The sequence below is a fragment of the Brevundimonas vitisensis genome (assembly GCF_016656965.1).
GTDB lineage: Bacteria > Pseudomonadota > Alphaproteobacteria > Caulobacterales > Caulobacteraceae > Brevundimonas > Brevundimonas vitisensis.
This window is the reverse complement of sequence record NZ_CP067977.1, coordinates 227,406-1,126,158: the sequence shown is the minus strand read 5'-3', so window position 1 is coordinate 1,126,158 and position 898,753 is coordinate 227,406. Positions and strand designations below refer to the sequence as shown.

Here is an 898,753-nt window from a genome sequence, read left to right as displayed (position 1 = left end):
TAGTATCGCGAGCCCTGACGCGGGGCATCGGGACTGGCGGAGGTGGCGACGACGGCGCCGGATCCGGCGGGGGGCGCGCTGCCGTTCCCGGCGACGGTGTCGGGTGATGCGGCATCGCGCTGGATGCGGAAGATCGGCGCATCGCGACGTGGAGCCATGGGGTCGTCGACGGGCTGGTCGGGGACGCTCGGCGCCGTTGTCTCTGTTCGGGCCGGGGGCTGAGCCGCCGGGCGCGAAGCCACCGCCACCTCAGCCGAGGTGAAGCGCGGGGCAGGGGCAGGGGCAGGGGCAGGGGCTGGGGCGGGGGCCTGCCGCGCGGGCGCAGAGACAGGGGCGGGTGCAGGCATCGGCGCGGGCGGCGGCGTCTCTATCGCGGCCGGACGATTATCGGACACCGCCGGCTGGCTGTAGCGGGGGCCGCCCATCCACGCTCCAGCGGGCGTCAGGCCGGTTCGGGGAGCGGGGCTGGTGACAGGGCGATAGGGGCTTTCGGCCACGCGCGTCGCCGAGCCGGTTCCCGCATCGGCGCCGGCGTGGGGAATGATGGGCGAGGGACGGCGCAGGTCGCTGCGCCCGCTGACGCCGGACTGGGGGCGGGCTTCGCTTCGCTGAGGCTGAGCGGTGACGGTGGGGGCCGGGCGACCCGACCACGACAAATAGCGCAGGCCTGCCCCCTGGCCGTCACGGGCCGGGGGTTGCTGGGCCATGGCAGGCGCGCCGATCCCCAGACCCGCACACACGGCCAGGGTGGAGACGAGGAGGGGGGCGCGACGCAAGGACAACTCCCGCTGTGACAGCATGAGAGCGGTACCTTAGCCGGGGCGGGCTTAACCTGCCGCTAACGCGCGCCCAGACCGGAACGGCGGCGCACCCACCCCTCCACCGCCGCCACCGCGGCATTGAGCGCCAGTCCCATGACCGCCAGCCAGACCAGGGCGGCCAGAAGTTCTGCGGTGCGCAGGCGGTTGCCGGCTTCCAGCAGGCGCCAGGCGAGCCCCTGGGTGGCACCGGAACCGGAAACGAACTCGGCCACCACCGCCCCGATGACCGCCAGACCAACGGCCACCCGCAGTCCCTCCAGCACGAAGGGCAAGGCTGAGGGGATCCGCAGCCGCCACAGTCGTTGCAGGGGCGTGGCTCCATACAGGTCGAACAATCGCTCCAGATCCGGGTCTGCCGACTTCAGGCCGGTCAGCACCCCCGAGAACAAGGGAAAGAAGGCGACGGCGGCGGCCAGGATCACGACGGCCAGATCGGCATTGTCCAGGCCGACCCAGATCAGCACCAGAGGAGCGATCGCAACGACGGGGGTGACCTGAAGCGTGACGGCCAAAGGGGCGACGGCCCGCTCGGCCCGGCGGCTGAGCGACACCAGAACGGCCAGGCCGCCCCCCAGAGACCCGGCCAGCAGCAGAGCCTGGAACGCCATGCGGAAGGTCTGGGCCGCTGACGCTGCCAGCACGGGTGCCCGCTCGACCAGCGCCTCTGCGACGGCGCTGGGCGGCGGCAGAAAATAGGAGGGCACGGCCAGGGCGCGGCAGGCGATTTCCCACACGATCAGCAACACGGCGGTGAGCAGGAGAGGGGGCAGGGCGCGGGTCATCGCGCCTCTCCCATCGCTGCTTCCAGGGCACCGGCCACGGCCTCGACCGCAGCGCGATAATCGGCCTCGGTGCGCCAGCCATCGGGCCGCGGCAGGAGACCGGGACAGGGCAGGTCAGCGGTCACGCGGCCGCTTGCGGAGGACAGCACCACGACACGATGGGCCAGATAGACGGCCTCTTCCACATCGTGGGTGACGAAGACGATGGCAGGCGGTGCGGCGCGGGCGGCCCACAGCCGATGGATGTCCTCGATCAGGCGACGGCGGGTGACCGAGTCGAGGGCGGCGAACGGCTCATCCAGCAGCAGCAGGTCGGGGGCGGTGACCAGGGCCCGGGCCAGGGACACCCGCATGGCCATGCCGCCGGACAACTGATTGGGGCGGGCATCGCTGCGGTCGCCCAGACCGACATCGGCCAAAGCCTGAACGGCGCGCTGACGCGCCGCGTCCCGGGCCAGACCCGACAGTTCCAGCGGCAGGGCGACATTGGCGGCCGCATCGGCCCAGGGCATCAGGGTGGGGCTCTGAAATACAAAGCCGGTTCGCCCCGGTCCGGCGGCCCGGGTCAGCGTCCCTTGCGAGGGCCGCTCCAACCCCGCCAGCAGCCGCAAGGTGGTCGACTTCCCGGCCCCCGACGCCCCGACCAGGGTCACGATCTCTCCAGCCGCAACGGCGAGGTCGATGGGCCCCAGGGCCTTGCCGGGGAAGTGAACGCAGACGTGGGAGAGGGCGGCGGCGGTGTCAGCCACGGCCCGGCAGGTACTGGGTCGTGAAGGCGTCGCGCCAGTTCAGGTTGGGGGGATAGACGCCGGCCTGGGCGGTGACGTCGAAGAAGGCCTGCCAGCGCTCGTTGGTCATGGCGCCCAGGCCGTAGAGGGCGGCATCTCCGCCATCGACGATGCCGTTGACGCGCAGCTTTTCCCTGGCCTGGGTCAGGACGTCCTGGGTCATGTCGGGATTATCGCGGCGGATCAGGGCGTCGGCGGCGCTGGCATCGCCGTGGATATAGTCGCGCCAGCCTTCCGCCGAGGCCGCGATGAAGGACCGCAGGGCGGCGGCATTGTCGCGGGCAAAGGCATTGGGAGCCAGCACCATGGTCGCATAGGAGGGATAACCCTCGTCGGCCAGCAGGAAGACGCGCGGCTCGAACCCGGCGGCCTGTTCGATCGAATAGGGCTCGCTGGTCAGATAGCCCTGCTGGACCGCGCGCTCATCGGCGATGAAGGGGGCGGGGTTGAAGGTGTATTTGCGGACCTGATCGTCGGTGAAGCCGTACTTCGCCTTCAGCCAGACCCAGAAGGCGGTGATCGAGGCATCGGCCAGCAGGAATGGCCGCCCGGCCAGGTCGGCGATCCCGGTCAGGGCCTCGTCCGGATGGGCGATCAGGACCTGGGGGTCTTTCTGGAAGAAGGCGGCGACGGCCTTCACCGGGGCCCCTTCGGCGACGAGGTTCAGGGGAATAAAGCTGTTGGAGCCCATGCCCAGCTCGACGCTGCCGGTGGCCAGCAGTTGCGGCACGTTCACGCCGGGCCCGCCCTGGACGATCTGGACGTTCAGGCCTCGCTTCTCATAGGCCCCGGTGGCCAGGGCCTGATAGAAGCCGCCATGCTCGGCCTGGGCCCGCCAGTCGGTGGCGAAGCGCAGACGCACCCGTCCCTGTTCGTCGATGGGGGCCTCCGTCCGGTCGCAACCGGCCAGGGCGGTCACGGTGGTGGCGATGCCGCCCGCCAGGATCAGACGTCGACTGGTGATCGCAGGGCCGGAAACGGGGCGAGTCGGGGATGGCGGCATGGCCGGAACCTAAGCCGATGGGCGGGCGAAGGAAAGGCGGGGTTCGGGCGGGACGGGCACGTCACGCGGAGCCGCCCGCAGAAAGACGGCTCTAGCCCGCCAAGGCTTCCCGTTTTGCCTCCAGCTCCAGCCATTCCTCTTCGGCGGCGGCGAGTTTGGACTGGGCGGCTTCGAGGGCCTTCATGGTGGAGGCGAAGCCGGAAGGGTCGCGACTGTAGAAGTTGACGTCGGCCAGGCTCGCTTCGTGGCCGGCGATGGTCGCGGGAAGCTCCTGGATCAGGGCGTCCAGTTCCTTGAGGCGGTGGGTGTCCTTGAAGGAGAGCTTTCCGGGCTTGGTGCGGGCCGCTGCCTCCCCGGCGGGGGACGCCGACGGAGGCGCAGCCGACGCTGGGCGGCTGGAGCCAGCCGAGGCGGCGCCGGGTTGCGAGGTCGCCACCGCTCCGTCGCTGCGCGACGACCCTCCGCCGGAGGAGGCAGAGGCGCTGAGGAAGCCCGGGTTCTGGCGAATGAAGTCGGTCCAGCCGCCGGGGGTTTCCACGATGTCGCCACGGCCGTTCATGCCGATGGTCGAGGTGGCCAGGCGATCGACGAAGTCGCGGTCGTGGCTGACCAGGATCAGGGTGCCGTCGTAGGATTCCAGCAGCTCTTCCAGCTTGTCGAGCGTGTCCATGTCCAGATCATTGGTCGGCTCGTCGAGCACCAGCATATTCGCCGGCTTGGCCAGGGCGCGGGCCAGCAGGAGCCGGTTGCGCTCTCCGCCCGACAGGGTGGAGATGGGCTGGCGAAGCTGGGCCTCGGAAAAGAGAAAATCCTTGGCATAGGCGGCGACGTGCTTGGACACGCCGCGCACCAGGATGCTGTCCCCGCCGCCGGGGGTCAGGGCATCCCACAGGGTCATGTCCGAGCGCAGCCCCTCGCGCGACTGATCCAGATAGACGGGTTCGAGGTTGGCCCCCAGTTTCACCGTGCCCTCGGTGGGGGTCAGTTCGCCCAGCATGATCTTGACCAGGGTCGTCTTGCCCGCGCCGTTGGGGCCGACGATGGCCAGGCGGTCGCCGCGGATAATACGGCTGGTGAAGGGCTTGATGACGGTGCGGTCGCCGAACCGCTGGCTGATGCCTTTCAGGTCGGCCACCAGCTTGCCCGAGGTGGTGCCGGAATCGACGCCCAGCTGAAGGTCGCGAGGCAGGTCCTTGACCCGCTCGGCGCGGTCGGCGCGCATGGCCTCCAGAGCGCGGGCGCGGCCCTCGTTCCGGGTGCGTTGCGCCGTGATGGACCGGTAGAAGGTATAAGTCTCGCGCTCGATGGCCTTGTTCAGACGGCGCAGGGACTCGGCCTCTTCCTCGGTGACCTTGGCGGCCCATTCGTCAAAGGCGTCGAAGCCCTTGTTGAGGGTGCGGACCCGGCGGCCTTCCAGCCAATGGCAGGACTGGGTGACACGGTTCAGGAAGGCGCGGTCGTGGGAGACGATCAGGGTGGCGCAGCGGGCGTCGATGATTTCCTTTTCCAGCAGCTCGATCGCCAGGATGTCCATATGGTTGGTCGGCTCGTCCAGCAGCAGTAGGTCCGGCTCTTCGGCGAAGGCCTTGGCCAGGGCGGCACGGCGGATCTCGCCCCCGCTGAGGCCCTTGGTCGATTTCTGCGGGTCCATGCCGAAGGTGGTCAGCCAGGCCTCGGCCGTCCAGGGCTCGGCCTCGCCGGAGCTGGCGTAGTCCAGCAGGGTGTCGCCCGCGATGAGCGGCTCCTGGGGGACATAGGCGAACCGGACGCCGGCCTGCATGGAGCGGGTGCCGCTGTCGGGCTCGATCAGACCCATGACCACCTTCATCAGGGTGGACTTGCCCGCGCCGTTGCGGCCGACAAGGCAGGAGCGGGTGCGCGGCTCCAGCGCCAGATCGACGCCGTCGAACAGGGGGCGGGGCCCGTCCTGAAGACGGACATCCTTGAGGGCGACGAGGGGCGGACGGGGAGAGGAGCGGGGAGCCATGGGAAACCTAAATCCTCCACCGCAAAGCGGGGGAGGGGGACCGCGGAGGCCGCTTGGCCGACGGGGTGGAGGGGGCGGAAGCGGGGCTGATCTAGGGGGTTTGAGGCGGAGTTTCCATAGGACACGTCGCGAATGCGTCCGCCCCCTCCACCGCAAGCGGTCCCCCTCCCCCGTGAAGAACGGGGGAGGATTATTGAGGTGACACGAGCGACCATACGAAGACAGCCGCAGCATCTGGGTCACGCAGGACATCGACGGCCGGAATGCGGACGACCTTGATGCCTTGGTCGCGAAGCCAGACGTCGCGACGAGCGTCGCGATCCGACTGATCGTTGTGAGCTATGCCGTCGATCTCGATCGCCAGGCGGCGATCCGAGCAATAGAAGTCGAGGATGTAGGGGCCGATCGGATGCTGGCGACGAAAGGCCGGGCGACCTGGCTGGCGCTGGCGCAGTCGGCTCCATAGCGCCGTCTCGGGCGGAGTCATCGTCCGGCGGAGACTTTTGGCGCGCTTCTGGGTAAGGACAGGCGCTCTCATGTTTCAGATATCAAGTCATCGCTGGTCCATCGGCAACCGCTACCTACTTCAGCGGGAGAAGGAACATGCGCGATCCGGGTCGGCGCGGGCCAAGGCCGACACCCAGTCTGGGGTCACCCCCTCCACCGTTTTGTGGTCCCCTCCTCCCGTTTCACGGGGGAGGATGGGATGACTTTCTGGCAAACCAAATCCCTGACCGAGATGACCCGGGAGGAGTGGGAGAGCCTGTGTGACGGGTGCGGGCTGTGCTGCGTGATCCGTTTCGAGGACGAAGATACGGGGGAGGTGATCCCGACGCGGGTCCACTGCAAGCTGTTCGATCCGAACAGCTGCGCCTGTTCCGACTATACCAACCGACGCGAGCATGTGCCCGACTGCATCAAGCTGACGCCCTGGAACATCGAGGCGCTGGAGTGGATGCCCAAGTCGTGCGGGTATCGCCGGATCCACGAGGGCAGGGACCTGGCCGACTGGCATCCGCTGGTGTCGGGGTCGCCCGAGACTGTGCATTCCGCCGGGGTCTCGGTGAGGGGGCAGACGATCTCGGAACTGGCGCTGGCGACGCCGGAGGACGCGCTGGACTTTGAGGCACCGGACTGGGTTGCCGAACGCGGAATGGGTTGAGCACTAACGTTTTTTTGTCGATTGGCGTGCATCGTCCCAGCAGTTGTTGGGGAGCGTAGCGTGACGACAAGACCGGCAAAAGCTGGCGAGGCGGCGGAAAGTGCACTGGACCGGCTGGTCCATCTGGCCTGTACCGCATTGGGCACCCCGATGGGGTTGGTTTCGATCCTGGGAGAGCAGACGACGGCCTTTTGTGCCGTCGTCGGGACCGACCTTCAGGAATTGCCGACCGAAGTCAGCGTGACACGGGCGTTGGTCGAGATGGGCAGCGATGCCGTACTGGTGATCGGCGATGCCTTGAACGACCCCAGGTTCTGCCGTCATCCCATGGTGACGGGGCCTGAGGCGATCCGCTTCTATGCCGGGGCCACGGTCCGTCGCCGCGACGGCGTGGCGGTGGGGGCCATCGGGGTCATGGACCGCGTCCCGCGCGACGGGCTGACCCCCGATCAGATGGTGACGCTGAAACGGCTGGCGGCGCTGAGTGGCGATCTGGTGGACCAGATGATGGTCGAGCAGACGCAGGCCGAGCAGCTGCAGATGCTGCAACTGGCCGAAAGCATGGCCGGGGTCGGTCACTGGCGCTGGGACGTGACCACGAACCGGGTCAACTGGTCGGATGAGGTTTACCGCATTCACGCCCTGGATCGCGCCAGTTTCGATCCTTCTCTGGACAGCGCGGTGGGGGCCTATCACCCGGAAGATCAGGTCCGGTTGAATGCCCTGATCGAACACTCCCTGGCGACGGGAGAGGGGTACGACTTCGAACTTCGCATCATCCGCGCCGATGGAGCGGAAAGAATTACGCGCGCCAAGGCCGTGTGCGAAACCGACGGGACAGGACGCGTTCGGGCCATGTTCGGTGTGTTCCAGGACGTCACGGAGGATGTGCAGGCCCAGGCAGCCGTCACGGCAAGCGAAGCGCGATACCGTTTGCTGGCCGACAATGCGACCGACATCATCGCCACCTATAGTCTGGATGGCCGGTTTGGGTATGTCTCGCCGTCGGTGGAAGTCGCGACCGGCTATCGGCCTGAAGAGTTGATCGGTCGCCCGGTAACGGACTTCCTGTATCCCGACGATGTGCCGAGTGTGCTGAACGCCTTTCAGACCCTGTCGAGGGCTGGATCAGAGGTGGTTTCGGCGCGGATTGCGTATCGGGCTCGTCGAAAGAACGGCTCGCTGGTCTGGCTCGAGGCCCACCCCAGGCTGCTGCGCGACGCCGATGGGCAACCCATCGAATTCCACGATGTCACGCGGGACATCACCCATACCAAGGCGCTGGAAGAGCAGCTGACCCTGGCTCGCGACAAGGCAGAGGCCGGAGCGCGGGTGAAGTCGGAATTCCTGGCCAATATGAGCCACGAACTGCGGACACCCCTGACCAGCGTGATCGGCTTTTCGGGCCTGCTGCAGTCCAGCAAGGCGTTGCCGCAGGCCGAGCGGCTGTATGCCGACCGGATCGCGACCTCCAGCGAGGCGCTGTTGAGCGTCATCAACGACATTCTGGACTATTCCAAGCTGGAGGCGGACGCGGTCGAGCTGGATCCGCAGCCGTTCGATCCGCGCGAACTGGCTGAGAGTGCCGCCTCGATCGTCGAGGATCAGTGCGCCAAAAAGGGTCTGGCCCTGGTCGTGGCCGTGGCCGACGACCTGCCCGAAACCCTGATGGGCGACGCAAACCGGTTGCGGCAGGTTCTGCTGAACTTCCTGTCGAACGCGGTGAAGTTCACGGCAAAAGGCCAGATCACCCTGACGGTCGGAGGGGCGGCGACGTCGGAGGGCTGGCGACTGAAGGCCCAGGTGCGCGACAGTGGCATCGGCATTGCCGCCGACAAGATCGACGCCCTGTTCGAGCGCTTTGCCCAGGCCGATGCCTCGACCACGCGAAACTATGGCGGCACGGGTCTGGGACTGTCGATTTCGCGCCGGCTGATCGAGATGATGGGCGGCGAGATCGGAGCCGAAAGCCAGGCGGGCGAAGGTTCGACCTTCTGGTTCGAGGCCAGCCTGCCCCTGGCCCATGCAGAGTGGACGGACCTGGCCGAGATCGAGCCCGTGGCCATGCCGACGGGCGCTCGGTTGCTGATGGCGGACGATACGGCGGCGAACCGCGAGCTGGTCACGGTCATGCTGGGCGGGTTCGGTCTGACGGTGGACACGGCCAGCGACGGGGCTGAGGCGGTCGAGGCGGTTCGCAGCCGGGACTATGACCTGGTGCTGATGGATGTGCATATGCCGGTGATGGATGGCCTGGCGGCGACGCGGGCGATCCGGGCGCTGGGCGGGGCGGCCGCGCGGGTGCCAATCATAGCCCTGACGGCCAATGTCCAGGCCGAGAATGTAAGGTCCTGCCTGGAAGCGGGCATGGACGACCATGTGGCCAAGCCGATCCAGGTCGCGGACCTGGTGGCAGCCATCGGGCGACAGTTGAGCCCGGCGAGTGATATGGAGTTTGGAGTGAGGCACGGCGTATGACGACGCTTCTGATCGTCGAGGACGACCCTTTGATCCGCGAGATGATGGACATCTCCATTAGTCAGGCTGGCTATGGCATCGTCACGGCCGGCTCGGGAGCCAGCGCCCTGGAGGTGCTGCGCCGACTGCGGGTCGATCTGGTCCTGCTGGATATCCATATGCCGGAGATGAGCGGACTGGACGTCCTGAAGGCCATGCGCAGGGCGGGGGTAGCAATGCCGCCGGTGCTCATGGTCACGGCCAATACCAGCGCCGACGCCGTGAAGGAGGCGATGTATCTGGGCTGCGTCGGCTATGTGGCCAAACCCTTTGCGCCCGAAGCACTGCTGGCGCGGGTGCGACGGGTTCTGAAGCCAGCCCAGCCCGGTTCGCTGGCCCGTCGGGAAGCGGCACCGGACGCGCGCGTGCTGGAAATCTGACGCTGTGGTACCGGCCCCGCAGCGATGCGGGGTCGCAGGTCAATGACGTGCGCGCAGCGGGGTTCAGGCCACTGATTTCCCGAGACAAAGACTTTTCTGGACGCCTTCGGCCCGCCTGAGGACGCCGGTCCCCTATGGTTTGGGCATGGCGGGAAAAGCGGACATGACAACGGGCGCAGCGGACTGGAAGGGCGACGGCCTGACCGTGCTTCAGACCGAGACGCTGAGGGCCGTGGCCGTTCTGAAGACAGCCCCCCTTAACGACGGCGACATCGCAGCCGCCGACAAACACGCGCGCGCCATCGTCAACATGGCCAGGGCGATGAAGGCGGTCGACGGCGTCGTCGACACGCGCCCCGCCGACGTGGCCGACCCCGAGGATGGAATGAGCGAAGATCATCGTGACGAAGACCCCGCCACGCGCGAGCGACTGTCTGCCGAACATGAGCGGTGCCTGGCTGAACTCCATACCGTTATCGAAGCGAAACGCGTGGCGGGCTGGACGTTCGTGCCGCCAGCTGGAGACCGACATTGCGACGACAGTCCTGCTGCCCCATCAGGTGATCCCGGAGGTGGACTGGCGGACCTGGGTCCTGCTGGGGGGGCGTGGATCGGGCAAGACGTTCGCGGGGGCGCACTGGATCAATACGCTGGCGCGTGAGAGCGGGCGGACGCTGGCCCTGGTGGGGCCTGCGCTGCACGATGTACGCGAAGTGATGGTGGAGGGGCCGTCGGGCATCAAGGCCCTGGCCGGGTCGGACAGGCCGCGATGGGAGGCCGGACGCAAGCGACTGGTCTGGGCCAACGACACGGTGGCCTATGCCTTTTCGGCCGAGGACGCGGACAGCCTGAGGGGGCCACAGTTCCATGCCGGATGGGCCGACGAATTCTGTGCCTGGCGCAACCCCGAGACGGTTCTGTCGAACCTGAGGTTCGGGCTGCGGCTGGGCGAGATGCCCCGGCTGATGGTGACGACGACGCCCCGCCCCATGGCCGCGTTGAGACGGTTGCTGGCCCAGGGCGGGACGGTGATCGACAGCGGTGCCACCCAGGCGAATGCCCGCCATCTGTCACCGGGCTTTCTGGCCCATCTGAACGAACTCTACGGAGGGACGCGGCTGGCGGCGCAGGAGCTGATGGGGCTGATCGTCGAGACAGACGGTGCCCTGTTCCGTGCGCAGGACCTGGCCCAGGCGCGCGGGGCCCGCCCGGCGTCGCTGGACCGGATCGTGGTGGCGGTCGATCCGCCGGCGACGGCGCATGGCGATGCTTGCGGCATCGTGGTGGTGGGGCGCAAGGACGGCCGCGCCTATGTGCTGGCCGACCGGACGGTGCGGGGGCGGTCGCCCGATGGCTGGGCCCGTGTGGTGGCCGCGGTGGCCAAGGAGTTCAAGGCCGCCCAGGTCATGGCCGAGGCCAACCAGGGCGGCGAAATGGTGCGGACCCTGCTGGCTCAGGCCGGGTGCGAGACAGCGGTGAAGCTGGTTCATGCCCGCCATGGCAAGCGGGTCCGGGCCGAGCCGGTCGCGGCGCTGTACGAACAGGGGCGGGTCATCCACTGCGACGCCTTTCCTGCGCTTGAAGAAGAGATGATGGCCTTGGGCAGCGATGCCGGAGGGGCCAGCCCGGACCGGGCCGACGCCTTGGTCTGGGCGATCAACGGCCTGATGCTGAATGGCCGTGAGGGGCCACGGATCAGGCGGCTCTAGCGCCCATGCCGCCGACTGCGGCTGACAAACGATCTGATGTTCAAGGAGACACCATGCCGTCGAACGACGTCTATCAAGCCCATGGCCGGTCGCCGGGTTCGCCCGCGCGGCGCGCCGAAGCGGTGACGCCCAGCGATACGGTCGATCTGACGACCTATGCCAAGGCGCTGTATCTGGGGGTCGGGGGCGACCTGACGCTGATCCCCGCCGGATCGACGGCAGCGGTCACGCTGAAGAACCATGCAGGCGGCTATGTGCCGGTGCAGGCGCGGCGCGTACTGGCGACCGGTACGACCGCCCAGCACATCGTGGCCCTGTCCGAATGAGCGTGAGCCTGGGCCTGGATCTGGATGGGCTGGTTCTGGGCGGCGCGGTGGAGCCGGGGATCAGGATCGTTCCGCATGCCGCGCGATACGACCGAGACCGTCAGCGCCATGCCGGGCTGGCCGCCATGCCGGGGGGAAGCTTTGGCCGAAGCGGGGCGGGTACAGCCTGGACGGCGGCGGGTGTCCTGGAGACCTTTGCCAGCGGTGCGGCGCGGATCACCGACCGGGGCCTGTTGATCGAGGGCTTGAGGACCAATCAGCTGAGTCTGTTCAATGCCGATCCTGTGGATGTGGCGGGCCTGACCCCCTTTGGCGGGGCGACGGTGTCGGTGGTGGAGCGAGGGGCGCTGATCGCGGCCGCAGGACTGGCGAAGGTCTGTCCCAATGGACGGGTATTCCGTGTGGTGACGACAGGCAGCGATCAGGGCGTCAGCATCGGCACGGCGACAACCGGGACGATGGCGACGAGCGCCAGCGCCTGGGTTGCGATCGAAAGCGGGTCCGCCGCTGGCGTCTGCCTGGAAGGCCACGGCCCGGTGGCAGCGACGTCTTCGACGGAGCTGACGCGGATCGGGGTGGACGGGGTGGTACCCGGCGCCAGCACGCGGATGCGGGTGGCGTCGCAGGGCGGGGCCTCGACCTTCGTGTTCGTCCTGCCGCAGCTGGAAACGGGGGCATCGGCCAGCAGCCCGATCGTGACGACAGGTGCGGCGGCGACCCGAGGGGGCGATGTCGCCCTGCTGGGCCAGCTGGCGCTGAGCCCGCCGTACACGGTCGTCTGTGCCTTCGAGCCGGACGCGTCGGCCTGGACCACAGGAGCGGGGCAGTATGTGCTGTCGCTGTCGGACAGCACAGATGTGTCGCGGGTCATTCTGCTGAGGTCATCGGCGACGACCGTGAACATGGAAATCTATAACGGCGCAGGGCGGATCTGCCTGATCAATCACGCGGTGCTGCCCGGTCAGATAAACCGTATCGCCGTGCGTGTGGCCGCCGACGATATGAACAGCGCCGCCAACGGCCAGTTGGGAGCCCATGACACGGCAGGCACGCCAGAGGCCGTCAGCCTGCTGGGCCTCGGCTGCCGGGCCATCACGGGCGGCAATGCCCTGTGCGGCAGCGTCAGCGCGGTGACGATCCGGCCAGGGGCCGCGAGCGATGCCGAACTGATCGCCCTGACCCAATAGCGGAGCACCACCATGCAGGACGGAATCGATGTGATCGGCCTGATCGCCGAAGTGCCGGCGGAGGGGGACACCGTGCCGGTGTCGCTGGACGGCTGGCACGTGAACGTCACGCCAGAGCGGCTGGCGGTTCATCCGGAATGGCAGACGTTCCGCGTCATGCCGAGACGGATGCGGCGCGTCTGGGCGGGAGACGACCCGTTGCACCCCCAGATGACCGTGGCGCTGAGGTTCGCGGATGCGGACGAGGCGGCGGTGTGGGGTCTGGGCCCGGATCTGGGCGGCGAGTGAAATCAGGAGGCACCATGAACTGGCTGGACCCGTTGAAATCGAAGCGCGCCGCACCGGAGGTCAAGGACAGCCGGATCGGGCCGCTGATGGCCCTGACGGGGGCGGGCCGTCCGCGCTGGACGCCGCGTGACTATGCCCATCTGGCGGCCGAGGGGTTCGGCAAGAACCCGGTGGCCTATCGCTGTGTGCGGATGATCGCGGAAGGCGCGGCCTCGGTGCCGCTGGTGGTGTTCGAGGGCGGGGCGCGGGCGGACGACCATCCACTGGCCCGGCGACTGGCCAAGCCGAACCCGGAACAGTCCGGGGCCGAATGGCTGGAAGGCGTTTATGGCGCGCTGCAGACGGCGGGCAATGCCTATGTCGAGGCGGTCGGCGAGGGAGAGGGTGGAGAGCTGTGGTCGCTGCGTCCCGACCGGGTGAAGGTCGTGCCGGGGCGGCATGGCTGGCCCGAGGCCTATGAATATTCCGTAGACGGACGGTCGGTGCGGATCGGGCGAGAGCCGGGCGGCTGGATGCCGGTGATGCATCTGAAACTGTTTCACCCGGTCGACGATCATTATGGGTTCTCGCCCCTGGAGGCGGCGGCCTTTGCCATCGATGTGCACAATGCCTCGGGGGCCTGGAACAAGGCGCTGCTGGACAATGCCGCCAGGCCGTCGGGCGCCCTGGTCTATGGCGGGCGGGACGGGGAGCGGCTGACCGCCGAACAGTTCGATCTGCTGAAGGCCGAGCTGGCCAACGGGCATTCGGGCGCGGCCAATGCCGGGCGGCCGCTGTTGCTGGACGGCGGGCTGGACTGGAAGCCGATGAGCTGGACCCCGGCGGAGATGGACTTCGTCGCCGGCAAGCATGCGGCGGCCAGGGAGATCGCCCTGGCGTTTGGCGTGCCGCCGCAGCTGCTGGGGATTCCGGGCGATGCCACCTATGCCAACTATCGCGAGGCCAATGCCGCCTTCTGGCGCGGGACGGTGGTGCCGCTGGTCCGGAAGACGGCCGGGCGCTGGGCGGATGGCTGGGTAGCCGGTTCACGGATGTGCGGATCGAGCCGGACCTGGACGCCGTGCCGGCCCTGCAGCCCGAGCGCGACGCCCTGTGGGCCCGGCTGAATGCGGCGACCTTCCTCAGCGACGACGAGCGGCGGCGGATGGCGGGCGTGGGGGGGGGCTGAAGAGAGTGGCGAGTGGTTAGTGGCGTTCGGTCTCCTCCCCATCGGCGTTATGCCGATGGGGAGGTGGCTTCCGGCGATGAGCCGGAAGACGGAGGGGGTTGACGCGGTGGTGACGGTGGAGTGCGATCTTTTGGACCCGGTCGCCCCCTCCGTCACGGCGCGAAGCCGCGCCGCGCCACCTCCCCGTTCGCTGCGCGAACAAGGAGGAGAAGTATGGAAGACCTGAAACGTATTCCCGTTGCCCTGATCGTGGCGCTGACAGTGCAGACGATTGGGGGACTGGTCTGGGCCGGCGGGGCGGCGGCGCGGATCGCCACGCCGGAAGACCGGGTGACCGAGCAGAGGCTGGTGGCCGAGCGGCTGGCGCGGCTGGAGGAACAGAGCCTGGCCACGCGATCGGCGCTGGACCGGATCGAGCGGCGGCTGGAGGAGAAGTGATGCTGAAGGCGGTGACGGCATTTTCCCTCCCCCGGCGGGGGAAGGAAAATGCCGGGACGGTCCTTATCGAAGGCCATGCCTCGCTGTGGAACGTCGCCGATCTGAATGGGGATGTGGTGGCCAAGGGAGCGTTCGGGGACAGTCTGGCGCGGACCGGGCCGGGCGGGGTGCGGATGCTGCACCAGCACGAGAGCCGGGCCGTCGTGGGCGTGTGGGACGAGATGCTCGAGGACGACCGCGGCCTGTTCGTCCGGGGCCGGATCACCGACTGGTCCCCCGACGCCCGCTATGCCGCCGCCCTGGCCCGAGCCGGGGCGCTGGACGGCCTGTCGATCGGCTTCAGGGCGGTGAAAGCGCGCCGCGACGGGCGGCTGAGGGTGCTGACCCAGGTCGACCTGTGGGAGGTATCGCTGGTGACGTTTCCGATGCTGCCGGGGGCGCGGTTCGGGGTCGTGGAGCGATGACTGCTTCCGGCCCCAGTCGGACTTACTGCGGTTGGGTAGGCTCAATCCAATCCGAACATTTCATTCATCGAACGCCACTTCACGTGCGCCGGGACTTCGTCGTGACGAAGGAATGAAACGGCCACTTCGGCTGCATCTTTCAGCAGAAACCATTCATCGTGCTTCAAGGATATCTCACCGGCACCTGTCGATAGCTTGGCCCCGTCCTTATACTTGGGCCTGGGAGTCTCCTGAAAAGCGCGCTCGTGCTTTAGAGGTTTGAGTTGGCGGCGCTCAATTAAGCACCACGGTCGGCTACCCGCGACCTGAATGTAGTTCCCTGCTTCGTCAGTCAAGGAGGCAAAGGTCGGGCCACCTTGCTGGAGGCCGAGAAACATCGCCCTGACCAGTTCTTCGGAAGGATTCTCAATAGCCAGCTGACCTTCCGCTTCGAGCTTCATAGCCGAAGGGCGACGCCTGAAAAGGTCCCGCAGAAAATTCATCATTAGCTCCGCGCCGTGTCCATGGCTCAGCATTTTGGTTCATGCCGGACTTGGCAAGGTCCGTAAACCACCACCAGCGAAGTTCGGGCGGTCCGGACTGGGACCAGGGGCATGCAACGTGTCTCGCAGCGTATTGGGTGGCCAACCCAACCCTGCCGGACGGCGGCTCAGCGTGTCTGGCGTGCGTTGCGGGCGAGGTCCACGAAGGTCTGGCGGAGCAGCAGCAGCGCCAGAAGGCCGATCAGGACGCGCGCGGTGTTCAGGCGGAATTCGGGGTCAAGCCAGGCTGGGCCGATGGTCTGTATCAGCCAGGTCTCGGGGGCCAAGCTCAGCCCCGCCATTGCGGCCCATATGAGCAGAACCAGACATGGGAAAGCCAGGGAAAGCCATCGTGGAAACGGTGTCCCGAGGAGCATGATCCAGCGCGGTTGGGCGACAGGGAAATCGGTGTCCGGGAGGTCTGTTTGCGCAAGCGCATGGATCCGCTCGAAGGTGCCTAGACCCTTGAGTCTGTGCTGGGTCCGCAGCGAAAAGGTTTGGCCCAGGATGGCCCAGGCCAGGATTACAATCATGACCAGGAATGAAGCGGCCAACTCCAGGCCACCAATGTGGTTGGCGTCGATACCGCCAGGAAATGTCAGGAGGAGAATGGCGGGTAGTTGGAGGGAGAACGCCGCCGCCCCGATCCAGGACAGCCGCAGGCTTTCGATCAGGTTGGACAAGCGCCGTTTCATGAAGCCAGCCTAGCGGTGTCCGGCGCTTTATCAATCGGGCCGGAGACAAGGAGGTGGCGACCGCGGGTGCGTGATTGAAACCGGTGCGAAACGGTGAGACCGTGCGGGTGAACTTTCGGGAGGCGGAGCGTGACGCGGGGGTTTGCCGTCGTTCAGACCCTGCTGGTTATCGCCTCCGCGATCGCCTGCGGCTGGTATGCCACGACGAAATCCATGCACTTTCCGCTGGCCTTGCGAGATCAGTTCTGGGTCTGCGAGACGGGTTATACGCTGCCGCAGCCCAGTCTCGATGCGTTCTGGGACAGTGAATATTCCAGCGCGCTGAGGGCGGCGCGAGAGCCCTCGCTGTATCTGGCGTCGCTGGATGCCGAAGCCGTACCGGTCGAGGTCGTCAGATTTACCTGGCTGAGAAGTTTCCACAATCCGGTCGTGGTTCGCATCGACGCGTCGGCCGACGGCACGATGCGGATGACCGCAACGGAAACCTATAATGGCGCTCTGGTCGACGGCCGGGGATATCGCAGGGTCAGTCGAGTCTTGTCAGCCGACGAGGCGGTGGCGTTGCGAAGCCTTCTGGAGACGGATCGGTTGGCGCAGGCGGCCCCGATCGGGTGCGAGGAAGGACTGGATGGTGCCCAATGGCTCATCGAGCGTAGCGGGCGCGGCCACTATGACCTGTGGCGCCGTTGGTCGCCGGACAGTGGCCCGGTGCACGAGGTGGGCCTGATGATGCTGAAGCTGACCGGGTGGTCGGTGGAGCCGGTGTACTGACGCCGTGCCGGGTGACGGTCTGCGTTTTCGGCACTCCGCCTAGACGCACTCGCCAGTCCGTTCGGCCTTCAGCCTGATGCCGACCTGCTCCATCGCCTTGGTGGCCATGGCGACCTGGCGTTCTTCGTCTGGTCCGAGGGCCCCGGGGACGGGCTGGAAATCGAAGGCCATGCGGCTGGTGGCCTCGACGCCGTCGGCAGCCACGACGCCTTCATAGGTGATGGTGACCGTGCCGGCCGCCCTTTTGGGATCGAGCGGACAGGTGATGGTGCCGGACACGGCATTGCCGACGCGCGGCGCCGGGCGGGTGGTGCATCCGGGATGCAGGACGAAATAGTTCCGGATCGCCCGGTCGGCGAAGCGCGGGCTTTCGCGCGCGGTGACGCAGACTTCGTCTTCGGTCTTGCCTGGACCCTGTTGGGCATATTGGGCCAGTCCAGCCCCGCCCAGTGTGATGCGGTAGAGGCCGGGGGCGGGATCGACGGGCTCCTGGGTGGAGGGGTCCGCAGGCGGAGTGCAGGCCGTCAAGGCGAGGGCCAGGCCCATGGTCAGCAGCGGTATGAACCGTACCGAGCAAGTCATGCGAACAGCCCCCCGTGATGACGGAGGGGATAGTGGCACGCGGACCTTGAGAGGCCGTGAAGCAGGGTCGTTAACGACCTGGGAGGCTGCCGCGCAGGAGCGGCGGTGGAAAGACTTCCTCCCTGCCCATGAGGGGGAGGGAGAACCGCAAAAGGAAACAGCATGAAAGAGACCAAGACCGCTTCCGGTTCGCCGGAAGCGCGCGCTGCGCTGCACGAGATGATGGCGGCGTTCGAGGCGTTCAAAGGGGCCAATGACGCCCGGCTGGACGAGATCGAGAAGAAGACCTCGGCCGATGTTCTGCTGGAACAGAAGGTGGCGCGCATCGACCAGGCGGTGGCCAGCGCCCAGGCGCGGCTGGACCGGGTGGTGAGCGAGGCCAGTGCGTTTCGAGGCACGGCCTATGTGGTGTTCGAGGATCTGCCGCTGGGACCGTTCGGCAACCGGGTGCCGCAGCTGGCCTTTGAAGTCTTTCGGCGACCGCGCGGGTCGGCCCCGGTGCTGGAGGACCGGCTGGAAGGGGTGTGCCTGATCCCCGGGGCGGGGGAGTTCGTGCTGGCCACCGAAGCGGTGATGCGGCGCGACGGCCTGACGCGGACCACGGCCGAGAATGTGAACAATGCCGAGGGCCGCGCGGACCTGTTGGTTTCATTGGACCAACTGGAGGCGCAATGCCCGAACCTAAAGCGGGTCAGTCTGGTGATCGGATGGTTCGGCGACAGCCTGAGCGCCGGTGAGTGCACGATCCGGCCCGGCGTCGAGCGGCGGGACAAGGCGACGGAGCCCCTGACCTGGTCCGTGGCAGGGCTGGATCGGTCGCAGGCCCATCTGATCTCGCAGGCCGGGGATGGTCCAGCCTACGGCGGCACGCCGTCGGACGACAGTGTCCGGCAGGCCGTGGCGGAACTGAAGGCGCGGGGCTGGGCGGTGACCCTGTATCCGTTCGTCTTCATGGACGCGGCCGATTACCCCTGGCGCGGAAGGATCGCGGGTCGCCATGGAGCGGAAGCCACGGGCGACGTTGCGGCCCTGTTCGGCACGGCGGACGGGTGGGGGCTGAGGCGGCTGGCGTTGCACTATGCGCAGCTGGCCACAGAGACGGGCGCGGATGGCCTGTTGATCGGGTCGGAGATGCGCGGTCTGACGACCACGCGCGGTGCGGACGGCGGCTTTCCGGCGGTCGCGGCCTTCCGAACATTGGCGGCGGAATGCCGGGCGGTGGTGGGGCCGGGCGTGGCCCTGTCTTATGCTGCGGACTGGTCGGAATATGCGGGGGTGCGCAGCGGCGGCGAGGTGCTGTTTCACCTGGACCAGCTGTGGGCCGACGTAAATATCGATCATGTCGCCATAGACTGGTACCCGCCCTTGGGCGACTGGCGGGACGACGGCGGCGGCCTCGACGCGGCCCTGTTCGAGGGGGCCTCGGATCCGGCCTATCTGGCCACCCAGATCGCGGGCGGGGAGGGGTTCGACTGGTTCTATGCCACCGAGGCCGACCGGGCGGCGCAGGCAAGGACACCGATCCACGACACGGCCCATGGCGAGGACTGGGTGTTCCGGGTCAAGGATCTGGTCGGCTGGTGGTCGAACGCTCACCATGATCGACCCGGCGGGATCAGAAGCGCCACGCCCACCCCCTGGGTGCCGGGAATGAAACCGATCCGGTTGACCGAGTTCGGTTGCGCCGCCGTGGACCGAGGGGCGAATGCGCCCAATGTCTTCGTCGATCCCAAGAGCCGCGAGAGCGGGTTGCCGCCCTTTTCCACCGGCGTGCGAGACGACCGGATGCAGCGGCGAACGCTGGAGGCGGTGCTGATGCATTTCGGGGAGGCGGCGAACAATCCCGTCTCGCCCCTCTATGGTGGGCCGATGCTGGAGGCGGCAGATGCCTGGTGCTGGGATGCGCGGCCCTATCCGGCTTTTCCCGCCAAGGCCGACGTCTGGGCCGATGCCGGAGCCTGGGCCAGTGGACATTGGTTGAACGGGCGGCTGGGCGGGGAAACGCGCGACCTGCTAGCCGCCATTCTGATGCGCGGCGGTCTGGACCCAGAATCATTCGAGGTCGGGGCGGTCCAGGGCGAGATCGCGGGCTATGTCATCGATCGACCGATGCGGGTCCGCGATGGGATCGCGCCGCTGTCGGCGGCCTTGGGTCTGAACATCGCCGAGCGGAATGGCCGGGTGGCCCTGGTCGAGGACCGCCCGGCGGTGGCGGCGCTGATGCTGGAGGACCTGGCCCTGCCGGACGATGGAGGGCCGGTCGCGGCGACGCGATCGCTGGAGCCACGCCCCGGTGCTGCGCGGGTGCGGTTCATTGACGAGACGGCCGACTATCAGACCGGGTCGGTCGTGGTGCGATCCGACGGCGAGGCGGGGGGCGTCGATGCCGACCTGCCGGCGGTCTGCGGCCGGGCACTGGCGAAGGCGGCGGCGCGTCGACTGCTGGCGAGCGAGGGCGGAGGTGAGCGGCTGGCGGTCAGCCTCGACCCGCTGTCGACGCTGAGGCTGGAACCGGCGGATGTGGTGACGGTGGAGGGGCACGGCGGCGACTGGCGCGTGGTACGGATCGAGTGGGACGAGGCCCCGCGCGCAACGCTGGAGCCGGTGATCGAGGTGCCGGCCGACGCAGAGATTCCGGACTGGCGGCCGACAGAGCCGGTGGGCGCGGTGGGGGCACCGTTTGTGGCGATCCTCGACCTGCCGCCCCTGCCGGGTCGCGAGGAGGACGCGCGGCCCGTGGTGGCCGTGTCCGCCCAGCCATGGCGGCCGATGAGCGTGCACGGCGGGACCTTGGCCGCTTCGCTGGAGCTGAGAGCGACGCTGACGCAGCCTGCGACGGTCGGGACCTTGGTGGCGGCGCTGGGACCGGGCGTGCGCCATCGCTGGGATGAAGCCCAGACCATCGTCGTCCGGGTCGAGGGACGGGCCCCGGAAAGCCAGTCGGAGGAGGCGGTTCTTGCCGGGGCCAACGCCTTGGCGGTTCAGACGGCGCGTGGGTGGGAGATCGTCCAATACCGGACGGCGACCCTGGTGGGGGCGGATGTCTGGCAGCTGAGCGGGCTGCTGCGGGCCCAGCAGGGAACGGACGCCGAGATGGCCGCGGGCGCAAGCGCCGGGGCAGTGGTCGTCTTCCTGGACGCAGCGATCGGGCGGTTGAACAGTCCGAGGGGGGAGCGGGGCCTGCCGCGCCTGTGGCGGGCGGGGCCGGCGGGACTGCCGCCCGGAGGAAAAGGGTTCGCCGAGGTCGCGGCGGTGATTGCGGGTCTGCATGATCGACCCTGGAGCCCGGCACACCTGACGGTCGTGGAAGGGGAGGACGGCTTGCGGATCGGCTGGCAGCCGCGCGCCAGGCTGTTCGGGGACAGTTGGGAGGTCGAGGCCACGGGCGATGCGATGCGGTTCCGCGTGCGGGTGCTGGACGGCCCGGTGGAGCGCAGGGTGTTCGAGGTGGAGGCGACGCAGGCGCTGTATGCGGCGGAGGAGGTCGCGGCGGACTTTCCGGCGGGGCTGACTGGTGCCGTGGCACGGGTGTCGCAGTGGGGCGAGGGCTTCGGCTGGGGCACGGAGGCCGGCGTGAGCCTGTTCTGACCCGCTAACCTCTTTGCGTTGCGGTCGTCATGCCCTAACTGACGCTGTATCTGGATGGGTTCTGGCGCTGCCGCGCCGGAGGCCCCTGTGAAGGAGCGGCATTCGACGTGGCAGGCGATCCCTACAAGGAACTGGGCGTAAGCCGCAGCGCGAGCCAGGACGAGATCAAGAAGGCGTTCCGCAAGCTCGCCAAGGAGCTGCACCCCGACAAGAACCCCGGCAATACCGTGGCCGACGAGCGGTTCAAGCGGATCACTGCGGCCTTCGATCTGATCGGCGATCCCGAGAAGCGGGCGAAATACGATCGCGGCGAAATCGATGCCGATGGCCGCGAGCAGTTCCGGGGTGGCGGCTTTGCGGGTGCGCGCGGCGGGCCCGGAGGCTTCCAGGGAGGCAGGGCGGCCTTCGACAATATCGACCTGGACGAAATCTTCGGCATGTTCGGCGGCGCGGCCGGTCGCGGCGGTGCGGGCCGGGCCGGGCCGATGCGGGGGCAGGACGTTCGCGCGACGCTGGAAATCAGCCTGGAAGACTCCATCGCTGGCGCAACGCGGCGCATCCAGTTCTCGGACGGTCGGACGCTGGACGTGGTGATCCCCAAGGGGGCGAACGACGGCCAGACCATCAGGCTGCGCGGACAGGGATCGCCCAGTCGCAACGGCGGCGAGGCCGGCGATGCCCTGATCGAACTGAAGCTGGGGGCCCATCCGGTATTCACGCGCGACGGGGCCGACCTGACCATGGACCTGCCCATCTCGGTGCCCGATGCGGTGCTGGGCGGCAAGGTGCAGGTTCCGACGCCTGAAGGCGCGGTGGTCATGACCATCCCCGCCGGATCCAACTCGGGCAAGGTGCTGAGGCTGAAGGGACGCGGGGCGGTGGCCGACGGACGGCGCGGCGATCTGAAGGCGCGACTGGTCGTCACCTTGCCGGAATCGCCGGACGAGGCTTTGGTGAAGTTTGCCGAGACCTGGCGTGCGCAGCGCCCGTACAAGCCTGGGGGCTGACCCGCCGTGACGTCGAAACCTGAGATGAAGCCGGCACGGCCCTGGTTCTCGGCCGGGCCCACGGCCAAGCGACCGGGATGGTCGTCCCAGGCCTTGCCGCACGTCCTGCTGGGCCGCGGCATTCGCGCGCCCGAGGTGGTTGAGCGGTTCGCGCACGGGCTGAAGCTGACCCGCGACGTGCTGAAGGTGCCGGACGACTATGTGCTGGCCTATCTGCCCGGCTCGGATACCGGTGCGGTGGAAGCGGCTTTGTGGGGCCTGTTGGGTTCACGTCCGGTGCAGGTGGTGGCGTTCGAGAATTTCGGCCAGACCTGGGCCCAGGACGTGCGCGATCACTTGAAGATTGAGCCCGAAATCCTGGAAGCGCCCTGGGGCGAGCTGCCGGACATGAGCGCGGTCGATCCGGGCAAGGACGTGGTGTTTCCCTGGAACGGGACGACGTCGGGCGTGCGGGTGCCGAACGCCGACTTCATCTCGGCCGACCGAAGCGGGCTGGTGATCTGCGATGCGACCTCGGCGGCGTTCGCGATGGACCTGGACTGGCCCAAGCTGGATGTCGTGACATTCTCGTTCCAGAAGGCGCTGGGGGGAGAGGCCGGGATCGGCATCGCCGCCCTATCGCCGCGCGCGGTCGAGCGGCTGGACACCCATACGCCGCCCTGGCCGGTGCCCAAGGTCCTGCGCCTGACCGAAAAGGGCCGCTTCAATCGGGCCTTGGCGACGGGGACGATGATCAACACCTTCTCCATCTGGACGCTGGAGGACTGGATCGACGCCCTGGAGTGGGCGGCGCGGGCCGGGGGGCTGGAGACGCTGATTGCGCGAACCGACGCCAATGCCGCGGCCCTGGACCAATGGGTGCAGCGGACGGACTGGGTCGACTATCTGGCGGTAGACCCGGCGACGCGATCGACGACCTCGGTCTGTCTGAAGATCATCGACCCGCGCGTGACGGGGCTGGATCCGGCGGAACGGTACAACTTCGTTCAGCGGATGAAGGCTCTGGTCGAAGGCGAGGGCGCAGCCTTCGACATCGAAGGCCATCGCAATGCCCCCGCAGGCCTGAGGATCTGGTGCGGATGCACGGTCGAGGCCGAGGACGTCAGGACGCTGGGCCCCTGGCTGGACTGGGCGTTTGCTGTGGCGGTCGCCGAGCTCTGACGCTTTTCCGTCTTGCCGGGACGACATCGTCCGATTCCCCGGCTATAGGCTGCGCCCGCAATCCGAAATCCCGGACAGCGGAGACGAACCTTGGCGAATGTGGCGGTGATCGGAGCCCAGTGGGGCGACGAGGGCAAGGGCAAGATCGTCGACTGGTTGTCGAACCGGGCCGACATGGTCGTGCGGTTCCAAGGGGGACACAACGCCGGCCATACGCTGGTCGTGGACGGCAAGGTCTATAAGCTGGCGTTGCTGCCGAGCGGCGTGGTGCAGGGCAAGCCCTCGATCATCGGTAACGGCGTCGTCGTCGATCCCTGGCATCTGGTCGGGGAGATCGAGAAGATCGAGGCGCAAGGCGTCCGCATCAGCCCCGATGTTCTGATCATCGCGGACAATGCCTGTCTGATCCTGCCGATCCATCCGGCGCTGGACGTGGCGCGAGAGGCGGCGGCCAGTGCGCCGGGTGCGCGGATCGGCACGACCGGGCGCGGCATCGGGCCGGCCTATGAGGACAAGGTCGGGCGGCGCGCGATCCGGGTCTGTGACCTGGCCAGTGCCGAGGACCTGAAGGTCAAGATCGATCGTCTGCGGGCGCATCACGATCCGCTGCGCGTCGGGCTGGGGCTGGAGCCGATCGACCCGGACGCGCTGCTGGCGCAGCTGCTGGAGATCGCCCCGAAAATCCTGCCCTATGTGCAGCCGGCGTGGCGCGTTCTGGATCAGGCCCGGCGGGACGGGAAGCGCGTGCTGTTCGAAGGCGCCCAGGGGGCCTTCCTGGACGTGGATCACGGCACCTATCCCTATGTCACCTCGTCGAACACGGTCGCAGGCCAGGCCGCGGCGGGGTCCGGAATCGGGCCGCGGGGCGTCGGCTATGTGCTGGGGATCGTCAAGGCCTATACGACACGGGTGGGCGAAGGCCCCTTTGCCTGTGAGCTGAACGACGAGGTCGGCCAGCACCTGGCGACGGTCGGACGTGAGGTCGGGGTCAATACCGGTCGGCCGCGTCGGTGCGGATGGTTCGATGCGGTTCTGGTGCGCCAGTCGGTGGCGATCAACGGCATCGACGGTATCGCCCTGACCAAGCTGGACGTGCTGGACGGGCTGGAGACGTTGAAGATCTGCGTCGGCTATCGGATCGACGGGCAGGTGCTGGACTATCTGCCGTCCAGCCTGAACGCCCAGGGATCGGCCGAGCCGGTGTTCGAGGAGCTGGAGGGCTGGAGCGAGACGACGGCGGGCGCGCGCAGCTTCAAGGACCTGAACGCCAATGCCATCAAATACGTCCGCCGGATCGAGGAATTGATCGGTGCGCCGGTGGCCCTGCTGTCCACCAGCCCGGAGCGGGACGACACCATCATGATGAGAGACCCCTTCCAGGGCTGAGGCGATCGCGCCTCTGCGGGTTATGCAACCGGACTTTAACGGGTCCTGGCTATACCGGACGCCTGTATCCGGAGTTGGCTCGTGTTCGCACCCGATAGTCGTGTCCTGGCCCGTATGGAGCCCGTCGTTCGGCGCACCCTGATTGTCGATCCGAACCTGCATGCCGCACGCCTGCTGGTCGACATCATGAAGGGGCTGGGCGCGCGCGACGTCGCCGTGGAGACTGAAGAGAAGCGGGCACTGATGGCCGCGCGCGAGATGGAGCCGGGGCTGATCTTCACCGAGCGAAGCGGCGCGACCCTGGATGGCGAAGCCTTTACCCGCCAGCTCAGGCGCTCGGTCTTCGCCTGTCGCCGGGCCCCCGTCATTATGGTGACGGCAGAGGCCACCGCCAGTTCGATCAAGGGCGCGCGCGATGTGGGCGTGCATGAGTTTTTGAGGAAGCCCTTCACCAGCGCAGACCTGTTCAAGCGCGTGGAGAACGTGGCCCTGAAGCCCCGCGACTGGATTGAGGGGGTCGGCTATGTGGGCCCGGATCGGCGACGCTTCAACTCGGCGGAATACACAGGTCCGCAGAAGCGAAACTCCGACAAGCCCGCTTCGCGAGAGGCCGAGGCGGCGATGATCAAGGATCAGGCCCTGCGAATTCTGGCGTCGGCCCTGGACCAGTTCGACACCGACCCGATGCAGGCTGTCCGCGCGGTCAGGCAGCAGGCCGAGACGCTGAAAGCCCTCGGAATGAAGCGGACAGACACGGCCCTGGTGCTGGCGGCAGCGGGACTGGAAGCCAGTCTCGCCTCCGGCCCGCCGACGCGGGCCAGCCTGACACGCCCGATCGGGGTCTTGCTGGCCCTGGCCGACGCACCGCTGGCGCGCACGGCGTAGGGACTTCGTCCCTCCCCATGACGGGGAGGGAAGTCGGATCAGGCGTCGACGAGGTTTCGTTCTTCGGCAGCGGCGCGCATGGCCTTTTGCAGCTTCTCGAAGGCGCGGACCTCGATCTGGCGGACGCGTTCGCGGCTGACACCGTATTGACCGGCGAGTTCCTCGAGAGTGACGGGGTCGTCCTTAAGGCGACGCTCGGTCAGGATGTGTTTCTCCCGATCGGTCAGCTCCTGCATCGCCTCTTCCAGCAGGCTCATGCGGATCGATTTCTCTTCAGAGTCCGCCAAGGCGGTTTCCTGAGAAACAGCCGTGTCGTCGGCCAGCCAGTCCTGCCATTCGCTTTCACCATCGGCGCGCAGCGGCGCATTCAGCGAGGCATCCCCGCTGAGGCGACGGTTCATATTGGTGACGTCCTCCTCGGAGACGCCCAGTTTGGTGGCGATGGCGGCAAGGTGTTCGGGATGCAGATCGCCTTCCTCGAAGGCCGAGATCTGGCTCTTGGCCTTGCGCAGGTTGAAGAAGAGCTTCTTCTGGGCGGCGGTCGTGCCCATCTTCACCAGCGACCAGCTGCGAAGGATGTATTCCTGGATCGAAGCGCGGATCCACCACATGGCATAGGTCGCCAGGCGGAAGCCCTTGTCCGGATCGAATTTCTTGACGGCCTGCATCAGGCCGACGTTACCCTCTGAAATCACCTCGCCGATCGGCAGGCCGTAGCCGCGATAACCCATGGCGATCTTGGCCACGAGGCGAAGGTGTGAGGTCACAAGGCGATGGGCGGCCTCGGGGTCCTGATGCTCGGTCCAGCGCTTGGCGAGCATGAACTCCTCATCCTTGGCCAGCATCGGGAATTTGCGGATTTCGGACAGATAGCGCGACAGCCCCTGTTCAGGCGACATTACCGCGAGCGTTTTAGCGACAGCCATAGTGGTCCCTCCGACCGTTTGAACGAGCGGGCTCTGCGGAGACGGCCACCCAATGTGCACCGACACCTCACCCCTCAACCGGACACTTAGAGATGGGTTGCCCCGATTTTGAGGGGCGGATTGTCACACGAAAGCGTGACCGTGACCCATTCGCCACGTGCTTTGGTCTTGCGATCTTGTATCAGGCGGTCAGTCTTTAATCAAGACGGACTGGCCAGGGCCGCATTTAGGCGATCGATTGCCCGTCGCCATTGGGTGTCGTCGCCGTCGCGCTTTTCGGGATGGAAGGCCTGAAGATCGCGAATGGCAGGGGCCAGCGCCAGGGGAGCCTGGGTATTGGGGCGCGAGCCTTCGGCTGCCAGGAAGCCGTCGACGGCATGGCGATCCTGAACCTGCGGGTTCGGTGTGGACGGGGCGTCTGTCCGGTGCCCGGCCCAGAGAATGGCGCCCGTGATTTGATCTCGAAAACGCGGGTCGTCCCAGGTCGAAGGCGTATGGCCGAGGTTGGTGTAGAAGAGGCGGCCCTGACCCATGGACCGGACCCATGTGACGGGAACCGGATAGGGGCGGCGTAGTGGGCCATGGCGCATGTCGAGCGCCTGGAGCACGCGAACCTGGTCAGGCTGGAAGCCGACATATTGATAGATTTCCTCGGCGTAGTCGGTGCCGTCCGGCCACATCCGGGCCAGGGGATGATCGGGGTCCAGGTTGGCCAGGCGGATAGCCGTCCCCTCCGTCCACGGGTGGCCGTCGAAACGACCGCCGATGAAGGCGGTGTAGGCGTCCTGGCCGCCCTCGAAATCCAATGAGGTATCGGTGGCGCTATGGATGCCGACGAAGCCGCCACGACCGCTTTCGATCCAGGCCGTGATGGCGGTCCATGTGGCGCGATCGATGGGTAGGAGACCGGTGGTGTTGAAAACCAGGACATCGGTCTGGGCCAGCCGCTCGGGCGTGATCTCGCGTGCGTCCTGGGTCAGGAACAGTATCAGGCCCCCATCGGATGCCATCTGCTGCATGGCGATTTCGGAAGGAGCGAGGCCGCCGGTGGAGTAGCCGTCATCGGGACGCCGCACCGTCTCGTGCACCCAGCCCACGGCCTGGGAAAGATAGAGGACGCGAAGCGGCATCTCGGTCCGGGTGGGCCGGCCGCCGCCTGCGCAGGCGGTCAGGGCCGTAAGGGCGATGAGGCAGAGGAGAGGTCGCAACATCAGCCGGATTAGTCGTCAACCGCGGTGCCGGGTCAACGGCGAGGTCAAAGATCGGCCAGTAGGGCCTCCAGCGCAGTCATGTCCTGCGGGAGTGGCGTCTCGAACCGCATCGCCGCCCTGGTGATCGGATGAACGAAGCCCAGGACGGCCGCGTGGAGGGCCTGACGGGTCAGGCCGGCCTCGGCGATCGCGGCGCGGACGGGGACAGCGGGGCTGCCTGAGCCATAGGTGGCATCGCCCAGGATGGGGGCGCCTTTGGACGCCATATGGACTCGGATCTGGTGGGTGCGCCCGGTGTGCAGGGTGCAGGCGATGCGGGCGGCCATCGGTGAGGCACCGGGCTTGGCCGGGGTGCCGTAAACGGCCTGAACGACATAGTCGGTGATGGCCTCGCGCCCGCCGGTGCGCAGGACGGCCATCTTCTTGCGATCGGTATTGGAGCGGCCCAGGCGGCTTTCGATGCGGCCCTTCGCAGGGTTGGGGGCGCCGCGCGTCAGGGCGATGTAGGTCCGTTCGATGTCGTGGGTGGCGAACAGGGCCGACAGGCCGGCGTGGGCCCGGTCGGACTTGGCCGCGACCATGACGCCGGAGGTGTCCTTGTCCAGGCGGTGCACGATGCCAGGGCGAGCGACACCGCCGATGCCGCTGAGGCTGTCGCCGCAATGGGCCAGGAGGGCGTTCACCAGGGTGCCGTCGGGCGTGCCCGGCGCCGGGTGGGCGGCCATGCCCGCCGCCTTGTCGATCACAATCAGATCCTCGTCCTCATAAAGGACGGTCAGGGGAATGGCCTGCGGCAGGGGCGTGGCCGAGATCAGGGCGGGCACGGTGACGGCATAGAGGCCGGCCCGCGCCTTGGCCGAGGCGGTCGTGACGGGTTCGCCATCGACAGTCACGGCACCCAGGGCGAGCAGGGCCTGCAACCGGGCGCGCGACAGGTCGGGAAAGGCCTCGGCCAGCGCCCGGTCGAGACGGCGACCCGTCGCCTCGATCCGGGCTTCGAGCACGGTCAGGTCGTCGTCGGTGGCGTCGTCATCCTGTTGAGCCGGTATCATCGGCCCAAGGATACGGTGGTTCGCGCCGAGGTGACAGGCCGCAGCGGATTGATCCTAGGACGCGGCTTTCAGCTGGCGGCCGAAGACCGGGTCCAGGTCGCCGGAGGCATAGCGTTTGGCCATGTGGGCGGTGGACATCGGCTTGATATAGGACGCCTGACCCTCGCAGCCGAACTCCTGGAAGCGCTGCATGCAGACCTTCCGCATGGCCTCCTTGGCCGGCTTCAGATAGGCGCGCGGATCGAATTCGCCCGGCTTTTCGGCCAGCACCTTCCGGATCGCGCCCGTGATGGCCATGCGATTGTCGGTGTCGATGTTGATCTTGCGGACGCCGTGCTTGATGCCGCGCTGGATCTCTTCGACCGGCACGCCCCAGGTCTGGGGCATTTCGCCGCCGTACTGGTTGATGATGTCCTGAAGCTCCTGCGGCACGGACGAGGAGCCGTGCATGACTAGATGGGTGTCCGGCAGGCGGCGGTGGATCTCCTCGATCACATGCATGGCCAGGACGTCGCCGTCCGGCTTGCGGGTGAACTTATAGGCCCCGTGGCTGGTGCCCATGGCGATGGCCAGGGCGTCGACCTTGGTCTGGGCCACGAAGTCCACGGCCTGATCCGGATCGGTCAGCAGGGCAGAGTGGTCCAGCACGCCCTCGAAGCCGTGGCCGTCTTCGGCCTCGCCCATGCCGGTTTCCAGGCTGCCCAGGACACCCAGTTCGCCCTCGACCGAGACGCCGCAGGCATGGGCCATCTCGGTGACGCGGCGGGTGACGTCGACATTGTACTCGTAGTCGGCGGGGGTCTTGCCGTCTTCCTTCAGGCTGCCGTCCATCATCACCGAGGTGAAGCCGTACTGGATGGCGGTGGCGCAGGTGGCAGGGCCATTGCCGTGGTCCTGGTGCATGCAGACCGGGATGTGCGGATAGAGCTCGCACAGGGCGTCGATCAGGCGGGCCAAGACGACGTCATTGGCATAGGAACGGGCACCGCGGCTGGCCTGGATGATGACGGGGGCGTTGACCGCCTCTGCCGCCTCCATGATGGCCAGGCCCTGTTCCATGTTGTTGATATTGTAGGCCGGGAGGCCGTAGTCGTTCTCGGCCGCATGGTCGAGAAGCTGTCGCAGCGTGATGCGCGCCATGGGGAATCTGCTCCTGAACGTTTGTTTTTTTATGGTCGCGGTTTAGCGCCGGGCACGGCCGAAGTCACGCATTGTTACAGGCCCGGCCGATGGATTCTCGGCCGGGTGTTGCCGCGATGCGGTAGGCTGGTTCAGGCGCGCAGGGCCTCGACGCCGGGCAGGGGCTTGCCCTCCATCCACTCCAGGAAGGCCCCGCCGGCAGTGGAGACGAAGGTCATGTCTTCGATGACCTCGGCGTGGTTCAGGGCCGAGACGGTGTCGCCCCCGCCCGCGACGGCGATCAGCTTTCCGGCCTTGGTCAGATCGGCAGCATGGCGAGCGGCCTCGACCGTCGCCTTGTCGAAGGGCGGGATTTCGAACACGCCCAGCGGGCCGTTCCAGATCAGGGTTTTGGACAGGTCCATGGCGCGCTTCAGGCGGGCGACGGTCTCGGGCCCGGCGTCCAGGATCTTGTCGTCGGCGGCGATGCGGTCCAGGGCGCGGACGCCGGCCTCGGCCCCCGGCTTGATCTCCTTGGCCACCACGACATCGACCGGCAGCAGAAGTTCGCAACCCTGGCGACGGGCTTCTTCGATGATCTCCAGGGCGGTTTCGGCGAGGTCCTTCTCGCAGAGGGAGCCGCCGATATCGACGCCCTGGGCATGCAGGAAGGTGTTGGCCATGCCGCCGCCGATGGCGAGGCGATCCAGCTTGCCGACCAGGTTTTTCAGCAGATCGAGCTTGGTCGAGACCTTGGACCCGCCGACGATGCCCAGGACGGGCTTCTGGGGATTGCCCAGGGCGGCATCCAGGGCATCCAACTCACGCCGCATGGACTCGCCAGCATAGGCGGGCAGAAGCCGCGCCAGCCCTTCCGTCGACGCATGGGCGCGGTGCGCGGCCGAGAAGGCGTCATTGACATAGATGTCGCCGAGGTCGGCCAACTGCTGTGCGAAGGCCGGGTCGTTGGTCTCCTCGCCCGCATGGAAGCGGACGTTTTCCAGCAGGATGACACCGCCGGCATCAAGGTCAGCAAGGGCGGCCCTGGCTTCGTCACCCACGCAGTCGTCGGCGAAGCGGACGGGGGCACCCAGCAGGCGCTCCAGATCATCGACGACTGGCTTCAGGCTCATCGACGGCACGACCTTGCCCTTGGGCCGGTCGAAATGGGCCAAGAGGGCGACCTTGGCTCCGGCGTCGCGCAGACGCTGAATGGTCGGCAGGGCAACCCGCAGGCGGGTGTCGTCCGTGACCTTGCCGTCCTCCATCGGGACGTTGAAGTCGACGCGGACCAGGGCGGTCTTGCCGGCGAGGGAGGGGACGTCGTCGAGGGTGCGGAAGGTCATTGGTCATCTCCTGTCTCCTCCCTGTCGCGCAGCGATGGGGAGGTGGCGCGGCGCTCTTGCGCCGTGACGGAGGGGCTTCCGCCCCCAAATGAGTGCGGCGGATTGAGCCCCTCCACCGCTTCGCGGTCCCCCTCCCCATCGCTGCGCGACAGGGAGGAGACCCCACGTCAGATAAACTTCGACATCGCCAGCGCCGTGTCGGCCATCCGGCTCGCGAAGCCCCATTCGTTGTCGTACCAGGTCAGGACGCGGGCCAGCTTGCCGTCCACGACTTGCGTCTGGGGCAGGGCGGCCGTGGAGGAGGCGGCGATGTGGTTCAGGTCGGTGGAGACCAGGGCCTCGTCCGTCGTGGCCAGGACGCCCTTCATCGGGCCGTCGGCGGCGGCCTGGATGGCGGCGTTGATTTCTTCGACCGTGACTTCGCGGCCGGCGACGACCTTCAGGTCCACGACCGAGACGTTGGGGGTCGGGACGCGGATGGACGAGCCGTCCAGCTTGCCCTTCAGTTCCGGCAGGACCAGGCCCAGCGCCTTGGCGGCACCGGTCGAGGTCGGGATCATGGACAGGGCAGCGGCGCGGCTGCGGTACAGATCCTTGTGCATCGTATCCAGCGTCGGCTGGTCGCCGGTGTAGCTGTGGATCGTGGTCATATAGCCGCGCTCGATCCCGAACAGGTCGTGCATGACCTTGGCGACGGGGGCCAGGGCGTTGGTGGTGCACGAGCCGTTGGAGACGACGATGTCCTCGGCGGTCAGGGTGTCGTGGTTGACCTTATAGACGATGGTCTTGTCGGCACCGTCGCAGGGGGCCGAGACGAGGACGCGCTTGGCCCCGGCGGTCAGGTGGGCGCTGGCCTTTTCCTTGGTCGTGAAGATGCCGGTGCATTCGAAGGCGATGTCGACGTTCAGCTCGGCGTGCGGCAGCTTGGCGGGGTCGCGCTCAGCCGTGACCTTGATCTTGCCCAGGCCGACGTCGATCCAGTCCTCACCCGAGGTGATGGTGCCGGGGAAGCGGCCGTGGACGCTGTCGTACTTCAGCAGGTGGGCATTGGTGGCCACCGGGCCCAGGTCGTTGATCGCCACCACCTCGATGTCGCGACGGCCATGCTCGACGATCGAGCGCAGGACGAGGCGGCCGATGCGGCCGAAACCATTGATGGCGACGCGGACGGTCATGGGCGATGCTCCTGAAGCGATGTTTTGCGTTCTTTTCAGCCTGTCGCGCAGTGGCGCTGCGTCAGGCCCCGTTAGGCGCTTCAATGGAACCGTGAGGCCCGAGGATCAAGCCCGCAAGCGTAACAAGGCGTGATGATGTGTTACATTCCGGCGTGATTGTGGCTTGAGCGGGTAGGCTCCCACGACCTATCGTCGGGGCCATGCGTTTTCGCCCCTGCCTGCTTGCCCTTCTCGCCCTGACCTTCGGGACTTCTGTGGCCGCGCCGTCCGGGGCCTGGGTGCCGTCGGCGGTTGGCGTATCCGCAGAACAAGCCGAGCCGGACCGGGAGCGGGCGCGGACGAACCAGCGGGTCTTCGACAAGGTCTGGAACGAGGTGAGGCGCGCCTATTACGACCCGACCCTGCATGGCGTGGACTGGGATGCGGCCCGGGACACCTATCGTCCGCAGGCGCTGGCGGCGACGAACGATCGCGAACTGTACGACGTGCTGAACCGTATGCTGGACCTGCTGGACGACGCCCATGCCAGTGCGTCGCCCCCCGCCGTTGCCCGGCGTCAGGATGGCCTGCGGACGCGCCGGGCAGTGGTCGGCATGACCATGACGCGCGGCGATGATGGCATCTACAATGTCGAACGGGTGCGGCCCGGGTCTCCGGCCGAGGCGGCAGGGATACGGCTGGGCTGGCGCATCCGGATCGACGACGGGGGCTGGACGCCGGAACAGGACATCGTCGAAGGCCAGCCGATCTCGGTGTTGGCCATCGACGATACGGGGGCCGAGCGGACCCTGACCCTGGTCCCGACCGTGATGGAGCCGACGCCTGCCTTCGTCGCGGACCGGTCGCGGGCCGGTGTGGTGGTGCTGCGGATCGAGGGGTTCGAGGCGGGGCTGGGCCGCTGGATGGGCGAGCAGCTGACCGATCTGCCGCCCGAGACGGATGTGGTGGTGGATCTGCGCGGCAACTCCGGAGGGCTGCTGATCGAGGCGGAAGCGGTGCTGAGCTGTTTCCTGCCGGGCGGTCAGACCTGGGCCTATCGCATTTCGCGCGGCGGACGACGGGCGATCCTGAGGACTGAAACGCCGTGCGGGACCCTGGGCGCGCCCGTGGCCAATGACGTCGCCATCCTGGTGGGGCCGACCAGCCGCAGCGCGGCGGAACTGACGCCTGCTGCCCTGCAGGAAGCCGGGCGCGCGGTGGTGATCGGCGAGCGGACGGCGGGCTCTGTGCTGATCTCGCAGGACACGGCTCTGCCGGACGGCGGGCGGCTGACGCTGAGCCGGTCCGATTTCATCACCGGATCCGGGGTTCGGTTGGAAAAGACGGGCGTCGAGCCGGACCTGATCGTGCCGACGACGGTGGAAGACCGGTTGGCGGGGCGCGACCCGGCGCTGGACCGGGCCGTGGCCATTCTGGACGGGGACCTGTGATCAGGCCGGGACGACCCTGACGCGTCCCGCCGCCTCGCGCGCACGCTCACGGGCCTGATCGACGTCCGCGCCGCGCGCCAGGGCGACGCCCATGCGGCGGCGGGCGAAACTCTCTGGCTTTCCGAACAGGCGCAGGTCGGCGGTGGGGACACGCAGGGCCTCGGCCACGCCCTCGAAGGCCACACCTTGCGCCTCTATCCCGCCATAGATGACGGCGCTGGCGCCGGTCTCGCGCAGGGTGACATCGATGGGAAGACCCAGGATGGCCCGCGCGTGCAGGGCGAACTCGGACTGGATCTGGGTGGCCAGGGTCACGAGGCCGGTATCGTGGGGGCGCGGCGAGACCTCGGAGAACCAGACCTGGTCACCCTTCACGAACAGCTCCACGCCGAATACGCCCAGGCCGCCCAGGGCAGCCGTCACGCGAGCGGCGATGTCCTGGGAGGCCGAAAGGGCGGCCGGGCTCATGGCCTGGGGCTGCCAGCTTTCGACATAGTCGCCCTGAACCTGACGATGGCCGATGGGGGCGCAGAAGTCAGTGCGGGTCTGGCCGTCTGCATCCAACGATCGGACGGTCAGCAGGGTGATCTCATAGTCGAAGTCGATCCGGCCTTCGACGATGACACGGGCCGCATCGACGCGCCCCGCGGACTGGGCATAGGCGAAGGCATTGCCCGCATCCTCAACTGCCTCGATGACCGACTGGCCCTTGCCGGAGGATGACATCACCGGCTTGACGAAACAGGGCAGGCCGATGCGGTGGGCGGCTTCGGCCAGTTCCGCCGCCGTGGACGCAAAAGCATAGGGGCTGGTCGGCAGACCCAGTTCCTCGGCCGCCAGACGGCGGATGCCTTCGCGGTTCATGGTCAGTTGGACGGCGCGTGCCGTCGGGACGACGCGCGCCAGGCCGGCGGCCTCGATATCGGCCAGGACATCGGTGGCGATGGCCTCGATCTCGGGCACGATGATGTGCGGGGCCTCGACCAGGATGATGCCGTTCAGCACCTGGGGGTCGGTCATCGGGATGACGTGGCTGCGATGGGCCACCTGCATGGCCGGGGCATTCGGATAGCGGTCGACGGCGATGACCTCGGCACCCAGCCGTTGCAGCTCGATCGCGACCTCCTTGCCCAGCTCGCCTGCGCCCAGGAGCATGACGCGCACGGCGGTGTCGGAAAGCGGGGTGCCGAGCTTCATCAGAGGCGCGCCTTGGCAGCGGCAACCACGGCATCGGCTGTGATGCCGAACTCGCGGTAGAGGACTTCCGCCGGGGCACTGGCTCCAAAGGAGGACATGCCGACGAAGGCTCCGTCCTCGCCGATGAAACGCTCCCAGCCCTGTTTGACGGCGGCTTCGACGGCGACCCGGACGGTGCCGCGGCCGATGATCGAGGCCTGATAGGCGGCGTCCTGCTGCTCGAACAGTTCGAAACAGGGCACCGAGACGACGCGGGTGGGGGTGCCTTCCGCTTCCAGGGTCTCGGCCGCCTTAAGGGCCAGGGGAACCTCAGTGCCCGTGGCGAAAAGGGTGACCTTGGCCTCGCCCGAGGCGGCCTTCAGCTCATAGGCGCCCTTGGCCGACAGATTGGTGTCGGAGGCCGACAGGCGAACGGCGGCGGTCTTCTGGCGCGACAGGGCCAGGGCCGAGGGACCCGTGCGGTTCTGCAGTGCTGCCTGCCAGCACTCCATGGCCTCGATCGTGTCGGCGGGCCGGAAGACCAGCAGGTTGGGGATGGCGCGCAGGGCGGCCAGATGTTCGACCGGCTGGTGCGTCGGGCCGTCCTCGCCCAGGCCGATAGAGTCGTGGGTCAGGACATGGACGACGCGGATGCCCATCAGTGCAGCCAGGCGGATCGACGGGCGGCTGTAGTCCGAGAACACCATGAAGGTGCCGCCATAGGGGATCACGCCCCCATGCAGCGCCATGCCGTTCATGGCCGCAGCCATGCCGTGTTCGCGAATGCCCCAGTTGACGTAGCGACCCTCGTAATCGGGCGCGTCATAGGTGCGGGTGCCCTTGACCAGGGTGTTGTTGGAGCCGGTCAGGTCGGCCGAGCCACCGATCATTTCCGGGATGGCACCGAACAGCTGATCCAGGGCGGCGCCGGAAGCCTGGCGGGTGGCCTGGGCGGGTTTGGTCTCGACCAGCTGGGCGATGGCGGCTTTCAGCGGCTCGAACGCAGCGGCGGGCAGGTCGCCGGCCATGGCGCGAGTGAATTCGTCGGCGTGGGCGCTGTCGGCCAGGCGGGCCTCCCAGGCCTTGCGCGCCTTGGCTCCCTGCTTGCCGACCTTCTTCCAGGCTTTCTCGATGGCTTCGGGCAGGTCGAAGGGCTCATGCTCCCAGCCCATGCCCAGGCGGCTGGCCGCGATCTCGGCGGCACCCAGGGCGGCACCGTGGGTCTTGTGGCTGCCCTCCAGGGTGGCGGCGCCCTTGCCGATCTTGGTCTTGCAGGCGACCAGCGAGGGCTTGGACTGTTTCGTCGCCCAGGCCAGGGCCTTCTTGATGGCCGAGGTGTCGTGCCCGTCGACGGCCTTGACCGCCCAGCCCGCCGCCTTGAACCGCGCCAGTTGATCGGTGGCATCAGACAATGACACCGCACCGTCGATGGTGATGGCGTTGTCGTCCCACAGCACCGTCAGCTTGTTCAGCTGATAGCGGCCGGCCAGGGCGATTGCCTCCTGAGAAATCCCTTCCATCAGGCAGCCGTCACCAGCGATGACCCAGGTCCGGTGGTCGACCAGGTCGTCGCCGAAGCGCGAAGCCAGGTGGCGCTCGGCCATGGCGAAGCCGACCGCATTGGACAGGCCCTGACCCAGCGGGCCCGTTGTCGTCTCGACCCCCGGCATATGGCCGTATTCCGGGTGGCCGGCGGTCTTGGAGCCCCACTGGCGGAAGTTCGACAGTTCTTCGCGCGTGGCCGCCTTGTAGCCCGTCAGATGCAGCAGGGCGTAGATCAGCATAGAGCCGTGCCCGGCCGAAAGAATGAAGCGATCACGGTCCGCCCAGTCGGGGCGAGAGGCGTCGAACTTCAGATATTTCGAGAACAGCACCGTGGCGACATCGGCCATGCCCATGGGCATGCCGGGGTGGCCGCTGTTGGCCTTTTCAACGCCGTCCATGGCCAGGACCCGGATGGCGTCAGCCATCTGCTTGGAGGTGACTTTGTGGGGGGCGGTCTTGGCGTCTGACACGGGAATTCTTTCGTCGGTCATCGGAAAAAGGGGTGCGGCGGCGCTTTACCGCAGCGCGTGGGCGGGTTCTATACGGATTCAAGGAGGATGCGAGCCCGATGGACGCTGTCAGTGCCGCCAAAGACCGGATCGACAAGGCCCTGTCGAAGCTTGAGCGCAAGATGCTGGAGCTGAAGGCGCGCGCGGCCGGTGCCGGAACGGTGGGGGACGACGACCTGTTCGCGCCCGTGCGCACAGCGGCTGCCGATGACGGTCGCGTCGCGGAACTGGAGGCTGCAGGGCAGCAGGCGTCGCAGGCGCTGGCCGACGCCGCTGAACAAATCCGCCACATCTTGAGCGAGCGCGCCTGATGGCCACGGTAACGGTCGAGGTCAACGGGCGCCCCTATGCTGTCGGCTGTGCCGACGGTCAGGAAGATCGCGTCCGCAGTCTGGCGGGACAGTTCGACGCCCATGTGCGTCAGGTGGCGGGCGAGGTCGGTCATGTCGGCGACCTGCGACTGTTCCTGATGGCGGGCCTGCTGCTGGCGGACGAACTGCATGAGGCGAAGCTGGCGGTGTCCGGGCCGCCCGCAGCGGCACCTGTCGTCCTCAATGGAGCCGGGGCGGAAGCGGGCGTCGCCGAGGCCTTGAACGCGGTCGCGGCCCGTCTCGAGAAGATTGTGCTCTCGCTCTGAGGCCTCCTCCTCGCCATCAGAACCTCCCGGCCGCCGGGCTGCTCGCACCCCTCCCCATCATCGCGCATGGGAAGGGGACAGACAGCATTGTCGGTGGTCACCGGAGCGCCTATCTTGATCGACGGCGGGTCGCTGCGGCTCTCGTCGAAGGCAACATATCCTCGCGGCCTTAATTCACTCGAAGGGAGCTGTCCCTGTCTGGGCTCGAGGGCCCGGGTATATGGCGCCCACCTGGTTATCCAGGCTCGAGAGGATCAAACCGACCTTCACGGCTCTCGCGGCACCCGCCACCCTGATCCAACGCCCTGTGGCGAGCAATGAGCGCGCGATGACCTCCGACAAGACGGTTCTTCGCGCACAGATGCGTGCCCTGCGCCGCAACCTCTCCGATGCCAGTCCCGATGCCGCCGGTCGTGTCGCGGACCACGCAGCCTCCCTGCCTCCAGGGCGCGAGGTTGCCGTCTATCGCGCCATGGGCTCGGAGATGGACGTCGCGCCTCTCGCCCAAGCCCTGTTGCGACAGGGGCACCGGCTCAGCCTTCCCGTCGTCGTCCGGCGGGATGAGGCGATGATCTTTCGCCGCTGGACACCGGGGGATCCCCTTGAGCCCGATCTGGCGGGATGCCCGTCCCCTCTGCCATTGGCGGATACGGTGGTGCCTGACCTAGTCCTCGTGCCGCTGCTGGCTTTTGACAATACGGGAGCGAGGCTGGGGCAGGGCGGTGGCCACTATGATCGGACGCTGGCTCAGCTTCGTCGCAGCACGGCGGTTCTGGCTATCGGTCTGGCCTATGCGGGACAGCGCCTCGATCGCCTGCCGATCGAGGCCCACGATCAGGGTTTGGATGGCATTCTGACCGAGAGCGGCTATATCCCGGCGCGGAAAGTCTGAGGTGCCATGCGACTAGCGTTCTTTGGAGATGTGATCGGCAAGTCGGGCCGCGACGGCATCAGCGATCATCTGCCGCGTCTGCGGCGTGAGCTGGGCCTGGATTTCGTGGTGGTCAATGCCGAGAACGCGGCCGGGGGCTTCGGCATCACCGAGAATACGGCCAAGGAACTGTTCATGGCCGGGGCGGACTGCCTGACCCTTGGCAACCACAGCTGGGACCAGCGCGAGGCGCTGACCTATATCGTGCGCGAGCCGCGCCTGATCCGCCCGGCCAACTATCCCCGGCTGATGGATGCGCCGGGGGCAGGGGCCAATCTGTTCGAGACGCAGAGCGGCAAGATGGTGCTGGTCATGAACGTGCTGGGACGCGTCCATATGGATGCGGTCGATGATCCGTTCGGCGCGGTGGAGCGCGAACTGGCCGCCTGTCCCATGGGGATCGCCGCCGATGCCGTGATCGTGGACATTCATGCCGAGGCCACCAGCGAAAAGATGGCCATGGGTCACTTCTGCGACGGACGCGCCAGTCTGGTCGTGGGGACCCACACCCATGTGCCCACCGCCGATGCTCAGATCCTGCCCGGCGGCACGGCTTATCAGACCGATGCCGGCGGCTGCTGCGACTATGACAGCGTGATCGGCAACGAGAAGGAAGAGCCGCTGCGGCGCTTCACGACCCGCCTGTCGGGTGGGCGCTATTCGCCCGCGCACGGACCCGCGACCGTATGCGGCGTCTATGTCGAGACCGACGACAAGACCGGCCTGGCCACCCGGATCGAGCCGATCCGGGTGGGGGGGCGATTGAGCCAGAGCGTGCCGGTCGCTGCCTGAACCAGGCCGTCAGTCGCCAGCATTGTCCACGATGGGCGTAAACCCGCCGTAGATCATTGTCTTAGCGTTCATCGGACCGTTGACCATGTCCATCTTCATGCGGGGATCCTGCATGATCTTGGCATTGCAGGCGTCGCGCGTTTCCTTGTCCGGGTATTCGATCCAGGAGAAGATCACCACCTCATCCTCCTGGCACTGAACGGCGCGGGGGAATGATGTGACTTCGCCATAGGGCACGTCCTCGGCCACCGCCTCGACCGTGCGCAGGGCGCCATATTCTTTCCAGACGTCCGCCGCGTCGGATGCGATCTGTCTGTATTCGTCCAGCCGGTCCTTTTTCACCGCCAGAACGAAGCCGTCGACATAGGCCATCTTGGGTCTCCCTGGGTTGATTCCGAACCAAGGACGAACGGCTCGGCTCCGTTCCGACATCGGATGTGGAATCAGGCGGACACGACCCTCGCATCGCCGCTGGCCACGGCGAACTTGGCTCTGGTGCTGAGGGTGCCGCCCCGGTCGGAGACCTTGTCCAGCACCTTGAACTCCGTCTGCCAGCGCTCGGCGGTCACGTCGCAAACGACATAGCCGCGCTGGGCATTGTTGAACTTCAGGAACGGATTGTCCGCCAGATAGCGACGGCCGTCCGCGCGCTGATCCTGACCGTCGCCCGACGAACTGATCGAGGTCGTGACGAATTCCGACGCGATCGGCGCTCCCTCGGGCTCGCGCCCATCCAGGAACAGCTCTCCGGCATAGTTTTGATGCTCGTCGCCGGTCAGGACCACGGTGTTGCCGATCCGCCGGTCGCGCAGGTGGCGCAGAAGCCGTTGGCGCGGAATGCGGTATCCCGCCCAGGTGTCGAGGTTGTAGCCCGGCTCGGGCCCTTCCTTGCGGTCCAGGTCCATGACCATGATCTGCTGGGCCAGAACGTTCCAGTGCGCCTGGGATCGGTTCAGGCTTTCGAACAGCCAGGCCTCCTGAGCCTGACCCAGGACCTGGGCCGTATCGGCATCCACGCCCGCGCAAGCCGAGGCCCAGCGGTCGTTGCAGGGCTGGTCGGTGCGGTATTGGCGGGTATCCAGCAGGTTCAGGTCCAGCAGACTGCCCCAGGATGCCTTGCGATAAAGCTGTAGCGCCGAGCCGCGGGGGAAGGCCGAGCGGCGCAGCGGCATATGCTCATAGAAGGCCTGCATCGCGGCCTGCTGGCGCAGGGCGAAGATCTCCGGCGGAACGCCGTCCTGGTCGAGGGCGGAGACCCAGTTGTTGTCGATCTCGTGATCGTCCCAGGTGACGAACCAGGCGGCCGAGGCGTGGCTGGCCTGCAGGTCCGTGTCCATCTTGTACTGGGCATAGCGGCGACGGTAGTCGTCCAGACTGTAAATCTCGCCGCCGAAGTGCTGGCGCGGATTCTCCGAGGTGCCGCCCGAGCCGTTATAAACGCGGCTGCTGCGGCCTTCGTAGATGTAGTCGCCGTAGCAGTAGATGAAGTCGAGCTCTTCTTCGGCCGCCTTGCGGTGGGCGGTATAGAAACCCTGTTCATAGGCCTGGCAGCCCAGCACGCCGAAGCGGGCAGAGGCGATGGCAGAACCCAGGGCCGGGGCTGTCCGGGCGCGGCCGGTGGCGCTGCGCTCGCGCCCGGCATTGAAGCGATAGAAATAGGGACGGCCGGGCTCCAGTCCCTCGACCTCAACGTGGACGGCGTGGGCCAGTTCGGGGCGGGCGATGGCCTCGCCGCTGCGCACCACCGTGCCGAAGCCGGCGTCGGAGGCGACTTCCCACTTCACCGGCACGGGAGCAGAGGGCATGCCGTTGCCGATTTCCAGCGGCTTGGGTGCCAGACGGGTCCAGATGACGAAGCCGTCGGGCAGGGGATCACCGGCCGCAACGCCCAGCTGGAAGGGGTAGTCGGCAAAGATCGGGTCGGCCAGGGCCTGGCGACCGGCACCGAGCACGGTACCGCCGGCTCCCAGTCCCAGCAGGAGACCGCGACGGGACAGGGCGTTGAAGGGGCTCATGCGGATCTCCTGTGACTAAGCGCCCGACCTAACCTGCAAATGTGACAGTCGTCACGCGTCAGTTCGATCGGACTGACGGCCCTGACAGGCGCCGAGCGCGGAGTTGTCGTGAAGTCGGGCCGCAAACGGCAGCAGGGCCAAGGGTTTTCAGCACCGGGCAGGAATCCAGGGTCAGCCGTGGGGCAAGCTGAGCCGGTCCAGTGACGACCGGAAGACGACGTGTCAGTTGGCCGCCGCCTGCAGCGCGCGCATCTGATTGAGCTGAATGCTGCTGGTTTCGATGGTGGTCTGGGCGAGGCGGCGGACCTCGGGGTCGTTCGAGCCGGCCAGGATCTGGCGGGACTGGGCGATGGCGGTCTCGTGGTGGGTCGTCATCTGGGCGATATAGGCCTCGTCCGCAGACGAGCGGGGCGCGGCGGGGGCAACCGGGCCGGATACCTCGCCGTCGCGAACGGTCTCGGCATGGCGGGCGGCAGAGGCTTCGCGTACCGCCTGTTCGACAGGATCGCCACCGCCCTCGCAGCCCCCGAGAAGCAGAATGGACAGAGCAAGCATGAAGCTGATCGACGATCTCAAGGCTAGCTCCTGCCGGGCGTGACGGCCGAGTGGCTGCGACCGTCACGGTGGATGACCGTGGTGGGCGCGCGGTCGCTGTAGGGCGGGATCACGGCCTCGATCCGGCCATACAGCCGATCGGTCGCCGCAGCACTGTCCAGATCGACGCACAGGGTGGATTCGCCCTCGCGTCCCCATGGTGTTTCGGAGGATGTCTCTACGTCGGGGTCGTTCTGGACGATCGACAGGATGCGACGTTTGAGGTCCGGATCGACGCCCATGGCATAGCTGCCGAACCGGACTTCGACGTCACAGCCGGTGGTGTCGGTGGATGGGGCGGTCGGCGCGCTGGCACAGGCTGCTGCCGTCAGGCACAGGATCACCAGCGCCAGGCGGCTCACGCGCCGATCCAACCGGGCATCCAGCCTTCGTGCCATTCGCGCAGGTGCTCCAGCGGAATGTGGAACAGGTCTCGCGATCCGAAGTCGCGACCGACCGCCCGGCCCACGACAGACGCATGCAGCCCGGCCTCGCGCGCCGCATCCAGGATCGGGCCCGCCTCGGGCACAGCCACCAGATAGCGCGCCTGATCTTCGGCAAAGAGGAAGATATGGGCGTGGGTCTCGCTCTTGGCGTCCAGCTCGATGCCGACGTCGGAGGCCAGGGCCAGGTCGGCGGCCGCGCCGATCAGGCCGCCATCCGATAGGTCGTGAACGCACGTCAGCTCGCCCGCCTCGATCAACCCGCGCACGAAGTCGCCGGTCTTTCGCTCCAGCGCCAGGTCGACCGGCGGCGGGGCTCCGTCCTCGCGGCCCAGAACCTCGCGCAGATAGATGGAGGCGCCCAGTTCGCCATGGGTCTCGCCGATCAGGACCAGATGGTCGCCCTCCACCATGGTCGAAAAGCCCGCGACCACGTCATAGTTGGGCAGAAGACCGACGCCGCCCACGGTAGGGGTGGGCGGAATGGCGACACCGTTCGTCTCGTTGTAGAGGCTGACGTTTCCGCTCACGACCGGGAAGTCCAGTTCGCGGCAGGCCTCGGCCATGCCGTCGATCGCGCGCACGATCTGACCCATGATCTCAGGCCGTTGCGGATTGCCGAAATTGAGATTGTCGGTGATGGCGATGGGCCTCGCGCCTACGGCCGTCAGATTGCGCCACGCCTCGGCCACGCACTGCTTGCCGCCCTCATAGGGGTCGTTCTGGACATAGCGCGGGGTGCAGTCGCTGGTGACGGCCAGACCCTTGTCGGTGCCATGAACCCGCACCACGCCGGCATCGGCCCCGGTGGCCGAATCCTGAAGGGTGTCGGCCATGACGTGGCGGTCGTACTGTTCCCAGATCCAGCGCTTGGAGGCCATGTCGGGGCAGGCAACGACCTTCATCACCGCATCGGCCCAGTTGTCCGGGGCCGGGACCTCGGCGGGGGCCAGTCGCGGGTGAAGCTCGGGCTGGACCCAGGGACGATCGTACAGCGGTGCATCGTCGAACAGCGGGGCCAGGGGCACGTCGCAGACGACTTGGCCGTGATGGTTCAGGACCAGCCGGCCGGTCTCGGTCGTCTTGCCGATGACGGCAGCGTCCAGGCCCCATTTCTCGAAGATGCGATAACCGTCCTGCTCCCGGCCCGGCTTCAGGACCGCCAGCATCCGCTCCTGGCTTTCCGACAGCATCATCTCATAGGCCGTCATGCCGGTTTCGCGCTGGGGCACCGCGTCCATGTTCAGCTCGATGCCAACGCCGCCCTTGCCGGCCATTTCCACTGAAGACGAGGTCAGGCCTGCGGCTCCCATGTCCTGGATGGCGGCCACGGCACCGGAGGCCATCAGCTCCAGCGTGGCTTCGATCAGCAGCTTTTCGGCAAAGGGATCGCCGACCTGGACGGTGGGGCGCTTGGACTCCGACTCGTCGTCGAACTCGGTCGAGGACATGGTCGCGCCGTGGATCCCGTCGCGGCCCGTTTTCGAACCGAAATAGACCACGGACATGCCCGGTCCCGGGGCGGCCGAATAGAAGATGCTGTCGGCCTTGGCCAAGCCCACACACATGGCATTGACCAGGATGTTGCCATTGTAGCCGCGGTGGAAATTGGTCTCGCCTGCCACGGTCGGGACGCCGACGCAGTTGCCGTAACCGCCAATGCCGCTGACCACGCCCTTGACCAGCCGCTTGGTCTTTTCGTGCGACGGGTCGCCAAAGCGCAGAGCGTTCAGCAGGGCCACCGGGCGGGCCCCCATGGTGAAGACGTCGCGCATGATGCCGCCCACGCCCGTCGCCGCGCCCTGATAGGGTTCGATGAAGCTGGGGTGGTTGTGGCTTTCCATCTTGAAGATGCAGGCGTCGCCGTCATCGATATCGATGACGCCGGCATTCTCGCCGGGACCGCAGATGACCCGCGGGCCCTTGGTCGGGAACTTGCCCAGGTGAATCTTGGACGACTTATAGGAGCAATGCTCGGACCACATGACCGAGAACACGCCCAATTCCAGTTGGTTCGGCTCGCGGCCGAGGCGGTCGAGGACCACCTGATATTCACTGGGGCTCAGGCCGTATTCGGCGGCCAGTTCGGCGATGGTCTTCTGTGTGGCGCTCATGGGCGCGGGTTCTAGCGGGACTCGGCCCAAAACGTAATACCGGCCGCCGGATTCCTAGGCCTCAGGTTTCCGAGGGGCGGGGCTTCTCTACTCCGGCACGAAGGCGCAGCACCAAGACGACGGTGCCCACGATCACAGCGATTGCGGCGGCCAGGGCGGCGAAGGCCAGGGTCGGGTTGCGTGACTGTTCGGCGGCAAAGGCACCGATCAGGCCCCAGGCAATGGGCAGGGCATAGGCGGGAATTCGCAGCTGTGCCGTGATCGCCAGGGCCAGAACCGACACCACGACGACGGCCAGGATCGCCCAAAGAGTCGGCGAAAGCGCGGCGGGCAGGTCGCCGTTTCCGGTCAGGACCGTCAGCAGATTGACGGGAGCAGCAATCGTCAGCCATCCCGCCAGCAGGCTGAGCGGCCAGACCACCAGCCAGCGGTCCCGGTCCCAGCGCGGCAGGGCCCGCACCGTGGCGGCATTGAGCAGCAGCGGTACAATCAGCACGATGGCCGAGCCGAAAATCAGCAGAATCGTGCCGATCTCCCAGTCCAGAGCCGCCGCGATGATCCACCAGCCGATGCCCAGCATCGCCGCAGCAGACGGCCAGCCGAGCCGGTTGATCATCGGGCTTTCGCCGGTCTGCGGCAGAACCTGACGCACCGCATAGGCCAAGAGACCCAGGTAGATGATGCCCCAGATTGAAAAGGCCCAGCCTGCCACCTTGAGCGTCGCGTCGCTGTCCGCCGAAAACTCGGCGGCCGTCTGTCCCAGGCCCAAGCCCATCTGCCCATAGGCGACCACAACGGCGAAGGCCGCCGTGGCCAGGACGACCAGACGGCGGGTCCTTTGAGCGGGTGTGGGCCGGAGAATCGAGGACATCGCGCTTCCTTGGCAGAAACTATCTTGGCCGCAGATACGTCTGGCGACGGCAAAGGTTCATCTGTGCGGCATCTTGGAACCCCGACAAGGGGCATCGGTTCTGTCGGGACACATCCGACAGGAGACCCTCATGGCCGACACCCCCACTTTCGAAACCGACGAGATCGAGGCCACCCGAGCCCGCGAACAGGGTCTGGGCATCGGCGCGCGCGAAATGGCCGCCCAGCGCGATCCGGGCGATGTCAAATCGCGCGATGACGAAGACGCCAAGGTCGAACCGGCGGACGAGCAGCTGTCGCCCGCCAGCGATGCCTGAGCCGGCTGCGCCTACTGTTCCTCGTCCGTGTCGGAGTCGTTGACGGTCACCATGGCGATGCCTTCGTAGGAGAAGGTGCGCGAGTGAGCCATGTCGACGCCGGTGTTCCAGTTCGCCGCCCCGTAGCCCGTGTAGTAGGTCGTGGTGGACACGCCGATGGCGATGGAGTCGTAGGTCTGGCCAACGCGGGCGGGGTTCTGGCTCACCAGAACGTACTGTTCGGTTTCACGCGGACGGAACAGCACCGAAAAGTTCGGGCCGCGATACATGTACTCGTCATCCGCGAAGCGCCGCACCGTCTGACCCTGGGCGTCCAGGGTTTCCACATGCGGTGACAGGACGCGCAACGCTTCCAACTGGCCGCCGACGGTCAAGGTCTTGTCAGCGTGGTCTGAGGGAATCTCGAACAGGACATAGGCGGTTCGCAGGTCCGGTCGCGCCAAGCAGGCCGACGCCGAACCGATCGGCGCGGCCACGACATGCACGGCGGCTTCCTTTTTCGGCGTCAGGCTGATGGCCTGGGTCAGGTCGGGCGCATCGGTGCAGTCTACCGCCGAAAACTCCAGCACGGGCATAGCCGGCGGCTCGACGGTGACGCAGGCCGCCAGAAACAGGGTAGCGCTGATCGGCAGGATTGCGCGCATCGGCCTATCTCAGCAGTTGGGCAGCCGTGTCGGCCACCTGCTTCAGGGCGTCTTCGATACCCGCCGCCATACGAGCCGGGTCCGCCAGCAGTTCCTCACGGTTCTGGAAGACGTAGGCCGGGTTCGGCGACAGGGTGATCACGCCCGCATCCGCAGAAGTCATGCCGTTATAGACGATGCGGTTGTCCATCAGGATCACCGACGGATCGGCGGCGCTGACCAGTCGAACCTGAGCCACCACGGACGGACGGAAGGGCTGGAAGGCTCCGGCGGACAGATAGCCGTAATGGTCGATCACCACGTCCATATAGGCGTCGGTGGTGCCATTGGCGGTCGGGTAGCTGACCAGGAAGGCGCGCTTGGGCCGGGCCGAATCCGATTGCGTGCTGACGGTATAGCCATTGGCGGTCAGGCGCTCGGACAGCCGGCGCTCGAAGACCGCTTCGCCATCGAAGGTGACGCTGTCCAGGGCCCGGTTGACGGCACCCTGCCGCTCGGCCTGGATACCGGCATCGACCAGGGCCCCGATCAGGCCGAAGTTGGAGCCCATCGAAGCGACCTCATAGGCTATCGCTTCAGGAGCGCCGGCATCGTCGATGATGGTGATGGTGCGGACGTTTGCCGTAGCCCGATCATAGGGCGTGGCGACGTAAGGCGACGCGCAGGCGGCAACAGAAAGGAGCGCGAGGGCTCCGACAATTTTCTTGAACACTGACTTCCCCCCATAGGATTTGAGGGAGGTTGAGCCCGAGCTTTCGCGCCTGTCAATCGCGCGCTCTGTCATAAAACGAGGAAATTCAGGCCGCTGCGTAGATCGATCGAAACAGGACCGCGCCGTCCGCCGAACCCAGTTCAGCCTCGAAGGCCCGGTCCGGGTGGGGCATCATGCCCAGGACGTTTCCGCGCGCGTTCTGGATCCCCGCAATATCGGCCACTGAGCCGTTGGGGTTGTCGACATAGCGGAAGACGACCTGCCCCTCGCCCTCGATGCGGGCCAGGGTCTCGGGATCTGCGAAATAGTTTCCGTCCCCATTGCCCTGGGTCATCACGACCTCATCCTGGCCTTGATAGCCGGCCGTGAAGCGGGTGTTGGGGTTGGCGACGGTCAGGCTGATCGGCTTGCAGACGTATTTCAGACCTGCATTGCGCAGAAGTGCGCCCGGCAGCAGCCCCGCCTCGCAGAGAATCTGGAAGCCGTTGCATATGCCCAGCACGGCAACCCCGTCGTCGGCGGCCTTCTTGACGGCCTGCATGACCGGCGACTGCGCTGCCATGGCACCGCAGCGAAGATAATCGCCATAGGAGAAGCCGCCCGGCAGGACGATCAGGTCCAGCCCGGAGGGCAGGGACGTTTCGTGATGCCAGACCATTTCGACCCGCTCGCCAGTGGAGCGTTCGACCGCGACCTTGCAGTCGCGATCACAGTTGGATCCGGGGAAGACGATGACGGCTGCGCTCATGGCGCGGGCGTTTAGCAGGGTTCGCGGCCGATGTCAGGGGCGAGGCGAGCCTCAGCCCTTGTTCTCATAGGTCGCGGTGATCGTGGCCTTGGCCAGGGTGTGGAAGAAGAGGTTGAACCCGAACACGGCACCGGAATTGTCCGGCGTCACGTCCAGTTGTTCCACGTCCACCGCAAAGACGGTGAAGATATAGCGGTGTGGGCCATGCCCCGGCGGCGGTGCTGCCCCGCCGAAGCCGGGCGCGCCATAGTCGGTCCGACCCTCGACCGCCCCGGCAGGCACCGGGCCCCCGGTCGGGATTTCGCTGACGTCGGCCGGAATATTGGCCACGGTCCAGTGCCAGAAACCCGAGCCCGTCGGCGCGTCCGGATCATAGCAAGTGATGGCGAAGCTCTTGGTGCCCTCAGGCGCGCCTGACCATGCCAGATGGGGCGAGGTATCGCCCTTGGCCTGAACCTGCGCATCCGGCAGGACCCCGCCGTCGGTGATGTCGTTGGAGGTCAGGGTGAAGGTCATGGAACGCTCCGTATCGAGTTCAGGCACCTAACGATCTTCAGCCGATCTCGATCCGATAGGATTCGATCACCGTATTGGCCAGCAGAGTTTCGCACATGCGTTTGACCTCGGCCTGGGGGTCGCCTTCGCCGTCGAAGTCGAACTCGATCAGCTTGCCGACCCGCGCATTGGCGACGCCAGGCCAGCCCAGGCCGTTCAGCGCGCCTTCGACCGCCTTGCCCTGCACGTCCAGGACGCCGGGCTTCAGGAAGATGTGAACCTTGACCGTCTTTGTCATCGTCAGTGCAACCCGCCCTGAATCACCGTCGGCATATCCTTCATGATGCCCAGGCGGCGCGCCACCTCGGCATAGCTCTCGATCACATTGCCCAGGTCGCGGCGGAACCGGTCCTTGTCCATCTTCTCGCCGGTGGTCGTGTCCCACAGGCGGCAGGAATCGGGGCTGATCTCGTCGGCCAGGATGACGCGCGAGAAATCGTTTTCCCAGATGCGGCCAAACTCGATCTTGAAGTCCACCAGAGTGATGCCGACGGCACCGAACATGCCCGACAGATAGTCGTTGACCCGCACAGTCATGGCCAGGATGTCGTCGATCTCCTGGGTCGAGGCCCAGTTGAAGGCGGTGATGTGCTCTTCGGTCACCATCGGGTCGTTCAGCTCATCCTTCTTGTAATAGAATTCGATGATCGAACGGGGCAGGGGCGTGCCCTCTTCCTGACCCAGGCGCGTCGCCAGTGAACCGGCGACGACGTTACGGCACACCACTTCCAGCGGGATGATCTCGACCTCGCGGATCAGCTGCTCACGCAGATTCAGCCGCTTGATGAAGTGATTGGTGACGCCGATGCCGTTCAGGCGGCTCATAACGAACTCGCTGATGCGGTTGTTGATGACGCCCTTACCCTCCAGCTGAGCCTTCTTCTCGCCGTTGAAAGCTGTGGCATCGTCCTTGAAATATTGGATCAGAGTGCCGGGCTCGGGACCTTCGTAAAGGATCTTGGCCTTGCCTTCGTAGAGCTTCTTGCGTTTGGCGTTCATGGTCTTCTGGTCGTTTCCGGGTCGGGTCCCAGAGGGGAAAAGTCAGGTTTGCCAGAAACAAAAATCGCGCGGCCGGTGGTGTGCTGGCGGCGCGATCCGGAATCGGCGGTCGGTTAAATAGGGTCGCTTTCACCCTAGCTGAAGCAGGCCCGCGACACAAACGCCCCGCGTCGCTGGTGTCAGGCGAAGTCATGTTGCGTTCGTCCGCAGCCCGGCTATAGACGAAGCCCTTGGGTCGCGTGGTGCGCGAACCGTGACTGGAGCTGAAGACCGTCCATGACCACCTTCGATGATCGGGAACAGGCCTATGAGGCCAAATTTGCCCTCGATCAGGAGCAAGAGTTCAAGGCCATGGCCCGCCGCAACAAGCTGCTGGGCCTGTGGGCGGCCGAGAAGATGGGCCTGAACGCCGAAAGCGCCGAGCAATACGCCTCTGCCGTCGTGCGCGCCGACTTCGACCAGCCGGGCGACGAGGACGTCTTCCGCAAGGTCGCCGGCGACTTTGAAGGTTCGGGTCTGGAGATTCGCGAAAGCGAGATCCGCCGCAAGATGGACGAGTTCGGCTCCATCGCCCGCGATCAGATTCGCGCGGGCGAATAAACCCACCAGCCAAACGGGGGCCGCAGCTTGCCGCGACCCCCGCTGTCCGCCTCAGTGCGGCATCAGCACTCCGTCGATCGCGTGGATGACGCCGTTGGACGCCGCGACGTCCGCTACCACGATGTCGAAATGGTCGCCGGCGGCGTCGGTCAGGCGCAGCCGCCCACGCCCTGCGGCGGTCACCACCAGTTCGCCACCTTCGACCGTGGTCAGGGTTGCACGGCCGTTGCCGACGCGCACGGCGGTCGCCAGGTCAGCCGCGCTGATCCGGCCGGCGACGACGTGATAGGTCAGGATCTGGACCAGCCGATCCCGCTGGCGTGGCTGCAGCAGTCCCTCGACCGCACCCTGCGGAAGGGCATCGAAGGCCTCGTTGACGGGCGCAAAGACGGTGAAGGGCCCAGACCCGTTGAGGGTGTTCACCAATCCGGCAGCCTGAACGGCGGCCACCAGTGTGGAGAAGCGGCTGTCGCCTGCGGCCACCGCCACGATGGTGCGCGCGTGACGATCATGGGTGGCCGTATGGCTGGCCGGAGACGGCGTCGCCTGGGCGATGGCGCCACCAAGGCAAAGGGTGGCAGCGGCGGCCAGGGCCGTGGTCTTGAAGACAGTCGAAAGAGACATGAGGCGCTCCTGTTCGGGACTGCGCCGCCGGGATCGGTGACGCCAACAAGCTACGCCGTTGCGAGCCGAAAGATGATGGGTCCGAGGTTAAATATCGTTCATATTCAACAGCTTAGGTCGAAAAAAATAGCCGCCGTCCTCGCGGGCGGCGGCTATTCGTCAAACTGATCTAAAGGTGCGGCCTAGTCGGGCGGCCGCTCCGAATCGCTGGATCAGTTGGGCATCACGACCGTGTCGATGACGTGGACCACGCCATTCGACTGCATGACATCGGCCTGGGTCACCGTGGAGGTGCCGCCCGCTTCGTCGGTCAGGATGACCGAGCCGTTGGCACCGGCCGTTGCCGTCAGAGTGCCGCCTTCGACCGTGGTCAGGCGAGCCGTGCCGCCACCAGCCTGAATCTGCGACGTCAGGTCAGCCGCGGTGATGCGGCCGGGCACGACGTGATAGGTCAGGATCTTGGTCAGGTCGGCCTTGCCGGCGGGGGCCAGCAGGCCTTCACGCGTGGCGGCGGGGATCTTTTCGAACGCCGCATTGTCCGGCGCGAAGACGGTGAACGGACCGGGGCCGCTGAGGGTCTCGACCAGATCGGCCGCGGTCACGGCGCTGACCAGGGTGGTCAGGTTGGAGGCCTTCGAGGCGTTGGCGACGATGGTTTCATTCGGGCTCATGGCAGCACCGCCGACGACCGGGTCCGTAGAGGCGGCGGCCGGAGCCATGGCCCCTTCGGTCGAGGCGGCGTCGGTGGTCGCGGGTTCTTCGGCCGCGGGGGTGCAGGCGGCGACGGCGATCATCGCGGCAGCGGATACGGAGGCGAGGCCGAGGGTACGGAGAATGGACATGGATGCGTTTCCTGAGCTTGACCGCTTAAACGCGCGGCATGGTGCAACTACTGCTCAGCGCCGGAATGGATGCGCCGACCATCACGAAAAGCGGCGCGACATGTGACCGCAGGTGACGACGGCGTGACTTTCAGTCCACCAGGAAGCCGGTCAATGCGCCCCAGCTTCTGGCCTTCTCGGCCAAGGGCCGGGCATGGGCGGGACTGGACGAGGGCAGGGTCAGCAGGGCCAGGGATGACGGGACAGGGTCCAGCACCTTGCGCCCCAGCGCCGAAGCCTTGGCCCCGTTGAAGCCTATGGCGCGCAATGCCGCCAGCTGCCCGACCAGTCCGCGCAGATCGGCCGCCTGGGGCGTTCTGATTGCGCTGTCCAGACTGCCTTGCCGCTCTGCCGAGGCGATGACATCCCACAGGCCGACATGAGCTTCCGCCAGCGCTTCGAGGCGCTCTGCATAGGGCATCGGTGCCAGATCGCGTCCGATCACCGGACCCATAAGCCGCCAGAAGTCATTGCGCGGGTGGGCATAATACTGACCGGCCGCCAGCGACGCCTCTCCGGGCAGACTCCCCAGGATCAGCACCCGCGTCCCCGGCCCGGCGATCGGGCGGAAGCCGGTCCGAGGACCCGGCCCCGGCGAGATCATCGTCCCGCATTCCTCAACCAGCCGACGACCGACAGGCGAGGGGCCTGCGCATAGGCCGCGACGGGGGCGACGGAATGATACTGTGGCACGCTGAAGAGCGTGAGGGTGTTCCAGCGCGGGGCGTGGCCACGGATCACATCGCCCGCCGCATCGTGAAACAGCAGCTGACCGCCCCAGTCCGCACGCCATTGGCGCGTCAGTCCCAGGGTATAGGCCACCAGCCGGTCGCTGGCCTCCGATCCCACATCGTTGTGCAGGCCGATGAAGTCGCCGGGACGATAGCGGGTCAGTTGGCCGTCCGCCTTGACGATGTCCGTCCGTCCGGTGATCGCCGTGGTCAGCCGGACGAAGTCGGCGTTGAGGAACTCCGTAAGCCCGTGGACCGGGTGCCCGGGATCGCGACCGGCGAGATAGGCCGTGATCAGCGGATAGGCGAGATAGAGAAAGCCATAGCCCGATCCCGCCTGGGTCATCATCCGGCGCAGTCGCTGTTGCAGCGCAGCCTCGCCCTGACCGACGATCTCCTTGCGCCCCAGCACGGCCGGGCGTCCGTCCTCCCCCTGAAATGCCAGGTCCCAGTCTATTCGGGCCTCCAGAAGCTCGGCCAGGAATCCCGCCGTCTCCGGCGTGAAGATATCCGGAACCTGCACCCATCCATCGCGGCGATAGGCGGCAGCGGCTGCCGCAATGTCCAGATCGGGATTAAGCCGGAGGGGGGCCTGGCTCATCAGCCGTGACCGAAGACCCGGGCGAACACGGTGTCCACATGTTTGGTGTGATAGCCGAGGTCGAACAGGGCCTCGAGCTGGTCATGGGGCAGGGTGACCCGGGCGTCAGCCTTCAGGAAGTCCAGGAAGCGGCCCTCGCCGCGCCAGACCTTCATGGCGTTCTCCTGAACCGCGGCATAGGCGTCTTCGCGTGACACGCCCGCCTGCGTCAGTGCCAGCATCACACGTTGCGAGTGAACCAGACCGCCCAGCAGGTTGAGGTTCTTTTCCATATTGGCCGGATAGACCTGCAGCCGCTCGACCACGCCAGCCAGCCGGTGCAGCGCAAAATCCAGATGGATTGTGGCATCGGGTCCGATGCCGCGCTCGACCGAGGAATGGCTGATGTCCCGCTCGTGCCAGAGGGCCACGTTCTCCATGGCCGGGACGACGGCGGAGCGGACCAGGCGCGCCAGGCCGGTCAGGTTCTCGGTCAGGATGGGGTTGCGCTTGTGCGGCATGGCCGACGACCCCTTCTGGCCGGGATCGAAAGGCTCTTCGGCCTCCAGCACCTCGGTGCGCTGCAGGTGCCGAATCTCGACGGCCAGCCGCTCGACGGAGGAGGCCATCACGCCCAGGGCGGCAAAGAAGGCGGCGTGGCGATCGCGCGGGATCACCTGGGTCGAAACGGGCTCGACGGTCAGGCCCATCTTTTCGGCGACATAGGCTTCGACCGCCGGATCGACGTTGGCAAAAGTGCCGACCGCGCCGGAGATGGCGCAGGTGGCGATTTCTTCGCGCGCGGCCAGGATGCGGCGGCGAGCCCGCTGGAACTCGGCATGATAGCCGGCCAGTTTGAGGCCGAAGGTGACCGGCTCGGCGTGGATGCCATGGCTGCGGCCGACGCAGACGGTGAACTTGTGCTCCGTCGCCCGCTTCTCCAGCGCCGCCAGGACGCGGTCGATGCCGACCACCAGCATGTCCGAGGCCCGGGCCAGCTGGACCGAGAAACAGGTGTCCAGCACGTCCGAGGACGTCATGCCCTGGTGCAGGAAGCGCGCTTCCTCGCCGACCGTCTCGGACACATGGGTCAGGAAGGCGATGACGTCATGTTTGGTGGTGCGCTCGATCTCGTCGATGCGATCGGCATTCCAGACGACGTCCTTGCCCTTGGCCCAGATGGCCTCGGCGGCCTCGGTCGGAATGACGCCGAGTTCGGCCATCTTGGTCGCGGCATGGGCCTCGATCTCGAACCAGATCGAATATTTGGTCTCCTGCGACCACAGGGCGACGGCGTCGGGGCGGGCATAGCGGCTGATCATGGGGCTCCTAAAGGCTTTCGCCGCCGAATCTGTCAAGGAATGCCGTGACGGCATTTCAGGAGGGCGCGATGGAATTGGTGATCGGTGACAAGGCTTATTCGACCTGGTCCCTTCGCCCGTGGCTGGTGCTGAAGCGGTGCGGGGCGACCTTCGACGAGGTCGTCGTCGCCCTGAACCAGCCGGATACGGCGGCGCGGATTGCCGAACACTCCCCCACGGGCAAGGTGCCGGTGCTGAAGGTCGACGGTGAGACCATCTGGGACTCCATGGCCATCGCCGTCTGGTGCGCCGAGCGGTTTCCCGATGTCCCGCTGTGGCCCGCCGATGCCCATGCCCGCTGGCTGGCCCGATCGGTGGCCTGCGAAATGCACGCGGGCTTCGGAGCGCTTCGGACCGTGTGCGCCATGGGGCCTGAGCATTCCATGGTGGGGCCAGACCGGGCCGATCCTCCGAGCGACGATGCGGTGCGGCAGGAAGTGATCCGGCTGGTCGAGATCTTCCGCACCATGCGTGCCCGGTTCGGTCAGGGCGGTTCCTATCTGTTTGGGGCGTGGTCAGTGCCGGATGCCTTCTTCACCCCGGTGGCCGCGCGCATCCGCCACTATCGCATCGATCTGGCCGAGCATGGCGACAGCGATGGGGTTGCGGCGGCCTATGTGGCGACCCTGCTGGAACAGCCTGACTTCCTGGAATGGGGCCGTGACGCCTGAGCCACACCGGCGTTAACTTAATCGCAGAACGTGGTTTTAAGGGAACGGGCGCAGGGTCAGCGGATTGAGGGTGCAGACCCTTTCCGGAAGCTCGTCATGGACCGCCCACTCAACACCGCTCAGGATCAGGCCGCCACCCCGCAGCCCTCGGTCGTGTCCGTGGCTGTGGGCATCCTGGTGTCGTGCTGTCTGTCGGCGCTGTTGCTGTCCAGTCTGATCTGACGATCAGTTCTCGGGCTCGGGGGCAGTGGCGATGATGGCCGGCAGCGACAGCGGTGCCGGGGGCGGCGGAACATAGTCCAGGCTGATCGGAATGGCCGTGGCACCGGACGCCACCGCATCCAGAGTATGCAGCGGGCCGCCCATCATCCGCTGATAGATCCAATAGGCGGCGACGACCTTTTCGACATAGTCGCGTGCCTGGGGCACATCGATCGTTTCGATCAGCAGCAGCGGGTCCGCATCGGGACCCAGTTTGCGGATGGCACCGATCATCGGACCGGGGCCGGCGTTGTAGGAGGCGGCAGCGCGCAGCAGATCGCCTTCCATCACCGGCATGGCCAGCACCCGGGCGACATAGCCCTGGCCCAAGCGCAGGTTCACCGCAGGCTGCAGCAACCTGCTCGGATCTGTGATGAAGCCCCGATCCCCGGTCATTTCCGCCGCCGTCGCCGGCATCACCTGCATCATCCCATACGCTCCGGCACCCGACCGCGCTCCGGCGTTGAAGTTCGTCTCCTTGCGGGCGATCGCATAGACCAGGGCCCGCTCGATCACGAAGCCGCCCTCGGGCTGCAGGTCGGGCATCGGATAGTGTTCGGCATCGATGCGTTCTGCCTGGCGGTGGGCGTTGGTGCGCCTCAGGCCCAGGGCCCCGGTCAGTCCTCGCCACAGCCGCCGTGCGCCGTCGTCGACCGCTGTGCGGAATCCGGTTCGCAGTTCGGTCTCGGCCTCGTCGCGTCGGCCAATCTCATAATAGGCGACGGCGCGGCGGGCGCGCGGATCGTCGCGGACGAAGGCCTCCAGCTCGCGCTGATCGATCTCTTCCTCGGCCTCCGGGCGATAGGCGACCGCTCGGGTGGCCTGATAGGGGACCGGCCCGGCATTCTCGATTACCGGCTCCTCGCCCAGTTGCCGCATGGCAATCTGGCCATAGAAGGTGGCAGGCCAGCGGGCGGCCAGGCGCAGGAAGGGCTGAACCTGATCCTGCCGCCCTGATCGTCCGGCGGCGCGCGCCGTCCAGAAGGCCCCGGCAGAGCGGACCCAGGGGTCCTCGGTCGGATCTTCGGCGACACGCTGGAAGGCGCGAAAGGCATCGTCCCAGGACGACAGCCGCCAGGCCGCCAGCCCCGCCGTCCACCAGTCGCCGGTCTCGACCCCCATGGCATAGGCGCCGGTCAGGTCATCGGCATTGTAGGCGATCCGGGCCGCCTTGGTCGGATCGTCCGGCATGGCCCCGCCACCGGGTGAGGGCCGCCGGTTCCAGACGCGGCCGTTGGCCCCGGACGGCCTTCGCGGCTCAGCCGCCCCGTCGGGGCGTCGCCGCATGGCCAACTGATAGACGCGCGGCGCATCCGGCAGGTCGGAGTATTCCTCGAGCCAGGCGACCAGTTCCTCATAGGTGGCGACATGGTCGTTATGGAACAGGCGCTCGAACTCGACCTGCCCCAGCAGGACGCGGTCCTGGGCCTGCCGGGCCGCCTCGCGCGCGGCGTCCAGATCGCCTCGGCGGATCGCGTCAAAGGCGGTGGTGTAGCTGAGCCGATCCGCGCTGCTGAGGGCGCGCGGCACGCTGCGCGCGGCCGTCTGGGCCAGGGCAGGCGATGCCAGTCCCAGCACCATTGCCAGGGAAACCGCGGTGCCGGTCGCGGCCAGGGCGCGCAGTCTCGTCATCATCAATGGCGGCCCCTTTGGCGGCATATCGGCCCGTCTCGAATTGGGCCTCGCACGTCTCATTTGCGGTCGGCAGGCAGAAACAGTGCCACGCCCCCCGGCGGGTCGGAAACTCGCGTCTCAATGGGGCGAGATTGAGTCAGTCAGCCTGTTCCAGCCGGACCGCCAACGCCAGCAGATCGGCCCAGGCCTGCTTCTTGGTCTGAGGCTGGCGCAGCAGGAAGGCCGGATGCAGCGTCGGCATCACGGGTGCAGAGACATTGCCCTCCGCCAGACGCCACTCGCGCCATTGCCCGCGCAGTCGCATGATGCCCTCGTCGCTCTGCAGCACGGACTTCGACGCCGCCCCGCCCAGCAGCAGAACGGCCCGAGGCTGCATCAGCGCAAAGGTCCGTTCCACGAAGGGGGCACAGACCGCCTGTTCCGCCGGGCTGGGGGTGCGATTGCCCGGCGGTTGCCAGAAGACGGTATTGGTGATGAAGACCTTTCCCTCCAGCCCCGCCGCCGCCAGCATGCGGTCCAGCAGCCGCCCCGCCTTGCCGACGAAGGGTTCGCCGCGCTCGTCCTCTTCGGCCCCGGGCCCCTCGCCGATGACCAGCACAGGGGCCGCCGGATCGCCGCGACCGAAGACCGACTGCCGGGCTCCCATGCCACGCAGCGGACACCCCTCGAAATCCGCCACGGCCTTGGCCAGGGCCTCCAGACTGTCGGCCGCCGTAGCCAGGCGGCGCGCCTCCGACACGGAATCGTTGAGGCCAGCACCGCTCAGCGGCAGGGGCGTCACCGTGGCGGTGGCCCGGGCGACCGCCTTGGCGGCCGGTGGCGGAGCAATGTGGGTGCGATCAATCGGCGCGTCGGCATAGCAGGCGTCGACGCCTGCATCGCGCCAGAAGGCCAGCAGGGCCTCGGTCGCGGCCAATTCGATCGTTGATGCGTTCATGAGTTCGGACAGGGATAAGCCTTGACCGCCCGTGCGTCACCTTCCGATAAGGCAATGACCCCATTCTAGACGAGGAAATGCAATCCATGGCCGATGAAGCCATCGAAGGCGGCGCAAAGAACGCCTGGCAGGACGCGGTGATCGACAAGCTGCCCGCTCTGGAAGCCCTGAGCGGCGTCGAGCGCGAGGTCATGGAGTATGACGTCGTCATCGTCGGCGGCGGCCCCGCTGGCCTGGCCGCAGCCATCCGCCTGAAGCAGCGGGCCGAGAAGGACGGCAAGGACATCTCCGTTGCCGTGCTGGAAAAGAGCGCCGAGGTCGGCGGCCACATCCTGTCCGGCGCGGTCATCGACCCGCGCGCCCTGTCGGAACTGTTCCCGGACTGGAAGGAACGCGGTGCCCCTCTGGAGACACCCGTCACCAAGGACCGGTTCATGATCCTGGGCCCCATGGGACAGGTGTCCCTGCCGATGGCCCTGCTGCCGCCGATGATGCACAACGACGGCTGCTACATCGCCTCCCTTGGCAATGTCGCGCGCTGGCTGGGCGAACAGGCCGAGGCCCTGGGCGTCGAGGTCTATCCCGGCATGGCCGCCAGCCATGTGGTCTGGGAAGAGGAAACGGGCCGGGTCAAGGGCGTGGTCGCCGGCGTCTTCGGCATCGACAAGCATGGCCAGCCGACCGGGGATTTCCAGCCCGGCATCGAGCTGCACGGCAAATATGTCTTCATCGCCGAAGGGGTGCGGGGCTCGCTGGCCAAGACCATCATGGCGCGCCACAACCTGTGCGATGAGGCTGAGCCCCAGAAGTTCGGCATCGGCCTGAAGGAGCTGTGGCAGGTCCCGGCAGAGAAGCACCAGCCCGGCCTGGCCCAGCACACCACCGGCTGGCCTCTGGATGAGTTCACCGGCGGCGGCAGCTTCATGTACCATTTCGGCGATCGCTATGTGGCGATCGGCTATGTCGTCCACCTGAACTACAAGAACCCCTATCTGTCGCCCTTCGACGAGTTTCAGCGGTTCAAGCATCATCCGGCGATCAGCGAACACCTGGAGGGCGGCACCCGCATCTCCTACGGTGCGCGGGCGATCACCGAGGGTGGCTTCCAGTCGGTGCCCCAGCTGTCGTTCCCCGGCGGTGTTCTGATCGGCTGTTCCGCCGGTTTCGTGAACGTGCCCCGCATCAAGGGCAGCCATAATGCGATGAAGACCGGCATGTTGGCCGCCGACGCTGCCTATGACGCGGTCATGGCGGGCCGGTCCGGCGATCAGCTGGTCGAGTATCAGGCGGCCTATGAAAAGAGCTGGGTCTATCAGGAGCTGAAGCGCGTCCGGAACGCCAAGCCGCTGCTGACCAAGTTCGGCACCACCCTGGGTGGGGCGCTGGGCCTGTTCGATATGTGGTTCGGCACCCTTTTCGGCGGCCTGTCGCTGTTCGGCACCCAGAAACACGTCAAGACGGACGCCGCCTCCACCGAGCTGGCGGCGAAGCACAAGCCCATCGTCTATGCCAAGCCGGACGGAAAGCTGTCGTTCGACAAGCTGTCGTCGGTGTTTATCTCGAACACCAACCATGCCGAGGAGCAGCCTGCGCATCTGAAGCTGCTGGACCCCAGCGTGCCGATCCAGGTCAACCTGCCCAAATATGGCGAGCCTGCGCGGCTGTACTGCCCCGCCGGGGTCTATGAGGTGCTCTACGACGAGGACGGCAAGTCCAATCCGCGCTTCCAGATCAACGCCCAGAACTGCGTCCACTGCAAAACCTGCGACATCAAGGATCCGTCGCAGAACATCGTCTGGACGACACCGGAGGGCGGCGGCGGGCCGAACTATCCGAATATGTGATCGCCCCTCGCCGCACGGGCGAGGAATCCTACATCCCGGCGGCGAGAGGCCTTGCGGCGGACATACAAACCGATGACCTTGTCGCTCATGCATGGTCTTCGCTTCTCCCTGATGTTGTCCGCTGCCCTGGTGGTGGCTGTTCCGGTCCTGGCCCAGGAGCCTGAGGTACAGGAGCCTGTGGCCAAGCCGCCCGTCACCGAGCCGTCGAACGCCGAGCCCAGGCCGGTCGAGGCCATGCCCCCGGCGGTGGTCGCTCCCGGCCCGGCTGTTCAGCCGCCGGAGCCCGAAGCCATCGTCGCGATCCCTGCGGAGTGGTCGCCGGTGCCGACCACGGCGGAGGGGACGACCGCCTATGGCCTGTTCCTGGCAGGACGACTGGCCAACAGTCGCGGCGAAGGTGCGGTCGGCGCGGCCTATCTTCGACAGGCCTATGCCCTGACCCCTGAGCAGGTCCTGGTCCGCGACCAGGCGTTTCTGGCCAATCTGCTCAGCGGTGATCTGGATTTCGCGGCCCTGACCGCGCCGACGGGAGACACCGTATCGCCTGTCCTGAGCGAGGCGGGGCGGTTGGTCAGCGTGGTGCAGTCGTTCGCTGAGGGCGACCCCGACGCGGCCCTGGCCGTGATCGCCGAGCGCCCAATCGGCCGCCCTCACAACCGTGCCGGACAGTTCATTCTGCCCTTCATCGCTGCGGCGGCAGGCGATGAGGAACTGGCGACGCGTGCGCCCTCGCGCACTGCCCGCGATCCCGCAAGCCTGATCTCGCGGCACAATCGGGCGATGATTCTGGAACATCTGCGCCGGTATGACGAGGCGGATGCCGAGTATGGGCTGTTGATGGCTCAGCCTCTGGGACGGGCCAATTTCACGCTGTCTTACGGTGAGTTTCTGGAGCGTCGGGGTCGGCGGGCCGAGGCCGTTACCCTGTATGAACAAGCCCTGGCGGCTTCACCTGAGGATCGCCGCCTGAGCCAGGCCCGTGAGCGCGCGGCCGCCCGCCGCCGCCCGCCGCCTGCGCCGACCTTGAAAGAGGGCGCGGCCCAGGCCCTGTCGTCGGCCGCAGCCCTGGCCACCTCCGAAGGCGCGCACGAGTTCGCGGCGGTCTATCTGCGGCTGGCCCTCAGCGTCGATCCAGACGACGGGCTTCGTCTGGCCCTCGGTTCAGCGCTGAGCGAAGCCAGCCTGCATCCTGCGGCCCGAGCGGTTTTCGAGACGGTCTCGCCATCGAACCCGATTCTGTATTCGTCGGCCCGGACCCAGATCGGACTGAGCTGGCAGCAGGAAGACAATGCCGAGGCTGCGCTGACCGAGTTCCAGCGCGCCGCCCAGGCCACGCCGGACCAGCCCGAGATCGCCTATCTGCTTGCGGCGCAGCTTTTTACCACCGAACGCTATGACGAGGCGCTCGAGATCTTGAACGGCCCTCTGCTGAATACGGTGGATCAGGGGTTTGAGGTCTATTTCCTGCGCGGTGCAGCCTATGAGTCGCGCGGCGATGTGGTCCTGGCCGAAAATGCCCTGTGGGCGGCCTTGCAGCTTCGACCGGACGATCCCTCTGCCCTGAATTATCTCGGCTATCTGTGGGTCGACAGCGGCCGGCGGGTGGATCAGGGCGCCGAAATGATCGCGCGCGCCCATGCTGCCGATCCTCAGAGCGGCAACATCCAGGACTCGCTCGGCTGGGCCCAGTATCGCCAGGGTCAGTATGAGATCGCCGTCGAGACGCTCGAGCAGGCGGTCGACAAGGAACCGGCCAATGCCGAGATCAACGACCACCTCGGCGATGCCTATTGGCAGGTAGGGCGACGGCGCGAGGCGACATTTCAATGGAACCGCGTCCTGACGCTGGATCCCGATGCCCAGCGCCGCTCGGAAGTCGAGAAGAAACTGGCCGAAGGACTGGCACCGCCGACGCCGGTGTCGGACGGCGCTCGGCCCTGATCGCAGGCTGGCTGTGGTGACCGCCGTTTCGGACCTGGCGCGGGCCAAGGTCAATCTGTTCCTGCATGTCGGCCCGGTCGACGCTCAGGGCTACCATCCGCTGGCCAGTCTGGTCGCCTTTGCCGACATCGGCGACCGGATCGCCGTCGCGCCGGCCGATCGCTTGTCTCTGACGGTCACAGGGCCGTTTGCGGCAGGACTGGACGGGCCGGGCGAGAACCTGATCCTGACGGCGCTGCGGGCACTGGGGCACGCATGCGGCATCGGCGAGCCGCAGGTCGCGGTGACGCTGGACAAGCGGTTGCCGATCGCCGCTGGCCTGGGCGGCGGCTCTTCCGATGCCGGCACAGCGCTGCGCCTGACACGGCAGGTGTTGGCCCTGCCGATCGATGATGCGGCCCTGTCGCGGGTAGCGGCGACGGTGGGGGCCGACGGACCGATGTGTCTTTTTCCTCGGTCGGCCTGGGCCGAAGGTCGCGGTGACGTGCTGACGCCGGAGCCCTCTCTGCCGCCTCTGTTCGGCCTTCTGGTCAACCCCGGTGTGCCGTCGCCGACTGGAGCGGTCTATCGCGCCTATGACGATGGGCCGTTGCAATCGGCTGATCGCCCCGCACCGCCACGGTCATGGGGGACGGGCCAGGTGATTGCCTGGCTGGCCGCCCAGAGGAACGATCTGCAGGATCCGGCGGTATCCATGGCACCAGCCATTGGCCAGACCCTGACCACGGTCGCCGCTCTTCCGGGTGTCATCCTGACGCGGATGTCGGGGTCGGGGGCCACGGTGTTTGGCCTTTGCCGCGATCACGCCGCCGCCGAACAGGCGGCGACCCTTCTTCGTTCGTCACAGTATAAGGGATGGGTTTCGGCCTGTATTCTGGGCGATTGATGCCCCCATTGCGGGTTGTGAGGCAATTTTAAGACTATGCTGCGGCATTGGTCTTGAAATCGTCCGAATATAACCTTCGGTCAGTTATTCTTTTTCGCCAGATGTGGCCGATATGGAACTGGCGAGAACATTCAGGACTTGTTCATCGCAGTCTTTGACTGAAGCGACCGCACCGCCTCCCCCTCCCGCGGTCGTCCAAATGAGAAGGATACTGTCATGTTTCGTGCCCGTCTGATGACCGCCGCTGCGGCTGCCGCCCTGTTTGCCGCCCCCGCCGCCTTTGCCCAGGACGCCATGAGCCCGGCGCAGGACCCGGCTGCCGCGACCGCCCAGCCGGCCGCTCCCCAGGCCCAGGCTGCGGCCACGCCGGCCGTCGCCAACAATCTGATCGAGGTGTTGAAGGCGGATGGTCGCTTCACCACCCTGCTGTCCGCGATCGAACAGGCACAGCTGACCAATGTGCTTTCGACCACGCCCGCGATTTCGATCTTTGCGCCGACCGACGAGGCGTTCGCCGCCCTGCCTGAGGCCGACCGCACGCGCCTGATGGACCCGGCCAATGCCGAGGACCTGCGCGAGCTGCTGCTCTATCATGTCATCGTGGCTGACGTGAACTCGAGCCAGATCAATGGCGCGCGCGGTCCCGTGGAAACGGCGGCGGGCAGCCGCGTCCAGCTGGACGGCACGGGTGACGCGATCAAGATCGATGCCGCCACTGTGGTCCAGGCCGACATCGACGCTGGCAACGGCGCCGTCTTCGCCATCGACACCGTCCTGAACCCGGCCAACTCACAGGCGGCCATGGGCGATGAAGAGGCGGCCCCTGCGGCCGAAGCCACGCCGCCCGCCGAAGTCGATGAGACGGCTCCTGTGACCGAGGCCGCGCCGGCCCCGGTGCCGAGCGAGGAGGCTACTCCGATGCCGACCGAAGAGCCGACCACCGAAACGCCCCCGGTGGACCAGGAGACCCCGGCCGACCCGCAGTAATCGCGGGCTCCGGTTGAAGTCAGAGGCGGCGGGCTCTAGGGTCCGCCGCCTTTTGCTTTTGCGCCTTTCGAAAGCTTTCCGTGACTGTCCAGCCGCTTGCCTTCCAGGACCTGATCCTGACCCTGCACCGCTATTGGGGCGAACAGGGCTGCGCCATACTGCAGCCCTATGACGTAGAGGTCGGGGCCGGGACCCTGCACCCTGCCACCGTCCTGCGCGCGCTGGGCCCCCGCCCGTGGAAGGCGGCCTACGTCCAGCCCAGCCGCCGTCCCGGTGATGGCCGTTACGGCGAAAATCCCAATAGATTACAACACTATTACCAATATCAAGTCATTCTGAAGCCCAATCCGGACAACCTTCAGGAGCTGTATCTCGGCTCGCTGGCGGCAATCGGGATCGATCCGAAGCTGCACGATATCCGCTTCGTCGAGGACGACTGGGAAAACCCCACCGTCGGGGCCTGGGGCCTGGGCTGGGAGGTCTGGTGCGACGGCATGGAGGTGACGCAGTTCACCTATTTCCAGGGCGTCGGCGGGCTGGAAGTCGACGTCGTTTCGGGCGAGCTGACCTATGGGCTGGAGCGGCTGGCCATGTATGTCCAGGGCGTGGACAACGTCTATGACCTGAAGTTCACCAAGGAGGGTCTGACCTATGGCGAGGTCTTCCTGGAGAATGAGCGCCAGCAGTCGCAGGCGAACTTCCATGGCTATGACGTCGACGGCCTGAAGCGCCGGTTCGAGGACATGGAGGCCGAGTCGCGCCGCCTGCTCGCCATGACCGGACCTCAGGGCCAGCCTCTGGTTTTGCCCGCCTATGACCAGGTGCTGAAGGCGTCGCACCTGTTCAATCTGATGGACGCGCGTGGTGCCATCGCCGTCGCCGAACGCCAGAGCTACATCGGCCGCATCCGCGACCTGTGTAAGGCCTGCGCCGTCGCCTATGTCGAACAGGAAAGGGCGTCCGCCTGATGCCCCAGCTTCTTCTCGAACTGTTTTCCGAAGAAATCCCCGCCCGCATGCAGGCGGGGGCCGCGCGCGATCTGGCGCGGATGGCGACCGAGCGGCTGAAGGCGGCGGGTCTGGAGCATGAGGCCCTGACCACCTTTGCCGGTCCGCGCCGCCTGACCCTGGTGGTCGAGGGCCTGCCTGCGTCCACGCCCGACCGCGAGGAAGAGCTGAAGGGGCCGCGCACCTCGGCACCGGATCAGGCGCTGGAAGGTTTCCTGCGCAAGACCGGCCTGACGCGCGAACAACTGACCGAGCGGGACGGCGTCTGGATCGCGGTGGTGCGTCATTCGGGTCAGAAGACGACCGACCTGATCGCCGACATGGTCGAGGCGATCGTGCGGACCTTCCCCTGGCCCAAGTCGATGCGGTGGGGCGACGGAACCCTGCGCTGGGTGCGGCCGCTGAAGCGGATCCTGTGCCTGTTCGACGGCCATGTCGTGCGGTTCGAGATCGACGGCATCGTCGCCGAAAACGTCACCGAGGGGCATCGCTTCCTGGGCAAGGCGCGGCCCTTCACGGTCCACGACTTCGCCGATTACCGGAAGAAGCTGGAACAGCATTACGTCCTGCTGGACGCCGCCGACCGCAAGGTGCGGATCCTGGAGGCTGCCCGCGCCGCCTGCCACGAGCGGGGGCTGGATCTGGTTGATGACGACGGCCTGCTGGACGAGGTGTCGGGCCTGGCCGAATGGCCGACGCCGATCCTGGGCGAGATGGACCCGCAGTTCCTGGATCTGCCGCCCGAGGTGGTCCGCCTGTCCATGAAGGTGCACCAGAAGTATTTCGCCGTCCGCGATCCGGCGACCGGCAAGCTGGCCCCGAACTTCATCGTTGTCGCCAATGTCGAGGCGTCGGACGGCGGCAAGGCGCTGGCGGCGGGCAATTCGCGCGTGCTGTCGGCCCGGCTGAACGATGCCCGCTTCTTCTGGGACGAGGATCGCAAGGTCGGCTTCGAGACCTGGCTGAAGAAGCTGGAAGGCGTCACCTTCCACGCCAAACTGGGCACGATGGCCGAACGCGTCGATCGCATCGCCGCCCTGGCCCGCGAGATCGCCCCCCTGGTCGGTGCCGACCCCATTGAGGCCGAAACCGCCGCCCGCCTGTCCAAGGCCGACCTGGCCAGCGGCATGGTGGGGGAGTTCCCGGAACTGCAGGGGGTGATGGGCGGCTACTACGCCCGCGCCGACCACGGCGATGCCATCGCCGACGCCATCCGCGACCACTACAAGCCCCAGGGCCCGGCGGACTCGGTGCCGACCGCGCCCCTGACGGTCGCCGTCGCACTGGCCGACAAGCTGGACACCCTGGTCGGCTTCTTCGCCATCGACGAAAAGCCCACAGGATCGAAGGATCCATTCGCGCTGAGGCGGGCGGCGCTGGGGGTGATCCGGCTGGTGCTGGAGAATGGCATTGCTCCATTCTCAATCGGAAACGTAGCCGAAAAGTCTGGCTTGATTCTTGGGCGTCAACCCACAGCGCGACACGATCCTGAAGCTAGCGAGCTCGGCGATATCACTTTCAATCGGCTCGACATCGCTGCTGGCGGTGCGTTCGGCTATTGGACCGAAGTCGGGCTAGGCGAGACGTTCTGGTCCGAGAAGGCGTTGGATGCATCTAGCTTCTTCGCCGACCGCCTGAAGGTCCTTCTCCGCGACCAGGGCAGGCGCCATGACCTCGTCGACGCCGTTTTCGCCCTGGGCGACGACGACCTCGTGCGCATCGTGCGGCGGGTCGAGGCGCTGGATGCCTTTCTGGCGACCGATGACGGGGCGAACCTGCTGGCGGGGTACAAGCGGGCGTCGAACATCCTGCGGGCCGAGGCCAAGAAGGGCGAGCTGCCGACCGGCATGGTCAAGACCGGCCTACCGAACCAGCCCGAGGCGGAAACTGTCCTGGCCATGGCCACCGCCGCTGCCCGCACGGCCGTCGATACCGCGCTGGAGACCGAGGATTTCGCCGCGGCCATGACGGCGCTGGCGGCCCTGCGCGGTCCGGTCGACGCCTTCTTCACCGACGTCATGGTCAACTCGGACGTTCCGGCCGAGCGCGAAAACCGGCTGAAGCTGCTGGGGCAGGTCCGTGACGTCATGGGCCGCGTCGCCGACTTCGGTCAGGTGGCGGGGTAGGCCTTTCGAGGTCTCCCCACCCTTGAACGGGCAGACGAAAAGGGGAGGGTGCAATCGCGGGCGAGCCTCGCTAAGACGCTTGGCATGATCGCACGCCTTCGCCCCGTCCCCTTCGACCTCGGTCCTGTTCATTTCGTCGGTATCGGCGGCATCGGCATGAGCGGCATTGCCGAGATCATGCTGAAGATCGGCTATTCGGTTCAGGGCTCTGACGCCAAGGCCAGCGCCAATACCGTGCGGCTGGAGCGGCTGGGTGCGCGCATCTTCATCGGCCATGACGCCGAGCATGTGACCGATGGCGTTTCGGCCATCGTCTATTCGACGGCGGTCAAGGCGACCAATCCCGAGATGGTCGCGGCCCGCGAGCGCCGCATTCCCCTGGTCCGCCGGGCCGAGATGCTGGCCGAGCTGATGCGGCTGCAATTCTCGATCGCGGTCGGGGGGACCCACGGCAAGACCACGACGACCTCAATGGTGGCGGCCCTGCTGGATGCAGCGGGTCTGGACCCCACGGTGGTCAATGGCGGCATCATCAATGCCTATGGCACCAACGCCAAGGTCGGCGACGGCGACTGGATCGTTGTAGAGGCGGACGAGAGCGACGGCAGCTTCCTGCGGCTGAAGTCCACGGTGGCCATCGTCACCAATATCGACCCGGAACACCTTGATCATTATGGTGATTTCGACCGGGTGCGGCAGGCGTTCGTGGACTTTGTCGAGAATATTCCCTTCTACGGCTTTGCCGCCGTCTGCCTGGATCACCCGGAAGTGCAGCGGCTGGTGGCCCAGGTCGATAACCGGCGGCTGGTCACCTATGGCGTCAATCCCCAGGCCATGGTCCGGGCCGAGCATTGCGACATGGCCGCCGACGGCTGCCGGTTCGACGTGGTGATCCAGTCGCGCACGCCGGGGGGTGAGCCGACGCGGATCGAGGGCCTGCACCTGCCCATGGCGGGCTGGCACAATGTCGCCAATGCCCTGGCCGCCATCGCCGTGGCGCGCGAGCTGGACGTCTCGGACGCGGCGATCCGGGCGGGCCTGGCCGGGTTCGGCGGGGTCAAGCGGCGCTTCACCACCACCGGCGTGGTCGGCGGCGTCCGCATCGTCGACGACTATGGCCATCACCCGGTCGAGATCGCTGCGGTCCTGAAGGCCGCGCGCCAGGTGGCCCAGAAGGGCGAGGAGTCCGGCCGGGTCATCGCCGTGGTCCAGCCGCACCGGTTCACGCGGCTGCGCGACCTGATGGAGGACTTCTCCACCTGTTTCTCGGACGCCGACGCCGTCATCGTGGCCGACGTCTATCCGGCGGGCGAGGCCCCGATCGAGGGCGTGGACAAACACGCCCTGGTCGATGGCATCCGCCGCTTCGGCCATCGCTCGGTCCAGCCGCTGGAGGGCGTGGAGGTCCTGCCCGCCGTCATCGCGGCCGAGGCGAAGGACGGCGACCTGGTCGTTCTGCTCGGTGCCGGAGACATCACCCAGTGGGCCTATGCCCTGCCGGGGCAGTTGGAGGCGCTGGCGTGAGCGAGGAGAGCCAAGCTCTCGTCCAGGCTCTGCATCCGCCCGGCGTGCCGGGCGAAGATGATGACGTCCGGTTCTATGGCAGCAATCAGCGCGAGACGCTGGCGCACTACCGCCTCCTGTTCCCTGAACTGATCAGCTATCGCGGTGGCCTGTTCGTCAAGTCGCGGTTCGACCAGGCGATGATCGACGATCTATTTGATCAGGCGGAGTTCGGCGGCGGTGAGCCGGATATCGACACGGCCGAGGAGACCATCAACAGTGTCGGACTGCTCAATGAGGGTGAAGAGTATTTCGATCTCGACTTAGCCCGAGCGAATGCGGAAGCGATCGGCTGGGTTTGGAAACGGTGGGTGCGCGAAACCTATGCCCTCGAAATTGATCTGGTGATTTCCGTCGTCGATGCGGACCAGTGCTACATCACCTTCCGCTCCATCCGCGATCCTGGGATTGCAGCATGACCTGGCGTGACACCCTTCCCCCCGTGCGCGGCAAGCTGCTGCGGGACGAACCCCTTGCCCCCTTCACCTGGTTCCGGGTGGGCGGAAGCGCCGAGGCCCTGTTCATTCCGGCCGATGCTGATGACCTGGCCGATTTCCTGAAGGCGCTGGATGCGGCCGTGCCCGTGACCGTCCTGGGCGTCGGATCGAACGTCATCGTGCGCGACGGCGGGGTCGAGGGGGTGGTGATCCGTCTGGCTGGGCGGGCCTTTGCCGGCATCGCGACCGAGGGCGACACGATCACGGCGGGGGCTGGGGCCCTGGACGCCATGGTGGCCAAGGCTTCGGCCAAGGCGGGTCTGGCGGGGCTGGAGTTCTATGCCGGCATTCCGGGCACGATCGGCGGGGCGCTGGTCATGAATGCGGGCTGCTATGGGTCCGAGACCAAGGACGTGCTGGTGTCCGCCAGGGGCGTGACGCGCACCGGGGAATTGAGAGACTATTCGGTCGAGGACTTCGGCTACTCCTATCGCCACAACGGATACGACGAAGACATCCTGTGGATGGAGGCGACCTTCCGGGGCACGCGCGACGATCCCGCCGCCGTCGCAGGCCGGATTGCCGAGATCACTGCCCGGCGCGAGACGACCCAGCCGATCCGCGAAAAGACCGGCGGCTCCACCTTCAAGAACCCTCCGGGTCATTCGTCCTGGAAGCTGGTGGACGAGGCCGGATGGCGCGGCAAGCTGCACCGGGTGACCGGCGGAGGGGCGATGTTCAGCGAGTTGCACAGCAATTTCATGATCAATCCGGGCGAGGCGACCGCCGCGGACATCGAGGGTCTGGGCGAGGCGGTGCGCGCCGACGTTCAAAGTAAACTGAACGTAAACCTGGAATGGGAGATCAAGAGGATCGGCCGCCCTCTCTGAGCTCGCTCCTGTCATGAAACGCCCCCTCTCTGAACTGCACGTCGCCGTCCTGCTGGGCGGGCTGTCGTCCGAGCGGGCAGTGTCGCTGAGTTCGGGCGAGCAATGCGCCCTGGCGCTGGAGGGGCAGGTGGCGCGGGTCAGCCGTGTCGATGCGGGCCGGGACCTGGCCCAGGTGCTGACCGATCTGAAACCCGACGTCGTCCTGAACGCCCTGCATGGAGCCTGGGGCGAGGATGGCTGCGTCCAGGGCATTCTGGAGACGCTGCAGATTCCCTATTCCCACTCCGGCGTCCTGGCCTCGGCCCTGACGATGGACAAGGCCCGGACCAAGGCCGTGCTGCGTCAGGCGGGGGTGGAGGTGCCGGGCGGGGGCCTGTTCGACCGGCACGAGGTGGCGCGTCGCCACGTCATCGACCCGCCCTATATCATCAAGCCCAATGCCGAGGGCTCGTCCGTCGGCGTCTATCTGGTGGCAGAGGGCGATCCGACCCAGGCCGCGGTCGGGGCCGACGACTGGACCTATGGCGAGCAGGTGATGGTCGAGCCCTATATCCCTGGCAAGGAACTGGCCGTCGCCGTCCTGGGTGAGGCGGACGGCCCGCGCGCCCTGACCGTGACCGACATCACCCCGACCAAGGGCTTCTACGACTACGAGGCGAAGTATGCGCCGGGCGGTTCTGTCCACAGACTTCCGGCCGATCTGCCGCCCCATGTTTTTGAGGCGGCGCTGCGCCAATCCGAGCGGGCGCATGCCGCAATGGGTTGCCGAGGGGTTTCACGATCCGACTTTCGTTATGACGATGTTAAGGACGTTCTCGTTCTTCTGGAGGTCAACACCCAGCCGGGCATGACGCCGACCTCTCTGGTTCCAGAGCAGGCCGCCCATGTCGGGATGGGATATCGTGATCTGGTCCGGTGGATGGTGGAGGACGCCTCATGCCCGCGGTAGTGCGTGGCGGTCGGCGACAGAGTTCAAGTCAGGCTCCCAAACGGGCGGCGGCTCCGAAGGGGCCGGCACGCGGACGCGGGCCCCAGCGCAGGCCCCAATCCGCCTCTGGCGTACCGGGCAAGCTGGCGGCGATCGGCCGCCTGGACCTCTCGCCCCGTGCCGTTCTCATCTCCATCGCCGCCGGAACCCTGCTGCTGGTCGGCGTGATGGCGACCGGCTCGCGGGCCGAGCGCATCGGTGCGGCCTTCAGCCAGGGCATGGATGGCGTCACCGCCGGCATGGGCCTGAAGCTGCAGAAGGTCAGCATCGAGGGGGAATCGCCCGAGGCGACCCTGGCGATCCAGCAGGCGGTGCAGTTGTCGGCCGGACAGGCCATCACATCGATCGATCTGGACGCCCTGCGCGAGCGGGTGCAGGCCGTGGGCTGGGTCAAGGAGGCGCGGATCGTCCGCCTGCTGCCCAACACCCTGGTGATCCAGGTGGTGGAGCATGACCGCCTCGCCGTCTGGCAGTCCGCCGGTCAGGTCGTGGTCATCGACACCCAGGGACAGGTGATCCATGGCGCGGACCCCGGCCGTTACGCCGGACTGCCGCTGGTCGTGGGGCGCGGGGCCGATGAGGCAGCGGGCGAGATCGTTCCCCTGATCGCCCAGCGGCCGCGCCTGATGTCGCGCATGGATGCCCTGGTGCGTGTCGACGGGCGCCGATGGGATCTGCGTCTGAAGGACGGCAGTGTCATCCTGTTGCCCGCCCGGGATCCCGAGGCCGCGCTGATTCAGCTGGATGCGCTGGACCAGAGACAGCGCCTGCTGGACCTGGGGTTCACGCGCATCGACCTTCGGGTGCCCGAAGCCATTACCGTTCGGCTGACCGCCGACGACGCCTGAGCTTGAGTTGAGGATTGCGACGCATGGCCGGACACAAGGGTGAACTGACGCTGGATCAGGCGCGAGGAGCCGGGCGACTGCCGACGGTCGCGCTGGATCTGGGCCAGTCCAAGGTCGCCTGCTTCATCATGAAGCCGGACGGCGTGCGCCATGCCGACTCCACCATCCGTGTCGCGGGTGCCGGTCATGTCCAGTCGCGCGGCGTGCGGGGCGGGGCCATCGTCAATATGGACGAGGCGGCCCAGGCCATCGGCCAGGCCGTCGAACGGGCCGAGCGCGCGGCCGGGGCCCCGGTGTCGGGCGTCATCGTCTCGACCGCCATCGGCCAGATGGCCAGCCACAGGGTTCAGGCCGAGGTCTCGCTGGGCACCACGCCGGTCGGCGATGCGGACCTGGCCCGCGCCATCGGCATCGCCCTGGCCCAGATCAAGTTGCCGGACCGCCGCCCGATCCACGTCCTGCCGATCGGCTGGTCGGTCGACGGGGCGCGCGGCGTCCACGATCCACGCGCCATGCGCGGCAGCAAGCTGAGCCTCGACCTCCTGGTCGTGTCGATGGCCGAGGGGGCGTTCAGCGCCCTGGGGCACTGCCTGGCCCTGGCGCACCTGGACCTTCAGGGCGTGGTGGCGGCCCCGGTGGTGTCGTCGCTGGCGGCGCTGGAAGACGACGAAATGGACCTGGGCTGCGTCTGCCTGGACATGGGTGGAGGCTCGACCTCGGCCGCCGTGTGGGGCGGGCGCTCACTGCTGCACGTCGAAAGCGTGGGCTTTGGCGGCGATCATGTCACTTCTGACATTGCTCGGGGCCTGTCGACCTCGCGGGCAGGGGCCGAGCGTCTGAAGACCCTGCACGGATCGGCCATGGCCTCTCCGAACGAGGACCGGGAAATGGTCGAGGCTCCGCCGCGCGGCGAAGATGCCGCAGCAGGGGCGGTGGTCTTTCCGCGGGCCATGCTGAAGACGGTCATAGCTCCGCGGGTGGAAGAGACCCTGGAAATGCTGCGCGACCGGTTGCGCCGCGCCGGCGTCGGTCTGGAGCCGGGGACGGGACTGGTCCTGACCGGCGGGGCCAGCCAGCTGAACGGTGTGCGCGAACTGGCCGTGCGGGTGTTCGACCGGCCGGTGCGCCTGGGCCGGCCCCAGCGTGCGCCGCACCTGGCCGACGCAGCATCAGGCCCGGCCTTCTGCTCGGCGGCGGGCATTCTGCTGCGCGCCGCCTATGGCCCACGCGAAGCTGTCTCGGCCCGCAAGCTGATGGCCCGTCAGATCACCGCTGCCGACGCGCCCCGCGTTCACGGCGGCAATATGATCGTGCGTCTGTCCGGATGGCTTCGCGAAAACCTGTGATACGTCAGACGCGAAAGTGTGTCTTGATCGTGACGGTTCTGCGCCAATTTCCACCATGTCCCAGCCCGACACTTGCCTTGCTTGTGTCATGATCGCTAAGACCCATCCTCACACCGTTCGAGTCGATCAGTGTTTTGGTCCGACAGTTCTTCGGGGGATTCATAAGTGATCAAGTTTTCTAAAGAGCGACTTCTCAACTCGACCGTCGTCGCCGGTCTCGCCGTAGTCGGCATGATGGCCTTCGCCCCGACCGCGGTCATGGCGCAGGATCAAGACGAAGAAGAAGCCACCGAAGTCGACGAACTGGTCGTCGTTGGTTCGCGCATCCGCCGCGACACCTACAACTCGCCGTCGCCGGTTCAGGTCGTCACCCGCGAAGAAACCGTCCTCGCCGGTTACAACTCGACCACCCAGGTCCTGCAGGGCACGGGCGTCACGGGCGGCAGCTCGCAGATCAACAACGCCTTCGGCGGTTTCGTCACCGACGGTGGCCCGGGTGCCAACACCCTGTCGCTGCGCGGCCTTGGCCCGTCGCGGACCCTGGTCCTGCTGAACGGCCGTCGCGTCTCGCCGGCCGGTTCGCGCGGTTCGGTTGGCTCGGCCGACCTGAACGTTCTGCCGACCGCCATGATCGAGCGCATCGAAGTCCTGCGTGACGGTGCCTCGTCGATCTACGGTTCGGACGCCGTTGCCGGCGTCGTGAACATCATCACCCGCAACAACATCGAAGGCATCACCTTCGAAGGTCAGTACAACTTCCCGACCGAAGCCAATGGCGCGGGCGACCAGGCGCGTGTCTCGGTTGTCGGCGGCCTGAGCGGCGACCGCTGGCACATCTCCGGCTCGGCCGAGTACTACAACCGCGAAGAGATCGCCCTGGGCGATCGCGACTTCACGGCCTGTAACACCGACTACCGCCTGAATCGCGCCACCGGCCAGTTCAGCGACTTCATCGATCCGCTGACCAACGAGCGCAAGTGCTACCCGATCACCGGCACCGGCTCGAACGGCGTGACGATCAACACGATCGGTACCTCCTCGACCTTCGGCGCTCGCGCTGCTGGCGTTCCCAGCACCTACGCTGGCACCTTCAACCGCTGGCGTCCGAACTCGGCCGTCACGACCGGCCTGGTGGGCTATGAAGGCGTTGGCGCCACGGGCCTGAACCTGAACATCCGCGACACCTTCGAGCCGCGCATTCTGAACCGCTCGCTGATCTCGCCGGCTGAAGTGGCCACCGTCTTCCTGGAAGGCGCCTACGACCTGAACGCCCTCGGCAACGCCGAAGTCTACGGCGAACTGCTGGTCAACCGTCGTGAATCCAGCCAGACGGGCTACCGTCAGCTGTCGCTGGACTACAACCGCGGAAGCCTGCTGATCCCGGCCAACCTGCAGTTCTCGAACTTCCTGGCCCCGCAGCCGACCTCGCAGCCCGGCGTCAACGTCGGCGTCCGTGCCTTCATCGGCTTCGGCAACGACACCAGCACGCAGGAAAACGACTTCATCAAGTACACCGCCGGTATCCGTGGTGACTTCCTGCTGCCGGAATGGCGCTATGACCTGAACGTCAGCTACGCGCGTTCGGACTCGACCTATACCTTCGAGTCCTTCCTGACCAACCGCCTGCGCGACAGCTTGAACGTCGTCGTCGCTCCGGTCGGCACCCGCGCCGAACTGACCCGCACGGGCGTCCTGCCCACCGGTCTGACCGGCACGGTCACCTGCGCCGTCAACGTCACGAACCCGAGCGCCAACTGTATCCCGGCGCCGTTCCTGACGTCGCAGACCGTCGGCGGTGTCCTGCCCGAGAACTGGAAGAACTATGTCTTCCAGCCGGTCTTCGGCAACACGATGTACGAAGAGACCACGGTCACGGTCGGCATCGACGGTCCGCTGTTCTCGCTGCCCGCCGGTCAGATCATGGCCTTCCTGGGTGCTGAGTTCCGCGACGCCGAAATCGACGACACCCCGCCGCTGGACAGCATCAACAACAACCTGCTGAACCTGACGACCGCCCTGCCGACCCGTGGTACGGACTCGGTCTATGAAGTCTTCGGCGAACTGGAAATCCCGCTGCTGGCCAACCTGCCGCTGGCTCAGGAACTGACGCTGAACGTCTCGGGTCGTTACACCGACTACGACTCGTACGGCGACGACACGACCTACAAGGTCGGCCTGGTCTACACCCCGTTCGACTGGATCAGCCTGCGCAGCACCTACGGCACCTCGTACCGTGCTCCGGCGCTGTTCGAGCAGTTCCTGGGCGCCACCAGCGGCTTCCTCAACCAGTCCAGCGACCCCTGCAACAACTACGACGCTGCTGGCGTCTTCGCGAACCGCGCCGCCAACTGCGCCAGCGAAGGCCTGGCACCCGGCTTCACGGCCACGCAGGGCATCACGGTGTTCAGCCAGGGTGGTGCGGGTACGGGCGCTCTGGCGGCCGAAACCTCGTCGAACTTCACTGCCGGTATCATCCTGCAGCCTTCGCTCCCGACCTTCTTCGGCGATCTGTCGATCGCGGTTGACTACTACGAGATCGAAGTGAACGACGGCGTCAGCCGCGTGGGCTCCGGTGCGATCCTGTCGCGCTGCTACGACTCCACGGCTGCCGACTTCGCCGCCGACAACGGCCTGTGCCGCCTGGTGGAACGTTCGACCACCGGCAGCCGCGCTCTGACGGTCCGCGACAGCTACACCAACGTCTCGACCGACATCGTCGAAGGCATCGACTACAACGCGCGCTGGACCCGCGAACTGGGCCCCGGCTCGCTGCTGGCCAACCTGTCGGTCACCCAGTTCCTGACGCAGGCTTCGCAGCTGTTCGCCGATGATCCGCTGGACGAGTTCAACGGCACGATCGGCGCTCCGGAGTACACCGCGACTGCCGACCTGAGCTACGCCTGGGATCAGTTCCGCGTCCGTTACGGCGTGGAATGGATCGCCGGTCAGGACTCCTACGAGTACGTGGGTCTGTCGGGTCCGTCGGACTACGTCTTCGACACGCCGGACTACTACATCCACAACATGTCGGTGCAGTACGCGGCGGACGAGTTCACGATCACCGCCGGTGTTCGTAACCTGTTCGACGAAGACCTGCCCTCGATCTCGCAGGGTGCCTACAACCGGATCGGCAATGCGCCGCTCTACTCGGGCTACGATTACGTCGGACGCACGGGCTTCATCGCCCTGACCAAGTCCTTCTGATCCATCGGGTCTGACTAAAAGACTGGGGCGGCAGGTTTCGACCTGCCGCCCTTTCTTTTTGCCGCCAGGCTGGGTCCTGCCTGCGCGGGTCAGGCCGTCAGTTTCCTTTTTGCCTGTTCCACCTCGGGCTGCCGAGGGAGGCCAAGACTCCCAAGGGCACGACCGCGCAGCGCCACGCATCCCAAGGCCGACGGTCGCGCGATAACTCCATGAGCGCGGGCCTTACGGCCTGTGCCGAGCCAAGCCGAGCCGCGCCGCGAGACCGGGGCAAGGCGGCGAGCGGCTGCACGACGCGCGACAGCCCCGCGCGCGACGCGTGACGTGTCCGGCCCATCTGATCGACACAGCAAGACAGACCTTAGACGTCCCTTCGGGCCATCGTCCTTGACGTGCGCCATTGGGGCAGGGTGCTCCTGCCGGCGGGCCTTGGCCGCCAGTGACCTTGTGTTCAGGCCAAGAAAAACGGCGTCCGTCCCTGGGGACGAACGCCGTCATTTCGGAAGGCCCTGACCTGAGTGGTCAGGTCATGGCTTAGAGGCCGGAGCCGCCGCAGCCGGTCCTGAAGTAGTCATCGATCAGCGACAGTTGCTGAGCGGCGATCGCACGGGTCCAGGACGGACCGTGGCCATAGTCCTCCAGCACCGTGTACTGCACGTCCTGGCCGCTGGCCCGGGCGTTGCGGACGAAGGCATCGGATTGCTCCAACTGCACCGTCTGGTCGCGAACGCCGTGGAAGACCATGATCGGAATGCCGATGCGCGATGCCTCGTTGACCGGGCTGAGGCCGTTCACGGTGTCGCGCTGAGCCTCGCGCGTATAGGGATTGTTGAACAGCGACGACCGGATGCGTGTCAGATCCGACACCCCGGCCCCGGCGACGGCGCATTTGTAAAGGCCATCGGGACGGACCGACGCGGCCATGGCCGCATAGCCGCCATAGGAGAAGCCGTACATGGCCACCCGGTCTGGCTGGGCCACGCCCTGCGAGACAAGCCAGCGGACGCCGTCGTCCAGGTCGTCCTGCATCTTCTGGCCCCACTCATTGTCACCGGCCAGCCAGAGGCGCTTGCCCCAGCCGTCGGAGCCGCGGAACTGGGGCTGCAGCACGGCATAGCCGCGCGACGTCAGCAACTGACGCCACATCGAGCCGTCCCAGGCCATTTCGTCCCGCGACCAGGGGCCACCGTGCGGCATGATGACGGTGGGGTAGGGGCCCGGGCCGTAAAGCACTTCGGACGGCTTGCTGAGGAATGCGGGGATGTCCAACCCGTCGCGCGCCTCATAGTAAACCAGCGACGTGGAGCCGAGCGATGCGGCCTGGATCTGCGGATAGGGCTTGGCCAGCGGCACCAGGGCCGCGCCTTCGCGCAGCAGGTAGAATTCACCCGGATCGTTGACGCCGCCCGCCCAGATCACGGCCACCTTCATGTCGTCCGACATGGAGACGACGTCGATGTAGCGGTCGTTGGCATAACGGATGGTGCGGGTGTTGCCCGTGGCCGGATCGGTGATCCGGACCGGGGTCTCTTCGATGCCGAGCGCTTGCTCGATGCCGTCGACCATCGAGGCATAACCCGGCAGCACCGGGAAGTCGGTCGTGCGCGGACCGCCGTAGCTGAAGCTGACGATCTCGCCGAAGTTCGGCCCCTGGGTGGTCTCGATAGACAGGCCGGTGGCTTCGAACAGCGGATGCTCGAACAGCACCTCGCCAATGGTGCGGGTGGCGACGTTGTACTCAAAGATGGCCGCCTTGTCCCGACCGCGGTTGGAGATGACATAGGCGATGTTCGGATCGGTCGAGAAGCCGGCGATGCTGAACACCTCGCGATCGCGTGCATATGACCGCGCATGTTCTTCCCAGGCACCATTGGCCGTCCGGAACTGGGTTGCGGTGTAAAGGCCCGTCGCGTCGCGATCGATGATGACCCGGACGCGCAGCTCGCCGTTCAGGTCCGTCTCATAGCCGATGGTCCGCTCGCCGCCGCGCTGGATGCGCTCGGCGCGATTGTTGCGCACGTTCAGGCGATAGACGTCGGCACCGACCGAGACGAGGATGTTGTTGGGATCGTTCGGCAGGGCATCGACCACGCCCGGGCTGCTCAGCCGCGCGGCCTGTTCTTCGCTTTCCGAACGTGTCGGCAGGGCGGTCATGGGATCGCGCCAGTCGCTGCCCTCGAGGTCGGTCAGATACAGCTTGCTGAGGAAGGTCTTCACCACCCCGCCGCCGCTGTTGAAGTCGTAGGTCTGCCACATGGAAACGGCCAGCACGTCGTTCTTCACGAAGGCGACGCTGCGGATCTTCATCTGGGTGGACGAAAGGCGGTTGGGCGGACGGCTGAGGTCGGAGGTGTCCCACACCAGGATGGTTCGGTCCTCGCCCGAGCCTTCCAGAGCGGCCATGTGACGGCCGTCCGGCGAAACGACGAAGCCGGACATCAGCGGAAAGGCTGCGAACTGGGCGATCGTGGGCGGCACGGGCCGGCTGCCGTTTACGTCCTGAGGCGGAACATTGGTGGCGGGCTGCGTCTGGGCCATGGCCACGCTACCGAGACCTGCGGCCATCGCGAGGGCCAGCATGGAGATTTTCAGTTTATACAATGGACTATTCCAAAAAACGCTGACCGACAGCGCGGTGAAATCCATACAATCAAATCCTCCGGCCACTTACAACACATGCTTGCCGGGGCCGCCGCGCGTCATCTTGTCAAATAAGTGGCGCTGCCGAACAGGAATCTTAACGAAATCGGTGGCATCCGGCCCGACTCGCCCTAATCGGTAACTTTCCCTTAAGGCGTTCGGGTGTTTCCTTAACGCGCTCATAACCATTGCGATTCGGCGGGGCGTTCGCGGTGGTGGAGAAGGGCAGGGTCGGTTGAGGTCGGAAACGAAATGTCTTTGTCACTAGTGCGTCCGCAGTCCACGGAACTGAAGCCCCGGATCGTCGTATTCGGCGTGGGCGGAGCCGGCGGCAATGCCGTCAACAACATGATCGATGCCGGCCTCGAAGGGGTCGAGTTCGTCGTGGCCAATACCGATGCCCAGCATCTGTCGTTCGCCAAGACTGACCGTCGCATCCAGCTGGGTGAGACCATCACCCAGGGCCTGGGTGCCGGTGCCCACCCCGAAGTCGGCATGAATGCCGCCGAGGAAAGCGCCGAGGAAATCTATGGTCACCTGGAGGGTGCCCATATGGTCTTCATCACCGCCGGCATGGGCGGCGGGACCGGCACGGGCGCTGCGCCCGTCATCGCCAAATGCGCGCGCGACCGCGGTATCCTGACCGTGGGCGTGGTGACCAAGCCCTTCACCTTCGAGGGGCGTCACCGCATGCGGCTGGCCGACAGCGGGATCGCCGAGCTGCAACGCTATGTCGACACCCTGATCGTCATTCCGAACCAGAACCTGTTCCGCGTCGCCAACGAACGCACGACCTTTGCCGACGCCTTCGCCATGGCCGACCAGGTTCTGCACTCGGGCGTGCGCTCGATCACCGACCTGATGATCCTGCCGGGCCTGATCAATCTGGACTTTGCCGACGTCCGCGCCGTGATGTCCGAAATGGGCAAGGCCATGATGGGCACCGGCGAGGCCGCGGGCGACGACCGTGCCCTGATGGCCGCCCAGAACGCGATCGCCAACCCGCTGCTGGATGAAACCAGCCTGAAGGGTGCCAAGGCGGTGCTGGTGAACATCACCGGCGGCATGGACATGACGCTGCTGGAAGTCGACGAAGCCGCCAACGCCATTGCGGGCGAGGTGGACGCCGACGCCAACATCATCTTCGGGGCGGCCTTCGACCCCTCGCTGGACGGCCGCATCCGCGTGTCGGTCGTGGCGACGGGCATGGACGAAGCGGTCATGTCGAAGATCGAACCGACCCAGGACAGCCGCCGCACCGGCAACTTCACGCGCGCCCCGGAACCCGCCCGCGAGCCCATCCGGGAGCCGGCGCGTTACGAACACACCCGCGCCGAGGCGGTCCGCGCCGAACCGACCCGGGCCGAAGCCGCCCCCGTCGTGCCGACCTTCCAGTCAGCGCCCGCCGCTGCCCAGCCTGTCTATGCCAGCCGCGTGGCGGCTCCCGAGCCCGTGATCCATGTGGCCGAGGAGCGGGTGCTGGAGCCGATCGTGGACCCGTGGGTCGAGGCGTTCGAAGCCGATCACGGAACGACGGCCCGTCCCGCAACGGCGGCCGCCCAGGGTGACCTCTATCTGGAGCCGACCGCGCCGCGCAGTCGCCCGGAGCCGGAAGCCTATGACGAGGACTACGACCGGGATCATCACCGCAAGACCGGCTGGAGCCTGTTCGGCAAGAAGCGTCAGACCCAGCCGAGCTATACGCCCACGACGCCCCAAGCCTCGCGCCAGTCGGCCCAGATGCGGCCGATGACCCAGGCGGCACCGCAGGTCGAACAGCCGGAACCGGCGGACGACATGGAAATTCCCGCGTTCCTGCGCCGTCTGGCCAACTGATAGAGACGCCTCCCTCTCCCGCCGGGGAGGGAGGCGTCGCCACGGTTACCGAAACCGAAACAATCCGAAACCTGACTTTGATTTCGCACTTGCGATACGTGCGCTAGACCGTCCCTGGGGCGTAGTTTGCGCAAAGTGAGTGCGAGTTTTTCTGGTGTCGGTCCAACACGACCATCATGAACGGACGATCGTCGCGCCGGCCATCATTGCCGGGGTGGGCGTCCACACGGGTCAGCGCGTGCGCCTGGCCGTGCGTCCGGCCGCGCCTGGTGCGGGCATCGTCTTCGTGCGCACCGACATCACCGATCGCGACAACCGCATCCCCGTCTCGGGTGAGGCCGTGGTCGATGCCCGCCTGAACACCATGATCCAGAACGCGGCCGGCACCCGCCTGTCGACGATCGAACATCTGATGGCCGCCTTCTGCGCCCTGGGCATTTCCAATGCCGTGGTCGAGGTGGACGGGCCGGAGCTGCCGATCCTGGACGGGTCGGCGCTGCAGTTTGTGCAACTGCTGGACCGCGCGGGCTTCCGCCCTCAGCAGGCCCCGGTGCGCTATATCGAGATCCTAGAGCCGATCCGCGTCACGGACGGCGACAAGTCCGCGGCCCTGCTGCCCTGCGACCGATATGAGATGCGGTTCGAGATCGACTTCCCGACCCCGGTCATCGGCAATCAGGTCGTCGATTTCGTGGTGGACGAGGCGACCTTCCGGTCCGAGATCATGGCCGCCCGCACTTTCGGCTTCGCCCATGAGGTCGAGGCCCTGCGTCAGGCGGGTCTGGCGCGCGGCGGCAGCCTGGAAAACGCGGTCGTCATCGACGGCGACCAGATCCTGAACCCCGGTGGCCTGCGGATGGAACGCGAGTTCGTCAAGCACAAGGCTCTGGACGCCATCGGCGACCTGTACGTCCTGGGGGCACCCCTTCTGGGCCGCTATGAGGGCGTCAAGGCGGGCCATGCGGTCAACAACCTGCTGGTCCGTGCTCTGCTGGCCAATCCGCAAAGCTGGCGCGAGACGGTCCGCGTGCCGGACATGGCGATGGTGGGCTAAGGCCCCCTGTCTCCCCCCCCTGAAAGGCGGGGGAGGATTACAACCCGATCGCGCTCATCAACCTTCCGAAGTCCGGTTCCCCGTTCAGATGGGCCCGTCGGTTCGAGAAGAACTGCTCCGCATCGGCCGCCGTGTCATGTCCCGTCCAGGCGGCCTGACCGATGCCCGCCTGCTCCAGTCGCCACAGCACAAAGCCCGGCAGGTCGAAGCGGCGCTTGTCGGCGCTGTCGCCCGCGATGAAGAAGCGGTCGCTGCCGGGATCGTGATGCTCGAACCGTTCTTGAAAGTCCGCTCCGACCTCATAGCTGGCCTGGGCGATACAAGGGCCGACGACGGCGACGGTGTGGCGGGGATCGGCACCCAGGGCCTGCATGGCCGCGACGGTCGAATGGATGATGCCGCCCAGGGCTCCCTTCCATCCCGCATGGGCCGCAGCGACCACGCCCGCGTCCGGATCGGCCAGCAGCACGGGCGCGCAGTCGGCGGTCAGGACGGCGCAGATCACGCCAGGTGTCGCGGTGACGGTGGCGTCCCCCTCGGGCCGGTCGCCGTTCCAGGGGCCATCGGCCACGCGGGCCAGGGCAGAATGGATTTGATAGCAGGCGGCCAGATCGTCCGGCCCGCCACCCATGTGGGCGGCGATGCGGCGGCGGTTCTCGGCCACGGCGGCGGGGTCGTCGCTGGAACCGACGCCGGTGTTCAGGCTGGCATACAGCCCCTGTGACACCCCGCCCTGACGGGTGAAGAAGCCGTGGCGGACGCTGGCACCGGTCAACAGCGGATGGGTGATGGGGCTCATGACGTCACCTCGAAGCCGGGAACCGCCAGGGCGTGGGGGCCAAAGATACAGGCGGCCTTGAACAGTGTGCCCATCTGGTCGTCGGCCGTCAGACGGGCCAACTGCCGGTCGATGACGGGCGCGGCATCGGGCCGGCCCTGTTTCAGCCGCGCGGCCCGCGCCTCGATCCCCAGGCGGCGCAGGAACTCGCCCTGGCCGATGCAGCCGGTCACATCGGCGCCCGCATGCACAGCCGCCTCGAGCACGGCGGGGAAATCCGCCCACTGTGTCAGGTCGGCCTCTCCGGGGGAGGCCAGGGGGTCGACGCGGGTGTGGCGGCGCAGGGCCTGCAGGGTGTCGCCGGCCTCTGGCGCGGCCCGGCCATAGTCGATCAGCAGGGCGGCTCCTTCCGAGGCGGCGATGAGCGTTCCAATGTCGCGGCCAAAGGCGGCCTGCTGCTCGGATATTTCCACCGTCTGGCCGGGTTCGACCGGAAAGGACGGCCGGACGAAACCACCGCTGATGCCCACCAGGCCAAAGATCAGCGCACCGGAATCGTCGACCCCGATCCGGCGCTCGGCCCAGGCGGACCCCGTCGCGTCCTGCTCCGTCCGCACGAATTGCCGGGCAGGCATGCAGTCCAGCACCTCATTGGCGATCAGGATGACCGGGGCATCGGTCTCAACGGCGTCCAGAGACCGCACCCAGCGCGGGCTGACATCCGCCTGGCTCAAGGCTCGGGCCTGCATCGTCCGCAGCGGTGCGCTGGGCTCGATCAGGATCAGGTCGCAGGCTTCCAGAAACCCAGGCACCAGCCGCGCCGCACGCAGCGCATCGGCCATCAGGGTGCCGTCCCCCGGCCCGACCTCGACCACCCGGACCCGCTCGGGCGCGCCCAGGCGTTGCCAGGTCTCGACCGCCCACAGGCCGATCAGCTCGCCGAACATCTGGCTGACCAGGGGGGCGGTGATGAAGTCGCCGCCCTCACCCAGGGCAGGCCGGGTCGCATAATAGCCGTCCTGCGGATCATGCAGGCAGCGGGTGACATAGTCGGCGATCGTCATCGGCCCGGTCAGGGCGATCTCGCGTGCCAGCCGGTCCCGCAGCGACATGGGCTCAGGCGACGACGGGCGGACGGCTGCGCGCACGCCAGATCAGCCAGCAGCCGGCCAGGATCATCGGAATGGACAGCAGCATGCCCATGGTGACCACACCCTGCAGGGCCTCGGGCATGTGGGCATCCGGTTCGCGCACCGTCTCCAGCACCGCCCGGCTGAGGCCATAGCCCAGCAAGAAGATGCCGGTGACATAGCCCGGCTTGGACAAGAGGCGCAGCTTCCACACCGCCAGCAGCAGGATCAGGAACAGCAGCAATCCTTCCAGGCCGGCCTCATACAGCTGGCTGGGGTGGCGCGGCAGATCACCGGCCGGACAGCGGCCATAGGCCTTCAGGATGGTGTCGTTGCAGAACCGAACGCCCCACGGCACCTCGGTCGTGCGGCCCCACAGCTCGCCATTGATGAAGTTGGCCAGCCGCCCGAAGAACAGGCCGATCGGCGCAACCGGGGCCACGAGGTCACCCAGGCTGAGGATGTTGATCGAATGCTTGCGTGCGAACCATATGATGGCGATGGCGACGCCCAGGAAGCCGCCGTGGAAAGACATTCCGCCGGTCCACAGCTGCAAGAGCTCCAGACGCTGGCCCAGGGTGTCGCCGGTAAAGACCTGACCGAACAGGTCGGGGCGATAGAAGAGGGCATAGCCGAACCGCCCGCCCAGGATGATGCCGACCGTGACCCAGAGCACCAGATCGTCCAGCTGGACGGGGGTCACCGGAGCCTTGTTCGGCTCCCACACCGCCGCGTTGCGGGCCAGTCGGGCCGCATACCACCAGCCCAGGACGATGCCGGCTACATAGGCCAAGGCGTACCAGCGGATCGGCAGGGGGCCGATGCTGAACCAGATCGGGTCGAACTCGGGAAAGGGCACGGAGACTCCTCGAACCGTTTGACGTCCGGCCCTTTAGCAAGTGCCGCGGTCGCCGTCGCGCGGTTTTGATCCTGCCGTCGTTCCGCCGCATCGCGCCCCTAGATCGTTACGGTGTAAAGGATTCGTTCACCGTATCGGGCAAACATTCCTTAACGACGTCCGGAGCCGACGCCATGCAGACCCGCAACCCCTTTCTCGACGAATTCGCCAAGCTGACGACCGGTGCCATGGGCCTGGCCCAGGCTGCGGGCGAAGAGGCCAGGACCGCCATGCGCGCCCAGGGCGATCGCCTTGTGGCCGAGCTGGACCTGGTGCGCCGCGATGAGTTCGATGCCCTGAAGGCCGAGATCGCCGCCTTGCGCGCCGAGATCGCGACCCTGAAGGTCGGTGCCGCTGCGACCGGCAAGAAGCCTGTGGCGGGAACGTCCACAGGCGCGGTTCCCCCTGAGGACGCAGCCGGTTGAGCCGAATCTGTGATCCCGCCTACCGTCCAATCGTTGATCGTGAGTCGCGATCCGCACCCTGCCTGAATCGGACTGATTAATGGATGCTGCCCGGCCCGAAGAGATCGACATGCCCTACGATCCGCTGGACGTGGTGGAGCATGTCCTGACGGCCGAGAACCTGCCGTTCGACCGCACGGATGAGGGCGACCTGGCCTTTGCCCTGGCCGGGGACTGGAAGGACTATGAGCTGTGGTTCGCCTGGCGGCCCGAGGGCGACTGCCTTCAACTGTGCTGCGCCCTGGACCTGCGGATGGCCAAAAGCCGCCGCGCTGCCACCTATGAACTGATCGGACTGATCAACCAGCGCACCTGGATGGGGCATTTCGAGGTCTGGGCCGAGGACGGCGAGATCGTCTTCCGCCACTCCCTGGCTCTGCCGCACGGCGAGCGGCCCACCCTGGCCCAGGCTGCCTCGATGATCGATGCGGCGGTCGAGGCCTCGGATCGCTACTTCCCCGCTTTCGATTTCCTGATCCGCGGCGGCAAGAAGCCCCAGGAAGCCATCGACGCCTGCCTGTTCGAGACCGTCGGCACCGCCTGAGGCTTGCGAAGCCGCAGGCGACGGGCAAGTCTGTCGCCATGTACACATCCGATCGCCCCGTCATCCTGCTCGGCTGCGGCCGCCTGGGGTCTGCCTTGCTTGAGGGCTGGCTGGCCACAGGGACGTTGGCAGCAGAGCGGCTGATCGTGCTGACACCGTCGAACAAGACTGCGGCCGAGGCGGCGCGGGAGCGGGGGGCCCGGATCAATCCGCCAGAGGCTGTTCTGGCCGAGGCTGCCTCTCTGATCCTGGCGGTCAAGCCGGGCGTGTGGCGCGAGGCGTCGGGCCCGATCGCCGCCGCGCTGGCCGAGGACGTCACGATCGTTTCGCTGATGGCCGGGGTAGGGGCCCACAGTCTGTCATCGGTGTTCGGCAAACGCCCCGTCGTGCGCGTGATGCCGACCACGGCCGTGGCCCAGGGCCGGGGCGTCGCCGCCGTCTGGTCGAATCATGACAACGCACGGGCCGCCGCCCATGCTCTGTTCGACCCGGTCGCGGACACGGTGGATCTGACGGACGAGGGACTGATCGATGCGGCCACGGCGGTCGCCGGATCGGCACCGGCCTTCATCCATGCCTATGTCGAGGCCCTGGCGCGGGCCGGACAGGCGGCCGGACTGGATGCGGAGGCGGCCAGCCGCCTGGCGCGCGGGGCCCTGCGTTCGGCCGGAGCCGGGGCGGAAACCGGAGCCCCTCTGTCCGATCTGATCGCGCGCATCGCCTCGCCCGGCGGCACCACCGAAGCCGGGTTGAAGGCCCAGGCCGAAGCGGGCCTGGATGCGACGGCTATGGCGGCCGTGCAGGCGGCAGTGGCCCGGGCAAAGGCCCTGGGGAACTAGTCCCCTCGCGCGGCCTGTCGCGGGCTGAATTTCGGCGCGGGGGCCAGACGCATTACTTCGGCCTGATAGCGATCGTCGTCGCCGGCCAGGGCAAAGGGCAGGGCCCCGGCGACCGCATCCAGCATGGCGTTCAGCCAGGGCTGCTCGGCCTTGTGAAAATCGCCCAGCACATGGGGCATGACCAGATGGCTTTCGCCCGGATGACCCACGCCCATACGGGCGCGGCGGAAGTCGGCACCCAGATGGCTGATCAGGGACCGCACCCCGTTCTGGCCCGCCGCCCCGCCGCCGGTCTTCATGCGGAACCGGCCCGGAGCCAGGTCAATCTCGTCATGGAAGATGATGATCTGCGCCGGCGAGATCTTGTAGAAGCGCGCCGCCTCGCCCACCGCCCGGCCGCTTTCGTTCATGAAGGTCTGAGGCTTCATCAACAGGACCTTGTCCGTCCCGCCCGGCGTCTCGACCTCCCCATCGCGAACCACCGACTGGAACTTTGCCCGCTCGGGTCCGAAGCGCCAGCGGTCCGCGATCGCATCGGCCGCCATGAAGCCGATGTTGTGCCGGTTGTTCTGATATTTGGGGCCCGGATTGCCCAGGCCAGCGATGATGAACATGATGACGCTCTAGCCTGTCAGACCCGATAACAAAAACCCCGCCGCGGTAAACCGGGCGGGGTTTTCGACATTCGTAATGCCGAGGCGATCCGTCTTGCGACGATCAGTCTTACTCGCCGTCCGACTGTTCGGTGGCGGGAACCTCGTCGGCAGCCGCTTCGGCAGCGATGGCGTTCTCTTCGGCGATGGCTTCTTCGATCTCGTCGGCGGCCTTGGCAGCCGAGGAAGCCTTGATCGAAGCGATCATGAAGTCGCGGTCGCCGATCGCGGGCTCGACGCCTTCCGGCAGCTTGATGTCGGAGATGCGGATGGTGTCGCCCAGCTTGTGGCCGGCCAGGTCAACGATCAGGTCTTCGGGGATGTGGTCGGCACGCACGACGATCTCGACCGTGTGGCGCACGATTTCCAGCGAACCACCCTGACGGAAGGCCGGGCACTTGTCCTGGTTGATGAAGTGCACGGGCACTTCGATGCTGATGGTCTGCTTCTCGTCGACGCGCATCAGGTCGAAATGCAGCGGACGGTCGGTCACCGGGTCGAACTGCACGTCCTTGGCGATGACGGGCTGGCTCTCTTCGCCGTACTTCAGCGTGACCAGATGGCCCAGCAGCTTGCCGGTGTAGAGCGACTTGCGGAAGTCCTTCTCGTTGACCGAGATCGCGACCGGGGCCTTGTCGCCGCCGTACAGGATGCCGGGCACCGAGCCAGCGCGACGCGCGGCACGGGCACCGCCGGTGCCGACGTTTTCACGGACGTCGACGTTCAGAATGATCTCGGCCATCGGGCTCGCCTCAATAACGGTATCGCCGCGCTGCATGGGCCCGCGCGACGGGGTGAACACACCCTCGAATTCAAGAGCGCGGGCTAATACACGCCAAAGCCCGACCGCGCAACCGCTGTCGGGTTCGAGTCGATCAGTTGCCTGATCCGCGCACGGCCTGGGCGGAAGCGGTTGTCGCGTCGGCGGCGATCAGGCTCTGGCCCTCACCGGCCGCAACGGCAGTCGGCGTCAGGGACACGACGCGGGGCACGGTCGCCTCGGTGGTGCAGGTGGCCAGGTCGCGCACGATGTGACGGCCCATGCAGAACATGTCCTCATAGCTGGGGCGCGAGGCCGCCAGGCACTGGAACAGGTTCAGCTTGGACATATTCAGGCAGAACTCGCTGTTCGACTCGACCGTCAGGGCTTCGGTGTTGGCCCGATAGTCCTCGCCGCCTGCGCCCAGGGCTGCGAGGGCCGCGATCGCCAGGGCGTTGATGACGGCGGGGGTATAGGGCGGCGCCACCGTGGTCGCCTCAAGGTTCAGGCCGTTTCCGGCATGGGCGGCGGCGAACAGGCGGCTGGCCTCTTCGGCCGAAGGCAGCATCTGGGCCGCCGAGGCCGTCTTGGTGGACTCCAGCCGGACCTCGCGGTCCGCGATATGGGTGACGGCCCAGCGGCGGCGCGGGTCGCGACGTTCCTGGATCGTATAGGCATCGGCCTCCACCGCCTCGGCGATGGCCATCATGGTGGTGATGTCCTTGCCCAGGGTGGAGATGATCAGGCCGGCGGCCGCATCGGCCCCCGGCAGAGTGGCGGCGTAGGCCGGATCGGCGATGATGCGGTCGATCACTTCGCGGCGCTGGACCGGATCGGCGGCATAGGTGCGAACCCCGGCCACGAACTCGGGCGACTGGAGCGCCAGGATCGAGCCATAGGCGATCATGCCCCGCGACAACTGGGCGGGCTCATAGGCGGCACCGCGCCGGATCGCGACCTGGATCGACTCCGCGTCGGGGAAGCCCGCCTGGATGGTGCCCACCTCGCGGATGAAGGCCACATAGATGGAGGCCGCCTGGGCCACGCCTTCGTTCAAGGTGACGGGCGGAGGTGGCGGCGGAGGCGGTGCGACCACCGGCGCCGGGGCCGGCTCGGGCGTCGAACAGGCCGCAAGGACGGCGATGGCAGCAAGAGCGGCAACAGACAGACCGCGGCGCAGATTGGCCTTGGGCATCGGCGGTTATTCCCCACATGGACGCGCGGCGCGCTCGGGCGCACCGAAACTGTGGGTTCTATATCGCGTCGGAAGGCGTTTTCCGACCGTTAATCGAACAGTTTGGACACCGATTCTTCGTTGGCGATCCGTCGGATGGCCTCACCGATCAGCGGAGCCACGGAAACACTGCGAATCTTGGGGCAGTTCAAAACTTCGTGGGGTTGTTCGATCGAGTCGGTGATGACCAGTTCCTTCAGCGGGCCGTCCATCACGCGCTGCACCGCCGGACCCGACAGGACGCCGTGGCTGATATAGGCCGAGACCTCGGTCGCGCCCGAGTCGATCAGGGCCTTGGCCGCATTGACCAGGGTCCCGCCCGAATCGACGATGTCGTCGAACAGGATGCAGCGCCGTCCCTGGACGTCGCCGATGATGTTCATGACCTCGCTTTCGCCCGCCCGCGCGCGGCGCTTGTCGACGATGGCCAGGTCGGCATTCAGGCGGCTGGCCAGAGACCGGGCCCGCACCACCCCGCCCACGTCCGGCGACACGATCAGCAGGTCGTCGCCGCGCGGGTAGTTTTCCTTGATGTCCTGGGCCAGCACCGGCGTGGCGACCAGATTGTCGGTCGGGATGTCGAAGAAGCCCTGAATCTGGCCCGCATGCAGATCCATGGTCAGCACGCGATGAGCCCCCGCGCGGGTGATCATATTGGCGACCAGCTTGGCAGAAATCGGCGTCCGGCCACCGGTCTTCCGATCCTGACGGGCGTAACCGAAATAGGGCATGACCGCCGTGATCCGCTTGGCCGAGGCCCGAACCAGGGCGTCGGTCAGGATCAGCAGCTCCATCAGATTGTCATTGGCCGGATAGCTGGTGGACTGCAAAACGAAGACGTCCTCGCCCCGAACATTTTCCTCGATGACCGCGAAGACCTCGTTGTCGGCGAAGCGCTTCACCTGGGTCCGCGTCAGCGGCATGTCCAGGTGGTCAGCAATCGCCCGTGACAGGCTCCGGTTCGCGTTGCCAGACAGCAGCTTCATCCCCGGTCATCCTTTCGCCGTCATCGCGCTTCCAATGAGGCGCGTCGTATTGGCGCGCTTCTTATCAGCCGATCGCCCCCCCGCAAGCCGTGTCGGCCGATTTCGATCGCCGTCGCTGCATTGGCGAGGTGGGGTCGCTGGTGTAGAAGTGGCGCTCGTTGGTTATCGGTGACGCCCCGGCGTCGCCGCGCCTGGCTTGTCGTGAGGTCGTCCTTGCCCGTCCTGAAGTTCCGCTCCTCGCGCCTGATGCTCCTGGCGACGCTCGCCGCGACCGTGGCCGTTTCCGCCTGTGGCGGCAACAACAGCCGGCCGCGCCTGGCCTATGAGGAGCGCCCGGTCGAGGCCTTGTACAACACCGGCTATGAGCGGCTGGAGCGCAAGCGTTGGCGCGATGCGATCGACTACTTCCAGGAAGTGGAGCGCCAGCATCCGTATTCGGAATGGTCCCGCCGGGCCATCCTGATGCAGATTTACGCCTATTACCAAGATAACGCCTATCAGGACGCCATCGCGGCGGCGGATCGGTTCATCCAGCTGTTTCCGGGCAATCCGTCGGCGGTCTATGCCCACTATATGAAGGCGGTCTGCAACTGGGAGCAGATCACCGACGTGGGCCGCGACCAGGGCTATGCCCAGCTGGCGCTGACGGGCCTTCGCTATGTCGTGCGCAACTATGAAGGCACGCCCTATGCGACCGACGCCATGGTCAAGATCGACATGGTCAACGACCAGCTGGCCGGCAAGGAGATGGCCATCGGCCGCTACTATCAGCGTGGCAACCAGCCCCTGGCCGCCATCAACCGCTACAAGACGGTCGTCGAGAACCCGGATTATCAGCGCACCTCCCATGTGCCCGAGGCCCTGTACCGTCTGGTCGAGGTCTATGTCAGCCTGGGCCTGAAGGACGAGGCCACCCGCAATGCGGCGGTGCTGGGCTACAACTATCCGGGCAGCCCCTGGTACGCCGAGGCCTATGCCCTGCTGTCCGACGAGGGTCGCCGTCCCGAGGTCGCGCCGGAAGGCCGTCGTGAAAGCTGGTTGGAGCGCATCATCCCGGGGTGATGTTGCTGAATTGTTCTGTGGGTGATGTGACCGACCCCGTTGGCCGCTAGACTGGCCGCCATGACGAATCGCCCGACGCCATGCTGAGCGCCCCATGCTGACTGCACTGTCCATCCGCGACATCGTGCTGGTCGACGTGCTGGATCTCGAGGTCCAGCATGGGCTGACCGTGCTGACCGGCGAGACGGGGGCGGGGAAGTCGATCATTCTGGACGCGCTGGGCCTGGCGCTGGGGGCCCGGGCCGACGCCGGTCTGGTGCGGGCGGGGGCCAAACAGGCCGTGGCGGCGGCGGTCTTCACCTGTCCCGACGACCCGGACCTGATCGCACTGCTGACCGATCGCGGGTTCGAGGTGGCCGCGGGCGAGCCGCTGATTCTGCGCCGCATCCTGTCGGCGGACGGCCGCAGCCGGGCCTTCATCAACGACCAGCCTGCCGGGGTCGCGGTCCTGCGCGAGGTCGGCCAGGCCCTGGTCGAGGTGCATGGCCAGCATGAGACCGTTGGCTTGCTGGACTGGAAGACCCACCGGGCCCTGCTGGACGGCTATGGCGCGCTGCGCGTGCATCTGGAGGCTGTCGCGGCGGCCTCCGAGCGGCTGAAGTCGGCAGAGGCGCATGTGGCGGACCTGCGTGCTGCGGCCGCAGAAGCCGCCGCCCATGTCGAGGAACTGACCCTCAACCTGGCCGATCTGGACGAACTGGACCCCCGCCCCGACGAGGAGACGGAGCTGGCGGGCGAGCGGGCGCTTCTGGGGGCTGCGGAAAAGGCCCTCAGCGATCTGGCCGATGCCCGCACGACCCTGGGCGGGGACAAGCTGACGCAAAAGCTGGCGTCGGCCCTGCGTGCCGTCGAACATGCCCGTCAGCGTGCGACCCAGGCCGGGGCCGAGGCGGACCATCCCGTGATCGGACGTCTGGCGGCGGCGGCCGAGGCCATCGACCGGACCCTGGTCGAAGCGACCGAGGCCATGGCCGCCGTGGATTCCGCCGCTGCCGCCTTTGATGTCGAACCGGGCCGGTTGGACAAGGCCGAGGAACGGCTGTTCGCCCTGCGGGCGGCGGCTCGCAAGCTGAATACGACGGTGGACGCCCTGCCGTCGCTGCGCATCCGCATCCGCGAGAAGCTGCGTCTGATCGAGGACGGGGCCGGAGCCCTGACCGAGGCCGAGCGCGCCGCGACCCAGGCCCGTGAAGACTATGATCTGGTCGCCGGCATGCTGACCGACGCCCGCGAGGGGGCCGGTGCCCGTCTGGCCCAGGCGGTGATGGAAGAGCTGGGCCCGCTGAAGCTGGATCGCGCACGGTTCCGTGTGGCGCTGGACCCGGTCACGGACGGGCGGCGCGGCCCGTTCGGCATGGAGACGGTCCGGTTCGAGATCGCGACCAATGCCGGGACGGCGTTCGGGCCGCTGGATGCCATCGCCTCGGGCGGGGAGCTGGCACGCTTTGCCCTGGCCATGAAGGCGGCTCTGGCCGGGCGGGAGGGCCTGCGTCAGCCGGTCATGATCTTCGACGAAGTGGATCAGGGCGTGGGCGGTGCCGTGGCCGAGGCGGTTGGCCGCCGCCTGCAACGTCTGGCCGAGGGAGCCCAGGTCCTGGTCGTGACCCACAGTCCGCAGGTCGCCGCGCGCGGCCACGCCCACTGGAAGGTGCGAAAGGCCGATGCCGATGGCCGCACCGCGACCTCGCTGGACGCCCTGTCGCCCGAAGCCCGCCGCGAAGAGATCGCCCGGATGCTGTCCGGGGCCGTCATCACCGATGAGGCCCGCGCCGCCGCGGGGACCCTGATGGCCTAGATCCGCTCCAGCGGCCCCAGACCGTCGGGCGTCCGGGCGATGCGGTAACGACGCAGGGTTCCGCTCTCGAACGGTTTGGCCATGATGGTCGAGACAGTCCGCAGTTCGGCCGTTGCGGCCTCCGGCGTCAGGGTCAGCAGCACGAAACCCTTGGCGGTCTGGTCGCAGAAGACGACCTCATCATTGGTGCCCGACAGCAGCGGTCCCAGCGGCAGGCCGGGCAGGGCGTCGCCGGGCGAGGGGCTGGAGACGGCGCTGGTGCCGAACTCGACCGCGCGGCGGACCCCGCCCGCATCCTTCAGTTCATTGACCCAGAAGGCGTGGCTGTCGCCGGCCAGGACGATGGGCTGTACGCCTGCCGCCTCGAACACCTGGTACAGACGCTCGCGGCCGGCCGGATAACCGTCCCAGGCGTCCAGGTTGAAGGGCAGGCCGGCCTTGAACAGCTGGATCGACAGCCGGACCTCGGCCTGCACCTCGGCAGGCAGGGCCGCAATCATGGCCTCGATCTGGGCCGGTCCGTCCATTTTGGACACGTCGGGACCGGCGACGCGCGCCATGACCACCTGATTGCCCAGCACCTGCCACGGGCGTCCGGCGGCATGGGATGCGGACAGCTCACGTCCCAGCCAGGCGCGCTGATCCTCACCCAGGAGGTCGCGGGCCGGATCCTTGCGCTTGGCTTCGAAGGCCGCGATGTCGGGCACGGGGGTCCCGTCCGCATCGACCGTCATCGTCAGATCGGCCTGATAGGACAGCTGTTCGGTACGGGCCAGCAGCCGCGTCTCGACCATGTGCAGACTGGCCAGATCGCCGAAATGGAAGCTGCGCTGGATCGCCTCGCGCATTGCACCCTGCCGGGGCTCGCGGATCGGCATCCATTCATAATAGGCGCGCAGGGCGATGGCCTTGCGGGCCGCATAGTCACCCTCGGACGCGGGCTGGTGATTTTGGGCCCCCGCCTGCCAGGCGTCGTTGGTGACCTCATGGTCGTCCCAGACGCAGATGAAGGGCGCACGGGCATGGGCGGCCTGAAGGTCGGGGTCGGACTTGTACTGGGCGTGACGCAGCCGATAGTCGGCCAGGGTCACGATCTCATGCGCAGGCTCGGGAATCCGACCCAGGGCCTGACCGGTGGCCATGCCATAGTCGTCAGCCTCGGCCCCGTATTCATAGATATAGTCGCCCAGGTGGACGACGGCGTCGACGCGGGGCAGGTCGGCAATGGCCTGATAGGCATTGAACAGACCGCCCGGATACAGCTGGCATGACACGACGGCCAGGCTGACGACCGGCGTGGTTCCGGCGGGCAGGGTCCGGGTCAGGCCCTGCGGCGAGACGGTCCCGGCAGCGGCGAAGTCGAACCGGTATTCCCGGCCGGATTCCAGCCCCGACACCTCGATCTTGACCGTCCAGTCGCGATCCGGCCCGGTCTCGATCCGCCCGCTGAGGACAGGCGCAGTGTCGGCCTGCGCCGGGCGCACGAACCAGTCGACACTGAGCGGTTCGGCGGCATCGGTGGTCAACCGGGTCCACAGGACCATGCCGTCAGAGGTGGGATCGCCCGAAGCGACCCCGTGACGAAACTGGACCGTCGCCGCTTTCGCGCCCGGTCGGGCCAGGGCGGGAGCGGCGACGCCGCCCCCCAGGAGGCCGATCAGGCCGCGACGGTCCAGTTTCATTTTACGTCTCCGGCTGGATCAGTAGCGCAGGCGCAGGGACAGGCCGGCCATCCGCGGACGACCCGCGATGAAGGTCGGCAGGCCCAGGGCATCGCCCGTATTGCCCGCATCCTTGATGTATTCCTCGTCCAGCAGATTGTCGCCAAAGGCTTCGACCTCCCAGTTGCCGGAGCCCGACACAAACCGGACCCGCAGGTTCAGCAGGCCATAGGCGTCCTGAACCTCGTCCTGGATCAGGTCGGCGACGAAGTTGCGGGTCTGCAGGGCAGGGATGTCGTTGTCGTCGTTGAAGAAGACTTCCGACTGCCAGGTATAGGTCGGCTGGATGATCACATCGCCGCCTTGCAGCGGGAGCGACCAGGTCATGCCGATCGAGGCCATGTGGTCGGGCGACAGGCGGAAGCGGTTGCCGTCATAGATGCCCGCCTCGAACCGCGAGTGATTGTAGCCGTAGGTGCCGAACACATCGATGCTGTCCGTGGCCTGGAAGCTCATCTGGCCCTCGAAGCCATAGGACGTGGCCTCGCCGGCATTGGCCGTGATGAACCGCGTGCCGTCCTGGATCGTGGTCTGGAAGTTTTCGTAGCTGTAGTGGAACACCGCGCCATCAGCCCGCAGACGGCCGTCCATGAAGGCGCCCTTGGCTCCGATTTCAAAGCTGTCGACCGTCTCGGCGTCCACCTCGGTGAAGTTGGGGTTGGACAGGGGCGCGGAGGGCGCACCGGCGCTCAGCACCTTGGGACGGCGACCGCGGGCATAGTTGGCATACAGGCTGGCATCGTCCGACAGGTCATAGCGGGCCGTCAGACGCCAGGTGAGGCCGTCGTCTTCCAGGTCGCGATAGACGAAGTCGCCGTTGTTCGGCGTCGGCTGGGCGGTCAGGCCGAAGGGCGGGAAGGCGGCGCTGATCGGGGCATTGGCGGCACCCGGCGTGGCCAGTCCGGTGACGATGGCATTCGCAACCGCCCCCAGGGCCGCTGCCTGGGCCAGGGACTGGGGCGTGCCCTGGGCCACCAGAGCCGCGATCTGGCCTTGCAGTTGCTGCACGGCCAGCAGGCCGCCCAGCACCGACCGGCCGTTGACGACGCGGCTGGAATAGCCGGTGGTCTTGTCGTCGGTGGTGTAGCGGATGCCCGCGGCGATCTCGAACCGGTCGGTGACGGCAAAGGTGACGTCGCCGAACACGTCATAGGACGTCAGCTCGCTGGTGTTGGTCGCTTCCTCGATGTGGACGGGCTTCAGATTGTTGCGAATGCCCGGAACGGCGGCCCCCAGGCCGAAGCTGGTCAGGATCGGGTCCAGGATCGCCGGCGAGCCATAGGCGGCGGCCGGCAGGGTGTTGCTGCCCACCGCGAACGGGTTGCCGTCCAGGAAGCCGGCCAGCTGGGCCAGGGCGATCCGTTCGTCGAACTGGGTCGGGGTGCGCTGCGATCCTTCCTCGTGGAAGGCTCCGGCGCCGACGAAGCCCGACAGGCGGCCGCCGTTGTCGAAATTCAGGCGCAGCTCCTGGCTCCACTGCTCGCCCTCAGCCTGTTCGGCCGCGATCAGGATGGGCAGGGACACGCCATCGGCGTCGAACGTCTCATAGGAGTCGAACTGGCGATAAGCGGTGATCGAGGTCACGGTCCAGTCGGCGTTCAGGTCGAACCGGCCGATGCCCGTCACGCCCCAGACTTCGCGATCCAGACCCAGGGCCTTGCCGCCGTCAAAGGCCGCCGTCGGCGTCAGGGCCGCGCCGTCCCAGGGATCGCGACCACCCAGCACCGCGCCGGTGTTGGGATCGGCCGGGGCATAGGCGATGGACTTGAAGGACGTGCCGCTGGCTTCGTCACCCTGCCAGTTGGCGATGACGTCGTAGCGGAAGCTGTCGCTGGGCGCGAAGGCCAGCGAGGCGCGGAAGGCCTGGGTGTCGATGCTGTTGTAGTCGTCACCGCCCAGCAGGTTCTCGACGAAGCCGTCGCGGGTCTTGACCCGGCCCGCCAGACGCAGGGCCAGGGTGTCGCCCAAGGCGATGTTCGCCACGCCCTCGACCATGGCATAGCCATAGTCGCCGGCCTGAACTTCGGCCTCGCCAAAGGACTGGCCGATCGCCGGGCGGTTCTGGATCAGGTTGACGGCCCCGATCAGGGCTCCCCGGCCATACAGGGTCGATTGCGGACCCTTGGCGATCTCGACCCGCTGCAGGTCGAACAGCTCGACATAGGATCCGCGCGATTTCGAAATCGAAACGCCGTCCTGATAGACCGACACGCGCGGTTCGGTGGTGGCTTCGCCCGAATCGGAGGTGATGCCGCGCATCACGAAGCCCGGATTGTTCGGCGACTGGTTCTGCACCAGGAAGCCGGGGACGAAGGCCGACAGCTGTTCGAACTCCTGGACGCCCAGCTCACGCAGGCTTTCGCCGCTGTAGGCAGTCAGGGCGAAGGGGACCTCGATCGGATCCTGCTCGCGCAGCTGAGCCGTCACGACGATCTCGTCGACCGAGGTGGCCTCATCCTGCGACTGTGCGGCCACCGCCGACGCGCCGGCCCAGCTCAGTGCCAGAATGCTGGCGCCCATGATCCGGGCGCGATGCCCCATACGACTGTTCATCTGAATATCCCCCAAGCTTGACGCTTTGAGGCGGGTTAACGGCGGTCAGTGTCGGAGGCGCGACGTGTCGATTGCTGCCCTGTGACCAAGTGCCGACGCAGTCGTGACGATCTGTCCGCGTCGGGACGATGCATGAGGGCCACGTTTCGTGTGGGATCGACGAAATTTGACGGTTTTTCGTCAGAATGTCCTTTCCCGACAAATCCAGCCAACCTTGACCATAAAGCTGGGCATATGTTGCGATGCACACTTCAATGGAGGGATAAAATTGCTGATATATACGCAAAATTACCGGTAACAGGGCACGAAAAGTGCTCTGATCTCTTGCGATCCCCTTGCGCTTTTCCAATGCCGCGTAAACAGTTCGCTAATGCGAAATGCATCATTGGGGGATCAAAGATGACACGACACTGGCACCGCCTTGCAGGCGGTCTCGCACTCGGAACGGGGCTTGCGCTTGCCGCCGGGGGTATGGCGCATGCCGCGCCCCTTCTGGGACACCAGGCTGCGCTGGAATTGGATGCCGCAGGAACGGCCTGGCTGGGGACCTCCACGGCCCTCGTCCTGTTGATGACCCTGCCGGGTCTGGCGTTGTTCTACGGCGGCATGGTGCGACGCAAAAACGTGATCGCCACCATCACCCAGTCCGTCGGCGTCTTCGCCGTCGTGACCCTGGCCTGGTTTCTGGCGGGCTACAGCATCGCCTTCGGATCGGCCAATGGGCTGTTCGGTCTCTCCGCCGAGCAGATCCAGCCCTATTTCGGCAGCTTCGACATGCTGCTGCTGAACAATGTGACCCTGCAGAGCGCCAACAGCCTGCTGCCGGGCATTCCCGAGTTTCTGTTCATCTCGTTCCAGATGACCTTCGCCATCATCACGCCGGCGCTGATTACCGGAGCGTTCGCAGAGCGGTTCAAATATTCCGCCCTGCTGCTGTTCACCCTGCTGTGGACCTTGTTCATCTATGCCCCAATCTGTCACTGGGTGTGGGGTGGCGGCTTCCTGGGTTCGGCGGGTGTTCTGGACTTCGCGGGCGGCGCGGTTGTTCACGTCAACTCCGGCGTGGCGGGCCTGGTCTGCGCGGTCTTCCTGGGACGCCGTAAGGGATATGGCACCGAGCCGATCGTCGCGCACAACCCTGTCCTGACCCTGATCGGCGCCTCCCTGCTGCTGGTCGGCTGGATCGGGTTCAATGCCGGCTCGGCCGGTGCGGCCAACGACCTGATGGCCGTGGCCCTGCTGAATACGATCCTGGCGGCGGCGGCTGCGGCCCTGTCGTGGAAGTTGATCGAGGTCATCGAGAAGAAGAAGGTCTCGCTGATCGGCATGCTGTCGGGCATCGTGGCCGGCCTGGTGGGCATCACCCCGGCCGCCGGCTTCGTCGATCCGAAGGGCGCGGTCATCATCGGCCTGGTCTCGGGTGCGGGCTGCTATATCTTCTCGGTCTGGATCAAGAAGCTGCTGCGCTACGACGACTCGCTGGACGCCTTTGGCATCCACGGTGCGGGCGGCCTGATCGGGGCGCTGCTGACCGGCCTGCTGGCCACCACCACCATCAACAGCCTGTCCGAAGGGGCCAACATCGGGACCCAGGCGATGGGGCTGGCCTGGACGATCGTCTACAGCGCCATCGGCACCTTCATCATCCTGATCCTCTGCAAGTTCACCACGGGCCTGCGAGTGTCGGAATCCCAGGAAGCCGAAGGCCTGGACACCCACCTTCACGGCGAGGCTCTCGAAGCCCCGTGATCCGGCCGGGCGCGGAGCTTCCCATCCGCGCCCGCCAACCGGTTCGCCGGACCTGCCTGAGACGTGCCTTCAAACAGAAACGACCATCGAGAAAACAAGGGGATACTTGAAATGAAAAAGACCTTTGCCATCGCCGCTGCGGCGGCCGTTGTTGCCCTGGGCCAGCTGGCCATGGCCGGTGCGGCGCAGGCCCAGTCCACGCCGGAGTTCGCCTTCAATGCGGGCGTGACCAGCGACTATGTCTTCCGCGGCTTCAGCCAGACCAATGAAGATCCCGCAGTCTTCGGCGGCGTCGATGCCACCGTCGGCTCCTTTTACGCTGGGGCATGGGCCTCAAATGTCGACTTCGGCGACAGCACCGATGCCGAGGTCGATGTGTATGGCGGCTATCGCACCGAAGCGGCCGGCTTTGCATTCGACGTCGGCGTGGTCGGCTATCTGTATGTCGATGCTCCCGATGGCGTCGACTATGACTATCTTGAAGTGAAGCTGGCGGCCTCGCGCGCCATCGGCCCCTACACCATCGGTGCGGCGGCCTATATCTCGCCCGACTTCTTCGGCCTGGATGAAGAAGCCGTCTATGGCGAGGTGAACGCTGCCTATGCGGCCGATAACGGTGTGTCGGTCTCTGGTGCGGTCGGCTTCCAGTCGCTGGACGTCAACGAGGACTACACCACCTGGAACGTCGGCCTTGGCCTTCCGCTGGTGGCGGGTATCGGTCTGGACGTCCGCTATCACGACACCGACTACGACGGCACCCTGTCCGAAGGACGTGGCGTTGCCACCTTGAAGTACGCCTTCTGATCCGTCGCGGCTGTCCGGGAAACCGGACAGCCGCACAACGGCGTTCGCGGCTGAAGGTCGAGCGCTGGAAATGATTGTCCAATGATAGCGCCTATGGCGCTATTTTTTGTCTATTTGGCTGCATCGGCATCATTCCGTGGCAATCATATTGCCGAATTTGCTGCAAGCCGCTAATTGCGATGCCCCGCTGTCCGAGGCCAGAGTCCGTTGAAGTCCGCCAATCAAACCTTTGTCGTCACGCCGCGCGTCGGGCCGGCCAAGATGTCGGCCAACGATCGCGTGCGTGCTTTTGACGAGATCTATGCCGACTTCGCCCCGGCTGCCGGGACCACCCAGGCCAGCCGCTGTGCCCAGTGCGGCGTGCCATTCTGCCAGTCGGGTTGTCCGCTGGAGAACAACATTCCCGACTGGCTGAAGCTGGCCGCCGAAGGCCGGGCCGAGGAGGCCTGGCGTCAGTCCGAAGCGACCTCCACCATGCCCGAAATCTGCGGCCGCATCTGCCCGCAGGACCGGCTGTGCGAAGGCTCCTGCACGCTGGAGCAATCCGGCTGGGAGACCGTCACCATCGGCTCGGTCGAGCGCTGGCTGGGCGATATGGCGTTCGAGAACGGCTGGGTCACACCGATCCGACCCCTGGTCGAGCGGGGGCAGTCGGTGGGGATCGTGGGCGCGGGTCCGGCGGGTCTGGCGGCCGCCGATCGCCTGCGGAGCGCCGGCTATGCCGTCACGGTCTATGATCGGCACGATCGGGCCGGCGGGCTGCTGATCTATGGCATCCCGGGCTTCAAGCTTGAAAAACACGTCGTCCAGCGCCGGGTCGACCGTCTGATCGACGGCGGCGTGGTGTTCGAGCTGGGCGTCGATATCGGCGGATCGGGCGAAGGCGATCTTTCCTTTGCCGAGGTGCGCTCGCGCCACGATGCCGTCCTGATCGCCACGGGCGTCTATCAGGCGCGTCGACTGACTGCGCCGGGCTGCGGGTCGCATGGGGTCGTTGCGGCCCTGGATTATCTGATCGCCTCGAACCGGACGGGGCTGGGCGATGTCGTCCCTGCGGTGGTCGACGGTTCGCTGAGTGCCCAGGGCAAGCGCGTCGTGGTGATCGGGGGCGGTGATACGGCCATGGACTGTGTCCGCACCGCGATCCGCCAGGGCGCGGCCTCGGTCGTCTGCCTGTATCGCCGCGATCGCGACAACATGCCCGGCAGTGCGCGCGAGGTCGCCAATGCCGAGGAAGAAGGCATCGTCTTCGAATGGCTGGCCTCGCCCCGCGCCGTCCTGGGCGGCGCGGGCGGCGTCACCGGCGTGCGCTCGATCCGCATGGCCCTGTCCGCGCAAGGGGCCGATGGCCGCTGGAGCGTCGAGGAAGTGCCGGGGGGCGAGTTCGATCGCCCCGCCGACATGGTGATCGAAGCCCTGGGCTTCGAGCCCGAAGACATCCCCGGTCGTTTCGTCTCGCCCGACCTGGCCCTGACCGATTGGCGCACAGTTCGGACGGCGGGCCGGACCAAGGCAACGACCCTGGAAGGGGTGTTTGCGGCAGGCGATATCGTGCGCGGTGCCTCGCTGGTCGTCTGGGCCGTGCGCGACGGCCAGGACGCTGCCGCCGAGATCGACGCCTGGCTGACGGCGCGTGCCCCATCCATTTCGGCGAGAGTTGCCGCATGACCTTCGACCATCAACAGTATCTGGCCGACCGACAGCGGCTGATCGATGCCCATGCCTATGACCCGGCGTCTGAGCGCGATGCCTGCGGGGTCGGCCTGGTGGCCGCCATCGACGGCCGGCCGCGCCGCGAGGTCGTGGAACTGGCGCTCAAGTCGCTGAAGGCCATCTGGCACCGCGGGGCCGTCGATGCGGACGGCAAGTCGGGCGACGGGGCTGGCATACTGATCGGCCTTCCGCGCGTCTTTTTCGAACAGCAGGTCCGCGATGCGGGGCATGAGCCGCGTCCCGGCCCGATCGCAGTCGGCATGGTCTTCCTGCCCCGCACCGACCTGGGAGCCCAGGAGCGTGCCCGCGTCGTGGTCGAGCGGGAGGTCATGGCCGCCGGCTTCTATCTGTATGGCTGGCGCCAAGTGCCGCACCGGCCCGAAATCCTGGGCGAACGGGCCGCCGCGACCCGGCCCGAAATCGAGCAGATCATGCTCAGCGCCCCCGAAGGCCTGGATGGCGAGGACCTGGAGCGGGCCCTGTATCTGCTGCGCCGCAAGATCGAGGCGCGGGCCAAGGCGGCGGGGCTGTCGCCCTTCTACATCTGCTCGCTGTCGGCACGCTCGGTCATCTACAAGGGGATGATGCTGGCCGAGGCGCTGGGCGAGTTCTACCCCGACCTGACCGATGCGCGGGTCGAGGCCAATGTCGCCTTGTTCCATCAGCGGTATTCGACCAACACCTTCCCCGAATGGCGCCTGGCCCAGCCGTTCCGCATGCTGGCGCACAACGGCGAGATCAACACTCTGCGCGGCAATGCCAACTGGATGCGCAGTCACGAGATCCGCATGACGGCGGCTGCGTTCGGGGCAGACGACGCCACGGTCAAGCCGGTCATCCAGGCCGAGGGCTCCGATTCCGCTGCTCTGGACAATGTGTTCGAGGTTCTGGTGCGCGCCGGCCGCCCGGCTCCGATGGTCAAGGCGCTGCTGATCCCGGAGGCCCCCATCGCGGGGCTGATCTCGGACGATCACCGCGCTCTCTATGCCTATTGCAATGCGGTGATGGAGCCGTGGGACGGACCCGCCGCCATCTGTGCCACCGACGGCCGCTGGGTCGTGGCGGGCAAGGACCGCAACGGCCTGCGACCTCTGCGTGTCGCTGAGACGACCGATGGACTGCTGATCTGCGGGTCCGAGGTCGGCATGACCGGGATCGCCGACGATCGCGTCGCACGCCGGATGCACATCGGTCCGGGGCGGATGATCTCAATCGATCTGGAAGCGGGCGTCCTCTATGACGAGACCCAGACCATCGATCGTCTGGCGGGCGAGCACCCGTATCGGGAATGGCTGTCCAACATGGTCGAGCTGGAGCCTGTGGTGGGCCCCGGTGACGAACCGCGCCGCCTGTCCGGTGAAGCGCTGACCCGGTTTCAGGCCGCCGTCGGCTGGACCCAGGAAGACATCGACACCCTGCTGGATCCGATGGCCGTGGACGGCAAGGAGGCCGTGGGCTCGATGGGCGATGACGCCCCGCCTGCGGTCCTGTCGCATCAGGATCGCCCGTTCAGCCACTATTTCCGCCAGGCCTTTGCCCAGGTCACCAATCCGCCGATCGATTCCCTGCGCGAAGCCGGGGCGATGTCCCTGCGGACCCGGTTCAAGAACCTGGGCAACATTCTGGCTCAGGACGAGACCCAGACGCGGGTTTTCGTGCTGGACAGCCCGGTCCTGACCACCGGCATGTACGAGCGGATGCTGGAGGCGGTCGGCGCGGGCGCGACGACGGTGATCGACTGCACCTTCGTGCACGAGCCTGACGCTGCGCCCGGAGCAGCGTTGAAGGCCGCGCTGGACCGCATCCGCGACGAGGCTGTCGCTGCGGCGCGCGGCGGGGCCGCCCTGATCGTTCTGACCGATGAATGGGCCGGGGCAGGGCGACCGCTGATCCCGATGATCCTGGCCACGGCCGGGGTTCATGCCCGGCTGGTGGACGAGGGGCTGCGGGCCCTGTCGTCGATCGTGGTCCGTTCGGCCGAGGCGATCGACGCCCATGCCTTTGCTGTCCTGGTCGGATGCGGTGCAACGGCGGTCAATGCCTGGCTGGCACAGGAGACCTTCCTGGAGCGTCTGGATGCGGGTCGCTATCCGGGCATGACGCTGCGGGACGCCTGCCTGAACCACAAGGGCGCGGTCGAGGCCGGGCTGATGAAGATCCTGGCCAAGAAGGGCATCTCGGTCATCTCGGCCTATCGCGGGGGCTATGAGTTCGAAGCCCTGGGCCTCAGCCGGGCCCTGGCGGCCGAGTTCTTCCCCGGCATGACGTCGCGGATTTCCGGCGTCGGCTTGGCAGGCATCGAGGCCCAGGCGGTCCGCAAGGCCGAGCGCGGCTTCAACCCGCCCAAGCCGGCCCTGCGGATCGGGGGCGCACACCGCATCCGCGCCGGCGAGGAAAGCCACGGCTGGGACGCCGAGATGATCCACCGGATCCAGGATGCGACCACCCGCGGCGACTATGGCCGCTACAAATCCTATTCCCGGCGCGCCCGCGAACAGCCGTCCAACGCCCTGCGCGACCTGCTGGACTTCCGTGAGGCCCTGCCCATCCCGGTCGAGGACGTCGAAAGCGTCAATGAGATCAGGAAGCGGTTTGTCACGCCCGGCATGTCGCTGGGGGCGCTGAGCCCCGAGGCGCACGAGACGCTGAACATCGCCATGAACCGTATCGGTGCCCGGTCGGTCTCGGGCGAGGGGGGCGAGGATCCGGAACGCTATGTCACCCGCGCCAATGGCGACAATCCGAACTCTGCGGTCAAGCAGATCGCCTCTGGCCGGTTCGGCGTCACCGCCGAATATCTGAACCAGTGCCGCGAGATCGAGATCAAGGTCGCCCAGGGGGCCAAGCCCGGCGAGGGCGGTCAGCTGCCCGGCTTCAAGGTCACCGAATTCATTGCCCGGATGCGTCACTCGACGCCGGGTGTCGGCCTGATCAGCCCGCCGCCGCACCACGACATCTATTCGATCGAGGACCTGGCCCAGCTGATCTACGATCTGAAGTCGATCAACCCGGATGCGCGCGTGACGGTCAAGCTGGTCGCCTCATCGGGCATCGGCGCGATCGCGGCGGGGGTGGCCAAGGCCAAGGCCGACACCATCCTGGTGGCGGGCCACAACGGCGGCACGGGGGCCTCGGCCGTCGCCTCGATCAAGCATGCGGGCATGCCTTGGGAGATGGGCCTGACCGAGGCGCATCAAGTTCTCAGCCTGAACGGCCTGCGCGGTCACGTCCGGCTGAGGACGGACGGCGGCATCCGCACCGGCCGCGATGTGGTCATTGCCGCCCTGCTGGGGGCCGAGGAGTTCGGCATCGGCACGGCCTCGCTGGTGGCGGTCGGCTGCCTGATGGTGCGTCAATGCCATTCCAACACCTGCCCCGTCGGCGTCTGTGTTCAGGACGAACGGCTGCGCGCCATGTTCACCGGCACGGCGGACAAGGTGGTGAACCTGTTCACCTTCATCGCCGAGGAGACGCGCGAGATCCTGGCAAGCCTGGGCCTGAGGTCGCTGGACGAGGCGGTGGGCCGCACAGACCTGCTGCGGCAGGTGTCTCGCGGCGGCGATCATCTGGATGATCTGGATCTGAACCCGCTGCTGGTCCGCGTCGGTGGAGCGGCCGATCTGAAGCCGGCCGATGCACCGCGCAATGCCGTGCCGGACTCACTGGACGGCCAAATCCTACGCGACGCCGCCCCCTTCCTGGAGCGGCGCGAGAAGATGCAGCTGACCTATGCGGTGATGAACACCCAGCGGGCCATCGGCACGCGGTTGTCGTCGCATATCGTGCGGACCTATGGCTCGGACCTGCCGGACGGTCACCTGACGCTGAACCTGCGCGGGGCGGCGGGTCAGTCGATGGCGGCCTGGGGCATGAAGGGGCTGAAGATCGTCTTGGACGGCGAGGCCAACGACTATGTCGGCAAGGGTCTGTCGGGGGCTCAGATCGTGGTCCGCCCGCCCGCATGGGTTCAGGGGCAGGCCCTGATCGGCAACACCTGCCTGTACGGCGCGACCTCCGGGGCCCTGTTCGCGGCGGGGGCGGCGGGCGAGCGGTTCGCGGTCCGCAACTCGGGCGTCACGGCGGTGGTCGAGGGCTGCGGTGCCCACGGCTGTGAATACATGACCGGCGGCGTGGTGGTGGTCTTGGGCAAGACCGGCTGGAATTTCGGGGCCGGCATGTCGGGCGGCGAGGCCTTCGTCTGGGACCCGTCATCGACGGCGGTTGCCCATCTGAATGCGGGATCGGTCGTGGCCGGTCGGGTGATGGGCGAGGCGGGCGACCGCCTGCGGGCCCTGGTCGAACGCCATGCGGCCGAGACCGGCTCACCCCTGGCGCGGCGCCTGCTGGAGGGCTGGGCCGCAGCACTGCTCAACTTCCGTCACGTACTGCCGCTGGAAGAACCCTCGGCCCAGGTCGCACGGCGCGCCTGAAACGAAAAGACCGGGCTGGATCGCTCCAGCCCGGCCTCACATCCTCAGCATGGCTAGCCGTTCAGGATGCAAGCGTAATGTCGCCTCCGACAGAACTGCCGTTCTCTGCTTCGGTGGCAGCGGTGAGATCGATTTGCGGCGCGGACCATTCCAGCTTGCCCGCGTCATTTTCGGTGTGATCGTTCATGGAATTATCCCCTGATAGTGGTCGGCGTTCTACTCGTCGCCGACTAACAAAAGTCAGCTGGCGGCGTTGGAGTCGGCATTGGTAGAGCCACCACCTTCTGCATCGTTGCCCTGCATGACGTCGATCTCAGGTGCCGTCCATTCCGGCTTGTCGGCGTCGTTCGTGATGGTCCGTTTGGTCATCGCACATCTCCACTCTTTGATTGCAACCGTACACTGCGCACGACGCTGACAGAGCGGTGAAGTCGACTCAAGCGGCCCTGCTCAACTTCCGTCACATCCTGCGGTGGAAGAACCCTCGGCTCAGGTCGCACGGCGCGCCTGACATGAAAAGACCGGGCTGGATCGCTCCAGCCCGGTCTGAACGGTCATTGTTCTTGAGCTTCGTCAGGAACCCACAAACGTGGCGTCTGAACCATCGACCGTGCCGACTTCAGCGCCGGCGACCTGTGAGATGTCGATTTTGGGCGCGGACCATTCCAGCTTGCCCTCGTATGCTTCGGCGTGATTGTCGTTCATGGACTTATCCCCTTGATAGTGGTGGCGTATGAGTCTTCGCAGCAGCGTTTGCAGAATGCTGACAAGCTACGCAAGATCGTCGCAATAGAGTCGGCTCAAAAATCGGCAATTTCAGCCAGCCTAGGCCGCCGGAAACCGCGCCAGTTCCGTGAAGTCCGAAGCGTTCTCGCAGCCCACGACCGGTCGGTCGCCGCTCTTGACCCAGGTGTGGGCGATGAAGCCCTTTTCCGGGTCCTTGGCCACGCCATAGAACAGGGTGGTGGCCACGCCACGTCGGCGCAGCATCCACTGGGCCGACAGGGCCTGTTCGAAACACATGGAACGCCACGGCACGACCTTGGCCCACAACCGTACGGCCCATCGGACCCGCCGCACAGCAGGCAGCGGGTCGGCGGGCACGCGCTGGGGCGGGGGCTGGCGGCTGGACCAGGCGGCAATCCGCTTGAACGGCACAAAGGCGACCGCTGCCGCCGCCGCGATCGACAGCACAAAGGCCTCGGCCAGCAGCATCAGCCGCCGGAACTTACGCACGAGACTGTTCATCGCCGTCCGATCAGCGCGCGCCCATGGCGCATCAGCCAAAGCGGCACCCGCAGCGGCAGATAGAGGAAACTCAGCGCCGGGGGCAGGCCCAGCTTGATCCGGTCGTCCGGCGAGTTCATCCGCCGGGCCAGCTCGCGTTTCAGATGGCCGGCACCGGGCATCAGGAACAGCTGCGCCAGCTTGATCCGCACGACAGGAAGCGAATAGGGCAGAGGCAGTTCCACCGCCCCCTGACCGTAGTTCAAACAGGCCAGGGCGTTGTCGGCCAGGGCTTGAGCGATCCGATCCCGCTTCAGAACATCAGCGAGCGACGGCGACACCTCCAACCCATAGAGCCGCTGGCAAAGGATCAGCCCCATGGCCGGGGCGCGGCCAGCCCCCATGGCCACGGCCGCCTCGTATAGATGCTCGACGACGTCCTGTGAGCGATGAGACAGGAAGGCGTTCAGGTCCGCCGACCACTTCAGACGGTTCCAGGCATGGGCCGATCCGTGCACGCACAGATAGGCGAACAGCGCCGGGTCCGGCAGGGTTCGTACCGGGACACCGCCCAGGCCGACGGTCCGAACCGCATCGGCCACATCGATCCCTGGCAGAACCCAGGCCTGATCCAGTAGCCGCCAGTGCAGGTCGACCATATGGCCGGTGACGCCGTGGACGAAGGCGGCCTCCTTGTGATGCTCGATCAGGACCAGGAAGCGCGCCGCATCCAGATCGGCCGGAAGCGTCATGCGATAGCCCCGGCTCTCCAGCAGGGCGCGGACCTCGACTGCCGCCTCTGGCGTCGTCAGCAGGTCGATATCGTGAGACTTCTTGATGCCCGCGTCGCCATAGGCCAGGGCCGCCAGGCTTGCGCCCTTGACGAAGGCGCAGGGCAGGCCCGCCGCATCGCACGCTTTCTGAAGCTGGGCCGTCTCGGCGGCCATGGCCAGCGATCGATGGGTTTCGCGAACGGCGATGGGCTTCAACCTTGCCGCCACGGCTTCGGGCAATGCGACCCCGGCCTGTCGCAGGCCGTCCAGGGCCAATGCCGTGATCCGGTGCCGGGCCAGGACGCGCGCGAAGCGGGGCCAGTCGATTCCTTCGGCAGCCGCAATCACCGCCGCGTTTCGCTGCGCGGAGGGCGGTCGACGACAGCAGGCAGCCGCCAGAGCCAGTTCAGCCGAGATCCCACTCATGCCGCGGAACCCAGAGGGACGGTTCCTTCGCGCCTGTCGCTGGTGACCCGACCCTCAATGACGGTGACGATCCGCTCGCACAGGGACAGGGTTTCGGCCCGGTGGGCGATCATGACGATGGTCGGACGGGGGGTCTGCTCAAGAAGTCGCAGCAGCACGGCCCGCTCGCCCGCGACGTCGATCGCGCTGGTCGCCTCGTCCAGGATCATCAGCGACGGTCGGCGCAGGATCGCCCGGGCCAGGGCCAGTCGCTGGCGTTCGCCGCCCGAGATCAGGGCCCCGTTCTCGCCCACGACTGTGTCGAGGCCCTGGGGCAGGCGGGCGATCAGGGGATCGGCTCCGACCAGGGACAGGGCATGGCGGATCGCGGCCTCGTCGATATCGGACCCGACCCAGCTCAGATTCGCCCGGACCGTGTCGTTGAACAGCACCGGGTCTTGGGCGACATAGGCCACGCGGTCACGCCACGCCGGAGCAAGGTCGGCGGTCAGCGCCCGCCCTCCGATACTGACCGTGCCCGACTGAGGGGACAGAAGCCCGGCCAGTATGTCGGCCAGGGTCGTCTTGCCCGCGCCCGACGCGCCGGACAGGCCGATGATTTCGCCCGGCTCGATCTTCAGGCTGATGCCATGTACGCCGCCCGACGCCTCACCATCGTCCGTCCGGTGACGATAGACGACAGTGTCCAGCACGACGGTGCCCGTCGGGGGTGTGACGGATACCGGCCCCGATTGCTCGGCCCGGGCGTGCCCGAGATCGTGCTCCAGCGACTTCAGCGCCTCCCAGGCCGGAAGGCTGTAGGCGATCTGCTGAAGACCGTTCTGCAGGGTCGCGGCCGGCCCGCTGATCCGCGCCAGCACCAGAAGCAGGGCAATCAGCACCGGGGCCGACAGTCCCAGCACCGCATAGCCGATCAACAGGACCGCAGCCCCAACCCCGGCCCCCAGCAGGGCCCAGACCCCGCGCATCAGGGTCTGCTGCCCCATGAAGGTAATCTGCCGCTCCGCCGAGGTCGCAAGGTCCCGTTCGAAGCCGGCGACGAACCGGCCCTGAAGGTTCTGGCTCATGGCCATTTTCATGCCGCCCAGGAACCGCCCAAGGCTGGTCATCACCGCCATGTTCGACTGCGACACCTGGGTCCCGGCCCCCAGTGCGCGCTTCAGCAGCAATGAAAGCAGCAGGGCGCCGAGCGCCATCAGGCCGACGGCCAGGGCGGCCAGGGGGGGCGACAGCAGAAAGGCCAGCACGATCTGAATTGACAGCATGAACAGGGCGACGCTGCCCTGCATCAGGAAATGGACGCCCGCGCCGCAGCGCTGAATATCGGCCGAAAGGATGTGCGTGACACGGGCATGCCCCAGCCGCGTCAGGCTTTCCCACCGGGCTGCCGCCAGGCCCCGCGCGATCATCCGGCGGTGGCTTTCGACAAATCCGATCTGCAAGGCTGCCAGAAGGGTATCGCGCCGCCACAGGACTGCCAGCCTCAGAACCATGATGACGGCAAAGGCCAGAAGGATCAGAGCCAGGCTCTGGCCGGGCTCCAGTCCCGTCAGCGGATTGGGCAGGCCATCGGGCCAGGGCAGGGCATCGCTGCCGTTCATCAGCGTGGCCAGCAGTGGGATCAGCAGTACGATGCCGAACCCTTCCAGCAAGGCGCCGAGGGCCACAAAGACGGTCGCCCCGATCGCACGTCGCCCGGCATAGTCCGCCACGCCGCGCGCGAACGCCGCGCACCGCGCCAAAAGCTGAATCATGCCCGAACCCATGACCGGCAGCTTAGCAAGCCGGTCGCGGCCTGACCATCTGACGATAGGGTTCGCCGTCATCGACGGGCACAAAGCCCAGCCGGCGATAAAGGGCCTGCGCCCGATTGGTGGTCAGGACGCTCAAGCTGACGGTGCAAGCTTGTGCATCGGCCTGCTCGCAGATCCCGGCCAGGACCTTGGAGCCCAGCCCTCGGCCCCGCGCCTGAGACATCAGGCTGATGTCCACGATCCGATGGTCGGACGATGTGCGCGACACAAGCAGGTATCCCACCGCCAGGCCGTCCTGCTCCACGATAGAGTGTTCAGCGTTCGGATGGCTCAGCGCATGGGCGCGGGCCTGAATACGCCACTGATCGGCCAGGAAGGCCGCCAAAATCTCTGGCGGCCAACCCATTTGCGCGAACTCGGCGGCCCGGACGTCGCAATACAGAGCCTGAAGGAAAGGCTCGTCGCCCGGGCCGGCTGGACGCAGGGTCCATGATCCTGCGTCCATGGTCATGGGGCCATATTCACGAAGCCGGGACGGGATAATAGCCGTCCAGGCAGATGCAGAAGTTCAGGACCTGGATCGGCTGGACGTTGTTGTGCGCCTCTCCATTGCCCTGCACACCGATCGCGGCGGAATTCAGCGCCGTATCCAGGCCGCCCGTCGACGAAAAATTCTCGGCGACGGAAGCCCCCGTGCCATTGGGCACCATGACGCGCGACAGGGCGGTGGTCGTGCCTGGCCCTGAGGCCATATTGGGATAGGTGGCGTTGTTTGCGGTCAGGCCGTGGTTGTGCACCGGCATCTGAGACGTTGTCAGAGCCACCGTGGGGGCACCTGTGCTGGTTGCCAGGGTTCGCGGCGTCAGGCCCGGTCCGGTGCCCGATCCCATCGGCGCACGGCCCAACAGGTTCGGCAGGGCGAAGGTCTGATTGACGGTGCCGCCGTACAGATTGCCGATGATGGAATAGAGGGCCTGATACTGATTGACGTTGCGAAGCGAGCCGTCGCAGAGGGCCCAGTTCTGGGGCGGAAAATTGAATCCGAAGGCGCGGATTTCACCGGTGTAGGCATCCATGGTCGCACTCCTCAGGGCTGAACGGGATACAGGCCGTTGGTGGCCATCATGAAAGTCACCACACTGGTCGGCATCAGATTGCTGTGGGGCTGACCACCGCCCTGATTGCCGATCGTGGGGTCTTCCAGCGTCAGATTGGTGATCGGGGCGGTGGGGGCGAAATAGGCCCGGGCGGGGTCCGCGGGATCCGCATGCAGCAGGCCGGGGCCGGGCGTCACCGAAGTCGCCACGGCGGTCGTGGCGTTGAGGGTATGGGTGTGAGCAGGCATCTGGGCCTCGGTCAGGGCGACGGTCTCGGTGCCCAGCATCTGGCCTCGGTTGCGCATCGTCAGGCCCGGGCCCTGACCCTGGCCCATCGGCAGCCGTCCCCTCAGGTCCGGGATGCCGAAGGTGGTGGTGCCATTGCCGCCCCATGTGGTGCCAAGCAGGGCGTAGAGGATCTGATAGTCGTTGATGTTCAGCGTCCGGCCATCGCACGGCACCCAGCCTTCCGGCACATTGGGGCCTGCGAACATGCGGATTTCGCCAGCATAATAGTCCATCGGGATATCCCTTCAGAAGCGGCTATTGCCGGGGCGGATAAAGGCCGGTCAGGGCGATGCAGTAGTTGATGACCGTGCTGGGCTGGATGTTCGGATGGGCGGCACCCCCGCCTTTCGTTCCCACCGAGGACGCCAGCAGCGGCTGGAGCGTGCCTGGCGCGGCGTACAGGGGGCGCTGCTGCGGCGGGGTCAGGTCGTCCTGATTGACCGTGGCGATGGCATTGCCGTTGGCATTGCCGGTGTTGCCCACCGCGGTGGTGGCATTCAGCGCATGCTGGTGCGCAGGAAGCTGGCCGAGCGTCAGGGCGACGTTCTCCGACCCCGTCTTGGCCCCCAGCGCATAGGTGGCGCCCGCCGCCGAGCCCACATCGACGGGCACACGGCCTCTCAGGTCAGGCAAGGCAAAGGTCTGGGGGTAGGTCCCGCCATAGGCATTGCCCAGAAGGGAGAACAGTGCGGCGTACTGGCCGGTCTGAAGAACCGTCCCATCCGCCAGATGCCAGCCTTGGGGGACCTGACCGAAGGCAAAGGCACGTATCTCGCCGACGAAATAATCGGACATTCGATGGAGCTCCGACAGGAGGGAACAGGCGCGAGGCGCACCCTGTCGAACCGGCGGCACCCCTCCCTGCGCCACCCGCCCGTAAGCAGACAACTGAAGGATACATCCAAAGATTGTATATGCAACCGAAAATAGTACCGGATTATCGGTGCCCGTTTGCCTTTTTGCGGAATCTTTGGCACCTTCGAACGATTGCGGCTCTCGCTGAATCCCTTCTTTGGAGACTATCCATGATGCCGACTGTTACGTCCGAAACCCCGGCCTCTGCCACCGAAGGTCGTCTGGCCTGGACCGCTCCGACGATCGATATCCAGGCTGCTGGCAAAGCTGAAGTTGGCACCTTCGGTCAAACCGACGGTACTGGCACATCCTGAGTTCGGCTCTGGACAGTCCTTCAGAGGTCAAAGAAAGAGGCCGCGTATCCGAGGAGGTACGCGGCCTTTTCATTGCGATCGGATGGCCACGGCCTCAGTCAGGCCGGGGGTAGAGGCCCTCCGCGCATATGCAGTACCGGATAGCGAGGACAGGCTGGACGTTGTTGTGACTTTCGCCGCCCAGATTGCTGCCCACGGCGTCCGCCGACAGGGTCGTGTCCACGGAGCCGACAGAGGAGAAGTTCTCGGCGACAGACGTGGCTGTACCGTTCGGGACTATGACGCGAGACAGACTTGTCGTTGATTGCGGAACATCGGTCATTGCCGAATAGGCACCGCTATTGGCGACAACCTCATGCGTGTGCGGCGGGATCTGATCCGTCGTCAGGGCGACTTGGCCCTTGCCGGACTTGCGGGCCAGAGGGGCGTTGGTCAGGCCGGGGCCCTGGCCTTCGCCCATCGGGGCCCGCCCATTGAGATCGGGCAGACCGATGGTTCGCACACCATCGCCGCCGTACAGGGTGCCGATCAGGCTCGCCAAAGCCGGATAGGTGGCGACGGCCACGGTCCCACCGTCGCAAGGCAGCCAGCCCGCCGGGACAACATCGAACGGGAAGGCCCGGATCTCTGCGGTATAGGCGTCCATTCGCGCTCAGTCCTTTTCAGCCGGATAGAAGCCGTCGGTCGCGATCATGAAGTTGATCACCGTCGTCGGCATCATGTTGTCGTGGGCCTGACCACCGCCGACGGGGTCCAGCGTCTTGCTGTCCAGGATTAGATCGTTGACCGGGGGTGTCGGAGCGAAATAGGCCCTGGCCGGTGACCTCACCGCCGCATGCATCAGGTTCGGCTGCGGTGTCACGGAGGTGGCCGGCCGGATGGTTGCCCTCAGACTGTGATGATGGGAACCCAGCCCGTCAGGCGTCACGGTGACGGTCTCGGTGCCCGGCCTCTCGGCCAAGTTGCGCGGGGTCAGGCCGGGGCTGTGACCCTGGCCCATCGGCACCCGACCGCGCATATCCGGCAATGCGAAATTGGTCCTGCCGTCTCCGCCCCAGTTGGTGGCGAGAAGCGAATACAGGGCTGGATAGTCGCGGATCAGCAGCGTCTGACCCTTGCAGAACAGCCAGCCCTTGGGCGGGACCGGACCGGCGAACAGCCGGATTTCACCCAGATAGCAGTCGATATCCATCCATTTGTCAGACAACGGCGACCTCCTCGGTCTTGGCTGTCCCCGACAGCGGCGGGACGCCCTCCATGGCTATGCAGTAGCGGAGGACCAATGAGGGCTGGATGTTGTCATGAGCGCCACCGCCCCCGGCATTGCGGATGCTGGTCTTCAGCAGCGGCTGTTCGGCGGCCCCTGCCGGTCCATAGAGCGGATGCTTTCCGGGCGGGGACAGATCGTCGTGATTGACCGTGGCAATCAGATTGTCCTTGGCCGCGCCCGTATTGCCGACGTCTGTCGTCGCTCGCAGGGCGTGGGTGTGCGTCGGAACCTGATACTCGCTGAGGTAAACGGCCTCTTCGCCCGCCTTTTCCCCAAGGCTGTAGGCGTGGCCGTCGGATGAGCCGATGCCGACCGGCGTGCGCCCCCTCAGATCAGGCAGGGCAAACTCGCTGATGCCATTGCCGCCGTAGCGATTGCGCAGCAGGGCAAAGAGGGGCGGGTAGTCCTGAATCCGCAGCAGAGCACCGTCACACACCCGCCATCCGGCGGGCACGCGGTCGTAGGGAAAAGCCCGGATCTCCCCCAGAAAGCACGGGACGTCGATATTGCGCTGGCCTGCCAAGGGTGTGTCTCGCAGAGGCGGGGTTGAACGGAAAGTCATCGTTCGACACGAGCCGCGCCTCCCAGGCGGCACGCCGACTAGCTTGGCTTCAGGCTTGGGTGAGTCGCATCGGCGTGCAAACATCGGGCGGTCTGGCGGCGGTCCCTTCCGTGGCATGACTTTTCCGCTGCTGGTCTGCTAGACAGCGGGCAGATTTGCGCCGGCCTAGTCTCCGGGCAGGACACGGGGAGCGACAGCGACACCATGGGCATTTGCGGCCGCGTCAACCTGGATCCCTCTGCGCCCACGCCCATCGACCGGCCCCTCGCTTCGATCACCATCACCGATCCGCGGTCGCGCGATGTCTGGTATGGACCCGGCGTAACCCTGGCCAGTGTCGACGAGGCCTCCACAGCCGTGGGGCCGGGTGACAGGGCCGCAGTCTTCGACGGGCGGATCGACAACCGCGATGATCTTCGCCGCGCCCTGGGCATCGACGATCTGCACCGGCGCAGCACTGCCGACATCGCACTGCTGGCATTCGAGGCCTGGGGCGATGATTTCTGCGACCGGATTATCGGCGATTTTGCCTGCGCCATCTGGGACGGTCAGCGCCGTCGCCTGGTGATGGCCACCGACCCCGCCGCCCTGCGGACGCTCTACTACTGGACCGGGCCAAACGAGATCCGCTTCGCCAACGAACAGCGCGGCCTGTGGGCCGACGGCGACGTGCCCCGCCAGATCGACGAAGAGGCGCTGGCCGCCTGGCTCTGTCTGATCCCGCGTCCGCCCCACACCAGCTTCTTCAAGGACATCTTCAGTGTTCCGCCCGGTGCCCGTTCGATCTGGGAAGGCAACGCCGTCCGCACCGAGACCTGGTGGAAGCCGGAGAACCTTCCGTATCTGAACCTGGCGACCGAGGCGGAGTATGAGGAGGCGATGCGCGCCGCCCTGATCGAGGCCGTCGCCTGCCGGATCGGCGACGGCGAACGCATCGGATCCATGCTCAGCGGGGGACTGGACAGTTCCACCGTCACCGCGCTGGCGGCCCGGCACCTGGCCGAACAGGGCCGTGGTCTGACGTCCTTCACAGCGACCCCGGTGCATAAGGCCAAGGTCTCGCCGAAACGGTTCGCCGACGAATGGGATCACGCCGCCGCCCTGGCCGCCATGTATCCGAACATCGACCACGTTCGGGTCCCGAACGAGGGCGAGACGATCGTCGATGCCCTGGAAAGCCGAGAGGCGGGCATGGACTGGCCGCTGTTGAACCCCACCAACATGGTCTGGATCAACGGTATCCACAAAGCCTGCCGCGATCGCAGGCTGAACGTGCTGCTGGCCGGCAGCATGGGCAATCTGACCATGAGCTGGACCGGTGCCGAACTTCTGACCCAGCGGTTGAAGGCCATGGACATGGTCGGAGCCGCCCGCGTGGCCCTGGATCAGAACCGTCACGGCGGCATGAATTGGACGACGATTGCGGCCAATGTCGGGGACAGCTTCCTTCCGGTGCCGCTGATGAAACGTGTGCGCCGGCTCTTCGACAAGAGCCGCCCGGAGCTGGAAACCTATTCGGCGATTGATTCCGAATTCCTGGTCGCATCGGGCCTGGACGAGCATGCGCGCAAGGTCGCCGGCAGTATGCGGAACCTGGCGGTCGGCGACAGCCGGGCCATAAGGCTGCTGGCCTTGTCACGCTCCAGCCACCGCGGGACCATGCACACCGGGACTCTGCGTCGCTATGGCGTGGACCAGCGTGATCCCACGTCCGATCGTCGTGTCGTCGAACTGTCCCTGTCCATTCCCGAGCATCAGTTCCAGCGCCGGGGAGTGCAGCGGGCCCTGCTGCGTGACACCATGCGCGGTATGCTGCCCGAGGTGATCCGCACCGAACAGCGCCGGGGGCTTCAGGCGGCGGACTGGCGCCATGGCTTCGACAAGGCGATGCCCCAGCTGATTTCTGACGTCGAACGCCTGCGACACAGCCCCCTGGCGTCTCGCGCCCTGGACCTGGACCGGATGAGCGCGCTTCTGGAAAAATGGCCCGGGCCGGGTGAGGATTCGCGGGTCGGGGAGCACGACTACAAACTGGTCATCGGCCGCGCGGTGGCCGCCGGCCGTTTCGTGCGACGGATTGAGGGCGGCAACGCCTGAGGTTCGGACTGTTGCGGTGCCATGGCCTGAAAGATGGCGCGGCTGACCCTTGCGGTCGGTCAGTCCAGATAGCCTAGGCGCTGCATCACCACGCGGTGGTCGGTTTCGATCCGGGCCGCCAGTTCAGGGGACAGTCGCTCGCGCCAACCGCCGATCCGACCTTGGCGAAAAAAGGGGGCGTCCGACTGGGTCAGGCGCTCCCGAAATCCCGATTTTGCTTCCTGCTCGGCCAGTTGATCAAAAGAGGTCGCCGAGATCGCGCGGGCGATGACGCCGTCGTCGGCATCCAGGCCTAGAAACCGCACCACCCCGGTAAAGGTTGGAATCGGATCGGTCAGCATGTCCTCGTAGTGAACCAGAAGCCGGTTCAACCGTGCATCATCCAGCCAGCTTTCGACATGGCGGCTCCAGCTGGACACATACTGGTGAACCTGGGTGTTCAGCCGCTGCTGGGCCTGGCCGATGCCATAGTTCGGGTCGGCCATACGGGCGACCACATCCTCGATGGTCTTGCCGAAATGGTGGGTGTTGGACACCGCCACATCGCGCGGGTCGCGCACGATATAGACCACCCGGTCGATCACATCGACGGGATAGGCGGGTTCCTCAGCATGGGGCGCCGTCAGATTGGCATCGTGGACTTTGAGGGCGGCCTCGCCCAGGGCCGCGAAATGGCGGCTGACGTGCGCGCGAATTCGGGCCACTTCTTCAACGGTCAGGTCCGACGAGTTTTCCTCGATTGCCGCATCCACCTTGCCGCGTGCCGACAACTGGGCGACGTCAGACAGGTCTGTGTTGATGTCGGGTGCCTCGCCACCCCGGTTCACGCTGGCCAGAAAGGCCCGCATCCAGGTGTTGCCTGACTTGGGATAGGAGGCGATCAGGGTCAGGCCGCTCATTGACCGACGATGCCCTCCACCTGCTGCAGCCAGGTGTCGATCGCCTTCAGATCGAACGGACGAACCAGACGATAGACCGGAACGGTCGATGCGATCCGGGCCTGAGCCGCGAGCAGGGCAGGGCGACGGCCCATGGCCTGGCCGACTCGAGGGCGAAACACTTCGCTGCTGATCGTGGAGATGATCTCGACCGGCCGTTCCAGCCGGGTGATCTGTTCGTCCAGTCCGGGAGCCGCTTTCTGCAGCATGAAGATGGCTGCGAGGGGGGTGGCGGCGGCGGCGAATTCCTCATGGTGCCGATAGTGGAATTTGCTCATGCCGGGGCGATTGCGTTCCAACCCCTCGCTGTCGATCCCCACGGAGCTCAGACTGTCCTGCCACAGCTTCAACCTTGGAAAGGCAGGATAGATGATGGGCGTGCCCGAGCCGGTAGCATCGATCGCGGTGATGTCATCGGCCAGCAGGGGGTGGCCGCGCTTGGCCAGGCTGACGGCCGTTGTCGACTTGCCCGCGCCGGACGGTCCGGAAAAGGCCACGGCCTTTCCGTTGATCGACACGCAGGAGGCGTGAAACGGAAACAGCCCACGCCGATGGCACAGATAGCCCAGCACTGATCCCAGCAGGAAAAGGCGAACCTCGGCCTCGCTGGCCTCCGGATTGACCGACAGGACCACCTCGTCCGGGCCGGTCATATGATAGCTGGCCACGCCCGGATGGATCAGCAGGCATGTCCCGTCCCGGCTGACCTGAACGAACGGCGTCCGCTCGATGACGTCATCCAGTTCGGTCGGCGTCTCGCCGAACCGGAACACCACGTCCGGCGCAATATCGGGGCCCGTCCAGGGGGCCAATTCCGGCAGGTCCAGTTCCGAACGCACCCGCCATCCGCACAGATAGCCGTCGGTCATGCTGCGGCGATCATTTTCTGATCGAACAACTGGTTCAGGAACTTCAGCACGTCGGCCTGGATGACATCCGCTTCGGCGGCATAGTCGCGGGCCAGCTCTTCGCAGATGTCGGAAACGACCGCGGGAGTCTCGATCCGATCCCAGATACGGGCTCCGATCGCGTCCAGGCCGACATAGACGCCCTGGTCCATGTCCAGCAGCACCAGATTGTCCCCGACCGAGGCTTTCAGAAATCCTTCCAGCCGGCTCACCCGATCATTCAGCGCAACCGCCATCGAATCCCCACATCGTCACTACAATCGCGGAGAAGCCTGTATCGGCCCGCGGCGCACAGGTCCACCACCTGCCACGTCTGTCAGGCCGAACGGCGGGCTCTTGAGGGTTTCGATGCGGCGCCGGCGGTCAGATCGGACTGAGCGGGTGTACGCACCTGCTCCAGCAGGGCGGCCAACGGCATCGGGCGACCGATCAGATAGCCCTGGGCGATGTCGCACCCCATGCCACGCAACAGGGCCAGGGCGGTGGGGGTTTCGACGCCCTCGGCCGTGACCTTCAGACCCAGGCTGTGGGCAAGGTCGATGGTTGATTTCACCAACAGGGCGTCGCGCGCGCTCTCGTCCAGCGACAGGATGAAGGCCTTGTCGATCTTCAGTTCGTCCGCGCGGATCTGCTTCAGATAGGCCAGGGACGACAGGCCCGAGCCATAGTCATCGATCGATACGGCGATACCGGCCGCCGTGAAGCGGTCGATGATGGCCAAGGCCTTTTCGGGGTTTTCCATCACCGCCGTCTCGGTGATCTCGAAACAAAGCTCCGCGCCCGATGTGGTCACCTGGTCAAGGGCAAAGGCGGCGAAGTCGCTGTCCGACAGCAGGCGGCCCGAGATGTTGACCGAGATCATCATCGGGTGACCAGCCTGAGACATCAGCGCCTGGTCCGCGATCGCCCGCTTGATGATCCATTCGGTCAGCGGGCGGATGTGGCCGGTTTCCTCGGCCATGCCGATGAACAGATCAGGCGAGACGAAACCTCGGCGCGGGTGCGTCCAACGGGCCAGGGCCTCGACGCCGGTGATGCGGTCCTCGCGCAGGTCGTATTTGGGCTGATAGGCCAGGCTGAACTCACCGTTCCGCATGGCCGCCATCAGGTCACTGATCAGGGACAGATTGCCGCCCGGATCGCCGTACAGGCCCGCGTCGAACAGGGCAGCCTTGCAGCGCAGGCCGCGTGCCTGGTCCACGGCAATGGCGGCGCGGTCGATGGGCGAGGCCGTTCCCACCGGAGCCTCTGCCGCAATGGCCACACCCGCCGTCACCGCAATGTCGATCGGAGCACCGTCCAGCAGGATGGGGGCCTCGGCCTGTGCGGTCATGCGCTCAGCCTCGGCCAGAGCCGTTTCGGCGTCAGGGGCGCTGATGGCCACGCCCAGAATGCCCGCGCTGATCCGGCTGACCGGTGCCCCGTCTGCCAGGGTCGACAGCCGCGCGCCCAGGGTGGCGATCAGGCGCGATGCGGAATCATATCCGATGGCATTACGCACCACATTGAACCGCTCGATCCCGAACAGGATCAGATAGCCATCCTCGACCTTGGCGGCCCGTCGCTCCAGCGCCAGCCGGTTGGGCAGGCCGGTTTCCTGGTCGTGCAGGGCCATGTGCGTCAGGCGCGCCTCGCGGTCGCGAATGTCCCCGGCCATGGCGTTGAAGCTTTGGGCCAGACGTCCGATTTCGTCGGCGGACGTCACGGCCACCACGGCGTGGTCTCCTTGCTGCAGGCGGTGTACCGCATCGTCCAGTGCCATGATCGGCTCGGTCACCCCGCGCGCCAGGACCCAGGTCCCGCCCGCCAGCATGGCCAGGCCCGCCAGGCCGATCACGCCCAGCCAGATGAACATGGCCTCATACGGCTTCATTGCCTTGCTGAGGGGATAGGTCAGCACCAGCGCGGCCGGCGACTGTGTGTCGAAACTCGGCAGGGCCCGCGCCAGCACCATCGACTCGCCCTGGTCCGTGCGTGCCGTGCCCGGAACGAGGCCGCCGCCTGCCAAGCCGGTCTCGATCGCGCGCCGGATATCGGCCCGGCCCTGCCAGCCGTCCTGGCCGCGCGTGGCCACCGCCGCCGACAGCGGGATCGAGGACAGGGCCTCCAGCTGCCGCATGTGGGCACCGTCCATGGGCTCCACAAAGACGACCCATCCTATCAGGATCGGGGCCAGGACCGGCGCGGCAACCACCTTGTAGGGTTGGCCGGCGATGCTCAGCACGCCCGAGTCGACCGTCCCGGAATCCAGCCCGGTCCAAAGGGTATCGATGGTCGCGTCGTCAAGCGACAGACCCGCCGCCGTCACATAGCCGTCAACGCCCAGGATGAGGGCACCCTCGACCCTTTGACGATCGCGCAAATTGTCGAGCGCCGATCGCACGGTCGCCTCGTCGCCTGTGGCTACCGCTTCGCGAAAGCCATAGTCCTGAGCCAGGACCGATGCCCCCTGCCGCAGTTGGTCCGAGCGCGATGCCCAGACCTGGCCATAGACTGCACCCGAGGCAATCAGTTCATTGCGCACAACACGCCGCGCACTGTCGGTCACCGCCGTGACGACAGCCAGCGCCACCAGCATCAGCGCCACGCCGAACAGCCCCATGTAGAGCACGGTCAGCTTGGTCCGCAGCCGCGTGAAATTCATGCGCGCGGCCAGGGCTGGGGGCAGGCTTATGCGGTCAAGGGCCTGGCGCAGGCGGCTCAGCATGGCGGTCAGCGAACCGCAGCGCGAGCGGTGAAGTCGCCGCTGATCGTCTGGCGACCGGCAGCGGCGGTCACCGTGATGGTGCGCGACATTTCATTGCCGCGTCCGGCCAGACGCGGGTGCCAGATCTTCAAAGTGGCCGAACCTGCCGGCACGCCGCGCAGGACGACGTCGCCCGAGACCGGCGTCTTCATCGCCCACGGCGTGTCAACCACGCGGATATAGGCCAGCATCTGATCGTGGATGTTGCAGCCCAGAGCTGCCACGCCTGGGGTGCGGAAGGTGTGGGTGCGGGTCTCGTCCCGGCCATAAAGTTCGATCTCGAACCGGTTGCCGCGCGAGAAGGAATAGACCTGGTGCCGCACGCGATCCAGATTGGGAAAGCTGACCGTCCCGCCGACCGGCACGACCAGCACATAGGGATCGAACTGGATGTCCTGCTGCGTCATCCGCAGGGGCCAGGAAAACCGGATGGGTCCAGGCGGAATGCCGGACGCCGGGTGCACAGTGACCACGGCATCCCTGACCGGCCTTCCGGCCGCATCACGGACACTGACCGTCAGGTCACCGGCGTGCGCGGCTGTGGCCAACGCTGTCATCATGAGAAGGGCGAGCAGGAGGCGCATATGCAACCTTTACCGCTACAGTCTTAAAGGACAGCTAAATCAGAGTTCTACCTAGCCGCGATTGAGGTGGGGTCGCAGCTTTTGGCTGTGTCGTAGGCTTTACGTGAGGTTAACCTTGTGAATGCCACCTCCCCTGTGGCGGATCGCGAGGTCGCGATCGGGGAGATGACCATGAATTCGACCTTGGCAGGGCTGGCCGCCCTGGTGGTGACAACGGCTATGGCGGAGTCCGCCACGGCACAGATGGCCGACTGGATCCCCGAATCCCGTCCTGGCGGAAAGCTGCTGCTGACCGGCGGCGTGTCCAGTATCGAGGGCGCGGGCGGCGGCGGCTTGGCCACCTGGGCGGTCACGACGGGCTATGGTGCCGGGGACGGCATCGGGGCCAATGTCCACGCCACCTGGGTCGATCTGCCGGATTACGAGTTCCGCTCGGCGGGCGTGGCCATCGGCCTGTGGGATCGGGTGGAACTGTCCGCGGCCCGACAGGAGTTCGACACCCAGGACACCGGAGCCCTGCTGGGTCTGGGGTCTGGCTTCACCTTCACCCAGGATGTCTATGGCCTGAAGGTCCGCGTCCTGGGCGATGCCGTCTATGGCCAGGACACCTGGATGCCGCAGATCGCGGTGGGGGTTCAGTACAAGACCAACGATCAGGGGGCGGTCATCGCCGCCGTGGGTGGCCAGGACGACGAGGGTGTCGACCTCTATGTCGCCGCGACCAAGCTGTTCCTGGCCGAAAGCCTGCTGGTCAACGGCACCCTGCGCTGGACCGAGGCCAATCAGACCGGCCTGCTGGGCTTCGGCGGCGACGCCGAGGGCGATCCTTCGCTGCAGTTCGAGGGTTCGGTCGGCTGGCTGGTCAATCGCAACCTGGTCATCGGTGCCGAATACCGCACCAAGCCCGACAACCTGTCCTTTGCCGAGGAAGAGGATTGGATGGACATCTATGCCGCCTGGGCGATCAACAAGAACCTGTCCGTGACCGCGGCCTGGGCCGACCTGGGCTCCATTGTCACCTTCGAAGACCAGCGTGGGCTGTATCTGTCCATCCAGGCGGGATTCTGATCATGATCGTTCGCATCGCACTTGCCGCTGCCCTGACAGCCATCGCCCTGCCGGCCATGGCCCAGGACCTGCCCCACCACCGTGCGGGCGAGGAGCCCGTCGACCCCTATGTCGTCTCCGACGCCAATGCCGACGCCGATCCCTTTGCGGGCGGAGCCATGTATGCGGCCTTTGGCGGCGCCGACGGCGTGGGCCGTATCGTCGACGACATGCTGGACCGGACTGTGGCCGATCCGCGGACGGCGGGGATCTTTGTCGCCACGGACATGGTGCGCCTGCGCCGCACGCTGAAGGAACAGTTCTGCTACATCCTGGGTGGAGGCTGCGCCTATACCGGCCGGTCGATGGCGGATGCCCATGACGAACTGGGACTGCAGCCGTCGGATTTCGGCATCCTGGTCGAGCACCTTCAGGATGCGATGACGGCCGAGGGCATTCCCTTCCATACCCAGAACCGCCTGCTGGCGCGCCTGGCCCCCATGCACCGCGACGTCGTCACGCGCTAGCCGGAGCTAACGCCGGGCCGCCCCGCTCGCGCCGTTGGCCAGGGCCCGAACCTCGTCCAGATCGGTCATGGCATTGTCTCCGGGCGTGGTCATGACCAGGGCACCGTGGGCGACGCCTTGTTCCAGGGCCGCCTGCGGTTCCAGCCCGGTCATCAGGCCGTGGACGAGCCCTGCCACAAAGCCGTCGCCTCCGCCGACGCGATCCAGGATGGCGATCTCGCGCACGGGCGTGGCGTAGCGCTCGCCATCCGCCCACATCACCGCGCCCCAGCGATTGATAGAGGCCGAGACCGGATCGCGCAGGGTGGCGGCAAAGACGCCGATGTTCGGCAACTCGCCCGCCAGCCGCGCCACCAGGGCATCGAACGGCGCCGCATCGGCCGGATCGGCCCGGCGGTCCGGCGTCTCGATCCCCAGACAGGCCGCATAGGCATATTCGTCGCCGATCAGCACATCGACCAAACCGGCGATCTCGCGATTGACCCGTTGGGCCGCATCCGGATCGGGGTGGCTGGACCACAGGCTGGCCCGGTGGTTGAGATCGTAGGAGACGATGACGCCATGCCGTTTCGCGGCCCGGATCGCGGCCACGGTCGTCCCTGCCGTCGTCTGCGACAAGGCGGCGAAGATTCCTCCGGTATGAAGCCAGCGCACACCCTCGCCACCGAACAGGGCGTCCCAGTCGATTTCGTCCGGGCGCAGCTGCGATGCCGCGGAATTGGCCCGGTCCGATACGCCCAAGGCCGGTCGGGACCCGAAGCCGCGCTCAGTGAAGTTCAGGCCCATCCGAGTGTTCCGCCCGATCCCGTCGGCCTCGCGCCAGACGACATGGCCGGTGTCGACGCCGCCTTCGCGGATCATCGCCGCGCACAGTTCGCCCATGGGATTGCGGGGCAGGGCGGTAACCACCGCCGTCCGCAGGCCGAAGGTAGAGGCCAGGCCCCGAGCCACATTGTACTCGCCGCCGCCCTCCCAGACCTGGAACGTCCGCGCCGAGCGGATGCGCCCTTCGCCGGGATCGAGCCGCAGCATCACCTCGCCCAGGGCGACGGCATCCCATCGACAGTCGGCGGCGGACCGAAGGTTCATCACGAGGCGATCACTTCATTAGGCTGAGCAGCCACAGGGACGGGGCCGGGTCGCCTTGGCCTACCATGGGCGCTGCGGGATAGGCGAGCGTGAGGGGGTCAAAGCCTTGTCGGCGGCCTGAGCCCTTGCCCCGACGCTGCTCGACACGCGTTGTCGCCCCATGGCCGTCGGGGGCGCACCGTCCTGCCCGGTTATTCCGTCATCCAGTCGGGCCTGCGGATATGCGCTGTCTTTCCGTCAACGCTGAGCGCGCCGTCGAGCCGGTCCAGCCGAACCAGGGCCATGGCTTCGCCATCGATGCCGGTGCGGATTTCACCGGCGCGCAGGTCGCCGTTCAGCACCTCGCTGCCGGATGGCGGAACTGCACCGTCGACGGCCAGGGGCAGCATCCGGTTGCGGATGGCACCGCGCCGCTTCATCCGCGACGTCGTTTCCTGGCCGACGAAGCAGCCTTTCTGGAAATCGATGCCGTTCAGCAGGTCGAAATTCGCCTCGATCGGATAGGTGCGGTCCGATCCCACGTCGGCATCCGGGTCGGGCACGCCGACGGTCAGGCGATGGGTATGATAGTCAGCCTCGACGGCGTTCGATGCGGTCTCGGTATTCAGGCCGCGTCCGCCCAGGGCCGCAAGACGCGGATCGGCCACGAAACCCTCGGCCACGCCGGGCCAGCTGGCCCAGACTCCCCGATCATCGGCGGCAATTTCGACCTGAGCCCGCAGCCTGTACATCGAAAGCCGCGCCATCAGGGCCTCGCGCCGGTCGGCCGCGACATCCAGGATGAAGGCATCGTTCCCGCCCCAGACGAACAGGTCGAACAGCACCCTGCCGGGTGGCGACAGCAGGGCTGCGAACCGCACCTGGCCCGCGCCCAATGTCTCGACATCCTGGGTCAGAAGCCCCTGCAGAAACGCGCGCGCATCGGGGCCCCCGACATGGATCAGGGCACGGCTGGTAAGGCGGGCGATATGCAGCGTCATGGCCTTTAGTTAGGGGGCCTCGGCCCTCCTACCAAGCGCCGCGTCAGGCGATGTGAACGGCATATCGCGCGGTGATGCCGTCGGCCTGCCAGTCATGCTGCTCCAATCGATCGAGGGACGCGGCGACCCGCCGGTTGAAGTCGTCCCGATCCCCCGCCTCGACCGCCGGCCGCAACCAGTCGGTGACCACCGCCCGCGCCGGATAGGTGCCGACCGGTCCGGGCACGCTCAGGGCCACGTCGACATCCTGTGCGATCCAGCCGGCAACGACGCCGAAAACCTCCATCGAGGTCAGAAAATCGGTGCGGCGCACGACGTACAGGGTGATCTCGCCCGTCTCCAAACCGTCGGGCCGAACGACGATGCCGCTGCGATCGGGCCGCCAGTCGTCCGACAGTTCGATCACCCGCCACAGGCAGAACCAGGTCCGGCAGGTCTGCGGCCGGATGGCATGGACCCCGCATCCGGCACCCTCGACGCAATAGGCGCACAGCTCGCCCGTCGGCTTGGCCAGCTCAGGCAGGTCGAGGGGGATCACCCGGCAGCATTCGACGCATCCCCCGCAGTCGCGATCCGGCAGCAGGGGCAGGGCGGAGGGTTCGGATCGGGACAGGAGCAGCTTCCGGATTCAGCGGGCCCACAGCGTAGGAGCAACACGCTGCCGGGTCCAGTTGATGGCGGCCGATCAAGATGCCAACAAACTGATCCTAGAATCCGTATACGATCAATCGATGCCGGGCCGTTTTCCCATCCTCTATCTGACCGAAGCCCAGCCCGAGGCTGCCGTGCTGTCCAGCGGCGTGCTCGACTATCTGGTCCAGGCCATGCCCGAGGCGGTGTTCACCGTGGTCGGGTCGCCGGACAGTGCGCCTCTGTTCGCCGATACGCCGCGCCTTCAGCGGCTGTTGGTCCTGGAGCGTGAGACCCGGCTGGACTGGATACGGCTGTGGAACGACCTGCGCGCGACGCATTGGGGCCTGATCGTCGACATGCGCGGCACGACCCTGTCCGGGCGGTTGCGGCGGCACAAGCGGGCCGTGCGCGGCGCGCCGGTGCCGGGTGAGCATGCCGTTCAGGCCGCCGCCCGTGTGCTGCAACTGGATGAAGTCCCGCCGCCGCGCCTGGCTGTCGGTCCCGAGACCTTTGCGGCGGCCGATGCCCTGGTGCGCCCCGATGGGCGGCCGATCCTCGCGATCGGGGTCGGGGTCGACTGGCTGGGCAAGCGCTGGCCGGCCGAACGCTATGCCAAGGTCGCAGCCGCCCTGTTGGGCGATGATGGGCCGCTGGCCGGGGGGCGGCTGCTGTTTGTCGGGGCTGAGGCCGATCGGGATGAAGCCCACACCGTCCGCTTTGCCGTCGCCCGCAACCGCGTGATCGAGGCGCAGGGACGTCTGACCCCTCTGCAGACCGTCGCCGCCCTGTCCCGTGCCGATCTGTATGTCGGCGGCGATTCCCTGTGGACCCAGCTGGCCGTCGCCGCCGGTACGCCGACGCTCGCCGTCTTCGGGCCCTCGGACGAGACAATCACCGGCCCCTGGGGCGGCGTCTCCGCGCGCGGGCCGCGCAGCCTGGACGAGTTTCGCGCCCTGGACCCCAATCTGAACCAGGAAATCCAGCACATGATGGACCTGCCGGCCGAGCGCGTGTTGAGGGCCGCGCGGCGTCTGCTGGCCGAGCGCGCGCAGAAACCGGCCTGACCTGCTGTGCGACTGCCGCTAGGATGCCAGGGGGCCTCGGCGATCGCGCCCCGGTGCCATCAATCCAGACCTCTTTTCTTGCGGACCTTCCATGACCCAGACCTTTGACCTGATCGTTCGCGGGGGCGAGGTGGCCAACCATGCCGGGCGGGGCATGGCCGATGTCGGGGTGCGCGACGGGCGGATCGTGGTCGTGGGCGATCTGTCCCAGGCCTCGGCTGCAGAGGTCGTGGACGCGACCGGCCTGACCGTCCTGCCCGGCGTCATCGACACCCAGGTTCACTTCCGCGAGCCGGGCCTGGAGTGGAAGGAAGATCTCGAGACCGGCAGCCGGGCCGCAGCCCTGGGCGGCGTCACCGCCGTGTTCGAAATGCCGAACACCGAGCCGACGACCACCGATCCCGACGCCCTGGCCGACAAGCTGTCGCGCGCCCATCACCGGATGTGGACCGACCATGCCTTCTACATGGGGGGCACCCATCAGAACGCGGCCTTCCTGTCGGAGCTGGAGCGGCTGCCCGGCTGCTGCGGGGTCAAGGTCTTCATGGGGGCCTCGACCGGGACCCTGCTGGTCGCCGACGACGATGGGGTGCGCGAGGTGCTGCGCAATGTCCGCCGCCGCGCCACCTTCCATTCCGAGGACGAATACCGCCTGGTCGAGCGCCGGCCCCTGGCGCGCACTGGCGACTGGACCAGCCACCCCGAGGTTCGCGACGCCGAAAGCGCCATCATGTCCACCCGCCGCCTGGTGGCCCTGGCGCGCGAGACCGGCGCGCGCATCCACGTCCTGCACGTGACGACCGCCGAGGAAATCGAGTTCCTGGCCCACAACAAGGATGTGGCCACGGTCGAGATCACGCCCCAGCACCTGACCCTGACCGCGCCCGATGCCTATGAGCGGCTGAAGGGTCTGGCTCAGATGAATCCGCCGATCCGCGACGCCCATCATGTCGCCGGCCTGTGGCGCGGGATCGAGCAGGGGGTGGCCGACGTGCTGGGCTCAGACCACGCCCCTCACACGCTGGAAGAAAAGGCCCGGCCCTATCCGGCCTCTCCGTCGGGGATGCCGGGGGTCCAGACCCTGGTGCCGGTGATGCTGACCCATGTGGCCAATGGGCGGCTGTCGCTGGATCGGTTCATCGACCTGACCAGCCATGGGGCCAACCGGGTCTTCGGCATCGCCGGAAAGGGCAGGATGGCCGAGGGCTACGACGCGGACCTGACGCTGGTGGACCTCAAGGCCCGGCGCACCATCACCCACGACGCCATGGCCAGCCGCTGTGGCTGGACCCCCTTCGACGGGTTCGAGGCCACGGGCTGGCCGATGGCGACCATCGTGAGGGGCCAGACCGTGATGCGGGATGGACAGTTGGTCGGCAGTGCCGTCGGCGAGGCCGTCCGGTTCCAGGAAACGCTCTGACGGGCTGTCAGAGCGGCTGACGGTCCGGGTCGTTGTGCCAGGCACGGCGGCTCTCGATCACGCTCCAGATGGCCGCCAGGATCGCGCCGCCGACAAGGGCCTGCATCCCCAGCGGTTGCGGTGCGAGAGGGCTCAGGACCAGTCCGCCCAGACCAATGGGGATCAGCAGGGCCGCCGCCAGACGGTTCGACCGCGCCCAGGCAATGCGGCTGTTCAGGCTCCAGGGCGTGCGGACGCCGACCCAACGGTTCGGTGCGACCCGGCCCGTCAGTCCCCCGGCGGCGAGCAAGATCAGGCTGAGCGCCGCCATCGGCAGAGCGCCCGCGAGAGACTGCGCCCCGCCCAGGCTGGCCGCCCCGGCGAACAGGGCGACCGCCGAGATTGCGATCAGCGACACCACCTGTCCGATCCGCAGCGTCCGTGCCCGCGCGGGATCGGACACCCGCCGTGCCGCCAGACCCAGGCCGCCACCGATCGCCAGGGCCGCGAACCCCAGCATCAGGATCAGCCCTCCGACCTCGGCCCGCGTGCCCCAGCGATCGACATAGCCGTCAGGGCCCCAGTGGACCGGCATCATCTGCGTCGGGCCCGCAAACACGACCCACGCGCCGACCAAGGCCATGGCCAGGCTGAAGACCACGGTCACCAGATCGGCGACGGCGAGGGGAAGAGGTGCGCGTGCGGCCACGCGGTCAGATCGAAAAGCTGACGCCGCAGCCGCAGCTGGAGGCGGCATTGGGATTGCGGACCACGAACTGCGCACCTGCCAGATCGTCGACCCAGGCGATCTCGGACCCCTTCAGAAAGGGCAGGGAGACCGGGTCGATGACCGCGGCCTGACCGTCCGTCCGGATCGTCAGATCATCGGCTTCGGGCTGCTGGATCAGTTCGAAGCGATACTGAAAGCCCGAACATCCGCCGCCGTCGACCGCGACGCGAAGCATGACCGGATGCCCTTCCAGATCGCCCAGGGCGGCCAGCCGTTTGGCGGCACTCGATGACAGCGTCAGGCCATGGCCAGTGCGCGGCGCGGCGTCGATGCGAAAGTCTGCGGATTGGACGGTGCCCATGGGGCCCTATATGAGGCGGGAAGGGCCGATCGCAAAGGCCTGCCCAGCCGGAACGCGCAATTGAGCCTGCCCACCCCACGCGCCCCCTATGCCGAGACGCCGGAACGCTCGCGCGGCCGCCGGGTGCCCGAACCGATCAGCCGGACCCGTAACGCCTTTGCCCGCGACCGCGACCGCATCATCCACTGCACCGCCTTTCGCCGCCTGAAGGAAAAGACCCAGGTCTTTGTCGCCCATGAAGGCGACCACTACCGCACCCGCCTGACCCACAGCCTGGAGGTCGCCCAGATCGCGCGGTCGCTGGCCCATGCCCTGCGGCTGGACACCGATCTGGCCGAGACCATCGCCCTGGCTCACGACCTGGGCCATCCGCCGTTCGGACATGCGGGCGAAGACGAGCTTCAGGCCTGCACGGCCCCCTGGGGTGGCTTCGATCACAACGTCCAGACCTTCCGCGTGGTGACCCGGCTGGAGGAGCGCTATCCGGCCTACGACGGTCTGAACCTCAGCTGGGAGACGCTGGAGGGGGTCATCAAGCACAATGGGCCGGTTGCCCACCGCCTGGGTGACCCGGCCTGGAAGCCGATCGCTGATTATAATGCGGGATGGGACCTGGAGCTGGGCGGCTTTGCCTCGCTGGAGGCTCAGTGCGCCGCCATTGCCGACGACATCGCCTATAACAATCACGACGTGGACGACGGTGTTCAGGCGGGGCTGTTCACCCTGGACGATCTGGCCGATGTGCCGCTGATCGGGCCGATCCTGCATCAGACGCGCCGCGACTGGCCCGATGTCGATGCTCGGATGATCCGGCTGGAAGCCGTGCGCCGCATGATCGGGGCCATGGTGGAGGACGTCCTGGCCCAGACCGAAGCCCGCCTGGCCGAGGACGGCATCCGATCGGTCGAAGACGTGCGCGGCGCGCGCCGCACCCTGGTCGCGTTCTCCGACACCATGCTGGCGGACCTGGGCGTGCTGCGGGCCTTTCTGTTTCAGCGCATGTACCGCCACTATCGCGTCAATCGCACGCGCAGCCAGGCGCGGCGCATCCTGGCTGAGATGTTCCAGCTGTTCATGGCCGAGCCCGAGGTCATGCCGCCCGAATGGTCGGGCAAGGCGGGCGAGGGGGTGGTGGACATGCGCCGGGCCCGGGCCGTGTGCGACTATATTGCCGGCATGACCGACCGGTACGCGATCGAGGAACACCGGAAACTGTTCACCATCGACCTGGCTCTCGATCTGTGATTCGACGGCCTGCCATCCTCACGCCAGGATCAAGGGCGTAGGATGACGATCGGCCAAGCCGATTCGCCCGCCAGACTGACGCCCGGAGCCCCTCATGTCGCATGACGATCCCTATCGACCCGATGGCGGCCGTGAGCGCGGGGCCTATACGCCGCCGGATGCCGACGATCTGCCGTTCCAGCGCTCGGCCTTCGACGCGCGGCGCGCCCCGGCGGGCAAGGCTCCGCCGGTGACCCTGCTGATCAGCGCCGGCGTTCTTCTGGTGCTGATTCTGGTGGTGGTGCTGTTCTACCGGTCCGGCCTGCGCTCGTCCGAGGATGCGCCGCCTGCGGTCGGAACGCCGGTCGGCGATCTGAAGGTCGAGGCCCCCGTCGACGCCCAGCCGATCGATCCGGCCGAGGGCGTGGACCTGTACGAACCCGCGCCGGCCCCGACCACGGCTCCGACCTTTGTGCCGCCGCCCGAAGCTGTGGCCCCGCGCCCGGCCCCGGCTGCCACGCCTGCGCCCGTGCCCGCGCCGACACCCCGTCCGGTGACGCCGGCTCCCGCTCCGGTTGAGCCGACCCCGGCCCCTGCAGCGGGCGGCAGCGCCTCGGTCCAGATCGGAGCCTTTTCCACCCCCGGCATCGCCGATCGCGAATATGCCGCCATTACCGGCCGCTATCCGCAGTTCACGCGCGGCGCTGGCAAGCGGGTGCAGGAGGTCACGGCGTCCAATGGTGCGACGGTCTATCGGACCACGGTCACGGGCCTGAGCCGCGAGGATGCCCGGGCCATGTGCGCGGCCATCCGCGCCTCCGGCGGCGACTGCATCGTCCGGTGACGTCCGCCGCCATCTATGGCTGTGCTGGCCTGGTCCTGACGCCCGAGGAAGCGGCCTTCTTTGCCGAGGTCCGGCCCTGGGGCTTCATCCTCTTTCGGCGCAACATCGACACGCCGGATCAGGTCCGGGCCCTGACCTCTGCGCTGCGTGCCGCCATCAATGATCCCGATGCCCCGATCCTGATCGATCAGGAGGGCGGGCGGGTCCAGCGGATGGGACCGCCCCACTGGCCCAAGTATCCGCCGGGAGCGGCCTATCTGGCTGCGACGAACGATCCCTTGTCGGCGCGCGAGCTGGTGCGCCTGGGCGCACGGCTGATGGCTCATGATCTGCGGGCGGTTGGTATCACCATCGATTGCGTGCCTGTGCTGGACGTTCCTGTGCAGGGTGCCCACGACATCATCGGTGACCGGGCCTATGGCCGCGATCCGGCGACGGTGACCCAGCTGGGCCGTGCGGCGGCCGAGGGTCTGCTGGCCGGCGGTGTGCTGCCGGTCATCAAACACATGCCCGGCCATGGCCGCGCCTTTGCCGACAGCCATCGCGAACTGCCGAAAGTCCACGCGGATCTGGAGACTCTGGACGCCTGGGATTTCGCCCCATTCAAGGGCCTGTCGGACATGCCCATCGCCATGTCGGCCCATATCGTCTTCACCGCCATCGACGCCAAGCGCCCGGCGACCATCTCGAAGAAGGCCATCCGCCTGATGCGGGACCGGCTGGGTTTTCAGGGTCTGATCCTGTCTGACGACCTGACGATGCAGGCCCTGTCCGGAAGTTTGACCGACCGAGCCGCCGCCGCGCTGAAGGCCGGCTGCGATCTGGTGGTCCACTGCAACGGCGATCTGGACGAGATGCGCCAGGTGGCCGAGGGCACCGGCAAGCTGAAGGGCAAGGCCCGTCGCCGTGCCGACGCGGCCCTGGCCCGCATCGTCCATACGCCGGAACCCTTGGATGCTGTTGGGGCCCGCGCCCGCTTCGCCTCCATGATGGACGGCCGCCTCGAAGCCGCCAAAGGTCCCGATGTGGGAGAGGCGCAGGGATGAGGACAGCGGTGTCCTTCCCTCCCTGCGGGGGAAGGTGGCAGGCGAAGCCTGACGGATGGGGGGTGTCTCACGGGGCCGGTCATTTGATCAGCCGTCTGACACGGCCTGTGCCTCCACAGCCCCCCCATCCGACTCGCTGCGCGAGCCACCTTCCCCCGCGAGGGGGGAAGGGGAGGGGCGCATGAGCGAAGACTTCCAGCCGACCCTGGACTTCAAGGCCGATCCGGACGGCACCCCCGATCCGTCCGAAGCCTTTGTGGTCGATCTGGAGGGTTATGAAGGTCCGCTTCACGTCCTTCTGGCGCTGGCGCGGACGCAGAAGGTCGATCTGCTGAAACTGTCGATCACCACCCTGGCCGAGCAGTATCTGGCCTTCGTGCATGAAGCCCGCCGCCGAAATTTCTCGCTGGCCGCCGACTATCTGGTGATGGCGGCCTGGCTGGCCTATCTGAAATCGCGCCTGCTGCTGCCCCGCAACGAGGTGACCCGGGGTGATGAGCCGCCCGCCGAGATGGTCGCTGCGGCCCTGGCCTTTCGCCTGCAGAAGCTGGAAGCCATGCGCAAGGCTTCCGAGGCCCTGCTGGCCAGGCCGCAGCTGAAGCGCGACGTCTTCATGCGCGGCGATCCCCAGGCGACGGTGATCGTGCCGTCCGACCGCATCGACGCCAGCCTGTATGATCTGATGGCCGCCTATGTCGTCCAGCGGCGGCGCGAGGAGCAGCGCCGCTATAACCCGTCACAGAGGGTGGAAGCCTTCCCGCTGGAGGCGGCCCGCGACTGGTTCCGCGACCGCCTGCCCAGGCTTCAGGAATGGACACCGATCGAGCGCGTCGCCCCGGTCTGGCGCAAGGGCGACCAGGGCCCGTCCCAGGCATCCTATCTGGCCTCGACCCTGTCGGCAGGGCTGGAACTGGTCAAGGAGGGCGAACTGGACGTGCAGCAGGCCGAGGCCTTTGCCGACCTCTATGTGAAGCGACGCACCGAGGGCCAGGCGCTGGAGCTGATACCGTGACCCATGCCCCCCTGACCTTCGCCCCCGACGATATGGAGATGGAACGCCGGGTCGAGGCCCTGTTGTTCGCGGCGGCCGGTCCGCTGTCTGCCCATGAAATCGCCCGGCGGCTGCCCGAAGGCGCCGATGTCGGCCGCGCCCTGGTCGGGCTCAAGGCCCGCTATCAGGGGCGGGGGGTGGAGTTGGACTGCGTGGCCGACCGCTGGCGGTTCCGCACGGCCGCCGATCTGGCCTTTCTCATGACGGAAGAACGCGAGGAGCCGCGCCGGCTGTCCAAGGCCGCGCTCGAGACCTTGTCCATCATCGCCTACCACCAGCCCTGCACGCGCGCCGAGATCGAGAGCGTGCGCGGCGTCTCGCTGTCGCGGGGGACGCTGGACCTCTTGCTGGAGATGGGTTTCGTCCGCCTGCGCGGGCGCCGGCGCACGCCCGGTCGGCCCGTGACTTATGGCACCGCCGACCGCTTTCTGGAGCATTTCGGCCTGGCCAGCCTGAATGACCTTCCCGGCGTGCAGGAAATGCGATCCGCCGGCCTGCTGGACCTGTCGATCCCAGTCGGGTTCGAAGTGCCCGACCCCGGTCGTGGCGGCGATGCCGACGAGGACGCCCTGGATCCCGCCGACCTGCTGACCCCCGAGTTCGCCCAGGATTTCGTGGGCGAGGGCGAACCTTAAACTCCCAGAATCCAGCCTTCCTCGGTCTCGACCTGGGCGATCAGCTCGGGCGTGGCGTCCTTGGGCGGGGCGAAGGCCTTGGCCAGGTCGCCCTTTTCATCCAGCTTGGCCAGGGTCTCGGCGGTAACGCGGACCTGGGCCTGATCCTTGAACTCGCCGGCGGCGGGCACAGCGCCGTAAAGCGACGGCCAGACCTCGACCACCAGGGTCGACAGCGGCTCCAGATCGGCCGCCTCCAGCGCGCGCCAGCCGGTGCCGAACGGCCAGACCGCCGCAGATGGGCCCCAGGTTTCCAGCAGGCGTCGCACGGCGGCGATGCCGACCAGGGTCTGGCCCCCGACAGCCCCGGCACCGTGCATCTGCCACACGCTCTTGGGCTGCAGCTTGCCCTTGCGCGCGGCCATTTCAGTGGCGCGGAACTCGGGGATGTCGCCCGACCCCTGCGGCGGCTTGGTGGCGGTCAGCCAGCGCTGGGTCTGCTTGGCCGGAGCCCCCCACAGCGGCCAGGCCTCGTCGGTCATCAGCCGGTTCATCTTGGCCGCGACCTGATAGCGGTTGTTGGTGTTGTCCGCCTTGTCGACGACATTGGCGGCGATGAATTTCCACATGGCGGACCAGGCGGGCGTGTCCTTCAGCCCCAGGCGAGCCGCCGTGCCGACCGGATAGCCCAGGTTGAAGTCGAACCCGACCAGAACGCGGTCTCCGCGCTTTCTGTGGTCGGCCAGGATGGACGCCAACAGCGCCTCGCCTTCGGCGCGGGTCGCGACATTGTGCGTCTCGGTATAGAGGCGAAAGCGCACGTCGCGCTTGGCCACACCGATCCAGACGGACTGGTCGCCCAGTTTCTTGCCCTCGGCAGCGGTCCAGTCGGCAATGACATAGGCGTCGAACAGGCGGGCCACGGCGGGCTCCTTGAAGCGGTAATCAGGACAGGGTGGGGGCTTCTAACGCCCCAGGCGCGGCGCGGGAAGGGCGGTCAGCTCTTCAACAACGCCTCGATGTGCGACAGCCAGCGCCGTCCCAGCCGCAGCGCCTCAGCCGGAGACCCGGCCTGGGCCGTGCTGACAGCGTTCCACAGGTCCAGCTCGAACTCCGGATATCGGGCATCGGCGAACAACAGCCTCAGCACCACCTGACCGGCTTCGGGGGCCATGACGTCCAGGGCCCGGCGCGGCTCGCCCCGCCGGATGCGGGCCAGGACATGGCCGTCGACGATGATCTCGGCCCCTTCGATCTCCTCGAAGGCATAGACCAGGCCGTGGGCCCCGCCGCCCCACAGGACGGCGATCTGGCCGGTGTCGAAATCCAGGCCCGCCGCACGGCCCTCGGTGGGCGAGATGGCCTCCGCCTCAGGCACCGATCCCAGGGATTTCAGAAGCGCGCGGGTCAGTCTCCGGTGCGGCTCCATCCACCAGGCCAGGGCCAGGGCACCGGTCGTCAGGGCCGCCGCCGCCAGGGCGACCAGCAGGAAAAGGCGGAACCCCTCGGCCAAGCCTTCAGTCCTCCAACTCGACCACGACGGGAACGTGGTCACTGGGCTTTTCCATATCGCGCGCGTCGCGGTGCGTTTCGATCGCACGGAAACGATCGGCGGCCATAGGCGACAGCAGGGCGAAGTCGATGCGGATGCCGTGATCCCGCTGCCAGGCTCCGGCCTGGTAGTCCCAGAAGGTAAAGGTGCCGGCGGGCTCCTTGCCCAGCTCATGGCTGTCAGAGAGACCCAGCCATTTCAACGCGCGAAACGCCGCCCGGCTCTCGGGCTGGAACAAGGCGTCGCCGGTCCAGGCGGCCGGGTTCTTGGCGTCCTCAGGCATGGGAATGACATTGTAGTCGCCGCACAGCGCCAGCGATTCTTCCAGCTTCAGCAGGCCCTCGGCATGAAGCCGCAACCGTTCGAACCAGGCCAGTTTGTAGGGGAATTTCTCGGTTCCGACCGGATTGCCATTGGGCAGGTAGATGGAGGCGACACGCACCGGCCGGGCAGCCTCTATCAGCGCCTCGATATAGCGCGCCTGCTCGTCCGTATCGTCGCCGGGCAGGCCCCGGCGCACATCGGACACCGGGTATTTCGACAGCAGAGCTACGCCGTTGTAGCTTTTCTGGCCGTGGGTTTCGACATTGTAGCCGAGCGCTTCAAAGGCTTCGCGCGGGAATTTCTCGTCCACGCATTTGATTTCCTGAAAGCAGGCCACGTCGGGCTTGGCCGCCTCAAGCCATTCCAGCACCGTGGGCAGGCGGGCGTTGACGGAGTTCACGTTCCAGGTGGCGATGCGCATGCGCCAAACGCTAGAGCGAAACGGGTCCGGATGCGAGCATCCGGACCCATATCTTCGCTTCGGACCTTATTCGGCCGGGGCAGCGGCCGCGGCGGGCGCCGTGACCGGGGTCAGGGTGCAGCCGCCACCGATCTGGGTGGCCTCGGCGCAGGGATAGATCTGCGCCGTGACGCCCTGGGCGTCGATGCGGGCGACATAGCCGTCGCCAGCGCCGCACTTGGCTTCATAGAACTGGCCATTGCTGTTCTGGCCCATGAAGCGGACCTGCTGGACGTCGCAGGAGGCGGCAGCGGTTCCGGCCAGCTTCGTCGCAAAGCCGGCGGCCTGTTCCTGCGGCGTGGTGAACCGGCAGGCCTCGGGGTTGGCGTAGGTCAGGCAGGCGCGGGTTTCCCAGCCGGTCGCCGTCTTCTCGAAGGTGTAGCCGTCCTGGTTGGCGCAACCGGCCTCATAGACGAGGCCCTGGGCGCCGGCCCCGACGACACGGCCAGCGTCGATCGTGCAGGGAACGCCCGCTTCACGCGCCAGAGGCGTCACGGCGCGAACGGCATCCAGGTTCAGCGGCTGGACGCACTGTTGCGACGCAGGGGCCTCGGGGTTGGCGCGCAGGGCCGCTTCCTGGGCGGCGGACAGCTCCAGGCAGCTCTGGGCGATCGGGGGCGTGCCTTCCAGGATCAGATAGCCGGGACCGGACTCGCAAACCGCCTCGAACAGAGCCTTGCCGGCTGCATCGCGTCCGAGAAGCTGGGCTTGCATCACCTGGCAGGACAGACCCGCGTTGGTGGCCTGGGTCTGGGCCGTCGCCTTCATTTCCTCGGGCGTCATCGCAGGAGCAGGGCGGCGACGGTTGCGGTCGCGGCTGCGGCCGTCGCTGACGGTGGGTTGGGTCGTGTCGCCATCGTTACGGGTCGTCTGGGCGACCGCCGGAACGGCGAAGGTGCAGGCGAAAAGGGCCGCAGCCACAATGCCGATTTTGACGCGATTAAGCACGGGGGATGCTCCTACTGATCCGAAGGCTCACCTGTGACCGTCACCCGCCTTGAGGTCAAGAACGTGACGGGCTGTGGACGGTTGTCGCCACAATCGCTATCGTCCGACCGTTGCGATTGGAGACGGACTTGGCCGACGGTCTGGGCACGGCGAAACAGGTGGGGGCGCAGCCGGACGGCATCGCGACCATGGCCCATCGCGGCCTGACCTATCCGCTGGGCGATCCGCCGCTGCCGGGTCAGGCGGTCACCGTCGCGCCGGGCGTGCTGTGGCTGCGGCTGCCCCTGCCGATGTCGCTGAACCATATCAATGTCTATGCCGTCCGGGACGGCGACGGCTGGTCGGTGATCGACACCGGCGTGAACCTGGCGGATTCGCGCGCCGCCTGGGACATGGCTCTGGCGGGACCGTTGGAGGGGCGACCGGTCCGCCGCGTGATCTGCACCCATATGCATCCCGATCATATCGGCCTGGCCGGCTGGCTCTGCGCCCGGTTCGATGCGCCTCTGGTCATGACACGACTGGAGTATGTCACTGGCCGGATGCTGCTGGCAGACACGGGCCGACCGGCTCCGGAAGACGCCGTCCCCTTCCTGCGCGCGGCGGGCTGGGACGCGGACCGGATCGAGACCTGGCGGCGCGAGTTCGGACAGTTCGGCCGCATCGTCGCGCCCCTGCCCAGCGGGTTCCGCCGGATGTCCGAGGGCGACGTCATCCGCATCGGGACCGGCGACTGGCGCGTCGTGATCGGCCAGGGCCACAGTCCCGAGCACGCCTGTCTGTGGAACGAGGCGCAGGGCCTGTTGCTGGGCGGGGACCAGATCCTGCCGCGCATTTCGTCCAATGTTTCGGTCTTCCCGACCGAGCCGGACGCAGATCCCCTGGGCGACTGGCTGGCTTCGCTGGAGCGGATGAAAGCTCTGCTGCCCGATGAACTGCTGGTCCTGCCTTCGCATGGAGAACCCTTCATCGGCGTGCAGCCCCGGCTGGACGCCCTGATCCGGGGCCATCACACGGCGCTGAAACGGCTGGAGCGCACCCTGTGCCAGCCCAGCCGCGCCATCGACGTCTTTCCCGCCCTGTTCGCCCGCCCTGTCGGAGACGGGGTGGTGGGCATGGCCACGGGCGAGGCCCTGGCGCATCTGAACTATCTGGAACAGCGGGGCCGGGTCAGCCGGACACGCGACGCGGACGGCGTGGACTGGTGGCTCGCCACGGCCCAGCCCCGTGACATCATCGACGGAGAGACGGCGTGAGCGACCATATCCTGACCCAACTGGACGGCGGCGTACTGACCGTCACCCTGGCCCGGCCAGACAAGAAGAACGCCATCACCCAGGCGATGTATTCGGCCCTGGCCGCCGCGACCCGGCAGGCCCGCACCGATGACGCCGTGCGCGTGATCCTGTTCCAGGGCCAGGGCGACAGCTTTTCCGCAGGCAACGACATCGCCGACTTCATCGCCATCGGCGGCGGGCAGGAGACCCAGCTGGTCGATGCTCCGGTGTTTCAGTTCCTGCGTGCCCTGGCCGATCTCGACAAGCCCGCCGTGGCGGCGGTGCGGGGCCGGGCGGTCGGCATCGGCCTGACCCTGCTGCTGCATTGCGACATGGTCGTGGTGGCTGAGGATGCCCTGTTGTCCGCTCCCTTCGTCAACCTGGCACTGGCCCCCGAGGCGGCCTCGTCGCTGCTGCTGCCCGCGGTGCTTGGCCATCAACGGGCGTTCGAGGTCTTTGCCCTGGGCGAGCCGATTGACGGCCGCACCGCAATGGCCTGGGGCCTGGCCAACCGGGCAGTTGCCGCCGATCAGGTCGATGCCACCGCTGCCGAGCTCGCCGCAAAACTGGCCGCTCGCGCGCCCAATTCCATCCGCAAGACCAAGGCCCTGATGCGTGATGCCGAGGCGATGTGGGCCCTGATGCAGCGTGAGGGAGAGGCTTTCGGCAGCCAGATGCGCAGTCCCGAGGCGATGGAGGCCTTCATGGCCTTCAGCCAGAAGCGCAAACCGGATTTTGCGAAAGCCGGTTGATCTGGAACCGGGCGGGCCCTACCTGCCCGCGCCATGACCCAAGCGGCCCGAACGAACCTGCCCGACGCGATCGACGTCGAGACCGCTGCGGATGCCGCCGGAGTAGAGGCGGTCGTCTCGGCTGCCTTTGGCCCTGGTCGTTATGCCAAGACCGCAGAGCGTCTGCGCGCGACGGGCAAGCCTGCTGCCGGTTTCGTGTTGCGGGAGGCCGGCCGGGTCATCGGATCGGTTCGCCTGTGGCCCATCGTGGTGGGCGAGGTTCAGGCCCTGTTCCTGGGCCCGATCGCCGTTTCGGCGGACAGCCGAAAGGCCGGCATCGGGGCTGATCTAGTCGCGGCCTGTATCGCGCATGCGCGGACCTCCAGTGTGGGCGGCATACTGCTGGTCGGCGATCTGGCCTATTTCGACCGCTTCGGCTTCAAGCCGGCCCCAGATGTCGTGCTGCCCGGCCCGGTGGACAGGCGGCGGGTTCTTTGGCTGGGTGTCGGTGTCGAGACGGCACGGGGTCCCGTCGCGATCCCCTGAGACAGCAGGTTGCCACAGGTGACGAATGCGCTTCCTGCGCTTAAGTCAGAAGGCATGAGCGACCCAACGCCTTCGACGACCGGGCTTGCCGGGATCACCGCCGCCGCCAAACAGGCCCCCGGACGCGGTCTGCCGCCGGTGCATCTGTGGCATCCGGATCATTGCGGCGACATCGACATCGTCATCCGACGAGACGGGGTGTGGATGCATGAGGGCTCTCCGATCGGCAGGACGGAGATGGTTCGTCTGTTTTCCACCGTGCTGCGGCTGGACCCGGACGGCTACCACCTCGTCACGCCGGGCGAGAAGCTGAAGATCACGGTCGAAGACCTGCCGTTCCGCGCCGTCGAGGTGCAGATGACGGATGCCGGGCTGGTCTTCACCACTGATGTCGGCGACACCGTCCTGGCTGGACCTGACCATCCGATCCAGGTCGAGACCGACCCGGTCACCGCCGAGCCCGCGCCGCGCGTCCATGTCCGCGCCGACCTGTGGGCCCGGATCGCTCGGCCTGTCTTCTATGAGCTGGTCGAGGCCGCGACGCTGGAGAACGGCGAACTGGTCATCGGCTCGGGCGGCGCGCGTTTCGTGCTGGGCCCCGTCGGGGCGGCGGCGGAATGAGCCACGCCTCCTTGCGCGATCGCCTGCTGGAGCGGCTGGAGCCGGTCGAGGTCTGGCGGGCCGATCGCCGCGCGGTTCGTTCCGATTTTGACTTGAACCCCCAAGCGGAGCGCCCGCTGGCCCAGCTGCGTCCGGCCGCCGTCCTGATCGCGATCGTGGCCCGGGCGGATGGGGCGTCGGTGGTCATGACCCGGCGTTCCGACAGCCTGGCCAGCCATACGGGCCAGATCGCCTTTCCCGGCGGACGGCTGGACCCCGGCGAGACGGCAGCCCAGGCCGCCCTGCGCGAGGCGTGGGAGGAGGTCGCCCTGGATCCGGCCTCGGTCGAGGTTCTGGGGCTGGGCGATCCCTATGAGACCGGGACCGGCTTTCTGGTCACCCCCGTCATCGGCTGGCTGACGTCACCGCCGGACCTGACCCCCTCGCCGGACGAGGTGGCCGAGGTTTTCGAGACGCCGTGGGACTTTCTGATAGATCCGGTCAACCACCGGCGCGACTTCTATGATCTGGACGAAGGCGCGCGCCGCTGGTTCTGGGCCGTGCCGTGGCAGGATCGCTATATCTGGGGTGTGACGGCGGGCATCGTGCGGGCGCTGGCCGACCGTCTGTATGGCGACGAGCCGCGCGCCGATGCCGCCGTGGCCGAGGATGCGGCGTGAGCTTGCGCCTGGACCGCCAGCCTTGGCTGACCGACCCGGCAACGCGTGCCGTGATGCAGGCCCTGACGGCGGCGGGCGGTCCGGGCGTGGCCCGATTTGTCGGCGGTTGCGTGCGCAACGCCCTGATTGATTGCGCGGTCGACGACATCGACATCGCGACCACGCTGTTGCCTCAGGATGTCATGGCGGCCCTGGCCCAAGCGGGTCTGAGGGCCGTGCCGACCGGACTGGCCCACGGCACGGTGACGGCGGTGTCGGGCGGCAAGGGGTTCGAAATCACCACCCTGCGCCGGGACGTCACGACCGACGGCCGTAATGCGACCGTTGCCTTCACCGACGACTGGTCCCAGGACGCGGCCCGGCGAGACTTTCGCCTGAACGCCCTCTATGCCGACGCCGACGGCAACGTGTTCGATCCCACAGGCCAAGGGATCGAGGATGCCCTGGCTGGGCGCATTATCTTCGTCGGTGATCCGCACACCCGCATTCGCGAGGACTATCTGCGCATCCTGCGGTTTTTCCGCTTCATGGCCTGGTACGGGCGAGGCGAGCCTGATGCGGCGGCCATGAGCGCCTGCGCCGACCTGGCATCCGGCATGGATCGCCTGTCGGCCGAGCGGGTGTCGAAGGAGTTGCTGAAGCTGCTGGCTGCGTCGAGCCCGGTCGCGGCCGTCCAGGCCATGACGCAGGCCGGCGTGCTGGCTGTCATCTTGCCTGAAGCCCGGCTGGACGAGCGCTTCGCCGCGATGGCTTCCATCAGTGATGACGCGGTCCTGCGTCTGTCGGTCCTGCTGCCTTCGCATGCCGAGGCCGCCAGTCAGGCAGCGGTCCGGCTGCGTATGCCCAATGCGGTGCGGGACCGGCTGGCGGCGGCTGTGAGCGCCGAGCCGTCGCTGGATCTGGACGAGCGTGGAGGCCGGGCCGCCGTCTATCGGCAGGGGGCGGCGGCCGTGGCGGACGGTATCCTTCGCGCCTGGGCGGCGTCGCCGGAGCGTGAGGCTGACGCCCGCCGCCTGCTGGCCATCGCGCGGAACTGGACCCCGCCCCGCCTGCCAGTCGGCGGCCGTGCGCTGGAGCGTCTGGGTGTCCCCGCCGGTCCCGAGACCGGACGCCTGTTGAAGGCGTTCGAGGCGAGCTGGATCGCCGACGACTTTCCCGCCGAGGGTCACGACGCGCGGCTCAGGGCCTTGCTGGACGAACCGCGAGAGTGAGGTCGGTCACGACCGGCCTGTGGTCCGAGCCATTGCGGCGGCCCAGGCTGCGTCGGGCGATCGCCAGGTCCGGCGTGGTCCAGACCTGATCGATGGTAAAGGTCAGCGGCGCGGGCAGGGCAGCGGGCCAGGTGCCGGGCCATCCCGTCGCAGGACGCATGCCGGACTCCTGACGGATCAGCCGACCAATCCGACCGCTCACGACGCTGTTGAAGTCGCCTGCCACCACCACCGGCCCGGTCAGGGTCGGGACATAGGCCGACAGCGCGGTCGCCTGATTGATCTGTCCCCACTGGTACTGGAACGGCCAGGGTCGCGTAAAATGCACGCCGATCACGTTCAGCGGTCCGACGGGTGTGTCCACCACCGCACCAACGGCGTGGACGTGGTCGATGTAGGGCCGCCTTTCCGTCTGCGGATAGCGCGATGCGATCAGCGAAAGGGATTCTGTCCCGCCGTCGCGTGGCTCGCTGTTCCAGCGGGTGCGATGCGGATAGCCGCGCAGAATTTCCTCAAGCTGCGGCACCATCTCGGCACCCACCTCGATCAACACGATGATGTCGGGGTCGGCGGCGCGAATGGAGGCCCGCAAACGCGCCACGTCGGTGTTTTCGACATAGACATTGGCCGAGTAGAGACGAACGCGGGCGGCGTCGGGATCCACACGCGACGCCTGCGGCCACCACTGCGGCCAGACCGCCACCGTCAGCAATCCCGCCACCACAAGGGCACCGAGCGCCCAGCGAAACCGCCGGATCAGCACCAGGACCAGTCCAGCCATCACCGTCGCGACCAGGGCCGGCACCGTAAACTGCACCAGGATATCGGGCCAGCGGTGATCGCTACCGCTCAAGGCCGCCACCGCCACGACCAGGGGAGGGAGCAGCACGCCCAGGCCGACCAGGGCTGTGAACACTTTGCGAAGTCGCATCGCGGCCTTGCCTTTCATGGTGAACGCTGGTCTCGCTGCGGCGTTAGGGTCCGCGCGGGAGGGCAACATGGCCAAACGGACGATCGGGGATATCGAGAAAATCTGGTCCAATGTCGAGGGCGTGAAGAAGCTCTCGGACCGGGTCGTGGGCATCGGCCCGTTCGGCCTGGGCATGGATTCCCTGCTGACCTGGATACCGGTGGTCGGCACGGTTTACTCGGTCGGGGCAGGGGGCTGGCTGATGAGCCAGGCCATGCGGGCCAACGCCTCGCCCGCCACCCTGGCCAAAATGGCAGCCTTTCTGGGATTGGATATCGTCACCGGCGAGGTTCCGTTGGCGGGCGACATCGTCGACACCCTGTTCCCTGGCCACCTGATGGCGGCCAAGGCCCTGCAAAAGGACATCGAGAGCACCCATTGGGTCGAGGCTTCGTCCAGTGATGCAAAGGCCTCGGGCGAGCATGAGCGGCATCTGGAAACCGTCCGCTCGGATCCGAAGCTGCGCCGCATCGTCTATCTTCACGATTGAGCAAGGCCGGACTCTTGACGTCGGCGGCGGTCTCCCGCCAAGTCGCGGCTGCTGCAGACCGGACACCGCATGACCGCGATACTCACTCGAGACGAGCTGGCCCAGGCGCTGGGCCGGACTGGCCAGGGCGACCGTGCGGCATTTCGTGCCGTCTATGAATCGACCTCGGCGAAGCTAATGGGCGTGTGCCTGCGTATCTTGTCCGACCGCCAGCTGGCCGAGGACGTTTTGCAGGACACCTATCTGACCGTTTGGAGAAAGGCCGAGACCTTCGATGCGTCGCGGGCGTCGCCGATCACCTGGCTGGTGACGATCGCGCGAAACCGCTCGATCGACCGGCTGCGGTCCGGTGCGCCGATGCGGACGGCCGCGCCGATCGAGGCGGCGATCGATCTGGCCGATGCCGGGCCTCTGCCTTCGGCGGTGACAGAGCAGGGCGACGACGTTCGCCGCCTGAACGGCTGTCTGGAACAGCTGGACGAAAAGGTCGCCCGGTGTATCCGCACCGCATTTTTCGAAGGGGTGACGTATGACGTGCTGGCCGAGCGCGAGGGCGCGCCGCTGGGCACGATGAAGAGCTGGATACGCAGGGGGCTGCAACGGCTGAAAGCCTGTCTCGACCAATGACCCACCCGACCCAAGATCCCGAAGGCCCCGAGACCCCGGACCAGATTCTGGCCGGCGAACTGGCTCTGCGCGTGCTCAGTCCGGCAGACGAGGCCGCAGCGCGCGCCCGCGAGGCGTCCGATCCGGCCTTTGCCGCCGAGGTCATGGCGTGGAACACGCGGCTGGCAGACTTCGTCGCCGACGTGGCCCCCGTCGCCCCGTCTTCGGCCGTCTGGCCCCGTCTGGAGGCCGCCACGGCTCCGGCGGCGAACGACAATGATCGACTGGTGTTCTGGCGTCGCTGGGCGGTCGGTTCGACCGGCCTGCTGGCGGCCAGCGTTGCGGCACTGATGCTGATGATTGCCCGGCCCGATCCCGCACCCGTGGTTCCCACGGTGCCCGAGGGCGGGGTGACGCGGGTGGCGACCCTGACCCTCGAAGGCGGTGTCGCGGCCATGACGATCGCCTATGACAGCGTCACGGGTGAGCTCTATCTGGCCCCCACGGACAAGATGGCGGGCGACACGCGCGTGCCGCACCTGTGGCTGGTCAAGCCGGACGGCGGGGTGCAACTGGTGGGTGCCATCGACGGCAGCGCCGCCTCTCGTCACAGCCTCAGCGGGGCGCTGTCGGGCCTGGCCGGCCAGGCGACGGCCGTGGCCGTGTCGATGGAGCAGCCGGGCCATACGCCAGCGGCGGCTCGCCCGGACGGTCCCGTGGTGGCCCAGGGCGAAATGCAGCAACTCTAGCCCTGCATCTGCCCGCGTCCGCTTCGCGTAGCTTTCTGTGACGACGTCGCCGGGGATGGCGAAAGCCTCCCCACGGTCCTGACAGCCAGACGCCGTCACGCGGGGAGGTCACCCAGCCCTTCCATCCGACCTCCCCGCACCCCCACAGGATGGCTGCCCGTCGCCTGCGCGCGCGTCAAAGAGCCAAGAAGTTTCCAGTATTCAGTCCGTTGACCTTGTCCTCAGGTCACTGAACCCGCCTGGGTCGCGAGCCTGCGCACACTGATTTCCGACATCAGACGGAGATCAGAATGAGCGACGACAGCACCGCCCGCCTGGCACTGCCCTATCTGGCGGCCGGCCAGATGCAGAAGCACGTCACCCTGAACCAGGCGCTGAGCCGCCAGGATGCTCTGGTCCAGCTGTCGGTCAGGAGCCGCAGCCTGATCGCCCAGCCCGCCGCCCCGGCCGACGGCGACCTCTATATCCTTCCCGCCGGGCGAACGGGCGGGGATTGGTCGAGCCGGTCCTTCGGCAGTGTGGTTCGGTTCGAATCCGGTGTCTGGGCCGATGTTGCCGTGCCGGAGGGGGCGATCGTCGCCGTTCAGGATGTCGGCGAGCTGATCCTTCGCCACCAGGGGGCCTGGTGCCCGCTGGGCGAGCGCCTCGGCCAGGTCCAGGGACTGCAGCGACTGGGTCTGAATGCCAGCGCCGATACAGCCAACTCGTTCGTCGCCCGTCTGAACGCCGCCTTGTGGACGGCGCTGGAGACCGAGGCCGGGGGCAATGGCGACCTGCGGCTGACGCTGAATAAACAGGCACCTGCCGATGTCCTGTCCCTGCTGTTTCAGAGTGGTTACGGCAGCCGGGCCGAACTGGGCCTGATCGGGGACGACGACCTGCGGCTCAAGGTCAGTGCCGACGGCGGCACCTGGCACGATGCGCTGGTGGTCGAGCGCGCGACGGGCCGGACCAGTTTCGCGCGCGGGGCCGTCCGCCGCGAAGTGACGCGTTTTGGTGCTGACGGCAGCTGGTCCGTTCCCGCCTGGGCCCGTTCGGTCGAAGCGATCGTCGTCGGTGGCGGGGGTGGGGGCGCAGGCGGCAGCTCGGGAGCCGCCGGCACAGCGCGCTATGGCGGTGGCGGTGGCGGTGCGGGCGGCATCAGCCTGGGCCAATGGCCAGCCGAAAGCCTGGGGGCCACCCTGGCCATCGACGTCGGAGCGGGCGGGGCGGGCGGCGCTTCGGCTGCGGTCGGGTCCGATGGCCAGGACAGCCGCATCCTGATGGGATCGATCCCCCTGCTGACGGCGCGCGGCGGTCGCGGCGGTGCCACGGCCTTGGGCACCGGAGGCCTGGGCGGCACAGGCCTGTCGAATGGCAATACGGGCGGCGCGTCCAGCCTGACCGCCACGGCCCAGGGCGGCGGATCGCTGGATCGACCCCAGGGCGGCGGCGGTGGCGGGGGCGGCGGCGGACTGTCCAGCGCCAACAACGCCCATGCCGGGGGCGCAGGGGGAGCCGGCGGTGCCCTGGTCCTGGCGGCGAACGGCGGCACGGGCGGCAGCGGCGGGGCGGGAACGGTCGGCCAGGCGCCACCCCAGCCGATCCTGCACTGGGCAGGCGGCGGCGGCGGAGGGGGCGGTGCCTCCGCATCGGCGACCGGTCATGCGGGCGGCGCCGGTGCGGCCTCGGGCGGCGGTGGCGGCGGCGGTGCTGGCCTGACCGCAGGCGGCGCGGGCGGGGCCGGGGGCACCGGCCTGATCCACCTGATCGCGGTCGGGTGAACGCCATGACCGACCACCCCGACACCCTGGACGACACCCCGATCCTGGACCTGGAGGCCTGGGATCTGCCGGACGTGCTCTCGACCCTGGACTGCCTGGCCGAGACCGGCAGCGACCGGCGCTGGAGCCGATCCGACGACGACATGGAGAATGACCGATGACCGAACCCGAATGGCCGCCCGAGCCCCCCGAACCCCTGGCCGAGGGCCGCTGGCTGTGGCGGCGTCTCTATGTCTTCGGGGCCAGTTTCGGCCTGTGGTCGCTGCTGGGCCAGGCGGTTGACCGGGCCACGCCCCAGACCCTGCCGCGTCTGGCCGAGGGACTGATGGCTCTGCTGGCGCTGATCCTGATCCTCTATCTGGTGGCCCCGACGGCCCAGCAGCTGGTGACCCTGACCGCCAATCTGAAACTGCGTCTGGCGGGAGGCGCTCGATGAGTTTTCGCCTGTCCGCCCGCTCCCAGGCCCGGCTGGAAGGGGTCCACCCCGATCTGGTCGCCGTGGTTCGCGCTGCCATCGCCGATTGCCCGATCGACTTCATGGTGACCGAGGGTCTGCGTTCGCCCCGGCGTCAGGCGGCCTTGGTCCGCGCCGGAGCCAGCCGCACGCTGAAGTCCCGGCACCTGACCGGTCATGCCATCGATGTCGCGGCCCTGATCGAGGGTCAGGTCCGCTGGGACTGGCCGCTGTATCCCCGCATTGCCGAGACGATGAAGGCCGCGGCCCTTCGGCTGAAGGTGCCGATCATCTGGGGCGGCGACTGGCCCTCGCTTCGTGATGGTCCGCATTTCGAACTGGACCGGAGGGCCTATCCATGAGGCGGCTTCCTTTCAGCCTGCCCCTGTCGATGAAGTCCTGGGTCTGGGTCGCTGCTGCGATCGTCAGCCTCTTTCTCGTCCTCGGGGTCGGTCGTGGACTGGGATTTCGATGGGACCCGCTGGGGCTGGAACGGCGCCGTCTTGAGGCCGTCCGGGCGGAGGCTGAACTGGCACGGCGCGACGCAAAGGCGCGCGCGCTGGAGATCGAGGGCCAGCTCGAACAGGCCCGCCGTGTCGAGACCATCCATCAACAATCCCTGGCCGTGTCGCGGATCACCGCCACGGCCGTCGCCCAGGCCCGGAGTGCCCCTGATGCCCACCAACCGCTTGATGCCGCTCGTGCCGCTCGCCTGTCTGCTCATGACGACGGCCTGTGCCGCCTCTCTCCCAGCCTCTGTGAGCCCCCCGCGGCTGGCGATCCCCGAGCAGGTCACGACCCCTTGCCGACTGGAGCGGCTGGCTCCGCGCCCGACCCTGGCTGATCTGGAAGCGGCCTATATGGCGCGGGGGGCTGCCCTGGTCGCATGTGACGCAGCGCGGCACCTGGCTGTGCAGACCCTGATTGCCGAGAGGGAATTGCAGGACCGCTGGCGCTGATCTTCCCCCGCAAGGAGGCTACGGGGGGCAGGGGGATGAGCAGAAGTCCTCCTGATTGGCACGATCTGGCACCTTGTGGCTTGGTCCGGCCTGGGTTTCGCGCAGGCACCCCGGCAAAATGTGCCGACCGCCCGGCAGATTCTGCCGCCGATACGCTCTGGCCCGGCATTTCGTGCCGGGTTCGGGGTGTGGTTAAGCAGATCTAACGCAGCCAATTCAATGTGTTGACTATCTGGCCCGAATTCGCGGCCAGCGGCCCCGTCCTTGCGTCGAGGGGTTCGAGCAAAATGCTCCCGGCAGCCAAAACGGCGTCGGACACCTTGAAACAAGGACTATCGTCATGGCGCTGAACAGCGTTAACACGAACGTGGGCGCACAGATCGCCCTTCAGAACCTGCAAGTCACGAACAGTGAACTGGCCACGGTTCAATCCCGCATCAACACCGGCAAGAAGGTCTCGTCCGCCAAGGACAACGGTGCCGTCTGGGCGATCGCCCAGAACCAACGGTCCGAGATCGGCGCGCTGAACGCGGTCAAGGACAGCCTGCAACGCGGCCAATCGGCCACCGACGTCGCCATCGCGGCCGGTGAAACCGTTTCGGATCTGCTGCTGCAGCTGAAGGAAAAGGCCCTGGCGGCCACCGACGAGACGCTGAACACCGCGGCTCGCGACGCCCTGAACGAAGACTTCAAGGCCATCCGTGACCAGATCACGACGGTCGTGGACAACGCGGCGTTCAACGGCGTCAACCTGCTGGATGGTTCTCAGACCGCCGGCTTCAAGGCCCTGTCAAACGTCAGCGGTGACACCATCACCGTGGCGGACGAAGACCTGACCCTGTCGGGCTCCATCGTCACCCTGGGCTCGTCTGACGAGATCGACACCGAAACCAACGCTGGTGACGCGCTCGACCTGATCGACGCCTCCATCGCCAACGTCTCGGCGTCGCTGGCCCGTCTGGGCACCGGCTCCAAGTCGCTGGGCACCCACCTGAACTTCGTCACCAAGCTCCAGGACACCCTGGAAGCCGGTGTCGGCAACCTGGTGGACGCCGATCTGGCCAAGGAAAGCGCTCGCCTTCAGGCGCTGCAGACCAAGCAACAGCTGGGTGTGCAGGCTCTGTCGATCGCCAACTCCTCGACCTCCATCCTGCTCGGACTGTTCCGCTAAGGATCGAAACGGAAGGGCGGGGCTTACGCTCCGCCCAACCGCTCCGGGCCCCGCTCACCAGAGGCGTCGGCTAAAGTCCGACGACAGGAGCCATGACCCCAAATGCAAAGATAGGACTTGTCCCGCCCGTCACTCCCGCCAGCGGTGCTTCCGCCGGAGGGGATTTCGCGCAATCCCGCACGGCCCAGGACGCGGAGCGCCTGTCGCGCTATCGCCTGGTGATCGAAGAAGGCAGCCGGCCCGGCTCCTTCATCTACAAGACCCTGGACCGGGTGACCGGTGAAGTGGTCCGCCAACTGCCCCGCGAGCAGATCGTCGAGGCGCTCAGCGCCGGACACTATACGCCGGGGTCCGCCGTGGACGTCGAGTTCTAGACCCCTGGGCATCCGCCCGACACGCCATTCGGTGTGAAGTTCAGACCTTTGTTAACGCGCGGGAGAGGCCTCCCGGGCGTTAAACGGCGTGGTTAGCGCGCGTTAACCATACGCATACGACTCAGCGTCTAGCTTGGCACCCGAAACCTCCCGGGGGCCGAAAGCCATGTCGAACAGCGTCCATACCAATGCCGCAGCTGCCATCGCGCTGCAGAACCTGACCCGGACCAACGACCGGCTCAGCGACGTACAGAACCGCGTCAGCACCGGCCTGAAGATCCAGGGTGCCAAGGACAATGCCGCCGTCTGGGCCATCGCCCAGCAGCAGCGCGCCGATGTGGGGGCCCTGGGGGCCGTCAAACAGAGCCTTGACCGTGCGACCTCCATCGCAGACGTGGCGCTGTCGGCCGGTGAATCGGTCTCGGATCTGCTGAACCAGCTCAAGGAAAAGGTGGTCGCCGCCAAGGACGAGTCGCTGAAGACCCAGTCCCGCACCCTGCTGGACGCGGACTTCAAGGCCCTGCTTCGCGCCATTTCAACGGCGGTTCAGAATGCCTCCTTCGACGGCGGCAACCTGCTGAACGGATCGCTCACTGCGGGCATCCAGTTCCTGGCCAATGCCGACGCCTCGTCCTCGATCACGCTGTCGTCCAAGGATCTGTCGCTCAGCGGGTCGATCATCGAACTGTCGCTCAGCGACAGCCTGCTGACGGCCACCGGTGCGGACCTGGCCCTGGCCAAGCTGGACGACTCGATCACTCAGCTGAACCAGGCCCTCGGCGAGATCGGGTCTCAGGCCAAGCAGATCGAGGCTCACAACACCTTCGTCACCAAGCTGATGGACACGCTGGAATCGGGCATCGGCAATCTGGTGGACGCCGATCTGGCCAAGGAAAGCGCGCGGCTGCAGGCTCTGCAGGTCCAGCAGCAGCTGGGGGCTCAGTCGCTGTCGATCGCCAACCAGGCTCCGCAGATCATCCTGTCACTGTTCCAGGGCTAACGGGCCCTCAGCTGATGCGGCTGCCCATCCGGCCCAGCTGGATCGGCGGCCGCCGACGCGGCGTCGCGCGCGGCCCCAGGCCATACATCGCTAGGATCGCGGTCAGGGTCCGGCTCAAGATCTGCATGGCGGCGCTCCAAGGGTTCCGGCCCATTAACGATTTCCGCCGCACTGCGTTCCGCGAGCGGACGTTAAGCCCTCGTTACGCCCGATCGGCCATGATGGACGGGCGGAGCATATCGTGATCGACAACGGCTATCTTCTGGGTCTGTACGGCGGCACTTCGACGTTCACATCGTCGTCGGCCGGCTCTGCCCTGAGTGCTGCCACGCGCCGTCAGCCGACCCCGCCGTGGGATGCGAGCGCCCAGGCCCAGGCACCGAAGGCCGATGCCCTGGTCCGCGCGGCCCTCGGGGGGCGTCGCTTCATCGACGAAGGGGCGGCGCGGGTCGACCTCAACGCGGCGTCTGCCGACTACAAGAAGCTGTTCGCCCTCTATCAGGGGCTTGAAGCCCTGAATGCCGTTTCAAACCGGGCCGCCACGAAGGGGGTCGGTGCGGCCGAACAGGCGCTGCTGGCCAAGCGCTTTGCAGCCGGCCTGGCCGAGGTCGGAACCTATGTGGCCTCCGCCCGGCTGGAGGATGTGCGCGTCGTCCAGGGGATATCGTCCTCGACCAGCAAGACCACGGCTGCCGTTCAGCGAGACAGCGCCATCTCCATCACCGGCCCTATCCACGAGGGATCGGCCGACAGCGAGGTCGCAGCCTTCGCCGGAGAGGTTCGCTTCGACATCACGATCAAACGCGGAACTTTGGGGAAGACGACTGTCCCCATCGACCTGGACGACATGGGCACAACGCCCCGAACCCTCGGCACTGTCACATCCTTCATCAATGAGAAGCTGGATGCCGCAGGGTTGGATACCCGCATCGGCCGCGAGCAGCTGAAGTCAGAACCCAAGACCCTGACCGTGGCGGGCAAGACCGTGACCCTGCCCAACGGGCCCGACCGCTGGGCCCTGGCCATCCGGGGGGTCTCGACCGAGACCGTATCCTTCACGGCAAGCCAGTCGGCCGACGCCGTCTATGTGGCCCAGGCGACCGGAACCGGTGCGGAGCAGCTGCTGAAGTTCCAGACCGATCAGGGCGGCACACCCCCCGACGCCGTCGCTCGCCTGGGCGAGAGCCATTGGGTCGAGGGTCGCGCCAGCCAGACCGCCCTGCCCGAGGGCGTCGAGACCATCCGCGCCAGCGCCACCGGCCCGGACGGCACCCTGTGGCTGGTCGCCGACATGAAGGCCGGGACCGGGGACCAGCCGATCAAGGGCCAGCAGGATGTCGCCCTGCTCAAGCTCGACAGCACGGGACGTGTCGTCGCGACCCGCGCCCTGGGGGCGGCCTCCAGCGCCTCTGGTCACGCCATCGCCGTCGATGCCGATGGGCGCGTGGCCGTCGCCGGTTCGGTGACAGGCGCGCTGATCCCGGGCCAGTCCGTCGTCGATCCCGCCTTGTCGGACAGTTTCGTCACCGTCTTCGATGCGGCGGGCGAGGAACTGTGGACACAGAGCCGGGGCGCACGGGCAGCCGACGAGGCGACCTCGGTCAGCTTTGGGGCCGATGGCCTGGTCTATGTCGGCGGGCGGGCGAAGTCGGCCATGACGGGTGCTTCGTCGGCCGGCGGCTGGGATGGCTATGTCCAGGCTTTCAAGGCCAGCCAACCCTATCCTGGGGCCGCTTATACGGTGACGTCCGTCGGCGTCGATCAGTTCGGCAGCGGCAGCGATGACGATGTCCAGGCCACGGCCATCGACGGTTCCAACCTCTATACGGCGGGCGTCGAAGCGGGCCGTCTGGTCGTGCGCCACTTCACGCTCGATGCGGCGGGCAAGCCGTCCCTGGCTTCCAGCCGCGACCTGGGCGTGGCGGGCGGCGACATCGCCGGCCTGGCTGTGTCGGACGGCAAGGTCATCCTGACCGGCACCACCCGCAACGACGCGCTGGATATTGGCACCATCAACACCGCCCATTCCGGCGGCACGGATGCCTTCATCGCCGTGCTGGGCAGCGATCTGACCGCCTCTGCTGACGACCGTCTGACCTATGTCGGGACTGCGGGCGACGACACGGCGGCCGATATCAAGCTGCACGACGGCAAGGTCTGGATCACGGGCACGGAGAACCGCGCCCTGGATGCCAAGGCCACCGACCCGACCACTGCCTATCTCAGCCGTGTCGATCCCCTGACCGGAGTGGTCGAATGGAACCGCCAGTGGGCGGGGGCAGGGGACAAGGCCGCGCCCCTGACCCTGGCCATCGCCTCGGGCGGGGCCAGTGTGCTGGACCGTCTGGGCCTGCCGACCGGAGAGATCGACCAGACCGCGTCCAAGCGATTGATCGACGCCACGGCCCTGCGGCCCGGCGACCGCTTCTATGTCTCGCCCGCCAACGGTGGCCGTCAGGTGGCTGTGACGATCGAGGCGCGCGATACGCTCCAGACCCTGGCCCGCAAGATCGAGCAGGCCTCCAACACCCGGCTCAAGGTCACCGTCGCCGCCGAGAGCGCCGACAAGGCCGAGGGCACGCGCGGCCAGAACGCTCTTCAGGCCGGGCTGCATCGGCTGACCATCACCGCCCGCGACGGCAAGGTCGGAGCGGTCATCAGCGCGGGCGAGCCGGGCCGCGATGCCCTGGCGGGTCTGGGTCTGTCCGCAGGATTTATCGGCGCAACCGGCGGTACCGGCGAGATCAAGACCTTTGGCCTCGACCTTCCCAAGACGCTCAGCCTGTCCACGCCCGAAGCCCAGAAGGCGACCGGCGAGCGGCTTCAGGCGGCAATGAAGGCAGTACGCGATGCCTATCGGTCGCTGTCTCCCACGGCCAATACCCCCGCCGTTACCGGACAGGCTCCGGCCTATCTGACGGCACAGCTGGCCAACTATCAGGCGGCCCTGGCGCGTCTGGGCGGTTAGGGCGTCGCCGGGGCGGTTGGCGGTTGACGCCGTCACCCTTGGCAGGGTTATTGGATCGCCTCAGCCTCCGCGAGACCTCTGATGGCGACCCCACCCGATAACCGTATGATCATCGCCATCGGCGCCGGACTGGCCGTTGTGGCTGCCGTGGTCCTGGCCCTGATCTTCGGCGCAGGCCGCGAACAGCCGACCGAGGCGCCGCCTGCGTCCAAGGGCGGTTTGACCGTCGATCTGGCCGAGGCTCAGTCGCTGGAGCCGACGCGCGAACTGCGCTGTTTCGTCAACGGACAGTTCGTCGGCATGGCCACCCTGACCGACTGCGCCCAGCGCAACGGCCTGGCCACTGATGCCCTGGACGTCGGCTTCGATGCTTCCGGCAGCCTGACCGCCGCCCCGACCGCCTCACTGGCCCCGCCGCCGGCCCTGCCACCCACGGACCTGGCCGAAGTCGTCCCGCCTGTGGTGACCGATGAGCCGACGACCGGCCAGCCCGCGCCCCAGCCCGCCGCGACCGGCGGCTTCTGCCAGCGCTATACCGGGTCGGAATGGCGCTCGGTTTCCAACAGCATGAGCCTGAATGCCTGCGTTCAGGCCCTGTATGCCGGGACCTGCGTACGCCCCGGTGATGCCCAGTACGGCCGCTGGAACGACCTGACTCTGCGTCTGGTGCCGGGCCGGGTGGAGCAGTCCAACGACAACAGCCGCTTCCGCACCCTGGTCGAACAGAACCGCTCCTGCGCCATTCCGGAGGTCGGATGATGCGCGCAACCTTCCTGGGGGCTGCGGCCCTGACTGCCCTTGCGACCCTGGTCCTGTCCGCCTGTACCAATGCGGTCAAGCCGCCCTTCGACGAGGGGGTCTGCTATTACGTCGTCCCCGATCCGGAAGGGGAGGACGGCCTGCGCTACAACGTCGTCGGACGCGACCTGCCGCAGCTGGAGACCTGTTTCGCTGAGCTGGAAAAGATGCGGGTCGGCTTCCTGCGTCTGGGTGGCAACCGGCGCGAGATCATGGGGGCCTACAACGGCCAGTTCATCTTCATTGACGCCACGGGCATTTCGGTGTCGCGAACCCTCGACGGCGGGCGGTTCTTCTCCATGGCCCGCACCGGCGACGGGCGTCTGGCTGTGCCCGGCGCGATCGTGCGGGACGAAACCGGTGCTCCCATCGCCGTCGCGGCTCCGCCCGATGACGCTCCGACCACCCCTTGACGAAATGTGAACAAAGGTGGAACATCTGACGCTTATCCACCGGGATTTGCTCAGGCTGTCAGATCGGTCTCGTCTCCGCCGCTCAGTTGTTTAGGGCATGCGTCAACGGCAGCGGGCAAGCGGCCGCGGCATCATCAATCGGCCTCAAGCAGCGCGTAGCGCGATAGGCCTCAACCAACCGGCCTCAAGTCGCGCGAAGCGCGGTAGGCCCCAACAAACCGGCCTCAAGCAGCGCGAAGCGCGGTAGGCCAAAACAAACGAGGGAGCCCGGCATGGCTGGCAGCGTCAACAAGGTCATTCTGGTCGGCAATCTGGGCCGCGACCCCGAAATCCGGTCCATGCCGAACGGCGACCGGATCGCCAATCTGTCGATCGCCACGTCCGAGACCTGGCGCGACAAGTCCTCGGGCGAGCGCAAGGAAAAGACCGAGTGGCACCGGGTCGTGATCTTCAACGACAACATCGTCAAGGTCGTTGAAAACTATGTGAAAAAGGGCTCGACCGTCTATATCGAAGGCGCGCTTCAGACCCGCAAGTGGACCGACAAGGACGGCGTCGAGAAATATTCGACCGAGGTCGTGGTGGGCAAGTTCAAGGGTGAGCTGACCATGCTGGGCGGCCGTGACGGCGGCGGCGGCGGATCGCAGGGCGGCGGCTATGGCGGCGGCCGCGGAAATGACGACGACTATTCCTCGGGCTTCTCGACCGGCGGGGCCAACAAGCCCAGCGGTCCCAAGGAAAGCTACGACCTGAACGACGACATCCCCTTCTAAGGCGAACCGATGCGCTCAGTCATCGCGACACTGGCGGCGTCGGCTGTCGTCGCCGGCGCCGGGGTAGCCTCGGCCCAGCCCTGCGATGCCGTCAATGTCGTTGGAACCTGGAGCCTGGTGTCGGTTCGGGCCGACGAGCCGGGCGTCCAGGCCTTTTATGAGCGGGCACCCTATGAGTGGATGCGGTTCAAGGCTGATGGCAGCGTCCACTATGTGGCCTCGACCCGTGACCGAGCCAATCGCGCCGAGATCGAGGCCACGCTGGACCGCACCGATGCCCAGGATGGCGTCGACTATGTCATCCAGTGGCTGGATACGGGCGTCATGCTGATGCTGCGCGACGGCCAGCCGTTCCAGCTGGGCCAGTGCCGGATCGCCGAGGCCGACGACGGCCCGGTCCGCGCGGGCGACCTGATCTACACCAATGTCGAGGGCATGCCGTCCCTGCACCGCATCCAGCGCCGTCTGGCGGACTGAGCGGTCGGACGGAAACACCCGGACACCACTCTTGAGGCGCATGCTCGGCCAGCCTGTGGCATGAGGCCCCGGTGCCCGTGACCCCTGACAAGCCCCACAGTCCGCTGACCCTGATCGAGATCGGGGCGCTGGCCGCCGTCGCCATCATCTGGGGCGTCAACAATGCCGCGGCCAAGGTGGCGACCGAGCATCTGCCGCCCCTGCTGACCGGTTCGATGCGGTTCGGCATCACGGCCCTCTGCCTGGCCGTCTTCATTCGACCGCCGTTTCCGAACCTGAAAAGCCTGGCCATCATCACCCTGGTTGGCGGGCCATTGCACTATGGGCTGATCTATACGGCCTTCTGGCTGGCCAAGGACGTCAGCCCGGTCTCGGTGGCGGCCCAGCTGTGGATTCCGTTCACAGCCCTGTTCGCCTTCCTGCTGCTGGGCGAACGCCTCAGTCGCCCGGCCTTGATCGGGATGGGAATCGCCTTCCTGGGCGTGGCCTGGATGTCCGCCGACCCCCATGCTCTGGAGGACTGGGGGGCCATTCTCGTCGGGGTGGCCGCCTCTGCCGCCTGGGCCCTGACCACCGTCATCGCACGCCGCACGACCTCCATCCCGCCGTTGAAGATGCAGGGTCTGCTCGCCATGGTCACCCTGCCAGGCCTTGGCTTTGCCTCGGCCATGGTCGAGCACGATCAGTGGCAGTCTGTCGCCGCCGCCCCGCCGATCGCCTGGGCCGCCGTGCTGTTCGGGGGCATCGCCTCTTCGGTGGTGGCCACCAGTCTGGTCTTCTGGCTGGTTCAGAAGCGCGAGGCTGGACGGGTGACGCCCTATCTTCTGGCGACACCCGTGGTTTCGATCGTGATCGGCGGCCTGTTCCTGGGTGACGTGCTGACGATCCAGATCCTGACCGGAGCGGCCCTGACCATCGGTGGGGTCGCTGTCGTCGCCCTGGCCGAGCGGGGCCTGCGAGCGGGCGCCGCCAAGGGCTGATGGCCGGCACCGAGGTGCATCCATTGCCGTCGTCCGTGGCGACTAGAAGACTGACAGGTTCGCTAGGACCGCTTCGAGATGGTTTCGATGACCCTTCCCTTCAGTCGCCTCACGCTCGCCATCGCCACGCTTTGCGCCGCCGTTTTCGCAAGCGCAGGGGCCCGGGCCCAGATCACCGAAAGTCCGGTACCGGGCTTTCCCCATGCCGTCGTCTACGCCCTGCCCGGCGATACCCCCCGACCGGTGCTTGTGATCCTGGCGGGTGCCGACGGCGGCGATCAGGGCGGCCGCCGGTTCGGGCCGATCTTGGCGGACCTGGGCTATGCCGCCGTCAGCCTGCCTTACTACTCTCCAGACTGGGGTGAATATGGACCACCGCCCCAGTTCCCGGACCTGCCCGGCAGTTTCATCGATATCCGGGTGGATCAGATAGGCGAACTGCGCGAAGCCCTGAGCGGCATGGACGGCGTGGATGTCGAGCGCTTCGGCCTTTTCGGCGGGTCCAAGGGGGCGGAGTTCGCGCTGATCGCCGCCAGCCGCTATGACTGGATCGACGCCGTCGTCGCCTATACCCCCTCCGACCTGGTCTGGGAGGGCTGGGGTCTGGAGATGATCGAGGCCGAGGGCATGCGGTCGTCCTTCTCGTTCGACGGACAGGCCTTGCCCTTCATGCCCTATCGCGGCTTCGTAGAAGGCCTTCTCGCCGGGCCGCGTAACGCGGACCTGCGCGCCATCCACGAGAACGGCCGCGCCGACCATCCCGATCGCGAAGCCACGGCCCGTATTCCGGTCGAAGCCTATCCGGGGGCCCTGATGCTGATCGCCGGCGAGCGGGACGCCCAGTGGAACTCCGCCCGCCAAGCCCGCAATATCGTCACGGCCCGCGAGGCGGCCGGTCTGGCCACCGAGGCGCTGATCTATCCCGAGGCCGGTCACGACCTGATTGGCGGAGACGGCGACCCTCGCGCCGACCCCCGCAGCGGCGGCACGCCCCAGGCCAATGCCGAGGCTCGGCTGGACGCCTGGCCCCGCGTCATCGCCTTCCTGGACGGGACCCTGAAGCCCGGTCCTGACTGAGCAGCGTCAGTCGGCGGTGGCGCTGAACACGCCGCAGGCGATCCGCGCCCCGGCTCCGCCGATCGGCTGGCTGATGTGGTCGTCCGGGTTGGCGTGCACCAGAAAGGCGACGCCGTCCGCATCCATCAGATTATGGCCAGCGTGGCCGCTGACGGGCAGATAGACCTCGGCCATGGCCGTGCCGTCCGCCCCGGCATAGACATTCTGGAGATCGCCCAGATCCGGCCCGCCCTGCTGGTTCAGCAGGCCGTGAGGCCGCGCCTCGGTCGGATGGTTCACATGCGCCCCGGCCGATGTGAAGCCGGGGCCCTCGCACTGACCCACGGCATGCAGGTGCACTCCATGCCAGCCCTGGGGCCAGCCCTGGCCCTCGACGCGGAACAGGATGCCCTGCGGTCCGTGGAAGGCCTTGACGGTGCCGGCCTCGGTTCCGTCTGCAAGCCGCAAGGTGGCCATGCCGACCGGCTCGGGGGCCGGCGCGGTCGCGGCGGGCGGCGTCTGGGCCATGGCGCAGCCAGCGGTCATAAACAGGGCGGTGGCGGTCAGAAGAGCACGCATGAAATCTACCTTTCACGGAGGACTGGAGGGCCTTGGGCGTCTTTGCCACGACAGGCCGTGAGTGCTAGAAAACCAGACAGCGGATCACGTTCCGATTCCGGCCGATTAAAGCCCAAAATCCTTGACCGACGACACCCCCGAAAACGCCGCACCGGCGAACGCTGACATTTCCAACATCACGATCGAGGACGAGCTGCGCCGCTCCTATCTCGATTATGCGATGAGCGTGATCGTATCGCGGGCCCTGCCCGATGCCCGCGATGGTCTGAAGCCGGTCCACCGCCGCATCCTGTATTCGATGCACGACCTGAACATGACGCCGGACCGTGCCTATTCGAAATGTGCGCGCGTCGTCGGTGACGTTCTGGGCCGGTTCCACCCGCACGGCGACGCCTCGGTCTATATGGCTCTGGTCCGTATGGCCCAGCCCTTCTCGATGGGGCTGATGCTGGTCGACGGCCAGGGCAATTTCGGCTCGGTCGACGGCGATATGCCCGCCTCCATGCGATATACCGAGGCCCGGATGGCCCCGGCGGCGGTCGCCCTGCTGGCCGACATCGACAAGAACACCGTCGATTTCCAGCCGAACTACGACGAAAAGGAGCTGGAGCCGGTCGTCCTGCCGGCGCGGATTCCGAACCTGCTGGTCAATGGGGCTGGCGGCATCGCCGTCGGCATGGCCACCAACATCCCGCCGCATAACCTGGGTGAGATCATTGATGCGGCGGTCGCCCTGCTGGACGATCCCGAGATCGGCGACGAAGCCCTGCTGGACATCGTGCCCGGGCCCGACTTCCCCACGGGCGGGGAAATCATGGGCCGCACCGCCCCGCGCAACGCCCTGCGCGAAGGACGGGGCTCCGTCATCGTGCGCGGCCGGGCCACGGTTGAGGAAATCCGCAAGGACCGCGAGGCGATCGTGGTCACTGAGCTGCCGTTCCAGGTCAACAAACAGACCTTGATCGAGCGCATCGCCGAAATGGTCCGCGAAAAGCGGATCGAGGGCATTTCCGATGTTCGCGACGAGTCCGATCGTCAGGGCATGCGGATCGTCATCGAGCTGAAGCGCGAGGCTTCGGGCGATGTCATCCTGAATCAGCTCTGGCGCTATTCTGCCCTGCAGTCTTCGTTCGGCGTCAATATGCTGGCCCTGAACCACGGCCGGCCGGAACAGATGGGCCTGCGCCGGCTGCTCGAGGTCTTCCTGGACTTCCGCGAAGAAGTGGTGGTCCGCCGCGTCAAATTCGAGCTGGCCAAGGCCCGCGACCGCGGCCACGTCCTGGTCGGTCTGGCCGTGGCCGTCGCCAATATCGACGAGGTCATCCACATCATCCGCTCCTCGGCCGATCCGGCGGAGGCGCGCGAGCGGTTGCAGGCCAAGGCCTGGCCTGTCGCCGACATGATCGCCCTGGTCGAGCTGATCGCCGATCCGCGCTCCATGCTGATCGATGGCGACAAGCTGAACCTGACCGACGAGCAGGCCCGCGCCATCCTGGGCCTGACGCTCAGCCGCCTGACCGGCCTGGGGCGCGACGACATCTTCTCCGAGGCGCGCGGCCTGGCCGAGACGATCCAGGGGCATCTGACCATTCTGTCGGACCGCGCCAACATCCTGGCCATCATCCGCGAGGACCTGGTGGCGGTGAAGGATCAGTTTGCGGTGCCGCGGCGGACCCTGATCGGCGAGGGCGACGCCGAGATGGAGGACGAGGACCTGATCCCGCGCGAGGACATGGTCGTGACCGTCACCCACGGCGGATACGTCAAACGCGTGGCCCTGGGCGCCTATCGGACCCAGCATCGCGGCGGCAAGGGCAAGTCCGGCATGACGATGAAGGACGAGGACGCCATCGTCGGCGTGTTCTCCGCCTCGACCCATGCGCCGGTCCTGTTCTTCGCCACCAACGGCAAGGCCTATAAGCTCAAGGTGTGGCGCCTGCCGCTGGGCGCGCCGACCTCGCGCGGCAAGGCCTTCGTCAATCTGCTGCCGATCGAGCCGGGCGACAGCATCATGAATGTCCTGCCGCTGCCCGAAGACGAGGCGGATTGGGACAACTATGACATCATGTTCGCCACCCGCTCGGGTGACGTGCGCCGCAACAAGCTCAGCGATTTCGCGACCGTGAACCGCGCAGGCAAGATCGCCATGAAGCTGGAAGAGGGCGACCATATGGTCGGTGTCGCCCTGTGCACGGCCGAAGACGACATCCTGCTGACGACCGCCATGGGTCGCGCGATCCGCTTCAAGGCGGACGATGTGCGGGTGTTCAAGGGCCGGGATTCCACGGGCGTGCGCGGCGTGCGCCTGCAGACCGGCGACGAGGTCATCTCCATGGCCGTGCTGGCCCGGGTCGATGCTACCCCCGACGAGCGGGCTGCCTACGTCAAACACGCCAATGCCATGCGCAAGGCCGCCTCAGGCGAGGCTGACGATGACACACCGACGACCGAGTCGGAGGACGAGGGCGAAACCGCATCCGGCGACGCTCCGATCTCGCCGGAACGGATCGCGGCCCTGGGCGCAGCGGAGCAGTTCATTCTGACCGTGACCGACACCGGCTTTGGCAAGCGATCCTCGGCCTATGAATATCGTCGCACCGGTCGAGGCGGACAGGGGCTGACCGCCCACGGTCTGGGCGGGCGCGCCGGCACCCGACTGGCCGCCGCCTTCCCGGTGGACGAGACGGACGAACTGCTGATGGTCACGACCAGCGGCCAGATGATCCGCACGCGGGTCAGCCAGGTCCGCGTGGTCGGCCGCTCCAGCCAGGGCGTCACCATCTTCCGCACCGCCGAGGGCGAACGCGTCGTCTCGGTCGAGCGTCTGGCCGAGGTGGCGAATACGGAAGACGGGGCAGATGAGGGCGGCGAGGATTGATCCTCGCCCGGCGGGACAGGAAGCGTGAGCGACATCCTCATCGACGGCCTGTCCCCCACTGAGGGTGACCTGCATTACCTCGCCCTGGTCAACTACGGGGCCTATACCTCGTTCAGGGTGGAGGACGGCGGTGTCCGCGGTCTCGATCTCCATCTGAAACGGCTGGACGGTCACGCGGTCGATCTGTTCGGCGAGCCGGTCGGCCAGGAACGACTGCGCCGACTGGTCCGGTCTGCTCTGGGCGAAAGGCGCGACGCCTGGGTGAGGATCAGCCTGTTCTCGCCCGAAATCTGGGCGCGGACGCCGGAGGCGGTGGTCTGTCCAAAGGTCATGACCCTGATCGCGCCCCCGCCGCCGCCGCTGGGCACCAGTATGCGGATCCAGGTGCGCACCTATGAGCGCGAGGAGGCGCACATCAAGCACACGGCCATCTTCGGCCTGATCCGGGCCCGGCGTCTGGCGCGGCAAGCCGACTTTGATGACGCGTTGTTTGTCGACCCGGACGGAAAAATTTCTGAAGGGACGACCTGGAACATCGGCTTGGTCAGGGGTGATCAGGTGACCTGGCCCCAGGCGCCGATGCTGCCTGGCGTCACCCAGGCCCTGATCACCCAGGGTCTTGCCGAGGTCGGGATGAGGAGCGAGACGGTGCCGGTGTCGATCGATGATCTGGACCGGTTCGATGCGGCCTTCCTGTGCAACAGTGCCACCCCGGCCTGTCCAATCACGGCCATCGGCCAGCACCGTTTTGCGCCGAGCCCCGACGTCATTGCGCGGTTGCAGGCCGCCTGGTCCGCGGCCGTGCCGCAGCCAGTCTGATCGCCTCTAGGCCCGCTCTGTTGCGACTGCTAAATGACGGAAAAGGCGAGGGGAGATACGCCATGCGAATCGGGCTTTATCCCGGCACCTTCGATCCCGTGACCAACGGGCACATGGATATCATCGGCCGAGCGGTGAAGCTGGTGGATCGCCTGGTCATCGGCGTGGCCCAGAATGACGACAAGGGCCCCCTGTTCACCACCGCTCAGCGGGTCGAGATGGTTCGGGCCGAGCTGGTCGGCTTTGGCGATCGGGTCGAGGTGCGCCCGTTCAGCAGCCTGCTGATGCATTTTGCCGAAAGCCTGAACGCCAGCGTCATCGTCCGGGGCCTGCGCGCCGTGGCGGATTTCGAATACGAATTCCAGATGACCGCCATGAACCAGCGCCTCAACAGCGACATAGAAACCGTGTTCCTGATGGCCGACCCGAGGCATCAGGCGATCGCCTCGCGGCTGGTCAAGGAGATCGCCCGTCTGGACGGCGCGATCGACAGTTTCGTCAGCCCCGCCGTCGCCCAGGCGGTTCGGGACAAGGTGAAGGGTCGAGGATGAAGATGCGTGTCCGTGGAGCGATTGTTGCCGTGGTGATGGCCATGGGCAGTGCCGCCCTTGCCCAGACGGTGCCACCGTCGGCGACCCAGACACCAGCGCCCGTGCCGTCCGGGCTGACCGCTGCCGACTGGCGCACCGTGGCCCCCGAGAACCTGCTGGTCATCGACACGTCCAAGGGCCGAATTCTGGTGGAGCTGGAGCCGCGGGTGGCCCCCAACCATGTCGTCCGGATCCGGACCCTGGCCGATCAGGGCTTCTATGACGGCTTGAAATTTCACCGCGTCATCGGCGGCTTCATGGCCCAGACGGGCGATCCTCTGGGAACGGGGCTGGGCAGCAGCGACCTGCCGGACATCGGCCTGGAGGCGGCGTTCCGGCGTGGACGCGATACCGCCTTTGTGCCCGTTCCGAACAGCGGCGGCACGGCTCTGCGCGGCCTGGTCGGCGCAGTTCCGGTGACCACCCAGCCCGATGCCCAGATGATGGTGACCGCCGACATGAAGGTGGAGGCCCAGACCCTGTTCTGCGCCGGCGTGGCGGGCATGGCCCGCTCCAGCGACCCGAACAGCGCCAACAGCCAGTTCTTCCTGATGATGGGCGAGAACGCGGCCCTGAACGGCGGTTACACGGTGTTCGGATCCATCCTGGTCGGGCGCGAGGTGGTTCAGTCGCTGAAGCAGGGACCGGATGCCGCCGACGGCGCGGTGACGCAGGATCCCGATATCATCGTGCAGGCTCGCACGGCTGCGGCCATGCCTGAGGACGCGCGCCCGGTGGTCCGTGTCATGGATACCCGCGGTCCCGGCTTTATCGCCCTGGTCGAATCGACACGCGCCGCGCGCGGCAACCGCTTCACCGTCTGCGACATCCGCCTGCCTGCTGAGGTCGTCAACTGAAGCGCCTGAAACAAGGCATGGGGGAGGGGCGTATGGTCCGAAATCTGGCGACAATGGCAGGGCTGACTATGGCTCTGGGGCTCGCGGGTCCGGCCCTGGCCCAGACCGAAGTCGGCTATGTTCCGCCGGCGGCCGATGCGGCGGTTCCGCCTCCGCCTCCCGCTCCGCCCGCCCAGGGTGTTCGCTCACCCGACTGGCGGCAGGTTCTCCCGGAAGACCTGCTGGTCATCGACACGACCAAGGGCCGCATCCTGGTCGAACTGGCACCGCTGGTGGCGCCCTTGCACGTCGAGCGGATCCGCCTGCTTTCGCGGATGGGCTTCTATGACGGCCTGACCTGGCACCGGGTCATCGACTATTTCATGGCTCAGACCGGCGATCCGCTGGGCAATGGCGATGGGCAGAGCGCCTATCCGGACCTGAAGGCCGAGTTCACCTTCCGTCGGGGCCCCGAGCTGCCCTTCGCCCCCGTCGCCGCCCCCGCAGGCGCAGTGATCGGCTTCGTGGGCTCCCTCCCGGTCCAGACCCAGCCCGACGCCCTGATGTCGATGACGGGAGACGGCAGGGTCCACGGCTGGGCTCTCTATTGCCCCGGCGTCGCGGGCATGGCGCGCGATGAGGGCAACGACACGGCCAACAGCCAGTTCTTCCTGATGCGCCAGCCCTATCCGTCGCTGGACAAGCGCTACACTGTCTGGGGCACGGTGGTGTCCGGCCTGGATGTCGTTCGCAGCCTCAAGACGGGCGAGGACGCCAGCGGCATGGTTGCGGGCGAGCGCGATCGCATGATCCGTGTCCGCGTGGCCGCCGACTTGCCCGAGGCCGAGCGGCCGATCGTGCAGATTCTCAACCCGGGATCCGAGCCGTTCCGCCTGCTGGCCGAACAGGTCCGGGCAGCTCGCGGCGCGGACTTTTCCATCTGCGACATCCCGCTGCCCGTACAGGTGACAGCGGCTGCACCTGTGGCCTAGGACCGGCCCCGCCTGCGGCGCCTGGAGCGCGGGTTGCGACGATCTTCGCGCATCCTTTGCAACAGCAGCCCCTCACGCAGGCCACGATCGGCGACGCGGACGCGATCGCAAGGCCACGCACGCTGCACCGCCTCCAGGATGGCGGCTCCGGCCAGGACAAGGTCGGCGCGCTCCGGTCCGATGCAGGCTTCCGCCGCCCGACCGGCCGGACCCAGGGCCAGCAACCTGTCGGCCGCCGCTTCGCAGTCAGCCCGCTTCATCCACAAGCCGTCGATCCGGTCCCTCTGATAGCGCGCCAATCGAAGGTGGATGCCAGCCAGGCTGGTGATAGCTCCGGACGTTCCGACCAGATGGGCCCGCCCGGCGTCGAACTCGGCCCTCAGATCCGGATCGACGGGCCCATCCGCGATCGCCTCTGCCATGTCGGCCACCATGGCTTCGTACCAGGCGTCGAGATTGTCGGTCGGCTCGGGATGCCGTTCGGCCAGGGTCACGACGCCGATGGGTGCCGACAGCCAGCCCACCGTCTCCAGGCCCCGCTCGCTGCGACGCAGCCAGGACAGTTCGGTCGAGCCTCCACCCACGTCGATGACGAGGATGGCCCGTGCGTTCGGGTCGAATAGATTGCGACACCCTTCGACGGCCAGCCGAGCCTCTTCCACCGGGTCAATGATTCGCAGCGTCAGTCCCGTGCCGCGTTTCACCCGGTCGACGAACTCGGCCCCGTTCTCGGCCTGGCGACAGGCTTGAGTGGCAACGGCGCTCAACCGGGCCGAGGTCACCCCACGCTTGGCCACGCGCTCGGCACACAGACCCAGAGCCTCATAGGCGCGGTCCATCGCGCCGTCGTCCAGCCGGCCGGTCCGGGTCAAGCCCTCGCCCAGCCTGACGATGCGGCTGAAGGAATCGACGACCCGAAAGCCGTCGCGGGCCGGGCGCGCAATCAGCAGCCGGCAATTGTTGGTCCCCAGATCCAGCGCACCATAGAGGGGCGCGTCAGCGGCCGCTTCAAAGAAGCGGGGGGACCGCCCGTCACGCCCCGCGGGCGTGTCGTCGATCTCCGGCATGGGCCGAGCTTTCAAGTGGGTGGTCCGAAACGGCACCCGTCTACGACAGCCTACGCCCGTCAGATCGTCCGCGCCAAGCCTGTCTGTCGCGAAAATGAACGAGACGACCAGCCTCCGGCTCAGACAGAGGGGCGTAGCTATTGGACCATGACCCAGGTTCGCACAGCCCGTTTCGGTCTTGGACAGATCGTCCGACACCGGGAACAAGCCTTTTCCGGCGTGATCGTCGATGTCGATCCGACCTATTCTGGTCCCCTGGCGCTGACCGGGCCGGTCCAGGCCGATCAGCCCTTCTATCGCGTCTTTGCCGTCGGGCCGGAGGGCGGCTTCATCGTCTATGCCGCCGAGAATGTTCTGGAGCATGACCCCGAGGTCGAGCCCCTGTCCCGGGCCGACGAGGCCCAATGGTTCAGCGTCGATGCCATGGGCCGTCACGCCCCGCGTTCGCATCGGCTTCAATAAGTTCGCGTCGAGGACTAGACTGGCCCCATGTCCGACTTCGAGCACGTCTTTCAGGAACCGCCGCCGGGGGCTGCCGCTGACTGGACCATCCCGCAGGACTGGGAGGCCTATACGGCTGTTGAGCATCAGACGTGGGACACCCTGTATGCTCGTCAGATGACCATTCTGCCCGGCCGGGCCGCCGATGCCTTTATGAACGGGCTGAAGGCGCTGGACCTGAATACGGGCGGGATCCCCGATTTCTCGGTGATGAACCCCAAGCTGCAGGCCCTGACCGGCTGGACCGTCGTCTGTGTGCCGGGCCTGGTGCCTGATGCGGTCTTTTTCGACCATCTGGCCAACAAGCGGTTCCCCTCGGGCCAGTTCATCCGCAAGCCGGACCAGCTGGACTATCTGCAGGAGCCGGACATCTTCCACGACGTCTTCGGCCATGTGCCCATGCTGACCGACCCGGATTTCGCCGCCTATATGCAGGCCTATGGCCAGGGCGGACAGCGCGCGGCGTCGCTGGGGATGCTGGCCCATCTGGCGCGGCTGTACTGGTACACGGTCGAGTTCGGCCTGATGGAAACGGCAAAGGGACTGCGCATTTACGGTGCCGGTATCGTTTCGTCGGCGACCGAGAGCGTTTTCGCGGTCGAGGACCCGTCACCGAACCGGATCGGCTTCGATCTAGAACGGGTCATGCGGACCCTCTACCGGATCGACGACTTCCAGCAGGTCTATTTCGTCATCCCCTCGATCGAGGCACTCAAGGACGAGACGCTGAAGGATTTCGCCCCCGTCTATGAGCGGCTGAAAGGCACGACCGACATCGCGATAGACGCCGTCCTGCCGACGGACCGGGTCTTCACGCGGGGCACCCAGGCCTATGCCGCCAGGGGTGGGCGGTTCGCGGCCTGACGATCTCTGACGCCAGCCGGTCGTGACCTGCCGAACAGTCGTGCGATAGGGCATGATCCGCTGATCAGGACAGGAGCGGCAAATGAAGGCGTGGATCTTGGCGGGCGCGTTGTCACTTGGCCTCGCCGGCGCGGCCCAGGCACAGGTGTTCGCCCACACCCTGCCCAACGGCCAGACCCTCACCTTGCCAAATACGGTCGCCCATTGTGATGCGCCGGTTCGGCTGAACGGCCAGAGCACGGTTGGGGCTGATCTGACCTGCCGGGTGGGAGCGACAACGGGCGCGGCGCGGACCGTCCGGGCAACGGGTGCGATCGTTGCCGTGCTTCAGGCGGGTCGCGTGACGCCCCGCCAGTTCCTGATCTTCTCGACCGAGGAATGGTGGCCCGATCTGACGCCGGAACAGCGGGGAGCTCAGATCAGGACCCACACCAAGACGCTGGCCAGTGGCCCGGCACAGTTCCTGTGCGTACACCGCGACGATGTTCCCGCCCTGGCCGGCGATGCGCTGTGCACTCTCGATGCGCCGCTGTTGCAGTTCATGGTCGCGGGCCGTTCCACCATGGCTTCCACCGCTGATGACGCGGTGGACACGATCCTGGCGTCGACGACCCTGCGCTAGACCCGCTGAAACGGATAGAAGCCGCCGCCCAGGTCAAGGATTTGGGTCAGTGCGTCCAGGGCGCTGCGGCTTTCGTCCAGCAGGGCGGGATCGGCCAGGTCGGCGGGCGTCAGCTGGTCGCGGTAGTGGGTAGCCCCCCAGGCGGACAGCCGCGCATAGAGGTCTTCGGTCAGCCGCATGGCCGGATTGGCCGCGGCCTGTTCCGCCTCGGTCAGGACCACGCGAAGGCGCAGGCAGGCGGGGCCGCCGCCGTTTCGCATGGACTGGCGGACATCGACATATTCGACCGCGCCGATGGGGCCGTTGGATGCGGCCAGGGACTGCGCGACCGCATCGCTGCGCGGGTTGTCGCGGGTCTCGGTGGGACAGATCAGAGTCAGCCGGTCCCGGTCGGGAATCTGCACCAGCATGGAGTTGAACAGATAGCTGGAGATGGCGTCGGCCAGCGGCAGGTCGGCCAGGGAGACCTGGACGAAGATTGGCTCGAACCCTTTAGCCGCCGCACGGATGGCGGCATGGGTCGCGGCGGTGTCTTCAAACGCCAGCTCGTGATGGAACAGGGTCTCCAGCGCGCCGACGCAGACCACGTCGTTGTGGAAGGTGCCACCCGCAATGGCCGCGCGCGACTGCCGGGCCAGAACGGCGCCGCTGGCCCCATGGCGGCGGGCGATGGCCTGTGACGCCTCGAAGGTCTGACGGGCCGGATAGGGACCGGTCCACGGCTCATAGGCCTCGCGTCCCCAGACCAGCAGATTGACCCCCGGCGTGCCGTGGTCGGCACACAGCCGGACGTGGTTGGCCGCGCCCTCGTCGGCCAGATGCGCCACCGAGGGCAGGGCGTCGTGGACCGCGAACCGGTCCCGGTCCGGGAAGAGGGCATCCAGCGCCCGCTTCGTCTGTTGATGCTCCAGCGAGCGATGCAGGTTGGTGACCAGGTTGGCGGGGGTGAAGTGGACGCGGCCGTCGGCGCTGTCGGCGGACGGGGTCACCGTCGCGGCATTGGCGGCCCACATGGGACTGGCCGAACAGGCGGCGGCGGCAAAGGATGGCGCGTCCTTCCAGGCCTGTTCCAGCACCTGGGCGTCGGAACCGGTGAAGCCCAGGGTCCGCAGGAAGGGGATGTTCGGCCGCTCATGCGGGGGCAGGACGAACTGCGGCAGACCCAGATCCGCCAGGGTCTTCATCTTGTCCAGACCCTGCAGGACGGCCGCGCGGGGGTTCGACGCCTCGCCCGCATTCAGGCTGGACGCCAGGTTGCCGGGGCTGAGGCCCGCATAGGAATGCGTCGGGCCGATCAGGCCGTCGGCGTTGGCTTCGATGGCGGGGGTCAATTGGGGACAATCCAGACGGTGGGAGTCGACATCCGGGAAATCCAGATCGATACGCCCATCACCACTGCGGTGAGAACAACTAGGGCCCCAGCGGTGAGGTAGGTGCGATTGCGAAGAGCCTGGATCATCCCCACCGCCATCAGGGACCCGAATACAGCACAGCCGCTGTAGATGTTGAAGCGATCGCTCCCCATCAGCGCATAGAACCCCATGAGCAAGCCCGAAAGTCCCCCGCAGGTAATCGTCAAAATTATCGCGGGGCGAAGACGGGAGGCGAGAGGCTCTGGACCAATCCTCCGCTTCATCCCCGCAACCCCTTGATCTCGCCCTCGATGTTCTTCACCGCCCCCGCCTCGAAGCTGGCAACCGGATAGGCGCAGTAGTCGGCGGCGTAATAGGCGCTGGGGCGGTGGTTGCCGCTCTTGCCCAGGCCGCCGAAGGGCATGTCGCCAGCGGCCCCCGTGGTCGGGCGGTTGAAGTTGACGACCCCGGCGTGGATGCGGCGGATGAAGTGGTCCCAGTTCGCCGGATCGTCGCTGACCAGACCGGCGGACAGGCCGTACCGCGTGTCATTGGCGGCGGCGACCGCGTCCTCAAACGTGGCGACGCGGGTTACCGACAGGAAGGGCGCGAACATCTCCTCGTCCGGCACCTTGATCCCCGTCACATCGATGATGGCGGGCTGGACGAAGGCGGCGGACCGGCCAGCCACGGGGCCGGAGGCGCGGATGACCCGCGCGCCCATGTCGATGCGATCCTGCAAGGCCTTGAGCGCGCCCTGGGCGGCTGCTTCCGAGATCAGCGGCCCGGCATAGGGTTCAGGCGTGCTGTTCCAGGGCGCGAAGATCAACCGGTCGACCATGGCGACGACCGCGTCGACAATGGCGTCACCCTGAGGGCCCTCGGGCACAATCAGGCGGCGGGCGCAGCTGCAGCGCTGGCCCGTCGTCACGAACGCTGACTGCACGATGATCCCGGCCACAGCCTCGGCGTCGGCCGCATCCCAGACCACCAGGGGATTGTTGCCGCCCAGCTCCAGCGCCAGGATCACGCGGGGTCTGTCGGCGAACAGCTTGCGGAAATGGGCCCCGGCATTGCCGGAACCGGTGAACATCAGGGCATCGATGCGTTGCTGCAGCAGAGTGGCACCCACGTCGCGTCCGCCCTGCACCAGGTTGAAGACGTGTTTGGGCAGGTCCGCCGCCTCCAGGCATTCGGCCATCAGCTGGCCGGTCCAGGGCGTCTCTTCAGAAGGCTTGAACACCACCGTGTCCCCTGCCAGCAGGGCCGGGACGATATGGCCATTGGGCAGGTGGCCGGGAAAGTTGAAGGGGCCCAGCACCGCCGCCACCCCGTGCGGACGATGGCGCAGGACGGCGCGGCCGAAGCCGGTCTGGGTCTCGCGCTCGCCGGTGCGTTCGTCATAGGCGCGGATCGAGATATCGACCTTGCCCTGCATGGCCTGGACCTCGGTGGTGGTCTCCCACAGCGCCTTGCCGGTTTCGCGGCTGATGGCTTCCGCGATCTGTGGCGCGCGGTCCTTGAGCACGGACTGATAGCGCTTCATGGCGTCGATGCGGTCCTGGCGCGGCCGGTCAGCCCAGTCGTTGAGCGCATAGCGGGCCCGCACGACGGCGACCTCGACCTCTGCGACCTCGGCGTTGCGGCCTTCCCAGACGGCTTCGCCGGTAGCGGGATCGATGGACTGAAACTTGGTCATCGGCTTTCTCAGCTTTTCACGCGGACAGTGTCGCCCGCCCTGACCCTCAGCGCCTCGGCGGTTTCGGGGGTCAGGGTGGCGGTATCGCCTTCGACATGGGCGCGCTGACGCACGGCGCGGAAGCCCCCGACGCTGTCGGTGGAGATCAGGGACGGCAACTCGGCCTCGATCGTCGGAGCGATGGCTACGGTCATCTGCCGCGCATCGCGGACGGTGCGGATATGATCGCGGGCGCACGACACCGTCGGGCCTGCATCGAAGATGTCGATCAGGCCGTTGGGCCGGAAGCCTTCCGATTCCAGCAGGGCCATCGCCGGAACGCCCTGAGGGTGGACCTTGCCGATCACGGCACGCGCAGGCTCGGGCAACAACTCGACATAGATGGGATGGCGCGGGGCCAGATCCAGGATGAACTGCTTGTCTGTCGAGCCGGTCATCATGTCGGCATCGTCGAACGGCATGGGAAAGAATTTGTGGGCCACATGGTCCCAGAAGGGACAGGCTCCGTCCGGGGTGAAGACCCCGCGCAGCTCGGCCAGCACCGTCTCGGCGAACAGGTCCGGCTGGGCCCCGATCAGCATGTAGCGCGACTGGCTGAGCAGCCGTCCGGCCCCGCCCTTGCGCCGGTCCGCCTTCAGGAACAGCGAGCCCACCTCGGACCAGCCGGTGCATTCATTGACCAGAACCAGGGTCTGGTGATCCAGCCGGATGTTCAGAGATGGCGAGGAGGAGGTGTTGCTGTTGACCCGGAACGAGAAGAAGGGCCGCTTCAACCCCACCGCCGCCTTGACCGAGGCGATGCCGTCGACGTCACCGGTCTCGGTCTCCTCCAGCATGAGGGTGTACCAGCGTTCCTGAGCCGGGATGGACCCTTCGAAGCTGTCGCGGCTGAGATCCAGCCGCTCGGCCAGCTGATCGGGATCTTCAGGCAGGCTGGTGAAGCCGGGGCCGGACAGGATGGCCAGTTCCAGCAGGAAATCCAGATCGGCAGGGCCGGCAGGGCGAACGACAAGCATCTACATCGTCTCCAGGCGCAGGCGCTTCAGCGCCACGGCATCGATCTCGCCCGAGGCGATCTTGCACAGGATCAGGGCACTGAGCCGGGCGCGTTCGGCAAAGCTGTCAGGCCAGGCGAACTCGCGGTCCGAATGGATGTCGCCGCCGCGCACGCCCAGGGTGTCGATGTTGGGCAGGCCCGCCGCATGCAGGTTGTTGCCCTCGCAGACTCCGCCAGAAGGGGTCCAGGCGATGGGCTGGCCCAGCAGGGCCCCGGTCCGGCGCACGGCCTCGAACAGGGCCGTCTGGCTGGCGTCCATCGGCTTGGGCGCGCGGGTCATGCCGCCGTGAAGGTCCAGGGTCAGGCCCGGAAAGGGCGGCGACGCGACGATCTCGGCCACCGCATCGGTGATCCAGGCGGCACTCTGGGCGTCGGGCACGCGGACGTTGAACCGGACCACGGCATTGTCGGCCACGACGTTCAGGGCCCCGCCGCCGCTGATCCGGGCGACATTGACCGTGACACCCTCGCGCCGTCCGTTCAGTCCGTGCAGGGCTGCAGCGATGATGGCCGCCCCGGCCACCGCATTGGCCCCCTCGTGAAAGGCCCGGCCCGCATGGGCGGCCTTTCCGGTGACGATCAGGTGATAGTTGCCGCTGCCCTTGCGCGCCCCGGCCAGGGTGCCGTCGGCCAGGGCCGGCTCATAGGTCAGGCCGACATGGCCCGCCGCCCCCAGCTGTGCCAGCAGGGGGGCCGAGGCCGGCGAGCCGATCTCCTCATCCGGGGACAACAGGACGGTCCAGCCGACGCGGTCGCGGTCGGGATGGGTCTCGAACGCCTCCAGCGCCGCCAGCATGACCGAGATGCCGCCCTTCATGTCGGCGATGCCGGGGCCGTTCAGCGCCCCATCGGGGCGGGTGACCACAGACTGGAAGCCGGATTCGGCAGGAAAGACGGTGTCGTAGTGGCCGGTCAGCACGACCTGAATGGGGGCATCCGGTCTGGCCGTGATCTTCAGGGCATCGGCATGGGCCTCGGCCCGCACGCTGCCGTCGTCGCCGATGGTCGTCGAGCCGGCGGTGGGAATGCGCGTGACATCGGCGCACAGCGTGCCCGCTTCAGCTTCCAGCAGGTCCAGGACCGCGTTCAGCCCTTCGGCGTTACGGCTGCCGGAGTTGACCTGGGACCAGCGCACGGCGCGCTCGATAATGGCCGTTTCGGCGCGCCCGACATGGTCGAGAACCGTCTGGTCCTGGGGAAGAATCCGCATGGGTCGGACCCTAGACGGGTGAACCTGAAAGGTGAAGGCGGGGGAATGAGGCAAGTTTCTCCCTTCGCGGCGCGGTCGCGTCGCGCTAGCCTGACCGCCTAATCCTGGGAGGAGACCCATCATGAGCAGCTGGATCAAGGCGCTGAACCCGCTCGACGCCCCGACAACCGAACCTGAGGCCAGGCAGAAGGCGCGTGCCAGCGCGGTTGCGCTTGTGATCTCTGCGGTTCACGGGGCGATCGGGGTGGCCTTGCTGGCCGCCAATATGGAAACGATGCGCGCGGCCATGGTGGAGGCGGCGGCGGCGCAGTCTGCGGGCCAGCCTGCCGAGTCCGCCGAGATGGTGCAGTCCATGGTCGGAGGCGCGGCCGATGCCATGCCATGGATCGCAGGAGCCATCGTGGTCATTCAGCTGGGTCTGGCCTTCTGGCAGTGGGCCAAGCCCAACATCGTGATCCCGATCATCTTCCTGCTGCTTACGGCCTATGGTCTGTTGGGGTCATTGGGCACGGTGCAGCTGGGTATGGACGCGAGCGTCTCCGCCTCCTCGCCCCTTTGGAACCTGATCCTGGGCATAATCGTGATGGTGCTGGGTGCCGTGTTCCACATTTCGGGCATTCGCGGCGCTGCGGCCCTCGGCAAGTACAAGATCCGCGACTAACGCTGGGCGTTGCGGTTCGGTCGGCGGTCGGTGCGACCGTCCGGCCGGCCGCTTTCGCGGCGCCAGCGCACCGATAGGGTGGCCTGACCCTGACCGCCGAAGCTGGAGCTGACGGTCACATTGCGGCGCACCTGCCATTCGACATTGACCGCAGCCCCGCCTTCGCCCCCGCCGATGATCTCCAGATAGACGTCGTCGGTGATGTAGCGACCGCCCGCCACCGTGATGGCCGAGGCCTCGCCCCCGAACGACAGCCGGTCCAGACCGGCGAGTTCACGCAGATTGCCCAGTACGTCAAAGCCCGCACCGCCGGCCAGCGACGCCACGCCCGAGCCCAGCTGCGCCGCCTCGAACGCCGACAGCTGTGACGCCGATCGTCCGAACAGGACCTGCGACAGGATTTCGTCCTGGGGCAGGGCCGGGGCGGAGGTCAGCTCGATCTCCGGCTTGGCTGCCGTGCCGGTAACGCGGACCGTGGCCGTCAGGGCCGGGTCCTCGCGCGTGGCCGACAGGCTGAGGATGATGCGGGCAGGATCGGTCGACAGGGTGACATAGCCGTCCTCGTCGAAGACGAACCGCTTGCCAGCGAAGTCGTAGTCCCCGCGAACGACATTGGCCCGGCCGCTCAGCGTCGGTGCCGAAATGGTGCCGCCGACCGTGGCGCGGACGTTCATCTCGACGTTCAGGCCGCGTCCGACCACGCGGACGTCGCCGCCGGGCGAGCGCAGCCGGATGTCGAGGTTGATCTGGGGGCCCGGTGCCGGGGCCACGGCTTCCTCGACCTCGACCGTATTGCCGCCGGGGCGGTTGATCTCGATCACATCCATGCGGACGATGCCGTTGGAACCGGGCAGGTTGGGCGAGATATTGGCCTCGTCGATATCCAGTTCACCGGCCAGGGTGATGTTGCCGTCGGTGGCGCGGGTGATGGTCAATGGACCCGAGGCGCGGGCTTCGGCGATCTCGTTGTCGATGACGCGGAAGCGGGTGAAGTCCAGGCGCGCAGTCGATCCGCCGCCTTCGCGCAGACCCAGGCGACCGGTGCCGGAGACCGTGCCGCCCGCCGTGTCGGTGGCGGTAAAGCGCTCGATCACCGCCACCTCGTCGTCGAACCGGCTGGCCAGAACAACGTCGCCCAGGCGCAGGCCCGTGCCATTGTCGCGGAAGGCCCCGGCCGTCAGGTCCAGGCGGCCGTTCAGGCGCGGCGCATTCAGGGTGCCCGCCAGGGTCGCGTCGGCGTCGATCTGACCCTCCAGCGAGCGTTCGCCGCCGAAGAACAGGTCCCAGATGGGCTGGATCTGGCCCTTGGCCGAGACCTGGCCGGACATGGCCCCCGTCCGGTCGATGGCCAGACGCAGGGGCGCGGCAGACGCCACGACAGGCAGGGTCACATCGGCCGAAGCCTCGACCGCGCCATTGCTGCGGGCATCGGCGACGATCCGCAGGCGGTTGTCGACCAGGGTGGCATTGACCGTACCGCCGACCGCCAGGCCGCGGGGCGCGTCGGCACTGCGAACGCGGTCCAAGGTGACATTGGCCGAGCCGGACAGGTCATCGCCCGCCCCGCGCAGGGAGACCTTGCCCGTCACGCGACCGCGCAGGTCGGGGGAGATGGAGCCCAGGTCCACGCTGGTCAGGTCAGCCTGGAGGATGGCAGCGCGAGAATCGGCCCGCAGCTCGCCCAGCAGCACGCCGCCGCCGATGCCGAGATCGACGCGAACCACCTGACCGTCGCCGGCCAGGGCAATCACGGCGGGGCTGCGGGTCGCAAAGGCGATTTCGCGCACGCGGCCGTCGCCGCTTAGCGTCACGGTCTGGGCCCGGCCATCGCGGGCGTAGACACCATTTCCATCGAACTGCACCGGCGTCGGGCCGCCGACATCCGTGACCAGGGTAAAGGGCAGGCGGGCCAGCGTGCCGCGTCCGTCCAGCCGCAGCGTGCGGATCACATAGGGCGACCCCGCCAGCTTAACATTGCGGCCATTGACCTCGACGATCGCCGTTTCACTTCCCGCGCCCTCGGTCAGGCGGATGCGGCCATCGGCCTGGCCGGAGGTCAGGAAGGCCCCGGGCCGCGCCGTGAAGGCGAGGTCTGCGCTGGACGGGAAGTTGTTCGACAGGGCCACGGCACCGCGCGCCTGGACGCCCCCGGCATCCAGATCGACGTCGGTCAGGCGCAGCCGATCGCCGCCCAGATAGAAATTCCCCGAGGCGCGCGCTGGGCCATAGTTGGAACCGGCCGTCATCGCGACCCGCCCGTCGGACGCGTCAGCCCCCTTTCGGAAGCTCAGGATCAGATCGACGCCGGTCAGGTCCAGCGGCCCGGCCGCGACCTGTGCAAAGGCGGCACGCAGGTCGGCGCGCGGCTGGGCGATGGTGCCGGTCAGGGCACCATTTCCGGTCATGGCACCGTCGATGGCGACAGGACCGACGCCGAAGGGGCCTTGGGCCGACCAGTCCAGGGCCAGCCGCAGCCGACCGTTGCCTTCGATGAGTCCCTTGGCCGAGGCGCGCCCGGCGGCCCCCGTCAGCTGGCCGCGCGTGAGCTCGATCCGGCCGCCGTTCAGCTGACCCGCCAGCTCCAGGCGCGGGCTGCGTCCCAACAGTCGGTCCAGCTCTTCCATGCCGATCGCCAGATTGCGGCCCCGTCCGTCAAAGGACAGTCTCCAAGGGGCGCCGGTTCGGGCGCTGGCCGCCTGGATCGGGCCACCGAAGGTGCCGCGCGCGCCGCGCTGGATCCGTCCCACGTCGGTGATTTCGGCGCGTCCTCGGAAGCTCATCCCGCCCAGCAGGTTGCGTGATCCGGATCCGGTCAGACTGAGCGCCTGGCCGGTCGCCTCGACCCGGCGAAGCAGCAGGGCCCCATCGGCCAGACGCGCAGCCTCGAACTGCACGCGCGGAGTGGCTCCGAGCAGCGCCCCGATGATGCCGTCGGCCGAGCCTCCCGCGCCTCGAATGTCGCCTTGCACGCTCATGGCCTGCGGATTGACGTCGATGCTCAGCGGACCCGCCAGACGGGTCGCGCGATAGCTGGCCAGATCCGCACCATTCAGACTGACCTGTCCGTCCAGCTTCCAGTCGCTCTGATTGCCGGTGAAAACGGCGGAATAGGCGGCCGGGCCGGCCACCGGGGTTCCTGCCAGCCGGGTCAGCGAGGGCGTGGACACTTCGATGCGAATACCGTCCGGCACGCTGCGGTCGGAAACGCGGAGGGTGCCGCTGGCATTGGAGTTCAGATTGTCTGAAATCAGCCGCCAGCCGATGCCCTGATACCCTTCGCGTTTCGACGGCACCGTGGCGAGGCCGAACCGGGCCGTGCGGCCGATCCTGTCGACGAACGGTTGCAGCAAATCCGACCCGCTGAAGTCGAAATAGCCCGAGACTTTCAGTCCGGTATCGCCGTTGTACCGGCCCTTGACGGTCAAGGGCACGAAGTCACCGGTCCGCACGACCGCGTCGATGACCTCGCCGTTGACGATGGCCGTGGCGAAGAACGGCTCGTCGGGCGAATAGCCGAGCGCTCCGGCCAAGGGACCGCCCTGGGCCTCATTGGCGCGCAGGTTCAGCCTGAGCTGATCGATGCTGTCGCCCAGAGTGGCCGAAATACGCAGAAAGTCGCCCGGCCGGTTCACGCTGTAGGCGTTCAGCGAAGCCGACTTGTCGCCGCGCCGGGGCACATTGGCGTCGCCGGTCAGCTTCCAGCGACCATACTCCTGGCTGAACCCTTCCAGCAGTTCTACGTCGGCGCTCAGCTTATCGATGTCGATGTCCAGCGGCATGGAGCCGGGCGGGTCATCGGAGACCTCAACGATCGGACGGCGGATCAGGCGGATACGGTCGGCGCTGATCTCCGTCGCATGGAACCGGCGTGCGATCAGCGGCAGATAGCTCCAGTCGACCCGAACGTTGGTCGCGTCCAGCCAGACGCCTTCGGCATCGGTTACGGTTACACGGGCAATGCGGAAGTCGTCGAAGATGTCACCGGACAGTCCCTCGACACTGATCCGGCCATAGCTGCCGATCTTTTTGCCGGCCAAGAAGCCGGTGACCAGTTCGCGGCCCGGTCCCGACAGCAGATACATCCGCCCCCCGACCAGGGCGACGACAAGCAGGGCCACGATCGCAGCCGCCGCGATACCGCCAAAGAACGCCAGCGCCTGCAGACGCGTGCGCTTCTTCCTTTCCACCTCGGCGGGGGTGTCCGGCGTTTCGACGATGTCGGGCTGGTCGGTCAAAACGCCTGGCCGATACTGATGTAGATCTGGAAGTCCGCGTCACCTTCGCGCTTGTCCAGCGGGAAGGCGACGTCGGCGCGGATCGGGCCGAAGGGCAGGTTGTAACGAACGCCCGCACCCACGCCATAGCGCAGATTGCCGAAGTCCGGCGTCTCCTGAAAGCCGATGGCCCCGGCATCGACGAAGACCACCGCGCCGAAATTATTGCCCAGGTCACGCCGGACCTCGGCCGAGGCTTCGAACAGCGAAAGTCCGCCGCGCGGCGTGTTGTCAGGCAGGCGCGGGCCTACGCCCTGATACTCATAACCGCGCACCGAGCCGCCGCCACCAGAGTAGAACAGCCGGTCCGAAGGCACGGTCAGCTCTTCCCCGCCGATGATGGTGCCCACGCGAACGCGACCGGCAAGCACGGTCCTTGCCTCGTCCTCGACCGGCAGATAGGCGGTCAGTTGGCTTTCGGCGCGCAGGAACAGAACGGTGTCCTCGCCGGCCACGGCTGTTGGCTGGGCCGATACCGTAAGGCGCCAGCCGGTTGTGGGGTTCAGGGCGTCGTTGGACCGATCCATATAGGCGCTGCCGCGCACCGTTCCGATGACCAGATCGCGATCGAAGGTGACAGGTAACTGGGTCAGAGGGTCGAAGCGATTTTCGGTGTAATGGCCCGCGTCCAGCCCCACGCCATAGCTGAAATAGGAGGTCCGCCCCAGGCGCTGTTGCAGGTCGGCAGCCCCGACGAGGGCGCTGCGCCGATAGGCGTCGGTGTCCTCATGCACCAGGGCCGTGGTCAGTTTCAGCGTACGGCCAGGGCGGCGCCAGTGCGGCAGACTGAGATCGACACCCAGGCGGCTGTCGATATTGGCCAGGCGCGCCTCGTAACGCAGGGTGTCGGCACGACCAAAGCGGTTGTGCTGGGTCCAGATGAACTCGACGCCCGAGCCCTCGGCCGTTGAGAAGGTCACCCCGGCGTCCAGGATCCGGCGCGGTCGGTCGGTCAGGGTGACGATGACCGGACGGTGTCCATCCTCGTCTGTCTGATCAGCAGGGGCCAGGGCGACCCCAACCCCGTCATAGACGCCCGTTTCAAGCAGCCGCCGTTCCAGCTCGGCCACCTGTTCGGGGTCGTAGCGGTCGCCGACTTCCCAGGGGATCAAATAGGTGACCCAGTCCGGATTGGTGCGGCCCCGTGTCTCCAGGCGCACGCCATCCATCAGCACCAGAGGCCCCGAATTGATGCGAAACTCGGGCTGGACGGTGAAGGTGGCATGATCGACGACCACCCTGCGGGGCTGTGCCACGGCATCGGCATAGCCATAGGTGCTGAGACCGGCGACGATCCGGCCTTCGGCCGCAATGACGTCGACGGCCCGACCGGGATCGCCAGGCTTCAGGCCGATCTGCTGCTGAATCAGGCCGTCGGTGGTGGTGTCCGGCGCCGGAGCAGCCCAGGTGATCGTCGGCTGAGTCAGCAGAAAGCGGGGCCCAGGCACGACACTGACGACGGCGACCGGCGTCTCGTCCCCTTCAACGGCGTCTTCCAGCGTCGGCTGATAGTACCCCTCCGAACGCAGCAGGGCCTCGGCCAGTTCGGCGGCGGCCTGGGCCCGGCGGCGGGCCTCGAACCGGTTGGAAGGGGGGCCGTCAACCTCGCCTACGGCCCGCTCGATCTGACGACGCAGTTCACCATCCATTTCGCCGCGGATCACGGCGCGCGGGTCGGCCATCGCCACGGTCGTCCCCGAACTCCACAGGGCCAGACTCACCAGAAACAGGGCGGACCTTGGTGTCAAACGATGGCTTTCACAGGCGGGCGGTGGAGGCAGTCAGCCCATGGCCGCCGCATGTGGCGACGACATGGCAGGGCAGCGGGTCAGTAGAAGAGGGTTTCGCTTTCGGGCTGCACCGATTCCTCGGAACTGCGCGCCTCGGGCGGCAAGGCCGTGTTATCGGCCGGCGCGGGCGGCGGCGTCACGGCCGGCGGCGGCGTTTCTTCCACCGGCGGGGCGACCGGTGCCTCCATGGGCGGCTCGTAGGTTTCGACGTCCTGCGACGGACGAGGATCGTCACAGGCTGCCAGGGCAGCCAGGCTGGACAGGGCGGCGGCGAGGATCAGGCGCTTCATCGGATATCCCCCAGAATAGGCAGGCAAACGCATGCCGGACGGCGGCGTTCCATAGCGATCATCGTGCGTCGGGTCAGCCCCTTCGGCAACCAATCCTTCGTCTTTGTCGATCATGGTGCGGTGAAGGGGAATTCGATCATGGTCACCGCCGACTACGCCTTGGTCGCACAGATCCGGTTTCGGGAGCTGAAGACCCGTGTCGCCCTGGCAGCCTTCATCGGCACCACGGCCTGGTTCATGGCACCGTCGCTCTGGCCCGCCGTCTGGTTCGGGGCCGTGCTCTTCACCCAGCTGATCGATTGGGCCGTGTTTCGACCGCTGCGCCAGCGGCCGGATATGGTCGTCAGTCGGGGCTATGAGGCCCTCTGCTGCCTGACGGCGGCACTGACGGTCGTCGTCTATTCCAGCATGGCGACCTATCTCTGGTTCAACGGGGGCGAGGCGGGCCTGCTGTTCGCCATGATCCAGGTCGCGGGCGGACTGCTGCATGTCTGTCTGCACATGTACCATTCGCGGCCGCTGCTGCTCAGCGCCGCCGCCATGCATGGCCTGTATTTTCTGGGGCTGCCGGTGGTCGAGGCCGTGCTGACGCGCAGCTTCGAACCTCTGTTGCTGGCGGTCGGCTGCATCCTCTTTCTGACCCACCTGGTCGTCGCCGTGCGTCAGAACCTGGCGACGACGCGCGCCCTGAAAGCGGCCAATCGCGAGGCGCTGGAACAGGGTCAGCGGGCCGAGATCGCCAGCGCGGCCAAGTCCGACTTCCTCGCCGTCATCAGCCACGAAATCCGCACGCCCATGAACGCGGTCATGTCGGCCGCCAATCTGTTGCGCCGCACGCGTCTGGATCCGCGACAGCGTGAGCACGTCTCCATGCTGGTGGATGCCGGCGACGTCCTGCTGGGCCTGCTGAACGACGTGCTCGACTTTTCGAAGATCGAGGCCGGCAAGATGCAGCTGGAGGTCGCCGACATTGATGTGCGGGACCGGCTGCGGTCCCTGGTCCGGCTATGGGAACAGCGAGCCATGGCCAATGGGGTGCGGTTGCGGCTGGAAATTCCAGCTGCCATCCCCGAGGTGGTCAGGGTCGACCCTCTGCGGTTTCAGCAGATTCTGTTCAATCTGATGTCCAATGCGGTGAAGTTCACCGAGGCGGGTGAAGTGGTGGTGACGGTGGGGTGGGCCCCGGCGACCAGTCGCCTGAGCGTTGCGGTGCGCGACACGGGCGTCGGCATTCCGGCAGACCGCCTGGACAAGGTCTTCAACAGCTTCGAACAGGCCGATGCGGGGACAACGCGCCGGTTCGGCGGCACGGGCCTGGGCCTAACGATCAGCCGCCGGCTCGCCCAGCTGATGGGCGGCGACCTGTCGGTCGACAGCATCGTTGGTCAGGGCTCGACCTTTCGGCTGGAGCTGCCGGTAGAGGTGGCCGTCGATGCGGCGCAACAGCCGCTCCGCCAGGATGTTGAGCCTCTGTCTCTGAGCGGCCGCTCGATTCTGGCGGCGGATGACCACGAGGTGAACCGGCGGATTCTGGCGCTTCTGCTGGAGCCGCACGGCTGTCGTCTGACTCTGGTCGAGAACGGTGCCGAGGCGGTCGAGGCCGCGGCCTTGGAGCGGTTCGACGCGGTGCTGATGGATATGCAGATGCCGGTGATGGACGGGCTGGAGGCCTCGCGCCGTATCCGCCTGGGCGGCCTTAACGCGGACACGCCCCTGATCGCCCTGACGGCCAATGCGATGGACGTTCATCGGGCGGCGTGGGACGCGGCGGGGGTCCACGCCTTCCTGACCAAGCCGATCGATCCGACCCTGCTGGCCCAGACCCTGGCAGAAGCCTGTGCGGTGCCGCGAAACGATCCCGACAGGGCTGTGGCTTGAAGCGTCAGGCCTCGTCAGTCGCATGACGCGCGCGACCGGCATAGGCTGTTGGCTTTCTGAGGATGTGTTCGATGATGATTGCAGCCCTGTCTGCCCTGACCCTGCTGGCCATGCCGCTGCCGCATCAGGACCCTGCTGACCTGGATCAGACCATCCTCTGCGCTTCCGTGGCAGCCTCCGAGATCTCGAACTTGAACCGATATGCCGAGAGCCGGCCGCTGACGGCGCAGGAGCAGGCGCACCTCGCCACCATGCAGACGATTCTGAATGCGGGTGTGTCCGCTCTGAACGCTTGGCGGGCGACCGCCGCTCCGGCTGAGGTGGAGGCCCTGCGTCAGCGGGTCGAGCCGCGCACCATCGCCCTCGACACGGGGCCGATGGCCGACTGGAATGCTGAGGTCGACCGCTGCGTCACCCTGCTTGGCGCGGCCTAGGCTTCGCTGATTACAGCGTCAGGGTGCAGCGCTCGTGGATCGTCGGGCGCGCCACGGTGATGCGGCACAGGCCGGGCCAGTCCGGCTGCAGCTGAGCGACGAACCACAGGCACAGCCGTTCCAGACTGGGGGCCTCCAGCCCTTCGTGATCGTTCAGCAGGCCATGATCCAGTCGGGCGGCAGCCGTCTTCAGCGCGGTGTCCAGCGCCCCGAGGTCGGCCACCCAACCATGCACCGGATCAAGCGCTTCGCCGCGAACCGTGGCCTCGACCTGGAACGAATGCCCATGCATCCGGCGATAGGGGCTGCCTTCCGGCTCATTCGGAAAATGATGGGCCGCATCGAAGGTGGCCGCCTTGGTGATTTCGAACTGGGTCATGGGTTGGACTAGCGAACGCCGATGTATTTGTGAGTCTGGACGCTGAGGCGCCATTGAGGGTGCGAAAGGCAGTAGGCGAGGGCGGCGGCGGTGTTGGCCTCGCGCTCCGGGCCGTCCATGGGCTGCAGCCAGAACCGCTCGAAGGCCAGGTGCTCGAACCGCTCGGGCATCGCCTGGCTCTGGGGAAAGACCAGCTTCAATTCCTGGCCGGTCGTCTGAAGAACCGGGGCGTCGGCCTTTGGACTGACGCATATCCAGTCCAGCCCTTCGGGGGCCGCCACGGTGCCGTTGGTTTCGACCGCGATCTGGAAGCCATGGCCATGCAGGGTTTCGATCAAGTCCTTGTCCAGCTGAAGAAGCGGCTCGCCGCCGGTGCACACGACCAGCTTTGGATCGCCCGGCCGTCCGATCCAGAGACCCGCGACATGATCGGCCAGAGCCTGGGCCGACAGGAATTTTCCCCCGCCATCGCCATCGGTGCCAACGAAGTCGGTGTCACAGAAGGTGCAGACGGCCTGCGCCCGGTCCTGGTCGCGACCGCTCCACAGATTGCATCCCGCGAACCGCAGGAAGACGGCGGGTCGCCCGGCCTGGCCGCCTTCTCCCTGGATGGTCAGGAAGGTTTCCTTGACCGAATAGGTCATTGACCGGCCCGCCAGGCTTCATAGCCCTGGGCCCGCAGTTCGCAGGCGGGGCAGTGGCCGCATCCATAGCCCCAGGCGTATCGCTGAGAGCGTTCGCCCAGGTAACAGGTGTGGCTTTCCTCGACGATCAACTCGACCAGTTCGGACCCGCCCAGATCGTCGGCAAGGGCCCAGGTCTGGGCCTTGGTGAGCCACATCAGCGGCGTTTCGATCGGCACGGGCTTATCCAGGCCCAGACTGAGCGCCGTGGACAGGGCATCCAGCGTCTGGCGTCGGCAATCGGGATAGCCGGAATAGTCGGTCTCGCACATGCCGCCGACCAGAACCTCCAGCCCGCGCCGGTCGGCCAATGCGGCGGCGGCGGTCAGAAAGATCAGGTTGCGGCCCGGCACGAAGGTGCTCGGCAGGCCGCGCGCATCCATTCCGATGGCGCGATCGCTCGTCAGGGCGCTTTCGGAAATCCGGCCATAGCCTGTCAGATCCACGACGTGATCCGGTCCCAGCCGGTCGGCCAGTAAGGGCAGGACATCTGCCATGCCATCGCGCACCGCGATGCGCGCCTGCATCTCTACCGCGTGCCTCTGGCCATAGTCGAAACCGACGGTCTCGACCCGCGCGAAACGGTTCAGCGCCCAGGCCAGGCAGGTGGCGCTGTCCTGCCCGCCCGAAAACAGGACGAGGGCGGAGACCGGCAGAAGATCGTTTCGGGTATCGCTCATGACAAACCTGCGGTCGGCCCGAGGGCCGCGCGCATGCAAAGGGGTGATCCGAGATATCGTGTTCGGGCGCGCCTTCTACACGAGCCGGACGCGGGACGCAAAAACGCGTCACCCTGAGGGAAATTTCAATTTCGGCTTTAACCGTTCCGCAAACGGTTCACAGGCATTGTCCACCGGTAACACCGGAGTACCGGCCAGTATGCCGACGATCGAGAGCTTGACGGAGCGCGCAGAAGCGATCGCTCCAGACGCACCCGGAAGCGAGGTTTTCAACCGCTTCCAGGCTGAACCGGACACACTTGTCATTCCGGTCGTGGATGGCGGTCGCCCGGTGGGTCTTATCGAAAGAAACGCCTTCCTGCTGAAGATCGCCGGTCCGTTCGGCCACGCCCTCTATGCCAATCGGCCGGTCACCAAGTTGATGGATGCGGAGCCGGCGATCGTCGAGGCCGGCATCGAGATCGACGCCTTCTGCGACATCATGCTGAAGGGCGGTCCCAGCGCCCTGATGCGCGGCTTCATCGTCACGCGGGGCGGCCGCTACTGGGGCGTCGGCACGGCAGTTTCGCTGCTGCAGGCCTCGAACGACCGGCAGCGCCGCCAGAACCAGGAACTGGCCGAGCAGGCCCGTGTCCTGAGCGACACCCGCACCCAGGCCCTGGCCTCGGCTCGCGCCAAGAGCCAATTCCTCGCCATCATGAGCCACGAGCTGCGGACGCCCATGAATGGCGTCCTGGCCGTTGCGGAGCTGCTGCGTCGCCAGCCGCTGAACGCCGCCTCGCACGCCCATGTCCAGACCATCGTGGATTCCTCCGAAAGCCTGATCCGGATCCTCCAGGATGCGCTCGATCTCTCTCGGGCCGAGGCGGGAGAGCTGGAACTCAGCCCCGAGCCCGTCGGACTGCGTGCCCTGATGGACGACGTTCAGGCCATGTGGGCTCCGCGCGCGTCCCAGGACAACGTCACCCTGATGGTCGGCTATGAGGGCGACACCGAACTGGCCGCACAAGTCGACGGCGTCCGCCTGAAGCAGGTGTTCAACAACCTGATCGGCAATGCCCTGAAATTTGCCCGCAACGGCATGGTCGAAGCCAGCCTGCGTGCCTGGGGCGAAGGCAATGACGTCCACATCCAAGCGCGCGTCCGCGACGACGGCCCCGGGGTTGAAGCCGACCGGGTCGATGTGATCTTCGAGCCTTTCGTCCATGGATCGGGTCCCGACGGGGCGGGTCTGGGCCTGGCCATCTGCCGCCAGGTCATGGATCGGATGGGTGGAAGCATCTGGGCCGAAAACAATGCAGGGCGGGGCGCCACGTTTGCCTTTGACCTGGTGGCGCCGCGCGCAACGCTGGAGGCTGATGCCAGCTCCAACGTCGCATCGCTGTCCGACCTCGACCTGCAATCCAGCCCGCATATCCTGATCGTTGACGACAATGCGACCAACCGCGTGGTGGCTCAGGCCCTGTGCGAAATGTTCGGCTGCACCTCCGAGACGGCAGAAGACGGCGTCGACGCCCTTGAGGCTGTGCAGGACCGGCCGTTTGATCTGATCCTGATGGACATCAAGATGCCGCGCATGGACGGCGTCCAGGCAACCAAGGCCATTCGCGCACTGACCGGCCCGGCGCGCGACATTCCGATCATCGCCCTGACCGCGAATGCCGACCCCGAAGATGCCAAAGCCTATCTGGCGACCGGTATGGCCGCCGTGGTCGAAAAGCCGATCAAGCCGGAGCGCCTGCGCATGGCCATGAATGCCGCCCTGGCCGAGGTCGTCGTCGAGCCTGCGACCACATTGGCCACCCGCGCCGCCTGATCGGGTTCAGCCTGCTTTTTCCGGACCTGGGTCCGAACCGGCCGCCTCGTCGTCTTCTTCGTCGTAGCCGACCAGGCGAAGCGCGCGGCCCTTTCGGCCATTGATTTCGCACCAGCGCAGCAAGCCTTCCTCGCGACCGTGGGTGATCCAGTATTCGTCGGCGGCCAATTCGGTGAAGGTGTCCGTCAGTTCGGTCCAGTCGGCGTGGTCCGAGATGATCAACGGCAGTTCGACGCCGCGTTGACGCGCCCGCGCACGCACGCCCATCCAGCCCGAGGCAAAGGCCGTCACCGGATCGGCGAAGCGGCGGGCCCAGCGGTCCTGTATCGCGGACGGCGGGGCCACCACGACCTCTCCCCCCAGAGCATCCTTCCCCAGACCAGACGCGGGGAGCAGGGGCCCCAGGTCGATCCCCTCGCGCTGATAGAGGCGGTTCAGCCTTTCCATTGCGCCGTGAACATAGATCGGCCGGTCCCAGCCTGCCTCGCGCAACAGGCGGATCACCCGCTGGGCCTTGCCCAGAGCATATGCCCCGACCAGGTGCGCCCGATGCGGAAACTGGCCCAGCGACTGGACCAGTCGACCGATCTCCTCGGCATCGGGTGGATGGGTGAAGACCGGCAGGCCAAAGGTCGCCTCCGAAATGAAGACATGGCAGGGGGCGGGTTCGAACGGGACGCACGTCGGATCGCGCCTGCGCTTGTAATCGCCCGAGACGGTCATCGTGAGGCCCTGCCAGGAGATGACCGCCTGAGCCGATCCCAGGACATGGCCCGCCGGGATCAGTCTGATTTCCACCCCGTTGTGCGAAGCGGTTTCACCATAGGCTGAGGCCTGACGCCGCTCGGTGAAGTTTTCGCCGTAGCGTTCCTCCATGATGGCCAGGGTCTGGGGGGTGGCCAGCACCGCGCCGTGGCCGACACGGGCGTGATCGGCGTGACCGTGGGTGATGACCGCACGGTCGACGGGCCTGACCGGGTCAACATAGAAATCCCCCGGCGAACAATAGAGGCCGGCAACGGTGGGATGCAGCAGGTCTTCGGGACGGATCATGGTCACTCGATGTGGGCCGCGCAGAACGGGGCGGTTGAAGGAGGCTTGCACGGAACGTTCGGTTCGATAAGCACGATCCCGATGACATCTTCCGCCCTTGCCTCCGTCCTGCCCCAACTCGCCTCGGGGTCCGCCCATACCCATGCCCTGGGCTTTGCCTTCGAGGGCGTGGAGGGTGACCGGGTGCGGCTCAGGGTGCCCTATCGCGCCGATCTGGTCGGCGATCCGGAAACGGGCGTGCTGTCCGGCGGACTGGTCACCGCCCTATTGGACCACGTCGGCGGCCTGGCGGTCTGGGTGGCCCTGGATGCGTTCAAGCCGATCGCGACCCTGGACCTGAGGGTCGACTACATGCGGGCGGCGGAACCCGGGCGGGATCTGATCGCGGAGGCGCGCTGCTATCGCCTGACGCGGTCGATCGCCTTTGTGCGAGCCTGGGCTTTTGAGGACAGTCCCGACGACCCGGTCGCCGCAGCCCAGTCCGCCTATGTCGTGACGGACCCGGCCGATCGCCGGATCGGGCGGAATCTGACCCCGCGCGAGGGGAGCCGCGCCGGATGAGCGCCCTTCTCGATACCATCCCCTATGCCCGGTTCCTGGGTCTTGTCGGCGAACAGGATGCTAAAGGCCAGCTGCGGGTCACCATGCCGTTCCAGGATCGCCTGATCGGCGATCCGCTGCTGCCGGCGCTTCATGGCGGCTCGACGGCCGCCATGCTGGAACTGACCGCCGTGGCCCAGGTGGCGGTGCTTTATCCGCGATTGAGACTGCCCCGACCGATCAATGTCAGTGTTGTCTATCTGCGCTCTGGCCGCCCTCTTGATGTCGTTGCCGAGGCGACGATCAACAAGGCCGGTCGCCGCGTGGCCCATGTGGTCGCCCAGGCGTGGCAGGAGGATCCCGATCAGCCGATCGCGACGCTGAGTGCGCATTTCCTGATGGATGAAGACGCGTCATAGTTGCGTAAATAAATTACTCATGGTTGAATTCTCCCGTGGCGTTTGGCCATGAGGAGGTTGTTATGACGCGGCAAATCATCGGCGAGACACTGGCGGCCCGGCTGTATGCGGCGGAGACTGCGATCGATACGGCATTGGCCGAAACCGCTGCACTCACGGCCATGCTGCCTGCCGCACGGGCGGAGGCCTATTTGTCGGCGGTGACCGGTCAGAAGGTGTTCGAGGGGGCCGCCGCTGCAATCGGGTCCCTGGCGGAGGCGCGTTCGCATCTGGTGCAGACTCACAACAGTCTGTCGGCGCTGGCGCGCAAACTGGGTCTGGACACCCTGGCCGTCGGTCCGGTCGACAAGCCCGAGGACCGCCCGCCGGTGGGCGGAATTGCCCAAATTCTTAATAAATCCCTAACGGGCGACGCCGAAGTGTGTTAAGGAATCCCTACCTGTTTATGTGGGAGGGTTTCTATGGATCGGGCTACTGTTATCGCGAGCGTTGCTGGCGATCTCTACGCAACTGAAAACGCTGTCGACGCAGCGATCACTCAGGCTACCACGCTCGTCCAGGCCATGATCGGCGCGCGCGCCGCTCTGTCGGTTTCGCCCGTCGCGGGTGCCGAATCGCAAGCCAAGGCCATGGAGGCGATCGCCGCCCTGTCGGCCGCCCGTACCGCCATCGTGGCCTGCCATGCGGAGCTCCAGAAGGATCACCGCCGCATGGGATGGGGCACCTATGCCGTTGGACCGGTCGACAAGCCGGACCACGAGTGGGAGCGCCCCGAAGGCCCCCCCGTCGGTCGTCTTCGCGTCGCTTCCTGAATTCGACGTAATGTGCGGGCCGGGACATTCCGGTTTCCGCAGATTCAATGCAGGATCGCCCTCGAGCTTTCAGCTCGGGGGCGATTTTGATGTTGGACACCCTTTCGTCCCAGGTCGGTGCAGTCGTCACAGTCAGTGTGGTGGCTTTTGCCTTCCTGAAAGGGGACGAGCCCGAACGGATCGGAGCCGGTGCCTATGGGCTGGGCTGGTTTGCGTCGCTGTTGGTCCAGAACGACAGCCAGCTCTATGGCGTTCAATGGGGCATGTTCGCGCTGGATATCCTGATGCTGGGGGTGCTTGCTGCCCTGGTTTGGCGGGCGCGACGGGCATGGTCCGTGTGGGCGGCGGCAGCTCAACTTTTGGTCGTAACCAGTCACGTGATGGCACTGACCGACGTCCGTCCTCCCCTGGCATCTGTTTATCTGGCCATCAACCTGGCCGCATACGGCATCCTGACTTCGATCGCGATCGGCACCTTCTGGGCCTGGCAAGAACGCCGCGCCGGTGGCATCGAGTAGGTGGAAATTCCTAATCCTGTCCGCTAAGGTCCGATCGAATCAGCTTTGATCGGCTTACCTTGCCCCTTTCCCATGCCCAGCTCTGGACGGCGATCGACGGCCTGGCGCGTCTGCAGGGACTGAGTGCCTCGGGGCTGGCGCTCAAGGCTGGGCTGGATGCCACCAGTTTCAATCCGTCGAAGCGGTTCGGTTCCGGCACGCCAGCACGGCCGCGTTGGCCGTCAACCGAGAGCCTGACCCGCATCCTGGAAGCCACCGGGCTTTCGCTCGGCGAGTTCGCGGCCCTGGCTCATGACGCGCCAAATCAGCCGGGGACGGTGCCTCTCCTCGGCATGGCCCAGGCCGGAAAGGACGGGTTTTTCGACGATTCCGGTCTGCCTGTCGGCGAGGGGTGGGAACAGACAGCTTTACCCAGCCCCAAGCCGTCCCTGCTCAGCCTAGAAATCGCCGGAGATTCGATGGTGCCGCTCTATCGACAGGGCGACAAGGTCATCGTGGACCGCGAGGCTGTCGACGTCCGCAAGGGTGATCGGGTCGTTGTACGGACCAGTGGCGGCGAGACCCTGGCCAAGGAACTGGGGTCGATGACGCGGACGGCCATCGTGCTGAACTCGATCAACCCCGCCTATGAACCGCGAACCCTTTCACGCCGCGACATCGTATGGATGGGGCGGATCGTGTGGGTCAGTCAGTAACGGCTCCAATCAACAAAAAGGCCGCCCCCGAAGAGGCGGCCTGATCTGTCGGTCTATGCCGGGGTTCAGTACGGCGCGACGTAGTGGGCGCTCACCCAGCCGCCGTTATCCAGCTGGACCCATTCGCCTTCCGACCCACGAACGCGGAAGGTTTGGCCGGCGGACAGGCTGCCGATCTGAGAGTAACGCGTCGACGGGCCTGAACGGACACGCAGGTTGGACGTGGCCCGATAGGTGTTGGACGCCACCTGACCATAGTTCTGGTTGGCGCGCTCACGCTGCTGGCGGCAGCCGATGTAAGAGCCGGCGGCAGCACCGGCACCGGCACCGACCACGGCGCCAAGGGTGCGCTCATTGTCCGACACCTGGCTGCCGATCAGGCCGCCCAGGACGGCGCCGATCGCGGCACCGGCTTGCTGACGGCCACCCGGCGCATCGCAGTTGGTGATGCCGTTCGACTGGGCCGAAGCGGCAGATGGCATGGCCATGGCGGCGGCACCCAGGGCGGCGGCCGTAGCGAGAGCTGAAAACGTGGTCTTGGACATCACAAAATCTCCTGGTCTCGAAGTGCGTCGAGGCCGGAATAATGCGCCAACCTGTCTGAAGGCTCCCGTGAACAGGTCGTTATGTTGGGTTCATCTTTCTTGAGGCGGGCTATCGCTCGCCGCGCGGTCGCTCTCTACTTGAGGCCGAACAAAGACATCGTCATTCTGGGTTGGCTGTTCGAGCGCCCCGGAATGACGGCATCAGTCGAGTGGCGCTATGCAGCAGCGTCCCCGGCCAGGCGTCCCTCTGCCCCCGCCTGGATCAGGGCAATGGTCTGGGGCAGGCCATAGATAGCTGCGAACGAGCCGAAGCGCGGCCCCTGCGATGCGCCCAGCAGCACCTCATACAGGGCACCGAACCAGGCGCGCAGAGGTTCGAACCCGTGCTCCTTGCCCACGGCATAGACTTCGGCCTGGATGACCTCGCCGTCGGTGGTGTCGCCCGGCAGGGCGGACAGACGGGTGGCCAGGTCCAGCAGGGCCGCCTTTTCCTTGTCGTCAGGCAGGCGGTAGGCCTTGGTCGGCTTGACGAAGTCTTCGTAGTAGTTGAGCGCCCGCTCCATCAACTGATCCAGCAGGGGCTCGTTCTGCGGTGTCGCCTCGGGCAGGTATTTGGCGAAATAGGCCCACAGCTGTTCCTTGGTCGAGGCATTGGCAACGCCGACCAGGTTCAGCAGCAGGGCAAACGACACCGGCGAGGTATGGGTCGGCGGATTGCCCGCGTGGATCGACCAGACGGCATTGTCGATCTGCTTGGCCGGCTCCTGCGTCTTATAGGCTTCGATGAAGGCCAGATAGTCGTCGATCGCGCGCGGGATCACGTTGAAATGCAGCGACTTGGCGGACTTGGGCGACTGGAACATATACCAGGACAGGCTCTCGGGCGTGCCGTAGCGCAGCCACTCTTCCATGGTCAGGCCATTGCCCTTGGATTTGGAAATCTTCTTGCCCTCGATGTCGAGGAAGAGCTCGAAGTTGAAGCCTTCCGGCGGCACCCCGCCCAGAGCACGACAGATCTTGCCGCTTTCGCGGACGCTCTCGATCAGATCCTTGCCGCTCATCTCGTAATCGACGCCCAGAGCCGTCCAGCGCATGGCCCAATCGGGCTTCCACTGAAGCTTCACATGGCCGCCGGTGACGGGCAGTTCGGTGCGGCCCCCGGCGGGGTCGTCGAAGACGATGGTGCCCTTGGACACGTTCCGCTCCAGGGTCGGGACCTGAAGGACGTGACCGGTGATCGGGCTGATCGGCAGGAAGGGCGAATAGGTTTCGCGCCGCTCAGGGCCCAGGGTCGGCAGCATGATGGCCTGGATGGCGTCGAACCGCTCCAGCAGGGTCAGCAAGGTGTCGTCGAACCGCCCGGACCGATACTGTTCGGTCGAGGACAGGAATTCGTAGTCGAAGCCGAAGCTGTCCAGAAAGGCGCGCAGCCGGGCATTGTTGTGCGCGCCGAAGCTGTCGTGAGTCCCGAACGGGTCGCGCACCGTGGTCAGGGGCTTGTGCAGATCTTCGGCCAGCATCTGCGGATTGGGGATGCCGTCGGGCACCTTTCGCAGGCCGTCCATGTCGTCGGAAAAGGCGACCAGCCGGGTCGGCCAGTGATCCCCGGTCAGTGCCCGAAAGGCGTTGCGCACCATGGTCGTGCGCGCCACCTCGCCGAAGGTGCCCATGTGCGGCAGGCCGGACGGACCATAGCCCGTCTCGAACACCACCGGCCGGGCCAGGGCGGGCAGGGCGGCCAGAGCCTCGTCCGTCTTGTCGGCGGCAATCAGGCTGGTGGCCAGTTCATGCTCGGCGCTGGTTGCCAGCCGGTGTTTCAGAACATGGGCCAGCAGATTGCGGGCCTGTTCGAAGGGCCAGGAACGAGCATTGCGGGCGAGGGATTCGATATGGTCGAGCATGGCGGGCCTTTTGCCTCAATCCCGGCCCGGAGGCGAGGGGACATGACCGATCCGATCGGTCGAGGACGGCACCAGGGCGGACACGGCTGCTGATTGCGGGATCGGCAGCCGTGTCCGAAGCGTCACTCGCCGGTCCAGCCCCCGGCCAGGGCCTTGAACAGGGTGATCTGGTAGGTGGCGACCAGGGCCTGGGAGGCGGCCAGGGCAGCTTCGGCCTGGACCAGGGTGCGCTGGGCATCCAGCACGGCCAGGAAGCTGTCGGCCCCGGCGTCGAAACGCAGGCGTGCGATGCGCGCGGCATTGGCGGCCTCGTCCCGCGCGGTGGTCAGGGCGGCGGCGCGGTCCAGTTCGTTGGCATAGGCCGACAGGGCCGTCTCGGTTTCCTGCAGGGCCACCAGCACGGTCTGGTCGAAGGTCGCAAGGGCCGCCTGGCTGTTGGCGTCCGCTGCCTCGATCCGGGCACGAGCCACGGCGATGTTGGGGAAGGACCAGCTGATCAGCGGGCCGACACTGAAGCGGAAGTTCGAATCCTCGCCCAGGTCTGCGGCGTCCAGCGCCGTCGAGCCGAACGATCCACCCAGGCTGATGCTGGGATAGAGCGCGGCTGTGGCAACGTTGACGCGCGCGGCCGCCGCCTGAAGGTTGCGCTCCGCCCGGCGAACGTCGGGGCGACGGGCCAGCAGGGCGGCACCGTCGCCGACCGGGATCGGCTGGGCCAGCGTCGGCATGACGGCACAGGTGCGAGCCGCCGGGTTCACATCGGCCGGGGCAACCCCGGTCAGGGTGGCCAGGCGGAACAGGGCGGCGTCCCGCTGGGCCCGCAGGGGCGGCAGGGTGGCGGCGGTCGTCGCGGCGGCGGAGCGGGCCTGTGACGTCTGCAGGGCTGTCCCGGCACCATTGTCCAGCAGGCGCTGGGTCAGGTCGACCGTCTCGTTCTGGAGATCCAGCGAACGCTCGGCGACGGCCAACTGAACATTGGCGGCGCAAATGTCGGCATAGGCCCGTGCCGTCTCGGCCGCGACCGTGACGCGTACGACGTCCAGGGCCGCCTCGGCCGCCTCGGTGTCGGCGCGGGCGGCACGGATGGCCGAACCGACCCGGCCGAACAGGTCGATCTCATAGCTGACGTCCAGACCGACGTCATAGGTCTCGCCCTCGTCCAGGGCCTGGCCGGGCGCGGCACCGGGCACAGTGGCGGCCGAGGCACGACCATAGTTGCCCGCGCCCGTGATCTGGGTCGACGGCAGGCGACCGGCGCGCGATTCCGACAGCGAGGCCCGGACAGCCCTCAGGTTGGCGGCCGCAACCTCCAGCTCGTTGTTTTCGGCCAGGGCCTGGGCGACCAGGGTGTCCAGGATCGCGTCGTCATACAGACGCCACCAGTCGTCGCGAGCCTCGGCCGGGCTGACCGCAGCGGTCTGTGAAGCCCCGATGAAGGCACCCGACGCGGACAGGGGAAGGGTCGCATCGGGCGCCTTCGGCCCGACCGCGCAGGCCGCCAGAACAGACGCGGCGGCCGTTACGGTCAGGAACGGACGAAGCCTGCGGACAGGCTCCGAAAGGGAAGGGTACAGCATCAGGAGTCTCCGCTGCGGGCGGCCGTGACCGGCGCGTCGGGGTCGAAGGAAGTCGGCACGGCGGGCGTCTGGCGGGGGGTATCGGGCCCCCGGTTCAGGCGCTCGGCCAGGCCACGGCAGATCACATAGAAGACCGGCGTGAAGACCAGGCCGAAGATGGTCACCCCGATCATGCCGAAGAACACGGCCGCGCCCAGGGACTGGCGCATCTCGGCCCCGGCTCCATGCGCCAGCACCAGGGGCAGAACGCCCAGGATGAAGGCGAAGGAGGTCATCAGGATCGGACGCAGGCGGATGCGGGCGGCCTCGACCGCGGCATCCCAGCGGTTCATCCCGTGCTCTTCCTGCTGCTTGGCGAACTCCACGATCAAGATGGCGTTCTTGGCCGCCAGGGCGATCAGGACGACCAGTCCGACCTGAACCAGGATGTTGTTGTCCAGACCCAGGGCGTTGACCCCCAGCATGGCCGCCAGCAGACACATCGGCACGATCAGGATGACCGCCAGCGGCAGCGTGAAGGCTTCGTACTGGGCCGCCAGCACCAGGAAGACCAGCAGCACGGCGATGACGAAGATGATCGTCGCACCCCCGGCAGCCTGTTTCTCCTGATAGGCCAGGCCCGTCCATTCATACGAGAAGCCTTGCGGCAGAGCCTGGGCGGCGATGGCCTCCATGTGCGTCAGGGCGGTGCCGGACGAAACGCCGGGAGCGGCCTGCCCCTGCAGTTCGGCTGCGGGGAACAGGTTGTAGCGGACGATCCGCGACGGACCCGTCGTCTCGTTCAGGGTAGCCACCGAGCCGATCGGAACCATGGCCCCGGCGGCAGAGCGCACCTTCAGATTGGCGATGTCGGCCATGTCGTCGCGATAGGCGGGCTCGGCCTGGGCGGTGACGCGGAACGTCCGGCCCAGCAGGTTGAAGTCGTTGACGTAGGACGAACCCAGATAGATTCCCATGGTCGAGAAGATGTCGCTGGGCTGGACCCCCATCATCAGGGCGCGGTCGCGGTCCACATCGGCTTCGACGCGGGGCGAAGCGGTGTTGTAGGTCGAGAAGACCTGCTGCACCTGATCCGGGACCTGGGCAGCAGCACCCATCATGGCAAAGGTGGCCCCTTCCAGCGGGACATAGCCCGCGCCGGAGCGATCCTGGATCATCATGGCAAAGCCGTTGCCGGTGCCCAGACCCTGAACCGCGGGCGGGGCGATGACGAAGATGTTGGCGTCCTCGATGCCGGCCGTGGCACCGGTGATGGCCCCGGCCAGCGCGGTCGCCGAGGTCTCGCGCGTCTCGCGGTCACTATAGTCGTTCAGGCGCACGAACAGGGTGGCGGCATTGGATCCGAACGAGAAGCTGGTGCCGTCCAGACCGGCAAAAGCGACGGTGCCGTCCACGCCCTCGGTGCCCTCGATGATGACGCGGGCGCGTTCCATCACGGCCTTGGTGCGTTCCAGCGAGGCCCCGGCGGGCAGTTGAACGACGCCGATCAGGAATCCCTGATCCTGATCCGGAATGAAGCCGGACGGTGTGTCGATCAGGCGCCAGGCCGTCAGGCCCAGCAGGCCGACGTAGACGATCAGCACCATCATCACCATGCGGACCAGACGCGCGGTCAGACGGCCATAGCGGTCCGACAGCCAGTCGAAGCCCTCGTTGAACTTCCGACCCGCCCAGCCGCCATAGTATTTCGCCTGGTTGAACAGGCCCGTCTTGCGCGGCGCGGTCTCGTCATGATGCACATGCGGCTTCAGCAGCAGAGCAGCCATGGCCGGTGAGAGCGTCAGCGAGACGAACAGCGACACCACCGTCGCCGAGGCGATGGTCACGGCGAACTGGCGATAGAAGATCCCGGGAATTCCCGGCACGAACATGGTCGGGATGAACACCGACACCAGCACCAGGCCGATGGCGATCAGGGCCCCCGATACCTCCTGCATGGACTTGTAGGCTGCCTCCTTGGGCGTCAGGCCCTCGCGGACATAGCGCTCCACGTTCTCGACCACGACGATGGCGTCATCGACCACGATGCCCACCGCCAGCACCAGGGCCAGCAGCGAAAGCGAGTTGATCGAATAGCCCAGGGCCAGCTGCACCGCGAAGGTGGCGACCAGGGCGATCGGGATGGCGACGATCGGGATGACGGCCGCTCGCCAGGTCTGAAGGAAGACGAGCACGACCAGAACCACCAGGATGATGGCCTCGATCAGGGTGTGCTGGACCGACTCCACAGAGGCGGCGACGAATTCGGTGGGGTTGTAGGGAACCGAGATCTGCATCCCGGCCGGAGCCTCGGCCTTGAAATTCTCGACCTCTTCCAGCACGCGCTCGGCGGTGCCCAGGGCGTTGGCCCCCGGCTGCTGGACGACGGCGATGCCGACGCCGCGTTCGCCGTCGAAATAGCCTTCGATGCCATAGTCCTGAGCGCCAAGCTCGACGCGGGCGACGTCGCGGATGCGGGTCGTGCGGCCTTCAGCATCGGTCTTGATGACGATGTCGGCGAACTCCTCGGGCGTCGACAGACGGCCCTGGACTTCGATCGGCTGCTGGAAGGCGGAGGCGCTGGTGGTGAAGGGCGGCTGACCGATCGAGCCGGCAGCGGCCTGGATATTCTGGGCCGCCAGGGCACCGGTGATGTCCGAGGCGTTCAGGCCGCGCGCAGCGGCCTTGGCCGGGTCGATCCAGACGCGCATCGAATAGTTGCCGCCGCCGAAGACCTGGACACTGCCCACGCCCTCGATGCGCAGCAGGCGGTCACGCAGGGTCGAGTTGGCATAGTTGCCGACATAGTCGTTGTTCAGGCTGCCGTCGGGTGAGGTCAGCCCCAGGATCATCAGGAAGCCTGACTCCTGTTTGTTCACCGTCACCCCGACCTGACGGACCTGGGCCGGGAGGCGCGGTTCGGCCAGGGCAACCCGGTTCTGGACCAGCACCTGGGCGGCATCCAGATCGGTGCCCGGTTGGAAGGTCACGGTGATCGCCACCACGCCGTCCGAGGTCGAGGAGGAGGAGATGTAGAGCATCCCCTCGACGCCGTTCACCTCCTGCTCGATGGGGGCGGCGACGGTCTCGGCCAGGGTTTCGGCCGAGGCGCCGGAATAGGCGGTCGTGATGGTGATCGTCGGCGGCGCGATCTCCGGATACTGCGACAGCGGCAGCAGCGGATAGGCGAAGACCCCGATCAGGGTGATGAAGACCGCGACCACGGCCGCGAAGATCGGCCGGTCGATGAAGAAGCGCGAAATGTTCATGGCGTTGCGCCGGTCCTGTCGATCAGTCGCCCGAGGGCAGAGCGCCCGCCGCGGTTGCGGTGGCGGCAGGCGGTGCGGTGGTCACGGGTGCCTGGTCCGTGCGCGGCTGGGGCGTGATGCGGACCACGGTCGGATTGACCTTCTGACCCGGCATGACCCGTTGCAGACCGTTGACGATGACGCGGTCGGTCGGCGCGATGCCCGAGCGGATAACCCGCAGGCCGTCGGCCAGGGGGCCCAGAACCACCGGGCGCGGCGTCACACTGCCGTCGGCGGCGACGACATAGACGACCTTGCGCGCCTGATCGGTGCCGATGGCGGCGTCGGGGACCAGCATGGCCTGATAGGGGGTGCCGCCGGCGACGCGGGCATGACCGAACAGGCCGGGCTTCAGGAAGCCGTCGCTATTGGCCACCACGGCGCGCAGGCGGATGGTGCCCGAGGCGGGGTCCAGGGCGTTGTCGGTAAAGTCCAGCGTGCCGGACCAGCGATACTCGCCCTCGTCCTGCAGGCGGATGCGCACCGGGGCGGCGGAACCGTTGCGGGCGTCGCGCTGATATTTCAGCAGCAGGGCCTCGGAGCCTTCAAAGACGAAATAGATCGGTGCGGCCGAAACGATGGTGGTCAGGACGTCGCCGGCCGACGATCCGCCGGCAACCAGATTGCCCGCATCGATGCGGCGATCCGAGACCGTGCCGGACACCGGGGCGGTGACGCGGGTGAACTCCAGATCCAGCTGGCGGGCGCGGACGTTGGCCTGGGCACCGGCGATGGCGGCCTCGGCCGTCAGGACAGCCCCGCGGCGCTGATCCACCTCGGCCTGGGACACGGCCTGGGACGCAAACAGGGCCTCCGACCGCGCCAGTTCGGTGCGGGCCAGATCGACCTGGGCCTGGGCCTGGGCCAGCTGGGCCCGGGCGGCGGCGAGGGCGGCCTGGGCCGGGCGGGGGTCCAGGCTGAACAGCAGCTGGCCGCGGCGCACATACTGGCCGTCACGGAAGTGAACCTGTTGCACATAGCCGCCGACGCGGGCGCGGACGTCGACCGTTTGGGTGGCCTCGAACCGGCCGACGAAGTCGTCCCAGTCCACCACCTGCTGCACCAGAGGCACAGCGACGGAGACGGCGGGCGCACTGGGCGCTGGGGCCTGGGCCTCGGATTGCGAACAGCCGTAAAGCGCGGCCGTCAGCATGACGGACACGGCAAATGTCTTCAGCACGCGCATCGGCGTACAACTCCCTGTCGGGCGGATTCCCTGTCGAGCGAGACCAAGGCGATCGGGGAGGAGGCCGTTAGTCAACGCTTGGTGACTTAATGGTGATGAAGGCTCCGCTTGTCAACAGCGGATGACAAAGCCATATGAAGTCTGGGGACATTATCCACGGAGATCGAATTGTTGCCGGTTTGCGGCCCGCGACCCAGGAACGCGCTTGCCACGCGCACAGCCATTCTCGAGGCGGCGAATCGCCGGTTCGCGGCTGCAAGCTATGAAGAGGTCGGCATCCGCGACGTGGCGCGTGACGTCGGCGTCGATCCGGCTCTGATCTCGCGCTATTTCGGCTCGAAGGAAGAGCTGTTCTCGGCCGTGCTCGACAGCTGCACCAACAAGTCCGACCTGATGGAGGGCGACCGCGCCGATTTCGGCCGCCGGATGGCGCACGAGCTGGTCTATGGCGCACCCAATGAGGAAAAGCTGCGGCTATTCGCCATCATGCTGCGGTCCATCGGCTCGCCCAAGGCGGCCGAGGTCGTGCAGCGCTCTTCGGCCGACCGATTCTTCATCCCCTTTGCCGAGTGGATCGGCGGCGAAGACGCCATTGTCCGGGCGCGAATGGTGGCGGGCATGATGATGGGCATGTCGGTCAGCCGGGACATGGGGGGCGGCTTTGGCCTGAGCCCCGAAGAATGCGAGCGGATGTGCGAGCGGGTGGCCACCACCATCCAGGGACTGATCGACGGTTGAGGACCGCTTGAGCCTTTTGCCTGCATCGCTATAAGACGACCGACTTCAATTGCCTTCCCAGACCGGAACCTCTCCCATGGCCGACCCGCACAAGCCCGCCGATCAGGACGCCCAAGCCTATCTGCGCGGCAGCCAGGCCATCGGCGAGCAGGAATCGACCTATGCGCTGTTCATGAACCTGGCCAAGTGGGGCTCGCTGGCCGTGGGTGCCGTCCTGCTGTTCCTGACGCTGTGGTTCCAGCCGGGCGGCAGCTTCGTGATGGGGGCCGGAGCGGCCGTCGTCTTTGCCGTGATCGGATTTTTCGCGCTGAAGTCCAAGCCCGCCGCGCATTGATTCCATCCCGGCCGCCGCGAGGCCGCCGTCAGAGCACGGATCATGCGTTTCATCGCCTATCCGCTTTGACCTGACACCCCCGTTCCGCCTAACGTCGATCCGATCCTGATGACAGGAACGGGGAGATTCGCTTGGCCTTTGCCATTGCCGTGACCCGCGAGCGCCGAGACGGCGAAACGCGATGTGCCCTCACGCCGGAGACGGTGAAGAAGTTCGTGTCCATGGGCGCGACCGTCACGGTCGAGGCCGGGACGGGAACCGGATCGTCCATCCCCGACGCCGACTATGCCGCCGCCGGGGCGACCGTCGCCGCCGATATCGCCAGCGTGCTGGCCGGGGCGGACATTCTGTTGAAGGTGCGCGGGCCGACGGCTCAGGAAACCAGCGCGCTGAAGCCCGGCGCGATCGTGGTCGCCCTTCTGGATGCCTGGCGCGACAAGGAGACCGTCGCGACCCTGGCCAGCGCGGGCGTCACCGCCTTTGCCATGGAATTCGTGCCCCGGATCACCCGGGCCCAGGTTATGGACGCCCTGTCGTCCCAGGCCAATCTGGCCGGATACCGGGCGGTGATCGAGGGGGCCTATGCCTATGGCAAGGGCTTCCCAATGATGATGACGGCGGCGGGCACGGTCGCCCCGGCCAAGGTCTTCGTCATGGGCGTGGGCGTTGCGGGCCTTCAGGCCATTGCCACGGCGCGGCGTCTGGGGGCCGTCGTCACCGCCACCGACGTGCGGCCCGCGACCAAGGAGCAGGTCGAATCGCTGGGCGCGAAATTCCTGGCCGTCGAGGACGAGGAGTTCAAAAACGCCCAGACCGCCGGTGGCTATGCCAAGCCGATGAGCGCCGAATATCAGGCCAAGCAGGCGGCCCTGACCGGCGAACACATCAAAAAGCAGGATGTGGTCATCACCACCGCCCTGATCCCCGGCCGGGCCGCGCCCGTCCTGGTCACCGCCGATCAGGTGGCGACCATGAAGCCGGGTTCGGTCCTGATTGACCTGGCCGTCGAGGCAGGCGGCAATGTCGAGGGAGCTCGGGCGGGCGAGGTCATCACCACCCCGAACGGCGTCCAGATCGTAGGCCATACCAACCTGCCCGGCCGGATCGCCGCCGATGCCAGCGCCCTCTATGCCAAGAATCTGGTCGCCTTCGCGGGCCTGCTGATCAAGGACGGGGCCGTGGCCCTGGACCTGGAAGACGAGATCCTTAAGGCCGCCGTCGTCACCCATGGCGGGGCAGTGGTGCATGAGGGGCTGCACTGATGCTTTCCGAGAATTTACGCCAGTTTTTACAGGCTATCGCTTGGTGTTTGATCTTTCTTGGCCTCGTCTTGGTGCTGATTTCGGGTCTTCGCGAGGTTGGGCTCATGTCGCCCCCTAGCATCACCGTGAATGGTGATCCGATCTCGACAATCTTAACACTGCTGAGCAGGGCAGCGGCCGTTGTCGTGCAAGGTGGAGTTTTGCTCGTCTTGCTAAGCATTGACGAGCGCATTCAAAACAGAGGTGCCTGATGGAACACGTCGATCCCACCATCTTCCGGCTGGCCATCTTCGTGCTGGCGATCTTCGTCGGCTACTATGTCGTCTGGAGCGTGACGCCGGCCCTGCACACGCCGCTGATGGCGGTGACCAATGCCATTTCCAGCGTCATCATCGTCGGTGGGCTGATCGCGGCGGCGGCGGTGTCGCAGGATGTCGCGGGCCCCAACGCCTGGATCGCCAAGGGCGCGGGCGTGGCAGCGGTCACCCTGGCCTCGGTCAACATCTTCGGCGGCTTCATGGTCACCCGGCGGATGCTGGCGATGTACAAGAAGAAGGAACGGCCCGCCAAGCCGGTCGAGGCTACCCCCGCGTCATGAGCTTTCAGCCTGCCCAGCTCGCGCTGTTCGCCTCGTGGATCGCCACGGGTCTGGGCATGGCCATGTGGCTGTGGACCTGGGTGCGGGAAAAGGATCCGATCAAGCGGCTGCGCTTCAGCGACTGCGGCGTGGTGCTGATCTTCGCCTCCATCCTGACGCGGATCGTGGTGCAGGAGCGGGCCATGAGCGTGTTCGACTGGGCCATGGTCTTCGTCGGGCCCCTGTTCATCACCGCCGCCCTGTGGCGCCTGGCCCGCACCGCCTGCCCGCCGGAGGGGCGGTCGTGAACTGCCAATCATCCAGACTACCGATTTCGACCGACTGCTGGGGGACCTGACCACATGAACGCATCCATCGCGGCCCTGGCCTATCTGGTCTCCGGCGTCCTGTTCATCCTGAGCCTGCGGGGGCTGTCCAGCCCCGAGACGAGCCGTCAGGGCAATACCTTCGGCATGATCGGCATGGGCGTGGCCATCGCGGTCACCCTGCTGACGCTGTGGGCCAGCGAGGCGCTGGATCCGCTGACACTGGGCCTGATTGCGGGCGGGGTGATCGTCGGCGGTGGGGCAGGGGCCCTGATCGCCAAGCGCGTGGCCATGACCGACATGCCGCAACTGGTCGCCGCCTTCCACAGCCTGGTCGGCATGGCGGCCTGTCTGGTGGCGATCGGCGCCGTCTATGCCCCCGATGCCTTCGGCATTTCGGACGGGCTGGGCGGCATCAAGGTGCTGTCGATCGTGGAACTGTCGCTGGGCGTCGCCATCGGGGCTATCACCTTCACCGGCTCGGTCATCGCCTTTGCCAAGCTGAACGGCAACATGAGCGGGGCTCCGATCATCCTGCCGGCGCGGCACCTGATCAACATCGGCCTGGCCCTGGGTCTGATCTTCCTGATCGGGATCATGATCGGATCTGGCGGCACGGCTGTCTGGGCCTTCTGGGGGGTGTTCCTGATCGCCCTGATCCTGGGTGCGACCCTGATCATTCCCATCGGCGGGGCCGACATGCCCGTCGTGGTGTCGATGCTGAACTCCTATTCCGGCTGGGCGGCGGCGGCGCTGGGCTTCACCCTGGAGAACATCGCCCTGATCATCACCGGGGCCCTGGTCGGGTCGTCGGGCGCGATCCTGAGCTACATCATGTGCAAGGGCATGAACCGCAGCTTTGTCAGCGTGATCCTGGGCGGGTTCGGCGGCGAGACGGCCGCGGCGGGCGGCGGGGCCAAGGAGACGCGCCCGGTCAAGCAGGGCAGTGCCGAGGACGCCGCCTTTATCATGAAGAATGCCTCCAAGGTCATCATCGTGCCCGGCTATGGCATGGCCGTGGCCCAGGCCCAGCATGCGCTGCGCGAAATGGCCGACAAGCTGAAGGAGGAGGGGGTCGAGGTGAAATACGCCATCCACCCCGTCGCCGGCCGCATGCCCGGCCACATGAACGTCCTGCTGGCCGAAGCCAACGTCCCCTATGACGAGGTGTTCGAACTGGAGGACATCAACAGCGAGTTCTCATCCGCCGACGTGGCCTTCGTCATCGGCGCCAACGACGTCACCAATCCCGCCGCCAAGACCGACCCGACCAGCGCCATCTATGGCATGCCGATCCTGGACGTCGAAAAGGCCGGCACCGTCCTGTTCATCAAGCGCGGCATGGGCAGTGGCTATGCCGGGGTCGAGAATGAGCTGTTCTTCCGCGACAACACCATGATGCTGTTCGCCGACGCCAAGAAGATGGTCGAGGGGATCGTGAAGGGGCTGTGACGGTAGGCATTGCTTGGGGGAAGCGCGTTGATCATGCTGCGACGACCTTTCTCGCATCTACTCCTCGTGATCTGCATGGCGGGTGCCGCCTGTGGCGAAGCCGGTCCAGTCGGCGAACCTGACCGCACCGGGCAGGTTGGACCGGCCAACCCCATCCCTGGGCCCTCCGTCCGCGTCGACGTGCCCAAGGTCGAACGCGAAGGCGTGTGGCAACCAGACGCCGACGGGACCCAGATCCCGCTCTGGCCCGCCAACGTCCCTCTGGCCAAGCCGGACAGCGGCGATCGGCCTGAGGCGACGGGGAACGGTTCGCCGACCGTGGGCGGGCGGAAGTGGCACTGGGCCACCTATGTCACCCGGCCGACCATGACGATCTATCGGCCGAAGGGGCGCAATACAGGGGCCGCGATGCTGGTGTTGCCCGGCGGCGGGTTTTACGCCGTGGCGATGGATTTGGAAGGCACCGAAATCTGCGACTGGGTCGTCCGGCAGGGCATGACCTGCGTGGTGCTGAAATACCGGACACCGCAGGTGTGGCCGAGGGAGAACGGCCGCCAGCGGCGACCGGACATCCTGCTGGGTCTGGAAGACGCCCAGCGCGCGATGGGACTGCTGCGCGAGCAGGCGGATGACTATGGCATCGATCCGAACAGGATCGGCGTCATCGGCTTTTCTGCCGGTGCCTATCTGGTGACGAACATGAGCAATACCCAGGCGCGCACCTATCCGCTGACCGATGCAGCGGACCGGCAATCGCCCCGGCCGGATTTCGCCATCGTCGCCTATACGGCCCGCGTGCTGGACAGTGGCCGCCGGCGCAATGAGCTGGAACTGGCGCCCTGGGTGGACATCAGCCCGAACGCGCCCCCGACACTGATCCTTCATGCCATGGATGATCCGGTCGACGACGTTCGTCACCCAATGGCATATGCTCTGGCGCTGAACGACGCTGGTGTGCCGGTCGACCTGCGCCTCTATGCCAGGGGCGGCCACGCCTTCGGGCTGCGCGCCACCGCCGATCCGATCACGCGCGAATGGCCGGGACAGGTCGAGCAGTGGCTGCGCTCGCTCGGCATGCTGTGAGCGTCGCATGACCCGCGCTTCCGCCGCTCGCCGTGCGCGTCTGCTGCATGCGTCGGGCCTGATCGTCGCCATCCTCGGGGTGATGCATGGAGCCCTTCAATGGTGGGGTGACGGTGCGTGGTTCAGGCGCGACTTGCCGGAGGCCCCGCTGGTCTGGTGGGCTGTTCCTACGGATCTGGTTTTCTGGACCTTCGGCGTCTGCGCCATGTGGGCCATCGTCGCCGGCTTCGTCGCGGATCAGACCCGCAAGGGAGACCGCCCGCGCTGGTGGCTGGGCTACCCCGGGGTGGCCTTGATTGCGGTCGTTTCCCTGGCCTCAAGCTATCTTGCCTCGCGACCCGGCATGGCGCTGTTCCCGGACGGTGTGATCCTTCGAGAGGGTGTGTTTCGACCGCTGGAGACGCTGCCCCGCGACAGTCTTCGTGCCCTCGTCGTCGAATGCCGCATGGTGCGTCGGCCACGCAGCGTACGCGCCGACGATCTGATCGATCTTCCGGTTTTCCATCTTGTCCCGAGTGACGGTCGCCGTCTCCGCCTGGGCGGTGTGCGCGGCGCGGGGATAGGCGAGCTGTCCCAGGCGCAATGGCTGGTGGCGATGCGTCAGTTCTCGACCCTGCCGCGGCTTATCGAACATCGCTCTCAGGCGTGTGTGGACAACGTCGTTTCCCGTTTTCCTCAGGCGGATCAGGCCTTCGTCCGACAGCTGTTTGCACAGCCTTCGCCCATGCCGCAGGAGCACATCGTGTGCGCGCCCGGCACCTCGATGGCCGACGGCGGCTGCGTCAGGGTGCCCCTGGCTCCCGGCCCGCCCAGACCGGTCCGCATACCGCCCGCCGCCGGCTGACGGCGGCCTGTCACCCATGGCCGGTTGTCTGACCACCCGACCGCAATTCGGATCGCGCATTAGGAGAGCCCTTGCCGAAAACGCTTGGGCTAAGGCGCGACATTCGCCAGTCTTCACCGGTCAAAACAGGACCGAATCCGCAAACCCATGCTCACCCCTGCCGAGATCATCAATCTGCTGCAGCTGACGCCCCATCCGGAGGGCGGACATTATCGCGAGATGTTCAGGGACCCGCGCGAGGAGCAGGGGCGCTCGGTGGGGACCTCGATCTACTATCTGCTGGCGGCGGGCGAGGCGTCCCACTGGCACATGGTCGATGCGACCGAGATCTGGCACCACTATATGGGCGAGCCGCTGGAGCTGAGGATCGCCGATGCGGGCGGCGTGCGGACGGTGATCCTGGGTGCCGATCTGGCCGGTGGGCAGCGGCCGCAGGCGGTGGTTCCGGCGGGGGCCTGGCAGGCGGCGCGGCCTCTGGGCGACTGGAGCCTGACCGGATGCACCGTGGCGCCAGGGTTTGTGTTCGAAGCGTTCGAAATGGCCCCCGAGGGCTGGGAGCCGGAGGTGAACTGACATGGCCGAGCTGAAGACCCAGGCGAACGATGCCAGCGTCGCCGATTTCCTGGCCGCCGTCGAACCGCCCCAGCGCCGGGCCGATGCCCAGGTCGTGTGCGATCTGATGGCCGAGGTCACGGGCGAACCACCGGTGATGTGGGGCCCTGCGATCGTCGGCTTCGGGCGATATACCTATCGCAATGCGGCAGGAAAGCCGGGCGATTGGATGCGGATTGGCTTTTCGCCGCGCAAGGCGAACCTGACGCTGTATTTCATCTCGGGCTTCGACGAACACGCCGAGCTGCTGGCCCGGCTGGGCAAGCACAAGACCAGCGTCTCGTGCGTCTATGTGAAACGGTTGGCGGACATCGACATGGATGTCCTGCGCGAGTTGGCGGAGCAATCGGTGGCCCTGATGCGCGCCAGGTATCCGTCCGAAGACTGAGCCTCTATCGCCACGGGTTTGGCGGCGCTATCACGCGGTCGTGAACCCTGTCGCCGAACCCAAGATCGCCGTCCCACACGCCCGCCGGTTCGAGGCGCTGGATTCCCTGCGTGGGGTCTGTGCGGTGCTGGTGGTGATGTTCCACATGCCGGTGGCCAGCCATTGGCGGGACTGGGGCCTGGTTCAGCACGGCTATCTGTTCGTCGACTATTTCTTTGTGCTGTCGGGCTTCGTCATCGCCCATGCCTATGCCGGTCGGCTGAAGACGCCGCGTGACGCGGGGCGGTTCATGGTGCGGCGGCTGGGGCGGGTGTGGCCGCTGCATGTCCTGATGCTGGCGGCCTTCATCGGATTGGAGCTGGCACGGCTGTGGTTCGATATCGATGCCGCCACCCCGTTCACGCGGGACCGGTCGGTGACGTCGATCTTCACCAACCTGCTTCTGATCCAGGCGCTGAATATTCATCCCTATCTGACGTGGAACGGCCCGGCCTGGACGCTGAGCGTCGAAGTGGCCTGCTATGTCGTGTTCGCGGCCCTGGTCCTGTTCGTGCCGTGGCGAGAGCGCGGCGTATGGCGGGTCGTCGGCGCGGTTATGGCCGTGATCGGTGCGGTGCTGGTCGCGACCCAGGCCCCGCGCTGGATGAACACCACCTATGACTATGCCTTTCCGCGCGCCGTCTATGGGTTCTTTCTGGGCTGTCTGCTTCAGGGGGTGTGGACGGCCATTCCCCGGCTGAAAGGCCATGCGGCCACCGCGCTGGAGGTGGTCACGGTCGTGGCGATTGCCGCCTTCATCGCCTGGGCCCAGGGTCCGGTCGCGGTCTGGGCGACCGTATTGTTCGTGGGGGTCGTCTGGGTGTTCGCGGGCGAGGACGGTGCCCTGTCGCGGCTGTTGGACACCCGGCCGCTGGTCACCCTGGGGCGCTGGTCGTTCGCCATATATATGGTGCACATGTTCGTGCTGGTGGTGCTGCTGATCGCGGCGCGAAAGCTGGACTGGATGCCCGGCGGACGGCGGATCGACTTCGGATCGGTGTGGATCAACGACCTGTTCGCTGTGGCCCTGTTCGTCGGCATCGTCGGCCTCGCCATCCTGGCCCACCATGGCGTCGAGCGTCCGGCACAGAGGCTGGTGGACCGCCTGACCAGGCCGGCAAGCCGAACGCCTTAGATCAGGCCGCCATGCGGAAGTCGGCCATCGGCTGAGGTGCCGCATGATACTCGTCCCACAGGGCGTCTTCCTCGACATAGCGGGCGGCGGCGGCGGTGATGACGTCCACCACCTGTTCTTCCAGCCGATCCCAGATGATGGCCAGGTCGGTATGGCCCTCGGCCTCGCAAGGGACGATCAGATAGCGGCTGGCGGCGATGGAGGCGTGGGGGGCGAAGGCGGAAGCCATGAAAGTCTCCTGAAATCGATGTGCCGTCTCGGTGATCGTGTTATGCAGCCCCGTTACGACAGTTTCGGACGTATCGGGACGGGCAGGGCATGCGGCACGACAAGGCGGTCATGGTTATCGAACTGGCCCGGCGCCTGGCGGCCAGCGCCGAGGGCCTGACGCTGGACGAGATGGCGCGTGAAATGGACGTCGGGCGTCGCACGGCTGAACGGATGCGGGATGCCGTCCTGATGCTGTTCCCAGCGGCGGAGGAAGTCTCCGATCCCCCCAACAAGCGCTGGCGCATCCGTGGGGGACTGTCGGCCTTCGAACAGGCCCCGACCACGGGCGAGCTGGTCGAACTGTCAAAGGCGGCGCAGGGCCTGAGGGCGTCAGGCGAACAGGCGCGGGCGACGGCGCTGGAGGGATTGGAGCGCAAGATCAAGGCGGCGATGCGGTCCACCACCCTGAACCGGCTGGCCCCGGATCTGGAGGCCCTGGTCCGCGCCGAGACGATCGCCATCCAGGCTGGGCCGCGCCCGTCGGCGGATGAAGCGGTGCTGAGCGGGATTCGCAATGCGATCCTGGCCGGTCGGCCGCTGGACTTCACCTACAGCCGGCCGGGAGCCGAGGCGCGGCGGCGCAGCGTGGCCCCCTGCGGCCTGATGTTCGGCCGGGCCAACTATCTGGTCGCGGCGGACCGCGAAACGGCCAAGATCCAGACGTTCCGACTGGATCGGATGAGTGCGGTCGAACCCGGCGATGGGGTCGCCTCGCCGCCGCAAGAGTTCGACCTGGCCGTTTTCGCCAACCGGTCCTTCGGCATCTATCAGGATCAGGTCGAAGACGTCGTTCTGCGCGTGGATGCAGCGGGGGCGGGTGAGGCCAGGGGCTGGCGCTGGCACCCGACACAGGTGCTGGAAGATCAAGCTGACGGCGGCGTCGTGGTGCGGTTCACCGCCAGTGGGATGCGCGAACTGGCCTGGCACCTGTTCACCTGGGGCGATCAGGTCACGATCGTCGCTCCCGAGCGTCTGCGTCAGGTCATGGCCGAAGAACTGGCGGCGGCACAGCGGGCGATGGCACGCCGCTGAGCGCGGTCGCCGCCGTCACATCATCGGTTCGGGCTTGGCCTTCTTGCCGGTGAACAAGCGCTTCAGCTTCTGATGGAAGCTGTTGTTCGAAGACTTGCGTTCCAGGGCGTCGGCATCACGAAGCCAGGTCACCTGGATCACCCGGCGTTCCCCGACGAAGGGCCGGTGACCATGCCAGGAGTTGTCCGAGCGCGTGAAGGCGAACACCGTGCCGTTCAGCGGCGGCACTTCCAGCGCATAGGGCTCGAAATTCTTGCCGTCATAAAGGACGCGCAGGCTGCCCCCCTGGGTCTTGTCCCAGCTCTCGTTCAGATACAGCAGCATGGTCATGACCTTGCGCTCTGAATCGGTGTGGATGTGGCCTTCCTTGCCGTGGGACCAGCGGTGCATGGTCACAAGACGCGGATAGGCATGCATGTCGCGGCCGAATTTGCGCGACAGGGCTTCGGTCAGTTCCGGCCCCTTCAGCTCGGCGTCCAACTGCTTGAACAGGGGCGACAGCGCCTCGGGCTCGACCGTGATGTAGCCGTTGACGGTAATGTCCGGATAGGCGGCGGCCAGTGCCTCGGCAGCGCCGGGGAACAGCATGTCGCCGACCAGGACGTGCTGATAGGGTTCGGAACTGGACGGCGTGGCATCCAGCGCCGCCAGGTTCAGCAGCGGTCCCTGATATTCGGGCGCGTGGCCCTGCGTGGACTGGGCGACGTCGGGGGCGGCATGGGCGGCGGACATGGCAATACCTGTTCCAGACTGCGCGGACTGAGGGCTGGAATTGCCAGTTTCGGCCGGTGAAGTCCATCGCAGCCCAGAGCAAGCCCCTGGCATTCCCTCGTTCGCCGCCTCGCAACGGCGTGTTAGGCACAAGCCCATGAGCGCAGAATCGAACCTGGCATCGCCCATCCATCACCGCAGGGCTGACATCCAGGGTCTGCGGGCGGTTGCCGTGCTGGCCGTGGTCATCCACCACGCCTGGGCGGGGCTGTTGCCGGGCGGTTTCGTCGGGGTCGATGTCTTCTTCGTGCTGTCGGGCTTCCTGATCACCGGCATCCTGATGCGCGAACTGGATCAGCGGCAGTTCTCGCTGACCGGCTTTTACAAGCGCCGGATCCGGCGGCTGTTTCCGGCCCTGTTCCCGGTGCTGGCGTTTTCGATGATCTGCGGGCTGATCCTGCTGTCGCCGACCGCCCTGACCGAGCTGGCGCTGACGCAGTTCTTCACCAACCTGTTCGTCTCCAATCTCGCCTTCATCCGTATCAGCGGATACTTCGACCCGGATGCGGCGCTGCGGCCCCTGCTGCACACCTGGTCCCTGGGGGTTGAGGAGCAGTTCTATCTGCTGTTTCCGCCGCTGCTCCTGGCAGTGCACCGGTTCGCGCGGCGGCTGCTCTGGCCGGTGCTGCTGATACTGGCCCTGGTCTCGCTGTACGTGGCCCAGGACTATGTGGCCAATGATCCGGTCAAGGCCTTCTATCATCCCTTCGCCCGGGCCGTGGAGCTGCTGATCGGAGCCCTGTGCGTCGGCGTGGTGCGATACGTCCGGCCGCGTCAGCCGATGCGCCAGGTGCTGTCCTGGCTGGGGTTCGCGGCGATTGCCGTCAGTCTGTTGGTGCTCAGCGACACGACGCCATTTCCGGGGCTGTGGGCCCTGATGCCGTGTCTGGGTACGGCGGCGATGCTGGTGGCCACGGGCGGTCAGGCGAACCGGCTGCTGGAGGCGCGGCCTCTGGTCGTGGTGGGGGACATGTCCTACTCCCTCTATCTCTGGCACTGGCCGCTGCTGGTCTATGGGCATCTGGCGTTTGGTCTGTCGCCCTGGGTGACGGCGACGGCGGTGGTGCTGTCTTTCGGTCTGGCCTGGGTGTCGCGGCGCTATGTCGAGGAACCCTGGCTGGATGGCCGCATCAAGCCGGTCTGGTGGCCGGCCCTGGCCGCGACCACGGCTTCCATCCTGATCTGCGTCGTCGTCTATAATCTGAACGGTGTGCCCCAGCGGTTCGCCGCGCCGGAGCAGGCCCTTTTCGCCGCCGCCCAGAACTACAACCCCGATCGCGATCGGTGTCACAAGCGGTCGAACGGGACGCTGCCCTATGCCGAGACCTGCCGTTACGGCGCTGCCGGGTCGGCACCGGCCGTGGCCATCTGGAGCGACAGCATCGGGGCCGAACTGGCTCCTGTTCTGGGCCGGGCCTTGGGTGAGCGAGGGCAGGCGCTGCGCTCCATCACCGCCTCGGGCTGTCCCGCCGAGGTAAGTGACCGCACCGACAACTGCGGTGACCATAACCGCCAGATCATGGCCGCGATCACCGCAGACCCGGACCTGCGGACCGTGATCCTGATGGCCCACTATGTGGGGCACGCAGCCGACCCGACCTCGGGCATGCCTGACACCATGCTGGCCGCGGCAGATCAGTTGCGAAAGGCGGGCAAGCAGGTGGTCATCATCCTGCCCATTCCCTCCTACGACTTCGACCCTCCGTCGGAGGCGGGACTGGCGCTGCGGTTCGGGCGCGATCCAGAAAGCCTCGGCATGGCGCGAGCCGACCACGATCGGGCGACGGGTGCCGTGGCATCCCATATCCGCGCCTTTGCCGCGCCGCGCGGCATCACGGTCGTGGATCCGGCGGACCTGTTCTGCGATGCTGCACGCTGCCGCATCTATGAGCCGAACCGCGGCCTGCTGTATTTCGATGGCACCCACCCCAGCCTGGCCGGGGCGCAGCTTTTCGTACCGGGCCTGATGGCCGTGCTTCAGGACGCTCCATAGGATCGGCCGGCGACCCTGCGCTTTTCTGTATCAATCCAGAGTTCGGCGTGTTTGATTCCGATCGGACTCGGCGGTGCTTCCCGACTGCCGATTTTGCAGGAAAGACCGACATGGAACCGCTGAACCGCCCCCAGGCCATCATCGACTTCTGCTTGGCCCCGCTGGAACTGGATGGAAAGAGCGAGGCCGAACGCGAAGTGCGTCGCCGCCTGGAGCACGTCATCAGGACGTTTCAGTTGAAGGCGGCCAAGCCGGTCAGCGTGGATTTCTCTTCCATGCCGTCACAGGTCATCAACGAAGCCGCCCACGGCAACGAATAGACGCTAGGCGGCTCAGGCGAAGGCGAACAGCAGGCGGCCTTCGCCCATCCGCTCGCGCAGGCTGGGCAGGTCTGCATGCGCGACCGAGAAGCAGCCGTACGACCGGCCCAGCTTGCCCTCTCGGGCCAGGAAGTCGGGATCGGCATAGTCGGCGCCGTGCACGATGATGGCGCGCTCGCGGGCCTTGTCGTTCGAATACTCGAGGCCATCGAGAAGAATGTTGGGGCCCTGCTGCGGGCCCCAGCTGGCCCCGGCGGTGGCGAACGCCCCGATCGAGGACATGTAGCTGTCGGGTGTGTTCGAGAAGTCGGCGGCATATCCGGTATGCGCCGGATCGGAACCGCGTCCGTGGCTGGTCCGCAGGGCTGTCACCCGGCCCGCGACAAGATCGACTTCATACAGTCGCGGCTCACCCGAGTGGCGCTTGAAGTCCACCAGATACATTCGGTCGCGCAGGGGAACCCGGCGGTGGTGGATATCCAGGGCCGCCATGGCCCGCTCCATCAGATCCTTGCGAACCAGATTATTGGGATCCAGCGGCGGCGGGATTTCTGGACCGGCGGTAGTGACGATCATCGGCGGGCGCGGCTGCACCGCGACTTGCGGGGTCGTTCCGGCCGCTTGCACGGTGGCGACAGCGCCCGAAGAACATCCGGCCAGCATGGCCGAACCGCCCAGTATCAGTCCTCGTCTCGATAGCCGCATGCGACGCCCTTCGCGCGGTTTCACCACAGGTGACCGTTTGTTTCAAAACCGGACCGGCGTTTCAACCTGAGCCTTGGCGGAATCGGTCCGGTCGTTATGGTGCAAGCCTTGTTCCGGGAGGCGACCATGAAGACCCTGACCCTGGCCCTTGCTGTGTTCGGCCTGTTCGCAACGGCGAGCCAGGCCCAGCAAACCCCCTCGCAGCCTGCCGTTTCGCCCGAGGCACGAACGCAGTTCGTTCAAGTGGGTCAGCTGCTTGCGGATCCGTCGAACGGCGTTGTGCTACGCAATAAAACTATTGTGATCACAGGGAACCAGGTGGTCGAAATCCGCGACGGCTTCGTCGGGGAGGGGCAGGTCGTCGATCTGCGCGACCGTTTCGTCCTGCCCGGACTGATCGACAGCCATGTCCATCTGACCAGCCAGCAGAGCCCCACCGGGCGGCTGGATGTCGTCACCCGGACCGACGCCGACCGCGCGATGATCGGTGCAGGATATGCGCGTCGCACCCTGATGGCCGGCTTCACGACCGTGGCCGACCTTGGCGGACCGAACGAGGCAGTCTTCGCCTTGAGGGCCGGCATCGCACGCGGCGACGTGGTGGGGCCGCGCGTGATCGCGTCGGGCTCCTCAGTTTCGGTCCATGGCGGGCACGGCGACGCCAACGGCTATCGCGACGACGTGCTGCACATTCTGTCACCGGAATCGGTGTGCTCGGGGCCTGATGACTGCATGCGTGCGGTCCGGACGCAGGTGCGTTCCGGTGCGGACATCATCAAGATCACCTCGACGGGCGGCGTCCTGTCCAACACGGCCGCTGGCCTGGGGCAGCAGTTCACGGATGCGGAGCTGGCCGCCATCGTCGAGGTTGCCCATCGCATGGGCCGTCAGGTCACCGCCCATGCCCATGGCGCGGACGGCATCAACGCCTTCCTGCGAGCGGGCGGGGACTCCATCGAGCATGGCACCTATCTGGACGCTGAATCGATCCGCTTGATGCGCCAGAGCGGCGCCTGGCTGGTGCCGACCCTGCTGGCCGGGGACTATGTGGCGCGGGTGGCGTCGGGTCCGGACAACTTCTTCACCCCGGCCCAGACCGCCAAGGCGCTGGAGGCAGGGCCGCGGATGCTGGCCATGGCCGGGCGGGCCCATGATGGCGGTGTGCGCATTGCCTTTGGAACCGACAGCGGCGTCTCGGCTCACGGAGACAATGCCCAGGAATTCGCCCTGCTGGTCCAGGCGGGGCTGACGCCTCTGGAGGCAATTCAGGCCGCCACGGTCGGCGCTGCCGAACATCTGCGGATTTCGAACGAAGCGGGCCGGATCGCGCCGGGCATGCCGGCCGACCTGATCGCGGTCGCTGGCGACCCCCTCAGCGACGTCACCGAACTGGAGCGCGTCACCTTTGTGATGAGGGGCGGTGTGATCTACCGCGCCGACTGAAGCAGGGCGTTGAGGGCCGCCTCGTCGTCGAATATCGCCCGAACCGGCCAGACGGCGACCCTCGCTCGCCACTCGGGGGGCAGCCGAACCCAATCCTTTTCCGTCGTGACCAGCCCGGCCTCGAACAGCGCGGACCTCTGAGCCAGAAGCTCCAGGTCGGGTTCCGAATAGGCCGCATGGTCAGGAAAGGGCACGAAGTCGACGAGATCGCATCCAGCAGCGATCAGGGCCCGCTCGACCTTCCACGGTTTGGCGATGCCGGCAAAACCGACCTGCGGCCCTGATGGTGGCGGGGCGTCAGCCTTCAGCCGGGCAATGAAGACCGGCAGGGGCGCGAAGGTGGCGGTCAGGTCAGGGTCGGCCGCCTCCAGATCGGCAGGCAGCAGGATGACCACCGCATCGGCCCGCGCCAGCCCGGCCCGCAAGGGCTCGCGCATCGGGCCGGACGGGAAGACGGAGCCGTCTCCGAAAGGCCATTCGTCGTGGCGCGTCTCGCCATCCACGACGATCAGGTTGAGGTGCTTCTTCAGGATCGGGTTTTGATGGCCGTCGTCCAGCACGACGATCTGAGCCCCGTTCTGGGCCGCTGCGCGCGCGCCTGCGACTCGATCGCGCGCAACCCACATCGAAGCGTCCTGAGCCAGCATGATGGGCTCGTCGCCGACGTCCAGGGCCGTATGTACGGACGGATCGACACGCACCGGTCCGGCCAGCGTGCCGCCATAGCCGCGCGAAAGGCCATGGGCTGCAAGGCCGCTCGCGTTCAGCAGGCGCAGAACCTCGCGCGCGACCGGCGTCTTGCCCGATCCGCCGACCGTCAGATTGCCGATCGAGATGACAGGCACCCTCGCATCGGTGGGGAGGGTTCGGGCAATGCGGCGGGCCGTAACGCCAGCCCAGATCCAGGACAGCGGCTTCAGCAGCAGCCGGGTCATCGGCGCATGGTTTCGATCGCGCCTGTACCACCAACGCGGCGTCGACAGCTTCATTGGCGTGCCTTCCTGGCGGGGGCGGCGGGCAACAGGGGGCTGATGGCCGTCCACAGGACATCGACCCCGGAGCCGGCCTCGGCCGCAGCCCGCCGACCGTTTTCGCCCATGGCGCGGGCCAGAGCCGGGTCGGCCAGCAGCGGTGCGACAAGCCCCGGCAGATCGCTGAGGGAGGCGGCGATGGCCAGACCACCGGCCTGAACCAGCGAATGGGTGACCGAGGCCCAGTTGCTGCAGTCTGGCCCGGCGACCGTGGGCTTGCTCAGCCGTGCAGGTTCCAACGGATTGTGCCCACCAACGGGATCCAGCCCCAAGGCCGGGCCGAAAGACCCGCCCATGACGACGACATCGGCCAGACGCAGGAACAGGCCCATCTCGCCCAGGGTGTCGGCGATATAGAGATCTGTTTCGCCCGTCAGAGGCTGACCCAGCGATCTTTGGGCATGGGCATAGCCATCGCGTGTCAGGGCCTGGGCGATGGCCGCCGCCCGCTCGGGATGGCGGGGCACAAGGATCAGGCACAGGCGGTCGGCCAGATGGTCCAGGGCGCGGACCAGAGCCAGCTCTTCGCCCTCGTGCGTGCTGGCGGCCACGACCACGGGCCGGTCGCCGATGGCGGCGCTGAGCGCTGTGAAGGCTGCCGCGTCATGGGGCAGGGGGCCACCCGCAAGCTTCAGGTTCACCTCGCCATCGACCCGTCCGCCCAGACTCTGCAGACGCGCCGCCGATGCAGCATCCTGAGGCAGGATGCGGTCGAACGCGCCCAGCAGCTGACGCGCGGCGGCCGGAAAGCGGGCCCAGCCGTCGGAGCTCTTTTGCGTGATGCGGGCGCTGGCCAGAGCCAGAGGAATGCCGCGGTCACGCGCCGCCAGGATCAGATTGGGCCACAGCTCGCTCTCGACAAAGACGCCGAGTGACGGCCGCCAGTGGTCCAGGAAGGCGGCGGTCGCAGCCGGACCGTCGATCGGGGCGAACTGATGGATCACGCCCGGTGGCAGGCGACGCGACAGGATCTGGGCCGAGGTCAGGGTGCCGGACGTCACCAGGATCGCAAGGTCGGGCCGGGCGGCCCTGGCTCGCTCCACCACCGGCAACAGCGACAGCGTCTCGCCCACACTGACACCGTGCAGCCAGATCAGCGCGCCGTCCGGGCGGGCGACACCGGCAATACCCAGACGCTCATCCACGCGCCGAGCGTCCTCCTTGCCCTGTTTCACGCGGGCGTCCAGCAGCCGCGGTGCCAGCGGCTCGAACAGGCGGGTCGCCAGTCGATAGGCCTTGAGCGCCAGGCTCACGTCAGGCCCGTGATCGCGTCGGCCCTCGCCTCGACCGCATTCAGGCGTGCCGTCCAATCCAGCGCGACCTGTTCCGGATCGGCCCCCTTGGGATAATCGACGCGATCCCAGACGATCGCCCCCCGGCCAAAGGGCCGCGGGATGATGTTGCGATCCCAGGTCTTGAGGCGGAACGCGGGATAGCAGGAGATTCCCAGCATCAGGACCGGCGCGCCGGACAGCTTGGCCATGACGGGCAGGCCCTGGCCCATCTGGTTGGCGGGGCCGCGCGGGCCATCGGGCGACAGGGCGACCCCGCCCACCTTCAGTTGACGCAGGATCTCGCGCACCGCGATGGCACCGCCTCTTTCACCAGCGCCGTCGCCCTTCTTGGCCGAAGATCCGCGAATGGCCGGAAAGCCCAGATGTCCGATGGCGCGCGTCATGAACTGTCCGTCGCGGCTGAGCGACACCAGGGCCTTTGCCGGCGTGGCGCGATCTTGGGGCCAGCTGGCCGCAGACAGGGGACCGCGGCAATGCCAGAAGGCCACCAGCACGCCTCCGCCCTGAGCCCAGACTTCCTCGGCCAGATGCTCGTTCTCGCGCGTCCAGCGGATGGTGGCGAAACAGAAGCGAAGCCACACCGCGATGATCCAGGCCAGAATGGCCTGGATGACAGGATTGTGCAGCGGTCTCATGCCACGGTCTCCACGCTTGGTGCAGGCTCTCCGTCCAGGGATTGAGCGCGGGCCAGACGGGCATACAGGCCGTCCTGGGCCGTCAGCGCCTCATGCGTGCCGGTCTCTACGATCCGGCCGGCAGAGATCACATGAATCCGGTCCGCCCGGCGCACGGTGGACAGGCGGTGGGCGATCATCAGGGTGGCGCGACCGGCCATCAGCCGCTCCAGGGCCGCCTGAACTAGGGCTTCGCTCTCGGTGTCCAGGGCGCTGGTGGCCTCGTCCAGCAACAGAATGGGGGCATCCTTCAGGAAGGCGCGGGCGATGGCGATGCGCTGGCGCTGCCCGCCTGACAGTCGCATCCCAGCCTCTCCGACACGGGTGACATAGCCCTCGGGCAGGTCCTGAATGAAGTCGTGCGCAGCGGCCGAGCGCGCCGCCTCGACAATGTCCGCCTCTGACGTGCCGGGGCGCCCATAGGCGATGTTCGCCGCGACCGTGTCGTCGAACAGGAAAGGCTCCTGAGTGACCAGGGCAATCTGGTCGCGGAGATCGTGCAGCCGCACCTGGCGGATGTCGTGCCCATTGATCCGGACGGTGCCTGCCGTAACGTCGTAGAAGCGCGGCAAGAGACTGAGCAGGCTGCTCTTTCCGCCACCGGACGGGCCGACCAGGGCCACCGTCTCGCCCGCCTGGACCGTCAGGGAGACGTCCGAAAGCGTGGGCTCGGCGCGGTCTGTGCCATAGGCGAACGAGACATGTTCGAAGGCCACCGTGGCTCGGCCGGGCAGCAGGCGCACGGCATCGGGAGCCTCGCGGATCTCGGGCTCGATATCCAGGGCGCGGAACAGGCGCTGGGCCGCCGTCAGGCCCTCGCTCATGACCGTCTGCAGATTGGTCACCTGACGCAGCGACTGGCCGGCAGCCATCAGCAGACCGATGAAGGCGGCAAACGCCCCCACCGTCATCGCCCCGTCCCGCGCGCGCCATCCGGCATAGGCCATCACCGCCGCGACGACGATCATGGACACCAAATTGCTGAACGGACCGGCAAAGGCGCGGCTGTCGGCCGATTTGATGATGTGCCGCTGACGCCGGGCAACGACCGCGCCGACGCGGGCCTCCTCGGCCGCCTCACGGTTTTCGATCTTGATCAGGCGGACCCCGTCCAGGTTTTCCATCAGCGCGGTGGACAGGTTCTCGGTCTCGGTCATGGCTCCGCGCGTGGCCTTGCGCGTGCGCTTGGAAAACCGGCGCAGGATTAGGCTGACCAGGGGAACGCCCAACAGGACGATCGCCGTCAGCTGCCAGTCGATGAAGGCCATCGAGACCAGAACGGCAATCAGCGTCAGGCTGTGCTGGGTGTAGTTGACCACCCCGTTGGTGAACGCCTCTCGCACCAGGTTGGCATCGAACAGGACACTGGAGACAAAGGCGCCCGAGTGCTGGCTGCGTAGCCGGGCCAGGTCGGCGCGGATCATGGCGCCGAACAGGCGTATCTGGATGTCGCCGACAATGCCGTGACCCAGGCGGTTGACCAGCGCGGCCTGTCCCAGCGACGCAACCGTCCAGACCAGGCCCACCAGCACGATGACGATCGGAATATAGATCATCCCCTGGCCTGGCGGGATGTCGATGACGCCCCACAGGCTGAACGGGCTGTCGACGTTGACGAACAGGCCGTCGATGGCCGGTTCCAGCAGTTTCAGCGTCAGCGCCGCCATCCCGCCGGCAACCGCCGCGCACAGCATGGAGGTGAACAGCCGCGCCTTTCGCGTGGACAGGTAGTCGCGCCAGATCCGCAGCAGCAGCGGGCGCAACGGTTCCTTTTCTTCGTGGGCGGCAGGCGTGGTCGTCATGGCCCTTCGGTCGGACGTGACGCGGGCCAAGTCAAGCGCGGCGTGGACGGGAGATGACGCTGAATCGCGGTGTTGCCCGCCGTTGAACGGACCAGATGACGCCTGCGTGCCGATGGGCTATCTGCCCCGCCATGACGCGGTTCGATCTCTCGACACCCTGGGGGCGTTTCAAGGCCCACTGGGATTATTTCTGGACCGATCACGCCTTTCTGCGTCTCGCCTTTTCCAACGCCCATTGGCTCGGACCGGACCTGGTGCGAACCAACCAGCCTTCACCCCGGCAGCTGGAGGCGTGGAAGGCCAAGGGGATCCGCACGGTGATCAACCTGCGCGGGGCGCGGGACGAAAGCTATTATGCGCTGGAAAAGGATGCCTGCGCCCGATTGGGACTGACCCTGATTGATGCGCCGCTCGACTCGCGCGACGCCCCGGGGCGCGACCGCATCCACCGGGCGCGCGACCTTTTCCGACAGATCGAATACCCGGTTCTGATCCATTGCAAGTCGGGCGCGGACCGTGCCGGGATGATGGCGGTCCTGTATCGCCATTTTCACCTGGGCGAGCCCATTTCGGTAGCCATCGAACAGCTGTCCAAGAAATACCTGCACCACCGCGAAGGTCTGACCGGCGTGCTGGACTTCATGCTGGAAAAATACATCGCCGAGGTGGAGCCGACCGGCGTGAGCTTCATCGACTGGATCGACAGTGCGGCCTATGACCCCAAAGCTATTCGTGCAGAGTTCAAGGCCGGATGGTGGGGCACGGTCCTGACGGACAAGATCCTTCGCCGGGAATAGAGGTCAGCCCCAGGGCCCCTTGCGCGACGATGGATGCGGCGGCGGGGCGCCCTCGGATGCCTCTTCGGCCAGACGGCGGGCCTTGCGATCGGCCTCCCAGCTGCGGAACCATGACAGCCAGCGCTTCTCGTCGCGTAGCACGAACATCCAATAGACCAGCAGGGTCAGCATGCTGACCAGGCTGAACACTCCCATGGTGTCCAGCGTCGTTCCGAATACAGTCACTGGCGTGGCTCCGAAGGGTCGGCAGGGGGAAACGGGGACTGAGGGGGCTGCACAGGGGTCTGCGGCGCATCCCCTTGCGATGTAACCGGGTCGTTCCAGGCCGTGTCCTGGTCCAGACGTTGCTCAACGGGACGGGCCGGCCTGCGACGCGTGGCCCACAACACAATGCCGACCCCCATCGCGATCAGGGCCAGGACGATCAGAGTGGGGGCCATGTCACGTCTCCTGCGGTTTCAATCCCATCTGCAAAGCGTCCTTGCAAACGGGCCGTTCCCGCTCAGCCGTGGCTGGCGTCGCCGCGAGGGTCGATCATCCGGTGCGCATGAAGGATGAAATAGCGCATGTGGGCATTGTCGACGGTGGCCTGGGCGCGGGCCTTCCACGCCTTGCGGGCCTCCTCATAGTTCGGAAAGGCACCGACGAACTCGACCTTGGACAGATCGCGAAATACCGGGGCATCCAGGTGACGCAGCTCTCCGCCGATCACGAGGTGAAGCAGTTGGGGATCGTCCATCTTGGGGGCGTCTGACATGGCAGGGTCTCTCAAAAAGGGGGGGGACGGGCTATGGGGCCAGCGGGATAGGCCCTGTGCGGCGAAGGATCAACGGGTGCAGCGCCGGCGCCGAGCAGACAAGGCTGGCCTGGCGAGGGTCCGGGCGGTTGAAAACCCAAGACCGGCCGTGGTGATCGCTGACCCTGGCTCCAGCCTCCTCGGCGATAAGAGCGCCGGCACACACGTCCCAGTCCCACTTCGGCGTCAGGGCTATAGTCGCGTCGAAGGCGCCTGCTGCCACGAGGGCCATGCGATAGGCCAGGGCGTTCCGCTTCTCGAAGCGCATCTCCGGCCAGGGCTCGGGCCATTGCGGTCCTTCCATCAGCCGGGCGTCGGCCAGGACGGCGGCGTCATCCAGCGTATCGGCGTCCGAGGCGGCAATGGCTCTGCCGTTCAGGCGCGCGCCCCCGCCCAGGGTCGCCTCGAAGGTCTCGTTCAGCATCGGGGCATGGATGACCGCCGCGACCGGACGCCCGTCTTCCACAACCGCGATGGGCACGCACCACCAGGGCTTTCCCTTCATGAAGGCGACAGTCCCGTCGATCGGATCGACCACGAAAACGCGCGCTTTCGACAGCCGCTCTGCGCCGTCCGGTGTCTCTTCCGACAGCCAGCCATAGTCGGGGCGCGCGCCCAGCAGACGATCCTTCAGAAAGGCATCGACGGCCAGATCGGCACTGGTGACGGGAGAACCCCCGGACTTGGACCAAATCTTCAGCCCGGCCTCCCGCTCGGCCACGGCCAGGGCACCGGCGGCGATGGCAGCTTCGCGTATCAGATCAAGATCGTCAGCCAGGGCATTCATTTTCCAGCGATAGCCACCGCATCGAACATCAAGGAGGGCACGTTGAAGCCACCACGGAACTCCAGGTCCGATCCGCGCTCCATCCGCAGCCACAGTTCGGTCAGCTTGCCCGCGACCGTGATCTCGCTGACCGGCCAGGCGATCTGCCCGTTTTCGAACCAGAAGCCCGACACCCCCGCCGACCAGTCTCCGGTATTGGCGTTGAGCGAAGGGCCGAACATGGAAGTGATCAACAGGCCGGAGCCGGCGTCGGCCATCAGCGCGGCCTGATCCCGTTCACCCGGCTCCAGGTGCATATTATGACCCGCGACGCCAGCAGGACCAGCGGCCCCTCGCGACGCATGGCCTGTCGACACGAGACCAAGCTGGGCGGCCGATGCACTGTTGAGCAACCAGGTGGTCAGGACCCCGTCGTCAATGATTGATTGGCGCCTGACTTCGACGCCCTCGTCGTCATAGGGCGTAGAGGCCATGCCGCGCGGACGGAAAGGGTCGTCGACCAAGGTCGCGCCCGGAGCCAGCACGGCCTGTCCCATGCGGTCCTTCAGAAACGAGGTGCCCCGTGCAATCGAGGGGCCCGATATGGCCGACAGCAGGGGTGACAAGACCTGGCCTGCCACGCGACGGTCGAAGATCACCGGGGCGGTCGTCGAGGCGATCTTGCGCGGCCCCAAACTGGCGACAGCCCGTTCCCCGGCCACCGTGCCGATGGCGACGGGCGACGGCATGTCGGACAGGTGGCGCAGAGCCCGGCTTTCGCCGCCCCGTTCCATGGCCCCGTCCTTTTCGGCGATCACGCCAGCGCCCAGTGAGAACACACTGCCCTGATGCACACCGTCGAAGCCGTGTGACGTCAGCAGCCGCCACCGGGTCTTGGACACAGAGGCGTGGCCTCCCTCCGACCGGGCGACGCCGGGCACCGCCAGGGCCGCGGCCTCGACCTCTCGTGCCTGCGCTTCCAGAGCCTCAGCATTCTGATCGCTGGGGTCATAGAGATCCAGATCGGGGAAGGGGCCGCGCGCCAGCCAATCCTCGGGGGCCAGTCCGGCGTAGGGGTCTTCGGGAGCCAGCCGGGCCATGGCGACGGCCCGCTCGACCAGACGGGCGCGGGTCCCCTCCGACAGGTCCGAGGCAGAGACCGTAGCCTGTCGACGGCCCACGAAGACTCTCAGCGACAGGTCGCGCGCTTCCTCGCGCTCCACATCCTCCAGAGTGCCATTGCGGACCCCGACGGACAGGGACTGGCGTTCAGAGGATACGGCCTCCGCGGCATCGGCACCGGCGTTGCGGGCCGCCGTGATCAGATCGTGAAGGAGGGCGGTCGAGGGTGAGGCATCGGACATGCCCCGATATGGCGGGACCGGGGCCATGCTGCAACCGCGCGCGGCCTGCTCAGACGAAGGCGTGCACCACCAGCATCGATCCTGCCCCGATCAGGGCCAGGAAGGTCATTGCCATGCCAGCGACCCGCCCAGCCGTCGGGCGTTTGTCGCTCAGGCTGACGGCATGGACCACGCGACCGGCCAGCAACAGGCCGCCGATGATGTGAATGGCCATGGCTGGCATGCCGAGCAGTGCCAGCAGGGCCAGGGCTGCGATGCCGGCGGGAATGTATTCCGCTGCATTGCCAAAGACCCGCCCGGCCAATGTCACCTGAGCCACGCCCCCGTCTCCGAGCAGGACCCGATGCGATCGTCGGGCCATCACGACGCGAACAGACAGCAGCACCAGCAGCAGAACCAGCAAACCGCTCCAGAGGGAGGCGGCCTGAGCGGCTGTCATATCGGGCATGTCCACCCTCAGTTCTCTCGCGCGATCGGATAGAGCCGATACCGATCATCGGCGAACGGCGTCCTTTCATAGAACCATTGCAGGCGAGCGTCACCATTGGCAGCAAAAGCGGGATCGGCGGCCAAGCGGGCCTCGAACTCGGCCTTCAGCGCAGGATCGGCCGCCAGCATGGCCTCGGCGAGCGGGGCGATGGCATAGCCCTCGATGTATTCCACCCGATTGAGCACTTCGGTGATCATGCCCCAGGCAAAGAAGCTCTCGCTGGACTGCGGCTCCAGCAGCAGCACCACGACGTCCCCCAGAGGCTGATCCGTCGGAATACGCACCGATCCGGCCGGCCAGGTCCAGTCGCGTTCCACCGGTGTGACCGAGGTTACGGTGACGGCAACGTGCGCTTCGTTGGTGCGTGTCGCCAGTACCGGATCGTTCAGGCGCAGCATCTGGACCGGAACGGTTCGGGGTTCGGCCAAGGTCTCCATCTGAATGCCGTGGAGGCGAAGCCGCGCGATCAGGTCGGCCCGATGCGCGGGCACCCAATAGGCGGTCGGCCGGTCCAGCATCAGGCTGGGCCGCGAGCCATAGAAGGGCATCTGCCACAGTTCGGGATCGGCTTGGCCAAGCCAGCGGATTTCCTGACGGCCCGAGGCGGGGCTGTCGTAGGTTTCATAGAGGATACCCTTGAACGCACGGGTCTCGACGGGCGTGGGATCGGAGACGAAGTTGGCGGGAATCTGCTCCGGCCTCAGCGCCCGGTCGGCCGCAATGGCAGTTCGCAGCCCGGCCCCCTCCGTCGCAAGCAGCGTGAGGGCGGTTTCCAGGAAGACATAGGTGCCCAGCACCCGCTGCTCGTGCGGCTTCAGGCTGTGGTTCTCGATCAGAATGGTGGGCACATGGGCCGCCGAGCCCCAGCCATTCGAGAAACGCTCGCCCAGTCCGCCGTCCGACAGGCCCGCACGGGGATTGGCGTCGTCGATCCCGAAGACCAGCTGACCCGGAATATGGCCCTGAGCCTCCAGGGCAGCGTTCATGACAGGCTTGAAGGCCGTATCCAGCCAGGTGGCTGTGGCCGGACTGCGCGAATAGGCTCCGTCCTCGCCGTTATAGCCGTAGGTCACGTCGTACTGGTAATCCATGCCGTCGGTGACGTGGATGTCCACATAGAGGTCGGGCTGATATTTCAGAACCAGACCCCGGACGGCCTGCATCTCGGCCTGATCCAGCTTCATGTAGTCGCGGTTGAGGTTCTGGTTGGTGGCAGTATTGCGCCAGCCCTGGATGCGCGGACCGCGCTGGTTCGGCCGGGAATAGGCGGAAGCGCGTTCATGCCCGTCGACGCTGAGGATCGGGATCAGGATCAGATTGACCCCGTCCAGCAGGTCGTCACGGCCATAGAAGGCGATATCGCGCAGCAGCATCATGCCCGCGTCCTTGCCGTCGATCTCGCCCGGATGGATTCCGGCCTGCGCCAGAAGGACCGGCTTGGATGGATCAAGGGTCTCGCCGTCTTTGGACGCGACGACGGCATAGATCGGCCGTCCCTCGGGCGAGGTGCCGAACACCTCGATGCGGATCAGGTCGGAGGCGGCGTCCAGCCGATCGAACCAGGCCCGCGTGTCCGCGTAGTCGGGCGAGAAATCATGCTCGGCGTCCGCTTCGAACGCCGTCACCCAGGGGTCGGACGCATCGCGAAGGAGGGCACGGCTGGCCCCGTCCCAATCAGGGGCGGGCGGCAGGAAGGGCTGGTCCCAGGGCGCGGTGTTGGGCAGGGTTTGGGACATGGCGGGGCTCACGCTACTGACAAGGGCGGCCAGGGCCGCAGAGAAGAGGAGGGGGCGCATGGGTCTTCGTCGGCCGATCCGGGCTGTCTGGCAAGCCTCAGCCACCACCCAAGGCGGGCGACCAGGCGCCTGAGGCGATCAGCATGGTCCCGGCGCGCAGCATGTTCCAAAGCGTATAGGCCAGAACGACAAGAAGCGCTGCAGCGACCACCTTCCGGGACGGAGCAAAGGCGGCTGTCGCCGTCCCGAAGGCAAATATGCAGACCCCGATCGCCAGGCGCGGTGACCAGATGGCGGCCCACTCGGCGTCCCACAGCGCCAGCAAACCCAACAGCACCCACACCATGGCATTGGCCGCCAGCACGCAGCCGAAGACCAGGCGCCGGTGGACCCAGAAATGCTGATCGAGATCGATGCGGGTCGCCGCGCCCTCGGCATTGACGCGAGGAAAGGTCACGCTGGCCGCCACGTAGAAGGTGGCGGCGATAACCAGGCCGACCAACAGCAGCGCCGGGTTGAAGGGGGCTCCGCGAAAGAACATCCAGGCCTGGTTCCAGAAGGTCGCCAGATCCAGGGCCACGAACAGGGCCAGCAATGGTGTCAGCCAACCGAACTGTACGCGGTGGCGCTCATGCAGCAGCCGCGCGAACCCGCCGACCAGTTCGGCCACCGACAGGCCAAGCAGCAGCCCGTAAAAGCTGAAGAAGAATTCGAACGCGCTCATCGTGGCCCTCCCCGACGCGATTCACGGACGCAGGCTATGGCTCCGTCGATCAGCCGTCACCCCGAATATCCGACCCATGCGAACCAGGGTCGCAGAGGGAGCGCGGTCGGCGGCCACTAGGGGGGCGGGGCAGCCCCTACTTCCAGATGGGCGTGCTGTCTCCGGGCAGGCCCAGGCGGTCCCACATCTGAGAGACGCGATCGACCACGTCTGCATCCATGCGGATCTCCTCGCCCCATTCCCGTTGCGTCTCCGGCGGCAGCTTATCGGTGGCATCCAGTCCGATCTTGGAGCCCAGGCCGCTCTCCGGGCTGGCGAAGTCCAGATAGTCGATCGGCGTGCCTTTGATGACGGTGATGTCGCGGGCCGGGTCCATCTTGGTCGAGATGGCCCACATCACGTCCTTCCAGTCGCGGGCGTTGATATCGTGGTCCACCACGATGATCCATTTGGTGTACATGAACTGGCGCAGATAGCTCCAGATACCCAGCATCACGCGCTTGGCATGGCCGGGATAGGCCTTCTTCATCGACACCACGGCGATGCGATAGGAACACCCCTCGGGCGGCAGCCAGAAGTCCACGATCTCGGGGAACTGGGCGCGCAGCAGGGGGATGAAGACTTCGTTCAGGGCCTCGCCCAGCACACTGGGCTCGTCCGGCGGGCGGCCGGTAAAGGTGGTCAGATAGAGGGGGTCGCGGCGCATCGTGATTGCGCTGACCTGAAAGACCGGGAAGGTCTCGACCGAGTTGTAATAGCCGGTGTGGTCGCCGTAGGGGCCTTCCTCGGCGTGCTCGTCCAGCAGGACGTGGCCCTCCAATACGATTTCGGCCTGGGCCGGGACCATCAGGGGCACGGTCTTGCAGGGGACCAGTTCGGCCTTGGCCCCGCGCATCAGGCCGGCGAACTGATATTCCGACAGGGTGTCCGGTACCGGCGTGACGGCGGCCAGGATGGTTCCGGGATCGGCTCCCAGAACGACGGCACAGGGGAGGGGCTCGCGCTTGCCGGCCTTCTTGTGCCGGGCATAGTGCTGGGCCCCGCCGCGATGGGCCAGCCAGCGCATGATGGCCTTGTCCTTGCCCAGCACCTGCATCCGATAGATGCCCAGGTTGAAGTCGTCCTCGCGGTCTTCGCCCGGGCCCTTGGTCACGACCAATCCCCAGGTGATCAGCGGTGCGGGCTCTCCCGGCCAGCAGGTCTGAACAGGCAGGGCCGTCAGGTCGATCTGTTCACCCTTCAGCACGACGTCCTGGACCGGAGCCGATTTCACCACCTTCGGCCGCATTCCCATGACCGTCTTGGCCAGGGGGAGCATGTCGAATGCCTCGCGCAGGCCACGCGGCGGCATCGGGTTCTTGAGAAAGGCCAGCAGCTCGCCGACCTCACGTAGTTCGCCGGCCGTGGTGCGGGTCCGGCCTTCCAGCGTCACGCCCATGGCGACCCGCTTCACCGTGCCGAACAGATTGGCCAGGGCCGGGATGGGGCTGATGGAGCCGTCCGGCATGACCGGTTTTTCAAACAGCACCGCCGGCCCGCCATTGCGCAGCAGACGGGTCTGGATCTCGGTCATCTCCAGAACGGTGGACACCGGTTCCGACACGCGAACCAGCTCGCCCTCCGCCTCCAGCATGGCGATGAAGTCGCGCAGGGATTTATAGGCCATCGGCACACGCTATCGTTCAGGGATCGCCCACCTAAGCCTTGGGACGTGCAGGGGGTCAATCATCGCGCCGGGCGACAGTGACGCAGGGTGTCAGACGTGCGAGCCGGTCAGGCTTCGGCCACGCCCATGGCCTTCATCAGGGCCTGGCGGATGGCCGCTTCGGTGAAGGGCTTCTGCACCGTGGCGTGGCCGCGCCATTCGTCAGGCAGGCCACCTTCGCCATAGCCGGTCGAAAAGACGAAGGGCACGCCGCGCGCCGTCAGCGCCGCCGCCACCGGGAAGACCTGGCTGCCAGCGACATTCACGTCCAGCAGGGCAGCGTCCAGCTCAGGCTCGTCCGCAGCCATGGTCAGACCCTCGGCGACGCTGGACGCCGGCCCCACGGGTGTGCACCCCATGTCTTCGAGAATCGTTTCCAGCAGCATGGCGACCAGGGATTCGTCTTCGACGACCAGTACCCGGCGACCGTTCAGGCCATTGCTCAACTTATCTGTCCCTTGGTCAGTGGAACCGAAAGTTCCGCTTCGAAGCCTTCGGCTGCGTAGCTCAGTTTCACCTCGCCCGCCAGATCATGACGAACGTTGCGTTCGATCAGTCGACTGCCGAATCCGCGTCGCACGGGGGGACTTACGGCGGGGCCGCCGATCTCGCGCCAGACCAGGTTCAGCCGCCGCTCGGGCGCCTCGCTCACGGACCAGTCGACCATCACCCTGCCATCGGTCGTCGACAGGGCCCCGTACTTGGCGGCATTGGTGGCCAGTTCGTGGAAGATCATGCCCAGCGACAGGGCTGCAGCGGGCGGCAGGGCCAGATGCGGGCCGTTGGCCAGGACCCGGTGGCACCCGTGGGCCTCGGTCTCATGCTTCAGCACGTCTTTCAGATCGGCCCCTTCCCAATGACTGCGCGTCAGCAGGTCATGGGTGTGCGACAGGGACATCAGCCGGGCCTGAAAGGTCTCGGCGAAAGAGGCCGGATTGCTGTGCGAGCGGGCGGTTTGCATGGCAATGGACTGAACCGTCGCCAGGGTGTTCTTCACCCGGTGGTTCAGTTCGTCGATCATCAACTTCTGGCGCTGCGCAGCCAGGACGCTGTCGGTGACGTCGTGGCCCTGAACGAAGATACCAGCCACCTGGCCGTCGGCGTCACGGATCGGCTGGTAGGCGAAATTGACGAACCGTTCCTGGATCGGGCCGTCCGCGCTGGTCTGGAAACTGACCGGGGCCTCGCGACCTTCGATCGGTTCACCCGTGGCGAAGACGCTGTCCAGCAGTTCGTAATAGCCCTGGCCGTCGACGTCCGGCAGCGCTTCGCGAATGGGCTTGCCCACCACGCTGCCGCGGCCAATCAGATGGCCATAGGCGGCATTGTGCATATCGAACACATGCTCTGGACCGCTGAGAATGGCGACAAAGCCGGGCGCAGACATGAACAGGTCGATCAGGCGATTGCGCTCGGTCTCCAGCCGTCGATTATCCTCCTGCACCAGCTGGGCGCGGCGCATGACATTGCCGCCGATCATGGCGTCCAGCGCGCTGATCGTTTCGGAGTCGTTCAAGCCGTGCTGGCGACGCAGGCGTTCCAGTTCGGTGATGTCGTTGGTGTGCTGCAGCAGATAGGCAACCTTGCCTTCGGCATCCAGGATCGGCGTGTGGGTGGCGCTCCAGTACCGGTCCTCGAAGTTCACCTTCCCGTCCGGCCCCTTCTTCGGGATGGAAAACCGGACCAGGGCCAGGTGGTCGCGCTGGCGCGTGTCGCGGGCCTTCTCGAGCGAGGCCTTCACCTGGCGGACGTTTTCGGGGGCTTCCTCTCCCGGCCCGGAATCGAAAGCGGCAAACAGCGGGCGATCGATGATGTCCTCGCGCCGACTGTTGGTCACCTCCAGATAGGCGTCATTCATCCCTGCGATGCGGAGATCGGGGGTCAACAGCACATAGGGATTGGGTGAAGCGTCAAATGCTGTCGCAAGATCTGCGGACACCGCGCCGGATTTAGCCAGGTCTTTCAATATTCCCCCGCCGCGCTGGACGCGTGACTCCTCACGGCCCGATGTCTCGCAATGCCAAAGCGCAACTTTGGTTCCAGCATTTGTGCAACGCGCTCACGATCGCCTAGTCTGGCCTCATGTTCATTGCCAACTTGTTGTCGACGGTCGCCGTTCTGATGTCCCCCTTACCCGAGCCTGAAGCTCCCCCGATCGTCGCCGTGGCACAGGGCGAACTGGTCGGCAGGGTCGAGGACGGCATCGCAGCCTATAAAGGCATACCCTATGCCGAGCCCCCGGTCGGGCCGCTCAGATGGCGCGCGCCGCGGCCGCCGCTGGCCTGGGCGACGCCACGCGATGCTGGTTCCTATGGTGCCCTGTGCATCCAGCCCCCCGGCAATGGCGATCCGGGTGTCGGCCCTGGCCCGATGAGCGAGGACTGCCTGACCCTGAACGTCTGGGCACCCGCTGATGCTGAGGGGCCGCTGCCGGTCATGGTGTGGATCCATGGCGGAGGTATGAACAACGGATCGGGAACCGCGACCCTTTACGATGGACGCAATCTGGCGCGGCGCGGCGTGGTCGTGGTCACCGTGAATTACCGGCTGGGACGGCTGGGCTTTTTCGACCACCCGGCCCTGGCGGCCGAGCGGACCGAGGATGAGCCGGGCGGCAACTACGGCATGATGGATATCGTCGCCTCGCTGGAATGGGTGCGGGACAATATCGGCGCTTTCGGCGGGGATCCGGCCAATGTGACCGTATTCGGAGAATCGGCCGGGGGCGCGGCGGTGACGCGGCTGATGATCTCGCCCAAGGCGAGAGGCCTGTTCCATCGCGCGGTCGTGCAGTCCGGCCTGGGACGCGATACCGGGACGCCGCTGGACCGGCCCTCCGCCATCGGCGGTGCGTCATTGCAGGATCGCGGCTTGAACTATGCCTGGAACCTGACGACGGCGGACCAGCTGCGGGCGATCCCGGCCGAAACCCTGCTGACGCCTGCGCCCAGTTTCTACGGCGGAGACAATCTGGTCATCGACGGACAAGTGGTCACCAGGGATGTCGAGCCCGCCTTTGCTGCCGGGCTTCAGGCCCCGGTCCCCTTCATGATCGGAACCAACAGCGCCGAATTCTGGTGGATGAAGCCGACCGACCTCAGCCCCTATGGCGAGATCGACGACGCCCTGACCTTTGAGGAGCGCGAGACCCTTTATGCCGCCTATGGCGGCGAGGCCGGGTACAATGCCCATGTGGTCAGTGACCTGGCCTTCAACGAACCGGCCCGCAACCTTGCCCGGCTGCACGCGCGGGCCGGGCATCCAACCTATCTCTACCGCTTCGACGTCGTGCCCGACCCCAGTCCCGAACCTCAGCACGAGGGCGCGACCCACGCGTCCGAACGGCCCTATGTGTTCGACAATCTGTGGACCACCAACTGGCCGATGGGCGAACGGGACCAGAGGGCGGCGACCGCCATGGCCGACTACTGGACGACTTTTGCCCGCTCCGGCGATCCCAATGGCGTGGGCCGGCCCACTTGGCCGGACTTCCGGGAAGCAACTGATCGGCTGCTGGAGTTCACCAATGACGGACCGGTCGACAAGCCGATCCCCTTTGCCGAACGTCTGGACCTGATCCAGGCCTATTACGAGCGCGTGCGTTGACCGATCCCCGGCCCGATGCCGTGCCGCCCAAACGCCTGTCCCTGATCGGGCCGGGAATTGTGGTTGCGGCAACAGGGGTCGGAGCCGGTGACCTGGTCGCGACGCTGATCGCCGGATCGCGGTTCGGCTATGCTCTGCTGTGGGCGGCAGTTCTGGGCGCGGTTCTAAAGATCGCCTTGGCCGAAGGCGTCGGGCGATGGGTCCTGTCGTCCGGGCGCACCATCTTCGACGGATGGTCCAGTCTGCCGGGGGCGACCCTGATGGGCGGACGGTTGAACTGGGCCGGGGTCTATTTCGGCCTCTATGTCGTTGTCTGGGGCTTCGTCTATGGGGCGGCGGCGATGACGGCCACGGCCCTGCCGCTGGCGGCCCTGGTTCCATTGCTGGACCTGAAGACCTGGGGAATCCTCAGCGGCCTTGCAGGGCTCGGCATGGTCTGGTTCGGCAATTATCGCCTGTTTGAGACCGTGATGACCGCACTGGTGGGCGTGATGTTCGTGACCGTGGTCGGTCTGGCCATCATCGTGACCCCTGACCTTCCGCGCCTTTTGACCGGGATGTGGCCTACCCTGCCGCCGGGATCGGTCTTCTATACCCTGGGGCTGATGGGGGGCGTCGGCGGGACGATCACCATGGCCGCCTATGGATACTGGCTGAATGCCAAGGGCTGGCGAGGTCCGGCCTGGATCGGCGTGATGCGGATCGACAACCGCATCGCCTATGGCGTCACCGGCCTTTTCGTCGTCGCCATGTTGATCGTGGGGGCTGAGCTGCTGCACGCGGGCGGCATCGCCCTGGCGGGGGGCGAGCGGGGCCTGCTGGACCTGGACCGGGTGCTGCGCGACCGGTTCGGACAGCTGGTATCGGTGATGTTCCTGATCGGCTTCTGGGCCACCTCCTTCACCAGCCTGCTGGGCGTCTGGCAGGGGGTCAGCCTGATGTTCGCCGACTTCACCGCCCATCTGGCCGGACGCTCTGCGGACGAAGGGGCCAGAGGCGACCGCAGCCCGGCGTTCCGGGCCTATGTGCTGTGGCTGACCCTCCCGCCCATGCTGCTGCTGTTCATGGACCGCCCCTTCGGCCTGATCGTGGCCTATGGCGTGCTCGGCAGCCTGTTCATGCCCTTCCTGGCGGGAACGCTTTTGTGGCTGCTGAACTCCAGCCGGGTGCCGCCCGAATGGCGCAGCGGCTGGGTGTCCAACCTCCTGCTGGGCGGAGCCGCGGTGTTGTTCGCGATCCTGGCGGGGCGAGAACTTGTCGGGTTGTTCAGCGGATAGGCGTCATTGCCTAGCGTTCGGCTGCTACGATCGTGATGTCGTCTCCCAGAACCTCGAACATTTTCTCGCCAGCGATTACGTAGATCGGCATCCGGTTCTGCAGGGAAAGGAATACGTGGGTCTCGACCGGGGCGCTGGATACTATCTGCGTAACATAGAGACCCGCAGTTGGGCCTTGTGAACCCGTGGGGTCGAGGTTCATCGACACACAGGTGTTGCTCAACTGATCCCGGCTCAGAACCTCGCGACCATCGGTGCTAATGTGGAAGCGGTAGTGGCCTCCCATCGGTACGACTTTGGCATCCGTCGTCGCAGTCAGCAGCCACACCAACCAGCCATCACCGTCAGGATCGTCGGCGACCACAGTGTTCAGATTGGGTGAGCAGCGCAGCGGACCAATGCCTTCGATCGCAGTTTGCCGCGCTCGGAAGCGAGCCTGTTCCAAGTCCGAAAGGGGCTGGCCGGTAACGACCTTGACGGGACCTGCGCGACCGGCAGTCACCATGATGTCCCAGCCTGCCGAGATCGTTTCGCCATCGCGGGTGACGAAGCGAACCAGACGATCTGGCCCATCGCCCGTTACGATCCAGCCAGCGATCCCCTTCGGCTGGGCACCCGCCAGATGGGCGATCAGGGCATCCGTCGCCACCCAGGCAGCGACGTCCTGAATATAGATTTCACGCCCCATGGCCTCGATCTTTTCCAACGGCCATTCGGCGATCGGAACAGGCGCGGGGGCATCCTGGGCCAAGCTGTGCGGAGCAACCACAACCGAGGCAGCAGCGAGAAGGGCGGCTATACGCATTGGGAACTCCCGATCAATGCGAAGACGCTAGTCTCACACGTCCAGATCGGCCACCGCGAACTGGGCATTTTCCTGGATGAACTGGAAGCGGGCATCCGCCTTCTTGCCCATCAGCCGCTCGACCAGATCCTCGATCTCTTCTTCCGAAGCTGGCAGGGAGACACGGGCCAGGGTCCGCTTCTTGGGATCCATGGTGGTCTCCTTCAGCTGGGAGGCCATCATCTCGCCCAGGCCCTTGAACCGGCCCAGTTCAACCTTCTTGCCTTTGAAGGTCGTCGCCATCAGCTCATCACGATGCGCCTCGTCGCGGGCATATTCGCTCAGCGGGCCGCTGGACAGGCGATAGAGGGGCGGCAGGGCCATGAACAGGCGGCCCTGGCGGATCACCTCGGGCATGGTGCGATAGAAGAAGGTGATCAGCAGCGCTGCAATATGGGCACCGTCCACATCGGCGTCGGTCATGATGACGATACGCTCATAGCGCAGGTCATCGATGTTGAACTTCTGCCCCGCCTGGACGCCCAGGGCCAGCATCAGATCGGACAGTTCGGCATTGGCCCGCAGCTTGTCCGCCGTGGCCGAGGCAACGTTCAGGATCTTGCCGCGCAGGGGCAGGATGGCCTGGGTATTGCGGTCGCGCGCCTGCTTGGCCGAGCCACCGGCCGAATCCCCCTCGACGATGAAAAGCTCGGTGCCGTCGGCCCCCTGGCGCGTACAGTCCGACAGCTTGCCCGGCAGGCGCAGCTTGCGCGTGGCGGAGGCGCGCTGCACCTCCTTGTCCTTGCGACGACGCAGCCGGTCTTCGGCCCGTTCGATCACGAAGCTCAGCAGGCTGTTCGCCTGTTTCGGGCTTTCGGTCAGCCAGTGGTCCAGCGGATCGCGCAGCAGCTGTTCCACCAGACGGTGGGCTTCGGGCGAAGACAGGCGGTCCTTGGTCTGGCCCTGGAATTCCGGATTGCGGATGAAGACCGAGATCATGGCCCCGGCATTGGCGATCACGTCCTCGGCGGTGATCTGAGCCGCGCGCTTTTCGTTCGTCAGTTCGCCGTACGCCTTCAGCCCCTTGACCAGGGCTGCGCGGAAACCGGCTTCATGCGTTCCGCCATCGGGCGTGGAAACGGTGTTGCAGTAAGAGGAGACGAAGCCGTCGGCCTCTCCGAAGCCGATCGGCGACCAGGTGACCGCCCATTCCACCGCACCGGCCTCGCCCTTGCGCTCGACCCGACCGGCGAAGGCCGGGGTGACGGTTTCCAACTCGCCGATCCGCTCGGCCAGGGCATCGGCCAGACCGTTGGGAAAGTGGAAGACCGCCTGAGCGGGGGTCGCATCGGTGATCCGTTCGGGCGAGCAGGTCCAGCGGATTTCCACGCCGCGGAACAGATAGGCCTTGGACCGCGCCATGCGGAACAGACGGGCCGGCTTGAAGGCCGCGCCGGTGCCGAAGATTTCCTCGTCCGGCTTGAAGGCGATCAGGGTGCCGCGCTTCTTTGACGGTGCGCCCTTGGCGATGGACCCCAGCGGCAGGCCCCGGCTGAAGCTCTGGCTCCATTCATGGCCGTCGCGCCAGACGGTGACGTCGAGCCGTTCCGACAGGGCGTTGACGACGCTGACGCCCACGCCGTGCAACCCGCCGGATGTCTCATAGGCCTTGCCCGAGAACTTGCCGCCGGAATGGAGCACCGTCATCACCACCTCCAGCGCAGACTTGCCGGGGTGTTTGGGGTGCGGATCGACCGGGATGCCGCGACCGTCGTCCCGGACCGAAAGACGGCCCTCGGCGTCCAGATCGACGGTAATCAGCTTGGCATGGCGGGCCACGGCCTCGTCCATGGCATTGTCCAGCACCTCTGCGAACAGGTGGTGCAGGGCCCGTTCGTCGGTGCCGCCGATATACATGCCCGGGCGCTTGCGGACCGGCTCCAGTCCTTCCAGCACCTCGATCGAGGAAGCGGAATAGGAACCCGGCACCGAGGGCGCGGCAGGGGCCGAGGGCTGCGCCGGTTCGACGCGGGCCGGCGCCGGGGTAACCGGAGGCGCTACCGTAGCAGGCCGGGGCGGCTCGGGGACATCATCAAACAGGGAAGGGGCGGCGGGATGGGCCATGGGCATAGTCTGGCGCGATTCGGGGAGCCGTCTGGTAGGCTCGGCGCGGCCTTGCCGCAAGCGGTGCCTGCAAAGCCTGTGGATCGGGCAGGATTGCCCTGGTCATCGCGGCCATGAACAGGACCCAGGGCAGGCCCTGATGCGCCAGCAGAACGCTCTCAGACAGGCTCAGAACCAGAAAGGCGACCATGAAGGCCAGGGCCCACCAGCCTTCTTCGGCTCCCGCCGTATTGGACCGGATCAGCCCGATCAGGACGGTCGTGCCCATCATGACGCCGACGATGATGGTCCCGGGCCAGCCGACCTGGATCAGCAGGTCGATCCAGCCGTGGTGAGCATTGGGAACCAGCCAGCCGGTCTCCAGCCGGATCCAGTCCGCCGGTACGGAATCGCGACCCCAGAAGGCCCCATAGCCAAAGCCGGTCCAGGGCCGTTCGGCCACTCGCCGCATCAGGGCGGCCCAGATCTCGGTGCGCCCGGTCAGCGACGGATCCTTGCCCAGCAGTTCGAGGATTTCCACCGAATGGCTGGACCAGATCATATAGCCGAGGGCCGCCGCGACCACGCCGCCCCAGACGGCGGCAATGCTGAAGACTGCCCCGCCGCGCTTCATGGCCCAGAAGCCCCCGACGATGCCCAGGCCGATAGACAGGCACAGCAGCGAGGTCTTGGACTGGGTCACCAGCACCAGCAGTGAGGTCAGCCCCAGGGCGATGAAGGGCAAAAGCCGCCGGTCGTCCGGCGAGGCCAGACAGGCCGCCGACGCCGTCGCAGCGATCACCATGACCGCGCCCATCTGGTTCTTCTCGTACCAGAGCCCGCGCCACAGGCCCGCGTTGTCCGCCTGATGGATGCCGATGGCCGGAAAGGCGAAGACCATCACCAGGCTGCCGACCGCCATGATCAGACCTGCATGCATCAGCAGGCGCGGCAGATGGGCACCACGGAAAACGGCACCCAGATAAAGGGCGAAGGCTCCGCTGATGGCCAGGGCGATCGATCGCCGCTCGGTCGTCTCGGCGTCGATCGACCAGAAGCTGGAGGCATAGGTAATGGCGACCAGCACGAGCACGGCAATCGCCGCCGGCCAGACCCGCCACATCCGATCCAGCCGATAAAGGATCATGCCGGCAATCGCGGCATAGACCGGCAGCCAGATCAGGCGCAGCACCGGCGTCTCTTCCTGGGTCGGGGCGAACACAGGCCCGATCAGTGCGCCGGTCAGCATGGCGATGATGCCGATGCAGATCGCCTGCTCCCACCATGTGGGACCAGGGTCGCTCAGGCCGGATTGGAAGCGAGGCGCGCGCACGGCCACAGCGTGGGCGCTACGGCTTAATGTTGCGTTAGGCGTCCAGCGCTCGATGGCGCGTCACGCCTTCTCCACGAAGGTGTCGATGACCTTCTTTTCGCCGGCCTTTTCGAACGCAACGACCAGTTTGTTGCCTTCGATGGTGCGGATGGAGCCATAGCCGAACTTCTGGTGAAAGACGCGCTCGCCCCTGGCCCAGCCTGCGCCGGACTTCGGGTCGGCGGTGGCGATCAGACGCCCATCGCCCTCGATCACCGCGTGCCGCGCGTGGGCAGAGCGCGGCGTCTGGCGAGCGGTGAAGGCCTTGGCGCGCTGCCACCCCGGCGACGAATAGCCCGCCCCGAAGCTGGGGGCATCGTCCCAGCGGGACTTGGCATCCTTCATGCCCGGGGTCGCGCCGTAATAGCCGGTGTCGCTCTGGGCCTCGACGTGGTCCATCGGCAGTTCGTCAACGAAGCGGCTGGGCAGTTGGGTGGTCCAGCGGCCATAGACCAGCCGGTTGGCGGCAAAGCTGATCCGCGCGTCCTGCTTGGCCCGGGTCACGCCGACGTAGGCCAGGCGGCGTTCCTCCTCCAGGCCCTTTTCGCCCTTTTCGTCGATGCTGCGCTGGCTGGGAAAGACGCCTTCCTCCCAGCCGGGCAGGAAGACCAGCGGGAACTCCAGCCCCTTGGCCCCGTGCAGGGTCATGATCTGGACCGCACCCGCGCCATCCGGGTCGTCACCGGCCCCGCGATCCAGGTCCATGACCAGGGATACGTGTTCGAGATAGGCCCCCAGAGTCTCGAACGACTGCATGGCCACAACCAATTCCTTCAGGTTGTCCAGCCGGGTCTGACCCGTGACGCGGTCGGCCTTCTGCATGTCGGTATAGCCGCTCTCTTCCAGCACGGTCTCGGTGACCGACCAGTGAGGCGTGTCGCCGGCCAGGGCGCGCCAGCGGTCCAGATCGCGCACGAAGGTGGACAGGGCGGTGCGCGTGCGGGCCTGAAGCTCGTCCGAGGTGATCAGGTCGCGGACGGCCGTCATGGCCGAGACGCCGTTCTGGCGCGCAATCTGCAGGATCTTCTGCACGCTGGTGTCGCCGATGCCGCGCTTGGGGACGTTGACGATGCGTTCAAACGCCAGATCGTCGTCTTCGGACTGGATCAGCCGCAGATAGGCATGGGCATCGCGGATTTCGGCCCGCTCGAAGAAGCGGGGGCCGCCGATGACGACATAGGGTACGGCCAGCATGACCAGCCGCTCTTCGAACGCCCGCATCTGGAACGAGGCGCGGACCAGAATGGCCATGTCCTTGTAGTTCATACCCTGTTTGCGGGCCGTCTCGATTTCGTCGGCGATCAGGCGCGCCTCGGCCTCGCCGTCCCAGACGCCGCGCACGCGAACTTTTTCACCCGACTGATCCTGGGTCCAAAGGGTCTTGCCCAAACGATCGCGGTTGGACGCAATCAGGCCCGATGCCGCCCCCAGGATGTGGCTGGTCGAGCGATAGTTTCGTTCCAGCTTGATGATGCGGGCCCCGGGAAAGTCCCGCTCGAACCGCAGGATGTTGTCGACCTCGGCCCCGCGCCAGCCATAGATGGACTGATCATCGTCACCCACGCAGCAGACATTGCCGGTCGAGGCGGTCAGCAGCCGCAGCCACAGATACTGGGCGACGTTGGTGTCCTGATATTCGTCGACCAGGATGTAACGGAACCGCGCGCGGTATTCCTCGGCGATGTCGGCGTGCTTCGACAGAATGGTCAGGTTGTGCAGCAACAGATCGCCGAAGTCGCAGGCGTTCAGCGTCGCGAGACGGGATTGATAGGCGGCATAAAGGGTCTGGCCCTTTCCATTCGCGAAATCCTCGGAAGGGGGCAGTTTGTCGGGCGTCCAGCCGCGGTTCTTCCAGTGATCGATCAGCCCGGCCAGCGATTTGGGCGTCCAGCGCTTGGTGTCGATATTGGCCGCTTCCAGCAGCTGTTTCAGCAGCCGCTCCTGATCGTCGGTGTCCAGGATCGTGAAGCTGGACTTCAGGCCGACCAGTTCTGCATGGCGCCGCAGGATCGAGGCCGCCACGCTGTGGAAGGTGCCCAGCCAGCGCAGCCCTTCTGCTAAGGGGCCGATCAGATGGGTGATGCGCTCTCGCATTTCCCGCGCGGCCTTGTTGGTGAAGGTGACGACCAGCAACTCCCACGGCCGTGCCTTTCCGGTCGCCAGGATATGCGCCAGCCGCGTCGTCAGCACCCGCGTCTTGCCCGTGCCGGCCCCGGCCAGGACCAGAACGGGCCCCTCGGTCGTCTCGACCGCCATGCGCTGCTCGGGGTTCAGCCCGGACAGATAGTCGCCGCCGCCTTCGCCGCCCGGTGGACGGGCGCGGGCCAGGTCGGACAGGCGGGGCGTAGGCAGGAAATCGTTCACGGGCACCAAAGGGCAGGTATGCAGATTCGACGGAACATAATGAGCACAAGCGGCGATGTCAGCGCCTGTGCCGAAATGCCCAAGCGGAACCGTCGGCGCTCACCAATCGTTGCTGCGCCATCTGAAACCCTGGAGGGACTGTATTATGGCTGACAACACCAACAGCGGCGGCGGCAATGCCGGTCTGGCCTTCATCGTCGGCGGTATCGTCGTGGTGCTGGCGATCATCGCCTACTTCGTCTTCGCGCGCGGCGGCATGGAGCCCGAAGCCAAATCCGTCGACGTTGACGTGAACCTGCCGGAAGTCTCGGCCCCTGCCGTTCCGGGCAACTAAGCCATGACCGACCCCAATGCGCCGCCGCCTGAAGAGCGGCCGATCCATCACACCACGATCAATACGGCCCCGGTCGAGCGTCGCGGCGGTGGAGGGTTCCTGCCCTTCGTCATCGGCGGCCTTTTGGTGCTGGTCCTGATCATCGGCTGGGTGGTCTATTCCGGCGGCGTCACCGCACCGTCGTCGGACACCAAGGTGGACGTCGACGTGGATATCCCCGCCCCGCAAATGCCCGACCTGCCCGAGGCCCCCAGCCTGCCGCCGGTCGAGCCGCCCTCGGTTCCCGCGAACTGATATGCACCCGTCGCCTCTCCATCCGCCTCGCGGAAGGGAAGGCGGCGGAGCGATCTATTTCAGCTGATAGGTGATGGTCGTCACCACCCGCACCCTCTTGTTCAGGGAGGTGCTCTCGGCGTCGACATCCTCACGCGCCAGAATCTCGAATGACCCCTGCGTCGCGCGGCTGATAGGCCCCAGGGCCGCCCCCGAATCCTGAGCAAACTTCTGGGCTCCGGTCCGCGCGGAGGCCGTCGCCTCGCCGATCATGGCGGGGCGAACGTCGTTCAGCTTGGTGAAGACATAGGTCGGGGCCGTGAAGTCCAGGACGACGCCCTGACGCACCAGGTCATTGAGTGCGCGCTCGGTCTGAGCCACGCGCGCCACGTCATTGGTCCGCACGATCACCGTCTGGGCCATGATATAGCGCGGCGTCCCAGGCTGGGCGGCATAGTCGCGGTTCTTGGTGTCCGTGACTTCCAGTCGGCCCAAGTTGACGATGTCGTCGGCATATCCCTGGCCCTTCAGAAAGGCGCGGACGATGGCCAGATCGGCATCGATCTGGCTCTGCACCGCCGACAGCTCCTCGCCGGACGCGGTGAACCGCAAGGACAGGACGGCCAGGTCCGCAACGACATTGCGCTCTGACACACCGCGCACCGTGACCGATCGGTCGCCCACCCGGGCATTGACGATGCCCTGGCCGACAAGGGCACCGCCCGCGATCAGCCCGATGGCAAGCGCACCGCCGAGCACGGCGGCGGGGATCAGCTTCTGGTCAATCATGGCGGCGTCATCCTCGGGCGGGTCTCTCAGCGACCTCTGTTCGGTCACCTTGCGCCTGCCGCTGGCAGTGTCAACCGACCTCATCTGCCGGTCGTCGCGTCGCCTCCGCAAGGGCGGCCAGACGGCAGGCGGAGGCGAGCGGCCGGCGCCCGCGGTTGGCGTCGATCCGTGCCAGCAGCGCAGCCCCGCTCAAGCCCTCGGACGCAGCCAGGCGATCCAGCAAGGCCCAGAATTCCGGTTCCAGCGCCACCGACGTAGCGTGACCGGACAGGACCACGGATCGCTTCTTCAACATGGTCTATGACTAGCCCAACCCGCGGACGGCGACCAGTTTGGGCTTGTGTGCCGCCCCGTGCGCGTTCAGGGAACCGGTCCCGCCCGCAGAGCCGAAATCCATCGCCGTGTCCCCGTCCCAGCCCAGCCGACCCGCCTTCGTCCGCCCGTCCGCCGCAACGCTGGCCATTGTCGGTGTGGGCATCTGCGCCCTGATCTGGGGGACGACCTGGTATGCGATCACCTGGCAGTTGGGCACGGTCGATCCGATCGTGTCCTGCGTCTGGCGCTTCGGTCTGGCCGCTATGATCTTGTTCGCCGGGTGTCTGGTGACTGGGCGCTCGCTGGTGCTGAACCGGACACAGCATCTGGCAGCCCTGGGACAGGGGGCGTTCGTCTTCGCGGTCAGCTATGCCTTCGTCTATGCGGCCGAGGGTCTGGTGGCCTCGGCCATCGTTGCCGTGATCTTTGCGGCCTTGGCCTTCCTCAACCTGATCCTCTTCCGCGTCGCGGCGGGCCAGAAGGCTGCGGCCCTGTCGTGGCTGGGGGCCGGTCTGGGTGTCGTCGGGGTGGTCGTGCTGTCAGGCGGCGAGGTCGTCGGCGCGAAGATGGAGCCTGCGGCCGTCCTGGGCATCGCCTTTGCCGTGATCGCTGTGTGCAGTTCAGCCGTAGGCAACTTCTTTTCCTGGCGCGGTCAGATGGCGGGGGCTCCTGTCATCCCCTCGACCGCCTGGGCCATGGCCTATGGCACCGGTCTGCTGGCGCTGTACGGCCTGATCACCGGCGTCAGCTGGAGCATTGATCTGTCGGCCGGATACCTGCTTTCGCTGCTCTATCTGTCGCTGTTCGGGTCGGTGATCGCCTTCGTGCTGTACTTCACCATTGCCCGGGCGCGGGGCTATGCCCTGGCCAGCTATATCTCCGCCCTGACCCCGCCGATCGCCATGCTGGTGTCGGTGGTGTTCGAGGATGCCCGGTTCGGGTGGACCGCCCTCGTCGGCTTGGTGCTGGTGCTGGCGGGGCAGGGGCTGCTGATCCGCGCACCCAAGGTCGTCTAGCCGAACCAGCCGCGCTTCTTCTTTTTCTGGAGCCCATCGGCGGGGGAGGCCGCCTCGCGCGCCGCCTTGGCCGCCGCCAGCTTCATGCGCCGTTCGCGCTCGCCCTTGACCCGCTGCGCGACCAGCATGGGGATCAGGCCGTGGACCAGGCGGGGGTCCTTCTTGGGATCGTCGGCCATGTCAGTCCTCCCGTTTGCTGCCGTCGAGCAGGCGCTGCAGGCGCTCGCGTTCGGCCGCTGCGGCGTCGCGTTCGGCCTTCGAGCGGCCATGGGCTACCCGGTTGACGGCGGCCTGGTCCTTGGCCTCGCTTCGGGCGCGAGCCTTTCGGGCCTTGTTCAGATTGATGACATCGCCCATGCCGCTCTCCGGTGCGCAGCGGCGAACTTACCACGAATTCACCCTGCGCCACCTGTCAGACGGCGGCGGAGCGCCCTACCTTGAGCTGGCGGGCGACGGGCCCGTCCGGAGACCGTGAATGATCCGCCTGATCCTGAACATCCTGTGGCTGATCTTCGGAGGCTGGCTGTCGGGCCTGCTGTGGCTGATCGGCGGGGCGATCCTGGCGATCACCGTCGTCGGCCTGCCATGGAGCTTCGCCGCCTGGCGGATCGCCAGCTATTCCTTCTGGCCGTTCGGCCGTGAGGTCGTCTGGGCCGGCGAGGCCGGGGGCCGGGACGTCGGTTGTTTCGGCGTCGGGCTGAACGTGATCTGGTTCGTCTTTGCCGGCTGGTACATCGCCCTGTCGCACCTGATCATCGCCGTGGCCGAGGCCATCACGATCATCGGCATTCCCTTTGCGATCAAGGACCTGGAGCTGGCCAAGCTGGCCCTCGCTCCGGTCGGTGCCACGATCCGCGACAAGCCTTGGTCGCGGACCGTAGCCCCCGAAGCCTCTTAGCCCGGCGAGATCATCTTCTCGGGCCGCACCGCCTCGTCGAACTCGGCATCGGTCAGATAGCCGCCGCCGACCGCCTCTTCGCGCAGCGTCGTGCCGTTCTTGTGTGCGGTCTTGGCGATCTTGGCGCAGGCGTCATAGCCCAGCTTGCCATTCAGGGCGGTGACCAGCATCAGCGAGTTGTTCAGGCCGCGCTCGATGTTGTCGATCCGCGGCTCGATGCCGACGACGCAGTTTTCGGTGAACGACACCGCCGCATCGGCCATCAGGCGCACCGACTGCAGGAAGTTGTACGCCATCACCGGGTTGAAGACGTTCAGCTCGAAATGACCCTGCGATCCGGCGAAGGTGATCGCCGCGTGGTTGCCGAACACCTGGACGCAGACCTGGGTCAGCGCCTCGCACTGGGTCGGATTGACCTTGCCCGGCATGATCGACGAGCCCGGCTCGTTCTCCGGCAGGGCCAGTTCGCCCAGACCCGAGCGCGGGCCAGAGCCCAGGAAGCGGATGTCGTTGGCGATCTTGAACAGGCTGGCGGCGACCGTGTTGATCGCCCCGTGGCTCATGACCATGGCGTCGTGGGCGGCCAGGGCCTCGAACTTGTTGGGGGCGGTCGTGAACTTCAGGCCGGTGATGGAGGCGATCTTGTCCGCCACGCCCTCGGCAAAGCCCACAGGGGCGTTCAGGCCGGTGCCGACGGCGGTGCCGCCCTGGGCCAGCTGCATCAGGTCGGGCAGGGTGGTCTCGATCCGCTCGATGCCCTTGGTCACCTGCTGGACATAGCCGGAGAACTCCTGGCCCAGCGTCAGGGGCGTCGCGTCCTGGGTGTGGGTGCGGCCGATCTTGATAATGCCCTTCCAGGCCTCGGCCTTGTCGTTCAGGGCATTACGCAGCTGTTGCAGAGCGGGCAGCAGCCGGTGGACCACCTCTTCGGCGCAGGCGACGTGCATGGCCGTGGGATAGGTGTCGTTCGACGACTGGCTCATATTGACGTGGTCATTGGGGTGGACCGGCTTCTTGGACCCCATCTCCCCGCCCAGCATCTCGATGGCGCGGTTGCTGATGACCTCATTGGCATTCATGTTCGACTGTGTGCCCGAGCCGGTCTGCCAGACCACCAGCGGGAAGTGGTCGTTCAGCTTGCCCTCGATGACCTCGTCGGCCGCCTTGACGATGGCGTTGCCGATGGCCGGATCCAGACGGCCCAGGGCCATATTGGTTTCGGCAGCGGCGCGTTTGACGATGCCAAGGGCCCGCACGATCGGCAGCGGCTGCTTCTCCCAGCCGATCTTGAAGTTGCCCAGCGACCGCTGCGCCTGCGCTCCCCAATAGCGGTCGGCCGCGACCTCAATCGGGCCGAAGGTGTCGGTTTCACTGCGGTGGGTCGGGCGCTCGGTCATGGGAAGGGTCTCTTCGGCTTGGCTCTCGGTGCGCGGGGGGTGTAGCACGGGCCTGCGACCGAACAAGCGCGAGAGCAGTCGAGGAATGGGCATGTCAGATGTCCCGATCAGGATAATGGTCGGCGGGTCCGCCGGACCATGTCTTATCCCATGAACCGCGAATGGATCGTGTCGGGCAAGGTCCGCGCGCGCGAGGTCGGCGAGGTCGTCGAGATCATGATCGACGGCCTGACGACCCAGGCGAAATACTACAAGCCGCTGGTCTATGAATTCTTCCGCAAGGAATGGCGGGGCTCACGCCCGTCCTATGGCGACTATGTCGTTGAGATCGTGATGGAGCATGTGGGCGACCCGCCCTGGATGGACCTGGATAATCTGGCCAAGGCGCTGCTGGACGCCATCAAGGGCTATCTGTTCCACGACGACGCCCAGGTCGCCCGCCTGCTGGTTGAGCGAAAGGAAGGCGAACGCGAACGGATCACGATCCGCGTGTTTCCAAGGGTCTGAAGTCAGGGACGATGGTGGGTGATGTAGGGTCGCCTTTTTCAGCTGCGCGAAACAAACAAAATCAACAGGATAGCCGTTCGCACATGCAATAACTTTGCATAAGTTTTGTACAGGGTTCTGCATCAGCCGATTTCAAGCCTTCAATCCACATGACCCATCCGACAAGTTTTTGCCATATTTCGCCGCGGGCTTAGCTGCCGCTTTTGACTCATTTGCGAAGTTGTAAGGCCTGCTGGTCGGCATTTGGACGCGAAGGTACCCGATCTCCGACGTCCTTAGTCGTTCGCAACTCTTCCGACATTCTGCGGCCCGGCCGGCTGAACACCCCCTCAGGCGACGTTGAACAGCGAGCTGGGATTGTTCTGCGATACGACGATGGTTAGCGAGTGCCTGGCCCGGCTGAGCGCGACATAGAGCTTGCAGCGGGCATACCGGGTTCCGCCGAACTGGTCGCGGTCGCCGGCGATCAGCACGGCGTTGTCGCACTCCAGACCCTTAGCTTTGTGGATCGTGCTCAGCGTTCTGGCGGGTGGCACCGGCATCGCCTGTGACCGCCGCCGGGCGATCTCCGCATAGCCTTCGTCGGGACAGGCGAAGGCTTTCAGGCGGATCGCATCGCGAAGCTCGCTGCGGTGGACGACCTTAATGTCGCCGAAGCCATCGGCCTTGGCGTCCACGAGATCGCTTAACTCTTTCAGGGCGAGGGCGACGCCTCGATGGTCGGGCGACGCTAAAACATGGTGGGCGAGCCGCTGGATGTTGCCCGGCTTACCGCGCGCCGACTTAGCGCAACCGTCGCGCACCTCTTTGACCAGCCGGTCTCCATGGCTCCCGGCCGAAAAGCCGCTGCCTGCGATGGAGGAGGCGAACCGAACGACGCCTTGCGCGAGCTGTTCGGCGTCACCTCTGTGGGCCTTGGCGGTCTGTACCAAGTCCGCTAGGGCCGATCGCGTATGGCCCTCCCAGACAGGGATGCGTCGTCCCCAGAACGCGCTTAACGCCCCGACGCGCTCGTTGCTGGCGGCCAAGACCATGACCGGACCTTGCACCGCCGCGTCGATCGGCGTGCGTTGCGCGCGACTTACCTGGTAGGCCGTGCGCGCGGGCGAAACGTTATCGGCGCGCACGATGTGCAGCCCCTGCACGGCCGGCCCGTTCAGCGGTACGGATCGGCCCGCCTTGAGTTCAGTTCGGGCGGCGAGAACCCACTGACCGAGGGCGGGAGTTCCCGCTTGCCAACGGTGGGGGTGAGCCAGTTCGTCGAACGCCGCGCTCTCCTTCAGCGCCTCCCACTGTGCGAGCGCGGCGGCCATAGCCCTGTCGGACTTGTCGCTGGCGAAGATTGCCTGGAGCGGATCGCCGAAAATCCGCAACCGCGCGCCGCCCAGACGAAGCGCCATGATGGTGCGATGCTGCGCTTCGCTGGCGTCTTGGTGCTCGTCGCAGACTATGACCGGATAGCGCTGTGCCAGCGCCTGGCGAACGATCGGATGCCGTTCCAAATAGCCCGCGACCTTCTCCGCCATGATCCCAAAGCCAGCGCCGTCATCCTGGTAGGCCCACGTCGAGAGGTTGTCCGGCAGGCCGAGCGCGCGGCGATAGAGGGTCGCAACCTGGCCGATGAGGGAGTCTAGTGTCCGTATGTCCACGCGCGCGGACAGGCCGCGCGTGCGCTCTGCGAAAACACCACAGGCGCCATGTGTGTGCGTGAGGATCAGCAGCCGGCCCTGGCCCAGCGTCTGCGACATGTCCCGCGCATAGGCTGCGCCCTGGAAGGTCTTTCCGCATCCCGCCGGCGCCTCGATGACGACCAACGGCTCGTCCGATCTCAACAATGCCGCGACGGAGACGTCAGACACGGTCGAGGCTTTCAATCGCCGGCATCGCCACTGCGGTCAGGATGGCGTTGAGGAGCGGCAGGACGACCGGCTCCATCTTCGGCCAGACGTCATCGGCCAGTGCGTAGCCGGCCAGATCGTAGCCGCCCGGCCTCGACTTGAACCATCGTCCGGCGTGAGCCTTCCACTCCTTCTCCGCGCCCTCGGGTGCTTCCGTCGCATCGCCGGTGGCGGCCGCGATCATCACCTGTCGTAGCGATCCGCCGCTGGCCGCCAAGGCCGCGCGGATGGCCGACAGCGACTTGTCCTCAATACCGAGCCGCGTCGCCAAGGTGCGAAGGCGTTCGCCGTCCCAGCCGCCAGCCGCCGTCTTCAGAAGGTCCGGCAGCCGACCTTCCGGAAGGAGGTCGATCACTATCTTTTCGGTGCAGGCACCGTCCCATCGCAAAAGGCGGTCGCCCATGGCCTGCTTGAGCGTGGTCCATCGACCGGCCTGCTTGCCTTCATCATCGGCGATGGCCGCGAAACTTACGCGCGCCTCTCCTAGGGCCTCGAGCAGGCCAAGGGTCTGCTGGTTTCCTTGGCCGTCGCAAAGTCGGACACCAACATTCAGGGGATCGCCCTTGAAGGCTAGCTCCAGCAACCGCCGCAGGAACCCGATTTCGGTGGGGCCTTCTGCGATCACCGCTAGCTTGGCCAAGAAGGTCTCCGGATCGCGCTGCTGCTGGGCAGCGATCTTATCCTGCACCAATTCGCCGATCCGTCCGGCCGGGTCCATATACCAAAGCTTGCCCCAGTGGGCGCAATGGACCGCGACGGGACTATGGGTCGTGACGAAGCATTGGCCGAACGTGCTTTGCAGCACGGCCATGAGCTGGCGAAGCCGGTAAGGCTCCAGCCCCCGCTCGATCTCGTCGATGACGGTGACGGGATTATCGGCTTGGATCGACGAGGCAATTTCCAACGCAGCCATCCGGCGTGTTCCCGCGCCCCAGCTCGCCAAAGGGAGAGCTACGCCGTCGCGATCAGCCAGCAAGCCGATTAAGGCACCGATGGAAAGCCCCTGGCTTGCTGTCAGGCCCAGTTGGACGCCGTGCGGCAGAGAGGCAGCGATCAAGCGCTTGTCCAGCCGCTGTAGCGCCCTGAGACCATCGTCCCCCACGGGAGCGGCGAAGTCCTGCTCGGCTACCTGTTTGGCTATGCGCGCTTTGATCGCCGGATCTGCCAAGAGCCGGTCTAGCGCTGAACCGAACACCAAGCGCAGATCACGGTCATTGCGGTCGTCAGCGCTCAGCCGGATCAGTCCGATTTTCTTTCGAAACGCGGTCGACAAGGGAATGGTGCTGTCGTCAGGCTGGACGAACTCCCACACCAACTCCAGATCGGGGGTTCCTCGGACGCGCAGCCGGTAAACAGGATTTGTGGCTTCCGCGACATTGCCGTCTTGCGGATTGCCCGGAAGGGCGGCGTCCTCGCCGTTCCACTCCCACGGCATGAGCAGCGTCGGGAGACTGGTGGGATCGACGCTGTTCGCCAAGGAGACGACGCCCTCGATCGAGAACTCCGTGGTGTTGTCGCGCCGCCAGTAGTCAGTCTCTGACACTGTCCCGGCGTTGGATGCGCTCAGCAGCAGACCGACGGCGTCGAGAACCGTCGTCTTACCGACATCGCCGCCGCCGAGGAGCAGGTTAAGGGTCGGATCAGGCCGCCAGTCGAGCGCCCTCAGCCCACGGTACTGGCGGATCGACAGCTTCCGGATGACCGCGTGCTTATGCGGTTCGACTTGGTTCATTTCGCCTCCTGCGGCGGAGGCTATCACAACCTCCGCTCACCTGGCGCGCGGCCTCTCTACAGGTGTTCTTGGCTGGCGGCTTAATCGGACAGGAGGCGTAGCCAAGTCCATGAGCCTTAGGTCATCGTATCCGAAGCTCCTGTTCGTCCAAGACACCCAAGCTATTGGTTAATGCCAATCCCCAGGCGGCTTCTCGACCTTCAGGAAATGCTTCTCGAAGGCTGCGATCAAACTTGGATCGTGGGTGTCCTGACAGTTCACATAGAGTTCGGGGCCAAGACGGACTTCGATCGAATAGCGATCAGCGTTGATCAGGGCCTTGGCCCTGGCAAACAGCTTGAGCGCATCTTCACTCAGGCCGGCGGTCGACCAGAATTCAAACCTAACGGCGAGGTTTCGCCAATCGGGGTGTTCCTTGATCTCGCGGAAGCACGTGGGGACGTTGTGATGAAGCCACCGCTTGAACAGATCGTCGGGGATGGTCGCCCGGGGACTGTATCCCTTGCACTCGATCACGGTGATCGATTGATGGCTCGTGATCGCAATCACGTCGGCCTCAGCCTTCGCGGGGGTTCCGGTCGTCGGCTTGAAGGTGCGATTCATCTTGATGTCAGTGGAGATCGTCTTGCGGGCGATCTCCGCGGCGAGATATTCGAACAGGGTCCCCCGGAGCTGGATGGACGCCCCTTCGATCTTTCCAAGCTTGCTGAATAACTCGTCGAACTGGTCAGCGTTGATGATGGAGTGGGCGGCGTTCTCCAGGACGGACGTCAGTTGGCGAAGGCCGGAAGCGACGTCTTCTCCGAAGAGCGACGCCGGCGTCGCCGGGATGATCCCGTTCTCCTTGAGAAGCTGAAAAGCCGCGCCGTCGTAGCGGTCCGCCACGAAGATCTGGAGGCATGCCCCGACCTTGCGCAGGGTCCGCAGCGTCTGGCACTTCCGAACGAAAGGCGCGACGCCGGCGAGCGTCATCGACTCCCCGAGATGGACATCGCACGCCACGAAACCGTTCTTGCGTGTCCCGTCCTTCCCGGTGCGGACCATGGGACCCAGGTAGGATGGGGCGGAGAGGTCCCAGAGGAAGGTGCCGACTTGCGGGGCGGGATCGTCGCCCCGGATCGCCACCTTGCCGTAGCTCACAATCCCGGTCTTCTTCAGCCAGTCCTTCACCGCCAGAAGCAGGATGTTTTCCGTCAACAGGCGCGCTCGAACATGTTCCGCCCACGCCTCGTAATGACCGTCGCCCTGAATGAGGGCGATGCATTCACCTAGGCCGCCCACGGTGACCTTCGTCAGCAGTCCCGCCTGGCTAAGTCGAAGGTAAACCGTTTCAGGCGAGAGATGCCGAGACTGCCGGAGCGGGCTGCCGCAAACGATGGGGAAATGAGCCGTGGGCACGAGACCTTTACGCTGGCGAAGCGCGGCGATCGCGTAGCCGTAGGCCGAACGTGTCGAGATCAGCGCAGTCGTTAGGTTCGCCCAGTACGACGGCGACCCGAACTGCTGCTGCAAATACAGGAACCGAGCTTTGTGGGGGAAGGTGATGCCGGCGAGACGTTTGACATTGGGTCCCGCGCGGGAAACGCGTTTGCGCGCCGCTGGAGCTTCCGAGCCAGCCTTGATCAAATGCGCAGCTACCTCGCTCGAAAGCGCGGGGCCGTAGCGTTCGAGATATTTCTCGACAGGATCAGGCATCGCGGCCCCGAAATGTCACACAGCGCTTTTAATATCATGATACATGACAAGACGCAGCTGCTTTCGAAGCGACGAGATTAGAGCTGTTTTTAAAGGGAAAAATTGCTTTGTGATGTCGAGTCAGGCGGGGTTCTGTCACGACCTTCCAAATCTACCGGTCACACGGCTACCAAAATCGCTGGGTCGGCCGGGGGCAGACCCTCAACGATCCACGCACCGAAGGTCCGCTTTAAGCGGAGCAAGGATGTCCGCTGTTGTCGCATAGCGTGAGCCGCACGGTTGTATAGACGCAGCGCGGCGACGCGGTGAACATGCGCTCTGATCTCGCGACCGACGACCGCAGTCCCATTCACGGCGCTTGAAGCTGGACAGGCGGTGGACGTCGAAGCACACAGTGAGCGTCACAGAAGCGGACACGAATGCTCGATCGAAACGAAGCGCGGCGCCTCCACAAGGACCTCGTCACGACGCTAGGAAAACTGGACTGGCAGCTCCTCATCGCCAACGACGGGGCGCAATTCGGCGCCGATGTCGACCGGGCGCGCCAGGAAGTCGGTCCTCTTGCGTGCGACGTCACGGACCTGCTTCGTGCGCTGGTCAACCTCGACCGCGTGGCAGAGGGCGTGCGCGCCGACAGCGAAGCTGCGATCCGACGTGCGGGCCAAAACATCGACGAGACTGTTGAACTCATGAGCGGCGAACATGTCGAGGCCTGGAGCGAGGAGTTCCGGGTGACCTTGGAGTTCACCCGTCTCGCTGAACGCCTGAGTCGTATCTACGGCCTTCATGCGAACCCTGAGGACTACATTTTCGCGAACCGCGCACAGAAGCTCCTCTACCAGATGTGCGGCCAGATCGGTGCCACCGTCGAGCATCTCGTCGCCAAAGAAATCTTGGCGCTCCCAAGCCGAGAGGACCACGTCAAGCACATCCTCTATGCGACTTGTCGTGCGGCGTTCCCCGACGCGCTTCCGGACGGAAAAATCGTGTTCCGGGGGCTGTTGCGGGGCTACAAGCCTGACCTCGGCGTGCCAGGTCTCAAGACGTGCGTCGAACTCAAGCTCGCGCGCGACCTGAAGGAACTAGCGTCAGTCCTCGACCAAATCGTCATCGATCAGGGAAACTACGGCTCGATCGACTACACGACCTTCATCTCGCTGATTTACGCGACCAGCAAGGAGGTCACGCCCGCGATCGCCCAAGCGGCCATCCAGGAAAAGATGGAGACGCTGGGCGCAAATCCGCGCTTCGCATGGACAGCCTTGGTAACGCAGGGCGTCTTGGCCCCAAAGTCATGACCTGATGGTTGAGGCTGGCGCAGAGACCGGAGCAATCGACCTGATGATGGCCTTTCCGGCCGGGGACGCGCCGAGTTTCGAGGGTTTTATCAAGTTCAAGCTCGCGCATGGTCTAGGCTACAGCGTATTCCTCCCCGACGCGCTCTTCCTGCCGCGCGGGGACGAGTGGCGATGGTTCGAGCCCAAGATGTTCGATCCGCCGGTCCTCTCGTTCTACCAAGGCGCGGCCTACGCGCAGCTTGCCGTGGAGACATCTGGCGGCGATGAAATCCTCGTGGCCACCACGGACGACCGGTTCGTGGCGCGCTTCGACGACCGCTCGCAGATCTTTCGATGCCGCGTTGCCGGGCAGCCTGACCTGCTCGATCGCAGCACCGGGCGGGCGCATCAACGACCCGACGGCGGTTTCGACCTCGACCTGTTCCACCACACGACTCAAGTGGCGCTCGAGGCGATCAAGGCGAGCGGCGAAGTGTGGGGTTCGGCCTGGAACGTCCGCGGAAACCGCAAGCTCGAGAACGTCGCTTATGCCTATTTCACGAGCCTCCCCAAGATCACGAACGATCTTGACCTTCGTGCGATCGCGATGGCCTCGGACGGCGTCATCTACTTCCTGTTGGACGACCATACGCCGCCGGCAGGCGTTGTGCCGCTGAAGGTTTACCGCGAGACGACGGCCAATCGGACGGCGACGCTCGCGCTACGTGTGCCCTGCGAGGCGGTCGCGGGCCAGCACGTTTGGCGGCACGCCCCGGAGGCGCGGGGCGTCTTCTATGAAAGCGCCCACCCGGCGATCTATCGCGTCGGCTTGCGGCCTGCCGCGAGCCTCAAGTTCCACGACAATGTCGCCGTGATTGACCCAGCAGTTATCAAGCGCTTCGACTATGCGGTGGTGGGCGACGCGACCCAGCCCGACGGCATACTGGCACCCTACGAAGAAGAGGCGACCAACAACATTTGGAAGGTCGACGCGAGCCTCGACGTCGACCTCCTGACGTTCTGGCGGACACGCCCTAACCAAGACCATTTCACGGATGGCGTCATTGAGGTCCTCGAGCTGGGGCCAACTTAGGCAGCGGGCGATCGCGACATCCCTACAAACGGGCCTTCGAAAGTCCGCTCTCAAGCCGGTGCCCAGCGTCCGCTCATGGCGCAGAGTGGCAGCCGAGGGTTTAGAATAGAGATGCGACCTCAAAGGAGGTTGGCCATACGCCAGTCTGACCTGTTTGTCTCAACCTAGGCTCGAAACGCAATCGAGGCGGAGCATTCACAGGACTTGCGCCTTCGAACGGTTGCGAGGAGGCCCGCGGCCCGCCAACGGCCTAGTGACAGCTCACGGTACCTGAATAGTTCGGTGGGCTGCGTCCGTCCGGCGGCAGGTACCTGCCCACGCCTTCGTCCACGACTATGGCGGCGCATGAACGGTTGTGGTTCGGAGTGGAACGCGGTTCAGTCAGTGTATGAAGATCATCGACAACGTATCCGAAATCCTTGGCGACGACCTAAAGGACGAGCTGCGTAGGAGCACGCAAGCGAAGGTTAGCGCTGCCAGCTTTTCAATTCACGCCTTTGCGGCGCTAGAACCAGCTTTGCGCAACCTCGCCGCGTTAGACTTTATCTTCACCGGGCCGTCCTTCGTGACAGACGGCGGAGGCCGAGCGTCGCATCGGGAATTCCTGATCCCACCGGTCATGCATAGGCGCGACCTCGGGGGCACGCCCTTCGAAATCCGCCTGCGCAACCAGATGACCAGTCGGGCGCTGGCGCGGGATTGCGCGGCGTGGATACGACAACGGGCGACGTTCAAAGCCAACCCAGGCAACCCCATTCCCTCGTTCATGTGCACGCGGGGGGATGAAGGTGCGGGCGCCGTTTACGCTGGACTCCAAGGCCTGACCGCAGCCGACCTGGGCTATCAGCCCGGTCACCTCACCATGATCAACAAGACCGACGATCCCGTTTCATTGGATCGGTACGTTGGCCTTTTCGACCAGCTTTGGAACGACCGCGATCGCCTGGTCGATGTGACCGAGGATCTTTGTCGACAGCTCGAGCGCGTCTATGCCGAAAATCCGCCGTCGCGCATTTACCATCTGATGCTGTCGGTGATCTTCAGGACGTTCCTGGAGGATATCAACGAAGACCTCCTACCGAACGAACGGACCGGCTTCCGGGAGACCAAGGTCTGGAACACGCTGTTCAAGTTCCAGCAGGACGCCGCGCTAGGCCTGATTAACAAGCTGGAGACCTACAACGGCTGCATTCTCGCCGACAGCGTGGGCCTGGGAAAGACGTTCACCGCGCTGGCGGTGATCAAGTATTACGAGCTCAGGAACAAATCGGTACTCGTGCTCTGCCCCAAGAAGTTGGCGGACAACTGGCTGACCTACAACCGCAACCTGACGACCAACATCCTGGTCGAGGATCGCTTCCGCTACGACGTGCTGGCCCATACCGATCTGCTCAGGACGCGCGGGTCAGCTTTCGGCATGCCTCTAGATCAGGTGAATTGGGGCAATTACGACCTGGTCGTTATCGACGAGTCCCATAACTTCCGGAACGACGACGCCACCCAGGAACAGGGCGAGGCGGACACTCGGTATCGAGCTCTGCTCAACCGCGTCATCCGCGAAGGTGTACGCACCAAGGTGCTGATGCTGTCGGCCACGCCAGTGAACAATCGCTTCAATGACCTTCGCAACCAGCTGGCGCTCGCCTACGAGGGCAACAGTCGGGCGCTGTCGGAGAAGTTGTCCAGCGGGCAGAGCGTGGAGGAAATCTTCCGTCAGGCTCAGCGCGCGTTCAACGAGTGGCAGGAGCTACCGGTCGACGAGCGCACGCCCGCCGCCATCATGGACCGGCTGGACTTCGCTTTCTTCGAGCTTCTCGACAGCGTCACCATCGCCCGGTCGCGACGGCACATCACCACGCACTACGACACTGCCGAGATCGGAAGCTTTCCCCAGCGGCTGCCGCCCCGGTCGTTCAGTCCGGCGCTGACCGCACGCGACGACGTGCCCAGCTTTAAGGACATCTATGAGGAGCTCACGCGGCTGACCTTGGCGGTCTACGCGCCCATCACCTACGTCCACCCCAGTCGGGCGGCCCGCTACGGCGACATGTACGACACCGAGACCGCCGGTGCGCGCCTTCGGCAAGCAGACCGGGAGACGGCCATCAAGTCGCTGATGCGAGTGAACCTGCTAAAGCGGCTGGAGAGCTCTGTGGAAGCCTTCCGCCTCACACTGGACCGGCTGGGCGGGGTGCATCGGGAGACGCTGGCGGCCATCGAACGCTTCGAGCGTGGGGGCGCGGACGCCTTAGCGCTGGAAGCGGAGGTCGAGGTCGATCCCGATGATGATGACGGCGCCTCGGCCGGGCTGGAGCGTGGTCAGGTTCGCGTCGCCTTCGAGGACATGGACCTGGTCAGTTACAAGCGCGACGTTGAGGCGGATGTGGCTGTGATCGAGGCGCTGCTCGATGTCATGCATCGGGTCACGCCGCGCGATGATGAGAAACTGCAGCACCTCATTCGTTTCGTGCAGGACAAGGCGCGCGATCCGATCAATTCCGGCAATGGCAAGCTGCTGATCTTTACCGCCTTCGCCGACACCGCCGAATATCTCTATCGCGAGTTGAAGCCCGTGCTGGAGGCTGGCGATGGGCGCGCGCTGGCCTTGGTGACCGGTAGCGGTGCTCCGAAGACGACCTTGGGCCAAGGGTATGATTTCAGCGCCATCCTGACTCTGTTCTCGCCGGTATCGAAAAAGAAGGCGCAGATCCCACGTCTCAAGGGCGAGGCCCGCGACATCGACGTGCTGGTCGCCACCGACTGCATCTCGGAAGGCCAGAACCTTCAGGATTGCGATGTGGTGGTGAACTACGACATTCACTGGAACCCGGTTCGCATCATCCAGCGCTTCGGCCGGGTCGACCGCATCGGCAGCACCAACGACCGAATCCAGCTGGTCAGCTACTGGCCGAACATCAGCCTGGACGACTACATCAACCTGAAGGACCGGGTCGAAGGCCGTATGGTCATCGCGGACCTAACCGCGACCGGAGACGACAATCCCCTCACGGCCCGAGAAAACGATGTCGAGTACCGCCGCGACCAGTTGAAGAAGCTTCAGACTGAGGTGGTCGATCTTGAGGACGTCCGGCAGGGCGTCAGCATCACGGATCTTGGGCTGAACGACTTCCGCATGGACCTGGTCAGCTATATACGAGAGCACGGCAGTTTGGATGACGCCCCGCTGGGCATGCACGCCATTGTCCCGGCCAGCGACAAGCTTCCGGCTGGTGTCATCTTCTGCCTGCGCAACCTCGACGCTTCGACCGAGCTTCGTGGCCACAATAGGCTCCACCCCTTCTACCTCGTCTACGTTCGCGAAGACGGGTCCGCCCTGGTCCGTCATACGGAGCCGAAGCAGGTTCTCGACTTGCTTCGCGGCGCGGCGCGCAGCCGGACCGAGCCGGACCCGGCTCTTTTCGAGCCTTTCAACAAGGAGACAGACGACGGGCGGCGGATGGAGCGATATTCGGATCTGCTGAACTCCGCCGTGAATTCGATGGTCCAGGTGAAAGAGCAGAAGGATCTGGACAGCCTGTTCTCCGCCGGCCCGACCACCGCGTTGGTCGGAGAGGTGGCCGGCTTGGATGATTTTGAGCTCATCGCCTTCATCGTCGTCCGGCGGACCGAGGTGTGAACGCGCTCTACGCTTGGCCCGAGGCCGCCCGGGTAGATCGACGTATTCCTCGCGATCAGCTTTTTCGCCGCGCGGGCGGGGGAAAGACCATCCGCGCCCTTTATGAAGCGCAAGTCGACCGCATCGACTGGGCCTGGAAGCTGTTCGAGCGGAGCGTAAATCTGCCGGCGGGGGGAGGCGTCTCGGAGATTCAGGTGATCCAGGTGATGCTGAGGGCCGACGGTCTCGATGAGCGGGTGCTGACGCATATCGATAGGGCCCTGCCGCGACAGACTTGGTTCGAACTGGTTCGTAACACCCTGGACGGCGCCGAGGTGCAGGCCGTCGCCGCTTTCAAGCGGACCAGCGCGGCAGATCAGAGCCGCGTTGTGACGCATGAGCATTGGCATGGCGGGTGGGCTCCAATCGAAACGTCGCGGTCTCCGCTGCCTCCTGCGGTGACGTTAGACGGCCTGTATGCTGGGCTCTTGCGCAGCCTGTGGCCCCACCCGGCGCGCGATCATGAGGGTCTCAGGGCGCATGCTGAACGCTTGTCCGAAGTCGCGGCGCAGGCCAAAGCCGTGGAACGGTTGCGGTCGGCGGTGAGACGCGAAGCGGACTTCGCGCGCCAGATCGAGAAAAACCGGGAGCTGCGGGCGGCGCAAGATCGACTGAAGATGCTGATCATCTAGCATCAATAGTCTAGTTTAAAGCGAGCGGATTGCGCGATGATATTCGATGATATGATTGATCGGCCTTCTCAAGACACACTAGACCGAGTCTTAGATGGTCATAGGATTGACTTGATTGCCCCGTTCGCGCGCAGAGGCCCACTGCTGAAGCTAGACCCGGTGAAGCATCAGCGTGTCCGTATCATAACGCGGCTCCCAAGACAGTCTGATCCGGTGCCTCTGAGGCTGGACAACGATCCACGGGATTTCTTACTCTTGTGTTCGCGGTTTGGTAGATCGGTCCAGATATTCGGAATGCCAGACGTTCATACAAAGCTGTATATGAATGGCAATGAAGCGTTCTTTGGTAGCTCTAACTTCACATCATTTGGCTTCGGGAGCAGGCCTGAATCTCTTGCCGTTGCGTCCGATCGGACAACGTACGCGTCCCTTTCTAGAATGTTCGATAACTATCTATCAGGATCCGAAAGGCTTAGCCAAAGATACTTGGGCCGCCTCACAAATTTACTTGTTCAGGGGAGGGTTAGCTACACTGCCACGCCGGAGCAGCCAGCCCAGCTGAGACGAAATCCAGCAGCGGATAGCGAAGCAGCCTTCCGACTGTGGTTGTCAACACAGGGCGGCGCTGATCCTGACTACATAGAGGCGCGATTTGATCCCGACGCGGGCTACAACATGAGAGGGCACACTCAGTCTGCGCTTCCCGGCATCAGAGAGTTCCTCAGGCAGAACCTCGACTTGATACCAAGTTTGGCGAGCCAAGCCTACCGACCCATGACTTTCTGGTCCGCAAACCGAGCCACCAAGCTCCGATTTGCGGATTTCGTGCGTACCCAAGGGCACCGCTTCCCGGGAGGAGCCGGCGGGGAATGGCGTAACAAGCTTCCGATCTCTTTGGGCGGTAGGCCGGTGCGGAATGGCGTAGAAGGGGGGCGCGGCAGTGGCCTCGTCGCCCGAATGTTGATCTATCTCTCACTTTACGCTCTGGAGGCGGGCTTCTAGCTCCGCCCCCTGTCGCGGTGTCCGTTCCGGGGCGCCATGAAGTGGCCATGGTGGCCAAAAACCGCGAGACGCAACGCGCCTGCTCTGGATCTTTAAATGCCGATCGAAAAACTCACTACAACTTCGGTGGACCTGACGCGGCAGAACATCGCTCGACTGGCCGAAATGTTCCCGGAATGCGCGACTGAAGGACCGGCCGGGTCTGCGTCTGATCGCGGTGAGCCCGTCATTGATTTTGACTTGCTGCGCCAAGCCCTGTCCGATCATTTGGTTGACGGCCCTCAGGAGCGCTACCGGTTAGACTGGCCCGGAAAGCGCCAGGCGCTGCTGACCGCCAACTCGCCGATCGATAAGACGCTGCGTCCTATGCGCGAAGACAGCGTCGACTTCGACATCACCCGCAACCTGTTCATTGAGGGCGACAACTTGGACGCCCTGAAGCTGTTGCAGGAGACCTATCTGGGCAAGGTTAAGATGATATACATCGACCCGCCCTACAACACGGGCAGAAATCTAATATACAAGAACGACTATTCGGTCAGCCGCGCCGAGTTTCTCGAATCATCGGGCGACGTTGATGAAGAAGGGCGCCGGCTCTCAACGAACCTACAGACGAATGGACGATTCCATTCCGATTGGCTGTCATCCATCTATGCCCCTCTCCGTCTGGCAAAAAATTTGTTGGCAGAAGACGGTGTCTTGGTATGCGCAATCGACCAGAACGAGGTTTCAGCTCTTGACTTAGTTCTGAAGGAAATATTCGGGGAGGGTGCTAAGGAATATATACCTGTCGTACTCGTTCACAATCCGCGAGGCGTGCAGGGGAAAAACTTCTCTTTCACCAACGAATTCGCCCTTTTCGTCGTACCCGCGGGCAGAAAGCTTATTCATGATCGCGTAATCGAAGCCTCGAACGTCGATTGGAGTCATCTCAGAAACTGGGGCGGGGAATCCGAGCGGTCTGATGCAAAGAACTGCTTCTACCCAATCCATGTCAGGAACGGCGAGATCGTTGGGTTCGGTGATGTGTGTTCTGATGACTACCACCCTGCTCAAACAGAGTGGGAGGGCGATCTCGCCCTGGTCTATCCGATCGATCGCGAAGGAACGGAACGGAAGTGGCGCTATGCCCGCCAATCTGTGGATGGCATTCGCGAGATGCTGCGCGCGCGACGCACGGCGTACGGCTACGAGATCGAAATCGGAAAAACGTTCGGTCTTCAGAAGGCCCTCTGGGACGATAAAAGATATGACTCGAATGAGTACGGGACCAAGCTCGTAAACACGCTCATCGAGGGGGCGGGCTTCACCTATCCGAAGAGTCTGTGGACCATCCGCGACAGCATAGACGCCGTCTGCCGGTCCGATAAGGACGCGATCATTGTCGACTTCTACGCGGGCTCCGGAACCACGGCGCACGCCTGTATCGACCTGAACGCTGCGGACGGCGGGTCAAGACGGACCATTCTGGTTCAGGCACCGGTAGAGATTGATGCTGAGGACAGGTCGGGCGATGTACGGTTCGATACGATATCCCAGCTATCGCGGGAGCGTATCCGTCGCGCCGGAGCCAAAATCCTCGCCGACAACCCCGACCTCAAGGGCAAACTCGACGCGGGCTTCCGCGCCTTCCGCATCGACAGTAGCAATTTCCAAGACACCCGCGTCGCGCCGGATCAGGCGGCCCAAGCGATGCTCGACGGCCTGATCAGCCACATCAAGGACGATCGGACCGACGAGGATCTGCTTTTCGGCGCACTGCTGCGCTGGGGGGTGGACATCACCCTACCGGTGCGCCGCGACGAACTGCTGGGCCGGACGATATGGATAGTCGACCCGCCGGCCGAAGGCGTCGAGGGCGCGGCCCTCATCGCTTGCTTCGCGCGGCCTGCGAACGGGCAGGGCGGCATCGACACCGAGCTGGCCGACGCTCTTGCGGCGATGAAGCCATTGCGCGTCATGTTCCGCGACGACGGTTTCGTCTCGGACGCGGCCAAGGAAAACGTCGCCAGCCGCTTTAAGCAGCGCGCGCCCGACACCGCCGTGCGGGTGCTGTAGGCGCCATGACCGTCCAGCAGTTCAAGCCGCTCGACTATCAGCGCGTGGCCGCCGAGGCCGTCGTCGATTGTTTCGAAGGCCAGCCCCGCGTCGAAGGACTGAGTTATCAGATCGACCCGGGACGTGAGCGGTCAGCTCAGATGGCGCTGATCGGCGAGACGGGCTTCCGCAATGCGGCGGTGCAGCTGAGCGAAGCTCAATTGCTGGAGAACGTTCGCCGGGTGCAGATGCGGGAGCATTTGCCGCCTTCGGACAAACTGGTCTCCACCCGAGCAGCGCCGATCAATTTCGATGTTGAGATGGAGACCGGGACCGGCAAGACCTACGTCTACATCGACACCATGTACCGGCTGTACGAGCGCTACGGGTGGTCGAAATTCATTGTCGTCGTGCCGTCGGTCGCCATCCGCGAGGGGGTGTTCAAGACTTTCGCGGACACCGAGGCGCACTTCCAGGAACGCTATGGGCACAAGGTCCGGCGCTTCATCTATGACAGCGGCCGGCCTGAGCCGATCCTGGCCTTTTCGGACAGTCCCGGCCTGCACTGCATGATCATCAACACGCAGGCCTTTGCCTCCGAGGTGAACGCCGAGGGCAAGGAGTCCAAGACGCTGCGGATGTTCCGCGAGATGGACGCCTTTCAATCGCGCCGCCCGATCGACCTGATCGCGGGCAATCACCCCATCCTGATCCTTGACGAACCTCAGCGGCTGGAAGGCGCCAAGACCCAAGAGGCGCTCAGCCGCTTCAGAGCGCCCATCGCCCTGCGCTTCTCCGCCACCCACAAGACGCGCCACAACCTGGTCCACCGCCTAGACGCGCTGGATGCTTACACTCGCAAGCTGGTCAAGCGGATCAACGTCCGCGGCGTCACCGTGAAGGGTCTGACCGGCGTTCACGGCTATCTCTATATGTCCGACATCCGTGTCTCGGCCGACAAGCCGCCCGAGGCGCGCGTCGATATCGAAACCGTCCTCAATGCGGGCAAGGTCAAAAGAACCGCCCGGTGGCTCAAAAAGGGTGACGACCTTCACAACTTGTCGGGGGGGCTGGCCGCCTATGAGGGCCATACCGTTGCCGACATCGATGCAGTGTCCCGTACCCTGAGCTTCACCAACGGCGTGGTGCTAGAGGAAGGCCGGGTTCAGGGGCAGGCCGACGAGGCCGCTGTCCGGCGTGTCCAGATCCGCGAAACCATCCGTGCTCATTTCGAGCGCGAGCGCTTGCTGTACCGGCGCGGGATCAAGGTGCTGTCGCTGTTCTTCATCGACGAGGTGGCCAAGTATCGCCGTTACGATGACGCCGGCGCCGTGGCGGGCGAGTACGCCAGGATTTTCGAAGAGGAATACGCCGCCGCGATCGACGAGCTGCCGCAGCTCGACCCCACTGACGAGGCCTGGTTCGCCTATGTGAAGCGCGACGATCCCGCCAGCGTGCACGATGGCTATTTCTCCATCGATAAAGCGGGACGGCTGACGGACCCACCCGTCAATGCGCGGGGGGACGAAAAGGGCGAGGCCAAGGACGTCTCGTCCTATGACCTGATCCTGAAGAACAAGGGCCGGCTTCTGTCGCTGGATGAGCCGGTGCGGTTCATCTTCTCGCATTCGGCCCTGCGAGAAGGCTGGGACAATCCCAACGTCTTCACCATCTGCACCCTGAAGCAGTCGGACCACGAGATCGGCAAGCGCCAGGAGGTTGGGCGCGGACTGCGCATCAGCGTCGACGACTTCGGCCGCCGCACGGATGGGCCCGAGGTTCACGACATCAACGTGCTCACGGTGGTGGCGTCGGAAAGCTACGAGGATTTCGCCAAGAGCTTGCAGGCGGAACTGACGAAGGCTCTGGAGGGGCGCCCGCGCGAAGCCAGCGTCGCCTACTTTACAGGCAAGACGATCCTGACCGCGACTGGATCTCGTGAGCTTATCCGGGACGAAGCCAATGCCCTGCATCGTTGGCTGATCAGAAGCGACTTCATCGACGAGCGAGACCACATTACTCCGGCGTGGCACGAGGCGAAGGCTACGGACGCCCTGCCGCCGTTGCCCGAGAGTTTGGCGGCGGATGCGGAGGGCGTCATCGCCCTGGTTGACACCGTGTTGGATCAGAGCGCCCTGTCGCGGATGACAGGAACCGCGCATGGGACCGTCACGCCGAGCCTGCGCCGCGCGAACCTTGAGAAAGCGGCGTTTCAGGAGCTGTGGTCGCGGATCAATCAGCGCGCGGTCTACTTCACCGATTTCGACACGGATCGCTTGGTGGCTGCGGCCACGCGTCGCCTCGATCAGGATCTCAAGGTCGATCGTCAGGTGATCATCGTCTCGGGAGCGGAACTCAAGACGGACATCGGCGTCGAAGACGTCCGTGCTGGGAAAGGCTTCCAGGAAGAGAAGGCACGCTTCCAGCACGAGCAGGCGGCGGTCGTCACCAACGTGCGCTACGACCTTGTCGGAGAACTGGCAGGGCTCACTCGGCTGACGCGGGGCACGGTGGGCCGCATCCTGAAAGGCGTTCGTCAGGACACCTTCGCCCTGTTCTCCAAGAACCCGGAAATGTTCTTACGCGGCACAGCCGAACTGATCCGGCGGGAAAAGATCGCCCTCGCCATTGAGACCCTGCGATACGAAAAGACCGGCGAGGCTTACGACGTCGCCATCTTCGACACCGATCGGCGCGACCTGCCGGTAGGTGCGGTGCTCGCGGCCGGCAAGCATGTGCTCGACCATGTCGCGGTGGATTCATCCAAGGAGCGCGCCTTCGCGCAGCGACTGGAAGCCGCCGACGAGGTGGTGGTCTATGCCAAGCTGCCCAAGGGGTTCTCAATCCCAACGCCCGGCGGTGGGTACAACCCGGACTGGGCCATCGCGGTGGAGACGGCCGAGACGCGCAGTCTCTACTTCGTCGCAGAAACGAAGGGCAGCGCGCTGAAAGAGGCGTTGCGAACCGACGAGAAGCAACGCATCGATAGCGCAGCTGCCTATTTCCGTGACGTCGCAGACCGGGTGACCTTTAGCCAGGTTGCAGACTACGACCAGCTCATGCAGCTGATCACCAACGGCTAGGCTGACGCTCGATCAGATCGGCCCCATCGTCGGCAGCGCCGCGCCGTCGGACTGGCGCGGGCCAATGATGACGACGGCGGCTTCCGGAGCGCTAAGGCGGATCACAGGAATAGGCAGGTGCATCGCCGGAACAGGCGCCATCATTGCTCGCTGGATCCAGGCCTCATCCGATCGGTCGATATGGTTCCACACCCATCCGCTACGGGCAGGGTCGAAGCGGACCGCGCGAATGTCACCGGCTTTGGCGAGATAGCGTGTCGCATTCAGGGCGCGGGCGACGTGGGGGCTGCCGGGCTCATAATCCGGCGGGCAACCCGGGTCGCGCCCGTCGGCAGCGGCGAGGGCATCGACGATCATGCGACGGGTGACCGGAATGTCGGAATCGTCCAGCAGCCGGGCGATGGTAGCCAGATCGACGTACGTCTGCTCGTCAAGCCGGTTATCTTCCGGAATATAATCAACGTAGTAGCTGAAGGTCAGGATCGCGAGGTCCAGTATCGTTCCCGGACGTGAAGAATGCTGGATGACGCGATTTGGATCGGCGAGATCCACCAGTGCGGTAAGGGGCCCCTCGACCGTGACCCTGACTGGGCCGCAGCCGCGCTTATCCGGGCGGGCGGCTTCGATGGGCGTGATCGTCACCTTGTCGATCAGGGCCCGCAACTGGTCGCGAGCGCTTTGAGCGTCGCGATCCTTTCCGTCCAGCGCCAGGCGCAGGTCGTCCAGCAGCACGTTGAGGCGTTTCACCACGGTCTCGGCGTCCATGGGCGGCGGCACGGGGCGAAGTTGTGCGCGGACTTGGCGCTCGGCCGCTTGGCGTTCGGTCTCCAGCCGCGCGACCTCTTGGTAGAACAGGCGCGTTGCGACATCGGCGGCAGGGCCCGCCGCTCGGCCCGCGAGGACTTGGGCCATCACGTTGTCGATCTGGCGTGTCAGTTCCTTGACGCGCGCCTGGGCGGCCTCGGACTGCGCAGCCTGAGCGGCGTTCAGCCTGTCCAGCTCGACCCGGTGCGCTTCCAGATAGGGTTCGATCAGGGAGGGGCGCAGCAAGCGCTCCTTCAGGCCCATCAGGACGATCGCCTCCAGATCCTCGCGAGCCACGCGCCGGCGATTGTCGCAGGTGCCTTCGCGGGCCGAGCCAATGCAGCTCAGCTTGTCGGAGACCACCGAGTAAGGGCGGCCGCAGACACCACAGCGCACCAAGCCGGACAGCAGATAATCGGGACGGCGCTTGTCGCGAAAGGTCGAGGGGTTGGAGCGACGGGCCTCCAGCCGGTCCTGGACGGCTTGGAACACCTCGTCGTCGAGGATGCGCAGGTGAGGCACTTCGATGACCAGGCGGTCGGCCTTCGCCGTGACCTTGGCGATGGACGTCCCCTTGTGACGGTTGTGCTTGGTGACCGTACGGCCCCACTCATTGATCCCGACGTAGAGCCGGTTGCGGAGGATGCCGACGCCGGTGTCTCTATTTCCGTAGATCGCTCCAGGCTTCCAACGGCCGCCGCGAGGGCCAGGGATACCCTCGGCGTTCAGCGCCTTGGCGATGTCGAGCGGCGTCATGCCGGACAGGTAGTCGTTGAAGATGCGAACGACGATTTTGGCCTGATCCGGATCGATTTCACGCAGACCGTTTTTGCCATCCAGCGACACCACTCTGCGGTAGCCGTAGGCGACTTGGCCGGAGATGCGACCGTCCTTAACCGTGCCCTCTTGGCCCCGCCGGGTCTTTTCCGCCTGGGCTTTGAGCTGGCGGGCGTTATGAGCAGCCTTGAATGCCACCTCCATGTCCGTCACCGGGCCGGACGAAACCGTGCAGACGGTGATGTCGAGGGCCTCCATCTCCTCGACCATGCCATGGGCGCCGGACGCGCTTCGACTGAGGCGGTCAAGGTCCTCGATCAGGATGATGGAGAACTCTTGACGGTCAGCCGCGGCCAGCATGTCGAAAAGTCCTGCCCGGCCGACCATGGTAGCGCCGCTACGGGCGGCATCGTGGTAGGCGCCCGCCTCCACCCATCCGTGCCGCTCGGCGTAGGCCCGACACAGGGTGAGCTGGTCCTCGATGGACTTAAAGGTCTGATGGTCGGTCGAATAGCGGGCGTAGACGGCATAGAGCGAGCCCGGCGGCGGGAAGGCGTTCATCAGCAGGCCCTCCGAAGAGCGCTCTCGGCCGGAGCCGCGCCGGCCGGCGTATGGACACTGACGCCGTCGTACTTCAACTCCATCAGAAAGCCGGGGAGGTCCGCGGCGCTACAACCAAGTTGGCTCAAGTCGCTAATCACGAGAATGGAGAACTCTCTCCGGGCGGCAGCGCCGAGCATTTCGAAGAGGCCGGAGCGTCCGATGACAACCGACCCGCTGCGCTGGTAGTCCTGGTAGGCGCCAGCTTCAGCCCAGCCTTGCTGATCCCCATAGGTGCGACACAGGATGATTTGGCCTTGGAGGGACTTTACCGCCTGTTGCCGCACATAAATGGCGTAGCGGGCGTCCGCCGGAACGGCGGCGGTCAAGAGTTGATACCCCGGCGGATGAAGCCGCGGTCAAACGGACCCGCCGTGGTGTGAAGGACGACACCCAGCGCCTCCAGTTCCGTCGCCAGCTCGTGGAGGAGCGGGACGCGCCGGGCCAGCCGGTCGAGATCTTCGACCAGCAACACATCGTAGGCGCCCGCACGGGCCTGAGCCATCAGGCGGTCCAAGCCGGGGCGAGATCCCGACAGGCCGCTGACACCCGAATCCCGGCAGATCATGGCCGTCTCCCAGCCCTGGCTTTCGGCGAAGGCCTCGCAGCTGCTCACCTGGTCAGCGACGCTGTCAGGCTCGGCCTGGTTCACGCAGGCGGAACGCGCATAGATCGCACAGCGCAGAGATTCGAGCGTGTGCTGCGAAGCCTCGTTCCCTGCGGCCTGCAGGGTCACCAGCCGGCCATTCTCGGCGCAGGCGACAACGATTTCGAACTCGCCGATCGAGAGACGCTCGACAAGCTGATTAAGCCCTTGTCCAGCCCGCGAGCTGGCGTCGGCGTATTGGTCGTCGAGGACAGTGACGACGCGAAGCCCGGCTTGGCCAGCGTAGCGGCTGCAAGCCGAGAGACGTTCGGCCGTGGTCGGAGCGGCCTGGGAGGCGGTGCGTCCGCGGGGCATCATTGAGCGCCTCCCGAACAGCCGACACACGGTTGGTCCCGAACAGAGGCCCGCGCGCTGATCCGCGCCAACGACAGCATCAGGGGCAGAAGCCGGGCGTCGTCGGCGTCGAGACGCCTTCCTTTATGCCGCTGATCATCAAGTTCGCGCCGCCGGCTGAGCAGGCGACCCAACGAGGCGTCACCGCGAATGGGCTGAGGATCGAAGGCAGGCGGATCGTCCGCCCCAACGCAAGTGGTGGAAACGGGAGAGGCAAGGGGCATCGAGAAGCTCCGTCATTGTGAGTGGAGCTCCTATTAAGATGCCGGCTTATTGTGAGTCAAGCTCCTTATGAAGTCGGCGCGGCTATAGGCATGTCATTCACGGCTGCGTGCAGGGCTGTGAGAGTCGGTAGGCCGATTTCAATCGTGATGAGGCAGTCCGTTTCGCCGGAGGAGTTGGACTTCCGTGCGCCATCGTCGCTCACGGCCCCGACCCAGGCGTCGGCAGGCGCATAATGCTCATGGAAAGCTTCGATCTCCTCCAGCCGCTTCCATGGACGACCTAGGTGGATTTCAGCGGCGAGCCCTGGGACGTAACTCACGATGCGAAGCGCACGAGCATATCCAGGCCTGAAGGCCCCACCGGCGGCGTTGGATTTGACGACCATCCATTGCATCGAGAACTCGGCCTCAGAGACGCCTTGAGCTTCCTCCTCCCACTCCTCCATGTACGTTTCGTGCCATTGAGCGATCAGAGGTGCATTGGCGATCAGCCTTTCCACTGCGTCGGCGAAGCTGATTTTCTCCCGTAAGAACTCCATCCACTCGGGCATTTCCTCGCGCTGCGTGTCGCGCAGGGTGTCATTAGGATCGGGCACTAGGGAACGCAGGTTGTGGACCGCGGCGACGGCGCCTTGCGGACTGCTGTCGCCACAGACGGCGAGAAGAAGGGTCGCAGCGTCCCTCTCGGTCATGACCGCAGCCCCCACCCCGCGCTTGGACGACACGATCAGTCCCGCGTCTCGCACCTGGCGGGCGATGTGGGCTATGGTGGGTCGGCCGCGGCGATCATATCGGGCGAGGGCGTCGATGAGCGTGGGAAGGCGTGCCAACTTCGTCTCCTGAAAAGTCAGCCGCTTCTTAGGTCATTGTGCCTTCCACACCAAATGCTAGGGCGCCATCGGCTTGGAGTGCATGAGGCGAACGGACCCTTCGGGAAATTCGAAGAGCTCCGGCCGTTCGACCGCCTGACGCTGGCTCTTCAGCGGGCCATAGAACATGAGCCGGTCATCACCGTCGAAAAGTCCGAGCTGCTCCACCAAGCCGCTTCCCGGAATTTTGAAGCTAAAGCTGTGGGGAATGACCAGCGCCTTTGAATCCACTCGCCGCCACAACACCGGCCGGCGCTCACCTGAGGTTCGTGCGCTTTCCATAAAGCCACGGCCGTGAAGGTCAGGGCCCTGGGTGAGGAGGCTGGCGAACAGCCGCTCTGGAAGGTCGCGTCCGTCCGCGAGCTCCGTCGCGCGAAGGGTAGCGCTGAACGGTCCAATCAGGTGAAAACGGGTGGGCATTGACGGCGAGGCTGAAAGGCTCATGAAGTTCGCGGATCGTGATTGTTGCCGGCGGCCAAGAACGCTTTGCGCGACCGTAGATCATTATACCACGTGGTCGCCGACTTCGACCAAACCATCGAAAAGGCGTCTCCGAACGTGCGATGGGAAACCCGTTTCCTAGAGCTTCAGCGCCCCGAACTTTATCCGCGCCAGGTTGCGGTGGAGCATGCCGATGCGCTTGACGCCGTATTTGGCGGCGACGGTCTTGGGCGCCCAGCCGCCGATGGCGTCGATGATCTCCGGGGAGATGTCGAGGTCTAGGGCCCGCTCGCGCAGCATGTGGCGGAAGGAGTGAGCCACCAGCTTGGGCGCGTCGGAGACGTGATCGTCGATGATCTTGTTGATCCGCTTTGAGTGATAGTGGGACCAGTCCACCTTCTGGCCGACGACGCGGGGCTTCACCTTGGGGAACAGCTGGGCCTCGCCGGCGGCCTTGCGACGCTCGACGAGGTTGAGGAAGCCGGCCTCGATCACGAGAGGATGGATGGGCGCCGGGCGGATGCTGCGCTGGTTCTTGTACTGGGCCTGACCGATCCTCAGGCCCTGATCGTCGAACTCGCCGAAGTCGAGGAAGTGGACGCCGTCGTGCTCGCGCACCTCATGGGTGCGCAGCTGGAGAAGCTCGGAGATCCGCGCGCCGTTCAGGCTCAGCGCCGTCACCCAGAAGAGCGAATGATCCTCGGCTTTGTGCGGGGCCAGCGCCGCGAACAGCTTGATGAGCTCTTCGTCGGTGAAGCCCTCGCGCTGCACCTTGGGCGCGGCTTGGGGCATCAGTCCCTCGAAGGGGTTCTTGTCGAGCCAGGCTTCGTTCTCGGCGAGCGCCCAGTTCCAGATCATGGAGACGTGGTTCATGTAGGTGCGCACGGTCGTGACCGAGACGGCCGGGTCGCCCGTTTTGATGCGGGCCTCGGCGGCTTCGGCTAGGGTCTTGCCGGGGAACTTCTTGGTCGCGTTGGACGGCACCGTCTGGATGAAGGCGAGGAAAGCCCGAGCATCCTGGCGGCCGATGGCGCGGATGGGCTTCTTCTCGCCGAAGAACTCTTTCAGGGCCCGCATGGGCGCGCGATAGTCCTTGTTCTCGCCCTTGGCCGCCAGATAGGCGGCCAGGAGCTCGTCAAGCCTCTTGTCGCCCGGCCGCGGCACATGGGTCGGGTGTCGGGGCACGACGATGTCGGGGCGATGCGCCAGTTCGAGGAGAGTTGCGGCGTAGCGGCGCTCCTGCTCTTGGGCCCGGACCACCTCCATCCAGGCCTTGGCGAAATACGGTCTGACGATCGTGCGCGTGGTCGCCGCCCAGCGCGCTCCGAGGACGGCGTTCAGCACCGTGTCGAAGCCGTCGATGTCGCGCCAGGCCTCGGGACTGGTCTCGATAACCTGGAGACGATCCAGAAGCATGAAGGTCTCTGGTGGCATGGCCGGGCCGCGCGAGGCCTCGGGCCGTTCCCCGAAATAGCGCTCGGCCCAGACGAGGCCGCCATGCTCGACGCCCGCGGCCGGCGACGCCAGGGCTTCGGCGCGGGCCTTGTATTCCAGCAAGCTGATCTCGACGTCGAAACCGAGGGCCGTGGCGACCTCTTCGGTCCTCCAGGCGTCGATGCGCTCGCGCGCCTGAGAGACGCCGCCGGGCTTATGCTCCGCCCGCAGGCTGGCGAAGACGGCCTTCCACTCGCGCCTCAGGGCCTCGCCTATGCCGTCGGCCTCCTCGGCGTTGCGACGGCGCGTGGTCTTGATCAGGGCGCCCTTGGGCCGGCCGTCCTCGTGGACGAGCAGGGCGAGTCGCGCATCCGTCTCGGGAAGGCCGAGGGCGATGGTCTGGACGTCGGCCGGAACGATGAGCCGGACATTGCGGGTCAGGCCGTTCTTCGGCGCCGAAACCCCGTTTCGCTTGGCTCTAAAAGAGGCGCTGGACATGGCCAAAACCCTCGCACATTTTGCACAAGTTTTGTACAAGGTTTGTTGCGAAAAGGCGTTTCGGTTCAGCGCCTTCTTGTGATTTCAAGGGGTTAGGTGGACGATGGTGGGTGATGTAGGGTTCGAACCTACGACCCGCTGATTAAGAGTCAGCTGCTCTACCAACTGAGCTAATCACCCGGACCAATCGTCGTCGCCAGCACGGTCAGGACCGGCTTCGGCGGAGGGGGCGTTCCTAATGGGATTGGGCGCGGGTGGCAAGGGTGTTTGCCGCTGCGTTCCTGTTTGTCGCAGGAGGGGCTAGGGTCAGGGTCAGGGAATCAGCCGCCGGGGAGCGGCGCGGGGGAGTGACGCACATGGCCTTCTGGAACCGTCGTCGGTCGATCGACACCATGCTGGCTCCGCTCGACGGGCCGCGCATGAAGGCGACGCTGAGCTGGCCGCATCTGCTGGCCCTGGGCGTGGGTGCCATCGTCGGCACAGGTATCCTGACCCTGATCGGGGTCGGGGCCGGTCTGGCCGGGCCGGCCGTCATGATCAGCTTCGCGCTGGCCGGTCTGGTCTGCGCCTGTGCGGCCCTGGCCTATGCGGAGCTGGCCACGGTCATGCCCGCCGCAGGCAGCGCCTATACCTATTCCTATGCGGTACTGGGCGAGATGGTCGCCTGGATCGTCGGATGGAGCCTGATCCTGGAGTATTCGCTGGTCGTCTCGGCTGTGGCCGTGGGCTGGTCCGGCTACGCGGTGGGCTTTCTGGAGGGGCTGGGCATGGCGCTGCCGACCGCCCTGGCGGCGGGGCCGCACGTCGAGGGTGGGCTGGTCAACCTGCCCGCCGTCTTCATCATCGCGGTGGTGACGGGGCTGTTGCTGCTCGGAACGCGTGAGAGCGCGACGCTGAATGCGGTGCTCGTGGTGATCAAGATCCTCGCCCTGGTCGCCTTTGTGGCTCTCGCCCTGCCGGCCTTTGACGCCAGCCATTTCACGCCTTTCATGCCCAATGGCTTCGGCGCGCCCAATCTGCCGTTCCTGGAACAGTTCACCGGCGTGCCGGTGGCCCAGACCGGGGTGATGGCGGCGGCAGCCATCATCTTCTTTGCCTTCTACGGGTTCGACGCCATCTCGACGGCGGCCGAGGAAACCAAGAAGCCGGAGCGCGACCTGGCCATCGGCATCGTTGGCTCGATGCTTATCTGTACGGCGCTCTATCTGGTGGTGGCGGCGGCGGCGATCGGCGCGCGACCCGTCGCCAGCTTTGCAGAGAGCCCTGAGCCGTTGGCCCTGATCCTGCGCGAAATGGGGCAGGGGACGGCCGCCCAGTGGATCGCCGCCTCGGCCGTGATCGCCCTTCCGACGGTCTTGCTGGCATTCCTGTATGGGCAGAGCCGGATTTTCCTGGGCATGGCGCGCGACGGCCTGCTGCCACGCGGTCTGGCCCGCATCTCGTCGCGGGGCGTGCCGGCCCTGGTGACCGTCTTTACGGCTGTGGTTGTCGGGGCCCTGGCAGGGGGCATGCGACTGGACGAGCTGGCGTCCCTGGCCAATGCCGGGACGCTGGCCGCCTTCGCTGCGGTAGGGGTGTGCCTGATCGTGCTGAGGCTGCGCGATCCCGGCCGCAAACGCCTGTTCAAAGCTCCGCTATGGTGGCTGGTTGGTGGGGTCACCATCGTCGGCTGTGTGGTCTTCTTCCTCAGCCTGCGTCCTTCGACCCAGTGGTATTTCCTGCTGTGGAACGTGATCGGACTGGTGATCTACTTCGGCTGGTCGGCGTGGAATTCGCGGCTGGCCAAGGGTGAGGAGACGGCGGCCTGATGGCGCGGCGCGACCTGAGCGGGGCTGTCGACTTCGCGGTGTTGGAGGCCATGACCGCAGGGGACGACGCGGTGACGGAGGAGGTGCTGGCGCTGTTCGTTGAGCAGGCCGCCCTGTGGTCGCCGATGCTGGATGTACGCTCCGACGGTTGGCGAGACGCCGCCCATACGGTGCGCGGTGCAGCGGCGGGGATCGGTGCCGGGACCCTGGCCCAGGCCTGTCAGGCGGCTGAAGACGCGGACAAGGCGATGGCGGCGCCGCTGCTGGAGCGGGTGCGCGATGCACTGGATGCGGTGCTGGGCGACGTCGCCGCCTATCGTCATGAGCTGATGCTGCGCGGTCTGCGTGGCTAATCGACTGCGCGTCGGAACCGCAGGGTCGGCAAGCGCAGCTGCATCTCGGAGCCGATCCAGACCTGGGGCTCGGAGGCGGGGGTCAGGCCCTCTTCGCGTTCGCGTCTTGAGACGCAGGCCCCCGCGGCGTGGGCCAGGTCGGCGAAATCGGTCGCGGTCGGCAGGGACTCGATAATGCAGCCGTCGAAATAGGGATAGGTCGCATCCTCGCTGCATCCGAACGAGGCTCGGTCGCGCCGCGCGGCGGTCATGATCATGCGGTTCGGGCCCTTCAGTCCCTCGACGAACACGCCCGAGAAACAGGCCGAGACGACGATGACGGTGGGGCGCGCCCCGCACCATCCGCGCACCAGATTGGCCATGTCGGCCGGGGCCAGCATCCGGTTCGGACCAAAGACCATGCCCTGGGGTGAGCCGTGGGAGGTGAAATACAGCAGGCAGCCGGCGGTGGCTCGTGCGGTCAGGCTGCTGACACCCGCCATGGCCTGGGTCGCGGTGACGGGATCGGCCACGTCCGGTCGCAGGCTGTAGTCGACCATGTCGGCGCGCGAGAACCCGGCTGCGACGAAGCTCGATACAAGGTCGCGCCTGGCATTGTCGAAGGCCTGGATCGGCTGGCCGCGACTGGTGCGCCAGTCCGCCGCGATCACGGCCGTTGCCCAACCATCAAAGCGCGACTGGGCCAGGGCCGGGGTGGCCAGACCCATCAGCATCACGAGGGCCGTCAGTATCCTGATCATCGTTGATCCCACACAACGCCGTCCAGGGCTTTACCTTGGCAGTTGGTGGGCTGACGTCAACTGACGGCTACTTCTTGCGGAACTGGTCCAGCGAGACGACCTTGGGTCCGTCGTCGCCCGCGGGCGGGGGGGCAGCCTTTTCGGTGGCTGCCGGGCGAGGAGCTTCGATCACAACCGCGTCTTCAGGAGCCGGGGGATCGAACTGCAACAGGAATTGGACCGCCGGATCATAGAAGCGGGTGATGGCCTTGTAGGGGACAGACAGCACCTTGGGCATGCCGCCGAACTTCAGCATCACTGAAAAGCGGTCGGGTTCGAGCGCCAGGTCCCAGTACTGATGCTGGAGCACCACCGTCATTTCCTCGGGGTATTTGGCCAGGATGTCGGGCGGCAGCGAGACGCCGGGCAGGCGAGTGCCGAAGGTGATGTAGAAGTGGTGCGCGCCAGGGATACCGTCCGGACTGGCGGCCCTTTCGAGGGCAAGGCGGATCACCCCGCGCAAGGCATCCTGTGCGAGCAGTTCATAATGCATCTCATCGATCGGGGGTGTATCGTCCGCCATCGTCGCCTCTTTGCCTCGAGCGCGACTGATAGCGGTCGCGGGCCGCGTTCGGAAGCGGCAATAAGGGTGAATACGTTCAGGGGCGTGTCGATGAGGGAAGTGGAGGGCTTCTGTTGCCAGGCGCCCTCCGGGCCCCGCCCAGGGATCTGAACCCCTGGGACTTAAGTCTCGAAATCACTCGACCGCATTACGCGGCGAGAGCGACTTCTCCAGCGAAGTTATCGTTCGCAGTTAGAAAATAGCCCGATACGGTGGGCCAGTACGGGCGAAAGCAACCTCTTTACACGTCCGTCGATGCTAGTCGGCCCCCTGCTCGCTCCGCCGATAACGCGGGGAAGGAATGGTGGAGCCGCCGGGAATCGCACCCGGGTCCGGTCCGCTTATTACAAGCGCGTTTATCGCCATAGTCCGGGCGAACCCGGACAGAGCCAATATAGGGCTGGAACCGCTTGCATCCAAGCGTTGAAGTGAAGTCTGTTCTGAGGCGGGGGATCCACGCATGAGTTCGGACGCACGGCTGGAGATCGCGGCGGGCTTTGCGACGGCAAAGGGCCCGCGCGCCGACAACCAGGATTTCGGGGCCGTTCATGTCGGTAATCCGGCCGAGCAGGCTCTGCACGGCATCGTCGCCGTGGTGGCCGACGGGGTCAGCGGATCCAAAGGCGGGCGGATCGCGTCGGAACTGGCCGCACGCAGTTTCATCGATGGCTATCTGGCCAAGAGCCCGCTGGGCGGGATCGCCGCGGCAGGCGTGTCGTCCCTCATGGGTTTCAATCGCTGGCTTCATTCGCGCAGTCGAACCGATCCGGCCATGACGGGGGCTGCCACCACCTTTACTGCCCTGGTGCTGCGCGGACGCGAGGCGGTGGTCCTGCATGTCGGCGACAGCCGCGCCTGGCATTTCCGCGACGGCGTCCTGGCGCAGCTGACCGAAGATCATGTGTTGGCCCAGCCGGGATTGAGCCATGTGCTGTATCGCGCCGTGGGCATCGAGGCGGAGGTGCGGCTGGACCAGCGTGTGGTCGCGCTGAAACCTCACGACCGGCTGCTGCTGACGACCGATGGCGTTCACGGGGCAGTGACGCCGCAGGATCTGACGCGGCTGCTGGGGCGGCGAGCCTCGGCCGATGCGGATGCGCAAGCCATCGTGGATCATGCGGGCGCGCAGGGCACGCGCGACAATGCGACCGCCGTGGTGATCGATATCCTCAGACTGGGAGCGCCGGATCGCGATGCCCTGGGCGCAGAGGCAGAGGGCCTGCCCATCCTGCCGCCGCCCAAAGCCGGGGACAACATCGACGGCTTTAGTCTGGAGCGGCTGCTGTCTGATGGGAAATATACCCGCGTGTTCCAGGGACGAGACGGGGAGGGCGGCGCAGCGGTCGTGCTGAAATTCCCCAAGCCGGCCCTGCTGTCGGCCCAGGGCGCGCGCGGTGCCTTCCTGCGCGAAAGCTTCATCGGCCAGCGGATCGACAGCCCGTTTGTCGGCAAGACCCTGACTCTGGAAGCCGGCCGCCAGAGCCGCCTCTATGTCGCCCAGCCGCTCTATGTCGGCCAGACCCTGCATGCGCGTCTGGCCGAGGAAACCTTCGACATTCCGCAGGGGGTCGAGATTGCCATCCGGCTGTCGAAAGCCGTGGCGGCCCTGCATCGCAAGGGGATCGCCCATCGCGACATCAAGCCCGACAACGTCATCCTGGAAACCGGCGGCGGCTTGAAGCTGATCGATCTGGGGGTCGCGCGCCTGCCGCGCATCGACGAGTTCGCGGAGGCCGAAGCGCCGGGGACGCATGGCTACAAGGCACCGGAAATGTATGCGGGGCATCCCGGTGACGCCCTGACCGATCAGTATGCGCTCGGGGTGACGCTATATCGGCTGTTCGTCGGCGACTATCCGTGCGGTCAGGATGAGGACTTCACCCGCATGACCTTCGACCGTCCGGTCCGCCCAACGGTCCACCGGCCCGACATGCCCGCCTGGCTGGAAGCAGCGATCCTGCGCACGCTCAGTGTCCAGCCCGACGATCGCTTCGCCGATGTGGAGGAGCTGATCTATGTCCTGGAGAGCGGCAGTGCGATCGCTGCGCCACCCGTCCAGGGGCTGAGCCTGATGGAACGGGATCCCGCCCGCTTCTGGCAGGGGGTCAGCGCCGTCCTTCTGGTTCTGCTGCTGATCGCGCTCATGACCCACTAGAGCAGGTCTTCGGGATTATCCGCCCAGGAAGGGACTAGGGCTCGAACTGGCCGGGTTGCCGGCGTTCGGATCCAGGTTGCGATCAAGGCGGTCGCGGGCACTGGAGGAGCTTTCGCGCCGCTCGTCCCGCTCGCGAGCCGTCATGCAGACGCGGCGGCGACGGTTGGTGCCGACCACCGATTCCGTCCTGCAGATCATCCGCTCCGGGTCGCGGTCGTCAGTGGATGCGCGCGGAGGAGCGACTTCGAGTTCGGGCACATTGGTGGCTGGCGGGTCCTGGGTCAGAGATCCTGACAGGGCCAACATGGACGCGAAGACAACGGCGAGGCTCATGGGATACTCCGACCAAACTGAAAATTTTGCAGTGTCAGAAAACGCGCTGGGCGTTCGGAAATCAAGTCACACGTGGTTGTTCGCGCTGCGGGGCCAATCGGGTGTCTGATTGCGGAACCAGGTCAGCTGGCGCTTGGCATAGTTGCGGGTGGCCTGGCGCATGGCGTCGAGGGCTGCCGACAACGAGGTCTGGCCCGACAGATGGGCGGCCAGTTCGCGGACGCCCACCGCCTTCATGACCGGCAGGGACGCGGGCAGGTGGCGTGCCGTCAAGGCCGCGACCTCCTCCAGTGCCCCTTCATCCACCATGACGTCGACCCGCGCGTCGCAGCGGGCATAAAGGACCTCTCGGTCCGGCTCGATCACCAGGGCGCGATAATCGTCGGCGGCCAGGATCGGCACGGTGTCCGCCTGCCAGTCCGACAGGCTGCGGCCGGTCTGGGCGTGAACGGCGAAGGCACGGGTCAGACGTTGGCGATCGTTCGCGGCCAGGACGGTGGCGGCACGGGCGTCAACACGGGCCAGGCGGGCCCGAAATGCGGCCTCGCCCTCTTGGTCATAGAGCGCCGTTGCCGCCTCGCGCGTGGCGTCATCGACGGCCGGAATATCCGCCAGGCCGCGCGTCAGGGCATGAAAATAAAGGCCTGTTCCACCGACAAGAACCACAGGCCGACCGCCGCCGATCGCCTGATCCAGCAGGGGCTGCACGGCCCGGACCCAGCGACCCACGGACCAGGCCTCGGCCCCGTCGACCTGACCGTACAGTGCATGGTCGGCCAGGGCTTCGTCGGCGACGGAGGGGCGAGCCGTCACGACGCGCAGATCGGCATACAGCTGCTGGCTGTCGGCATTGACGACCAGGGCCCCCGTCCGCCGGGCCAGGTCCAGCGCCAGCGCCGACTTCCCCGAGGCGGTCGGTCCGGCAATCAGGGTGACGGGGGCGCACAAGGACAAGGGTGTTGGGGCTCGCTAGTCGACTGCGGGGGCGATAGAACGCGCGCGGCCCGTCTCGCAAGGGCCGGGAGCCCTGACCTGTGATTGACCGCGCCACCGTCCTGACCGTTCTGGATACTATTGTCGACCCGCGCACGGGCCAGGGTTTGAATGCCTCGGGTCTGGTGCAGGGGCTAGTCGTGGGCGAGGACCGGGCCGGGTTCGTCATCGAAGTCCCGTCCGATCAGACGGCCCTTTATGCCCCCGTGCGCGATGCGGCCGAGGCGGCGCTGGCGGCGATGCCCGGCATGGCGCGGGTCTCGGTGGTGCTGACGTCGCAAGCCGTGGAGGCCAGGCCCCGGCGGACGGCATCGCTGTCCCCGCAGGCGGTGGATCAGGGGCGGCCCAAGGCCCCGGTGCCGACCGATCGCCCCGCCCATGTCCGGCGGGTCCTGGCCGTGGCCAGCGGCAAGGGCGGTGTCGGCAAGTCGACGGTCTCGGTCAACCTGGCCTGTGCCCTGGCAGCGCGCGGACTGTCGGTCGGATTGCTGGACGCGGACGTCCATGGGCCGTCGCTGCCGACCATGCTGGGGATATCGGGCAAGCCCGACTATGTGAACGGCGCCATGGTGCCGGCGCGGGCCTGGGGGCTGGCGGCCATGTCGGTGGGACTGCTGACCAAGGCCGAGGACGCCATGGTCTGGCGCGGCCCGATGGCGTCCCAGGCCCTGACGCAGATGCTGACCCAGACCCGCTGGGGCACGCAGGAGGCGCCGCTGGATGTGCTGGTTGTCGATCTGCCGCCCGGGACCGGCGACGTGCACCTGAGCCTGATCCAGAAGACCCCGCTGGACGGGGTGGTGATCGTCTCGACGCCGCAGGAGGTTGCCCTGGCCGATGCGCGGCGCGCCCGTGCCCTGTTCCAGAAGGTCGGTGCGCCTACCTTGGGTTTGATCGAGAATATGACCGGCGAAGTCTTCGGCCGCGGCGGAGCAGAGGCCGAAGCCGGACGGCTGGGCGTGGCCTATCTGGGGGACCTGCCGCTGGACGCTTCGATACGCGAAGGCGGCGATGCCGGGAGGCCCGTGGTGGTCGCGCATCCAGACGGGGAGGTCGCCGCGCGGTTCAACGCCATTGCGGCCAGCTTAGCCGCTGCGCTGGTCGTCTGATCGAGAAAAAGTCAGGCAGAGGGTTTCCAAATGAAACCCTGAGGCCCACCTTGGCGGTTCCAGATTCCTGAGGAGCCGCCATGTCCGTCGACGCCCTTTTCCGCCCGTTCACGGTCAAGTCCCTGACCCTGCCCAACCGCATCGTCATGGCACCGATGACGCGGTCGTTCTCGCCAGGCGGCATCCCGACCGAGGACGTCACGGCCTATTATCGTCGCCGCGCAGAGGGCGGGGTCGGTCTGATCGTGACCGAGGGCACGGTGGTCGAACGCCCGGCGGCCCGCAATGACGCCGCGGTGCCGGTGTTCCACGGCGAGGCCCTGCCGGAATGGAAGAAGGTGGTGGAGGCGGTGCACGCGGCCGGTGGCCTGATCGCGCCGCAGATCTGGCACGTCGGCTCGGCCCGCGGCCAGGGCAAGGAATGGCAGCCGCTGGGCAAGGTCGACAGTCCGTCTGGCCTGGTCGCACCGGACAAGCTGAAATATGAGCCGATGACCGAGGAGGACGTGGCCGACACCATCCATGCCTTTGGCCGGTCAGCGCGCGCGGCGAAGGACCTGGGTTTCGACGCCGTCGAAATCCATGGGGCCCACGGCTATCTGATCGATCAGTTCTTCTGGGACGGGGTCAATGCGCGCGGCGATCGTTGGGGCGGGCCGACCATCGCCGACCGCGCGCGGTTCGGCGTCGAGGTCGTCAAGGCGGTGCGCGAGGGCATCGGCGAGGACACGGCCCTGATCCTGCGCCTGTCGCAGTGGAAGCAGCAGGATTACACCGCCCGCATCGCCCAGACTCCGGACGAGATGACCGAGTGGCTGTCGCCCCTGTCCGAGGCCGGGGTCGACGTCTTCCACTGTTCGCAGCGCCGCTTCTGGGAGCCGGAGTTCGAGGGGTCGGACCTGAATTTCGCCGGCTGGGCCCGCAAGCTGATCGGAAAGCCGACCATCACCGTCGGCTCCGTCGGTCTGGACGGCGAGTTCATGGCCGCCTTTGCGGGGGAGGGGTCCAAGCCCGCCTCGCTGGATGGACTGATCGCGCGGTTGGAGCGGGACGAGTTCGATCTGGTCGCCGTGGGCCGGGCGCTGCTGGCCGATCCTTACTGGGTGCAGAAAATCCGCGAGGGTCGTCACGAAGACCTGAAGGACTTCGAGCGCGCCGACATGGCCCGGCTCTACTGATCTAGGGGGTCGTTCGGGCGGCGAACCAGGGTTCGATCCGGCTCAAGGCTTCCTGCACCTCGGTCGTGGAGACGGCGAAGCTGAAGCGCATGAAGCGGTGGCCGTGCACGGGGTCGAAATCGACGCCCGGCGCGGTCGCCACGCCGGTGTCGCGCAGCAGGGCCTCGCAGAAGGCCAGGCTGTCGTCGCTGAACCGGCCGATGTCGGCATAGACATAGAAGGCGCCGTCGGGTGGGGCGATCCTGCCCAGCCCCATGCGGGGCAGGGCCTCCAGCAGCAGGGCGCGGTTGCGGCGATAGACGTCGAGATGCCCCTCCAGCACCTCATGCTGGTCCATGGCCACCAGGCCCGCATGCTGGGCCAGGCTGGGCGGGGTCAGGAACAGATTGCCGATCAGGGCGCGGGCCGCTGCCACCTGATCCGGGGGCACGATCAGCCAGCCCAGCCGCCAGCCTGCCATGCTCCAGTATTTGGAGAAGCTGTTGATGACGGCGGCCTGCGGATCAAAGGCCAGCATCGACGGCACCGGGCCGACGTAGGACAGTCCGTGATAGATCTCGTCCGAGAGGATGGCGATGCCGCGCCCTCGGCAAACCTCGGCGATGGCGGCTAGTTCCTGATCCGCGATGATGGTGCCGGTCGGATTGGCCGGACTGGCGACGATCAGGCCCTGGGGGGCGGGATCGAGCGCGGCGATCGCCGCCGCCGTCAGTTGGAACCGCACGTCCGGGCCGCAGTCGATCTCGACCGCCGTCATATGCAGGGCCCGCACCGTGTTGCGATAGGCGACATAGCCGGGCCGGGCCATGGCGATCCGTTCGCCCGGCTTGAAGCGCGCCGACAGGGCCAGGACCAGGGCCGGCGACGCGCCGCAGGTCAGCAGGATGCCGTCGGGATCGACCGTGACGCCATACCGATCGGCATACAGCCGCGCGATCCGGTCCTTCAGCGGCGCGCTTTCCCAATAGCCCATGGCTTCGGCATCCAGCACCGCATGGGCGCGGGCGATGGCGGCGGGCGGGGCCCCGGTCGATGGCTGGCCGAACTCCATATGGATGACTGAGCGGCCCTGGGCCTTCAGCGCATGGGCCAGGCGGCTGATGCCGATGGCGCGGAAGGGTTCGACGCCGGACGTCACGCCAGGGCCCGCGCCAGACGCAGGAAGCCCGCGCCGTCGATGACCTCGGCCCGGGCATCCGGCTCGATCCCGGCGGCCTCGCACAGGGCGGCACCGCCGAGGGTCTTGAGGCTGGAGCGCAGCATCTTGCGGCGCTGGCCAAAGGCGGCGGCGGTGACCCGCTCCAGCCGCTTGAGCGTCTCGCGATCGGGACGGTCGGCACGGGGGACCAGGTGGACCACGGCGGATGACACCTTGGGCGGCGGGGTGAAGGCGGCGGGCGGCAGGTGCATGACCAGCCGCGCCTCGCAAACCGCCTGGGCGATGACCGCCAGACGGCCATAGGCATCCTCGTCAGGTGCGGCCACGATCCGTTCGGCCACCTCCTTCTGGAACATCAGGGTCAAGGCGTGGGGCAACCAGGGCCCGGTCAGCCATTTGATCAGCAGCGGCGTGCCGACATTGTAGGGCAGGTTGGACACCAGATGGGTCGGGCCGTCCGACAGCGCCGCCTCGTCGACCTTGAGCGCATCCGCCTCGACGATGGTCAGGCGGCCGGAGCCGTCGTCCAGCTCGGTCAGCATCGGCACGAAGCGAGGGTCCTTTTCGACCAGGATCACCCGACCGGCGTCGCTTTCCAGCAAGGCGCGGGTCAGGCCGCCGGGGCCGGGGCCGACCTCGATCACCGCCCGCCCCTCGAACGGGCCGGCCAGACGCGTGATCTTTCGCGTGACGTTCAGGTCCAGCAGGAAATGCTGGCCGAAGCTCTTCTTGGCCAAAAGGCCGTGAGCGTCGAGGGATTCGCGGAGGGAGGGCAGGTCGGTCACCCGCACCCCATACTAGACCGCCCGCGCCGCCGCCATGGTGTCGGCCAGACGGATGGCGGCGATCAGGCTGTCGGGCCGGGCGATGCCCTGGCCCGCGATGTCGAAGCCCACGCCGTGATCGGGCGAGGTCCGCACGATGGGCAGGCCGAGCGTCGCGTTCACCCCGCCCCAGAAGTCCAGCGTCTTGACCGGGATCAGAGCCTGATCGTGATACAGGCAGATGGCAGCGTCGTAGGTGGCCCGCGCCTCGTCATGGAACATGGTGTCGGCGGGCAGGGGGTCGGTGATGGCGATGCCTTCGGCTCGGAGGGCTGCAGCCACCGGCCGTAGGATCTCGATCTCCTCCAGCCCCAGCGCTCCCCCCTCGCCGGCGTGGGGGTTGAGGGCGGCCATGGCCAGCCGGGGGCGGGCGATGCCGAAGTCGCGGCGCATGGCTTCGTGCACCACGCGCGAGACGCGGATGACACGCTCGGCGGTGACCAGTTCGGGCACATCGCGGATGGCGGAATGAATGGTCACCAGACAGGCCCGAAGATCGCGCGCCGTCAGCATCATGACCGGACCCCGTGTTCCCGGATGGGGCACGTCGGCCGTCAGTTCAGCGATGAATTCCGTATGGCCTGGAAAACGGAAACCGGCGGCATAGAGCGGAGCCTTGGCGATCGGGGCGGTCACCAGGCCGCTGGCTTCGCCGCCCAGAACCCGGTCGACGGCCATGGCGATCCAGTCGGCCACGGCACCCGCATTGGCGATGTCCGGCCGTCCGGGCACAAGGGGGGCGCTGAGCGGTTGATCGATGACGGGCAGGGCGTCGCTGAATACGGGTTCCGCATCCCCGACCGACAGCACGCTGCGGACAGGGGAGCCCAGAGCTTTCAAGGTCTCGGCATGGCCGACAACAGCGAACCGGGGTCCGTCCCGGCGCAGGGCCTGCCAGGCCTTGACGATGATCTCTGGCCCGATACCGGCCGGCTCGCCCATGGACAGGACCAGGGGCATCCGGTGCGCCGGGCCCGGCATTACTTCATCTCGATCAAGGCGTCGGCGCGCAGGTCGCGGATATAGCGACGACCCAGCAGAGACAGGCCCTCGGTCTGCATCCGCCGCTCGACCTGTTCATAGGTCGGGGCCTGGGGGCCGCCGAGACGACGACCGCACACGCCCACGAGATGCAGGCCCAGCGGGGTGCGAACCGGACCGCTGACCGAGCCGACGGCACCGGTCGAGGCCACCTGCTGGAATTGAGGAGCCAGGTTGCGGACGTCACTTTCGCCCAGGTCGGAGCCCAGCAGGCCCTGTTCCGAGGTGGCGCGCTGAAGCATGTTGTCACACGTCAGCTGCGGCTGAAGGCTGGTCAGTCGGCTGCTGGCGGCAGACACCTGCTCGGGCGTCGCATTTTCGGGCAGTTCGACCATCACCTGCTTCAGCGAGACCTGGGTCGCGGCCGAGCCGTCACGCTTGTCGCGCATGTAGATGATGTAGACGCCGCCATCGACGACGATGGGATTGGACAGCTCACCGACGTCGAGATTGTCGAACGCCTGCTGCAGGGCGGGCTGGACCGTGCCCTGAACCACCCATCCCGCGTCGCCGCCCCGGATGGCGGACGGGGCTGAGGAGAACTGGCTGGCCACCGCCTGGAACGGCGCGCCCTGGATCATCTGCTGGATTAGCTGACGGGCCCCGTTGACGGCCTGCTGCATGCCGCCGACACGGGCGGCGTCGATATAGATTTCACCGATCTGGTAGGCCGGCTTGGCAGCGGCTTCGGCGTCCTGGCGCATCCGCTGCTCGACCTGGGCGCGGCCGACGCGGGCACGGGCGGAGAAGCGGCCGCCGACCAGTTGGCGCCAGCCGATGCCGATGCGAATCTGTTCGCGGAAGGGGGCGGCGCGGATGCCGCTCTGTTCCAGCACGGCCATATACTGTTCGCCGGTCAGGCCTGCGCCTTCGGCCATATTGGCGATCTCGGCATCGACCTCTTCGTCACTGACGACCAGATCCTCATAGCGGCGAAGTTCTTCGGCCTGCAGCCGCTCGTCGATCAGGGCGTTCAGCGCTTCCTGCTGGATTGCGCCGATGTTTTCCTCGGTCGGCTGGATGTTCGACATCAGGATCAGGATCAGCATGCGCTGACGCAGGTCGAAGCCGGTGATGATCTGATCGTTGACGGTGGCGATGATGCCGTCCGCCAGTTTGAACTCCGACTGAGTGATCATGCGCGGCGCACGCGGAGCGGTTGCCGCTGCCGGATCGACGCGACCTGCTGCCTGACCGGCCGGCGCCGTCTGGGGACGCTCCTGTGTCGGCGGATTTTGGGGCGCAGTCTGGCCCGCAGCCGAAGTGGCGATCAGGGCGCTCAGCGCCACCCCCGTCGTAAACCGCATCAAATGCATCGTTCGTCCTGAACCCTCAAAGCGGCGCGGTCTCTGCCCAACGCCACGCAGGCTTGGGGGAAGGTGGCGTGCCCGATCCGCGCCGCTACCAACGCCTTTCGCTTCGTCCATAACCTGAACCTCCGAAAGTGGCGAGGTTTAGGCGGATATAAACGCCCTCCGACGGTCCGGACGGGCGAACTCGTGTGTTGTCGCGCCGGAAACCGATCTCGACGCGGAAGCAATCGTCGTCGAACAGCAGTCCAACCTCGGACCGTGTGATGATGTCCCGCTCCAGATCCGCCACCCCGGTCACCGCGATCCCCCAGTTCCCGACGACGAACTGCTGGCCGGTCAGCTGGACGAACTCATAGTTGCGATTGAGGTCCGTCGAGACAGGGTTGGAGCGGTCGATGATATAGCTGACGCTGGCCAGGTTGCGGCGGCCCCACCGGGCATCGACGGCGGCTTCGGCACGGCGAACGTCGCCCGAACCGTCAACGGTCGCATGCGCCCAGCCCCGAACCCGGTCGGAGGGCGCGAACTCGCCCTGCACCACCCAATCGGACGTCTGGGCGGCCAGGCCGGACGGATCATAAAGCTGGATCGGAGCCAGAGGGTTCGGATTGGGCACGACGGCCAGAAGTCCAGGTTCCTCTTCATCGCGCCAGCTGCGGCCCAGGAACAGGCTGGCATGGCGCGAATCGGACCAGCGCAGCGTCGCCCGCGTGCCCGCCGTGAAACGGATGCCGCCCTCATACAGATCCTGGCCCGGGAAGCGGTCCATGCGGAACAGGGAGGTCTCGTCCAGCTCGATGGTCTGGCTGTCCTCGATCGGAATACGAGGGTCCAGGTCGGCCTTGTTCGAGATCGACAGCTGGGCCATCGGCTCCAGGATCAGATCGGCACCGGACGAGAAGCGCCGGACCAGCGGATAGCTGACATCCAGACCTGCGCTGACACGGCTCCGCGTCAGGGTCTCGGACTCTCCGCCCAGGGCCGGGGGCAGGTCGGCCAGCGAATAGAGATCGGCTCGCAGATCGACGAACGGCTCCCACCGCACGCCCGAGGCTGAGAAGAAGGTGCGGCGCCAGTCCAGCTGGCCGGTGACGCGCCGGCTGTCCACGCCGGGCAGACCGACGGTGGGACCGGCCGCAATCAGTTCAGGGCGCAAGATCGGGGCTCCGACATAGTCCTCGCGGAACAGGGCGACCGCCGAGCCGCGCAGCCGAAGCCGTCCGCCGAAAACGGGCCCCTCCGGCTCCCAGCGCGCTTCCACCAGCGGGGCGACGACCGGCAGGGTGTCGTCGTCCTCAAAGATGTTCAGGCCGGGCGCGTCCTCATTGGCGACCGCCACGCGCAGGCTTTGCAGGGTGAAGGCCGCCACCGACAGATAGGTGCGCGGGGTCTGATACTCGCCGTAGATCTGGCTGATCAGACGGCGCTGATCTCCGTAATACAGGCCGTTGTCCTGATAGGGGTCGCTGACGTCATAGAGATCGAACAGCGCCTTTTCCGACACCCGCTCCGCCGTGAAGCCCCAGCGCCAGGGGCCAGCCGGGTCAAACTGGCCGTGTGCCAGGAAATAGCTTCGGTGCTCGCGTTCCAGCGGGGTCATGACGTCGTCGATGCCGTCGCCATCGATGTCGAAATCGCCGAAGGTGCGCTCATAGGTATAGCCGCCGCGCGCCACGATCGTGCCGTCGGCAAAACGCCTGCGCCACTGGACATTCAGCAACGGCGCCACCTCGGTATTGATCTGCGGACTGACCATCCAGTCCTCGGACGGCGAGACGACAAACAGATACGGCACCTCGACGCTGATCCCGCGGTCCTCGTCGTAGTTGATGGACGGCACCAGCAGCCCCGACGCGCGTTCGACGGTCGGATCCGGGTGGGCAAAGACCGGCAGATACAGGACCGGCACGCCGCCCAGCTTGAACACGGCGTTGCGATAAAGCACGGCGCGCAAGGCTTCATCCTGAACGACCCGCTCGGCCTGGATCGAGAGGCTGGGCTCCTTGGGATTGCCCTCCTCGTCGCAGATCGGACAGGGGGTGAAGATGACGTAGTTCAGCTCGCTGACCGTGTCGGAGCGCCGGACGGCCGTTGCAGCCATCAGGCTGGCTCCGTTCGAGAAGCGGGTGGCGAAGTCCACGGCCACCCCGGCGCGCAGGTCGCTGTCCAGCTCCAGCAGGCTGGCATAGGCGACACTGCCCTCGGGATCGATCACCTCGGCCCGGCCGGAAGCGGTCGCCAGTCCCTGGGCCAGGTCGTAGGTCACGCGCTCAGCGCGGATGACATGCCCGCGCGCGCGGGCCAGGGCGCGTGCCTCCGGTGTGCCTTCCACGGTGACGACATCGCCCTCGCGCGTCACTGATCCGGCGTCGACATAGAGGGCGTCGGGCGTCAGGCCGTCCGGTCCGGGGACCACAGGCGATGGCACAGACTGTGCGAGTGCCGCACCGGCCATCAGCCAGGGCGCGAACACCAGTCCGGCGGCCCCGGCGAGCAGCCTTGACTTGCTAGGGACGCGGCGTGCGCGCGGCATACGAAAATCCATGCAGACCAAGAGGCTCGCTTAGCCGTCTTCGGTATAGAACAGCAAGGTGAAGGCGGCGAGGGCCGTCAGCACCGGAGGCAGCCAGGCGGCCAGGATCGGAGGGATCACCTGGGCCGAACCAAAGGCCGCCGACGCTTGGTTGACGAAGAAGAAGGCGAACCCCAGCACCACGGCAGAGGCGATCATCCGCGCCAGATCACCCAGCCGCATCAGCCGCAATGAAAAGGCTGCGGCCAGGATCGACATGGCCGCGAACATCAGCGGTATGGCCAATTGTTGCTGCAACCGCAGCCGATAGGCGGTCGAGGAAAACCCCGCCTCCTCGATGCGCGTGATCTGCGCAGGCAGCGACCAGAACGGCGTGGACTGGGGCCGGGCGAACCGCTCGAACGCTTCTTCGTCAGCCAGGCTGGAAAGCAGGTCCAGGGTCGCATAGCGCACCTGCCGCTCGCCCGGCTGGGCTCCGACCGCGTCCAGCAGGCGCCATTTGCCAGCGCTGAGCGTCGCAGAGGCCGCCTGAATCCGCTCCGACACGGTGCGGCGCCCATCCGGATCGGTCGTGTAGATGAAGAACGTCACGCCCAGCAGGCGGCCACTGGCGCGATCCTGACGTTCGGCCCGGATTACCGTCTGGCGATTTTCGTCACCCTCGCGCAGCCAGATGGCCTGGCCATCGCCGCCAAGCACCGAGCCGGACAGCCTTTGCCGTTCCCGCTGGAACAGACCGTCGGCAGAGGAGGCGATGGGAGCGAGAACCGTGACGGTCAGCACCCCGATGACGAAGGCGGCACCCGCCGCAGGCAGCACGAACCGCCAGGCCGACACACCGGCCGCTCGCATGGCGATCAGCTCGCTGCGTCGGTTCAGCCCGACAAAGGCCGCCAGGGTGCCGAACAGGAAAACGAAAGGCAGAAGCTGCACGATCACTGCTGGAGACTTCAGCAGCATCAGCCCCAGGATGCGCAGGGCCGACAGATCCACATCGGAACCCACGCCTCGGGAAATCTCGACAAAGTCGATCAGCATGACCAGGGCGGCCACAATGGCCAGTGCGACGGCCAGGGACCGGCCCTGCTGGACCAGCACATAGCGCTCGATCCGGCCGAGGCGCGCAAAGGGGGGCAGGAAGGTCGCACTCATGCCGACACCCTGCGGGGAAGCAGGCCCAGCCAGCGGGGCTGCGATCGGGCCTGAGGCTTGAGGGCCCTGAACAGCAACCGAAGCGCGATCGCGGTGGTCGCGATCGGAAGCAGGTACTGGAACAGGTTCAGCCAGCCGTTCCACACGCTGGCTGCCACCACCGCATAGCCGACGATCCGCACGATGAGGAAGACGCCCGCCGCCTTGGCGATCCGCAGGCTGTAGCCGGTACGGCTGAACGATCCGCCCAGGATGGCGGCCAATGCCAGGGCCATGGCGGCCAGGGCATACAGGGGCGACGACAGGCGCGAATGGGCCTCTGCCAAAAGTTCCCGGCGTGGGCCGGTCTGCTCGATCAGTTCGGCGTCGGGCGCGAACAGCTGGGTGATCCACAGGTCCGAAGCCTTGTAGCGGATCGTCTGGTCCTGGGCGGCGAAAGGCGACAGGTCGATGGCATTGCTGGCGAACGTTAGTGAGTTCAGCACCCCGGCGGAGGAGGGCCGCTGCATGGACCCGTCGCGCATGGTCAGGACCGGCAGGCCGTCGACCTCTCCGAACCGCGCCTCGGCCGCATTCCAGGTCGTGACCGTGCCGCCGTTGTCCAGGTAGACGAAAAGGTTCTTGAGCAGGCCGTTTTGTTCGATCTCCTGCACATAGACGGTCAGGCCGTTCGGCCCCTGGACGAAGCGTCCTTCCTCGACGAGCAGGGCGGCCAGGTCGGTGCGAATTTCAAAGGCCTGATTACGAGCCTCGCGCTGGCTCCACGGCTGGATCGCCACATTGCTGATGAGCGTCAGGGCCATGACGATGAGCGCCAGGGCCGCGGCCGGGGCAATCAGAGACCAGCGGCTCATCCCAGCCGCATAGGCAGCGGTCAGCTCCTGTTCCCGCTGCAAGCGGGTCAGGGCGATCAAGGCGCCGACGAACAACCCGATGGGCAGGATCACGCCCAGCAATTGCGGCACGGCCAGCAGGGTCAATTTGACCATGACCCAGACGCTCTGACCCCGTTCGACGATGATTTCGAGCTGGTCGAGGCTTTGGCTCAGGATACCGATTCCAGCCAGCGACGCGCATGCCGCAACGACAGGCAGCGCGATCTGACGGAAAAGATAGCCTTGAATCAGGGTCATGGGCGGAATGAGTTCGCCCGGTTGCAGGCGGCGGCGTTGCGGCGCATCTAATACACGTCCCTGCGCGCCGACGAAACACGAAGGCGCGTTCCCGTTGTTCGAGAATAAGACCGGACCGCCACAGTCCGGCTGGAGTGTTTTTCATGAACGTCGAATTCGTCACCGAAGCTGGAGCCTGTCAGGCGCTGGCACTTCTGGTCCACGAGGGCCGGGCCCTGGCCGGGACGGGGGCGAGCCATGACCAGGCCGCTTCGGGGGCCCTGACACGCGCTATGGACAAGAGCCGTTTCACCGGCGCGGCCGACAGCAGCCGCCTGGTGCCTGCTCCCTCGGGCATCGAGGCCGACGCGGTCGTGCTGGTCGGGGCCGGCAAGGCCGAGGCCTTCGACGATCTGGCGCTGGAAGGCGCAGCGGGAACGGCCTATCACGCGGTCAAGCTGTCGGGTGCCGAGGTTCTGACCTTCGAGGCAGGGCATCTGAGCGCCGAGCAGGCCGCGCGTATCGGCTTTGCCGTCCGGCTGGCCGCCTATCGCTTCGACAAGTACCGCACCACCTTGAAGCCCGATAAGATCGCCTCGATCCAAACGGTGCGGGTTGTGACGTCTGACCCGGCGGCGGCGCAGGCCGCATTCACCCCGATGTCCGCAGTGGCAGATGCCGTCCTGTTCTCGCGCGATCTGGTGTCCGAGCCGGCCAACGTCCTGTATCCCGCCGAGTTTGCCCGCCGGGTGAAGGGGCTGGAAAGCCTGGGCCTGAAGGTTGAAATCCTCGGCGAGGCCGAGATGGAAAAGCTGGGCATGCGGACCCTGCTGGGGGTCGGCCAGGGCAGCCGCCGCGAAAGCCAGCTGGCCGTCATGCACTGGAACGGCGGGGAGCCCGGCGCCCAGCCGATCGCCTTCGTCGGCAAGGGTGTCTGCTTTGACACCGGCGGTATCTCCATCAAGCCGGCTGACGGCATGGAGGACATGAAGTGGGACATGGGCGGTGCCGCCGCCGTGGCCGGGCTGATGCATGCCCTGGCTGGCCGCAAGGCCAAGGTGAACGCCGTCGGCGTTCTGGGCCTGGTCGAGAACATGCCTGACGGCAACGCCCAGCGTCCCGGCGATGTTGTGGTGTCGATGTCGGGACAGTCGGTCGAGGTCATCAATACCGACGCCGAAGGCCGCCTCGTGCTGGCCGATGCGCTCTGGTACACGCAGGAGCGTTTCAAGCCCAAATTCATGATCGATCTGGCGACCCTGACCGGTGCGGCCATCGTGGCTGTCGGCCTGGACTATGCGCCGCTTTATGCCAACGACGAGGCCGTGGCCGGACCGATCTTCGCCGCTGCCGCCAAGGTCGGCGAGAATTTCTGGCGCATGCCGCTGCCGCCGCAATACGAGAAGCACATCGACAGCGCGATCGCCGACGTAAAGAACACCGGCAACGGGCGTGCGGGCGGCTCCATCACGGCGGCGCTGTTCCTTCAGCGGTTCACGAATGGCACGCCTTGGGCCCACCTGGACATCGCGCCCACCGCCTGGGTGTCGAAGTCGACCCGTGCGACCATCCCCGATGGTGCCGTCGGCTTTGGCGTCCGCACCCTCGATCGCATGGTGGCCGACAGCTACGAGGGGTAAGCGATCTTCCTTCCCCCCTTGCGGGGGAAGGTGGCCCGCAGAGCGGGTCGGATGGGGGGTGTAAGTCGGCTTATCCCGATTTAGCCTGTTGCCATGGCGATCCACCATTCCGACCGCGCCCATGCTTCTGCCAGACGTCTGCGCAAGGCGGTAACCTTTGCTGAGGTGGCGCTATGGACCTATCTCCGGGATCGACAGGTCGATGGCTTGCGGTTCCGCAGGCAGGTTCCGTTAGGGGCCTATGTCGTCGATTTCTGCTGTCTGTCGCATCGGCTGGTCGTCGAGGCAGATGGAGGGGTCCACACTCTACGCGAGCAGGAAGATGCCGCTCGCGATGCCTGGCTGGCGGAGCAGGGGTTCACTGTGCTCCGGTTCGCCAACGAAACCATTCTTGCTAGGGTCAATGTCGTTCTGGAGGCTATCAGGGACCATGCCGCTGGATACCTCGTCGCCACCCCCCATCCGTCTCGCTCCGCGAGCCACCTTCCCCCGCAAGGGGGGAAGGGCATGAAGGCCAGGACCGAGATTTGGTTCTATCATCTGGAGCGTTCGTCTCTGGACGATGTGCTGCCCGGTCTTTTGGAAAAGACCCTGGATCGCGGCTGGCGGGCCGTGGTCCGGGCGTCGGACGGCGACCGTGCGGCGCGGATCGACGAGCGTCTATGGACCTATCGGGACGACGCATTCCTGCCGCACGGGCGGTCGGGCGACCCTCATGCCGAGCGTCAGCCCATACTGATCACCGAATCGCAGGAGAACCCGAACGCTGCTCAGGCGCTGTTCATCGTGGACGGCTCAGAACTGGGCGTCACGGAGGCCTATGACCGATGCTTCATTCTGTTCGACGGGCGGGACGACACGGCGCTGATGGGCGCACGCGAGCGCTGGAAGACGCTGAAAGCGGCCGGGGCCGACCTGGCCTACTGGAAGCAGTCGCCCGAGGGTCGCTGGGAAAAAGCGGCCTGATCGGACTGGTCTTCCTGGCGGGGTGTTCGTCCACGCCCGTAGCCGAGCAGCCCGCCCCCCTGACGGTAGAGCGGGCCGAGCAGAACCAGCCCGTTGGGACCCGTATGCCGCAGGCCGACACTGACCTGTGCAAGGCCGGCGAGTTTCAGTGGCTTGTCGGACGCCCAAGAACCGAGATCCCGGTGCCGGTCGAGGTCGTCAATCGCCGGGTGGCCTGCACCTCCTGCCCGGTCACCGAAGACTTTTCGCCTTACCGTCTGAATATTTTCTACAATTCGCAGACTGACCTGGTCGAACAGGTTCGCTGCGGCTGACCGCAGAACAAGGGAGAGACGCCATGAAGACCACCCTTATCCTTTCGGGGCTCGCCAGTGCCCTGGTGCTGTCGGCCTGTGCGCCCATGGCCGCTGACGATGGTGCCGTACCGCCGAGCGACTCGGCGGATCAGTGCAAGGCGGGTCAGTATCGCAACTGGGTTGGCCGCAACCGCAGCGAACTTCCCTCGGCACCGGCTGGAGAAGTGTGGCGCGTCACCTGCTCCACCTGCGCCGTGACCATGGACTATAACCCGCGCCGTCTGAACATCGTGTTCGATCAGGCGACGGGTGTCATCGAGGACGTCAAATGCGGATGAGAACCCCCCTCCTGATCGCAGTGGCAGGCCTGGCTGCAGCCTGCGCCCCGACCGAGCGCGCCGTGGTTGAGCCTGTTTCCGGCCAGTGCAACGCTGAGGATGCCCGTTCGCTGATCGGGAGCCATGTCGGGGCGGTGACTTTTGCCCCCGACAAAGAGGTGCGGATCGTCTGCACGACCTGTCCGACGACCAAGGACTTCCGCCCCGATCGGCTGAATGTCCGCTTCGATCAGGAAACGGGCATCATCCAGAGCGTCGACTGCGGCTGACGTCGCAGCCGCGTCACCCCGCGACCGCCGCCAAGGCTTCTTCTGCGGCCATCCAGTCGGCTTCGGCCTTTTCGATGTCGGCCTCGGTATTGGCCCTGGCCCGCGACAGGCCCTCCAGGGCGCGCGGGTTGGACACGGCGGCATTGGCCAGGTCGTCGTCGATGCGGGCCAGGTCGGCGGTCAGGGCGGCAATCCGCTCCTCGGCCTTCTTGACGGCATGGCGCAGGGTTGAGGGGGAGGGGCCCGACTTCTTCTTCTCGGGCTTGCCGACGGGTTTGGGGGCTGCGGTCTCGACAGCTTCCGCCTTGATCTGGCTTGGCTTTGCGGCCGCCTGTTTGGCGCGATCCAGGACGAACTTGGCATAGTCGTCCATGTCGCCGTCGAACGGCTTAACCGTCCCGTCCGCCGCCAGCCACAGCCGGTCCGCGACCATTTCCATCAGCGATCGGTCGTGGGTGATCAGGATGACCGCGCCGGAATATTCGTTCAGTGCATCCAGCAGGGCACGGCGGCTGTCGATATCCAGGTGGTTGGTCGGTTCGTCCAGGATCAGGACGTGCGGCGCATCCATCGCCACTTGATTCAGCAACAGGCGCGCCCGCTCGCCCCCCGACAAGGACGCCACCGTCGTTTCCTGCTTCTCATAGCCCAGACCCCACTGCGCCAGCTTGGATCGGCGCGCGCTGTCGGACGCATCGGGCATGGCGCGCCGAACGATCTCCAGCGGCGTATCGGTCGGATCCATGGCTTCGATCTGATGCTGATGGAACCAGCCCACACGCATCTTCTTGTCGCGATGAAGCTCGCCGTCGAAGACATCGAGCGCCCCGGCGATCATCTTGGCAAAGGTGGATTTACCCGCCCCGTTCACGCCCAGCAGGCCGATGCGATCGTCCAGGTCCATCCGCAGGTTCAGGTTCCGCAGGATCGGCTTGCCCGTTTCATAGCCCACATTGGCCCGCTCCAGTCGGATCAGGGGCGGTGCCAGCGGACGGGGCGGGGAGGGCAGGATGAAGGGGGCGACGCGTTCCTCGATCGTGGTCGCCACCGGCTGCATCTTTTCCAGCCGCTTCATGCGGGACTGGGCCTGGGCCGCCTTCGATGCCTTGGCCTTGAACCGATCCACAAAGGCCTGGAGGTGGGCGCGCTCGGCGTCCTGCTTGGCCTTGGCCGACAGCTGCAGACGGGCCTTTTCGGCGCGCGCCTTTTCAAAGGCGTCGTAGTTGCCCGTGTAGAGGGTGAGGGTGTGGTTCGCCAGGTGCAGGATGTGGGTGCAGACCTCGTTCAGCATCTCGCGGTCGTGGGAGATGATCAGCGCCGTGTGCGGGTATTTCTTCAGCCGGGCTTCCAGCCACAGCGCGCCTTCCAGATCGAGGTAGTTGGTCGGCTCGTCCAGCAGCAGCATGTCCGGCTCGGCGAACAGGGCCGCAGCCAGGGCGACACGCATCCGCCAGCCGCCCGAGAAATGCGACATGGGACGCTGCTGGTTCTCGTGGTCGAAGCCCAGGCCGACCAGGATTTCGGCGGCCCGCGCCGGGGCGGCGTCGGCGTCGATCTCGATCAGCCGGGACCAGATCTCGCCCATCTCCTCCGGCTCGGCGGTTTCCAGCCGGGTCAGCAGATCGTGACGCTCGACATCGGCTTCCAGAATGGTGTCCAGAACGCTTGTCGGTGTGGCGGGGTGTTCCTGATCGACCGAGCCGATGCGGGCCGTCTTGGGCAGGCTGATCTCGTCTCCCCCGGCCTGAAGTTCTCCCAGGATCAGTTTGAACAGGGTGGATTTGCCGATGCCGTTGCGGCCGACCAGACCGACCTTTGATCCTGGCGGAAGGCTGACGGAGGCGTCGACAAGGAATTTGCGTCCCCAGGCATTGAACGTCAGGTCGGTGATCTGGAGCATGGGACGTCGAAAACCTGGGTTTGTCCCTTACGCCACAGGGCGCCGGGGCGCTCGCGCAGGGACACAAAATGGAGATGGTTGGAAACTAGGGAGGGCGCGTCTATAAGCCCCCACCTTCAAACTCCCAAACAAGAAGTCTCCTCCATGACCGAACGTACCTTCTCGATCATCAAGCCCGACGCGACGCGCCGCAACCTGACCGGCGCCATCAATGCCGTGATCGAAGGCGCGGGCCTGCGCATCGTCGCCCAGCGCCGGGTTCATCTGACCGAGGCCCAGGCCAAGAAATTCTATGAAGTCCACGCCGAGCGCCCCTTCTATGGCGAACTGGTCGGCCAGATGACCGCCGAGCCGGTCGTGGTGCAGGTGCTGGAAGGCGAAAACGCCGTGGCCCGCTATCGCGAAGTCATGGGCGCGACCAACCCGGAACAGGCCGCCGAGGGCACCATCCGCAAGCAGTTCGCCCTGTCGATCGGCGAGAACTCGGTCCACGGTTCGGACTCGGTCGAGAACGCCGGCATCGAGATCGCCCAGTTCTTCACCGACGACCAGATCGTCGGCTAAAATAGACTAAGGGGCCGCGCTTTTCGGCCTGAAGACGGCGTCAGTTTCGGCTGACGCCGTTTTGCTGTCTGCAATGCTCCGCCAGGACGCGGGGATAGAGGTCGTGTTCCGCTGTGCGGACCCGGGCGGCGAGGGTGTCGGGCGTGTCTCCGGCCAGGATCGGCACGCGCGCCTGACCCAGAATCGGCCCTTCATCGACGCCCTCGGTCACCAGATGAACGGTGCAGCCGGCTTCGGCGTCCCCCGCCGCGATGGCGCGAGCGTGGGTGTCCAGACCGGGGTAGAGGGGCAGCAGACTGGGATGGATGTTCAGCATCCGGCCTGCCCATCGGCCGACCAGCCAGGGCGTGAGCAGCCGCATGTAGCCGGCCAGGGCAACCACCTGAACGCCGTGTGCCGTCAGGACGGCGTCGATCGCCTGCTCATGGGCCGCGCGGTCCTTGCCGAACGCGGTGTGATCGACGGCCACGGTCGGCAGGCCGGCGGACCGCGCCAGGTCCAGACCCGCCGCATCGGGACGGTTCGAGATCACCACCGCGACGCGATAGGGACAATCCGGCCGCAGCGACGCCGCCACCAGGGCCCCCATATTTGTCCCCGCTCCCGAGATCAGGATGCCGACGGGGACCGGATCGTGGGTCGAACCCCGCGTCACGGCGCGGGCGCGGGGGCCGGGCGTTCCGATACGAAGGATCCCGCAGGTCCAGGGAAGACGACCGGGCTTTCGTAGCCGTCCTCCGAAACGGCCGAGACGCCGAAGAAATAGTCGTCGATCACGATGCCGCGCAGCACGATCTCGGTCGCATCTGCGGCCCAGCGGCTGTGCGTCCATTGCGGCGCTGTGGTGGACCGCCACCACACGCGATAGCCAGCTGCCCCAGGCACGGCCTGCCATTTGATTGTCGTGTCGGGGCGGACGGCCCCTTCGATGGTGACGCCGAGGGGCGAGGCCGGGGCATTGGCCAGGGCCGCCATGGTCACGATGTTCAGGCGCGTGACCTGGGCCAGATAGTCGAAGTCCACGCCTTCGATCACGTCGCCATAATGGACGCCGTCCTCGACGCGCAGGTCCTGATGCTGGCGATCATAGTTTTCGGCTCCCTCGGAGATGCGCACAGCGGGAAAGCCGGCACGCAGCATCTCGACCTGATCGCCACCGCGGCCGAACCGGTCGGTGCGATAGATCATCTCCACGTCGAAATTGGCCAGGTAGCGGTCGGCGATGCCGTCCACGAAACGGGCCAGGTTGCGGGACGAGGAATCGACTTCGCCACCGTTGTAGCGCCGCCGTTCGGCCTGCTGCGCGGTCTCAACCGTCTTGGTGCCCTCGGAGAAGACCCGGACGCGCGTGGTGTCGCGCACGCCGGACTGGCCTTCGGAGTTGCCGACGATGTCATTGTTTAGATTGGCCTCGACACGCCAGCCCTGGGCGGTCGCGTAGTCCGCCAGGATCTTGCCGCCGAAGAGGCCCTGTTCCTCACCCGACAGGACGGCATAGACCAGGGTGGCGTCAAAGGACTGCTGCGACAGGATGCGGGCCGCCTCGAACACCGCCGCGACGCCGGAGGCATCATCGTTGGCGCCGGGCGCATCGGAGGTGAAGTCCATCACGTCGCTGACGCGCGAATCCAGATGGCCCGAGATGATGATCACCCGGTTCGGATCCCCGGTGCCGCGCTGGATCGCGACGACATTGACAACTTCGGTCGGTGTGGGGATGCGGGCATTGGTGACGGTGTCGGAGGGCGTCACCACTTCCAGGCATCCGCCGCAGGCCGCGCTGATGGACTGGAACTCGCGCTCGGCCCAGCGGCGCGCGGCACCGATGCCACGGGTCGAGGAGGCCGTTTCTGAAAGGGTGTGCCGGGTTCCGAACCCGACCATGGTCGTGATGTCGGCCCGCATACGATCCGGCTGCACCTCTGCGGCCAGACGGTGGAGCAGCGGGTGCTCAACCGCCGCCGGTGTTTGCGCCTGAGCCGCGACAGGAGCCAAGAACAGCAGACCGGCAAGGATCAGGTTACGCATGGTTCCTCCAGACACTCAGACGACCCGGTTTTGACGTCTATTCCAGCTGGCCGCAGACGAAGGCGGCTTCGCCCGCGGTCAAAAGACCTTCCAGCACGGCTTCCACGTTCTCGGGCGCGACGATCAGGATGAAGCCGACGCCGCAGTTGAAGGTGCGGCGCAGTTCGTGGTCGTCGATGCCGCCGACCTCGGCCAGCCAGCGGAAGACCGGCGGGACGGGCCAGGCGTCCCAGTCGAACGAGGCGCTCAGGCCCTCAGTGATGCAGCGGGGCGGGTTCTCGATCAGACCGCCGCCGGTTATGTGGGCAGCGCCCTTCACCAGGCCCGCCTTCATGAGCGGCAGGACCGGCTTCACATAGATGCGCGTCGGTTCCATCAGGGCCTGGGCCAGGGTCCGGTCCTTGGCGAAGGGGGCGTCATCCCCCCAGTTCAGGCCGGAACGCTCGACCACCTTGCGGATCAGCGAATAGCCGTTGGAGTGCGGTCCCGAGGAGGCCAGGCCGATGATGACGTCACCAGCCTGCTGACGATCGAGATAGGGTAGGGCGTGGCCCCGCTCGACGGCACCCAGGCTGAATCCGGCCAGATCATAGTCGCCGTCGGAATACATGCCCGGCATCTCGGCCGTCTCGCCGCCGACCAGGGCGCAGCCTGCCTGGCGACAGCCCTCGGCGATTCCGGCCACGACGCGGCGGGCGGCATCGATCTCCAGCCGGCCCGTCGCATAGTAGTCGAGGAACAGCAGGGGCTCGGCACCCTGCGCCAGCAGGTCGTTGACGCACATGGCCACCAGATCGACGCCGACACCGTCATGACGCCCGGTCTCGATGGCGATCTTCAGCTTGGTCCCGACACCGTCCGTCGTGGCGACGATCAAGGGATCAACAAAACCGGCCGCTTTCAGGTCGAACAGGGCACCAAACCCGCCCAGGGAGGCTTCTGCACCGGGGCGACGGGTCGACTTGGCCAGCGGCTTTATGTGTTCCACCAGCATTTCGCCCGCGTCGATATCGACGCCCGCATCGGCATAGGTCAGGCCGTTGGGCAGGGGGGCGGAGGTGTCGCTCATGGGTCACGGGCCTGAATCAGAGGGCGGAATTCGTCGCGGCTCTTGCCACAACCGTGTCCCGCGGGGCTATAGCATCCGAATGACGCCGATCACTACCAATGACGCGCTGATCGAATTCTGCGCGCGCCTTTCCGGGGCCCCGTTTGTCGCGGTCGATACCGAGTTCATGCGGGAAACGACCTATTGGCCCAAGCTGTGCCTGATTCAGGCGGCGACGCCCGAGCATGCCGCGATCATCGATCCGCTGGCCGAAGGTCTGGATCTGTCGCCCTTCCTCGACGTGCTGCGCGACGAATCGATCGTCAAGGTGTTCCACGCGGCACGACAGGACGTCGAAATCTTTGTGCGTCTGGGGGCAATGCCCAGGCCGATGTTCGACAGTCAGGTCGCCGCCATGGCGGCCGGCTTCGGCGATCAGGTCAGCTATGAGGCTCTGGTCCGCCAGATGCTCAAGCAGGAGCTGGATAAGGGAAGCCGGTTCACCGACTGGTCCCGCCGCCCCTTGTCGGATGCACAACTGGTCTATGCCCTGGGCGACGTCACCCATCTGGCCGCCCTGTTTCCCAAGTTGCGCGAGCGCCTGAAGAAGGAAGGCCGGCTGGACTGGGTCACGGCCGAGATGGAGGATCTGGTCGATCCGGCCCTGTACGACACCACGCCCGAGAATGCGTGGAAGCGGCTGCGGCCCAAGAAATACTCCGCCAAATATCTGGCGGCCTTTGTCGCGACGGCGGTCTGGCGCGAGCGCGCGGCCCAGGAGCGCGACCAGCCCCGTGGCCGTATCCTGAAGGACGAGGCCATCGACGAAATCGCCGCCCAGGGGCCGACCGATCCCGAGGCCTTCAACCGGCTGCGGTCCGTTCCCAAGGGGTTCGGCGCGTCGCGTCTGGGCCTGGAGCTGAGTGCCGAACTGAAGCGGGTGCTGGCCGATCCGGAGGCGCATGCTCCGCGTCTGGAGCGTCCGGCGCACAATCAGCCGGCGCCGCCGTCCGTGGTCGAGCTGCTCAAAGTGCTGCTCAAGGCCAAGAGCGACAATGCCGGGGTGGCAACCAAGCTGATCTCGTCCGTCGCCGATCTCGAAAAGATTGCCATCGACGACCAGGCAGACGTCGAGGCGCTGAAAGGCTGGCGGCGTCAGCTGTTCGGCGAGGATGCGCTGAAGCTGAAACGTGGCGAAATCGCTCTGGTCCTGAACGGCGCTCGGGTCGAGGTCGTCGAGATCGAGTAGAATTCCTGTCTCCTCCCTGCGCCGCAGGCGTGGGGAGGTGGCGCGACGCGTCTTCGCGGCGTGACGGAGGGGGCGTGACGGTCCTGAAGTTCGGACTTGCCTCATCGTCGACAGCGAGTTGCCCCCTCCGTCTCGTCGGCTGCCGCCGCCGATCCACCTCCCCATCGCTTCGCGACAGGGAGGAGACATTTCTATATCTCGAGCTTGAGACCTAAGGCGTCGGCCAGGGCCTTGGCGCGGCGACGGGTCTGCTCGCCCAGCAGCAGATCGCCATAGCCCGTTGTCGCGGTCAGAACGAGGGTGCCGGACTTCACCTGCACCGAAGCATTGGCCAGCAGCTGCGCCGAACGTCCGGAAAGGTCGCACCCCAGTCGGATGGCCAGTCCCAGGGCCCGGGCGCGCATGCGCTGGTCCTCGTCCAGAAGGCGGTTGACGACCTCGGGCTGCGGGGTGGCGGGCCCGCCGCCGTATCGAGCGTTCAGGACGGTGGCCAGAAAGGCGCGCTCGGCGTGGGTCTGACCCGGTACGGGCGCACGCAGGACCTGATCGAAGACCAACTCAACCCTGTGGTCCGGATGAAGCCGGGCCCCCAGGTCCGACAGGTGACAGGCGGCAGCGGCCAGCAGGCCGTCGCGGGCGGGACCGAACGCCAGTGGCAGGGCGGCCGAGATCGGCTGAATCCAGGCCAGCAGGGCACCGGGCAGGGTGGGCGATATACCCTGCCGCGCGCCCAGAGCCGCTGAGCCTGCGAGCAGGGGATCTTCGGCCGAGGCCTTCTCGTCGAGAGCCTCGAACAACAGGCCCTCACGCACACCCCAGGCGGAGAAGACCACCTGTTTCAGGCCCAGGCGGTCGATCAAGCCGTCCAGCACAATTGCGGCGGAGGGCAGCGTCTCGGCCCGTTTCCGCGACACGCCAGGCATTTTCTCCAGCGAGATCTTCGACTGTCGGGCCACAAACCGGGCGACGTCACGCGCGTCGGCGGCGCTCATGGCATACTGATGGACGATCTTCAGCGGATAGTCGGACAGCGACATGTGCAACTGCGCCAGACTGCGCCAAGCCCCGCCCACGGCATGGAGAGACGCCGCACAATAGGTGTCGGGCACCCGCTTCAGCCGTTCGGCCACGGTCTGGCGCAGGCGATCGGCGTCGAACCCCTTGGGATCCATCAGCGCAAAGGGGCCCAGCGCCAGGGTCAGCCCGGCCTCGACCCGGCGATCGCCGATGCGGGTCAGTTCCATGCTGGTGCCGCCCATATCGGCCGATACACCCTCGGCATCCGGCGATCCGGCCAGGACGCCCTGCGCCGAATAGCGGGCCTCGTCCTCGCCGCTGAGAACACGAACGATCAGTCCGGTCTCGGCCGCGACCAGATCGCAGAAGGCCTGTCCGTCTTCGGCCTCGCGCACGGCTGCGGTGGCCGCCACGAAGGTGCGCTCCGGGCGAACACCCTCCAGCACGGCCGCAAACCGCTTCAGCGCCGTCAGGGCGGCCTCCAGGCCCTCGGGCGACAAGCGGCCGGTCTGCCGCAGGTCCCGGCCCAGACCGGCCAGTACCTTTTCGTTGAAGACGGTCCAGACCGCACGTCCTTCCAGACGATAGAGGACCATCCGCACCGAGTTGGACCCGATGTCGATGACGGCGATTTCGCGGTGAGGCGATGCCAGGGCGCTCACGCCTTGGGCCGGTGGTAGCGCAGGGCCCGCGGCAGGGTCTTCACCTTGCGGCCCCGACCCGACAGGCTGGGGTTGGTCATGAAATAGTGGTGCGCCGAGAAGGGGCGCTCGGGATCGGTCGGCTCGACGCGGTGGTAACTGCCGTCGGATTCCAGCACCCAGCTCTGGGTGTCGTCGAGAAGGTTTGCGACCATGATCTGGTCCAGGATCTGGTCGTGGACGGTGGCGTTCAGAACAGGGGTCATCAGCTCAACCCGCCGGTCCAGATTGCGCGGCATCCAGTCGGCCGAAGAGATGAACACCTTGGCCTTGTCGTGGGGCAGGTCATGGCCATTGGCAAAGCAGATGATCCGGCTGTGTTCCAGGAACCGGCCGACGATCGACTTCACCCGGATGTTCTCCGACAGTCCCGGCACGCCCGGACGCAGGCAGCAGATGCCCCGAACGACCAGTTCGATGCGCACGCCCCACTGACTGGCCCGGTACAGAGCGTCGATGATCTCCGGGTCCACCAGGGCGTTCAGCTTGACCCAGATGGCCGCCGCCTTGCCTTGGGCGGCGGCCGACATCTCCTTGCCGATCAGGGCGATGATGGTCGCCTTCATGTTCAGCGGCGACACGACCAGAGCCTCCAACTCGTCCGGCGGGGCATAGCCGGTGATGTAGTTGAAGACCCGCCCGGCATCGCGGCCCAGGGCTGGGTCGCTGCTGAACAGACTGAGGTCGGTGTAAACCTTGGCCGTGACCGGGTGATAGTTGCCAGTGCCGAAGTGGCAATAGGTCTTCAGCCCTTCGCCCTCGCGCCTGACGACGACGCTGAGCTTGGCGTGGGTCTTGTATTCCACGAAGCCGAAGACGACGTGGACGCCGGCCCGTTCCATGGCCCGGGCCCAGCGCAGGTTGGCTTCCTCGTCGAAGCGGGCCTTGATTTCGACCAGGGCGACGACGTTCTTGCCGTTCTCGGCCGCCTCGATCAGGGCGGCGACGATGGGGCTGTCCTTTGAGGTGCGGTACAGGGTCTGCTTGATGGCGATCACATTGGGATCGCGGGCCGCCTGACGAAGGAACTGCACCACCACGTCGAAGCTCTCGAACGGGTGGTGGATCAGAATGTCCTTTTCGCGCACCGCGGCAAAGACGTCGCCGCCCTGGTCGCGGACCCGTTCGGGATAGCGGGGCTCATAGCCGGGGAACTTCAGATCGGGGTGGCCGGGCGGAATCAGCTCTGACAGTTGGGCCAGGCCCAGCATGCCCTGGACCAGCACCACGTCCTGCGGCGCCGCCTTCAGTTCGCCGACGATGAAGGCGCGCAGGTCCTCAGGCATCGAGGCCTCGATCTTGATGCGCACCACCTCGCCCAGGCGACGCTGCTTCAACGCCTCCTCGTATTCCAGGACCAGGTCCTCGGCCTCTTCCTCGATCTCGATGTCACTGTCGCGGATCAGACGCAGCACGCCCTTCTCCAGCACCTCGCAGCCAGGAAAAAGGTGATCGATGAACAGAAGCAGCAGGCTTTCCAGGGTGACGAACCGGCGACGGTTCTTCGATGAGCGACCGTCCTTGGGCAGTTCCCAGAACCGCTGGACCTGGGTCGGCACCGGCACCAGGGCATAGAGGACGCGGTTGTCGCTGCGGCGGCGCAGCTTCAGCGCCAGCGAGAAACCCAGATTGGGCAGGAAGGGAAAGGGGTGCGCCGGGTCGATGGCCAACGGCGTCAGGACGGCGAACAGGTGGTTCAGGAACTCCGGCTCCAGCCGGTCGCGCTCGGTCTTGGTGATCTTGGCCGAATGGATGACCTCGATCCCGGCGGCGGTCAGTTCCTTGCGCAGCTGGCCCCAGCGCATCTGTTGTTCGGCCATCAGGACGCCGGCCGCCTCATTGACCTTTTCCAGCGCCTCGGCCGGGGTCAGGCCGTCGGGAGAGACGACGCGGACGCGCTCGCGCACCTGGCCCTTCAGTCCCGCCACGCGGGTCATGAAGAACTCATCCAGATTATTGGCCGAGATCGACAGGAACCGCAGCCGCTCCAGCAGGGGGTGGGCCGGGTTGGCCGCCTCCTCCAGAACGCGGGCGTTGAAAGCCAGCCAGGACAATTCGCGGTTGAAGAACCGGTCCGGCGAGGCCATCGCCTCTTCGGACAGATGCAGTTGCGGCGCGCGGGAGGAGGGGACCTCTTCGCCGGTGGTCTTTTCGCTGATCCGGGCCGTGTCGCTCATGGGTCGGTTCTGGCGTGTCCCCGTGACGGCTGCAACCGTCGTCAGTCGAACATTTCGCTATTGGCCTCGACCACCTGCCGGGCCAGGGCGCGCGTGACCGGGCGGTGCAGGGCGTCCAGCGCAGCCACCACCGCCTGGGCCGCCTCGGCGGAGCGGTCGATCCGATAAACCAGATAGTCGATCACATCGGAGGGGGCGGCGATGCCACGCTCCGCGAATCTGGCCTTCAGGATGGCCGCCAGAACCGCCTCGTCTGGCGCCTCCATCGCGGTCGTGACGATGGCATCCAGGCGAGACCGCAGATCGGGCAGGGTCGCGCTCCAGCGCTTGGGTGCACCGCGCGAAACCAGCAGCAGGGCTCCGCCACCGGATTGGGACAGGTTGATCAGGTGGAACAGGGTCTCGTCGTCCGCCTCCTGGGCGCGGTCCAGCAGGACGGGCCGGCCCTCAAGCTCCAACGGATCGGCCAGGGCCGCCTCGGCCCCGTCCAGCGGCATTGCCCCGGTCCGCTCGGCCCAGATGCGCGCCAGCCGGCTCTTGCCGCATCCGGCTGGACCGCAAACAGCCATGACCCCACCGATGAGATTGGGCCAGTCGGACAGCGCCTGCACCGCCGCCCGATTGCAGTCGGAAACGACGAAGCCGTCCGCGCCCGCAGGCAGGTCGGCCTGGAGCGGCAGTCGCAGCTGATCGGGTGCGCCAGAGCGGGTCGTCATAAGCGCTGCATATCAGGTGTATCGGCAGGGTTTCCAACCCGGGGCATGAGGACGGTGGAGCAAAGAGCCGGGTCTGTGGATGGGCTTGACGAGAACAAAAAGCAAACATAGAACATAGGAAGAACACGCTTCTGGGGATCACGATCATGGCGCGATGGGTTCGGGATGGGTTGTCGCTGGCGTCGTGCAGCGGTTTCGTCTGGGTGGTCTGGCAGGTTGCCCTGATGACGCCTGCGGGCTGAGGCCGAGTTGTCCACGCGTTTGTGGACCGTCGCCCGTGTAGCGACGCCTAGGACGCGTTAGGCTCGCGCGCGGGTGGCCGATCGGAATCGTGCCTCCGAACAGGAGCAACAGTCTTGGTGACGCGCGCAGACAGCAGGCATGGCGACGACGGGGGCTTTGTGCATCTGCGCGTGCGTTCGGCCTATTCGCTGCTGGAGGGCGCGATCAAGGCCGGCAAGATCGGGCGGCTGGCTGCGGACGCGGGGATGCCTGCGGCGGCGGTGGCGGACCGGGCCAATCTGTGCGGAGCGCTGGAGTTTGCCGAGAACGCGCGCGACGCCGGCGTGCAGCCGATCATGGCCTGCACCCTGCCGGTTACCGGTCTGGGCGGGCGGATATCTGCCCGCTGGGGGCGCGTGCCCACCATCGTCCTGATCGTCCAGAACGAGGCCGGTTGGCTGAATCTGTGTGCCTTGTCGTCAGCGGCCTATATGGCGGCGGATGAAACCGGCGAGCCGGGCGTGGCTTGGGAGCAGGTGGTGGCCCGCGCCGAGGGGCTGATCCTGTTGTCCGGCGGCCCCGACGGACCGGTCGACCCGTTGTTCGTGCAGGGCAAGACAGCCGAGGCGCAGGCGGCCCTTGCCGAGATGTCCGGCGCATTCGGTGATCGTTTCTATGTCGAACTGCAGCGTCACGGCTTGCCGAGCGAGGCCGTGGCCGAGCGGGGTCTCGTCGAATGGGCCTATGCCAAGGACGTGCCCCTGGTCGCGACCAATGACGTTCATTTTGCCAAACAGGCGCAAGGGCGCTCGCATGAGGCCCTTTTGTGCATCGCCGACGGGGCCTTCATGGGCCAGGACGACCGGCGCCGGGTTACGGACCAGCACTGGTTCAAACCGCCGGCGGCCATGCGTGAGCTGTTCGCCGATCTGCCCGAAGCCTGCGACAACACCATCGACATCGCCCGGCGCTGTGCCTTCGTGGTTCAGACCCGTGCGCCGATCCTGCCCAGGTTCGAGGCGGGCGCAGGCCGATCCGAGCCGGACGAACTGGCCCATCAGGCCCGCGAGGGGCTGAAGGTCCGCCTGTCCCAGGTGACGCCCGCGGCACCCGAGGCCGACTATTGGACGCGGCTGGAATGGGAGGTGTCCATCATCCAGCAGATGGGGTTCCCCGGTTATTTCCTGATCGTGTCGGACTTCATCAAATGGGCCAAGGGGCACGGTATTCCGGTCGGACCGGGTCGGGGTTCTGGGGCCGGATCGCTGGTGGCCTGGGCCCTGACCATCACCGACCTGGATCCCTTGCGGTTCGGCCTGCTGTTCGAGCGCTTCCTGAATCCGGAGCGGGTGTCCATGCCCGACTTCGACATCGACTTCTGTCAGGAGCGGCGCGAGGAAGTGATCGCCTATGTGCAGCAGCGCTATGGCGACGATCGGGTGGCCCAGATCATCACCTTCGGCACCCTGCAGGCGCGCGCGGTGCTGCGCGACGTCGGCCGGGTGCTGCAGATGCCGCTGGGCCAGGTCGATCGCCTGGCCAAGATGATCCCGAACAATCCGGCCAATCCGACCACCCTGGCCCAGGCCATCGAGATCGAGCCTCGCCTGAAGGAGGCGCGGGCTGCCGAGGCGTCTGTGGCGTCGCTGCTGGACACCGCGCTGGAGCTGGAGGGGCTGTATCGCAATGCCTCGACCCACGCCGCCGGCATCGTGATCGGTGACCGTCCCCTGGTCGAGCTGGCTCCGCTTTACAAGGATCCCCGGTCCGACATTCCGGCCACCCAGTTCAACATGAAATGGGTCGAGGCGGCGGGTCTGGTGAAGTTCGACTTCCTCGGCCTGAAGACCCTGACGGTACTGGACCGGGCGCGCGCCTATCTGGAACGACGCGGGGCTGCCCCGGACTGGAACGGCCTGCCGCTGGACGATGGGCGCACCTATGAGCTGATGGCCTCGGGTCAGACGGTCGGCGTGTTCCAGCTGGAAAGCCAGGGCATGCGCGACACCCTGCGCAAGATGCGCTGCGGCTCCATCGAGGAAATCACCGCGCTGATCTCCCTCTATCGGCCGGGGCCGATGGAAATGATCGACACCTATATCGACCGGAAGTTCGGCCGGGCCGAGGTCGATTACCTGCACCCCACCCTGACCGAGGTGCTGCAGGAGACCTATGGCGTCATCATCTACCAGGAACAGGTGATGAAGATCGCCCAGATCCTGGCGGGTTATAGCCTGGGCGAGGCCGACCTGCTGCGCCGGGCCATGGGCAAGAAAAAGCCCGAGGAGATGGCCCAGCAGAAGGTCCGCTTTGCCGCCGGTGCCGCCGAGAAGGGCGTGCCCGAGGCCAAGGCAGAGTCGATCTTCGAACTGGTGGCCAAGTTTGCCGGCTACGGCTTCAACAAGTCCCACGCAGCCGCCTATGCCCTGATCAGCTTCCAGACCGGCTGGTTGAAGGCTAATCATCCGGTCGAGTTCTTTGCCGCCTCCATGTCGCTGGACCTGTCCAATACCGACAAGCTGGCGGTCTTCTACCAGGATGCCCGCCGGTTCGGCGTTCCGGTGCGGGTGCCCGACATCAATCGGTCCTCTGCCGACTTCGACGTGTCCTACGAGGGCGGGGAGGGGGCTGTCCTCTATGCTCTGGGGGCCATCCGCAACGTCGGCCTGGAGGCCATGCGTCATGTGGTCGAGGTTCGTGAGGCTGGCGGCCGGTTCACCGATATCTTCGACTTCCTGGAGCGGGTCGACCCGCGCAGCGTGAACAAGAGGGCGCTGGAAGGCTTGGCCAAGGCGGGGGCGTTCGACTCCATCCACCCGAACCGGCGTCAGCTCGTGGAACAGGCGGACACCCTGATGGCCTATGCCCAGAGCGTGGCGGCCGAGCGCGCCTCGTCCCAGGTCAGTCTGTTTGGTGCCGATCAGGTCGGGGCGGCGCGGCCGAGGTTGGCCAGTGTCGAGCCTTGGGCCGGGCCGGACCGGCTGGACCCGGAACTGGCGGCGGTCGGCTTCTATCTGTCAGGCCACCCGCTGGAAGACCTGACCTCGACGCTGAAGCGCAAGCGTGTGACCTTCGTGGCCGAGGCGACACCTCTGGCAGAGGCGGGACATGAGGCCTTCATCATGGCCGGCGTCGTGCGCCGCAAGCAGGAGCGAGCCAGCGCCCGCACCGGCGAGAAGTTCGCCTTCGTCACCTTTTCGGACCCGACCGGCGAGTTCGAGTGCCTGTTTCCGCCCGAACAGCTGCGCCAGTACCGCGAGGTACTGGAGGCCGGGGCGGCCGTGATGCTGAAAATCCGCGCCAAATGTTCGGACGGAGAGGTTCGGTTCTTCGGCGATGAGGCCAAGCCGATGGACACGATCATCGACGATGCGAGCGTGGGCCTGCGGGTCCATGTGTCGGGACGGTTGGCCGATGCTGAGGCACTGCGGGCCCGGCTGGACCGGTCGCGCGCCGAGGCGGGTAAGGCGGGGGGCGAGGTAAGCCTGATCGCCGCCCTGGAGAACCGCAGCGAGGTCGAAATCCGCCTGCCGGGCCGTTACCGCCTGGACGCCTCGGTGCGCGGTGCGCTGAAATCGGCACCGGGCGTGGTGCTTCTGGAGGATGCGTGATGAGCGAGGCAAAGACCCATCAGGGCTCATGTCATTGTGGCGCGGTGGCCTTTGAAGTGGACATGGCTCTGGACGGGCTGATGGAGTGCAACTGCTCGCACTGCTATCGCAAGGGGTTCGTGCTGGCCTTTGCGCCGCGCGCCGCCTTCCGGCTGAAGAGCGGTGAGGCCCGGTTGGGCGAGTATCGATTCAACAAGCACGCGATCGCCCATCAGTTCTGCACGGTCTGCGGCGTCCAGCCCTTCGGCTATGGGGCCATGCCCGATGGGACCGAGACGGTCGCCATCAATGTTCGCACCCTGACCGACATCGAGCCTTGGTCCTGGACTGCCGAACGCGTCGACGGGCGCAGTTTCTGACCTGATCGCGCCATAAGGGCCGCCGCTCCACGCGCCGCGCTGGCGAGGCTTGCCTTCCGACGCCGCGCCGCCTATATGCCCGCCCACTTCACACGCAGGCGTGGCGTGGTTCGGGGAGACATCCCGGGTCGGGCCGTTCCGAGGGTCAAGACGACCTTTAAAGCGCCTGCGGCGGATCAATCGGAAAAAGGACTGACATCATGGCTCTGCCTGAATTCTCCATGCGCACCCTGCTCGAAGCCGGCGCGCACTTCGGCCACCAGACGCACCGCTGGAACCCGAAGATGGACCGCTACATCTTCGGCTCGCGCTCGAACATCCACATCATCGACCTGTCGCAGTCGATCCCGCTGATGCACCAGGCGCTGGTCGCCGTGCGCGACGTGGCGGCCAAGGGTGGCCGGGTCCTGTTCGTCGGCACCAAGCGCCAGGCGTCAGAGCCGATCGCGGCTGCGGCCAAGCGCTCGGCCCAGTACTACATGAACAACCGCTGGCTGGGCGGCACCCTGACCAACTGGAAGACCGTCTCGGGCTCCATCGCGCGCCTGCGTGAACTGGAAGGCGTGCTGGAAACCGGCGGCGAAGGTCGGGTCAAGAAGGAGCTGCTGAACCTGCAGCGCGAGAAGGACAAGCTGGAACTGTCGCTGGGCGGCATCAAGGACATGGGCGGCCTGCCCGACATCATGTTCGTGATCGACACCAACAAGGAAGCGATCGCCATCCAGGAAGCCCGCAAGCTGAACATCCCGGTCATCGCCATCCTGGACACCAACTGCGATCCGGACGGCATCACCTATCCGATCCCGGGCAATGACGACGCCGCGCGCGCCATCCAGACCTACTGCGACCTGATTGCCGACGCCGTCCTGGACGGCCTGGCTGCCGGCCAGTCGGCCTCGGGCATCGACCTGGGTGCCTCGGAAGCTCCGGTGGAGCCGATGCTGCGCGAAGCCTCTGCGCCGGCTCCGGCTGAGGCTGCCCCGGCCGGAACTGAAGGCGTCGCCGCTGAACTGGAAGCGGCTGCCGAACCCGCCGTCGCCGACGAAGCCGCCCAGGCCGCCACGTCGGAAGCCAACGACGCCGTCGAAACCGAGAAGGCCGCGGTCTAAGCCAGCGCGCTTTCATCGACGGTGAAACTGACATACGGCCGGGGTAACTCCCCGGCCGTTCCCGCATACGAAGACCAAGGAGTTATACAATGGCCGAGATTACTGCCGCCCTCGTCATGGAACTGCGCGCCAAGTCTGGCGTCGGCATGATGGACTGCAAAAAGGCCCTGCAAGAGACCGACGGCGACATCAATGCGGCCATCGACTGGCTGCGTGCCAAGGGCCTGTCCAAGGCTGCCAAGAAGGCTGACCGCGTCGCGGCCGAAGGCCTGGTCGCCGTGGCGTCCAAGGAAGTCGGTGCCGGCGAGATCGGTGCCGCGATCGAGTTCAACTCCGAGACCGACTTCGTCGCCCGGAACGAGCTGTTCCAGAATGCCGCCAAGTCCTTCGCCCAGCTCGGCCTGGACCACGCCACGATCGAGGGCCTGCACGGTGCCGAACTGGAAGCCGGCAAGACGGTCCAGGACGAAGTGACCAGCATGATCGCCACCATCGGCGAGAACATGCAGCTGCGCCGCGCCGCCCGCCTGTCGGTCGATGAAGGCGTGGTGGCCAGCTATGTCCACAACGCGGTGGCACCGGGCCTGGGCCGCATCGGCGTGCTGGTTGCCCTGCACGGCGGCGGCGACAAGACGGCGCTGCGTGAGCTGGGCCGCAAGATCGCCATGCACGTCGCGGCGACTGCGCCCCTGTCGCTGAACACCGACGATCTGGACCCGGCCGCGATCGAGAAAGAACGTCAGGTCCTGACCGAAAAGGCGAAGGAAGAAGGCCGTCCTGAGAACATGATCGACAAGATCGTCTCGGGCCAGATCGCCAAGTTCCAGAAGGACGTCGTGCTGACCAAGCAGCCGTTCGTCATGAACCCGGACGTGACCATCGAACAGCTGGTCGCCGACACGGGCAAGGAACTGGGCGCGCCGGGCCTGCACCTGGCCGGCTTCGTCCGCCTGGCTCTGGGCGAGGGCGTGGAGAAGGTCGAAGGACCGGATTTCGCCTCGGAAGTCGCCTCGATGATGGGCGGCAACTAAGACCGGATCGACCAATTTAGGTCATCGGGGGGCGCGTTGGGCTTTGAAGCCCGGCGCGCCCTTCGTCTATAAGAAGCAGCCGAATCCCGACACGGACCGATTTCCCATGCCCGACGCCAATCCCGAGTTCCGTTACAAGCGGGTGCTTCTGAAGGTCTCGGGCGAGGTGCTGATGGGCGATCAGGCTTACGGCATCGACATGAAGACCGTGGCGACCGTGGCCCAGGCTGTGGCCCAGGTCGCGCGCGAAGGCGTGGAAATCTGTCTGGTCATCGGCGGCGGCAACATCTTTCGCGGCCTGTCCAAGGCGGCGGGCGACATGGAACGCGCCACGGCCGACTACATGGGCATGCTGGCCACGGTGATGAACGCCCTGGCCATGCAGGCGGCGCTCGAAAAGATCGGCGTGCAGACGCGGGTGCAGAGCGCTCTGACCATGAATGCGGTGGCCGAACCCTATGTGCGGCGTCGGGCGCTGCGGCATCTGGAAAAGGGCCGGGTGGTCATCTTTGCCGCCGGGGTGGGTGCACCCTTCTTCACCACCGATTCCGGGGCTGCGCTGCGCGCTGCCGAAATGGGCTGTGACGCCCTGCTGAAGGGCACCAGCGTGGATGGCGTCTATACGGCCGATCCCAAGAAGGACAAGTCGGCCACGCGGTACGATACCCTGACCTATCACGATGTGCTGGCGAAGGATCTGAAGGTCATGGATGCCTCGGCCATCGCCTTGATGCGCGATTCCGACATTCCGATCGTGGTCTTCTCGATCCGCGAAGATAATTCGCTGCGGCGGACCCTGACGGGCGAAGGCGTGTTCACCGTCATCAGCAACGCTGCCTGACGACCGACCAAGACAAGAAGACCGGAGAAACAACCATGGCCAAGCCTGACCTGAACGCCGTCCGCGATCGGATGGACAAGTCCGTCGCCGCCCTGAAAGAAGAGTTCAACGGCCTGCGGACGGGCCGTGCCAATGCCGGTCTGCTGGAGCCGGTGCGGGTCGAGGCCTATGGCTCGACTTCGCCTTTGAACGCCGTGGCCGCCATCAGCGTGCCCGAGCCGCGCATGATTTCGGTCAGCGTCTGGGACAAGGGGATGGTTGGCCCGGTGGAGAAGGCGATCCGCGCGGCCGGTCTGGGCCTGAATCCCATCGTCGATGGCCAGACGCTGCGTATTCCCGTGCCGCCCTTGACCGAGGAGCGCCGCAAGGAGCTGGCGAAGCTGGCCGGTAAGTATGCCGAGCAGCAGAAGATCGCCGTCCGCAATGTGCGCCGCGACGCCAATGAAGAGCTGAAGAAGGCCGAAAAGGCGGGCGAGATCAGCCAGGACGAACAGAAAAAGATGGAGACGGAAGTCCAGAAGGACACCGACGCGGCCATCAAACGCATCGACGAAGCCTTGAAGGTCAAGGAAGTTGAGATCATGCAGGTTTGACGGGTGCGTCTGACCCGGGAGCCTGACTGACATGACGGTGCAGACCGCCGCGACATCCTTCGAGGACGGTCAGCCCCCACAGGGGCCGCACCACGTCGCCATCATCATGGACGGCAACGGCCGCTGGGCCGAGCGGCGCGGACTGCCGCGCGCCATGGGCCACCGCGAAGGGGTCCAGGCCCTGAAGCGCACGGTGCAGGCGGCCCCCCGGTTCGGCATCCGCTGCCTGACTGTGTTCGGCTTTTCCACCGAGAACTGGCAACGTCCGGCCGAGGAGGTCTCGGACCTGATGGGCCTGGTGCGGGCCTATGTCGGCAGCGATCTGGATCGCCTGAAGAAGGAAGGCGTGCGGATCCGCATCCTGGGGCGACGGGCCGGCCTGCCGACCGACATCGCCGCCATCGTGGACAAGGCGGAGGCCAACACGGCGGGCAATGATCGCTTTCTGCTGCAGGTGGCCTTCAACTATGGCGGACGGGCTGACATCGTGGACGCAGCCCAGGCCTGGGCCGACAAGGTGGCGCGGGGTGAGGCCGCCGGTCCCCTGACGGAGGAAGCCTTTGCGCTGGGCCTGTCCAGTGCGGGCGGTCCGCCCGTTGACCTGATCGTGCGGACTTCGGGCGAGCAGCGGCTGTCGAACTTCCTCCTGTGGGAAGCCGCCTATGCGGAGTTCGTCTTTCAGGACGTGCTGTGGCCCGACTACGGGGCAGAGGCGCTGGGCGATGCTGTGGCCCAGTATCACAATCGCGACCGGCGATTTGGGGGACGCCATCCGGCCTCGTCCAAGGCCGCAAGGGCCAAAGGCTGATGGCCGTCAGCGTCCGCGACATCGGTATAAGGGTGGCCTCGGCCGCCGTTCTGGCTCCGGCCGCAGTGCTGGCGACCTGGGCGGGGGGGCTGTGGTTCCTGGCGCTGATCTTGGGAGCCTGCCTTCTGCTGTCGAGAGAGTGGGCGGTGATGAGCGCGCCCGCACGGCCCTGGCCGATCGCGGGGGCCGTGGCCCTGGTGCTGATCGCCGCCGCAGTGCCGGTGCATCTGGGATTCATGTCCGTCGGCCTGGTCGTGCTGGTGTTCGGCGGCTGGGCGGCCGCTCTGTTCGCCAAGCGCCTGGGCCAGGAAGGCATCGATGCCGCCTATGGCGTGCTCTATCTGGGCTGGCCCGCCATCCTGATGATCTGGCTGCGTGACGACCATTCGGTCATCGGCCTGAACTGGATCATGCTGGTGTTCTTCGTGACCTGGACCTCGGACGTCATGGCCTACCTGACCGGCAGCGTCATGGGCGGGCCCAAGCTGTGGCCGCGATACTCGCCCAACAAGACCTGGTCCGGCTTCATCGGCGGGCTGGTCGGCGGGATGATCGCGGGCGGGCTGATCGCCCTGATGTTCGAACTGGATCTGCCCCATCCGGCCTGGGGTGCGGTACTGGGTCTGGCCGGCGCAGCGGCGACCATGGCGGGCGATCTGTGGGAATCGGCGTTGAAGCGGCGATTCGGGGTCAAGGATGCCGGCACTCTCATTCCCGGCCATGGCGGGCTACTGGACCGGGTCGACGGCCTGATGTTTGCGGTCGTGGTGATGGCGCTGGGCCGCCTTATCGTCCTGATGCTGGAGCAGGCGGCATGATCCGCCGTTGCGTCACCGTCCTGGGGTCCACAGGCTCCGTCGGCTGCTCGACCCTGGACCTGATGGATCAGGCCCAGGCGGCCGGCACCGGGCATTTCGAGGTCGAGGCCCTGACCGGCGGTGCCAACATCGCGCGTCTGGCCGAGCAGGCCCGGCGCTGGCGGCCGCGCGTTGCGGTCACCGCCGATCCGGCGCGCCTGGACGAACTGCGCCAGGCGTTGGCGGGTACCGGGGTCGAGGCGGCGGCGGGCGAGGCGGCGATTGTCGAGGCGGCGACGCGGCCTGCAGATTGGGTCATGGCGGCGATCGTCGGGGCGGCGGGCCTGAAGTCGGCCTGGGCGGCGGCGAGGACCGGCGCGACCCTGGCTCTGGCCAACAAGGAGAGTCTGGTGTGCTGCGGCCCCGCTTTGATCGAGCGGGTTCGGCGCGGCGGGGGGCAGCTGATCCCGGTGGATTCCGAGCATTCGGCGATCTTTCAGGTCTTCCCCGCCGAAGCCCCCGAGCGGGTGTCGCGGCTGGTTCTGACCGCTTCGGGCGGACCGTTCCGTCAGACCCCGCTGGAGCAACTGCGCGGCGTGACGCCAGAGCGGGCGGTCGCCCATCCCAACTGGAGCATGGGGGCCAAGATCTCGGTCGACAGTGCCACCATGGCCAACAAGGGACTGGAGACGATCGAGGCGGCCTATCTGTTCGACATGCCGGCCCATCGGATCGATGTCGTGGTCCATCCCGAATCGATCATCCACAGTCTGGTGGAATACATCGACGGCTCGACCCTGGCCCAGATGGGGCCGCCGGACATGAAGACGCCGATCGCCTGTGCCCTGGCCTGGCCAGACCGGCTGGCCTGGCCTGCGCCCCGGCTGGACCTGGCGGCCCTGGGCCAACTGACGTTCGAAGCGCCGGACATGGAGCGCTTCCCGGCCCTGAGGCTGGCACGCGAGGCCCTGATCGCGGGGGGCGCTGCACCAGCGGTGTTCAACGCGGCCAATGAGGTGGCGGCACTGGCCTTTCTTGACCGTCGGCTGCCCTTTCTCAATATTGCCGCAGTCATCGCCGACACGCTTGATGGGGCGACGGCATCGGGGACGGCCTGCGACATCGGAGACGCCTGCGACGCGGCCCTGGCCGTGGACGCGCAGGCCCGCCGGATCGCGCAGGGCGTCGTCGAACGGTTCGCCAGGGCGGCCTGAGGGCGGGAGACTAGAAAGTCGGCATGCTGAACGTCCTGGGCCAGGTCCTGATCTACATCGTGCCGTTCCTGCTGGTGCTGACGGTCATCGTCACCATCCACGAACTGGGTCATTTCGGCGTCGCGCGCGCCTTTGGGACCAAGATCGACCAGTTCTCGATCGGTTTCGGCAAGACCATCGTCAGCCGCCGCGATCGCCATGGCACCGAATGGCGGCTGGCCTGGCTGCCCCTGGGCGGATACGTCAAATTCGCCGGCGACCTGGACGCCTCCAGCGTGCCGGATCAGGCGGGACTGGCCGAGTTGCGGTCCCGGATTGAAGCCCAGCATGGGCCAGAGGCCGTAAGGGACTACTTCCATTTCAAGCCGGTGTGGCAGCGCGCCCTGATCGTGGCGGCGGGCCCGGCCGCCAACTTCATCCTGGCGATCCTGATCTTCACTGTGCTTTTCAGCGCCATCGGCTCGCAGGTCGTTCCGCCCAGAGTGGGATCGGTCGAGCCGGGCTCTGCGGCGGCCGCGGCCGGTTTCCGTCCCGGCGACCTCATCACCGAGGTGAATGGGCGCCCGGCCAAGGACAGCCAGCATGTGATCCGTGTTGTGTCACTGAGCAGCAACACGTCGGTGCGTTTCGGCGTCGAGCGCGGCGGCAATGCGATCGAACTGGTGGCTGTGCCGCAGCGGACGCAGGTCAAAGACCCGATCGCAGGCAATGTCCGCATCGGCCGCCTGGGCCTTGGCCTGGCCTCCAGCCCTGACGACGTGCGCCACATCCGCTATAATCCCATCGAAGCGGTGGGGCAGGGCGTGATGCAGGTCGGCGATGTGCTGGGCACCACCACCACCTACCTGGGGCGTATTCTCACAGGGCGCGAGAGCGGCGACCAGCTGAGCGGGCCGGTCGGCATCGCCAAGGCGTCCGGAGCCCTGACCGATGCGGCGATCAAGGCCAACCCCGATCCGGGCTATATGGCCTTGAACCTGCTTCGGACGCTGACCAGCTTTGCCGCCATACTTTCGATCGGAATTGGTTTTCTAAACCTGCTGCCCATTCCGGTTCTGGACGGGGGTCACCTGGTCTTTTTCGCCTATGAAGCTGTGGCGAAGAAGCCTGTGGCAGCCGCCGTTCAGGAGGCCGGCTATCGGGTCGGTCTTGCTTTGCTTGCAGGTTTGATGTTGTTCGCCACTTGGAACGATTTCCAGAAGAACGGCCTGTTCTCCTTCCTCGGCGGGCTCGCATCATGAGCCGCCAGCCCCCGATGGTTTACCGTATGATCCAGACCGACCTGCTCTCCTTCCGGCTGGCCGGACGCTCCAGCGTCCTGGCCCTGATCGCCGCCGCCGGCCTGTCCGCGCCCGCCTGGGCCCAGACGCCGCCCACAGCCGCCGCGCCTCCGGCCCCGGCGATCCAGCCTCAACAGGCCCCGCAGCAGACGGCACCCGTCCAGGAAGACGAGCGCGTCGTCGTCAATCGCATCCTGGTGCAGGGCAACCAGCGCATCGACCAGACGACGGTGCTGTCCTATCTGCCCATCCAGCCCGGCAATGTGGTGGATCCGGTTGTGCTGGACGTCGCCGTCCGCACCCTGACGCGCACCAACCTGTTTGCCGACGTCCAGATCGGCGTGCAGCCGAACGGCGACCTGATCGTCCAGATCGTCGAAAACCCGATCATCAACCAGGTGGTCTTCGAGGGGAACAGCGCCCTGACCGAGGACAAGCTGCGCGAAGAAGTCACCATCAGCCCGCGCGGCATCTATACCCGCGCCCGGGTCCAGGATGACGTCGGCAAGATCGTCGAACTGTACCGCCTGTCGGGCCGCATTTCGGCAACCGTCACGCCCCAGATCGTTCAGCTGGATCAGAACCGCGTCGATGTGGTTTTCGAGATCGACGAGGGTCCCGAAACCGGCGTGCGGGCCATCACCTTCCTGGGCAATACGGCCTTCTCGGACGGCGAACTTCGCGAGGTCATGGTCACCGAGACCTCGAGCTGGTGGAAGCTGTTCACCTCCAACGACAACTACGACCCGAACCGGCTGGACTACGACCGCGAGCAGCTGCGGAAATTCTATACCAACCGCGGCTATTACGACTTCCGCGTTGTGTCTTCGATTGCCGAACTGGCCCCGAACGACTCGGCCTTCGGCATCACCATCACCGTGGATGAAGGCGATCGCTATAACTTCGGCGACGTTCAGGTGGTCACCGAGAACGACCGGCTGAATGCGGACTTCCTCAAGCTGCTGCTGCCGATCCAGTCCGGCGATCTGTACGAAAGCGACAAGATCGAGCAGGCGGTCGATGCTCTGACCTATGCGGCGGGCTCGGCGGGCTATGCCTTCGTGGAGATCAACCCGACCTATTCGGCCAACCCCGATACCGACACGGTCGACGTCACCTTCAACATCCGTGAAGGTCAGCGCGTCTATGTCGATCGCATCAACATCATCGGCAATACGCGCACGATCGATCCGGTCATCCGGCGCGAACTGATGCTGACGGAAGGCGACGCTTTCAACCGCACCCTGGTGGAACGGTCGCGCAACAACCTGCGGGCCCTGGGCTTCTTCAAGGACGTCACGATCGAGGAAACGCGCGGTTCCGCGCCCGACCGGTCGATCGTCAACGTCACGGTCCAGGAACAGCCTACCGGCGAGCTGTCGGTCGGCGCGGGCTTCAGTTCGGTCGACTCCTTCGTCATCAACCTTGGCATCTCCGAGCGGAACTTCCGCGGGCGTGGCCAGAACGTGGTGGCCCGGGTCGAGTGGGGCTCGCTGCGCCAGCAGGTCGATTTCCGCTTCACAGAGCCGAAATTCCTGGGCCGGGACCTGCGTGCGGGCTTCGACGTCTTCCACAGCCGCTATGATCTCAGCGAATATTCGTCCTACGACTATCGCTCGACCGGTGCGGGCTTGCGGATCTCCTATCCGCTGAACGGCTACACGCTGCTGAGCACGCGCTACTTCATCAAGTCGGATGAAATCATCGTTCCGGACGGCTATTGCGAAAGCTTCGGCTCGGGTTCGAACGCGCTTTGCGACCAGGTTGGCTCCTTCCTCAACTCCTCGGCGGGCTACACCCTGCTGGTGGATCGTCGGAACGATCCCGTGCGTCCCACGCGCGGCTGGACCGGATCGCTGCGTCAGGATTTCGCCGGCATCGGCGGCGACGTGAACTATGTGAAGACCGAGGCCGAGGTCTCTGCCTATTGGGGCATCACGCCCGAGTGGGTGGTCACGGCCCAGGCTTCGACCGGCTATGTCACCGGCTGGAACGGCGACCCGATCCGCATCAACGACCGCTTCTTCAAGGGCGGCAACAGCTTCCGCGGCTTCGAGACGGCGGGCATGGGGCCTCGCGACCTGACCACCACCGATGCTCTGGGCGGTAATTTCTACGCCATCGGCACGCTGGAACTGACCCTGCCGAACCGTCTGCCGGAAGAGTACGGCATCCGTACTTCGCTGTTCGTGGATATCGGCACCTTGGGCCTGCTCGACGATCGCTACACCCTGACCAGCGCCGGTCTGCCGGATGCGACGATCGCCGATGAGCTTTCGCTGCGTGCCTCGGCTGGCATCAGCATTCACTGGCGCTCGCCCATGGGTCCGATCCGTTTCGACATCAGCCAGATTTTGGCCGAAGAAGAATTCGATAAGACCGAGACCTTCCGGTTCTCGACTTCCACTCAGTTCTAAACCGCGGCGCGTTCCTGTCCGCACAAAGGCTTACGATGAAACTGCTCGCTTCCGGCGTGTTCGCTCTGGCCACCCTCATGGCCTCGTCCGCCCTCGCTCAGGCCCAGGCTCCCGCCAACTATGGCCCGGCCATCCCCGGCGTCTGCGTCTATTACGGTGCCCAGACCCTGGCCCAGTCGACCGTCGGCCAGTCGGTGTCCACGCGGATGAACGCCCTGTCCCAGGAAGTGGCCGGCGAACTGGCTCCCTACGCCCAGTCTATCGAAACCGAGATCACCGCCCTGCAACAGGGTCGGGCCTCGATCCCGCCCGCCGAGTTGCAGTCGCGCAGCCAGGCCGTCGAGCAGCGCATCCGTGAGGCTCAGCAGCTGGAACAAACCCGCCAGAACGAGCTGCGCTACACGCTGGACGTCCAGCGCCGCGCCATCGCGACGGCCGTCGATCCGATCATCGTTGCCGTTTATCAGGAGCGCGGCTGCGGCCTGCTGCTGGACCGTGAGTCGGTCTATCTGATGAACCCGGCCATGGACATCACGCCGACGGTGATCGAGCGTCTGAACGTCGCCCTGCCGTCGCTGAGCTTCAACCGCCTGCAAGTGCCGGTCGACCAGCAGCAGGCACAATAAGGTCACAACGCTCCGTGCCCGATCCGCGCTTTTTCGAGACTCTGGCACCGCTGACGGTCGCCGAAATCTCTGCGCGGACGGGGGCGGAACTGGTAAGGGGCGGCGACACGGTCATCACATCCGTCGCCCCCCTGGCCACGGCCGGACCGCAGTCGGTCACCTTCCTTTCAGATCGCAAGCTGGCCTCGTTGCTGGCGAAAACAGAGGCCGGGTGCGTGATCGTGCACCCCGGGTCGGTGGATGCCGCGCCGACCGGGGCGGCCGTCCTTTCGACGCGTGAACCGCAGGCGACCTGGGCCAGGGTGTCGGCCCTTCTTCACTGTCCCATTGCGCTGGACCGGACCATTTCAAGCGAGGCGGCCGAAGACGAGACCGTCGTGCTTGAGCCCGGCGTGGTCGTGGGCCCCGGGGCCCGGATCGGTTCGGGAACGCGGATCGGGGCCAATACTGTCATTGGGCCAGGGGTTCAGATCGGCCGTGGCTGTGCTGTCGGTCCCAATGTCACCATCGGCTTTGCCCTGATCGGCGACCGGGTGAAGATCATGGCCGGTGCCCGTATCGGCGAGGCGGGCTTTGGCGCGGCACCTTCGGCTCTCGGACCAGTCGATGTCCCCCAACTGGGCCGGGTGATCATCCAGGACGGCGTCACCGTGGGGGCCAACAGCTGCATCGACCGCGGGGCCTATGCCGACACCGTGATCGGCGAGAATACCAAGATCGATAATCTGGTCATGATCGCCCACAATTGCGTCATCGGGCGCAATGGCCTGCTGGCGGCGCACACCGGAATCTCGGGTTCGGTGACGGTCGGCGATAACGTCATGTTCGGGGGCAAGGCGGGCATCGGCGACCATCTGACCATCGGCGACGGCGCTCGGATTGCAGGCGGTGCAGGCGTGTTGGCGGACGTTCCGGCGGGCGAAACCTGGTCGGGATATCCGGCCAAGCCCCTGCGACAATCCTTGCGCGAAGCGATCTGGCTCGCCAAACAGGCGTCAGGAAAGACGCGCGCCGGATAAGGCTGCTGCTAGACGAGGCCCTGTATGAGTGACGACGGCAAGATCGACTATGCCGAGGTGATGCGCCGATTGCCGCACCGCTATCCCTTCCTGCTGGTGGATAGGGCCGAGGACTTCGTGGCCGGCACCTCCATCACCGGGATCAAGAACGTCAGCCACAACGAGCCCTATTTCCCCGGGCACTTCCCCATTGACCCCGTCATGCCGGGCGTGATGATCGTCGAGGCCATGGCCCAGACCGGGGCCCTGCTGATGTCCAAGACCATGGATGTCGCGGTCGAGGGCAAGGTCATCATGTTCATGTCGATCGACGGCGTCCGCTTCCGGAAGCCGGCGCGTCCCGGCGACCAGTTGAAGATGAAGGTCGTGGTGACCCGCGCGCGCGGCGACGCCTACAAGTTCAAGGGCGAGACCTATATCGACGACAAGCTGGCGGCCGAGGCCGAGTTCATGGCCATGGTCGTCACCGTGGCCCAGCCGGTCGACGCATGACGCATATCCACCCCACGGCCATTGTCGATTCCTCGGCCCGGCTGGCCGAGGATGTGGTGATCGGACCCTGGTCCACGGTCGGGCCCGGCGTGACCCTGGCCGCCGGGGTGCATCTGGTCAGCCATGTCGTGATCCAGCAGGATACGACGGTGGGCGAGCGGACGATCATCCACCCCTTCGCCGTGATCGGGGGCGACCCCCAGCACAATGGCTACAAGGGCGAGCCGGTCCGCCTCGAAATCGGGTCCGACAACTCAATCCGCGAGCATTGCACCTTCAACCGCGGAACGCCCCAGGGCAGCGGCGTCACACGGGTCGGCTCAAACGGCCTGTTCATGACCGGAGCGCACGTCGGGCATGATGCGGTGGTGGGTAACCATGTGGTCATGGCCAACCAGGCGACACTGGGCGGGCACGCCCAGGTCGGCGACAAGGTTTTCCTCGGCGGACTGTGTGCGGTTCATCAGAACGGACGGGTCGGCCAGGGGGCGATCGTCGGCGGGCTGGCTGCCGTCACACGCGATGTCATTCCCTATGGCTCGGCCTGGGGCAATCACGCCCAGCTTCACGGCCTCAACCTGATCGGCCTGAAGCGCAAGGGCTATGGCAAGGACGCGGTGCGGCGCTTGCTGGCTGCGTTCCGCGACCTGTTCGAAGGGCAGGGGGTCTTTGCCGATCGACTGGACACGGTCGAAGCCACCTATGCCGATCTGCCCGAGATCATGGAGATCGTCGCCTTCATCCGGGCGGGGGCCAAGCGTCCGCTGTGCCTGCCCGGCGAATGACAGCGCCCGCGAAACTGGGCCTGATCGCAGGTGGCGGGGCTCTGCCCGTCTCGGTGGCCGCCCGTTGTGAGGCGGAGGGACGGCCGGTGTTCGTGGTGCGGCTGGCCGGGTTCGCCGATCCCCACCTTGCCCGCTATCCCGGAATCGATGCGGGCATGGCCGAAATCGGACGGACCCTGTCGGCCCTCAAGAAGGCAGGATGCGAGGCTGTGTGTTTCGCCGGCACCGTCAACCGGCCGGACTTCAAGACCCTGAAGCCCGATTTCAAGGGCGCGACCCTGCTGCCCGGCATCGTGGCGGCAGCGGCCAAGGGGGACGACGCCCTGCTGCGCAAGATCCTCTCGATCTTCGAGGGCGAAGGCTATGCCGTGCTGGGGGCCGACGACATTCTGGGCGGTGAGACCCTTCCCGCCGGTGCCCTGGGCGCCGTCGTGCCGTCTGAAGCGCACTTGGCCGATCTCAAGAAGGCGCTGCATGTCGCCGAAAAGTCCGGCGAACTCGATATTGGCCAGGGTGCGGTCGTCTGTGACGGCCTGGTGCTGGCGGTCGAGGCTCAGGAGGGGACGGACGCCATGCTGATGCGTGTCGCGGGCCTGCCAGCCGACCTGCGGGGTTCGGACGCGGCTCGCAAGGGTGCGCTGGGCAAGGCGCCCAAGCCTATCCAGGATCTCAGGGTCGACATGCCTGTTATCGGCACCCGCACGATCGAGCTGGCCGCTGCGGCTGGACTGGCGGGCGTGGGTGGCGTGGCCGGACGGGTCATCGTGATCGACCGGCCTGCCGTTATCGCCGCCGCCGACCGCCTGGGCCTTTATGTCTGGGGCGAGGGCGGATGAGCGGACTGAAGATCATGCTGGTTGCGGCCGAGGCCTCGGGCGACGCCCTGGGGGCCGGTCTGGCGCGCGCTCTGCGGGCCCGCAGTCCTGACATCGGCTTCGTCGGCGTGGGCGGACCGCGGATGGCGGACGAGGGCATCGTCAGCCCCTTCGACATCGCGGACCTGTCCATCTTCGGCTGGATCGACGGCTTGCGGGCCTATGGCCGGGTAAAGGCGCGAGTGGCCGATACGGTCGCCCTGGCGCGGCGCGAACGTCCGGATGCTGTCATCCTGATCGACAGCTGGGGCTTTACCATTCGCGTGGCCCAGGCGATCCGCGCGGAGATGCCGGCCATCAAGCTGATCAAATACGTCGGACCCCAGGTCTGGGCCTCGCGCCCGGGCAGGGCGAAGACCTTGGCCGCGGCGGTGGATCACCTGTTGGCGCTCTATCATTTTGATGCGCCGTTTTTCGAGCGCGCCGGCCTGCCGACGACGGTCGTGGGGTCGCAGGCCCTGCATGTGGATATGCACAGTGCGGACGGTGCCCGGTTCCGCGCGCGTCACGCCATCGCGCCGGACGCGCCGCTCCTTCTGGTCCTGCCTGGCAGCCGCCCGTCCGAGATTGCGCGGATGACGCCTGTTTACGAAGGTGCGGTGGCGCGCCTGAAGGCGGCCGATCCGGCCTTGAATGTCGCGGTGGTGGTGGCGGGGACGGTCGCCGAGGACGTCACGGCGCGCGTTGCGACCTGGCCATTCCGCGTCCAGCTGGTGCAGGAGGCGGAGAAGTACGACGCCATGAAGGCCGCGACCGTAGCCATGGCCACCAGTGGCACCGTCTCGACCGAGCTGGCCCTGGCCGGGGCTCCCATGGTCATCGGCTACCGGTTCGATCCGCTCAGCTATGCGATCATGCGGCCCTTCTTCACGGGCAAGTTCGCGACCCTGTTCAACACCGCCGCTGACGAGGAGATCGCGCGCGAGCTGATCCAGGCGGACGCCACGCCCGAACGGTTCGCCGCCGCCGTTGGGCGGTTGCTGTCCAATCACGATCTGCGCCAGGATCAGGCGGCACGACAGACCGCCGCGCTGGACCTGATGGGGCGCGGCGGGCCGAACCCTTCGGACCTGGCGGCCCAGGCCGTTCTGGACGTCATTGCCGACTCTGCACCGGCTTGAGCGTCGTCATTCCGGGTTCTTCGCACGGCGAAGGCCCGGAATGACGCAGCAGCCCCTTAATCCTCTACCGGCGGCGCGAAGCGGATCGTCACATTGACGCGTGATCCCGAGACGGCCCGCCCATCGACGGTGCGTGGGCTCATGCGGAAATGCCGTGAGAGGCTGGATGCCGCCCGGCCGAAGCCATAGCCGTTCGGCGTCTCGCTGGTAACGGCGCACGATCCGACCGAGCCGTCACCCTGGACCACGCACTGCAGGGTCGCCGTCCCGCCGATCCCGGCCTGCATGGCGCGTTCGGGATAGGCGCGTTCCATCTGGGCCGCGCTGGGTCGGCGGACCCAGTCAGGCTGGCTGATGATCGGGTTTGCGGCCGGCTCTGCAGGCACCGTGCCGGTGCCGGACGGTTCGGCATCGCGAACCGGCTGGGTCAGGTTGATGACCGGGCCCGGGCGGGTGGCGACGGGGTCTTCGTTAAGCGGCACGACCAGCACCTCGGTCGGCTGAGTCGGCGCGGGCGTCTCGTTGAAGACGGGCGTCGGGGCCGGGGGCTGGGGATCGGCATTGGCGGGCGGCGGCGGCTTGATCGAAGGGATCATGTCGATCCGGATGGTCGGGGGATCGGGCACGATCTCTGCCGGCGGCATTTCGAACCGCTGGTAATAGAGCAGCGCCCCGGCGGCCACATGGGCCAGTCCCACCACACCGATCGCCACCCAGGTCGCGCGGGGCAGTCGGGTCTTCCGTTCGCCATAGTCAAAGGGGCTGACCGCGCCGGGTCCTCCCGCCGTCTTGATCATCATGGCCGTCCACTCCCAGTCCGATGCGCCCCCACGCAAGCGTCCCTGAGCAGAGTTGGCGCGCCGGTTGCGGCAAGTTTTGGGCGAACGGCCGCAGGTGAAAAGTAAGGTTTGATTAACCATGATCGCCCAGCCTCGCGGATCATGGCGATCTCGGCGATTCCCTCGGGCGGTGGTGTGGAGGCAGCGATCCATCGCGCCTCGATCGCCACCGGCGTGGATTTCGACTTCCTGATGCGGACCGCGCGCCGGGAAAGCGCAATGAACCCGGCGGCCCAGGCGCGGACCTCCTCGGCAGCGGGCTTGTTTCAATTTATCGAACAGACTTGGCTGGGCACGCTGAAGGCGCATGGGGCCAAGCACGGCTATGGCCAGTATGCCGATCTGATCTTCAAGGGAGCCGACGGGCGTTGGCGGGTCGAGGGATCGGCCCGGAATGTCGTGCTGGACCTCAGGTTCGATCCCCAGGCCGCCTCGACCATGGCAGCGGAACTGACGGCGTCGAATGCAGCCTATCTGCGCGGTCGCACAGGCCGTGAACCCGATGCGGGCGACCTCTATGCGGCCCATTTCCTGGGGCCGGCGGGCGCTGCGACCCTGATGGAGGCGATGACGACGCGGCCGGGAGCCAGTGCGGCGGCCCTGTTCCCTCAGGCGGCGGCGGCGAACAGGTCCATCTTCTATCGAGACGGCCGCCCGGCGACCGTGGCCGAGGTGCACGCCAATCTGAAGCGATCGGCAGGTGAGGGCGCGCCGGCTTCGCTGTCCACCTCGCCATCGATGCCGGTTCTCAGCGAGCAGGATCGTATGCTGGCCGCACGGCTGGATCGCCTCAAGCAGGATCAAAGCCTGTTGGCTCTTCTGCTGGGCCAGGACGGCGACGGCGGCATGAGCGGTATTGGCGGCGGATTTGGCGGGGCGTTCGGGCCGCCGCCGTCGAAAGTGGTCTGAACGCTGCATCCCTTCGCGGCCATGGTAAACCGGCGTTAAGCACGCAGGGCGCAGCTTGTCAGACGAGACGCGGTCCGCCCGCGCGACGACATCTTTGAGAGCCCAGCCATGACGGCCTTCCGCGCAAGCCTGACCGACGTCGACATCCGCCGCCTGATCAAGGCGACGGACGATGACGACCGCGCGGCCGCGGCACACAAACTGTGCCGCAACATGGAGAAGGCCGAACTGTCGGAACAGGATCGCGCCGCAGCGCAAAAGATCCTGCGCATGCTGGCTCATGATGCGGCCGAACTGGTTCGGCGCGCCATGGCCGTGACGCTGAAGGCCTCGGACCTGATTCCCCGCGATGTCGCCCGCCAGCTCGCGGCGGACGTCGACAGCGTGGCCCTGCCCATCATCGGCTTTTCACCGGCCTTCGACGACGAGGACCTGATCGAGATTGTTCGGGGCGGCTCTGCCGTTCGCCAGGTCGCCATCGCCGGGCGTGCGCGGGTGTCGCGTGATGTGGCCGAGGCCGTGGCCGAGGTCGGCTGCAAGGAAGCGGTCCGCACCCTGGCCGCCAACGACAATGCCGATGTGTCGGAACGGGCCATGGCCCAGGCGGTCGATCGGTTCGGCGATACGGGCGAGGTGGTGACGGCCCTGGCCTATCGTCAGGTCCTGCCGCTCAGCATCACAGAGCGGCTTGTGGCGCTGGCCAGTGACGCAGTGCGCGAGCATCTGGTGACCCGTCATGCGATCGCGCCGGAGACGGCCATCCGCCTGGCCCAGTTCGCGCGCGAGCGGGCCACGGTCGATCTGGTGGATCAGGCTTCGTCCAGCGCCGACCTGCCGCGGTTTGTGGCGAACCTCAATGCGCGCAAGGCCCTGACGGCGTCGCTGCTGCTGCGGGCCCTGGCGCGCGGCCAGATGGCATTGTTCGAACACGGACTGGCAGAGCTGGCCAGCACACCACACCAACGGGCCTGGCTGATGGTCCACGACGCCGGGCCTCTGGGGCTGAAGGCCATCTATGACCGGGCCGGTCTGCCGCCTCGCCTGTTCCATGCCTTCCGTGCCGGGGTCGATACCTGGCGTGCCTTGCAGGCCGAGGGTGCCGATACGTCCGGAGAGGCCTTCCGCCAGACCATGCTGGAGCGGTTCCTGACGCAGCGCCCCAACGCTTCGCGCGAGGATCTGGCCTATCTGATGGAACGGCTGGACCAGGAGCCGATGCCGGTTCGTTCGCAGGTCAGCGCGGCGGCATAGAGGACGTTAAGGCGTCAGCCCCGATGTTCGGCGACCCGGGCTTCCAGGGTCTCGGCCAGAACGCGTCCGGTCGGGTGATCATCGGTCTGGATGCCATCGCGGACGACTGCGCGGATCGCATCGATATGAGCGTCCACCAGCATCATCGGGGCGTGCATGCGCTTTTCCGGATCGTCCATCATCCGGCACAGCGAAGCGGCCAGCCGGGTGACGAGCGGATACTGATAGGTCGTGCCCAGGCCTTTCAGGTCGTGGGCGCGGAAATACAGCGCCTCGGCTGTGGCGGGCGTATAGCCCTGGGCCCGGATTTCGGCCTGAGCCTGGTCCAGCTTGACGATCTCGTCCTGGAGCCACTGCCCGAATTGGGAGGCCATGGCCGCGAGGGCTTCCTCTGCCTTGGCAATGGCCTTGGCATCAATGGCACCGAAGCCGCCTCCGACCTTCATGCGAAGGGTGTTGGGCGGGCGGATGACCTGGGCCGAATTGCTCACGGGTGGCACTCCTGACGATAACGCAGTCAGCATCGCCTGTGGCGGTTAAGAAGCCGTTCGTGCTCAGCCGGTGAATTGTTCGGCCAGGACGCGCTCTTCGAAAGACCGCCCTGCATCGAACAGCATGGTCAAGGCGACGTCCCGGCGCTCGCGCACCTCGACCCGCGTCACGCGCCGGACTTCGAAACTGTCGGCGGTGGCGCTGACGGGGCGTTTGTCCGCTTCCAGCACCTCGAAGCAGACGCGGGCCTGATGCGGCAGCAGAGCCCCGCGCCAGCGGCGGGGACGAAAGGCGCTGATCGGCGTCAGGGCCAGGATACGTGCGTCCATCGGCACGATCGGACCATGAGCGGACAGATTATAGGCGGTCGACCCTGCGGGGGTGGCCACCAGGCAGCCATCACAGCTGAGCTCTTCCAATCGAACCTTGCCGTCAACGCTGATCCGCAGCTTTGCGCTCTGGCGCGTCTGGCGCAGCAGGGAGACTTCGTTGATCGCCAAGCCGCTCTGCACCTGTCCGCTCTCGGTCCAGGCGTCCATCTGAAGGGGGTGGATGACGGTGGGGTCTGCGCCGCTGATCCGCTCGATCAGGCCTTCTTCGTCATAGTCGTTCATCAGAAAGCCGACGGAGCCCCTGTTCATCCCGAACACGGGGATCGGACGCTTCAGATTGGCGTGCAGGGTCTCAAGCATGAAGCCATCGCCGCCCAAGGCCACGATGACGTCGGCGCGGTCCTCAGGGACGGCATCATAGCGTTCGGCCAGCCGGCTTCGCGCCACCTGGGCCTCCGGGCGGTCGCTGGCAACGAAGGCAAGCAAAGGTGGGGGGGCTGAGGCGGTCACCGGCGCAGGTCGCCTGACCTGTGAGCCGATGTCAAACCGTTCCGGGGATGTCGGCCTGCACCAGGGCGCGGAAGGCTCGCGCTGCCGAGATAGGCGAGATGTCACCACGCAGCCAGACGGCCGCGCCCGCATCGCCGGGCGGTCCACCGTTCAACCGCCGAATGTCGTCCAGCAAGGCCGGAAAGGCGGCCCGGTCGATCCCGACGCTGGCGCAGGCATAGTAGAGGCTCTCGGGCGTCTTGGCCGCCAGAGCCTCGCGCACCTGGCCGAGGCTGTATCCGCCCAGCGTGGCCATGGCCTGGGCGAACAGGCTGAGGCGCGATTCACGGATGGCGCGGATCAGGAAGCCGGCCTTCAGCTGGCCGGCGGCCTGCATCTTGTCGATCAGACGTCGTTCCATCTCCTCGCGGTCGGGATCCGGGGCGACGACGGCCGAGGGTTGGGCGTTGCGCCAGGCCCCGTCGACGGCCTTGTCGATCTCGGCCTGCAGGGCTTGCTCGTCGATACTGAAGCGCTCGGCGATCGATTGGCGCAGGGCCGCGCCGACCCATTGGTAGAGCTGGCGCGCCTGCACGTCACTAAGGCGGGGGTGGCGGGTCAGCGGCGCACGCAAGGCGGCGATGCGACGCGAATGATCCACCATACGGCGCAGGCCCTCGCCGCTGATTTCTGCCGTCCGGTTCGAAGCCAGGGCCGTCAGGGTCGCAGGTTCGGCACGGTCGATGATGGCATCGGCAACACGTCCGCTCAGGCGGGGGCGGCGTGCGACTTCGATCTGATGCTCGATGGTGGCCTGGACCAGAATGGCCAGCAGGTCTTCGTCCTGCAGCAGGGGGCTGGCAGCAATGATGGGCCGCGCGATTTCGATCTCGTCCAGGGCCAGTACATTGACCAGCGCCTTGGGGGCCCATTCGGCGTGCGCCAGACGTTCCGAAAGGATGCGGCGCACGTCCCGTTCAGCCTGCCGCGCCAGCAGGAGGAAGATCTCACCGAGAACCGGAGACAGCTCTCCACTGGGCGGCTGCGCGTCGCAAAGGGCGGTGATGCCCAGCAGCAGCCGCTGGCGGTCGTCCGACGTTCGGCTCTGGGCCAGGGCAAGCAGATCGGCCAGTGCCGGCGCAGGGCGCTTCGGATCATGATAGGCCAGGGCGGACAAAGGCGTGGCTCCGTCAGAGAGTGCAGCTCACCGTCTCTTCGGCCCATCATGTGGCCAAGCTTCTAAACGGGCCGTTAACCACGACCGCCTTGACGGGTGGCTGGTGCGGCGCGACCTTGGGTTGGTCCTGTATCGAGACCCGGAGCGATCGATGGCCGACGGCAACACACCCTCCTTGAAGTCGCGCGTGTCCGAGGCGGAGTGGCAGGCGCGCGTCGATCTGGCCGCCCTGTATCGGCTGGTGGCGCTGCATGGGTGGGACGACATGATCTTCACCCACATTTCCGCGCGCGTGCCGGGGCCCGAGCACCACTTTCTGATCAACCCATACGGCTACTATTTCGAGGAGATCACGGCCTCGTCCCTGGTGAAGGTCGATCTTGAGGGGAACGTCGTTCAGGAGACGCAGAACTTCATCAATCCAGCCGGCTTCACCATCCATTCGGCCATCCATGCCGCGCGCGAGGATGCTCATTTCGTCATCCACCTGCACACCGTGGCCGGGGTCGGCGTGGCGGCTCAGCAGGAGGGATTGCTGCCGATCGGCCAGAATGCCTGCCTGCTGCAGCATCAGGTCGCCTATCATGGATATGAGGGCCTGGCGCTGAACCACGACGAGCGGGAGCGGCTGGTGGCAGATCTGGGCGACAAGCCGCTGATGCTGCTGCGCAACCACGGCACCTTGGCGGTGGGACAGACGGCGGCGGCGGCCTGGGTCGGGATGTTCTTCCTGGAACGAGCTTGCGCCCAGCAGGTGGCGGCCCTGTCCGTCGGCCGCGACCATGTCCTGATCGCGCCCGAGGCCGCCCAGGCCGAGACCAAGGAACAGGGCAGGGGTATCGGCTTCATCTCGGCCCTCGCCTGGCCGGGAGCCCTGCGCATGCTGGATCGGAAATCCCCGGGTTACGACGTCTGATGCCGCATGCCGGGGGGCTGGCAGTCGGATTGATGGGGCTGGCGCTTGCCGCGCCTGCGGCCGCGGGGCCGTGGACCTGGGCCAAAGGCGAGGGCCAGGCGATTCTCAAGGCCGAATACATGGTCGCCGACGACGGCTTCGATCCCGATGGCCGCCGTGTCCCCTTGCCGGAACAGCGCAGCGACGCGGTCCTGGCCCTGTTCACCGAATACGGCCTGACCGACCGGCTGACCCTGCAATTCAAGGCTGAGTATCAAAGCGGTGAGGACGCCTTCGTCGATTATGAGGGCCGAGGGCCGATCGAGGTGGGTCTGACCTGGCAGGTCTGGCGTGACGACCGGGCGGCGGTGTCGCTTTATGGCGGCTATTCGGACGGCGGCGAGGGCCGCAACGCCGGATATGCAGCCCCCGGAGAGGGCGAGCGCGACTGGGAGGTCCGCATCGCGGCGGGCCGGTCGTTCGAGGGAATGGGCGGTGCCTGGGGACCGGATCGAACCTTTGTCGATGTGCAGGCGGCGCGGCGCATACGCCAGGGTCTGCCTGACGAGACCCGGATCGACGCCACCCTTGGCGGGCATTTCGGCGAAGACTGGATGATCCTGGGACAGGCGTTCGGCGGCGTGGCGGATGACGATCGCGCGCGCTGGCTGTCAATCGAAGCATCCTTGGTGCGCCGCTTCGGGGATTGGAGCCTGCAGGGCGGATGGCGGCAAACCGTCGCGGGACGCGAGACGCCCGTTGCCTCCGGGCCCGTGATCGCGGTGTGGCGGCGGTTCTGACCGCAACATTTCGTCGCGACGGAATCTGGAACTGAGGCCGTTACACAGACTTTAGTTGCGTCGATCGCGAGACGGCTTTAGCCGGGCCGCTCGCCGTCCGGAGTCCAGAGCCGCGTGATCAAACGACATTTCTTCCTCGTCGCTGCGGCGGTCCTCTTGGGACTGATGGTCGTGGCCGCCGTTATCCGCATCGCCTTTGCCGAGGATGAAGGCGGACCCGGTGCCCGCGGTCCCGGCGGGCCGGGCGGTGGGCGCGGGCAGACGGTATCTGCCGCGGAAGTCGGAGCGCGCACCTTCTCGGACGAGATTCGGGTGCTGGGCGTTGCGAGGGGACGGCGATCGGTCAACATCACCTCGCCGACGACCGAACTGATCACGCGGGTTCTGTTCACGGATGGTCAGACGGTGGCGGCGGGCACGCCTCTGGTCGAACTTCAGGCTCGCGAGGAAGACGCCGGCATCATCGAGGCACGCGCCAACGTCGAGCAGGCGCAGCGCGAGTACGACCGATACAAGACCTTGACCGATCGCGGCATCGCCCCGCGCATCATGCTGGAACAGGCCGAGACGGCGCTGGCCACCGCGCGCGCCTCTTTGGCTGCGGCGCAGGCTCGCCGGGGTGACCGCGTGATCCGGGCGCCTTTCTCCGGTGTGCTGGGCCTCTCGACGGTCACGGCAGGGACGCTGGTCAATCCGGGGGCTGTCATCGCCACCCTGGACGACATCGGTGTGATCCGCGTCGATTTCCCGGTCCCCGAGCGTTATCTGGGCAGTCTGAGAGCGGGGACGCCACTGATCGCGACGGCGGATGCCTATGGCGATCAGCAGTTCAGCGGGCGGATCGCCCTGATCGACACCCGCATCAACGAACAGACCCGCTCAGCCACGGCGCGGGCGGAATTCCCCAACCCCGGTGGCCGCATCCGCCCCGGCATGCTGGTGCGCGTCGCCGTCCAGCAGGGTGTCCGCCAGGCTCCCGCCGTGCCGGAATCGGCCGTTCAGTATGAGGGGGAGGGGGCTTTCGTGTATCGCATCGCCCCTGGCGAACGAGGCTCTACCGCTCAGCGGGTCGAGGTACAGCCCGGTGCCGTCGAAGGCGGCTTCGTCGAGATCATGTCCGGCCTTGAGCCTGGCGATCGGGTCGTCGGATCGGGCCTGAACCGCATCCAGCCCGGATCGCCCGTGCGGGTGGCGGGCCAAGGCAGTGCTCCGGCGGCGGGTCGCCGCCCATGATGCTGTCCGACCTGTCGGTCCGGCGCCCCGTCTTTGCGGCCGTGGCGGCCATCGTCCTGTGCGTTGTGGGTCTGGCGGCGTTCTTCGCGACGCCGGTGAGAGAACTGCCAGACGTCGATCCACCGATCGTGTCGGTCAGCACCTCCTATGCGGGGGCATCTGCAGAGGTCATCGAAAGCCGGATCACCGAACCGATCGAGCAACAGATTGCGGGCATTCCCGGCATCGAGCGGATCAACTCGACCAGCCGCGACGGGCGATCCAGCGTCAACATCGAGTTCGCCCTGGATCGCGACATCGACGATGCCGCCAACGACGTGCGCGACCGGATTTCGCGCGTGGTCGGGCGCCTTCCCGATCAGGCCAATCCGCCCGAGGTCTCCAAGGCTGACAGCGATTCCCAGCCGATCATCATTCTGTTCCTGCGCTCCACGACCCTGAACCGGCTGGAGCTGACCGATTATGCGGACCGCTATCTGATTGACCGGCTGGCCACGGTGCCGGGCGTGGCTCAGGTGCAGATCTATGGCGAGCAGCGCTATGCCATGCGGATCTGGCTGGACGCGGCGGCCTTGGGGGCACGCGGCCTCACCGTTTCGGACGTCGAGAATGCGCTCACCAGCCAGAACGTCGAGCTGCCGGCTGGTGCGCTGGAATCCGCCGACAAGGATTATACGGTCCGGGTCGCGCGCACCTATGCCCGGGCCGAGGACTTCGCCCAGTTGCCGATCGGTGCAGCGGGGACGGCGGGGGCACAGTCAGGTGGAAACGCTGGCACCAGCGCGGTTCAGGCCAGCCCCAGCGGTGCGACCGGCGCTCTGCAATCGGGGACGTCCTACGTCACGCGTCTGGGCGACGTCGCCCGGATTGAGGAAGGTCCCGCCGAGGATCGACGTCTGTTCCGAGGCAATGGCGTAGACCAGATCGGTCTGGCCATCACCCGCCAGGCCCAGTCGAACGACCTGGCCATCTCCGACGGCGTCAAGGCCATGATGGAAGAGATCAGGCCCAGCCTGCCGCCGGGATCGGAACTGCAGATCGGCCGCGACAATTCGGTCTTTACCAGTCACGCCATCGACGAGGTCTGGATCACCATGGCCATTTCGATGGCGCTGGTGGCCCTGGTCAATTTCGTCTTTCTGGGCACGCTGCGGGCAGCCATCATCCCGTCGGTGGTGGCTCCGATCTGCCTGTTGGCCACCTTTATCGTTCTGGCACCATTCGGATTTTCACTGAACCTGCTGACCCTGTTGGCCCTGGTTCTGGCCATCGGCCTCGTCGTCGATGACGCCATCGTGGTGACCGAGAACATCCAGCGTCGCCTGGATCACGGCGAGCCGCCGCTGGTGGCAGCAGAGCGGGGAGCCCGTCAGGTGTTCTTCGCCGTTGTGGCGACGACGATCGTGCTGCTGGCGGTCTTTGCGCCCCTGCTGTTCCTGCCCGGCTATGTCGGCCGTCTGTTCGTGGAACTGGCGGCGGCGATTGCGGCGGCCGTGGCCTTCTCGGCCTTCCTGGCGCTCAGCCTTTCGCCCATGCTGGCGTCGCGCATCCTGCGGCCTGCCACCGGCAACGGCTGGTTGGCCCAGCGCGTCGATCGGGCCATGGATGCGGTCAAGACGTCCTATGGTCGGTCGCTGAACGCCCTGCTGGGCAAGCGCGCGGCCGTGGGGGGCGTGGCGGCCCTGATCGTTCTGGTCGGAGCCGGAGCGTGGGGACTGATGACCATCCTGCCGGACGAACTGGTTCCAGCCGAGGACCGCGGCCAGGTCGGCATCCGGGTCCAGGGACCAGAGGGTGCGGGATACGACTATACCCGCAAGATCATGCTGGGCCTGGAGCCCATCCTGGCCGAGTACAAGGCCAGCGGCGAGGTCGAGAGTTATTTGGTTTCCGCCCCCGGCTTCGGCGGCGGCAGTTTCAACTCGGGCAATGCCAGCCTGACGCTTGTGGACTGGTCCGAGCGCACACGTTCGGCCGATGAGATCGCCCAGGAGCTGAACGGCAAGCTGCGCGGTCAGACCGATGCCCAGGTCAATGCCTCGGTTCCCGGAGCCTTTCAGCGCGGCGGCGGCAACTCCAACTCCGTCGAGATGGTGGTGACCGGGTCCGAGTATGACGACATCTTCCGCTGGCTTCAGCCCATCCTGGCCGCGGCACTCGACAATCCGGGCTTCTCGCGACCGCGCCTGAACTACGAACCCAATGCCCCCCGTCTTCTGGTGGATGTTGATCCGGAAAAGGCGGCGGCCCTGGGCGTGTCGTCACAGGAAATCGGCCGCACGCTCGAGACCATGTTCGGATCGCGCCGTGCCACCACCTACATCAAGGGCGGCCAGGAATATGATGTCATCTTGCAGACCGAGCGGGACAATCGGCGCAATGTGACCGACCTGGAAGCCCTGTATGTCTCGACGGGCGCGGGCAATCTGGTCCCGCTCTCGTCGGTCGTGACCACCCAGACCAGTGGCGACACGCCCGATCGGCGTCGGCTGGATCGGCAACGCTCGATCTCGCTCAGTGCCGATCTGAATCCCGGCACCACCATCGCCGACGCCATCGCCTTCCTGGAGGCCGAGGTGGCCAAACAGCCCACGGGCGTGGCCACGACGCAATGGGGCGGTGCCGCTCGAGATCAGCAGGAGGCAGGCAGCGCCGTAGCCATCGCCTTCGGCCTGGCGCTACTGCTGGTGTTCCTGGTGCTTGCGGCCCAGTTCGAAAGCTGGATCACCCCGGCGGTGATCATGCTGACCGTGCCCTTGGCAGCGGCCGGTGGTCTGTTTGGCCTGTTGATGGCGGGGTCCAGCCTGAACATTTATTCCCAGATCGGCCTGATCATCCTGATCGGTGTGGCGGCCAAGAATGGCATCCTGATCGTGGAGTTCGCCAACCAGCTGCGCGACCAGGGCCGCTCGATCCGGGAAGCAATCATCGAAAGCTCGACCCTGCGTCTGCGGCCCATCGTCATGACCTCGATCGCCACCGCCTTCGGGGCTCTCCCGCTGGTCCTGTGGCAGGGCGCAGGCGCGGGCAGTCGCCAGACGATCGGCGTCGTCATCTTCGCCGGGGCCATCTTCTCGACCCTGCTGACGCTGTTCGTGGTGCCGGTGATCTATGGCGTCCTGGCCCGGTTCACCAAGTCGCCGGAATATACCGCCCGCAAGATCGAGGAGTGGGAGGCACAGGAGGCCGGCAGCGGTGACCGCCCGGCCGTACCGCTGGGCTAGGATTGGCATTTTAGCGTGACGACTTCTCAGTCACCGTCATTCCGGGGCGCTCGCAGAGCGAACCCGGAACCCAGGAGGACGGGGCGAAAGTCTGAAGCGTCGTCGCGTCAGTGACCGGTTCCTGGGTTCCGGGTTCTTGGCTGCGCCAAGCCCCGGAATGACGGGTCAGGCTTGAATGCCGACTGGCACTAGGGCTGCTCTGGGGCGAACCCCGTCTCGACCTTCAGATAGGCGATGACGTCGCGGCGGTCGGTGGCATCGGGCAGTCCGGCAAAGCTCATCTTGTTGCCGGGCAGGAAGGTGCGCGGCCCACTCAGCCACTGGTCCAGCTTCTGTGCGTCCCAGGTGAAGCCTGCCTCCTTGAGCGCCTTGGAATAGTTGTAGCCGGGATGGGTGCCCGCCGTGCGCCCGAACAGGCCGTACAGATGCGGACCCGTCATGTTGGATCCGCCCTCGGCGATCGTGTGGCACGACCGGCAACGGGCAAATGCCCGGCGGCCATTCTCCAGGTCACCCTGGTTGTAGGGAGCGGGCAGGGCGGCCAGCAGTGTCAGCTTCTCGGCTTCCGTCGGCGCAGGACGGGCAGGTGCGGCCGGGGCCGCAGGCTCTCCCGACCCACAGGCGACCAGGGTGGTCGAGGCCAGCGTCGTCAGGGTCAGGATGGCGATCAGGCGTTTCATATGGCGCTCCCCTTGTCCTTTTCCTGATAGCGAAACCGCCACGGACGGCAATGGCGATGATCGGGGCGTCAGGTCGCACTGGACGCGGCGGGCGCGCTCCTGATAATCAGTGTCAACAACTGTAGACCTGCGCCGCGCCCTGCGGCGACTAGCGAGTGTCATGACCGATACAATTCGACTGAGCCAGGCCCGCGTCGGCGATCGCGGCGTCATTGTGCAGGTGGGCGAGCATTGCCACCACGAAGACCACAAGGCCGAACTGGAACGCCGCCTTCTGGAACTGGGCTTCGTCGAGGGCGCGCGGATCGAACTGATGCATCAGGGTCTGTTCGGCGGCGATCCTATCGCCCTGCGCGTCGATGACATGAGGGTGGCTCTGCGCCGGCACGAGGCCGACAGCCTGACGATCCGTCTGGACGGGATCGCCGCCTGATGGACATGGCAGTGCGCACGGCCCGCGTCGCCCTGGTCGGCAATCCCAACAGCGGCAAGACCGCCCTGTTCAATGCCCTGACAGGTGCCCATCAGAAGGTCGCCAACTATGCTGGCGTGACCGTCGAGCGGAAGGAGGGGATCATCCGCTCCGCCTCCGGCCGCACTCTGTCCGTGCTGGACCTGCCCGGCACCTATTCGCTGCGGGCACGCAGTCCGGATGAAGAAGTCACCCGCGATGCCGTGCTGGGTCGTCTGGCGGGAGAGCCGGAGCCGGACGTCATCCTGTGCGTCGCCGATGCCACCAATCTGCGGCTGGTGCTGCGCCTGATCCTGGAACTGAAACAGGTCGGGCGGCCGATGGTCCTGGCCCTGAACATGTACGACATTGCCCAGCGGCAGGGCCTTCGGATCGATCTGGAACGGCTGTCGAGCGAACTGGGCGTGCCGATCGTGACGACGGTAGCGACTCGGAAGCGCGGCATCGAAGACCTGATTTCGGCCATCGAGGCGGCGGTGCATGCCAGCGACCTGGCGGGCTCCGGCAGCGTCTGGGCCGCCCCCGATGCCGATGGCATCCGCGCCGCGCACAAGCGGGCCGAACAGATCATGAAGGCCTGCGTCCGGCCGCCCGAGCGGCCCGACACCCTGACGGGGCGGATCGACGGCGTGCTGCTGCATCCGGTGGGCGGCCTTCTGATCCTGCTGGCGCTGCTGTTCGTGATGTTCCAGGCCGTGTTCAGCTGGGCCGGCCCGCTGATGGACGGGATCGAGGCGGGCATGGGCCTGTTGGCCGCCGGTGTCGCGTCGATCGTTCCGGACGGCCTGATGCAGAGCCTGATCGTCGACGGCCTGATCTCCGGGGTAGGCAGCGTCCTGGTCTTTCTGCCCCAGATCGTGATCCTGTTCGCCTTCATCATCCTGCTGGAAGACTTCGGCTACATGGCCCGGGCAGCCTTCCTGATGGACCGGATCATGGGCGGAGCGGGCCTGCATGGCCGGGCCTTCATCCCGCTGTTGTCCAGCTTTGCCTGCGCGATTCCGGGCGTGATGGCGACGCGGGTTATCGACAACCGCCGCGATCGCCTGACCACCATCATGGTCGCCCCACTGATGACCTGTTCGGCGCGGATCCCCGTCTACACCCTGATCATTGCCGCCTTCATCCCGAACGAGACGGTGTGGGGCTTTGCCAATCTGCAGGGTCTGGTGATGTTCGGGCTCTATGCGGCGGGCATCGTCAGTGCCCTGGCCGTGTCCTTCGTGATCCGCCGCATCTTCTGGCGCGGGGCAGTCGAGCCCTTCATGATGGAACTGCCGGCCTACAAGCTGCCGGACGTTAAGTCGGTCGCCATGAACCTGTGGTTGCGGGCGCGGATATTCCTGGTGCGGGCGGGCAAGATCATCCTGCCGCTGATGGTCCTGGTCTGGGTGCTGTCGACCTTCCCCTATCCGCCCGAAGGCGCGACGGGACCCGCCATCGACTACAGCTTCGCCGGCATGGTCGGGCGCGCGCTGGAGCCGATCTTCGCCCCCATCGGCTTCAACTGGCAGATGGTCATCGCCCTGGTGCCCGGCATGGCTGCGCGCGAGGTGGCCGTGGCGGCCCTGGGTACCGTCTATGCCGTCGCCGATGCCGAGAGCGCGACCGGCATCCTGGCCAGCACCCTGTCGGCTCAATGGTCGCTGGCCACGGGCCTGGCCTTCCTGGCCTGGTATGTGTTCGCGCCGCAGTGCGCTCCGACCCTGGGCGTGGTCAAGCGCGAGACCGGTGGCTGGAAATGGATGGGTCTGATGGTCGTCTATATGTTCGGTCTGGCCTATCTCGCTTCCTTCGTCGTCTTCCGCGTTGCGGTGGCGATGGGCGGGGGATGACGGACGGCGTGGCGGCGGGCTAAGCCTGGGCCATGGCTCAGCCCGTCTTCATCGTCGTCATGGCCGGGCTTCTTGGCCTGATCGTCGGCAGTTTCATCGCCGCGGTCAGTGTGCGTCTGCCCCGCAGCGAGGGCGTGGTGGGCGGACGGTCGCACTGCATGTCGTGCGGCACGGCGTTGAAGGCCTGGCATCTGGTGCCGGTGTTCAGCTGGCTGATGCTCCGCGCCCGCTGTGCCGCCTGCGGCGCGGCGATCTCGCCCCGGTACCCCCTGATCGAACTGGCTGGCATGGGCATCGGCATCTGGGCCGCCCTGCATGGCGACGGAAACCTAATGCTGATCGCGGTCACGGCGGTGCTGGGCTGGCAGCTGCTACTGATCGCCCTGATCGATGGCGAACATTTCTGGCTGCCTGACGTGCTGACGCTCCCCCTGATCGTGACCGGCCTGGGGGCGGCGTTGCTGGGCGGGACCGATCTGGTCCTGACGCATCTGATCGGCGCGGCGGTCGGCTTCGCCACCCTGTGGCTGCTGGCCTTCCTTTACGAGCGGGTGCGCGGGCGACAGGGGTTGGGCGGGGGCGATCCGATCCTGTTCGCAGGGGCCGGGGCCTGGGTCGGCTGGCTGGGCTTGCCCAGTGTGCTGCTGTGGGCCTGCGCCGCCGGGTTTGCCGTTGTTGCCGCCTGGCTGGTCACGCGCCGAGCGGTCAGTGGCGCCGACCGGCTGCCTTTCGGCGTATGCCTGGCCGTTGGTACCTGGCTGACCTGGCTCTACGGACCGCTGGGCTTCTAGCGCCCCGTCACCAGGCGCACGACGATATGGGCCGTGGTGTCCAGGATGGCATCGGCCGTGTCAGCCCGGCGCATGAGCTGGAACCCGGCCGCCACCGATTCGATCAGGCTGGCGGTCTCGTATGACGCCAGCCGCGGGTTCAGACCGGCGGGGTGATAACCTTGGGCATGGGCCTGGGCGATGCGACGTTCCAGCGCCAGATGTAGCCGGCGCAGGCGGCGAATCCGGCTTTCGGCAAAGGGGACCTCGCCCTTGTCGGCCAGTTCGTGTTCGATCCGAAGGACCGGGCCGTGCCGCTCCCAAAGGGCCAGGACATCGACGATCAGACCACGCGCCGTGCCGAATGCCCGCTCGGACGACCAGTCGCCATCGATATGGGCGGCCAAGGACTGCGCTTCCTGGGCCGCCTCGTCACACAGCGCCAGAACGGCTTCGGACACGGTCTTGAAATAGGTATAGAAATTCGTCGGCGACAATCCGGCGGCGGTGGCCACGTCGGCCACGCGGATCTCGCCCAGATGCCGGGTCTCCAGCAGGGTGCGGACGGCGTCCAACAGGGCGCGGCGGGTGCGTTCGCCGCGCGCGCCGATCCGGTGGCCGAGCTTATTCGTCAGGGGCAAGGCAGGCACTCGAGCAGGGGGTTCGCCGAACTATAAGGCCATGCTTGTTAGAATCGAGCCCGTTTGGATTCGGTATATCCTAGGGACGCGGGCGACTTGGGCCACGCAGTCTGGCCCATACGACCGCCGCGACGGCCGTGGCCACAAGGGCGGCACCGATCCCGTCCCAGGCCCCGTCGGCCAGCAGGGCTCCGACCAGGCCGGTCAGGCCGAGAACGAACAGGGCCGCAGGGATGGCGAATACGGTGCCCAGGCTGAGGCGACGGGTCCTCATCGTGCCTGTCTCCGCCGTGCGACCCACAGATAGAGACCGGACGCCAGAATGATGATCGTCATCAGGTCGAGCAGGGCCCAGACGATTTTCAGGCCCAGCCCGCCGTAGTCACCGAAATGCAGCGGCTGGGACAGCGACAGCGCCTTCACATACCAGGGCACAGGGGCGACAGCGGCCAGTTCGCCTGTCCGGATATCGATCAGGGCCGGCGTCGTCAGATGGGTCGTCAGTGGCGTGTCGCCGTGGAAGAAGACCGCATAATGGTGGTCGGTCGTATAGTCGGTCCCGGGAAAGGCCACGAACTGCAGCGTCTTGCCGGGCAGGGCGACCTTGGCCCGCGCCACGGCGGCGTCCAGCGACGCCCACTCTCCGACTGTCGCGGGGGCCTGTTGCGTGGCGACCAGTTCGCGCAGGGCCGTATCCTTCCAATAGGCCAGGATCGGCGTCGCCAGGGTGTTGACCACCCCCGTCAGCCCCACGACCAGGATCCAGGCCACCGTCACGATGCCTAAGAGGTTGTGGTAGTCGAGCCACCGCGTACGCGTCGCCTTTTCCACACGCACGGTGCCGAAGGGCAGTCGGCGCATGAAGGGGGCATACAGCACCACCCCCGACACCACCGCAGCGACCAGAAACAGCCCCATCAGCCCCAGGAACAGCATCCCGCCCAGGCCAAGGAACATGTCGGTGTGCAGCTGAAGGATGAACTCCATCACCGGGTGCCCGGCCACCGGGGGCGCGGCCTCCCCGCTGGTCTGGTCGATCGGCTGGAAGTTGAAACTGCCCGCCGGAGCGTCGGGGGCCCGGCTGGTGACGTTCACCACCGGCCGGTCTTCGTCGAAACTCATGAAGGCCGGGACATCGCCGGGATGGCGCGCCAGAGCCGTCTCCAGCACCTGATCCAGGCTGAGGCGCTGCCCGTCCGGATTGGCCGGCGCCCAGGCTTCGTCCAGCAGCAGATGGTCCAGTTCATGGCTGAACACCAGCGGCAGGCCGGTCAGGCACAGCATCAACAGAAAGACGGTCGAGACCAGGCTGGACCAGGTATGGACCCATGACCAGGCTCGCAGAGTGGACGGCTTCATCCGGCCTAGAAGTCCGTCGACAGCGACAGCCTCAGGGTGCGCGGCGCGCCCAGGGTCAGATAGTTGGCACCGGGGAAGCCGCCGACGGCGACCCAGTGATCCTCGTCCGCCAGATTCTCGATCCGGGCACGCAGGGTGATCGGACGGCCGCCCATGTCGCGGCTATAGCGCAGCCCGGCGTCGAACCGGGTCCAGGCGTCCAGGTCGACCGTATTGGCCCCGTTCGCAGGCTGCTCGCCCGTATGGACGATGCGGCCCTCCAGCGTCAGGCCGGTGGCGGCGGGAACGTCCCATTCGACATTCACATTGCCCTGAAACTCCGGCGTACCGATTGGACGCAGGCCGTCCATGGCGCCGCCCGCTGTGCGGGTCAGTTCGGCGTCCAGCCAGGTCCAGCCGCCCAGCACACGCAGGCCGTCGCGGGGCTCGCCGAAGAAGGCGACCTCCAGCCCGGTGTTCTGCTGTTCGCCATTGGCGGCGAAGACGGCGTTCTCGACATAGGCGCTGGGCAGGCTGGTGCGGAACAGGCTGACACTGCCGCCGAACCGGCCGACGTCATATTTGAACCCGACCTCGGCCTGTTCCCCGCGGAAGGGCGACAGCGCCTCGCCCGCATTGGACACCGGTACGCCACCGCTGACAGCCGGGGCGATCTGGCCGGGGATCAGGGCCTCGGCATAGTTGGCATAGACCGACAGCCAGTCATTGGGCCGATAGACCACGGCCAGAACCGGCGTGGTGGCGTCCCCCTCATACGACGAAAGCCCGGCACCGGTGTTGTAGTCATAGGAGGCCGTCTCGATCTGCTGATACCGGGCACCAAGGGTGACCAGGAACCGACCGTCGGCAAACGACAGCATGTCGGCCAGGGCGAAGCTGGTGTTGTTCACCCGCTCGGTCACATTGGGATCATCCAGGTCACCGCCGACGAAGAAGTTGGCCGCAGGCGGGGCCACCGTCACCGGCGCATAGAGGTCGCTGGCAAAGCCGCCGAAGTTGGAAAAGGCATAGGCGTTGCGCGACTTGGACTGCACCTGGCTGGCCGAGGCGACGATGCGGTGGCCGACCGGTCCGGTGGTCAGCTCGGCGCGAATGCCCGCATCGCCGGACCAGACAGTGTCCTCACGGGCGTTGTCGAAGCGATAGGCGCTCAGCGAGCCATTCGGCTGGGCCGTCGGATTGGCCAGGACATTGGCTTCCTTGCCATTGCGCCCGCCAAAGGCGGCCCAGGTCGAGACGGCGTCCGACACATCGAACTCGGCACGCACCACGCCGAACAGCTGGCGCTCGTCGGTGTAGGTCCAAGGCTGGGCAAAGTTGCTGTCGGCCGACGGCGGGGCAGGGATGGCCCCCGCCGGGGTCACGGTCGGGCGCGGGGCGTCGATGCGGTGATCCTGATAGCCGATGTCGGCTGCGAACCGGGCCCGTTCGCCGCGACGATCCAGACCCAGGCCGAGCGCCGTCAGTTCGCGATCCTCGCCCTCGACACCCGCCTCGCCGTTGCGATGCGCCAGATTGGCCCGCAGGCCATAGTCGCCCGCCGCACCGAACCGGCGCGCGATGTCGGCGGCCAGATACAGTTCGCCCTCACCCTCGATCCCCGCGGTCAGGCGGTTGAGGGGCAGATCGGGCGCGCGCTTGGGGGTCAGGTTGAAGGCCCCGCCGACGCCGCTGCCGCCGGGGGCCGCGCCGTTCAGAAAGGCGGTTGCCCCGTGGAAGACCTCGACCCGCTCCAGGAACTCGGCGGCCACGAACTGACGCGGCAGAATGCCGTACAGACCGTTGTAGGTCATGTCGTCGGAATACACCGGGAAGCCCCGGATCACATACAGTTCCTGGAAGTTGCCGAAACCCTTGCTGACGCGCACGGCCGGGTCGTTCTGCAGCACATCGCCCACGCTGCGCGACTGCTGATTGCGCAGCAGTTCCTCGGTGTAGTTGGTCGAGGCAAAGGGGGTGTCCATGACGTTCAGCGCCCCGAACAGGCCGACCCGTCCGCCCCGCGCCACCTGACCCCCGGCATAGGGCGCCGTCAGGGTCACCTGCGAACCCGTCACCACGATCTCGTCGACATTGGTGGCCTCCGGCTCCTGGGCGAGGGCCGGGCTGCCCAGAACCAGGGCGCAGCAGGAGGCGAGCAACAGGGAGCGAGACATCGATCAGGCACTTTCCGCGAATGAGAACGCGTCTCAATATTCGGCGAGTGTCGAGGTTTCAAGGCACGCAATGTCGCGGGCGGCGTGGCGCGCTGAATCTGTCACAGGGGTAGAGCCTCCGTCTTTACCGATTTTTACGCGTGGCGTGCCTCAATCACCACCTTGACGCGAGCGCGATTTCAATAAACCTTGTTCGTTGGATGGGGGATTGTTATGCAGCATCGCAGTTGGCTGTCACAGCTGGCGCTTGGCGCATTGGTCTGGTTCGCGGCGTCTTCGCCTGCCGCGGCTCAGGATGCCCAGACCATTCTGTATGATGCCAACGGTCGGGTCGTGGCGGTGACGACGGCCCCGGCGTCCGGCGGCGTCACGGCCAGCTATGGTTTCGATGATGCGGACAATCGGCTCAGTCGCGGTGCGGTCGCTCACCCCGGCCCGACGCTGGCCTGGCAGCTGACCTCTGAACAGACCCTGCTCCCGACACAGAAACTGACGTCGCAGGACGGTCGCTTCACCTTGACCCTTCAGAGAGACGGCAATCTGGTTCTGCATTTGGGCTCCACCGTGCTTTGGAACAGCGGCACGGCCACGGGTCGGTCGGTCTATTTCCGGGTTCAGGCGGGTGGCAACGCCGTGATCGCCGACCCGGCCGGTACCGCGATCTGGCAGAGCAGCACCGGCGGCAATGCCGGGGCCGTGCTGACCCTGCAAAACGACGGCAATCTGGTGATGAAGAACGCCGCGGGGACGACCGTCCTGTGGCAGTCCAACACATGCTGTCATTGAGGGGGCAGGCGATGAGAATCCTCCCGCCCTTGAACCGCCTGGCACTCAGCCTATCCCTGGCCTCCAGCCTGGCGCTCATTGCGGGATCCGCCCTTGCCCAAGCTCCGCTGGTGGGCCCGCCGCCGGTCAACTATTCGGTGGACGAGCGGGGCGTCGATCTGGCCTCCGGACGGCTGGTGCTGTCGGATACGCCGGTCAGCATCGGCCAGGGTGCGGCAACCCTGGCCTATCAGCGGACCTATATCGGCTCGGTCGATTGGCGCGACAACTGGACCGGCACTATCGCCTCGACCGGTACAACCTACGTCGTCAGCATCGGGGCCTTTTCGGACGTTTTCACCCTGACGGGCGGGGTGTTAATTCCGCAGAGGAACCTGGGTCAGACGCTGACCCTGTCGGGCGACATCTATACCTATACCATGACCGACGGGACTGTGGCGCGGTTCAACAAGCTGCTGGCCGATCCGGGGTTCGGACCCACGGTCGCCAACCAGGGCCGGTTGACCGAGATCGTCCGTCCCAATGGCGAGCGGACGGAGCTCATCTATCAGGTTGCCGTCCAGGAAATCCCGACCCAACCCTACTACTATGTCGTCCGGCTGGAGGGGGTGACAAACAACCACGGCTTCCGCCTGGACATGGACTATGCGCTTGAATTCATGTCGCAGGACTGGGAGGCTCCGGACTGGACGCGGCTGACCAAGGTCACCGCCTTCAACGCCGCCGTCTGTCCACAGCTGGATGGCTGCACGGCACCGATCACGTGGCCCAGTGCGACCTTCACCAGCACGACCGTCACGGACCAGAGCGGCGCGACCACGCAATACGGCTGGACTGCGCCCCTGACCCTGGGCATCCGCCTACCGTCCAGTCCCACGGCCAACACCGTCACCGTCGTCTACAACAGCGCCAGCCGCGTGATCTCGTATCAGGCGGGGGGCGGCACCTGGACCTATGCGTATTCCGACGCGGGCGGGTTACGCACTACCACGGTGACCGCGCCGGACGGCGGGGTGACCACGACCGTCTCCTCGATCGCTACGGGGCTGGTCGCTTCCCGCCAGGATCCGCTCGGCAACACCACCAGCCTGACCTATGACGCCAACCAGCGCCTGACTCGCGTCGTTGCGCCCGAGACCAACGCCGTCCGCTACACCTATGATACGCGCGGCAATGTCACCGCCGTGACCCAGGAGGCCAAGACCGGCTCGGGCGCGCCCGACATCGTCAGCACGGCCACCTATCCGTCGACCTGTCCCAACCCGGTGACCTGCAACCAGCCGACCGCCACCACCGATCCGCGCGGCGCGGTCACTGACTATACCTACGACCCCGTCCACGGCGGCCTGCTGACGGTGACCGAGCCTGCACCCAGCGTCGGCGCAGTCCGTCCCCAGACCCGCATCACCTATGGCGCACGCCATGCCTGGGTCTCGGACGGGATGGGCGGCTATGTGCAGGATCCGGCGGCGGTCACCGTGCCGCTGACAGTCTCGGCCTGTGCCACCGGCGCGAGCTGTGCCGACACCGCCGACGAGGTGAAGACCACCGTCGTCTATGGCACCACCGGCACGGCTAACAATTTGTTGCCGACCCAGGTGACCTCCGGCTCGGGCACCACGGCCCTGGCCACGGTGACCACGGCCTATGACCACAATGGCGATACCCTGACGGTGGACGGGCCGCTGGCCGGCACGGCGGACACGACCCGCTATCGCTATGATGCCTCGCGGCGAATGGTGGGGGTGATCGGCCCCGATCCGGACGGGGCGGGCGCGGGCCTGCATCGGGCGCAGCGGGTGACCTATGACGTCGACGGCTCACCGACCCTGACCGAGGTCGGCACCACGACCGGTTATGGCGATGCGGCCTGGACCGGGTTCGTCAGCCTGCAGCAGGCGGCGACCCAGTATGATCCGCTGAAGCGGCCAGTGACCATGCGGGTGCAGGCGGGTGGCGTCACCTATGCCGCGTCCCAGGCCACCTATGACCCCAGCGGCCGGGTGATGTGCACGGCACAGCGGATGAACCCGGCGGCGTTCTCCGCCCTGCCGATCTCGGCCTGCACGGCGGGCACAGCGGGCGGTTTCGGCCCCGACCGCATCGCCCAGACCACCTATGACCTGGCGGGCCGTCCCCTCACCATGACCACGGCCCTGGGCCGCCCCGAGGCCATTACCGAGAGCGTCACCTATACCGCCAACGGCCAGCCCCAGAGCCTGACCGACGGCGAGGGCAATGTCTCGGTCATGGTATATGGGGGAATGGTGCCGGTTGCAGGGTTCGAACCCGCGACATCCAGTTTACAAAACTGGCGCTCTACCAACTGAGCTAAACCGGCATCGGGGGGCTTATGCTGGCGGAATCCGTTCAGTGCAAGCACAGTGGTGGCATGCCGACGACCCTGTCCTACATCGCGCCCGTCATCCTGCTGGCCCTGTCGAACGTCTTCATGACCTTCGCCTGGTATGGCCATCTAAAGTTCGATCAGAAGCCCCTGTGGATCGTCGTGATGATCAGCTGGGGCATCGCCTTCTTCGAATATTGGCTGGCCGTCCCCGCCAACCGCCTGGGCCATCAGGTCTATTCCGCCGCCGAGCTGAAGACGATGCAGGAGGTCATTACCCTGGTCGTCTTCGCCGTGTTCTCCGTCACCTGGCTGGGCGAGAAGCTGACGCTGAACCACGGCGTCGGCTTCATGCTGATCGCCGCCGGGGCTTGGTTCATCTTCCGCGGCCCTTTTTAACGTTCGATCTGCAGCCAGTGGCCTTCGCGTCCGTGACCCTCACCTCCGTCATTCCGGGGCGCTCGCAGAGCGAACCCGGAACCCAGGGGAACAGCTCGAACCCCAAATGCACCTTCATCGGCCTGTGATAGCCTCCTGGGTTCCGGGTTCTTGGCTTTGCCAAGCCCCGGAATGACGGATCAGGCGTGGATGTCGATGCCCTTCTAGTCCAGCGCCGCCGCGATCCGGTCGGCCAGGGCGCGCAGGGCCTGGGTGTCGGCCATCGGGGCATGACCATGGCCCTTCATCGGGCGGTCCTTCCAGCGGGGAATGACGTGGAAATGCAGGTGAAACACCGTCTGCCCGCCCGCCGCGCCGTTGAACTGCATCACGCTGATGCCGTCGGGGGCCAGGGCCTTGTCCACGGCACGGGCGATTCGCTGGACCGCAGCCGTCACCCGCGCCAGGGCCTCGGGGGCGATGTCCAGTAGGGTGCGGGCGTGTGCCGTCTTTGAAATCACCAGAACATGCCCCTCCGACTGGGGAAACACGTCCATGAAGGCCAGGACGTCGTCGTCTTCCCACACCGTCACATTGGGCATGTCGCCGCGCAGGATGCGGGCAAAGATGTTGTCGGGATCATAGGGGCCGTGAAGGCTCATGGAGGACTCCGCTGCTGGTCGGCGCAAGCTATCAGGTCGGGGTCGGCCTGCGCTATGCTGAGGGCAGCCGAAGGGGGAGAATCGCCCATGCTGAGATTTATCGTTCAGGCCGTGGTGACGGCCCTGGGTCTGTGGCTGTCGGCCCAGGTGGTGCCGGGCGTGGACTTCACCTCGGGCGCATCGCTGGCGGCGGCGGCCGTCCTGCTGGGCCTCATCAATGCGGTCGTGCGGCCGATCCTGGTCATCGTCACCTTTCCGATCACCGTCGTCACCCTGGGCCTTTTCCTGCTAGTGGTGAATGCCGCCACGATCGGTCTGACGGCCGTGCTGCTGGGCGGCTTCGTCGTCGACGGCCTGTGGCCCGGTATCGGCGCGGCGATCGTCACGGGCGTGGTCAGCTGGATCGCCGGGGCCTTCATCGGCGACGACCGCAAGTAGGCTGCGTGCCCGCCGCCTGATCTTGCCCCGCGCGGTGAAGCGGCCTAACCCGACCCGCAAATCAACGGATCACGGACGATCATGACCCTCGCATTGCTCTTTCCCGGTCAAGGCAACCAGGCGGTTGGCATGGGGGCGGCGCTGGCCGACGCCTTTCCGGCCGCGCGCGACGTCTTTGCCGAGGTCGACCAGGCGCTGGGCCAGTCGCTGTCGCAACTGATGCGTGACGGGCCCGAAGATCAGCTGACCCTGACCGAGAACGCCCAGCCGGCCCTGATGGCCGTGTCGGTCGCGACCATGCGGGTGTTGCAGAGCCAGTTCGGCCTGGACCTGGGCCGCGTCGGCTATGTCGCCGGTCATTCCCTGGGCGAATATTCGGCCCTGTGCGCGGCGGGGGCGATCAGCCTGCCCGACACGGCGCGGCTGCTGAAACTGCGCGGCCAGGCCATGCAGCGGGCGGTGCCGGTGGGCCGGGGGGCCATGGCCTCCCTGATCGGGCCCAAGACCGACCTGGCCCTGGCCGAGGCCGCCGCCGCCGCCGGGTCGGAAGTCGGCGTCTGCGTCGTCGCCAACGACAACAATGCCGGCAACATCGTCATCTCGGGCGACAAGGCCGCCGTCGACCGCGCGATCGAAAAGGCCAAGGAACTGGGCGCGCGGGCCATCCCGCTGAACGTCTCGGCGCCCTTCCACTGTCCGCTGATGCAGCCGGCGGCAGATGAAATGGCCGCCGCCCTGGCCGGGGCCGCGATCCATGCCCCCGCCGTGCCCGTCGTCGCCAATGTCACCGCCCGGCCCGAGACCGACGCCGAGGTCCTACGCCGCCTGCTGGTCGAACAGGTCACGGGCCGCGTCCGCTGGCGCGAGTCCATGGAGTGGATGGCGGGTGAGGGGGGCGTCACCCGCTTCGCCGAGATCGGCTCCGGCAAGGTCCTGACCGGTATGGCCAAACGCATCGCGCCGGATGCCGAGGGCGTCGCGCTGAATACGCCGGAAGATCTGGAAGCGTTCGCGGCGTCGCTTTGAGTGATTGGTGGCGGGTGCGCAGGGATCTGACGTGCGATCGCCGCCGTCAGTCCTCTATCGATAGCCCCCAACGACCAGTCACTCACCAACACTCACTGATCACTTCGGAGCCGCAAATGTTCAATCTCACCGGCAAGACCGCCCTCGTCACCGGGGCCACGGGCGGTATCGGCGGCGCTGTCGCCCGCGCTCTTCATGCCCAGGGGGCAACCGTCGTCCTGTCCGGCACGCGTGAGGCTGTGCTGGCCGATATCGCGAGCGAGCTGGGCGAGCGGGCCTTCGTCGCCGCCGCCAACCTGTCCGATCCCGGATCGGTCGACGGCCTGATCGGCCGGGCAGAGGAAGCGGCGGGCAGCCCGCTGGACATCCTGGTCGCCAATGCCGGCATCACGAAAGACGGCCTGCTGATGCGGATGAAGGACGAGGATTTCCAGTCGGTCATCACCGTCAACCTGGAAAGCTATTTCCGCCTGTCGCGCGCGGCCATGAAGGGGATGATGAAGCGCCGCTCGGGCCGGATCATCGGTGTGACCTCGGTCGTCGGCGTGACCGGCAATCCGGGCCAGACCAACTATGCCGCCTCCAAGGCCGGCATGATCGGCTTTTCCAAATCGCTGGCCCAGGAGGTCGGATCACGCGGCATCACCGTCAACTGTATCGCGCCGGGCTTCATCGCCTCGCCGATGACCGACGTGCTGAACGACCAGCAGCGCGAGACCATCCTCAAGAACATTCCCGCCGGCCGGCTGGGCACAGGCGACGAGATCGCGGCCGCGGCCGTCTATCTGTCCTCGGACGAAGCGGCCTATGTGACGGGTCAGACCCTGCACGTGAACGGCGGCATGGCGATGATCTGAGGCGATCACGGATCGCTACAGGCTATTTCCAGCCCGGTTTCGCGTGCTAAAGGCGTCGCAACCGGCGGTGCTGAGTCTTTGTTAGACCTTGCGCCGCCGTCGCCGTCGTCATACGGCAGGAATTGAGACAACAGCCGCTGTCGCGGCCCCATCAAGGCAGAGACCCCATGTCCGACACCCTGGAACGCGTTCGCAAGATCGTCATCGAACATCTGGACGCCGACCCCGAGAAGGTGACCGAAAAGGCCAGCTTCATTGACGATCTGGGCGCTGACTCGCTCGACAACGTCGAGCTGGTCATGGCCTTCGAAGAAGAATTCGACATCGAAATCCCGGACGACGCCGCCGAGCACATCCAGACGGTCGGCGACGCCGTGAAGTTCATCGACGAGAAGCTGGCGGGCTAAGGCCCGTCGCCCGATCGACGGCATCGATGGCCGCCGTGGCGCGCCCCTAGCGGGTTCGCCCGGCGGCCATTATTGTTTCCGGCGAAGCTCGGGATTCTCAAGTCTTTAGAGGGAGCGTCTGGCATGCGCCGCGTCGTTGTCACCGGCCTTGGTCTTTTGACCCCCCTGGGATGGGGCGTGGACCATACCTGGAAGGGGATCGTTGAGGGGCGATCGGGCATTGGTCCGATCACGGCCTTCGACACCACCGGCTATGGCTGCACCATTGCGGGCGAAGTGCCCTCGGTCGATGGCCGGGGCGGCGGGGTGGCCGGTGAACCCGGCGTCTTCGATCACGAAAAGATCATGTCGGCCAAGGACCGCAAGCGGGTCGACGACTTCATCGTCTATGCCATCGCCGCCGCGGACGAGGCCCTGGCCGATGCGGGCTGGAAGCCTGAGAGCGACGAGGACAAGGAACGCACCGGCGTCATGGTCGGCTCGGGCATCGGAGGCCTGGGGCCCATCGCCGATACCGCTCAGATCCTGAAGGAACAGGGGCCGCGCCGGGTCAGCCCCTTCTTCATCGCCTCATCTCTGATCAACCTGACCAGCGGCCAGATTTCGATCCGTCACGGCCTGAAGGGGCCCAATCATTCCGTGGTGACCGCCTGTGCCACCGGGGCCCACGCCATTGGCGACGCTGCCCGGATGATTGCGATGGACGATGCCGACGTGATGGTGGCCGGCGGGGCCGAAAGCTCGATCGTGCCGATCGGCATCGCCGGCTTCCTGGCCTGCAAGGCCCTGTGCACCGACTTCAACGACACGCCTGAAAAGGCCAGCCGACCCTATGACCGCAACCATGCCGGCTTCGTCATGGGCGAAGGGGCCGGGATTGTGGTCCTGGAGGAATATGAGCACGCCAAGGCGCGCGGGGCGAAAATCTATGCCGAGGTGATCGGCTACGGCATGTCCGGCGACGCCTATCACATCACCGCCCCGGCCGAGGATGGCGACGGGGCCTATCGCGCTATGAAGGCGGCGGTGAAGCGGGCGGGGATCGACGTCTCCGACATCGATTACGTCAACGCCCATGGCACCTCGACCATGGCCGACTGGATCGAGCTGCGGGCCGTCGAGCGGCTGATGGGCGATCATGCGGGCCAGGTCGCCATGTCCTCGACCAAGTCCATGACGGGTCACCTGCTGGGCGCCGCCGGGGCGATTGAGGCCATCTTCTGCATCCTGGCCATTCGGGACCAGATTGCGCCGCCGACGATCAATCTGGACGATCCGGAGCATGAGACCGCGATTGACCTGGTGCCGCACAAGGCACGGCCGATGACGATCGATGTGGCCATGTCCAACAGCTTTGGCTTCGGCGGCACCAATGCTTCCGTGATCTTCCGAAAGGTCGACTGATATGGTCTGGCGTCGCAAGGGGGCGGGGGCTCCGGCGAAACCGCGCAGCGGGCTGGGGGTCGCTCTGTTGACCGCCTCGGCGACCTTCAGCCTGTTCCTGATCGGCGTCCTGATCTGGGGATGGAGCGTCTTCTATGCGCCGGGTCCGTCCGCGCGTGTGGGCGAGAGCACCATCGTCACACTGCCCAGCGGATCGGGCGTTTCGGCCATTGCGGCGACCCTGAAACGGTCCGGCGTCATCCGGTCCACGGATATGTTCAAGGCGGCCACCGCCCTGACCGGCGCGGACCGGCGGCTGCGTGCCGGCGAATATGAAGTGCCGTCCGGTGCCTCGCTGCGGGCCGTCATCACCCTGCTGGTCGAGGGCAAGGTGGTCCGCCATTTCGTCACCCTGCCCGAAGGCTGGTCCTCGGCCCAGGCGGTGGACATCCTGATGAAGGAACCGGTGCTGACCGGCACGGTCGAGGTCCCGCCCGAAGGCTCCCTGTGGCCCGATACCTATGAGATCAGCCGAGGCGAGACGCGCGCGTCGGTCATCGGCCGGATGCGGCGCGCCCGCGATACCAATCTGGCCACCCTGTGGGAACGGCGCAGTCCCAACAGCGTCGTCAACTCGCCGGAGGAGGCGATGGTGCTGGCCTCCATCGTCGAAAAGGAAACCGCCGTGGCTTCGGAGCGTCCGCGCGTGGCGGCTGTCTTCTCGAACCGGCTTCGCCTGGGCATGCGGCTGGAGAGCGACCCTACCATTGTCTACGGAATCACCCGGGGTCGTCCGCTGGGCCGGGGTCTGAGGGCGTCCGAGATTCGCGCGCCTACGGTCTGGAACACCTATGTGATCGACGGCCTGCCGCCGACGCCGATCGCCAATCCCGGTCGCGATGCCGTCGCGGCGGTGCTGAACCCGCCGCGCACGGACGATCTGTTCTTCGTTGCCGATGGCACGGGAGGGCACGCCTTTGCCCGGACCTATGACGAGCATGTCCGCAATGTCGCCCGCTGGCGCGCGGTCGAGCGTCAGCGCGCCGGCCTGCCGCCTGAACCGGCGATCGCTCCGGCTGCCCCGCTGGCGAACGGCAATCCGGCCCAGACGGGACCGTCGGACGGGGCGGTTGTCACCATCCTGCCGCCCGGAGCGCCGGTGCAATGAGTCGCCTGTCGGGCATGACCGGTTTCGGCCGGGCCGACGGGGCCCTGCACGGCTGGAGCTGGTCGGTCGAGGCCCGCTCGGTCAATGGCCGCAATCTTGAGGTCCGCTTTCGCGGTCCGCCGGGATTCGACAGTCTGGAACGCCTCACCAAGGCGGCGGCGCAGGCTCGGTTGAGCCGCGGTCAGGTCACGGTCGGCGTCCAGGCCAAGAGCACGTCCGATGCCAGCCGACTGAGCGTCAATGAAGAGGTTCTGGCCCGCTATCTGACCCTGGCCAATCGGCTGGCCGAAGACGGTGCCACGCCGCCCTCGGCCGATGGCCTGCTGGGTCTGCGCGGCGTTCTGGACGTGCCCGAGGAGGCCGAGGATGCCGAGGCCCGCACCGCGGTTGAGGCGGCCATGGCCCTCTCCATCGAGGCGGCGCTCGATGCCTTGGCGTCATCGCGACAGGACGAGGGCCGTCAGCTGCGCCCGGTAATCACGGACTTCATCGACCGAATCGAAGCCCTGGTCGCCGCAGCCGAGGGTGAGGCGGTCGCCCAGGTCGCGGCTATCCGCGAACGGTTCACGCGTCGGATGACCGAACTGGCCCCCGATGCGCCGGGGCTTGAGGACCGCATCTTCCTGGAAGCGGCCGCCCTGGCGACCAAGGCGGACGTGCGCGAGGAACTGGATCGCCTGACCGCCCACGTTGGTGCCGCCCGCGCCCTGTTGGATCAGCCTCCCGCTGGTCGAAAGCTGGACTTCCTGATGCAGGAATTCATGCGCGAGGCGAACACCCTGTGCTCGAAATCGGCTACGACGGCTCTCACCGGAATCGGCCTGGAGCTGAAGGCCGTGATCGAGCAGCTCAGAGAACAAGTTCAGAATGTCGAATGACCGCACGCCCCGCCGGGGTGTCCTCCTGATCGTCGCCAGCCCTTCGGGTGCCGGAAAAACCAGCCTGTGCCGCCGGCTGATGGCCGACCATGCCGGACTGGAGCTGTCCATCTCCATGACCACGCGCGGGATTCGCCCGGGCGAGGTGGCGGACCGCGACTATCATTTCGTCGACGATGCCGAGTTCCAGCGCCTGATCGATGCCGACGCCTTCCTGGAATGGGCCGATGTGCACGGTGCCCGTTACGGCAGTCCGCGCGCCCCGATCGACCGGGCCCTGGCCGAGGGGCGTGACGTCCTGTTCGACATCGACTGGCAGGGCGCGCGCGACGTGGCCCGCAAATGCCCCGAGGATGCGGTGCGGGTCTTCATCCTGCCGCCCAGCCTGGAAGAGCTTCGCCGCCGCCTGGTGACCCGGTCCCAGGATGCCCAGGCCGTGATCGAGCGCCGCATCGCCAATGCCAAGGGCGAGATCGAGCATTGCGGCGAATTCGACTATGTCTTCGTCAACGATGACTTCGACCGGTCCTATGCCGAACTGGCCCACATCTATCATGCCGAACGCAGCCGCCGGTTCCGCAATACCTGGGTCGAGGCTTATAAGGCGGCCCTGCTGAACGAGGCGGTCTAACGCCGCTCCAGCACGCGGAAGGTGAAGGCGTGATCGTCTTTTTCGCCTGCCGGGTGGGTCTCTGACGACACCTCGATGAAGGCGGCCTCGTCGAACGGCGGAAAGACGGTGTCGCCCACAGGCTCCGCCTCCACCTCGGTCACATAGATCCGCTGCGCCCGATCCAGGGTGTCGGCGAACAGCTTCTCTCCGCCGATGACGCAGATCTCGTCGATGCCGTCGTCGCGGGCCTGTTCGCGCGCCATCTCGAGCGCCTCGCCCAGGGTCGAACAGACCACGGCCCCCTTGGCCTTCCCGTCCGCCTCATAGGATTCGTCGCGCGTCAGCACGATGTTCAGCCGGCCGGGAAGGGGCCGGAGCGGCAGGCTCTCCCAAGTGTTGCGGCCCATCAGGCATGGCTTGCCCATCGTGATGGCCTTGAACCGCTGCAGGTCCGAGCGCAGCCGCCAGGGCAGGTCGCCATCGACCCCGATGACGCCATTGCGGGCCCGCGCGACCACCAGTGACAGACGAACAGGCTTCAGCATGGTTCAGCCTCCAGCCATTTCAGCCATTTGCGCCGCATGGCCTGATCCAGGTCGATCCCCGCCCCGGCGCAATAGATCAGCAGCATGCCCAGCACATCGGCTGCCTCGTCGCCCAGGGCCTGGGCATCCGCCTGGCCCCGCGCGCGGCCGCTCAGGCGAAGATGCTCAGCCGTCAACTCGCCCAGCTCTTCCTGAAGCTTCAGCAGGGCCCAGTCGCGATCCCGCTCGATCCCATGCTCGGCGGCATAGATGTCTGAGATGCGCAGGACTTTTTGCGACAGCTCGGCCAGGGTCGGGACCGGCGTCATACGGCGATCGGCGCCTTGATGTGCGGCCAGGGGTCGTAGTCGCTGAGGACGAAGTCGGACAGTTCGAACCCAAACAGATCGGTCTTGGGCGCAATGGTCATGGTCGGCAGGGGACGCGGCGCGCGGCTCAGCTGCAGTTCGGCCTGCTCGACATGGTTCAGATACAGGTGCGCATCGCCGAAGGTGTGGATGAACTCGCCGGGCTCCAGCCCCGACGCCTGTGCGGCCATCATGGTCAGCAGGGCATAGGAGGCGATGTTGAACGGCACGCCCAGGAAGACGTCGGCCGAGCGCTGATACAGCTGGCAGCTCAGCTTTCCGTCCGCGACGAAGAACTGGAACAGACAGTGGCAGGGCGGCAGGGCCATGTCCTCGATATCGGCGGGATTCCAGGCCGAAACGATGTGGCGTCGGCTGTTGGGGTTGGTCTTCAGCCCCTCGATCAGGCGGGTGATCTGGTCGATCGTCTCGCCGTTCGGCGTGGCCCAGGAGCGCCACTGCTTACCGTAGACGGGGCCCAACTCGCCTTCGGCATCGGCCCATTCGTCCCAGATGCTGACGCCGTTTTCCTTCAGCCAGCGGGTGTTGGTCTCACCGCGCAGAAACCACAGCAGCTCGACGATGATGGAGCGCAGGTGCAGCTTCTTGGTGGTCAGAAGGGGGAACCCCTTCGACAGGTCGAATCGCATCTGGCGCCCGAACACCCCCAGGGTGCCGGTCCCGGTCCGGTCATCGCGCCGCGCGCCATTGTCCAGGATATCGCGAAGCAGATTCAGATACTGCCACTCCGGATGATCGCTAGCAGCGACTCCGGTGCGGGTCTGGATATCAGCGAGGGCGAGGGCGGTCATGCCCCAGACAGTGTCCCTGTCGCGCCGATTCTTGGAGTCCTGATTCGCGCCATACGTCCGACGTCTGTGGACGGCTCAGCCGCCGAAGCCGCCGCCGTCCAGGAAGGCCTGTTCCTCGACCGTCGTCTGGCGGCCCAGGGCCTCGTTGCGATGGGGAAACCGGCCGAAGCGAACGATGATGTCGCGGTGGATGTGGGCGAACTTCAGCGTCTCGGGCATGTCGGCGCACAGGGGCAGGAGGTCGTCCTGATCGGCCAGGTCCTCGGAATGCATCAAGGGCATCAGGAGAAACTGGCGCATATCGGGCTCGAACGCCGTCAGATAGCCCCGCGCGATGGCATCCCGCGCAAACAGTCGGGCCAGGGGATCGGTGGCAAACTGGTGGGCCGTGCCGCGAAAACTGTTCCTGGGATACTGATCCAGCACGATCATCAGGGCCAGGGCCCCCTCGGCCTTGTCCATCCAGTCGTCCAGCTGGCGGCGGGCGGCGGCGAAATGGGCGGCGCGGCCGTATTCGCGAAAGATGTGATCGAACTGCGGGTCCTTCTTGTACCACTTGTCGGGACCGGCCTCTTTCCAGAAGCCGATGATCGTCGATGGCGTTATGAGTCCGGGCATGACCCAGAACCTAGCCAATCCCCTGCCTGTTTTCCACGACCGCGACTGTGACCTGTCGATCATCCGAGGTAAGCGGGTGGCCGTGATCGGTTACGGCAGCCAGGGTCGGACCCATGCGCTGAACCTGCGCGATTCGGGCGTCGGCGACATTGTGGTGGGCCTGAAGGCCGACTCGGCGACGCGGGCGAAGGCCCAGGCCGATGGATTCGCGGTGATGACGGCAGGTGAGGCGGCGGCAGGAGCCGATGTCGTCGCCATCATGGTGTCGGACGAGGCGCACCGCGACCTGTGGCGGGACGAACTGGCCCCCGCGATGCGGCCCGGCGCTGCTCTGGTGTTCGCCCACGGCCTGTCGGTGCGATTCGGCCTCGTAGAGCCCCGGGCCGACATCGACGTCATCCTGGCCTCGCCCAAGGGCATCGGGCCGCGTATCCGGGACCTGTATGAGGCGGGGCAGGGGGTCTTCTGCCTGTTCGGCGTGCATCAGGACGTATCGGGCGGTGCCCATGCCCTGGGCCTGTCCTATGCGGCGGCGCTGGGCTGCGGGCGCAAGGGCATACTGGAGACGACCTTCGCCGCCGAATGCGAGAGCGATCTGTTCGGCGAACAGGTGGTGCTGTGCGGCGGCGTGGCTGAACTGGTGGACGGGGCCTTCATGACCCTGGTCGAGGCCGGCTATCCGCCCGAGGTTGCTTGGTTTGAATGTTTCTATGAGCTGAAACTGGTCACCGACCTGATGTTCGAGCGAGGCGTGGCAGGGGCCTTCGCCAAGATTTCGAACACGGCCGAATACGGAGCCTATCTGACCGGGCCGCGAATCATCGGCGCGCCATCGAAGGCGGCCATGGATCAGGTTCTGGCCGAGGTGCGGGACGGATCCTTCGTCCGCCGGCTGATGGCCGACTATGACGCGGGGTCACCCGAACTGCTGGCGCGGCGCAAGGCCCTTGGCCAGCGCACGATCGAAGCGGTCGGCACCCATCTGTCCGACGTCGCAGCCAAGGCTGAAGAATAGAGGAAGAAAGGCCTTCGGGAGGGGCCGTAAATCTCATGGTCGGAGTGGCAGGATTCGAACCTGCGACCCCTGCGTCCCGAACGCAGTGCTCTACCAGACTGAGCCACACTCCGACATGAGGACGCGGCTTATAGCGACGGGGTCGGGACGCCGCAAGCGACGAATCTGAAGAGTGTGAAATTGGCCCGCATAGGGGTGTTGCATCCCCGGCGGGCATCGCGTATTCGACCGCCTCTCCGATGCCCACGGGCGCGGCGCACCGGTCCTGCTGGGGAATGGTGTAATGGTAACACAGCGGTTTTTGGTACCGTCATTCTAGGTTCGAGTCCTAGTTCCCCAGCCACCGTTTCGTCAGGATTGAAAGGGTCGACGCCAAGCCGACCCGGAATATAGGCTGCGACCTCGCCTTAAGGAGGATCGATCATGAAGTCGCTGGTGATGGGTGTTCTGGCGCTGGCTGTGAGTGCGGGCGCTGCCGCCGCCCAGAGCCATGCCTGGGAGGCTGTGGGCGTATCCGAGGGGGCGGTCATGGCCGTGGATTGGCCCAGCTTGTCCCGGTCCGGGGCCGTTGCGCGGGTCACCATCGGTGCCGTTGTCACGCTTTCGTCGGCCGATTCGCCGTTCGACTATGCGACCTCTGTGATCGACGTCGACTGCGCCGACCGATCGCGCGGCTACCGCACGATTCGGTCTTCCTTTTTCAAGATAGACGGAACCGCGGCCGCCGAAGACTTCACGGACGTGACCGATTGGCAGGCCATCAACGACCGCACCTTGATGAACGACGTAAAGCGCGAAGTCTGTGCCAGCACGGCTGCCCGTGCTGGCCCCTTCGATGACATCACTGAATTCGCGGTCAGTGCACGCGCAGCGGTGGCTGCGCGATAGATTCAGCGCGTCAGGCGCAGGCTCCCGCCCAGGCCACCCTGGGCGTGGGGCGCGATCCAGACGTCGAATTCGCCGGGCTCCAGCGTCAGGTGCATCTCCGGCCCCACATAGGACAGCAGCGCCCGGTCCAGGTTGAACTGCACGGTCTGTGATGCGCCGGGGGCCAGGGTCACCTTCTGGAAGCCCTTCAGCTCGCGCACCGGACGGGTCAGGCGGGCGACCTTGTCGCGGATATACAGCTGGACGGTTTCCTCGACCGGGCGACTGCCGGTGTTGGTGACCGTGGCGCTGACCGTGACCCGGCCGTCCCAGGCCAGGGTCGGCGAACTGAGCGTCAGGCCGGAATAGGTGACGGGCGTATAGCCCAGCCCATGGCCGAACGGATAAAGGGCGCTGTGCGGCGTTTCGCGGAACTGGGCGCGGTATTCCTCGCGGTTGGCCTGGTCGTCGTCCATCGGACGGCCCGTCGCCTTGTGGTCGTAGTGGTAGGGCTGCTGGCCCGACAGGTGCGGAAAGCTGACGGGCAGTCGGCCGGACGGGGCATGGTCGCCGAACAGGACGTCGGCGATGGCATTGCCGCTCTCCGAGCCCAGGAACCAGGTGACCAGAATGGCCTGAGCATTCTTGACTGCGCCCGACAGCTCCAGCGCCCGGCCCGTCCGCAGCAGGACCACGACCGGCTTGCCGACCGCAGCCACCGCCTCAGCCAAGGCCTGTTGCGGGGCGGGGACCACGATGTCGGCGCGCGACTGGGCCTCGGCGGACATTGACTGGCTCTCGCCGATGGCCAGGATGACGACGTCGGCCCGGCGGGCGGCGGTGACGGCCGCTTCGATCCCGCCGCTGATGGCCCCTTCCGCCTCCGCACCCTTTACGAACGTCAGAGCGGTTCCTGCCGGGAGGGCGGCGCGCAGTCCGGCCTCGAGCGAAACGGCACGCGTCTTGTCGCCCCAGATGGTCCAGGGACCAAAGACCTCGGTGTCCTGGCCGAACGGTCCAATGACGGCGATGGATTTGCCGGTCTTGGGCAGCGGCAGCAGATTGCCCTCGTTCTTCAGCAGGACCATCGACTTGCGGCCCGCTTCGCGCGACAGGTCATAGTGGGCCTGAGAGCCGACCACGCGCGCCTCGACCGCCGGGTCCATGCCGCGATACGGGTCATCGAACAGCCCCAGCGCCGCCTTGACCGACAGGAAGCGGCGCACCGCCCGATCCACCACCCGCATGGGCAGGTCGCCGGATTCCACCAGTTCCGGGATATGGGCGTTGTACAGGCCCGACATCATGCTGACGTCCACCCCGGCCAGCAGGGCGATGCGCGCCGCGTCCCGGCCGTCGGCGGCATAGCCGTGGGCGATCAGTTCCTGTTCGGAGGTATAGTCGGAGACGACGAAGCCCTTGAACCCCCACTCTCCGCGCAGGATGTCGGACAACAGCCACTCACTGCCCGAGGCGGGCACGCCATTCAGGTCGTTGAACCCGCTCATGACCGACAGGGCCCCAGCGTCGAAGGCGGCCTTGAACGGCGGCAGATAGGTGGTCCGCAGGCGACCTTCGGACATGTCGGTGGTGTTGTAGTCCAGCCCGGCCTCTGCGGCGCCATAGGCGGCGAAATGCTTGGGCGTGGCCAGCATGCTGTCCGGGCGGCTCAGGTCGTCGCCCTGGAAGCCGCGCGTGCGGGCCGTGGCGAACAGCTGGTTCAGATAGACATCCTCGCCCGCGCCCTCGACCACTCGGCCCCAGCGCTGATCCCGGCCCACGTCGACCATAGGGGCATAGGTCTGGTGCACGCCCGATGCGGCCCCCTCGCGTCCCGCCGCCTGAGCCGTGCGGAAGGCCAGATCAAGGTCCCAGCTGGCTGCCTCGGCCAGGGGCACGGGGAAGACCGTCTTCAGGCCATGGATGATGTCGGCGGCGAACAGCATCGGGATGCCCAGGCGCGTCTCCTCCACGGCGATGCGCTGGATGGTGCGGCCGGCCTCTGCCCCGATGCCGTTGAACAGCGAGCCGCATTCGCCGCGCCGGATCATGGCGGCGATCCGGGCGGGATCACCCTGGCCGTCAAGCGGATTGACGTTCTCGGGGCGGAACCGGAAGGGATCGCCGAACAGGCTCAACTGACCGGCCTTCTCCTGGATCGTCATCCGGGCGATCAGGTCCTCGATCCGCGCGGCATGGCGCTGGATCGCAGCCTCCGCTGCCTGGGCCAGAGCGCGGGGCGGGGCCACCACGGCAACGGCACCGACGCCGAGGGCTCCGGCCAGCAGGGCACGGCGAGAGGGCGCGAGGGTCATGGGCAGGGCTCCGGGCTAGGCGTCTGGGCTGGGCGTCTGGGCGGTGTCGTCCTGGCTTAAGCGATCCAGAGGGGCAATCTCCAGACCCTCGCGTTCACGAAGCGTTGCGCGGGACGGTCAGTGCAGGCGAGCGTCGGTCAGGGGCAGACGTATGCGGACACCGACACCGGAGCCCGCAGCCGTTTCGATCGACATCGATCCCCAGAGGTGCTGAACCAGTCCTTCGACCAGGGCGAGGCCTTCACCCATCTGCAGAACAGCGGAGCCGATGCCGGTGTCGCGCACGACCAGGCTGACGCCGTCCGACGCCTGCGAAAAGGCCACCGCGATCGAACCGCGTGCTTCGCCCGGAAAGGCATGGCGAACGGCGTTGGACAGCAGTTCGTGCAGCATGATGGCCAGGGGCATGGCGTGGCTGTCCGGCAGGGCGCGAACCGAACCGCGCACCGACAGGCGGATGCCGCGTCCCTCGCACGTCCGCCGCCAGAAGGCGCTGGCATCGTCCAAATAACCGGCGAAATCCACGGGCCCGTCCGCCGCCATCCGGCGGTTCAGCAGGCTGAGCGCCGCCACGATGTCGCTGAGCCAGGTCAGGTGACGGCGGCTGGCGGGGTCGGTGACCGTCCGCAACCGAATCGCCACCAGGGTCTGCAAAAGCCGATACTCGCCCAGGAGGCGCGAGGCATCGTCCTCCGAACCTGTGCGCGGCGTCGAGCTCATCCAGTCACTACCCTAAGAAAAATTGAAAGTTTCCATAGCTCAGGTCGAACCATTCCACCAAGTGCGCGTTTCGACTGTCCGCTATCCGACACAACAGTGTTAATGGCGAAGTGTCGCGTATCGAGGCTTGGGTTTGACCACACCAAACGGCCTTCGGGTCATGATCGTCGAAGACCAGGCCATCCTCGCGATGGAGCTGGAAATGGTGCTGGGCGACGCCGGGTGCGATGTTGTCGGCTGTGCCATGGATCGCGCCAGTGCCTTCGAGATCGCCGACCGCGAACGCCCCGACCTGGCCCTGGTCGACGTCAATCTGCTGGACGGCATGACAGGCCCGCAGATCGCCCAGAAGATGGTCGCCGACTACGGTGCAGCCGTGGTCTTCCTGACGGCCAATCCCGAACAGATCCCCGAAGGCTTTTCGGGCGCTCTGGGAGCGGTCTGCAAACCGTTCGACGAACAGACGATTCGCGCCGTCGTCGCCTTTGCCCGCCAGTTCATCTTCGACCGGACGGTGGGCGCGACGCCCCGGCGGTTCCGCCTGGCCCCCTGGCTGACGACCCCGCCGTCGGACATCGCGCCCCATTAAGGACCGGCTCTACTCGATCTTCAGCCTGATGAAGACCATGGCCCCGTCAGGGTCGCCGCCGTAGAGCGGCTCCAGGGCCCCCGGCACCTGATTGACCGAATAGAGACCGCCCAGTCCCAGGCGGACATTCGGAGCGACGGTCCAGTCGTGCACCGCCCCGACCGAGGCCTTGCCCACTGTATAGAGCGGACCGTGACCGCCGCCGGGACCGGGAACCAGTTCGTCGGTTTCGATCCGCTCGGCCCGCGCGAACAGGGTCCAGCGGCCATCGGGGCTGAACGCCGTCTCGGCCAGCCAAGCATCCTTGGATTCGTCATGGTCATTGGTCTTGCGACCCCAGGCGACGGTCGATGACCACCAGCCGACCGCTCCGAACCGGCGCGTGTGGATGGCACTGGCCGACAGCTTGGTCTCGTCCTCGTCCGGCTCCAGCTGTTCCGGCGCGGTGACGTCGGCATACGAGGCCTGGAGTGACCATTCCGGCGCAGGATTCCACGAGGCCCGGACGGCCCAGCTGTCCAGCTCGGGGCTCTCGATATCGTACCGGTCCTGATCCGGCTCGCGCCCGCGGAAGGACGAAGCCTCCAGCTTGAAGCCGTCGCGCACCCAGCCCAGGGTCGCGACGCCGAACACGATGTGGGTCGAATCCAGCCAGTGATGGGTGATCGGGGCCTCGGGCGAATCCATCGCGCTCATGCGGTGCATGAAGGCGGGCGGCCCGAACGCAGGCTCGCCGGGCAGGCCGATATAGGCAAAGACGCTGTCGCCATTGGCCAGTCGCCGCCCATAGGAGGCCGAGGCCTCCATGATCAGCTCATGGGGATGCTGGCGGTCGATCAGGGGATTGACGCCGTCCGCCGTCTCGCCCGCCGCCAGCAACAGCGGAAAGCCGTCCTTGCCCATGAAGGGATCGGGGCTGACCATCAGCCGCAGGTTCAGCGTCGATCCGTCGGCGAAATCCCGCCGGGCAGCCCCCATCACCATGCCGCTGACGAAGGTCTTGTCGTCGCCGCGCGGGCCGCTCTGGGTGTCATGGGTCAGGTTGAGCAGGGCGTGGCTCATGAAGGACCAGTCGCCCCGGCTCCAGTGAATGCCGCCATGGCGGGACAGGTCTGGCTGCCAGCTGGTGCCGGAGGCATCGCGGCTCATGGGCCAGGCCCCCAGTGCCGACGTCATCGCATGACCGGCTCCGTGATCCACGGGCGAAGCGTGACCCGCGTGCGGGTCGTGCACCGGGGTCTGGTTCGCGGCGGAGTGTCGTGCATGGCCGGAATGATCCTGGGCCTGTGTCGCGCAGGCGACGACGAGAAGAGAGACGCCAGCGCTGAGCGCGGCGAGGTATCGGGCAGCCATTATGGCCTCCTTGCAAAGTGAGGTCGTCTAGGCGGACGGGGTCCGCCAGTCGGGTCTTTGGAAGGATCAGGCCTTAGGTGGGCCGGTTTCTGGGCTCAGGCGCAGGCCGACCGGCAGGATACGGGCGGTGGGCTGGAGCCGCATCGCACGGGCGGCGAAGCCGGATCGGTCAGCCGGCGTAATCGCAGGAGCCGCAATACAGGTGACACAGCAGATAAAGCTCTTCATCCGCTGATCCGGCTGGGGGGCCCGGTCGTCGTGTCCAGCGGCAACCATTTCATGGCACGGCGCCGGAGGGCTGTCGGCCATGGCTGTCGGTATCGCGCCCAGAAAAAGGACGCCAAGGGCGCCGATCAGCATCAAGAGGGTCCGGGCGATGACCATACACTCATCTAGAGGCCCGCGCCCGAAGGCTCAAGCCAGAGGAACACCTGGCGCGGTCGGCGCGGCAGCGGTCGGGTCCAGGTCCAACTGCATCACGTGCACATCGATCCAGCGGCCGAACTTCCAGCCTGCATGACGCCAGGTCCCGGCTCGGTCGAAGCCGAACCGTGCATGAAGTCGGATCGAGGCTTCGCTCGTCGCGCTGTCCGAGATGACGCTCATGACATGGCGCAGGCCCAGGCCACGAGCGCGCTCGACCAGGGCGGCCAGCAGGGCATAGCCCACGCCACGGCCACGCGCCGGCTCGGCGACATAGATCGAGTCCTCAACCGCGTAGCGGTAGGCGTTCCGATTGCGGAAGGGGGACAGATAGGCGTAGCCGGCAAGCTCGCCCTCGATCTGCGCCACGATCCAGGGCAGGTCCAGCGCTTGCACGGCCTCCAGACGCGCCGCCATCACGTCGCGTGATGGCGGCGTTTCTTCGAAGGTCGCCGTGCCGCCCGTGACTTCGCGGGCGTACAGGGCGGTGATGGCCGCCAGATCGGCGGCCGTCGCGTCGCGGATCACGCCGTCTCCCAGCCCTTGTCGATGGACCAGATGGCGAAGGCATAGACCAGGGCGACTTCCTTCAGATAGTCGAACCGGCCGGAGGCCCCGCCATGTCCGGCTTCCATGTTGATCTTCAGCAGGACCGGCTTGCCCGAGGTCGTGGCCGGACGCAGCTTGGCGACCCATTTCTGGGGTTCCCAATAGGTCACGCGCGGATCGGACAGGCCCCCCGTGGCCAGGATGGCCGGATAGGCCTTGGGCCCGACCTGATCATAGGGGCTGTAGCTCATCATGTAGTCGTAGGCTTCCGGATCCTCGATCGGATTGCCCCATTCGGGCCATTCAGGCGGGGTCAGCGGCAGGCTGGTGTCGCTCATGGTGTTGATGACGTCGACGAAGGGCACATCGCCGATGACACCGGCCCACAGATCCGGGCGCATGTTGTTGACCGCCCCCATCAGAAGGCCACCGGCCGATCCGCCATGGGCGACGATGTGGCCGGCCTTGCCGTGACCGCTGGCGATCAGGTGTTCGGCCGCGGCGATGAAGTCGGTGAAGGTGTTCTTCTTGGTCATGCGGCGGGCACCCAGGAACCAGCCCCACCCCTTGTCCGAGCCGCCCCGGATATGGGCGATGGCATAGATCCAGCCGCGGTTCACCAGCGACAGCCGGTTGGTCGAGAAGCTGGCCGACATCGGAATGCCGTAGGAGCCATAGCCGTACAGCAGCAGCGGCGCAGACCCTTTCACCGGCGTGTCCTTGTGGCGCAGGACCGTCACCGGGACCAGCTGGCCGTCGGCGGCCGGGGCATTCAGCCGCTCGACCACATAATCGGCCGGATCATGGCCGGACGGCACTTCCTGTACCTTGCGCAGGGTCCGCTCGCGCGTCGCCAGGTCGTAGTCATAGGTCGAGGTCGGCGTCGACGGCGAGTTGTAGCCATAGCGCATGACGGTGGTGTCGAACTCCGACGCTCCGCCCAGAGACAGGGCATAGGCGGGCTCGTCCACGGCGATTTCGTGCTCGGCTCCCGCACGGTCGCGGATGACGATCCGCGTATTGGCCTCGGCCCGTTCCTGGCGGGCGATGAAGTCCTTCACCAGTCCGACGCCTTCGATGTAGCGACCGGGGGTGTGCGGGATCAGATCCGTCCAGTTCGCCTTTTCGGGGCTGCCGGTGGGAGCCGTGACGACCTTGAAGTCGATGGCCTCGTCGGCATTGGTATGGATGACCCAGCGGTCGCCCCAGTGGTCGGCGTCGTATTTCAGATCGACCACACGCGGGGCCAGGATCCGGGGCTCGGCCGTGGGCGTGTCACCGGGGATGTAGCGGGTCTCGGAGGTGACCTGGTCACCGATGCTGATGATGATGAAGGCGTTGTCGGACGTGGTGCCCACGCCCATGAACATGCCCTCGTCGGTCTCTTCATACACCAGGGTCGCTTCGCCGCCGCGCGCGGGCCGGCGGAAGATCTTGTCCGGACGCCCATTCTCGTTGCGGTTGGTCCAGAAGATCCACTGGCTGTCCGGCGAGAAGGTGAAGTTGCCCCCCGCCGAGCCGATCGGATCAGGCAGGACTTCGCCGGTGGCCAGATCCTTGACGTAGATCTGATGCACCTCGGAGCCCTGCGCATCCTCGGCATAGGCGAACAGGCTGTGGTCCGGGCTGTGCGACACGGCCGAGACTTCCGAATAGGCCTTGCCCTCGGCCAGGACGTTCGCGTCCAGCAGCAGCTGGGGCGTCGGGGCGACAACGAAGTTCTTGGTCACCCGCTGACCGTCGACGATGAAGCTGCCCTGGCGTTCCACGCGCATATAGCGGGGATGCTGATCGCCGGTCTTGAACTCGGTGTAGTATTCCCACGGGCCGTCGGCGCGGGGGACGGAGCTGTCGTCCTGCTTGATGCGGGCCTTCATCTCTTCAAACATCGTCGCCTGCAGCGGCAACGTCGAGGCCATCATCGCCTCGCGATAGGCGTTCTCTTCCTCAAGATGCTGGCGGACGTCGGCCTTGATCAGGGTCGGATCCCGCAGCACCGCCTGCCAGTTGTCGTCCTTCATCCACTGATAGTCGTCCGTCCGGACGCGGCCCAGCTGCTCGATGGTCACGGGGATCTTCTTGGCGACCGGCGGGACGGGGGCGGATTTCGGCATCGAGGCTCCGGAGCGGCGGGCAAGGGCAGGACCGGCGGCGGCCAGGGCGGCAGCGGCGGCAGAGGTAGCGATCAGGTCGCGGCGATTCATGGCGTGGTCCCACGGTAAAAAGGTCGAGCACGACCTTGGACAGGGCCGTCATGACCCGTCAAATGAACAAACCGCAAGCCCGACCTTATCAGCCGGCCAGGACGGACGGCGTCATCCGCGCCAGCAGGGCACCGCCCTGACCGATGGCGGCCAGGCGCGAACTGGCATGGCCCAGCACATTGGCGGCATAGACCTCATACAGGGTGATCCGCCCGCCCAGCCATTCGACGTCGGTGTCGCCCGCATCCAGACGGGCCTTGGCGGTCAACGCCCCCTTGGCCAGCATCCAGCCGCCGATCACGTCACCCATCAGGGTCAGATAGGGGGCGGCGGCGGCCAGCACGTCGGCGGCACCGTCGGCGGCGGCCTTGCGGTCCAGGATCCACAGGGTCGCGTCCTCGACCGCGCCGATAGCCGTGGCGAATCGCTCCACCGGCTTGCCGTCGTACAGGCGCGCCAGTTCGGCCAGGGTTGCCTTCATCTCGCCGATCACCGCCTTGGCCGAAGCTCCGCCGTCCTGACCCAGCTTGCGCCCGACCAGATCCATGGCCTGGATGCCGTTGGTCCCTTCATAGATCGGGGCGATCCGGGCATCGCGATAATGCTGGGCCGCGCCGGTCTCCTCGACAAAGCCCATGCCGCCGTGAATCTGCACGCCCTGCGAGGCGACTTCCACGCCCATGTCGGTGGACCAGGCTTTGGCGATGGGGGTCAGCAGGTCCTCGCGGCCTTTCCAGAACTGGCGCTCGTCCTCGGTCGCTGCATGGCGCGCCAGGTCGGCGGCCACGCCGGTGGACAGGCACAGGGCCCGCCCGGCCGCAATCCGGGCCTTCATCACCGCCAGGGTCCGGCGCACGTCTGGATGGTCCAGGATCGGGGCAGAGGCCTCGCCGGTCCAGACGCTGCGGCCCTGACGCCGGTCGGCCGCATAGGCCAGGGCGTGCTGATAGGCCCGCTCTGCGATGCCCACTCCCTCCATGCCCACGCCGACGCGTGCGGCATTCATCATGGTGAACATGTGGGACAGCCCTTCGTTAGGGCGGCCCACTAGCTCGGCGATCGCCCCCTCATAGGCCATCACGCACGTCGGAGAGGCGTGAATGCCCAGCTTGTGCTCGATCCCCACCGGACGGAAGCCGTTGCGGTCGCCCAGCGAACCGTCCGGCTTGACCAGATATTTGTTGGCCAGGAACAGGCTGATGCCCTTGGGTCCGGCCGGCGCATCGGGCAGTCGGGCCAGCACAAGATGAACGATGTTGTCCGTCGCGTCGTGATCGCCCCAGGTGATGTAGATCTTCTGGCCGGTGAGGCTGTAGGTGCCGTCGCCGTTCGGTACGGCGGTGGAGGTCAGGGCTCCCAGGTCCGATCCGGCCTGGGGCTCGGTCAGGCACATGGCCCCCGTCCATTCGCCGGACACCATGCGCGGCAGATACATGGTCTTCTGGTGCTCGGTGCCATGCGCCTCCAGCGCCTCGATCGCGGCCAGCGACAGCATGGGGCACAGGCCGAACGCCATATTGGCCGCATGCACCGTCTCATAGGCCGCCAGCTCCAGCGCCTTGGGCAGGCCCTGGCCCCCGGCATGGGTCGGCGCGGCCAGACCCAGCCAACCCCCGGCCGCGAACTGGCGATAGGCGTCGGCAAAACCCGGCGCGGCCGTGACCGCCCCATTGGCATAGGTCGCGCCCTGCTGGTCCCCGATCCGGTTTAGAGGGGCCAGTACCTCTTCCGAGACCTGACCGGCCGCGTCCAGGACCGCGCGCATCAGATCGGCGTCATAGTCGGGGAATGCCCCCGTCGCCGCGACCTGGTCGAGGCCGGCGACGGCTTCCAGGGTAAAGGCCAGATCACGGACAGGGGCGCGATAGGTCATCGGGTCGTTCCTTGCGTTCGGTCGTCGTCTGGGCGACATCGGTGCCGGTGTCGTCGTCCCATGCCAAGGTGACGCGCTACCGCAGGGGAAGGGAAGCCCGATGGCCGAACCACGCAACCGTTATTCCAATGTCTCGTTCGCCTTTCACTGGGGCATCGCCCTGCTGGTCGTGTCCCAGATCGTCCTGATCATGCTGCACGATGCGACTGAGGGGCCGATGTCGCGCGAATATGTCCAGATTCACAAGTCGGTCGGCCTGAGCATCCTTGTCCTGACCCTGGCGCGGATCGGCTGGCGATTCGCCAATCCGGCCATCCCTCTGCCTGCGGGAACGCCGGGCTGGCAGAAGGTCGCCGCCCGCACCACCCATGTTCTGTTCTATGTCCTCTTGATCGGTCTGCCGCTGGGCGGATGGGCGGCTTCGTCGGCCGGGGGCAGAGACATCGAATGGTTCGGCCTGTTCACCTGGCCCGCCCTGCCTCTGCCGCTGGACCGCGACCTCGCCGGGTCCTTCATGGAGGCCCATGAGGCGGGGGTAGAGGTGCTGTATGTGCTGATGATCCTGCACATCGGCGCGGCGCTGAAGCATCACTTCATCGATCGGGACAATGTGCTGCACCGGATGATCCCTCTGATCCATCGACGGCCGTGAGCGAAGACGCGATCCAGGCGGCGGCCCGCGCCCTGTCGGCCGGGCGTCTGGTCATCCTGCCGACCGAGACCGTCTATGGCCTGGCCGCCGATGCCGGAAATCCAGAAGCCGTGGCCGCCATCTTCGAGGCTAAGGGCCGCCCCCGGTTCAACCCCCTGATCGCCCATGTCGCGACGGCGGCGGCGGCGGAGCGTCTGGCCGTCTTCGATGATGCCGCACGCGCGCTTGCCCAGGCCTTCTGGCCCGGTCCCCTGACCATCGTCGCCCCGGCGCGGGCCGATGGCGGGGTCTGCGATCTGGCGCGGGCAGGGCTGGATTCGGTGGCCGTTCGGGTGCCCGGCCATCCGGTGGCGCGGGCCGTTCTGGCGGCCTTCGCCGGACCCGTTGTCGCCCCTTCCGCCAATCGCTCGGGCCGCCCCAGCCCCACGACGTTTGCTGATGCGTTGGAGGAAACAGGCCCCTCCGCCGCCGCCGCCCTCGACGGTGGGCCCTGCGACGTGGGGGTGGAAAGCACGGTGGTCTCGGTCCTGGATGGCCGCATCGCCCTGTTGCGTCCCGGTGCCGTGACCCGCGATCAGATCGAGGCCCTGGTCGGACCTCTGCCCGCAGATCAGGATGGGGCAGGCGAGGGCCATCGCTCCCCCGGCCGCCTGACGCTCCACTACGCCCCCGAGGCCCCGGTCCGCATCAATGCCCAAGGTGCGAGTGACGGCGAAATCCTGCTGGGCTTCGGCCCGGGCGTGGGCGACCCACGCTGGACCCTCAGCGCCACGGGCGACCTACGAGAGGCCGCAACCAACCTGTTCCGCCTGTTGCGCGAGGCCGACCGCGAGCATCCCGTCGGCATCGCCGTCTCGCCCGTGCCGATGCTGGAGCTGGGTGAGGCGATCAACGACCGGCTGAGGCGAGCGGCGGGGTTTGTGGGGTGAGCCTCACTCTTCAACCAGAGCGTTGGGGCGCCGTGTCGCCAAGGTCTCGTATCCCAATCGCGTAGCCTTGGGGAACGTCTTGGCTAGTTCTCGCACCGTCAGTCGCCCTCTGATCCAGGTCGGGAGCCCATCAAATAAGAACCTGTTGAAAGCCTCTTCGCGCTTTTCGATTGCGTCCATGGCATGGAGCAGCACGTAGTACTTCTCGTCCGCAGAAACAGAGCAGTCGACTGCGATGTCTTTTATCGTGTCCATGAAATCGACAAAAGACTTGTTGATAATATCTATATCGGTCTTTTCTAGATTCCATGAGTCCCTGTAACTTAATCGTCCGACGTGCGAATCGTTTTGAAACGAACGGAGTGTGGACATAAGCCAGTTTGAGAAAGTCTGAGGGTCTACGCCTCCTGCAAGCCAGTACTCGAACTGATCGCTCTTTAGGCCCCAGTAGCGCCCAAAATATTGCTTTACATTGATGTCATCTGGTCCCTTGTCATTAGAAATATTGATACGATCTTGGTAAAGCGTGTCATAGCGACTATTGCATGATAGTATTATGTCAAACCTCTTGTTCCGGACATTGATCCTGTATGCGTATCTTGCGGCCATAAAGGCTGCGATCACTGTGGAAACTGTGACGAATATTTTGAAAGGTTCGATCAGGCTTTCCAGCGAGATAATTGATAGGAATTGATCGACCGTCTCAGCGTATTGGGAAAGCGGCACCGGCATCATGCCTTTCTCATTGGTCTCGTCCAGCCTACAGCGGATCAAGATCACGGCGTTCTGTCAATTGCCGCATCACCCAAAGCATCTCCCCTGACCGACAATCGACTGAATTCTCGTGTCCGCCAAACAGCTGCCCAGCCATTCCTCGGCATCACGGGCGAGCACCAGAATGTAGTGATTGCGACCCCTGGCGACTTCGGTCAGGCGGCCCTGTTCGATCAGTTCCTCGACCAAGGCTCCTCCCCGTCCGCCTTTGCGGATGGGGAGGGGGACCGCGAAGCGGTGGAGGGGCACCGTCCGGCAAGCTGTTCCGAGCCCATCCGACCTCCTCCCACACCCCCATTCCTGCGACCCATAAACCTCCAGCCCTCCTGTCGCGTCGATCCAAGTCCTTGATATCAAATCATTAAAGGAATAATCCGGCCCTCGGCGTGCCTCGGTCAAAAGCCCCCGCATACTCCTGCCCATCCCTTCGCGGGGGGAGGGCGTCTGGTGCCGGGGCCAATCACGTGCAGCGGGGGTGATCGTTGCGGGACGCTGTGCGTCGTTCGTCATCGGACGGGGGCGGCGGAACCGGATCAGGCCGGGGGGGGGCGGGTTGCACCCCCTTTCGGCCTGCAAAGGGACTGTCCTCCGGCAGGAAACGGAGGAGCCCAAGGGCCTGGCCGCCCCTGCCCGCCCGGGCTTAGTGTCGACAGGGTCTAATTGGCGAAAAGGTCGGGGGCTGGAAAACGGCAAACCCCGGCTGCCAAGCGATGCCCGCCCGACGTGCTCGGACGCCGCGATCATGCGGAGCACCGGCGGTGACGCCGAAAACTCTTCACCGGCCCCCGTAACGCGAAAGCAGGGGGGCACATCGGTTCCGGGCCAGCCGCCCGCGCTCCGCCACCTCCCCCATCCCTTCAGCGGGTAACCCCCGCGTGAGGTCGATCAAGCGCGCCCTATCCAAACCGTGTCCCCAGATCGACGCTAGACCGCACCCCAACTTCGGCAAAGCAGCTCTCCAGCCACTCGTCGGCCGCCGCCCGCCCCCGCGCCTTCAGGTCGTTCAGAAAGGTCCATTCGGTGTTGAATTTCGATCCCAGCGACAGGTCGCCCAGCCAGCCATCGGCCTCGATGGCGTGCATCAGGATGTGCCGATAGCGGCCTTTGGCATCCTCGGTCAGCCGACCCTGTTCGATCAGTTCCTGGACGAAGGCGACGGCACGCAGTTCGGCGACCAGGGGGGCGTTGAAGACGACCTCGTTCAGCCGGTCCATGATGTCGCCCGCCGACCGGGGCGTGTCGGCCCGCTCGAACGCATTCAGGGTGATCAGCAGGACGTCGTCGGGCGTGTCCTCATAGAACAGCGGCCACAGCGGCGGATTGGCCAGGTATCCGCCGTCCCAATAGGGCTCCCCCTCGATCTCGACCGCCTGGAACAGATGCGGCAGGCAGGCCGAGGCCAGCAGGACCTGATCGGTGATCTCGGCATTGGCAAAGACGCGCGATCGGGCGTGGCGGACGGCGGTGGCGGCGACGTGCAGCTTGACCTCCGAACCCTGAACCGCCGCGAAATCGATCGAGGCGTTCAGCACCCGCTTCAGCGGATTCAAGTTCAGCGGATTGAACTCATACGGGCTCATTGACAGGGCCAGGGTCTCTCCGGCCCGCCAGAAGGCGGTGTCCTTCAGCCAGCCGGGCGTCAGGGCCGCGCTCCAGATGGAGGAGTCGCCAAAGACGTTCTTGCCGCCCGATTGATTGGTCTCGCGCCACAGCTTGTCCAGCGCCGCCCGCGCCCCTTCGGGACCGCCGGTGGCCATGCCAGAGACCAGGGCCGCGCCGTTCATGGCCCCAGCCGAGGCCGCCGTGACGGCCCGGATATCCAGCCGCCCGTCCTCAAGCAGCCGGTCCAGCACGCCCCACTGGAAGGCCCCGTGCGCCCCTCCGCCCTGCAAAGCCAGGCAGACCGGGCGACGGCCATCGCGCGGTGCTGACGTGGGGTCCGATGCGACGGGCTGTGGGTTCGGGGCCTTGCGTTTGAAAAGCGCCATCTGCCCCCCCGGCCTCAGTCGTCTATTGCGCGGTCCAGCCGCCGTCGATGGAGAAGCTGGACCCGTTGGCCGAGGCCCCCAGGTCGGACACCAGATACAGGAACAGGCCGGCAAGCTCGTCTGTGGTCACGAACCGCTTGGTCGGCTGGGAGCCAAGGATGACATCCTTCAGCACCGCCTCCTTGGACATGCCGCGGGTGCGGGCCTGGTCCGCGATCTGCTTTTCGACGATCGGCGTCTCGACGAAGCCGGGACAGATGGCGTTGCAGGTGATGTTGTCCTGAGCCAGCTCCAGAGCCACGGTCTTGGTGAAACCGATGACCCCGTGCTTGGCCGCGACATAGGCCGACTTGAACGGGCTGGCGACCAGGCCGTGCGCCGAGGCCACGTTGATGATGCGGCCGCGCCCCTGGGCCTTCATGATCGGGATCGCCGCCCGGGTCGCGTAGAAGGTGGACGACAGATTGATGCCGATGATCTGTTCCCACTTGTCAGACGGGAATTTCTCGACCGCCTCGACGTGCTGAATGCCGGCGTTGTTGACCAGGATGTCGACCCGGCCCAGCTGATGCTTGGCATAGGCGACCATGTCGGCCACCTCTTCGCCCTTCAGCATATTGGCGGCGTGATAGCGGACGCGGACGCCGCAACTGGCCTCCATCTCGGCGCGGGTACGCTCGATCTCGGACGGGTCACCCAGGCCGTTCAGCACCACATCCCCGCCGCGCGAGGCCACCGCGCGGGCGAGAGCCAGGCCGATCCCGGACGTGGAACCCGAGATGACCGCCACCTGACCCCTCAGGTCGCCAATGTCTCGAAAAGGTGTCGTCTCCGCCTTGGGACCTTCGCCGCGTTTGGGCCACTGGAACATTGGGTCGCTTCCGTCTCTTGTTCGTTGCCGCCAACCTAACGCTTCGCGGATGCGAAGGCGACCCGTCACGCTGAATTTCCTCAGCGGGTGAATATCCAGTCTGCTTCCGAAGACGCCGACTTGTCGAACCGATAGCCGTCGACGTCGAAGCCCTTGAGATCGGCAGCCTTTTCGATGCGGTTGTCGATGGCGAACCGGGCCATCGTTCCACGGGCCTTCTTGGCGAAAAAGGAAACTATACGGCTTTCGCCGTCCTTCTTCTCGCGGAACTGGGGTGTGATGACCGGCAGTTTCAGGGCCTTGGCGTCAACCGCTCCGAAGTATTCCTGGCTGGCCAGATTGATGACCACCGGCTCTTCATGCCCTTCGGCGTCGGCATTCAGACGGTTCGAGATTCGGTCGCCCCAGAAGTCGTAAAGGCTGCCGCCGCGGCGGGTCTTCAGCCGGGTGCCCATCTCCAGGCGATAGGGCTGGATCCGGTCCAGGGGCCGCAACAGGCCATACAGCCCTGAAAGGATGCGCAGACGATCCTGCGCCCACTCCATCGCGGCGGCATCCAGAGAGCGGGCGTCCAGCCCCTGATAGACGTCGCCGGCAAAGGCCAGCGCTGCCTGGATTCCTACATCGGTGGCTTCGGGGTCGAAGGCCTTGAAGCGGGCCTGGTTCAGCTTGGCCAGGTCCTCTGAAATGCCCATCAGCCGCCGCAGGTCGGCCTGGGTCTGGCGCCGGGCGGTGACGGCCAGGGATGCGGTGTCTTCTGCGAACCGGGGCTGGGTCGCGGGCAGGGGGAGGGTCGGCTCGGTGAAATCCAGCCGCTTGGCCGGGGAAAGGACGATCAGCAAAATCACGGCTCCGTTCGCGGGTGGCCCGCAGATAGGGCCGTTCGAACCGCAGGCAAAGGGTCCGCCCTTATGGTCGCCTATGGTGACGATCCGTCCGGCGGTATAGGCGTTGCGTCATGGACTGTCCCGTTCCCGAACGCCGCACGGTGGAATACCGCGACCCGGACGCCAAGGTGTTCGGCGAGATCCGCGCGGCCGCAAGGCCGGTCATCCTCAAGGGGCTGCTGGCCGACTGGCCGGCGGTGCGCGCAGGTTCGGAGTCCCCCATGGCTCTGGGGGCGCATCTGGCGGGATTTGCTACCGGCAAGCCGGTGCGCTTCATCGTGGCACCCCCGGAACGGGGCGGAATGTTCTTCTACGGCGATGATCTGACCGGCACGAATTTCGAAGCGCGCGAAGCCCCTCTGACCGAGCTTCTGCACGGCCTGCTGCACTGGATGGACCGTGCCGATCCACCGGCGATGGCGGCGCAGTCCCTGCCTGAGCCGGTTGCCGTCCCCGGTTTCGCCGCTGCCAATCCCGCCCCGGCCATTGTCGGCTCTGCTGTCCCCCGTCTCTGGATCGGCAACGCCGCGGTGGTCCAGACCCACCACGACATGTTCGAAAATCTGGCCTGCGCCGTGGCCGGACGCCGCCGCTTCACCCTGTTTCCGCCCTCGGCGACCAAGGACCTGTACGTCGGACCGTTCGAGCGGACCCTGGCTGGCCCCCTGGTCAGCATGGTGCCTCTGCACGCCGCCGATGCCGAGCGCTGGCCGCGCTTTGCCGATGCCTGGGCCGAAGCAGAGGTCGCGGACCTGGAACCCGGCGACGCCCTCTACATCCCCTATATGTGGTGGCACCACGTCCAGTCTTTCGACCCGTTCGCCCTCTTGGTGAACTATTGGTGGAATCCTGAAGGGCAGCGGCGACAGCCGATGCAGGCCCTGATCCACGCGATGGCGGAAATCCGCGACATGCCGTCCGACCAGCGGGACGCCTGGCGCGCCATGTTCGACGCCTTCGTGTTCGACGACGCAGCGGAACCTGGAGCCCATCTGCCGCAGACCGTCCGGGGCATTCAGGGTCGAATGGACCCACAGACTTCTGCTGCCGTTCTGGCCAGCCTGGCTCAGGGGATGCAGCGGCAGCGCTAGAAGAGTACGGCTGGGTTCATGATTCGCTTCGGGTCGATCGCCTGACGCACGGCCCGCATGGTGGCGATCTCCAGCGGCGACTTGTAACGGCGCGCTTCGTCGGTCTTCAGCCGGCCCAGCCCGTGCTCGGCGCTGATGGAGCCGTCATACCGGGCCACGACGTCGTGGACGATCTGCGATCCTTCCTCCCAGCGGGCCAGGAAGGCCTTCAGGTCGGCTCCCGGCGGGCACAGGACGTCATAGTGCATATTGCCGTCACCGACGTGACCGAATGCCCCGACGCGCGCGCCAGGGTGGAACCGTTCCACCGCAGCCGTCGCCTCGTCCAGGAAGTCGGCAATACGCGACACGGGCACCGACACATCATGCTTCCAGCCGCCGCCTTCGGGGCGCTGGGCGGCGGACTGTTCCTCGCGCACCTTCCAGAAATCGGCGCGCTGGGTCTGGTTCTGCGCAATGGCGGCATCGTTGATAAGCCCAGCCTCGAAGGCATCGGCCAGCAACCGCTCCAACCCCGCCTCCGCGGCGCCGGGCTCGCCCGACACCAGTTCGATCAGCACATACCAGGGCGGCGTCGTGTCCAGCGGTTCGCGTGTATCGGGGATGTGCTTCAGTACGAACTCCATGCCGATCCGCTTCATCAGCTCGAAGGCCTCGACCCCGCCGCCGGTCTCGGCCTTGGCCCGGGCCAGCAGTTCGATCGCGGCGTGGGCGCTGTCCAGTCCGACCATGGCCGTGGCGCGCGAACGCATGATCGGAAACAGCTTCAGCGTCGCCGCCGTGACGATGCCCAAAGTGCCCTCGGCACCGATCAGCAGCTGCTTCAGGTCGTAGCCGGTGTTGTCCTTTCGCAGGCGTTTCAGGCCATTGAAGACCTGACCATCCGGCATCACCGCCTCGATCCCAAGCACCAGATCGCGCATGACGCCATAACGGATGACCGCCGTGCCCCCGGCATTGGTCGAGATGACCCCGCCGATCGTGGCCGAACCCTCGGCGGCAAGACTGAGCGGGAACATCCGGCCTGCCGCCGTGGCGTGCTGCTGGGCCTCCAGCAGGGTGACCCCGGCCTCGACTGTCATGGCATCATCCAGCGGCGTAACATCGCGTACGGCGCGCAGCTTCCGTGTCGACAGCAGGACCTCGCCATACGGGATCTGACCGCCGACCAAGCCTGTGTCGCCACCCTGAGGGACAACGGCGATCCCATGCTCCGAGCAGATGGTCACAGCCGCCGCCACCTCTGCCGTGGTGCGGGGCGTCAGCATCAGCGGGGTGTGGCCCTGCCATTTGTTGCGCCACTCGGTCAGCCAGGGCGCGATCTCGGAGGCGTCCTGGGTCCAGCCGCCAGGGCCCAGCGTGGACTTCAAGGTCTCGACGGCGGTAGGGGAGGGCGTGGACATGGCGCTGTTCTGACAAAACCGTGCGTCGGTCGAAAGAGGAAAGCGATAATGCAGCATGAATAATGCGCTGAGCGCTCCCACACCTGCCGTCGGCGTGGTGTGTTTTCGTGATGATGAGGTCTTGCTGATCCGGCGCGGGACGCCGCCGCGTCTGGGTGAGTGGAGCCTGCCGGGCGGACGCATCGAGCCGGGGGAGGGGGCCCTTGACGCCGCCCGGCGCGAGTTGATGGAGGAGACCGGCATCCAGGCCCGGATCGGTCCGCTGATCGATGTGGTGGATGGCATCTTTCCCGACATCGGGCGGCACTATGTGCTGATCGACTACCTCGCGACCTGGATGGCGGGAGAACCCCGCGCCGGTGACGACGCGGCGGAGGCCCGGTTCTGGCCGATCGGAGAGGCGCTGGCCTTGGTCGACTGGAGCGAGACTCGGCGCATCATCGCCATGGCGGATCGCATGAGGGACGAATCGGTTTCGCTGGATAGGCGAGCCGGGAACCGCTAACCTCGCCCCGTGATGGAGGGGCTGATGGATATTCCGAACCTGTTTGCGATCGTCATGGTCGTGCTGGCGGTCGTGCTGCTCTTCAGCGTGATCAAGATCGTGCCTCAAGGGCGCGAGTTCACAGTCGAGCGCTTCGGCAAATACACCAAGACCCTGACGCCTGGCATCAGCCTGCTGACCCCGTTCGTCGAGCGCATCGGCCGCCGCATGAACATGATGGAACAGGTGCTGGACGTGCCCCAGCAGGAAGTCATCACCAAGGACAATGCCATGGTGAAGGTCGACGCCATCGTCTTCATCCAGGTCATGAACGCGGCGGCGGCGGCCTATCGGGTCGAGGATCTGCCCTATGCGATCACTCAGCTGTGCTCCACCAACCTGCGGACCGTGGTGGGGTCGATGGACCTCGATGAAGTTCTGTTTCAGCGCGACAACATCAACTCGCGCCTACTGACCGTGATCGATGCGGCGACCGAGCCGTGGGGCGTCAAGGTCAACCGGATCGAGATCAAGGACCTGACGCCTCCGGTCGACATCACCAATGCCATGGCGCGGCAGATGAAGGCCGAGCGCGAGCGCCGAGCCGTCATCACCGAGGCCGAGGGCGAGAAGCAGGCCGCCATTGCCAGGGCCGAAGGGGCCAAACAGGCGGCCATCCTGCAGGCCGAGGGGCGCAAGGAAGCGGCGTTCCGCGACGCCGAGGCGCGCGAGCGTGAGGCTGAGGCAGAGGCCCGGGCCACCGCGATGGTTTCCGAGGCGATCGCCCGCGGCGACGTCAACGCCATCAACTATTTCGTGGCTCAGAAATACGTCGAGGCCTTTGCCGAACTGGCCCGTAATCCCACGGCCAAAACGGTCATCGTGCCCGCCGAGATGAGCGGTCTGGTCGGGACCATCGCCGGTCTGGGCGAACTGGTCGGCCTGGCCCGTGACCAGCAGCAATCGCGTGGCGGCGATCGCCCGTCACCGCCGCCTGCACCTGTCGTCCCGCGTCCCCCGCGGCGTCCGGCCGGTGGCTCTGTCCCTGTTACGGAGTAGATCCATGGATACGATCGCAGCCCTGTATTCGGTTCAGCCGTTCTGGGTCTGGATGGCGCTCGGGGTTCTCCTGCTGGCCATCGAGGCCGCCTTCTCGACCGAATGGCTGTTGTGGCCGGCTGTGTCGGCGGCGGTGCTGGCGGTCCTGACGGCCTTGGGTCTGCGGATCGGTTTCGCGATGGAGGTCGTGCTGTTCGCCGCCCTGACGGTGGCCGCGACCTTGCTGTCCCGCCGCCTGATCCAGAAGGTCAATTCCGTCGAGGTGCCCGACATCAACGATCGCGACCTGCGCCTGGTCGGAGAACGCGCTCGCGTGGTCGAGGCCTTCGTGAACGGTCGCGGCCGCGTCTTCGCCTCGGGGGCCGAGTGGGCGGCCGAAATCGAAGGCGAGGGTCCTCCTCCCGGCGAGAGCGTCATCATCGATTCGGTCGTGGGTGCCCGGGTAAGGGTCCGGCCAGCCTGATTCTAGGCGCGCATCTCGGCGATGCCGCGATTGGCCAGCTGGTCGGCCCGTTCGTTCAGCGCATGGCCCGCGTGGCCCTTGACCCAGTGCCATTTGACGTCATGTCGCGCCCGGGCAGCGTCCAGCCGCTTCCACAGATCGTCGTTCTTGACCGGCTTCTTGTCGGCCGTCTTCCAGCCGCGCGCCTTCCAGCCGTTTATCCAGCCGGTGATACCGTCCATGACGTATTTGCTGTCGGTGTGAAGGTCGACCTTGCACGGCCGTGTCAGCGCCTCCAGCGCCTGGATCGCTGCCATCAGCTCCATGCGGTTGTTGGTGGTCAGCGGCTCGCCCCCGCACATTTCCTTGGTCTTGCCCCCGGCCTGAAGGATCGCGCCCCAGCCTCCGGGACCAGGGTTGCCTTTGCAGGCACCGTCGGTGTGGATGATGACGTGGGACAGGGCAGCCTCGCGGTTCAATGGGACGTGCCTTTTACAGCCAGTCGCCGGGGTGGCCAGTCACGATCGCGGATTCCGCATTCGCTTGGCCCTGGCCATCACTACGCCTATATGACGGCCTAGATGGACGACGGGTCGGTTCGGGCCCGCATAAGGAGACGAAGCCGTGGGTTCTTTCAGCATCTGGCATTGGGTCATCGTCGGACTGGTGGTGCTGCTGCTGTTCGGGGGCCGCGGCAAGCTGTCGGGCCTGATGGGTGACGCGGCCAAGGGGATCAAGGCCTTCCGTGAAGGCCTGAAGGACGACGACAAGTCCGGCCCGTCCGAAGGCGTCAGCTCGCTGCCGCGCACCGACGCCGAAAAAGAAGAACTGAAGCGCTAGTCGCTGTCCGCTTTGTATTTGCGCGAGAGACCCTGACGCATGGGCGGTCTTGGGCCCGGTATCGGGGGCTTGGAAATTTTGGTGATTGGCCTGGTGGCCCTGCTTGTGGTGGGGCCCAGGGACCTGCCCTTGCTCATGCGCAAGGTCGGTCAGTTCATGGCCAAGGCCAGGGGCATGGCCAATGAATTCCGCGCCAGCTTCGACGAGATGGCCCGCCAGTCCGAGCTGGACGAGCTTCGCAAGGAAGTCGACGCCCTGCGCCGCGGTCAGGGCATCCACCCTCTGGGCGAAGAGGCGACCGCTGCCTTTCGCGACATCAATCGCGACCTGAACGCGCCGCTGAACGCGCCCGTGGCCTCGCCTCCGGCCCAGGCCCTGATTGCAGGGCCCGAAGAATGGCCCGACACACCGGCCATGACGCCGATTGCGCCGGTCGAACCAGTGGCGGAGCCCGTGGCCGAGACCAAGCCGGAACCGAAACCTCGGGCACGCAAGGCAACGGCGGCAAAGGCTGCGACTTCCGACAAGCCGGCGACGCCCAAGTCCCCCGCCAAGCCTCGCAAACCCCGCGCCAAACAATGGCCTGACGCATGAGCCGCACCGACGACGATCACGCCGAGATCGAGGCCTCGCGCGCGCCGCTGATGGATCACCTGATCGAGCTGCGCGGGCGGCTTGTGGTGTGCGTGGTGGCCTTCGCCGTCGCCTTCATCTTCAGCTTCTATTTTGCCGCGCCGCTGCAGATCTTCCTGATCAAGCCCTTTCAGGCGGCGGCGGCTCTGCATGCCGTGGCCCAGGCGAACGGGGGGCATGGCGGCAATCCCCTGGACCTGATCGCTGTCACCCTGGGTCTCATGCCGGTGCCCGAGGGTGGGCAGTCCACGGTCGAGTTGATCGCTACCGCGCCGCTGGAACAGCTTTTCACCAAGATGAAGATTGCCGGGTTCGGTGCCGTCGTGCTGGCCTTTCCGGTTCTGGCCTGGCAGCTCTACCGGTTCGTGGCCCCAGGCCTCTATCGGAACGAGCGCGGCGCCTTCCTGCCGTTCCTTTTTGCCTCGCCGGTTCTGTTCTGCCTGGGCGGTGCCCTGGTCTATTTCGTCATGCTGCCGTTCGTCATGTGGTTCTCGCTGAGCCAGCAGATCTCGGCGGATGGGATCACGGTCGCGCTGATGACCAAGATTTCCGAGTATCTGAACCTGGTCACCTCGCTGATGCTGGCCTTCGGCCTGTGCTTCCAGTTGCCGGTGATCACGACCCTTCTGGGCATGGCCGGTATCATCAGCTCAAAGGCCATGGCCGAGGGGCGCCGCTATGCCATCGTGGCCGTTGTGGTGGTGGCCGCCGTCGTGACCCCACCCGATCCGCTCAGCCAGATCATGCTCGCTGTGCCCCTGGTGCTGCTCTACGAGATCAGCATCTGGTGCGTCCGCATCATCGAACTGCGCCGACGCAAGGAAGACGCCGGCGAGGGTCTGACTGTCTGATGACAGCCGGAAGCCGGTCGGGCTCGGTGTCCGGCCAATGTGACAGCCAAAGAAAAAGGCCGGACGATCGCTCGTCCGGCCTTTCCTTTGTCAGCCTGTGATCCGTGGGATCAGCAGCTGTAGTACATGTCGAATTCCACCGGATGGGGGTGGAGTTGCAGGCGCTGGACCTCTTCCATCTTCAGCTCGATGTAGCTGTCGATGAAGTCGTCATCCATGACGCCGCCCTTCTTGAGGAAGGCGCGGTCCTTATCGAGGCTCTCGAGCGCTTCTTTCAGGCTGCCGCAGACCTCGGGGATGCTGCCGCGCTCTTCGGGCGGCAAGTCATACAGGTTCTTGTCGGCGGGTGCGCCCGGATCGATCCGGTTCTCGATCCCGTCCAGACCGGCCATCAGCAGGGCCACGAAGGTCAGATAGGGATTGCCCATCGGGTCCGGGAAGCGGGCTTCCAGACGCTTGGCCTTAGGCGAGGACACCCACGGAATCCGGATCGAGGCCGACCGGTTGCGCGACGAATAGGCCAGCTTCACAGGCGCTTCATAGCCGGGCACCAGGCGCTTGTAGGAGTTGGTCGTGGAGTTCGAGAAGGCGTTGATGGCCTTGGCGTGTTTGATGATGCCGCCGATGTACCACAGGCACATGTCCGACAGACCCGCATATTTGTCGCCGGCGAACAGGGGCTTGCCGTCCTTCCAGATCGACTGGTGCACGTGCATGCCGCTGCCGTTGTCGCCGAACATCGGCTTGGCCATGAAGGTTGCCGACTTGCCGTAGGCGGCGGCGACGTTGTGGATCACATACTTATACAGCTGCAGACGGTCGGCCATGGTCAGCAGGTCGCTGAACTTCAGACCCAGCTCATGCTGGGCCGGGGCGACTTCGTGGTGGTGCTTTTCGGGATCGAGGCCGAGGTCGCGCATGACGCCCAGCATTTCACCCCGCAGGTCCTGGCCGGAATCGACCGGGTTCACCGGGAAATAGCCGCCCTTGGGTCCGGGGCGGTGCCCCATGTTGCCTTCCGAATATTCGGAACCGGTATTGGCCGGCAGCTCGATCGAGTCATAGCTGTAGCCGGTGTTGTGCGGCTGGGTGTTCCAGCGGACGTCGTCGAAGATGAAGAACTCGGCTTCGGGGCCGAAATAGACGGCATCGCCGACCCCCGAAGACTGCACATAGGCCAGGGCCTTCTTGGCCATGGAGCGGCTGTCGCGATTGTAGGGCTCGCCCGTGTCCGGATTGATGATGTCGCAGAACAGGAACAGCGTCGTCTGCTGATAGAAGGGATCGATATAGGCGCGCGACAGATCCGGCTTCAGCAGCATGTCGCTTTCGTTGATCGCCTTCCAGCCGGCGATCGACGAGCCGTCGAACATCGTGCCTTCGTTCAGGAAGTCCTCGTCCACCAGGTCGATGTCGAAGGTGACGTGCTGAAGCCGACCCTTGGTGTCGGTAAACCGGACATCGACGTATTTTACGTCCTTGTCCTTGATCTCTTTCAGGATCTTATCTGCGCTGCTCATTCTCGACGTCCTGTTTCTTATGGGGAGGAGGTAGTGGCCCGGGCTGTTTCCAACGCGGACAGTGTGCGGTCAGACGGCCTGTGAGCCGGTTTCTCCGGTTCGGATGCGGATCACATCGATGACATCGCTGACAAAGATCTTGCCGTCCCCGATCTTGCCGGTCCGGGCCGCAGCCTGGATGGCCTCGATGACGGCGGGCACCATGTCGTCGGCAACCACCAGCTCGATCTTGATCTTGGGCAGGAAGTCGATGACGTATTCTGCACCCCGATAAAGTTCGGAATGACCCTTTTGTCGGCCGTATCCCTTGGCCTCGAGCACGGTCATGCCCTGGACCCCGACGTCCTGTAGGGCTTCCTTCACTTCATCCAGCTTGAAGGGCTTGATGATGGCTTCGATCTTCTTCATGGCGACCCCGAGGCGGCCTTCAAGGCTGCTGCACGCACGGCTGCTAAAGGGACATTGCATCGCAGCATAACGCAAGCGTCTTTTCATCTTTGTCGTCGTTCGGGAACGAAGCTGTCATGAAATCCGCGATCCAGCCGCCGGCGTGGAAGGCTTTGCTGCCATGGCCTGGGCCCGAGGCGCACAAGCACGCACGGGGCCGGCTCGGCGTGGTGTGCGGCCCCCCGAACCGGACGGGTGCGGCACGGCTGGCCGCGCGTGCGGGCCTCAGGGTCGGCGCCGGAGTGGTGACGCTGCTTTGTCCGCCCGCCTCCGCCCCCATCGTCGCGCCGGCGGTCGAGGCGGTCATGGTGCATCCGTTCGAGGGACCTCAAGCTCTGGTCGAGGCCAGCCAGGCCATGAATGCAGTGGTCATCGGCCCGGCTGCAGGCCTGGACCAGGCCACGATCGAAAATGTCAGGGCCTTGGCGCGGACCAAGGCGGCCTTGGTGGTCGATGCGGATGCGCTCAGCATTTTCGAGGGACGCAGCCAGGACCTGTTCGATCTGCTGGACACACAGGACGTGCTGACCCCGCACGAAGGCGAGTTCCAGCGGCTGTTTCCTGGCCTGCTGGATGCAGGGCGGGAAGCTGCGGCGCTCCGGGCTGCGCGCACAGCAGGCTGTATCGTGGTGCTGAAGGGGCGCGAGACGCTCATCGCCGGGCCGGACGGCCGGATACACAGCAACGACAACGGCAGTCCGTGGCTGGCCACCGCAGGGACTGGCGACGTCCTGGCAGGGATCATCGGTGGCCTGATCGCCCAGGGCATGGCCAGTGTGGATGCCGCGACGGCCGCCGCCTGGATTCATGCCGAAGCGGCGCGCGGCTTTGGGCCCGGCCTGATCGCCGAGGACCTGCCCGATCGTCTGCCTGCCGTCCTGTCCGGGCTTTATCCCGGCTGAAGCGTCAGTCGGCGGCCGGTTTGGCCTTGGCAGCGGCCTTGGTCTTGGCAGGGGCCTTCTTTGCCGCCGTAGCCTTGGGTGCAGCCTTCTTGGCGGCCGGCTTCTTGGCAGGTGCCTTCTTGGCCGCCGCCTTCTTGCCCGGCGACGCCAGGGCCTTGGCGGCCAGCAGCGGCAGGGCCGCCTCCATCGTCAGGTCTTCGGGCACCGTGCCGCGTGGCAGGGTGGCATTGACCTTGCCCGACTTCACATAGGGACCAAAGCGACCGGCCATCACATGAACCGGCTCGCCGGTCTCGGGGTGGGCCCCCAGATCCTTGAGCGGCGCGGCGGCCGCCCCGCGTCCGGCAAACTTGCCCGCCCGCTTTTCGGCCAGGAGCACCACGGCGCGGTTCAGCCCGACTTCGAACACCTCATCGATGTCGGCGACATTGGCATAGGTTCCGGCGTGCAGGACAAAGGGCCCATAACGGCCAAGACCGGCCGTGATCGGCTTGCCGTCCTCCGGGTGTATGCCAACCTCTCGGGGCAGGGCCAGCAGCCTCAGGGCCTGGTCCAGCGTCAGCGACGCGGCGCTCCAGCCCTTGGGTAGGGAAGAGCGCCTCGGCTTCTCCTCATCGGGAGCCGCGGTTTCGACATAGGGCCCAAATCGGCCGATCTTCAGGTGGACAGGCTGGCCGGTCGCCGGATCCACGCCCAGCTCGCGATCGGTGCCGGTTTCCGCCTCGACCGCGCCGCCGCCGAAGCCCCGGGTATAGCGACACTCCGGATAGTTCGAGCAGCCGATGAAGGAGGACTTCATCTTGAAGCTGGCCTTGAGGTGGAGCCGTCCCGTGCCGCAGACGGGGCACTGGCGGGGGTCGGTTCCGTCGTCCTTGGGCTGGAACAGGAAGGGCCCGATGGCCTCGTCCAGTTCGTCTATGACCCCCTGGCGGGCGATGACGGTATCGGTGGCAGGCTTCAGCTGCTTCCAGAAGTCGCGCAGCAGCACCTTCCAGTCGAGATCCCCTGCCGAGACCTCGTCCAGCTGGGTCTCCAGGGCGGCAGTGAAGTCGTACTCCACCCACTGGCCAAAGAACTGTTCCAGGAAGGCGGTGACCAGCCGTCCGGTGTCCTCGGGGATGAAGCGGCTCTTGTCCATGCGGACATACTGACGATCGCGCAGCGTCGTCAGGATCGAGGCATAGGTCGAGGGCCGACCGATCCCCAGCTCTTCCAGCTTCTTGACCAGGGTGGCTTCGGAATAGCGGGGCGGGGGCTCGGTGAAATGCTGGTCGGTGCGAACGGCCTCGACCTTGGCGCGCGCGCCTTCCTTGAGTGTGGGAAGACGGGTCGATGAGTCCTCCTCGTCCTCGGCGGCACCTTTCTGGCGTTCGTCCCGGCCCTCCTCATAGACAGCCAGGAAGCCGTCGAAGGTGACCACCTGTCCGGTGGCGCGCAGGCCGGTCTGACCGTCGGAGGATTCGATCTCGACGGTCGTGCGGTCCATCCGGGCCGACTCCATCTGGGAGGCCACCATCCGCTTCCAGATCAGCTCATAGAGCCGCTGAAGGTCGCTCTCCAGCCGCAGACTGTCGGGATGGCGGGCGATATTGGTCGGCCGAATCGCCTCGTGCGCCTCCTGGGCATTCTTGGCCTTCGACTTGTAGTAGCGCGGTGTCTCGGGGACGAAGGGAGCGCCAAACCGTTCAGCGATGACCTCGCGTGCCTGGGCGATGCCTTCGGGCGTCGTCTGGACGCCGTCGGTTCGCATATAGGTGATCAGGCCGCCGGTCTCGTCGACGCCCTCATACAGTTTCTGTGCGGCGCGCATGGTCCGCTGGGCATCAAAGCCCAGTTTGCGCGACGCCTCCTGTTGCAGGGTCGAGGTGGTGAAGGGCGGCGCCGGGCTGCGCTTGGTCGGCTTCTTTTCGACCGAGGTGATCGTGAACTCGCCCGACTGGATGGCATCCCGCGCCGCAAAGGCGACGGCCTGGCTGGGAATGTCCAGGCGCTGGATCCGCTTGCCCTGGTGCTTGACCAGCCGGGTGGTGAAGGGGGGGCTGTCGGCAACCAGATCGGCCTCGACCGACCAGTATTCCTGCGCGCGGAACCGTTCGATCTCCAACTCGCGATCGACGACGATCCGCAGGGCGACCGACTGGACCCGCCCCGCCGAACGTGCGCCCGGCAGCTTGCGCCACAGGACCGGCGACAGCGTGAAACCGACCAGATAGTCCAGTGCGCGGCGCGCCAGATAGGCTTCGACCAGTTCCATATCCAGCTGACGCGGGGCCGCCATGGCCTCCAGCACCGCGGACTTGGTGATGGCGTTGAAGGTGACGCGTTGGACCTCAGTGTCTTTGAGAGCTCTTTTCTTGGTCAGTATGTCCAAGACGTGCCAGCTGATGGCCTCCCCTTCGCGGTCGGGGTCGGTGGCCAGAATGACGCGATCGGCGCGCTTGGCAGCCTCGGCCAGTTCGCCCATTCGTTTTGAGGCCTTGGGATCGATCTCCCATTCCATGGAGAAGTCATCGTCCGGCTTCACCGAGCCGTCCTTGGACGGCAGGTCACGAACGTGGCCGTAAGAGGCCAGGACCTCATAGTCCGAGCCGAGGTATTTGTTGATGGTCTTGGCCTTGGCCGGGCTTTCGACAATGACGAGGTTCATGGAGTCCGGCTTGTTGGCGATATCGGCGTCGGGAGGATGCCGGGGGTCTCGGGAAGGGGCGCGAACGTGGGTCGCCGCGCCGCCCGTGTCAATCGTGCCCTGCTCGGTCGGCGTATCTCAGGTTGTTTAGGGGCTTGATGCGCTCATTAAAGTTGTGTCCTATGAGCGCGAGGCTGATGCGAAGAGGCAGTGATGCAGGATTTTGTGACCCAGGTTCGAACCGAGGCATCCGGCGGGACATCCAGGGACACGCTTGCCGACTATCCCATGCGCGAATACGTCGCCGCCATGGCTGCGGAACTGGCAACAATGGCGCGCTGGGACGGTGACGAAGCGCTTGCCTCCATTCTGGATCTGGCTTCAGCAAAGGCCATGCAGCGGCCCGTCACGCCGATACCAGCCCCCCAGGAAGCAGTGTCGCTCGCTCGGCCAGACTGAGCTCCAGCAGGGCCGCCGCTACCGTCGACACCGGAAGGCCAAGCGCTCGCGCCAGTTCATCGCGTGGAGTGGGCACGGGCGAAAGGAGCGCCGCGATCCGGTCCAGGACCGCGTCGTCGATATCGTCCGGCGCACCGTCGAAGGCGTGATCCTCGACCGGCTCGCGCAGGGTCCTCAGCGTGGAAAAGGCCCGTTCCACATCTTCCAGGCCCTCGCAGAGAATCGCCCCTTGTCGGAGCAGGTCATTGGGACCGCGCGATCGGGGATCCAGCGGCGAGCCAGGCACGGCAAAGACGTCGCGCCCCTGTTCATTGGCCAGACGGGCCGTGATCAGTGAGCCTGAGCGCAGTTCGGCCTCGACCACGATCACGCCCCGCGACAAGCCCGAGATGATGCGGTTGCGCCGGGGAAAGTCGCGCGCCTGTGCCCGCGCACCCATCGGGCTTTCCGACACCACACAGCCCTGGGCCACGATGCGGCGATAAAGCTCGGCATGCTCTGCGGGATAGATGTCGTCCACGCCGCCACCCAGAACCGCGACCGTGCCGGTTTCCAGCGCGCCTTCGTGGGCGGCCCCATCGACCCCGCGCGCCAGGCCGGAAACGACCACATAACCGGCCTGTCCCAACTGCTGCGCCAGCCCCCTCGCGATCCGCAGCCCGCCCGCCGAGGCGATCCGTGCCCCGACCATGGCGATGCAGGGGCGCGACAACAGGGCAGCGTCGCCCCGTGCCCAGAGCACAGGCGGCGCAGGATCGAGCTGAGACAGCAGCGCGGGAAAGTCGGGATCGCCCAGCACCAGCAGCCGCGCACCCGCCGCCTCGCCAGCCGCCAGCTCAGCCTCAATGCGGTCACGCGGTGCCAGCGCATAGGTGCCGCCACCCCGGCCGATCAGTTGGGGCAGGTGGTCCAGAGCGCGAACTGCCGATCCGAAGCGCAGAATCAGCTGACCGAAGGTGACGGGCCCGATCCCCTCCGTGCGGGCCAGCCGCAGCCGGGCGAAACGCTCGGACTGCGACGGGTTGCTCACGCCGCTTTCGCGCCGATACGGGGTTCCGTCCCCTTCAGCAGACGCGCGATATTGGCCGCGTGGCGGACATAGATCAGCAGGGCCGTGAAAAGGGCCAGCAGGATGATCGGTGTGGAGGCCGGCAGACCCAGCATCGTCAGAGGCAACAGGGCCAGCAACGGGGCCGCCGCTGCCGCCGTCAGGGCCGACAGGGACGAAATGCGGAACAGAAAGGCTGTCAGGATCCAGATGGCACCGGCCATCAGACCGAGCGGCCACAGGGCGGCGATCAGCAGACCAAAGAAGGTCGCCACGCCCTTGCCCCCCTTGAAGCCCAGCCACACCGGAAACAGGTGGCCGATGAAGGCCGAGGCCCCGGCGATGGCTCCGGCTGCCTCGCTGCCGAACAGCCAGCGGGCGATCAGCAGCGCCACCGCGCCCTTGCCGGCGTCCAGCACCAGGGTCGCCAACGCCAGGTCCTTGCGGCCCGTCCGCAGGACATTGGTCGCGCCGATGTTGCCCGATCCGATCGCGCGGACATCGCCGGCCCCTGCCGCTCGCGTGATAATGACGCCGAACGGGATCGAGCCCAGCAGATAGCCCGCCAAGGCCACGAGGCCGAGTGTGCCAAGCGTGGCGCCTGCCAGATCCTCCACCGTGATTCGCTCCTGATAAGACGTGTCTTCACGATGCGGCCAGCCGAAGGCCGGGGCAAGGGAGGTGATCGGCTAAACTGCCGGAATTCAGGCAGCGAATACCTGTCGTCCGCCAACCCATGTGCCGAGGACGCGGCCCTGTAGTCGTCGCCCGTCGAAGGGCGAGTTCTTGGACTTGGACCGCAGCATTGCCGCATCGATCACGATGGGGGCGTCGGGATCGAACAGCATCAGGTCCGCCGGTGCACCCGGTTCCAGGACGCCGCTGTCCAAACCCATGAGGGTGGCGGGCCCGCTGGTCAGCGGCCGCAGAATGTCCAGCAGGTCCAGGCCATCCTGATGATGCAGCGTCAGGGCGGCGGGCAGCAGGGTCTCCAGGCCGACGGCGCCGGGTGCGGATTCGGCGAAGGGGCGGCGCTTGTCCTCGGCCGGGGCCGGAGCATGGGCGGAAGTGACGGCCTCGATCAAACCGTCACGGATCGCCTCGATCAGGGCCTGCCGATCGCCTTCGGCCCGCAGCGGCGGGTCCAGGCGATAGAAGGTGCGATAGTCGCCGATATCGAGCTCGTTGAAGCACAGGTGGTTGATCGACACGCTGGCCGCGACCTCCAGTCCCTTGGCCCGCGCCCGCGCCAGACAGGCCAGGGCCCCCTCGGTCGAGATCTGATCGACCAGGAACCGCGCACCGGTCTGTTCGACCAGGGCCAGGTCGCGCTCCAGCTGGATCCGTTCGGCGATGGCTGGCGCACCCGACAGTCCCAGCCGTGTCGACAGCTCGCCCGAGGTCGCCACCGCCCCTTCGCTCAGCCACGGGTCGGCCGGACGACAGGCGATCAGGGCGTTGAACGCCCCGGCATAGCTCATGACCCGCATCAGGGTGCGGGTGTTGGCGATAACCCTGTCGCCATCGGTGAAGTAAAGGGCCCCCGCCTCATGCATCAGGCCGATTTCGGCCATGCGCTGACCGTCACGGCCCTGCGTTGCCGCGCCGGCGGCATAAACGTTCACCAGGTTCAGGGCCGCGCCGCGCCGGTGGATGAAATCAACCATGGCCGGATCGTCGACCGCCGGATCGGTGTCGGGCTGGATGACGATGGTGGTCACGCCTCCGGCGGCGGCCGAAAGGCTGGCGGACTTCAGCGTTTCTTTGGGCTCGGCACCCGGCTCTCCGGTCTTGACGCGGATGTCGATCAGTCCGGGTGACAGGCAGGCACCTTGGGCATCGATGATCTGAAGGCCCTCGGGGCGCTGATAGGCGGTGCCCCGCACGACCTCGGCGATGCGTCCGTCCTGAACCAGCACTGCGCCTGGCCCGTCGTGATCGCTGGACGGATCCAGAAGACGCGCATTGACGATGGCAAAGGCGGTCATCGGACAGCCCCATCGTTCCGCAGGGACAGGGCCGCCAGCACGGCCATGCGTGCGGCCACGCCCATCTCCACCTGGTCCTGGATCAGCGACACGCTCAGATCGTCGGCGACGTCGGAATCAATCTCGACCCCCCGGTTCATCGGCCCTGGGTGCATGACCCGCGCCCCCGGCTTGGCCCAGGCCAGTTTCTCGCGGTCCAGGCCCCAGAAGCGGAAATACTCTCGCGTCGACGGCACCAGGTCCCCGGCCATCCGCTCCAGCTGCAGGCGCAGCATCATGACCACGTCGCAGCCCTCGAGCCCCTCGCGCATGTCGTGAAAGACCTCGCAGCCCCAGCGGTCGGCGTCGCCGGGGACCAGCGTCGGCGGGCCGATCAGGCGGACCCGCGCCCCCATCATCGACAAGAGGGCGACGTTCGACCGCGCCACCCGGCTGTGGGCGATGTCACCACAGATGGCGATCGTCAGTCCGCCGACGTCGCCGAATGCCCGGCGCAGGCTCAAGAGGTCCAGCAGGGCCTGGGTCGGATGTTCGTGCCGTCCGTCCCCGGCGTTGACGACGGCGCAGCCGACCTTCTGGGACAACAGGTCTGCCGCGCCCGAGGCGGAATGCCGGATCACCAGCACGTCGGGCTTCATGGCGTTCAGCGTCACGGCGGTGTCGATCAGCGTCTCTCCCTTGGACACCGAAGAGGCCGTTACCGGCATGGTCACGACATCGGCCCCCAGCCGCTTGGCCGCGATTTCGAATGATGAACTGGTCCGCGTCGAGTTCTCGAAGAACAGATTCACCACCGTCCGGCCGGCCATCAGGTCCAGCGTCGGGCGTCCGTCCATGGCGCGGTTATGCGCGACGAATTCATCCGCCAGGTCCAGCAGGGCCAGGGCTGCGGGCGGGTTCAGATCGCCCGCTGACAGGAAGTGGGGTCTGGGGAACGGGACCAGCCGTTCCTTGATTCGATCGGCGAGGTCGGTGGTCTGGCTCATCGAGGCCCGGCTATAGGCGCGGTTCAAGCCAGATGGAATAGCGCCAGCAGGATCGGAATGCTTGCAGCACTGCCGACGGTGGTCAGGGCGACCACGCCGGCCATCAGGGGCGCATCCCCACCCATCTGCCGCGCCAGCATATAGCTGGCCGCTGCACCGGGGGCCGCACCACACAGCAGGGCGATGCCCTGGGCGGTGGCATCGCCGCCATAAAGGACACACAGCCCCCACATCACGGGTGGTGTGACGACCAATTTGACAACTGAGACGGCCCCCACTGTCCAGCGCCGCCGCGCCACCTCAGCGAAGCTGAGCCCGGCTCCGGCCACGATCAGACCCAGCGGCAGGGCCGCCGCACCGATCAGTTCCAGCGTGTCGGACAGGCCGGGAAGCCGCGGCACGCGCGCAAAGTTCAGTGCCAGACCCACCAGGCAGGCGATCAGGATCGGATTGGACAGAATGGCCCCGATCAGCGACAGCGGCGACATCGTCCGCTGGTCCGCGCCCCATCGTACCAGGACGATGACGCACAGGACGTTGGTCACCGGGATCATCGCGGCGATCACCACCGCCGCCAGGGCCAGGCCGTCGGGGCCATAGACCGCCTGGATGACCGGCAGGAAGACAAAGCTGTTCCAGCGGATCACCCCCTGGAACACACTGGTATAGGACGGGCCCTCAAGCCGTATCAGCGGCTTGGCCAGGAGCGTGATGGCCGAGATGATCAGCACCGTTGTCACGGCCGCCGCGCCGGCGGCCCCCGCACCGCCGCCGGAAATGTCGGCGTGCCAGATCGCCGGGATCAGGAAACCGGGATAGAGCAGATTGATCGAGAGCTTCTCGATCGGCCGCCAGGTGGCATCGGGCAGGAAGTCCGATTTCCTGAGGCCATAGCCGATGGCGATCAGCACAAAAACCGGCACGATCCCGGCGAACAGACCGGCCATCAGGGACGAAGGCGATCCAGCGCGCCCTGCAGGATCCAGGCAGCGGCCGTGCGATCGATGACGCCTGCCCGTCTCTTGCGGTTCAGGTCCAGGTCTTCGATCAGAAAGCGCTCGACGGCACTGGTCGACAGCCGCTCGTCCTGAAAGGCGACGTTGACCGGGCGGATGCGGTCCAGGTTGCGGGCAAAGGCGCGGCACGACTGGGCCCGCGGGCCCTCGGACCCATCCATGTTCAGGGGAAGGCCCACGATCAGGGCGGAAACCTTGCGCTCGTCCATCAGCCGGAACAGCGCCTGGGCGTCGTCGGTGAATTTCGTCTTGCGGATCAGCGTCAGCGGACTGGCGATCATCCGACTGGTGTCCGACGCAGCCACGCCGATGGTCTTTTCGCCCAGGTCCAGCCCCAGCCAGGCGGTTCCGGGCGGGCAGGCGGCAGGCAGGTCGGTCAGGTCAAGAACGGGCACGCCGCGTCGGTTAGGCCGACCGGGCCCATCCGTCAAAGCCTGTTGTCGCGTCCGGGTTTCCGGCGCAGGTTCCGACGTGTTCGCAAGGGAGCCACCGCCATGACGCCTCGCCTTCTGATCCTGTCCGGTCTCGCTGCGGCCATGGCGCTGGCGGGGTGCGATCGGATCGACGCGGCCTATGCCGCCTTCAATGACCCTCCCAAGGCGGTAGAGCCCGTGGAAGCCACCCCGGTGACGCCACCCGCGCCGACACCGACCGGCCCCGTCCAGCCTCTGAATCCGACCGGTCGCGGCCTGCCGGTCAAGGCCCTGCCCGAACCGATGTTGCAGATTTCAGCTTCGGTCACCGAAGTGGCGCCTCTGGTTTTGCAGGGCGAGCGGACGGTCAAGCTGTTCGGCACGGCAGGCGGCGATCCGGCCATGAACGGCCTCTATACCTACATCGCCTTCTTCCGCAGTCCGGCGGACGGCTGGTGGGTGTTCCAGCTGGGCGACTTCCTCAGTTTCACGGTCCTGAACGAGGTGCCGGGACAGGTGGACGTCGAGGTCGAGGAAAGCGTCATGGACCTCGATACCGGCACGATCGGATCGCGCAAGCGCCGCATCATCATCGCCTTCCCGGTGGATCAGGGCCCCGACGCGCCGCCGAATGTGCGCTTCATGCCCGCTGCCTGACGCGTGATCCTTGTGAATCCGGGCCTGTGCCGTTAGTCACCGCCTCTCGCATTTGACTATCGGAGGGCCGCATGGCCATCGACGCCGCGACGGTGCGCAAGGTCGCCCACCTCGCCCGGATCAAGACCCCTGACGACCGGCTGGAGCCCCTGGCGGGCGAGCTGAACGGTATCCTGGCCTGGATCGACCAGCTCAGCGAAGTCGATGTGGAAGGTGTTGAGCCCATGACCTCGAATGTGGCCCAGGTCCTGCGCCTGCGTGACGACGTCGTCACCGATGGCGGCAAGGTCGCCGACGTCCTGGCCAATGCCCCGCGATCCGCCGACGGTTTCTTCGTCGTGCCCAAGGTGGTGGAATAGGATGACCGACCTCACCCAACTGACACTCAAGGCCGCCGTCGACGGCCTGAAGGCCAAGGCTTTTTCGTCCGAAGAGATCACCCGCGCCTTCCTGACCAACATCGAGGCCGCCAATCCGGTTCTGAACGCCTATGTCGAGGTGACGGCCGACAAGGCGATCGACATGGCTCGCGCGTCCGATGCGCGGCTGCAGGCCGGGCAGGGCGGCGTGCTGGAAGGCGCGCCCCTGGGCATCAAGGACCTGTTCTGCACTGAGGGCGTCCAGACGGCCGCCGGGTCCAACATGCTGCGGGGCTTCGTGCCGCCTTATGAGTCCACCGTCACCGCCAATCTGTGGCGCGACGGCGCAGTGATGCTGGGCAAGCTGAACATGGACGAGTTCGCCATGGGCTCGTCGAACGAGACCTCGGCGTTTGGTCCGGTGGTTAATCCCTGGAAATCAAACAGCTCCAACGCTGAGCTGACGCCGGGCGGCAGCTCCGGCGGTTCGGCCTCGGCGGTCGCGGCGGACCTTTGTCTGGCGGCTACGGCCTCGGACACCGGCGGGTCCATCCGGCAACCGGCAGCCTTTACCGGCACCGTCGGGATCAAGCCGACCTATGGCCGGGCCAGCCGCTATGGCATGGTGGCCTTCGCCAGTTCGCTGGATCAGGCCGGGCCGATCGCGCGCACCGTCGAGGATGCGGCCCTGCTGCTGACCTCCATGTGCTCGTTCGATCCCAAGGATTCGACCAGCCTGGACATCCCCACGCCCGATTGGTCCGCCTCGGTCGGACGCTCGGTCAAGGGCCTGCGGATCGGTGTGCCGTCCGAATATGTCGTCGACGGCATGCCCGACGCGATCCAGAAGCTGTGGGCCGACGGCATGGACTGGCTGAAGGATGCCGGGTGCGAGATCGTGCCCATCAGCCTGCCGCACACCAAATACGCCCTGCCGACCTATTACATCGTCGCCCCGGCGGAGGCCTCGTCCAACCTGGCCCGTTATGACGGCATGCGCTTCGGCCATCGCGCCGAGGGGACCGCGTCGCTCACGGACCTCTATGAGAGCAGCCGTGCCGAGGGGTTCGGCAATGAGGTCAAGCGCCGCCTGATCATCGGGGCCTATGTGCTGTCGGCCGGATTCTACGACGCCTATTACGTCCGTGCGCTGAAGGTCCGTCGCCGCATCGCCGAGGATTTCGACCGTGTCTGGGACCAGGTGGACGCCATCCTGACGCCGTCCACGCCGTCGGCGGCCTTTGCCCTGGGCGACAAGCAGATCGACCCGCTGCAGATGTATCTGAACGACATCTTCACCGTCACCGCCAACCTGGCGGGCCTGCCCGGCATCTCGGTGCCCGCCGGCGTCGATGCCAACGGCCTGCCCCTGGGGCTCCAGGTCATCGGCAAGGCCCTGGACGAGGCCACCGTCTTCCAGGTGGCCGGCGCCCTGGAAAAAGCCGCCGGCGCCGTCGGCCGACCGGAGCGGTGGTGGTAGAACCCTCGGGCCGCTAGTGCCCTCTCCCGACGGGAGAGGGCGGCCATGGTCACTCCGCCGGAAGCGCCTTGATGTCGGCGTCGATGGCTTCGATGATTTCAGCGGTCACGGCACCCTGCGAGTAGGGCATGACCTGATCCAGCGTCATGTCCTGGAACTGCGGCAGGGCCGGGTGCTGGGAAATCCCCGGCAGGTGCTTTTCCATAATGGCGGCGGTGTCGGGATCGGCCAGCAGGTCGGCGATGGAATCGTCGACGGTGGGGTTGGGCGCGGCGGCCGTGGCGGAAATCTCGGCCAGGGCGGTGGTGCCGATCAGAGAAGCCGAAGCCAGGGCGACGGCGGCGAGGGCGGCGGTAAATTTGGACATAGTCGGCTCCGATGAATACCAGCGTCAGATGATCCTGTTTTCGTGACGCGCTCAAGACATGAACTTTCATCCCGCCGCGGCGGGCGCTAAAGACCGATCATGACCGACACCACCCGCAGCAAACTGATCCAGGGCCGCACCGGAGCCTGGGAAATCGTCATGGGGCTGGAGATCCACGCCCAGGTCGCCTCGCGTGCCAAGCTGTTCTCCGGCGCGGCCGTCGGCTTTGGGGCTGGACCGAACGAGCAGGTCTCGTTGGTGGATGCCGGCTTTCCCGGCATGCTGCCGACGCTGAACGGCCACTGCGTCGAACAGGCGGTCAAGACCGGGCTGGGCCTGAAGGCGAAGATCAACCGGCGCAGCCAGTTCGATCGCAAGAACTATTTCTATCCCGACCTGCCGACCGGCTATCAGATCAGCCAGCTGTATTTTCCCATCGTCGGCGAGGGCGTTGTCGAGGTCGAGGCCGAGGACGGCAGCTTCTTCAACGTCGGCATCGAGCGGCTGCACCTGGAACAGGATGCGGGCAAGCTGATCCACGATCTGTCGCCCAGCGAATCCTATGTCGATCTGAACCGGGCGGGCACGGCCCTGATGGAGATCGTCTCCAAGCCGGACATCCGTTCGCCCGAGGAAGCGGTCGCCTATGTGAAGAAAATCCGGACCATCCTGATCTATCTGGGCACCTGCGACGGCGACATGGAAAAGGGCAATCTGCGCGCCGACGTCAACGTCTCGGTCTGCCGCGAGGGCCAGTACGCCAAGTTCAAGGAAACCGGCGACTTCAGCCATCTGGGCACGCGCTGCGAGATCAAGAATGTGAACTCGTTCCGCTTCATCAGCCAGGCCATCAACTATGAGGCCCGTCGCCAGATCGAGATCCTGGAGGACGGCGGCCAGGTCGTGCAGGAGACCCGCCTGTACGATCCCACGGCTGGCGAGACCCGCTCGATGCGATCCAAGGAAGAGGCGAACGATTACCGCTACTTCCCCGATCCTGATCTTCTGCCGCTTGAACTGGAGCAGGCCTGGATCGACGAGATCAAGGCCCATCTGCCCGAGTTGCCGGACGAGAAGCGCCGACGCCTGATGTCGCAGTACGGCCTGTCACAGTACGACGCCGTCGTCCTGATCTCGGAACAGGCCAAGGCCGACTATTTCGAGGAAGCGGCCAAGGGCCGCGACGCCAAGCTGGTCGCCAACTGGGTCACCAATGAACTGTCCGCGCGCCTCGCGGCGGACGGCAAGGATTTCTCGCAAAGCCCGCTGCCGGCCGCTCATGTCGCTGAGCTGGTGGCCCTGATCGAGGAAGAGGTCATTTCCTCCAAGATTGCCAAGGAAGTGTTCGACCACGTCTGGGCCAGCGAGGGCTCGCCCCGTCAGGTGGTCGAGGCACGCGGCCTGGTTCAGGTCAACGACACCGGCGCGATCGAACAGGCCGTGGACGAGATCATCGCGGCAAACCCGGACAAGGCCGCTGCCGTCGCTGAAAAGCCCCAGGCCATCGGCTGGTTCGTCGGCCAGGTCATGAAGGCCACCGGCGGCAAGGCCAACCCGGCCTCGGTCAATGCCATCCTGAAAGCCAAGCTGGGTCTGGAATAGGCGACCGGATCACCCGATCAGGGCCGCCCGTTCTTCTGCGGTCAGCATCCGCCAGCGGCCTTCGGGCAGGTTGTCCAGCTTCAGCGGGCCGATGCGGATGCGGATCAGGTCGACGACCTCCAGGTCCAGCATTTCGCACATGCGCCGGATCTGACGGTTCCGACCTTCGCGAAGGATGAATTTCAGCCTGAAGGATTCCATGCGCGAAACCCGCGCAGGCTTTAGCTGCCGTCCATCCAGACGCAGGCCGTAACGCAGCAGCTTCAGCTTGTTCTCGGTAATGTCCCCGTTCACCCGGACCAGATATTCCTTGTCCAGGTTCGACTCCGGTCCGATGACGGCCTTGGCGACCACGCCGTCGGACGAGAGCAGCAGCAGGCCACGCGAATCCTCATCCAGCCGACCGATCGGGGGCAGGGAGGCGTTGGGTGCCGGTACCTCACCTTCGCCGATGCGATTCTGAAGCGTCAGCAGGCGTACCGCCGGGATCTTGTCGGGTTCCGGCTGGCCGGAGACATAGCCCACGGGCTTGTGGATCATGAGGGTGACCCCGGCGGCCAGGGCCTTGGCGGCCTGGTCGGACAGGGTCAGGGTCTGGCCCGGTGCGATCTTGCGCCCCGCGTCGGTCACGACTTCGCCGTCGATGGAGACCTGTCCCTCGGCGATCAGGGCGTCGGCCTCGCGCCGCGACGACAGCCCGGCCTGGCCCATGAATTTGTTCAGTCGGACCGGCTCGGATCCGTCGTGGGTGCGCGACAGGGACATGGGCCGGTCTTAACTCACGCCCGCCTAAATAACAGGACGATGTTGTTCGCCGGCATGGCGATCCGCAGCGTCAGGTGCAGGCCGTGCGCCCGGGCCTCGGACACCACGGCATCGCGATCACGCAATCCCCATGAGGGGTCGCGGGCCTTCAGCGCGCTGTCGAAGCTCTCGTTGGAGGGGGCTGTCTCGATATCGGCCTCGCGATATGGACCATACAGCATCAGCAACCCGCCGGGATTGCTCAGCAGCCGCCCGGCACCGGCCATCAGCCCTTCCGTCGCCGACCAGGGGCTGATGTGGATCATGTTGATACAGACGATGGCGTTCAGGGGTGCCTGTGGCCAGGTCTCGGCCCGCTCGACATCCAGCGCGAGCGGTTCGGCAAGATTGGCCAGGCCGGTGCGCGCTTTCCATGCTCTCAGACTGGCTCGCGCTTCTGGATCCGGATCGCTGGGAATCCAGTGCACATCGGGAAGTGCGGCAGCGAAGGTGGCGGCATGCAGCCCCGTGCCGGACGCGATCTCCAGCACCGGTCCCCGTGCCGGAAGGTGAGCCTTCAGGATGTCCAGAATCGCCTGGGCATTCCGCTGCGCTGCCGGTGACGACAGGGCTCCGTCTTCCAAACGGTTGGTCGAGTCCATGGTCTGCATGCCGAAGCGATATCGGACACCCGGCCCTCCTGCGACCGGAAAATGCGCGACCCTTTCGACTGTCCCGCCCACCAGAGGTCGAAACTTGCCGAGGTTGACGCGGCGGCGACTTGGGTGTCTTTCGCCTGAAACAAAGCGTGATAACGCGCATCACGGCTACGGCGGCGTCAGATCGCCGGGTCGACGTTCAGGAGCGTAACCAGTGACCCCATCGATCCCCGGCCTTCATCCGGCCCCGACCAATCACGCCCGGCTCGTGGCCTGGGTTGAGCAGATTGCATCCCTGACCCGCCCTGCACGCGTCCACTGGTGCGACGGCTCCGAAGCGGAAAAACAGGCCATCATCGCCAACCTGATCGGGAAGGGGACTTTGCGCGAACTGGATCAGACCAAGCGGCCTGGATGTTATTACGCCGCCTCCGATCCCCGTGACGTCGCCCGTGTGGAAAGCCGCACCTTCATCTGTTCGGCGGATCAGGCGGACGCCGGACCTACCAACAACTGGTCCGATCCGGTCGAGATGCGCGCCCGGCTGGATGGTCTGTTCGACGGCTGCATGGCCGGGCGGACCATGTATGTGGTGCCCTTCTCGATGGGGCCGCTCGGCTCGCCCATCAGCGCCCTGGGCGTCGAGATCACCGACAGCGGCTATGTCGCCGTGTCCATGGGCACCATGACCCGGATGGGTCAGCCGGCACTGGAGGTGCTGGGTGATGACGGCGTCTTCGTGCCTGCGGTCCACACCCTGGGTGCTCCGCTGGCGGAGGGTCAGGCCGACGTGCCCTGGCCGTGCAACGACGACAAATGGATCGTGCACTTCCCCGAAACGCGCGAGATCTGGTCCTATGGCTCCGGCTATGGCGGCAACGCCCTGTTGGGCAAGAAATGCTATGCGCTGCGCATCGCCTCGGTCATGGCCCGCGACGAGGGCTGGCTGGCCGAGCATATGCTGATCCTGAAGCTGACCGACCCGAAGGGCCGCGCCAAATATGTCGCCGCCGCCTTCCCCTCGGCCTGCGGCAAGACCAATCTGGCCATGCTCCAGCCGACCATCCCCGGCTGGAAGGCCGAGACGGTGGGCGATGACATCGCCTGGATGCGCTTTGGCGACGATGGCCGACTTTACGCCGTGAACCCGGAGGCCGGCTTCTTCGGCGTGGCTCCCGGCACAAGCCGCAACACCAATCACAACGCGCTGGAAACCCTGGCCACCAACACCGTCTTCACCAACACCGCCCTGACCGAGGATGGCGACGTCTGGTGGGAAGGCCTGACGAAACAGGCCCCTGCCAACCTGACCAACTGGAAGGGCAAGCCTCACGATCCGGCCTCGGGTGAGCCCGCCGCCCACCCCAATGCCCGTTTCGCCGCTCCGGCTCATCAGTGCCCGACCATCGCGCCGGAGTGGGAGGATCCCAAGGGCGTGCCGATCGATGCCATCCTGTTCGGCGGACGCCGCGCCAGTGCCGTGCCTCTGGTGACCGAGGCCTTCGACTGGGAGCACGGGGTCTTCATGGGCTCGACGGTGGCGTCCGAAGGCACAGCGGCGGCCGAGAACAAGCTGGGCGAGCTGCGCCGCGATCCTTTCGCCATGCTGCCCTTCTGCGGCTACAACATGGGGGACTATTTCGCGCACTGGCTGGCTCTGGGCGACAAGGCGGACGCGGCCAAGCTGCCGCGCCTGTATTTCGTCAACTGGTTCCGCAAGGGCCAGGACGGCCAGTTTGTCTGGCCCGGCTTCGGCGACAATGCCCGCGTCCTGAAGTGGATCGCCGAGCGCCTGGATGGCGAGGCCGAGGCGGTCGATACGCCTGTTGGCCGTGTGCCGACCCGGGCCTCGCTGGACTTGTCAGGACTGGACCTGTCCGAGGCCGCCCTTTCAACCCTGTTGGACGTCGATGCAGAGGTCTGGGCCGAGGAAGCGGCGCTGATCCCGGACTTCTATGCCCGGTTCGGCGACCGTCTGCCGGCCCGGCTGTGGGCCCAGCAGGCCGCGCTGGTTCAGCGTCTGGAAGACCAGCGCACGGCAGCCATCGCGGCGGAATAGGCGAACCGGCAGGCGTCACAGCCCTTGCAATCTGACGGCGGGGGGACGATCAGACCCCCCGTGTCTTCCTCTGCTGATGTCATCGTTGTCGGCGCCGGTGTGCTGGGTCTCTGCACCGCTGCGACCCTGGCGAGGCGCGGACTGACCGCCACCGTCATCGATCCGGGCGGGACCAACGCATCATCCGTGGCCGCCGGCATGATCGCTCCGGCGTTCGAGACTCTGGCGGATGGCGACGACCCTGAACGCGCACGCCTGTTTCTGGGCGCGCGCGAGGCCTGGCCGGATTTCGCCGCGCGATTTGGATTGCCGCTGTATCGAGAGGGGGCCGCCTGGTCCGGCCCGGACGCGGCGCCTATCGCAGGCCGCCTGACGGCTCTGGGATTTGCGGCAGACGCAGATAATGACGCGGCCTTTACCCCCGACGACTGGCGGACGGATCCGGTGGCGGCTCTGGCTGCGCTCAGGGCCGTCGGAGGGGTCACGTCGGTCCAGGCCATGGTCAAGGCGATCGCGCCCTGCTCACAGAACTGGCAGGTCACGTTGCAAGACGACAGGACCCTGTCCGCAGGTCATCTGGTCATCGCTGCGGGGGCCGGGGTCGCCGCCCTTGATCTGCCGCCTTCCGTCAGGGCCTTGGCGGGCGTGGTCACGCCGATCCGGGGGCAGATCGGATTTCTCGCCGGTGCCTCGAACGATCGGACGGTCCGGGGACCGCATGGCTACATCGCCCCGGCGACAGGGGGCCGGGTGATCGGCGCGACGATGGAGCCGGGACGAACCGACCTGGATCCCGATGAGGAGGGCGGCCTGGCCCTCGTTCGGGCCAATACGGGCTCCGCGGTGCCAGGGGCGCAGGCGGTCACCTGGAGAGTCGGTATTCGTGGCGCGACGCCGGATGGACTTCCCCTGATCGGATCTGCGGGGCTGCCCGGCCTTTGGTTGGCCCTGGCACCTCGCCGCAATGGCTGGCTGCTGGGTCCTCTGGCCGGTGCGATCCTAGCCGATGCGGTCCAGGGGCAGCCGCCGGGCCCGCAGGCCGCCGCCTTCGATCCCGCCCGTTTCCTGACCGGGGGGCGTCAGGCGGCCTCACGCGAAGACAGCGACTGATCCAGGATCGGCTCGAAGATGTGCCGGGCCAGATGCCTCACGACCGGCACGACCACTCCGTCTCCTGTCAGGTGATAGGCCCTGTGGGTTCCCCGCGGCAGACGATAGCTGTCGTCCAGCCCCATCAGGCGCGCTGTCTCGCGCGGCGAAATCAGTCGCGACTGGATCACTCCGTCGTTGATCATCAACAGCGACTGACGGCTGGATCCTCCCGACGGAGTCCGCAGGCAGCCGGCCAGGCCGTCAAAACGCACCTCGGCCCTCTGAACCCTTCCGCCCCGTCCGTCCGCGCGTGTGCGTCGAAAGACGCTGCCGACATGACGCCCGCCCAAATCCTGGGCCTGGGCAATGCGGGCGCGGTGCAGGGGCGACATCAGCTCCAGCAAGGTCTGGGTCTGCGCCGGCGTATGCCATGCCGTATCGTCGATCATGTCGGCCAGGGTCGTGTCGCGACGCGTGGGAACGGGCAGGGCCCACCAGAAGGCCCGCCTGGCCACCTCTGCCGGCAGCTCCGCAATCGAGCGGCTGAGGGCTGGGCTAAGAAACGCAGCGACGGGCTCGCTGGCCATCAGGCTGCTCGGCACGCCCACGTCATCGCGAACCCCGATGATGAACAACCTGGGCCGCGACTGCGGTACGAACAGGGCCGCGTCGATCACCATCGCCCCGAACCGGTATCCGGCCTCGGCAAAGGTGCGGCAGATGGCGACGAAATCCTGACCCCCTCGCGATGTCAGGGTGCCACAGACATTTTCGATGGCGACGATCCGGGGACCGCGCCCCAGGTCGCCCAGTGCCGTCATCAGGCTCCAGAAGGCATGGAAGGTGCCAGACCGCTCGCCGCCCAGACCCCGTCCCCGGCCGGCCAGGGACAGGTCCTGACAGGGAAAGGATGCCCATGCCAGATCAGCGGCCTCCGGCAGATCGTCCGGCTTCAGTGCGCGGACATCGCCGACATGCAGCCCATTGGCTCCCCAGTTGTCGCGATAGGTTGCAGCCTTGCCCGCATCGATGTCGTTGGCGAACCGGCAGGTCCAGCCGCCCCCAAGGCCCGCCCGCACCATGCCCCCGCCGGCAAAGAACTCATGAAAGGCGTACACAGCCAGTGCGGTCAGAAACCCAGGGTCACTCGTTGGCGCTGCCCATGGTGCCGAAGGCGGCGCGGAACTTGCCATCCTGTATCTGGCCGATGCCCCAGGTCATGGTCGCGCCGCCGCTGAACACGACGGAATACATCTCCACCGGGCCTTCCGGCGTGGCCTCGGTGCCGAGATAGGTCATGGTCTCGATCTCGCCCAGGCTGTTCAGACCGGACGCCATGGCGTCGATCTGTCCCTGACAGGCGGCCAGCAGCTCATCGGCCATAAGATCGGCGGGGCAGGTGCCAGCCGCCGCCTCGGTCAGCATCCGCGTCAGGGCCGGCGCATATTGCCCATCCTGAGCCGAGGCCGAAAACGCCGTCAGACCGGCCATGGCCACGCCAGCGAGCAAAAGAGAAATACGCATGATCTGATCCCGAGAAACCCAAGACCCGACGATGCAGCACCCGGGCAGGGCGGGCAATGCGGGCGAGATTAAATCGCGGTCATGCGCGGGAGGAGGGCTTCAGCCGAACTCCACCAGCACATCGTCGGCCGCGACCGGATCACCGGCCTTTGCGCTGACGGCCTTCACCACGCCATCGCGCTCTGCCTTCAGGATGTTCTGCATCTTCATGGCTTCGATGATGGCGACGGTCTCGCCCGTCTTGACCTCCTGGCCCACCGTCACGGGGATGGCGACCACCAGGCCAGGCATGGGGGACTGGATCAGCTTCGAGGTGTCGGCCGCCACCTTGATCGGCAGCCGCGCATGCAGCTCGGCCAGGCGTGGGCTCAAGACGCGGACCCGGGCCCGGACGGCGCGGTGGCGGATGTCGAAGCCGTCTGCGACGCGCTTGACCTCGGCGGTAAACGGCTCGTCGTCCAGCACAGCCTTGAACTGGGCCAGGCCGGGCCGCCAGTCGATCTGGCTGAGGCTGAGCGCGCGGTCCTCTCCGACCAGATCCAGCGTCAGCGCCTCCTCATCGTCGTAAGACAGGCTGATGCCGTGCGGTTCGCCCTTCTCATTGCCCTGGGCGATCAGGACGATCCATTCCGTGCGATCGGACGGGTCGCCAGCGGCCTCCGTCAGCACCTCGTTCATGGCGGCGGCCGTGGCGATCAGGATGTCGGTCTGACGCCGGTCGGGGCTCAATCCATGGAAGCCGTCGGGAAACTCGTCCTTGATGTAGCTGGTCGCCAGCTTGCCCGACTTGAATCGGTCCTGGTCCATCACCGCGGCCAGGAACGGCACATTGTGACCGACGCCGTTCAGGTGGGTGTCCTCCAGCGCGCGCGCCATGCCTTCGACCGCGCCCGCCCGCGTCGGAGCCCAGGCGCACAGCTTGGAGATCATCGGGTCATAGAACATGCTGATCTCGTCGCCCTCGCGGACGCCGGAATCGTTACGCACCACATAGGGGCCGGTGGGCGAATGATGCTCGCCTTCCTCCGGCTGTTCATACCGCACCAGTCGTCCGATCGAGGGCAGGAAGCCGCGGTAGGGGTCCTCGGCATAGATGCGGCTCTCGATGGCCCAGCCGTCGATCTTCAGATCGTCCTGGCCGAAGGCCATCCGCTCGCCAGCGGCGCTGCGGATCATCTGTTCGACCAGATCGACGCCGGTGATCAGTTCGGTCACCGGGTGCTCGACCTGCAGCCGGGTGTTCATCTCCAGGAAGTAGAAGCTGCGGTCCTGGCCCGCCACGAACTCGACGGTGCCCGCCGAGTCGTAGTTGACGGCCCGGGCCAGGGCCACGGCCTGATCGCCCATTGCCTTGCGGGTCGCGTCATCTAGCAAGGGGGAGGGGGCCTCTTCGATGACCTTTTGATTGCGGCGCTGGATCGAACATTCGCGATCGAACAGGCTGACGATATTGCCGTGCTTGTCGCCCAGCACCTGAATTTCGATATGGCGGGGGTCGACGATGAATTTTTCCAGGAAGACACGATCGTCACCGAACGCAGTCAGGGCCTCGGCCTTCACGGCCGCGAAGCCCTCGGCCATATCGTCGTCGGAGTGGGCCACGCGGATGCCCTTGCCGCCGCCTCCGGCCGAGGCCTTGATCATGACCGGATAGCCAATCTCGTTGGCGATTTGGACCGCGTGGTCGGTTGTCTCGATCAGTCCCATGTGCCCTGGCACGGTGGACACACCGGCCTCGGCGGCGAATTTCTTGGAGGTGATCTTGTCGCCCATCGCCTCGATCGCGTGCGGATTGGGGCCGATGAAGGTGATTCCTTCCGCCTCCAGCCTTCGGGCGAAGACGGGGTTCTCCGACAGGAAGCCAAACCCGGGGTGCACCGCCTCTGCGCCCGAACGCCGCACCGCTTCGACGATCTTGTCCTGAACCAGATAGGACTGCGCAGCGGGCGACGGGCCGATATGGATGGTCTCGTCCGCCATCTCATAGGCCAGCGACCCGGTGTCGGCATCGGAATGGACCAGCACGGTGCTGATGCCCATCCTGCGCGCAGTCTTGATGATGCGGACGGCGATTTCGCCACGGTTCGCGATCAGGATCTTTGAGAACATGTGTGTCGGGTCCGAAGGCCAGGCATTGAAACATTTGTGATCGGCCTGCCCCGATTAGGACGCGTTCACCGGGGAGTAAACCGGCACGCAGTTCACCGGAACGGCGTTCGGGCTTGGCAATCCCGCCGCTGATCGGCTTTAACTGACGCTCACCACCCGAAACGACGGCCCGGAGTTCTCTGTATGACGCATCGCCTGTTCACCGCCGCCTCGGCGGTAGCCCTGTCATTGATCGCATCCTCGGTGGTCGCTCAGGACTTCCGTGACCTGGCGCGCCAGGATCTTCAGGCCGCCCATGCCGCCCTGCGCGACAACCACCCGGCGGCCGTGATCCCCGGTGCCGCCAGCGAGGACTTCCGCGCCTGGCTCGACGCTGGTCTCGCCGATGCCCTGAGCAAGGTCGGGCAGGTCAACAGCGGCGACAGCCATGCCTATCTGATGCGCTACTACGGCGCAGGCTTCCGCGATTCCAACATCACCCTGCGCCCGACGTTCGAGGGCCTGGGCCCGTATTTCGCCACCAACTGGCCCGGCTATACGACGGGCTGGCGTGACGGCCAGTATGTGGTGACCTGGGTCAAGCCGGGCACGCGCGGTGCGCCGGCCGTCGGCGCGGTCGTGACCGAGTGCAACGCCCAGCCGATCGAGGAATACGCCCGCGGCAAGCTGGACCTGTGGGAAGGCGATCTAGACACCGAGGCCGGCCGGGTTCGCTCGGCACCCTATCTTCTGTGGAACCGCAACAACCCCTTCGCCGGCGGCGTGCCCCAGACCTGCAAATTCCAGGTTGGAAACCGCCGTCCCCGCGACATGGAAGTTCGCCCCCAGCCGGTCGACGCCGCCTCGCTGGAGCAGGCTTACCGCGCCACCGTCTATATGCCCGGTGACGTCCCCCTGTCGGTCGAGACGGTCAATGGTCGCCCGTGGGTGAATGTCCATTCCTTCGCCGACAGCGCCGGCTGGGATGCCTTCAACAGCCAGATCGAGGGTCAGGCCTCTGCCCTGCGTGGACCCCAGGGCTTTGTCCTGGACCTGCGGGGTGCCGGTGGTCAGTCCTACACCTCGACGGCCCGTGGCTATGGCCTCGCCAACCGCATCTGGACGCCGGAGTTCACCGTCAGCCGCCAGCCGGCCGCTGGCGAGATCACCTATCGCGCCACGCCGGGGAACCGTCAGTGGTTCGCCGATACCCTGGCCCGGATGGAAGCCGATCCCCGCTTCGTGGCCGAATCGGCTCCGGTGATTGAGGAAACCCGCGCCGTGGTGGCGGCCTTCGATGCCGCCATCGCCGCTGGTCAGCCGACCTTCACGCTGGCAGGCCGTCCTGCGGTCGCCGACACCGGCGTGGCCAATCCGGTTCAGGGGCCCGTGGTCGTGCTGGTTGACGCCGGCTGCTCGGGCGGCTGCCTGGACACGCTGGACCTGCTGGTTCGTCTGCCGAACGTCCGGATCGTCGGTTCCACGACGGCAACGGACACCATCTTCATCGAGCCGACGACCGTGCGCCTGCCGTCGAACTATTCGGACCTGTCCTATGGCCACAAGGCCTGGACGTCGCGCGAGCGGGCCAACAACCAGCCCTTCGTCCCGGCTCAGGGCCTGGTCTACACCGGCAACCCGGCGGACGAGAACGCGGTCCGTGCCTGGGTGGGCTCGCTGTTCTAGGATTCGGCTGACACGGCCGGACCAAAGCAGGGCCGGGCGGGGTAGAACCCTCGCCCGGCCCTTCCTATGTTCAGCGCATGACAGACACCGACATTCGCCGCTCCGCCTCCGGCTTCGACCTCACCCCGCCCAGTCCTTCGCAGCGCGTCGCGCTGGAGGCCGACCTGTCGGCAGAGGAAAAGCGGGTCCTGTTGGCCCATGGCACCGAGGCTCCCTTTTGCGGGGTTCTGCTGGGAGAGAAGCGCGCGGGCGTCTTCTGCTGCCGGATGTGCGGTCTTCCGCTGTTCCGGACCGGCACAAAGTTCGAAAGTGGAACGGGCTGGCCCAGCTTTACCCAGCCCGTGGACGAGGACCATGTCCGGGCGATCCGCGACACCTCCTACGGCATGGTGCGCACCGAAACCGTCTGCGCGCGCTGCGACAGCCATCAGGGGCACGTTTTCCCGGACGGCCCGCCACCGACCGGCCTGCGGTACTGCATCAACTCTGTTGCCCTGTCCTTCGTCGAGGCGGGCAGGCCACTGCCCGACCCCTTGGGCCGCGGCGACGGCACGGCCTGAATTTGGTCTAGGTCGGCGACGAGTGTAGCCTGCGAGTGGGAGTAGAAGTCCGATGATGTTCGCCGCGATCCTGACCTTGGCTGTTCTTGGCCTGTCCGACGATCCGGAGGGCGTCGTTCAGACGGCGCCGGCCGGCACCCAGTCCGTGGCTGAGCATGCAGAGGCGCCGACTGCGCCTGCGCCCACCGCCGCCGATGCCCAGGCCGCAGGGCCGCAGGATCAGCCGCACGGCCTGACCACCGATCAGCAAATTCAGAGATTCCTTGCCGCCGGTGCCACGCCCCGCGACGAGCGTCGCCACGGTGGACCTGTGCTTTGGGACGATGATCGCGAAATCCACGGCCATGTCGAAGGTGCCATCGGAACCGGTGGCTATCGATCCTATGGGGCTTCCATCTCGGTACCCATTGGGGAGAGTGGCCGCGTCAGCTTCCGTTTCAGCCAGACCGAGAACGGTTTTGGCTATTACGGCGATTATCCCTACGACGGCTATTATCCGTATGACGCGGGCTACAGCCCGGGCCTGAGCGACGACCGGCATATCGGTTACGGCTTCAGGACGCGTACAGAGGATGGCTGGGGCTCGCCCCGGCGCCCGATGCAGTTCGATCGCGACAGGACGTCTGCAGACCCGTCATCCTTAGATGCCATTGACTGAAAGCCGATACGACAAGGGCCCGACCTTACGGTCGGGCCCTTGCGTTTCAGATGGTGCCGCCGGGGGGAATCGAACCCACGACCTCAGCCTTACCAAGGATGCGCTCTACCACTGAGCTACGGCGGCGAAATCTGAGGAACCGGGCGTATAGCCAAACGACCGCCGGGGGGGAAGCCCAGAAAGCGGTACTTGACCACAAATCTTCAAATGGAACCCGACGCCCCTATGGTCGATCAGCCCGAAAACCCCGCCCAGCCTGCATCGACACCTGAAGAACGGGCCAAGGCCGAGCGCGCAAAACGCCTTGCTTCGGCGCTTCGAGACAATCTGCGCCGTCGAAAAGCCCCGTCCGCCTCCGCAAAACCGGATCGGAGCAACTGAAAGTCATTGCGAAAGGTCCGGCGGCGGACTTTCGCCAAGCCCGGCTGCCGGGCTAGATAGCCGATCGCGTTGGGCACTCCTGCAACACCCCGCCCACGCCCGCTCAAGGACGTCATGGACAGCATCGCCATCAAGGGCGGCACCCAGCTTCACGGGGAAATCCCCGTCAGCGGTGCCAAGAATTCCGCCATCAAGTTGATGGCCGCGACGATCCTGACCGATCAGCCGGTTCGGCTGACCAATATGCCGCGCCTGGCCGACACGCGATTCCTGGGCCAGCTGTTGCGGCAGTTCGGCGTCGAGGTCACCGAGAGCGACGGGCCGGATGGTCAGCAGACCCTGTTCCACGCCGCCGAGATCACTTCGACCTTCGCGCCTTATGATCTGGTTCGCCAGATGCGGGCCTCGTTCAATGTTCTTGGGCCTCTGCTGGCGCGGACCGGCCATGCCAAGGTCTCGCTGCCCGGCGGCTGCACCATCGGTGCCCGCCCGGTGGACCTGCATCTGGACGCCCTGTCGCGCCTGGGGGCCTCGATCGAGCTCGACGAAGGCTATGTCTCGGCGATCGCGCCCAGGGGTCTCATTGGGGCCGAAATCGAGTTTCCCTTCGTCTCGGTCGGGGCGACGGAACACACCCTGATGGCGGCCGTCCTGGCCCAAGGTACGACCGTTCTGCGCCGCGCAGCGCGAGAGCCCGAGATTGGCGATCTGGTCCGCTGTCTGACGGCCATGGGGGCCAAGATCGAGGGCGTGGATACCGACGTCCTGACGATCACCGGCGTCACGTCTCTGCGTGGGACCGACTGGTCTGTGATTCCCGACCGGATCGAGATGGGCTCCTATGCCTGTGCGGCGGCCATGGCGGGCGGCGAGGTCCGCCTGACCAAGGCGAAGCCCGAGCTGATTTCGGCCCTGACCGAGCGGATGATCGCGGCGGGAGTCGAGATCGAACCCACCGCCGATGGTGTCATCGTGCGCCGCGATCCGGCCCGTCGCCTTCAGGCCGTCGATGTCGCGACCGAGGTTTACCCCGGCTTCGCCACCGACCTGCAGGCCCAGTTCATGGCCCTGATGACGACGGCCGAGGGCGAGAGCGTCATCCACGAGAACATCTTCGAAAACCGCTTCATGCATGCGCCGGAACTGGCTCGCCTGGGGGCCGACATCTCGGTCCACGCCGGCGAGGCGCGGGTGAGCGGGGTCGAAACCCTTCGCGCCGCTCCGGTCATGGCTACCGACCTGCGGGCCTCGGTCAGCCTGGTCATCGCCGGCCTGGTGGCCGAAGGCGAAACCACCATCGGGCGAGTCTATCACCTGGATCGGGGTTTCGAGCGGCTCGAGGAGAAGCTCGGAGCCTGCGGGGCCGAGATCCGGCGGGTCAAGGAGGACGGGCATGAGCATTGAGGCTGTCGACGACACCACGCCCATACCGACCGGCCCTGTCGAGCCGCTGCGCCTGCTGGCCCATGACGGCGAGGACCTCAGCATCATCTCCGCTGCGCTTCAGGACGCCATTCTGCGCCCCGTCGACATCGTCTGGGAAAAAGGCGCGCGTCGCGTGACCCTGGCGCTCAGCCGCTTCTGCTGGGAATGCGGAGGCACGCGCGTGATGGCCGCCATGCAGTTCGGGGATGTGGTCGCCGTCAAGAGCCGGCGCCTGCCGCGCGGACCCGAAACGCCGCTGGAGCTTCTGGCCATCGATTTCGAGCCGGGCGACGCACCGGGCGGGCGGGTCATCCTGATGTTCGCTGGAGGTGGAGATCTGCGAATCGACGTCGAATGCCTGGACGCGGTGGTCACCGATCTTTCGGAACGCTGGCCGGCCAAGGCGGCACCTGCCCACCCGGCCGAGATCGGGACCGACATCGCCTCCGGCGGGGTCCTGGCGTCATGAGCGACCATCGCCTGGCGTCCATTGCCCTGGATGCCGCGACGCTGCCTGCGGCCACGTCCGAGATCGAGCACGAACGCCGCGTTGCCATATACGACATCGTCGAACGAAACAGTTTCGAGCCGGCCGGATCGGAGCATGGCCCCTATGATCTGACCCTGTCGCTGCAGGACAGCCGCCTGGTGTTCGACATTGCGGGCGGGGACTACAAACGGGCCCATGTCCTGTCCCTGACGCCGTTGAAAAGCGTCCTGAAGGACTATCTGCTGATCTGCGACAGCTATTACGAGGCCCTGCGCGGGTCCTCGCCCAGCCAGATCGAGTCGGTCGATATGGGCCGGCGGGGTCTGCATAACGAGGGGGCCGAGCTGCTGAAGGACCGCTTGGCCGGAAAGATCGCCCTCGACCACGAAACGGCGCGGCGCCTCTTCACCCTGATCGTGGCCCTGTATCGCCGGGGCTGAAGCCCCGGTCGTCGGCTCCGACCTTTAAGGCATTGCCGAAATGAAAAGGCCGCCCCGGTGATCCCGAGGCGGCCTTTCGATTCTGTCGTCTGAACAGGGCTTAGGAGCGGTTGCCACCGCCCGCAGCACCCGGACCGGGCACGCGGGGCTTGGGAGGCGGCAGCAGGCCTTCGCGCTGCATGCGCTTGCGGGCCAGCTTGCGGGCGCGGCGCACGGCCTCGGCCTTCTGGCGGGCGCGCTTCTCCGAGGGCTTCTCGTAGTGCACGTGGCGCTTCATTTCACGGAAGCTGCCTTCGCGCTGCATCTTCTTCTTCAGGGCTTTGAGCGCTTGATCGACGTTATTATCGCGAACGAAAATCTGTACCAGGTTCAACTCTCCTTTGGCTGCCCGCCGCGTCCTGTGAGGGAGACGGGCAGACAAATGAACTTTAGCCCGGGGGCAACAGCCCACCGAGCGAAGGCGAGCGGATACACCACACGCGGCAGGCTGTCCAGATCGTCGCGGCGGATGTTTGCGGGCTCTCAGGGGCATGAAGACGGGGTATGAAGATCACCATGACCGACGCACCCGACCTGTCGACCGACACCCCATCATCGGACTGGGCCGACCGCATGGAGCAGGCGGTACTGGATGCCGCCATCGATCGCGCGCCGGCCTTGGGCTGGAATTCGGCCCTGGTGCGCGCGGCCTGCGAGGCCAACGGACTTTCGCTGGGGGACCAGGAGCTGCTGCTGCCCAACGGGCCGCGCGACCTGGCGGCCCTGCTGTCGCGCCGTCATGATTCGCGAGCCCTGGCCGCGCTGGGGTCGGCAGAGGGTCTGAAGATCCGCGAGCGTATCGCGCGTGCCGTTTCAGCCCGGATGGAGGCCGGAGCCCAGGATATCGAGGCCACGCGCCGCTGTGCCGGCTTCCTGGCCGTGCCGACCAATGCCGACCTCGGGCTGTCGCTGGCATGGGAGAGCGCCGACCACCTGTGGCGCTGGGCCGGGGATACGTCCACCGACTGGAATCACTATTCCAAGCGCACCATCCTGTCGGGCATCTTGATCCCGGCCCTGACCCTGCGCTGGTTCGATGGTCAGGAAGCTGCGGAGGCTTTCGTCGCCGCCCGCATCGACAACGTCATGGCCTTCGAAAAGTGGAAGGCCGGCAAGGATTTCGAGGGGCCGCTCAAGACGGCCACGGACCTGCTGAGCCGTTTGCGGTATGGGGCGAAGGCTTAAAGGGGCTTCACCCGGTTCACATGGCCCATCTTGCGGCCCGGGCGGGCTTCGGCCTTGCCGTACAGGTGGATGCGGATGTCGGTTTTGCCTGACAGCTTGACCCACTGATCGACGTCGTCGCCCAGCAGATTGGTCATCTCGATGCGGGCGTGCGCCCTGGTGGGGCCCAGGGGCCAGCCGACCACGGCGCGGATATGCTGTTCGAACTGGTCGCAGGCACAGCCGTCCTGGGTCCAGTGGCCGGTGTTGTGGACGCGCGGCGCGATCTCGTTGACCAGCAGCACGCCGTCCCCCAGGTCGAACAGCTCGACCCCGATCACCCCGACATAGTCCAGACCTTCCAGCACCGCCGCTGCGATGGCCCGCGCCCGGCGCTGGGTCTTCATGTCGACCACAGCGGGCGCGACCGTGGTCCGCAGAACCCCGCCCGAGTGCTTGTTCTCGCCCAGCGGATAGACGGCGATCTGCCCGTCCCAGCCACGGGCGGCGATGATCGACAGCTCTCGCACGAAGGCGGCCCGCGCCTCCAGAATCGCCGGGCGGGCACCGATGGCTTCCCAGGCGTCGGCAGCCATCCGGGCCGAGCGCACCCACACCTGGCCCTTGCCGTCATAGCCGTCGCGGCGGGTCTTCAGCAGGGCAGGGGCTCCCAACCGCTCCAGTCCAGCGTTCAGGTCTTCCAGGCTGTCGACGGCGACGAAATCGACCGTGGGCGCACCCACGGCGTTCAGGAAGGTCTTCTCCTGGACCCGGTCCTGGGCAGCGGCCAGGGCGGTGGGGCCGGGGGCCACAAGAGCCCCGCCTTCGGCCAGCCGTTCGACCGAGGCAGCGGGCACATTCTCGAACTCGAATGTCACGACGTCGCAGACCCGGCCCATGACCTCCAGCGCGGTGGGATCGTCATAGGCAGCCACGATCTGACCGCGCGACACGCGTCCTGCGGGGCTGTTGTCTTCGGGGTCCAGGATGACGACGTCAAAGCCCAGGCGCGATGCGGCCTGGCTCAGCATCCGGCCCAGCTGGCCTCCGCCAAGAATGCCCACGGTCGAACCGGGAGGAAGCGGCAGATCGGCCAAGGGTCAGTCCTCGACCGTTTCGTGGACCGCCTCGGTCTGGGCTTCGCGGAAGGCATTCAGCCGCCCCGCCAGAACCGGATCGGACAGGGCCAGAATCTGTGCCGCCAGTATCCCCGCATTCGCCGCTCCGGCCTCGCCGATGGCCAGGGTCGCGACCGGCACACCGGCGGGCATCTGGACGATCGAAAGAAGCGAATCGAGGCCCTTCAGCGCCTTGGACTGCACCGGCACGCCCAGCACCGGCAGATCGGTCATGGAGGCGGCCATGCCGGGCAGGTGGGCCGCGCCGCCGGCTCCGGCGATGATGACCTTGTATCCCTTGGCCTTGGCCCCGCTGGCGAACTCGACCAGACGTTGCGGCGTCCGGTGGGCGCTGACGACGCTGGAGGTCCAGGCCACGCCCAGGCGATCCAGGCTGTCAGCGGCGCGCTTCATCGTCGGCCAGTCCGACCGGCTGCCCATGATGATCGCCACCGGCGGCGTCGTTTCGGCCATTCGCCCCACGTCCCGTCTTTTCAGGAAACGCGGGGGTTACAGCACCCGCGTTGCGCCCGCAACCAAGGGCGCTAGCATCACCCGGCGCACTCGGCCATGAGTCGCGCGCGATGACGGAGCCATCCCGCCCTTGACCGACCCTGCGCTAGAGGATCCTCAGGCAGAAATCGCCAGGCTGCGTGCCGAGGTCGAGGCTCTGCGCCTGCGTGCCGAGGCGGCAGAGGCGGCAGCCGAGCACGATGTTCTGACCCCGGTCCTGAACCGGCGCGGTTTCGTCGCCGCCATGAACCGGACCATGGCCTACTGCCGTCGTCACGACACCCCGGCCGTGCTGCTCTACCTGGACCTGGACGGGTTCAAGGCGGTCAACGACAGCCTGGGCCATGCGGCCGGCGATGCTGCGCTGGTGCATGTGGCCGAACTGCTCCAGGCCAACATCCGCGGCTCCGACGCGGTCGGTCGACTGGGCGGCGACGAGTTTGGGCTGCTGATGCTCAATGCCGGCCTGGACGAAGGACGCGACAAGGCGCTTCGCCTGACCCAGGCCCTGGCTACCGACGGCTTCATCTGGGCGGGCCACCGGGCCGAGCTGGGGGGGTCGTTCGGCGTCCGAGCCTATGCCGACCACGACGATGCCGAGGTCTGGCTGGCCGAGGCGGATGCGGCCATGTGGGTCAGAAAGCGCGGCCGGTAAGGCCTCAGGCGATGATGTCGGGCAGGATCAGCGACTCGACCTTCACGATCTCGTCTCGCAGAACCAGCTTCTTGCGCTTCAATCGGGCGATCATCAGCTGATCCGGGATCGGCATATGCGCCAGGGCCTCGATCGAGGCGTCCAGGTCGGCGTGTTCCTGACGCAGCAGCTTAAGCTTGGCTTGCAACGCCGCATCTTCTTCCGAGATGAAGGGATTGTCGTCGTTCATTGGGGGCCCCTGACGCGGCGCTTATAGCCGAGACGCCGTCATGCCGGAAGGCGTTCGGCAAGACGTTCCAGCGACTGCCTCGGCGTGATCCGAGACCATTGCCGCGCCACCGCCACCAGCCCCTCGATCGTCGGTCGAGGTTCGGTAAAGACAGGCGGCGACAGGCTTTCCAGCGCACTCAACAGATGGCGTTCCGCTTCCAGCTCGATGGCCTTGACCTGAGTGCGAACCGCCTCGCGCGCCGCATCATCCAGATCGGGCAGGGGGTTCTTCAGCCGTCGGCGTACGGCCCTCAACGGCGCGACAGCGGCCTCGTCCCAGGCCCGGGCCGTGTCGCAGGCGGCCTCGATGGTTTCGTCGTCGGGCGTGCGTCCTGTGGCAGCCCCCCAGGCAGCCCACAGCAGCAGCGGCACATTCTGCTCGTGAATATCCTGCAGCGTCAGACAGGTCTCCGACACGCCTTCACCCCGATAGGCCCGCACGGCCCAATCCCACAGCGTCGTCATGCCGGACCCGCCTTCGACAGACCCGACCAGCGCCGCGTCGCCGCCCAGTCCAGGCCGAACAGGTCCAGCGCCCGCCCGACGGACTGATCCACCATCGCCTCGATCGTTTCCGGTCGAGCGTAGAAGGCCGGCAGGGGCGGTGCGATGACGGCCCCCATCTCGGCCAGGGCCGTCATGGTCCGCAGATGCCCCAGGTGCAGCGGTGTCTCACGCACCATCAGGACCAGCGGGCGGCGTTCCTTCAGCGTGACATCGGCCGCTCGGGTCAGCAGGGTGGAGGTCACGCCCGTGGCGATTTCGCTCATTGTCCGGACCGAACACGGGGCGACCACCATCCCAAGGGTCCGGAACGAACCCGAGGCGATCGAGGCCCCTACATCGGCCAGCTTGTGCACCACATCGGCCCGGCCGGTCAGGTCGTCGGCGGACAGGTCGGTTTCCTGCGACAGCGTCAGCAGGGCGGCGCGCGTCACGACCAGATGGCTCTCGACGCCAAGGTCGCGCAGCGCCTCCAGCATCCGCACGCCATAGATCACGCCGGACGCCCCTGAAATGCCCACCACCAGCCTCTTCGGCGCAATGGGTACGGCTCCGTTCACATCATCGACCATATTCGGGCCCAGCATTGAGTGGTCCGGAAGCCTGGAGATCACTGAAATGTGAGTATCTAGGCGCGTTTTCCGGGCGCTCACTGTCTGGTCCCTTAGACATGGAGGCGCAAGCCATGACCATCGAAGCGCGTATTCGCGAACTCGGGAATCGTCACCGTTCGCTGGAGGATGCCATCCACCGCGAGATGACCCGCCCCCTGGCCGATTCCATCCAGGTGCGTGAAATGAAACAACGCAAGCTTCGTCTGAAGGAAGAGATTACCAGTCTGCAGGCCCGAACCGGATAGCGGCGCGCTCCTCGAATGTGAAACGGCCCCGGAAGCGATTCCGGGGCCGTTTTTTCTGGTGTGGTGTGCAGGTCAGCCCTGCAGGACCTTGCGCAGCTGCGGATGAAGTTCGGCGTTGGCGGCCAGGATGCTGTGGCCGGTCTTGGGATCGCCGTCGTTCTCGATGGTGGTCACAATCCCACCCGCCTCGGTGACGAACAGGATGCCGGCCGCGACGTCCCACGGCTTCAGATTGCGTTCGTAAAAGGCGTCGTATCGGCCCGCCGCGACCCAGGCGAAGTCCAGCGAGGCCGCTCCCAGGCGGCGGATGCCCGCCACGCGCTGGCCCACGGCATGGATGTCCTTGATGGCCTGGGCGTGTCCGGTCTTGCCGATGAAAGGCAGTCCCGTCGCGATCAGGCTTTCCGACAGGTCACGGCGTCCTGCAGCGCGGATACGGGTGTCATTCAGATAGCAGCCCTTGCCTTTTTCGGCCCAGAACAGCTCGTTCATGACGGGATTGTAGGTGACGCCCGCGACGATCTCGCTCGACCCGTCGGGGGCCCTTCGCTCCAGCCCGACCGTGATGGCGAAGTGGGGCATGGCGTGCATGAAATTGGTAGTGCCGTCGATCGGATCGACGATCCAGGTGTGGGACTTGTCGGTCCCTTCGATCATGCCGCGCTCCTCGCCCAGGAAGCCATAGCCTGGGCGGGCCTTCATCAGCAGTTCGAACAAGGTGTTCTCGGCCTTGACGTCGGCGGCCGTGACGAAGTCACCGGGACCTTTGCGCGATACCTGCAGGTGCGACACCTCGCCGAAATCACGCAGCATCGGACGAGCGGTCTTCCTGACCGCATCGATCATCACGGAAACCAAAGCGGACGATAACGCCACCGGAGAGCCTCTCTGTTTTCCCTCCCCCGCCGGGGGAGGGTGGTCGGCGCTGAGCGACGACCGGGTGGGGACGGCCAGGCGAGCCAGACACCGAGTCGAGTTGCCGAGCCCCTCCCACCCGGCTGTCGCTTCGCGCCAGCCACCCTCCCCCGGCGGGGGAGGGAGAAACCGTGCCTGTGCCTATTCCGCGCGGCGGACGTATTCGCCGGTCGCGGTGTCGACGACGATCCGCTCGCCCACGCCCATATAGGGCGGGATCATGATGCGGACGCCATTGTTGGCGATGGCGGGCTTGTACGAGGAGGAGGCGGTCTGCCCCTTCACCGTCGGCTCGGTCTCGACGACTTCCAGCGTGACCTGATCGGGCAGGGACAGGCCGATCGGACGCTCTTCGTGCATCTCGATCACGACCTTCATGCCGTCCTGCAGATAGGGGATGGAGTCTTCGCCCACCCAGTCCTTCTGCAGTTCGATCTGCTCGTAGGTGGTGTCGTCCATGAAGACCAGGGCGTCGCCCTGCTCGTACAGATAGGAGAAGTCCTTCTGCTCCAGGGTGACACGCTCGACCTTGTCTTCCGAACGGAAACGCTCGTTCAGCTTGTTGCCGGTTTCAAGGTTCTTGGCCTCGACGTTGGCAAAGGCTCCGCCCTTGCCCGGCTTGACGTGGCTGGCCTTGGTCACGACCCACAGGCCGCCATTGTGCTGGAGGACCATGCCGGGCTTGATGGTGTTGCCGTTGATTTTCATGATTTCACTGACGGGCTGGAGCGGCGCGGTGGTCGCCTCGACCGACCGACAAATTGGGCGCGATCCCTAGAGGACAGCCGGTCAAAGGGCAAGGCCGGGCCGTTTTCGGTCCGGTAATCCAGCGTCCCAGCGGTTCAGTGCAGCGTGGCCCTGTCGGAAACCTTGCGGTCGATCGCATTGGCGACGCGGGTTGCTGCACCCATTGGTGCGGCCATCTTGCCGGTGCCGGGATCCAGCTTGCGGGCCTCGTGCGCAAAAGCCGCGGCCAATCCTGCCGAGGTCATGGCCGCGATGATCTGGCTGCTGCGTCCGGCCGGCCGTAGCGCCAGCCAGGTCGCATTCACCGTTTGGGCCAGGCCCCAAAGCCCCAGGGCGACCGAGCGTTCGCGGCGGGATGGTGCATTCCACACCCGCACTGCCGACAGGGTCGTCGCCGAGAATACGGCGGGCAGGATCAGGCTGAGGCTGCCTCTCGGCCGTTCGGTGACCGGGCGACCGTCGCCCTCGACGGCCGGTGCCGGGCGGATGGTGCGCGTGGCGAAGGCGGTGGCCGCGATCGCAAAGCCTGCAGTGATCGCCACGCCCAGAAGCATATGGCCCAGACTGCGGTCCTCGCCGTTCACAAACTCGACCACGGCGTCACGCGCCGAATCCACGGCCTGATCGATATCGGTCATCGGCATTGCCTCCTGCTCAGGGCAGGGAAATGCCGCTATGCCGTGCCCGGTTCCTGCCTCAGTTGCCGGTGGCGCTCTTGTCGGTCGCGATCTCGGTCATGGCGCTCTGCAGATAGTTCTGCTCGCCCAACATATTGATCAGGTTGAACTGGTTCTCGAGGAAATCGATATGCTCCTCGGTGTCGTTCAGAATGCGCTGCAGGATCTCGCGGCTGACGTAATCCTGGGCCGCTTCGCACTGGGCGATGCCGGGCAAAAGGTCGGCCCGGCCACCGTATTCCAGCTTCAGATCCGCGCCCAGACATTCGATGGCGGTCTCGCCGATCGACAGTTTGTGCAGGTCCTGCAGATTGGGCAGGCCGTCCAGGAACAGGATGCGCTTGATCAGCATGTCGGCGTGGCGCATCTCGCCGATCGACTCGTCATAGATGATCTGACCCAGGTGCTTCAGGCCCCAGCTTTCAAACATGCGCGCATGCAGGAAATACTGGTTCACCGCCGTCAGCTCGTTGGTGAGCACGGTGTTCAGCGTGCGGATGATCGCGGGATCGCCCTTCATGGCCTGGCCTTCCTGATGGTCAACTGGCGTCGCCGGAAACGTTCCGGAATCGCCGATCTGTTCAAGACCGGCCTTCTACCACAGGAATTCGCCTGTGGTTCATTTGAGAGTTCTTATCAGCACATTGATAGTGCGAATGATTTCTCTTCGCTTTACTCGGCCGCCATGGCGAAGGCCTGACGACTTTCCTGGATCATCTGGCGCATCTCGCAAACGCATTTCGCGCACTGCGCCGCGCACTGATGGCGCGCAAAGACGTCGCGCGGGCGGGTCGCACCGGCCTCAATGGCCTGAGCGACGTCACGTTGGCGAAGACCGTTACAGTTGCAGACGTACAAGGGGCGACCCGAACGTGTTGAGAATGGTTCTTCATATCACGGCCACGGGCGATTGCAACGCGTTCGCATAACGCATCCGCGAAGACATGGTGCCGCATAGCGGATCAGGGCAACCATTGACCGCGCGGGCTTTGCGTCGCACTTCGGGCCATGGCCAAGACCCCTCCCGTTCCTGCGGCACCTCTCTGCCGCCTTTACCTCATCACTCCGCCCGCTATCGCTGACCTGGAGGCCTTCGCTGGCCTGCTCGAGGACGCTCTTGACGGTGGCGACGTGGCGGCCATCCAGATCCGGTTGAAGCCTGCGCCAGACGACGTCATTGCCGAGGCTGTGCGCCGTCTGATGCCTCTGGCCCAATCTCGCGACGTGGCTGTCATCCTGAACGATCGCCCGGACCTGGCCCTCAGCCTCGGTTGTGATGGCGTGCATCTGGGGCAGGGAGACATGGACGCAGCCCAGGCGCGCCGTCTGCTGGGTGCCGATGCCATGATCGGCGTCACCTGCCACGACAGCCGACACCTCGCCATGGAGGCTTCGGAGGCTGGGGCGGACTATGTCGCTTTCGGAGCGTTCTTCGACACCGCGACCAAGGACACCACGCATCGCCCCGATCCCGAACTGCTGTCGATCTGGCAGGAGACCATGACGGTGCCCAGTGTGGCGATCGGCGGGATAACCGTGGACAATGCACCGGTCCTGATCTCGGCCGGTGCCGACTTCCTGGCCGTCAGCGCTGGGGTCTGGGGTCACGCTGACGGGCCTGCGGCCGCGGTTCGTGCCTTCAACGCGCTTTTTGCGGAAGTGGGCTGAGTTTCAGGGGATATTAGGAAGGCTGTGGCTAGATGGGGTTCCGGTCCCGTCTGCTGAGTATCCTCTGATGTCCCTGAGCCCTGCGCTCGACCTGACTCGAACGGCTTCGGTACCGGCGGCCAAGCCGGCTGCCAGCGGGTGCTCCGCTGTGTCCGCCACCAAGTCAAAAGGCTTCTTTGCCGAACCCCTGGCGCCGATGGCGACGGTTGTCGGCGTGGTCATTCTCGTCGTCCTGGCCATCAGCTACGCTCGCTCGGCCGGTGTGGTCGCCGCACTGTGGGGGGCCAGCGGCCTGGCCGTCGCCGTCTGGCTGCGGCATGCCCGCGACACAACCTTTGACCTCTGCTTTGCGGCTCTGATCGCGGTCGGCATTCTGGTGGCCGAGTTTCTGGTCGGGAATCCGCCGGTCCTTTCCGTTCTCTTCACGCTGGCCAACATGATCGAGATCGTGGCGGCGGTCGTTCTGGTCCGCCGTTTCGTGCCGTCCATGAATCTGGCCAGTGTCGATGGGGCGGGACGTTTCCTGTTGTGCACAGCGGTGTTGGCGCCACTGCCGGCGGCACTGTTCAGCGCCATCATCCTGCAAGGGATTTTCGGAACTCCCTTATTCTACAGCTTCCACACATGGTGGATGGGTCACGCCATGGGCATGGCGGTCATCGCCACCTTTGGCGTCGCCTTGGCGCCTCGGCACCTGACTGTCCTCAGACGACCCATGCGGATGCTGGAGACCGTCGTGGTGTTTGGCGGTCTGTCGGCGGTCAGCTGGGCCTTGTTCTGCTGGCTGACCATCCCGGCTGCCTTTTCGATCATCCCCCTCCTGATCCTGGTGGCGGTTCGCTTTCGCGTTCTGGGCACGGCGACGGGGTTGGTCATCGTATCGGTGATGGCCGTGGGTGGGGCCATGGCGGGGGCGGGGCCTTTCGCCCTGGCTGAGCTCAACCTGGCCCAGCGGGCGATGTTGGCTCAGATCATGGTCCTGCTCGGCTGCATGCCCGTTCTGCTGGTTGCCTCGATCCTGGAGGAGCGCGATCGGATGTCCGACAGTGCCCGCGCAGCGCAAGTTCGCGCCGAGCGTGCGTCCGAGGCCAAATCGCGCCTGCTTGCGAATGTGGCCCATGAGATCAAGAGCCCCGTCGGGGGCATCATCGGTATCGGCGAGTTGTGGCAGACGGGCCAGCTGGGTCCGGTCACGGAAACCGAGGCCGAGATGGCGGCAATGCTGGTCAAGACTGCTCGCCAGGTCGAGGCCCTGACCCACGATCTGCTTGACGTGGCACGCGCCGAATCCGGGGCCGTGAAGGTGGATTTGCGTCCCACCGACGTATGCGGGGTGCTTGAAGATGTCCGCCGTGGCCTGGCCTTGCGCCCCGATGCCGCCGGCCTGCGGCTGGAGATGGTGTGCGAAGGCGATGGGGTGGTGGCCTTGGCCGACTCGCAACGGCTCACGCAAGTGATCGGCAATCTGGCGTCCAATGCCGTCAAATACGGAGCCTCGGGCGGGGTGGTCACCTTCCGGGCATCGCGCATCCAGACGGGTGTCCGCATCGAGGTCGCCGACAAGGGCCCTGGCCTGTCGATCGAAAAGCAGACCCAGCTGTTCGAGCCGTTCAATCGCCTGGGTCTGGAGCGCTCGACGGTCGAGGGACACGGCATCGGGCTGGCCCTCGCCAAGCGGATGACCGAGCTGCAGGGCGGATCGATCGGGGTGGATTCCGTTCCCGGTGCGGGCGCGACCTTCTGGGTAGAACTGGCGGCCGCCTGACCCCTCGCGCGAACCTGTGGCGCAGCGTCGCGCGGCACCCCGCGCATGGACATGGAGGCTTCGCAGGCGTAAGGCCCTAAACAATCTAGGGATATTCGCTCATGACCCTCGCCGATTTCGACGCCATTCTGCTGTCGCGGCTGCAGTTCGCCTTCACCATTGCCTTCCACATCCTGTTTCCGGCCTTCACCATCGGCCTGGCGGCCTATCTGGCGGTGCTGGAGGGTCTGTGGCTGTGGACGAAGCGTGAGGCGTTCAAGACGCTGTATCTGTTCTGGGTAAAGATATTCGCCCTCAGCTTCGGCATGGGCGTGGTCTCCGGCGTGGTGCTGTCCTACCAGTTCGGCACCAACTGGTCCGAGTTCATCCGACTGACCGGCGGGGTGATCGGGCCCCTTCTGGCCTATGAGGTTCTGACCGCCTTCTTCCTGGAGGCTTCCTTCCTCGGCGTGATGTTGTTCGGCTGGAAGAAGGTCGGCCCCCGGCTGCATTTCGTCGCCACCTGTCTGGTGGCCATCGGCACCACCATCTCGGCCTTCTGGATCCTGTCGGCCAACAGCTGGATGCAGACACCTCAGGGTTTCCAGATCATGGCCGACGGAACCTTTGAGGCCACCGACTATATGGCGGTCATCTTCAACCCCAGCCTGCCGACCCGCTTTGCCCACATGTTGCTGGCCGCCTTCCTGACCACGGGCCTCGTGGTGGGTGCCGTCTCGGCTTATCGCTTGCTCAAGGACCGCGCTGCGGGAACCCATGTCGAGGGCTGGTCCGAAAGCCGTATTTCTCTGGTGATGGCCGTTGGCCTGATCGCCGTCCTGGCTCCGCTGCAGTTGGTCGTCGGCCATGCCTCGGGCGAGGTGACGCACAAATATCAACCAGCCAAGACCGCCGCGATCGAGGGCTATTGGGAAACGCGCGCCGACCAGCCGCTGCACCTGTTCGGTATCCCGGACCGGGAGGCGCAGAAGAACCATTTCGAGGTGTCCATCCCCGGTATCGGCAACATGATCCAGAACCTGCCCCGGGACGAGGTCATCAAGGGGCTGGACAGCTATGCGCGCGAAGATCAGCCGCCGCCGTTCATCCCCTTCTTCGGCTTCCGCATCATGGTGGGCCTGGGCCTGCTGATGATCGGCCTCGGGGCCTGGGGGGCCTTCCTGATCTGGCGACGAAAGCTGTTCGACAGTCCGATGTTTCTGCGCTTCGCCGTCCTGATGGGACCGTCCGGTTTTCTGGCCGTGCTGGCCGGATGGATGGTGACCGAGGTCGGCCGCCAGCCCTGGGTCGTCTATGGCGTGCTGCGGACCCGTGACGCCGTCTCTCCGGTGATGACCAGCCAGGTCGCAACCAGCCTGACCGTCTACATCATCGTCTATTCCATCGTCTTCACAGCGGGGGCCCTGTTCATCCTGCGCCTGATGGCCGAGGGACCGGTGGCCGCCCTGCGTCACCCCGATCCGCGCCAGGACCGTGCCCCCGGCACGCCCCTGGCCCAGGCCCCCGACGACGCGCCCGGAGACCCGTCATGAGCCTCGACCTTCCTCTGATCTGGGCCGGGCTGATCGCCATAGCCGTGCTGCTCTACGTGCTGCTGGATGGGTTCGATCTGGGCATCGGCATCCTGTTTCCCTTCGCGCGGTCGAAGGAAGATCGCGACGTGATGATGAACACCGTCGCCCCCGTCTGGGACGGCAACGAGACCTGGCTGGTACTGGGGGGAGGGGGCCTGCTGGCCGCTTTCCCCCTGGCCTATTCGGTGTTGATGCCGGCCCTCTATCTGCCGGTCCTGTTGATGCTGGCGGGGCTGATCCTGCGCGGCGTCGCTTTCGAGTTCCGGTTTCGGGCCGTGCGGCGCGGCCGGGCTTTCTGGACCCAGGCCTTTGCGGGAGGGTCGATCCTGACGGCCGTTGCTCAGGGCTTGATCCTGGGGGGCTTCATCCAGGGCGTGACAGTCGAGAACGGCCGTTTCGCGGGCGGACAGTTCGACTGGGCCACCCCCTACGCCCTGCTGGTCGCGGCGGGACTGGTCGCCGGCTATGCCCTCTTGGGGGGCACCTGGCTGATGATGAAGACCAAAGACGACCTGCATGGCGATGCCCGTGTCTGGACCGCCGTCAGCACGGTCGCCGTGACCCTCCTTCTGGCTCTGGTCAGTGTGGCGACCCTCGTGATTCACCCTCGTGTCGCGGCCCGCTGGGGCTTTGACCTGTCACAGGGCTTCTCGCTGGAGCTGGCGACCCTTCTGCCCCTGCTGGCCATCCCCCTGCTGGGTCTGATCGGCCTGGCAATGATTGTATCCACGGCGCGTCGCGGATCGCACGTCTGGCCCTTCGTCGGGGCGCTGGTGGTCTTCCTGTCCGGCTATCTGGGTCTGGCCGTAGGTTTTGCTCCCTATGTCGTTCCCTATGCGCTGGATTTCCGTCAGGCGGCCGCGCCGGACAATTCTCTGGGTCTGATGCTGGTGGGCACGGTGGCGATCCTGCCGCTGATCCTGGCCTATACGGGCTGGGTCTATTGGGTCTTCAGGGGCAAGATCGATACGGAGGTCGGCTATCATCATTGATCCTGTCCCCCCGCCCGAGCCGGACGATCGTCCCGCCCCGCTGTGGGCACGCCTGATGTGGTTCGTTGGCCTGTCGGTAGCCGCCGCTGCGGTGACGGCCGTGGTCGCCTATACGCTCAGGGCCTTGCCGTTCTCCGGCTGAAGGACGATGTTCGGGTCATGAAGAACGCAGCTGGCCTTTCCGTCCTGACCCTCGCCCTGCTCGGCGCCGCCTCGGTCGCCCAGGCTCAGAGCCAAACTCAGAGCCAACCGGCCCCCGCTCGGCCGGGCAGCGATCTGACCCGCGACCTGAACAGCGGCCCGCCTTACATCGCTGCGACGCCGGTGCCGGCACCGGTTGCGGCACCCGCGCCCAGAGCCACGCAGCCCGCAGCCGCTGCGCCCAGCGCGACCACGCCCTCGGCCCCGGCTTCAAGCCCCGCGCCGCGCCCGGCTGCCGCAGCGCCCACCCGGGCCGTGACGGCCGCACCGCCGCCGGCGAGCCGGGCCCCCACGACCTCGACGGCCCCGGCGGCTGCGGCTCGCGCGCCTGCCGCTTCGGTTCCTGCTGCTCCGGTTCGCGTCGCCACGCCTGCTCCCACGGCGGCTGCCGTGGCGGCCGAGGCACCTCCGGCGCCGGTGGCTGGTGTAACCGTTCTGGATGCCGCAGCCCGCGCCGCCCTGCCGTTTACGCTGGACCTTCCGGCCGGGTTCGAGCTGGTCACCGGTCGCCCCGGACCGGACTTCCGCATCTATACGGTGCGGCGCGGCGACCAGACCTTCGCCATGATCTATGCCGGTCCGGCGTCCCAGTTCCCGATCTATGACGGCCAGATGGCCGAGGCCGCAGGCCGCGTCTCCGTCGTGGTTACCGAAGATGGGCGCCGCCGGGCCATGGAGCATCTGTTCCAGCGTGCGGACGCCCCGCGCGAAGTCCACGTCTGGGTGTCCAGCCTGGAGGGTGCGGATCGCGACCTGGCCGAAGCCATCGCCCAGAGCGTCGACGTTCGCTAGGCGCGCCTGACCGGCCGGTCCCCGCTCGGGTCCAGCCTGAGGCCCCGCAGGCCCGCAAAGACCAGAACCTCCGTTCCGGCCTCGGCCCAGCGCCGCAGCGATGCTTCGTAGGGAGCCCGCCGCCAGTCATGGGGCCGTGCGGCATCGCATTCGACGATCAGCCGCCGCCCCTGGTCCTCGCTGTGCAGGACAAAGCCCGCCACCGACGGTTTCCACGCCGCATCCAGCGCCTCGGTCAACAGCCACAGGCAGTTGAAGACCCGGCAGTCGTCGGGACGAGCGGCATAGATTCCGCAACCCCTGCTGCGGCTGAAATGGGTGCACCACTTCCCGGCCGGCTTGGCCAGGGCGGTCACGCCCATCAGCTTGCAGCACAGGCCGCAGTCGCCGCAGCTTTTGGCGGTCGCGCTCAGGACTCCGACCAGACGGCCAGTTCGTTTCCGGCCGGATCGCGGAAGTGGAACCTCCGTCCGCCGGGAAAGGCGTAGATCGCCCGGGTCAGCGCGCCGCCCGCAGCGGTCACCTTGTCCGCCATGGCTTCCAGATCATGGGCATAGAGGACGGGCAGGGGGGCCTTTGCCGCTTCGGCCGCATCGGCATCGAACCCGCCGTCCAGGCCTTGGTCGAAAGCGGCATAGGTTGGTCCATAGTCCTGAAACGACCAGCCGAACGCCTCGGCATAGAAGGCCTTGGTCGCAACCAGGTCTCCGCCCGGCATCTCCAGATAGTCCAGCTTTCCGTCTTCACGCATGTCTGATCGTCCGATTGAGAGCACCACCCTGAAGGGGCTTGCCACGCGACCGTCGCTCGCGCAAATCTGCAAATGGTTCGCATTATCGGAGGTGGCCCATGATCGTACTGACGACAGGTCGTGTCGCGATGGCCCGGCTGATGCGACCTTGCGGTCAATCTGGTGAGCCCACGCGCTCTTCGCCGACAGCAGACAACCTCAGCGCGCCAGACCGTGGTGCCTCGCCGCCCATGGCCACCGATCCGACGCGTCCGCCCCCGGTTTGATCGTGTGTCGAGATCGAGCGTGCGCTCAGGCGGAACTGCACGCAAACCTTGACTTTCGGGCCTCTTGATGCGCCCTTCCGGCCTCCCGAATTCGGCGCATCGCGCCCCGATCCAAGACGAAATTCCTCATGCACGCCTATCGCTCCCACACCTGCGGCGCCCTTCGTATCCAGGACGCCGGGTCCGATGTCCGGCTGTCGGGCTGGGTGCATAGAAAGCGGGACCACGGCGGCCTGCTGTTCATCGACCTGCGCGACCACTACGGCCTGACCCAACTGGTCCTGCATCCCGAGACGCCGGGCTTCGAGGCGGTCGAGCGCCTGCGCGCCGAAAGCGTGATCCGCGTGGACGGGCAGGTCGTGGCGCGTGACGCCTCGGTGGTGAACCCCAATCTGCCCACCGGCGAGATCGAGCTGAAGGTCGTGGCCGTCGAGGTCCTGTCCGAGGCAGCCGAACTGCCGCTGCCCGTGTTCGGAGAGCCGGAATACCCCGAGGAAATCCGGCTGAAGCACCGCTATCTCGATCTTCGCCGCGAGACCCTGCACAAGAACATCGTGCTGCGGTCCAAGGTGATTTCCTCGATCCGCCGCCGGATGGTCGATCAGGGCTTCCTGGAATACCAGACCCCGATCCTGACCGCCTCCAGCCCCGAGGGCGCGCGCGACTTCCTGGTGCCCAGCCGCCTGCATCCGGGCAAATTCTATGCGCTGCCCCAGGCCCCTCAGCAGTTCAAGCAACTGCTGATGGTGTCGGGCTTTGATCGTTACTTCCAGATCGCCCCCTGCTTCCGCGACGAGGACCTGCGCGCCGACCGTTCGCTGGAGTTCTACCAGCTCGACGTCGAGATGAGCTTTGTCACGCAAGAGGATGTGTTCGCCGCGATCGAGCCGGTGATGCATGGCGTGTTCGAAGAGTTTGCCGACGGCAAGCGGGTCGATCCGTATCCGTTCGTTCGGATTCCCTATCGCGAGGCGATTGCCAAATACGGGTCGGACAAGCCCGACCTGCGCAACCCGATCGAGATGCAGGACGTGTCCGAGCATTTCCGCGATGGCGGCTTTGGCCTGTTCAACAAGATCCTGGCGGCCGATGCGATGAACGCCGTCTGGGGTATTCCCGCTCCCAAGGGCGGCTCGCGCGCCTTCTGTGACCGCATGAACTCCTGGGCGCAGGGCGAAGGCCAGCCGGGTCTTGGCTATATCTTCTGGTCGGAAGACAACAACGCCTGGGGTGGCCCGATTGCCAAGAACCTGGGTGAGGCGACGGATGGCATGATGAAGGCGCTGGGCATGGGCCAGGGCGACGCGGCCTTCTTCGTCGCCGGCGATCCGGCCGTGTTCCACAAGTTCGCCGGTTCGGCCCGGACCAAGCTGGGCCAGGATCTGAACCTGATCTCGGACGACGAATTCCGCTTCTGCTGGATCGTCGACTTCCCGATGTTCGAATGGTCAGAGGAAGAGAAGAAGGTCGACTTCAGCCACAACCCCTTCTCCATGCCCCAGGGCGAGATGGAGGCCCTGACGACCAAGGATCCGCTGGATATCCTCGCCTATCAGTACGACATCGTCTGCAACGGCTACGAACTGTGCTCCGGCGCGATCCGGAACCACAAGGCCGACATCATGCTGAAGGCGTTCGAGATCGCCGGTTACGATGGCAGTGTGGTGGAAGAACAGTTCGGCGGCATGCTGAACGCCTTCCGCTATGGCGCGCCGCCGCACGGTGGTCTGGCCCCCGGCATCGATCGCATCGTCATGCTGTTGGCCAATCAGGTCGCGATCCGCGAGGTCATCGCCTTCCCGCTGAACCAGCAGGGCCAGGACCTGTTGATGAGCGCCCCGGCCGAGGTGCAGGATCGTCAGTACAAGGAACTGCACATCCGCAGTGCCGCTCCGCTGAAGTAGCGAGTTGTTCGGCCGTCATTCCGGGGCACTCGCAGAGTGAACCCGGAATCCAGGACGACGTCTCAGGCGTTCGACCGGGTTAGAGGTCTATGATGAAACGCCTGGGTTCCGGGTTCTTGGCGATGCCAAGCCCCGGAATGACAGCAATCCGATACCCTCAGTTGTTGGTCGCATAGCTCCGCGGCCGAGGCGGGGCCGGCGGACGGGGCGGTGCAGGCGGCGCAGTCATCACACCCCGGCACGAGCGAACGGTCAGGCCGCGCGGCAGGCGGGTGTTTGCGTCGCCGCAGGCGCGGCCGACCTGTTCCTGGGTCAGTCCGCGCACAGTCGAAAGGTCGACGCCGCGAACGTCGGTCCGGTTCATCGAGGCACCGGAGAAATCGGCCCCGTCGAACTGCCCGCCCGTCAATCGGGCGCTGTCCAGGCTGGCATCGCGGAACCGAACGCTCCGGAAGTCTCCATTCGACAGATTGGAGGCGCTGACCTCGGCCCCCGAAAAGTCCGACCCGCGCGCGCTGACATTCGCCAAGGTCGCCCCGAAAATCTCGGTATCGCGCATATTGGCGCGGGTCAGCACGGCCCCGTTCAGATTGGCACCGCTCAGCTCGGCTCCGCTCAGATTGGCATTGCCCATGTCGACGCGGATCAGATTGGCCCCGACGATCTCGGCGCCGCTCAGGTTTGCCCCGCTGAAGTTTGCGCCCGTGAAATTGGCCCCGACCATTTCGGCCCCGCTCAGGTCGGCGCGGGTGAAATCGGCACCGGCAAAGTTCGCTCCGACCAGTTCGGCGCCGCGCAGATTGGCCCCTACCAAGGTCGCGCCGATAAAGGCGGCGGCGGTGAAGGAGGCGCCTGACAGGTCCCGCCCCGACAGTTCACATCGGTGGCAGGATCCGCCCAGCGACACCATCCGCGCGACGTCCCGATCCTGGAACTGGACCTGAGCCGGCTCCCCCGTGTTCGCGGCGGCCGTCCCCACGCCGACGCCAAGACCGGCGATCAGGGCGAGGGCAACGCGGGTCAACGAACTAGACATAGGCGGGACACTCTTTTTCACGACCCACTCATGATGCCAAACCCGCCTGAACCCTACTTAAATCGACGTAACCAACGGGGCGCTCAGCAGGCCCGAACATGGAGACGGCCGGGCAGGATCGTGGCCTCGTCTCCGCAGGCGCTGTCCAGTTGGCGCTGGGTCAGTCCCTGAGCTCCGGTCAGTCGCGCGCCCGATAGATTGGTGCCGTTCAGACGGGCCCCGGCAAAGTCGGCTCCGTCCAGATAGGCACCGACGAAACCGGCGTTGGTCAGGTCCGCCCCCGAGAAGTCCGAACGCGAGAAGACGCCGCCGAACGCCTCGACGTCGCGCAGGTCGGCCCCGCGAAAACTGACGCGGTTCAGCACGCTGAGGCTCAGGTCCGCCTGACGCAGGCGCGCCCGGCTCAGATTGATCCCCCGTGCCTCCAGACCGCCGAAGTCGCCCTGGAACAGATTGCATCCGGCACAGCTCTGGCCCCTCTGGACCCGCGCGATCTGACCGGCGTTCTGAGCCATGGCGGGCGTGGCCAGGGCCAGGACGGCGACGGCAAGAATCAGATGTCTCATGGTGAACAGGCTCCGGGGCTGGCCGAGCCAGCGCTGCAATTGCGGGACCAGCCTAAAGACGATGTCTTTATAACCTGCTGAGCGCCTCAGCCCTGCATCGACGGCGACACGCCGCAACTGTCACAGACCCAGCCGGCACCGCGCTGTTGCAGGGTGAAGTCGCCGCAGGCCGGACAGGCGGCGGCCTGATGGGCAACGTCGGGCCGCGATGTCTCGTCGGCACGGCGCGCAAAGGGCAGGACGACCAGATTGTCGGGCGCGGCCCCGCGCGCAAATCCCTTGGACATGAAGCGGGCGGCGGGCACCAGTTCGTCGGCCTTGCCTGCGCCCAGGCCGTCTGCGTCCAGCGGTTCGGCATCGGCGTTCGCCAGTTCTTGCCGGCCCAGATACGACACCCCCAGCTCGCGGAAGATATAGTCCAGGATCGAGGTCGCCGAGCCGATCGAGTCATTGCCCGTCACCCGTCCCGCCGGCTCGAAGCGGGTGAAGACGAAGGCGTCCACGAACTCGTCCAGCGGCACGCCGTATTGCAGGCCGATCGAGATGGCGATGGCGAAATTGTTCATCACCGATCGGAAGGCAGCGCCCTCCTTGTGCATATCGATGAAGACCTCGCCCAGCTCCCCATCGTCATATTCGCCGGTGTGGATATAGACCTTGTGACCTCCGACGGCGGCCTTCTGGATATAGCCTTTGCGGCGGTCCGGCAGTTTGCGACGGGTGCGCTCACGCTCGACGACCTTCTCGACCACCCGAGGCTCAGGGCGTGGCTCGGCACGCGGCTCTGGACGCGGTTCTGGTTCGACCACGCGCGCCGCCACGGACTCCGCCTCAGGCAGCGCCAGGTTGAGGCCGACGGGGGGTTCTGCGCGTTGGACCAGGACCATGCGAGGGCCCCGTCGCATCGTCTCGGCCAGGCGGTCGATGCCTTGCGCAAGCGTGGCGTTCCATTCAAGAGTCAGGGCGATCGGCTCGGCATCTCCCGCTGCGCGCCGGATGGCTGCGGCCAGCCTGGCCTCAACGGCCGCCGGATCGTCCAGCACGGCCCGGATCGCTGCCGGTGCGCTGTTCCATTCGGCCAGGTCCCCGTGACCGAAGACCCAGCGCGATGCCGCCTCGATGTCCTCGGGCGCAAACGCCAATGCCGTCAGGACGTCCGCTTCAGGGGCCAGGCCCAGGACGTCACCGATGAAACCGGCATCCAGTACGGGGGCGCGCAGCGCATCGCCCAGCCGATCCACGTCGTTGAGAGCGATCTCGACCGCAGCCAGTTCGACGTCGGTGAAGCCGTGGCGTCGCAGGGCACCGTGATCCACGCCTGGCGCTTCTGCCAGGGTCCGGCGGCCGAACAGGTGCCGTTCCGCCGCCTCTACGTCACCGCCTGCCGCACCGATCGCTTCGGCCAGCACGGGCCGCAGCCGAACGGCGACTTCGCCGTCGCCGGTCTCGAACTGGTCAGTCGTCGAGAAACGGGACAGGCCCAGCCTCAGGCGCGCCTCGGCGTCCTGTGCCGACAGGGAAACGATCCGTTCGCCAGGTACCGCCCGGCGCGCGGCTGAAATGACGGTCCGGGCGGCCCGCGCCACCACTCGATCCGCCGCTTCCAGATCCAGCAGGGCCTCGGCGGGCAGGGCATCGGCGGCGCCCTCCAGACCGAAAGCCAGCGCCCCTTGAGGGTCGCGCCGATGAATGGCCCAAGCCCAAAGGCCGGCAACGGCCGACAGGGCCCGCTCTGGATCGTCTCCAAGGCCCATGATTGCGGGCAGTGACAGGATCACCCGCTCGGCCGCACGTATGGTGGTCGCGCGCGCGGCATCCCGCGACGTCGGCACCAGCAGCACCGGCCGCTCGAATGCCGCCCGCACGATGATGCCGCCTGCCGGGCCGCCGACGTCCCCCTGCACGATCCAGGGCGAGGAGGATGTGGAGGCGAGCGGTTCGGCGTTCGGTCGTTCGCCGGCCATGGCACGCATCAGGTCGGCGTCGGTGGCTCCGGCCTGCCTGGCCCTGTGGGCTGCGCGCGCCAGGGCAGGATTGGTGCGGGGGTCGGCACAGTCTGCCGCAGGGCCCTCGCAACGATCCACGGCGTCGGCGACGGCGTCCAGTGCCCGCGCCAGTGCCTCGACCGCGTGCCGGCTCAACCGCTCGGCACAGGCCTGGGACGTGGCCTGCGTCAGACGGCGGCGATCCGCAGCCTGGCTCAAATCGAACGGAGTGGTCGCCCGGTCTTCGCCAGAGCAGGGGGCCACCAGGCCCAGCACCATCGTGGCCGCCATCTCGCGTGCCAGCGCCATACCCGCTTCAGGTGTCAGATCGGAATGCAGGGCCACCTGTGCCGTCGCCCAATCCTGGAACAGGTCAGTCAGCGAAGCGTCCTTGGGACAGGCGATGCCTGATCTCTCGGCCCAATCCAGCCAGGATTCGATCCTCGCATCACTCCAGCCATCGGGTGCCGTGACAGTGACGACCGTGTCGGTCCGTTCGATTGGGCGTGGTGAGACGGCCAGGCGCGCGGCGTGGAGGCCAAAACGACTATCGAGACGCATGCGGGCGATCTCCTCGTGGCAGAGGCACGCAGTCTGAGCCTCCAAACCGAGGTTCGCAATAAATCTGGCGTATGTTGGTCGCCTTACCCCCAAGATATTGAGAGAAGGGCCTGATTGTCTTCGCTGGACGACGGGGCCGCCACTTTCTATGCTGCGACTGTGCCGCCGGACCGACCGCGCGGCGGAATCATCCAGGTGTTTCGACGTGCTGAGCAGGTTTTTCGGTTGGTGGAGTGGGGCGACGATCGGGACCCTGTTCACCATTGCCAAACGCGGTGAGCTGATCGGCGCGGACGAACACGGCAACCGGTATTACCAGTCGCGCGACAATGTCAGCTATGACGGCCGCAAGCGCCGGTGGGTCGTCTATGACGGCTATGCCGAGGCATCCAAGGTCTCGCCCGATTGGCACGGCTGGCTGCATTATACGTTCGATGAGCCTCCGACCGAGGCGCCGCTGCGTCGCCGGACCTGGGAAAAGGATCACCTGCCCAACCTGACCGGCACCCCCATGGCCTGGCGGCCGCAGGGGTCGCTGCTGGCCAGCGGTCAGCGCCCGCCGGCCACGGGCGACTATGAGGCGTGGAAACCGGAATGAAGCGCCGCGGCATCTTGCTGACGTCGGCCCTGGTCCTGACCCTGGCAGGGTCCGGAGTGGTCATTGCCGCGGGTCTGCAGGATTCGCCCCAGGACGCCCGCCCGTCTCAGGACCCGATCGCCGACCTGCTGCGACAGACGCCCGCCCAGCCCGCTCCCGCTGCCACCCCGGCACCGTCAGAGGCCGCGCCAGCAGGCACTCCGGCTCCGGCCGCGCCGATCCCGGTGACGCCCCCCGGGGCCGAAGCCGCTCTGGATGAGGCCGAAGCCGAAGAGGCAGAAGTCGAGGAGGCCGTGCCCGTCACGACCGCCGCAGCCGCCACCGAGAGCGACAGCCCGGCCAGTCGTCCGCGCCGCCGCGTCGCCATCGTTCAGGCGATCGACAAGGTCACGGCCGAGTCCATGCGGTTCGAGGTCGAGGTGGGCGGACGTCCCGTGCGCTTCGACCAGTCTCTGATCTTCACCGCCCGCGCCTGCGAGGTCTCGGCCCCCGACGAGCGCGGCCAGGATGCCTTTGCCTATTTGCAGATCAGTCTGCAGCCGCGCGGTACGGTCCAGCCGATCGACGCGCGCCAGATCTTTCAGGGTTGGATGTTCGCCTCGTCCCCTGGGCTGAACGCCCTGGAACACCCGGTCTATGATGCCTGGGTCGTGGGCTGCAAAGGCTGATCCAGGGCCTCGCTTCCTGAAAGCGGTCGTTCAAACATGGCCTTGTCCGTGGTGACACTCAGGGCCTGGGCCAACAGCACCAGATAGTCCTCCTGCGGCATCTCCAGTGCGCCGAACTGGCTCAGGTGGTCAGTCTGAAACTGGGCATCCAGCAGGCACCATCCGCCGCGTTTCAGCCTGGCCACCAGATGCACCAGGGCCACCTTGGACGCATCCCGCTCCTGGCTGAACATGCTCTCGCCGAAGAATGCCCCGCCCAGGGTCACGCCATACAGGCCGCCGACCAGCCGCTCGTCCCGCCAGGTCTCGACGCTGTGGGCATGGCCGCGCGCATGCAGTTCGACATACAGCCGCCGGATCGGCCCGTTGATCCAGGTGTCCTCGCGGCCCGCCGCCGGGGCGGCACAGCCGTCCAGGACCGCGGCAAAGGCGGTGTTGACCCGGACCTCGAACCGCTCCTGCCGTACCGTCCGGGCCAGGCGCGAGGGCACGCGGAACCCGGCCAGTGGCAGGATGCCGCGCATCTCCGGCTCGACCAGAAACACGCTGGGATCGTCACGCGTCTCTCCCATGGGAAAGACGCCCCGCGCATAGCAGGCCAACAGGTCGTCCGGTCCGAAACCGGCGAACGGTCCCGTGGCCGAATGGGTGGTCAGGCTTCGCCCTTCCGGCGCTTGGCCCAGTTTTCCAGCCAGTGGATGTCATAGTCGCCCGACAGGATGTCCGGCTCCTGCAACAGCTTCTGGAACAGGGGGATGGTCGTATCCACGCCCCCGATGACCACTTCGTTCAGGCTGCGCTTCAGCCGCGCGACGCATTCGGTTCGATCGCGGCCGTGCACGATCAGCTTGCCGATCAGGCTGTCGTAAAAGGGCGGGATCGAATAGCCGGCATAGATGGCGCTATCCAGCCGTACACCCAGCCCGCCGGGGGCGTGGAAGTCGGTGATGGTGCCGGGCGAGGGGGTAAAGGTCTCGGCGTTTTCGGCGTTGATCCGCACCTCGATGGCGTGGCCCTCAAACCGCACGTCGTCCTGGGTGAACGACAGCGGCAGGCCGGCCGCGATGCGGATCTGCTCGCGCACCAGGTCGACGCCGGTAATCGCCTCGGTCACCGGATGCTCGACCTGCAGCCGGGTGTTCATTTCGATGAAGAAGAACTCGCCGTCTTCCCACAGGAACTCGATCGTGCCGACGCCCAGATAGCCGATCTTGCCGATCGCCTCATTGACCGTGCGGCCGATGGCCTCGCGCTCCTTGGCCGTGAGGGCGGGAGAGGGGGCCTCTTCCAGGATCTTCTGGTGCCGGCGTTGCAGCGAACAGTCCCGCTCGCCCAGGTGCACGACATTGCCATGGCTGTCGGCGATGACCTGCAGCTCGATATGGCGCGGCTTCTGCAGGTAGCGCTCCATATAGACCGCGCCGTTGCCGAAGGCCGCCATGGCCTCGGACTGGGCCGTCTGCACCGCCTCGACCAGGTCGTCCGCCGTCAGGGCCACCTTCATGCCGCGCCCGCCGCCGCCGGCCGAGGCCTTCACGATCAGGGGAAAGCCGATGGATTTGGACGCCGCGATAGCGGCCTCGACCGTCTCGACCTCACCGTCCGATCCGGGAACCACGGGAATGCCCGCATCCTTGACCGTCTGTTTGGCGGTGATCTTGTCGCCCATGATGCGGATGTGCTCGGGCTTGGGCCCGATGAAGGTCATGCCGTGCGCTTCGACGATCTCGGCAAAGCGCGCGTTTTCCGACAGGAAGCCGTATCCGGGGTGAATGGCCTGGGCCCCGGTGATCTCGGCCGCAGCGATGATCGACGGAATGTTCAGATAGGACTTGGCCGCTGGTGCCGGGCCGATGCAGACGCTCTCGTCGGCCAGTCGCACCCACATCGCCCCGCGGTCCGCTTCCGAATGGACCGCCACGGTCGATATGCCCATCTCCTTGCAGGCACGATGGATGCGCAGGGCGATCTCGCCCCGGTTCGCGATCAGAACCTTGGTGAACATGAGATCAGGCTTCCAGCAGGACGAGCGGTTCGCCGAACTCGACCGGCTGGGCGTCGCCGACCACCACCTCAGCGACGACGCCGTCGCGGGGGGATTGGATCGGGTTCATGGTCTTCATGGCCTCGACGATCAGCAGGGTCTGGCCCTTTTTGACCTTGTCCCCAACCTGGACGAACACCTGAGCCTCGGGCGAGGGCCGCAGATAGGCGGTGCCCACCATCGGCGACTTCACCTCTTCGCCGGCCTTGGCCACGATGGTCGCCGGGTCCGATGGCATGGAGGCGGGGGCCGGGGCGGCGGCGGGCGCAGCCGCCTGGGCCACTGGGGCGGAGGCATAGTGGACGGGGGTCGCCACCGTCACCTCACGCGCCACGCGGATCTTCAGATCCCCACGCTCGACCTCGATCTCGGTCAGATCGGTGTCGTTCAGGATGTCGGCCAGCGACCGCACCAGGGCGGTGTCGATCTCGCCGGCGGGGTCGTTCTTCAGTGTCTTCTTGTCATCGGCCATGGTGGGTATCAGCCTCTCGGTGTCCTTTGGGCGAACGGGCCTATGCCGTTCCGCGTTCCTTGTCCGCCACGCGGACCAGGGTGAGGGCGGCCTTGACCGCCAGTTCATAGCTCTGCGGGCCAAAGCCCGCGATCACGCCCCTTGCCACGGGCGAGACATAGGATCGGTGCCGGAAACGCTCGCGCGCCGCCGGATTGGACAGGTGGCATTCCACGATCGGAATGGTCAGCGCCTTCAGCGCGTCCAGCAGGGCGACCGAAGTGTGGCCATATCCGGCCGGATTGATCACCAGGGCCGACGCCTCGGTCCGCGCCTGATGGATCCAGTCGATCAGTTTACCCTCATGGTTCGACTGGCGGAACACAACGGTCGCGCCGCCGTCCTGATCGGCCGTCCGCTCGCACAGCGCCTGGACGTCGGCCAGGGTGTCGTGCCCATAGATTTCCGGCTCCCGCGTCCCCAGAAGGTTCAGGTTCGGACCGTTCAGGACATGAATGACGGGCGTCTGGGGCATTCGCTCTGGAATCGGGCGCTCTGGAATCAGGGCCGCAGCTTAAGGCTCAATCAGCCCGCACGCGACCGGGGCGGCCTTTTAGCGGACAGATGGCCCAGGTCAAAGGGCGTCGATGCACACAATGACGTAACGGCATGCACGCGCCGGTCAACGGATTTCGGGGGAGGTGGTGCGTTGGGTCGGTGGAAAGGCTGGGAAGCAGACAGGCTGGAGGTCGGCAACGGGTGGTGGGCGGACGCTAGGCGATTAGCCTCCAGCAGGAATGACGTGACCAGAGATGACGTCCCAGAAGGTAGCTGGCTCCCCGGAGGGGTGAACTTTCCAAGTGCTGTTGCTGTCGACAAACCGCGCGAGGTGCGGAAGCATCTCGTCCAGTGACTGTTCCCACGCATCGCCATAGGGGTCAGACCAGTTCGGATCGTGCCCGAACACGTCCAACTTCCAGCCTGCGCCGCCTTCGCGGCCAAACAGCACCTCGCGCACGTCGGGTCGAAACGAAATGCCTGAGTACATTGTGCTCATCTGGTGCCCCTGCGCAGACGCAGCATTGCAGTACGCTCCAACGTCCTCAACGGGTCGAGAGCAGACTGCCGACCATGGGCGGGAAACGGTCATCGCGCAGCCGATATGTGTCCGGTCAACAAGAGCGAGAGGAAGGGCGTCCCGCCCATTTCGACTTTGCGAAAGTTCACGAAGGAAGTGCACTCGATCAGGGCATTAAACTGCTCAGGGCAGCGCGCCGCGAAATCGTCGGCGTCGTCGATCTCCAACGTCATCAGATGGCCGGGCTGAACCGCGCGCTGGACCATTCGCGTCTCGGGGTCGTCTGCGTCTGTCATGCAGTCGATCCATGCGTTCATGTTGCGTCCGTAAAACGTAGGGAAGCCGAGAGCCTCCGCGAAGACTTCATGAAAGGTCGTCCAGTCCGCGATCTGTTTGGTGGGGATGCCGATGAGGGTGGTGTGCATCCAGCTACCCTACATCCTTCAGCGACGTCCGCTATGGGTCGGAAACGGACAGTCGCCTGAGGGTGGCTAGCGGACATCTGCCTACTGGCTGGGTTCGAGCGCGCTGCGGTCTTGGAGGTCGTCTCGCAGTCCTTCCTCGCGAGGCCGTCCCACATTCCAGATCAACCGGGCGCGTTCAAGCGACCGAATGACAATCCAACCGGGATCAAGTTGGCCTGCTTCCAGTCCGATCTGTGCGGACTCCGGAAAGGCATGATGGTTGTTATGCCAACACTCGCCATAAGTGAGCAGGCCGAGGCCCGAGAGGTTGGTCGCCTGCACATAGGCACCTTTGACGGCCCATCGACCGGGCCCGGGGTTGTGGCAGAAGTAGGTGATCGTCCAGTGTCCAGCCGTGCTGACGATGACCCGGACAGCCACACCCCAGACCACCCATGGCCAGCCGCCGATGAGAAAGAGGCCGACTGCCAAAGGCAACTGTTGCCATCGCCATGACGCCTCCAGAAACCGGTAGAACGGATCATTGGCAATGTTGGGCTCGATGGTCAGGGTCGGAGCGCGATGGAAATCGAAACGATAGAAAAGCTGCCATGACAGGTCGCGCCAGAAGCCGCGGGTGTGAGCGAAGAAATCGTGGCACACTGGCTGTCGTTGCGCCCAGTCTCGCATGTCGTGCACGCGGATAATGCCGAATGGACCGGCGACACCGACGAGGACGCCCACATAGATCAACAAGCGTTCCAGTGGCTTAGAGCATTGGAATGTCCGATGGATCAGCATCCTGTGCATCCCGACACTGTGACCTATCAGGAGCGTCACGTAGGTCAGAACCAAGAACAGCGCGAAGGCTGACCAGCTAAAGAAAATAGCCCCTGCCACGACCGAAACGGCGAGCAAGCTTCCGTTCCAGATCGCCTTGGGCCAGTCGATGACGGGCCTTCCCTCGCAGGGATTTGCGTCTCTGCCATCGATGCGGAGCACGGGTTTCATCATGGTGAGCCAGCCCTTGCCCTCTCCGGTCCGGCAGAGATGGTCAGGCTAACAGCTACATCCCCGAATGTCCGCAACACGTCAGAAGTCGCCGTATCGCCAGCACTGCATGCTGCCCTCCGCGCCGAATTGCGCTATGTCATCAGCGAAACCGTCAGGATGGGAAAGCTCAGCCTTTTCAATCGGCGCGGTCGGGTCATTGAGGCAGGCGGCATGCGTATCCAGGTCAACGGAGATATGACCGAGGTCACGGTTCGGACCCTGTCCGAGCTGATCGCCCACCTGGGCCTGGACCCGCGCAAGGTCGCGGTTGAGCGCAATCTGGAGATCGTGCCCCGCTCCCTGCACCCCGAAACCGAACTGGCCGAGGGCGACCGCATCGAACTGGTGCAACTGGTCGGCGGCGGCTGATCGCAATGTTTGATCCCGTGGCGGGTTTTGTTCGTCGCCCTGACGGATTACCTACGGCCATGACCCAAGCCCCCCTCGACAGCCGCACCCAAGACACCTGGACCGTCGCCGGTCGCACCTTTTCCTCACGCCTGATCGTGGGCACCGGCAAATACCGCGACTATGCCCAGAATGCCGCCGCTGCCGATGCCTCAGGGGCCGAGATCGTCACCGTGGCGGTGCGCCGGGTGAACCTGACCGATCCGGGCCAGCCGGTCCTGACCGACTTCCTCGATCCAAAACGCTATACCTATCTGCCCAATACGGCGGGCTGCTTCACGGGCGAGGATGCGGTTCGCACCTTGCGTCTGGCACGCGAGGCCGGGGGCTGGAGCCTGGTCAAGCTGGAGGTTCTGTCCGACCCCCGCACCCTGTTCCCCGATATGGAAGAGACCCTGCGCTCGCTGAAGCTGCTGGTCGCCGAGGGGTTCGACGTCATGGTCTATTGCACCGACGACCCCGTCTATGCCCGCAAGCTGGAGGAGGCAGGGGCCGTCGCCATCATGCCCCTGGGCGCGCCGATCGGCTCAGGCCTGGGCATCCAGAACCCGGTCAACATCCGCCTGATCGTCGAACAGGCCAAGGTGCCGGTCCTGGTCGATGCTGGCGTGGGCACTGCGTCTGACGCGGCCGTGGCCATGGAACTGGGCTGTGACGGCGTGCTGATGAACACCGCCATCGCCGAGGCGCGCGATCCGGTCCTGATGGCCTCGGCCATGAAACACGCGGTCATCGCCGGGCGTGAGGCCTATCTGGCCGGGCGCATGAAGAAGCGGATGTACGCCGACCCGTCCTCGCCCCTGGCCGGGTTGATCTGATCCACCTTTTTCCGTCATTCCGGGGCTTGGCAGAGCCAAGAACCCGGAACCCAGGACCGCAGTCCGGCTCTTTGATCCGACTCTTGTAAGGGTGGCAGTCCCCTGGGTTCCGGGTTCGCTCTTCGCGCGCCCCGGAATGACGGATTTGAAGCTTTCGTCGCTTGGTGTGGATGGGGCTTCGCATCGCCCTCCCGTTCCTGATTGGCGATCCCGACATTCGCAGGCACACTGTCCCCAGACATCCGGGGGAATGGCGATGAAACGGAAGCTCCTGCTGGTCACCGCCACGGCCGCCTGCCTGATCGGCCCGGCAGCGGTGGCCGATGCGACCGCCGACCGGGCCGCCCGCGACCTGATCGAGCGTCCTGCCGTCTGCGGTTCGGAACAGGATCCTGCCGCCGGGGCGCCCGTGGCCGAGATGGTCATGGTCGAGGGTTTCGGCAAAGGCGGCTTCCGGATCGACACCACCAACTCCGAGGCCCAGGCCTGGTTCGACCACGGGGTGCGCCTGCGCTGGGCCTTTGCGGGGGATGAGGCCGTGCGGGCTTTCCAGCGCGCGCGGCTGATCGATCCGTCCTGCGGCATGTGCGCCTGGGGTGAAGCCTGGGCCATGGGGGCGGACATCAACGGCGGCCCCGATGCCGAGGTGCAGGCCGAGGCCCTGGTGGTGGCCCGCCAGGCCCGCCGCCTGGGCCGCCGCGCCACACCCCTGCAGCGCCAGATGATGGATGTGCTGATCCAGCGCTACTCGGGCCGCGAGAGCACCCGCAGCCAGCGTTTCGCCGCAGGCATGGACCGGCTGGCCCGGCGTCATCCGGACGATCTGGCCGTCGCCGTGGTTGCCGCCGACGCCCACCTCATCAAGGCCGAGCGCTGGTGGACGGACGACGGAAAGCCGGCCGAGCCGGGCATCACCCGCGCCATGGGTCTGTTGGAAACCGTCCTGGCTCGCGATCCGGACGATACGGCCGCCATCCACCTCTATATCCATCTGACCGAATGGTCGGGCGATCCGCACCGGGCGCTGCCCTATGGCGAGCGGCTGGCCCTCCTGGCACCGGGGGCCAGTCATCTGGTCCATATGCCGTCGCACACCTATTACCGCGTCGGCCGCTATCGCGATGCGATGAAGGCCAATGTCGATGCCGTGGCACTGGATCGTCGCTACGACGGTCTCGCCAAGCCTCCCGGTGGTGTCCCCGGCATGGGGCTGCACGGGCACAACATTCATTTCGGCCTGGGCGGGGCCCTGATGGCAGGTGGGGCGGAGGACGGCCTGGCCCTGGCCGACTGGTTCCTGGCGACCTATCCCACCATCGCGCCGGACAATATCTGGCGTCAGGTCGTGGCCAACAATGTCTATGCCGTCTATGGCCGCTTCGGCACTCAGGATCAGGTCGCGGCCCTGGCCGAACCGCCCGCGACCCACCCCCTGCTGCGGATCAGCTGGCACTATGCCCGGGGCGAGGCGGCGGCCCGCCGGGGCGATGCGCAGGGGGCCCGGGCCGAGTCCCAGGCCATAGCCAAGCTGCGCGAGAACCTGCCGAGCGACGTCCCCGGCGCCGACATGGTCATGGTCTTCACCGAACTGTCCCAGCGCGTTCTCGAAGGCCGTGCGGCCATGATCGAGGGCGACTATACAGCCGCCGTTTCCGCCTATGGCCGGGCTGCAGAGCTTCAGAACAAGGCCGATCTGGGCGGCGATCCGCCGGCCTGGTGGTTTCCGATCGACCGCAGTCTCGCCGCCGCCCTGCTGGCCGGCGGCGATCCTGCCGGAGCTAAGGCGAAGGTCGAGGACCTGCTGAAGACCTGGCCCGCTGATCCCTACAGCTGGTTTGTCCTGGCTCAGGCCGAGCGGGGACTGGGCAACACGACGGCGGCCGAGGCGGCCCTGGCCCAGTCGCGCACCGAATGGATCGGCGGCGACATGACCCTGCCGCTGGCCTAGCCCTTGGCGGCGGCGATGGCGGCGGCCAGGTCCTCGGGGCTGTTGCTGGCGGGCACCTTGCCGTTGATGAAGAAGGTCGGGGTGCCGTTCAGCCCGACCGAGCCCGCCCCCGCATAGACATCGGCCAGAATGCGCGACGTCTGCTGCCCCTCAATCACCGCCCGTGCCGCAGCGGGATCGACGCCATTGGCGGCCAGGATACGGTCCACCGCCTCCACGCTCAGCGCCGCCTCGGCCATCAGCGCCTCATGCACCGGCAGGTATCGCCCCTGGGCCTGGGCGGCGAGGGCGGCGCGCGCCGCATATTGCGAGGTGATCTCGTCGCCGCGGTCCAGGATCGGCAGCTCCTTGAACACGAACCGCACGTCCGGATTGGCCTGGATCAACGCCAAATAGGCGGGGGCCACGGTCTTGCAGTAGGGGCACTGGTAATCGAAGAACTGCACTACCGTAACCTTGGCATCGGCCGGGCCGAACGCCGGTTCGCCCTCTGTCACGGCCAGGACGGACGGATTGGCGGCCACCGCCTCGTTCAGGGCGGTAATCCGGTTGGTGTTCTCCTGGTTCTGCAGGGCCAGGCTGACCTCCTGCAAGACCTGCGGATTGGCCAGCAGATAGGCCCGCACCCGCCCGTCGAAATCCTGGCCCGACAGATACGGCGCGACGGCCGTCCCCAGGGCCAGCACCCCGACCACCAGTGCGGCCAGCGGCAGGCGAGGGTGGCGAGTCCAGTCCGTGCGTGCGGTCGGCTCAGGCGGCGTGGGGGCGTCGTCGGTCATGCGGTATCCAGTGGCGGGCGGGATCAGTTGGGTGTGGGGGCCACAACGCCGGGCGCCCTGCGGCGGCGGTTGCGTTCGTCCAGGTCGTTGATGTCTTCCATGGTCGCACCCGAGGCCAGGACGATGTCCATGGCCCGGCGCCATTCGATCGAACCGGACTCCAGCATGTCGCGGGCGCGCAGGGCGAACTGTGTGGCCTGATCCTGGCGACCCAGGGCGAAATAGTATTCGGCCGAGGCCAGGCGCGCTTCGCCCTCCTTGCCCTGGCTGGCATAGGCCTGACCCAGCAGCCGCCAGGCCAGGGTGTTGTCAGGCTCCAGCGCCGTGGCGCGCTTCAACTGGTCGACGGCCTCGTCCAGATTGGCCGGGTCATTGGTCTCGATCAGGGCATGGCCCAGATTGACCCTGAACAGGGGCGCATCGGGCAGCAGTTCGACCGAACGGCGGTGGGCCCCGACCGCCTCTGCAGGGCGGCCCTCCTCGAACAGGATCTGACCCTTCAGCTCCCAGTAGAAGGGGTTCTCGGGATCGTCGACCATCAGGGCATCGACTGCCGCCAGGGCCTTTTCCGTCTGGCCGTCGCGGTACCAGGCGATGGCCCGGGCATAGCGGGCAGGGATCGAGGTGTCAGTCTCGGGGTAGGTCCACAGCGTCTGGGTCGGCGGTTCCATGAAGGCACGGATCTTGGCGATCACCAAGGCGTGCTGGGCCATCCGTTCGGGGCTGTCGACCTTGGCATAGTTCGACGCCTGCTCGACCGGGCGGCGCAGGGCCTCGATCCGCTGAGACGACAGCGGGTGGCTGCGGAAATAGGGGAAGCGCCGGGCGTCCGAGAACACTTCCTGCGAGCGGAAATTCTCGAAGAAGCCAACCAGTCCGCGCCCGGATTCCCCGGCCCGTTCCAGGGCCCGCGCGGCGGTGATGTCGGCCTCACCCTCCTGGCTCTGCATGTAGCGCAGGGCGCTCAGCGTGCCGAAATACTGGCTGTTGCCGATCAGGATCGCCCCGGCGTCAGGCGCGCCCGCCGCGATGGCCAGCGCCCCCAGGGCCATGGTCATCAGGAACGGCTGCATGCCCGCGTCCTGAGCACCGTCACGCAAGGTATGGCGGTTCTTGATGTGCCCGGCCTCGTGGGCGATCACCCCCAGCAACTGGTTGGGGCTGTCGGTCTCCAGGATCAGGCCGGTGTTCAAACCCATGATCCGCCCGCGCGTGGCAAAGGCGTTCAGCGACGGATCGTTGACCAGCAGGACCTCAACTTCGTCCGGCTCCAGCCCCATGGCCACGAAGACCGGGTCGGCCCATTCGCGGATGATGCCTTCGATCTCGGTGTCCCGGATCAGGCTCTGGGCCGAGGCGGGGGTCGCCAGGGCCATCATGGCGATGGCTCCGGCGACCGCCCCCGTGACGGGGGCGGCCAGGCGGGCGGCGGCGCGGGACAGCCAGGTCATGGCAAACTCCTAAGCGACAGACGCCCCCGCCTGAACCCTCACAATCTAGGACGCCTTGATCAGCGACGCCACCACCCACGTTTGGGCTTTGGCGCAGGGGTGGTGATCTGGGCGGGATCCTCGGCAATCAGGGCCTGAACATCGACCACAGGGGCAGGTTCGGGCTCTGCCTCGACCACCGGTTCGGCCTCAGCCGCGGCCTTCGGTGCCGCCGGCTCCGACGCGACCGGGACGGGAGCCTCGACCTGCTCCGGCTCCTCGGTTTCGACGGTTTCGGCGACCTCGATCGCTGCTTCCGCCGGGGTCACATCCAGTTCCACAGGCTCGATGCTCGGGACGTCCGCAGAGGCGACCTTGCGGCGCACGCGGCGACGCTTGGGCTCCGCCACTGCCGTGGGGGCCACGTCGTCCGAGGTCGAGCCATCTTCCGATGCCGCCTCGACGGCGATCGGACGGCTGGGGTCACCCTCGATCGGCATGCCTTCGCCAGTGGCGCGGGCCTCGACCTTGTCCTCGTGCGTCACACTCCGGTCGCCGCCACGACCGCGACCACGGCGACGACGCCGCCCACGGCCTTCGCGCTCGCCGCGTTCTCCGTCGGGACGCTCGCCGACCATCTCCTCGACGTCACCGGCCACGACCTTCTCGGCCCGTTCCGCTGACTGGTCGCGGTCGCCCATCGGATTGATCGGATCGAACCAGACGTAGGGGTCTTCCAGCGACGGCGTGCGGCCGCGGACCCAGGTGAAGCCGTCGCGATCGCCATCCTCACGGACACGGCGTCCTCCGCGGCGGCCACGTCTGCGGCGACGCGCTGCTTCGCTGTCGTCATCCTCGGCCAGGGCCGCAACGACTCCATCGGAGGACTCGTCGTCGCGGCGGCCGCCCCGGCGGCGGCGGCGGCGGCGGCCGCCGCCCGATTCACCCTCGCCCTCGGACCGTTCGGCCCGTTCGCGCGGCTCGTCATCGTCGCTGTCCTCGCGGTCCAGCTGGGCCTCGTCCTCGTCGTCGCCGAATTCCTCATCCTCGTCGTCGAAGTCGTCTTCGTCGGCATAGGCGGAGTCGTCGAAATCATCGTCCAGATCGATCGCGGGCACCGCGACCTCTTCCGGCACGAAGTCCTCATTGGTTTCGATCCGCTCGATCGCGTGATCGCCCTGTCCCAGGGCGTCGTCGATCAGGACCACCACCTTCAGTCCGCGCGTTTTCGCCAACCACTGCAGATACTCCCGCTTGTGGTTCAGGATGTAGAGGGCGATGGCGGTCGAGACGCGCAGATTGATCACGCCGGCACCGTTCCGGCCCGCCTCGATATCCACGGCCCGCAGCGTCATCAGCGCCGCCGATTCCGCCGAGCGGATGCGGCCCGCGCCCTGGCAGTGCGCACAGACCTCGGTCGCGCCCTCGATCACGCCCAGACGGCGACGCTGACGGCTGATTTCCATTAGGCCGAAGCTCGAAATCTTGCCCATCTGGATGCGGGCCCGATCCTTGGCCAGCGCGTCCTTCAGCACCTTCTCGACCGACCGATTGTTCTTCGGCTCATCCATATCGATGAAGTCGATCACGATCAGCCCGGCCAGGTCGCGCAGGCGCAGCTGCCGCGCCGCCTCGACCGCCGCTTCCATATTGGTCTTGAACGCCGTGGCCTCGACGTTGCGTTCCTTGGTCGACTTGCCGGAGTTGACGTCGATGGCGACCAGGGCCTCGGTCTGGTTGATCACCAGATAGCCGCCCGACTTAAGCGGCACGACCGGCTGGTGGATCTGCGTCAGCAGTTCCTCGATGCCGTTGGCGGCGAACAGGGGCTTGGACCCCTGGTACAGATGCACCTTCTTGGCCTGCGAGGGCATCAGCACCCGCATGAAGTCGCGCGCCTCCTTGAAGCCCTCGACGCCCTCGACTTGGATCCCGTCGAAATCCTTGTCGAACATGTCGCGCACCGCGCGCCGGACCAGGTTTTCCTCTTCATAGATCAGCGACGGGGCGTTGGAGCTCAGCGTCGTCTCGCGGATCGTCTCCCACAGGCGCAGCAGATACTCGTAGTCGCGGCTGATCTCGGCCTTGGTCCGCTTGGCACCTGCCGTGCGGATGATCAGGCCCATGCCGGGCGGCACGTCCAGCGCAGCCGCAGCCGCCTTCAGGCGCTTGCGATCCGTGGCCTGGGTGATCTTGCGCGAAATGCCGCCGCCCTTGCCGGTGTTGGGCATCAGCACGCAGTAGCGACCGGCCAGGGACAGCCAGGTGGTCAGGGCCGCGCCCTTGCCGCCGCGCTCGTCCTTGACGACCTGAACCAGCAGGATCTGCCGGCGCCGGATCACGTCCTGGATCTTGTAGCGCCGCATCAAGCGCCGCTTCAGCCGCTCTTCGTCGGCCAGCTTGCCTTCGGAATCATGATCGTCGTCCGAGCTTTCGCGGCCCAGGTCGTCGTCGTGATCGTCGTCAGACGCCGCCTCGGCCATGATGGCTTCGCGGTCGGCGGTCGGGATTTGATAATAGTCGGGGTGGATCTCGTTGAAGGCCAGAAAGCCGTGGCGATTGCCGCCATACTCAACGAACGCGGCCTGGAGGCTGGGTTCTACCCGCGTGACCTTGGCCAGATAGATATTGCCGCGCAGTTGGCGCCGCGTCTTGGATTCAAAGTCGAATTCCTCGACCTGACGGCCCTCGACGATGGCGACGCGGGTTTCTTCCGCATGGGCCGCGTCGATCAACATGGTCTTTGACATCAAACGTCTCTCTCTGGCGCGCTCGGCCGGGGTCGCTGTGGACCGGGGCGGCTCGCCGAATGGGATGGGGGGCCGGCGCGCGCGTCTTCCCATCGTCCGGCAAGGCGCCGGATACGACGTCGGTCATGTCAGACCGGGAGGGAGCGCAGGCGGTAAGGCCCATGGGTTCAGTACGGTCCTGGGACCGGACGCACCGGAAACGGCGGCATCCCGGCCCGGGTCGTCAAATCGCGGGGCCAGCCCCTGAGCGATCATCGGATCGGTGGAAGTCATCACAGGCGAGGAGGGCGCGCCCGGCCTGAGGGATCAGGGGACGCGATCGTTCGCGAGCGGAAAGAAGCATAGTCACGCCGTGGGGGAATTGAAAGCGGCCAGTCCCGCTTGCGATCGGCGTGGCCTTAACCCAATCGACAGCACCCCGTGGCATGTTGCGACCAACCAAGATGGTGGGTGTCCGTTCAGAATGCACGGTCTGTTGCGTATCAAAACCTGGCGCGCTCGCGAATGGGCGATGACGGCGCTGGCCTTCGTCGCCTTCTGCCTCGCCGTGTTCGCGGCCGGGCAAGGTCTGGCGTCTGGCAATGCCGGTTCGATTCTGCGTCTGCGATTTGGGGGTGATGCCGAGCGCACCCGGGTCGTGATCGATCTGGAGGCCACCACGCGCGGTGCCGTGGTCGAGGCGGGCGAGGGCGGGCGTGTCGTCATCGGCCTGTCCGATGTCACGGCGGGCCAGGGTGTCTCGGGCCAGGGCGCGGGCCTAGTGCGCGGCTACCGCGTCAGCGCGGGGCGCGGGGCCGCCCGGATCGAGCTGGACCTGTCTTCGGCCGCAGAGATCGAGCGCCGCTTCCTGCTGCCTCCCGGCGATGGTGTGGCCCACTATCGCTATGTCGTGGACCTGAAGGCCACCGGGGCCCCGGTCGCCCGCCGCGCCGATCCCGCGCCGGCGAGACCGGCAGCGCGCCGGGGCGAGCGTCCGCTGATCGTCATCGATGCCGGGCACGGCGGGCGTGATCCCGGTGCCTTGGGGGCTCATGCGCGCGAAAGTCAGATCACGCTTGCTGCTGCCCTGACATTGAAAGCCGAGTTGGAACGGACCGGCCGATACCGCGTGCGTCTGACACGCGAAACCGATGTCTATGTCGGCCTGGAGCGCCGCGTTCAGATCGCCCGTGCTGCCGACGCTGATCTGTTCATTTCGCTGCATGCGGACGCGGGTGCTGATCCGGCGGTCCGCGGGGCCAGTGTCTACACCCTGTCCGAACAGGGGGCGGGCCGCGCACGCCGCGAGTTCACCGGGCGGAACGACTGGCACCGGGAGCTGCACCTGCCGGGCCGGGACCCTTCTGTGGACCGCATTCTTCTGGACATGACCCAGCGCGATACCCAGAACCGCTCTGCCAAATTCGCCCGCACCCTGATCGGAGAGATCGAGGGCAGTCAGCATCCGCTGCTGCGCCGCAGCCACCGAGACGCCGGCCTGGCCGTGCTTCTGGCCCCCGACGTGCCGGCGGTGTTGCTGGAAATGGGGTTCATCACCAATCCCGAGGACGAGCGGGCTCTGACGGATGAACGCTATCGCCGCCGGCTGATGCGCGCTGTCGTCTCGGGCATCGACATCTATTTCCGCGATTTGGATGCCTCCGTCATGATGGCGGGCCTGCCGGCGGCGGGCGGGACGCACTAACCCTTTGCGCCGGGGCCGACGCGAGCTAAACCCTGTTGTGGGTGTCCGTCGGAGTTCGTGGTGAAGATAGCCGAGCGTTGGTTCGTGATGGCCGGGATCGGCCTGCTGGGGGCAATCGCCCTGGCAGGCGTGATCGTGGCGATCTATGCAGCGTGGCTGTTCCACGATCTGCCCGATGCCGGAGAACTGGCCGATTATCGCCCGCCGACGGCCACGCGGGTCTATGCCGGAGACGGCACTCTGATCGGCGAGTTCTCGGACGAGCGACGCCTTTACGTCACCTACGATCAGATTCCGGCGACGGTGGTTCAGGCCTTCCTGGCGGCGGAAGACCGGAACTTCTTCCGGCATGGCGGGATCGATGTGTCCGGCCTGGGCCGGGCGATGTTCAAGAACCTGTTCAACGTCGTGTCTGGACGCCGCCTCGAAGGTGGCTCCACCATCACGCAGCAGGTCGCCAAGAACGTCCTGTTGACCAGCGAATCCAGCATCAACCGAAAGCTGAAAGAGGCGATCCTCTCCAGCCGGCTGGAAGCGACCCTGTCCAAGGAACAGATTCTCGAGCTTTATCTGAACGAGATTTATCTGGGCTACCGCTCCTATGGGGTGGCTTCGGCGGCCTATAACTATTTCGGCAAGTCCCTGGGTCAGTTGACGGCGGATGAGGCCGCCTTTCTTGCAGCCCTGCCGAAGGGCCCGACCAACTATCATCCCAAGCGCTTCCCCGGCGAGGCCAAGGGCCGCCGCGACTGGGTGCTGGGTGAAATGGCCGAGAACGGCTGGCTGACCGATGCACAGAGGGACGCCGCGCGTGCCCGGCCCCTGGTGACCCAGGATGCGCCACGCCGCGCCGCCTATCAGGATGCCGACTTCTTCGTCGAAGAGGCTCGCCGCCAGACCATCGACCGGTTCGGCCGCGAGGTGGTTCAGGGGGGCGGGCTCTATGTCCGCACCACGCTGGATCCGGCGCTGCAGTCCGCCGCGCGCGGGGCACTGATGAAGGGGCTGGAAAACTATGACCGCCGCCATGGCTGGCGCGGCCCCTGGGGCACCACCGATTTTGCCGAAGGCTGGCAGGCCGAAGCGGCCAAGAAGACGACTCCGCCAGAACGTCGAGCCTGGCAGGCCGCCGCAGTCGAGAGCGTCAGCGGCAATGCCGTGCGCATCCGCACCGCCCGCGATGACCGTACCGGTACCCTGGTCACAGCCGATGCGGCCTGGGCCAATGCCAACCGGCAGCTTCGTCGGGGCGATCTGATCTTCGTTGAACCGACCAGCGAGACCGGCTCGACCTTCGCTCTCAAGCAGGTGCCGGCCGTGAACGGTGCCCTGGTCGCCATCGATCCGCAGACAGGGCGCGTCCTGGCCATGGTCGGGGGCTATTCCTATGCCCTGTCCAGCTTCAATCGCGCGACCCAGGCGCAGCGCCAGCCGGGGTCCGCCTTCAAGCCCTTCGTCTATGCGGCGGCGTTGGAGGGGAACTATACCCCCGCCTCAATCGTGCTGGACGCCCCGATCAGCTTTGCCGGAGGCGCGAACGGCGAGCGCTGGACGCCCGAGAACTACAGTCGCGAATACTATGGGCCGCAGAGCCTGCGCCGAGGGCTGGAGCTGTCCCGCAACGTCATGACCGTGCGCCTGGCCCAGGACGTCGGCATGCGAAAGATCGTCGACCTGTCCGAACAGATGGGCGTGGCCGACGACATGGCCCCCAATCTGTCCGTGTCGCTGGGCGCGGGGGAAACGACGCCGTATCGCCTGACGGCAGCCTATGCCGCCTTCGTAAACGGTGGTCGTCGCATCGACCCCTATTTCATCGATATGGTTCAGGACCGAAACGGCGAGGTTCTTTATCGCGCCGACGGCCGGGACTGCCGGGACTGCGACAGGGTCTTCTCCGGCCAGGCATCGCCGCGCCTCACTCCGCCTGGCAAACAGGTGATCGACCCGATCACGGCCTATCAGATCAGTTCGATGCTGGAGGGTGTGGTTCAGCGTGGCACCGCAGCCAGCGCGCGGAGCCTGGGCCGATGGGTCGGCGGCAAGACCGGCACGACCAACGAATATCGCTCGGCCTGGTTTGTCGGATTCACCACCGATATCGTGGTCGGGGTCTTCATCGGCTTCGATGACAACCGCCCTCTGGGATCGGGCGAGACGGGGGCGACCGGACCGGTTCCCATCTTCACAGAGTTCATGCAGACGGCACTCAAGACCCGGCCGGCCCGACCCTTCGTGCGCCCGCGCAATGCGGTCTTCCGCAACATCAACGGCATCGAGGAGGCCTTCCGTCCCGGCACCGAGCGTCGCCGCGAGGAAGAGGCGCCCCGGCCCATCGATATTCCGATCGGTCCGCAAAAGTATGAGGACGTCGTGCGTCGCGAACGCGAAGAGCAGACCCGCCAGGAAACGACTCCCAGCGTGCCGGCCACTCCGCCTCCGCCCAAGCGCGAACCCGCCGAAGATCTCAGCGGCCTTTATTAAACGCGCGCCTGCGCTTCCCCTCGGCCGCGACTGCCTCTATGTCCGGCCTCCCTTTTTGTATCGCAGGAGTTTGCGATGAGACCGGATGTCGAGGCCATGAAGGCCGACATCGAGCAGAGCGTCGCTCTGCTCAGGAGGCGTCTTTGACTGGGATGTCGCGCTTCGAAAACTGGATGAACTGAACGCTCGGGTCGAGGACCCCACCTTGTGGGACGATGCCGAGAAGGCTCAGGCCGTGACCCGCGAACGCTCGCGTCTCCAGGCCCAGATCGATGCCGTCCGCGAGATGGAGCAGGGTCTTGAAGACGGCGTGATGCTGGCCGACATGGCCGATGAAGAAGGCGACGAGGCTGCGCTGGAAGATGCCCGCACCAGCCTCAAGGCCATCAAGGAACGCGCGGCCCGAGCCGAGCTGGAGGCGCTGTTGTCCGGCGAGGCCGACGGCAATGACGCCTATCTGGAGGTCAACTCCGGGGCCGGCGGCACAGAGTCCAACGACTGGGCCAGCATGCTGTTGCGGATGTATTCCCGCTGGGCGCGGGCCCACGGCTATGAGGTCGAGATCGAGGCGGAAGAAGCTGGTGAACAGGCCGGCATCAAATCGGCCACGATCCTGATCTCGGGTCCCAATGCCTATGGCTGGCTGAAGTCGGAATCGGGCGTGCACCGCCTGGTTCGCATCAGTCCCTATGACGCGGCGGCGAAGCGGCACACCTCGTTTGCTTCGGTTGGCGTCTCGCCAGTCGTCGACGACACGATCGAAATCGACATCAATCCGTCCGACGTGCGTACCGATACCTATCGGGCATCTGGTGCAGGCGGTCAGCACATCAACAAGACTGACTCGGCGGTTCGTCTGACCCACGTTCCGACCAACACTGTGGTCGCCTGCCAGGCGGGGCGGTCACAGCATCAGAACCGTGAACAGGCGTGGAAGATGCTGCGCGCGCGGCTGTACGAGCTGGAACTGCAGAAGCGCGAGGCCGCAGCCCAGGCTCTGGCCGACGCCAAGACCGATATCGGCTGGGGTCACCAGATCCGGTCCTACGTCCTGCAACCGTATCAGATGGTGAAGGACCTGCGCACCAATGTGGAGACGTCCGACACCTCCGGTGTTCTGGATGGCGACCTGGATGCCTTCATGGGGGCCGCCCTGGCCGCTCGCGTCGGCGAGACGCGCGGCTCGACCGTCGATTGATCGCGAAATCTCCCTCCCCCGGCGGGGGAGGGAGAAGGCTGGATCAGACCGCGGGCTTCATGTCGATGATGTGGGGTGCCGGCTCAGGCGCAGCCACGGGCTGGGGGGCAGAGGGGCGCGGCGCATCGCGGCGTCCCTGGATGCATCGTCCCTGGAAGTAGGCACCGACATCGATCGACAGCTGTTCGGCCGTGATGTCGCCGTCGACATAGGCGGTCGACACCAGCTTGACCTGCTTGCCGGTCACGGCACCGACGACACGGCCGCGTACTTCGATGTAGTCGGCGGTCACGCCGCCTTCGATCGCGCCGGTCTCTCCGACGATCAGGCGGCCGACGCGAACGTCACCCTTGATCTGGCCGTCGATCTGCAGATCGCCGCCGCCGCTCACATTGCCTTCGAACTGGAGATCGGACGACAGGGTCGACAGACCGCGCGGCGTAGCGACGGGGGCCGGGGCGGCGTGGCCCTGGGCCTGGGGCGCGCGAGCCTGGCCGGGCGAGGGGATGTCGGGCAGGGGCGGAATGACGGGGGCGGTATTGCGGGCGGGCTGCGGCTCGGGGGCTTTGGACTTATTGAACAAGATGGTCTCCAGCTCTCATGAAGCGGGCGGGGTTCTGAGGCCGGCCATTCAGCCAGACCTCGTAATGCAGATGGACGCCGGTCGAGCGTCCGGTGGTTCCCATTCCGCCTACCCTCTGACCCAGCGCGACGCGCTGGCCGGGTTGGACGGCCATGGAGTTCAGATGGGCGAAGCGCGTCTTGAAACCGCGCCCATGGTCTATCTCGACGACGTTTCCATACCCTGAACGCACGCCCACAAAAGAAACGACGCCTGGCGCAGTGGCATAGATGGGCGTGTTCAGCGGGCCGGCAAAGTCCTGGCCCTGATGTAGGGCCGGTCGACCGTTGAAGGGATCGAACCGCACGCCAAAGCCCGAGGTGGTGCGCGACGAGGTCGGCCTGTGGAACGGCAGGCCCTCGGCGGCATCTGCCAGCCCGCGCATATCGGACAGGTTGTCCGCCGCGTGCCGGATACGCACGGCAAAGGCCTCGTCCACGTCCAGAATGGCGGCCAGGGCCTTGGGATCGTCGGCCGTTACCAGGGGCCCGCCCAGGCCGGATCCCTGCGAGAGATAGGCCGAGGGGTTCAGGCCGGCCAGGCGGAAGGCCAGTCTGAGGCGTTCGGCCCGGGTTTGCGCCTCGGTGCCCGCGCGCGCAATCAGTCGCTCCTGGTCCAGGCGCACTGCGACGATGCGCGCAACCGGATTGTTGCTGGCTGGATCAAGGGGAGCGGCGGGCTTGAGGGCGGCTTCGGCCCCCTCTACGCCCTGGAACATGCCCATGACGGTGGTCAGGGCCGCGTGACGGCGCTCGACCATATGGGCCATTTCATCCAGTGATCCGGTGGTGGCCGTCATGCGCACGACGGCGGTGTCCAGGCGGGCCTGCAGATCGGCGTTGATACGTTCGGAGGCCGCGCGGGCCCGCATCACCGCCCCGTCCGCCTGGGCATGGGTGGCCAGGTCGAGGACGAAACCGCCCGAGGCGATCAAGGTCCATACTGCGAGGGCGGCCCCGACCCCCAAGCCCAGGATCTGCCGACCCGGTGTCAAAGCGACAGCGCGCACATCGTCGCCGCTGCGCAGATACAGATAGCGGGTCGGGAACCGGCGATCGAACCACGAGACCCTTGCGGGTCGTTCCGTTTCCAGTGTCGCCTGTTCGTCGGTCATACTCAACGCCCCCACGCTGGGGCGAAGTTATGCTATGACCTCCGGCGAAGGTTCAAGGCCGTTCACACAATCTTAACCATGATTGCCGTGATCCAAGCGAATAACAGCGGTCAACTAAGTAGATTCTCGCCTCACAGGCGTAAGAGCGAATCTGCTTGAGACGGCGACATAACTAAATGTCCGCTCGCGGACACTCTCAGCTGGATCGGAGCGACTGGATGGCCGCCAAAACTTCGGCGGCATGACCCTTGACTGAAACCTTGCGCCAGATGCGACGGATGATGCCGTCGGCGTCGATCAGCACCGTGGCCCGTTCGATGCCCATATAGGTCTTGCCGTACATGCTCTTTTCGACCCACAGGCCGTAGGCCTCGGTGACACCTGCCGTTTCGTCGGAGGCGAGGGTCACGGCCAGATCATATTTGGACTTGAACCGGTCCAGCTTCTTCACCGGGTCCTTGGACACGCCGATGACCGTCGCGCCTGCTGCCTCGAAGTCCGCAGCCAAGGCCGTAAAATCCTTGGCTTCGTTGGTGCAGCCGGGCGTATCCGCCTTCGGATAGAAATAGAGAACCACCGTCCGTCCCTTCAGACCGGCCAAGGTGACTTCGCCGCCGCCGTCGACGGGCAACGAAAACTCGGGTGCGCTCTGGCCTTCGGCAATCTGGGTCATAGGTCGTCTCCATCGATCCGCGCGCTGTGTGCGATCATCCGGCGGCGCCGTCCAGAGGACGCGGTGCCGCGATCTCCAGGGGGACTTGGGTTCCGCTCAGTCGTCCGCTCTGGCGCAGCCCTTCCCACAGGGCGATGCCGGCGGTGACCGACAGGTTCAGGGATCGCGTTTCGGGCCGGATCGGCACCACCACCCGCGCATCGGCGGCGGCGTGCACGAAGTCGGGGGCCCCGGCGTCCTCGGACCCGAACAGCAGGGTGTCGTCGGGCCTGAAGCGAAAATCGGCCAGCGACGTGGCGCCGCGCGTCGTGAACAACACCAACCGCCCCGGGGTGCTCACTGCATCGCGATCGCGCTGAAATGCGGCCCAGTCAGAATGCCGTGTCATATGACTCAAAGGCCCGTAATCCAGGGCTGCGCGCTTCATTGCCCGGTCGTCGAAGGCAAAGCCGGTGGGCTCAATCACATGCAGCGGAACCCCGAAACAGGCACTCAAGCGGATGCACGCACCCACGTTCTGGGGAATGGCTGGTTGAAAAAGCGCGAGACGCATTCTAAGGCCCTGCATACGCGCGGCCCGGGGGCTCGTCGCGGTTCGATTTGCGATCGTTTCTCAGCAGGCGTCTTACGCTTGCGTCGATGCGCCGCAAAGCCGGGCCGGGCCAGTTTGGACGGGTTCCGCTAAGAAATCATGCTGATCGACGGACGCAAGCCAGGCGTTCCGTGACGGCGTACCAGAGGTGAGACGTGACCGAATCGGTCGTGAATTCCGAAGACCCCCACGGCCACGGTGGCGATGATGCCACCCGCCGAGACTTCATTCATATCGCTGCGGGCGCAGCGGCGGTCGGCGCGGGGGCGATGATCGCCTGGCCGCTGATCAACCAGATGAATCCGGCTGCCGATACGCTGGCGCTGGCGTCCATCGAGTTCGATCTGTCCAAGGTCTCCGAGGGACAGCAGGTCGTCATTACCTGGCAGGGCAAGCCTGTCTTCGTGCGCTATCGCACCGCCAAGGAAGTCCAGGAGGCCGCCGCCACGCCGCTGAGCGACCTGAAGGATCCGCAGTCGGACGCCGATCGCGTGAAGGCCGGTCACCAGCAGTATCTGGTCGTGGTCGGGTCCTGCACCCACCTCGGCTGCATCCCGACCTTCGGGGCAGGAGACTACGGCGGCTGGTTCTGCCCCTGCCACGGCTCGCACTACGACACCTCGGGCCGCATCCGCAAAGGGCCGGCACCGACCAATCTGGTGGTGCCGACCTATGAATATGTGTCCGACACGCGCGTGAAGATCGGCTGACCATGAGCGACCACGAATCCACCTACGTTCCCAAGTCCGGCTTCGAGAAGTGGCTGGACACCCGGCTGCCGATCATCCGCTTTGGCGCGGACTACATGGCCCTGCCGACGCCGCGGAACCTGAACTACTGGTACACCTTCGGCGCGATCCTGATGGTGTGTCTGCTGACGCAGATCATCACCGGCATCGTGCTGGCCATGCACTATACGCCCAACACCAGCATGGCCTTCGCTTCGGTCGAGCGCATCATGCGTGACGTGAACGGCGGCTGGCTGATCCGGTACGTCCACGCCAACGGTGCGTCGATGTTCTTCATCGCCACCTACATTCACATGCTGCGGGGCCTTTATTACGGCTCGTACAAGGCACCGCGCGAGATGATCTGGATCATCGGCTGCGTGATCTTCTTCCTGCTGATCGCCACGGCCTTCCTCGGCTATGTGCTGCCCTGGGGCCAGATGTCCTTCTGGGGTGCTGAGGTTATCACCAATCTGATCGGGGCCATCCCGATGATCGGTGAGCCGATCCTGATCTGGCTGCGTGGCGGACCGTCGATCGACAATGCGACGCTGAACCGCTTCTTCTCGCTGCACTACCTGCTGCCCTTCGCCATCCTGGGCTGCGTGGTGCTCCACGTCTGGGCTCTGCATACCTCGGGCCAGAACAATCCGGTCGGCATCCTGATCCCCAAGGAGCGGACGACCAAGGATACCGTGCCCTTCCACCCGTACTACACGGTCAAGGACGGCTTCGCGATCATCCTGTTCCTGATGATGTTCGCCGCCTTCGTCTTCTTCATGCCCAACGCTCTGGGTCATGCCGACAACTACATTCCCGCAAACCCGCTCCAGACGCCGCCGCACATCGTGCCCGAATGGTATCTGCTGCCCTTCTACGCGATCCTGCGGGCTGTGCCGGACAAGTTCGGTGGCGTGCTGGCGATGTTCGGCGCGATTGCCGTGCTGTTCATCCTGCCCTGGCTGGACACGTCCAAGGTCCGCTCCATGCGCTATCGCCCGACCATGAAGGTCTTCTTCCTGATCTTCGTCTTCGTGGCCTTCGTCCTGGGCTGGTGCGGCGGTCAGCTGCCCGACGCCCCGGTCGTTCCCGGCATGGCCAGCTTCGTTCTGTTCGACGGTGAACTGAACAGCTTCCTGTGGCTGACCCGTCTGGCGACCGCCTACTACTTCGCCTTCTTCCTCATCATCATGCCGGTGGTGGGCCTGCGAGAGACCCCCTTGCCGATCCCGGCCTCGATTTCCGAGCCCGTACTGACCGGCGGTGGGGCTATGGCGGCTGCTGTGCCGGCCTCGCCCGAGAAGAAGGGCTGATCGCGATGACCCCCATCTGGAACACCGCCTTGACCCGCCTGAACCGTCTCGCCGCCGTCGCCGTCGTCGCCACCATGGCCACGATGTCGGTCTCAGCCCCCGCCATGGCCGAGGGTGAAGCCAAGCACCCGCGCAAGGCCGGCTTCTCATTCGAGGGACCGTTCGGGACCTTTGACCAGGGCCAGCTGCAGCGTGGCTACAAGGTCTATCGCGAAGTCTGCGCGGCCTGCCACGGCATGGACATGCTGTCCTTCCGCACCCTCGGCGAGCGCAGCGGCCCCTTCTGGGACCCGCACGCCCCCAACGCGGCCGAGAACCGCTTCGTCAAGGCTCTGGCAGCCGAGATCGAGGTTGCGGATATCGACACCGAGACCGGTGAGCCGATCCGCCGTCCCGCAACGCCGGCCGACCGCTTCCCGAACCCGTATCCCAACGCGACCGCCGCTGCGGCTGCGAACGGTGGGGCGGTGCCGCCGGACCTGTCGGTGATGGCCAAGGCCCGTCACGACGGGGCGAACTACATCTATTCGCTGCTGTCGGGTTATGTCGCTCCGCCGGCCGGGCTGCAGATCCGCCCGGGTCAGTATTACAACCCTTATATGGCCGGGGATCTGACCCCGTTCTGGACGGGCGATCCCGAAAAGGTCCCGTACGGCGGCTTCATCGCCATGCCGAACCCGCTGCGGCCCGATCAGGTCACCTATGACGACGGCACGGCCCAGACGGTCGATCAGTATGCCAAGGACGTCGCCGCGTTCATTGCCTGGGCCTCGGAGCCCAAGGCGACGGAACGCAAGCAGGCCGGCCTGGGCGTGATGATCTTCCTGGCTCTGTTCGCAGGCCTGACCTACGCCAGCTATCGCCGGATCTGGAAAGGCGTCGCCCACTAAGCGAGCTGCCGCCTCCTAAGACCAAACCCGCCGGGTCCGCCCGGCGGGTTTTTTCGTTGTTGCGCGACCGGTCGACAGTCCGTGCCGGTCCCTTTAGGCTTTGCTGCATCAATCCGTAGTCGAGGCCTGTTTTTGATGCGTTTGTTTCGAACCCTTTCGCTGCTGGCTGCCGGAGCGGCGCTGTCGGCGTGCTCGACCCTTGGTGCAGAGGCGCCGCCTGCGGCTTCGCCGGCTCCGATGTTCGAGGCACAGCGCCTGTCAGACCACACGCGCATCCTGTCGGACGACAGTTTCGAAGGGCGCGGCATCGCCACCCCGGCCGAGGATCGCGTCATCCGCTATCTGAGCGAGCAGTTCGCTGCCGCGGGCTTTGAGCCGGGCGGCGATAACGGGGGCTGGACCCAGGCTGTGACGCTGAACCGGTTCACCGCCTCGAACGTTCGCGCCCAGTTCACGGCAGGCGGCGAGACCATACCCGTGACCCATGGCCAGCAGATCGTCGTGTCGACGCGCCTGCCTGGCGACCATGTCATGCTGATGGACGCGCCCCTGGTCTTCGTCGGCTACGGCACGACTGCGCCGGAGCGCAACTGGGACGACTTCAAGGACGTGGACGTGCGCGGCAAGATCATCGTCGTGCTGGTCAATGACGCCGACTTCGAACAGCCCGAGCTGAACACCTTCAATGGCCGGGCGATGACCTACTATGGTCGTTGGACCTACAAGTACGAAGAGGCGGCGCGCCGTGGTGCGGCGGGCGTCATCATCGTTCATGAGACGGCCCCCGCCTCCTATGGCTGGGCGACTGTGACGAACTCCTGGTCGGGCCCGCAGTTCGATATCGTGCGGGCCAACGCCGCCGCCGAACGTGTGCCGATGGAGGCCTGGGTTCAGCGCGACGTGGCCGTTGACCTCTTCACCCGCGCGGGCCTGGATTTCGAGGCCCAGAAGGTTGCCGCGCGCAGCCGCGACTTCCGCCCGGTCGAGCTGACCGGCGTCGAGTTCGACGGCATGTTCGATGTTGCGACCACCCAGGTGACCACGAACAACATTGTCGCCCGCCTGCCGGGCACGACCCACCCGGACGAAACCATCCTGTACACCGGCCACTGGGACCACATCGGCGTCGGCGCCGCCAATGCCGAGGGCGATGCCATCTTCAACGGCGCGGTCGACAATGCCTCGGGCATCGCCGGTCTGCTGGAACTGGCGCGGGTGTTCGGTGCCGGCGAGCGGCCAGAGCGCTCGATTGTCATCATCGGCTTCACCGCTGAAGAAAGCGGGCTTCTGGGCTCGGAGTTCTATGCGGCTAACCCGCTGTATCCGCTGGAAACGACTGTGGCCGGCTTCAATCTGGACGCGATGAACGTCTATGGCCGCCTCAGCCGCCTGGGCATCACCGGCTATGGCCAGTCGGTGCTGGATGAGCAGCTCGAGGCCTATGCTTCCGCGCAGGGCCGGTCGATCCAGCCGGACACGAACAATGCGGCCGGCACCTATTTCCGGTCCGACCATTTCCCGCTGGCCAAGCGCGGCGTGCCCATGGCCTATCCCAAGGGGGCGGGTGATTTCCGGGATGAGCCGATCGCTGCCCGTATCGCCGCTCGCGACGACTATGGTGCCAACCGCTATCACCAGTCCAACGACGAGTGGTTCCCCGAAATGGACTTCTCGGGGGCGGCCGAAGATCTGGCCGTCGTCTATGGGGTCGGGCTGGACCTGGCCAACAGCCGGGACTGGCCGGAGTGGAAGCCGGGCTCCGAGTTCGGTCCGGTGCGCGAGGCCAGCGAGGCTTCGCGTCGCTGATCGGCACTGATGACGAAACCTTGAGGGGGCGCGTCTCGTGCGCGCCCCTAGACTGAGTGCACTTCAATAAGGGCGGCAGGAGACCCCATGTTGCGTTCCATGATGGCCGGGGTGGCCACCGCCGCGATCTTGCTGATCGCTGGGCCGGTTCTGGCCCAGGATATCTCAGCCCAGCGCCTGTCCGACCATATCCGTGTCCTGGCCGACGACAGCTTCCAGGGACGCGTGCCGGGCGAGATCGGCCAGGAACTGACGCTGGACTATCTGCAGGCTCAGTACGAAGCCATGGGACTGGAGCCCGGCGGACCGAACGGTGAGTGGCGTCAGCCCGTCACCGTGATCCGCAGCCGCCCGGCGCGGCCTGCGACGGCCAGCTGGACCGGCCCGGACGGCACGCGCCGCGATCTGACTGCGGCCGACATCCTGGTTCGAGCGACCAATGACGACGGTCTGGCCAGCATCACCGGTGCCGGCATCGTGTTCGCGGGCTTCGGCATCGTCGCGCCAGAGCGAAACTGGGACGACTATGGCGACATCGATGTCACCGGCAAGATCGTGGTGGTCTTGGGCGGAGAGCCTGCCGGTGACCTGTTCCGTGGGGACTTCGATACGCTCTACAGCTCCGATGGCTACAAGACGCAGGAGGCATTGCGTCGTGGAGCGGTGGGCATTCTGACCCTGACGGGCGGCGCGCGCGGCAGCGGGGAATGGAACCAGTGGAACCGCTTCTTCAACCGACCGACCATGACCGTGCCGGGCCTCGACCCGATCCCGGTAACCGGGGCCGTGCCGCAGGATCTGGCCATGGAATGGGGCGCGGCCGCCGGTGTCGATCACGTGCTGATGGCGACCGTCGAGACCGGCAGCTTCAAGGCTGTCGAACTGTCGGGCGTCACCCTCAGCGTCGACGCGGCCGAGACGCGCGAAACCATCCAGACCTATAATCTGCTGGCCAAGAAGACCGGTACGGAGCGTCCGAACGAGGTCATCATCTTTTCGGCCCACTGGGACCATGTCGGCGTCGCGGGACCCGATGCCTCGGGGGACACCATCTTCAACGGGGCATGGGACAATGCCTCGGGCACCGCAGGCATTCTGGAGATCGCGCGCAGTTTTGCCGAGGCGCCGGCGAATGAGCGCACCGTGGTGTTTGCCCATATGGCGGCCGAGGAGATGGGCCTGCTGGGGGCCTATGCCTACAGCATCGACCCGGTCTATCCGCTGGAAACCACGGTGGCGGACCTGAACATCGACATGCTGCCGCTCAGCGACCCGACCCGCGACATCGCCATCTTCGGCTATGGCCAGAACACGCTGGAAGATGATCTGGCTGCGCTGGCGGCAGCGGAAGGCCGCTATGTCACCGACGACCGCGAGCCGGAGCAGGGCTATTATTTCCGCTCCGACCATTTTCCCTTCGCCCGCGCCGGCGTTCCGGCCCTGATGCCCTGGCACGGGGTTGATCTGGACGAGGGCGGCACGGCGGTCGGCCTGCCGGAATATCGGGCCCTGTTCGGGCGCGATTATCACAAGCGCAGCGATGAATGGCGGCCCGACCTGAAGCTGGGTTCGGCGGTCGAGAACCTGACCCTGATGTACCGGTTGGCTCTGGACCTGGCCAACAGCGACCACTGGCCTTCGTGGAAGGCCGATTCCGAGTTCGCCGCCACGCGTGCTGCCAGCGATTCCGCTCGCCAATAAGCGTCGTCACGATTTCCGGCGGCCACTGGCGAAACGGGCAGGGCAGGCGCATCTTCCTGATCGAGACACGCGAACAGGAGAATACCATATGCGTCGCACCGTCCTGACCGCCGCCATCGCCCCGCTCGGCCTGGCCGTTATCCTGGCCACAGCCGCCCAGTCGCCCGCTCTGGCCCAGACAGTTACCGTCGCCATCGGCGGCGAGCTGCAGGACAAGGTCCAGGAGTTGGGTGAGCGGGAGGTTCGTGATCAGGCCGATCGTCTGGGCGAGGTCGTCACCCGCGTCCTGGCCCGCGAGGGGAGCCTGGAAGGGGCCCGTGTCGAGCTGGTCCTGACCGACCTGAAGCCGAACCGGCCCACCTTCCAGCAACTGGGCGACACGCCCGGCCTGGACGGCATCCGCAGCATCAGCATCGGGGGGGCCGCAATCGAGGGTGAGATCCTGCTGGCCGATGGCACGCGCCAGCCGGTCCGCTACGACTGGTACAGCAGCAGCCTGGAAGAGGTTCGGGGCTTTGGCACCTGGCAGGACGCCGACCGCGCCTTCAGCCGGTTTGCCAACAACCTGGTCGCCGGGCGCTACGTCAGCCGCTGAGACTGATCGTCGACTTGTGTCGCTTCGTCGCTGTGGCGTTGCCGCCGATTGCTCGCTAAGGCCACGGTGATGACCCGTCCGCAGGCCGAATCCTGGTCGACAGCACGGTCGCTGGCGTTCCTCGCCGCGATCTTTGCGATCGTGCTCGGCACCCTGATGCCGTTCGCGGCCATGGCGGCGGTCGTGCCGGGCCAGACCCTGGTCATCTGCTCGACCGAAGGCCCGCGCACGATCCAGTCGCGCATCGACGGCGATCAGGACCACCACGTCGTCGCCGATGCCAAATGCGCTGCCTGCGTCACGCCGGTGGTGGCCGACCTGCCGCCTCCGCCAAGACTTCAGACCGTTCGCATCGCCGCACCGATTCCGCAGAGTGCCTTCGTCCCTCGCGACATCGCCGTTCCACCACCGGCCCGGGCCCCGCCACGCCCGTGGTCCACTGCACCCCCTCTCGCCTGAACCGACACTGATCTCGCCCGCGCGCGGCCGCTGACGGCTGCGCGCCGCCTATCGTCTGTTCAGGATATCTCTTCTCATGTCTTTCAAGACCACCGCGGCGCCCCTGGCGCTGCTTGCCGCCGTCTATGGCGCACCCGCCTTCGCCCAGGACCCAGGCCCTGCCACCTCCGTCGACGAGATCATCGTCACGGGGGCGCGCAATCCCGAAGACCCGCCTGTCGTGGCCGAGGCGCGCCGCCGCCTGTCCCGCACGCCCGGTTCCGTTGCCGTCGTCTCAGCCGAAAGCCTCGAAGACCGCTTCGCGCCCAACATCGCCGATGTCCTGCGAGACGTGCCCGGCGTCTATGCTCAGAAAAAGTGGGGCGGTGACGTCCGCATCGCGATCCGTGGTTCAGGCATAGGCAATGCCAACCATCTGCGCGGCCTGTTCGTGTCGCAGGACGGTATTCCCTTCAATGAGGCCGACGGGTTCGGCGATGTGCAGATGGTCGACCCCCTGCTGGCCCGCTACACAGAGGTCTATAAGGGCGGCAATGCACTGCGCTTCGGCGGCGCTCTTCTGGGCGGGGCGATCAATCTGGTCACGCCCAATGGGCGAACTTCGGGCGAGACGGCCAGCCTGCGCGCGGACATCGGTTCGTGGCAAACGGCGCGCCTGCATGCCGAAATCTCTGGCGTTAGCGGCGACTGGGACGGCTTCCTGGGCGTTACCGGAGCCACAGCCGAGGGCTGGCGGCAGAATTCCGAGGGGCAGCAGCAGTACATCACTGCCAACATCGGCCGCAGTCTGGGCGAGGACCGCGAGGTCCGTCTGATCGTTCAGGGTGCCTATATCCATCAGGACATTCCTGGCTCCCTGACCCTGACCCAGGCTCTGACCGACCCCGAGACTGCGGCCCCGGCCAATGTCGCCAATGCCTATCAGCGGGACTACGCCTCGGTGCGGACCACGGTGTCGACACGCTGGCGTCTGTCGCCGGGTCTGATCTTCGAAGGGGCCGTCTATGGCACCTGGAAGGACCTGCATCACCCGATCTTCCAGGTCATTGATCAGCAGAGCCGCAACTATGGGGCCTTTGGCCGTTTCGACTGGGAGGGGCAGCTGTTCGGCCTACGGGCTGATGCCTTCGGCGGCGTCTGGTATCGTGCAGGCGACCTGGACGCCCAGCAGTTCGTCAACGTCGCTGGCTCAAGCGGGGCTCTCCGTGCCAAGGCGCGTCAGAACGCCCAGGCACTGGACGTCTTTGCCGAGGGCCGATTGTTCGTCACCGACAGTGTTGCCCTGGTGGCTGGCGGGGCCTGGGGCCGGGCCGAGCGCGACTATCAGAGCTTTGCCGTGCCCGGTGTCGCCACCACCTTCAACCTGGCGACCGGCAAGGACTACGACTGGTTCGCGCCACGTCTAGGTATCCTGTGGGAAGGCCCGACGGGGGCGCAGGCCTATGCCAATGTGACCCGCTCGATCGAGCCGCCGAACTTCAGCTCGCTGTCGCCCACGATCGGCGGCTTTGCCCCGATCGAGGCCCAGGAAGCCTGGACCTGGGAGGCGGGCGTTCGTGGCCGCAATGATCGCTTCACCTGGGACGTGGCGGTCTATCGGGCTGAGCTGGACAATGAGCTGCTCAACTTCATCGTCAATCCGGCGCTGGGTATTCCAGCGGCGACCTTCAACGCCGGTCCGACGGTCCACCAGGGGATCGAGGCCGGTCTGGACTGGCGCTTTGCCCAGGACTTCGTCGGCGGAAACTGGCGTCTTCGCCAGACCTATACGCTGTCGGACTTCTTCTTCGAGGGTGATCCTGCCTATGGCGACAACGACCTGCCGCTGGTGCCGCCGCACCTCTACAGGGCCGAGCTGCGCTATGATCACCCCGGCGGCTGGTTCATTGCCCCGTCCGTGGAATGGTCGATCAGCGATGCCTGGGTCGACTATGCCAACACCTTGAAGTCGCCGTCCTATGCGGTGGCGTCGCTCAACCTGGGTTGGTCAGTCAATGATCAGGTCAGCCTGTTCGCCGATGCCCGCAACCTGTTCGACGAGCGCTATATCTCGAACTTCGGCGCTGTGACCGATGCCCGCGTGGCCTCGACCGCCGTCTTCTGGCCGGGCGAGGGGCGTTCGGTGTTTGTCGGCCTGCGGCTGGCCTATTGATGGACTGAACCGGGGACGGTTCGCGCCGTCCCCGGTCGATCCGGGAAGATTCTGATGACCGAGACTACAGTCGTGCCCCAGTCGGGGGCCTACCGGGCGGTGTGGCGCTGGCATTTCTATGCCGGACTGCTGGTGATGCCCTTTCTGATGCTGATGGCCCTGACCGGCGGCATCTATCTGTTCAAGGACGAGATCGACGCGGCGCTGTGGCGCGACATGGCCCGTGTGGAGGCGAGGGCCGACAGGGCATCCCCGGACCGCTGGGTCGCGGCGGCCCAGGTCGCGGGCGGCGGCGAGGCCCGCAGCGTCCGCATTCCCGCCCGTCCCGACGAAGCCGTCAGGGTCGTCGTCAATCGACCGGATGGGCAAGGGCGTATCGTCTTCGTCGATCCCCACGACGCTCAGGTCACCGGGGTCACCGCCCAGAACGGCGTCAGCAAGACGGTCAAACGGCTGCACAGCCTGGACCTCTTCGGGCCCCTGATGAACCTGTGGGTCGAGGTCGTGGCGGGCTGGGCCATCATCCTGTTCGCCACCGGCATCTTCCTGTGGTGGCCGCGCGGGCGAAAGGTGGGCACCGTCACCATCAGGTCCAAGCCTGGTTCCGGCCGACCCTTCTGGCGAGACCTGCATGCGGTGACGGGCCTCTACACCGGCGTGATCGTCGTCTTTCTGGCGATGACCGGCATGCTGTGGTCGGCGGTCTGGGGCGATCAGTTCATGGGGGCGGTGCGCACCCATGGCCTGGGCCGTCCACCCGCTCCGGCTGCAGCCAACTGGCATCATGCCGAGCACGCCGACCGCCCTGTCGGCACCGGCTGGCTGATGGACGGCATGGTCACCACGACCGCACCGTCCGAGGACGGACGTCTGTCGCGCGTTGTCGCAACCGCGCGGCGCGAAGGGGTGATCGCCCCTTTTGTGGTGTCGATACCGGCGTCCGACGACCTGGCCTGGACCGCCGCGCGCGAGGTCCGACGGGTTGAGGATGGCCGCAGCCTCTATGTCGATGCCGCGACCGGCACCGTCCGCGCCGATGTCCGCTACGAACAGTTCGGGATCGGGGCCAAGGTGTTCGAATGGAGCATCTATGCCCACCAGGGTACTCAGTACGGCCAGATCAATCGCATAGTCATGCTGGCCGCCTGTATCGGCATCTGGCTGCTGTCGATCAGCGGCCTGATGATGTGGTGGAAGCGGCGACCGAAGGGGAGGCTGGCGGCACCCGTCGCCCCACCCGGGCCGCGCGTCCGTGCCGCAGTTCTGGGGATCGTGATCCCCCTTTGCATCCTCTATCCTTTGACCGGCCTCAGCCTGGCTGTCGCCGTCTTGCTTGATCGGACGGTCGGCGCGATCCGGCGGCGGGCCACGGCTCACTGAAAGACGAACCCATGAAGCGCATTCTTATCCCCGCGTCCCTCGCGCTCTTGCTCACGGCCTGTGGTCAGCAGCCGGCAGAGGGCGAACTGAGCGTCGTCTCTGCCGCCGACGCCGTCTGTCGTCCGACCCCCAACGGTCGGCAGGCGACCGGGTGCTACCTGACCCTGACCGCCAGTCGCGATGACCGGCTGGTGTCCGTGACCAGCCCCGTCAGCGGTCTGGCACAGGTCCATGAGATGAAGGTCGAGAGCAATATGATGATGATGCGGGAGCTCACGGACGGGCTGCCCCTGCCGGCGGGCTCAGCGGTCGCCCTGGCTCCGGGCGGCAATCACATCATGCTGATGGGTGTGGCCAACCCCCTGGTGGCCGGCGACACCGTGCCCCTGACCCTGACCTTTGCCAACGCTCGGCCGGTCGAGATCGTGGCCCGTGTGGGCCAGCCCGCCTTGGCCACAAGTGAACACAGCGGCGGCCACTGAAGCCTGGCCGCTCCTGAAACGTCGAGGCGAAAGCGGATCAACGCTTTCGCCAACGGCCACAGGACGTGCTAGGTCGCGCCCTCCCCAGATTGAGCGCCTCTCGCGCTTTTAGACAACGAAGTTTCCATGGCCCTGAAAGTCGCGATCGTCGGCCTGCCCAACGTTGGCAAGTCCACCCTGTTCAATGCCCTGACCAAGACGGCAGCGGCCCAGGCGGCCAACTATCCGTTCTGCACGATCGAGCCCAATACCGGCGATGTGGCGGTGCCCGAGCCGCGCCTGCCGGTGCTGGCGGCCATTGCGGGATCCAAGGAAATCATCCCGTCGCGGATCACCTTCGTCGACATCGCCGGCCTGGTGCGCGGGGCGTCGAAAGGCGAGGGGCTGGGCAATCAGTTTCTGGCCAACATCCGCGACTGCGATGCCGTCGCCTTCGTCGCCCGCTGTTTCGTGGACGATGACGTGACGCACGTCGAAGGCCGGGTCGATCCGATCAGCGACCTGGAGATTATCGAGACCGAGCTGATGCTGGCCGACCTCGAGAGCCTGGAGAAGCGGGTCGTCAACGTCGAGAAGAAGGCCAAGGGCGGCGACAAGGAAGCCCAGACCACGCTGCGCCTCATCAACATGGCGCTGGTGCCGCTGCGCGAAGGCAAGCCGGCCCGGGTGGTGGAAGTCAGCAAGGAGGACGAGAAGGCCTGGCATATGCTGCAGCTGCTGACGTCGCTTCCGGCCCTCTATGTCTGCAACGTCGATGAGGATTCGGCCGACAAGGGTAATGCCCTGTCCGACGCCGTGGCCGCGCGTGCCGCCCGCGAGAATGCCAAGTCGGTGGTCATCTCGGCCAAGATCGATTCAGAACTCGCGGTGCTGGATGAGGCCGAGCAGGCCGAGTTCCTGGAAAGCATGGGCATGGAAGAACCCGGCCTGAACCGCCTGATCCGCGAGGCCTATGCCCTGCTAGGGCTGCAGACCTATTTCACTGTGGGTCCCAAGGAGGCACGGGCGTGGACGATCCCGGTGGGGGCGACGGGCCCGCAGGCGGCCGGCGTCATCCATACGGACTTCGAAAAGGGCTTCATCCGCGCCGAAACCGTGGCCTATGACGACTATGTCGCCTTGAAGGGCGAAGCGGGCGCGCGCGAGGCGGGCAAGCTGCGGGCCGAAGGCAAGACCTATGTCGTCAAGGACGGCGACGTCATGCATTTCCTCTTCAACGGCTGAGGCTTACGGCACCGGAGACGTGGTCGCCGTATCGGCCAGGGTCGTGCACTTGGTCAGCTGCACCGTGGCGCTGTCCCGGTCCAGATAAGTCAGGTTCAGGGTCTGTCCCTCTACGGCCATTCGGACGCGCTCGGTCGTGGCCATACCTTCAGACTGACAACGCAGCGTCGCCTGATAGGCATCGGCGGTCTGGGTGACCTCGGCGATGTCGCAGCTGTTCTCGTAGCCGATGAACTGCGTCGGCGTGATCGTGATCGGCTGGGTGTCGCCATTGGTGTTGGGGCACCAGGCCACGTCGGCTGCCCATCGTCCGACGAAACTGGTCGGGCCGGCTCCGGGCATGGAGGCCGCGACGGAGGGCTCCTCTATGGGCGCAGGGACGGTCGCATCCGGTTCTGTGGTCGTCGGCTCGGCGTCCGGGCCGCAGGCCGCCAGCAGAAGGATCAGGGGGAGGGCGTGGTACGGTTTCATGTCGGGGCTCCAGTGGTCCACTGCATGGCAACGCCTTCGACGCCCGATAGTTCGGACCGCATCACTGGGTAAGGTCTGGCCTGGGCCAGCGGCTCCCACCTCTACCGGCGCACGAAACATGATCAGGATGTGAGTCGCGAGGTTATTTCTTGCTGCGTCCACTGATCGGGGCTTGACGTCGCAGCCGGTTTTGCCTCAAAGATTACTCACTCATCAAGACCGGCTGAGGGACTAGGCCCTTTGACGCCGGGGCAACCGACCAGGAACACACCCCGTTCTTGGAGATGGTGCCAACTCCTGCGGGGACCTCGGTCCGCGAGAGATGAGTGAAGGGCAGGCGCCCTCACGGGTGCCGTCACGCGCTTCACGGGTCTTTTGCGTCATCGGATTGTCGCGGCGAGTGCTCGGTGAGCGGGACCGAGCCAGACCGTGACGACGCCGCTGCTTTCCGAAACCCCACGACGGTCCGCCCGTCCTGAATCCAGCGTGCGTGACCTCGCCGTCGTGATTCCGGACGATTTCCGTCTGGTGTCGGGTGAACGACTGGCAGCGGTCCACATTCGGGCGCGTCTGATCGGACCGGCCGCGGGGCCCTTGGTCGTCGTGGGCGGAGGGATTTCGGCCGGACGCTGTCCTGATGTTACCGACGCCGGGTCGCCCGGCTGGTGGGCCTGGGCCGTCGGTGCGGCGGCCGTGGTCGACACCTCGCGCCTGCGCGTGCTCGCGCTCGATTGGCTGCCGGGCGGGGATCAGGACGAGATCGTCACTGTCACCCCAACCGATCAGGCCCGCCTGCTGGCCCTGGTGCTGGATGCGCTGGACGCCCCGGTCGTCGATGCCTTTGTGGGCGCCTCCTATGGGGGCTGCGTCGGCATGGCCTTTGCGCAAGCCTATCCAGAGCGGATCGAGCGACTGGTCGTCATTTCGGCGGCGCACCGGGCCCATCCCGCCGCGACCGCGTGGCGCGGGGTGCAAAGACGCATCCTCAGCCTGGGGTTGGCCTCCGGCCGCGCGGACGAAGCGGTTGCGCTGGCTCGCGAACTGGCCATGACCACCTATCGCACCGCCGAGGAATTCGACCTGCGCTTTGGTAGCGGAGAGGCTCCGGTCCAGGCGGGGGGCGACTATGCCGTTTGCGATTATCTGACGGACCGAGGCCGCGCCTATGTCGGTGCCACTTCGCCGCAGCGCTGGATCACCCTGTCGGATTCGCTGGATCGGCACCGTGTGGTCCCCGAGCAGATCCACTGTGCCCTGACCTTGGTGGGTTTCACCACAGACCGGCTTGTGCCCATCGAGGATATCCGGGCGCTGGCTCAGCGCGTGCCGAGTCTGGAGCGCCTGGTCGAGGCCACTTCGATCTTCGGTCACGACGCCTTTCTGAAAGAACGAGAGGTCGTCTGCGACGTCCTCGAAACCGCCCTTGCTCCCCTTTTTGTTGCCCGTCCGCAGGAGATCGCCGCGTGACCTGTCCCTCCGATGCCCATCCCTCGACCGTCTGTGCCCAGAAGGGCGTGAACGTCGATCCGGCCCATGGCTCGGTCATGCCGCCCCTCTATCTGTCGTCGAACTTCAGCTTCGATGGCCTGGATGGAAAGCGTCGCTATGACTACACCCGCTCGGGCAATCCGACCCGCGATGTGCTGGCCGAGACCCTGGCGGAACTGGAAGGCGGTGCCGGCTGCGTGGTCACAGCGACGGGTATGGCGGCGGTCGACCTGTCGCTCTCCTCGCTGGAGCCGGGTGACCTGCTGATTGCCCCGCACGACTGTTATGGCGGAACGCACCGTTTGCTGACCGCACGCGCGCGCCGGGGCCATTTCGAAGTGGCCTTCGTTGATCAGGGCGACCCCGCCGCCGTCGATCGGGCCATGGCGCTGAACCCCAAGCTGATCCTGATCGAAACGCCGTCCAATCCGCTGATGCGGGTGGTGGATATCCAGGACCTGTGCCGCCGGGCCCATGCCGTCGGGTGCAAGGCGGTGGTGGACAACACCTTCCTGTCACCGGCCCTGCAAAGGCCGATCAGCCTGGGTGCCGACTATGTGATTCACTCGACCACCAAATACATCAACGGCCATTCGGACGTGGTGGGTGGGGCGGTCATCTCGGCCGCCCAGGCGGATCATGAGCAGACGGCGTGGTGGGCCAATTGCCTGGGCGTAACCGGATCGCCCTTTGATGCCTATCTGACGCTGCGCGGCGTGCGGACGCTGTTTGCGCGGATCGAGCGCCAGCAGGCGACGGCCCAGCTTCTGGCCGAATGGCTGGACCGCCAGCCGGGCGTGGCGGTGGTCCACTATCCGGGCCTGAAGAGCCATCCGAACCACGACGTCGCGGCGCGGCAGCAGGCCGGATTCGGGGCCATGCTCAGCTTCGAACTGGCCGGCGGGCTGGAGGCGGTGAGAGCCTTTGTCGACGAGCTCAACGTCTTCACCCTAGCTGAGTCTCTGGGCGGCGTGGAAAGCCTGGTGGCGCATCCCGCTCTGATGACGCACGCTGCCATGGTGCCCGAGGCGCGTCGCGTGGCGGGCATCTCCGATGGCCTGCTGCGGCTGTCGATCGGGCTGGAGCATCTCGAGGACTTGCGGGCCGATCTGGTCCGGGCCCTGGCCGCCGTGCCGGTAGTCGAGGAAGTCGAGGCGGCCTGACCCTCAGCCAGGGATGCGGATCCGGGCTGACAGACCGCCCAGGTCGCTGCGATCCAGGGTGATGTCCCCGCCATGGCCCCGCGCCACGTCGCGGGCGATGGCCAGGCCCAGGCCGACGCCCTTGCGGTTCTGATTGCGCGCGGGGTCCAGCCGGGAGAAGGGCCGGAACGCCTCCTCGTGCAGGTCTTCGGCAATGCCGGGGCCGTCGTCCTCGACCACGATCTCCAGCCCGCCCGAGGGCAGGCGGCGTGCTGACAGCCGCACATGTTCACCGTGTGAGGCGGCATTGCCCGCAAGGTTGGCCAGAGCTCGCTTGAAAGCCAGGGGACGCAGCGATGCCGTCATATCGACCGGAACGTCGACCTGTGCCTCTGCCCCTGCGCGCCGAACATCATCCGCAGCCGTATTCAGAAGATCGCTGATCGACACCGATTGCGGGGCTTCGCCCGCCTCGCCGCGCGCGAAAGCCAGGTATTCATCGATCATATGCTCCATCTCATCCATGTCGCTCCGCATGGCAGCGGCCCGTTTGAACGGGGGAGCCAGGGCCAGCTCCAGCCTCAGGCGGGTGAGAGGGGTGCGCAGGTCGTGGCTGACGGAGGCCAGCAGTGCCGTGCGCTGGTCGATATGACGCTGGATCCGATCGCGCATTTCCATGAAGGCGGTGGCGGCGGCTCGGACCTCGCGCGCGCCATGGGGCTTGAACCTCTCCTGGGTTTCGCCCCGACCAAAGGCCTCGGCCGCTTCGGCCAGTCGCTCGATTGCCCGGACCTGATTGCGGATGAACAGGATCGCCACCCCCATCAGAAGAATGGTCGCGACCAGCAGCCAGACCACGAAGATATGGGCCTGGGTCGCCACGGCGCGTTCGCGTGGTGCGATGACACGCAGCACGCCCTGCGGCGTCTGGACCTGGATATCGACATAGGCTGGATAGCGCAGGGTATCGAACCAGAACGGCTGGTCCAGTCGGCTGGCCAAGGCCTGTTCCAGCACCCGGTCGACGACGCCAATCGGACCCCGGCGCTGTTCGCTTGGCAAGGTCCGGTCCTCCTGCAGCGCGATCGACAGTGACATGGTCCGTTCGGCGCGATCGGCAATGACCGCAAGGCTGTCGGGGGTCGGGTCGTCCAGATAGCTTTCCACCGCCCAGGCCACATCCCCAGCCAGTCCTTCGGACAGACGGGCCGTCACTGTCTGCCAATGTGCATCGAAGAAGGCCCAGGTGACCGCGACCTGCATGACCAGCACCGGCAGAACGATGATCAGCAGCGATCGCCCCCAAAGGGACGTCGGCAGTCGCCGTTTCAGCAGGCGTTTCCACAGGGCAGGGGAGATGAGGCGCACTTAAAGCCTCTCCCATCGGGGCGGATGGCATGGCGCATCCTGCGCCGTCCCGCAGGTGGCTGGCCGCGCGCAAAGCGTCTGGGGTCGGCCCACACCGCCGCCGCCTCGCGGTCCCCCTCTCGCAGGGGAGGAGGAATGGTCCCCCATCAGTCCGGGGCCAGCATGTAGCCGACGCCGCGCACAGTCTGCAGATAGCGAGGATTCTTGGGGTCGCTTTCCAGCTTGCGGCGCAGGCGGGTGACCTGAACATCGACGGCCCGCCCGGTGATGTCGGCCGTGTCGGGCGACAGGGCCATGCGTTCGACCGGGGCGTGGGCGTGAATGGCCAGGGTCTTCAGCAACTGCGCCTCGGCTTCGGTCAAGCGCTGAAGAAGGCCGTCGCGCGTCAGTTCCAGCCGTTCCATGTCGAAGATCGCCGAGCCCAGCTTGATCTCGCGGGGTGTCACGGGCTTGCCGCCCGTCCGGCGCAGGATGGCGTCGATCCTGAGGGCCAGCTCGCGCGGCTCGAACGGTTTTGACATATAGTCATCGGCACCACGCGACAGACCTTCGATCCGGTCGTTCGGTTCGCCACGCGCGGTCAGCAGCAGGACAGGCGTCTTGGACAGCTCCGCCTTGCCCCGCACCCAGGTGGTCAGGTCCAGACCGCTTTCGCCCGGCATCATGACGTCCAGCACCACAAGGTCGAACTCGATCAGCTCCATCAGGCGCCGCGCCGCCGTGGCGTGGGCGGCGCCGGTGACCCGATAACCTTCGCGAGCCAGGAATTCCTTGACCAGCTCACGGATCCGATCGTCATCGTCCACGACCAGAAGATGGCGGCCCACGCCGGGGCCGGCAATCGGTCCGGAACGACCCGAGGTGCGCGATTCAGGACCGCTCATGCGAGCGACTCGGGTGATGCCACGTTGACGGGGGCGTCAGGGGACGGTCTAAACCGGCAGACTTTGCGGGAGACGTTATTCAATGGCCTTCGTTCCTTTCGACGATCGTGACGGCTGGATCTGGATGGATGGCGTTTTCGTGCCCTGGCGCGACGCGAAAACGCACGTTCTGACCCATGCTCTGCACTATGGCTCGTCGGTGTTCGAGGGGGAGCGTATGTACGCTGGCGAAATCTTCAAGCTGACGCCGCACTCCGAGCGTCTGAAGCGGTCCGCCGAACTCCTTGATTTCGAGATACCCTATAGCGTGGCCGAGATCGACGCCGCCTGCAAGGAAACCTGCGCCAAGATGGGGCTGGACGACTGTTATGTGCGCCCGGTGGCCTATCGCGGGCCCGAGGCCGTCAGTGTCTCGGCCATTCACAACAAGACCCACCTGGCCATCGCCGTGTGGGACTGGCCGAGCTATTTCGATCCCGAGACCAAGGCCAAGGGCATCCGTCTGGAATGGGCCAAATGGCGCAGGCCCGACCCGGCGACCGCTCCCTCGGCGGCCAAGGCGGCGGGTCTGTACATGATCTGCACCATGTCCAAGACGGCGGCCGAGAAGCGCGGCTTCTCCGATGCGATGATGCTGGACTGGCGCGGCTATGTCGCCGAGGCGACCGGGGCCAACGTCTTCTTCGTGCAGGACGGCGTGCTGCACACGCCGCCGGTTGACGCCATCCTGGACGGCATCACCCGCCAGACCATCATCGAAATGGCCAAGGCCAAGGGGATCGAAGTCATCGTGCGCCATATCCGGCCAGAGGAACTGTCGGGCTTCACCGAATGCTTCCTGACCGGCACGGCGGCCGAGGTCACTCCCGTCAGCGAGATCGGCGAATACCGGTTCAAGCCGGGCGCGCTGAGCCTGGGTCTGATGGAGGACTATGGTCGGCTGGTGCGGCGTCTTTGACCCCTACCAGCGCAGGGCGAACCGGCCGATGAGGGCACCGATCAGCCCAGCGGCCAGCACACCCAAAGTGTACCAGACCGCGACGAAGGCGGCGGTCGCCTCCGGGCAATGAAGCCCATAGGCCGTCGCCGCGATGGCTCCGGTCAGAAAACCCAGGGCTCCCCCGGCCAGCACAGGCCGGGTAGGGGCCAGCTGGCGCGCGGACAGAAACACCAGCGGGGCCGCAAAGGCTGACACGATCAGGATGTTGATGGCGCAGACCTGCCAGGTGAAGCCCATCAGGTCGTCCATCCGCAAGTCAGCGGGCAGGCTGAGCAGCTCGATCACGCCGGCCAGGGCGGCGGCCCCCACAACGGCAGCCAGTGCCAGGCCCGAGCGACCGATCGTGGCCCCCGGTCGGCCCAGCCTCTGGACCAGCCAGGCCGAAGCCACGGCCAGCGACAGGGTGTAGAGTGCCTTCAGCCAGAAGGTCGCGCCCAAGGCCGCCTGGCCCAGATCGGGCCGGACACCCAACAGCAGGACGACGCCCGCCGCTGCGACGACGATGGCACCCATCAGGAACAGTTGGTTCAGCCGGGCCGGGCGCACCGGCTCCAGTCCGGCGGCCAGGGCCTGAATCAGGTCATCAGTCTTCATGGGCGGATACGCTGTTGGAGAGCGCCTTCATGCTGCGATGGACGCTGACCTTGGCCGCGCCCTCTGTGAAACCGTTGCGCGCGGCGGCCTCGGCCACGCTGAATCCGCCGATGCGGACATCCTCGACCAGCCGACGCTGACGCAAGGGAAGAATGGACAGGACCCGGGTCAGGTCGCGGCGGACCGCGCCATCCTCGACCGTGTGAGGGGCTAGGAACTCGGCCATGTCGTCCATCGGCACGGTGGCTCGGCGACCCTGGCGGCGCAGATGGTCGATCAGCTTGTAGCGCGCGATCGCATAGCACCAGGCGCTGAACGGCATGGTTCGATCAAAGGTCGCGCGCTTGGCGTGAATGGCGATCAACGTATCCTGCACCAGATCCTCGGCATCGGCCTCATGGCCTGACAGCCTGCGTTTGAAGAAGGCCGCCAGGGGCCCCCTGATGTCGGACAACAGGACGCGCCAAGCCGCCGCGTCGCCGTCCAGGCCGCGCATCATCAGCTGTTTCAGATGGGCTTCACGATCGACCACGCTGTCCCCCATACGCGCGCAATCCTGTGTGGGTTACATCGCACGGACCGATTGGCGGCGTCGTGTTTTTTTGTGTCCGCCACCGTAACCAGGCATCACCGATCGCCGAAGTCTCCTCTTGTCAGGCCACCCCCGGCCGTTTGACCCAGGAGAAGACCCATGAACCGTTTCTCGATCGCGACCGGCGTCGTCGCCCTGCTGGCACTGGGTGCCGGTGCCGCATCGGCCGCCGCGCCCGCCGCTGCCCAGGATGCCGAAAAGGAAAAATGCTACGGCGTCTCGCGCGCCGGTCAGAACGACTGTGCCGCCGGTCCGGGCACCACCTGCGCTGGCACCTCGACCCGCGACTGGCAGGGCAATGCCTGGAAGCTGGTGGCCAAGGGCACCTGCACGGACATCAACACCCCGGCCGGTCGTGGCTCGCTGACACCCATCGCGAACCGCTGATCCGGTCATGACGCCCCCACCGACCGCCGGACAAATCAAGTCAGGACATACTTCGGCAGGGCTGGGCCTGAAACCCCAGCACTATGCCCAAGCCCTGGCCTGTCCGGCGGTCGGCCCCCAATCCGGCCTGTGGTTCGAGGTTCACCCCGAGAACTACATGGTCGAAGGCGGCCCGCGCCTGGCCTGGCTGGACGCCATACGGGCCGAACGTCCCCTGTCCCTGCACGGGGTCGGGTTGTCCCTGGCCGGAGACGAGCGACCCGACCGCGAGCATCTGGCGCGGTTTCGGGCCCTGATCGACCGGTATCAGCCGTTTCTAGTGTCCGAACATCTGGCCTGGTCGCGGCGGGGCGGCGTCTATCATCCCGACCTGCTGCCCATTCCCCGAAGCGACGCCATGCTGGACCTGGTCTGCGATCATGTGGACGAGGCCCAGGAGGCGCTGGGGCGGTCATTGCTGATCGAGAACCCGACCGCCTATCTGGCCCTGAATGGCCACGACTGGGACGAGGTCGATTTCCTGACCGAGATCGCGCGGCGCACGGGGTGCGGCCTGCTGGTCGACGTCAACAATGTGCACGTCAGTGCCGCCAACATGGGGTTCGATGCTGCCGCCTGGATCGACGCCGTGCCAGGCGACCGCGTCGGAGAAATCCACGTGGCGGGGCACAGGCCCGATCCGATCCTGGGTCAGGCCCTGCTGATCGACAGTCATGACGCCCCGGTGTCCGAGGCCGTCTGGGCCCTGCATCGACGGCTGGTCGAGCGGATTGGGGCGCGGCCGACCCTGGTCGAGCGGGACGGCGACATTCCAGAGTTTGCCGAATTGCTGGCGGAACAGGCCCGCGCCGAACTGGTGCTGCGATCGCCTATGGAGCAGGCGGCATGAGCGGTTTCCATGCGGCGTTCGACCGGGCGCTGAAAGGCGATACCCAGGCGCTGATGCCCTGGCTGAACGGCAGCGACGCGGCTCTGGCCGTCTATCGCAACACCACGATCAAGGCGCGGATCGACGCGCTGGAGGCCAGCTTTCCGACCGTATCGGCGCTGGTCGGACCGGACTGGTTTCGGGCGGCGGCGGCGGCCTTCGCCTCTGATCATCCGGGCGAGGATCCGGCGATGGCGGCCTATGGAGCGGGCTTTGCCGACTGGCTGTCCCTTTTCGGGCCCGCACGAGAGCTGCCGTACCTTGGCCCCATGGCCCGGCTGGACCGGGCATGGACCGAGGCTCATCTGGCCGCCGATGCCCCGGTGCTGGATGCCGCGGGTGCTAGTGGACCCGCGGGTGCCGTGATGACGGGACGGCTGATGCCGCTGCATCCTTCGGTCCGGCTGTTCAGGTTCGACTGGACCGCACCGTCGCTATGGCTGGCCCACCGCTACCCCGAGACCGGAGGCGAAATGGTGTGGCAACCACAGGCGGAGGCCCTGCTGATCCACCGGCCCGCCGATACGGTCCTGTCGCGGCGGCTGACGCCGGTCGAGCATCGGTTCCTGAGCGCCTGCCGATCGGGCCGCACCCTCGGCGTCGCGGCGGTGGAGGCGCTCTCGCTGGATGCCCATGCCGACATTCCCACCCTTTTCACCGGCCTGCTGAACGCCGGTGTGTTTCTCAGCCCCAACGGAGCCTGACGCCATGAGCACCCTGATGGACCATCTCGCCGACAGCCGTTCCGGCGGGCTTCTGTCCAGACTGCATGCGGCCATGTCGAAACTGGTTCCGGAGCCTGCCTTGGCGGTGCTGATGCGACTGGGCATCGCCGCCCCCTTCCTGCTCTCGGGCCGGACCAAGGTGGAGGGGGTGCTGACGGTGACCGACACGACCTTCTATCTGTTTGCCGAGGAATACCGGGTGCCGCTCCTGCCGTCCGAACTGGCAGCCTATGCGGCGACCTATGCCGAACATCTGTTTCCGGTGCTGATCATCATCGGCCTGGGCACGCGGGTCTCGGCCGTGGCCTTGCTGGTCATGACGCTGGTGATCCAGCTGTTTGTGGTGCCGACCGGCTGGCCGACGCATCTCTTGTGGCTGGCGCCGCTGGTCTATCTGATTGGGCGCGGACCGGGTCCGTTCAGCCTGGACCGCCTGCTCAAGATCGACTGAGCCGGTCAGGCCGCGCCGGGTGGCTGACTGAAGGCCGCCACCTGTTCGACCGCCTCTGCCAGCCCCATCCGCTGGACCTCGACCCCCGGGGGCAGGCCGGCGAACAGGCGGGTGGGGCAGGCGGCGTCCAGCATCACGAACACACCCCGATCGTCGGCGCGGCGGATCAGGCGCCCGAAGGCCTGGCTGATGCGGCCGCGCGCCAGGGCATCGTCATAGGCCTTGCCGCCGAAGATCTCGCGGCGGGCCTTGTGCAACAGATCAGGGCGCGGCCAGGGGACGCGGTCGAAGACCAGCAGCCGCAGGGATCGACCAGGCACATCGACGCCGTCACGAACCGCATCGGTGCCCAGTAGGCAGCTGTCCTCCTCGGCGCGGAAGACATCGACCAGGGCCCCGACCTCCAACGGATCGACGTGCTGGGCATAGAGGGGCAGTCCCGCGCGGGCGAGTTCCGGCCCCGCCGCCTCATACACCGCCTTCAGCCGCCGAATGGCAGTGAACAGGCCCAGTGCCCCGCCGCCTGAGGCCAGGAACAGCTCGCGCATGGCCGCCGCCGTCTGGCGGGCATCGTCCTTGACGAGGTCATTGATGACGATAACGCGGGCATTGGACACATAGTCGAAGGGGCTCTCGACCTTCAGCGTCCGTGCCGGTTCGATCAGCCGGGACGAGCCGGATCGCATCCGCGCCAGGGCAAAGGGGTCGTCGGCGACCGGATCGGACAGGGTGGCCGAGGTCACGAGCACGCCATGGGCCGGCACGATGACCGCGGCCTCCAGCGGGACGGTCGGATCGATCCAGTGACGACGCAGGGCGACATCGTGAATGCGGCCAAAGGCGGCCTCGGCGCTCAGCCAGTCAACGAAGTCGGGGTCGCGCTCGGCCCCGGCATCCTCCAGCGCTGACAGCATGGCGCGCCAGCCGGGCAGGGTCATGCGCGCACGCCGGTCCAGACCGCGCAGCGCCCCCTCGATCCGGGCGCGGGCCGAGCCGTCCAGTTCGGCTGCCTCGTCGTCCAGTATGTCTTCCAGATGCCGCGACAGCGCCAGCAGGGGTGCCTCGATGGCGGCCAGGGCGGCGGCGGCGGCCCGGGCGGTCTCGGCCACCGGATCGGTCACAGGCTTGAGCGCGCATTCCATGCCGAACTCGCCGCCGCCCGCAGAATGCCCCTCGCTGGTGCGGGCACGCAGCTGGTCTAGGGCGGCGGCCAGAAAGGCCTCGATCGGGCCGATGGGATTGACCTCTCCCGAGGCCGGGGCGATGCGGCCCGACACCCCTTCACCCGGCAGGGCGGCCGCCGCGCGGATGGCGTCGGTCAGTGCCTTTCGTGCCGCGTCATTGTCGGCGCAGAGGTCGCCCAGCCTTTGCTCCAGGCCGCGCCCGCGACGACCACGACCTTCCGGTCCCCGGATCCAGCGCCGCAGCTCGGCTGCTTCCTGGCCAGAGAGACAGGCGGAAAAAGCGCTGTCGGCGGCATCGAACAGGTGGTGGCCCTCGTCGAAGACGATGCGCTTCAGGGCGGCGGTCTCTCCGTCCTGCTTCAGGCCGCGCGCCGAGCGGGCCCCGTCGAAGGCGGCCTGGGTCATGACCAGGGCATGGTTGGCCACGACCAGATCGGCCCGGCGGCTGGCGCGAATGGTCTTTTCCACGAAACAGGTGCGGTAATGGGGGCAGGCGGCGTGGACGCATTCCCCGCGCCGGTCGACCAGATTGGGCGCGCTGGCCTGCTGGGCCGCAGGCGTGGCGAACAGGCCGGGCAGCCAGCCGGGAAAGTCGCCGCCGGTCATGTCGCCGTCGCGGCTGTGCAGCGCCCAGCGCGCGGTCAGGGCCATGCCAACCAGGTCGCCCGTGCCCAGCTGGGCGGCCTGGACCATCTCCTGAAGGTTCAGCAGGCACAGATAGTTTTCACGCCCCTTTCGGACGACGGTCTTTTTGCGTCGCACCGCCTCGTCCGGCCAAACGGCCGTGCTTTCGCGGTCGATCTGGCGTTGCAGGGCACGCGTATAGGTCGAGACCCAGGCCGCGCCCTGGTTCCGCTCGGCCCACAGGGATGCGGCGGCCAGATAGCCCAGGGTCTTGCCCGTGCCGGTGCCCGCCTCGGCCAGCAGGACACGGGGGCGGCCCTCCTCGTTGCGCGGGGAAAAGGCAAAGGCGGCCTCGGCGGCATAGTCGGACTGGGTCGGGCGCGTCTCGTCCAGACCCGACGCCTGCAACAGCTTGGCCAGGCGGATGCGGGCGGATTCGGAATCGACGGGGGCAGAACCGGCCTCTCCGCGCGGGGCCTCGTCCTCCCACTCCTCCAGCCGTGCCCAGACATCAAGACCCGAGCTGCGGTATTGCCGGTCGCGCATCGGCTGGTTTTGCAGGGCCTGCGTCACCCGCTCTGCCCAGGCCCAGCCCGCGCGCGACAGGGTGGCGGCCAGGGCGAAGGCGTCCTCGCGGCCGGGATAGGCAGGTTCCGAAAGCTCTTTCAGCAGGATCAGGGCCGCATCGCGCAGGGCCTGCGCCTGGGCCTCGGCCCCCTTGGGTTCGCTCAGGCCCAGCGCCAGGGCCAGACCAGCGGGGGAGGGGGCACAGAATCGCGCGGGCCGGACGAAGGCGAACAGCTCCAGCACATCCAGCAGGTCAGCCGACCGGGACGGGGCCGCCAGACCCAGTCGCCGCGCGGTCAAACTGGCATGGGCGACCATGACCGGGCCGGTGGTGAACGACCCCTCCGCCGCCCCGCGCCCGATCCGCCGGGGCCCGTCGACATCACAGATCGCCCCCGCGCCGGGCGGGGTGGCCAAGGCGGGGGGGAGGTCGCGCCACAGGTCGGTGCCGGTGAGGGGACTGCTGGAGAGGACGGATTCGTCGGACACAGTCGATAGATAGCCATTCAATCGTCGAAACGGAACGAGAACATCTGGCGGCCATGGGCTGCCCGATCTATTTGTCATCCATGGACCCGACCCCGCCATCTCGGCCCTCGTCAAAAAAGCTCAGAATCTTTCTGATTGTGGCGGGTATGATCGCGGCGGCTGCGCTGCTTCTCGATTGGTGGGTGCGAAACAGCGAGTTCGTTGCGCAGGACGCTTGCCTCGATTCCGGGGGGCGTTGGAGCGCGGACGAAACATGCCAGTTCGAGCAACCGGCGGAGTGACTGCGCTCCCCCCTCTCTTCGCCGACTGGTTCGCGTCGCGCGGCTGGTCGCCCCGGCGGCATCAGCTGGAAATGATCGCGGCAGCGGAGGCCGGATCGCATGCACTGCTGGTCGCGCCGACGGGTGGGGGCAAGACCCTGGCGGGGTTCTTGCCCAGTCTGATCGATCTGGCGGAGCGTGGGCCGAGGCCTGAGCATGGGCCGGGGTCGGGGGTGCATACCCTCTATGTCTCGCCGCTGAAGGCGCTGACGACCGATGTCGAGCGCAACCTGATGACGCCGATCCGCGAGATCGGGCTGAACATCCATGTCGAGAGCCGGACCGGCGACACCAAGCAATCCAAGAAGCAGCGGCAGAGGGACTTTCCACCCGACATCCTGCTGACCACACCGGAACAGCTGGCGCTGTTCTGTGCCTGGGAAGGCGCGCGGGCCTGGTTCGCGGACCTGAAATGCGTGGTCATCGACGAGGTGCATGCGATCTGGAGCGGCAAGCGCGGCGATCTGCTGAACCTGGGCCTGGGGCGGTTGCAGAGTTTCGCACCGACCCTGCGCCGGGTGGCCCTGTCGGCGACGGTAGATGATCCGGAGATGATCGCGAGCTGGCTGGTGCCGGGGCCAAGGGTGGTTACCGGCGACCATGCGAACCATGGTGGAGGCGAGGCAGGCGTCGTGATCGTCCGGGGCGATCCGGGTGCGCCCCCAGTCATCGATGTTCTGGTCAGCGAGGGCCGCGTTCCTTGGGCCGGGCATACGGGCCAGCATGCGATGCCGGAGGTCTATGAGGCCATCCGGCGCTCGGGGATGACGCTGATCTTCGTCAATACCCGCTGGCAGGCCGAGTTCGTGTTTCAGCAGCTGTGGGCCATCAACGAGGACGACCTGCCGATCGCCCTGCATCACGGGTCGCTGGCCACCGAACAGAGGCGCAAGGTCGAGGCGGCCATGGCGCGCGGCGACATTCGGGCGGTGGTCTGCACCTCGACCCTGGACCTGGGCATCGACTGGGGCGATGTCGATCTGGTGATCCAGCTGGCTGCGCCCAAGGGAGCCAGCCGTCTGGTGCAGCGGATCGGGCGGGCCAACCACAGGCTGGACGAGCCCAGCCGCGCCCTGATGGTGCCGGCCAGCCGGTTCGAGATGCTGGAATGCCAAGCGGCGCGCGAGGCGGTGGCGGCCAATGCCTTCGACTGGGAGCCGCATCACACCGGCACCCTGGATACCCTGGCCCAGCACGTGATGGGCGTGGCCTGTTCGGAAGGCTTCGACGTCGGCGAACTGCATGAGGAGGTAACCGCCTGCGCCCCTTACCGCGACCTGCCGCGAGAGGTGTTCGAGGAGGTGATCGATCTGGTGGCGACCGGCGGCTACTCGCTGCGAACCTATGACCGGTTCGCGCGGATCGTGCGGGATCGTCAGGGGCGCTGGCGGGTCCGCACCGCCCAGATGGCCCAGCGCCACCGGATGAACGTCGGCACCATCGTGGCGGCGGCAACACTGAACGTGCGGGTGGGATCGCGGCGCGGCGGCAAGCTGACGGTCGCGGGCCGCAAGGTGGGCCAGGCCGAGGAGCATTATTTCGAACAGATGGCCCCCGGCGACACCTTCGTCTTTGCCGGTCAGGTCTGGGCCTATCAGGGCATCGTCGGCATCGACGTCATCGTGACGGCGGCCCAGGACAAGGAGCCCAAGATCCCGTCCTGGGGCGGATCGAAGTTTCCAATGTCGACGTCCCTGGCCGATCGGGTGCGGGTGCTGATTCAGGACCGCGATCACTGGCGTGTCCTGCCGCCCGATGTGCAGGAATGGCTGGAACTGCAGGAGGCGCGATCGGTGATCCCGCAGGCTGACGCCCTGCTGGTCGAGACGTTTCAGCGGGGGTCGCGACATTATCTGATCGCCTATCCGTTCGAGGGCGGGCTGGCGCACAACACGCTCTGCATGCTGCTGACGCGGCGGCTGGACCGGCTGGGGGTCGGGCCGCTGGGCTTTGTCTGCACCGACTATGCCCTGGCTGTTTGGTCGATCCGGCCGATGGAGGATCTGGACCTGGACGCCCTGTTCCAGCCGGACATGTTGGGTGACGATCTGGAGGCCTGGCTGGATGAGAGCTTCGTGATGAAGCGCACCTTCCGCAATTGCGCCCTGATTGCGGGCTTGATCGAGCGGCGTCAGCCCGGTGCCGAAAAGACCGGGCGGCAAGTCACCTTTTCCACCGACCTGATCTATGACGTCCTGCGCCGCCATCAGCCCGATCATCTGCTGCTGCGAACAGCGCGGGCCGATGCCGCCAAGGGGTTCATGGATGTGGCGCGGGTGGGCCAGTTGCTGACCCGGATCCAGGGCCATATCCGCCACGCGCGCCTGGAGCGGGCCTCGCCGTTCTCTGTGCCGGTCCTGGTCCAGATCGGGCGTGAGCGCGTGGGCGGGGATGCAGCCGACATGATCCTGGAAGACTCGGCAGAGGCCTTGATCGCCGAGGTGATGAACGACGACGCGCCCGAGGTGGCGGCATGAACGCGGCCCTGAAACAGACCCTGTCGCCGATGCGGCGGCCGTGTGGCGGTCTGCATGTGCTGATCGAGGGCGAGGCCTGTGTGCTGCGCTGCTCCGGCGCGATGTGGGTCATCGCGCACCGGACCCTGATCGCGGGGGACCTGCATCTGGAAAAGGGGTCGGCGTTTGCGGCGCGGGGTCAGATGCTGCCGCCCTATGACAGCCGGGCGACGCTGGATCGGCTGGAAGCCGAGATCGAAGCCCTGAATCCAGCCTGCGTGGTGCTGCTGGGCGACAGCTTTCACGACACGCGTTCGATCGGGCGGATGGCCTCGGAGGATCGGGCCAGGCTGTACCAGATGGCGGTGGGGCGTGACTGGATCTGGCTTGAAGGAAACCACGATATTGCGGCGCTGCGCGAGACGGTGCCAGACCTGGGCGAGGCCCTGCCGGGAGAGGTCGTGGAGACGCTGGACATTGGGGCCTTGCGGCTGATCCATGAACCGCAGCCGGGCATTCAGCGCGGCGAGGTGGCGGGGCATCTGCATCCGGCGGCGCGGGTGTCCGCCCATGGCCGGAGCGTGCGCCGTCCGTGTTTCGTGACCGACGGGCACCGGGTGATCCTGCCGGCCTTTGGCGCCTTTACCGGCGGGCTGGACGTACGCGACCCGGCAATCGCCGGCCTTTTTGCCGAGCGTCCCATGGCTGCGGCCCTGGGCAGGGATCGCGTGCACGCCTTGTCGTGGGACCGACTGGCCTAGCCCATGATCTCGATCTAAGAGCTAAGCATGACCGATTCAGCTGATCCCCTTGCCCAGGGCTACCGCCGTTTCCGTGACACCAAATGGCCGGCCCAGCGTGATCGCTTCATTGCCCTGGCCGAACAGGGACAGAAGCCGCACACCCTGGTGGTGGCCTGTTCCGACAGCCGGGCAGACCCGGCCTCCATCTTCGATGCCGCGCCCGGCGAACTGTTCGTGGTGCGCAACGTCGCCAATCTGGTGCCGCCCTATGAACCGGATGGTCAGCTGCACGGCGTCTCGGCGGCCCTGGAGTTCGGGGTCAAGGTCCTGGGCGTGTCGCGCATCGTCGTGATGGGCCATGCCCTGTGTGGTGGCGTGGCTGCGATGAGGACCGGAGCCCCGGACAGCTGCAGCGACTTCGTTGCGCCATGGGTCGCCCAGGGAGCGCCGGTCGTGCGCCGGATCGTCGAGGAATTCCCGGCCGATCAGGTCGAGCAGGCGGCTGAGGAAGCTGTCGTCCGGCTCTCCTTGGACAACCTGCGGACCTTCCCCTGGATCGCCGAGCGGGAAGCTGCGGGCCAGTTGATCCTCAGCGGCCTGCATTTCGGCATCGCGGACGGCATGCTGCGCGCTCTGAAAGGGCCGGGACGGTTCGAAGTCCTGGGCTAGGTTTTCGTCCTTTACGAAGACATGCCGGACGGCTTCGTCTATCCCGGTGATCGCCAACCTGTTTGCCGAGACCTGCCATGACCGCCGCCCCGCCCCATAGCGCCAATCCGATCCCCAACATCCTGACGGCCCTGAGGCTGGCCGCCGGGGTGGTGATGTTCCTGATCCTGGCAGGGGCCACCGGCGGCGTGCCGATCCTGTCGGCCTATCTGAGCCCGGAGGATCAGTTCGCCCTGTATCGCGCCGGCTTCTGGATCTTCGTCATCGCGGCTTCGACCGACTGGGTCGACGGCTATCTGGCGCGGCGCTGGAATGCGACGACGCGGTGGGGTGCGATTCTGGACCCGATTGCGGACAAGATCCTGGTGACCGGGGCGATCCTGGCCATCCTGACCTCGGGCTCGGTGCCCCAGATTGCCATTCCCTGCGGCCTGATCCTGTTCCGCGAGTTCGCCGTCTCGGCCCTGCGCGAGAGCACGGCGGGCAAGGTGGTGCTGCCGGTCACGACCCTGGCCAAGTGGAAAACGACGCTTCAGATGGTGGCCTTGGGCGCCCAGCTCCTGGCACGCAACTGGGACGGCTTCGGCTTCGACTTCATGTATCTGGAGCATTTCCAGCTGTTCGCCGACTCCCTGATCTGGGCCGCTGCGATCGCCACCACCTGGACCGGCTGGCAGTATTTCAGCGAGGCTCAGCGCCAGCTGCGCTGAGCCTCCTTCGCCGGATCGATCAGTCGACGCCCAGTTCGGTGACCAGACGGTCCATGCCATAGACATCGCGCAGGGCCACCGTCACCGCGCCGGTGGTCACGATGACGCTGCGATTGACGTTGCGGTCATAGCCATAGGCGTTGCGCTGGGTCAGGACGGTGGAGTCGAAATTGGCTCCCACGATCTCGCCGGCCGCATTGACGACGGGCGAGCCGGACGAACCGCCGATCGTGTCGGATGATACCGCCATGTTCAGCACCGTGCCGGGGTCGATGCGCTCGCGTGCGGCCAGCAGGCGGGGGGCCACGTCAAAGGGCGCGGCACCGGTGGCGCGGTCCCACAGGCCCCCGAAGGTGGTAAAGGCCCCCCAGCGCTGGCCCGGCACATCCGATCCCTCGATCCGGCCATAGGTCAGGCGGAGGGTGCCGGTGGCATCGGGATAGACACTGTCGCCATAGATTTCGAAACGCGCCGCTGCCAGAGCCTCTGACGCCCGGTCGGTCGGGCCCTGGACCTTCTCCTCCCACTCGCTGCGGACGGCGCGGGTCTCGTCCTGGATCAACAGCACATATTGGATCATCGGATCGTCCGACGCCTCGATCGCGGCCAGACCACCTTCCCACAGGGCACGGCGAACCGCCGGATCGGCCAGGGTGGAACCTGCGACCAGCCGGGCCGACAGGGCTTCCGGCGATTCCTTACCCAGCAGGGCCTGCACGCGGGGATCGTCGACGGTCAGCCATTCGCGGGTCTTGGACAGCCACCATTCCAGATAGACCTGCTCCAGCGCCGGATAGGTCGGACGTTCGGCAAACAGGCTGGACTGGACGGCCGACAGTCGGCTGTCGGCGAACTCCGGCAGGCGTTCTGCCGAGGGCTTTTCGCGCTCCTGCGCTGCGCGCACCAGGGTGCGGGCCCAGGCGAAATGCAGCGACCCCCCGCCGGCGCGGGTCTCCAGCAGGGTGTAGGGCGCATAGAGCTCACGCTGGATCGGCTGGACGGCGGACAGCGCCGCCCAGGGGTCTGAAGCGTTGGCAGCATCGCGATGGCGACGGCGGAAATCGGCCTCCTGCTCGGACTTCATGGCCATGAACTGGGGATCGACCAGGGCCCGCATCCGGCCAAGGCCGCGCTTATAGGTGTTTTCCAGGCCCACGATCGGGTCCATGGCGATGAAGGCGTTCTCCTCGCTCTCCTGGCTGAAGCGGATCAGGCGACCGCGCAGCTCCGAGGCGATCAGCTGGTCCAGCGGCAACATGACGTCGCGGACCGTCAGCAGTTGATCCATGGTCAGCAGGCGCTGGGTCGCACCGGGGCTGCCTGAGACGAAGACGGGGGTGCCTTCGACGGGCTGATCCGCATTCCAGGTGAAGTGGATCGGCGTCTGGACCGGGGCGTCGTTCTCATAAATGCGGATGAAGGCCGCATCGATGGAGAAGCGCGGGAAGCTGAAGTTGTCCAGGTCTCCGCCGAAGGTCGCGGCGCGATCCTCGGGCGCGAAGGCCAGGCGAACGTCGGTATAGCGGCGATAGGTATAGAGCTTGAACTGGCCGCCCCGATAAAGGGTCACGACCTGACAGCGCAGGGTCGGATCGCCGCCGCAGCCCTCGCTCTCGATCCGGCCTGCCTCGGCGGCGCGGGCCTGGGTAAAGGCCTGCCCGGACAGACCCTCGCCCGCCGCCTGCATGCGGGCGGTCACATCGGTGATCTCGGTCAGGATTTCCGCGGTGCCACCGGGGCATTTCAGCTCTTCCTCGCGCGTCGCGGGGGTAAATCCGGTCGCGGCATAGTTGACCGCCTGGGTCGACAGATTGGCCACGCAGCTGGCGACGCAGTGGTTGTTGGTCAGGATCAGGCCCTCACCCGACACCAGCCCGGCCGAACAGCCGCCGAACCGCACCGAGGACAGCCGCACCCGGTCCAGCCAGGCCTGATCGATGTTGGTGCCCAACAGACGATTGGCGGCCGCGATAGGGAAGTTGTCGAAGGTCCACATGCCTTCTTCGGCGCGGGCCGATCCGATGCCGAGGGCCAGGGACGAGACACCGAGGGCGGCGGCGAGGGTCAGGGGACGCATGGGACTTCTCCGTGAACGCGGACTATCGCCACTCTAGCGGCCATTCGCCTTGACGGGGAAGGCCGGGGCATCTGCGACCAGAGATCAGCGGCCTGACGGGCGAGAATCGCGGCTTCGTCTGGCTGCCGATCGTCCTTAACGCTTGTCCGGTCTTTCGTCCCGTGCTGCTTATGCCGCTTCGCGCGCGGTTAGAGGCGCAGGCTTTAGGGAGTGAGCCGTTGAGTACGACGGACGCCGGAGGCGCAATCGCGCCCCGCAAGACGTTTTTGGGACACCCGCGGGGGCTGGTAGTCCTGTTCTTCACTGAGATGTGGGAACGGTTCTCATTCTACGGAATGAGGGCGATGCTGACCCTGTATCTGATCCAGCACTTCCTGTTCGGTCCGGAAGAGGCGCAGGGAATTTACGCCGCCTATGCGGCGCTGGTCTATCTGATGCCGGTTATCGGGGGCCTGATCGCCGATAAATATCTGGGATCGCGCAAGGCTGTCATCATCGGTGCCGTGCTTCTGGTGCTCGGCCATTTCACGATGGCGTTCGAGGGTTCGGGCGGCAAGGAGCGGATCACGATCGGCGGCGAGACCTATGCCATTGAGGTTGACGGCCGCAATCAGGACCGCAAGCTTTTCATCGTTGACGGCACAGAGCGGGTCCAGATCGTGATCTCGCCCGAGGGCGTCACGCGTGCACAGCCGGCCGCGACGGCGACCGCTGGCGGGTCTGATTTCCCCGCCTTCACCCCGACCGGCAGCTTCAGCCTGGAGACCACGCGTGACCTTCAGGTCGGCGAACCCCTGCTGTTCCTGGCCCTGTCGCTGATCATCGTCGGCGTGGGCTTCCTGAAAGCCAATATCTCGACCGTGGTCGGTGCCCTTTACGACGAGAACGATCCGCGTCGCGACGGTGGTTTCACCATCTTCTACGTCGGCATCAATCTGGGGTCCTTCCTGGCCACCATCGCCTGTTCGTACCTGGGCTTCACCTATGGCTGGGCCTACGGCTTCGGCTTGGCGGGCATCGGCATGTTGCTGGGCCTGCTGACCTTCATCGTGGGACAGCCGTGGCTTGAAGGCCGAGGTGCGCCGCCCAATCCGGTGGCGTTGAAGTCGGCCAAAATCCTGGGCGTTCCTCTGGAGGCGGTGTTCTGGATCCTGGGCCTGGTCGCGGTCTTCCCGACCTGGCTGCTGATCCAGCGTCACGAACTGATCGAGATGGTCCTGCCGTGGGCTGCGGGCGTCATTTTCGCCCTGGTCGTCGGCTATACGGTCCTGAAGCTGAAGGGGGCCGAGCGCTCGCGGATGCTGGTGGCCCAGGTGCTGATCTTCTTCTCGGTCCTCTTCTGGGCCCTGTTCGAACAGGCCGGGTCGTCGCTCAGCGTCTTCGCTGACCAATCGACCGAGATGCCCAGCTGGTTCAACGTCGGCTATACCCAGTCCTTCAACCCCGGCATCATCATTGTCCTGGGCCCGCTCATGGCGGCGCTCTGGGTGTGGCTGGGCCGCCGGAACATGGAGCCGTCGACGCCGGTCAAGTTCTCGTTCGGCCTGGTGTTCGTCGGTGCAGGCTTCCTGCTGCTGGCCTGGGCGGCGCTGAATGCTGCCAACGCAGACTTCCGCGTGCCGTTGATGTTCCTGTTCCTGACCTATCTGCTGCACACCATCGGCGAGCTCTGCCTCTCGCCCGTGGGTCTGTCGATGATCACCAAGCTGTCGGTGGAACGCGTGGTCGGCATGATGATGGGGGTCTGGTTCCTGTCCAGCTCGGTCGCACACATCGTGGCGGGCATCATCGCCAAGGCGACGGCGACCAAGACGGTTGCGGGCGTCGTGACCGATCCGGGTCTGGCCCTGCAGACCTTCAGCTCGATCTTTTCGACGATCGGTTGGGTCGGCGTCGGCGTCGGGATCTTCCTGTTCGTGGTCTCGCCCATCCTGAAGAAGGGCATGGCCGGGGTTCACTGATCCCGATCAGAGCCTGAAATGACGACGGCGGCCTCCGATCCCGGAGGCCGCCGTTTTCTTTTGCCCCGCAGGCAGGATCAGCGCGCGGCGATACGGATCACCACGTCGTCGACCTGAACCCCGCCGCGATCCACGACCAGGTTCTGATAGCTGCGCTGACCGTCGATCGTTTCGGCCCCGACATCGGACACCTCGGCCGCGAACTTGCGGCGCAGATAGGTGGTCAGTTCGCCGGCCGTGATCATGTCGTCGCCGTCCATATTGGCCTCACCGGAGAGACCGGTCCGCAGGAAGTGGGCCAGGTATCCCCCCGCTTCGAACTTACCGGCCACCTGGCTGGTCAGGTCCTCCTCCGAGCTGAACAGGCCGATCACGCCCGGCCGGCTGACGACGTTGCGCGCGAAACCGCCCGAAAAACAGCTGTCCAGGACGATCATGGCCAAGCGGGTGTCCAGGGTGCCGAAAAGTTCCGCCATTTCGGTGTCGGTGATCTCGCCATCGCGCAGGGCAATGGTCTCGTAACGCGAATCCGGCTCGTTCGGATTGAAGCTGCCCGGGTGCTGGGCCCCGTGTCCTGAATAGAAGAACAGGAAGATGTCGTTCGGCCCGGCCTGGGCCGCGACCTCGGCAAAGGCTTCGCGGACACCGTCAACCGTGGCATCGGCGTCGGTCAGGGTGATGCTGGCGGGGTTCAGCACGCCTTCGCGGCGCAGGGCCTCGGCCAGTTTCAGCGCATCGTCGGCCGTATAAGCCAGGTCACCAGTGCCACCATAGTCGGAGATACCGACCATGACGGCGAACACACGCGTTCCGCCCTGGACGCCGGCTTGACGCGGCGTACCCAGGCTGGGCCCGGCCACGAACCGATAGCGGCCCGTCTCGCCAGGGCCATAGGAGGTAACCGTGACGGTATACTCGCCATCGGCGGGCAGGACGGCGTCGATGCGGCTGTTGGTGCCATCCGGACCATCGTCGTTGTCGCTGCTGAACCCGCCCGGGCCGCGCACAAACAGATAGGTGTCGAACTGGCCCGACTCGACCGTCAGGGCGATCCGTTCACCCGCCCGGCCCTGGAAAGTATAGCGGTCCGCATATTCGCCGTCAGGCAGGGCCTGATCGCCGTCGGCCAGGCTGCCGTTCATGTCGATGCCGGTCTCGAACGCCGGCACGCGCGACGCCAGCGCCGTCTCGGCCTGGGCGATGGCGGATCCGCTGGCGCGGTTCGCCGTCAGGCGGAAGTCGCCGCTCTCGCCGGGGGCATAGCTGGTGGCATAGACCTGATAGTCGCCGTCGGAGGGCAGGGTGACGATCAGGCGGCTGTTGACGCCATTCTCGCCGGAGGGATCATCGTCATTCGCGGCCGAAAAATCGTCAGGCCCGGTGATGAACAGATAGGGGTCGAAATTGGCGGAAACCATCTGCAGGTCGATCTGGTCGCCCGCCGATCCGCTCAGCGTGAAGACCTGGGTGTACTCGCCAGACCTCAAGGTGGAGTCGCCCTCGGCCAGGTCGCCGTTCACCACCTGACCCAGACGAAGACGTCCGCCAGATACGGGAGTGCCCACGCTGGCGGTCTGAGTACCCGCCTCATCCACCATGAGCGTATAGGCACCGGTCTCTTCCCCGCGATAGCTGGTTGCGGACAGGACGACCTGACCATCCTCGGGCATCACGAATTCCAGGCGGCTGTTGGTGCTGCCACGGCCGCTGGTGTCATCGTCGTTGTCGGCTTCCAGTCCCTCGCCGCGAACAAACAGATAGGCGTCGAAATCACCGGTATTCAGCTGGGCGACATAGGCTTGGCCAGGCGTGCCGTTCAGGATCCAGCGGTCGACGTATTCCCCGGCGGGGAGGCGGCCGTCACCATCCAGCAACTGCCCGCGGTTGGGCGCGCCCACGGTCACGGCACCGCCCCCCTGTGCTGTCGTCGAGGCACCGCCCTCGACCACGGCGATCCGATAGCGGCCCGTCTCACCGGGCTGATAGGTCGTTGCCTGGATGCGGTAGGTGCCGTTGGCGGGCAGGCGGACGCTGACCTGGGCATCGGTCAGGCCCGCGTCGCGATCGTCGTTTTCCTCGGCAAAGCCTGCGGGGCCGCGCAGCATCACATAGGCATCGACGTCACCGGACGTCATGCTCACCGTCACCTGCTGTCCAGCCCGGCCCTCGAAGGTATAGACATCGACATACTCGCCGGAGGACAGGGTGCTGTCGCCGTCGACCAGATCGCCTGCGACCGAGCCACCGATGGCCAGTCGCTCCTGTGCCGCGACGGGCGACACGCCCAGCATAAGCGCCAGGCCGGCCGTCCCCAGCAGCACACCGGCCGCGCGTGCGAACATCTTCAGCATCGTCGTTCCCCCCAAGCAGATCGGGGACGCTAACAAACCGCTGATCGGCTAGAAAGAGGGCTCCGCCTGACGGGTCCTGACGCAAGCGTGCGCCCAGGGCCTTGCCAGACGCCCCGCGACGGCGTTCAAGCGATGCGGGCTCCGGTTGTTCCGGAGACGGGGAAACAGTCGATCATGTTCAGCGTCCTGAACCTTCAAAGCCTGCTGGGTCTGATAGTTATCGTCGGCGTCTGCTGGGCGATCTCAGAGAATCGCCGCCGGTTTCCCTGGCGGCTGACCGTGGGAGCCATCGCGGTTCAGGCGGCCTTGGTGCTTGCCCTTTTTGCCATCCCGGGATCCCAAGGGGTGCTGGCTGCGGTGACGGGCGCCGTCGACGGACTGGCCGTGGCGACCAACGAGGGTACCCGCTTTGTGTTCGGCTATCTGGCCGGCGGAGACCAACCCTATGCCGTCAGCAACCAAGGGGCGCTGTTCACCTTTGCCTTCCAGGTGCTGCCGCTGATCCTGGTGATCTCGGCCCTGTCGGCACTGTTGTGGCACTGGAAGGTGCTGAAGTGGCTGACCTATGGGTTCGGCCTGCTGTTTCAGCGGACCATGGGCCTGGGCGGGGCATCGGCACTGGCGGTGGCGGCCAATATCTTTCTGGGCATGATCGAAAGCCCGATCGTGATCCGCGCCTATCTGGACAAGCTGACCCGGTCTGAAATCTTTCTGATGATGGTGGTGGGCCTGGCGACTGTCGCCGGATCGACCATGGTCGCCTATGCCGCCATCCTCGGACCGGTGATGAGCAATGCGGCAGGCCACGTCCTGGTCGCCTCCATCGTCTCAGCGCCCGCAGGCATCCTGTTGGCCAGGATCATCATTCCGGAAACGCCGGGGCAGGGCGGTGCTCACGCCGACTACCGCTCGGCCCTTCACTACGACAGCGCCATCGACGCCATCGTCAAGGGGACGGCTGACGGGCTGATGGTGGTGCTGAACATCTCGGCGGTGCTAATCGTGTTTGTGGCCTTGGTTGCCCTGGTCAACCTGATGATCGGCGGCCTGTCGCTCTTTGGAGAGCCGGTGACGGTCGAGCGCCTGCTCGGCTGGGCCTTCATGCCCGTCGCCTGGCTGACGGGTGTCGAATGGTCGGAGGCTGGCAAGGCGGGCTGGCTTCTGGGCGTCAAGCTGACCCTGACCGAGTTCGTCGCCTTCATCGAACTGGGCAATGTGCCGGCCTCTGAAATGAGCGAGCGCACGCGGATGCTCATGACCTATGCCCTGTGCGGCTTTGCCAACATCGGCTCAGTCGGCATCACGGTCACGGGCCTGTCGGTGTTGATGCCTGAGCGCCGCGAGGAGGTGCTGGGCATGGTGTGGAAGGCGCTGTTCGGCGGCTTCCTGGCGACATTGATGACCGCGGCAGTTGTCGGCGCGATGCCGTCCTCCATATTCGGCTGAACGGGAGAAGGCGCATGAAACTCTATGACAGCCACCGCGCACCAAACCCTCGCCGCGTGCGTTGGGTCATGGCGGAAAAAGGGATCGAGGACGTCGAGATCGTTCCCGTCGACATCATGTCGGGCGAACACAAGACGGCTGAGTATCGCACACGTGTCGGTGTGCCCCATGTCCCGGCGCTGGAGCTGGACGACGGCACGACCATCTCTGAATCGGTGGCCATCTGCCGCTATCTGGAGGCGATGTATCCCGAGCCCAACCTGTTCGGGCACGATGCGCGTGAACAGGCTCTGGTCGAGATGTGGACCCGGCGTTGCGAGTTCTATCTGGCCAATCCGATCATGCTGAATGTCCGGCACACCCATCCGGCTCTGGCCGCTCTGGAGGCGACCCAGCTGCCGCAAATGGCCGAGTACAATCGCGTCGCGGCCGAGCGTTTCATGAAGACCCTGGACCGGCACCTGGGTGAGCACGAATTCATCGCCCTGGACCGGTTCACCATCGCCGATGTGGTGGCGGTGGTCGGTCTGGATTTCGCGCGGCTGATCAAATATCGCCCGCCCGAAGCCTTCACGAACCTGGCGCGCTGGCTGGCTGACTGTCATGCCAGACCCGCTTCGAAGGTGGGGGTCTGACGCCTCAGACCACCGCCAGCGCTGCGGCGTGAGCGCGGATGTGCGCCCGGGTCGACTGGTCGGTGTCGAACACGCCATACCACCCCTGGGGCTCGTGCGGGGGGTCGCCCATCCAGGCGCGGTCGCCTGACCGGAACCGGTGGTCCGGGTGGGGGCTGCGCGCCTCACCGTTCCAGGCCCAATAGTTCGAACCGACCAGCGGCCCGCCCGCCTGGGCATCGGCCAGCACCGCCGCATGGATATCGTCATAGAAGCCGTCACGCAGGGTGGCGGGCACGGCCGGATCATAGGCGTCGCCATCGCGCGGATAGCCGAATTCCTCGATCACCAGCGGCTTGTCGAGCTGCCGTGCGAAGCCGATGTGCTGGGCGACGTAGTCGCGTGACAGAGCCCGTGCTGCCGCATCGGTGCCGGCCATGTCCTTGCGGTCCAGCCAGCCCCAATTCCCCGGCCAGATATGGGCGGTCATATAGTCGATGTCGGTCGACTGCTGGCTTTCCAGAACGATTTCAGGCCTTTCGACCGATCCTTTCAGACCTTCGCCGCCAGTCGATACCAGATGGTTGGGATCCAGCGACTTGATCAGCCGCGCGGTACCGTTGATCCAGTCATAGAAGGCCGGAAGATTGGCCACAGCCTCTGTCACGCCACCTGCAGGCCGAGGCTCGTTCGCCAGTTGCCAGGCCATCAGGGTAGGGTCTTGGGCATAGGGGATGCCGGTGACCGTATTGATCCGGGTCACGACCGCGCGAACATAGTCTCGATAAAGGTCCACGGCCTCACCGCTGCGATAGAAGTCGGCGATGAAATCGGGAAAAGCGGGCCAAGGATGGGCCGGGTCGTTCATGTCCAGATACCGGCCGCCGTTGACCCAGGACAGATAGGTCATCATCCCGCCGGACCATTCCCAGAAATTGGTCAGATACAGCACCGCCTTCATGCCGCGCCGACCGATCTCGGCCATGGCATGGTCCAGGCCGGTGAGCAGCGTCTCATTGTATTCAGGCCCACGATCGCGAAAGGCGGGACGCACCGAGTTCTTCAGCGGCGAGAGCTCCGCCGAGGCTGCGATCCTCAGATTGGTGACGCCGTCGCCCTGTAAGGCATCCAGTTCGCGCGCCAGCCGCCCGCGGTCGCCGAAATCCGCATCCGCCCCCAGCCACGCCAGATACCAGGCATTGGCTCCGACGAAGCGATAGGGGCGCCCGTCCAGCATGAGGGCCATCCCGTCACGGGTGACGAAACCGGGCCGCGCGGTGCGCGAAGTCAGGGGCGGGGCAAGAACCAGCGATCCCGATGAAGCCAGAAAGGCACGACGACTGAACATGGACGTACCTCGGCAGGCGATGCGTTCGACCCTCCAAGCTTTGCACGGCGGCCCGATCGCGCCAATCCATACTGAAGCACCGACCAAGCCGGGCCTGACATCAGCACGCCCTGTCCTTCCGTTGGGGGGCACTAAGGCTGATCAGTTTCAGGTCGGTTTGATCCACTGCCGGCGCTTGGCGGCCAGGGTCTGGACCGCGAGCCCAGCCACTTGCAGCCAGAGCGCTAGATCGATCATGCGTACGGTGAGGAGTGGGTGGCGGACAGAGAGGGATTCGAACCCTCGGTAGGCTTTCACCTACACACGCTTTCCAAGCGTGCGCGATCGACCACTCCGCCACCTGTCCGTTTACCACCGGCAAACGCCTGCGGAGGTCGGTCCGCAGCGAGGCGAGGCTGATAGAACAACCGGACCCCCCTCGGCAAGCGCCAACCGCATCCCATATAGGGGGTCGACTGATCGGAGACCGACCCATGAGCCTGCTCGACAAACTGTTCGCTGCCAAAACGCAACTGCCGACCGCCGATACGGCCTTGCCGGGGCGTTCGAGCCCTCTGCACACCGACGAGGTTCACTTCGTCAGTGGCCGCCCGCTGAAAGGACCGCATCCCGAGGGATTTCAAACGGCCATCTTCGGCATGGGCTGTTTCTGGGGTGTGGAGCGCGTCTTCTGGCAGATGCCGGGCGTCTGGGTGACCTCGGTCGGATATTCGGGCGGCATCACGCCCAATCCCACCTATGAGGAGACCTGCACCGGGCGGACCGGCCATACGGAGGTGGTCCAGGTGGTCTTCAATCCCGAGGAGATTACCTACGGCGATCTGCTGAAAGCGTTCTGGGAGAACCACGATCCGACCCAGGGCATGCGTCAGGGCAATGACGTCGGCACGACCTATCGCTCGGCCATCTACTATCTGGACGACGATCAGAAGGCTCAGGCCGAGGCCTCGCGCGATGCCTATCAGGCGGCGCTGAACGCGGCGGGCAAGGGCACGATCACGACCGAGATCGCCCCGGCGGGTCCCTATTATTTCGCCGAGGACTATCACCAGGGCTATCTGGCCAAGAATCCGGCCGGATACTGCGGTATCGGCGGAACGGGCGTGGCCTGTCCGGTCGGTATCGGCGTCGATGCCTGAAAGGGTACCGGGCAGGCGGGGCACACCTGGCCTGCCTGTCCCTGATGGGCTCCGGGTAGGGCACCTAAGGGCCGATCGCCAGCATCCCGCGGTGGTGGTCGGTCGGCGGCCGGCGGCAGACTGGAAATGACAAATCCGTAAGCTTGACCGGAGCCTGCGAAACGCTGTTTTCTGTGCGTGTCAGTTGGGGAGACACTCATGGATTTCCGGATTGCCGGAGCCCTTGCCCTCGGTTCGATGTTGGCGGTTGCCAGTTGCGATCGTGCCGAGGTCAAGGTCGCGACATCGACGGACGCGCCGCACGTGGTGGCAGCCTCTGACATTGAGGCAGGGCGCTATCTGGTTAAGGTCGGAGGGTGCAACGACTGTCACACGCCCGGCTATGTGCAGGGCGGCGGAAAGCTGGCCGAGACAGAATGGCTGAAGGGCAACCCGGTCGGCTATCGCGGCCCCTGGGGCACGACCTATGCGCACAATCTGCGGCTGACCACTGCCGGTATGACCGAGGATGAATGGGTCGAGATGCTGGGCACGCGGCAAGCCCTGCCGATCATGCCCTGGCCCAGCGTCAATGCGATGTCGGAGGCAGACCGCCGAGCCATCTATCGCTTCATCCGATCTCTGCCGGGAGAAGCCGGGACGCCGGCTCCTGCTGCGCTGGCCCCGGGTATCGAGCCCACGACGCCGTACGAGAACATGATGCCGGTCATGCCCAAGGCGAGCTGAGCCTCATCCGCAGAACACGAAGAAGGCTTCGATCCGGCTGGCCGACCCGGGCTGCGCGACCATCACCGTGCGGTGGTCGGGCCCGTAATGTGCCAGCCAGCCGACCCGGCGGAAGCGCTGGAACACAGGATCCGAGGTCCTGGCAGAGGCCGTCATAATGCCGCCCTCGTACATCTCCGACGCTTCGGTGGCGGTCCGATAAGTCTCGGTATCGCCGCCCGATTCCAGCGCGATGACGCGCGGCTGTGACGGCGTGACCGGCTGCGACATCTGCAGGGTACCGCTGCCGCCTCGGCAGGTCAGGGAAAGCCAGATGTCGTCGCTGTCGGCCAGGCCATAGACAAGACCGGCCTGCTCCTGATCGCTGTCGAAAAACCAGTCGTGGTCAGCGATCGGCTGAGGCGCTGAGAGGGCCGCATCGGAAGCAGCAGGTGCCTTTGGCATCTCCGTGGAGGCGCAAGCCGCCGTCAAGGCGCACAAGCTTCCGAGGGTCAGCAAGAGTGCAGGGCGCATGAGGCAGGTTCCGATTGAGGTCAGCCTGCACACAGTTCTGCGAAGCGGCGCAGTTTCGCAAGGTGGGCGGGCTGAACTTCTATCGCACGTTGCCGATCGCCCACTGTGGCCGTCATTCGGCCCCCGGCCACAAAGGCAGCAAATACCGGATGGTCTGTGCGCATCGGCGCGATGAGCGTGCCATTCGGGGCCGGAGCGATCTCGCTGGTGGATACCGCAGTCGCGGCGGCAAAGCGCACATAGCCCGTCGAGGGCCCGAAACCATACATCGAAACCCGCGCGACACCGCTGCCCGTATCGCATTCCAGCGTCGTGCGCAGGTGCACGGTGTCCGGCACCTCATGCGCCAGGACGACCGGGCTTTCAGTGTCGTAGAGGGTCCAGGTCCAGGCTGATGCAGGCGGTGGCGTCTGGCCCAGTAAAAGGCTCAGCGCTAGAAACAGGCCGGTCATGATCGCGCCCCCGCGTGTTGATCTGGACGGCTGATGTGATCAGGCCACGCCGTTTGCGCAATAGGCGAGAAATTCACCCACCGCGCGTTGTTCTGCCTTGGTCGCTGCCAAGCTGAACTTTCCAGCATCGCCTTCGACATTCATCTGGCCGTCGCGGGCCAGCTTGCGCAGGCTGGGATCGTTCAGCGGAAGCCGCGCTGCGATCGCGCCGGACAGGGGATCAACCTCGCTGGGCGTGGAAGCGGCCGAAATCAGCGCAGGGGTGTCCGGTTGCACCGAACCATAGACAACGGCCGCTCTTTCGCCCGGCTCGCACGTCAGCATCAGCGCCAGCTGGTCGGAGTTGGCAACGCCATAGGCCAGCTTGGCCATGGCCCCCTCGCGGCTGAGGTGCCAGCCCATGACGGCGGCCTCGGATTGCGCCTCATAGGGTGCAGCCGAAAAGGCAGGGGTCTCAGTACGGGCACTGAAAGCAATCAGGCCCAAAACAGCGGCGGCAGGGATGACGTATTTCAACATGCAACTCACTTTCGTCTGGTGAGCAAACGCAAGCGAACGTTAACGGTTCACGGCTCCGCTTGGGCCAGCGACCCCCAGGGCGGCACGCAGTGCGATCTCGCCGGGCATACCGCGCGCTTGAACCAATGCGGCCGTCGGGAATTTGATCTCGGTGACCAGCCCATGGGTTTGGAGGGACAGCGCGATGCGTTTTTGGGAAAATCTCACTCAGTCGCAGAAGATTGCGGCGGCGGCGGGTGCAGCGGCCGTGGTCGCCTTGGTTGGGCTGGCTGCCGTGCAGGCTCGACCCGCGACGGGGAGCAGTGAGTCTACTCAGCGCGCCGGGCTGTCGGTCGCTCTCGTCACGCCGCCGGACCTCGAACCGGTACCTGGCGGTGTGATGGAGGTGGGCGCGCTGGTCGACGGATATGAGCACCGGCCACCGCCGCCGATGGAACCGGTTCTGGACTCAGCCTATGTCGAAACCGATCCCGAATGGCCGGCACCCTCAGAGGCGGACTACGGCCCTCCCTATGTTTCCGCACCCACTGAGCGGGCGCCGTTCCGCGTCAAGGAGACAACTTCCAGCACCGGCAGCCAGTTCGGCTTCGATGAGCCGCAACCCGACTATGCCGCCGAGCGCCGGGCCCGCCGCGAGCGCCTGGACCGTGCCGAAGCTGGGGTCCGCGACGAACCTCGCGTCATGCGGTCAGACAGCTATTTCCAGTGATTGCCACCGCCGCGCGGGAAGTTGACCAAGCGTGATCTTGGCACCGCCCGCAGGGCAGAGTAGGCGATGGGTACAAACGTCCATTGGGAGAGACGCTCATGCCTGATCTGGCACAAGTCACCGAACATATCCGCGGCGCCGTGGGCGACAATTCCGGTCTGGGCAAGACCGTGAAGATCGACCTGGGTGACACCGGCAAAATCTATATCGACGGGGCCAGCGTCCCGAATACCGTGACCAACGAGGACAAGCCCGCCGACGCGACCGTGTCGATCAGCTGGGACGACTTCATCGCCCTGTCGGAGGGCAAGCTGGACCCGATGATGGCCTTCATGCAGGGCAAGCTGAAGGTGGCGGGCGACATGATGATCGCCCAGAAGCTGGCCCCGCTTCTGAAGCGTTAACGCCAAGACCCTTTGCCCTCCCCCTTGTTCGGGGGAGGGTGGTCCGAGCGCAGCGGACGCGGGGTGGGATCGGCAAGCCTCGGCCCCACAGGACGGCGTCCGCATCGCCTGGCCCTTCCCACCCGGTCGCCATGCGGCCACCCTCTCCCGACGGAGAGGGAGAAGGATGACCATGGACTTCCAACACTCCGACAAGGCGTTGCATTTCCAGGAGCGCGTGCAGCGGTTCCTGGACGACAAGGTGCATCCTCGCGCGGCCGAATACTGGTCGCAAGTTCATGCCGACCATACGCGCCAACCGCCCATCATGGAGACCATGAAGGCCGAGGCGCGCGAGGCGGGGCTGTGGAACATGTTCCTGCCCGGCGAGGATGGCGCGGGCCTGAGCAATCTGGAGTATGCGCCTCTGGCCGAGGCCATGGGTCGGGCCGGTCTTTGGACGCCCGAGGTGTTCAACTGCAACGCGCCCGATACCGGCAACATGGAAGTGCTGCACATGTACGGCGATGCCGCGCAGCAGGACCGCTGGTTGAAGCCGCTGATGGCTGGGGAGATCCGCTCGGCCTTTCTGATGACCGAACCGGAGGTGGCGTCATCGGATGCGACCAACATTCAGACCTCGATCGTTCGGGACGGCGATCACTATGTGATCAATGGCCGGAAGTGGTGGTCCACCAACATGGGGCATCCGAACGTCGCGATCGCCATTGTCATGGGCAAGACCGATACGGGAGCGGCGACACACCAGCAGCAGTCGCAGATCCTGGTGCCCACCGATACGCCCGGATTCCGCGTTGACCGGATGCTGAGCGTCTTCGGCTATGACGAGCGGCCGATCGGTCATGCGGAAGTGGTTCTCGATAACGTGCGCGTGCCGGTCGAAAATCTGATCGCAGGCGAGGGAAGGGGCTTCGAAATCGCCCAGGGCCGCCTCGGTCCCGGTCGGATCCACCACTGCATGCGCGTGATCGGAGCAGCAGAGCGGGCGCTGGAACTGATGTGCGAGCGGCTGCTCAGCCGCACGGCCTTCCGCAAGCAGCTGTCAGAACATTCGGTGTGGGAACAGCGCGTCGGCGAGGCGCGCACGAACATCGAGATGTGCCGGCTGATGGTGCTCAAGGCCGCCTGGATGATCGATCAGGCGGGGGCCAAGAACGCCAAGTCCGAGATCGCACAGATCAAGGTGGCGGCGCCCCGGATGGCCCTGCAGGTCATCGATGATGCGATCCAGGCCTTTGGCGGGGCCGGAGTTTCGGGCGACACGCCGCTGGCCGAACTTTATGCCGCAGTGCGTACCTTGCGGATCGCCGATGGTCCGGACGAGGTCCACAACCGCACGATTGCCCGGCTGGAGTATGCGAAGCATGGCGGTAAGCCGGTTCGCTAGACGATCTGAACCGCGTCTTGCGGCCGGTCTGCTGAATGGCGTCAGTCCACGTCTGTTGTGGTGGAAGAAGCCGGGGCGCGGGGCTGGTCCACCAGGGTGGCCAGCTTGTTGCGGGCGCGGTTGACGCGGCTCTTGACCGTACCCACCGCGCACCCGGCGATTTCGGCGGCCTCTTCATACGAAAGCCCCGCTGCGCCCACCAGAATGATCGCCTCGCGGTGCTCGGGGGGCAGGGTGTCCAGCGCTGCCCGCAGCTGGGTCAGTTCCACTGACCAGGCCTGATTGCCTTCGGTCACCAGGGCGGCGGCATGGTGACCTTCCTGATCGGCGACCTCGCGCCGGCGTTTCGCGACCGAGGTGTACCAGCTGTTGCGCAGGATGGTGAACAACCAGGCCCGCAGGTTGGAGCCGGGGTCAAACTTGTGGCGATAGGTCCAGGCCTTGGTCAGGGTTTCCTGAACCAAGTCGTCAGCGTCCGAAGGATTGCGCGACAGCGACCAGGCGAAGGCTCGAAGCGCCGGTATGCGTTGCATCACGGCATCGCGCCAATCGCTGGCGTCTGCTATGCCTTCCACCTTGGGCCGGGCATCCGTTTTGGGCGAAGGCGGCTGCTCTGTGGGAAACATTTTATCCTGCAAGGAGGAAGGTGCTGTGGGCGCGTGACCTCAACGTCGCCTGATCCCGACCGTTCCGGTTCATTTTGTGCACGCCTGATCGGGAACGAACCGTAACCCTTGGGGTTAGCCGCGCGACCTAGAAGTCCTGACCCCGTCAGCCATACGGACAGACCGACGATGAATGCCATTCTGCGCGACCGATCGGCCCAGTCCGATGATCTGGCCGAGTTCCAACGCGTCAGATCGGCGATGCCGCAACTGGCCCAAGGTTTGTCAGACGAGGATTTGTCAGCCCAGGCGATGGCCGATGCCAGCCCCGGCAAGTGGCATCTGGCGCATACAAGCTGGTTCTTCGAGGCCATGATCCTGAGCGCGCAGCCGGGATATGAGCCAGTCGACGGGCGGTTCCAGGCGTTGTTCAACTCCTACTACGAGGCTCTGGGTGAAAGGGTGGCGCGAGACCGACGCGGCCTGATGACCCGGCCCGGCGTCGCCGAAGTGATGGCCTATCGCGCCGAGATTGATCGGCGAATGACAGACCTGTTGGCGCAGGGCCTGAGGGACCCCCACCAGCAGTATCTTTTTGCTTTGGGACTGCATCACGAGCAGCAGCATCAGGAACTTTTCCTGATGGATATTCTCAATCTGATGGCGGCCTCGCCGCTGGATCCGGCCGCCTATGCCCGAGAGCCCCGCGCGCGTTCGGCCGAGGCAGCGCTAGGCGGTATGACGCGGTTCGAGGGCGGTGTTGTCGAGATCGGGGCCGACGACGTGTTCGCGTTCGACAATGAAGGACCGCGGCACCGGGTGTTCCTGGAACCCTACGCTCTGGACCACGATCTGGTGACCAACGGCGATTGGCTGCGCTTCATCGAAGACGGTGGCTATTCCCGGCCTGAGCTCTGGCTCGCCGACGGCTGGGCCAAGGTCAAGGCCGAGGGGTGGGATGCACCCTTGTATTGGTCACGGGATACAGCGTGCCACTGGACGACCATGAGCCTGACGGGACGGCACGCGGTCGAGCCATCACAGCCCGTCCGGCACATAAGTGCCTATGAGGCGGATGCCTATGCGCGCTGGGCCGGCAAGAGGTTGCCGACCGAGGCCGAGTGGGAACACGCGGCGCGCCAGGCTCCTGACGCCTTTTCCAACCTGTTCGGCGAGGTCTGGCAGTGGACCTCGAGCGCCTATGGCCCCTATCCGGGGTTTCGACCGACCGAGGGGACGGCGTCGGAATACAACGGCAAGTTCATGGCCAATCAGCTGACCTTGAGAGGCAGCGCGTTCGCTACGCCGCCGGGACACGAACGGGTCAGCTATCGCAACTTCTTTTATCCGCATCAAAGGTGGGCGTTCATGGGACTGAGATTGGCCGAGGACGCCGCGGGGCGTGGAATGAAGCCCCTGCTGGAAGATGCGGTGACCGCCGCCTTTCGCCGTGATTTGACGGACGGGCTGTCTGCCAAGGCGAAGACCCTGCCGCCCAAGTGGTTCTATGACGCCGAGGGCAGCCGCCTGTTCGAAGACATCACCGAACTGCCCGAGTATTATCCGACGCGCCAGGAAGCCGGACTGCTTGCTGTGATCGCGCCCGTTCTGGCCGAGGCCTTTGGGCCCGATGCGACCCTGGTGGAGTTTGGATCGGGGGCCAGCGCCAAGACTCGCATCCTGCTGGATGCCCTGCCGGATCTTGCGGCCTATGTGCCCATCGACATCAGCCCCGATGCCCTGAATGCAGCGGCCGAAAGTCTGCGCGAAGCCTATCCCGATCTCACCGTCACGCCCATCGTCGGTGATTTCGGTCATCTCGATCCCTTGCCTCCGTCGGAAGGTCAGGGGCGTCGTGTGGGCTTTTTCCCCGGCTCGACCATCGGCAATCTGGAGCCGGACGAGGCGGTGCGCTTCATGTCAGGCGCGAGACGTCTGTTGGGCGAAGGGTCGCTGTTCGTGTTGGGCGTCGATCTGGTCAAGGATTCGGATACCCTGGTCGCCGCCTACGACGACGCTCAGGGCGTGACCGCAGCCTTCAACCGGAATGTGCTGGTGCGAGCGAACAGGGAGCTGGACGCCGATTTCGATGTTTCGGCATTCTCGCACAGAGCCATCTGGAACTCGGACGAGCAGCGGATGGAGATGCACCTGGTGGCAAGCCGTGCCATGACGGTCGACGTCGGTGACCGCCGCTTCCGCTTCTCTGCCGGCGAAACGATCCACACCGAGAGCTCGCGCAAGTTCACGGAGGCTTCACTCAGGGCCATGGTCGAGGCCGCCGGGTGGAAGGTGGTGCGGTTCGACATCTCCACCGCGCCGTCGGTAGCCATGGTGCTTCTTCGCGGTTAGGTCTTTGGCGGGCCTTCCCACGCTCTCCTAGCGCACATTTTGGCCAGTGCGGACGCCAGAAGGGACCGCCCTTTTCGGAGGGGGCTCTGCTGATCAGGGGCCTCATGGGGGTAGCGTTTGGCCATGACGAATGTGAGCGAGGCCGACGTTCGACCGCCGTCGATGACCTACGGCCAGTTGTTCCTTCGCTTCCTGAGGTTTGGGATGCTGGCCTTTGGCGGGCCGGTTGCCCAGATCGCCATGATCCGCCGCGAACTTGTGGACCGGGAAAGCTGGCTTTCAGGCCCGGCATTCAATCGACTGCTCGCGGTCATGCAGGTCCTGCCGGGGCCAGAGGCTCATGAGCTGTGCGTCCATATGGGGGTCCGGGCGAAAGGCCGGATCGGCGGACTGGTGGCCGGTCTCGGGTTCATGCTGCCGGGATTTCTGCTGATGATGGTGGTTGCCGCAACCTATGTGGCGTTTTCACCATCGCTGGACCGGGTGGCGGGCGCGCTCCTGGGCATCCAGATCGCGGTCTTGGCCATCATCGCGCGCGCCGTGCATCGAATCGGTCTGCATGTGCTGGACGGAGCGGCCCTCTGGACGGTGGCCGTAACGGCGGCGGCGGCTTCGCTGGCGGGTGTCAGCTTCTGGGTCATTCTGGGTGCTGCGGCGGCTGTCTATCCCCTCGCAGTGGCCAGGCGGTGGACATGGGCGATTCTGGCGAACTTGGTGGCGATCGGCGCAGGTATCGCGCTGGCGCACGTGCCGCTGGCTCGCGAGCCGCTGGTTGGCGAAGCGATCGGTGTCGCGGGTCCGCTGGCGCTGCTTTGGACAGGTCTGAAGGCCGGCCTGCTGACATTCGGCGGTGCCTATACGGCCATACCCTATGTGAGGACGGATACCGTCGGCCGAGGCTGGCTGTCGGATGGCACCTTTCTGGATGGTGTCGCCTTTGCGGGCGTCCTCCCGGCACCGCTGGTGATCTTCTGCACCTTCGTCGGCTATGTGGCTGGGGGCTGGCTGGGGGCTGTGGCGATCACGGTCGGGGTGTTTCTGCCGGCCTTTGCTTTTTCGATGATATTCTACGAACGCCTGGAAGGCATTGCCGACAATCCGCGTCTGCATCGCATTCTGGCTGGGGTAGCGGCAGGCGTGGTCGGCATCATCGCCGCCACCAGTGTGGACCTGGCCGTGACCACTGGGATGAAGGTGCCGATGACGTCTTTCACCCTCGCGGCAGCTGCTTTGCTGTTCGTCGTCGCGTGTTTGATCGCGACCTATTGGAAGAGCCGACTGAATGCGCCCCTGATCCTGATTGCGGCAGGCGTTGCTGGGCAGTTGGCGTTCAGCTGAGCACTTTCCAGAAAAAAAGCCCCCGGGGGCACCGGGGGCTTTTTGTCTCTAACAGGCAGGCGTCACTCGGCGGGCGGGGTGTTCTGATCGTCGTCCTTGCGCGAGCCGTGAGAAGCCTCTCCGCCTTTGCGACCGGCCTGAGCTGCCAGGTTGCGGTCTTGAGAGAAGCTGCGCTTCTCGCTGGGGACGCTGGCCCCGCCCTTGCGGGCGATCTCACGCTGTCTGGCGGGGTCCATCGAGGCGAAGCCGCGCTTGGAGACGCCCGAAGTTTTGGGGGGAAGACCGATGGCCATTCGGATGTCCTTTCTTTTTTGGCTTGGGGGTGCCGTTGAGTTGAGAACCCGGCTGGTGCCGTCCGGTTCCGGTCTATCGGCGCGGCGTTTCGGCGCGCAGGTCATTGACTCCTAAGCGACTCATATCTCGCTGATCGGTCGGATATCGCCACTGCCGCTGCCTGGATCGATTTGCGGCATCTCCGGCGGTGCAGCACCCGGCTCGATGTCCGGGCCGACCGGTGCCGTATCCGGCTGAGGTTCTACAGGCGGCTGAATTTCAGGCTCCGGCGAGCCTGCGGGGTCCATTTCGGGCACCGAAGGCGTGGGCGGCTGGATCTCCGGCTCGGCAGGCGACGGGATGGTCGGGTCGGTCATGACGGTGTCTCCATGTGGGGTCCATCAAGGCAATGCTCCAACCGCGCGCGCGTTCACCGGTGAGGGGAACCGGGCGATGCGCAAACGGTTCATCGAACACCCCGATCAACGGAGCCTTCCCCATGACAGACACCTACAATCCGGCGGTGACGCCTGCTGCCGACCTCGATTCGCCGGTCATCACCCCCGTGCCAGAACAGCCGACCGGGCCTGCTCCTATTCGGCAATCCATGCGTGAAGACGCCCATCAGGCCCGCCTGTGGGCAGAGCAGAGCGCCGCTCGGACCCGCGATGCGATACGCGAAAAGCCGATGCACACGACCCTTTATGCGCTGGCCGCCGGCGTCCTTTTGGGCCTCATCCTGGCCCGCTGACGATCAGGCTGGTCCGGACGCTGGTCGCGCAATTGGCGTCCGGGCCATGGCCGCGTCGGAAACATAGGGGTTGGACCGTCGCTCGGCCCCGAAGGTCGAAACCGGCCCGTGACCGGGCACGAAGGTGACATCATCGCCCAATGGCCAGAGCTTGGTGGTGATGGCCGTCAAGAGATCGGCGTGATTGCCCCGCGGGAAGTCGGTGCGGCCGATGGATCCCTGGAACAGCACATCCCCGACCTGAGCGAACCGGGCCTGCGCATTGAAAAACACGACGTGGCCGGGCGTGTGGCCTGGGCAGTGCAGGATCTGCCAGGTCGTGTCACCAAGAGTCACGACATCGCCGTCACCCAGCCAGCGATCGGTGACAAAGCTGCGGGCCTCCGGCAAGCCGTACATCAGGCCCGACTCGGGAATTTTATCGATCCAGAACTGATCCTCCGGATGCGGGCCCTCGATGAGGACCCCGGTCTTTTCCTTCATTTCCTGGGCTCCGCCTGCGTGATCCAGGTGGCCGTGAGTGATCCAGATACGGTCCAGCGTCAGCCCGCGCCGGGCGATCTCGCCCAGGACGGCATCGACCGAGCCTCCCGGATCGATCACCGCAGCCTTCCCGGTTCGGGTGCACCAGACCGTGGTGCAATTCTGCTGAAGCGGGGTGACCGGCGTCACAAAGACGCCAATGGGGGAGGGGGACTGGGTCATGGCACAGACATAGCGACATGCCGTCCGACGCGAAACCGGGCCGGTCGCGTTGACCTTTGAGCCGGTCATCGACATAAGGGCGGGCTTCGAGGTGCCGCTATCGCCCACGTCCTGGGTGGTGCGGCCCTTCTTGCTTTAACCCATCCTCGCGCGTCCGGTTGTTGGTGCGCGGGCCAGAGCGTCAGACCCCACCCATGCAAGTCGTCGAAAAGTCCGCCGAAGGCCTCAGCCGCGTTATCGCCGTGACCATCCCGGTTGCCGAGCTGAACGAAAAGCTGGACGCCAAGCTGAAAGAAGTCGCGCCGCAGATGAAGCTGAAGGGCTTCCGGCCCGGCAAGGTGCCGATGTCGCATGTGAAGAAGACCTTCGGGCGCGACCTGATGGGCGAGATCATCAACAACACCCTGAACGAGACCAGCCAGAAGGCTCTGGAAGAGGCGAATGTGCGCCCCGCCGCGCCGGCCGAGATGACGCTGACCAGCGACATGGACAAGGTCATCAAGGGCGAGGGCGATCTGGCCTACGAAATGGCGCTGGAAGTCATGCCCGACTTCACCCCTGTCGACCCGTCGACGCTGAAGCTGGACCGTCCGGTCTATGAGGCTTCGGACGCCGATCTCGACGAAGCGCTGACCGAACTGGCCGGACAGGCCAAGTCCTATGAGGACAAGACCGGCAAGTCGGTGAAGGCTGCCGAGGGTGATCAGCTGACCATCGATTTCCTGGGCAAGCTGGACGGCGAGCCCTTCGAGGGCGGTGCGGCCGAGGATGCGGACCTGGTGATCGGCTCCGGCCGCTTCATCCCCGGCTTCGAAGAGCAGCTGACCGGGACCAAGGTGGGCGAAGAGAAGACCATCGAGGTGACCTTCCCGGCTGACTATCAGGCCGCGCACCTGGCCGGTAAGCTGGCGACGTTCGACGTCAAGGTTAAGGCCATCAAGGCCGAGGCTGAGGCCAAGGTGGATGACGATTTCGCCAAGCGGATCGGCCTGGAATCGTTGGACAAGCTCAAGGAGCTGCTGCGCGAAAACCTGAACCAGCAGTACAGCCGCGCCGCCCGCTTCAAGCTGAAGCGCGCGCTGCTGGATCAGCTGGACACCAGCAATCAGTTCCCCCTGCCTCCCAAGATGGTCGAGGCCGAATTTGCCGGCATCTGGCAACAGGTCGACGCCGACAAACAGGCCGGTCGCCTGGCTCCGGAGGACGCGGACAAGTCCGAAGAGGATCTGAAGGCCGAATACCGCAAGATCGCCGAGCGCCGCGTGCGTCTGGGTCTGGTTCTGGCCGAGATCGGCCGTGCCAATGACGTGGGCGTGTCCGACCAAGAACTGAACAACGCCATCATGGCTGAGGCCCGCAACTATCCGGGCCAGGAGCGTCAGGTGCTGGACTTCTATCGCCAGAACCCGAACGCCGCCGCCCAGATGCGTGCCCCGATCTATGAAGAGAAGGTCTGCGACCTGATCTTCGACAAGGCCGAGGTCACCGACACCCCGATCAGCAAGGAAGATCTGCTGAAGGATGAAGACGAGGGCTGATGCCCACGTCGACAAGAGGACAGGGTATGATCCGGCATTTTATGGCGATCGCGACCCTGCCGCTCGGTCTTCTGGGGGCAGGTGGGGTTCTGGCCCAGGTGCAGGACCCACAGGAACCGGCCGCCACCTATGTCGACGATCTGATCGTCGACGGCCGCAACATCAGCCAGGCGGCACGCGCTTTCGTCGAGGTGGTGGCCGAACCACCGCCCGGCACGCGCGCCGCCCGCTGGAACCGCAGCCTGTGCATCAGCGTGACCGGGATGCGGCGCGACTTTGCGCAGTATCTCATCGACCGGATGTCGGTGGTCGCCCTGGATGCCGGGGCCGAGGTTGATGGTCCGGGCTGTCAGCCCAATGTCATTATCCAGGCAACCGGCGACGGTCGCGCTCTGGCCGCCGAACTGGTCGAAGGGGCCGGGTTGGCGTTCCAGCCCTCGATCAACGGTACCAATCTGGGCCGGGACGCCCTGAACGACTTCCTGACATCTGATCGCGCCGTGCGGTGGTGGCACGTCAGCTTCCCGGTGGAGCCTGACTCTGGCCAGATCGCCATCGCCCTCAAGGGGCAGGCGCCGCCGACAGTGACCGTGCGTGATGCTTCGCGCCTGCGGTCCAACATTCGCTATGACCTGGGCTATGTCGTGATTGTGCTGGACATGTCCCGGACCGAGGGCGTGCCGTTCGGCGCCTTGGCCGACTATGTCGCCATGACGGCCCTCACGCAGGTCGATCCGATGGGCGATTTCCGAGGCGAGGACACCATCCTGAACCTGTTCCAGCCGGGCATCGAGGTTGGAGCCCTGACGCAATGGGACCTGGATTATCTCGCTGCGCTCTACACTGCCCCGACCAACCGGGCCTCGGCTGCGCAGCAGGCCCGGGACATTGCCCAGCGCCTGGCCGGGCTGCGCCGCGACGGGCTTGTAGACGCAGAACCCTGAGTTCGGCTTGCATCTCGGCGCGGGCGACGCGATATCGGGGATGACGGGCCGCGACGGCGGCGACGTCATTCATCCATGAGAAAGCCCTCCATGCGCGATCCGATCGACTTCATTTCGAACAACCTGGTCCCCATGGTGGTGGAGCAGTCCAGCCGCGGCGAGCGGGCGTTCGACATCTTCTCGCGCCTGCTGCGCGAGCGGATCATCTTCCTGACCGGACCGTTCGAGGACGGCATGTCCTCGCTGATCTGCGCCCAGCTGCTGTTCCTGGAATCGGAAAACCCGAAGAAGGAAATCAGCATGTACATCAACAGCCCCGGCGGTCAGGTGACCTCGGCGCTGGCGATCTACGACACCATGCAATACATCAAGAGCCCGGTCTCGACCGTGGTCATGGGCATGGCCGCCTCGGCCGGCTCCCTGATCCTGACGGCGGGCGAGGCGGGACAGCGCATCGCGCTGCCGAACGCCAGCGTCATGGTTCACCAGCCGTCGGGCGGGTTCCGTGGCACGGCGTCGGACATCCAGCGGCATGCCGAGGACATTCTGGCCACCAAGCGTCGCCTGAACGAAATCTACGTCAAGCACACGGGCCGCACCTATGAAGAGGTCGAGCGCACCCTGGACCGCGACCATTTCATGACGGCCGCAGAGGCCAAGGCCTGGGGCATCGTCGACCACGTCTATGATCGTCGTGATCAGGCCGAGGACGACGGCATCAAGACGGTCTGATTTTATTCCTCCCCCCCAAGCCAAACGCGGGGGGAGGGAACCGCCCGCCGCTGGGCGGGTGGTGGAGGGGGTGACCCCACGCATGGTGTCCGGGGGCGCAGCGCCCCTCCACCACGTCGTGGTCACCCTGCCCCAGAAGGGGAGGAATGCCGATGCATCACACACGCGACAACAGTGGGACCGTCGAGGTCGATGGCGAAGTCTATGAGTGGGAGATTCGCCGCCAGCCCCAGCCGAAGCCCGGCGGTAAATGGGACGGCATTGCCATCACGCTGAGACTGCAGGGCTTTGTGCGCGAGGCCATCGTGCAGTTTCCGATGCCCATGCACCCCAGTGGCCGACCCTTCATGGAAAAGCAGCGGATCAACGTCGATGCGGTCCGCAATGCCGTGTCATCGGTGATCGAGGCGGGCTGGACGCCGACTTCGCGTGGTCGCGCGATGGTGTTCGACGTGGACGCAGACGGAAACTAGGGCCGTTCGCGAAAGACCCTGAAACCGGCCGTCTCTGCCAAGGCCAGCATTTCGGTGTCGCCGCTGGTGTCTCCATAGGCGGCGGTGATGCGAACGTCAGGACCATACGCGGCCCGAAGGCGACGCACCTTTTCCTCGCCGCGGCAGTTGGGCCCCTCGAAGCTGCCAGCCACGCGATCCTCCTGATCGAACATCAGCGGCGTTCCCAGCAACCCTTCGGCCCCCAGGCGGCGGGCGAAGGGGGCTACGGTGGTCTCGGGCGAGGCCGTCACGATCACGCGATGTGCTCCCCGCGCGCCCCAGTCGTTCCAACAGGCCAATGCGTCGGGGCGCATCAGCCGATGCCATGAAGCCTCGGCAAATGCCTCCGCCTCGGCTTCCAGCGCTTCGCGTGGCAGACCTTTCAAGAAAACGCGGACGGACTGAGCCTTGAGCCGGCCCCGGTCGCGGTCACGGGCATAGACGCCGACGGCAGGCGTCAGCCGGGCAAGGCCCGCTGCCCAACCGCGCCGCCCGGCCCGGTGGCGCAAGAAGGCCGTGAAACTATCGCGAACCGTCAGTGTGCCGTCGAAATCGAAGGCGACGATCGGTGCGTCGAGCGGGGGATCCCCCTGAAAGGTCTGGCGTTCCGACATTCGGCTTCCCATGTCAGACATTCGCCGTGATCGCCATCAACTCTGCGTCATGCAGCCACCAGAGGCAGCCCGACGCCGTGTCGGGGTTGTCGCGGAGGACGTGATGGGTGATTGTCAATTTTTGAAGACCTCGGGTCCTACGATTTGGGAATCAACGCGAGGAAGCGCGTTTCGCCTCATCCGGGGCCTGCGCGGGAGTGAGAAGGGTCTATGACCAAAGCAGCCGGCGGCGACGCCAAGAGCACCTTGTATTGCTCCTTCTGCGGCAAGAGCCAGCATGAGGTGCGCAAACTGATTGCCGGACCGACCGTGTTCATCTGCGATGAATGCGTCGAGCTGTGCATGGACATCATCCGCGAAGAGCACAAGATCGGCTTCGTGAAGTCCAAGGACGGGGTGCCCACGCCCAAGGAGATCCGCGAGGTCCTCGACGACTATGTGATCGGTCAGAGCCACGCCAAGAAGGTGCTGAGCGTCGCCGTCCATAACCACTACAAGCGTCTGAACCACGCGACGAAGAACAACGACGTCGAACTGGCCAAGTCCAACATCATGCTGATCGGGCCCACGGGCTCGGGCAAGACGTTGCTGGCTCAGACTCTGGCGCGGATCATCGACGTGCCGTTCACCATGGCGGACGCCACGACCCTGACCGAAGCCGGTTATGTGGGCGAGGATGTCGAGAACATCATCCTGAAGCTGCTCCAGGCGTCCGACTACAATGTCGAACGCGCCCAGCGCGGCATCGTCTACATCGACGAGATCGACAAGATTTCGCGCAAGTCCGACAACCCCTCGATCACCCGCGACGTCTCGGGCGAGGGCGTGCAGCAAGCCCTGCTGAAGATCATGGAAGGCACCGTCGCCTCCGTGCCGCCGCAGGGTGGCCGCAAGCACCCGCAGCAGGAGTTCCTGCAGGTCGATACCGCCAACATCCTGTTCATCGTCGGCGGCGCCTTCGCTGGACTGGAGAAGGTGATCTCGGCACGCGGCACGGGGGCCTCGATCGGCTTCGGTGCCAAGGTCAAGGAAATCGACGAGCGCCGCACGGGCGACATCCTGAAGGGTGTCGAGCCGGACGACCTGATGCGGTTCGGCCTGATCCCCGAGTTCATCGGTCGTCTGCCGGTTCTGGCCACGCTGGAAGACCTGGACGAAAAAGCCCTGGTCACCATCCTGACCGAGCCCAAGAACGCCCTGGTCAAACAGTACAAGCGCCTGTTCGAGATGGAGAACGTCGGCCTGACCTTCACCGACGACGCTCTGAATGCCGTCGCCAAGAAGGCCATCACCCGCAAGACCGGTGCCCGGGGCCTGCGTTCCATCCTGGAAGGCATTCTGCTGGAGACCATGTTCGAACTGCCGACCTTCGACGGTGTCGAGGAGGTCGTGGTCAATGCCGAGGTGATCGAGGGCAATGCCCAGCCTCTGCTGATCTATGCCGAGAAGAAGAACAAGACGGCCGACGGCGCGGCCTGATCCATCGTCCAGGACGACCAGACGGGCGGTTTGCACCATGCAGACCGCCCGTTTTGCTGGCCGGTGATGCGGTATTTTAATACCGCATAATGTTATACCAACGAAAACAATGCCTTAGTGCCATGTAACGCGTTTTATCTGGATTGACCCGACGCGATCCATCCTCTATCAGCGCGCCTTCCGTTCGTTCCGGTCATTCGGCACGGGCCGTTCCTTTCGTCACCAGGACCCTCAACCATGCTGAAGAGCACCACGGCTTCGCTGAAGCCGGCCGAGGTCGAGAAGAAGTGGATCCACATCGATGCCGAAGGCGTCGTGGTGGGCCGTCTCGCGACCTTCATCGCCATGCGTCTGCGCGGCAAGCACCGCGGCGACTACACGCCCCACGTCGATTGCGGTGACTATGTCATCGTGACCAACGTCGACAAGGTGGTGTTCACCGGCAAGAAGTCGACCGACAAGGTCTATTACCGCCACACCGGTTACCCGGGCGGCGTCAAGTCGACGACCCCGCAGAAGGTTCTGTCCGGCCGGTTCCCCGAGCGGGTTCTGGAAAAGGCCGTCGAGCGCATGCTGCCCAAGGAAAGCCCCCTGGCCCGCGCCCAGATGACCCACCTGCGCCTCTATGCCGGTGCCTCGCACCCGCATGAAGCCCAGTCGCCCGAAGTCATCGACTTCGCCTCGAAGTCCTCCAAGAACACCCGGAGCGTCTGAGCATGACCGACGTCACCAATGAAAACGCTGCGCCGGCCTCGGACACTCCGGTGCTGACCGGTTTCGATGCCCTGAAAGGCATGGGTTCGGAAAACGAAGCTCCGGTTTACGTCCAGAAGCTGGACGCCCAGGGGCGCGCCTATTCGACCGGCAAGCGCAAGAACGCCATCGCCCGCGTCTGGGTTAAGCGCGGCACCGGCAAGATCACGATCAACGGTCGCGATCAGGAAGTCTATTTCGCCCGCGCCGTGCTGCGGATGATGATCGCCCAGCCGCTGCAGGTCACCGACCGCCTGACGCAGTACGACGTCGTCTGCACCGTCGAGGGTTCGGGCCTGTCGGGCCAGGCTGGCGCCATCCGCCACGGCCTGTCGCACGCCCTGACGCACTATGAGCCGGAACTGCGCAAGGTCCTTAAGCCGCACGGCTTCCTGACCCGCGACAGCCGCGTCGTCGAGCGCAAGAAGTACGGCCGCGCCAAGGCCCGCAAGTCCTTCCAGTTCTCGAAGCGCTAGCTCGGCCGCAGCCGCGATCTGGACTACAAAGGGCGCTCCGGGGAAACCTGGAGCGCCTTTTTCTGCTTTTGGAAACACAGTCCTTCTTCCGCACGGGAAGACGGGTCAGGAGTATCTGATGACCCACACCATCTTCATCGACGGCGAGGCCGGCACCACGGGGCTGGAGATACGAGAGCGGTTGGAGACGCGCTCCGATCTGGAGCTGATTCTGCTGGGCGACCGGCGGCGCGACGTCGAGGCGAGGCGCGAGGCCCTCAACGCCGCCGATGCGGTGATCCTGTGCCTGCCCGACGAGGCGGCGAAGGAAGCGGTGGCGATGATCGCGAACCCTGCCGTGCGGGTGATCGACGCCTCGACGGCTTACCGCGTCGATCCGGACTGGATCTATGGCTTTGCCGAGATGGAGCCGGGTCAGGCTGCGGCGATCGCGGCCTCGACGCGGGTGTCCAATCCGGGCTGCTATCCGACCGGCTTCATCGGCCTGGTCCGGCCGCTGGTGCGGGCCGGGCTGATGCGGCCTGACCATCCGGTCACCGTCAATGCGGTGTCGGGCTATTCCGGCGGTGGCAAGGCGATGATCGCCGAGTTCGAGGCACCGGGTGCTTCGACCGCCTATCGGGCCTATGGCCTGTCGCTGACGCACAAGCACGTGCCCGAGATGACGCGGCACACCGGCCTGTCGCGCGACGTGTTGTTCGCCCCGGCGGTCGGGAATTACCGGCAGGGCATGCTGGTCGAGGTTCCGCTGCATCTGGCAAGCCTGCCCGAAACGCCGTCGATCGAGCGGGTCCACGGGGCCCTGGTCGAGGCCTATGAGGGTCACCGCTTCGTCGAGGTGGCGGACCTGGAGACGACCGAGGCCATGACGGGACTGGAGCCGCAGGGGCTGAACGGCACCAACCGGATGCGGCTGCATGTGTTCGGCGATCGGGCGGGCGGTCAGGCCCGGCTGGTCGCCCTGCTGGACAATCTGGGCAAGGGGGCATCGGGTGCGGCGGTGCAGAACCTCAACCTGATGCTGGGCCTGGACGAGGGGACAGGGCTGGTTTGAGGATCGGCTGAAACCTCCGCACCTTTGGCGTCGTATGTAGGGATATGACCCAGATCGATCGTCTTCACCGTCGTCACCTGATGTTGGGAGCAGGGGCCCTGGCACTGGGGGCGTGCAGTCCCGGCGCAGCCGATGCCCAGGACGCCCGCTATGCCAGTTCGCCGTTCCGGCGCATCTCCGATGCCGAATGGCGCAGACGCCTCGGCGATGCCTCCTGGCGGGTGATGCGGCATGAGGGGACCGAGCGCCCCTATACCAGCCCGCTGAACGACGAACGCCGCGCTGGCACCTATGTCTGCAAGGGGTGCGAACTGCCGCTGTTCCGGTCGCAGACCAAGTATGACAGCCGCACGGGCTGGCCCAGCTTCTATGACGTCATCGCCGGCAGCATCGGCACCAAGACGGATTTCGCCATCGGCATCCCGCGCACGGAGTATCACTGTGCCCGCTGCCTGGGACATCAGGGCCACGTCTTCGACGACGGGCCGCGTCCGACGGGCAAGCGCTACTGCAACAACGGGGTCGCCCTGACCTTCCGCCCGGCGTGATGCAGAGATAGGCTGGGCCCGCATCCGAAGGGGACGGGCATGACGGCAGCGCTGGTCGCGAGTATGGCGTCGCTGGTTCTGGTGGCGCAGGAGCCGATGGACCTGCTGACCGCACAGGCCTGCGTCACCGACATGTTGATCGTCGAGACGGCACTGGAGGAAGGCCACTGGACGGATCTGCCCGGCGTGAATCTGCCACCCGCCGGCTCCCGCTTTCGTCTGCTGGGCATGGTGATGCTTATCGACGCCTTTGCAACGGCAGCAGAGCGGGAAGGCATCGACCCGGCGACGTTGGAACCCGAGGTCATGGCCAAGGTTGAGCAGGCGCCCCGCGCGACCACGGCCCGAGAGGTTGCCGCCTTGCTCAAGCGCGAGGCCGACTGCTTCGCCCTGGCCGGCGCCGAGGAGCCCTAGGTCCGCCGCGCCTTGATCGCCGATTCGATCGTCACGCCGAGGAAGATCGAGCCGATGATGATCAGCAGGCCATAGTCCCTGGCGGGGAAGAACAGGGGAATTGCCGATCCGAGAATGATCGCAAGCGGAAACAGGGTGGCCCAGACGGCGGTCGAGGGCGCATCTGCATGGACCATGGGCGGCGTGGTGCGGTTCATCCGTCGCAGCACCCAGCCGTTCAGCACGACATAGGCTCCCGAACAGAGCACGGCCATGATCGGGTACCGGATCGCGCCGTCAGGGGGACCATACAGCGACGTCGTGGCCAGCATCAGCGCCAGGGCAACGGCGGTGGTGACGGCCAGCAGCAGATTGGGCTCGATACGGCTCAAGACTTGACCTTCACATAGCTGCCGGGGGCGGGTTCGATCGGAGAGAGGGGACCTTTGGCCGGATCGCGGGCCGCGGTCCAGTCGCCCGACTTCTCATGCAGCCATTCGGCCCAGTGGTTCCACCAACTGCCTTGATGTTCGACCGCCCCGTCCTGCCATTCGGCCAGGGAGGCGGGCAAGGCGGGGTTGGTCCAGTGCTGATACTTGTTGGCCGAGGGGGCATTGATGACGCCGGCGATGTGGCCGGACCCCGCCAGGGTGAACGTTACCGGTCCGCCGAACAGCCGTGCGGAGCGATAGACGGAGCCCATCGGGGCGATGTGATCCTCGCGGCTGGCCTGGAAATACAGCGGCACCTTGACCTTCGACAGATCGACCTGCTCGCCGCCGATCGTGAACTCGCCCCTGGCCAGGGCATTGCGGCCATACATCTGGCGCAGATAGTCCATGTGAAGCCGCTTGGGCATGCGGGTCTGGTCGGCGTTCCAGAACAACAGGTCGAAGGCGGGCGGGTCCTTGCCCATCAGATAGTTGGACACGAAGAAGGACCAGATCAGGTCATTGGCCCGCAGGGCGTTGAAGGTCTCGGCCATGGCGGCACCGGGCAGGACCCCGCCGGCCGCATCCATCTGGGCTTCCACCTCGCTCAGCCAGTGCTCGTCGGTGAACAACAGAAGGTCACCCGCCATCTCAAAGTCGTGCTGGGCCGCAAAGAAGGTGGTGGACGCCACCGAGGTGTCTCCACGCGCTGCCATATGGCCCAGGGCCGCCCCCATCAGGGTGCCCCCGATGCAGTATCCGACCGTGTTGACCTGATCGGACCCCGTCTGCTCGCGGACCTTGGCAATGGCGCGATAGATGCCCTTTTCGAGATAGTCGTCGAACCCGAAGTCGGCCTTGTCCCGGTCCGGATTGACCCAGGAGCAGACGAAGACGGTGAACCCCTGGGCCGACAGCCAGCGGATCAACGAATTCCCCGGCTGCAGGTCCATGATGTAGAATTTGTTGATCCACGGCGGGAAGATCAGCAGCGGGATGGCCCGCTGCTGATCGGTGGCCGCGTCGAATTGGATCAGCTCGAACAGCTCATCGCGCCAGACAACCTGGCCCGGGGCGGTGGCGACGTTGCGACCGACTTCAAACTGGCCGTTGTCGGCCTGGCTGATCTTCAGCTTGCCCGCGCCGCGCTCCAGGTCGGCGGCGAAATTCTGCATGCCCCGAACCAGTGATTCGCCGTTGGATTCGACCAAAGCTTTCAGGGCCACCGGATTGGAGGCCAGGAAGTTGGCTGGCGAAAAGGCGTCGGTCAGCAGTTTCGTGAAGAATTCGGCCCGGCGCTTGGTGCGCGGATCGACGTCCTCGACCCCGGCGATCAGCCCGTTCATCCAGTCGGACGTCACCAGATAGGACCGGCGCATGACATCGAACATCGGGTTTTCGGTCCAGGCGGCGTCCTTGAAGCGCTTGTCCTGCGGTGCAGGCGACATCACCTCGCCCAAGGCTTGGCGGGTGGTGGAGGACCACAGCTCCATATAGCGGCTGAAGAGGTCGGCCTGTGCGGCGAACAGCTTTTCCGGGCGGGAAGCCAGGCTGGTCATGACCGAGGTCATGGCGGGCGCGACATGGAACGGGTCTGGTGAAAGAGCGGCTGGGCGGTCTGCCTGACTGAGCGCTGCTTCGGCGATCGCCCCCTGCGCCGTCATGGCGGCCTTGGCCAGGTTCATGGACAGCGTTTCCAGCATCTGCCGCTGGTCCGCAGCAAAGGTGAAGGCGTCGGTCGGCTCGGGCTGGGGCTGGGGCTGGGGCTGGTCCGGTGTGGCTGGTTGCGCCGGTTCCGCCGCAGCTTCGGCCTTCGCTTTGCGAGGGCGAGGCGGCTTTGCGGATGTGGGCCGACCAGGCTTGCGCGGCGCGCGGGCGGGTGACGCGTCGGTCGAGGTTGTCGGTGTCCTGGGGCGCTTGGCCATGGCGGTGTCTCCGTATCCTTGGGGCCGAGCGCGCGCTGCCCTTCCGCCTAGGGCGATCATGGCATATGACCGACCCCGAAATGAACGCGCGCCACGGGAAAATCGTCATCGGCCTGATCGCGGTCGGGCTCGTCGCCTGTCTGGGCGGCTGTGGCACGGCGTTGGGCGCGCGGATCGATGCGGAATCTTCGGCCGCGCCCCGGGTGCAGGCGCTGATCGAAGCCAATCGGAAGTATCCTCGCTGGGCCGACTTTCCGGCCGCGCCGGTCGATTTGCCGGAACCGGTCGCGATCGCGCAGAGGGTGAATACCCTGAGGGTCACCAGCGGGGCACTGGCTGGCGAAGTTTCCCGCATTGCCTGGACACTGGATGACCCTGTCGCCTTTGCCCAAGGGGTCAACGCCCGCGTTGCCGCAACGCCCATCGCCTCCGCAACGGTCCGGACCCAGGCCGAGATCGATGCCTATGCCGAGGCCCTTCGGCGACGCGGCACGGCACCGCCGCCCGTCGATCGTCGCTGATCCGTCATTCCACAGTCGCCCGGACATGAGAATCCGGGGATTATTATGTCAGGAGACTACGCCCATGGCCGATACGGCCCCCTACGCCTCGACACTCGCCGCCGACGCTGCGCGCGTCACCGAACTGGCAGCGATCGCCTCCTATGCCCAAATCGGACGAGGGGATGAAAAACACGCCGATCAGCTGGCCGTGGATGCCATGCGCACGGCGCTGAACGAGCTGGATATCGACGGCAAGATCGTGATCGGGGAGGGCGAGCGCGACGAGGCCCCGATGCTGTACATCGGCGAGAAGGTCGGCACCGGTAAGGGCCCGGCTATCGACATCGCCCTGGACCCGTTGGAAGGCACCACCCTGACGGCCAAGGCCATGGCCAATGCCCTGACCGTGCTGTCCATGTCGCCGGGCGGCGGCATGCTGCACGCGCCCGACACCTATATGGACAAGATCGCCATCGGCCCCGGCTTTGCGCCCGGAACGGTCGATCTGGACATGAGCCCCGGTGACAACGTCCGCTCGCTGGCTTCGGCCAAGGGCGTGGATCCGCGCGACATCACCGTCTGCGTCATGGACCGTCCGCGCCATGCGGAACTGATTGCCGCCCTGCGCGAGGTCGGGGCCAAGGTCATGCTGATCACCGACGGCGACGTGGCGGGTGTGATCCATACGGCGGAGCCGGAAACCGGGATCGATCTCTATCTGGGGTCGGGCGGCGCGCCGGAAGGCGTGCTGGCGGCCTCGGCGCTGAAATGCGTCGGCGGGCATTTCCAGGGGCGGTTGATCTTCCGCAATGACGACGAGCGGGCGCGCGCGGCGCGCACCGGCGTCACCGACTTCGACCGCAAATACGACCTGCACGAGCTGGTCAGCAAAGACGCCGTCTTTGCGGCCACGGGCGTGACCAAGGGGGCGATGCTGGACGGCGTGCGCATTCAGGGCGGCATGATCACGACCCACACCCTGGTGATGGATTCCAGCAATCGGACCGTTCGGCGCATCCGCACCACGCGGCCGATGGTTTGATGGCAGACGGCGGGACCACGCCCGGCTTTCTTGGCGTGTCCCGCTCCCTGTCCGGTCGTGCCTGGCGCCAGAGGCCGGCCGAAGCGTCAGTGGTCCGTGCCCATGTCCAAACCCTCGGCCTGTCCGAACTTCTGGGGCGGGCTCTGGCGGCGCGGGGCGTTCGCGCGGATCAGGGGGGCGACTTCCTGGTGCCCACGCTGAAGGCGCTGTTCCCCGATCCCTCCAGCTTCATGGACATGGATGCGGCTGCGGTTGCGTTGATCGATGCGCTGCAAGCTGGTGCGGCGATCCACGTCTTTGCCGACTATGATGTCGACGGCGCATCCAGCGCGGCCCTGCTGGTGCGATGGTTCCGGGCCATGGGCACCGAACTGTCCATCTATGTCCCCGACCGCATGACCGAGGGCTATGGGCCCAGCCCCCGGGCCTTCGATACCCTGAAGGCCCTCGGTGCCGATCTGGTGGTGACGGTCGATTGTGGCGCAGCGGCCAACGAAGCGCTGGCCTATGCCGATTCGATCGGCCTGAAGGTCGTGGTCATCGACCATCACATGATGCGGGCTGAGCCGCCCAAGGCGCTGGCCGTGGTCAACCCCAACCGGCCGGGGTGCAATTCAGGCCAGGGCAATCTGGCCGCGGCGGGCGTCGTGTTCGTTCTGCTGGCCGCGCTGAACCGAGAGGCACGGGCTCGGGGCCTGTTTGCTGATCGGGAACAGCCGGATATCCGCCAGTGGCTGGACCTGGCCGCCATGGGGGCGATTTGCGACGTGACGGGCCTAACGGGGTTCAACCGCGCCCTGACCAGCCTGGGCCTGAGGGTCATGTCCCAATGGGCAAATCCCGGCCTGCGTGCCCTGCTGGCGGCGGCCAAGGGTGAGCCGGGGCCGGCCAAGACCAATCATGCGGGCTTCATCCTGGGACCGCGCATCAATGCCGGTGGCCGGATCGGCCGATCGGACTTGGGGGCACGACTGCTGGCCACCGACGATGAAGCCGAAGCCCGCGACCTGGCTGAACAGCTGGATGCCCTGAACATCGCCCGGCGCGAGGTCGAGCGCACCGTGACGGAAGAAGCGATTCGGCGCGTCGAGGCGACCGGGGCCCACCAGGACGACAGCGCCTGCATCGTCGTGGCCGGTGACGACTGGCATCCGGGCGTGGTCGGCGTGGCGGCGGGTCGATTGAGAGAGCGCTGGCGAAAGCCGGTGGTGGTCATCGGAGTGGATCCGGTCACGGGCATCGGCAAGGGCTCTGGGCGGTCCCAGCCAGGCATGAATCTGGGCCGTGCGGTCCAGGCCGCCTGGGAGAGCGGGCTGCTGCTGGCTGGCGGCGGGCACGCCATGGCGGCGGGCCTGACCATCAAGGCGGCCGATATCGAGACCCTGAGCGCCTTTCTGAACGATCGCCTAGCCGGAGAGGTGGCCCAGGCCGTGGCCCTGGATTGGGTCGAGATCGATGCCTTGATCGATCCGGCTGGTGCAACGCGGGACCTGTTCGAGGATTTTGAGCGGCTGGCGCCATTCGGTCCGGCCAACCCCGAGCCCTTGTTCGCTATGACAGGCGTGACGGCCCGCGAGCCTGTCGCCATGAACGGGGGTCATGTGCGCTGCCGTCTGGTCGGTGCGGACGGGGCCTCGGTCAAGGCGATCGCTTGGCGGTGTGCCGATCTGCCGGGCGGGCGCGCCTTGCTCGAAGGGCAGGGCGGTCTGGCGGTCGTCGGACGCCTGAAAGCGGACGATTGGAATGGTCGGCGCAGCGTTCAATTCGAGATTGAAGACATTGCTGATCCAAGAATGCTTTGAGGGGGTTGCACGGTCCGGAATCGGCGGCTATATCGCCCGCTCTCGCGCAGCGGTCCCTTCGTCTATCGGTTAGGACGTCAGGTTTTCAACCTGAAAAGAGGGGTTCGACTCCCCTAGGGACTGCCAGCGCGGACTTCCCCCGATATGTACGGTCACGACTTTTGCGGCCTGATCCAAAATGGTCTAGCTGCGTTAGCCTCACCGGATCGCCCTTGATCCGAAGCTGGAGCACTGCGTGACCGACACGCCTGAAAAGCCCGCCCCCGTGCGAGCCCCTCATCCAACGGTCACGGCCGAAGGGTTCAGCGGCCAGGACGATATCTTTTTCGCAGCCGTCGAAATGACGCGCATGCCGATGATCGTCACCGACCCGCACCAGCCCGACAATCCCATCGTGTTCGCCAATGTCGCCTTCCAGGATTTGACGGGCTACACGGCTGACGAGATCAAGGGTCGGAACTGCCGCTTCCTGCAAGGGCGGGGCACTGATCCGGAAACGGTCAACACGGTGCGCAGTGCTATTGCGAAGACCACCGATGTCGCGGTCGAGATCCTGAACTATCGAAAGGATGGCTCGGCGTTCTGGAACGCGTTGTTCATCAGCCCAGTCTTTGGGCCGGACCGGAAGCTGCTCTATTACTTCGCCTCGCAGTTGGACGTGTCCCGTCGGCGCGATGCCGAAGACGCGCTGCGTCAGGCTCAAAAGATGGAAGCGGTGGGCCAGCTGACCGGTGGCATCGCCCATGACTTCAACAACATGCTCACCGTCATCATGGGCAATGTGGATTCCGCCCTCGAACTGGTCGACGACGCCGGCGTGCGCAAGCGCCTGGAACGGGCGCTGGAAGGGGCCCGACGAGCCGAAACCCTGACCAGCCAGTTGCTGGCGTTTGCCCGCAAGCAGCGGCTGGACGGACGGCCGACCAATCTGAACCTCCTCATTGAGGGACTGCATGACATGGTCGGGCGCACGCTCGGCTCGCAGATCGTGATCAAGACACGGTTGGCACGCGATCTGCGCCTGGCGCGGGTCGACTCCGTTCAGACCGAGGTCGCCTTGCTGAACGTGCTGGTGAATGCCCGCGACGCCATGGCGGACGGTGGCGAAGTCGAAATCTGCACGGAAAATCGCACCGTCACCCCGGATGCCCCGTTCAACGATGCACCTCCGGGCGAGTATGCCGTACTGACCATCAAGGACAGCGGCACCGGTATGGCACCGGACGTTCTGGCCCGGGTGACGGAACCCTTCTTCACCACCAAGGACGTCGGCAAGGGCACCGGCATGGGCTTGGCCATGGTCTATGGCTTCATGCAGCAGAGTCAGGGCCACCTGACGATCGAGTCGCGGCCAGGCCAGGGGACGGCCGTGCACATGATGTTCCCCGCTCTCGCAGGTGAGATCACACACGCCATCGACCAACCCCTGCGCGAGGCCAAGGGCGGCAGCGAGACCATCTTGATGGTCGAAGACAATGCCGATGTGATGGAGATGGGCCAGAGCATCTTGCGCGACCTGGGCTATCGCGTCGTGACGGCTGTTACCGCTGCGGATGCCTTGCAGGTTCTGGAGGCCGAACAAGACATCGATATGCTGTTCACCGATATCGTTATGCCCGGGGGGATGAACGGCGTCACCCTGGCGCACGAGGTTCGGCGGCGGAGGCCGGAGATCAGCATCCTTCTCACCACCGGCTGGGCGGACCGGGCCCTGGATAATGAGGAGGATCGCAGCGGTTTCGACCTGATCGGCAAGCCCTATCGTCGCGGCGATCTGGCGCGAAAGGTCAGAACCTTGCTGGACGGCCCGAACGGCGTGTCCTGAGCGGCTCAGGCTTGCCGCAGATTGGGGACATAAGGACAAAAATCTGCGTTTTTGCCTTTTCCGGCGTTCACAGAACCGTGTTAAACAGGCGTTGTCCGCAGGCTACGCGGACGGGGGCTGTGACGTGTCTGAATTCGAGGGGCTAGAGGCGACGGATACGATTCGCGTCGTCGGCAGGATCAAGTGGTTCGATCCCATCAAGGGTTACGGCTTCATCGTACCCGAGGATGCGGGGCAGACGGATCGACAGGATATCTTGCTGCATATCAGCAGCTTGCGAGATAGTGGGCACGAGACGGCCGCCGAGGGTGCGCCGATCACCTGCGACTGCGTGCGTCGGCAAAAAGGATGGCAGGTCTCCCAGATCCACTACCTGGGCGAGGGCAACCCCGAGGCCGTGCTGCCGCGTCGCGGGGGCTATGACGGTCTGAAGAGCCACGGCGGAATGATTCGCGGACGTCCGGAGGCAAACCTTCGGGCCGGCGACCTGGAGACGGCCACGGTCAAATGGTTCAACCGGACCAAAGGCTATGGCTTTGTGGTGCGCGAGGGGCATCCCGGCGATATCTTCGTTCATGTCGAAACCCTTCGTCGTTGCGGGCTTGACGACCTGGTGCCTGGTGAGGCCGTATCGGTGCGGTTCGCCGATGGGCCCAAGGGGCTGGTGGTGGCCGAGATCAAGCCGGGCGGCTGATGGCGCGCCCGATAAGGGCGATTTGCACCATGTTCGACCGTCGTATCCTTCTCAGCGGCCTGATGGCCCTGTCCCTGTCTGCTTGTTTTCAGAGCGCACCCGTCGATGCCACGGGTCGGCCGCTCGAGCCTCTGACGATCGTCACGGCAACGGGCGAGCACAAGTTCATGGTCGAAATCGCCGACGAAGAGGCGGAGCGCCAGCGCGGCATGATGTATCGCGACGCCCTGGCTGATGACCGGGGCATGCTGTTCCAGTTTCAGGACGTGCAGCCGCGCGGCTTCTGGATGCGCAACACGCCAAACTCCCTCGACATCATCTATGTCGCGCCCGACGGAAAGATCGTGTCGATCGCCGCCAATGCGGTGCCTTTCTCCGAAGAAACCCTGCCGTCCGACGGTCCTGCCAATGGCGTCGTCGAAGTGCGGGGCGGCCGGGCTGCTGAGATCGGGGCCAAGCCGGGCGATTTGGTCCGGCATCCCTTCTTTGGGAATGCCGACTAAGGCGCGTTGCGATTGCGGGCTGCGCGTGTCATGAGACGCCCCTTCCGGTTCGGGGTGTAGCGCAGCCTGGTAGCGCATCTGCTTTGGGAGCAGAGGGTCGCAGGTTCGAATCCTGCCGCCCCGACCAATATTCGATCTCTGCCCGCCGTCTCATTCCCCCCACCAGGCGGGTTACGGCGAATTCACTGGTGAGTGAACCGTGATCGGCTAGATGCGGCGCATAGGAGAAATTCATGCGCTCGTTCCTCGTTCCTCTGTCCATGTCGGCTGTTGTCGCTGTCGCAGCCTGTGCGCCCGTCGTGTCCGGAGGGCCTCCGATCCCGGTGATGCCGGGCTTGCAGCAAACCGCTCAGCTGGGTGCCGTTTATATGTCCAGCGGATGGTTGAGCGCGGAAGACGACTTTCAGGAGACCTTCACCGACGAAGTGAGCCAGGAGATGCGGCGCTGCCTTGTCGGGACCGCACTGGTCGATGTGCGAATCCACATTGATCGCCTCGACAGGGAAGGGCGTCTGGCCACGTTTCTGAACGGTGGCGGTGAGCACAGGCTCTCCGGCACGGTGGAGTTTGTCTATCCGGGGCGCGGCAATGAGGTCGTGGGGCGGTTTCCGGTCTCGGTTGTCGTGCATGACAACGGTGGTCTGAACGGGCTGGTCACGGATCGTCAGATGGTGGTTTCGGAGGCTTTTGGTCGCGCGATCTGTGAAGAGGGTTTCGGTCGCAATCCGCGGGGCCCCAACGTCACGAATGCGACCGCCGACTGATGCGCTGATCGGGGGAACGGCATGGGCCGGTTGCCGCTGATGAACAGGGCTGTATATGAAGCCAAAGCCTTCGTCTGAGAGACCGTCCATGCTGGCCCGCATCTATCGACCCGCCAAGACCGCCATGCAGTCCGGCAAGGCCAAGAGCCGCAGCTGGCGGCTGGAGTTCGAGCCGGCCTCTGCGCGTTTCGTCGACCCCCTGATGGGCTGGACCGGCTCAACCGACATGAACGGCCAGGTGAAGCTGAACTTCGACACCAAGGAAGAGGCGATCGAATACGCCGAGCGTCACGGCATCGCCTTCCGTCTGCACGAGCCGCAGGAGCCGCCGTTGATCCTGAAGGCTTATGCCGACAACTTCGCCACAAACCGCAAGGTGTCTTGGACGCACTGATTCGTCGGCATCGCACTTGGCGCTGCCTTGGCCAAGGCAACGGGCAGTGCGGTCAGAGCGACAATAGCCGGGCTTCGCGACTATAAACATTCGCGGTATTCGCGCCGCAGGATTTCCATCGGGCGCCCATAGCTCAACCGGATAGAGCACCCGCCTTCTAAGCGGGATGTTGCAGGTTCGAGTCCTGCTGGGCGCGCCATTCCCGCATTGCGATGGCCTGACGGGTTGCGGCGGGGGCCTTGACCGCGTTTAAGACACTCGCGGGGCGCTTGGCGACAAGGACGTCGATATGGCGGGCAGAACGATCACGCGGGCTGCGGCTCTGGGACTGGCGATACTGGCCGGTCTCGTCGGCTGCGAGCGCCAGGCGCCGGCTCCCGAACCCGCGCCGGCCGTCAAAGGCCAGATCGCTCCCCCTCAAGCGCGTGCGGAAAGTGCCACCCTTGGCGAGATCCGGCGTCGTGGGCGCCTGAACTGTGGCGTTCACGAGGGGCTGGTCGGCTTTGCCTATACCGACAACCGTGGGGCCTGGCGCGGCTTCGACGTCGACTTCTGCCGGGCCATGGCGGCAGCAATTTTCGGCGATGCGAATGCCGTGCGCTTCATTCCGCTGGGCACCCGGGACCGGCTGTCGGCGCTTGAGAGCGGCCGGGTCGATGTGCTGTGGCGCAACACCTCCTGGACCATGCAGCGCGATGCAGGCCAGGGCGTCGCCTTCGCGGGCATCAACTACTACGACGGTCAGGGATTTCTGGTCCGGCGTTCGCTGAACCTGAACAGCGCGTCTGAACTGAATGGCGCGCGGGTCTGCGTCCAGTCCGGATCGACATCTGAACTGAATGTGGCGGACTATTTCCGTTCGCGCGGCATCGAGTATCGCCCGGTCGTGTTCGACAGCGAGGAGGCGGCGCGGCAGGCCTATGGGCGCGAGGACTGCGATGCCTTCAGCGCGGATATCTCAGCCTTGGCCGCGGCGCGCACCACCTTGTCTGCGCCACAGCAGCATATGATTCTGCCCGACGTCGTCTCCAAGGAGCCGCTGGGCCCGGTGGTGCGACGCGGGGACGAGCAGTGGACGGCGATCGTGCGCTGGACGCTGAATGCCCTCATTTTGGCCGAGGAACTGGGGGTCACTCAGGATAATGTTGCGGCCCAGGCGCGCGACGCCCGCGACCCGCGTGTACGCCGTCTGCTGGGGGCCGAAAGCGGCTATGGCGCGGTGCTGGGCCTGTCCGATGACTGGGCCCGCGAGGCGATCGGAGCCGTCGGCAACTACGGCGAGATATTCTCGCGGAACCTCGGTTCGGAATCGGCACTCGACCTGGCGCGCGGCTTGAACGCACAATGGAACGCGGGTGGCCTGATGTATGGACTGCCGATTCGATAATCGACACGGGTAAACCGGGGGACCAATGGAAACGACCAAGCGTGGCGGCGTGCCGCTCTATCTCTGGATGCTGGTGGGCTTTGCCGTCGGCCTGGGTGGAGGGCTGTTCGTCAATCTGAACGGACTGGTCGTCGATGAATGGGTGATGGATCTGATCCAGTCCGTGGGTCAGATCTTTCTGCGCCTGCTGTTCATGCTGGTTCTGCCGCTGCTGTTCGCCGCCCTGGCCGTCGGCGTGGCCGAGATGGGCGACCTCAAGTCCCTGGGGCGCGTCGGGTTCAAGACCCTGTCGTTCACCATCCTGGTCTCTGCCATCGCCGTCGCGATTGGCCTGGGCATGGTCAACTGGTTCCGGCCCGGCGACGGGGTTGATCCGGCCCTGGCGCAGCAGCTGCTGGCCCAGGGAGCCGAAGGGGCCGCCACCATCGTCGGCAATGCGCCGACCTCGATCGAGGCGGGCCAGTTCTTCCTGGACATGATCCCGTCCAACGTCTTCACCGCCGCGGCAGAGAACCAAATCCTGCCGGTCATGGTGTTTGCCCTGATCTTCGGCATCGGCATGGTCATGGCCAAGTCGGAGGCGACTGACGCCCTCCAGCAGTCCCTTCAAGGCCTGCTGGAAGTGATGATGAAGCTGATCAATCTGGTCATCAAACTGGCCCCGATCGCCATTGCCGCCCTGATGTTCAACCTGGCCGCCATGTTCGGATGGGACCTGCTGGTGCGCTTGGGGGCCTATGCCGGCGTGGCAGTGGGCGCGATGGCGATCCACATGTTCATCGTCTATCCGCTGTTGGTCTGGATCTTCGGCGGCATGAATCCCGTGACCTTTGCGCGAGGTGTGCGTGAGCCGTTCGTCGTGGCCTTCTCGACCGCCTCGTCCAACGCCACCCTGCCCATCGCCATCAAGGCGGCCGAAGAAAAGCTGAAGCTGCCGCGCCGCATCTCGCGCTTCGTGCTGACGGTGGGGGCGACGGCGAACCAGAACGGCACCGCCCTGTTCGAAGGGGTGACAGTGCTGTTTCTGGCCCAGTTCTTCGGCATCGACCTGAACCTTCAGCAGCAGCTGGTGGTCATGCTGGTCTGTATCCTGGGCGGCATCGGCACGGCTGGAGTTCCGGCGGGATCGCTGCCGGTCATCGCCCTGATCCTGGTCATGGTCGGGGTGCCGGCCGAGGGGATCGGCCTGATCCTGGGCGTCGACCGCTTTCTGGATATGTGCCGCACCACGTTGAACGTCACGGGCGATCTGGTGGCCGCGACGGTGGTTTCGCGCGGGGAAAAGGACGTCCCCGCCGATGTGGCCGGACCGGAGCCGGTCGCCAAGCCGGTCTGAAGTCAACCCGCCTGTACGGGGGTATTGGGGTGAGAGCCCCATTCGGTCCAGCTGCCGTCGTACAGGCGGCTGGGCCGGTCCAGCACGGCCAGCCCCAGGCTGAGAATGGCGGCGGTAACGCCTGAGCCGCAGCTGGTCACGATGGACCGATCCAGGTCTATGCCGGCGTCGTCGAAGACCTGCGTCAGCACCGCTGGCGGCTTCATTCGCCCCTCGGGCGTGAGAAGGGCGCTATAGGGCATGTTGATTGCGCCGGGCATGTGACCGGGCCTGACGCCGGGCCGGGGTTCGGGCGCCTGACCTCGGAAGCGGGCCGCGCCACGGGCGTCCACGACCTGGGCTCTGCCTGCCAGGGACTGACCTACGACGTCCAGATCGGCCACCTGATGGGGATCGAAATCGGGCGTGAAGATTGCAGGGGCCAGGACCCTGGCCGGTCCCGCCTCGACCGCTCCGCCAGCCACCGTCCAGGCAGGAAGACCGCCATTCAGCACCTGAACGCGCTGGGCCCCCATCACGCGAAACATCCACCAGACCCGCGCGGCCGAAAACAGGCCGGTGGTGTCATAGACGACGATGCCATCCGTCTGGGTTATGCCCATCGCCCCGGCAAAGGCGGCGAAGACCGCAGGGCTGGGCAGCATGTGCGGCAATGGGCTGTCTTGATCTGAAGCGGCCTCCAAGTCGAAGAAGAGCGCGCCCGGAATATGGGCTGCCGCGAAATCCGCCCTGGCATCGCGTCCGTCCAGATGCCAGCTGGCGTCCAGAAGGCGCAGGCCCGGATCGGACAGGGCGGCCAGAAGTTCAGCGGGCTGTATGAGGGCGGACAAGCGAGACATGACCCAGCCTAGCACACGGACAGGCACCCTCAGACTGGTGTTGGGCGATCAGCTTTCCGACGGACTGTCGGCCCTGACTGACCTGGACCCGGCTCGCGATCTGATCTTGCTGGCCGAGGTGCGGGACGAGGCGACGTATGTTCGCCATCACAAGCAGAAGATCGCCCTGGCCTTCGCCGCCATGCGCAGCTTCGCGGTGCGATTGGAGACGCGCGGGGTATCGGTGCGCTACGTCCGCATCGACGACCCTGACAACCGCCATTCGATCGTTGCGGAGGTCGAGCGCGCTCTGGCCGATGGTCGGTTCGAGCGGGTGGTGATGACCGAATGCGGGGAATGGCGGCTGGCCCAAGCCTTGTCGGGGTTTGCGAGCGCCAGCCCCTCGCTGGTCGAAATCCGGCCCGATGACCGCTTCGTCTGCTCGCACGACCGTTTCCGGCGGTGGGCCAGCGGCAAGAGTCAGCTGCGGATGGAGTTCTTCTATCGCGAGATGCGGCGTGAGACGGGCCTGCTGATGGAGGGCGATCAGCCCGCTGGTGGAAAGTGGAACTATGACGCCGAGAACCGGCGTAAGCTGGGCAAGGGTGTGCGTCCGCCCCGGCGTCTGCGAACCCCGCCCGATGAGATCGCCAGGGGAACCATCGCTGATGTGGCCCGCCTGTTTCCTGATCATTTCGGCACTCTGGACGCGTTCGCCTGGCCGACGACGGCGGAGCAGGCAGAGGCGATCCTGGCCGATTTCATAGAGAACCTCCTTCCGGGGTTCGGCGACTGGCAGGACGCCATGGCAGAAAGCGAGCCGTGGATGTGGCACGGTCTGATCTCCACCAGCATCAACCTGGGCCTGATCGATCCGCTGGATGCCTGTCGCCGCGCCGAAGCGGCGTGGAAGGCGGGCAGGGCCCCCTTGAATGCGGTCGAGGGCTTCATCCGCCAGATCATCGGCTGGCGCGAGTTCGTGCGCGGCATCTATTGGCTGAAGATGCCCGAGTATGCCCGCCGCAATCACCTCGACGCCGACCGTGGCCTGCCGTGGTTCTACTGGTCGGGAGAGACAGACATGGCCTGCGTCGCCGATACGGTCCGGTCTGCGCGCGACCATGCCTATGCCCACCACATCCAGCGGCTGATGGTCACCGGCAATCTGGCCATGCTGTTGGGTGTCCACCCCGATGCGGTCGACGACTGGTATATGGTGGTCTTCGCCGATGCCTATGAGTGGGTGGAAATGCCCAACACCCGCGGCATGGCCACCTTTGCCGACGGCGGGATCGTGGGGTCGAAACCCTATGCCGCGTCGGGGGCCTATATCGACCGGATGAGCGACTACTGCGGCCCCTGTCGCTATGACGTGAAGGCCAAGTCGGGCGAGGGGGCCTGTCCGTTCAACCGTCTGTACTGGGGCTTTCTTGAACGCAATCGCGACCGCCTGCGCGACAACGTACGCCTGGCCATGCCCTATCGGACCCTCGACGGCTTCGGTGAGGACCGCCGCAAAGCCCTGCTGGACGAGGCCGAGGCCTGCCGCGTTTCGATGGGCGCGGTCAGGCCTTCGTCAGAGCCAGCTGAATGACGTCGGTGCGGCGCGACCGGAAACCGGCCTCGCAATAGCCGAGATAGAAGCGCCACAGCCGATAGAACCGCTGATCGAAGCCACCCATCTTGCGGATGTCGGCCCACGCCGCCTGGAAGCGCTCATCCCAGCGATTCAGGGTGTCGGCGTAGTCGATGCCGAACCGCTCGACCGCGTTCCAGGACAGTCCCGCCTTTTCGATCACCGGCTGGAGGCGGGCTTCTGACGGCAGCATGCCGCCGGGGAAGACGTACTTCTGGATGAAGTCGGTGCGGGCGTTGTATTCCTCGAACAGCTCATCCTGGATGGTGATGATCTGTAGGCCCGCCCGGCCACCCGGCGCCAGCACCTGATTGATCTTGTCGAAATAGGCAGCCCAGTATTCCTTGCCGACCGCCTCGAACATCTCGATCGAGGCGACGTGGTCGAACCGCCCCTGGACATCGCGATAGTCGACCATCTGGATTGATGTCCGGTCCGTCAGGCCCGCATTGAACAGGCGCTGGCGCGCAAAGTCGTGCTGTTCCTGCGAAATGGTGATGCCCGTGACGTGGGCGCCGATTTCGCGCGCGACATAGTCGGCGAACCCACCCCAGCCGCAGCCGATTTCCAGAACCGTCTGGCCGGGCTGGATGCCCATCATGCGGGCCAGGGACGCGTATTTGCGCGTCTGGGCCGCTTCCAGCGTCTCGTCGGCGCGTTCGAAGCGTGCGGACGAATAGGTCATCGTCTCGTCCAGCCAGGCCCTGTAGAAGGCATTGCCCAGGTCATAGTGGGCGTGGATGTTCTTCTTTGATCCACGTCGGCTGTTGCGCTTCACCTTGTGGCTGAGCCAGTTGACCGCCAGCATGATGGCATTGCCGTCGAACAGGCGACGGATGTGGTCATAGTTGTTGGCCAGGGTTTCCAGCAGCACGGCCAGATGGGGGCTGTCCCATTCGCCGGCCATATACCCCTCGGCGTAGCCGATATCGCCATTGGCCAGGACGCGCCGTGCGAAGCGATAATCCAGCACATTCATCACCGCGTCCGGCCCGGGGGTCGCGCCGATCAAGGTGTGAACCTCGCCGTTCGGCAGGCTGAGGGTCAGACGGCCATAGGTCCAGTTGTCGCTCAGCAGACGCAGCAGCAGGGCGAATACCGGCGGGGTGCGGGCGGCCTGATGATCCTCGGCTGCGGTCATGGCACTCATGGGCGAAATCCTGTGGCCGCGGCGGCCGTATGGTCATTCATTGGGATCGGACTTGTTGTCGATGGCTTTGAGCGCCGCCAGGGCGCGTGCCCGCCCTTCGGCATGGTCGACGATCGGACGAGGATAGTCCTGCCCCAGGCGCAGGCCCGCCCCCGCGAGGATTTCGCGCGGTGCCGTCCAGGGCGCGTGGATGTATTTGTCCGGCAGCCGGGCAATCTCGGGCACCCATCTACGGACATAGCGGCCTTCGGCATCGAACTTTTCGCCCTGTGCAATCGGATTGAAGATACGGAAATACGGAGCGGCATCGGCTCCGGATCCCGCGACCCACTGCCAATTCTGCACATTTGACGCCAGATCGGCATCGACCAGCGTGTCCCAGAACCAGGCCTCGCCCTCGCGCCAGTCGATCAGCAGGTGCTTGATCAGGAAAGATGCCACCACCATCCGCACCCGATTGTGCATGTATCCGGTCCGCCAAAGCTGGCGCATGCCTGCGTCGACGATGGGATAGCCGGTCTGACCTGTCTGCCAGGCCTTCAGCGACTTGGGATCGTCCCGCCAGGGCATGGTGTCGTATTCCGGCCGGAATGCCCGCTCGGTGATGAAGGGGAAATGGTGCAGCAGGTGAGCCGAAAACTCGCGCCAGCCGATCTCGGAGACGAATTTCTCGGCCTCTGCGCCCGGCACGCGGCCATCTGATGCGGCCCCGCGCGCCGCCGCCACGGCTCGCCAGGGACTGATCTCGCCCCAGTGCAGGGCGGCGGACAGGCGACTGGTTGCCGCCCGCGAAGGGATGTCGCGACCCGCCCCATAGCCCCCGAGGCCGGACTTCAGAAAGTGGGACAGCGCCGCAAGCGCCCCCGCCTCGCCGGGCTCGCCTTCGAACTCGGCGGACCAATCGGGCCGCTTGGGGTGCAGGCCCCAGTCGTCAATGCTGTCGCTGGACAGGTGATCGGGCGTGCTGATCGCCCTGGGACCCAGGGTATGCGTTGGCACTTCGGCCTGGGCCATCAGCGCCTTATGGAAGGGCGTGAATACGCGATAGGGCTGGCTCGAGCCATTCAGGACGCTGCCTGGACGGGCCAGCAAGGTGCCGTTGGTGCCACGGCATTCGACGCCGTCGTCCTTCAGCGAATGGGCGATCTCGGCGTCCTGCGCCCAGGCGTCGGGTTCGAAGCGGCGGTTCATGAAAACGGTGGTCGCACCGGTCTCGTCGATCAGACGGCGCAGTTCCGATTCGCTGTCGCCCCGGCGCAGGATCAGGCGCGACCCGCGCTGCTGCAGGGCTGCATCCAGGGCGCGCAGCGATTTGTCCAACCACCACTTTGACGCCGCCCCCAGCGGGCGTCCGTCGCCAGCCTCGTCGAGGATGTACACCGGCACGATGGCACGGCCTGTGTCTGCAGCATTGTTCAGCGCCGGGTTGTCGGCCAGACGCAAGTCCCGGCGGAACCACAGAATGACGGGGGTCTCGTCCGACGGCTTTGTGGTCACGCGCGGCCTCTCCATGTTAGCTTGCAACCCGCGTCGCGCGACGCCACCTGAACGCCCCATAGTCTGGGCATAGACCCGGCACCATAAGCATAAACGTCACACGAAGGTTTCGCCGTGAGCCAGCCCAACGCCATCATCGACATCAACGACGGCCTGGCCCGTCCCGTCTCAATCGGTGGCGGACAGCGGATCGTCTTCATCGCCGGGCCGTGCCAGCTGGAAAGCCGCCAACACGCGCTTGAAATGGCCCATGCGCTGAGGGAAATCGGCGAAAGGCTGAACGTCGGCATCATCTATAAGACCAGCTTCGACAAGGCGAACCGCACCAGCGCCAACGCAGCCCGCGGTTTCGGGCTGGAAGGCTCCTTGCCGATCTTTGCCGAGATTCGCGAGGTCACCGGCATGCCCGTGCTGACCGATGTCCACACCGAAGAGCATTGCCGCATCGCCGCCCAGGCCGTGGATGTTCTACAGATCCCGGCCTTCCTCAGCCGTCAGACCGATCTGCTTCTGGCGGCCGCCGCAACCGGCAAGGCGATCAACATCAAGAAGGGTCAGTTCCTTGCCCCCTGGGACATGAAGAATGTCGTGGCCAAGGTGACGGGGGCCGGAAACCTCAATGTGATGGCCTGCGAGCGGGGGGCCAGCTTCGGTTACAACACATTGGTCAGCGACATGCGGGCGCTGCCGGTGCTGCGGGACATTGGCTGTCCGGTGGTCTTCGACGCGACGCACAGCGTCCAGCAGCCGGGCGGCCAGGGGACCTCCTCGGGCGGCCAGCGCGAGTTCGTGCCGGTGCTGGCGCGTGCAGCCGTCGCCGTCGGGGTCGATGCTGTTTTCATGGAAACCCACCAGGACCCGGACAACGCGCCGTCGGATGGGCCCAATATGGTGCCGTTGTCGCAGTTCGAGGCTCTGGCGGCCGAGCTGATTGCCTATGACGACCTGACCAAGTCGCGGATGGCGAAGGCGGCGTGAACACGGTGTCGGCGGCATCGGATCGACGCAAGGGCCCCAGCCTGAGGCAATGGCTGGGCTACGGCGGATTTGCCTTGATCGGTCTGGTGCTGCTCGTCGTGGCCATCTGGCGAGGCGACATCCTGCGGGCGGCGCTCGACCCCCAGATTCCGTTTCAGACCTATGACCCGCCGCCCGCACCCGATTATGCCACGGCTGATGCCTGGGCTCTGCGTGACGACCGCGCGCCAGCGGCCGGGCCGGCAGCAATATTTTTCGTGCATTCCACCACCTTCGACGGCGGGTCGGAGTGGAACGGGCCCATCGATCATGCGGCGGCGGACGCCTATCTGAAACGTGTCGTCCTGCCCAATCACGCGGGCCCTTTCGCGCGGGCCGGGGCCATCAGCGCACCCCGCTATCGTCAGGGCAGCCTCTATACCCGGCTGAGCCTTCGGGACGATTCGCGCGAGGCCCGCGCCTTTGCCTATCAGGACATTCTGGCGGCATTCGAGGCCTGGCTGCTGCGCTATCCCGACAGTCCGATGATCCTGGCCGGGGTGGAGCAGGGGGGCGAGCTCGTTGAGCGTCTGGTACGCGAGCGGGTAGCGACCGATCCTGCGCTGCGGCGTCGCCTGGCTGCGGTCTATCTGATCGATGTGGTGGTGCCGGCCGATCGGCTGTCGGCTGAGATCCCGGCGTGTGAAACGCGTTCGCAGTTCGGCTGTATCGTCGCCTTCGCTCCGGTGGAAGAGGGTCAGGACCGCACGGCATTCCAACGCCTGCGGCGGGCTCTGGTCTGGGACGACCGCGGGCGTCTGATCGAGTTGGATGGGCGTCCGGCGGTCTGCGTGAATCCGGTCACTGGCACCGCGGACGGTGCGGCGGTGCCGGCTCGGCTGCATCACGGGGCGACCAATGCCACCGGTCTGGAGTGGGGAGCCCGCCCGGCTCTGACAGCACGCGAAATCGCGACCCAATGCCGAGGCGGCCTCCTGCGGCATACGGCACCCAGTCGCGAGTCCTTCCGGGCGACCGGCAGCTGGGCCGATCGAAGAAAGGTAAATCAGTACAATCTTTTCTTCAGCGATATTGAGCTTGATGCTCAGGCTCGGCTGGCGGCCTGGGTCGCTGCGCCCGCGCGCTAATCCAGGCCCGGCCGGTCGTTTCGCCAGTCGAACAGCGCTTCAAGGACGCGCACGGACTGTCCGCGCGGACTGACAAGGTCGGGGTCGCGCCCCAGTATCAGCCGCGCATCGTCGGCCGCTGCCAGCATCAGGCCGCGGTGGCGCACCGGGTCGGCGAAGCGATAGGCAGGAAAGCCGCTCTGCTTCAAACCGAGGGGATCGCCTCCGCCGCGCAGGCGGAAATCCTCTTCGGCGATCTCGAACCCGTCCTCGGTACGGCGCAGGGTTTCCAGACGCTCGCGCGCCACCTCACCCAGGCCTGTTTCACCGCCCCCGTACAGCAGGATGCAGGCGCTGGACTTGGCCCCGCGGCCGACCCGTCCGCGCAGCTGATGCAGCTGGGCCAGGCCGAAGCGGTCGGCATGTTCAATCACCATGATGGTCGCATTGGGCACATCGACGCCGACCTCGACCACGGTGGTTGCGACCAGCAGGGGCAGCCGCCCATCGGCGAACTCGGCCATGACGGCCTCACGTTGGGCCCCTGGCATCTGGCCGTGGGCTAGGCCTACCTCCAGCTTCAGGATGCGGCGGAGGTCTGCGGCGCGTTCCTCTGCGGCAGCCAGGTCGCTGACCTCGCTCTCGGCCACCAAAGGGCAGATCCAGTAGGCCTGAGCACCGCCGTCGATCGCCGCGCGCAACCGCTGGGCCACCTCTCCGATCCGGGTGAGAGGCAGGACGGCGGTCGCCACCGGCGTGCGGCCCGGCGGCTTTTCCATCAGTCGCGAGACCTCCAGTTCACCGTACTGGGTCAGTTCCAGCGTCCTGGGGATAGGCGTCGCTGACATGGTCAGCAGATGGACGCCGCCACTGCGGGGATCGCCTTTGGCCTGAAGCCGCTGGCGCTCGCCCACGCCGAAGCGGTGCTGTTCGTCGATGACGGCCAGCGCCAGCCGGTCGAACCGCACTGCGTCCTGAAACAGGGCGTGGGTGCCGATCGCCACCTGGACCGCGCCGCTCGCCAGACCATTCAGTCGCTCGCGCCGCTCGGCGGCGGTGTCGCGCCCGGTCAGGAGAACGCTGGTTATGCCCGCCGAGGCCAAGAGGGGCGACAGGCGCTGGTAATGCTGACGCGCCAGGATTTCCGTCGGAGCCATCAGTGCGGCTTGAAATCCGCTGGATGCCGCATCGGCCATGGCCAGGGCCGCCACAGCTGTCTTTCCAGAGCCCACATCGCCCTGGAGCAGGCGGCCCATTTGCTGGCCCGAAGCCAGATCGGCGCGAATCTCCGACAATGCTTGAGCCTGGGCACCGGTCAGCGAGAAGGGCAGGGCAGCCAGCACGGCTTGAGAAGCTTCGCCGGCCGTAATCACCGGGGCCGGCGTGATCTGGCGTGCGCGACGTCGACGCGCGAGTGCCAGCTGATGGGCGAGCAGTTCATCATAGGCCAGCCGCTGGCGCGGCGGGGCATCGGGTGACAGGTCGCTTTCCGACGCCGGATCGTGCAGGGCTGTCAGCGCTGCGCGCCAGGCCGGCCAGCGCCGCGCGGCCAGCCAGGCGGCGTCCTGCCACTCGGTCAGATCCGGCGTCGTGGCCAGGCCCGCCTGAACCAGTTTGCGCATCACGCGCGAACTCAGCCCCTGTGTCGCCGGATAGACGGGCTCCGTCGCCGCGATGCGATCGGCCTGATCCAGGGGAAAGATGTCCGGATGGGCGATCTGGACCTCATTGTTGAACCGCTCGACCTTGCCTGCGACCAACCGGCGCTCGCCCCGGGGGAGCTGCCGGTCAACGTGCTGCGGCGAGCCGCCGAACCAGACCAGATGCACGAAACCGGTATCGTCCGAGGCCCTGACCTTCAGCGGCACGCCCGGCTTTCCCGGCACGAACATGCGATCAATCACGACCTCGAATATGCCGACTTCGCCCTCGACCGCGTCCACCGCCGTCATGCGGCGGCGCGTGATCAGCCCAACGGGGGACAGAAAGACGACGTCGCGCACCAGCGACCCTGCGACCTTCTGAACCAGAGGCGCGATCCGGGGCCCGACACCCTTCAGTCCGGTGACGTCGGCAAACAGGGGGAAAAGGCTTTCGGGGCGCATGCGCGGCGACGGTATCCAGGCAGGTGTCGCCAGCGAACGGGCGAGAGCCTGACCTAACCCGGTCGCGGGTGGAAGGCCAAGCCTTCAGACCCGTCTGGCGGTGAGGCCGCCTCGCGGCTATATCCCGCGCCTCATGACCGATCATCCCGACACGACCAAACTCGACCGCCTGCGATTTCGGGCCTGGCGCAGAGGGTTCCGAGAAGCCGATCTGGTGCTGGGGCCGTTCATCGACACGGTGGGGCCGACGCTGGACGAAAGCGAGCTGGATGCCTTTCAGGCGTTGCTCGAGGCCGAAGATCATCAGATTTATGCTTGGATCATCGGAGAGGCCCCGTTGCCGGCCGACTATGACGCCGCCTTGATGGGCAAGATCCAGACCTTCATGCGTGCTCACGTCGCCGCTGCCGTCGCCGAGGGCGCGGGTTGAGTCCGTTGAGGTCCGATATCGAGCTGGGCGGCGCGCCCGAGGGGCTGGATGCTCTGGTCGTTGCCGAACAGCTGGCGTCGTCCGGCGGGCTCGGCTTGTTCGTCGCACGCGACTTCAACCGTATGGGCACCTTCGTCCAGGCGTTCCGGTTTTTCTCAAAAGACATTGAAATACTGGAGTTTCCTGCGTGGGACTGCCTTCCCTATGATCGCCTGAGCCCGTCATCGGCGGTGTCGGCCGAGCGGATGGCGGCCCTGACCCGGCTGGCCCAGCGCCGCCCGGGGGATCCGCCTCTGATGGTGGTGACCACCGTCGCCGCCGCAACCCAGCGCACGCCGCCGCGCGAGGTCACCCAGAGCGCGGGGTTCGAGACCGTGGTGGGCCGCGATCTGGATACGGCAGCGCTGGAGCGTTACTTCAGCGTCAATGGCTACATGCGGGCCTCGACCGTTTCGGAGCGCGGCGAGTATGCCGTGCGCGGTGGGGTCATCGACGTCTATCCGCCGGGCTTTCCCGAGCCGGTCCGCCTGGACATGTTCGGCTCCGAGCTTGAGTCCATCCGAACATTCGATCCTGCCACCCAGCGCTCGACCGGCCAGAAGACGACGGTGGCCCTGGCCCCCGTGTCCGAAGCCCTGCTGGATGCCGAGACCATTTCACGCTTCCGCACGGGCTATCTGGCTCTGTTCGGGGCGGCCGGTGACGATCCCCTTTATGCCGCCGTCAGTGAGGGCGCGCGCCGCCAGGGCATGGAGCACTGGCTGCCGCTGCTTTACGAGCGGCTTGAGACTTTGTTCGATTATCTGCCGGACAATGCGTCCATCTACCTCGATCATCAGGCCGAGGCTGCGCGGGCGGATCGTTGGACCCTGACGGCCGATGCCTATGACGCGCGGGCCGAGGCGTCCCGCACGCGCGGCGGCGCGGCGCACAGGGCCCTGCCGCCGTCACGGCTGTATCTGGACGAAGCGGAATGGAACGGTGCCTTGGCCGGCCGACAGGTCCGCCGCCTCAGCCCATTCGCAGCGGGAGCAGAGGATGCCGGTGGACGACTGGGCCGGGCCTTCACCACCGAACGCGCCCAGGACAGCGTCAATCTGTTCGAGGCCGTCGCCGCCCATGCCGCGGCCTTGAAGGAGGACGGGCAGCGCGTTCTTTTCGCCTCCTGGACCGAAGGCTCGTCGGATCGACTGGCCGTCATGCTGGCCGATCATGGGCTGGAGCCGGTCATTGCGGTTCGGGACTGGTCGGATGTTCAGGCGGCGCCGCCGGGCATGATCCTTCGGGGCGTCCTGCCTGTCGAGCACGGCTTCACCACCGACACGCTTGCGGTGATTTCCGAGACCGACATCCTGGGCGATCGCCTCGCTCGTCCGCGGCGTAAGCGCCGGGCGTCGAACTTCCTGGCAGAAGCCTCAGCCCTGACCACCGGCGATCTGGTCGTGCACCTGGATCACGGCATCGGGCGGTATGAGGGCCTGAAAACCCTGGAGATCCAGGACGCACCGCACGACTGTCTTGAGCTGTTGTATGCCGGCGACAGCAAACTCTACCTGCCGGTTGAAAATATTGACCTTTTGACGCGCTATGGGACCGAGTCCGAAGGCGTGCAACTGGACCGCCTTGGTGGGGCGGGATGGCAGGGGCGCAAGGCCAAGGCGCGCGCCCGGCTTCGTGACATGGCCGAGGGTCTTATTGCCCTGGCCGCCAAGCGCTCGCTTCGGACCAGCGATGCGGTGGTGCCGCCCGCCGGTCTGTTCGACGAATTCTGCGCCCGCTTCCCCTACGAGGAGACCGACGATCAGCTGAACGCCATCGGTGACGTGCTGGAAGACCTGGGCAAGGGCATGCCCATGGATCGACTGATCTGCGGCGATGTCGGCTTCGGAAAGACCGAGGTCGCCATCCGCGCGGCCTTCGTTGTCGCCATGAGCGGACAACAGGTGGCCATCGTCTGCCCGACCACCCTGTTGGCGCGCCAGCACTTCCGTACCTTCTCGGAGCGGTTCGCGGGTTGGCCGATCAAGGTGCGACACCTGTCGCGGATGGTCACGGCCAAGGAAGCGTCTGAGACGCGTGCCGGGCTCAAGGACGGCACATTCGAGATCGTGGTCGGGACCCACGCCGTTCTCAGCGAACAGGTTGGGTTCAAGGACTTGGGCCTTGTTATCGTTGACGAAGAGCAGCACTTCGGCGTCAAGCACAAGGAGAAGCTGAAGTCCCTGCGGGCCGACGTTCACCTGCTGACCCTCACGGCCACGCCGATTCCCCGGACCTTGCAGATGGCCTTGTCGGGCATTCGCGAGATGTCGATCATCGCAACGCCACCGGTCGATCGCCTGGCCGTTCGGACCTATGTGACCCCGTGGGATCCGGTCCTGGTACGGGAGGCCTTGCTGCGCGAGAAGTACCGCGGGGGCCAGGCCTACTATGTCGTGCCGCGCCTGTCGGACCTGCCGGACATCGAGCAGTTCCTTCGCGAGCAGGTGCCAGAGGTCAAGTTCGTCGTCGGGCATGGCCAGATGAGCCCGACCCAGCTGGAAGACGTGATGAGCGCCTTCTACGACGGCTCCTATGACGTGCTGCTGTCAACGACGATCGTTGAGAGCGGCCTCGACATCCCCACGGCCAATACCCTGATCGTGCACAAGGCCGACATGTTCGGCCTGGCGCAGCTGCACCAGATTCGCGGACGGATCGGGCGGTCCAAGGCGCGAGCCTTCGCCTACCTGACGACGCCGCCCGACAAGCCGATGACGCTTTCGGCGGAACGGCGGCTGCAGGTCCTGCAGTCGCTGGACAATCTGGGGGCAGGGTTCCAGCTGGCCAGCCACGACCTGGACCAACGCGGTGGCGGCAATCTGCTGGGCGACGAACAGTCGGGCCATATCCGCGAAGTCGGCGTCGAACTGTATCAGCAGATGCTGGAAGATGCGGTGGCTTCGCTGCGCGAAGCGGGGGCCGAGGGCTTGGTCGACCGTGGGTGGTCGCCCGCCATCAATGTCGGCGCGGCCGTATTGATTCCAGAGGATTACGTCCCCGATCTGAACGTCCGTCTTAGCCTGTATCGCCGTCTGTCCGATGCCGAGAACACCGAGACGCGCGAAGCTCTGGCTGCCGAATTGATCGACCGGTTTGGCCCGCTTCCGGACGAGGCCAAGCAGTTGCTGCGCATCGTGGGCATCAAGGCGAACTGCAAGATCGCCTGCATCGAGCGCATCGACATCGGGCCCAAGGGGGCGGTCCTGACCCTGCGGGATAACCGCTTCCCCAATCCGGCCGGCCTGGTCGGTCTGATCCAGAAGAACCACATCAGCTGGAAGATCCGGCCCGACCAGAAGATCGTGGTCAAGGGCGACTGGCCCACGTCAGACGACCGTCTGAAAGTGGCGGAGCGCATCACCGGCGATCTGGCTCGGGTGGCGGTGGCCTAAAGCCACATGGGCCGCGGGCGATCGCTGCGGTGTTGACGCGTCAGGCGGCGGTCTGGACCAAGGCGGTCGAGGCACGCTCCAGCAGGGCGGCGGGGCTTTCGCCGGGACCCATCTCGGCTGTGCCGATGTCGAAACCGACCACGAACGGCGAGCGGCCGGGGCCGGCGTCGAAGGCGGTGCAGCCGATGACCGCCGCGATCCGCTCGGCGGCCGTCCTGGCGGCGGCGGCATCTGTCGCGGGAAGGGCCAGGGCAAACACGTCGGACGACAGGCGTGCGGCCGTATCTTCCGTGCGGATCAGGCGCGAGACCATGGCACCGATCTGAGGCAAGGCACGACCCAGCCACCCCTCGGCCTTCATCTGGGCCATGTCGCCTGAATCGGCCACCCGCAAGACGCAGACCGACAGGGGGCGGCGCCGATCGATGGCGGCCTCTGAAATCCTGGCGAGATGGGCTGCAAACAGGGAAGGGGTGAACAGGCCGGTGGCCGCGTCGGTCAGTCCCGAGCTGCGGGCCCCCTCCAGCGTGCGGCGGATGACCTGGTGCCGCCGATAGGTGCGCGCCAGGGCCACGATCCGGCGCGCGGTCTCGTCTTCCGGCGTATCGGCGGCGGCGACGTCGGCAAAGCCTCGCCCATAAAGCTGACCCAGATCGATCTCGGCCCGGCCACTCAGATAGAGAACCAATGGAATGTGGAACAGCCGTGTGTTCCGCTTCATGCCTGAGGCAATCGACTGGGCCGGGGCATGGTCTTCGCCGCCCCACAGCACGGCGGCATCGAATGAACGCTCATGCAGATAGTCGAAGGCGGTATAGGGCGTCGGAGCCGCGACGACTTCGCAACCGTCGGCAATCAGGGCGTTGTGAAGCGCCAGGAACCGTTGATCCGGCCGCCCGGCGGCCAGGACCCGGAGCGGAGTCTGTTCTGCATCCGGCTGAACCAAGGAGGTGCCGCGCGCTGCAAAGGTCGCCTCCCTCAGCGTCATCTCCTCTTCGGCGATGGCCGCGCGGATCAGGTGTTCCAACCGCAAAGCCGCCTGGGCCGGATGGGGTGGGGACGACATGGACAGATCGACAGCGGCGTCGTGATGCAGATCACCCGTGTCGTCGATGGCCAGAACGGGCAGGCGGCGGGGCCGAGCGGCAATCTGCAGTGCTGCGGCCAACCCCGGCGGACAACGGCCATCAAGGACAGCCGCTTCCAGCGGGAGGTCAGCCAAAGCCGCCAGGGCGGCGTGCTCTGAGCGTGCCGTGATCGTCGTCCACCCCAGGGCGTCCAGACCCTGGCAAAGGGGGCCCAGCCGGTCGTCGTCGGGCGCGACGACCAGGACGCGTGGATGGATGGCCAAGGCCGATAGCTCCCCTTGCAAAAGCGGCGGGACCATAGCGACCCAGACCCCGCCCTAGCAACGGCGGCAGCGGTCCCAACTGGCGAATTCCGATGGCAAAGGTGAAGCATCTTCCGTCTGCGTCGGAATCCGCTAGGTTCCCGGCTGAGGACGACTGCTGGGGTTAGGCGTTTGAGCAAGGCGACGACGGGCAGCCCAGGAGGCCTGGGTCTGAACTATTGGGTCCGGCTGAGCGGCCGGGCCTTTGCCCGCAGCTGGGGTCGCGACGTCATGCTGTACACGGGCGGGGTGTCCTTCTTCGCCCTGCTGGCCGTGTTTCCGGCAATCGCCATCTTGATCGGCTTCTACAAGGCCGTGCTGTCCATCACCCAGGTCAGCGAACAGGCGGCTGCGCTGGCGGATGTCATGCCCTATGCCGCACGCGCCATCTTCCTGGCCGAGATCGAGCGCCTTGCGAATGCCTCGGCTCGAACGGTGTCGGCCCAGAGTGCCTTCGCGCTGGTTGTCGGTGCCTATGCCGCCCATCGCGGGTTCAAGGCCCTGCTGGCGGGGCTGAACCTGATCCACGACGAGACCGAGCCGCACGGCTTCTTCAAGTTCAATCTGCTGGCCTTTTTCGTGGCCCTGTTCGCCTTCGGCCTGTTTACCGTCGTGTCCGGCGCGGTCGTGACGGCCCGGCTGCTGGATCATGCTGGCGAGACGGCAGGGCAGGGGGGCGGCGGCCTGCCGTTCGACGGCCTGCTGCCGGCGCTGGGCCTGGCCCTGGGGCTGACCGCGCTCTATCGCTATGCCATGTCGCACAGGACGCGGGTCGCCTGGGCCCCCGCCATCGCGGGCGGGCTGGTGGCGACGCTGCTGTCGATGATCTCATCGTGGCTGTGCGCCATCTATGTCGAGCAGATCGCGCCGCTGGGGGCGACCTATGGTTCGGTCGGCGCGGTGGTCGTGCTTCTGATCTGGCTGTCGTGGAACGTGAACGCCATCTTCTACGGCGGGGCATTCGCGACGGAGATGGAGATCGCCGCGCGGGCACGCGGGGCACCGATACTCGATGGCCAGGACGGTACCGCCGTTGAAAAGGTCGTCAGCCTGTCGTCTCGCCGGGCATCGCGACCATAAGGCTCAACACGCCTTCGGCCTCGGTGATCGAGATCATCCTGCCGCCGCGTTCGGCCATCAGGAAGGGCACGTCGATTCTGGCCATCGGATCGGTCGCCAGCAGCACAAGGCGGCTGCCGGGCGCAGCCTGGTCCATGGCCCGTGCCAGCCGCAGGCTGGGGACCGGGCAGCGGTGCCCGCGCGCATCCACAGTGATCAGCTCCCCCTCAGGCATCTGCCAGGCGGTCCTGCAACAGGGACACGGCGACGCGAACGCTTTCGATCCGGATCGCGTCGCGCCCGATATCGCCGAAGCGTTTCATCTCGTGGACCTGACCCGCCGGGCCGCTGGCGGCGAAATGGACCAATCCCACCGGCTTCTCCGCCGAGCCGCCGCCAGGGCCGGCGATGCCGGTGATGGCCACGGTCACCTGTGCATCGGAGTGGCGCTGAGCCCCCGCTGCCATGGCGCGTGCGACAGGTTCCGACACCGCCCCATGCTGATTGATGATGTCTTCAGCCACGCCCAGAGCCTGGGCCTTGGCGGCGTTGGAATAGGTGACGAAGCCGCGATCCACCACGGCCGAACTGCCGCGCACGGCGGTCAGGGCGGCGGCCACCAGACCGCCTGTGCAGCTTTCAGCCGTAGCGATCGTCAGACCCCGCGCCTGGGCGGCCGCAATCACGGCGCGGGCTGCGTCGAGGATGTCGTCGGGGAACATCGTAGGCTATCCGTTATGGCGAGTCGGTCTAACCTGACCCTCCTGCGCGGGCCTGTCGACCGCAACACGTTACGGACGCCGTGCCATGACCGAAGTCACCCTCGATGTCGCCTCGCCAGGCCGGAGCGGAGACCGTCTGACGCCGCTCCTGTTTGCCCTGGCCATCTTCACCTCGGCGGCGCTGGTGTTCGTGGTCCAGCCCATGGTGACCAAGCTGGTCTTGCCCATGCTGGGCGGATCGCCGTCGGTCTGGAACACCGCCATGGTTTTCTTCCAGGCGGCCCTTCTGGGCGGCTATGCCTATGCGCATCTGCTCCAGCGCATTGGCTCGATCAGGACCCAGGTGATGGTGCATCTGGGGCTGCTGCTGCTGGCGGCCTTGTTCCTCCCGCTGAAGATCAGCGGGCTTCTGGGCGATCCGGACCCTTCGGCCCCTATCGCATGGCTGCTGGCGACCTTGGCCCTGTCGGTCGGTGCGCCCTTTGCCGTACTGTCGGCCACAGCGCCCCTGTTGCAGGCCTGGTTCGCGCGTGTGCGGGCCAATGAGGCGGATGGAAAGAACCCCTATGTCCTCTATGCGGCCTCCAATCTGGGCAGCTTCCTGGCTCTGCTGGCCTATCCGGTGCTGATCGAGCCCCTGACCTCCCTCGGCGAGCAGCGGATGGGATGGAGTGGAGGCTATGCCCTCTTCATGATGATGATCGCGGTGCTGGCCCTCGTCGTCTGGCGTCGGCGCACCGATACCTCCAGCGAACCGGCGGCCCTGGTGGTCAGCCCACCCATCGCCTGGCGCGAGAAGGGGATCCTGGTTCTGCTGGCCGCTGCGCCGTCCAGTCTGATGCTGGGGGTGACAGCCCACCTTTCGACGGATGTGGCCTCGGCGCCTTTCCTCTGGGTGCTGCCGTTGGCGCTGTACCTTTTGACCTTTGTCATCGCCTTCCAGACCAGGCCCTGGATCCCGCTCTGGCTGACCCTGATCATTCAGGGGGCAGTGGGGGCGGTCACCGTGAGCCTGACGGCCTTCCGAACAGGAGAGTGGGCGACCATTTTCGCGCTGCATCTGGTGGCGTTCTTCTTTACGGCCTTGATGTGTCATCAGCGGCTGGCCGAGCGACGGCCGGCCCCCGACCGGCTGACCGAATTCTATCTGCTGATGTCATTGGGCGGTGTCGTAGGCGGGGCCTTCAACGCCCTGATCGCGCCCGTGCTGTTCAACATGGTGTGGGAATATCCGCTGGTGCTGATCCTGGTGGGTCTGGCGCGGCCATGGAACACGCGGCGGATCGAGTTGCGCGACGCTCTGCTCGTGCTGGGGGCGGTGTTTATCTGCCTTGCGCCGCCGGTGTTCTTCGAGGTGCTGCGCGCCAACGAGGGCCTGCGGGCAGCGATCGGCACGGCCGAGGCGTCGACCATCACGACCCTCATCCTTCTGCCGGGCGTCATCTGTGCCTTCCTGGTGCGCGACCGGGCTCTGTTGTTCACGGCCATCCTCGCCATGATCGCCCTGTCAGCCCACCATGTTGCGCGCGGCTATGATTGGGACCTGTCGGAGCGCAGCTTCTTCGGCGTGATGCGCGTCGCCGGTGCCGACGATCCGCGCCTGGGGGGCCAGGTCAATATTCTGATGCACGGCACCACGCTGCATGGGGCGCAGGCGCGCGACGATGCGTTCGCCTGCCTGCCGACGCTCTATTACGCGCCCGCCACGCCGATCGGTCAGGCGGCGCAAAGGATCAACCTGCGCGACGGCGGATCGGTCGTCGGGGTCGTCGGCCAGGGATCGGGGGCCATGGCCGCCTATAAGCGTTTTGACGACCAGCTGACCTTCTTCGAGATCGACCCGATGGTCGACCGGCTGTCGCGTGATCCGGCCTGGTTTACCTATATCAGCGGCTGCGCCGATGGTCCGGTGCGGACGGTGCTGGGCGATGCCCGGTTGACCTTGGCGCGCGAGGCCCCCGGATCCTACGACCTGCTGGTGATCGACGCATTCTCATCGGACGCGGTGCCGACCCATCTGCTGACCATCGAGGCCATCGAAGGCTATCTGAAGCTGCTGAAACCCGATGGTGTCGTCGTGCTGCACCTCTCCAACCGGAACCTGGACATTACCCTGCCTGCGGCTGCGGCGGCTCAGGCCCTGGGCAAGCCCCACCTGCATCAGATCTATTTCGAGGACGACACCCTGCCCGACATGGCCGAGGCCTCGACCGAAGCCCTGATCATCGCCAACAGCGAGGCAGGCATGGCCGAGTTCCGCGCGGATCGCCGTTGGCGACAGCTGAAGGAAACGGACGTCCGGCCCTGGACCGACGACTACGTCAATCTGTTCGGGTCCCTGTGGCGGAACATCGCCGGGCGAGGCTAGGCGGGCCGTTCAGCAGATCGGCAGTTCGATGGTGGCCAGCGCCTGGGCGGCCAGGCCTTCGCCACGGCCCGTAAAGCCCATGGCTTCGGTGGTGGTGGCCTTCACGCTGACGGCATCCAGCGGCAGTTTCAGGATTTCGGCCAGCCGTTCGCGCATGGCCTGGCGGTGCGGCTTCACCTTGGGCCGCTCGCAGATCAGGGTGACATCGACGTTGACGATCCGACCCCCGCGCGCGGCCACACGCTCGGCGGCATGGATCAGGAACAGGTCCGATGCCGCCCCTTTCCATTTCGGATCGGTGGGCGGGAAATGGTCGCCGATATCGCCGTCGCCCATGGCGCCCAGGATGGCGTCCGTCAGGGCGTGAAGGCCCGCATCGGCGTCGGAGTGGCCGATCAGGGTCTGGTCGTGCGGGATCTCGACTCCGCACAGCCAGACAGACTGGCCGGGGCCCCAGCGATGGGCGTCGAACCCCTGGCCCACCCGGACCTGACGGGCGATCAAGGCCTCGGCCATGGCAAAATCCTCCGGATAGGTCAGCTTCATCAAGCGGGGATCGCCGGGCACCAGCCGAACATGGCCCCCGTGGCGGCGGATCACCTCTGCCTCGTCCGTCGGCAGGTCGGGTCCGGCCCAGGCGGCGTATGCGGCCCGCAGGCGATCAAGCCCAAACGCCTGAGGCGTTTGGGCGCGCCACAGATCGGCACGATCAACGTTGGCCGCAATGGTGTCGCCTTCGCTGCGCTTCAGGGTGTCGGCAACGGGCAGGGCCAGGATGGCGCCATCCTGATCGAGCGCAGCCAGCAGGGCGTGAACATGGGTGGGCGTCAGCAGGGGCCGGGCCGCATCATGAACCAGAACGGGTGTATCGCCCGGCGCCGACAGCGCAGAAAGACCAGCCTGGACCGAGGCCGCACGGTCAGCGCCCCCGGCTACAGCCTGCCAGCCGCTCAGGCCCGAAAGAGCTGTGCGGGCCATGTCGTCCTGGTCGGGGGGAACGACGACCACAACCTGTGACGCCCCGGCCTCCAGCATGGTCTGAACCGACCAGCGAACGACCGGGCGCCCGCCCAGAAGGCGCCATTGCTTTGATCCACCCGCGCGGGTGCCGGACCCTGCGGCGACGATGACGGCGACGAAATTCATGGGGCGCTTTTAGGCATCGTCGGGGCCGATGACGAGGCCTTGCGTGGACCACGACGGGCAAAACCCCTATCAGGAACCGATGACCGCAAGCCTACAGATCGGCGACGTGACCGTACCTGGCCGGGTGCTGACCGCGCCCATGACCGGGATCACCGACCTGCCGTTTCGTCGTCTCGCTGCGCGTCTGGGGGCCGCCTATGTGGCGACCGAGATGGTGGCCTCGGCAGAACTGGCGCGAGGGCGGCCCGACGTGGTGCGGCGCGCGGCGGTGGGTGAGGGACTGCCCCTGACGGTGATCCAGCTGGTGGGCAGTGACCCGGAGGCCATGGCCAAGGGGGCCGCCATGGCTGAGGCAGCGGGTGCTGACATCGTCGACCTGAATTTCGGCTGTCCGGCCAAGGAAGTCACAGGCTCGGCCTGTGGGTCGGCTCTGATGCGCGATCCCGAACTGGCCTGCCGTCTGATGGAGGCCGCGGTGGCGGCGACCTCGCGCCCGGTAACGGTCAAGATGCGGCTGGGCTGGGACGACGCGAACCGGAACGCTGCCGCCCTGGCGCGTCGGGCCCAGGATATCGGTGTCCGGGCCGTGACGGTGCATGGCCGAACGCGCCAGCAGTTCTATACCGGCCGCGCCGACTGGCTTGCCGTGGGCGAGGTCAAGGCGGCGGTCTCGATCCCCGTCGTGGTCAATGGCGACATTCTGACTGCTGACGACGCGCGCGAGGCCATAAGGCAATCGGGGGCCGATGCAGTCATGCTGGGGCGCGGCATCTATGGCCGGCCCTGGCTGGCGGCGCACATGGAGCGCGCTTTGGCGGACGGCACCACCCTGGAGGAGCCGGGTCCAGAGGCGAGGACGGCCATCGTCATTGAGCATCTGCGGGCCTCGGTCGCCTTTTATGGCCTGCCTCTGGGGCTGAAGATGTTCCGCAAACATCTGGGCTGGTATGTCGAACAGGCCCCTTGGCCCGCAGACCCGGTGGAGCGACGGGCGGCTAAGGCGCGGCTGTGTCGGCTTGAAACCCCCCACGCGGTCGAGGAGGCGATCACGCATCTGTGGTCAGAGGAGCTGGGGTATTCCAGTCACTCACCTGTTGAAACCCGGCCACAGGTAGGAGATGCTGTCGCGGCATGAACGACACACCGTCAGCGATGAGCGATGAGGCGACACGGACGTCCGCTGACATCGACGCGTCGCGGTGGGGTCTGTTTTCCGGCGATCGCGCACGCAGCCTGTTTGGCGTGGCTTACGGCCTGGCTTTCCTGATCACGGCGGCGGCGATCTGGCTGGTTGCCATAGCCCCAGGGGCCGCCGGTGCGCAGGGTGCGCAGGCTGCGGCCAGCCAGGCCGTGCTGGGCGTTCTCTTGGCCAATCTGGTGCTGATCGGTGCTCTGGCCGCCGTGGTCGGGCGGCAGGTTCTGGCTCTGGTCAGGCGAGGCAAGGATGCCGGTTCGCGCCTGCATCTTCGGTTTGTGGCCCTGTTCTCGCTGGTGGCGGTGGTCCCGGCCATCCTGATTGCCCTGGTGTTCGGTGTGCTGGTCAACCGGGGCGTGGACCAGTGGTTCAGCGACAATGTGCAGGCATCGGTCGAGAACGGGGCCAATATCGGCCGCGCCTATATCCGAGATGTCTCCGACACGATGGATGCTGATCTGGTGACCATCGCCGACCAGTTGACGGGGGCTCGGGCACTGTTCGGGTCGCGCATCCAGTTTACAGAGGCGCTGGCTGATCTGGGGGCAATCTTTGGCTACCCGGCGGTCTATGTCCTCGATGCCGAGGGGGCGGTCCTGGCCCGGGCCGAGACGGCCGAAGCGCCCCCCTATGTCGCTCCGCCCATCGAAGTTCTTGAGGCGGCGGCCGAGGGCGGATCGCCGCCGCAACAGGAGACGCAGAATCCCGATGCCGTTCGGTCCCTGGTTGCCCTTCCGGCCTATGGCAACGCCTATCTCTATCTGGTTAGGCCCCTGGCACCTGGGCTGATCGGTAATCTTCAGACCAGTATCGAAGCGATCGAAGCCTACCGCGAGGCCGAAGAGAGCCGCGCCCGTATTCAGGTGGCCTTTGCCCTCAGCTATCTGGAGACGGCGCTTCTGGTGCTGGTCGGCGCGGTGTGGCTGGGTATGTCGGCGGCCAGTGCCATCTCTGCCCCTATCGCTCGTCTGGTGCGGGCCGCCGATCAGGTCGCAGGCGGGGATTTGTCGGCGCGGGTCGATGCCCGCGACGATGCAGACGAGATTTCGGTGCTGTTCCAGGCCTTCAACCGGATGACCGGCGACCTGCAGACTCAGCAGGCCGCGCTGAAAGCCGCCAGCGACGAGGCCCAGGGCCGCAGCCGGTTCATCGAGACCGTCCTGTCGGGCGTCAGCGCCGGGGTAATCGGCCTGGATCGTCGCGGCCGGGTCTCGGCCATCAACGACAGCGCGGTTCAGTTGCTGGGCCTGCCTGCTGACGATCTGACCGGCGTCGAACTGGCCACGCTCTCTCCTGAGCTGAGCGTGCTGCTGCAAAGAGCCGAAGCCCACGTCGAGGAGGACATCGACGTGACCCGCGACGGCGAGACGCGGCGCCTTCGCGTGCGGATCGAGGGCGGCGTCGGCGGCGAGATGGTCCTGACCTTTGATGACATCACCCGACTGGTCACGGCCCAGCGCAATGCCGCCTGGCGGGACGTGGCGCGGCGCATCGCCCATGAGATCAAAAATCCGCTGACGCCGATCCAGCTGTCGGCCGAGCGACTGCGGCGCAAATATCGTTCACGCATCACCGATGACGTCGAGGTGTTCGACCGCTGCACCGAGACCATCATCCGCCAGGTCGGAGACATCGGCCGGATGGTGGACGAGTTCTCTTCCTTTGCGCGTATGCCGACACCGCGTTTCACCGCCGAGAACCCGGCAGAGCTGCTGCGCCAGGCCGTGTTTGCCCAACGCGTGGCCTCGCCCGACGTGATCGTGGAGCTGGAAGAGCCGCTGCCCAATGCGGCGTTGCAGGCCGATGGCCGAATGGTCGGTCAGGCTCTGACCAACATCCTCAAGAATGCGGGCGAGGCCGTCGTGGCGCGCCGTGCGATGACGGGTGACACCACTGGCCCGGGCGTGATCGCGCGGCTGACCGTCGAGGAGGGCGCCGACCATCAGAAATGGGCCACCTTCGTCATCGAGGACGACGGCATCGGCCTGCCGGCAAAGGACAGAGACCGGCTGACAGAACCCTATGTCACGACGCGCGAGAAGGGGACCGGCCTGGGGCTGGCGATCGTCAAGCGCATCTGCGAGGACCACGGCGGCGAGCTGAAGCTGGCCGACGCCGAACATCTAAAGGGCGCACGCGTGTGCCTGATCTTCCCCCTGAAACGGGTCGGCACCGCCGGCGTCAGCGCATCGGATGCGCGGGCGCGGACGGTCCCGGCGGCAGAGTAGCGAGGCGATATGCGACCCACGGGCGCCGATATCCTGGTCGTTGATGACGAGGCAGACATTCGCGAACTGGTCTCCGGCCTGCTGGAGGACGAGGGGCACGCCGTCCGCATGGCGTCGAACTCGGACGAGGCCCTGGCCTCCATCCGGGCGCGGCGTCCGTCCCTGGCTCTGCTGGACATCTGGATGCAGGGCGGCGGGCTGGACGGGCTGGAACTGCTGGACGTCATCAAGGGGCTGGATCCCGACCTGCCGGTGGTGATGATCTCGGGCCACGGCAACATCGAGACAGCGGTCAGCGCCCTGCAGCGCGGCGCCTATGACTTCATCGAAAAGCCGTTCAAGTCCGATCGCCTGGTCGTGGTCGTGCAGCGCGCGCTGGAAGCGGCCTCCCTGCGACGCGAGAACAAGCGTCTCCGGGCCCAGACCATGCAGGCCAGCGGCCTGATCGGGCGCTCGGCGGCGGCCCAGACGTTGCGCAGCACCATCGCCAAGGTCGCCTCGGCCAACAGCCGGGTCCTGATCTCGGGTCCGCCGGGTTCTGGCAAGGAGCTGGTGGCGCGCCAGATCCACGAGGCCAGCGCCCGGCGCGGCGGCGAACTGGTGGCCATCTCAGCGGCTGGTATGACGCCTGAACGACTGGACGTGGAGCTGTTTGGCGAGGAAGGCACCGACGGCCGCCCACGCAAGATCGGCGTGTTCGAGCGCGCCCACAACGGCACCCTCTATCTCGATGACGTGGCAGACATGCCGCGCGAGAGCCAGAGCCGTATCCTGCGCGTGCTGGTCGAGCAGCGGTTCCGGCGGGTGGGCGGCCAGCAGGACGTCCAGGTCGATGTCCGCGTGATGTCGTCCACCTCGCGTGATCTGAAGGTCGAAATCGCCGAGGGCCGCTTCCGGGAGGATCTGTTCCACCGTCTGAATGTCGTGCCGATCCGAGTGCCGCCCCTGGCGGAGCGCCGCGAGGATATCGCCGAACTGGTCGAGCATTTCGTAGAGACGCTGTGCGCGTCACAGGGCCTGCCGCGCCGCCGCATCGCCGATGACGCCATCGCCGTGCTGCAGGTCCATCCCTGGCCGGGAAATGTTCGTCAGTTGCGTAACAATGTCGAACGCCTGCTGATCCTGGCCACGGGCGATGCCAGTGAACCCATCACCGCCGATATGCTGCCGCAGGAGGCCGTCAGCGGGTCTGGTGGCGGGGGACTGGGGGCCGAGCGGATCATCGCCCTGCCGCTGCGCGAAGCCCGCGAGGTGTTCGAGCGCGAATATCTGACCGCTCAGATCATGCGCTTTGGTGGAAACATCTCGCGTACCGCCGCCTTCATCGGCATGGAACGCTCGGCCCTGCATCGCAAGCTGAAGTCGCTGGGGGTGTCGCCGTCACGGGGCGGGGACGAAGAGGACGAAGGAGCCATCGCCTGATGTCGCGCGTCGCCTATGTCAACGGAACCTACAGGCCGCATGGCCAAGCCACGGTCCATGTCGAGGACCGGGGGTTCCAGTTCGCCGACGGGGTCTATGAGGTCTGGTCGATCTTCGACGGACGGATGGCCGATTTCGACGGGCATATGACGCGTCTGGCCCGCAGCCTGACCGAACTGCGGATTTCCATCCCCATGACGCGCCAGGCCCTGACTCAGGTGCTGAAGGAAACCATCCGCCGCAATCGCGTCCGCAACGGCATCGTCTATTTGCAGGTGACCCGTGGCACGGCGCGGCGCGACCATCCCTTTCCCGCCGAGGGCACCCCGCCCAGCGTTATTGTCACGGCCCGCTCGATCGATCCGAACAAGAGCGAGGCCGTCGCCGCCAAGGGCGTGGCCGTCATCACCCAGCCGGACATCCGCTGGGGCCGTTGCGACATCAAGACGGTCGGCCTTCTGCCCAATGTGCTGGCCAAACAGGCGGCCCGCGAGCGCGGGGCCTATGAATGCTGGATGGTCGATGAAATGGGTCTGGTGACCGAAGGCTCTTCGACCAATGCCTGGATCGTGGATGAGAACGGCAAACTGCGTACCCGCGACACCCAGGCCAATATCCTGAAGGGGATCACACGCACCGCCCTGATGGCGTTGATCGCCGACCAAGATGTCGAGTTGGACGAACGGCCCTTCAGCGTGGATGAGGCCAAGCGGGCGCGCGAGGCCTTTTTCACTGCCGCCGGGGCCTTCGTCATGCCTGCCGTCTCGATCGACGGGGTCAGGATCGGCGACGGCAAGCCGGGCCCCATCACGACCAAGCTGCGGACGCTTTATCTGGATCAGGCCCGCGACGAAGCGGTGTGAGGGTCTGATCCTGTAACCGGTTACGCATTTTGCCGAATGACCGGTTGCAGTGCGGCAAACCCGGCGGCTAAGGTAGAGGGGTCGACGTCGATCGACCCCGTGCCCACCCCCACCCGCACGGCGAAACAAGCAAGAACAGGACAAACCTGCCATGTCGCAAGACAAACGCCAGAACCTTCAGGACACATTCCTCAACAGCGTTCGCAAGGCCAAGACGCCGCTGACCATCTTCCTGGTCAATGGGGTCAAGCTGCAGGGCATCGTGACCTGGTTCGACAACTTCTGTGTCCTGTTGCGCCGCGATGGTCAGTCCCAGCTGGTCTATAAGCACGCCATCTCGACCATTATGCCCGCCGCGCCGGTCCAGCTGTACGAGCCGGACGCCGACGAGGATTGATCGCCGCCTTGGCCTGATGGCGGCGGCTCACTATCTCTGAGCGAACGAAGGATCGTCCGATCCTCGTTCGATAGAAAGTCACAGTCACACTTGGCCAGCCAACTGATCGATCATGCCGCCCCCGTCGTGCGGGCGGTCGTCATTCATCCCGAAGGACGCGGTGCCAATCCGCGACCGGCCGCTGAGCGGCTGGAAGAGGCGACGGGCCTGGCCCGGGCGCTGGATCTCGACGTACGCGGCGAGGAGATCGTGCGCCTGCGCTCCATCACGCCGGCGACCCTGTTCGGAAGCGGCAAGGTCGAGGAGATTGCCGCCCTGATCCGCGCGGCAGAGGCCGATGTCGCGGTGGTCGACGACGACCTGTCGCCGATCCAGCAGCGAAATCTGGAAAAGGCATGGGAGGCCAAGGTCATCGACCGCACGGGCCTGATCCTGGAAATTTTCGGACGCCGTGCCCGCACCAAGGAAGGCCGGCTTCAGGTCGAACTGGCGCGGCTGGACTATGAGAAATCCCGCCTGGTCCGCACCTGGACCCACCTGGAACGCCAGCGGGGCGGCACCGGCTCGACCGGTGGTCCCGGCGAGACACAGATCGAACTGGACCGGCGTCAGATCGCCGACCGCATCGTCAAGCTGAAGACTGAGCTGGATGAGGTGCGCCGCACGCGCGGCCTGCACAGGAAACAGCGCCAAAAGGCCCCGTTCCCGGCGGTCGCCCTGGTCGGCTATACCAATGCCGGAAAGTCCACGCTGTTCAACCGGTTGACGGGGTCCGAGGTCTTGGCCAAGGACCTGCTGTTCGCCACCCTGGACACCACCCAGCGGACCATCCGTCTCCCTCAGGGTAGGCCCGCCATCGTCGCCGACACCGTGGGCTTCATCTCGGACCTGCCGCACGAACTGGTCGAAAGCTTCCGCGCCACTCTGGAAGAGGTGGGCGAGGCGGATCTGATCCTGCACGTCCGCGACATCGCCTCGGCCGACAGCGCGGCCCAGGCCAAGGACGTCGAGGCCGTCCTGGACCAGATCGAAACGCCCGAGGGCCGCACCCGGCGGGTGCTGGAGGTCTGGAACAAGACCGACCTGCTTCCCGATGATGTCCGTGAGGGCGTCCTGGGTCAGGCCGAGCGTCTGGCCAAGGAAGGCAAGGCCGTCGCCGTCTCGGCCTGGACGGGGCAGGGGATCGACGATCTGCGCCGCGCCATCGCCGATCTGATCGACGACGACCCCGAAATGACCCTGACGCTTCAGCCCTCACAGGGGGAGGCCCTTGCCTGGCTGTATGAGCATGGCCGCGTCACAGGCCGCGAAGCCGACGACGAAGGCCGGACGCAGGTCGTGGTCCGGCTGGATCCCCAGGCGTTGGGACGGTTCGAGCGGCAGTTTGGGGTGGCGACAGCGGAGTGATTGCGGGGCTGGGCGTGGCCTGAGTGGGTGTGTCGCCAAGTTTCGAACATCACCGCCGCCGGTGTTCGAACTTCGCCCTCCTTACGATCATCACGCTTTCGCGTTTCCCTTCCACCGCTTCGCGGTCCCCCTCCCCATTCGCAAGAGCGAACGGGGAGGAGACGCAGCCTCCAGTCGTCAGGTGCCGGCCGCCAGTGGAGCCTGTCGATAGAGGTCCGTCATGGCACCCTGATCACCCTCGGGCCAGCCCGTCAGTTGGTACATGAGCCATCCCAGTTCGTGTACCGGCCCATGGTGCACGCCCCAGCGGTTGATGAACCTGTAGCCGTCGGGGCCTGCGCTCTCGATGATCGAAATGCCGCCGTCGATGCCCGCGATGCAGGAATCAGGGATCAGGTCCAGGACCTGCGACCGGCCAACATGATCGATAATCGGCTGGATTTCGGATGGCGACAGTTCCCGGGTTTGCCGATTGGGGCCCAGGACCAACCGGATCTGGCCGAGGACCCGCGTCGCCGTAAAACGTGGTTGGGGGCCATGCAGATCGTCGATCCGCATCACGATGGGCGGGCTGAACGAAGGGATGAAGGTGAACCGAAGAGTCGTGGTGCCGTCGGTCGGGGGTTGGTGATACAGCGACGGCTCATCGATCTCTCGAAGAGGCACGGAAAGCCAGTCTTCTACGCCCGGATTGAGGGGTCGCGGCTCCCAATCGGCAATCCATGAGCAGGGGTAGGCCTGCTTTTGCAGGTCGGGGTCGAAGAAAAAGTTCTTCTCGGACGCGGCCTGGCCAGCCAACAGGGCGAGAACGATGAGGAGCAGGCCAAGAAGAAAACCGAGTGCGGAATTCCGGCCGGTCATGCTCAACTCCTCTCCGCCACCTTCGCTGCGTCCCACAGGGAGTCCATTTCGGCCAGGTCGCTCTGTTCCGGCGTTCGGCCGTCCCTGGCCAGTTCGGCCTCGATGAAGCCGAAGCGGCGGACGAATTTGGCGTTGGCACCGCGCAGGGCGTCTTCGGGTTCGACCCCCAGTTTGCGCGCCAGGTTGGCGACCACGAACAGCAGGTCGCCCATCTCCTCGCGGGCCTTGTCCAGGTCGCCGGCGGCGATCTCGGCGCGCAGTTCGGCGACCTCTTCGTGCAGCTTGTCAAAGACCTCGTCCGTACTGGGCCAGTCGAAGCCGACGCGGGCGGCGCGTTTGGTCAGTTTGGCGGCGCGGTGCAGGGCGGGCAGGCCGACGGGGACGTCGTCGAGCACGCCGGTCTGGGCCTTGGAGGCCCGCTCGGCTGCCTTGATGTCCTCCCAGCGCAGCTTCTGGGCGGGGCCGCTGATCTGGGCATCCTCGTCGCCGAAGACGTGGGGATGGCGGCGGATCAGCTTGTCGCACATGGCCTGGGCCACGTCGTCATAGGCGAACAGCCCCTGTTCCTCGGCCATGCGGGCGTGGAAGACGACCTGGAACAGCAGGTCGCCCAGTTCGGACTTCAGCTCGTTCATGTCGCCGCGCTCAATGGCGTCGGCGACCTCATAGGCCTCCTCGATCGTATAGGGGGCGATGGTCGCAAAGGTCTGTTCCACGTCCCAGGGGCAGCCGACCTGGGGATCGCGCAGCCGCACCATGATGTCGCGCAGGCGTTCGGTCGGGCTCATGCCGGGGTGCTCGCGTCACGGGCGGCCAGTTCGGCCCGGATCTTCGCATGGCGGTCCGGCGTCAGCGGATAGAGTCGCAGCACCACTGCCGAGACCAGCAGCAGGCCGACCGGCGCGGCGATGAACAGCCATTGCAGGCCCAGGATCACGCCGGGGTCGTTGACGGCCCCAACCTCTGCCTGGAAGCCGATCCATTCCAGCACGGCAAAGGCCCCGACCGAGATCGCATAGCCCATCTTTGACGTGGCATTCAGAATGGAGAACAGCAGCCCCGTCTGGTCCGCCCCGACGTCCAGCCGCACGGCATCGGACGCATCGGCCATCATGGCCCGCAGCAACAGGTCAGCCGCTCCGAACGACAGGCCGGTGACGAAGATGGCCCCGATGGCCGCCGGATAGTTGCCGGCCGGAACCAGCAGGGTCGCCACGGCGAAGGTGACGGCGAAATAGACGCTGGCCACCGCCAGTGCCCGGTGCTTGCCGATGCGGGTGGCCAGGACGGCCCAGATGGGGGCTCCGACCAGTCCGGCGACGAAATAGACCAGCAGCAGGATGGAGGTCTGCTCCCGCTCGAACCCGCGCGCCTGCTCAAAGAAGTAGAAGAACAGTACCCCGATCAGGCCACGCGCCGCGCCTAGCAAGAGGTCCGATAGCAAGAGACGTCGCAGCACCGGCTTCATGATCAGGGCCAGGGTCGCGCCCAGGCCGCCGTGGGCAGGCGGGGCGACGTTGCGCGGCTCGGGCGTGAACAGGAAGGTGATCAGAAGGGCGACGGGCAGCAGGCCGACGATAAAGCCGCCCTGGATCTGCACCGCCTGGACATAGGTCCGGCCCATGGCCTGGACGACCACAGGGATCAGCAGCACCGCCAGCACGCCGATGATGTTGGCGACCTGCCACCAGCCATAGATGCGCGAGCGCTGGTCATAGTCGGTGGACAGGACCGAGGCCCAGCTCATCTGGCTGAGCAGGCTGATGGAATAGCCCAGGTACATGATGACCAGCCAGACCGCGAGATGGGTCGCGCCGGCGCCTTGCGACACGAAGAACAGCATGGCCACCGACAGCATCAGGATCGGTGCCCCGATTCCCATCCACACGCGGTAGCGGCCCCATTGGGTCGAGGTCCGGTCGATCACCACACCCAGCAGGGGATCGACCACGATGTCGGCCAGCCGCACCAGCAGGAAGATCAGGCTGACCGCCGCCAGGGGCACACCCACGTGGCTGGCATAGAATTCGGGCAGGGTGACATAGACCGGCAGGCCCAGCGCCGCATAGGGCAGGCAACTGGCGGCGAAGGCAGCGAGGGTGGCATTGGATCGCCGGGCGGGCGTGGGGGCGGCGGTATCGGTCATGGGCGAGAGGCCTGAACGGCTCCGAGTCGGCCGCGCCTCACCATGCCAGTTTTTGCCCCTGACGCGAGCGGGCACTTGCCGCCGGGGACGCGGTGAGGCTCAGTGCAGGCGATGACTTTTCGCCCGTTACTGCTTTTGTCCGGACTGATCCTGCTGACCCTTGGGGCAGGGGGCTCGGCATGGGCGCAAGGGCCCCAGCGCGGCGGCTGCGATGCGGACCGGATCGAATGGGCCGCGCCCGCCTTGGCGAACCAGATCTCCTATGCCTCCCTGTCGTGGTCGCCGTTCGGGGCGGCCGAGTGGGGCTGGGAAACCTATCTGCCTCTGATCCAGCATGAGATCGGCACCGACTGCCCGCCGGGATCGCCGGCCTTCGCCAAGGCCCTGGCGCGGTTCCAGGTGGCCCATGCCTTGCCTGAGACCGGTTGGTTCGATGCGGCGACCTTCACCGTGTTCAAGGGCGTGTGGCAGGAGCGCCGGCCGTTCGTCATGGCCCGTATCCGCGACGAATGCCCCGAACCGCCCCCGATCAATATGCTGGGCTATCTGGTGGCCGAAGAGGAGCATGCCGACCGCCTGACCCGCTTGTTACGGCGTGACGTCCTGGCCTCCTATCGCCTGATGGTGGCCGCCGCCCGCGAGGAGGTGCCGGAGGTCGCGGCCGATCCGGAGCTGCTGCAGATATTCTCCGGTTTCCGCGACCCGGAGGCGGACGCGGCCCGCTGTGCGGCGGAGCGGAACTGCGACGGCCTGCGCCGCGCGGTCTGTTCCCCTCATCGCACCGGCACGGCGGTTGATCTTTATGTTGGTCAGGTGGAGGGTCTGGGGGTCGACAACACCAGCCCCTACAGCCGCCTGCACATGACGCGCAGCCCGACCTATCGCTGGCTGGTGAAGAACGCCCACCGGTTCGGCTTCGTGCCCTATGTCTATGAGCCCTGGCACTGGGAGTGGGTCGGCCCGGTTGCACCGCCGCCGCCGAGCCGGTGATCCGCGCCCTGACACCCGGCGAGCGCGGGCTGGCCCGGGAGGTGTTCGGCGACCGACTGGCGCTGGACCGGGTGCGGATTTTCAGCGCGCCCTGGCCGGTGTTCCTCGCCTTCGTGCCGGGCCGGTGGTTCGGCCGGGACTGGATTGTCTGGCCCCGCGCCCAGATGCACGGTGACTTTGCCGCCGCCCCCCTGAACGCCCAGGCTGTGCTGATCCATGAGCTGGTTCATGTCTGGCAGGCTCAGACCGGAACACAACTGCTGTGGGCCAAGCTGAAGGCCGGCTTCAGCGCGGCGGCCTATGTCTATCCGGTCGACGATGCCTGCGGCTGGAACGGGTTGAACATCGAGCAACAGGCCATGGTGGTGCAGCATTGCTTCATGGCAGGGCGCGGTGCGCGCGTACCGGCGGATCGCGCCTTCTACGACCGGGTCTCTCCGTTCCCTACTGGACGTGCCCCTCTCCCCTCGGGGGAGAAGTCGGCACGCAGCGCGTGACGGTTCAGGGGTTGCCAGAGGTGGCACCTCCCTTCGGACAGCGGACCTGACGACACAGACCCCTCATCGGAGCCCTGCGGGCCCACCTTCGCTTGCAACGGGAGAAGGACGAAAGTTGCCAGATTTTCGACGCTCAGCCCTTGCGCCCGCAAGCTTGCGACATAAATCGCTACTGACGCTGTTGCAGAACGGCGACCTATTATTCAGGAGCGTAGTCATGTCCAAGGTTCTGGTTCTCTATCATTCCACCTACGGCCATCTGGAGGCGATGGCCCAGGCGGTGGCCGAGGGTGCCCGCTCGGTGGAAGGGACGGTCGTGGACATCAAGCGCGTGCCCGAACTGGTGCCCGAGGAACTGGCAAGGTCCAGTGGCTACAAGCTGGATCAGGCGGCACCGATCGCCACGGTCGACGAACTGGCCGATTATGACGCCATCATCATCGGCGCGGGCACGCGGTTCGGCACGGTCGCCTCGCAGATGCGCAACTTTCTCGATCAGACCGGCGGCCTGTGGTTCCAGGGCAAGCTCGTCGGCAAGGTCGGCTCGGCCTTCACCGCCACGGCGACCCAGCATGGCGGACAGGAGACGACGCTGATCGGCCTGATCCAGACGCTGCTGCATCACGGCATGCTGGTGGCGGGCCTGCCCTATGCCTGGCAGGGCCAGCTGCGGATGGATGAGATCACCGGCGGCTCGCCCTATGGCGCAACCACCATCACCGGCGGTGACGGCTCGCGCATGCCCAGCGACAACGAGCTGGAAGGTGCCCGCTTCCAGGGTCGCCATGTGGCCGAGACGGCCAAGAAGCTGTTCGGCTGATGCGCCGCCCGGCTGTCTTCTTTGGTCACGGCTCGCCTATGAATGCCTTGGGCGGGCCGTTCGCCGAGGCCTGGCAGCAGCTGGGCGTAGACATCGGAAAGCCAGCGGGGGTGGTCATGGTGTCCGCCCATTGGGAAACCCAGGGCCTGGGCGTCACCGCCCAGGCGCGGCCGGAAACCCTTCATGATTTCGGTGGGTTTCCGGCCGAACTGCATGCGATGCAGTATCCGGCACCGGGATCTCCGGCCCTTGCGGCGCGGGTGGCAGCCCTGACGGGCGCGGTCCCGGTCGAGGCGTGGGGCCTGGATCACGGGACCTGGTCAGTGCTGGCCCACGTCTGGCCCCAGGCGGACGTGCCGGTGGTTCAGCTGTCGCTGGACCGGCGTCTGGACGCGCGAGGGCATTATGCGTTGGCCAAGGCTCTGCGACCCCTGCGAGACGAGAATGTCGTCATCGCCGGTTCGGGCGACTTCGTGCACAATCTGCGGACCTGGAAACGGGCGGGCGGCGAGGCCTATCCCTGGGCCAGCGGCTTCAACGAGGCGGTCAAGGCGGCGCTGGTTCGCGGCGATCACGACGCCCTGATCGATTGGGTCGGCCTGGCCGAGGACGCGCAGATGAGCGTGCCGACCGACGAACACTATCTGCCGCTGCTCTACGTCGCCGCCCAGGCGATGCCGGGCGACGACGTGAGCTTCTTCAACGACGTCATCGACGGTGGCTCGATCTCGATGACGGGTGTGCGGATCGGCTGATCAGCGCCGGTTCAGCCGGGCGTCGATCGACCAGGGACCAGGGCCCGCAAAGGCCAGATAAAGGAACACGAAGCAGTAAAGGGCGATCAGCTCGCCCCCGTTCAGGATAGGAAAGAAGCCCTGCGGCCCGTGGGCGAACCAGTACCCCACGGCACAGAAGCCCGCAGCCAGGAAGGCGACCGGCCGGGTGAACAGGCCCAGCACCAGCAGGGCGCCGAAGATCAGTTCCAGCGGACCTGACAGGCCTGGCAGGCTGAAGCCTGGCCCGGGAACGCCCTCGACGGCCGGAAAGCCCAGGACCTTGGCCGTGCCGTGCTGAAGGAACAGCAGGCCCGACATGATGCGAAGCACGGACAGCATTTTGGATGCATGTCCGTCGAGATTTGAAAGCAGGGCCATCGGTGCGGCCTCCCCGTCGCGACTCCCTTGATGGAGCCTGCCGCCAGCTTGGAACGGCTACGGTTGGCGTCAAGTCCTGACGATCAGGCCGCCTTGGCTTCGCTCTCAGCCATCTTCTGGATGGTGACATAGTCGGTCTTGCCGGTGCCCAGGACCGGGACCTCGGCTACGCGCATGATCTTTTTCGGCACGGCCAGTTCGGGAGCCCCGTGTTCGCGCGCCCATTCGGCCATGCGGGCGACGTCGGCATCCTTGCAGTCGGTGACCAGGACCAGTTTTTCGCCCTTGCGGCTGTCGGCGATGGAGACGACGGCGTGGCGCGCGTCGGGCCAGACGGCGGCGGCCAGGCCCTCCACGGCCGTCAGGCTGACCATCTCGCCGCCGATCTTGGCGAACCGTTTCACCCGGCCCAGGATGGTGATGTAGTCCTCGTCATCGATGGAGACGATGTCGCCGGTATCGTGCCAGCCGCCTTCCAGGGGCTCGATGACGTCCGGATCAGTCGGCGACAGATAGCCTTCCATCACATTGGGACCGCGCAGGAACAGACGCCCACCCTCGGTGATGCCGGGGACGGGTTCGATGCGGTATTCCATGCCCGGCATGATCTGGCCGACGGTGCCGGGGCGGTTGCGGTCGGGGTGGTTGACGGCGACCACCGGCGCGGCCTCGGTCGCGCCATAGCCTTCCAGCAGCTTCACCCCGCCGAATTTGGTGTTGAACAGATGCCGCGTCTCGTCGCGCACCCGTTCGGCCCCGGCCACCACGAACTTCAGCGTCCCGAAATCGTCCGGCCCCGCGACGCGGGCGTACTGGTTCAGGAAGGTGTCGGTGGCGAACAGAATGGCCGTGTTCAGCTTGGCGAGCAGGTCGGTGATCTGCTTGGCATGCAGCGGCGAGGGGTACTGAAACGCCTTCATCCCATTGACGATGGGGAACAGGGCCCCGCCGGTCAGGCCGAAACAGTGGAAGGTCGGCAGGGGATTGAAGACGACCCAGTCGGGGTCCAGCTTGATGTGGGTGGCGACCTGGCGGCAGTTGCTGACCAGGTTCGACTGGCTGAGGACCACGCCCTTGGGCGCGCCGAAGCTGCCCGAGGTGAACAGTACCACGCCGGGCGAGTGCGGATCGGTCGCCGCACGGAACCGGCGGGGCATCAGGCCCGCCATCAGGCCGAACAGCTTGTCCTGAAGGCCGATCGTCTTGCGGACATCGTCCAGCCAGACGATCTCGGCCACGGTCGACAGATCGACGATCAGATCGTCCAGCTTGGCCTGATCGATAAAGCGCTTAGCCGTCAGCACGCGTGTCAGGCCCGAGGCTTTGATCGCGGCCTTCAGATTGGCCTCGCCCGAGGTGAAGTTCAGCATCACCGGCACCCGCCCGAAGGCGTGCAGACCATAGAAGGTGACCACCACCCCCATGCTGGACGGCAACAGGATGCCGACCCGTTCGCCGGGCTGGGTCATGGCCGCGATCTTGCGCCCCAGCACGAAGGCCGCGCGGATCAGTCCGGTATAGGTGAGGGGCTTGCGATCCTGGTCCTCCAGGATTTCCTTGTCGCCGTAACGGTCTCGCGCCGCGATCAGGGCGTCGAAGACCGATTCCTCGCTCGCCTTAGGGTCAAGGGCAACGCGCAAAGACATCCTCCGTGCGGGGCCGTCGGGCGACCCCTGTCATTCACTGACCCGGAACCTAGAGGCGCACGGCGGCAATGAAAAGATGCGTTACGTTGCGTGAGGGATGGGGAGGCGCTTCGCCGCCTTGCCTTCCGGGTCCGGAAAGACGACATACCGACCTGCCATGGTCACCCTGATTGACACCCTGACGAAGCGCCCCTCCGAACTGCGTCACCCGGAGAAGCAGAATCGGCCGGAAACGGCCATTCTGCGCAAGCCTGACTGGCTGCGGGTCAGGGCTCCGGGATCGGGGCAGTACAATGCCACCAAGGAGATCGTGCGGTCCAAGGGGCTGGTGACGGTCTGCGAAGAGGCGGCCTGTCCCAACATCGGCGAGTGCTGGAGCCAGAAGCACGCCACCCTGATGATCATGGGCGACACCTGCACGCGGGCCTGCGCCTTCTGCAACGTCAAGACGGGCCTGCCCCAGCCGCTGGACCCTGAGGAACCGGCCAAGGTCGGTCTGGCGGTGGCGCAGCTGGGCCTGAACCACGTCGTCATCACCAGCGTGGACCGGGACGATGTCTCGGACGGCGGTGCCGCCCACTTCGCCGAGGTGGTCCGCCAGATCCGCCTGCAGGCGCCCAAGACCACGATCGAGATCCTGACCCCCGACTTCCTGCGAAAAGACGGCGCGGCCGAGGTCATGATCGACGCGGCCCCCGATGTCTTCAACCACAACCTGGAGACCGTGCCGCGGCTGTATCTGAAGATACGTCCCGGCGCCCGCTACTTCCATTCGCTGCGCCTGCTGCAGATGGTCAAGGAGCGCGACCCCAACCAGTTCACCAAGTCCGGCATCATGGTCGGCCTGGGCGAGACCAAGGAAGAGGTCATGCAGGTGATGGACGACATGCGTTCGGCGGGCGTCGATTTCATCACCATCGGCCAGTATCTGCAGCCGACCCGCAAGCACGCCGCCATCGACCGTTTCGTCACGCCGGAAGAGTTCAAGGCCTATGAGGCGATCGCCCGGGCTAAGGGCTTCCTGATGGTATCGTCCAGCCCCCTGACCCGCAGCTCGCACCACGCCGGCGACGACTTCGCCCGGCTGAAGGCGGCCCGCGAAGGGCAGAACCGGCGTTGAGGTTGATGACGTTTTTGGGCGTCTCTCGATCCGAAAGCCTGCCGCAAGATCGCTCGAGCTCGTCTGAGCTTTCGCTCCCCCTGTCCGTCAGGCTCTGCCTGCCACCTTTCCCCGCAAGGGGGAAAGGATACTGAAATGCCCCTGCACCGCGTCACCCGCATTCTGCCCTATACGCCGACCCAGCTGGCCGATCTGGTCGCTGACGTGCGCGCCTATCCCGAGTTCGTGCCCTGGGTCACGGCCATGCGCGTCTGGAACGAGCGCGAGGAGGAGCCGGGCGTCACGGTGCTGGACGCCGAGGCCGGGGTCGGGTTCTCGTTCCTGAAGGAGCGGTTTTCGACTTGGGTCCGGCATGACCGCCATACGCCCAAGGTCGAGGTTGGACTGATCCGCGGCCCGTTCAAAAAGCTGAACAATCGCTGGGAGTTCTTCGCCGATCCTGCGGGGACGCGGCTGGAGTTCATGATCGATTTTGCCTTCCGATCGCCGTTGCTCGACGCCATGCTGACCGCCAATTTCGATCGCGCGGTCGCGTCCCTGATCCGCCGGTTCGAGGCCGAAGCGCAGGCCCGCTATGGCACGCCATGAGCTTTGATTTCTACGCCGTCGTGGTGGGGGCGGGCGCCGTGGGCCTGGCCTGCGGCCGGGCGCTGTCGCGGCGCGGCCTGACGGTCCTGGTGCTGGAGAAGGAGCCGCACATCGGCCAGGGCGTGTCGTCGCGCAACTCCGAGGTCATCCATGGCGGTCTCTATTATCCGACTGGCTCGCTGAAGGCGCGGTTCTGCGTCGAAGGGCGACGGGCGCTTTATGCCTTTCTGGACAGCCGCAAGATCGACTATCGCCGCTGCGGCAAGCTGGTTGTGGCGACGGCCGAGGATGAGGTCGACCACATCGAGGCGATCTTCAACCAGGCCACGATCAACGGCGTCGAGGGGCTGGAGCATCTGACCGGGGCCCAGGCGCGCGCGCTGGAGCCCGCCCTGAACGCTCATGCCGCCATTCTGTCGCCTGAGAGCGGCCTGTTCGACAGCCACGGCTATATGCTGGCCCTGCAGGGCGAGATCGAGGATGCGGGCGGCTCGGTCGTGGTGGATACGCCTTTCGAAGGGGCCGAACGCCTGCCGGGCGGTGGCTTTCGCGTGCAGGCGGGCGGAGAGGCGGGAACCACCGTGACGACCCGGCTGCTGGTCACGGCTGCTGGTCTGTCATCCCAGGCGGTGGCGCGGCGGATCGCAGACTATCCGATCGAGGACATTCCGGCGGGTTATCTGGGCAAGGGCGTCTATTTCCGGCTGACGGGGGCGGCACCGTTCCAGCGATTGATCTATCCGCCGCCGGTGCCCGGCTCGACCGGGGCCCACTATCGCCGTGACCTGGGCGGGCAGGGGGTGTTCGGCCCGGACCTGGAATGGGTGGAGGTCGAGGATTACGCCGTCGATCCGACGCGCGTTGTCGCGTTCGAGCGGCATATCCGCCGGTTCTGGCCCGGACTGCCGGAAGGGGCCCTGACGCCCGACTATTCCGGCATCCGGCCCAAGCTGCACGGTCCGGGCGAGCCGCAGCCCGATTTCCAGCTGAAAGGCCGCGACGATCATGGCATCGACGGCCTGGTTGCCCTGTTCGGTATCGAAAGCCCTGGCCTGACCAGTTCCCTGGCGATCGGCGAGGCCGTGGCGGCCATGTTGGGTCATGACTGACGCCCTTCTCATCCGCACGGCATCCGCGGAGGATATCGGGAGGCTCCAACCCCTGGTGCATGGAGCCTATCGAGGTGACAGCGCCCGCCGTGGCTGGACCCATGAGGCCGACCTGCTGGACGGTCAGAGAATCGATGTCGAGGGACTGGCCCAGGTCATCGCCGATCCGGCTCAGCTCATCCTGCTGGCGGAACGGGATGGCGATCTGGTGGGGTGTGTCCAGGTGACGGACAAGGGCGAAGGCCTGGCCTATCTGGGCATGCTGTCGGTCGACCCTGTCCGGCAGGGAGGCGGCCTGGGACGTCGCCTGATTGCCGCCGCCGAAGATGTGGCGCGGGATCGATTCGCGGCCCGCATCATGGAGATGACCGTCATCGTGCAGCGAACCGAACTGATCGCCTGGTATGAGCGCTGCGGCTATCGTCTGACGGGCGAGAACCGGCCCTTTCCGGCGACTGATCCCCGGTTCGGCCTGCCCCTCAGGGACGATCTGGCTTTTGTCGTGCTGACCCGCGATCTGAGGTGAGCGACTACCCTTGAATCCTGGCGACGGTTCGGGCATAAGCCCCGGCTCGCGTGGCGGCTCTGTCCCTCTTTTGTTGGACACTGGGGCCGCCGCTGTTGTTTTCGCGCCTTCGCCGGCGCCGCCTGAATACGAGAAGAGACGGACATGGCCGTTCCGAAGCGCAAAGTATCCCCGTCGCGTCGCAATATGCGCCGCGCCCATGACTCGCTGGGAGCCAATCCCTACACCGAGGACAAGGACACGGGCGAGCTGCGTCGTTCGCACCACATCGACCTGAAGACCGGCACCTATCGCGGTCGCCAGGTCCTGACGCCCAAGGAAGACTAAGGGCCGTCAGACCACGGGTCTGATCACGTTTTGGACGGCGCGTGGGTCAACTGCGCGCCGTTTTCGTGCGTTATGGGCGGTTCAAGACTTCAGGAGAGTCCCATGATCCGCTCAATGTCCCTCGTCTCGCTTGCCGCACTGGCCCTGGTGGGCTGTGGCCCGTCCGAACCGGCCCAGCCGCCGTCCGAGGCGCCGGTCAATCCTCCCGCCACCAGCCCTGGCCCGATGCCGACCCCCGCGCAGGCCAATGTTCTGACGTCCGAAGGCTTCGGCCCGCTGCGGATCGGCATGACGCTGGCAGAGGTGAACGCCGCCCTGGGGCCCGATTCGGATCCAGGCAGCGTCGGTGGGGCCGAGCCGGCGCAGTGTGACCAGTTCCGTCCCGAGCGGGCACCCGAAGGTATGCTGGTAATGATCGAGCAGGGCGTCCTGACTCGCATCTCCCTGATCCGCGATTCGACGGTCAAGACCGATCGCGGCCTGGGGCTGGGTGATACGGCCGCCACGGTGAAGACGGCCTATGGAGCCCAGGCCACGGTCACCCCGCACAAATATTCGGCCGCCCCGTCCGAATACATCACCGTCTGGACCCGCGGTGGAGCCGCCACCTATGTGACCGATGCGGCTGCCAGGGGCATTGTCTATGAGGTCGGGCAGGAAGGCACGGTCCAGGCGATCCACGCTGGCGGGCCCAGCATCCAGTATGTCGAAGGCTGTTCCTGAGATCTGACGATCACGCCGGTTGGCGATTCGATGGGCGCGGGCTAAACCGCGCCCATCGTCCCATCGCCTCCAGCTCAGAGCCACGCCATGACCGACATCGCCGATATCGTTGCCCGCCAGATTCTGGACAGCCGCGGCAACCCGACGGTCGAGGTCGATGTCACCCTGGAGGACGGCAGCTTCGGCCGCGCCGCCGTGCCGTCGGGTGCCTCGACGGGGGCCCATGAAGCTGTCGAACTGCGCGACGGTGACAAGGACATGTGGGGCGGCAAGGGGGTTCAAAAGGCCGTCGACGCCGTCAACGGCGAGATTTTCGATGCCCTGTCCGGCATGGACGCCGAGGACCAGCGCCGGATCGACGAGGCCCTGATCAACCTGGACGGCACCGAGAACAAGGGCCGTCTGGGGGCCAATGCGATCCTGGGTGTGTCCCTGGCCTGCGCCAAGGCCAGCGCCATCAGCTCCAACCTGCCGCTGCATCGTTATCTGGGTGGCGTTTCGGCCCGCATCCTGCCCACGCCGATGATGAACATCATCAACGGCGGGGCCCATGCCGACAATCCGATCGACATTCAGGAGTTCATGATCCTGCCGACCGGAGCCGAAACCTTCTCGGACGCCCTGCGGATGGGGGCCGAGATCTTCCATGCGCTGAAGAAGGCCCTGAAGGACGCCGGTCACAACACCAACGTGGGTGACGAGGGCGGCTTTGCCCCCAATCTGGCTTCGGCCGAGGAAGCCCTCAGCTTCATCACCAAGGCCGGTCAGGCCGCTGGTTATCTGGCGGGCGAAGACTTCCACCTGGGCCTGGACGTGGCGGCCACCGAGTTCTTCAAGGACGGCAAATATGTGCTGGCCGGCGAGGGCAAGACCTTCGACCAGGACGGCATGGTCGGCTATCTGGCCGATCTGTGCGAACGCTTCCCGATCATCTCGATCGAAGACGGCTGTTCGGAAGACGACTTTGACGGCTGGAAGCTGCTGACCGACCGTCTGGGTGATCGCGTCCAGATCGTGGGCGACGACCTGTTCGTGACCAATCCGCTGCGTCTGGCCGCCGGCATCGGCGAGGGGCTGGCGAACTCCATCCTGATCAAGGTCAACCAGATCGGCACCCTGTCCGAGACCTTGGACGCCGTCGATATGGCCCACCGCGCGGGCTATACGGCCGTCATGAGCCACCGCTCTGGCGAGACCGAGGACGCGACCATCGCCGACCTGGCCGTGGCCACCAACTGCGGACAGATCAAGACCGGCTCGCTGGCGCGCTCGGACCGCACGGCCAAATACAATCAGCTGCTGCGGATCGAAGAGATGCTGGGCGACCAGGGCCTCTACTACGGCGACGGTATGCTGCTGAAATAGGGCAGATGAGGCTTCAGGCCAGGCGCTGCCAACCGCGCCTGGTCAAGGCCTCCATCGGGCGGAAATTGGCCTTGTAGTCCATCTTGGGTGAGCCCTGGACCCAATAGCCCAGATAGACGAACGGCTGGTTCAACGCGGCTGCCTGCCGCAGATGATCCAGGATGGCAAAGACACCCAGGCTGCGTCGCTGCAACTCCGGGTCAAAGAAGCTGTAGACCAGCGACAGGCCGTCCGCGAGGGTGTCGGTCAGGACGACGCCCACCAGATCACCGGGGCCGCTGTCGGGCGACGGCAACCGGTATTCGATCAGATGGGTGCGAACGGCCGTGTCCTCGACCATGGCCACATAGTCGAGCCAGCCCATGTCGCTCATGCCGCCGCCGGGATGGCGGCCTTCCAGATAGCGGCGCAGCAGATCGAACTGCTCGACTGTCGCTTCGGCCTCGACGATGTCGCGTGTCAGGTCGGCGTTGCGGCGCAGGATGCGACGATGCGAGCGGCTGGGGACGAACTCCGGCACCGGCAAGCGGACGGACACACAGGCCTCGCAGGAATCGCAAGCCGGTCGATAGGCAATGTTCTGACTTCGGCGGAAACCGGCCTGGGTCAGCTCGTCATTGACCCAGGCTCCGTCGGAAAAGGGCAGATTGGCAAAGACCTTGCGTTCCGTCAGGCCCGGCAGATACGGACACGGCGCCGTCGCCGTCATGTAGAACCGAAGCTGACGATGCGCGAAATGCTGGGTCACAGGCTTACGTTGACCCGTTGTTTCGGCTGAAATTCGGCAAGCAGCACAGCATTCGTCGATTTGGCGTCATCCGGGCCGACGCTGCAAGTCTGTTCGCGCAGCGGGCTTGCGCCATCAGAAGCTGGTGTCAGTCGGCAGCACCGGGGCTTCGCGCAACAGGACGATGGCGATGCGCCGATTGCCGGCCAGAGTGGGATCGTCGGGATAGAGCGGATCGGATCCTGCCTTGCCCGCCACGGAATAGATCCGGTCCGGATCGACCCCGGCCCCCTGCAGCACCAGGCGCGACTGATTGGCACGCTCGGCCGACAGGGCCCAGTCATTCGGTCCGCTGGCACGGTTCGATCCCGGCTGGGCGCTGGTATGGCCGGTGATGGAAATCCGATTGGGCAGGCGGTTCACGACCCGCGCTACGGCCCGCAGCAGCAGTTGCGCCCGGGCATTGGGACGGCCCGAGTTCTGATCGAACATCGAGCGGCCTTCCTGATCGACCAGCTGAATTCGCAGACCCTCGGGCGTCTGATCGATGATCAGGTGTTTGGACAGTTCGGCCAGTTCCGGCATCGACTGCATGGCCTGGCGAAGGGATTCGGCTGCAGAGGTGAAGTCCGCCGCTTCGCGCCGGGCGATCTCATCCCTCAGGGCCTCTTCGCTGGCTGCGGCCAGGTTCTGGCTCTGCCCGGCTTCCTCGGGCGCATCAGCCGGAGCCTCCGGTGCCAGTTCGGTGATGGACATCGAGCCGGAGCTCTTGGACCCGTCCTCGCCCAGGGCCGTGCCGCCAAGAATGCCGCCCGATCCCGAGGTGGTGGCTGAAACGCTGGCAGGCGCGAAATATTCGGCGATACCGCGCTTCTGTTCCGGGTCGGTCGTGTTGATCAGCCACATCAGCAGGAAGAAGGCCATCATGGCCGTCACGAAGTCGGCATAGGCGACCTTCCACGCGCCACCGTGGTGGCCCCCGCCCTGGACCTTTTTGACCTTCTTGATGAGGATCGGACGATCGCTCATGGACATGAAATGGGCCCCGAAATTGCGCCAGAGGACCCTTGCTCAACAAGGTTAAGGGCGAGTTTCCCATCCGCGACATCGAACGCGCTTTCCCTTTTGCCCATGGCGCTTTAGGTCGGTGCCGTGACGCTGGAACCCTTGCCCGACCATGCCGCCGCCGAGACCCTGGCCTATCGCCGGGCGCTGGGCACGTTCGCGACCGGTGTATGTGTGGTGACGGCCGATGGGCCGCAGGGGCCGATCGGGCTGACCGTCAACTCCTTCACCTCCGTGTCGCTGCAGCCGCGGCTGATCCTGTGGTGCCTGGATGAGCGGTCTGAGCGGGCACCGGTGTTCGCGGCGGCGGAGCGGTTCTCGCTGCACATGCTGGCGGCCGGGGACAGGGACCGGGCCAACCGGTTCGCACGCGGCGACTGGGCCCTGCAGGACCGCGATCATGTGCGCCAGCCAGATTCCGCGCCACATCTGACGCAGGTTCTGGCGCGCTTCGACTGTGTCATCCACGAGCGTCTGCCGATGGGCGACCACATCATCATCGTCGGCCGGGTCGAGCGGTTCGAGGCAGGGCCGGGCGACGGCCTGACCTATTTCCGTGGCCGCTACGGCATTGCGGCCGAGGAGGCATCATGAAGATCGGCTTTGCGGGACTGGGCGTGATGGGTGCGCCGATGGCGGGCCATCTGGTGGCGGCGGGCCATGACGTTGTGGGATTCAACCGCTCGCCCGACAAGGCACGCGCCTGGGCCGAGGCCCACAAGGCACGGTTCGCGGCCTCCGTGGCCGAGGCGGCGACCGGTGCAGAGGTCTTCATCCTGTGCGTCGGCAATGACGACGACGTCCGCGCCGTCGTGACCCAGGCGATACCGCATCTGGCACCGGGGGCCGTGATCGTGGATCACACGACCACCTCCGCCACCGTGGCACGCGAGATGTCGGCCCTGGCCGCCGAACACAGCCTCTCCTTCATCGATGCCCCGGTGTCCGGCGGGCAGGCGGGAGCCGAGGCAGGTCAGCTCAGCGTCATGGCAGGCGGCGACGCCCAGGCCCTGGACCGGGCCGAGCCGGTGATCCGCGCCTATGCTAAGGCCGTCAAACATATGGGTCCGTCCGGCGCCGGCCAGCTGACCAAGATGGTCAACCAGATCGCCATCGCTGGTGTGGTCCAGGGCCTGGCCGAGGCGGTGCATTTCGCACAGGCCGCCGGTCTGGATACCGACGCCGTCTATGACGCCGTGTCCAAGGGCGCGGCCCAGTCCTGGCAGATGGACAACCGCTGGAAGACGGCGGCGGAAGGGCGCTTCGACTTCGGCTTCGCCGTGGACTGGATGCGCAAGGACCTGGGCCTCGTGCTGGACGAGGCCACGGCCAATGGGGCGAAGCTGGACCTGACCCGTCTGGTCGACGGCTATTATGCCGAGGTCCAGGCCATGGGCGGCGGTCGCTGGGACACCTCCAGTCTGAAGGCGCGCCTGGGTTAGGCGGCCGGATCGCCGTTCACATTGACCATCCACGGCACGCCGAACCGGTCGATCAGCGAGCCATAGCCGGGCGACCAGAAGGTGGGGCCGAACGGCATGACCACCTTGCCGCCTTCGGACAGGGCGTCGAACCAGCCCTTGGCCTGTGCCGCATCGTCGGTATGCAGGGTGACGTCGAAGCCGTTCTTGGGCTTGTCGATATTGGGGGACCAGTCGGTGTCCATGTCCGCGCCCATGATGGCCTGATCGCCGACTTCCAGCCAGCAGTGCATCAGCCAGTCCTTGTACTGCGGACCTACCGGCATATCGGGCGGACCCTCGCCATACGGAAAGGCAGCGGTGATCTTTCCGCCCAGAACCTGGGCATAGAACTCGAACGCCTCGCGGCACTGGCCGCGGAAACTCAGGCTAGTGACGATCTTCATGGCACGCTCCCTGATGGCCAGAGGGCAGTCTGACCCCAAATCAGCCAGAATGGAAAGCGTGCCTCAGGCCCCCAGCAGCCGCGCCGCCCGGGGGGCGAAATAGGTCAGGACACCGGCGCAGCCCGCGCGCTTGAACCCGGTCAGGGTTTCCAGGATGGCGCGATCCTGATCCAGCCAGCCATGGGCCACGGCCGCCTGGATCATCGCATACTCACCCGACACCTGATAGGCGAAGGTCGGCACTTTGAAGGTCTCGGACACGCGCTGGACGATATCCAGATAGGGCATGCCGGGCTTGACCATCACCATGTCGGCCCCCTCGGCGATGTCCATGGCCACTTCGCGCAGGGCTTCGTCAGAGTTGGCGTGGTCCATCTGATAGGTCTTCTTGTCGCCGACCAGCATGGCCGCCGAGCCGACCGCATCGCGATAGGGGCCATAGAAGGCCGAGGCATATTTGGCCGCATAGGACAGGATCAGGGTGTCGTGGAACCCGTTGGCCTCCAGCGCCTCGCGGATCGCCTGGACCCGGCCGTCCATCATGTCGGACGGGGCAACGACATCAGCTCCGGCGTGGGCCTGGATGAAAGCCTGTTCGGCCAGACGCTCCAGCGAGGCATCGTTCAGGACCCGGCCATCCTCGACAACGCCGTCGTGGCCATGGTCAGTGTAGCAGTCCAGGGCGACGTCACAGATGACACCGATCTCGGGGGCAGCGTCCTTGATGGCCTTGATACAGTCGGGGATCAGGCCGTCGGGGTCGGTCGCGCCGGTGCCGACCGCATCCTTGATGGCACCGTCAATATTGGGGAACAGGGCCACGGCCGGGATGCCCAGGTCTCGCGCCTCGACCGCCGCCTTGGCAGCCTCGCGCGGCGACAGGCGGAACACGCCGGGCATGGAGGGCACCGCCACCCGGTCGTCCGCCCCGTCATGGACGATCAGGGGCCAGATCAGATCGGCGGGCGTCAGGGCGATCTCGGCCACCAGCCGCCGCACCCAGGGCGAGGACCGCAGGCGACGCGGACGGGCAAGGGGGAAGGGCGCTGGCGCAAAGGGAAGGGTCATGCCCCTCCCATAGCCGCCCGGCCCGTGTGGGAGAAGCCGGGTGTTTCGTCGCGCCGGTCAGGCCGCGACTCGGCTCCACGCAGAGGCCACCGGCAGGATGTCCAGGTCGGCAGCGCGGGCCAGGCGGATCAGGCGGTCCAGATCGTCGGGCCTGCAGCCATAAGGGGTCGGCCGGTCCGAAACGTCATGGCCATAGGCGATCAGCCAGCCGCCCGTCCGGGCGGTCTCGGCGATCAGGGCGTCGAGGTCGTAGCCGGGCAGGCGGCGTGATTCCAGGCCGATGGCCTGAAGATTGGCGCGGTCGGCCCGCCCTGAATTGACGCCATCGCGAACGCCGCGCCCGCATAGGAATCGCTTGTCGATCACCGCCTTGGCTTCCAGGGCGCAATCGCCGAACGGATAGGCGAACGTGGTCATGACATGGCCGTCCAGCCGCTCGGCCACCCAGGCCGCATTGCGGGCCAGGCTGGCGTCCAGTTCGGCAGGGCTGAGCGTCAGGGTCGAAACATGCTCGTAGGTGTGACACCCGACTTCGTGGCCGGCCTCGAACAGGGCCTGCAGGTGCCCGGTGCCGAACTGTGGCAGGTCCATATTGGTCCCGTCCGACAGGCCACCACAGACGTAGTAGGTCGCCTTGACCCCATGATCGGCCATGACCGGCCCGGCCTCGGTCCAGGCCGAGACGGGAATGTCGTCGAAGCTGAGGCTGAGGATGCCGCGCGCGGGCGAGATCGCGACCGGGCGAACATCCAGATACCGCCCGGCCCGGCGGCGCATCTTGTCGACAAAGGCGTTCATCCAGGCAGGATGGCGGCCAGACTTTAAGTTGGCGTTGATCCCCGCTTCAGGGATCGTCCGGCCATCACGGCATCCTGGCCGAACTTGGCGCGCAGGGCGTCGATGGCGGTCTCGGTCTTCAGTGTGCGGGCCTCGGCGGTCTCGAACAGGGCGGGCACATCGACCGCATCGATCACCTCGGCCATGCCCACGCCGATCAGCCGATAGGGCCTGCCCAGTTCGGATGCCAGCATCGACCGGGCGGCGGCGAACAGGGCGCGAGCCGTCTGAACCGGCTCGGGCAGGGTGGCGCGGCGGGTGACGATCTTGAAGTCCGTGCGCCGCAGCTTCAGCACGACGACCCGGCTGGCCAAACCATCGCGCCGCGCCTTGGCCGCCAGCTTGTCGCACAGCGGCCAGAGCTGGGCCTCCAGGTCCTCGACCGAGGTCAGGTCCTCGTTGAAGGTGGTCTCGGCACTCATACCCTTTCGGTCATGCTCGGGATTGACTGTGCGGCTATCGCGGCCATGAGCGAGGTGATGCAGGCGTAGGCCCCAGTCGCCATAGCGGCGGATCAGGTCGCGGGGGTCCGCGCCGGCCAGATCGCCGACCGTGGCAAACCCGTCGCTGCGCAGGGTCCGGGTGAACACCGGCCCCACACCAGGCAGGATCGAGACGGGACGCGGGGCCAGGAGGGCAGGGGCTTCGGACCCCAGCACGGTGAATCCGCGCGGCTTGTCCATCTCGGACGCGACCTTGGCCAGAAAGCGGTTCGGTGCCAGGCCGATGGAGACGGTCAGGCCCACCTCCGCTTCGATCCGTCGTTGCAGCCGGGTCAGCTGAAGCGCCGGCGGGCCCCCGTTCAGCCGCTCGGTCCCCGACAGATCGACCCAGGCCTCGTCCAGCGACAGCGTCTGGATCAGGGGCGTCAGCTGGGCCAGCGCGCCCAGGATCCGTTGGCTCTCGACCTGATACTTCGCGAAATCGGGTTTCAGAACCACGGCGTCGGGACAGGCCTTCAGCGCCTTGAACATCGGCATGGCCGAGCCAACGCCGGACAAACGTGCCACATAGCAGGCGGTGGACACCACGCCGCGCTTGCCGCCGCCGATGATCACCGGCCGGTCACGCAGTTCCGGCCTGTCCCGCTTTTCGACCGAAGCATAGAAGGCGTCGCAGTCCAGATGGGCGATCGCCAGCGTGTCCAGTTCTGCATGACGGACCACGCGCCGTGACCCGCACGACGGACAGCGCTCGACAGGCTGTTCGCCCGTCCAATCGCAATCGCGGCAGATGGCCTTCATGGAGTTTTCGGACCTGACGGGGGGCCGTGTTGAAGACGGCGCCTGACTTCACCCCACCTTAAGACTGGCGCGGCAAAAGTGCATTCGAAGATGGCGAAAACGCCTCAGGCGCAGCCGCGCATTCCACAGGCGACAGGCCGGGTGACCATGTCCAAGACCATCCTCATCGTCGAGGATAACGAGCTGAACATGAAGCTGTTTCATGACCTGCTCGATTCCCAGGGCTATGCGACCCTGCAGACCCGCGAAGGGTTGCAGGCGCTGGCTCTGGCGCGCGCGCATCGTCCAGACCTGATCCTGATGGACATCCAGCTGCCCGAGATTTCAGGGCTGGAAGTCACCAAATGGCTGAAGGACGACGAGGAGCTCGCCCATATTCCCGTGGTTGCCGTCACGGCCTTTGCCATGAAGGGCGACGAGGAACGCATCCGCCAGGGCGGCTGCGAGGCCTATATCTCCAAGCCGATCTCGGTGATGCATTTCCTCGACGTCGTGCGAGAGCACCTGGGTTAGGCGATGACAGCGCGTATTCTGGTCGTCGATGATGTGGAACCGAACGTCCGGCTTCTCGAAGCCAAGCTGACGCTCGAATACTATGAAGTCATGACCGGCCATGACGGTCCCACGGCTCTGCGTCTGGCGGCGGAACATCAGCCCGACATCATCCTGCTGGACGTCATGATGCCGGGGATGGACGGGTTCGAGACCTGCCGGCGGCTGAAGGCCGATCCCACGACGCGGCATATTCCCGTGGTCCTGGTCACGGCCCTGGACGGGCGCGAGGATCGAATCCGCGGCCTGGATGCCGGGGCCGACGATTTCGTCACCAAGCCCATCGATGACGTCATCCTGATGGCGCGAGTGCGGTCGCTGGTCCGCCTCAAGGCGGTGATGGACGAACTGCGAGAGCGCGAGGAAAGCGGCCGCCGCCTCGGCGTCGATACCGACTCGGCCGGGCGGCTGCGGGCTGCTGGTGGCCGGGTCTTGATCGTGGACGACAATCCCCGTCAGGGCGAGAAGGTCCTGGCCCGCCTGTCGGATGAACACCGCCCGGCGATCGAGACCGACCCCGCCGTGGCCCTGATCGCGGCTCGGGGCCCGATCGACCTGATGATCGTCAATGTGGCTGCGGCCGAGTTCGACGGGCTGCGGCTGATCGCGCAGACGCGCTCGACCGAGGCCAGCCGCCGCACGCCGATCCTGGCCATCGTCGACCCGGCGGATCGGCCCCGGCTGATCAAGGCCCTGGAACTGGGCGTCAATGACATCCTGACCAAGCCGGTGGACCCGGAAGAGCTGGCTGCCCGTGCGCGCACCCAGGTCCGCCGCAAGCGCTATGCCGATTTCCTGAGGCAGAAGCTGGACTACAGCCTGGAGATGGCGGTCACCGATGCCCTGACCGGCCTGCATAACAGGCGCTATATGGCCGGACAGCTTCAGGCTCTGGTCGGACGGGCCAACCACGGCGGTCCCGGTGTCTCGGTGCTGGTTCTGGACATCGACCACTTCAAGGCGATCAACGACGGATTCGGCCACGATGCCGGGGACGAGGTGCTGCGTGAGTTCGCGGTGCGCGTCGCCACCAATGTGCGGGCGATCGATCTGCCGTGCCGTCTGGGCGGCGAGGAGTTCGTGGTGGTGATGCCGGACACCTCGATGGAATCGGCTTTGATGATCGCCGAACGCATTCGCCGCGACGTGGGCGGGGCACCGTTCCGGGTCATGGACGGCCGCGAGGAACTGACCGTCACCATCTCGATCGGCGTGGCGACCAGCCAGGCGGTCGGAGAGACCCCCGAAGCTCTGCTGAAGCGCGCGGACGAGGGCGTCTATGAGGCCAAGGCGCGCGGGCGTAATCAGGTCATCGCGCGGGCCGCCTGATCACCACCCCAGATCACCCCATCGTGTTGATCGGACAAAGCAAAACGCCCGGTCATCGCTGACCGGGCGTTTCGAACTTTGTCAGGCCGGGCGCGAACGCCCAGGATCAAGCCTTACTTGATCTTGCCTTCCTTGAACTCGACATGCTTGCGGATGACCGGGTCGTATTTGTTGACGACCATCTTTTCGGTCTTGGTGCGGGCGTTCTTCTTGGTGACGTAGAAGAAGCCAGTGTCCGCCGTGGAGTTGAGGCGGATCTTGATTGAAGCCGGTTTGGCCATCGGAGGATACCTTTGCGACGGCGAAAGCCGCTAAAATGAGAGGCGCGGAACATACTCAGGCTCGCGGGTAAGTCAACGCCTCGTTCGCGTTCCTGTCCGATGTCGCGTCGGGTAGGCAAGGGCGGCTCGTCTGGTTAGGGTCCGGCCATGATGCATTTCGCCAAGATCGCCGCCGCTGCTGCTGCACTGATGCTGTCGGCCTGTGCCAGCGTGCCCGTGGCTCCATCGGCTCAGGATGACTTCTTTGCCAATCTCTCGGCCTTGTGCGGCCAGAGATTCGAGGGGCGGGTGGTCACGACGGATCCTGCCGACGCCAGCTTTGCATCGTCCCGGCTGCTGATGCACGTCCGGGACTGTTCGGCGAACGAGATCCGCATTCCGTTCTGGGTTGGTCAGGACCGTTCGCGAACCTGGGTGCTCACGCGGACAGGGGCGGGGCTGACGCTGAAGCACGATCACCGTGATTCGCAGGGCAAGCCCGATGGGCTGCACTGGTATGGCGGCGACACGTCCGGCCAGGGGACGGCGCAGCGTCAGGAGTTCCCGGTCGATGACTTCTCGATCGAGCTGTTCAACGCCTGGGACGCATCGGTGTCGACCACCAATGTCTGGGCGATCGAGGTGCTGCCGGGGCGGATTTTTGCCTATGAGCTGCGTCGCCCGGCGGGACGGTTCTTTCGCGTCGAATTCGACGTGACGCGGCCTGTCGCGGAATGAGCGCCGTTCGGGATCAATAGGCGCGCGTATCCGATACCAGGGCCCATAGCGGGAGGCGCAGATGGGCGGTCGCGGCCCCGATCTGCGCAGTCGTCAGATGGGCGCGGCCCGCTTCGGCCCGGCGGGCATCCTCGGGCGACATGGCGATGGCGCGGGCCAGATCGTCGATGGGTATGCCGCGCTGCTCACGCCAGCGTTTCAGCCGCGCCCCTATGGCCGCGTCGAGCGGGTCGATACCGGGGAAGCCGAGAACAGAGCCCATCAGGTTCGTCTCCCTGTATTCGCCGTCTAGCTGCGGCGTTTCACGCCCATTCTTGATCCCAGTTGAAGTCCTTGTCGAGCCAGTCGCCCAGGCGGCCGTCAGGACGCGCCAGAGCGTGGATGCGGTCCATCTCCTCGTCCGATAGGCTGAAGTCGAAGATGTCGAAGCTTTCTTCGGCGCGATGGACCTTGGTCGTGCGGGGAATGGCGATCACGCCCTGCTGGATCAGCCAGCGCAGCGTCACCTGGGCCGCCGTCTTCCCGTGCGCCTTGCCGATCTCGATGATGGTTGCATCCTCGGCAACGGCACCCTGGGCCAGGGGCGACCACGCCGTGATGGACGAGCCCAGTTCACCGGCAGTGGCCAGCAGATTGAACAGCTTCAGATAGGGGTGGTACTCGACCTGATTGGTCACCAGGCGTGCCTTGGACAGGGCCTGGGCCTGGCGGAACTCGCTCGACGGGAAGTTGGACAGACCGATGGAGTGCGTAAGTCCCTGATCCTTGGCTTCGTTCAGCGCCCCGATCGTCTCGGCAAAGGTGGGGGTCTTTTTCGGCCAGTGCAGCAACAGGAGGTCGGGGGTGAAGCCCAGGCTCTCTGCCGATTCGCGCGCCTGGCTCAGAAGGGCATCGCGTTCGAAGTGGGCCACCCAGATCTTGGTCGTCAGCCAGATGTCCTCGCGCGCGACGTGGCCGGCGGAAATGGCGTCGCGGATGCCGTCCCCCACGGCCGCCTCGTTCTTATAGATCCAGGCCGTGTCGATGTGGCGATAACCGATGCGCAGGGCCTCGGCGACCATGCGTCGCGCATCCGAAGGCTCCAGCTGCCATGTGCCGAAGCCCAGCAGGGGAATGGTGTGGCCATCGACGGTGATCGCGGGCTGGTCGGTCATGAAGGCACTCCGTAAGGGGGGGCTTCTTAGCTAGGGCGTTCGGTCAGCTGTTCAACCAGTCGAATCACCACAGACCCCAATACGCCAAGAAAAAGGGCCGCGCCCGGCAGGACGCGACCCCATTTGATCGTTCGAATGGACGTTGGTCCTATTCGATGTCTTCGTTCAGCAGGCCCACCTTGAGGAAGCCGGTTTCCTGCAGCTTGTTCATGACTTCCATGAACTGGTTGTACTTCACCTCGGCGTCTGCGCGGACGAAGACGCGCTCTTCCTGACAGGCACCGCCGCCTAGGGCAGCGCAAAGGTCGGAATCGAGGGTTTCCAGCGTAGTCTGGCGATCCGCCAGGAAGATCGAGCCCGATTCCTGGATCGTGATGTAGACCGGCTCGTCTTCCGAAGGATTGGAGTTCGGAACGGGCGGCGGCAGGTCCAGCCGGATCGAAACGGTAGCCAGCGGTGCGGCCACCATGAAGATGATCAGCAGCACCAGCATGATGTCGACAAACGGGGTAACGTTGATGTCGGCGTTCTGACTGATCGTCTTGCCGCCCTGGCCACCCGGCCCGGAAAGTTTGGCGCCCATGGGCTCCGATCTCCATCAAGGCCCGGCGCGACACGCGGCAGGCAGGTCATAGTTGGTTCGTCTCTTGGCGTCCTGCGCCGCCGTTGTAAAGCGGTCTCGGCGCAGGGAGGGTTCCGAAAGGGCAAATACCCGCGTCGGGCGAACCCCTCAGGCCTTGGCCAGTTTCAGGAAGCGATCAACCAGAGCCTGATCGTCCTTGAACGCCCCAGTGAACCGCGTGGTGATGGTCGAAACGTGGCGGTGATGCACCCCGCGCGTCGTCATGCACTGATGTTCCGCATCGATCAGCACCGCGACGCCCGCAGGGTTCAGGTGCGATTCGAGCGCGTTGGCGATCTCTTGGGTCAGCGTTTCCTGGGTCTGCAGGCGCTTGGAATAGATTTCGACCACGCGCGCGATCTTGGAAATGCCGACCACCTTTTCCGTCGGCAGATAGGCCACATAGGCCTTGCCCAGGAACGGAGCCATGTGGTGCTCGCAGTGGCTCTCCACCTCGATGTCGCGCAACAGGACCATGTCGTCATAGCCCTGAACGTCCTCGAACGTGCGACTCAGCTCCTTGGCCGGATCGGCGTCATAGCCCTCGAACCATTCGGCATAGGCATCGACCACGCGCTTGGGCGTGTCCTTCAGGCCTTCGCGGTCCGGATTGTCGCCGGCCCAGGCCAGCAAGGTTCGGACGGCCTGCATGGCCTCTTCACGCGACGGGCGCTCTACGGCGTCGTTGACGCCGACCAGGACGGGCTTGGCGGGGATCAGGCTCATTCTCGTTTCCGTCGCGGCTGAGTGGCGCCGGAACGACGGTTCCGGATGGACGCGCGCCGCGCTCCCTGTTCTACGCCGTTCCGCTGTTCGCGGATGCAGCGAACCGGCTATATGGGCGATCCCGTCCGTCTCGCAAGAAAACCGAAGGCCACCGCTGCATTATGCCGCTGATGATCCACGACACCCTGGCCCGTGAAAAGCGCGTCTTCACCCCGCGCGATCCCGAACGGGTCACTCTCTATGTCTGCGGCCCCACGGTCTATGACTATGCCCACATCGGCAATGCGCGCCCGCCGGTGGTGTTCGACGTGCTGGTTCGACTGCTGCGTCGCACCTATGGGGCGGACAAGGTCGTCTATGCCCGCAACGTCACTGACGTCGATGACAAGATCAATGCCAAGGCCGCGCGGGAGGGGGTGCCGATCGGCGATGTGACGGCCCGGTACGAGGCCGCGTATCTGGAGGACATGGCTCGGCTGAACGTCTCGGCCCCGGACATCGCGCCCCACGTCACCGACCATATCGAGCCGATCGTCGCCCAGATCGCCGCCATCGTGGAGGCCGGCTGTGCCTATGCGGCCGAAGGGCATGTGCTGTTCGACGTCTCGTCCTATCCCAACTATGGCCGCCTGTCGGGGCGGAACCTGGACGACATGATCGCCGGGGCCCGGGTCGAGGTGGCCCCCTATAAAAAGAATGCCCACGACTTCGTGCTGTGGAAGCCGTCCAAGGAAGGCGAGCCGTCCTGGCCCTCGCCCTGGGGCGCAGGCCGGCCCGGCTGGCACATCGAATGTTCGGCCATGATCGAACAGGTTCTGGGCCTGCCCATCGATATCCATGGCGGGGGGATCGACCTGGTCTTTCCGCACCACGAGAACGAGATCGCCCAGGGCGTCTGCGCGCACGGCCATGCCCATGGCGAACAGGCGCACGGGGAATACAGCCGCTATTGGATGCACAACGGCTTTCTGACGGTCGATGCGGAAAAGATGTCCAAGTCGATCGGCAATGTCCTGCTGCTGCACGACCTAGTGCAGTCCATGCCGGGCGAGGTCGTGCGCTGGGCCCTGCTGAGTGCGCACTATCGCCAGCCGCTCGACTGGAATCAGGGGCTGCTGGATCAGAGCCGCAAGAACCTGGATCGCCTCTACGGTGCCTTGCACCGGGCCGCGGCCGTGACGGCGATCGATGACGGCCCGCCCGAGGACTTCCTGAAAGCGATCGAGGATGACCTGAACACACCGGGAGCCATGGCGACCCTGTTCGCCCTGTCCAGCGACATCGAGCGCGGCATGACGGCGGGTGACCTGGACGCCGTGGCCATCGCCAAGGGTCGATTGCTGGCAGCGGCGGATCTTCTGGGCGTGCTGCAAGCCGATCCGGCCGCCTGGCTGGAAGGGGAGGTGACAGACTCCCTGCGGACCGAGGTCGAGGCCTTGCTGGAACAGCGTGCTGCGGCGCGTGCGGCCAAGGACTGGCCCGAGGCGGACCGTATTCGCGACCGCCTGAACGCGCTGGATGTCGTGGTCATGGACGGGCCTCAGGGAGCCACCTGGCGGGTCAAGGGATAGGCGATAGGCCGGGGATTGAACCGCAGAACTCGACTAGCGCTCAGTTTTCGTGCATTAGCGCCAACTACTTGAGACCCCTGCCCACGCCCGGCCGGGGTCCGAAATCATATGGAACAGGGCGCGAGAGGCCGCATGGCTAAGGAAGAACTGCTTGAGTTTCCCGGAGTGGTCAGCGAACTGCTGCCCAATGCGACCTTCCGCGTGACGCTCGAGAACGATCACGAGATCATCGCCCACACCGCAGGCAAGATGCGCAAGAACCGGATCCGGGTTCTGGCCGGCGACAAGGTTCTGGTCGAGATGACGCCCTATGACCTGACCAAGGGCCGTATCACCTATCGCTTCAAATAAGGACCGGCTCGCGATGAGCCGGCCTGAGCTGGTGCTGGCCTCCTCCAGCCCGCGCCGAATCGAGCTTCTGGCGCAGGTCGGGATCGTTCCCGACCAAATCGACCCCGCAGACATCGACGAAACGCCGCAAAAGAGCGAGACGCTGGCGCGTCTTGCCGAGCGCCTGGCGCGGACCAAGGCCCAGGTCGTGGCCGAACGTCACTCCGATGCCTGCATTGTTGCCGCCGATACCGTTGTGTCCGTGGGGCGCCGCCTGTTGGAAAAGGCGGCGGATGAGGCTGAGGCGACGCGATTTCTTCGCCTTCTGTCCGGCCGCAATCACCGTGTTCATACCGCCGTCGCCGTCGCCCATGCTGGCCGATTGACCGCGCGGGTCGTCGAGACGCGCGTGGCCTTCAAAACCCTGTCCGATGCCGAGATTGCCGGCTACGTCGCCTCGGGCGACTGGCGCGGCAAGGCTGGCGGATACGGCATCCAGGGCCCGGCCGGGGCCTTTGTGCGCCGCATCGTCGGCAGCCATCCCGCGGTGATGGGTCTGCCGCTCTATGAGACTGTGAACCTGCTTGCGGGCGTCGGCTGGCGGTCGAATCACTCATGACCTTGGAAGCCTTCCTGGATGAGACGCCGGGCGAGGTTCGCGGCGTCATCTCGCGGGATGGGCGTTGTGAGCGGCTTCTGATCCATCGGGACAGCGATATCGCGGCCCATCGGCTGGGTGCGCAGTCCATCGGACGAATCGAGGCGATCGACAGCGGGCTGAACGGGGCTTTCGTCGATCTGGGTACGGGCCGCTCGGCCTACATGCCGCCCGGCAAGGGGTCGGTTGGCCGTGTTGGCGAAATCATTCAGGTCGCAGTCACTGCCGAACCGCGCTCCGGCAAGGGGCCGACCGTAAAGCGCTTGGGGGCAGGGGAGGGACCGCCTCGGCTGATTCGACCTGGACCGGATGTGCGTGCCGTCTTGGCGCAGTGGGCTCCAGGCATCCAGGTTCAGCGAGGGCTTGTCGCGATCCAGGCGTCGCTGGACGCGGAAGAAGAAGCACTCGCCGATGCCGTCGTACTGGCGGACCTTGGGCTGGATCTGGCGGTTCAGCGCACCCGCGCCCTGGTCGCGGTCGATATCGATCACGCGCGGCTGCCTGGACGTGATGCAGCACGAGGCAAGGATCAGGCGAATCGCGCGGGCTTGGCTCAGGCGGCGCGCCTGATTCGCCTGAAGGGCTGGGGCGGCTTGGTGGTGGTCGATGTGGTGGGCGGCGGTCGTGACGGCGAGGCCTTGCTGGCGGCGGCCCGCACGGCGTTCGGAGGCGATCCTCAAACGGCTCGTCAGATCGCCTATGGGCCGGTCAGCCGGTTCGGGACCTTGCAGATCGCCATGCCCTGGCAATTCACGCCCATAGAAGAACGGCTGAATGACCCGGACGGTCGGCCGTGGCTTCAGACAAGAGTCATCGCGATCGTGCGGGCGCTTCACAGAGCGCTGCTGTCCGATACGGCAACGCCCCGGCATCTTGCCCGTTGCTGCCCGCAGGAGGCCGAGCTGGCGGCACCGCTGGTCGCCCGACTTGGCCCACGCGCCAACGTGGTTGCCGATTCCGACGTCCTGCCCGGGCGTGCCCTGATAGGAGTGCCGTGACTATGGCCATCTGTCCCATCTGCAATAAGCATCCGGCCGATGCCGACTACCGCCCCTTCTGTTCCAAGCGTTGCGCCGACGTCGATCTGGGGCGCTGGCTGACCGGTGTTTATGCCGTCCCTGCCGAAGACGACGAGATTCCGACGCAGGATCGTTCGGAAGACTGACGGTGAGCGCTGGACACCTGAAAGCGGCTCGCTTATAGACCGCCCTCCCGCGAGCCGGTGGCGCGCCTGGGTAGCTCAGTTGGTAGAGCAGCGGATTGAAAATCCGCGTGTCGGTGGTTCGAATCCGCCCCCAGGCACCACAGCCCCTTGTGGCCCCAATCCGTTCCGCAAGCGTTCGGATGCAGGCGTGGCGGGCTTTTCGACGATCATGAAATTGTCGCTTTCCCCGTTACATATGGTCAAACTTCGTTACCGCTCCCGCTTAGGGGGAAAAGCACGGATGCAGGGTTGACGCTCTGTTATGCGTTCGCCAAAGGACTTTGACCGCAATCTTTGCGTATCCGTCCAATGCCGAAGGGACTTGTCCTTTTGGCGTCAAGAAGCGCCCCGGCGGCCTCGGCAACCGGAAGCGTTATTAAGGCGTTCGTCGATCAGCCCTCTGGGTCGATATGGCGAACGATCACATTTCACTGGGCCGTGGTTTCGACCTCGGCTCATGGGTCCCTCGAGTCAGACCACAGCAGGAACTGGCGAACTATGCTCAAGAAGACGAACATCATTCTCGCTCTGGCCGGCGCTGCCGTCCTGATGACGGGCACTCCGGTGCTGGCGCAAGACGCCACGACACCGCCGGCCGCCACCGCTCCGGCTGCGGCTGCCCCGGCCGCTGCCCCGGCCCCGGCCGCCACCACTGAAACCGATCCCGGCAACGTCGGCGACGCCGTCGGCGGCGAAGGCCACGGCGACATCACCCCGGTCTCCATGTTCATGGAAGCCGGCCTGGTCGTTAAGGTCGTCATGATCGGCCTGGTCCTGGCCTCCATCTTCTCCTGGACCATCCTCCTCATCAAAATGTTCGAGTTCGGCGGCCTGAACCGCAAGACCGACCAGTTCCTGGAATCCTTCCGTGGAGCCCGCACCATCGCCGACATGCGTCGTGTGGCCACCTCGGATGAGTTCGACGGCAACCCGCTGGCCGACATGGCCGCTGCGGCCACCGAAGAAATCGAACTGTCGCGTCAGGCTGGCCTCAGCGTCACCGGCGATCACCGCGACTCGGCTCTGTTCCGTGCCCAATCGGCGGTTGCCGCCGTTCAGGCCGGTCTGGCTGCCCGTCTGTCGGGTGGACAGCAGTTCCTGGCCTCGACCGGTTCGACCGGCCCGTTCGTGGGTCTGTTCGGTACCGTTTACGGGATCATGAACTCCTTCATCGGTATCGCCCAGTCGAACACCACCAACCTGGCCGTCGTCGCCCCCGGTATCGCCGAGGCGCTGCTGGCCACCGGTATCGGTCTGTTCGCCGCTATCCCGGCGGTTATCTTCTACAACTACTTCAACACCCGCATCTCGGCCTATGGCACCCGCTCTGACGGCTTCGCCGCGGAACTGCTGAACGCCATCTCGCGTCAGCTAGACAAGGGAGCCTAAGTCCGATGGCCGCCAAACTTTCCGGAGGCGGCGGCGGCAAGTATCACGTCGAGCAGAACGCGGATATCAACGTTACGCCTTTCGTTGATATCATGCTGGTTCTCCTCATCATCTTCATGGTGGCCGCGCCTTTGGCCACCGTGTCGGTGGAGGTGACACTGCCCCGCGCGGTCGCTCCCCCGCAAGAGAACCCGCCCAAGCCGGTGTTCATCTCCATCCAGTCGGACGGCGATGTCTTCATCGGCGACGGACGGACCAGCGTCGAGGGCCTCGGAGATGATCTCCGTCGCCTGATCGGTGGTCGCAATCCCGACGATGAGCGTATCTTCATCCGTGCGGACCAGCAGACTCGGTACGGCGATTTCATGCAGGTGATGAATGCCTTGCAGGATAATGGCTTCTACAGCGTCGCCCTGGTCGGCGAAGATACTGCACAGTAAGGCCGATCATAGATGACAGACACACCCGTTGAGTATCATCGCAGTCGCTATGACGCCCCTCGCAAGAAGGGCTTCATGGGGGTCTCGGTCGGCATCTGGCTTCTGGCCCTGTCGGTCTCGACCATTCTGTTCGCGGTCATGCTGTATTACGTCAACCAGGCCAAGTTCGAGCTGAAGTTGAAGGAATACAGCGACGACGTGGTGGATGTGGAGCTGATCGAGCCGGCCCCGCCGCCGCCTCCGCCGCCTCCGCCCCCGCCGCCGCCGCCGGACACCCCGCCGCCGCCGAAGCTTCAGGTCCGCGAGCCGGTCCTGACGCCGAACGCGCCGCCGCCTCCGGCGACCGTCAACCTGACGCCGACCAAGAAAGAGGATCGGATCGAGTACACGGGACCTCCGGTCAACATCCCCGGACCCCCGCCTCCGCCTGCGCCTCCGGCACCTGCCCGTCCGCCGGTTATCAGCAACCCGAGCTGGAGCCGTCGTCCGGACGTCAGCAACGCCTACCCCGAACGGGCTCTGGAGCGTGGCATCAGCGGATCCGCCACGATCCAGTGCGCGGTCCAGCCGAACGGTCGCGTTACGGATTGTAGCGTGACCAGCGAGGAACCTGCCGGCGCCGGCTTCGGCCGGGCTGCGGTTTCCGCGGTTCGCGGCGCGGTCATGTCGCCGCGCTCGGTCGATGGTGTCGCCACCGGCGGTCGGGTGAACATCACCCTCCGCTTCCAGGCTCCCGAATAAGGGGTCTGACGGTTCAAACCGAAGAACACCCCGGAGCTTGCTCCGGGGTGTTTTTCTTTGTGCAGTTAGCGAGGGTTCCTGATCGAACCTATGGCTCAGCTTGGCGTTGTGAGACAAACCACCACGGCGGAGAGCGGTCATGAAGCGTACGAAGACAAAAGTATTGGCGGCGGTCGCTGTCGGAGCCCTGACAGTGTCCAGTCTTGGGGCGTGCGCCTATAACGAGACCCTCGGGCGCAATCAGTTGCTCATCGTTGATGACGCCAGCCTCATTCAGCAGGCAGATGTCGCGTGGGCCGAAGCCTTGCGCACCCAGCCGATTTCGCGTGACGCCGCTCTGAACCAGCGCGTTCGGCGCATTGGCGATCGGATCGTCCAGGCAGCCGGTCTGACCAATCGCAGCTGGGACTATGCCGTGTTCGTCAGTGACAGCCCGAACGCCTTCGTCCTGCCTTCGGGCAAGATCGGGGTGACCACCGGCCTTCTGGCCTTGGTCCGGAACGACGACCAGCTCGCCGCCGTCCTGGGGCACGAGGTCGGCCATGTCGTGGGACGGCACGCCGCCGAGCGCTATTCCAGCACGGCTCTGACCAGCGTCGGGCTGCAGATCGCCCAGGGAGCATCAGGCGACTACGGTCAGGCCGTGGGCTCGATCGGGGGATTGGCGGCCCAATACGGCGTGCTTCTGCCCTATTCGCGGCGCGACGAGCTGGAAGCGGACCGTCTGGGGGTCGACTATCTGGCCGCCGCAGGATTTCGCCCGACCGAGGCAGTGGCCCTCTGGCGCCTGATGGCGGCTCAGCGGCAGGCTGCCGCGCCGGAATTCGCCTCGACGCACCCGTCCGACGCCACCCGTATCGCGGAGCTGGAGCGCTATATTGCCAGCCGAGGCTGGTAGACGCGGAAATAAGGCCTGTCTTGCTTGATTGCAGTCGACGACCCCGCTAGACAGCCTGCCTCGCGTTGATCGCGCCGCCTTAGCTCAGTTGGTTAGAGCGCCGGTTTGTGGAGCCGGAGGTCCTCAGTTCAAGCCTGAGAGGCGGTACCATCATCGCTGCATACGGCAGGGGTCGTCACGTGGTCGAATCCCGTTGGGACCCCAGCCAGTATTCTAGGTTTCAGGATGAGCGCGACCGCGCGGCCCTGGACCTCCTGTTGCGTCTCCCGGACGACCTTCAACCCCGCGAAATCTGGGATCTGGGCTGCGGTACGGGCCAGCACGCGGCTCTGTTGAAGCGTCGGCACCCCGGGGCCAATGTGCACGGGCTGGATGCCAGCGATGCGATGATCGCGGCGGCGCGCGATCTTGCGCAGGAGATCGACTGGCAGCTGGGTCGGATCGATGATTGGCAGCCTGCCGTCCCCGCCGACCTGATCCTGGCCAATGCGGTTCTGCACTGGCTGCCCGACCATCGCTCGTTGCTGCCACGCCTTGTCGGCGCTCTTGCGCCCGGCGGGGTGCTGGCCGCCCAGATGCCACTGCGTGCCGCGCCCTTGCATCATCAGGTCGTCGCCCGCGTGGCGGGGCAGGGGCCATGGGCGCAGGCGCTCAGGAACGTGCCACCGGCCGCGGACCCCCTGTCATCACAGGACTATTTCGACATTCTGGCAACGGAATGCGAGGCGATCGACATCTGGTCGACGACCTATCTCCATGCGCTTGAGGGGGCTGATCCGGTCTTGAACTGGTTGATGGGGGCCGGACTGACGCCTCATCTGACCGCACTGGACGCGACGCCGGATCTCAGGCGGCAGTTCCTGTCGGCCCTTTCGGACGCCCTTTCGGACGCGTTTCCGGTGCGCCCTTCGGGGAAGACGCTGCTGCCGTTTCCGCGGCTGTTCCTGGTTGCGCGGCGGCGTTGACGCGGCTGGGACGGCGCCGCAGGTCGGTGACCGGCGTGTCCAGGCCAGCCAGGGCAGCCAGGGCGGCCGAATAGCCGGCGTCGACAGCCGGCGCAAAGGCCTTCCAGTCCCGAATGTCCATGCCCTCGGGCGTAGGCTGGATCAGCAGGTCAGTGGCGGCGCGCGATGTATCCACATCCGCATCCGTGGTCAGCGTCGCCGCCCGCATCAGCACCGCAACGATCGGCGGGCCTCGCTTCCAGGCCCCTGACGCGATCCATCGCCACCAGGACGGCGGGTTTTCAAGCGACGCGGGGTCGACGCCGCGAACCTGGGACATGTCGACGCCAATGATCGGGCCGCCGCTGAACTGGCGCATCACCTCGGCGGGGAAGTTCTTGAGCACCGCGCCGTCCACCAGAACCTGTCCGTCCATGACCACAGGCGGCATGACCCCCGGGATGGAGATCGAGGCGCGCATGGCGCTGCGCAGAAGACCCCGGCGATGAACCTCGATCCTTCCTGTCGTCAGATTGGTCGAAACTGCGAAGAAGGGCCGGGCCATGTCGGCGATGTCGATTTCGCCATAGGCCTCCTGCAACAGCCGCGCGACCTTGCCCGCGCGCGTCATGGCGACCAGGGGCATGGTAATGTCCGACAGCGGGTCGCTGACGACAAAGGCCTTGCGGATGCGGGCTTCCAGTTCTTCCTGCGACCAGCCCAGCGCGGGCCCCGCCGCAACGACCGCTCCCATCGACGATCCACCGAGGAAATCGAGCGGAATCCGGGCCTCGGCCAGGGCCCTGATCGCGCCGATGTGGGCATAGGCCCGCGCGCCGCCCCCGGAGAGCACCAGGCCGACTGCTGTTCCGGTCACGACGCGGGCGATCCGCTCAGCGTCGGCGGCTTCGCCGTCCTGTACGTGGAACCAGCGGCTGGGGTTGACCGCATCCAGCCAGATCTTGGTGTTGGCCGGGCGGGTCATGCGCGGATCACGCAGCAGAATCAGGTCTGTGCGCTGCTGTTCGTCAAAGGCGCGGCTGCGAGGAACGGGATGTCGTGCCGGGGCCAGCAGCGGATCGGCCACAACGAACAGTCGATCCACCTGGCGAGCGCAGAGAGAGGCCCAGGCCGGTTCATCCTGCTCGGCGACATACAGGACAAAGTCGTGCGTATCCTCGACCCGCGAGAACCAGTCGGCCGCCGAGCTGAGGGCAGAATGGTCGATGACCTGACAGCTGGACCCCTGGGCCTCGATCGCTGCGGCGACCCGTTCGACAAAGGCGCGGATGGGTCGGGGCCTGGACGAGACAAAGCCGAAGACACTGGGCTCGCTACCGGCGGCATTGCGGTTGCGCGCCCGCTGCATCATCAGCCGCGCCAGCTCGACCATCAGGTCCGGCTGATGCCGGGCGGCGGTAAAGAAGGCGTCGCGGGGCAGGGCCAGAATCTCGCTGTCGCGCAGGGCGACCACACTGGCCGTATGGGGCGTATCGGCCAGCATGGCCATTTCGCCCGCCGGCTCACCGGGCCGGATGACGCCGACGAACTGTGGCGTCTGTGACGCCTCGTCCTGTCGAAACACGCCCAGCCGGCCTGCGCGCAGAAGGTAAAGGGTGTCGGCCTGGTCGCCTTCGGTGAAAAGCGGCTCGCCACCCGTCAGGGCGAACCAACTGGCCCCCTTGCCTCCGCCGCTGTTGAACAGCCGGTCCAGCGCCTGTTCCAGTGTGTCGCGACGGACCTTGGTCATGGGCTGACTATCGCAGATTCTGATCGCCCAGGTCACGACTTGTCAGGATTGAATCGCTGACACCGCCCCTGATCGTGCGAAGTTACATCACAATCCAGAGGGGGGGGGCCTATGTCATAATCCGTACGCATGAAGTCGGGCGCGGTTTTCAGTTTGTTGCTTCTGGCGACGACCGGCTGCGCTGGCGGCCAGGCAGCGGAGAAGGTGACGCGCCGATCTGCCGAATTGATCCAGACCTGTGCCGCCTTCGATCCAGACTATGTCTCTCTTCATACGGCTCCGAGCCTGGTCAGGCCGGGCACGGAGCTGACGGTCTCTGCGGTATTCCAGGAGAATCCGTGGTCGGCCGACAGGGTGCCCATCGCCTGTTTCGACGACTGGACCTTGTCCGAGCCCGGTGTCGCGCAATGGTCCGCCGATCATTCGCGGCTGGTCGTGACACAGACCGCAAAACCGGGCGCTTTGAGCATCACGGCGCGGTTGAACGGTGCGCAGGTCACGCGCTCCGTCGTCATCGTTGCGACGGATGCCGTCGTACTGACGGGACTGTGGCGGCAGGAGGCCGTGAGTTGCGAAGGCGGAGCAAGCCCATCCGAGCCATTGCGTGAACTGCTGTTTCGCGCGGATGGGTCGTGGTCGGGCACCTTTGTTCCGTTCGAGGTGCGCAGGGACATGGAGGGCCAGTCGGCCTTCGACGACACGACCGGGGCGCTCAGCCTGACGATCGAGGGCGGCAATGGGCTCGCCGCGAACATGGATCTGTCCGGCGAGGCGAAGATCCAGGCGGACGGAAAACTCGTGCTGGACGGGTTCTGGTTCGGAGACGGCACCGATGCCAGCGCACCGGGGCATAGCTGTCGGTACGTCTTCCAATCCTGAGCGTTTTGACAGGAGGGATGCGGGCGGCACTTTGCGCGGCGGGCTTTCCCTCCTAAACCTGCGGCATGCCCAAGCTGACCTCTGCGATCGACCGCAATAGCCCTGCCTTCAAGGCGCTGGACCGTCACAACCGCGCCTTGCGTGATGAACTGCGGGCAAAGGTGGCTCAGGCTGCCCTGGGCGGATCGGAGGCATCGCGGCAACGCCATGTCTCGCGCGGGAAGCTGCTGCCCCGCGATCGGGTGGAGCGGTTGCTGGACCCCGGCTCGCCCTTCCTGGAGATCGGACAACTGGCCGCCAACGGGATGTATGGCGACGCGCGTGACCCCGAAGGGGCTCCGGGTGCGGGCATGATCTGCGGCATCGGTCGGGTCTCGGGACGCGAGGTCATGATCGTGGCCAATGATCCGACGGTGAAGGGCGGGGCCTACTTCCCCCTGACGGTCAAGAAACACCTGCGCGCTCAGGAGATCGCCGAACAGAACCGGCTGCCCTGCGTCTATCTGGTCGATTCGGGTGGCGCGAACCTGCCGCACCAGGCCGAGGTTTTTCCCGACCGCGAACATTTCGGCCGCATCTTCTTCAACCAGGCCCGGATGAGCGCGCGCGCCATCCCCCAGATCGCCTGTGTCATGGGATCCTGCACGGCGGGCGGTGCCTATGTGCCCGCCATGTCTGACGAGACGGTCATCGTGCGGAACCAGGGCACCATCTTCCTGGCCGGGCCGCCGCTGGTGAAGGCGGCGACGGGCGAGGTCATCTCGGCCGAGGAACTGGGCGGGGCCGAGACTCATGGGCGCAGGTCAGGCGTGGTCGATCATGTGGCCGAGAACGATGAGCACGCGCTGGAGATTGTGCGATCGATCGTGGCCACTCTGAACACGGTCAAGGACGTCGCCCTGGACGTGCGCGGGACGCGTGCGCCGGCCTTCGAAGCTGAGGACCTTTACGGCATCATCCCCGACGACGTCCGCGCCCCCTATGACGTGCGCGAGGTCATCGCCCGCATCGTCGACGGGTCGGAGTTCGAGGAGTTCAAGGCGCTCTACGGCCAGACCCTGATCTGCGGCTTCGCGCGGATCTGGGGCTATCCCGTCGCCATCCTGGCCAACAATGGCGTCCTGTTTAGCGAGAGCGCGCAGAAGGGGGCGCACTTCATCGAACTGGCGTGCAAGCGCAAGATTCCGCTGGTCTTCCTTCAGAACATCTCCGGCTTCATGGTCGGCGGGAAGTATGAGGCCGGCGGCATCGCCAAGGACGGGGCAAAGCTGGTCACGGCCGTGGCCAGTGCCGAAGTGCCCAAATTCACCGTGCTGATCGGCGGTTCGTTCGGGGCCGGAAACTATGGAATGTGCGGGCGGGCCTATTCGCCCCGCTTCCTGTTCACCTGGCCCAACAGCCGCATCAGCGTGATGGGGGGCGAACAGGCGGCCTCGGTCCTGGCGACCGTGCACCGCGACGCAGAGACCTGGACGCCCGAGCAGGCCGAGGCCTTCAAGGCTCCGATCCGCCAGAAATACGAAGATGAGGGTAATCCCTACTATGCCACCGCACGGCTGTGGGACGACGGCATCATCGATCCGGCCCAGACGCGGGACGTTTTGGGACTGGCCATCAGCGCCAGCCTGAACGCCCCCATTCCCGACACGACCTTCGGCGTGTTCCGGATGTAGGATAGGCCGATGACGGATTCAGAGGCCCTGTCCTGGCGCAGCATCGCCGACCTGATCGGTGAGCATCCGGCTGCGCCCGTCGCCCTGGTCGGGGCCCCCTTGAACGAGCGGTCCCTCACGCCGGGACGTTGCGACCTGGGGCCTCGAGCGTTCCGCGCCGTCCTGCCGCGCTTTTCCATCTATGATGTGGAGACCGGTGCAGATCTGGACTGTGCCGTCCATGACGCCGGCGATCTGGCGCTCAAAGCCCTTTCGCCGGCCGAGGCTTTCGAGCCGATCCGCCATGCCGTCGCGGCCCAGGCCGATCGGTCGCTGACGATCATCGTCGGCGGCAATAATGCGATCACCCGGCCCGGTCTGCATGGCCTTGGCCTGGAGCGAGCGGGTCTGCTGACCCTGGACGCCCATTTCGACCTGCGCGACACCGATCAGGGCCTGACCAATGGCAATCCGGTCCAGGCCCTGCTGGATGACGGCCTGGACGGGGTGCGGGTCAGCCAGCTGGGCCTGGCTCCCTTCGCCAACACCCGCCGGGCTCATGAGAAGGCAATGGCCGCCGGCATTACCGTCCGGACGGCTCGCGATTGTCGCACCCAGGGCTTGAGCGCCCTTGTAGCGCAGGAGCTGGAACGGCTGTCGGCGCTGGTGGACGTCATCTATGTCGATGTCGATATCGACGTGATCGATCGCAGCCATTGGCCCGCCTCACCGGGCGCGCGTCCCGGTGGCCTGCCGGCCCAGGACGTCTTCGACGCCACCCGACTTATCGGAGCGCATCCCAAGGTCCGGGCCGTGGACCTGACCGAATATGACCCGTCGCTGGATGTCGGCGACCTGGGCTCACTGACAGCCGGGCGCTGGTTCTGCGAGCTTCTGGCGGGGTTCCAGGCCCGTGGCTGAGCGGTTCGACCGGCTGATCGTCGACTGCCGTCTGGCGACCATGGTCGAGGGGCAGGGGCCCTATGGCGCGATCGACGACGGCGCGGTCCTGATCCGGGATGGCGACATCGCCTTTGCCGGTCCGCGCGCTGACCTGCCCGATCACGAAGCGGCCCAGACCGATCAGATGGGTGGTCGCTGGGTCACGCCCGGCCTGATCGACTGTCACACCCATCTGGTCTTCGGCGGCAATCGCTCGGGCGAGTTCGAGCAACGTCTGGGCGGCGCGACCTATGAGCAGATCGCGCAGGCGGGCGGCGGAATCGTCTCCACCGTCGCGGCGACGCGGGCGGCGTCCGAAGACGATCTCTATGCCTCTGCCCTGCGGCGGCTGGCGGGACTGAAGGCCAGCGGCGTCACGACAGTCGAGATCAAGTCCGGCTATGGCCTGGATCGCGACACCGAACTCAGGATGTTGAGGGTCGCCCGGCGCATCGGCCACGAGGCCGGTGTGCGCGTCCGCACCAGCTATCTGGGCCTGCACGCCGTGCCGCCGGAGCATCGCGCAGACCGTGTCACCTATGTCGATCTGGCGGTGGACGACATCCTGCCGGCCGCCCATGCCGAAGGTCTGGTCGATGCGGTCGATGCCTATTGCGAGCCCATCGCCTTTTCGACGGCCGAGGTCGCGCGGCTGTTCGACCGTGCCGCTGCCCTGGGGCTGCCGGTCAAGCTGCATGCCGATCAGCTGTCGGACGGAGGGGGAGCCGCCCTGGCGGGGCGCTATCGGGCGCTGTCGGCCGACCACGTCGAGCACACCACTGAGGCAGGGGTGCGCGCCATGGCCGAGGCTGGAGTCGCCGCAGTTCTGCTGCCCGGCGCCTATCTGATGCTGCGGGAGACGACGGTACCGCCGGTCGAGCTGTTCCGAACGCATGGAGTCCGGATGGCGGTGGCGACCGATTGCAATCCCGGCACATCGCCGGTCGCCTCCATGACGGCGGCGTTGAACCTGGCCTGTGTTCAGTTCCGCCTGACGCCCGAGGAGGCCCTGGCCGGAGCGACCCGGAACGCTGCCCAGGCCCTGGGTCTGTCCGACCGCATCGGCACGATCGAGGCGGGAAAGCGCGCCGACCTGGCTGTGTGGGACATCCAGCGCCCCGCCGAACTGGCCTACTGGCTGGGTGCGCCTCTGCTCCACGCGCGCTACCTGCGCGGCCAGCCGTCGTGATGGAAATGCCAGACGGCCTGTAAGCCGGGTTCTGTTCCGCTCCGAAGAGCAGCGACGATCATTCCTCTGGACCGGCCATTGCTGACCGGTTCTCGCGACCTACCCGGATGCCTCGGGCGGTGAGCCCGGCACGGGCGAGCCCGCGCGCGACATCCCTATTCGGTCTTGCTCCAGGCGGGGCTTGCCATGCCGCCGACGTTGCCGCCGACGCGGTGGGCTCTTACCCCACCCTTTCACCCTTACCGGTCCCGCAGGGCCGGAGGTTTGCTTTCTGTGGCGCTATCCCTCGGGTCACCCCGGGCGGGCATTACCCGCCGCCTTTTCACCGTGGAGCCCGGACTTTCCTCGACGCGGACGGAAGGTCCACGCCGCGACCGCCCGGCCGTCTGGCAGCAGACAGATGCGCTGCGGCGATGCGCGCGTCAATCCGGGTTCAGTTCAGCACGCCTGTCACACTCTCGGCTGTGGCCAGCTGCAGCACGCCCATCAGGGTGGCGCGGGTCTGGCCATCGGCGATGCCGTCCACCTGTGCCGGCCGCCAGTGGCGCTGAAAGGCCTCGACCGTCAGGCGGGTTTCCTCGTCGTAGATCCCGCCGGGCTGGAGTCCATATCCCAGCCGATGCAGCCCGGCCCGCAGGACGATGACCCCCAGCCCTTCGTCGCCGGGACCCAAGGGTGCGCCTAAGGCCGCGATCCGCTCGGGCGCCGGTTCGAACCACAGGCCATGTCCTGCCGCTGCCAGGGTTTTCCAGGGAAAGCGCTCTCCTGGGTCCTGCTTTCGGTCAGGAGCCATGTCGGAGTGGCCGATGATCCGAACGTCAGGAATGCTCCAGCGCGAGCGGATGTCGGCAACCAGGCCGATGACAGCCTGGACTTGAGCCTCAGGAAAATCGCGATAGCCCCACTCATGGCCCGGATTGACGATCTCGATGCCGATGGAGGCGGCATTGCAGTCGGTCTCACCCATCCAGACACCCTTGCCTGCATGCCAGGCGCGGCGTTCCTCAGGCACCAGCCGCAGGATCGATCCGTCCTCGTCGACGACATAGTGGGCCGACACCCGGGCGGCGGGGTCGCACAGGCGCTCGACCGCCTCCTCAGCCGTCTTCATGCCGGTGTAGTGCAGGATCAGCATATCCGGCGGGCTCCGCCGGGCGTCGAAATTGGGGGAGGGACGCTCGGTGACCGGCGGCATGGCGATCTTCTCAGGACCGGCCGTGACGTTCCCACCCATAGGTGACCCACGCGCCATCGATCTTGCGGGCTTCGATGACGTCATCGGACCGACGACCGCGCGGGGCCAGCGCCCGGCGCGCGCGCATGGCAAAACCGGTCAGAAAGATCAGCATCGCCCCCACCACTGCGATCACGGCAACGGCTGCGGCCGCGAATACGGCCAGCAGGGCCCCGACAGCCATCGCAATCACCGCAGCCGTCGCGCCGCCCAGCCACATCAGCGGGGCCATCAGGCCGCTGGGGCGCCGACGCGCGGCAAAACCGATATGAGCAAACCGGTCGGACTGGGTCATCGCATTTCCTTGCTGAGCGCGGGAAACAACGCTCACGTCTCAATGTCGGTCCATACAGATGAACCGTCAAGGAACGGGCGCTTCACAGGAGAGTGTGTCGCAGCCGCCCCTGGCACCGATCAGCCCAGTGGCCGATCGGCCAGAACCACCGCACCCTCGCGGCGCATACGGTCGGCCTGAACGCGCTGGGTCACGGCCTGGACCTCCGGATCGGCCATAATCCCACCCAGCATGACCAGGGCGCGCGCCGCCTCGCTCTGCACACCAAACACCGAAGACAGGGCCTCCCACGGCGACTTGGGCTCGGGGAAGCGCTTGAACCGCACCGATTCGTCGTCCGGAATTTTCGCCAGGCGACGTGCGGCGCCAATGGCCTCGTGCAGGCCGCCCAGTTCGTCGACCAGGCCCAGGGCCTTGGCTTGCGCTCCGGTCCAAACCCGACCGCGGGCGATTTCGCGCACCCGGCCCTCGGGCAGGCGGCGGCCAGCCGAGACGCGGGCGATGAACTGGTCATAGGTCCGGTCGATAGACTGCGAGAAGGCCGCGCGTTGATCGGCGCTGAACGGTTCGGCCGGCGAGAAGGCGTCGGCATAGTCGCCGCCGACCGAAAGGCCGCGCAGGTCGACGCCGAACCGTCCAAGAGCCTCGGCCATCACGAACTTGCCGCCGAAAACCCCGATCGATCCGGTCAGGGTCGACGGCTGGGCGACGATGTAGCTGGCCTCGGAGCTGATCCAGTATCCGCCGGAGGCAGCATAGGCGCCCATGGACACGACGACCGGCTTGCCCGCCGCCTTGGCTGCCCGCACAGCGGCCAGGATCTGTTCGGACGCATCGGGCGAACCCCCGGGTGACGAGACGCGCAGCACAATGGCCTTCACATCCTTGTCCTCGATCGCGTCATAGATGGCCTCGGCCAAATCGTCCGACTGGATCGAGGAGCCGCCGCCGAAGGGGTCGGCGCCGCCGCCGGTGCCCGTCATGATCGCGCCTTCGCCGCCGATGATGGCGATGGCGGACTTGCCCGAGCCGTCGCGCGAGCCCTGGGCCGAGGCGTAGTCGCCAAAGCTGATGATCTCGGACCCCTTGCCCGCACGCCGCAGGGCCTCGGCCTCGGCCTCCTCGACCTGCCCGATCTTGTCGATCAGCTTGGCACCCAGAGCCTGCTCGGCAGAATAGGGACCGGCCTCCAGCGCAGTGCGCAGGGCGGCGGGCGTCGTCTTGCGATCCTGAGCGGCATTGGCGACCGCACCGTCATAGATGGAGGTCATCCAGGCCGTCATCGCCTCGCGATGCGCCGGGGTGAAGTCGCTTTCGGTATAGCCGTTGACGGCGTTCTTGAACTCGTACCGCTGCTCGAACTGCGGCTGCAGGCCGTATCTGTCGAACGCTCGGCCCAGGAAGATTTCTTCGGTCGAAAAGCCTGTGGCCTGGAAGCTGGACGTGTTTTGCATCCACAGCTCGGACGCCGAGGCCCCGACCATATAGCTGGAGATCACGGCACCGACCGGCAGGAAGCCCTGAGAGTGAGCAATGACCGGCTTGCCCGTGGCGCGGAAGCGGCGCACGGCCTGGCGCACCTCATCGGCGGCGGCGGGCGTCATGCCGGCCTCGGGCAGGCGGATCAGCAGGGCCTTTACGCTGCTGTCGTCGCCGGCCTGGGCCAGCACGTCCACAACCTGCACCACCGACAGGCCGGACCCGCCAAAGGCGGCGAACGGATTGGCCGAGGTCTGATCGGTCAGGCCTTCGCGCAGGTCCAGCTCCAGCACCGCATTGCGCGGCGTCGCCGGCTTGGACGACGAGGCCGAACTGATCGCCACCGTGATCAGGATGAATGGCACCACCACAAAGAACAGCATCAGGCCGGCGAACACGCCCAGCAGGGTCAGGAAAAACTGTTTCATGAGGTCGACGGCCGTTTCGTCAGCGCGGCCCAGCTTGGCCAGCGAGGAAGCATAGAGGCCGGGCCGTCACCGTCAAATGAACGTCCCGTAACGCGCGAATAGCGCCACAATTCCGCAACGCAGCATGGCGATTGATGGCCGGGTCAGAAATCCCTATATCAGCCTCCTGCGAGCGGGGGCCGATTGCCCCGCGTCACGTTCGGACCGCAACTCCCATGCTGGTCACTTTGATGAAGTCCAAGCTGCACCGCGCCACGGTGACGCAAGCCGATCTGGATTACGAAGGCTCCATCGCCATCGACACCGATCTGCTGGATGCCGCGGGCATCTTTGCCCACGAACAGGTCGATGTGCTGAACATCACGACCGGTGCGCGTTTCACCACCTATGCGATCGAGGCCCCGCGCGGGTCCAAGGTGATCGGCGTCAACGGCGCTGCTGCCCGGCTGGTCCAGAAGAACGACAAGGTTATCGTCGTCACCTATGGGCAACTGCCCGCCCAGGAAGCCCGCCAGTGGTCGCCCACCGTCGTGCTGCTGGACGACCAGAACGAGATCAAGCGCGCGGCTTGACGCCCCTCTGATGGCGGGATCTCCTCGCGTCTGACGGGGAGTGCGACGATGAGAGTTTTCCAGCTTTTTTCCGTGGCGGCCTTTGCTGCCATGGCATCACCGGCGCTGTGTCAGGACGCATCGTCGGGGCGGCCTGTGATCGTCGTCAGCGGGTCTGCCGAAGTCAGTGCGCCACCTGATCGCTTTGCGATTGACGTTACAATCAGCGGTCGCGGCGACACGCAGGTTGCGGCGTTGCGTTCCCTGGCGACTGTTCAAGATCGTGTTGTCGAGACCCTGCCCAGTCTGGACGGGGTCGAAGATGCCCGTCTGACAACGGACGACGTCGAGTTGGAGCCGGTCTATGATCGGTCCTGCGGAGACAGGTACGACGAGGACCGCTGTCCCGTCGTTGGCTACACCGCGACCATGGACATTCAGTTCGAAGCCGCGCCTGCCACGAGGGCTGGCGATGCCCTTTCCCTGGCCTCGGAGCTTGGCGCGACTTCAGTACGCCTGAATGCCTATTCCCTTTCGGATATCGCCTCGCTGCGGCAGGAAGCCGATCGGGCGGCTTATGCCGATGCAAGGCAACAGGCAGACGGCTTGGCCGGCGCCTCTGGCAACCGCGTCCTTCGGGTCATCCGTATTCAGGACGCATCAGTACCGCCCGAGGCCTTTGCAGAGGCAACCGAAGTCGACGAGGTCGTCGTGACCGGCAGTCGTGTCCGCCCCGCAGTTTCCTTGGTAGCCCTGCCCAAACCCGTAGTTGCCCGGTCTCGGCTGACGGTGATGTTCGAAATCGAGTGATCAAACTCCGCCCGGCCGTCTCGTTCAGCTGCGCGTGCGATCGTAGACGCCGAACTCGTGGGCGATGCAGCGGTCGATCAGGGTGCGCCACACAGGCTCGGCGATGTCGGGCGAGAGGTGGTGCGCCTTTGCCGCCGCCAGCACCTTTGACACCACATCCTCGATGCGGGCCTCGTCATGGACGGCGTCCCGGTCCGGCTTGATGCGGGCTGCGGCGTCCATATAGCGCTGGCGTTCGGCCATCAGCGCGACCAGGGCGCGGTCCAGGGCGTCGACGCCCTGGCGGACCTCGATCATGGTCTGGCATTCGCTGGGATCGACCCGGGGATCGACGGCGACGAGGGCGGGCTTATGCATGCGCAGGGGGTTAGCCGCAGATGGCTGCTTCGCCAAGTCGTCAGCCGACGAATGCGCGTTCCAGCACATAATCGCCGGGCTCGGCGTTGGAGCCTTCCTTCAGGCCATAGGTCTCCAGCAGTTCGCCGGTTTCCTTGATCATGGCCATGGACCCGCACAGCATCACCCGGTCGCGCGCCGGATCGAAACCGTCCGGCAGGCCCAGATCGGCAAAGACGGCACCAGACTTGATGCGGTCGGTGATCCGCCCCGGCGTTTCAAATGCCTCTCGCGTGACCGTCGGGTAATAGGTCAGCTGCGCCCGGGCCTCGTCTCCGATCAGGGGATCATCGTGGATGCCCTGGGTGAAGAAGTCGCGGTAGGCCAGGTCGGCTACCGACCGCACCGTGTGGCAGACGATGACGCGGCCGAACCGGCTATAGGTCTCGGGATCGCGCGCGACACTCAGCCACGGCGCCAGGCCAGTGCCCGTGCCGATCAGCCACAGCCGCTCGCCGCCGGTCAGGGCATCCAGCACCAGGGTGCCGGTCGGCTTCTTGCCCATCAGGACGGTGTCCCCGGCGACGATCTTCTGAAGGCGCGAGGTCAGCGGGCCGTCGGGCACCTTGATCGAGAAGAACTCCAGCTGTTCGTCCCAGTGCGGGCTGGCGATCGAATAGGCCCGCAGGACCGGCTTGCCGCCGTCCTCGCCGGGCAGGCCGATCATCACGAACTCGCCGGAGCGAAACCGGAAGTCCTCGGGCCGGGCGACAGCAAAGCTGAACAGCTGATCGGTCCAGTGGCGAACCCACAGCACCTCAAGCTGGTAAAACGGGCTGGCCTTGGCGGGCACCGGGGCGGGGGACAGGGCGGTGTCGGTCATCGCCGGGCTTTTAGGCCCCCGTGCCCTGACTGGAAAGGGAGGGGTGGTCGCACCGGCTTACAGTTTTGCTGATGTCCATGCACGTCAGATGACGCTGGTCTCCCAAAAAGGGGTGACGTCATCCGGGCTGGCGCTTAGCGTCGCGGTCATGAAGAACCTGCTCCTTGCCTCGACCGTGATGCTCATCGCCGGACCAGCCCTGGCCCAGACCGCCGATCCCGCCATCCTTACGCCGGAGCGGGTCTTTGCCAATCCGTCCCTGTCCGGGCCGGTGGCGCGCGGGGTGAGCCTGTCGCCCGACGGCCAGTTGGTCGCCTTCCTCCGCTCGCGCGAGGACGATGTGGACGTCCAGGACCTTTGGGCCGCGCCGACCGGCGAGGGAGAAGCGTTCAAGCTGATCGACGCCCGCGCCCTGGTTCCCGATGCCGGCGAACTGTCCGAGGCGGAGAAGGCCCGGCGCGAGCGGATGCGGATTTCGGCGCGTGGCGTGGTCGAATATTCCTGGGACGAACAGGGCCGCTACATCCTGGCCCCGCTGGAAGGCGACATCTTCCTGGCTGAGCGGAATGGCGGGGCGGTGCGACGTCTGACCGAGACCGAGGCCGACGAGATCGATGCCAAGGTTTCGCCGCTCGGCAACTATGTCTCCTGGGTGCGGGATCAGGACCTTTTCGTGATGGACCTGGCCACCGCGACCGAGCGGGCCATGACGACCGAAGGGGAGGGCCTGATCACCTGGGCCACCGCCGAGTTCATCGCCCAGGAGGAAATGGACCGCGACACCGGCTATTGGTGGAGTCCCGATGAACGCTACATCGCCCTTCAGCGCACGGATGAATCAACGGTCGATATCATCCCCCGCCTCGACATTTCCGGCGGCGGGGCCACCGTGGTCGAGCAGCGCTACCCCCGCGCGGGCCGTCCCAATGCCGTGGTCGAGCTTTATGTGCAGGACGTGGCCACCGGTGCCCGCACCCGCGTCGACCTGGGCCAGAATCCCGACATCTATCTGGCCCGCGTCAACTGGTCGGCCGATGGTCAGACCCTGTATGTTCAGCGCCAGTCGCGGGACCAGAAGACCCTGGATCTGCTCAGCGTCGATCCCGCAACGGGGGCTTCGCGGGTCATCCTGACGCAGTCGTCTGACGCCTGGGTCGCCCTGACGCACGACTTCAAGGCGCTGAAGGACGGCAACTTCATCTGGTCTTCGGAGGAGACCGGCTGGCGGCATCTGTATCTTTACGACCGCGACGGGCGGCGGCTGCGGGCGATCACTTCGGGCGACTGGCCGGTAAAGGGCCTGAACGGCGTCGACCAGGCGACCGGCACGGTCTTCTTCACCGCCTCCATGCGCGACGGCGTCGAGTATCCGATCGAGCAGCAGCTTTTCCGCGTTTCCCTGACCGACGATGCGGCGCCGGTGGCCGTCACTCCGTCCGGCGGCTGGTGGAGCGCCTCGGTCAATGGCACCGGCACCGCCTATGTCGGCAACTACACCGACCTGAAGACGCCGCCGCAGTCGGCCCTGTACCGCGCTGACGGCACCTTCGTGCGCTGGATCGAGGAGAACCGGCTGGACGAAGATCACCCCTTCCATCCGTATGTCGCGCGGCGTCAGACCCCGACCTTCGGCACCCTGCAAAGCCACGGCGAGACCCTGGTCTGGCAGATGACCACACCGCCGGGCTTCGATCCGTCGCGCACCTATCCGGTGGTCATGCAGGTCTATGGGGGGCCGTCGGGCGGGGGTGTTCGTGTGGCCTGGCAGCCGGCGACGACGCAACTGTTGACCGAGGCCGGCTACATCGTCTTCCGCCTCGACAACCGGGGTGAGGGGGACCGCTCGGTCGCTTTCAAACAGGCCCTCTATCTGAGGATGGGCCAGCCTGAGATCGAGGACCAGGTGCTGGCCGCCGACTATCTGCGGTCGCTGCCCTATGTCGACGACGACCGCATCGCCATGATGGGGTGGTCCTATGGCGGGTTCATGAGCCTGATGGCCCTAACCGAGCCGAAGATGGGCCTGGCCGCCGCCATATCGGGTGCACCGCCGACGGAATGGGGCCTCTACGACACCCATTATACCGAGCGCTATATGTCGACGCCCCAGGCCAATGTGGAGGGCTATGCCGCCTCCGACGCCATCCCGCGCCTGCCGAACATGACCGGAAGGCTCCTGCTGATGCACGGCATGGCTGACGACAACGTCATCTTCGAAAACACGACGCGGGTGCTGGACGCGCTCCAGAGCCAGAGCCTGCCGTTCGAGACCATGCTCTATCCGGGCCAGCGCCACGGCATCCGGGGCAATGAGCGGGGCCTGCACCAGTGGCGGACCTATCTGGACTTCCTGGACCGCACCATCGGATCGCGCGCACCCGCCTCGGGCGGACAGGCCCGATGACGATCGAGAGCGAGGATCAGCTCGACCGTCTGCGGACGGTCGGGGGCCTGGTCGCCCGCACCCTGGCCGCCATGGGCAAGGCGCTGGAGCCCGGCATGACCACCCGCGAACTGGACGGCATCGGGCGGGCCCTGCTGGAAAATGAGGGGGCTCGATCGGCCCCCGAGCTAACCTACGGCTTTCCCGGTGCGACCTGTATCTCGGTCGGTCCCGACTGCGCCCACGGCATACCGGACGACACGGTGGTCAAGGCGGGTGACCTCATCAATATCGACGTCTCGGCCGAGCTGGACGGCTATTTCGGCGACACAGGCGCCAGCTTTGCCGTGCCGCCGGTCCGGCCGCGCGTGGAGCGCCTGTGCCGCGACGGTCGCCGGGCAATGTGGGCAGGCATCCGTGCCGTAAAGCCCGGTCGTCCGCTGAATGCTGTGGGTCGATCCATCGAGCGTTTCGCCGATCAGAACGGCTATAGCCTGGTCCGCAACCTGGCCAGCCACGGGGTGGGGTTCTCCCTGCACGACGAACCGGCCCATATCCCCACCTGGTACGAGCCCGACGACCGCCGCACCATTCCCGACGGCCTGGTCTTCACCATCGAACCTTTCCTGTCGCTCGGGGCCGACTGGGTCGAGGCACGACCGGACGGCTGGTCGCTGTACCCGCCGATGCTGCAGCCGACTGTCCAGTATGAGCATACCCTGGTGGCCACCCGGCGAGGCCCGGTCGTCCTGACCCTGGCCTGATCCGGCTTTCGGCACCGTCTCGATAATCGGCCATTGACTCAATTCGATGGTTAGCTAATCATCGCAATATGAGCCAGGTCTTCAAAGCCCTCTCGGACCCCACCCGCCGCCGGGTGCTGCATCTGTTGCGGCAGGGCCCGATGAGTGCCGGCGACCTTGCCGATCAGTTCGACGTGTCGAAGCCGACCATGTCCGCCCACTTCGCCGTGCTGAAGGAGGCCGACCTGGTTCACGCCGAAAAGGTCGGGAAATCCGTCATCTATCACCTGAAGCTCTCAGTGCTCGAAGACGCACTGCTGGGCTTTGTCCAGTCATTCGGCATGGGCGCTTCGTCGCCGGAGCCGAGCAAGGGGAAAGCACCATGAACAAGGAACTCGTCGGTAGTCTGGCCTGGGGCGGCGGCATCCTCGTCCTGGCCTTGATCGCCAGCTTTGCGCGTCAGCAGGGCTATATCGATCAGGACACGACCACCCGGATCGTCCTGGGAGCCACAGGCTTGATGATCGCCTGGTTCGGCAATCGGATGCCCAAGATCTTCGTGCCCGGCGCAGGGGCTCGCCAAGCCAGACGCGTGGCCGGATGGTCGCTGGCCTTGAGCGGGCTGGTCTATGCCGCGCTGTGGGCCTTCGCGCCATTCCAGGTGGCGCTGATCGGCGGATGCGGTGCCGTCATTGCGGGGATGGTGGTCACCTTTGGCTATTGTTTCTCGTTGCGGTCCAGACTGGCGGCCTGACCGACAGGTCCGAATTTTCTGCATCAGGAACCGCCCCGAAGCGGTGCCGTTAGGGCCGAATGGAAAAGATATTCATCCGGTTCGCCACCGCGACGGCCAAGGTCACGGGCCGGCCCTGGACATTCATCGCCTGCGTCGCGGTGGTGCTGGTATGGGCCATCAGTGGTCCGGTCTTCGGCTTCAGCGAGACCTGGCAGCTGGTCATCAACACGGGCACGACCATCGTCACCTTCCTGATGGTGTTCCTGATCCAGAACACCCAGAACCGTGACGCCGCCGCCATGCAGGCCAAGCTGGACGAGCTGATCTTCGGTCTGAAGGGGCCCAGCGACCGCTTCATCGGCATCGAACATCTGACAGACGAGGAGCTGGAGGCCATCCTGGCCGAGGTCGAGAAGCGTGCCGAACGCGTCGCCTCCGGCCAGCCTCCGGGCGCGATCGGAGCCAAGGCCCCACCCCGTAAGCCGCGCAACAAAGCCAAGGCCAAGGCATGAGCGACCTGATCGCCAACATCGTCGGAACCGGTGCAGCTCTCTGTTCCATCAGCAGTTTTGCGCCGCAGATGATCAAGATCTGGAAGGACCGCGACGCCTCCTCGGTGTCGCTGAAGACCTATTCCCTGACGGTGACCTGTTTCATCCTGTGGGTGGTTTATGGCGTCCTGACCACGGCCTGGCCCGTCGTATTCGCCAACAGCTGCGCCCTGGTCATGGCGGCCGGGGTGCTGTTCATGAAGTGGCGGTTCGACATCTCGGACAAGGCTTAGATCGCACCGCCTGGAAGACAGCGCCCGCAACGCCCGCTAATAAGCGGTCATGTTCAAATCCGTCCTGGTCGCCAATCGCGGCGAGATCGCCTGTCGTGTGTTCCGAACCGCCAAGCGGATGGGAATACGAACCATCGCCGTCTACTCCGAGGCCGATGCCCACGCCCTGCATGTGCGGACGGCGGACGAGGCGGTTCTGATCGGCCCGGCCCCTGCGCGCGAATCCTATCTGGACGCAGCAAAAGTGCTGGCAGCAGCCAAGGCTACCGGGGCTGAGGCCATCCACCCCGGCTATGGCTTCCTGAGCGAGAATGCCGACTTCGCCGAGGCCGTCATGGCTGCGGGTCTGGTCTGGATCGGTGCCCCTCCGGCCGCCATCCGCGCCATGGGGCTGAAGGATGCGGCCAAGGCACTGATGGTCGAGGCGGGCGTGCCCGTCACCCCCGGCTATATGGGTGAGGACCAGACCCCCCAGCGGCTGAAAGCCGAGGCCGATGCCATCGGCTATCCTGTCCTGATCAAGGCGGTTGCGGGCGGCGGCGGAAAGGGCATGCGCCGCGTCGATGCCGCCGAGGCCTTCCTCGACGCCCTGGCGTCCTGCCAGCGCGAGGCCGCATCCAGCTTCGGCGACGACCGGGTCCTGATCGAGAAATACATCCTGTCGCCCCGCCACATCGAGGTTCAGGTCTTTGGCGACAGCCACGGCACTGTGGTCCATCTGTATGAACGCGACTGCTCCCTGCAACGCCGTCATCAGAAGGTGATCGAGGAAGCGCCCGCGCCCGGCATGGACGCCGCGACCCGCGCCGCCGTCACCGATGCCGCCGTGCGTGCGGCGAAGGCGGTGGACTATGTCGGGGCAGGGACCATCGAGTTCATCGCCGACGGCACCGAGGGCCTGCGCGCCGACCGCATCTGGTTCATGGAGATGAACACCCGGCTGCAGGTCGAGCACCCGGTGACCGAGGCCATTACCGGCGTCGACCTGGTCGAATGGCAGTTCCGCGTGGCGGCAGGCCAGCCCGTGCCCCTGGCCCAGGCCGACATCCCGATGAAGGGCTGGGCCATGGAAGCCCGCCTCTATGCCGAGGATCCCTCGAACGGCTTCCTGCCCAGCATCGGCAAGCTGGACCATTTCGTGATGCCGGACGGCCTTCGCATCGACACGGGCGTGCAGCAGGGCGGCGAGGTCAGCCAGTTCTACGACCCTATGATCGCCAAGCTGATCGTCCATGCCGACACGCGCGAGGCAGCGGCGGCCAAGCTGGCGAAGGCCTGCGGCTCGGTCCAGGTGTGGCCGGTCAAGACCAATGCGGGCTTCCTGGTCCGGTGTCTGGAACATCCCCGGTTCGTTGAGGGTGACGTCGACACGGGTTTCATTGGGGCGGAGGAGGAGAAACTCCTAGCCGTTGCGACGATCGCCGACGACGCCTTGAAGCCATTCGCTCTCAGCCTAAGAAATCGGGCTGCGCTGATGACGCAGGCGCTGGGCGGCGACTTGGTCGCCCGCGGCTTTCGGCTGAATGCCGAACCTCGCAATGAGGGGCGGCTCTACGTCGATGGCGAAGCGAGGACCTTGCCGTTGCCTTGGTCATGGGAGGAGCAGTTCGTCGATTTCTTCGCGCTGGAATCGACAATCCCCGCCTTTGTGGACGGCAATGCTTTCGCAGTGACCTACGTCATGCCATCGGCCACAGCCTTCGGCACGGCGTCTGCCTCCGACGGCTCCCTCCGCGCCCCCATGCCGGGCAAGATCGTTGCCGCCTCGGCACAGGCCGGGGACGCCGTCACTAAGGGCCAGCCCATCGTGGTGCTGGAAGCCATGAAGATGGAACACGCCCTGACCGCCCCCTTCGACGGCACGGTCGAAAGCGTCTCGGTCACCGTCGGCGACCAGGTCGGCGAAGGCACAGTCCTGGCCGTGGTCGTCGCGACCTAGTCGTCCCAGGAGCCCCTCCGCCAGGGCGCTTGGCCGCGCCGCGCCACCTCCCACCGCATACGATCGGAAGGGAAGCTCGACTATAGCCCCGTCCCGCCCAGGGGGCGCGTGACCTGGGCGTCGCTGAAGGTGGCCATCTTGTCGATGCATCGCGTGATGACCGCCTTGACCGCAGGGTCACGAACCGAGGTGCGATGGGTGGCTTCGTCGATCCAGACTTCGGTCACCCAGACGGCATTGTCGTCTGCCGGGTCGTGGGCCACGATATAGCTGAGGCAGCCTGGACGGCCCGTCAGCTCGTCCAGAAGTATGGCGGTCAGCGCATCGCGCTGTCCCGGCGCTGCCGTCATCTTGGCGATCAGGCCATACATCCGCGCCATCCTTTCAACGTGCGGCGCTTCCTGTCGCACGAGTCGCTCTCGGCAAGCGTACGCAATCGCGGTATGAGCATGCGTTGTGTTTTCCCTGGGGAGTGCCTGCGTGACCCGTACGATGATGAAGGGGGCTGCGGCCCTGGCCCTGACCTTCGGTCTGATGGCTCCGCTTGCGGCCAAGGCTCAGAGCGTGCCGTCCAAGCCCGCTGACGTTGCCGACATGAAATGCCTGGCGCTGCTCGTTACCATCGTGGAGATGGGCGGCGAGGCATCGGACCAGGTTATGCCCGGCGTCTTCTACTATCTGGGCCGGCTTGAGGGACGCACGCCGTCCACCAACTGGCTGCAAGCGACCGAGGATTATCGACGGGGCACGCCCGTCGAGACCTTGGCCGGCGATGCTGAACGGTGCTCTCAGGAGTTGATGGCCAAGGGCAATGAGATGATTGCCTTCGGCGAGACCCAGGCGCAGCAGCCCTGATCCACCTCATCAAACTGTGTGTCGGCGTGGCCAAGGTCGAGACCCTGGAGCGCCGGGTGAGCAAGGGGGACTGGCTGGTGGTTCACACACGCCAGACCCCCAAACGCGCCATGGAGCTGGAAGACGGTGGCTCGCTTTATTGGGTCATGAAGGGTTCGGTCGTCTGCCGCATGCCCATTCTTGACGTGACCACCCGCGGCGAGGGCAAGGCGTCGCAATGCCTGATCCGCCTGGCCCCCGAGGTGATCCGCACCGCGCCCCAGGCTCGCCGCGCGTTTCAGGGTTGGCGTTATCTGGAGCCCAAGGACGCGCCGATGGACCTGTCGTCCATGGATGCCGGCGAACTGCCGGTCGATCTGGCCAAGCAGTTGCGCGAGATGGGCGCTTGGTGACCGCCGACGTCGTCATCCTGGGCGGCGGACACAACGGGCTGGTCTGCGCCTTCTACCTCGCCCGGGCCGGACTGAAGGTCACGGTGCTGGAGCGCCGTCACGTCGTCGGCGGGGCGGCGGTGACCGAGGAGTTCCATCCCGGATTTCGCAACTCCACCGCCAGCTATACCGTCAGCCTGCTGAACCCGCGCGTCATTGCCGACATGGACCTGGCCCGGCATGGCCTTCGGGTCGTCGAGCGGCGGATGTCGAACTTCCTGCCCCTGCCGGGCGGCGACCATTTCCTGGCGGGCGAGGGCCGGACGCAGGAGCAGGTGGCCCGGTTCTCGGCCCGCGATGCCGAGCGCCTGCCCGAGTACGAGCGGCGGCTGGAGGTCGTGGCCGGCGTCCTGCGCGACTGGGTGCTCAGGGCTCCGCCCAATGTGGTCGAAGGCGGCTGGACGGCCATGTTGCCCGAACTGCTGAGCGCCGGAGCGCTGGGACGTCAGGCGATGGGTCTGGACACACAGGGACGGCGCGACCTGCTGGACCTGTTCGCCAAGTCGGCCGGCGACTGGCTGGACGGCTGGTTCGAGAGCGATCCCATCAAGGCCCTGTTCGGCTTCGACAGCGTCGTCGGCAACTATGCCAGCCCCTATACGCCCGGCTCGGCCTATGTCCTGCTGCACCACGTGTTCGGCGAGGTGAATGGCCGCAAGGGCGTTTGGGGCCATGCCATAGGGGGCATGGGGGCGATCACCCAGGCCATGGCCGCGGCCTGTGCCGAGCACGGTGTCGAGGTCCGGCTGGATGCCGAGGTGGCCCAGGTCCTGACCGAAGGGGGCCGGGCCGTGGGGGCGGTCACGGCGGCGGGCGATGTCGTCCGGGCCCGGGCTGTGGTTTCGAACCTGCATCCGCGCCTGTTGTTCGACCGGCTGGTCGATCCGGCCGTGGTGCCTTCGGACTTCACCGAGCGGATGGGGCGTTATGCTTCCGGGTCCGGGACCTTCCGGATGAATGTAGCCTTGTCCGAGCTGCCGCGATTCGCTGCCCTGCCGCAGCCGGGCGATCACCATACGGCGGGCATCATTATCGCCCCCAGCCTGGCCTATATGGACCGCGCCCACGCCCAGGCCCGGCTGAACGGGTGGTCGGCCCAGCCGATCGTCGAAATGCTGATCCCCTCGACCCTGGACGATAGCTTGGCCCCGCCCGGCCAGCATGTGGCCAGCCTGTTCTGCCAGCATGTGGCCCCCGACCTGGCGGATGAGCACCGCGAAGCCGTGGCGGATGTGATGATCGACACGGTCGAAGCCCATGCGCCGGGGTTCAAGGCTTCGGTGATCGGGCAGCTGGCCTTGGGTCCGCGTGACCTGGAACGGCGCTTCGGCCTGGTCGGCGGCGACATCTTCCACGGGCGTCTGACGCTGGATCAGCTGTTCAGCGCCCGGCCGGTGATGGGGCATGCCGATCACCGGATGCCGGTAAAGGGGCTGTATCTGTGCGGCTCCGGAGCCCATCCGGGCGGTGGCGTCACCGGGGCACCCGGACACAACGCCGCCCGTGCGGTGCTGAAGGATTTGCGGGTCCGCTAAAGCCGCTGGACGATGTGGCGACCATGCAGTTGCCGCACGAAGGGCAGGGGGCGATCAGCCTGCTCCGCCCGCGCCGCGACCTCGCCCAGGACGAAACGGGTGATGGCGGGCAGGTCCAGGTTCTGCATCTGGTCCAGCGACAGCCAGGCGATCTCGTCCAGTTCACCCGATCCGGCGGTCGGTTCGGGATGCAGCAGGGCATCGGACGACGCGATGAAGAAGCGGGCATCGAAACGGCGGCTGCGACCCGGCGGCGTGATGGCCCGGGCGATATAGCTGAGCGCCGACAGGTCGGGCAGGGCCCCGGCAGCGCGGAACTCGCGCCAGGGTCCGGCGACGGAGGCCGTGGGGGCCTGGGTGCCCAGGATCAGCCCCGTCTCCTCGAACGTCTCGCGCACCGCCGCCAGAGCCAAGGCCCGCGCCCGGCGGCTGGGCATTTCGCGCGCCAGCAACTGCGCGGTTTCGTCTGACAGTTCGGTGCCGCTGGCGGCCGTGAAGTCGGCCCGCTCCACCCGTCCGCCCGGAAACACCCATTTGGCCGCCATGAAGACATGGCCCGGTGCCCGGCGGCCCATCAGCACCTCCGCCTGGCCGTGACGTGTGCGCGTCAGGATCAATGTGGCGGCATCGCGAGGGCGCTGCCGTCCCCCGACACGCGGCGCATCGGCCAGATCGGCGGCAGCATCGAAAGGTGGGTCGGCGAGGGTCACGACCGATCTGCTAGGCGCTTTTGTTGCCTTTCCCAAGAGCTGTAGTCTTGGCAACCGACTCCCGGTGGAGATTGTCCGTGATTGCCCTCGTATCCCAGGGTCTGCTGGTTTTGCTCGGCCTGTGGCTTGCAGGGCTGGGCGTATGGATGGTCATGGCTCCGCAGCGTGCACTGGATGTCCTGGCGATGATGGGTCGCACGCCCCTCATCCACTTCGGCGAGATGGCGGTCAGGATCATGGCCGGTCTGGTCTTCATCCTGGCGGCAGCTACGACACGCCATCCTGCCGCGATCAGCATGATTGGCATCTTTTTGATCGTGTCTGCCCTGGCTCTGATGCTGCTGCCACGCCGTTGGCATGTCGCCTATTCGACCTGGTGGGCCGCCCGGATACCGGTCTGGGCCGTCAGGCTGATCGGGCCGGTCTCGGTCGGAATGGGCGGGCTCCTTGCCTGGGTGGCAATCTAGCGCCCGTGGACAGTCTTACCGCCGCTTGCCCTTTCGAACGCCCTTGAGGCCCCCGCTCGGCGGCTTCGGCCCGCCAGGGCGTTTGGAGCCGCGCTTGGGCGGGCCGCTGCCATCGCGCCCCTTGCCCATGGGGCCACGCCCGCGCAGACCCAGGCGAGGGGCGGGGGCATTGGGATCGCGCGGATCGGGATCGGACAGCATTTCGAACAGCAGGCCCCCGGTCACCGGCGTCGCCTCGACCAATTTGACCTCGACCGAACGCCCCAAGAGCCAGCGCTGGCCCGAGCGTTCGCCGACCAGGGCATGCGCCTTGTCGTCGTGGTGGAAATACTCGCCGCCCAGCGATGACACGGGCACCAGTCCATCGGCCCCCGTTTCGGCCAGCCGCACAAACAGGCCAAAGCGAGTCACTCCAGTGATCCGGCCGGGGAAGGTGGCCCCGACGCGATCCTCCAGAAAGGCGGCCACATAGCGATCCATGGCATCGCGCTCGGCCGCCATGGAGCGGCGCTCGGTGGCGGTCACCTGCTCGGCGATGGTCGACAACTCTGCGATCTCGCGGTCCGTCAGGCCGTCCGACCCCAGCTTCAGCGCCCGGATCAGGCCCCTGTGCACGATCAGGTCCGAATAGCGCCGGATGGGCGAGGTGAAGTGGGCATAGCGGTCCAGGTTCAGTCCGAAATGGCCGACGTTCTCGGGGCTGTAGATCGCCTGCATCTGGGACCGCAGGACGACCTCGTTGACGACCTCGGCATGGGGCGTCTCACGCGTCTGATCCAGCAGCTTGTTGAACCGCTTGGTCGTCGCCGGCTCGCCCTTGGCCCAGGGCATGGCCAGGGTCTGGAGAAAGTCGGCCAGATTGAACAGCTTTTCCTGGCTGGGGGCATCGTGGACGCGGAAGATCAACGGCGTCTTTTTCTGCTCCAGCGTCTCGGCGGCGCAGACATTGGCCTGGATCATCATCTCCTCGATCAGCCGGTGCGCCTCCAGCGATTTGCGCGGCACGATCGCGGCAATCCCGCCGTCGGGGGCCATCAGGATGCGGCGCTCGGGGCTGTCGATGGCCAGGGGGCTGCGCTTCAACCGGCCCTTCAGCAGGGTGCGATAGGCATTCCACAGCGGATAGAGGATGGCCTCCATGATGGGGCCGGTCGTGTCATCGGTGCCGCCGCCGTTCTCTGGACCGTCAATGGCCGCTTGCGCCTGCTCATAGGAAAGCTTGGCGTGCGACCGCATCAGGCCGCGCACGAACTTGTGGCCTGTCTTGCGGCCGTCCTTGTCGAACACCATCCGCACGGCCAGACAGGCGCGGTTTTCGCCCTCCTTCAGACTGCACAGGCCGTTGGACAGGCGTTCGGGCAGCATCGGCTCGACGCGATCGGGGAAATAGGTCGAGTTGCCCTTGGCGCGGGCCTCGCGATCCAGCGCCGTGCCGGGCCGGACATAGGCGGCGACGTCGGCGATGGCGACCCAGACGATCCAGCCGTCCGCGTTCTTCGGATCGGTATCACGCTCGGCATAGACGGCGTCGTCGTGGTCGCGGGCATCCGCCGGATCGATGGTGATGAACGGAACCTGTCGCAGGTCCTCGCGACCTTTCAGGCTGGGCAGTTCCTGGTCCTCGGCCTCGCGCTCGACGGCCTCGGAGAAGCCGGTCGGCACGCCATGGGCATGGATCGCAATCAGCGATGCAGCGCGCGGGTCGTCCTCGCGGCCTATGACCTCCAGGATTTTGCCGCGCTTGGGACCATACCGGTGCTCGCCCTTCTCGATGGCGGCCAGAACCAGATCGCCGTCCTTCAGGTCCGCTGCCTGTGCGGGCGGCACGAACAGCACGTCCTTGGATCGCCGATCGACCGGCTCGACCCGGCATTCGCGGTTGGACTTCCGAATGACCCCCAGAACGCGGTTGTTTCCGGTATCCAGCTTCTTGATCAGGCGGGCTTCCCAGCCGTCGCCCGCGCGCGCGAACTTGACCAGAACCCGATCGCCCAGGCCGGGGGCCGGGCCGGTCTTTCCGCCGTTATCAGGCATCAGCAGGGCCCGCGGCGCATCTTCCGTCGCCTCGACCAGACGCACGAACAGGTCGCCGTCGATGTCGCGTTCCACCACATCGGCCACACCGACAGGCGGCAGGCTGCCGACCGGCGAGAAGCCCTTGCGGCCACGCTTGCCCAGCTTGCCCTCGGCTTCCAGGGTCCGGATCATTTCGCGCAGCATGCGGCGCTCGTCGCCCTTCAGGCCGAAATGGCGGGCGATGTCGGTCTTTTCGGCCGATCCTGCCTCACGCAGAAAGGCCAGCAGGGTTTCGGGATCGGGTAGGCCGGCGGGGGAGCGGCGCGGAGGCTTGGTCATCATTGTTCATAGACCAGATCGGGGCTCCCCGTCAGGTTTCAACACTTTTCGGACGCGGCAGGGCAATTGATCCTGCAACTCTTCACCAGGAGCCCGCCATGTCCGCCGCCGCCCTTGCTCTCTCGTTCGTTCTCATTGCGCCGGCTCAGGAGCCCCAGTCGCACACCCAGGCGGTGACCTGCGCTTCGACTTTCCTGATTGGGGCGGCGCTTCTGGCCCAGGCGGCCGAAGCCAATCCTTCGGACGAGGGCACCCAGTCGGCCATCACCAGCATCGGCCAGCTGCTGAAGCGGGCCGACGACGACCGCCTGGCTGCGGCCCGGCGAGAGGGCATCACCATCGACGCCAGCGGCGAGGCGCTGAATGCCCATCTCCAGGCCAATATGGACCCTGCGCGCCAGAGCTGGCAGGACGCCATGGCCGACTGCGTCAATCGTTATGGGGCCGGCCTGTTCTCCGACACCTGAGACAGCGGGTTGACCTTGGGGCGGCGGGCGATCAGCTTCCGCCGCGTCTGCCCAACGGAGTCTGCCCCCATGTCGATCGCTTCAAAGCCGGTGCTTTCCGCGCCGACCGGATCCCTGCTGGACCTGATCGGCCTGACGCCGATGGTCGAAGTCACCAAGCTCGACACCGGGCCTTGCCGCCTGTTCCTGAAACTGGAAGCGCAGAACCCCGGCGGCTCGATCAAGGACCGGATCGCCCTGTCCATGATCGAGGCGGCCGAGAGGGAGGGCTGGTTGAAGCCCGGCGGCACGATCGTCGAGGCAACGGCCGGAAACACCGGCCTGGCGCTGACGCTTGTTGGACAGGCCAAGGGTTACAAGGTCTTGCTGGTCATTCCTGACAAGATGTCGAAGGAAAAGATTCAGCATCTTCGCGCCATGGGGGCCGATGTTCGCCTCACGCGATCGGATGTGCCGCATGGTCATCCCGACTATTACACCGACATGGCCGAGCGCCTGGCTCAGCAGATTCCCGGCGGCTATTACGTCAACCAGTTCGCCAACACCGCAAACTCTGCGGCCCATGTGAACACGACCGGGCCTGAAATCTGGGAGCAGATGGGCCATGAGATGGATGCCTTTGTCGCCGGCATCGGCTCGGGCGGCACCATCACCGGCGTGGCTCAGTATCTGAAGAGCGTTGGAGCCAAGACGGAAATCGTCCTGGCCGACCCGGTGGGTTCGGTCCTGGCGGGCATCGTCAATGACGGCGTGCCGGGGCCGGAGGGCAGCTATACGGTCGAAGGTATCGGACAGAATTTCGTGCCGGATACGGCCGACATCAGCCTGATCGACAAGGCCTATTCCATTCCCGATGCCGAGGCGATCGCCACGGTGCGCGATCTGTTGCTGAAGGAGGGGATCCTGGCGGGATCGTCCTCGGGAACCCTGATCGCGGCGGCCTTGCGGTGGTGTCGCGAGCAGACGGAGCCGAAGCGCTGCGTGACCTTCGTGTGCGATACCGGGGCCAAATACCTGTCCAAGGTCTACAACGACGCCTGGCTGGCCGATCAGGGCCTGGGCGATGACCCGATCGTCGGCAATCTGTCCGACCTCATTACGCGGAAATATGCGAATGGTGACGTGGTGGTCGCCGGACCCGATGACAGTTTGGATAGTGCATTCAAACGTATGCGGGCAAATGATGTGTCGCAGCTTCCGGTCATTCAGGACGGACGCCTGGTCGGAATTCTGGACGAAAGCGACATCGTTCACATCATGAACACCGACGATATCACGCGTAAGGAGCGCTTCGCCAAGCCGGTGTCGTCGGCCATGACGCGCGATCTGGACACCGTGCAGGTCACCGAACCGCTGGACGCCCTGATCCCACTGTTCGACCGGGACCGTGTGGCGATCGTGCTGGACGGCGAGACCTTTGTCGGTCTGATCGCGCGGGTCGATCTGATCAATCACCTCAGCCTGAACCGGTAAGTCCATGGCAAACTTGAAGAACAGCCAGGGTTTCTCGACCCGCGCCATCCATGCTGGACAGCGTCCGGACCCGACGACGGGTGCGGTGATGACGCCGATCTATGCGACCTCGACCTATGCCCAGGAAAGCCCCGGGGTGAACAAGGGCTATGAGTACGCGCGCGGCAAGAACCCGACGCGCGAGGCTTTCGAGGCCTGTATCGCCGACCTGGAGGGCGGGGTTCAGGGGTTCGGCTTCGCCAGCGGGATGGCGGCCACCTCAACCGCGCTGGAGCTGCTGGACGCCGGATCGCACATCGTCACGGGTGATGACCTTTATGGTGGGTCGTGGCGGCTGTTCGAGCGGGTGCGCCGTCGCTCCATGGGCCTGGACTTTGCCTATGTCGACCTCAGCGACATTGCGGCCGTGGAGGCGGCGATCACGGACAAGACCCGCATGCTGTGGGTCGAGACGCCGACCAATCCGCTGATGAAGATCGCCGACATCGCGGCCCTGTCGGCCGTGGCCAAGGCCCATGGGCTTCTGCTCGTTGTCGACAACACCTTCGCTACCCCCTTCTGCCAGCAGCCGCTGAGCCTGGGGGCTGATGTGGTCATGCACTCGGCGACCAAATACCTGAACGGCCATTCCGACATCATCGGCGGCGTTCTGGTGGCCGGAAACACCGAGATCGCGGCCCAGATCAAGTTCCTGCAGAACTCGGTCGGTGGTGTCATGGGGCCGTTCGACGCCTTCCTGGCCAACCGGGGCCTGAAGACGCTGGGCCTGCGGATGAAGGCCCATTGCGAGAACGCCATGGCCGTGGCGCGCTGGCTGGAGGATCGAGCCCTGAAGCCGGGCGGCGGCGTGGCGCGCGTCATCTATCCCGGCCTGATCTCGCACCCCCAGCATGAGCTGGCGGCGCGACAGATGCGCGGCTTTGGCGGCATGGTGTCGGTCGTGATCGATGGCGACCTCGCACGCACCAAACAGGTGCTTGAGCGGGTGCAGGTGTTCACCCTGGCGGAATCGCTGGGCGGCGTCGAAAGCCTGGTCAATCACCCGGCTATCATGACCCACGCCAGCGTGCCCAAGGCGGTCCGCGACGCCGGCGGCGTGACCGACAGCCTTATCCGGCTGTCTGTCGGTGTCGAGGACCTGGATGACCTGATCGCGGATCTGGATCAGGCCTTGGCCTGAGGGATCAGGCCGCTTCGCTGTTCAGCGCAGTCTGGTGGCCGGTGGCCGGGGCGACCTTCTTCTTGGCGGGTGCGCGCTTCTTGACGGCGACCGGCTTGTTGGCGGCGCGCAGAGCGGTCTGTTCGTCGATCAGCGGGATCAGATCTTCGGCGGCGGCCTTCTGAACCGGGGTGCCCTGGGCGATCAGGCGTTCGGCATTGGCGCGCAGCGACTTCAGGTCGGCGTCGTTCATGGTCGGGATCATGTCGGCAAGCGGGGTCATGGCGTTCTCCGTGAGGTCGTAAAAGACGTCAGGGCCGACGCTTGCGGCGTCGGCCCTGCGGACCGCCTGACGAAACCGCCAGGCCATCTATCGGCGTTGGACTATTCGGCGGCCTTCAGGCGACCGGCCGATTCCTTGCCCGAGCGGCTGTCGCGCTCGACTTCGTAGGAGATCTTCTGGCCTTCGTTCAGGCTGTTCAGATCGGACGTTTCGACGGCCGAGACGTGGACGAAAACGTCCTTGCCGCCGTCATCGGGCTGGATGAAGCCATAACCCTTGGTGGAATTGTACCATTTTACAGTGCCGGTAGCCATTATCAGGACCTCCGTTGGCGTTGACCGCAGGGAGAAGTCCCTGGTGGCCTGTCGGGTCTGAAAGGATCGGCGTGGACCTCGGTGCGCGATGCAAAGGGGCAGCGTTTCGCAGAGAGATCGACTGGCACTCAATTGGGCGCTTAAGGGCAGGAACGCAAGCGAATACGCAGAATCAAGAAAATGAGACCTAGCGACACGCCGCTATGGGTCTCTCAGCTGAAATTTGCGTGCCTGGAATAAAAAAAGCGGCGGCCGCATCTGCGACCGCCGCCTTTCTTGGACATCTGGAAGACTTAGGCGGTCTTCAGCTGGCCAGCAGATTCCTTGCCCGAGCGACGATCGACTTCGATCTCGTAGGAAACCTTCTGGTTTTCATCCAGGCCACGCAGGCCGGCAGCCTCGACGGCCGAGATGTGGACGAACACGTCCTTGCCGCCGTTGTCAGGCTGGATGAAGCCGTAGCCCTTGGTGGAGTTGAACCATTTCACAGTGCCGGTAGCCATTTTCAGGACCTCCGTTAGCAGTTGGCCCCAGGGAACAGCCCCTGCGACCTGTCGGGTCTGAACGGATCGGCTTTAGACCTCTGCGCGTAGCGAGGGACGAGAGCGTGACGCGGTAGAGATCGACGCAACGGCTTTGCCCCCGCTTTCCGGCGAATGCAAGGCCCAGTTACGTCTCTGTGATCAGTCGCTGCTGGCTTGGCTGGGCTGCTGCTGCTCGCTGGGTACCGGACTGCCATTGAAGTTTTCATGGCAAAGCTTGCGTAGGGCACTGGTCAAGGAGGGGCCGTAGAGGCTGTCCTGAATGCGTTCAAAGCCTTCGGCCTGAAGCTTCTGCTTGATGTCGCTGACGGTACGGCATTCGCCGCCGCGCGCCAGTTGATAGGCACGTTCGAGAGTTGTCGGTCGAAAAGTCATACCCTCTACATAGGCTGTTTCGGGCCGATTGCGAGGTCAGAAGGCGATGCTGAGGTCCAGCACCAGGGCGTCCTCATATTGACGTCCCTGTGTGTCGGCGTCGGTGTCGTACCACCGCAGGTCCGCCTGGATCGCACGGGTCAGGGCATAGGTGACGCCTAGATCCCAGGCCGAATAGTCAACGCTGAGCTCCTGATCGCGCTTGCCGATGGAGCCGGAAGCGGCGAGCCGGTCGTCGAAATCCCAGCTGAGACGGGCCTCGTACCAGGTCCAGGCCTCGGTGCTGCCGGTGCCGTTGGGCGAATGCTGCACGCGAACCAGGGCTTCGGCCGGGCCGATCGACCGCGAGACGTCGGCGGTCACTTCCCAAGCGCTGTGATCCTGGCCCGCAGCGGCATCGACCATCCATTTGCGGGTCAGGTTCAGGTCGAGGTCAAAGCCCATGACCTGGGGCCGCACGCCAACGCCAGCCGCCAGCTCCAGGTTGGAGCCGGTCGAACTGTCGATCGTCTCGAACCCGCTCTCCAGATAGAGGAAGTTGGCGTTATCGCTCCATTCGGCCACGCCATAGACGTAGGGGGCCTTGTCCGACTTCGACACGCCTTTGGACCGGTTGTCGGTGGCCGCTCCCAACAGAAAGCCCCATTGGCCGCGCGACTCCGGCGCTTCTTGGGCGAGAACCGGGCTTGCGAGCGCGGCGAGCAATGCGGCGAGGGCGACAGTCTTGATCACGGGGTCTCCTAGCGCGCATTCGCGCGCGAGGTTCCCTAGACGAAGGTGTCAGCTTTGGCAAAATCGTCAGCGGCCTGACGGTATTCGGACTTCAGCCGTGCGACCAGCTGGGCCGTCGGCAGAATATCATGCACGCCGCCCGCACCCTGGCCCGCCGACCAGACGGTTTTCCAGGCCTTGGCCTCGTCCGCCATGTCCAGCTTGTGGTCCGGCAGGGATTTGGGATCGATGCCGTTAGCGATCAGTGAGGGCGTCAGGAAGTTGGCCGGGATGCCCGATACGGCGGGCGTATAGGTGATGTCCGAGGCGCCGGCCTCGACGATCATTTCCTTGTAGCCCTGCTGGGCCATCGATTCGTCCGTCGAGATAAAGCGTGTGCCCAGATAGGCGAAGTCCGCTCCCAGCATGCGCGTGGCGGCGATGTCGCGCCCGGTCGAGATACAGCCCGACAGGATCAGGGTGCCGCTGAAGAAGGTCCGGACCTCCTCGATCAGGGCAAAGGGATGGACGACGCCCGCATGGCCGCCCGCGCCGTTTGCCACCAGGATCAGCCCGTCGACGCCGGCCTCGGCCGCCTTTCGGGCGTGGCGCACATTGGCGATGTCGTGGAAGACCACCCCGCCATAGCCATGCACCGCATCGACCACGTCCCGCACGGCCCCGAGCGAGGTGATGATGAGGGGCACCTTCTCCTCGACCGACACCATCATGTCGGCCATCAGGCGGGGATTGGTCGGGTGAACGATGTGGTTGACGCCGAACGCGGCCGCATCGGGGTTCAGCCGCGACTTGATCTCCTGCAGCCACTCCCGATAGCCCTCGGTCGTGCGCTGGTTCAGCGACGGAAACGTGCCGATCACCCCGGCATTGCAGGTCTCGACCACCAGGTCAGGGCCGGACACCAGAAACATGGGCGCGGCGATCGCCGGCAGTTTCAGACCTTTTTGCAGCGAAGCCGGAATGGCCATGACGTTCTCCCCGCGTTTTGTTTGACTACGGATAGCGGGCTGTCGTGGGGGAAGGCAATCGCGTGTTCTGCTAGTTTGCCTGCGGTGAATTCGTGACGGCCAGCCAAATCAGGACCTTGGAGTTCGGTGCCGCGCCATCAACAGTGCGAGGGCTGAGCACCGCTTGGCGCAAGCTTGCGAGCGCGGCATCCCCGAATCCAAGTCCAGGATGCTCTTCGTAAAGGACTTCGCACTGAACAACACGACCATTTGCGAGAGCGGAGCAGGAGGCTCCGACTAAGCCCGAGCTTATTCCGCGCTCAACTGCATCGAGCGGAAATTCGGGTCTCGGCGACCGTGACCATGCGGGGGCCAGTATGGTCATGGGTCGTGCAGCAAGAGCACCCGGAGAGTATACCGGACCGGGCACGATGACGGGGCGGTCTGTACTAAAAACCTGAACTACAGGTGCAGGGGCTGAGAACCGCACGGCATAAGATGTGCGGGCTCTACCTGCTCGAAGTGGTCGGTAATTCGGTAGCCGGGCCCGACCAGCAGCGGCTAGCACAGCGGTGCCTAGCCCGGCACCTTGGTGAGTTTCCGTTATGACACGACAGTCCGCTAGTGACGCATCAGCCTGAATTGCGCAGTCTACTACCACCCTCCCATCAACTATGCCGGATGAAAGAGCTTCGGGCGGGAACTCGGGAACTAGGGCCTGGGCCCACTCGGACCTAAAAGGATAAATATACTCTTCGTTCTGAGTGGCGGTTTGGACATTCCCTGTATCCTTATTGCCGGGGCGATCTTGGTCGGAGGTCGCCCCAGCGGAGGATGCAGCCAAAACCACCGCAAGCACGCAAGCGGCCGCAAACGCCATTAGGCTTTGATCATGCTGCGTCATCGCCGTATCTCCCCGTACCCCACTCCACCATGCCCGCGCACGGCCGGGCTTCGCAAGTCGCATTCAATGACCACAGACATCTCCGGCCTGTCCCAGCTTGGCGTCCAGATCGCCGCCCCGACCAGCCCTGAAACCGCCGTGCTGGAACGGGTGCCCAATCCGCATCCGGGCGACCTTTACCTGGCTCGGTTCACCGCGCCGGAGTTTACCAGCCTGTGCCCCGTGACGGGCCAGCCGGACTTTGCGCATCTGGTGATCGACTATGCGCCGGGCGACTGGCTGGTCGAATCCAAGTCGCTGAAGCTCTACCTGACCAGTTTCCGCAACCACGGGGCATTCCATGAAGACTGCACGGTCGCAGTCGGCAAGCGGATCGCGGACCTGCTGTCCCCGCGTTGGCTGCGCATCGGCGGATACTGGTATCCGCGCGGCGGCATCCCCATCGACGTCTTCTGGCAGACGGGAGCCCCGCCGGAAGGCCTGTGGCTGCCCGATCAGGGCGTGCCGACCTATCGCGGGCGGGGCTAGGTATGCAGGGAGCGACGCAGGACGCGCCTTCCGGGCCGGGAACTGGGCTTCCCAGACTGGCCCTGGCGCTCGGCTTTGCCGGGCTGCTGCCGCAGGTCCTGGTCGTGGCCACACTGACCCTGGGCGGCGATGCAGAGCGGTTCACGGCCCTTAGCGTAGGCTATGCCTATGCGGCCCTGATCTTCAGTTTTCTGGGCGGCCTGTGGTGGGGGCTGGCCGCAGCCAGTGGCGCGCGCGTCCCGAACTGGATCTGGTTCGCGGCCGTGGGGCCGTCCCTGATCGCCCTGGCGACGGCCTGGCCCTGGGCGACCGGCGGTGAGTGGCCGGGTCCGTCCCTGGTGATCCTGGGGCTGGCCATTGCGGGAAGCCTTTTCGTCGACTGGCGGATGAAGACCTGCGGCCTGACACCGGCAGGGTGGCTGGCCCTGCGCGTGCCGTTGTCCCTCGGCCTGGGGGTTCTGACGGTTCTGGCCGGCCTGGCGTGAGCCGTCAGTGACCATGGCCAGACGCCTTCCGCTTGAGGCCTGGGGGCGTCGCTGGCTGGTTCGCCTGCAGACGGCGGCCGATCGCGGGGTCTGGTCTCGCCGTGCCTTCGAGTTTTTGATGTTCGGCATCAATCAGGGCTGGGCCTGTCTGTTTGGTGGCGCGATGCTGGCGCTCATCCTGGGGACCCATTTGCTGTGGCCCGACGGGGCCCCGGTCAGCCGGTATGACTTCCTGGTCGTGGCTGCCCTCGCCATCCAGGCGGCCATGCTGGCGCTGAAGCTGGAAAGCTGGGAAGAGGCGCGGGTTATCTTCCTGTTCCACATCGCCGGGACGGTGATGGAGTTGTTCAAGACGGCCCACGGGTCGTGGGTCTATCCGGAAGACTCGCTGCTGCGGATCGGGGCGGTGCCGCTTTTCACCGGCTTCATGTATGCGGCGGTCGGCAGCTATATCGCGCGGGTCCAGCGCATCTTCGACATCGGCGTCAGTCATTATCCGCCGCTGTGGACGACCTGGGTGCTGGCGGCGGCCATCTATGTGAACTTCTTTGCTCACCATTGGCTGCCGGACGTGCGGCTGGGCCTGTTCGCGGCAACGGTGCTGCTGTTCGGACGGGGGTGGTTCTTTTTCACCGCCGACCGGACCCGCCGGGCCATGCCGTTGTTGCTGGGCTATGGGCTGGTGGCCCTGTTCATCTGGTTTGCCGAGAACCTGGGCACCTTCGGGCGGGCCTGGGTCTATCCCGATCAATCAGCGGGATGGGAGCCGGTGTCGCTGCAAAAGCTGGGGGCCTGGTTCCTGCTGATGATCATCAGCGTGGTCCTGGTCTCCCTGGTCCACCGACCGGTGCCAGAGGTCAGCCGACCTGATCGGCAGGCATGATGGCCCCATAGCATCCGGAGACATAGGGCGCGCCGTCCGGCGTACGCCCCGGGGCCGGACAGGTCAGCACCCGCCCGCCATTCATAGGCACCAGATAGATCCGGTTCTCTCCCGGCGAGACGGTCGCGGACGACTGCCCCATGCAGTCCGGCAGGCCGTTGGTCGCCAGATTCTCGGTGACCAGCCACAGGCCGGTGTCGTCCTGCTCGACGCGGAAGCGCTTGTTGACCTTTTCCTCGCCGCTGTTGACCAGCATCTGGTCGCCGGGGCCAAAGGTCCACCACTCTGAACAGACAGGGCGGCCATTCGCACGGGCATCGGTGCGGAAGAACCAGGTGCCGGATGGGGCAAAGGGCACCGCGTCCTGGGCCAGCGCCGTGGTCGCGCCGAACAGGGCCATCAAGGCCGCCAATGACCGATACCGCTTCATCCTGACCCTCGCGAAGACCGACCGACTAAAACATGGGTTTGCAAAGGCGGCAATCGTCAGGGCAGAATCGTGGTGATCGCCGCCACGTCGGGACGTTCGCGCTCCAGCGGCGGCTCTGACAGGCTGCCGATGTGGATGAAACCGGCGACCTTTTCCGCGCCCGTCAGTCCGAACAGGGCCGTGGCTTCGGGCTCATAGCTGTACCAGTCGGTGATCCAGCTGGAGGCGAACCCCAGGGCACCCGCAGCGTGTTCGATATTCATGCAGACGGCTCCGGCGGACAGCTCCTGCTCCCAGACGGGTTTGGAGGCCGGTGCGGCTGTCGACACCACCAGGATGCTGAGCGGTGGATTTACCAGCTTGGCCAGCACGGCACGCGCCTTGTCCGGCAGCCCCTTCTGTATGGCGAGGGCCCGCAGGTCGTCGGCGATCCTTGCTCGGCTTTGGGGCCCCAGCACGACGAAGCGCCAGGGGAACAGTTTGCCGTGATCGGGGGTGCGGGCCCCCAGGGTCAGGATCTCCTGCAACTGGGCCGCGTCGGGGCCCGGCCCGACCAGGCTCTGGGCCGGGGCGGATCGGCGTGTGGCCAGCCGTCGGAGCAGTTCGTCGGACGGTGTTGGCAGGGGCAGGGGAGTGCCGAGATCGAAAGAGGTCATACTGTGCAGCTAGGCGTCGTGGGCCGCAGGCGCCATACCCCGCCCATGCAAGATCACGAAGACTGCCCCTCACCGTCCTGGGACAACCCGGCGACCCATCCCCCCGCCTGGCAGGACGCGGGCGCCGAGACGGTGTTCGAGAATCCGTGGATGCGCCTGACCCGGCACGCGGCGACCGCTCCGACCGGGGCGGTAGCCGACTATGTCGTCATGCGCCCGAAGAACCTGGCGCTGGGCGTTCTGCCCGTTCATCCCGATGGGACGGTGACCCTGGTGGGACAACAGCGGTTCGCTCTCAAGTCCTATTCCTGGGAAATGCCCGAAGGCGGCGGGCCGGAGGGGGAGGACCCCCTGGCGGGTATCCAGCGCGAACTGGCCGAGGAGGCGGGTCTGACGGCGCGGTCGTGGCGGCCGGTCCTGAGCCTGGACCTGTCCAACTCCATCACCGACGAACGGGCCATGACCTGGCTGGCCTGGGACCTGTCGCCGGCACCGACCGCACCCGACCCGACAGAGGTCATTGCCGTGGCGCGTGTCCCTTATCTGACGCTGATGGCTGAAATCGAGCGCGGGGCTGTCCGGGACGCCCTGACGGTGGCGACCGCCTACAAGGCGTACCATATGGCGCGTGAAGGGCAGCTGCCCGGCTGGCTGGCGCACGCGATGCTGCATCGGCTAGACTGATCGGGAACGGAGGCCCCCATGGCCCATCTGGAAATCGTGCCGACATCTGAAAGCCTGTGGGATCAGTTGCGGGCCGCCGCCACCGATGCGGTGCGCGACGAGCCTCGCCTGGCGTCTCTGCTGAATGCCGTCATCCTGTCGCACAGCGATCTGGCCGCAGCCCTGAGCTTCCAGATCGCGCGCAAGCTGGGCGATTCCGAGCTCGGCGCGATGACGATCCGCGAGGTATCGCTGGGCGCGTTCGCCGCCGATCCTGGCATCGTGGCCGCGGCCGAAGCGGATTTGCAGGCGGTGGCGGAGCGAGACCCAGCGATCCGTTCGCTCCTGCAGCCCTTTCTGTACTTCAAAGGCTTTCAGGCCCTGGAAGCCTGGCGCGTGGCGCACTGGCTGTGGGGGCAGGGGCGCGAGACCCTGGCGTTCCACTTCCAGAGCCGGATTTCGGAGCTGTTCCAGGTCGACATTCATCCGGCGGCGCTTCTGGGGGCCGGCATCTTCATCGATCACGGCACAGGCGTGGTGATCGGCGAGACCGCAGTCGTCGGCGATGAAGTTTCCATGCTGCACGGCGTCACCCTGGGCGGAACCGGTGCCGAACGCGGTGACCGGCATCCCAAGATCGGCCGAGGGGTTCTGCTGGGTGCCGGGGCCAAGGTTCTGGGCAACATCCTGGTCGGCGACTACGCCAAGGTTGCCTCTGGCTCGGTGGTGCTGAAGCCGGTTCCTGCCGGGTGCACGGTGGCGGGGGTACCCGCCCGGCTGGTCAACTGCCCCACAGAAGCCACTCCGGCCCGCACCATGGACCACACTCTGGCCGACGTGGTCTACGACTTCGTCATCTGACCTTGGGAGCAGGGGTTCACATCCCCCTGCCTGACGCCTAGGGTCCGCCGCTCTCTCAGCCCACAAAAAGACCAAGAGGCCCGACCGTGAAAGACACTGACCTGAAACGCGTCGAGACGCACCTGAAGCGCACCTTCAATCATGGCGGCATCCAGGTGAAGGCCCGCAAACAGGCCGATTCCGCCGAGGTCTATGTCGATGACGAGTTCATCGGCGTGGTCTTCGAAGATGAGGACGGCGACGGCTCGTTCATGTTCGAAATGGCGATCCTGGCCGAAGACCTGCCGGCCGCCTGACGCGCTGTCTTCGGACAAAGAAAAAGCGCCGGACGGATGACCGTCCGGCGCTTCTTCAATTCACGACTGAGGCTATCAGCGCTTGCCGAACACGATGTCGGCCAGCTTGCTGAAAAAGCCCTTGGGCTGGGCCTTGGCGGCCGGCGTTGGCGCCGCTGCCGGTTTGGGCGCTTCGACAGGCTTCGGAGCGGGTGCCGTGGCCGGGGCTGAGGCGGGGGCGGCAGCTACGGCCGGTGCTGCTTCCGGGGCTGCGGCCACAGGCTTCGGCGCCGGGGCGGCCTTCGGCGCAGCCTTGGCGACCGGGGCCTTCTTGACCGCAGGCTTGGCGGCGGGTTTGGCAGCGGCCTTTGCAGCCGGAGCCTTGGCTGCGGGGGCGGCCTTCACGGCAGCTTTCGGGGTCGCCGCTGGCTTGGCGACGGCTTTGACCGCAGGCTTGGCCGCCGTCTTGGCAGCGGGCGCAGCCTTGGCCGCAGGCTTCGCCGCGACCTTTGTCGCAGCCGGCTTTGCGGCCGGTTTCGGAGCCGCAGTCTTGGGGGCGGGCGCGGCCTTGGCGGCGGCGGCGGCGGGCTTGGGCTTTGAGACGGCGCTCGACTTCGCGGCCGGTTTAGGCTTGGAAGCGGCGGCGGCTGCCGGTTTCGGCGTCGCCTTACTGGATGTGGATGGTGACTTAGCCATGAATTACCCGACCCCTCGGTTGCTGCAGGCGTTAGAGCGCACGCCCGCGCGTGTCTCGATTCGCAATGATAACGGGGTTTGAGAAATGTCACATAGCCCAGTGCAGATAATCGCACGCGGTTCGCGCGTGGCTGCCGAGACCGCTGCCGAAGCCATCGACGCTGATCCGATGCTGGAGGGCGCGACCTATTCCATCCTGGAGGAGGACGAGGATCGCGACGTCTGGCGCATCGACGCCTTCCCGACGACCGAGGAGGAGTCCGAGGGCTTGCAGGCGCGGCTTGCCGAACACCCTGGTGTGACGGTGGTGGTCGAGACCTTGGCCGATGCGGACTGGCTGGCGATGTCGCTGTCGGGTCTGCCGCCGGTGCGGGCGGGGCGGTTCTTCGTCTATGGCGCGCACGACCAGGGCCGGGTGCCGCCCAATACCGTCAATCTGAAGATCGACGCCGGTGCCGCCTTCGGCACCGGTCACCACGGCACCACCGTCGGATGCCTGCTGGCTTTCGACGACCTGCTGAAGCGAGAGAGTTTCGAGCGGGTTCTGGACGTGGGTGCCGGTACTGGTGTCCTGGCCATCGCGGCGGCCAGAACCGGCTCTCGCGTGGCGATCGGCACGGATATCGACGAGCCCTCCGTCCGCATCTCCAATGAGAATGCCAAGCTGAACCAGGCGGATGCCCGCTTCGTCCATGCCAGCGGTCTGAACGATGCCAAGGTGCGCGGACACGGCCCCTACGACCTGGTCTTCGCCAACATCCTGGCTCCGCCGCTGGTGGCCCTGTCGCAGGACATCAAGCTCGCGTTGAAACTGGGTGGGGTGGCGATTCTGTCCGGCCTGCTGCGGACCCAGGAACGCCGGGTGACGGCGGCCTATCTGTCGCGCGGCTTTGTCCTGGAGCGCCGCTATCGCCGCGACGCCTGGAGCGCGCTGGTGCTGCGGCGGGTGGGTTAGCAGGTCCTCCACATTGGAGAATGGGCGACCTATAAGAGGCACCATGCGCCAGACCTTCGACGAAACCACCGACCCATCCTTTGGGGCCCGCCACCTGCCGCTCGTTCGCGCGCGCATGGCCGAACAGGGGCTGGACGGCCTGCTGGTCCCTCATGAGGACGAGCATCAGAACGAATACCTGCCCGCAGCCAACGACCGGCTGGCCTGGATCAGTGGCTTCACCGGATCGGCCGGGGCCGGGGTCGTGTTGCGCGACCGGGCGGCCGTCTTCGCCGATGGCCGCTATACAGTGCAGGTCAAGGCGCAGGTCGATCCCGAGCAGTTCGAGATTCTCGATCTGGTCGAGGGCGGGGTGCCCGCCTATCTGGAGCGCGCGCCGCAGGGGGCCGTGATCGGCTATGACCCCCGTCTGCACAGCCCCGATGCCCTGGCGACGCTGAAGCATGCAGCAGCCAAGGCGGGCGCGATTCTGAAGCCCGTGGATGTCAATCCGCTGGACCAGGCCTGGGGCGAGGCGCGGCCTGGACAGCCCCGCGCACCGGTTGTGCCGCACGAAGACCGCTACACCGGCGAAGCGGCTGCGTCCAAGCGGACCCGGATCGGCGCGGTCGTGGCAGAGGCAGGCGCGGATGCGGCTGTGCTGACGGCCCCGTCGTCCATCGCCTGGCTGTTCAACGTCCGGGGCGGAGACGTGATCCGGTCCCCCCTGCCGCTGGGCCAAGCGGTTCTGCGCGCGGATGGCACAGCGACCCTCTTCCTGGATCCCGCCAAGGTCGGCAACGACCTGGCCGCCTGGCTGGGCGATGCGGTCGAACTGAAGGCCCCCGAAGCGCTCGAGGCGGCGCTCGACGGGCTGGCGGGCCGCAAGGTCCTGATCGACCCGGCCCAGTCATCGGCCTGGTATTTCGACCGGCTGGAGGCAGCGGGCGCCACGATCGTGCGCGGCATGGATCCCTGTGCCCTGCCACGCGCCGCCAAGAATGCGGTCGAGATCGAGGGGACGCGACAGGCCCACATCCGCGATGGCGCGGCGCTGGCGCGGTTCCTGCACTGGGTGGACACAGTCGCCCAGCACACCCTGCCCGACGAGCGCGAGGTCGCCGAGGCGCTGGAGCGGTTCCGCGAGCAGACCGGCGCGCTTCAGGATTTGTCCTTCGACACCATTGCCGGGGCTGGTCCCAACGGTGCCCTGCCGCACTACAAGCCGGTCACTCGCACCCTTCGCCGCATGGAAAAGGGCTCGCTGCTGCTGGTGGACGGTGGCGGCCAGTATCTGGACGGCACGACGGATGTGACGCGGACCATGGCCGTGGGCCAGCCCTCAGCCGACCAGCGGCGGATGTTCACCCTGGTGCTGAAGGCCCATATCGCCATGGCCACCGTCCGCTTTCCCGAAGGCACGACCGGCCATCAGCTGGACGCCCTGGCGCGCCTGCCCATGTGGATGCAGGGCTTCGACTATGACCATGGCACCGGTCATGGCGTCGGCAGCTATCTCGGCGTCCACGAAGGCCCACAGCGGATCGCCAAGGCGGTGAACACCCAACCGCTGCTGACCGGCATGATCCTATCCAACGAACCCGGCTATTACCGTGAGGGTCACTGGGGCATCCGGATCGAGACCTTGCAGGTGGTGACTCCGCCCCAGCCGATCCCAGGCGGCGAGCGGCCCATGCACGGGTTCGAGCAGCTGACCTTCGCGCCCCTGGACCGCAGCCTGATCGACGTGGATCTGCTGACGCCGGACGAGCGGGCCTATGTCGATGCCTATCATGCCGCGACCCTGGCCAAGGTCGGTCCGTTGCTGGACGGCGAGGTGCGGGACTGGCTGACGGCGCAATGCGCACCGCTCTAGCCCTGGCGCTCGCCGCTTGGGTGGCGGCGACCTCGCCGGTGCCGGCCCAGACGGCCCGATTGCCGCGTGATGTCTTCGACGTCATCCCGCCAGAGTCCCGCATCGAGGGCGAGCGGGGCCGCATGCGGGTGGTGCAGTCGGGATGCCGCGTCGGGCCGACGTCCTGGGCCCGACGGCGCATCGTCGATGTCGCGGTGCAGGAGTGGGCGGTGTTCGGCTTTCAGGTCGTGGACGCCCGGGCGATCGAAACGGGCCGCCTGCCGGACGGCGTCGTCTCGGAAGCGGCCAATCCGCCCAGGTCGCGCGCTGTTCAAGCGCGGCATATGCTGCGGATCGGACGTCGTGAGACCGATCCTCGCCTGGCTCGGACCATCGCCGGCTATTGGAGCGCAACGCCCGACGGAGCCCAGGTCATCGGTCGCCAGAACCGTCGCTGGCAGGCTACCGACGCCGATGTCGGCTGGGTCGAGCCATGGTCCGCCGCCTTCGTCAGCTGGGTGATGTGCGAGGCCGGTCTGGGTGAGCCGGAACAGTTCCAGCGCGACGTCGCGCACCGCGTCTATATCGACCAGGCCATTCGCGCCCGGGACGGCCAGGCCACTGCAGCGGCCTATGTGGCCTACGATGCCGGCGAGGCAGAGATCTCACCCGGCGATCTGATGTGCAATGCGCGCGGCACAGTGGGTTATCGAACCCTGGCCGACCGGCGCCGCGACCTGGGCGAATATGCCGGGACCCATTGCGACATCGTCGTTCGCGTCGCTCACGACCGGATCAACGTCATCGGCGGCAATGTGATCGATGGCGTAACCCTGACCATCCTGCCCCTGACGAGCGAAGGCACGGCCTTTGCCCGGCCCGTATCGGATGAGGAGGTAACGGGCGCGCGGACCATCTTTGCGCATCTGAAACTGACGGCCGATCCGGTGGAGGATGACGCCATGGACAGATCGCCGACCCTCAGGGCCATGGCGGCCCCTTGACCAGATTCCGTCGATCGAGCCCGAACTGCATCGGCCGCCAATGAAAAAGGGCCGCTCCAGCAGGAGCGGCCCTTGTTGCATCAGCCCCGGTTCTGGATCGGGACGTAGTCGCGTTGCGTCGGGCCGGTATAGAGCTGGCGCGGGCGGCCGATCTTCTGGCCGGGGTCGGCCATCATTTCCTGCCACTGGGCGATCCAGCCGACCGTACGGGCCAGCGAGAACAGCACGGTGAACATCGAAGTCGGGAAGCCCATCGCCGACAGGGTGATGCCCGAATAGAAGTCGACGTTCGGGAACAGCTTGCGCTCGATGAAATACTCGTCGTTCAGCGCCAGACGCTCCAGCTCCTTGGCGACCTGGAACAGCGGGTCATTGGGGTCGCCGACGGCGGCCAGGACCTCGTCGGCGCTTTCCTTCATCACCGTCGCGCGGGGATCATAGTTCTTGTAGACCCGGTGGCCAAAGCCCATCAGCTTGTATTTCTTGGCCTTCACGCCCTCGATGAAGGCGGGAATCTTCTCCGGCGTGCCGATCTCCTTCAGCATGTTCAATGCTTCTTCGTTGGCCCCGCCATGCGAGGGGCCCCACAGGCAGGCGATGCCGGCGGCGATACAGGCAAACGGGTTGGCACCCGACGACCCGGCCAGACGAACGGTCGAGGTCGAGGCGTTCTGCTCGTGGTCGGCGTGCAGGGTGAAGATACGGTCCATGGCCTTGGCCAGGACAGGGTTGACCACATAGTCCTCTGCCGGAACGGCAAAGCACATGCGCAGGAAGTTCTCGGCATAGTTCAGGTCGTTGCGCGGCGACACGAACGGCTGGCCGATATGATACTTATAGGCGCGGGCCGCGATCGTCGGCATCTTGGCGATCAGTCGGATGGCCGAGATGTTGCGCTGGACCGGATCATGAATGTCCAGGCTGTCGTGATAGAAGGCCGACAGAGCCCCGACGGTGCCGACCATGATGGCCATGGGGTGGGCGTCGCGACGGAAGCCTTCGAAGAAGCGGTCGAACTGCGAATGCAGCATCGTGTGCATCGTGATGCTCTGCTCGAACGCCTCGTACTGAGACGCCGTCGGCAGTTCGCCGTGCAGCAGCAGATGACAGACCTCGATGAAGTTCGACTGCGATGCCAGCTGATCGATGGGATAGCCGCGGTGCAGCAGCGTGCCCTTGTCGCCGTCAATGAAGGTCAGGGCGCTTTCGCACGAGGCCGTCGAGGTGAAGCCGGGGTCGTAGGTAAAGGCTTCGGTTGCCCCATACAGCTTGCGGATATCGATGACGTCAGGACCGGTGGAGCCGGAAATGACGGGAAGTTCGACGGATTTGTCACCCAGGGTCAGGGTCGCCGAGCCGTTGCTCTTGGTGGGTTCGCTCATCTCAGCCCCTTCGTCTCGCTATGATGGTCCCGGTTCGAAGGCCGGGTTCATGGTTACGACCGTTCACTTAGTCTGTTGCAGCGCATCATCCAAGCGCCCGAGACTTTCGTCGCGTCCCAATGCCGCCAGAATGCGCGAAATATCGGGTGAAACGGCTAGGGCGGTCAGCGCCGCGCGGGCTGCCGGACCAATTTTGCCAAAGCCCACGCCCTCTTCTTCGGCAAAAGCCTTCAACTCGGCCTCCAGCGCGAAGACGTCCCAGCTGGCGAACAGAGCGAGCCGATCGCGCAGGCGGCCAATACGCTCCGCCACCTCGCCGGCCAGGAAGCCCAGGGCCTTTTCACTCAGCGGCAAGGGGCGGGCAGCCAGCACGAAAACCGTCTGATCTGCCAGCTCCAGCAGGGTCTTGGCGCGGTCCTTCACGAACGGCATGGCCCGGACCAGTCGCGCCTCGTCGCCTTCACGCAGCGCATGGCCCCGTGACAGATGCACATCCAGCGCCAGCTTGGCCAGGCGGTCGTCGTTGGCCAGGCGGATCCAGTGGGCGTTCACGTGGGCCAGCTTGTCGAAGTCCAGCCGCGCCGGGGCCTTGCCCACGCCATTCAGGTCGAACCACGCCTCGGCCTGATCGTCACCGAACAGCTCGTCGTCGCCGTGGCTCCAGCCCAGCCGGGCCAGATAGTTGCGCATGCCCTCGGGCAGATAGCCCATCTCGGCATATTCATGGACAGCCTGGGCCCCATGGCGCTTGGACAGCTTGGCGCCGTCCGGTCCGTGGATCAGGGGAATGTGGGCGAAGACCGGCCGGGTCCAGCCCAGGGCATCATAGATCAGCGACTGGCGCGCCGCGTTGTTCAGATGGTCGTCACCTCGGATGACGTGGGTCACGCCCATGTCGTGGTCGTCTACGACAACGGCGAGGTTGTAGGTCGGGGCACCGTCCGAACGCAGCAGGACCAGATCGTCCAGATCGGAGGTCGACCAGCTGACCGTCCCCTGAACGGCATCCTCGACCACGACCTGACCGGGCAGGGGGCGGCGGAACCGCACGACGTGCGGCTGGGCCGGATCGCCCTCATTGGGATCGCGATCGCGCCAGGGCGATTCGAAGGTCGTGCGGGCGGCCTTGGCCGCGTCGCGCAAGGCACCGGTCTCTTCGGCGGAGGTATAGTCGCGATAGGCATGGCCCGTCTGAACCAGGGTCTCGACGACCTCCCGATGACGGTCGGCCCGTGCGAACTGGAAGACCGGTTCTTCGTCGGCAAACAATTCCAGCCACGACAGGCCGTCAAAGATCGCCTGGACCGCGGCCTCGGTGGACCGCTCGCGGTCGGTGTCTTCCACACGGATCAGGAATTTCCCGCCGCGCCCTTTCGCGTAAAGATAGTTGAAAAGCGCCGTCCGAGCGCCCCCTATGTGCAGGGAGCCGGTGGGCGAGGGGGCAAAGCGGGTGACGACGGGGGCGTCGACGGGCGAGGGCGAGGTCATGGTGGGCGTGTCCGATGGGGCCGCCCTTATACCGCCCATCGCCGCGAATCCCAGCCCGCGAGACCGGATTTGCCAGGCTTGGGATCAGGCAATTCAGGCCCAGGCCCTGCGCTGGCGGCTCTGGGCTCCGGTCGCCTTTGGCGGGGGATGCGGTCTCTATTTCGCCCTGTCTTCGGAGCCCGCGCTGTGGCCGCTGCTGCTGGCGGCGTCCATGGCGGTGGCGGCCTGGCTGGGGGCGCGGCGGCTGGGCTGGTCCCGGGCCGTGACGCTTCCCTTGATGCTTTTGGCTTGTTTGGCGGGCGGCCTGGCCATGGCCAAGATCAGGACCGAACGGGTCGCCGCGCCGATCGCGCCTGCCATCGCTGAACCGACCGTGATCCAGGCTTGGGTCCTGGATGTCGATAGTCCCGGCGAGCGCGGCCATCGGGTGGTCATCGCGCCGGTCAGTATCCGTGGACTGGCTCCGGAGGAGACCCCCATCCGGCTGAGGGCGACGGTAAAGGGCCCACCGCCCGTTCCCGGTCAGGCCATCCGCCTGTTCGCCATCCTGAACCCGCCACCGGCTCCGGCCAGCCCAGGGGCCTATGACTTCGGCCGCAATGCCTTCTTCCAAGGCATGGGGGGTGTCGCCTTCGCCCTGGGCGAGACCCGGCCCGCCCGGCTCCAGCCGCCCCCCTGGCGATTGCGTATGGCGATGCGGATCAATGCTGCGCGCTTTGCCCTGGCCCAGCGGATCGTCGATCGGTTGGGCGAGCGCACGGGCGGGGTCGCCGCAGCCATGGTGACCGGGCATGAGACGTGGATCAGCCGGGACGACCTGGATGTGATGCGCGATTCAGGGCTGGCGCACATCCTTTCGATCTCTGGCCTGCATATGGCGATCGTCGGCGGGTTCGTCTTCTTCCTCGTGCGTCTGATCGTTGCGGCGATCCCCTGGCTGGCGCTTCGGGTGTCGGGAAAGAAGGTGGCGGCCGTCGCGGGTCTGATTGCGGTCGGCACCTATCTGGTGGTTTCGGGGGCACCGGCCCCGGCAGAGCGAGCGGCCATCACGGCCTCGATCGCCTTCCTCGCTGTGCTTCTGGATCGGCAGGCCATCAGCATGCACGCCTTGGCCGTCGCGGCCTTTGCCGTCCTGCTGCTGCAGCCCGAGGCCGTCGTCACCCCCGGGTTTCAGATGTCGTTCGCCGCCACTGCGGCCCTGGTGGCCCTGGCCGAAGCCTGGCCCCAGCGAACGCGGGAAATCTCCGCGCCCTGGCCCATACTGGCAGCGCAGCGGCTGGGCGGATGGATCTGGGCGGCCTTGGCGGCAAGCCTCGTCGCCGGGCTGGCGACCGGACCGTTCGCCATGCAGCATTTCAACCGGACCGCCGTTTTCGGTTTGATCGCCAATATGGCGACCTCGCCCATCTCGACCTTTCTGATGATGCCGGCTTTGGCGCTGGGGGCGGCGCTGGAGCCCTTAGGACTGGGCGGGCCTTTCCTGTGGGTGGCCGGGATCGGTGTGGATCTGATGCTGGCGGTGGGCTCCTGGACGGCCAACCTGCCCGGCGCGGTGCGCACGGTGGCCAGTGCACCGTCGATCGCCCTGCCGATCGCCTTCCTTGGGGTCCTGTTCATTGCTTTGTGGCGCGGGCCGCTGCGTTGGGTGGGCCTGCCGTTTGCCCTGGCCGTCGTCCTGTGGCCCCGGCCGCCTGCGCCTGACCTCTGGATCGGTGATGGCGGAACCAATGCGGCCTATGCCGTCGGAGACAAGGCGGTCGTGATGCGGCCGGGCGTGCGTCAGTTTGCGGTCGATCTGTGGTCGCGGAGGCGGGGGCTGGAGGCTGTAGATCGCCCGACCGAGGGATGGAGCTGTATCCGCTGGTCCTGTGCGCCCTCCACCCGCACCGCGGGCCCGATGGCGCTGGCCTGGGGCAGGCAGCCGGTCTCGATGGAGCAGCTCCAGTCGCTCTGCCGCTCGGCCGAGGTCGTCAGCCTGAGAAGCACCGCATCGGTGCTGCCGGCCGAATGCAACGGCAGACTGGTGCTGGATGGCGTGGACTATGCGCGCGGCGGCTCCGTGGAACTATGGCGCACAGCTCAGGGGTGGCGGGCCGTCTGGACCGCCGATGTCCGGGGCAATCGCCCCTGGAGCCGGGTCGGTGATCCCGAAATCAGTGATAGCGCCGGATGAGGCCGACCAGCTTGCCCTGAACCTCGACCTGATCGGGCCCGAAGATGCGGGTCTCATAAGCGCGGTTGGCAGGCTCCAGCGCAATGGAAGCGCCCTTCTTGCGCAGACGCTTCAAGGTCGCTTCCTCACCTTCGACCAGCGCCACGACGATCTCGCCGGACGCGGCCGTGTCCGCGCGTTTGATGACCACCAGGTCCCCGTTCAGGATGCCTGCCTCGATCATCGAATCGCCTTCGATCTCCAGCATGTAGTGATCCCCGGCCCCCAGCATCGATTCAGGCACTGGATAGCGAGCCGTCTCGTGCTCGATCGCGGCGATGGGCGTGCCAGCCGCGATCTTGCCCATCAGAGCCAGTTCGCGCGTGTCGTTCGCGGCTTCGACCGGGGCGGCAGGCACAGGCCGACCGCCACCGGTGATGACGTCGGGACGGAAGGGCTGTCGTCCCTTGGCCGGCGCGGCGGTCGTCGCCTGTTCCGGCAGTTTCATGACCTCCAGCGCCCGCGCCCGGTGCGCCAGGCGTCGAATGAAGCCCCGCTCCTCCAGCGCCGTGATCAGCCGATGGATGCCCGACTTCGACGCCAGGTCCAGCGCTTCCTTCATCTCATCGAACGAAGGCGAGACCCCGCTTTCACGGATGCGCTGATGAATGAACATCAGCAGCTCGTGCTGTTTCTTGGTGAGCATCGCAGCGACTTCCAGAACAAGGCGTGAACCGTTGCCGATGTTCTGTAAGTGTTCTTGGTGAATGTCAACTTAACAGCAGAGCCCGTGTCGCGGCCTCTACATCGGCCTGCCGCATCAGGCTTTCGCCGACCAGGATGGCTCCGGCACCGGCTGTGGCGACCGCCGCGACATCGGCTGCGGTGAATATCCCGCTTTCGGCCACCAGCAGGGCCTCGTGCGGAGCCAGGTCGGCCAGGCGCGCCGTGGTGGCCAGATCGACCTCGAAGGTCCGCAGCGAGCGGTTGTTGACGCCGATCAGGTCACCGCCCAGGGCCACGGCGCGCGCCATCTCGGCCTCGTCATGGGTCTCGATCAGGGCGTCCATGCCGAATCGGCGCGCCTCGGCCAGGACGTCCGCCGCCAGGGCGTCGTCGATCATGGCCAGGATGATCAGGACGCAATCGGCCCCCAGGGCGCGGCTCTCGGCCACCTGCCATGGGTCGACGATGAAGTCCTTGCGCAGGCAGGGCAGGGCGACGGCCGCCCGCGCCGCGACCAGATAGGCATCATCGCCCTGGAAACTGGGACCGTCGGTCAGCACCGACAGACAGGCTGCCCCGCCGCGCTCATAGGCCTGGGCCAGGGCGGGCGGGTCGAAATCGGCGCGAATCAGACCCTTGGACGGGCTGGCCTTCTTGATCTCGGCGATCAGGGCCGGGCGGCCGGGCGCGGCATGACGGACAAGAGAGGCGCGAAACCCGCGCGGCATCCCGGCGACCGCAGCCTGGGCCTCTATGGCATCCTGTGACGCAGCGGCCTTGCGCGCGGCGACGTCGATCCGCTTGTAGGCGGCGATGCGGTCCAGGATATCGCTCATGCCGGGTCTTCGATCTCGATCGGGGTGTTGGTGGCTTCGACCAGGGCGGCCAGCGCCTTTGCCGCGCGCCCATCGTCGATGACGGCCCCCGCCATGACGGCCCCTTCGGCCAGATCGGCGGCACGATCCGCCACCACCAGGGCCGCCGCCGCGTTCAACAGGACGATGTCGCGATAGGCCCCCGGCGCGCCGTCCAGCAGGGCCCGCAGCGCCGCCGCATTCTCCTCGGCATCACCGCCGCGCAGGTCCGCGATGTCGGCGCGCGCTAGACCGGCCTCCTCGGGGGTGACCGAGAATCGTCGCACCGCCCCGCCCTTGAACTCGGCAACCTCGGTCGGGCCCGTGGTCGTCAGCTCGTCCAGTCCCTGGCCGTGGACTGTCCAGGCCCGGGTGGCCCCCAGCCGCCCCAGGACCTCGGCCAGCGGCTCCAGCAGGCGGGGATCATAGACACCCATCACCTGGCGCTTCGCTCCTGCCGGATTGGAAAGCGGTCCCAACAGGTTGAAGACCGTGCGGAAACCGATCTCGGCCCGCACCGGCCCGACGTGGCGCATGGCCCCGTGATAGGCGGGGGCGAACAGGAAGGCGATATTGGCCACGTCCAGTGAGCGGCGCTGCTGCGCCGGGCTGGCGGCCAGATTGACCCCCAGCACCGACAGCACATCGGACGAACCTGACTTGGAGCTCAGTGCCCGGTTGCCGTGCTTGGCGACCTTCAGCCCCGCACCGGCCAGCACCAGGGCTGCGGCGGTCGAGATGTTGAACGTATGCGCCCCATCGCCCCCCGTGCCGCAGGTGTCGATCGCGTCATAGGGATGATCCAGCGTCAGCGCCGCCTGACGCATGGCAGTGGCAAAGGCGGTGATCTCCTCGACCGTTTCGCCGCGAATCCTCAGGGCCGTCACCGCCGCCGCCACCTGGGCCAGGGTTGGTTCGCCTCGAAGGCAGGCCGCGAAAAAGGCCAGGGCTTCGTCCCTCTCCAGGATGCGGCCCTCGACCAGCTTGGCCAGCAGGGGCTTGAACCCGTCCGCCATCCGCTCAGACCATCGCCGAGCGCTTGATGCCTGCCAGATCCAGGAAGTTGGCAAGCATGTCGTGGCCGTGTTCGGTCGCAATGGATTCGGGGTGGAACTGAACCCCGTGGATCGGACGGTCGCGGTGTTTGAGTCCCATGATCTCGCCGTCCTCGGTCCAGGCCGTGACATCCAGGCTGTCAGGCAGGGTGGCGCGCGAAACCGCCAAGCTGTGATAGCGCGTGGCGGTGAAGGGGGAAGGCAGGCCCGCGAAAACCGACGTCCCCTCGTGGATGATCGGCGAGGTCTTGCCGTGCATCAGGGTCTTGGCCCGCACCACATCGCCGCCAAAGGCCTGACCGATCGCTTGGTGGCCCAGGCAGACCCCCAGGATGGGCATATCGTCCGGCGCCGTGGTCAGCAGCGGCAGACAGATCCCCGCCTGATCCGGCGCACATGGACCGGGCGACAGCAGCACCCCCTGGGGCTTCAGCGCCCAGGCCTGTTCCACGCTCAGATCGTCGTTGCGGATGACGTGCGTCTGCGCGCCCAGCTCCGCGAGGTAGTGGACGAGGTTGTAGGTAAAGCTGTCGTAGTTATCGACGACCAGGATCATGGCTTGGCTTCTAGGGGCTGGATCGGGCCGCGCCAAGCGTCCGTCGGTCGCATAAGCGTCGTGTTAACCGGCAAGGGGCGAAATCGGCGCTCCGAGGGGCCGCCGATGACCGACATCACCGACATTCTTTCACGCGCGCGAGCGGCTCTGGTTCCGCCCGTCGAGCAACCCCGGCCTCTGGCGGCACTGGGTGCGGCCGCCCTTGCAGCAGGCGCAGCGGTGCTGATGGCGGGAATGGTGATCGTCGGTCCTGGATTCTCGGTCAGCTAGCGGTTGCCCGAGGTGTAACGCCAGGCGTCGTCCGCGGCCCGAATGGGGGCTCGGGCCTTGGCATGGGTCTCGGCATATTCAGCAGCCGGATCGCTGTCGGCCACGACACCGGCACCGGCCTGGACGAAAATCCGTCCGTCGGCGAACAGGGCGGTCCTCAGAACGATGCAGATGTCAGCCTCGCCGCCGGCCGAAATATAGCCCACGCCCCCACCATAGCCGACGCCGCGCTTTTCCGTTTCCAGCTCGTCGATGATTTCCATCGCCCGCACCTTGGGGGCCCCGGAAAGGGTGCCGGCGGGCAGGGCGGCCAGCAGGGTATCGACGGCGTCCAGGCGAGGGTCGGCCTTGCCGCAGACGTTCGAGACGATGTGCATCACCTGGCTGTAGCGTTCGACCACGAAGCTCTCGGTGACCTCGACCGAACCGGGCGCGGCGACCCGGCCCACGTCGTTCCGTCCCAAATCCAGCAGCATCAGATGTTCGGCCAGTTCCTTTGGGTCGGCCAGGAGCTCGGCTTCCAGGGCGCGGTCGGATTCGGGCGTTTCGCCGCGGGGGCGTGTCCCGGCCAGCGGGCGAATGGTGACGGTGCCGTCTTTCAGTCGGACCAGGATCTCCGGGCTGGACCCCGCCAGCTGGAAACCGTCGAAGTTCAGATAGAAGAGATAGGGCGAGGGGTTCTGGCGCCGCAGCGACCGATAGAAGGCGAACGGGTCGCGGTCCCAGGGCGCTGAGAATCGGTGGCTTAGGACCACCTGAAAGATGTCGCCCGCAGCGATGTAGTCCTTGGCGGCGGCGATCTTCCGTCCAAACGCCTCGGCATCGACGGGCGAAACAAACTCAGGCGCTAGAGATTGGACCGGCTCGGGCCGAGCGGAAAGCGGAGCGCGCAGATCGGCCTCGAAGGCGTCCAGCCGCGCGAAGGCCGCAGCATGGGCCGTTTCGGCATCCTGCCCCGAATCGGGAAAGGCGGGCGCGACCAGGACGATCTCGTGTCGCACTGAATCGAAGATCGCCACCAGTCCAGGGCGCGCCAGAACGGCATCGGGCAGGTCCAGGGGATCCGGATTGGCCGGACCCAGCGGCTCCAGCAGCCGGACCATGTCATAACCGAAGACGCCGAACAGCCCAGCCGCCATGGGCGGCAGGTCGTCCGGCAGATCCATGCGCGTGGCCGCGATCAGGGACCGCAGCGACGCCAGCGCAGGCTCTGCCTCTGGCGTGAACCGTCCAGCCGACAGAGCTTCGCCCCGGGCCGTCTCAGCCACGCCATCACGGCACCGCCACAGCACGTCCGGATCGCGCGTGATGATCGAGTAACGCCCGTTGACGGCGCCACCCTCGACCGACTCCAGCAGGAAGGCGTGGTTCCGCCCCCGCCCGACCTTCAGATAGGCCGAGACGGGTGTTTCCAGGTCGTCGATCAGCCGCCGTACGACGACTTGGGGCTGGCCTTTCGACCAGCCCTCAGCAAAGGCGGCCTTGGACCTTGCGTCACGATCCGAGGTCATCCGGCAGGGGTAGGCGCGGCCGGAGCTTCAGTCTCGGCAGCCAGGCCCAGGGCCTGACGCGCCGCCCCGATGTCGTAACGGGCCTTGGATCGGGTCGCAGCGGCGCTTACGCCCTGTTCGCCCATGCCGCCGACGATCTCCTCGGTCATCCGCGGACGAACCTGTTCGGCCAGGGTGACCGTCGGCGCGGCCGTGGCCGCCGGCGGCACGATCCGGTCGACACGGCCGACGACAAAGGCGGTCTGAGACTGCGGCTGGGCAAAGGCCTGGCCCGACTTCTGGCTGAAGACACCTTGCAGCACGCCTGCACCGATCTCTTCCTGGGTGGCCTGGTTCTGCTGCACGCCCGTGCGGGTGACGAGGGTTGCCCCGACCGATGCGGCGACGGCGGCAATGTCTTCGCCGCCACGCACGCGGGCCGCCAGCTCTTCGGACTTGGCGCTCAGCAGGCGGCTGTTTTCGCGCGTGGTCCAGCCCTGCGTCAGAGGTTCGCGAAGTTCATCGATCGTCGGCATGGACGGGGGGCGAACCTCATCGACGCGCACGACGAAATACTGGCCGTTTCCGGCGTCGGTGACTTCGCTCTCGCCACCGCGGCCCAGGGCCCAGGCGGTCGTGAAGACGATGGGGGGCAGGGAGACGCGCTGGCCGTCGGCCTGGGCACCGGTCTCACTGAACGGGCCGGCCTTGCGCACCCGGGCTCCGACCGCCTGGGCGGCCGCTTCCAGGCTCTGTCCCGAAGAACGCGCCTTCTCATAGGCTTCAACCCGCTCATAGGTCCGGCCCTTGTCGTCCTCGGCCGACAGTTCGGCCACGATGGCGTCGCGGACGTCGGCCAGGGCGACTTCGCGGCCGGGCGTGATGGCGGTGACCTGAGCGACGGTGAAGCCGACGCGGCCCTGGATCGGATTGGTCACACCCGGTGCGGTCAGGGCAAAAGCCCCCGCCGCAACGGCCGGGTCAGCCAGGGCGCTGCGGGCGGTATCGGCATATTCAACCGGACGGATGTTGCCGTTGGCGCGGCCCGCCTCGGCGGCGCTCTGGCCACTGCGGAGCGCAGCCGCAATACGGTCGGCCGCAGCGCGATCCGGTGCCGTCAGAGTGACGATGGAGCGGGTCTCAGGCTGCGAGAGCGCGTCTTTGCGGAACTCGAAACGTTCCTGGATTCGTTCCTCGCTGATCGGCGGAGCCTCTCCCCCGGCGAACAGGACCAGAGTGACGGTCCGAAGTTCGGGACGACGCAGCTGGGCGGCGTTTTCACTGAGGAAGGCGTTCAGCTGGGCATCGGTGGGCGCGGCGGCGCGGCCGGCCATATCCTGGGTGACGACGAACCAGCGGGCATCGCGCGTTTCCAGCGAGGCGTTGGCCACCAGGGCACCATACACGCGAGGGACTCGGGCCCCGGCCAGCAGGGCGGCGGCGTAGTGGTTGGTTGCATACTGGTCGCGGAACTCCTGCTCCAGTTGCGCCGGCGTCAGGTTCTGCTGGGCCAGGACGCTGCGGTACTGTTCCTCGTCGAACTGGCCGGTGATCTGATTGAAAAAGACCGGAGCCTGACGGATCTGCTTCAGCACCAGCTCCTTGCCGGGGCGGATGCCGACGTTCCAGGCCCAGGACAGGAAGCCCAAGCGCTGGGTCTGGCTTTCCAGAAAGCGCAGGTGGATGTTCTCGGCGATCATGTCCTCGATCGACACGGGACGACCGGCCTCTTCCTGCAGATTATTGCGGACGCGCTCGAAATCGGCTCGGAAGTCGGCCTGGTTCATGTCGCGGCTGCCCGCCGAGATCACGTTCTTGGGGCCCAGGTTTGCAAAGACATCGACCTGGCTGCCCCCGGTGACCAGCAGGCCGAGCGCCAGCAGCACCAGAAGGCCGATAGCCCATTTGGACTTCGCGAAGTTTCGGAACAGGGTGATCATCGACAAACCAGAGCGACCGGCGAGAAGCGCCACCTCGGCGTATAGGGGGAGGGGACGGCCATCCGCAAGACGGAGACGGGCTTGGCTTCGTCGTTTCGGCTGCCTAAACAGCCCGTATGAAACAATCCGTGAAGTTGATCGCCGGAAACTGGAAGATGAACGGCCTTGCGTCGTCTCTGGTCGAGGCCACTGCCCTGAAATCGGCGCTGGAGGCCGATCCGGCCGATTGCCGCGTCGCCCTTTGCCCGCCCGCAACCCTGATCGCCCAGATGGCCTGGCAACTGCGCGGCGGATCGATCGAGCTGGGCGGCCAGGACTGCCATGCGGCAGCATCAGGGGCTTTCACCGGCTCGATTTCGGCCGCGATGCTGGCAGATGCCGGGGCGCGTCTGGTGATTCTGGGGCATTCCGAACGGCGGGCGGGTTTCGCCGAGACAGACGCCGTTGTCGCCGCAAAGGTCGAAGCCGCCCTGCAGGCCGGGCTCGAGCCGATAATCTGTGTCGGAGAGACCCTCGAACAGCGTCAGGCCGGACAGGCCGTGGCCGTCGTGGCCGACCAGGTCGCAGGATCGCTGCCGCTGTCTCTGGCCGATCAGGCGTTTGCGGTCGCCTATGAGCCGGTCTGGGCGATCGGCACCGGCCTGACCCCGAGCCTGGATCAGATCGAGGAGGTCCACGCCGCCATCCGTGCCGCGCTGATCGCGCGTCTGGGCCCAGCCGGGCAAACCGCGCCGATCCTCTATGGAGGTTCGGTCAAGCCTTCCAATGCTGCCGAAATCCTCGCCGTACCCGAAGTCGGCGGGGCCTTGGTGGGCGGAGCGTCGCTGAAGGCCGAGGAATTCATCGGCATCATCCGCGGCGCATAGGCCTGCGCGTTGCCCCGGCAGACCATCGGTGTTAGAGGCCGCCGCTTGATCGGCGCGCGCCCGCGCCCACATGAATGACACCATGCTCCAGACCATCCTCCTCGTCGCCATGATCCTGATCTCGCTGGCCTTGGCCGGCATTGTGCTGATCCAGAAGTCCGAGGGCGGCGCGCTCGGCATGGGCGGCGGGCCGTCGGGCTTCATGACCGCGCGCGGAGCGGGCAATCTGCTGACGACCACGACCTGGTGGCTGGGCGCGCTGTTCTTCATCTGCGCCATCGGCCTGACGGTTGCCGGCAACATGGAGCGTTCGAGCAACCAGTCGGTGATCGATGCCGACGCCGTGGGTTCGATCGCCGTCGGCGGCGAGACCTCCGCTCCGGCCGCGGGTCAGCCTGCGCCTGCCGCGCCTGGGGCAGCGACGGAGCCGGCTGCGCCGACGTTCGATGATTTCGAGGCCAGCCTGCCGACCGGCAATGCGCCTGTGGCGGCCCCTGCCGCGACTCCCGCCCCGACCCCCGCCGAGTAAGTGATGAGGGCGGTTATCCCCGCCTTCTCCGTTTCTCCCCAAAGTCTCAAAAGCGTCCCGCACGAATCGGCGGTAAGGTGATCCCCCATGGCCCGTTATGTGTTCATCACTGGCGGCGTGGTTTCCTCCTTGGGAAAAGGCCTCGCCTCCGCCGCGCTCGGCGCGCTTCTTCAGGCGCGCGGGTATAAGGTTCGTCTGAGGAAGCTCGACCCCTACCTCAACGTTGATCCGGGCACGATGAGCCCCTATCAGCACGGCGAGGTCTTCGTGACCGACGACGGGGCCGAGACCGATCTGGATCTGGGTCACTATGAGCGTTTCACCGGCGTTTCGGCCGCGCGCTCTGACAACGTCACCACCGGCCGGATCTATTCCACCATTCTGGAGAAGGAACGCCGCGGCGACTATCTGGGCGCGACCGTCCAGGTCATTCCCCACGTCACCGACCAGATCAAAGCCTTCTGTCTGACGCCCGCCGTGACCGACGAAGGCGAGGCTGTCGATTTTGTGCTCGTGGAGATCGGCGGAACGGTCGGCGATATCGAAGGCCTGCCCTTCTTTGAGGCAATCCGCCAGCTCGGGCAGGAACTGCCCCGGGGACAGTCCTGCTTCGTCCACCTGACCTTGCTGCCGTTCATCAAGACGGCGGGCGAGATGAAGACCAAGCCGACCCAGCATTCGGTCAAGGAACTGCGCTCCATCGGGATCCAGCCGGACATCCTGCTGTGCCGCTGCGAACAGCCCATCCCGCCCGAGGAAAAGCGAAAGATCGGCCTGTTCTGCAATGTGCGTGAGACGGGCGTGATCCAGGCGATGGACTCCGCCGACATCTATGCCGTGCCGATCGACTATCATCGCGAGGGACTGGACGCGGAGGTGCTGGCCCACTTCGGCATCACCGACGCCCCCGAGCCCGACATGGCGATGTGGGAAGAGATCGTGCGTCGTCGCCTGATGCCGGACGGCGAGGTGACCATCGCGGTCGTCGGCAAATACACGGTCCTGAAGGACGCCTATAAGTCGCTGATCGAGGCGCTGCATCACGGCGGCGTGGCCAACAACGTCAAGGTCAATATCGACTGGGTGGAGGCCGATACCTTCGAGGGTGATCGCGAAGCCTGCGAACTGCGGCTGCAGGGGGCCCATGCCGTGCTGGTGCCGGGCGGCTTTGGCGAGCGCGGGGCCGAGGGCAAGATTGAAGCGGCTCGTTTCGCCCGAGAGCGCAACATCCCCTATTTCGGCATCTGTTTCGGCATGCAGATGGCAGTGATCGAGGCGGCTCGGAACCAGGCGGGCTTTGCCAAGGCCTCGTCGACCGAGTTCGGACCGACCACCGAGCCGGTCGTCGGCCTGATGACGGAATGGACGCAGGGCAACCAGCGCGTTCTGCGCCAGCAGGGCGGCGACCTGGGTGGCACGATGCGGCTGGGGGCCTACGACTCGACTTTGGCACCGGGATCGAAGATCGCGGAAATCTACGGCACCACGGCCATCAGCGAGCGTCATCGACATCGCTATGAGGTCAATATCAACTACCGCGAGGCGATCGAAGCCGCCGGACTGCGGTTCTCCGGCCTGTCTCCCGACGGCGTGCTGCCTGAGACCGTAGAGCGGACCGACCATCCCTGGTTCATCGGCGTGCAGTATCACCCGGAACTGAAGAGCCGGCCGTTCAAGCCCCATCCGCTGTTCGCCAGCTTTGTCGAGGCGGCCCTGGTGCAAAGCCGCCTGGTGTGACCGTGCTGGTCACCGATCGGCTGGTCTTGAGACGAGCCGTAATCGGCGACCTGCAGGCCATGCATTCGGTGTTGTCCGATGTGCAGGCGACCCGATACTGGTCCACGCCGCCACATGACACGATCGAACAGACGCAGGTCTGGCTGGACAGCATGATCGACTCGCCGCCGGAACTGAGCGAGGATTTCGTGGTGACCCTTGGCGGGCGGGTTGTGGGTAAGGCCGGGTTCTATCGGCTGCCAGAGATCGGCTACATCCTGCATCCGGAGGTGTGGGGCGAGGGCATTGCGTATGAGGCGTGCCGGGCCGTCATCGATCATGTCTTCGCCACGCGCGCCGGGATTGGTCACCTGATCGCCGACGTCGATCCGGAAAACCGTAAATCAATCAGTCTGTTGACCCGGCTGGGATTTCGAAAGACCGGCCAGCGCGCCCGGACGATCCAGGTCGGCGGCGTCTGGTGTGACAGTCTGTATTTCAGGTTGGACCGGGAGTGACCGCCTTCAGAACGCCTGTCGCCTGCGGCAGCGGGCACAGACCATGACTGCCTTTTCGGTCCGGCTGTCCACGAAGACATGCCCCCTGAACAGGCACTTCAGGCGTTTCATCCATGGGGTCTTTGCGGGCATGGCGCACAGATAACACGGATCGATTTTGCGATCCACGAAAAGCGCTTTGTTTTTAAAGAATTATTCGCGCGCAATGGTTGCGCTTGCTATCCGTGGTTGTCCTGCGGCGAATGGTGGGGTTCGACCAAAGTCTCTCTGACCGCCGAACCTTGATCCTGCCAGTCTGGGTGCCCGCTCGTTTTCGATGGCGGGTAACCGAGACAGCCGGGCATCGGCGGCAGGGGAGGATTTCATCATGACGGACAGCACCACCGGTGCACCAGGCGACACGACCGAAACGGTCGGCAAGAACGACAAGCTCGTCATTCTGGCCTCTTCCGTCGGCACCGTGATCGAATGGTACGACTTCTATCTTTACGGATCGCTGGCCGCGATCATTTCCGCCCAGTTCTTCTCGGGGGTTAACGAGACGACGGGCTTCATCTTTGCCCTGATGGCTTTTGCGGCTGGATTTGCTGTTCGCCCGTTCGGTGCGGTCTTCTTTGGTCGTCTGGGCGATCTGTGGGGACGCAAGAACACCTTCCTCGTCACCATGCTGCTGATGGGACTTTCGACCTTTGTGGTCGGTCTGCTGCCGCCCTATGCCGCAATCGGCATCGCGGCGCCGATCATCCTCGTGCTGATGCGTCTGATCCAGGGTCTGGCATTGGGCGGTGAATACGGCGGTGCCGCAACCTATGTGGCCGAGCACGCGCCACGCGGCAAACGCGGGTTCTACACCTCCTTCATCCAGATCACCGCGACGGTCGGCCTCCTGCTCAGTCTGGTGGTCATTCTGGGGGTTCGCACGGCGGTCGGCGAGGAAGCCTTCGCCGACTGGGGCTGGAGAATTCCGTTCCTCCTTTCGATTCTGATGCTGGCGGTATCGCTGTGGATCCGGCTGATGCTGGCCGAAAGCCCGTCTTTCAAGAAGATGAAGGCCGAGGGCAAGGGCTCGGCCACGCCGCTGAAGGACTCCTTCGGCAAATGGCCCAACCTGAAGCTGGTCCTGATTGCCCTGGTCGGTCTGACCGCCGGTCAAGCCGTGGTCTGGTACACCGGCCAGTTCTACGCCCTGTTCTTCCTGGAGCGGGTGATGAAGGTCGAGGCCTCTCTGGCCAACATCCTGATCGCCATCGCCCTGCTGCTGGCCACGCCGTTCTTCGTCTTCTTCGGCTGGCTGTCGGACAAGATCGGTCGCAAGCCGATTATCCTGGCCGGCTGTCTGATCGCGGCTCTGACCTATTTCCCGCTGTTCCAGGCACTGACGACCGCAGCCAACCCGCGTCTGGCGGAGGCCACCGCCTCTGCACCGATCACGGTCTATGCGGATCCGGCCGACTGTAACGTGCAGTTCGACCCGATCGGCAAGACGGTGTTCAACCAGTCGTGCGATGTGGCCAAATCCTATCTGGCCAAGGCGGGCATCAACTACACCAATGTCGAAGCCCCTGCCGGGACGGTGGCCGAGGTCCGCATCGGCGACCAGACCGTCGTCCCCAGCTTCCGCGGTGAAACCCTGTCGACGGCCGACTTCGCCGCCGAGAAGAAGACCTGGGATGCGGGCCTAGGCGAAGCGCTGGCCGCGGCCGGATATCCGCTCAAGGCTGACAGTGCCGAGGTCAACCGACCGGTCGTCGTGGCGATCCTGTTCATCCTCGTTCTCTATGTGACGATGGTCTACGGACCGATCGCGGCGGCACTGGTCGAGATGTTCCCGACCAACATCCGCTACACCTCCATGTCCTTGCCCTATCATATCGGCAACGGCTGGTTCGGCGGCTTCCTGCCGACCACGGCCTTCGCCATGGTGGCGGCCACGGGCAACATCTACTACGGCCTCTGGTATCCGATCGTGGTGGCAATGATCACAGTGTTCGTCGGCTTCCTGTTCGTAAAGGAAGGCAAGGACGTCGATCTCAACGCCTGATCCTGCTTCGGGCTGAGAGAGGGGCGGGCGGATCGGCAACGATCCCCCGCCCTTTGTCCGTCTGGTCGGTGGCGTCGGCCGTCTGATTAGTGATTAGTGGATGGTGATTGCCGCCGCTCCCCTGACCACCCGTTACCCATCACAGACCAGATCCTGCATCCCCCGATGTACTCCCTTCTGATCCCGCTTCTGATCGCGGCCTATATGACGGCGCTGTTCGCCATCGCCTGGCGCAGCGACCGGGCCGGTCCACGTGGACCGGGGCGGCGGTTCGGACCGTGGGCCTATGCCCTGTCGCTGGCGGTCTATTGTACCTCCTGGACCTATTACGGTGCCGTCGGGACGGCAGGGCGCGAGGGCTGGGAGTATCTGCCCATCTACATCGGACCGGCGATCGGCATCGTCGTCCTGTTTCCGATCTGGCGCAGAATCGCGGCGGCGGCACGGCGCGAGAACATCGGCTCCATCGCCGACTTCATCGCCGCCCGGTATGGCAAGAGCCAGACCCTGGGCGCGGTCGTTGCGGTCGTCGCCATCGTGGGCTCGCTGCCCTATATCGCGCTCCAGCTGAAATCCTTGTCCATGGCCTGGCAGCTGGTCACTGCAGGCACCCCTGCGGCGGGATCCGAACAGCTGACCGTCAGCGTGATCGCCGTGGTCCTGGCCGGGTTCACCATCCTGTTCGGTGCGCGCCGGCCCGACCTGACCGAGCACAATCGCGGCCTGATTCAGGCCATTGCCCTGGAGTCGATCGTCAAGCTGACGGCGCTGGTCGCCGTGGCCGTCTTTGCCGTCTTCCTGTTGTTCGGCTCGGCTCCGCCTGCAGCCGTCGTGAAGGGTCTGGGCGATCTGGCGACTGTGCCTGTGGTCGATGGCCGGTTCATCGCCATCACCCTGTTGTCCACCCTGGCGATCTTCTGCCTGCCGCGGCAGTTCCATGTGGCCTTCGTCGAGGCATCGGAGCCCGCCCACATCCGGCGGGCCAGGTGGGTCTTTCCCCTTTATCTGCTGATTACCAGCCTGGCGGTCCTGCCCCTGCTGGCGGCGGGTGGAATATTTTCGTCCATCAGCGATCCAGACCTGTTCGTCCTGGCCCTGCCGTTCCAGCAGGCGGGGGGCGCGCTGACGGCCTTTGTGTTCGTGGGAGGATTTTCTGCGGCCACGGCCATGGTCATCGTCGAGACGGTCGCCTTGTCCGCCATGGCGTCCAACAGCCTGATCCTGCCGCTTGTCGCGCGCGACCGCTGGCGGATGCGCGAGGACGCCTCGGACATGGCCGGGGCCATCCTGCAGGTTCGCCGAGGGGTGATCTGCGCCGTCCTCTTTCTGGCGTGGCTGTATTTCCAGGCCATCGACCGATCCAGCGGCCTGGCGTCGATCGGGCTGACCTCCTTTGCGGCCCTGGCCCAGCTGGCGCCGGCCCTGTTCGGTGCCGTGCTGTGGCGAGACGGTCATGCGCGCGGGGCCACCGCCGGCATCGTGGCGGGCACGGCCATATGGCTGGTGCTGATGGCGGTGCCCCAGGTCGGTGCCGCGCTGGGCCTCGGCGACGCCACCCCGTTTGGCCTTTCGGACACCTTGCCGATTGGCGTGTTCCTCAGTCTGGCCGTCAACACCGCCATCTATGTCGCTGTGTCGAAGCTGGCCAAGCCGCGCCTGATCGATCAGGTCCAGGCGCGCGCCTTTGTGGATCGGCTCAGCCCTGACTGGCGCGATCGGAACACGGCCCCCTCGGGGGCGTCGGTCAGCGACCTGAAGACCCTGGTTGCGCGCTTTGTCGGCGATGCGGGGGCGGAACGGGCCTTTGCTGCCTTCGCGCGCGAGACCGGTCAGGTCTTCAAGGACGGCGATTCGGCCGATGCAGGTCTGGCTCGTGCGGCTGAGCGAATGCTGGCCGGAGCGGTCGGGGCCTCGTCGGCCCGCCGGGTCATCTCTGCGGCCCTCGCCGGCGGGGGGCGCGCGCCCGAGGACGTGGTGCGGATGCTCGATGAGGCGTCCCAGGCGGTCCAGTTCAATCGCGAACTGCTTCAGGCGACCCTGGACAATATCGACCAGGGCGTTGGCGTGGTGGATGCGGATTTGCGGCTGATCGCCTGGAATGCCCGCTACATCGACCTGTTCGACCTGCCGGCCGGCTTTGTCCATGTGGGTCAGCCGATTGCGGCCGTCTATAGACTGAACGCCGAGCGGGGAGAGGTCTCGCCCGATCAGATCGAACCGTGGATCGAGCGGCGGCTGGAGGCGCTGCGTCGCCGCGAGCCCCATTCGCATGAACGTGTTCAGCCCAATGGCCGCGTCATCCGCTCGACCGGCACGCCCATGTCGGGCGGCGGCTATGTCACCAGCTATACCGACATCACCCAGCTGCGCCGCGCCGCCCAGGCCCTGGAGGAAGCGAACGAACAGCTGGAAGCGCGCGTGGCCGATCGCACCGAACGCCTGGAGGAGGCGCGCCAGGCAGCCGAGGATGCCACGGCCTCCAAGACCCGGTTCCTGGCCGCTGCCAGCCACGACCTTTTGCAACCCCTGCATGCAGCCCGGCTCTTCATCGCCGCCCTGAAGGATGAGGCGGCTGACGAGGGCTCGCGCGCCCTGGCCGAGAATGCCGATCGGTCGATCGACAGCGCCCACAGGCTTTTGAAGGCGCTGCTGAACCTGTCACGCCTGGAGGCGGGGGGCGTGAAACCCGCAGTGACGGCGTTGTCTCTGGAGGCCCTGTTCGTGGAGCTGCGCCGCGAATTCCTGCCGCTGGCAAAGGCCAAGGGCTTGTCTCTGCGGATCGTCGGCACGGGTCTTTGGGTGTCATCCGACCGGGATCTGCTGCGGTCGCTGCTGCAAAATCTGATCGGCAATGCCGTCCGCTACACCGACAGCGGGGGCGTGGTGGTTGGGGCCAGGCGGGAAGGTGACGCGGTTCGTCTGGTGGTTTGCGACAGCGGCCGGGGCATCGCCAGGGACCAGCAGGAAGCCATTTTCGGGGAGTTCACACGTCTGGCGGCGGTGGCGGGCGATGAGCCCGGGGCCGGGCTGGGACTGGCCATTGTGCGCAAGGTATCGGGGTTGCTGGGCCATGAACTGACGTTGAGCTCGCAACTGGGCAGGGGCTCCAGCTTCTCCGTCCGCCTGCCGCGCGCCGAGCGGATGGTCCCGCCTGAGACGTCCGCAGTAATCCGTCAGACCGAAGTCTCGGCCTTCCGGGTGCTGTGTGTGGACAATGAACCCACCATCCTGGAGGGCCTGTCTGCCCTGTTACAGCGGTGGGGCATGCAGATCGTGACGGCACCTGACGCGGCCAGCGCCCTATCGGCAGCCGGTCCCTTCGATGCGGCGTTGGTGGATCTGCATCTGGGTGACGGACCTGATGGCCTGGCGGTTTTGCGAGGCCTGCGCGAAAAAGGCGTCGCTCAGCTCGCCCTGATCAGCGCCGATGCCGACGAAACCTTGCCTGACCGCGCCAGGGAGGCCGGCGCCGTTCTTATGGCCAAGCCGGTCAAGCCTGCGGCGCTGAAGGCCTTTCTGACAAGTCGAAGCCGGACCTAGGGCTCAGGGGTCGACGCCCAGGGCTTGGGCCGCGATGACCGCCTGGGTGCGGTTCTGGACGCCCAGCTTCCTGAACACGCCCGTAAGATGCGCCTTGATGGTCGCCTCGGTGACGCCCAGGTCGAAGGCGATCTGCTTGTTCAGCCGCCCCTGCTGCAGCCCGACGAGGATTTTCAGCTGCGACGGCGTCAGGCTGGCGATGCGGTTTTCCATCGCGGCATCGGCCTGTGCCTGATCCGGATCGACGCCATGGGGGGACCACGGGTCCCCGGCCAGCACGGCGGTCAGGGCTTCCGTCATCTGCTCCAGAGCGGCCGATTTCGGGATGAAGCCGGCCGCTCCGAAGGCCAGGGCGCGGCGGACCGTGACGGCGTCCTCGCTGGCCGAGACCACACAGACCGGCAAGGTCGGAAACATCCCGCGAATAGCGATCAGCCCGGCAAAGCCGTCGCAGTCGGGCATCTTGAGATCCAGCAGAAGCAGATCGGCGGGCCCTTTATCCAGGACCCCTTTCGCCTCGGCCAGGGTGGCGCATTCCTGGATCGCTGGATCCGGTAAGGTCCGGCTGAGCGCCTGTCGCAAGGCAGCGCGAAAAAGGGGGTGGTCGTCAGCGATGACGATACGATCCATGGCGTGTCCTCGAACCCTGGCGCGCGGTTTCATTGCAGGCTGAACGCGTCGCGGGACCACTGTGGCACCCTACGACTTTGGTCGAAACTAGACGAACGGCTAATGGCGGGGCGGGGGTCCCGTCCCGGACAGTGCTGTCGGGAGGTTCGCGACAGACGAGCCCGGGAGGACATCATGACCAAGAGCCACATGCTGGGCGGCATCGCCGCCATAACCCTCATCGGTCTGCCGGGAGCCGTCTTGGCCCAGGATGCGCCAGACGTTTCGGCGCTGGAGGCCCGGATCGCCTATCTAGAGCGCGAGATCGACCTGCTGCGTGCCGATGTCACGGCGGCCCGCGCGCAACAGGCTACTCAGGGTCAGGACATCATCCGCCTGGATCAACAGGTGGCCGCTGCGCCGGCACCAGCTCCGGCCCCGGCCCCGGCCGATGGCTTCCGGATCGGCAACAACACGGTGCGCTATGGCGGCTTCGTCAAGGCGGACTATTCGATCAGTCAGTACAGCGGCGGTGACCCCGCCAACGGCGATGCCCAGCGCGACTTCTACCTGCCCGGCACCATTCCGGTGGGCGGAGCGGACGAGGGCGAGGCGACCGACTTCAATGCGCGTCAGACCCGGTTCTGGCTCACGACCGACGGCGTGATCGGTGGGCGCAAGGTCGGCACGCGGGTCGAGTTCGACTTTCAGGTGCTGCCCGGCACTGGCGACCAGCGCACGACCAGCCCCTCAAATCCGGCCCTGCGCCGAGCCTTCGTGACGATCGACAACTGGCTGTTCGGCCAGGAGTGGACCAATTTCCAGATCCTGTCGGTGCTGCCCGAGACCGCCGACTATGTGGGCCCGACCGAAGGCACGACCTTCAATCGTCAGGTCCAGGTCAGGTACACGCGCGGTCCGTTCTCGATCGCGCTGGAAAATCCCGAGACGACGGTCACCCCGTTTGGCGCGGCGTCGCGGATCGTGGCCGACGACAACACCCTGCCGGATCTGACGATGCGCTATACCTTCACCCGCCCTTGGGGCGAGGCGGCGGTGTCGGGCATTGTTCGACAGCTGGCCTATGAGACGACCGGCGTCGGCGCGATCGAGAGCTCGACGGTCGGCTGGGGCATTTCGGCGGCGGCGCGCGTCAAGGTGGGCGAGCGCGACGATCTGAAGTTCATGCTGACGGCGGGGGAGGGGATCGGTCGCTATGTCGGCCTGAACTTTGCCAATGATGCGGTCCTTGATGCTTCGGGCGAGCTGGAAGCCATTCCCCTGGTCGCCGGCTTCGCCGCCTATCGCCACTACTGGCGGCCCAACTGGCGCTCCAGCCTGATCTATGCGTTCCAGAACGTCGACAACGACCCGGCCCTGCTGGCGCTGTCGACCAATGCCGCGGCGCAGAGCGTTCGCGCCAATCTGATCTGGAGCCCCGTGCCGTCTTTCGATGTCGGTTCCGAGCTCAGCTTCGGCGAGCGCGAACTGGAGTCGGGGGCGACCGGTGACGTGACCCGTCTGACCTTCTTCGCTAAATACGGCTTCTAGTCTTTCAAGGCTTCTGCATGTCTGATCCGACCCTGTACCCCGTCAGCCCAGAGTGGGCAGAACGCGCCCTGATGGACAAGGCGGGCTATGGGGCGGCCCGGCAGCAGGCACAGCAGGGGCCCGACGCCTTTTGGGCACAGGCCGCCACCCGGCTGGACTGGATCACGGCCCCGACGGTGATCAAGAACGTCTCATTCGACAGGGCCGACTTCCGCATCCGCTGGTTCGAAGACGGTGTTCTGAACGTCGCCTGGAACTGTATCGATCGTCACCTGCCGACGCGGCGCGACCAGACGGCCATCCTCTGGGAAGGCGATGAGCCGACGGACAGCCGCGCGATCACCTATGGCGAACTGCACGGCCAGGTGTGCCGCATGGCCAATGTGCTGAAGGCGCAGGGGGTAAAGAAGGGGGATCGCGTCACCCTGTATCTGCCCATGATCCCGGAAGCGGCCTATGCCATGCTGGCCTGCGCCCGCATCGGGGCCGTCCATTCCGTGGTGTTCGGCGGCTTTTCGCCCGACAGCCTGGCCGGGCGGATCGAGGACTGCGCCTCCCGGATCGTGATCACCGCCGACGAAGGCCTGCGGGGCGGCAAGACCATACCGCTGAAGGCCAATGTCGATGCGGCACTGGAGCGGGTCTCGGGCGTGGAAACCGTGCTGGTCATCCGCCGCACGGGCGCGGACGTCGCGATGGTCGCGGGCCGCGATGTCGCCTATGCCGAAGCCGCCGCAGGGGTCTCTGACGACTGTCCCTGCGAGCCGATGAACGCCGAAGATCCGCTGTTCATCCTCTACACCTCCGGCTCGACGGGCAAGCCGAAGGGCGTGCTGCATACGACCGGCGGCTATCTGTTCTGGGCGTCGTGGACGCATGAACTGGTGTTCGACTATCGCCCCGGCGAAGTCTTCTGGTGCACGGCCGATGTGGGCTGGGTGACCGGCCACTCCTATGTCGTCTATGGCCCCCTGGCTAATGCGGGGACGACCCTGATGTTCGAGGGGGTGCCCAACTATCCGACCGTGTCGCGGTTCTGGGAGGTGGTCGACAAGCACAAGGTCGAGATCTTCTATACCGCCCCCACGGCTCTGCGCGCCCTGATGCGCGAGGGCGACGAGCCGGTGAAGTCCACCTCGCGCGCCTCATTGCGCCTGCTGGGCTCGGTGGGCGAGCCGATCAATCCCGAGGCCTGGCGCTGGTATCACGAGGTCGTGGGCGAAGGCCGGCTGCCGATCGTGGACACATGGTGGCAGACCGAGACAGGCGGCATCCTGGTCTCCCCCCTGCCGGGCGCGACAGATCTGAAGCCCGGCTCGGCGACCCTGCCTCTGCCCGGCGTGGAACTGCAACTCGTCGATGCCGAGGGGCAGGTGCTGGAGGGCGCCACGAGCGGCAATCTGGTCATCACCGACAGTTGGCCGGGCCAGATGCGGACCGTCTACGGCGACGACCAGCGGTTCTTCGACACCTATTTCAGCGCCTATCCCGGCAAGTATTTCACCGGAGACGGCTGCCGCCGGGATGAGGACGGCTATTACTGGATCACAGGCCGGGTCGACGATGTGATCAACGTCTCGGGCCACCGCATGGGCACGGCCGAGGTCGAAAGCGCCCTGGTGCTGCATGACGATGTGGCCGAGGCGGCCGTGGTCGGTTTCCCTCACGATATCAAGGGGCAGGGCATCTATGCCTATGTGACCCTGAACAAGGGGGTCGAGGCGCACGACGACCTCAAGAAGGCCCTGGTCGCCCATGTCCGCAAGGAAATCGGTCCGATCGCCGCGCCCGACGCCATTCACTGGGCGCCCGGCCTTCCCAAGACGCGATCCGGCAAGATCATGCGGCGCATCCTGAGAAAGATCGCCGAAAACGATCTGACCAGCCTGGGTGATACCTCCACGCTGGCCGATCCGGGTGTCGTCGACGATCTGGTGAAGACGCGGGCCCAGCATTAGGCGCTTGTCGTCTGGCCGACATACAAGTGAAGCGTGGCCGACACCGATCTGACGTTTAAGCTGAGCCACAAGCGGCCACGTCGAATCGCGGCCGCAGATCGCTTTTGCTCTCGATCGAGGCCATTCATGACCAGCCCCCTCGCACGCCGACTGTCGGCAGGTGCCGCCCTGGCTTGGGGGCTGACGATGGTCTCGGGGTGCGCCAGTGCACAGGACGCGGTTGATACCTCCGCAACCGTTGCCGCGCGGCGGGCGACCGAAGCGACGGCGACCGGGCAGATCGCCTCGACCACACTCGTGCTGGACGGGCAGGGCGGTCATATCCTCAGCGCCGCGGGGCTTGGCGGGTTGGAGGTCTACGGCCTGGACGGCACGCGGCTGGGCCAGGTGGCTGCCGGTGAGGCCGTGGGGCTGGATGTCGGATATGGCTTCATGCTGGCCGGGCAGCCCACGACCGTCGTGGCCGCCGTCGATATCAGCCAAAACACCCTTCGCCTGTTCCGCATGGATGGCACGGTCCTGACCGAGGTCGGGGCGCGCGCCATTCCGCTGGGCTTCGCGGCCGAGAATGTCTGCCTGTTCCACAACAGCCTGGACGGGGCGCTTTATGCCTTTGTGGTCGGCGACGGCGGCGAGATCGATCAGCAGCTGATCTATGCCGATGCGAACGGGCGGCTGGATGCGCGCCAGGTTCGCCGCCTGAACGTCATATCGACCGTGAAACAGTGCGTGGTCGATAGCGCCGCCTCTACTGTCTATGCGTCCGAGGAGACCGTCGGCATCTGGCGCTTCACCGCCGACCCGGAAGCCTTCGCCGCCCCCGTTCTGATCGATAGCCCGCGGTTCGGCGCCCTGACCGAAGAAGTTGGCGGACTGGCCCTTTACGACGGCGGCGAGGGGGCGCGCTGGCTCCTGGCGTCCGATGCCTCGGCCGGCCGGATCAATGTGTATGACCGGACCAAGGACGACGCCTATGTCCGCTCCGTGCTGGTGTCGGGCCCGGATGGTGGCGATGTCCTGGGCGAGCCTGGACCCATGGCCGCCACCAGCCGGCCCATGCCGGGCTTCGCCAATGGCCTGATCCTGGTCACCGATGAGGACGGTGCCAATGTGAAGGTGGTGTCCTTTGCCGATCTGGCATCCCCGCTTGGACTGGCCGCAGGAGCACCGACCGATCCTCGCGTTCACAACGATTCCCCTGTTCCCACCGTGACGGCGACGGTGGAGACGGCGGCGGTGGCCAGTTTCGGCGACGCGGCGGACGATCCGGCCATCTGGGCCCACCCCACTGATCCCGCGCAGAGCCTGATCGTCGCCACCGACAAGAAGGGCGGCCTGTTCCTCTATGACATGCAGGGGCATGTGGTTCAGGACCTGCGCGACGGCAAGATGAACAATGTCGATCTGCGCGAGGGCTTCAACCTGAACGGCGAGCGCGTCGTGCTTGTCACGGCCAGCGACCGCACCAACCGCAGCATCGCCATCTATCGCCTCGACACCGCCAGCCGCCGTCTGATCGCGGTGGCCGATGGGGTTCAGGATACGGGTCTGGCTGACCCCTACGGCCTGTGCATGTATCGCGAGCTGGCGACCGATCGCACCTATGTCTTCATCAATGGCGACGATACGCGCCTGCGTCAGTGGGAGCTGGTGGATGCCGGCAATGGCAAGGTGCGGGCCAACTTTGTGCGGGAACTGACCTTCGGTAGCCAGACCGAGGGCTGTGTCGCCGACGACGACAACGGCGTCCTCTATGTCGCCGAGGAGGACATCGGCCTGTGGCGCATGAGCGCCCACGCCGACGGCGGCACCGACATGGCGATGGTCCAGGCGATTGCCGACAATCCGGCGGTCAAGGACGACTATGAGGGTGTCGGCCTCTACGACCTGGGCAACGGTCGGGGCTATGTCGTCGTGTCCAGCCAGGGCAACGACACCTATGCCGTCTATCGCCGCGAAGCGCCGCAGGAATACCTGGGCTCATTCGCCGTCGCCGCCGATCCGTTGCGCGGCATCGACGGCATCTCGGAAACGGACGGGCTGGAGGTCACCAGCCGCAACCTCGGTCCTGGCTTCGAGCAAGGGGCCATGGTCGCCCAGGACGGCCGCAACGTCCTGCCGGTCGAGAACCAGAACTACAAATACGTGCCCTGGAGCGCGATCGCCGAGGCCCTGGATCTGGAAACGCGATAGGGCGGGTGGGCGCTCAGCCCACCTTCACCCGCGTCGCCGCCTCCGGCAGGTCCTCACCGAAGGCCCGCTGATAGAATTCCGCGATCGTCGGCCGCTCCAGCTCGTCGCACTTGTTCAGGAAGGTCAGCCGGAACGACAGCCCGACATCGCCGCCGAAGATGGTGGCGTTCTGGGCCCAGGTGATGACGGTCCGCGGTGACATCACGGTCGAGATGTCGCCGTTCATGAAGGCGTTGCGGGTCATGTCGGCGACGCGGACCATGGCGGCGATCTTGCGGCGCCCCTCTGCGTCCGACCAATCGGGCACCTTCGCGGCCACGATCTCGGCTTCCACGTCGTGGTCGAGATAGTTGAGGGTGGTGACGATGCTCCAGCGGTCCATCTGACCCTGATTGATCTGCTGGGTCCCGTGATAGAGGCCAGACGTATCGCCAAGGCCGATGGTATTGGTGGTGGCGAACAGGCGGAACCACTTGTTGGGCCGGATGACGCGGTTCTGATCCAGCAGGGTCAGGCGGCCCTGCGCCTCCAGCACACGCTGGATCACGAACATCACGTCCGGCCGGCCGGCGTCGTATTCGTCGAACACCAGGGCGATCGGGCGCTGGATGGCCCACGGCAATATGCCCTCGCGAAACTCGGTGATCTGTTTGCCATCCTTCAGGACGATGGCGTCCTTGCCGACAAGATCGATGCGGCTGACGTGGCTGTCCAGATTCACGCGCACCAGCGGCCAGTTCAGACGCGCCGCGATCTGCTCGATGTGAGTCGACTTACCGGTGCCGTGATAGCCCTGGACCATCACCCGGCGGTCGTGGGCAAAACCGGCACAGATGGCCAAGGTCGTCTGGGGGTCGAAGCGATAGGCCGGATCGACCTCGGGCACATGGCTGTCGACCGTGTCGAACATCGGCACAGTCATGTCCGCGTCGATGCCAAAGGCTTCGCGCACCGTCACATTGCGGTGCGGTTCGAACGTCAGGAGCGGGTCGGGAGTCGCATCGAGGGAGAAGGCCATATCCCCCTCCTAGAGGCACCGCGCGCGAGGCTCAACATGCGCGCGGTGCCGCACGGCTTTATTCCGCGCTCAACGCCACATCGACATTGCCGCGTGTGGCATTGGAGTAGGGGCAGACCTCGTGCGCCTTGGCGATCAACGCATCGATCGTTGCCTGATCCAGGCCGTGATCGGTGATCTTCAGCGCCACATCCAGGTTATAGCCTTCGCCGCGCGTGTTGGGGCCAAAGCCGATGGTCGCGTGGACCTGGGTGTCGGGGCCCACAGGCGTCCCCGCCTTGCCGCTGACCAGGCGCAGTGCACCCAGGTAGCAGGCGGCATAGCCGGTGGCGAACAGCTGTTCGGGATTGGTGCCGGGACCGTCGTCGCCGCCCATGGCCTTTGGCACCGACAGGCTGACATCGATCTTGCCGTCGTCCGTACGCGAGCGGCCGTTGCGGCCGCCACCCGAGGCGGTGGCGTGGGCTTTATAGAGAACGTCCATCACTGGCTCCTTCGTTTGCGCCTTCTATCTGGGGAGCGGCGCGCGACACGCTAGGCCATCCCCGCCTTCTTCAGCGTCTTATAGGCCTTTATGACGCGTTGCAGTTTGGCTTCGGCACCGCGGTCGCCCTGGTTCAGGTCGGGGTGAAAACGCTTCAGCAGTTCGTGATAGCGGGCCTTGATGGTCGCCTTGTCGGCGCGGTGATCCAGGTCCAGGTCCAGCAGCGCGGCGCGCTCCAGCTTGCCCATGGGGTGCAGCTCACCTTCCGGTGTCGCCTGATCGCGGACACGCCGACCGAACAGGCCGAAGCTGTCCTGCCAGGACCCTGCACCCTTGGTGTTGGCCGTACCCATCTTGGCGGCAAAGGCTGCGGCTTCACGACTGCCCTTGCCCGCCTTCATTTCCCAGGTGGGACGACCGCCGGTCATGGCCTCGTTTTCCTGCTGGGCGCGGATCTCGCCTTCGCTCATCCCGGCGTAGAAGTTCCAGCCCTTGTTGTATTCTGCCGCGTGCCCCTGGCAGAAATCGTAGAACTCGTTCAGCCGCTCCCTTGATTTCGGCGCACGGGCGCTGGCGGCGCGGCGGCAGTCCGGCCATTGGCACGGCTTCTCGCCCGGCTTCAGGTGCAGGACGTCAGCGGCCGCTGCCTCCTCTTCAGGCTTGGGGGGCTTCACCCTTATGTCGGTGAAGCGAGGTCTGTATTGAAACGAAGGAGGCATGCACCGAAGTGTAGGGCCGAATTGGTCACCATCAAGGAAGCGCTCATGCCGGAAGGCCCCATCGCGACGATTATTCGCGAAAAACTGTCCCGGGCGTTCGCTCCGACCCGTCTGGAGCTGGTGGATGACAGTGCGCGTCACGCGGGCCACCACCATGAGGGTGGGGTCGACGCGCGCCCCGGCGGCGAAAGCCATTTCAACCTGACGGTCGTTTCCGCTGCTTTCGAGGGGCTGGGGCGGCTGGCGCGTCAACGCGCGGTCAATGCGGCCCTGCGTGAGGAACTGTCGGGACCGGTTCATGCCCTTTCGATCAAGGCCCTGACGCCAGCTGAGGATAGCTGAGACCGCGAGAACGCCGTTCACACCGTCTTAGAACCTACACCCTAGCGTTACATTCGGCTGAACAGGTGGAGGGGTCGACTTGGTCGAATCAGACGGGATCGGCAAGGGAATGGCGGTAGCGCCGGGCGAGGCTGCCCAGGCGATGCGGGCGATTCTCCAGACTCAGTATCTGCGCTACCTCATCATATCGAGCTGGGCACTGGGTCTGCTGGCCACGGTTGGCGTCGGTCCGGCAACCCTGTGGTTCGTTGTCACCCTGGCGGCAGGGGCCATGCGCGGCCTGGTCGAAAAGCGGCTGGGCGATCAGGTCGGGGCGACCGGCTGGGGCATGGTGTTCCCCGCTGTCGCTACCGCAACGACGGCGGCCTGGGCCGCAGCGCCTCTGATGGCCTGGTTCTCCGGGGCAGCTTTCGGACAACCCCTGGCCATCGCCCTGCTGATCGCCGGCTATGTTCTGGTCTTCTCGCAACTGCGCAGCTCGCCGCGGCAGGCGGTGATGATCTCGTCGCCCTATGGCGTGGCGGCGGTCGTGATCGCCATCAGCCTTTGGGGCACACCGGCCTTCTGGTCCTTCGTGGCGATCGGTCCGTTCACCTTTGCCGGCATGTTCGTTATGGTGACCATGACCATGCTGCGCGAAGAGCGCATTCGCGCCTTCCAGGAACATCAGGCTCATCTGATCGAACAACTGGAGGCCGCGCGCGACAAGGCGAACGCCGCCTCCGACGCCAAATCCAACTTCCTGGGCGTTATCTCGCACGAGCTTCGCACGCCCATGAACGGTGTTCTCGGGGCCGCCCAGCTGCTCAGTGCGACGCGTTTGGAACCGTCGCAGCGGGAATATCTGTCGATCATCCGCAATTCGGGCGACAATCTGCTCAGCCTGCTGAACGACATCCTCGACATGACCAAGATCGAGGCGGGCAAGATGACCTTCGAGGTCGTCGACGTGGTGCTGGAGGATCTGCATCGGCGCGTGACGGGCCCCTTCCAGGCCCAGGCCGCAGCCAAGGGTCTGGATTTCGTCGCAACCTTCGAGGGCGAGGTTCCGGCCATTGTTCGTGGCGACCCGCTCCGAGTCTGTCAGGTCATCCACAACCTGCTGTCCAACGCGGTGAAGTTCACCGACACCGGCACGATCAGTTACAAGGTTCTCTGCGAGCGGGTAGCCGATCGCCGTGTCCGGTTCGAATTTTCCGTCACGGACAGCGGTGCCGGCATCGCCCCCGACGATCTGGCACGCCTTTTCCAGCCGTTCACCCAGGTGGATGCCTCATCGACCCGTCGATTTGGCGGGACGGGTCTCGGACTGACGATTTCGCGCCGCATGGCCAACATCATGGGCGGCGACATCACCGTCAGTTCGGTTCTCGGCCAGGGCTCCACCTTCACCTTCTCCGTCGAGGCTGAGGTGGTCGAATGGGCCAAGCTTGAGGCCGCAGCTCCCATCCGGGCCGAGGTGGACAGCGGGGCCAAGCTCTCTGTGCTGGTCGTCGAGGATCACCCGGTGAACCGCATGATCCTCGAAGCCTGGATGGGCTCTGCCGGCCATATCTCGACCACGGCCGAGAACGGTCAGGTGGCTGTGGATATCAGCCTGGGCCAGCGCTTCGATCTCATTGTCATGGACGTCAATATGCCGCTGATGGACGGCCTGACCGCGACGCGCATGATCCGGGCCGGCGACGGACCCAATGCCCAGACGCCGATCGTGGTCCTGTCGGCTTCGGCCCGGTCAGAGGATCACCAGGCCGGTCTCCAGGCCGGAGCCGACGCCTATCTGAACAAGCCGATCGACTTCACGGCCCTGGCCGAGGTTATGAACCGCGTCAGTGCGGGGCGGGAAGCGGTGCAAGCGCTGACCAAACAGGGCGACATCGCGGCGGCAGCCTGAACATGACCTGACGCGTGTCGTTCAGGTGGAGGCCATTCGCAAGGGTTCATGGTGTGCGCAAGTCGAGCTGTTTCGACCGCACCGGAGACCTTTCAGATGAAGAAGCTTCTCACCGTCACGCTGGCCGCGGTTCTCGCCTCCAGCTCCATGGGTATCGCCACGGCGGCCACCGCCCAGTCGCGCGAATACCGTCAGGATCGCCATGACCGCCGGGACGACCGTCAGGAACGTCGTGAAGATCGACGCGAGGACCGTGCCGACCGCCGCGAAGATCGCCGCGAATATCGCCAGCACCAGCGCGAATATGCTCGCTGGCAGCGCGCGGAGCGCCGGTACAACGCCGGTCGTTACCAGCGTCCGTCCGGCTATGTCAGCCGTCAGTGGGCCTATGGTCAGCGCCTTCCGGCCAGCTACCGCACACGGGCCTATGTCGTGCACGACTACAGCCGTTACGGCCTGCGTGCCCCGCCGCGCGGTTATCAGTACACCCGCGTGAACAACGACGTCGTGCTGACGGCCGTTGCCACGGGCCTGATCACGGCCGTCATCGCTGGCCTGTTCAACTAAATGAACTGACTGAGCCACGCCCCGGAGGGAAACCTCCGGGGCGTTCGTCGTTCTGGTGATCCGTGCTTAGACTGGACACCATGCGCGCCTTTGCCGAGCTTCTGGATCGCCTGTCGCTGACAGGTTCGCGTAATGCCAAACTGGTGTTGGTTCGCGACTATCTGCGGGTGACCCCTGATCCAGATCGGGGATGGGCGCTGGCTGCCCTGACCGGAGAGCTCAGTTTCACCGCCGCCAAGCCGGCCATGATCCGATCGGCGGTCGAGGCCCGCGTCGATCCGGTTCTGTTCAAATGGTCCTACGACTATGTCGGCGACCTGGCCGAGACGGTGGCTCTGATCTGGCCGGCCAACGCCGAACATCGCCCCAATCGAGAACCGGAACTGTCAGAGGTCGTCGAGGCCCTGATGGCAGCCACAAGGCCCCAGGTCAGGCCCCTGATCGAAGGGTGGCTGGACGCGCTGGCTCCCAAGGGCCGCTGGGCCCTGCTGAAACTGGTCACAGGCAGCCTTCGGGTCGGCCTGTCATCTCGACTGGCCAAGACGGCTGCGGCCATGGTCCGTCCCGAGGCGGTCGCCGAACCGCCTCAGCCTGAAGGCGGGGAGGGCACCACCCTCCTGGAGCCGGTCGATGTGTCTGAGGTCGAGGAGATCTGGGCCGGTCTGACGCCGCCCTACGCCGATCTGTTTGCCTGGCTGGAAGGGCGCGGTGATCGCCCCGCATCGGATGCTCCCGGCCGCTTCCGGCCGGTCATGCTGGCCACCGCCCTGGACGAGGCCGTGGATCTCGATCGGCTCGATCCGGCCGACTATGCCGCCGAGTGGAAGTGGGATGGCATAAGGGTCCAGGCCGTCCGGGAGGCCGGTGTTTCCCGGCTCTACTCCCGCACGGGGGACGAGATATCGGGCGCCTTTCCCGATGTGATGCAGGCCCTGACGTTCGAGGGCGCGATCGACGGCGAACTTCTGGTGATCCGCGACGGCACTGTGGCCCCGTTCGGAGATCTTCAGCAGCGGCTGAACCGCAAGACGATCGACGCCAAGACGATGGCAGCCTATCCGGCCGCGATCCTTGCCTATGACATTCTGAGCGAAGCGGGCACTGACCTTCGGAGCCTTCCCCTGTCGGAACGACGCCAAAGGCTGGACCGTCTGCTTGAGGCGCACGGAGGGCCGCGACTGGGTCGGTCGGCAGATATTCCGTATACGGAGTGGAGTCAGCTTGCGCGTCTTCGCGCCGATCCTCCGGTAGGGGCTGCAGCAGAAGGCGTGATGCTGAAACGCCGGGACAGCCCTTATGTCGCCGGCCGGCCCAAGGGGCCCTGGTTCAAGTGGAAACGCGATCCCCACCTGATCGATGCCGTCATGATGTATGCCCAGCGCGGTCACGGAAAGCGCTCCAGCTTCTACTCGGATTTCACCTTCGGGGTCTGGACATCCGAAGCGGCGCTGACGCCCGTCGGAAAGGCCTACTTCGGCTTTACCGACGAAGAGCTGAAGCAGCTGGACAAGTTCGTTCGGGACCACACCACCGATCGGTTCGGCCCTGTCCGCGCCGTAAGGGCGGAACGCGACTTCGGCTTGGTGCTGGAAATCGCCTTTGAGGGGCTGAACCGCTCGACACGGCACAAATCCGGGGTGGCCATGCGGTTTCCCCGCATCAGCCGCATTCGGTGGGACAAGCCGGCGCGCGAGGCCGCCAGCCTGGACGAGGTCATGGATCTGCTGGATCGCGTGGAGGCGTCCGGCGGACGTCTGGCGTCGTGATGGGGGTTCAATTCCTCGGCCCGGACGTTTAACCCCCCGCCATGCCCAACGTCATCATCCCTCTGACCCAAGCGGTCGCGGCCGGCCGCCAGGCCGTCGCCGTGGACGCGGCTCTGATCGCCAAGGCCACCGACATGATCGGCGACTTCGCCGTCAATCTGTCGATCGCCGTCATCATTCTGATCGCAACGGTATTCGCCGCGCGCTGGGCGTCCGGCGCGGCGCGGCGGATGCTCTCTCGCGTCAGGGGGTTCCGCCATGATCCCACGGTGCTCAGCTTTGCCGTGCAGGTCGTACGGGTCGTTGTCTATGTGGTCGGCTTCATCGCCGTTCTGCAGCGGCTGGGGGTCCAGACAACGTCCATCATCGCCGTGCTGGGTGCGGCGTCCCTGGCGGTCGGCCTGGCGCTTCAGGGCACGCTTTCCAATGTGGCGGCCGGTGTGCTGCTGCTCGTTCTGCGCCCCTACAAGGTTGGCGACATCATCGATATCGGCGGCGTGTCCGGTTCGGTCCAGCGGCTGGACCTCTTCGTCACCCAGATGTCGAATGCCAACAACCACAAGATCGTCGTTCCGAACTCCAAGGTGATCGGCGATGTCATCGTCAACCTTTCCGGTCAGAAGACCCGCCGCGTCGAAATCCTGTTCACCGTCGGCTACGGTTCCAATCTGAAGCAGGCGAGGGCGGTGCTGACCGGGATGGCGCGCGAGCATTCTGCCGTTCTGCCCGATCCGGAGCCCTGGGCGGGGGTCACCAATCTGCTGGACAGCGCGGTCGAGGTCACGCTCCACGCCTGGGTCAAATCGCCGGACTGGTGGCAGACCAAGGCCGATCTGATGCAGGCGGGCAAAGAAGCCCTGGATGCCGCGGGGATCGAGATTCCGTTCCCGCATCAGGTGGCCGTCCATTATGACCCGCCAGCCCCCGGGCCGGACCCGGTCGAGCCTGATCCCGAACCCGAAATGCCTGCGCCCATCCCCTTGGCTCCCAAGCCAAGCCGCCGTCGTCTGATCCGGAAGGTCTGATCGCCATGCGTTATGACTTTGGATCCGACAACACGGCCGGGATGGCACCCGCCGCGCTCGATGCGCTGGTCAGCGCCAACTCAGGGTTTGCCAGGGCCTATGGCTCCGACGACGTCACGGCGCGCGCCGCGGATGAAATCCGTCGCCGACTGGATGCCGATGCCGAGGTCCGGTTTGTTTTTAGCGGCACCGCCGCCAATGCCATTGCCTTGTCCATGCTGGCCTTCCCGCATGAGAGCGTCCTGGCCCACCATGCGGCCCACGTCTGTACCGACGAAACCGGCGCGCCGGGCTTCTTTGGGCAGGGACTGGGTCTCACGGGTCTGCCGGGGTTCTCGGGCAAGATCGATGCGCGCGCTCTGGCTGCAGTTCTGGACGAGCCCGAGGTCGGGCATCGCCAGCCGCCGGCGGCCCTGTCCCTGACCCAGTCGACCGAATACGGCACGGTCTATACGGTCGATGAACTGCGTCATCTGATCGAGCCGGTGAAGGCACGGGGCTTTGGCGTCCACCTGGACGGGGCGCGCCTGGCCAATGCCGCTGCGGCCGGCTTCGATCTGACCCAGATCGCGCGGCTGGGCGTCGACGTCCTGGTCTTTGGCGGGGCCAAGGCTGGCGGCCTGTGCACCGAAGCGCTCGTGATGTTCGACAAATCTCTGGCGCGCCGGGTGGACAACCGGCTGAAACAGGCCGGACAGACCGCATCAAAGACGCGCTTCCTGGCGGCACCCCTGCTCGGCTTGCTGGAAAGCGGTGCCTGGGAAGGCGGGGCGGCTCACGCCAATCAGATGGCCCAGGCGCTGGCGACCGGCATCGCGACCCAGACGCCCTTCGTCCTGGCCCATCCTGTCGAGGCCAATGCCGTCTTTGTCCGTATGCCGATCAAGGCGCATGAAGCGCTGACGGCGGCGGGCTGGGCCTGTTACCGCTTCGACGACGGCTCGGTCCGGTTCGTCTGTTCCTGGGCGACGACACAGGATGCAGTGGACGAATTGCTTGAGGCCATGTCCAAACTGCGATGAGGCCTTCCACCCATCATCTGCGCCGCTCATATAGGCGCGATGCGTGGTGAACGGTCAGGACGGCGGGGCAGAGACCCTGAGGAGAAGGCCGCCAGTGCCGGCATGGACGCCCCTGCCAGCGGTCCGTCGACGCTCCAGGCCCTGGGTGATCTGATCGGCGTCGTTCGTCGCTCAAACGCGCCTCAGTTGAAGCGGCGTGTCGGAGCGGCTCTGGCCCTCACCCTGGCTGGCAAGGCCCTTGGCGTCCTCGCCCCCCTGATGCTGGGGGCAGCGGTGAACCGTCTGGCCGAGGGGCAGGGCACACTGGCCTCGGTCGGGTGGGGCTTTGCCGGTTTCGCCGTGGGCTGGGCACTGGTGCGATTTCTGTCGTCTGCCGCGCCCCAGCTGTCGGATGTCGTCTTTGCCCCCGTCCGCTCGGCCGCGCAGCGCAAGACGGCGGCCGAGACCTTTGCCCACGCGCTCAGCCTGTCACTGGACTTTCATCAGACGAAGCGCTCGGGCTCCCTGTCCCGGACGCTGGAACGTGGGTCTCGGGCCGTCGACTTCCTGCTCAGGATTCTAGCGTTCAACTTGGGGCCGACTGTGGTGGAGCTGGCGCTCGCCGCCGCCGTGCTCGGCGGACGATACGATTGGCGCTTCGCCGCCGTCGCCGTCGTGGTGGTGGTCGTCTATGCCACCGTCACCTTTGGCATGGCGAACTGGCGGCTCGAGCATCGGCGGGCCATGAATGCCGCGGACTCCGAGGCGGCGGGCCTGTCTGTCGATGCCCTGCTGAACTACGAGACGGTCAAGTCGTTCGGGGCAGAATCGCGGGCTGCCGGCAGCTATGACCGGGCCCTGGGCACTTATGTCGAGGCGGCGCTGAAGGCCAATACGTCGCTCGCCATGCTGAACGGCATTCAGGCCCTGATCATGAACCTGGGGCTGGGGGTCATGGCCGTCATGGCCGGGTTCGAGGCCGCTGCGGGACGTATGGGGCCGGGCGACGTTACCGCAGCCGTCCTGATCCTGATCTCGCTTTATGCGCCGCTCAATATTCTCGGCTTTGCCTACCGCGAAATCCGCCAGTCCTTCATCGACATGGAGGAGATGCTGAAAGTGACGCGTCAGGCGCCCCAGGTCGCCGACGCGGCGGATGCGATCGACCTGCCTCCGCCCCGCGACAGCCGTGGGGCTGCGATCACCTTCGACGGCGTCGGGTTCCGGCACGACGCACGCGCCAATGGCCTGGACGACATCAGCTTCCATGCCGCGCCTGGCACCACCACGGCGCTTGTCGGGCCGTCCGGGTCGGGCAAGTCCACGATCGTCAAGCTTGCGCTGCGCCTGCTCGATCCCCAGGCCGGCCGCGTGTCTATCGACGGTCTGGATGCCAGGGGCGTGACCCAGGCCTCGCTCCGCCGCGCGGTGGCCCTGGTCCCGCAGGATGTCGCCCTGTTCAACGACTCGATTCGCGCCAACATCGCCTTTGCTCGGCCTGACGCTGGCGACGCGGCCATCTGGGCGGCAGCGGAAGCCGCCGAGCTGGCGGACTTCATCCGCGAGCTCCCGGACGGCATGATGACGCGCGTCGGCGAACGGGGGCTGAAACTGTCTGGCGGCGAACGCCAACGGGTCGGCATTGCGCGGGCCTTGCTGGCCGATCCATGCGTGCTGATCCTGGATGAGGCGACCAGCGCATTGGACAGCCGTACCGAGGCTGCGATCCAGAAAACCCTGCGCCGTGCGCGGGCAGGCCGCACGACGCTGGTCGTGGCTCACCGCCTGTCGACCATTGCCGACGCGGACCAGATCCTGGTGCTCAAGGCGGGCCGGATCGTCGAGCGGGGCGCGCATCACGAACTCGTCGCGCGGCAGGGCGGCGAATATGCTGCGCTTTGGCGCAAACAGACCCGCGGGGCTCGAACGGGGGTTCAGCCGCCCGACTGAACCTTGCGGGCACGCACCTCCGCCAGGCCGTTCAGCACCTTCTCCCGCTCAACCACGGCATCGGAAGGCAGGATGAGCATCAGTTCCAGCGCGCGGGCGTGCACCCGGATGATGCGCCAGTCGATGGTGGTGTCGGACGGCGTGGCATCGATGACGTCACACAGGCTGGTGGCGGCCGCGCACAGGTCGCGCCGCTCGAAAGGCCCCGCCGCATCGATCACGCCGGATGCAGCCTGATAGGCCGCCTCCAGGCGCGACGCGATCTCGATCTCGGCGGCAGGCGGTGCCAGCGCCTTCAGCTTGGCGACGTGGTCTGCGACGATTTCCAGGCTGCGCGGTTCCAGGGCAGCCAGATGTTCCCGGGCGGCAGCCAGGGCGGCACCTACGCTGACACCCCCGGGGGAATCGACCAGTTGCGACAGGCGCGACTTCCGCGGCGTCCATGTGACGACACTCATCGCGTTTCCTCCGAAGCCGGCTGTGCCGCCTTTTCAGCCTCGAACTCGGCTCTGCGGATATAATCGGCCCGGCGTTCCTCGCCGTCGCGCCGGTCGCCCTCGCGGAAACGACGATCTGGCCCAAAATAGTCGCCGACACCCAGGAATGGCCGCTGGTCTCGCGCCACCCAGACAACACGTTCCAGCAGGGTCGTGGCGCTGAACGGCTTGGTGACCAGGAAGTTGGCCCCGCAGTCGCGCGCCTGGTTCAAATGCTTTCGGCGGACATGGGCGGCCATCAGTATGACCGGCGCAAAGGCGTTCGGATCCAGATTGGAACGCCGCAGCCAGCGCACGAGATCGAACCCGCTCATGCCCGGCATATCCGCATCGACCACAATCAGGTCGACATCAGAATCCCTCAGGATTTCGATGGCTTCTTCGGCGGAATGACAGGCGTACTTCACCTTGATGCCAAAACCCAACAGGGCCTGGGTCGTCAGTTCGAGCGCAAAACTCGAGTCGTCGATGACCATGGTCACCGCAGAGCTCAGGTTGAAAATGGCGCTGTCGCGCAGCGCCTCGCCGACACCCGCCATTACGCGACGCCTGAAGCTGAACGAGTTCCCATACGCCTACAATGAGGCCGGGACGTCGATGTCCGGTTAACGCTGGCGGCGTGTGCCGATCAGCCGAGGCGGCCGATGGCGTAGAAGCGCTCGGCCCGGCGGGCCCGCAGCTCCGCTGGCGACAGTCCGTCCATGGCCTGCAGCTCTTCGGACAACGCATCGCCCACATTGGCCAGGGTGGTCTCCCGGTCGGCATGGGCCCCGCCGACAGGCTCGGGCACGATGCGGTCGATGATCTTCAGATCCAGCAGGTCCGGCGCGGTGATACGCATGGCCATCGCGGCATCGCGGGCCCTGGCACCGTCGCGCCACAGGATGCCGGCGGCACCCTCGGGCGAGATCACCGAATAGATGGAATGCTCCAGCATCAGGACCCGGCCGGCCGCCGCGATGGCGATGGCGCCGCCCGATCCGCCTTCACCCGTCACGATGGCGATCGAGGGCACGCCCAGTGTCAGGCAACGCTCGGTCGAACGGGCGATGGCCTCCGCCTGGCCCCGCTCCTCGGCTCCCAGGCCCGGATAGGCCCCGGCGGTATCGACAAAGGAAAGGACCGGCAGGCCGAAACGCTCGGCCAGGTCCATCAGGCGCACGGCCTTCCGATATCCTTCAGGCCGGGCCATTCCGAAATTGTGGGTCAGGCGGGTGGCCGTGTCATGGCCCTTCTCATGGCCCATGACGACGACGGGCCGGTCCTTGAACCGAGCCAGTCCGCCGATGATCGCCTGATCGTCGCCGAATTGCCGGTCGCCCCGCAGCTCGACAAAGTCCGTGAACAGTCCGGCGACATAGTCGACAAAATGCGGGCGCTGGGGGTGGCGCGCCACCTGGGTCTTCATCCAGGGATCCAGATCCGCATAGGTCTTCTTGCGCAGCTGTTCGGCTTTTTTCCGCAGGCCCTCGATCTCGGTCTCGAACGAGCCGGAGGTCGCGGACAGAAGCCCGAGTTCCTCGATCTTGGCCTCCAGATCGGCGATCGGCTTTTCGAATTCGAGGTAATGCGTGGCCATGGAAATGTCCGAAGGGCGGGCGGGGGGGCCGCTCTGTAAGGCGGCGGAACCTAGTGGGCTCGACGCCGGGGGGCAAGTCGGGGTTCAGACAGCGATCATTCGTCCCGCGCCAACGGGTGTTTGGAGCGCACGACCTCAGTCAGGCGATCGGTCGCGACATGGGTATAGATCTGCGTCGTGGCGATATCGGCATGTCCCAGCAGGGTCTGGACAACCCGCAGGTCCGCCCCGCCCTCCAGAAGATGGGTGGCAAAGGCATGGCGCAGGACATGCGGACTGACCCTGGCGGGATCGATTCCCGCATCTATCGCAGCCTGATCCAGCAATTGGGCGAACCGGCGCGGGGTCAGCCGGCCTGATGCGCCGGTGGAGGGAAACAGCCATGGGCTGTCGGGCGCGTCGCTCTTGCGGGCCGCATCGCGAGCCTTCAGCCAGGCCTGGACCGCCGTCCGAGCGGTCAGGTTCAGCGGAGCCATCCTTTCCTTGCCGCCCTTGCCCTTGACGATCAGCCAGGCCGGATCGCGCCGCACGGCATCCACCCGCAGCGCCAGCAGCTCAGACACCCGCAGGCCGGAGGCATAGGCCAGTTCCATCAGCGCCATCAGCCGCAGTCCGCCTGCACCATCCCGCAGGGCCGCAGCGGCCATCAGCCGCTCCACGTCTTCGCGCGACAGGACGCGGGGCAGGGCGCGCCCCTGTCGGGGCGCATCCAGGCGGCGCGAGGGGTCGTCCGCCCGCCAGCCCTCTGCCAGCACGAAACGATAGAATTGACGGACCGCACTTCGCCGCCGGGCCGATGTGGCCGCCGACAGCCCGCGCCGCGACAGAGAGGCATACCAGTCTTCGATTGCGGCCTCGTCCGCCGCCATCAGCCCCCCGGCAGCCGCTGTTCCAGCCTCCGCGTCAGCCAGATCGCGGGCATAGGCCGACAGCGTATGGGGCGAGGCATCACGCTCGACCGCCATCATTTCCAGAAAGGCCTCCACCTGCGAGGGGATCATCGGCTCTGGCCTGCTGCGCCGCTTGGTGTAGAGGGTTGAAAGACCATGCCCTGCCGCCTTGCCGATCGCCTGTTGCCGTCCTCGCCCGGAATCCGCCCATGACCGGGCCGGTGATTCCCTATGCGCAACGCACCATAGCCCTGGTCGGGCTGATGGGCGTGGGCAAATCCACCGTGGGGCGGCGGCTGGCCCGCCGGCTTGAGCTGGACTTCGCCGACGGCGATGACGAGATCGAGGCTGCTGCCGGCATGTCGGTCGCCGAGATTTTCGCCCGGTATGGAGAGGCCGAGTTCCGGGCGCTTGAGGCCCGCGTCATGCGCCGCCTGCTTGAGGGCCCCCGCATCGTGCTGGCGACGGGGGGCGGCGCTATCCTGAACCCCGACACGCGGGCCCACATGGCCCAGTGCGCCACCAGCGTCTGGATGCGCGCCGACCTGGATGTCGTCGTGTCCAGGGTCCAGCGCCGTGACACCCGCCCGCTGCTGCGCGGCCGCGACCCTGCCGAAGCGCTGAGAACCCTGGCCGAGGTGCGATACCCGCTCTACAGCCTGGCCGATGTGACGGTGGATCTGGGCCTGGGGGCGCATACCGAGGCTGTGGAGACGATCATCCGATCCTTGCGCGCCTTCTGGAAAACTCAGGATGCCGGAGACCAGCCATGACCGTGACGACCCCCGTCTCCGGCGGCAGTTTCCGGTCTTATGATGTGGTTGTCGGCCATGGGCTGCTGGCCGAGGCAGGATCCCGCATTGCCGCCTTCGCGCGGGGGCGCACGCTCGTCATCACCGACGAGACCGTGTCGGCCATCCACGGCGCAACCCTTTTGCAGGCGCTCGGTTCTGCTGGCCTGCAGGCCGAGCTGATTGCCGTTCCTGCCGGTGAGGCCTCCAAGTCCTTTGCCCAGTTGGAATGGGTGATCGACCGCATGCTGTCGTTCGGCCTGGACCGGCGCGACGTGGTCGTGGCCTTGGGCGGCGGGGTCGTGGGGGACCTTGCAGGCCTGGCCGCTGCCCTATTCATGCGTGGCATCGACTTCATCCAGGTGCCCACGACCCTGCTGGCCCAAGTCGATTCCTCGGTGGGGGGAAAGACCGCCATCGACACGCCCCGCGGCAAGAACCTGGTCGGAGCCTTCCATCAGCCGCGGCTGGTCCTGGCCGACATCGGCGTGCTGGCCACCCTGCCGCCGCGACAGCTGCGGTCCGGCTGGGCCGAGGTGATCAAGCATGGTCTGCTGGCGGATGCCGACTTCTTCGATTGGCTGGAGGGGGAGGGGGCTGCCGGGGCCGACGGCGATCCCTCGGCTCTCGAACGCGCCGTGGTCCGCTCCGTCGAAATCAAGAGCGCCATCGTCGGCGAAGATGAAAAGGAAGCCGGCCGCCGGGCCTTGCTCAATCTGGGGCACACCTTCGGCCATGCCCTGGAAGCTGAGCTGGACTTCGACGAAGAGCGGCTGACTCACGGTGAGGCGGTGGCTCTGGGCTGTGCCATGGCTTTGCGCTTTTCGGCACGTCAGGGCTTCTGTGCGACCGCCGACGCCGATCGGGCCGAGGCCGTGCTGGCTGCGGCGCATCTGCCGACCCGTCTGGAACAGGCCGGTGAATTTAGCGCTGCCGCCTTGATCGGCCGTATGGCGGGCGACAAGAAGGCGGAGGGCGGCCGCCTGACCCTGATCCTGGCCCGATCCATCGGGGACGCCTTTGTGGAGCGCGACGTGGATCCAACCGTGCTGGGGGCCTTCCTGCGCGAAGAGGGCGCGGCGGCCTAGGGATCAGTCGATGGCGCGGCAATCGGTCGGCTGGCGGCCATCTGCCGTCCAGGTGGCCAGGATGCCTTCGCCTCTCAGCTCGTAACCGCTGGCCCGGTACCACAGCCCATCGGTGGCCCGTTCGCGGCGCATATCGACCGCTTCGCCCATGGAGTTGCGGACTGTGGCCATCTCGCGAGGGTTGTCGAAATCGACCGACAGGCGCTCGCCGTTCTCACACAGATAGACCGTCCGGATGATGCGGTTCAGGGCGCGGTCCTGGACTTCTGCTCCGGTCCGGCGTTTGGCGGTCTGGGCCTCCACCGCGCGTTGCCGCACCGCTTCCCCGTCGCTCGAGACCTCGGACTCGCCCGGACCACAGGCGGACAGGCCAACCAATGCGGTCACGGTCAGGGAGACGACGATCGCCCTCATCGAATGAAGACCATCCAGCTGGTCATGCCCAGCACCGCGACCGAGATCAGAATATGCTTCATCGTGGAAAATCCAGGGCCTCAAGCTGTGCCGTCGCACCCTAACGCACCTCTTGAACCGGTGTTCCCCGGCGTCGCCGACGGAAGAATTCCCGCAGCGCTTCGGCAGCGGGGTCGGCCAGAACACCGCCTGCGGTCTGGGGGCGCCAATGGCAGGTCGGCTGTTCGAAAAATCGGGGCCCATGTCGCACGGCACCGCCCTTGGGATCGTCCGCTGCCCAGACCACGCGGCCGATGCGGGCATGGCTGATCGCCCCGGCACACATGGCGCACGGCTCCAGCGTCACATAAAGTGTCAGGCCGGTGAGGCGGTAGTTTTCCAGCCGGGTCGCGGCCGCACGAAGGGCGACAATCTCGGCATGCGCGGTGGGATCGCACGACGAAATGGGGCCATTTGAGCCCTCAGCGATCACCTCTCCGGTCGATTCGTCCACGATCAGCGCCCCCACGGGCACTTCATCAGCGTCTGCCGCCGCTTGCGCCAGGGCCAAGGCCATGCGCATGAACCGCTCATCATGGTCCGCCATACATCAGACAACGACAAGAAGCCCCGCCCGCGTCAAGCCGACGATCGTGGCGGACCCCGTAAACCCGGTTTTGGCGGCAAGGTCGCAACCGACGGCAAGCCCGCCCGGGCAGGCAAGTTCGGCGCAAAGCCGGGCGGCAAGCCCGGTGGCGACAAGCCTGCCAAGGACGCCGCTCCCAAGCGCAGCGAACGAATCGCCAAGGCCATGGCGCGCGCCGGCATTGCGTCGCGCCGCGAGGTCGAACGGCTGATCGGCCTGGGCAAGGTGGCGGTCAACGGGGCCATCCTGTCGACGCCCGCCACCCTGGTGACCCGCGATGACGTCATCACCGTGGACGGCAAGCCGATCGGCGCGGCGCAGGCGACGCGGGTCTGGCGCTATCACAAGCCGGCTGGCCTCGTGACGTCGCACAACGATCCGCAAGGGCGGCCGACGGTGTTCGACGCCCTGCCCAGCGGTCTGCCGCGTGTCATCTCGGTCGGTCGACTCGACCTGGCGACCGAAGGGCTGTTGCTGCTGACCAACGACGGCGAACTGAGCCGGGCCCTGGAACTGCCGTCCAGCCAGCTGGTGCGCCACTACCGGGCAAGGGCGCGCGGACGGGTGACCCAGGCGCAACTGGACACGCTCAAGGACGGGGTGACGGTGGATGGCGAACGCTATGGCCCCATCACCGCGACCCTGGACAAGGTCAAGGACACGGAGGGTGACGAGCGCGGCCCCGCCAATCTGTGGGTCAGCGTCTCGGTGGCCGAGGGCAAGAACCGCGAAGTCCGCAAGGTGCTGGAGCATGTCGGCCTGAAGGTGAATCGCCTGATCCGCCTGGCCTATGGGCCGTTCCAGCTGGGTACTCTGCCGGTCGGCTCGGTCGAGGAGGTCGGCCCGCGGGTGATCCGCGAGATGCTGTCCGACCATATCCGGCCCGAGAATCTTCCCACCGGCAACACGGTGGAAACGCCCGCGCCGATTCCTGGTCGTCGTCCGACGGCCAAGGGTTCGGGCCCCGCGATCCTCAAGGGCACGTCTGGATCGGCCCTTTCCGACCCGTCCCGGAAGCCCAGCCGAGCGCGGGCTGCCGACACTGCCGTGGCCGAGGCGGCCGAGCGCAGCGCCCGTCCTCCCAAGAAGGAGGGCTGGGCCAAGGCGGCACCGCGCACAAGTCATCCCAAGCGCACTTTCAAACCGCGCGAGGGCGCGGACACCGAACGTCCTCGCCACTTCCAAAAGTCGCCGGACGGCGCGGCGGCTGATCGGCCCCGCCCAGCTGGCGGAAGCCGCCGCCCCGACGCCGATGGCCCCAAGCGCGCCTATACGCCTCGCTCCGACGCGGGCGGCACCCGTGCTGACGGGGACCGGCCAAAGCGGGACTTCAAACCTCGGTCGGGGGGCTCTGACCGAGCCAAGGGCGGATTCAAGCCGCGCGGTCCGGCCGGTCCTTCGGGAACGTCGGGACGACCCAAGGGACCCAGCGGCCCACGCGGACCCCGAAAGGGCTGATCCGTGCGGATCGTGGCGGGAAAGCTGAAGGGGCGGTCTATCGTGGCGCCGGAGGGTATGGGCACGCGTCCCACCTCTGATCGCGCGCGCCAGGCTGTGTTCAATGTGCTTGAGCATGCGTCCTGGGCCGAACCTCTGACGGGCCTGCGGGTGATCGACCTCTATGCCGGATCGGGCGCTCTCGGTTTCGAGGCGATGAGCCGTGGCGCGGTCTTCTGCCTGTTCGTCGAGACTGACGAGGCCGCACGCGGCGCGATCCGGGAAAATGCAGACGCCTATGGCCTGATGGGGGCCACGCGCGTGCATCGGCGCAGTGCGACCGACCTCGGGACGCGGCCCGGCTCTGACGGAGAGGCGTTCGACCTGGCCTTTCTCGACCCGCCCTACCGCCAGGGTCTGGCTGAGCAGACCCTGACGCGCCTGCTGGAGGGGAACTGGCTCAAGCCCGGTGCCATCGTGGTGGTTGAGCGGGGTTCGGACGAGCCCGAGATCGACACGCCCGGCTATGAACGCCTCGATACGCGCGACTATGGCGCGGCCCGCGTGATGTTCCTGCGGCGTCTATGATGCCGGCCCGGTCAGGGCGTGGGGTGGGTCACTTCCGACCGAACAGCTTTTCCAGATCGGCCAGCTTCAGCTCGACATAGGTCGGGCGGCCGTGGTTGCACTGGCCGGAATGGGGCGTGGCCTCCATCTGGCGCAACAGGGCGTTCATCTCGGGGGCCGACAGCACCCGTCCCGCCCGCACCGACCCGTGACAGGCCATGGTGCCGCAAACCTCGCCCAAACGTTCGGTCAGAGCCAGGGCAGAGCCGTGTTCGGACAGGTCGTCGGCGATGTCGCGGACCAGGCCTTGAACATCGGTGTCTCCTAGCAGGGCCGGGGTCTCACGGACCAGAACCGCGCCTGCGCCGAAGGGCTCGACGATCAAACCCAGCTGCGCCAACTCCTCGGCCTTGGCCACGACGCGATCGGCCTCGGCCTGATCCAGTTCGACGACTTCGGGTGACAGCAAGGCCTGACGGACGACCGATCCCTGGGCCATCTGCGCCTTCATCCGCTCATAGACGAGGCGTTCATGGGCAGCATGTTGATCCACGACCACAAGTCCGTCGCGGGTCTGGGCGACGATATAGGTTCCGTGAAGCTGTGCCCGAGCGGCACCCAGCGGATAGTCGCCGAAATCGTCGACGTATCCGTTTCCTGTCGTCGAAATCCCCGCTCGGAAGTCTCGCAATTCCTCAGCGGGTTTCCACGCCTCCTCGACCCGCGCCGACCGTTCGTTCAGTCCGGGCAGGACGCCGGTGGACGGCTGCGGGGCCGCCCAGCCTGCCCAGCCGCTGAAGCCCTGTGCCGACGCTGATGTCGGGCTGTAAGCCGGTCCGTCATGCGGCCTGAAACCCGCCAGGGCATCGGCGGCGACCGTGGTCGAGGCGCGGTGTCCGGCCCCGGCCAGGGCATGGCGCAGCGCCCCCACGATCAGGCCACGGACCAGGGTGGGGTCGCGAAACCGCACCTCCGCCTTGGCCGGATGGACATTCACATCGACGTACAGCGGGTCGATCTCCAGGAACAGAACCGCCGCCGGATGCCGATCCCGCGCCAGGAAGTCGGCGTAGGCCCCGCGCAGGGCCCCTTGCAGCAGCCGGTCCCGAACCGGCCGACCGTTGACGAACAGATACTGGTGCGCGGCATTTCCCCGCGAATAGGTAGGCAGGCCCGCATAACCCGACAGGCGTACGCCATCGCGCGACTGATCAATCAGCAGGGCATTCGCCTCGAAATCCCGACCCAGCAGGGCCGCCAGGCGTTTCAACCGGCCCCCGGCACCCGGCGATTCAGCCGGCAGGCGCAGCGTGGTCCGGCCATCGAGGTCCAGGGTAAAGGCCACGGCCTCATGCGCCATGGCCTGGCGCTTGATCTCTTCGGAGATGGCCATGGCCTCGGCCCGCTCGGACTTCATGAACTTCAGCCGGGCCGGGGTGGCATAGAAGAGGTCCCGCACCTCGACCCGTGCACCGTGCGGTCCGGGAAAGGCGGCAGGGCCGACAGGACGGGTCTGGCCCCCGTCCACGGTAATCGCATGGGCATCCGACTGCCCCTTGGCGCGGCTGGTCAGGGTCAACCGACCGACAGAACCGATCGAAGGCAGGGCCTCTCCGCGAAAGCCGAGGGTGGCGATGCGCAGCAGGTCGACGTCGCCGGCGTCGTCGGGCTCCAGTTTGGACGTCGCATGGCGTTCGATCGCCAGCGCCAACTGATCGGGCCCCATGCCATGGCCGTCGTCGGCGATCAGGATGCGGGTCAGCCCACCGCCATCGGCCTGGATCTCCAGCCGTGTGGCCCCGGCATCCAGGGCGTTCTCGACCAGCTCCTTGACGGCACTGGCAGGACGTTCGACCACCTCGCCCGCGGCGATGCGATTGACGGTTTCAGGGGGGAGGCGACGGATAGGCATTGAGTCGCCAATATGGGCGCTAAGCGCCGCCGGGAGAAGGCACAGTTCCGCCCCCGTCACCTTGGGCAACGAGGGCGGACCTTGGACTTACCAGCGCCAGGCGTCGTGGATCACATCGATGATGTAACCGTCATACTCGTCGATCAGATAGATGCTGTTGTCGACAAGCACCCATCGCGTTCCTTCGGGCGGATAACCCAAACCATAGGTTCTGTAGTCGTCGAGCCGGTAGCGCCAGAAGAGCTCCGGCAGATACTGTCCCTCATACCAGCGCTGGTTCCAATAGTTTCTTGGAACGCTGTAATAGCCGTAGCTGGGCGCAAAGTAGAACCCGACCCGGACGCCGGACCAGCCGCGGAACCGATGATCGTTGCGCCACCAGTCGGAGCGATGACGACGATCCCAGTTTCTGCGCCATTCGTCGCGGTTGAAGCGCTGCCGCCATTCGTGGCGCTCGCGATCGCGGTTGCGATAGCGGTCGCCGCCGCGGTCCCGGTCCCGGTCACGGTTCCAGCCCCCACCGTTGGGACGGTCACGATCGCGCTCCCAGCCCCCACCGTTGGGGCGGTCGCGATCACGCTCCCAGCCGCCGCCATTCGGGCGACCACGGTCGTCGTTCCACCCGCCGCCGGGCCGGTTCGGGCGGTCGGGCCTGTTCGGCCGGTCCTGATCGTTGTTCCATCCGCCGGGACGGTCTGGCCGAGTGGGGGTCTCGGGCCGATCAGGTCTGCCCGGACGGTCCGGAGATTGTGGCCTGTCCGGCCGATTGGGCGTCTGAGGCCGTTCGGGCCGGTCAGGTCTATCCGGCCTGTCCGGCCTGTCAGGACGGTCAGGACGTTGCGGCCGATCGGGCGTTTGCGGACGATCAGGCGTCTGGGGCCGTTCTGGGCGTGCCGGGCGATCGCGCCGCTCCTGGCGCGGGGGCCGCACGGAATCGTCCCCACGGTCCTGTTCACTGCGGTCGGTCCGGTCGTTGCGCTGACCCCGCTCGCTTCGTCTCTCTCGCCCCGGACCGTCTTGAGCTACCGCAGCAAGAGGTGCCAGGGCAGGGATGGCGAAAGACGCGATCGCCGTAAACACCATCAAGGTGCGTTTCATTCTCGTGATCTCCGCACGCCCTCTGACGGGGCGGCTCGTTTGAGGATCGAAGGTAGGCGCGGCAACCCAGAGATCACCGCGCCCGGCAGTCCGCGCCGGCTACCAGATGTCGAACACCAGGTCGGCGATGAGACCGGTGGCCAGCGCGACAAGGACGATGTCGTTGTCGACATGCACCCAGCGATAGCCCCGCGGAGCCGGTCTCAGATTGTAGAAGTAGGGATCACGCACGGCATAGCGGTGATAGGCTGGCGGCAGATACGAGCCGCGACGCCAGCTATAGCCGTAGTACCGCGGCTCAACCCGGTAGTAGCCATAACCTGGGGCATACCACTGACCGTTGCGGCGGCCGTTATAGTCCCGGAAATCCGAACGTCCCCGCCACCAGTCGCGATTGTTGCGATCCCAGCGCCGGTCCTCACGGAACTCCCGACGATCCTCGCGACGCTCCTCGCGGAAGTCCCGGCGATCGTCGCGGCGGTCTTCGCGATAGTCACGGCGATTGTCGTATTGGCCGTTGCGGCGGTCGCGTCGGTCGTCGCGGCGCTCTTCACGGAAGTCCCGGCGATCGTCGCGTCGATCCTGGCGATAATCGCGTCGGTCGTCCCGGCGCTCGCGGCGATCATCGCGGCTCTGGGCTTGTGCGATCATCGGAACGGCAGTCGTGCCGAGAGCGATCGCGATCACTGCGGCGCGTGTAAATCGATTCATGACGCCTTCTCCTTGTTGGACCGCGACGGACAATTCGTACCGGCCCGTTGAACATGGTGCGAAAGTCCGTGTCCGCGCATGAATGCGTCCTGAACAATACCGTCAGGAAGCCCGCGCGGCAGGTTGCGAGGGAGCGGGCAAGCGCCCACCTGTCGTCTCCACGAACAGGAGCCCGCGATGACCCGGCCGATCGAACTCTGGTACTGGCCCACGCCCAATGGATGGAAGATCTCCATCGCTCTGGAAGAAATGGGTCTGCACTATGAGATGAAGCCGGTGAACATCGGGATCGGCGATCAGTTCAAGCCTGAGTTCCAAGCCATAAGTCCGAATGGGCGTATGCCGGCCATCGTGGATCCGGACGGTCCGGATGGACAGCCGCTGTCGCTCTTCGAGTCCGGAGCTATCCTGCAGTACCTGGGCAACAAGTCGGGTCGCTTCTATCCGACCGATGTCCGCAAGCGTGCCGAGGTGGACCAGTGGTTGTTCTGGCAGGTCAGTGGACTGGGCCCCATGGCGGGGCAGACCCATCATTTCCGCCAGTACGCGCCCGCCCTCATCAAGGATCAGCGTCAGATCGCCTATGGCGTGCGCCGATATACGGACGAAACTCATCGTCTCTATGGGGTGATGGATCGCCGCCTGGCCGACCGCGAATACCTGGCTGGAGACTATTCCATCGCCGATATGGCGGCCTGGCCCTGGATCTTGCCGGAGCATCAGGGGCAGTCACTGGCCGAGTTTCCAAATCTGAAGGCCTGGATGGACCGTGTCGGCTCACGCCCTGCCGTGATCGCTGGGCGGGCCGTGGGTGACCATCTGCGCGCCAATCTGGCGGCCTCTGGCAAGGCGGCTGAAGAAGCGCGAAAGGTTCTGTTCGGCCAACGCGCCAAGTCCTGAGGGGCAGGCCAGCGAAGGCGGCCTGCATCCGTCATGGCTGTCTGATCCAGGCCGACATCCGAAGGGCCGAAGATGAACGGCAGGTTTCCCAACTGTTTCTGACATCTGAACGGGCCTTTGAGTATTCATCAGCCGTTTACAGAAAAGATTCGCACCCGCCAGCGCCGTTAACTTTAACTTCAAATCGTCGGTATTTGATCAGGTATCAGAGGGGCAGGCCAGAAGGGCCCAGGCCTTGGAGGATACGGTAATGATCGCGCAAGAAATCGCGCCCGACGCCATCACTGCAGACGCCGATCTGGGTCTGCCGCTGCCGACACCCGACATGGACGGCGATGCGCTGTTTCGCCTGGGCATGATGTACTCGACGGGTCAGGGTGGGGCGCCCATGGACCGAGTGTCGGCCCACATGATCTTCAACCTGGCGGCCCTGAAGGGCTCGCAAGAGGCGCGCATCTATCGCCGCGAGATCAGCCAGGAAATGGACGGCGATGAAATCGCCGAGGCCCAGCGCGCTGCGCGCCGTTGGATCGACCGTGGCGCAGTTCAACTGGCTGCCTGACGCCCGCCTGTTCAGAACTGGGCGTAACCGCCGCCGTTGATCGAATAGCTGAAGCCGACCGGCAAGGCGTTCCGGATCTGGGTGAAGAAGTTGGCGAGCTCCCCCAGCGTCGTGCGCGGGACGAAGATGATATCGCCACGTCGCAAGGCGACGACCTCCCCACGCCGGGGGCGCAGGTCGATGACCCGCATCATCCGCCGCCCGCCGGGACCGCGGCGGATCAGGGCGATCTCCCGGCTCTGGGCTGTTGGCAGATAGCCGCCAGCCATGATGACCGCCTGATAGGCATCAATATCGCCCGGCATGTCATAGACACCCGGCGTGCGGACCTCGCCGTCGACCCAGACCTTCATCGGACCGGCTTGCCGTAATGTGACCTCCACGACCGGCCTGACGAGCTGTGAGGCATAGGCCCCGCTGACGTCCCGCTCCAGCTCCGCCAAGGTTCGATCTGCGGCCATGACTTGGCCGATCAGGGGCAGGGCAATCCGGCCGTCGGGCCCGACTTTAAGGGTTCGGGTCAGTTCGGTGGCCGTTGGCGTCGCCACCTCGATCTCATCGCCGGGGTACAGCAGATATTCCGGCTCCGCATCCGTCCAGTCGGCAAAGGCGATGTCTTCAAAACCGCTCGTGCTCACGCGGTCTTGGCCCATGACGGCACCGCGCGTGCCGCATCCCGCCAGGGCCGCGGCTGCGAGGGTCAACAGGACAAGACGACGATCAACGGTCATGGCGTGCGTGCAGTGCGGTCCGGTTAATCGGATGGCCCCAGCGTCGTCGCTTAGGGGTAACCAGTGGTTAACGCGAAGGGGCGAAAGCTTCGCATCTCGTAAACCGTTCGCCGGATTCGCCCAAGCTCATGCGCTCGACGGCCTATGCCACAGTCCGACCGCGCTATGGCGTCTTCGACGTCATCGGGCTGCTCCTGCGTGAAATGCTTCTGATGATCGTCGTCTTCCTGGCGGTGTTTGCGCTCGGTACGGCGGCGGTCCTGACCCTGAAGAAGACCTACACAGCGTCAGGCAAGGTCTATGCGGGCGTGGGCCAGGAATATGTCTATCAGCCGCGCGTTGGCACGGGCGAGCGCGGTCAGGCCCCCACTCAGGGTGAGGTCGCCCAGTCCGAGGCTGCCATCCTGGGCAGCCAGGAAGTGCGCCGTCGCGTGGTGCGGGCGCTAGGGCCCGATGCGATCCTGGGACCCAACACCGGCAACGCGCCTCCCGCAGCCCGCGAAGCGGCGGCGCTGAAGGCCATTGCGGGCGGCTTGGGGGTTGCGACGGTTCCGCTCAGCGCGGTGATCGGTGTCAGCTATCAGGCGGATGATCCCGATGTGGCCGCCACGGTTCTGAACGCCGTGATCGACCAGTACCTCATCTACCGCCGGGAAGTCTTTCAGGACCAGACCACCCCCGCCATCCGCGCCCAGCGCGAGGTGTTCGAGGACGAACTGGCCCAGGCCGATGCCGCTTATGATGAATTCCTGATGTCGGAGAACATCGGCGATTTCGCTGCGGCCAAGGCGGGCCTGGCGCTGAGCTATCAGACCGTCTTCGCCGATCGTCTGGCGGTCCAGGCCCAGCTGAGCCAGACCGATCGTCGCCTGAACACCCTGGTGGCCCAACAGGCCGCCACGCCGGCCGAAGTTACGCTGCAACAAGATCTGAACATTTCGGCCCAGGATCTCATCCTGCAGCGCAGGACCGAGCGTGAGAACCTCCTGGCCCGCTACACGCCCGACTCCCAGCCCGTCCGCGACATCGACGCCCAGATCGCCCAGCTGGAGGACTATGTGGCGCAGGGTACGGCTGTGGGACCCAAGGAGGTCCGTATCGGACCCAATCCGGTCTGGGTCGAGCTGGAAACCAATCGCATCAACACGCGGGCCGAACGGGATTCCCTGGCGGCAAGACTGGCCGTGCTGGATCAGCAGCTGGCTGAAATTCTGGCGCGTCAGACGCGGATGACCCAGCTGGAATCCTCGAACGCGACCCTGGCCGGCAACCGCGAGGTGCTGACGACCAGCGTGCGCGAGTTCCAGCAGCGCGAGACCCAGAGCCGGGCCGACAATGAACTGGTCAAGGCCGGTGCCGACAATGTCACCGTCATCGAGCGGGCCGTGCCGCCCTCGGACGGCAAGAGCATGAAGGTCCCGTTGCTGGCCGCTGTCTTCCTGTTCGCCGGATTTACGGCCCTGTGTGTCGGTTTGCTGCGGGTGTTCACTCGGCGGGGTTTTCCGACGCCGGCATCGGCTGGACGGACCTTGGGCCTGCCTGTGCTGGCCGTTGCGCCAATGAAGGCTCGATGAGCTGCTCTCGCGCCATGATAGCGTGAGGGTGAGTTCAAGCGCGCGTACCGATTCGATGATCGATCTGACATCCGAAATGGCCGGCCTGTGGGCGGCGCTGGGACCAGCGCCCGGCCATCGCGGACGCGTGATTCAGATTGCAGCAGCCAACACGGGCGAAGGTGTTTCGACAGTGGCCCGCGAATATGCCCGCCTTGCCGCCGTCCGCGCGCGTCGCCCGGTATGGCTGATCGATGCCGACCTGGCGCAACAAGGGCAACTGGACGCCATCGCCGCCGCGCCCGATCGCTTCGGCCAGGTGGGCAGCGCCGCCCAGGCCTCACCGGACGGCTCTTGCTTCTATGAGGTCAGTCCGCGTCTGACGGGGCGTGACGGCAAGCCCGTTGCCGCCGTGCGCCTGTTGTCGGCCCGGCCGTGCCTCGGCGGCCGACTGTGGGTGACGCGGTTTGCGACCGAAAGGCTGCGGTCAGGGCAGAGGGCCGAGGCTATACCCGACCCTCGCTATTGGGACGCACTGCGAGCGCATGCGGACTGCATCGTCATCGATGCGCCAGCGGCCGACCGGAATGACCTGGCCATCACACTCGCCCCCTTTGTCGACGCGACGGTCCTGGTCGTGGCGGGCGAGGAATCGGCCGTAGGCGAATCCGCTGCATTGCGCGACGAGGTCGAGGCCGTGGGGGGACGGATTGCCGGATTGGTCGTAAACCGCTCGACCTATCGTGCCCCCGCGTTTCTGAAGCGGTTGGGCGGCTAAGCCCTCTGGACGCGGTCCAGGCGCGCGATCTCGTTCGATCCATAGAAGTGGGGTTCAAACCCCTTCATCCACAATAGCTTGCCGATACCGCGCATGGTGCGATCGTAGGTTTCGGCGCGTGCCGGCCGGTTGAACGCCGTCAGCGCGACCGAGGCCAGACCCCATATGATGGCCTGTGCCGCCCCGATCGCCATCCAGCGCGCCACCCCTGGCCAGTCTTGAGCAGACGCCGCTGTCTGACTGGGGCCCTGTCCATAGGCGAAGGCGCGGGTGAGGGCGTACTTCAGCGTCGCACGATGCGCCGGGGCATACTCCTCGACCCAAGCATCGGCGGCCCAGCCGAACCGTCCGTTTCGGGCGGACAGAGCAGCGAAAAGAGCGTCGTCTTCGCCCCCGGCATGATCGGCCCGGGTGTCGAAGGGGGCAAGGCCGGGCAGGGCCGTCGCCCGCACCATCAGTGAATTGCCGCATCCGTAAGGTTCAGGGATCAGACCCGTGTGAGCCGGACCGTCTCGACCGAAGAAGCGTTCCAGATAGGGGCGGGCCCAGCCGGTACCCTCAGGCACCCTGCCGACAATGGGGCCGAAGACCACATCGGCCTCGGTCGACATCTGGGCCCGGATCAGGGCGGCCAGCCAGCCGGGCAAAGCGGCCTCGTCATCATCGAGGAATGCGATGAGCGGAGCCTCGGTCGCCGCCAAGCCGGCATTGCGGGCCGTCGCCACACCGGGGCGAGGGGCATGCCGGTAGATCAGCGGAACCGGGCACGCGCTGGACAGCGCCTCGACGCCGGCTCTGGCTGATCCTGCCGGATCATTGTCGACCACCACGATTTCGCGAAGCCGCCCGTCCACATCCTTCTGCGCGAACAGGGAGCGAAGCGCACGCTCCAGGTCGAAAGGGCGTCGCAGGGTAGGCACGATGACCGCGACATCGGTCATTGCACCGCCTCGGCATAAAGGGCGGCGCGATACAGCCGCAGCGAGAACGCCCTCGCCGTGACCGGCAGCCAGTCAATGCTGGCCGCTCGGCGCATCAACGGACGGATGCGGTCCAGGCCCGGAAGCCGCCTCAGCAGCTTGGCCACGCGGTAGCTGGGATAGGCGGCGATGATGTCGGGGTGACGCCCCACGACGCGTGCGAAGTTCGGCGCCGACTGTTCGTATTTACGTGCCAGGGCCTCGACTGTGTCCAGACCCATGTGGGTGGCGGGATTGTCCAGATGCACGACCGTGAAACGGCGCGACACCCGCATCGCCCATTCGACGTCCTCCCAGCCCCAGCCTGTGAAGGACGCGTCGAAGGCTTCGGCCTCGAAGACATCCCGCCGGACCAGCAGATTGGATGTGTACACATATTTTTCCGGCTGCCTGGCCCGGTCCATGTAGGGGATACATTCGGACTTGTTGGCCATGGCGCGGTGTACCTGGAACTTTCGGTCTTCCGGTGCCTGGAGCAGCGAAAACCCGCCAAAGGCTACCGCCGGGTCCTCCCGCGCCACCAGATCGGCCCAGTCCTTCAGGAACCGGCGATGATCGGGGCGCATGTCGCTGTCCAGAAACAGATAGCTGCCACCGCGAGCCGCCTTGGCCAGGCGATTTCGGCCCTTGGACCGGCCTTCGTTCTTGGTCAGAGTGATCAGGCGGGCGGGCAGGGCCATCCCCTGGATCTGCGCGCGCAACTGGTCGGTCAGGACGGCATCGCCGGTGCCGTCGTCCATCACCACCACCTCTACCGCGCCGGAGACGGAGGCGGCCTCCTCATCGAGCAAAGCCAGAAGCTCGGTGGGGTTATCGCGCAGGAAGGGGATCAGCACCGATACGGCAGGCCGGGCACGTTTCCAGGCGGCATTGTCGGTCAGGACGGGGCGGGTCATGCAGGGACACTCCGGGTGCGGGCATGGGCGATCAGCCGGACGGCGACATCCCGCACACCGGCGGCATTCAGGGTGATGGCAACGCAGGCGAAAACGAGGCCGCCGACTGCAGCGTCCACCATCAGCTCCAGTATGCCGCCCAGTGGCGGCAGGCGGTTCACGACAAGGGCCATGATGCCCGCACCGACACTGCAGCGGATCAACGCATCCCAGGGAATGGGCAGGACAAGCACACGTCGCCCCAGAAGGATGAAGGCCGCGAGGCCGAGGCCGTAACTGAGCGCCGTGGCCATGGCTGCTCCTTGCAGGCCAAGGCGCGGTATGAGCAGCAGGTTCAGCATGACATTCGCCACCGCCGGGATGGACATGGCGATCAGCAGCCGCTCGGTGCGGCGTCCGAGGGTGAAGGCCTGACCGAAATAATAGGCGTTCAGGCCGGCCATGAGCGCGCTGGCCGCGATCCATGGCGTGATCGCGGCGGCTGCGACGCGCAGGTCTTGGCCGATGAGGACTTCGGCCAGGGGGCGCGCGACCAGGGCCACGCCCACGGCGGCCGGCAGGCCGACCAGCATGAAGGTTTCGCCCTGTTCACGCGCTGCATCGCGTAGTCGGGCAGGCCCCCCGTGCTCCAGCGCCATCACCAGGGCCGGCCCCCCCGCAGCGCCCAGCCAGATGAACAACACGTCCAGGGTTCGGTTCGCGATAGAATAGGCGGCGTGATAGGCCCCGACCGACGCCTCATCCAGAAACAGGGCTAAGAGCAGTCGGTCCGTCGAGGTCAGTACAAGCGTCAAGGCGAGAGAAGCTGCGATCGGGAAGCCATAACGCGCATAGGTCTTCAGCCTTACGGGATCGACGCGACCACCGCGCGCAAACGCCAGTTCGCCGCGCAGGGTAAAGGGCAGGGCCAGCAGAGGCGCGATCCCCAGGCCCAGAAGCGGGGCCGCGCCGCCGGCTCCGGCGAAGGCGAAAGCCACCCCAAGCACCAGGCCCGCAGCCGTCATGCTCATGTCCAGATTGGCGGCCTTGCTCACTTCGCCAGCGGCGCGATAGCGCTCCTGGATCAGCCGCGCGACACAGCGAGCAGGCACACCGAACAACCCCGCCGCAATGGCCGCCTTGAACAGAGCTCCCATGGGCCAGACCCACAGAGCCAGGGCGGCGACGGGAATGAAGACCACGCTGAGGCCGAACACCACACGATACAGGCTGGCGAACATTGCAGCCGTGGCGGTGGGATCGCGCGACTCCACGGCCCAGAAGCGCGCCATGGCCGCCTCCATCCAGGTGAACATGGCCACATGGACCAGGCTGAAGACCGAAAAGGCGATGGCGTAGCGACCGAATTCCTCGGCGCTGAGCAGGCGGGTGAAAATTACGATGGCCAGGAAGCCGACCACGCCCTGCACGATGTTGGCGGGCAGATAGCCCCAGACGCCGCGCCAGAACATCAGCGAACCGCCGCGCGGTCGCCCAGCAGAACAGGGACAGTCACGGCCATGACCCACAGGTCCAGCCACAGCGACTGACGCTCCACATATTCGACATCCAGTCGGACGCGGCGGCGGACATCCTGAGCCGAGTGCAGGGGACCGCGCGACCCGTGGATCGCTGCCCAGCCGGTCATACCCGGCTTGATCCGGTGTCGCTGGGCATAGTCTGCTACCAGGCGGGACGATTCGATCTGTCCCGTCTTCATGCCGATGGCGTGCGGCCGGGGCCCCACCAGCGACATCTCGCCGGTGAGGACATTCAGCAGTTGAGGCAGTTCATCCAAACTGGTGGAGCGCAGCAATCTGCCGACCCGGGTGATCCGGTCGTCGTCGTGGGTGACCTGACGCGAAGCCGTCGCATCCGCCGCCTCGTGCCGCATCGAGCGGAATTTCCACACCACGATTTCTTCGTGATTGAAGCCATGCCGACGCTGGCGGAAGAAGATTGGACCCGGGCTGTCCAGTTTCACGGCCAGGGCGATCAGCGCCATCACCGGCGAAAGTGCGACCAGCGCAACTGATCCCAAGACCAGATCCTGGATGCGCTTGTTGAAGGCGCGTCGGTCTGCATCGAACGGTCCTTCCAGGGCGGCGAGGGGGGCTAGCGCCAGGCGGTCCAGCGCACTGGCCTGTTCCTCGGCCCCTTCTGGATCGACCAGAAGGGTCACTTCATTGGGCAGGGCGGTCAGGCGCCGCGACAGATCGCGGAGCCGGGAATCGGCCTTCGGATCGATGGCCAGGACCACACGATCGACAAAGGGTGTCATCGGATGGGTCAGCAGGTCTTCGGCTGTGCCCAGCACGGGCACGCCTTCGATGGCCGAAGGCGATCGGGCCAGCCGATCGTCAAAGATGCCCAGGACATTGATGTCGCGTCGCTTCAGGGCTTCCCGAATCAGCGCCTCGGCGTGCCGCGTTGCCCCGACGAGGACGACGTTCGGCGTCAGCGCTCCGGATCGACGCCAGCGGGCGACAATGTCGCCCCAGGCGATGTGCAAGCCATAGAGGGTGATCAGCACGAGGCCGGTCCACACGATGTAAGCCGACCAGGTCGCCTGCGATCCCCGCAGCATCCAGCCGAGCAGGGCAGTCGCAGCCCCGGACACGCCCATGACGCCCGCCACGGCGATCAGGTGAAGGACGCCGCCCTGGCCCTTGGCAAACCGATAGAGGCCCAGAGACCGAAGCAGCCCCAGAACCAGCGCGGCGCCGGCGAACAGGGGCAGAACCAGCGACAGCTCGGCTCGCGGCAAGCCTTGCGGTGAGATGGCCCAGGCACACAACAGGGTGACGGCGGTGACGGCCAACACATCGATGGCGCGGAAATAGTGGGGGGCCAGGCGAGAGGCGTGCCGCTCGCGTGCATTGAGCCAGACCTCAGGCCGGAAGGGGCCACGCCGAGCCGCACCCTTCCTCGCGCCTTTCGCAGCACCGGCCGCCAGCGCCTGCAAATCGGAAACGCCCAGCGGCTCAGCCTTGGGGTCACGTCGGGGCGACGACGTCGACAGGGCAAGGTTGGCGGGTTGGGACATCGGGCATCGCGCTGGGATCGGACGGACTGATCCTGCACACCGCGGGGTCTATGTCGCGTTAACGGGCGAGATTTTCACGAGCCGGCCCAGAGCCGGTTGCGCCTCGTCTCAGGCTCCGCTATCGACGGCGCCTGCTGGAGACGTGGCCGAGTGGCTTAAGGCAACGGTTTGCTAAATCGTCGTACCCTGTAAGGGGTACCCAGGGTTCGAATCCCTGCGTCTCCGCCAGACTTTCCCGACATCGCGGTTGAACTGAAATCGCCTACGACGCGTCGGTCACCGCATAGACCATGACGCCCGTGGCGATCGCCAGATTCAGGCTGTCGGCGCGGCCTCGCATCGGGATCTTGACGTTGACGTCACAGGCGGCGGCCAGGGTATCGGTCAGGCCCGCCTGCTCATTTCCCATCAGAATCAGCGCGGGGGACTGAATCGAGGCATCGCGGTAGCCGACCGCCGCATCGAGCCTGGTGCCGACCACATTGCCGGGCCAGGTCTGTCTCCAGGCCAGGAATTCTGCGGCCGTCGCACGGGCGATCGCGACGGCAAAGACGGACCCCATCGTCGCCCGCACAGCCTCCACCGAATAGGGATCAACGCAGTCCCCGATCAGAATCACGCCGCCGCATCCCGCTGCGTCCGCCGTGCGGATGATGGTTCCGAGGTTGCCGGGGTCTCGCACCTGTTCCAGCGCAACCCAGGCAGGGGCACTGGAGGGGCGGATATTGGCCAGGGGGGTATAGACCTGGTCGAACACCCCCAGGACCGTCTGTGGATTGTCCCGGCGGCTGATCTTTTCCAGGATCGGATGGGTGACGGTGACGACTTCGCCGCCGTCCCGAAGCGTGGCTGTGATTGCTCGATCCAGAATGGCATGGGGCCGCGCCTCCAGCCCCACCATCAGCAGCTTTGGGCTCCGGCCCTGGTCCAGCGCCTCGCCGATGAACTTCAAGCCTTCAGCGAGGAAACGGCCCGTGGTCTCACGCTCCTTGCGCATGTGCAGGGCGCGGACCGACTTGACCGTGTCATTGGTCAGGGAGGTGATGACGCGCTCGGTCACGTGGCGCTCCATCGCGCAAAGAAGGACAGGCCGATCGAGCGGCCATCGGACCCGTCCTCGGCCAGGGCCAGTTCTCCCCAGTCGATCCGGCCGCCGCGATCCTGCATGGCATCAGCGGTCATGTGCGCCAGCGATAGCCCAGACACCCGGGCGGCATAGGCATTGAGCAGCAGGAAAGAAGCGTCCTCGCCCAGCAGCGCTGCACAGTCCCTGACCAGACCCGGCAGGTCCTCAAACAGTCGCCAAACCTCCCCGGTCGGACCCCGCCCGTATTTCGGCGGGTCGAGGATCACCCCGTGGTATTTCGCCCCTCTGCGGACCTCGCGCGCCACATATTTTCGGGCATCCTCGACAATCCATCGGATCGGCTTGTCCGACAGGCCCGAAAGCTCCGCATTGTCTCGTGCCCAGTTGACCGACTTTTTGGACGCATCGACATGGGTGACCTCGGCACCCGCCGCGGCGCAGGCGAGGGATGCGACCCCGGTGTAGCCGAACAGGTTCAGGATGCGGGGCTTGCGCAGGGATCGCACTCTGCGATCCAGCCAGACCCAGTTCGCGGCCTGCTCGGGGAAGAAGGCCAGGTGGCGGAAGGGCGTGAACCGGCTGGTGAACCGCACCTCGTTCCAGGCCAGAGGAAAGGTGTCGATCGGACCCTTTGCGAACCGCCATCGACCGGCTTCGTCTTCGTCCTCGGGATCAAAGACGGCATCTGCTGCTGCGAATGCCGAGGGATCGCGCGGTGCCCAGAAACACTGCGGCTCTGGCCGGACCACGGTGAAGCGTCCGTACCGCTCCAGCTTTCGGCCGTTTCCGGAGTCCAGCAGGGCATAGTCGGGCCAACTGCGGGTGATCAGGGTTTCGGGCACGGGAGACAGGACAGGGGCCATGCGGGGCTGATAGGCGCTCATGCCGCCCTGCGTCCAGCGTCGAGGTCGTCGGATGCGGTCGTGGCGGCTTCAGCGGCCTCGACCGGGTCGGGGTGGTGCGCCGTCTTGTCCCAGGTGAAGGGTTCGGTAATCAGGCGCCACGCCGCGTGGACGAAGGCCAGGCTGAGCAGGGCCCAATAGGCCGGCGAAGCCAGCATGTCGCGAATGCCGTAAGGGACGCCGGCTCTTCGCGCACCGATCGCGCCCGACAACCATGCCGAGGCTGCCCCAAGGATCAGCGCGCTCACCGCAGCCAAGGGCATGGCCGGAGTGATGCGCGCATCCGCAGCCGTGACCAAAGCCACAATGACCCAGGCCAGAGAAGGGCCGTGCGCCGCTGCCGCGATCAGGGACGCCCCCAAGGTCGTGATCAGAGCAATGCCACCCCTGACCCCCAGCCCGAACGGGTCCCGAGAGTGCACGCCAAAGGTTTGCAGATATCCCTTGAGCCAGCGGCAGCGCTGCGGAAGCCAGTGTTCGATGCCTCCGGGCGGTGCTTCATAGGTGGGCCGTTCAATGGCACCCAGCCGATAGCCGTGCCGCCAGAGACGGAAGCCCAGGTCTGCGTCCTCGGTGACGTTCCACGGGTCCCAACCGCCCATTTGCCTGAGAACATCGACGCGAAAATGATTGCTTGTGCCTCCCAGGGGGAAGGGAAAGCCGAGGCGCGCCATCGCCGGTATGACCACTTCGAACAGGGCGGCATACTCAATCGCGAACTGCCGGTCGAAGAAGGGCGACGCGTCATGCGCGGCGTGACGCCTGCGGATCCGCAATGGGGCTTGCAGACAGGCCAGTCTGGCATTCCTGTCAGATGCGAAGCGGGCGGCTGCTTCGCGCAGCTGCAGGGGATCGGGATCGTCCTCGGCGTCATAGACGCAGATCAGATCGCCGGTTGCGCGGGCCAAGGCATGGTTCAGGGCGCGCGGCTTCGTCTGCGGCCTGCCTGGCGGGACGATCAGAATTTGCAGCCAGGCTGGGCGCTCCACCGCCATCGCAGCCCGGAAGGTGTCGTTGTCGTGGGCCTCCAAGGCCAAAAAGCCTTCGAGCCGATCCTGAGGATAGTCGATCCGGCTGAGGCGCTCGATCAGTTGTGGAATGACCTCCTGCTCGTCGTAGAGAGCCGCGACGACGGTGTACCGTGGCCATTGTGCGGGAGGCGGCACAGGTTGCGGGCGGCGCTCGCTCAACAGCACCAGGGCCAGACGCCAGAAGGCCCAGAGCAGGAATATTACAGGGATGCTCAAAGCCAATGCGCTCTTGGCCGGACCGCTCTCGGTCTGCGCAATCCACAATCCGCTGGCCGCGATGACCACGATCGCCAGGACCTGGCCCCACGTCGGCAGGCGCATAGCAGCGCTTTCGGCCCATGGGGGGCCGGCCACGGTCAACGCCTGCTGGCGACCGGATCGATCGTCGCTGTCTGCCCCCACCATGGCGAAACGGCTAAGTCAGCTGGGCGGGAAGGGCAAGGCGTTGGCTTGATAGCCTCAATGTCGCTAAGGAATAGCGACCCATTTGGAGTCGCGGTTTGTCCGGCGCATCGATTCAGCCTGTCCGTTCAGCACGAAAGCCCAAAGGCGAGGGGCATGCCCGCCGTGCCGAAATCCTCGCGGCCGCGGAACGCATCTTTGTCGACCATGGCTACGAAGGCGCAACGATCCGCAAGATCGCTGACGAGGTGGGGCTGTCGTCCACCGCGCTGTACATGCATTTCTCGGAAAAGAGCGAGATCCTGCACGAAATCTGCAGCAACGCTTTCGCGACTCTGACCGAGACCCATCGCGATATTCTGGCCGCTGACGCGCCGCCCGAAGTTCGTATGCGTCTGATGCTCGACCGGTATGTGGCGTTCGGGTTTGAAAACCCCAATGCCTATCGATTGATCTATCTGACCCGCCCGATCGAAGCGCGCGACGGTGCCCAGTCCGCCGCACAGGAACTGGGCAGCGACCTGTTCCGGTCATTTGAAGCCGTCGTCGCCGAGGTGGCAGCTTCGGGGCGTCTGAACGGCGATCCTCGTGCGGCCGCTCAGGCTCTGTGGGCCGGCGCACACGGGGTGGTGTCCCTGATGATCACCAAACCCTATTTCAACTGGGTTTCGCCCGAGGCCCTCACGCGCACGACGCTGGACGCGCTTTTCGCCGGCCTTCTGAAGCCGTGAGGCGGCTCAAGTCGGTCGCGGCGGCTGCGTTTGTCCTGGCGTTCGCTGGTCAGGCAGAGGCGCGTCCGCTCCGGGTGATGTCGCTGGACCAATGCGCTGACCAGTATGTGCTGGCCCTTGCACCCGACGCGGACCTGGCCCTGTCGCCTCGTGCCGATGATGCCGATTCCTGGATGAAGGACGCAGCTGCGGGACGTCGGCGCATCCGCCCGACGCTGGAGGCCGCCGTTGGGTTTCAGCCCGATGTCGTCGTTCGCTACTGGGGCGGCGAACCCCGCCTGCTGGCCGCCCTCGAGCGGCGTGGCACAAGGGTTGTGACCATTCGCGACGCCGCAGACCTGAACGCGGTTCGGGACGTGGTTCGCACCGTCTCGGAAGGGCTGGGTCAAGCGAGCCGTGGCAGGGCCATGGTCGCGCGCTTCGATCAACAGTTGAGCCGCATAGCCCCCCGACCCAAAGGCTCCGCCCTCTATCTCACGGCAGGAGGCTTTACGGCGGGGCCGGGGACACTGATCGGCGCAATCCTCGCGGCTGCGGGCTATGCCAACCTTGCGGCGTCGCCGGGATTTGCAGCGGTCAGCGTTGAGCGGATTGCTCTGCAGCCGCCCAGCCTCTTTGTCCTGGGTTTCTTCGATCAGATCCGATCCGATTGGAGAGGGCCCGGCCGGCACCCCGTAGTTCGTCGGGCGGCCGAAGGTCGGACCGCCGCGCGACTTCCCGCTGCGGCTCTGAGCTGCCCGGCCTGGTTCGCCGCCGACGCAGCCGCGATCCTGGCCGATGCCCGATGATGGTGGGCCCCTCGAAGCTTCGTACCCTCCTGGCGGGGCTTATCCTGCTGGCCCTCGTCCTTGCCGTAGCCATCGGAGAGACGGTCCTGGCCCCGTCACAGTGGTCACAGGCTTTTCTTGATCCGTCGTCAGGCCCTGCCACCGTGCTTTGGCAGGTGCGAGCCCCCCGGGCCGTCTGCGCCTTGGCAGTCGGTGCCGCTCTGGGGCTGGCCGGCGCGGTCATGCAGGGGCTTCTGCGCAATCCTCTCGCCGAACCGGGTGTGCTGGGCGTATCGGCCTCGGCAGCGCTGGCTGCCGCCTCGGCAATCGTGCTTGGGTTGGCGGCCATACCCGGCGCGGTAGAGTCTTCGGCCCTGCTGGGCGCAGCGGGGGCAGGGGCCCTGCTGATCCTGTTCGCCCGCTGCGCGAGATCACCCGAAGCGCTGATCCTGTTCGGCGTGGCCCTGTCCAGTTTCGCTGGTGCCGCCACCGCCTTGATCTTCAACCTGTCGCCTTCGCCGATCGCCTCAGCGGAGGTCATGAGCTGGCTTCTGGGATCGGTGCAGAACCGCAGCTGGATCGATGTGGCGTGGGTTGTACCGGCATTGATCCTGGCCGGGTGGCTGGCTCTCGCTTCTGCGCCGGGATTGAGGATGTTGGCGCTGGGCGATGAAACCGCAGCGACGTCGGGTCTGCCGATGGGCCGCCTTCGGCTGCTGGCCCTGATCGCCTCGGTCGTCGCCGCTGGCGCAGCGGTCGCCGTAGCCGGCGTGATCGGCTTTGTGGGCCTGGCGGCCCCGCACCTGGTGCGAACATGGGTCAGGGGGGATCCAGGGCGATTGCTCGTTCCGTCCGCCATGGCCGGTGGCCTGATGCTGGTGCTGGCCGATGTGTTTGCGCGGGTCACCCCGACGGATCAGGAGCTCAAGCTCGGAGTGTTCACGGCCCTGGTCGGTGCGCCCCTGTTCGGCGCGATTGCCTGGCGGGCCGCGCGGGAATGGCGGTCATGAGTCTGTTGGCGCTGAACGGCGTATCTGCCAGGCTGGGACCTCGGCCCGTGCTGACCGATGTCGATCTGACCGTCCGGGCCGGCGAGCTGGTAGCCCTGTGCGGCCCCAATGGGGCAGGCAAGACCAGCGTACTGCGTTTGGCTCTGGGCCTCATCCCGACGATGGCGGGCGAGGCGCGGCTGGGAGGGGACCTCGTGGGGGAGCTAGGCCCTCAAGCCCGGGCCCTGCGCGCGGCCTATCTGCCGCAGGAGCGGCATATCGCCTGGAACATGCCCGCGATCGAGATTGCCGCCCTGGGGGCTCCTTTCCTGGCTGGACCGGAGAGTCTCGCGCGGGCGCGGGCGGCGCTGGATCAGGTCCATGCAGGTGACCTGGCCGATCGGGGTGTGGCCGACATGTCGGGCGGGGAAAGGGCGCGCGTGCTGCTGGCCCGGGCCCTCGTGGCCGACGCGCCGCTGCTGCTGGCGGACGAGCCGGTCGCCGGCCTGGACCCCGCCGCGCAGCTGTTGGTCATGGGTCGTTTGAGGTCCTACGCGAACCGTGGGCGCGGCGTGCTGGTCAGTCTCCACGATCTGACCCTGGCCGCCCGCCATGCTGACCGAATAATCGTGCTGGATCGTGGACGGGTCGTTGCAGATGCCGTGCCCAGTGAGGCGCTGTCCGACCGCGTTCTCAGGTCGGTGTTCGGCATCGCCGGCCAGTGGCTGAAGTCTGAAGGGGGGCCTACGCTTTCGATCCTGCCTTATTGCGAATAATAGGGCACCGGTCCTGCCGCCGCACCGCGTGCCAGATCGTTCGACAGCGTCAGGGGGGCAGAGCCCCCGTTGAGCCGAGCCCGATAGACAGACATGTTTTCCATCACGCGCATCATATAGTTACGCGTTTCAGTGAAGGGCGCACATTCGATGAAGTCGATCGGATCGACCTGGGCACCGCGAGGGTCACCGCACCGAACGACCCACTGAGGGGGCCGTGCTGGGCCTGCATTGTAGCCGATCGTCGTCAACAGCATTGAGCCTCCGAACTGGCTCATGAGCTCGCCCAGGTGATAGCTGCCAAGCGTCATGTTGTAGTCGGGGTCCCACAGACGGTCGGCCGAGTAGGGCATCCCGAGGCGCCGCGCCACACCCGCAGCCGTCGACGGCAGAAACTGCATCATGCCGCGAGCGTCCGCGCTGGACCGGGCACGAGGATCGAAACTGGACTCCTGACGCGTAATGGCCAGGCTGAACTCCACGGGGGCAGCCCCGGCGACAACCGGCGGCAGACGCAGCGGATACTGGCGCTCGGGCAGGATCCAGCCGCGCTGGCTCGCTGCGCGACCGACCATCATCGAACCGAACTGGTCCCCATATCCCCGCACCAGGTCGATGAGCTGTGCCAGATCGGTGATCGTCGGCAGCTCATCGTCAATGTGGTAGGCGAACACGCGCAGCAGTCCCATCTCGCCAGCGTCACCCAGGATCCGTGTCGCACGGACGCGCTCGTCGGCCTCGAAGGCGGCGATATCCGTCTGGGTCACGACGGGTTCGGGCGGGAGAGTCAGAGTCGTCATGCCGGCCTTCTCGGCCGCCAGCTGCCCGTAGAAGGTCTGAATATGGCGACTGCCGGCCAGATACAGGTCCCGCGCCCCGGCCATATTGCCCTGCGCTTCCTCGGCCCGGCCCAGCCAGTAGAAGGCGCGACCCTGGGTGATGGGGGTCGACGACGACAGGCGCAGCGTCTCGAAATGCTCGCGCGCTGTCGCCGGATCATTCAGCTTGGTGAGGGCAACCCACCCCGCGAAAAACTCTGCATCGACCTTGCGCTCGCCAGACGGAAAACCGTGACCGGCCATGGCGTCATAAGCGGCCTGCCAGTTGCCGACCTCCAGGGCATCAAGGAAATAGTTGCGCCGTTCGTCCCACAGCGTCTTCTGACCCTCGGCATGAGAGGGGGCGCCAGGCAGGGCGGCCAGCAAGGAGAAACCTTCCTGCTCACGACCCGATGCCCGAAGAATGCGCACACGCTCGGTCACAACCGCCGGATGCATGGCCTGACTGGGTGAAAGGCCGGCCACAATCGCATCGGGACTGTAGGCGGTGCGCAGGCTGAAGGCTGCGCTGGCCGCCGCCTGTGCATCGGCTGACGCCAGTCCGACCATGGCGCGGGTCGCCGGACCGTGAGGGCCCAACAGCAGCATGCTCAGACGGGCATCGTGGTCCGCCGTGGTCAGCACCGCACCCCAGCGGTTCAGGAACCGGCTCTGCAGCGCCGCGTCGAAAGACTGAGTCCGCCACCAATCCCGAACGAGTGTCGCAGCTTCAGCCGACCGGCCGCGCTGATCCAGAGCGTCCGCCAAGGCCAGGGTGCCCTCGGTCGTGGTGGGCGCAGTGCCTGAAAAAAAGCTGAGGGCTGCGTCCGGGCCAGCCATCGCCCGGTCCAGGGCCCGTTCGGTTGCCATCCGGCGGCTATCGCTGCGGGGCCAGCCGCGGAACGTCACGTCAGCCGCCGCCAGTTCGCTCCATGACATCTGTTCGGCAGCCGTATCCAGCAGCGCCCACTCGACCACCTTCCGCGCGGTGGGATCAGCGATCTGTGCCACGATATCGCGCGCGCCGACGATGTCGCGGGCGCGAGCGGCGGTCAGACCCTGGGCCAACAAGGCCCGGTCCTGTTCCGTCAGGCGTCCGTCCTGGGCCGCTACCTGGGCGGGGGAAAGGCTGATTTCGCGCACGATTTCGGGATTGGGCGCGAGCACCGCCAGAGCGGCCGCCAGGGAAGTCACAAGCATCGTCTGTCCAAACCCCATATCAGCCGGTTGCGGCGTCGCGGCCGGCAACCTACCCTCTGTCGCTTCGTTTCAGGCGCCCGTCGCCGTCATCCCCACTCAAGGACCATCGTCCCCATGACCGCCCCCTTGTTCAAGGGCGTGATCACCGCTCTGATCACACCACTTCGTGACGGAAACGTGGACACGGCCGCATTCGAGCGCCTGCTGGAACGCCAAATCGCGGCGGGGGTTCACGGCGTCGTGCCCGTGGGGACGACGGGCGAGAGCGCGACCCTGCACCCGCAGGAGCATCAGGCCGTGGTCGAGCAGTGTGTGCGCATTGCGGCGGGCCGGATTCGGGTCATCGCCGGGGCCGGGGCATCGGCAACCGACAAGGCCATCGACATGGTGCGCCATGCCAAGGCCGTGGGTGCGGATGGTGCCTTGGTCGTCACCCCCTATTACAACCGGCCCTCGCAGGAGGGTCTGGCCCTGCACTATGAGGCGATTGCGGACGCCGTGCAGCTGCCGGTGCTGCTTTACAATGTGCCCGGTCGGACCGGTGTCGATCTGGCCAACGAGACGGCGGCGCGCCTGGCTGCACACCCGAACGTCGTCGGAATCAAGGACGCCACGGGTGACATGACCAGGGTCAGCTGGATGCGAGCGAACATCGCCCGTCAGTTCGACCTGATTTCGGGGGATGACGGCAGTTTCCTGGGGTATCTGGCTCATGGTGGCCACGGCGTCATTTCGGTGACGTCGAATGTCGCCCCAGAGGGCATGGTGGCGCTCTATGATGCGGTGATGGCGGGCGATCTGGAGACCGCTCGTCTCTGGCAGGATCGGCTGATTGCCCTGCACAAGGCGCTATTCCTGGACAACTCCCCCTCGCCGACCAAATACGCGCTTTCGAAACTGGGCCTGTGCGCAGAGGACGTGCGCCTGCCACTGGCACCGACCGCCGCGTCGGCCCGGCCGCACATCGATCGCGCGATGAGCGACGCAGGGATCGTCTGATGGCTGCAGCCGCTTCCAAACCCAGGACCATCGCCGAAAACCGCCGGGCCCGCTTCGACTATTTCCTGCAGGACAATGTCGAGGCCGGCCTCGTGCTGATGGGCACCGAGATCAAGGCCCTGCGTGACGGCAGGGCGAACATTGCCGAGAGTTATGCGGCGGTGGAGGGGCGCGAGATCGTCCTGATCAATGCCGATATTCCGCCCTACAAACAGGCAAACCGCTTCAATCACGAAGCGCGGCGACCGCGTAAGCTGCTGTTGCACAGAAAGCAGATCGACCGCCTGATCGGTGCCGTTCAGCGCGACGGCCAGACTATTATTCCCGTGCGCCTTTACTTGAATGAGGCCGGCAAGGCCAAGATCGAGATCGCCCTGGCCAAGGGCAAGAAGAATCACGACAAGCGCGAAGCGACCGCCGAACGCGACTGGCAACGGGACAAGGCCCGCCTGATGCGCGACAAGGGCTGAAAAATCAGCTGACCGGCTGGGCTTCCAGCACGCCGCCGGGTGCCGTCATCGAGAACTCCTGGCCATAGATGCCCAGCGATGGCCCGGCGAACCGGTCCATGGCGACCCCGCCGGCCGCCAGGGCCAGGGCCCCGATCAGGGCATAGACCGCGACCTTGCGTTCGCCTGCCGAAAACACGTTGTTCGAGTTGCGCATGACAGCCTCCATCCGTCCGATCAACACGGACGAACCGGGGCGGTTCCGGGGGAATCGCGGACAAAAATCCAGCCTCTGATTCGTGTGGCACGAGAGCCACGCCGCCCCGGGCTCAGCCTTCGATCAGGACTCGCGCACGCTCGAATATCTCGCGGAACATCGTCGGCGTCAGGCGGCCTGTGTTCGTGTTCAGGCGCGAACAGTGATAGCTGTTCAGCAGGACATAGTCGCCGACGCGCGCCTCCACGCCATGACCGGGCGGTGCAGCCGAGCCTGCAAATCCCAGGGTTTTCAGAACATTGCGGCGCGATACATCGCCCAGCGTGACAATGACCTTCAGCCGCGGGAGCGCAGCGATCCGGGCTTTGAGGAACGGTCGGCACGTCGCTTCCTCGACCGGCAGCGGCTTGTTTCCTGGCGGGGCACAGCGAACGGCGTTGGTGACCATGCAGTCGATCAGTGCCAGATCGTCATCAGGCCGGGCCTCATAGCTTCCCCGCGCAAAGCCCGTGGCCTTCAAGGTTTCGTACAAGAGCATTCCGGCATGGTCGCCGGTGAAGGGGCGTCCGGTCCGGTTGGCACCGGTCCGTCCGGGAGCCAGACCGGCAACCAGCAGACGCGCGTCCGGATCACCGAACGAAGGGGCGGGGCCATTGAACCAGTCAGGGTGCTGGCGGGCATTCTCCGCCCGGTAGGCCACCAGGCGCGGGCACAGCGGACAATCGTGGGGCGGTTCAGGCGTCATGCCGGGCGCTCGATTTCAAAGTTTCGTGCCGATGGCGCGGCCGGTGCCGGACGTGGACGGCTGATGTCGGGCAGAAGGTCATTCAACTCGACAAAGACGTCAGCCTGTCGCCGCAGTTCGTCTGCGATCTGGGGCGGTTGAGTGCGAGTGGTAGAGATCACGGTGACGCGCACGCCCTTGGCCTGGATGGCCTGGACCAGGCGCCGAAAATCCCCATCGCCCGAGAACAGCACCATGTGGTCGACGTGGGGCGCAAACTCCAGCATGTCGACAGCCAGCTCGATATCCATATTGCCTTTGGTCTTGGTGTGACCCTGGGCATCGGTGAACCGTTTGACCGGCTTGGTCACAACGGTGAAGCCGTTGTAGTCCAGCCAGTCGACCAGCGGCTTCAGCGCCGAGAACTCTTCGCCCTCGATCACCGCCGTGTAATAGAAGGCGCGGACAAGAATGGCCTTTTGGCGGAAGGTGTCCAGCAGCTTTCGGAAGTCCAGATCGGCGTTCAGGCTGCGGGCGGCGGAATACAGATTGGCTCCGTCTATGAACAGGGCGATCCGTTCGGTCGGATGAAAATGCATGACCAGTGATCCGTCAAATATGGAAGGCTCGATGCCGATCGAACAGGATTCGGACATCGATCTGAATCAGGCCGTCTTCGTCGCCCTCGGCTGCAATGACAAGGGGCCCTGGCCCGATGCGCGGGCGCTGCTTGAAGCCGCCCTCGCACGATTTCGTCCCGAAGGCATTGATGTCATCGCGCGTTCCAGCTGGTGGTCTTCGGCGGCATGGCCCGATCCTTCCGCGCCCCCGTTCCTGAATGGGGTGGTCATGGTCCGCACCGCACACGACCCCCACGCCCTGATGTGGTCGCTCGGCCGGATCGAAGACGCCTTCGGTCGTCGCAGATCGGTTCTCAATGCACCCCGTACGCTCGACCTGGACCTGATCGCCTTTGGTCGCCTGGTCGGCGATCTCGACGGGCTGATCCTGCCTCACCCGCGCGCCGCGCAGCGACGCTTCGTCATGGGCCCGCTGGCGCAGATCGCGCCCGAATGGGTGCATCCGGCCGAGGGCCAGACGGCACGGGGTCTGGCCGATCGCGCATCGGTCGGCGTGGATGCGTGTCCCTGTCCCTGGTGATTTGGCCATCAGAGGCGTTTGACTGTCACCGCATTGCACAATCGGGCGCAAGCCTGTAGTTTGCGCGGTTCTCCCCCCCGGCTTGAGGATTCCATGGCACGCGTCACTGTCGAAGACTGCATCGAAAAGGTGCCGAACCGGTTCGGCCTGGTTCTGTTGGCGGGCAACCGCGCGCGGGCCATTGCCAACGGTGCCGCCCTGAATGTTGACCGGGACAACGACAAGAACCCGGTCGTGGCCCTGCGCGAGCTGGCCGAGGATGCTGTCGGTCCTGACGATCTTCGCGAGACGATCATCACCAACCTGCAGCGTGTCGACGAGCGTACCGAGGCTGAGGATGAAGCCGAAGTCGTCGCGCTGCTGGCCGAGCCGCAGCACATGAACATGGCTGAGGCCGAGCTAATCCGCGCGCTGCAAAGCGACCGCGACGGTGGACAGGAGGAGCGGTACTGACGGCGGAACCCGCCAACGGTATCACTATCCTCCCGGCGCGGAGCGAGCCGCCCGCGCCGACCCCGAAGGCCGCCAATCGCAACGATCCGTTGCCGAAGAAGGCGCCAATCCTTCGTCAGTTCGAGTTGATCGAAGCGGTCAAGGCCTACGATCCCACGGCGGACGAGGCCTTGCTCAACCGCGCCTACGTCTATGCCATGAAGATGCATGGCTCCCAGCTGCGTGCGTCGGGCGATCCCTATTTTGCCCATCCGATCCAGGTGGCCGGCATCCTGACCGATTACCGGCTGGACACGGCCTCGATCGTGACCGCCCTGTTGCACGACGTCGTCGAGGACACGTCCGCCACGCGTGACGACATCGCCTCCATGTTCGGCGAGGAAATCGCGGTTCTGGTCGAAGGGGTCACCAAGCTCAGTCGGCTTGAGCTGCAGGCCGAGCATACGCGGCAGGCCGAAAACCTGCGCAAATTCATCCTGGCCATCTCAAAGGACGTTCGCGTCCTGCTGGTGAAGCTGGCCGACCGCCTGCACAACATGCGGACCCTGCAATACGTCAAGCCTGAGAAGCGCGAGCGCATCAGCCGCGAGACGCTGGAGGTCTATGCACCGCTGGGCCGCTCCATCGGCATTCACTCGATCGCCTCCGAGCTGGAAGAGCTGGCGTTCGAGCATCTGAACCCTACGGCCCGCACGGCCATCGAACGCCGGCTGGAAGCGCTGAAGCTGGAACACGGCCGCCAGATGGACACCGTCGCCCGCGAGGTCGAGCGGACCCTGGCGGAGGCCGGCGTGCGGGCTCGCGTCTTCGGACGGCAGAAGACGCCCTATTCGATCTGGCGCAAGCTGCAGCGGAAGTCGGTCGGCTTTTCGTCTCTGTCGGACATCTACGGCTTCCGCGTGCTGGTTCAGGCAGAGGACGATTGCTATCGCGCCCTCGGTGTCATCCACCGCGCCTGGCCGATGGTGCCGGAGCGGTTCAAGGATTTCATCTCGACGCCCAAGTCGAACAACTATCGCTCGCTGCACACCACCGTGGTCGGTCCCTCGGGACTGAGGGTCGAGATGCAGATCCGGACCGAGGCGATGGATCGCGTGGCCGAAGACGGGGTCGCGGCACACTGGCGCTACAAGGACGAATCCTACGGCTTCGACCGAGCGGCGATGAAGGCGGATGGCGGGCGTGACCCCCTGCAGAACCTGCGTCATCTGGTACAGGTGATCGAGAACGGGGAGGGAGGCGACGACTGGGTCGAGCACGCCAAGCTCGAAATGTTCCTGGATCAGGTCTTTGTCTTTACGCCCAAGGGCAGCCTGATCACCCTGCCGCGCGGGGCGATGGCCCTGGATTTCGCCTATGCCGTCCACACCGAGGTTGGCGATACGGCCGTGGGGGTCAAGATCAACGGCGAACTCAAGCCGATGCGGACCCAGTTGCAAAACGGCGACGTGATCGAGATCGTGCGCGGCACCAAGCGACAGGCCCCCGCAGATTGGCGATCCCTGACGGTGACGGGCCGCGCCCGGTCCGCGATCCGGCGCCATATCCGCAGCAATGAGCGCGGTGAGTTCATCCGCCTGGGCCGCGCGACCCTGGAACAGACGCTCTCGCGCGCTGGGAAGGCCCTGAAGGACGTCGTCCTGACTTCGGTTCTGGAGACCTTGGCCTTTCCGACGGAAGACGATCTCTATGAGGCGGTCGGGCGGGGACGCCTGTCACCGGTCAAGGTCGCCGAAACGCTGTTCCCGGCACTCAAGGGTCAGATCTCGGTCGGGGGCGAGCGCAAACGCATCGTCGACGAACAGGCGCGTCTCTATGTTCACGGCAGCGGCCTGACAGCGGGCATCAGCATCCATTTTGGTGCCTGTTGCACGCCGCTTCCCGGCGATCGGATCGTCGGCATTCTGGAGCCGGACCGTGGCTTGACGGTCCACACCATCGATTGCCAGCGCTTGGCCGACTACGCCGACGACGACTCCGTCTGGCAGGATCTGCAGTGGACGCCGGAAGCCGAACGGGGGGCTGTCGCCTCGGCCCGCATCCGCGCGACCATTCAGAACGCACCAGGCGTGCTGGGTCAGGTCACCACCCAGATAGGCGAGGCGGGCGGAAACATCCTGAACCTGGTGATGAGCCACCGGCAGCAGGACTTCTTCGATGTCGACATCGACGTCGAGGTGAAGGACGCCAAGCATGCGACGGCGATCATGGCGGCTCTCCGTGCCAACCCTTCGGTTGATACGGCGGAACGTCGCAAGGGCTGACCCTTCCGCCCTAGCCCCTTGCCCCTCGGCTCGGCACGGCTTAGGTCGCGATCATGAACACCGATGACGTCCTGAACGAGTTCCGCGCTGCGGGTGCCCTGCGGGAGGGGCATTTCATCCTGTCGTCGGGACTGCACAGCCCCGTCTTTCTGCAGAAAAACCTGGTCTTCATGGACGCCGCCCGCTGCGCGCGCCTGTGCCAGGCGCTGGCGGACAAGATCGTCGCTGCTGTCGGTGCGGTCGATGTGGCCATCTCCCCGGCGGTGGGCGGCATCATTCCCGGTTATGAGACCGCGCGGCATCTGGGCGTGCCCTCCATGTACGTCGAGCGCGAGGGCGGGACCTTCAAATTGCGCCGAGGATTTTCGCTGGAGCCCGGCCAGAAGGTCGTGATGGTCGAGGACATCGTCACGACCGGCCTGTCCTCGCGCGAATGTATCGCGGCCATTCGAGAGGCCGGTGGCGATGTCGTTGCTGCGGCCTGTATCGTTGATCGCTCGGGCGGCCGTGCCGATGTGGGTGTACCCCTGATTGCCCTGGCGACCATGGACGTGCCCGCCTATCCCGCCGATGCCATGCCAGCGGAACTGGCGGCATTGCCGGTTGAAGACCCGGGCAGCCGTCGTCTGGCCAAGGTCTGAGCGGATGTCCGAGCGGATCCGTCTGGGCGTCAACATCGACCACGTTGCGACGGTTCGGAACGCGCGCGGTGGCCTTTATCCGGATCCGGTGCGTGCGGCACAGGAGGCGATCGCAGCCGGCGCAGATGGCATCACGGCCCATCTTCGCGAGGACCGTCGGCATATCTCGGACGCCGACATCGATTCGCTTTCGGCCGTGCTTCGCGACCAGGCTCGCCCCCTGAACCTGGAAATGGCTGTCACCCAGGAGATGCTGGCGATCGCCCTGCATCACCGCCCCGCCGCAGTGTGCCTGGTTCCGGAGAAGCGCGAGGAGCGGACCACTGAAGGCGGACTGGACGTTGTGGGCGGCCACAACTGGATCACGCCCTTCGTCGGCCGCCTCAAGAATGCCGGGTCGCGGGTCTCGCTCTTCATCGGGCCGGATCCGCACCAGGTCGAGGCTGCTGCCCGAACGGGGGCGGCTGTGGTCGAGCTGCACACGGGATCCTTCTGTGATGCCGTGCGCGACCGCCGACTGGACGCGGCAGCTGCTGATCTGGAAGCATTGCGTGCGGCGGCAGCACAGGCTCATGGCCTGGGGCTGGAGGTCCACGCCGGACACGGGATCGACTATGACACCGTCGCGCCGATCGCTGCGATTCCGCAGGTCATGGAACTCAACATCGGCCACTTCCTGATCGGCGAGGCCATCTTCGTAGGCTTGGGACCGGCCATCTCGAAAATGCGCGAACTGATGGACCGGGCGCGCGGAGCCATGGCGTGATCATCGGCGTCGGCGCCGACCTTTGCGATATCCGCCGCATCCAGAACTCGCTCGATCGGTTTGGAGACCGGTTCAAGCTGCGCTGCTTTACGGCTCTGGAGCGCGCGCGATCGGACCGAAAGCCCGACGCCGCCTGGAGCTATGCCAAACGGTTCGCCGCCAAGGAGGCGTGCGCGAAGGCCCTGGGCACCGGCATGCGCAAGGATGTCTACTGGCGCGACATGGGCGTTGTGAACCTGCCCAGTGGCCAGCCGACCCTGGCTCTGACCGGACATGCCGCTGAACACCTGGCACGGCTGACGCCAGCCGGTCACGAACCGCGGATACATCTGACGCTCAGCGACGAACACCCCTATGCACTCGCCTTCGTGGTGATCGAAGCCTTGCCCGTCGATTAATCACGCTATACCCGTTTCACGTCAAAGACCGCGTCAGCGGCTGGGGGATCCGAGTCACATGAGCGAAGAGCAAAAGCAGCCCGCCGATCACGCCGTCGATACGCCGTCGACGAGCGCTGAACCGCCGCTGGAGACCCACGCCGATGTCCCGCACGAAGATGCGGGCCTGACGTCCGAGCCTGCCTCGTCCCTGCCGGTCGAGCATCACCCCGTGCGCGAGCTTGAGGCCGAAGCCCCGCGTGAGGTCGCACCCTCGCACGAAGAGCCTCCCGCGGCCGAGCCGGTCGCTTCACTTCCCGAGCCGGACCCCACGCCTGTCGCCCCGCCTATGGGCACCGTCGACGTTTATCAGCCCGAGGCCGCCGCCTCGGCTGCCGCGGTCGCTGCGGCCGGCACCACAGCCGCGTCGAACGGCAAGCGTCCGGTTTGGAGCGATCAGGGTGATGCCCCCTTCGAGGATGCCGACACCGCCCCGGTCTATGCCCGCAAGGGCAAAAAGGGGTCCAAGGGTGGTTCTGACGGCAATGAGTTTGTCGAGATCGTGAAGACGGTCGTCTTCGCCCTGCTGATCGCGCTGGTCCTGCGTGTCGTGCTGTTCCAGCCGTTCACCATTCCGTCGGCCTCGATGGAGCCCAACCTCTATGAGGGCGACTATATCGTGGTCTCCAAGTGGAGCTACGGCTACTCCAAGCACGCCATTCCGTTCAGCCCGCCGCTGTTCGAGGGCCGCATCTTCGACAATGCGCCGGAGCGGGGCGACATCGCGGTCTTCAAACTGCCGCGTGACAACAAGACCGACTACATCAAGCGCGTGATCGGCGTTCCCGGCGATCAGATCCAGATGATCAACAACGTCCTGCACATCAACGGCACGCCGGTTCAGGACGTCGTGGTGGGGCAGGCCGAACTGGCTGACGTCTTTGGTCCGCGCAACGTCACCCAGCTGACCGAGACCCTGCCGAACGGCAAGACCTTCGCGATTCAGGACTTTGGTCCGGGCTTCCCGCTGGACGACACGCCCGTGTTCGAGGTTCCGGCCGGCCACTACTTCATGATGGGCGACAACCGCGACAACTCGATCGACAGCCGCGAGCAGTCGGCCTCGGGTGTGGGCCTGGTCCCGGCCGAGAATCTGGTGGGCAAGGCAGAGATCATCCTGTTCTCCTGGTCGCCGGGCGCCTCGCTCTGGAACCCGATCAGCTGGTTCTCGAAGGTCCGCCCCAGCCGGTTCTTCAACGTTCTGGACTGATGGCCAACGCGCGAGCCGAGGCTATCGCCGCGCTCGTGCGTCGGCTGGATCACAGCTTCTCCGATCCCGCCTTGCTGGAGCAGGCCCTGACCCATCCCAGCGTAGGCGAGGGGAGTGGCCGCGATCCGTCGGGGCGGGTCGTGGTCGACAACCAGCGGCTGGAGTTTCTGGGCGACCGGGTGCTGGGCCTGCTGGTGGCTGAACGGTTGATGGCCGACTATCAGACGGCCAACGAGGGCGAGATGTCCTCGCGGCTGCATGCGCTGGTGGACAAGTCCGCCTGCGCGCGGGTCGCCGAAAAACTGGGCGTCGGTCCGGCGCTGCGGTTGTCGCCGGGAGAGAGCAAGCAGGGCGGCCGTCGCCGAGAGGGCGTCCTGGGCGACGCCATGGAGGCCATCCTGGCAGCCGTCTATCTGGATGGCGGGTATCAGGCCGTGCGGACGGTCTTCGATCGGGCCTGGGCCGACGAACTGGCCGCGCCGCCTTCGCGCAGCTTGGCCAATCCCAAATCGGCGCTCCAGGAATGGGCGCTGGGTCGAGGCCTGCCCCTGCCCAGCTACCGGATCGCGGGGCGGGTGGGGTCGGATCATGCGCCCACATTCACCGTAGAAGTCGCAATCGGCAGCCTGACCCCCTTGACCGCCGAGGGCCGATCACGTCAGGACGCAGAGAAAGCTGCCGCGACCGCGCTGCTGAAACGTGAAGGCGTCATTTGACCGATCCTGCAACTTCCGGACAGAGCGCCGGTTTCGCCGCCATCATCGGCGCACCGAACGCTGGCAAGTCGACGCTGGTCAACCGCCTGACGGGGTCCAAGGTCTCGATCGTCACCCAGAAGGTGCAGACCACGCGCTTTCCGGTTCGCGGCATTGCCATGTCGGGATCAGCCCAGATCGTCCTGGTCGATACGCCCGGTATCTTCACGCCGCGCCGACGCCTGGATCGAGCCATGGTCGCCTCGGCCTGGGGCGGCGCGGAAGACGCCGATGTGGTCGTGCATCTGATCGATGCGGCCTCGCACATTGCGGCAGAGGGCCGGGACGGGACACCCGCTGACCGTCGCTCGGCCGAGGACACCGAGACCATCATCGCCAATCTCAAAGCCACCGGCACCCAGGTCATTCTGGTGCTGAACAAGATCGATGGCATGCGCCGCGACGGCCTGCTGGCTTTGTCTCAGACCTTGTTCGAGAGCGGCGTCTATTCCGAGGTCTATATGATTTCGGCGGCGACCGGCGACGGCGTCGATGACCTCAAACAGCGGCTGGCGCGCTCCATGCCGCCGGGCCCCTGGCTCTATCCTGAGGATCAGAGCGCCGATGTGCCGATCCGTGTACTCGCGGCCGAAATCACTCGGGAAAAAGTCTATCTGCGCGTCCATGAGGAGCTGCCCTATTCGGCGGCGGTCGAGACCACGGCCTTTGACGAGCGCCCCGACGGCTCGGCGCGGATCGAACAGACCATCTATGTCGAGCGCGAGAGCCAACGGCCGATCGTGCTGGGCAAGGGCGGCCAGACGTTGAAGTGGATCGGTCAGAAATCACGCGAGGAACTGACCGAGCTGCTCGAGCGACCGATCCACCTTTTCCTGACGGTCAAGGTCGACCCCAAGTGGCAGGACAGCCGGGCCCTGTACGCGCAGTTCGGCCTCGATTTCGACGTCTGAGCCGGTGTTTCGCGTTCCTGATCGTGCGTCGGCCTTTCCGTGGCTGATCACCACCCTGGCTGTCATTGCCCTGCTGGTCGCCGTCGGTATTGCAGCGGTTCGCACGTCCACACCGGCGCCGCCGCCGCTGGCGGAGCAGCCGGTTCGCCCCCCCGTGGTCGTCGTCGAGGCTCTGCCCCAGCTGGCCGCGCGTCTGCAGCGCGAGGGTGCCGCCGGGCGTTTCAGTGGTGCAGTCCTGGTCGCACGCGGTGACGAGGTAATCTTTCGCCAGGTCTATGGCCAGGCCGAGGGCCGCCCGCTGGAACTGGACTCACGCCTTCGTCTGGCTTCGGTCAGCAAGCAGTTTACGGCAGCCGCCATCTTGAGACTGCAGGACGAGGGTGTCCTTTCGATCGACGATCCTTTGTGCCGCTGGATTCAGCCTTGCCCTGAGGCCTGGGCCCCGATCCAGTTGAAACATCTGCTGGCTCACACCTCTGGCGTACCCGACATGATGGCGCGACCTGGCTGGGGCTTGCAGCGCGTCACGCCGACTGCGCCGGAAAAATTGACTGCTGATTCGATGCTTTACGGCCTTCAGTTCGCGCCCGGCACAAAGCTTCGCTATTCGAATGCTGGCTATAACCTGCTGGCCGATGTGGTGGAGCGTGCGTCGGATAAGCCGTTCCCAGAGTATCTGAGGGCGGCCTTCTTCGATCCGCTTGGCATGGCCGACACCGGGTTTGACGATGGAGGCGACCACGGCATCGTCATGGGCTATGCGGATCTGGCCGGTGGGCGAACGGCCCAGCCCAAGGTCAACCCCAGCATCCTCTACGGATCGGGCGGTCTGTATACGACACTGGACGACATGCTGGTGTGGCAGCGGGCCTTGCATCGCCGCGACCTGCTGACGGCGCAGAGCTATGCCCAGATGATCGCCGACCATGCGCCCGAAACTCAACCTTCGACGGAGCGGGGACGTCCGCGGCGTGATTGGGGTTTCGGCCTGTTCTCGAACACGCTTGGCATGCGCGTCGACCCCCCATTCCTGGATCGCCAGATCTACCACACGGGCAGTTGGTCCGGGTTTCGCAATCTGGTGACCTACCAACCCGACGCCGACATCACGGTGATTGTGCTGTCGAACAATTTTCATCAGGGCCAGTCGGTCTTTCTGATCTCGCAACAGGCCATGGCCGAGGCTTTGGGACGCCCCTTCCCGCAGACCGGGGCCCGGTGATCGGCTCTTTCAGTGCGCTCGCCGACGGCCTAGGCTGGTCGCTCGCCTGGAGTGCCCCATGATCGCCAGCCTGACCGCCATGATCGCCGCATCTGCCCTGTCCCTCTCGGGACCGGAGGAGGATGTAGCCGCCGTTCTGGACCAGCTGAACGTCGCCTCGACCGCAGCCGATGCCGAGGCGTATTTCGGACTGTTCACCCCCGATGCGCGCTTCATCGGCACGGACGCCTCCGAGCGTTGGAGCCTCGATGCATTCCGCGCCTTTGCAGAGCCCTATTTCGCTCAGGGTCGGGGCTGGACCTATACGCCCGTTGCTCGCCACATCACCATTGCCCCGATCCCCTGCCGCTGCATCGCCTGGTTCGATGAGGAGCTGTCCAACGCCAGCTACGGCGTTACGCGCGGCTCGGGCGTGCTGCGCCTGACGGAGAATGGCTGGAAGATCGAGCAGTATGTGCTGTCGTTCGCCATACCCAATGACAAGGCCGACGCCGTCGTCGCCGTCGTTCGCGAGACCCCGGCCCCCTGATGGAGTTTCAGGACGAGGCCTTCGTTCTGTCGGCACGCAGTCATGGCGACACCGGCGTGGTGGTGGATCTGCTGACAAGGTCGCATGGGCGGCGCGCCACCTATGTCGCGGGCGGGGCTTCGCGGCGCATGAAGCCGTTCCTGCAGCCTGGGGCCAGGGTCGAGGCCGCCTTTCGCTCCCGCACGTCCGATCAGCTCGGGTCAGCCCGGCTGGAGCCGGTCGGGGAGGGGCCTTCGGTCCTGTTTGATGATCCCCTGGCCCTGGCGGGGCTGAACGCGGCAGCAGCGGTGGCCCAGGGGGCCTTGCCGGAGCGGGAACCGCACCCCGGTGCCTTCCTCGCCTTCGAGGCCCTGATGTCGGCCTTTGCCATTCCCGCAGTCTGGCCGGCGGTGTTTGTGCGTTTCGAGGCCGGATTGTTGGAAGACCTGGGATTCGGCCTGGACCTGGCCGCCTGTGCTGTCACCGGGGCGATGGACGATCTGGTGTGGGTCAGCCCGCGTACCGGGCGTGCCGTCAGCCGCACGGCCGGGGCCCCCTATGCGGACAAGCTGCTGGTCCTGCCTCCCTTCATGCTGGGGGCCCAGGCAGGACTGGCAGAGGGCGACGTGGGGGCAGGGCTGGAGCTGACGGGGCATTTCATGGAGGCGTTTGTCTTCCACCCTCAGAACCGACCCCTACCGTCAGCGCGCCTGTGGTTGGTCAATCGGCTGGCCGACGCCGGGCGGTTGTAACCTCGCATTTCACCGCGGCCGTGGGTCAACTGGTCTAGACTCAGGCCTCCCGTTCGCCGATTCGCATCTCATGACTGTTCTCGCTCCTCCCCCTGACGGTGGCCGTATCGTCGAAGAGCCGATGTCCGACGCCCTGTCGCGGCGCTATCTGGCCTATGCCCTGTCCACCATCACCAACCGGGCGCTGCCCGACGTGAGGGACGGGTTCAAACCGGTCCATCGGCGCATCCTCTATGCGATGCACGACATGAAGCTGAACCCGCAGGCCGCGGCGCGCAAATGCGCCAAGGTGGTCGGCGAGGTGATGGGTGGGTACCACCCCCATGGCGACGCCTCGATCTATGACGCCCTTGTCCGCCTGGCCCAGGACTTTTCCCAGCGCTATCCGCTGGTCGACGGCCAGGGCAATTTCGGAAACATCGACGGCGATAACGCTGCCGCCATGCGTTACACCGAGTGCAAGCTGACGGCGGCGGCCCAGTTGCTCTTGGAAGGAATCGATCAGGATTCCGTGGACTTCCGTCCGACTTATGACGACCAGGATCAGGAACCAGTCGTTCTGCCTGCCGGCTTTCCGAACCTGTTGGCCAACGGCTCGTCCGGCATCGCGGTCGGCATGGCCACGTCCATTCCGCCCCATAACGTCGGTGAGCTGATCGATGCGTGTCAGGCGTTGATCGCCGACCCGTCCACCTCCACCGAGGTGCTTGCGACCATCGTGCCCGGTCCCGACTTCCCGACGGGTGGCGTCGCCGTCGAAGGGCACGCCTCCATCCTGGAAGCCTATTCCACGGGCCGGGGCGGCGTGCGCCTGCGGGCCCGGTGGGAGGTCGAGGACCTGGGGCGCGGCGTCTGGCGCATCGTCGTCACCGAGATGCCCTATCAGGTCGGCAAGTCCAAGCTGATCGAGGGGCTGGCCGAACTGATCGAACAGAAGAAGGCCCCGCTGCTGGCCGATGTTCGCGATGAATCGGCCGAGGACATCCGCCTGGTGCTCGAGCCCCGCTCGCGCACCATCGAGCCGGATGTTCTGATGGAGAGCCTGTTCAAGCTGTCGGATCTGGAAATCCGGTTCCCGATCAACATGAACGTGCTGGACGCCACCGGGACACCCCGTGTCATGGGATTGAAGGCGTGTCTCCAGGCCTTCCTCGATCACCGGCGCGAGGTGCTGGTGCGTCGCTCGCAATGGCGGATCGAACGCGTCGAAAAGCGGCTGCACCTGCTGGAAGGCCTGCGGATCGTCTTCCTGAACCTGGACGAGGTGATCCGGATCGTTCGCGAGGAGGAGCAGCCGAAGGCAGTCTTGATCGCTCGTTTCGGCCTGACCGAAGTCCAGGCCGACTTCATCCTCGACACCCGGCTGCGCCAGCTGGCGCGCCTCGAGGAGATGACGATCGAAAAGGAGTTCAATGCCCTCTCTGAGGAACTTGCGACCCTGAAGTCATTGTCCTCGTCGCCGGACAAACAGTGGAAGGCGATTTCCAAGGAACTGGATGCCGTTCGCAAGGCGCTTGTGTCGCCGCGCCGTACGACCATCGCCGAAGCGGTCGATACCTCGGCTATCGCTTCGATCGAGGCCTATCTGCCGCGCGAGGCGATCACTGTCATCCTGTCGGAGCGCGGCTGGATCCGCGCCACCAAAGGCAAGGTCGAGGATCCTTCGGAGCTGAAGTTCAAGGAAGGCGACAGTCTGGGATGGTTGGTACCGGCCTATACGACGGACAAGCTGCTGATCGGGGCCTCGGACGGGCGCGTGTTCACGATCGGGGCCGACCGGCTGGCATCCGGGCGCGGTCACGGCGAGCCGCTGCGGTTGATGATCGATCTGGATGAAAAGGCCGAGATCGTGGGCGTGATGACCCATGTGCCCGGTGGCAAGCTCCTGGTCGCTTCGAAGGACGGCTATGGCTTCATTGCCCCTGAAGATGACACCCTGGCCCAGAAGCGGGGCGGCAAACAGGTGCTGAACGGCACCATGCTGTCCATCCAGCGCGCCACGGGCGACCACGTCGCCACCATCGGAGAGAACATCAAGGCGTTGATCTTCCCCTTAGCCGAACTGCCCGAAATGGGCCGGGGCAAGGGTGTGCGACTGCAGATGTTCAAACAGGGCGGGCTGGCCGACATCACGGTGTTCGAGGCTGCGCACGGCCCAGAATGGGTGGACGGCGGCGGTCGCCGGCGCAACTGGCCGGACTGGAAGGACTGGCTGGGCAAACGCGCTCAGTCCGGACGCCAGGGTCCGCGCGGCCTGCGCAAGTTTCGCTAGGGTTATCCACGGCCAAGCTACTTTTCATTAGGCATTTTCAGGCACGGAAGATGAACCGTGTTTCACGCTCAGAAGGAGCGTCCTGAGTGCTTGATCGGATGAAGCCTTACGCCCTGTGCGTCTTCCTCTTTCTGCTTGTCGGACATTTCGGCATCCAGGCTCTGACCGGCCCGCGCGGTCTGCTGAGTGGTGGAGATCGCGCCGCCCTGCTGGCCCAGCGTGAACGCGATCTGGAGGCCCTGGTGGCCGAGCGGGCGGACCTTGAAGTCCGCATCCGCTATCTGCGCAACGACAGCCTTTCGCGCGACCTGCTGGAAGAGCGTGCCCGGGCCGTGCTCGGGTTTGCGGACCCCCGCGACTATGTCATCCCCGTCTCGCGCCCTGCGACACCGGAACCTGTCGCTCCCCAGGCGTCTTGAACTATTGTTACAGCCCCACGGGGCCGCTTTGCCTTTCGGGAAGGAAGGCTGCTAGAGCCTGCGTTCCGTAACGATAAGAAGCACCTGGCCGTTGGGGTCGGGGCTCAAGCCGGGAGACGCCGGATGGCGAGAGCCGCCGCTCAAAAGGCCGCACAGAAAGCTGCGAAGATTCCCAACGCGCCCCAGGCCTCGAAAGAGGATTTGCTGCGCTTTTACCGCGAGATGGTCCTGATCCGCCGCTTCGAGGAGCGCGCAGGCCAGCTGTACGGGATGGGACTGATCGGGGGCTTCTGCCACCTGTATATCGGCCAGGAAGCCGTCGCCGTCGGCGTTCAGGAATCCGTCCGTCAGGGCCACGACAAGATCATCACCGGCTATCGCGACCACGGCCATATGCTGTGCGCGGGCATGGACCCGAAGGAAGTCATGGCCGAGCTGACCGGCCGCATCGGCGGGTCGTCCAAAGGCAAGGGCGGGTCGATGCACATGTTCGACACCGCCACCGGCTTCTATGGCGGTCACGGCATCGTGGGGGCCCAGGTGGCCCTGGGCACCGGTCTGGCCTTTGCCGGTCACTATCGCGGCGACGATTCGGTTGCGTTTATTTATTTCGGCGATGGCGCGGCCAACCAGGGCCAGGTCTATGAGAGCTTCAACATGGCCCAGCTGTGGAAGCTGCCGGCCATCTACATCATCGAGAACAACCAGTACGCCATGGGCACGAGCATCGAACGCTCGTCGTCCACGACCGAGCTGAGCGAGCGGGGATCCAGCTTCGGCATTCCGGGCGAACAGGTCGACGGCATGGACGTGCTAGCGGTCCGCGACGCGGTGGCCCGTGCGGTCAAGCGCGCTCGCGAGGGCGGCGGCCCCTTCATCCTGGAGATGAAGACCTATCGCTATCGCGGCCACTCCATGAGCGACCCGGCCAAATACCGCGCCAAGGAAGAGGTGGACGAGGTCAAGCAGACCCGCGACCCGATCGATCACGTCAAGGCCCTGCTGGCCGAGGCCAAGGCCACGGAAGACGAGATCAAGGCGATCGATGCCGAGGTGAAGGCCATCGTGGCCGAGGCCGTGCAGTTCGCCCAGGAAAGCCCGGAGCCGGACCCGTCCGAGCTCTATACCGACGTCTATGTGGAGGCCTGAGCTTTGACCGACATCCTGATGCCGGCGCTGTCCCCCACGATGGAAGAGGGCACGCTGACCAAATGGCACATCAAGGCGGGCGACACGGTCAAGGCCGGGGACGTCATCGCCGAGATCGAGACCGACAAGGCGACCATGGAGGTCGAGGCCGTCGACGAGGGCGAGGTGCTTGAAATCCTCGTCGCTGAAGGGTCCGAGGGCGTGAAGGTCAACACCCCGATCGCCCGCCTGGCGGGTGAGGACGGCGCGGCGAATTCGACGACGAAATCCGGGGAATCCGGAGACAGTGCAGCAGCGACTTCGGCGACGACCGGGAATACGGCGACTTCGGAGACCGCGGCTGCTGCCGAGGGCAAGACCGGCGACCCCGAGAAGGCCTCGACCCAGGTCGCCGGGCCCAAGGTCGAGTTGCGCGATCCGGAAATCCCCGCCGACGCCAAGCTGGTCAAGACGACCATCCGCGACGCCCTGCGCGACGCCATGGCTGAAGAGATGCGCCGGGACGAGGCCGTCTTCCTGATCGGCGAGGAAGTGGCCCAGTATCAGGGGGCCTATAAGGTCAGCCGCGAGCTGCTGCAGGAGTTCGGAGCCAAGCGGGTCGTCGACACGCCGATCACCGAGCACGGCTTTGCCGGCCTGGGTGTCGGGGCGGCCATGTCGGGCCTGAAGCCGATCGTCGAGTTCATGACGTTTAACTTCGCCATGCAGGCCATCGACCACATCATCAATTCGGCGGCCAAGACCCTGTATATGTCGGGCGGTCAGATCCGGGCGCCCATCGTGTTCCGCGGCCCGAACGGTGCCGCCAGCCGCGTGGCCGCCCAGCACAGTCAGGACTATTCGGCCTGGTACGCCCAAGTGCCGGGTCTGAAAGTCATTGCCCCCTATGACGCCGCCGATGCCAAGGGTCTGCTGAAAGCCGCCATCCGAGATCCGAACCCGGTCGTCTTCCTCGAACATGAGATGATGTACGGCCTGGAGTTCGATGTGCCCGAGGTCGAGGACTATGTCCTGCCGATCGGCAAGGCCAAGGTCCGCCGCGAGGGCACCGACGTCACCATCACGGCCCACAGCCGCATGGTCGGCTTCGCCCTTCAGGCCGCCGAGAAGCTGGAGCAGGAAGGGATCTCTGCCGAGGTCGTCGATCTGCGGACCCTGCGACCGCTGGACCACGAGACGATCGTCGAAAGCGTCAAGAAGACCAGCCGTCTGGTCTCGGCCGAGGAAGGCTGGGGCCCCATGGGCGTCGGCGCCGAGGTCGTGGCCCGCGTCATCGAGCATGCCTTCGACTATCTGGATGCCCCGCCGCTCCGCGTGCACCAGGAAGACGTGCCTCTGCCCTATGCCGCCAATCTGGAAGCCCTGTCCCTGCCCGGCGTCGACAAGATCGTGGCGGCCGTGAAGGCGGTCGTCGCCTGATGGCCAATGTGCTGAAAGGCGCGCGCGGGGCCGTCAATCACCTGACGCTCAGCGTGTCGGACCTCGCAGCCTGTGAGGCGGCCTTCTACACGCCTGTCCTGACCGAGCTCGGCTATGAAAAGGTCGAGGAGCATCCCGGCCAGTTCACCGTCTGGTTCAATGCCGCAGCCGTGTCCGCCATAAGCCTGAGTCAAGCCGAACGCAGCCATGACGGCCCCTATGACCGGTACCGGCCGGGCTTTCATCACTTCGCTTTCTGGGCCGACAGTCCCGCCGACGTGGATGCCTTTCACGACAAGCTGATCGGATGGAGCATCCCCGTTCTAGACGCCCCTAAGGCCTATCCGCAGTACGGCCCCGGTTACTACGCCGTCTTCTTCGCCGATCCGGACGGTCTTAAGTTCGAACTCACCTATCAGACGATCGAGGCCTGAGCCCATGACCGACATCCTCATGCCCGCCCTGTCGCCGACGATGGAAGAGGGCGTCCTGGCCAAATGGCACGTCAAGGTCGGCGATGTCGTCAAGGCCGGCGACGTGATCGCCGAGATCGAGACCGACAAGGCCACGATGGAGGTCGAGGCCGTGGACGAGGGCGAGGTCCTGGAGATCCTGGTGGCCGAAGGCTCCGAGGGCGTGAAGGTCAACACCCCGATCGCCCGCGTGGCGGGAGAGGAGGGAGCTTCTGCCAAGGCACCGCCCTCGAGCCCTGCCACGGTCTCTCCCCCCTCTGGGGGCAGACAGGACGCGGAGCGTCCAGAGGAGGGCAAGTCCGCCCCCGCGCCGAACACACCCCCCTCGGCTGCGTCGCAGCCTGTCTCCGCAAAGGGGGGAGATAAGGGCGGCCGCCTCTTTGCCTCGCCGCTGGCGCGTCGTCTCGCCGCCCAGGCCAATATCGACCTGTCCACGATCAAGGGCACCGGCCCGCACGGCCGGATCGTCAAGCGCGACCTGGAAGGGGCCACCGCCGGTTCGGCCAAGCCTGCCGCCGCGACACCGGCAGCCGCGCCCGCTGCCACCCGTCCCGTCCAGTCCTTGGCCCAGATGGGCATTCCGGACGGCAGCTACGACCTGATCCCGCTGGACGGCATGCGCAAGGCGATCGCCCGCCGCATGGTCGACAGCATTCAGCAGGTGCCGCATTTCCCGCTGTTCATCGACGTCGAGATCGATGCCCTGCTGGCGGCCCGTGCGCGGGTCAACGCCCTGCTCGAGAAGTCGGGCGTGAAGGTCTCGGTCAACGACTTCGTCATCAAGGCCGCCGCCATGGCGCTGAAGGCCGTGCCGGAAGCCAATGCGAGCTATACGCCCGAAGGGATCGCCCTGCATCACAACGCCGACATCGCCATGGCCGTGGCGATCGACGGCGGCCTGATCACGCCGATCATCCGCAAGGCGGAAACCAAGTCGCTGTCGCAGATTGCCACCGAGTCCAAGGATCTGGCCAAGCGGGCGCGCGAGCGCAAGTTGAAGCCCGAGGAGTTCCAGGGCGGCACCTTCAGCGTGTCCAACCTGGGCATGTTCGGCATCAAGTCCTTCTCCTCGATCATCAACGAGCCTCAGGGCGCGATCATGAGCGTGGGCGCGGGTGAGCAGCGGCCTGTGGTCAAGAACGGCCAGCTGGCGGTGGCGACGGTGATGACCGTTACCGTCACCTGCGATCACCGGGTCGTGGACGGCGCGACCGGCGCTCGTTTCCTGCAAGCCTTTAAGCCCTTGATCGAAGATCCCGTGACGATGCTGGCGTAGGAGCCGCCTGTGACCTCCGTCTATGATTTCACGGCAACGGCCATCGACGGACGCGAACAGCCGCTGGACGCCTATCGCGGTCAGGCCCTGCTGATCGTGAATACCGCGTCCAAATGCGGCTTTACCGGTCAGTTCGCCGGCCTTGAACTTCTGCACGAAGAGTTTGCGGATAAGCCTTTCCAGGTGCTGGGCTTTCCCTGCAATCAATTCGGCGCGCAGGAGCCGGGCAAGGCCGCCGAAATCGCCAGCTTCTGCTCAAGCACCTACGGTGTCCGGTTTCCGATGTTCGACAAGATCGAGGTCAACGGCCCGCACCGCCACCCGCTCTATGACTGGCTGACGTCCCAGAAGAAGGGCTTTCTGGGCACCCGCGACGTCAAGTGGAACTTCACCAAATTCCTGACCGACAAGGAGGGGCAGGTGGTCGCCCGCTACGCTCCCCAGGTCGAACCCGAGGCCATCAAGGCCGACATCGAAAAGCTGATCTGATATGGCCGCTGCCGCTGAAATCGACCTCGTCATCATCGGTTCGGGCCCCGGCGGCTATGTCGCGGCGATCCGTGCCAGCCAGCTGGGCCAGAAGGTCGCGATCGTCGAGCGCGAGAGCCTGGGCGGCATCTGCCTGAACTGGGGCTGCATTCCCACCAAGGCCCTGCTGAAGTCTGGCGAGAAGTTCGAGAGCCTGAGCCACCTGAAGGAATACGGGCTGTCGGCCACCGGCGCGTCGTTCGACTTCGAGGCCATCATCGCCCGTTCGCGCGGTGTGGCCGCGACCATGAGCAAGGGCATCGCCTTTCTGATGAAGAAGCACAAGGTCGAGGTCGTCGAGGGCTCGGCTCGGCTGGAAAAGGGCACCGCTGCGCCCAAGGTCATCGTCGATCTGAAGGCCGGTGGATCACGCACGATCGAGGCCAAGGCCGTCATGCTGGCCGTCGGTGCCCGCGCCCGCACCCTGCCGCAGATCGGACTGGAAGCAGACGGGGACAAGATCTGGGCCTATCGCGAGGCCCTGTCGCCCAAACGCCTGCCCAAGAGCTTTGTCGTGATCGGCTCCGGAGCCATCGGTCTGGAGTTCGCCAGCTTCTATCGCGCCCTGGGCAGCGAGGTGACGGTCGTGGAGGCCGTCGACCGCATCATGCCGGTCGAGGACGAAGAGGTGTCCAAGGCCGCCCAGAAGGCCTTTGAGAAGCGCGGCATCAAGTTCCGCGTCGGGGCCAAGGTCACCAAGGTCTCTAAGGCGGGGCAGGGGGTCCAGGTCGCCGTCGAGGTCGGCGGCAAGGCCGAGACGCTGGAGGCCGAGGTCTGCATCTCTGCCGTCGGCATCACCGCCAATACGGACGGAATCGGACTGGAGGCGCTGGGCGTCGCCATGGACCGGGGCCACATCACCATCGACGGCCATTGCCAGACCAATGTGAAGGGTCTGTACGCCATCGGCGACTGCGCCGGGGCCCCTTGGCTGGCGCACAAGGCCTCGCACGAAGGCATCCATGCAGCCGAGCACATCGCCGCCTTCAAGACGCCGAACGTGCATTCGCCCATCGCCGGCTGCACCTATACCCAGCCGCAGGTGGCCTCTGTCGGCCTGACCGAACAGGCGGCCAAGGCCCAGGGCCGAGAGATCAAGGTCGGTCGCTTCCCCTTCCGTGTGAACGGCAAGGCCGTGGCAGCGGGCGAGACCGAGGGCTTCGTCAAGACCATCTTCGACGCCAAGACCGGGGCCCTGATCGGGGCCCACATGATCGGTCACGAGGTCACCGAGATGATCCAGGGCTATGTCACCGCCATCACCATGGAGGCGACCGAGGAAGACATGCACGGCATCGTCTATCCCCACCCGACCATGTCCGAGGCCATGCACGAGGCGCAACTGGACGCTTACGGCCGGGTCCTGCACATCTGACGCGCCGCCAACATTACCGATTAGACATCCGTTCGCGCTTGCCCGCACGGCAACACCGGCCCTAGTCTGCGCCGAGTGTTGTTTGGGGGTTTCGGGTTGCCGCATCTGTTGGGCATGGTCGTCGGGGCCCTGAGCCTGTTTTCCCAGGATCCTGCGGCGTCCGATCCGGCATCGCCGCCGATCTTCCAGCCTGGCGCGCCGGGCCAGCCGACACGCACCCTGACTGCGGCCGAGGCCGTATCCATGGGACGGACCACCTTCACCGAGGGGGATGTCCGCTTCATGCAGCACATGATCGTGCACCACGCCCAGGCGGTCGAGATGGTGGCCCTGCTGGAAACGCGCGGTGCCTCGCCTGTCGTCCAGGCCCTCGGTCGCCGCATCGCGCTCAGCCAGGAGGCCGAGATGGCGCTGATGCGCGAATGGCTGACGGTGCGTGGTCAGCCGCTTGAAATGAGTGGCATGGGGTCTGGAGATCATGCGGCGCACGGGGCCCATGCCGGGCACGACATGGCGGGACACGACATGGCCGGTCACGCGATGACCGATGACCGCCCCCTGATGCCAGGAATGCTGTCGCCGGCCCAGATGCGCACCCTAGCCGCCGCCAATGGAGCCGAGTTCGACCGGCTGTTCCTGGAAGGCATGATCCAGCATCACCGCGGCGCGCTCGACATGGTCGACGACCTGATGAGCCAGCCCGATTCCGCCAATGATCCGGTGCTGTCCGGCTTTGCCGCCTCCGTCGTGGCCGATCAGTCGGCCGAGATACTGCGGATGCAATCCGTGCTTTCCGATCTTTCACCCCCGTCCTGACTCTAGCCGAGGAGCGGCCATGTTCGTTCGCAATGCCCTGTTGTCTTCCGCCGCCGCCCTGGCGGTGCTGGCCGCCTCCACTGCGGTTCACGCCCAGAATACTGCGGTCCAACCGCCCAGCGTACGCGTCGATGAGCGCGCGACCCTGAGCGCCGGCGTCGCCGACGCGGGACAGGCCATATCCGGAATGGTGCTGGAGCACGCGATGCGCGCGCCTCCGGGCTTCTATGACCCCGAGACCATCTTCGTGGTGCCCGAAACCCAGGAAGAGGCCAACGCCATGATGGAGCGGATGCGCTCTGATCCCAACCGGTTCAGCCCGCTGGCCCTGGCCAATACGGACATGGCCATGGCCGACGGCAAACTGTTCGTCGGCAGCTTTCATGGCTTCAATGCCTACGACGTCAGCGGTGACGGTGCCCCGCAGCTGGTGATGTCGGTCGTCTGTCCGGGCGGGCAGGGGGATCTGTCGGTCCACGGCAATCTGCTGTTCATGTCGGTCGAGGAGAACCGCGGCCGTCTGGACTGCGGGTCTTCGGGGGCCGATGGCCAGATCAATGCGGAACGCTTCCGCGGCATCCGCATCTTCGACATCAGCGACATGAGCGCGCCGCAGCAGGTCGCGGCCATCCAGACCTGCCGGGGCTCCCACACCCATACCCAGGTGCCGCATCCGACCGATCCGAACATCCTCTACATCTACAACTCCGGCGCTGCGAACGTTCGCAAGACGGGCGAGCTGTCGATCTGCTCGGACGGCCAGCCGACCCGCAACCCGGAAACGGCCCTGTTCTCGATCGACGTCATCAAGGTCGACCTGACCCGGCCCCAGGACGCCGCCATCGTGAACCGTCCGCGCATCTTTGCCGATCGCGATACGGGACGTGTCGCGGGGCTGTGGACCGGCGGTCGCATGGGCGTGGCCAGCCAGGAAACGGCGCCGACCAACCACTGCCACGACATCACCGTCTTCCCGGAAATCAACCGGGCGGCGGGGGCCTGCAGCGGCAACGGGATCCTGCTGGACATCTCCGACCCGGAGAACCCGCAGCGCGTGTCCGACATGTTCGATCCCGACATGGCGTATTGGCACTCGGCCACCTTCGACAACACGGGCGACAAGATCGTGTTCACCGACGAGTGGGGCGGTGGGGGCGGGGCCCATTGCACCGCCAACGACCCGGCCACCTGGGGCGCCAACCTGATTGCCACGGTGACCAACGGCCGCCTGGTCGGACGCAACTTCTTCAAACTGCCCGGCGTCCAGGGTGCGACCGAGAACTGCGTCGCCCACAACGGCAATCTGATCCCCGTGCCTGGCCGTGATCTGATGATCCAGGCCTGGTATCAGGGCGGTCTGTCGGTCATGGACTTCACCGATCCAGCGCGGCCGGTCGAGATCGCCTATTTCGACCGTGGTGCGCTGAACGCCGACAAGCTGACGATCGGCGGGTCGTGGTCGGCCTACTGGCTGAACGGCCGCATCTATTCCAGCGAGATCGCACGCGGTCTGGACGTCCTGCGTCTGGTGCCCAGCGACCATCTGTCGGCCGCCGAGATCGCGGCTGCCGAAAGCGTTCAGCTGGACGTGATCAATCCGCAGACCCAGACCCGGATTGTCTGGGCCGACACGCCGGACGTGGCGACGGCCTATGTGGATCAGCTGACCCGGTCAGGCGGGATCGACGCGGCCTTTGCTCAGGAGATCCGCAGCGGTGTCGACCAATGGCGGGGCGGCTCGGCCGATGCCGCGACCGGTCTGGCCGAGCGGGTCAAGGCCGCTGCGGCGGCGCAAGGCGTTACGGCCATCGATGCACGCCGCATGCTGGCCCTGGCAGGCGTGCTGGAGCGGGCCGGCGCATAGCCAATACGAAGGGAGCGGGGTCCGATCGGGCCCCGCTTTCTTTCCGCATTTAGAAGTCGCCTAAGACATATTATGCGAAACGACGGCTGGCGGCTCAGCGGTATTCCGGGTTTGGATGGTCGAAACGTTCGCCCTTGTCCCAGGCAGTGCGTTGATTTCCATATGAGGGAATGCCGCCTGCATCCTTCAGCATCCTGGCCATGTGCATCAGGTTCCAGGCCATGAAGGTCGTGTTCCGCTGGGTGAAGTCGTTGTCGAGGCCTTCGCCGTCGTCGCCATAGGATGGCCCCGGACCCGCTTCGCCGATCCAGCCCGCATCCGCCTGCGGCGGAATGACGTAGCCAAGATGCTGCAAGGAATACAGCAGGTTCATGGCAACATGTTTGATGCCATCCTCATTGCCTGTGATGATGCAGCCGGCCGCCCGGCCATAGTATGCGGACTGTCCCTTGGCATTCAGTTCGCCAGAATAGCCGTACAGGCGTTCGATCACCCGGGTGCAGATCGACGACTTGTCGCCCAGCCAGATCGGCGTGCCGATGACCAGGATGTCGGCGTCCATCACCTTTTTCTGCACGTCGGGCCAGCCATCGCTCGGCCAGCCGCATTCCGTCATGTCGGGCTGAACCCCCGGCGGAACATCCAGGTCGGCGATCCGCAAGGTCTCGGTCTTCACGCCATTGGCCGTCATGATCGCGTCGGCCACGTCCATCAGCCGCTGGGTGTGCGACGGCTCGCTGGACCGCTTGAGGCTGCAGTTCAGAAAGATGGCTTTCAGGTCGTCATAGGCGGGCTGTTTGGTGCTCGGCATGGTGGCCTTCCTGTTGATGTCAGGTGGCAACGACCGCTCAACGAAAAGGCTCCGCTACAGGCTCAGGCGACGCGACCAATTATCGAAAGCAACCTCGACCCCAGCCGGAGCAAGCGCCGACAAGGTGTTGTAATCCATATCCAAATGGAGATTGGTCAACAGGGCCTGCGGGTGCCCCGCACGCCGGAGCCAGTCCAGGGTGCGATCCAGGTGGGCGTGGGTTGGATGGGGGGTGTAGCGCAGAGCATCGACGATCCAGAGCCGCGCCCCCTCGACGGCGGCCAGGGCCGCGTCGTCCATGGCATCCACATCGCTGGAATAGACAACGGGCCCGAAGCGATATCCGACGGATCGGATCGGCCCATGACCCTGATCGAAGGTCCGCACGGGAATAGAGCCGCCCGGTCCGTCAATGCTCCAGTCCTCGCCGTGAGGCGGGATCATGTTCACATCGAGAAGAGCCGGATAACCCTCTACACTTTCGAAGATATAGTGGAATCTGTGCTCCAGCATCGATCGCGTTGCAGCGTCCATCCAGGCCGGGATTCGCTGCCGCGCTCGCATGGCAAATACCCTGAGATCATCGATCCCATGCGCCTGATCGGCGTGGTCGTGGGTATAGAGGACGGCATCGATCCGCTTGACCCCATTGGCCAGCATCTGCTGGCGCAGATCGGGCGACGTATCAACGACAACGGTCGTGACCCCATCGGGCCCATGACGGCGGACCAGCAGCGAACATCTCAGCCGCCGGTTTCGTGGCTCTGCGGGATCGCAAAGGCCCCAGTCCCCGTCCCCACGCGGCACGCCGCCGGAGGACCCGCAGCCCAGGACCACCACCTCAAGATCGTCCAGCACCGTCACGGCCTCGGGATCCGGCCGAACAGGTTGAAAAAGGCCTCGGTCGTCCGCGCCTCGGCCTCGGCCACGGTCCATCCGCGGATTTCGGCAAGCTTTTCAAGAACCAGGCCGACATAGGCCGGCTCATTGCGACGCCCCCGATGCGGCGGCGGCGCCAGATAGGGACAGTCGGTCTCGACGATAATCCTGTCTGCCGGCATGGCCCGCACGACGGCGCGCACATCGTCCGCCGCCTTGAAGGCCGCAATGCCTGACACCGAGAACCACGCGCCCATTTCGGCTGCAGTTTCTGCGAGTTCGGCTCCACTCGTGTAACAGTGCATGAGGAAGCGGACCGGCCCCCTCGCCTGCTCCTCAGTCAAAATCCGGCCCATGTCCGCATCCGCCTCGCGCGTGTGGATCACCAAGGGCAGATGGGTCAGGCGGGCCGCTTCGACATGGGTCCGAAACACGGCTTCCTGAACGTCGCGCGGCGACAGGTCATAGTGGAAGTCCAGTCCACATTCGCCGATGCCTACCACTCGGGGGCGCTGCGCCAAGCTGGCCAGATGATCAGGCGTCAGATCGGTTGCATCCTTGGCCTCATGGGGGTGGACGCCCACGGTGCACCAGATGTCGGGATGGGCCATGGCCAGGGCGTGGGTGGCTTCGAAGGTCGACAGCTTGTCCGATATCTCGACCATCAGGCCGACACCCGCCGCGCGCGCCCGCTCGATGACGGCGTTCCGGTCCTCGTCGAACTGGGGCGCATGCAGGTTCACATGGCTGTCGATCAGCATCAGGAGGCCGCCTTGGTTCGAGCCAGATCAGCCAGCGCCCCGGCCAGGGCGTCAGCACGATCCAGGTTCAGGCCCGCCGTCCGGTCGGGCAGTTCGCTCAGTCGGCCCCACAGCTCGGCCCAGCGCGCACCGCCGGCTCCCTCGCTCAGGGCCCGCGTCTTCACCGCTGCCATCAGCCTGTCCAGCAGCATGTCAAACCGCGCCTGGCCCTCAGCCCCCCGAAAGCCATCGCCGATGGCCAGTTGTTCGGCCCGGTCCACGGCCGGCGCCTCGACCCAGGCGCGCGCCAGTCGGTCCATCTCCAGCGTCGTGCCGGATGACAGGGCCAGCGCCGCCCCGGGCGATCCCCCCGCCATGGCCGCGATCCGGTCCGCCTCCTCCGGGTCCAGCCCGGTGCGGTCCCGGACCAGCCTGGCCAGCTCGGCCTCGTTCCACACCGGAAAGGCCAGCCGCCGACACCGGGACCGGATGGTCGCCAGCAGACGGCCCGGCGCATGGGTGATCAGGAACAGCACGCCCCGCTCAGGCGGTTCCTCAAGAACCTTCAGCAAGGCATTGGCAGAGTTGGTGTTAAGGTCGTCCGCCGCATCAATAATGGCGACGCGATATCGGGCCTGCGACGGGCTCTTGGCAAAGAACTCCGGCAGGTCGCGAGCCTGATCGACCGATATGGATTTCTTGGTCTTGCCGCCCTCGACCAGCCGTTCCAGCACCATCAGATCCGGATGCGACTGGGCGGACACCAGGCGGCTGACCGGGTCGGTCGGTGCCGATCCCAGGCGGCCGCGCGAGGGATCGGGGGCCGCGCCCAGCAGCCGCCGTGCGGCGCGATAGGCGAAGCCGGCCTTTCCCACACCCTCGGGCCCGCACAGCAGCCAGGCGTGATGCAGACGGCCGCGCTGCCAAGCATCGACGAAGGCCGCCTCCGCCGGAGCATCGGACACCAGATCGAACCGGTCGCGGGGATGGTCGCTCATGCCAGCCTCGCCGTGACCGCGTCCCAGACCCGCGCCGCAACCTCGTCCTCGCTGCCGGTCGCGTCGAGGACGACGCAGCGGTCGGGATGCGCGCGCGCAATGGCCAGGAACCCGTCTCTCAGCCTTTGGTGAAAAGCCAGTCCCTTGGATTCGAAGCGCGTCTCGAACAGGCCGCGACCAAAGGCACGCTGCAGCCCCTCCTCCACCGGCAGATCGAAGATCAGCGTCAGGTCCGGCTGATCCTTGCCCACCACGCCGCGGTCCAGCGCCTCGATGAACTCGGGTGCCACACCCCCGCCGGCGCCCTGATAAGCGCGGCTGGAATCGGCAAACCGGTCGCATACGACCCAGCGCCCCGCGCTCAGGGCCGGCCGGATGGTCTGTTCCAGATGATCGCTGCGCGAGGCATACATCAGAAGGCTTTCGGTCATCGGCGACCAGCGTTCGGCATCACCGGCCACCACGATGTTGCGAATAACCTCGGCCCCGGGCGATCCGCCCGGCTCGCGCGTCTGCACCACCTCGTGGCCTGCGGCGCGCAGGCGCTCGCACAGACGCCGGGCCTGGGTCGACTTGCCGGCCCCCTCGCCGCCCTCAAAGGTGATGAACTTTCCACGGGTCACGCGCGCACAATGGCGGCGCGGACGGCTGTGGCAAGCCTCAGTGACCGGATATCAACAGGGCGTCGGGAAAGCCGCGCGCGATCGCCGCTTGGCGGGCCGCCTCAGCCGCGTTCGCATCGCCCCAGGGACCGGCCACGACCCGGTACAGACGCCCCGTTCCCCGCTCCACCACCTGGACCTGGGCCCGGTCCCCCAGGCGTTCGGCGGCCCGGTCAGCGCGTGGTCGCTCGCTGAAGGCCCCGACCTGAACCCAGATCTCGGCCCGCTCAGTGGCAACGGGTGGACGCGGGGTCCGCACGGCCCCGGCCTCGGCATAGGCCACGCCGCCCCCGCTGCGCGGCGCCCGTCCGACATAGCGGACCCGGACCTCGCCCACCCCCTGCCCCATCATCCCCAGGGCCTCGGCCGCCCCGCGCGACAGATCGATGATCCGCCCCTCCACGAACGGCCCGCGATCATTGACCCGCAACACGACCGTCCGGCCATTGGCCAGATTGGTCACCTCCACCAGTCCGGGCAGAGGCAGGGTCTTGTGCGCGGCGGTCAGGGCATTCATGTCGAACCGCTCGCCGCTGGCGGTTGGCCGCCCGTGAAAGGCATCGCCGTACCAGGAGGCCATGCCGACCTCCTCGTAATCGGGATCCTCGACGGGCTGATACCAGCGTCCCCGCACCTGATAGGCGCGCATGGTGCCCGGCACGATCGGGGCCGGATCGGTCACGACAGGTAGAGACCGCGCCCCGGCCGCGCCCCGCCCCGTCCCCGCACAGGCCGCCAGCGACGCCGACAGCACCAGGCACAGGGTGGCCAGGATCGCGCCCCTTCGCCCCGTCATGCCTCGCCCTCCCGTCCCGTCAGAGCGGTGATGATGGACCCGACATTTTCCTCTTTGGTTAACGCCCCGTTTGCCGCTATCAACCCACCCCGCCCGCGATGATGCGCCGGGGACAGGTGGCCGAGTGGTTTAAGGCAGCGGTCTTGAAAACCGCCGTAGGTGGAAGCCTACCGTGGGTTCGAATCCCACCCTGTCCGCCATCGGCTAACCCACAGTTCACGCACTGCCCATGATGCCGATCCGCGTCGGTCGATTCGGTAGACCTTCCGCGAGGTAATCCTGCAGGCGAGCTAGAGCCTTCAGGTCGTGAGCATCAGATCGTGTGCCCACCTTGACATTCTCGGCAATGACCATGGTCAGCAGCACGGCATCAGCATTGTCTCGCGGACGGTGTTGCAAGATCGTCTCTTCAGCCTTCTCAAGCAGTTGCTCTGACTTCCGGGTCATCGTGTCGCCTTGGTCAATCAGCGCGAGCCAGGTCTCTCGCGCCTCGTCTAGGTCCATTTTTCTGCCCATTGTTTTCTCGTTCAAATCGCGTCGCGGCCCGGCATTCCCAAACCGCGACGAACAGAAGGATGCTGATCAACCCCCAAAGACCCTGGCGCAGATAGACGCCGGTCCGAGTGAAATAGTCGGGAGAGATCAGCGGCATGAGATGCGTGCTGACGATCAACATCTGCAGGCTGCCCAATAGGACCAGCCACCAGCGATCGGCCCGCTCCGCCATCGCCCAGATCACCAGGAACTGGAAGAGGTTGAGCGCCCCGACGCCGACGCGCCACGTGCCGATGGTGATGTGGTCGACCATCGGCTCCACGACCATGCAGGCAGTGACCATGATGGCCACCAGTCGATCGGGCATTTCGCCATGTCGCACCAGCAGCCCGAGGGCCAGCAGGTTCAGCGCGAACACGGCGATCGCCACCATCGTCAGCGGCCGACCAGGGTCAGCACGCGCGGATCTTCCTTCTCGTCCGGGTCGCCCTTGTCCTCAAATGGACCGGCGTCGGCATAGGACAGGCCGTGACGCCGGGCAGTCGCGGCCATCAGATCATGTGCGCTGGCCACGCCGCCCCGCGCCTCCACCACGGCCGACAGCGCACCCATCATCTTGACCAGGGCAGGCTGTCCCACCCGCACGCCCAGATTGGCGGAGCGACGACCCTGCGCGAAATTCTGCAACATCTGCCCGGCTGCAGCGATCGCTTCATCCAGGGCATGTTCGACCGCCCGGACATCGGTGGCCATGATACCGGCAAACACATTGGGATCGGATTTCATCGACTTCCTCTCAACGAGTCATGTCGTGCACAAGGTCGACCAAGCCATAGACGAAGGCCCCGATCGCGAAGAAGGCCCCGACGGCCGCCATCACCACCATGGTTCCCGCGAAAATGAGCACGAACCGCCCACCCCGTGGTCGCGGCGGCGTCCGCCAGTTGCCGAGCTGGACATACAGCTCGTAAAGGCCGGAACCGCCGCTCTTCGTCTCCGGAGGGTCCACCCCGACGACGGGAGCATCAGGCGGCGGCGAAGGCGGCGGGGCCATGGGTATTGATTGCCCTAGGTAGTCGATGCCCAGGGCCCTCGCCGCCGCCGACCGGCCGGAAACACCCAGCTTCCGATAGGCGCTGGCGATATGGTTCTGGACGGTGCTGGTCCCGATGTTCAGGTGCGTGCCGATGTCTTTCGCCAGCATACCCCGAACGAACAGAGTCAGGCATTCCATCTCGCGCGGTGTAGGCGACTCAGTCATCTCGTGACCCCCAGCCCGGTCAGGCTGACCCGAAGTTGCCCAATGCGTCCAGCCGTTTAGATCTCGCTACCCCGCCGCCCTCACGATTGGCGTCTCGCCAAACCGCGTCGTATAGGCCGGGCTCCGCATCTCCGCCTTCAGCGTCCAGTTCCGCTTCAGCCCCGTGCGCGCCGGTATCAGCGTCCCGAGTCTGAGCCGCGCGTCGGTTTAGTCCAATGCCGCCATCCGCAGCGCAGACAGGCTAGCGTTGATATGGACAGCGCCGCCAGTGCCGGGGTCTGGACCCAGAAGTCATCTCGAACAACCCCCTGGCCCCTCCGCCAGCTTCGGAGACATCAGGCCGACGTTCCAGTTCCAGGGTGCATTGCCGGCCATGCGGCGGCGGCACATGGACTGTTCGTGCAGGTCGAACATGCCGGGGAACAGGCCGACACCGGGGCGAGCCCCGCCGTCGAAGGTCATGAAATGACCCTCGGTGCCATAGGCGGGCCAGGCGCTGTCCTGTAACTGTGGTCGGCCGTCACGGGCGAAGCTGATCCAGTAGTCGAGCATGGTGTCCGACAGGGCGACCTCCTCGGCCGTGTCGGGCACACGGGGCCAGCGGGGCGGCGTGCGGTCCGGATTGCCGAACATGTAGGGCAGCTCGCTGGCGTGGAAGGCATGCAGTCCCGCCGCGTCCGCCGCCGGATAGCCGTGGTCGAACAGATACAGATAGCCAGCCTGGCCGAGTGCCGTCTGGCTGCGCACCAGGCGCTCTGACGTCCAGCCGTAAAGGGCATCGCGCGTGGCCGCCAGAATGCTCTCGGCCATGTCGGACGACGGATAGAGCCTCAGGTAGTCGTCGGCCATGTCGCCATAGCGGTCGCGGATGACGCGCTCATAGTCGGCGGCGCTTCCGGGCACAGGCGGGGCCAGCATCCGCAGCGAGCGGATTTCGCCGCTGTTGAACCCGGCCAGAACCGGAACCGGGGCCTGTCGTCCCTGGTCGAAGACATCGACCATCTGGCCCGGCAGGATCATTCCATCGACCGTGCCGAAGGGCAGGAAGCCCGCCATGGCCGCCTGATCGGTCAGAACCTGGGGGTCAGTGGCCCGCATGGCACGCAGGCTGGGCAGTTGCAGCCGACGGGTCAGGGTCGCCCCGGCCTCTTCGGCGGACGGCATGCCGAACCGGGCCTGTTTCAGCTCGGGCGTCGAGATCATGTATCCGCTCTGGACGATGGCCCTGGCGAACAGCCCGCGGGCATAGGGGGAGGTCATCAGATAGATGACGCTCAAGCCCCCTGCGGATTCCCCGGCGATGGTGACATTGGCCGGGTCGCCTCCAAAGGCGGCGATGTTCTGCTGGACCCAGGTCAGGGCCTGGATCTGGTCCATAATGCCATAGTTGCCGGACAGGGCGGCGGGCGACTCGGCGCTGAGATCGGGATGGGCTAGATAGCCCAGCACGCCGAGACGATAGTTGATCGACACGACCACCACCCCCTCGGACGCCAGGCGGGCCCCGTCATACAGCCGCTCCTTGCTGGACCCGGCCACCAGCGATCCGCCGTGGATCCAGACGATCACGGGCGCAGCCTGGGCCGAGGTCTGGGACCAGATATTCAGCGTCAGGCAGTCCTCGCTGGTGGCCCCCAGGTCCTGGGAATAGATGTGCGGCGGGCCGGGCGTCGGCTGGATGCAGGCCGGGCCGAACTGGGCGGCATTGCGAACCCCGGTCCAGGGGGCCAGCGGGACGGGCGGTCGCCAGCGTCCCTCGCCCACCGGCGGTGCGGCATAGGGAATGCCCTTGAATGCCCGGATGTCGCCCTCCGCCCGCCCCCGGACGGTGCCAGCCGGGGCCGCGACGACCAGGGGATCGGACTGTGGCGCAGGCCTCGCGGACGCCATGGATCCGCAGGCGGCCATCGACGCGGCCAGGGCCGCCATGACGGCCAGACGATGGAACAGGGTGGAGCGTGGGCGTCTCATGCCTGGCCTCCCGCGCGCGCCGTGTCGCGACCCAGAATCCTTGCCAGAACCAGGAACAGACCAATGGCGACCAGATAGACCGGCGTCAGGGTGTACAGCGCCATCTGCAGCGAATGGTCCGGATTGGTGTTGCGGAAGAAGTCGCTGGCCGCCCCGACATAGGTCGGCCCGGCCCCCATGCCGATGAAGTTCATCACCAGCAGCAGCAGGGCCCCGGACATCACCCGCTGGTTTGGCTTCACCTCTTCCTGAACCAGGGCCACCGAAGAGGACAGATAGAAATAGTTCAGGAAGGTCGGCCCGCATAGCAGGGCCAGCGCCAAGGGCCAGGACGGGGCCCAGACGAAGGCGATGTAAAGCGGCACCGCCAGCGTCAGCGAGATGGCCGGCAGCAGGGCATAGGCCTTCTTGGATCGGCGGGTATAGCGGTCGATCAGCCAGCCCGAGGCGAAGATGCCGCCGCTCATGCAGATGGCGACGACCAGGGCGTACCACAGGGCGACATCGCTCAACGTCATGCCCTTCTCACGCATCAGGAACAGGACGGCGAAATTGCCCAGGCCATAGGTAATGATCTGCGTCACCCCGCTGCCCAGCGCGGCCAGCACAAGCACCGGGCGTGAGAAGAACATCCGAACCGTGGACCAGAACCCGGCCTTTTCCGGCGCGGGTGCCCCCGCCGCCATGTCCAGCCCGCCCCGCTTGGGCTCCTTCATCAGTATGGGCGCAACCACAGCCGTCAGGACGCCGACAATGCCGATGGCGACAAAGGCGTCACGCCAGCTGAAGGCCGCCGCGATCGAGGCTCCGAACGCGATGCCCAGGGCCGCGCCGACAGGGGGGCCGAGGTTGTAGAGACCCAGCGCCATGCCGCGCCGCCCCGGCGGGAAATAGTCGGTGATGATGGCATAGGACGGCGGCACGCCCCCCGCCTCGCCAAAGCCGACGGTCATGCGCGAAGCCGCCAACTGGCCGAAATTGCGCGACAGACCGCAGGCGATGGTCGCTGCGCTCCAGATTCCGCAGGCGATCGAGACAACGGCAACGCGGTTGGTGCGATCTGCCAGCCAACCCACGGGAATGGCGATGAAACAGTAGAAGAATGCGAAATAGAGACCGCCCAGCAGGCCCAACTGCCCGTCGGTGATGTTCAGCGTGTCCTGGATCGGCTTGGCCAGAATCGAAAGCAGCTGGCGGTCCAGGAAGTTCAGGACATAGATGAACCAAAGAACGCCGAGGGCGACCCACGCCCTGCGACCGACGCCGGTACCCGGCCGCGATCCGCCTTCGGTCTCTGAAGAGATTTCGCCGGTGGCACTCATGTAGGTTTCCTCGGGTGAGCGGACCTTGAGGTCCGTCTATTTTTCAGGATGGGTCAGGGCGGCATAGACGAGGGCGCGGGCCTCCTTGCGGAAGGCGTCGCTGACGGGGTCGGCCAGACGCTGGATCAGGCCCACGAAGACGAGGTCGTTCTCAGGGTCGATCCAGAACCAGGTTCCGCCGCCGCCGCCCCAGCTCAGCGTGCCGCGCCCTTCGACGGCACCGATGGCAGCCGGGTTCAGCATGACTGCGAAGTCGAGGCCGAAGCCGAAGGCCGGGTTGAACGGCAACAGCCGCAGCGGATTGGCCGTCGCCAGGACCGCATCGGGGATCATGTTGGTGGCCATCAGATCGACGCTGGCGGCCGCCAGGATCCGCGTTCCCGACAGCTCTCCCCGGTTCAGGATCATCTGGCAGAAACGGGCATAGTCGGTGGCCGTCGACACCAGCCCGCCACCCCCGCCTTCCATGCGCGGCGGCTGTGTGAAGTCATTGATCGGCATGTCGAAGGCCGTCGTCGCCTCCTTCAGGCCCCCGGTCCCGTCGCCGCGATAGATGGCTGTCAGCCTGTGCTGATTGTCCGGCCGCGTGTGGAAGCCGGTATCGACCATGCCCAGCGGCTCAAAGATGCGCTCGCTCAGGAACGCGCCGAAGCTCTGGCCGGAAATCCGCTCGACGATCAGCCCCTGAAGGTCCGTGGCGACAGAATAGAACCATTCTCTCCCCGGCTGGAACATCAGCGGCATCCGCGCCACCCGCTGCACCAGATTGTCAAGGCTGTCGGCCCTCAGCACCCCGGCGGCCCGGTAAGCCCGCTCCACAGGATGGAAGTCGAACAGGCCATAGCCGAAGCCCGCCGTATGGCTCATCAGCTCGCGCATGGTCGGTGGATGCACGGCATCCTCGACGACCATTTCGCCCTGGTCGTCCATGCCGGTGAAGACCTTCAGGTCGCTCAGCTCAGGCAGGAACCGCGTGATCGGATCGTCCAGGGTCCAGTGTCCCTGTTCGAACAGGATCATCAGGGCGACGCCCGTGACCGGCTTGGTCATTGAATAGATGCGGAAGATGGCATCGCGCCCCAGCGGCTCGGCATCACCGATGCGCGCCTTGCCATGGGTCTGAAACGCCACGACCTGGCCATGGCGCATCAACAGGGTGGACGTGCCCGCGACCTGACCCGCCTCGACCATGCCGGACATGTAGTCGTCCAGCCGCGACAGGCGCTGGGGATCGAAACCGACGGCCTGGGGGCTCGTCGCGAAGGCAAGGCCGCCGGCTTCGGTCATGACGCGGGTGGTCGCGCGCGCTCGGCCGCGCGGCTCTCGCACATGCCGATGAAGCCATGGGCCATGAAGGTCGCCATTCGCGCCTTGATCGCTTCGAAGTCATCGGATCGGCACAGGCCGCCGGACAGGTGGTCGATGCGTCCCGTGCGGGCGAGGCTCAGCGTCAGGGCCCCTGTGACGAAGTGATAGCCCCAGAAGATGTCCTCGTCCGGACAGCCGGGCATGGCCTGTTTCAGCAGACCGATCAGACGCAGAACCACGGGGTCGAACAGGCGGTCCATGACCTCTGCACCCCAGGCGGGGGTGTTGTTCAGCTGGGCCCCCAGCGCCCCGAAATGACGCCATCCCTCCCCGCCGGTCGAATAGGTGTCGAGGTCGGTATCGAGGAAGGCGCGCAAGGTGCCCTCAACCGTCGGCTTGCCGTTCGCCGCCTTCTCATAGGCGTCCAGCGCATCCATTCGGCGACCGCTGGTGATCGGCGCGCGACGGGCCATGACCTTGTCGAACACGTCCTGTTTGTCGGTGAAGTAGTAGTGCACCAGCGACTTGTGGACCCCGACCTTGTCGGCGATGTCCTTGATGGTCACCCCATGCAGGCCGTGTTTCGAGAACAGCTCCTCGGCTGCATCGAGGATCTGTTCCAGGCTCTCGGCGCGTTGTTCGGCCTTGCGACGGGGCTTCTGAACGGGCGTGGGCATGCGGCGGACCTCAAGGCAGCGCGGCGCATGGCTGAGGTGGTGCGCCGACTCGATGACGAAAATCTCCGTCATCCTAAGCGCCCCCGTATGTGGCGCGAAGCTGCGTCTTGTTGATCTTGCCCGTGGCGGCCAGGGGCATAGCCTCGACGCGCACGATCCGGTCAGGAATCCACCAGTCGGCGACCCGGCCCTTCAGGCTCGCCTTCAATGCACCGTCGTCGATCTGCTGTCCGCGGGCCGGTTCGATGACCATCAGGGGCCGCTCGCCCCATTTCGGATCGGCGCTGCCGATGACGGCTACCAGCCCAATGGATGGCAGGGCCCCGACGATCTCTTCGATCTCGACCGGGTTGATCCATTCGCCGCCGGACTTGATCAGGTCCTTGGAGCGGCCAGCGAGGGTGAGGTTGCCCTCATCGTCGATGACGGCCAGGTCCCCGGTATCGAACCAGCCATCGGCGTCACAGGCGGACTGCGCCGCGCCGAAGTAGGTGTCCACCACGCTTTGCCCGCGTACCCTCAAGTGGCCCTCGACGTTGCGCTGCTGGGGAAGCGGCACGCCGGAGGCATCGGTCAGCAGCAGGTCCAGACCCATCGCCGGTCGACCCGATCCCCGGGCCGCTCCTGGAAGGGTGCTGCGCGGCGACATGGTTCCCTGCGGCGAAAGCTCGGTCATGCCCCAGCTGGTCTGGACGGTGCAGCCAAGCCGCGACTCCATCCGCTGCAACAGGCTGTCGGGACAGCTGGATCCGCCGATAATGATCCGCTCAAGGGTGGGGGTTTCGCCGCCCGCCGCATCGAGGTGGTCGAGCAGGCCCAGCCAGACCGTAGGCACGCCAACGGCCACGGTTACACCATGGTCCTGGATCAACCGGGCCAGGCTGCGGCCGTCGGTGGCGCGGCCCGGCAGGACCAGGCTGGCTCCCACGGCCGGTGCCGAAAACGGCAGGCCCCAGGCATTGGCATGGAACATAGGCACAGCGACCAGGACCACATCCTGCGCCATCAGGGCCAGGACGTCGGCCTGCAGTGACCGGATGGTGTGGAGGTAGTTCGACCGGTGAGTATAGGCGACACCCTTCGGAGCACCGGTCGTGCCGGAGGTGAAGCACAGACCCGCCACAGAGCGCTCGTCGAACTGGCCCCACTCCACCTTGCGGCCGTGCTGGTCCAGCAAGGTCTCGACTTCCCGGACAGGCACCCTGCCCGGCGCGGATGCAGACCGGTCTCCGTCCAGCAGGATTACCTGTTCGATACAGGGACAGGCGGCGACCAGGGCCTGCGCCGTAGAGGCGAGCCCGGCGCCCACAATCAGAACCCGGTCCTCGGCCTGCCTGATCATCGACGCCAGGTGCGCGATGGTCAGCCGTGGGTTCAGCGTGTGGCAGACCAAGCCGACACCCATCGCCGCATACCAGGCCTCGACATGGTGCTGGGTGTTCCAGGCCAGGGTGGCGATCCGGTCGCCGGGAACCAGACCCAGATCCAGCAGGGCACCCGAAAGGCGATTGGCCCGATCCCTCAGCTCGGCATAGCCGACAGCCGCATCACCGCCCTCGCCCGCCGTGATCAGACGCGCGCGGCCATGCCATTTGGCGCCGTGGTCCAGGAAGCGGTCCACGGTCAGGGCATAGTCCTGCATCGGGCTGAGACAGGCGTCCGTCATGCCGTTGCGGTTCCGGGACGAGGGTCTTTTTGGAGCGTCATGGGAGGAGCAGGAATCCACGCTTACGGAAAAGCCCACGCATCACGAGGGCGGCCAGAGGGCGAGAGAAAGGTCCCCCGCCCTCCGCTTCAGACTAGAAGGTCTTGACCAGGTTCAGGCCGATCTGGCGCGGCGGGCCGGCATATCGAAGGCCCGCATTGACGGCGGCGATATAGGTCTGATCCGTGGCATTCATCGCATAGGCCGCCAGGGTCCAGTCATCGACCTGATAGGTCAGTTTCAGATTGACCAGGTTCCGGGCTTCCAGACGGTCGCCCAGTGCCTCGTTGTTGAAGATCGAGGTGTAGGACTCATCGATGTGCGAATAGTCGATGCGCGGCGACAGCGTGGCCCCATTGGGCAGCAAGAAGTCGTACTGCAGCCCGATGTTGAACGTCAGTTCCGGGGCATAGCTCTGGGTGTTGCCTTCCAGGTTCAGGCAGTTGCCACTGGCCGGGCCCGTCTCGACATTGCAAGTTCCGGTGCGCGGCAGGCGCGGATCGGCCGCATAGAACTCACCCAGTTCCGAGTGGGACAGCGACATGCCGATGTCGCCAGCCCATTGTCCGAAGCGCATCTGCGCCGAGCCTTCCAGACCCATCAGGACCGTCTCGCCCGACACATTGACGATCGAGCTGAACAGCGGCACCGCCGGGTCCCCGACGATGACCTGGAAGCCCTCATAGACCATGTAATAGCCACCCAGCTGGGTCCGGACACGGCCGTCGAACATGGTCGACTTCCATCCCAGCTCGTAGTCGATCACATCCTCGGGGCCGAACGAACTGGCCGGTACATAGAAGTTGGGCGCGTTCAGCCCACCCATCTTGAAGCCGGTGGCCACGAAGCCATAGACGAAATTGTTGTCGTCGATCTTGTAGTTGATGCTCAGCTTGCCGGTCGTCTTCTCAGCCGTGACCTCGTCATTCTGCAGCAGGAACAGGTTGAACGCAGGATAGGTCGTATAGACATTGTCGTTGGTCGAGGTGGACTCCGACCAACGGGCCCCCAGCTGGATCTGCAGCTGATCTGACACATCGAAGCTGACCTGACCGAACACCGCAGTCGTTTCCTTCGGCGTCTCTCCGAAGATGTAATAGTCGACCACGCCCTCCGGGAAGCCGACGTGATAGGCCCCTTGCGGAAAGGTCGTGACGGGGAAGACGACGTCGTCATATTGCCAGAAGGCCCCCAGCAGCCAGGTCAGGCGCTGATTGTCCGGCGAGACGATGTTGAACTCCTGCGACCAGACCTCTTCTTCGACGCGGTCGTAGAAGGTGTTGTTCCGGGCGCTGGTGCCATCCAGATCGGTCGAGAACTCGCTGATGCCGTCCTGATAGCCAGTGATCGACCGCAGGGTGATGCCGTTGTCGAGCACATAGCTGACGTTCAGCGACACCCGGGCCGTCTCGTCCTCGCCCGAATGCGGACCATTGGCCGTGATCTCGAACGGGTCGTTGGTCGCCAGGGCGGGATCGGCGGGATAGCCGCCGAAATCGAGGTGGTTGTAATCGCCCTTCAGCAGGACCCGAAGGGCCGGCGTCGGCGTCCACAGGAAGCTGGCCCGCAGGCTCGTGGAGTCGATCTCGCCAGGGTCGCCGCGATAGGGGCCCGTGATGTCATGGAAACTGCTGCGGGTTTCCTTGTTGATGGCAAATCGGGCGGCCAGGGTGTCGCTGAGCGGCAGATTGACGGCGGCCTGGCCCTTCAGATTGTCGTAGCTGCCCACCTGCCCCATCAGATACCCGTTGATCCCCGAGAAATCGGGGTTGCGGGAATTGATGAAGACGGCCCCACCCGTGGCGTTGGTGCCGGCAAAGGTGCCCTGCGGTCCGCGCAGAAGCTCCACACTGCCGATGTCGTAATAGGGCTCGGTCTGGAAGTAGCCGGGGAACACCGGCACGCCATCGCGATAGGTGGTCACGCCCACACCGATGGCGGTCGTCGGTTCAGACTTGCCGATGCCGCGCACGTTGAAGAAGTTGCCCTGGCCGAAATTCTGCACGGTGGTCGAAGGGGCCACGAACTGCAGCTGCTCCAGCGTGGCGACCCCACGGTTTTCCAGGTCCGCGCCGCTGAGCACGGTTGCTGCGACGGCTGTTTCCTGCAGGTTGGTCGTGCGCCGCTCGGCGGTGATGACCAGTTCTTCGACCGTGGTTGCTTCCTGGCTGCCCGTCGGGTCGGCGGCGGGTGCCGCATCCTGGGCCTGGGCTGCGCCCGCCCAAAGCAGAACGATGGCAGATGTCGTTGTCCAGAGCTTGTGGCCCATGGCAGTCCCTCCTCGGCATTTCCCCTCGGCGCTCTTCGACGCCATGACCGGACGCTCTCACCAATCTGCCCCCCTGTCAATCTTCACTCACCGGCGAGTGAATATTGACCGAGCGACCCGGCTCGGGTCACAACGGCCCCAACGACAGGGATAGTGGGGGACCCGCCATGAGCATCGATCTGACGAACCGCGTGGCCATTGTGACAGGTGCCGGAGGAGGCCTGGGCCGTAGTCACGCCCTGGCCCTTGCTCGCTACGGCGCCCGCGTGGTGGTCAATGACATGAGTGCCCAGGGTGCCGAGGCCGTCGCGGCGGAAATCACCGCTGCGGGCGGTCAGGCCGTCGCCTGTGTCTGCAGCGTCACCGATCGGCCGGCGGTGCAGGCGATGGTCGATGACGCTGTTGAGCGCTGGGGCTCCATCGACATCCTGGTGAACAACGCCGGGATTCTTCGGGACCGGACCTTTGCCAAGATGGACCTGGATGACTTTGCCCTGGTCGTCGACGTGCACCTGATGGGTTCGGTCAATGTGACGAAGGCCGCCTGGCCACATATGCGCCAACAGGGCTATGGCCGGGTCATCTTCACGACGTCGTCCTCCGGCCTTTACGGCAACTTCGGACAGTCGAACTACGGGGCGGCCAAGATGGCTCTGGTCGGTCTGATGCAGACCCTGGCGCTGGAAGGCGAGAAGTCCGGGATTCGGGTCAACTGCCTGGCTCCCAGCGCGGCCACGCAGATGACCGACGGCCTCTACTCCGAAGAAGCCCTGAGGGGACTGTCGACGGACCTGGTCAGTCCCGGCGTGGTCGCCTTGGCCGACGAGGATTCGCCGACGCGGGTCGTCCTGCTGGCCGGGGCCGGCGGCTTTGAACAGGCCCATGTCACCATGACCCAGGGCATCCACGTCGGTGCATCGCCTGACGCCGCTCTTCAGGTCCAGGCCAACTGGGCTCGCATCGCCGACCGCACGGGCGAACAGGTCCCCGCCTCGGGTGCCGCCCAGTATCAGCATGAGGTCGAAGCGGCGGCTGCGGCAACCCGGTCGCGCTCAGCGGCTTGACCGGGCCCGTATCGCCCTAGGTCCCCCTCGGCTTGGCCCGGTTCGTAGGTGGGGCTTCCGCAGGATTTTCCGGCCAGGGGTGGCGGGGATAACGACCGCGCATTTCGGCCCGCACGGCCGCCCATGACCCTTTCCAGAAGCCCGGCAGGTCCCGGGTCACCTGAACAGGGCGTCGTGCGGGGGATAGCAGGGCCAGGGTCAGCGGCGTGCGCCCTCCCCCGACGCTTGGATGGGTGGTGACGCCGAACAGTTCCTGAACCCGGATGTCGACGCGGGGACCGCCTTCGGCATCATAATCGATCGCCGCGCTGCCCAGCGGCGTCTCCAGCCTGGGCGGTGCCCGACGGTCCAGATCCCTTTGCATGTCCCAGGGGACAAGGGTCCTGAGCCCCTGTTCCACGGCATCGTCGGACAGGCCTGCCAACTCCTGGACATCCTCCAGCAACGGCCAGAGCCATTCCTGCCGGCTGCGGAACAGGCCTTCGTCCGACATATCCGGCCATCCCCCGTCCAGCGTGGCCAGATAGGCGAGCCGTGCCCGCAATGCCCTGGCCCTGTCGCCCCATCTCAAGGCCTTCAGGCCGTCACGGTCGACCTCGGCCTTCAAGGCGGCCGTCAGGGTGGGTCGATCGGGGGCTCCCGTGATCCGTTCGTCCACGACGATGGCCCCGATCCGCCGAATCCGGCGCACGACGATGCGTCCAGAAGGCTCGCGCGTCAGGCGATCCTCTTGAGTGATCCGGTCCTCCAGCGCCTGCGGGTCCACCGGCACGGCCAGCCGCACCCGATCGCGCGTGTCCCCGCCGCCCAGATCCGCGACGGCAAGCCAGGGCTCCGTCGAGAGGGCCTCGGCGGTATCCACTGTTGCGCCCCGCCCGGACGCCAACAGGAACTCGCCTGGCTTGCCCCGAGACCTTGCCACCCGCTCCGGGAAGGCCTGGGCCAGCAGGGCACCGGGATCGACTTCGCCGCCCTGGCCGCCACCTGCCGCCTTTGCCCAGCGGGCCGCCAGGGTCCGCGCGTCGGCGGCGCGTGCAGACCGATCTCGGTCCAGCTCCCGAAGCCGCTCGCGAAGGTCCACGGCCTGCCCTCCCAGGCCCGGCTCGCTCAATACCGCTGCGATCCGAGCCCCCGCCACGGCGTTGCCCTCGTCCGATGCCGTAGCGACCAGATGCGCAAGGCGCGGCGAGAGCGGGATGCGCGCCAGCCGTCCCCCATGCTCGGTCAGCCGTCCCTGATCGTCTAGCGCCCGCAAACGACCCAGCACCGAGCGCGCCTCGGCCATCGCCCCCGCAGGCGGAGGATCGAGCAGGGCCAGACCGTCTGTCGAAGTCCGGCCCCAGCGTGCCAGATCCAGAGCAAGGCCCGTCAGGTCGGCCTCAAGGATTTCAGGCCGCTGATGCGGGATCAGTCCGCGCGTCGTCTCCTCGTCCCACAGCCGGTAACAGACGCCGGCCTGGGTCCGCCCGGCCCGGCCCCGCCGCTGTTCGGCCGAAGAGCGAGAGACGCGCACCGTGACCAGGCGGGTCAGCCCGCTGGACGGCTGGAACCGCGGCACTCGCGACAGGCCGCCATCGATGACGACCCGAACCCCTTCGATCGTCAGGCTGGTCTCAGCAATCGACGTGGCCAGCACAACCTTGCGGCGTCCCGGCGCGGCAGCGCCGATGGCCCGATCCTGCACCGCCTTGTCCAGCGCTCCATACAGCGGCACCACATCGACGGACGGGTCACGCAGTCGCTGATCCAGGCGCTGAGCGACGCGATGGATCTCGCCCTGCCCCGGCAGGAAGGCAAGGATGGACCCCTGCTGATCGCGCAGAGCCGTGATGACGGCCCGGCTCATGGCCTCGTCGATCCGTTCACCCGGCGTCTGGCCCAGGTACAGGGTCTCTACGGGGAACATCCGGCCCCGAGCCTCGATGACCTGGGCGGCCCTTCCTTCATCGTCGGACAGCAGCCGCGATACGGCGTCGATATCCAGGGTCGCAGACATGACCAACAGCCGAAGATCGGGCCGCAGCAGACCTTGAGCCTCTCGCGCCAGCGCCAGCCCCAGGTCTGCATCCAGGCTGCGCTCATGGAATTCGTCCAGCAGGATGGCCCCGATCCCCTCCAGACCCGGATCCTCCAGAATCATTCGGGTGAAGACCCCTTCGGTGATCACCTCGATGCGCGTCTCGGGGCCGATGCGCGATTGCAGCCGCGTGCGATAGCCGACCGTCTGGCCGGTCTGCTGGCCTAAGGTGGTTGCCATCCGCTCGGCCGCAGCGCGTGCCGCCAGACGCCGCGGTTCAAGCACCAGAATCTTGCTGTCCCCCAGCCACGGCTGATCCAGCAGGGCCAGGGGCACGACCGTCGTTTTCCCCGCTCCGGGCGGGGCGGCCAGGACCACGGCGTTCCTCGCCGCCAGGGCGGCCTTAAGGTCATCAAGAACATCGTGAATGGGCAGCATGGGCGCAGCAGGGAGTGAGGCCATCCCGCCCGCATAGCCAAAAGGTGCCGATCTCACCACGCCCTGAACGCCTTCACGAAAGCGTCGTCGCGCCTTCATCGTTCGGAAACCGCGTTGCGTGTCGCACGATCCCCCGCTAGCGTCGCCGCCTTAGTGAAGGCGGCCCGGGGAGGGTTCGCCAAGAGGGGTCGCGACTCAATGTCAAACGGCGTGAAGCCCGGTGGGAACCGGCTTTTTCTCAAGAAATCAGTTGTCCAGATTCAGAAGGAAGCGGCCAAGAGCGAGCTGAAGCGCACGCTGGGGCCCATAAACCTGATGAGCCTGGGCATCGGGGCCATCATCGGGGCGGGCATCTTCGTTCTGACCGGACAGGTCGCCGCCGCCAACGCCGGCCCGGCCATCATGCTGTCCTTCGTGGTCGCGGGCATCGCCTGCGGCCTGGCGGGTCTGTGCTACGCAGAACTGGCCTCGACCATGCCGGTCTCGGGCTCGGCCTACACCTATGCCTATGGCACTCTGGGCGAAGTCTTCGCCTGGATCATGGGCTGGCTGCTGGTGCTGGAATACGGCGTCGCCGCCTCGACCGTCGCGGTGGGCTGGTCCGGCTATGTCGTTTCGATTCTCAGTGATTTTGGCATCAGCCAACAAATCTTCCCGACCATTCAGTACGCTGGCGGCGAAGGTCCGCAGTGGGCGACGCCCCTGGTCCAGTTGGTTCAGACCGCCGGGGCCACCAGCTTCCCCATGACCGGGTCGTTCAACCTGGTCGCGGCCATCGGCATCGCCGCAGTCTGCGGCCTGCTGGTGCTGGGCGTGTCGGAAAGCGCCAACATCAACAACGCCATCGTCGTCATCAAGATCGTCGTCCTGCTGACCTTCATCGCTGTGGGCATCAGCTATGTGAACCCCGACAACTGGGTCCCCTTCATCCCCGAGCCGACCGGTGTGGCCGGTCAGTTCGGCGTCGGCGGTATCTTCCGTGGTGCGGCCATCATCTTCTTCGCCTACGTCGGTTTCGAAGCGGTCTCGACCGCGGCCGCCGAGGCCAAGAACCCCTCCAAGGACGTGCCGATCGGCATCCTGGGCGCGTTGTTCGTCTGTACCCTCATCTATATGGCCGTGGCTGCGGTCATGACGGGCGTCGTGCCCTATCTGGAACTGGCAAGCCCGGCTCCGGTCGCCGTCGCCATCGACCGCATGGGCCTGGAATGGGCCAATGTGCCGCTGGCCGCCGCCCCTGAGGGCCAGCTGAACATGATCGCCTTCCTGATCAAGATCGGTGCCGTGACCGGCCTGTCTTCGGTCATGCTGGTGCTGTGCTACGGCCAGACCCGCATCTTCTACACCATGGCCCGCGACGGCCTGCTGCCGCGTGCCTTTGCCGTCATCCATCCCAAGTTCCGCACGCCCTGGATCGGCACCATCGTGCTGGGCATTCTGATCGCCATTGCGGCGGCCTTCCTGCCCATTTCGATCCTCGGTGACCTGGTCTCGCTGGGGACGGCCACGGCCTTCTCGATCGTCTGCCTGAGCGTGATCTTCCTGCGCATCAAACACCCGGACATGCCGCGTCCGTTCAAGGTGCCGGGCGGGATCTTCACCGCCGTCCTGGGGATCCTGGCCTGCCTGTTCCTGGCCAGCCAAAACCTGATCCCGATGTTCCAGCATGCGGCCGAGGACAACCCCCTACCCCTGATGCTGCTGGGCGGTTACGCCGCCATCGGCGCGGTCCTCTATGCCGCCTACGGCTTCTGGAACTCCAAGCTGGCCAAGGGCATCGACATCACCGAGGAGACCACCATGTCCTCCCCGGCCGAAGCCCTGGGTTCGGGCGTCGACAATCAGAAGGACTGACGCAGCAAGCGGGAACGCATTGCGACAGAAACGAGAGGCCCGGGTTCGCCCGGGCCTCTTTTTGTTTGGCCTTTTTTACTGAGCGCACTGAACCCGACGCCATCCAGGGCGTTGCCTCGCGGCAAGGGAGCAGTTCATTGGATTCGCAAAGAAAACGCGAAATTCTCAAAGCCGAGGCTGAAGCGACCCTGGCCATGGCTCTGGTGGCGCGTGGCTTCTATGTCATCCAGCCCCGCCGGCCCCGGCCCGCGCCGCCGTGCCCAGTGGACCCTGATCCGGCCCCCACCGTCCCGGTGGAGCGATAGCGCTTCTCTGCCGCTTGCCGTGACCTGCAATCCACCCTAAAGCCCGCGCCAGACCTGAGCGGATGTGGCGGAACTGGTAGACGCACTGGATTTAGGTTCCAGCGCCGAGAGGCGTGGAGGTTCGAGTCCTCTCATCCGCACCAGGCTAACCCCAGCCGACTAGCAGGCCGCCGACGGCACGCCATACCGGCTATGCCTGACCTCCGGCGCACCGCCGGCCGGACTCAGCACCAGGGTCGTTACCCGATCGAAATCGCATTCATTCAGCTGCTGTGGTGACGGATCGCCCAGGGCCGCTGCGATCTGCGGCACCGTATTGCTGTGCCCGACAATCAGGATAACGGAATCGGCGCTCGCTGAGCGGACCAGATCGACCGTGCGCGCCACATGCCCCTCAGTGCCGCTTTCGAACGATACGGCCTGGATCGGCACGCCGGCGCGGTCCGACATGGGGCGGGCCGTCTGCATGGTCCGCTGCAATGGCGAAGTCAGGATCAGCGTGGGCGCAGTGTCTTCGAACAGATCGATCAGGCTGGCTGCGCGCGATTGTCCCTCAAGCGACAGGGCGGGATCGGACGAAGAGTCGGCCTTCTCTGCGTGACGCACGATGACGACCGTCTGTGCCGCTGCGCTGAAGGCGAAGCAACCCGCCAGACCCAGGGCCAGCAGCGGCGCCCGCATCTGCCTCAATGCACGGCCCAGTCGGAAGGCTGAACGAAGGCCGGCTTCCCGGACGTCTCGCCATAGACCATGCACAGATCCTCGAACACGCGGTTCCAGGCGAAACGCTCCACCGTGTGAACGCGCGCCGCCTGACCGATCGCCTCGATGTCTCGCGCGAACAAGGCCTCGATGGCTTGGGCATATTCGGCCGGATCAGCGCTCTGGGACAGTTGCCCCACCGAATCATCGACGGTCTCGGCAACGCCTCCCGCATTGACCCCCACGACGGGCCGTCCGCAGGCCATCGCCTCCAGCACGATCAGGCCGAAAGGCTCCTTGTCATTGGCGTGGACGAAGGCGTCGCAGCTGGCGATGATCCGGGCCACGGCGCGCGGGTCACGCTCATAGGGCAAGGTGATCACGCGATCCTCGGGCGGCATGCCCGTGCCGGCGCCGACCAGAACAAGATGATACGGCGCACCGAGACGCTGGACCGCCTCGATCAGGACGTCGATGTTCTTTTCCTTTGCCGGTCGACCAGCAAAGCAGAGCAGCCGCGCCGACGCGGGCAAGTCCAGCTTCTTCAGCAACCAATCCCGATCGCGGCGGTCCGGCCGGAAGGTGTCGACCTCGACGCCCAGCGGGCGAATGACAATGTTTCCGACGCCCGCTTCTTCCAGGCGCTGAGCGATGAACCGGCTGGGCGAAACGACGCGGTCGAACTGTCCGAACAACTTGGCCCAGCGCTTCTCGACCGGCTTTTTGGCCCACTCCCCGAAATGAAGCGCCGCAAGCCCGGCCGGGTCGGAGTGACAGAAGCCGACAACGGGACAGCCTGCCCTCTGGCCGGCCTCCAGTGCCCCCTGCCCCGGCGTATAGGGGTCGCCGGCCTCGATGATCGACGGCTTCAGAGAGGCCACCCAGGCCCCCCATCGCCGCACCGACGTAGGCCAGCGATAACCGTCGCCAAACGGCAGCTTGGCCGCGTGCAGTTTGATGATGCCATCCGAACCGGCGTGGTGGCGTGCGCCCGGCACGACCAGACTGTGTGCCACGCCTGGCCGGTTCTCGGCCAGCCAGGCCTTCTTGGACATCAGATAGCGCTTCACCCCTCCGGAACGGGGCGCATAAAGCATGGTGGTGTCGACCAGTCTGGGACGGGGATCACCGGCCGAGGCCCTCATCGCCTGAAGCGTCTGAGAAACTTCCTCGTCCAGGCCTGGAATAAGCCTCAGCTCCGTCTCCTGGACGTCAAGGCCGGCAAGGGTCATGGGGTCTGCTCCGCTGGTTTCGCCGGGCCTAACGCCAGACGATCGGCCTTGGATGCGTCGGACCTTTTTCGATCTTGCCATTCAGCGCCCGTAGACCCGTCTGACGACAAGCTCAAGTGTTCTCAGCAGGCGGACGATCCGGCGCGATGGCCACGCCCCGTCGCGCCAGGGCTTCGCGCAGCAGAACCTCCAGCTGAGCGTTGACCGACCGAAGTTCGGCGGCCGCCAATTTCTCGACGGCCGACATCACCTCGGGCGAACCTCGCATCAGGAATGGCTTTCTGGGGCGGGCCATGTCAGCCGTAGAGCGTGCCCGTATTGACGACGGGCTGGGCCTCGCGGTCGGCGCACAGGACCACCAGCAGGTTGGACACCATCGCCGCCTTGCGATCTTCGTCCAGTTGGACGACGTCGCGCTCGCCCAGGTCATTGAGCGCGCTCTCGACCATGCCCACCGCACCCCGCACGATCAGGCGCCGCGCCGACAGGATCGCCTCTGCCTGCTGCCTGCGAAGCATGGCCCCGGCGATCTCCGGCGCATAGGCCAGGTGGGCGAGCCGCGCCTCGTCGATGGAGATGCCGGCGATCGCCACCCGCTTGGCCAACTCGACGCACAGCCGCTCGGCCACATCCTCGGCATCGGCGCGAAGCGTCAGTTCGTTTTCCTCGCCCTCCACCTGCTCGCCGTGGTCGTAGGCATAGTGGGAGGCGATGTCCCGCAGACCGGTATCCACCTGAATATCGACGAAGGCCTGATAGTCATCGACGTCGAACAGAGCCTGGGCCGAGTCGGATACCCGCCAGACGACATTGGCGGCGATCTCGACCGGGTTTCCGCGCTTGTCGTTCACCTTCAGCGTGTCGCTGGTGATGTTGCGGGCGCGCAGGGAGATTTTCTTGCGGGTGTACCAAGGCAGGACCCAATGAAGCCCCGTCTTGCGATCCGTCCCGCGATAGTCACCGAACAACAGTATCGCCATCGCCTCATTGGGCTGCAGCGCATACAGCCCGCAAAGCACAAACAGGCCGACCGAAACCAGGGTTGCAGCCAGAAGCACGGCCACGATCTTGACGGGCACTACCGCGATCGCGACAGGTGCCGCCAGAATGAGGCCCAGCCCTACCAGCAGCATCACAATGCCATTGGCGCTGCGGGCCGGACGCTCTTGGGATTTGGAATTCAGTGGTGTCATGACTCTCCCCTTCTCGATGTCAAAGTGATATCACTTTGATCCCAGATTGAGCAAGCAGGGGACGCTCTGGTGCGGTTCCGAAGACGCGATCGGCCTTGCAATCGCCTCAAATTCGAGAAACTTGAGGCAGGCTGGCGCGGTCCCTGCTATCGGGGATGCGGCGTTCGATATGCGTGTCCACCGAGGGTGTTTTTCCGAATGCGTAATCTGCTCGCGACCGCGGTGGCGATCGCTCCTTTGCTGGCGGCGACGGGGGTTCAGGCCGAGGTGGTCATCTCCACCACCCGCACAACGCCCATCACCACGTCCAACGCCACCGGTTCGGGGCCGGATATCGTCCGGATCGCCAGCGGCGGCTCGATCACGGTCAACAGCGGCACGGCGGTGACGCTGAACTCCAGCCATGACGTGACGATTGATGCCGGGGGTTCGATCACCATGGCCAATGCCGCCAACGGTGCGACCGGCGTCCTGGTCAATGGCGGCAACACGGCAGATCTGACGATCAGCGGTGCCATCACCATCACCGACAATATCGACACCTACCCGAACACCGACAACGACGCCGATCTGGACGGACCCTTCGCGAACGGCACCGATCGGTACGGGGTTCGTGTCACGGGCGCGGCCCCGCTGGTGGGGGACATCCGGATCACGCGGACCGGGGCCATCAATGTCGACGGAAACAACTCGTTCGGGATTTCGCTGGAAAGCGATCTGACCGGGAACTTCACCAACCTTGGTGCCGTCTCGGTGACGGGCGAGGACTCCACGGGCATCAACATCGCCGGCGACGTGTCCGGACAGACCTTCATCGGTGGCAACGTCAGCGGCTACGGTCGCAATTCGACCGGCGTCAACGTGACGGGCGATACCGACGGCCCGCTCATCGTTCAGGCACAGGTTCAGTCATCGGGTTATCGCTACACCAGCCGTCCCTCTGACGCGGTTATCGAGGACCTGGAAGCCGATGACCTTTACCAGGGCGGGGCTGCTGTCGTCATCGGCGGCAACGTGGCTGGCGGCGTGGTCATCGACGAGGCGATGGTCGGCACGGTCGAGGCCGACACCGACGAGGACGACGACGGCGTCATCGATACCGAAGAGACCACGGCTCGAATCAACAGTTTCGGCGGTGCGCCCGCAGTCCAGGTGGGATCGGCGACGCGCGACATTACCCTGGGTGCCTTTGGCAGCGGAGCCCAGAACTATGGCTTCATCAACCGCGGCGAGATCAACGGCCAGGGCGTCTATGACGGTATCGCGGCCCAGGGCGTCGTGTTCGGGGTTCCCGGCGGCCAGGCGGTCACCATCGAAGGCGGCGTTCTGAACGACGGCACCGTCTCCGCCCTCGCCTATGAGGCTGACGCCACGACCATTCGCTTCGCCGATGGCGCGACCACCCCGCGGTTCGTCAATACCGGAGGCCTGACGGCAGGCGTGAACGCCGAGACCAACGTCCTGGTCGCCAACGTCGTGATCGAGGATGGGGCGAATGTCCCCTCCTTCGTCAACAACAATCAGATGCTCGCGACGTCGGTCGGTGGCGCAGCGACTGTCGTAGGGATTCTCGATCTCAGCGGCACCCTGACCTCGATCACCAACACTCGATCGCTTCAGACCCAACTGCTCCCCAACGCTGACAACGACCCGATGACCGGTCGAACGGCAGCGATTGACGTGCGCGCCAACACCACGGGCGTCACCCTGGTTCAGCTCGGCGAGGCCAACGGCGCCACCCCGACCGACCCCGACACAGATGGCGACGGCACGTCCGATCAGTTCGAACCCGTGCTGGTGGGTGCCGTCCTGTTGGGTTCGGGCAGCGACGTCGTCGATATCCGCAACGGCACGGTGCGCGGCGACATCAGCTTCGGCGCTGGCAGCGACAGCCTGCTGATCACGGGCGGAGCCAGCGTGCGCGGTGCGATCATCGATTCGGACGGCCTGCTCGATATCAGCGTGACCAATGGTTCGCTCGAGACCCTGCAGTCCGCTCCCGCGACCATCAGCGGGCTGACCGTCGGGCAGAATGGTCAGCTGCTGGTGTCTCTCGATCCGCAGGCCGGTGCCAACGCCGGCTTCGTCGTCAACGGAACGGCGACGCTTCAAGATGGAGCGCGACTGGGCGTTCGTTTCTCATCGCTGCTGGATGGCCCGGAGCGGTTCACCATCATCGACGCCACCACGCTGAACTACGGCAACGTCCAGACCGACGGCGTCGATGAGCCCTATCTGTTCGTCACCACGGTCGGTGCCGACGTGTCGGCCGGCAATGTCTATGTCGATGCCCGTCGTCGCACGGCGGCAGAGGCCAATCTGTTGGCCGTCGAGGCGTCGGCCTTCGACGCCTTCTACGACGCGCTGGATCGTGACGATGCCCTGCTGAACGCCTTCCTCAGCCAGACGGATCGTGAAGGCTTCATCGATCTTTACGAGCAGCTGCTGCCTGATCACTCCGGCGGTCCGCTGCTGTCGCTGGCTTCTGGCGTCGATGCCGTGACCCGGGCCCTGACCGGGCGCAATGCCTCGGCCCAGCCGGGCGAAACCAGCGCCTGGCTGCAGGAGATCAATTTCTACGCCGACAAGGACAAGACCGACACCTACGGCTTCCGCTCCGAGGGCTTCGGCGTGGCAGGCGGGGTCGAGCGCGGCACGGACCTGGGTGCTTTCGGCGTCACCGTGGCCTTCACTTCTTCCGATCTGGAAGATCCCGAAGCCGAGGCTGAGGAAATCCTGTCGGCCAATCTGATCGAGCTGGGCGTCTATTGGCGCGCCCAGGGTCAGTACTGGACGACCTGGGCGCGGGCTGCAGCCGGTTATGCCACCTTCGATGCCACGCGGTCCCTGGTCGGCAGCGGCCTGAACCTGTCCAACGAATCCAGCTGGAACGGCGTGACCCTGGCTGCGGCCGGTGGTGCCTCCTACGAGCGGACCTACGGCCGGTTCACCGTGCGCCCCGAAGTCTATGCCGAGTATTTCTCGCTCAGCGAGGACGCGCGCGTCGAAGAGGGCGGCGGCGATGCCTTCGACCTGGAAATCGATGAGCGTGACGGTCACATCTTCTCTGCCGTGGCGGCGATGAACGTCAGCTTCGGCCTGGGCGAGAACAGCTGGCTTCGCCCCGAGTTCCGGGTTGGCTGGCGTCAGAACATCTCGGTCGACGTTGGCGAGACCATCGCTCGCTTCGCTTCAGGGGGCCCGGACTTCCGCCTGAGCCCCGACTCCATCGAGGGTGGCGGACCGATCGTCGGCTTCCGTCTGAACGTCGGAAACGAGCTGGGCATGCTCAGCATCAGCGCCGATGCCGAGCAGGTCGAGGACTATATCCGCTACATGCTGCTGCTGCGGGCCAGCTTCCGCTTCTAAGCCCGCGTCGCGGACACAAGAAAAGCCGCCGGAGCGATCCGGCGGCTTTTTTGATGTCTGGTGGGCGGCGAGGGGTTCGAACCCCCGACCCCCTCGGTGTAAACGAGGTGCTCTGACCAGCTGAGCTAGCCGCCCTTAACAGGCTGTTTGCCCCGGCTCGGCGCGGCGGGCAAGGCGCATCTACCCCCTGCCCGCCTGATGCCGTCAGTGGCTGACAACGACCGTATCGTCTCCGGGCGCCAACGGCTGTGCAGCAGGCAGAGGATCGGCGGCTTCGTCCCATTCCACCGGCGTCAAACTGCCGGTCAGGGCCCATTTCAACGCCTCATCGGCCGTCTTGATCGGAACGATCTCCAGCGCCGACTTCACGTTCTCGGGCACATCAGCCAGATCCTTTTCGTTTTCCTCCGGGATCAGCACCGTCTTGATGCCGCTGCGCAGGGCAGCCAGCAGCTTCTCCTTCAGGCCCCCGATGGCTGTCACCCGTCCACGCAGGGTGATCTCGCCCGTCATGGCGATGTCCTTGCGGATCGGAATGCCCGTCAGGACAGAGACCATGGCCACGGTCATGGCGACCCCGGCCGACGGTCCGTCCTTGGGCGTCGCACCGTCCGGCACGTGAACGTGGATGTCGGTCTTCTCGAACACCGGCGGCTTGACGCCGAAGCTGAGTGACCGGGCCCGGACATAGGAGGCCGCGGCTGAGATGGACTCCTTCATCACATCCTTCAGGTTGCCGGTGACGGTCATACGGCCCCGCCCCGGCATCTTGATCGCCTCGATCGTCAGGATTTCGCCGCCGAATTCGGTCCAGGCCAGGCCCGTGACGATGCCGACCTGATCCTCCTCGTCCGTTTCGCCAAAGCGGAACTTACGAACGCCGGCGTAGTCTGCCAGTTTGGCCGCATCGACCGTGATCGACAGGGTCTTTTCCTTGGCCATTTCGCGAACGGCCTTGCGGGCCAGACCGCCGAGGGCCCGCTCCAGCGACCGCACCCCCGCTTCGCGGGTATAGTAGCGGATCAGGTCACGGATGGTCTCGTCCGGCACGATGAACTCCGCCGGCGTCAGGCCATTGTCGGTCGTGACCTTGGGCAGGACGTGCCGCTTGGCGATCTCGACCTTTTCGTCCTCGGTGTAGCCGCTGACCCGGATGATCTCCATCCGGTCCATAAGCGGCTGGGGCATGTTCAGACTATTGGCCGTGGTCACGAACATGACGTTGGACAGGTCGTAATCGACCTCCAGATAGTGATCGCCGAACGTGTTGTTCTGCGCGGGATCCAGCACCTCGAGCAGAGCCGAAGACGGATCGCCCCGCCAGTCGGCACCCAGCTTGTCGATCTCGTCCAGCAGGATGAAGGCGTTGGTCGTCTTGGCCTTCTTCATCGACTGAATGATCTTGCCCGGCATGGAGCCGATGTAGGTGCGGCGGTGGCCGCGAATCTCGGCCTCGTCACGCACGCCGCCCAGCGACATGCGCACGTATTCACGCCCGGTCGCCTTGGCGATCGACTTGGCCAGAGAGGTCTTCCCGACTCCCGGCGGGCCGACCAGGCAAAGGATCGGTCCTTTCAGGCTGTTGGTTCGCGCCTGAACGGCCAGATACTCGATAATCCGTTCCTTGACCTTCTCCAGCCCGTAGTGATCCTCCTCGAGGATGTCCTCGGCCTTGGAAAGGTCGATGGGTCGGCTCTTGGCCTTGCCCCACGGGATCGACAGCAGCCAGTCCAGATAGTTCCGAACCACGGTCGATTCGGCGGACATCGGGCTCATGTTGCGCAGTTTCTTGACCTCGGACTCGGCCTTGGCACGTGCCTCCTTGGACAGGCGCGTCTTGCGGATGCGCTTTTCGAGCTCCATGACCTCGTCACGCGCGTCATCGGTCTCGCCCAGCTCACGCTGGATCGCCTTCATCTGCTCGTTCAGATAGTATTCGCGCTGGGTCTTCTCCATCTGACGCTTCACGCGCGAGCGGATCTTTTTCTCGACCTGCAGGACGCTGATCTCGCCTTCCATCAGGCCATAGACCTTTTCCAGCCGCGCGGTGACGGCCGTGGTTTCCAGCAGTCCCTGCTTGTCCGAGATCTTGACCGAGAGATGGGCCGCCACGCTGTCGGCCAGCTTGGACGGGTCGGTGATCTGCGGGATGGAGCTGAGCGCCTCGGGCGGAATCTTCTTGTTCAGCTTCACATAGTTTTCGAACTGCTCGACCACGGCGCGCAGCAGGGCCTCGGCCTGTGACGGATCACCCGCCTCGTCCTCGATGGCGACAGCCTCGGCTTCGAAATATTCCTGACGGTCGGTGAAGCGGGCCAGGCGCGCCCGGCCCTTGCCCTCGACCAGAACCTTGACCGTCCCGTCGGGCAGTTTGAGCAGCTGCAGCACGGTGGCAATCACACCGACAGGATAGATGGCATCCGCGGAAGGATCGTCATCGACGCTGTTCTTCTGGGTGGCGAGCAGGATCTGCTTTTCACCCTTCATGATTTCATCAAGCGCGCGCACCGACTTCTCGCGCCCGACGAAGAGCGGCACGACCATGTGCGGGAAGACGACGATGTCTCGCAGGGGGAGGACAGGTAGAATAATCGGTTCAGACATGATGCACTTTCCAGGGCCTTTGCTGATCTCCGGCCCGTCGCTTCCGACAAACGGCGCAATGCCGGTCACCCAGAAGCGACCCGTCGATTCCGACGGCGTTCAGAACACTATGTGGTCGTGACCGCACGGGGTTCAAGCGTGACGGCTCCATGACTGAATTCGCTGTGGATGTGTGACCCGTGGTCGCGCATGAGCGGTCAGGGCGTCGCTGTCACACAACCATGATGACGAGGGCCCATAAGGCCCGAAATTCCGGAGTTCCAAGGCCCATGCGTATCGACCGCCGCAACTTGATCACCACCACAGCCGCCGCTGCCGCGTTTACGGGCTTTGCGCGCAATGTTCATGCTCAGGTAGCCACCGCGCAAGAAACCTATGTGAATCAGGTCGAGGGCTATGGCCCCCTGGTGCGCGATCCGAACCGCCTGCTCGACCTGCCTCAGGGCTTCACCTACCAGGTCATCTCTCAGAGCGGCGACACGATGGACGATGGCCTCTTCGTGCCCGGCCAGCCCGACGGGATGGGGTGCTTTCCCTTGTCCGGCAGTCAGGTCGCCCTGGTCCGAAATCACGAGCTCAAGGGATCCAGCGGACTGCATCGCAACCTGGGCCCGGGCGGCTTCCACCAGGAGCGAATCGGCCTGCTGAGCGCCAGCCAGGCGTTCGACACCTACAAGGATGGCCGGGTGCTCCCGGGCGGCACGACCACCTTGGTCTATGATCTCGAAACGCGTCAGACGGTGCGCCAGTACCTGTCGCTGGCCGGAACCTCGACCAACTGCGGTGGCGGTCACACGCCCTGGGGCAGCTGGCTGACGTGCGAGGAGACGGTCGAGACGCCCGACGACGCCGACGTCAAACAGTCCCATGGCTGGGTGTTCGAAGTGCCCGCGGATGCCACGGGACTGGTCGACCCCGTCCCGCTGAAGGCCATGGGCCGGTTTGACCACGAAGCGGTCTGCATCGATCCGTCGACCGGCATCGCCTATCTGACCGAGGACGACAACGAAGGCCTCTTCTACCGCTTCATCCCCGTCACCCCCGGCAAGCTGGCGGACGGCGGCCGTCTGCAGGCGATGGCGTTCAAGGACAAGATGGGTGCCGACAGCCGCAACCAGGATGTGGCGTCACGTGAATGGTCGGTCGGCGACTGGCGCGAGGTTGTCTGGATCGACATGGACGATGTCGAAAGCCCCAACGACGATCTGCGCAAACGCGGCCACGCCGCCGGTGCCGCACTGGTGGCCCGTGGAGAAGGCATCTTCTTCGACAAGTCGGACATGTATCTGACCGCTACCTCGGGCGGACCGCTGCGCCGCGGACAGATTCTGCGCTACGTCCCCTCCTCCGTCGAAGGACAGCCGGGCGAAGTCGACCGCCCCGGCCGCATCCAACTTTTCGTCGAAAGCGAAGACCTTCGCACCATGAACATGGGGGACAATCTGGTCGTGGCCCCGTGGGGCCACCTGATCGTCTGCGAGGACAACTATTCCGAAGACATCCGCAACCACCTGAAAGGCGTCACGCCCGAGGGCAAGGTCTATACGATCGGCCGCAACGTCTTCGCCGGAAACTCCGAGTTTGCCGGAGCCTGTTTCTCGCCCGACGGCAGCGTGCTGTTCGTCAACATCATGTACCCCGGAATCACCTTTGCGATCAGAGGCCCCTGGTCCTCGGTGAAGGGCTGAAAAGCCGCGGCTGCGACCTCCGAACCAGCCAAAGGTTGATCGTCGCAGCCGCCAGCACGACCGCAGCACCGGCCTGGTGCAGCACCCCCAGGCTGATCGGAACCGCATGAACCAGGGTCACCACGCCCAGGACAGCCTGCATCCAGATCACCGCCGCCAGCACGAAGGCCGAGGTTCCCAGACCCTCGGCCAGACGCCAGCGCCAGGCCTGCACGGCATAGACTGTGGCACCCAGCAGCAGGCCATAGGCCACGATGCGATGATTGAACTGCACCAGGGCCTGGTCATGCAGCAGCGTAAGTCCGCCCAGGCTCCAGTCTGCCGGCGGGAAGAAGCTCCCGTTCATCAAAGGCCAGTCCGTATAGACCATGCCCGCCTTGGCACCGGCGACCAGCCCGCCCAGCAGACACTGCAGGAAGACCGCACCCAACAGCAGCGCCGCACCGCGTGACCAGCCGCCCGGCGAGCGGGAATGCTCTTCTCCGAACCAGGCTTCCAGGCCCGTCCAGATCAGGCCCGCGAACAGGGCGAGCGCCAGGCCCAGATGGGTGGCCAGGCGTTCGGGGGCCACGTCCACGCGCTCTGACAGGCCGCTGGACACCATCCACCAGCCGATCGCGCCTTGCAGCCCACCCAGGGCAAGCAGCAGGGCGCAGCGCCAGATCAGGCGATGGGGCATACGCCGCAACAACAGGAACACTGCGAACGGCAAGGCAAAGGCCAAGCCGATCAGCCGGCCGAGTTGTCGATGGATCCACTCCCACCAGAAAATGCCCTGAAACTCCGCCAGGCTCATCCCTGCATTGACCTGCTGGTATTGAGGGATGGCCCTGTATTTCTCGAAAGCCTCCGCCCAGTCAGCCGAGGAAAGTGGCGGCACCGCCCCCATGATGGGCTTCCATTCGGTGATCGACAGCCCCGACCCCGTCAACCGGGTGATCCCGCCAACAACGACCATGGCGAACACCAAACCCGCGCAGGCGAACAGCCACGCGCCAACAGCCTTGGATTCACTGAAACGGCCCAAACGGTTCATTCGACGCCCGCTCTCGGTAACGATACAATGCCCGCCACATCGATCTGCGGCGGGAGGTGGCGGTATGCTCCCCTCCGGTGACGAGATCGAGTCGCTAATGACGGACCAACCGTCGCATCAGGTCACGAAGGGCTCATCGCTTGCAATATCTCGACATCCTGACGGGTGCTCTCGGAGCCTTCGCCCTGGCCTGGATCGCGGACCAGTTGACGGGGCGCCGGGGTCTGTTCGCCACCAGCCTGGTAGCAGGCATCGGGGCTCTGTGCGGCTGGTTCCTGACCGTGCGGGTCATAGGGATAGCCAGCCTGGACGATTGGCGCTGGATCCCCTGGTCCATGGCGGGGTCTGTCATCTGTCTGGTCGCCTTCTTCCTGTTCCGGAGCAAGCGCTGATGCCCGGCGGCAGACAGGGCTTGCCCCCCCGCCTTCGCAGCTTCATCGCCTGCATGGGCGTTCTGGTCTGGCTGGCCTTCTACATCTGGGCTGTGATCGCCATCGGCGAATGGCTGCCGCGCAATCCCTGGATCGACCTCATCTATTACGGCATTGCCGGCACGGCCTGGGGGCTGCCGCTTTATCCGCTTTTCAAGTGGTCCGGCGGAGCGGGCCAGAACTGACACCGAGGACGCAGGCCCCGTCTAAATGCGGTGCCGGTCGGTCGATTGCGGTCACCGGCTACGCCACCTGCAGCGCCCTTCGGAGGCGCGATCGTTCAGCTCTGGTGGGCGTTCAGACTGGCGACCCCACCGTTGCGGCGGGATAGGCCGCATCGGGTTCGACATCCGCCCGCGTCTGAGGCCGTGTGACCTGGCAGGACTCTGACAATGGCTGACGCCCGTGGGCGTGAATTGCAAAGGGGCCGCCCGAAAGCGACCCCTTCAACCAACCGTCTTCTTTGAGAAGATGGTCGGAGCGACAGGATTCGAACCTGCGACCCCTTGACCCCCAGTCAAGTGCGCTACCAGGCTGCGCCACGCTCCGAAGGCGCTCCCTATAGACGCCACCTCCGCGCCCCGCAAACGCAAAAGCACAAGAATGACAATCAGCGTGACAGGACGGCGTCCAGACGGCTGCGCGCCGCCTCCAAGTCGGCCAGCACCTGTTGCAGTCGGTCGTGCATTTCCGGCGCGGCGACGGTCGCCGAATCGGGGGTGTCGGCGTCCTCGACAAAGCTGACCGCAGCGTCTGGATCGCCATAGGCCGCCAGCCGGCGCAGACCCTGCTCCTTGTGCAGGCGCTGCACGCCCTTGATGGTCAGGCCCTCGTCGTGAAGCAGGCGTTTGACCGCCTTCAGCAGAACCACGTCCTGTGGCCGATAGAATCTGCGCCCGCCCGCCCGTTTCAGCGGCGTCAGGAAGCTGAACTTCGTCTCCCAGAACCGCAGGACGTGTTGAGGCGCGCCGACGGCCTCTGCGGCCTCCGAAATCGTACGAAAGGCGTTCTCGCCCTTGGGCGCACGGGCGGCAGCCATCGACGTCAGTCGCCCCCGGGCGCGTCGTGGACCCGGCCCTTCATGATCTGAGAGGCACGGAAGCTGATGACCCGGCGAGGGTTGATGGCGGCGGGCTCACCCGTCTTGGGGTTGCGGCCCATTCGGGCGCGCTTCTCACGCACCTGAAACACACCGAACCCAGACAGTTTGACCGTCTCGCCGCGCTCCAGCGATTCGACGATCAGTTCCAGGGTCCGCTCGACCAGGCCCGCGCACTCCTGACGCGACAGGCCGACATCCTCGTGAACCGACTCGCAAAGATCGGCTCTGGTCAGCGTCTGGTGTAGCCCCATGTGTCCGCTCCCGCGTGCAGTCCCTATCCCCGTCCATAAAAGGCCAAGCCCGGACAAATGGAAAGGACAGAAATGCGCCTTATAGGCGAAGTGCGCAGGCACCCCAGGTCAGCCCGCCGCCCATGGCCTCGAGCAAAACCAGGTCGCCGCGCTTGATTCGCCCGTCCTGGATGGCGGTATCCAGTGCCAGCGGTATCGAGGCGGCCGAGGTATTGGCGTGGATGGCGACGGTCGAGATGACCTTGTTCTCGTCCAGCCCCAGACGGTCGCCGACGCCCTTGATGATCCGCTGATTGGCCTGGTGGGGAACGAACCAGTCGACGTCGGCCACACTGATGTCTGCGGCGGCGCAGGCAGCGGTGATCGCCTCGGCAATATTCACGACGGCGTGGCGGAACACCTGATTGCCCGCCATCCGCAGATGCCCGACCTGACCGGTCGTGGCCGGGCCGCCGTCGACATAGAGCAGGTCTGTCTTGGTGCCGTCGCAACGCAGCGCAAAGCCCAGCAGGCCCCTGTCCTGTGGCGTCCCCTGCCCCTCTCCCGGTTCCATGACCACGGCCCCGGCACCGTCGCCGAACAGCACGCAGGTCGTCCGGTCGGTCCAGTCCATCAGCCGGGTCATTTCCTCGGCCCCGATGACAACGGCGCATTTGGCCATGCCTCGCGACACGAAGCCATCGGCTACGCTGACCGCATAGACAAAGCCGGAACAGACCGCCTGGACATCAAAGGCGATGCAGACCGGCGTGCCCAGCTTGCGCTGCACGATCGAAGCCGTGGCCGGAAAGGTCATGTCCGGCGTCGTCGTTGCCACGATGATCAGATCGACTTCGGAGGGGTCGCGACCGGCAGCCGCCAGGGCCCGGCGCGCGGCCTCAGTGGCCAGATCGCTGGTCGGCTGGTCCTCTCGCGCCCGGTGGCGCTGACGGATGCCGGTCCGCTCTATGATCCATTCGTCCGAGGTATCAACGATCTGGGCCAGATCGGCATTGGTGACGATCTGGTCGGGCAGGAAGGATCCGACGCCAGTAACGACGCTGCGGGTGACACTCACGAAACGGACTCCGGCGGGGGCGTGGCGGCGGACTGGATCATCTGGTCCAGTCGGCCGAGGTTGGCCGAGACCTTGGCCATGTAGTCGCTGCGAGCCAGGTCGACGGCGATGCGGATCGCATTGCCGAATCCCTTGGCGGTCGCACCGCCATGGCTCTTCACGACAATGCCGTTCAGGCCCAGCAAAGGACCGCCGTTGATGGCGCTGGGGTCGATCCGCGAGCGCATGGTCTTCAGCGCCGGCAGGGCGATCAGGGCCCCGACCTTGGCCTGGATACCCGAGGTCAGCGCTTCCTTCAGGATCGCTGAAATGAAGCGGGCCGTGCCTTCGGCTGTCTTCAGGGCGATGTTGCCGGTGAAACCGTCGGTGACCACCACATCAACCGTCCCCTTGGCGATGTCGTCGCCCTCGACGAAGCCGTGGTAGTCCAGCCCCAGGGTGTTGGCCCGCAGCAAACGGCCCGCCTCGCGGACCTCTTCATGGCCCTTCATTTCTTCGGACCCGACGTTCAGCAGACCGATCGTCGGCTTGTCCACGCCGTGGACCGCCGCATGAAACGCTTCGCCCATGATGGCGAATTCCAGCAGCTGTTCGGCGTCGCAATCGATATTGGCGCCCACGTCCAGCACAGCCGTGACGCCGCGCAATGTGGGCCAGCTGGCCACGATAGCCGGGCGTTCCAGACCCTGGGCCGCCATCCGAAGCACCAGCTTGGAGATCGCCATCAGGGCACCGGTATTGCCGGCCGAAACCACGGCGTGGGCCTCGCCGGCCTTTACCGCCTCCAGTGCATTCCACAGGCTTGAGCCCTTGCCCCGGCGCATCGCCTGGGCAGGCTTTTCGTCCATGGCCACGACCTTGTCGGTATGACGGATTTCGAAGACCTGAGCGTCCAGCCTCAGGCGCGCGGCCTCCGCCGCGATCGCCGTTTCGTCACCATGCAGCAGAAAGCGAACGCCCTCACCGCCGTGGCGGCGAATATAGTCGCGCACCCCGCCGACCACGACAGGGGGACCATGGTCACCGCCCATGGCATCAAGGGAAATCAGGATAGGGGTTGGCAAGCGGCTCGGACTCCCGCGCGCTCCCTGTCGAAGCCGCGCTTCAGCACATGGGACGATACCGCCCCGACGGGGGGATGCAACCGCACCGCCCCTGCGTCAACCTTGATCCTTCGGATCGGGCGCTTTGAAGGCCTTCAGCACAGCAAAGGGCGAGATATCGGCCGGCGGCTCGGGCGGCACGAATTCGGCACCCGGCTTGCGCGGGAAAGGATCGAGCGACAGGGCAAGCTGTTCGACGGCATACTGGCCCAGGTCGATTCGCCCGTCCTCGATCAGGTCGGGTGTGTCGTCATCCAGGTGCACATCCACCTCTTCCGGGTCAGCATCCACCGCCTCTGAAAGCCGCAGTTTGAAATCCCGGTCGATTTCGACCGGCAGCGGCTCCAGCGTCAGGCCACAGGTCTGCACGGCCCGCGCCGTGATCCGCCCTTGCAGGATCCAGGCATCGTCGATCGGACGCAATGATACGTCAGCGGTGAACGAATCCAGCGATGCCAGATCAAGCGCCTTGGCGATCCGGTTTCGCGCTGCCTCGTCCGGCTCCAGACGACGCGACAGTCCGCCCGGCACTTGATTCAGCCGTACGGGCTCGCTGTACGGCAAGGGAATGGACTCGATCATGCCGTCACCTCTGCCCAGTCGGGGCGTTCGCAAAGTGCCTTGTAGGGCTGGGCTGCCAGCCGGGCACGGCTGTTGACCACATAACGCATCAGGGCCGTGCCGATTTCGGGATCTTCGCTTTCGAAGACATTGCGCGCCAAGGCCTGGCTCAGGGCCCCCTCGTCCTCGGCGCGCAGAGCGGCCTCATAGGTCTTCATCCGCCCATAGAGCGCTTCGCCCAGCTTGCGCATCTTCTTGGAGACGGCCAGGTCGCCCACGCCCAGTTCGCGCAGCGCATCGTCCAGGGCCGAGACATAGACGTTGAACAGGGCCTGTGACGCCTCGGCCCCCCGCTCGCCCTCGTCCCGCAGTCGCATCACCAGCAGGAGCACATGCAGGGTGTAGAGTTCGAAACGGGCATCGATCCGATCATCGACCCCCAGCACCTGGTAGAACGCTGTGTCACGCGCCTGATCCACCGCCCGAGCGTATAAGGTCGGAGCAAGCCGGATTTCCGGAGGCGTTCTGAATGGATTTCTGATCATCGGTTCAACGGCCCCTTTTCCGCCGCGCCGTTGAACTAGGACGCGTGTCCGGTTAGGTCAAAGACCTTGTTCTCGTCCAGGCGCCGCAAAATGACCCGTATGAAGCCATTCCTCGCCGCCGCCGCGCTGGCTGCCCTGATGGGCGCAACGGCGGCTTGTGCGCCCATCATCGGCGTGAACGGCTTTCAGTCGGTGGATGTGAAGCCGACCGACATCGTCGCGGGCACCGATACCAAGGCGACGGTCCTGGCCCGCCTCGGCTCGCCATCGACCACCTCGACCTTCGAATCCGACACCATCTGGTACTACTTCAGCCAGACGACGGAAAAATACACCTTCAACGCGCCGCAGGTGTCGCAGCGCAGCGTGACCGAGATCACCTTCAATGAGGCCGATCAGGTGGCCTCCGTCCGGACCCTGGGTCTGGAGGACGGTCAGGAGCTGGCCATGAACCGCCGCGAAACGCCGACGCGCGGACGTGAGCTTACCGTTCTGGAGCAACTGCTGGGCAACGTCGGACGCGGTCAGCTGCCCCGCGAAGACGACGTCCCCGGCCAGCGTCGCCCGGACTAGCCGACCGCGCTCTGCTCGCGCCCAAAGAAAAGCCCCGGAGATCGCTCTCCGGGGCTTCTGTTTTAGGGTCTAAGGCGATTAGCCGATCGTTCCGCTGGCCAACACCGCCAGCAGCAGGAGCGCCACAATGTTGGTGATCTTGATCATCGGGTTCACGGCCGGACCGCTGGTATCCTTGTAGGGATCTCCGACGGTGTCGCCGGTAACGGCAGCCTTGTGCGCCTCTGAGCCCTTGCCGTGGACCACGCCGTTCTTGTCGGTATAGCCCTCTTCGATCAGCTTCTTGGCATTGTCCCAGGCACCGCCGCCCGACGTCATGGACACGGCAACAAACAGGCCCGTGACGATCACGCCCATCAGCATGGCACCCAGGGCGGCAAAGGCCGTAGCCTTGTCCGAGATCGCCAGCACGGCTACGAACAGCACGATCGGCGACAGCACCGGCAGCAGAGACGGCACGATCATTTCCTTGATGGCCGCCTTGGTCAGGATGTCGACGGCACGGCCGTACTCAGGCTTGACCTCATAGGTCATGATGCCGGGGTTTTCGCGGAACTGACGACGCACCTCGGCCACGACGGACTCGGCCGCGCGGCCCACCGCCATCATCGACATGCCCCCGAACAGGAAGGGCAGCAGCCCCCCGAAGAGCAGGCCGACGATGACATACGGGTTGGTCAGGGCGAAATCGACCGAACCCATGCCGGCAAAGAAGCTGCCGGGGGCCGCCTCAGCCACGAAATACTTCAGGTCTTCGGTATAGGCGGCGAAAAGGACCAGGGCCCCCAGGCCCGCAGACCCGATGGCATAGCCCTTGGTGACGGCCTTGGTGGTGTTGCCCACCGCGTCCAGGGCGTCGGTCGAGTGGCGCACATCGGCCGGCAGGCCCGCCATTTCGGCGATGCCGCCGGCATTGTCGGTTACGGGCCCGAAGGCGTCCAGCGCCACGATCATGCCTGCCACGCCCAGCATGGTGGTGGTGGCAATGGCGATCCCGAACAGTCCGGCCATCTGATAGGTGGCCACGATGCCGATGATGATCGTCAGTGCCGGCAGGGCGGTGGACTCCAGCGAAACGGCCAGACCCTGGATCACATTGGTCCCGTGCCCCGAGACCGAAGCATTGGCCACCGACTTTACGGGGCGGAACCCGGTACCGGTATAGAATTCGGTGATGACCACGATGGCGGCCGTGACCGCCAGGCCGACAACGCCGGACCAGAACAACTGCATCGGCTCGATGACCAGACCGCCGTTCGTCGTCACCGCCGCCTCGACCATGTTGTCGACGACGAAATACAGCGCGACGATGGACAGCACCCCCGTCACGATCAGACCCTGATACAGGGCCCCCATGATGTTCTGGCTCTTGCCCAGGCGCACGAAGAAGGAGCCGAGGATCGAGGTCACGATACAGACCGCGCAGATGGCCAGCGGCAGCAGCATCATGGTCTCGGCGAACGGCCCGCGGAAGAAGATGGCGGCCAGGACCATGGTCGCGACCGTGGTCACCGCATAGGTCTCGAACAGGTCGGCGGCCATGCCCGCACAGTCGCCGACATTGTCGCCGACATTGTCCGCGATGGTGGCGGCATTGCGCGGATCATCCTCGGGGATGCCGGCCTCGACCTTGCCCACCATGTCGCCGCCCACGTCGGCGCCTTTGGTGAAGATGCCCCCGCCAAGCCGGGCGAAGATGGAGATCAGGGACGCCCCAAAGCCCAGGGCGACCAGGCCATCGATGACTTCACGGCTGGTAGCCTCCAGCCCCATGCCTTGCGTCAGGACGGCGTAATAGCCCGCGACGCCCAACAGGGCCCCGCCTGCGACGAACATCCCGGTGATCGCGCCCGAGCGGAAGGCCAGGTCCAGACCTTTGGCCAGGCTGATCGAGGCGGCCTGAGCCGTGCGGACGTTGGCCCGGACTGAAATCAGCATGCCGGCATAACCAGCGGCGCCCGACAGAACCGCACCGACGGCAAAGCCGGCTGCAGCATAGGGGCCAATCAGAAAGTAGGCTGCGATCAGGATGACCACGCCGACCACGGCGATGGTGGTGTATTGGCGGGCGAGATAGGCGGAGGCCCCCTCCTGGATCGCGGCCGCGATCTCCCGCATCTTTTCGTTTCCGGCGTCGGCCTTCATCAGCGAGGCGGTCTGTACGAGTCCATAAAGGACCCCCAGCGCGCCTGCGGCTATGACCAGCCACAGATAGTCAATCATGGTGTTTCCAAACCCTATGCTTATGGAGCGCGGCCCGGTGGGGCGGTGGGCATGTTTGCCTCTGTCCGCCTTCGGTCCCCCCCGCGCACATTGCGGCTGCACACCGTGCACCCGTCGGGAATTAACGGGAACCGTGCCGCATCACAGGGTTATACGCAACACATCGCTATCAGGCGGGCAGCCCCGTCCGCCGCCGCGGAGCTTGAGAGACCACCTCGACGCGGGCGATCGCGCCGCGTCCGGCGATGCCCGCCGCTGACCGCATCAGACTAGCCGAAAGGGCATTGGCATCCAGCCGGGTCCAGTCGCCGGGCACAACGAAAGGCGTTCGGTGAGCGGCCTTGACCAGGGCATCGCGGAACCACGCCTCCTTGGTGCGGACCACTTCGGCCGAGGCACCCGAGCCCAAATGAAGCCGCAAGGCGACAAAGACATAGTTCCGCACACGGCCTTCGGTGATGACCGGCAACCCCACGCCCGAGAGGTTTACCGTCGCCCCGCCGGACTCCTCCTCGCCGGCCAGGGAAGGCCCGGCACAGGCTACCCCCAGGGAGGCGGCACCGGTGGCGATGATCTGTCTGCGATCCATGGCCGAAGCTTGGCCGATCACGGTTAGCAAACCGTTGCAGGGTTCAGTCGTGCGTCCAGCCGTTCTTGCGGATTTCGATGGGCCTGCCGGCCAAACGGGCTGTGACCCCCTGCCCGGCTGCCACGCGGCCGATCTGGCTGACACGCAGATGCCGACGGTCAGCTTCGCGGCGCAGAGCCGCTTCGTCGCTCGGGCGGACGGTCAGGGCGATTTCATAGTCGTCGCCGCCCGTACAAAGCTGTTCCAAGGCCGCTTCCAGATCGACGCGCCCATCCAGCCACGCCTGCCCTGCGGCCGACACGGGAATGCGCTCCAGGTCGATCTCGATCCCGACCCCGCTCGCCGCCGCCACATGCCCAAGATCGGCCACCAGACCATCGGACACATCGACGGAGGCGGTCGCCAGATCACGGACCGTACCGGCAAACACCACGCGAGGCATCGGCGTGCGATAGTGGGCGACCAGAGCCGCAATCCGCTCGGGCTCCAGGGTCAGCAGCCCGCGCGCGGCCTGAAGGCCCAGCCAGCCGTCGCCGATCGTGCCCGTCACGAAGACCAGGTCGCCCGGTCTTGCGCCCGCCCGGCTCACAGCCCGGCCCTTGGGTACCCAGCCCAGCATGGTGATAGAGAATGACGCCGGCCCCGGCGTCGCCACGGTGTCCCCGCCCAGCAGGTGAATACCAAACGAGCCCTGATCAGCCTTCAGCCCAGCGGCGAAGGCCTCCCGCTCCGGCCAGCCGCAGCGCGGCGACCAATGGCAGGCCAGAAGATATCCAAACGGCTCGGCCCCCTTGGCCGCCAGGTCCGACAGATTCACCCGCAGCAGTTTCTGCGCGACCGTCTCCAGCGGGTCGTCGGGGAGAAAATGCACACCCTCGACGATCGCGTCCTTGGTTAGGACGAGGTCATAGCCTGCCCGGAAGGGAAGCACCGCGACATCGTCGGCGAGGTTCCGCGCATAGTCGGGATGGGCCAGCGGACGCAGCAGCCGCGCGATCGTTTCGAACTCGCCGGCGGCATCCAAGGCGGCCATCAGGCCGGGCGCACGTCGCGGGCGACACCGTCCAGGGCCGCATTGACGAAGCGAGCTTCTGCCGCGTCGAAGAAGGCCTTTGCCAGTTCGACATACTCGTCGATGACGATCTCCAGCGGGACCTCAGGCTTGTGCGCCAGTTCCCAGGCCCCGCTCCGCAACAAAGCCCGCAGGGTGGCGTCGAGCCGCTCCAGCCGCCAGCCGGAGGCCAGTCGCGCCTTGATGGCCGCATCGATCTCCCGCTGGCCCTCGATGACCCCGCGCACGATGTCGCCGAACCAGGCCTCGTCGGCCTCGGCCAAAGGCTCGCCTTCGATGTCGGCATCAAACCGGTAGTTGGAGAATTCGGTGATGACGGTTTCCACGCCCTCGCCCGCCAGCTCCATCTGATAGAGCGCCTGGACGGCCGCCAGGCGCGCCACGGTCCGGGCTCGCCGCTGGCGGCTGGTCAATTGCGGTTCCGCGCGCGCCTTTTCGGCCTCGGCGAGCTGCAACAGGACGGATTGGATGCTGTTCGGTTCTGTCATCCGCCGAGGCCTAGGCGAAGTCGGCGTCGCAATGCAATCAGATCGAGGCAGGCGCGGGCCGCGCCACCGCCCTTGTCCCCCTCGCTGAGCCGCGCTCGGGCCCAGGCCTGATCCTCGTCCTCGACGGTCAGGATGCCGTTGCCAATGGCCAGTCCCTTGATTCCGAGATCCATGATCCCGGCCGCGGACTGATCCGACACGATCTCGAAATGATAGGTCTCGCCGCGGATCACGCAGCCGAGGGCGACATAGCCGTCATAGCGCGGGGCGGTTGGATAGCGCCCGGCCTCTTCAGCCAAGGCAATGGCGGGCGGCACTTCCAGCGCACCCGGCACGGTGACGACGTCGAACACCGCCCCCATAGCGCGCAGGGCATCGGTCGCACCCTCAAGCAGGGCGTCGGCCAGGTCGTCATAGAAACGCGCCTCGACAATCAGGACGCGGGGGGCTTCGTTCAGGATTGGTCTGCTCCATCCATGTCACGCCATCCGACGATCCGCAGGCCATAGCCTTCCAGTGCGGTCGGCGAAGGCCGGGTCGAACTCATCACGATCATGTCGCGTACGCCAAGGTCCAGCAGGATCTGCGCCCCGACACCGTATGCCTTCAGCGACCGGTCGACAGCCGACGGCTTATCCGACCCGGCCAGCCGCTCGGCCAGACCCTGCAGCGCAGGATCGCGCAGGAAGACCACGACCCCGGCTCCCGGGTGGTCCGTAATGGCCTTCAGCGCCTTGGGCACATAGTCCTGCCGGTCCTCGACATGGCCCAGCAGGTCGGCGGCGAAGTCCACCTGATGCATTCGCACCAGTGTCGGCTTGTTCGGATCGATCCGGCCATGGACCAGGGCGACGTGCTCGGCCCCCTCGATCGTGTTCCGGTACAGCATCATGCGGAACGGGCCGCCGTGGACGCTGGCGAAGGGGGTGTCCATCACCCGCTCGACGAATTTCTCGGTCCGGCGGCGATAGGCGATCAGGTCGGCAATCGTGCCGATCTTCAGCCCGTGCAGCTGAGCAAACGCAACCAGGTCGGGCATCCGCGCCATGGTGCCGTCGTCGTTCATGATCTCGCAGATCACGCCGGCGGGCGTCAGTCCGGCCATGCGGCTGATGTCGACCGCCGCCTCGGTATGGCCAGTACGGACCAGCACCCCACCGTCGCGTGCCACCAGCGGAAAAACGTGTCCGGGCGAGACGATGTCGTCGGCGCCCTTCGTCGGGTCGGAGGCGACCTGGACCGTGCGCGCCCGATCCGCCGCACTGATCCCCGTCGTCACGCCTTCTTTTGCCTCGATCGAGACGGTGAAGGCGGTGCCCATGCTTTCGCGATTGTCAGCGGCCATCGGCGGCAGGCGCAGCTTGCGCGCCCGCTCGGCCGTGATGGCCAAGCAGATCAGGCCCCTCGCGTGCTTGGCCATGAAGTTGATCTGGTCCGGCGTCGCGAACTGCGCCGGGATGATGACGTCACCCTCGTTCTCTCGGTCTTCCGCATCCACCAGGATGTAGGGACGCCCATTGCGGGCATCCTCCAGAATGTCCTCGATCGGACTGATGGGGCTGTCGGTTTGGTTGGCTACGAGGTGCATCACGCCGTCTCCTGCCACCGCGCGAGGTATCGCGCCAGCATGTCGATCTCGATATTGACCGGATCGCCCACCGACAGGCCACCCAGGGTGGTCACCTGCCAGGTGTGCGGAATGATATTCACCTCGAACCGCTGCCCCTCCACCGCATTGACGGTCAGGGAGACGCCATCGACCGTGATCGACCCCTTGGGTGCGATATAGCGATGCAGCGGGGCCGGAACCTCGATGTGAACGCGGTGCGATCCGCCCTCCGGCTCGATCGCCACGACCCGGCCCAGGCCGTCGACATGGCCGGACACGACATGGCCGCCCATCTCGTCACCCAGTTTGGCCGCACGCTCCAGATTGACGCGGCGGCCCTCGGTCCAGTGGCTCAGGGTCGTCTTCGACAGCGTCTCGCCCGAGACCTCGACTGCAAACCAGCCGGGTCCCTTTTCAGTGACCGTCAGGCAGCAGCCCGCATGACTGATGGACGCCCCCAGATCGATGCCGGCGGTGTCCCAGGTGGTTTCGACCTCATAGCGCCAGTCGCGCTCGGTCTGGCTGACGGCACGGATGCGTCCGATGTCGGTAATGATCCCGGTGAACACGTCAGTCAGCCCCAGATATTGAAACAAGATGGCAGACGCCCCGCCTGACCTCAGCGCAAGGCGTCATAGCGTTCCCACAGATCGTCGCCGACCGCCTCGGCCGACAGACGCCGGAACTTGGGGGCCTCAGCCAAATTCGCAAGGGCCAGCGCCGCGACGCAGGGCCGCCCCTCCCCGCCCAGCAGGACCGGGGCCCGGAACCACTCCATCCGATCGACCCGCCCGGCTCTCAGGAAGGACGCTGCCACCTGCCCCCCGCCCTCGATCAGGACCGAGCCGATGCCATGCCGTGCCAGCGCCGCCAGGACAGCCTCAGGCGTCGGACGCCCGTCGCGCGCCGCGACCTGCTCGACCTGGGCCCCGCCGATGCGCGCCGGTTCGGCCGCCGTCATTATAAGGGTGTTGGTCTGCGCCACCCGGGCATTGATGGGCGTACGAAGCCGGCTGTCCAGAACCACCCGCAGCGGCTGTTTCGTTCCTGTCGCCTCAGTCGATGGAAGGAGACGCACCGTCAGCTCCGGGTCGTCTGCCAGCACAGTCTCGACCCCGACAAGGATGGCGTCATGGACGGCGCGCAGCCGGTGGCCCTCATGCCGCGCCACCTCGCCCGTAATCCATTTCGATTCGCCCGAGGCCGTGGCGATCCGTCCGTCCAGCGATGTTGCCAGCTTCAACGTGACCCGGGGCTGCATCAGCCCTCGTCCAAACCTTCAGCCCCCAGGAAGCGTGCGAAATCCCCGGTGTGGCGGAAGTCCTTGTAGACCGACGCATACCGGACATAGGCGACCTCATCGACGCTCTTCAGCGCCTTCATGATGAAGTCTCCAACGACAGACGAGGCGATTTCGGTCTCGCCCAGGCTCTCCAGCTGCCGGACGATCCGGCTGACCAGCTGCTCGACCTGTTCGGGCTGAACCGGGCGTTTGCGCAAGGCGATACCCAGCGACCGCTCCAGCTTGTCCCGATCGAACGGCGTGCGCCGCCCGTTGCGCTTCAGAATCACCAGCTCGCGCAGCTGGACTCGCTCAAAGGTCGTGAACCGTCCCTGGCAGTTCGGGCACGACCGACGACGCCGGATCGCCGCACTGTCATCCGACGGGCGGCTATCCTTCACCTGCGTATCGGTATGGCCGCAAAAGGGACATTTCATCCGAGGCTTATCCGTAGATCGGGAAGCGCTGCGTCAAGGCACGGACCTGTCCCGCCACCTCGGCCACCACGGCCGGATCGGCTTCGTCGCCGCCGTTCATCGACGACACGACATCGGCGATCCAGTGGCCGATCTGCTTGAACTCGGCCTCGCCGAACCCGCGCGTCGTGCCCGCGGGCGTGCCCAGGCGGACGCCGGAGGTGACAGTGAACGGCGCAGTGTCGAAGGGCACACCGTTCTTGTTGCAGGTCATCAGCGCATGCTCCAGCTGCGCCTCGGTGGCCTTGCCCGTCACATTCTTGGGCCGCAGATCGACCAGCATCAGATGGCTGTCGGTGCCGCCCGAAACGATCTTGAGGCCCCGCTCCTCCAGCACCGCCGCCATGGCGCGGGCATTGGCGACCACCTGGCCGGCATAGGCCTTGAACTCGGGCTTCAGCGCCTCGCCGAACGCCACAGCCTTGGCCGCGATGACATGCTCCAGCGGACCACCCTGCAGGCCGGGGAACACGGCCGAGTTGATCTTCTTGCCCAGGTCCGCGTCGTTGGACAGGATCAGGCCGCCACGCGGTCCCCGCAGCGTCTTGTGGGTGGTCGTCGTCACCACATGGGCGTGCGGCACAGGGTCGGGATAGGCACCGCCCGCCACCAGCCCGGCGTAGTGGGCCATGTCCACCATCAGATAGGCTCCGACGCTGTCGGCAATCTCGCGGAAGCGTTTGAAGTCGATGTGCCGGGAATAGGCGCTGGCCCCCGCCACGATCAGCTTCGGCTTCTCGCGCTCGGCCATCTCGGCCACATGATCATAGTCGATCAGATGGGTGTCTTCGGTCACCTTATAGGTCACGGGCCGGAACCACTTGCCCGACTGATTGGCCGGGCTGCCGTGGGTAAGATGCCCGCCGCACGCCAGATCCATGCCCAGGAAGGTATCGCCCGGCTGCAGCAGGGCGAAAAACACGGCCTGGTTCGCCTGCGCCCCCGAGTGCGGCTGGACGTTGGCAAAGGCTGCGCCGAACAGCTTCTTCGCCCGTTCCCGCGCCAGATCCTCCGTCACGTCGACGAATTCGCAGCCGCCGTAATAGCGACGCCCCGGATACCCTTCGGCATATTTGTTGGTCAGGACCGAGCCCTGGGCATCCAGCACCGCCTTGGAGACGATGTTCTCGGAAGCGATCAGTTCGATCTGCTCCTGCTGACGCGCCAGCTCACCCTGAATGGCACCGAAGACGTCCGGATCGGCATCGGCCAGACCGCGCGAGAAATAGGCATCGTGGATGAAGGCTGCGGTCACGTTGGGCGTCCTGAAGCAGAGCGGGGCAATAGGCCGACTATCTAGGCCGCACGCCAGTTTACCACAACATCTTGTGCCGGGCTGCGGCCATCAGCCCGTCGCCAGCATCCGCCTCAGCTTGGCCACGGCCAGTCGCTCGACGGCCTTGGGTTCATGAACCGGCCCGATCGCCACCGCCTCGCGGCCCGTGGCGACATGCACTGCGGTGCACTTCACATAGGTCCCCTGTCGGATCGATTCGACGATGACCTCGCCGAGAGGGAAATCCGCGCTCACGCGGCGACCGGCATCCGGGCGACGTTGCAGTGGGTCCACAAGGCGTCCATGGCGCGAACCAGATCGTCCATCATCGCGTCGGTGTGATTGGGCGAAGGCGTAAAGCGCAGGCGCTCGGTCCCCTTGGGCACGGTCGGATAGTTGATCGGCTGCACATAGACGCCGTGGTCTTCCAGCAGCATGTCCGAGATCATCTTGCAGTGAACCGGATTGCCGACATGGACCGGCACGATGTGGCTTTCGCTGGCCATGACGGGAATACCCGCCGCCGCGAAACGGTCTTTCAGGGTCTGGGCGCGCTCCTGATGGGCGACACGCAGTTCCGGATGCGCTTTCAGATGCCGAACCGAGGCCAGAGCTCCGGCCGTCAGGGCCGGCGGCAGCGAGGTCGTGAAGATGAAGCCAGAGGCCCAACTGCGCACCGCATCAACCACCACGGCATCGCCAGCGATATAGCCGCCCATGACGCCGATGGCCTTGCCGAGCGTGCATTCGATGATGTCGATGCCGTCCAGCACGCCATCCCGCTCGGCCACGCCCGCCCCCGTCGGGCCGTACAGGCCAACCGCATGGACTTCGTCCAGATAGGTCATCGCCCCATATTTGCGCGCCAGGGCGATCGTGCCGGCCAGGTCGGCGATGTCGCCGTCCATCGAATAGACGCTCTCGAACGCGATCAGCTTGGGCGCATCGGCCGGTGCCGCCGCCAGCAGGCTTTCCAGGTGGGTCAGGTCATTGTGCAGGAAGACATGCCGCTCGCAGCCGCCATTGCGGATGCCCGCGATCATTGAGGCGTGGTTCAGGCTGTCCGAGAAAATGATCAGGCCGGGCAGGATGCGCTGAAGCGTCGTCAACGTCGCCTCATTGGCCACATAGCCCGAGGTCATCAGCAGGGCCGCTTCCTTCTGGTGCCAGGACGCCAGCTCGGCTTCCAGATCCACCGCAGACCGTGTCGTGCCGCTGATGTTGCGCGTGCCGCCAGCACCGGCACCCGAGTCGTCGATCGCGTCCTGCATGGCCTTCAGCACGTCCGGATGCTGGCCCATGCCGAGATAGTCGTTGGAGCACCAGACGATGACGTCCTGCTCGCTGCCATCCTCGCGGCGGCGGACCGCATGCGGAAACTGTCCACGCACCCGCTTCAGATCGGCGAAGACACGATACCGGCCTTCTCCCTTGACCTGTTCCACGGCGCTTTGAAAGGCGGCCTTATAGTCGAACACGACTTTGCTTCTTTCGCTTATCCTGTTGAGCCGTTATGTGCGCCGCCAAGCCCCGAAAGTCCACACACGCCGAGGGGCAAAATGGTCGCAAGACCTTCATTGATAACGGTTCTCAATACGCCGCGGGCCGCAGTCCTGACCCGTTCGGATTACCCCTTCTGCAGTTGGTCCAACTGTCCGCGGAGCATCTGAAGGATTCCTGAAAAATCCTTGCCGCCGTAACCTAGTCGGTCAAACAGTTGGAACAGGGCCTCGGACTGCGCACCCAGCGGGGTCGAGGCTCCCGACTTGGCCGCCGCATCCTGCGCCAGCTTCAGGTCCTTCAGCATCATCGCCGTGGCAAACCCGCCGTCATAGTTGCGGTTGGACGGCGCGGTCGGCACCGGTCCCGGCCAGGGGTAATAGGTCGACACGCTCCAGCTCTGACCCGACGACTTCGAGGCGATGTCAAAGAACTTCACCGGATCCAGGCCCAGCTTCTCGGCCAGGGCGATCGCCTCGCACGTGCCCAGCATGGTGATGCCCAGGATCATGTTGTTGCAGATCTTGGCCGCCTGGCCCGCGCCGTGGTCCCCGGCGCGGAAGGTGGCCCGGCTCATCGGCTCCAGCGCCGCCTCGATGCGTTCAAAGTCCGCTTCGTCGCAGCCGACCATGAAGGCCAGAGTCCCAGCGTCCGCCGCCATGGTCCCGCCCGACACCGGCGCGTCGGCAAAGACATAGCCTGCCTCACGCGCCAGGCTGGCCACCTTGCGCGCCGTGTCCACGTCGATCGTCGAACAGTCCAGCAGCAGGGCGCTGGACGGTGCCGCCCCGATGATCTGCTCGGAATAGACCTTCAACACATGTTGCCCGGCGGGCAGCATGGTGATGACTACCTCGGCATCACGTACGGCCTCGGTGACCGAGGCCACCGGTCGGCAGCCCGCCGCCCCTGCCCGCTCCAGCGCCGCCGCAGACAGGTCGAACGCCGCCACAGCCTGGCCCGCCTTGGCCTGGTTCGCGGCCATGCCGCCGCCCATGTTCCCCAGGCCGATGAAGGCGATCTTGCGCGACATGCTGTCTTCTCCCGATGTGATTTCGGGCAGGGTTAGCCGCTCGCCCCGCAGGACGCCAGCGTCGCCGCTCAGCCCGGCTTGCGGAACCGATAGACGAACTGGTCGGTGCGCCCGCGAATGGCGTCGTCGAAGACATTGATCGTGCGGTCGTCGTCCGGATTGGCGACGGCGTTCGATTCGCCGTCAAACACGAAGCCCGCCGCCTCGACCTCGGCCCTCAGAAAGGCCCCCTCGATCCGGTGCAGGGTCTGCACCTCAGTATTGGTCGTGCCGGGCCGTCCTGCATGGTCGATCACGACGAACAGCCCGCCGGGCTTCAGCGCCGCGAACACCGCCCGGTTCATCGCCGCCACATCCACGCCAAAGCCCGGAATGTGGAAGTCGTGATACTCCTGGCTCATGAATACCACGTCCAGCGGCTGGTCGAAGGCCATGGTGTCGAGATCGCCATTGAACCGCACCACATTGGGATAGGCCGCGGCCAGGGCATCGGCAGGCGCGTTCTCGCGCGCCATGGTCCGGTTGGGCACAAAGGCATAGACCTTGCCGGTATCCCCTACCGTCCGCGCGAACAGCCGCGTGAAATAGCCCGCGCCCGGCCGGATATCCGCCACCCGGTCACCCGGCCCGATATCGGCAAAGGCCAGCATGGCTGCCGGGGCCCGCAGCGGGTCACGCGCGACTTCTTCCGCAGGCCTCAGCGGATCGGCAATGGCGGCGGCATAGAGGCCGTCGTGCGAGACACGGCTGTGCGTCACCGTAACGTCCTCGCGGTCCACCACCACCATCAGGCATCCGGACAGCGCGACCGCACAGGCGGCGGTCAGACAAAGCGATCTCAACACAGGCAAACCCTCCCACGACATGGGTCAAGCTACGCCTGCGTTCGGTCCCGGATGCAAGAGGGGCTTCAGGCCAGGGGCGTCCATTCCTGATCGTCCGGCAGGGGCGCGAACAGGGCGTCCAGGTCCGCCTCGCTGACCCCGGCCAGATCGGCAGGCGACCACTGAGGGGCATTGTCCTTGTCGATCACCACGGCCCGCACGCCTTCCTGGAAGTCATGCGTCCGCACGACCCGGCCGCCCAGCCGGTACTCCATGGCCATGTTCTCGGCGAAATCGGTCAGGTCGCGCCCGGTCCGCAGTTGCCTCAGCGACACCTTCAGCGACTGCGGCGACTTGGTCTTCAGAACGGCCAGCTGCGCCAGGGCCCAGTCCGAGCCGTCGGCGGCGAGGGCCTCGAAGATGGCCTCGACCGTGTCGTGGGCGAACAGCCGGTCGATGGCGGCCAGATGCGGCTCGATCGGCGCCTCACCGTGGTCGGCCTCCAGTCCCTCGGCCACATCGGCCGGATAGGCCGGATCGGTGGCCAGGATCGCCCGGAACGCCTCCAGCGCGTCGCTGGGCAGATAGTGGGTGTGGATGCCCAGGAACACCGTGTCCGCCGCCTTCAGCCGCGCCCCGGTCAGGGCCAGCCAAGTGCCCACCTCGCCCGGCAGACGCGGCAGGAACCAGCCACCCCCTACATCGGGAAACAGGCCGATCCCTGTCTCGGGCATGGCATAGGTGGTCCGTTCGGTGGCGATGCGAACGGCGCAAGGCTCGGAAATCCCCACGCCCCCGCCCATAACGATCCCGTCCACCAGGGCCGTCACCGGCTTGGGATAGTCGAACAGCAGGTGATTCAACCGATATTCGGCATGGAAGAAGGCCTTGGCATCCGAGGCGTCGCCCGCCCCGCTTTCGGCGATCATCCGAATGTCACCGCCCGCACAGAATCCGCGTTCGCCTGCATGGTCGATCAGCACCGACTGAACCGCCGGATCGTCACGCCACGACAGCAGCGCCGCCGTCATCGCCTCGCACATGCCCAGGTTCAGCGCGTGCAGCGCCTTGGGCCGGTTCAAGGTGATGTGGCCGATGCCGGCAGCGACGCGGGTGAGGACTTCGGGTTCGGTCATGACGGCCTGATAGAGCCGGGGACCACGACGGTCCAGACGATCATGGGATCGGTGTCACCGACATGTCGTAGGGAATGAAGAGCGACAGGTCTAAGGGCCCCGACTGCCGCCAGGTGACACGGTTCGACATTCCCTCGACCTGAACCGCGTAACCGGCACCGAAAATCCCGCTCGTCGCTCGGGCATCGGCTGCGATCGCGGCAAGGATGGCGGGCCGGTACTGAGCAGGGTTGATAATCGACAGTTCCCAGTCGCCACTGATGTCCACGATTGATCGCCCAACCGGATTCAGATCGTCGACGAAGGCCTCGATGCGCGCCGTCGCTGTATCCAGCGTGTCGTCGGTCCGAATCGGAGTCTTGATGATCAGGGTCGCCACGCTTGTATCCGAGCGCCCCGAATCGACACCCAGGCTCAGCGTAGCCACCATGTCTTCGGTCAGGGGAACAAGCGCGCCATCGTCCTCAATGCTCAGGTCGATGTCGGCACGGCCCGCCGCCCCCCGCGCCATGGCCCGCAGCGTCTGGATCAGTTCGGTCCGACGCGACCCGGCGTCGCGCGTATCGTTCACGACGCGTACGACAACAATCAGATTGTCTGCCCGCCGCGCGACCTGGATCACCGGGACATCGTCCGGGTCCCATTCAATGGCACGAGAGCCCGTCACGACGATCTCTTCGATCGCGTCCTGTGCCAAGGCTGGTGTCGACGCGGCTGCAACAAGAACGGCTAGCCAGACCAGAAACTTCATCGTTGCCCCCTCTTTGAACCGCAGGTCATCACGAAATTCCGGCTTTGTCAGCGGCGACCGGCGCTACTGCCGCATCATCTCGCGCGCCGTGATCATCCGCATGATCTCATTGGTGCCTTCCAGGATGCGGTGCACCCGCAGATCGCGCACGATCCGCTCCAGCGGATAATCCTTCAGATAGCCGTATCCGCCGTGCAGCTGCAGCGCTTCGTCGGCGATCTGGAAACAGGCGTCGGTGGCCATCCGCTTGGCCATGGCGCACCATTTCGTCTTCTCGGGATGACCCGTGTCGATGGCCCAGGCTCCGCGCAGAACCATCAGCCGCGCCGCCTCCAGTGACGTGGCCATGTCGGCCAGCTTGAACTGGGTATTCTGAAACTCGTTCAACGCCTTGCCGAACTGTTTTCGCGTCGCGACATAGACCTGTGCCGTTTCCAGCGCCAACCGCGCCCCGCCCAGCGAGCAGGCCGCGATGTTCAGCCGCCCGCCGTCCAGCCCCATCATGGCATAGCGGAAACCGTCGCCTTCCTTCCCCAGCAGATTGGCCACCGGCACGCGGCAGTCGTCGAACTGGACGATCGCCGTCGGCTGGCTGTTCCAGCCCATCTTCTTCTCCTGGGCCCCGAAGCTCAGGCCAGGCGTGTCCTTTTCGATGACGAAGGCCGAGATTCCCTTGGGCCCCGCCTCCCCGGTCCGCGCCATGACCACATAGACGTCCGAGGTCCCGGCCCCGGAGATGAAGGCCTTGGAGCCGTTCAGCACATAATGGTCGCCATCCAGCCGCGCGGTCGTCCGCATCGCCGCCGCATCGGACCCCGACCCCGGTTCCGTCAGGCAATAGCTGGCGATCAGCTCCATCGTCGCCAGCCGCGGCACATACCGGCGCCTCAGATCGTCCGACCCGAAGCCGTCGATCATCCAGGTCGCCATATTGTGGATGCTGATGAAGGCGGCGGTCGACACGTCGCCGCGCGACAATTCTTCAAAGATCAGCGCCGCCTCGACCCGGCCCAGGGCCATCCCGCCATGCTCTTCGCCCGCATAGATGGCGGCAAAGCCCGTCTCGGCCGCCCGGCGCATCACATCGACGGGGAAATGCTTGGTCTCGTCCCATTCGGCGCTGTGCGGGGCCAGCTCGGCATCCGAAAACGCCCGCGCCGCATCCTGAATGGCACGCTGGTCTTCGGTCAGGGCGAAATCCATGGGTCGTTCCTCACGCTGCTATGGCCCCTCTCTATGCCGTCTCGCGTCTGGCGAGAAGGTGGGGGGCAGCGCGACGCCATGTCTCCTTCCCTCAACGATGGGGCAGGCGACCGCATAATGTTGGAAGGGCTCTTTGCGTCGCACACACCCGTGCGAACACGACCTCAGCCGTCAGCGCCGCGCATCCGCCCAGGCGATCAGCGCCTTGCGCGGCCAGACCATCAGCCATGACCGGGCGGTGTACTGCCCGCTGTCGATGAGGGCCTTGCGGGTCGGCGACGCTGTTGCCGCGCGCTGGGTGTGGATCTCGCCCGGCCCCTGATGAACCATGAAGGCCCCGCCGTTCAGCGGATTGAGACGCAGATGGGCCAGCCGGGGACTGATCTCGGTCAAGGGAGGATCATAAAACCAGCTGGACCCGATCATGCCCATCAGGTCGGGGCGTGTGCGGCAGATCTCCGCCGCCGTGGCCCAGGCCCGGTTCCAGCCTTCCTCGTTGAAGTCGTCAAGGTGGCGGCTCTCGGTATGCACCTCCAGCCAGGTGCCGCGTCCGCCTGCCTTCAGATATCCCAGCACGGGCGTGAAGCCCCAGCCGCCCAGGACGTGACGCACCACCTGCCCCGGCCCCATGGGCGATGACAGGTCGATCACCTGGCTGCGTGCGCCCGGCACGCTCAGCGCCAGCGCGAACCGCACGTCCTTGGCCCAGAAGTCGGCGTCATAGGGCCCGCTGGCCTGCGAAAGAAAGCTGGCCAGCTTCTCCAGCCAGAAGGGATACAGCGACATCACCGCATCCGGCATAGCGGCTGCGGCAGCGCGATCCACCGTGGACAGGGCCCAGGTCGCGATCAGGCCGCGTCGCGCATCGTCGCTGGCCTTGGCCCCCAAGGCCTCGTCCACCCGCGCTGCGGGCAGCGAGAAATCCCAGTGCGCGGCCGCCTGCGTCGCCAGCATGGCGGCGGGCTCGGCGACCGCATCAACGACCGCCCGATCCGCTTCGGACAGGCCCGCCAGAACGGCATGAAACACGGCATTGGGGGAGCTGATCTGCATATCCATGATCGCCAGACTGCCACGTCGGGGTTGGTGAACCTTTAAATCCACCGCGAAAAGTGCGGGCCTTGATGACGGCGTCTGCCGGCCGCGCTAAACCCGCGCCATATCAAAACCAGACCCAGGAACCGCCGCATGTCCGCCAACGCCCGCCTGACCGAACTGGGCATCAGCCTGCCTGAACCCGCCAAGGCCGTGGCCAACTATGTCCCCTATGTCCGGACTGGCAACCTGGTCCACATCTCGGGCCAGCTGTCGAACGATGCCTCCGGCGGGATCAAGGGCACGGTCGGTCAGGACGTCACCCCGGAACAGGCCCAGGCCGCCGCCCGCCTGTGCGGCATCAACCTGCTGGCTCAGATCAGTGCGGCCGTCGAGGGTGACCTGGACCGCGTCGTGCGTGTCGTCAAACTGGGCGGCTTCGTTCAGGCCGCGGGGGACTTCACCGCCATTCCCGCCGTCATCAACGGTTGCTCCGACCTGATGGTCGAGGTGTTCGGCGACGCCGGTCGCCACGCCCGATCGGCCGTCGGCGTCTATCGTCTGCCCCTCGGTTTTGCGGTCGAGGTGGACGCCGTCGTAGAGGTGCGGTGACCCTCACCGTCCAGGTCCACGAGAGCATTGCCGACATCGGTCGGACGGACTGGGACGCCTGCGCCCTGCCGACCGGAGATCCGTTCGTCAGCTACGACTTCCTGCATGCGTGCGAAGCTTCAGGCAGCGCAGTCCCACGTCAGGGCTGGGCCGGGCGGCACCTGTCCCTGCGCAACGAAACGGGCGCCGTGCAGGGGGTCATGCCCCTCTGGCTCAAGGGCCACAGCCAGGGGGAATACGTCTTCGATCACGCCTGGGCCGACGCCTATGAGCGTGCGGGCGGACGCTATTTCCCCAAGCTTCTGGGTGCCGTCCCCTTCACCCCGGCCACAGGGCCGCGGTTCCTGGCCCATCCTGACGGCGACCCAGAGACGAGCCGCGAGAGCCTGATCCAGGGGGCCCTGACCCTGGCCGAACAGACCGGCGTCTCGTCCCTGCACGTCAACTTCCCGACCCAGCCCGAATGGCTGGCGATGCGCCAGGCCGGCATGTTGCCCCGCCAGGACATGCAGTTCATCTGGCGCAACCGCGGCTATTCTACCTTCGACGACTTTCTCGCGGCCCTGTCATCCAACCGGCGCAAGACGATCCGCCGCGAACGCCGCGACGCCCAATCCGGACTGGACATCCGGGTCCTGACCGGCCGGGACCTGACAGAGGCTCATTGGGACGCCTTCTTTGCCTTCTATATGGACACCGGGTCCCGCAAATGGGGTCGGCCCTATCTCACGCGGCACTTTTTCAGCCTGGTCGGAGAGACGATGGCCGACCGGATCGCCCTGGTCATGGCCTTCCGCGAAGACCGGCCGATCGCCGGGGCCCTGAACTTCATCGGACGCGACGCCCTCTACGGTCGTCAGTGGGGAGCGCTGGAAGAGGTGCCCTTCCTGCATTTCGAGCTCTGCTATTACCAAGCCATCGACTTCGCCATCGCCAGAGGCCTGTCACGCGTCGAGGCCGGGGCCCAGGGCGAGCACAAGATTGCGCGCGGCTATCTGCCCTCCCCGGTCTATTCGGCGCACTGGATCGCCGACCCGGCCCTGCGGCGTCCGGTGGCCCAGTATCTCGATCGCGAGCGGCCGGCCGTAGAGGCAGAAATTTCGGGTCTGACGCGCGAGCTTACGCCGTACCGCGAGACGTGACGCCGCAGGGCGGAACTCAAGGCGTGGTCGTGCGCTGTGACGGCAAGCCTCCCCGGCCCCTCCCATCAAAGGACATATCCATGACCGATCAACGTATCGAAGGCACCGCTACCGAAATGGGCGGAAAGGTTCAGAACGGCCTCGGCCGCCTGACCGGCGACAGCAAGCTTCAATTCGACGGCAAGCTGAACGAGGTGAAGGGCAAGGCGACGGAAGCCTATGGCCGCGTCATCGACGGTCTGGACGGACTGGTCGCCAAGGCCCCGGCCCAATATCAGGACACGGCACGCAAGGGCATCGACTTTGCCCGCCGCAAGCCCCTGCTGACCACTGGCATTGTGGCCGGTCTGGCCGTCATCCTGTCGGGCCTCGGTCGTCGTCGCTGATTGACGCCAACGCCGCATAAAAGAAAGGCCCGGGCATCGCTGCCCGGGCCTTTTTTACATCAGGATCGGCCTGACCTAGGCGGCCGCATCCTCATCGGCCGACTCCTTGGCGGCGGCCCCCGAAGCGCTCGTCACGTCGAAGGCAATCTTGCCATCCTTCAGCTCGACCTTCACATGCCCGCCGCGCGTCAGACGCCCGAACAGGATGTCGTCGGCCAGCGGCTTCTTGATGTGCTCCTGGATGACGCGGGCCAGCGGCCGTGCACCGTAAAGCTCGTCGAAGCCATTCTTGGCCAGCCAGTCGGTGGCTTCGTCGGTCAAGGCGATGGTGATGTTTCGGTCCGCCAACTGGGCTTCCAGCTGGAGCACGAACTTGGTCACCACCTGGCGGATGGTCTCCTGGCCCAGCGGCTTGAAGGCGACGATGGCATCAAGGCGGTTCCTGAACTCCGGCGCGAACAGCCGCTGAATGGCCTTGTCGTCCTCGCCTTCCACCTTGCCGCGTCCGAAACCGATCGAAGCCCGGGCATTATCGGCGGCACCCGCATTGGTCGTCATGATCAGAACGACGTTGCGGAAGTCGACCTTCTTGCCCACCGCATCGGTCAGCATGCCGTTGTCCATCACCTGAAGCAGGATGTTGTAGACATCGGGGTGCGCCTTCTCGATCTCGTCCAGCAGGACGACAGCGTGCGGATGCTGATCGACGGCGTCCGTCAGCAGCCCGCCCTGATCATGGCCGACATAGCCGGGAGGCGCGCCGATCAGGCGGCTGACCGTGTGCCGCTCCATATACTCGCTCATGTCGAACCGGAGCATCTCGATGCCCAGGGTCGCCGCCAGCTGTTTGGCGACCTCGGTCTTGCCGACGCCGGTCGGGCCGCTGAACAGGAAGCTGCCGATCGGCTTTTGCGGATCGCGCAGACCGGCACGGGCCAGCTTCATCGCCGCAGCCACCTCGGTGATGGCCGCGTCCTGGCCGAAGACCGTGCGCTCCAGGTCGGTCTGCAGACCCTTCAGCGCCTCGGTGTCGGATTTGGAGACCGACTTGGCCGGAATGCGCGCCATCTTGGCGATGACGGCTTCGACCTCCTTCTGGCCGATGACCTTCTTGCGCTTGGATTCAGGCAGCAGCATCTGGGACGCCCCCGCCTCGTCGATCACATCGATCGCCTTGTCCGGCAGTTTGCGGTCGGTCATGTAGCGGGCCGACAGTTCCACCGCCGTCCGAATAGCGGCGTCTGTATAGCGCAGCTTGTGGTGGCCCTCGTAGGAGCTCTTCAGCCCCTTCAGGATCTTCACCGTATCCTCGACCGTCGGCTCATTGACGTCGATCTTCTGGAAGCGGCGGACCAGGGCGCGGTCCTTCTCGAAATGCTGGCGATACTCCTTGTAGGTCGTCGATCCCATGCAGCGCAGAGAGCCGGAAGCCAGGGCCGGCTTCAGCAGGTTGGAGGCATCCATCGCGCCTCCGCTGGTGGCACCAGCGCCGATCACGGTGTGGATCTCGTCGATGAACAGGATCGCGTTCTCGTGGTTCTCCAGTTCCTTGACGACCTGCTTCAGCCGCTCTTCGAAGTCGCCGCGATAGCGGGTTCCCGCCAGCAGAGCGCCCATGTCGAGGCTGTAGATGGTCGCGCCTTCCAGCACGGCCGGAACCTCGTGATTGACGATCTTGCGGGCCAAACCTTCGGCAATGGCCGTCTTGCCGACGCCGGGCTCGCCGACCAGCAGCGGATTGTTCTTGCTGCGGCGACACAGGATCTGGATGGAGCGCTCGACCTCGGCCTGGCGGCCGATCAGGGGATCGATCTTTCCGTTGCGCGACTTCTCGTTCAAGTCGACGCAGTAGGCCTCCAGGGCTTCGCCGCCCGATTTGACGGCAGCGGCGTCATCGGCGTCTTCAGGCGACGGATTGCCGCCGCCCTTGACCGGCCGCGTCTCGCTCGACCCCGCCTTCTTGGCGATGCCGTGGGCGATGAAGTTGACGGCGTCGTAGCGCGTCATGTCCTGCTCTTGCAGGAAGTAGGCTGCGTGGCTCTCGCGCTCGCTGAAGATCGCGACCAGCACATTAGCGCCAGTCACCTCTTCGCGGCCGGATGACTGGACATGGATAACCGCGCGCTGAATCACCCGCTGGAAGCCGGCGGTCGGTTTGGCGTCATCGCCATCGGCGGTGGCCAGGGCCGCCAGGTCATTGTCGACATACAGCGTCAGGGCCGTCTTCAGAGCGACCAGCTCGACATTGCAGGCGCGCATCACATTGGCGGCGTCCGGGTCGTCGATCAGGGACAGCAACAGGTGTTCCAGCGTGGCATATTCATGCCGACGCTCGTTCGCGAAATGAACGGCCCGGTGCAGAGTCTCTTCGAGAGGACGTGAAAACGAGGGCATGGGCAGATCCTCTCAGTCTTTTTCCATCGTGCATTGCAGAGGGTGCTGGTGACGGCGCGCCGTCTCGATCACCTGGGCGACCTTGGTTTCGGCCACCTCATAGGTGAAGACGCCGCACACCCCGACGCCATGCTGGTGCACATGCAGCATGATGCGGGTCGCGTCCTCGCGGCTCTTCTGGAAGAACCGCTCCAGCACATAGACGACGAATTCCATCGGCGTGTAGTCGTCGTTCAGGATCAGCACCCGATAGAGCGAGGGCTTCTGAAGTTTCGGCTTGGTCTCGGTGACGGTGGTGGCTCCAAGGCCTCCATCCTGTTGTTCACCTGGCCTTTTTGACGGCGGCATTCGTGGTCCAGTTTCGGGGAAGGAATAGACAGATAGGCAATCATGGCCTGAATTGAAGCGGCGTCTAGTCACAGGTTTGAGCGGACGGCGTTTCTGCCGCAGCAGACGGGGCCATAGACAAAAGAAAAGGGCCCCGCCGTTCCCGGCGAGGCCCCTCGTGTTCAGATTTCGGCTAGCCCTTAGCGAGCGGCCTGGAACTGTTCCACCGAGGCGGTGACGCGCTCGTTGATCGGCTTGAAGCTGTCCTTGACCGAGGAGGTCATGACGTCGGCAACCTTGGTCATCTGGGCCAGATAGGCTTCCATCGCCGACTTGGCATAGTTGGTCTGAAGCTCGACCAGCTCCTGGACCGAACGGGCCTGGGCGATCGACTGGGCGGCGGCGACGCCGTCTTCCCAGGACTTCTTGGCAAAGCCCAGCGACTGCTGCGACAGGGCCTCGGCACCCTTCTGGGCGGCGGTGGCCGACTCGACCAGGGCTTCCAGGTTCTTCTTGCCGTGGGCATTCAGCTCGGTCATCGAGGCGACCGACTTGTCGATGCTTTCACGGAAGGCCTGCTGGCCGGCGGCCTGGAACTTCTCGGCCTGAGCCTGGGTCTTGGCGGTCGCAGTTTCGACGGTCTTCTTGACGGTTTCGGTGGCGCTGTCGGCCATGGTCGCATCTCCTGAACAGCTCGCGGCTTCCCCCGCGATGAAATTTGGTCCCGCCACGGTTTGGTCCGTCGCGACGGTGCACATATGGTGCAAGTGCGAAATGACGTCAAGCACTTTTGTGCACCGCACCATCGCTTAGCAAGCCGGAGATCAGGCTTCAAATCTCCGTTGACGGCTCGTTAACCCCGACGAAACCGGCACGGCTCATGCTAACCTATCGTTCTGTGTCCGAAACTGCGCCGCGCCGGGGGGCCGTGCCCGCATTGAGTCAACGAGGCTGTCGTTTGCCGATGACTGCATTTTTCCGTCGTGGACTGGCTGGCCTGCTTATGCTGGCGGTGGTCGCCCTGTCGCCATCGCCGTGGTCGGCGCCGCTGGTCGCTCAGTCTTCGGACAATGCGCGATACGCTGCGGTGGTGGTCGATGCGGCGTCCGGCGAGGTGCTCTTCGCCCGTCACGCCGACAGCCGCCGCTACCCGGCTTCCATCACCAAGGTGATGACCCTGTATCTGACGTTCGAAGCTCTGACCGAAGGCCGGGTCAAGCTGGACGACGTGCTGACCATCTCGCCGCGTGCCGCCTCACAGCCGCCTTCAAAGCTCGGCCTGGCCGCCGGTCAGACGATCAGTCTGGACGACGCCATGCGCGCGACGGCAGTCCGCAGTGCCAATGACATGGCCGTGGCTATCGCCGAACATATCGCCGGGTCCGAGGCTCGGTTCACCGCCCTGATGACGCTGAAGGCCGAAGAGCTGGGCATGACCCAGACGCGCTACGTCAATGCCAACGGCCTGCCTGACAGCCGCCAGCTGACGTCTGCACGCGATCTCGCCATCCTCAGCCGCGCCATCATGCGCGATTTCCCGCAGTACTACCGCTATTTCGGCCTGCATGACTGGGCCTACAACGGCCGGGACTATCGCAACACCAACGGTCTGCTGGCAGCCAACAGTGGCTATGACGGCATCAAGACGGGCTACACCAACGCCTCCGGCTACAACCTCGCCGCTTCAGCCGTGCGCGACGGCAAGCGGCTGGTGGCGATCGTTCTCGGTGGTCGGTCCAGCGCCACCCGCAACGCCCACCTGGCCGAGCTGATGGACGTCGGCTTCGAGATCCAGAACCGCCGCGCCAACGGCGAACGCATCGCGGTGGCGCAGGTCGTCTTCGAACAACGTGGCTTCGGCATCGGCCCCGATAATTCCAGCCCCGTGACCTATGCCTCGGTTCAGTCCGAAGACGGCGAGCCGACGGCCCCGCCCTCCGGTGTGGCCTATACCGCCGCCACGCTGACGACGCCTGCGCCCACCCGTGTGAGACCCGCCCCCTCTCAGCGCGGAACAGGCGGCGGCGATGTCACGGCGGCTCTCAACGGTGGAACGGGTTCGGCAGCACCGCCTGCCCGCCGCTCGGCCGCGCCCGCGCCTGCCCGCACGCCCGCCGCTGCTCCTCGCGCGCCGGCTGGCCGCTGGACCGTCCAGGTGGGTGCGTTCCGCGACGAAGGTGTCGCGCGTGACTGGCTGACCGAAGTCAACCGTCGCTTCCGCCCGCAGTTCGCAGGGGCGGAGCGTCTGGTCCATACGGCGGACGGCTGGTACCGATCCCGCTTCACCGGCATGACCGAGGACGCCGCCCGAGCCGCCTGCGCTGCGCTGGAGGCGCGGCGACTGGATTGCACGGTCGTCCGCCCGTGAACAAACAATCCTCCCCCGCACGGCGCGAGGGAGGATGCCGCTACTCAGCCCAGCGGGGCTTGCGCTTGTCGAGGAAGGCGCGAACGCCCTCCTGGCCTTCAACGGACACGCGGGCGCGGGCGATCCGCTTGGCGGTCTCTTCCATCAGCCCGTGGTCGATCTTCTTGCCGGCCACGTCGTGGACCAGCCGTTTGGCGTCGCCCATGGCCCCCGGTGCATTCTGGCTGAGGCTGTCGGTCAGCATGGAGATGAACTCGTCCATCGACCCTTCGGGCAGAACCATGTCGATCAGGCCGGCATGGGCCGCATAGTCGGCGTCGAAGATGTTGGCGGTCAGAAACAGTTGCCGCGCGCGGCGACTGCCGACGGCCTCCACGACATAGGGGGCGATCGTTGCCGGGATCAGGCCCAGTTTGACCTCGGAAAAGGCGAACCGCGTCCCCTCGACGGCCACGGCCATGTCGCAGGCCGCCACGATCCCCGCGCCGCCCCCCATCGCAGAGCCCTCGACCAGCGCGACCGTCAGGGCCGGCACATCGTGCAGCGCCTTCAGCATCCTGGCCAAGCCCATGGCATCGTCGCGGTTGTCCCCCTCGCTCCAGTCGGCGGCGTCCCGCATCCAGGACAGGTCCGCCCCGGCGCTGAACGTCCCGCCCGCTCCGCGCAGGAAGACAACGCGCACATTGTCCGCTCCATGCAGGGTCTCGAACGCCTCATAAAGAGCCGCAATGGTGGCGGCATCGAAGGCATTCTTCTTCTGCGGCCGATTGATGGTGATGAAGACCACCCCGTCCGGCGTCGCCTCGATCCGCACCAGGTCGTCATTCGCATCCGGGGCCGGATCGGCCACGAGGGGATGGGCGATGGCGTTGATCTCGGCCGCCTCTGCGTCCGTGATGTCCAGGGCGTCTTCAGGCTTGATGGGATCGGTCATGGGGTCTCCGGATGGGGCTGCTCAAACGGTGGGGCCGAACGAGACGGCCGAGGGGTCGCACGATCGGCGACCAGCGGGCAAGCCATCTAACGTGCCGGCTGCTCAGCCGTTGCCTTGGGGTGTCGCCGGCACCGTCTTCTCTCGCCGGGGAAGAAGGGGCTAAACAAGCGCATGATTCAGACCCAGACCCCCAACGTCCGAGTGATCCGCAGCCCTCGCGGTCCCGAGCGGTCCGCCCGCACCTGGGCTGCAGAAGCGGCGATGCGGATGCTGATGAACAACCTCGATCCCGAGGTGGCCGAAAGGCCAGAGGATCTGGTCGTCTATGGCGGCATCGGCAAGGCAGCCCGCGACTGGGCCAGTTTCGACCGCATCGTCGCCGAACTGCAGACCCTGGCCCCGGACGAGACCCTGCTGATCCAGTCGGGCAAGCCGGTCGGCGTGTTCCGTACTCACGAGGATGCGCCCCGCGTTCTGATCGCCAACTCCAACCTCGTGCCCAAATGGGCGACCTGGGACCATTTCAACGAGCTCGATCGCAAGGGTCTGATGATGTACGGCCAGATGACGGCCGGATCCTGGATCTACATCGGCACCCAGGGGATCGTTCAGGGCACCTATGAGACCTTCATGGAGGCGGCCCGCCAGCACTGGGGCGGGGATGCCGCCGGCAAATGGATTCTGACGGCCGGTCTGGGCGGCATGGGCGGGGCCCAGCCGCTGGCAGCGACCATGGCCGGGGCCTCCTGCCTGGCCATCGAATGTCAGCGCAGCCGGATCGAGATGCGCCTGCGGACCCGCTATCTCGACGTCATGGCCGAAACCCTCGATGAGGCGATGGCCCTGATCGCGGACGCCGGTCGAACCGGAAAGCCGATATCTGTCGGGCTGTTGGCCAATGCGGCTGAAGTTCTGCCTGAAATGGTCCGGCGCGGTATCCGCCCCGATCTGGTGACCGACCAGACCAGCGCCCACGATCTGGTCAACGGCTATCTGCCCGCCGGGTGGAGCGTGGCCGACTGGGAGGAAAAGCGCGTTTCCGACCCCGCTGCGGTCGAGGCGGCTGCGCGGCAGTCCTGTGCCGTCCACGTCCGGGCCATGCTGGACTTCCAGGCGATGGGCATTCCCGTCACCGACTATGGCAACAACATCCGCCAGGTCGCCTTTGACGAAGGCGTCACCGGTGCCTTCGACTTCCCCGGGTTCGTGCCCGCCTATATCCGCCCGCTGTTCTGCCGCGGCATCGGCCCCTTCCGCTGGGCCGCCCTCACCGGCGATCCGGACGACATCAGGAAGACCGACGCTGCGATGAAGCGGCTGTTCCCCGACAACGCCGGTCTGCACCGCTGGCTGGACATGGCCGGAGAACGCATTGCATTTCAGGGCCTTCCAGCCCGCATTTGCTGGATTGGATTGGGTGATCGTCACCGCGCCGGCCTGATGTTCAACGACATGGTGGCCTCGGGCGAACTCAGCGGACCCATCGTCATCGGCCGCGATCACCTGGACTCCGGTTCTGTCGCCAGTCCGAACCGCGAGACCGAGGCCATGATGGACGGCTCCGACGCCGTCTCCGACTGGCCCCTGCTCAACGCCCTTTTGAACACCGCTTCAGGGGCCAGCTGGGTCTCGCTGCATCACGGCGGCGGCGTCGGCATGGGCTATTCCCAGCATTCCGGCGTCGTCATCGTCGCCGACGGCACGCCTGAGGCCGCCCGCCGCCTCGAGCGCGTTCTCTGGAACGACCCCGCCACCGGCGTCATGCGCCATGCGGACGCCGGATATGACATCGCCCGCCAGGCCTCGCGCGAGCACGGCCTGAACCTGCCCAGCCTGAGGACCCCATGACCCAACTCACGCTAGGCCAATCCCCCCTGACCCTGAAACAGCTTCGCGCGGTTCTGGATGGGCCCGTCTCCATCGCCCTCACCCCCGAGGCCTGGTCCGACGTGGAGCGCGGGGCCGCCACCGTGGCCGCCATCGTCGCCGAGGGGCGCACCGTCTATGGCGTGAACACCGGTTTTGGCCTCCTGGCCAATACCTCGATCGCGACGTCGGATCTGGAGACCCTGCAACGCAATCTGGTCCTCAGCCATGCCTGCGGCGTCGGCCCGCTTCTGCCCGATAACGTCACCCGCCTGATGATGGTGCTCAAGATCGCCTCTCTGTCGCGCGGGGCCTCGGGCATTCGCCGCCAGACGCTCGACGCCCTGATCGCCCTGCTGGAAGCCGATATCCTGCCCTGCGTGCCATCCAAGGGATCGGTCGGCGCCTCCGGCGACCTGGCCCCCCTCGCCCACATGTCCTGCGTCCTGATCGGCGTCGGCGAGGCGCGGCAGAACGGTGAGGTGCTGGACGCCGAGGTCGCCTTGGCCCGCGCGGGCCTGACCCCGCTGACCCTGGGGCCCAAAGAGGGCCTCGCCCTGTTGAACGGCACCCAGTGCTCGACGGCCCTGGCGCTCGCCGGCCTTTTCGCGACCGAGGCCGTGTTCGCCGCCGCGATCGCGGCCGGTGCGCTGTCGGTCGATGCCCTGAAGGGTTCGGATGCCCCATTTGATGCGCGCATCCACGCCCTGCGCGGTCAGCCCGGACAGATCGCCGTGGCCTCGACCCTGCGCCAGCTGATGAGCGGTAGCGCCATTCGAGACAGCCACCGCGAGGGCGACTCCAAGGTGCAGGATCCCTACTCCCTGCGCTGCCAGCCCCAGGTGATGGGGGCGGCGCTGGACGTCATCGCCTCAGCCGCCGCGACACTGCAGCGCGAAGCCAACGCCGTCACCGACAATCCGTTGGTCTTCTTTGAGGACGGCGACGTGTTGTCGGGCGGGAACTTTCACGCCGAACCCGTTGCTTTCGCAGCTGATCAGCTGGCGATGGTTCTGTGTGAGATCGGCAATATCTCCGAACGTCGCACGGCCATTCTGGTCGATCCGAAAATGAGCGAGCTTCCGGCGTTTCTGGTTCGGGAATCCGGCTTGAACTCCGGCTTCATGATCGCCCAGGTGACGGCTGCCGCCTTGGTCGCTGAAAACCGGATGCTGGCCCATCCGTGCAGCGTCGACACCGTCCCGACCAGCGCCAATCAGGAAGACCATGTCAGCATGGCCACCCACGGTGCGCGGCGCCTGCTGGACATGGCCGAGAACACCGCGACCGTGGTGGGCATCGAGCTTTTGGCCGCGGCCCAGGGGATCGAATTCCATCGCCCCCTGACCACCTCGCCCAGCCTGGAGGCCATCTTTGCCATCGTGCGCGAAGCGGCCGCCGCCTATGGCAGCGACCATTATTTCGCACCCGACATCGCGCGGGCGACCGATGGCGTCCGCACAGGTCGATACCGGCCTTATGCAGACGCCCTTTTGCCGTCGGCCAGCTGACAGATCAGGCGGCGTCGATCGTGGCGATGCACTCGGCGCGCACCGTGGCCGGCGGCGACGACCGCATCAGTTCCGGGTCCGATGTCCAGGCGGCGACGTATTCGGCGACGGCATTGGTAATGTCTTCTTCCGACATGCCTTCCTGCTCACCTGCCAGCATCAGCAGTTCGAAAATCTTCAGCGAGTCGTCTTCGTCGACCGTCTGACCGTCCATTTCCATGGCGATGTCCGCCGCCATGCAGATGGCCAGGTATTGGAAGATGCCGTCCTCACCGCCGGACGAAGACGGCGCTACGGGCGCCGTACCGTTGGCCAGGGTCAGGGTATAGGCCCCGGTTTCGCCCGCCTCCAGGCTGTTGGCGCGGATAAACCAGGTGCCGCCGGTATCCGTCTTGAAGACCAACTGAGAGTCCAGGCCGTCCGGACCGTCGTCATTGGCTTCCGTGGCATCGACGGCGCAGTTCCGGCCCTGACCCACGGCGACGAACGCGTCGAACGCGCTCGACTTGTAATCGACCTGATACCAGGACCCCGCCTGGGCCTGGAAGACGTAGCAGTCATAGCTACTGTCGTCGGTCGAAAGCTTGGGATCGCTGGCGGAAAGGCTGCCGTTCACGGTCTGGCCGACGCGGATATTGCTCTGGGCACTGGCGGCACCCGCAGCGGCCAGGGTCGCGGCGGCGGCCGAAGCGGCCAGCAGGAGGGAAGCGTAGCGCATCAAGGGTCCTTTTCGGACGATGTCCGAGCTAAATGCTGTGGAGTTGGTGGAAAGCGCGGCCTGGATCAGGCTGCGTCGATCGTGTCGAGGCACTGCTGGCGCACGCTCGCCGGGGGCGACGACTGCAACAGCGAGGCATCGGCCAGCCAGGCCGCCGCGTAACCAGCCACGACCTCGGCCATCTGGTCTTCGGTCCGGCCTGTGTTCTGGCCCGCCAGCATCAACAGGTCGAAAATCTTCTCGGTGCCCACCTCGCGTTCCGGCGTAGACTCCACCCCTTGCTGGGTCTCGACGATATCGGCCGCCATGCACAGAGCCAGGAAGTTGAACACCTGTTCGGCGGCTTCGTCCTGGGCCACCGCAGGCGCGACCACGGCTGTCGAGACCGGCATCGCAGCGGCGGTCATCGGCGCAGCGGCCAGAGCGAACGGCGCGAGAGCCGCGATGAAGAGGCGAGTCATGGGTCGAAATCCTGCGAGGCCGTAGCCGGTTGAAACATCATCGTTCCGGTGGCCGCAGGTTCCTGCGTTTCCCCCCACCTTCCATATCCCCGATACACGGAAATCAGGCTTTGTGCATCTGACGACGCCTGACGGACGAATGCCGTCAGGGCTTGCGGCTGACCGTCAGGGCGTAGGGGCCCGTTTCCGCCTGTCCGAAAGTCCCTGCCCGCACGACGTAGGTGCCGTCATCCGGCACTTCCCACTCCACCTTAGCATGGGTGTCCGACAGGCTATCGTCGTCGCTGGCCAGAACCTCGATCTCTTCACCGCCGTTTTCGCGTCCCACGATCAGGAACGCGTCCACGCTATTGGAAACCATGGTGAAAATCAGAGTCTCGCCCGCCTTCGCCTCGAACCCATAGGCGTCGTAAAAGCTGCCGTCCGGTGCCATGGCGTCCGTGTCGGTCAGGCTTCCTCGCGCGGTCTCTCCCACCAGAACGCTCCCGGCCACGGGCTGCGGCCCGCGATCGATCAACTCAATGGAATACAGACCATCGCTCTGGGTCACGAGCGGCGATGCCCGCACCACATAGCTCCCGGTCGTCGGGAGGGTGAATGTCAGGCGCGAGTCCGTCCCCTGGCCCAGACCATCGTCGTCGCTGGCCAGTTCGCTGAACTCGCCGTCAGCCGATGAGATCGCCAGAAAGGCGTCGAAATCGCCCGACCGCATGATCACTTGAACCCGCTGACCTTCCACACCATCGAATCGATAGGTGTCGAAGCCCCGCTCCTGGTCGTCGGTCGGATCCTCGGCGTCGATCTCGCCCTGGATCGTCGCGCCATAGGCCAGGGCCTCGGGCACGCGCTCGGGCGGAGCTTCGGACATGACCAGCGAATAGGCACCCGCTCCCCCGTCCGCAAAGGCACGGACCTCGACCACATAGCTGCCGTCCGCTGGCAGGGTGTGGGTCAGACGCGAGTTCGTCCCCTGGCCCGCGCCGTCGTCGTCCTCGACCAGGGCCGTGCGGACACCGTTCGCGTCCTGGAACAGCTGCAGATAGGTGTCGAAATCGTCCGACGACACGCCGATCCGCACCCGCTGACCCGCCGTCCCGGTGAAGCGGTAGGCGTCGGCGCGCGAGCCGGTCTCGTTCAGCGCATCCCCCTCATCCAGCTCGCCTTCAACCGTGTCGCCGATCGCGATGGGAACGGCCTCGACCGGCGGCGGGCCTTCCAGCAGCGACAGGGTGTAGTCGCCTCCCCCTTCGCCGCCCAAGGCGGTCGCGCGGATGACATACTCACCCGCTGTCGGCAGGGTGAAGACCAGTCGCGCGTTCAGCGTGTCAGCGAAGTCGTCGTTATAGGCCAGCTCGGCGAACTCGCCGTCCGCCATTCGTCCGACCGACACGACCGGGTCGAAGGCCTCGCTGTCCAAGGCAATCGTGAACCGGTCGCCTGCGGCTCCGCGGAAGGAAAAGTGGTCGAAGCGCACACCCTCTTCGGTCTCGGGGTCCCGCGACCCCAGACTGCCGCGCAGGGTCTGCCCTACGCGGATCGAGGTCGGCCGTGGCAGGCGCGGCGGTGCCGCGCGCTGGGCCAGGGACAGACTGTAGGCTCCGCCTTCCAGGCCGCTGAGGGTTCGTGCCCGCAGAACATAGGTGCCCGCTCGCTCGGGCGTGAAGCGCAGCCGCGAGTTCAGTCCCTCGCCCAGGCCGTCGTCGTCACTGGCCAAAGGTTGTCCCTCGGCACCGTCGGCGTAGATTTCCAGATAGCTGTCGAACACGTCCGACCGCATCACCGCCTCCAGCCGCTGCCCGGCGCGCGCGGTAAAGCGATAGTCTTCATAGCGGAAGCCGCCGTCCGGATCGGTCGCATCCTGGTCCGTCAGCGTGGCGTCTACCTGTCCGCCGATTCTGAGGGTCGGCGCAGTCTGGGCCAATGCCGAACCGGCTCCCAGTCCAAGCGCCATCGCACAGGTGGCAGCCAGCAGTGTCGAACGTCGCATCGAAATCCCCTGAGGTTCTGCGCCATGATAGACGCGCAACCGTGTCGTCTGTAAATCGCCCAGCAGTATTCGATTCCTGACGAAGGGCTACGCGATGACGGCCAAGGGCACTCAGGCGAGCCTGATCGACGGCAAGGGCTTTGCCGCTGGCCTGGTTCAGCGCGTCGCCGCCGCCGCCGAACGGCTGCAACAGGCGCATGGCGTGCAGCCGGGACTGGCCGTCGTTATCGTCGGTGACGACCCCGCCAGCCGCATCTATGTCCGCAACAAGGGCGAGCGCACGCGCGAAGCGGGCATGCGCTCCGACACCCACACCCTGCCGGACACGACGACCCAGGCAGAACTGCTGTCCCTGATCGCCGCGCTGAACGCGGACGCCGCCATCCATGGCATCCTGGTCCAGCTTCCCCTGCCCGCCCATATCAATGCCACGGCCGTGCTGGATGCCATCGACCCGGACAAGGACGTGGATGGGTTTCACGTCGTCAATGCGGGCCGCCTGGCCGTGGGCCTTCCCGGTCTGGTGCCCTGCACCCCCCTGGGCTGTTCGCTGCTGCTGAAGGCGGAACTTGGGGACCTGTCGGGTTTGCACGCCGTCGTCCTGGGCCGCTCCAACATTGTCGGCAAGCCGATGGCGCAACTGCTGCTGGCCGAGAACTGCACCGTCACCATCGCCCATTCCCGCACCGCTGACCTGCCGAGCCTGTGCCGCTCGGCCGACATTCTGGTCGCGGCCGTCGGTCGCCCCGAAATGGTGCGCGGCGACTGGATCAAGCCCGGCGCGACCGTGATCGACGTGGGGATCAACCGCGTGCCCAGCCGTGATCCCCTGAAGGCGGCAGCAGGCGGGACCCGCGTTGTGGGCGATGTGGCCTTCGACGAGGCGGTCGCGGTGGCCGGAAGGATCACCCCCGTGCCCGGCGGCGTGGGCCCCATGACCATCGCCTGCCTGCTGGCCAATACCTACGCCGCTGCCTGTCGCTCCATCGGGGTCGCACCGGAACCTTTCGACGGCGCGTGAGACAAGTTTTCAAGGGATCGGCACAGCATAGGCTGGCACCGGTTTAAGGTGGTTTGGTCATCCCCGATCGGGACTGAGTGGACCGAGTGGACTCTGTTTTTCACACTGCGCAGACCGGGTCAGGTTCGGGCTTGAACGGCGCTGGTGCACACCCGATAGTGGCTACGAAAGCCGCGCATCCGACGCGGCGTCAGGAGGGGCTGATGATCCGTTTCAACAACAGCACGATCGCCGTGGCCGCCGTGGTCGTCATGGTTCCGGCGCTCGCTGGCTGCGGCGTCAATGCGATCCCGACCAAGGAAGAGGCGGCCAAGGCGCGCTGGGCCGATGTCCAGGCCCAGTATCAGCGCCGCGCCGACCTGATCCCCAACCTGGTCGCCACGGTTCAGGCCGCCGCGATCCAGGAGCGCACCACCCTGACTGCCGTGATCGAGGCCCGCGCCCGGGCCACCAGTATCCAGATCACCCCCGAGACTCTGAACGATCCCGCCGCCTTCGCCCAGTACCAGGCGGCTCAGGGACAGCTCAGCCAGGCGCTGTCGCGACTGCTGCTGACGGTCGAAGCCTATCCGCAGCTCCAGTCCAATCAGAATTTTATCGCCCTGCAATCGCAGTTGGAGGGCACCGAGAACCGCATCGCCGTGGCGCGCCGCGACTACAACGAGGCCGTGCAGGACTATAACACCACCCTGCGCACCTTCCCGACCGTCCTTTGGGCCAACACCATCCATGGCGGGTCCGAACCGATGCAGTTGTTCACCGCGACGGCAGAGGCACAGGCCGCGCCGACGGTCAGCTTCAATCTCGAGGGCGGTGCCCAGCCGGCCCCCGCTCCCGCACCTGCCACGTCGGCTCAGTGACGCCAGTGCAAAAGCCGGTTGGGTTCGGGGCGTCGGCAGTCCTGGCGGCCCTGCTGTGGCTGCTGGCCTGTCTGCCGGCCCTGGCCCAACCCGATTTCCCAGCCCTGACCGGGCGGGTTGTCGATCAGGCCCGCCTGCTTAGCGACGCCAAGGAAGCTGAGCTGACTGCCGTTCTCGCGAAACTGGAAGAGGACACCGGCGATCAGGTTGTCGTGGTCACCGTCAACAGCCTCCAGGATTATGCCATCGAGGATTACGGCTATCAGTTGGGCCGGGCCTGGGGCATCGGCCAACAGGAAAATGACGGCGGCGTCCTGCTCATCGTGGCACCGACCGAGCGCAAGGTCCGGATCGAGGTGGGTTATGGGCTTGAGCCCATACTGACCGATGCCCTGTCTGCACTGATCATTCACAATCAGATTCTGCCGGCCTTCCGCGTCGGCGGCTATGAGCGGGGAATCACCGAAGGCGTCCAGGCCATCGATGCCCAGCTTCGCCTTGATCCGGCAGAAGCCCAGGCCAGGGCGGCAGCTGCCCAGGCCGCCCCCGCAGATTTCCCCATTGGTCCGGCCCTGGTCGTGGGCGTCGTCTTCTTTCTGCTGTTCCTGGCCCTGATTGGCGCGACCGTGGGAGGAAAGGGCCGTCGCCGAGCAAGCGGTGATGCGGCCGGAATCCTGCTCTGGATCGCGGCAGAGGCCCTGAAGTCCGGCAGCAGCGGCCGCGGCGGCGGCTTTGGCGGCGGTGGGTTCGGCGGCGGCGGCTTTCGGGGCGGTGGCGGCAGTTTCGGTGGCGGTGGAGCGTCGGGCGGATGGTGATGCGCGTGACACCCGATGACCACGCCCTTGTCGTGGCGGCCATTGCCGAGGCCGAAAGCCGGACCTCCGGCGAAATCTTCTGCGTCATGGCAAAAAGGGTCTCGTCCTACCGGGATGTCTCCTTGGCCTGGGCGGCGGCGGCAGCCCTCTTGCTGCCTCTCGGATTGATCCCGCTGGGCTTCGAGGGGGCCTGGCTTCCAGGCGTCAGTGGCAATTGGGAAGCCGCACACCTGGCGGCGCGCGATGCGACGGTCGGCGCGGCCATTTCGACCTATGCTCTGATCCAGTCCGTCACCTTCCTGGCCGTCTTCGGCCTCACGTCGATTCCCATGATCCGGCGCTGGGTTACGCCGGCTGGTGTGCGTCGAAGCCGTGTTCGCCGGGCCGCGCTCCATCAGTTTCTGGCCCATGGCCTGCATGTCACCGAGGCGCGCACCGGCGTGATGATCTTTGCGGCCCTCAGCGATCATCAGGTCGAGATCATCGCCGACAAGGGTATCTTCGAGAAGGTCGATGCCGATGTGTGGGCCAAGGCCTGTGCAGCCCTGGTCCGGGAAATGCGTGACAATCGTCCCGTCAGCGGTTTCCAGCAGGCGATCGCCCTCTGCGGTGGCGTCCTGGCGGAGCATTTCCCGCCAAGGGCCAACAACCCTAACGAGGTCGTCGATCGTCTGGTCGTGATCTGATTTTGCCGGATTTCAGACTACCGATTGCCGGGGCGGAGGGCTAAACCGCCGCCATGGCTCGCCTGCTCACTTATAATGTACACCGCTGCGTCGGCGTTGATCGTCAACTGGACGTGGCCCGCATCGTAGCGGTCATTGCGGAATATGAGCCCGACATCGTCTGTCTTCAGGAGTTAGACGTCGGCCGCGCCCGCACCGGCCACGTCGATCAGGCCCAGACCATCGCGGACGGCCTTTCGATGAGCGTCCACTTCAACGCCGCCATGCGGGTTGAAGCCGAGCTTTATGGCGATGCCATCCTGACCCCTCACCCCGAACGTCTGATCAAGGTCGGGCCCTTGCCCACGCTGAAGGGGGTGCCCGGCCTGGAGCCACGAGGGGCACTGTGGGCGGCGATCGACCTGGGCGCGGCGACGGTCAATGTGGTCACGACCCATCTGGGTCTGGTCCCGCGTGAGCAGCGACTTCAGGCCAAGGCTCTGGTTGGACCGGACTGGCTGGGGCATCCCGACTGTGTTGGGGCCACGATCCTGACCGGGGACTTCAACGCCACCTCGATCACCCGCCCTTACCAGACCCTGGTCAGGCGCCTGGACGATGCCCAGACCCGTCTGGGCCTGAAGCCCACGCTCAAGACCTTTCCATCCAGTTTTCCGGCCATCCGGATCGATCACTGCTTCGTCAGCCCCGACATCCGGGTCACCGCCGCTCGAGCGCCGTTCTCGCCTCTGGCCCGGATGGCTTCAGATCATCTGCCGCTGATCATCGACTTCGAGGTTGAAGCGGCCTGAGGCCGCTGGGACCGGTTGCGACGTTTCCAGGGACGCCATGCGTCGTCAGCCGACGTCGGATCGCCTAACTGCCATTCTGCGATGAACTGTTCGCCCGATGAAGGTGGCTCAGCACCCAGCGGCTGCATTCGCCCGGTATCGAACTGCGTAATGGCCCGCCCAACCGAGCCGGTCACAGCTTCGGCCGCTTCGAAGACCTCGGGATCGACGCCGATGAAATGACCGATGGACCGATGACGATAGCGCCGGATGGCCGCCCGCCCCGCTTCGTCGGCCGGTTCCGCAGCGACATCGCATTCTGTGTCCAGGCCAAAGGACCGATTGTTGAGATTGGTGGAGCCAATGCGGATCAGCTGATCGTCGATAACCGTCAGCTTGGCATGCACGATGATCCGCTTTCCCTGCTTCGTCAGGGGGGCGAACGCAAAGAAGCGATTATGAACATCCGCGCTTTCCAGGCGGTAGAGGACCTCCGATCGCGCGGTATCCATGGTCAGCCGGTCGAACCAGCTGGGGCTGGTGCCGGTCGAGACCAGCACGATTTCAGGGCCATCGGGCTCAGCCAGGCGCTCTGCCAGGGCTGCAGCGATACGGGGCGAGGTGAAGTACTGGTTTTCGAAGTAGATCAGCCGCTTGGCGCGTCGAATGGCTTCCAGATGAAGCGCCTCGTTCTCCCGGACCTCTGGTCTTCCGGCCGCTCGCGGCTCGGTTCGCGCGATGCCGACCGGCACATCGATCAGGTCAGGCTCAACCCCGTCCGGCCACGGATCGGAAGCCACCGTGTCAGGGCGGGTCCGTTCCCACGTCGATCGGAACCAGCGCTCGCGGGCCAGATCTCCCAGAGCCCTCGCCGCCGCCCCGTCCATCACGGACATGACTTCGTGCCGCGGCGCGCACACCAGTCCCGACGGCTGACACCGCCGGGGATCGTCATCCAGGTGAGCACTGGAATCCCAGCGGTCAGTTGAAATGTCTCCGCCCCCGCAGAAGGCTACCGCGTCGTCGATCACGACCACTTTCTGGTGATGGCAGGCGCCGATGGGCCCTGGCTGGTCCAGCCGAAACTCCACCATCCGCTTGCGGAACCAGCGCTGCGCCTTGTGCGGATAGAAGCCTTGGGAAGCGGCGATCAGGACCGGCGAATTCCAGATCAGCAGGCGCACATCCAGGTCCGGGCGGGTCTTCACCAGCAGGCGAAGCTGATGCCCGATCTCGGCCTGGCGATCGCCTGCACGGGTCTCCGGATCCAACCGCGTGCGCGGGTCGAACTGCCATCCCAGTATGACGATGCTGCGCTGAGCCTTGGCGATGGCCGAAGAAAGAGCGTCGAAATAGGCTTCATTTTCCATGAGCATGGCAAATCGACCGGCCGTTTCCACGCGCCAGCAGGTCCCGCCGCTCAGCAGCCGGTTATCCGGATCGATCTCGTCGCCCATAATGTGTCTGGCCCACCCTCGCCGCGTGACGTGCGGTCGCGCGCTAGCCACAAGCGCACCGACCCCCTCTTGCGTTCCACATGTCTAGCATGGGCGGCAATGGTGACGCTTTGTTCATGTTGGGGTCGATTGTCTTGATCGCCGTTCTCAGGCATAAAGCCCAGGTCGAGACAGGGGAGATCGGCGATGCAGGCGCTGATCGAGTTCATCGCGGGTTTCATTGCCCTTCTGGCTGCCGCCGTGCTGTCGCAGTTCGGCGTCGACTCCGATCAGCCGCGCCGTCAACAGGAACGCGAAGTTCACCGTGTTCGCGACTGCCCGGACACGCCCTCCGCAGCTGTGCTGGTCGCCTCGCGCCGCGACTGTTGAGCGCTTAGCGCGCGTAACATCGCGACAATCCCCCGTTACTGTGCCGATTCACCGGCTGTCGCCTTTGCGGGGCGGATTTCAACCGTTAGGGTCCAAAGCGTCGCGCCCTCGTCGCGCGCTCGCCGTCATGATCGAGCCCACAACCGATGAAGTCCCGCCAACGGCCGCCCCTGATCCTGTCCGACGCCGAACCGGTCGATGCGGTCGCCTCCGAGCCCGCAACGCCGCCAACAGCCGCCGAGACACCCTCGCACGCTGAGGCAGCGGCACCTGCTCCCGAACGCCCCATGTCCGAGCGGCGTCGGCGACGCCTGGCCGAAGAACATCTCCTGGCTGAGCAGCGCGCGGCCCGTGCCGCCGCCGCGACCGGCACGCCAGCCGAGGCCGACGTCACCAGCCTGGACCCAGAACCTGCCGTCGTACCCGATTTCGCGGTGCCCGCCGGCTCGCCACCGGCAGCCTATGATCCGCCGCCGCCACCCGTCGCCCTGGCGCCGTCCGCCTCGAGCAGCCCTGTCCATGGGGGACACGCCTATCTGGTTGCCGGGCTGGCATCAGTTGTGTGGATCGGCGGGGTCGCAGCCTGGCTTGCGTTCGAGGTCGGCTCCGGCGCAGTCGATATGGAGCCCCTCCGTCTGGCCGTCTATGCGATGATCGCTCTGGCGCCAGCCGGTATGGCGATCATGCTGGCCCACGCCGTGAGGCAGGGGTCCGGGCTCGCAGCCGAGACCCGCCGCGCGCGTGAGTTGTCCGATGCCCTCCTGGCCCCGACCGCCTTGGCAGCGCGCCAGACGGGTGAGGTTCTACAATCGCTTCGGAGTGACATTGATCAGGCCACCTTGGCCACCGAGCGGGCGCGCGCCGACATGGCGCTGCTGCGCGAAGCCCTGGTTCAAGAGACCGGTCGCCTGAACGAAGCGGCCGAAACCGCAGGCCGCACCGCGCGGCGTCTGGTCGAGCAATTGGGCCAGGAGCGCGAGGCCATGGCATCGCTGGGGTCCCGCTTGGACACTCAGGCCGCCGGCGTCATGGATGCCGTCGAGCGCCAGTCGCGGATGGTCGTGGATGCGTCCGATCTGGCCCAGACGCAGTTGCGCGAAGCCGAGGCCGCGCTGGCCGCCCGAGCCGCCGACCTGGCTGCCGCCGCTGGCGAGGCCCAGGACGCTGCGCGGCTCGCCTCGGACGATCTGGCGCGTCAGACGCTGCGTCTCGAGAATGCCGGTGCGGGCGTCGCCGAACAGATTCAGTCGGTGGAGGAAGGGCTGGGCCAGCAACGCGCCGCACTGGTCACGGCCGCCTATGCCCTGCGCACGGATCAGGAAGACTTTTCCGCCCAGGTCGAGAGCCAACGTGCGCAGCTGACCGAGCAGCTGTCGGCGGCCCGATCGGCGGCCAATGAGTTGGGCCAGACCTCCCTCCACACTACGGAATCACTGAAGGAGCTGGTCGAGGCTGCATCCGATCAGTTCCGCGCCCTGGTCGAGATGTCCCAGCGTGAGGCCGACGGCTTCGACGCAGCCACGAAAGTCGCCCTGGACAAGTTCGAGGCCTTGTCCGCAGAGGCCCGGGACGCCCTGGTGGAAGAGACCCGCCGTGCGCTGGTCGCCATGCAGGCAACCGCCGAGGAGGCCCGCGCGGCCGCCGACGAAGCCGCGATTCAGGCCCAGCTCCGCGCCGACCGGCTGGGTCAGGCCTTGTTCGATGCCGCCCAGCAGGCCGACCAGGCGGCCGATGCCCGCATCGAGGGTGCGCGCCGGATCGTCAACGAGAGCGTCTATCTGGTCGACGATGCGGGCGAGCGTGCGATCCAGCGTCTGGAATCCACGGTCGAGCGCATGAACGCTGCCCTGGGGCGGATCGAAGATACCATGGGCGATCTGGACGACCGGGCGGCCCTCCTGCCGGAACAGGCGCGCGAGCGCGTCGAAGCCATTCGGCAGACCGTGGAGGAAGGTCTGGCGGCCTTGGCCGCAGCATCCCGCAAGGCAGCGGAGGATACCGAGGCCCTTGATGTCGGGTTCCAGGAGCGAGTGCGGCGCAACTACGAAATGCTGACCGAGGCGGTCCGGCTGATGGGCGTTGTGTCTGGTGACGGGCCGAGCGGTCGCCGCCGCGACGCCCCTGTCGCCCAGCCGACAGAACCACGCGAACGTCCGACGTCGCCGCGGTCCCAGCCTGAGGCACCACGCCCCGATCGCGGTTTTGGCCTGCGAGGACGACTGCGACTGGAGCCCACCCCCGAACCCGAGCCTGCCCCGCGCTCTGCCAATGAAGGTCTGGGGTGGAACGACCTGGTCGATGACGGCCCGGGCGAGGTGCCGCTGGACCTGGACACGCCAGTCATGCCACCGGCCGATGCCGAGGCTCTGACGGAGCGCATAGCCGGTGCCATCCGTCGCATGGGCGTGGATCCCAATGCCCTTCTGCCGCGGTCGCGCGTCGAGGAAGCCGCCTTTGCCTTCGCTGACGGTGACCCCAGCCAGGCCCGCGCCATCGTCCGCCGCGTGGCACCCGCCGCCGTGCGCAGCGTCTCACGGCGCGTGCTCAGCGATCCTGACCTTCGGGCAGACGCCGAACGCTATGTCCGCGAGTTCGGCCGAGGTCTGGACGACTATGCACGGTCTGGCGACGGGCCCGCGGTTCTGAATCGTCTGGCATCGGACGGTGGCCGTGCCTTCCTCTTGTTAGATGCTGCCGTCGGTGACCTCTCCTGATCCTCGAATCTGATCCTGCGGACTTGACGGCGACGGCGGCATGACGACACCGTCACGCAAACGTCACGGGCTGAGGCGCATCCATGATTGATCCCAATGCCGAGATCCAGAAGGACCGCCGCCCGGCAATCGTCATTTGTGCCTATGATTCAGACCAGTCCGGCTGGGATCCGATCGAAGACCTGTCCGGTGAGCCCTGGAGCCCGCAAGGGGCCAGGACCGTCCCCGTCGCCGCTGCAGACCCGGAGACTCTCGCCTCCACCCTCTCGGCGCACTTGTCGAGTTCCACCTGCCGGGCTGTGTTGCTGATAGGACGTACGCGGCGCAGCGACGCCTTCCGCCTCCAGATGCGGGCCGAGAACCGGTCCCTTACGGGAGGACATAGGGCCGACGTCACCGGCCCGGCATTGGCCCGTGCGACGGTGCCTGTCGCAGAGATCATCCGTGCACTGAAAGATGCAGGCCTGGAGGCCGATGCCACTTCGGATGCGGAGGACGATACGGGCAGCTATCTGCTTTATCGCGTGCTCACCAGCCTGCCCTACGGCCTCGACGCTCCGGCCATCGGCCTCTTGCGCGTTCCTGATCAGGCCGAAGACGAGGCTGTACAGCGCGGCGTGAAGATCACGGCGACGGCGATCGCCAGACATTTGTCGCCACTGGCCAGAAACTGAGGCTCGTTCTACCGGTCGCCTTCCCCTGCGGCTCGCCTGTCAGGTCGGCTGATCTAGATCCAGTCGCATTGCCAGGGCGAGGAGGCCCCCGACCGCCGCGAGTGCCGTCATCGCCAGATATCCCACCGCACCGAAGGTGTCGTAAAGCGGGCCGGATGCCAGTGTGGCCAAGCCGATCAGCACGCCCGACGACAGGGCAGAACTCAGGGTCTGGGCCGCCGTCTGACTGTCGGGCGGAGCCAGCCGCTCAACCAATTCCAGACCGGCCAGGAATGTCGCGGCAAAGCTGAGCGCATGCAGGGCCTGCAGCGGCCACAAGGTCCACAACGGCGGGACCAGAGCCAGGGCAGTCCAACGAACGACCGAAGCCCCTGCCCCAACCATCAGCATCGTGGCCGCACCGATTCCCGCCCGTCGACGCCATGGTTCGATCCACCACATGAAGGCGATCTCGACCGCCACGGAAAACGCCCACAACAGACCCGTCACGCTCTCGGCCAGGCCTTGGGCTTTCCAATCGATCGCTGAAAAGCCGTAGTAGAAGCCGTGCGCGGCCTGAATGGCACCGACCGCCAGGATCGCCATCATGAAGGTCGGGTCGGCAACCAATCGGCCGATGCCCCTGAAACGCTCTCGGCCCAAGGCGGGCCCGCCCTCCGCGACAGCCTCGGCAGGAGCCAATCGCCAGGCAGTCAGAGCCATGATCAGGCAGGCGAGGACAATCCAGACGATCACCGCATCGGCAGGGGCCACGGTCAGCAGCGCCCCCATGGCGATATTGGCCAGGACAAAGGCGGCCGACCCCACACCCCGCGGCACGGAAAAGGCGAAACCCTCTCGCTTGGCCAGACGCAGGGTCAGAACGTCGGTCAGAGGGATCATCGCTGCGGCTGCGGTCGCCCCGACGAACCAGGCCAGGGTCCAGGGCAGCAGCCCCTCGACCAAGCCCGCCGTGCCGTAGCCCACCGCTGCCAGCAGGGCCAGCAGCGCAATCGGCGTTCGCCGCGCCCTGAAGCCGTCCGCCCACACCGCAATGGCCGGCCCGGTGAGAAGACGAGCCAGCATCGGAATGGCCAGGATGACGCCGATCTCGGCGCCGCTCAGGCCCTGGGCCCGAAACCACAGGCCGGCGAACGGCAGGCTGACCCCCGTGGCACCGAACAGCAACACATACTGGATCGCCATCCGGCGCGAGGTCGTCATCGGCGGGTGATAGCAGACACGATCCGTCGCGTCGGCTAGCGTTTCATCATGACACCGAGTCGACCCCTATTGCTGTTTGCAGCGCTGAACGGAGCCATGGCCGTAGCCGTCGGTGCCTTCGCCGCTCATGGCGCGGGGCCGGGCGTGAAGACGCTGCTGACCACTGGCGCGCAGTACCAGATGGTCCATGCCGTGCTGGCGATCGTCTGTGCCATATGGGCGGGTCATTCGTCCCTGGTGAGGCTTGCCGGATGGCTGGCCTGCCTGGGCGGGATGGTATTCTGCCTGTCTTTGTCGCTCATCGCCCTGCTCAGCCTCTCAGCCATGGGCATGGTCGCGCCGATCGGTGGCTTGCTGATGATCGCGGCCTGGCTTTCGCTGGCCGTTGCCGCCGTTCGTAACTCACCCGCATCCGCTTAATGTCACATCTTACCTTGAGGTAGAATGGCCTTCCCCGTTTCCGACGCCCCGAGGCGCGAGCTGTTCCCAGAGATCGAGTCGTTCGCGTCCGGCTGGATGCCGACCGACAGCGTCCACGAGATCTATTACGAGGAAAGCGGAAACCCCCAGGGCATCCCCGTCCTCGTTCTGCACGGTGGCCCCGGCGGGGCCGTCAATCCGGGCATGCGTCGCTATTTCGATCCCGCGAAATACCGCATCGTGATGTTCGATCAGCGCGGATGTGGCCAATCCCGGCCGAACGCCTCGCTGGAGGACAACACCACCTGGACTCTGATCGAGGACATCGAGCGGCTGCGGGAGCGTTGCGGCATCGACCGATGGGTGGTGTTCGGCGGATCCTGGGGCTCCACCCTGGCCATGGCCTATGCGATCACCCATCCCGAGCGGGTATCGGCCTTGATCCTGCGCGGCATCTTCCTGCTGACCCGCAAGGAACTGCAATGGTTCTATCAGGACGGAGCGTCGATGATCTTCCCCGACGCGTGGGAACGATTCATTGCGCCGATCCCAGAGGATGAACGCCACGATCTGATGGCTGCCTATTACAAGCGGCTGATCGGCGAGGACCGCAGCGAACGCGAAGCCTGCGCCATCGCCTGGTCCAGCTGGGAAGGCGAGACAGTCAGCGTGGAGGGGCCCGGAGCCCGTCCGGACAAGTTCGCAGAGCCGGACTTTGCCGTAGCCTTCGCGCGCATCGAGAACTGGTACTTCACCAATGGCGGCTTCTTTCCCGAAGAAGGCTGGCTGCTGAAGAACATCGGCCGTATTCGCCATATCCCGGCCTGGATCGCCCAAGGCCGGTTCGACGTCGTCACGCCGATCTCGGGGGCATGGGCCCTGCACCGCGCCTGGCCGGAAGCGCACCTGGATATCGTGCCGGATGCGGGCCACGCCTCGACCGAGCCGGGTATTGTCGACAGCCTGATCCGCGCCACAGACTGGGCTGCTGGCCTGTAGGGCTCAGATCAGTCCGTGGCCCTTGGGCAGTTCGGCATAGCGGTGCACCCGCGTCGCCATGACCAGGCCGAAGCCGACCATGACCGTCAGCATGACGGTCCCGCCATAGGACAGCAACGGCATGGGCACCCCCACGACCGGGGCCAAGCCCATGACCATGGCCCCATTGATAAGCACATAGAGGGCAAAGGTCGCCGTCATGCCTGCGCTGGCCAGACGGCCGAAATGGCTGTGCGACAGCGAAGCAATCCGCAGGGCGATCAGAATGATGGCCGCGTAGCACAGCAGGACGGTGAACGATCCCACGAAGCCGAACTCTTCCGACACGGCGGCAAAGATGAAGTCGGTGTGCTTTTCAGGCAGGAACTCAAGCTGGCTTTGGCTGCCCAGACCGTAGCCCTTGCCCAGCAGACCGCCGGACCCCAGGGCGATCTTGGATTGCATGATGTGATAGCCGGTGCCCGAAGGATCGCTCTCGGGGCTCAGGAAGGTCATCACACGGTTGCGCTGATACTCATGCATCCCAAAGGTCACGTAGAAGGGGATGGCCACCAGCGTGGGGATGGCCGTTGCGGCGATCAGCTTCCAGCTCAGTCCGGCCACGAACATGATCGCTGCCCCCGTCAGACCGATCAACATGGCCGAGCCCAGATCCGGTTGATGCGCGACCAGCAGGAACGGCGCGGCGATGATCATCACCGGGAAGATCAGCTTCCAGTGGAAGCGGGCCTCTTGAGCAGTGGCGCCGTGGTAATATCGCGCCAAGGCCAGAACCAGGCCGATCTTCATGATTTCCGACGGCTGGATCCGCGTTACGCCGAGGTCCAGCCAGCGCGTGGCCCCCATGGCGGTATAACCGAACAGTTCGACGCAGATCAGCAGGAAAAGAGCCAGAAAATATAGGGGATAGGCCAGCCCGAACCATATGCGCAGGCTGATCAGCGACAGCACCAGCATCATGCCCAGGCAGACGCCAAACCGGATGAGGTGATTGGCCGCCCACGGTTCCCACGAGCCCTTGGCCACCGAATAAAGCATCAGGCTGCCGACACCGGCCACCGCGCACAGAAGCAGGACAAAGCGCCAGTCGATCTGTGCGATCTTGACGGTCAGCCGGTCGCGTTCGCCCGGCCGGGTCAGGGCCGACGCGGTCATTGGGGCGGCTCCGCCATATAGGGCCGGGGTCCGGTCGTTGCAGTCAGCGGTTCGGCGCGGCGCGGCGCAGGCGTCGCAGCCGGGGCCGGTGCCTCCTCAACGACAGGTGCCGCACCGAAATTGGCCTCATCCTCGGTCAGTGGCCCGGTTGGCTCCGGCGGCAGTGGCCGTTCGATTCGGGCGCGCATGTCCGGGTCCTTCAGCAGGACCGTCTTCATGATTTCGCGCGCGCGCGGTGCCGCGTCGGCCGAGCCGCCCGCCGGCGCATGCTGGATGATCAGCGCGATCGCATAGCGCGGTGCATCATGGGGCGCGAAGGCGACGAACAGGGCATGGTCCCGCCGGGTCCAGACCGCATCGCGCGGTCCCCGTGATCCGCTGCCATAGTCGCGCGACTGAGCCGTACCGGTCTTGCCAGCCATCTGAATGTCACCCAGCCCCAGCTGCGAGGCACGGTACGCCGTCCCGGTGACATCGTTTGCCACGGCCTGCATGCCCGCACGGACGATGTTCAGATGCTCCTCGCTGAAAGGCATGTCGCCCGCCGCCGCCCCGGAGGGCCGTTCGACCCCGCCCACCGACTTGATCAGTCTGGGCGTGATCGCCTTGCGTCCATGGGCCAGCCGCGACGTCATTACGGCCAGTTGCAGAGCCGTCGTCTCGATCGCCCCCTGACCAATGGCGACGGACAGGGTCTCGCCCGGATACCATTTCCCGGCATCGGGATGTTTGGCCTTGGTCCGGCGGGCATAGTCGGCCTTCCAGCGCGTGCTGGGCATGGTGCCGCGGCTTTGACCGGCAATGCCGATCTCATAGACCTGGTGGAACCCGAGATCCTCGGCCACGCGGGCAATGCGATCCACCCCGGCGCGGTTGCAGAGGTGATAGAAGTAGGTGTCGCACGAGTTCTTGATGGCATTGTGCATGTCCATCGCGCCGTGCCCGCCCCGCTTCCAGCACCGGAAGGTGCGGTTGCCGTAGCGATAGCCCCCGGTGCAGTTGACCCGCTCCGACGGATCGACCCCGGCGTCCAACAGGGCCAGAGCCGTCGTCATCTTGAAGGTGGAGCCAGGCGGGAAGCTGCCGTAGATCGCCTTGTCCAGCAGAGGCTTGCGCTCATAGTCTCGCAGAGCGTTGTAAACGTTCGACGGCACGCCGCTGACGAACAGGTTTGGATCGAACGACGGCGCAGAAACCATGCAGAGGATGTCGCCGTTGCGAACATCCATGACGACACAGCCGCCGGATTCCTCGCCAAAGACTTCCAGGGCCCGGTTCTGGACGTCGGCATCCAGGGTCAGCACGACTTCCTTGCCATGGATGGCCGGACGGGAGTTTTCGACATCCTCGCCGACGACCCGGCCACGCGCATCGACCTCGACCCGGTTACCACCAGCCTCCCCGCGCAATTCCTTGTCCAGCGCCTTTTCGACGCCCTGACGCCCGATACGGAATCCTGGGTTGTAAAGGATAGCCGGTGGCTCCTCGCCGGCGTCGCGGATGGACTTGATGTCCCGATCCGAGACCTTGGCCACATAGCCGATGACATGGGCAAACGACCCGCCGAACGGGTAGTAACGCGCCTCGTGCATGTCGGCCATGACGCCGGGCAGTTCGTTCGCATACAGATTGACGCGAGCAAACTCCTCCCAGTTCAGGTCGCTCTTGACCGGAACGGGGCTGAACCTGGGTGCCGCATTGACGTCGCGGATGATCGACCGGCGACGCTCCAGGGTATCGGGCAGAAGCTGTCCCAACAGATCGAGCGTCTGATCCAGGTCCTTGGTCTCGTCGCGTACCACAAGGACCCGGAAGCTTGGCCGGTTGCCGGCAATGATGGTGCCGTTACGGTCCTTGATGATCCCGCGCGGCGGCGGGACCAGGCGGTAGTTGAACTGATTGTTGGAGGCGAGCGTCGTATATTCCTGCGCCTGCACCACCTGCAGCTGGCCCAGGCGCGCAGTCAATGCCGCCACCCCGAGAGCCGTGAATCCCCCCATGACCAGGGTGCGGCGCAGGAAGGATCCCTGCCGCTCGTTCACGTCATTGAAGATGATGGACGGCTCGCTCATCGGAACCTCACATCGCCGTCGTCAAACCTTTCGATCATGCGCCCAGCGATCGGGAAAAGCAGAAGGGTCGGCAGAACTTGTCCCAACAGCGACAGGACGCTGGGCGCGTTGCCGGCCAGCAAGGTAGAGATCAGATAGGTCAGGATGAAGGCGGCGACCGTTCCAAGGCCATACCAGACGAACAGAACGTGGGTCTCCTGCCCCACCAGAAAGCTGCGCGAGATCAGAACGACGCCATAGATGCCCATCAGCGCCAAGGCCCATAGGCCCAACGGACCGGCCCAGAAGATGTCGAGGAACAGGCCAAGGCCGAACAAAACGGCGGGGGCCAACATGGACGGGCGGATCAATGGCCAGGCAAAGGCCAGTGCCATCGGCAAGACCGGCTCGGGCAGCTTCAAACCGAACAGCTCGACCGGCGTGGCCAAGGCGATGGTGAGCGCTATCGCCAGCAGCGCAGGATAAACGACCCATTGCAACGGTCCGACGACGCGAACGGCGACCTGACCGCGTCTCACCGGCCGCCCTCCGGGGTGGTCGTAGCGGGCTGAGGTTGCGGCTGTGGCTGTGCCTGCGGCTGCGGACGGGGCGCGGTGGGTGCCGACGCTGCGGTCGTCGCCCTGGGCGTTGCCGCTGCCGGGGTTGAAGGCGACGTGCTCGGGGCGGTACTCGCAGCAGCCGGAGCGGTCGTTGCCGCCGGGGGCGTTGCCGGCGTGGGTGGGGCAGTAAACCCAGCCAGGGGCGGCGCGTTCAGGGCTTCAGCATCGACCAGCTGGCCGAAGTCCTGGAACAGCATCACACGCACAAAGTCGATGGCCCCGCGGTCGCTGAACAGCTTCACGCGCCAGGAGCCGTCGACACCGCGCGCTGCCACGCCGATCGGCACACCGCGCGGCAGCCCGCCGCCATCGCCGGACGTCAGGATACGGTCTCCAGGACGAACGGAGTCCGTTCCACGAACGAACTCCAGTCTGGGATTGCCGCTGCCGTCCCCGGTCAGCATGGCGCGCGCGTCAGTGCGGTCGATCAGCACGGGTGTGCGACTGGTCACATCGGTCAACAGCAGCAGGCGGCTGACTCCCCCCGAAGTACCGATCACTCGTCCGACCAGACCATGTTCATTGATGACGGGATTGCCGATCTTGACCCCGCGCGACGATCCCACGTCGATCAGCCGGGCATTGGCAAAGGGACCGCGCGATTCCGAAATCGAGCGCGCGGTGACCATCGGCACCGGCGGCTCTGTGCGGATTCCCAGCATCGCCTCATAGCGAGCATTGACGTTTTTCAGCGCAATCGCCTGGTCACGCCAGGGTTGAAGCTCGGCAATCTGAGCCTTGAGGCGACGGTTCTCGGACACGGCAAAGAAATAGCCGCCGACATAGTCGCTGACGGCACCGGCCCAGCGCACGGGTGCAGCCAGCACGCCCGCCACCGGGCCTGTCGCCGCATCCGTCCCCGCCCGGACCGGACCATAGCCGCCAGGCGTGTCGCGGCGATCGCCGAGCAACAGCAGAATGGAGGCCGCGATCGCGACCACGACGACGACCGCCGCCGTCCACGTCAGCGGAACCTTGAGGTTCTCGAACGGTCCGTCGCGAAACGCCACGGCGCGCCTTCCTGCAAATGGTGAGAATCGGCGGGACACTCCCGCCGATCTTGCCTGCCTATCGCAAAATCCTTGCCGATTGGAAACCGGCCTCTTTTGCTCGACACGGGGAAATCAATGCCTCCCCCTTTGGATGAGATCAGAGGGCGGAGTCCAGCACGCCACGCATCCAGCGCGGATGCTCGAGGACCCGGCCACAGCCGATGGCGACGCAGGACAGCGGATCGTCGGCCACCGACACCGGCAGGCCGGTGTGATCGCGGATTTCGGCATCCAGACCACGCAGCAGGGCTCCGCCGCCGGTCAGCATGATGCCCTTGTCGGCGATATCGGCCGCCAGCTCGGGCGGGGTGGCTTCCAGGGCGACCTTGACCGCCTCGATGATCTGGGTGACCGGCTCGGCCAGAGCCTCTGCAGCCTGACGCTCGCTCATCCGAACCTCGCGCGGCACGCCCTGCATCAGGTCACGGCCCTTGACCTCGATCGACAGGCCCTCGCCGTCGGACGGGATACGGGCGGTGCCGATGTCTTTCTTGATACGCTCCGCAGTCGTTTCACCGATCAACAGATTATGGTTGCGGCGCATGTAGCTGATGATCGCCTCGTCCATCTTGTCGCCGCCGACGCGAACCGAGCGCGAATAGACGATGCCCGACAGCGACAGCACGGCCACCTCGGTCGTACCGCCGCCGATATCGACGACCATCGATCCAGTGGGCTCGTGAATCGGCAGCCCCGCGCCGATCGCAGCGGCCATCGGCTCATCAATCAATCCGACGCGGCGGGCCGATGCGTTCAGGCAGCTGTCGTTGATGGCACGACGCTCCACCGCAGTGGCGCCGGAGGGCACGCACACGATCACCTTCGGGTTCACGAAGCCCTTGCGGTTGTGAACCTTGCGGATGAAGTGCTTGATCATCTCTTCGGCGACTTCGAAGTCGGCGATGACGCCGTCGCGCATCGGACGGATGGCTTCCATGTGGCCAGGCGTCCGGCCCAGCATCTGCTTGGCCTCAATGCCGACAGCATGGACGATCTTCCGTCCACCGACGTTTCTGAGGGCGACGACGGACGGCTCGTTCAAGACGATGCCCTTGCCCTTCATGTAAATGAGGGTGTTGGCGGTGCCGAGATCGATGGCGATGTCGTTGGAGATCATGCCGAAAAGATGCATGGGATCGGGATACCGTTCGGGTTCGGGCCTTTTTGGGGCGAGCAAGCGTTGGTGTCTGCTGCGACGACGCCCCCGACCCTCGCGCATCCCCACGCGCGGATCGTCCTGTTCGATTTCGCCGAGCCGACCGAGGCCCGTTTGCCCTTATGGCCGCACGATTACAAGCCCCGATAACATCTGGGCGTTCACCAAAGAATGATCGGCAAAGGCGCGAGCCTCAGGCTGCGGCGACAGCGACGCCATCTTCCGACTGCAGGGCGTCAAAAGCCGGATACAGCACGCTCTCCTCCATGGCGACACGCAGGTTGAGAGCGCCGACGATGTCATCGGTCGCGGTGCGGAAGCGGCGCGGATCGCTCAGGATGCGGTCTATGGTCCAATGGTCCCGATAGTGGGCCCATACGGCACAAAGTCCGCCCATGTCTTCAAAGGCGGACATCGCCGTGTCGCGCAACTCGGCGTCGGCTGCCCGCATCAAGGTCGGGTAGAGTTGCTCGTCTTCGATGGACAGATGCTGGACGATGAGCCCGTCGACGGCTTCCATCAGCCGCCGCACAACCATGGCATCGCCCCTTGAGTCCATCTCCGCTGCAAGTCCCGACAGTCTGCGTGACTGTTCCATAATGACGGCGTGCTGAGTCGACAGTTCGGGGGTCTGAATCATGGCCTGGGTTCCTTGGCCCAGCAGACTATCAACGTCCCTCTAAGGCAGACTGAACAACTATGGTGAACCCAGGGTTGCCATAACCTACGGTTCAGACCGGGCTGAGACCTTCGGCTGCCAGCATACGCACAACGGCCGGTCGTGCCTGGACCGCGTCGAGATGAGCGCTCAGTTTCGGAAAACGATCGCTATCGAGAAGTCCCGCCTGCCGTGCCCAGCGCGTGAAGACCGACAGATAGCCGTCTGACAGCGTATAGGCCGAGCCGAACACCCAGGGACCTTCCAGCAGATGGTCTTCGACCAGTTGCAGCTTGGCCAGCGCCAGATCTGTCGCCTGATCCTTGGCCTCGCCCTCCAGAGGGGGACGGCTGAACAGAAGGCGTCCCAGCGCCGGGTGCAGCGACGAGGCCAAAAAGCCGTTGAAGGAATTGAACCGCGCAAACTGGAACACGTCAACAACCGGAGCCAGTTTCTTTTCCGGCCAGGTCTGAGCGACCCAGGCCAGGATGGCCGCATTCTGGGTGATAACCCCCTGATCCGTCTGCAAGGCCGGAGTGGCCCCCGCCGGATTGACGGCCAGATATTCAGGCGTCTTCTGCTGCCCCTGACGCAGGTCGATGACCGTCGTCTGGTGCTCGGCACCCGCTTCTTCCAAGGCAATGTGCGAGGCCATGGCGCAGGCCCCCGGAGAAATGAAGAGGTTCAGCATGTCAAAGGTTCCATCCGCGAACGATCCGCCGCGCAAACTGTAACGTCTACAGTTTCATATTGGTAGCGGAGTTGCTAGGTCAAGGCCTTGAACCAGCGCTCCAGAAGGGCCGCCTCCGCGCGCCGGGCGGACGTCCGCTCAGCGGCTTCTGAATCGACGCCCCAACGCCGCTCTTGAAAGGCCTCGTCGATCCGGCTGATGTCAAAGGCGGCCTCGCCGCCTATGGCCCCCTGCTGAACGGCCAGACCGAGCACGGCCGATCCCAACAGCGGCACGGCCATGGCCAAGCCCGTCAGAGTGAAGTCATCCAGCCCCAGTGCCAAAGCCCGGACCCGCGCAATCGCCGCCGGATCCTGGGGGCGGTGCACAATCCCATGGACCGGCTCCAGAACGATTTCGTGGGTGCGCGCCGCCCAGTCGCGCCAAGGTGCCCACTGGCGGACCTGTTCCTCAACCAGCGAGCCCGGCTCATCGGCCAGATAGCAAAGCAGGTCCGAGCCGGCGAAGGCTGCAATCTCGTCGGCCACGGGCTCACGGGCCTGGCTGACCCGATCGATGGCTGTCGCCGCCAGTCGCGTCGCCGGCATGGTGGCAGGGTCGATGTATTCGCCTTGGGCCGCCCACTCTTCGCACACCAGCCGCGCGGCTGCCTCGGTCGGCAGGACGAACCGATTTCCAGCGGGGGTTTTGGGAGCGCGACCGTCCAGAAGCAGCAGCCACCCCTGCCCTTCGGCGCGGACATCGGCCGAGGCCCAGAAGCGTTTCAGCCTCTCCTCGGATTCGCGAAACCCTTTGCGGGCGGCGACATTGGGGTCCAGCGGCGGGATGTGCGACATGTCGGTCAGGGCCTCAGAAGGATCAGGCCAAGCTGATCAATAGGCATGGCTCTCGGCCGGGCGCTCTTCCAGATGCCCATCCTTGATGGCGAAAACCCGGTCCATATGTCCGGCCAATTCCATGTTGTGCGTCGCGATCAGGGCCGCCACGCCGGTCTCTTTGACCAGGCGATGGAGGGCCTCGAACACAGTCTGGCTGGTGGCCGGATCAAGATTGCCCGTCGGCTCGTCGGCCAGCAACAGTCGGGGCCGATTGGCCAGGGCCCGCGCGACGGCCACCCGCTGGCGTTCTCCGCCGGACAATTGTGCCGGCTGATGCTTCAGGCGGTCGCCCAGACCCAGTTCTGTCAGCAAGGTCGCCGCTCGCGCACGGGCGGCGTCCAGTTTCACCCCAGCGATCCGCAGCGGCAGGGCCGCATTATCCAGCGCATCGAACTCCGGCAGCAGGTGGTGGAATTGATAGACGAAACCAATCCGGCCAAGCCTGATCCGCGTCCGCGCGCCTTCGTCCAGACCGCCGACATCCTCGCCGTCGATGCGGATGACGCCCTCGGTCGGCCTTTCCAGCAGGCCAGCGGCGTGCAGGAGGGACGACTTGCCCGACCCGGATGGCCCGATCAGGCCGACGACCTCGCCAGGACGGACGTCCAGATCGACACCGCGCAGGACGGTCAGCCCGCCGGACGCCGTGTCATAGGTGCGGGTGACCCCGCGAACGGACAGGACGGCATCACTCATAGCGAAGGGCCTCGACAGGATCGAGCTTGGCGGCTTGCCAGGATGGCAGCAGGCCGGCGACGCAGGACATGAACAGCGACCAGGCCGCGACCCAGAACACGTCAACCGGATCAACCAGGGCGGGCACAGCATCCAACATATAGACGTCGGCATTGAACAGCTGGACCCGGAACAGCGCCTCCAGGAAATGCTGGATGGAGCCGATGTTGAGGCAGAACAGCAGGCCCAGGATCAGCCCCGTCGCAGTCCCTGCTATTCCGATTGTCGCTCCTGCCACAAAGAACACCCGCAGCATTGAGCCCTGGCTGGCCCCCACGGTCCGAAGGATGGCGATGTCTCGGGTCTTGTTCTTCACCAGCATGACGATGCCGGAGATGATGTTCAGTGCGGCGATGGCCACGACCAGGCCCAGGATGATGCTCATGGCCACGCGCTCGATCTTCAGCGCCCCCCAGAAGGCCGCCAGACGGTCACGCCAGTCGCTGACGACCGATCCGCGCCCTGCCGCCTCACGCACAGGGGCAAGATTGTCGGCGACGCGATCCGGCTCGGCCACCTTGACCTCGATCACGTCCCACATGCCTTCCTTGCCATAGAAAAGCTGGGCCTGCTCCAGGGGCATGAAGATGAAGCCACGATCGAAATCGGCTGTCCCCGAGCTGAAGACCCCGCCAACAACATAGGTCTTTTCCAGTCCGCCCAGGTTGCCGAAGGCACTGTCCGCGCCCGTTGGGGAATAGAGCGTGATCGGGGCACCGACGCCCAGGCCCAACTGGCTCGCCAACGCTTTGCCGATCAGAATGCGGTCGCCGCCATAGGCCCCCTGGCCGAACGTCGCCCGTGCCTCGTCAGTCAGGCTATCGTTGACGAAGCTCATGCTGTCCAGGTCGCCCGGACGCAGGCCACGCACGATGGCTCCAGTCGTTTGCCCGCCGCCGCGCACCAGCGATTGCGCCTCGATCAACGGCGTGACGCTGACAACGCCGGGCACGTCCGCGATGCGGGCCAGCGCCTGCTCGCGGTCCGTCGCGTTCAGGACCTGGCCCTGGACATACATATGCCCGTTGAAGGACAGCATCCGGCTGAGCAGTTCGCTGCGAAAGCCCGCCATGATGCTCATCACGGTGATCAGCGCCATGACCGCCAGGGAGATGGCGACATAGGAGATGATTGCGATCAGGGCGATGCCGCCCTCACTGCGTTTGGCCCTCAGATACCGAAGGGCCAGCCCAATCTCCCATGCCGAAAAGGGCCCCGCCGGCTTTGTCGGCCTATCCTCGAACGTCGTCTGGGTCATCCGGCCAGTCGCTCCAGCGCAGCATCGAGAGACAGCGTGACCTTCTCGCCCGTTGCGCGGCGTTTCAGTTCGACCACGCCCTCCGCAACGCCTTTGGGCCCGATCGTCAGCTGCCAGGGAATGCCGATCAGATCCGCCGTGGCGAACTTGCCACCGGGCCGCTCGTCCGTGTCGTCGTAGAGGACATCGAACCCGGCCCCTTCGAGGCGCTCGACCGCGTCCTCACAGGCCGCGCAAACGGCCTCGTCATTGGTCCGCAGATTGATCACCACCACATCGAACGGAGCCACGGCATCGGGCCAGATGATGCCCGCATCGTCATGGCTCGCTTCGATGATCGCACCCAGCAGGCGCGACACGCCGACGCCATAGCTGCCCATATGCACCGGAGCATCCTTGCCGTCCGCCCCCTGGACATTGGCCTTCATGGGCACCGAGTATTTGGTGCCGAAATAGAAGATGTGGCCGACTTCGATACCACGCGCGGCCAGCCGATCGCCCTCGGCCGTCTGGCTTTCGAAGACGGCAGTGTCGTGCATTTCCTCGGTCGCGGCATAGAGCGAGATTCGCTCGTCGACGATGGCCTGAAGATCGTTCCAGTCCACGTCTGCACCGGGTGCGGGCATCTCCACCAGCTTGCGGTCGCAGAACACGGCGCTCTCGCCGGTGTCGGCCAGGACGATGAACTCATGGCTCAGGTCACCGCCGATCGGCCCCGTATCCGCTCGCATCGGGACCGCCTTCAGGCCCATGCGGGCAAAGGTGTTCAGATAGGCCACAAACATACGGTTGTAGGCCTTGCGCGCAGACGCTTCGTCGACGTCGAACGAATAGGCGTCCTTCATCAGAAACTCGCGGCCGCGCATGACGCCGAACCGGGGCCGCCGCTCGTCGCGGAACTTCCACTGGATGTGGAACAGGTTCAGCGGCAGCGCCTTGTAGCTCTTCACATAGGCGCGGAAGATGTCGGTGATCATCTCCTCATTGGTCGGGCCGTACAGCAGCTCGCGCTCATGGCGGTCGGTGATCCGCAGCATTTCCGGCCCGTAGGCGTCATAACGACCCGACTCGCGCCACAGGTCGGCCAGTTGCAGCGTCGGCATCAGCAGCTCGACGGCCCCGGCTCGTTCCTGTTCCTCACGCACGATCGTCTCGATCCTGCGCAGCACGCGCAGCCCGAGCGGCAGCCAGGCATAGATCCCCGCCGCCTCCTGGCGCACCAGCCCGGCGCGCAGCATCAACTGGTGCGAAATGATCTGGGCCTCGGACGGGGTGTCCTTCAGCGTCGGCAGGAAGTAGCGCGACAGGCGCATGGGGCATTCTCGGGAAACAGGCGTGAGACGAATGCTTTAGCCGGGCGAGCGGGGCGAAAGCTAGGCTGCGGACCGCCCGTTTTCATCCAAGGCTGGGTAAAGGCAGCCAGCCGGTGAAAATGATCAGCATGACGACCACCCAAAGGGTAAACGACACCCATGTCGTGGTGATGAATTTTCGCTTCAGGTCTGGATTCTCCGGCGCGCCCCACTGGGCTCCATCGGTCGGCGGCTTATGAACCTCAGTGGACGCCCCCAGGGGAAGGACGGCGAACAGCACGACCCACCAACACACGACATAGACGGCGAACATGGTCACCGGGCCGATCGGCATGAACATCAGTGCCCCTCCCCTTTGGGTGATTCCATCAACTCGATCAGAACCCCGCCCATGTCTTTGGGATGGATGAACAGAATGGGCGTCCCGTGTGCTCCGATCCGCGGTTCGCCAGTGCCCAGGATGGTCGCTCCCTTGGCCCGCAGTTCGTCCCGGGCGGCCAGGATCTCCTCAACTTCAAAACAGACGTGGTGCTGACCCCCTTTGGGGTTCTTGGCCAGAAAGCCGTGGATCGGCGACGCATCGCCCAGCGGCTCGATCAGTTCGATCTGACTGTTCGGCAAGTCCACGAAACAGACCCTGACGCCCTGCGCCGGCATGTCGAAGGGGGTGCCGATCTTCGTCGCCCCAAGCATGTCCCGATACAGGGCGACGCTGGCCTCGATCGAGGGGGTTGCAACCCCAACGTGGTTCAGTCTGCCGATCATATGGCGGGTGTCTCCGGTTGCCCGCGCCTCTCATGCCACAGAACCCAGGCCAGTGCTCAAGGCAAATCAGCGCCCTCTAGTCGCAGTCTGCACCATACCCTGGAGCCCGAAATGCCAGGATGACCGCCGACCGCTCCTTGCGGGTGACCACGCCAGCCTGCTCCAGGATGCAGCCAATCACGGTGTTGGAATTGGGGGCCAGAAGTCCGTAGCGCGTTCCGCTTTCGGCCAATCGATCGCGCGCCGCGGTCAGCCGATCCATCGCCCAGGTCGTGGCGCGCGGGTCGCGGGTGATCAATGTCATCTCATGAAGCGCCTGACCGGAACTTGGGAAATCATAGGCCTCGGCGTCGAAAGGCGCGATTTCGGCCCTCAGTTCATCCGGATGGTCGGCACGCGGATCGAACTTGCCCGCCTGGCTCGCTGAAAAGGTCATGGCCGGTCCGCGCGGCGGCACCACCAGGATATAGGCGTGGCGCGGAAACAGCAGATAGTGGGCGAGGTATTTGGTCACGGGCACGAACGGCAGTCCGTCCGGCCCCAGGGCATGAGCGCCGACATAAACCCCGACCGGCAGGGTCCGGCTGTCGACCCGCCCGAACCGCTGCACGATGTGGTCGACCAAGAGATGGTCCAGCAGAAACTCGTCATCCGCCGCCTGGTCGGACACATAGGCGCGGATCTGTTCGGCGCTGGGCTCTGCCCCGAGGGCGCGGCCGTAAAGGCTTATAAAGCCGTCTTGCGACAGGGATTCCCCGTCCGGAGCGCTGTGCCAAAGACCAACCAGTTCGTGCCGCATCCGCGCCGATGGATCATCGCCCCTGAACGTGGTCAGGCTGAGCGTCAGATTGACCACGGCAAAAACCAGGATCAGTCCCGCCGTCGCCTCCCCAGCGATGACCGCCCAGCGCCGCCAGCCTCGCCAGGGATGCTTGGCATGGCGCCAGCGTTCCAGCACCCGCCGCCCGACGGTGCGAGTCTGGCTGACGACTGTGCTCAGCCTGTCCCTGACCGATCCCATCCACGCCTCCCCATGTGACCGCCCAATGCCTCTGAACGGTCAAGGTTGCGTCAGAGTCTCAGGATCACCGTCTCTACGATCGGGCGTCGGTCCCATATCTGCTGGCTGGCCTTTTTCAGCACGCGCGAAACGGCCTGTTCGATGACCATTTCGTCCATCAGGGCCTCGCCCTTCAGCTTCATGACCGCGGCCTCGGCACGTTCGGCCAGATCGTCCAGGGCGTCTCCCAGCGGGCGCTCGTCATCGCCCGGCAGGCCGATGGCACGCACGTCGATGTCGCTGATGATCTTGCCACGCTTGTCCATGGCGAAGCTGACGATCAGGACGCCATTGGTCGAGGCATGGCGACGCTCGTGAAGCGCCTCGCCCTGCTCGGTCACCAGACGTCCACCGTCGACGTACAGCCGTCCACTGGGGACTTCGTCGATGATCGCTGCGGGCCCCGGGGCCAGACGAACCATGTCGCCGTTGCGCGGTGTGATGGTTTCCTTGACGCCAATGTCCTTTGCCAAATTGGCATGCTCGACCAGGTGACGGCGCATGCCGTGGGTCGGCACGGCAATCTTCGGCCGGGCCCAGGCGTACATCTGACGCAGTTCGTCGCGGCACGGGTGTCCCGAGACGTGGATGCCCGGATGATCCTTTTCGGTGTACAGCCGCACGCCCCGGTCGGCCAGCTTGTCCTGCAGGCGGCCAATGGACAGTTCGTTGCCCGGAATGACCCGCGACGAGAAGATGCAGTGGTCGCCCAGGCCCAGCTTCATGGTCGGGTGCGTGCCGTTGGCGACGCGGGCCAGAGCTGCGTTCTGTTCGCCCTGACTGCCGGTGCACAGATACAGAATCTGGTCGGCGGGCCAGACGCGGGCCTCCTCGTCAGACAGGAATTTCTTGGTATTGGCCAGCAGGCCGACATGTTTGGCAGCTGCCGTGATCCGGTGCATCGACCGTCCAGCCAGGAAAATCCGCCGTCCAGCCAGCTCGGCCGCGCGGATCACGCTGTCCATCCGCGCGACGTTCGAGGCGAAACAGCCGACCGCGATCCTGCCCTTGGTCAGGCCACCGATCAGGGTCTCCAGCGCGTCGCGAACGCCAGCTTCCGACCCCGCCGAGCCCTCGACGAAGACATTGGTGGAATCGCAGACCATGGCCAGGACGCCATCGTCACCCAGTTGGGTGATGGCGCTGGAATCCGTGGTCGACCCTATGATCGGCTCTTCATCGATCTTCCAGTCGCCGGTGTGCAGGACGGTGCCCAGCGGCGTCTTGATGGCCAGTCCGTTCGGCTCTGCGATCGAATGGGTCATGGTGACCATGGTCACCTGGAACGGGCCGAGATCGATGGTCCCGCCCAGCGGCACCTCGATGATCTTGACCTGATCCAGAATGCCGGCTTCGCGCAGCTTCTCGCGGATCAGATAGGCGGTGAACGGGGTCGCATACAGCGGGGCCTTCATACGCGGCCACAGCCAACCCAAGGCACCGATGTGGTCCTCGTGCGCGTGGGTCAGGACGATGCCGCGGATAGTCTCCCCTTCCAGAAACGCCGGGTCGGGCACGATGACGTCGACACCCGGTGTCGACAGGTCGCCAAAGGTCACGCCGACATCGACGACCAGCCACTGCCGGTTGGCCTCGGGGCCATAGCCATAAAGATTCAGGTTCATTCCGACCTCGCCGGACCCGCCCAGCGGCAGGAAGACGAGCTCGTCGTTGGTTGATTTTTTCATGCGTCCTTTAGATGGGTATTCCGCCGCCAGATTTCGAGCAGGCCGCGGATAGTCAGGTCCGGATCGAACCGGTCGATGGATGTGGTGGCCCCTTCGAACAGCGAAGCGACGCCGCCGGTGCCGATGACGGTCATGGGTGCCCCCCACTCCGCCTTTATGCGCGCGACCAAGCCCTCGATCAGGGAGACATATCCCCAGAAGACGCCCGACTGCATGGCCGTGACCGTATCCTTGCCGATCACGCGCTCCGGTCGCTGGATGGCAATGCGCGGAAGCTTGGCCGCTGCCTCATGGAGGGCCTGAAGCGACAGGTTGATCCCCGGCGCGATCAGGCCGCCTTCGAACGCGCCATCCGCTGCCACCACATCGAAGGTGGTGGCCGTGCCGGAATCGATCAGCAACAGGTCCCCGGGATAGACCAGGTGGGCTCCTACGGCATTGACCAGTCGGTCTGCCCCCGCCTCTGTCGGCTTGGTGATCCGCACCTGCATGCCCAGGTCTGTATTGTCCCCGACGACCAGCGGCTCGACATTCATGTAACGCCGCGACAGGTTGCGCAGATTGAAGATCGACTGCGGGACGACACTGGAAATAATGCAGCCGTCCAGGCTGTCAAAGGCCAGTCCACGCATGTGCAGCAACTGGTTCAGCCAGACGGCGTATTCGTCGGCCGTCCGACTGGCCTCCGTCGCCGTCCGCCACTGCGCGATCCAGTCGGTGCCGTCATGGATGGCAAACAGCGTATTGGTGTTGCCCTGTTCGATGGCCAGCAACATCAGACCGCCTCACCAAAAAACACGTCCCCGGCCGAGATCAGCCGCATCGACCCATCGGCCAACTTCAACCGCAAAGCCCCGTCCGGTGCCACGCCGTCGGCCACCCCGCTGATCGCCTCGTGATCCAGTCTGGCCGTGGCGGGACCGTCCAGACCCTGGGTGCGGGCCACCCAGGCGTCGAGGACAGGCTGGAAACCGAGTGTCTCCCAACGTTGCTGCCAAACGGCGAAAGCATCGGCCAACACCTGCGCTGCAGCCTCCACCGACGGCGGATAGGCGACATCGGAACGAAGGTGAGCGGCAAGGGACGTGGCCGGGCGTTCGGTCCCGGTTGGCGCATGGGCCAGATTGACGCCGATCCCGACGGCAAGCCACAGCCCCCCCATGGAATGGGTGCCGGACTCGATGAGTATGCCGACCGCCTTGTCCCCGGCGATCATCACATCATTCGGCCATTTGATCGCCACCCGGCCCGGTGCGGCAAACGCCTCTAGCAGGTCCGCCGTGGCGAGGGCAGCCAGGAAGGTCACCTGCGCTGCCTCGGCCGCCGGTTTCTGCGTCGTCATCAGAAGCGTAGCGGCCAGATTTCCGGTCTCGCTTTCCCAGGCCCGACCCCGGCGCCCGCGCCCCGACGTCTGGCGACGCGCTACGATCCACTGCGGTCCGACCTCTCCGGCTTCGGCCCGGCGACGGGCTTCGGCATTGGTGGAGTCCGTCTGGTCAAGCAGCAGGATCGGAACCGGGCTCACCGCCCTATCCCGCGCCGAAGCCTGAAGCTGCGATCCGCGTCAGGGGTTCCAGCCAGACCAGGGCAACGATCACCAGCGGGAAGGCAAAAGCAGCAGCGGCCCAACCGACCACCTTGGTCTCGACCGGTGCCTTGTCGATCGGCGCCTGGTCAGGGGCCGCATCGAACCACATCAGCTTGATGATCCGCAGATAGTAGAAGGCTGCCACGACCGAGGCCACCAGACCCGCCGCCGCCGCCATCCAGTATCCGGCGTCTGCCGCCGCGCCAAAGACATAGAACTTGCCCCAGAAGCCCGAGAACGGCGGCATGCCCAGAACCGACAGCGACAGAATGGTGATGGCGATGGCCGTCACCGGGCGATCCTTCTTCAGGCCCGCGAAGTCGGCGATCGTCCGGATGGGCCGACCGCTGCGCGACAGGGACATCAGGATCGCGAAGAAGCCGATCTGATCGACGACATAAAGGGTCATGAACATCAGCATGGCCTGGAGCCCGACCTCGGTGCCCGCCGTGATGCCCAGAAGAGCATAGCCGATGTTGGCGATGGACGAATAGGCCAGCAGCCGCTGCATGTCCTTCTGCGCCAGGCCACCAAACGCCCCGACCGCGAACGAAATCAACGAGATGAGGATCAGGACCTGGGCCCACTGATCGTGCGCTCCGCCGAACCCTTCCGACAGGGTGCGGGCGACCAGAACCATGGCCGCCATCTTCGGGGCTGTGGCGAACAGGGCCACGACAGGCGTCGGAGCGCCTTCATAGACATCGGGCGTCCACATGTGGAACGGCGCGGCCGATACCTTGAACGCCAGCCCGCAGATCAGGAAGACCAGGCCGAAGATCAGGCCCGGCCCGACGTCGCCCTGGGCCGCGATGACGGCGATGTCCTCGAACCGCATGGAGCCGGTGAAGCCGTAGATCAGGCTGGCCCCATAGAGCAGAAGACCCGACGACAGCGCGCCCAGCACGAAATACTTCAGCCCCGCCTCGGACGCCTTCAGGTCATCACGGTGGAAAGCGGCCAGAACATAGAGGGCCAGCGAATGCAGCTCGATCCCGACGTACATCGAGATCAGGTCGCCCGATGACGCCATCATCGCCATGCCGACCGAGGCCAGCACGATCAATACGGGAAACTCGAACCGCGCGATCCGGCTGCGGCTCATCCAGCCATCACCCAGGACGATGGCAACGGCTGCGGCCAGATAGATGACCACCTTGCCATAGACGGCCAGCGGATCAGCGACGAAGGCGCCGTCGAATGCAGCACCCAGCGGGGCCTGGATCACGACCGCCGTCGCCGCGATCAACAGGGCGACCGACAGGATGGAGATCAGGCGCGCCGACTTTTCACCCAGGAAGGCACCGAGCAGCAGCAGGACCATGGCCCCGATCGCGAGCGTCAGCTCCGAGGCGGCGAGAGGAAGGGCAAGGGACAGATCAGGCATTAAGGTCTCACCCACCGATCGCTGCGCGATAGGTCGTCGTCAGGGCCTCGACTGAGGCGGCGGTCAGGTCCAGCACCATGCCGGGCTGTACGCCCAGCCAGATCGTGCCGACGATCAGCGGCACGAAGATCAGCAGCTCGCGCTTGTCGATGTCACTGATGGTCTTCAGCGCCGGATTGACGATCTCGCCGAACATGACGTTGCGATACAGCGTCAGGGCATAGACCGCCGAGAAGATCACGCCCGAGGCCGCGAACAACGCCGCCCAGGTCGAAACCTCATACACCGCCGTCATCGTCAGGATTTCACCGATGAAGCCCGAGGTCCCCGGCAGGCCGACATTGGCCATGGTGAACATCAAAAAGATGGCGGCATACCAGGGCATACGGTTCGTCAGACCGCCATAGAAGGCGATCTCGCGGGTGTGCATCCGGTCATAGACGACCCCGACACACAGGAAGAGTGCGCCTGAGATCAGCCCGTGGCTGAGCATCTGGAACACCGCCCCCTGCACGCCCTGCTCGTTGCCGGCGAAGATGCCCATGGTGACGAAACCCATGTGGGCAACCGAGGAATAGGCGATCAGCTTCTTGATGTCGGTCTGCCGGAACGCGACCAGCGACGTATAGACAATGGCGATCACCGACAGCGCAAACACCAGAGGCGCAAACTGCTGCGAGGCCTGTGGGAACATCGGCAGGTTGAACAGGATGAAGCCGTATCCGCCCAGCTTCAGCAGGATGCCGGCCAGGATGACCGAGCCCGCCGTGGGGGCCTGGACGTGGGCGTCCGGAAGCCAGGTATGCACCGGCCACATCGGCATCTTGACCGCAAAGGAGGCGAAGAAGGCCAGCCAAAGCAGGGGCTGCACCGCCGGGTCGAAGGCGTAGTCCTTGAGCGCCGGAATGCTGGTCGTGCCGGTCTCGGCCGCCATCCAGAGCATGGCCAGCAGCATGAGGACGGAGCCCAGCAGGGTGTAGAGGAAGAATTTGTAGGCCGCATAGATGCGGTTCTGCCCGCCCCACACCCCGATGATGATGAACATCGGCACCAGTGTGCCTTCGAAGAAGATGTAGAACAGGAACAGGTCCAGGGCCGTGAACACCCCGATGACCAGGGTCTCCAGCACCAGGAAGGCGATCATGTAATCGACCACCCGGTCCTTGATCGTGGTCCAACTGGCCAGGATGCAGATCGGCAGCAGGAAGGCCGTCAGCAGCACGAACAGGATCGAAATCCCGTCCACGCCCATGTGGTATTGGGCGCCGGCGAACCAGACATACCGCTCGACGAACTGATAGCCGGGATTGGACGCGTCAAACTGTGCAACCAGCAGCACGGACAGGGCCAGGGCAACCAAGGTGGTGCCCAGGGCGATCCAGCGCGCCGCGCCGGCGGCACCCGCGTCGGACTTGTTCGCCAGGCGGGCCAGGAAGATGAGGGCCGCGCCGATCAGCGGCACGAAGGTAATGAGACTCAGGATGTAGGGCACGGGCTCAGGCTCCCCACGTCGCGATGGCGAAGGCGAGCAGACCTGCCACACCCAACAGCATCACGAAGGCATAGTGATAGACATAGCCCGACTGGATCTTGGCCAGCCGCGCCGCAGATTTGAGCGAGGCCCAGGCCGCGCCGTTCGGACCCAGTCCGTCGATGATCCGGACGTCACCGATCTTCCAGAACAGATCGCCCAGAGCCCTGGCCCCCTTGACGAAGACGAAGTCGTAGATCTCGTCGAAGAACCACTTGTTGTAGAAGAAGGTGTGCAGCGGGCCGCCGCGTTCCGCCATCCGGCGGGCCATGCCCTCCTTCAGGACATAGACATAGACCGCGATCAGCGTGCCCAGGCTCGACACGATCAGCGGGGCCCACAGCACCCAGGTCGGCACATAGTGGCTGTCGTGAAGGACGTGGTTCTCAGGCCCGGTGAAGATCGCCCCGCGCCAGAACTCGTGCTCGTGATGGCCCACGAAGAACTCGTAGAAGACGGCCCCCGAAAAGATCGCGCCGATCGACAGCACCAGCAACGGGACCAGCATGACCCAGGGGCTCTCGTGCGGCTTGAGCGGACCGTGGTGGCCATGACCGTGATCGTCATGGGCGTGGTCATGGTCCTCGGGCAAGGGCTCGGAATGGGTTTCCAGCTGAGCAGGCGACGCGGCGTGATCGTCGTGGTGATCGTGGGCGTGCGCGTCATCCTTCCACGCGGCACGGTTGTGGAAGGTCATGAACACCAGACGCCAGGAGTAGTAAGCCGTCAGTCCCGCAGCAAACAGGCCGATGAAGAAGACAAACAGTCCGGCCGGGCTGTAGTCCGCAGAGGCAAAGGCGCTCTCCAGGATGGAGTCTTTGGAATAGAAGCCGGCGAAGCCCAGCTTGACCTCGGGAATGCCCAGACCTGTGATGGCGATCGTGCCGATGGTCATGACGGCATAGGTGACGGGCAACAGCTTCCACAGCCCGCCCATCTTCCGCATGTCCTGCTCGTGATGCATGCCGTGGATCACCGATCCGGCACCCAAGAACAGCAGGGCCTTGAAGAAGGCGTGGGTGAACAGGTGGAACATGGCGGCCTGATAGGCCCCGACGCCCGCCGCGAAGAACATGTAGCCCAGCTGCGAACAGGTCGAATAGGCGATGACCCGCTTGATGTCGTTCTGGGCCAGACCAACAGTGGCGGCGAACAGCGCCGTGATGCCCCCCGTGATGGCGATGACCATCGATGCGGTCGGCGCATACTCATAGATCGGCGACAGGAGGCAGACCATGTAAACACCCGCCGTCACCATGGTCGCGGCGTGGATCAGGGCGGACACCGGCGTCGGCCCCTCCATCGCGTCCGGTAGCCAGGTGTGCAGGAAGAACTGAGCCGACTTGCCCATGGCCCCCACGAACAGCAGCAGTCCCGCCAGGTCCAGCGCCGACCAGTTGTAGCCCAGGAACTCCCACGTCGTTCCGGCCTTGGCCGCAATCAGGGGGAACAGTTCGGCGAACTGGATCGTGCCGAACATCCAGAAGACGGTGATGATCCCCAGCGCAAAACCGAAGTCTCCGACCCGGTTGACGACGAAGGCCTTGATGGCGGCGGCGCTGGCCGTGGGCTTCTTGAACCAGAAACCGATCAGCAGATAAGAGGCCAGGCCCACGCCTTCCCAGCCGAAGAACAGCTGCATGAAATCGGCGGCTGTCACCAGGGCCAGCATGGCGAAGGTGAAAAGCGACAGATAGGCGAAGAAGCGCGGCCGGCTGTCGTCCTCGGCCATATAGCCCCAGGAATACAGGTGCACGAGCGAGGACACCGTCGTGACGACGATCAGCATCACCGCTGACAGGGCGTCGATGCGGATCGACCAAACCGACTGGAAATCACCGACATTGATGAAGGGGGCCAGCTGGATGGTGAAGGCTTCCAGGTGATGCCAGGTGTGCAGGCTGAAAACCGTCCAGGCCACGGCGCAGGAAACGAACAAAAGCCCGGTCGTCACCGCCTGTGAGGCGATGTTGCCGATCCGACGGCCAAAGAACCCAGCGACCATTGCTCCGACCAGCGGAGCGAAAACGCCGATGATGACGAGAAGCTCGAGTGTCACGCGATCAGCCCTTCATCACGCTGGCGTCGTCGACCGCGATATCGCCGCGGTTACGGAAGAAGGTCACCAGGATGGCCAGACCAACGGCCGCCTCTGCCGCCGCAACCGTCAGCACGAACATGGCCATGATCTGCCCCGACACATCGTTCAGATAGGTCGAGAAGGCGACGAAATTGATGTTCACGGCCAGCAGGATCAGCTCGACCGACATCAGGATGATGATGACGTTCTTGCGGTTCACGAAGATGCCGAACACCCCGATGGTGAACAGCATCGCCGCCACGGCCAGATAGTGGGACAGGGTCACGGTCATTACAGCAGATCCTTGGGAGCCAGGCCCTCGCCGGTCGTCGCGGATTTGACTTCCACCGCCTTCTTGCGATCGCGCCCGACCTGGTCGGCGACCTTCTGGCGGCGCACGCCCGGCTTGTGGCGCAGGGTCAGGGTGATGGCCCCGATCATGGCGATCAGCAGCACGATCCCCGCCGCCTGGAAGAAATAGACATAGTCGGTATAGAGCACGCGCCCGATCGTCTCGATATTGGATGCTTCCGGTCCCGCGACCGCCGGGGCCGTGGCGTCAGCCGCAGCGCCGCCCTGGACCACGGCCAGGGTGATCAGGATCATCTCGAACAACAGGATGCCCGCCACGATCGCGCCGAGCGGCAGATACCGGGCATAGCCCTCGCGCAACCGAACGAAGTCGACATCCAGCATCATGACGACGAACAGGAACAGCACCGCCACCGCGCCGACGTAGACGACGACCAGCAGCATGGCCAGGAACTCGGCACCCAGCAGGACGAACAGTCCCGCCGCCGAGAAGAACGACAGGATCAGCCACAGCACCGAATGCACGGGGTTGCGCGCCGTCACGACCAGCAGGCCGGCGACCACACAAATCGTGGACAGCACATAGAAGGCAATGCCTTGCAACAGCATGGGAGGCCTCTAGCCCCTTTCAGTCGGTTGAGCGGTGAACCCGCAGGGATTCGCGCGCTTCGTTTAGCGGTTACGCGCCTTAGCGATAAGGGGCGTCGAGTTCCAGATTCTTCGCAATCTGCCGTTCCCAGCGATCGCCATTGTCGAGCAGTCGGGCCTTGTCGAAATACAGTTCCTCACGCGTCTCGGTCGCGAACTCGGCGTTCGGTCCCTCCACGATGGCATCGACCGGACAGGCCTCGGCGCACAGACCGCAATAGATGCACTTCACCATGTCGATGTCATAACGGGTCGTGCGGCGGCTGCCATCGGCGCGCGGTTCAGCCTCGATCGTGATGGCTTGGGCCGGACAGATGGCCTCGCACAGCTTGCAGGCAATGCAGCGCTCTTCGCCGTTCGGATAGCGGCGCAGCGCATGCTCGCCCCGGAAACGCGGCGACTGCGGATTGCGCTCGAACGGATAGTTCACGGTCATCTTGGGCCGGAACAGATAGCCGAGCGTCAGGAAGAAGGCCCCGACCACGTCGATCAGGAAGGCCCCCTTCAGGGTCTGGCCGATGCGGGCGATCATGAACGGGCTCCTTCGACGCCGCGGCACAGCTCTTCGCGCCGGGGGTCGTCTTCCTGGGTGATGCGGCACAGGCGGACACGCTCCGCCTCGCGCCGTTCGATGGATTCCTGGCGGCGTTGCCAGGCCTGCGGCGAGGTCGGCTCCGGCTCATAGATCGGCACGGCACAGGCCGTGACCATCACGCCCAGGACACAGGGGATCAGCAGACGGGTCATGCACCCACCGCAAAAACACGCCAGGCCGAGACCACGACCACAGCCACCAGCGAGGTCGGCAGGAAAATCTTCCAGCCCAGACGCATCAACTGGTCATAGCGGTAGCGGGGCACGAAGGCCTTCACCATGGCGAACATGAAGAACCAGAAGACGATCTTGATGCTGAGAACCAGCAGATAGAACAGATTGGCGATCCACTCGGGCCAGCTGTCCAGCCCGATCAGGGCGACGTCGAAGCCGGGGTTCCAGCCGCCGAAGAACAGCAGGCTGATCATGGCGCACATGAAGATGATGTTGACGTACTCGCCCATCATGAACAGCAGATAGGGCGTCGAGGAATATTCGACCTGATAGCCGGCCACCAGCTCGCTCTCGGCCTCGGGAAGGTCGAACGGCGGACGGTTGGTCTCGGCCAGGGCGGACACGAAGAAGACGATGGCCATCGGGAACATGGCGACGATGGTCGGCCAAGTGTCCAGCCCGCCGCCGAACGCGAACCAGTTCCAGATCCAGCCTTCCTGCTGCGTCACGATCGAGGTCAGGTTCATCGTGCCTGCCAGCACGATGACATTGATGATGACCAGGCCGATCGAGACCTCATAGGAGACCATCTGGGCCGCCGAGCGCAGCGCTCCCAGGAATGGATATTTAGAGTTGGACGCCCAGCCGCCCATGATGATGCCGTACACGCCCAGCGACGACACCGCGAAGATATACAGAATGCCGACGTTCAGGTCCGAAATGACCCAACCCGGCGCGAACGGGATCACGGCCCAGGCCATGAAGGCCAGGATGACGGTGATGATCGGCGCCATCAGGAAGACGACCTTGTCGGCCCCGGCGGGAACGACGATCTCCTTCAGGACGAATTTGATCATGTCCGCAAAGGACTGAAGCAGGCCGAACGGGCCCACGACATTGGGCCCTTTGCGCATCTGCACGCCCGCCCAGATCTTGCGGTCGGCCAGCAGCAAGAAGGCGACCGCGATCAGCACGCCAACCGTCACCAGCAGCACGGCACCCGTGGTGGCCAGGAACCAGCCGAGAGGAGAAGACCAGAATTCCGCCATCGCCCTACTCCGCCGCCATCGCGACCGGGGTCACACGCAGGGTGGACAGCTCGGCCATGGTCGCGCTGGCCCGCGCGATCGGATTGTTCAGATACGGATCGACGACCGACCCGCCCAGGGCGACGTCGCCCAGATCGTCCTTGGTGCCCAGGGCACCGACGTCGAAGCTCGCTGCGGGCGGCAGATAATCGACCCGCCCGAACGTCGGATGGTCGGCCATCAGCCGGGCTCGCAACTGATCCAGCGTGTCATAAGGCAAGGTGTGACCCACCCGCTCCGACAGGGCGCGAATGATGGCCCAGTCTTCCTTGGCCTCGCCCTTCGGGAAGACGACGCGGTCACCCATTTGGACCCGGCCCTCGGTGTTCACATACAGACCCGACTTCTCCGTATAGGCCGCGCCGGGCAGGATCACGTCCGCGCCGTGCGCGCCGCGGTCGCCGTGGCTGCCCAGATAGACCTTGAAGGCCGAGCTGGCTGCGGTGTCGATCTCGTCGGCGCCCAGCAGGAACAGAACGTCCAGCGCGCCCGCTGCACTCATGGAGACGGCGTCCAGTCCGCCCTGACCCGGCACAAATCCCATGTCGAGGCCCGCAACGCGCGAGGCCGCCGAGTGAAGGATATTGAAGCCGTTCCAGCCGGCCTTGACCGCGCCAATCTTGGCCGCCAGCCGCCCGACAGCCCCCAGGATGCCCTGCCCCGTCGCGCCAGCCAGGGCGCCGGCACCCAGAATGATCATCGGCCGCTCGGCCGCGCTCAACGCCTCGACCGCGCCCTTGGGCATCCGGGTCAGCGTCCGGGTGCCCAGGCCCAGCAGATCGTAGTCATAGGTCAGATCGACCCGTTCGCCGATGACGCCGATCCGCGTGCCCTTCAGCCAGGCCTTGCGCAGCCGTGCGTTCAGCAGCGGCGCCTCGGTCCGCGGATTGGTGCCAATCAGCAGAATGGCGTCTGCATCCTCGACGCTGGCCAAGCCCGCATTGAACAGCCAGCTCTCACGCGGCCCATAGCCCAGGGTCGATCCGTCCTGACGGCAGTCGGTATTGGCAGAGCCCAGGGCGCGGAACAGATCCAGCGCCGCCTTCATCGACTCGGCGTCCTGCAGATCGCCCGCGATCACGCCGATACGGTCAGCCGACGCCGACTTCAGCTTGTCGGCGACGATGGTCAGGGCTTCGTCCCAGGTCGCGGGACGCAGCTTGCCGTTCTCGCGGACATAGGGCCGGTCAAGGCGCTGGCGCTGCAAGCCGTCGACGACATAGCGGCTCTTGTCCGACAGCCACTCCTCGTTGATGCCCTCGTGCACGCGCGGCAGGATCCGCATCACCTCGGCCCCCTTGGCGTCGGCGCGAATGTTGGAGCCCAAGGCGTCCATGACGTCGATGGTCTCGGTCTTCTTCAACTCCCAGGGGCGATAGTGGAACTGCCACGGGCGGTGGGTCAGGGCACCCACGGGGCACAGGTCATTGACGTTGCCCGACAGCTCAGAGTCGACCGCCTTTTCCAGGTAGGTGGTGATTTCGGCATCCTCGCCGCGGCTGATCATGCCGATGTCGGGCACGCCCGCCACCTCGGTGATGAACCGCACGCAGCGGGTGCACTGGATGCAACGGGTCATGAAGGTCTTGACCGTCGGACCCATGTATTTTTCTTCGACCGCGCGCTTGTTCTCGGCATAGCGCGAGCCATCGCGGCCATAGCCCATGGCCTGGTCCTGCAGGTCGCACTCGCCGCCCTGGTCGCAGATCGGGCAGTCCAGCGGGTGGTTGATGAGCAGGAACTCCATCACCCCTTCGCGGGCCTTCTTCACCATCGGCGTGTCGGTGAAGATTTCCTGGCCCTCGGCCGCCGGCAGGGCGCACGAAGCCTGGGGCTTGGGCGGCCCGGGCTTCACCTCGACCAGGCACATGCGGCAGTTGCCGGCGATGGACAGACGTTCGTGATAGCAGAAGCGCGGGATCTCATGCCCTGCGCGTTCGGCGACCTGCAGCACGGTCATGCCGGGCTCGAACTCGGTCTCGATGCCATTGACCTTGGCGACGGGCATCAGGAAGCCTCTTCTTCAGTCGGCACGGACAGCATCGACGTCGAGGTCGTGCTGTCCGGAAATGTCTGGGTGATGGCGATCTGGTCGCCGTTCAGCGCGTAGCGGATAACCGGATCGTCGGCCCCTGTCATCCAGGTCGCGGTCTGACCTGTGGGCAGACGGGCCGGACGCCACAGTATGCGCCCCTCCTCGACCCGGCAGTCGGCAAATCGACGGCCGCCATCGACCGGCGCCGGCCAGGACACCGCCACCACGCCGTCCTGAACCGCTTCCACGCGGATCGCGTCGACGGTCTGACCCTCATGACCGGCCGCATCGACGGCCTGGCCGTGGACCGCCCCCATTGCGGCCACGCAGACGCGGCGAAGATCGGATACCGACAGGGCCACCGGCACGGATTCTGAAGCAGGCGCAGCCACGGCGGCGGGCTCAGCCTTGCCCTCAGCGCTGGGCGCAGCCGTCTGCGGCTCGGACCCACAGGCCGCGAGCGTCAGACATCCCATAGCGATGACGAGCGAATACCGCATCCCTACTCCGCCGCGATCGCGTGGCCGGCGAAGTTCGCGCGCCGGCTGCGATAGGAGGAGATGCGGTCCTCGATCTCGTGACGGAAATGCCGGATCAGGCCCTGCACCGGCCAGGCCGCCGCGTCGCCCAGGGCACAGATGGTATGCCCTTCGACCTGTCCGGCGACCTCTAGCAGCAGGTCGATCTCGGAGGGGTCAGCCTCGCCCACGGCCATTCGTTCGAGCACGCGCCACATCCAGCCGGTGCCCTCGCGGCATGGCGTGCACTGACCGCAGCTCTCGTGCTTGTAGAAATAGCTGATGCGGGCGATCGCCTTCACCAGATCGGTCGACTCGTCCATCACGATGACGGCGGCGGTCCCCAGACCCGAGCGCATTTCGCGCAGGGAATCGAAGTCCATCAGCGCCGTCTCGGCCATGTCGCGCGTGATCAGCGGCACCGAAACGCCGCCCGGGATCACCGCCTTGAGGTTGCCCCAGCCGCCGCGCACGCCGCCGCAGTGCTCTTCGAGCAGCTGGCGCATCGGGATCGACATCGATTCTTCGACATTGCAGGGACGGTTTACATGGCCGCTGATGCTCATCAGCTTGGTGCCCGTGTTGTTCGGACGGCCAAAGCCGGCAAACCAGTCGGCCCCGCGCCGCAGGATGGTGCCCACGACCGCGATGGATTCCACGTTGTTCACCGTGGTCGGGCAGCCGTAAAGGCCCGCGCCAGCCGGGAACGGCGGCTTCAGGCGCGGCTGGCCCTTCTTGCCTTCCAGGCTCTCCAGCAAGGCCGTCTCTTCGCCGCAGATATAGGCCCCGGCACCATGGTGGATATAGACGTCGAAATCCCAGCCATGGACGTTGTTCTTGCCGATCAGCCCGGCCTCATAGGCCTGCTTGACGGCTGCCTCCATCCGCTCGCGTTCCAGCACATACTCGCCGCGCAGATAGATGTAGCAGGCATGAGCCTGCATGGCGAAGGACGCGATCAGGCACCCTTCGATCAGCAGGTGGGGATCATGACGCATGATCTCCCGGTCCTTGCAGGTGCCAGGCTCCGACTCGTCGGCGTTGACGACCAGATAGTGGGGCCGATCCTTCACCTCCTTGGGCATGAAGGACCACTTCAGCCCGGTCGAGAAACCCGCACCGCCGCGTCCGCGCAGGCCCGAGTTCTTCACGTTGGTGATCAGCCAGTCGCGGCCCATGGCCAGCATATCGGGCGTGGCGTTCCAGCAGCCGCGCGCCTTCGCTCCCTCCAGCCCCCAGTCATGGAGCCCGTACAGGTTGGTGAAGATGCGATCCTTGTCTTCCAGCAAGCCGATCATCGGGCTCCCTCCTCGGCCGGACCCGCCCAGGCCGCGACCGCGCGGACGCGCGACCTCGCTGCGCCGATCGCGCGTGTTCCGCTCGGGCAGAGGCGGTGTGCGCTCTGCGGTTGAGGACGGTGAAGGCGCATTTCGATCAGGAACATTGGGACCGGGGGTCTGTAACGGCGCAGAAGGAGAAGTCTTGGTTGGCGATGGTGGCGGTTCGGCCCTGGCCTGGGCCCCGCCCAGCGAAAGGGTGGTCGCACCGGCCAGATTGGCGAGCAACAAGCCAGCGTGGCGGGCGGCCCGCCCCAGGCCTGAGCCCTTGTCTTTGCGATCTGCACTCATGACGCGCCCCCGAACGTCTTTCCGGCATGTTTGATAGCGGCTCCGGCCGGCGCTGGCGCGACGGCTCGCCTGACAGGGTCATCACGTCCGACCTCCGTCCAATTCGCTCATGCGCTGGCGGTGATGGCGTGTCCGCAAAAAGACCGCAGCGATCACCATGGCCCAGCCCAGCGCCAGAATCCCATAGGCGATCACCAGACTGTCCTGGCCCAGGCCCACCCGCCCGTCGCGCACAGCCACCACCCACAGGGCGGCAATCACGATCAAGGCTAGCCCACCCCAGCGAATGGGCAGGCCGACACGGCGAAGCTCGCGCCGATAATCGGCGCGGCCCTGTTCCGAGTGCAGATCGGGCGCAGCGGGCGTCATGCCGGGGCCTTGACCGGTTCACTGTTGGGCAGTTTGGCGATCGGCTTGGCGGCCGAGCCGTCGTACAGGGTCGGGTCGGTCAGCGTCAGAGCGCCGCCCTCGGGTGCCGAGTTGACCCGGTCGACCCGCGGCCCCGGTTCAGGCGACTTGCCAGCGGCGAAATCATCAATGATCTGAGCCATGGCATCGGGCGTCAGGTCTTCGAAATAGTAGTCGTTGATCTGGGCCATCGGCGCGTTGACACAGGCACCCAGGCATTCGACCTCCTGCCAGGTGAACCGGCCGTCGGCACTCAGCGTGTCCTTGGGACCGATCTTGTCCTTGCAGACCTTCATCAGGCCGCCCGAACCGCGGAGCATACAGGGGGTGGTACCGCACACCTGGATCAGGGCCGTGGTCCCGACCGGCTCCAGCATGAACATCGTATAGAAGGTCGCAACCTCCAGAACTCGGATGTACGGCATGTCCAGCAGTTCGCCGATCGCACGGATGGCAGGCTCCGAAACCCAGCCCTCCTGCTTCTGGACCAGCCACAGGATCGGGATCACCGCCGACTGCTTGCGCTCGGCCGGGTACTTGGCGATCCACCAGTCGCACTTGGCCTTCGTCGCCTCGGAGAAGGCGAAGCTTTCAGGCTGGACTTTGGCGAGACGACGGACCGACATCAGACTTCCATTTCCGAGACGACGAGACCCTCGCCGATCATCTTCTTACGCACGATCAGGACCTTGTGCTGGCTTTGCCGGCGCAGGACGAAGCTATGCTGATAGGTTTCTCCGCTGGCATCCGTCACCGAATAGCCGACGATTTCCCATCCTTGTTTGACGTGATCACTGACGGGACGAAGGCTCATCTGGCCCTCCCCATCCAGCGACCAAAACGGGCGCTCCAGACGGCACGGCCCGCCTGACGGAGGTCCCGCGCGAGCCCCGAAAAGGGCGGCACGAAACGGACAATCAGCTGGCCCAGCATGATCGCTCCGCTCATCCAGACCAGCGAACGCAGATTGGCCTCTAGGAAGCCCCGGCCCTCTTCAAGATAGCCTAGGCGATAGGCCCCGCGCACCAGGGTCACCCCTGCCAGAGCCGGCGCTGCCTGCACAGCCGTCGCCAGGGCGAACATCGCATGGCCCATGACGGCCCGGCGGCGCGGCGAGAACAGCCACTGCATGCCAACGCCCAGCGTCAGCAGCAGGGCGAACACGATCGCCTGGGTTGCGGTGAAAATCGGGGTGGTCGCGAAGGCGCTCAACTCATGCCCCCCGCTTCCGCCAAGGAACACGTCCGGGCGATCAGGCAGCCTTCGACCGGATCACAATGGAACATCAGCGATCGACCTCGCCGAAGACGATGTCCAGCGACCCCAGGATGGCCGAAACGTCCGCCAGCATATGGCCCCGGTTCATCCAGTCCATCGCCTGCAGGTGGCGGAAGCCCGGCGCGCTGATCTTGACGCGATACGGCTTGTTGGTGCCGTCGCTGACCAGATAGATGCCGAACTCGCCCTTGGGCGCTTCCACCGCCGCATAGACCTCGCCCTCGGGCGTATGGAAACCTTCGGTATAGAGCTTGAAGTGATGGATCAGGGCTTCCATCGACCGCTTCATCTCACCACGACGCGGCGGGACGATCTTGTTGTCCTCGACCATCACCGGCTCGCCGGGGCAGTTGCGCAGCTTATGGACGCATTGCTCCATGATCCGCACCGACTGCTTCATCTCTTCGATGCGCACCAGATAGCGGTCCCAGCAGTCGCCGTTCTTGCCGACGACAACGTCGAACTCCAGATCGGCGTAGCACTCATAAGGCTGCGACTTGCGCAGGTCCCAGGCGATGTCCGAGCCGCGCAGCATCACTCCGGTGAATGCCGACGCCAGGGCCTCCTCCTTGGACACCACGCCGATGTCGACGTTGCGCTGTTTGAAGATGCGGTTCTCGGTGACCAGGGACTCGATATCGGCCAGCGCCTTGGGGAAGGTCAGGCACCAGTGGCCGATGTCGTCGATCAGGGCCGGCGTCAGGTCCTGATGGACGCCGCCGGGCCGGAAATAGTTGGCATGCAGGCGCGCGCCGCTGGCTCGCTCATAAAAGACCATCAGCTTCTCGCGCTCCTCGAACCCCCACAGCGGGGGGGTCAGGGCGCCGACGTCCATGGCCTGGGTCGTGACGTTCAGCAGGTGGCTCAGAATGCGGCCGATCTCGGAATACAGAACCCGGATCAGCTGTGCCCTGTAAGGCACCTCGATGCCGAGCAGCCGCTCGATGGCGAGGCAGAAGGCATGCTCCTGGTTCATCGGCGCGACGTAATCCAGCCGGTCCAGATAGGGCACGTTCTGCAGGTAGGTGCGGGCCTCCATCAGCTTTTCGGTGCCGCGATGCAGCAGGCCGATGTGCGGGTCGACGCGAGACACGATCTCGCCGTCCAGCTCCAGAACCAACCGCAGCACACCGTGCGCGGCCGGATGCTGCGGGCCGAAATTGATCGTGAACTTCCGATCGTCCAGCGCCTTGGCGTGGTCGGTCCGGCCGTCATGCGGCCCGTCTTGCGGACCCATGCCATCGAACACGTCAGTGGCCCCGAGCGGGGCTGGGGGGTTATGGCCATCAGCCATCGATGTGATCCTCATGCAGGGCCGGAACCTTGCGGGTCAGCGCCACCAGCCAGCCCAGCGCCAGGGTCAGAACACCCATGCCCGAGACGGCGGCGGTCGAAATCTGCCAGTCACCGGTCAGGACGGCGATGGCCAGGGGTGTGGAAAGCAGCACGGCGGACGCCCCCAGCAAGGCGCTCTGCAGCTCCCCGGCGGAAAGGCGACGGATGCCGGCCCCAACGGCCAGGCACACCACGGCGATCATGATGGCTACGCCCAGCATCGAAAGCTGGGACTGTTCGACCTCGGGCGCGCGCGTGAACCAGCCTGTCAGCCGCGCGCCCAGGGTGAACAGAAAGGCCGTGGAAAACGTCACCAGAAAAAAGGATGACGCCGACCGGATCGCCGTGCGGTTCATGGTCATGCGCCGCTACTGGTCTTGGTTGGCGGCGTCGTCGGCTTGGGTCCCGCTCCCAGGGCCTTTTCATCGCCCGGCAGGACGTCGGTCGGGTACTCGGCCCCTTCCCAAGGCGACAGGAAGTCGAAGCTACGGAATTCCTGGGTCAGCTTGACGGGCTCGTACACCACCCGCTTCTGCTCCTCGTCGTACCGGACCTCGACATAGCCGGTCATGGGGAAATCCTTGCGCAGCGGGTGCCCCTGAAAGCCGTAGTCGGTCAGGATCCGGCGCATGTCCGGGTGGTCTGAGAACAGCACCCCATACATGTCGAACGTTTCGCGCTCGAACCAGTCGGCGGAAGGATACACCGACACGACGCTGGGCACCGGCGTCGTTTCGTCGGTCGTGACCTTGACCCGCAGGCGCGCGTTCCGCGTCATCGACAGAAGGTGATAGACCACCTCGAACCGTTCGCGCCGGTCCGGAAAATCCACGCCGCAAACATCCAGCAACTGCTGGAAACCGAAACGGTCCCGCAAGGCCGTCATGACGTTCACGATGCGCTCGCGCGTCGCGATCAGCGTCAGCTCGCCATAGGCCACCTGAGCCTCGACGCCCAGCTCTCCGACCATCTCGGCACCCAGGGGCGTCAGGGCGCTCTCACGCGCCGCAATGTTGGCCAAGCTGCTCATCGCTCGATCGTCCCGGTGCGGCGGATCTTCTTCTGAAGCTGCAGCAGCCCATAGATCAGCGCCTCAGCCGTCGGAGGACAGCCCGGCACATAGACATCCACCGGCACCACCCGGTCGCAGCCGCGCACAACGCTGTAGCTGTAGTGGTAGTATCCGCCGCCGTTGGCGCACGACCCCATCGACAGCACATAGCGTGGGTCCGGCATCTGGTCATAAACCTTGCGCAGGGCCGGAGCCATCTTGTTGGTCAAGGTGCCCGCCACGATCATCAGGTCGGATTGGCGCGGGCTGGCGCGCGGGGCCATGCCGAACCGCTCCAGGTCGAACCGGGGCATGGACGCCTGGATCATTTCCACTGCGCAGCAGGCCAGACCGAACGTCATCCACATCAAAGAGCCGGTCCGGGCCCAGTTGATCACATCGTCGAGCGAGGCCGTCAGGAATCCCTGCTCGGCCAGTTCCGTGTTCACGGCCTCGAAGAACTTGTCATGGACCTTGGGGTCATAGCCTTCGACCATCGACCGGCCACCTTGGCCATAGGCCGTGGTCGGAAGCGGCGAGCTGGGTGCGATCACTCCCATTCCAGAGCTCCCTTCTTCCATTCATAGATAAAGCCGACCGTCAGAACGCCGAGGAAGACTATCATCGACCAGAAGGCGAAGATCATCCCGCCCTTGGACAGGTCGAACACCGACACAGCCCAGGGAAACAGGAAGGCCACTTCCAGGTCGAAGATGATGAACAGGATCGACACCAGATAGAACCGGACGTCGAACTTCATCCGCGCATCGTCGAAGGCGTTGAAACCGCACTCATAGGCCGACAGCTTTTCGGAGTCGGCATTCTTGGGCGCCATCGCCCAGGCCGCCACCATAAAGAGGATGCCCACAAGGGCGGCGATGCCGAGAAAAATCACGACCGGCAGATATTCGAGAAGAAATTCATTCATTCGAGACGACCTCGACCGCCGGGGAAGGAGGCGGATTCGGCGCTTTCTAGACCCAACCCCGTCGCCGTTCAAACCCATGCGACGAAAGGACATTTGTTGAGAGTGGTTCGCAAGGCGATAAGCTTTGAGGTTGCATTCCCGATCTGAACTCGCTCCCTTGGCGGTTCCTCCTCCAGAACGACGATAAGGACCTGCACATGGCCCTGGGCACCCGCATACTGAACGGCGTCGAACGGATCGGAAATCGGCTTCCCGACCCGGTCTTTCTCTTCCTGTGGCTGATCGGTGGCCTGGTGGTCCTCAGCCTGATCGGCTCGGGCCTGGGCTGGTCGGCTATCAATCCGGTGACCGGAGAGACGCTGGTCGCCCAAAGCCTGCTCTCACGCGAGAACCTCGAAAAACTGATCATCGGCATGCCGCGCACCTTGGCCGACTTTCCGCCGCTGGCCATTGTCGTGACGATTATCTACGGGGCCTCGGTCGCCGAGCGTACGGGCCTGTTCAACTCTGCCATCCGCGGAGCCCTGCTGAATGCACCCAAGGCCCTGCTGACCCCGATCGTGGTGGTCGTCGGCATGATGTCCCACCATGCGTCCGACGCCTCCTATGTCGTGGTGATCCCATTGGCCGCGGTGATCTTTGCGGCGGCCGGCCGTCATCCCCTGGCCGGACTGGCAGCAGGCTTCGCGGCCGTATCGGGCGGTTATGCCGGAAACCTGTTCCCAGGGTCACAGGACGCCCTGATTCTGGGCATCACCGAGCCGGCGGCGCGGCTGATCGATCCGACCTATTCGGTGAACATTGCCGGGAACTGGTTCTTCATCATCGGCGTCGTGCTGGTCTTCACTCCCATCGTCTGGATGATCACCGACCGCATCATCGAGCCACGCCTGGGTCAGTGGACGCCGCCAGCCGGTGCCAATGCCCCCACAACCAAGGTGGAAAATCAACGCCTGACCAACGAACAGAAGAAAGGCCTCGCCTGGGCCGGCCTGGCCATTCTCGGGATGCTGGCGCTGTGGACGCTTCTGACGCTGATGCCCGGCTCACCCTTCATCGATCCGGAGGCCGAGGTGGGTCAGGAGTTCAACCCGCTCTATCGCTCGCTGATCGCCTTCTTCGCCATGACCTTCTTCCTGGCCGGTGGGGCCTATGGCGCGGGAGCCGGAACGGTGAAGTCCCATCGCGACATGGTTCGAATGATGGGCGAAGGAATCGCACAGCTGGCCCCCTATATCGTGCTGGCCTTCTTTGCCGCCCACTTCGTCGCCATGATCAACTGGTCGGGCCTGGGACCCATTCTGGCGGTGAATGCGGCAGCCGAGCTGAAGACCATCGCCCTGCCCACGCCCCTGCTTCTGATTTCGGTCGTGCTGGTGTCCTGCTTCTTCGACCTGTTCATCGGCTCGGCCTCGGCCAAATGGTCGGCTCTGGCCCCGATCGTCGTGCCCATGTTCATGCTGCTGGGGATCAGCCCCGAGATGACGACGGCGGCGTATCGGATGGGTGATTCCGTCACGAACATCGCCACCCCTCTGATGAGCTATTTCCCGCTGATCCTGACGTTCGCGCAGCGGTGGGATCCTCGATTTGGCCTGGGCTCGCTGATGTCGACCATGCTGCCCTATGCAGGAGCCTTCCTGGTCGCCGGCTTGACCATGGTCGCCGTGTGGGTGGCCCTCGATCTGCCGCTGGGGCCGGGTGTTGGCGTCTATTACGACCCGCCCGCCCCGCAAGCTGAAGTTTCAGCGCCGGTCGACAGCGGAATTACCGGCACGGCGGGCCCGGCGGAGCCCGCCGTCGTGGCCGGTACGGGGGTCTCCACAAAATGATCCGATAAACTGTCATCAGTGCGCTTGACACCCCGACGTGTCGCCGCCTAAACGACGCCCCTCGCCGCGACGCAAACACGTTGTGAGCGGGCAACGCGGGTGTAGCTCAGTTGGTTAGAGTGCCGGCCTGTCACGCCGGAGGTCGCGGGTTCGAGCCCCGTCACTCGCGCCATTCTTTCAGTCGGTCTGAAAGAATGGCGCGTCCCCCCCTTCCCTTTTGTTGAACAGCGGGCGTGGTTTGGCCACGCCATTATCGCTGACTTTTTTGTTCTTGCTTTGTTCCATTCTGCCTTTATCCTCTCCCTATGGCCGAAGCGGCAAAAGGAAGAGGGGCGCGGACGAACGCGACCGGACGGTATGAGGCAAACGCGGTCGAGGCGTTCGATGACGGCTGGACCCCCGAGGACGCCAGCCCGCCGCCGCTCCGAACCACGCTGACGCCAGAGCGCGCACGCGCGCTCATCACCAAGAACACCAGCCCCGACGTGGGGTTCGACCGATCCATCAACCCCTACAAGGGCTGCGAACATGGCTGCATCTACTGCTACGCCCGTCCGTCCCATGCCTGGATGGGCCTATCCCCGGGCCTGGATTTCGAGAGCCGGATCTTCTTCAAGCCCGAAGCGGCACGTCTGCTGGAACAGGAGCTCTCTGCGCGTCGATACGTCTGCAAGCGCATCCACATAGGGGGCAACACCGACCCCTATCAGCCGGTCGAACGCGATCAGAAGATCACGCGCGGCATCCTGGAGGTCATGCAGAGGTTCAACCAGCCGTTCAGCATCATCACCAAGTCAGGGCTGATCACGCGCGACCTGGATATCCTGGGCCCCATGGGGCGCGATGGCCTGGCCACGGCCTTCGTCTCCATCACCACCCTGGATCGCGGCCTGGCCCGAGCGATGGAGCCGCGGGCCTCCACCCCTGCCCGCCGCCTGGATGCCATCAGGGCGCTTGCGGAGGCCGGCGTTCCTGTCGGGGTCGGCGTGGCACCGATCATCCCAGGGCTGAACGACCACGAGATGGAATCGATTCTGGAAGCGGCGGCCAAGGCCGGGGCCACAACAGCCATGTATGTGACGCTGCGTCTGCCGCTCGAGATCAAGGACCTGTTCCGAGAATGGTTGGCCGATGCCCGTCCGGAGCGCGCGGCCCGGGTCATGTCCCTGATCCGCCAGACGCGCGGGGGCCGTGACTATGATGCCGACTGGACCCAGCGCATGAAGGGCACAGGTCCGGTCGCAGAGCTGATTGCCACGCGGTTCAAGGCCGCGGTGAAACGCTATGGGCTGGAGGGCGAGCGCCACGTCCTGGACGTCAGTCGCTTCCGCGTACCGCGCGACGCCCGCACCCAGATGGAGCTGTTCGACTGAACCCCTGCCAGCCCGCTCAGGTCGCCGGGTCGATTGCCAGTACGACCAGGGATTTGGCCGGCATTCTGACGACAAGTCCCTGCCCGGACACGGCTGCGCCGTGAAACGCGACAGGGCGCACCGTATCGGGGGCATCGAAGTTGTTGTGCGCATCCATCACATCGGCCGTCAGTATCCGCCCGGAAACGGCCTGTGCCCGTGGTCCTGTGATGTCGACCGTGACGGTCACCTCGCGGCGCGGATCAAGATTGACCAGCGCGACGTGCACGCGGCCGTCCAGCCCGCGCGCCGCCGTACCATCGAGCATGGCCAGGCGAGCATCCCCCTCCACATACTCCGGCGCGCGAATGGCCAAGGGCAGCACCGTGGCCCCCTGGAAGGGGCGATACATCTCGAACGCATGATAGGTGGGGGTCAGGACCATACGCGGCCCATCCGTCAGGATGACGGCCTGAAGAACATTGACCATCTGAGCGACATTGGCCATCCGCACCCGGTCTGCGTGCCGGTGGAAGATGTTGAAGTTCACGGCCGCCAGCAGGGCATCACGCAGGCTGTTCTGCTGTTGCAGGTGCCCGGCCTGAGACCCCGGCGTCGGATCGTACCAGGTGCCCCATTCGTCGACCGCCAACGCGACCCGGGCGTCCGGATCCGTCTGATCCATGATCGCGTCATGGCGGACGATCATCTCCTCGATCTTGTAGGTCTGGACGAAGGTGGCGGCCCATTGGCCCTCATCAAACCCCAGGGCCGGCCCCTTGGCCGCCCAGTCGCCCGTCGGCAAGGTGTAGTAGTGAAGCGAGAGCGCGTCGAAATCGGCTGGATTGGCCATCAGGGTCCGCATCCAGTCGTAATCGACGGCATTGGGCCCGGCCGCCACCATCTGGGCCTTCTGGCCATACGGCGCCACGAAGCCGACGAACTGCCGCATCAGGTCACCGTAATAGGCCGCTCTCATCCGGCCGCCACAGCCCCAGGGCTCATTTCCCAGGCCGACATAGTCGATCCGCCAGGGTTCATCTCGCCCATTTGCCCGGCGCGCTTGAGCCAAGGTCGAATGCGTTGGCGACGATATATATTCGACCCAGTCCGAGGCCTCGGCCACGGTTCCTGACCCCATGTTGACGCTCAGATAGGTCCGGGCTCCGATCAGCTCGGCGAAGTCGAAGAACTCATGCGTACCAAACCCGTTGGTCACCTCGTCCCCACCCCACCATCGATTGAGGGTGACGGGGCGCTGATCGCGCGGCCCGATCCCGTCCCGCCAGTGGTAGATGTCGGCATAACATCCGCCCGGCCAGCGCACGACCGGCACGTCCAGGGCTTTCAGCGCACCCACCACGTCGTTTCGAAAGCCGCGCGTGTTGGGGATGTCGGACTCCGGCCCGACCCAGACGCCACCGTCGATGCCCGTTACCAACTGCTCCATGAACTGGCCATAGATTTCCGGCGCGATGACGGCTCCGGGCTGCTCAAGGTTCAACGTGGCCGTGGCATCGACCGTCTGGCCCCAAGCCGGCAGGGATGACCCGAGAAGCGCAGCCGCCAGAGCCGAGCCGGATATGAGCAGCCGCGTGAACGTCATCGACGCCTCATCAAGTTGGAAAAAAGCCGATCCTCGCCCCTATGCGCCGGGGCAGACGGCGTCACCTTCGTTGGAAGCCAGACGGACATCCTCCACCGCCACGGTCATGGAGCCTGAGACCTGAAGCCCCCAGGGCCGATCGACCGCGGCAATGGCCGCCCCGGAGTCCCGCAGACACGACAACCGGACTTTGACGACGCGCCACTCTCCGACAGGTGCCGATCCAAGGATCGAGGTTATGTCCACCGATCCGTCGCCGAGAGTCAGGCGCACAGTGCCGGTCGGCCGCGCATCGACGCGATAGCGGAAGGCGATCGCCATCTCTCCGTTCGCCTGCCGCGTCAGGTCCACTGGTGCGGCTGCGATCAGGGCGTGTGCGGTCTGGCCGGACGGCACATCGAAGGAGAGGATGCGAGCCGACTCTTGAGCCTGACCGTCGCCGGATCGGGCGGAGACGGCACCGCGCGGCGAACGCCCCTGCGATTCCAGGCCCAGACGGAACTCGCCTCCGTCGTCACGCAGCATCAGCGACCAGGGCGCAACGAAACGACCATCGACGAAATAGCGATCGATGCTTGACACCACCTCGGCCACACCGCTGACTTCCGACAGCGTCCCGACTGAGGCCGGTCGTGCGTAGGACAGCCCATAGCCGTAAGCGAACTGAGGATCGTATCCGGGCTGGCCGCGGTTCAGCGGCTCTCCCACAGCGGTCTTGGGCCAGCTGAAGGACAGGGTGCCGCGGAAGTCGTGGCGCGGGCGTCCCTCAACATCGCCGATCAGGACGTCCGCAATGCCGCCGCCTTCGGTGCCGGGCAGCCATGCCGCGACGAAGGCGTCGGAGGCGTTGATCTCCGGATTGGTCCAAAGCGGTCGACCCGACAGAAAGACAGCCACCGTCGGAATGCCGGCCGCCTTGAACCGGCGCAGCATCTCAAGCGGCTCTTGCGGCCCGAAGTCCAGGGTTTCGATGTCGCCCTGAAACTCGGCATAAGGGGTCTCGCCGAACACGACGATGGCCACATCGGGACGGTCCGTATAGCTGCCGTCGGCGCTGAAGGTCGCCTGGCCCCCACCGGCTTCCACTGCTTCCTTGAGGCCTTCCCAAATAGACTGGCCGTTGGGAAAGTCAGCCCGGCTGTTGCCCGTGCCCTGCCAGGTGATCGTCCACCCGCCCGAGGCCTGACCGATATCATCGGCCGCCCCTGCCACCAGGATTCGCGCGCCGGCCCGGATTGGCAGCACCGAGCCCTCGTTCTTCAGCAAGACCAGCGATTCACGCACCGCACGCCGCGCCAGGGCGCGATGCTCGGGCGAACCCAGCAGTTCCACACGGCCTTCATAGGTGCGGTCGTCGTCGAACAGGCCCGTCTTGACCTTGACCCGCAGGATGCGCCGGACGGCCTCGTCCAGGCGTGCCATCGGGATTTCGCCTGACCGCACCTGGGCCAGGGTGTTCTCGTACAGCGGCTTCCAGCTGTCCGGCGCCATCAGCATATCGATGCCGGCATTGAAGGCCAAAGGGCAGCTCTCGTTCGAGCAGCCGGGCAGCTGACCGTGAGCGTTCCAGTCGGAAACGACAAAGCCGTTGAAGCCCAGCGGCCCTCGCAGCACGCCCGTCAGGATCGTCTCGTTGCCGGAATGCTTGATCCCGTTCCAGCTGGAGAAGCTGGCCATGATCGACAGCACCCCGGCGTCGATGGCCTCCGGATAACCGGACAGATGGGTTTCGATCAGCTCACGCTCGGTGCCGGCGAAATCACCCTGGTCCTTGCCACCCGTCGTTCCTCCATCGGCCAGGAAATGTTTGGCCGAACCTGCGATACGGCCCGGCTGAATGCGCTGTCCGCTCCGCAGCTCGCCTTGAAGGCCCAGGGTCATCGGGCCAGCGTAACTCTGAGCAATCTCTGGATCTTCTCCATAACCTTCATAGGCGCGCCCCCAACGGTCATCGCGCGGGACGGCCAGGGTCGGCCCGAAAGTCCAGTCGGCGCCCGTCACCGCCACTTCGATGGCTGTGGCTTCACCGATCTGACGGATCAGTTCCGGGTTGCGCGCGGCCCCCAGGCCGATGTTGTGGGGAAAGATGGTCGCGCCGACGACGTTGTTATGCCCGTGCACCGCATCGATGCCATAGATCAGCGGCACACGAGCCCCCGGGCGCGCCTCGGCCGCCGCGCGGAAATCCCTGGCCAGCTGGACCCATTCCTGAGCGCTGGCCCTTTCATTTCCGCCCGGCGAAGAATTGCCGCCGGCCAGGATCGAGCCGAGCGGATAGGTCAGAAGGTCCTCGGGCTTGATGGCGCTGATATCGGCCTGGATCGTCTGCCCGACCTTTTCCTCCAGCGTCATGCGGCCCATCAGCTCGGTGATGAAGGCCTCCGTCTGGGCATCCGTCATGGCCGAGGGCGACCCAGCCTCGGGCCACTTTTCCGGATGCGCGCGCGCAGCCTCGGTGACGATGGAGTCCTGCGACGACACATAGTTCACAGGCTGGGGCCGATCCGACAGCGATCTGTCCGGCATCAGGGCACAGGCGGCAAGAAGCGAAACCAAGGGGCACACCATGGCTGTGGCGGCGACAATGCGACGCTTCTGGGTCATTCGGGCTCTCCTCCCGGCACGATCGACGAAAAGGTCGGAGCGGCCGGGAAGGACGCTCCGACAGTTCGTTCAGGGTGTCGCGAAACGTCAAGTCACTCCGGGGAGGAGGGGTGAGCGCGTCATTTCACCTATGCAACTTGATCCACCAGCGGCAATCATGTCAACAATAATGTTAGCGCTACCAGCCGACGGCCAACCGTCGCGCCCCAGGAGGAAACCGCGTGCTGGAAACATTGACTAGACGGGGCGTGGGCTTCACTGCCGCTGCATCGGGCCTGGCCGCTGTCGCGCCGAATATGGCCAATACTGAAGCCCAGGCCGCGCCCTACCGCTGGCGAAACGTCGTGGTTGGAGGCGGAGGATTTGTCCCCGGCATCGTCTTCAGCCGGGCAGAGCGGAACCTGGCCTATCTTCGCTCCGACATGGGCGGCGCCTACCGATGGGACCACCCCCTGGCCCGCTGGATTCCGCTTCAGGATGCCAATCCAGTCTCCAGCTACATGGGCGTCGAAAGCATCGCACCGGATCCGCAGGATGCCGATGTCGTCTACGCCGCCGTGGGCATGCACAGTGGCGGCGAAGCGGCCATCCTGCGGTCGGCCGACCGGGGCGACACCTGGACGACCGTGCCCGTCGACTTCGCCATGGGCGGAAATGAAGACGGCCGCGGCCTGGGCGAACGGCTGGCCGTTGACCCCAACGACACTCGCGTCCTGTTTTTCGGATCGCGGCACGACGGCCTGCAACGGTCGCAGGACAGGGGCCGCACATGGCAGAAGGTCCGCAGCTTCCCGTGGTCGGGTCTGGGGATGCGCCGCGACCACCCCACGAACGCGGGTCTGGCCTTTGTCGTTTTCGACCCGACCACCGGTCAGCGGGGCAGCCTGACGCAGAGCCTGTTCGTAGGGGTCGCCGATGCTGACGGTCAGGGTCTGTACCGATCCGACGATGCCGGCCGCACCTGGCGCAAAATCGAGGGGGCTCCCGAGGGCCTGTCGCCGGTGAAGGCAGAGATCGACGATCGCGGTGTGCTGTTCACCACCTGGTGCCGGGGCATGGGCCCGAACGGCGTCACCGGCGGCGCCGTGACGCGGCTGGAAACGCGCTCGGACGCTGCCCTGGTCGATGTCTCCCCTCCCCGCCCGGACAATGATCGCGGCGGTGGCTTCATGGGGGTGGCCGTCGATCGCCAGAACCCCGGCACGGTACTGGTGTCCAGTATGAACCGCTGGAATCCGGGCGACACCCTGTGGCGCTCCACCGACGACGGTCGCCGCTGGACCAGTTTGCGCGAAAAGTCCCGCCGCGACGTCTCGGCCACGCCCTTCCTGTACTGGGGCAATCCCGAGCCGGACTTCGGCTGGTGGATCGCCGCCCTGGCGCTTGATCCGTTCGACGGGCGTCGAGCCGTCTATGCGACCGGCGCGACAATCTATGCGACTGACGATGTGTCCGTGCCGGATGCGAATGGCGGCACCCTGTGGAAGCCCTGGGTCGAGGGGATCGAGCAGACCGCGGTCATCACCCTGACCAGTCCGGCGGCAGGCCCGCATCTTCTCAGCGGCTTCGGCGACATTTCCGGCTTCGCGCACGAAGACCTGGGCGTATCGCCGGTGCGGCAGTTCACTACGCCCGTCTTTGCCAATACGAACCAGATCGACTGGGCCGGAGCCGCGCCCAACATCGTCGTGCGCAGCGGAACCCCGCACGAGGGCGTGGCGTCTGAGGGTCACGATGGCTCGACCCTGGCCTGGTCGGATGATGCGGGCCTGAGCTGGAAGCCGCTGGGGCGACCACGACCCGCGTCCGGTGGCGATGCTCCATCTCCCGACCACCCCCGGATGGACCTGTATCGCGATGCGCCGATCACGGTGTCGGCCGATGGATCGACCTTCGTCCTGATGACACCACAGGTCATGTTCTCGCGTGATCGAGGGGCCAGTTGGCGACCGGTATCCGGACTGCCCCCGCGCCTGCGACCGGTCGCCGACCGCCGCGACCCGCAGCTTTTCTATGCCCTGGATTTCGAGACGGGACGCTGGTTCGTCAGCGTGGACGGGGCGGAAAGCTTCGCCTCGGTCGCCAGCCGTGGCCTGCCGGACGTGGCCGAGGACCGGCCGACATGGCGCGAGACAGCCTTTCCCTTGAAGGCGACACCCGGTTTCGATGGCGACCTGTGGCTGGTCTCGCGCGCTGGCCTTTACAACAGTCGCGACGGCGGCCAGCGCTTCGCTCGTGTGGACGGCGGTCTGGCGGTTGAGGCGATGGACTTCGGCAAGGCCCCAGATGGGTCAACCTATCCCATGCTGTTTGCCATCGGACGACGCGGCGATGTGCGCGGGGTCTTCCGCTCCGCCGACCGCGGTCAGTCATGGGTTCGGGTCAATGACGAGCGGACCGAATTTGGCCGACGTTTCCGCGCTATCGCCGGCGATCCTCGCATGGCGGGGCGTGTCTATCTGGCGACCGACGGTCGCGGCATCGTCTATGGAGACCCGGTATGAACCTGTCGCGGCGCGGACTGATCGGTGCAGGCGCGGCGACGCCGCTGCTGAGCGCCTGTGCCACATCACCGGGCGGCGTGACCGCCAGCGGCCCTTTTCGCCCAAGCTGGGACAGCCTGATCGAAGGCTATCGGACACCCGACTGGTTCCGGGATGCCAAGTTCGGAATCTGGTCCCATTGGGGGCCCCAGTGCGTGCCCGAGTTCGGCGACTGGTATGGCCGCCAGATGTATATCCAGGGCAATCCCTTCTACGAGCACCACGTCGCGACCTATGGCCACCCTTCGCGGTATGGGTTCATGGAGTTCATCGACCGGTGGAAGGGCGATCAGTGGGACCCCGAGAGCTTGCTGGACCTCTATCAGGCCGCAGGCGCCCGCTATGTCGTGTCGATGGCCAACCATCACGACAATCTCGACCTGTTCGACAGCGCCCATCACGCCTGGAACACCATGCGGGTGGGCCCCAAACGCGACATTGTCGGCACCTGGGAAAAGGCTGTCCGGGCGCGTGGCCTGCGGTTCGGGGTATCCAACCACGCAGCCCATGCCTGGCACTGGTGGCAGACGGCCTATGGGTATGACGCCGAAGGTCCGCTGACGGGTGTGCGCTATGACGCGGCCCGGCTGACCCGTGTCGACGGCGTCGGCACCTGGTGGGAGGGACTTGATCCGCAGGAACTCTACACCGGCCCGACCTTCGCCCCGCCGGACGGCATCGGCTCCATCGCAGAGATGAACGCCTGGCACGATGCCCGCGATGGTCAGTGGATCGAGGATCCGCCCGCCGACAACCCGGCCTTCGTGCGCTCCTGGGTCGCCCGCCAGCGGGATCTGATCACGAAATACCGACCCGACATGGTCTATTTCGACAACTATGGCCTGCCCCTCGGACGCTACGGGCTGGAGGCGACGGCCGAGTACTACAATGCCTCGCTGGGCTGGCGGGGCGAGTTGCCAGTCGTCAACGGAAAGCGGCTGGAGCCCGATCAGCGGCGGGGCATCACCGAGACGGTGGAGCGGGGCTTTTCGGATTCCCTGCGGCCCGAGCCGTGGCAGACCGACACCTGCATCGGCGACTGGCACTACAACCGCGCCCGGTTCACCGGCCACTATTACGTCCCGGCCGCCAGTGTGATTCAGCGTTTGGTGGATGTGGTGTCCAAGAATGGCAACCTGCTGCTGAGCATTCCCCAGCGCGGAGACGGCTCAATCGATTCCGATGAACGGGCGATCCTGACCGATATCGCGGCCTGGATGGCGGTCAATGGTCCCGCGATTTTCGAGACCCGTCCCTGGCGCATCTATGGCGAGGGTCCGACCGAGGTTCAGGGTGGCATGCATGGCGAAGGCCAGGCGCGGCCCTGGACGGCTCAGGACATCCGCTTCACCACGCGCGGCCAGACCCTTTATGCGTTCGCCCTGGACTGGCCGCAGGACGGACAGGTTGTCATCCGGTCGCTGGGTCTCGGCACCGCCGACGCCCCGCGCATCGAACGCGTCGACCTGCTGGGCGGGAGCTCCCTGCCCTTCCGCCAGACGGCCGACGCTCTGATCGTCACCCTGGGGCAGACCCGTCCCACCGCCTTCGTCCCCGCCCTGGCCCTGCATGGCCAGGGCCTCACGCGCTGACACAGCCAGGTTAGGACGACCCCCGCTAGTCGATCGCCAGTTCGAACGGCGTCGCAGGCAGGTCGTCCGGCCCGTAAAGGTTGCAGATGGGGCTGTCGGCCCAGCAGTACCGGACCAGCGCGGCCGTGGCGGCGGCCGGGGATGTGACTTGGATGCCTCCCGGCGCAAGCCGCCCCTCGGCCCAGACGCAGCCATCCTGAGCATCGCAAAGCTGGAGCCCCGTCACGCTGCCGCCTTCCTGGATCCAAAGGGCGGTGTTGGCCGGATAGGCGATCCGGATTGCCTCCCCGTCCCGTTGCGCTGAGACCGGCTGCGGCGACACCGCGACCGTATCGCCATGCACAAGCCGGCGGGCCTCCAGACCCAGGCGCCGCCCGACCTGCTGCTTGTTGGTCGGGTGGATGTCGTAACGGTCGCCGATATCGATGGCGACGGCCAGGCCCGCGCGCGGATCGGCATTGACGACCTGACGCTGGACCTCACGCAACCTCGCCCAGGCTGAGGGCCCCGGCGAACCCCGTCGCAGACCGAAGTCGGCCAGTTGAACGATCAGGAACGGCAGATCAGCCCGCTCGAACCGCGCCCGCCAGTTGGCCATCAGGGCTGGCAGCAGGACGGCGTATTCTTCGGGCGCACTGACGTTGGATTCGCCCTGGTACCAGGCCACACCGGCCAGGCCCCACGGCCCGAGGGGTGAGATCATGCCATTGTAAAGCGTGGTCAGGCCGCTGCCGCCGATCCAGGGCGTGCGCGGCAGATTGACCAGCTCCCATAGCGGGGCCGCGACCTGATACCGCCAGCCCTGGTTCAGAGGGATGCGCGTGCCGTCTTCCAGCACCAACGCCTTGTCCGCCGCCGGCCCCCAAGCTCCGCCGCCGCCGCCGGTGTCCAGCATGCCGATGGCGATGACATTGTCTCCGGCCTTCAGCCCGCCCGGCGCAATGCGATAGCTGCGAGGCGTGTCCCAGCCCTGACTGTCGCCGACGAAGCGGCCATTGACCCAGGTGCTGTCGGCATCGTCGATGGGCCCCAGCGACAGCGTTGCCGCTTGCCGTGCCTGTGCACGCGTCAGGGTCACATGGGTGCGAACCCAGACCGTGCCGTCAAAGGTTGCCAGTTGCGGGACCGTTGCCTCCCAGAAGCCTTCGGTCGGCATGGTCGGCCAGGCGCGGTCGTCGAACGCTGCGTCGTTCCAGCCCTGGCCGAGGCCGGGATCGTTATCCCGCCACCAGCGGGACGACACGTCGCGCCACTGGCGCTGGCCTTCAACAGGGTCTCGGGCATAGACAGCCAGGGCATCCAGCGCGACCTCGCGGCCCCCCAGCCCCCGCAGCGACGGCTCGTCCAGCCAGTCCTCGATGATCGATCCGCCCCAGGAGGCCGCAATCAGGCCAACCGGCACATCGGGATGGGCCCGGCGCAACTCGCGGCCCATGAAATAGCACGCAGCCGAAAAGCTTCGGACGCTCTGCGGCGTGGTCGAGGCCCAACTTCCGACGCGCGCGACCTGAGCCGACGGGCCCGGCAGACTGGACCGCGCAACCAGCAACAGTCGCAGATCCTGGTCATTGGCCTGGGCGATCTCGGTATCGGCATTGGTGACCTGACGGACCTCGAACTCCATGTTCGACTGACCCGAACACAGGAAGACGTCGCCCGACGCCAGGTTCGAGACCGTGGCCTCTGCCCCATCCTGCACACGCACGCTCAGAGTGTGACCACGACCCGCCGGCATGGCAGGCAGGGTGGTCCGCCAGCGGCCATCAGCGCCGGACAGAGCACTGGCTGATTGACCCGCCAGCGTCGCCTGCACCGTCGCGCCGGGTGCCGCCATGCCCCACACAGGGACAGGACGATCGCGCTGGATAACGGCTCCGTCCTGGAACATGGGATCCAGCGCCAGCGACGGCGCAGCAGACTGGGCCAAGGCCCCGCCTGCTGGCACCGACGTCAAAACCGAAAGCGCAAACAGGTGGGACAGGCGCATCAGCGGCGAACCTCAATGGCCGCGCCGTCATACTGAACCGTACGCGCGACCGGGGCATCGAACCCCACTTCGCCAGGGCCGCTGACGAAGCGGACGTGGAAGGTCCGCGACTGGCTCATTCCCGGATACTGACCGGTGCGTGCCCCCAAGGTCAGCACACCCGTCGCCTCATTCCAGGCCATCGGAATGGTCGAGAACTCGCCCCGCTCATAGCCATAGGACAGGCCGCCATCCTCATAGAAGGCGAACGATCCGTCCGCGCCCGTATAGACGACCAGGGTGATCGGGGCGTCCAGCTTCTCGCTCGTATACTGGATCTCAGGCCCGGTCGGCACGATCGATCCGGCCCGAACGAAGACGGGGATCTTGTCCAGCGGGGCCGCGACCGACGCCTCGGTGCCACCGCGATAGGACTGGCCGGAGCGCAGATCGTACCAGGTCGCATTGCCGGGGAAATAGACGGTGCGCTCGCGCGCCCGGTACTCGGTGACCGGTGCCACCAGCAGCGCCGGACCGAACATATACTGGTCGTTGATGTCCCGGGCACGCCGATCATCGGCAAAGTCCATGACCAGCCCGCGCATGATCGTGCCATCGCGATGATAGGTGTCGCCCGCCAGGCTGTAGATATAGGGCATCAGCCGATAGCGAACCTTCAGCGCATCGGCGAAGGCGTCATAGAGCGGGGTTCCAGGCTCAGCCAGATTGTAGACCTCGCGCGTCGGAAACTCGCCGTGGGAGCGGAAGATCGGCGACCAGGCACCGAACTGGAACCAGCGCAGGTTCAGCTCGTCCCACTCGGCCTTGTTCTCGGCCGTCATGCCCTGCGGGTTGGAATAGCGCGCCTCGACCGAGAAGCCGCCGATGTCGTGCGTCCAGTTCGGGATGCCCGACAGGCCCGTGTTCACCCCGGCCGAGATCTGATCTTTCAGATTGTCCCAGCGGGCGACGACGTCGCCGGACCACAGGGTGGAGCCAGTACGTTGCAGGCCGCCCCAGGCCGAGCGGGTCAGGATATAGGTTCGCTCGTCGCCCTTCTCCTCGCGGAACCGGCGATAGACGTTCTCGGCATTCACCAGCGGATAGGAGTTGAACACATAGGCACCCGGCCCCGCCGCCGTCGGTCCCATCCGCAGGGTCCGCTCGGGGATGTCCAGGTTGGAGTGCATGTCCGGCTCGACCGAATCCAGCCACCAGCCGTCGAAATCCATTCCCTTGAAGCTGTCCGACATCTGCTGCCAGTAGAGGTCGCGCGCTGCGGGCAGATAGGGGTCATAGAAGCTGTTGGCATAGCCGGGCCCGACCCAGTCGCGCGCGCCCACCTCGACGTTGCGCGTGTACATGCCGCCGATCGCATCCAGCTCCTTGTAATGATCGGTCGTCGGATAGAATTTCGGCCAGACGGAGATGATGATGTTGGCGTTCATGTCGTGAACGTCCTTCACCATCTGGGCCGGATCGGGGAAGCGGGCCGGGTCGAACTCGTGCGAGCCCCACGCATTCTCGGGCCAGTAGAACCAGTCCTGCACCACATTGTCGATCGGCAGGCGCAGCTCGCGATAGCGGCGCACCGTGTCCACCACCTCCGCCTGGGTATTGTAGCGCTGGCGGCTCTGCCAGAAGCCATAGGCCCAGCGTGGCAGCATAACCGACCGACCGGTCAGACCACGGTAGCCCGAGATGACCTCGTCCAGATTGTCGCCGCCGATATAGTAGTAGTCGATCGCATTGCCGACTTCCGACGACAGGCTCAGCGCACCCTGTTCTGCCGCCGGCAGCGGGTCCATGTGGCGCAGGGCCAGATAGCCGTCCTCGGGAGTCCACTCGATACGGATCGAGACCTGCTCATTGGCCGGCAGCTGAACCTGGAAGTCGTGGTCGAAGGGGTTCCAGTTCTGGCGCCAATTGTCTTCGACCATCTCACCGTTGATCCAGACCTTGACGTAACCCGATGAATAAAGGCGGAACTTGTGCTCGCCGGCAGTCGCCGTCTCCATCGTGCCTTCCCAGACGACGCGGACGCCGGCCTGACCGGGCTTGCCCATGTCGCCGGTCTGCACCGGCTGGCCGGGCTGGGATTTGAACCCCTGCGGCCAGCGCGACCACTCGCGGATGAACTCATAGTTCACCTCGGTCTCCTGGCGCTGAACCACCAGTTCGTCGCCCTGGTAATAGCTGGCGGTCAGGCCGCCGAAACGCCCCGTGGCATCGCGCAGGGTCAGACGGTCGCCAAGCATGCCGTAAGGCCGCGGGTCGCCGAAGCGCGTGATCGCGTTGGTTTCCCACAGCAGCCCATAGTTGCGGCTGGACACCACGAACGGGATGCCGACGTCCATATTGTGCTGAGCCAGGGTCACGTCGTGACCCTTGTGATCCATCAGCCCCTGCTGGTGCTGACCAAGGCCATAGAAGGACTCATCCTCCGGGCTTTCCCAGATCTGCCGGGTGGCCAGAAAGCGATGATCGCCGTCCTGGTCTTCGACCGTGACGGGCTTCAGCTCGCGGCTGCCGGGCCGCTCGGCCAGCACAGGCTGGCCGTCCTCGTCCAGAAAGGTCACGGCACCGGTGACCGTCGAAACCGTCGCTGAGGCCTCGGCTGTGCTGAGCACAACGAGATCGCCGCGGGTCTCGACCTCAAAGGGGGTAGTGGTCGAGGCCTCGGCGGTGACCATCAGGCTTTCCGGCAGGTCCAGGTCGGCATCTTCCGTCGCCGTGACGCGGATCGTCTCGGGCCCATAGACCTCCAACCGGACACGGCGGGCTGCGCCCTCCTGAGGCGTTACCACAATGCCGGTTGGCAGACGCTCGAACGCCGCCTGCTGGACGACGCCCGGCGAAGCGCCCTGCATCAGGCCCGAACAGGCCCCCAGCGGTGCGACGGCCAGAACGACCAGAAAGAGACGACGGGCGAGGGTCGGGGACATGGGGGGCACTCGCTAAAGCTTCGGAAAATTCAGTAGGCGGCGGTGACGACGCGCAGCAGTTGCGGTCGATCGGTGAAGTTCAGGCCATAGTCAGTCTGGTCGCCATTCCAGATCCGCTCGAAGACCCAGCGGCCTTCGTCGTCGAAGTGGCCTTCCTCGTAGCGGACAACCATGCGGCGGCGGCCGTCGGTAGAGGGCTTGGCCGCAAACTCGACGCGGGCGCGATAGGCCGTGACGATAAACTCGCCCGGCGCGATCTCGGCAACAATGGCGCCCCCATTGGGCGTTTCAGTACCCGGCACGTCCGCCAGGGGGCCAAGCCAGGTCCACTCCGGCTGTCCGAACTGCCAGCGGCGATAGCCGACGGTCACGGTCCATTCGGGGAAGTCGATGGTCTGGGAGGCACGGTCGTCGGGCTCGGCCACACCACGCACCTTGCCCTCATAGGCCAGACGCGCCCATGTCCGCTGCCAGGGTGCGATCAGCCGATAGAGATCCCGCAGGGGAACCAGGGCCTCTTCATCGATCTTGGGCGCACCCAGCGGGTAGTTGGCGTAGCCGGTGTAATCGATGCCGAACGGCGAATAGCCGATGCCACCACGGCCCAGGACGCTGAACAGATAGCGGGCATACATGACGTCGTTGCCCGTCTCGGCAACGAACAGCGCATTGTCGGGCCGCGCATAGCGGTCGAGGTGGCCCTCATAGGTGTGGGAGTCCCGGTTGTAGATGTCGGGGCTCAGGAAATCGATGGCCGGGGCGGCCGCCATCCAGGCGTCGAACACAGGCCAGACCGGCCCGCCCGACGCATAGGACGCCGGGTCCGGACGCTCATGCGGGGAAGGCAGGGCCGCGTTCACATACATCGGCAGCGGGTACTCTCGAATACCCGCCTCGGCCACCGCATTGACATAGGCGGCGATCGACCAGGCGTGGAAGAACTCGTCCGCTTCAGCACCGAAGACCTGGCTCCAGCTGCCGGCCGGCCTGCCGACACGGTCCAGCAGAGCCTGGGGCACAGGGCCCTCGAAGGCGGCCTGTGCAGCGGGTGAGTAATCCCGCACAGAGCCATAGGTCCCCACCTCATTCTGCGGCTGCATCATGATGACGGTGCGCTGGCGTTCGTCGACCTGGCGGATGTGACGCATCAGAGCCGCAAAGGCCCGCGCATCCGCCGCCAGCGTCTCGGTGCCATAGGGCGACAGGGCATAACTTTCGGTCCCATCAGCCTTGATCAGCAGAGGAAACCGCTCGGGGTTCAGCTTGACCCAGGCCGGAGCATATTTGGGCGCGGTGTTCTTCCAGGTGGCGAACCACAGGAAGACGACCCGCATATCGTTCGCACGCGCCTGTTCGATCGCATGATCGACAAAGGAGAAGTCGAAGCGCCCCTCCTCCGGCTCGATCTGCTCCCAGGCGATGGGAATCTGGACCGTGTTGGCCCCGATGAACTTGAGCGCAGGCCAGGCCTGGGCCAGAGGGCCAGGATAGTTGGACGAGTTGTTGACCTGCCCGCCAAGAATGAGGAAGGGCGCGCCGTCGACCATCAGGGCGTGACGGCCATCCTGATGCACGATCTGCGGGATCGGGGCCTGGGCAACCGCCGGAGCGGTCGCAACCGTCACGGCCATTGCCGCCGAGATGCCAGCCAGCCACGACTTGGCGATGTGCGACAGGCGCATCGTCTTCCTCCAATGCCACTCAAAGCAAAGGGGACGATCCGTCAGGACCGCCCCCTTGTCACGTCAGGTCAGAATGCTGCGCGCAGCACGATCGAAACGCGGCGATCGGTATCGACCCAGTTGTACGGCGGCTTGCGGGTTTCGTTACCCACCTTCAGCACCGTGCGCTCGTTCAGGATGTTGGTCGACTGGATGCCGATCTTCACATCGTCGGTCAGGCTGTAGAAGACCGAGCCGTCCAGCTGTCCATAGTCGCTGGCCCAGACCGGGGCGTTGATGTTCGCCGCCGAGGTGGTAAGCAGATACTCTTCGCGCCAGTTGTAGGCGAGGCGAGCCGAGATGCCATAGTTCTCGTACAGCAGGGCCGCGTTGTAGCTGGTTCGCGACATCCCCTCCAGCGGCAGCGCCTCGCCCGACGCCGTATTCTGCAGCGGGTCCAGAATGTTCTGGCTGGTGTTGCGACCGCCGGAGCTGTCGATGAAGGTGAAGTTGCCCTGGACGCCGAAACCGCTGAGCCAGCCCGGCAGGAAGTCGTAGAACTGCTGATAGGCCAGCTCGAACCCGTCGACGGTACCCTCGTCCCCATTGACGTAGCGCGTCATCAGGAAGTCGTAGGTCACGCCGCCGTTCGTGAAGGTTTCCGTCTCCGTGCCCGTGAAGATGTAGTCGGTGATGTCCTTATGGAACACCGCCAGAGTCACACTGCCGGTCGGGGCGAAATACCATTCGAGGCTGGCGTCGTAGTTGGTCGCCTTGATCGGATCGAGGCCGGGGTTGCCGCCGATGCCGGTAAAGGGCGCGACATCATCCAGTGTATAGCCGTCGGCCTCGAAGTTGATCGACAGGTTGGTGAACGGCTGGAGCTGATACATCTCCGGGCGAACCATGGCGCGCGAGACCGCGAAGCGGGCCTGCAGTCCATCGGCCAGGAAAACACGCAGATTCAGGCTCGGCAGCACATCGGTATAGCTGTTGCTGATCGGCTGACCGTCCAGAGATCCACCCGTCGAGAAGGTGACGGCCCGGTTGAAGGCCGTACAGTCGGCGGCAGGCGCGCCGGGAGGCGGGCAGGTCCCGGTGATGACCGGCAGGGTGGTGACCGACTGGGCGCTGGTTTCCGTCTCGATGATACGGACACCGATATTGCCATCGAAGGTCTTGCCGAACAGGGCGTTCTCGGCACCGAAGCGCGCATAGATGTAGGCCGCCTGCGTCTCTTCGGTCAGTTCGGTGATGCCGCCGTTGCCGCCGCCGAGGCGATAGCTCTCATAGTCGTCCGACAGCGGGGTCCAGCCCCAGCCCGAGCTCAGAGTGTTGCGCAGGATGTCATAGGCATAGGCCGTACCCTGGTTGACCAGGCCTGCGGTGGGGAACCAGGCGACGCCCGGAACCGGCGCATCACCCCGGAAGAAGTTGTCGAAGGTGAACAGCTCCGATGAATCCAGCAGGCGCGGATCCTGGGTGCCACCCGGGAAGCCGGTGTCGTCCAGATAGACGATCGCACCGCCGCCGTTGCCCCAGTACTGGTTGGACAACAGACCCCAGTTGTAGCCGGTCTGACGGTTTGTGTAGTTCTTCTCGGTCGCCCGCACGCCTACCGCGACCGAGCGGAAGAAGCTGCCCTCGTCGAAGTCATAGGTCGCATCGAGGCGCCCGGCCAGTTCGTCGGCCTCGTTGTCCTCGATATGGTCCATGGCCGCCGCCCACCAATAGGCGGAGCGGTCCTCAGGGGTGCCGCCCGACGAGGTGAGGACGGGCAGGTCGCCGCCGATCTGGATGTTCAGATCAGGACGGTTCTCCAGCTGGGTGAAGACCGTCATCGAATAGATTTCGGCAGTGGACTTCACGTACTGCAGATCACCGCTGAAGGACCAGGGCGAGTTGGGCGCATAGCGGAAGCTCAGCGCCAGGTCGGTCGTCCGCTTGGTGTCGTCGCCGACGCGGGTGTCGGTGTTGTAGTTCGCCTGAGGGACGTTGCCGCCCACGAACACATTGTCGTCGTTGTAGCTGTAGGTCGCGTTGGGGTTCAGGATGCTTTCCGTGCCCAGCGCCCGCTCGATATTGTAGGCATCGGCCTGGGACGTCAGAGCCTGGAAGGTGAACAGCAGATCGTCATTCGGGCGCCACTGGGCGGCCAGGGCGACGGCCGTACGCTCCTGCTCCCAGTCAATGGTCCGCCAGCCGAGATACTTCGGAATATAGACCGTATCGCCCGCTGCGGCCGAGCCGTCGGTCGGGGCATTGCCCGCATTCAGAACGACCGGATCATAGCGGTCGACCGAGATAGAGTCCGTGCGGTTGCCGACGTTCGAAACGCTGATGTTCGCCAGCAGGCCGAACTCGCCCATGCCGGTGTCCCAGCGATCGCTGGCGATGAAGCTGCCCGACCAGTAACCGCGCTCGGACAGGTCGCCGTAGTTATAGTCCGCGTTGAACGCGACCAGCGGCTCGCTGTTGTCGAACGGCACGCGGGTGCGCAGGTTGACCGTACCGGCAATCCCGCCCTCGATCATGTTGGCAGCGACGTTCTTGTAGACGTCGACACCGGCCAGCAGGTCGGCCGAGACGTCCTCGAAGCTCAGACCGCGACCGTTCGAAGCCGAGAAGATATCGCGACCATTGGTCTCCGAACGGACCCACGACAGGCCGCGAACAAAGACGCCACCGCCTTCGGCCGCCAGACGGGCCGGGTCACGGGCCGCATTGGTACGCTGGAGGGTGATGCCCGGGATGCGCTGCAGCGCTTCGGACACGGATCGATCGGGCAAGGCGCCGATATCCACGGCGGTCACCGAATCGACGATGACCTCGGAATCCTGCTTGATCGCCTGGGCCGAGCGCAGCTGCGCCCTGATCCCGGTGACCACAAGCTCGTCGACGTCGGTGGCCTCCGGGTCCTGAGCGGCCGAAGCGCTCTGGGCCATGGCCGACATCGGGGCCAGCGCAACCAGGCTGACCAGGGACGCCCCGCACAGCAAGGCGACACGGCTATTTCGCTTCAAGTGAGACAAGACTGTCGTCCTTCCTGCATGCGTCCGCCGCTTGTGCGATCTTGGACGCGATCCTCCCTATCCGGACGCCGCAAACACGGTTTGACGACCCCCGACATTTCAAGGATGCACAATGTTTCATGCGTTGAAAAGCGATTTCTGTTAGCGCTATCATTTGCACACCCAGACCGTCGCTCTAGGGTCACAGCCGGGCGAACGTCGGGATATCAGGTCGGCACCAGATCGGCCGGGGAGGACTGAGGATGCAGGACGATCGGAAGATCCGAAGCGTCGCAATCGTGGGCGGCGGTACTGCGGGCTGGATGGCGGCCAGCGCGATGGCCAAGGCCTTTGCCGCGCCGGGGGGCTCTGCCGGCCCGACCATCACGGTCATCGAATCCGAGACTATCGGCACCGTCGGCGTCGGCGAGGCGACCATTCCGCCCATCCGCCAATTCAACAGCATGATCGGCCTTGATGAAGCCGACTTCATGGCCGCCACCGGCGCGACGGTAAAGCTGGGCATAGCGTTCCACGACTGGTCCGCACCTGGCTCACGCTATTTCCACGGCTTCGGCGACTTCGGTCCCGAAGTGCGCGGCCAGGCCTATCGCCAGCATCTTTTCCGGCTGCATGCCGAGGGCCGGATCGACAGCCTGGAGGCTTGGTCCCTGCCTAGCGTCATGGCGGCGAAGGGTCGATTCGCGCCGCCCTCCGACGACCCGAGATCGGTCCTTTCGGCCTATTCCTACGCCTATCACTTCGATGCCGGCCTGTTCGCCCGTCGCCTGCGCGCCCTGGCCGAGGCGGCTGGAACGGTACGGCTGGAAGGCCGGATCGTCGATGTGACCGTGGATGCCGACCGCGTCCAGGCCGTCGTGCTGGAGGACGGCCGCCGCGTCGAGTCCGATCTCTTCATCGACTGCTCGGGCTTTCGCGGCCTGTTGATCGAGGGAGCCTTGAAGGCTGGCTACGAGGACTGGACCCGCTGGCTGCCCTGCGACCGGGCCGTCGCCCTGCCCTGCCCCGCCACCCGTGCCCCTGTTCCCTACACAGCTGCGACGGCCCTGTCCGCAGGATGGCGATGGCGCATCCCGCTGCAGCATCGCGTGGGCAACGGCTATGTCTATTCCAGCGCCTTTATCGATGATCAGGCCGCGCTGGATGAGCTGTTGCAGGGACTGGAGGCAGCACCGGTCGCCGAACCCAATCGGCTGCGGTTTGTCACAGGCCGCCGTCGCATGGCCTGGAAGGGCAATGTCGTAGCGGTGGGACTGGCCTCGGGCTTCCTGGAACCGCTGGAGTCCACCAGCATCAATCTGATCCAGACCGGAATCGGCCGACTGCTGGAACTGTTTCCCGACCGGGACTTCGATCCAGCCCTGTTGACCGAGTACAATCGACGCACGGCCCAGGAATTCGAACGCGTCCGCGACTTCATCATCGCCCATTACCATCTGGCGGGACGCAGCGAGGGCGAGCTGTGGCGGCACTGTCGCGACAACGCGCCGCCCGACACCCTGGCCGCGAAACTGGAGCTGTTCCGCGCCCGGGGCGAGGTCTCGCTGCTGGAGGATGAGTCTTTTCGCGAAGACAGCTGGGCTGCCGTGCTGACCGGCCTGGGCGTCTGGCCGCGCCGTGTCTCCCCCCTCGTACAGCGACTGGACCTGGATCAGGTGCAGGCCCAGGCAGGGCGGCTGGCGGACTTGATCGGCCGCGCCGCCGCCTCCCTGCCCGATCACGCTGCCTATCTGGATGCACGTCGCCGCTCAGCGATGGGAGCCGCCGCATGACCCCCGCCCCTATTCAGCGCATTCTGATTGTGGGCGGCGGGACCGCCGGTTGGATGACCGCCGCAGCACTGGCTCATGTCCTGCGCGGCACGGTGAAGATTGAACTGGTCGAGTCCGAGGCCATCGGCACCGTCGGTGTGGGCGAAGCGACCATCCCGCCCATCCTGTTGTTCAACGCCCTGCTGGGGATTGATGAGGACGAGTTCGTCCGAGAGACGCAGGCCACCTACAAGCTGGGCATCCAGTTCCGCGACTGGTTCAGGAAGGGTCATGAGTATTTCCACCCCTTCGGCCACTATGGCACGCGGGTGGATGCGGCTCCGTTCCACCAGTACTGGCTGCGATTGAATCAGGCGGGTCTGGACGACAGTCTGGACGACTATTCGGTCACGACGGTGGCGGCCCGTATGGGCCGGTTCGCTCGGCCGGAGCGCGACCCGCGATCCATACTGTCCCAGATGACGCACGCCTTCCATTTCGATGCGTCCCTCTATGCCAGGTTCCTGCGCCAGCGGGCCGAGGCGGCAGGTGTCGTTCGTCATGAGGGCCGGATCGCTGACGTTCGTCTTCGGGACAACGGCTTCATCGATGCGGTCGTCCTCGACGACCAACGGACACTGTCGGCGGACTTCTTCATCGACTGCTCAGGCTTCCGGGGCCTGTTGATCGAAGGCGCGCTCAAGACCGGTTACGAGGACTGGACCCACTGGCTGCCGTGCGACCGGGCCGTGGCCATGCCCTGCGCGCGTGTGCAGGACCCCACGCCCTATACCCGATCCACGGCGTTAGAGGCCGGGTGGCAGTGGCGCATCCCGCTGCAGCACCGCACCGGCAACGGATATGTCTATTGCAGCGAGCACATCAGCGATGACGAAGCCGTCCAGCGGCTTCGTAGCGGCCTGGATGCGCCGGCCATGGCCGACCCCAACTTCCTTCGGTTCACCACGGGCCGCCGGAACAAGACCTGGAATCGCAACTGCCTGGCGATCGGCCTTTCAGCGGGCTTTCTGGAGCCGCTGGAGTCGACCAGCATCCATCTGATCCAGACCGGCATCACCAAACTGCTGCTCAGCTTCCCTGACACCGGCTTCGCGCAGCCGGACATCGACACCTACAACCGGCTGATGCAGCTGGAGTTCGAGCGGGTCAGGGACTTCGTTGTTCTGCACTATCACGCGACCGAGCGGGACGACGCGCCGCTCTGGCGACAGGTGGCGGCCATGGATATTCCCGACACCCTGCAGGCAAAGATGGATCAGTTCCGCAGCCGGGGCCGGGTCTTCCGGTTCGACGACGAACTGTTCCAGGAAGCCAGCTGGGTCGCGGTGCTGCTGGGCCAGGGTGTCCGCCCCGAGCGCCCGGACCCCATCACCGAAGTGGTGCCCCTGGAGGTCACGCGTCGGCATCTTCACGGGCTGCGCATCGCAATCCGACAGGGGGTCGAACGGATGCCCACGCATGAGGACTTCATTGCCGCACACTGCAAGGCTCCGCCGATCCGCTGACATTTATATGTAAGAGTGCTTTTGCCTGTGATATTCGGGCGCAGGGGCAGGCCGCCAGCAGCGGCACCGCCGGGAAAGGAAAGGCTGTGTCGGTTCAAGACGATCAGGACGACAGAAAGTACCGCGCGCCTGCGCTGGAAAAAGGCTTGGATGTCCTCGAGCTTCTGGCCGCCCAGGGACCGGTACTGACCCCATCGCAGATGTCTGCCGAACTGGGCCGCTCCGTCAGCGAACTCTTCCGCATGATCCAAGTGCTGGAGTTTCGCGGCTATATCGAGCTGACGCCCCAGGGATATCGGCTGACCAACCGCCTGTTCACCCTGGGCCTGGCTCAGGCACCGGTTAAGTCACTGTCGGAAGTCGCCCTGCCTGCGATGCGCACCCTGTCGGAACTGACGGTGCAGTCGTGTCATCTGGTTGTACCGACCGAGGACCAGATCGTCGTGATCGCTCGAATCGAGGGGCCTGGCGACCTGGGATACTCGGTCCGGCTCGGCTACCGGCGAAACATCATCGACGCCAGTTCGGGCCTGATGTTCTATGGCTGTGCGTCCGAGCAGACCCGGGCACGGCTGGCGGCCCGGCTGACCACGGCCCACGGGCAGGCGCGGGTCTCGAACTATATCGCGGCTGCCGAACAGGCGGCCCGCCAGGGCTACGTTCGGCGCGAAAGTGACTTCGTGAAGGGCGTGACCGACCTGGTCGCTCCGATCATGGGGTCAGACGGCATCCTGGCCACCCTGATCACCCCCTACATTCAACGCACACCGCCGGTGTGCGACGTCGATACGGCCCTCTCCCACCTCCAGGCTACGGCTCAGGCCATCTCAGCGGAGATGGCGGCCGTCTCTCAGGCTTGATCTCCGCCTCTCTCCCCTTCTCACGGATTTCACATGGCAATCTATCCGGACCTCGCCGACCAGGTGGTGGTCGTTACGGGCGGCGCGGGCGGGATCGGCGAGGCGATCGTCCGCGGATTTGCGCGGCAGGGCGCGCGAGTGGGCGTCCTGGATCTCGACACACAGCGAGGCAAGGACCTCCAGCGCGAACTCGGCCCTTCGGTCCACTTCGTCGCCTGCGACGTGACCGACATCCCGGCTCTGAAGGCGGCCATTCAGGCGGTGCGGGAGGCCCACGGCCCGATCGATGCTCTCATCAACAATGCCGCGCACGACGAGCGGCACCAGACCCTGGACGTCACCGAGGACTATTGGGATGGCCGCATCGCGGTGAACCTGAAACATCAGTTCTTTGCGTCCCAGGCCGTACTGCCGGACATGATGGCCAAGGGTGCCGGTTCGATCGTGAACCTGGGTTCCTGCTCCTGGGTCATCGGCCAGGGAGGCATGGCCGCCTATACGGCCTCAAAGTCGGCCGTGCTGGGGCTGACGCGATCGCTGGCGCGCGACTTCGGTGAGCATGGGGTGCGGGTCAATGCCGTTGCCCCCGGCTGGATCATGACCGAACGGCAGTTGGCCCTGTGGGTCACGCCCGACAGCGAGAAAAGCATCAATGAGAACCAGTGCCTGAAACGGCCCCTGGTCCCCGACGACGTGGCCCGCGTGGTCGTCTTCCTGTGTTCGGAAGATGCCTCGGCCATCACCAATCAACACTATATCGTGGACGGCGGCTGGAACTGATGACGGACAAACCCAAACAGAGCCTGCGGTCGCGCGCCTGGTTCGACAATCCGGACAATCCGGACATGACCGCCCTCTATCTGGAGCGCTATCTCAACTACGGGCTGACCCTGGACGAGTTGCGCTCGGGCCGCCCGATCATCGGCATCGCCCAGACTGGGTCCGACCTGGCTCCCTGTAATCGCCACCACATCGAGCTGGCCAAGCGTGTGCGCGAGGGCATCCGCGAGGCTGGCGGCATCTGCCTGGAGTTTCCAGTCCATCCGATCCAGGAAACCGGCAAGCGTCCGACCGCCGGTCTGGACCGGAACCTGGCCTATATGGGTCTGGTCGAGCTTCTGTACGGCTATCCGCTGGACGGGGTGGTGCTGACCATTGGCTGCGACAAGACCACGCCCGCCTGCCTGATGGCGGCCGCGACCGTGGACATTCCCGCCATCGCCCTGTCCGTGGGACCGATGCTGAACGGCTGGCACAAGGGAGAACGCGTCGGTTCGGGCACCATCATCTGGAAGGCGCGCGAGATGATGGCCGCCGGAGAGATCGACTATGAGCAGTTCATCGACCTGGTCGCCACCTCGGCCCCCTCGGTCGGCTACTGCAACACCATGGGCACGGCCACCACGATGAACAGCCTTGCCGAGGCCCTGGGCATGTCCCTGCCCGGCTCGGCCTCCATTCCCGCGCCGTATCGCGAACGCCCGCAGATCGCCTATCTGACCGGCAAGCGGATCGTGGAAATGGTGCATGAGGACCTCAAGCCGTCGCGCATCCTGACCCGTCAGGCGTTCGAGAACGCCATCGTCGTCAACTCCGCGATCGGCGGCTCGACCAACGCCCCTGTGCACCTGACCGCCCTGGCGCGTCATTCGGGTGTCGATCTGCCGCTGCAGGTCTGGGAAGAGGTGGGCCACAAGGTCCCCTTGCTGGTGAACCTCCAGCCCGCAGGCACCTATCTGGGCGAAGACTTCCATCAGGCCGGGGGCGTGCCGGTGGTGGTCGCCGAACTGATGCGCCACGGCCTGATCCATGAGGATGCCCTGACCGTCAACGGCCGGACCATGGGCGACAACTGCCGCGACGCCACCGCTGTCTTGCCTGACGTCATTCGCAGCTTTGAGACCGCCTTAGTCGAGGATGCCGGCTTCCTAATCCTGTCGGGCAATGTCTTCGACAGCGCGGTGATGAAGACCAGCGTGATCTCGACCGAGTTCCGCGACCGCTATCTGTCCGACCCGGCCAGCCCGGATGCCTTCACCGGCAACGTCGTCGTGTTTGACGGACCGGAGGACTATCACCACCGGATCGACGACCCGTCCCAGAAAATCACGCCTGACAGTATCCTGGTGATGCGAGGCGCCGGGCCGGTGGGGCATCCCGGGGCTGCGGAGGTCGTCAACATGCGACCGCCGGCCTATCTGATCAAACAGGGCGTGCTGGCCCTGCCCTGCATCGGTGACGGCCGCCAGTCCGGCACGTCGGGCTCGCCGTCTATCCTCAATGCCTCTCCCGAAGCGGCCACGGGGGGCAACATCGCCCTGTTGCAGACGGGCGATCGGATGCGGATCGACCTGAACACACGCCGGGTCGATGTTTTGATCGACGAGGCCGAGATGGCCCGTCGCCGCGCGGTCTTTGAGGCGGCAGGAGGCTACCGCTATCCGGCCTCGCAGACGCCCTGGCAGGAGGTGCAACGCTCGATGGTCGGTGAACTGGAAACCGGCGCCGCGCTGGAACCCGCCGTCAAATACCACCGGATCGTCGACACCCTGGGACTGCCTCGCGACAACCACTGAGGCGGGCCGTCAGCCCTCGATCCCGACCGTCATCCAGATCGACAGGGTCTCGCCCGGCTTCAGCACGGCGAGGCCCGGGTCCTCCCCGGCCGGCGCATGCACTGCATCGGGGCGATGAGACATCGGCTCCACGCAGACAAAGTCCTCGCCCGTGGGGGCATAGACCTGGGCCCAGCGACAGTTGTCAGAGGCAATCATCACGATGCGCCGGTCACCGTCGCCCACGACGGCCTGCCCGTCCCAGCCTGCATAGGCGTGATCGACGAAGGGGGCGTCCGAAACCTTGGGTCCGCCCGACCAGTCCATCACCGCATCGGCCGGGGCCAGTCGCTCAGGGATTTCGCGCGCATCGGCCAGCCAGACCGCGTCGGCGCGGAACGAGAGCCGCGTATCTCGACCCCTGACGAAATAGGGGTGGAGCCCAAGGCCTGCGGGAGCGTCCGTCTGAGCCCGGTTGGTCATGGACAGATCGATGCGGAGCCCGTCACCCGTCAGTTCAATGGTCTGGACGGCGGTCCAGGCCCAGGGCCAGTGGTCTTCGCCGCCTTCAAGCGTCAGCACGACACGAGCCGCCTCGACCGTATCGACCGACCATGCCCGCAGCCAGCCGTCGCCGTGCAGGGCATGCGGTGCGAACTGCGCCAAGGTCGGCAGGGTGACATCGCATCCGCCATGACTGAACCGGGCATCGGCGATCCGGTTGACATAGGGCACCAGGGGGAAGCACGCCGTTTGCAGCACCTCACCCGTTCCGTCCGGTGTCGGCCGGAAGACCGCCACCCCGGCGTTATCGAGGCTCAGGATCGCCCCGCCCAGTTCGGGAGAGACGGTCGCCATCCATGACCCGGCCCGCAGCGTGATCACAGGCGGATCAGGCTCTGGGGCAGTCCCGGCGTCTGGACCCGAACATGATACAGCCCGCCCAGGGTCGGCTGCTCGATCCGCTTGTCGGCATTCCCCAGCCAGGCTGTAGTGCAGTACAGGTCCCGCAGATCCGGCCCGCCGAACGCCGCCTTGGTCACCGTCTGGACCGGCAGTCTGATCGTGCCGATCCGTTGGCCCGACGGCGCAAAACGCGCCACGCCCCAGCCGCTAAACAGGCCAACATGCAGCACGCCCTCGGCATCCATGCTGGGGCCGTCGGCATAGCCATCTTCGGTGACGGCAAAGACGCGCCGATTGGACAGCACCCCGTCTGAATGGTCGAAAGCCAGGATCGTCTTGGCCAGGGTGTCGTGGTGATACAACGTCCGGCCATCGGGGCTGAGGCAGGGGCCGTTGGTGACGCCATAGCCGTCGTCGTGCCGCTCCAGCTCGCCCCTGAACCAGCGATACAGGGCTCCGGACGTCTCTGTCTCGCTGTCGTCCATCGACCCGAACCAAAGCGCACCGTCCGGCGAGACGAAGCCGTCGTTCAGCCGGTTCTGCGGACGGTCCACCTCCACCGGGTGAAACAGGGAGAAATCACCGGCCTCGACGTCGAACCGATGAAGACCCCCGCGCACGCCGCAGATCAGCGAGCCGTCCTCGGCCGGCAGGGCAAAGCCGATCTGGTCCGGTGCGTCCCAGGAGGTCTTCTCGCCGCTGGCGGGCACATAGCGGTGCAGCCGCCGCCCCTTGATGTCGACGAACCAGACACAGGAACGCGCCGCATCCCAGACCGGCCCTTCGCCCAGCTCGGCCTGCAGGTCCCAGATGAGAACCGGTTCGGTCATCCTACCCCGCCGAATAGCTGGTCTTGATCTGCGTATAGAAGTCGGCCGCCGCAAAGCCCTGCTCGCGCGGGCCATAGCTGGACTTTTTCGACCCTCCGAAGGGCACGTGATAGTCCACGCCCGCCGTCGGCAGGTTGACCATGGTCATCCCGGCTTTCGCCCGGCGCTGGAAGTCTCGCGCGTGCTTCAGGGACTGGGTCACAATGCCCGCCGACAGGCCGAACTCCACTCCGTTGGCGATCTCCAGTGCCTCCTCGTACGACTTGACCCGCAGGGTCGAGGCGACGGGCCCGAAGACCTCTTCATTGTTGATCCGCGCGTCCGGCAGAGTGTCCGCGATCAGGGTCGGCTGGACGTACCAGCCCGGCTTGTCCAGCGTCAGGCGCTCGCCGCCGGTGACCACCCGGCCCCCGGCTTCGCGCGCGATGGCGATATAGTCATAGGAGGTTTCGCGCTGGCTCTCGCTGACCGCCGGACCCATCTGGGTATTAGGGTCCAGGGCGTCGCCGACGCGCAGCGCCGCCACCTTCTCGCCCAGGGCCGCGACGAAGCGGTCATGAATGCCGTCCTGAACGATCAGGCGGCTGGAGGCGGTGCACCGCTGGCCGGTCGCAAAGAAGGAGCCGTCCAGGGCGATCTGAACCGCCCGGTCCAGGTCGGCGTCGTCCAGCACGATCAGCGGGTTCTTGCCGCCCATTTCCAGCTGCACGCGCGCCTGGCGCTTCATCGCCCCCTCGGCCACGCCCGCACCGACGCCCTGCGAGCCGGTGAAGCTGATGCCCACGATATCCTTGTGCGCCACGATGGCCCGGCCGACGTCGCCGTCGCCGATGATCATGTTCACGACACCCGCCGGCAGTCCCGCCTCATGCAGGACCGCAATCAGCGCCTCGGCCGTGGCCGGGGTCGGGCCGGCGGGCTTGATGACCACGGTGTTTCCGAACGCAATGGCCGGGGCGATCTTCCAGGCCGGAATGGCGATGGGGAAGTTCCAGGGGGTGATCAGGCCAAACACGCCGACGGGCTGGCGATAGGTCTGCACCTCTACCCCGGGACGCGTCGAGGTCAGGTTCTGGCCATGCAGCCGCAGAGCCTCGCCCGCGAAATACTTCAGGATGCGGGCGGCGCGCACCGTCTCGCCGATGCCCTCAGGCAGGGTCTTGCCCTCTTCGCGCGACAGCAGACGACCGATCTGCTCGCGGCGCTCCATGATCAGCGAGCCCGCCTTGTCCAGCACATCGAACCGAACTTCGGGCGAGGCTTCGGACCAGCCTGTGAAGGCATCCCGAGCGGCCGAGACAGCCTGATCAACCTCGGCGGCTCCGCCCTCGGGCGAATGGGCCACGACGTCGCGCGTGTCGGACGGATTGAGGCTGCGTCCTGGGCGATCGCCGCCCACCTTTTCGCCGCCGATCCAGTGCGACAGTTCCAGGGTGTCCGTCATGGTGCGCGTCCTTCGTCATGAAATGAACGGGCGGCGGGGGAGCGCCGCCCGTTCTGGGCATATGGGGTCGACCGGTCGAGAAATCAGCCGGTCATGTCTTCCAGTTCGCGGCCCCGCGTTTCCTTCACCCAGGCCTGAACCAGGAAATAGGAGATCAGGGCGCTGACCGCATAGAAGCCGTAGGTCACCACAAGACCGAGGGTCGCTGCCATCCAGGGGAAGCTGACCGAAATGGCAAAGTTGGCGATCCACTGGGCGAAACCGGCCACCGCCAGGGCCGAACCCCGCATCTGGTTGGGGAACATCTCGCCCAGCATGACCCACATCACCGGGCCCCAGCTGAGGTTGAAGAAGACCACATAGGCGTTGGCCGAGATCAGGGCGATCAGGCCGGTCTGGTCGTCCAGCTGCAAGTTGCCATCCACCAGCGCCGCGCGAGAGAAGCACCAGGCCACAACAGCCAGTGTCACGAACATGCCCGCCGAGCCGATCAGCAGCAGCGGCTTGCGGCCGATCTTGTCGATGACCGAGATGGCACCCAGGCAGGCCACGATCGACAGCACGCCCGACAGGATATTGATCTGCAACGCGTCGTTCTCGGAGAAGCCGACCGACTGCCACAGCACGGCACCGTAGTAGAAGACGATGTTGATGCCGACCAGTTGCTGGAACACGGCCAGGATCAGACCCGCCCAGACGATGGGCCGAACCTTCTTGGTGATCGGGTCCAGAAGGTCAGAGAATTTGGGCTTGTGGTCCGAGGCTAGAGAGGCGCGGATCTCATCGACCTTGCGAGCACCGGCGGTAGCGCCGAACAGTTTGGACAGCACGGCCTGGGCCGCCGCGTCCTTCTTCTTGACCACCAGATACCGTGGGCTTTCAGGGATCACCAGCAGGGCCAACAGATAGATGGCGGCCGGGACAACCTGTAGCCAGAACATCCAGCGCCAGGCAGGAAAGCCCATCCAGAACTCGGCGGTCGACCCGCCAGCGGTACTGGCCAGCCAGTAGTTGGCGACGAACGCCCCCGTCAGGCCGGTGATGATCATGATCTGCTGAACGCTGGACAGTCGGCCCCGGATCGAAGCCGGAGTGACTTCCGAAATATAGGCCGGCGACAGCACCGAGGCCGCTCCGACACCCAGGCCGCCGATGAAGCGCGCGATGATGAAGTGAGCCGAGCTGTCTGCCGCTCCCGCCCAAACCGCCGAGACGATGAACAGGATGGCCGAGATCTGCATGACCGTGCGGCGGCCGATCGCATCCGCCAGACGGCCCGCAGCGAAGGCCCCGAAGGCACAGCCCAGCAGGATCGCCCCCACGTTGAACCCGGTGCCCAGGGCCGACAGGTTGAAGGCTTGTTCCAGCCCGTCCTGCGTCCCGTTGATCACGCCGGAATCATATCCGAACATGAAGCCGCCAATAGTGGCCACGGCCACGATCAGGGCGATGAACGCCATATTTACGCGGTCGGTGCCCGCGATATCCGGGCCGGAGCCCCCCGTCGGTCCTGCCATCTCGTTTTCTTCCCTCGTTTCCAGCCCGTCTGACGCGAGCAGTTTGATCTGTCGTTTTCGCCTATCGCCAGCCGGCGTCCACGAAATACTCATGTCCGGTGATGAAGCGCGCATCGTCCGAGGCCAGGAACAGCGCCAGGGCGGCGACGTCCCGAGGCTCGATTCGGCCCTTCAGGCATTGCGCATCGACAATCTCGGCCTCGCCTTCTGGCGTGTACCACTTCATCTGGCGTGGGGTCTTCACATTGCCCGGCACGATGCACGCCACCCTGACGCCATCGGCTCCCAGTTCGCGCGCCAGCGCCCGCGTCATCCCCTCGATTCCGGCCTTGGCCGTTTCATAAAGCGACAGGTCCGGCAGTCCCAGGTGCCAGCTGATCGACCCGAGGTTCAGGATGACCCCGCGGCCCTGGAGGCGCATGGCAGGGGCAACGGACTGTGCCGCAAAGTAGAGGTGACGCAGGTTGACCGCGATCCGGTCGTCCCAATAGTCCGGCGTGACCTCGGCCAGGCTGTGGCGGTCGTCATTTGCGGCATTGTTGATCAGCACGTCGATCGGGCCATGGCTGGCAATCACATCGGCCAGACACGCCTGCAACGACTCCACGCCGGTCAGGTCGCACCAGTGGAACAGGGGGGCCGGGTCGAGGTCGGACAATGAAGCCGCCAGGGCTTCCGAGTCCTCGGTCGCCACATCAAAGAAGACCACCCGCGCGCCCTGACGGGCAAACGCCTCGACGATGCCCGCGCCGATGCCCGATCCACCCCCCGTAACCACGACCAGACGCCCTTTCAGCGAAGGATAGATCGCATCGGTCATGCGGGTACTCCGAGCAGGCCGCGCGCGGCCAGATTACGCATCAGCTCACCCACGCCCATGGTCCAGGGCGCGGCGCGGTCGCAGGTGGTGACGATATTGTCCAGCACGCCCAGACGCTCGGATGACACCCGAACCCTGTCGCCGAGCTTGTGAGTGAACCCCTTGCCGGGAGCGTCACGATCCTCGACCGGAGCGAACATTGTGCCGAGATAAAGGGCGAAGCCGTCGGGATACTGATGCCCGCTCAGGGTCTGGGCGATCAGGTCTTCCGGGTCACGGCTGATCAGCGACATCGAGCTTTCGCCCTCCAGCCGGAAGCCGTCCTCACCCTCGACCACCAGCTTCACCTTCGCCCGGCGCACGTCGTCCATGCCGAAACCGGCATCGAACAGGCGGATGAACGGCCCGATCGCCGCCGAGGCATTGTTGTCCTTGGCCTTGCCCAGCAGCAGGGCCGATCGCCCCTCGATGTCACGCAGGTTGACGTCGTTGCCCAGGGCCGCGCCCACGGCACGCCCCCTGGGATCGCAGATCACCACCACTTCAGGTTCGGGGTTGTTCCAGGCCGAGTCGGCCCGAACCCCCACCGCCGCGCCCCACCCGACCGAGGCCATGACAGGGGCCTTGGTGAAGATCTCCGCATAGGGGCCGATCGCGACTTCCAGATACTGGGACCAGAGCCCGTCCGCGATGAGGGTCGCCTTGACCGCCTCGGCTTGCTCTGACCCCGGCCGGAGATCTTTCAGATCGCCACCGATACGGGCCTTCAGCCCCTCGCGGATCAGATTGGCCGCCTCTGCGTCGCCGCGGGCCCGCTCTTCGATCACTCGCTCCAGGGCCGACACCGCGAAAGTAACGCCAGAGGCCTTGATGCACTGAAGATCGAGCGGCGACAGAAGATGGAACCCCTCCTCCTCGGACCAGTCCGTCCTGAAGGTCAGGGTGTCGATCGCCCCCAGGTCGACGCCGTCCATCGTGGCCAGATCATCCCTGGCCAAGGCCTCGGCCGTTGTCGGTGCGCGGGCCGAAACGTCCAGCACGCGGCCGTTACGGACCAGGATGGGAATGGGACCGTCAGACCCCGCGACGCGCCCGATAAGCAGGGCCTCGCGCCAGTCCTCGGGAAGGCTTTCGACGATATTCAAATTTCCCCCGCCGGACCGGCTTCCCCGATCCTTGTGCCGATTATGTTAGCGCTACCAAACGCATCGGCGGGCAGATTGTCAAGAAATTTCACCAGTGAAATTTAGGTCTGGGGCGGACCGCTGGATTCCCGGATAACCAGGGCATGTTCGACGACCCGGTCACGGTCTTCCGCATCATCGGAGCCGCCACGGACGAGCCGGGTGACCGCCGCCTCTGCCATTTCGGCGATGGGCTGGCGCACGGTCGTCAACGCGGGCCAGATGGTGGCTGCCAGGGGCGTATCATCGAAGCCGACCACCGTCAGATTGCGGGGAACATCCAACCCCCGGCGCCGCGCCGCCGCGATCGCAGCCACCGCCATCTCGTCGTTTGAGGCAAAGATGGCTGTCGGCGGCCGACGCGCACCCAGCAACCGTTCTGCTGCCTCAAAACCGGACCGATAGGTGAACTCGCCGCTTTCGATCAGCCCTTCCGCCGACGGATCGGCCTGGCTCAGTTCCGTCTCGAATCCGATCAGGCGTTCGGCACTGGCGCTCTGGTTCTGGGCCCCCTTGATGAAGCCGATGCGCCGATGCCCGAGCGACAGCAGGTATCGCGTCATCTCGGCCGCAGCGGCCATATCGTCGATCCGGATACTGGTCGCGACCGATCTGAACCGGCCCGCCGCGATCGCGACGGCTTCCACCCCATGCGCTTCGATCTCGGCGATGGCAGTCCAGGATTCGCCGTGCGGCGGCGGCAGGATCACCCCACCTGCCCCCTCGCTGATCAGCCGCTGGATCGCCGCCTGCTCGCTGGCGGTATCGCTGTCGCATTTGCCGATCAGCAGCTGAGCGCCCGACTTGTGCGCCCCTTCCAGTGCGCCCAGCAGAATCTCGCCCAGATAGCCGGAGCTGGGGTTTGAGTAGAGCAGGCCGATACGGCCGGCACCTGCCCGTGCCAGGCTGCGTGCCGCCGCATTGGGCGAATAGCCCAGGGCCGTCACCGCCGCCGTCACCGCCTCTCGGGTCGAGGCCTTGACCCCGGCCTGATTGTTGACGACCCGCGACACCGTCATGGGCGACACCCCGGCCAGGCGGGCGACATCGCTGATCGTGGCAACCTTGTCCTGGCTGGCAGGCACCGAGCGTCGTGATCCCGTCAAGCCTTCGCGCCTTCCCTGTCTGAACCAGCGACCGACATCGCTTCCAGGCGGACCCTAGAGCGATTTTCGGCAGGATGCGATTCAGCTTGGCGGGGACTTGACGGCTTCAGGTCAACGACCGCCGAAGCTCAGCCAGGCCGGCGTCCCCGAGTGCCGCAACCGGTCCGCGATGACGGCGAGCAGCAGGATTCCGCCGCGCACCACGTATTGATAGAAGGTCGGCACATCCAACAGGTTGAGGGCATTCTGGGCGGCCCCCATGATCAGCACGCCGATCAGCACGCCGAGGATGCTGGCCACGCCGCCGGACAGCGACACCCCGCCCAGAACACAGGCCGAGATGACGGCCAGTTCCAGACCCAGTGAGGTGTTCGGTTGGCCCGAGGTGATCCGCGCGGCCAGTACGATGCCTGCCAGGCCCGCCACCAGCCCTTGCAGGGCAAAAACAATGATGCGGACCCGCGTGACCGGCACCCCTGCCAGCCGCGCCGCCTCCGGATTGCCGCCGATGGCCAGGACGTTCTTGCCGAACACGGTGAAGTTCAGCACCAGACCGAAGACGACGAAACAGCCGACCATGATCCAGACCGGCCAGTTCAGACCCAGAAACTCGCCCGATCCCAGAGCATAGAACTGCTCCTGCGGGATCGAGACGGCCTCCCCCTCAGAGGTCAGAAAGGCCAGGCCGCGAACGATTTCCATCGTCGCCAGGGTCGCGATCAGGGAGTTGACCTTCAGCTTGGCAACCACCACCCCATTGAACACGCCAACGGCGAGCCCTGCCCCCAGGCCGGCCAGCACGCCCAGCCAGACACTGCCGCTGCCTGCGATGACGGTGGCGGCCACCACACCGGACAGGGCAACGATGGATCCGACCGACAGATCGACCTCGCGCAGGGCCAGCACCAGCATCATGGTGGTCGCAATCATGCCCACCAGACTGACAGACAGGATCAGTCCGCGAATATTCCGAACGCCCGCAAAGTCGGGGACGAACACGGCGAGCAGCGACAGCAGCGCCAGCAGGACCAGCATCGGCCCGGCGGCAGCGATCAGACGCGACAGGCGAGGCCCCGACCGGGATGGGCTGTCGGTTGTCTCGGGGGCGGCATGGGTCATGAGAAGACTTTCGCTGAGGTCAGGACGCGCGCCGACCGGCGTCGGGCAGAGCGTGGCGAAGCAGTATTTCAGGCGTGGCCTCGGCCCGGTCGAACAGTCCGGCGACGGCCCCTTCGCGCATCACCACAATCCGATCAGACACGCCCATCACTTCGGGGAGGTCGCTGGACACCACGATCAGGGTCTTTCCGGCCTGGGCCAGGCGATGCATCAAGGCATAGATTTCGCTTCGGGCACCGATGTCGATCCCGCGCGTCGGCTCATCCATCAGGAAAATGTCGGCATCGGCGCTCAGCCACCGGGCCAGGATCGCTTTCTGCTGATTGCCCCCGGACAGAGTGGCGATAGCGATCTCGGGTGAGGCGGTCTTGATCCTCAGTGAGGCGATGTGATCGCGCGCCGCCTCGGCCTCGGTCGCTGCGGCCAGCACGGGGCTGCGGCGGCTCAGATTGCGCCATGCCAGGGCGATGTTTTCCCGCACCGAGGCCAGGGGCACAATCCCCTCGTCCTTGCGGTCCTCTGGCAGCAGGGCCAAGCCTCCGGCGATGGCTCGGCGCGGATGATCGAAGTTGCAGGTCTGGCCGCGAATGGCGATCCGCCCGCCCGTCCGCGGCACGGCACCAAACAACAGCTTCAGCAGATCCGTCCGTCCGGCTCCGATCAGGCCGAAGAAACCCAGGATCTCGCCTCGGTACGCGGTAAAGCTGACGGGGGCCGATAGCCCCTTGCCAGTCAGGCCCTCGACCTGGACCACCGGCTCGCCCAGCGGCCGAGACGTGTAACCATAGACGTCCTCTATTCGCCGCCCGGCCATTTCGCGGATCAGGGCGTCTTCGGTCACGTCCGATAGTCTGGCGTGGTCGCCGGCCAGGCGCCCATCACGAAGCACCGTCAGGCTGTCGCACAGCCGGAACACCTCCTCCATGCGATGGCTGACGTACAGGATTGCCCGGCCCTCGCTTTTCAGGTCCCGGATAACGGCCAGCAGGGCGTCGGTCTCACGGGAGGACAGGCTGGAGGTCGGCTCGTCAAAGGCGATGATCCGGGCGTCGCGCAACAGCGCCTTGCCGATCTCGACCACCTGTCGCTTGCCGATCGACAGGTCGCCGAGGCGAGCATCGGGATCGATCGGCTCGCCCAGCCGGGCCAACACAGAGCGTGCCCTGGCCCGCATGGACTTGCGATCCAGGAGGCCCGCCCGCGACGGCATGATGCCAAGGGTCAGGTTCTCGGCGACCGTCATGTCAGGAGCGAGGTGAAGTTCCTGATGAATGACCGCCACGCCCGCTGCTGCCGAGGCGCGCGGCGAGCCCAATGCCACCGGCTGCCCGTCGATGCAGATATCGCCCGCGTCCGGTCGATGTTCGCCGGCCAGGATCTTGAGCAGGGTCGACTTACCCGCGCCATTCTCGCCCATCAGGGCCCGGATCTCTCCGGCCTCGACTGTGAAAGACACGTCGTCCAGGGCCTTCACACCTGGAAACCGCTTGCCCACCCGGCTGAAGGAAATCCGCGCGCTCATGCCTTTTGCGCTGCCAGCAGCGTACGCCAGTTGGACCGCTCCATAGGTAGACCTTCCGTGAAGGTGACGGGCGCTGGCCGCACCCCCTCGGTCACCCAGCGATACATGGCCAGGCTGGTGTCGAACCCGTGCCGGCGAGGACTCAGCAGGATAGAGCCGTAGAAGCCGGTCAGCGCGGGCTTTGAGAATTCCGCCTCTGCGGACCCTGACCCACCGATGCCGATGCCGATGATATCCTGCGCCGGAAGGCCCAGCTGCTCGGCTGCCCGGACCCCGCCCAGCACCGATTCATCGTTCATGCCCAGGACGATCCAGCGCTTGAGCATTGCTGCGCGCGTCAGCACCGGACTGGCAGCATTGAACCCGCCCTCGGTGTCGGTGGTGCGCTGGGGCGCGTCGTGGACATTGCCGACAGGCACGCCCGCCGCAACGGCGGCATCTCGGCCGTTTGACGTCCGCTCCCGCGCCGTTTCCAGCCCGTCGAAGCTCACCCTGAGTATGCCGGTTTCCGACAGGGGCCAGCCACGGCGAACCGCCTCCTCCACCGCCATGCGACCGGCCAGAGCACCGATGTCCGCGGCAGATATGCCGACGTGCGGAATGTTCTCGATCGGTCTGCCCCGTGCATCAACCAGCCGATCGTCGACCGACATGACCTTCAGATCGTTGACGCGCGCCCGCTGCTCAATCGCCGGTCCCAAGCGGGTATCCGGAGCACAGATGATGAAGCCGGCGGCATTCTTGGCCGCCAGATTGTCGATGGCGGTCAGGACACGATCCCCGTCCATGGCACCGATCTTCAAGACGGTGAAGCCGTTCTGTCGCGCGGCCATGTCGGCAAACCGCCACTCGTCCTGAAACCAGGGCTCTTCGGGGTTTTTGACGATGAAACCGATCTTCAGCCCTGGTGCGGAGCGCGCGCAGCCGGCGACGGCACCTGCCAGCAGCCCGGACAACATCGCCTTGCGGGTCAGTTCCAACACAGCCTCCCCTCGGGCCCCCTGACCGGGCGCTCTCGATCCTTGGGTCGAGGCTAGGGCCAGCTCCCCGAGCAGGTCAATCCTTTTATCATATTAATGTCGCTGCTAGATTGTCCCGGCATGGGCTTGGGCGGATTGGCGAATGGCGATGGAAGCGGCCTTCATCGGCATTGACTGGGGCACCACCAATCTGCGTGCCTGGCTGCTGACGGCGGAGGGTCAGTCCCTTGAAGCGCGCAGTTCTGCCCGTGGTATGAGCGGTCTGGACCCCGCTGACTTCGCATCCACCCTGGAGGGCATCCTGCAGGGTTGGCCGACCGATCTGCCGGTGCTGGCATGTGGCATGGTCGGTGCGCGCCAAGGCTGGATCGAGGCTCCTTACGTCTCATTGCCCGCCGCCCCTCCTTCTCTGGGGGATAGGCTGATCCTGGCACCGGCAAGCCGCAGGGTCCTGATTGTGCCGGGTATTGCTGCCCGTGACCCGCAGGGCCGTCTGGCAGATGTCGCACGCGGCGAAGAAACTCAGGCGATCGGGGCCGCAGCGCCCGGTCCCGGGCTGCTGGTCTGTCCGGGCACGCACTCCAAATGGATCCGCACCGATGGGCCGCGCATCCTCGACCTCCAGACCTTCATGACGGGCGAACTGTACGGCCTGCTGTCGTCCCAGTCGGTTCTGCGCCACGCGATCGGCTCGAAGGCCCAGCCGGGTGACGCATTTCGACAAGGCGTTGAGGACATGTTGCAGGGACGTCCCCTGGCAGAGGCGCTGTTTTCAGTGCGGGTACAGTCCCTGGACGGCCGCTTGGCCACGATCGATGCCGCCTCGCGCCTTTCGGGACTTTTGATCGGGGCCGAAGTGGCCGCCGGCATGGCGCGTTTCGGCTTTTCTCCGGTTCGACTGGTCGGTAATCCCGAACTGACCTCCCTCTATGCTTCGGCCCTGGCTCAGGCGGGGTATCAGGCGGTGGAGGTCATCGACGGCGATCAGGCCGTCTGCCGCGGCCTGGCCCACATCTGGAACGCACGTCCATGATCGACCCACACCTGAGCGCCCTGCCCCTCATCGCCATATTGCGCGGCCTGAAACCTGACGAAGCGCTGGCCATCGGTGAGGCCTTGTTCCACTCCGGCTTTCGTTGCCTGGAGGTTCCGCTGAACTCGCCTGAGCCTCTGGACAGCATTGCTCTGTTGGCCGAGCGCTTCGGCGACCGGATGCTGGTCGGGGCGGGCACTGTGCTGACGACCGACGCCGTCGACGACGTGGCCCGGGCCGGTGGCAGGCTGATCGTCTCGCCCAATACCGATCCCGCCGTCATCGCCCATGCCAAGACCCGTGGCATGGTCTGCCTGCCCGGCGTGTTCACGCCCACCGAAGCCTTCGTCGCCCTCGCCGCCGGTGCCGACGGACTGAAACTGTTTCCGGCCGAGGTGGCCGGGCCTGCGGGCCTTAAGGCCCTGAAGGCCGTGCTGCCCAGTGACGTCCCCCTGTATGCCGTCGGTGGGGTGGACCCGGGGACCCTGTCCCAATGGCGATCCGGCGGGGCGGACGGGTTCGGGATCGGATCGGCGCTCTACAGGCCAGGCCGCGCTGCCGTCGACGTTGCGCGTCAGGCCGAAGCCTTCGTCGCCGCGTGGCACGCTGCACAATGACCGCGACGCCGTCAGACCTGCCTGTGGGAGCAAGCCCCGCCGGCACTGCGACCGGCACCATCAGCGGCAAGCCCGCCAGCAAGGTCGGTCGCGGACGGCCACGGGGCGACGGCTTTCAGGTCGATACCGGGCGCAACCTGACCTACAGCCTCGTTCAGGACCTGGGTCGGCAGATCGTGACCCATGCCTATGGTGTGCAGAACCCCTTCCCGGTCGAGAGCGAGCTGTGCCGTCGCTATGGCGTCAGCCGCCCGGTGCTTCGCGAGGCGGTCAAGATGCTGACGGCCAAGGGCCTGCTGACGGCCCGCCCGCGACACGGCACCCACATCCAGTCGGAAGAGCGCTGGAACATGTTGGATCCGGATGTGCTGGGCTGGCTGCTGGAGCGCAAGTTCGACAACGGTTTGCTGGTCCAGTTCACCCAGATGCGTCTTGGGATAGAGCCGGAAGCCGCCGCCATGGCCGCGCTTCACGCCAGTCCGGCCCAGCAGCAGGCCCTGCGCGACGCGATCGCCCGGATGGAGGCCGCAGAACGTGGCGAAGACGATCCCCTGCTGTCCGATATCGCCTTTCACGTCGCCATACTGGACGCCAGCAACAATCGCTTTTTCCAGCAGCTGACCGAGTTCGTGGAGACGGCGCTGCGCTTCTCCATCCGCCGGACCAATGCGCGAAAGGGCGTCAGGCTGGCCTCGGTTGCTGAACATCGGGCCGTTGCCGACGCGGTTCTGAGCGGTGATGTCGATGCCGCCCGTCTAAATCACCGCGCCCTCATCCAGGGGGCCCTGGATCTCCTGAAGGGCTGACCGGCGAAGGTACCGGCACGAACCGGCACTGGCCTGCGGGCGGGTTCAGAGCCAGACAGGCGGGCTGGAAGACGTGGGGATGCGGGGCCACGCCGGTGTCGATCCACGCTTCCAGCGCTTTCAGGCTGGTGATGTATCCTGCGTCGGTCAGCCGACTGTGGTCGGCCTCATCGGTCGCCACCTGCACCAGCAGGTGCCCGCGCCCCGCCTGTTCGACCGTCCGGGCATAGGCGGTCTCTGCCGCAAAGGCCACGGTCGGATCATACAGGGCGTGCATGGTCACGGTCGGCAGCACAATCAGCCCCGACAGATCGGCGTCATAGGCGAGCTGCGCCACCGCCTGGGGATCGGCCCTGAACCGCTCGACGCCGGCGTTCAGCGCCGCATCGTCACTGGATCCGACGTAAACAGTCTGGCTGTTGTCGAAAGGATTTCGGCCGCCCAGCCTGCGCTGCACCAGGTCCTGAAACAGGAAGGTCGCCCACGACAGGTGGGCCACCAACTGCGCCTCCGCCACACCGGTCACGGCCAGGATGTCCTTCAGGCGCGACGCCTGTTCAGACGTACGCCGGGCGGCGGGGCGATCGATCCCTGTGCAGGCTTCCACCCTGCGCCTCAGGTCGGCCCGGCTCAGGTCGCTGTCCAGCGGCAGCCCCTGCCAGACCGGATAGGGCGTTTCGTCCGGACCCGGATGATTGCGGCAATAGAAGTTGTAAACGGCCCTCAGATCCGCCCGAAACCCATAGGCGCGCGTGCCGCCAAACAGCAGGCCATTGGTCATCAGCACGCCGTCGTAGTTGCGCTGCCCATCAATATCCAAGGCATACAGTTCCGCCGCCTTGGCCGCGACGTTCCCGCCCCAAGACTGGCCATGCAGGATCGTCCGCTCGGGGCGTCCGAACTGAGCCCAGAAGACCTGACGACTGTTGTCCGTGTCCTCCGCTGCCATCCGCACGCCATAGCCGCCGCGGCGATAGGTCGATCCGATCCAGGCATAGCCGGCTCTGACCATGACCGCGAAACGATCCAAATCCTCCAGAGGGTCCGCGGCCTCCGGCGTGCCGGTGCGCGGCCCGCCATGGGCATGGACGACCAGCCGCCGGTTCCAGTTTGCGGGCATGGCGATGACATACCACGCTCCATTTTCATCCTGACCCGACAGGCAGAGGGTGCCCGCGCTGACGCTGTCGGGACAGGCGATGGGCTGCAGCGGTGCCGGTTCCTGGGCAGCGACGGCAGGTGCCGCAAGGACTGCCAAGGTCAGGATGGCCGGTGCCGCCGCTTTTCTCATCGCCCGTCTCCCTGCCTCAGAACGACCGCGTGACCGCCGCGTACCAGTAGCGGCCGTAGGGGCGATAGACGGAGCCCAGGTAACCGCCGTCAGCCAGCGGCGGGCCTTCGTCGGTCAGGTCGCGCACGCCCAGGCGAACCCGGGTGTCGGAGGCCCATCCGGCATCCTCGAACTCGTACTGGCCATACAGATTCCAGACCAGCTGGTCCTCGACTACCCACGGCTGCCCGGTGTCGCTCAGCAGCGAGGTCTGCTCGATCTCGCTGGTGTAGTTGCCGGTCAGTCCGACACGCCAGGGGCCCATGCTCCAGTTGATATTGGCCTGCACCCGCCATTCGGGGCGTCCGTTCTGGGCGATCAATTGTCTGGAGTCCGGCAGCGGCGTCAGGGCGTTGATCGTCCCGGCATCGCGCGCTGCATACAGGCTGTCGACGACGTCGCCGGGTGCGCGAGAATACTCCAGCATCTGCGATGCATTCAGACGCACGTTGAACGTGCCCCATTCGGTCCGCCGCTTGGACCAGGCGAAGCCGAAGTCGACCCCCTCGACCGTCTGGGGCAACAGGTTCACGAACCGGTCGCTGATCGACACCACTGCCCCGACGGGGGTCAGACCCGTACCGTCGAAGAAGGCAATGTCGTCCGCATTCGGAGCTTCGCGCACGACATTGGGGTTCGAGCCGCCGTTGACCCGGTTCAGATAGTCCAGAGCAAGAGCCGTCTGGGCACCCAGCAGGCCGACGATCTTCTCCTGCTCGATCTTCCAGCGATCGACCGTGAACGTGAAGTCGCCCCAGGATTCCGGCAGGAAGGTCGGCTGGAACACCAGACCATAAGACTGGTTGGTGCTTTCTTCCGGCTCCAGTTCCGGATTGCCCGCGATGAGCAGAGAGGCACTGGCCGTTCGCGTACAGGCGCTGAAGTTGGCGATCCGGCCGGCCCGCAGGTCAGCTTCGCAACGGACATAGTCCAGATTGGTCGCCAGACGCGCGTACTGGGTGGCGTTGACCTGCTCCAGGTTCGGCGCGCGGAAGCCCTCCGAATAGGAGCCCCGGATCCGCAGGCCGTCGATCACGTCCCAGGCCACGGCGATCTTGGGCTTGGCCACAGAGCCGAAGTCCGAATAGTGCTCGAACCGTCCGGCCAGCTGTACGTCGATGCTCCGGATCAGCGGAATGTTCATCTCGGGCGAGACGAGCGGCACCGCGAACTCGACGAATGCTCCCGCGACGTCGCGCTCGCCTTCGGTGTCCGGATTGGGACTGACGGCGGCGGTATTCGATAGATTGGTCGCTCCGGTCACCATGTCGACGAAGGTGAAGGTACCGTCGAGGTTTTCGTCCCGGTCGTCAGACTGGGTTTCGTGGCGGAACTCCACCCCCATAGCGACCCCGACCGGACCACCCGGAAGGACAAACAGATCGTTCCGGCTCATCTTGAAATCGACCAGGGTCAGGGTCGTTCGCGATGTCCGCTGCAGGTCAAAGGTGATGGCGTCGATCGCCGCCTGGGACGATGGCGTGCAGTCGCCAAAGCTGGGCGTGTCGATGCAGCCGCCGCTGAACGGATTGTAGGCATCAGGCGTGGACAGGGCCAGCTGTGCCTGCAGCGCCGTCATATTGATGTTGGGCGAGGTGTCCTTGGCCTCAGCCTCGGAATACAGCAGCGCCGTTTCCCAATCGAACCCGCGCCATTCACCGCGCAGGCCCCCCAGGATGCGCGCCTGATAGTTCTCGACGATCACGTCCTGGAAGCCGGCATCGACGAAGCGATAGTTCCCCAGTCGAACAGGCAGGCCACCGACCGGCACATTGGTCAGACCCGGCAGGCGGTTCGGGTTGACCGATCCATCCGCAAAGGTCACCGGCCCGAACGGATTCCAGTAGTTGCTGGCCGGAATCCACAGGGCGTTCAGATTGATCACCGGCGGCTGGATGGCATGGCTTTCGGCGGCATAGAGGCCGAACTCGCCGAAGGCCTCGATCGAAGACGTCAGCTCATAGTGGCCGCTGACAAAGACATTGACGCGCTCGATCGACGACCGGACCGTGGTCCCGTTGCGCGTGTCGTACCGCATTTCACGGTTGGTGCTGTTATAGGCCGGGGCACCGGAAATCAGGCAGATGTCTCCGGGCAGCGGCGCGCCGTCACAGCCGAAGCTTTCGGGCTGGATGCGGAAGGCGCCGGCCGCCGTGGCAATGACCGTGCCGAAATAGCGCGGCCGCAGGGCCGTGGTCGATCCCGGCAGGGTCATCGTGCCCCACGGCGTGTGCGACGACCGCCCGTCCGGCACACTGGACGTCTCGAAGCCCGGATACTGCGCGAAGAACGACCGCAGGTCGTCGGTCGCGGTGAAGTCCTGATCCTCGGCCATCAGCTTGGACCGATCGGTGTAGTTGATGAACACCGAAAGATTGCCGCGATCGAAATCCCGACCCGCGAAGATGTTGGTTTCAAACTCGGTAAACTCGGTGCCTTCAGCCCCGCCGTACTGAGTGCTGATGGTCAGGCCGTCGATGTCGTCGCGCAGCACGGTGTTGACCACACCCGCCACGGCGTCGGCACCATAGATGGCGGCGGCACCGTCCAGCAGAACTTCCAGTCGCTCCAGCCCCGATACTGGAATGGCATTGGAGTTGTAGCTCAGTACCGGCACGGTCCCGCTGTCCGACGTGCCCTGGCTGGTCGGGTGCTGAACCAGGCGGCGACCGTTCAAAAGGACCAGGGTGTTGCCGACGCCGAGCGAGCGCAGATTGACCGAGTTCACATCGCCACGCGCCGAGTTGCTGGTCTGGGGGTTGTTGGCAGAGTCGAACAGGACGTCGCCCATCTGCGGGATCGACCGGAACAGGTCGTCGCCAGAGGTCGCCCCCGTGGCGGCAATCTGCTCGGCGTCCAGCACCACGACCGGAAGGGCCGCCGTCGTCGACGCTCCGCGGATCTGCGAACCGACGACAACCAGTTCGTCCACGGACGTGGCTTCGCCGTCCGGATCCTGGGGCGTGGCGGTGATGACCGCCTCCTGGGCCAGGGCCGATCCGGCCACGGCCATGACCGCCATCAAGGCCGTGCCGCCAAACAGCAGGTCTCTTTGTGTGAAACGCATCGTCGTCCCTCCTCTATTCCCCTCGGCCGATCCAGGTCGGCCGTTTGATCTTGTTGGTCGTCAGTCGGCCGTTACGACGGCCTTGTCCCCCGGTCCGGCGGCCGGATCGACCGGTGCAGCCAGGCCTTTGGGCCCGCGGCCCAGCGCGGCATGCAGAGCGTCGCGGTCCAGCTCTCCCTCCCAGCGCGCCACGACCAGAGTGGCCACGGCGTTTCCAATGAAGTTGGTCAGGGCCCGGCACTCGCTCATGAACCGGTCGATGCCCAGGATCAGCGCCATGCCGGCCACAGGCACCGTCGGCACCACGGCCAAGGTCGCGGCCAGGGTGATGAAGCCCGCGCCTGTGATTCCGGCCGCGCCTTTGGAACTCAGCATGGCGACCAGCAGCAGCAGCACCTGTTCCTGCAGCGTCAGCTCGATGTTCATGGCCTGGGCAATGAACAGAGCAGCCATGGTCATATAGATGTTGGTGCCGTCCAGATTGAACGAATAGCCGGTGGGCACGACCAGTCCGACCACCGACTTGGTGGCACCGGCCGCTTCCATCTTCTGCATCAGGCTGGGCAGGGCCGCCTCGGACGACGACGTCCCCAGCACCAGCAGCAGCTCTTCCTTCAGATAGGCGATCAGCCGGAAAATGGAGAAGCCATTGGCCAGGCAGACCAGCCCCAGCACGCCAATCACGAAGACGAGGGAGGTCAGATAAAAAGTCGCGATCAGCGCGGCCAGCTTGGCCACGGCCCCGAGGCCATAGGCTCCGATGGTGAAGGCAAAGGCCCCGAACGCCCCGATCGGTGCGGCCTTCATCAGGATGGCCACCAGTTTGAAGACGATCTGGCTCAGCGACTCCAGGCCGCGCCGCACCGGCTCGGCCGCGTCCCCGACGATCGCCAGGGCGATGCCGAACAGGATGGCGACGAACAGGGTCTGCAGGATGTTGCCCTCGACGAAGGCACTGACCAGGGTCGTGGGAATGATGCCGGTCAGAAAGCCGACAATGGTGCTTTCATGGGCCGCCGCCGAATATTGCGCCACCGATGCCGGATCCAGGCTGGCGGGGTCGATGTTCAGCCCACGCCCAGGCTGAACCACATTGCCGATCACCAGTCCGACGATCAGCGCCAGGGTCGAAAACACCAGAAAATAACCGAACGCCTTGGCGGCAACGCGTCCGACCTGGCCCAGGTCGCGCATGCCGGCCAGCCCGGTGACGATCGTCAGGAAGATGACTGGTGCGATGATCATCTTCACCAGCTTGATGAAGGCATCACCCAGCGGCTTCAGCTGAACCGCGAAGTCCGGCGCGAAATGGCCGATCAGGCCTCCGGCCAGAATCGCCAGCAGCACCATGAAATAGAGGCTGCGATAGAACGGTCGATGCGCGGCAGGCGCGCCCGGTGATTGGACGATCGGACCCAAGAAGACCTCCCGTGAAGGCAGGAACGCGCCTTCGATCTCTGTGACTTTGCCGTCTGACGCGGCTATTCGAGAGTATCGTCACCATGCTGAACGACAGGCAAGAGATTGCCACAATGTGGCTTAATGCCTGTTTTTGCGTTGGTTTTCTTGCTTGCCTCATGGGCAAGAAGCCCAACTGTGCGGATTTTCACACGCGCCACCTCGACATTTGTGCATATTTCCGCACAGTCGGAGCATGATGCTTCGCTTCGATCCCTCGACCTATGTGTGGCGGCTCTTCGCAGCCTTCTGGATCGTCGTAGCCGTCGTCGCGGTCGTGGGCTGGGGCGAGATCGCCCGGCGCGATGCAAAGGCTTCCGCGCTACGACAGGCCTCCACCGCCGCCGCCCTGCATGCTTCGGTTCTGCGCAGCGAGCTGGAGCGCCACCGCTCCCTGCCCATGGTCATGGCGCTGGACCCCGACCTTGCCGATCTGCTGACCGATCCCGGCTTGGGCCCCTCCGTGCTGAACCTCAAGTTCGAAGGTCTGGCCCGCGATGTCCGCGCCGCGGCCATCTATCTGCTGGACACGGGCGGCACCGCTCTGGCTGCCAGCAACTGGCGTGAGCCGACCAGCTTCGTCGGGTCCAACTATCGTTTCCGCCCCTATTTCCACGAAGCCATGCGCGACGGTCAGGCCGCCTTCTTCGCCCTTGGGACGGTCAGTGGCCGCCCTGGCCTCTACCTGTCCCGCCGCGTGGATGATCCGGCCGGTCGCCCGATCGGGGTCATCGTCGCCAAGGTCGAGTTCGACGTGTTGGAGCAGGATTGGCGCGCGTCGGGCGAACCGACCTATGTCACCGATTCCAACGGGGTCGTCCTGATCACCACCGTGCCGGATTGGCGGTTTCGTACGACCCAACCCTTGTCTCAAGCCCAGCGACGCCAGTTTTCACTGGAGCATACGTCGGGCACTGCCGCCCTGGCGGATATGCCCTTCCCCGCCGGACGGGATGACCTGATCCGCATCAGCCAGGGTTTGCCGAGCGACCTCTATGCCCGCACGGTCCAGCCCTTGGCCGACATGGGCTGGACCCTGACCCTGCTGTCGGCCTCCCGGGCCCAGATTGCACGCGCCACCCTCGCCGCCCAGACCCTGGCCCTGCTCAGCGTCGCCCTCCTGGCGGGTCTGTCCGGCATCCTGCTGCGCCGTCGTCAGCGTGCCCGGCTGCGCGCCGTCGAGGCCGAGGCTGCCCGGCTCGAACTGGAGCGGCAGATCGACCTGCGCACCGTCGAACTTCGCAACGCCAACACGCGGCTCAGTCACGAGATCGATGAACGCCGCCGCCTGGAAAAAAGCCGGCAGGATCTCCAGGACGAACTCATCCAGGCCAACAAGCTGGCCACCCTGGGCCAGATTGCCGCCGGCGTGGCCCACGAGATCAACCAGCCCATCGCCGCCATTCGCACCCATGCGGACAGCGCAGGCCTTTACCTCGACCGATCCGATACCGCCGCCGCCGCGCGCTCGCTGTCGACCATCGGCGGCCTGACCGAGCGGATCGGGGCCATTACCGACGAACTGCGCGCCTTCTCTCGCAAGACCCGGTCGGAGGTCGTCGCCGTCGCTGTTGATGCCGCCATCGATGGCACCCTGTTGCTGATCGGGGCCCGCCTGCGCGAACGCGGCGTCCGGCTTTCGCGGGATGTGCCGGTGCCCGGCCTGCGGGTCAGGGCAGAGCGGAACCGGCTGGAGCAGGTTATCCTGAACCTCCTTCAGAACGCGGTCGAGGCCCTGGAGGGCGTCGCCGACCCCACCATCGTCATCGCCGTGCGCCAGACAGGAAGCCGGGTCACGATCGCCGTCTCCGACAACGGCCCCGGGGTCTCGCCCGAGGTGCGCGACCGCCTCTTCACCCCCTTCACGACCGATAAGGCAGATGGCCTGGGCCTGGGCCTGGTTATCAGCCGCGACATCGTCACCGGGTTCGGGGGAGAGCTGACCTATCGGCCCGGCCCCGCAGGGACCACCTTCCAGATCGTTCTGGCCCGCGCGAAATGAGCTTCCAGTCCCTGAACCGCATTGCTCTGGTCGAGGATGACGTCAGTTTCCGCGAGGCCTTGGCCGAGAGGCTGTCGCTGGACGGGTTCGTAGTCACCGCCTTCGGTTCCGGCGAGCCGGCGCTGAAAGCCCTGACCGATCGTTTCGAGGGCGTGGTCGTTACCGACCTGCGCATGCCCGGACTGGATGGCCGCCAGCTGGTCGAACGCCTTCTGTTGATGGACCCGGACCTGCCCGTGGTCATGATGACCGGGCATGGCGACATCGCAGAGGCCGTCGATGCGATGAAGCGCGGGGCCTATGACTTCCTGGCCAAACCCTTTGCTCCGGAACGTCTGGTTCAGACCCTGCGGCGAGCGCTGGAGAAGCGTGGCCTGATCCTGGACAACCGCCGTCTGGCCGCCCTGGCGGCAGAAGACACCTGGACCATTCCACTGAGCGGCGACAGCCGACCCGTCGAAAGCCTGCGCACCGCCGTCCGCCAGCTGGGCGAGGCACCGGTCGATGTCCTGATCGAGGGAGAGACGGGATCGGGCAAGGAGGCCATCGCCCGCGCCATCCACAGCGCCGGTCGCCGCCGCACCCGTCCGTTCGTCGCCGTGGCCTGTGCGGCCCTGTCCGACGGGGCGGCCGAGGGTCAGCTGGCCGGGCATGAGGCCGGGGCCTTCTCCGGTGCGATCCGCCGCCGCGTCGGTCAGATCGAACAGTCCCATCAGGGCACCCTGTTCCTGGATGACATCGATCAGGCTCCCCCCACGGCTCAGCGCCTGCTGCTGCGTGTGCTGGAAGAGCGCGAAGTCATGCCGCTGGGCGCCGCAGAGGCCCAGGCCCTGGACCTGCGCATCCTGGCCGCCACCAGCACCGACCCGGCCCTGGCCATGCAGCGCGGCGATCTGCGCGAGGATCTGTTTTACCGCCTGAACGTGGTGCGGCTGCGCGTGCCGCCGCTGCGCGAACGTCGCGAGGACATTCCCCTGCTGTTTGCCCGCTTCCTGGCCCATGCCTCGGACCGGTTGGGCCGCCCGGCCCCCGCCATGGACCATGCGGTTCGACGTCGCCTGCTGGAGTACGATTGGCCCGGCAATCTGCGCGAACTGTCAAACTTCGCCAGTCAGGTCGCGGTTGGCATGACCGCCGTGGCGGCCGCGCCCCAGGTCGAGGGGGGCCTGTCCGAACGGGTTCAAGCCTATGAGGCCGAACTGATCCGGGAGGCGCTGACGGCCGGTCGCGGGGACATCCGCACCGTGACCCAGGCTTTGCGGATTCCGCGCAAGACTCTCTATGACAAGATGGCGCGCCACGGCATCCGCCCGGCGGAACACCGAACCGACTGATCCAAACGGCCCGCCCGGCGTTGCAGTCCCGCGTCATCCGGCGCGGGGAGATCAACGGACGTGCGCGGCGAGCTGAAAACCTATCAGGCCAAGCGCCGCTTCGGCGAAACGCCCGAGCCCAAAGGCGCCAAGGCGAAGCGGCGCGGCAAGGCTCCGCTGCGGTTCCTGATCCAGCGTCACGCGGCGACGCGGCTGCACTATGACTTTCGGATCGAACACGACGGCGTGCTGAAGTCCTGGGCCGTGACCAAGGCCCCGTCCCGCGATCCGGCCATCAAGCGGCTGGCCGTCGAGGTGGAAGACCATCCTCTGGACTATGGCAATTTCGAAGGGACGATTCCGGGCGGCAACTATGGCGCCGGTACGGTCCAGATGTGGGACACCGGCACCTGGACCCCCCAGCACCCCGACACCCTCGAGGCTGATTTTGCCAAGGGGTCCATCAAGATGTTCCTGGACGGCGAACGGTTGAAGGGCGGCTGGGCCCTGGTCCGGTTGAAGTCCGATCGGGGTAAACCGTCCAAGCGCAACAACTGGCTGCTGATCAAGGAAAAGGACGACCACGCCGTCCCTGGCGAAGCCGACGCCCTGGCCGAGATCGACGCCTCGGTCACCACCGGACGCTCCCTGGCCGAGATCGCGGAGGGCACCGACCAGTGGACGAAGTCCAAGCCGACGGGCCGCAAGGCCCCTAAGCCTCCCACCCCACGCTCAAGCAGCGCAAAGAACAGGCCTCCGGCCTTCGTGCCGATCCAGCTGTGCAAGGTCGTCGACCATCCCCCCGGCGCGGCGGGCTGGGCCCATGAGATCAAGTTCGACGGCTATCGCATCCAGATCGGGATCGGGGGCGGAAAGGCGATCCTGCGCACTCGCAACGGCCTTGACTGGACCGATCGCTTTCCCGACCTGGCCGCCGATGCCAGCACCTGGCCGGATGCGGTGATCGACGGCGAACTGTGTGCCCTTGATGACGACCATATGCCGGACTTCCCGGCGCTTCAGGCCGCGATCGCGGACGGCCAAACCGGCTCCCTCGTCTATTTCGCCTTCGATCTGCTGTTCGAAGGCGATGAAGACCTTCGCAAACTGCCGCTGTCCCATCGCAAGGCCCGGCTTCAGGCGTACGTCGACCGGGTGGGCAAAACCGATGCTGACCGCCTGCGCTATGTCGAGCATTTCGCTACCACCGGCCAGGCCGTCCTGGAGAGCGCCTGCCGGATGGATCTGGAAGGCGTCATCTCCAAGAAGCTGGACGCCCCCTATCACGCGGGTCGCTCGGCCAGTTGGGTCAAGTCCAAATGCCGCGGCCGGGACGAGGTCGTCATCGGCGGCTGGTCGTCGGAAGGGGGTACCCGCTTCCGCTCGCTGCTCGTCGGGGTGCGCGACAAGGGCGGGCTGCGCTATCTGGGTCGCGTCGGGACCGGCTATGGCGAGGCGGTGGTCAAACGCCTGATGCCCGCACTCAAAGCTGCGGCGGCAGACCAGACGCCCTTTGCTGGCGCAAACGCGCCAAAGGGCGGTCGCGACATTCACTGGCTGAAACCGGTCCTGGTCGCAGAGGTCGAACACGGCGGCTACACCGAAAGCGGAGCCCTGCGTCAGGCGGCCTTCAAGGGGTTGCGCGAGGACAAGCCTGCGGCCGAAGTCACCGAACCTCCTCAGCCGCCGACCGAAATGAAGTCGACCGCGACCGTCCACTCTCCCTCGGCACCCTCTGGCAAGCGCGGCAAGGTTGTCGTCGCCGGGGTCACCCTGTCCAACCCTGACAAGATCCTTTGGCCGGCCGTGGGCGACCACCCTGCCATCACCAAGGCCGATCTTGCCCGTTATTATGAAGCGGCGGCCGAACGCCTGCTGCCTCACGTCGGCGACCGCCCCACCTCCATCATCCGCGCACCCGACGGCATCGATGGCGAGATGTTTTTTCAGCGGCACGCCATGGCCGGTTCAAACCCCCGGCTGAAGCTCATCGACGTCCAGGCCCGCACGCCCTATGTCGCCGCGGTCGATGTCGGGGGCCTGGTGGCCATTGCGCAGTCCGGCGGGCTGGAGCTCCACCCCTGGGGCTGCAAGCCCGGCGATCCCGAGGTTCCCGATCAGGTCACCTTCGACCTCGATCCCGACGAGGGTCTGGATTTCGCTGATGTCATCGCGGCCGCCAAGGCAGTGAAGGCAAAACTGGAGGCGCTCGACCTTCCGGCCTTCGTCAAGACGACGGGCGGCAAGGGCCTCCACGTCGTCGTCCCGATCCGGACAGATGCCCGCAGTCGTATCACTTGGGATCAGAACAAGGCCTTTGCCAAGGCCCTGGCAGAGACCCTCCGTGCCGGCGCACCCGACCGTTTCACCACCACCCTGGCCAAGAAGGCGCGGGGCGGAAAGATCTTCATCGACTATCTGCGCAACGGCCGCATGGCCACCGCCGTTGCCCCGTGGTCGCCCCGCGCCCGGCCCGGCGCGGGCATCGCCTTCCCACTGTCCTGGGGGCAGGTTCGGTCCGGCCTGGACCCGTCGGCCTTCAACCTGTGGACCTATCCATCCCTGCTTAGAAAGCCAGATCCGTGGGAGGATTTCCGCCCCTCGGCGGCCAGCCTGAAAAAGGCACTCAAGGCCCTGGGCGTGACCTAACGGCGTCGTGGTCGGAACTGGCGGCGGTCTCCCCCGCTTCTCCTGTACCCCCCAGGAAAAGCCGGAGTAATCTATGACACAGGATTTCGCGTCTCACGCCGAGGACGTCGCCGAACACGAACGCGACATTCAGGCCGGGATTGATGACGGCACCACCGCTTCGGAAAACTCGGACGGCGGCGCCATGCAGGCCGGAGCCCGCCCCTACCCCGTTCCGCCCTTTCCCAAACAGCACCAGCCCAAGCCGGGCGATGAAGCCGCTCTCGATCCCGCGCCGATGTACGATGCCCCCTTCTGGAAGGGGTCGGGCAAGCTGGAGGGAATGGCTGCCCTGATCACCGGCGCAGATTCCGGCATCGGCCGGGCCGTCGCTGTACTGTTTGCGCGCGAGGGGGCCGACATTGTCATCTGCCATCTGGATGAGGACGCCGACGCCGAAACCACCCGCGCCGCCGTCGAGGCCGAGGGGCGAAAGGCCCTGGTGCTCAAGGGCGACGTCGCCGATCCGGCCTTCTCGAAACATGCCGTCAACGAGACGCTGAAGGCCTTCGGTCGCCTCGACGTCGTCGTGCCCAATGCCGCGTTCCAGGAGCACGTCGACGACTTCCTGGACCTGACGTTCGAGCATTTCGACCGGACGCTGAAGACCAATCTCTATGGCTATTTCAACCTGACCCAGGCGGCGGTTCCGCACATGAAGCCGGGCGGAGCCATCGTCATGACCGGGTCTGTCACCGGCCTGATGGGCAACAAGGACCTGCTGGACTATTCGATGACCAAGGGCGGCATCCATGCCTTCGCCCGGTCGCTGGGCACCCACCTGGCCCCGCGCGGCATCCGTGTGAACGTCGTCGCGCCTGGCCCGGTCTGGACGCCCCTGAATCCCGCCGACAAGGACGAGGAGGCGACGTCGAAGTTCGGATCCCAGACGGTCATGAAGCGTCCGGCCCAACCGGAAGAGATCGCGCCCGCCTTCGTCTTCTTGGCCTCGCCGCAGTGCTCCAGCTACATCACGGGCGAAATCCTGCCGATCATTGGTGGCTATTCGGGGGGCTGATGTCCGCCGCCGGCTCCGCTCCTGAAAAGGAGCGGGGTCAGGCCGCCGTCTTCTTCCTGCTGGCCGGCTTTTTAGCCGGTGCTTTCTTCGCAGCAGGCTTCTTGGCTGCTGCCGACTTGGACCCCGTCGCCGAGCCTTTCAGACTGTTCTTCAGGGCCGCCATCAGGTCGATGACATTGGTGTCGTCCGGCTCGGCTACATCGACCGTGCCCTTGCCGCCCTTGGTCTTGGCTTTGATCATTTCACGCAGGGCGTCGTCGTAGCGATCCTTGAAGTCCGAGGCGTCAAAGTCCGCTTCCTTCTGGCCGATGATCCGCGCGGCGATCTCCACCATGTCGGCGTCCGCCTTCACGGTGGGAATGTCGTCGAAATAGTCGGCGGCGTCCCTGACCTCGTCGTGTGCCCGCAGCGTATAGGCCACCAAACCCTTGCCCCGGACCTCCAGCGCCAACTGACGTTCCTTGCCGCGCAGGACCAGGCACCCCAGTGCCACCTTGCCCTGTTTCTTCATGGCATCGCGGATGACGGCGAACGCCTCCACCCCCGCGCCCTTCTCGGGCACGACGAAGAAGGGGTCGTCCCAGAACAGGCGGTCGATCTCGCTCTCGTCGACGAACTTGTCGATCGAGATGGTCTTGGTGCTCTCCAGCTTGACCTTGTCGAAGTCGGCGTCGTCGAACAGGACATACTCGTCCTTCGACACTTCGTATCCGCGCACCAGATCGCTGCGTTCCACCGGCCCCGTGTCCGGATCGGTCGGCACCATGCGGATGCGGTTGTTGGTCTCGGGATTGATCAGGTGGAAGCGAACGTCATTGCTGCTGGTCGTGGCGGTGAACAGCGCCACCGGACAGGTGACCAGCGACAGCTTCAGATGTCCCTGCCATGTGGGTCGCGCAGCCATCGATTCATCCCTCGCTTCAGGACGCAGGAATGCGCGGCGGCCCCGCTTGGTTCACATCGGTCCGGTCAGGCCCGGCGGCCCAGTCTCAACCCGTGTGTATTCAGCCACATCCCGCCGATGGCCGTGGCCAGCCCGAGGCCCAGCACCCCCGTCGCCGGACCGATCGCCAGGCCTAGGCTCTCGCCGAACGGTGCCATCACCGGCTGCAGGCCCCACAGAAGGGCCGTCGCCGCGATCGCCCAGGGCACGCTGGCCCCGACCGTGGCCAGGGCCCGTCGCCGCGCCACACGCCTTGCGACGGCCGCCTCGAACGCCGGGTCGCGCACGGGGCGATCGAGGCTCAGGAACAGGGACAGTTTGTCGTCAGGCGTCATCGGATCCTCCGAGCGCTTTCAGCAGCCGCGCCCGACCCCGCGCAACATGGGACTTCACCGTGCCCAGTGGCAAGCCCAGGGCCAGCGCCGCCTCTGCGTGCGACCATCCGTCCGCCAGGCACAGGGCGACCGCGGCGCGCACATCGGGGGCCAGCTCTGCCATGGCCGCCGCCAGGGCCAGCCGGTCCTCGTGCGACAGACCGGACGGCGCATCGATCGTTTCCAGCCAGGCCCGGTCCCGCGCCGCCCCGCGCCGCGCCCCGCGCATCCGGTCCTGCGCCTTTCGCCAGGCGATGCCCAGCAGCCACGACCGCACGCCCGCCGGGTCCTTCAACGACCTGAGAGCGCCCCAGGCGGCCAGGAAGGTCTCCTGCGCCACATCGTCCGCCTCGGCCCAGCCGCCGCCCAGGGTGCGCCGCAGAAAGCCGCGCACCACCCCCTGATGCCGGGCCACCAACTGGCCGAACGCCGCGTCCGACCCGGCCCGCGCCCGGTGCACCAGGGCGGCGTCGTCCGTCCCCTCCCCCACGGTCCTGCTCCCGTCCGGCCATCAGCCCCGGTTGCGCCGGCCCCGGCCGATAAGGGCCGAGACCAGACAGGCCACGGACAGGGCGCCCAGCACGAAGGTCACGATCAGAAAGGCTTCGCCTGCCCCGTACATATTGCTCCAGGCCGCATAGCCGAAACCGGCCGCCAGCAGGCCGAACAGCACGACCGAGAACCAGTTGCCGCCCTGGCTCCATCCGCTGCTGCTGCTCGTACCCCAGGCCTCGGCGTCCGCATCGATCGGCCGGTCCAGCACCTTCAGCAGGGCCTCGGGCGGTTCCTGCCCCCGCTCGGCATAGGTCTGGATCAGCTTCAGCGTGTCGCGCTGGCGCATATAGTTCAGGAAGCTGGAGATACCGCCGAACACGAACCAGCTCAGCGGAAACAGCAGCCACCAATAGCTGCGAAACATGTCTTCCATCGTCATCATCCCAATCGCACAGCGACCCTCGCCGTGCTCTCATAGGGATAGTCGCCGCCGAACCCGTCAATGGATGCAGCTTGCGGAACATCGCCCGGCCCCCATTTCCAATCGAACACGGAGAGCACGCATGACCCACGTCACCTATCGTATCGTCGAACATGACGGCGGCTGGGCCTATCGCCTGGGCGACACCTTCTCCGAGACCTTCCCCAGCCATGACGCCGCCCGCGCCGCCGCCGTGGCCGCCGCCCGCGAACAGCGCGTGCCGGACCAGACGGCCATGATCGAATATGCCGACGCCTCGGGCACCTGGATCACCGAGCGCGCCGACGGCCACGACCGGCCCGAAGTCGACGTTCAGGGATAGGTTCGGCCGCTACCGCGTCAGCGCGGCAGCGTAGATTTCGGGCTTGAACCCCACGATCCTTCGCTCGCCCAGGTCCAGCACCGGGCGCTTGATCATCGACGGCTGGTCCAGCATCAGCGCGATGGCCTTGTCCGCGTCCAGATCGGCCTTGTCCGCATCCGCCAGCTTTTTGAACGTCGTGCCCGCCCGGTTCAGCACGACCTCCCAGCCATGCTCGGCCACCCACCGCTCCAGCATGGCCCGCTCGACGCCCGCCTTCTTGTAATCGTGGAATTCGTAGGCCACGCCCTGCTCGCCCAGCCACACCCGAGCCTTCTTCACCGTGTCGCAGTTGGGGATGCCGTAGAGAATGGGAGCCACAGGTCCTCGCAGATTTTCGGGTTCGAACACCGCTTCTGATATCAGCTTTCCAACCCCCACGGACACCGGCTTTCTTGTCGTCCCGTCAATCTGATGAGACGATCGGTGATGGAGGTTCGGTGTGTTTCAGCGTGACGCCTATGCTCTGATCGCGCTGGCGCTGGCGGGTGTCGCTTTCACCCTCTACGCCGTCATCGGTTCGACGCCGTTTTTTCCCAGGTCCTTGCAAATGCAGTCGGGGATCTGCCCCGCTGGCGAAGGCTATCCCGCAGAGCGACGGCGCGTGATGGATGCGTCTGAAGCGGAGTGGTATTCGAGTGGCTTGTTCAGCCTGCATGAGCAGCCCTTGTTCCCTGACAGGGACCGGCCCTTACAAACGGTCAGGTTTACTCTCCTTCGGAGCTTCCAGGCGCCATTAACGGTCCGCACCACCGATCTGGGGGACGGACGACTGCGGCTTCAGGCGACCTTGGCACCCGGCCCGGACGGCTGCCCGGAGGACCAGGCTGGCTGTCGAATAGACAGGGTCCTGACCGAAACAGAGCAGGCGCGTGTGGCCAGGGCTCAGTCGTTGCTGGCAACCGCTTCCTACGGCTGCGCCACCGGCATTGACGGCTCAATGTGGCTCGTCGAAGCCAGCGGGCATGGAGATTACCGCTTCTGGAGCGAGTGGTCGCCACGGCATGGCGAATTGCGCGATCTGGCCTTGGTCATGATCGATCTGACGGGTTGGGAGCTCAAGGCAATCGACTAGCGCACGTCCGCCTACGGGTATTGAAGCCTTGTCCGATTTTCACCCCGAGCCGAGCGTCCGCTAACGACCCGTTGGGGACATTTGAAGCGTCCGTAGCTATCTAGGTTCGGGCGCGGATTGGGGCGTGCATGACACCTGAAGATTTCAAGCGGGTTTGGGAGTTGGAGGGGGATCGGCTTTGCCCGGTTCCTACCGAAGAGCTTTCCGGTGTTGTGATTCCCACGTCCGCCAAAGAGTTCCTTGCCAAGGCAGGTCTCCCGGAAGACGCCGCACCTTTTCTCTCCTTTGCTGCAAGCTCCAGAGGGTTTTCGTCGGACCTCTTGCGGGCAGCTATTGATCGGCAAGACGTTTTCGTGGTCGGCTCAAATGGATCGGCTGATCCAGTTGCTGTGCGCTTGGACGGCGCTTTGGTATATCTGAACCACGACGCTGAGTTTGCCGAAATCTACATCAATCGGGACGTCAACACGTTTGCTGTGACGGCTCTCAGGATGCGGGAATTGATCGCTGAGACACAGAGATTGATGGGATCGGACGCCTATCTCGACGGGCTAATCCCTGAGGCAACAACGCAGGACTTCCGTTCATTTTTAAGCAGTGTGGACCCATTGGCCTTAGAGCAAGGCACCCTCTGAACGGACGAGATTGATAGCTGGCAATCCTAACGTCCGTTTTCCACCCTCAAAGGACAGTGTGCACGTCGGCTTTCCGGCGTGCCATCGATAGCTGCTCCCGACCCATGCCCGACGTTCGAAATCCGCCGCGCTCGCGGCATAGGCAGCACTAGGGAGCGGGCTCCTCGACCCGCCGACACTGGCCCGTGACCCTCCGACCATCTCGCTCCATCGTGTAGGCGAGCGTCGTACGGTTGATGTGGTTCATGCCGTAGGCCCCGTGACGATAGTCTTCCCAGTGCCAGCCGTGAGCATCCATCGTCACGGCCGTTGACGAGGACCGGCCCAGGTCTGACGTCGTGATGGCGTTCAGGAATCCGGGGCGGAGGGAGAGGCTGACCCTCATCGTATAAGGCGGCGTCCAGTCCACATCGCAGTCCAGAAACACCGGGCTTGCTTCCATCGGCGCGCCGAGAACAGCCGCTAACATGATCGCGATCATCGAACCCTCCATCTCCGATGAAGGCTAGCGCGTCTG

General features: G+C 66.0%; 873 protein-coding genes, 17 tRNA genes, 3 other RNA genes, 3 pseudogenes and 1 riboswitch (1 of these 897 running past the window's edge). Of the genes and pseudogenes, 453 read left to right on the top strand and 443 right to left on the bottom strand.

Annotated features, from left to right (window positions below; genetic code table 11):
* The 6 genes from JIP62_RS05590 to JIP62_RS05565 all read right to left on the bottom strand — a co-directional run.
* On the bottom strand, positions 1-776 hold the 5' portion of the coding sequence (locus JIP62_RS05590) for a hypothetical protein (protein ID WP_201103915.1). Its footprint begins 202 nt before the window's first position; only the first 776 of its 978 coding nucleotides appear in the window; it begins with the start codon at positions 774-776; its stop codon lies beyond the left edge, outside the window.
* A gap of 62 nt (positions 777-838) precedes the next feature.
* Positions 839-1,603 carry an ABC transporter permease gene (locus JIP62_RS05585; RefSeq protein WP_201103914.1) on the bottom strand — a complete coding sequence of 255 codons (765 nt, stop codon included), beginning with the start codon at positions 1,601-1,603 and terminating at the stop codon, positions 839-841.
* Positions 1,600-2,352 carry an ABC transporter ATP-binding protein gene (locus tag JIP62_RS05580; protein ID WP_201103913.1) on the bottom strand — a complete coding sequence of 251 codons (753 nt, stop codon included), beginning with the start codon at positions 2,350-2,352 and terminating at the stop codon, positions 1,600-1,602. The genes JIP62_RS05585 and JIP62_RS05580 overlap by 4 nt, the downstream gene beginning before the upstream one ends.
* A complete protein-coding gene (locus JIP62_RS05575; protein WP_201103912.1) occupies positions 2,345-3,394 on the bottom strand; it encodes an ABC transporter substrate-binding protein in 1,050 nt (349 codons plus the stop codon). Before JIP62_RS05575 ends, JIP62_RS05580 begins: the two co-directional genes overlap by 8 nt.
* 91 nt (positions 3,395-3,485) lie before the next feature.
* Positions 3,486-5,381: an ABC-F family ATP-binding cassette domain-containing protein gene (locus JIP62_RS05570; RefSeq protein ID WP_201103911.1), complete on the bottom strand. Its 1,896-nt coding sequence runs from the start codon at positions 5,379-5,381 to the stop codon at positions 3,486-3,488.
* Positions 5,382-5,571: 190 nt separating this feature from the next.
* Positions 5,572-5,868 carry an endonuclease domain-containing protein gene (locus JIP62_RS05565; protein WP_230974878.1) on the bottom strand — a complete coding sequence of 99 codons (297 nt, stop codon included), beginning with the start codon at positions 5,866-5,868 and terminating at the stop codon, positions 5,572-5,574.
* 219 nt (positions 5,869-6,087) lie between these two features.
* Here JIP62_RS05565 and JIP62_RS05560 point away from each other — a divergent pair, with 219 nt between their 5' ends.
* The 11 genes and pseudogenes from JIP62_RS05560 (at position 6,088) to JIP62_RS05515 (ending at position 15,020) form a co-directional block, all read left to right on the top strand.
* Positions 6,088-6,543: a YcgN family cysteine cluster protein gene (locus JIP62_RS05560; RefSeq protein WP_201103909.1), complete on the top strand. Its 456-nt coding sequence runs from the start codon at positions 6,088-6,090 to the stop codon at positions 6,541-6,543.
* Positions 6,544-6,603: 60 nt separating this feature from the next.
* Complete coding sequence (locus JIP62_RS05555; RefSeq protein WP_201103908.1) at positions 6,604-9,021, top strand: PAS domain S-box protein; 2,418 nt, start codon at positions 6,604-6,606, stop codon at positions 9,019-9,021.
* Positions 9,018-9,440 (top strand): response regulator transcription factor, encoded by a 423-nt coding sequence (locus tag JIP62_RS05550; RefSeq protein WP_201103907.1) that lies wholly within the window; start codon positions 9,018-9,020, stop codon positions 9,438-9,440. The genes JIP62_RS05555 and JIP62_RS05550 overlap by 4 nt, the downstream gene beginning before the upstream one ends.
* Before the next feature lie 163 nt (positions 9,441-9,603).
* A complete protein-coding gene (locus JIP62_RS15130; protein WP_230974877.1) occupies positions 9,604-10,101 on the top strand; it encodes a hypothetical protein in 498 nt (165 codons plus the stop codon).
* Positions 10,013-11,149 carry a DNA-packaging protein gene (locus JIP62_RS05545; RefSeq protein ID WP_230974876.1) on the top strand — a complete coding sequence of 379 codons (1,137 nt, stop codon included), beginning with the start codon at positions 10,013-10,015 and terminating at the stop codon, positions 11,147-11,149. The genes JIP62_RS15130 and JIP62_RS05545 overlap by 89 nt, the downstream gene beginning before the upstream one ends.
* Before the next feature lie 53 nt (positions 11,150-11,202).
* Positions 11,203-11,475 (top strand): spike base protein, RCAP_Rcc01079 family, encoded by a 273-nt coding sequence (locus JIP62_RS05540; protein ID WP_201103906.1) that lies wholly within the window; start codon positions 11,203-11,205, stop codon positions 11,473-11,475.
* 2 nt (positions 11,476-11,477) lie between these two features.
* The gene (locus JIP62_RS05535; RefSeq protein ID WP_201103905.1) at positions 11,478-12,662 is read left to right on the top strand and encodes a phage head spike fiber domain-containing protein; all 1,185 of its coding nucleotides are present in this window, start codon (positions 11,478-11,480) and stop codon (positions 12,660-12,662) included.
* A 12-nt stretch (positions 12,663-12,674) separates the two neighbouring features.
* A complete protein-coding gene (locus JIP62_RS05530; RefSeq protein ID WP_201103904.1) occupies positions 12,675-12,950 on the top strand; it encodes a hypothetical protein in 276 nt (91 codons plus the stop codon).
* 14 nt (positions 12,951-12,964) lie between these two features.
* Positions 12,965-14,118: pseudogene (locus JIP62_RS05525) on the top strand (phage portal protein).
* A gap of 213 nt (positions 14,119-14,331) precedes the next feature.
* The gene (locus JIP62_RS05520) at positions 14,332-14,556 is read left to right on the top strand and encodes a hypothetical protein (RefSeq protein ID WP_201103903.1); all 225 of its coding nucleotides are present in this window, start codon (positions 14,332-14,334) and stop codon (positions 14,554-14,556) included.
* Positions 14,556-15,020 carry an HK97 family phage prohead protease gene (locus JIP62_RS05515; RefSeq protein ID WP_201103902.1) on the top strand — a complete coding sequence of 155 codons (465 nt, stop codon included), beginning with the start codon at positions 14,556-14,558 and terminating at the stop codon, positions 15,018-15,020. Before JIP62_RS05520 ends, JIP62_RS05515 begins: the two co-directional genes overlap by 1 nt.
* A 41-nt stretch (positions 15,021-15,061) precedes the next feature.
* Here JIP62_RS05515 and JIP62_RS05510 read toward each other — a convergent pair whose 3' ends face one another.
* A complete protein-coding gene (locus JIP62_RS05510) occupies positions 15,062-15,505 on the bottom strand; it encodes a hypothetical protein (RefSeq protein ID WP_201103901.1) in 444 nt (147 codons plus the stop codon).
* 164 nt (positions 15,506-15,669) lie between these two features.
* The gene (locus JIP62_RS05505; RefSeq protein ID WP_201103900.1) at positions 15,670-16,224 is read right to left on the bottom strand and encodes a hypothetical protein; all 555 of its coding nucleotides are present in this window, start codon (positions 16,222-16,224) and stop codon (positions 15,670-15,672) included.
* Positions 16,225-16,365: 141 nt separating this feature from the next.
* Between JIP62_RS05505 and JIP62_RS05500 the strand changes: the two genes are divergently transcribed.
* A complete protein-coding gene (locus JIP62_RS05500) occupies positions 16,366-17,007 on the top strand; it encodes a hypothetical protein (RefSeq protein ID WP_201103899.1) in 642 nt (213 codons plus the stop codon).
* 39 nt (positions 17,008-17,046) lie between these two features.
* Here JIP62_RS05500 and JIP62_RS05495 read toward each other — a convergent pair whose 3' ends face one another.
* Positions 17,047-17,589 (bottom strand): DUF3617 domain-containing protein, encoded by a 543-nt coding sequence (locus JIP62_RS05495; protein WP_201103898.1) that lies wholly within the window; start codon positions 17,587-17,589, stop codon positions 17,047-17,049.
* A gap of 162 nt (positions 17,590-17,751) precedes the next feature.
* Here JIP62_RS05495 and JIP62_RS15125 point away from each other — a divergent pair.
* The 6 genes and pseudogenes from JIP62_RS15125 to JIP62_RS05470 all read left to right on the top strand — a co-directional run.
* Positions 17,752-17,970: pseudogene (locus JIP62_RS15125) on the top strand (phage major capsid protein); the annotation flags it as partial.
* Positions 17,956-21,177: a baseplate multidomain protein megatron gene (locus tag JIP62_RS05490; RefSeq protein ID WP_456237046.1), complete on the top strand. Its 3,222-nt coding sequence runs from the start codon at positions 17,956-17,958 to the stop codon at positions 21,175-21,177. The pseudogene JIP62_RS15125 and the gene JIP62_RS05490, both read left to right, overlap by 15 nt.
* A 107-nt stretch (positions 21,178-21,284) precedes the next feature.
* Positions 21,285-22,184 carry a DnaJ C-terminal domain-containing protein gene (locus JIP62_RS05485; RefSeq protein WP_201103896.1) on the top strand — a complete coding sequence of 300 codons (900 nt, stop codon included), beginning with the start codon at positions 21,285-21,287 and terminating at the stop codon, positions 22,182-22,184.
* A gap of 24 nt (positions 22,185-22,208) precedes the next feature.
* Positions 22,209-23,345 (top strand): phosphoserine transaminase, encoded by a 1,137-nt coding sequence (locus JIP62_RS05480; RefSeq protein ID WP_201103895.1) that lies wholly within the window; start codon positions 22,209-22,211, stop codon positions 23,343-23,345.
* A gap of 90 nt (positions 23,346-23,435) precedes the next feature.
* Complete coding sequence (locus JIP62_RS05475; protein WP_201103894.1) at positions 23,436-24,731, top strand: adenylosuccinate synthase; 1,296 nt, start codon at positions 23,436-23,438, stop codon at positions 24,729-24,731.
* Between the two features lie 81 nt (positions 24,732-24,812).
* Positions 24,813-25,616 carry a response regulator gene (locus tag JIP62_RS05470; RefSeq protein WP_201103893.1) on the top strand — a complete coding sequence of 268 codons (804 nt, stop codon included), beginning with the start codon at positions 24,813-24,815 and terminating at the stop codon, positions 25,614-25,616.
* A gap of 38 nt (positions 25,617-25,654) precedes the next feature.
* On the opposite strand, the gene rpoH is transcribed toward JIP62_RS05470, so the two are convergent.
* The 6 genes from rpoH to gap form a co-directional block, all read right to left on the bottom strand.
* Complete coding sequence (rpoH, locus tag JIP62_RS05465) at positions 25,655-26,542, bottom strand: RNA polymerase sigma factor RpoH (protein WP_201103892.1); 888 nt, start codon at positions 26,540-26,542, stop codon at positions 25,655-25,657.
* 200 nt (positions 26,543-26,742) lie between these two features.
* Positions 26,743-27,753 (bottom strand): ThuA domain-containing protein, encoded by a 1,011-nt coding sequence (locus JIP62_RS05460; protein ID WP_201103891.1) that lies wholly within the window; start codon positions 27,751-27,753, stop codon positions 26,743-26,745.
* 44 nt (positions 27,754-27,797) lie between these two features.
* On the bottom strand, positions 27,798-28,805 hold the full coding sequence (locus JIP62_RS05455; RefSeq protein ID WP_201103890.1) for an RluA family pseudouridine synthase: 1,008 nt from the start codon (positions 28,803-28,805) through the stop codon (positions 27,798-27,800).
* A gap of 54 nt (positions 28,806-28,859) precedes the next feature.
* Entirely contained in the window at positions 28,860-29,945 is a 1,086-nt protein-coding gene (gene fba, locus JIP62_RS05450) for a class II fructose-bisphosphate aldolase (RefSeq protein ID WP_201103889.1), read from the bottom strand.
* Between the two features lie 131 nt (positions 29,946-30,076).
* On the bottom strand, positions 30,077-31,270 hold the full coding sequence (locus JIP62_RS05445) for a phosphoglycerate kinase (RefSeq protein ID WP_201103888.1): 1,194 nt from the start codon (positions 31,268-31,270) through the stop codon (positions 30,077-30,079).
* Between the two features lie 167 nt (positions 31,271-31,437).
* A complete protein-coding gene (gap, locus tag JIP62_RS05440) occupies positions 31,438-32,445 on the bottom strand; it encodes a type I glyceraldehyde-3-phosphate dehydrogenase (RefSeq protein ID WP_201103887.1) in 1,008 nt (335 codons plus the stop codon).
* A gap of 200 nt (positions 32,446-32,645) precedes the next feature.
* Here gap and JIP62_RS05435 point away from each other — a divergent pair, with 200 nt between their 5' ends.
* Positions 32,646-33,875, top strand: a complete 1,230-nt coding sequence (locus JIP62_RS05435) for a S41 family peptidase (RefSeq protein ID WP_201103886.1) — start codon at positions 32,646-32,648, stop codon at positions 33,873-33,875.
* Here the strand turns inward: JIP62_RS05435 and purT are convergent, their stop codons facing one another.
* Both purT and tkt read right to left on the bottom strand, forming a co-directional pair.
* Positions 33,876-35,072 (bottom strand): formate-dependent phosphoribosylglycinamide formyltransferase, encoded by a 1,197-nt coding sequence (gene purT / locus JIP62_RS05430; protein WP_201103885.1) that lies wholly within the window; start codon positions 35,070-35,072, stop codon positions 33,876-33,878.
* Positions 35,072-37,021, bottom strand: coding sequence for a transketolase (gene tkt, locus JIP62_RS05425; RefSeq protein WP_230974903.1), 1,950 nt, complete (start codon positions 37,019-37,021; stop codon positions 35,072-35,074). The genes purT and tkt overlap by 1 nt, the downstream gene beginning before the upstream one ends.
* A gap of 143 nt (positions 37,022-37,164) precedes the next feature.
* Between tkt and JIP62_RS05420 the strand changes: the two genes are divergently transcribed.
* The 5 genes from JIP62_RS05420 to JIP62_RS05400 all read left to right on the top strand — a co-directional run bounded on the left by JIP62_RS05420 (position 37,165) and on the right by JIP62_RS05400 (position 39,465).
* Positions 37,165-37,416 (top strand): hypothetical protein, encoded by a 252-nt coding sequence (locus JIP62_RS05420; RefSeq protein WP_201103883.1) that lies wholly within the window; start codon positions 37,165-37,167, stop codon positions 37,414-37,416.
* On the top strand, positions 37,416-37,742 hold the full coding sequence (locus JIP62_RS05415) for a cell division protein ZapA (RefSeq protein ID WP_201103882.1): 327 nt from the start codon (positions 37,416-37,418) through the stop codon (positions 37,740-37,742). The genes JIP62_RS05420 and JIP62_RS05415 overlap by 1 nt, the downstream gene beginning before the upstream one ends.
* Positions 37,743-37,868: 126 nt before the next feature.
* Positions 37,869-38,030: non-coding RNA, 6S RNA (gene ssrS / locus JIP62_RS05410), on the top strand.
* A 40-nt stretch (positions 38,031-38,070) separates the two neighbouring features.
* The gene (locus tag JIP62_RS05405) at positions 38,071-38,634 is read left to right on the top strand and encodes a 5-formyltetrahydrofolate cyclo-ligase (protein WP_201103881.1); all 564 of its coding nucleotides are present in this window, start codon (positions 38,071-38,073) and stop codon (positions 38,632-38,634) included.
* Between the two features lie 6 nt (positions 38,635-38,640).
* Positions 38,641-39,465, top strand: coding sequence for a TIGR00282 family metallophosphoesterase (locus JIP62_RS05400; protein ID WP_201103880.1), 825 nt, complete (start codon positions 38,641-38,643; stop codon positions 39,463-39,465).
* A 9-nt stretch (positions 39,466-39,474) separates the two neighbouring features.
* On the opposite strand, the gene JIP62_RS05395 is transcribed toward JIP62_RS05400, so the two are convergent.
* From JIP62_RS05395 to JIP62_RS05370, 6 genes are all read right to left on the bottom strand, one after another.
* Positions 39,475-39,837: a DUF1428 domain-containing protein gene (locus JIP62_RS05395; protein ID WP_201103879.1), complete on the bottom strand. Its 363-nt coding sequence runs from the start codon at positions 39,835-39,837 to the stop codon at positions 39,475-39,477.
* 71 nt (positions 39,838-39,908) lie between these two features.
* Positions 39,909-41,480, bottom strand: coding sequence for an alkaline phosphatase D family protein (locus JIP62_RS05390; RefSeq protein WP_201103878.1), 1,572 nt, complete (start codon positions 41,478-41,480; stop codon positions 39,909-39,911).
* A gap of 222 nt (positions 41,481-41,702) precedes the next feature.
* Positions 41,703-42,056, bottom strand: coding sequence for a DUF305 domain-containing protein (locus tag JIP62_RS05385; RefSeq protein WP_201103877.1), 354 nt, complete (start codon positions 42,054-42,056; stop codon positions 41,703-41,705).
* Between the two features lie 2 nt (positions 42,057-42,058).
* On the bottom strand, positions 42,059-42,436 hold the full coding sequence (locus JIP62_RS05380) for a hypothetical protein (protein WP_201103876.1): 378 nt from the start codon (positions 42,434-42,436) through the stop codon (positions 42,059-42,061).
* Complete coding sequence (gene purL / locus JIP62_RS05375; protein ID WP_201103875.1) at positions 42,433-44,631, bottom strand: phosphoribosylformylglycinamidine synthase subunit PurL; 2,199 nt, start codon at positions 44,629-44,631, stop codon at positions 42,433-42,435. The genes JIP62_RS05380 and purL overlap by 4 nt, the downstream gene beginning before the upstream one ends.
* Before the next feature lie 61 nt (positions 44,632-44,692).
* The gene (locus tag JIP62_RS05370; RefSeq protein ID WP_201103874.1) at positions 44,693-45,502 is read right to left on the bottom strand and encodes a hypothetical protein; all 810 of its coding nucleotides are present in this window, start codon (positions 45,500-45,502) and stop codon (positions 44,693-44,695) included.
* Between the two features lie 130 nt (positions 45,503-45,632).
* Here JIP62_RS05370 and JIP62_RS05365 point away from each other — a divergent pair, with 130 nt between their 5' ends.
* On the top strand, positions 45,633-45,818 hold the full coding sequence (locus tag JIP62_RS05365; RefSeq protein ID WP_201103873.1) for a hypothetical protein: 186 nt from the start codon (positions 45,633-45,635) through the stop codon (positions 45,816-45,818).
* A gap of 11 nt (positions 45,819-45,829) precedes the next feature.
* Here the strand turns inward: JIP62_RS05365 and JIP62_RS05360 are convergent, their stop codons facing one another.
* The 6 genes from JIP62_RS05360 to purC form a co-directional block, all read right to left on the bottom strand.
* The gene (locus JIP62_RS05360) at positions 45,830-46,462 is read right to left on the bottom strand and encodes a MalM family protein (RefSeq protein ID WP_201103872.1); all 633 of its coding nucleotides are present in this window, start codon (positions 46,460-46,462) and stop codon (positions 45,830-45,832) included.
* 4 nt (positions 46,463-46,466) lie between these two features.
* Positions 46,467-47,174 (bottom strand): hypothetical protein, encoded by a 708-nt coding sequence (locus JIP62_RS05355; protein WP_201103871.1) that lies wholly within the window; start codon positions 47,172-47,174, stop codon positions 46,467-46,469.
* 85 nt (positions 47,175-47,259) lie between these two features.
* Positions 47,260-47,922 carry a phosphoribosylformylglycinamidine synthase subunit PurQ gene (gene purQ, locus JIP62_RS05350; protein WP_201103870.1) on the bottom strand — a complete coding sequence of 221 codons (663 nt, stop codon included), beginning with the start codon at positions 47,920-47,922 and terminating at the stop codon, positions 47,260-47,262.
* Positions 47,923-47,973: 51 nt separating this feature from the next.
* Positions 47,974-48,438 (bottom strand): YbhB/YbcL family Raf kinase inhibitor-like protein, encoded by a 465-nt coding sequence (locus tag JIP62_RS05345; RefSeq protein WP_201103869.1) that lies wholly within the window; start codon positions 48,436-48,438, stop codon positions 47,974-47,976.
* 37 nt (positions 48,439-48,475) lie between these two features.
* Complete coding sequence (gene purS, locus JIP62_RS05340; protein WP_201103868.1) at positions 48,476-48,715, bottom strand: phosphoribosylformylglycinamidine synthase subunit PurS; 240 nt, start codon at positions 48,713-48,715, stop codon at positions 48,476-48,478.
* Positions 48,716-48,717: 2 nt separating this feature from the next.
* Positions 48,718-49,476 carry a phosphoribosylaminoimidazolesuccinocarboxamide synthase gene (gene purC, locus JIP62_RS05335; protein ID WP_201103867.1) on the bottom strand — a complete coding sequence of 253 codons (759 nt, stop codon included), beginning with the start codon at positions 49,474-49,476 and terminating at the stop codon, positions 48,718-48,720.
* A gap of 276 nt (positions 49,477-49,752) precedes the next feature.
* Between purC and JIP62_RS05330 the strand changes: the two genes are divergently transcribed.
* Positions 49,753-50,076: a DUF1476 domain-containing protein gene (locus JIP62_RS05330; protein WP_201103866.1), complete on the top strand. Its 324-nt coding sequence runs from the start codon at positions 49,753-49,755 to the stop codon at positions 50,074-50,076.
* Positions 50,077-50,127: 51 nt separating this feature from the next.
* Here JIP62_RS05330 and JIP62_RS05325 read toward each other — a convergent pair whose 3' ends face one another.
* The 5 genes from JIP62_RS05325 to purB form a co-directional block, all read right to left on the bottom strand.
* Complete coding sequence (locus JIP62_RS05325) at positions 50,128-50,700, bottom strand: fasciclin domain-containing protein (protein ID WP_201103865.1); 573 nt, start codon at positions 50,698-50,700, stop codon at positions 50,128-50,130.
* A gap of 212 nt (positions 50,701-50,912) precedes the next feature.
* Positions 50,913-51,542, bottom strand: coding sequence for a fasciclin domain-containing protein (locus tag JIP62_RS05320; RefSeq protein WP_201103864.1), 630 nt, complete (start codon positions 51,540-51,542; stop codon positions 50,913-50,915).
* 130 nt (positions 51,543-51,672) lie between these two features.
* Entirely contained in the window at positions 51,673-52,185 is a 513-nt protein-coding gene (locus JIP62_RS05315) for a DNA-deoxyinosine glycosylase (RefSeq protein ID WP_201103863.1), read from the bottom strand.
* The gene (locus tag JIP62_RS05310; protein WP_201103862.1) at positions 52,182-52,913 is read right to left on the bottom strand and encodes a 2OG-Fe(II) oxygenase family protein; all 732 of its coding nucleotides are present in this window, start codon (positions 52,911-52,913) and stop codon (positions 52,182-52,184) included. The genes JIP62_RS05315 and JIP62_RS05310 overlap by 4 nt, the downstream gene beginning before the upstream one ends.
* A complete protein-coding gene (gene purB, locus JIP62_RS05305) occupies positions 52,913-54,214 on the bottom strand; it encodes an adenylosuccinate lyase (RefSeq protein WP_201103861.1) in 1,302 nt (433 codons plus the stop codon). Before purB ends, JIP62_RS05310 begins: the two co-directional genes overlap by 1 nt.
* Before the next feature lie 68 nt (positions 54,215-54,282).
* On the opposite strand from purB, the gene JIP62_RS05300 reads away from it, so the two are divergent.
* Positions 54,283-54,924 carry a glutathione S-transferase family protein gene (locus tag JIP62_RS05300; protein ID WP_201103860.1) on the top strand — a complete coding sequence of 214 codons (642 nt, stop codon included), beginning with the start codon at positions 54,283-54,285 and terminating at the stop codon, positions 54,922-54,924.
* 96 nt (positions 54,925-55,020) lie between these two features.
* Complete coding sequence (locus JIP62_RS15230; protein ID WP_269145470.1) at positions 55,021-55,146, top strand: hypothetical protein; 126 nt, start codon at positions 55,021-55,023, stop codon at positions 55,144-55,146.
* A 3-nt stretch (positions 55,147-55,149) separates the two neighbouring features.
* Here the strand turns inward: JIP62_RS15230 and JIP62_RS05295 are convergent, their stop codons facing one another.
* Both JIP62_RS05295 and JIP62_RS05290 read right to left on the bottom strand, forming a co-directional pair.
* Positions 55,150-56,820, bottom strand: coding sequence for a lytic transglycosylase domain-containing protein (locus JIP62_RS05295; protein ID WP_201103859.1), 1,671 nt, complete (start codon positions 56,818-56,820; stop codon positions 55,150-55,152).
* 136 nt (positions 56,821-56,956) lie between these two features.
* Positions 56,957-57,757: a uracil-DNA glycosylase gene (locus JIP62_RS05290; protein WP_201103858.1), complete on the bottom strand. Its 801-nt coding sequence runs from the start codon at positions 57,755-57,757 to the stop codon at positions 56,957-56,959.
* Between the two features lie 191 nt (positions 57,758-57,948).
* Here JIP62_RS05290 and JIP62_RS05285 point away from each other — a divergent pair, with 191 nt between their 5' ends.
* The 13 genes from JIP62_RS05285 (at position 57,949) to JIP62_RS05225 (ending at position 75,824) form a co-directional block, all read left to right on the top strand.
* A complete protein-coding gene (locus JIP62_RS05285) occupies positions 57,949-59,601 on the top strand; it encodes an electron transfer flavoprotein-ubiquinone oxidoreductase (protein WP_230974902.1) in 1,653 nt (550 codons plus the stop codon).
* A 72-nt stretch (positions 59,602-59,673) separates the two neighbouring features.
* Positions 59,674-61,542 carry a tetratricopeptide repeat protein gene (locus JIP62_RS05280; protein ID WP_201103856.1) on the top strand — a complete coding sequence of 623 codons (1,869 nt, stop codon included), beginning with the start codon at positions 59,674-59,676 and terminating at the stop codon, positions 61,540-61,542.
* Positions 61,543-61,558: 16 nt separating this feature from the next.
* Complete coding sequence (locus JIP62_RS05275) at positions 61,559-62,428, top strand: 4-(cytidine 5'-diphospho)-2-C-methyl-D-erythritol kinase (protein ID WP_201103855.1); 870 nt, start codon at positions 61,559-61,561, stop codon at positions 62,426-62,428.
* A 216-nt stretch (positions 62,429-62,644) separates the two neighbouring features.
* The gene (locus JIP62_RS05270; protein ID WP_201103854.1) at positions 62,645-63,415 is read left to right on the top strand and encodes a fasciclin domain-containing protein; all 771 of its coding nucleotides are present in this window, start codon (positions 62,645-62,647) and stop codon (positions 63,413-63,415) included.
* An 80-nt stretch (positions 63,416-63,495) separates the two neighbouring features.
* Positions 63,496-64,383 carry a glycine--tRNA ligase subunit alpha gene (locus JIP62_RS05265; protein WP_201103853.1) on the top strand — a complete coding sequence of 296 codons (888 nt, stop codon included), beginning with the start codon at positions 63,496-63,498 and terminating at the stop codon, positions 64,381-64,383.
* Positions 64,383-66,548, top strand: a complete 2,166-nt coding sequence (glyS, locus tag JIP62_RS05260; RefSeq protein WP_201103852.1) for a glycine--tRNA ligase subunit beta — start codon at positions 64,383-64,385, stop codon at positions 66,546-66,548. Before JIP62_RS05265 ends, glyS begins: the two co-directional genes overlap by 1 nt.
* Positions 66,549-66,632: 84 nt before the next feature.
* Entirely contained in the window at positions 66,633-68,072 is a 1,440-nt protein-coding gene (gene murC / locus JIP62_RS05255; protein WP_201103851.1) for a UDP-N-acetylmuramate--L-alanine ligase, read from the top strand.
* Entirely contained in the window at positions 68,069-68,530 is a 462-nt protein-coding gene (locus JIP62_RS05250; RefSeq protein ID WP_201103850.1) for a hypothetical protein, read from the top strand. Before murC ends, JIP62_RS05250 begins: the two co-directional genes overlap by 4 nt.
* Complete coding sequence (gene murB / locus JIP62_RS05245; protein ID WP_201103849.1) at positions 68,527-69,438, top strand: UDP-N-acetylmuramate dehydrogenase; 912 nt, start codon at positions 68,527-68,529, stop codon at positions 69,436-69,438. The genes JIP62_RS05250 and murB overlap by 4 nt, the downstream gene beginning before the upstream one ends.
* Before the next feature lie 13 nt (positions 69,439-69,451).
* Entirely contained in the window at positions 69,452-70,387 is a 936-nt protein-coding gene (locus tag JIP62_RS05240) for a D-alanine--D-alanine ligase (RefSeq protein ID WP_201103848.1), read from the top strand.
* Positions 70,375-71,274 (top strand): cell division protein FtsQ/DivIB, encoded by a 900-nt coding sequence (locus tag JIP62_RS05235; protein WP_201103847.1) that lies wholly within the window; start codon positions 70,375-70,377, stop codon positions 71,272-71,274. Before JIP62_RS05240 ends, JIP62_RS05235 begins: the two co-directional genes overlap by 13 nt.
* 23 nt (positions 71,275-71,297) lie before the next feature.
* Positions 71,298-72,620, top strand: coding sequence for a cell division protein FtsA (ftsA, locus tag JIP62_RS05230; protein ID WP_201103846.1), 1,323 nt, complete (start codon positions 71,298-71,300; stop codon positions 72,618-72,620).
* Between the two features lie 165 nt (positions 72,621-72,785).
* Positions 72,786-75,824 (top strand): TonB-dependent receptor domain-containing protein, encoded by a 3,039-nt coding sequence (locus JIP62_RS05225; protein ID WP_230974875.1) that lies wholly within the window; start codon positions 72,786-72,788, stop codon positions 75,822-75,824.
* A 531-nt stretch (positions 75,825-76,355) separates the two neighbouring features.
* Here the strand turns inward: JIP62_RS05225 and JIP62_RS05220 are convergent.
* Positions 76,356-78,401 (bottom strand): alpha/beta hydrolase family protein, encoded by a 2,046-nt coding sequence (locus tag JIP62_RS05220; RefSeq protein WP_201103845.1) that lies wholly within the window; start codon positions 78,399-78,401, stop codon positions 76,356-76,358.
* A gap of 312 nt (positions 78,402-78,713) precedes the next feature.
* Between JIP62_RS05220 and ftsZ the strand changes: the two genes are divergently transcribed.
* Both ftsZ and lpxC read left to right on the top strand, forming a co-directional pair.
* The gene (gene ftsZ, locus JIP62_RS05215; protein WP_201103844.1) at positions 78,714-80,297 is read left to right on the top strand and encodes a cell division protein FtsZ; all 1,584 of its coding nucleotides are present in this window, start codon (positions 78,714-78,716) and stop codon (positions 80,295-80,297) included.
* Between the two features lie 154 nt (positions 80,298-80,451).
* Complete coding sequence (gene lpxC, locus JIP62_RS05210; RefSeq protein WP_201103843.1) at positions 80,452-81,351, top strand: UDP-3-O-acyl-N-acetylglucosamine deacetylase; 900 nt, start codon at positions 80,452-80,454, stop codon at positions 81,349-81,351.
* A gap of 37 nt (positions 81,352-81,388) precedes the next feature.
* Here lpxC and pgeF read toward each other — a convergent pair whose 3' ends face one another.
* From pgeF to lgt, 3 genes are read right to left on the bottom strand one after another with little or no spacing between them, the layout of a single operon-like run.
* Positions 81,389-82,150 carry a peptidoglycan editing factor PgeF gene (pgeF, locus tag JIP62_RS05205; protein ID WP_201103842.1) on the bottom strand — a complete coding sequence of 254 codons (762 nt, stop codon included), beginning with the start codon at positions 82,148-82,150 and terminating at the stop codon, positions 81,389-81,391.
* Positions 82,147-83,241 (bottom strand): class I SAM-dependent methyltransferase, encoded by a 1,095-nt coding sequence (locus JIP62_RS05200; protein ID WP_201104589.1) that lies wholly within the window; start codon positions 83,239-83,241, stop codon positions 82,147-82,149. Before JIP62_RS05200 ends, pgeF begins: the two co-directional genes overlap by 4 nt.
* 4 nt (positions 83,242-83,245) lie before the next feature.
* Positions 83,246-84,118 carry a prolipoprotein diacylglyceryl transferase gene (lgt, locus tag JIP62_RS05195; protein WP_201103841.1) on the bottom strand — a complete coding sequence of 291 codons (873 nt, stop codon included), beginning with the start codon at positions 84,116-84,118 and terminating at the stop codon, positions 83,246-83,248.
* 173 nt (positions 84,119-84,291) lie between these two features.
* Between lgt and JIP62_RS05190 the strand changes: the two genes are divergently transcribed.
* From JIP62_RS05190 to JIP62_RS05180, 3 genes are all read left to right on the top strand, one after another.
* Positions 84,292-84,582 carry an accessory factor UbiK family protein gene (locus JIP62_RS05190; RefSeq protein WP_201103840.1) on the top strand — a complete coding sequence of 97 codons (291 nt, stop codon included), beginning with the start codon at positions 84,292-84,294 and terminating at the stop codon, positions 84,580-84,582.
* A gap of 79 nt (positions 84,583-84,661) precedes the next feature.
* Complete coding sequence (locus JIP62_RS05185) at positions 84,662-85,165, top strand: type III secretion system chaperone family protein (RefSeq protein ID WP_201103839.1); 504 nt, start codon at positions 84,662-84,664, stop codon at positions 85,163-85,165.
* Positions 85,166-85,203: 38 nt separating this feature from the next.
* Positions 85,204-86,004 (top strand): pyrroline-5-carboxylate reductase family protein, encoded by an 801-nt coding sequence (locus tag JIP62_RS05180; protein WP_201103838.1) that lies wholly within the window; start codon positions 85,204-85,206, stop codon positions 86,002-86,004.
* On the opposite strand, the gene pth is transcribed toward JIP62_RS05180, so the two are convergent.
* The 4 genes from pth to JIP62_RS05160 form a co-directional block, all read right to left on the bottom strand.
* Entirely contained in the window at positions 86,001-86,618 is a 618-nt protein-coding gene (gene pth, locus JIP62_RS05175) for an aminoacyl-tRNA hydrolase (protein WP_201103837.1), read from the bottom strand. The two genes, JIP62_RS05180 and pth, sit on opposite strands and share 4 nt — an antisense overlap.
* Positions 86,619-86,727: 109 nt before the next feature.
* Positions 86,728-87,399 (bottom strand): 50S ribosomal protein L25/general stress protein Ctc, encoded by a 672-nt coding sequence (locus JIP62_RS05170; RefSeq protein ID WP_201103836.1) that lies wholly within the window; start codon positions 87,397-87,399, stop codon positions 86,728-86,730.
* A 133-nt stretch (positions 87,400-87,532) separates the two neighbouring features.
* The gene (locus JIP62_RS05165; protein WP_230974874.1) at positions 87,533-88,612 is read right to left on the bottom strand and encodes a hypothetical protein; all 1,080 of its coding nucleotides are present in this window, start codon (positions 88,610-88,612) and stop codon (positions 87,533-87,535) included.
* Positions 88,613-88,701: 89 nt separating this feature from the next.
* Positions 88,702-89,637, bottom strand: coding sequence for a ribose-phosphate pyrophosphokinase (locus tag JIP62_RS05160; RefSeq protein WP_201103835.1), 936 nt, complete (start codon positions 89,635-89,637; stop codon positions 88,702-88,704).
* 201 nt (positions 89,638-89,838) lie between these two features.
* Between JIP62_RS05160 and JIP62_RS05155 the strand changes: the two genes are divergently transcribed.
* Together JIP62_RS05155 and recN are read left to right on the top strand one after the other, a co-directional pair.
* Entirely contained in the window at positions 89,839-90,699 is an 861-nt protein-coding gene (locus JIP62_RS05155; protein WP_407932729.1) for an outer membrane protein assembly factor BamD, read from the top strand.
* A gap of 94 nt (positions 90,700-90,793) precedes the next feature.
* Entirely contained in the window at positions 90,794-92,494 is a 1,701-nt protein-coding gene (recN, locus tag JIP62_RS05150; RefSeq protein WP_201103834.1) for a DNA repair protein RecN, read from the top strand.
* On the opposite strand, the gene JIP62_RS05145 is transcribed toward recN, so the two are convergent.
* Positions 92,491-94,176, bottom strand: coding sequence for an alkaline phosphatase D family protein (locus JIP62_RS05145; protein WP_201103833.1), 1,686 nt, complete (start codon positions 94,174-94,176; stop codon positions 92,491-92,493). The genes recN and JIP62_RS05145 overlap by 4 nt on opposite strands.
* An 18-nt stretch (positions 94,177-94,194) precedes the next feature.
* The gene (locus tag JIP62_RS05140; protein ID WP_230974873.1) at positions 94,195-96,768 is read right to left on the bottom strand and encodes a TonB-dependent receptor; all 2,574 of its coding nucleotides are present in this window, start codon (positions 96,766-96,768) and stop codon (positions 94,195-94,197) included.
* A gap of 399 nt (positions 96,769-97,167) precedes the next feature.
* On the opposite strand from JIP62_RS05140, the gene JIP62_RS05135 reads away from it, so the two are divergent.
* From JIP62_RS05135 to gltB, 4 genes are all read left to right on the top strand, one after another.
* A complete protein-coding gene (locus tag JIP62_RS05135) occupies positions 97,168-98,517 on the top strand; it encodes an ammonium transporter (RefSeq protein WP_201103832.1) in 1,350 nt (449 codons plus the stop codon).
* Positions 98,518-98,628: 111 nt separating this feature from the next.
* Complete coding sequence (locus JIP62_RS05130; protein WP_201103831.1) at positions 98,629-99,321, top strand: TorF family putative porin; 693 nt, start codon at positions 98,629-98,631, stop codon at positions 99,319-99,321.
* A 261-nt stretch (positions 99,322-99,582) separates the two neighbouring features.
* Positions 99,583-100,989, top strand: coding sequence for an NAD(P)-dependent oxidoreductase (locus JIP62_RS05125; protein ID WP_201104586.1), 1,407 nt, complete (start codon positions 99,583-99,585; stop codon positions 100,987-100,989).
* Entirely contained in the window at positions 100,986-105,464 is a 4,479-nt protein-coding gene (gene gltB, locus JIP62_RS05120) for a glutamate synthase large subunit (protein ID WP_201103830.1), read from the top strand. The genes JIP62_RS05125 and gltB overlap by 4 nt, the downstream gene beginning before the upstream one ends.
* Positions 105,465-105,525: 61 nt before the next feature.
* Here gltB and JIP62_RS15225 read toward each other — a convergent pair whose 3' ends face one another.
* The 13 genes from JIP62_RS15225 to JIP62_RS05070 all read right to left on the bottom strand — a co-directional run bounded on the left by JIP62_RS15225 (position 105,526) and on the right by JIP62_RS05070 (position 114,030).
* Positions 105,526-105,651, bottom strand: coding sequence for a hypothetical protein (locus JIP62_RS15225; protein WP_269145469.1), 126 nt, complete (start codon positions 105,649-105,651; stop codon positions 105,526-105,528).
* Positions 105,652-105,704: 53 nt separating this feature from the next.
* Positions 105,705-105,833, bottom strand: a complete 129-nt coding sequence (locus JIP62_RS15220) for a hypothetical protein (protein ID WP_269145468.1) — start codon at positions 105,831-105,833, stop codon at positions 105,705-105,707.
* A 204-nt stretch (positions 105,834-106,037) separates the two neighbouring features.
* On the bottom strand, positions 106,038-106,169 hold the full coding sequence (locus JIP62_RS15215) for a hypothetical protein (protein WP_269145467.1): 132 nt from the start codon (positions 106,167-106,169) through the stop codon (positions 106,038-106,040).
* 120 nt (positions 106,170-106,289) lie between these two features.
* The gene (locus tag JIP62_RS05115; RefSeq protein WP_201103829.1) at positions 106,290-106,712 is read right to left on the bottom strand and encodes a lasso peptide biosynthesis B2 protein; all 423 of its coding nucleotides are present in this window, start codon (positions 106,710-106,712) and stop codon (positions 106,290-106,292) included.
* Positions 106,709-107,812 carry a nucleotidyltransferase domain-containing protein gene (locus JIP62_RS05110; protein ID WP_201103828.1) on the bottom strand — a complete coding sequence of 368 codons (1,104 nt, stop codon included), beginning with the start codon at positions 107,810-107,812 and terminating at the stop codon, positions 106,709-106,711. The genes JIP62_RS05115 and JIP62_RS05110 overlap by 4 nt, the downstream gene beginning before the upstream one ends.
* Before the next feature lie 74 nt (positions 107,813-107,886).
* Entirely contained in the window at positions 107,887-109,644 is a 1,758-nt protein-coding gene (locus JIP62_RS05105; protein WP_201103827.1) for an ABC transporter ATP-binding protein, read from the bottom strand.
* A gap of 22 nt (positions 109,645-109,666) precedes the next feature.
* Positions 109,667-110,155, bottom strand: a complete 489-nt coding sequence (locus tag JIP62_RS05100; protein ID WP_201103826.1) for a GNAT family N-acetyltransferase — start codon at positions 110,153-110,155, stop codon at positions 109,667-109,669.
* 10 nt (positions 110,156-110,165) lie between these two features.
* Positions 110,166-110,720 carry a phage tail protein gene (locus JIP62_RS05095; RefSeq protein ID WP_201103825.1) on the bottom strand — a complete coding sequence of 185 codons (555 nt, stop codon included), beginning with the start codon at positions 110,718-110,720 and terminating at the stop codon, positions 110,166-110,168.
* Between the two features lie 11 nt (positions 110,721-110,731).
* Positions 110,732-111,262: a phage tail protein gene (locus tag JIP62_RS05090; protein WP_201103824.1), complete on the bottom strand. Its 531-nt coding sequence runs from the start codon at positions 111,260-111,262 to the stop codon at positions 110,732-110,734.
* Positions 111,263-111,284: 22 nt separating this feature from the next.
* The gene (locus tag JIP62_RS05085; protein ID WP_201103823.1) at positions 111,285-111,824 is read right to left on the bottom strand and encodes a phage tail protein; all 540 of its coding nucleotides are present in this window, start codon (positions 111,822-111,824) and stop codon (positions 111,285-111,287) included.
* A gap of 468 nt (positions 111,825-112,292) precedes the next feature.
* Complete coding sequence (locus tag JIP62_RS05080; protein ID WP_201103822.1) at positions 112,293-112,844, bottom strand: phage tail protein; 552 nt, start codon at positions 112,842-112,844, stop codon at positions 112,293-112,295.
* 6 nt (positions 112,845-112,850) lie between these two features.
* Positions 112,851-113,405: a phage tail protein gene (locus JIP62_RS05075; protein ID WP_201103821.1), complete on the bottom strand. Its 555-nt coding sequence runs from the start codon at positions 113,403-113,405 to the stop codon at positions 112,851-112,853.
* The gene (locus tag JIP62_RS05070) at positions 113,398-114,030 is read right to left on the bottom strand and encodes a phage tail protein (RefSeq protein WP_230974871.1); all 633 of its coding nucleotides are present in this window, start codon (positions 114,028-114,030) and stop codon (positions 113,398-113,400) included. The genes JIP62_RS05075 and JIP62_RS05070 overlap by 8 nt, the downstream gene beginning before the upstream one ends.
* Positions 114,031-114,234: 204 nt before the next feature.
* Here JIP62_RS05070 and JIP62_RS05065 point away from each other — a divergent pair, with 204 nt between their 5' ends.
* Positions 114,235-116,127, top strand: a complete 1,893-nt coding sequence (locus JIP62_RS05065) for an asparagine synthetase B family protein (RefSeq protein ID WP_201103819.1) — start codon at positions 114,235-114,237, stop codon at positions 116,125-116,127.
* A gap of 59 nt (positions 116,128-116,186) precedes the next feature.
* Here JIP62_RS05065 and JIP62_RS05060 read toward each other — a convergent pair whose 3' ends face one another.
* The 5 genes from JIP62_RS05060 to JIP62_RS05040 form a co-directional block, all read right to left on the bottom strand.
* Positions 116,187-117,026, bottom strand: coding sequence for a sulfotransferase domain-containing protein (locus JIP62_RS05060; RefSeq protein WP_201103818.1), 840 nt, complete (start codon positions 117,024-117,026; stop codon positions 116,187-116,189).
* The gene (locus tag JIP62_RS05055; RefSeq protein WP_201103817.1) at positions 117,023-117,934 is read right to left on the bottom strand and encodes an HPr kinase/phosphorylase; all 912 of its coding nucleotides are present in this window, start codon (positions 117,932-117,934) and stop codon (positions 117,023-117,025) included. Before JIP62_RS05055 ends, JIP62_RS05060 begins: the two co-directional genes overlap by 4 nt.
* Positions 117,931-118,185 carry a PqqD family protein gene (locus JIP62_RS05050; protein ID WP_201103816.1) on the bottom strand — a complete coding sequence of 85 codons (255 nt, stop codon included), beginning with the start codon at positions 118,183-118,185 and terminating at the stop codon, positions 117,931-117,933. Before JIP62_RS05050 ends, JIP62_RS05055 begins: the two co-directional genes overlap by 4 nt.
* 104 nt (positions 118,186-118,289) lie before the next feature.
* On the bottom strand, positions 118,290-120,680 hold the full coding sequence (locus tag JIP62_RS05045) for a putative bifunctional diguanylate cyclase/phosphodiesterase (RefSeq protein WP_201103815.1): 2,391 nt from the start codon (positions 120,678-120,680) through the stop codon (positions 118,290-118,292).
* A gap of 5 nt (positions 120,681-120,685) precedes the next feature.
* Positions 120,686-121,303 (bottom strand): cupredoxin domain-containing protein, encoded by a 618-nt coding sequence (locus tag JIP62_RS05040; RefSeq protein WP_201103814.1) that lies wholly within the window; start codon positions 121,301-121,303, stop codon positions 120,686-120,688.
* A 171-nt stretch (positions 121,304-121,474) separates the two neighbouring features.
* On the opposite strand from JIP62_RS05040, the gene JIP62_RS05035 reads away from it, so the two are divergent.
* Together JIP62_RS05035 and JIP62_RS05030 are read left to right on the top strand one after the other, a co-directional pair.
* Positions 121,475-122,371 carry a DUF3034 family protein gene (locus JIP62_RS05035; RefSeq protein ID WP_201103813.1) on the top strand — a complete coding sequence of 299 codons (897 nt, stop codon included), beginning with the start codon at positions 121,475-121,477 and terminating at the stop codon, positions 122,369-122,371.
* A gap of 2 nt (positions 122,372-122,373) precedes the next feature.
* On the top strand, positions 122,374-122,877 hold the full coding sequence (locus JIP62_RS05030; RefSeq protein ID WP_201103812.1) for a group I truncated hemoglobin: 504 nt from the start codon (positions 122,374-122,376) through the stop codon (positions 122,875-122,877).
* A gap of 6 nt (positions 122,878-122,883) precedes the next feature.
* On the opposite strand, the gene JIP62_RS05025 is transcribed toward JIP62_RS05030, so the two are convergent.
* The 3 genes from JIP62_RS05025 to JIP62_RS05015 form a co-directional block, all read right to left on the bottom strand.
* Positions 122,884-123,966 (bottom strand): sugar kinase, encoded by a 1,083-nt coding sequence (locus JIP62_RS05025; protein WP_201103811.1) that lies wholly within the window; start codon positions 123,964-123,966, stop codon positions 122,884-122,886.
* A 191-nt stretch (positions 123,967-124,157) separates the two neighbouring features.
* Positions 124,158-124,946: a CAF17-like 4Fe-4S cluster assembly/insertion protein YgfZ gene (ygfZ, locus tag JIP62_RS05020; protein WP_201103810.1), complete on the bottom strand. Its 789-nt coding sequence runs from the start codon at positions 124,944-124,946 to the stop codon at positions 124,158-124,160.
* Positions 124,947-124,989: 43 nt separating this feature from the next.
* On the bottom strand, positions 124,990-125,484 hold the full coding sequence (locus tag JIP62_RS05015; RefSeq protein ID WP_230974870.1) for a hypothetical protein: 495 nt from the start codon (positions 125,482-125,484) through the stop codon (positions 124,990-124,992).
* A 193-nt stretch (positions 125,485-125,677) separates the two neighbouring features.
* Between JIP62_RS05015 and JIP62_RS05010 the strand changes: the two genes are divergently transcribed.
* Positions 125,678-126,643 (top strand): glycosyltransferase family 9 protein, encoded by a 966-nt coding sequence (locus JIP62_RS05010; protein ID WP_201103809.1) that lies wholly within the window; start codon positions 125,678-125,680, stop codon positions 126,641-126,643.
* Between the two features lie 91 nt (positions 126,644-126,734).
* Positions 126,735-128,063 (top strand): dihydroorotase, encoded by a 1,329-nt coding sequence (locus tag JIP62_RS05005; RefSeq protein ID WP_201103808.1) that lies wholly within the window; start codon positions 126,735-126,737, stop codon positions 128,061-128,063.
* A gap of 7 nt (positions 128,064-128,070) precedes the next feature.
* Here JIP62_RS05005 and JIP62_RS05000 read toward each other — a convergent pair whose 3' ends face one another.
* Positions 128,071-128,751, bottom strand: coding sequence for an SdpI family protein (locus tag JIP62_RS05000; RefSeq protein ID WP_201103807.1), 681 nt, complete (start codon positions 128,749-128,751; stop codon positions 128,071-128,073).
* Between the two features lie 4 nt (positions 128,752-128,755).
* The gene (erpA, locus tag JIP62_RS04995) at positions 128,756-129,133 is read right to left on the bottom strand and encodes an iron-sulfur cluster insertion protein ErpA (protein WP_201103806.1); all 378 of its coding nucleotides are present in this window, start codon (positions 129,131-129,133) and stop codon (positions 128,756-128,758) included.
* Between the two features lie 60 nt (positions 129,134-129,193).
* Between erpA and JIP62_RS04990 the strand changes: the two genes are divergently transcribed.
* From JIP62_RS04990 to scpB, 5 genes are all read left to right on the top strand, one after another.
* On the top strand, positions 129,194-130,378 hold the full coding sequence (locus JIP62_RS04990; RefSeq protein ID WP_230974869.1) for a deoxyguanosinetriphosphate triphosphohydrolase: 1,185 nt from the start codon (positions 129,194-129,196) through the stop codon (positions 130,376-130,378).
* 94 nt (positions 130,379-130,472) lie between these two features.
* Positions 130,473-131,201 (top strand): SPOR domain-containing protein, encoded by a 729-nt coding sequence (locus JIP62_RS04985; protein WP_201103804.1) that lies wholly within the window; start codon positions 130,473-130,475, stop codon positions 131,199-131,201.
* Positions 131,198-132,247 carry a beta-N-acetylhexosaminidase gene (nagZ, locus tag JIP62_RS04980; RefSeq protein ID WP_201103803.1) on the top strand — a complete coding sequence of 350 codons (1,050 nt, stop codon included), beginning with the start codon at positions 131,198-131,200 and terminating at the stop codon, positions 132,245-132,247. The genes JIP62_RS04985 and nagZ overlap by 4 nt, the downstream gene beginning before the upstream one ends.
* 181 nt (positions 132,248-132,428) lie before the next feature.
* Positions 132,429-133,259 carry a segregation and condensation protein A gene (locus tag JIP62_RS04975; protein ID WP_201103802.1) on the top strand — a complete coding sequence of 277 codons (831 nt, stop codon included), beginning with the start codon at positions 132,429-132,431 and terminating at the stop codon, positions 133,257-133,259.
* 32 nt (positions 133,260-133,291) lie between these two features.
* A complete protein-coding gene (gene scpB, locus JIP62_RS04970) occupies positions 133,292-133,933 on the top strand; it encodes an SMC-Scp complex subunit ScpB (RefSeq protein WP_201104584.1) in 642 nt (213 codons plus the stop codon).
* Here the strand turns inward: scpB and JIP62_RS04965 are convergent.
* From JIP62_RS04965 to JIP62_RS04950, 4 genes are all read right to left on the bottom strand, one after another.
* Positions 133,930-134,835, bottom strand: coding sequence for a cobalamin biosynthesis protein CbiG (locus JIP62_RS04965; RefSeq protein ID WP_201103801.1), 906 nt, complete (start codon positions 134,833-134,835; stop codon positions 133,930-133,932). The two genes, scpB and JIP62_RS04965, sit on opposite strands and share 4 nt — an antisense overlap.
* A 74-nt stretch (positions 134,836-134,909) precedes the next feature.
* A complete protein-coding gene (locus JIP62_RS04960) occupies positions 134,910-135,425 on the bottom strand; it encodes a hypothetical protein (protein WP_201103800.1) in 516 nt (171 codons plus the stop codon).
* Between the two features lie 4 nt (positions 135,426-135,429).
* Positions 135,430-136,209: an exodeoxyribonuclease III gene (xth, locus tag JIP62_RS04955; RefSeq protein ID WP_201103799.1), complete on the bottom strand. Its 780-nt coding sequence runs from the start codon at positions 136,207-136,209 to the stop codon at positions 135,430-135,432.
* Positions 136,210-136,275: 66 nt separating this feature from the next.
* Entirely contained in the window at positions 136,276-137,196 is a 921-nt protein-coding gene (locus JIP62_RS04950; protein WP_201103798.1) for a hypothetical protein, read from the bottom strand.
* Between the two features lie 128 nt (positions 137,197-137,324).
* On the opposite strand from JIP62_RS04950, the gene JIP62_RS04945 reads away from it, so the two are divergent.
* From JIP62_RS04945 to JIP62_RS04920, 6 genes are read left to right on the top strand one after another with little or no spacing between them, the layout of a single operon-like run.
* On the top strand, positions 137,325-138,452 hold the full coding sequence (locus JIP62_RS04945) for an MBL fold metallo-hydrolase (RefSeq protein WP_407932728.1): 1,128 nt from the start codon (positions 137,325-137,327) through the stop codon (positions 138,450-138,452).
* Positions 138,449-139,225 (top strand): enoyl-CoA hydratase, encoded by a 777-nt coding sequence (locus tag JIP62_RS04940; RefSeq protein ID WP_201103797.1) that lies wholly within the window; start codon positions 138,449-138,451, stop codon positions 139,223-139,225. The genes JIP62_RS04945 and JIP62_RS04940 overlap by 4 nt, the downstream gene beginning before the upstream one ends.
* Before the next feature lie 33 nt (positions 139,226-139,258).
* Positions 139,259-139,750, top strand: coding sequence for a GNAT family N-acetyltransferase (locus tag JIP62_RS04935; protein WP_201103796.1), 492 nt, complete (start codon positions 139,259-139,261; stop codon positions 139,748-139,750).
* 54 nt (positions 139,751-139,804) lie between these two features.
* Positions 139,805-140,371 (top strand): DUF1285 domain-containing protein, encoded by a 567-nt coding sequence (locus JIP62_RS04930; protein WP_201103795.1) that lies wholly within the window; start codon positions 139,805-139,807, stop codon positions 140,369-140,371.
* A complete protein-coding gene (locus tag JIP62_RS04925; RefSeq protein WP_201103794.1) occupies positions 140,368-141,030 on the top strand; it encodes a CoA pyrophosphatase in 663 nt (220 codons plus the stop codon). Before JIP62_RS04930 ends, JIP62_RS04925 begins: the two co-directional genes overlap by 4 nt.
* Entirely contained in the window at positions 141,027-142,241 is a 1,215-nt protein-coding gene (locus tag JIP62_RS04920; protein ID WP_201103793.1) for a CCA tRNA nucleotidyltransferase, read from the top strand. The genes JIP62_RS04925 and JIP62_RS04920 overlap by 4 nt, the downstream gene beginning before the upstream one ends.
* On the opposite strand, the gene JIP62_RS04915 is transcribed toward JIP62_RS04920, so the two are convergent.
* Positions 142,210-143,172, bottom strand: a complete 963-nt coding sequence (locus tag JIP62_RS04915) for an endonuclease/exonuclease/phosphatase family protein (protein ID WP_201103792.1) — start codon at positions 143,170-143,172, stop codon at positions 142,210-142,212. The genes JIP62_RS04920 and JIP62_RS04915 overlap by 32 nt on opposite strands.
* Before the next feature lie 67 nt (positions 143,173-143,239).
* Between JIP62_RS04915 and JIP62_RS04910 the strand changes: the two genes are divergently transcribed.
* The 7 genes from JIP62_RS04910 (at position 143,240) to JIP62_RS04880 (ending at position 147,635) form a co-directional block, all read left to right on the top strand.
* Complete coding sequence (locus JIP62_RS04910) at positions 143,240-143,701, top strand: DUF4112 domain-containing protein (protein ID WP_201103791.1); 462 nt, start codon at positions 143,240-143,242, stop codon at positions 143,699-143,701.
* 69 nt (positions 143,702-143,770) lie between these two features.
* A complete protein-coding gene (locus JIP62_RS04905) occupies positions 143,771-144,328 on the top strand; it encodes a sigma-70 family RNA polymerase sigma factor (protein ID WP_201103790.1) in 558 nt (185 codons plus the stop codon).
* Positions 144,325-145,056, top strand: coding sequence for an anti-sigma factor (locus tag JIP62_RS04900; RefSeq protein ID WP_201103789.1), 732 nt, complete (start codon positions 144,325-144,327; stop codon positions 145,054-145,056). The genes JIP62_RS04905 and JIP62_RS04900 overlap by 4 nt, the downstream gene beginning before the upstream one ends.
* 290 nt (positions 145,057-145,346) lie before the next feature.
* Positions 145,347-146,819 (top strand): DUF2793 domain-containing protein, encoded by a 1,473-nt coding sequence (locus JIP62_RS15210; RefSeq protein WP_269145466.1) that lies wholly within the window; start codon positions 145,347-145,349, stop codon positions 146,817-146,819.
* Between the two features lie 5 nt (positions 146,820-146,824).
* Positions 146,825-146,980 carry a hypothetical protein gene (locus JIP62_RS04890; RefSeq protein WP_201103788.1) on the top strand — a complete coding sequence of 52 codons (156 nt, stop codon included), beginning with the start codon at positions 146,825-146,827 and terminating at the stop codon, positions 146,978-146,980.
* Positions 146,977-147,255 carry a hypothetical protein gene (locus JIP62_RS04885; RefSeq protein ID WP_201103787.1) on the top strand — a complete coding sequence of 93 codons (279 nt, stop codon included), beginning with the start codon at positions 146,977-146,979 and terminating at the stop codon, positions 147,253-147,255. The genes JIP62_RS04890 and JIP62_RS04885 overlap by 4 nt, the downstream gene beginning before the upstream one ends.
* Positions 147,252-147,635 carry a M15 family metallopeptidase gene (locus tag JIP62_RS04880; protein WP_201103786.1) on the top strand — a complete coding sequence of 128 codons (384 nt, stop codon included), beginning with the start codon at positions 147,252-147,254 and terminating at the stop codon, positions 147,633-147,635. Before JIP62_RS04885 ends, JIP62_RS04880 begins: the two co-directional genes overlap by 4 nt.
* Here JIP62_RS04880 and JIP62_RS04875 read toward each other — a convergent pair.
* A complete protein-coding gene (locus JIP62_RS04875) occupies positions 147,626-147,997 on the bottom strand; it encodes a hypothetical protein (protein WP_201103785.1) in 372 nt (123 codons plus the stop codon). The two genes, JIP62_RS04880 and JIP62_RS04875, sit on opposite strands and share 10 nt — an antisense overlap.
* Positions 147,998-148,031: 34 nt before the next feature.
* Between JIP62_RS04875 and JIP62_RS04870 the strand changes: the two genes are divergently transcribed.
* The 11 genes from JIP62_RS04870 (at position 148,032) to JIP62_RS04820 (ending at position 158,263) form a co-directional block, all read left to right on the top strand.
* The gene (locus JIP62_RS04870; protein WP_201104802.1) at positions 148,032-148,232 is read left to right on the top strand and encodes a hypothetical protein; all 201 of its coding nucleotides are present in this window, start codon (positions 148,032-148,034) and stop codon (positions 148,230-148,232) included.
* Between the two features lie 340 nt (positions 148,233-148,572).
* On the top strand, positions 148,573-149,403 hold the full coding sequence (locus JIP62_RS04865) for a flagellin (RefSeq protein WP_201103784.1): 831 nt from the start codon (positions 148,573-148,575) through the stop codon (positions 149,401-149,403).
* Positions 149,404-149,495: 92 nt separating this feature from the next.
* Positions 149,496-149,777 (top strand): hypothetical protein, encoded by a 282-nt coding sequence (locus JIP62_RS04860; RefSeq protein WP_201104801.1) that lies wholly within the window; start codon positions 149,496-149,498, stop codon positions 149,775-149,777.
* A 166-nt stretch (positions 149,778-149,943) separates the two neighbouring features.
* The gene (locus JIP62_RS04855; RefSeq protein WP_201103783.1) at positions 149,944-150,777 is read left to right on the top strand and encodes a flagellin; all 834 of its coding nucleotides are present in this window, start codon (positions 149,944-149,946) and stop codon (positions 150,775-150,777) included.
* 241 nt (positions 150,778-151,018) lie between these two features.
* The gene (locus JIP62_RS04850) at positions 151,019-153,745 is read left to right on the top strand and encodes an NHL repeat-containing protein (protein ID WP_230974868.1); all 2,727 of its coding nucleotides are present in this window, start codon (positions 151,019-151,021) and stop codon (positions 153,743-153,745) included.
* 81 nt (positions 153,746-153,826) lie between these two features.
* Positions 153,827-154,504: a hypothetical protein gene (locus JIP62_RS04845; protein ID WP_201103782.1), complete on the top strand. Its 678-nt coding sequence runs from the start codon at positions 153,827-153,829 to the stop codon at positions 154,502-154,504.
* Complete coding sequence (locus JIP62_RS04840) at positions 154,501-154,956, top strand: hypothetical protein (RefSeq protein ID WP_230974867.1); 456 nt, start codon at positions 154,501-154,503, stop codon at positions 154,954-154,956. The genes JIP62_RS04845 and JIP62_RS04840 overlap by 4 nt, the downstream gene beginning before the upstream one ends.
* Positions 154,957-155,228: 272 nt before the next feature.
* Positions 155,229-155,729 carry a single-stranded DNA-binding protein gene (gene ssb, locus JIP62_RS04835; RefSeq protein ID WP_201103781.1) on the top strand — a complete coding sequence of 167 codons (501 nt, stop codon included), beginning with the start codon at positions 155,229-155,231 and terminating at the stop codon, positions 155,727-155,729.
* Between the two features lie 9 nt (positions 155,730-155,738).
* On the top strand, positions 155,739-156,206 hold the full coding sequence (locus JIP62_RS04830; RefSeq protein WP_201103780.1) for a hypothetical protein: 468 nt from the start codon (positions 155,739-155,741) through the stop codon (positions 156,204-156,206).
* Positions 156,207-156,277: 71 nt separating this feature from the next.
* Positions 156,278-157,186 (top strand): DMT family transporter, encoded by a 909-nt coding sequence (locus JIP62_RS04825; RefSeq protein WP_201103779.1) that lies wholly within the window; start codon positions 156,278-156,280, stop codon positions 157,184-157,186.
* Between the two features lie 87 nt (positions 157,187-157,273).
* Positions 157,274-158,263 (top strand): acyl-CoA thioester hydrolase/BAAT C-terminal domain-containing protein, encoded by a 990-nt coding sequence (locus tag JIP62_RS04820; RefSeq protein ID WP_201103778.1) that lies wholly within the window; start codon positions 157,274-157,276, stop codon positions 158,261-158,263.
* Positions 158,264-158,269: 6 nt separating this feature from the next.
* Here JIP62_RS04820 and JIP62_RS04815 read toward each other — a convergent pair whose 3' ends face one another.
* Positions 158,270-158,821: a superoxide dismutase family protein gene (locus JIP62_RS04815; RefSeq protein WP_201103777.1), complete on the bottom strand. Its 552-nt coding sequence runs from the start codon at positions 158,819-158,821 to the stop codon at positions 158,270-158,272.
* A 121-nt stretch (positions 158,822-158,942) separates the two neighbouring features.
* Here JIP62_RS04815 and gyrA point away from each other — a divergent pair, with 121 nt between their 5' ends.
* The 5 genes from gyrA to JIP62_RS04790 all read left to right on the top strand — a co-directional run bounded on the left by gyrA (position 158,943) and on the right by JIP62_RS04790 (position 164,936).
* A complete protein-coding gene (gene gyrA, locus JIP62_RS04810) occupies positions 158,943-161,699 on the top strand; it encodes a DNA gyrase subunit A (RefSeq protein ID WP_201103776.1) in 2,757 nt (918 codons plus the stop codon).
* 24 nt (positions 161,700-161,723) lie between these two features.
* Complete coding sequence (locus tag JIP62_RS04805; protein WP_201103775.1) at positions 161,724-162,518, top strand: aminotransferase class IV; 795 nt, start codon at positions 161,724-161,726, stop codon at positions 162,516-162,518.
* 62 nt (positions 162,519-162,580) lie between these two features.
* Positions 162,581-163,069, top strand: coding sequence for a pantetheine-phosphate adenylyltransferase (gene coaD, locus JIP62_RS04800; protein ID WP_201103774.1), 489 nt, complete (start codon positions 162,581-162,583; stop codon positions 163,067-163,069).
* Positions 163,066-163,965 (top strand): peptidylprolyl isomerase, encoded by a 900-nt coding sequence (locus tag JIP62_RS04795; protein WP_330999951.1) that lies wholly within the window; start codon positions 163,066-163,068, stop codon positions 163,963-163,965. Before coaD ends, JIP62_RS04795 begins: the two co-directional genes overlap by 4 nt.
* A 53-nt stretch (positions 163,966-164,018) precedes the next feature.
* The gene (locus JIP62_RS04790; RefSeq protein ID WP_201103773.1) at positions 164,019-164,936 is read left to right on the top strand and encodes a peptidylprolyl isomerase; all 918 of its coding nucleotides are present in this window, start codon (positions 164,019-164,021) and stop codon (positions 164,934-164,936) included.
* On the opposite strand, the gene JIP62_RS04785 is transcribed toward JIP62_RS04790, so the two are convergent.
* A complete protein-coding gene (locus JIP62_RS04785; RefSeq protein WP_201103772.1) occupies positions 164,933-166,003 on the bottom strand; it encodes a Ppx/GppA phosphatase family protein in 1,071 nt (356 codons plus the stop codon). The genes JIP62_RS04790 and JIP62_RS04785 overlap by 4 nt on opposite strands.
* Positions 166,004-166,150: 147 nt before the next feature.
* On the opposite strand from JIP62_RS04785, the gene hspQ reads away from it, so the two are divergent.
* From hspQ to JIP62_RS04770, 3 genes are all read left to right on the top strand, one after another.
* Complete coding sequence (hspQ, locus tag JIP62_RS04780; protein WP_201103771.1) at positions 166,151-166,465, top strand: heat shock protein HspQ; 315 nt, start codon at positions 166,151-166,153, stop codon at positions 166,463-166,465.
* A gap of 27 nt (positions 166,466-166,492) precedes the next feature.
* Positions 166,493-167,368 (top strand): phenylalanine 4-monooxygenase, encoded by an 876-nt coding sequence (phhA, locus tag JIP62_RS04775; RefSeq protein ID WP_201103770.1) that lies wholly within the window; start codon positions 166,493-166,495, stop codon positions 167,366-167,368.
* 82 nt (positions 167,369-167,450) lie between these two features.
* The gene (locus tag JIP62_RS04770; RefSeq protein ID WP_201103769.1) at positions 167,451-167,990 is read left to right on the top strand and encodes a hypothetical protein; all 540 of its coding nucleotides are present in this window, start codon (positions 167,451-167,453) and stop codon (positions 167,988-167,990) included.
* On the opposite strand, the gene astB is transcribed toward JIP62_RS04770, so the two are convergent.
* The 5 genes from astB to JIP62_RS04745 form a co-directional block, all read right to left on the bottom strand.
* Positions 167,987-169,321 (bottom strand): N-succinylarginine dihydrolase, encoded by a 1,335-nt coding sequence (gene astB, locus JIP62_RS04765; RefSeq protein ID WP_201103768.1) that lies wholly within the window; start codon positions 169,319-169,321, stop codon positions 167,987-167,989. The genes JIP62_RS04770 and astB overlap by 4 nt on opposite strands.
* Positions 169,318-169,533 carry a hypothetical protein gene (locus JIP62_RS04760; protein WP_201103767.1) on the bottom strand — a complete coding sequence of 72 codons (216 nt, stop codon included), beginning with the start codon at positions 169,531-169,533 and terminating at the stop codon, positions 169,318-169,320. Before JIP62_RS04760 ends, astB begins: the two co-directional genes overlap by 4 nt.
* Positions 169,534-169,622: 89 nt before the next feature.
* Positions 169,623-171,041 (bottom strand): succinylglutamate-semialdehyde dehydrogenase, encoded by a 1,419-nt coding sequence (gene astD, locus JIP62_RS04755; protein ID WP_201103766.1) that lies wholly within the window; start codon positions 171,039-171,041, stop codon positions 169,623-169,625.
* Between the two features lie 8 nt (positions 171,042-171,049).
* Positions 171,050-172,057, bottom strand: coding sequence for an arginine N-succinyltransferase (locus tag JIP62_RS04750; RefSeq protein WP_201103765.1), 1,008 nt, complete (start codon positions 172,055-172,057; stop codon positions 171,050-171,052).
* On the bottom strand, positions 172,058-173,308 hold the full coding sequence (locus JIP62_RS04745) for a hydrolase (RefSeq protein WP_201103764.1): 1,251 nt from the start codon (positions 173,306-173,308) through the stop codon (positions 172,058-172,060).
* Between the two features lie 121 nt (positions 173,309-173,429).
* On the opposite strand from JIP62_RS04745, the gene JIP62_RS04740 reads away from it, so the two are divergent.
* Positions 173,430-173,969 (top strand): hypothetical protein, encoded by a 540-nt coding sequence (locus JIP62_RS04740; RefSeq protein WP_201103763.1) that lies wholly within the window; start codon positions 173,430-173,432, stop codon positions 173,967-173,969.
* Here JIP62_RS04740 and JIP62_RS04735 read toward each other — a convergent pair.
* The 3 genes from JIP62_RS04735 to JIP62_RS04725 all read right to left on the bottom strand — a co-directional run bounded on the left by JIP62_RS04735 (position 173,966) and on the right by JIP62_RS04725 (position 180,323).
* Complete coding sequence (locus tag JIP62_RS04735) at positions 173,966-178,204, bottom strand: translocation/assembly module TamB domain-containing protein (RefSeq protein WP_201103762.1); 4,239 nt, start codon at positions 178,202-178,204, stop codon at positions 173,966-173,968. The two genes, JIP62_RS04740 and JIP62_RS04735, sit on opposite strands and share 4 nt — an antisense overlap.
* The gene (locus JIP62_RS04730; protein ID WP_201103761.1) at positions 178,201-179,991 is read right to left on the bottom strand and encodes an autotransporter assembly complex protein TamA; all 1,791 of its coding nucleotides are present in this window, start codon (positions 179,989-179,991) and stop codon (positions 178,201-178,203) included. The genes JIP62_RS04735 and JIP62_RS04730 overlap by 4 nt, the downstream gene beginning before the upstream one ends.
* A gap of 80 nt (positions 179,992-180,071) precedes the next feature.
* Complete coding sequence (locus JIP62_RS04725) at positions 180,072-180,323, bottom strand: hypothetical protein (RefSeq protein WP_201103760.1); 252 nt, start codon at positions 180,321-180,323, stop codon at positions 180,072-180,074.
* Between the two features lie 63 nt (positions 180,324-180,386).
* On the opposite strand from JIP62_RS04725, the gene JIP62_RS04720 reads away from it, so the two are divergent.
* Together JIP62_RS04720 and JIP62_RS04715 are read left to right on the top strand one after the other, a co-directional pair.
* Positions 180,387-182,201, top strand: a complete 1,815-nt coding sequence (locus JIP62_RS04720; protein ID WP_201103759.1) for an ATP-binding protein — start codon at positions 180,387-180,389, stop codon at positions 182,199-182,201.
* A 71-nt stretch (positions 182,202-182,272) separates the two neighbouring features.
* Complete coding sequence (locus JIP62_RS04715; protein ID WP_201103758.1) at positions 182,273-182,635, top strand: hypothetical protein; 363 nt, start codon at positions 182,273-182,275, stop codon at positions 182,633-182,635.
* A 10-nt stretch (positions 182,636-182,645) separates the two neighbouring features.
* Here JIP62_RS04715 and JIP62_RS04710 read toward each other — a convergent pair whose 3' ends face one another.
* The 3 genes from JIP62_RS04710 to queC are packed head-to-tail and all read right to left on the bottom strand — an operon-like array spanning position 182,646 to position 184,377.
* On the bottom strand, positions 182,646-183,014 hold the full coding sequence (locus JIP62_RS04710) for a 6-pyruvoyl trahydropterin synthase family protein (RefSeq protein WP_230974866.1): 369 nt from the start codon (positions 183,012-183,014) through the stop codon (positions 182,646-182,648).
* Between the two features lie 8 nt (positions 183,015-183,022).
* Positions 183,023-183,658, bottom strand: coding sequence for a 7-carboxy-7-deazaguanine synthase (gene queE, locus JIP62_RS04705; RefSeq protein ID WP_201103756.1), 636 nt, complete (start codon positions 183,656-183,658; stop codon positions 183,023-183,025).
* Complete coding sequence (queC, locus tag JIP62_RS04700; protein WP_201103755.1) at positions 183,655-184,377, bottom strand: 7-cyano-7-deazaguanine synthase QueC; 723 nt, start codon at positions 184,375-184,377, stop codon at positions 183,655-183,657. Before queC ends, queE begins: the two co-directional genes overlap by 4 nt.
* Positions 184,378-184,708: 331 nt before the next feature.
* Here queC and JIP62_RS04695 point away from each other — a divergent pair, with 331 nt between their 5' ends.
* On the top strand, positions 184,709-186,193 hold the full coding sequence (locus tag JIP62_RS04695) for a response regulator (protein WP_330999950.1): 1,485 nt from the start codon (positions 184,709-184,711) through the stop codon (positions 186,191-186,193).
* Between the two features lie 6 nt (positions 186,194-186,199).
* Here JIP62_RS04695 and JIP62_RS04690 read toward each other — a convergent pair whose 3' ends face one another.
* Entirely contained in the window at positions 186,200-187,246 is a 1,047-nt protein-coding gene (locus JIP62_RS04690) for a ligase-associated DNA damage response exonuclease (RefSeq protein WP_201103753.1), read from the bottom strand.
* A gap of 81 nt (positions 187,247-187,327) precedes the next feature.
* Here JIP62_RS04690 and JIP62_RS04685 point away from each other — a divergent pair, with 81 nt between their 5' ends.
* The 6 genes from JIP62_RS04685 (at position 187,328) to JIP62_RS04660 (ending at position 190,230) form a co-directional block, all read left to right on the top strand.
* Positions 187,328-187,807 (top strand): PaaI family thioesterase, encoded by a 480-nt coding sequence (locus tag JIP62_RS04685; RefSeq protein ID WP_201103752.1) that lies wholly within the window; start codon positions 187,328-187,330, stop codon positions 187,805-187,807.
* A complete protein-coding gene (locus tag JIP62_RS04680) occupies positions 187,804-188,205 on the top strand; it encodes a PaaI family thioesterase (protein WP_201103751.1) in 402 nt (133 codons plus the stop codon). Before JIP62_RS04685 ends, JIP62_RS04680 begins: the two co-directional genes overlap by 4 nt.
* 62 nt (positions 188,206-188,267) lie before the next feature.
* The gene (locus tag JIP62_RS04675) at positions 188,268-188,633 is read left to right on the top strand and encodes a hypothetical protein (protein ID WP_201103750.1); all 366 of its coding nucleotides are present in this window, start codon (positions 188,268-188,270) and stop codon (positions 188,631-188,633) included.
* A 135-nt stretch (positions 188,634-188,768) separates the two neighbouring features.
* Entirely contained in the window at positions 188,769-189,017 is a 249-nt protein-coding gene (locus JIP62_RS04670) for a hypothetical protein (protein WP_230974865.1), read from the top strand.
* 89 nt (positions 189,018-189,106) lie between these two features.
* Positions 189,107-189,535 (top strand): hypothetical protein, encoded by a 429-nt coding sequence (locus JIP62_RS04665; protein ID WP_201103748.1) that lies wholly within the window; start codon positions 189,107-189,109, stop codon positions 189,533-189,535.
* A gap of 59 nt (positions 189,536-189,594) precedes the next feature.
* The gene (locus JIP62_RS04660; protein ID WP_201103747.1) at positions 189,595-190,230 is read left to right on the top strand and encodes a S24 family peptidase; all 636 of its coding nucleotides are present in this window, start codon (positions 189,595-189,597) and stop codon (positions 190,228-190,230) included.
* Positions 190,231-190,295: 65 nt separating this feature from the next.
* Here JIP62_RS04660 and JIP62_RS04655 read toward each other — a convergent pair whose 3' ends face one another.
* The 5 genes from JIP62_RS04655 to JIP62_RS04635 all read right to left on the bottom strand — a co-directional run bounded on the left by JIP62_RS04655 (position 190,296) and on the right by JIP62_RS04635 (position 198,726).
* Positions 190,296-190,775 carry an SH3 domain-containing protein gene (locus JIP62_RS04655; protein ID WP_201103746.1) on the bottom strand — a complete coding sequence of 160 codons (480 nt, stop codon included), beginning with the start codon at positions 190,773-190,775 and terminating at the stop codon, positions 190,296-190,298.
* A gap of 215 nt (positions 190,776-190,990) precedes the next feature.
* Positions 190,991-192,676 (bottom strand): lysine--tRNA ligase, encoded by a 1,686-nt coding sequence (locus JIP62_RS04650; RefSeq protein ID WP_201103745.1) that lies wholly within the window; start codon positions 192,674-192,676, stop codon positions 190,991-190,993.
* Positions 192,677-192,798: 122 nt separating this feature from the next.
* The gene (locus JIP62_RS04645) at positions 192,799-194,253 is read right to left on the bottom strand and encodes an efflux transporter outer membrane subunit (protein ID WP_201103744.1); all 1,455 of its coding nucleotides are present in this window, start codon (positions 194,251-194,253) and stop codon (positions 192,799-192,801) included.
* Positions 194,253-197,501: an efflux RND transporter permease subunit gene (locus tag JIP62_RS04640; RefSeq protein ID WP_201103743.1), complete on the bottom strand. Its 3,249-nt coding sequence runs from the start codon at positions 197,499-197,501 to the stop codon at positions 194,253-194,255. Before JIP62_RS04640 ends, JIP62_RS04645 begins: the two co-directional genes overlap by 1 nt.
* Positions 197,502-197,523: 22 nt before the next feature.
* Positions 197,524-198,726, bottom strand: a complete 1,203-nt coding sequence (locus JIP62_RS04635; RefSeq protein ID WP_201103742.1) for an efflux RND transporter periplasmic adaptor subunit — start codon at positions 198,724-198,726, stop codon at positions 197,524-197,526.
* Positions 198,727-198,894: 168 nt separating this feature from the next.
* Here JIP62_RS04635 and JIP62_RS04630 point away from each other — a divergent pair, with 168 nt between their 5' ends.
* The 12 genes from JIP62_RS04630 (at position 198,895) to JIP62_RS04575 (ending at position 207,516) form a co-directional block, all read left to right on the top strand.
* Positions 198,895-199,464, top strand: a complete 570-nt coding sequence (locus tag JIP62_RS04630; protein WP_456237045.1) for a TetR/AcrR family transcriptional regulator — start codon at positions 198,895-198,897, stop codon at positions 199,462-199,464.
* 76 nt (positions 199,465-199,540) lie between these two features.
* The gene (locus JIP62_RS04625) at positions 199,541-199,798 is read left to right on the top strand and encodes an aa3-type cytochrome c oxidase subunit IV (RefSeq protein ID WP_201103741.1); all 258 of its coding nucleotides are present in this window, start codon (positions 199,541-199,543) and stop codon (positions 199,796-199,798) included.
* A gap of 131 nt (positions 199,799-199,929) precedes the next feature.
* Positions 199,930-201,060 (top strand): Re/Si-specific NAD(P)(+) transhydrogenase subunit alpha, encoded by a 1,131-nt coding sequence (locus tag JIP62_RS04620; RefSeq protein ID WP_201103740.1) that lies wholly within the window; start codon positions 199,930-199,932, stop codon positions 201,058-201,060.
* Positions 201,060-201,311 carry a hypothetical protein gene (locus JIP62_RS04615; RefSeq protein WP_201103739.1) on the top strand — a complete coding sequence of 84 codons (252 nt, stop codon included), beginning with the start codon at positions 201,060-201,062 and terminating at the stop codon, positions 201,309-201,311. The genes JIP62_RS04620 and JIP62_RS04615 overlap by 1 nt, the downstream gene beginning before the upstream one ends.
* A complete protein-coding gene (locus JIP62_RS04610; RefSeq protein ID WP_201103738.1) occupies positions 201,311-201,658 on the top strand; it encodes an NAD(P) transhydrogenase subunit alpha in 348 nt (115 codons plus the stop codon). Before JIP62_RS04615 ends, JIP62_RS04610 begins: the two co-directional genes overlap by 1 nt.
* On the top strand, positions 201,655-201,945 hold the full coding sequence (locus JIP62_RS04605; protein WP_201103737.1) for a hypothetical protein: 291 nt from the start codon (positions 201,655-201,657) through the stop codon (positions 201,943-201,945). Before JIP62_RS04610 ends, JIP62_RS04605 begins: the two co-directional genes overlap by 4 nt.
* Positions 201,946-201,999: 54 nt before the next feature.
* Positions 202,000-203,415: an NAD(P)(+) transhydrogenase (Re/Si-specific) subunit beta gene (locus JIP62_RS04600; protein WP_201103736.1), complete on the top strand. Its 1,416-nt coding sequence runs from the start codon at positions 202,000-202,002 to the stop codon at positions 203,413-203,415.
* A gap of 33 nt (positions 203,416-203,448) precedes the next feature.
* Positions 203,449-204,498 (top strand): alpha/beta hydrolase, encoded by a 1,050-nt coding sequence (locus tag JIP62_RS04595; RefSeq protein ID WP_201103735.1) that lies wholly within the window; start codon positions 203,449-203,451, stop codon positions 204,496-204,498.
* A gap of 7 nt (positions 204,499-204,505) precedes the next feature.
* Positions 204,506-205,342, top strand: a complete 837-nt coding sequence (locus JIP62_RS04590) for a ubiquitin family protein (protein ID WP_201103734.1) — start codon at positions 204,506-204,508, stop codon at positions 205,340-205,342.
* Positions 205,343-205,489: 147 nt separating this feature from the next.
* Positions 205,490-205,915 (top strand): cupin domain-containing protein, encoded by a 426-nt coding sequence (locus JIP62_RS04585; protein WP_201103733.1) that lies wholly within the window; start codon positions 205,490-205,492, stop codon positions 205,913-205,915.
* 1 nt (position 205,916) lies between these two features.
* Positions 205,917-206,342, top strand: coding sequence for a DUF1801 domain-containing protein (locus JIP62_RS04580; RefSeq protein WP_201103732.1), 426 nt, complete (start codon positions 205,917-205,919; stop codon positions 206,340-206,342).
* A gap of 40 nt (positions 206,343-206,382) precedes the next feature.
* Complete coding sequence (locus JIP62_RS04575) at positions 206,383-207,516, top strand: acyltransferase family protein (RefSeq protein ID WP_201103731.1); 1,134 nt, start codon at positions 206,383-206,385, stop codon at positions 207,514-207,516.
* A 1-nt stretch (position 207,517) separates the two neighbouring features.
* Here JIP62_RS04575 and JIP62_RS04570 read toward each other — a convergent pair whose 3' ends face one another.
* Positions 207,518-207,745 carry a hypothetical protein gene (locus JIP62_RS04570; protein WP_201103730.1) on the bottom strand — a complete coding sequence of 76 codons (228 nt, stop codon included), beginning with the start codon at positions 207,743-207,745 and terminating at the stop codon, positions 207,518-207,520.
* Positions 207,746-207,834: 89 nt separating this feature from the next.
* Here JIP62_RS04570 and JIP62_RS04565 point away from each other — a divergent pair, with 89 nt between their 5' ends.
* Positions 207,835-208,818: a helix-turn-helix transcriptional regulator gene (locus tag JIP62_RS04565; RefSeq protein WP_201103729.1), complete on the top strand. Its 984-nt coding sequence runs from the start codon at positions 207,835-207,837 to the stop codon at positions 208,816-208,818.
* A gap of 15 nt (positions 208,819-208,833) precedes the next feature.
* Here the strand turns inward: JIP62_RS04565 and JIP62_RS04560 are convergent, their stop codons facing one another.
* A complete protein-coding gene (locus JIP62_RS04560; protein ID WP_201103728.1) occupies positions 208,834-209,550 on the bottom strand; it encodes a 2OG-Fe(II) oxygenase in 717 nt (238 codons plus the stop codon).
* Between the two features lie 136 nt (positions 209,551-209,686).
* On the opposite strand from JIP62_RS04560, the gene JIP62_RS04555 reads away from it, so the two are divergent.
* Positions 209,687-211,582, top strand: coding sequence for an acyltransferase family protein (locus JIP62_RS04555; RefSeq protein WP_201103727.1), 1,896 nt, complete (start codon positions 209,687-209,689; stop codon positions 211,580-211,582).
* 110 nt (positions 211,583-211,692) lie between these two features.
* Complete coding sequence (locus JIP62_RS04550) at positions 211,693-211,902, top strand: hypothetical protein (protein WP_201103726.1); 210 nt, start codon at positions 211,693-211,695, stop codon at positions 211,900-211,902.
* Between the two features lie 12 nt (positions 211,903-211,914).
* Here JIP62_RS04550 and JIP62_RS04545 read toward each other — a convergent pair whose 3' ends face one another.
* Positions 211,915-212,607 (bottom strand): murein L,D-transpeptidase catalytic domain family protein, encoded by a 693-nt coding sequence (locus JIP62_RS04545; RefSeq protein WP_201103725.1) that lies wholly within the window; start codon positions 212,605-212,607, stop codon positions 211,915-211,917.
* A gap of 126 nt (positions 212,608-212,733) precedes the next feature.
* On the opposite strand from JIP62_RS04545, the gene JIP62_RS04540 reads away from it, so the two are divergent.
* Positions 212,734-214,050, top strand: a complete 1,317-nt coding sequence (locus tag JIP62_RS04540; RefSeq protein WP_201103724.1) for a metal-dependent hydrolase family protein — start codon at positions 212,734-212,736, stop codon at positions 214,048-214,050.
* Here the strand turns inward: JIP62_RS04540 and lpxK are convergent.
* From lpxK to JIP62_RS04520, 4 genes are read right to left on the bottom strand one after another with little or no spacing between them, the layout of a single operon-like run.
* Complete coding sequence (gene lpxK, locus JIP62_RS04535; protein WP_201103723.1) at positions 214,035-215,039, bottom strand: tetraacyldisaccharide 4'-kinase; 1,005 nt, start codon at positions 215,037-215,039, stop codon at positions 214,035-214,037. The two genes, JIP62_RS04540 and lpxK, sit on opposite strands and share 16 nt — an antisense overlap.
* A complete protein-coding gene (locus JIP62_RS04530; RefSeq protein WP_201103722.1) occupies positions 215,036-216,334 on the bottom strand; it encodes a 3-deoxy-D-manno-octulosonic acid transferase in 1,299 nt (432 codons plus the stop codon). Before JIP62_RS04530 ends, lpxK begins: the two co-directional genes overlap by 4 nt.
* Positions 216,331-217,011: a lysophospholipid acyltransferase family protein gene (locus JIP62_RS04525; RefSeq protein WP_201103721.1), complete on the bottom strand. Its 681-nt coding sequence runs from the start codon at positions 217,009-217,011 to the stop codon at positions 216,331-216,333. The genes JIP62_RS04530 and JIP62_RS04525 overlap by 4 nt, the downstream gene beginning before the upstream one ends.
* On the bottom strand, positions 217,008-218,852 hold the full coding sequence (locus JIP62_RS04520) for an ABC transporter ATP-binding protein (RefSeq protein WP_201103720.1): 1,845 nt from the start codon (positions 218,850-218,852) through the stop codon (positions 217,008-217,010). The genes JIP62_RS04525 and JIP62_RS04520 overlap by 4 nt, the downstream gene beginning before the upstream one ends.
* Before the next feature lie 131 nt (positions 218,853-218,983).
* Here JIP62_RS04520 and JIP62_RS04515 point away from each other — a divergent pair, with 131 nt between their 5' ends.
* Positions 218,984-219,649 (top strand): phosphatase domain-containing putative toxin, encoded by a 666-nt coding sequence (locus tag JIP62_RS04515; protein WP_201103719.1) that lies wholly within the window; start codon positions 218,984-218,986, stop codon positions 219,647-219,649.
* A gap of 3 nt (positions 219,650-219,652) precedes the next feature.
* Here the strand turns inward: JIP62_RS04515 and JIP62_RS04510 are convergent, their stop codons facing one another.
* The 11 genes from JIP62_RS04510 to JIP62_RS04460 form a co-directional block, all read right to left on the bottom strand.
* Entirely contained in the window at positions 219,653-219,874 is a 222-nt protein-coding gene (locus JIP62_RS04510) for a hypothetical protein (RefSeq protein ID WP_201103718.1), read from the bottom strand.
* Positions 219,871-220,089 (bottom strand): hypothetical protein, encoded by a 219-nt coding sequence (locus JIP62_RS04505; RefSeq protein ID WP_201103717.1) that lies wholly within the window; start codon positions 220,087-220,089, stop codon positions 219,871-219,873. Before JIP62_RS04505 ends, JIP62_RS04510 begins: the two co-directional genes overlap by 4 nt.
* Before the next feature lie 62 nt (positions 220,090-220,151).
* On the bottom strand, positions 220,152-220,388 hold the full coding sequence (locus JIP62_RS04500) for a DUF4170 domain-containing protein (RefSeq protein ID WP_201104576.1): 237 nt from the start codon (positions 220,386-220,388) through the stop codon (positions 220,152-220,154).
* A 49-nt stretch (positions 220,389-220,437) separates the two neighbouring features.
* Positions 220,438-221,232 carry a 3'(2'),5'-bisphosphate nucleotidase CysQ gene (locus tag JIP62_RS04495; RefSeq protein WP_201103716.1) on the bottom strand — a complete coding sequence of 265 codons (795 nt, stop codon included), beginning with the start codon at positions 221,230-221,232 and terminating at the stop codon, positions 220,438-220,440.
* Positions 221,229-222,575, bottom strand: coding sequence for a TldD/PmbA family protein (locus JIP62_RS04490; RefSeq protein WP_201103715.1), 1,347 nt, complete (start codon positions 222,573-222,575; stop codon positions 221,229-221,231). Before JIP62_RS04490 ends, JIP62_RS04495 begins: the two co-directional genes overlap by 4 nt.
* Positions 222,576-222,624: 49 nt before the next feature.
* A complete protein-coding gene (locus JIP62_RS04485; RefSeq protein ID WP_201103714.1) occupies positions 222,625-223,023 on the bottom strand; it encodes an MAPEG family protein in 399 nt (132 codons plus the stop codon).
* A gap of 8 nt (positions 223,024-223,031) precedes the next feature.
* Complete coding sequence (locus tag JIP62_RS04480) at positions 223,032-224,861, bottom strand: M14 family metallopeptidase (RefSeq protein WP_201103713.1); 1,830 nt, start codon at positions 224,859-224,861, stop codon at positions 223,032-223,034.
* A gap of 37 nt (positions 224,862-224,898) precedes the next feature.
* Positions 224,899-225,525 (bottom strand): hypothetical protein, encoded by a 627-nt coding sequence (locus tag JIP62_RS04475; protein ID WP_201103712.1) that lies wholly within the window; start codon positions 225,523-225,525, stop codon positions 224,899-224,901.
* Between the two features lie 136 nt (positions 225,526-225,661).
* Entirely contained in the window at positions 225,662-227,191 is a 1,530-nt protein-coding gene (locus tag JIP62_RS04470) for a UbiD family decarboxylase (protein ID WP_201103711.1), read from the bottom strand.
* A 107-nt stretch (positions 227,192-227,298) separates the two neighbouring features.
* Positions 227,299-227,676, bottom strand: a complete 378-nt coding sequence (locus JIP62_RS04465; protein WP_230974864.1) for a response regulator — start codon at positions 227,674-227,676, stop codon at positions 227,299-227,301.
* A complete protein-coding gene (locus JIP62_RS04460) occupies positions 227,673-229,169 on the bottom strand; it encodes a sensor histidine kinase (protein ID WP_230974863.1) in 1,497 nt (498 codons plus the stop codon). Before JIP62_RS04460 ends, JIP62_RS04465 begins: the two co-directional genes overlap by 4 nt.
* 143 nt (positions 229,170-229,312) lie before the next feature.
* On the opposite strand from JIP62_RS04460, the gene JIP62_RS04455 reads away from it, so the two are divergent.
* Together JIP62_RS04455 and JIP62_RS04450 are read left to right on the top strand one after the other, a co-directional pair.
* Entirely contained in the window at positions 229,313-230,836 is a 1,524-nt protein-coding gene (locus tag JIP62_RS04455; protein ID WP_201103709.1) for a carboxylesterase/lipase family protein, read from the top strand.
* Positions 230,833-232,113, top strand: a complete 1,281-nt coding sequence (locus JIP62_RS04450) for an Nramp family divalent metal transporter (protein ID WP_230974862.1) — start codon at positions 230,833-230,835, stop codon at positions 232,111-232,113. The genes JIP62_RS04455 and JIP62_RS04450 overlap by 4 nt, the downstream gene beginning before the upstream one ends.
* 10 nt (positions 232,114-232,123) lie before the next feature.
* Here the strand turns inward: JIP62_RS04450 and JIP62_RS04445 are convergent, their stop codons facing one another.
* Genes JIP62_RS04445 through JIP62_RS04430 form a run of 4 tightly spaced genes read right to left on the bottom strand, consistent with a single transcriptional unit; the run spans position 232,124 to position 238,736 of the window.
* Entirely contained in the window at positions 232,124-232,918 is a 795-nt protein-coding gene (locus tag JIP62_RS04445; protein WP_201103708.1) for a hypothetical protein, read from the bottom strand.
* 33 nt (positions 232,919-232,951) lie between these two features.
* Entirely contained in the window at positions 232,952-235,021 is a 2,070-nt protein-coding gene (gene parE, locus JIP62_RS04440; RefSeq protein ID WP_230974861.1) for a DNA topoisomerase IV subunit B, read from the bottom strand.
* On the bottom strand, positions 234,990-236,333 hold the full coding sequence (locus JIP62_RS04435; protein ID WP_230974860.1) for an O-antigen ligase family protein: 1,344 nt from the start codon (positions 236,331-236,333) through the stop codon (positions 234,990-234,992). Before JIP62_RS04435 ends, parE begins: the two co-directional genes overlap by 32 nt.
* Positions 236,334-236,393: 60 nt before the next feature.
* Positions 236,394-238,736, bottom strand: coding sequence for an ATP-dependent helicase (locus tag JIP62_RS04430; protein WP_201103706.1), 2,343 nt, complete (start codon positions 238,734-238,736; stop codon positions 236,394-236,396).
* Between the two features lie 145 nt (positions 238,737-238,881).
* Between JIP62_RS04430 and JIP62_RS04425 the strand changes: the two genes are divergently transcribed.
* Positions 238,882-239,070 carry a hypothetical protein gene (locus JIP62_RS04425; RefSeq protein ID WP_201103705.1) on the top strand — a complete coding sequence of 63 codons (189 nt, stop codon included), beginning with the start codon at positions 238,882-238,884 and terminating at the stop codon, positions 239,068-239,070.
* A 3-nt stretch (positions 239,071-239,073) separates the two neighbouring features.
* Positions 239,074-239,364 carry a hypothetical protein gene (locus tag JIP62_RS04420; RefSeq protein ID WP_230974859.1) on the top strand — a complete coding sequence of 97 codons (291 nt, stop codon included), beginning with the start codon at positions 239,074-239,076 and terminating at the stop codon, positions 239,362-239,364.
* A gap of 54 nt (positions 239,365-239,418) precedes the next feature.
* Here the strand turns inward: JIP62_RS04420 and JIP62_RS04415 are convergent, their stop codons facing one another.
* Positions 239,419-240,132, bottom strand: a complete 714-nt coding sequence (locus JIP62_RS04415) for an SIMPL domain-containing protein (protein WP_201103704.1) — start codon at positions 240,130-240,132, stop codon at positions 239,419-239,421.
* Between the two features lie 70 nt (positions 240,133-240,202).
* Positions 240,203-240,427 (bottom strand): ribbon-helix-helix domain-containing protein, encoded by a 225-nt coding sequence (locus JIP62_RS04410; RefSeq protein ID WP_201103703.1) that lies wholly within the window; start codon positions 240,425-240,427, stop codon positions 240,203-240,205.
* A gap of 106 nt (positions 240,428-240,533) precedes the next feature.
* Here JIP62_RS04410 and JIP62_RS04405 point away from each other — a divergent pair, with 106 nt between their 5' ends.
* The gene (locus tag JIP62_RS04405) at positions 240,534-241,463 is read left to right on the top strand and encodes a DMT family transporter (protein WP_230974858.1); all 930 of its coding nucleotides are present in this window, start codon (positions 240,534-240,536) and stop codon (positions 241,461-241,463) included.
* Here JIP62_RS04405 and JIP62_RS04400 read toward each other — a convergent pair.
* Both JIP62_RS04400 and JIP62_RS04395 read right to left on the bottom strand, forming a co-directional pair.
* A complete protein-coding gene (locus JIP62_RS04400; protein WP_201103702.1) occupies positions 241,460-241,642 on the bottom strand; it encodes a hypothetical protein in 183 nt (60 codons plus the stop codon). The two genes, JIP62_RS04405 and JIP62_RS04400, sit on opposite strands and share 4 nt — an antisense overlap.
* Position 241,643: 1 nt before the next feature.
* Positions 241,644-241,820, bottom strand: a complete 177-nt coding sequence (locus JIP62_RS04395; RefSeq protein ID WP_201103701.1) for a DUF4169 family protein — start codon at positions 241,818-241,820, stop codon at positions 241,644-241,646.
* A 118-nt stretch (positions 241,821-241,938) separates the two neighbouring features.
* Here JIP62_RS04395 and JIP62_RS04390 point away from each other — a divergent pair, with 118 nt between their 5' ends.
* Complete coding sequence (locus JIP62_RS04390) at positions 241,939-242,361, top strand: YccF domain-containing protein (protein WP_201103700.1); 423 nt, start codon at positions 241,939-241,941, stop codon at positions 242,359-242,361.
* On the opposite strand, the gene fumC is transcribed toward JIP62_RS04390, so the two are convergent.
* Positions 242,358-243,758 carry a class II fumarate hydratase gene (fumC, locus tag JIP62_RS04385; protein WP_201103699.1) on the bottom strand — a complete coding sequence of 467 codons (1,401 nt, stop codon included), beginning with the start codon at positions 243,756-243,758 and terminating at the stop codon, positions 242,358-242,360. The genes JIP62_RS04390 and fumC overlap by 4 nt on opposite strands.
* Before the next feature lie 138 nt (positions 243,759-243,896).
* On the opposite strand from fumC, the gene JIP62_RS04380 reads away from it, so the two are divergent.
* Positions 243,897-244,265 (top strand): RusA family crossover junction endodeoxyribonuclease, encoded by a 369-nt coding sequence (locus JIP62_RS04380; RefSeq protein WP_230974857.1) that lies wholly within the window; start codon positions 243,897-243,899, stop codon positions 244,263-244,265.
* A gap of 329 nt (positions 244,266-244,594) precedes the next feature.
* Here JIP62_RS04380 and JIP62_RS04375 read toward each other — a convergent pair whose 3' ends face one another.
* From JIP62_RS04375 to JIP62_RS04365, 3 genes are all read right to left on the bottom strand, one after another.
* A complete protein-coding gene (locus JIP62_RS04375) occupies positions 244,595-246,124 on the bottom strand; it encodes a UvrD-helicase domain-containing protein (protein WP_201103698.1) in 1,530 nt (509 codons plus the stop codon).
* Positions 246,117-247,895: an ATP-dependent nuclease gene (locus JIP62_RS04370; protein WP_201103697.1), complete on the bottom strand. Its 1,779-nt coding sequence runs from the start codon at positions 247,893-247,895 to the stop codon at positions 246,117-246,119. Before JIP62_RS04370 ends, JIP62_RS04375 begins: the two co-directional genes overlap by 8 nt.
* Before the next feature lie 168 nt (positions 247,896-248,063).
* The gene (locus JIP62_RS04365; RefSeq protein WP_201103696.1) at positions 248,064-249,590 is read right to left on the bottom strand and encodes a hypothetical protein; all 1,527 of its coding nucleotides are present in this window, start codon (positions 249,588-249,590) and stop codon (positions 248,064-248,066) included.
* A gap of 419 nt (positions 249,591-250,009) precedes the next feature.
* On the opposite strand from JIP62_RS04365, the gene JIP62_RS04360 reads away from it, so the two are divergent.
* From JIP62_RS04360 to JIP62_RS04335, 6 genes are all read left to right on the top strand, one after another.
* Complete coding sequence (locus tag JIP62_RS04360) at positions 250,010-250,888, top strand: hypothetical protein (RefSeq protein WP_201103695.1); 879 nt, start codon at positions 250,010-250,012, stop codon at positions 250,886-250,888.
* Between the two features lie 43 nt (positions 250,889-250,931).
* Positions 250,932-251,960, top strand: a complete 1,029-nt coding sequence (locus tag JIP62_RS04355) for a hypothetical protein (RefSeq protein WP_201103694.1) — start codon at positions 250,932-250,934, stop codon at positions 251,958-251,960.
* A 388-nt stretch (positions 251,961-252,348) separates the two neighbouring features.
* Positions 252,349-255,597, top strand: coding sequence for a helicase-related protein (locus JIP62_RS04350; protein WP_201103693.1), 3,249 nt, complete (start codon positions 252,349-252,351; stop codon positions 255,595-255,597).
* The gene (locus JIP62_RS04345) at positions 255,594-256,268 is read left to right on the top strand and encodes a DUF4391 domain-containing protein (RefSeq protein ID WP_201103692.1); all 675 of its coding nucleotides are present in this window, start codon (positions 255,594-255,596) and stop codon (positions 256,266-256,268) included. Before JIP62_RS04350 ends, JIP62_RS04345 begins: the two co-directional genes overlap by 4 nt.
* A gap of 1,098 nt (positions 256,269-257,366) precedes the next feature.
* Positions 257,367-259,328: a site-specific DNA-methyltransferase gene (locus tag JIP62_RS04340; RefSeq protein WP_201103691.1), complete on the top strand. Its 1,962-nt coding sequence runs from the start codon at positions 257,367-257,369 to the stop codon at positions 259,326-259,328.
* Positions 259,329-259,333: 5 nt separating this feature from the next.
* A complete protein-coding gene (locus JIP62_RS04335) occupies positions 259,334-262,390 on the top strand; it encodes a restriction endonuclease (protein WP_201103690.1) in 3,057 nt (1,018 codons plus the stop codon).
* A 12-nt stretch (positions 262,391-262,402) separates the two neighbouring features.
* Here JIP62_RS04335 and JIP62_RS04330 read toward each other — a convergent pair whose 3' ends face one another.
* The 7 genes from JIP62_RS04330 to JIP62_RS04300 form a co-directional block, all read right to left on the bottom strand.
* Positions 262,403-264,532, bottom strand: a complete 2,130-nt coding sequence (locus tag JIP62_RS04330; protein WP_201103689.1) for a recombinase family protein — start codon at positions 264,530-264,532, stop codon at positions 262,403-262,405.
* The gene (locus JIP62_RS04325; protein ID WP_201103688.1) at positions 264,532-264,900 is read right to left on the bottom strand and encodes a recombinase family protein; all 369 of its coding nucleotides are present in this window, start codon (positions 264,898-264,900) and stop codon (positions 264,532-264,534) included. Before JIP62_RS04325 ends, JIP62_RS04330 begins: the two co-directional genes overlap by 1 nt.
* Positions 264,897-265,535 (bottom strand): recombinase family protein, encoded by a 639-nt coding sequence (locus JIP62_RS04320; RefSeq protein ID WP_201103687.1) that lies wholly within the window; start codon positions 265,533-265,535, stop codon positions 264,897-264,899. Before JIP62_RS04320 ends, JIP62_RS04325 begins: the two co-directional genes overlap by 4 nt.
* A gap of 325 nt (positions 265,536-265,860) precedes the next feature.
* Positions 265,861-266,625 carry a hypothetical protein gene (locus JIP62_RS04315; protein WP_201103686.1) on the bottom strand — a complete coding sequence of 255 codons (765 nt, stop codon included), beginning with the start codon at positions 266,623-266,625 and terminating at the stop codon, positions 265,861-265,863.
* 57 nt (positions 266,626-266,682) lie between these two features.
* Entirely contained in the window at positions 266,683-267,108 is a 426-nt protein-coding gene (locus tag JIP62_RS04310) for a hypothetical protein (protein WP_201103685.1), read from the bottom strand.
* Between the two features lie 135 nt (positions 267,109-267,243).
* Positions 267,244-269,037 (bottom strand): site-specific integrase, encoded by a 1,794-nt coding sequence (locus JIP62_RS04305; RefSeq protein ID WP_201103684.1) that lies wholly within the window; start codon positions 269,035-269,037, stop codon positions 267,244-267,246.
* 104 nt (positions 269,038-269,141) lie between these two features.
* Positions 269,142-269,217 (bottom strand) — tRNA-Lys (locus JIP62_RS04300).
* A 176-nt stretch (positions 269,218-269,393) separates the two neighbouring features.
* Between JIP62_RS04300 and JIP62_RS04295 the strand changes: the two genes are divergently transcribed.
* Positions 269,394-270,845, top strand: a complete 1,452-nt coding sequence (locus JIP62_RS04295) for an amino acid permease (RefSeq protein ID WP_201103683.1) — start codon at positions 269,394-269,396, stop codon at positions 270,843-270,845.
* Positions 270,845-271,198 (top strand): Hpt domain-containing protein, encoded by a 354-nt coding sequence (locus JIP62_RS04290; protein ID WP_201103682.1) that lies wholly within the window; start codon positions 270,845-270,847, stop codon positions 271,196-271,198. The genes JIP62_RS04295 and JIP62_RS04290 overlap by 1 nt, the downstream gene beginning before the upstream one ends.
* Here the strand turns inward: JIP62_RS04290 and JIP62_RS04285 are convergent.
* From JIP62_RS04285 to ssrA, 3 genes are all read right to left on the bottom strand, one after another.
* On the bottom strand, positions 271,195-271,938 hold the full coding sequence (locus tag JIP62_RS04285; RefSeq protein WP_201103681.1) for a C13 family peptidase: 744 nt from the start codon (positions 271,936-271,938) through the stop codon (positions 271,195-271,197). The two genes, JIP62_RS04290 and JIP62_RS04285, sit on opposite strands and share 4 nt — an antisense overlap.
* A 67-nt stretch (positions 271,939-272,005) precedes the next feature.
* Complete coding sequence (locus JIP62_RS04280) at positions 272,006-272,500, bottom strand: SspB family protein (protein ID WP_201103680.1); 495 nt, start codon at positions 272,498-272,500, stop codon at positions 272,006-272,008.
* Positions 272,501-272,598: 98 nt separating this feature from the next.
* Positions 272,599-272,963, bottom strand: a transfer-messenger RNA (tmRNA) gene (gene ssrA / locus JIP62_RS04275).
* A gap of 36 nt (positions 272,964-272,999) precedes the next feature.
* Between ssrA and JIP62_RS04270 the strand changes: the two genes are divergently transcribed.
* Entirely contained in the window at positions 273,000-274,694 is a 1,695-nt protein-coding gene (locus JIP62_RS04270) for a bifunctional protein-serine/threonine kinase/phosphatase (RefSeq protein WP_201103679.1), read from the top strand.
* A 15-nt stretch (positions 274,695-274,709) separates the two neighbouring features.
* On the opposite strand, the gene JIP62_RS04265 is transcribed toward JIP62_RS04270, so the two are convergent.
* Positions 274,710-275,027, bottom strand: a complete 318-nt coding sequence (locus tag JIP62_RS04265; protein ID WP_201103678.1) for a hypothetical protein — start codon at positions 275,025-275,027, stop codon at positions 274,710-274,712.
* Between the two features lie 66 nt (positions 275,028-275,093).
* A complete protein-coding gene (gene miaA / locus JIP62_RS04260) occupies positions 275,094-275,975 on the bottom strand; it encodes a tRNA (adenosine(37)-N6)-dimethylallyltransferase MiaA (protein ID WP_201103677.1) in 882 nt (293 codons plus the stop codon).
* Between the two features lie 86 nt (positions 275,976-276,061).
* Here miaA and JIP62_RS04255 point away from each other — a divergent pair, with 86 nt between their 5' ends.
* Together JIP62_RS04255 and JIP62_RS04250 are read left to right on the top strand one after the other, a co-directional pair.
* Positions 276,062-277,129, top strand: a complete 1,068-nt coding sequence (locus JIP62_RS04255; protein ID WP_201103676.1) for an Mrp/NBP35 family ATP-binding protein — start codon at positions 276,062-276,064, stop codon at positions 277,127-277,129.
* An 80-nt stretch (positions 277,130-277,209) separates the two neighbouring features.
* Positions 277,210-278,307, top strand: coding sequence for an NADH:flavin oxidoreductase (locus JIP62_RS04250; RefSeq protein WP_201103675.1), 1,098 nt, complete (start codon positions 277,210-277,212; stop codon positions 278,305-278,307).
* Between the two features lies 1 nt (position 278,308).
* Here JIP62_RS04250 and JIP62_RS04245 read toward each other — a convergent pair whose 3' ends face one another.
* The 7 genes from JIP62_RS04245 to JIP62_RS04215 form a co-directional block, all read right to left on the bottom strand.
* Positions 278,309-279,445: a pyridoxal phosphate-dependent aminotransferase gene (locus JIP62_RS04245; protein WP_201103674.1), complete on the bottom strand. Its 1,137-nt coding sequence runs from the start codon at positions 279,443-279,445 to the stop codon at positions 278,309-278,311.
* Complete coding sequence (gene rsmA / locus JIP62_RS04240; protein WP_201103673.1) at positions 279,442-280,257, bottom strand: 16S rRNA (adenine(1518)-N(6)/adenine(1519)-N(6))-dimethyltransferase RsmA; 816 nt, start codon at positions 280,255-280,257, stop codon at positions 279,442-279,444. The genes JIP62_RS04245 and rsmA overlap by 4 nt, the downstream gene beginning before the upstream one ends.
* A gap of 6 nt (positions 280,258-280,263) precedes the next feature.
* A complete protein-coding gene (pdxA, locus tag JIP62_RS04235) occupies positions 280,264-281,271 on the bottom strand; it encodes a 4-hydroxythreonine-4-phosphate dehydrogenase PdxA (protein WP_201103672.1) in 1,008 nt (335 codons plus the stop codon).
* Entirely contained in the window at positions 281,271-282,638 is a 1,368-nt protein-coding gene (locus tag JIP62_RS04230; protein WP_230974856.1) for a peptidylprolyl isomerase, read from the bottom strand. The genes pdxA and JIP62_RS04230 overlap by 1 nt, the downstream gene beginning before the upstream one ends.
* Before the next feature lie 94 nt (positions 282,639-282,732).
* Positions 282,733-285,189 carry an LPS-assembly protein LptD gene (locus JIP62_RS04225; RefSeq protein WP_230974855.1) on the bottom strand — a complete coding sequence of 819 codons (2,457 nt, stop codon included), beginning with the start codon at positions 285,187-285,189 and terminating at the stop codon, positions 282,733-282,735.
* An 18-nt stretch (positions 285,190-285,207) separates the two neighbouring features.
* On the bottom strand, positions 285,208-286,329 hold the full coding sequence (lptG, locus tag JIP62_RS04220; protein ID WP_201103670.1) for an LPS export ABC transporter permease LptG: 1,122 nt from the start codon (positions 286,327-286,329) through the stop codon (positions 285,208-285,210).
* The gene (locus JIP62_RS04215; RefSeq protein WP_201103669.1) at positions 286,326-287,462 is read right to left on the bottom strand and encodes an LptF/LptG family permease; all 1,137 of its coding nucleotides are present in this window, start codon (positions 287,460-287,462) and stop codon (positions 286,326-286,328) included. Before JIP62_RS04215 ends, lptG begins: the two co-directional genes overlap by 4 nt.
* 143 nt (positions 287,463-287,605) lie before the next feature.
* Here JIP62_RS04215 and JIP62_RS04210 point away from each other — a divergent pair, with 143 nt between their 5' ends.
* From JIP62_RS04210 to JIP62_RS04185, 6 genes and pseudogenes are all read left to right on the top strand, one after another.
* A complete protein-coding gene (locus JIP62_RS04210) occupies positions 287,606-289,081 on the top strand; it encodes a leucyl aminopeptidase (RefSeq protein WP_201103668.1) in 1,476 nt (491 codons plus the stop codon).
* A gap of 93 nt (positions 289,082-289,174) precedes the next feature.
* Positions 289,175-289,447: pseudogene (locus JIP62_RS04205) on the top strand (DUF559 domain-containing protein); the annotation flags it as partial.
* 141 nt (positions 289,448-289,588) lie between these two features.
* Positions 289,589-290,047 (top strand): DNA polymerase III subunit chi, encoded by a 459-nt coding sequence (locus JIP62_RS04200; RefSeq protein WP_201104561.1) that lies wholly within the window; start codon positions 289,589-289,591, stop codon positions 290,045-290,047.
* A gap of 104 nt (positions 290,048-290,151) precedes the next feature.
* Positions 290,152-290,361, top strand: coding sequence for a hypothetical protein (locus JIP62_RS04195; RefSeq protein ID WP_230974854.1), 210 nt, complete (start codon positions 290,152-290,154; stop codon positions 290,359-290,361).
* A gap of 23 nt (positions 290,362-290,384) precedes the next feature.
* Positions 290,385-290,681, top strand: a complete 297-nt coding sequence (locus JIP62_RS04190) for an I78 family peptidase inhibitor (RefSeq protein WP_201103667.1) — start codon at positions 290,385-290,387, stop codon at positions 290,679-290,681.
* Positions 290,678-290,950, top strand: a complete 273-nt coding sequence (locus JIP62_RS04185; RefSeq protein ID WP_201103666.1) for a hypothetical protein — start codon at positions 290,678-290,680, stop codon at positions 290,948-290,950. Before JIP62_RS04190 ends, JIP62_RS04185 begins: the two co-directional genes overlap by 4 nt.
* 13 nt (positions 290,951-290,963) lie before the next feature.
* On the opposite strand, the gene JIP62_RS04180 is transcribed toward JIP62_RS04185, so the two are convergent.
* Positions 290,964-292,850 (bottom strand): ABC-F family ATP-binding cassette domain-containing protein, encoded by a 1,887-nt coding sequence (locus JIP62_RS04180; RefSeq protein WP_201103665.1) that lies wholly within the window; start codon positions 292,848-292,850, stop codon positions 290,964-290,966.
* 144 nt (positions 292,851-292,994) lie between these two features.
* Here JIP62_RS04180 and ndk point away from each other — a divergent pair, with 144 nt between their 5' ends.
* Complete coding sequence (gene ndk / locus JIP62_RS04175; RefSeq protein ID WP_201103664.1) at positions 292,995-293,414, top strand: nucleoside-diphosphate kinase; 420 nt, start codon at positions 292,995-292,997, stop codon at positions 293,412-293,414.
* A gap of 40 nt (positions 293,415-293,454) precedes the next feature.
* On the opposite strand, the gene purN is transcribed toward ndk, so the two are convergent.
* The 3 genes from purN to purM all read right to left on the bottom strand — a co-directional run bounded on the left by purN (position 293,455) and on the right by purM (position 296,511).
* Positions 293,455-294,003, bottom strand: a complete 549-nt coding sequence (purN, locus tag JIP62_RS04170) for a phosphoribosylglycinamide formyltransferase (protein WP_201104559.1) — start codon at positions 294,001-294,003, stop codon at positions 293,455-293,457.
* 62 nt (positions 294,004-294,065) lie between these two features.
* On the bottom strand, positions 294,066-295,442 hold the full coding sequence (locus JIP62_RS04165; protein WP_201103663.1) for a M28 family peptidase: 1,377 nt from the start codon (positions 295,440-295,442) through the stop codon (positions 294,066-294,068).
* A gap of 37 nt (positions 295,443-295,479) precedes the next feature.
* A complete protein-coding gene (purM, locus tag JIP62_RS04160; RefSeq protein WP_201103662.1) occupies positions 295,480-296,511 on the bottom strand; it encodes a phosphoribosylformylglycinamidine cyclo-ligase in 1,032 nt (343 codons plus the stop codon).
* A gap of 79 nt (positions 296,512-296,590) precedes the next feature.
* Here purM and rnd point away from each other — a divergent pair, with 79 nt between their 5' ends.
* Positions 296,591-297,739: a ribonuclease D gene (gene rnd / locus JIP62_RS04155; protein WP_201103661.1), complete on the top strand. Its 1,149-nt coding sequence runs from the start codon at positions 296,591-296,593 to the stop codon at positions 297,737-297,739.
* A gap of 191 nt (positions 297,740-297,930) precedes the next feature.
* Here the strand turns inward: rnd and JIP62_RS04150 are convergent, their stop codons facing one another.
* From JIP62_RS04150 to JIP62_RS04140, 3 genes are all read right to left on the bottom strand, one after another.
* Entirely contained in the window at positions 297,931-299,352 is a 1,422-nt protein-coding gene (locus JIP62_RS04150; protein ID WP_201104557.1) for a Ppx/GppA phosphatase family protein, read from the bottom strand.
* Positions 299,353-299,414: 62 nt separating this feature from the next.
* Complete coding sequence (locus JIP62_RS04145) at positions 299,415-301,634, bottom strand: RNA degradosome polyphosphate kinase (RefSeq protein ID WP_201103660.1); 2,220 nt, start codon at positions 301,632-301,634, stop codon at positions 299,415-299,417.
* Positions 301,635-301,675: 41 nt separating this feature from the next.
* Positions 301,676-302,350 carry a P-loop NTPase family protein gene (locus JIP62_RS04140; RefSeq protein ID WP_201103659.1) on the bottom strand — a complete coding sequence of 225 codons (675 nt, stop codon included), beginning with the start codon at positions 302,348-302,350 and terminating at the stop codon, positions 301,676-301,678.
* 359 nt (positions 302,351-302,709) lie between these two features.
* On the opposite strand from JIP62_RS04140, the gene dnaE reads away from it, so the two are divergent.
* The 17 genes from dnaE (at position 302,710) to lpxB (ending at position 321,550) form a co-directional block, all read left to right on the top strand.
* The gene (gene dnaE / locus JIP62_RS04135) at positions 302,710-306,183 is read left to right on the top strand and encodes a DNA polymerase III subunit alpha (RefSeq protein WP_230974852.1); all 3,474 of its coding nucleotides are present in this window, start codon (positions 302,710-302,712) and stop codon (positions 306,181-306,183) included.
* Positions 306,183-306,542 carry a GFA family protein gene (locus tag JIP62_RS04130; protein WP_201103658.1) on the top strand — a complete coding sequence of 120 codons (360 nt, stop codon included), beginning with the start codon at positions 306,183-306,185 and terminating at the stop codon, positions 306,540-306,542. Before dnaE ends, JIP62_RS04130 begins: the two co-directional genes overlap by 1 nt.
* Before the next feature lie 200 nt (positions 306,543-306,742).
* On the top strand, positions 306,743-307,651 hold the full coding sequence (gene rpsB / locus JIP62_RS04125) for a 30S ribosomal protein S2 (RefSeq protein ID WP_201103657.1): 909 nt from the start codon (positions 306,743-306,745) through the stop codon (positions 307,649-307,651).
* Positions 307,652-307,740: 89 nt separating this feature from the next.
* Positions 307,741-308,682, top strand: a complete 942-nt coding sequence (gene tsf, locus JIP62_RS04120) for a translation elongation factor Ts (RefSeq protein ID WP_201103656.1) — start codon at positions 307,741-307,743, stop codon at positions 308,680-308,682.
* A 106-nt stretch (positions 308,683-308,788) separates the two neighbouring features.
* A complete protein-coding gene (gene pyrH / locus JIP62_RS04115; protein WP_201103655.1) occupies positions 308,789-309,523 on the top strand; it encodes a UMP kinase in 735 nt (244 codons plus the stop codon).
* Positions 309,524-309,558: 35 nt separating this feature from the next.
* Complete coding sequence (gene frr, locus JIP62_RS04110) at positions 309,559-310,116, top strand: ribosome recycling factor (RefSeq protein WP_201103654.1); 558 nt, start codon at positions 309,559-309,561, stop codon at positions 310,114-310,116.
* Between the two features lie 31 nt (positions 310,117-310,147).
* Complete coding sequence (gene uppS / locus JIP62_RS04105) at positions 310,148-310,924, top strand: polyprenyl diphosphate synthase (protein WP_201103653.1); 777 nt, start codon at positions 310,148-310,150, stop codon at positions 310,922-310,924.
* Positions 310,924-311,742: a phosphatidate cytidylyltransferase gene (locus JIP62_RS04100; protein ID WP_201103652.1), complete on the top strand. Its 819-nt coding sequence runs from the start codon at positions 310,924-310,926 to the stop codon at positions 311,740-311,742. Before uppS ends, JIP62_RS04100 begins: the two co-directional genes overlap by 1 nt.
* The gene (gene dxr / locus JIP62_RS04095; RefSeq protein WP_201103651.1) at positions 311,739-312,935 is read left to right on the top strand and encodes a 1-deoxy-D-xylulose-5-phosphate reductoisomerase; all 1,197 of its coding nucleotides are present in this window, start codon (positions 311,739-311,741) and stop codon (positions 312,933-312,935) included. Before JIP62_RS04100 ends, dxr begins: the two co-directional genes overlap by 4 nt.
* Positions 312,936-312,958: 23 nt before the next feature.
* Entirely contained in the window at positions 312,959-314,176 is a 1,218-nt protein-coding gene (locus JIP62_RS04090) for a M50 family metallopeptidase (protein ID WP_201103650.1), read from the top strand.
* Between the two features lie 26 nt (positions 314,177-314,202).
* Positions 314,203-316,632, top strand: coding sequence for an outer membrane protein assembly factor BamA (gene bamA / locus JIP62_RS04085; protein ID WP_230974898.1), 2,430 nt, complete (start codon positions 314,203-314,205; stop codon positions 316,630-316,632).
* 35 nt (positions 316,633-316,667) lie between these two features.
* Positions 316,668-317,258, top strand: coding sequence for an OmpH family outer membrane protein (locus JIP62_RS04080; RefSeq protein ID WP_201103649.1), 591 nt, complete (start codon positions 316,668-316,670; stop codon positions 317,256-317,258).
* Positions 317,259-317,272: 14 nt separating this feature from the next.
* On the top strand, positions 317,273-318,277 hold the full coding sequence (gene lpxD / locus JIP62_RS04075; protein WP_201103648.1) for a UDP-3-O-(3-hydroxymyristoyl)glucosamine N-acyltransferase: 1,005 nt from the start codon (positions 317,273-317,275) through the stop codon (positions 318,275-318,277).
* Positions 318,278-318,301: 24 nt separating this feature from the next.
* The gene (gene fabZ, locus JIP62_RS04070; protein ID WP_201103647.1) at positions 318,302-318,769 is read left to right on the top strand and encodes a 3-hydroxyacyl-ACP dehydratase FabZ; all 468 of its coding nucleotides are present in this window, start codon (positions 318,302-318,304) and stop codon (positions 318,767-318,769) included.
* A complete protein-coding gene (gene lpxA, locus JIP62_RS04065; protein WP_201103646.1) occupies positions 318,766-319,554 on the top strand; it encodes an acyl-ACP--UDP-N-acetylglucosamine O-acyltransferase in 789 nt (262 codons plus the stop codon). Before fabZ ends, lpxA begins: the two co-directional genes overlap by 4 nt.
* Positions 319,551-320,390, top strand: a complete 840-nt coding sequence (lpxI, locus tag JIP62_RS04060; protein ID WP_201103645.1) for a UDP-2,3-diacylglucosamine diphosphatase — start codon at positions 319,551-319,553, stop codon at positions 320,388-320,390. The genes lpxA and lpxI overlap by 4 nt, the downstream gene beginning before the upstream one ends.
* On the top strand, positions 320,387-321,550 hold the full coding sequence (lpxB, locus tag JIP62_RS04055; protein ID WP_201103644.1) for a lipid-A-disaccharide synthase: 1,164 nt from the start codon (positions 320,387-320,389) through the stop codon (positions 321,548-321,550). Before lpxI ends, lpxB begins: the two co-directional genes overlap by 4 nt.
* A gap of 56 nt (positions 321,551-321,606) precedes the next feature.
* On the opposite strand, the gene JIP62_RS04050 is transcribed toward lpxB, so the two are convergent.
* Positions 321,607-322,350: a TonB family protein gene (locus JIP62_RS04050; RefSeq protein WP_201103643.1), complete on the bottom strand. Its 744-nt coding sequence runs from the start codon at positions 322,348-322,350 to the stop codon at positions 321,607-321,609.
* 141 nt (positions 322,351-322,491) lie between these two features.
* Between JIP62_RS04050 and JIP62_RS04045 the strand changes: the two genes are divergently transcribed.
* Both JIP62_RS04045 and JIP62_RS04040 read left to right on the top strand, forming a co-directional pair.
* Positions 322,492-323,298: a transglycosylase SLT domain-containing protein gene (locus tag JIP62_RS04045; RefSeq protein ID WP_201103642.1), complete on the top strand. Its 807-nt coding sequence runs from the start codon at positions 322,492-322,494 to the stop codon at positions 323,296-323,298.
* 108 nt (positions 323,299-323,406) lie between these two features.
* On the top strand, positions 323,407-324,549 hold the full coding sequence (locus tag JIP62_RS04040) for a DUF2336 domain-containing protein (RefSeq protein WP_201103641.1): 1,143 nt from the start codon (positions 323,407-323,409) through the stop codon (positions 324,547-324,549).
* 14 nt (positions 324,550-324,563) lie between these two features.
* Here JIP62_RS04040 and JIP62_RS04035 read toward each other — a convergent pair whose 3' ends face one another.
* From JIP62_RS04035 to JIP62_RS04025, 3 genes are all read right to left on the bottom strand, one after another.
* The gene (locus tag JIP62_RS04035; protein WP_201103640.1) at positions 324,564-325,040 is read right to left on the bottom strand and encodes an Hpt domain-containing protein; all 477 of its coding nucleotides are present in this window, start codon (positions 325,038-325,040) and stop codon (positions 324,564-324,566) included.
* 63 nt (positions 325,041-325,103) lie between these two features.
* A complete protein-coding gene (locus JIP62_RS04030; protein WP_230974851.1) occupies positions 325,104-325,883 on the bottom strand; it encodes an NAD kinase in 780 nt (259 codons plus the stop codon).
* Between the two features lie 31 nt (positions 325,884-325,914).
* Positions 325,915-327,039: a DUF2336 domain-containing protein gene (locus tag JIP62_RS04025; RefSeq protein WP_230974850.1), complete on the bottom strand. Its 1,125-nt coding sequence runs from the start codon at positions 327,037-327,039 to the stop codon at positions 325,915-325,917.
* Positions 327,040-327,190: 151 nt separating this feature from the next.
* Between JIP62_RS04025 and JIP62_RS04020 the strand changes: the two genes are divergently transcribed.
* The 4 genes from JIP62_RS04020 to JIP62_RS04005 all read left to right on the top strand — a co-directional run bounded on the left by JIP62_RS04020 (position 327,191) and on the right by JIP62_RS04005 (position 333,191).
* A complete protein-coding gene (locus JIP62_RS04020) occupies positions 327,191-327,955 on the top strand; it encodes a class II aldolase/adducin family protein (RefSeq protein WP_201103638.1) in 765 nt (254 codons plus the stop codon).
* Positions 327,956-327,987: 32 nt separating this feature from the next.
* Positions 327,988-328,734, top strand: a complete 747-nt coding sequence (locus JIP62_RS04015) for a hypothetical protein (protein WP_201103637.1) — start codon at positions 327,988-327,990, stop codon at positions 328,732-328,734.
* 114 nt (positions 328,735-328,848) lie between these two features.
* Positions 328,849-329,967, top strand: a complete 1,119-nt coding sequence (locus JIP62_RS04010; protein ID WP_201103636.1) for an efflux RND transporter periplasmic adaptor subunit — start codon at positions 328,849-328,851, stop codon at positions 329,965-329,967.
* Entirely contained in the window at positions 329,967-333,191 is a 3,225-nt protein-coding gene (locus JIP62_RS04005) for an efflux RND transporter permease subunit (RefSeq protein WP_201104550.1), read from the top strand. Before JIP62_RS04010 ends, JIP62_RS04005 begins: the two co-directional genes overlap by 1 nt.
* Positions 333,192-333,379: 188 nt before the next feature.
* On the opposite strand, the gene JIP62_RS04000 is transcribed toward JIP62_RS04005, so the two are convergent.
* Entirely contained in the window at positions 333,380-333,871 is a 492-nt protein-coding gene (locus JIP62_RS04000) for a c-type cytochrome (RefSeq protein ID WP_201103635.1), read from the bottom strand.
* A gap of 160 nt (positions 333,872-334,031) precedes the next feature.
* On the opposite strand from JIP62_RS04000, the gene JIP62_RS03995 reads away from it, so the two are divergent.
* From JIP62_RS03995 to JIP62_RS03985, 3 genes are read left to right on the top strand one after another with little or no spacing between them, the layout of a single operon-like run.
* Positions 334,032-334,304, top strand: coding sequence for a FeoA family protein (locus JIP62_RS03995; RefSeq protein ID WP_201103634.1), 273 nt, complete (start codon positions 334,032-334,034; stop codon positions 334,302-334,304).
* Positions 334,304-336,178, top strand: coding sequence for a ferrous iron transporter B (gene feoB, locus JIP62_RS03990; RefSeq protein WP_201103633.1), 1,875 nt, complete (start codon positions 334,304-334,306; stop codon positions 336,176-336,178). The genes JIP62_RS03995 and feoB overlap by 1 nt, the downstream gene beginning before the upstream one ends.
* A gap of 32 nt (positions 336,179-336,210) precedes the next feature.
* Positions 336,211-336,969, top strand: coding sequence for a prepilin peptidase (locus JIP62_RS03985; protein WP_201103632.1), 759 nt, complete (start codon positions 336,211-336,213; stop codon positions 336,967-336,969).
* Here JIP62_RS03985 and JIP62_RS03980 read toward each other — a convergent pair.
* The 4 genes from JIP62_RS03980 to JIP62_RS03965 form a co-directional block, all read right to left on the bottom strand.
* Positions 336,966-337,598, bottom strand: coding sequence for a TetR/AcrR family transcriptional regulator (locus JIP62_RS03980; RefSeq protein WP_407932727.1), 633 nt, complete (start codon positions 337,596-337,598; stop codon positions 336,966-336,968). The genes JIP62_RS03985 and JIP62_RS03980 overlap by 4 nt on opposite strands.
* A 70-nt stretch (positions 337,599-337,668) precedes the next feature.
* Positions 337,669-337,863, bottom strand: a complete 195-nt coding sequence (locus JIP62_RS03975) for a hypothetical protein (protein ID WP_201103630.1) — start codon at positions 337,861-337,863, stop codon at positions 337,669-337,671.
* Complete coding sequence (locus JIP62_RS03970; protein WP_201104549.1) at positions 337,860-339,044, bottom strand: PepSY-associated TM helix domain-containing protein; 1,185 nt, start codon at positions 339,042-339,044, stop codon at positions 337,860-337,862. The genes JIP62_RS03975 and JIP62_RS03970 overlap by 4 nt, the downstream gene beginning before the upstream one ends.
* Positions 338,954-341,104: a TonB-dependent receptor gene (locus JIP62_RS03965; protein WP_201103629.1), complete on the bottom strand. Its 2,151-nt coding sequence runs from the start codon at positions 341,102-341,104 to the stop codon at positions 338,954-338,956. Before JIP62_RS03965 ends, JIP62_RS03970 begins: the two co-directional genes overlap by 91 nt.
* 213 nt (positions 341,105-341,317) lie before the next feature.
* Here JIP62_RS03965 and JIP62_RS03960 point away from each other — a divergent pair, with 213 nt between their 5' ends.
* Positions 341,318-341,890: a hypothetical protein gene (locus tag JIP62_RS03960; RefSeq protein WP_201103628.1), complete on the top strand. Its 573-nt coding sequence runs from the start codon at positions 341,318-341,320 to the stop codon at positions 341,888-341,890.
* Positions 341,891-344,155: 2,265 nt separating this feature from the next.
* Here the strand turns inward: JIP62_RS03960 and JIP62_RS03950 are convergent.
* A tRNA-Thr gene (locus JIP62_RS03950) sits at positions 344,156-344,231 on the bottom strand.
* A 51-nt stretch (positions 344,232-344,282) separates the two neighbouring features.
* Here JIP62_RS03950 and JIP62_RS03945 point away from each other — a divergent pair.
* On the top strand, positions 344,283-344,636 hold the full coding sequence (locus JIP62_RS03945; RefSeq protein WP_201103627.1) for a DMT family protein: 354 nt from the start codon (positions 344,283-344,285) through the stop codon (positions 344,634-344,636).
* A gap of 203 nt (positions 344,637-344,839) precedes the next feature.
* Here JIP62_RS03945 and JIP62_RS03940 read toward each other — a convergent pair whose 3' ends face one another.
* Positions 344,840-345,277 (bottom strand): HIT family protein, encoded by a 438-nt coding sequence (locus tag JIP62_RS03940; RefSeq protein WP_201103626.1) that lies wholly within the window; start codon positions 345,275-345,277, stop codon positions 344,840-344,842.
* An 87-nt stretch (positions 345,278-345,364) separates the two neighbouring features.
* Between JIP62_RS03940 and JIP62_RS03935 the strand changes: the two genes are divergently transcribed.
* From JIP62_RS03935 to gmk, 8 genes are all read left to right on the top strand, one after another.
* Entirely contained in the window at positions 345,365-345,715 is a 351-nt protein-coding gene (locus JIP62_RS03935) for a phage holin family protein (protein WP_201103625.1), read from the top strand.
* An 81-nt stretch (positions 345,716-345,796) separates the two neighbouring features.
* Positions 345,797-346,741, top strand: a complete 945-nt coding sequence (gene fabD / locus JIP62_RS03930; RefSeq protein ID WP_201103624.1) for an ACP S-malonyltransferase — start codon at positions 345,797-345,799, stop codon at positions 346,739-346,741.
* Between the two features lie 116 nt (positions 346,742-346,857).
* Complete coding sequence (gene fabG, locus JIP62_RS03925) at positions 346,858-347,598, top strand: 3-oxoacyl-[acyl-carrier-protein] reductase (protein WP_201103623.1); 741 nt, start codon at positions 346,858-346,860, stop codon at positions 347,596-347,598.
* A gap of 167 nt (positions 347,599-347,765) precedes the next feature.
* Entirely contained in the window at positions 347,766-348,005 is a 240-nt protein-coding gene (locus JIP62_RS03920) for an acyl carrier protein (RefSeq protein ID WP_201103622.1), read from the top strand.
* A 123-nt stretch (positions 348,006-348,128) separates the two neighbouring features.
* Positions 348,129-349,409: a beta-ketoacyl-ACP synthase II gene (gene fabF, locus JIP62_RS03915; RefSeq protein ID WP_201103621.1), complete on the top strand. Its 1,281-nt coding sequence runs from the start codon at positions 348,129-348,131 to the stop codon at positions 349,407-349,409.
* Position 349,410: 1 nt separating this feature from the next.
* Positions 349,411-350,556 (top strand): endolytic transglycosylase MltG, encoded by a 1,146-nt coding sequence (gene mltG, locus JIP62_RS03910; RefSeq protein ID WP_201103620.1) that lies wholly within the window; start codon positions 349,411-349,413, stop codon positions 350,554-350,556.
* Entirely contained in the window at positions 350,553-351,434 is an 882-nt protein-coding gene (locus JIP62_RS03905; RefSeq protein ID WP_201103619.1) for a YicC/YloC family endoribonuclease, read from the top strand. The genes mltG and JIP62_RS03905 overlap by 4 nt, the downstream gene beginning before the upstream one ends.
* The gene (gene gmk / locus JIP62_RS03900) at positions 351,424-352,065 is read left to right on the top strand and encodes a guanylate kinase (RefSeq protein ID WP_201103618.1); all 642 of its coding nucleotides are present in this window, start codon (positions 351,424-351,426) and stop codon (positions 352,063-352,065) included. The genes JIP62_RS03905 and gmk overlap by 11 nt, the downstream gene beginning before the upstream one ends.
* On the opposite strand, the gene JIP62_RS03895 is transcribed toward gmk, so the two are convergent.
* From JIP62_RS03895 to JIP62_RS03880, 4 genes are all read right to left on the bottom strand, one after another.
* Positions 352,062-352,592: a dihydrofolate reductase gene (locus JIP62_RS03895; protein ID WP_201103617.1), complete on the bottom strand. Its 531-nt coding sequence runs from the start codon at positions 352,590-352,592 to the stop codon at positions 352,062-352,064. The genes gmk and JIP62_RS03895 overlap by 4 nt on opposite strands.
* Positions 352,586-352,900, bottom strand: a complete 315-nt coding sequence (locus tag JIP62_RS03890) for a nucleoside triphosphate pyrophosphohydrolase family protein (protein ID WP_201103616.1) — start codon at positions 352,898-352,900, stop codon at positions 352,586-352,588. The genes JIP62_RS03895 and JIP62_RS03890 overlap by 7 nt, the downstream gene beginning before the upstream one ends.
* Entirely contained in the window at positions 352,897-353,751 is an 855-nt protein-coding gene (locus JIP62_RS03885) for a thymidylate synthase (RefSeq protein ID WP_201103615.1), read from the bottom strand. Before JIP62_RS03885 ends, JIP62_RS03890 begins: the two co-directional genes overlap by 4 nt.
* A gap of 75 nt (positions 353,752-353,826) precedes the next feature.
* On the bottom strand, positions 353,827-354,369 hold the full coding sequence (locus JIP62_RS03880) for a DUF924 family protein (RefSeq protein ID WP_201103614.1): 543 nt from the start codon (positions 354,367-354,369) through the stop codon (positions 353,827-353,829).
* Here JIP62_RS03880 and ilvC point away from each other — a divergent pair.
* On the top strand, positions 354,368-355,384 hold the full coding sequence (gene ilvC, locus JIP62_RS03875; RefSeq protein WP_201103613.1) for a ketol-acid reductoisomerase: 1,017 nt from the start codon (positions 354,368-354,370) through the stop codon (positions 355,382-355,384). The two genes, JIP62_RS03880 and ilvC, sit on opposite strands and share 2 nt — an antisense overlap.
* Positions 355,385-355,420: 36 nt before the next feature.
* Here ilvC and JIP62_RS03870 read toward each other — a convergent pair.
* A tRNA-Pro gene (locus tag JIP62_RS03870) sits at positions 355,421-355,497 on the bottom strand.
* A gap of 156 nt (positions 355,498-355,653) precedes the next feature.
* On the opposite strand from JIP62_RS03870, the gene JIP62_RS03865 reads away from it, so the two are divergent.
* Positions 355,654-355,727 (top strand) — tRNA-Gln (locus JIP62_RS03865).
* An 80-nt stretch (positions 355,728-355,807) separates the two neighbouring features.
* Positions 355,808-356,272, top strand: coding sequence for a hypothetical protein (locus JIP62_RS03860; RefSeq protein WP_201103612.1), 465 nt, complete (start codon positions 355,808-355,810; stop codon positions 356,270-356,272).
* 2 nt (positions 356,273-356,274) lie between these two features.
* Here the strand turns inward: JIP62_RS03860 and JIP62_RS03855 are convergent, their stop codons facing one another.
* A complete protein-coding gene (locus tag JIP62_RS03855) occupies positions 356,275-358,566 on the bottom strand; it encodes a glycoside hydrolase family 3 N-terminal domain-containing protein (RefSeq protein WP_201103611.1) in 2,292 nt (763 codons plus the stop codon).
* A gap of 117 nt (positions 358,567-358,683) precedes the next feature.
* Positions 358,684-359,286: an ATP-binding protein gene (locus tag JIP62_RS03850; RefSeq protein ID WP_201103610.1), complete on the bottom strand. Its 603-nt coding sequence runs from the start codon at positions 359,284-359,286 to the stop codon at positions 358,684-358,686.
* A gap of 160 nt (positions 359,287-359,446) precedes the next feature.
* Here JIP62_RS03850 and JIP62_RS03845 point away from each other — a divergent pair, with 160 nt between their 5' ends.
* The gene (locus JIP62_RS03845) at positions 359,447-359,875 is read left to right on the top strand and encodes a response regulator (RefSeq protein WP_201103609.1); all 429 of its coding nucleotides are present in this window, start codon (positions 359,447-359,449) and stop codon (positions 359,873-359,875) included.
* 9 nt (positions 359,876-359,884) lie between these two features.
* Here the strand turns inward: JIP62_RS03845 and JIP62_RS03840 are convergent, their stop codons facing one another.
* The 5 genes from JIP62_RS03840 to JIP62_RS03820 form a co-directional block, all read right to left on the bottom strand.
* Positions 359,885-361,228 (bottom strand): hypothetical protein, encoded by a 1,344-nt coding sequence (locus tag JIP62_RS03840; RefSeq protein WP_201103608.1) that lies wholly within the window; start codon positions 361,226-361,228, stop codon positions 359,885-359,887.
* Positions 361,229-361,294: 66 nt separating this feature from the next.
* On the bottom strand, positions 361,295-361,612 hold the full coding sequence (locus JIP62_RS03835; protein ID WP_201103607.1) for a hypothetical protein: 318 nt from the start codon (positions 361,610-361,612) through the stop codon (positions 361,295-361,297).
* A 30-nt stretch (positions 361,613-361,642) separates the two neighbouring features.
* The gene (locus JIP62_RS03830) at positions 361,643-362,179 is read right to left on the bottom strand and encodes a GNAT family N-acetyltransferase (RefSeq protein WP_201103606.1); all 537 of its coding nucleotides are present in this window, start codon (positions 362,177-362,179) and stop codon (positions 361,643-361,645) included.
* Positions 362,176-364,404, bottom strand: coding sequence for a S9 family peptidase (locus JIP62_RS03825; protein ID WP_201103605.1), 2,229 nt, complete (start codon positions 364,402-364,404; stop codon positions 362,176-362,178). The genes JIP62_RS03830 and JIP62_RS03825 overlap by 4 nt, the downstream gene beginning before the upstream one ends.
* Before the next feature lie 88 nt (positions 364,405-364,492).
* Positions 364,493-366,277 carry an acyl-CoA dehydrogenase gene (locus JIP62_RS03820; RefSeq protein WP_201103604.1) on the bottom strand — a complete coding sequence of 595 codons (1,785 nt, stop codon included), beginning with the start codon at positions 366,275-366,277 and terminating at the stop codon, positions 364,493-364,495.
* Positions 366,278-366,377: 100 nt separating this feature from the next.
* Here JIP62_RS03820 and JIP62_RS03815 point away from each other — a divergent pair, with 100 nt between their 5' ends.
* Together JIP62_RS03815 and JIP62_RS03810 are read left to right on the top strand one after the other, a co-directional pair.
* The gene (locus tag JIP62_RS03815) at positions 366,378-366,929 is read left to right on the top strand and encodes a cytochrome b (protein WP_201103603.1); all 552 of its coding nucleotides are present in this window, start codon (positions 366,378-366,380) and stop codon (positions 366,927-366,929) included.
* A complete protein-coding gene (locus JIP62_RS03810) occupies positions 366,926-367,858 on the top strand; it encodes an L-threonylcarbamoyladenylate synthase (RefSeq protein WP_201103602.1) in 933 nt (310 codons plus the stop codon). The genes JIP62_RS03815 and JIP62_RS03810 overlap by 4 nt, the downstream gene beginning before the upstream one ends.
* Positions 367,859-367,861: 3 nt before the next feature.
* On the opposite strand, the gene JIP62_RS03805 is transcribed toward JIP62_RS03810, so the two are convergent.
* The 5 genes from JIP62_RS03805 to yaaA all read right to left on the bottom strand — a co-directional run bounded on the left by JIP62_RS03805 (position 367,862) and on the right by yaaA (position 372,333).
* Positions 367,862-368,593, bottom strand: coding sequence for a hypothetical protein (locus tag JIP62_RS03805; protein WP_201103601.1), 732 nt, complete (start codon positions 368,591-368,593; stop codon positions 367,862-367,864).
* Positions 368,594-368,659: 66 nt separating this feature from the next.
* Positions 368,660-368,821 (bottom strand): hypothetical protein, encoded by a 162-nt coding sequence (locus JIP62_RS03800; protein ID WP_201103600.1) that lies wholly within the window; start codon positions 368,819-368,821, stop codon positions 368,660-368,662.
* A 707-nt stretch (positions 368,822-369,528) separates the two neighbouring features.
* Positions 369,529-370,620 carry a patatin-like phospholipase family protein gene (locus JIP62_RS03795; protein ID WP_201103599.1) on the bottom strand — a complete coding sequence of 364 codons (1,092 nt, stop codon included), beginning with the start codon at positions 370,618-370,620 and terminating at the stop codon, positions 369,529-369,531.
* Positions 370,621-370,642: 22 nt separating this feature from the next.
* Complete coding sequence (locus JIP62_RS03790) at positions 370,643-371,491, bottom strand: 3-hydroxybutyrate dehydrogenase (protein ID WP_201103598.1); 849 nt, start codon at positions 371,489-371,491, stop codon at positions 370,643-370,645.
* A gap of 80 nt (positions 371,492-371,571) precedes the next feature.
* Positions 371,572-372,333, bottom strand: a complete 762-nt coding sequence (yaaA, locus tag JIP62_RS03785; protein WP_201104547.1) for a peroxide stress protein YaaA — start codon at positions 372,331-372,333, stop codon at positions 371,572-371,574.
* Positions 372,334-372,449: 116 nt separating this feature from the next.
* Between yaaA and JIP62_RS03780 the strand changes: the two genes are divergently transcribed.
* Positions 372,450-373,469 carry a cupin-like domain-containing protein gene (locus JIP62_RS03780; protein ID WP_201103597.1) on the top strand — a complete coding sequence of 340 codons (1,020 nt, stop codon included), beginning with the start codon at positions 372,450-372,452 and terminating at the stop codon, positions 373,467-373,469.
* On the opposite strand, the gene JIP62_RS03775 is transcribed toward JIP62_RS03780, so the two are convergent.
* A complete protein-coding gene (locus JIP62_RS03775; protein ID WP_201103596.1) occupies positions 373,466-374,872 on the bottom strand; it encodes an FAD-binding oxidoreductase in 1,407 nt (468 codons plus the stop codon). The two genes, JIP62_RS03780 and JIP62_RS03775, sit on opposite strands and share 4 nt — an antisense overlap.
* A 55-nt stretch (positions 374,873-374,927) precedes the next feature.
* On the opposite strand from JIP62_RS03775, the gene JIP62_RS03770 reads away from it, so the two are divergent.
* From JIP62_RS03770 to JIP62_RS03760, 3 genes are read left to right on the top strand one after another with little or no spacing between them, the layout of a single operon-like run.
* Entirely contained in the window at positions 374,928-375,377 is a 450-nt protein-coding gene (locus tag JIP62_RS03770) for an NUDIX hydrolase (protein ID WP_201103595.1), read from the top strand.
* 54 nt (positions 375,378-375,431) lie between these two features.
* Entirely contained in the window at positions 375,432-376,415 is a 984-nt protein-coding gene (locus tag JIP62_RS03765; protein WP_201104545.1) for an SPFH domain-containing protein, read from the top strand.
* Between the two features lie 4 nt (positions 376,416-376,419).
* The gene (locus tag JIP62_RS03760; RefSeq protein ID WP_201103594.1) at positions 376,420-376,878 is read left to right on the top strand and encodes an NfeD family protein; all 459 of its coding nucleotides are present in this window, start codon (positions 376,420-376,422) and stop codon (positions 376,876-376,878) included.
* A gap of 2 nt (positions 376,879-376,880) precedes the next feature.
* Here the strand turns inward: JIP62_RS03760 and rnhA are convergent, their stop codons facing one another.
* A complete protein-coding gene (rnhA, locus tag JIP62_RS03755) occupies positions 376,881-377,318 on the bottom strand; it encodes a ribonuclease HI (protein ID WP_201104543.1) in 438 nt (145 codons plus the stop codon).
* A 163-nt stretch (positions 377,319-377,481) separates the two neighbouring features.
* On the opposite strand from rnhA, the gene JIP62_RS03750 reads away from it, so the two are divergent.
* The 3 genes from JIP62_RS03750 to tatC are packed head-to-tail and all read left to right on the top strand — an operon-like array spanning position 377,482 to position 379,181.
* Positions 377,482-377,697: a twin-arginine translocase TatA/TatE family subunit gene (locus tag JIP62_RS03750; RefSeq protein ID WP_201103593.1), complete on the top strand. Its 216-nt coding sequence runs from the start codon at positions 377,482-377,484 to the stop codon at positions 377,695-377,697.
* Positions 377,698-377,736: 39 nt separating this feature from the next.
* Positions 377,737-378,291 (top strand): Sec-independent protein translocase protein TatB, encoded by a 555-nt coding sequence (tatB, locus tag JIP62_RS03745; protein WP_201103592.1) that lies wholly within the window; start codon positions 377,737-377,739, stop codon positions 378,289-378,291.
* Positions 378,288-379,181, top strand: a complete 894-nt coding sequence (gene tatC, locus JIP62_RS03740; RefSeq protein WP_201103591.1) for a twin-arginine translocase subunit TatC — start codon at positions 378,288-378,290, stop codon at positions 379,179-379,181. The genes tatB and tatC overlap by 4 nt, the downstream gene beginning before the upstream one ends.
* Before the next feature lie 110 nt (positions 379,182-379,291).
* Here tatC and glnA read toward each other — a convergent pair whose 3' ends face one another.
* Positions 379,292-380,701, bottom strand: a complete 1,410-nt coding sequence (gene glnA, locus JIP62_RS03735; RefSeq protein WP_201103590.1) for a type I glutamate--ammonia ligase — start codon at positions 380,699-380,701, stop codon at positions 379,292-379,294.
* Positions 380,702-380,770: 69 nt separating this feature from the next.
* Positions 380,771-381,109: a P-II family nitrogen regulator gene (locus JIP62_RS03730; RefSeq protein ID WP_201103589.1), complete on the bottom strand. Its 339-nt coding sequence runs from the start codon at positions 381,107-381,109 to the stop codon at positions 380,771-380,773.
* Between the two features lie 116 nt (positions 381,110-381,225).
* Between JIP62_RS03730 and JIP62_RS03725 the strand changes: the two genes are divergently transcribed.
* Positions 381,226-382,050: an NAD(P)H-hydrate dehydratase gene (locus JIP62_RS03725; RefSeq protein ID WP_201103588.1), complete on the top strand. Its 825-nt coding sequence runs from the start codon at positions 381,226-381,228 to the stop codon at positions 382,048-382,050.
* Positions 382,051-382,054: 4 nt separating this feature from the next.
* On the opposite strand, the gene topA is transcribed toward JIP62_RS03725, so the two are convergent.
* From topA to ruvX, 7 genes are all read right to left on the bottom strand, one after another.
* Complete coding sequence (gene topA / locus JIP62_RS03720) at positions 382,055-384,697, bottom strand: type I DNA topoisomerase (protein WP_201103587.1); 2,643 nt, start codon at positions 384,695-384,697, stop codon at positions 382,055-382,057.
* Between the two features lie 385 nt (positions 384,698-385,082).
* On the bottom strand, positions 385,083-386,165 hold the full coding sequence (gene dprA / locus JIP62_RS03715; RefSeq protein ID WP_201103586.1) for a DNA-processing protein DprA: 1,083 nt from the start codon (positions 386,163-386,165) through the stop codon (positions 385,083-385,085).
* The gene (gene plsY / locus JIP62_RS03710; RefSeq protein ID WP_201103585.1) at positions 386,162-386,800 is read right to left on the bottom strand and encodes a glycerol-3-phosphate 1-O-acyltransferase PlsY; all 639 of its coding nucleotides are present in this window, start codon (positions 386,798-386,800) and stop codon (positions 386,162-386,164) included. Before plsY ends, dprA begins: the two co-directional genes overlap by 4 nt.
* Before the next feature lie 87 nt (positions 386,801-386,887).
* Entirely contained in the window at positions 386,888-388,171 is a 1,284-nt protein-coding gene (pyrC, locus tag JIP62_RS03705) for a dihydroorotase (RefSeq protein ID WP_201103584.1), read from the bottom strand.
* Positions 388,168-389,157: an aspartate carbamoyltransferase catalytic subunit gene (locus JIP62_RS03700; protein ID WP_201104541.1), complete on the bottom strand. Its 990-nt coding sequence runs from the start codon at positions 389,155-389,157 to the stop codon at positions 388,168-388,170. Before JIP62_RS03700 ends, pyrC begins: the two co-directional genes overlap by 4 nt.
* Before the next feature lie 23 nt (positions 389,158-389,180).
* Positions 389,181-390,104: an AEC family transporter gene (locus JIP62_RS03695; RefSeq protein ID WP_201103583.1), complete on the bottom strand. Its 924-nt coding sequence runs from the start codon at positions 390,102-390,104 to the stop codon at positions 389,181-389,183.
* On the bottom strand, positions 390,104-390,568 hold the full coding sequence (gene ruvX, locus JIP62_RS03690) for a Holliday junction resolvase RuvX (RefSeq protein WP_201103582.1): 465 nt from the start codon (positions 390,566-390,568) through the stop codon (positions 390,104-390,106). The genes JIP62_RS03695 and ruvX overlap by 1 nt, the downstream gene beginning before the upstream one ends.
* Before the next feature lie 99 nt (positions 390,569-390,667).
* Here ruvX and JIP62_RS03685 point away from each other — a divergent pair, with 99 nt between their 5' ends.
* From JIP62_RS03685 to gatA, 3 genes are all read left to right on the top strand, one after another.
* On the top strand, positions 390,668-391,243 hold the full coding sequence (locus JIP62_RS03685; RefSeq protein WP_201103581.1) for a hypothetical protein: 576 nt from the start codon (positions 390,668-390,670) through the stop codon (positions 391,241-391,243).
* A 71-nt stretch (positions 391,244-391,314) separates the two neighbouring features.
* Positions 391,315-391,602 (top strand): Asp-tRNA(Asn)/Glu-tRNA(Gln) amidotransferase subunit GatC, encoded by a 288-nt coding sequence (gene gatC, locus JIP62_RS03680; protein WP_201103580.1) that lies wholly within the window; start codon positions 391,315-391,317, stop codon positions 391,600-391,602.
* 1 nt (position 391,603) lies between these two features.
* Entirely contained in the window at positions 391,604-393,082 is a 1,479-nt protein-coding gene (gene gatA / locus JIP62_RS03675) for an Asp-tRNA(Asn)/Glu-tRNA(Gln) amidotransferase subunit GatA (protein WP_201103579.1), read from the top strand.
* A 49-nt stretch (positions 393,083-393,131) separates the two neighbouring features.
* Here gatA and JIP62_RS03670 read toward each other — a convergent pair whose 3' ends face one another.
* Positions 393,132-393,449, bottom strand: coding sequence for a hypothetical protein (locus tag JIP62_RS03670; protein WP_201103578.1), 318 nt, complete (start codon positions 393,447-393,449; stop codon positions 393,132-393,134).
* 99 nt (positions 393,450-393,548) lie between these two features.
* Here JIP62_RS03670 and gatB point away from each other — a divergent pair, with 99 nt between their 5' ends.
* A complete protein-coding gene (gene gatB, locus JIP62_RS03665; protein ID WP_201103577.1) occupies positions 393,549-395,051 on the top strand; it encodes an Asp-tRNA(Asn)/Glu-tRNA(Gln) amidotransferase subunit GatB in 1,503 nt (500 codons plus the stop codon).
* 9 nt (positions 395,052-395,060) lie between these two features.
* Here gatB and JIP62_RS03660 read toward each other — a convergent pair whose 3' ends face one another.
* Together JIP62_RS03660 and JIP62_RS03655 are read right to left on the bottom strand one after the other, a co-directional pair.
* Positions 395,061-395,816 (bottom strand): pseudouridine synthase, encoded by a 756-nt coding sequence (locus JIP62_RS03660; protein ID WP_201103576.1) that lies wholly within the window; start codon positions 395,814-395,816, stop codon positions 395,061-395,063.
* Positions 395,817-395,830: 14 nt separating this feature from the next.
* The gene (locus tag JIP62_RS03655; RefSeq protein ID WP_201103575.1) at positions 395,831-396,466 is read right to left on the bottom strand and encodes a DUF938 domain-containing protein; all 636 of its coding nucleotides are present in this window, start codon (positions 396,464-396,466) and stop codon (positions 395,831-395,833) included.
* 202 nt (positions 396,467-396,668) lie between these two features.
* Here JIP62_RS03655 and JIP62_RS03650 point away from each other — a divergent pair, with 202 nt between their 5' ends.
* Positions 396,669-398,513 carry a phosphoenolpyruvate carboxykinase (GTP) gene (locus JIP62_RS03650; RefSeq protein ID WP_201103574.1) on the top strand — a complete coding sequence of 615 codons (1,845 nt, stop codon included), beginning with the start codon at positions 396,669-396,671 and terminating at the stop codon, positions 398,511-398,513.
* Between the two features lie 60 nt (positions 398,514-398,573).
* Positions 398,574-399,623: an NAD(P)/FAD-dependent oxidoreductase gene (locus JIP62_RS03645; RefSeq protein WP_201103573.1), complete on the top strand. Its 1,050-nt coding sequence runs from the start codon at positions 398,574-398,576 to the stop codon at positions 399,621-399,623.
* Here the strand turns inward: JIP62_RS03645 and JIP62_RS03640 are convergent.
* From JIP62_RS03640 to JIP62_RS03630, 3 genes are all read right to left on the bottom strand, one after another.
* A complete protein-coding gene (locus JIP62_RS03640) occupies positions 399,593-400,723 on the bottom strand; it encodes a DNA cytosine methyltransferase (RefSeq protein ID WP_230974849.1) in 1,131 nt (376 codons plus the stop codon). The two genes, JIP62_RS03645 and JIP62_RS03640, sit on opposite strands and share 31 nt — an antisense overlap.
* A 25-nt stretch (positions 400,724-400,748) precedes the next feature.
* Positions 400,749-401,129, bottom strand: a complete 381-nt coding sequence (locus JIP62_RS03635; RefSeq protein WP_201103571.1) for a hypothetical protein — start codon at positions 401,127-401,129, stop codon at positions 400,749-400,751.
* 99 nt (positions 401,130-401,228) lie between these two features.
* On the bottom strand, positions 401,229-403,238 hold the full coding sequence (locus JIP62_RS03630) for an acetyl-CoA carboxylase biotin carboxylase subunit (protein ID WP_201103570.1): 2,010 nt from the start codon (positions 403,236-403,238) through the stop codon (positions 401,229-401,231).
* Between the two features lie 183 nt (positions 403,239-403,421).
* Here JIP62_RS03630 and JIP62_RS03625 point away from each other — a divergent pair, with 183 nt between their 5' ends.
* From JIP62_RS03625 to JIP62_RS03615, 3 genes are all read left to right on the top strand, one after another.
* Complete coding sequence (locus JIP62_RS03625) at positions 403,422-404,903, top strand: hypothetical protein (RefSeq protein WP_201103569.1); 1,482 nt, start codon at positions 403,422-403,424, stop codon at positions 404,901-404,903.
* A 77-nt stretch (positions 404,904-404,980) separates the two neighbouring features.
* On the top strand, positions 404,981-405,463 hold the full coding sequence (gene msrB, locus JIP62_RS03620) for a peptide-methionine (R)-S-oxide reductase MsrB (RefSeq protein ID WP_201103568.1): 483 nt from the start codon (positions 404,981-404,983) through the stop codon (positions 405,461-405,463).
* A gap of 52 nt (positions 405,464-405,515) precedes the next feature.
* Complete coding sequence (locus JIP62_RS03615; RefSeq protein ID WP_201103567.1) at positions 405,516-406,121, top strand: hypothetical protein; 606 nt, start codon at positions 405,516-405,518, stop codon at positions 406,119-406,121.
* Between the two features lie 51 nt (positions 406,122-406,172).
* Here JIP62_RS03615 and JIP62_RS03610 read toward each other — a convergent pair.
* A tRNA-Thr gene (locus JIP62_RS03610) sits at positions 406,173-406,247 on the bottom strand.
* A 369-nt stretch (positions 406,248-406,616) separates the two neighbouring features.
* Between JIP62_RS03610 and murA the strand changes: the two genes are divergently transcribed.
* Genes murA through JIP62_RS03595 form a run of 3 tightly spaced genes read left to right on the top strand, consistent with a single transcriptional unit; the run spans position 406,617 to position 408,857 of the window.
* Complete coding sequence (gene murA, locus JIP62_RS03605) at positions 406,617-407,906, top strand: UDP-N-acetylglucosamine 1-carboxyvinyltransferase (RefSeq protein ID WP_201103566.1); 1,290 nt, start codon at positions 406,617-406,619, stop codon at positions 407,904-407,906.
* Positions 407,896-408,396 carry a DUF2948 family protein gene (locus JIP62_RS03600; RefSeq protein ID WP_201103565.1) on the top strand — a complete coding sequence of 167 codons (501 nt, stop codon included), beginning with the start codon at positions 407,896-407,898 and terminating at the stop codon, positions 408,394-408,396. Before murA ends, JIP62_RS03600 begins: the two co-directional genes overlap by 11 nt.
* Positions 408,393-408,857 carry a UPF0262 family protein gene (locus tag JIP62_RS03595; protein ID WP_201103564.1) on the top strand — a complete coding sequence of 155 codons (465 nt, stop codon included), beginning with the start codon at positions 408,393-408,395 and terminating at the stop codon, positions 408,855-408,857. Before JIP62_RS03600 ends, JIP62_RS03595 begins: the two co-directional genes overlap by 4 nt.
* Before the next feature lie 100 nt (positions 408,858-408,957).
* Here JIP62_RS03595 and rpsU read toward each other — a convergent pair whose 3' ends face one another.
* The gene (rpsU, locus tag JIP62_RS03590) at positions 408,958-409,224 is read right to left on the bottom strand and encodes a 30S ribosomal protein S21 (protein ID WP_201104539.1); all 267 of its coding nucleotides are present in this window, start codon (positions 409,222-409,224) and stop codon (positions 408,958-408,960) included.
* A gap of 188 nt (positions 409,225-409,412) precedes the next feature.
* On the opposite strand from rpsU, the gene JIP62_RS03585 reads away from it, so the two are divergent.
* On the top strand, positions 409,413-410,081 hold the full coding sequence (locus JIP62_RS03585) for a COQ9 family protein (RefSeq protein ID WP_201103563.1): 669 nt from the start codon (positions 409,413-409,415) through the stop codon (positions 410,079-410,081).
* Here the strand turns inward: JIP62_RS03585 and JIP62_RS03580 are convergent.
* The gene (locus tag JIP62_RS03580) at positions 410,078-411,157 is read right to left on the bottom strand and encodes a 5-(carboxyamino)imidazole ribonucleotide synthase (RefSeq protein ID WP_201103562.1); all 1,080 of its coding nucleotides are present in this window, start codon (positions 411,155-411,157) and stop codon (positions 410,078-410,080) included. The genes JIP62_RS03585 and JIP62_RS03580 overlap by 4 nt on opposite strands.
* Before the next feature lie 3 nt (positions 411,158-411,160).
* Entirely contained in the window at positions 411,161-411,652 is a 492-nt protein-coding gene (purE, locus tag JIP62_RS03575) for a 5-(carboxyamino)imidazole ribonucleotide mutase (RefSeq protein ID WP_201103561.1), read from the bottom strand.
* A gap of 130 nt (positions 411,653-411,782) precedes the next feature.
* Between purE and JIP62_RS03570 the strand changes: the two genes are divergently transcribed.
* On the top strand, positions 411,783-412,346 hold the full coding sequence (locus JIP62_RS03570; protein ID WP_201103560.1) for a GGDEF domain-containing protein: 564 nt from the start codon (positions 411,783-411,785) through the stop codon (positions 412,344-412,346).
* A 4-nt stretch (positions 412,347-412,350) separates the two neighbouring features.
* Here the strand turns inward: JIP62_RS03570 and JIP62_RS03565 are convergent, their stop codons facing one another.
* The 3 genes from JIP62_RS03565 to JIP62_RS03555 are packed head-to-tail and all read right to left on the bottom strand — an operon-like array spanning position 412,351 to position 413,692.
* Positions 412,351-412,575, bottom strand: a complete 225-nt coding sequence (locus JIP62_RS03565) for a YdcH family protein (protein WP_201103559.1) — start codon at positions 412,573-412,575, stop codon at positions 412,351-412,353.
* 38 nt (positions 412,576-412,613) lie between these two features.
* Positions 412,614-413,081, bottom strand: coding sequence for a TIGR02444 family protein (locus JIP62_RS03560; RefSeq protein WP_201103558.1), 468 nt, complete (start codon positions 413,079-413,081; stop codon positions 412,614-412,616).
* Positions 413,078-413,692, bottom strand: a complete 615-nt coding sequence (locus JIP62_RS03555) for a UbiX family flavin prenyltransferase (RefSeq protein ID WP_201104537.1) — start codon at positions 413,690-413,692, stop codon at positions 413,078-413,080. Before JIP62_RS03555 ends, JIP62_RS03560 begins: the two co-directional genes overlap by 4 nt.
* A gap of 113 nt (positions 413,693-413,805) precedes the next feature.
* Here JIP62_RS03555 and JIP62_RS03550 point away from each other — a divergent pair, with 113 nt between their 5' ends.
* A complete protein-coding gene (locus JIP62_RS03550; RefSeq protein ID WP_201103557.1) occupies positions 413,806-413,979 on the top strand; it encodes a YdcH family protein in 174 nt (57 codons plus the stop codon).
* Between the two features lie 72 nt (positions 413,980-414,051).
* On the opposite strand, the gene JIP62_RS03545 is transcribed toward JIP62_RS03550, so the two are convergent.
* The 5 genes from JIP62_RS03545 to JIP62_RS03525 all read right to left on the bottom strand — a co-directional run bounded on the left by JIP62_RS03545 (position 414,052) and on the right by JIP62_RS03525 (position 417,176).
* Positions 414,052-414,855, bottom strand: a complete 804-nt coding sequence (locus JIP62_RS03545; protein ID WP_201103556.1) for an inositol monophosphatase family protein — start codon at positions 414,853-414,855, stop codon at positions 414,052-414,054.
* Positions 414,856-415,035: 180 nt separating this feature from the next.
* Positions 415,036-415,602 carry an elongation factor P gene (gene efp, locus JIP62_RS03540; RefSeq protein ID WP_456237044.1) on the bottom strand — a complete coding sequence of 189 codons (567 nt, stop codon included), beginning with the start codon at positions 415,600-415,602 and terminating at the stop codon, positions 415,036-415,038.
* Positions 415,603-415,736: 134 nt separating this feature from the next.
* Positions 415,737-416,279: a TspO/MBR family protein gene (locus JIP62_RS03535; RefSeq protein ID WP_201103555.1), complete on the bottom strand. Its 543-nt coding sequence runs from the start codon at positions 416,277-416,279 to the stop codon at positions 415,737-415,739.
* A gap of 58 nt (positions 416,280-416,337) precedes the next feature.
* A complete protein-coding gene (bfr, locus tag JIP62_RS03530; protein WP_201103554.1) occupies positions 416,338-416,838 on the bottom strand; it encodes a bacterioferritin in 501 nt (166 codons plus the stop codon).
* A gap of 152 nt (positions 416,839-416,990) precedes the next feature.
* Positions 416,991-417,176, bottom strand: a complete 186-nt coding sequence (locus JIP62_RS03525; RefSeq protein ID WP_201103553.1) for a (2Fe-2S)-binding protein — start codon at positions 417,174-417,176, stop codon at positions 416,991-416,993.
* Positions 417,177-417,326: 150 nt separating this feature from the next.
* On the opposite strand from JIP62_RS03525, the gene thiE reads away from it, so the two are divergent.
* The 5 genes from thiE to JIP62_RS03500 all read left to right on the top strand — a co-directional run bounded on the left by thiE (position 417,327) and on the right by JIP62_RS03500 (position 423,310).
* Positions 417,327-417,986 (top strand): thiamine phosphate synthase, encoded by a 660-nt coding sequence (thiE, locus tag JIP62_RS03520; protein ID WP_201103552.1) that lies wholly within the window; start codon positions 417,327-417,329, stop codon positions 417,984-417,986.
* A 67-nt stretch (positions 417,987-418,053) separates the two neighbouring features.
* Positions 418,054-419,751: a sensor histidine kinase gene (locus tag JIP62_RS03515; protein ID WP_201103551.1), complete on the top strand. Its 1,698-nt coding sequence runs from the start codon at positions 418,054-418,056 to the stop codon at positions 419,749-419,751.
* A 101-nt stretch (positions 419,752-419,852) separates the two neighbouring features.
* A complete protein-coding gene (locus tag JIP62_RS03510; protein ID WP_201103550.1) occupies positions 419,853-421,283 on the top strand; it encodes a cytochrome ubiquinol oxidase subunit I in 1,431 nt (476 codons plus the stop codon).
* Positions 421,280-422,317 (top strand): cytochrome d ubiquinol oxidase subunit II, encoded by a 1,038-nt coding sequence (gene cydB, locus JIP62_RS03505; protein ID WP_201103549.1) that lies wholly within the window; start codon positions 421,280-421,282, stop codon positions 422,315-422,317. The genes JIP62_RS03510 and cydB overlap by 4 nt, the downstream gene beginning before the upstream one ends.
* 159 nt (positions 422,318-422,476) lie before the next feature.
* Complete coding sequence (locus tag JIP62_RS03500) at positions 422,477-423,310, top strand: hypothetical protein (RefSeq protein ID WP_201103548.1); 834 nt, start codon at positions 422,477-422,479, stop codon at positions 423,308-423,310.
* Here JIP62_RS03500 and JIP62_RS03495 read toward each other — a convergent pair.
* Together JIP62_RS03495 and JIP62_RS03490 are read right to left on the bottom strand one after the other, a co-directional pair.
* The gene (locus JIP62_RS03495; protein ID WP_201103547.1) at positions 423,307-423,672 is read right to left on the bottom strand and encodes a YkgJ family cysteine cluster protein; all 366 of its coding nucleotides are present in this window, start codon (positions 423,670-423,672) and stop codon (positions 423,307-423,309) included. The two genes, JIP62_RS03500 and JIP62_RS03495, sit on opposite strands and share 4 nt — an antisense overlap.
* 47 nt (positions 423,673-423,719) lie before the next feature.
* The gene (locus tag JIP62_RS03490; RefSeq protein WP_201103546.1) at positions 423,720-424,061 is read right to left on the bottom strand and encodes a VOC family protein; all 342 of its coding nucleotides are present in this window, start codon (positions 424,059-424,061) and stop codon (positions 423,720-423,722) included.
* A gap of 394 nt (positions 424,062-424,455) precedes the next feature.
* On the opposite strand from JIP62_RS03490, the gene aspS reads away from it, so the two are divergent.
* Positions 424,456-426,231, top strand: coding sequence for an aspartate--tRNA ligase (gene aspS, locus JIP62_RS03485; protein ID WP_201103545.1), 1,776 nt, complete (start codon positions 424,456-424,458; stop codon positions 426,229-426,231).
* A gap of 157 nt (positions 426,232-426,388) precedes the next feature.
* Here the strand turns inward: aspS and JIP62_RS03480 are convergent, their stop codons facing one another.
* From JIP62_RS03480 to JIP62_RS03470, 3 genes are all read right to left on the bottom strand, one after another.
* Entirely contained in the window at positions 426,389-427,267 is an 879-nt protein-coding gene (locus JIP62_RS03480) for a pentapeptide repeat-containing protein (protein WP_201103544.1), read from the bottom strand.
* Between the two features lie 83 nt (positions 427,268-427,350).
* Positions 427,351-427,833: a pentapeptide repeat-containing protein gene (locus JIP62_RS03475; protein WP_201103543.1), complete on the bottom strand. Its 483-nt coding sequence runs from the start codon at positions 427,831-427,833 to the stop codon at positions 427,351-427,353.
* Between the two features lie 86 nt (positions 427,834-427,919).
* The gene (locus JIP62_RS03470; RefSeq protein ID WP_201103542.1) at positions 427,920-430,379 is read right to left on the bottom strand and encodes a TSCPD domain-containing protein; all 2,460 of its coding nucleotides are present in this window, start codon (positions 430,377-430,379) and stop codon (positions 427,920-427,922) included.
* Between the two features lie 205 nt (positions 430,380-430,584).
* Between JIP62_RS03470 and JIP62_RS03465 the strand changes: the two genes are divergently transcribed.
* Positions 430,585-430,977, top strand: coding sequence for an NADH:ubiquinone oxidoreductase subunit NDUFA12 (locus JIP62_RS03465; protein WP_201103541.1), 393 nt, complete (start codon positions 430,585-430,587; stop codon positions 430,975-430,977).
* On the top strand, positions 430,974-431,645 hold the full coding sequence (locus tag JIP62_RS03460) for a DUF2155 domain-containing protein (RefSeq protein ID WP_201103540.1): 672 nt from the start codon (positions 430,974-430,976) through the stop codon (positions 431,643-431,645). The genes JIP62_RS03465 and JIP62_RS03460 overlap by 4 nt, the downstream gene beginning before the upstream one ends.
* Here the strand turns inward: JIP62_RS03460 and aat are convergent.
* The 7 genes from aat to JIP62_RS03425 all read right to left on the bottom strand — a co-directional run bounded on the left by aat (position 431,612) and on the right by JIP62_RS03425 (position 436,636).
* Complete coding sequence (gene aat, locus JIP62_RS03455) at positions 431,612-432,217, bottom strand: leucyl/phenylalanyl-tRNA--protein transferase (protein ID WP_201104533.1); 606 nt, start codon at positions 432,215-432,217, stop codon at positions 431,612-431,614. The genes JIP62_RS03460 and aat overlap by 34 nt on opposite strands.
* A gap of 80 nt (positions 432,218-432,297) precedes the next feature.
* Positions 432,298-433,650 carry an acetyl-CoA carboxylase biotin carboxylase subunit gene (gene accC, locus JIP62_RS03450; protein WP_201103539.1) on the bottom strand — a complete coding sequence of 451 codons (1,353 nt, stop codon included), beginning with the start codon at positions 433,648-433,650 and terminating at the stop codon, positions 432,298-432,300.
* 4 nt (positions 433,651-433,654) lie between these two features.
* The gene (accB, locus tag JIP62_RS03445; protein WP_201103538.1) at positions 433,655-434,161 is read right to left on the bottom strand and encodes an acetyl-CoA carboxylase biotin carboxyl carrier protein; all 507 of its coding nucleotides are present in this window, start codon (positions 434,159-434,161) and stop codon (positions 433,655-433,657) included.
* A 40-nt stretch (positions 434,162-434,201) separates the two neighbouring features.
* Positions 434,202-434,675, bottom strand: coding sequence for a type II 3-dehydroquinate dehydratase (gene aroQ / locus JIP62_RS03440; RefSeq protein WP_201103537.1), 474 nt, complete (start codon positions 434,673-434,675; stop codon positions 434,202-434,204).
* 246 nt (positions 434,676-434,921) lie between these two features.
* The gene (locus JIP62_RS03435; RefSeq protein ID WP_201103536.1) at positions 434,922-435,197 is read right to left on the bottom strand and encodes a hypothetical protein; all 276 of its coding nucleotides are present in this window, start codon (positions 435,195-435,197) and stop codon (positions 434,922-434,924) included.
* Positions 435,198-435,286: 89 nt separating this feature from the next.
* Positions 435,287-435,643, bottom strand: a complete 357-nt coding sequence (locus JIP62_RS03430) for a barstar family protein (RefSeq protein WP_201103535.1) — start codon at positions 435,641-435,643, stop codon at positions 435,287-435,289.
* Between the two features lie 81 nt (positions 435,644-435,724).
* On the bottom strand, positions 435,725-436,636 hold the full coding sequence (locus JIP62_RS03425) for an acyl-CoA desaturase (RefSeq protein WP_201103534.1): 912 nt from the start codon (positions 436,634-436,636) through the stop codon (positions 435,725-435,727).
* 210 nt (positions 436,637-436,846) lie between these two features.
* On the opposite strand from JIP62_RS03425, the gene thiS reads away from it, so the two are divergent.
* The 3 genes from thiS to JIP62_RS03410 all read left to right on the top strand — a co-directional run bounded on the left by thiS (position 436,847) and on the right by JIP62_RS03410 (position 439,849).
* Positions 436,847-437,044, top strand: coding sequence for a sulfur carrier protein ThiS (thiS, locus tag JIP62_RS03420; RefSeq protein WP_201103533.1), 198 nt, complete (start codon positions 436,847-436,849; stop codon positions 437,042-437,044).
* 59 nt (positions 437,045-437,103) lie between these two features.
* The gene (locus JIP62_RS03415; protein WP_201103532.1) at positions 437,104-437,901 is read left to right on the top strand and encodes a thiazole synthase; all 798 of its coding nucleotides are present in this window, start codon (positions 437,104-437,106) and stop codon (positions 437,899-437,901) included.
* Between the two features lie 256 nt (positions 437,902-438,157).
* Entirely contained in the window at positions 438,158-439,849 is a 1,692-nt protein-coding gene (locus JIP62_RS03410; protein ID WP_201103531.1) for a tetratricopeptide repeat protein, read from the top strand.
* Here the strand turns inward: JIP62_RS03410 and JIP62_RS03405 are convergent.
* From JIP62_RS03405 to JIP62_RS03395, 3 genes are read right to left on the bottom strand one after another with little or no spacing between them, the layout of a single operon-like run.
* Complete coding sequence (locus JIP62_RS03405; RefSeq protein WP_201103530.1) at positions 439,846-440,628, bottom strand: DsbA family protein; 783 nt, start codon at positions 440,626-440,628, stop codon at positions 439,846-439,848. The two genes, JIP62_RS03410 and JIP62_RS03405, sit on opposite strands and share 4 nt — an antisense overlap.
* A 23-nt stretch (positions 440,629-440,651) precedes the next feature.
* Entirely contained in the window at positions 440,652-442,079 is a 1,428-nt protein-coding gene (locus tag JIP62_RS03400; RefSeq protein WP_201103529.1) for a M48 family metalloprotease, read from the bottom strand.
* 59 nt (positions 442,080-442,138) lie between these two features.
* Positions 442,139-444,808 carry an Rne/Rng family ribonuclease gene (locus JIP62_RS03395; protein ID WP_201103528.1) on the bottom strand — a complete coding sequence of 890 codons (2,670 nt, stop codon included), beginning with the start codon at positions 444,806-444,808 and terminating at the stop codon, positions 442,139-442,141.
* Between the two features lie 511 nt (positions 444,809-445,319).
* Between JIP62_RS03395 and JIP62_RS03390 the strand changes: the two genes are divergently transcribed.
* The 3 genes from JIP62_RS03390 (at position 445,320) to prfB (ending at position 450,174) form a co-directional block, all read left to right on the top strand.
* Positions 445,320-446,492, top strand: coding sequence for an N-acetylmuramoyl-L-alanine amidase family protein (locus JIP62_RS03390; RefSeq protein ID WP_201104531.1), 1,173 nt, complete (start codon positions 445,320-445,322; stop codon positions 446,490-446,492).
* Between the two features lie 87 nt (positions 446,493-446,579).
* Complete coding sequence (locus JIP62_RS03385; protein WP_201104529.1) at positions 446,580-448,976, top strand: penicillin-binding protein 1A; 2,397 nt, start codon at positions 446,580-446,582, stop codon at positions 448,974-448,976.
* 75 nt (positions 448,977-449,051) lie between these two features.
* Positions 449,052-450,174, top strand: a protein-coding gene (gene prfB, locus JIP62_RS03380; RefSeq protein ID WP_201103527.1) for a peptide chain release factor 2 whose coding sequence is annotated in 2 segments (ribosomal slippage) — positions 449,052-449,120 and positions 449,122-450,174 — 1,122 coding nt in all. Because the reading frame shifts where the segments join, the coding sequence is not laid out codon by codon here.
* Between the two features lie 43 nt (positions 450,175-450,217).
* Here prfB and JIP62_RS03375 read toward each other — a convergent pair.
* The 4 genes from JIP62_RS03375 to JIP62_RS03360 form a co-directional block, all read right to left on the bottom strand.
* Positions 450,218-450,757: a bactofilin family protein gene (locus tag JIP62_RS03375; RefSeq protein ID WP_201103526.1), complete on the bottom strand. Its 540-nt coding sequence runs from the start codon at positions 450,755-450,757 to the stop codon at positions 450,218-450,220.
* Positions 450,747-451,910, bottom strand: coding sequence for a peptidoglycan DD-metalloendopeptidase family protein (locus JIP62_RS03370; RefSeq protein ID WP_201103525.1), 1,164 nt, complete (start codon positions 451,908-451,910; stop codon positions 450,747-450,749). The genes JIP62_RS03375 and JIP62_RS03370 overlap by 11 nt, the downstream gene beginning before the upstream one ends.
* Before the next feature lie 196 nt (positions 451,911-452,106).
* Entirely contained in the window at positions 452,107-452,583 is a 477-nt protein-coding gene (bcp, locus tag JIP62_RS03365; RefSeq protein WP_201103524.1) for a thioredoxin-dependent thiol peroxidase, read from the bottom strand.
* 34 nt (positions 452,584-452,617) lie between these two features.
* Positions 452,618-453,136 (bottom strand): tRNA (cytidine(34)-2'-O)-methyltransferase, encoded by a 519-nt coding sequence (locus JIP62_RS03360; RefSeq protein WP_201103523.1) that lies wholly within the window; start codon positions 453,134-453,136, stop codon positions 452,618-452,620.
* 194 nt (positions 453,137-453,330) lie between these two features.
* Between JIP62_RS03360 and petA the strand changes: the two genes are divergently transcribed.
* The 11 genes from petA (at position 453,331) to ychF (ending at position 465,905) form a co-directional block, all read left to right on the top strand.
* Positions 453,331-453,885: a ubiquinol-cytochrome c reductase iron-sulfur subunit gene (petA, locus tag JIP62_RS03355; RefSeq protein WP_201103522.1), complete on the top strand. Its 555-nt coding sequence runs from the start codon at positions 453,331-453,333 to the stop codon at positions 453,883-453,885.
* Positions 453,886-453,887: 2 nt separating this feature from the next.
* Positions 453,888-455,216, top strand: a complete 1,329-nt coding sequence (locus JIP62_RS03350; protein ID WP_201103521.1) for a cytochrome b — start codon at positions 453,888-453,890, stop codon at positions 455,214-455,216.
* A gap of 5 nt (positions 455,217-455,221) precedes the next feature.
* A complete protein-coding gene (locus JIP62_RS03345) occupies positions 455,222-456,106 on the top strand; it encodes a cytochrome c1 (protein WP_201103520.1) in 885 nt (294 codons plus the stop codon).
* A gap of 135 nt (positions 456,107-456,241) precedes the next feature.
* Positions 456,242-457,912 (top strand): M28 family metallopeptidase, encoded by a 1,671-nt coding sequence (locus tag JIP62_RS03340; RefSeq protein ID WP_201103519.1) that lies wholly within the window; start codon positions 456,242-456,244, stop codon positions 457,910-457,912.
* A gap of 87 nt (positions 457,913-457,999) precedes the next feature.
* Positions 458,000-459,613, top strand: coding sequence for a M28 family peptidase (locus JIP62_RS03335; RefSeq protein ID WP_201103518.1), 1,614 nt, complete (start codon positions 458,000-458,002; stop codon positions 459,611-459,613).
* A gap of 88 nt (positions 459,614-459,701) precedes the next feature.
* The gene (locus JIP62_RS03330; RefSeq protein WP_201103517.1) at positions 459,702-460,208 is read left to right on the top strand and encodes a hypothetical protein; all 507 of its coding nucleotides are present in this window, start codon (positions 459,702-459,704) and stop codon (positions 460,206-460,208) included.
* Between the two features lie 69 nt (positions 460,209-460,277).
* On the top strand, positions 460,278-460,667 hold the full coding sequence (locus tag JIP62_RS03325) for a DUF2946 family protein (RefSeq protein WP_201103516.1): 390 nt from the start codon (positions 460,278-460,280) through the stop codon (positions 460,665-460,667).
* Between the two features lie 76 nt (positions 460,668-460,743).
* Positions 460,744-462,819: a TonB-dependent receptor family protein gene (locus JIP62_RS03320; protein WP_201103515.1), complete on the top strand. Its 2,076-nt coding sequence runs from the start codon at positions 460,744-460,746 to the stop codon at positions 462,817-462,819.
* 54 nt (positions 462,820-462,873) lie between these two features.
* Entirely contained in the window at positions 462,874-464,199 is a 1,326-nt protein-coding gene (locus tag JIP62_RS03315) for a PepSY-associated TM helix domain-containing protein (protein WP_201103514.1), read from the top strand.
* A gap of 11 nt (positions 464,200-464,210) precedes the next feature.
* Complete coding sequence (locus JIP62_RS03310; protein ID WP_201103513.1) at positions 464,211-464,681, top strand: copper chaperone PCu(A)C; 471 nt, start codon at positions 464,211-464,213, stop codon at positions 464,679-464,681.
* 126 nt (positions 464,682-464,807) lie between these two features.
* On the top strand, positions 464,808-465,905 hold the full coding sequence (gene ychF, locus JIP62_RS03305; RefSeq protein ID WP_201103512.1) for a redox-regulated ATPase YchF: 1,098 nt from the start codon (positions 464,808-464,810) through the stop codon (positions 465,903-465,905).
* Positions 465,906-465,908: 3 nt separating this feature from the next.
* Here ychF and JIP62_RS03300 read toward each other — a convergent pair whose 3' ends face one another.
* Positions 465,909-466,376 carry a hypothetical protein gene (locus JIP62_RS03300; RefSeq protein WP_201103511.1) on the bottom strand — a complete coding sequence of 156 codons (468 nt, stop codon included), beginning with the start codon at positions 466,374-466,376 and terminating at the stop codon, positions 465,909-465,911.
* A 207-nt stretch (positions 466,377-466,583) separates the two neighbouring features.
* Positions 466,584-466,705: riboswitch (SAM riboswitch) on the top strand.
* Positions 466,706-466,862: 157 nt separating this feature from the next.
* Between JIP62_RS03300 and metX the strand changes: the two genes are divergently transcribed.
* Both metX and metB read left to right on the top strand, forming a co-directional pair.
* Positions 466,863-467,843: a homoserine O-succinyltransferase MetX gene (metX, locus tag JIP62_RS03295; protein WP_230974847.1), complete on the top strand. Its 981-nt coding sequence runs from the start codon at positions 466,863-466,865 to the stop codon at positions 467,841-467,843.
* A complete protein-coding gene (metB, locus tag JIP62_RS03290; RefSeq protein ID WP_201103509.1) occupies positions 467,840-469,027 on the top strand; it encodes a cystathionine gamma-synthase in 1,188 nt (395 codons plus the stop codon). The genes metX and metB overlap by 4 nt, the downstream gene beginning before the upstream one ends.
* A 3-nt stretch (positions 469,028-469,030) precedes the next feature.
* Here the strand turns inward: metB and JIP62_RS03285 are convergent, their stop codons facing one another.
* Complete coding sequence (locus tag JIP62_RS03285; protein ID WP_201103508.1) at positions 469,031-470,374, bottom strand: ATP-binding protein; 1,344 nt, start codon at positions 470,372-470,374, stop codon at positions 469,031-469,033.
* A gap of 146 nt (positions 470,375-470,520) precedes the next feature.
* On the bottom strand, positions 470,521-471,258 hold the full coding sequence (locus JIP62_RS03280; protein WP_201103507.1) for a response regulator: 738 nt from the start codon (positions 471,256-471,258) through the stop codon (positions 470,521-470,523).
* 82 nt (positions 471,259-471,340) lie between these two features.
* Here JIP62_RS03280 and JIP62_RS03275 point away from each other — a divergent pair, with 82 nt between their 5' ends.
* Complete coding sequence (locus tag JIP62_RS03275) at positions 471,341-472,216, top strand: branched-chain amino acid aminotransferase (RefSeq protein WP_201103506.1); 876 nt, start codon at positions 471,341-471,343, stop codon at positions 472,214-472,216.
* A 3-nt stretch (positions 472,217-472,219) separates the two neighbouring features.
* On the opposite strand, the gene JIP62_RS03270 is transcribed toward JIP62_RS03275, so the two are convergent.
* The gene (locus tag JIP62_RS03270; protein ID WP_201103505.1) at positions 472,220-472,852 is read right to left on the bottom strand and encodes an NrsF family protein; all 633 of its coding nucleotides are present in this window, start codon (positions 472,850-472,852) and stop codon (positions 472,220-472,222) included.
* Positions 472,842-473,384 carry a sigma-70 family RNA polymerase sigma factor gene (locus tag JIP62_RS03265; protein WP_230974846.1) on the bottom strand — a complete coding sequence of 181 codons (543 nt, stop codon included), beginning with the start codon at positions 473,382-473,384 and terminating at the stop codon, positions 472,842-472,844. The genes JIP62_RS03270 and JIP62_RS03265 overlap by 11 nt, the downstream gene beginning before the upstream one ends.
* Before the next feature lie 159 nt (positions 473,385-473,543).
* On the opposite strand from JIP62_RS03265, the gene JIP62_RS03260 reads away from it, so the two are divergent.
* The 4 genes from JIP62_RS03260 to JIP62_RS03245 are packed head-to-tail and all read left to right on the top strand — an operon-like array spanning position 473,544 to position 475,935.
* Positions 473,544-473,831: a BufA1 family periplasmic bufferin-type metallophore gene (locus JIP62_RS03260; protein ID WP_201103503.1), complete on the top strand. Its 288-nt coding sequence runs from the start codon at positions 473,544-473,546 to the stop codon at positions 473,829-473,831.
* Between the two features lie 7 nt (positions 473,832-473,838).
* Positions 473,839-474,720 carry an MNIO family bufferin maturase gene (gene bufB / locus JIP62_RS03255; protein ID WP_201103502.1) on the top strand — a complete coding sequence of 294 codons (882 nt, stop codon included), beginning with the start codon at positions 473,839-473,841 and terminating at the stop codon, positions 474,718-474,720.
* Positions 474,717-475,463 (top strand): HvfC/BufC N-terminal domain-containing protein, encoded by a 747-nt coding sequence (locus JIP62_RS03250; RefSeq protein ID WP_201103501.1) that lies wholly within the window; start codon positions 474,717-474,719, stop codon positions 475,461-475,463. The genes bufB and JIP62_RS03250 overlap by 4 nt, the downstream gene beginning before the upstream one ends.
* 4 nt (positions 475,464-475,467) lie before the next feature.
* Positions 475,468-475,935, top strand: a complete 468-nt coding sequence (locus JIP62_RS03245) for a DoxX family protein (RefSeq protein WP_201103500.1) — start codon at positions 475,468-475,470, stop codon at positions 475,933-475,935.
* Positions 475,936-475,940: 5 nt separating this feature from the next.
* Here JIP62_RS03245 and JIP62_RS03240 read toward each other — a convergent pair whose 3' ends face one another.
* The gene (locus tag JIP62_RS03240; RefSeq protein ID WP_230974845.1) at positions 475,941-478,799 is read right to left on the bottom strand and encodes an ATP-dependent DNA helicase; all 2,859 of its coding nucleotides are present in this window, start codon (positions 478,797-478,799) and stop codon (positions 475,941-475,943) included.
* A gap of 253 nt (positions 478,800-479,052) precedes the next feature.
* Between JIP62_RS03240 and JIP62_RS03235 the strand changes: the two genes are divergently transcribed.
* From JIP62_RS03235 to pgsA, 4 genes are all read left to right on the top strand, one after another.
* Positions 479,053-481,596 (top strand): ligase-associated DNA damage response DEXH box helicase, encoded by a 2,544-nt coding sequence (locus tag JIP62_RS03235; RefSeq protein ID WP_201103498.1) that lies wholly within the window; start codon positions 479,053-479,055, stop codon positions 481,594-481,596.
* Positions 481,593-482,336, top strand: a complete 744-nt coding sequence (gene pdeM / locus JIP62_RS03230; protein WP_201103497.1) for a ligase-associated DNA damage response endonuclease PdeM — start codon at positions 481,593-481,595, stop codon at positions 482,334-482,336. The genes JIP62_RS03235 and pdeM overlap by 4 nt, the downstream gene beginning before the upstream one ends.
* A gap of 27 nt (positions 482,337-482,363) precedes the next feature.
* On the top strand, positions 482,364-482,987 hold the full coding sequence (locus JIP62_RS03225) for a carbonic anhydrase (RefSeq protein WP_201103496.1): 624 nt from the start codon (positions 482,364-482,366) through the stop codon (positions 482,985-482,987).
* 77 nt (positions 482,988-483,064) lie between these two features.
* Complete coding sequence (pgsA, locus tag JIP62_RS03220; RefSeq protein ID WP_201103495.1) at positions 483,065-483,697, top strand: CDP-diacylglycerol--glycerol-3-phosphate 3-phosphatidyltransferase; 633 nt, start codon at positions 483,065-483,067, stop codon at positions 483,695-483,697.
* Between the two features lie 19 nt (positions 483,698-483,716).
* Here the strand turns inward: pgsA and JIP62_RS03215 are convergent, their stop codons facing one another.
* The gene (locus JIP62_RS03215; protein ID WP_201103494.1) at positions 483,717-485,774 is read right to left on the bottom strand and encodes a S46 family peptidase; all 2,058 of its coding nucleotides are present in this window, start codon (positions 485,772-485,774) and stop codon (positions 483,717-483,719) included.
* Between the two features lie 344 nt (positions 485,775-486,118).
* Here JIP62_RS03215 and JIP62_RS03210 point away from each other — a divergent pair, with 344 nt between their 5' ends.
* Complete coding sequence (locus tag JIP62_RS03210) at positions 486,119-487,735, top strand: peptide MFS transporter (protein ID WP_201103493.1); 1,617 nt, start codon at positions 486,119-486,121, stop codon at positions 487,733-487,735.
* A 77-nt stretch (positions 487,736-487,812) separates the two neighbouring features.
* Here JIP62_RS03210 and JIP62_RS03205 read toward each other — a convergent pair whose 3' ends face one another.
* Positions 487,813-490,086: a pre-peptidase C-terminal domain-containing protein gene (locus JIP62_RS03205; protein WP_201103492.1), complete on the bottom strand. Its 2,274-nt coding sequence runs from the start codon at positions 490,084-490,086 to the stop codon at positions 487,813-487,815.
* A 174-nt stretch (positions 490,087-490,260) separates the two neighbouring features.
* Here JIP62_RS03205 and JIP62_RS03200 point away from each other — a divergent pair, with 174 nt between their 5' ends.
* Positions 490,261-491,532, top strand: coding sequence for a NupC/NupG family nucleoside CNT transporter (locus JIP62_RS03200; RefSeq protein WP_201104527.1), 1,272 nt, complete (start codon positions 490,261-490,263; stop codon positions 491,530-491,532).
* 14 nt (positions 491,533-491,546) lie between these two features.
* Positions 491,547-492,167, top strand: coding sequence for a glutathione S-transferase family protein (locus JIP62_RS03195; protein ID WP_201103491.1), 621 nt, complete (start codon positions 491,547-491,549; stop codon positions 492,165-492,167).
* Positions 492,168-492,171: 4 nt separating this feature from the next.
* Here the strand turns inward: JIP62_RS03195 and JIP62_RS03190 are convergent, their stop codons facing one another.
* Together JIP62_RS03190 and JIP62_RS03185 are read right to left on the bottom strand one after the other, a co-directional pair.
* A complete protein-coding gene (locus tag JIP62_RS03190) occupies positions 492,172-493,494 on the bottom strand; it encodes a glycoside hydrolase 5 family protein (RefSeq protein ID WP_201103490.1) in 1,323 nt (440 codons plus the stop codon).
* Between the two features lie 256 nt (positions 493,495-493,750).
* Positions 493,751-493,840: transfer RNA gene (locus JIP62_RS03185), tRNA-Ser, on the bottom strand.
* Between the two features lie 127 nt (positions 493,841-493,967).
* Here JIP62_RS03185 and msrA point away from each other — a divergent pair.
* On the top strand, positions 493,968-494,633 hold the full coding sequence (gene msrA, locus JIP62_RS03180; protein WP_201103489.1) for a peptide-methionine (S)-S-oxide reductase MsrA: 666 nt from the start codon (positions 493,968-493,970) through the stop codon (positions 494,631-494,633).
* A 198-nt stretch (positions 494,634-494,831) separates the two neighbouring features.
* On the top strand, positions 494,832-495,359 hold the full coding sequence (locus JIP62_RS03175; RefSeq protein ID WP_201103488.1) for a c-type cytochrome: 528 nt from the start codon (positions 494,832-494,834) through the stop codon (positions 495,357-495,359).
* 3 nt (positions 495,360-495,362) lie between these two features.
* On the opposite strand, the gene JIP62_RS03170 is transcribed toward JIP62_RS03175, so the two are convergent.
* The 3 genes from JIP62_RS03170 to JIP62_RS03160 form a co-directional block, all read right to left on the bottom strand.
* A complete protein-coding gene (locus JIP62_RS03170) occupies positions 495,363-495,803 on the bottom strand; it encodes a hypothetical protein (RefSeq protein ID WP_201103487.1) in 441 nt (146 codons plus the stop codon).
* An 89-nt stretch (positions 495,804-495,892) separates the two neighbouring features.
* The gene (locus JIP62_RS03165; protein WP_201103486.1) at positions 495,893-496,324 is read right to left on the bottom strand and encodes a hypothetical protein; all 432 of its coding nucleotides are present in this window, start codon (positions 496,322-496,324) and stop codon (positions 495,893-495,895) included.
* 39 nt (positions 496,325-496,363) lie between these two features.
* Complete coding sequence (locus JIP62_RS03160; RefSeq protein ID WP_201103485.1) at positions 496,364-496,843, bottom strand: hypothetical protein; 480 nt, start codon at positions 496,841-496,843, stop codon at positions 496,364-496,366.
* Between the two features lie 184 nt (positions 496,844-497,027).
* Here JIP62_RS03160 and JIP62_RS03155 point away from each other — a divergent pair, with 184 nt between their 5' ends.
* The 3 genes from JIP62_RS03155 to JIP62_RS03145 all read left to right on the top strand — a co-directional run bounded on the left by JIP62_RS03155 (position 497,028) and on the right by JIP62_RS03145 (position 499,343).
* Entirely contained in the window at positions 497,028-497,552 is a 525-nt protein-coding gene (locus JIP62_RS03155) for a hypothetical protein (RefSeq protein WP_201103484.1), read from the top strand.
* Positions 497,553-497,650: 98 nt separating this feature from the next.
* A complete protein-coding gene (locus tag JIP62_RS03150) occupies positions 497,651-497,956 on the top strand; it encodes an SCP2 sterol-binding domain-containing protein (RefSeq protein ID WP_201103483.1) in 306 nt (101 codons plus the stop codon).
* 172 nt (positions 497,957-498,128) lie between these two features.
* Positions 498,129-499,343 (top strand): acyl-CoA dehydrogenase family protein, encoded by a 1,215-nt coding sequence (locus tag JIP62_RS03145; protein ID WP_201103482.1) that lies wholly within the window; start codon positions 498,129-498,131, stop codon positions 499,341-499,343.
* Between the two features lie 41 nt (positions 499,344-499,384).
* On the opposite strand, the gene JIP62_RS03140 is transcribed toward JIP62_RS03145, so the two are convergent.
* The gene (locus JIP62_RS03140; RefSeq protein WP_201103481.1) at positions 499,385-499,969 is read right to left on the bottom strand and encodes a sigma-70 family RNA polymerase sigma factor; all 585 of its coding nucleotides are present in this window, start codon (positions 499,967-499,969) and stop codon (positions 499,385-499,387) included.
* Between the two features lie 168 nt (positions 499,970-500,137).
* Between JIP62_RS03140 and egtB the strand changes: the two genes are divergently transcribed.
* Entirely contained in the window at positions 500,138-502,300 is a 2,163-nt protein-coding gene (egtB, locus tag JIP62_RS03135; protein WP_201103480.1) for an ergothioneine biosynthesis protein EgtB, read from the top strand.
* Positions 502,301-502,423: 123 nt separating this feature from the next.
* Positions 502,424-503,638 (top strand): chromate efflux transporter, encoded by a 1,215-nt coding sequence (chrA, locus tag JIP62_RS03130; protein ID WP_201103479.1) that lies wholly within the window; start codon positions 502,424-502,426, stop codon positions 503,636-503,638.
* Between the two features lie 62 nt (positions 503,639-503,700).
* Here chrA and JIP62_RS03125 read toward each other — a convergent pair whose 3' ends face one another.
* Positions 503,701-503,931, bottom strand: coding sequence for a con-10 family general stress protein (locus JIP62_RS03125; RefSeq protein ID WP_201103478.1), 231 nt, complete (start codon positions 503,929-503,931; stop codon positions 503,701-503,703).
* Between the two features lie 120 nt (positions 503,932-504,051).
* On the bottom strand, positions 504,052-504,288 hold the full coding sequence (locus JIP62_RS03120; RefSeq protein WP_201104800.1) for a hypothetical protein: 237 nt from the start codon (positions 504,286-504,288) through the stop codon (positions 504,052-504,054).
* 122 nt (positions 504,289-504,410) lie between these two features.
* Between JIP62_RS03120 and JIP62_RS03115 the strand changes: the two genes are divergently transcribed.
* On the top strand, positions 504,411-504,662 hold the full coding sequence (locus tag JIP62_RS03115; protein ID WP_201103477.1) for a hypothetical protein: 252 nt from the start codon (positions 504,411-504,413) through the stop codon (positions 504,660-504,662).
* 3 nt (positions 504,663-504,665) lie between these two features.
* Here the strand turns inward: JIP62_RS03115 and JIP62_RS03110 are convergent, their stop codons facing one another.
* Positions 504,666-505,367 (bottom strand): MBL fold metallo-hydrolase, encoded by a 702-nt coding sequence (locus tag JIP62_RS03110; RefSeq protein WP_230974843.1) that lies wholly within the window; start codon positions 505,365-505,367, stop codon positions 504,666-504,668.
* A 194-nt stretch (positions 505,368-505,561) separates the two neighbouring features.
* Between JIP62_RS03110 and tig the strand changes: the two genes are divergently transcribed.
* From tig to JIP62_RS03090, 4 genes are all read left to right on the top strand, one after another.
* Positions 505,562-506,905 carry a trigger factor gene (gene tig, locus JIP62_RS03105; RefSeq protein WP_201103476.1) on the top strand — a complete coding sequence of 448 codons (1,344 nt, stop codon included), beginning with the start codon at positions 505,562-505,564 and terminating at the stop codon, positions 506,903-506,905.
* A gap of 26 nt (positions 506,906-506,931) precedes the next feature.
* On the top strand, positions 506,932-507,849 hold the full coding sequence (locus JIP62_RS03100; RefSeq protein WP_201103475.1) for a hypothetical protein: 918 nt from the start codon (positions 506,932-506,934) through the stop codon (positions 507,847-507,849).
* Positions 507,850-507,939: 90 nt separating this feature from the next.
* Entirely contained in the window at positions 507,940-508,581 is a 642-nt protein-coding gene (locus JIP62_RS03095) for an ATP-dependent Clp protease proteolytic subunit (RefSeq protein WP_201103474.1), read from the top strand.
* 152 nt (positions 508,582-508,733) lie between these two features.
* Positions 508,734-509,054: a hypothetical protein gene (locus tag JIP62_RS03090; RefSeq protein ID WP_201103473.1), complete on the top strand. Its 321-nt coding sequence runs from the start codon at positions 508,734-508,736 to the stop codon at positions 509,052-509,054.
* Here JIP62_RS03090 and JIP62_RS03085 read toward each other — a convergent pair.
* The gene (locus JIP62_RS03085; protein ID WP_201103472.1) at positions 509,051-509,710 is read right to left on the bottom strand and encodes an HAD-IB family hydrolase; all 660 of its coding nucleotides are present in this window, start codon (positions 509,708-509,710) and stop codon (positions 509,051-509,053) included. The genes JIP62_RS03090 and JIP62_RS03085 overlap by 4 nt on opposite strands.
* Positions 509,711-509,899: 189 nt before the next feature.
* Here JIP62_RS03085 and clpX point away from each other — a divergent pair, with 189 nt between their 5' ends.
* The 6 genes from clpX (at position 509,900) to JIP62_RS03055 (ending at position 514,413) form a co-directional block, all read left to right on the top strand.
* Positions 509,900-511,168, top strand: a complete 1,269-nt coding sequence (clpX, locus tag JIP62_RS03080; RefSeq protein ID WP_201103471.1) for an ATP-dependent Clp protease ATP-binding subunit ClpX — start codon at positions 509,900-509,902, stop codon at positions 511,166-511,168.
* 240 nt (positions 511,169-511,408) lie between these two features.
* Positions 511,409-511,882: a 50S ribosomal protein L13 gene (rplM, locus tag JIP62_RS03075; RefSeq protein WP_201104525.1), complete on the top strand. Its 474-nt coding sequence runs from the start codon at positions 511,409-511,411 to the stop codon at positions 511,880-511,882.
* Positions 511,883-511,884: 2 nt separating this feature from the next.
* Positions 511,885-512,397, top strand: coding sequence for a 30S ribosomal protein S9 (gene rpsI / locus JIP62_RS03070; protein ID WP_201103470.1), 513 nt, complete (start codon positions 511,885-511,887; stop codon positions 512,395-512,397).
* A gap of 118 nt (positions 512,398-512,515) precedes the next feature.
* The gene (gene argC, locus JIP62_RS03065; RefSeq protein WP_201103469.1) at positions 512,516-513,451 is read left to right on the top strand and encodes an N-acetyl-gamma-glutamyl-phosphate reductase; all 936 of its coding nucleotides are present in this window, start codon (positions 512,516-512,518) and stop codon (positions 513,449-513,451) included.
* Positions 513,452-513,495: 44 nt separating this feature from the next.
* Positions 513,496-513,999: a peptide-methionine (R)-S-oxide reductase MsrB gene (gene msrB, locus JIP62_RS03060; RefSeq protein WP_201103468.1), complete on the top strand. Its 504-nt coding sequence runs from the start codon at positions 513,496-513,498 to the stop codon at positions 513,997-513,999.
* 39 nt (positions 514,000-514,038) lie between these two features.
* Positions 514,039-514,413: a hypothetical protein gene (locus tag JIP62_RS03055; protein WP_201103467.1), complete on the top strand. Its 375-nt coding sequence runs from the start codon at positions 514,039-514,041 to the stop codon at positions 514,411-514,413.
* On the opposite strand, the gene JIP62_RS03050 is transcribed toward JIP62_RS03055, so the two are convergent.
* A complete protein-coding gene (locus JIP62_RS03050; RefSeq protein WP_201103466.1) occupies positions 514,410-514,784 on the bottom strand; it encodes a hypothetical protein in 375 nt (124 codons plus the stop codon). The genes JIP62_RS03055 and JIP62_RS03050 overlap by 4 nt on opposite strands.
* The gene (gene phaC / locus JIP62_RS03045; RefSeq protein ID WP_201103465.1) at positions 514,781-516,748 is read right to left on the bottom strand and encodes a class I poly(R)-hydroxyalkanoic acid synthase; all 1,968 of its coding nucleotides are present in this window, start codon (positions 516,746-516,748) and stop codon (positions 514,781-514,783) included. Before phaC ends, JIP62_RS03050 begins: the two co-directional genes overlap by 4 nt.
* A 65-nt stretch (positions 516,749-516,813) precedes the next feature.
* Between phaC and JIP62_RS03040 the strand changes: the two genes are divergently transcribed.
* The 13 genes from JIP62_RS03040 (at position 516,814) to JIP62_RS02980 (ending at position 526,998) form a co-directional block, all read left to right on the top strand.
* Positions 516,814-517,269, top strand: a complete 456-nt coding sequence (locus JIP62_RS03040; RefSeq protein WP_230974842.1) for a hypothetical protein — start codon at positions 516,814-516,816, stop codon at positions 517,267-517,269.
* Positions 517,270-517,333: 64 nt separating this feature from the next.
* Positions 517,334-518,293 (top strand): class II fructose-bisphosphatase, encoded by a 960-nt coding sequence (glpX, locus tag JIP62_RS03035; protein ID WP_201103464.1) that lies wholly within the window; start codon positions 517,334-517,336, stop codon positions 518,291-518,293.
* Positions 518,293-520,095: a single-stranded-DNA-specific exonuclease RecJ gene (gene recJ / locus JIP62_RS03030; RefSeq protein WP_201103463.1), complete on the top strand. Its 1,803-nt coding sequence runs from the start codon at positions 518,293-518,295 to the stop codon at positions 520,093-520,095. The genes glpX and recJ overlap by 1 nt, the downstream gene beginning before the upstream one ends.
* Positions 520,096-520,146: 51 nt before the next feature.
* Positions 520,147-520,221, top strand: a tRNA-Glu gene (locus tag JIP62_RS03025).
* A 109-nt stretch (positions 520,222-520,330) separates the two neighbouring features.
* Positions 520,331-521,920 carry a histidine kinase famiy protein gene (locus tag JIP62_RS03020; protein ID WP_201103462.1) on the top strand — a complete coding sequence of 530 codons (1,590 nt, stop codon included), beginning with the start codon at positions 520,331-520,333 and terminating at the stop codon, positions 521,918-521,920.
* Positions 521,921-522,044: 124 nt separating this feature from the next.
* Positions 522,045-522,614 (top strand): cold-shock protein, encoded by a 570-nt coding sequence (locus tag JIP62_RS03015; protein ID WP_201103461.1) that lies wholly within the window; start codon positions 522,045-522,047, stop codon positions 522,612-522,614.
* A 29-nt stretch (positions 522,615-522,643) separates the two neighbouring features.
* Entirely contained in the window at positions 522,644-523,117 is a 474-nt protein-coding gene (locus tag JIP62_RS03010) for a DUF192 domain-containing protein (RefSeq protein ID WP_201103460.1), read from the top strand.
* A 50-nt stretch (positions 523,118-523,167) separates the two neighbouring features.
* Positions 523,168-523,244 (top strand) — tRNA-Pro (locus JIP62_RS03005).
* 199 nt (positions 523,245-523,443) lie between these two features.
* The gene (locus JIP62_RS03000) at positions 523,444-523,881 is read left to right on the top strand and encodes a hypothetical protein (protein WP_230974841.1); all 438 of its coding nucleotides are present in this window, start codon (positions 523,444-523,446) and stop codon (positions 523,879-523,881) included.
* An 88-nt stretch (positions 523,882-523,969) separates the two neighbouring features.
* Positions 523,970-524,275: an ETC complex I subunit gene (locus JIP62_RS02995; RefSeq protein WP_201103458.1), complete on the top strand. Its 306-nt coding sequence runs from the start codon at positions 523,970-523,972 to the stop codon at positions 524,273-524,275.
* A 122-nt stretch (positions 524,276-524,397) separates the two neighbouring features.
* Positions 524,398-524,474, top strand: a tRNA-Arg gene (locus JIP62_RS02990).
* Between the two features lie 90 nt (positions 524,475-524,564).
* Positions 524,565-525,662: an amino acid ABC transporter substrate-binding protein gene (locus JIP62_RS02985; protein ID WP_201103457.1), complete on the top strand. Its 1,098-nt coding sequence runs from the start codon at positions 524,565-524,567 to the stop codon at positions 525,660-525,662.
* 25 nt (positions 525,663-525,687) lie between these two features.
* Positions 525,688-526,998, top strand: coding sequence for a dicarboxylate/amino acid:cation symporter (locus tag JIP62_RS02980; protein ID WP_201103456.1), 1,311 nt, complete (start codon positions 525,688-525,690; stop codon positions 526,996-526,998).
* A 2-nt stretch (positions 526,999-527,000) separates the two neighbouring features.
* Here JIP62_RS02980 and sseA read toward each other — a convergent pair whose 3' ends face one another.
* Positions 527,001-527,837: a 3-mercaptopyruvate sulfurtransferase gene (gene sseA, locus JIP62_RS02975; protein WP_201103455.1), complete on the bottom strand. Its 837-nt coding sequence runs from the start codon at positions 527,835-527,837 to the stop codon at positions 527,001-527,003.
* Between sseA and JIP62_RS02970 the strand changes: the two genes are divergently transcribed.
* Positions 527,836-529,410 (top strand): cryptochrome/photolyase family protein, encoded by a 1,575-nt coding sequence (locus JIP62_RS02970; protein ID WP_201103454.1) that lies wholly within the window; start codon positions 527,836-527,838, stop codon positions 529,408-529,410. The genes sseA and JIP62_RS02970 overlap by 2 nt on opposite strands.
* On the opposite strand, the gene JIP62_RS02965 is transcribed toward JIP62_RS02970, so the two are convergent.
* Both JIP62_RS02965 and JIP62_RS02960 read right to left on the bottom strand, forming a co-directional pair.
* Positions 529,382-530,593: an SAM-dependent methyltransferase gene (locus JIP62_RS02965; protein WP_201104523.1), complete on the bottom strand. Its 1,212-nt coding sequence runs from the start codon at positions 530,591-530,593 to the stop codon at positions 529,382-529,384. The two genes, JIP62_RS02970 and JIP62_RS02965, sit on opposite strands and share 29 nt — an antisense overlap.
* A 42-nt stretch (positions 530,594-530,635) precedes the next feature.
* Positions 530,636-532,099, bottom strand: a complete 1,464-nt coding sequence (locus tag JIP62_RS02960) for a cryptochrome/photolyase family protein (RefSeq protein ID WP_230974840.1) — start codon at positions 532,097-532,099, stop codon at positions 530,636-530,638.
* 114 nt (positions 532,100-532,213) lie between these two features.
* Here JIP62_RS02960 and kdsA point away from each other — a divergent pair, with 114 nt between their 5' ends.
* Together kdsA and JIP62_RS02950 are read left to right on the top strand one after the other, a co-directional pair.
* Positions 532,214-533,077: a 3-deoxy-8-phosphooctulonate synthase gene (gene kdsA, locus JIP62_RS02955; RefSeq protein ID WP_201103452.1), complete on the top strand. Its 864-nt coding sequence runs from the start codon at positions 532,214-532,216 to the stop codon at positions 533,075-533,077.
* A complete protein-coding gene (locus JIP62_RS02950) occupies positions 533,074-534,204 on the top strand; it encodes a DUF3089 domain-containing protein (RefSeq protein WP_230974839.1) in 1,131 nt (376 codons plus the stop codon). Before kdsA ends, JIP62_RS02950 begins: the two co-directional genes overlap by 4 nt.
* Here the strand turns inward: JIP62_RS02950 and recG are convergent.
* The gene (gene recG, locus JIP62_RS02945) at positions 534,201-536,288 is read right to left on the bottom strand and encodes an ATP-dependent DNA helicase RecG (RefSeq protein ID WP_201103451.1); all 2,088 of its coding nucleotides are present in this window, start codon (positions 536,286-536,288) and stop codon (positions 534,201-534,203) included. The two genes, JIP62_RS02950 and recG, sit on opposite strands and share 4 nt — an antisense overlap.
* A 133-nt stretch (positions 536,289-536,421) precedes the next feature.
* Between recG and JIP62_RS02940 the strand changes: the two genes are divergently transcribed.
* A complete protein-coding gene (locus JIP62_RS02940) occupies positions 536,422-536,718 on the top strand; it encodes an FAD assembly factor SdhE (RefSeq protein WP_201103450.1) in 297 nt (98 codons plus the stop codon).
* 5 nt (positions 536,719-536,723) lie between these two features.
* A complete protein-coding gene (mfd, locus tag JIP62_RS02935; RefSeq protein ID WP_230974838.1) occupies positions 536,724-540,152 on the top strand; it encodes a transcription-repair coupling factor in 3,429 nt (1,142 codons plus the stop codon).
* Between the two features lie 40 nt (positions 540,153-540,192).
* Here the strand turns inward: mfd and JIP62_RS02930 are convergent, their stop codons facing one another.
* Positions 540,193-541,503: a diguanylate cyclase domain-containing protein gene (locus JIP62_RS02930; RefSeq protein ID WP_201103448.1), complete on the bottom strand. Its 1,311-nt coding sequence runs from the start codon at positions 541,501-541,503 to the stop codon at positions 540,193-540,195.
* A gap of 270 nt (positions 541,504-541,773) precedes the next feature.
* Here JIP62_RS02930 and JIP62_RS02925 point away from each other — a divergent pair, with 270 nt between their 5' ends.
* Positions 541,774-542,622 carry a YihY/virulence factor BrkB family protein gene (locus JIP62_RS02925; RefSeq protein WP_201104521.1) on the top strand — a complete coding sequence of 283 codons (849 nt, stop codon included), beginning with the start codon at positions 541,774-541,776 and terminating at the stop codon, positions 542,620-542,622.
* Here the strand turns inward: JIP62_RS02925 and JIP62_RS02920 are convergent.
* Both JIP62_RS02920 and JIP62_RS02915 read right to left on the bottom strand, forming a co-directional pair.
* Positions 542,588-542,836 (bottom strand): sulfurtransferase TusA family protein, encoded by a 249-nt coding sequence (locus tag JIP62_RS02920; RefSeq protein WP_201103447.1) that lies wholly within the window; start codon positions 542,834-542,836, stop codon positions 542,588-542,590. The genes JIP62_RS02925 and JIP62_RS02920 overlap by 35 nt on opposite strands.
* On the bottom strand, positions 542,829-543,323 hold the full coding sequence (locus JIP62_RS02915; protein ID WP_201103446.1) for a CinA family protein: 495 nt from the start codon (positions 543,321-543,323) through the stop codon (positions 542,829-542,831). The genes JIP62_RS02920 and JIP62_RS02915 overlap by 8 nt, the downstream gene beginning before the upstream one ends.
* Positions 543,324-543,408: 85 nt before the next feature.
* Here JIP62_RS02915 and JIP62_RS02910 point away from each other — a divergent pair, with 85 nt between their 5' ends.
* A complete protein-coding gene (locus JIP62_RS02910; protein ID WP_201103445.1) occupies positions 543,409-545,691 on the top strand; it encodes a fused MFS/spermidine synthase in 2,283 nt (760 codons plus the stop codon).
* A gap of 9 nt (positions 545,692-545,700) precedes the next feature.
* Here JIP62_RS02910 and JIP62_RS02905 read toward each other — a convergent pair whose 3' ends face one another.
* Complete coding sequence (locus tag JIP62_RS02905) at positions 545,701-546,837, bottom strand: bifunctional 2-C-methyl-D-erythritol 4-phosphate cytidylyltransferase/2-C-methyl-D-erythritol 2,4-cyclodiphosphate synthase (RefSeq protein WP_201103444.1); 1,137 nt, start codon at positions 546,835-546,837, stop codon at positions 545,701-545,703.
* Positions 546,838-546,916: 79 nt separating this feature from the next.
* Between JIP62_RS02905 and dusB the strand changes: the two genes are divergently transcribed.
* The 6 genes from dusB (at position 546,917) to hflX (ending at position 554,349) form a co-directional block, all read left to right on the top strand.
* The gene (dusB, locus tag JIP62_RS02900; protein WP_201103443.1) at positions 546,917-547,972 is read left to right on the top strand and encodes a tRNA dihydrouridine synthase DusB; all 1,056 of its coding nucleotides are present in this window, start codon (positions 546,917-546,919) and stop codon (positions 547,970-547,972) included.
* Positions 547,969-550,260 carry a sensor histidine kinase NtrY-like gene (locus JIP62_RS02895; RefSeq protein ID WP_230974836.1) on the top strand — a complete coding sequence of 764 codons (2,292 nt, stop codon included), beginning with the start codon at positions 547,969-547,971 and terminating at the stop codon, positions 550,258-550,260. The genes dusB and JIP62_RS02895 overlap by 4 nt, the downstream gene beginning before the upstream one ends.
* A 9-nt stretch (positions 550,261-550,269) precedes the next feature.
* Positions 550,270-551,682, top strand: coding sequence for a nitrogen assimilation response regulator NtrX (gene ntrX, locus JIP62_RS02890; RefSeq protein WP_201103442.1), 1,413 nt, complete (start codon positions 550,270-550,272; stop codon positions 551,680-551,682).
* Complete coding sequence (locus JIP62_RS02885; RefSeq protein ID WP_201103441.1) at positions 551,682-552,545, top strand: D-amino-acid transaminase; 864 nt, start codon at positions 551,682-551,684, stop codon at positions 552,543-552,545. The genes ntrX and JIP62_RS02885 overlap by 1 nt, the downstream gene beginning before the upstream one ends.
* 151 nt (positions 552,546-552,696) lie before the next feature.
* The gene (gene hfq / locus JIP62_RS02880) at positions 552,697-552,942 is read left to right on the top strand and encodes an RNA chaperone Hfq (protein WP_201103440.1); all 246 of its coding nucleotides are present in this window, start codon (positions 552,697-552,699) and stop codon (positions 552,940-552,942) included.
* Between the two features lie 90 nt (positions 552,943-553,032).
* Positions 553,033-554,349 carry a GTPase HflX gene (gene hflX / locus JIP62_RS02875; protein ID WP_201103439.1) on the top strand — a complete coding sequence of 439 codons (1,317 nt, stop codon included), beginning with the start codon at positions 553,033-553,035 and terminating at the stop codon, positions 554,347-554,349.
* Positions 554,350-554,526: 177 nt separating this feature from the next.
* Here hflX and JIP62_RS02870 read toward each other — a convergent pair whose 3' ends face one another.
* From JIP62_RS02870 to JIP62_RS02860, 3 genes are read right to left on the bottom strand one after another with little or no spacing between them, the layout of a single operon-like run.
* Positions 554,527-555,210 carry a hypothetical protein gene (locus JIP62_RS02870; RefSeq protein ID WP_201103438.1) on the bottom strand — a complete coding sequence of 228 codons (684 nt, stop codon included), beginning with the start codon at positions 555,208-555,210 and terminating at the stop codon, positions 554,527-554,529.
* Between the two features lie 2 nt (positions 555,211-555,212).
* A complete protein-coding gene (gene mazG / locus JIP62_RS02865; RefSeq protein WP_201103437.1) occupies positions 555,213-555,998 on the bottom strand; it encodes a nucleoside triphosphate pyrophosphohydrolase in 786 nt (261 codons plus the stop codon).
* Positions 555,995-557,356: an MFS transporter gene (locus JIP62_RS02860; RefSeq protein ID WP_201103436.1), complete on the bottom strand. Its 1,362-nt coding sequence runs from the start codon at positions 557,354-557,356 to the stop codon at positions 555,995-555,997. Before JIP62_RS02860 ends, mazG begins: the two co-directional genes overlap by 4 nt.
* A 111-nt stretch (positions 557,357-557,467) precedes the next feature.
* Here JIP62_RS02860 and JIP62_RS02855 point away from each other — a divergent pair, with 111 nt between their 5' ends.
* The 4 genes from JIP62_RS02855 to ygiD all read left to right on the top strand — a co-directional run bounded on the left by JIP62_RS02855 (position 557,468) and on the right by ygiD (position 560,418).
* Positions 557,468-558,346, top strand: a complete 879-nt coding sequence (locus JIP62_RS02855) for a D-alanyl-D-alanine carboxypeptidase family protein (RefSeq protein ID WP_201103435.1) — start codon at positions 557,468-557,470, stop codon at positions 558,344-558,346.
* On the top strand, positions 558,307-558,843 hold the full coding sequence (locus JIP62_RS02850; RefSeq protein ID WP_230974835.1) for a hypothetical protein: 537 nt from the start codon (positions 558,307-558,309) through the stop codon (positions 558,841-558,843). The genes JIP62_RS02855 and JIP62_RS02850 overlap by 40 nt, the downstream gene beginning before the upstream one ends.
* A 217-nt stretch (positions 558,844-559,060) precedes the next feature.
* Positions 559,061-559,663: an NAD(P)H:quinone oxidoreductase gene (gene wrbA / locus JIP62_RS02845; RefSeq protein ID WP_201103434.1), complete on the top strand. Its 603-nt coding sequence runs from the start codon at positions 559,061-559,063 to the stop codon at positions 559,661-559,663.
* Positions 559,663-560,418, top strand: coding sequence for a 4,5-DOPA-extradiol-dioxygenase (gene ygiD / locus JIP62_RS02840; RefSeq protein ID WP_201103433.1), 756 nt, complete (start codon positions 559,663-559,665; stop codon positions 560,416-560,418). Before wrbA ends, ygiD begins: the two co-directional genes overlap by 1 nt.
* On the opposite strand, the gene JIP62_RS02835 is transcribed toward ygiD, so the two are convergent.
* Positions 560,419-560,778: a DoxX family protein gene (locus JIP62_RS02835; protein WP_230974834.1), complete on the bottom strand. Its 360-nt coding sequence runs from the start codon at positions 560,776-560,778 to the stop codon at positions 560,419-560,421.
* A 122-nt stretch (positions 560,779-560,900) separates the two neighbouring features.
* Positions 560,901-562,457 carry an AMP-binding protein gene (locus tag JIP62_RS02830; RefSeq protein ID WP_407932726.1) on the bottom strand — a complete coding sequence of 519 codons (1,557 nt, stop codon included), beginning with the start codon at positions 562,455-562,457 and terminating at the stop codon, positions 560,901-560,903.
* A gap of 163 nt (positions 562,458-562,620) precedes the next feature.
* Here JIP62_RS02830 and lipA point away from each other — a divergent pair, with 163 nt between their 5' ends.
* From lipA to eno, 7 genes are all read left to right on the top strand, one after another.
* On the top strand, positions 562,621-563,583 hold the full coding sequence (lipA, locus tag JIP62_RS02825; RefSeq protein ID WP_201103430.1) for a lipoyl synthase: 963 nt from the start codon (positions 562,621-562,623) through the stop codon (positions 563,581-563,583).
* A 135-nt stretch (positions 563,584-563,718) separates the two neighbouring features.
* Entirely contained in the window at positions 563,719-564,171 is a 453-nt protein-coding gene (locus tag JIP62_RS02820; RefSeq protein WP_201103429.1) for a type II toxin-antitoxin system RatA family toxin, read from the top strand.
* The gene (locus JIP62_RS02815; RefSeq protein ID WP_201103428.1) at positions 564,168-565,280 is read left to right on the top strand and encodes an NAD(P)/FAD-dependent oxidoreductase; all 1,113 of its coding nucleotides are present in this window, start codon (positions 564,168-564,170) and stop codon (positions 565,278-565,280) included. The genes JIP62_RS02820 and JIP62_RS02815 overlap by 4 nt, the downstream gene beginning before the upstream one ends.
* Positions 565,273-565,806, top strand: a complete 534-nt coding sequence (locus JIP62_RS02810) for a GNAT family N-acetyltransferase (protein ID WP_201103427.1) — start codon at positions 565,273-565,275, stop codon at positions 565,804-565,806. Before JIP62_RS02815 ends, JIP62_RS02810 begins: the two co-directional genes overlap by 8 nt.
* Positions 565,807-565,950: 144 nt before the next feature.
* Entirely contained in the window at positions 565,951-566,133 is a 183-nt protein-coding gene (gene rpmF, locus JIP62_RS02805; protein WP_166605295.1) for a 50S ribosomal protein L32, read from the top strand.
* Between the two features lie 102 nt (positions 566,134-566,235).
* Positions 566,236-566,856, top strand: a complete 621-nt coding sequence (locus JIP62_RS02800; protein ID WP_201103426.1) for a hypothetical protein — start codon at positions 566,236-566,238, stop codon at positions 566,854-566,856.
* Between the two features lie 87 nt (positions 566,857-566,943).
* The gene (gene eno / locus JIP62_RS02795) at positions 566,944-568,221 is read left to right on the top strand and encodes a phosphopyruvate hydratase (protein ID WP_201103425.1); all 1,278 of its coding nucleotides are present in this window, start codon (positions 566,944-566,946) and stop codon (positions 568,219-568,221) included.
* A 13-nt stretch (positions 568,222-568,234) separates the two neighbouring features.
* Here eno and JIP62_RS02790 read toward each other — a convergent pair whose 3' ends face one another.
* A complete protein-coding gene (locus JIP62_RS02790) occupies positions 568,235-568,969 on the bottom strand; it encodes an arginyltransferase (protein ID WP_201103424.1) in 735 nt (244 codons plus the stop codon).
* A 114-nt stretch (positions 568,970-569,083) separates the two neighbouring features.
* Entirely contained in the window at positions 569,084-569,983 is a 900-nt protein-coding gene (locus tag JIP62_RS02785) for a flagellar motor protein MotB (RefSeq protein WP_201103423.1), read from the bottom strand.
* Positions 569,984-570,100: 117 nt separating this feature from the next.
* On the opposite strand from JIP62_RS02785, the gene JIP62_RS02780 reads away from it, so the two are divergent.
* Entirely contained in the window at positions 570,101-570,607 is a 507-nt protein-coding gene (locus JIP62_RS02780; protein WP_201103422.1) for a flavin reductase family protein, read from the top strand.
* A complete protein-coding gene (locus tag JIP62_RS02775; RefSeq protein WP_201103421.1) occupies positions 570,604-571,455 on the top strand; it encodes an NAD(P)-dependent oxidoreductase in 852 nt (283 codons plus the stop codon). The genes JIP62_RS02780 and JIP62_RS02775 overlap by 4 nt, the downstream gene beginning before the upstream one ends.
* Here the strand turns inward: JIP62_RS02775 and JIP62_RS02770 are convergent.
* The 4 genes from JIP62_RS02770 to JIP62_RS02755 form a co-directional block, all read right to left on the bottom strand.
* Positions 571,452-571,880 (bottom strand): VOC family protein, encoded by a 429-nt coding sequence (locus JIP62_RS02770; RefSeq protein ID WP_201103420.1) that lies wholly within the window; start codon positions 571,878-571,880, stop codon positions 571,452-571,454. The two genes, JIP62_RS02775 and JIP62_RS02770, sit on opposite strands and share 4 nt — an antisense overlap.
* Positions 571,881-571,943: 63 nt before the next feature.
* Entirely contained in the window at positions 571,944-572,948 is a 1,005-nt protein-coding gene (gene hemB / locus JIP62_RS02765; protein WP_201103419.1) for a porphobilinogen synthase, read from the bottom strand.
* A 57-nt stretch (positions 572,949-573,005) separates the two neighbouring features.
* Positions 573,006-573,746, bottom strand: coding sequence for a polysaccharide deacetylase family protein (locus JIP62_RS02760; protein WP_201103418.1), 741 nt, complete (start codon positions 573,744-573,746; stop codon positions 573,006-573,008).
* 23 nt (positions 573,747-573,769) lie between these two features.
* Entirely contained in the window at positions 573,770-575,029 is a 1,260-nt protein-coding gene (locus JIP62_RS02755) for a DNA polymerase IV (RefSeq protein WP_201103417.1), read from the bottom strand.
* Between the two features lie 147 nt (positions 575,030-575,176).
* On the opposite strand from JIP62_RS02755, the gene JIP62_RS02750 reads away from it, so the two are divergent.
* Together JIP62_RS02750 and JIP62_RS02745 are read left to right on the top strand one after the other, a co-directional pair.
* Entirely contained in the window at positions 575,177-575,542 is a 366-nt protein-coding gene (locus JIP62_RS02750; protein WP_201103416.1) for a response regulator, read from the top strand.
* Positions 575,543-575,545: 3 nt separating this feature from the next.
* Positions 575,546-576,910 carry a PleD family two-component system response regulator gene (locus JIP62_RS02745; RefSeq protein WP_201103415.1) on the top strand — a complete coding sequence of 455 codons (1,365 nt, stop codon included), beginning with the start codon at positions 575,546-575,548 and terminating at the stop codon, positions 576,908-576,910.
* Positions 576,911-577,023: 113 nt separating this feature from the next.
* Here the strand turns inward: JIP62_RS02745 and rpmG are convergent, their stop codons facing one another.
* Entirely contained in the window at positions 577,024-577,191 is a 168-nt protein-coding gene (gene rpmG / locus JIP62_RS02740; RefSeq protein WP_131252530.1) for a 50S ribosomal protein L33, read from the bottom strand.
* Between the two features lie 147 nt (positions 577,192-577,338).
* On the opposite strand from rpmG, the gene JIP62_RS02735 reads away from it, so the two are divergent.
* Positions 577,339-577,908: a hypothetical protein gene (locus tag JIP62_RS02735; protein WP_230974833.1), complete on the top strand. Its 570-nt coding sequence runs from the start codon at positions 577,339-577,341 to the stop codon at positions 577,906-577,908.
* Positions 577,909-577,921: 13 nt separating this feature from the next.
* On the opposite strand, the gene JIP62_RS02730 is transcribed toward JIP62_RS02735, so the two are convergent.
* From JIP62_RS02730 to folE, 4 genes are all read right to left on the bottom strand, one after another.
* Positions 577,922-578,170, bottom strand: a complete 249-nt coding sequence (locus tag JIP62_RS02730; protein ID WP_201103414.1) for a helix-turn-helix domain-containing protein — start codon at positions 578,168-578,170, stop codon at positions 577,922-577,924.
* A 40-nt stretch (positions 578,171-578,210) separates the two neighbouring features.
* Complete coding sequence (locus JIP62_RS02725; RefSeq protein WP_201103413.1) at positions 578,211-579,062, bottom strand: aldo/keto reductase; 852 nt, start codon at positions 579,060-579,062, stop codon at positions 578,211-578,213.
* A gap of 148 nt (positions 579,063-579,210) precedes the next feature.
* Complete coding sequence (locus tag JIP62_RS02720) at positions 579,211-579,645, bottom strand: biopolymer transporter ExbD (RefSeq protein ID WP_201103412.1); 435 nt, start codon at positions 579,643-579,645, stop codon at positions 579,211-579,213.
* 147 nt (positions 579,646-579,792) lie between these two features.
* Entirely contained in the window at positions 579,793-580,410 is a 618-nt protein-coding gene (gene folE / locus JIP62_RS02715; RefSeq protein WP_201103411.1) for a GTP cyclohydrolase I FolE, read from the bottom strand.
* A 161-nt stretch (positions 580,411-580,571) separates the two neighbouring features.
* On the opposite strand from folE, the gene cysS reads away from it, so the two are divergent.
* The 12 genes from cysS (at position 580,572) to JIP62_RS02655 (ending at position 588,606) form a co-directional block, all read left to right on the top strand.
* Positions 580,572-581,981: a cysteine--tRNA ligase gene (gene cysS, locus JIP62_RS02710; RefSeq protein WP_201103410.1), complete on the top strand. Its 1,410-nt coding sequence runs from the start codon at positions 580,572-580,574 to the stop codon at positions 581,979-581,981.
* Between the two features lie 132 nt (positions 581,982-582,113).
* Positions 582,114-582,332 carry a translation initiation factor IF-1 gene (gene infA, locus JIP62_RS02705; RefSeq protein WP_003164348.1) on the top strand — a complete coding sequence of 73 codons (219 nt, stop codon included), beginning with the start codon at positions 582,114-582,116 and terminating at the stop codon, positions 582,330-582,332.
* Between the two features lie 13 nt (positions 582,333-582,345).
* Positions 582,346-582,930 (top strand): Maf family protein, encoded by a 585-nt coding sequence (locus tag JIP62_RS02700; RefSeq protein ID WP_201103409.1) that lies wholly within the window; start codon positions 582,346-582,348, stop codon positions 582,928-582,930.
* Positions 582,927-583,967 carry a ribonuclease E/G gene (locus JIP62_RS02695; RefSeq protein WP_201103408.1) on the top strand — a complete coding sequence of 347 codons (1,041 nt, stop codon included), beginning with the start codon at positions 582,927-582,929 and terminating at the stop codon, positions 583,965-583,967. Before JIP62_RS02700 ends, JIP62_RS02695 begins: the two co-directional genes overlap by 4 nt.
* A 2-nt stretch (positions 583,968-583,969) precedes the next feature.
* Complete coding sequence (locus JIP62_RS02690) at positions 583,970-584,134, top strand: DNA gyrase inhibitor YacG (protein WP_201103407.1); 165 nt, start codon at positions 583,970-583,972, stop codon at positions 584,132-584,134.
* Positions 584,135-584,198: 64 nt separating this feature from the next.
* A tRNA-Phe gene (locus JIP62_RS02685) sits at positions 584,199-584,274 on the top strand.
* A gap of 397 nt (positions 584,275-584,671) precedes the next feature.
* Complete coding sequence (gene exbB, locus JIP62_RS02680; RefSeq protein ID WP_201103406.1) at positions 584,672-585,562, top strand: tonB-system energizer ExbB; 891 nt, start codon at positions 584,672-584,674, stop codon at positions 585,560-585,562.
* Between the two features lie 5 nt (positions 585,563-585,567).
* On the top strand, positions 585,568-586,002 hold the full coding sequence (locus JIP62_RS02675) for a biopolymer transporter ExbD (RefSeq protein ID WP_201103405.1): 435 nt from the start codon (positions 585,568-585,570) through the stop codon (positions 586,000-586,002).
* A 12-nt stretch (positions 586,003-586,014) separates the two neighbouring features.
* The gene (locus tag JIP62_RS15205) at positions 586,015-586,743 is read left to right on the top strand and encodes an energy transducer TonB (protein ID WP_201103404.1); all 729 of its coding nucleotides are present in this window, start codon (positions 586,015-586,017) and stop codon (positions 586,741-586,743) included.
* A 139-nt stretch (positions 586,744-586,882) separates the two neighbouring features.
* Positions 586,883-587,641: a M48 family metallopeptidase gene (locus JIP62_RS02665; protein ID WP_201103403.1), complete on the top strand. Its 759-nt coding sequence runs from the start codon at positions 586,883-586,885 to the stop codon at positions 587,639-587,641.
* A 73-nt stretch (positions 587,642-587,714) separates the two neighbouring features.
* A tRNA-His gene (locus JIP62_RS02660) sits at positions 587,715-587,791 on the top strand.
* Positions 587,792-587,820: 29 nt separating this feature from the next.
* Entirely contained in the window at positions 587,821-588,606 is a 786-nt protein-coding gene (locus tag JIP62_RS02655) for a methyltransferase (RefSeq protein WP_201103402.1), read from the top strand.
* On the opposite strand, the gene JIP62_RS02650 is transcribed toward JIP62_RS02655, so the two are convergent.
* On the bottom strand, positions 588,488-590,335 hold the full coding sequence (locus tag JIP62_RS02650) for a patatin-like phospholipase family protein (RefSeq protein WP_201103401.1): 1,848 nt from the start codon (positions 590,333-590,335) through the stop codon (positions 588,488-588,490). The two genes, JIP62_RS02655 and JIP62_RS02650, sit on opposite strands and share 119 nt — an antisense overlap.
* 129 nt (positions 590,336-590,464) lie before the next feature.
* On the opposite strand from JIP62_RS02650, the gene JIP62_RS02645 reads away from it, so the two are divergent.
* The 4 genes from JIP62_RS02645 to hutI all read left to right on the top strand — a co-directional run bounded on the left by JIP62_RS02645 (position 590,465) and on the right by hutI (position 594,997).
* Entirely contained in the window at positions 590,465-591,214 is a 750-nt protein-coding gene (locus JIP62_RS02645) for a hypothetical protein (RefSeq protein ID WP_201103400.1), read from the top strand.
* Positions 591,215-591,279: 65 nt separating this feature from the next.
* Positions 591,280-592,887, top strand: coding sequence for a carboxyl transferase domain-containing protein (locus JIP62_RS02640; protein ID WP_201103399.1), 1,608 nt, complete (start codon positions 591,280-591,282; stop codon positions 592,885-592,887).
* Between the two features lie 9 nt (positions 592,888-592,896).
* Positions 592,897-593,787, top strand: coding sequence for an agmatinase family protein (locus tag JIP62_RS02635; RefSeq protein WP_201103398.1), 891 nt, complete (start codon positions 592,897-592,899; stop codon positions 593,785-593,787).
* Between the two features lie 40 nt (positions 593,788-593,827).
* On the top strand, positions 593,828-594,997 hold the full coding sequence (gene hutI / locus JIP62_RS02630; protein WP_201104514.1) for an imidazolonepropionase: 1,170 nt from the start codon (positions 593,828-593,830) through the stop codon (positions 594,995-594,997).
* Positions 594,998-595,001: 4 nt separating this feature from the next.
* Here hutI and rnpB read toward each other — a convergent pair.
* The 4 genes from rnpB to sppA form a co-directional block, all read right to left on the bottom strand.
* Positions 595,002-595,387, bottom strand: an RNA gene (gene rnpB, locus JIP62_RS02625) — RNase P RNA component class A.
* A gap of 43 nt (positions 595,388-595,430) precedes the next feature.
* On the bottom strand, positions 595,431-596,192 hold the full coding sequence (locus tag JIP62_RS02620; RefSeq protein WP_201103397.1) for an N-acetylmuramoyl-L-alanine amidase: 762 nt from the start codon (positions 596,190-596,192) through the stop codon (positions 595,431-595,433).
* Between the two features lie 10 nt (positions 596,193-596,202).
* The gene (locus JIP62_RS02615; protein WP_201103396.1) at positions 596,203-596,526 is read right to left on the bottom strand and encodes a hypothetical protein; all 324 of its coding nucleotides are present in this window, start codon (positions 596,524-596,526) and stop codon (positions 596,203-596,205) included.
* A 119-nt stretch (positions 596,527-596,645) separates the two neighbouring features.
* A complete protein-coding gene (gene sppA / locus JIP62_RS02610; RefSeq protein ID WP_201103395.1) occupies positions 596,646-598,433 on the bottom strand; it encodes a signal peptide peptidase SppA in 1,788 nt (595 codons plus the stop codon).
* 215 nt (positions 598,434-598,648) lie between these two features.
* On the opposite strand from sppA, the gene panD reads away from it, so the two are divergent.
* A complete protein-coding gene (panD, locus tag JIP62_RS02605) occupies positions 598,649-599,005 on the top strand; it encodes an aspartate 1-decarboxylase (protein WP_201103394.1) in 357 nt (118 codons plus the stop codon).
* A 48-nt stretch (positions 599,006-599,053) separates the two neighbouring features.
* Positions 599,054-599,794, top strand: coding sequence for an SIMPL domain-containing protein (locus JIP62_RS02600; protein WP_201103393.1), 741 nt, complete (start codon positions 599,054-599,056; stop codon positions 599,792-599,794).
* Between the two features lie 24 nt (positions 599,795-599,818).
* On the opposite strand, the gene JIP62_RS02595 is transcribed toward JIP62_RS02600, so the two are convergent.
* Positions 599,819-600,151: a chorismate mutase gene (locus tag JIP62_RS02595; RefSeq protein WP_201103392.1), complete on the bottom strand. Its 333-nt coding sequence runs from the start codon at positions 600,149-600,151 to the stop codon at positions 599,819-599,821.
* Between the two features lie 40 nt (positions 600,152-600,191).
* Entirely contained in the window at positions 600,192-601,013 is an 822-nt protein-coding gene (locus tag JIP62_RS02590; RefSeq protein ID WP_201103391.1) for a ferredoxin--NADP reductase, read from the bottom strand.
* A 148-nt stretch (positions 601,014-601,161) separates the two neighbouring features.
* Between JIP62_RS02590 and JIP62_RS02585 the strand changes: the two genes are divergently transcribed.
* From JIP62_RS02585 to JIP62_RS02555, 7 genes are all read left to right on the top strand, one after another.
* Complete coding sequence (locus JIP62_RS02585; RefSeq protein ID WP_201103390.1) at positions 601,162-603,417, top strand: S9 family peptidase; 2,256 nt, start codon at positions 601,162-601,164, stop codon at positions 603,415-603,417.
* Entirely contained in the window at positions 603,414-604,160 is a 747-nt protein-coding gene (gene map / locus JIP62_RS02580) for a type I methionyl aminopeptidase (RefSeq protein ID WP_201103389.1), read from the top strand. The genes JIP62_RS02585 and map overlap by 4 nt, the downstream gene beginning before the upstream one ends.
* Before the next feature lie 68 nt (positions 604,161-604,228).
* Positions 604,229-604,525 (top strand): autorepressor SdpR family transcription factor, encoded by a 297-nt coding sequence (locus JIP62_RS02575; protein WP_201103388.1) that lies wholly within the window; start codon positions 604,229-604,231, stop codon positions 604,523-604,525.
* A complete protein-coding gene (locus JIP62_RS02570) occupies positions 604,522-604,893 on the top strand; it encodes an ammonium transporter (RefSeq protein ID WP_201103387.1) in 372 nt (123 codons plus the stop codon). Before JIP62_RS02575 ends, JIP62_RS02570 begins: the two co-directional genes overlap by 4 nt.
* Before the next feature lie 59 nt (positions 604,894-604,952).
* Complete coding sequence (locus tag JIP62_RS02565; protein ID WP_201103386.1) at positions 604,953-605,387, top strand: low affinity iron permease family protein; 435 nt, start codon at positions 604,953-604,955, stop codon at positions 605,385-605,387.
* The gene (locus JIP62_RS02560) at positions 605,384-605,659 is read left to right on the top strand and encodes a SemiSWEET family sugar transporter (protein WP_201103385.1); all 276 of its coding nucleotides are present in this window, start codon (positions 605,384-605,386) and stop codon (positions 605,657-605,659) included. Before JIP62_RS02565 ends, JIP62_RS02560 begins: the two co-directional genes overlap by 4 nt.
* Positions 605,660-605,708: 49 nt before the next feature.
* Entirely contained in the window at positions 605,709-607,598 is a 1,890-nt protein-coding gene (locus JIP62_RS02555) for an acetyl/propionyl/methylcrotonyl-CoA carboxylase subunit alpha (RefSeq protein WP_201103384.1), read from the top strand.
* Between the two features lie 80 nt (positions 607,599-607,678).
* Here JIP62_RS02555 and JIP62_RS02550 read toward each other — a convergent pair whose 3' ends face one another.
* Complete coding sequence (locus JIP62_RS02550) at positions 607,679-607,969, bottom strand: putative quinol monooxygenase (RefSeq protein WP_201103383.1); 291 nt, start codon at positions 607,967-607,969, stop codon at positions 607,679-607,681.
* A 109-nt stretch (positions 607,970-608,078) separates the two neighbouring features.
* Here JIP62_RS02550 and JIP62_RS02545 point away from each other — a divergent pair, with 109 nt between their 5' ends.
* The 3 genes from JIP62_RS02545 to JIP62_RS02535 are packed head-to-tail and all read left to right on the top strand — an operon-like array spanning position 608,079 to position 610,419.
* On the top strand, positions 608,079-608,453 hold the full coding sequence (locus JIP62_RS02545) for a hypothetical protein (RefSeq protein WP_201103382.1): 375 nt from the start codon (positions 608,079-608,081) through the stop codon (positions 608,451-608,453).
* 26 nt (positions 608,454-608,479) lie between these two features.
* A complete protein-coding gene (locus JIP62_RS02540) occupies positions 608,480-608,845 on the top strand; it encodes a DUF1489 domain-containing protein (RefSeq protein WP_330999944.1) in 366 nt (121 codons plus the stop codon).
* On the top strand, positions 608,842-610,419 hold the full coding sequence (locus JIP62_RS02535) for a phytoene desaturase family protein (RefSeq protein ID WP_230974832.1): 1,578 nt from the start codon (positions 608,842-608,844) through the stop codon (positions 610,417-610,419). Before JIP62_RS02540 ends, JIP62_RS02535 begins: the two co-directional genes overlap by 4 nt.
* Here the strand turns inward: JIP62_RS02535 and JIP62_RS02530 are convergent.
* Positions 610,416-611,129: an NUDIX hydrolase gene (locus JIP62_RS02530; RefSeq protein WP_201103380.1), complete on the bottom strand. Its 714-nt coding sequence runs from the start codon at positions 611,127-611,129 to the stop codon at positions 610,416-610,418. The two genes, JIP62_RS02535 and JIP62_RS02530, sit on opposite strands and share 4 nt — an antisense overlap.
* 77 nt (positions 611,130-611,206) lie before the next feature.
* Between JIP62_RS02530 and JIP62_RS02525 the strand changes: the two genes are divergently transcribed.
* On the top strand, positions 611,207-611,596 hold the full coding sequence (locus tag JIP62_RS02525; protein ID WP_201103379.1) for a hypothetical protein: 390 nt from the start codon (positions 611,207-611,209) through the stop codon (positions 611,594-611,596).
* 15 nt (positions 611,597-611,611) lie between these two features.
* On the opposite strand, the gene rnr is transcribed toward JIP62_RS02525, so the two are convergent.
* The gene (gene rnr, locus JIP62_RS02520; protein WP_201104510.1) at positions 611,612-613,951 is read right to left on the bottom strand and encodes a ribonuclease R; all 2,340 of its coding nucleotides are present in this window, start codon (positions 613,949-613,951) and stop codon (positions 611,612-611,614) included.
* 98 nt (positions 613,952-614,049) lie between these two features.
* Between rnr and JIP62_RS02515 the strand changes: the two genes are divergently transcribed.
* The 3 genes from JIP62_RS02515 to JIP62_RS02505 all read left to right on the top strand — a co-directional run bounded on the left by JIP62_RS02515 (position 614,050) and on the right by JIP62_RS02505 (position 617,071).
* On the top strand, positions 614,050-614,418 hold the full coding sequence (locus JIP62_RS02515) for a hypothetical protein (protein WP_201103378.1): 369 nt from the start codon (positions 614,050-614,052) through the stop codon (positions 614,416-614,418).
* 69 nt (positions 614,419-614,487) lie between these two features.
* Positions 614,488-615,891 (top strand): pyridoxal-phosphate dependent enzyme, encoded by a 1,404-nt coding sequence (locus JIP62_RS02510; protein ID WP_201103377.1) that lies wholly within the window; start codon positions 614,488-614,490, stop codon positions 615,889-615,891.
* Between the two features lie 4 nt (positions 615,892-615,895).
* A complete protein-coding gene (locus tag JIP62_RS02505) occupies positions 615,896-617,071 on the top strand; it encodes a cystathionine gamma-synthase (protein WP_201103376.1) in 1,176 nt (391 codons plus the stop codon).
* 4 nt (positions 617,072-617,075) lie between these two features.
* Here the strand turns inward: JIP62_RS02505 and JIP62_RS02500 are convergent, their stop codons facing one another.
* The 6 genes from JIP62_RS02500 to JIP62_RS02475 all read right to left on the bottom strand — a co-directional run bounded on the left by JIP62_RS02500 (position 617,076) and on the right by JIP62_RS02475 (position 620,264).
* Positions 617,076-617,333, bottom strand: a complete 258-nt coding sequence (locus tag JIP62_RS02500; RefSeq protein WP_201103375.1) for a hypothetical protein — start codon at positions 617,331-617,333, stop codon at positions 617,076-617,078.
* A 101-nt stretch (positions 617,334-617,434) separates the two neighbouring features.
* Complete coding sequence (locus JIP62_RS02495; RefSeq protein WP_201103374.1) at positions 617,435-617,647, bottom strand: cold-shock protein; 213 nt, start codon at positions 617,645-617,647, stop codon at positions 617,435-617,437.
* A gap of 293 nt (positions 617,648-617,940) precedes the next feature.
* Positions 617,941-618,150: a cold-shock protein gene (locus JIP62_RS02490; RefSeq protein WP_201103373.1), complete on the bottom strand. Its 210-nt coding sequence runs from the start codon at positions 618,148-618,150 to the stop codon at positions 617,941-617,943.
* A gap of 180 nt (positions 618,151-618,330) precedes the next feature.
* Complete coding sequence (locus JIP62_RS02485) at positions 618,331-618,564, bottom strand: hypothetical protein (protein ID WP_201103372.1); 234 nt, start codon at positions 618,562-618,564, stop codon at positions 618,331-618,333.
* Positions 618,565-618,600: 36 nt separating this feature from the next.
* Positions 618,601-619,296, bottom strand: a complete 696-nt coding sequence (locus tag JIP62_RS02480; RefSeq protein ID WP_230974831.1) for a TorF family putative porin — start codon at positions 619,294-619,296, stop codon at positions 618,601-618,603.
* A gap of 35 nt (positions 619,297-619,331) precedes the next feature.
* Entirely contained in the window at positions 619,332-620,264 is a 933-nt protein-coding gene (locus JIP62_RS02475; protein WP_201103371.1) for an NAD(P)H-dependent flavin oxidoreductase, read from the bottom strand.
* 949 nt (positions 620,265-621,213) lie between these two features.
* Between JIP62_RS02475 and queF the strand changes: the two genes are divergently transcribed.
* The 3 genes from queF to JIP62_RS02455 are packed head-to-tail and all read left to right on the top strand — an operon-like array spanning position 621,214 to position 623,043.
* Complete coding sequence (gene queF / locus JIP62_RS02465) at positions 621,214-621,675, top strand: preQ(1) synthase (protein ID WP_201103369.1); 462 nt, start codon at positions 621,214-621,216, stop codon at positions 621,673-621,675.
* A 2-nt stretch (positions 621,676-621,677) separates the two neighbouring features.
* Positions 621,678-622,160, top strand: coding sequence for a DUF3429 domain-containing protein (locus JIP62_RS02460; protein WP_201103368.1), 483 nt, complete (start codon positions 621,678-621,680; stop codon positions 622,158-622,160).
* 13 nt (positions 622,161-622,173) lie between these two features.
* Positions 622,174-623,043, top strand: coding sequence for a DUF817 domain-containing protein (locus JIP62_RS02455; RefSeq protein ID WP_201103367.1), 870 nt, complete (start codon positions 622,174-622,176; stop codon positions 623,041-623,043).
* Here the strand turns inward: JIP62_RS02455 and JIP62_RS02450 are convergent.
* Together JIP62_RS02450 and JIP62_RS02445 are read right to left on the bottom strand one after the other, a co-directional pair.
* A complete protein-coding gene (locus JIP62_RS02450) occupies positions 623,018-623,473 on the bottom strand; it encodes a hypothetical protein (protein WP_201103366.1) in 456 nt (151 codons plus the stop codon). The genes JIP62_RS02455 and JIP62_RS02450 overlap by 26 nt on opposite strands.
* 56 nt (positions 623,474-623,529) lie before the next feature.
* Positions 623,530-624,129, bottom strand: coding sequence for a nitroreductase family protein (locus JIP62_RS02445; protein ID WP_201103365.1), 600 nt, complete (start codon positions 624,127-624,129; stop codon positions 623,530-623,532).
* A gap of 45 nt (positions 624,130-624,174) precedes the next feature.
* Between JIP62_RS02445 and JIP62_RS02440 the strand changes: the two genes are divergently transcribed.
* From JIP62_RS02440 to JIP62_RS02430, 3 genes are all read left to right on the top strand, one after another.
* On the top strand, positions 624,175-624,813 hold the full coding sequence (locus JIP62_RS02440; protein WP_201103364.1) for an NUDIX domain-containing protein: 639 nt from the start codon (positions 624,175-624,177) through the stop codon (positions 624,811-624,813).
* Positions 624,814-624,831: 18 nt separating this feature from the next.
* Positions 624,832-625,653, top strand: a complete 822-nt coding sequence (cysE, locus tag JIP62_RS02435; protein ID WP_201103363.1) for a serine O-acetyltransferase — start codon at positions 624,832-624,834, stop codon at positions 625,651-625,653.
* Between the two features lie 86 nt (positions 625,654-625,739).
* Positions 625,740-625,949, top strand: coding sequence for a DUF3126 family protein (locus tag JIP62_RS02430; RefSeq protein ID WP_201103362.1), 210 nt, complete (start codon positions 625,740-625,742; stop codon positions 625,947-625,949).
* A gap of 75 nt (positions 625,950-626,024) precedes the next feature.
* On the opposite strand, the gene JIP62_RS02425 is transcribed toward JIP62_RS02430, so the two are convergent.
* Complete coding sequence (locus JIP62_RS02425) at positions 626,025-626,333, bottom strand: hypothetical protein (RefSeq protein ID WP_201103361.1); 309 nt, start codon at positions 626,331-626,333, stop codon at positions 626,025-626,027.
* A 49-nt stretch (positions 626,334-626,382) separates the two neighbouring features.
* On the opposite strand from JIP62_RS02425, the gene JIP62_RS02420 reads away from it, so the two are divergent.
* Genes JIP62_RS02420 through JIP62_RS02405 form a run of 4 tightly spaced genes read left to right on the top strand, consistent with a single transcriptional unit; the run spans position 626,383 to position 630,417 of the window.
* On the top strand, positions 626,383-626,706 hold the full coding sequence (locus JIP62_RS02420; RefSeq protein WP_201103360.1) for a hypothetical protein: 324 nt from the start codon (positions 626,383-626,385) through the stop codon (positions 626,704-626,706).
* A 3-nt stretch (positions 626,707-626,709) separates the two neighbouring features.
* Positions 626,710-627,579 carry a 50S ribosomal protein L11 methyltransferase gene (locus JIP62_RS02415; RefSeq protein WP_201103359.1) on the top strand — a complete coding sequence of 290 codons (870 nt, stop codon included), beginning with the start codon at positions 626,710-626,712 and terminating at the stop codon, positions 627,577-627,579.
* Positions 627,580-627,622: 43 nt separating this feature from the next.
* Positions 627,623-629,434: an aminopeptidase P family protein gene (locus JIP62_RS02410; protein ID WP_201103358.1), complete on the top strand. Its 1,812-nt coding sequence runs from the start codon at positions 627,623-627,625 to the stop codon at positions 629,432-629,434.
* The gene (locus JIP62_RS02405; protein WP_201103357.1) at positions 629,419-630,417 is read left to right on the top strand and encodes a DUF2272 domain-containing protein; all 999 of its coding nucleotides are present in this window, start codon (positions 629,419-629,421) and stop codon (positions 630,415-630,417) included. Before JIP62_RS02410 ends, JIP62_RS02405 begins: the two co-directional genes overlap by 16 nt.
* A gap of 80 nt (positions 630,418-630,497) precedes the next feature.
* Here JIP62_RS02405 and gltA read toward each other — a convergent pair whose 3' ends face one another.
* Positions 630,498-631,799: a citrate synthase gene (gltA, locus tag JIP62_RS02400; protein ID WP_201103356.1), complete on the bottom strand. Its 1,302-nt coding sequence runs from the start codon at positions 631,797-631,799 to the stop codon at positions 630,498-630,500.
* A 63-nt stretch (positions 631,800-631,862) separates the two neighbouring features.
* Positions 631,863-633,287: a glutamate--tRNA ligase gene (gene gltX, locus JIP62_RS02395; protein ID WP_201103355.1), complete on the bottom strand. Its 1,425-nt coding sequence runs from the start codon at positions 633,285-633,287 to the stop codon at positions 631,863-631,865.
* Here gltX and JIP62_RS02390 point away from each other — a divergent pair.
* On the top strand, positions 633,250-635,460 hold the full coding sequence (locus JIP62_RS02390) for a ComEC/Rec2 family competence protein (RefSeq protein WP_230974830.1): 2,211 nt from the start codon (positions 633,250-633,252) through the stop codon (positions 635,458-635,460). The two genes, gltX and JIP62_RS02390, sit on opposite strands and share 38 nt — an antisense overlap.
* Here the strand turns inward: JIP62_RS02390 and lexA are convergent.
* The 4 genes from lexA to JIP62_RS02370 form a co-directional block, all read right to left on the bottom strand.
* Entirely contained in the window at positions 635,441-636,145 is a 705-nt protein-coding gene (gene lexA, locus JIP62_RS02385) for a transcriptional repressor LexA (protein WP_201103354.1), read from the bottom strand. The genes JIP62_RS02390 and lexA overlap by 20 nt on opposite strands.
* A 64-nt stretch (positions 636,146-636,209) precedes the next feature.
* Positions 636,210-637,001, bottom strand: coding sequence for an indole-3-glycerol phosphate synthase TrpC (trpC, locus tag JIP62_RS02380; RefSeq protein ID WP_201103353.1), 792 nt, complete (start codon positions 636,999-637,001; stop codon positions 636,210-636,212).
* On the bottom strand, positions 636,998-638,035 hold the full coding sequence (gene trpD, locus JIP62_RS02375) for an anthranilate phosphoribosyltransferase (RefSeq protein ID WP_201103352.1): 1,038 nt from the start codon (positions 638,033-638,035) through the stop codon (positions 636,998-637,000). Before trpD ends, trpC begins: the two co-directional genes overlap by 4 nt.
* 4 nt (positions 638,036-638,039) lie before the next feature.
* Positions 638,040-638,630, bottom strand: coding sequence for an anthranilate synthase component II (locus JIP62_RS02370; protein WP_201103351.1), 591 nt, complete (start codon positions 638,628-638,630; stop codon positions 638,040-638,042).
* Between the two features lie 105 nt (positions 638,631-638,735).
* Between JIP62_RS02370 and JIP62_RS02365 the strand changes: the two genes are divergently transcribed.
* On the top strand, positions 638,736-638,900 hold the full coding sequence (locus JIP62_RS02365; protein WP_201103350.1) for a peptidoglycan-binding protein: 165 nt from the start codon (positions 638,736-638,738) through the stop codon (positions 638,898-638,900).
* Here JIP62_RS02365 and trpE read toward each other — a convergent pair.
* Both trpE and JIP62_RS02355 read right to left on the bottom strand, forming a co-directional pair.
* Complete coding sequence (gene trpE / locus JIP62_RS02360; RefSeq protein WP_201103349.1) at positions 638,897-640,411, bottom strand: anthranilate synthase component I; 1,515 nt, start codon at positions 640,409-640,411, stop codon at positions 638,897-638,899. The two genes, JIP62_RS02365 and trpE, sit on opposite strands and share 4 nt — an antisense overlap.
* The gene (locus JIP62_RS02355) at positions 640,408-642,330 is read right to left on the bottom strand and encodes a peptidylprolyl isomerase (protein WP_201103348.1); all 1,923 of its coding nucleotides are present in this window, start codon (positions 642,328-642,330) and stop codon (positions 640,408-640,410) included. Before JIP62_RS02355 ends, trpE begins: the two co-directional genes overlap by 4 nt.
* A 116-nt stretch (positions 642,331-642,446) precedes the next feature.
* On the opposite strand from JIP62_RS02355, the gene tpiA reads away from it, so the two are divergent.
* From tpiA to JIP62_RS02325, 6 genes are all read left to right on the top strand, one after another.
* The gene (tpiA, locus tag JIP62_RS02350; protein WP_201103347.1) at positions 642,447-643,196 is read left to right on the top strand and encodes a triose-phosphate isomerase; all 750 of its coding nucleotides are present in this window, start codon (positions 642,447-642,449) and stop codon (positions 643,194-643,196) included.
* Positions 643,197-643,278: 82 nt separating this feature from the next.
* On the top strand, positions 643,279-643,725 hold the full coding sequence (gene secG / locus JIP62_RS02345) for a preprotein translocase subunit SecG (RefSeq protein WP_230974829.1): 447 nt from the start codon (positions 643,279-643,281) through the stop codon (positions 643,723-643,725).
* An 87-nt stretch (positions 643,726-643,812) separates the two neighbouring features.
* Positions 643,813-645,462: a CTP synthase gene (locus JIP62_RS02340; protein ID WP_201103345.1), complete on the top strand. Its 1,650-nt coding sequence runs from the start codon at positions 643,813-643,815 to the stop codon at positions 645,460-645,462.
* Positions 645,459-645,959, top strand: a complete 501-nt coding sequence (locus JIP62_RS02335) for a GNAT family N-acetyltransferase (protein ID WP_201103344.1) — start codon at positions 645,459-645,461, stop codon at positions 645,957-645,959. The genes JIP62_RS02340 and JIP62_RS02335 overlap by 4 nt, the downstream gene beginning before the upstream one ends.
* Before the next feature lie 367 nt (positions 645,960-646,326).
* Entirely contained in the window at positions 646,327-648,000 is a 1,674-nt protein-coding gene (locus tag JIP62_RS02330; RefSeq protein WP_201103343.1) for an MFS transporter, read from the top strand.
* Between the two features lie 165 nt (positions 648,001-648,165).
* A complete protein-coding gene (locus JIP62_RS02325) occupies positions 648,166-651,540 on the top strand; it encodes a hybrid sensor histidine kinase/response regulator (protein WP_201103342.1) in 3,375 nt (1,124 codons plus the stop codon).
* Positions 651,541-651,543: 3 nt separating this feature from the next.
* Here JIP62_RS02325 and JIP62_RS02320 read toward each other — a convergent pair whose 3' ends face one another.
* On the bottom strand, positions 651,544-652,170 hold the full coding sequence (locus JIP62_RS02320) for a response regulator transcription factor (RefSeq protein ID WP_201103341.1): 627 nt from the start codon (positions 652,168-652,170) through the stop codon (positions 651,544-651,546).
* 174 nt (positions 652,171-652,344) lie between these two features.
* On the opposite strand from JIP62_RS02320, the gene JIP62_RS02315 reads away from it, so the two are divergent.
* The 3 genes from JIP62_RS02315 to JIP62_RS02305 all read left to right on the top strand — a co-directional run bounded on the left by JIP62_RS02315 (position 652,345) and on the right by JIP62_RS02305 (position 657,851).
* Positions 652,345-653,700 (top strand): DcaP family trimeric outer membrane transporter, encoded by a 1,356-nt coding sequence (locus tag JIP62_RS02315; protein WP_201103340.1) that lies wholly within the window; start codon positions 652,345-652,347, stop codon positions 653,698-653,700.
* Between the two features lie 17 nt (positions 653,701-653,717).
* Entirely contained in the window at positions 653,718-655,658 is a 1,941-nt protein-coding gene (gene acs, locus JIP62_RS02310) for an acetate--CoA ligase (protein ID WP_201103339.1), read from the top strand.
* A gap of 126 nt (positions 655,659-655,784) precedes the next feature.
* The gene (locus tag JIP62_RS02305) at positions 655,785-657,851 is read left to right on the top strand and encodes a phytase (RefSeq protein WP_201103338.1); all 2,067 of its coding nucleotides are present in this window, start codon (positions 655,785-655,787) and stop codon (positions 657,849-657,851) included.
* A 13-nt stretch (positions 657,852-657,864) separates the two neighbouring features.
* On the opposite strand, the gene cobS is transcribed toward JIP62_RS02305, so the two are convergent.
* Genes cobS through JIP62_RS02290 form a run of 3 tightly spaced genes read right to left on the bottom strand, consistent with a single transcriptional unit; the run spans position 657,865 to position 660,072 of the window.
* Complete coding sequence (gene cobS, locus JIP62_RS02300; RefSeq protein ID WP_201103337.1) at positions 657,865-658,869, bottom strand: cobaltochelatase subunit CobS; 1,005 nt, start codon at positions 658,867-658,869, stop codon at positions 657,865-657,867.
* A gap of 58 nt (positions 658,870-658,927) precedes the next feature.
* Positions 658,928-659,353 (bottom strand): organic hydroperoxide resistance protein, encoded by a 426-nt coding sequence (locus tag JIP62_RS02295; RefSeq protein ID WP_201103336.1) that lies wholly within the window; start codon positions 659,351-659,353, stop codon positions 658,928-658,930.
* A 50-nt stretch (positions 659,354-659,403) separates the two neighbouring features.
* Positions 659,404-660,072, bottom strand: a complete 669-nt coding sequence (locus JIP62_RS02290; protein ID WP_201103335.1) for a J domain-containing protein — start codon at positions 660,070-660,072, stop codon at positions 659,404-659,406.
* 45 nt (positions 660,073-660,117) lie between these two features.
* Between JIP62_RS02290 and JIP62_RS02285 the strand changes: the two genes are divergently transcribed.
* From JIP62_RS02285 to JIP62_RS02255, 7 genes are all read left to right on the top strand, one after another.
* Entirely contained in the window at positions 660,118-660,414 is a 297-nt protein-coding gene (locus JIP62_RS02285) for a BolA family protein (protein WP_201103334.1), read from the top strand.
* A gap of 79 nt (positions 660,415-660,493) precedes the next feature.
* The gene (locus tag JIP62_RS02280) at positions 660,494-662,308 is read left to right on the top strand and encodes an ATP-binding protein (RefSeq protein ID WP_230974828.1); all 1,815 of its coding nucleotides are present in this window, start codon (positions 660,494-660,496) and stop codon (positions 662,306-662,308) included.
* Positions 662,309-662,404: 96 nt separating this feature from the next.
* Positions 662,405-662,875 (top strand): RcnB family protein, encoded by a 471-nt coding sequence (locus tag JIP62_RS02275; protein ID WP_201103333.1) that lies wholly within the window; start codon positions 662,405-662,407, stop codon positions 662,873-662,875.
* An 80-nt stretch (positions 662,876-662,955) separates the two neighbouring features.
* Positions 662,956-664,641 (top strand): cisplatin damage response ATP-dependent DNA ligase, encoded by a 1,686-nt coding sequence (locus JIP62_RS02270; RefSeq protein ID WP_201104502.1) that lies wholly within the window; start codon positions 662,956-662,958, stop codon positions 664,639-664,641.
* 41 nt (positions 664,642-664,682) lie between these two features.
* Positions 664,683-665,666: a mechanosensitive ion channel family protein gene (locus JIP62_RS02265; protein ID WP_201103332.1), complete on the top strand. Its 984-nt coding sequence runs from the start codon at positions 664,683-664,685 to the stop codon at positions 665,664-665,666.
* A 5-nt stretch (positions 665,667-665,671) separates the two neighbouring features.
* Positions 665,672-666,688, top strand: a complete 1,017-nt coding sequence (locus JIP62_RS02260; protein ID WP_201103331.1) for a threonine aldolase family protein — start codon at positions 665,672-665,674, stop codon at positions 666,686-666,688.
* Between the two features lie 39 nt (positions 666,689-666,727).
* Positions 666,728-668,617 (top strand): ABCB family ABC transporter ATP-binding protein/permease, encoded by a 1,890-nt coding sequence (locus JIP62_RS02255; protein ID WP_201103330.1) that lies wholly within the window; start codon positions 666,728-666,730, stop codon positions 668,615-668,617.
* Here JIP62_RS02255 and JIP62_RS02250 read toward each other — a convergent pair.
* From JIP62_RS02250 to JIP62_RS02235, 4 genes are all read right to left on the bottom strand, one after another.
* The gene (locus tag JIP62_RS02250) at positions 668,602-669,075 is read right to left on the bottom strand and encodes a chemotaxis protein CheE (RefSeq protein WP_201103329.1); all 474 of its coding nucleotides are present in this window, start codon (positions 669,073-669,075) and stop codon (positions 668,602-668,604) included. The genes JIP62_RS02255 and JIP62_RS02250 overlap by 16 nt on opposite strands.
* Complete coding sequence (locus tag JIP62_RS02245) at positions 669,072-669,653, bottom strand: response regulator (RefSeq protein ID WP_201103328.1); 582 nt, start codon at positions 669,651-669,653, stop codon at positions 669,072-669,074. The genes JIP62_RS02250 and JIP62_RS02245 overlap by 4 nt, the downstream gene beginning before the upstream one ends.
* 89 nt (positions 669,654-669,742) lie before the next feature.
* The gene (locus JIP62_RS02240; protein ID WP_201103327.1) at positions 669,743-670,693 is read right to left on the bottom strand and encodes an acetyl-CoA carboxylase carboxyltransferase subunit alpha; all 951 of its coding nucleotides are present in this window, start codon (positions 670,691-670,693) and stop codon (positions 669,743-669,745) included.
* A 95-nt stretch (positions 670,694-670,788) separates the two neighbouring features.
* Positions 670,789-671,694 carry a tyrosine recombinase gene (locus JIP62_RS02235; RefSeq protein WP_201103326.1) on the bottom strand — a complete coding sequence of 302 codons (906 nt, stop codon included), beginning with the start codon at positions 671,692-671,694 and terminating at the stop codon, positions 670,789-670,791.
* 98 nt (positions 671,695-671,792) lie between these two features.
* On the opposite strand from JIP62_RS02235, the gene JIP62_RS02230 reads away from it, so the two are divergent.
* Positions 671,793-672,356 carry a shikimate kinase gene (locus JIP62_RS02230; protein ID WP_201103325.1) on the top strand — a complete coding sequence of 188 codons (564 nt, stop codon included), beginning with the start codon at positions 671,793-671,795 and terminating at the stop codon, positions 672,354-672,356.
* Entirely contained in the window at positions 672,353-673,462 is a 1,110-nt protein-coding gene (gene aroB / locus JIP62_RS02225) for a 3-dehydroquinate synthase (RefSeq protein WP_201103324.1), read from the top strand. Before JIP62_RS02230 ends, aroB begins: the two co-directional genes overlap by 4 nt.
* A gap of 3 nt (positions 673,463-673,465) precedes the next feature.
* Here aroB and JIP62_RS02220 read toward each other — a convergent pair whose 3' ends face one another.
* The gene (locus JIP62_RS02220; protein ID WP_201103323.1) at positions 673,466-673,876 is read right to left on the bottom strand and encodes an MliC family protein; all 411 of its coding nucleotides are present in this window, start codon (positions 673,874-673,876) and stop codon (positions 673,466-673,468) included.
* A gap of 100 nt (positions 673,877-673,976) precedes the next feature.
* Positions 673,977-674,438, bottom strand: coding sequence for a tRNA adenosine(34) deaminase TadA (gene tadA, locus JIP62_RS02215; protein WP_201103322.1), 462 nt, complete (start codon positions 674,436-674,438; stop codon positions 673,977-673,979).
* A gap of 12 nt (positions 674,439-674,450) precedes the next feature.
* Here tadA and JIP62_RS02210 point away from each other — a divergent pair, with 12 nt between their 5' ends.
* Positions 674,451-675,959: a pseudouridine synthase gene (locus JIP62_RS02210; RefSeq protein WP_201103321.1), complete on the top strand. Its 1,509-nt coding sequence runs from the start codon at positions 674,451-674,453 to the stop codon at positions 675,957-675,959.
* 3 nt (positions 675,960-675,962) lie between these two features.
* The gene (gene rsmD / locus JIP62_RS02205) at positions 675,963-676,526 is read left to right on the top strand and encodes a 16S rRNA (guanine(966)-N(2))-methyltransferase RsmD (protein ID WP_201103320.1); all 564 of its coding nucleotides are present in this window, start codon (positions 675,963-675,965) and stop codon (positions 676,524-676,526) included.
* 28 nt (positions 676,527-676,554) lie between these two features.
* Here rsmD and mutL read toward each other — a convergent pair whose 3' ends face one another.
* The 3 genes from mutL to JIP62_RS02190 form a co-directional block, all read right to left on the bottom strand.
* Positions 676,555-678,417, bottom strand: coding sequence for a DNA mismatch repair endonuclease MutL (gene mutL, locus JIP62_RS02200; RefSeq protein WP_201103319.1), 1,863 nt, complete (start codon positions 678,415-678,417; stop codon positions 676,555-676,557).
* Positions 678,418-678,504: 87 nt separating this feature from the next.
* Positions 678,505-679,515 carry an RcnB family protein gene (locus JIP62_RS15105; RefSeq protein ID WP_230974826.1) on the bottom strand — a complete coding sequence of 337 codons (1,011 nt, stop codon included), beginning with the start codon at positions 679,513-679,515 and terminating at the stop codon, positions 678,505-678,507.
* A gap of 99 nt (positions 679,516-679,614) precedes the next feature.
* Positions 679,615-680,226 carry an RcnB family protein gene (locus tag JIP62_RS02190; RefSeq protein WP_201103318.1) on the bottom strand — a complete coding sequence of 204 codons (612 nt, stop codon included), beginning with the start codon at positions 680,224-680,226 and terminating at the stop codon, positions 679,615-679,617.
* Between the two features lie 177 nt (positions 680,227-680,403).
* Here JIP62_RS02190 and JIP62_RS02185 point away from each other — a divergent pair, with 177 nt between their 5' ends.
* Together JIP62_RS02185 and JIP62_RS02180 are read left to right on the top strand one after the other, a co-directional pair.
* Positions 680,404-681,126 (top strand): glutathione S-transferase N-terminal domain-containing protein, encoded by a 723-nt coding sequence (locus tag JIP62_RS02185; protein WP_201103317.1) that lies wholly within the window; start codon positions 680,404-680,406, stop codon positions 681,124-681,126.
* A gap of 250 nt (positions 681,127-681,376) precedes the next feature.
* The gene (locus tag JIP62_RS02180; RefSeq protein ID WP_201103316.1) at positions 681,377-681,688 is read left to right on the top strand and encodes an SEL1-like repeat protein; all 312 of its coding nucleotides are present in this window, start codon (positions 681,377-681,379) and stop codon (positions 681,686-681,688) included.
* A gap of 11 nt (positions 681,689-681,699) precedes the next feature.
* Here the strand turns inward: JIP62_RS02180 and JIP62_RS02175 are convergent, their stop codons facing one another.
* A complete protein-coding gene (locus JIP62_RS02175; protein ID WP_201103315.1) occupies positions 681,700-682,419 on the bottom strand; it encodes a polysaccharide biosynthesis/export family protein in 720 nt (239 codons plus the stop codon).
* Between the two features lie 128 nt (positions 682,420-682,547).
* Between JIP62_RS02175 and JIP62_RS02170 the strand changes: the two genes are divergently transcribed.
* Together JIP62_RS02170 and JIP62_RS02165 are read left to right on the top strand one after the other, a co-directional pair.
* Positions 682,548-683,993 (top strand): GumC family protein, encoded by a 1,446-nt coding sequence (locus JIP62_RS02170; RefSeq protein WP_201103314.1) that lies wholly within the window; start codon positions 682,548-682,550, stop codon positions 683,991-683,993.
* Between the two features lie 55 nt (positions 683,994-684,048).
* A complete protein-coding gene (locus JIP62_RS02165) occupies positions 684,049-684,750 on the top strand; it encodes a P-loop NTPase family protein (protein WP_201103313.1) in 702 nt (233 codons plus the stop codon).
* On the opposite strand, the gene JIP62_RS02160 is transcribed toward JIP62_RS02165, so the two are convergent.
* The 4 genes from JIP62_RS02160 to JIP62_RS02145 are packed head-to-tail and all read right to left on the bottom strand — an operon-like array spanning position 684,747 to position 689,651.
* Entirely contained in the window at positions 684,747-685,691 is a 945-nt protein-coding gene (locus JIP62_RS02160) for a glycosyltransferase family 2 protein (RefSeq protein ID WP_201103312.1), read from the bottom strand. The two genes, JIP62_RS02165 and JIP62_RS02160, sit on opposite strands and share 4 nt — an antisense overlap.
* Entirely contained in the window at positions 685,688-686,626 is a 939-nt protein-coding gene (locus JIP62_RS02155) for a glycosyltransferase family 2 protein (RefSeq protein ID WP_201103311.1), read from the bottom strand. The genes JIP62_RS02160 and JIP62_RS02155 overlap by 4 nt, the downstream gene beginning before the upstream one ends.
* The gene (locus JIP62_RS02150; RefSeq protein ID WP_201103310.1) at positions 686,623-688,077 is read right to left on the bottom strand and encodes an oligosaccharide flippase family protein; all 1,455 of its coding nucleotides are present in this window, start codon (positions 688,075-688,077) and stop codon (positions 686,623-686,625) included. The genes JIP62_RS02155 and JIP62_RS02150 overlap by 4 nt, the downstream gene beginning before the upstream one ends.
* Entirely contained in the window at positions 688,077-689,651 is a 1,575-nt protein-coding gene (locus JIP62_RS02145) for an exopolysaccharide biosynthesis polyprenyl glycosylphosphotransferase (protein WP_201103309.1), read from the bottom strand. Before JIP62_RS02145 ends, JIP62_RS02150 begins: the two co-directional genes overlap by 1 nt.
* A gap of 136 nt (positions 689,652-689,787) precedes the next feature.
* On the opposite strand from JIP62_RS02145, the gene JIP62_RS02140 reads away from it, so the two are divergent.
* Positions 689,788-689,879, top strand: a tRNA-Ser gene (locus JIP62_RS02140).
* Between the two features lie 34 nt (positions 689,880-689,913).
* Here JIP62_RS02140 and JIP62_RS02135 read toward each other — a convergent pair.
* From JIP62_RS02135 to JIP62_RS02125, 3 genes are read right to left on the bottom strand one after another with little or no spacing between them, the layout of a single operon-like run.
* Positions 689,914-690,711, bottom strand: a complete 798-nt coding sequence (locus tag JIP62_RS02135; RefSeq protein WP_230974825.1) for a TrmH family RNA methyltransferase — start codon at positions 690,709-690,711, stop codon at positions 689,914-689,916.
* Positions 690,708-691,601 carry a class I SAM-dependent methyltransferase gene (locus JIP62_RS02130; protein WP_201104501.1) on the bottom strand — a complete coding sequence of 298 codons (894 nt, stop codon included), beginning with the start codon at positions 691,599-691,601 and terminating at the stop codon, positions 690,708-690,710. Before JIP62_RS02130 ends, JIP62_RS02135 begins: the two co-directional genes overlap by 4 nt.
* A gap of 17 nt (positions 691,602-691,618) precedes the next feature.
* Positions 691,619-692,992: a glycosyltransferase family 2 protein gene (locus JIP62_RS02125; RefSeq protein WP_201103307.1), complete on the bottom strand. Its 1,374-nt coding sequence runs from the start codon at positions 692,990-692,992 to the stop codon at positions 691,619-691,621.
* 179 nt (positions 692,993-693,171) lie between these two features.
* Between JIP62_RS02125 and JIP62_RS02120 the strand changes: the two genes are divergently transcribed.
* Genes JIP62_RS02120 through JIP62_RS02105 form a run of 4 tightly spaced genes read left to right on the top strand, consistent with a single transcriptional unit; the run spans position 693,172 to position 696,336 of the window.
* Positions 693,172-693,804 carry a TetR/AcrR family transcriptional regulator gene (locus tag JIP62_RS02120; protein WP_201103306.1) on the top strand — a complete coding sequence of 211 codons (633 nt, stop codon included), beginning with the start codon at positions 693,172-693,174 and terminating at the stop codon, positions 693,802-693,804.
* Complete coding sequence (locus JIP62_RS02115) at positions 693,801-694,592, top strand: ABC transporter substrate-binding protein (RefSeq protein WP_330999943.1); 792 nt, start codon at positions 693,801-693,803, stop codon at positions 694,590-694,592. The genes JIP62_RS02120 and JIP62_RS02115 overlap by 4 nt, the downstream gene beginning before the upstream one ends.
* A complete protein-coding gene (locus JIP62_RS02110; protein ID WP_407932725.1) occupies positions 694,589-695,581 on the top strand; it encodes a FecCD family ABC transporter permease in 993 nt (330 codons plus the stop codon). Before JIP62_RS02115 ends, JIP62_RS02110 begins: the two co-directional genes overlap by 4 nt.
* Entirely contained in the window at positions 695,578-696,336 is a 759-nt protein-coding gene (locus JIP62_RS02105) for an ABC transporter ATP-binding protein (RefSeq protein ID WP_201103305.1), read from the top strand. The genes JIP62_RS02110 and JIP62_RS02105 overlap by 4 nt, the downstream gene beginning before the upstream one ends.
* Here JIP62_RS02105 and JIP62_RS02100 read toward each other — a convergent pair.
* Positions 696,324-698,354, bottom strand: a complete 2,031-nt coding sequence (locus tag JIP62_RS02100; protein ID WP_201103304.1) for a lytic transglycosylase domain-containing protein — start codon at positions 698,352-698,354, stop codon at positions 696,324-696,326. The genes JIP62_RS02105 and JIP62_RS02100 overlap by 13 nt on opposite strands.
* A gap of 114 nt (positions 698,355-698,468) precedes the next feature.
* Between JIP62_RS02100 and dapA the strand changes: the two genes are divergently transcribed.
* Both dapA and smpB read left to right on the top strand, forming a co-directional pair.
* Positions 698,469-699,353, top strand: a complete 885-nt coding sequence (gene dapA / locus JIP62_RS02095) for a 4-hydroxy-tetrahydrodipicolinate synthase (RefSeq protein ID WP_201103303.1) — start codon at positions 698,469-698,471, stop codon at positions 699,351-699,353.
* Positions 699,353-699,823 (top strand): SsrA-binding protein SmpB, encoded by a 471-nt coding sequence (gene smpB / locus JIP62_RS02090; protein ID WP_201103302.1) that lies wholly within the window; start codon positions 699,353-699,355, stop codon positions 699,821-699,823. The genes dapA and smpB overlap by 1 nt, the downstream gene beginning before the upstream one ends.
* 4 nt (positions 699,824-699,827) lie before the next feature.
* Here the strand turns inward: smpB and JIP62_RS02085 are convergent, their stop codons facing one another.
* The 3 genes from JIP62_RS02085 to JIP62_RS02075 all read right to left on the bottom strand — a co-directional run bounded on the left by JIP62_RS02085 (position 699,828) and on the right by JIP62_RS02075 (position 701,342).
* Positions 699,828-700,019: a hypothetical protein gene (locus JIP62_RS02085; protein ID WP_201103301.1), complete on the bottom strand. Its 192-nt coding sequence runs from the start codon at positions 700,017-700,019 to the stop codon at positions 699,828-699,830.
* Positions 700,020-700,131: 112 nt separating this feature from the next.
* Positions 700,132-700,764, bottom strand: coding sequence for a uracil-DNA glycosylase (locus tag JIP62_RS02080; RefSeq protein ID WP_201103300.1), 633 nt, complete (start codon positions 700,762-700,764; stop codon positions 700,132-700,134).
* Positions 700,761-701,342, bottom strand: a complete 582-nt coding sequence (locus JIP62_RS02075; RefSeq protein WP_201103299.1) for a LabA-like NYN domain-containing protein — start codon at positions 701,340-701,342, stop codon at positions 700,761-700,763. Before JIP62_RS02075 ends, JIP62_RS02080 begins: the two co-directional genes overlap by 4 nt.
* On the opposite strand from JIP62_RS02075, the gene folK reads away from it, so the two are divergent.
* The 22 genes from folK (at position 701,341) to JIP62_RS01965 (ending at position 723,414) form a co-directional block, all read left to right on the top strand.
* On the top strand, positions 701,341-701,904 hold the full coding sequence (folK, locus tag JIP62_RS02070) for a 2-amino-4-hydroxy-6-hydroxymethyldihydropteridine diphosphokinase (protein WP_230974824.1): 564 nt from the start codon (positions 701,341-701,343) through the stop codon (positions 701,902-701,904). The two genes, JIP62_RS02075 and folK, sit on opposite strands and share 2 nt — an antisense overlap.
* A gap of 93 nt (positions 701,905-701,997) precedes the next feature.
* The gene (rpoZ, locus tag JIP62_RS02065) at positions 701,998-702,357 is read left to right on the top strand and encodes a DNA-directed RNA polymerase subunit omega (RefSeq protein ID WP_201103298.1); all 360 of its coding nucleotides are present in this window, start codon (positions 701,998-702,000) and stop codon (positions 702,355-702,357) included.
* A 197-nt stretch (positions 702,358-702,554) separates the two neighbouring features.
* Entirely contained in the window at positions 702,555-704,621 is a 2,067-nt protein-coding gene (locus JIP62_RS02060) for a RelA/SpoT family protein (protein ID WP_230974925.1), read from the top strand.
* Positions 704,622-704,674: 53 nt separating this feature from the next.
* Positions 704,675-705,262: an orotate phosphoribosyltransferase gene (gene pyrE, locus JIP62_RS02055; RefSeq protein ID WP_201103297.1), complete on the top strand. Its 588-nt coding sequence runs from the start codon at positions 704,675-704,677 to the stop codon at positions 705,260-705,262.
* A gap of 4 nt (positions 705,263-705,266) precedes the next feature.
* Entirely contained in the window at positions 705,267-706,028 is a 762-nt protein-coding gene (locus JIP62_RS02050) for a pyridoxine 5'-phosphate synthase (protein ID WP_201103296.1), read from the top strand.
* Complete coding sequence (gene acpS / locus JIP62_RS02045; RefSeq protein WP_201103295.1) at positions 706,025-706,426, top strand: holo-ACP synthase; 402 nt, start codon at positions 706,025-706,027, stop codon at positions 706,424-706,426. Before JIP62_RS02050 ends, acpS begins: the two co-directional genes overlap by 4 nt.
* Before the next feature lie 328 nt (positions 706,427-706,754).
* A complete protein-coding gene (gene lepB, locus JIP62_RS02040) occupies positions 706,755-707,675 on the top strand; it encodes a signal peptidase I (protein WP_230974924.1) in 921 nt (306 codons plus the stop codon).
* On the top strand, positions 707,675-708,391 hold the full coding sequence (rnc, locus tag JIP62_RS02035) for a ribonuclease III (RefSeq protein ID WP_201103293.1): 717 nt from the start codon (positions 707,675-707,677) through the stop codon (positions 708,389-708,391). The genes lepB and rnc overlap by 1 nt, the downstream gene beginning before the upstream one ends.
* Positions 708,388-709,341 (top strand): GTPase Era, encoded by a 954-nt coding sequence (gene era / locus JIP62_RS02030; RefSeq protein WP_201103292.1) that lies wholly within the window; start codon positions 708,388-708,390, stop codon positions 709,339-709,341. The genes rnc and era overlap by 4 nt, the downstream gene beginning before the upstream one ends.
* Before the next feature lie 4 nt (positions 709,342-709,345).
* Positions 709,346-710,563 (top strand): serine hydrolase domain-containing protein, encoded by a 1,218-nt coding sequence (locus tag JIP62_RS02025; RefSeq protein ID WP_201103291.1) that lies wholly within the window; start codon positions 709,346-709,348, stop codon positions 710,561-710,563.
* A 58-nt stretch (positions 710,564-710,621) separates the two neighbouring features.
* On the top strand, positions 710,622-711,092 hold the full coding sequence (locus tag JIP62_RS02020) for a nuclear transport factor 2 family protein (RefSeq protein ID WP_201103290.1): 471 nt from the start codon (positions 710,622-710,624) through the stop codon (positions 711,090-711,092).
* Positions 711,092-711,823: a DNA repair protein RecO gene (recO, locus tag JIP62_RS02015; RefSeq protein ID WP_201103289.1), complete on the top strand. Its 732-nt coding sequence runs from the start codon at positions 711,092-711,094 to the stop codon at positions 711,821-711,823. Before JIP62_RS02020 ends, recO begins: the two co-directional genes overlap by 1 nt.
* 70 nt (positions 711,824-711,893) lie before the next feature.
* Positions 711,894-714,095, top strand: coding sequence for a DNA topoisomerase IV subunit A (gene parC / locus JIP62_RS02010; RefSeq protein ID WP_201103288.1), 2,202 nt, complete (start codon positions 711,894-711,896; stop codon positions 714,093-714,095).
* An 86-nt stretch (positions 714,096-714,181) separates the two neighbouring features.
* Entirely contained in the window at positions 714,182-714,514 is a 333-nt protein-coding gene (locus tag JIP62_RS02005; protein ID WP_230974823.1) for an FtsB family cell division protein, read from the top strand.
* A 123-nt stretch (positions 714,515-714,637) separates the two neighbouring features.
* Positions 714,638-715,663: a pyruvate dehydrogenase (acetyl-transferring) E1 component subunit alpha gene (gene pdhA / locus JIP62_RS02000; RefSeq protein WP_201103287.1), complete on the top strand. Its 1,026-nt coding sequence runs from the start codon at positions 714,638-714,640 to the stop codon at positions 715,661-715,663.
* A gap of 3 nt (positions 715,664-715,666) precedes the next feature.
* On the top strand, positions 715,667-717,082 hold the full coding sequence (locus tag JIP62_RS01995) for a pyruvate dehydrogenase complex E1 component subunit beta (protein ID WP_201103286.1): 1,416 nt from the start codon (positions 715,667-715,669) through the stop codon (positions 717,080-717,082).
* Positions 717,082-717,516, top strand: a complete 435-nt coding sequence (locus JIP62_RS01990; RefSeq protein ID WP_201103285.1) for a VOC family protein — start codon at positions 717,082-717,084, stop codon at positions 717,514-717,516. Before JIP62_RS01995 ends, JIP62_RS01990 begins: the two co-directional genes overlap by 1 nt.
* A 4-nt stretch (positions 717,517-717,520) precedes the next feature.
* Complete coding sequence (locus JIP62_RS01985) at positions 717,521-718,831, top strand: pyruvate dehydrogenase complex dihydrolipoamide acetyltransferase (RefSeq protein WP_201103284.1); 1,311 nt, start codon at positions 717,521-717,523, stop codon at positions 718,829-718,831.
* Positions 718,832-718,840: 9 nt separating this feature from the next.
* Complete coding sequence (locus tag JIP62_RS01980) at positions 718,841-719,320, top strand: glutathione peroxidase (RefSeq protein ID WP_201103283.1); 480 nt, start codon at positions 718,841-718,843, stop codon at positions 719,318-719,320.
* A 1-nt stretch (position 719,321) separates the two neighbouring features.
* Positions 719,322-720,734: a dihydrolipoyl dehydrogenase gene (gene lpdA / locus JIP62_RS01975; RefSeq protein ID WP_201103282.1), complete on the top strand. Its 1,413-nt coding sequence runs from the start codon at positions 719,322-719,324 to the stop codon at positions 720,732-720,734.
* Positions 720,735-720,830: 96 nt separating this feature from the next.
* On the top strand, positions 720,831-721,550 hold the full coding sequence (locus JIP62_RS01970; RefSeq protein WP_201103281.1) for a DUF305 domain-containing protein: 720 nt from the start codon (positions 720,831-720,833) through the stop codon (positions 721,548-721,550).
* Between the two features lie 19 nt (positions 721,551-721,569).
* Positions 721,570-723,414 carry an LVIVD repeat-containing protein gene (locus JIP62_RS01965; protein WP_201103280.1) on the top strand — a complete coding sequence of 615 codons (1,845 nt, stop codon included), beginning with the start codon at positions 721,570-721,572 and terminating at the stop codon, positions 723,412-723,414.
* 94 nt (positions 723,415-723,508) lie between these two features.
* Here the strand turns inward: JIP62_RS01965 and JIP62_RS01960 are convergent, their stop codons facing one another.
* From JIP62_RS01960 to JIP62_RS01935, 6 genes are read right to left on the bottom strand one after another with little or no spacing between them, the layout of a single operon-like run.
* Positions 723,509-724,225, bottom strand: coding sequence for a flavodoxin family protein (locus JIP62_RS01960; protein WP_201103279.1), 717 nt, complete (start codon positions 724,223-724,225; stop codon positions 723,509-723,511).
* A gap of 54 nt (positions 724,226-724,279) precedes the next feature.
* The gene (locus JIP62_RS01955; RefSeq protein ID WP_407932739.1) at positions 724,280-725,080 is read right to left on the bottom strand and encodes an MBL fold metallo-hydrolase; all 801 of its coding nucleotides are present in this window, start codon (positions 725,078-725,080) and stop codon (positions 724,280-724,282) included.
* Positions 725,081-725,085: 5 nt separating this feature from the next.
* On the bottom strand, positions 725,086-725,865 hold the full coding sequence (locus JIP62_RS01950) for a TatD family hydrolase (protein ID WP_201103277.1): 780 nt from the start codon (positions 725,863-725,865) through the stop codon (positions 725,086-725,088).
* Positions 725,865-726,842, bottom strand: a complete 978-nt coding sequence (locus tag JIP62_RS01945) for a DNA polymerase III subunit delta' (protein ID WP_201103276.1) — start codon at positions 726,840-726,842, stop codon at positions 725,865-725,867. Before JIP62_RS01945 ends, JIP62_RS01950 begins: the two co-directional genes overlap by 1 nt.
* A complete protein-coding gene (tmk, locus tag JIP62_RS01940) occupies positions 726,839-727,465 on the bottom strand; it encodes a dTMP kinase (protein ID WP_201103275.1) in 627 nt (208 codons plus the stop codon). The genes JIP62_RS01945 and tmk overlap by 4 nt, the downstream gene beginning before the upstream one ends.
* A gap of 37 nt (positions 727,466-727,502) precedes the next feature.
* Positions 727,503-728,300 carry a septal ring lytic transglycosylase RlpA family protein gene (locus JIP62_RS01935; RefSeq protein ID WP_201103274.1) on the bottom strand — a complete coding sequence of 266 codons (798 nt, stop codon included), beginning with the start codon at positions 728,298-728,300 and terminating at the stop codon, positions 727,503-727,505.
* A gap of 110 nt (positions 728,301-728,410) precedes the next feature.
* Here JIP62_RS01935 and JIP62_RS01930 point away from each other — a divergent pair.
* A tRNA-Ser gene (locus tag JIP62_RS01930) sits at positions 728,411-728,500 on the top strand.
* Positions 728,501-728,516: 16 nt separating this feature from the next.
* Here the strand turns inward: JIP62_RS01930 and JIP62_RS01925 are convergent.
* The 11 genes from JIP62_RS01925 to JIP62_RS01875 all read right to left on the bottom strand — a co-directional run bounded on the left by JIP62_RS01925 (position 728,517) and on the right by JIP62_RS01875 (position 739,308).
* Positions 728,517-728,747: a hypothetical protein gene (locus JIP62_RS01925; protein WP_201103273.1), complete on the bottom strand. Its 231-nt coding sequence runs from the start codon at positions 728,745-728,747 to the stop codon at positions 728,517-728,519.
* A gap of 13 nt (positions 728,748-728,760) precedes the next feature.
* Complete coding sequence (locus JIP62_RS01920) at positions 728,761-729,228, bottom strand: hypothetical protein (protein ID WP_201103272.1); 468 nt, start codon at positions 729,226-729,228, stop codon at positions 728,761-728,763.
* Between the two features lie 2 nt (positions 729,229-729,230).
* A complete protein-coding gene (locus JIP62_RS01915; RefSeq protein WP_201103271.1) occupies positions 729,231-729,581 on the bottom strand; it encodes a hypothetical protein in 351 nt (116 codons plus the stop codon).
* A 10-nt stretch (positions 729,582-729,591) separates the two neighbouring features.
* Entirely contained in the window at positions 729,592-730,056 is a 465-nt protein-coding gene (locus JIP62_RS01910) for a helix-turn-helix domain-containing protein (protein ID WP_201103270.1), read from the bottom strand.
* 66 nt (positions 730,057-730,122) lie between these two features.
* On the bottom strand, positions 730,123-730,215 hold the full coding sequence (locus JIP62_RS15330; protein WP_407932738.1) for a DUF4113 domain-containing protein: 93 nt from the start codon (positions 730,213-730,215) through the stop codon (positions 730,123-730,125).
* Between the two features lie 132 nt (positions 730,216-730,347).
* Positions 730,348-732,027 (bottom strand): carboxylesterase/lipase family protein, encoded by a 1,680-nt coding sequence (locus JIP62_RS01900; protein ID WP_230974822.1) that lies wholly within the window; start codon positions 732,025-732,027, stop codon positions 730,348-730,350.
* Positions 732,024-733,349: a spinster family MFS transporter gene (locus JIP62_RS01895; protein ID WP_201103269.1), complete on the bottom strand. Its 1,326-nt coding sequence runs from the start codon at positions 733,347-733,349 to the stop codon at positions 732,024-732,026. The genes JIP62_RS01900 and JIP62_RS01895 overlap by 4 nt, the downstream gene beginning before the upstream one ends.
* A gap of 36 nt (positions 733,350-733,385) precedes the next feature.
* A complete protein-coding gene (locus tag JIP62_RS01890) occupies positions 733,386-734,636 on the bottom strand; it encodes a serine hydrolase domain-containing protein (RefSeq protein WP_201103268.1) in 1,251 nt (416 codons plus the stop codon).
* Entirely contained in the window at positions 734,633-735,334 is a 702-nt protein-coding gene (locus JIP62_RS01885) for a TetR/AcrR family transcriptional regulator (protein WP_201104485.1), read from the bottom strand. The genes JIP62_RS01890 and JIP62_RS01885 overlap by 4 nt, the downstream gene beginning before the upstream one ends.
* A 73-nt stretch (positions 735,335-735,407) precedes the next feature.
* Positions 735,408-737,000 (bottom strand): AMP-binding protein, encoded by a 1,593-nt coding sequence (locus tag JIP62_RS01880; protein WP_230974821.1) that lies wholly within the window; start codon positions 736,998-737,000, stop codon positions 735,408-735,410.
* Between the two features lie 133 nt (positions 737,001-737,133).
* On the bottom strand, positions 737,134-739,308 hold the full coding sequence (locus JIP62_RS01875) for a TonB-dependent receptor (RefSeq protein WP_201103267.1): 2,175 nt from the start codon (positions 739,306-739,308) through the stop codon (positions 737,134-737,136).
* A gap of 167 nt (positions 739,309-739,475) precedes the next feature.
* On the opposite strand from JIP62_RS01875, the gene JIP62_RS01870 reads away from it, so the two are divergent.
* Positions 739,476-740,372, top strand: coding sequence for an SDR family NAD(P)-dependent oxidoreductase (locus tag JIP62_RS01870; protein ID WP_201103266.1), 897 nt, complete (start codon positions 739,476-739,478; stop codon positions 740,370-740,372).
* 16 nt (positions 740,373-740,388) lie between these two features.
* On the opposite strand, the gene hrpB is transcribed toward JIP62_RS01870, so the two are convergent.
* On the bottom strand, positions 740,389-742,827 hold the full coding sequence (gene hrpB, locus JIP62_RS01865) for an ATP-dependent helicase HrpB (protein ID WP_201104481.1): 2,439 nt from the start codon (positions 742,825-742,827) through the stop codon (positions 740,389-740,391).
* A gap of 198 nt (positions 742,828-743,025) precedes the next feature.
* Between hrpB and JIP62_RS01860 the strand changes: the two genes are divergently transcribed.
* Together JIP62_RS01860 and JIP62_RS01855 are read left to right on the top strand one after the other, a co-directional pair.
* Positions 743,026-744,681 carry an amino acid permease gene (locus JIP62_RS01860; RefSeq protein ID WP_201103265.1) on the top strand — a complete coding sequence of 552 codons (1,656 nt, stop codon included), beginning with the start codon at positions 743,026-743,028 and terminating at the stop codon, positions 744,679-744,681.
* A gap of 363 nt (positions 744,682-745,044) precedes the next feature.
* Positions 745,045-745,129: transfer RNA gene (locus JIP62_RS01855), tRNA-Leu, on the top strand.
* A gap of 16 nt (positions 745,130-745,145) precedes the next feature.
* Here JIP62_RS01855 and JIP62_RS01850 read toward each other — a convergent pair.
* The 4 genes from JIP62_RS01850 to JIP62_RS01835 all read right to left on the bottom strand — a co-directional run bounded on the left by JIP62_RS01850 (position 745,146) and on the right by JIP62_RS01835 (position 748,113).
* Complete coding sequence (locus JIP62_RS01850; protein WP_201103264.1) at positions 745,146-745,667, bottom strand: SixA phosphatase family protein; 522 nt, start codon at positions 745,665-745,667, stop codon at positions 745,146-745,148.
* Positions 745,668-745,672: 5 nt separating this feature from the next.
* Positions 745,673-746,920 (bottom strand): glycosyltransferase, encoded by a 1,248-nt coding sequence (locus JIP62_RS01845; RefSeq protein ID WP_201103263.1) that lies wholly within the window; start codon positions 746,918-746,920, stop codon positions 745,673-745,675.
* A gap of 112 nt (positions 746,921-747,032) precedes the next feature.
* Entirely contained in the window at positions 747,033-747,215 is a 183-nt protein-coding gene (locus JIP62_RS01840; RefSeq protein ID WP_201103262.1) for a hypothetical protein, read from the bottom strand.
* A gap of 1 nt (position 747,216) precedes the next feature.
* On the bottom strand, positions 747,217-748,113 hold the full coding sequence (locus JIP62_RS01835) for an SPFH domain-containing protein (protein ID WP_201103261.1): 897 nt from the start codon (positions 748,111-748,113) through the stop codon (positions 747,217-747,219).
* A gap of 198 nt (positions 748,114-748,311) precedes the next feature.
* Between JIP62_RS01835 and JIP62_RS01830 the strand changes: the two genes are divergently transcribed.
* A complete protein-coding gene (locus JIP62_RS01830) occupies positions 748,312-751,482 on the top strand; it encodes an autotransporter outer membrane beta-barrel domain-containing protein (RefSeq protein ID WP_201103260.1) in 3,171 nt (1,056 codons plus the stop codon).
* A 58-nt stretch (positions 751,483-751,540) separates the two neighbouring features.
* On the opposite strand, the gene JIP62_RS01825 is transcribed toward JIP62_RS01830, so the two are convergent.
* Positions 751,541-751,617 (bottom strand) — tRNA-Val (locus tag JIP62_RS01825).
* 69 nt (positions 751,618-751,686) lie between these two features.
* Positions 751,687-754,086: an endopeptidase La gene (gene lon / locus JIP62_RS01820; protein WP_201103259.1), complete on the bottom strand. Its 2,400-nt coding sequence runs from the start codon at positions 754,084-754,086 to the stop codon at positions 751,687-751,689.
* Between the two features lie 269 nt (positions 754,087-754,355).
* Between lon and JIP62_RS01815 the strand changes: the two genes are divergently transcribed.
* Positions 754,356-755,774 (top strand): alkaline phosphatase PhoX, encoded by a 1,419-nt coding sequence (locus JIP62_RS01815; RefSeq protein WP_201103258.1) that lies wholly within the window; start codon positions 754,356-754,358, stop codon positions 755,772-755,774.
* Here JIP62_RS01815 and JIP62_RS01810 read toward each other — a convergent pair.
* On the bottom strand, positions 755,743-756,810 hold the full coding sequence (locus tag JIP62_RS01810) for a COX15/CtaA family protein (protein ID WP_201103257.1): 1,068 nt from the start codon (positions 756,808-756,810) through the stop codon (positions 755,743-755,745). The two genes, JIP62_RS01815 and JIP62_RS01810, sit on opposite strands and share 32 nt — an antisense overlap.
* Positions 756,811-756,950: 140 nt before the next feature.
* Between JIP62_RS01810 and JIP62_RS01805 the strand changes: the two genes are divergently transcribed.
* Together JIP62_RS01805 and JIP62_RS01800 are read left to right on the top strand one after the other, a co-directional pair.
* A complete protein-coding gene (locus JIP62_RS01805; protein ID WP_201103256.1) occupies positions 756,951-757,202 on the top strand; it encodes a transglycosylase in 252 nt (83 codons plus the stop codon).
* A 20-nt stretch (positions 757,203-757,222) separates the two neighbouring features.
* The gene (locus JIP62_RS01800) at positions 757,223-757,426 is read left to right on the top strand and encodes a DUF2842 domain-containing protein (RefSeq protein ID WP_201103255.1); all 204 of its coding nucleotides are present in this window, start codon (positions 757,223-757,225) and stop codon (positions 757,424-757,426) included.
* A gap of 287 nt (positions 757,427-757,713) precedes the next feature.
* Here the strand turns inward: JIP62_RS01800 and JIP62_RS01795 are convergent.
* The 7 genes from JIP62_RS01795 to JIP62_RS01765 all read right to left on the bottom strand — a co-directional run bounded on the left by JIP62_RS01795 (position 757,714) and on the right by JIP62_RS01765 (position 761,794).
* Positions 757,714-757,790: transfer RNA gene (locus tag JIP62_RS01795), tRNA-Pro, on the bottom strand.
* A 61-nt stretch (positions 757,791-757,851) separates the two neighbouring features.
* Complete coding sequence (locus JIP62_RS01790; RefSeq protein ID WP_201103254.1) at positions 757,852-758,280, bottom strand: MerR family transcriptional regulator; 429 nt, start codon at positions 758,278-758,280, stop codon at positions 757,852-757,854.
* Positions 758,281-758,285: 5 nt separating this feature from the next.
* On the bottom strand, positions 758,286-758,594 hold the full coding sequence (locus JIP62_RS01785; protein ID WP_201103253.1) for an integration host factor subunit alpha: 309 nt from the start codon (positions 758,592-758,594) through the stop codon (positions 758,286-758,288).
* A 79-nt stretch (positions 758,595-758,673) separates the two neighbouring features.
* Positions 758,674-759,651 carry a beta-ketoacyl-ACP synthase III gene (locus JIP62_RS01780; RefSeq protein WP_201103252.1) on the bottom strand — a complete coding sequence of 326 codons (978 nt, stop codon included), beginning with the start codon at positions 759,649-759,651 and terminating at the stop codon, positions 758,674-758,676.
* Complete coding sequence (gene plsX, locus JIP62_RS01775; RefSeq protein ID WP_230974922.1) at positions 759,648-760,682, bottom strand: phosphate acyltransferase PlsX; 1,035 nt, start codon at positions 760,680-760,682, stop codon at positions 759,648-759,650. The genes JIP62_RS01780 and plsX overlap by 4 nt, the downstream gene beginning before the upstream one ends.
* Before the next feature lie 129 nt (positions 760,683-760,811).
* Positions 760,812-761,336: a YceD family protein gene (locus JIP62_RS01770; protein ID WP_201103250.1), complete on the bottom strand. Its 525-nt coding sequence runs from the start codon at positions 761,334-761,336 to the stop codon at positions 760,812-760,814.
* Positions 761,333-761,794, bottom strand: a complete 462-nt coding sequence (locus JIP62_RS01765; protein WP_330999942.1) for a ubiquinol-cytochrome C chaperone family protein — start codon at positions 761,792-761,794, stop codon at positions 761,333-761,335. Before JIP62_RS01765 ends, JIP62_RS01770 begins: the two co-directional genes overlap by 4 nt.
* Positions 761,795-761,950: 156 nt before the next feature.
* On the opposite strand from JIP62_RS01765, the gene bamE reads away from it, so the two are divergent.
* Entirely contained in the window at positions 761,951-762,433 is a 483-nt protein-coding gene (bamE, locus tag JIP62_RS01760; RefSeq protein WP_201103248.1) for an outer membrane protein assembly factor BamE domain-containing protein, read from the top strand.
* Positions 762,434-762,511: 78 nt separating this feature from the next.
* Here the strand turns inward: bamE and JIP62_RS01755 are convergent, their stop codons facing one another.
* From JIP62_RS01755 to JIP62_RS01670, 18 genes are all read right to left on the bottom strand, one after another.
* Positions 762,512-764,656 (bottom strand): sodium-translocating pyrophosphatase, encoded by a 2,145-nt coding sequence (locus JIP62_RS01755; protein ID WP_201103247.1) that lies wholly within the window; start codon positions 764,654-764,656, stop codon positions 762,512-762,514.
* Between the two features lie 169 nt (positions 764,657-764,825).
* The gene (locus tag JIP62_RS01750; RefSeq protein ID WP_230974820.1) at positions 764,826-765,266 is read right to left on the bottom strand and encodes a hypothetical protein; all 441 of its coding nucleotides are present in this window, start codon (positions 765,264-765,266) and stop codon (positions 764,826-764,828) included.
* Between the two features lie 22 nt (positions 765,267-765,288).
* Entirely contained in the window at positions 765,289-766,278 is a 990-nt protein-coding gene (gene thiL, locus JIP62_RS01745; protein ID WP_201103246.1) for a thiamine-phosphate kinase, read from the bottom strand.
* Positions 766,278-766,805 (bottom strand): transcription antitermination factor NusB, encoded by a 528-nt coding sequence (nusB, locus tag JIP62_RS01740; RefSeq protein WP_201103245.1) that lies wholly within the window; start codon positions 766,803-766,805, stop codon positions 766,278-766,280. The genes thiL and nusB overlap by 1 nt, the downstream gene beginning before the upstream one ends.
* The gene (ribH, locus tag JIP62_RS01735; protein WP_201104477.1) at positions 766,802-767,263 is read right to left on the bottom strand and encodes a 6,7-dimethyl-8-ribityllumazine synthase; all 462 of its coding nucleotides are present in this window, start codon (positions 767,261-767,263) and stop codon (positions 766,802-766,804) included. The genes nusB and ribH overlap by 4 nt, the downstream gene beginning before the upstream one ends.
* Complete coding sequence (ribB, locus tag JIP62_RS01730) at positions 767,260-768,393, bottom strand: 3,4-dihydroxy-2-butanone-4-phosphate synthase (protein ID WP_201103244.1); 1,134 nt, start codon at positions 768,391-768,393, stop codon at positions 767,260-767,262. The genes ribH and ribB overlap by 4 nt, the downstream gene beginning before the upstream one ends.
* Positions 768,393-768,983: a riboflavin synthase gene (locus JIP62_RS01725; RefSeq protein WP_201104475.1), complete on the bottom strand. Its 591-nt coding sequence runs from the start codon at positions 768,981-768,983 to the stop codon at positions 768,393-768,395. The genes ribB and JIP62_RS01725 overlap by 1 nt, the downstream gene beginning before the upstream one ends.
* A gap of 50 nt (positions 768,984-769,033) precedes the next feature.
* On the bottom strand, positions 769,034-769,675 hold the full coding sequence (gene ribD, locus JIP62_RS01720) for a bifunctional diaminohydroxyphosphoribosylaminopyrimidine deaminase/5-amino-6-(5-phosphoribosylamino)uracil reductase RibD (protein WP_201103243.1): 642 nt from the start codon (positions 769,673-769,675) through the stop codon (positions 769,034-769,036).
* The gene (gene nrdR / locus JIP62_RS01715) at positions 769,675-770,133 is read right to left on the bottom strand and encodes a transcriptional regulator NrdR (protein ID WP_201103242.1); all 459 of its coding nucleotides are present in this window, start codon (positions 770,131-770,133) and stop codon (positions 769,675-769,677) included. Before nrdR ends, ribD begins: the two co-directional genes overlap by 1 nt.
* A gap of 7 nt (positions 770,134-770,140) precedes the next feature.
* On the bottom strand, positions 770,141-771,412 hold the full coding sequence (gene glyA / locus JIP62_RS01710) for a serine hydroxymethyltransferase (protein WP_201104474.1): 1,272 nt from the start codon (positions 771,410-771,412) through the stop codon (positions 770,141-770,143).
* Between the two features lie 105 nt (positions 771,413-771,517).
* Positions 771,518-771,703: a DUF6898 family protein gene (locus tag JIP62_RS01705; protein ID WP_201103241.1), complete on the bottom strand. Its 186-nt coding sequence runs from the start codon at positions 771,701-771,703 to the stop codon at positions 771,518-771,520.
* Positions 771,700-772,926: a 5-aminolevulinate synthase gene (gene hemA / locus JIP62_RS01700; RefSeq protein WP_201103240.1), complete on the bottom strand. Its 1,227-nt coding sequence runs from the start codon at positions 772,924-772,926 to the stop codon at positions 771,700-771,702. Before hemA ends, JIP62_RS01705 begins: the two co-directional genes overlap by 4 nt.
* A 149-nt stretch (positions 772,927-773,075) precedes the next feature.
* Positions 773,076-773,981 (bottom strand): 3-hydroxyisobutyrate dehydrogenase, encoded by a 906-nt coding sequence (gene mmsB, locus JIP62_RS01695; protein ID WP_201103239.1) that lies wholly within the window; start codon positions 773,979-773,981, stop codon positions 773,076-773,078.
* 68 nt (positions 773,982-774,049) lie between these two features.
* Complete coding sequence (locus tag JIP62_RS01690; protein ID WP_230974819.1) at positions 774,050-774,826, bottom strand: class I SAM-dependent methyltransferase; 777 nt, start codon at positions 774,824-774,826, stop codon at positions 774,050-774,052.
* Between the two features lie 65 nt (positions 774,827-774,891).
* The gene (locus JIP62_RS01685) at positions 774,892-775,941 is read right to left on the bottom strand and encodes an enoyl-CoA hydratase/isomerase family protein (RefSeq protein ID WP_201103237.1); all 1,050 of its coding nucleotides are present in this window, start codon (positions 775,939-775,941) and stop codon (positions 774,892-774,894) included.
* 40 nt (positions 775,942-775,981) lie between these two features.
* On the bottom strand, positions 775,982-776,692 hold the full coding sequence (locus tag JIP62_RS01680) for a hypothetical protein (protein ID WP_201103236.1): 711 nt from the start codon (positions 776,690-776,692) through the stop codon (positions 775,982-775,984).
* 63 nt (positions 776,693-776,755) lie between these two features.
* A complete protein-coding gene (locus JIP62_RS01675) occupies positions 776,756-777,895 on the bottom strand; it encodes an isobutyryl-CoA dehydrogenase (RefSeq protein ID WP_201103235.1) in 1,140 nt (379 codons plus the stop codon).
* Between the two features lie 171 nt (positions 777,896-778,066).
* Positions 778,067-778,948 (bottom strand): hypothetical protein, encoded by an 882-nt coding sequence (locus tag JIP62_RS01670; RefSeq protein WP_230974818.1) that lies wholly within the window; start codon positions 778,946-778,948, stop codon positions 778,067-778,069.
* Positions 778,949-779,083: 135 nt separating this feature from the next.
* On the opposite strand from JIP62_RS01670, the gene JIP62_RS01665 reads away from it, so the two are divergent.
* From JIP62_RS01665 to JIP62_RS01655, 3 genes are all read left to right on the top strand, one after another.
* Positions 779,084-779,542: a RidA family protein gene (locus JIP62_RS01665; protein ID WP_201103233.1), complete on the top strand. Its 459-nt coding sequence runs from the start codon at positions 779,084-779,086 to the stop codon at positions 779,540-779,542.
* A complete protein-coding gene (locus JIP62_RS01660; RefSeq protein WP_201103232.1) occupies positions 779,539-780,684 on the top strand; it encodes a GNAT family N-acetyltransferase in 1,146 nt (381 codons plus the stop codon). Before JIP62_RS01665 ends, JIP62_RS01660 begins: the two co-directional genes overlap by 4 nt.
* An 80-nt stretch (positions 780,685-780,764) precedes the next feature.
* Complete coding sequence (locus JIP62_RS01655) at positions 780,765-781,070, top strand: CsbD family protein (protein ID WP_201103231.1); 306 nt, start codon at positions 780,765-780,767, stop codon at positions 781,068-781,070.
* A gap of 75 nt (positions 781,071-781,145) precedes the next feature.
* Here JIP62_RS01655 and clpA read toward each other — a convergent pair whose 3' ends face one another.
* The 3 genes from clpA to JIP62_RS01640 form a co-directional block, all read right to left on the bottom strand.
* Positions 781,146-783,464 (bottom strand): ATP-dependent Clp protease ATP-binding subunit ClpA, encoded by a 2,319-nt coding sequence (clpA, locus tag JIP62_RS01650; RefSeq protein WP_201103230.1) that lies wholly within the window; start codon positions 783,462-783,464, stop codon positions 781,146-781,148.
* 12 nt (positions 783,465-783,476) lie between these two features.
* Positions 783,477-783,812 (bottom strand): ATP-dependent Clp protease adapter ClpS, encoded by a 336-nt coding sequence (clpS, locus tag JIP62_RS01645; protein ID WP_201103229.1) that lies wholly within the window; start codon positions 783,810-783,812, stop codon positions 783,477-783,479.
* A 179-nt stretch (positions 783,813-783,991) separates the two neighbouring features.
* Entirely contained in the window at positions 783,992-784,465 is a 474-nt protein-coding gene (locus JIP62_RS01640) for a phasin family protein (RefSeq protein ID WP_201103228.1), read from the bottom strand.
* A 290-nt stretch (positions 784,466-784,755) separates the two neighbouring features.
* Between JIP62_RS01640 and JIP62_RS01635 the strand changes: the two genes are divergently transcribed.
* Positions 784,756-786,159 (top strand): D-alanyl-D-alanine carboxypeptidase family protein, encoded by a 1,404-nt coding sequence (locus tag JIP62_RS01635; RefSeq protein ID WP_201103227.1) that lies wholly within the window; start codon positions 784,756-784,758, stop codon positions 786,157-786,159.
* Between the two features lie 40 nt (positions 786,160-786,199).
* On the opposite strand, the gene JIP62_RS01630 is transcribed toward JIP62_RS01635, so the two are convergent.
* Positions 786,200-787,093, bottom strand: coding sequence for an enoyl-CoA hydratase-related protein (locus JIP62_RS01630; RefSeq protein WP_201103226.1), 894 nt, complete (start codon positions 787,091-787,093; stop codon positions 786,200-786,202).
* Between the two features lie 171 nt (positions 787,094-787,264).
* On the opposite strand from JIP62_RS01630, the gene hutU reads away from it, so the two are divergent.
* Both hutU and hutH read left to right on the top strand, forming a co-directional pair.
* Entirely contained in the window at positions 787,265-788,941 is a 1,677-nt protein-coding gene (gene hutU / locus JIP62_RS01625; protein WP_201103225.1) for a urocanate hydratase, read from the top strand.
* Positions 788,938-790,470 carry a histidine ammonia-lyase gene (gene hutH, locus JIP62_RS01620; RefSeq protein ID WP_201103224.1) on the top strand — a complete coding sequence of 511 codons (1,533 nt, stop codon included), beginning with the start codon at positions 788,938-788,940 and terminating at the stop codon, positions 790,468-790,470. Before hutU ends, hutH begins: the two co-directional genes overlap by 4 nt.
* Before the next feature lie 4 nt (positions 790,471-790,474).
* Here the strand turns inward: hutH and JIP62_RS01615 are convergent, their stop codons facing one another.
* The 3 genes from JIP62_RS01615 to JIP62_RS01605 all read right to left on the bottom strand — a co-directional run bounded on the left by JIP62_RS01615 (position 790,475) and on the right by JIP62_RS01605 (position 793,636).
* A complete protein-coding gene (locus tag JIP62_RS01615; protein ID WP_201103223.1) occupies positions 790,475-791,188 on the bottom strand; it encodes a hypothetical protein in 714 nt (237 codons plus the stop codon).
* 65 nt (positions 791,189-791,253) lie between these two features.
* Positions 791,254-791,649, bottom strand: a complete 396-nt coding sequence (locus tag JIP62_RS01610; RefSeq protein ID WP_201103222.1) for a hypothetical protein — start codon at positions 791,647-791,649, stop codon at positions 791,254-791,256.
* Positions 791,650-791,794: 145 nt separating this feature from the next.
* The gene (locus JIP62_RS01605; RefSeq protein WP_201103221.1) at positions 791,795-793,636 is read right to left on the bottom strand and encodes a PPC domain-containing protein; all 1,842 of its coding nucleotides are present in this window, start codon (positions 793,634-793,636) and stop codon (positions 791,795-791,797) included.
* 94 nt (positions 793,637-793,730) lie between these two features.
* Between JIP62_RS01605 and JIP62_RS01600 the strand changes: the two genes are divergently transcribed.
* The 5 genes from JIP62_RS01600 (at position 793,731) to JIP62_RS01580 (ending at position 797,809) form a co-directional block, all read left to right on the top strand.
* On the top strand, positions 793,731-794,657 hold the full coding sequence (locus tag JIP62_RS01600) for a bifunctional methylenetetrahydrofolate dehydrogenase/methenyltetrahydrofolate cyclohydrolase (RefSeq protein WP_201103220.1): 927 nt from the start codon (positions 793,731-793,733) through the stop codon (positions 794,655-794,657).
* A gap of 203 nt (positions 794,658-794,860) precedes the next feature.
* Positions 794,861-795,517, top strand: a complete 657-nt coding sequence (locus JIP62_RS01595; RefSeq protein WP_201103219.1) for a LemA family protein — start codon at positions 794,861-794,863, stop codon at positions 795,515-795,517.
* Positions 795,518-795,522: 5 nt separating this feature from the next.
* Entirely contained in the window at positions 795,523-796,332 is an 810-nt protein-coding gene (locus tag JIP62_RS01590; protein WP_230974817.1) for a TPM domain-containing protein, read from the top strand.
* On the top strand, positions 796,332-797,018 hold the full coding sequence (locus tag JIP62_RS01585; RefSeq protein ID WP_230974816.1) for a TPM domain-containing protein: 687 nt from the start codon (positions 796,332-796,334) through the stop codon (positions 797,016-797,018). Before JIP62_RS01590 ends, JIP62_RS01585 begins: the two co-directional genes overlap by 1 nt.
* A gap of 53 nt (positions 797,019-797,071) precedes the next feature.
* The gene (locus tag JIP62_RS01580; protein WP_201103216.1) at positions 797,072-797,809 is read left to right on the top strand and encodes an endonuclease/exonuclease/phosphatase family protein; all 738 of its coding nucleotides are present in this window, start codon (positions 797,072-797,074) and stop codon (positions 797,807-797,809) included.
* On the opposite strand, the gene JIP62_RS01575 is transcribed toward JIP62_RS01580, so the two are convergent.
* A complete protein-coding gene (locus JIP62_RS01575) occupies positions 797,767-799,245 on the bottom strand; it encodes a phospholipase D-like domain-containing protein (protein WP_230974815.1) in 1,479 nt (492 codons plus the stop codon). The two genes, JIP62_RS01580 and JIP62_RS01575, sit on opposite strands and share 43 nt — an antisense overlap.
* Positions 799,246-799,431: 186 nt before the next feature.
* Between JIP62_RS01575 and JIP62_RS01570 the strand changes: the two genes are divergently transcribed.
* The 3 genes from JIP62_RS01570 (at position 799,432) to JIP62_RS01560 (ending at position 803,002) form a co-directional block, all read left to right on the top strand.
* On the top strand, positions 799,432-799,614 hold the full coding sequence (locus tag JIP62_RS01570; RefSeq protein WP_201103215.1) for a hypothetical protein: 183 nt from the start codon (positions 799,432-799,434) through the stop codon (positions 799,612-799,614).
* Positions 799,615-799,760: 146 nt separating this feature from the next.
* A complete protein-coding gene (locus JIP62_RS01565; protein WP_201103214.1) occupies positions 799,761-802,328 on the top strand; it encodes a coiled-coil domain-containing protein in 2,568 nt (855 codons plus the stop codon).
* An 83-nt stretch (positions 802,329-802,411) separates the two neighbouring features.
* Complete coding sequence (locus tag JIP62_RS01560; RefSeq protein ID WP_201103213.1) at positions 802,412-803,002, top strand: C15 family peptidase; 591 nt, start codon at positions 802,412-802,414, stop codon at positions 803,000-803,002.
* Between the two features lie 39 nt (positions 803,003-803,041).
* On the opposite strand, the gene JIP62_RS01555 is transcribed toward JIP62_RS01560, so the two are convergent.
* Positions 803,042-804,205, bottom strand: coding sequence for an MFS transporter (locus JIP62_RS01555; protein ID WP_201103212.1), 1,164 nt, complete (start codon positions 804,203-804,205; stop codon positions 803,042-803,044).
* Between the two features lie 96 nt (positions 804,206-804,301).
* On the opposite strand from JIP62_RS01555, the gene JIP62_RS01550 reads away from it, so the two are divergent.
* Entirely contained in the window at positions 804,302-804,625 is a 324-nt protein-coding gene (locus tag JIP62_RS01550; RefSeq protein WP_230974814.1) for a DUF423 domain-containing protein, read from the top strand.
* Between the two features lie 24 nt (positions 804,626-804,649).
* Positions 804,650-805,624 (top strand): prolyl aminopeptidase, encoded by a 975-nt coding sequence (pip, locus tag JIP62_RS01545; protein ID WP_201103210.1) that lies wholly within the window; start codon positions 804,650-804,652, stop codon positions 805,622-805,624.
* Positions 805,625-805,627: 3 nt separating this feature from the next.
* Here the strand turns inward: pip and rodA are convergent, their stop codons facing one another.
* The 37 genes from rodA to JIP62_RS01360 form a co-directional block, all read right to left on the bottom strand.
* Complete coding sequence (rodA, locus tag JIP62_RS01540; protein WP_201103209.1) at positions 805,628-806,779, bottom strand: rod shape-determining protein RodA; 1,152 nt, start codon at positions 806,777-806,779, stop codon at positions 805,628-805,630.
* Positions 806,776-808,851, bottom strand: a complete 2,076-nt coding sequence (gene mrdA, locus JIP62_RS01535) for a penicillin-binding protein 2 (protein ID WP_201103208.1) — start codon at positions 808,849-808,851, stop codon at positions 806,776-806,778. The genes rodA and mrdA overlap by 4 nt, the downstream gene beginning before the upstream one ends.
* Positions 808,848-809,369, bottom strand: a complete 522-nt coding sequence (locus JIP62_RS01530) for a hypothetical protein (protein ID WP_201103207.1) — start codon at positions 809,367-809,369, stop codon at positions 808,848-808,850. Before JIP62_RS01530 ends, mrdA begins: the two co-directional genes overlap by 4 nt.
* Positions 809,366-810,460 (bottom strand): rod shape-determining protein MreC, encoded by a 1,095-nt coding sequence (gene mreC / locus JIP62_RS01525; RefSeq protein ID WP_201103206.1) that lies wholly within the window; start codon positions 810,458-810,460, stop codon positions 809,366-809,368. Before mreC ends, JIP62_RS01530 begins: the two co-directional genes overlap by 4 nt.
* Before the next feature lie 139 nt (positions 810,461-810,599).
* Positions 810,600-811,634: a rod shape-determining protein gene (locus JIP62_RS01520; protein WP_201103205.1), complete on the bottom strand. Its 1,035-nt coding sequence runs from the start codon at positions 811,632-811,634 to the stop codon at positions 810,600-810,602.
* A gap of 217 nt (positions 811,635-811,851) precedes the next feature.
* Complete coding sequence (locus JIP62_RS01515) at positions 811,852-812,298, bottom strand: hemerythrin domain-containing protein (RefSeq protein WP_201103204.1); 447 nt, start codon at positions 812,296-812,298, stop codon at positions 811,852-811,854.
* Between the two features lie 91 nt (positions 812,299-812,389).
* Entirely contained in the window at positions 812,390-813,007 is a 618-nt protein-coding gene (locus JIP62_RS01510) for a glutathione S-transferase family protein (protein ID WP_201103203.1), read from the bottom strand.
* A 74-nt stretch (positions 813,008-813,081) separates the two neighbouring features.
* Positions 813,082-813,843: an ATP12 family chaperone protein gene (locus tag JIP62_RS01505; protein ID WP_201103202.1), complete on the bottom strand. Its 762-nt coding sequence runs from the start codon at positions 813,841-813,843 to the stop codon at positions 813,082-813,084.
* A 36-nt stretch (positions 813,844-813,879) separates the two neighbouring features.
* Positions 813,880-814,581, bottom strand: a complete 702-nt coding sequence (locus JIP62_RS01500; protein WP_201103201.1) for an ABC transporter ATP-binding protein — start codon at positions 814,579-814,581, stop codon at positions 813,880-813,882.
* Positions 814,574-815,878, bottom strand: a complete 1,305-nt coding sequence (locus JIP62_RS01495; RefSeq protein WP_201103200.1) for a lipoprotein-releasing ABC transporter permease subunit — start codon at positions 815,876-815,878, stop codon at positions 814,574-814,576. The genes JIP62_RS01500 and JIP62_RS01495 overlap by 8 nt, the downstream gene beginning before the upstream one ends.
* On the bottom strand, positions 815,875-817,191 hold the full coding sequence (gene proS, locus JIP62_RS01490; protein WP_201103199.1) for a proline--tRNA ligase: 1,317 nt from the start codon (positions 817,189-817,191) through the stop codon (positions 815,875-815,877). The genes JIP62_RS01495 and proS overlap by 4 nt, the downstream gene beginning before the upstream one ends.
* An 82-nt stretch (positions 817,192-817,273) precedes the next feature.
* On the bottom strand, positions 817,274-817,525 hold the full coding sequence (locus JIP62_RS01485; protein ID WP_201104470.1) for a DUF1467 family protein: 252 nt from the start codon (positions 817,523-817,525) through the stop codon (positions 817,274-817,276).
* Between the two features lie 5 nt (positions 817,526-817,530).
* Positions 817,531-817,956, bottom strand: a complete 426-nt coding sequence (gene mce / locus JIP62_RS01480; protein WP_201103198.1) for a methylmalonyl-CoA epimerase — start codon at positions 817,954-817,956, stop codon at positions 817,531-817,533.
* A 76-nt stretch (positions 817,957-818,032) separates the two neighbouring features.
* Entirely contained in the window at positions 818,033-818,977 is a 945-nt protein-coding gene (locus tag JIP62_RS01475) for a hypothetical protein (protein WP_201103197.1), read from the bottom strand.
* Between the two features lie 50 nt (positions 818,978-819,027).
* Positions 819,028-820,704 (bottom strand): ribonuclease J, encoded by a 1,677-nt coding sequence (locus tag JIP62_RS01470; protein ID WP_201103196.1) that lies wholly within the window; start codon positions 820,702-820,704, stop codon positions 819,028-819,030.
* Positions 820,701-821,483: a type III pantothenate kinase gene (locus JIP62_RS01465; RefSeq protein WP_201104469.1), complete on the bottom strand. Its 783-nt coding sequence runs from the start codon at positions 821,481-821,483 to the stop codon at positions 820,701-820,703. Before JIP62_RS01465 ends, JIP62_RS01470 begins: the two co-directional genes overlap by 4 nt.
* On the bottom strand, positions 821,480-822,229 hold the full coding sequence (locus JIP62_RS01460; protein ID WP_201103195.1) for a biotin--[acetyl-CoA-carboxylase] ligase: 750 nt from the start codon (positions 822,227-822,229) through the stop codon (positions 821,480-821,482). The genes JIP62_RS01465 and JIP62_RS01460 overlap by 4 nt, the downstream gene beginning before the upstream one ends.
* Before the next feature lie 4 nt (positions 822,230-822,233).
* Complete coding sequence (gene nuoN / locus JIP62_RS01455) at positions 822,234-823,679, bottom strand: NADH-quinone oxidoreductase subunit NuoN (protein WP_201103194.1); 1,446 nt, start codon at positions 823,677-823,679, stop codon at positions 822,234-822,236.
* Positions 823,680-823,686: 7 nt separating this feature from the next.
* Positions 823,687-825,171 carry an NADH-quinone oxidoreductase subunit M gene (locus JIP62_RS01450; RefSeq protein WP_201103193.1) on the bottom strand — a complete coding sequence of 495 codons (1,485 nt, stop codon included), beginning with the start codon at positions 825,169-825,171 and terminating at the stop codon, positions 823,687-823,689.
* A gap of 4 nt (positions 825,172-825,175) precedes the next feature.
* On the bottom strand, positions 825,176-827,215 hold the full coding sequence (nuoL, locus tag JIP62_RS01445; protein WP_230974921.1) for an NADH-quinone oxidoreductase subunit L: 2,040 nt from the start codon (positions 827,213-827,215) through the stop codon (positions 825,176-825,178).
* A gap of 58 nt (positions 827,216-827,273) precedes the next feature.
* Positions 827,274-827,582, bottom strand: a complete 309-nt coding sequence (gene nuoK / locus JIP62_RS01440; protein ID WP_201103191.1) for an NADH-quinone oxidoreductase subunit NuoK — start codon at positions 827,580-827,582, stop codon at positions 827,274-827,276.
* On the bottom strand, positions 827,582-828,211 hold the full coding sequence (locus JIP62_RS01435; RefSeq protein ID WP_201103190.1) for an NADH-quinone oxidoreductase subunit J: 630 nt from the start codon (positions 828,209-828,211) through the stop codon (positions 827,582-827,584). Before JIP62_RS01435 ends, nuoK begins: the two co-directional genes overlap by 1 nt.
* A 79-nt stretch (positions 828,212-828,290) precedes the next feature.
* Positions 828,291-828,782 (bottom strand): NADH-quinone oxidoreductase subunit NuoI, encoded by a 492-nt coding sequence (nuoI, locus tag JIP62_RS01430; protein ID WP_201103189.1) that lies wholly within the window; start codon positions 828,780-828,782, stop codon positions 828,291-828,293.
* A complete protein-coding gene (locus JIP62_RS01425; RefSeq protein WP_201103188.1) occupies positions 828,779-828,997 on the bottom strand; it encodes a hypothetical protein in 219 nt (72 codons plus the stop codon). Before JIP62_RS01425 ends, nuoI begins: the two co-directional genes overlap by 4 nt.
* Positions 828,994-830,067: an NADH-quinone oxidoreductase subunit NuoH gene (nuoH, locus tag JIP62_RS01420; protein WP_201103187.1), complete on the bottom strand. Its 1,074-nt coding sequence runs from the start codon at positions 830,065-830,067 to the stop codon at positions 828,994-828,996. The genes JIP62_RS01425 and nuoH overlap by 4 nt, the downstream gene beginning before the upstream one ends.
* 4 nt (positions 830,068-830,071) lie before the next feature.
* Positions 830,072-832,114, bottom strand: a complete 2,043-nt coding sequence (nuoG, locus tag JIP62_RS01415) for an NADH-quinone oxidoreductase subunit NuoG (protein WP_201103186.1) — start codon at positions 832,112-832,114, stop codon at positions 830,072-830,074.
* Positions 832,114-832,641: a hypothetical protein gene (locus JIP62_RS01410; protein WP_201103185.1), complete on the bottom strand. Its 528-nt coding sequence runs from the start codon at positions 832,639-832,641 to the stop codon at positions 832,114-832,116. Before JIP62_RS01410 ends, nuoG begins: the two co-directional genes overlap by 1 nt.
* Before the next feature lie 2 nt (positions 832,642-832,643).
* Entirely contained in the window at positions 832,644-833,957 is a 1,314-nt protein-coding gene (nuoF, locus tag JIP62_RS01405; RefSeq protein WP_201103184.1) for an NADH-quinone oxidoreductase subunit NuoF, read from the bottom strand.
* 411 nt (positions 833,958-834,368) lie between these two features.
* Positions 834,369-834,656 carry a hypothetical protein gene (locus JIP62_RS01400; protein WP_201103183.1) on the bottom strand — a complete coding sequence of 96 codons (288 nt, stop codon included), beginning with the start codon at positions 834,654-834,656 and terminating at the stop codon, positions 834,369-834,371.
* Complete coding sequence (gene nuoE / locus JIP62_RS01395) at positions 834,653-835,321, bottom strand: NADH-quinone oxidoreductase subunit NuoE (protein ID WP_201103182.1); 669 nt, start codon at positions 835,319-835,321, stop codon at positions 834,653-834,655. The genes JIP62_RS01400 and nuoE overlap by 4 nt, the downstream gene beginning before the upstream one ends.
* Positions 835,321-835,509, bottom strand: coding sequence for a hypothetical protein (locus tag JIP62_RS01390; RefSeq protein WP_201103181.1), 189 nt, complete (start codon positions 835,507-835,509; stop codon positions 835,321-835,323). Before JIP62_RS01390 ends, nuoE begins: the two co-directional genes overlap by 1 nt.
* Positions 835,506-835,907: a hypothetical protein gene (locus tag JIP62_RS01385; RefSeq protein WP_201103180.1), complete on the bottom strand. Its 402-nt coding sequence runs from the start codon at positions 835,905-835,907 to the stop codon at positions 835,506-835,508. The genes JIP62_RS01390 and JIP62_RS01385 overlap by 4 nt, the downstream gene beginning before the upstream one ends.
* Positions 835,908-835,980: 73 nt before the next feature.
* Positions 835,981-837,210, bottom strand: a complete 1,230-nt coding sequence (locus JIP62_RS01380; RefSeq protein WP_201104467.1) for an NADH-quinone oxidoreductase subunit D — start codon at positions 837,208-837,210, stop codon at positions 835,981-835,983.
* A 49-nt stretch (positions 837,211-837,259) separates the two neighbouring features.
* Positions 837,260-837,670: a hypothetical protein gene (locus tag JIP62_RS01375; RefSeq protein ID WP_201103179.1), complete on the bottom strand. Its 411-nt coding sequence runs from the start codon at positions 837,668-837,670 to the stop codon at positions 837,260-837,262.
* Positions 837,667-838,338: an NADH-quinone oxidoreductase subunit C gene (locus JIP62_RS01370; RefSeq protein ID WP_201103178.1), complete on the bottom strand. Its 672-nt coding sequence runs from the start codon at positions 838,336-838,338 to the stop codon at positions 837,667-837,669. The genes JIP62_RS01375 and JIP62_RS01370 overlap by 4 nt, the downstream gene beginning before the upstream one ends.
* The gene (locus JIP62_RS01365; RefSeq protein WP_201103177.1) at positions 838,335-838,940 is read right to left on the bottom strand and encodes a NuoB/complex I 20 kDa subunit family protein; all 606 of its coding nucleotides are present in this window, start codon (positions 838,938-838,940) and stop codon (positions 838,335-838,337) included. Before JIP62_RS01365 ends, JIP62_RS01370 begins: the two co-directional genes overlap by 4 nt.
* Complete coding sequence (locus JIP62_RS01360) at positions 838,910-839,287, bottom strand: NADH-quinone oxidoreductase subunit A (RefSeq protein ID WP_201103176.1); 378 nt, start codon at positions 839,285-839,287, stop codon at positions 838,910-838,912. Before JIP62_RS01360 ends, JIP62_RS01365 begins: the two co-directional genes overlap by 31 nt.
* 197 nt (positions 839,288-839,484) lie before the next feature.
* On the opposite strand from JIP62_RS01360, the gene JIP62_RS01355 reads away from it, so the two are divergent.
* The 3 genes from JIP62_RS01355 to JIP62_RS01345 all read left to right on the top strand — a co-directional run bounded on the left by JIP62_RS01355 (position 839,485) and on the right by JIP62_RS01345 (position 842,492).
* Positions 839,485-841,119: an AbgT family transporter gene (locus tag JIP62_RS01355; RefSeq protein ID WP_201103175.1), complete on the top strand. Its 1,635-nt coding sequence runs from the start codon at positions 839,485-839,487 to the stop codon at positions 841,117-841,119.
* Between the two features lie 95 nt (positions 841,120-841,214).
* A tRNA-Asp gene (locus JIP62_RS01350) sits at positions 841,215-841,291 on the top strand.
* A gap of 133 nt (positions 841,292-841,424) precedes the next feature.
* The gene (locus tag JIP62_RS01345; RefSeq protein ID WP_201103174.1) at positions 841,425-842,492 is read left to right on the top strand and encodes a PA0069 family radical SAM protein; all 1,068 of its coding nucleotides are present in this window, start codon (positions 841,425-841,427) and stop codon (positions 842,490-842,492) included.
* A gap of 16 nt (positions 842,493-842,508) precedes the next feature.
* On the opposite strand, the gene JIP62_RS01340 is transcribed toward JIP62_RS01345, so the two are convergent.
* Together JIP62_RS01340 and JIP62_RS01335 are read right to left on the bottom strand one after the other, a co-directional pair.
* Entirely contained in the window at positions 842,509-844,077 is a 1,569-nt protein-coding gene (locus tag JIP62_RS01340; protein ID WP_201103173.1) for an alpha-N-arabinofuranosidase, read from the bottom strand.
* A gap of 39 nt (positions 844,078-844,116) precedes the next feature.
* Complete coding sequence (locus JIP62_RS01335; RefSeq protein ID WP_230974813.1) at positions 844,117-846,681, bottom strand: glycoside hydrolase family 3 protein; 2,565 nt, start codon at positions 846,679-846,681, stop codon at positions 844,117-844,119.
* 248 nt (positions 846,682-846,929) lie between these two features.
* Between JIP62_RS01335 and JIP62_RS01330 the strand changes: the two genes are divergently transcribed.
* Positions 846,930-849,185 (top strand): WD40/YVTN/BNR-like repeat-containing protein, encoded by a 2,256-nt coding sequence (locus tag JIP62_RS01330; RefSeq protein WP_201103172.1) that lies wholly within the window; start codon positions 846,930-846,932, stop codon positions 849,183-849,185.
* Positions 849,182-850,816: an alpha-L-fucosidase gene (locus JIP62_RS01325; RefSeq protein WP_201103171.1), complete on the top strand. Its 1,635-nt coding sequence runs from the start codon at positions 849,182-849,184 to the stop codon at positions 850,814-850,816. The genes JIP62_RS01330 and JIP62_RS01325 overlap by 4 nt, the downstream gene beginning before the upstream one ends.
* 25 nt (positions 850,817-850,841) lie before the next feature.
* On the opposite strand, the gene JIP62_RS01320 is transcribed toward JIP62_RS01325, so the two are convergent.
* The 4 genes from JIP62_RS01320 to JIP62_RS01305 all read right to left on the bottom strand — a co-directional run bounded on the left by JIP62_RS01320 (position 850,842) and on the right by JIP62_RS01305 (position 860,420).
* Entirely contained in the window at positions 850,842-852,803 is a 1,962-nt protein-coding gene (locus tag JIP62_RS01320) for a sialate O-acetylesterase (RefSeq protein WP_201103170.1), read from the bottom strand.
* Positions 852,803-855,727 carry a TIM-barrel domain-containing protein gene (locus JIP62_RS01315; protein WP_201103169.1) on the bottom strand — a complete coding sequence of 975 codons (2,925 nt, stop codon included), beginning with the start codon at positions 855,725-855,727 and terminating at the stop codon, positions 852,803-852,805. The genes JIP62_RS01320 and JIP62_RS01315 overlap by 1 nt, the downstream gene beginning before the upstream one ends.
* A 29-nt stretch (positions 855,728-855,756) precedes the next feature.
* Entirely contained in the window at positions 855,757-857,409 is a 1,653-nt protein-coding gene (locus tag JIP62_RS01310) for a DUF5597 domain-containing protein (RefSeq protein WP_230974812.1), read from the bottom strand.
* Positions 857,410-857,477: 68 nt separating this feature from the next.
* The gene (locus JIP62_RS01305) at positions 857,478-860,420 is read right to left on the bottom strand and encodes a TonB-dependent receptor (protein ID WP_230974811.1); all 2,943 of its coding nucleotides are present in this window, start codon (positions 860,418-860,420) and stop codon (positions 857,478-857,480) included.
* A 242-nt stretch (positions 860,421-860,662) separates the two neighbouring features.
* Here JIP62_RS01305 and JIP62_RS01300 point away from each other — a divergent pair, with 242 nt between their 5' ends.
* The 5 genes from JIP62_RS01300 to JIP62_RS01280 all read left to right on the top strand — a co-directional run bounded on the left by JIP62_RS01300 (position 860,663) and on the right by JIP62_RS01280 (position 867,133).
* The gene (locus tag JIP62_RS01300; protein WP_201103168.1) at positions 860,663-862,192 is read left to right on the top strand and encodes a tryptophan halogenase family protein; all 1,530 of its coding nucleotides are present in this window, start codon (positions 860,663-860,665) and stop codon (positions 862,190-862,192) included.
* The gene (locus JIP62_RS01295; RefSeq protein WP_201103167.1) at positions 862,189-863,697 is read left to right on the top strand and encodes a tryptophan halogenase family protein; all 1,509 of its coding nucleotides are present in this window, start codon (positions 862,189-862,191) and stop codon (positions 863,695-863,697) included. The genes JIP62_RS01300 and JIP62_RS01295 overlap by 4 nt, the downstream gene beginning before the upstream one ends.
* An 86-nt stretch (positions 863,698-863,783) precedes the next feature.
* Entirely contained in the window at positions 863,784-864,557 is a 774-nt protein-coding gene (locus JIP62_RS01290; RefSeq protein WP_201103166.1) for an IclR family transcriptional regulator, read from the top strand.
* Between the two features lie 33 nt (positions 864,558-864,590).
* On the top strand, positions 864,591-865,337 hold the full coding sequence (locus JIP62_RS01285) for an SDR family NAD(P)-dependent oxidoreductase (RefSeq protein WP_201103165.1): 747 nt from the start codon (positions 864,591-864,593) through the stop codon (positions 865,335-865,337).
* Positions 865,337-867,133, top strand: coding sequence for an IlvD/Edd family dehydratase (locus tag JIP62_RS01280; RefSeq protein ID WP_201103164.1), 1,797 nt, complete (start codon positions 865,337-865,339; stop codon positions 867,131-867,133). Before JIP62_RS01285 ends, JIP62_RS01280 begins: the two co-directional genes overlap by 1 nt.
* 9 nt (positions 867,134-867,142) lie before the next feature.
* Here JIP62_RS01280 and JIP62_RS01275 read toward each other — a convergent pair whose 3' ends face one another.
* The 10 genes from JIP62_RS01275 to JIP62_RS01230 all read right to left on the bottom strand — a co-directional run bounded on the left by JIP62_RS01275 (position 867,143) and on the right by JIP62_RS01230 (position 878,540).
* On the bottom strand, positions 867,143-867,970 hold the full coding sequence (locus tag JIP62_RS01275; protein WP_230974810.1) for an aldose 1-epimerase: 828 nt from the start codon (positions 867,968-867,970) through the stop codon (positions 867,143-867,145).
* 23 nt (positions 867,971-867,993) lie between these two features.
* Positions 867,994-868,848, bottom strand: a complete 855-nt coding sequence (locus JIP62_RS01270) for an SMP-30/gluconolactonase/LRE family protein (RefSeq protein ID WP_201103163.1) — start codon at positions 868,846-868,848, stop codon at positions 867,994-867,996.
* 1 nt (position 868,849) lies between these two features.
* Positions 868,850-870,292 (bottom strand): aldehyde dehydrogenase family protein, encoded by a 1,443-nt coding sequence (locus JIP62_RS01265; protein ID WP_201103162.1) that lies wholly within the window; start codon positions 870,290-870,292, stop codon positions 868,850-868,852.
* 83 nt (positions 870,293-870,375) lie between these two features.
* On the bottom strand, positions 870,376-871,809 hold the full coding sequence (locus JIP62_RS01260) for a sugar porter family MFS transporter (RefSeq protein ID WP_201103161.1): 1,434 nt from the start codon (positions 871,807-871,809) through the stop codon (positions 870,376-870,378).
* Between the two features lie 61 nt (positions 871,810-871,870).
* The gene (locus tag JIP62_RS01255; RefSeq protein ID WP_201103160.1) at positions 871,871-872,629 is read right to left on the bottom strand and encodes an SDR family NAD(P)-dependent oxidoreductase; all 759 of its coding nucleotides are present in this window, start codon (positions 872,627-872,629) and stop codon (positions 871,871-871,873) included.
* Positions 872,626-873,774, bottom strand: a complete 1,149-nt coding sequence (locus JIP62_RS01250) for a fumarylacetoacetate hydrolase family protein (protein WP_201103159.1) — start codon at positions 873,772-873,774, stop codon at positions 872,626-872,628. The genes JIP62_RS01255 and JIP62_RS01250 overlap by 4 nt, the downstream gene beginning before the upstream one ends.
* A gap of 101 nt (positions 873,775-873,875) precedes the next feature.
* Positions 873,876-874,919 (bottom strand): LacI family DNA-binding transcriptional regulator, encoded by a 1,044-nt coding sequence (locus JIP62_RS01245; RefSeq protein WP_230974809.1) that lies wholly within the window; start codon positions 874,917-874,919, stop codon positions 873,876-873,878.
* A 111-nt stretch (positions 874,920-875,030) separates the two neighbouring features.
* On the bottom strand, positions 875,031-876,038 hold the full coding sequence (gene araH, locus JIP62_RS01240; protein ID WP_201103158.1) for an L-arabinose ABC transporter permease AraH: 1,008 nt from the start codon (positions 876,036-876,038) through the stop codon (positions 875,031-875,033).
* Positions 876,039-876,057: 19 nt separating this feature from the next.
* Positions 876,058-877,560 carry an L-arabinose ABC transporter ATP-binding protein AraG gene (gene araG, locus JIP62_RS01235; RefSeq protein WP_201103157.1) on the bottom strand — a complete coding sequence of 501 codons (1,503 nt, stop codon included), beginning with the start codon at positions 877,558-877,560 and terminating at the stop codon, positions 876,058-876,060.
* Positions 877,557-878,540, bottom strand: a complete 984-nt coding sequence (locus JIP62_RS01230) for a substrate-binding domain-containing protein (RefSeq protein ID WP_201103156.1) — start codon at positions 878,538-878,540, stop codon at positions 877,557-877,559. Before JIP62_RS01230 ends, araG begins: the two co-directional genes overlap by 4 nt.
* Positions 878,541-878,682: 142 nt before the next feature.
* Here JIP62_RS01230 and JIP62_RS01225 point away from each other — a divergent pair, with 142 nt between their 5' ends.
* From JIP62_RS01225 to JIP62_RS01215, 3 genes are read left to right on the top strand one after another with little or no spacing between them, the layout of a single operon-like run.
* A complete protein-coding gene (locus JIP62_RS01225; protein ID WP_201103155.1) occupies positions 878,683-879,573 on the top strand; it encodes a 2-dehydro-3-deoxygalactonokinase in 891 nt (296 codons plus the stop codon).
* Positions 879,570-880,190: a 2-dehydro-3-deoxy-6-phosphogalactonate aldolase gene (locus JIP62_RS01220; protein WP_201103154.1), complete on the top strand. Its 621-nt coding sequence runs from the start codon at positions 879,570-879,572 to the stop codon at positions 880,188-880,190. The genes JIP62_RS01225 and JIP62_RS01220 overlap by 4 nt, the downstream gene beginning before the upstream one ends.
* Positions 880,187-880,996, top strand: a complete 810-nt coding sequence (locus JIP62_RS01215) for a FadR/GntR family transcriptional regulator (protein ID WP_201103153.1) — start codon at positions 880,187-880,189, stop codon at positions 880,994-880,996. The genes JIP62_RS01220 and JIP62_RS01215 overlap by 4 nt, the downstream gene beginning before the upstream one ends.
* On the opposite strand, the gene JIP62_RS01210 is transcribed toward JIP62_RS01215, so the two are convergent.
* The 3 genes from JIP62_RS01210 to dctA are packed head-to-tail and all read right to left on the bottom strand — an operon-like array spanning position 880,962 to position 886,743.
* The gene (locus tag JIP62_RS01210; RefSeq protein WP_201103152.1) at positions 880,962-882,287 is read right to left on the bottom strand and encodes a hypothetical protein; all 1,326 of its coding nucleotides are present in this window, start codon (positions 882,285-882,287) and stop codon (positions 880,962-880,964) included. The two genes, JIP62_RS01215 and JIP62_RS01210, sit on opposite strands and share 35 nt — an antisense overlap.
* A 16-nt stretch (positions 882,288-882,303) precedes the next feature.
* The gene (locus tag JIP62_RS01205; protein WP_201103151.1) at positions 882,304-885,393 is read right to left on the bottom strand and encodes a TonB-dependent receptor domain-containing protein; all 3,090 of its coding nucleotides are present in this window, start codon (positions 885,391-885,393) and stop codon (positions 882,304-882,306) included.
* A 60-nt stretch (positions 885,394-885,453) separates the two neighbouring features.
* The gene (gene dctA / locus JIP62_RS01200) at positions 885,454-886,743 is read right to left on the bottom strand and encodes a C4-dicarboxylate transporter DctA (protein WP_201104456.1); all 1,290 of its coding nucleotides are present in this window, start codon (positions 886,741-886,743) and stop codon (positions 885,454-885,456) included.
* 304 nt (positions 886,744-887,047) lie between these two features.
* Here dctA and JIP62_RS01195 point away from each other — a divergent pair, with 304 nt between their 5' ends.
* The 4 genes from JIP62_RS01195 (at position 887,048) to JIP62_RS01180 (ending at position 893,872) form a co-directional block, all read left to right on the top strand.
* Positions 887,048-888,853 carry a sensor histidine kinase gene (locus JIP62_RS01195; RefSeq protein WP_201103150.1) on the top strand — a complete coding sequence of 602 codons (1,806 nt, stop codon included), beginning with the start codon at positions 887,048-887,050 and terminating at the stop codon, positions 888,851-888,853.
* Positions 888,850-890,187: a sigma-54-dependent transcriptional regulator gene (locus JIP62_RS01190; RefSeq protein ID WP_201103149.1), complete on the top strand. Its 1,338-nt coding sequence runs from the start codon at positions 888,850-888,852 to the stop codon at positions 890,185-890,187. The genes JIP62_RS01195 and JIP62_RS01190 overlap by 4 nt, the downstream gene beginning before the upstream one ends.
* 60 nt (positions 890,188-890,247) lie before the next feature.
* Positions 890,248-892,815 (top strand): DNA ligase D, encoded by a 2,568-nt coding sequence (ligD, locus tag JIP62_RS01185; RefSeq protein ID WP_201103148.1) that lies wholly within the window; start codon positions 890,248-890,250, stop codon positions 892,813-892,815.
* 73 nt (positions 892,816-892,888) lie between these two features.
* Positions 892,889-893,872, top strand: a complete 984-nt coding sequence (locus tag JIP62_RS01180; RefSeq protein WP_201103147.1) for an SDR family oxidoreductase — start codon at positions 892,889-892,891, stop codon at positions 893,870-893,872.
* A 37-nt stretch (positions 893,873-893,909) separates the two neighbouring features.
* On the opposite strand, the gene ku is transcribed toward JIP62_RS01180, so the two are convergent.
* The 4 genes from ku to JIP62_RS01160 all read right to left on the bottom strand — a co-directional run bounded on the left by ku (position 893,910) and on the right by JIP62_RS01160 (position 896,117).
* Complete coding sequence (ku, locus tag JIP62_RS01175; RefSeq protein ID WP_201103146.1) at positions 893,910-894,776, bottom strand: non-homologous end joining protein Ku; 867 nt, start codon at positions 894,774-894,776, stop codon at positions 893,910-893,912.
* Positions 894,777-894,841: 65 nt separating this feature from the next.
* Complete coding sequence (locus JIP62_RS01170) at positions 894,842-895,150, bottom strand: hypothetical protein (RefSeq protein ID WP_201103145.1); 309 nt, start codon at positions 895,148-895,150, stop codon at positions 894,842-894,844.
* Positions 895,140-895,679, bottom strand: a complete 540-nt coding sequence (locus JIP62_RS01165) for an RNA polymerase sigma factor (protein ID WP_201103144.1) — start codon at positions 895,677-895,679, stop codon at positions 895,140-895,142. The genes JIP62_RS01170 and JIP62_RS01165 overlap by 11 nt, the downstream gene beginning before the upstream one ends.
* Positions 895,680-895,700: 21 nt before the next feature.
* Complete coding sequence (locus JIP62_RS01160; RefSeq protein WP_201103143.1) at positions 895,701-896,117, bottom strand: hypothetical protein; 417 nt, start codon at positions 896,115-896,117, stop codon at positions 895,701-895,703.
* A 130-nt stretch (positions 896,118-896,247) separates the two neighbouring features.
* Between JIP62_RS01160 and JIP62_RS01155 the strand changes: the two genes are divergently transcribed.
* The gene (locus JIP62_RS01155; protein ID WP_201103142.1) at positions 896,248-896,487 is read left to right on the top strand and encodes a DUF2188 domain-containing protein; all 240 of its coding nucleotides are present in this window, start codon (positions 896,248-896,250) and stop codon (positions 896,485-896,487) included.
* Between the two features lie 9 nt (positions 896,488-896,496).
* On the opposite strand, the gene JIP62_RS01150 is transcribed toward JIP62_RS01155, so the two are convergent.
* Entirely contained in the window at positions 896,497-896,847 is a 351-nt protein-coding gene (locus tag JIP62_RS01150; RefSeq protein ID WP_201104454.1) for an arsenate reductase, read from the bottom strand.
* Positions 896,848-896,968: 121 nt separating this feature from the next.
* On the opposite strand from JIP62_RS01150, the gene JIP62_RS01145 reads away from it, so the two are divergent.
* Positions 896,969-897,601: a hypothetical protein gene (locus JIP62_RS01145; RefSeq protein ID WP_201103141.1), complete on the top strand. Its 633-nt coding sequence runs from the start codon at positions 896,969-896,971 to the stop codon at positions 897,599-897,601.
* Positions 897,602-897,729: 128 nt separating this feature from the next.
* Complete coding sequence (locus JIP62_RS01140; RefSeq protein ID WP_201103140.1) at positions 897,730-898,236, top strand: SUKH-4 family immunity protein; 507 nt, start codon at positions 897,730-897,732, stop codon at positions 898,234-898,236.
* A 148-nt stretch (positions 898,237-898,384) separates the two neighbouring features.
* Here the strand turns inward: JIP62_RS01140 and JIP62_RS01135 are convergent, their stop codons facing one another.
* Positions 898,385-898,717 carry a hypothetical protein gene (locus JIP62_RS01135; protein ID WP_201103139.1) on the bottom strand — a complete coding sequence of 111 codons (333 nt, stop codon included), beginning with the start codon at positions 898,715-898,717 and terminating at the stop codon, positions 898,385-898,387.
* Between the last annotated feature and the right edge of the window lie 36 nt (positions 898,718-898,753).

Bases quoted from the DNA above. Each gene is read 5' to 3' on its own strand.
- JIP62_RS02835 (WP_230974834.1), bottom strand. From the start codon at position 560,778: ATGCTGTCCGTGCTTCGCATCATGTCGGGCCTGCTGTTCCTTCAGCAC.
- fba (WP_201103889.1), bottom strand. From the start codon at position 29,945: ATGGCGCGCATCACGCTGCGACAGCTTCTCGACCATGCGGCCGAGAAC.
- JIP62_RS01550 (WP_230974814.1), top strand. From the start codon at position 804,302: ATGGCCGTAGCCGTCGGTGCCTTCGCCGCTCATGGCGCGGGGCCGGGC.
- JIP62_RS02510 (WP_201103377.1), top strand. From the start codon at position 614,488: ATGTCGATCGCTTCAAAGCCGGTGCTTTCCGCGCCGACCGGATCCCTG.
- JIP62_RS03210 (WP_201103493.1), top strand. From the start codon at position 486,119: ATGCTGACCCTGTATCTGATCCAGCACTTCCTGTTCGGTCCGGAAGAG.
- JIP62_RS04650 (WP_201103745.1), bottom strand. From the start codon at position 192,676: ATGCTCGACCATATCGAATCCCTCGCCCGCAATGCTCGTTCCTGGCCC.
- JIP62_RS03165 (WP_201103486.1), bottom strand. From the start codon at position 496,324: ATGACCGGCCTGTTTCTAGCGCTGAGCCTTTTACTGGGCCAGACGCCA.
- JIP62_RS01515 (WP_201103204.1), bottom strand. From the start codon at position 812,298: ATGATTCAGACCCCCGAACTGTCGACTCAGCACGCCGTCATTATGGAA.
- JIP62_RS02600 (WP_201103393.1), top strand. From the start codon at position 599,054: ATGAGAGTTTTCCAGCTTTTTTCCGTGGCGGCCTTTGCTGCCATGGCA.
- JIP62_RS01935 (WP_201103274.1), bottom strand. From the start codon at position 728,300: ATGACGGGGCGAAGGGGCGCGATCCTGGCCACCCTGTGCCTGGTGCTG.
- lon (WP_201103259.1), bottom strand. From the start codon at position 754,086: ATGTCTGAACCGATTATTCTACCTGTCCTCCCCCTGCGAGACATCGTC.
- JIP62_RS03770 (WP_201103595.1), top strand. From the start codon at position 374,928: ATGAATAATGCGCTGAGCGCTCCCACACCTGCCGTCGGCGTGGTGTGT.
- JIP62_RS04270 (WP_201103679.1), top strand. From the start codon at position 273,000: ATGAGTTCGGACGCACGGCTGGAGATCGCGGCGGGCTTTGCGACGGCA.
- JIP62_RS04715 (WP_201103758.1), top strand. From the start codon at position 182,273: ATGATGATTGCAGCCCTGTCTGCCCTGACCCTGCTGGCCATGCCGCTG.
- JIP62_RS02815 (WP_201103428.1), top strand. From the start codon at position 564,168: ATGAGCTTTGATTTCTACGCCGTCGTGGTGGGGGCGGGCGCCGTGGGC.
- astD (WP_201103766.1), bottom strand. From the start codon at position 171,041: ATGACCAAGTTTCAGTCCATCGATCCCGCTACCGGCGAAGCCGTCTGG.
- JIP62_RS02500 (WP_201103375.1), bottom strand. From the start codon at position 617,333: ATGACCCCGCTTGCCGACATGATCCCGACCATGAACGACGCCGACCTG.
- JIP62_RS04840 (WP_230974867.1), top strand. From the start codon at position 154,501: ATGATGCGCGCAACCTTCCTGGGGGCTGCGGCCCTGACTGCCCTTGCG.
- pdeM (WP_201103497.1), top strand. From the start codon at position 481,593: ATGAACGCGGCCCTGAAACAGACCCTGTCGCCGATGCGGCGGCCGTGT.
- ntrX (WP_201103442.1), top strand. From the start codon at position 550,270: ATGCGACCCACGGGCGCCGATATCCTGGTCGTTGATGACGAGGCAGAC.
- chrA (WP_201103479.1), top strand. From the start codon at position 502,424: ATGACGAATGTGAGCGAGGCCGACGTTCGACCGCCGTCGATGACCTAC.
- JIP62_RS04640 (WP_201103743.1), bottom strand. From the start codon at position 197,501: ATGAACATTTCGCGCTTCTTCATCGACCGGCCGATCTTCGCGGCCGTG.
- JIP62_RS02640 (WP_201103399.1), top strand. From the start codon at position 591,280: ATGCCCAAGCTGACCTCTGCGATCGACCGCAATAGCCCTGCCTTCAAG.
- JIP62_RS04370 (WP_201103697.1), bottom strand. From the start codon at position 247,895: ATGAACCAAGTCGAACCGCATAAGCACGCGGTCATCCGGAAGCTGTCG.
- JIP62_RS02085 (WP_201103301.1), bottom strand. From the start codon at position 700,019: ATGCGCAACTCGAACAACGTGTTTTCGGCAGGCGAACGCAAGGTCGCG.
- JIP62_RS03095 (WP_201103474.1), top strand. From the start codon at position 507,940: ATGCGCGATCCGATCGACTTCATTTCGAACAACCTGGTCCCCATGGTG.
- JIP62_RS01275 (WP_230974810.1), bottom strand. From the start codon at position 867,970: ATGGCGACCGTCTCTCCCGAACTGGGCGGGGCGATCCTGAGCCTCGAT.
- JIP62_RS04975 (WP_201103802.1), top strand. From the start codon at position 132,429: ATGAGCGAAGACTTCCAGCCGACCCTGGACTTCAAGGCCGATCCGGAC.
- JIP62_RS02410 (WP_201103358.1), top strand. From the start codon at position 627,623: ATGCGCCAGACCTTCGACGAAACCACCGACCCATCCTTTGGGGCCCGC.
- JIP62_RS01605 (WP_201103221.1), bottom strand. From the start codon at position 793,636: ATGCGACGTTCGACACTGCTGGCTGCCACCTGTGCGATGGCGCTTGGA.
- JIP62_RS01280 (WP_201103164.1), top strand. From the start codon at position 865,337: ATGACGGACAAACCCAAACAGAGCCTGCGGTCGCGCGCCTGGTTCGAC.
- JIP62_RS04485 (WP_201103714.1), bottom strand. From the start codon at position 223,023: ATGCCCGATATGACAGCCGCTCAGGCCGCCTCCCTCTGGAGCGGTTTG.
- JIP62_RS04165 (WP_201103663.1), bottom strand. From the start codon at position 295,442: ATGCGTAACCTGATCCTTGCCGGTCTGCTGTTCTTGGCTCCTGTCGCG.
- JIP62_RS02245 (WP_201103328.1), bottom strand. From the start codon at position 669,653: ATGGCGGGTGTCGGCGAGGCGCTGCGCGACAGCGCCATTTTCAACCTG.
- JIP62_RS01595 (WP_201103219.1), top strand. From the start codon at position 794,861: ATGATCCGTTTCAACAACAGCACGATCGCCGTGGCCGCCGTGGTCGTC.
- JIP62_RS04005 (WP_201104550.1), top strand. From the start codon at position 329,967: ATGCTGTCCGACCTGTCGGTCCGGCGCCCCGTCTTTGCGGCCGTGGCG.
- JIP62_RS04290 (WP_201103682.1), top strand. From the start codon at position 270,845: ATGGCGCGGCGCGACCTGAGCGGGGCTGTCGACTTCGCGGTGTTGGAG.
- rpmG (WP_131252530.1), bottom strand. From the start codon at position 577,191: ATGGCCAAACCGGCTTCAATCAAGATCCGCCTCAACTCCACGGCGGAC.
- JIP62_RS01400 (WP_201103183.1), bottom strand. From the start codon at position 834,656: ATGACGCCCGCTGCGCCCGATCTGCACTCGGAACAGGGCCGCGCCGAT.
- JIP62_RS05270 (WP_201103854.1), top strand. From the start codon at position 62,645: ATGTTTCGTGCCCGTCTGATGACCGCCGCTGCGGCTGCCGCCCTGTTT.
- rpmF (WP_166605295.1), top strand. From the start codon at position 565,951: ATGGCCGTTCCGAAGCGCAAAGTATCCCCGTCGCGTCGCAATATGCGC.
- JIP62_RS03430 (WP_201103535.1), bottom strand. From the start codon at position 435,643: ATGCACACCACCCTCATCGGCATCCCCACCAAACAGATCGCGGACTGG.
- JIP62_RS04380 (WP_230974857.1), top strand. From the start codon at position 243,897: ATGTCTTATCCCATGAACCGCGAATGGATCGTGTCGGGCAAGGTCCGC.
- JIP62_RS05145 (WP_201103833.1), bottom strand. From the start codon at position 94,176: ATGAAACTGGACCGTCGCGGCCTGATCGGCCTCCTGGGGGGCGGCGTC.
- JIP62_RS02910 (WP_201103445.1), top strand. From the start codon at position 543,409: ATGACCGAAGTCACCCTCGATGTCGCCTCGCCAGGCCGGAGCGGAGAC.
- cysS (WP_201103410.1), top strand. From the start codon at position 580,572: ATGCCGCTGATGATCCACGACACCCTGGCCCGTGAAAAGCGCGTCTTC.
- JIP62_RS05025 (WP_201103811.1), bottom strand. From the start codon at position 123,966: ATGAACCTTCGGTCCGCCGCCGACTGTCGATGGGATGCCGTCGCCCTG.
- JIP62_RS02730 (WP_201103414.1), bottom strand. From the start codon at position 578,170: ATGGGCTCTGTTCTCGGCTTCCCCGGTATCGACCCGCTCGACGCGGCC.
- recN (WP_201103834.1), top strand. From the start codon at position 90,794: ATGCTGACTGCACTGTCCATCCGCGACATCGTGCTGGTCGACGTGCTG.
- JIP62_RS05560 (WP_201103909.1), top strand. From the start codon at position 6,088: ATGACTTTCTGGCAAACCAAATCCCTGACCGAGATGACCCGGGAGGAG.
- JIP62_RS02185 (WP_201103317.1), top strand. From the start codon at position 680,404: ATGACCCGGCCGATCGAACTCTGGTACTGGCCCACGCCCAATGGATGG.
- bcp (WP_201103524.1), bottom strand. From the start codon at position 452,583: ATGACCCAGATTGCCGAAGGCCAGAGCGCACCCGAGTTTTCGTTGCCC.
- JIP62_RS02020 (WP_201103290.1), top strand. From the start codon at position 710,622: ATGATCGCCAGCCTGACCGCCATGATCGCCGCATCTGCCCTGTCCCTC.
- JIP62_RS04000 (WP_201103635.1), bottom strand. From the start codon at position 333,871: ATGAAACGCCTGATCGCCATCCTGACCCTGACGACGCTGGCCTCGACC.
- JIP62_RS01435 (WP_201103190.1), bottom strand. From the start codon at position 828,211: ATGCTGTTGCAAGGCATTGCCTTCTATGTGCTGTCCACGATTTGTGTG.
- JIP62_RS15205 (WP_201103404.1), top strand. From the start codon at position 586,015: ATGACAGACACACCCGTTGAGTATCATCGCAGTCGCTATGACGCCCCT.
- JIP62_RS03685 (WP_201103581.1), top strand. From the start codon at position 390,668: ATGACGCCTCGCCTTCTGATCCTGTCCGGTCTCGCTGCGGCCATGGCG.
- JIP62_RS01340 (WP_201103173.1), bottom strand. From the start codon at position 844,077: ATGACGTTCACGCGGCTGCTCATATCCGGCTCGGCTCTGGCGGCTGCG.
- JIP62_RS03155 (WP_201103484.1), top strand. From the start codon at position 497,028: ATGCGTTTTTGGGAAAATCTCACTCAGTCGCAGAAGATTGCGGCGGCG.
- JIP62_RS01310 (WP_230974812.1), bottom strand. From the start codon at position 857,409: ATGCGCCTGTCGCACATCGCCAAGTCGTGGCTGGCTGGCATCTCGGCG.
- JIP62_RS04140 (WP_201103659.1), bottom strand. From the start codon at position 302,350: ATGACGACCCGCTCTGGCGCACCCGATCAGCTGCGACTGCCGCTCCAG.
- JIP62_RS02560 (WP_201103385.1), top strand. From the start codon at position 605,384: ATGAGCGACCTGATCGCCAACATCGTCGGAACCGGTGCAGCTCTCTGT.
- JIP62_RS01475 (WP_201103197.1), bottom strand. From the start codon at position 818,977: ATGGGATCGGTCAGGGACAGGCTGAGCACAGTCGTCAGCCAGACTCGC.
- JIP62_RS02455 (WP_201103367.1), top strand. From the start codon at position 622,174: ATGGCCAGACGCCTTCCGCTTGAGGCCTGGGGGCGTCGCTGGCTGGTT.
- nuoI (WP_201103189.1), bottom strand. From the start codon at position 828,782: ATGATCGCCCGCATCGGCCAGACCCTGAAGGGGGCCTTCCTGATCGAC.
- JIP62_RS01880 (WP_230974821.1), bottom strand. From the start codon at position 737,000: ATGACGGACGCCTGTCTCAGCCCGATGCAGGACTATGCCCTGACCGTG.
- JIP62_RS01945 (WP_201103276.1), bottom strand. From the start codon at position 726,842: ATGAGCGACCATCCCCGCGACCGGTTCGATCTGGTGTCCGATGCTCCG.
- JIP62_RS02210 (WP_201103321.1), top strand. From the start codon at position 674,451: ATGGTCCGCCATACATCAGACAACGACAAGAAGCCCCGCCCGCGTCAA.
- JIP62_RS05310 (WP_201103862.1), bottom strand. From the start codon at position 52,913: ATGAGCCAGGCCCCCCTCCGGCTTAATCCCGATCTGGACATTGCGGCA.
- JIP62_RS01610 (WP_201103222.1), bottom strand. From the start codon at position 791,649: ATGACTCGCCTCTTCATCGCGGCTCTCGCGCCGTTCGCTCTGGCCGCT.
- JIP62_RS04320 (WP_201103687.1), bottom strand. From the start codon at position 265,535: ATGATGCCCCGCGGACGCACCGCCTCCCAGGCCGCTCCGACCACGGCC.
- JIP62_RS02475 (WP_201103371.1), bottom strand. From the start codon at position 620,264: ATGGCCATTCCGGCTTCGCTGCAAAAAGGTCTGAAACTGCCGGCGATC.
- JIP62_RS04400 (WP_201103702.1), bottom strand. From the start codon at position 241,642: ATGGCCGACGATCCCAAGAAGGACCCCCGCCTGGTCCACGGCCTGATC.
- JIP62_RS04505 (WP_201103717.1), bottom strand. From the start codon at position 220,089: ATGGCCCCCACTCTGATCGTCCTGGCCCTGATCGCGATGGGGGTCGGC.
- JIP62_RS05515 (WP_201103902.1), top strand. From the start codon at position 14,556: ATGCTGAAGGCGGTGACGGCATTTTCCCTCCCCCGGCGGGGGAAGGAA.
- JIP62_RS02860 (WP_201103436.1), bottom strand. From the start codon at position 557,356: ATGACCGATACCGCCGCCCCCACGCCCGCCCGGCGATCCAATGCCACC.
- purS (WP_201103868.1), bottom strand. From the start codon at position 48,715: ATGACAAAGACGGTCAAGGTTCACATCTTCCTGAAGCCCGGCGTCCTG.
- JIP62_RS05320 (WP_201103864.1), bottom strand. From the start codon at position 51,542: ATGTCCATTCTCCGTACCCTCGGCCTCGCCTCCGTATCCGCTGCCGCG.
- JIP62_RS02985 (WP_201103457.1), top strand. From the start codon at position 524,565: ATGGCGGGCAGAACGATCACGCGGGCTGCGGCTCTGGGACTGGCGATA.
- JIP62_RS04565 (WP_201103729.1), top strand. From the start codon at position 207,835: ATGCGGCACGACAAGGCGGTCATGGTTATCGAACTGGCCCGGCGCCTG.
- JIP62_RS01875 (WP_201103267.1), bottom strand. From the start codon at position 739,308: ATGGGCCACAAGCTCTGGACAACGACATCTGCCATCGTTCTGCTTTGG.
- JIP62_RS02635 (WP_201103398.1), top strand. From the start codon at position 592,897: ATGACGGATTCAGAGGCCCTGTCCTGGCGCAGCATCGCCGACCTGATC.
- JIP62_RS03960 (WP_201103628.1), top strand. From the start codon at position 341,318: ATGCAGCATCGCAGTTGGCTGTCACAGCTGGCGCTTGGCGCATTGGTC.
- JIP62_RS01180 (WP_201103147.1), top strand. From the start codon at position 892,889: ATGACACAGGATTTCGCGTCTCACGCCGAGGACGTCGCCGAACACGAA.
- JIP62_RS01370 (WP_201103178.1), bottom strand. From the start codon at position 838,338: ATGAGCAGCTTGGCCAACATTGCGGCGCGTGAGAGCGCCCTGACGCCC.
- JIP62_RS01835 (WP_201103261.1), bottom strand. From the start codon at position 748,113: ATGACACCACTGAATTCCAAATCCCAAGAGCGTCCGGCCCGCAGCGCC.
- JIP62_RS01320 (WP_201103170.1), bottom strand. From the start codon at position 852,803: ATGCGCCTGTCCCACCTGTTTGCGCTTTCGGTTTTGACGTCGGTGCCA.
- lpxI (WP_201103645.1), top strand. From the start codon at position 319,551: ATGACAGCGCCCGCGAAACTGGGCCTGATCGCAGGTGGCGGGGCTCTG.
- purT (WP_201103885.1), bottom strand. From the start codon at position 35,072: ATGAAGCTCGGCACCCCGCTTTCCGACACCGCCGTGCGCGTCATGCTC.
- queF (WP_201103369.1), top strand. From the start codon at position 621,214: ATGACCACAGACATCTCCGGCCTGTCCCAGCTTGGCGTCCAGATCGCC.
- JIP62_RS03145 (WP_201103482.1), top strand. From the start codon at position 498,129: ATGGACTTCCAACACTCCGACAAGGCGTTGCATTTCCAGGAGCGCGTG.
- JIP62_RS03730 (WP_201103589.1), bottom strand. From the start codon at position 381,109: ATGAAGAAGATCGAAGCCATCATCAAGCCCTTCAAGCTGGATGAAGTG.
- JIP62_RS02240 (WP_201103327.1), bottom strand. From the start codon at position 670,693: ATGGCCACGCATTACCTCGAATTCGAAAAGCCGATCGCCGATCTGGAG.
- nuoL (WP_230974921.1), bottom strand. From the start codon at position 827,215: ATGGTCGCTGGGTTCTTTGGCCGTCGGATCGGCAACATCGCCTCACAG.
- JIP62_RS03205 (WP_201103492.1), bottom strand. From the start codon at position 490,086: ATGCTGAAGATGTTCGCACGCGCGGCCGGTGTGCTGCTGGGGACGGCC.
- JIP62_RS01950 (WP_201103277.1), bottom strand. From the start codon at position 725,865: ATGCTGATCGACAGCCATGTGAACCTGCATGCGCCCCAGTTCGACGAG.
- JIP62_RS02650 (WP_201103401.1), bottom strand. From the start codon at position 590,335: ATGACCAAGGTCCGTCGCGACACACTGGAACAGGCGCTGGACCGGCTG.
- pdxA (WP_201103672.1), bottom strand. From the start codon at position 281,271: ATGCCGGGCCCGGCGCACCGGATGCCCCTGGTCCTGTCCATGGGCGAG.
- JIP62_RS04855 (WP_201103783.1), top strand. From the start codon at position 149,944: ATGTCGAACAGCGTCCATACCAATGCCGCAGCTGCCATCGCGCTGCAG.
- JIP62_RS15105 (WP_230974826.1), bottom strand. From the start codon at position 679,515: ATGAAACGCACCTTGATGGTGTTTACGGCGATCGCGTCTTTCGCCATC.
- JIP62_RS01885 (WP_201104485.1), bottom strand. From the start codon at position 735,334: ATGCCCACGCCCGTTCAGAAGCCCCGTCGCAAGGCCGAACAACGCGCC.
- JIP62_RS02170 (WP_201103314.1), top strand. From the start codon at position 682,548: ATGCGCTCGACGGCCTATGCCACAGTCCGACCGCGCTATGGCGTCTTC.
- rnc (WP_201103293.1), top strand. From the start codon at position 707,675: ATGGCCAACGCGCGAGCCGAGGCTATCGCCGCGCTCGTGCGTCGGCTG.
- JIP62_RS03435 (WP_201103536.1), bottom strand. From the start codon at position 435,197: ATGAGCACAATGTACTCAGGCATTTCGTTTCGACCCGACGTGCGCGAG.
- JIP62_RS04910 (WP_201103791.1), top strand. From the start codon at position 143,240: ATGGCCAAACGGACGATCGGGGATATCGAGAAAATCTGGTCCAATGTC.
- JIP62_RS04015 (WP_201103637.1), top strand. From the start codon at position 327,988: ATGGGGCTGGCGCTTGCCGCGCCTGCGGCCGCGGGGCCGTGGACCTGG.
- JIP62_RS05295 (WP_201103859.1), bottom strand. From the start codon at position 56,820: ATGATGACGAGACTGCGCGCCCTGGCCGCGACCGGCACCGCGGTTTCC.
- JIP62_RS01845 (WP_201103263.1), bottom strand. From the start codon at position 746,920: ATGACCCTTGCCGGCCTTGACGTCCAGGAGACGGAGCTGAGGCTTATT.
- JIP62_RS03560 (WP_201103558.1), bottom strand. From the start codon at position 413,081: ATGACGACGCTGTGGGATTGGGCCGTGCGGGCCTATCGGGGTGAAGGC.
- tatB (WP_201103592.1), top strand. From the start codon at position 377,737: ATGGGCGGTCTTGGGCCCGGTATCGGGGGCTTGGAAATTTTGGTGATT.
- JIP62_RS05055 (WP_201103817.1), bottom strand. From the start codon at position 117,934: ATGACCGACGGCTATCTGTGCGGATGGCGGGTGCGTTCGGAACTGGAC.
- gltX (WP_201103355.1), bottom strand. From the start codon at position 633,287: ATGACCTCGCCCTCGCCCGTCGACGCCCCCGTCGTCACCCGCTTTGCC.
- lexA (WP_201103354.1), bottom strand. From the start codon at position 636,145: ATGCTCACCAAGAAACAGCACGAGCTGCTGATGTTCATTCATCAGCGC.
- topA (WP_201103587.1), bottom strand. From the start codon at position 384,697: ATGAACCTCGTCATTGTCGAAAGCCCGGCCAAGGCCAAGACCATCAAC.
- JIP62_RS04500 (WP_201104576.1), bottom strand. From the start codon at position 220,388: ATGGACGATCCCCAACTGCTTCACCTCGTGATCGGCGGAGAGCTGCGT.
- JIP62_RS04335 (WP_201103690.1), top strand. From the start codon at position 259,334: ATGACCGTCCAGCAGTTCAAGCCGCTCGACTATCAGCGCGTGGCCGCC.
- JIP62_RS01890 (WP_201103268.1), bottom strand. From the start codon at position 734,636: ATGACCGAAGCCGGCGGCCTTGCCTTCGCGACGAGCCCCCAGGCCGTC.
- JIP62_RS04590 (WP_201103734.1), top strand. From the start codon at position 204,506: ATGACCCGCGCTTCCGCCGCTCGCCGTGCGCGTCTGCTGCATGCGTCG.
- msrB (WP_201103468.1), top strand. From the start codon at position 513,496: ATGACCCAGATCGATCGTCTTCACCGTCGTCACCTGATGTTGGGAGCA.
- JIP62_RS03275 (WP_201103506.1), top strand. From the start codon at position 471,341: ATGGCCTTCGTTCCTTTCGACGATCGTGACGGCTGGATCTGGATGGAT.
- JIP62_RS04820 (WP_201103778.1), top strand. From the start codon at position 157,274: ATGACCCTTCCCTTCAGTCGCCTCACGCTCGCCATCGCCACGCTTTGC.
- JIP62_RS03945 (WP_201103627.1), top strand. From the start codon at position 344,283: ATGCCGACGACCCTGTCCTACATCGCGCCCGTCATCCTGCTGGCCCTG.
- tsf (WP_201103656.1), top strand. From the start codon at position 307,741: ATGGCCGAGATTACTGCCGCCCTCGTCATGGAACTGCGCGCCAAGTCT.
- JIP62_RS02970 (WP_201103454.1), top strand. From the start codon at position 527,836: ATGACCCAGCCTAGCACACGGACAGGCACCCTCAGACTGGTGTTGGGC.
- JIP62_RS05445 (WP_201103888.1), bottom strand. From the start codon at position 31,270: ATGACCTTCCGCACCCTCGACGACGTCCCCTCCCTCGCCGGCAAGACC.
- JIP62_RS04130 (WP_201103658.1), top strand. From the start codon at position 306,183: ATGAGCGAGGCAAAGACCCATCAGGGCTCATGTCATTGTGGCGCGGTG.
- JIP62_RS04050 (WP_201103643.1), bottom strand. From the start codon at position 322,350: ATGATGATCAAGACGGCGGGAGGACCCGGCGCGGTCAGCCCCTTTGAC.
- JIP62_RS05285 (WP_230974902.1), top strand. From the start codon at position 57,949: ATGGAGTATGACGTCGTCATCGTCGGCGGCGGCCCCGCTGGCCTGGCC.
- JIP62_RS01470 (WP_201103196.1), bottom strand. From the start codon at position 820,704: ATGAAAAAATCAACCAACGACGAGCTCGTCTTCCTGCCGCTGGGCGGG.
- JIP62_RS02965 (WP_201104523.1), bottom strand. From the start codon at position 530,593: ATGACCGCAGCCGAGGATCATCAGGCCGCCCGCACCCCGCCGGTATTC.
- JIP62_RS01655 (WP_201103231.1), top strand. From the start codon at position 780,765: ATGACCGATCAACGTATCGAAGGCACCGCTACCGAAATGGGCGGAAAG.
- JIP62_RS01300 (WP_201103168.1), top strand. From the start codon at position 860,663: ATGCAGGACGATCGGAAGATCCGAAGCGTCGCAATCGTGGGCGGCGGT.
- mltG (WP_201103620.1), top strand. From the start codon at position 349,411: ATGGTCTGGCGTCGCAAGGGGGCGGGGGCTCCGGCGAAACCGCGCAGC.
- JIP62_RS03190 (WP_201103490.1), bottom strand. From the start codon at position 493,494: ATGTTCAGTCGTCGTGCCTTTCTGGCTTCATCGGGATCGCTGGTTCTT.
- JIP62_RS05435 (WP_201103886.1), top strand. From the start codon at position 32,646: ATGCGTTTTCGCCCCTGCCTGCTTGCCCTTCTCGCCCTGACCTTCGGG.
- JIP62_RS03385 (WP_201104529.1), top strand. From the start codon at position 446,580: ATGGCCGGGATCGGCCTGCTGGGGGCAATCGCCCTGGCAGGCGTGATC.
- JIP62_RS03140 (WP_201103481.1), bottom strand. From the start codon at position 499,969: ATGTTTCCCACAGAGCAGCCGCCTTCGCCCAAAACGGATGCCCGGCCC.
- aroQ (WP_201103537.1), bottom strand. From the start codon at position 434,675: ATGCCCCAGACGCCCGTCATTCATGTCCTGAACGGTCCGAACCTGAAC.
- JIP62_RS02720 (WP_201103412.1), bottom strand. From the start codon at position 579,645: ATGGGCGCCAAACTTTCCGGGCCGGGTGGCCAGGGCGGCAAGACGATC.
- recO (WP_201103289.1), top strand. From the start codon at position 711,092: ATGGAGTTTCAGGACGAGGCCTTCGTTCTGTCGGCACGCAGTCATGGC.
- JIP62_RS04890 (WP_201103788.1), top strand. From the start codon at position 146,825: ATGACCGACCACCCCGACACCCTGGACGACACCCCGATCCTGGACCTG.
- JIP62_RS05005 (WP_201103808.1), top strand. From the start codon at position 126,735: ATGACCCAGACCTTTGACCTGATCGTTCGCGGGGGCGAGGTGGCCAAC.
- JIP62_RS15220 (WP_269145468.1), bottom strand. From the start codon at position 105,833: ATGACCAAACGGACCATCACGAACGACGCCGACAAGCCGGAATGGACG.
- queE (WP_201103756.1), bottom strand. From the start codon at position 183,658: ATGACCTATTCGGTCAAGGAAACCTTCCTGACCATCCAGGGAGAAGGC.
- JIP62_RS03885 (WP_201103615.1), bottom strand. From the start codon at position 353,751: ATGACCGCCCTCGCCCTCGCTGATATCCAGACCCGCACCGGAGTCGCT.
- purN (WP_201104559.1), bottom strand. From the start codon at position 294,003: ATGGGGGCCCTGGTGGCGGCGTCGCTGCGGCCGGATTGTCCCTATCGC.
- JIP62_RS02290 (WP_201103335.1), bottom strand. From the start codon at position 660,072: ATGCCTCCTTCGTTTCAATACAGACCTCGCTTCACCGACATAAGGGTG.
- JIP62_RS03400 (WP_201103529.1), bottom strand. From the start codon at position 442,079: ATGACCTGGCTGTCCCGCGCCGCCGCCCGCCTGGCCGCCCCCGTCACG.
- folE (WP_201103411.1), bottom strand. From the start codon at position 580,410: ATGAGCCTGATCCCCGCCAAGCCCGTCCTGGTCGGCGTCAACGACGCC.
- JIP62_RS03390 (WP_201104531.1), top strand. From the start codon at position 445,320: ATGACGGCGCTGGCCTTCGTCGCCTTCTGCCTCGCCGTGTTCGCGGCC.
- JIP62_RS03860 (WP_201103612.1), top strand. From the start codon at position 355,808: ATGAAGTCGCTGGTGATGGGTGTTCTGGCGCTGGCTGTGAGTGCGGGC.
- pgsA (WP_201103495.1), top strand. From the start codon at position 483,065: ATGACCGCCGCCCCGCCCCATAGCGCCAATCCGATCCCCAACATCCTG.
- JIP62_RS15210 (WP_269145466.1), top strand. From the start codon at position 145,347: ATGAGCGACGACAGCACCGCCCGCCTGGCACTGCCCTATCTGGCGGCC.
- mutL (WP_201103319.1), bottom strand. From the start codon at position 678,417: ATGCCTATCCGTCGCCTCCCCCCTGAAACCGTCAATCGCATCGCCGCG.
- JIP62_RS01675 (WP_201103235.1), bottom strand. From the start codon at position 777,895: ATGGATTTCGCCCTGACCGAAGACCAGCGTGCCATTCAGGATGCGGCG.
- JIP62_RS01155 (WP_201103142.1), top strand. From the start codon at position 896,248: ATGACCCACGTCACCTATCGTATCGTCGAACATGACGGCGGCTGGGCC.
- JIP62_RS05290 (WP_201103858.1), bottom strand. From the start codon at position 57,757: ATGAACGCATCAACGATCGAATTGGCCGCGACCGAGGCCCTGCTGGCC.
- ku (WP_201103146.1), bottom strand. From the start codon at position 894,776: ATGGCTGCGCGACCCACATGGCAGGGACATCTGAAGCTGTCGCTGGTC.
- JIP62_RS02445 (WP_201103365.1), bottom strand. From the start codon at position 624,129: ATGACCTCTTTCGATCTCGGCACTCCCCTGCCCCTGCCAACACCGTCC.
- JIP62_RS01380 (WP_201104467.1), bottom strand. From the start codon at position 837,210: ATGGGTCCGCAAGACGGGCCGCATGACGGCCGGACCGACCACGCCAAG.
- JIP62_RS03535 (WP_201103555.1), bottom strand. From the start codon at position 416,279: ATGACCGATATCGATCAGGCCGTGGATTCGGCGCGTGACGCCGTGGTC.
- JIP62_RS01220 (WP_201103154.1), top strand. From the start codon at position 879,570: ATGATCGACCCACACCTGAGCGCCCTGCCCCTCATCGCCATATTGCGC.
- JIP62_RS02800 (WP_201103426.1), top strand. From the start codon at position 566,236: ATGATCCGCTCAATGTCCCTCGTCTCGCTTGCCGCACTGGCCCTGGTG.
- feoB (WP_201103633.1), top strand. From the start codon at position 334,304: ATGGACATGGCAGTGCGCACGGCCCGCGTCGCCCTGGTCGGCAATCCC.
- JIP62_RS03010 (WP_201103460.1), top strand. From the start codon at position 522,644: ATGTTCGACCGTCGTATCCTTCTCAGCGGCCTGATGGCCCTGTCCCTG.
- trpD (WP_201103352.1), bottom strand. From the start codon at position 638,035: ATGGCGGACGGGTTCAAGCCCCTGCTGGCCAAGCTGGTCGAGGGCCGC.
- gap (WP_201103887.1), bottom strand. From the start codon at position 32,445: ATGACCGTCCGCGTCGCCATCAATGGTTTCGGCCGCATCGGCCGCCTC.
- lpdA (WP_201103282.1), top strand. From the start codon at position 719,322: ATGGCCGCTGCCGCTGAAATCGACCTCGTCATCATCGGTTCGGGCCCC.
- JIP62_RS02320 (WP_201103341.1), bottom strand. From the start codon at position 652,170: ATGGATCGTATCGTCATCGCTGACGACCACCCCCTTTTTCGCGCTGCC.
- JIP62_RS04455 (WP_201103709.1), top strand. From the start codon at position 229,313: ATGTTCATTGCCAACTTGTTGTCGACGGTCGCCGTTCTGATGTCCCCC.
- JIP62_RS05390 (WP_201103878.1), bottom strand. From the start codon at position 41,480: ATGAGCCCCTTCAACGCCCTGTCCCGTCGCGGTCTCCTGCTGGGACTG.
- JIP62_RS02100 (WP_201103304.1), bottom strand. From the start codon at position 698,354: ATGCTTGTGACTTCCCTGGCGGCCGCTCTGGCGGTGCTCGCGCCCAAT.
- dctA (WP_201104456.1), bottom strand. From the start codon at position 886,743: ATGGTGCTGCTGGCGATTCTGGCCGGAGGCCTGATCGGCCATTTCGCG.
- JIP62_RS03765 (WP_201104545.1), top strand. From the start codon at position 375,432: ATGGTCGTGCTGGCGGTCGTGCTGCTCTTCAGCGTGATCAAGATCGTG.
- JIP62_RS05530 (WP_201103904.1), top strand. From the start codon at position 12,675: ATGCAGGACGGAATCGATGTGATCGGCCTGATCGCCGAAGTGCCGGCG.
- JIP62_RS05240 (WP_201103848.1), top strand. From the start codon at position 69,452: ATGAAACGCCCCCTCTCTGAACTGCACGTCGCCGTCCTGCTGGGCGGG.
- JIP62_RS04665 (WP_201103748.1), top strand. From the start codon at position 189,107: ATGTTGGACACCCTTTCGTCCCAGGTCGGTGCAGTCGTCACAGTCAGT.
- JIP62_RS04340 (WP_201103691.1), top strand. From the start codon at position 257,367: ATGCCGATCGAAAAACTCACTACAACTTCGGTGGACCTGACGCGGCAG.
- JIP62_RS02080 (WP_201103300.1), bottom strand. From the start codon at position 700,764: ATGACGCCTGAACCGCCCCACGATTGTCCGCTGTGCCCGCGCCTGGTG.
- bfr (WP_201103554.1), bottom strand. From the start codon at position 416,838: ATGAAGGGCGATCCCGCGATCATCCGCACGCTGAACACCGTGCTCACC.
- pth (WP_201103837.1), bottom strand. From the start codon at position 86,618: ATGTTCATCATCGCTGGCCTGGGCAATCCGGGCCCCAAATATCAGAAC.
- JIP62_RS01255 (WP_201103160.1), bottom strand. From the start codon at position 872,629: ATGACCGATGCGATCTATCCTTCGCTGAAAGGGCGTCTGGTCGTGGTT.
- JIP62_RS04595 (WP_201103735.1), top strand. From the start codon at position 203,449: ATGCTGCGACGACCTTTCTCGCATCTACTCCTCGTGATCTGCATGGCG.
- JIP62_RS04360 (WP_201103695.1), top strand. From the start codon at position 250,010: ATGCTCGATCGAAACGAAGCGCGGCGCCTCCACAAGGACCTCGTCACG.
- JIP62_RS01505 (WP_201103202.1), bottom strand. From the start codon at position 813,843: ATGTCGCACATCCCGCCGCTGGACCCCAATGTCGCCGCCCGCAAAGGG.
- JIP62_RS03200 (WP_201104527.1), top strand. From the start codon at position 490,261: ATGTTCAGCGTCCTGAACCTTCAAAGCCTGCTGGGTCTGATAGTTATC.
- nuoE (WP_201103182.1), bottom strand. From the start codon at position 835,321: ATGTCGGTCCGTCGTCTCGCCAAAGTCCAGCCTGAAAGCTTCGCCTTC.
- JIP62_RS01285 (WP_201103165.1), top strand. From the start codon at position 864,591: ATGGCAATCTATCCGGACCTCGCCGACCAGGTGGTGGTCGTTACGGGC.
- JIP62_RS04625 (WP_201103741.1), top strand. From the start codon at position 199,541: ATGGCCGACCCGCACAAGCCCGCCGATCAGGACGCCCAAGCCTATCTG.
- JIP62_RS04305 (WP_201103684.1), bottom strand. From the start codon at position 269,037: ATGTCCAGCGCCTCTTTTAGAGCCAAGCGAAACGGGGTTTCGGCGCCG.
- JIP62_RS02105 (WP_201103305.1), top strand. From the start codon at position 695,578: ATGAGTCTGTTGGCGCTGAACGGCGTATCTGCCAGGCTGGGACCTCGG.
- JIP62_RS04935 (WP_201103796.1), top strand. From the start codon at position 139,259: ATGACCCAAGCGGCCCGAACGAACCTGCCCGACGCGATCGACGTCGAG.
- ribB (WP_201103244.1), bottom strand. From the start codon at position 768,393: ATGCACCTCGTAGCCAACCAAACCGACAGCCCCATCAGTCCGATCGAG.
- JIP62_RS03150 (WP_201103483.1), top strand. From the start codon at position 497,651: ATGCCTGATCTGGCACAAGTCACCGAACATATCCGCGGCGCCGTGGGC.
- JIP62_RS02575 (WP_201103388.1), top strand. From the start codon at position 604,229: ATGAGCCAGGTCTTCAAAGCCCTCTCGGACCCCACCCGCCGCCGGGTG.
- hutH (WP_201103224.1), top strand. From the start codon at position 788,938: ATGACCCAACTCACGCTAGGCCAATCCCCCCTGACCCTGAAACAGCTT.
- JIP62_RS02460 (WP_201103368.1), top strand. From the start codon at position 621,678: ATGCAGGGAGCGACGCAGGACGCGCCTTCCGGGCCGGGAACTGGGCTT.
- sseA (WP_201103455.1), bottom strand. From the start codon at position 527,837: ATGTCTCGCTTGTCCGCCCTCATACAGCCCGCTGAACTTCTGGCCGCC.
- JIP62_RS05030 (WP_201103812.1), top strand. From the start codon at position 122,374: ATGATCGTTCGCATCGCACTTGCCGCTGCCCTGACAGCCATCGCCCTG.
- JIP62_RS02725 (WP_201103413.1), bottom strand. From the start codon at position 579,062: ATGACCGACCAGCCCGCGATCACCGTCGATGGCCACACCATTCCCCTG.
- JIP62_RS03660 (WP_201103576.1), bottom strand. From the start codon at position 395,816: ATGTCCCTGTCGCGCACCCACGACGGATCCGAGCCGGTCCGACTGAAC.
- JIP62_RS05370 (WP_201103874.1), bottom strand. From the start codon at position 45,502: ATGTCCTCGATTCTCCGGCCCACACCCGCTCAAAGGACCCGCCGTCTG.
- recJ (WP_201103463.1), top strand. From the start codon at position 518,293: ATGGCAGACGGCGGGACCACGCCCGGCTTTCTTGGCGTGTCCCGCTCC.
- JIP62_RS05165 (WP_230974874.1), bottom strand. From the start codon at position 88,612: ATGCCCAAGGCCAATCTGCGCCGCGGTCTGTCTGTTGCCGCTCTTGCT.
- JIP62_RS03495 (WP_201103547.1), bottom strand. From the start codon at position 423,672: ATGGGCGTGACCGCCCTGGCCAAGCCGGCCGGGAAGTGGTGCACCCAT.
- JIP62_RS05510 (WP_201103901.1), bottom strand. From the start codon at position 15,505: ATGATGAATTTTCTGCGGGACCTTTTCAGGCGTCGCCCTTCGGCTATG.
- JIP62_RS02775 (WP_201103421.1), top strand. From the start codon at position 570,604: ATGAAGATCGGCTTTGCGGGACTGGGCGTGATGGGTGCGCCGATGGCG.
- JIP62_RS01755 (WP_201103247.1), bottom strand. From the start codon at position 764,656: ATGATTGACTATCTGTGGCTGGTCATAGCCGCAGGCGCGCTGGGGGTC.
- purC (WP_201103867.1), bottom strand. From the start codon at position 49,476: ATGAACGCCAAACGCAAGAAGCTCTACGAAGGCAAGGCCAAGATCCTT.
- purB (WP_201103861.1), bottom strand. From the start codon at position 54,214: ATGATCAGCCGCTATGCCCGCCCCGACGCCGTCGCCCTGTGGTCGCAG.
- JIP62_RS05185 (WP_201103839.1), top strand. From the start codon at position 84,662: ATGGATGCTGCCCGGCCCGAAGAGATCGACATGCCCTACGATCCGCTG.
- JIP62_RS03280 (WP_201103507.1), bottom strand. From the start codon at position 471,258: ATGAGCGGTCCTGAATCGCGCACCTCGGGTCGTTCCGGACCGATTGCC.
- accB (WP_201103538.1), bottom strand. From the start codon at position 434,161: ATGGCCGATGACAAGAAGACACTGAAGAACGACCCCGCCGGCGAGATC.
- fabD (WP_201103624.1), top strand. From the start codon at position 345,797: ATGACCCTCGCATTGCTCTTTCCCGGTCAAGGCAACCAGGCGGTTGGC.
- JIP62_RS04180 (WP_201103665.1), bottom strand. From the start codon at position 292,850: ATGCTCCAGATCACCGACCTGACGTTCAATGCCTGGGGACGCAAATTC.
- JIP62_RS04525 (WP_201103721.1), bottom strand. From the start codon at position 217,011: ATGAGACCGCTGCACAATCCTGTCATCCAGGCCATTCTGGCCTGGATC.
- JIP62_RS03845 (WP_201103609.1), top strand. From the start codon at position 359,447: ATGATCGTCGAAGACCAGGCCATCCTCGCGATGGAGCTGGAAATGGTG.
- JIP62_RS03965 (WP_201103629.1), bottom strand. From the start codon at position 341,104: ATGTCTCGCTCCCTGTTGCTCGCCTCCTGCTGCGCCCTGGTTCTGGGC.
- JIP62_RS04710 (WP_230974866.1), bottom strand. From the start codon at position 183,014: ATGACCCAGTTCGAAATCACCAAGGCGGCCACCTTCGATGCGGCCCAT.
- JIP62_RS04310 (WP_201103685.1), bottom strand. From the start codon at position 267,108: ATGAGCCTTTCAGCCTCGCCGTCAATGCCCACCCGTTTTCACCTGATT.
- JIP62_RS03470 (WP_201103542.1), bottom strand. From the start codon at position 430,379: ATGCGTCTCGATAGTCGTTTTGGCCTCCACGCCGCGCGCCTGGCCGTC.
- JIP62_RS02440 (WP_201103364.1), top strand. From the start codon at position 624,175: ATGCAAGATCACGAAGACTGCCCCTCACCGTCCTGGGACAACCCGGCG.
- plsX (WP_230974922.1), bottom strand. From the start codon at position 760,682: ATGGGCGGTGACCATGGTCCCCCTGTCGTGGTCGGCGGGGTGCGCGAC.
- JIP62_RS01135 (WP_201103139.1), bottom strand. From the start codon at position 898,717: ATGATCGCGATCATGTTAGCGGCTGTTCTCGGCGCGCCGATGGAAGCA.
- JIP62_RS04365 (WP_201103696.1), bottom strand. From the start codon at position 249,590: ATGCCTGATCCTGTCGAGAAATATCTCGAACGCTACGGCCCCGCGCTT.
- JIP62_RS02125 (WP_201103307.1), bottom strand. From the start codon at position 692,992: ATGCGCCTGCCGACGTGGGGCCAGGTCCTGGCGATCGTGGTCATCGCG.
- JIP62_RS03500 (WP_201103548.1), top strand. From the start codon at position 422,477: ATGAAGAACGCAGCTGGCCTTTCCGTCCTGACCCTCGCCCTGCTCGGC.
- JIP62_RS03370 (WP_201103525.1), bottom strand. From the start codon at position 451,910: ATGACCGACGAACAGGCGACACTGGAAACGGAACGACCCGCAAGGGTC.
- JIP62_RS03110 (WP_230974843.1), bottom strand. From the start codon at position 505,367: ATGACCCAGTCCCCCTCCCCCATTGGCGTCTTTGTGACGCCGGTCACC.
- JIP62_RS02855 (WP_201103435.1), top strand. From the start codon at position 557,468: ATGACTTTTCGCCCGTTACTGCTTTTGTCCGGACTGATCCTGCTGACC.
- nuoF (WP_201103184.1), bottom strand. From the start codon at position 833,957: ATGATCGGCTTGCTGGAAGACAAGGATCGCATCTTCACCAACCTGTAC.
- JIP62_RS03395 (WP_201103528.1), bottom strand. From the start codon at position 444,808: ATGTCAAAGACCATGTTGATCGACGCGGCCCATGCGGAAGAAACCCGC.
- JIP62_RS05565 (WP_230974878.1), bottom strand. From the start codon at position 5,868: ATGACTCCGCCCGAGACGGCGCTATGGAGCCGACTGCGCCAGCGCCAG.
- JIP62_RS03325 (WP_201103516.1), top strand. From the start codon at position 460,278: ATGACCCGTCCGCAGGCCGAATCCTGGTCGACAGCACGGTCGCTGGCG.
- JIP62_RS03475 (WP_201103543.1), bottom strand. From the start codon at position 427,833: ATGAGACATCTGATTCTTGCCGTCGCCGTCCTGGCCCTGGCCACGCCC.
- JIP62_RS01345 (WP_201103174.1), top strand. From the start codon at position 841,425: ATGGCCGAAGCGGCAAAAGGAAGAGGGGCGCGGACGAACGCGACCGGA.
- JIP62_RS02450 (WP_201103366.1), bottom strand. From the start codon at position 623,473: ATGAAGCGGTATCGGTCATTGGCGGCCTTGATGGCCCTGTTCGGCGCG.
- JIP62_RS02905 (WP_201103444.1), bottom strand. From the start codon at position 546,837: ATGAATTTCGTCGCCGTCATCGTCGCCGCAGGGTCCGGCACCCGCGCG.
- JIP62_RS02325 (WP_201103342.1), top strand. From the start codon at position 648,166: ATGTACTCCCTTCTGATCCCGCTTCTGATCGCGGCCTATATGACGGCG.
- JIP62_RS03795 (WP_201103599.1), bottom strand. From the start codon at position 370,620: ATGGCGCTTTTCAAACGCAAGGCCCCGAACCCACAGCCCGTCGCATCG.
- clpA (WP_201103230.1), bottom strand. From the start codon at position 783,464: ATGCCCTCGTTTTCACGTCCTCTCGAAGAGACTCTGCACCGGGCCGTT.
- JIP62_RS02665 (WP_201103403.1), top strand. From the start codon at position 586,883: ATGAAGCGTACGAAGACAAAAGTATTGGCGGCGGTCGCTGTCGGAGCC.
- aroB (WP_201103324.1), top strand. From the start codon at position 672,353: ATGACCGTGACGACCCCCGTCTCCGGCGGCAGTTTCCGGTCTTATGAT.
- JIP62_RS04830 (WP_201103780.1), top strand. From the start codon at position 155,739: ATGCGCTCAGTCATCGCGACACTGGCGGCGTCGGCTGTCGTCGCCGGC.
- JIP62_RS04415 (WP_201103704.1), bottom strand. From the start codon at position 240,132: ATGATTGACCAGAAGCTGATCCCCGCCGCCGTGCTCGGCGGTGCGCTT.
- wrbA (WP_201103434.1), top strand. From the start codon at position 559,061: ATGTCCAAGGTTCTGGTTCTCTATCATTCCACCTACGGCCATCTGGAG.
- JIP62_RS01580 (WP_201103216.1), top strand. From the start codon at position 797,072: ATGGCTCGCCTGCTCACTTATAATGTACACCGCTGCGTCGGCGTTGAT.
- JIP62_RS03260 (WP_201103503.1), top strand. From the start codon at position 473,544: ATGAACCGTTTCTCGATCGCGACCGGCGTCGTCGCCCTGCTGGCACTG.
- JIP62_RS05070 (WP_230974871.1), bottom strand. From the start codon at position 114,030: ATGACTTTCCGTTCAACCCCGCCTCTGCGAGACACACCCTTGGCAGGC.
- JIP62_RS02110 (WP_407932725.1), top strand. From the start codon at position 694,589: ATGATGGTGGGCCCCTCGAAGCTTCGTACCCTCCTGGCGGGGCTTATC.
- JIP62_RS03600 (WP_201103565.1), top strand. From the start codon at position 407,896: ATGAGCATTGAGGCTGTCGACGACACCACGCCCATACCGACCGGCCCT.
- mmsB (WP_201103239.1), bottom strand. From the start codon at position 773,981: ATGTCGCGCAAGATCGCCTTCATCGGCCTGGGGAACATGGGCGGCGGC.
- JIP62_RS04690 (WP_201103753.1), bottom strand. From the start codon at position 187,246: ATGATCCGTCCCGAAGACCTGCTGCATCCCACCGTTGCCGGCCTCTAT.
- trpE (WP_201103349.1), bottom strand. From the start codon at position 640,411: ATGACCTCGGATCGTGACGCAAGGTCCAAGGCCGCCTTTGCTGAGGGC.
- bamE (WP_201103248.1), top strand. From the start codon at position 761,951: ATGACCCGTATGAAGCCATTCCTCGCCGCCGCCGCGCTGGCTGCCCTG.
- nrdR (WP_201103242.1), bottom strand. From the start codon at position 770,133: ATGAAATGTCCCTTTTGCGGCCATACCGATACGCAGGTGAAGGATAGC.
- JIP62_RS03425 (WP_201103534.1), bottom strand. From the start codon at position 436,636: ATGATGAAACCCGTGCTCCGCATCGATGGCAGAGACGCAAATCCCTGC.
- JIP62_RS05345 (WP_201103869.1), bottom strand. From the start codon at position 48,438: ATGACCTTCACCCTGACCTCCAACGACATCACCGACGGCGGGGTCCTG.
- JIP62_RS02645 (WP_201103400.1), top strand. From the start codon at position 590,465: ATGAAGTCGGGCGCGGTTTTCAGTTTGTTGCTTCTGGCGACGACCGGC.
- JIP62_RS02230 (WP_201103325.1), top strand. From the start codon at position 671,793: ATGACCGGGCCGGTGATTCCCTATGCGCAACGCACCATAGCCCTGGTC.
- JIP62_RS02330 (WP_201103343.1), top strand. From the start codon at position 646,327: ATGACGGACAGCACCACCGGTGCACCAGGCGACACGACCGAAACGGTC.
- JIP62_RS04930 (WP_201103795.1), top strand. From the start codon at position 139,805: ATGAGCGACCCAACGCCTTCGACGACCGGGCTTGCCGGGATCACCGCC.
- hutU (WP_201103225.1), top strand. From the start codon at position 787,265: ATGATTCAGACCCAGACCCCCAACGTCCGAGTGATCCGCAGCCCTCGC.
- JIP62_RS05095 (WP_201103825.1), bottom strand. From the start codon at position 110,720: ATGGATGCCTACACCGGTGAAATCCGCGCCTTCGGATTCAATTTTCCG.
- pyrH (WP_201103655.1), top strand. From the start codon at position 308,789: ATGCCCGACGCCAATCCCGAGTTCCGTTACAAGCGGGTGCTTCTGAAG.
- JIP62_RS02870 (WP_201103438.1), bottom strand. From the start codon at position 555,210: ATGACCGGCCGGAATTCCGCACTCGGTTTTCTTCTTGGCCTGCTCCTC.
- JIP62_RS02885 (WP_201103441.1), top strand. From the start codon at position 551,682: ATGTCGCGCGTCGCCTATGTCAACGGAACCTACAGGCCGCATGGCCAA.
- JIP62_RS05190 (WP_201103840.1), top strand. From the start codon at position 84,292: ATGCAGACCCGCAACCCCTTTCTCGACGAATTCGCCAAGCTGACGACC.
- recG (WP_201103451.1), bottom strand. From the start codon at position 536,288: ATGCGCCCCGAAAGCCTTTTCCCCCTGTTTGCCGACGTCACCGGACTG.
- JIP62_RS04545 (WP_201103725.1), bottom strand. From the start codon at position 212,607: ATGCGGCTATCGAGACGAGGACTGATACTGGGCGGTTCGGCCATGCTG.
- secG (WP_230974829.1), top strand. From the start codon at position 643,279: ATGCTCCAGACCATCCTCCTCGTCGCCATGATCCTGATCTCGCTGGCC.
- JIP62_RS01895 (WP_201103269.1), bottom strand. From the start codon at position 733,349: ATGAGTGCCACCGGCGAAATCTCTTCAGAGACCGAAGGCGGATCGCGG.
- JIP62_RS04195 (WP_230974854.1), top strand. From the start codon at position 290,152: ATGCCGCAGGCCGACACTGACCTGTGCAAGGCCGGCGAGTTTCAGTGG.
- JIP62_RS05455 (WP_201103890.1), bottom strand. From the start codon at position 28,805: ATGATACCGGCTCAACAGGATGACGACGCCACCGACGACGACCTGACC.
- exbB (WP_201103406.1), top strand. From the start codon at position 584,672: ATGCTCAAGAAGACGAACATCATTCTCGCTCTGGCCGGCGCTGCCGTC.
- JIP62_RS01225 (WP_201103155.1), top strand. From the start codon at position 878,683: ATGGCGATGGAAGCGGCCTTCATCGGCATTGACTGGGGCACCACCAAT.
- lipA (WP_201103430.1), top strand. From the start codon at position 562,621: ATGGTCACCCTGATTGACACCCTGACGAAGCGCCCCTCCGAACTGCGT.
- JIP62_RS02415 (WP_201103359.1), top strand. From the start codon at position 626,710: ATGTCACATAGCCCAGTGCAGATAATCGCACGCGGTTCGCGCGTGGCT.
- mrdA (WP_201103208.1), bottom strand. From the start codon at position 808,851: ATGAGCGAGCCGTCCATCATCTTCAATGACGTGAACGAGCGGCAGGGA.
- JIP62_RS02235 (WP_201103326.1), bottom strand. From the start codon at position 671,694: ATGATCCCCTCGCAGGTGGAGGCCTTTCTGGAAATGATGGCGGTCGAG.
- ndk (WP_201103664.1), top strand. From the start codon at position 292,995: ATGACCGAACGTACCTTCTCGATCATCAAGCCCGACGCGACGCGCCGC.
- JIP62_RS04355 (WP_201103694.1), top strand. From the start codon at position 250,932: ATGATGGCCTTTCCGGCCGGGGACGCGCCGAGTTTCGAGGGTTTTATC.
- JIP62_RS03270 (WP_201103505.1), bottom strand. From the start codon at position 472,852: ATGAAGACTGATGACCTGATTCAGGCCCTGGCCGCCGGACTGGAGCCG.
- JIP62_RS02690 (WP_201103407.1), top strand. From the start codon at position 583,970: ATGGCCATCTGTCCCATCTGCAATAAGCATCCGGCCGATGCCGACTAC.
- JIP62_RS02755 (WP_201103417.1), bottom strand. From the start codon at position 575,029: ATGAAGGCCATCTGCCGCGATTGCGATTGGACGGGCGAACAGCCTGTC.
- JIP62_RS03550 (WP_201103557.1), top strand. From the start codon at position 413,806: ATGACCATCGAAGCGCGTATTCGCGAACTCGGGAATCGTCACCGTTCG.
- JIP62_RS04610 (WP_201103738.1), top strand. From the start codon at position 201,311: ATGGAACACGTCGATCCCACCATCTTCCGGCTGGCCATCTTCGTGCTG.
- JIP62_RS03195 (WP_201103491.1), top strand. From the start codon at position 491,547: ATGAAACTCTATGACAGCCACCGCGCACCAAACCCTCGCCGCGTGCGT.
- JIP62_RS01555 (WP_201103212.1), bottom strand. From the start codon at position 804,205: ATGACGACCTCGCGCCGGATGGCGATCCAGTATGTGTTGCTGTTCGGT.
- JIP62_RS04875 (WP_201103785.1), bottom strand. From the start codon at position 147,997: ATGAGCAGACAGGCGAGCGGCACGAGCGGCATCAAGCGGTTGGTGGGC.
- JIP62_RS04580 (WP_201103732.1), top strand. From the start codon at position 205,917: ATGGCCGAGCTGAAGACCCAGGCGAACGATGCCAGCGTCGCCGATTTC.
- JIP62_RS02150 (WP_201103310.1), bottom strand. From the start codon at position 688,077: ATGTTCTGGCGCGGCGTCTGGGGCTATCTGCCCGCCAACATCGTGCAG.
- JIP62_RS05045 (WP_201103815.1), bottom strand. From the start codon at position 120,680: ATGCTGAGCCGCCTGCGCCAGGCCCTTGACCGCATAAGCCTGCCCCCA.
- JIP62_RS01210 (WP_201103152.1), bottom strand. From the start codon at position 882,287: ATGAGAAAAGCGGCGGCACCGGCCATCCTGACCTTGGCAGTCCTTGCG.
- JIP62_RS01600 (WP_201103220.1), top strand. From the start codon at position 793,731: ATGACGGCCAAGGGCACTCAGGCGAGCCTGATCGACGGCAAGGGCTTT.
- JIP62_RS01565 (WP_201103214.1), top strand. From the start codon at position 799,761: ATGAAGTCCCGCCAACGGCCGCCCCTGATCCTGTCCGACGCCGAACCG.
- msrA (WP_201103489.1), top strand. From the start codon at position 493,968: ATGAGCCTGCTCGACAAACTGTTCGCTGCCAAAACGCAACTGCCGACC.
- JIP62_RS04905 (WP_201103790.1), top strand. From the start codon at position 143,771: ATGACCGCGATACTCACTCGAGACGAGCTGGCCCAGGCGCTGGGCCGG.
- JIP62_RS01295 (WP_201103167.1), top strand. From the start codon at position 862,189: ATGACCCCCGCCCCTATTCAGCGCATTCTGATTGTGGGCGGCGGGACC.
- JIP62_RS02270 (WP_201104502.1), top strand. From the start codon at position 662,956: ATGCGCGCCTTTGCCGAGCTTCTGGATCGCCTGTCGCTGACAGGTTCG.
- JIP62_RS02995 (WP_201103458.1), top strand. From the start codon at position 523,970: ATGCTGGCCCGCATCTATCGACCCGCCAAGACCGCCATGCAGTCCGGC.
- JIP62_RS05065 (WP_201103819.1), top strand. From the start codon at position 114,235: ATGGGCATTTGCGGCCGCGTCAACCTGGATCCCTCTGCGCCCACGCCC.
- glnA (WP_201103590.1), bottom strand. From the start codon at position 380,701: ATGAGCAGCGCAGATAAGATCCTGAAAGAGATCAAGGACAAGGACGTA.
- fumC (WP_201103699.1), bottom strand. From the start codon at position 243,758: ATGACCGAGCGCCCGACCCACCGCAGTGAAACCGACACCTTCGGCCCG.
- gatB (WP_201103577.1), top strand. From the start codon at position 393,549: ATGACCGACACCACCCGCAGCAAACTGATCCAGGGCCGCACCGGAGCC.
- JIP62_RS04860 (WP_201104801.1), top strand. From the start codon at position 149,496: ATGACCCCAAATGCAAAGATAGGACTTGTCCCGCCCGTCACTCCCGCC.
- JIP62_RS05460 (WP_201103891.1), bottom strand. From the start codon at position 27,753: ATGTTGCGACCTCTCCTCTGCCTCATCGCCCTTACGGCCCTGACCGCC.
- clpX (WP_201103471.1), top strand. From the start codon at position 509,900: ATGACCAAAGCAGCCGGCGGCGACGCCAAGAGCACCTTGTATTGCTCC.
- JIP62_RS02505 (WP_201103376.1), top strand. From the start codon at position 615,896: ATGGCAAACTTGAAGAACAGCCAGGGTTTCTCGACCCGCGCCATCCAT.
- JIP62_RS03725 (WP_201103588.1), top strand. From the start codon at position 381,226: ATGAAATCCGCGATCCAGCCGCCGGCGTGGAAGGCTTTGCTGCCATGG.
- JIP62_RS01410 (WP_201103185.1), bottom strand. From the start codon at position 832,641: ATGCGGTATTCGCTCGTCATCGCTATGGGATGTCTGACGCTCGCGGCC.
- JIP62_RS01315 (WP_201103169.1), bottom strand. From the start codon at position 855,727: ATGTCCCCGACCCTCGCCCGTCGTCTCTTTCTGGTCGTTCTGGCCGTC.
- JIP62_RS01830 (WP_201103260.1), top strand. From the start codon at position 748,312: ATGCGTAATCTGCTCGCGACCGCGGTGGCGATCGCTCCTTTGCTGGCG.
- JIP62_RS05220 (WP_201103845.1), bottom strand. From the start codon at position 78,401: ATGCTGGCCCTCGCGATGGCCGCAGGTCTCGGTAGCGTGGCCATGGCC.
- JIP62_RS03565 (WP_201103559.1), bottom strand. From the start codon at position 412,575: ATGAACGACGACAATCCCTTCATCTCGGAAGAAGATGCGGCGTTGCAA.
- JIP62_RS03085 (WP_201103472.1), bottom strand. From the start codon at position 509,710: ATGTCTGACATGGGAAGCCGAATGTCGGAACGCCAGACCTTTCAGGGG.
- JIP62_RS02160 (WP_201103312.1), bottom strand. From the start codon at position 685,691: ATGACCGATGTCGCGGTCATCGTGCCTACCCTGCGACGCCCTTTCGAC.
- cobS (WP_201103337.1), bottom strand. From the start codon at position 658,869: ATGGCCTTCTCCCTCGATGCGACTCCCGACCCGCTCCTGACGTTCGAA.
- JIP62_RS04445 (WP_201103708.1), bottom strand. From the start codon at position 232,918: ATGCGTATAGCCGCCCTTCTCGCTGCTGCCTCGGTTGTGGTTGCTCCG.
- JIP62_RS01900 (WP_230974822.1), bottom strand. From the start codon at position 732,027: ATGAGACGCCCACGCTCCACCCTGTTCCATCGTCTGGCCGTCATGGCG.
- JIP62_RS04740 (WP_201103763.1), top strand. From the start codon at position 173,430: ATGAGCAGCTGGATCAAGGCGCTGAACCCGCTCGACGCCCCGACAACC.
- JIP62_RS01770 (WP_201103250.1), bottom strand. From the start codon at position 761,336: ATGATCGAGTCCATTCCCTTGCCGTACAGCGAGCCCGTACGGCTGAAT.
- JIP62_RS02315 (WP_201103340.1), top strand. From the start codon at position 652,345: ATGACCAAGAGCCACATGCTGGGCGGCATCGCCGCCATAACCCTCATC.
- JIP62_RS03595 (WP_201103564.1), top strand. From the start codon at position 408,393: ATGAGCGACCATCGCCTGGCGTCCATTGCCCTGGATGCCGCGACGCTG.
- JIP62_RS05200 (WP_201104589.1), bottom strand. From the start codon at position 83,241: ATGTCGCTGCGGGACCGGCTGGCACGCGAGATCGCCCTGACCGGGCCG.
- JIP62_RS04520 (WP_201103720.1), bottom strand. From the start codon at position 218,852: ATGACGACCACGCCTGCCGCCCACGAAGAAAAGGAACCGTTGCGCCCG.
- purQ (WP_201103870.1), bottom strand. From the start codon at position 47,922: ATGAGCGCAGCCGTCATCGTCTTCCCCGGATCCAACTGTGATCGCGAC.
- JIP62_RS04420 (WP_230974859.1), top strand. From the start codon at position 239,074: ATGACCGACCCCAATGCGCCGCCGCCTGAAGAGCGGCCGATCCATCAC.
- JIP62_RS04760 (WP_201103767.1), bottom strand. From the start codon at position 169,533: ATGGGGTTCTATGCGCTGATGGGGAGCGATCGCTTCAACATCTACAGC.
- rpoZ (WP_201103298.1), top strand. From the start codon at position 701,998: ATGGCACGCGTCACTGTCGAAGACTGCATCGAAAAGGTGCCGAACCGG.
- JIP62_RS03895 (WP_201103617.1), bottom strand. From the start codon at position 352,592: ATGCTGAAGCCTGTTCGTCTGTCACTGGTGGTCGCGCGGGCCCGCAAT.
- JIP62_RS01870 (WP_201103266.1), top strand. From the start codon at position 739,476: ATGAGCATCGATCTGACGAACCGCGTGGCCATTGTGACAGGTGCCGGA.
- JIP62_RS02155 (WP_201103311.1), bottom strand. From the start codon at position 686,626: ATGACCCGCCCCGTCCTGACCGACAATGCCGCCTGGAAACGTGCCCGG.
- JIP62_RS01630 (WP_201103226.1), bottom strand. From the start codon at position 787,093: ATGACCGATCCCATCAAGCCTGAAGACGCCCTGGACATCACGGACGCA.
- JIP62_RS03655 (WP_201103575.1), bottom strand. From the start codon at position 396,466: ATGCAGACCATGGACTCGACCAACCGTTTGGAAGACGGAGCCCTGTCG.
- xth (WP_201103799.1), bottom strand. From the start codon at position 136,209: ATGCGCATCGCCACCTGGAACGTGAACTCCGTCAACGCCCGCCTGCCC.
- ribD (WP_201103243.1), bottom strand. From the start codon at position 769,675: ATGCAGCCCCGGGTCACGTTGAAGCTGGCAACATCGCTGGACGGACGG.
- JIP62_RS05160 (WP_201103835.1), bottom strand. From the start codon at position 89,637: ATGAAGCTGCTGTCTGGCAACGCGAACCGGAGCCTGTCACGGGCGATT.
- JIP62_RS03350 (WP_201103521.1), top strand. From the start codon at position 453,888: ATGAGCGACCACGAATCCACCTACGTTCCCAAGTCCGGCTTCGAGAAG.
- ygfZ (WP_201103810.1), bottom strand. From the start codon at position 124,946: ATGACGCTGCATATCGCCCGCCTTACCAGCCGTGCCCTGATCCATGTC.
- argC (WP_201103469.1), top strand. From the start codon at position 512,516: ATGACCCACACCATCTTCATCGACGGCGAGGCCGGCACCACGGGGCTG.
- purL (WP_201103875.1), bottom strand. From the start codon at position 44,631: ATGAGCGCCACACAGAAGACCATCGCCGAACTGGCCGCCGAATACGGC.
- JIP62_RS02495 (WP_201103374.1), bottom strand. From the start codon at position 617,647: ATGGCTACCGGCACTGTAAAATGGTACAATTCCACCAAGGGTTATGGC.
- JIP62_RS03905 (WP_201103619.1), top strand. From the start codon at position 350,553: ATGAGTCGCCTGTCGGGCATGACCGGTTTCGGCCGGGCCGACGGGGCC.
- JIP62_RS03215 (WP_201103494.1), bottom strand. From the start codon at position 485,774: ATGCGTCCCCTGACCCTCGCCGCCGCCCTCGGTGTCTCGTCCCTGGCC.
- JIP62_RS02060 (WP_230974925.1), top strand. From the start codon at position 702,555: ATGAAGATGCATGGCTCCCAGCTGCGTGCGTCGGGCGATCCCTATTTT.
- JIP62_RS02595 (WP_201103392.1), bottom strand. From the start codon at position 600,151: ATGCATAAGCCCGCCCTCGTCGCCGTCGATCCCCGGGTCGATCCCAGC.
- JIP62_RS05415 (WP_201103882.1), top strand. From the start codon at position 37,416: ATGGCCACGGTAACGGTCGAGGTCAACGGGCGCCCCTATGCTGTCGGC.
- JIP62_RS02565 (WP_201103386.1), top strand. From the start codon at position 604,953: ATGGAAAAGATATTCATCCGGTTCGCCACCGCGACGGCCAAGGTCACG.
- JIP62_RS03460 (WP_201103540.1), top strand. From the start codon at position 430,974: ATGAAGCGCCGCGGCATCTTGCTGACGTCGGCCCTGGTCCTGACCCTG.
- proS (WP_201103199.1), bottom strand. From the start codon at position 817,191: ATGCGCCTGTCGCGCTACTTCCTGCCGACGCTGAAGGACACCCCGTCC.
- JIP62_RS05360 (WP_201103872.1), bottom strand. From the start codon at position 46,462: ATGCGCGCAATCCTGCCGATCAGCGCTACCCTGTTTCTGGCGGCCTGC.
- panD (WP_201103394.1), top strand. From the start codon at position 598,649: ATGCTGGTCACTTTGATGAAGTCCAAGCTGCACCGCGCCACGGTGACG.
- JIP62_RS02305 (WP_201103338.1), top strand. From the start codon at position 655,785: ATGACCAGCCCCCTCGCACGCCGACTGTCGGCAGGTGCCGCCCTGGCT.
- gmk (WP_201103618.1), top strand. From the start codon at position 351,424: ATGTCGAATGACCGCACGCCCCGCCGGGGTGTCCTCCTGATCGTCGCC.
- JIP62_RS05180 (WP_201103838.1), top strand. From the start codon at position 85,204: ATGTACACATCCGATCGCCCCGTCATCCTGCTCGGCTGCGGCCGCCTG.
- JIP62_RS04100 (WP_201103652.1), top strand. From the start codon at position 310,924: ATGGCCGTCAGCGTCCGCGACATCGGTATAAGGGTGGCCTCGGCCGCC.
- JIP62_RS04265 (WP_201103678.1), bottom strand. From the start codon at position 275,027: ATGAGCCTCGCCGTTGTCTTCGCGTCCATGTTGGCCCTGTCAGGATCT.
- JIP62_RS04615 (WP_201103739.1), top strand. From the start codon at position 201,060: ATGCTTTCCGAGAATTTACGCCAGTTTTTACAGGCTATCGCTTGGTGT.
- JIP62_RS01260 (WP_201103161.1), bottom strand. From the start codon at position 871,809: ATGGCAGGACCGACGGGGGGCTCCGGCCCGGATATCGCGGGCACCGAC.
- JIP62_RS02745 (WP_201103415.1), top strand. From the start codon at position 575,546: ATGACAGCGCGTATTCTGGTCGTCGATGATGTGGAACCGAACGTCCGG.
- JIP62_RS05480 (WP_201103895.1), top strand. From the start codon at position 22,209: ATGAAGCCGGCACGGCCCTGGTTCTCGGCCGGGCCCACGGCCAAGCGA.
- JIP62_RS04880 (WP_201103786.1), top strand. From the start codon at position 147,252: ATGAGTTTTCGCCTGTCCGCCCGCTCCCAGGCCCGGCTGGAAGGGGTC.
- JIP62_RS04885 (WP_201103787.1), top strand. From the start codon at position 146,977: ATGACCGAACCCGAATGGCCGCCCGAGCCCCCCGAACCCCTGGCCGAG.
- eno (WP_201103425.1), top strand. From the start codon at position 566,944: ATGACCGACATCGCCGATATCGTTGCCCGCCAGATTCTGGACAGCCGC.
- JIP62_RS05420 (WP_201103883.1), top strand. From the start codon at position 37,165: ATGGACGCTGTCAGTGCCGCCAAAGACCGGATCGACAAGGCCCTGTCG.
- JIP62_RS03825 (WP_201103605.1), bottom strand. From the start codon at position 364,404: ATGAATCGCCGCGACCTGATCGCTACCTCTGCCGCCGCTGCCGCCCTG.
- JIP62_RS05400 (WP_201103880.1), top strand. From the start codon at position 38,641: ATGCGACTAGCGTTCTTTGGAGATGTGATCGGCAAGTCGGGCCGCGAC.
- JIP62_RS01390 (WP_201103181.1), bottom strand. From the start codon at position 835,509: ATGAGCCTTCGTCCCGTCAGTGATCACGTCAAACAAGGATGGGAAATC.
- hemB (WP_201103419.1), bottom strand. From the start codon at position 572,948: ATGACCCTTCCCTTTGCGCCAGCGCCCTTCCCCCTTGCCCGTCCGCGT.
- JIP62_RS15230 (WP_269145470.1), top strand. From the start codon at position 55,021: ATGGACCGCCCACTCAACACCGCTCAGGATCAGGCCGCCACCCCGCAG.
- JIP62_RS04725 (WP_201103760.1), bottom strand. From the start codon at position 180,323: ATGAAGCGCCTGATCCTCGCCGCCGCCCTGTCCAGCCTGGCTGCCCTG.
- JIP62_RS01190 (WP_201103149.1), top strand. From the start codon at position 888,850: ATGAGCTTCCAGTCCCTGAACCGCATTGCTCTGGTCGAGGATGACGTC.
- JIP62_RS04425 (WP_201103705.1), top strand. From the start codon at position 238,882: ATGGCTGACAACACCAACAGCGGCGGCGGCAATGCCGGTCTGGCCTTC.
- JIP62_RS03340 (WP_201103519.1), top strand. From the start codon at position 456,242: ATGCGTTTGTTTCGAACCCTTTCGCTGCTGGCTGCCGGAGCGGCGCTG.
- JIP62_RS03890 (WP_201103616.1), bottom strand. From the start codon at position 352,900: ATGACGCCGGTCCCGACCCTGGCCGAGCTGTCGCAAAAAGTCCTGCGC.
- JIP62_RS01910 (WP_201103270.1), bottom strand. From the start codon at position 730,056: ATGACTGAGTCGCCTACACCGCGCGAGATGGAATGCCTGACTCTGTTC.
- JIP62_RS02405 (WP_201103357.1), top strand. From the start codon at position 629,419: ATGCGCACCGCTCTAGCCCTGGCGCTCGCCGCTTGGGTGGCGGCGACC.
- JIP62_RS03880 (WP_201103614.1), bottom strand. From the start codon at position 354,369: ATGCCCGGACTCATAACGCCATCGACGATCATCGGCTTCTGGAAAGAG.
- JIP62_RS03615 (WP_201103567.1), top strand. From the start codon at position 405,516: ATGATGTTCGCCGCGATCCTGACCTTGGCTGTTCTTGGCCTGTCCGAC.
- JIP62_RS02050 (WP_201103296.1), top strand. From the start codon at position 705,267: ATGTCCGAGCGGATCCGTCTGGGCGTCAACATCGACCACGTTGCGACG.
- gatC (WP_201103580.1), top strand. From the start codon at position 391,315: ATGGCCATCGACGCCGCGACGGTGCGCAAGGTCGCCCACCTCGCCCGG.
- rpsB (WP_201103657.1), top strand. From the start codon at position 306,743: ATGGCTCTGCCTGAATTCTCCATGCGCACCCTGCTCGAAGCCGGCGCG.
- JIP62_RS01510 (WP_201103203.1), bottom strand. From the start codon at position 813,007: ATGCTGAACCTCTTCATTTCTCCGGGGGCCTGCGCCATGGCCTCGCAC.
- JIP62_RS03170 (WP_201103487.1), bottom strand. From the start codon at position 495,803: ATGCCAAAGGCACCTGCTGCTTCCGATGCGGCCCTCTCAGCGCCTCAG.
- JIP62_RS04675 (WP_201103750.1), top strand. From the start codon at position 188,268: ATGACGCGGCAAATCATCGGCGAGACACTGGCGGCCCGGCTGTATGCG.
- JIP62_RS15225 (WP_269145469.1), bottom strand. From the start codon at position 105,651: ATGAACGATCACACCGAAAATGACGCGGGCAAGCTGGAATGGTCCGCG.
- egtB (WP_201103480.1), top strand. From the start codon at position 500,138: ATGAATGCCATTCTGCGCGACCGATCGGCCCAGTCCGATGATCTGGCC.
- JIP62_RS01585 (WP_230974816.1), top strand. From the start codon at position 796,332: ATGCGCGTGACACCCGATGACCACGCCCTTGTCGTGGCGGCCATTGCC.
- JIP62_RS02175 (WP_201103315.1), bottom strand. From the start codon at position 682,419: ATGACCGTTGATCGTCGTCTTGTCCTGTTGACCCTCGCAGCCGCGGCC.
- aspS (WP_201103545.1), top strand. From the start codon at position 424,456: ATGCACGCCTATCGCTCCCACACCTGCGGCGCCCTTCGTATCCAGGAC.
- phhA (WP_201103770.1), top strand. From the start codon at position 166,493: ATGTCCGACTTCGAGCACGTCTTTCAGGAACCGCCGCCGGGGGCTGCC.
- JIP62_RS05575 (WP_201103912.1), bottom strand. From the start codon at position 3,394: ATGCCGCCATCCCCGACTCGCCCCGTTTCCGGCCCTGCGATCACCAGT.
- rpsI (WP_201103470.1), top strand. From the start codon at position 511,885: ATGACCGACGTCACCAATGAAAACGCTGCGCCGGCCTCGGACACTCCG.
- JIP62_RS03055 (WP_201103467.1), top strand. From the start codon at position 514,039: ATGACGGCAGCGCTGGTCGCGAGTATGGCGTCGCTGGTTCTGGTGGCG.
- frr (WP_201103654.1), top strand. From the start codon at position 309,559: ATGGCCAAGCCTGACCTGAACGCCGTCCGCGATCGGATGGACAAGTCC.
- clpS (WP_201103229.1), bottom strand. From the start codon at position 783,812: ATGCCGCCGTCAAAAAGGCCAGGTGAACAACAGGATGGAGGCCTTGGA.
- JIP62_RS05300 (WP_201103860.1), top strand. From the start codon at position 54,283: ATGGAATTGGTGATCGGTGACAAGGCTTATTCGACCTGGTCCCTTCGC.
- JIP62_RS04790 (WP_201103773.1), top strand. From the start codon at position 164,019: ATGGCAGGGCTGACTATGGCTCTGGGGCTCGCGGGTCCGGCCCTGGCC.
- JIP62_RS02365 (WP_201103350.1), top strand. From the start codon at position 638,736: ATGACCGACATCACCGACATTCTTTCACGCGCGCGAGCGGCTCTGGTT.
- JIP62_RS03490 (WP_201103546.1), bottom strand. From the start codon at position 424,061: ATGCGTGAAGACGGAAAGCTGGACTATCTGGAGATGCCGGGCGGAGAC.
- JIP62_RS05235 (WP_201103847.1), top strand. From the start codon at position 70,375: ATGCCCGCGGTAGTGCGTGGCGGTCGGCGACAGAGTTCAAGTCAGGCT.
- JIP62_RS03815 (WP_201103603.1), top strand. From the start codon at position 366,378: ATGGCCGAACCACGCAACCGTTATTCCAATGTCTCGTTCGCCTTTCAC.
- JIP62_RS02550 (WP_201103383.1), bottom strand. From the start codon at position 607,969: ATGTATGGCCTGATCGCCAAGATGACGGCAGCGCCGGGACAGCGCGAT.
- JIP62_RS02570 (WP_201103387.1), top strand. From the start codon at position 604,522: ATGAACAAGGAACTCGTCGGTAGTCTGGCCTGGGGCGGCGGCATCCTC.
- JIP62_RS03780 (WP_201103597.1), top strand. From the start codon at position 372,450: ATGGACTGTCCCGTTCCCGAACGCCGCACGGTGGAATACCGCGACCCG.
- JIP62_RS01215 (WP_201103153.1), top strand. From the start codon at position 880,187: ATGACCGCGACGCCGTCAGACCTGCCTGTGGGAGCAAGCCCCGCCGGC.
- pyrE (WP_201103297.1), top strand. From the start codon at position 704,675: ATGAACACCGATGACGTCCTGAACGAGTTCCGCGCTGCGGGTGCCCTG.
- JIP62_RS03360 (WP_201103523.1), bottom strand. From the start codon at position 453,136: ATGCGTCTCGCGCTTTTTCAACCAGCCATTCCCCAGAACGTGGGTGCG.
- JIP62_RS04200 (WP_201104561.1), top strand. From the start codon at position 289,589: ATGAAGGCCAGGACCGAGATTTGGTTCTATCATCTGGAGCGTTCGTCT.
- JIP62_RS03090 (WP_201103473.1), top strand. From the start codon at position 508,734: ATGCATCACACACGCGACAACAGTGGGACCGTCGAGGTCGATGGCGAA.
- map (WP_201103389.1), top strand. From the start codon at position 603,414: ATGACGATCGAGAGCGAGGATCAGCTCGACCGTCTGCGGACGGTCGGG.
- JIP62_RS04295 (WP_201103683.1), top strand. From the start codon at position 269,394: ATGGCCTTCTGGAACCGTCGTCGGTCGATCGACACCATGCTGGCTCCG.
- JIP62_RS03585 (WP_201103563.1), top strand. From the start codon at position 409,413: ATGACCGACGCACCCGACCTGTCGACCGACACCCCATCATCGGACTGG.
- JIP62_RS04985 (WP_201103804.1), top strand. From the start codon at position 130,473: ATGTCGCATGACGATCCCTATCGACCCGATGGCGGCCGTGAGCGCGGG.
- JIP62_RS02515 (WP_201103378.1), top strand. From the start codon at position 614,050: ATGTCCGCCGCCGCCCTTGCTCTCTCGTTCGTTCTCATTGCGCCGGCT.
- JIP62_RS01670 (WP_230974818.1), bottom strand. From the start codon at position 778,948: ATGCAGATCAGCTCCCCCAATGCCGTGTTTCATGCCGTTCTGGCGGGC.
- JIP62_RS05280 (WP_201103856.1), top strand. From the start codon at position 59,674: ATGACCTTGTCGCTCATGCATGGTCTTCGCTTCTCCCTGATGTTGTCC.
- JIP62_RS04080 (WP_201103649.1), top strand. From the start codon at position 316,668: ATGAAACTGCTCGCTTCCGGCGTGTTCGCTCTGGCCACCCTCATGGCC.
- JIP62_RS03840 (WP_201103608.1), bottom strand. From the start codon at position 361,228: ATGGCTGCCCGATACCTCGCCGCGCTCAGCGCTGGCGTCTCTCTTCTC.
- JIP62_RS03850 (WP_201103610.1), bottom strand. From the start codon at position 359,286: ATGAGCTCGACGCCGCGCACAGGTTCGGAGGACGATGCCTCGCGCCTC.
- fabF (WP_201103621.1), top strand. From the start codon at position 348,129: ATGCGCCGCGTCGTTGTCACCGGCCTTGGTCTTTTGACCCCCCTGGGA.
- JIP62_RS03335 (WP_201103518.1), top strand. From the start codon at position 458,000: ATGTTGCGTTCCATGATGGCCGGGGTGGCCACCGCCGCGATCTTGCTG.
- JIP62_RS01840 (WP_201103262.1), bottom strand. From the start codon at position 747,215: ATGGCCCGCCCCAGAAAGCCATTCCTGATGCGAGGTTCGCCCGAGGTG.
- JIP62_RS03940 (WP_201103626.1), bottom strand. From the start codon at position 345,277: ATGAGCCTTCACGGCCCCTATGATCCCGACAACATCTTTGCCCGCATC.
- JIP62_RS01665 (WP_201103233.1), top strand. From the start codon at position 779,084: ATGTCCGCCAACGCCCGCCTGACCGAACTGGGCATCAGCCTGCCTGAA.
- tadA (WP_201103322.1), bottom strand. From the start codon at position 674,438: ATGCGCATGGCCTTGGCCCTGGCGCAAGCGGCGGCAGACGCTGATGAA.
- JIP62_RS03410 (WP_201103531.1), top strand. From the start codon at position 438,158: ATGAAACGGAAGCTCCTGCTGGTCACCGCCACGGCCGCCTGCCTGATC.
- lpxA (WP_201103646.1), top strand. From the start codon at position 318,766: ATGACGCATATCCACCCCACGGCCATTGTCGATTCCTCGGCCCGGCTG.
- JIP62_RS01965 (WP_201103280.1), top strand. From the start codon at position 721,570: ATGTTCGTTCGCAATGCCCTGTTGTCTTCCGCCGCCGCCCTGGCGGTG.
- JIP62_RS03775 (WP_201103596.1), bottom strand. From the start codon at position 374,872: ATGTCCACGCCCTCCCCTACCGCCGTCGAGACCTTGAAGTCCACGCTG.
- trpC (WP_201103353.1), bottom strand. From the start codon at position 637,001: ATGAGCGATATCCTGGACCGCATCGCCGCCTACAAGCGGATCGACGTC.
- JIP62_RS02130 (WP_201104501.1), bottom strand. From the start codon at position 691,601: ATGGCCCCTGTCCTGTCTCCCGTGCCCGAAACCCTGATCACCCGCAGT.
- glyS (WP_201103852.1), top strand. From the start codon at position 64,383: ATGCCCCAGCTTCTTCTCGAACTGTTTTCCGAAGAAATCCCCGCCCGC.
- araH (WP_201103158.1), bottom strand. From the start codon at position 876,038: ATGACCCATGCCGCCCCCGAGACAACCGACAGCCCATCCCGGTCGGGG.
- JIP62_RS05405 (WP_201103881.1), top strand. From the start codon at position 38,071: ATGACCTCCGACAAGACGGTTCTTCGCGCACAGATGCGTGCCCTGCGC.
- JIP62_RS05540 (WP_201103906.1), top strand. From the start codon at position 11,203: ATGCCGTCGAACGACGTCTATCAAGCCCATGGCCGGTCGCCGGGTTCG.
- JIP62_RS04645 (WP_201103744.1), bottom strand. From the start codon at position 194,253: ATGCTGTACCCTTCCCTTTCGGAGCCTGTCCGCAGGCTTCGTCCGTTC.
- JIP62_RS05495 (WP_201103898.1), bottom strand. From the start codon at position 17,589: ATGACTTGCTCGGTACGGTTCATACCGCTGCTGACCATGGGCCTGGCC.
- JIP62_RS01575 (WP_230974815.1), bottom strand. From the start codon at position 799,245: ATGGGCGACGAGATCGATCCGGATAACCGGCTGCTGAGCGGCGGGACC.
- JIP62_RS04785 (WP_201103772.1), bottom strand. From the start codon at position 166,003: ATGCCGGAGATCGACGACACGCCCGCGGGGCGTGACGGGCGGTCCCCC.
- JIP62_RS03175 (WP_201103488.1), top strand. From the start codon at position 494,832: ATGGATTTCCGGATTGCCGGAGCCCTTGCCCTCGGTTCGATGTTGGCG.
- JIP62_RS03975 (WP_201103630.1), bottom strand. From the start codon at position 337,863: ATGAGGACCCGTCGCCTCAGCCTGGGCACCGTATTCGCCATCCCTGCG.
- ygiD (WP_201103433.1), top strand. From the start codon at position 559,663: ATGCGCCGCCCGGCTGTCTTCTTTGGTCACGGCTCGCCTATGAATGCC.
- uppS (WP_201103653.1), top strand. From the start codon at position 310,148: ATGACGGTGCAGACCGCCGCGACATCCTTCGAGGACGGTCAGCCCCCA.
- aat (WP_201104533.1), bottom strand. From the start codon at position 432,217: ATGGGAGAGACGCGTGACGATCCCAGCGTGTTTCTGGTCGAGCCGGAG.
- JIP62_RS05135 (WP_201103832.1), top strand. From the start codon at position 97,168: ATGACACGACACTGGCACCGCCTTGCAGGCGGTCTCGCACTCGGAACG.
- gatA (WP_201103579.1), top strand. From the start codon at position 391,604: ATGACCGACCTCACCCAACTGACACTCAAGGCCGCCGTCGACGGCCTG.
- JIP62_RS02785 (WP_201103423.1), bottom strand. From the start codon at position 569,983: ATGTCCATGAGCGATCGTCCGATCCTCATCAAGAAGGTCAAAAAGGTC.
- JIP62_RS02295 (WP_201103336.1), bottom strand. From the start codon at position 659,353: ATGGACGTTCTCTATAAAGCCCACGCCACCGCCTCGGGTGGCGGCCGC.
- JIP62_RS01785 (WP_201103253.1), bottom strand. From the start codon at position 758,594: ATGGGGCTACACCAGACGCTGACCAGAGCCGATCTTTGCGAGTCGGTT.
- JIP62_RS04045 (WP_201103642.1), top strand. From the start codon at position 322,492: ATGGCGATCTCGGCGATTCCCTCGGGCGGTGGTGTGGAGGCAGCGATC.
- pdhA (WP_201103287.1), top strand. From the start codon at position 714,638: ATGGCGAGAGCCGCCGCTCAAAAGGCCGCACAGAAAGCTGCGAAGATT.
- JIP62_RS01615 (WP_201103223.1), bottom strand. From the start codon at position 791,188: ATGCGCTACGCTTCCCTCCTGCTGGCCGCTTCGGCCGCCGCCGCGACC.
- JIP62_RS01685 (WP_201103237.1), bottom strand. From the start codon at position 775,941: ATGACCGAACCCGAAGTCCTCACCCGCGTCGCTGCCGGCATCGGCCAC.
- JIP62_RS02590 (WP_201103391.1), bottom strand. From the start codon at position 601,013: ATGACCGACACCGCCCTGTCCCCCGCCCCGGTGCCCGCCAAGGCCAGC.
- ilvC (WP_201103613.1), top strand. From the start codon at position 354,368: ATGACCCAGAACCTAGCCAATCCCCTGCCTGTTTTCCACGACCGCGAC.
- JIP62_RS04865 (WP_201103784.1), top strand. From the start codon at position 148,573: ATGGCGCTGAACAGCGTTAACACGAACGTGGGCGCACAGATCGCCCTT.
- JIP62_RS02490 (WP_201103373.1), bottom strand. From the start codon at position 618,150: ATGGCTACCGGCACTGTGAAATGGTTCAACTCCACCAAGGGCTACGGC.
- mazG (WP_201103437.1), bottom strand. From the start codon at position 555,998: ATGAGCCCGACCGAACGCCTGCGCGACATCATGGTGCGGCTGCGCGAT.
- JIP62_RS03115 (WP_201103477.1), top strand. From the start codon at position 504,411: ATGACAGACACCTACAATCCGGCGGTGACGCCTGCTGCCGACCTCGAT.
- JIP62_RS02265 (WP_201103332.1), top strand. From the start codon at position 664,683: ATGCCCAACGTCATCATCCCTCTGACCCAAGCGGTCGCGGCCGGCCGC.
- JIP62_RS02980 (WP_201103456.1), top strand. From the start codon at position 525,688: ATGGAAACGACCAAGCGTGGCGGCGTGCCGCTCTATCTCTGGATGCTG.
- hfq (WP_201103440.1), top strand. From the start codon at position 552,697: ATGTCGCAAGACAAACGCCAGAACCTTCAGGACACATTCCTCAACAGC.
- JIP62_RS04210 (WP_201103668.1), top strand. From the start codon at position 287,606: ATGAACGTCGAATTCGTCACCGAAGCTGGAGCCTGTCAGGCGCTGGCA.
- JIP62_RS05520 (WP_201103903.1), top strand. From the start codon at position 14,332: ATGGAAGACCTGAAACGTATTCCCGTTGCCCTGATCGTGGCGCTGACA.
- JIP62_RS03315 (WP_201103514.1), top strand. From the start codon at position 462,874: ATGACCGAGACTACAGTCGTGCCCCAGTCGGGGGCCTACCGGGCGGTG.
- JIP62_RS04600 (WP_201103736.1), top strand. From the start codon at position 202,000: ATGAACGCATCCATCGCGGCCCTGGCCTATCTGGTCTCCGGCGTCCTG.
- JIP62_RS02895 (WP_230974836.1), top strand. From the start codon at position 547,969: ATGAACGACACACCGTCAGCGATGAGCGATGAGGCGACACGGACGTCC.
- JIP62_RS04795 (WP_330999951.1), top strand. From the start codon at position 163,066: ATGAAGATGCGTGTCCGTGGAGCGATTGTTGCCGTGGTGATGGCCATG.
- JIP62_RS04605 (WP_201103737.1), top strand. From the start codon at position 201,655: ATGAGCTTTCAGCCTGCCCAGCTCGCGCTGTTCGCCTCGTGGATCGCC.
- JIP62_RS01815 (WP_201103258.1), top strand. From the start codon at position 754,356: ATGCGTATCGACCGCCGCAACTTGATCACCACCACAGCCGCCGCTGCC.
- nusB (WP_201103245.1), bottom strand. From the start codon at position 766,805: ATGACAGAACCGAACAGCATCCAATCCGTCCTGTTGCAGCTCGCCGAG.
- JIP62_RS04515 (WP_201103719.1), top strand. From the start codon at position 218,984: ATGACGCGGTTCGATCTCTCGACACCCTGGGGGCGTTTCAAGGCCCAC.
- JIP62_RS05085 (WP_201103823.1), bottom strand. From the start codon at position 111,824: ATGTCCGATTATTTCGTCGGCGAGATACGTGCCTTTGCCTTCGGTCAG.
- JIP62_RS03330 (WP_201103517.1), top strand. From the start codon at position 459,702: ATGCGTCGCACCGTCCTGACCGCCGCCATCGCCCCGCTCGGCCTGGCC.
- accC (WP_201103539.1), bottom strand. From the start codon at position 433,650: ATGTTCACCAAGGTTCTGATCGCGAACCGGGGCGAGATCGCCCTGCGC.
- JIP62_RS05080 (WP_201103822.1), bottom strand. From the start codon at position 112,844: ATGGACGCCTATACCGCAGAGATCCGGGCCTTCCCGTTCGATGTTGTC.
- thiS (WP_201103533.1), top strand. From the start codon at position 436,847: ATGCGTATCCAGGTCAACGGAGATATGACCGAGGTCACGGTTCGGACC.
- sppA (WP_201103395.1), bottom strand. From the start codon at position 598,433: ATGAAACAGTTTTTCCTGACCCTGCTGGGCGTGTTCGCCGGCCTGATG.
- rodA (WP_201103209.1), bottom strand. From the start codon at position 806,779: ATGACCGCGTCGGCCCTGACCCGGCCGGGCGAACGCGACCGGCTGACC.
- JIP62_RS04040 (WP_201103641.1), top strand. From the start codon at position 323,407: ATGACGGCCTTCCGCGCAAGCCTGACCGACGTCGACATCCGCCGCCTG.
- JIP62_RS05060 (WP_201103818.1), bottom strand. From the start codon at position 117,026: ATGAGCGGCCTGACCCTGATCGCCTCCTATCCCAAGTCAGGCAACACC.
- JIP62_RS03510 (WP_201103550.1), top strand. From the start codon at position 419,853: ATGACCCTCGCCGATTTCGACGCCATTCTGCTGTCGCGGCTGCAGTTC.
- JIP62_RS04190 (WP_201103667.1), top strand. From the start codon at position 290,385: ATGAAGACCACCCTTATCCTTTCGGGGCTCGCCAGTGCCCTGGTGCTG.
- JIP62_RS04020 (WP_201103638.1), top strand. From the start codon at position 327,191: ATGGCCGACGGCAACACACCCTCCTTGAAGTCGCGCGTGTCCGAGGCG.
- JIP62_RS04475 (WP_201103712.1), bottom strand. From the start codon at position 225,525: ATGAGCGCGTTCGAATTCTTCTTCAGCTTTTACGGGCTGCTGCTTGGC.
- JIP62_RS02675 (WP_201103405.1), top strand. From the start codon at position 585,568: ATGGCCGCCAAACTTTCCGGAGGCGGCGGCGGCAAGTATCACGTCGAG.
- JIP62_RS04330 (WP_201103689.1), bottom strand. From the start codon at position 264,532: ATGAACGCCTTCCCGCCGCCGGGCTCGCTCTATGCCGTCTACGCCCGC.
- JIP62_RS04250 (WP_201103675.1), top strand. From the start codon at position 277,210: ATGTCCGTCGACGCCCTTTTCCGCCCGTTCACGGTCAAGTCCCTGACC.
- JIP62_RS01920 (WP_201103272.1), bottom strand. From the start codon at position 729,228: ATGGTGGCGATCGCCGTGTTCGCGCTGAACCTGCTGGCCCTCGGGCTG.
- JIP62_RS03995 (WP_201103634.1), top strand. From the start codon at position 334,032: ATGACCGATACAATTCGACTGAGCCAGGCCCGCGTCGGCGATCGCGGC.
- JIP62_RS01635 (WP_201103227.1), top strand. From the start codon at position 784,756: ATGACTGCATTTTTCCGTCGTGGACTGGCTGGCCTGCTTATGCTGGCG.
- phaC (WP_201103465.1), bottom strand. From the start codon at position 516,748: ATGGCCAAGCGCCCCAGGACACCGACAACCTCGACCGACGCGTCACCC.
- murA (WP_201103566.1), top strand. From the start codon at position 406,617: ATGGACAGCATCGCCATCAAGGGCGGCACCCAGCTTCACGGGGAAATC.
- JIP62_RS02260 (WP_201103331.1), top strand. From the start codon at position 665,672: ATGCGTTATGACTTTGGATCCGACAACACGGCCGGGATGGCACCCGCC.
- JIP62_RS04390 (WP_201103700.1), top strand. From the start codon at position 241,939: ATGATCCGCCTGATCCTGAACATCCTGTGGCTGATCTTCGGAGGCTGG.
- JIP62_RS15130 (WP_230974877.1), top strand. From the start codon at position 9,604: ATGACAACGGGCGCAGCGGACTGGAAGGGCGACGGCCTGACCGTGCTT.
- JIP62_RS01915 (WP_201103271.1), bottom strand. From the start codon at position 729,581: ATGAAATCCGATCCCAATGTGTTTGCCGGTATCATGGCCACCGATGTC.
- JIP62_RS03855 (WP_201103611.1), bottom strand. From the start codon at position 358,566: ATGACCCTCGCGCCCTCTCGCCGTGCCCTGCTGGCCGGAGCCCTCGGC.
- JIP62_RS04560 (WP_201103728.1), bottom strand. From the start codon at position 209,550: ATGTCCGCCGCCCATGCCGCCCCCGACGTCGCCCAGTCCACGCAGGGC.
- JIP62_RS04555 (WP_201103727.1), top strand. From the start codon at position 209,687: ATGAGCGCAGAATCGAACCTGGCATCGCCCATCCATCACCGCAGGGCT.
- infA (WP_003164348.1), top strand. From the start codon at position 582,114: ATGGCTAAGGAAGAACTGCTTGAGTTTCCCGGAGTGGTCAGCGAACTG.
- JIP62_RS01170 (WP_201103145.1), bottom strand. From the start codon at position 895,150: ATGACGCCTGACGACAAACTGTCCCTGTTCCTGAGCCTCGATCGCCCC.
- JIP62_RS04770 (WP_201103769.1), top strand. From the start codon at position 167,451: ATGAAGGCGTGGATCTTGGCGGGCGCGTTGTCACTTGGCCTCGCCGGC.
- JIP62_RS02925 (WP_201104521.1), top strand. From the start codon at position 541,774: ATGCTGTACACGGGCGGGGTGTCCTTCTTCGCCCTGCTGGCCGTGTTT.
- JIP62_RS03635 (WP_201103571.1), bottom strand. From the start codon at position 401,129: ATGCGTATTTCTCTTTTGCTCGCTGGCGTGGCCATGGCCGGTCTGACG.
- mce (WP_201103198.1), bottom strand. From the start codon at position 817,956: ATGATCGGCAGACTGAACCACGTTGGGGTTGCAACCCCCTCGATCGAG.
- JIP62_RS04280 (WP_201103680.1), bottom strand. From the start codon at position 272,500: ATGGCGGACGATACACCCCCGATCGATGAGATGCATTATGAACTGCTC.
- rnr (WP_201104510.1), bottom strand. From the start codon at position 613,951: ATGACCAAGCCTCCGCGCCGCTCCCCCGCCGGCCTACCCGATCCCGAA.
- efp (WP_456237044.1), bottom strand. From the start codon at position 415,602: ATGAAAATCAACGGCAACACCATCAAGCCCGGCATGGTCCTCCAGCAC.
- smpB (WP_201103302.1), top strand. From the start codon at position 699,353: ATGGCTGCAGCCGCTTCCAAACCCAGGACCATCGCCGAAAACCGCCGG.
- JIP62_RS04410 (WP_201103703.1), bottom strand. From the start codon at position 240,427: ATGTTGAAGAAGCGATCCGTGGTCCTGTCCGGTCACGCTACGTCGGTG.
- JIP62_RS01270 (WP_201103163.1), bottom strand. From the start codon at position 868,848: ATGACCGAACCGGTTCTCATCTGGGACCTGCAGGCCGAGCTGGGCGAA.
- JIP62_RS01500 (WP_201103201.1), bottom strand. From the start codon at position 814,581: ATGAGTGATGCCGTCCTGTCCGTTCGCGGGGTCACCCGCACCTATGAC.
- purE (WP_201103561.1), bottom strand. From the start codon at position 411,652: ATGGCCGAAACGACGCCGCCGGTGGCGATCATCATGGGCAGCCGGTCG.
- JIP62_RS01860 (WP_201103265.1), top strand. From the start codon at position 743,026: ATGTCAAACGGCGTGAAGCCCGGTGGGAACCGGCTTTTTCTCAAGAAA.
- JIP62_RS02165 (WP_201103313.1), top strand. From the start codon at position 684,049: ATGATCGATCTGACATCCGAAATGGCCGGCCTGTGGGCGGCGCTGGGA.
- JIP62_RS04635 (WP_201103742.1), bottom strand. From the start codon at position 198,726: ATGCGCGTGCTGAAGACATTTGCCGTGTCCGTCATGCTGACGGCCGCG.
- JIP62_RS02555 (WP_201103384.1), top strand. From the start codon at position 605,709: ATGTTCAAATCCGTCCTGGTCGCCAATCGCGGCGAGATCGCCTGTCGT.
- JIP62_RS03235 (WP_201103498.1), top strand. From the start codon at position 479,053: ATGCCAGTTCGAGCAACCGGCGGAGTGACTGCGCTCCCCCCTCTCTTC.
- JIP62_RS02485 (WP_201103372.1), bottom strand. From the start codon at position 618,564: ATGACTTTTCGACCGACAACTCTCGAACGTGCCTATCAACTGGCGCGC.
- JIP62_RS01360 (WP_201103176.1), bottom strand. From the start codon at position 839,287: ATGAATGAATTTCTTCTCGAATATCTGCCGGTCGTGATTTTTCTCGGC.
- JIP62_RS05365 (WP_201103873.1), top strand. From the start codon at position 45,633: ATGGCCGACACCCCCACTTTCGAAACCGACGAGATCGAGGCCACCCGA.
- JIP62_RS03820 (WP_201103604.1), bottom strand. From the start codon at position 366,277: ATGACCTATCGCGCCCCTGTCCGTGATCTGGCCTTTACCCTGGAAGCC.
- JIP62_RS04570 (WP_201103730.1), bottom strand. From the start codon at position 207,745: ATGGCTTCCGCCTTCGCCCCCCACGCCTCCATCGCCGCCAGCCGCTAT.
- JIP62_RS05395 (WP_201103879.1), bottom strand. From the start codon at position 39,837: ATGGCCTATGTCGACGGCTTCGTTCTGGCGGTGAAAAAGGACCGGCTG.
- JIP62_RS01925 (WP_201103273.1), bottom strand. From the start codon at position 728,747: ATGACCCGGAAGTCAGAGCAACTGCTTGAGAAGGCTGAAGAGACGATC.
- parE (WP_230974861.1), bottom strand. From the start codon at position 235,021: ATGGCCCATCCCGCCGCCCCTTCCCTGTTTGATGATGTCCCCGAGCCG.
- JIP62_RS02735 (WP_230974833.1), top strand. From the start codon at position 577,339: ATGATGCATTTCGCCAAGATCGCCGCCGCTGCTGCTGCACTGATGCTG.
- JIP62_RS03515 (WP_201103551.1), top strand. From the start codon at position 418,054: ATGTCCCTGAGCCCTGCGCTCGACCTGACTCGAACGGCTTCGGTACCG.
- JIP62_RS02760 (WP_201103418.1), bottom strand. From the start codon at position 573,746: ATGAACGCCTTTGTCGACAAGATGCGCCGCCGGGCCGGGCGGTATCTG.
- JIP62_RS05040 (WP_201103814.1), bottom strand. From the start codon at position 121,303: ATGCGCCTCCTGCTCGCCCTTCTCATGATGACAGCGTTGGCCACAGCC.
- JIP62_RS15215 (WP_269145467.1), bottom strand. From the start codon at position 106,169: ATGAACGACAATCACGCCGAAGCATACGAGGGCAAGCTGGAATGGTCC.
- JIP62_RS03310 (WP_201103513.1), top strand. From the start codon at position 464,211: ATGAAGCGCATTCTTATCCCCGCGTCCCTCGCGCTCTTGCTCACGGCC.
- JIP62_RS03300 (WP_201103511.1), bottom strand. From the start codon at position 466,376: ATGAAACCGTACCACGCCCTCCCCCTGATCCTTCTGCTGGCGGCCTGC.
- rpoH (WP_201103892.1), bottom strand. From the start codon at position 26,542: ATGGCTGTCGCTAAAACGCTCGCGGTAATGTCGCCTGAACAGGGGCTG.
- cysE (WP_201103363.1), top strand. From the start codon at position 624,832: ATGGCCCATCTGGAAATCGTGCCGACATCTGAAAGCCTGTGGGATCAG.
- JIP62_RS04285 (WP_201103681.1), bottom strand. From the start codon at position 271,938: ATGATCAGGATACTGACGGCCCTCGTGATGCTGATGGGTCTGGCCACC.
- JIP62_RS05140 (WP_230974873.1), bottom strand. From the start codon at position 96,768: ATGAACAGTCGTATGGGGCATCGCGCCCGGATCATGGGCGCCAGCATT.
- JIP62_RS05125 (WP_201104586.1), top strand. From the start codon at position 99,583: ATGTCGGCCAACGATCGCGTGCGTGCTTTTGACGAGATCTATGCCGAC.
- JIP62_RS02695 (WP_201103408.1), top strand. From the start codon at position 582,927: ATGACCTTGGAAGCCTTCCTGGATGAGACGCCGGGCGAGGTTCGCGGC.
- JIP62_RS01425 (WP_201103188.1), bottom strand. From the start codon at position 828,997: ATGACCCGTCTGCTGATCCCCTGTGTCCTGGGCGTGATGGTCACGGCC.
- acs (WP_201103339.1), top strand. From the start codon at position 653,718: ATGTCTGATCCGACCCTGTACCCCGTCAGCCCAGAGTGGGCAGAACGC.
- gltB (WP_201103830.1), top strand. From the start codon at position 100,986: ATGACCTTCGACCATCAACAGTATCTGGCCGACCGACAGCGGCTGATC.
- JIP62_RS04845 (WP_201103782.1), top strand. From the start codon at position 153,827: ATGGCGACCCCACCCGATAACCGTATGATCATCGCCATCGGCGCCGGA.
- JIP62_RS03555 (WP_201104537.1), bottom strand. From the start codon at position 413,692: ATGGTCGATGATGTGAACGGAGCCGTACCCATTGCGCCGAAGAGGCTG.
- JIP62_RS04480 (WP_201103713.1), bottom strand. From the start codon at position 224,861: ATGCGCCCCCTCCTCTTCTCTGCGGCCCTGGCCGCCCTTGTCAGTAGC.
- JIP62_RS01640 (WP_201103228.1), bottom strand. From the start codon at position 784,465: ATGGCCGACAGCGCCACCGAAACCGTCAAGAAGACCGTCGAAACTGCG.
- JIP62_RS05010 (WP_201103809.1), top strand. From the start codon at position 125,678: ATGCCGGGCCGTTTTCCCATCCTCTATCTGACCGAAGCCCAGCCCGAG.
- JIP62_RS02180 (WP_201103316.1), top strand. From the start codon at position 681,377: ATGATCGCGCAAGAAATCGCGCCCGACGCCATCACTGCAGACGCCGAT.
- JIP62_RS04215 (WP_201103669.1), bottom strand. From the start codon at position 287,462: ATGACCCTGATTCAAGGCTATCTTTTCCGTCAGATCGCGCTGCCTGTC.
- JIP62_RS03160 (WP_201103485.1), bottom strand. From the start codon at position 496,843: ATGTTGAAATACGTCATCCCTGCCGCCGCTGTTTTGGGCCTGATTGCT.
- JIP62_RS01790 (WP_201103254.1), bottom strand. From the start codon at position 758,280: ATGGCTGCCGCCCGTGCGCCCAAGGGCGAGAACGCCTTTCGTACGATT.
- JIP62_RS01810 (WP_201103257.1), bottom strand. From the start codon at position 756,810: ATGAACCGTTTGGGCCGTTTCAGTGAATCCAAGGCTGTTGGCGCGTGG.
- JIP62_RS04550 (WP_201103726.1), top strand. From the start codon at position 211,693: ATGGAACCGCTGAACCGCCCCCAGGCCATCATCGACTTCTGCTTGGCC.
- JIP62_RS05170 (WP_201103836.1), bottom strand. From the start codon at position 87,399: ATGGCCGAGATCATTCTGAACGTCGACGTCCGTGAAAACGTCGGCACC.
- JIP62_RS03790 (WP_201103598.1), bottom strand. From the start codon at position 371,491: ATGTTCCAGTGGCCCAAACGCGGCGAAGGTCCCAAGGCGGAGACGACA.
- JIP62_RS03670 (WP_201103578.1), bottom strand. From the start codon at position 393,449: ATGTCCAAATTTACCGCCGCCCTCGCCGCCGTCGCCCTGGCTTCGGCT.
- JIP62_RS02940 (WP_201103450.1), top strand. From the start codon at position 536,422: ATGACCGATCATCCCGACACGACCAAACTCGACCGCCTGCGATTTCGG.
- nuoG (WP_201103186.1), bottom strand. From the start codon at position 832,114: ATGCCCGTCGCCAAGGTCAATGGCATCGAGACCGAGTTCGAGCCCGGC.
- dusB (WP_201103443.1), top strand. From the start codon at position 546,917: ATGACCGCAAGCCTACAGATCGGCGACGTGACCGTACCTGGCCGGGTG.
- JIP62_RS01990 (WP_201103285.1), top strand. From the start codon at position 717,082: ATGGCCAATGTGCTGAAAGGCGCGCGCGGGGCCGTCAATCACCTGACG.
- JIP62_RS02585 (WP_201103390.1), top strand. From the start codon at position 601,162: ATGAAGAACCTGCTCCTTGCCTCGACCGTGATGCTCATCGCCGGACCA.
- erpA (WP_201103806.1), bottom strand. From the start codon at position 129,133: ATGGGCACCGTCCAATCCGCAGACTTTCGCATCGACGCCGCGCCGCGC.
- nuoH (WP_201103187.1), bottom strand. From the start codon at position 830,067: ATGGCGGAATTCTGGTCTTCTCCTCTCGGCTGGTTCCTGGCCACCACG.
- JIP62_RS02355 (WP_201103348.1), bottom strand. From the start codon at position 642,330: ATGATCACCCTGTTCCGAAACTTCGCGAAGTCCAAATGGGCTATCGGC.
- JIP62_RS01355 (WP_201103175.1), top strand. From the start codon at position 839,485: ATGGCCCTGGGCACCCGCATACTGAACGGCGTCGAACGGATCGGAAAT.
- lptG (WP_201103670.1), bottom strand. From the start codon at position 286,329: ATGAGTGCGACCTTCCTGCCCCCCTTTGCGCGCCTCGGCCGGATCGAG.
- JIP62_RS04925 (WP_201103794.1), top strand. From the start codon at position 140,368: ATGAGCCACGCCTCCTTGCGCGATCGCCTGCTGGAGCGGCTGGAGCCG.
- JIP62_RS03695 (WP_201103583.1), bottom strand. From the start codon at position 390,104: ATGGCCGGTCTGTTCGCCGGGATCGTGCCGGTTTTTGTGCTGATCGCC.
- JIP62_RS02615 (WP_201103396.1), bottom strand. From the start codon at position 596,526: ATGACCCAGTCCGACCGGTTTGCTCATATCGGTTTTGCCGCGCGTCGG.
- JIP62_RS03120 (WP_201104800.1), bottom strand. From the start codon at position 504,288: ATGACCGACCCGACCATCCCGTCGCCTGCCGAGCCGGAGATCCAGCCG.
- pyrC (WP_201103584.1), bottom strand. From the start codon at position 388,171: ATGACCGCCTTTGCCATCGTCAATGCGCGTCTTCTGGATCCGTCCAGC.
- JIP62_RS02220 (WP_201103323.1), bottom strand. From the start codon at position 673,876: ATGAGGGCGATCGTCGTCTCCCTGACCGTGACCGCATTGGTTGGCCTG.
- JIP62_RS02075 (WP_201103299.1), bottom strand. From the start codon at position 701,342: ATGCATTTTCATCCGACCGAACGGATCGCCCTGTTCATAGACGGAGCC.
- msrB (WP_201103568.1), top strand. From the start codon at position 404,981: ATGACAGACACCGACATTCGCCGCTCCGCCTCCGGCTTCGACCTCACC.
- bamA (WP_230974898.1), top strand. From the start codon at position 314,203: ATGATCCAGACCGACCTGCTCTCCTTCCGGCTGGCCGGACGCTCCAGC.
- JIP62_RS01160 (WP_201103143.1), bottom strand. From the start codon at position 896,117: ATGGAAGACATGTTTCGCAGCTATTGGTGGCTGCTGTTTCCGCTGAGC.
- JIP62_RS04150 (WP_201104557.1), bottom strand. From the start codon at position 299,352: ATGGTCCTCTATCGTCTGGAAGGACGTGCGGTCTGGACCGTCTTCAAC.
- JIP62_RS03630 (WP_201103570.1), bottom strand. From the start codon at position 403,238: ATGTTCTCAAAGATCCTGATCGCGAACCGTGGCGAAATCGCCGTCCGC.
- folK (WP_230974824.1), top strand. From the start codon at position 701,341: ATGACCAGTGATCCGTCAAATATGGAAGGCTCGATGCCGATCGAACAG.
- JIP62_RS03480 (WP_201103544.1), bottom strand. From the start codon at position 427,267: ATGTCTAGTTCGTTGACCCGCGTTGCCCTCGCCCTGATCGCCGGTCTT.
- JIP62_RS04470 (WP_201103711.1), bottom strand. From the start codon at position 227,191: ATGGCCTATAAATCCCTGCGCGACTTCATCGCCATGCTGGAGGCGGAG.
- JIP62_RS02820 (WP_201103429.1), top strand. From the start codon at position 563,719: ATGCCCCTGCACCGCGTCACCCGCATTCTGCCCTATACGCCGACCCAG.
- JIP62_RS03760 (WP_201103594.1), top strand. From the start codon at position 376,420: ATGGATACGATCGCAGCCCTGTATTCGGTTCAGCCGTTCTGGGTCTGG.
- JIP62_RS03345 (WP_201103520.1), top strand. From the start codon at position 455,222: ATGACCCCCATCTGGAACACCGCCTTGACCCGCCTGAACCGTCTCGCC.
- JIP62_RS03415 (WP_201103532.1), top strand. From the start codon at position 437,104: ATGACCCAAGCCCCCCTCGACAGCCGCACCCAAGACACCTGGACCGTC.
- JIP62_RS04090 (WP_201103650.1), top strand. From the start codon at position 312,959: ATGCTGAACGTCCTGGGCCAGGTCCTGATCTACATCGTGCCGTTCCTG.
- JIP62_RS03985 (WP_201103632.1), top strand. From the start codon at position 336,211: ATGGCTCAGCCCGTCTTCATCGTCGTCATGGCCGGGCTTCTTGGCCTG.
- tatC (WP_201103591.1), top strand. From the start codon at position 378,288: ATGAGCCGCACCGACGACGATCACGCCGAGATCGAGGCCTCGCGCGCG.
- nuoN (WP_201103194.1), bottom strand. From the start codon at position 823,679: ATGCCTGATCTGTCCCTTGCCCTTCCTCTCGCCGCCTCGGAGCTGACG.
- JIP62_RS03835 (WP_201103607.1), bottom strand. From the start codon at position 361,612: ATGGTCATCGCCCGGACCCTCTTGATGCTGATCGGCGCCCTTGGCGTC.
- JIP62_RS01375 (WP_201103179.1), bottom strand. From the start codon at position 837,670: ATGACCATGAACCGCACGGCGATCCGGTCGGCGTCATCCTTTTTTCTG.
- JIP62_RS03250 (WP_201103501.1), top strand. From the start codon at position 474,717: ATGAGCGGTTTCCATGCGGCGTTCGACCGGGCGCTGAAAGGCGATACC.
- JIP62_RS04915 (WP_201103792.1), bottom strand. From the start codon at position 143,172: ATGCGACTTCGCAAAGTGTTCACAGCCCTGGTCGGCCTGGGCGTGCTG.
- JIP62_RS02275 (WP_201103333.1), top strand. From the start codon at position 662,405: ATGAAGAAGCTTCTCACCGTCACGCTGGCCGCGGTTCTCGCCTCCAGC.
- murB (WP_201103849.1), top strand. From the start codon at position 68,527: ATGACCTGGCGTGACACCCTTCCCCCCGTGCGCGGCAAGCTGCTGCGG.
- queC (WP_201103755.1), bottom strand. From the start codon at position 184,377: ATGAGCGATACCCGAAACGATCTTCTGCCGGTCTCCGCCCTCGTCCTG.
- dapA (WP_201103303.1), top strand. From the start codon at position 698,469: ATGACCGCCCCCTTGTTCAAGGGCGTGATCACCGCTCTGATCACACCA.
- JIP62_RS04585 (WP_201103733.1), top strand. From the start codon at position 205,490: ATGCTCACCCCTGCCGAGATCATCAATCTGCTGCAGCTGACGCCCCAT.
- JIP62_RS03805 (WP_201103601.1), bottom strand. From the start codon at position 368,593: ATGATGCCGGTGCCGCTTTCCCAATACGCTGAGACGGTCGATCAATTC.
- JIP62_RS05315 (WP_201103863.1), bottom strand. From the start codon at position 52,185: ATGATCTCGCCGGGGCCGGGTCCTCGGACCGGCTTCCGCCCGATCGCC.
- JIP62_RS04185 (WP_201103666.1), top strand. From the start codon at position 290,678: ATGAGAACCCCCCTCCTGATCGCAGTGGCAGGCCTGGCTGCAGCCTGC.
- thiL (WP_201103246.1), bottom strand. From the start codon at position 766,278: ATGGCCGCCTTGGATGCCGCCGGCGAGTTCGAAACGATCGCGCGGCTG.
- JIP62_RS04680 (WP_201103751.1), top strand. From the start codon at position 187,804: ATGAGCGCCCTTCTCGATACCATCCCCTATGCCCGGTTCCTGGGTCTT.
- tpiA (WP_201103347.1), top strand. From the start codon at position 642,447: ATGAAACAATCCGTGAAGTTGATCGCCGGAAACTGGAAGATGAACGGC.
- JIP62_RS03245 (WP_201103500.1), top strand. From the start codon at position 475,468: ATGAGCACCCTGATGGACCATCTCGCCGACAGCCGTTCCGGCGGGCTT.
- JIP62_RS05100 (WP_201103826.1), bottom strand. From the start codon at position 110,155: ATGACCATGGACGCAGGATCATGGACCCTGCGTCCAGCCGGCCCGGGC.
- dxr (WP_201103651.1), top strand. From the start codon at position 311,739: ATGATCCGCCGTTGCGTCACCGTCCTGGGGTCCACAGGCTCCGTCGGC.
- parC (WP_201103288.1), top strand. From the start codon at position 711,894: ATGACTGTTCTCGCTCCTCCCCCTGACGGTGGCCGTATCGTCGAAGAG.
- JIP62_RS04750 (WP_201103765.1), bottom strand. From the start codon at position 172,057: ATGCTTGTCGTTCGCCCTGCCGGCCCTGCCGATCTGGATTTCCTGCTG.
- lepB (WP_230974924.1), top strand. From the start codon at position 706,755: ATGGGCACCGTCGACGTTTATCAGCCCGAGGCCGCCGCCTCGGCTGCC.
- pgeF (WP_201103842.1), bottom strand. From the start codon at position 82,150: ATGAGCCCCATCACCCATCCGCTGTTGACCGGTGCCAGCGTCCGCCAC.
- fabZ (WP_201103647.1), top strand. From the start codon at position 318,302: ATGAGTGACGACGGCAAGATCGACTATGCCGAGGTGATGCGCCGATTG.
- JIP62_RS01960 (WP_201103279.1), bottom strand. From the start codon at position 724,225: ATGCCGAGCACCAAACAGCCCGCCTATGACGACCTGAAAGCCATCTTT.
- JIP62_RS01560 (WP_201103213.1), top strand. From the start codon at position 802,412: ATGATTGATCCCAATGCCGAGATCCAGAAGGACCGCCGCCCGGCAATC.
- JIP62_RS01485 (WP_201104470.1), bottom strand. From the start codon at position 817,525: ATGCCGATCGGCCCGGTGACCATGTTCGCCGTCTATGTCGTGTGTTGG.
- JIP62_RS03000 (WP_230974841.1), top strand. From the start codon at position 523,444: ATGCCGGGCTTGCAGCAAACCGCTCAGCTGGGTGCCGTTTATATGTCC.
- JIP62_RS01495 (WP_201103200.1), bottom strand. From the start codon at position 815,878: ATGACCCAGACGACGTTCGAGGATAGGCCGACAAAGCCGGCGGGGCCC.
- JIP62_RS03320 (WP_201103515.1), top strand. From the start codon at position 460,744: ATGTCTTTCAAGACCACCGCGGCGCCCCTGGCGCTGCTTGCCGCCGTC.
- JIP62_RS05130 (WP_201103831.1), top strand. From the start codon at position 98,629: ATGAAAAAGACCTTTGCCATCGCCGCTGCGGCGGCCGTTGTTGCCCTG.
- JIP62_RS04350 (WP_201103693.1), top strand. From the start codon at position 252,349: ATGAAGATCATCGACAACGTATCCGAAATCCTTGGCGACGACCTAAAG.
- JIP62_RS01570 (WP_201103215.1), top strand. From the start codon at position 799,432: ATGCAGGCGCTGATCGAGTTCATCGCGGGTTTCATTGCCCTTCTGGCT.
- JIP62_RS05330 (WP_201103866.1), top strand. From the start codon at position 49,753: ATGACCACCTTCGATGATCGGGAACAGGCCTATGAGGCCAAATTTGCC.
- JIP62_RS04145 (WP_201103660.1), bottom strand. From the start codon at position 301,634: ATGAGCGACACGGCCCGGATCAGCGAAAAGACCACCGGCGAAGAGGTC.
- lpxK (WP_201103723.1), bottom strand. From the start codon at position 215,039: ATGAAGCTGTCGACGCCGCGTTGGTGGTACAGGCGCGATCGAAACCAT.
- JIP62_RS04230 (WP_230974856.1), bottom strand. From the start codon at position 282,638: ATGCGGTTTACGACGGGGGTGGCGCTGAGCGCCCTGATCGCCACTTCG.
- JIP62_RS01850 (WP_201103264.1), bottom strand. From the start codon at position 745,667: ATGCGGGCGCCGCTGCTGGCCCTGGGTCTGGCGGGTTGCTTCGCCTTC.
- JIP62_RS04225 (WP_230974855.1), bottom strand. From the start codon at position 285,189: ATGGATTTTCGTATGCCGCGCGCACGCCGCGTCCCTAGCAAGTCAAGG.
- JIP62_RS04815 (WP_201103777.1), bottom strand. From the start codon at position 158,821: ATGCGTGCTCTTCTGACCGCCACCGCCCTGTTTATGACCGCTGGCTGC.
- JIP62_RS02620 (WP_201103397.1), bottom strand. From the start codon at position 596,192: ATGCCGCCGGTCACCGAGCGTCCCTCCCCCAATTTCGACGCCCGGCGG.
- JIP62_RS05105 (WP_201103827.1), bottom strand. From the start codon at position 109,644: ATGATTCAGCTTTTGGCGCGGTGCGCGGCGTTCGCGCGCGGCGTGGCG.
- JIP62_RS04685 (WP_201103752.1), top strand. From the start codon at position 187,328: ATGACATCTTCCGCCCTTGCCTCCGTCCTGCCCCAACTCGCCTCGGGG.
- JIP62_RS04655 (WP_201103746.1), bottom strand. From the start codon at position 190,775: ATGTCCAAGACCACGTTTTCAGCTCTCGCTACGGCCGCCGCCCTGGGT.
- JIP62_RS02340 (WP_201103345.1), top strand. From the start codon at position 643,813: ATGGCCCGTTATGTGTTCATCACTGGCGGCGTGGTTTCCTCCTTGGGA.
- JIP62_RS03125 (WP_201103478.1), bottom strand. From the start codon at position 503,931: ATGGCCATCGGTCTTCCCCCCAAAACTTCGGGCGTCTCCAAGCGCGGC.
- ychF (WP_201103512.1), top strand. From the start codon at position 464,808: ATGGCCCTGAAAGTCGCGATCGTCGGCCTGCCCAACGTTGGCAAGTCC.
- JIP62_RS05570 (WP_201103911.1), bottom strand. From the start codon at position 5,381: ATGGCTCCCCGCTCCTCTCCCCGTCCGCCCCTCGTCGCCCTCAAGGAT.
- JIP62_RS04395 (WP_201103701.1), bottom strand. From the start codon at position 241,820: ATGGGCGATGTCATCAATCTGAACAAGGCCCGAAAGGCTCGCGCCCGA.
- JIP62_RS05585 (WP_201103914.1), bottom strand. From the start codon at position 1,603: ATGACCCGCGCCCTGCCCCCTCTCCTGCTCACCGCCGTGTTGCTGATC.
- JIP62_RS03700 (WP_201104541.1), bottom strand. From the start codon at position 389,157: ATGAGCCAGACCACCGACCTCGCCGATCGAATCAAGGAACGGCTGGTC.
- JIP62_RS05035 (WP_201103813.1), top strand. From the start codon at position 121,475: ATGAATTCGACCTTGGCAGGGCTGGCCGCCCTGGTGGTGACAACGGCT.
- cydB (WP_201103549.1), top strand. From the start codon at position 421,280: ATGAGCCTCGACCTTCCTCTGATCTGGGCCGGGCTGATCGCCATAGCC.
- JIP62_RS02915 (WP_201103446.1), bottom strand. From the start codon at position 543,323: ATGTTCCCCGACGACATCCTCGACGCAGCCCGCGCCGTGATTGCGGCC.
- purM (WP_201103662.1), bottom strand. From the start codon at position 296,511: ATGAGCGACACCTCCGCCCCCCTGCCCAACGGCCTGACCTATGCCGAT.
- JIP62_RS03935 (WP_201103625.1), top strand. From the start codon at position 345,365: ATGCTGAGATTTATCGTTCAGGCCGTGGTGACGGCCCTGGGTCTGTGG.
- JIP62_RS02810 (WP_201103427.1), top strand. From the start codon at position 565,273: ATGACTGACGCCCTTCTCATCCGCACGGCATCCGCGGAGGATATCGGG.
- JIP62_RS01680 (WP_201103236.1), bottom strand. From the start codon at position 776,692: ATGAAGTTTCTGGTCTGGCTAGCCGTTCTTGTTGCAGCCGCGTCGACA.
- tkt (WP_230974903.1), bottom strand. From the start codon at position 37,021: ATGGCTGACGCCATCCGGGTCCTGGCCATGGACGGCGTTGAAAAGGCC.
- JIP62_RS05090 (WP_201103824.1), bottom strand. From the start codon at position 111,262: ATGGACTATTATGCTGGCGAAATCCGCATGTTCGCAGGCCCCAATGTG.
- JIP62_RS04900 (WP_201103789.1), top strand. From the start codon at position 144,325: ATGACCCACCCGACCCAAGATCCCGAAGGCCCCGAGACCCCGGACCAG.
- JIP62_RS04540 (WP_201103724.1), top strand. From the start codon at position 212,734: ATGAAGACCCTGACCCTGGCCCTTGCTGTGTTCGGCCTGTTCGCAACG.
- JIP62_RS02700 (WP_201103409.1), top strand. From the start codon at position 582,346: ATGAGCCGGCCTGAGCTGGTGCTGGCCTCCTCCAGCCCGCGCCGAATC.
- JIP62_RS05115 (WP_201103829.1), bottom strand. From the start codon at position 106,712: ATGAACAGTCTCGTGCGTAAGTTCCGGCGGCTGATGCTGCTGGCCGAG.
- JIP62_RS02750 (WP_201103416.1), top strand. From the start codon at position 575,177: ATGTCCAAGACCATCCTCATCGTCGAGGATAACGAGCTGAACATGAAG.
- JIP62_RS02285 (WP_201103334.1), top strand. From the start codon at position 660,118: ATGCCGGAAGGCCCCATCGCGACGATTATTCGCGAAAAACTGTCCCGG.
- JIP62_RS01195 (WP_201103150.1), top strand. From the start codon at position 887,048: ATGATGCTTCGCTTCGATCCCTCGACCTATGTGTGGCGGCTCTTCGCA.
- hutI (WP_201104514.1), top strand. From the start codon at position 593,828: ATGGTCGAGGGGCAGGGGCCCTATGGCGCGATCGACGACGGCGCGGTC.
- glpX (WP_201103464.1), top strand. From the start codon at position 517,334: ATGGCCGATACGGCCCCCTACGCCTCGACACTCGCCGCCGACGCTGCG.
- JIP62_RS03040 (WP_230974842.1), top strand. From the start codon at position 516,814: ATGACCGACCCCGAAATGAACGCGCGCCACGGGAAAATCGTCATCGGC.
- JIP62_RS02920 (WP_201103447.1), bottom strand. From the start codon at position 542,836: ATGCCTGAGGGGGAGCTGATCACTGTGGATGCGCGCGGGCACCGCTGC.
- murC (WP_201103851.1), top strand. From the start codon at position 66,633: ATGATCGCACGCCTTCGCCCCGTCCCCTTCGACCTCGGTCCTGTTCAT.
- JIP62_RS02255 (WP_201103330.1), top strand. From the start codon at position 666,728: ATGCGTGGTGAACGGTCAGGACGGCGGGGCAGAGACCCTGAGGAGAAG.
- JIP62_RS01985 (WP_201103284.1), top strand. From the start codon at position 717,521: ATGACCGACATCCTCATGCCCGCCCTGTCGCCGACGATGGAAGAGGGC.
- hspQ (WP_201103771.1), top strand. From the start codon at position 166,151: ATGACCCAGGTTCGCACAGCCCGTTTCGGTCTTGGACAGATCGTCCGA.
- JIP62_RS02370 (WP_201103351.1), bottom strand. From the start codon at position 638,630: ATGATCCTGGTCGTCGATAACTACGACAGCTTTACCTACAACCTCGTC.
- gltA (WP_201103356.1), bottom strand. From the start codon at position 631,799: ATGAGCGAACCCACCAAGAGCAACGGCTCGGCGACCCTGACCCTGGGT.
- JIP62_RS01140 (WP_201103140.1), top strand. From the start codon at position 897,730: ATGACACCTGAAGATTTCAAGCGGGTTTGGGAGTTGGAGGGGGATCGG.
- JIP62_RS03625 (WP_201103569.1), top strand. From the start codon at position 403,422: ATGACGCATCGCCTGTTCACCGCCGCCTCGGCGGTAGCCCTGTCATTG.
- rnd (WP_201103661.1), top strand. From the start codon at position 296,591: ATGACGCCGATCACTACCAATGACGCGCTGATCGAATTCTGCGCGCGC.
- JIP62_RS04495 (WP_201103716.1), bottom strand. From the start codon at position 221,232: ATGAATGCCCTGGCTGACGATCTTGATCTGATACGCGAAGCTGCCATC.
- JIP62_RS01325 (WP_201103171.1), top strand. From the start codon at position 849,182: ATGAACCTGTCGCGGCGCGGACTGATCGGTGCAGGCGCGGCGACGCCG.
- ftsA (WP_201103846.1), top strand. From the start codon at position 71,298: ATGGCCGGACACAAGGGTGAACTGACGCTGGATCAGGCGCGAGGAGCC.
- JIP62_RS05550 (WP_201103907.1), top strand. From the start codon at position 9,018: ATGACGACGCTTCTGATCGTCGAGGACGACCCTTTGATCCGCGAGATG.
- JIP62_RS03920 (WP_201103622.1), top strand. From the start codon at position 347,766: ATGTCCGACACCCTGGAACGCGTTCGCAAGATCGTCATCGAACATCTG.
- JIP62_RS02250 (WP_201103329.1), bottom strand. From the start codon at position 669,075: ATGAGTGTCGTCACATGGACGCCGCGGAAGTCGCGCCTGTCGCAACTG.
- JIP62_RS02770 (WP_201103420.1), bottom strand. From the start codon at position 571,880: ATGAAGATCGTCACTAGCCTGAGTTTCCGCGGCCAGTGCCGCGAGGCG.
- thiE (WP_201103552.1), top strand. From the start codon at position 417,327: ATGGCCAAGACCCCTCCCGTTCCTGCGGCACCTCTCTGCCGCCTTTAC.
- JIP62_RS03405 (WP_201103530.1), bottom strand. From the start codon at position 440,628: ATGACCGACGACGCCCCCACGCCGCCTGAGCCGACCGCACGCACGGAC.
- JIP62_RS02190 (WP_201103318.1), bottom strand. From the start codon at position 680,226: ATGAATCGATTTACACGCGCCGCAGTGATCGCGATCGCTCTCGGCACG.
- hrpB (WP_201104481.1), bottom strand. From the start codon at position 742,827: ATGCTGCCCATTCACGATGTTCTTGATGACCTTAAGGCCGCCCTGGCG.
- ftsZ (WP_201103844.1), top strand. From the start codon at position 78,714: ATGTCTTTGTCACTAGTGCGTCCGCAGTCCACGGAACTGAAGCCCCGG.
- JIP62_RS01265 (WP_201103162.1), bottom strand. From the start codon at position 870,292: ATGACGGACACCCTGGAACTGTCGCACTGGATCGGCGGCGAAAAGGTG.
- JIP62_RS01365 (WP_201103177.1), bottom strand. From the start codon at position 838,940: ATGGAAGAAGGGAGCTCTGGAATGGGAGTGATCGCACCCAGCTCGCCG.
- JIP62_RS01205 (WP_201103151.1), bottom strand. From the start codon at position 885,393: ATGCGTTTCACACAAAGAGACCTGCTGTTTGGCGGCACGGCCTTGATG.
- coaD (WP_201103774.1), top strand. From the start codon at position 162,581: ATGCGAATCGGGCTTTATCCCGGCACCTTCGATCCCGTGACCAACGGG.
- lpxB (WP_201103644.1), top strand. From the start codon at position 320,387: ATGAGCGGACTGAAGATCATGCTGGTTGCGGCCGAGGCCTCGGGCGAC.
- fabG (WP_201103623.1), top strand. From the start codon at position 346,858: ATGTTCAATCTCACCGGCAAGACCGCCCTCGTCACCGGGGCCACGGGC.
- araG (WP_201103157.1), bottom strand. From the start codon at position 877,560: ATGAGCGCGCGGATTTCCTTCAGCCGGGTGGGCAAGCGGTTTCCAGGT.
- nuoK (WP_201103191.1), bottom strand. From the start codon at position 827,582: ATGACCGTGACCCTGTCCCACTATCTGGCCGTGGCGGCGATGCTGTTC.
- ssb (WP_201103781.1), top strand. From the start codon at position 155,229: ATGGCTGGCAGCGTCAACAAGGTCATTCTGGTCGGCAATCTGGGCCGC.
- JIP62_RS02145 (WP_201103309.1), bottom strand. From the start codon at position 689,651: ATGTCCCAACCCGCCAACCTTGCCCTGTCGACGTCGTCGCCCCGACGT.
- tig (WP_201103476.1), top strand. From the start codon at position 505,562: ATGCAAGTCGTCGAAAAGTCCGCCGAAGGCCTCAGCCGCGTTATCGCC.
- pip (WP_201103210.1), top strand. From the start codon at position 804,650: ATGGCCTTCCCCGTTTCCGACGCCCCGAGGCGCGAGCTGTTCCCAGAG.
- JIP62_RS04670 (WP_230974865.1), top strand. From the start codon at position 188,769: ATGATCGGCGCGCGCGCCGCTCTGTCGGTTTCGCCCGTCGCGGGTGCC.
- JIP62_RS04490 (WP_201103715.1), bottom strand. From the start codon at position 222,575: ATGTCCGATGCCTCACCCTCGACCGCCCTCCTTCACGATCTGATCACG.
- bufB (WP_201103502.1), top strand. From the start codon at position 473,839: ATGACGCCCCCACCGACCGCCGGACAAATCAAGTCAGGACATACTTCG.
- scpB (WP_201104584.1), top strand. From the start codon at position 133,292: ATGGAGATGGAACGCCGGGTCGAGGCCCTGTTGTTCGCGGCGGCCGGT.
- JIP62_RS04745 (WP_201103764.1), bottom strand. From the start codon at position 173,308: ATGCGGATTCTTCCCCAGGACCAGACGGTTCTCGACCATGTCGGGCGC.
- JIP62_RS05325 (WP_201103865.1), bottom strand. From the start codon at position 50,700: ATGTCTCTTTCGACTGTCTTCAAGACCACGGCCCTGGCCGCCGCTGCC.
- JIP62_RS01520 (WP_201103205.1), bottom strand. From the start codon at position 811,634: ATGCATCTTTTCGGCATGATCTCCAACGACATCGCCATCGATCTCGGC.
- JIP62_RS03100 (WP_201103475.1), top strand. From the start codon at position 506,932: ATGATCCGGCATTTTATGGCGATCGCGACCCTGCCGCTCGGTCTTCTG.
- JIP62_RS01335 (WP_230974813.1), bottom strand. From the start codon at position 846,681: ATGACCCAGAAGCGTCGCATTGTCGCCGCCACAGCCATGGTGTGCCCC.
- JIP62_RS03225 (WP_201103496.1), top strand. From the start codon at position 482,364: ATGACCGATTCAGCTGATCCCCTTGCCCAGGGCTACCGCCGTTTCCGT.